Source organism: Paenibacillus sp. WC2504 (assembly GCF_052682475.1).
The window spans coordinates 4707514-5630259 of the sequence record NZ_JBQZFH010000001.1; the positions used below are offsets into that span (position 1 = coordinate 4707514).

792 protein-coding genes, 1 tRNA gene, 5 pseudogenes, 1 riboswitch and 2 other annotated features (2 of these 801 cut by a window edge) are annotated in these 922746 nt (G+C 46.5%); of the genes and pseudogenes, 139 read left to right on the forward strand and 659 right to left on the reverse strand.

The window, feature by feature from the left end:
* Nucleotides 1-1043, forward strand: the 3' portion of a protein-coding gene (locus ACUN27_RS21270) for an aminopeptidase (RefSeq protein ID WP_326060683.1). It extends 73 nt beyond the left edge of the window; 1043 of the gene's 1116 nt are visible here — the last part of the coding sequence; its start codon lies beyond the left edge, outside the window; its stop codon occupies nucleotides 1041-1043.
* An 84-nt stretch (nucleotides 1044-1127) separates the two neighbouring features.
* Here the strand turns inward: ACUN27_RS21270 and ACUN27_RS21275 are convergent, their stop codons facing one another.
* The gene (locus tag ACUN27_RS21275; protein ID WP_445559559.1) at nucleotides 1128-2609 is read right to left on the reverse strand and encodes a L,D-transpeptidase family protein; all 1482 of its coding nucleotides are present in this window, start codon (nucleotides 2607-2609) and stop codon (nucleotides 1128-1130) included.
* Between the two features lie 177 nt (nucleotides 2610-2786).
* Here ACUN27_RS21275 and ACUN27_RS21280 point away from each other — a divergent pair, with 177 nt between their 5' ends.
* Nucleotides 2787-2921, forward strand: a complete 135-nt coding sequence (locus ACUN27_RS21280) for a hypothetical protein (RefSeq protein WP_258567612.1) — start codon at nucleotides 2787-2789, stop codon at nucleotides 2919-2921.
* Nucleotides 2922-2994: 73 nt separating this feature from the next.
* Here the strand turns inward: ACUN27_RS21280 and cyoD are convergent, their stop codons facing one another.
* The 5 genes from cyoD to ACUN27_RS21305 form a co-directional block, all read right to left on the reverse strand.
* Nucleotides 2995-3327: a cytochrome o ubiquinol oxidase subunit IV gene (cyoD, locus tag ACUN27_RS21285; protein ID WP_315949699.1), complete on the reverse strand. Its 333-nt coding sequence runs from the start codon at nucleotides 3325-3327 to the stop codon at nucleotides 2995-2997.
* A gap of 1 nt (nucleotide 3328) precedes the next feature.
* Entirely contained in the window at nucleotides 3329-3946 is a 618-nt protein-coding gene (cyoC, locus tag ACUN27_RS21290) for a cytochrome o ubiquinol oxidase subunit III (RefSeq protein WP_315949697.1), read from the reverse strand.
* Complete coding sequence (locus ACUN27_RS21295; RefSeq protein WP_445559560.1) at nucleotides 3946-5925, reverse strand: cbb3-type cytochrome c oxidase subunit I; 1980 nt, start codon at nucleotides 5923-5925, stop codon at nucleotides 3946-3948. The genes cyoC and ACUN27_RS21295 overlap by 1 nt, the downstream gene beginning before the upstream one ends.
* Nucleotides 5926-5959: 34 nt before the next feature.
* A complete protein-coding gene (gene cyoA, locus ACUN27_RS21300) occupies nucleotides 5960-6946 on the reverse strand; it encodes a ubiquinol oxidase subunit II (RefSeq protein ID WP_315949695.1) in 987 nt (328 codons plus the stop codon).
* A 275-nt stretch (nucleotides 6947-7221) separates the two neighbouring features.
* On the reverse strand, nucleotides 7222-7479 hold the full coding sequence (locus ACUN27_RS21305) for a hypothetical protein (protein ID WP_157326613.1): 258 nt from the start codon (nucleotides 7477-7479) through the stop codon (nucleotides 7222-7224).
* A 243-nt stretch (nucleotides 7480-7722) separates the two neighbouring features.
* On the opposite strand from ACUN27_RS21305, the gene ACUN27_RS21310 reads away from it, so the two are divergent.
* Nucleotides 7723-8475, forward strand: a complete 753-nt coding sequence (locus tag ACUN27_RS21310) for an MBL fold metallo-hydrolase (protein ID WP_326060686.1) — start codon at nucleotides 7723-7725, stop codon at nucleotides 8473-8475.
* A gap of 95 nt (nucleotides 8476-8570) precedes the next feature.
* Here ACUN27_RS21310 and ACUN27_RS21315 read toward each other — a convergent pair whose 3' ends face one another.
* From ACUN27_RS21315 to ACUN27_RS21330, 4 genes are all read right to left on the reverse strand, one after another.
* The gene (locus ACUN27_RS21315) at nucleotides 8571-8879 is read right to left on the reverse strand and encodes a DUF4870 domain-containing protein (RefSeq protein ID WP_315949693.1); all 309 of its coding nucleotides are present in this window, start codon (nucleotides 8877-8879) and stop codon (nucleotides 8571-8573) included.
* Between the two features lie 79 nt (nucleotides 8880-8958).
* Nucleotides 8959-9939 (reverse strand): NAD-dependent epimerase/dehydratase family protein, encoded by a 981-nt coding sequence (locus ACUN27_RS21320; protein WP_445559561.1) that lies wholly within the window; start codon nucleotides 9937-9939, stop codon nucleotides 8959-8961.
* A 25-nt stretch (nucleotides 9940-9964) separates the two neighbouring features.
* The gene (locus ACUN27_RS21325; protein ID WP_445559562.1) at nucleotides 9965-11233 is read right to left on the reverse strand and encodes an FAD-dependent monooxygenase; all 1269 of its coding nucleotides are present in this window, start codon (nucleotides 11231-11233) and stop codon (nucleotides 9965-9967) included.
* 400 nt (nucleotides 11234-11633) lie between these two features.
* Nucleotides 11634-12290 carry a deoxynucleoside kinase gene (locus ACUN27_RS21330; protein ID WP_315949690.1) on the reverse strand — a complete coding sequence of 219 codons (657 nt, stop codon included), beginning with the start codon at nucleotides 12288-12290 and terminating at the stop codon, nucleotides 11634-11636.
* 236 nt (nucleotides 12291-12526) lie between these two features.
* On the opposite strand from ACUN27_RS21330, the gene ACUN27_RS21335 reads away from it, so the two are divergent.
* On the forward strand, nucleotides 12527-12757 hold the full coding sequence (locus tag ACUN27_RS21335) for a hypothetical protein (protein ID WP_127456477.1): 231 nt from the start codon (nucleotides 12527-12529) through the stop codon (nucleotides 12755-12757).
* Between the two features lie 56 nt (nucleotides 12758-12813).
* On the opposite strand, the gene ACUN27_RS21340 is transcribed toward ACUN27_RS21335, so the two are convergent.
* Nucleotides 12814-15060, reverse strand: coding sequence for a PAS domain S-box protein (locus ACUN27_RS21340; protein WP_445559563.1), 2247 nt, complete (start codon nucleotides 15058-15060; stop codon nucleotides 12814-12816).
* A gap of 204 nt (nucleotides 15061-15264) precedes the next feature.
* Here ACUN27_RS21340 and ACUN27_RS21345 point away from each other — a divergent pair, with 204 nt between their 5' ends.
* A complete protein-coding gene (locus tag ACUN27_RS21345) occupies nucleotides 15265-16197 on the forward strand; it encodes a zinc dependent phospholipase C family protein (protein ID WP_445559564.1) in 933 nt (310 codons plus the stop codon).
* Here ACUN27_RS21345 and ACUN27_RS21350 read toward each other — a convergent pair.
* The 8 genes from ACUN27_RS21350 to ACUN27_RS21385 all read right to left on the reverse strand — a co-directional run bounded on the left by ACUN27_RS21350 (nucleotide 16194) and on the right by ACUN27_RS21385 (nucleotide 25732).
* On the reverse strand, nucleotides 16194-17888 hold the full coding sequence (locus tag ACUN27_RS21350) for a M3 family oligoendopeptidase (protein WP_315949687.1): 1695 nt from the start codon (nucleotides 17886-17888) through the stop codon (nucleotides 16194-16196). The genes ACUN27_RS21345 and ACUN27_RS21350 overlap by 4 nt on opposite strands.
* A gap of 54 nt (nucleotides 17889-17942) precedes the next feature.
* Complete coding sequence (locus ACUN27_RS21355) at nucleotides 17943-18626, reverse strand: uracil-DNA glycosylase (RefSeq protein WP_445560653.1); 684 nt, start codon at nucleotides 18624-18626, stop codon at nucleotides 17943-17945.
* Nucleotides 18627-18632: 6 nt separating this feature from the next.
* Nucleotides 18633-20897 (reverse strand): DNA topoisomerase 3, encoded by a 2265-nt coding sequence (locus tag ACUN27_RS21360; RefSeq protein WP_445559565.1) that lies wholly within the window; start codon nucleotides 20895-20897, stop codon nucleotides 18633-18635.
* A gap of 141 nt (nucleotides 20898-21038) precedes the next feature.
* Nucleotides 21039-21245, reverse strand: coding sequence for a BclA C-terminal domain-containing protein (locus ACUN27_RS21365; protein ID WP_445560654.1), 207 nt, complete (start codon nucleotides 21243-21245; stop codon nucleotides 21039-21041).
* 37 nt (nucleotides 21246-21282) lie between these two features.
* Nucleotides 21283-23187, reverse strand: a complete 1905-nt coding sequence (locus ACUN27_RS21370) for a glycosyltransferase (protein WP_445559566.1) — start codon at nucleotides 23185-23187, stop codon at nucleotides 21283-21285.
* Nucleotides 23184-24269: a glycosyltransferase gene (locus ACUN27_RS21375; protein WP_445559567.1), complete on the reverse strand. Its 1086-nt coding sequence runs from the start codon at nucleotides 24267-24269 to the stop codon at nucleotides 23184-23186. Before ACUN27_RS21375 ends, ACUN27_RS21370 begins: the two co-directional genes overlap by 4 nt.
* Nucleotides 24270-24273: 4 nt before the next feature.
* A complete protein-coding gene (locus ACUN27_RS21380; RefSeq protein WP_445559568.1) occupies nucleotides 24274-24969 on the reverse strand; it encodes a glycosyltransferase in 696 nt (231 codons plus the stop codon).
* Nucleotides 24962-25732, reverse strand: a complete 771-nt coding sequence (locus tag ACUN27_RS21385) for a class I SAM-dependent methyltransferase (RefSeq protein ID WP_445559569.1) — start codon at nucleotides 25730-25732, stop codon at nucleotides 24962-24964. The genes ACUN27_RS21380 and ACUN27_RS21385 overlap by 8 nt, the downstream gene beginning before the upstream one ends.
* Nucleotides 25733-25883: 151 nt before the next feature.
* Between ACUN27_RS21385 and ACUN27_RS21390 the strand changes: the two genes are divergently transcribed.
* On the forward strand, nucleotides 25884-27011 hold the full coding sequence (locus tag ACUN27_RS21390) for a glycosyltransferase (protein WP_445559570.1): 1128 nt from the start codon (nucleotides 25884-25886) through the stop codon (nucleotides 27009-27011).
* A 70-nt stretch (nucleotides 27012-27081) separates the two neighbouring features.
* Here the strand turns inward: ACUN27_RS21390 and ACUN27_RS21395 are convergent, their stop codons facing one another.
* Together ACUN27_RS21395 and ACUN27_RS21400 are read right to left on the reverse strand one after the other, a co-directional pair.
* Nucleotides 27082-28131 carry a YheC/YheD family protein gene (locus tag ACUN27_RS21395; RefSeq protein ID WP_315949680.1) on the reverse strand — a complete coding sequence of 350 codons (1050 nt, stop codon included), beginning with the start codon at nucleotides 28129-28131 and terminating at the stop codon, nucleotides 27082-27084.
* A 165-nt stretch (nucleotides 28132-28296) separates the two neighbouring features.
* Nucleotides 28297-28794, reverse strand: coding sequence for a metallophosphoesterase family protein (locus ACUN27_RS21400; protein ID WP_315949679.1), 498 nt, complete (start codon nucleotides 28792-28794; stop codon nucleotides 28297-28299).
* Nucleotides 28795-28981: 187 nt separating this feature from the next.
* Here ACUN27_RS21400 and ACUN27_RS21405 point away from each other — a divergent pair, with 187 nt between their 5' ends.
* Together ACUN27_RS21405 and ACUN27_RS21410 are read left to right on the forward strand one after the other, a co-directional pair.
* A complete protein-coding gene (locus ACUN27_RS21405) occupies nucleotides 28982-30283 on the forward strand; it encodes an AAA family ATPase (RefSeq protein ID WP_379174428.1) in 1302 nt (433 codons plus the stop codon).
* A gap of 11 nt (nucleotides 30284-30294) precedes the next feature.
* Nucleotides 30295-32004 carry a hypothetical protein gene (locus tag ACUN27_RS21410; protein WP_445559571.1) on the forward strand — a complete coding sequence of 570 codons (1710 nt, stop codon included), beginning with the start codon at nucleotides 30295-30297 and terminating at the stop codon, nucleotides 32002-32004.
* A gap of 563 nt (nucleotides 32005-32567) precedes the next feature.
* On the opposite strand, the gene ACUN27_RS21415 is transcribed toward ACUN27_RS21410, so the two are convergent.
* The 5 genes from ACUN27_RS21415 to ACUN27_RS21435 all read right to left on the reverse strand — a co-directional run bounded on the left by ACUN27_RS21415 (nucleotide 32568) and on the right by ACUN27_RS21435 (nucleotide 35319).
* Nucleotides 32568-32777 (reverse strand): hypothetical protein, encoded by a 210-nt coding sequence (locus ACUN27_RS21415; protein WP_315949676.1) that lies wholly within the window; start codon nucleotides 32775-32777, stop codon nucleotides 32568-32570.
* Between the two features lie 110 nt (nucleotides 32778-32887).
* On the reverse strand, nucleotides 32888-33424 hold the full coding sequence (locus tag ACUN27_RS21420) for an MOSC domain-containing protein (RefSeq protein ID WP_315949675.1): 537 nt from the start codon (nucleotides 33422-33424) through the stop codon (nucleotides 32888-32890).
* A gap of 94 nt (nucleotides 33425-33518) precedes the next feature.
* Entirely contained in the window at nucleotides 33519-34196 is a 678-nt protein-coding gene (locus ACUN27_RS21425) for a PIG-L deacetylase family protein (protein ID WP_445559572.1), read from the reverse strand.
* A gap of 24 nt (nucleotides 34197-34220) precedes the next feature.
* Complete coding sequence (locus ACUN27_RS21430; RefSeq protein ID WP_315949673.1) at nucleotides 34221-34577, reverse strand: hypothetical protein; 357 nt, start codon at nucleotides 34575-34577, stop codon at nucleotides 34221-34223.
* A gap of 262 nt (nucleotides 34578-34839) precedes the next feature.
* Complete coding sequence (locus ACUN27_RS21435) at nucleotides 34840-35319, reverse strand: glutathione peroxidase (protein ID WP_315949672.1); 480 nt, start codon at nucleotides 35317-35319, stop codon at nucleotides 34840-34842.
* A 179-nt stretch (nucleotides 35320-35498) separates the two neighbouring features.
* Here ACUN27_RS21435 and ACUN27_RS21440 point away from each other — a divergent pair, with 179 nt between their 5' ends.
* Entirely contained in the window at nucleotides 35499-37658 is a 2160-nt protein-coding gene (locus ACUN27_RS21440) for a HelD family protein (protein WP_445559573.1), read from the forward strand.
* A 57-nt stretch (nucleotides 37659-37715) separates the two neighbouring features.
* Here ACUN27_RS21440 and ACUN27_RS21445 read toward each other — a convergent pair whose 3' ends face one another.
* The 3 genes from ACUN27_RS21445 to ACUN27_RS21455 all read right to left on the reverse strand — a co-directional run bounded on the left by ACUN27_RS21445 (nucleotide 37716) and on the right by ACUN27_RS21455 (nucleotide 40332).
* Nucleotides 37716-38561, reverse strand: coding sequence for a DegV family protein (locus tag ACUN27_RS21445; RefSeq protein ID WP_315949670.1), 846 nt, complete (start codon nucleotides 38559-38561; stop codon nucleotides 37716-37718).
* A gap of 18 nt (nucleotides 38562-38579) precedes the next feature.
* A complete protein-coding gene (locus tag ACUN27_RS21450; protein ID WP_445559574.1) occupies nucleotides 38580-39428 on the reverse strand; it encodes a DegV family protein in 849 nt (282 codons plus the stop codon).
* 133 nt (nucleotides 39429-39561) lie between these two features.
* On the reverse strand, nucleotides 39562-40332 hold the full coding sequence (locus tag ACUN27_RS21455; protein WP_445559575.1) for an SDR family NAD(P)-dependent oxidoreductase: 771 nt from the start codon (nucleotides 40330-40332) through the stop codon (nucleotides 39562-39564).
* Nucleotides 40333-40396: 64 nt separating this feature from the next.
* Here ACUN27_RS21455 and trhA point away from each other — a divergent pair, with 64 nt between their 5' ends.
* Nucleotides 40397-41029, forward strand: coding sequence for a PAQR family membrane homeostasis protein TrhA (gene trhA / locus ACUN27_RS21460; RefSeq protein WP_315949667.1), 633 nt, complete (start codon nucleotides 40397-40399; stop codon nucleotides 41027-41029).
* On the opposite strand, the gene ACUN27_RS21465 is transcribed toward trhA, so the two are convergent.
* Together ACUN27_RS21465 and ACUN27_RS21470 are read right to left on the reverse strand one after the other, a co-directional pair.
* Nucleotides 41030-41683, reverse strand: a complete 654-nt coding sequence (locus ACUN27_RS21465) for a GDSL-type esterase/lipase family protein (RefSeq protein ID WP_315949666.1) — start codon at nucleotides 41681-41683, stop codon at nucleotides 41030-41032.
* A 93-nt stretch (nucleotides 41684-41776) separates the two neighbouring features.
* The gene (locus tag ACUN27_RS21470; protein WP_315949665.1) at nucleotides 41777-42061 is read right to left on the reverse strand and encodes a hypothetical protein; all 285 of its coding nucleotides are present in this window, start codon (nucleotides 42059-42061) and stop codon (nucleotides 41777-41779) included.
* A 156-nt stretch (nucleotides 42062-42217) separates the two neighbouring features.
* Between ACUN27_RS21470 and ACUN27_RS21475 the strand changes: the two genes are divergently transcribed.
* Entirely contained in the window at nucleotides 42218-43390 is a 1173-nt protein-coding gene (locus ACUN27_RS21475) for a M20 family metallopeptidase (protein WP_326060705.1), read from the forward strand.
* 99 nt (nucleotides 43391-43489) lie between these two features.
* Here the strand turns inward: ACUN27_RS21475 and ACUN27_RS21480 are convergent, their stop codons facing one another.
* From ACUN27_RS21480 to ytxJ, 3 genes are all read right to left on the reverse strand, one after another.
* On the reverse strand, nucleotides 43490-44815 hold the full coding sequence (locus ACUN27_RS21480; protein WP_315949663.1) for an MFS transporter: 1326 nt from the start codon (nucleotides 44813-44815) through the stop codon (nucleotides 43490-43492).
* Nucleotides 44816-44889: 74 nt separating this feature from the next.
* On the reverse strand, nucleotides 44890-45771 hold the full coding sequence (locus ACUN27_RS21485; RefSeq protein WP_445559576.1) for a DMT family transporter: 882 nt from the start codon (nucleotides 45769-45771) through the stop codon (nucleotides 44890-44892).
* A 193-nt stretch (nucleotides 45772-45964) separates the two neighbouring features.
* On the reverse strand, nucleotides 45965-46306 hold the full coding sequence (gene ytxJ, locus ACUN27_RS21490) for a bacillithiol system redox-active protein YtxJ (protein WP_127456505.1): 342 nt from the start codon (nucleotides 46304-46306) through the stop codon (nucleotides 45965-45967).
* Between the two features lie 157 nt (nucleotides 46307-46463).
* On the opposite strand from ytxJ, the gene ACUN27_RS21495 reads away from it, so the two are divergent.
* Nucleotides 46464-47333 (forward strand): metallophosphoesterase, encoded by an 870-nt coding sequence (locus ACUN27_RS21495; protein WP_315949657.1) that lies wholly within the window; start codon nucleotides 46464-46466, stop codon nucleotides 47331-47333.
* Nucleotides 47334-47363: 30 nt separating this feature from the next.
* Here the strand turns inward: ACUN27_RS21495 and ACUN27_RS21500 are convergent, their stop codons facing one another.
* The 7 genes from ACUN27_RS21500 to ACUN27_RS21530 form a co-directional block, all read right to left on the reverse strand.
* Nucleotides 47364-48962 (reverse strand): PucR family transcriptional regulator, encoded by a 1599-nt coding sequence (locus tag ACUN27_RS21500; RefSeq protein ID WP_315949655.1) that lies wholly within the window; start codon nucleotides 48960-48962, stop codon nucleotides 47364-47366.
* A 207-nt stretch (nucleotides 48963-49169) separates the two neighbouring features.
* Nucleotides 49170-49586 (reverse strand): PaaI family thioesterase, encoded by a 417-nt coding sequence (locus ACUN27_RS21505; RefSeq protein WP_326060709.1) that lies wholly within the window; start codon nucleotides 49584-49586, stop codon nucleotides 49170-49172.
* 30 nt (nucleotides 49587-49616) lie between these two features.
* The gene (locus ACUN27_RS21510) at nucleotides 49617-51287 is read right to left on the reverse strand and encodes a long-chain-fatty-acid--CoA ligase (protein WP_315949652.1); all 1671 of its coding nucleotides are present in this window, start codon (nucleotides 51285-51287) and stop codon (nucleotides 49617-49619) included.
* A 35-nt stretch (nucleotides 51288-51322) separates the two neighbouring features.
* Nucleotides 51323-53095 carry an acyl-CoA dehydrogenase family protein gene (locus ACUN27_RS21515; RefSeq protein WP_445559577.1) on the reverse strand — a complete coding sequence of 591 codons (1773 nt, stop codon included), beginning with the start codon at nucleotides 53093-53095 and terminating at the stop codon, nucleotides 51323-51325.
* 82 nt (nucleotides 53096-53177) lie between these two features.
* Nucleotides 53178-54359 carry an acetyl-CoA C-acyltransferase gene (locus ACUN27_RS21520; RefSeq protein WP_445559578.1) on the reverse strand — a complete coding sequence of 394 codons (1182 nt, stop codon included), beginning with the start codon at nucleotides 54357-54359 and terminating at the stop codon, nucleotides 53178-53180.
* A gap of 105 nt (nucleotides 54360-54464) precedes the next feature.
* The gene (locus ACUN27_RS21525; RefSeq protein WP_315949648.1) at nucleotides 54465-56858 is read right to left on the reverse strand and encodes a 3-hydroxyacyl-CoA dehydrogenase/enoyl-CoA hydratase family protein; all 2394 of its coding nucleotides are present in this window, start codon (nucleotides 56856-56858) and stop codon (nucleotides 54465-54467) included.
* Between the two features lie 37 nt (nucleotides 56859-56895).
* Nucleotides 56896-58929 (reverse strand): (Fe-S)-binding protein, encoded by a 2034-nt coding sequence (locus tag ACUN27_RS21530; protein WP_326060711.1) that lies wholly within the window; start codon nucleotides 58927-58929, stop codon nucleotides 56896-56898.
* Nucleotides 58930-59174: 245 nt separating this feature from the next.
* Here ACUN27_RS21530 and ACUN27_RS21535 point away from each other — a divergent pair, with 245 nt between their 5' ends.
* The 4 genes from ACUN27_RS21535 to ACUN27_RS21550 all read left to right on the forward strand — a co-directional run bounded on the left by ACUN27_RS21535 (nucleotide 59175) and on the right by ACUN27_RS21550 (nucleotide 62291).
* Complete coding sequence (locus tag ACUN27_RS21535; protein ID WP_315949645.1) at nucleotides 59175-59762, forward strand: TetR/AcrR family transcriptional regulator; 588 nt, start codon at nucleotides 59175-59177, stop codon at nucleotides 59760-59762.
* 39 nt (nucleotides 59763-59801) lie between these two features.
* Nucleotides 59802-60566, forward strand: a complete 765-nt coding sequence (locus tag ACUN27_RS21540; protein WP_315949643.1) for an electron transfer flavoprotein subunit beta/FixA family protein — start codon at nucleotides 59802-59804, stop codon at nucleotides 60564-60566.
* Between the two features lie 19 nt (nucleotides 60567-60585).
* Entirely contained in the window at nucleotides 60586-61569 is a 984-nt protein-coding gene (locus ACUN27_RS21545) for an electron transfer flavoprotein subunit alpha/FixB family protein (protein ID WP_445559579.1), read from the forward strand.
* 305 nt (nucleotides 61570-61874) lie between these two features.
* Nucleotides 61875-62291, forward strand: a complete 417-nt coding sequence (locus ACUN27_RS21550) for an ester cyclase (protein ID WP_445560655.1) — start codon at nucleotides 61875-61877, stop codon at nucleotides 62289-62291.
* An 80-nt stretch (nucleotides 62292-62371) separates the two neighbouring features.
* Here ACUN27_RS21550 and ACUN27_RS21555 read toward each other — a convergent pair whose 3' ends face one another.
* The 9 genes and pseudogenes from ACUN27_RS21555 to ACUN27_RS21595 form a co-directional block, all read right to left on the reverse strand.
* On the reverse strand, nucleotides 62372-63337 hold the full coding sequence (locus tag ACUN27_RS21555) for an alpha/beta hydrolase (RefSeq protein WP_326060713.1): 966 nt from the start codon (nucleotides 63335-63337) through the stop codon (nucleotides 62372-62374).
* A gap of 118 nt (nucleotides 63338-63455) precedes the next feature.
* A complete protein-coding gene (locus ACUN27_RS21560) occupies nucleotides 63456-63665 on the reverse strand; it encodes a YezD family protein (RefSeq protein ID WP_326060714.1) in 210 nt (69 codons plus the stop codon).
* Between the two features lie 22 nt (nucleotides 63666-63687).
* Nucleotides 63688-64518 (reverse strand): alpha/beta hydrolase family protein, encoded by an 831-nt coding sequence (locus tag ACUN27_RS21565; RefSeq protein ID WP_326060715.1) that lies wholly within the window; start codon nucleotides 64516-64518, stop codon nucleotides 63688-63690.
* A gap of 184 nt (nucleotides 64519-64702) precedes the next feature.
* Nucleotides 64703-65122: a DUF4395 domain-containing protein gene (locus ACUN27_RS21570; RefSeq protein ID WP_445559580.1), complete on the reverse strand. Its 420-nt coding sequence runs from the start codon at nucleotides 65120-65122 to the stop codon at nucleotides 64703-64705.
* Between the two features lie 11 nt (nucleotides 65123-65133).
* Complete coding sequence (locus ACUN27_RS21575; protein WP_326060717.1) at nucleotides 65134-66153, reverse strand: ABC transporter substrate-binding protein; 1020 nt, start codon at nucleotides 66151-66153, stop codon at nucleotides 65134-65136.
* A 45-nt stretch (nucleotides 66154-66198) separates the two neighbouring features.
* Nucleotides 66199-66537 carry a 4Fe-4S binding protein gene (locus ACUN27_RS21580; RefSeq protein ID WP_326060718.1) on the reverse strand — a complete coding sequence of 113 codons (339 nt, stop codon included), beginning with the start codon at nucleotides 66535-66537 and terminating at the stop codon, nucleotides 66199-66201.
* Nucleotides 66537-68147, reverse strand: a complete 1611-nt coding sequence (locus ACUN27_RS21585) for an FAD-dependent oxidoreductase (protein ID WP_445559581.1) — start codon at nucleotides 68145-68147, stop codon at nucleotides 66537-66539. Before ACUN27_RS21585 ends, ACUN27_RS21580 begins: the two co-directional genes overlap by 1 nt.
* 38 nt (nucleotides 68148-68185) lie before the next feature.
* Nucleotides 68186-68854 (reverse strand): annotated as a pseudogene (locus tag ACUN27_RS21590) (ATP-binding cassette domain-containing protein); the annotation flags it as partial.
* A gap of 114 nt (nucleotides 68855-68968) precedes the next feature.
* The gene (locus ACUN27_RS21595) at nucleotides 68969-69760 is read right to left on the reverse strand and encodes an ABC transporter permease subunit (RefSeq protein WP_326060720.1); all 792 of its coding nucleotides are present in this window, start codon (nucleotides 69758-69760) and stop codon (nucleotides 68969-68971) included.
* A 417-nt stretch (nucleotides 69761-70177) separates the two neighbouring features.
* On the opposite strand from ACUN27_RS21595, the gene cysT reads away from it, so the two are divergent.
* The 4 genes from cysT to ACUN27_RS21615 are packed head-to-tail and all read left to right on the forward strand — an operon-like array spanning nucleotide 70178 to nucleotide 74026.
* On the forward strand, nucleotides 70178-70984 hold the full coding sequence (cysT, locus tag ACUN27_RS21600; RefSeq protein ID WP_315949626.1) for a sulfate ABC transporter permease subunit CysT: 807 nt from the start codon (nucleotides 70178-70180) through the stop codon (nucleotides 70982-70984).
* On the forward strand, nucleotides 70981-71787 hold the full coding sequence (locus ACUN27_RS21605) for a sulfate ABC transporter permease subunit (RefSeq protein WP_315949625.1): 807 nt from the start codon (nucleotides 70981-70983) through the stop codon (nucleotides 71785-71787). The genes cysT and ACUN27_RS21605 overlap by 4 nt, the downstream gene beginning before the upstream one ends.
* Nucleotides 71788-71800: 13 nt before the next feature.
* Nucleotides 71801-72886: an ABC transporter ATP-binding protein gene (locus tag ACUN27_RS21610; protein ID WP_445559582.1), complete on the forward strand. Its 1086-nt coding sequence runs from the start codon at nucleotides 71801-71803 to the stop codon at nucleotides 72884-72886.
* A 33-nt stretch (nucleotides 72887-72919) separates the two neighbouring features.
* The gene (locus tag ACUN27_RS21615; RefSeq protein WP_326060723.1) at nucleotides 72920-74026 is read left to right on the forward strand and encodes a sulfate ABC transporter substrate-binding protein; all 1107 of its coding nucleotides are present in this window, start codon (nucleotides 72920-72922) and stop codon (nucleotides 74024-74026) included.
* A 71-nt stretch (nucleotides 74027-74097) separates the two neighbouring features.
* Here ACUN27_RS21615 and ACUN27_RS21620 read toward each other — a convergent pair whose 3' ends face one another.
* The 12 genes from ACUN27_RS21620 to ACUN27_RS21675 all read right to left on the reverse strand — a co-directional run bounded on the left by ACUN27_RS21620 (nucleotide 74098) and on the right by ACUN27_RS21675 (nucleotide 83803).
* Nucleotides 74098-74892, reverse strand: coding sequence for a TIGR00266 family protein (locus tag ACUN27_RS21620; protein ID WP_326060724.1), 795 nt, complete (start codon nucleotides 74890-74892; stop codon nucleotides 74098-74100).
* 77 nt (nucleotides 74893-74969) lie between these two features.
* Nucleotides 74970-75248 carry a hypothetical protein gene (locus ACUN27_RS21625; RefSeq protein WP_445559583.1) on the reverse strand — a complete coding sequence of 93 codons (279 nt, stop codon included), beginning with the start codon at nucleotides 75246-75248 and terminating at the stop codon, nucleotides 74970-74972.
* Between the two features lie 172 nt (nucleotides 75249-75420).
* On the reverse strand, nucleotides 75421-75903 hold the full coding sequence (locus ACUN27_RS21630) for an acyl-CoA thioesterase (RefSeq protein WP_157324791.1): 483 nt from the start codon (nucleotides 75901-75903) through the stop codon (nucleotides 75421-75423).
* Between the two features lie 36 nt (nucleotides 75904-75939).
* Nucleotides 75940-77118, reverse strand: a complete 1179-nt coding sequence (purT, locus tag ACUN27_RS21635) for a formate-dependent phosphoribosylglycinamide formyltransferase (RefSeq protein WP_445559584.1) — start codon at nucleotides 77116-77118, stop codon at nucleotides 75940-75942.
* A 151-nt stretch (nucleotides 77119-77269) separates the two neighbouring features.
* Complete coding sequence (locus tag ACUN27_RS21640) at nucleotides 77270-79165, reverse strand: cobaltochelatase CobT-related protein (protein ID WP_445559585.1); 1896 nt, start codon at nucleotides 79163-79165, stop codon at nucleotides 77270-77272.
* A gap of 24 nt (nucleotides 79166-79189) precedes the next feature.
* Complete coding sequence (locus ACUN27_RS21645; RefSeq protein WP_315949618.1) at nucleotides 79190-80071, reverse strand: MoxR family ATPase; 882 nt, start codon at nucleotides 80069-80071, stop codon at nucleotides 79190-79192.
* A 73-nt stretch (nucleotides 80072-80144) separates the two neighbouring features.
* Nucleotides 80145-80357, reverse strand: a complete 213-nt coding sequence (locus tag ACUN27_RS21650) for a hypothetical protein (RefSeq protein ID WP_445559586.1) — start codon at nucleotides 80355-80357, stop codon at nucleotides 80145-80147.
* A gap of 160 nt (nucleotides 80358-80517) precedes the next feature.
* Nucleotides 80518-81225, reverse strand: a complete 708-nt coding sequence (locus ACUN27_RS21655) for a hypothetical protein (RefSeq protein WP_315949616.1) — start codon at nucleotides 81223-81225, stop codon at nucleotides 80518-80520.
* A 22-nt stretch (nucleotides 81226-81247) separates the two neighbouring features.
* Nucleotides 81248-81403, reverse strand: a complete 156-nt coding sequence (locus ACUN27_RS21660) for a hypothetical protein (protein WP_315949615.1) — start codon at nucleotides 81401-81403, stop codon at nucleotides 81248-81250.
* 124 nt (nucleotides 81404-81527) lie between these two features.
* Nucleotides 81528-82013, reverse strand: a complete 486-nt coding sequence (locus tag ACUN27_RS21665; RefSeq protein WP_445559587.1) for a hypothetical protein — start codon at nucleotides 82011-82013, stop codon at nucleotides 81528-81530.
* A 61-nt stretch (nucleotides 82014-82074) separates the two neighbouring features.
* On the reverse strand, nucleotides 82075-82710 hold the full coding sequence (locus tag ACUN27_RS21670; RefSeq protein ID WP_127451772.1) for a trimeric intracellular cation channel family protein: 636 nt from the start codon (nucleotides 82708-82710) through the stop codon (nucleotides 82075-82077).
* 16 nt (nucleotides 82711-82726) lie between these two features.
* Nucleotides 82727-83803 (reverse strand): Gfo/Idh/MocA family protein, encoded by a 1077-nt coding sequence (locus tag ACUN27_RS21675; protein ID WP_315949613.1) that lies wholly within the window; start codon nucleotides 83801-83803, stop codon nucleotides 82727-82729.
* 290 nt (nucleotides 83804-84093) lie between these two features.
* Between ACUN27_RS21675 and ACUN27_RS21680 the strand changes: the two genes are divergently transcribed.
* Entirely contained in the window at nucleotides 84094-84315 is a 222-nt protein-coding gene (locus ACUN27_RS21680; RefSeq protein WP_127451768.1) for a hypothetical protein, read from the forward strand.
* Here ACUN27_RS21680 and kapB read toward each other — a convergent pair.
* From kapB to ACUN27_RS21695, 3 genes are read right to left on the reverse strand one after another with little or no spacing between them, the layout of a single operon-like run.
* Entirely contained in the window at nucleotides 84312-84701 is a 390-nt protein-coding gene (gene kapB, locus ACUN27_RS21685) for a sporulation phosphorelay system protein KapB (RefSeq protein ID WP_315949612.1), read from the reverse strand. The two genes, ACUN27_RS21680 and kapB, sit on opposite strands and share 4 nt — an antisense overlap.
* 18 nt (nucleotides 84702-84719) lie before the next feature.
* The gene (locus ACUN27_RS21690; protein ID WP_315949611.1) at nucleotides 84720-85037 is read right to left on the reverse strand and encodes a thioredoxin family protein; all 318 of its coding nucleotides are present in this window, start codon (nucleotides 85035-85037) and stop codon (nucleotides 84720-84722) included.
* A gap of 1 nt (nucleotide 85038) precedes the next feature.
* A complete protein-coding gene (locus ACUN27_RS21695) occupies nucleotides 85039-85557 on the reverse strand; it encodes a hypothetical protein (protein ID WP_315949610.1) in 519 nt (172 codons plus the stop codon).
* Nucleotides 85558-85654: 97 nt separating this feature from the next.
* Between ACUN27_RS21695 and ACUN27_RS21700 the strand changes: the two genes are divergently transcribed.
* Complete coding sequence (locus ACUN27_RS21700) at nucleotides 85655-85843, forward strand: hypothetical protein (RefSeq protein WP_379174432.1); 189 nt, start codon at nucleotides 85655-85657, stop codon at nucleotides 85841-85843.
* Nucleotides 85844-85900: 57 nt separating this feature from the next.
* Here the strand turns inward: ACUN27_RS21700 and ACUN27_RS21705 are convergent, their stop codons facing one another.
* From ACUN27_RS21705 to ACUN27_RS21825, 25 genes are all read right to left on the reverse strand, one after another.
* On the reverse strand, nucleotides 85901-87514 hold the full coding sequence (locus tag ACUN27_RS21705; protein WP_127451758.1) for an ABC-F family ATP-binding cassette domain-containing protein: 1614 nt from the start codon (nucleotides 87512-87514) through the stop codon (nucleotides 85901-85903).
* Between the two features lie 37 nt (nucleotides 87515-87551).
* Nucleotides 87552-89510 carry an ABC-F family ATP-binding cassette domain-containing protein gene (locus ACUN27_RS21710; protein ID WP_315949608.1) on the reverse strand — a complete coding sequence of 653 codons (1959 nt, stop codon included), beginning with the start codon at nucleotides 89508-89510 and terminating at the stop codon, nucleotides 87552-87554.
* A complete protein-coding gene (locus tag ACUN27_RS21715) occupies nucleotides 89507-90556 on the reverse strand; it encodes a M42 family metallopeptidase (RefSeq protein ID WP_315949607.1) in 1050 nt (349 codons plus the stop codon). Before ACUN27_RS21715 ends, ACUN27_RS21710 begins: the two co-directional genes overlap by 4 nt.
* Nucleotides 90557-90710: 154 nt before the next feature.
* The gene (locus ACUN27_RS21720; RefSeq protein WP_127451752.1) at nucleotides 90711-91001 is read right to left on the reverse strand and encodes a Dabb family protein; all 291 of its coding nucleotides are present in this window, start codon (nucleotides 90999-91001) and stop codon (nucleotides 90711-90713) included.
* 13 nt (nucleotides 91002-91014) lie between these two features.
* On the reverse strand, nucleotides 91015-92577 hold the full coding sequence (locus ACUN27_RS21725; RefSeq protein ID WP_315949606.1) for an ABC-F family ATP-binding cassette domain-containing protein: 1563 nt from the start codon (nucleotides 92575-92577) through the stop codon (nucleotides 91015-91017).
* 95 nt (nucleotides 92578-92672) lie between these two features.
* Entirely contained in the window at nucleotides 92673-94106 is a 1434-nt protein-coding gene (locus ACUN27_RS21730; protein WP_315949605.1) for a DUF6382 domain-containing protein, read from the reverse strand.
* A 14-nt stretch (nucleotides 94107-94120) separates the two neighbouring features.
* Entirely contained in the window at nucleotides 94121-94609 is a 489-nt protein-coding gene (locus tag ACUN27_RS21735; RefSeq protein ID WP_315949604.1) for an A24 family peptidase, read from the reverse strand.
* A gap of 44 nt (nucleotides 94610-94653) precedes the next feature.
* Nucleotides 94654-95319 (reverse strand): TadE/TadG family type IV pilus assembly protein, encoded by a 666-nt coding sequence (locus ACUN27_RS21740; protein ID WP_315949603.1) that lies wholly within the window; start codon nucleotides 95317-95319, stop codon nucleotides 94654-94656.
* Nucleotides 95320-95336: 17 nt separating this feature from the next.
* Entirely contained in the window at nucleotides 95337-97625 is a 2289-nt protein-coding gene (locus ACUN27_RS21745) for a TadE/TadG family type IV pilus assembly protein (protein WP_445559588.1), read from the reverse strand.
* A 14-nt stretch (nucleotides 97626-97639) separates the two neighbouring features.
* Nucleotides 97640-98677, reverse strand: a complete 1038-nt coding sequence (locus ACUN27_RS21750; protein WP_445559589.1) for a TadE/TadG family type IV pilus assembly protein — start codon at nucleotides 98675-98677, stop codon at nucleotides 97640-97642.
* Nucleotides 98643-98873, reverse strand: coding sequence for a Flp1 family type IVb pilin (locus ACUN27_RS21755; protein ID WP_379174430.1), 231 nt, complete (start codon nucleotides 98871-98873; stop codon nucleotides 98643-98645). The genes ACUN27_RS21750 and ACUN27_RS21755 overlap by 35 nt, the downstream gene beginning before the upstream one ends.
* A gap of 12 nt (nucleotides 98874-98885) precedes the next feature.
* Entirely contained in the window at nucleotides 98886-99722 is an 837-nt protein-coding gene (locus ACUN27_RS21760) for a type II secretion system F family protein (RefSeq protein WP_445559590.1), read from the reverse strand.
* Between the two features lie 31 nt (nucleotides 99723-99753).
* On the reverse strand, nucleotides 99754-100644 hold the full coding sequence (locus tag ACUN27_RS21765) for a type II secretion system F family protein (RefSeq protein ID WP_445559591.1): 891 nt from the start codon (nucleotides 100642-100644) through the stop codon (nucleotides 99754-99756).
* On the reverse strand, nucleotides 100641-101882 hold the full coding sequence (locus ACUN27_RS21770; RefSeq protein ID WP_315950380.1) for a CpaF family protein: 1242 nt from the start codon (nucleotides 101880-101882) through the stop codon (nucleotides 100641-100643). The genes ACUN27_RS21765 and ACUN27_RS21770 overlap by 4 nt, the downstream gene beginning before the upstream one ends.
* A 17-nt stretch (nucleotides 101883-101899) precedes the next feature.
* Nucleotides 101900-103018: a hypothetical protein gene (locus tag ACUN27_RS21775; protein WP_326063137.1), complete on the reverse strand. Its 1119-nt coding sequence runs from the start codon at nucleotides 103016-103018 to the stop codon at nucleotides 101900-101902.
* Between the two features lie 259 nt (nucleotides 103019-103277).
* Nucleotides 103278-103790: an acyl-CoA thioesterase gene (locus ACUN27_RS21780; RefSeq protein WP_315949596.1), complete on the reverse strand. Its 513-nt coding sequence runs from the start codon at nucleotides 103788-103790 to the stop codon at nucleotides 103278-103280.
* Nucleotides 103791-103877: 87 nt separating this feature from the next.
* Entirely contained in the window at nucleotides 103878-105476 is a 1599-nt protein-coding gene (locus ACUN27_RS21785; RefSeq protein ID WP_315949595.1) for a serine/threonine-protein kinase, read from the reverse strand.
* Nucleotides 105477-105612: 136 nt separating this feature from the next.
* On the reverse strand, nucleotides 105613-106650 hold the full coding sequence (locus tag ACUN27_RS21790; protein WP_315949594.1) for an SAM-dependent methyltransferase: 1038 nt from the start codon (nucleotides 106648-106650) through the stop codon (nucleotides 105613-105615).
* A 29-nt stretch (nucleotides 106651-106679) separates the two neighbouring features.
* A complete protein-coding gene (locus tag ACUN27_RS21795) occupies nucleotides 106680-107447 on the reverse strand; it encodes an ABC transporter ATP-binding protein (RefSeq protein ID WP_315949593.1) in 768 nt (255 codons plus the stop codon).
* A gap of 22 nt (nucleotides 107448-107469) precedes the next feature.
* Entirely contained in the window at nucleotides 107470-107823 is a 354-nt protein-coding gene (locus ACUN27_RS21800) for a cyclic-phosphate processing receiver domain-containing protein (RefSeq protein WP_315949592.1), read from the reverse strand.
* Nucleotides 107824-107859: 36 nt separating this feature from the next.
* Nucleotides 107860-108696, reverse strand: coding sequence for a deoxyribonuclease IV (locus tag ACUN27_RS21805; protein WP_315949591.1), 837 nt, complete (start codon nucleotides 108694-108696; stop codon nucleotides 107860-107862).
* 15 nt (nucleotides 108697-108711) lie between these two features.
* The gene (locus ACUN27_RS21810) at nucleotides 108712-109521 is read right to left on the reverse strand and encodes an Fpg/Nei family DNA glycosylase (protein WP_315949590.1); all 810 of its coding nucleotides are present in this window, start codon (nucleotides 109519-109521) and stop codon (nucleotides 108712-108714) included.
* Nucleotides 109522-109593: 72 nt separating this feature from the next.
* Nucleotides 109594-111000, reverse strand: a complete 1407-nt coding sequence (locus ACUN27_RS21815; protein WP_445559592.1) for a ribonuclease H-like domain-containing protein — start codon at nucleotides 110998-111000, stop codon at nucleotides 109594-109596.
* Nucleotides 110997-113285, reverse strand: a complete 2289-nt coding sequence (locus tag ACUN27_RS21820) for a DEAD/DEAH box helicase (RefSeq protein WP_315949588.1) — start codon at nucleotides 113283-113285, stop codon at nucleotides 110997-110999. The genes ACUN27_RS21815 and ACUN27_RS21820 overlap by 4 nt, the downstream gene beginning before the upstream one ends.
* 59 nt (nucleotides 113286-113344) lie before the next feature.
* Nucleotides 113345-113560 (reverse strand): hypothetical protein, encoded by a 216-nt coding sequence (locus ACUN27_RS21825; protein ID WP_315949587.1) that lies wholly within the window; start codon nucleotides 113558-113560, stop codon nucleotides 113345-113347.
* Nucleotides 113561-113715: 155 nt separating this feature from the next.
* Between ACUN27_RS21825 and ACUN27_RS21830 the strand changes: the two genes are divergently transcribed.
* Nucleotides 113716-114318, forward strand: coding sequence for a nitroreductase family protein (locus tag ACUN27_RS21830; RefSeq protein WP_315949586.1), 603 nt, complete (start codon nucleotides 113716-113718; stop codon nucleotides 114316-114318).
* Nucleotides 114319-114404: 86 nt separating this feature from the next.
* On the opposite strand, the gene pilO is transcribed toward ACUN27_RS21830, so the two are convergent.
* From pilO to ACUN27_RS21865, 7 genes are all read right to left on the reverse strand, one after another.
* Nucleotides 114405-115010, reverse strand: a complete 606-nt coding sequence (gene pilO, locus ACUN27_RS21835) for a type 4a pilus biogenesis protein PilO (RefSeq protein ID WP_445559593.1) — start codon at nucleotides 115008-115010, stop codon at nucleotides 114405-114407.
* A complete protein-coding gene (pilM, locus tag ACUN27_RS21840) occupies nucleotides 114994-116601 on the reverse strand; it encodes a pilus assembly protein PilM (RefSeq protein WP_326063131.1) in 1608 nt (535 codons plus the stop codon). Before pilM ends, pilO begins: the two co-directional genes overlap by 17 nt.
* Before the next feature lie 15 nt (nucleotides 116602-116616).
* Nucleotides 116617-117375, reverse strand: coding sequence for a prepilin peptidase (locus ACUN27_RS21845; RefSeq protein ID WP_445559594.1), 759 nt, complete (start codon nucleotides 117373-117375; stop codon nucleotides 116617-116619).
* 69 nt (nucleotides 117376-117444) lie between these two features.
* Entirely contained in the window at nucleotides 117445-117915 is a 471-nt protein-coding gene (locus tag ACUN27_RS21850; RefSeq protein WP_445559595.1) for a type II secretion system protein, read from the reverse strand.
* Between the two features lie 22 nt (nucleotides 117916-117937).
* A complete protein-coding gene (locus ACUN27_RS21855) occupies nucleotides 117938-119146 on the reverse strand; it encodes a type II secretion system F family protein (protein ID WP_315949581.1) in 1209 nt (402 codons plus the stop codon).
* Nucleotides 119146-120198, reverse strand: coding sequence for a type IV pilus twitching motility protein PilT (locus ACUN27_RS21860; protein ID WP_445559596.1), 1053 nt, complete (start codon nucleotides 120196-120198; stop codon nucleotides 119146-119148). The genes ACUN27_RS21855 and ACUN27_RS21860 overlap by 1 nt, the downstream gene beginning before the upstream one ends.
* 20 nt (nucleotides 120199-120218) lie before the next feature.
* Nucleotides 120219-121883 carry a GspE/PulE family protein gene (locus tag ACUN27_RS21865; protein WP_445559597.1) on the reverse strand — a complete coding sequence of 555 codons (1665 nt, stop codon included), beginning with the start codon at nucleotides 121881-121883 and terminating at the stop codon, nucleotides 120219-120221.
* A 364-nt stretch (nucleotides 121884-122247) separates the two neighbouring features.
* Here ACUN27_RS21865 and ACUN27_RS21870 point away from each other — a divergent pair, with 364 nt between their 5' ends.
* Nucleotides 122248-127824 carry a DUF5057 domain-containing protein gene (locus ACUN27_RS21870; protein WP_445559598.1) on the forward strand — a complete coding sequence of 1859 codons (5577 nt, stop codon included), beginning with the start codon at nucleotides 122248-122250 and terminating at the stop codon, nucleotides 127822-127824.
* A 53-nt stretch (nucleotides 127825-127877) separates the two neighbouring features.
* On the opposite strand, the gene ACUN27_RS21875 is transcribed toward ACUN27_RS21870, so the two are convergent.
* The 10 genes from ACUN27_RS21875 to metH form a co-directional block, all read right to left on the reverse strand.
* Nucleotides 127878-129758 (reverse strand): hypothetical protein, encoded by a 1881-nt coding sequence (locus tag ACUN27_RS21875; RefSeq protein ID WP_445559599.1) that lies wholly within the window; start codon nucleotides 129756-129758, stop codon nucleotides 127878-127880.
* Nucleotides 129759-129769: 11 nt separating this feature from the next.
* Nucleotides 129770-130315, reverse strand: a complete 546-nt coding sequence (locus tag ACUN27_RS21880; protein WP_315949573.1) for a PulJ/GspJ family protein — start codon at nucleotides 130313-130315, stop codon at nucleotides 129770-129772.
* Nucleotides 130299-130868: a type IV pilus modification PilV family protein gene (locus ACUN27_RS21885; protein ID WP_445559600.1), complete on the reverse strand. Its 570-nt coding sequence runs from the start codon at nucleotides 130866-130868 to the stop codon at nucleotides 130299-130301. The genes ACUN27_RS21880 and ACUN27_RS21885 overlap by 17 nt, the downstream gene beginning before the upstream one ends.
* A gap of 211 nt (nucleotides 130869-131079) precedes the next feature.
* Nucleotides 131080-132075 carry a metal-dependent hydrolase gene (locus ACUN27_RS21890; protein ID WP_315949568.1) on the reverse strand — a complete coding sequence of 332 codons (996 nt, stop codon included), beginning with the start codon at nucleotides 132073-132075 and terminating at the stop codon, nucleotides 131080-131082.
* Between the two features lie 31 nt (nucleotides 132076-132106).
* Entirely contained in the window at nucleotides 132107-133051 is a 945-nt protein-coding gene (locus ACUN27_RS21895; RefSeq protein ID WP_326063121.1) for a lysophospholipid acyltransferase family protein, read from the reverse strand.
* Nucleotides 133052-133067: 16 nt separating this feature from the next.
* Complete coding sequence (locus ACUN27_RS21900; RefSeq protein ID WP_445559601.1) at nucleotides 133068-133838, reverse strand: GNAT family N-acetyltransferase; 771 nt, start codon at nucleotides 133836-133838, stop codon at nucleotides 133068-133070.
* Nucleotides 133839-133998: 160 nt separating this feature from the next.
* Nucleotides 133999-134688, reverse strand: coding sequence for an LrgB family protein (locus tag ACUN27_RS21905; RefSeq protein ID WP_445559602.1), 690 nt, complete (start codon nucleotides 134686-134688; stop codon nucleotides 133999-134001).
* The gene (locus ACUN27_RS21910; protein ID WP_445559603.1) at nucleotides 134678-135061 is read right to left on the reverse strand and encodes a CidA/LrgA family protein; all 384 of its coding nucleotides are present in this window, start codon (nucleotides 135059-135061) and stop codon (nucleotides 134678-134680) included. Before ACUN27_RS21910 ends, ACUN27_RS21905 begins: the two co-directional genes overlap by 11 nt.
* Before the next feature lie 252 nt (nucleotides 135062-135313).
* Nucleotides 135314-136243 (reverse strand): ribonuclease Z, encoded by a 930-nt coding sequence (rnz, locus tag ACUN27_RS21915; RefSeq protein WP_315949563.1) that lies wholly within the window; start codon nucleotides 136241-136243, stop codon nucleotides 135314-135316.
* A gap of 109 nt (nucleotides 136244-136352) precedes the next feature.
* Nucleotides 136353-139790 carry a methionine synthase gene (gene metH / locus ACUN27_RS21920; RefSeq protein WP_445559604.1) on the reverse strand — a complete coding sequence of 1146 codons (3438 nt, stop codon included), beginning with the start codon at nucleotides 139788-139790 and terminating at the stop codon, nucleotides 136353-136355.
* A 217-nt stretch (nucleotides 139791-140007) separates the two neighbouring features.
* On the opposite strand from metH, the gene ACUN27_RS21925 reads away from it, so the two are divergent.
* Nucleotides 140008-140547 carry a 1,2-dihydroxy-3-keto-5-methylthiopentene dioxygenase gene (locus ACUN27_RS21925; protein ID WP_326063118.1) on the forward strand — a complete coding sequence of 180 codons (540 nt, stop codon included), beginning with the start codon at nucleotides 140008-140010 and terminating at the stop codon, nucleotides 140545-140547.
* 73 nt (nucleotides 140548-140620) lie between these two features.
* Here ACUN27_RS21925 and ACUN27_RS21930 read toward each other — a convergent pair whose 3' ends face one another.
* The 3 genes from ACUN27_RS21930 to ACUN27_RS21940 form a co-directional block, all read right to left on the reverse strand.
* On the reverse strand, nucleotides 140621-141415 hold the full coding sequence (locus ACUN27_RS21930) for an HAD family hydrolase (protein ID WP_445560656.1): 795 nt from the start codon (nucleotides 141413-141415) through the stop codon (nucleotides 140621-140623).
* 43 nt (nucleotides 141416-141458) lie between these two features.
* Nucleotides 141459-141641 (reverse strand): DUF896 domain-containing protein, encoded by a 183-nt coding sequence (locus ACUN27_RS21935; RefSeq protein WP_145655075.1) that lies wholly within the window; start codon nucleotides 141639-141641, stop codon nucleotides 141459-141461.
* Nucleotides 141642-141781: 140 nt separating this feature from the next.
* A complete protein-coding gene (locus ACUN27_RS21940; RefSeq protein ID WP_315949560.1) occupies nucleotides 141782-142174 on the reverse strand; it encodes a LysM peptidoglycan-binding domain-containing protein in 393 nt (130 codons plus the stop codon).
* Nucleotides 142175-142321: 147 nt separating this feature from the next.
* On the opposite strand from ACUN27_RS21940, the gene lexA reads away from it, so the two are divergent.
* Nucleotides 142322-142939 carry a transcriptional repressor LexA gene (lexA, locus tag ACUN27_RS21945; RefSeq protein ID WP_127451671.1) on the forward strand — a complete coding sequence of 206 codons (618 nt, stop codon included), beginning with the start codon at nucleotides 142322-142324 and terminating at the stop codon, nucleotides 142937-142939.
* Nucleotides 142940-143151: 212 nt separating this feature from the next.
* Here the strand turns inward: lexA and ACUN27_RS21950 are convergent, their stop codons facing one another.
* The 10 genes from ACUN27_RS21950 to ACUN27_RS21995 all read right to left on the reverse strand — a co-directional run bounded on the left by ACUN27_RS21950 (nucleotide 143152) and on the right by ACUN27_RS21995 (nucleotide 152785).
* Nucleotides 143152-144390: an aminopeptidase gene (locus ACUN27_RS21950; protein WP_445559605.1), complete on the reverse strand. Its 1239-nt coding sequence runs from the start codon at nucleotides 144388-144390 to the stop codon at nucleotides 143152-143154.
* 99 nt (nucleotides 144391-144489) lie between these two features.
* Nucleotides 144490-145830 carry a type I glutamate--ammonia ligase gene (gene glnA, locus ACUN27_RS21955; RefSeq protein WP_315949483.1) on the reverse strand — a complete coding sequence of 447 codons (1341 nt, stop codon included), beginning with the start codon at nucleotides 145828-145830 and terminating at the stop codon, nucleotides 144490-144492.
* A gap of 38 nt (nucleotides 145831-145868) precedes the next feature.
* On the reverse strand, nucleotides 145869-146279 hold the full coding sequence (locus tag ACUN27_RS21960; protein WP_127451665.1) for a MerR family transcriptional regulator: 411 nt from the start codon (nucleotides 146277-146279) through the stop codon (nucleotides 145869-145871).
* Between the two features lie 96 nt (nucleotides 146280-146375).
* Complete coding sequence (locus ACUN27_RS21965) at nucleotides 146376-147626, reverse strand: methionine gamma-lyase family protein (RefSeq protein WP_315949481.1); 1251 nt, start codon at nucleotides 147624-147626, stop codon at nucleotides 146376-146378.
* 2 nt (nucleotides 147627-147628) lie between these two features.
* A complete protein-coding gene (gene hflX / locus ACUN27_RS21970; RefSeq protein WP_315949479.1) occupies nucleotides 147629-148957 on the reverse strand; it encodes a GTPase HflX in 1329 nt (442 codons plus the stop codon).
* A gap of 185 nt (nucleotides 148958-149142) precedes the next feature.
* Nucleotides 149143-150111, reverse strand: coding sequence for an AAA family ATPase (locus ACUN27_RS21975; protein ID WP_315949477.1), 969 nt, complete (start codon nucleotides 150109-150111; stop codon nucleotides 149143-149145).
* A 136-nt stretch (nucleotides 150112-150247) separates the two neighbouring features.
* Nucleotides 150248-150550 carry an antibiotic biosynthesis monooxygenase family protein gene (locus tag ACUN27_RS21980; protein WP_315949476.1) on the reverse strand — a complete coding sequence of 101 codons (303 nt, stop codon included), beginning with the start codon at nucleotides 150548-150550 and terminating at the stop codon, nucleotides 150248-150250.
* A gap of 25 nt (nucleotides 150551-150575) precedes the next feature.
* Nucleotides 150576-151202, reverse strand: a complete 627-nt coding sequence (locus ACUN27_RS21985; protein WP_315949475.1) for a histidine phosphatase family protein — start codon at nucleotides 151200-151202, stop codon at nucleotides 150576-150578.
* Between the two features lie 37 nt (nucleotides 151203-151239).
* On the reverse strand, nucleotides 151240-152241 hold the full coding sequence (locus ACUN27_RS21990; RefSeq protein ID WP_445559606.1) for a lipoate--protein ligase: 1002 nt from the start codon (nucleotides 152239-152241) through the stop codon (nucleotides 151240-151242).
* 16 nt (nucleotides 152242-152257) lie between these two features.
* On the reverse strand, nucleotides 152258-152785 hold the full coding sequence (locus ACUN27_RS21995; RefSeq protein ID WP_315949473.1) for a GNAT family N-acetyltransferase: 528 nt from the start codon (nucleotides 152783-152785) through the stop codon (nucleotides 152258-152260).
* A 109-nt stretch (nucleotides 152786-152894) separates the two neighbouring features.
* Here ACUN27_RS21995 and ACUN27_RS22000 point away from each other — a divergent pair, with 109 nt between their 5' ends.
* Complete coding sequence (locus ACUN27_RS22000; RefSeq protein ID WP_315949472.1) at nucleotides 152895-153695, forward strand: GNAT family N-acetyltransferase; 801 nt, start codon at nucleotides 152895-152897, stop codon at nucleotides 153693-153695.
* 38 nt (nucleotides 153696-153733) lie between these two features.
* Nucleotides 153734-154603 (forward strand): SDR family oxidoreductase, encoded by an 870-nt coding sequence (locus ACUN27_RS22005; protein WP_315949471.1) that lies wholly within the window; start codon nucleotides 153734-153736, stop codon nucleotides 154601-154603.
* 85 nt (nucleotides 154604-154688) lie between these two features.
* Here ACUN27_RS22005 and ACUN27_RS22010 read toward each other — a convergent pair whose 3' ends face one another.
* The 17 genes from ACUN27_RS22010 to ACUN27_RS22090 all read right to left on the reverse strand — a co-directional run bounded on the left by ACUN27_RS22010 (nucleotide 154689) and on the right by ACUN27_RS22090 (nucleotide 175631).
* A complete protein-coding gene (locus tag ACUN27_RS22010; protein ID WP_326062542.1) occupies nucleotides 154689-155396 on the reverse strand; it encodes a YdcF family protein in 708 nt (235 codons plus the stop codon).
* Complete coding sequence (locus ACUN27_RS22015; protein WP_315949468.1) at nucleotides 155368-156060, reverse strand: alpha/beta hydrolase; 693 nt, start codon at nucleotides 156058-156060, stop codon at nucleotides 155368-155370. Before ACUN27_RS22015 ends, ACUN27_RS22010 begins: the two co-directional genes overlap by 29 nt.
* A gap of 55 nt (nucleotides 156061-156115) precedes the next feature.
* Nucleotides 156116-156826, reverse strand: a complete 711-nt coding sequence (locus tag ACUN27_RS22020) for a peptidylprolyl isomerase (RefSeq protein WP_315949466.1) — start codon at nucleotides 156824-156826, stop codon at nucleotides 156116-156118.
* A 41-nt stretch (nucleotides 156827-156867) separates the two neighbouring features.
* On the reverse strand, nucleotides 156868-159459 hold the full coding sequence (locus ACUN27_RS22025) for a PBP1A family penicillin-binding protein (RefSeq protein WP_326062544.1): 2592 nt from the start codon (nucleotides 159457-159459) through the stop codon (nucleotides 156868-156870).
* Nucleotides 159460-159602: 143 nt separating this feature from the next.
* On the reverse strand, nucleotides 159603-159842 hold the full coding sequence (gene hfq, locus ACUN27_RS22030) for an RNA chaperone Hfq (RefSeq protein WP_127451633.1): 240 nt from the start codon (nucleotides 159840-159842) through the stop codon (nucleotides 159603-159605).
* Nucleotides 159843-159908: 66 nt separating this feature from the next.
* Nucleotides 159909-160877 (reverse strand): tRNA (adenosine(37)-N6)-dimethylallyltransferase MiaA, encoded by a 969-nt coding sequence (gene miaA / locus ACUN27_RS22035; RefSeq protein WP_315949463.1) that lies wholly within the window; start codon nucleotides 160875-160877, stop codon nucleotides 159909-159911.
* On the reverse strand, nucleotides 160871-161647 hold the full coding sequence (locus ACUN27_RS22040; protein ID WP_315949461.1) for a class I SAM-dependent methyltransferase: 777 nt from the start codon (nucleotides 161645-161647) through the stop codon (nucleotides 160871-160873). Before ACUN27_RS22040 ends, miaA begins: the two co-directional genes overlap by 7 nt.
* Before the next feature lie 4 nt (nucleotides 161648-161651).
* Nucleotides 161652-163673: a DNA mismatch repair endonuclease MutL gene (gene mutL / locus ACUN27_RS22045; RefSeq protein WP_445559607.1), complete on the reverse strand. Its 2022-nt coding sequence runs from the start codon at nucleotides 163671-163673 to the stop codon at nucleotides 161652-161654.
* A gap of 6 nt (nucleotides 163674-163679) precedes the next feature.
* Entirely contained in the window at nucleotides 163680-165119 is a 1440-nt protein-coding gene (locus ACUN27_RS22050; RefSeq protein ID WP_315949457.1) for a S41 family peptidase, read from the reverse strand.
* 49 nt (nucleotides 165120-165168) lie between these two features.
* Entirely contained in the window at nucleotides 165169-167799 is a 2631-nt protein-coding gene (mutS, locus tag ACUN27_RS22055; RefSeq protein ID WP_445559608.1) for a DNA mismatch repair protein MutS, read from the reverse strand.
* A gap of 205 nt (nucleotides 167800-168004) precedes the next feature.
* The gene (locus ACUN27_RS22060) at nucleotides 168005-169474 is read right to left on the reverse strand and encodes a putative amidoligase domain-containing protein (protein ID WP_445559609.1); all 1470 of its coding nucleotides are present in this window, start codon (nucleotides 169472-169474) and stop codon (nucleotides 168005-168007) included.
* Nucleotides 169475-169582: 108 nt separating this feature from the next.
* Nucleotides 169583-170149, reverse strand: coding sequence for an outer spore coat protein CotE (gene cotE / locus ACUN27_RS22065; protein ID WP_315949453.1), 567 nt, complete (start codon nucleotides 170147-170149; stop codon nucleotides 169583-169585).
* A 114-nt stretch (nucleotides 170150-170263) separates the two neighbouring features.
* The gene (locus ACUN27_RS22070) at nucleotides 170264-171223 is read right to left on the reverse strand and encodes an aromatic acid exporter family protein (RefSeq protein ID WP_315949452.1); all 960 of its coding nucleotides are present in this window, start codon (nucleotides 171221-171223) and stop codon (nucleotides 170264-170266) included.
* A 69-nt stretch (nucleotides 171224-171292) separates the two neighbouring features.
* The gene (locus tag ACUN27_RS22075; protein ID WP_315949450.1) at nucleotides 171293-172135 is read right to left on the reverse strand and encodes an ABC transporter permease; all 843 of its coding nucleotides are present in this window, start codon (nucleotides 172133-172135) and stop codon (nucleotides 171293-171295) included.
* Nucleotides 172132-172902, reverse strand: coding sequence for an ABC transporter ATP-binding protein (locus ACUN27_RS22080; RefSeq protein ID WP_315949449.1), 771 nt, complete (start codon nucleotides 172900-172902; stop codon nucleotides 172132-172134). The genes ACUN27_RS22075 and ACUN27_RS22080 overlap by 4 nt, the downstream gene beginning before the upstream one ends.
* A 44-nt stretch (nucleotides 172903-172946) precedes the next feature.
* The gene (locus ACUN27_RS22085; RefSeq protein WP_445559610.1) at nucleotides 172947-173960 is read right to left on the reverse strand and encodes an ABC transporter substrate-binding protein; all 1014 of its coding nucleotides are present in this window, start codon (nucleotides 173958-173960) and stop codon (nucleotides 172947-172949) included.
* Between the two features lie 150 nt (nucleotides 173961-174110).
* Entirely contained in the window at nucleotides 174111-175631 is a 1521-nt protein-coding gene (locus ACUN27_RS22090; RefSeq protein WP_315949445.1) for a carboxypeptidase M32, read from the reverse strand.
* Between the two features lie 154 nt (nucleotides 175632-175785).
* Between ACUN27_RS22090 and ACUN27_RS22095 the strand changes: the two genes are divergently transcribed.
* Both ACUN27_RS22095 and ACUN27_RS22100 read left to right on the forward strand, forming a co-directional pair.
* The gene (locus tag ACUN27_RS22095; protein ID WP_315949442.1) at nucleotides 175786-176109 is read left to right on the forward strand and encodes an iron-sulfur cluster biosynthesis family protein; all 324 of its coding nucleotides are present in this window, start codon (nucleotides 175786-175788) and stop codon (nucleotides 176107-176109) included.
* 50 nt (nucleotides 176110-176159) lie between these two features.
* Entirely contained in the window at nucleotides 176160-176729 is a 570-nt protein-coding gene (locus ACUN27_RS22100; RefSeq protein ID WP_315949440.1) for a beta-class carbonic anhydrase, read from the forward strand.
* A 44-nt stretch (nucleotides 176730-176773) separates the two neighbouring features.
* Here the strand turns inward: ACUN27_RS22100 and ACUN27_RS22105 are convergent, their stop codons facing one another.
* From ACUN27_RS22105 to ACUN27_RS22145, 9 genes are all read right to left on the reverse strand, one after another.
* A complete protein-coding gene (locus ACUN27_RS22105; protein ID WP_445559611.1) occupies nucleotides 176774-177352 on the reverse strand; it encodes a nitroreductase family protein in 579 nt (192 codons plus the stop codon).
* A gap of 1046 nt (nucleotides 177353-178398) precedes the next feature.
* Nucleotides 178399-180564 (reverse strand): hypothetical protein, encoded by a 2166-nt coding sequence (locus ACUN27_RS22110; protein WP_445559612.1) that lies wholly within the window; start codon nucleotides 180562-180564, stop codon nucleotides 178399-178401.
* A gap of 23 nt (nucleotides 180565-180587) precedes the next feature.
* Nucleotides 180588-181766, reverse strand: coding sequence for an ABC transporter permease (locus tag ACUN27_RS22115; protein WP_315949435.1), 1179 nt, complete (start codon nucleotides 181764-181766; stop codon nucleotides 180588-180590).
* Nucleotides 181763-182482 carry an ABC transporter ATP-binding protein gene (locus ACUN27_RS22120; protein WP_445559613.1) on the reverse strand — a complete coding sequence of 240 codons (720 nt, stop codon included), beginning with the start codon at nucleotides 182480-182482 and terminating at the stop codon, nucleotides 181763-181765. The genes ACUN27_RS22115 and ACUN27_RS22120 overlap by 4 nt, the downstream gene beginning before the upstream one ends.
* Before the next feature lie 26 nt (nucleotides 182483-182508).
* The gene (locus ACUN27_RS22125; RefSeq protein ID WP_445559614.1) at nucleotides 182509-184242 is read right to left on the reverse strand and encodes an efflux RND transporter periplasmic adaptor subunit; all 1734 of its coding nucleotides are present in this window, start codon (nucleotides 184240-184242) and stop codon (nucleotides 182509-182511) included.
* Nucleotides 184243-184257: 15 nt separating this feature from the next.
* Entirely contained in the window at nucleotides 184258-184863 is a 606-nt protein-coding gene (locus tag ACUN27_RS22130) for a hypothetical protein (protein WP_315949432.1), read from the reverse strand.
* Between the two features lie 101 nt (nucleotides 184864-184964).
* Entirely contained in the window at nucleotides 184965-186419 is a 1455-nt protein-coding gene (locus ACUN27_RS22135; protein ID WP_315949431.1) for a sensor histidine kinase, read from the reverse strand.
* The gene (locus ACUN27_RS22140; protein WP_445559615.1) at nucleotides 186412-187140 is read right to left on the reverse strand and encodes a response regulator transcription factor; all 729 of its coding nucleotides are present in this window, start codon (nucleotides 187138-187140) and stop codon (nucleotides 186412-186414) included. Before ACUN27_RS22140 ends, ACUN27_RS22135 begins: the two co-directional genes overlap by 8 nt.
* The gene (locus ACUN27_RS22145) at nucleotides 187137-187670 is read right to left on the reverse strand and encodes a DUF309 domain-containing protein (RefSeq protein WP_326063697.1); all 534 of its coding nucleotides are present in this window, start codon (nucleotides 187668-187670) and stop codon (nucleotides 187137-187139) included. The genes ACUN27_RS22140 and ACUN27_RS22145 overlap by 4 nt, the downstream gene beginning before the upstream one ends.
* Nucleotides 187671-187851: 181 nt before the next feature.
* On the opposite strand from ACUN27_RS22145, the gene ACUN27_RS22150 reads away from it, so the two are divergent.
* Nucleotides 187852-189774: a glycosyl hydrolase family 18 protein gene (locus tag ACUN27_RS22150; protein WP_445559616.1), complete on the forward strand. Its 1923-nt coding sequence runs from the start codon at nucleotides 187852-187854 to the stop codon at nucleotides 189772-189774.
* A 345-nt stretch (nucleotides 189775-190119) separates the two neighbouring features.
* Here the strand turns inward: ACUN27_RS22150 and ACUN27_RS22155 are convergent, their stop codons facing one another.
* On the reverse strand, nucleotides 190120-190335 hold the full coding sequence (locus tag ACUN27_RS22155; RefSeq protein WP_379174481.1) for a double zinc ribbon domain-containing protein: 216 nt from the start codon (nucleotides 190333-190335) through the stop codon (nucleotides 190120-190122).
* Between the two features lie 161 nt (nucleotides 190336-190496).
* On the opposite strand from ACUN27_RS22155, the gene ACUN27_RS22160 reads away from it, so the two are divergent.
* A complete protein-coding gene (locus ACUN27_RS22160) occupies nucleotides 190497-190655 on the forward strand; it encodes a DUF1540 domain-containing protein (RefSeq protein WP_157324647.1) in 159 nt (52 codons plus the stop codon).
* A gap of 97 nt (nucleotides 190656-190752) precedes the next feature.
* On the opposite strand, the gene ACUN27_RS22165 is transcribed toward ACUN27_RS22160, so the two are convergent.
* The 10 genes from ACUN27_RS22165 to ACUN27_RS22210 form a co-directional block, all read right to left on the reverse strand.
* A complete protein-coding gene (locus ACUN27_RS22165; protein ID WP_418936971.1) occupies nucleotides 190753-192831 on the reverse strand; it encodes a thioredoxin domain-containing protein in 2079 nt (692 codons plus the stop codon).
* Between the two features lie 51 nt (nucleotides 192832-192882).
* Nucleotides 192883-193197: a hypothetical protein gene (locus tag ACUN27_RS22170; RefSeq protein ID WP_326063701.1), complete on the reverse strand. Its 315-nt coding sequence runs from the start codon at nucleotides 193195-193197 to the stop codon at nucleotides 192883-192885.
* Nucleotides 193198-193376: 179 nt separating this feature from the next.
* The gene (locus tag ACUN27_RS22175) at nucleotides 193377-193724 is read right to left on the reverse strand and encodes a DUF5071 domain-containing protein (protein ID WP_326063703.1); all 348 of its coding nucleotides are present in this window, start codon (nucleotides 193722-193724) and stop codon (nucleotides 193377-193379) included.
* Nucleotides 193725-194007: 283 nt separating this feature from the next.
* Nucleotides 194008-194151, reverse strand: coding sequence for a hypothetical protein (locus ACUN27_RS22180; RefSeq protein WP_326063704.1), 144 nt, complete (start codon nucleotides 194149-194151; stop codon nucleotides 194008-194010).
* A 304-nt stretch (nucleotides 194152-194455) separates the two neighbouring features.
* Nucleotides 194456-194920 carry a CBO0543 family protein gene (locus tag ACUN27_RS22185; RefSeq protein ID WP_315949419.1) on the reverse strand — a complete coding sequence of 155 codons (465 nt, stop codon included), beginning with the start codon at nucleotides 194918-194920 and terminating at the stop codon, nucleotides 194456-194458.
* A gap of 468 nt (nucleotides 194921-195388) precedes the next feature.
* Entirely contained in the window at nucleotides 195389-196801 is a 1413-nt protein-coding gene (locus tag ACUN27_RS22190) for a YfcC family protein (protein ID WP_315949418.1), read from the reverse strand.
* A complete protein-coding gene (locus ACUN27_RS22195; RefSeq protein WP_315949415.1) occupies nucleotides 196794-198008 on the reverse strand; it encodes a M20 family metallopeptidase in 1215 nt (404 codons plus the stop codon). Before ACUN27_RS22195 ends, ACUN27_RS22190 begins: the two co-directional genes overlap by 8 nt.
* Before the next feature lie 337 nt (nucleotides 198009-198345).
* On the reverse strand, nucleotides 198346-199233 hold the full coding sequence (locus tag ACUN27_RS22200) for a LysR family transcriptional regulator (RefSeq protein WP_326063706.1): 888 nt from the start codon (nucleotides 199231-199233) through the stop codon (nucleotides 198346-198348).
* A 185-nt stretch (nucleotides 199234-199418) separates the two neighbouring features.
* On the reverse strand, nucleotides 199419-200324 hold the full coding sequence (locus ACUN27_RS22205; RefSeq protein ID WP_326063708.1) for an iron-hydroxamate ABC transporter substrate-binding protein: 906 nt from the start codon (nucleotides 200322-200324) through the stop codon (nucleotides 199419-199421).
* Nucleotides 200325-200468: 144 nt separating this feature from the next.
* Nucleotides 200469-202124, reverse strand: a complete 1656-nt coding sequence (locus ACUN27_RS22210) for a helix-turn-helix domain-containing protein (protein ID WP_445559617.1) — start codon at nucleotides 202122-202124, stop codon at nucleotides 200469-200471.
* Between the two features lie 236 nt (nucleotides 202125-202360).
* Between ACUN27_RS22210 and ACUN27_RS22215 the strand changes: the two genes are divergently transcribed.
* Entirely contained in the window at nucleotides 202361-203548 is a 1188-nt protein-coding gene (locus ACUN27_RS22215; RefSeq protein ID WP_326063710.1) for an MFS transporter, read from the forward strand.
* Nucleotides 203549-203606: 58 nt separating this feature from the next.
* Here the strand turns inward: ACUN27_RS22215 and speD are convergent, their stop codons facing one another.
* The 17 genes from speD to uidA form a co-directional block, all read right to left on the reverse strand.
* Nucleotides 203607-204419: an adenosylmethionine decarboxylase gene (gene speD / locus ACUN27_RS22220; RefSeq protein ID WP_127451576.1), complete on the reverse strand. Its 813-nt coding sequence runs from the start codon at nucleotides 204417-204419 to the stop codon at nucleotides 203607-203609.
* A 124-nt stretch (nucleotides 204420-204543) separates the two neighbouring features.
* Complete coding sequence (locus tag ACUN27_RS22225; protein WP_326063711.1) at nucleotides 204544-208182, reverse strand: immunoglobulin-like domain-containing protein; 3639 nt, start codon at nucleotides 208180-208182, stop codon at nucleotides 204544-204546.
* Nucleotides 208179-211346 (reverse strand): GH92 family glycosyl hydrolase, encoded by a 3168-nt coding sequence (locus tag ACUN27_RS22230; protein ID WP_326063712.1) that lies wholly within the window; start codon nucleotides 211344-211346, stop codon nucleotides 208179-208181. The genes ACUN27_RS22225 and ACUN27_RS22230 overlap by 4 nt, the downstream gene beginning before the upstream one ends.
* A gap of 77 nt (nucleotides 211347-211423) precedes the next feature.
* Complete coding sequence (locus tag ACUN27_RS22235; protein ID WP_326063713.1) at nucleotides 211424-217330, reverse strand: GH92 family glycosyl hydrolase; 5907 nt, start codon at nucleotides 217328-217330, stop codon at nucleotides 211424-211426.
* Nucleotides 217331-217567: 237 nt separating this feature from the next.
* The gene (locus ACUN27_RS22240; protein WP_326063714.1) at nucleotides 217568-219145 is read right to left on the reverse strand and encodes a cohesin domain-containing protein; all 1578 of its coding nucleotides are present in this window, start codon (nucleotides 219143-219145) and stop codon (nucleotides 217568-217570) included.
* A 46-nt stretch (nucleotides 219146-219191) separates the two neighbouring features.
* Nucleotides 219192-220220, reverse strand: a complete 1029-nt coding sequence (locus tag ACUN27_RS22245; protein ID WP_315949403.1) for an S-layer homology domain-containing protein — start codon at nucleotides 220218-220220, stop codon at nucleotides 219192-219194.
* A gap of 27 nt (nucleotides 220221-220247) precedes the next feature.
* A complete protein-coding gene (locus tag ACUN27_RS22250; RefSeq protein ID WP_315949401.1) occupies nucleotides 220248-221069 on the reverse strand; it encodes a carbohydrate ABC transporter permease in 822 nt (273 codons plus the stop codon).
* A gap of 1 nt (nucleotide 221070) precedes the next feature.
* Nucleotides 221071-221997: a carbohydrate ABC transporter permease gene (locus ACUN27_RS22255; RefSeq protein ID WP_445559618.1), complete on the reverse strand. Its 927-nt coding sequence runs from the start codon at nucleotides 221995-221997 to the stop codon at nucleotides 221071-221073.
* Nucleotides 221998-222066: 69 nt separating this feature from the next.
* Complete coding sequence (locus ACUN27_RS22260; protein ID WP_315949398.1) at nucleotides 222067-223425, reverse strand: ABC transporter substrate-binding protein; 1359 nt, start codon at nucleotides 223423-223425, stop codon at nucleotides 222067-222069.
* A 133-nt stretch (nucleotides 223426-223558) separates the two neighbouring features.
* The gene (locus ACUN27_RS22265) at nucleotides 223559-224332 is read right to left on the reverse strand and encodes a response regulator transcription factor (protein ID WP_315949397.1); all 774 of its coding nucleotides are present in this window, start codon (nucleotides 224330-224332) and stop codon (nucleotides 223559-223561) included.
* Between the two features lie 16 nt (nucleotides 224333-224348).
* Entirely contained in the window at nucleotides 224349-225677 is a 1329-nt protein-coding gene (locus ACUN27_RS22270) for an ABC transporter substrate-binding protein (RefSeq protein WP_315950375.1), read from the reverse strand.
* 9 nt (nucleotides 225678-225686) lie between these two features.
* On the reverse strand, nucleotides 225687-227489 hold the full coding sequence (locus ACUN27_RS22275; RefSeq protein ID WP_315949396.1) for a sensor histidine kinase: 1803 nt from the start codon (nucleotides 227487-227489) through the stop codon (nucleotides 225687-225689).
* Nucleotides 227490-227648: 159 nt separating this feature from the next.
* A complete protein-coding gene (locus ACUN27_RS22280; protein ID WP_418936969.1) occupies nucleotides 227649-228515 on the reverse strand; it encodes an AraC family transcriptional regulator in 867 nt (288 codons plus the stop codon).
* Between the two features lie 184 nt (nucleotides 228516-228699).
* Complete coding sequence (locus ACUN27_RS22285; RefSeq protein WP_326063719.1) at nucleotides 228700-229899, reverse strand: MFS transporter; 1200 nt, start codon at nucleotides 229897-229899, stop codon at nucleotides 228700-228702.
* Between the two features lies 1 nt (nucleotide 229900).
* Entirely contained in the window at nucleotides 229901-230383 is a 483-nt protein-coding gene (locus tag ACUN27_RS22290; RefSeq protein ID WP_315949392.1) for a DUF6530 family protein, read from the reverse strand.
* Between the two features lie 526 nt (nucleotides 230384-230909).
* A complete protein-coding gene (locus tag ACUN27_RS22295) occupies nucleotides 230910-232322 on the reverse strand; it encodes an MFS transporter (protein WP_326063720.1) in 1413 nt (470 codons plus the stop codon).
* A 41-nt stretch (nucleotides 232323-232363) separates the two neighbouring features.
* A complete protein-coding gene (gene uidA, locus ACUN27_RS22300; protein WP_326063721.1) occupies nucleotides 232364-234160 on the reverse strand; it encodes a beta-glucuronidase in 1797 nt (598 codons plus the stop codon).
* A 134-nt stretch (nucleotides 234161-234294) separates the two neighbouring features.
* Between uidA and ACUN27_RS22305 the strand changes: the two genes are divergently transcribed.
* Nucleotides 234295-235515, forward strand: coding sequence for an AraC family transcriptional regulator (locus tag ACUN27_RS22305; RefSeq protein ID WP_326063723.1), 1221 nt, complete (start codon nucleotides 234295-234297; stop codon nucleotides 235513-235515).
* Between the two features lie 99 nt (nucleotides 235516-235614).
* Nucleotides 235615-236043, forward strand: a complete 429-nt coding sequence (locus tag ACUN27_RS22310) for a VOC family protein (RefSeq protein ID WP_326063724.1) — start codon at nucleotides 235615-235617, stop codon at nucleotides 236041-236043.
* A gap of 58 nt (nucleotides 236044-236101) precedes the next feature.
* Here ACUN27_RS22310 and cls read toward each other — a convergent pair whose 3' ends face one another.
* The 6 genes from cls to glgB all read right to left on the reverse strand — a co-directional run bounded on the left by cls (nucleotide 236102) and on the right by glgB (nucleotide 243722).
* Nucleotides 236102-237556: a cardiolipin synthase gene (gene cls / locus ACUN27_RS22315; protein ID WP_326063725.1), complete on the reverse strand. Its 1455-nt coding sequence runs from the start codon at nucleotides 237554-237556 to the stop codon at nucleotides 236102-236104.
* Between the two features lie 111 nt (nucleotides 237557-237667).
* Nucleotides 237668-237862 (reverse strand): hypothetical protein, encoded by a 195-nt coding sequence (locus ACUN27_RS22320; protein ID WP_315949386.1) that lies wholly within the window; start codon nucleotides 237860-237862, stop codon nucleotides 237668-237670.
* 126 nt (nucleotides 237863-237988) lie between these two features.
* Complete coding sequence (glgA, locus tag ACUN27_RS22325) at nucleotides 237989-239419, reverse strand: glycogen synthase GlgA (RefSeq protein ID WP_326063726.1); 1431 nt, start codon at nucleotides 239417-239419, stop codon at nucleotides 237989-237991.
* Between the two features lie 90 nt (nucleotides 239420-239509).
* Complete coding sequence (glgD, locus tag ACUN27_RS22330) at nucleotides 239510-240619, reverse strand: glucose-1-phosphate adenylyltransferase subunit GlgD (protein ID WP_315949384.1); 1110 nt, start codon at nucleotides 240617-240619, stop codon at nucleotides 239510-239512.
* Nucleotides 240620-240625: 6 nt separating this feature from the next.
* Complete coding sequence (locus ACUN27_RS22335; protein WP_315949383.1) at nucleotides 240626-241774, reverse strand: glucose-1-phosphate adenylyltransferase; 1149 nt, start codon at nucleotides 241772-241774, stop codon at nucleotides 240626-240628.
* The gene (gene glgB, locus ACUN27_RS22340; protein WP_315949382.1) at nucleotides 241764-243722 is read right to left on the reverse strand and encodes a 1,4-alpha-glucan branching protein GlgB; all 1959 of its coding nucleotides are present in this window, start codon (nucleotides 243720-243722) and stop codon (nucleotides 241764-241766) included. Before glgB ends, ACUN27_RS22335 begins: the two co-directional genes overlap by 11 nt.
* A 180-nt stretch (nucleotides 243723-243902) precedes the next feature.
* On the opposite strand from glgB, the gene ACUN27_RS22345 reads away from it, so the two are divergent.
* Genes ACUN27_RS22345 through ACUN27_RS22355 form a run of 3 tightly spaced genes read left to right on the forward strand, consistent with a single transcriptional unit; the run spans nucleotide 243903 to nucleotide 246660 of the window.
* Complete coding sequence (locus tag ACUN27_RS22345) at nucleotides 243903-245024, forward strand: peptidylprolyl isomerase (protein WP_315949380.1); 1122 nt, start codon at nucleotides 243903-243905, stop codon at nucleotides 245022-245024.
* A gap of 54 nt (nucleotides 245025-245078) precedes the next feature.
* Nucleotides 245079-245945 carry a class I SAM-dependent methyltransferase gene (locus ACUN27_RS22350; protein WP_315949378.1) on the forward strand — a complete coding sequence of 289 codons (867 nt, stop codon included), beginning with the start codon at nucleotides 245079-245081 and terminating at the stop codon, nucleotides 245943-245945.
* A 1-nt stretch (nucleotide 245946) separates the two neighbouring features.
* Complete coding sequence (locus tag ACUN27_RS22355) at nucleotides 245947-246660, forward strand: RluA family pseudouridine synthase (RefSeq protein WP_315949376.1); 714 nt, start codon at nucleotides 245947-245949, stop codon at nucleotides 246658-246660.
* A 32-nt stretch (nucleotides 246661-246692) separates the two neighbouring features.
* Here the strand turns inward: ACUN27_RS22355 and ACUN27_RS22360 are convergent, their stop codons facing one another.
* Nucleotides 246693-247097 carry a MarR family winged helix-turn-helix transcriptional regulator gene (locus ACUN27_RS22360; RefSeq protein WP_127451825.1) on the reverse strand — a complete coding sequence of 135 codons (405 nt, stop codon included), beginning with the start codon at nucleotides 247095-247097 and terminating at the stop codon, nucleotides 246693-246695.
* Between the two features lie 255 nt (nucleotides 247098-247352).
* Here ACUN27_RS22360 and ACUN27_RS22365 point away from each other — a divergent pair, with 255 nt between their 5' ends.
* Nucleotides 247353-247520, forward strand: coding sequence for a hypothetical protein (locus ACUN27_RS22365; RefSeq protein WP_157324573.1), 168 nt, complete (start codon nucleotides 247353-247355; stop codon nucleotides 247518-247520).
* On the opposite strand, the gene gyrA is transcribed toward ACUN27_RS22365, so the two are convergent.
* The 15 genes from gyrA to leuC form a co-directional block, all read right to left on the reverse strand.
* Entirely contained in the window at nucleotides 247511-249952 is a 2442-nt protein-coding gene (gyrA, locus tag ACUN27_RS22370; RefSeq protein ID WP_315949375.1) for a DNA gyrase subunit A, read from the reverse strand. The two genes, ACUN27_RS22365 and gyrA, sit on opposite strands and share 10 nt — an antisense overlap.
* A gap of 24 nt (nucleotides 249953-249976) precedes the next feature.
* Complete coding sequence (parE, locus tag ACUN27_RS22375; RefSeq protein ID WP_315949374.1) at nucleotides 249977-251944, reverse strand: DNA topoisomerase IV subunit B; 1968 nt, start codon at nucleotides 251942-251944, stop codon at nucleotides 249977-249979.
* A 63-nt stretch (nucleotides 251945-252007) separates the two neighbouring features.
* Nucleotides 252008-253000: an ABC transporter permease gene (locus ACUN27_RS22380; RefSeq protein WP_157324828.1), complete on the reverse strand. Its 993-nt coding sequence runs from the start codon at nucleotides 252998-253000 to the stop codon at nucleotides 252008-252010.
* 15 nt (nucleotides 253001-253015) lie between these two features.
* A complete protein-coding gene (locus tag ACUN27_RS22385; protein WP_445559619.1) occupies nucleotides 253016-253996 on the reverse strand; it encodes an ABC transporter ATP-binding protein in 981 nt (326 codons plus the stop codon).
* Nucleotides 253996-254811 carry a GDSL-type esterase/lipase family protein gene (locus tag ACUN27_RS22390; protein WP_326063729.1) on the reverse strand — a complete coding sequence of 272 codons (816 nt, stop codon included), beginning with the start codon at nucleotides 254809-254811 and terminating at the stop codon, nucleotides 253996-253998. Before ACUN27_RS22390 ends, ACUN27_RS22385 begins: the two co-directional genes overlap by 1 nt.
* A gap of 515 nt (nucleotides 254812-255326) precedes the next feature.
* Nucleotides 255327-257174: an ABC transporter ATP-binding protein gene (locus ACUN27_RS22395; protein WP_315949368.1), complete on the reverse strand. Its 1848-nt coding sequence runs from the start codon at nucleotides 257172-257174 to the stop codon at nucleotides 255327-255329.
* Nucleotides 257171-259006 (reverse strand): ABC transporter ATP-binding protein, encoded by a 1836-nt coding sequence (locus ACUN27_RS22400; RefSeq protein ID WP_315949366.1) that lies wholly within the window; start codon nucleotides 259004-259006, stop codon nucleotides 257171-257173. Before ACUN27_RS22400 ends, ACUN27_RS22395 begins: the two co-directional genes overlap by 4 nt.
* 270 nt (nucleotides 259007-259276) lie before the next feature.
* Nucleotides 259277-262966 carry a dynamin family protein gene (locus tag ACUN27_RS22405; RefSeq protein WP_445559620.1) on the reverse strand — a complete coding sequence of 1230 codons (3690 nt, stop codon included), beginning with the start codon at nucleotides 262964-262966 and terminating at the stop codon, nucleotides 259277-259279.
* 92 nt (nucleotides 262967-263058) lie between these two features.
* Entirely contained in the window at nucleotides 263059-263334 is a 276-nt protein-coding gene (locus tag ACUN27_RS22410; RefSeq protein ID WP_315949363.1) for an NAD/NADP transhydrogenase alpha subunit, read from the reverse strand.
* 25 nt (nucleotides 263335-263359) lie between these two features.
* Nucleotides 263360-264031, reverse strand: coding sequence for an endonuclease III (gene nth, locus ACUN27_RS22415; protein WP_315949361.1), 672 nt, complete (start codon nucleotides 264029-264031; stop codon nucleotides 263360-263362).
* 195 nt (nucleotides 264032-264226) lie between these two features.
* On the reverse strand, nucleotides 264227-266941 hold the full coding sequence (locus ACUN27_RS22420; RefSeq protein WP_445559621.1) for an S-layer homology domain-containing protein: 2715 nt from the start codon (nucleotides 266939-266941) through the stop codon (nucleotides 264227-264229).
* A gap of 28 nt (nucleotides 266942-266969) precedes the next feature.
* The gene (locus ACUN27_RS22425; RefSeq protein ID WP_315949357.1) at nucleotides 266970-267560 is read right to left on the reverse strand and encodes a GerMN domain-containing protein; all 591 of its coding nucleotides are present in this window, start codon (nucleotides 267558-267560) and stop codon (nucleotides 266970-266972) included.
* A 69-nt stretch (nucleotides 267561-267629) separates the two neighbouring features.
* A complete protein-coding gene (locus tag ACUN27_RS22430; RefSeq protein WP_315949356.1) occupies nucleotides 267630-269087 on the reverse strand; it encodes an N-acetylmuramoyl-L-alanine amidase family protein in 1458 nt (485 codons plus the stop codon).
* 269 nt (nucleotides 269088-269356) lie between these two features.
* Complete coding sequence (leuD, locus tag ACUN27_RS22435) at nucleotides 269357-269962, reverse strand: 3-isopropylmalate dehydratase small subunit (protein ID WP_315949355.1); 606 nt, start codon at nucleotides 269960-269962, stop codon at nucleotides 269357-269359.
* Nucleotides 269963-269989: 27 nt separating this feature from the next.
* Entirely contained in the window at nucleotides 269990-271411 is a 1422-nt protein-coding gene (leuC, locus tag ACUN27_RS22440) for a 3-isopropylmalate dehydratase large subunit (protein WP_326063003.1), read from the reverse strand.
* A gap of 237 nt (nucleotides 271412-271648) precedes the next feature.
* Here leuC and ACUN27_RS22445 point away from each other — a divergent pair, with 237 nt between their 5' ends.
* The 7 genes from ACUN27_RS22445 (at nucleotide 271649) to ACUN27_RS22475 (ending at nucleotide 278381) form a co-directional block, all read left to right on the forward strand.
* A complete protein-coding gene (locus ACUN27_RS22445; protein WP_326063002.1) occupies nucleotides 271649-272659 on the forward strand; it encodes an ABC transporter substrate-binding protein in 1011 nt (336 codons plus the stop codon).
* Nucleotides 272656-274719, forward strand: coding sequence for an iron ABC transporter permease (locus ACUN27_RS22450; protein ID WP_445559622.1), 2064 nt, complete (start codon nucleotides 272656-272658; stop codon nucleotides 274717-274719). Before ACUN27_RS22445 ends, ACUN27_RS22450 begins: the two co-directional genes overlap by 4 nt.
* Nucleotides 274720-274871: 152 nt before the next feature.
* Entirely contained in the window at nucleotides 274872-275765 is an 894-nt protein-coding gene (locus ACUN27_RS22455) for a LysR family transcriptional regulator (protein ID WP_315949348.1), read from the forward strand.
* A 49-nt stretch (nucleotides 275766-275814) separates the two neighbouring features.
* Nucleotides 275815-276777 (forward strand): helix-turn-helix transcriptional regulator, encoded by a 963-nt coding sequence (locus ACUN27_RS22460; protein ID WP_445559623.1) that lies wholly within the window; start codon nucleotides 275815-275817, stop codon nucleotides 276775-276777.
* 103 nt (nucleotides 276778-276880) lie between these two features.
* Complete coding sequence (locus ACUN27_RS22465) at nucleotides 276881-277126, forward strand: hypothetical protein (RefSeq protein WP_445559624.1); 246 nt, start codon at nucleotides 276881-276883, stop codon at nucleotides 277124-277126.
* Entirely contained in the window at nucleotides 277092-277739 is a 648-nt protein-coding gene (locus ACUN27_RS22470) for an SDR family NAD(P)-dependent oxidoreductase (protein ID WP_445559625.1), read from the forward strand. Before ACUN27_RS22465 ends, ACUN27_RS22470 begins: the two co-directional genes overlap by 35 nt.
* A 150-nt stretch (nucleotides 277740-277889) precedes the next feature.
* On the forward strand, nucleotides 277890-278381 hold the full coding sequence (locus tag ACUN27_RS22475) for a cysteine dioxygenase (protein ID WP_315949343.1): 492 nt from the start codon (nucleotides 277890-277892) through the stop codon (nucleotides 278379-278381).
* Between the two features lie 342 nt (nucleotides 278382-278723).
* Here the strand turns inward: ACUN27_RS22475 and ACUN27_RS22480 are convergent, their stop codons facing one another.
* From ACUN27_RS22480 to ACUN27_RS22490, 3 genes are all read right to left on the reverse strand, one after another.
* Nucleotides 278724-280106, reverse strand: coding sequence for a glycine--tRNA ligase (locus ACUN27_RS22480; protein ID WP_157320039.1), 1383 nt, complete (start codon nucleotides 280104-280106; stop codon nucleotides 278724-278726).
* A 364-nt stretch (nucleotides 280107-280470) separates the two neighbouring features.
* Entirely contained in the window at nucleotides 280471-281271 is an 801-nt protein-coding gene (locus ACUN27_RS22485) for a carbon-nitrogen family hydrolase (RefSeq protein ID WP_326062999.1), read from the reverse strand.
* A gap of 85 nt (nucleotides 281272-281356) precedes the next feature.
* Nucleotides 281357-281887 carry a DUF1572 family protein gene (locus ACUN27_RS22490; RefSeq protein WP_326062998.1) on the reverse strand — a complete coding sequence of 177 codons (531 nt, stop codon included), beginning with the start codon at nucleotides 281885-281887 and terminating at the stop codon, nucleotides 281357-281359.
* A gap of 155 nt (nucleotides 281888-282042) precedes the next feature.
* Between ACUN27_RS22490 and ACUN27_RS22495 the strand changes: the two genes are divergently transcribed.
* From ACUN27_RS22495 to mtnB, 8 genes are all read left to right on the forward strand, one after another.
* Entirely contained in the window at nucleotides 282043-283245 is a 1203-nt protein-coding gene (locus ACUN27_RS22495; protein WP_315949337.1) for a pyridoxal phosphate-dependent aminotransferase, read from the forward strand.
* A gap of 380 nt (nucleotides 283246-283625) precedes the next feature.
* Entirely contained in the window at nucleotides 283626-284726 is a 1101-nt protein-coding gene (gene proB / locus ACUN27_RS22500) for a glutamate 5-kinase (RefSeq protein WP_315949335.1), read from the forward strand.
* A gap of 30 nt (nucleotides 284727-284756) precedes the next feature.
* On the forward strand, nucleotides 284757-286490 hold the full coding sequence (locus tag ACUN27_RS22505; protein WP_326062997.1) for a proline--tRNA ligase: 1734 nt from the start codon (nucleotides 284757-284759) through the stop codon (nucleotides 286488-286490).
* Entirely contained in the window at nucleotides 286483-287730 is a 1248-nt protein-coding gene (locus tag ACUN27_RS22510; RefSeq protein ID WP_326062996.1) for a glutamate-5-semialdehyde dehydrogenase, read from the forward strand. The genes ACUN27_RS22505 and ACUN27_RS22510 overlap by 8 nt, the downstream gene beginning before the upstream one ends.
* 27 nt (nucleotides 287731-287757) lie before the next feature.
* Nucleotides 287758-288627: a pyrroline-5-carboxylate reductase gene (gene proC / locus ACUN27_RS22515; RefSeq protein WP_326062995.1), complete on the forward strand. Its 870-nt coding sequence runs from the start codon at nucleotides 287758-287760 to the stop codon at nucleotides 288625-288627.
* Nucleotides 288628-288669: 42 nt separating this feature from the next.
* The gene (locus tag ACUN27_RS22520; protein WP_326062994.1) at nucleotides 288670-289938 is read left to right on the forward strand and encodes a 2,3-diketo-5-methylthiopentyl-1-phosphate enolase; all 1269 of its coding nucleotides are present in this window, start codon (nucleotides 288670-288672) and stop codon (nucleotides 289936-289938) included.
* Entirely contained in the window at nucleotides 289935-290597 is a 663-nt protein-coding gene (locus ACUN27_RS22525; protein WP_315949329.1) for a 2-hydroxy-3-keto-5-methylthiopentenyl-1-phosphate phosphatase, read from the forward strand. The genes ACUN27_RS22520 and ACUN27_RS22525 overlap by 4 nt, the downstream gene beginning before the upstream one ends.
* A complete protein-coding gene (gene mtnB / locus ACUN27_RS22530; RefSeq protein WP_315949327.1) occupies nucleotides 290594-291229 on the forward strand; it encodes a methylthioribulose 1-phosphate dehydratase in 636 nt (211 codons plus the stop codon). Before ACUN27_RS22525 ends, mtnB begins: the two co-directional genes overlap by 4 nt.
* A gap of 66 nt (nucleotides 291230-291295) precedes the next feature.
* On the opposite strand, the gene ACUN27_RS22535 is transcribed toward mtnB, so the two are convergent.
* From ACUN27_RS22535 to ACUN27_RS22570, 8 genes are all read right to left on the reverse strand, one after another.
* Nucleotides 291296-291976, reverse strand: coding sequence for a DnaD domain protein (locus tag ACUN27_RS22535; RefSeq protein WP_315949325.1), 681 nt, complete (start codon nucleotides 291974-291976; stop codon nucleotides 291296-291298).
* 33 nt (nucleotides 291977-292009) lie between these two features.
* Nucleotides 292010-293305, reverse strand: a complete 1296-nt coding sequence (gene asnS, locus ACUN27_RS22540) for an asparagine--tRNA ligase (RefSeq protein WP_127451466.1) — start codon at nucleotides 293303-293305, stop codon at nucleotides 292010-292012.
* A gap of 100 nt (nucleotides 293306-293405) precedes the next feature.
* Entirely contained in the window at nucleotides 293406-294614 is a 1209-nt protein-coding gene (locus ACUN27_RS22545) for an acetate/propionate family kinase (protein ID WP_326062993.1), read from the reverse strand.
* Nucleotides 294611-295483 carry a 3-hydroxyacyl-CoA dehydrogenase family protein gene (locus ACUN27_RS22550; protein ID WP_315949322.1) on the reverse strand — a complete coding sequence of 291 codons (873 nt, stop codon included), beginning with the start codon at nucleotides 295481-295483 and terminating at the stop codon, nucleotides 294611-294613. Before ACUN27_RS22550 ends, ACUN27_RS22545 begins: the two co-directional genes overlap by 4 nt.
* 222 nt (nucleotides 295484-295705) lie before the next feature.
* Nucleotides 295706-297214: an AAA family ATPase gene (locus ACUN27_RS22555; protein ID WP_326062992.1), complete on the reverse strand. Its 1509-nt coding sequence runs from the start codon at nucleotides 297212-297214 to the stop codon at nucleotides 295706-295708.
* Nucleotides 297207-297737, reverse strand: coding sequence for a hypothetical protein (locus ACUN27_RS22560; RefSeq protein ID WP_315949320.1), 531 nt, complete (start codon nucleotides 297735-297737; stop codon nucleotides 297207-297209). Before ACUN27_RS22560 ends, ACUN27_RS22555 begins: the two co-directional genes overlap by 8 nt.
* 114 nt (nucleotides 297738-297851) lie before the next feature.
* The gene (locus ACUN27_RS22565) at nucleotides 297852-298346 is read right to left on the reverse strand and encodes a cell wall elongation regulator TseB-like domain-containing protein (RefSeq protein ID WP_315949319.1); all 495 of its coding nucleotides are present in this window, start codon (nucleotides 298344-298346) and stop codon (nucleotides 297852-297854) included.
* A gap of 39 nt (nucleotides 298347-298385) precedes the next feature.
* Complete coding sequence (locus ACUN27_RS22570; RefSeq protein WP_315949318.1) at nucleotides 298386-299681, reverse strand: amidohydrolase; 1296 nt, start codon at nucleotides 299679-299681, stop codon at nucleotides 298386-298388.
* Nucleotides 299682-299925: 244 nt separating this feature from the next.
* On the opposite strand from ACUN27_RS22570, the gene ACUN27_RS22575 reads away from it, so the two are divergent.
* Together ACUN27_RS22575 and ACUN27_RS22580 are read left to right on the forward strand one after the other, a co-directional pair.
* Nucleotides 299926-300552 (forward strand): DUF47 domain-containing protein, encoded by a 627-nt coding sequence (locus ACUN27_RS22575; protein ID WP_315949317.1) that lies wholly within the window; start codon nucleotides 299926-299928, stop codon nucleotides 300550-300552.
* Nucleotides 300553-300614: 62 nt separating this feature from the next.
* Nucleotides 300615-301616 (forward strand): inorganic phosphate transporter, encoded by a 1002-nt coding sequence (locus ACUN27_RS22580; protein WP_315949316.1) that lies wholly within the window; start codon nucleotides 300615-300617, stop codon nucleotides 301614-301616.
* A 40-nt stretch (nucleotides 301617-301656) separates the two neighbouring features.
* Here ACUN27_RS22580 and ACUN27_RS22585 read toward each other — a convergent pair whose 3' ends face one another.
* From ACUN27_RS22585 to ACUN27_RS22650, 14 genes are all read right to left on the reverse strand, one after another.
* Entirely contained in the window at nucleotides 301657-302277 is a 621-nt protein-coding gene (locus ACUN27_RS22585; protein WP_315949314.1) for a redox-sensing transcriptional repressor Rex, read from the reverse strand.
* A 2-nt stretch (nucleotides 302278-302279) separates the two neighbouring features.
* Nucleotides 302280-305135, reverse strand: coding sequence for an ATP-dependent DNA helicase DinG (dinG, locus tag ACUN27_RS22590; protein WP_315949313.1), 2856 nt, complete (start codon nucleotides 305133-305135; stop codon nucleotides 302280-302282).
* Nucleotides 305136-305224: 89 nt separating this feature from the next.
* Nucleotides 305225-305818, reverse strand: a complete 594-nt coding sequence (locus tag ACUN27_RS22595) for a tetratricopeptide repeat protein (RefSeq protein ID WP_127451445.1) — start codon at nucleotides 305816-305818, stop codon at nucleotides 305225-305227.
* A gap of 79 nt (nucleotides 305819-305897) precedes the next feature.
* On the reverse strand, nucleotides 305898-306281 hold the full coding sequence (panD, locus tag ACUN27_RS22600; protein ID WP_315949310.1) for an aspartate 1-decarboxylase: 384 nt from the start codon (nucleotides 306279-306281) through the stop codon (nucleotides 305898-305900).
* A 5-nt stretch (nucleotides 306282-306286) separates the two neighbouring features.
* Nucleotides 306287-307150 (reverse strand): pantoate--beta-alanine ligase, encoded by an 864-nt coding sequence (panC, locus tag ACUN27_RS22605; RefSeq protein ID WP_315950373.1) that lies wholly within the window; start codon nucleotides 307148-307150, stop codon nucleotides 306287-306289.
* 27 nt (nucleotides 307151-307177) lie between these two features.
* Nucleotides 307178-308032 (reverse strand): 3-methyl-2-oxobutanoate hydroxymethyltransferase, encoded by an 855-nt coding sequence (gene panB, locus ACUN27_RS22610; protein ID WP_315949308.1) that lies wholly within the window; start codon nucleotides 308030-308032, stop codon nucleotides 307178-307180.
* A gap of 257 nt (nucleotides 308033-308289) precedes the next feature.
* Nucleotides 308290-309258, reverse strand: a complete 969-nt coding sequence (locus ACUN27_RS22615) for a biotin--[acetyl-CoA-carboxylase] ligase (RefSeq protein WP_315949306.1) — start codon at nucleotides 309256-309258, stop codon at nucleotides 308290-308292.
* Between the two features lie 59 nt (nucleotides 309259-309317).
* Entirely contained in the window at nucleotides 309318-310601 is a 1284-nt protein-coding gene (locus ACUN27_RS22620; RefSeq protein ID WP_445559626.1) for a CCA tRNA nucleotidyltransferase, read from the reverse strand.
* Nucleotides 310602-310630: 29 nt separating this feature from the next.
* The gene (bshA, locus tag ACUN27_RS22625) at nucleotides 310631-311818 is read right to left on the reverse strand and encodes an N-acetyl-alpha-D-glucosaminyl L-malate synthase BshA (RefSeq protein ID WP_445559627.1); all 1188 of its coding nucleotides are present in this window, start codon (nucleotides 311816-311818) and stop codon (nucleotides 310631-310633) included.
* A gap of 19 nt (nucleotides 311819-311837) precedes the next feature.
* Entirely contained in the window at nucleotides 311838-312530 is a 693-nt protein-coding gene (gene bshB1 / locus ACUN27_RS22630) for a bacillithiol biosynthesis deacetylase BshB1 (protein ID WP_326062979.1), read from the reverse strand.
* A 1-nt stretch (nucleotide 312531) separates the two neighbouring features.
* Nucleotides 312532-312951, reverse strand: a complete 420-nt coding sequence (locus ACUN27_RS22635; protein ID WP_167053845.1) for a methylglyoxal synthase — start codon at nucleotides 312949-312951, stop codon at nucleotides 312532-312534.
* 27 nt (nucleotides 312952-312978) lie between these two features.
* Nucleotides 312979-313782, reverse strand: a complete 804-nt coding sequence (gene dapB, locus ACUN27_RS22640) for a 4-hydroxy-tetrahydrodipicolinate reductase (RefSeq protein ID WP_315949299.1) — start codon at nucleotides 313780-313782, stop codon at nucleotides 312979-312981.
* A gap of 26 nt (nucleotides 313783-313808) precedes the next feature.
* Complete coding sequence (locus ACUN27_RS22645; RefSeq protein ID WP_315949297.1) at nucleotides 313809-314318, reverse strand: tetratricopeptide repeat protein; 510 nt, start codon at nucleotides 314316-314318, stop codon at nucleotides 313809-313811.
* A gap of 62 nt (nucleotides 314319-314380) precedes the next feature.
* Nucleotides 314381-314719, reverse strand: coding sequence for a nucleotide pyrophosphohydrolase (locus tag ACUN27_RS22650; protein WP_127451427.1), 339 nt, complete (start codon nucleotides 314717-314719; stop codon nucleotides 314381-314383).
* A 114-nt stretch (nucleotides 314720-314833) separates the two neighbouring features.
* Between ACUN27_RS22650 and ACUN27_RS22655 the strand changes: the two genes are divergently transcribed.
* The gene (locus ACUN27_RS22655) at nucleotides 314834-315706 is read left to right on the forward strand and encodes a YitT family protein (RefSeq protein ID WP_315949295.1); all 873 of its coding nucleotides are present in this window, start codon (nucleotides 314834-314836) and stop codon (nucleotides 315704-315706) included.
* A 42-nt stretch (nucleotides 315707-315748) separates the two neighbouring features.
* Here ACUN27_RS22655 and ACUN27_RS22660 read toward each other — a convergent pair whose 3' ends face one another.
* The 64 genes from ACUN27_RS22660 to ACUN27_RS22975 form a co-directional block, all read right to left on the reverse strand.
* Nucleotides 315749-316639, reverse strand: a complete 891-nt coding sequence (locus ACUN27_RS22660; protein ID WP_315949294.1) for a sporulation protein YpjB — start codon at nucleotides 316637-316639, stop codon at nucleotides 315749-315751.
* A 66-nt stretch (nucleotides 316640-316705) separates the two neighbouring features.
* The gene (locus tag ACUN27_RS22665) at nucleotides 316706-317368 is read right to left on the reverse strand and encodes a DUF1405 domain-containing protein (protein ID WP_326062980.1); all 663 of its coding nucleotides are present in this window, start codon (nucleotides 317366-317368) and stop codon (nucleotides 316706-316708) included.
* 62 nt (nucleotides 317369-317430) lie between these two features.
* The gene (locus tag ACUN27_RS22670; RefSeq protein ID WP_181646563.1) at nucleotides 317431-318321 is read right to left on the reverse strand and encodes a menaquinol-cytochrome c reductase cytochrome b/c subunit; all 891 of its coding nucleotides are present in this window, start codon (nucleotides 318319-318321) and stop codon (nucleotides 317431-317433) included.
* Nucleotides 318322-318341: 20 nt separating this feature from the next.
* Nucleotides 318342-319013 (reverse strand): menaquinol-cytochrome c reductase cytochrome b subunit, encoded by a 672-nt coding sequence (gene qcrB, locus ACUN27_RS22675; protein ID WP_127451419.1) that lies wholly within the window; start codon nucleotides 319011-319013, stop codon nucleotides 318342-318344.
* Nucleotides 319014-319030: 17 nt separating this feature from the next.
* Nucleotides 319031-319576 (reverse strand): QcrA and Rieske domain-containing protein, encoded by a 546-nt coding sequence (locus tag ACUN27_RS22680; protein ID WP_127451417.1) that lies wholly within the window; start codon nucleotides 319574-319576, stop codon nucleotides 319031-319033.
* A gap of 281 nt (nucleotides 319577-319857) precedes the next feature.
* Nucleotides 319858-320289: a DUF2487 family protein gene (locus ACUN27_RS22685; protein ID WP_315949288.1), complete on the reverse strand. Its 432-nt coding sequence runs from the start codon at nucleotides 320287-320289 to the stop codon at nucleotides 319858-319860.
* 72 nt (nucleotides 320290-320361) lie between these two features.
* On the reverse strand, nucleotides 320362-321429 hold the full coding sequence (locus tag ACUN27_RS22690; RefSeq protein ID WP_315949287.1) for an LCP family protein: 1068 nt from the start codon (nucleotides 321427-321429) through the stop codon (nucleotides 320362-320364).
* A 149-nt stretch (nucleotides 321430-321578) separates the two neighbouring features.
* On the reverse strand, nucleotides 321579-321767 hold the full coding sequence (locus tag ACUN27_RS22695; protein WP_127451411.1) for an IDEAL domain-containing protein: 189 nt from the start codon (nucleotides 321765-321767) through the stop codon (nucleotides 321579-321581).
* Nucleotides 321768-321941: 174 nt separating this feature from the next.
* Nucleotides 321942-323096, reverse strand: coding sequence for a hypothetical protein (locus tag ACUN27_RS22700; protein ID WP_315950371.1), 1155 nt, complete (start codon nucleotides 323094-323096; stop codon nucleotides 321942-321944).
* A gap of 139 nt (nucleotides 323097-323235) precedes the next feature.
* On the reverse strand, nucleotides 323236-323817 hold the full coding sequence (locus ACUN27_RS22705) for a histidine phosphatase family protein (protein WP_326062982.1): 582 nt from the start codon (nucleotides 323815-323817) through the stop codon (nucleotides 323236-323238).
* 50 nt (nucleotides 323818-323867) lie between these two features.
* On the reverse strand, nucleotides 323868-324497 hold the full coding sequence (locus tag ACUN27_RS22710; protein ID WP_315949283.1) for an anti-sigma factor family protein: 630 nt from the start codon (nucleotides 324495-324497) through the stop codon (nucleotides 323868-323870).
* Nucleotides 324498-324504: 7 nt separating this feature from the next.
* The gene (locus ACUN27_RS22715; RefSeq protein WP_189014316.1) at nucleotides 324505-325086 is read right to left on the reverse strand and encodes an RNA polymerase sigma factor; all 582 of its coding nucleotides are present in this window, start codon (nucleotides 325084-325086) and stop codon (nucleotides 324505-324507) included.
* Between the two features lie 436 nt (nucleotides 325087-325522).
* The gene (locus tag ACUN27_RS22720) at nucleotides 325523-326380 is read right to left on the reverse strand and encodes a polysaccharide deacetylase family protein (RefSeq protein WP_315949282.1); all 858 of its coding nucleotides are present in this window, start codon (nucleotides 326378-326380) and stop codon (nucleotides 325523-325525) included.
* A gap of 171 nt (nucleotides 326381-326551) precedes the next feature.
* On the reverse strand, nucleotides 326552-327640 hold the full coding sequence (locus ACUN27_RS22725; protein ID WP_315949281.1) for a prephenate dehydrogenase: 1089 nt from the start codon (nucleotides 327638-327640) through the stop codon (nucleotides 326552-326554).
* 23 nt (nucleotides 327641-327663) lie between these two features.
* Entirely contained in the window at nucleotides 327664-328764 is a 1101-nt protein-coding gene (hisC, locus tag ACUN27_RS22730; RefSeq protein ID WP_315949279.1) for a histidinol-phosphate transaminase, read from the reverse strand.
* Nucleotides 328765-328988: 224 nt separating this feature from the next.
* Nucleotides 328989-329798, reverse strand: a complete 810-nt coding sequence (gene trpA, locus ACUN27_RS22735; protein WP_315949277.1) for a tryptophan synthase subunit alpha — start codon at nucleotides 329796-329798, stop codon at nucleotides 328989-328991.
* Nucleotides 329799-329801: 3 nt separating this feature from the next.
* Nucleotides 329802-330998 carry a tryptophan synthase subunit beta gene (trpB, locus tag ACUN27_RS22740; RefSeq protein WP_445559628.1) on the reverse strand — a complete coding sequence of 399 codons (1197 nt, stop codon included), beginning with the start codon at nucleotides 330996-330998 and terminating at the stop codon, nucleotides 329802-329804.
* Nucleotides 330995-331693: a phosphoribosylanthranilate isomerase gene (locus tag ACUN27_RS22745; protein WP_445559629.1), complete on the reverse strand. Its 699-nt coding sequence runs from the start codon at nucleotides 331691-331693 to the stop codon at nucleotides 330995-330997. The genes trpB and ACUN27_RS22745 overlap by 4 nt, the downstream gene beginning before the upstream one ends.
* A 15-nt stretch (nucleotides 331694-331708) precedes the next feature.
* On the reverse strand, nucleotides 331709-332515 hold the full coding sequence (trpC, locus tag ACUN27_RS22750) for an indole-3-glycerol phosphate synthase TrpC (RefSeq protein WP_315949273.1): 807 nt from the start codon (nucleotides 332513-332515) through the stop codon (nucleotides 331709-331711).
* On the reverse strand, nucleotides 332505-333545 hold the full coding sequence (gene trpD, locus ACUN27_RS22755; protein WP_315949271.1) for an anthranilate phosphoribosyltransferase: 1041 nt from the start codon (nucleotides 333543-333545) through the stop codon (nucleotides 332505-332507). Before trpD ends, trpC begins: the two co-directional genes overlap by 11 nt.
* Before the next feature lie 27 nt (nucleotides 333546-333572).
* Complete coding sequence (gene trpE, locus ACUN27_RS22760) at nucleotides 333573-335120, reverse strand: anthranilate synthase component I (protein WP_315949269.1); 1548 nt, start codon at nucleotides 335118-335120, stop codon at nucleotides 333573-333575.
* A gap of 289 nt (nucleotides 335121-335409) precedes the next feature.
* Nucleotides 335410-335796 carry a chorismate mutase gene (gene aroH, locus ACUN27_RS22765; RefSeq protein WP_157319999.1) on the reverse strand — a complete coding sequence of 129 codons (387 nt, stop codon included), beginning with the start codon at nucleotides 335794-335796 and terminating at the stop codon, nucleotides 335410-335412.
* Nucleotides 335786-336895 carry a 3-dehydroquinate synthase gene (gene aroB, locus ACUN27_RS22770; protein ID WP_445559630.1) on the reverse strand — a complete coding sequence of 370 codons (1110 nt, stop codon included), beginning with the start codon at nucleotides 336893-336895 and terminating at the stop codon, nucleotides 335786-335788. Before aroB ends, aroH begins: the two co-directional genes overlap by 11 nt.
* Nucleotide 336896: 1 nt before the next feature.
* Nucleotides 336897-338060 (reverse strand): chorismate synthase, encoded by a 1164-nt coding sequence (gene aroC, locus ACUN27_RS22775; protein WP_315949267.1) that lies wholly within the window; start codon nucleotides 338058-338060, stop codon nucleotides 336897-336899.
* A gap of 239 nt (nucleotides 338061-338299) precedes the next feature.
* A complete protein-coding gene (locus ACUN27_RS22780) occupies nucleotides 338300-338464 on the reverse strand; it encodes a hypothetical protein (protein WP_167053794.1) in 165 nt (54 codons plus the stop codon).
* A gap of 95 nt (nucleotides 338465-338559) precedes the next feature.
* Nucleotides 338560-339345, reverse strand: coding sequence for a CheR family methyltransferase (locus ACUN27_RS22785; RefSeq protein ID WP_315949264.1), 786 nt, complete (start codon nucleotides 339343-339345; stop codon nucleotides 338560-338562).
* A gap of 128 nt (nucleotides 339346-339473) precedes the next feature.
* Nucleotides 339474-339917 carry a nucleoside-diphosphate kinase gene (gene ndk, locus ACUN27_RS22790; RefSeq protein WP_315949263.1) on the reverse strand — a complete coding sequence of 148 codons (444 nt, stop codon included), beginning with the start codon at nucleotides 339915-339917 and terminating at the stop codon, nucleotides 339474-339476.
* Between the two features lie 173 nt (nucleotides 339918-340090).
* Nucleotides 340091-341068 carry a polyprenyl synthetase family protein gene (locus ACUN27_RS22795; RefSeq protein ID WP_127451378.1) on the reverse strand — a complete coding sequence of 326 codons (978 nt, stop codon included), beginning with the start codon at nucleotides 341066-341068 and terminating at the stop codon, nucleotides 340091-340093.
* The gene (locus tag ACUN27_RS22800) at nucleotides 341065-341928 is read right to left on the reverse strand and encodes a menaquinone biosynthetic enzyme MqnA/MqnD family protein (RefSeq protein WP_315949261.1); all 864 of its coding nucleotides are present in this window, start codon (nucleotides 341926-341928) and stop codon (nucleotides 341065-341067) included. Before ACUN27_RS22800 ends, ACUN27_RS22795 begins: the two co-directional genes overlap by 4 nt.
* Complete coding sequence (locus ACUN27_RS22805; protein WP_315949260.1) at nucleotides 341921-342523, reverse strand: UbiX family flavin prenyltransferase; 603 nt, start codon at nucleotides 342521-342523, stop codon at nucleotides 341921-341923. Before ACUN27_RS22805 ends, ACUN27_RS22800 begins: the two co-directional genes overlap by 8 nt.
* Nucleotides 342520-343395 (reverse strand): UbiA-like polyprenyltransferase, encoded by an 876-nt coding sequence (locus ACUN27_RS22810; RefSeq protein WP_315949259.1) that lies wholly within the window; start codon nucleotides 343393-343395, stop codon nucleotides 342520-342522. Before ACUN27_RS22810 ends, ACUN27_RS22805 begins: the two co-directional genes overlap by 4 nt.
* Before the next feature lie 7 nt (nucleotides 343396-343402).
* A complete protein-coding gene (locus tag ACUN27_RS22815; RefSeq protein WP_326061866.1) occupies nucleotides 343403-344152 on the reverse strand; it encodes a demethylmenaquinone methyltransferase in 750 nt (249 codons plus the stop codon).
* 19 nt (nucleotides 344153-344171) lie between these two features.
* The gene (locus tag ACUN27_RS22820; RefSeq protein WP_315949258.1) at nucleotides 344172-345038 is read right to left on the reverse strand and encodes a heptaprenyl diphosphate synthase component 1; all 867 of its coding nucleotides are present in this window, start codon (nucleotides 345036-345038) and stop codon (nucleotides 344172-344174) included.
* Between the two features lie 97 nt (nucleotides 345039-345135).
* Nucleotides 345136-345669, reverse strand: a complete 534-nt coding sequence (locus ACUN27_RS22825; protein ID WP_445559631.1) for a hypothetical protein — start codon at nucleotides 345667-345669, stop codon at nucleotides 345136-345138.
* A gap of 125 nt (nucleotides 345670-345794) precedes the next feature.
* The gene (gene mtrB, locus ACUN27_RS22830; protein WP_315949256.1) at nucleotides 345795-346043 is read right to left on the reverse strand and encodes a trp RNA-binding attenuation protein MtrB; all 249 of its coding nucleotides are present in this window, start codon (nucleotides 346041-346043) and stop codon (nucleotides 345795-345797) included.
* Between the two features lie 78 nt (nucleotides 346044-346121).
* Nucleotides 346122-347039, reverse strand: coding sequence for a phosphatase PAP2 family protein (locus tag ACUN27_RS22835; RefSeq protein WP_315950367.1), 918 nt, complete (start codon nucleotides 347037-347039; stop codon nucleotides 346122-346124).
* 104 nt (nucleotides 347040-347143) lie between these two features.
* Nucleotides 347144-347217, reverse strand: a tRNA-Pro gene (locus tag ACUN27_RS22840).
* Between the two features lie 154 nt (nucleotides 347218-347371).
* Nucleotides 347372-347644, reverse strand: a complete 273-nt coding sequence (locus ACUN27_RS22845) for an HU family DNA-binding protein (protein WP_145655310.1) — start codon at nucleotides 347642-347644, stop codon at nucleotides 347372-347374.
* Nucleotides 347645-347891: 247 nt separating this feature from the next.
* Entirely contained in the window at nucleotides 347892-349370 is a 1479-nt protein-coding gene (gene spoIVA, locus ACUN27_RS22850; RefSeq protein WP_090821662.1) for a stage IV sporulation protein A, read from the reverse strand.
* A 264-nt stretch (nucleotides 349371-349634) separates the two neighbouring features.
* The gene (locus ACUN27_RS22855) at nucleotides 349635-350384 is read right to left on the reverse strand and encodes a hypothetical protein (protein ID WP_445559632.1); all 750 of its coding nucleotides are present in this window, start codon (nucleotides 350382-350384) and stop codon (nucleotides 349635-349637) included.
* A 25-nt stretch (nucleotides 350385-350409) separates the two neighbouring features.
* Nucleotides 350410-350763, reverse strand: a complete 354-nt coding sequence (locus tag ACUN27_RS22860) for a 2Fe-2S iron-sulfur cluster-binding protein (RefSeq protein ID WP_315949254.1) — start codon at nucleotides 350761-350763, stop codon at nucleotides 350410-350412.
* 35 nt (nucleotides 350764-350798) lie between these two features.
* Nucleotides 350799-351392, reverse strand: a complete 594-nt coding sequence (locus tag ACUN27_RS22865) for a nucleotidyltransferase domain-containing protein (protein ID WP_445559633.1) — start codon at nucleotides 351390-351392, stop codon at nucleotides 350799-350801.
* Nucleotides 351393-351410: 18 nt separating this feature from the next.
* On the reverse strand, nucleotides 351411-351704 hold the full coding sequence (locus tag ACUN27_RS22870) for a 2Fe-2S iron-sulfur cluster-binding protein (protein ID WP_315949252.1): 294 nt from the start codon (nucleotides 351702-351704) through the stop codon (nucleotides 351411-351413).
* 18 nt (nucleotides 351705-351722) lie between these two features.
* The gene (locus ACUN27_RS22875; protein ID WP_127451234.1) at nucleotides 351723-351902 is read right to left on the reverse strand and encodes a DUF2768 family protein; all 180 of its coding nucleotides are present in this window, start codon (nucleotides 351900-351902) and stop codon (nucleotides 351723-351725) included.
* A gap of 102 nt (nucleotides 351903-352004) precedes the next feature.
* Complete coding sequence (locus ACUN27_RS22880; protein ID WP_127451790.1) at nucleotides 352005-352271, reverse strand: stage VI sporulation protein F; 267 nt, start codon at nucleotides 352269-352271, stop codon at nucleotides 352005-352007.
* A gap of 93 nt (nucleotides 352272-352364) precedes the next feature.
* Nucleotides 352365-353408 carry an NAD(P)H-dependent glycerol-3-phosphate dehydrogenase gene (locus ACUN27_RS22885; protein WP_315949251.1) on the reverse strand — a complete coding sequence of 348 codons (1044 nt, stop codon included), beginning with the start codon at nucleotides 353406-353408 and terminating at the stop codon, nucleotides 352365-352367.
* A gap of 54 nt (nucleotides 353409-353462) precedes the next feature.
* Complete coding sequence (plsY, locus tag ACUN27_RS22890; RefSeq protein WP_315949250.1) at nucleotides 353463-354071, reverse strand: glycerol-3-phosphate 1-O-acyltransferase PlsY; 609 nt, start codon at nucleotides 354069-354071, stop codon at nucleotides 353463-353465.
* Nucleotides 354072-354085: 14 nt separating this feature from the next.
* Nucleotides 354086-355411: a ribosome biogenesis GTPase Der gene (der, locus tag ACUN27_RS22895; protein WP_315949249.1), complete on the reverse strand. Its 1326-nt coding sequence runs from the start codon at nucleotides 355409-355411 to the stop codon at nucleotides 354086-354088.
* 131 nt (nucleotides 355412-355542) lie between these two features.
* Complete coding sequence (locus ACUN27_RS22900) at nucleotides 355543-355722, reverse strand: capping complex subunit for YIEGIA (RefSeq protein ID WP_127451228.1); 180 nt, start codon at nucleotides 355720-355722, stop codon at nucleotides 355543-355545.
* 6 nt (nucleotides 355723-355728) lie between these two features.
* Nucleotides 355729-356634, reverse strand: a complete 906-nt coding sequence (locus ACUN27_RS22905; RefSeq protein WP_157319984.1) for a YIEGIA family protein — start codon at nucleotides 356632-356634, stop codon at nucleotides 355729-355731.
* A complete protein-coding gene (locus tag ACUN27_RS22910) occupies nucleotides 356634-357260 on the reverse strand; it encodes a YphA family membrane protein (RefSeq protein WP_445559634.1) in 627 nt (208 codons plus the stop codon). Before ACUN27_RS22910 ends, ACUN27_RS22905 begins: the two co-directional genes overlap by 1 nt.
* Nucleotides 357261-357388: 128 nt before the next feature.
* Nucleotides 357389-358447, reverse strand: a complete 1059-nt coding sequence (gene fni / locus ACUN27_RS22915; protein WP_445559635.1) for a type 2 isopentenyl-diphosphate Delta-isomerase — start codon at nucleotides 358445-358447, stop codon at nucleotides 357389-357391.
* A gap of 31 nt (nucleotides 358448-358478) precedes the next feature.
* Nucleotides 358479-359789, reverse strand: coding sequence for a 30S ribosomal protein S1 (gene rpsA, locus ACUN27_RS22920; RefSeq protein WP_127451220.1), 1311 nt, complete (start codon nucleotides 359787-359789; stop codon nucleotides 358479-358481).
* Nucleotides 359790-359937: 148 nt separating this feature from the next.
* The gene (locus tag ACUN27_RS22925; RefSeq protein ID WP_315949244.1) at nucleotides 359938-360519 is read right to left on the reverse strand and encodes a lysophospholipid acyltransferase family protein; all 582 of its coding nucleotides are present in this window, start codon (nucleotides 360517-360519) and stop codon (nucleotides 359938-359940) included.
* A gap of 1 nt (nucleotide 360520) precedes the next feature.
* On the reverse strand, nucleotides 360521-361204 hold the full coding sequence (gene cmk / locus ACUN27_RS22930) for a (d)CMP kinase (RefSeq protein ID WP_315949243.1): 684 nt from the start codon (nucleotides 361202-361204) through the stop codon (nucleotides 360521-360523).
* A gap of 139 nt (nucleotides 361205-361343) precedes the next feature.
* Nucleotides 361344-361616 (reverse strand): hypothetical protein, encoded by a 273-nt coding sequence (locus tag ACUN27_RS22935; RefSeq protein ID WP_315949241.1) that lies wholly within the window; start codon nucleotides 361614-361616, stop codon nucleotides 361344-361346.
* A gap of 87 nt (nucleotides 361617-361703) precedes the next feature.
* Entirely contained in the window at nucleotides 361704-362387 is a 684-nt protein-coding gene (locus ACUN27_RS22940; RefSeq protein WP_445559636.1) for a flagellar brake protein, read from the reverse strand.
* A gap of 87 nt (nucleotides 362388-362474) precedes the next feature.
* Nucleotides 362475-363848, reverse strand: coding sequence for a germination protein YpeB (ypeB, locus tag ACUN27_RS22945; protein WP_315949237.1), 1374 nt, complete (start codon nucleotides 363846-363848; stop codon nucleotides 362475-362477).
* Between the two features lie 109 nt (nucleotides 363849-363957).
* The gene (locus ACUN27_RS22950; RefSeq protein ID WP_164819461.1) at nucleotides 363958-364113 is read right to left on the reverse strand and encodes a hypothetical protein; all 156 of its coding nucleotides are present in this window, start codon (nucleotides 364111-364113) and stop codon (nucleotides 363958-363960) included.
* Between the two features lie 71 nt (nucleotides 364114-364184).
* The gene (gene prsW, locus ACUN27_RS22955; RefSeq protein WP_315949236.1) at nucleotides 364185-364880 is read right to left on the reverse strand and encodes a glutamic-type intramembrane protease PrsW; all 696 of its coding nucleotides are present in this window, start codon (nucleotides 364878-364880) and stop codon (nucleotides 364185-364187) included.
* 95 nt (nucleotides 364881-364975) lie between these two features.
* Nucleotides 364976-366478 (reverse strand): DnaB-like helicase C-terminal domain-containing protein, encoded by a 1503-nt coding sequence (locus tag ACUN27_RS22960; protein WP_315949233.1) that lies wholly within the window; start codon nucleotides 366476-366478, stop codon nucleotides 364976-364978.
* Nucleotides 366459-366581: a hypothetical protein gene (locus tag ACUN27_RS22965; protein WP_445559637.1), complete on the reverse strand. Its 123-nt coding sequence runs from the start codon at nucleotides 366579-366581 to the stop codon at nucleotides 366459-366461. The genes ACUN27_RS22960 and ACUN27_RS22965 overlap by 20 nt, the downstream gene beginning before the upstream one ends.
* Nucleotides 366582-366611: 30 nt before the next feature.
* The gene (locus tag ACUN27_RS22970; protein ID WP_127451207.1) at nucleotides 366612-367217 is read right to left on the reverse strand and encodes a genetic competence negative regulator; all 606 of its coding nucleotides are present in this window, start codon (nucleotides 367215-367217) and stop codon (nucleotides 366612-366614) included.
* Nucleotides 367218-367463: 246 nt separating this feature from the next.
* Nucleotides 367464-367808, reverse strand: a complete 345-nt coding sequence (locus tag ACUN27_RS22975) for a hypothetical protein (RefSeq protein WP_315949231.1) — start codon at nucleotides 367806-367808, stop codon at nucleotides 367464-367466.
* Between the two features lie 165 nt (nucleotides 367809-367973).
* Here ACUN27_RS22975 and ACUN27_RS22980 point away from each other — a divergent pair, with 165 nt between their 5' ends.
* Complete coding sequence (locus ACUN27_RS22980) at nucleotides 367974-368831, forward strand: polysaccharide deacetylase family protein (RefSeq protein ID WP_315949229.1); 858 nt, start codon at nucleotides 367974-367976, stop codon at nucleotides 368829-368831.
* A gap of 60 nt (nucleotides 368832-368891) precedes the next feature.
* Here ACUN27_RS22980 and ACUN27_RS22985 read toward each other — a convergent pair whose 3' ends face one another.
* From ACUN27_RS22985 to ACUN27_RS22995, 3 genes are all read right to left on the reverse strand, one after another.
* The gene (locus ACUN27_RS22985; RefSeq protein WP_445559638.1) at nucleotides 368892-370550 is read right to left on the reverse strand and encodes a stalk domain-containing protein; all 1659 of its coding nucleotides are present in this window, start codon (nucleotides 370548-370550) and stop codon (nucleotides 368892-368894) included.
* Between the two features lie 106 nt (nucleotides 370551-370656).
* Nucleotides 370657-370860 (reverse strand): hypothetical protein, encoded by a 204-nt coding sequence (locus ACUN27_RS22990; RefSeq protein WP_315949225.1) that lies wholly within the window; start codon nucleotides 370858-370860, stop codon nucleotides 370657-370659.
* A complete protein-coding gene (locus ACUN27_RS22995) occupies nucleotides 370857-371468 on the reverse strand; it encodes a CPBP family intramembrane glutamic endopeptidase (RefSeq protein ID WP_315949223.1) in 612 nt (203 codons plus the stop codon). Before ACUN27_RS22995 ends, ACUN27_RS22990 begins: the two co-directional genes overlap by 4 nt.
* Before the next feature lie 90 nt (nucleotides 371469-371558).
* On the opposite strand from ACUN27_RS22995, the gene ACUN27_RS23000 reads away from it, so the two are divergent.
* A complete protein-coding gene (locus tag ACUN27_RS23000) occupies nucleotides 371559-372479 on the forward strand; it encodes a hypothetical protein (protein WP_315949221.1) in 921 nt (306 codons plus the stop codon).
* 77 nt (nucleotides 372480-372556) lie between these two features.
* Here ACUN27_RS23000 and ACUN27_RS23005 read toward each other — a convergent pair whose 3' ends face one another.
* Nucleotides 372557-372880 (reverse strand): rhodanese-like domain-containing protein, encoded by a 324-nt coding sequence (locus ACUN27_RS23005; RefSeq protein ID WP_315949220.1) that lies wholly within the window; start codon nucleotides 372878-372880, stop codon nucleotides 372557-372559.
* Between the two features lie 239 nt (nucleotides 372881-373119).
* Nucleotides 373120-373352 (forward strand) — a binding site (T-box leader).
* Nucleotides 373353-373425: 73 nt separating this feature from the next.
* On the opposite strand from ACUN27_RS23005, the gene serA reads away from it, so the two are divergent.
* Nucleotides 373426-375006 (forward strand): phosphoglycerate dehydrogenase, encoded by a 1581-nt coding sequence (gene serA, locus ACUN27_RS23010; RefSeq protein WP_315949219.1) that lies wholly within the window; start codon nucleotides 373426-373428, stop codon nucleotides 375004-375006.
* Between the two features lie 125 nt (nucleotides 375007-375131).
* On the opposite strand, the gene ACUN27_RS23015 is transcribed toward serA, so the two are convergent.
* The 23 genes from ACUN27_RS23015 to ACUN27_RS23125 all read right to left on the reverse strand — a co-directional run bounded on the left by ACUN27_RS23015 (nucleotide 375132) and on the right by ACUN27_RS23125 (nucleotide 397396).
* Nucleotides 375132-377027 carry a sensor histidine kinase gene (locus ACUN27_RS23015; protein ID WP_315949218.1) on the reverse strand — a complete coding sequence of 632 codons (1896 nt, stop codon included), beginning with the start codon at nucleotides 377025-377027 and terminating at the stop codon, nucleotides 375132-375134.
* A 1-nt stretch (nucleotide 377028) separates the two neighbouring features.
* Nucleotides 377029-377742 carry a response regulator transcription factor gene (locus ACUN27_RS23020; protein WP_127451191.1) on the reverse strand — a complete coding sequence of 238 codons (714 nt, stop codon included), beginning with the start codon at nucleotides 377740-377742 and terminating at the stop codon, nucleotides 377029-377031.
* Nucleotides 377743-377781: 39 nt separating this feature from the next.
* Complete coding sequence (ccsA, locus tag ACUN27_RS23025; protein WP_315949215.1) at nucleotides 377782-379041, reverse strand: cytochrome c biogenesis protein CcsA; 1260 nt, start codon at nucleotides 379039-379041, stop codon at nucleotides 377782-377784.
* Nucleotides 379038-380699: a cytochrome c biogenesis protein ResB gene (gene resB, locus ACUN27_RS23030; RefSeq protein ID WP_315949213.1), complete on the reverse strand. Its 1662-nt coding sequence runs from the start codon at nucleotides 380697-380699 to the stop codon at nucleotides 379038-379040. Before resB ends, ccsA begins: the two co-directional genes overlap by 4 nt.
* Before the next feature lie 35 nt (nucleotides 380700-380734).
* Complete coding sequence (gene resA / locus ACUN27_RS23035) at nucleotides 380735-381268, reverse strand: thiol-disulfide oxidoreductase ResA (RefSeq protein WP_445559639.1); 534 nt, start codon at nucleotides 381266-381268, stop codon at nucleotides 380735-380737.
* 86 nt (nucleotides 381269-381354) lie between these two features.
* On the reverse strand, nucleotides 381355-382101 hold the full coding sequence (locus ACUN27_RS23040; protein WP_127451187.1) for a pseudouridine synthase: 747 nt from the start codon (nucleotides 382099-382101) through the stop codon (nucleotides 381355-381357).
* 61 nt (nucleotides 382102-382162) lie between these two features.
* Nucleotides 382163-382696: a spore maturation protein gene (locus ACUN27_RS23045; protein ID WP_127451186.1), complete on the reverse strand. Its 534-nt coding sequence runs from the start codon at nucleotides 382694-382696 to the stop codon at nucleotides 382163-382165.
* A 6-nt stretch (nucleotides 382697-382702) separates the two neighbouring features.
* Nucleotides 382703-383302, reverse strand: a complete 600-nt coding sequence (locus ACUN27_RS23050) for a nucleoside recognition domain-containing protein (RefSeq protein ID WP_127451185.1) — start codon at nucleotides 383300-383302, stop codon at nucleotides 382703-382705.
* Nucleotides 383303-383326: 24 nt separating this feature from the next.
* Entirely contained in the window at nucleotides 383327-384520 is a 1194-nt protein-coding gene (locus tag ACUN27_RS23055) for a D-alanyl-D-alanine carboxypeptidase family protein (protein WP_326063873.1), read from the reverse strand.
* Nucleotides 384521-384675: 155 nt separating this feature from the next.
* Nucleotides 384676-385170, reverse strand: coding sequence for a GerW family sporulation protein (ytfJ, locus tag ACUN27_RS23060; protein WP_315949206.1), 495 nt, complete (start codon nucleotides 385168-385170; stop codon nucleotides 384676-384678).
* 116 nt (nucleotides 385171-385286) lie between these two features.
* The gene (locus ACUN27_RS23065) at nucleotides 385287-385988 is read right to left on the reverse strand and encodes a DUF2953 domain-containing protein (protein WP_315949204.1); all 702 of its coding nucleotides are present in this window, start codon (nucleotides 385986-385988) and stop codon (nucleotides 385287-385289) included.
* A 100-nt stretch (nucleotides 385989-386088) separates the two neighbouring features.
* Nucleotides 386089-386691 carry an SMC-Scp complex subunit ScpB gene (gene scpB / locus ACUN27_RS23070; RefSeq protein ID WP_315950364.1) on the reverse strand — a complete coding sequence of 201 codons (603 nt, stop codon included), beginning with the start codon at nucleotides 386689-386691 and terminating at the stop codon, nucleotides 386089-386091.
* The gene (locus tag ACUN27_RS23075; RefSeq protein WP_315949202.1) at nucleotides 386675-387466 is read right to left on the reverse strand and encodes a segregation and condensation protein A; all 792 of its coding nucleotides are present in this window, start codon (nucleotides 387464-387466) and stop codon (nucleotides 386675-386677) included. Before ACUN27_RS23075 ends, scpB begins: the two co-directional genes overlap by 17 nt.
* Before the next feature lie 15 nt (nucleotides 387467-387481).
* Nucleotides 387482-388120 (reverse strand): site-2 protease family protein, encoded by a 639-nt coding sequence (locus tag ACUN27_RS23080; RefSeq protein ID WP_315949201.1) that lies wholly within the window; start codon nucleotides 388118-388120, stop codon nucleotides 387482-387484.
* Complete coding sequence (ribH, locus tag ACUN27_RS23085) at nucleotides 388120-388590, reverse strand: 6,7-dimethyl-8-ribityllumazine synthase (protein WP_315949200.1); 471 nt, start codon at nucleotides 388588-388590, stop codon at nucleotides 388120-388122. The genes ACUN27_RS23080 and ribH overlap by 1 nt, the downstream gene beginning before the upstream one ends.
* Before the next feature lie 49 nt (nucleotides 388591-388639).
* Nucleotides 388640-389866: a bifunctional 3,4-dihydroxy-2-butanone-4-phosphate synthase/GTP cyclohydrolase II gene (locus ACUN27_RS23090; protein WP_445559640.1), complete on the reverse strand. Its 1227-nt coding sequence runs from the start codon at nucleotides 389864-389866 to the stop codon at nucleotides 388640-388642.
* A 43-nt stretch (nucleotides 389867-389909) separates the two neighbouring features.
* Nucleotides 389910-390581 (reverse strand): riboflavin synthase, encoded by a 672-nt coding sequence (gene ribE, locus ACUN27_RS23095; RefSeq protein ID WP_315949196.1) that lies wholly within the window; start codon nucleotides 390579-390581, stop codon nucleotides 389910-389912.
* 16 nt (nucleotides 390582-390597) lie between these two features.
* Nucleotides 390598-391707: a bifunctional diaminohydroxyphosphoribosylaminopyrimidine deaminase/5-amino-6-(5-phosphoribosylamino)uracil reductase RibD gene (gene ribD, locus ACUN27_RS23100; RefSeq protein ID WP_315949195.1), complete on the reverse strand. Its 1110-nt coding sequence runs from the start codon at nucleotides 391705-391707 to the stop codon at nucleotides 390598-390600.
* A 234-nt stretch (nucleotides 391708-391941) separates the two neighbouring features.
* A riboswitch (FMN riboswitch) is annotated at nucleotides 391942-392123 on the reverse strand.
* Nucleotides 392124-392593: 470 nt separating this feature from the next.
* Nucleotides 392594-393025, reverse strand: a complete 432-nt coding sequence (locus ACUN27_RS23105) for a peptidylprolyl isomerase (protein ID WP_167053691.1) — start codon at nucleotides 393023-393025, stop codon at nucleotides 392594-392596.
* Between the two features lie 180 nt (nucleotides 393026-393205).
* Nucleotides 393206-394537 carry a diaminopimelate decarboxylase gene (gene lysA, locus ACUN27_RS23110; protein WP_315949192.1) on the reverse strand — a complete coding sequence of 444 codons (1332 nt, stop codon included), beginning with the start codon at nucleotides 394535-394537 and terminating at the stop codon, nucleotides 393206-393208.
* Between the two features lie 165 nt (nucleotides 394538-394702).
* Complete coding sequence (locus ACUN27_RS23115; RefSeq protein WP_445559641.1) at nucleotides 394703-396322, reverse strand: spore germination protein; 1620 nt, start codon at nucleotides 396320-396322, stop codon at nucleotides 394703-394705.
* A 22-nt stretch (nucleotides 396323-396344) separates the two neighbouring features.
* Nucleotides 396345-396764: a stage V sporulation protein AB gene (locus ACUN27_RS23120; protein WP_315949189.1), complete on the reverse strand. Its 420-nt coding sequence runs from the start codon at nucleotides 396762-396764 to the stop codon at nucleotides 396345-396347.
* The gene (locus ACUN27_RS23125) at nucleotides 396761-397396 is read right to left on the reverse strand and encodes a stage V sporulation protein AA (protein WP_315949188.1); all 636 of its coding nucleotides are present in this window, start codon (nucleotides 397394-397396) and stop codon (nucleotides 396761-396763) included. The genes ACUN27_RS23120 and ACUN27_RS23125 overlap by 4 nt, the downstream gene beginning before the upstream one ends.
* A gap of 177 nt (nucleotides 397397-397573) precedes the next feature.
* Here ACUN27_RS23125 and ACUN27_RS23130 point away from each other — a divergent pair, with 177 nt between their 5' ends.
* On the forward strand, nucleotides 397574-397783 hold the full coding sequence (locus ACUN27_RS23130; RefSeq protein WP_315949186.1) for a DUF378 domain-containing protein: 210 nt from the start codon (nucleotides 397574-397576) through the stop codon (nucleotides 397781-397783).
* A gap of 97 nt (nucleotides 397784-397880) precedes the next feature.
* Here the strand turns inward: ACUN27_RS23130 and ACUN27_RS23135 are convergent, their stop codons facing one another.
* The 17 genes from ACUN27_RS23135 to ACUN27_RS23215 all read right to left on the reverse strand — a co-directional run bounded on the left by ACUN27_RS23135 (nucleotide 397881) and on the right by ACUN27_RS23215 (nucleotide 413249).
* Nucleotides 397881-399311 (reverse strand): SulP family inorganic anion transporter, encoded by a 1431-nt coding sequence (locus ACUN27_RS23135; RefSeq protein ID WP_445559642.1) that lies wholly within the window; start codon nucleotides 399309-399311, stop codon nucleotides 397881-397883.
* A gap of 167 nt (nucleotides 399312-399478) precedes the next feature.
* Complete coding sequence (gene sigF / locus ACUN27_RS23140) at nucleotides 399479-400234, reverse strand: RNA polymerase sporulation sigma factor SigF (RefSeq protein ID WP_029192952.1); 756 nt, start codon at nucleotides 400232-400234, stop codon at nucleotides 399479-399481.
* Nucleotides 400235-400245: 11 nt separating this feature from the next.
* The gene (gene spoIIAB / locus ACUN27_RS23145) at nucleotides 400246-400692 is read right to left on the reverse strand and encodes an anti-sigma F factor (RefSeq protein WP_127458239.1); all 447 of its coding nucleotides are present in this window, start codon (nucleotides 400690-400692) and stop codon (nucleotides 400246-400248) included.
* Nucleotides 400689-401042, reverse strand: a complete 354-nt coding sequence (gene spoIIAA / locus ACUN27_RS23150) for an anti-sigma F factor antagonist (RefSeq protein WP_127458238.1) — start codon at nucleotides 401040-401042, stop codon at nucleotides 400689-400691. Before spoIIAA ends, spoIIAB begins: the two co-directional genes overlap by 4 nt.
* 167 nt (nucleotides 401043-401209) lie before the next feature.
* The gene (locus ACUN27_RS23155) at nucleotides 401210-402388 is read right to left on the reverse strand and encodes a D-alanyl-D-alanine carboxypeptidase family protein (protein ID WP_418936974.1); all 1179 of its coding nucleotides are present in this window, start codon (nucleotides 402386-402388) and stop codon (nucleotides 401210-401212) included.
* Nucleotides 402389-402572: 184 nt separating this feature from the next.
* Entirely contained in the window at nucleotides 402573-403874 is a 1302-nt protein-coding gene (locus tag ACUN27_RS23160; RefSeq protein ID WP_315949182.1) for a pyrimidine-nucleoside phosphorylase, read from the reverse strand.
* 71 nt (nucleotides 403875-403945) lie between these two features.
* Nucleotides 403946-404329, reverse strand: a complete 384-nt coding sequence (locus tag ACUN27_RS23165; protein WP_315949181.1) for a hypothetical protein — start codon at nucleotides 404327-404329, stop codon at nucleotides 403946-403948.
* A 278-nt stretch (nucleotides 404330-404607) separates the two neighbouring features.
* Nucleotides 404608-405462 (reverse strand): purine-nucleoside phosphorylase, encoded by an 855-nt coding sequence (locus tag ACUN27_RS23170; protein ID WP_315949180.1) that lies wholly within the window; start codon nucleotides 405460-405462, stop codon nucleotides 404608-404610.
* Nucleotides 405463-405500: 38 nt separating this feature from the next.
* The gene (locus tag ACUN27_RS23175; protein WP_315949179.1) at nucleotides 405501-406328 is read right to left on the reverse strand and encodes a purine-nucleoside phosphorylase; all 828 of its coding nucleotides are present in this window, start codon (nucleotides 406326-406328) and stop codon (nucleotides 405501-405503) included.
* A 39-nt stretch (nucleotides 406329-406367) separates the two neighbouring features.
* Entirely contained in the window at nucleotides 406368-407540 is a 1173-nt protein-coding gene (gene deoB / locus ACUN27_RS23180; protein ID WP_326063832.1) for a phosphopentomutase, read from the reverse strand.
* A gap of 109 nt (nucleotides 407541-407649) precedes the next feature.
* Nucleotides 407650-408546, reverse strand: coding sequence for a site-specific tyrosine recombinase XerD (gene xerD / locus ACUN27_RS23185; protein ID WP_315950361.1), 897 nt, complete (start codon nucleotides 408544-408546; stop codon nucleotides 407650-407652).
* 76 nt (nucleotides 408547-408622) lie between these two features.
* A complete protein-coding gene (locus ACUN27_RS23190; protein WP_315949176.1) occupies nucleotides 408623-408862 on the reverse strand; it encodes a DUF4227 family protein in 240 nt (79 codons plus the stop codon).
* Between the two features lie 59 nt (nucleotides 408863-408921).
* Nucleotides 408922-410052, reverse strand: a complete 1131-nt coding sequence (ald, locus tag ACUN27_RS23195) for an alanine dehydrogenase (RefSeq protein ID WP_315949175.1) — start codon at nucleotides 410050-410052, stop codon at nucleotides 408922-408924.
* Nucleotides 410053-410218: 166 nt separating this feature from the next.
* Nucleotides 410219-410704, reverse strand: a complete 486-nt coding sequence (gene fur / locus ACUN27_RS23200; protein WP_315949174.1) for a ferric iron uptake transcriptional regulator — start codon at nucleotides 410702-410704, stop codon at nucleotides 410219-410221.
* A 105-nt stretch (nucleotides 410705-410809) separates the two neighbouring features.
* A complete protein-coding gene (gene spoIIM, locus ACUN27_RS23205; RefSeq protein ID WP_309492296.1) occupies nucleotides 410810-411451 on the reverse strand; it encodes a stage II sporulation protein M in 642 nt (213 codons plus the stop codon).
* Nucleotides 411452-411514: 63 nt separating this feature from the next.
* Nucleotides 411515-412693, reverse strand: a complete 1179-nt coding sequence (locus ACUN27_RS23210; protein WP_315949172.1) for an endonuclease Q family protein — start codon at nucleotides 412691-412693, stop codon at nucleotides 411515-411517.
* Nucleotide 412694: 1 nt separating this feature from the next.
* Nucleotides 412695-413249: an NUDIX hydrolase gene (locus ACUN27_RS23215; RefSeq protein WP_326063831.1), complete on the reverse strand. Its 555-nt coding sequence runs from the start codon at nucleotides 413247-413249 to the stop codon at nucleotides 412695-412697.
* 96 nt (nucleotides 413250-413345) lie between these two features.
* On the opposite strand from ACUN27_RS23215, the pseudogene mciZ reads away from it, so the two are divergent.
* Nucleotides 413346-413411 (forward strand): annotated as a pseudogene (mciZ, locus tag ACUN27_RS23220) (Z-ring formation inhibitor MciZ); the annotation flags it as partial.
* Between the two features lie 34 nt (nucleotides 413412-413445).
* Here mciZ and ACUN27_RS23225 read toward each other — a convergent pair.
* Both ACUN27_RS23225 and ACUN27_RS23230 read right to left on the reverse strand, forming a co-directional pair.
* Nucleotides 413446-414570, reverse strand: a complete 1125-nt coding sequence (locus ACUN27_RS23225; RefSeq protein ID WP_326063830.1) for a DUF3866 family protein — start codon at nucleotides 414568-414570, stop codon at nucleotides 413446-413448.
* Nucleotides 414571-414697: 127 nt separating this feature from the next.
* The gene (locus tag ACUN27_RS23230) at nucleotides 414698-415828 is read right to left on the reverse strand and encodes a M20/M25/M40 family metallo-hydrolase (protein WP_326063829.1); all 1131 of its coding nucleotides are present in this window, start codon (nucleotides 415826-415828) and stop codon (nucleotides 414698-414700) included.
* Between the two features lie 73 nt (nucleotides 415829-415901).
* On the opposite strand from ACUN27_RS23230, the gene prli42 reads away from it, so the two are divergent.
* Nucleotides 415902-416006: a stressosome-associated protein Prli42 gene (gene prli42 / locus ACUN27_RS23235; protein ID WP_307719957.1), complete on the forward strand. Its 105-nt coding sequence runs from the start codon at nucleotides 415902-415904 to the stop codon at nucleotides 416004-416006.
* 1 nt (nucleotide 416007) lies between these two features.
* Here prli42 and ACUN27_RS23240 read toward each other — a convergent pair whose 3' ends face one another.
* From ACUN27_RS23240 to lpdA, 4 genes are all read right to left on the reverse strand, one after another.
* A complete protein-coding gene (locus ACUN27_RS23240; RefSeq protein WP_326063828.1) occupies nucleotides 416008-417372 on the reverse strand; it encodes a dihydrolipoamide acetyltransferase family protein in 1365 nt (454 codons plus the stop codon).
* Nucleotides 417373-417439: 67 nt separating this feature from the next.
* On the reverse strand, nucleotides 417440-418420 hold the full coding sequence (locus ACUN27_RS23245; protein WP_326063827.1) for an alpha-ketoacid dehydrogenase subunit beta: 981 nt from the start codon (nucleotides 418418-418420) through the stop codon (nucleotides 417440-417442).
* A 3-nt stretch (nucleotides 418421-418423) separates the two neighbouring features.
* Nucleotides 418424-419434, reverse strand: a complete 1011-nt coding sequence (locus ACUN27_RS23250) for a thiamine pyrophosphate-dependent dehydrogenase E1 component subunit alpha (RefSeq protein ID WP_127458221.1) — start codon at nucleotides 419432-419434, stop codon at nucleotides 418424-418426.
* Between the two features lie 105 nt (nucleotides 419435-419539).
* Nucleotides 419540-420964, reverse strand: coding sequence for a dihydrolipoyl dehydrogenase (lpdA, locus tag ACUN27_RS23255; protein ID WP_326063826.1), 1425 nt, complete (start codon nucleotides 420962-420964; stop codon nucleotides 419540-419542).
* 168 nt (nucleotides 420965-421132) lie between these two features.
* On the opposite strand from lpdA, the gene ACUN27_RS23260 reads away from it, so the two are divergent.
* A complete protein-coding gene (locus ACUN27_RS23260; protein ID WP_445559643.1) occupies nucleotides 421133-421390 on the forward strand; it encodes a DUF2627 domain-containing protein in 258 nt (85 codons plus the stop codon).
* A 17-nt stretch (nucleotides 421391-421407) separates the two neighbouring features.
* Here ACUN27_RS23260 and ACUN27_RS23265 read toward each other — a convergent pair whose 3' ends face one another.
* The 3 genes from ACUN27_RS23265 to steA are packed head-to-tail and all read right to left on the reverse strand — an operon-like array spanning nucleotide 421408 to nucleotide 424126.
* A complete protein-coding gene (locus ACUN27_RS23265; RefSeq protein WP_326063824.1) occupies nucleotides 421408-422298 on the reverse strand; it encodes a hypothetical protein in 891 nt (296 codons plus the stop codon).
* Nucleotides 422268-422999: a glycosyltransferase family 2 protein gene (locus ACUN27_RS23270; RefSeq protein ID WP_326063823.1), complete on the reverse strand. Its 732-nt coding sequence runs from the start codon at nucleotides 422997-422999 to the stop codon at nucleotides 422268-422270. Before ACUN27_RS23270 ends, ACUN27_RS23265 begins: the two co-directional genes overlap by 31 nt.
* Complete coding sequence (gene steA / locus ACUN27_RS23275) at nucleotides 422996-424126, reverse strand: putative cytokinetic ring protein SteA (protein ID WP_445559644.1); 1131 nt, start codon at nucleotides 424124-424126, stop codon at nucleotides 422996-422998. The genes ACUN27_RS23270 and steA overlap by 4 nt, the downstream gene beginning before the upstream one ends.
* A 151-nt stretch (nucleotides 424127-424277) precedes the next feature.
* Here steA and ACUN27_RS23280 point away from each other — a divergent pair, with 151 nt between their 5' ends.
* A complete protein-coding gene (locus ACUN27_RS23280; RefSeq protein WP_127449693.1) occupies nucleotides 424278-424463 on the forward strand; it encodes a hypothetical protein in 186 nt (61 codons plus the stop codon).
* A 72-nt stretch (nucleotides 424464-424535) separates the two neighbouring features.
* On the opposite strand, the gene ACUN27_RS23285 is transcribed toward ACUN27_RS23280, so the two are convergent.
* On the reverse strand, nucleotides 424536-424724 hold the full coding sequence (locus ACUN27_RS23285) for a hypothetical protein (RefSeq protein WP_315949160.1): 189 nt from the start codon (nucleotides 424722-424724) through the stop codon (nucleotides 424536-424538).
* Nucleotides 424725-424840: 116 nt separating this feature from the next.
* Here ACUN27_RS23285 and ACUN27_RS23290 point away from each other — a divergent pair, with 116 nt between their 5' ends.
* Nucleotides 424841-425074, forward strand: a complete 234-nt coding sequence (locus tag ACUN27_RS23290) for a hypothetical protein (RefSeq protein WP_326063821.1) — start codon at nucleotides 424841-424843, stop codon at nucleotides 425072-425074.
* Here the strand turns inward: ACUN27_RS23290 and ACUN27_RS23295 are convergent.
* The gene (locus tag ACUN27_RS23295) at nucleotides 425041-425280 is read right to left on the reverse strand and encodes a hypothetical protein (protein WP_326063820.1); all 240 of its coding nucleotides are present in this window, start codon (nucleotides 425278-425280) and stop codon (nucleotides 425041-425043) included. The two genes, ACUN27_RS23290 and ACUN27_RS23295, sit on opposite strands and share 34 nt — an antisense overlap.
* A 102-nt stretch (nucleotides 425281-425382) precedes the next feature.
* Between ACUN27_RS23295 and ACUN27_RS23300 the strand changes: the two genes are divergently transcribed.
* Nucleotides 425383-425649 (forward strand): hypothetical protein, encoded by a 267-nt coding sequence (locus ACUN27_RS23300; protein WP_315949157.1) that lies wholly within the window; start codon nucleotides 425383-425385, stop codon nucleotides 425647-425649.
* A 40-nt stretch (nucleotides 425650-425689) separates the two neighbouring features.
* Here ACUN27_RS23300 and ACUN27_RS23305 read toward each other — a convergent pair whose 3' ends face one another.
* The 4 genes from ACUN27_RS23305 to ACUN27_RS23320 form a co-directional block, all read right to left on the reverse strand.
* Entirely contained in the window at nucleotides 425690-427099 is a 1410-nt protein-coding gene (locus tag ACUN27_RS23305) for a cobyrinate a,c-diamide synthase (RefSeq protein ID WP_445559645.1), read from the reverse strand.
* The gene (locus tag ACUN27_RS23310) at nucleotides 427092-427322 is read right to left on the reverse strand and encodes a hypothetical protein (protein WP_326063818.1); all 231 of its coding nucleotides are present in this window, start codon (nucleotides 427320-427322) and stop codon (nucleotides 427092-427094) included. The genes ACUN27_RS23305 and ACUN27_RS23310 overlap by 8 nt, the downstream gene beginning before the upstream one ends.
* 116 nt (nucleotides 427323-427438) lie before the next feature.
* Nucleotides 427439-427864, reverse strand: a complete 426-nt coding sequence (locus tag ACUN27_RS23315) for a hypothetical protein (RefSeq protein ID WP_315949154.1) — start codon at nucleotides 427862-427864, stop codon at nucleotides 427439-427441.
* 90 nt (nucleotides 427865-427954) lie between these two features.
* Nucleotides 427955-429049: an MBL fold metallo-hydrolase gene (locus ACUN27_RS23320; RefSeq protein ID WP_315949153.1), complete on the reverse strand. Its 1095-nt coding sequence runs from the start codon at nucleotides 429047-429049 to the stop codon at nucleotides 427955-427957.
* 202 nt (nucleotides 429050-429251) lie between these two features.
* On the opposite strand from ACUN27_RS23320, the gene ACUN27_RS23325 reads away from it, so the two are divergent.
* Complete coding sequence (locus tag ACUN27_RS23325) at nucleotides 429252-429344, forward strand: YjcZ family sporulation protein (protein ID WP_145655433.1); 93 nt, start codon at nucleotides 429252-429254, stop codon at nucleotides 429342-429344.
* A 71-nt stretch (nucleotides 429345-429415) separates the two neighbouring features.
* Here ACUN27_RS23325 and ACUN27_RS23330 read toward each other — a convergent pair whose 3' ends face one another.
* From ACUN27_RS23330 to ACUN27_RS23460, 27 genes are all read right to left on the reverse strand, one after another.
* On the reverse strand, nucleotides 429416-429643 hold the full coding sequence (locus ACUN27_RS23330; RefSeq protein ID WP_315949152.1) for a helix-turn-helix domain-containing protein: 228 nt from the start codon (nucleotides 429641-429643) through the stop codon (nucleotides 429416-429418).
* Nucleotides 429644-429744: 101 nt separating this feature from the next.
* The gene (gene spo0A, locus ACUN27_RS23335) at nucleotides 429745-430548 is read right to left on the reverse strand and encodes a sporulation transcription factor Spo0A (protein ID WP_326063817.1); all 804 of its coding nucleotides are present in this window, start codon (nucleotides 430546-430548) and stop codon (nucleotides 429745-429747) included.
* A 232-nt stretch (nucleotides 430549-430780) separates the two neighbouring features.
* Nucleotides 430781-432121: a SpoIVB peptidase gene (gene spoIVB / locus ACUN27_RS23340; protein WP_445560657.1), complete on the reverse strand. Its 1341-nt coding sequence runs from the start codon at nucleotides 432119-432121 to the stop codon at nucleotides 430781-430783.
* A 118-nt stretch (nucleotides 432122-432239) separates the two neighbouring features.
* Nucleotides 432240-433970: a DNA repair protein RecN gene (gene recN, locus ACUN27_RS23345; protein ID WP_326061074.1), complete on the reverse strand. Its 1731-nt coding sequence runs from the start codon at nucleotides 433968-433970 to the stop codon at nucleotides 432240-432242.
* Nucleotides 433971-433985: 15 nt separating this feature from the next.
* Entirely contained in the window at nucleotides 433986-434435 is a 450-nt protein-coding gene (gene ahrC / locus ACUN27_RS23350; protein ID WP_315949150.1) for a transcriptional regulator AhrC/ArgR, read from the reverse strand.
* Between the two features lie 2 nt (nucleotides 434436-434437).
* Complete coding sequence (locus tag ACUN27_RS23355) at nucleotides 434438-434890, reverse strand: hypothetical protein (RefSeq protein ID WP_315949149.1); 453 nt, start codon at nucleotides 434888-434890, stop codon at nucleotides 434438-434440.
* 242 nt (nucleotides 434891-435132) lie between these two features.
* The gene (locus tag ACUN27_RS23360) at nucleotides 435133-435966 is read right to left on the reverse strand and encodes a TlyA family RNA methyltransferase (RefSeq protein ID WP_326061077.1); all 834 of its coding nucleotides are present in this window, start codon (nucleotides 435964-435966) and stop codon (nucleotides 435133-435135) included.
* 38 nt (nucleotides 435967-436004) lie between these two features.
* Nucleotides 436005-437891 (reverse strand): 1-deoxy-D-xylulose-5-phosphate synthase, encoded by a 1887-nt coding sequence (dxs, locus tag ACUN27_RS23365; RefSeq protein WP_445559646.1) that lies wholly within the window; start codon nucleotides 437889-437891, stop codon nucleotides 436005-436007.
* A 117-nt stretch (nucleotides 437892-438008) separates the two neighbouring features.
* Nucleotides 438009-438905 (reverse strand): polyprenyl synthetase family protein, encoded by an 897-nt coding sequence (locus ACUN27_RS23370; RefSeq protein ID WP_315950358.1) that lies wholly within the window; start codon nucleotides 438903-438905, stop codon nucleotides 438009-438011.
* A 10-nt stretch (nucleotides 438906-438915) separates the two neighbouring features.
* Nucleotides 438916-439170 (reverse strand): exodeoxyribonuclease VII small subunit, encoded by a 255-nt coding sequence (gene xseB / locus ACUN27_RS23375; RefSeq protein ID WP_315949146.1) that lies wholly within the window; start codon nucleotides 439168-439170, stop codon nucleotides 438916-438918.
* Nucleotides 439157-440527, reverse strand: coding sequence for an exodeoxyribonuclease VII large subunit (xseA, locus tag ACUN27_RS23380; RefSeq protein ID WP_326061079.1), 1371 nt, complete (start codon nucleotides 440525-440527; stop codon nucleotides 439157-439159). The genes xseB and xseA overlap by 14 nt, the downstream gene beginning before the upstream one ends.
* Before the next feature lie 8 nt (nucleotides 440528-440535).
* Nucleotides 440536-441402, reverse strand: a complete 867-nt coding sequence (folD, locus tag ACUN27_RS23385; RefSeq protein ID WP_315949144.1) for a bifunctional methylenetetrahydrofolate dehydrogenase/methenyltetrahydrofolate cyclohydrolase FolD — start codon at nucleotides 441400-441402, stop codon at nucleotides 440536-440538.
* A 50-nt stretch (nucleotides 441403-441452) separates the two neighbouring features.
* On the reverse strand, nucleotides 441453-441911 hold the full coding sequence (nusB, locus tag ACUN27_RS23390) for a transcription antitermination factor NusB (protein WP_315949143.1): 459 nt from the start codon (nucleotides 441909-441911) through the stop codon (nucleotides 441453-441455).
* A 163-nt stretch (nucleotides 441912-442074) separates the two neighbouring features.
* Nucleotides 442075-442302 carry a DUF2273 domain-containing protein gene (locus ACUN27_RS23395; RefSeq protein WP_127449651.1) on the reverse strand — a complete coding sequence of 76 codons (228 nt, stop codon included), beginning with the start codon at nucleotides 442300-442302 and terminating at the stop codon, nucleotides 442075-442077.
* A 14-nt stretch (nucleotides 442303-442316) separates the two neighbouring features.
* Nucleotides 442317-442877 carry an alkaline shock response membrane anchor protein AmaP gene (amaP, locus tag ACUN27_RS23400; RefSeq protein ID WP_127449649.1) on the reverse strand — a complete coding sequence of 187 codons (561 nt, stop codon included), beginning with the start codon at nucleotides 442875-442877 and terminating at the stop codon, nucleotides 442317-442319.
* 88 nt (nucleotides 442878-442965) lie between these two features.
* A complete protein-coding gene (locus ACUN27_RS23405; RefSeq protein ID WP_315949142.1) occupies nucleotides 442966-443379 on the reverse strand; it encodes an Asp23/Gls24 family envelope stress response protein in 414 nt (137 codons plus the stop codon).
* 83 nt (nucleotides 443380-443462) lie between these two features.
* Nucleotides 443463-444821 carry an acetyl-CoA carboxylase biotin carboxylase subunit gene (gene accC / locus ACUN27_RS23410; protein ID WP_157319926.1) on the reverse strand — a complete coding sequence of 453 codons (1359 nt, stop codon included), beginning with the start codon at nucleotides 444819-444821 and terminating at the stop codon, nucleotides 443463-443465.
* Nucleotides 444822-444862: 41 nt separating this feature from the next.
* Nucleotides 444863-445360, reverse strand: a complete 498-nt coding sequence (gene accB, locus ACUN27_RS23415; RefSeq protein ID WP_127449643.1) for an acetyl-CoA carboxylase biotin carboxyl carrier protein — start codon at nucleotides 445358-445360, stop codon at nucleotides 444863-444865.
* A 156-nt stretch (nucleotides 445361-445516) separates the two neighbouring features.
* Nucleotides 445517-446284 carry a SpoIIIAH-like family protein gene (locus tag ACUN27_RS23420; RefSeq protein ID WP_445559647.1) on the reverse strand — a complete coding sequence of 256 codons (768 nt, stop codon included), beginning with the start codon at nucleotides 446282-446284 and terminating at the stop codon, nucleotides 445517-445519.
* A gap of 44 nt (nucleotides 446285-446328) precedes the next feature.
* A complete protein-coding gene (gene spoIIIAG, locus ACUN27_RS23425; protein ID WP_127449639.1) occupies nucleotides 446329-446967 on the reverse strand; it encodes a stage III sporulation protein AG in 639 nt (212 codons plus the stop codon).
* 4 nt (nucleotides 446968-446971) lie between these two features.
* Nucleotides 446972-447694, reverse strand: a complete 723-nt coding sequence (gene spoIIIAF, locus ACUN27_RS23430) for a stage III sporulation protein AF (RefSeq protein ID WP_445559648.1) — start codon at nucleotides 447692-447694, stop codon at nucleotides 446972-446974.
* A 13-nt stretch (nucleotides 447695-447707) separates the two neighbouring features.
* On the reverse strand, nucleotides 447708-448907 hold the full coding sequence (gene spoIIIAE, locus ACUN27_RS23435) for a stage III sporulation protein AE (protein WP_379174467.1): 1200 nt from the start codon (nucleotides 448905-448907) through the stop codon (nucleotides 447708-447710).
* A gap of 24 nt (nucleotides 448908-448931) precedes the next feature.
* Nucleotides 448932-449321 carry a stage III sporulation protein AD gene (gene spoIIIAD / locus ACUN27_RS23440; protein WP_315949139.1) on the reverse strand — a complete coding sequence of 130 codons (390 nt, stop codon included), beginning with the start codon at nucleotides 449319-449321 and terminating at the stop codon, nucleotides 448932-448934.
* A 10-nt stretch (nucleotides 449322-449331) separates the two neighbouring features.
* Nucleotides 449332-449535 (reverse strand): stage III sporulation protein AC, encoded by a 204-nt coding sequence (spoIIIAC, locus tag ACUN27_RS23445; RefSeq protein ID WP_029197158.1) that lies wholly within the window; start codon nucleotides 449533-449535, stop codon nucleotides 449332-449334.
* Nucleotides 449536-449595: 60 nt separating this feature from the next.
* Entirely contained in the window at nucleotides 449596-450114 is a 519-nt protein-coding gene (gene spoIIIAB / locus ACUN27_RS23450) for a stage III sporulation protein SpoIIIAB (protein WP_445559649.1), read from the reverse strand.
* Between the two features lie 6 nt (nucleotides 450115-450120).
* Nucleotides 450121-451104 (reverse strand): stage III sporulation protein AA, encoded by a 984-nt coding sequence (gene spoIIIAA / locus ACUN27_RS23455; protein WP_315949137.1) that lies wholly within the window; start codon nucleotides 451102-451104, stop codon nucleotides 450121-450123.
* Between the two features lie 72 nt (nucleotides 451105-451176).
* Nucleotides 451177-451440 (reverse strand): YqhV family protein, encoded by a 264-nt coding sequence (locus tag ACUN27_RS23460; RefSeq protein ID WP_145655469.1) that lies wholly within the window; start codon nucleotides 451438-451440, stop codon nucleotides 451177-451179.
* A gap of 356 nt (nucleotides 451441-451796) precedes the next feature.
* On the opposite strand from ACUN27_RS23460, the gene ACUN27_RS23465 reads away from it, so the two are divergent.
* From ACUN27_RS23465 to ACUN27_RS23475, 3 genes are read left to right on the forward strand one after another with little or no spacing between them, the layout of a single operon-like run.
* A complete protein-coding gene (locus ACUN27_RS23465) occupies nucleotides 451797-452600 on the forward strand; it encodes a phosphosulfolactate synthase (protein ID WP_315949136.1) in 804 nt (267 codons plus the stop codon).
* A gap of 3 nt (nucleotides 452601-452603) precedes the next feature.
* Nucleotides 452604-453341, forward strand: coding sequence for a 2-phosphosulfolactate phosphatase (locus ACUN27_RS23470; protein ID WP_445559650.1), 738 nt, complete (start codon nucleotides 452604-452606; stop codon nucleotides 453339-453341).
* A 57-nt stretch (nucleotides 453342-453398) separates the two neighbouring features.
* Nucleotides 453399-453863, forward strand: coding sequence for a DUF441 domain-containing protein (locus ACUN27_RS23475; RefSeq protein ID WP_127449623.1), 465 nt, complete (start codon nucleotides 453399-453401; stop codon nucleotides 453861-453863).
* Between the two features lie 9 nt (nucleotides 453864-453872).
* On the opposite strand, the gene ACUN27_RS23480 is transcribed toward ACUN27_RS23475, so the two are convergent.
* From ACUN27_RS23480 to ACUN27_RS23500, 5 genes are all read right to left on the reverse strand, one after another.
* Nucleotides 453873-455129, reverse strand: a complete 1257-nt coding sequence (locus tag ACUN27_RS23480) for an aspartate kinase (RefSeq protein WP_326061095.1) — start codon at nucleotides 455127-455129, stop codon at nucleotides 453873-453875.
* A gap of 142 nt (nucleotides 455130-455271) precedes the next feature.
* Nucleotides 455272-455829: an elongation factor P gene (gene efp, locus ACUN27_RS23485; protein WP_181646554.1), complete on the reverse strand. Its 558-nt coding sequence runs from the start codon at nucleotides 455827-455829 to the stop codon at nucleotides 455272-455274.
* 15 nt (nucleotides 455830-455844) lie between these two features.
* The gene (locus tag ACUN27_RS23490; protein ID WP_315950356.1) at nucleotides 455845-456918 is read right to left on the reverse strand and encodes a M24 family metallopeptidase; all 1074 of its coding nucleotides are present in this window, start codon (nucleotides 456916-456918) and stop codon (nucleotides 455845-455847) included.
* Between the two features lie 20 nt (nucleotides 456919-456938).
* Nucleotides 456939-457373: a type II 3-dehydroquinate dehydratase gene (gene aroQ, locus ACUN27_RS23495; RefSeq protein ID WP_445559651.1), complete on the reverse strand. Its 435-nt coding sequence runs from the start codon at nucleotides 457371-457373 to the stop codon at nucleotides 456939-456941.
* Nucleotides 457374-457450: 77 nt separating this feature from the next.
* Nucleotides 457451-457939 carry a YqhR family membrane protein gene (locus tag ACUN27_RS23500; protein WP_315949132.1) on the reverse strand — a complete coding sequence of 163 codons (489 nt, stop codon included), beginning with the start codon at nucleotides 457937-457939 and terminating at the stop codon, nucleotides 457451-457453.
* A 152-nt stretch (nucleotides 457940-458091) separates the two neighbouring features.
* Here ACUN27_RS23500 and ACUN27_RS23505 point away from each other — a divergent pair, with 152 nt between their 5' ends.
* Together ACUN27_RS23505 and ACUN27_RS23510 are read left to right on the forward strand one after the other, a co-directional pair.
* Nucleotides 458092-459036, forward strand: coding sequence for a DUF1385 domain-containing protein (locus tag ACUN27_RS23505; protein ID WP_445559652.1), 945 nt, complete (start codon nucleotides 458092-458094; stop codon nucleotides 459034-459036).
* Nucleotides 459033-459293 (forward strand): hypothetical protein, encoded by a 261-nt coding sequence (locus ACUN27_RS23510; protein ID WP_315949131.1) that lies wholly within the window; start codon nucleotides 459033-459035, stop codon nucleotides 459291-459293. The genes ACUN27_RS23505 and ACUN27_RS23510 overlap by 4 nt, the downstream gene beginning before the upstream one ends.
* Before the next feature lie 10 nt (nucleotides 459294-459303).
* Here ACUN27_RS23510 and ACUN27_RS23515 read toward each other — a convergent pair whose 3' ends face one another.
* Nucleotides 459304-460272 carry a patatin-like phospholipase family protein gene (locus tag ACUN27_RS23515; RefSeq protein ID WP_326061878.1) on the reverse strand — a complete coding sequence of 323 codons (969 nt, stop codon included), beginning with the start codon at nucleotides 460270-460272 and terminating at the stop codon, nucleotides 459304-459306.
* Nucleotides 460273-460383: 111 nt separating this feature from the next.
* Nucleotides 460384-460809, reverse strand: coding sequence for a transcriptional regulator MntR (mntR, locus tag ACUN27_RS23520; protein WP_445559653.1), 426 nt, complete (start codon nucleotides 460807-460809; stop codon nucleotides 460384-460386).
* 163 nt (nucleotides 460810-460972) lie between these two features.
* Between mntR and splB the strand changes: the two genes are divergently transcribed.
* A complete protein-coding gene (gene splB / locus ACUN27_RS23525) occupies nucleotides 460973-462034 on the forward strand; it encodes a spore photoproduct lyase (protein ID WP_315949129.1) in 1062 nt (353 codons plus the stop codon).
* Nucleotides 462035-462052: 18 nt separating this feature from the next.
* Here splB and ACUN27_RS23530 read toward each other — a convergent pair whose 3' ends face one another.
* From ACUN27_RS23530 to ACUN27_RS23565, 8 genes are all read right to left on the reverse strand, one after another.
* Entirely contained in the window at nucleotides 462053-462766 is a 714-nt protein-coding gene (locus ACUN27_RS23530; RefSeq protein WP_127449603.1) for a cytochrome c biogenesis CcdA family protein, read from the reverse strand.
* Between the two features lies 1 nt (nucleotide 462767).
* Nucleotides 462768-463568, reverse strand: a complete 801-nt coding sequence (locus tag ACUN27_RS23535; protein WP_315949128.1) for a metal ABC transporter permease — start codon at nucleotides 463566-463568, stop codon at nucleotides 462768-462770.
* A 12-nt stretch (nucleotides 463569-463580) separates the two neighbouring features.
* The gene (locus ACUN27_RS23540; RefSeq protein WP_315949127.1) at nucleotides 463581-464360 is read right to left on the reverse strand and encodes a metal ABC transporter ATP-binding protein; all 780 of its coding nucleotides are present in this window, start codon (nucleotides 464358-464360) and stop codon (nucleotides 463581-463583) included.
* Between the two features lie 34 nt (nucleotides 464361-464394).
* A complete protein-coding gene (locus ACUN27_RS23545; RefSeq protein WP_315949126.1) occupies nucleotides 464395-465315 on the reverse strand; it encodes a metal ABC transporter substrate-binding protein in 921 nt (306 codons plus the stop codon).
* 143 nt (nucleotides 465316-465458) lie between these two features.
* Nucleotides 465459-465860, reverse strand: coding sequence for a hypothetical protein (locus ACUN27_RS23550; protein ID WP_315949125.1), 402 nt, complete (start codon nucleotides 465858-465860; stop codon nucleotides 465459-465461).
* Nucleotides 465861-465970: 110 nt separating this feature from the next.
* Nucleotides 465971-467968, reverse strand: a complete 1998-nt coding sequence (gene metG, locus ACUN27_RS23555; RefSeq protein WP_445559654.1) for a methionine--tRNA ligase — start codon at nucleotides 467966-467968, stop codon at nucleotides 465971-465973.
* A gap of 372 nt (nucleotides 467969-468340) precedes the next feature.
* Nucleotides 468341-468589: a membrane protein insertion efficiency factor YidD gene (gene yidD / locus ACUN27_RS23560; RefSeq protein WP_315949123.1), complete on the reverse strand. Its 249-nt coding sequence runs from the start codon at nucleotides 468587-468589 to the stop codon at nucleotides 468341-468343.
* Between the two features lie 92 nt (nucleotides 468590-468681).
* A complete protein-coding gene (locus tag ACUN27_RS23565; protein ID WP_445559655.1) occupies nucleotides 468682-469398 on the reverse strand; it encodes a transposase in 717 nt (238 codons plus the stop codon).
* 533 nt (nucleotides 469399-469931) lie between these two features.
* Here ACUN27_RS23565 and ACUN27_RS23570 point away from each other — a divergent pair.
* The gene (locus ACUN27_RS23570; protein ID WP_445559656.1) at nucleotides 469932-470102 is read left to right on the forward strand and encodes a hypothetical protein; all 171 of its coding nucleotides are present in this window, start codon (nucleotides 469932-469934) and stop codon (nucleotides 470100-470102) included.
* Nucleotides 470103-470621: 519 nt separating this feature from the next.
* On the opposite strand, the gene ACUN27_RS23575 is transcribed toward ACUN27_RS23570, so the two are convergent.
* Both ACUN27_RS23575 and ACUN27_RS23580 read right to left on the reverse strand, forming a co-directional pair.
* On the reverse strand, nucleotides 470622-471428 hold the full coding sequence (locus tag ACUN27_RS23575) for a pyruvate, water dikinase regulatory protein (protein ID WP_315949120.1): 807 nt from the start codon (nucleotides 471426-471428) through the stop codon (nucleotides 470622-470624).
* Between the two features lie 96 nt (nucleotides 471429-471524).
* On the reverse strand, nucleotides 471525-473552 hold the full coding sequence (locus ACUN27_RS23580) for a beta-galactosidase (protein WP_445560658.1): 2028 nt from the start codon (nucleotides 473550-473552) through the stop codon (nucleotides 471525-471527).
* 126 nt (nucleotides 473553-473678) lie between these two features.
* Here ACUN27_RS23580 and ACUN27_RS23585 point away from each other — a divergent pair, with 126 nt between their 5' ends.
* Both ACUN27_RS23585 and ACUN27_RS23590 read left to right on the forward strand, forming a co-directional pair.
* A complete protein-coding gene (locus ACUN27_RS23585) occupies nucleotides 473679-474500 on the forward strand; it encodes an AraC family transcriptional regulator (RefSeq protein ID WP_315949117.1) in 822 nt (273 codons plus the stop codon).
* Between the two features lie 65 nt (nucleotides 474501-474565).
* A complete protein-coding gene (locus ACUN27_RS23590; RefSeq protein ID WP_445559657.1) occupies nucleotides 474566-475225 on the forward strand; it encodes a DsbA family oxidoreductase in 660 nt (219 codons plus the stop codon).
* Nucleotides 475226-475291: 66 nt separating this feature from the next.
* Here ACUN27_RS23590 and ACUN27_RS23595 read toward each other — a convergent pair whose 3' ends face one another.
* Complete coding sequence (locus ACUN27_RS23595) at nucleotides 475292-476701, reverse strand: MFS transporter (protein WP_445559658.1); 1410 nt, start codon at nucleotides 476699-476701, stop codon at nucleotides 475292-475294.
* Nucleotides 476702-476866: 165 nt separating this feature from the next.
* Between ACUN27_RS23595 and ACUN27_RS23600 the strand changes: the two genes are divergently transcribed.
* Both ACUN27_RS23600 and ACUN27_RS23605 read left to right on the forward strand, forming a co-directional pair.
* Nucleotides 476867-478966 carry an LTA synthase family protein gene (locus ACUN27_RS23600; protein WP_445559659.1) on the forward strand — a complete coding sequence of 700 codons (2100 nt, stop codon included), beginning with the start codon at nucleotides 476867-476869 and terminating at the stop codon, nucleotides 478964-478966.
* A 55-nt stretch (nucleotides 478967-479021) separates the two neighbouring features.
* The gene (locus ACUN27_RS23605; RefSeq protein WP_315949113.1) at nucleotides 479022-479405 is read left to right on the forward strand and encodes a YmaF family protein; all 384 of its coding nucleotides are present in this window, start codon (nucleotides 479022-479024) and stop codon (nucleotides 479403-479405) included.
* A gap of 52 nt (nucleotides 479406-479457) precedes the next feature.
* Here ACUN27_RS23605 and ACUN27_RS23610 read toward each other — a convergent pair whose 3' ends face one another.
* The gene (locus ACUN27_RS23610) at nucleotides 479458-480438 is read right to left on the reverse strand and encodes an aldose 1-epimerase (protein ID WP_445559660.1); all 981 of its coding nucleotides are present in this window, start codon (nucleotides 480436-480438) and stop codon (nucleotides 479458-479460) included.
* Between the two features lie 24 nt (nucleotides 480439-480462).
* On the reverse strand, nucleotides 480463-481335 hold the full coding sequence (locus ACUN27_RS23615) for a lysostaphin resistance A-like protein (RefSeq protein WP_445559661.1): 873 nt from the start codon (nucleotides 481333-481335) through the stop codon (nucleotides 480463-480465).
* Nucleotides 481336-481513: 178 nt separating this feature from the next.
* Between ACUN27_RS23615 and ACUN27_RS23620 the strand changes: the two genes are divergently transcribed.
* Nucleotides 481514-482872 carry a sensor histidine kinase gene (locus ACUN27_RS23620; RefSeq protein ID WP_315949110.1) on the forward strand — a complete coding sequence of 453 codons (1359 nt, stop codon included), beginning with the start codon at nucleotides 481514-481516 and terminating at the stop codon, nucleotides 482870-482872.
* A gap of 11 nt (nucleotides 482873-482883) precedes the next feature.
* Entirely contained in the window at nucleotides 482884-483585 is a 702-nt protein-coding gene (locus tag ACUN27_RS23625; protein ID WP_315949109.1) for a response regulator transcription factor, read from the forward strand.
* Here the strand turns inward: ACUN27_RS23625 and ACUN27_RS23630 are convergent.
* A complete protein-coding gene (locus ACUN27_RS23630) occupies nucleotides 483582-484427 on the reverse strand; it encodes a YitT family protein (protein ID WP_315950355.1) in 846 nt (281 codons plus the stop codon). The genes ACUN27_RS23625 and ACUN27_RS23630 overlap by 4 nt on opposite strands.
* Before the next feature lie 258 nt (nucleotides 484428-484685).
* On the opposite strand from ACUN27_RS23630, the gene ACUN27_RS23635 reads away from it, so the two are divergent.
* On the forward strand, nucleotides 484686-486800 hold the full coding sequence (locus ACUN27_RS23635) for a sulfatase-like hydrolase/transferase (RefSeq protein ID WP_445559662.1): 2115 nt from the start codon (nucleotides 484686-484688) through the stop codon (nucleotides 486798-486800).
* Nucleotides 486801-486869: 69 nt separating this feature from the next.
* Here the strand turns inward: ACUN27_RS23635 and ACUN27_RS23640 are convergent, their stop codons facing one another.
* Nucleotides 486870-487889, reverse strand: coding sequence for a Gfo/Idh/MocA family protein (locus ACUN27_RS23640; protein WP_445559663.1), 1020 nt, complete (start codon nucleotides 487887-487889; stop codon nucleotides 486870-486872).
* A 36-nt stretch (nucleotides 487890-487925) separates the two neighbouring features.
* The gene (locus ACUN27_RS23645; protein ID WP_315949106.1) at nucleotides 487926-488699 is read right to left on the reverse strand and encodes a sugar phosphate isomerase/epimerase family protein; all 774 of its coding nucleotides are present in this window, start codon (nucleotides 488697-488699) and stop codon (nucleotides 487926-487928) included.
* A 134-nt stretch (nucleotides 488700-488833) separates the two neighbouring features.
* Here ACUN27_RS23645 and ACUN27_RS23650 point away from each other — a divergent pair, with 134 nt between their 5' ends.
* Complete coding sequence (locus ACUN27_RS23650) at nucleotides 488834-489634, forward strand: AraC family transcriptional regulator (RefSeq protein ID WP_315949105.1); 801 nt, start codon at nucleotides 488834-488836, stop codon at nucleotides 489632-489634.
* Nucleotides 489635-489885: 251 nt separating this feature from the next.
* A complete protein-coding gene (locus ACUN27_RS23655; RefSeq protein ID WP_127449564.1) occupies nucleotides 489886-490113 on the forward strand; it encodes a 3-dehydroquinate dehydratase in 228 nt (75 codons plus the stop codon).
* Nucleotides 490114-490157: 44 nt separating this feature from the next.
* Here the strand turns inward: ACUN27_RS23655 and ACUN27_RS23660 are convergent, their stop codons facing one another.
* The 8 genes and pseudogenes from ACUN27_RS23660 to ACUN27_RS23695 all read right to left on the reverse strand — a co-directional run bounded on the left by ACUN27_RS23660 (nucleotide 490158) and on the right by ACUN27_RS23695 (nucleotide 498369).
* Entirely contained in the window at nucleotides 490158-490670 is a 513-nt protein-coding gene (locus tag ACUN27_RS23660) for a DinB family protein (RefSeq protein WP_315949104.1), read from the reverse strand.
* A 67-nt stretch (nucleotides 490671-490737) separates the two neighbouring features.
* Nucleotides 490738-492934 (reverse strand): annotated as a pseudogene (locus tag ACUN27_RS23665) (alpha-galactosidase).
* Between the two features lie 161 nt (nucleotides 492935-493095).
* Nucleotides 493096-493383, reverse strand: coding sequence for a ferredoxin family protein (locus ACUN27_RS23670; protein WP_315949102.1), 288 nt, complete (start codon nucleotides 493381-493383; stop codon nucleotides 493096-493098).
* A complete protein-coding gene (locus ACUN27_RS23675; RefSeq protein ID WP_181646549.1) occupies nucleotides 493380-494690 on the reverse strand; it encodes an FAD-dependent oxidoreductase in 1311 nt (436 codons plus the stop codon). The genes ACUN27_RS23670 and ACUN27_RS23675 overlap by 4 nt, the downstream gene beginning before the upstream one ends.
* Nucleotides 494687-495799: an electron transfer flavoprotein subunit alpha/FixB family protein gene (locus tag ACUN27_RS23680; RefSeq protein ID WP_315949100.1), complete on the reverse strand. Its 1113-nt coding sequence runs from the start codon at nucleotides 495797-495799 to the stop codon at nucleotides 494687-494689. Before ACUN27_RS23680 ends, ACUN27_RS23675 begins: the two co-directional genes overlap by 4 nt.
* A gap of 68 nt (nucleotides 495800-495867) precedes the next feature.
* Nucleotides 495868-496701 carry an electron transfer flavoprotein subunit beta/FixA family protein gene (locus tag ACUN27_RS23685; RefSeq protein ID WP_445559664.1) on the reverse strand — a complete coding sequence of 278 codons (834 nt, stop codon included), beginning with the start codon at nucleotides 496699-496701 and terminating at the stop codon, nucleotides 495868-495870.
* Between the two features lie 551 nt (nucleotides 496702-497252).
* Nucleotides 497253-497678 carry a GNAT family N-acetyltransferase gene (locus tag ACUN27_RS23690; RefSeq protein WP_315949097.1) on the reverse strand — a complete coding sequence of 142 codons (426 nt, stop codon included), beginning with the start codon at nucleotides 497676-497678 and terminating at the stop codon, nucleotides 497253-497255.
* Between the two features lie 40 nt (nucleotides 497679-497718).
* Nucleotides 497719-498369 carry an HAD family hydrolase gene (locus ACUN27_RS23695; protein WP_315949096.1) on the reverse strand — a complete coding sequence of 217 codons (651 nt, stop codon included), beginning with the start codon at nucleotides 498367-498369 and terminating at the stop codon, nucleotides 497719-497721.
* Nucleotides 498370-498520: 151 nt separating this feature from the next.
* On the opposite strand from ACUN27_RS23695, the gene ACUN27_RS23700 reads away from it, so the two are divergent.
* Nucleotides 498521-499639, forward strand: coding sequence for an MHYT domain-containing protein (locus ACUN27_RS23700; RefSeq protein ID WP_315949095.1), 1119 nt, complete (start codon nucleotides 498521-498523; stop codon nucleotides 499637-499639).
* A gap of 70 nt (nucleotides 499640-499709) precedes the next feature.
* Here the strand turns inward: ACUN27_RS23700 and ACUN27_RS23705 are convergent, their stop codons facing one another.
* Nucleotides 499710-501044, reverse strand: a complete 1335-nt coding sequence (locus ACUN27_RS23705) for an MFS transporter (protein ID WP_315949094.1) — start codon at nucleotides 501042-501044, stop codon at nucleotides 499710-499712.
* A 205-nt stretch (nucleotides 501045-501249) separates the two neighbouring features.
* Here ACUN27_RS23705 and ACUN27_RS23710 point away from each other — a divergent pair, with 205 nt between their 5' ends.
* Nucleotides 501250-502014 (forward strand): sulfite exporter TauE/SafE family protein, encoded by a 765-nt coding sequence (locus ACUN27_RS23710; protein ID WP_315949093.1) that lies wholly within the window; start codon nucleotides 501250-501252, stop codon nucleotides 502012-502014.
* Between the two features lie 69 nt (nucleotides 502015-502083).
* On the opposite strand, the gene ACUN27_RS23715 is transcribed toward ACUN27_RS23710, so the two are convergent.
* Both ACUN27_RS23715 and ACUN27_RS23720 read right to left on the reverse strand, forming a co-directional pair.
* A complete protein-coding gene (locus ACUN27_RS23715) occupies nucleotides 502084-502827 on the reverse strand; it encodes an ABC transporter permease (protein WP_315949092.1) in 744 nt (247 codons plus the stop codon).
* A gap of 2 nt (nucleotides 502828-502829) precedes the next feature.
* A complete protein-coding gene (locus ACUN27_RS23720; RefSeq protein WP_315949091.1) occupies nucleotides 502830-503525 on the reverse strand; it encodes an ABC transporter ATP-binding protein in 696 nt (231 codons plus the stop codon).
* A 192-nt stretch (nucleotides 503526-503717) separates the two neighbouring features.
* Between ACUN27_RS23720 and panD (ACUN27_RS23725) the strand changes: the two genes are divergently transcribed.
* The 3 genes from panD (ACUN27_RS23725) to ACUN27_RS23735 all read left to right on the forward strand — a co-directional run bounded on the left by panD (ACUN27_RS23725) (nucleotide 503718) and on the right by ACUN27_RS23735 (nucleotide 506188).
* Nucleotides 503718-504119: an aspartate 1-decarboxylase gene (gene panD, locus ACUN27_RS23725; RefSeq protein WP_326061905.1), complete on the forward strand. Its 402-nt coding sequence runs from the start codon at nucleotides 503718-503720 to the stop codon at nucleotides 504117-504119.
* Nucleotides 504112-504846 (forward strand): YheC/YheD family protein, encoded by a 735-nt coding sequence (locus tag ACUN27_RS23730; RefSeq protein WP_315949089.1) that lies wholly within the window; start codon nucleotides 504112-504114, stop codon nucleotides 504844-504846. The genes panD (ACUN27_RS23725) and ACUN27_RS23730 overlap by 8 nt, the downstream gene beginning before the upstream one ends.
* A 130-nt stretch (nucleotides 504847-504976) precedes the next feature.
* Nucleotides 504977-506188 carry a threonine synthase gene (locus ACUN27_RS23735; RefSeq protein ID WP_326061906.1) on the forward strand — a complete coding sequence of 404 codons (1212 nt, stop codon included), beginning with the start codon at nucleotides 504977-504979 and terminating at the stop codon, nucleotides 506186-506188.
* A 57-nt stretch (nucleotides 506189-506245) separates the two neighbouring features.
* Here ACUN27_RS23735 and ACUN27_RS23740 read toward each other — a convergent pair whose 3' ends face one another.
* The 9 genes from ACUN27_RS23740 to ACUN27_RS23780 form a co-directional block, all read right to left on the reverse strand.
* A complete protein-coding gene (locus ACUN27_RS23740) occupies nucleotides 506246-506878 on the reverse strand; it encodes a hypothetical protein (RefSeq protein ID WP_127449537.1) in 633 nt (210 codons plus the stop codon).
* Nucleotides 506879-506968: 90 nt separating this feature from the next.
* On the reverse strand, nucleotides 506969-507118 hold the full coding sequence (locus ACUN27_RS23745; RefSeq protein WP_315949087.1) for a hypothetical protein: 150 nt from the start codon (nucleotides 507116-507118) through the stop codon (nucleotides 506969-506971).
* Between the two features lie 17 nt (nucleotides 507119-507135).
* The gene (locus tag ACUN27_RS23750) at nucleotides 507136-509022 is read right to left on the reverse strand and encodes an arginine--tRNA ligase (protein ID WP_326061907.1); all 1887 of its coding nucleotides are present in this window, start codon (nucleotides 509020-509022) and stop codon (nucleotides 507136-507138) included.
* A gap of 54 nt (nucleotides 509023-509076) precedes the next feature.
* Nucleotides 509077-509297, reverse strand: a binding site (T-box leader).
* Between the two features lie 48 nt (nucleotides 509298-509345).
* On the reverse strand, nucleotides 509346-510227 hold the full coding sequence (locus ACUN27_RS23755; RefSeq protein ID WP_326061908.1) for an EamA family transporter: 882 nt from the start codon (nucleotides 510225-510227) through the stop codon (nucleotides 509346-509348).
* A gap of 59 nt (nucleotides 510228-510286) precedes the next feature.
* Nucleotides 510287-512521: a GDYXXLXY domain-containing protein gene (locus ACUN27_RS23760; protein WP_326061909.1), complete on the reverse strand. Its 2235-nt coding sequence runs from the start codon at nucleotides 512519-512521 to the stop codon at nucleotides 510287-510289.
* Nucleotides 512522-512691: 170 nt separating this feature from the next.
* A complete protein-coding gene (locus tag ACUN27_RS23765; protein ID WP_326061910.1) occupies nucleotides 512692-514461 on the reverse strand; it encodes a methyl-accepting chemotaxis protein in 1770 nt (589 codons plus the stop codon).
* Between the two features lie 5 nt (nucleotides 514462-514466).
* Complete coding sequence (locus ACUN27_RS23770) at nucleotides 514467-516137, reverse strand: pyridoxal phosphate-dependent decarboxylase family protein (RefSeq protein ID WP_326061911.1); 1671 nt, start codon at nucleotides 516135-516137, stop codon at nucleotides 514467-514469.
* Nucleotides 516138-516448: 311 nt separating this feature from the next.
* Nucleotides 516449-518251 carry an ABC transporter ATP-binding protein gene (locus ACUN27_RS23775; protein WP_445559665.1) on the reverse strand — a complete coding sequence of 601 codons (1803 nt, stop codon included), beginning with the start codon at nucleotides 518249-518251 and terminating at the stop codon, nucleotides 516449-516451.
* Nucleotides 518238-519989, reverse strand: coding sequence for an ABC transporter ATP-binding protein (locus ACUN27_RS23780; RefSeq protein WP_315949080.1), 1752 nt, complete (start codon nucleotides 519987-519989; stop codon nucleotides 518238-518240). Before ACUN27_RS23780 ends, ACUN27_RS23775 begins: the two co-directional genes overlap by 14 nt.
* A gap of 182 nt (nucleotides 519990-520171) precedes the next feature.
* Between ACUN27_RS23780 and ACUN27_RS23785 the strand changes: the two genes are divergently transcribed.
* Nucleotides 520172-520375, forward strand: a complete 204-nt coding sequence (locus ACUN27_RS23785) for a YrzA family protein (protein ID WP_127449519.1) — start codon at nucleotides 520172-520174, stop codon at nucleotides 520373-520375.
* Between the two features lie 53 nt (nucleotides 520376-520428).
* Here ACUN27_RS23785 and ACUN27_RS23790 read toward each other — a convergent pair whose 3' ends face one another.
* Both ACUN27_RS23790 and ACUN27_RS23795 read right to left on the reverse strand, forming a co-directional pair.
* Nucleotides 520429-521388: an acetylxylan esterase gene (locus ACUN27_RS23790; RefSeq protein WP_326061912.1), complete on the reverse strand. Its 960-nt coding sequence runs from the start codon at nucleotides 521386-521388 to the stop codon at nucleotides 520429-520431.
* Nucleotides 521389-521406: 18 nt separating this feature from the next.
* Nucleotides 521407-523068, reverse strand: a complete 1662-nt coding sequence (locus tag ACUN27_RS23795; RefSeq protein WP_326061913.1) for a hypothetical protein — start codon at nucleotides 523066-523068, stop codon at nucleotides 521407-521409.
* A 243-nt stretch (nucleotides 523069-523311) separates the two neighbouring features.
* Between ACUN27_RS23795 and ACUN27_RS23800 the strand changes: the two genes are divergently transcribed.
* Genes ACUN27_RS23800 through ACUN27_RS23810 form a run of 3 tightly spaced genes read left to right on the forward strand, consistent with a single transcriptional unit; the run spans nucleotide 523312 to nucleotide 525887 of the window.
* Nucleotides 523312-524340, forward strand: coding sequence for a methionine ABC transporter ATP-binding protein (locus ACUN27_RS23800; RefSeq protein ID WP_418936921.1), 1029 nt, complete (start codon nucleotides 523312-523314; stop codon nucleotides 524338-524340).
* Nucleotides 524337-524999, forward strand: a complete 663-nt coding sequence (locus ACUN27_RS23805) for a methionine ABC transporter permease (RefSeq protein ID WP_326061915.1) — start codon at nucleotides 524337-524339, stop codon at nucleotides 524997-524999. Before ACUN27_RS23800 ends, ACUN27_RS23805 begins: the two co-directional genes overlap by 4 nt.
* Before the next feature lie 30 nt (nucleotides 525000-525029).
* Nucleotides 525030-525887 (forward strand): MetQ/NlpA family ABC transporter substrate-binding protein, encoded by an 858-nt coding sequence (locus ACUN27_RS23810; RefSeq protein ID WP_315949075.1) that lies wholly within the window; start codon nucleotides 525030-525032, stop codon nucleotides 525885-525887.
* A 45-nt stretch (nucleotides 525888-525932) separates the two neighbouring features.
* Here the strand turns inward: ACUN27_RS23810 and ald (ACUN27_RS23815) are convergent, their stop codons facing one another.
* The 16 genes from ald (ACUN27_RS23815) to ACUN27_RS23890 all read right to left on the reverse strand — a co-directional run bounded on the left by ald (ACUN27_RS23815) (nucleotide 525933) and on the right by ACUN27_RS23890 (nucleotide 543749).
* The gene (gene ald / locus ACUN27_RS23815; protein ID WP_315949074.1) at nucleotides 525933-527048 is read right to left on the reverse strand and encodes an alanine dehydrogenase; all 1116 of its coding nucleotides are present in this window, start codon (nucleotides 527046-527048) and stop codon (nucleotides 525933-525935) included.
* A 123-nt stretch (nucleotides 527049-527171) separates the two neighbouring features.
* Nucleotides 527172-528839, reverse strand: a complete 1668-nt coding sequence (locus ACUN27_RS23820) for a PucR family transcriptional regulator (protein WP_326061916.1) — start codon at nucleotides 528837-528839, stop codon at nucleotides 527172-527174.
* A 140-nt stretch (nucleotides 528840-528979) separates the two neighbouring features.
* A complete protein-coding gene (locus tag ACUN27_RS23825) occupies nucleotides 528980-530131 on the reverse strand; it encodes a DUF2264 domain-containing protein (RefSeq protein ID WP_326061917.1) in 1152 nt (383 codons plus the stop codon).
* Nucleotides 530124-531245, reverse strand: coding sequence for a glycoside hydrolase family 88 protein (locus tag ACUN27_RS23830; protein ID WP_315949071.1), 1122 nt, complete (start codon nucleotides 531243-531245; stop codon nucleotides 530124-530126). Before ACUN27_RS23830 ends, ACUN27_RS23825 begins: the two co-directional genes overlap by 8 nt.
* 17 nt (nucleotides 531246-531262) lie before the next feature.
* Nucleotides 531263-532282 (reverse strand): LacI family DNA-binding transcriptional regulator, encoded by a 1020-nt coding sequence (locus ACUN27_RS23835; protein WP_326061918.1) that lies wholly within the window; start codon nucleotides 532280-532282, stop codon nucleotides 531263-531265.
* Between the two features lie 134 nt (nucleotides 532283-532416).
* A complete protein-coding gene (locus ACUN27_RS23840) occupies nucleotides 532417-533763 on the reverse strand; it encodes an ABC transporter substrate-binding protein (RefSeq protein ID WP_326061920.1) in 1347 nt (448 codons plus the stop codon).
* 662 nt (nucleotides 533764-534425) lie between these two features.
* A complete protein-coding gene (locus tag ACUN27_RS23845; protein WP_315949068.1) occupies nucleotides 534426-535331 on the reverse strand; it encodes an LLM class flavin-dependent oxidoreductase in 906 nt (301 codons plus the stop codon).
* A 36-nt stretch (nucleotides 535332-535367) separates the two neighbouring features.
* Entirely contained in the window at nucleotides 535368-536150 is a 783-nt protein-coding gene (locus ACUN27_RS23850) for an SDR family NAD(P)-dependent oxidoreductase (RefSeq protein ID WP_326061921.1), read from the reverse strand.
* Between the two features lie 114 nt (nucleotides 536151-536264).
* Complete coding sequence (locus ACUN27_RS23855; protein WP_315949066.1) at nucleotides 536265-537350, reverse strand: Gfo/Idh/MocA family protein; 1086 nt, start codon at nucleotides 537348-537350, stop codon at nucleotides 536265-536267.
* 37 nt (nucleotides 537351-537387) lie between these two features.
* Entirely contained in the window at nucleotides 537388-538470 is a 1083-nt protein-coding gene (locus tag ACUN27_RS23860) for a Gfo/Idh/MocA family protein (protein WP_315949065.1), read from the reverse strand.
* Nucleotides 538471-539054: 584 nt separating this feature from the next.
* Nucleotides 539055-539738, reverse strand: a complete 684-nt coding sequence (locus tag ACUN27_RS23865) for a hypothetical protein (protein ID WP_315949064.1) — start codon at nucleotides 539736-539738, stop codon at nucleotides 539055-539057.
* A gap of 134 nt (nucleotides 539739-539872) precedes the next feature.
* Nucleotides 539873-540835 carry a class II fructose-bisphosphatase gene (gene glpX / locus ACUN27_RS23870; protein ID WP_315949063.1) on the reverse strand — a complete coding sequence of 321 codons (963 nt, stop codon included), beginning with the start codon at nucleotides 540833-540835 and terminating at the stop codon, nucleotides 539873-539875.
* Nucleotides 540836-540876: 41 nt separating this feature from the next.
* Nucleotides 540877-541668: a pyruvate, water dikinase regulatory protein gene (locus tag ACUN27_RS23875; protein ID WP_315950353.1), complete on the reverse strand. Its 792-nt coding sequence runs from the start codon at nucleotides 541666-541668 to the stop codon at nucleotides 540877-540879.
* A 27-nt stretch (nucleotides 541669-541695) separates the two neighbouring features.
* On the reverse strand, nucleotides 541696-542310 hold the full coding sequence (locus ACUN27_RS23880) for a helix-turn-helix transcriptional regulator (protein WP_315949062.1): 615 nt from the start codon (nucleotides 542308-542310) through the stop codon (nucleotides 541696-541698).
* 235 nt (nucleotides 542311-542545) lie between these two features.
* A complete protein-coding gene (locus ACUN27_RS23885; RefSeq protein ID WP_326061922.1) occupies nucleotides 542546-543088 on the reverse strand; it encodes a chromate transporter in 543 nt (180 codons plus the stop codon).
* 16 nt (nucleotides 543089-543104) lie between these two features.
* Nucleotides 543105-543749, reverse strand: a complete 645-nt coding sequence (locus tag ACUN27_RS23890) for a chromate transporter (protein ID WP_326061923.1) — start codon at nucleotides 543747-543749, stop codon at nucleotides 543105-543107.
* 241 nt (nucleotides 543750-543990) lie between these two features.
* On the opposite strand from ACUN27_RS23890, the gene ACUN27_RS23895 reads away from it, so the two are divergent.
* Nucleotides 543991-544359, forward strand: coding sequence for a hypothetical protein (locus tag ACUN27_RS23895; RefSeq protein ID WP_315949058.1), 369 nt, complete (start codon nucleotides 543991-543993; stop codon nucleotides 544357-544359).
* Between the two features lie 76 nt (nucleotides 544360-544435).
* Here ACUN27_RS23895 and ACUN27_RS23900 read toward each other — a convergent pair whose 3' ends face one another.
* The gene (locus ACUN27_RS23900; RefSeq protein WP_315949056.1) at nucleotides 544436-545344 is read right to left on the reverse strand and encodes a DMT family transporter; all 909 of its coding nucleotides are present in this window, start codon (nucleotides 545342-545344) and stop codon (nucleotides 544436-544438) included.
* Nucleotides 545345-545512: 168 nt separating this feature from the next.
* On the opposite strand from ACUN27_RS23900, the gene ACUN27_RS23905 reads away from it, so the two are divergent.
* The 5 genes from ACUN27_RS23905 to ACUN27_RS23925 all read left to right on the forward strand — a co-directional run bounded on the left by ACUN27_RS23905 (nucleotide 545513) and on the right by ACUN27_RS23925 (nucleotide 550690).
* Nucleotides 545513-546916 carry a spore germination protein gene (locus tag ACUN27_RS23905; RefSeq protein ID WP_326061924.1) on the forward strand — a complete coding sequence of 468 codons (1404 nt, stop codon included), beginning with the start codon at nucleotides 545513-545515 and terminating at the stop codon, nucleotides 546914-546916.
* Nucleotides 546917-546927: 11 nt separating this feature from the next.
* Nucleotides 546928-548016 (forward strand): GerAB/ArcD/ProY family transporter, encoded by a 1089-nt coding sequence (locus ACUN27_RS23910; protein ID WP_315949052.1) that lies wholly within the window; start codon nucleotides 546928-546930, stop codon nucleotides 548014-548016.
* Complete coding sequence (locus ACUN27_RS23915) at nucleotides 548009-549127, forward strand: Ger(x)C family spore germination protein (protein ID WP_326061925.1); 1119 nt, start codon at nucleotides 548009-548011, stop codon at nucleotides 549125-549127. The genes ACUN27_RS23910 and ACUN27_RS23915 overlap by 8 nt, the downstream gene beginning before the upstream one ends.
* A gap of 122 nt (nucleotides 549128-549249) precedes the next feature.
* Entirely contained in the window at nucleotides 549250-550461 is a 1212-nt protein-coding gene (locus ACUN27_RS23920; RefSeq protein WP_445559666.1) for a threonine synthase, read from the forward strand.
* A gap of 13 nt (nucleotides 550462-550474) precedes the next feature.
* Nucleotides 550475-550690: a hypothetical protein gene (locus ACUN27_RS23925; RefSeq protein ID WP_157319815.1), complete on the forward strand. Its 216-nt coding sequence runs from the start codon at nucleotides 550475-550477 to the stop codon at nucleotides 550688-550690.
* Nucleotides 550691-550701: 11 nt separating this feature from the next.
* Here the strand turns inward: ACUN27_RS23925 and ACUN27_RS23930 are convergent, their stop codons facing one another.
* The 4 genes and pseudogenes from ACUN27_RS23930 to ACUN27_RS23945 all read right to left on the reverse strand — a co-directional run.
* Nucleotides 550702-551193 carry a hypothetical protein gene (locus ACUN27_RS23930; RefSeq protein WP_445559667.1) on the reverse strand — a complete coding sequence of 164 codons (492 nt, stop codon included), beginning with the start codon at nucleotides 551191-551193 and terminating at the stop codon, nucleotides 550702-550704.
* Nucleotides 551194-551563: 370 nt separating this feature from the next.
* Nucleotides 551564-555274: a rhamnogalacturonan lyase family protein gene (locus ACUN27_RS23935; protein ID WP_445559668.1), complete on the reverse strand. Its 3711-nt coding sequence runs from the start codon at nucleotides 555272-555274 to the stop codon at nucleotides 551564-551566.
* Between the two features lie 12 nt (nucleotides 555275-555286).
* Nucleotides 555287-556333, reverse strand: coding sequence for an S-layer homology domain-containing protein (locus tag ACUN27_RS23940; RefSeq protein WP_326061929.1), 1047 nt, complete (start codon nucleotides 556331-556333; stop codon nucleotides 555287-555289).
* 938 nt (nucleotides 556334-557271) lie between these two features.
* Nucleotides 557272-559554: pseudogene (locus ACUN27_RS23945) on the reverse strand (rhamnogalacturonan lyase); the annotation flags it as partial.
* Between the two features lie 844 nt (nucleotides 559555-560398).
* On the opposite strand from ACUN27_RS23945, the gene ACUN27_RS23950 reads away from it, so the two are divergent.
* Both ACUN27_RS23950 and ACUN27_RS23955 read left to right on the forward strand, forming a co-directional pair.
* A complete protein-coding gene (locus tag ACUN27_RS23950; protein ID WP_326061930.1) occupies nucleotides 560399-560821 on the forward strand; it encodes a DoxX family protein in 423 nt (140 codons plus the stop codon).
* A gap of 55 nt (nucleotides 560822-560876) precedes the next feature.
* Nucleotides 560877-561347 carry a phage tail protein gene (locus ACUN27_RS23955; protein ID WP_315949041.1) on the forward strand — a complete coding sequence of 157 codons (471 nt, stop codon included), beginning with the start codon at nucleotides 560877-560879 and terminating at the stop codon, nucleotides 561345-561347.
* Between the two features lie 94 nt (nucleotides 561348-561441).
* On the opposite strand, the gene ACUN27_RS23960 is transcribed toward ACUN27_RS23955, so the two are convergent.
* Together ACUN27_RS23960 and ACUN27_RS23965 are read right to left on the reverse strand one after the other, a co-directional pair.
* Nucleotides 561442-562578 carry a glycerate kinase gene (locus ACUN27_RS23960; RefSeq protein ID WP_326061931.1) on the reverse strand — a complete coding sequence of 379 codons (1137 nt, stop codon included), beginning with the start codon at nucleotides 562576-562578 and terminating at the stop codon, nucleotides 561442-561444.
* Between the two features lie 29 nt (nucleotides 562579-562607).
* Complete coding sequence (locus ACUN27_RS23965) at nucleotides 562608-563486, reverse strand: NAD(P)-dependent oxidoreductase (RefSeq protein WP_315950351.1); 879 nt, start codon at nucleotides 563484-563486, stop codon at nucleotides 562608-562610.
* 189 nt (nucleotides 563487-563675) lie between these two features.
* Between ACUN27_RS23965 and ACUN27_RS23970 the strand changes: the two genes are divergently transcribed.
* Genes ACUN27_RS23970 through ACUN27_RS23980 form a run of 3 tightly spaced genes read left to right on the forward strand, consistent with a single transcriptional unit; the run spans nucleotide 563676 to nucleotide 566291 of the window.
* Complete coding sequence (locus ACUN27_RS23970; RefSeq protein WP_315950349.1) at nucleotides 563676-564005, forward strand: PadR family transcriptional regulator; 330 nt, start codon at nucleotides 563676-563678, stop codon at nucleotides 564003-564005.
* 17 nt (nucleotides 564006-564022) lie between these two features.
* Nucleotides 564023-564739: a pentapeptide repeat-containing protein gene (locus tag ACUN27_RS23975; RefSeq protein ID WP_315949038.1), complete on the forward strand. Its 717-nt coding sequence runs from the start codon at nucleotides 564023-564025 to the stop codon at nucleotides 564737-564739.
* A gap of 25 nt (nucleotides 564740-564764) precedes the next feature.
* A complete protein-coding gene (locus tag ACUN27_RS23980; protein WP_315949036.1) occupies nucleotides 564765-566291 on the forward strand; it encodes an MDR family MFS transporter in 1527 nt (508 codons plus the stop codon).
* Nucleotides 566292-566409: 118 nt separating this feature from the next.
* On the opposite strand, the gene ACUN27_RS23985 is transcribed toward ACUN27_RS23980, so the two are convergent.
* Nucleotides 566410-569553 (reverse strand): glycoside hydrolase family 2 TIM barrel-domain containing protein, encoded by a 3144-nt coding sequence (locus tag ACUN27_RS23985; protein ID WP_326061936.1) that lies wholly within the window; start codon nucleotides 569551-569553, stop codon nucleotides 566410-566412.
* 134 nt (nucleotides 569554-569687) lie between these two features.
* On the opposite strand from ACUN27_RS23985, the gene ACUN27_RS23990 reads away from it, so the two are divergent.
* Nucleotides 569688-570542, forward strand: coding sequence for an AraC family transcriptional regulator (locus tag ACUN27_RS23990; RefSeq protein WP_315949033.1), 855 nt, complete (start codon nucleotides 569688-569690; stop codon nucleotides 570540-570542).
* Between the two features lie 48 nt (nucleotides 570543-570590).
* On the opposite strand, the gene ACUN27_RS23995 is transcribed toward ACUN27_RS23990, so the two are convergent.
* Nucleotides 570591-570881: a hypothetical protein gene (locus tag ACUN27_RS23995; protein WP_315949032.1), complete on the reverse strand. Its 291-nt coding sequence runs from the start codon at nucleotides 570879-570881 to the stop codon at nucleotides 570591-570593.
* A 167-nt stretch (nucleotides 570882-571048) separates the two neighbouring features.
* Between ACUN27_RS23995 and ACUN27_RS24000 the strand changes: the two genes are divergently transcribed.
* Entirely contained in the window at nucleotides 571049-571636 is a 588-nt protein-coding gene (locus ACUN27_RS24000; RefSeq protein ID WP_315949030.1) for a 50S ribosomal protein L25, read from the forward strand.
* Nucleotides 571637-571702: 66 nt separating this feature from the next.
* Here ACUN27_RS24000 and ACUN27_RS24005 read toward each other — a convergent pair whose 3' ends face one another.
* Nucleotides 571703-571906 carry a hypothetical protein gene (locus ACUN27_RS24005; RefSeq protein ID WP_315949028.1) on the reverse strand — a complete coding sequence of 68 codons (204 nt, stop codon included), beginning with the start codon at nucleotides 571904-571906 and terminating at the stop codon, nucleotides 571703-571705.
* 61 nt (nucleotides 571907-571967) lie between these two features.
* Nucleotides 571968-572156, reverse strand: coding sequence for a hypothetical protein (locus tag ACUN27_RS24010; protein WP_326061937.1), 189 nt, complete (start codon nucleotides 572154-572156; stop codon nucleotides 571968-571970).
* 195 nt (nucleotides 572157-572351) lie between these two features.
* Between ACUN27_RS24010 and ACUN27_RS24015 the strand changes: the two genes are divergently transcribed.
* The 3 genes from ACUN27_RS24015 (at nucleotide 572352) to ACUN27_RS24025 (ending at nucleotide 574679) form a co-directional block, all read left to right on the forward strand.
* Nucleotides 572352-572942 carry a TetR/AcrR family transcriptional regulator gene (locus ACUN27_RS24015; protein WP_326061938.1) on the forward strand — a complete coding sequence of 197 codons (591 nt, stop codon included), beginning with the start codon at nucleotides 572352-572354 and terminating at the stop codon, nucleotides 572940-572942.
* 14 nt (nucleotides 572943-572956) lie between these two features.
* The gene (locus ACUN27_RS24020; protein WP_315949022.1) at nucleotides 572957-573391 is read left to right on the forward strand and encodes a DoxX family protein; all 435 of its coding nucleotides are present in this window, start codon (nucleotides 572957-572959) and stop codon (nucleotides 573389-573391) included.
* Nucleotides 573392-573776: 385 nt separating this feature from the next.
* Entirely contained in the window at nucleotides 573777-574679 is a 903-nt protein-coding gene (locus ACUN27_RS24025; RefSeq protein WP_326061939.1) for an AraC family transcriptional regulator, read from the forward strand.
* Nucleotides 574680-574790: 111 nt separating this feature from the next.
* Here the strand turns inward: ACUN27_RS24025 and ACUN27_RS24030 are convergent, their stop codons facing one another.
* The 5 genes from ACUN27_RS24030 to ACUN27_RS24050 all read right to left on the reverse strand — a co-directional run bounded on the left by ACUN27_RS24030 (nucleotide 574791) and on the right by ACUN27_RS24050 (nucleotide 580242).
* Complete coding sequence (locus ACUN27_RS24030) at nucleotides 574791-575834, reverse strand: glycoside hydrolase family 88/105 protein (protein ID WP_326061940.1); 1044 nt, start codon at nucleotides 575832-575834, stop codon at nucleotides 574791-574793.
* 174 nt (nucleotides 575835-576008) lie between these two features.
* Nucleotides 576009-576890: a sugar phosphate isomerase/epimerase family protein gene (locus tag ACUN27_RS24035; protein ID WP_315950348.1), complete on the reverse strand. Its 882-nt coding sequence runs from the start codon at nucleotides 576888-576890 to the stop codon at nucleotides 576009-576011.
* Between the two features lie 28 nt (nucleotides 576891-576918).
* On the reverse strand, nucleotides 576919-577779 hold the full coding sequence (locus ACUN27_RS24040) for a sugar phosphate isomerase/epimerase family protein (RefSeq protein WP_315949016.1): 861 nt from the start codon (nucleotides 577777-577779) through the stop codon (nucleotides 576919-576921).
* A gap of 30 nt (nucleotides 577780-577809) precedes the next feature.
* Nucleotides 577810-578871 carry a Gfo/Idh/MocA family protein gene (locus ACUN27_RS24045; protein WP_326061942.1) on the reverse strand — a complete coding sequence of 354 codons (1062 nt, stop codon included), beginning with the start codon at nucleotides 578869-578871 and terminating at the stop codon, nucleotides 577810-577812.
* Between the two features lie 156 nt (nucleotides 578872-579027).
* Nucleotides 579028-580242 (reverse strand): MFS transporter, encoded by a 1215-nt coding sequence (locus ACUN27_RS24050; protein ID WP_326061943.1) that lies wholly within the window; start codon nucleotides 580240-580242, stop codon nucleotides 579028-579030.
* Between the two features lie 204 nt (nucleotides 580243-580446).
* Here ACUN27_RS24050 and ACUN27_RS24055 point away from each other — a divergent pair, with 204 nt between their 5' ends.
* Nucleotides 580447-581217 carry a DeoR/GlpR family DNA-binding transcription regulator gene (locus tag ACUN27_RS24055; RefSeq protein WP_326061944.1) on the forward strand — a complete coding sequence of 257 codons (771 nt, stop codon included), beginning with the start codon at nucleotides 580447-580449 and terminating at the stop codon, nucleotides 581215-581217.
* Between the two features lie 81 nt (nucleotides 581218-581298).
* Here the strand turns inward: ACUN27_RS24055 and ACUN27_RS24060 are convergent, their stop codons facing one another.
* The 5 genes from ACUN27_RS24060 to ACUN27_RS24080 all read right to left on the reverse strand — a co-directional run bounded on the left by ACUN27_RS24060 (nucleotide 581299) and on the right by ACUN27_RS24080 (nucleotide 587569).
* Nucleotides 581299-582267 carry a quinone oxidoreductase family protein gene (locus ACUN27_RS24060; RefSeq protein ID WP_326061945.1) on the reverse strand — a complete coding sequence of 323 codons (969 nt, stop codon included), beginning with the start codon at nucleotides 582265-582267 and terminating at the stop codon, nucleotides 581299-581301.
* Nucleotides 582268-582375: 108 nt separating this feature from the next.
* The gene (locus ACUN27_RS24065; RefSeq protein ID WP_315949006.1) at nucleotides 582376-582798 is read right to left on the reverse strand and encodes a VOC family protein; all 423 of its coding nucleotides are present in this window, start codon (nucleotides 582796-582798) and stop codon (nucleotides 582376-582378) included.
* Between the two features lie 118 nt (nucleotides 582799-582916).
* Nucleotides 582917-585208, reverse strand: a complete 2292-nt coding sequence (locus tag ACUN27_RS24070; RefSeq protein WP_445559669.1) for a chondroitinase-B domain-containing protein — start codon at nucleotides 585206-585208, stop codon at nucleotides 582917-582919.
* A 437-nt stretch (nucleotides 585209-585645) separates the two neighbouring features.
* Entirely contained in the window at nucleotides 585646-585846 is a 201-nt protein-coding gene (locus tag ACUN27_RS24075; RefSeq protein ID WP_315949002.1) for a hypothetical protein, read from the reverse strand.
* A 91-nt stretch (nucleotides 585847-585937) separates the two neighbouring features.
* On the reverse strand, nucleotides 585938-587569 hold the full coding sequence (locus tag ACUN27_RS24080) for a putative bifunctional diguanylate cyclase/phosphodiesterase (protein WP_326061948.1): 1632 nt from the start codon (nucleotides 587567-587569) through the stop codon (nucleotides 585938-585940).
* A gap of 239 nt (nucleotides 587570-587808) precedes the next feature.
* Here ACUN27_RS24080 and ACUN27_RS24085 point away from each other — a divergent pair, with 239 nt between their 5' ends.
* On the forward strand, nucleotides 587809-588573 hold the full coding sequence (locus ACUN27_RS24085) for a phytanoyl-CoA dioxygenase family protein (RefSeq protein WP_315948999.1): 765 nt from the start codon (nucleotides 587809-587811) through the stop codon (nucleotides 588571-588573).
* Between the two features lie 42 nt (nucleotides 588574-588615).
* Nucleotides 588616-589491, forward strand: coding sequence for an AraC family transcriptional regulator (locus tag ACUN27_RS24090; protein ID WP_315948997.1), 876 nt, complete (start codon nucleotides 588616-588618; stop codon nucleotides 589489-589491).
* 8 nt (nucleotides 589492-589499) lie between these two features.
* On the opposite strand, the gene ACUN27_RS24095 is transcribed toward ACUN27_RS24090, so the two are convergent.
* From ACUN27_RS24095 to ACUN27_RS24105, 3 genes are all read right to left on the reverse strand, one after another.
* Nucleotides 589500-590132 carry an SGNH/GDSL hydrolase family protein gene (locus ACUN27_RS24095; protein ID WP_315948995.1) on the reverse strand — a complete coding sequence of 211 codons (633 nt, stop codon included), beginning with the start codon at nucleotides 590130-590132 and terminating at the stop codon, nucleotides 589500-589502.
* 114 nt (nucleotides 590133-590246) lie between these two features.
* Nucleotides 590247-591101, reverse strand: coding sequence for an AraC family transcriptional regulator (locus tag ACUN27_RS24100; protein ID WP_326061950.1), 855 nt, complete (start codon nucleotides 591099-591101; stop codon nucleotides 590247-590249).
* Nucleotides 591102-591131: 30 nt separating this feature from the next.
* The gene (locus ACUN27_RS24105; protein ID WP_315948992.1) at nucleotides 591132-591863 is read right to left on the reverse strand and encodes a phytanoyl-CoA dioxygenase family protein; all 732 of its coding nucleotides are present in this window, start codon (nucleotides 591861-591863) and stop codon (nucleotides 591132-591134) included.
* Nucleotides 591864-592044: 181 nt separating this feature from the next.
* On the opposite strand from ACUN27_RS24105, the gene ACUN27_RS24110 reads away from it, so the two are divergent.
* Genes ACUN27_RS24110 through ACUN27_RS24120 form a run of 3 tightly spaced genes read left to right on the forward strand, consistent with a single transcriptional unit; the run spans nucleotide 592045 to nucleotide 595796 of the window.
* Nucleotides 592045-593541 (forward strand): spore germination protein, encoded by a 1497-nt coding sequence (locus ACUN27_RS24110; RefSeq protein ID WP_445560659.1) that lies wholly within the window; start codon nucleotides 592045-592047, stop codon nucleotides 593539-593541.
* Between the two features lie 27 nt (nucleotides 593542-593568).
* Nucleotides 593569-594663: a Ger(x)C family spore germination protein gene (locus ACUN27_RS24115; RefSeq protein WP_326061755.1), complete on the forward strand. Its 1095-nt coding sequence runs from the start codon at nucleotides 593569-593571 to the stop codon at nucleotides 594661-594663.
* Nucleotides 594664-594698: 35 nt separating this feature from the next.
* Complete coding sequence (locus tag ACUN27_RS24120) at nucleotides 594699-595796, forward strand: GerAB/ArcD/ProY family transporter (RefSeq protein ID WP_326061756.1); 1098 nt, start codon at nucleotides 594699-594701, stop codon at nucleotides 595794-595796.
* Nucleotides 595797-595832: 36 nt separating this feature from the next.
* On the opposite strand, the gene ACUN27_RS24125 is transcribed toward ACUN27_RS24120, so the two are convergent.
* From ACUN27_RS24125 to ACUN27_RS24140, 4 genes are all read right to left on the reverse strand, one after another.
* On the reverse strand, nucleotides 595833-597212 hold the full coding sequence (locus ACUN27_RS24125) for a sedoheptulokinase (RefSeq protein ID WP_326061757.1): 1380 nt from the start codon (nucleotides 597210-597212) through the stop codon (nucleotides 595833-595835).
* Nucleotides 597213-597333: 121 nt separating this feature from the next.
* Complete coding sequence (locus ACUN27_RS24130) at nucleotides 597334-598251, reverse strand: nucleoside hydrolase (protein WP_326061758.1); 918 nt, start codon at nucleotides 598249-598251, stop codon at nucleotides 597334-597336.
* Nucleotides 598252-598290: 39 nt separating this feature from the next.
* The gene (locus tag ACUN27_RS24135; RefSeq protein ID WP_326061759.1) at nucleotides 598291-599385 is read right to left on the reverse strand and encodes a low temperature requirement protein A; all 1095 of its coding nucleotides are present in this window, start codon (nucleotides 599383-599385) and stop codon (nucleotides 598291-598293) included.
* A gap of 68 nt (nucleotides 599386-599453) precedes the next feature.
* Nucleotides 599454-601004 carry an FAD-dependent oxidoreductase gene (locus tag ACUN27_RS24140; protein ID WP_326061760.1) on the reverse strand — a complete coding sequence of 517 codons (1551 nt, stop codon included), beginning with the start codon at nucleotides 601002-601004 and terminating at the stop codon, nucleotides 599454-599456.
* 234 nt (nucleotides 601005-601238) lie between these two features.
* Between ACUN27_RS24140 and ACUN27_RS24145 the strand changes: the two genes are divergently transcribed.
* Nucleotides 601239-603602, forward strand: a complete 2364-nt coding sequence (locus ACUN27_RS24145) for an immune inhibitor A domain-containing protein (RefSeq protein ID WP_326061798.1) — start codon at nucleotides 601239-601241, stop codon at nucleotides 603600-603602.
* 75 nt (nucleotides 603603-603677) lie between these two features.
* Here the strand turns inward: ACUN27_RS24145 and ACUN27_RS24150 are convergent, their stop codons facing one another.
* Both ACUN27_RS24150 and ACUN27_RS24155 read right to left on the reverse strand, forming a co-directional pair.
* Nucleotides 603678-604031 (reverse strand): group I truncated hemoglobin, encoded by a 354-nt coding sequence (locus tag ACUN27_RS24150; RefSeq protein ID WP_445560660.1) that lies wholly within the window; start codon nucleotides 604029-604031, stop codon nucleotides 603678-603680.
* A gap of 67 nt (nucleotides 604032-604098) precedes the next feature.
* Complete coding sequence (locus ACUN27_RS24155; RefSeq protein ID WP_326061761.1) at nucleotides 604099-605319, reverse strand: MFS transporter; 1221 nt, start codon at nucleotides 605317-605319, stop codon at nucleotides 604099-604101.
* A gap of 173 nt (nucleotides 605320-605492) precedes the next feature.
* On the opposite strand from ACUN27_RS24155, the gene ACUN27_RS24160 reads away from it, so the two are divergent.
* On the forward strand, nucleotides 605493-605816 hold the full coding sequence (locus ACUN27_RS24160; protein ID WP_127449399.1) for a winged helix-turn-helix transcriptional regulator: 324 nt from the start codon (nucleotides 605493-605495) through the stop codon (nucleotides 605814-605816).
* 24 nt (nucleotides 605817-605840) lie between these two features.
* A complete protein-coding gene (locus ACUN27_RS24165) occupies nucleotides 605841-605999 on the forward strand; it encodes a hypothetical protein (protein ID WP_315948973.1) in 159 nt (52 codons plus the stop codon).
* Between the two features lie 84 nt (nucleotides 606000-606083).
* On the opposite strand, the gene ACUN27_RS24170 is transcribed toward ACUN27_RS24165, so the two are convergent.
* Complete coding sequence (locus tag ACUN27_RS24170; RefSeq protein WP_326061762.1) at nucleotides 606084-606362, reverse strand: DUF6171 family protein; 279 nt, start codon at nucleotides 606360-606362, stop codon at nucleotides 606084-606086.
* 6 nt (nucleotides 606363-606368) lie between these two features.
* Nucleotides 606369-607862 (reverse strand): alpha-N-arabinofuranosidase, encoded by a 1494-nt coding sequence (locus ACUN27_RS24175; protein WP_326061763.1) that lies wholly within the window; start codon nucleotides 607860-607862, stop codon nucleotides 606369-606371.
* A 209-nt stretch (nucleotides 607863-608071) separates the two neighbouring features.
* Between ACUN27_RS24175 and ACUN27_RS24180 the strand changes: the two genes are divergently transcribed.
* Nucleotides 608072-608230, forward strand: a complete 159-nt coding sequence (locus ACUN27_RS24180) for an asparagine synthase (protein WP_127449393.1) — start codon at nucleotides 608072-608074, stop codon at nucleotides 608228-608230.
* 85 nt (nucleotides 608231-608315) lie between these two features.
* Here ACUN27_RS24180 and ACUN27_RS24185 read toward each other — a convergent pair whose 3' ends face one another.
* The gene (locus ACUN27_RS24185) at nucleotides 608316-609095 is read right to left on the reverse strand and encodes a phytanoyl-CoA dioxygenase family protein (RefSeq protein WP_326061764.1); all 780 of its coding nucleotides are present in this window, start codon (nucleotides 609093-609095) and stop codon (nucleotides 608316-608318) included.
* A gap of 117 nt (nucleotides 609096-609212) precedes the next feature.
* Between ACUN27_RS24185 and ACUN27_RS24190 the strand changes: the two genes are divergently transcribed.
* On the forward strand, nucleotides 609213-610052 hold the full coding sequence (locus ACUN27_RS24190) for a helix-turn-helix domain-containing protein (RefSeq protein WP_445559670.1): 840 nt from the start codon (nucleotides 609213-609215) through the stop codon (nucleotides 610050-610052).
* 44 nt (nucleotides 610053-610096) lie between these two features.
* On the opposite strand, the gene ACUN27_RS24195 is transcribed toward ACUN27_RS24190, so the two are convergent.
* From ACUN27_RS24195 to ACUN27_RS24215, 5 genes are all read right to left on the reverse strand, one after another.
* Nucleotides 610097-611002, reverse strand: coding sequence for an S-layer homology domain-containing protein (locus tag ACUN27_RS24195; RefSeq protein ID WP_326061766.1), 906 nt, complete (start codon nucleotides 611000-611002; stop codon nucleotides 610097-610099).
* Between the two features lie 353 nt (nucleotides 611003-611355).
* Complete coding sequence (locus ACUN27_RS24200) at nucleotides 611356-612210, reverse strand: SDR family oxidoreductase (protein ID WP_315948964.1); 855 nt, start codon at nucleotides 612208-612210, stop codon at nucleotides 611356-611358.
* A gap of 2 nt (nucleotides 612211-612212) precedes the next feature.
* Nucleotides 612213-613295: a mannonate dehydratase gene (gene uxuA / locus ACUN27_RS24205; protein ID WP_445559671.1), complete on the reverse strand. Its 1083-nt coding sequence runs from the start codon at nucleotides 613293-613295 to the stop codon at nucleotides 612213-612215.
* A 25-nt stretch (nucleotides 613296-613320) separates the two neighbouring features.
* Nucleotides 613321-613977, reverse strand: a complete 657-nt coding sequence (locus tag ACUN27_RS24210; protein WP_315950345.1) for a GntR family transcriptional regulator — start codon at nucleotides 613975-613977, stop codon at nucleotides 613321-613323.
* Nucleotides 613978-614200: 223 nt separating this feature from the next.
* Nucleotides 614201-614419, reverse strand: coding sequence for a hypothetical protein (locus ACUN27_RS24215; protein WP_127449381.1), 219 nt, complete (start codon nucleotides 614417-614419; stop codon nucleotides 614201-614203).
* Between the two features lie 229 nt (nucleotides 614420-614648).
* Here ACUN27_RS24215 and rfbF point away from each other — a divergent pair, with 229 nt between their 5' ends.
* The gene (gene rfbF, locus ACUN27_RS24220; protein WP_315948962.1) at nucleotides 614649-615419 is read left to right on the forward strand and encodes a glucose-1-phosphate cytidylyltransferase; all 771 of its coding nucleotides are present in this window, start codon (nucleotides 614649-614651) and stop codon (nucleotides 615417-615419) included.
* A 44-nt stretch (nucleotides 615420-615463) separates the two neighbouring features.
* Nucleotides 615464-616453, forward strand: coding sequence for a glycosyltransferase family 2 protein (locus ACUN27_RS24225; protein WP_445559672.1), 990 nt, complete (start codon nucleotides 615464-615466; stop codon nucleotides 616451-616453).
* A gap of 203 nt (nucleotides 616454-616656) precedes the next feature.
* Here ACUN27_RS24225 and ACUN27_RS24230 read toward each other — a convergent pair whose 3' ends face one another.
* The 5 genes from ACUN27_RS24230 to rfbG are packed head-to-tail and all read right to left on the reverse strand — an operon-like array spanning nucleotide 616657 to nucleotide 621140.
* A complete protein-coding gene (locus ACUN27_RS24230) occupies nucleotides 616657-617787 on the reverse strand; it encodes a DegT/DnrJ/EryC1/StrS family aminotransferase (RefSeq protein ID WP_315948960.1) in 1131 nt (376 codons plus the stop codon).
* Nucleotides 617778-618482, reverse strand: a complete 705-nt coding sequence (locus ACUN27_RS24235) for a GNAT family N-acetyltransferase (RefSeq protein WP_445559673.1) — start codon at nucleotides 618480-618482, stop codon at nucleotides 617778-617780. Before ACUN27_RS24235 ends, ACUN27_RS24230 begins: the two co-directional genes overlap by 10 nt.
* A gap of 7 nt (nucleotides 618483-618489) precedes the next feature.
* A complete protein-coding gene (locus ACUN27_RS24240) occupies nucleotides 618490-619488 on the reverse strand; it encodes a glycosyltransferase family 2 protein (RefSeq protein ID WP_326061771.1) in 999 nt (332 codons plus the stop codon).
* A 1-nt stretch (nucleotide 619489) separates the two neighbouring features.
* A complete protein-coding gene (gene rfbC / locus ACUN27_RS24245; RefSeq protein WP_315948956.1) occupies nucleotides 619490-620035 on the reverse strand; it encodes a dTDP-4-dehydrorhamnose 3,5-epimerase in 546 nt (181 codons plus the stop codon).
* Complete coding sequence (gene rfbG / locus ACUN27_RS24250) at nucleotides 620025-621140, reverse strand: CDP-glucose 4,6-dehydratase (protein WP_445559674.1); 1116 nt, start codon at nucleotides 621138-621140, stop codon at nucleotides 620025-620027. The genes rfbC and rfbG overlap by 11 nt, the downstream gene beginning before the upstream one ends.
* A 201-nt stretch (nucleotides 621141-621341) precedes the next feature.
* On the opposite strand from rfbG, the gene ACUN27_RS24255 reads away from it, so the two are divergent.
* Entirely contained in the window at nucleotides 621342-621821 is a 480-nt protein-coding gene (locus ACUN27_RS24255; RefSeq protein ID WP_445559675.1) for a hypothetical protein, read from the forward strand.
* Between the two features lie 63 nt (nucleotides 621822-621884).
* Here the strand turns inward: ACUN27_RS24255 and ppdK are convergent, their stop codons facing one another.
* The 26 genes from ppdK to ACUN27_RS24385 form a co-directional block, all read right to left on the reverse strand.
* Nucleotides 621885-624569 carry a pyruvate, phosphate dikinase gene (gene ppdK, locus ACUN27_RS24260; RefSeq protein ID WP_445559676.1) on the reverse strand — a complete coding sequence of 895 codons (2685 nt, stop codon included), beginning with the start codon at nucleotides 624567-624569 and terminating at the stop codon, nucleotides 621885-621887.
* On the reverse strand, nucleotides 624566-624751 hold the full coding sequence (locus tag ACUN27_RS24265; RefSeq protein WP_315948948.1) for a GapA-binding peptide SR1P: 186 nt from the start codon (nucleotides 624749-624751) through the stop codon (nucleotides 624566-624568). Before ACUN27_RS24265 ends, ppdK begins: the two co-directional genes overlap by 4 nt.
* Complete coding sequence (gene gap, locus ACUN27_RS24270; protein WP_326061775.1) at nucleotides 624730-625785, reverse strand: type I glyceraldehyde-3-phosphate dehydrogenase; 1056 nt, start codon at nucleotides 625783-625785, stop codon at nucleotides 624730-624732. Before gap ends, ACUN27_RS24265 begins: the two co-directional genes overlap by 22 nt.
* A 1260-nt stretch (nucleotides 625786-627045) precedes the next feature.
* The gene (locus ACUN27_RS24275; RefSeq protein ID WP_445559677.1) at nucleotides 627046-631494 is read right to left on the reverse strand and encodes an endo-alpha-N-acetylgalactosaminidase family protein; all 4449 of its coding nucleotides are present in this window, start codon (nucleotides 631492-631494) and stop codon (nucleotides 627046-627048) included.
* Nucleotides 631495-631711: 217 nt separating this feature from the next.
* A complete protein-coding gene (locus ACUN27_RS24280; protein WP_315948944.1) occupies nucleotides 631712-636481 on the reverse strand; it encodes a DUF4073 domain-containing protein in 4770 nt (1589 codons plus the stop codon).
* Nucleotides 636482-637324: 843 nt separating this feature from the next.
* Entirely contained in the window at nucleotides 637325-639031 is a 1707-nt protein-coding gene (locus ACUN27_RS24285) for a response regulator transcription factor (RefSeq protein WP_445559678.1), read from the reverse strand.
* A gap of 30 nt (nucleotides 639032-639061) precedes the next feature.
* On the reverse strand, nucleotides 639062-639958 hold the full coding sequence (locus ACUN27_RS24290) for a carbohydrate ABC transporter permease (protein WP_315948943.1): 897 nt from the start codon (nucleotides 639956-639958) through the stop codon (nucleotides 639062-639064).
* Between the two features lies 1 nt (nucleotide 639959).
* Nucleotides 639960-640841: a carbohydrate ABC transporter permease gene (locus ACUN27_RS24295; RefSeq protein WP_315948942.1), complete on the reverse strand. Its 882-nt coding sequence runs from the start codon at nucleotides 640839-640841 to the stop codon at nucleotides 639960-639962.
* Nucleotides 640842-640908: 67 nt separating this feature from the next.
* Nucleotides 640909-642228, reverse strand: coding sequence for an ABC transporter substrate-binding protein (locus tag ACUN27_RS24300; protein ID WP_164819389.1), 1320 nt, complete (start codon nucleotides 642226-642228; stop codon nucleotides 640909-640911).
* A gap of 113 nt (nucleotides 642229-642341) precedes the next feature.
* Nucleotides 642342-644120 carry a sensor histidine kinase gene (locus ACUN27_RS24305; protein ID WP_326061779.1) on the reverse strand — a complete coding sequence of 593 codons (1779 nt, stop codon included), beginning with the start codon at nucleotides 644118-644120 and terminating at the stop codon, nucleotides 642342-642344.
* Nucleotides 644121-644269: 149 nt separating this feature from the next.
* Complete coding sequence (locus ACUN27_RS24310) at nucleotides 644270-645289, reverse strand: S-layer homology domain-containing protein (RefSeq protein WP_445559679.1); 1020 nt, start codon at nucleotides 645287-645289, stop codon at nucleotides 644270-644272.
* A gap of 234 nt (nucleotides 645290-645523) precedes the next feature.
* On the reverse strand, nucleotides 645524-648727 hold the full coding sequence (locus ACUN27_RS24315) for a glycosyl hydrolase family 95 catalytic domain-containing protein (RefSeq protein ID WP_445559680.1): 3204 nt from the start codon (nucleotides 648725-648727) through the stop codon (nucleotides 645524-645526).
* Nucleotides 648728-648854: 127 nt separating this feature from the next.
* The gene (locus ACUN27_RS24320) at nucleotides 648855-652031 is read right to left on the reverse strand and encodes a glycosyl hydrolase family 95 catalytic domain-containing protein (protein ID WP_445559681.1); all 3177 of its coding nucleotides are present in this window, start codon (nucleotides 652029-652031) and stop codon (nucleotides 648855-648857) included.
* Between the two features lie 43 nt (nucleotides 652032-652074).
* Nucleotides 652075-652986 carry an RICIN domain-containing protein gene (locus ACUN27_RS24325; RefSeq protein ID WP_445559682.1) on the reverse strand — a complete coding sequence of 304 codons (912 nt, stop codon included), beginning with the start codon at nucleotides 652984-652986 and terminating at the stop codon, nucleotides 652075-652077.
* Nucleotides 652983-654302 carry an alpha-L-fucosidase gene (locus tag ACUN27_RS24330; protein ID WP_445559683.1) on the reverse strand — a complete coding sequence of 440 codons (1320 nt, stop codon included), beginning with the start codon at nucleotides 654300-654302 and terminating at the stop codon, nucleotides 652983-652985. The genes ACUN27_RS24325 and ACUN27_RS24330 overlap by 4 nt, the downstream gene beginning before the upstream one ends.
* A 442-nt stretch (nucleotides 654303-654744) precedes the next feature.
* A complete protein-coding gene (gene galA / locus ACUN27_RS24335; protein ID WP_445559684.1) occupies nucleotides 654745-657516 on the reverse strand; it encodes a beta-galactosidase GalA in 2772 nt (923 codons plus the stop codon).
* Between the two features lie 28 nt (nucleotides 657517-657544).
* A complete protein-coding gene (locus ACUN27_RS24340; RefSeq protein ID WP_445559685.1) occupies nucleotides 657545-658816 on the reverse strand; it encodes an MFS transporter in 1272 nt (423 codons plus the stop codon).
* 14 nt (nucleotides 658817-658830) lie between these two features.
* The gene (locus tag ACUN27_RS24345; RefSeq protein ID WP_315948929.1) at nucleotides 658831-659649 is read right to left on the reverse strand and encodes an MBL fold metallo-hydrolase; all 819 of its coding nucleotides are present in this window, start codon (nucleotides 659647-659649) and stop codon (nucleotides 658831-658833) included.
* A 181-nt stretch (nucleotides 659650-659830) separates the two neighbouring features.
* A complete protein-coding gene (locus ACUN27_RS24350; protein WP_445559686.1) occupies nucleotides 659831-663028 on the reverse strand; it encodes a glycosyl hydrolase family 95 catalytic domain-containing protein in 3198 nt (1065 codons plus the stop codon).
* 215 nt (nucleotides 663029-663243) lie between these two features.
* On the reverse strand, nucleotides 663244-665625 hold the full coding sequence (locus tag ACUN27_RS24355) for a helix-turn-helix domain-containing protein (protein ID WP_326061789.1): 2382 nt from the start codon (nucleotides 665623-665625) through the stop codon (nucleotides 663244-663246).
* Nucleotides 665626-665757: 132 nt separating this feature from the next.
* Nucleotides 665758-667329: an ABC transporter substrate-binding protein gene (locus tag ACUN27_RS24360; protein ID WP_445559687.1), complete on the reverse strand. Its 1572-nt coding sequence runs from the start codon at nucleotides 667327-667329 to the stop codon at nucleotides 665758-665760.
* 73 nt (nucleotides 667330-667402) lie between these two features.
* Complete coding sequence (locus ACUN27_RS24365) at nucleotides 667403-668278, reverse strand: carbohydrate ABC transporter permease (protein WP_315948922.1); 876 nt, start codon at nucleotides 668276-668278, stop codon at nucleotides 667403-667405.
* 14 nt (nucleotides 668279-668292) lie between these two features.
* Complete coding sequence (locus ACUN27_RS24370; RefSeq protein ID WP_315948920.1) at nucleotides 668293-669258, reverse strand: ABC transporter permease; 966 nt, start codon at nucleotides 669256-669258, stop codon at nucleotides 668293-668295.
* A 340-nt stretch (nucleotides 669259-669598) separates the two neighbouring features.
* Nucleotides 669599-670528: a metallophosphoesterase family protein gene (locus tag ACUN27_RS24375; protein ID WP_445559688.1), complete on the reverse strand. Its 930-nt coding sequence runs from the start codon at nucleotides 670526-670528 to the stop codon at nucleotides 669599-669601.
* A 240-nt stretch (nucleotides 670529-670768) separates the two neighbouring features.
* Entirely contained in the window at nucleotides 670769-671755 is a 987-nt protein-coding gene (locus ACUN27_RS24380; protein WP_315948917.1) for a Gfo/Idh/MocA family protein, read from the reverse strand.
* A gap of 32 nt (nucleotides 671756-671787) precedes the next feature.
* Nucleotides 671788-672765 carry a Gfo/Idh/MocA family protein gene (locus ACUN27_RS24385; RefSeq protein WP_445559689.1) on the reverse strand — a complete coding sequence of 326 codons (978 nt, stop codon included), beginning with the start codon at nucleotides 672763-672765 and terminating at the stop codon, nucleotides 671788-671790.
* A 128-nt stretch (nucleotides 672766-672893) separates the two neighbouring features.
* On the opposite strand from ACUN27_RS24385, the gene ACUN27_RS24390 reads away from it, so the two are divergent.
* Both ACUN27_RS24390 and ACUN27_RS24395 read left to right on the forward strand, forming a co-directional pair.
* Nucleotides 672894-673775, forward strand: a complete 882-nt coding sequence (locus tag ACUN27_RS24390; RefSeq protein ID WP_445559690.1) for a helix-turn-helix domain-containing protein — start codon at nucleotides 672894-672896, stop codon at nucleotides 673773-673775.
* Between the two features lie 45 nt (nucleotides 673776-673820).
* Complete coding sequence (locus tag ACUN27_RS24395) at nucleotides 673821-674276, forward strand: DinB family protein (RefSeq protein WP_315948913.1); 456 nt, start codon at nucleotides 673821-673823, stop codon at nucleotides 674274-674276.
* A 73-nt stretch (nucleotides 674277-674349) separates the two neighbouring features.
* On the opposite strand, the gene ACUN27_RS24400 is transcribed toward ACUN27_RS24395, so the two are convergent.
* Both ACUN27_RS24400 and ACUN27_RS24405 read right to left on the reverse strand, forming a co-directional pair.
* Complete coding sequence (locus tag ACUN27_RS24400) at nucleotides 674350-675489, reverse strand: stalk domain-containing protein (protein WP_445559691.1); 1140 nt, start codon at nucleotides 675487-675489, stop codon at nucleotides 674350-674352.
* An 82-nt stretch (nucleotides 675490-675571) separates the two neighbouring features.
* On the reverse strand, nucleotides 675572-675793 hold the full coding sequence (locus ACUN27_RS24405) for a hypothetical protein (RefSeq protein ID WP_315948910.1): 222 nt from the start codon (nucleotides 675791-675793) through the stop codon (nucleotides 675572-675574).
* A gap of 133 nt (nucleotides 675794-675926) precedes the next feature.
* Between ACUN27_RS24405 and ACUN27_RS24410 the strand changes: the two genes are divergently transcribed.
* Nucleotides 675927-676769, forward strand: coding sequence for a GNAT family N-acetyltransferase (locus tag ACUN27_RS24410; RefSeq protein ID WP_326061795.1), 843 nt, complete (start codon nucleotides 675927-675929; stop codon nucleotides 676767-676769).
* Nucleotides 676770-676840: 71 nt separating this feature from the next.
* Here the strand turns inward: ACUN27_RS24410 and ACUN27_RS24415 are convergent, their stop codons facing one another.
* Entirely contained in the window at nucleotides 676841-677665 is an 825-nt protein-coding gene (locus ACUN27_RS24415) for a phytanoyl-CoA dioxygenase family protein (RefSeq protein WP_315948908.1), read from the reverse strand.
* Nucleotides 677666-677840: 175 nt separating this feature from the next.
* Here ACUN27_RS24415 and ACUN27_RS24420 point away from each other — a divergent pair, with 175 nt between their 5' ends.
* Entirely contained in the window at nucleotides 677841-678644 is an 804-nt protein-coding gene (locus ACUN27_RS24420; protein WP_315948907.1) for an AraC family transcriptional regulator, read from the forward strand.
* A gap of 47 nt (nucleotides 678645-678691) precedes the next feature.
* Here ACUN27_RS24420 and ACUN27_RS24425 read toward each other — a convergent pair whose 3' ends face one another.
* Both ACUN27_RS24425 and ACUN27_RS24430 read right to left on the reverse strand, forming a co-directional pair.
* The gene (locus ACUN27_RS24425; RefSeq protein ID WP_445559692.1) at nucleotides 678692-679708 is read right to left on the reverse strand and encodes an S-layer homology domain-containing protein; all 1017 of its coding nucleotides are present in this window, start codon (nucleotides 679706-679708) and stop codon (nucleotides 678692-678694) included.
* A gap of 277 nt (nucleotides 679709-679985) precedes the next feature.
* Entirely contained in the window at nucleotides 679986-681665 is a 1680-nt protein-coding gene (locus ACUN27_RS24430) for a DUF4091 domain-containing protein (RefSeq protein ID WP_315948905.1), read from the reverse strand.
* 135 nt (nucleotides 681666-681800) lie between these two features.
* On the opposite strand from ACUN27_RS24430, the gene ACUN27_RS24435 reads away from it, so the two are divergent.
* Nucleotides 681801-682655 (forward strand): helix-turn-helix domain-containing protein, encoded by an 855-nt coding sequence (locus ACUN27_RS24435; RefSeq protein ID WP_315948904.1) that lies wholly within the window; start codon nucleotides 681801-681803, stop codon nucleotides 682653-682655.
* A gap of 657 nt (nucleotides 682656-683312) precedes the next feature.
* On the opposite strand, the gene ACUN27_RS24440 is transcribed toward ACUN27_RS24435, so the two are convergent.
* The 27 genes from ACUN27_RS24440 to ACUN27_RS24570 all read right to left on the reverse strand — a co-directional run bounded on the left by ACUN27_RS24440 (nucleotide 683313) and on the right by ACUN27_RS24570 (nucleotide 735022).
* A complete protein-coding gene (locus tag ACUN27_RS24440) occupies nucleotides 683313-684185 on the reverse strand; it encodes a sugar phosphate isomerase/epimerase family protein (protein WP_326060796.1) in 873 nt (290 codons plus the stop codon).
* Between the two features lie 4 nt (nucleotides 684186-684189).
* On the reverse strand, nucleotides 684190-685461 hold the full coding sequence (locus ACUN27_RS24445; protein WP_326060797.1) for an alpha-L-fucosidase: 1272 nt from the start codon (nucleotides 685459-685461) through the stop codon (nucleotides 684190-684192).
* A gap of 15 nt (nucleotides 685462-685476) precedes the next feature.
* Complete coding sequence (locus tag ACUN27_RS24450; protein ID WP_445559693.1) at nucleotides 685477-687207, reverse strand: DUF4091 domain-containing protein; 1731 nt, start codon at nucleotides 687205-687207, stop codon at nucleotides 685477-685479.
* Nucleotides 687208-687223: 16 nt separating this feature from the next.
* Nucleotides 687224-688918 carry an ABC transporter substrate-binding protein gene (locus ACUN27_RS24455; protein WP_326060799.1) on the reverse strand — a complete coding sequence of 565 codons (1695 nt, stop codon included), beginning with the start codon at nucleotides 688916-688918 and terminating at the stop codon, nucleotides 687224-687226.
* Between the two features lie 36 nt (nucleotides 688919-688954).
* The gene (locus ACUN27_RS24460; RefSeq protein ID WP_326060800.1) at nucleotides 688955-689854 is read right to left on the reverse strand and encodes a carbohydrate ABC transporter permease; all 900 of its coding nucleotides are present in this window, start codon (nucleotides 689852-689854) and stop codon (nucleotides 688955-688957) included.
* Nucleotides 689855-689891: 37 nt separating this feature from the next.
* A complete protein-coding gene (locus tag ACUN27_RS24465) occupies nucleotides 689892-690818 on the reverse strand; it encodes an ABC transporter permease (protein WP_326060801.1) in 927 nt (308 codons plus the stop codon).
* Between the two features lie 189 nt (nucleotides 690819-691007).
* Nucleotides 691008-693230, reverse strand: coding sequence for a helix-turn-helix domain-containing protein (locus tag ACUN27_RS24470; protein WP_326060802.1), 2223 nt, complete (start codon nucleotides 693228-693230; stop codon nucleotides 691008-691010).
* Between the two features lie 226 nt (nucleotides 693231-693456).
* Entirely contained in the window at nucleotides 693457-695022 is a 1566-nt protein-coding gene (locus ACUN27_RS24475; protein ID WP_326060803.1) for a response regulator transcription factor, read from the reverse strand.
* Complete coding sequence (locus ACUN27_RS24480; RefSeq protein ID WP_326060804.1) at nucleotides 695016-696767, reverse strand: sensor histidine kinase; 1752 nt, start codon at nucleotides 696765-696767, stop codon at nucleotides 695016-695018. Before ACUN27_RS24480 ends, ACUN27_RS24475 begins: the two co-directional genes overlap by 7 nt.
* Before the next feature lie 145 nt (nucleotides 696768-696912).
* Nucleotides 696913-698286: an ABC transporter substrate-binding protein gene (locus ACUN27_RS24485; RefSeq protein WP_326060805.1), complete on the reverse strand. Its 1374-nt coding sequence runs from the start codon at nucleotides 698284-698286 to the stop codon at nucleotides 696913-696915.
* A gap of 123 nt (nucleotides 698287-698409) precedes the next feature.
* Nucleotides 698410-699249 carry a carbohydrate ABC transporter permease gene (locus ACUN27_RS24490; protein WP_326060806.1) on the reverse strand — a complete coding sequence of 280 codons (840 nt, stop codon included), beginning with the start codon at nucleotides 699247-699249 and terminating at the stop codon, nucleotides 698410-698412.
* Between the two features lie 19 nt (nucleotides 699250-699268).
* On the reverse strand, nucleotides 699269-700216 hold the full coding sequence (locus ACUN27_RS24495; protein WP_418936897.1) for a carbohydrate ABC transporter permease: 948 nt from the start codon (nucleotides 700214-700216) through the stop codon (nucleotides 699269-699271).
* A gap of 189 nt (nucleotides 700217-700405) precedes the next feature.
* On the reverse strand, nucleotides 700406-701428 hold the full coding sequence (locus ACUN27_RS24500; RefSeq protein ID WP_315948886.1) for an S-layer homology domain-containing protein: 1023 nt from the start codon (nucleotides 701426-701428) through the stop codon (nucleotides 700406-700408).
* 20 nt (nucleotides 701429-701448) lie between these two features.
* Nucleotides 701449-705264 carry a polysaccharide lyase family 8 super-sandwich domain-containing protein gene (locus ACUN27_RS24505; RefSeq protein ID WP_326060808.1) on the reverse strand — a complete coding sequence of 1272 codons (3816 nt, stop codon included), beginning with the start codon at nucleotides 705262-705264 and terminating at the stop codon, nucleotides 701449-701451.
* Between the two features lie 98 nt (nucleotides 705265-705362).
* Nucleotides 705363-710396 carry an Ig-like domain-containing protein gene (locus tag ACUN27_RS24510; protein WP_445559694.1) on the reverse strand — a complete coding sequence of 1678 codons (5034 nt, stop codon included), beginning with the start codon at nucleotides 710394-710396 and terminating at the stop codon, nucleotides 705363-705365.
* 281 nt (nucleotides 710397-710677) lie between these two features.
* Complete coding sequence (locus ACUN27_RS24515) at nucleotides 710678-714193, reverse strand: Ig-like domain-containing protein (RefSeq protein WP_445559695.1); 3516 nt, start codon at nucleotides 714191-714193, stop codon at nucleotides 710678-710680.
* 380 nt (nucleotides 714194-714573) lie between these two features.
* Nucleotides 714574-717720 carry a LamG-like jellyroll fold domain-containing protein gene (locus ACUN27_RS24520; RefSeq protein ID WP_445559696.1) on the reverse strand — a complete coding sequence of 1049 codons (3147 nt, stop codon included), beginning with the start codon at nucleotides 717718-717720 and terminating at the stop codon, nucleotides 714574-714576.
* A 91-nt stretch (nucleotides 717721-717811) separates the two neighbouring features.
* Nucleotides 717812-722977: a discoidin domain-containing protein gene (locus ACUN27_RS24525; RefSeq protein WP_445559697.1), complete on the reverse strand. Its 5166-nt coding sequence runs from the start codon at nucleotides 722975-722977 to the stop codon at nucleotides 717812-717814.
* A gap of 66 nt (nucleotides 722978-723043) precedes the next feature.
* On the reverse strand, nucleotides 723044-723892 hold the full coding sequence (locus ACUN27_RS24530; RefSeq protein ID WP_326060812.1) for a carbohydrate ABC transporter permease: 849 nt from the start codon (nucleotides 723890-723892) through the stop codon (nucleotides 723044-723046).
* A gap of 13 nt (nucleotides 723893-723905) precedes the next feature.
* The gene (locus ACUN27_RS24535) at nucleotides 723906-724859 is read right to left on the reverse strand and encodes a carbohydrate ABC transporter permease (RefSeq protein ID WP_379171093.1); all 954 of its coding nucleotides are present in this window, start codon (nucleotides 724857-724859) and stop codon (nucleotides 723906-723908) included.
* Nucleotides 724860-724941: 82 nt separating this feature from the next.
* Nucleotides 724942-726333 carry an ABC transporter substrate-binding protein gene (locus ACUN27_RS24540; RefSeq protein ID WP_315948876.1) on the reverse strand — a complete coding sequence of 464 codons (1392 nt, stop codon included), beginning with the start codon at nucleotides 726331-726333 and terminating at the stop codon, nucleotides 724942-724944.
* Nucleotides 726334-726554: 221 nt separating this feature from the next.
* Nucleotides 726555-727775 carry an ABC transporter substrate-binding protein gene (locus ACUN27_RS24545; RefSeq protein WP_445559698.1) on the reverse strand — a complete coding sequence of 407 codons (1221 nt, stop codon included), beginning with the start codon at nucleotides 727773-727775 and terminating at the stop codon, nucleotides 726555-726557.
* 82 nt (nucleotides 727776-727857) lie between these two features.
* Entirely contained in the window at nucleotides 727858-728847 is a 990-nt protein-coding gene (locus ACUN27_RS24550; protein ID WP_326060815.1) for a substrate-binding domain-containing protein, read from the reverse strand.
* Nucleotides 728837-730633, reverse strand: coding sequence for a cache domain-containing sensor histidine kinase (locus ACUN27_RS24555; RefSeq protein WP_326060816.1), 1797 nt, complete (start codon nucleotides 730631-730633; stop codon nucleotides 728837-728839). The genes ACUN27_RS24550 and ACUN27_RS24555 overlap by 11 nt, the downstream gene beginning before the upstream one ends.
* Nucleotides 730630-732252, reverse strand: a complete 1623-nt coding sequence (locus tag ACUN27_RS24560) for a response regulator (RefSeq protein ID WP_326060817.1) — start codon at nucleotides 732250-732252, stop codon at nucleotides 730630-730632. Before ACUN27_RS24560 ends, ACUN27_RS24555 begins: the two co-directional genes overlap by 4 nt.
* 330 nt (nucleotides 732253-732582) lie before the next feature.
* A complete protein-coding gene (locus ACUN27_RS24565; RefSeq protein ID WP_326060818.1) occupies nucleotides 732583-733794 on the reverse strand; it encodes an MFS transporter in 1212 nt (403 codons plus the stop codon).
* Nucleotides 733795-733846: 52 nt separating this feature from the next.
* Complete coding sequence (locus ACUN27_RS24570; protein ID WP_326060819.1) at nucleotides 733847-735022, reverse strand: glycosyltransferase WbsX family protein; 1176 nt, start codon at nucleotides 735020-735022, stop codon at nucleotides 733847-733849.
* A 145-nt stretch (nucleotides 735023-735167) separates the two neighbouring features.
* On the opposite strand from ACUN27_RS24570, the gene ACUN27_RS24575 reads away from it, so the two are divergent.
* Nucleotides 735168-736106, forward strand: coding sequence for a helix-turn-helix domain-containing protein (locus ACUN27_RS24575; protein WP_445559699.1), 939 nt, complete (start codon nucleotides 735168-735170; stop codon nucleotides 736104-736106).
* A 172-nt stretch (nucleotides 736107-736278) separates the two neighbouring features.
* On the opposite strand, the gene ACUN27_RS24580 is transcribed toward ACUN27_RS24575, so the two are convergent.
* The 11 genes from ACUN27_RS24580 to ACUN27_RS24630 all read right to left on the reverse strand — a co-directional run bounded on the left by ACUN27_RS24580 (nucleotide 736279) and on the right by ACUN27_RS24630 (nucleotide 748841).
* Nucleotides 736279-736980, reverse strand: a complete 702-nt coding sequence (locus ACUN27_RS24580; protein ID WP_315948863.1) for a hypothetical protein — start codon at nucleotides 736978-736980, stop codon at nucleotides 736279-736281.
* A 200-nt stretch (nucleotides 736981-737180) separates the two neighbouring features.
* Complete coding sequence (locus ACUN27_RS24585) at nucleotides 737181-737645, reverse strand: SRPBCC family protein (protein WP_315948861.1); 465 nt, start codon at nucleotides 737643-737645, stop codon at nucleotides 737181-737183.
* A complete protein-coding gene (locus ACUN27_RS24590; protein ID WP_445559700.1) occupies nucleotides 737626-738486 on the reverse strand; it encodes a sugar phosphate isomerase/epimerase family protein in 861 nt (286 codons plus the stop codon). Before ACUN27_RS24590 ends, ACUN27_RS24585 begins: the two co-directional genes overlap by 20 nt.
* A gap of 27 nt (nucleotides 738487-738513) precedes the next feature.
* Nucleotides 738514-739473: an acetylxylan esterase gene (locus ACUN27_RS24595; protein ID WP_445559701.1), complete on the reverse strand. Its 960-nt coding sequence runs from the start codon at nucleotides 739471-739473 to the stop codon at nucleotides 738514-738516.
* 350 nt (nucleotides 739474-739823) lie between these two features.
* On the reverse strand, nucleotides 739824-741560 hold the full coding sequence (locus ACUN27_RS24600; protein WP_315948857.1) for an AAA family ATPase: 1737 nt from the start codon (nucleotides 741558-741560) through the stop codon (nucleotides 739824-739826).
* A 49-nt stretch (nucleotides 741561-741609) separates the two neighbouring features.
* Nucleotides 741610-741900, reverse strand: a complete 291-nt coding sequence (locus tag ACUN27_RS24605; RefSeq protein WP_161407345.1) for a hypothetical protein — start codon at nucleotides 741898-741900, stop codon at nucleotides 741610-741612.
* A 337-nt stretch (nucleotides 741901-742237) separates the two neighbouring features.
* A complete protein-coding gene (locus ACUN27_RS24610) occupies nucleotides 742238-742555 on the reverse strand; it encodes an NIPSNAP family protein (RefSeq protein ID WP_445559702.1) in 318 nt (105 codons plus the stop codon).
* A 58-nt stretch (nucleotides 742556-742613) separates the two neighbouring features.
* Nucleotides 742614-743357, reverse strand: coding sequence for an SDR family NAD(P)-dependent oxidoreductase (locus tag ACUN27_RS24615; protein WP_326060824.1), 744 nt, complete (start codon nucleotides 743355-743357; stop codon nucleotides 742614-742616).
* A gap of 197 nt (nucleotides 743358-743554) precedes the next feature.
* Nucleotides 743555-744721, reverse strand: coding sequence for a YbfB/YjiJ family MFS transporter (locus tag ACUN27_RS24620; RefSeq protein WP_326060825.1), 1167 nt, complete (start codon nucleotides 744719-744721; stop codon nucleotides 743555-743557).
* Between the two features lie 430 nt (nucleotides 744722-745151).
* The gene (locus ACUN27_RS24625) at nucleotides 745152-746303 is read right to left on the reverse strand and encodes a glycoside hydrolase family 88 protein (RefSeq protein WP_315948850.1); all 1152 of its coding nucleotides are present in this window, start codon (nucleotides 746301-746303) and stop codon (nucleotides 745152-745154) included.
* Nucleotides 746304-746327: 24 nt separating this feature from the next.
* A complete protein-coding gene (locus ACUN27_RS24630; RefSeq protein ID WP_445559703.1) occupies nucleotides 746328-748841 on the reverse strand; it encodes a glycoside hydrolase family 2 TIM barrel-domain containing protein in 2514 nt (837 codons plus the stop codon).
* 121 nt (nucleotides 748842-748962) lie between these two features.
* Here ACUN27_RS24630 and ACUN27_RS24635 point away from each other — a divergent pair, with 121 nt between their 5' ends.
* The gene (locus ACUN27_RS24635) at nucleotides 748963-749877 is read left to right on the forward strand and encodes an AraC family transcriptional regulator (protein WP_315948847.1); all 915 of its coding nucleotides are present in this window, start codon (nucleotides 748963-748965) and stop codon (nucleotides 749875-749877) included.
* Nucleotides 749878-750218: 341 nt separating this feature from the next.
* On the opposite strand, the gene ACUN27_RS24640 is transcribed toward ACUN27_RS24635, so the two are convergent.
* The 10 genes from ACUN27_RS24640 to ACUN27_RS24685 all read right to left on the reverse strand — a co-directional run bounded on the left by ACUN27_RS24640 (nucleotide 750219) and on the right by ACUN27_RS24685 (nucleotide 762310).
* Nucleotides 750219-750545: a hypothetical protein gene (locus ACUN27_RS24640; protein WP_315948846.1), complete on the reverse strand. Its 327-nt coding sequence runs from the start codon at nucleotides 750543-750545 to the stop codon at nucleotides 750219-750221.
* A 20-nt stretch (nucleotides 750546-750565) separates the two neighbouring features.
* On the reverse strand, nucleotides 750566-751264 hold the full coding sequence (locus ACUN27_RS24645) for a pirin family protein (RefSeq protein WP_326060828.1): 699 nt from the start codon (nucleotides 751262-751264) through the stop codon (nucleotides 750566-750568).
* A gap of 27 nt (nucleotides 751265-751291) precedes the next feature.
* Nucleotides 751292-751705 (reverse strand): DoxX family protein, encoded by a 414-nt coding sequence (locus tag ACUN27_RS24650; protein ID WP_181646421.1) that lies wholly within the window; start codon nucleotides 751703-751705, stop codon nucleotides 751292-751294.
* A 108-nt stretch (nucleotides 751706-751813) separates the two neighbouring features.
* Nucleotides 751814-752704, reverse strand: a complete 891-nt coding sequence (locus ACUN27_RS24655; protein ID WP_445559704.1) for an SGNH/GDSL hydrolase family protein — start codon at nucleotides 752702-752704, stop codon at nucleotides 751814-751816.
* A gap of 96 nt (nucleotides 752705-752800) precedes the next feature.
* Nucleotides 752801-754477 (reverse strand): extracellular solute-binding protein, encoded by a 1677-nt coding sequence (locus ACUN27_RS24660; protein ID WP_326060830.1) that lies wholly within the window; start codon nucleotides 754475-754477, stop codon nucleotides 752801-752803.
* Nucleotides 754478-754594: 117 nt separating this feature from the next.
* Nucleotides 754595-755491, reverse strand: a complete 897-nt coding sequence (locus tag ACUN27_RS24665; protein WP_315948839.1) for a carbohydrate ABC transporter permease — start codon at nucleotides 755489-755491, stop codon at nucleotides 754595-754597.
* 18 nt (nucleotides 755492-755509) lie between these two features.
* The gene (locus ACUN27_RS24670) at nucleotides 755510-756481 is read right to left on the reverse strand and encodes an ABC transporter permease (protein WP_379171069.1); all 972 of its coding nucleotides are present in this window, start codon (nucleotides 756479-756481) and stop codon (nucleotides 755510-755512) included.
* A gap of 178 nt (nucleotides 756482-756659) precedes the next feature.
* Entirely contained in the window at nucleotides 756660-758966 is a 2307-nt protein-coding gene (locus tag ACUN27_RS24675; protein ID WP_445559705.1) for a helix-turn-helix domain-containing protein, read from the reverse strand.
* Nucleotides 758967-759158: 192 nt separating this feature from the next.
* Nucleotides 759159-760751, reverse strand: a complete 1593-nt coding sequence (locus ACUN27_RS24680; RefSeq protein ID WP_445559706.1) for an ATP-binding protein — start codon at nucleotides 760749-760751, stop codon at nucleotides 759159-759161.
* Between the two features lie 452 nt (nucleotides 760752-761203).
* Nucleotides 761204-762310: a glycoside hydrolase family 172 protein gene (locus ACUN27_RS24685; protein ID WP_445559707.1), complete on the reverse strand. Its 1107-nt coding sequence runs from the start codon at nucleotides 762308-762310 to the stop codon at nucleotides 761204-761206.
* 115 nt (nucleotides 762311-762425) lie between these two features.
* Between ACUN27_RS24685 and ACUN27_RS24690 the strand changes: the two genes are divergently transcribed.
* On the forward strand, nucleotides 762426-763295 hold the full coding sequence (locus ACUN27_RS24690; protein WP_445559708.1) for a helix-turn-helix domain-containing protein: 870 nt from the start codon (nucleotides 762426-762428) through the stop codon (nucleotides 763293-763295).
* Nucleotides 763296-763557: 262 nt separating this feature from the next.
* Here ACUN27_RS24690 and ACUN27_RS24695 read toward each other — a convergent pair whose 3' ends face one another.
* On the reverse strand, nucleotides 763558-764844 hold the full coding sequence (locus ACUN27_RS24695) for a Gfo/Idh/MocA family protein (protein WP_326061441.1): 1287 nt from the start codon (nucleotides 764842-764844) through the stop codon (nucleotides 763558-763560).
* Nucleotides 764845-764883: 39 nt separating this feature from the next.
* Entirely contained in the window at nucleotides 764884-767583 is a 2700-nt protein-coding gene (locus ACUN27_RS24700; protein WP_326061442.1) for a glycoside hydrolase family 78 protein, read from the reverse strand.
* Between the two features lie 353 nt (nucleotides 767584-767936).
* Here ACUN27_RS24700 and ACUN27_RS24705 point away from each other — a divergent pair, with 353 nt between their 5' ends.
* The 4 genes from ACUN27_RS24705 (at nucleotide 767937) to ACUN27_RS24720 (ending at nucleotide 773496) form a co-directional block, all read left to right on the forward strand.
* Nucleotides 767937-768896, forward strand: a complete 960-nt coding sequence (locus ACUN27_RS24705; protein WP_326061443.1) for an OmpL47-type beta-barrel domain-containing protein — start codon at nucleotides 767937-767939, stop codon at nucleotides 768894-768896.
* Between the two features lie 21 nt (nucleotides 768897-768917).
* A complete protein-coding gene (locus ACUN27_RS24710) occupies nucleotides 768918-770855 on the forward strand; it encodes a hypothetical protein (protein WP_445559709.1) in 1938 nt (645 codons plus the stop codon).
* Nucleotides 770856-770871: 16 nt separating this feature from the next.
* Nucleotides 770872-771528 carry a hypothetical protein gene (locus ACUN27_RS24715; RefSeq protein ID WP_445559710.1) on the forward strand — a complete coding sequence of 219 codons (657 nt, stop codon included), beginning with the start codon at nucleotides 770872-770874 and terminating at the stop codon, nucleotides 771526-771528.
* Nucleotides 771529-771606: 78 nt separating this feature from the next.
* Nucleotides 771607-773496: an Ig-like domain-containing protein gene (locus ACUN27_RS24720; protein ID WP_445559711.1), complete on the forward strand. Its 1890-nt coding sequence runs from the start codon at nucleotides 771607-771609 to the stop codon at nucleotides 773494-773496.
* A gap of 416 nt (nucleotides 773497-773912) precedes the next feature.
* Here the strand turns inward: ACUN27_RS24720 and ACUN27_RS24725 are convergent, their stop codons facing one another.
* The 55 genes from ACUN27_RS24725 to ACUN27_RS24995 form a co-directional block, all read right to left on the reverse strand.
* Entirely contained in the window at nucleotides 773913-776078 is a 2166-nt protein-coding gene (locus ACUN27_RS24725; RefSeq protein ID WP_445559712.1) for a hypothetical protein, read from the reverse strand.
* 14 nt (nucleotides 776079-776092) lie between these two features.
* A complete protein-coding gene (locus tag ACUN27_RS24730) occupies nucleotides 776093-778015 on the reverse strand; it encodes an ABC transporter ATP-binding protein (protein ID WP_326061448.1) in 1923 nt (640 codons plus the stop codon).
* Between the two features lie 32 nt (nucleotides 778016-778047).
* Nucleotides 778048-779406: a four-carbon acid sugar kinase family protein gene (locus ACUN27_RS24735; RefSeq protein ID WP_326061449.1), complete on the reverse strand. Its 1359-nt coding sequence runs from the start codon at nucleotides 779404-779406 to the stop codon at nucleotides 778048-778050.
* Nucleotides 779407-779443: 37 nt separating this feature from the next.
* On the reverse strand, nucleotides 779444-780703 hold the full coding sequence (locus tag ACUN27_RS24740) for a ribulose-bisphosphate carboxylase large subunit family protein (protein ID WP_326061450.1): 1260 nt from the start codon (nucleotides 780701-780703) through the stop codon (nucleotides 779444-779446).
* Nucleotides 780697-781371 carry an aspartate/glutamate racemase family protein gene (locus ACUN27_RS24745; protein WP_326061451.1) on the reverse strand — a complete coding sequence of 225 codons (675 nt, stop codon included), beginning with the start codon at nucleotides 781369-781371 and terminating at the stop codon, nucleotides 780697-780699. Before ACUN27_RS24745 ends, ACUN27_RS24740 begins: the two co-directional genes overlap by 7 nt.
* A gap of 13 nt (nucleotides 781372-781384) precedes the next feature.
* A complete protein-coding gene (locus ACUN27_RS24750) occupies nucleotides 781385-783376 on the reverse strand; it encodes an alpha/beta hydrolase family protein (protein WP_315948818.1) in 1992 nt (663 codons plus the stop codon).
* A complete protein-coding gene (locus ACUN27_RS24755) occupies nucleotides 783369-784694 on the reverse strand; it encodes a Gfo/Idh/MocA family protein (RefSeq protein ID WP_326061452.1) in 1326 nt (441 codons plus the stop codon). The genes ACUN27_RS24750 and ACUN27_RS24755 overlap by 8 nt, the downstream gene beginning before the upstream one ends.
* Nucleotides 784695-784848: 154 nt before the next feature.
* The gene (locus ACUN27_RS24760) at nucleotides 784849-788112 is read right to left on the reverse strand and encodes an S-layer homology domain-containing protein (RefSeq protein WP_326061453.1); all 3264 of its coding nucleotides are present in this window, start codon (nucleotides 788110-788112) and stop codon (nucleotides 784849-784851) included.
* A 491-nt stretch (nucleotides 788113-788603) separates the two neighbouring features.
* Entirely contained in the window at nucleotides 788604-788921 is a 318-nt protein-coding gene (locus ACUN27_RS24765) for a MocE family 2Fe-2S type ferredoxin (RefSeq protein WP_127449195.1), read from the reverse strand.
* Nucleotides 788918-790012 carry a fatty acid desaturase family protein gene (locus tag ACUN27_RS24770; RefSeq protein WP_315948814.1) on the reverse strand — a complete coding sequence of 365 codons (1095 nt, stop codon included), beginning with the start codon at nucleotides 790010-790012 and terminating at the stop codon, nucleotides 788918-788920. The genes ACUN27_RS24765 and ACUN27_RS24770 overlap by 4 nt, the downstream gene beginning before the upstream one ends.
* A 28-nt stretch (nucleotides 790013-790040) precedes the next feature.
* A complete protein-coding gene (locus ACUN27_RS24775) occupies nucleotides 790041-790943 on the reverse strand; it encodes a sugar phosphate isomerase/epimerase family protein (RefSeq protein ID WP_445559713.1) in 903 nt (300 codons plus the stop codon).
* Nucleotides 790944-790970: 27 nt separating this feature from the next.
* A complete protein-coding gene (locus ACUN27_RS24780) occupies nucleotides 790971-792071 on the reverse strand; it encodes a Gfo/Idh/MocA family protein (protein WP_315948812.1) in 1101 nt (366 codons plus the stop codon).
* 13 nt (nucleotides 792072-792084) lie between these two features.
* Nucleotides 792085-793068, reverse strand: coding sequence for an aldose 1-epimerase (locus tag ACUN27_RS24785; protein WP_445559714.1), 984 nt, complete (start codon nucleotides 793066-793068; stop codon nucleotides 792085-792087).
* 13 nt (nucleotides 793069-793081) lie between these two features.
* Complete coding sequence (locus ACUN27_RS24790) at nucleotides 793082-794815, reverse strand: hypothetical protein (protein ID WP_445559715.1); 1734 nt, start codon at nucleotides 794813-794815, stop codon at nucleotides 793082-793084.
* Between the two features lie 17 nt (nucleotides 794816-794832).
* Nucleotides 794833-795717, reverse strand: coding sequence for an ABC transporter ATP-binding protein (locus ACUN27_RS24795; RefSeq protein WP_326061456.1), 885 nt, complete (start codon nucleotides 795715-795717; stop codon nucleotides 794833-794835).
* A gap of 1 nt (nucleotide 795718) precedes the next feature.
* Nucleotides 795719-798634, reverse strand: coding sequence for an ABC transporter permease (locus ACUN27_RS24800; RefSeq protein ID WP_326061457.1), 2916 nt, complete (start codon nucleotides 798632-798634; stop codon nucleotides 795719-795721).
* A 12-nt stretch (nucleotides 798635-798646) separates the two neighbouring features.
* Complete coding sequence (locus tag ACUN27_RS24805) at nucleotides 798647-799675, reverse strand: efflux RND transporter periplasmic adaptor subunit (RefSeq protein ID WP_445560661.1); 1029 nt, start codon at nucleotides 799673-799675, stop codon at nucleotides 798647-798649.
* On the reverse strand, nucleotides 799665-800369 hold the full coding sequence (locus ACUN27_RS24810) for an ABC transporter ATP-binding protein (protein WP_315948802.1): 705 nt from the start codon (nucleotides 800367-800369) through the stop codon (nucleotides 799665-799667). The genes ACUN27_RS24805 and ACUN27_RS24810 overlap by 11 nt, the downstream gene beginning before the upstream one ends.
* Before the next feature lie 87 nt (nucleotides 800370-800456).
* The gene (locus tag ACUN27_RS24815; RefSeq protein ID WP_379171036.1) at nucleotides 800457-801845 is read right to left on the reverse strand and encodes an S-layer homology domain-containing protein; all 1389 of its coding nucleotides are present in this window, start codon (nucleotides 801843-801845) and stop codon (nucleotides 800457-800459) included.
* Between the two features lie 57 nt (nucleotides 801846-801902).
* Entirely contained in the window at nucleotides 801903-803267 is a 1365-nt protein-coding gene (locus ACUN27_RS24820; RefSeq protein ID WP_315948798.1) for an ABC transporter substrate-binding protein, read from the reverse strand.
* A 37-nt stretch (nucleotides 803268-803304) separates the two neighbouring features.
* Nucleotides 803305-804315 carry a hypothetical protein gene (locus tag ACUN27_RS24825; RefSeq protein ID WP_445559716.1) on the reverse strand — a complete coding sequence of 337 codons (1011 nt, stop codon included), beginning with the start codon at nucleotides 804313-804315 and terminating at the stop codon, nucleotides 803305-803307.
* Nucleotides 804316-804388: 73 nt separating this feature from the next.
* Nucleotides 804389-805702, reverse strand: a complete 1314-nt coding sequence (locus ACUN27_RS24830) for an ABC transporter substrate-binding protein (protein WP_315948795.1) — start codon at nucleotides 805700-805702, stop codon at nucleotides 804389-804391.
* Between the two features lie 123 nt (nucleotides 805703-805825).
* Nucleotides 805826-806512, reverse strand: a complete 687-nt coding sequence (locus tag ACUN27_RS24835) for a hypothetical protein (protein ID WP_326061461.1) — start codon at nucleotides 806510-806512, stop codon at nucleotides 805826-805828.
* A 29-nt stretch (nucleotides 806513-806541) separates the two neighbouring features.
* A complete protein-coding gene (locus ACUN27_RS24840) occupies nucleotides 806542-807282 on the reverse strand; it encodes a hypothetical protein (protein ID WP_326061462.1) in 741 nt (246 codons plus the stop codon).
* Between the two features lie 28 nt (nucleotides 807283-807310).
* Entirely contained in the window at nucleotides 807311-808015 is a 705-nt protein-coding gene (locus ACUN27_RS24845) for a hypothetical protein (RefSeq protein WP_315948789.1), read from the reverse strand.
* Between the two features lie 41 nt (nucleotides 808016-808056).
* Nucleotides 808057-808974 carry a carbohydrate ABC transporter permease gene (locus ACUN27_RS24850; RefSeq protein ID WP_379171146.1) on the reverse strand — a complete coding sequence of 306 codons (918 nt, stop codon included), beginning with the start codon at nucleotides 808972-808974 and terminating at the stop codon, nucleotides 808057-808059.
* Between the two features lie 66 nt (nucleotides 808975-809040).
* On the reverse strand, nucleotides 809041-809901 hold the full coding sequence (locus tag ACUN27_RS24855) for a carbohydrate ABC transporter permease (protein WP_315948787.1): 861 nt from the start codon (nucleotides 809899-809901) through the stop codon (nucleotides 809041-809043).
* Nucleotides 809898-812171: a DUF5696 domain-containing protein gene (locus ACUN27_RS24860; RefSeq protein WP_326061463.1), complete on the reverse strand. Its 2274-nt coding sequence runs from the start codon at nucleotides 812169-812171 to the stop codon at nucleotides 809898-809900. The genes ACUN27_RS24855 and ACUN27_RS24860 overlap by 4 nt, the downstream gene beginning before the upstream one ends.
* Nucleotides 812168-814282, reverse strand: coding sequence for a YIP1 family protein (locus ACUN27_RS24865; RefSeq protein ID WP_315948785.1), 2115 nt, complete (start codon nucleotides 814280-814282; stop codon nucleotides 812168-812170). Before ACUN27_RS24865 ends, ACUN27_RS24860 begins: the two co-directional genes overlap by 4 nt.
* Nucleotides 814269-817400 carry a glycosyl hydrolase gene (locus tag ACUN27_RS24870; protein ID WP_445559717.1) on the reverse strand — a complete coding sequence of 1044 codons (3132 nt, stop codon included), beginning with the start codon at nucleotides 817398-817400 and terminating at the stop codon, nucleotides 814269-814271. The genes ACUN27_RS24865 and ACUN27_RS24870 overlap by 14 nt, the downstream gene beginning before the upstream one ends.
* Nucleotides 817381-819462, reverse strand: a complete 2082-nt coding sequence (locus ACUN27_RS24875) for a beta-galactosidase (protein ID WP_326061465.1) — start codon at nucleotides 819460-819462, stop codon at nucleotides 817381-817383. Before ACUN27_RS24875 ends, ACUN27_RS24870 begins: the two co-directional genes overlap by 20 nt.
* Nucleotides 819459-822620, reverse strand: coding sequence for a glycoside hydrolase family 2 TIM barrel-domain containing protein (locus ACUN27_RS24880; RefSeq protein ID WP_445559718.1), 3162 nt, complete (start codon nucleotides 822618-822620; stop codon nucleotides 819459-819461). The genes ACUN27_RS24875 and ACUN27_RS24880 overlap by 4 nt, the downstream gene beginning before the upstream one ends.
* A 25-nt stretch (nucleotides 822621-822645) precedes the next feature.
* A complete protein-coding gene (locus ACUN27_RS24885) occupies nucleotides 822646-824724 on the reverse strand; it encodes a hypothetical protein (protein WP_326061467.1) in 2079 nt (692 codons plus the stop codon).
* A complete protein-coding gene (locus tag ACUN27_RS24890) occupies nucleotides 824676-827756 on the reverse strand; it encodes a glycosyl hydrolase 2 galactose-binding domain-containing protein (RefSeq protein ID WP_445559719.1) in 3081 nt (1026 codons plus the stop codon). The genes ACUN27_RS24885 and ACUN27_RS24890 overlap by 49 nt, the downstream gene beginning before the upstream one ends.
* Before the next feature lie 23 nt (nucleotides 827757-827779).
* Entirely contained in the window at nucleotides 827780-829429 is a 1650-nt protein-coding gene (locus ACUN27_RS24895; protein WP_445559720.1) for a hypothetical protein, read from the reverse strand.
* Nucleotides 829422-830297 carry a sugar phosphate isomerase/epimerase family protein gene (locus tag ACUN27_RS24900; RefSeq protein ID WP_445559721.1) on the reverse strand — a complete coding sequence of 292 codons (876 nt, stop codon included), beginning with the start codon at nucleotides 830295-830297 and terminating at the stop codon, nucleotides 829422-829424. The genes ACUN27_RS24895 and ACUN27_RS24900 overlap by 8 nt, the downstream gene beginning before the upstream one ends.
* Nucleotides 830294-831388, reverse strand: a complete 1095-nt coding sequence (locus tag ACUN27_RS24905) for a Gfo/Idh/MocA family protein (RefSeq protein ID WP_315948774.1) — start codon at nucleotides 831386-831388, stop codon at nucleotides 830294-830296. The genes ACUN27_RS24900 and ACUN27_RS24905 overlap by 4 nt, the downstream gene beginning before the upstream one ends.
* 888 nt (nucleotides 831389-832276) lie before the next feature.
* Entirely contained in the window at nucleotides 832277-834643 is a 2367-nt protein-coding gene (locus tag ACUN27_RS24910; protein WP_445559722.1) for a glycoside hydrolase family 95 protein, read from the reverse strand.
* Between the two features lie 12 nt (nucleotides 834644-834655).
* Nucleotides 834656-836116, reverse strand: a complete 1461-nt coding sequence (locus tag ACUN27_RS24915; protein ID WP_315948771.1) for a DUF5060 domain-containing protein — start codon at nucleotides 836114-836116, stop codon at nucleotides 834656-834658.
* Between the two features lie 8 nt (nucleotides 836117-836124).
* Entirely contained in the window at nucleotides 836125-837561 is a 1437-nt protein-coding gene (locus ACUN27_RS24920; RefSeq protein ID WP_445559723.1) for a DUF5060 domain-containing protein, read from the reverse strand.
* 40 nt (nucleotides 837562-837601) lie between these two features.
* Nucleotides 837602-838501, reverse strand: a complete 900-nt coding sequence (locus tag ACUN27_RS24925) for a carbohydrate ABC transporter permease (RefSeq protein WP_315948767.1) — start codon at nucleotides 838499-838501, stop codon at nucleotides 837602-837604.
* Entirely contained in the window at nucleotides 838502-839482 is a 981-nt protein-coding gene (locus tag ACUN27_RS24930) for a carbohydrate ABC transporter permease (RefSeq protein ID WP_127449149.1), read from the reverse strand.
* Nucleotides 839469-842444 (reverse strand): extracellular solute-binding protein, encoded by a 2976-nt coding sequence (locus tag ACUN27_RS24935; RefSeq protein WP_445559724.1) that lies wholly within the window; start codon nucleotides 842442-842444, stop codon nucleotides 839469-839471. The genes ACUN27_RS24930 and ACUN27_RS24935 overlap by 14 nt, the downstream gene beginning before the upstream one ends.
* A gap of 18 nt (nucleotides 842445-842462) precedes the next feature.
* Nucleotides 842463-843584 carry an ABC transporter ATP-binding protein gene (locus tag ACUN27_RS24940; RefSeq protein ID WP_315948761.1) on the reverse strand — a complete coding sequence of 374 codons (1122 nt, stop codon included), beginning with the start codon at nucleotides 843582-843584 and terminating at the stop codon, nucleotides 842463-842465.
* A 198-nt stretch (nucleotides 843585-843782) separates the two neighbouring features.
* Complete coding sequence (locus tag ACUN27_RS24945; RefSeq protein WP_315948759.1) at nucleotides 843783-844673, reverse strand: AraC family transcriptional regulator; 891 nt, start codon at nucleotides 844671-844673, stop codon at nucleotides 843783-843785.
* Between the two features lie 114 nt (nucleotides 844674-844787).
* Entirely contained in the window at nucleotides 844788-845855 is a 1068-nt protein-coding gene (locus ACUN27_RS24950) for a sialidase family protein (RefSeq protein ID WP_315948757.1), read from the reverse strand.
* Nucleotides 845852-848008, reverse strand: coding sequence for an MGH1-like glycoside hydrolase domain-containing protein (locus ACUN27_RS24955; protein WP_315948755.1), 2157 nt, complete (start codon nucleotides 848006-848008; stop codon nucleotides 845852-845854). The genes ACUN27_RS24950 and ACUN27_RS24955 overlap by 4 nt, the downstream gene beginning before the upstream one ends.
* Nucleotides 848009-848088: 80 nt before the next feature.
* Nucleotides 848089-849114 (reverse strand): sialidase family protein, encoded by a 1026-nt coding sequence (locus tag ACUN27_RS24960; protein ID WP_445559725.1) that lies wholly within the window; start codon nucleotides 849112-849114, stop codon nucleotides 848089-848091.
* Complete coding sequence (locus tag ACUN27_RS24965; protein ID WP_445559726.1) at nucleotides 849111-851564, reverse strand: glycoside hydrolase family 95 protein; 2454 nt, start codon at nucleotides 851562-851564, stop codon at nucleotides 849111-849113. Before ACUN27_RS24965 ends, ACUN27_RS24960 begins: the two co-directional genes overlap by 4 nt.
* Nucleotides 851512-854235: a hypothetical protein gene (locus tag ACUN27_RS24970; protein WP_326062789.1), complete on the reverse strand. Its 2724-nt coding sequence runs from the start codon at nucleotides 854233-854235 to the stop codon at nucleotides 851512-851514. Before ACUN27_RS24970 ends, ACUN27_RS24965 begins: the two co-directional genes overlap by 53 nt.
* Nucleotides 854236-854241: 6 nt before the next feature.
* Nucleotides 854242-855555 (reverse strand): alpha-L-fucosidase, encoded by a 1314-nt coding sequence (locus ACUN27_RS24975; protein WP_315948749.1) that lies wholly within the window; start codon nucleotides 855553-855555, stop codon nucleotides 854242-854244.
* A 415-nt stretch (nucleotides 855556-855970) separates the two neighbouring features.
* Nucleotides 855971-856597 (reverse strand): SGNH/GDSL hydrolase family protein, encoded by a 627-nt coding sequence (locus ACUN27_RS24980; protein ID WP_315948748.1) that lies wholly within the window; start codon nucleotides 856595-856597, stop codon nucleotides 855971-855973.
* Nucleotides 856598-856622: 25 nt separating this feature from the next.
* A complete protein-coding gene (locus ACUN27_RS24985) occupies nucleotides 856623-857540 on the reverse strand; it encodes a dihydrodipicolinate synthase family protein (RefSeq protein ID WP_326062788.1) in 918 nt (305 codons plus the stop codon).
* A 4-nt stretch (nucleotides 857541-857544) separates the two neighbouring features.
* Nucleotides 857545-858441: a 4-hydroxy-tetrahydrodipicolinate synthase gene (dapA, locus tag ACUN27_RS24990; protein WP_315948745.1), complete on the reverse strand. Its 897-nt coding sequence runs from the start codon at nucleotides 858439-858441 to the stop codon at nucleotides 857545-857547.
* Between the two features lie 26 nt (nucleotides 858442-858467).
* Nucleotides 858468-859616 (reverse strand): iron-containing alcohol dehydrogenase, encoded by a 1149-nt coding sequence (locus ACUN27_RS24995; protein WP_445560662.1) that lies wholly within the window; start codon nucleotides 859614-859616, stop codon nucleotides 858468-858470.
* Nucleotides 859617-859863: 247 nt separating this feature from the next.
* On the opposite strand from ACUN27_RS24995, the gene ACUN27_RS25000 reads away from it, so the two are divergent.
* From ACUN27_RS25000 to ACUN27_RS25010, 3 genes are read left to right on the forward strand one after another with little or no spacing between them, the layout of a single operon-like run.
* The gene (locus tag ACUN27_RS25000) at nucleotides 859864-860880 is read left to right on the forward strand and encodes a hypothetical protein (protein WP_445559727.1); all 1017 of its coding nucleotides are present in this window, start codon (nucleotides 859864-859866) and stop codon (nucleotides 860878-860880) included.
* Between the two features lie 18 nt (nucleotides 860881-860898).
* Nucleotides 860899-863589, forward strand: a complete 2691-nt coding sequence (locus ACUN27_RS25005; RefSeq protein WP_445559728.1) for a family 78 glycoside hydrolase catalytic domain — start codon at nucleotides 860899-860901, stop codon at nucleotides 863587-863589.
* 2 nt (nucleotides 863590-863591) lie between these two features.
* Nucleotides 863592-865694, forward strand: coding sequence for a glycoside hydrolase family 65 (locus ACUN27_RS25010; RefSeq protein ID WP_445559729.1), 2103 nt, complete (start codon nucleotides 863592-863594; stop codon nucleotides 865692-865694).
* Nucleotides 865695-865741: 47 nt separating this feature from the next.
* On the opposite strand, the gene ACUN27_RS25015 is transcribed toward ACUN27_RS25010, so the two are convergent.
* The 46 genes from ACUN27_RS25015 to ACUN27_RS25240 all read right to left on the reverse strand — a co-directional run bounded on the left by ACUN27_RS25015 (nucleotide 865742) and on the right by ACUN27_RS25240 (nucleotide 919226).
* Nucleotides 865742-866317 (reverse strand): TetR/AcrR family transcriptional regulator, encoded by a 576-nt coding sequence (locus ACUN27_RS25015; protein WP_445559730.1) that lies wholly within the window; start codon nucleotides 866315-866317, stop codon nucleotides 865742-865744.
* A gap of 470 nt (nucleotides 866318-866787) precedes the next feature.
* A complete protein-coding gene (locus ACUN27_RS25020; protein ID WP_445559731.1) occupies nucleotides 866788-868527 on the reverse strand; it encodes a methyl-accepting chemotaxis protein in 1740 nt (579 codons plus the stop codon).
* Between the two features lie 340 nt (nucleotides 868528-868867).
* Nucleotides 868868-871477, reverse strand: a complete 2610-nt coding sequence (locus ACUN27_RS25025; protein WP_326062782.1) for a discoidin domain-containing protein — start codon at nucleotides 871475-871477, stop codon at nucleotides 868868-868870.
* Between the two features lie 20 nt (nucleotides 871478-871497).
* Entirely contained in the window at nucleotides 871498-873009 is a 1512-nt protein-coding gene (locus ACUN27_RS25030; protein WP_445559732.1) for a glycosyl hydrolase, read from the reverse strand.
* 120 nt (nucleotides 873010-873129) lie between these two features.
* On the reverse strand, nucleotides 873130-874500 hold the full coding sequence (locus tag ACUN27_RS25035; protein WP_315948733.1) for a sugar phosphate nucleotidyltransferase: 1371 nt from the start codon (nucleotides 874498-874500) through the stop codon (nucleotides 873130-873132).
* 42 nt (nucleotides 874501-874542) lie between these two features.
* Nucleotides 874543-875874, reverse strand: coding sequence for a UDP-glucose dehydrogenase family protein (locus ACUN27_RS25040; RefSeq protein WP_315948731.1), 1332 nt, complete (start codon nucleotides 875872-875874; stop codon nucleotides 874543-874545).
* A 4-nt stretch (nucleotides 875875-875878) separates the two neighbouring features.
* Nucleotides 875879-876979, reverse strand: a complete 1101-nt coding sequence (locus tag ACUN27_RS25045) for a glycosyltransferase (RefSeq protein ID WP_315948729.1) — start codon at nucleotides 876977-876979, stop codon at nucleotides 875879-875881.
* A gap of 30 nt (nucleotides 876980-877009) precedes the next feature.
* Complete coding sequence (locus ACUN27_RS25050) at nucleotides 877010-878155, reverse strand: glycosyltransferase family 4 protein (RefSeq protein WP_315948727.1); 1146 nt, start codon at nucleotides 878153-878155, stop codon at nucleotides 877010-877012.
* A complete protein-coding gene (locus tag ACUN27_RS25055) occupies nucleotides 878124-879389 on the reverse strand; it encodes a glycosyltransferase family 4 protein (RefSeq protein WP_326062781.1) in 1266 nt (421 codons plus the stop codon). The genes ACUN27_RS25050 and ACUN27_RS25055 overlap by 32 nt, the downstream gene beginning before the upstream one ends.
* On the reverse strand, nucleotides 879373-880209 hold the full coding sequence (locus tag ACUN27_RS25060; protein WP_326062780.1) for a glycosyltransferase family 2 protein: 837 nt from the start codon (nucleotides 880207-880209) through the stop codon (nucleotides 879373-879375). The genes ACUN27_RS25055 and ACUN27_RS25060 overlap by 17 nt, the downstream gene beginning before the upstream one ends.
* Before the next feature lie 27 nt (nucleotides 880210-880236).
* Nucleotides 880237-881604 carry a lipopolysaccharide biosynthesis protein gene (locus tag ACUN27_RS25065; RefSeq protein WP_315948723.1) on the reverse strand — a complete coding sequence of 456 codons (1368 nt, stop codon included), beginning with the start codon at nucleotides 881602-881604 and terminating at the stop codon, nucleotides 880237-880239.
* Complete coding sequence (locus ACUN27_RS25070) at nucleotides 881546-883039, reverse strand: O-antigen ligase family protein (RefSeq protein ID WP_326062779.1); 1494 nt, start codon at nucleotides 883037-883039, stop codon at nucleotides 881546-881548. Before ACUN27_RS25070 ends, ACUN27_RS25065 begins: the two co-directional genes overlap by 59 nt.
* 10 nt (nucleotides 883040-883049) lie before the next feature.
* Nucleotides 883050-883835 (reverse strand): WecB/TagA/CpsF family glycosyltransferase, encoded by a 786-nt coding sequence (locus ACUN27_RS25075; RefSeq protein ID WP_315948719.1) that lies wholly within the window; start codon nucleotides 883833-883835, stop codon nucleotides 883050-883052.
* A complete protein-coding gene (locus ACUN27_RS25080) occupies nucleotides 883835-885175 on the reverse strand; it encodes an O-antigen ligase family protein (RefSeq protein WP_315948717.1) in 1341 nt (446 codons plus the stop codon). The genes ACUN27_RS25075 and ACUN27_RS25080 overlap by 1 nt, the downstream gene beginning before the upstream one ends.
* 8 nt (nucleotides 885176-885183) lie before the next feature.
* Nucleotides 885184-886119 carry a glycosyltransferase gene (locus tag ACUN27_RS25085; protein WP_445559733.1) on the reverse strand — a complete coding sequence of 312 codons (936 nt, stop codon included), beginning with the start codon at nucleotides 886117-886119 and terminating at the stop codon, nucleotides 885184-885186.
* Nucleotides 886120-886143: 24 nt separating this feature from the next.
* On the reverse strand, nucleotides 886144-886827 hold the full coding sequence (locus tag ACUN27_RS25090; protein WP_326061558.1) for a sugar transferase: 684 nt from the start codon (nucleotides 886825-886827) through the stop codon (nucleotides 886144-886146).
* Nucleotides 886796-887734, reverse strand: coding sequence for a UTP--glucose-1-phosphate uridylyltransferase GalU (galU, locus tag ACUN27_RS25095; protein ID WP_315948713.1), 939 nt, complete (start codon nucleotides 887732-887734; stop codon nucleotides 886796-886798). Before galU ends, ACUN27_RS25090 begins: the two co-directional genes overlap by 32 nt.
* Nucleotides 887735-887765: 31 nt before the next feature.
* On the reverse strand, nucleotides 887766-888407 hold the full coding sequence (locus tag ACUN27_RS25100) for a CpsD/CapB family tyrosine-protein kinase (RefSeq protein WP_315948711.1): 642 nt from the start codon (nucleotides 888405-888407) through the stop codon (nucleotides 887766-887768).
* Nucleotides 888391-889134, reverse strand: a complete 744-nt coding sequence (locus tag ACUN27_RS25105) for a YveK family protein (RefSeq protein WP_326061557.1) — start codon at nucleotides 889132-889134, stop codon at nucleotides 888391-888393. Before ACUN27_RS25105 ends, ACUN27_RS25100 begins: the two co-directional genes overlap by 17 nt.
* Nucleotides 889135-889520: 386 nt before the next feature.
* Nucleotides 889521-890141, reverse strand: coding sequence for a response regulator transcription factor (locus ACUN27_RS25110; RefSeq protein ID WP_315948707.1), 621 nt, complete (start codon nucleotides 890139-890141; stop codon nucleotides 889521-889523).
* 47 nt (nucleotides 890142-890188) lie between these two features.
* Complete coding sequence (locus ACUN27_RS25115; protein ID WP_315948705.1) at nucleotides 890189-891850, reverse strand: sensor histidine kinase; 1662 nt, start codon at nucleotides 891848-891850, stop codon at nucleotides 890189-890191.
* A 449-nt stretch (nucleotides 891851-892299) separates the two neighbouring features.
* The gene (locus ACUN27_RS25120; RefSeq protein ID WP_315948703.1) at nucleotides 892300-893139 is read right to left on the reverse strand and encodes a carbohydrate ABC transporter permease; all 840 of its coding nucleotides are present in this window, start codon (nucleotides 893137-893139) and stop codon (nucleotides 892300-892302) included.
* Nucleotides 893140-893153: 14 nt separating this feature from the next.
* Nucleotides 893154-894056: a carbohydrate ABC transporter permease gene (locus tag ACUN27_RS25125; protein WP_326061556.1), complete on the reverse strand. Its 903-nt coding sequence runs from the start codon at nucleotides 894054-894056 to the stop codon at nucleotides 893154-893156.
* A gap of 180 nt (nucleotides 894057-894236) precedes the next feature.
* Complete coding sequence (locus ACUN27_RS25130) at nucleotides 894237-895556, reverse strand: ABC transporter substrate-binding protein (RefSeq protein WP_326061555.1); 1320 nt, start codon at nucleotides 895554-895556, stop codon at nucleotides 894237-894239.
* Nucleotides 895557-895659: 103 nt separating this feature from the next.
* Nucleotides 895660-897267 (reverse strand): response regulator, encoded by a 1608-nt coding sequence (locus tag ACUN27_RS25135; protein WP_326061554.1) that lies wholly within the window; start codon nucleotides 897265-897267, stop codon nucleotides 895660-895662.
* Nucleotides 897260-899098, reverse strand: a complete 1839-nt coding sequence (locus tag ACUN27_RS25140; protein WP_445559734.1) for a cache domain-containing sensor histidine kinase — start codon at nucleotides 899096-899098, stop codon at nucleotides 897260-897262. Before ACUN27_RS25140 ends, ACUN27_RS25135 begins: the two co-directional genes overlap by 8 nt.
* Nucleotides 899099-899417: 319 nt before the next feature.
* Nucleotides 899418-900848 carry an aldehyde dehydrogenase family protein gene (locus ACUN27_RS25145; RefSeq protein ID WP_315948695.1) on the reverse strand — a complete coding sequence of 477 codons (1431 nt, stop codon included), beginning with the start codon at nucleotides 900846-900848 and terminating at the stop codon, nucleotides 899418-899420.
* Nucleotides 900849-900884: 36 nt separating this feature from the next.
* The gene (locus ACUN27_RS25150; RefSeq protein ID WP_315948693.1) at nucleotides 900885-902051 is read right to left on the reverse strand and encodes an MFS transporter; all 1167 of its coding nucleotides are present in this window, start codon (nucleotides 902049-902051) and stop codon (nucleotides 900885-900887) included.
* 51 nt (nucleotides 902052-902102) lie between these two features.
* Nucleotides 902103-902984: an oxidoreductase gene (locus ACUN27_RS25155; protein WP_445559735.1), complete on the reverse strand. Its 882-nt coding sequence runs from the start codon at nucleotides 902982-902984 to the stop codon at nucleotides 902103-902105.
* A 322-nt stretch (nucleotides 902985-903306) separates the two neighbouring features.
* Complete coding sequence (locus ACUN27_RS25160) at nucleotides 903307-903870, reverse strand: TetR/AcrR family transcriptional regulator (RefSeq protein WP_315948691.1); 564 nt, start codon at nucleotides 903868-903870, stop codon at nucleotides 903307-903309.
* A gap of 63 nt (nucleotides 903871-903933) precedes the next feature.
* On the reverse strand, nucleotides 903934-904263 hold the full coding sequence (locus tag ACUN27_RS25165; RefSeq protein WP_315948690.1) for an antibiotic biosynthesis monooxygenase family protein: 330 nt from the start codon (nucleotides 904261-904263) through the stop codon (nucleotides 903934-903936).
* A gap of 400 nt (nucleotides 904264-904663) precedes the next feature.
* Complete coding sequence (locus tag ACUN27_RS25170; RefSeq protein ID WP_445559736.1) at nucleotides 904664-905179, reverse strand: dienelactone hydrolase family protein; 516 nt, start codon at nucleotides 905177-905179, stop codon at nucleotides 904664-904666.
* A 218-nt stretch (nucleotides 905180-905397) separates the two neighbouring features.
* A complete protein-coding gene (locus tag ACUN27_RS25175) occupies nucleotides 905398-906372 on the reverse strand; it encodes an SDR family NAD(P)-dependent oxidoreductase (RefSeq protein WP_445559737.1) in 975 nt (324 codons plus the stop codon).
* A gap of 142 nt (nucleotides 906373-906514) precedes the next feature.
* Nucleotides 906515-907465, reverse strand: a complete 951-nt coding sequence (locus ACUN27_RS25180; RefSeq protein WP_445559738.1) for a hypothetical protein — start codon at nucleotides 907463-907465, stop codon at nucleotides 906515-906517.
* Nucleotides 907466-907599: 134 nt separating this feature from the next.
* Nucleotides 907600-908505 (reverse strand): alpha/beta fold hydrolase, encoded by a 906-nt coding sequence (locus ACUN27_RS25185; protein WP_445559739.1) that lies wholly within the window; start codon nucleotides 908503-908505, stop codon nucleotides 907600-907602.
* Nucleotides 908506-908572: 67 nt separating this feature from the next.
* On the reverse strand, nucleotides 908573-909193 hold the full coding sequence (locus ACUN27_RS25190; RefSeq protein WP_326061547.1) for a PadR family transcriptional regulator: 621 nt from the start codon (nucleotides 909191-909193) through the stop codon (nucleotides 908573-908575).
* A 157-nt stretch (nucleotides 909194-909350) separates the two neighbouring features.
* Entirely contained in the window at nucleotides 909351-909689 is a 339-nt protein-coding gene (locus ACUN27_RS25195; RefSeq protein WP_315948683.1) for a VOC family protein, read from the reverse strand.
* A gap of 26 nt (nucleotides 909690-909715) precedes the next feature.
* Entirely contained in the window at nucleotides 909716-910687 is a 972-nt protein-coding gene (locus ACUN27_RS25200) for an aldo/keto reductase (protein WP_445559740.1), read from the reverse strand.
* Nucleotides 910688-910722: 35 nt separating this feature from the next.
* On the reverse strand, nucleotides 910723-910884 hold the full coding sequence (locus ACUN27_RS25205; RefSeq protein ID WP_315948681.1) for a hypothetical protein: 162 nt from the start codon (nucleotides 910882-910884) through the stop codon (nucleotides 910723-910725).
* Between the two features lie 78 nt (nucleotides 910885-910962).
* Entirely contained in the window at nucleotides 910963-912780 is a 1818-nt protein-coding gene (locus ACUN27_RS25210; RefSeq protein WP_445559741.1) for a sensor histidine kinase, read from the reverse strand.
* Between the two features lie 15 nt (nucleotides 912781-912795).
* Nucleotides 912796-914232, reverse strand: a complete 1437-nt coding sequence (locus ACUN27_RS25215; RefSeq protein WP_445559742.1) for a response regulator transcription factor — start codon at nucleotides 914230-914232, stop codon at nucleotides 912796-912798.
* Nucleotides 914233-914383: 151 nt separating this feature from the next.
* Nucleotides 914384-915958 carry an extracellular solute-binding protein gene (locus tag ACUN27_RS25220; protein ID WP_445559743.1) on the reverse strand — a complete coding sequence of 525 codons (1575 nt, stop codon included), beginning with the start codon at nucleotides 915956-915958 and terminating at the stop codon, nucleotides 914384-914386.
* A 52-nt stretch (nucleotides 915959-916010) separates the two neighbouring features.
* A complete protein-coding gene (locus ACUN27_RS25225; protein WP_326061564.1) occupies nucleotides 916011-916841 on the reverse strand; it encodes a carbohydrate ABC transporter permease in 831 nt (276 codons plus the stop codon).
* A gap of 56 nt (nucleotides 916842-916897) precedes the next feature.
* Nucleotides 916898-917848 (reverse strand): ABC transporter permease, encoded by a 951-nt coding sequence (locus ACUN27_RS25230; RefSeq protein ID WP_326061563.1) that lies wholly within the window; start codon nucleotides 917846-917848, stop codon nucleotides 916898-916900.
* A gap of 219 nt (nucleotides 917849-918067) precedes the next feature.
* On the reverse strand, nucleotides 918068-918751 hold the full coding sequence (locus ACUN27_RS25235) for a BadF/BadG/BcrA/BcrD ATPase family protein (RefSeq protein ID WP_326061544.1): 684 nt from the start codon (nucleotides 918749-918751) through the stop codon (nucleotides 918068-918070).
* Between the two features lie 184 nt (nucleotides 918752-918935).
* Nucleotides 918936-919226, reverse strand: a complete 291-nt coding sequence (locus ACUN27_RS25240) for an ADP-ribosylglycohydrolase family protein (RefSeq protein WP_379174869.1) — start codon at nucleotides 919224-919226, stop codon at nucleotides 918936-918938.
* 198 nt (nucleotides 919227-919424) lie between these two features.
* On the opposite strand from ACUN27_RS25240, the gene ACUN27_RS25245 reads away from it, so the two are divergent.
* Nucleotides 919425-920768, forward strand: a complete 1344-nt coding sequence (locus tag ACUN27_RS25245; protein ID WP_445559744.1) for a hypothetical protein — start codon at nucleotides 919425-919427, stop codon at nucleotides 920766-920768.
* A gap of 35 nt (nucleotides 920769-920803) precedes the next feature.
* Here the strand turns inward: ACUN27_RS25245 and ACUN27_RS25250 are convergent.
* Both ACUN27_RS25250 and ACUN27_RS25255 read right to left on the reverse strand, forming a co-directional pair.
* Nucleotides 920804-921661 (reverse strand): annotated as a pseudogene (locus ACUN27_RS25250) (serine/threonine protein kinase).
* Nucleotides 921662-921998: 337 nt separating this feature from the next.
* Nucleotides 921999-922746, reverse strand: the end of a protein-coding gene (locus ACUN27_RS25255) for a helix-turn-helix transcriptional regulator (protein WP_445559745.1). 1463 nt of this gene lie beyond the right edge of the window; the window shows 748 of its 2211 coding nt (coding positions 1464-2211); its start codon lies off the right edge, out of view — the gene reads right to left on this strand; it ends in the stop codon at nucleotides 921999-922001.

A 922746-nucleotide genomic window follows, 5' to 3' on the forward strand; every position in this document is an offset into this window, starting at 1 on the left:
GCATTCTGATTGAGATGATTGGCGTCAAAGATCCCGAACTCGCCAAATGCTTCATCGAAGAAGTATATGCCGTAGGCGGCAAGCCATTCATTGAACTGCGTGATCCTATGGTCATGAGAAGCTTGCAAATGAAAGGCACTCAAGAACAATTTAGTGAATGGGCTGATTTCGAGCTTGCCCGCATGAAAAAGATGGATGCTTATGTAGCCGTTCGCAGCGGAGACAACATTACAGAATCGTCAGACGTGCCTGATGAGCAAATGCGCCTGTACTTGAAATATTTCCAACGTCCTCTCTTTGACGAGCGCATTAACAATACCAAATGGTGCGTCATGCGCTACCCGAATCCTTCAATGGCCCAGCTAGCCGGCAAAAGCACCGAGGAATTCGAAAATTTCTACTTTGATGTTTGCAACCTCGATTACAGCAAAATGGCGACAGCTATGGAATCGCTGGTAGAATTGATGAAGCGGACAGATAAAGTCCGTCTTGTTGCCAAAGGCACGGACATCTCCTTCTCCATCAAAAATATTGGCGCAGTCCCTTGCTCCGGGCTGAGAAATATTCCGGATGGCGAAGTGTACACAGCCCCAGTGAAAGACTCTGTGAACGGTGTAATCAGCTACAATACACCAACGATCTACTCCGGCACTTCCTTCGAGAACATCGTGCTTCGTTTCGAAAACGGGCGTATTGTGGAAGCGACCAGCAATGACACCAAGAAATTAAACGATATTCTGGATACGGATGACGGAGCTCGTTATATCGGTGAATTCGCTATCGGAGTGAATCCTTATATTCAGCATCCGATGAAAGACATTCTATTCGATGAGAAGATTGACGGCAGCATCCATTTCACACCTGGCCAAGCCTATGAAACTGCGGATAATACGAACCGCTCTTCCGTTCACTGGGATATGGTTCTGATCCAGCGTCCGGAGTACGGCGGCGGAGAAATTTACTTTGACGATGTACTGATTCGCAAAGACGGACGTTTCGTCCTACCGGAGCTTGAGAAGCTGAATCCGGAAAACTTAATGTAATCAAATAAGCAGTTGAGGCATCCGGAACGATCGGATAGCTTCAGCTGCTTTTTTATGTAATGGCACTAAATTTGGCATAAATACTTACCCAAGCCAATGGAATATGACGTCTTCCGGCGATTCATCCAAGGTCGGCCGCGAAGCAGGAATAAGCAGATTGATGTTCTTCAGCTGTTCATGGCTTGGCGCAGCCCATGTTGATGCCTGGATCTGAACTTCTGCGCCCTTAGGCACAAATGGAAAGAGCTGCTGCACGTCCCCATTCGTTAATCTCACACATCCCAGCGATTTGTCCGAACCGATGGAACTTTCATCGTAAGTGCCGTGAAGCGCAATTGCGCCCAACCCCAAACCGGCTTCCCCGTAGCTTTGCGTGCGGCTTCCCTGAGGATTTTGCACGCGGTCCTTCACTAGGAATTGACCTAGCGGAGTGCGATCATTCGCGCCAAGACCGATTTCTTTATCCCATAAAATATAATCTCCACTAACAAGTTTAAGTTGATGTTCCTTTTTATTAATTTCAATATGAACGGGTTCGTAAGGAATGTCCTGTACACTAGCAGAATTCGGATAGAACATCTGCGACGGGTTTGCCGCATCCGGTGTATAAACCCATCCCCCATCCCCCGTGAAAGCCTCGGAAATGCCATTAGAGCCCGTTGTCGCTTCCAAAGGGATAAAGCTAAGATAGTTGTTCGGAAAATCCTGCAGCAGTGCATCCAGACGGGCTGGCGGGCCGCCATGATCTTTGGTGTATGCCGTCAACGCCGTGCGAACTAAATTAGCACCAATCGCACTAAGCGGTTGGTGCTTTCCAAATTCGGTATTCAAGAAACGAATTTTTACGGCTTCATCTGTTGCAGGATGGTACTCAGCAACGACCACAGCACTCTTCGTCAGCTCCTCATCCCTGAGAAGCATGGTTTTCCCCTGAGACGTGTTATCCTGGGAAATAACGCCGTAAATCAGGATATTCGTTTGCGGCATTTCCTTAGCCAGCTCCAGCGCTTGTTTGTGCAAGGCGGTTTCAATCGCTTTGTTCTCGGTCTCAGGCGCGATATACATCACGAAAGGCGCGTCAACCGTTTCGTAAGTGATGTCGCTGCCAGCGCCCCAGACCTTCATCGTAGAAATGGTTTTGTAAAGCGGATTGCTCCCTGCAAACAAAACAATTAACAAGAGATTAAGGACGAGTAGAACGATGAGCAGCGTTTTCATAAAAGGCGGCAAAATCCCCTTCGCTTCCTCCGGAAACGCATGCTGCATGTTCATCGCATGTGCAGCCTTCTCCTCTTCGATGTCGCGAATCGCTCGATTCGCGGCGGAATAGAACGGCGATGGGTAGGTGCGAAGAACTTCTTTGTAATGAAAAATTGCTCGCTTAAAATTTCCTCTTCTTTGAAACTTTTGTCCGATCTTATAATGAGCTTCCGGTGAAGTAGCATCCAGATACCGGATCACCTTCTCATAGTACATAGGATCGGATGGTGAAATGAACAAGTTCTTGCGCAAATGAATGAGATTGTCATCGAGATGGTTACGAAATCGCTGGTTACGGCGTATCATTCGGCTCCTCTCCGTTCAATAAATTAGCTTGTCCATAATAGATGACTGATACGTTTAGTATCTCTGATACATAATGTATCATGTTACCTGCATGAAAACAACCCTTTTCTTGCTTCCTGAATGCACCAGCATGAACCTTTCCGATTTAGCAAAAGCTGAATTTCGGAGGTGATAAAGATGAGTGGGAGAAACAGCAAACCGAAAAACAACGGACCATCCGGCAGCCCTTCTCGCCTGGATCAATTTGGAGACAAGGCCGCCCAACAAGATAAACGTGAAATGAAAGAGCGCAATAACAAGTCATCATGCTAGTCTCCTAATAGGAAAAAGACGCCCCTTCCCGCGCGATTGCGGTTTAGAGCGTCTTTTCCTTTTAACCTTTGTATTAATGCGCCACTTGGTTGTAGGTCATGATCCAAATGGAACCGCCAACGATGGTCACGAGAATAATGAGACCAAAAATCAGCGTCATAATATTCCAACGCGCATTCTCGCCTTCCTTCACATGCATGAAGAAGAACAATTGTACGGCAAATTGCAGAATAGCCATGATGAGAATCAAAACCAGTGCTCCAGTCTTACTCATCATGTGGTTCATAACAACAGCCAGCGGAATGATGGTTAAGATGATGGAGAGCGCGAAGCCGATGATATAAGATTTTAACGACCCGTGTGCATGGTTATCGTGAGTTCCTGTATGGTGTTGGTGCCCGCTCATCTTACATCACCCCCATCAAATAAACGATTGTGAAGACAAAGATCCAAACGACATCAAGGAAATGCCAGTACAGAGAAATAATTTCCACTTTGCGCTTGGTCACAGCTGTAATGCCTCTGCGTCTAAGCTGCAGGATTAACCCGATCATCCAGATCAATCCCACTGAAACGTGAAGCCCGTGCGTCCCTACGAGTGCAAAGAAACCGGACAAGAAAGCACTTGTACTAATGGATGCTCCCTCGTGATTCACCATGGTAACGAATTCCGATACCTCAAGCCCGACGAAGGAAGCCCCTAGAATCACGGTAACAATTAGCCAGCCGATCAACTGCTTCATGTTGCCCTTGTTCATACCTAACACCGCTAAACCGCTAGTGAAGGAGCTCGTAAGCAAAATGAATGTCTCAGCTATGATACCCGGCATTTTGAAAAGCTCTTCCGGTGTAGGTCCCCCATTTGTATTCTGATGAAGAACCATATATGTGGCGAATAAAGATCCGAATAAAATGACATCCGTGATTAGAAAAATCCAGAATCCGAAGGTCTTGAGCGATTCGTGATCATGTTCATGGTCGTGTGCATGAGCGTGTTGCCCACCGTTCGCGGCTGCATGTGCCATTAGACTTTCGCTCCTTTCAATGCGGCTTCTGTACGTTTAATTTCGTCTACCGGAATGTAGTAGTCCGTGTCATAAGTAAATGAACGAGCTATCATACAAATTCCGACACCGATCAGCGCTGGAATCGTGAGCCACATCCAATCCCATACGAAACCAAATCCTGCTAAGAACCAAAATGCAGACTTCAAGAATGGAATAGCTGAATTTTTTGGCATATGAATCGGTTCATAAACGACTGGTGCCGCTGCTGCTGCTTTAGCTTGGGTACCTTGCTTCTGCTTTGTCTCCCACCATGCATCGATCGTAGACACTTGTGGAAGCACAGCAAAGTTGTAAATTGGCGCCGGTGAAGGAATCGACCACTCAAGCGTACGTCCATCCCACGGATCTCCAGTTACATCCGGCTCTCTGAACTTAATGGAGTGCGCAATCTGCCATACTTGGAAAAGGAACCCGATCCCCATCAAGAAACCGCCGATGGTGGATACCAAGTTGAGCGGTCCCCAGCCCATATCGAAGTCGTACGTATACGTACGGCGAGTCATACCATCTAAGCCTAAGAAATATTGCGGCATGAAACAAACATAGAAGCCAATGTTCCACAGCCAGAAAGCCCATTTGCCTAAGTGCTCGTTGAGTTTGAAGCCGAACATTTTCGGCCACCAGTAGTACAAGCCTGCGAAGTATCCGAAAGCTACACCGCCAATTAAAACTTGATGGAAATGCGCGATCAGGAAGTAACTGTTATGGAATTGGAAGTCAGCAGGTGCCACAGAAAGCAGGACCCCTGTCATACCCCCTACGACGAAACACGGTATGAACGCAATCGTCCACATCATCGGCGTCGAGAAACGAATTTTCCCTCTGAACATGGTGAATAACCAGTTAAACACTTTGACCCCGGTAGGAATCGCAATCAGCATCGTCGTAAGTGCGAAGAACGCATTTACATCCGCGCCTGAGCCCATCGTAAAGAAGTGATGCGCCCATGTGAAGAAGGACAATAAGCTAATGATGAACATAGCGAAAACCATGGATTTGTAACCAAACAATTTCTTCTTGGAGAACGTTGCAACAATTTCCGAGAAAATCCCGAAAGCTGGAAGGACAACAATGTAAACCTCAGGATGTCCCCACATCCAAATCAAGTTGATGTACATCATCGGATTTCCGCCGCCATCCAAGGTGAAGAAATGTGCGCCGAAGAAACGATCCAGGAACAACAACGCTAGAGTTACCGTTAGAATTGGGAAAGCAAAGATAATGGTGACGCAGCTGGAAAATACGGACCAAGTAAACATCGGCATTTTCATCAGAGTCATGCCTGGCGCACGCATTTTGATAATCGTTACGATAAAGTTAATCCCTGTAGCCAAACTACCGATACCTGAGATTTGAATCCCCCAAATATAGAAGTTCTGTCCGACGCCCGGGCTGTGGGAAAGCTCGGAAAGCGGCGGATAGCTAAGCCATCCTGCATCCGGTGATCCACCGATGACGAACGATACGTTGAACAACATCGCTCCCCAGAAGAACAACCAGAAACTGAGTGAGTTCAAGAAAGGATAAGCAACGTCCCTCGCTCCAATTTGTAGAGGAACAACGATATTAAATAAACCGAACATGAGCGGCATCGCCATGAACAAAATCATAATAACACCATGCGTTGTGAAAATTGCGTTATAGTGATCGGCTTGTAGAAACTGCATATTTGGCACTGCGAGCTGTACACGCATCAAAAGCGCGTCAACGCCGCCGCGGAAAAGCATAAGGATGGAACAAATGATGTACATGATTCCGATCCGTTTATGGTCAACGCTTGTTAACCACTCCCGCCAGAGCCAGCCCCATTTCCTGAAATAAGTCAGTACGAAAACCATAGCAATCATCGAGAGCCCGATACTTACCTGAGCGCCCAGAATAAGCGGGTCGCCCGTTACGAAAAACTCTGATGCGAACTCTTTAATACGATCCAACATGAGCATGACTTCCTTTCGTAAAAACTTCGTTCTATCATTTTGAACTATTCATTTGGCTATGATCCATTTGCTTATGGTCTTTCGCTTCACTTTTCTCTGACGTCGATGAAGTTTTCATCGCATCGTGATTGGTTTCAGAAGCGCCATGACCACTGTGAACGGATTGACCATTCGTATATTTCGTTACTACCTTCTGGAATAGTCCATCTGGAATAGCGGAGAAATACTGAACTTCTTTTAATTGACCAGGCTTCGCCAGTTCTTCATATCTTTCCATCGTAAGTTTGGTTGGCGATTGTTTGGTTTTTGCAACAAAGGCATCGAAATCCGCTTGGGACGTCGCATTCACGTCGAATGTCATATCGGCGAAATGGGATCCGCTGAAATTAGCTCCCGTTCCGAAATAATGACCAATCTCATCCGCCTGCAAGTACAAGGTCATTGCCATTCCTGACATCGTATAAATCTGACCGCCTAATTGCGGAACCCAGAATGAGTTCATCGGAGCATCGGAGGTCAGTTCAAACTTAATCGGTGTATCCTCAGGAATTTGCACATAGTTTAGTGTGCCAATCCCTAACTCCGGATAAGTGAACAGCCATTTCCAATCCAGCGATGTCACTTGGATCGTAATCGGAGCTTTCTCCGACTTAATCGGTTTGGATGGCTCCAAAGCGTACGTATATTTAACGGTGATTACAGCGAGTGCCGCAATCATGATAATCGGTATTGACCACCATACAGCTTCTAGCGTTGTATTGTGTGCCCAGTTCGGTTTATAAGAAGCTTTACTTCCTTCTCGATCCCGATACCGCCATACAATCCATGCCGTTAGTGCCAAAACCGGAACAAGAATGACCAAACACATAACCGTGGAGATGTACATCAAATCTTTTTGCGTCTCAGCAATCGGCCCTTTCGGATCCAATACCATTGCTTGATTGCTGCAGCCTGCCAATAACACGACGATGGCAATCATCATCAAAGGCAGCAGTGCTTGTACGAGTTTTCTCTTCTTCATCCAACTAACCTCCTAATCCACAATCTACAAAGTGCTGTTTCTCAGTATTTATTAACATGCGCTTTTTTATCTAATACTAAGATAACAAATTGCATTTAAAAGTACACAGGCGCTAGCAGGACTTAACAAATACGTCAAAGGATCGACGTTTTACTGTAAAACAAATGTCACACAACGTTTGTTGACTATTATGTAAAAGTATGAAAATCCATGAAAATCAAAAAAGCCCTTCAAGTTATTCACCTGAAAGGCTAAACTTATTCATGATTTTTGTCTCATTCGTCCTTCGACACGGCACGTGAATGAACCAGATGAATCGCTGTGCGAATCACATAAACGAACACACTACCTACCATGAATCCGATTCCAATCATTAACGTAGCATTGCGATCACTGAAATGATCCAAACTCAATAAGCTTAATACTAACCCTATGCCAAGCAAAGCCCATGCCGCGATTGTCATTAACTTCACTAATGGCACCACATCACGTTCACTGCGTTCATTACTTACGGTTACTGTTTTAACAGCCATCATCATCACTCCAAACTCAGAAGTAAAAATCTAATATAGTTATTATAACACAAAAAATAAAAAAATGTTCATATTTTATTCACACGTTGATCAAATTTTGGACAAAAATAAAAATTAGAACTTCACAGAATTAACTATTTACATTTAGTTTAATATGTGTTATAATTAAATATTTTATTGACTTTTACGAACCTCTGTAGGTATGATAGTTTCATTCTTTACTATCACTTTGGAGGGATTAAGATGCAAATCGCAAACGGAATTCATATGTTGGAGCTGGAAGTTCTCATCATGGGACATACAAACGTTATTTATCCTATCCTATTGAGCGATAACGACGGTGCGGTACTCATCGATACCGGTTACCCTGGGAACTACCCTCTTATTTGTAAAGCATTCGAACACGCCTCTGTCCCACTTGAACATTTAAAAACGATTGTGATCTCTCATCAGGACATTGACCATATCGGGAGCTTGCCTACATTTTTATCTGAAATGCCAGGCAAACTAACTGTACTTGCCAGCCAACTTGAAAAACCTTATATCGAAGGCGAGAAAATGTTGATTAAAATCACGCCGGAAGCCATTGAGCGCGCTGTCGCGAGTTTGCCTGCGGATGTTTCACCCGAGTGGCGGAAAGCTTTTCGAACGAATTTAGAAAATCCCCCTAAAGGCCAAGTCCATGGCATCTTGGAAGATGACCAGGTGCTTACGATCGCCGGTGGGCTTCAAGTCATTTTGACTCCGGGCCATACGCCAGGGCATTTAAGCTTTTATCACATACCAAGTAAAACATTGATTGCTGCGGATGCGTTGGTTGTTGCGGACGGACAGTTGATGGGTCCAATTCCTGCTTATTGCTATGACTATGAGTTGGCGAAGCAATCGGTTAAGAGATTTGCTAACTATGACATTGAAACCGTCATTTGTTATCACGGTGGGCTGTTTCATGATAATCCCAATGCGCGGATTGCTGAACTAATAACAGAGCTTTGAATGGCGATTAACTAGCTATTTCCCTTCTGAACGTTCTAAAATTAAAAAGCAGGCTGCCCCCAAAAGGCAACCTGCTTTCCATTATGTACGTCAAACTACTTTAATAGCGTGTATGCGCCGATTACCGGCAGCGGTTTGACTTGACCTTGAGCGGCTGCAACTATGCCTAGGATGGCGAAGATGAAAAGTGCCAGGTTGGCTAGCGGCAGCAGAATCCAACCGATTAACGGAATGATTCCCAAAACCACGTTCACGATGACGCAGCAGAGGAATAACGTTAGTCCTTGATTCGCGTGATACATAGCGAACTTCGAATCTTTAGCAGCAATCAGTGGAACGAAAAACAAGATATAAGCAATAATAGCCATTCCTTTATTACTTTGAATATCCGTGGAATCGTACATGGACAGCACCTCTTTTCTCAAAGTATACTATTCCATTATATTCGGACTTTTCCATCTATTCTATTGATTTTCACACAATTCAAAAAATATTTTCCGACCATATCCGCAAGAGTTCCACCTCACGGGCAGGGTCCATTCCGGCTGCACGGGTCACAGTCATAGAACGATTTTGATCCCATGCCAACGTATTTCGAACAATTTCAATCAATGGTCGTGTTGTCAAACCGTTTGCAAAAGCCTTCGTATTATCCAAGGAGAACATCCCGACCAGACTATCGCTTTGAATCCAAAGCGGCAGTTCCATCCATTCACCGACCCCATGTGCTACTAGGAACTCTTCCGGCACCCACGTACAGATAACTTCACGCTCAGCAGTTTGCGTACAAGCTTGAACAACCTCCTCCATTGTATAATCACTTCCGCTCGCATGCAGCGTGCCTACATTCTCTTGCTCCACTAGACGAATAATCCAAGCTGACAAGTCACGCACATCAATAAATTGCAGTTTCCGTTCTTTCGGCAAAGGCACTAGCACCTCACCCCCACGGTGAAAACGAGCTGGCCAATACGTAAAACGATCGGACACATCGTGGGGTCCGACAATGAGACCAGGACGAATAACAAGCGTATGGTTGGGGAATTCTTGCTGCACGGCTAGTTCGCAAAGGGCTTTCTTTGCACCGTATTTCTGACCAGGATCCATCTGATCCGTCAGTTTTGCAACAGGTGCTGATTCATTAACATTCAGTTTTTTCAGATCATCGTAAACGGAAATCGTAGAGATGAACGTGTAGTGTTTCACTTGATTCTTTAGCTGCTTAGCCGCTGCTAAGACAGACTCAGGTTCATACCCGCTGGTATCAATCACCGCGTCCCAATCACGATCTTGCAGGAGATCTAAATCGATATTCCGATCGCCAATAATATGCTGAACGTTTGGAAAGGCATTGGCATCATGCAAGCCGCGATGAAACAAGGTAACTTCATGCCCATGCGCTATTGCCGCTTCCGTCAGGGCTCGTCCAAGAAACTTAGTACCGCCAAGAATCAGTATTTTCATCAGTGTCCTCCCATTGTTATATTTTCTAATCGTAGCATTTCAGCCATTCCTTACGATCCCAATCGGACATGCGATAGCCAAGCAACCAATGCAGCTGCTTTATTTTGAATGAATCTGGAAATAAACTCAGCAATAAATTACGCAATTTTATCGTCATCGGGTTCTTCATTTGTACCATTCGGCCCATGCGTCTCGACTGCCGCACAACGCGATTAGCTCGCGGGATTCTAATCGCTTCATAGGACACGTAAGCACTTCTGATACTGGCAAACGATACATCTGCGGCTTCTTTCAGACACTTTGCAAGGACATAAGCATCCTCCATCGCCTGTGCTCCGCCCTGCCCCAAATTCGGCAGCATCGGGTGCGCCGCATCCCCAAGCAGGACCACTCTGCCCTTGCTCCAGGAAGAAAGCGGCTCTCGATCATAAATATCATGTTTAAGAATCGCTTGTTCGTCTGTCGACATTACCACCTCTTCAATTGGAGGATGCCAGCCACTTAATTGCTGAAGGACGTGTTCTTTTTTTATCCGCACTTCTTGACCTTCAGGGGCATTAATCGCAACAAACCAATAGATTTGACCTTCACCCAACTGTGAAAATCCAAATCGCCGGCCGCTGCCCCAAGCTTCAAAACCTCCGCCAACCTCTAATGTGTATGCAGGGTCTACATAAGCAGCTACACCACGAAAAGCCGTAAATCCCGAATACGTCAGCGTACCTGCCCCAAACAAGAGCCTCACAACATCAGAATGCAGCCCGTCTGCACCGATCAAAATATCTGCGTGGTCTTCCGTTCCATCCTCAAACCGAACGCTGACACCCTGCTCATTTTGTTCAAATGAGATCATCTTTTTCCGATCATGCAGCATGGTTTCATCCCTCAGAGACTCTGCCAAAATAGCCTGCAGTCTCGCACGATGAATAAGATAGCTATACGTTCCATAACGGGCTGCTTGTTTGGCTACCGGAACGGATGTGATGGCTTTGCCATCCCAAGTGCGAATATCTGCCTGGCCAACTTTGGCACCTGCCTGCTTCACCTTATCGGCGACTCCAAGATCAGTCAAGACTTCCAATGCATTCGCGGCGATGACGATCCCTGCTCCGAATTCAGTTCGTGTTTCCTTTTTCTCATAAATAACTGCTTCCCATCCGATTTCTTGTAGAAATAAGGCTGTAGTGAGGCCGCCAATGCCTGCCCCAATAATAATCGCTTTCTTGCCAGGTGCAACAGACTCCATGCCACCCTCCCAAATCCAGTCATTTCCATCTACTTTATCATATTCCAAGAAAGAGAAATACTCCTTAATCCAAAGAGTAAGGAGTATTACGATCATGCATATGAATTGTCATTTAGTAATCAATTGGCAACTTTTTCTTGCTTCACTTCAATCAGTTCTAAGTTGGAGAAAAAAAGGCTTAGTTTTTGCATTTTTTCAGAGGCAGCCAATTTCGGCAGTGGAGGGCACATAGGTTTCCCGTTATAACATACGATAAATAACAAATTCATCACCATTCCTTTATGAATTTTTTGCGCAGCCTTCTTGTATTTTCCGACAAATAAAGCGAGACACCGTCAATATTCGATATGTATATGCAACTGCACGGGGCAATATGCTATCTTTTTCAAACCGTTCAACCTTGTATATAATTCGAAAGACCCCCTCTGGTTAGAGGGGGTCTTCATTATTAAACAATCGCTAATTCGGAAAGTTTAGCTCGTACGCGATTCACCAATTCTTGCGCATCCCCTGGACGGTTCACAACATCGACTTGGTCCATATCTACGATTAACACTTCAGAAGCGTGATAATGATTCATCACCCAGTCATCATACCCCGACCAAAGCTGTCGATAGTAGTCAACCAAGGATTGATCTTGCTCGAAGCTGCGTCCTCTTAATCCGATACGGTGCATCACGGTATCAAAGGATGCTTTGAGATAGACCATCAGATCAGGTGCCTTCTTGGGCAGCTCTGCAAGTTCAGACATCATATTGTCAGCAAGCCCTTCGTAGACATCGAATTCCAGTTGAGAGATTCGTCCAAGCTCCCTATTCACTTTTGCAAAGTACCAATCTTCGTAGATGCTTCTATCAAGTACATTTCGATTATGTACCAATGCTTGTTTAATCGCCTTAAATCTTGTATTCAGGAAGTGCAGTTGAAGCAGAAACGGATAACGCTTCTTCTCAATCTCTTCCGGAGATGACGTGTAAAACAGCGGCAGAATCGGATTATCATCTACACTTTCATAGAAAACACTTGAATTCAGCTCTTTTCCAAGCAAAGTGGATACTGATGTTTTACCGAGACCGATCATTCCCCCAACCACAATCACAGCCATTGACCCCTTTCTCCTTCTACCCAATCATAATTTACCTATTGTCAATTTTCGCAAAGCTTTCCTATTATACAAGGAATTCAAAGTCCTGCAAACATTATTTTTACCTTCATCTCTCGATATCGTCCATTTGTGGACCACCACAAAAAATGTTCTTATGTTTTCGTGATTGTTTAATTGTTCATACTGTCACTAATAATAAGTGCAAGTTCATAAAAAAATAAGACAGAGGTGTGTCGATGATTTACGGAACCAAACTACTGGATACAGATATAGAGCTTTTTATTGCAGCCTTGACCAAAACACCTGTCTACGTTTGGTCGTTAGATCCTTTAGGCGTTTATTATCAAGTCAGCTCAGGGATTATTGTCAAATATACGCCTGATGAAGTGAGAATCCACAATGAGCAAGACGCATCGATTTCAAAATGGTATTCCCGTGAATCCAATGAATTCAGCATCAGTTTCTAACTTACGAAAAAAACCGCCCTTCTCCATAAGTGGAAAGACGGTTTTTTCACGCGAATTCAGTTCCATTCCATGATGTTTTGTCCACTTGTCAACGTAGGTAAACACACATCAATGACCGTTCCTTCTCCTAAATGGCTCTGGATGGTCATTGTCCCTTTATGAGCCTCGACAATTTTAAAACACATCATCAACCCGAGACCTGTCCCCTTTTCCTTCGTCGTGTAAAATGGTTCCCCTAATTGCTTTAATCGATCATCCGGAATGCCACAGCCGTTGTCTTCTGTCCGAACCCTGATCCATTCATCACCTTGCAGGGACACCGTCAGTTTGATTTGCCCATCCTTCGCAATGGCTTCCATCGCATTTTTAACCAAATTAATGAACAATTGCTTCAAATGCATTTCTGAACAAACAAGCTGTGTGCTCTCCGTTTCAAACTCCAAGACAAGCTCTACATCGCATAACACAGCCTGCGTCTCGAGTAGTGCAGTAACCGATTGAAGAATATCCTTCAGATCGCTTTTTTTGTAATGAATCGCCTCCGGCTTAGCAATCACAAGAAATTCACTGACAATAAAATTGATTCGATCTAATTCGGAGAGCATGATGTCAAAATAGTGCTGCTTCCCCTTTACATCATTCTGCAGCAGCTGCAAGAAGCCGCGAAGTGAAGTAAGGGGGTTTCTAATTTCGTGTGCTAACCCTGCGGCTAATTGTCCTGCGACAGATAGCTTATCCGATTTACGTAACAATTCCTCCGTTCGATTGCGTTCTGTTATGTCCCTTGAGATGCCGGCAAAGCCTATAATCTCGCCTTTTTCATTTTTGATCGGCGTTTTCGTCACGCTCACATGTACAAGCTGTCCATCCTTCCGCAGTCTGACGGTCTCAAGCCCTGAAATCTGCTTGCCAGCCTTCAGCATGTCATAGATTTCTTTGCGCTGTTCCTCCAAGAAATCAGGGTAAATCGGCAGCGGCTTATTCAACAATTCATCTTGGTGCCAACCAAATATTTGCTCGTAAGCCCCATTGACAGAAATAACTCTAGCACGTAAGTCAAGCACACAAATGGCATCTGTCGTATTGTTGATGAACGATTCAAGAAGATCCTTGGTCTCTCTAAGCTCAGTTTCCATGCGTTTTCGTTCCGTAATATCCACACAGGATCCGATAACTTCGACGACGCGGCCATTTTCAAAAATCGGTCGCAAGGAAGTTAAGTAAGTAATGCCACGAAAAGTCGCTTCATACATGACATTTTCCTCACCGTTCCACGCCCTGCGATAAAACGAATCCATATTAACAGCCATAGAATAAGGCCAAATCTCATAGAGATGATTGCCTAGAATATTAGAAGGTTGGAATCCCAATCGATAGAGAAGTTCGCCGTCGCAAAGCGTATGAATGAACTTCCCTTGCATTTGCCTGAACTTCATCGTCATGCCTTGCTGTCTGCGCACAGTATCGTGTAGATCTTGTTGAGCAACTCGCAAGGATTCGCGATCTTTGTTATGCTGGGTAATGTCTCTGGCAATCACATAAATCCCTTCATTCATGCCATCAACGATGATGGGCACGTTTTTCAAGCCTAACTCAATCTGCTCACCGTTTTTATGTTTAACTCGAAGCATGTAATTATCGGACTTAGAAACGATGCTATCGATCCAATTATTGGCTTGATGTTCCTGCTTCCATAGGTGGTTAATGGATTGACCTACCATTTCTCGCTCCGTGTACCCCAAAATCCTTTCCATGGCGGGATTAAGACTTCTAATCGTCCCTTTGAGATCACAAGTGAGAATTCCGGCAGGATTATGCTCGATTAATGATTTGTACCTCTGCTCACTCTCTGCAAGCTTTCGTTCCATTTCCGTTTTCTGTGAAAGATAATTGATTTGGGACATATAATAAAACGGCTCATTCTGTGAATCCCTCATTAAAGAGATCCTGAATTCCACCCAAGCGATGCTCCCATCTTTGCGAATCAATTTTTTCTCAAGTTGATAGAAGCTTGTATCTCCAGAGAGCATTTGCTCGAAATAAGCTTCTAATTCCTCGGCTTCATCCTGTGAAAATATCGCATGTAGTTCCCTATTTATTAACTCTTCCTCCGCATATCCGGTTAAGGTACATAAACTAGTATTTACTCTTATCCATAACCCGTTCAGCGAAATAATGGCGATACCCATCGTGGTGAATTCGAAAACTGCGGCAAAAGACGGCTCTGTGCTCGAAAGCAAACCCTGAATATTGTCAGGATCTGCACGGTTTGAACGATCCTGCGGATTATTGACCCTATTCATACGTTATCTCCTATCATAGATATGCATTGGATGACTTTCAGTACCGATCGTTTTTTGAATTCGACAACTTGCATATTATTCCTTCTTTAGAAGTCGTTGGAACATAAATAGTTCGCAATATGTGACCTTGAGCGTAATTGTTATGCTAGAATGTAAAAGGGTCTCACTATATTTTAACGAGTAGCACGAAGGAGGAATCACAACTTGCCAAACATCTGGACTCATCTCATATTCGGCCAAGAATTGATGGAGCAACTGGGTCATGATCAAATGCTGAATGACAGACAAATGAGACAAGTTTTCTCCCTTGGCTGTCAAGGGCCGGATTTCTTGTTCTATCATCATTTCTTGCCTTGGAAAAAGGATAAAACACTAAATCAATTAGGAAGTCTAATGCATACGAAAAATTGCGGTCCCTTCCTGGTGAATTTACTACGTCAGGTGCAAGGCCGCGGTCTGTATAATCCGGCTGTTGTTTATGTGCTTGGATTCATCACGCATCATATTTTAGACCGTAACATGCATCCATATGTTTTCTATAAATCAGGTTTCAAAAAATGGGATCACCAACGATTTGAAATCATTATGGATACACTTATCGTCAAACACAAACGTGGAATTCAGACATGGAAAACACCGGTTTGGAAAGAAATTTATGTGGGTGAAAAGCTGCCGCTTGGCGTTGTACCTGCTCTAATCCAAGCAACGGCTAACAACTACCCGGACATGACTACGAACATAACGGAGAAAGATTGGAACGATGCATACTTCGATATGATAAAAGCGCAGCGTCTTTTTCACGATCCTAAAGGAATCAAGAGGTTATTAACCCTCGGTAAAATTTCGCCGCTGGTTTATAAAAAACGTGTGGCTCCGCTTGACTATTTAAACGAAGCCCACACCGTTTGGAACTGTCCGACATCGCTTGAAGAGACCTATACGCATAGCATCTGGGACTTATGGAATATAGCTATGGCAGATGGCGAAATCGTCCTCCAAGCGGCAATTCAAGTTTTACTTAGAGGTTCGTCTGACGACCTGCAAGCCTTTACTGCCGTTCTAGGCAACCGCTCTTACGAAACCGGGAAAGATTGTGACAGCGGTCTGGAAATAACGTATGTGAAGCCAATGCTTTAAAGGTTCAAATCGTCGACTTGGTCCAACCAATTCTCAATTTGGCCGATTACAGAAGCTACGCAGCCATCATGGAAAGGCGAGATCAAGTTCGCAACTTGAACAAGTTCCGTGAAGCTTTGGCTTCCTCCTTGCTGACATAATCTTAAATAATCTTCCCAGGCTTGCTCCGGATTTTCATTAGCCCGTTTCCAGAACTGAAATGCACATACCTGCGCGAGCGTGTAGTCGATGTAGTAGAACGGGCTTTTGTAAATGTGCGGCTGCTGCTGCCAGAAGCCTCCTCTTTCCAAAAAGTCGTTATCCTCGTAAACACGATGTGGTAAATATTTCCGTTCAATCTCGCGCCAAACGAGTTTGCGTTCCGCTGGCGTCAGCTCCGGCTGCTCATAAATGCGGTGTTGGAATTCATCAACCGCTACGCCATAAGGAATAAACAACAACGATTCGCTCAAATGTTTAAATTTATATTTATCCGTTTCTTCTTCGAAAAATAGCGACATCCAAGGCCAAGCGAGAAACTCCATGCTCATAGAATGGATTTCACAAGCCTCCAAAGTTGGAAAAACATATTCAGGCACTTGGAACTCTCTGGAGCTATAACCTTGGAAGGCATGGCCAACTTCATGTGTTAAGACATCGATATCTCCTGATGTACCGTTAAAATTAGAGAAAATAAATGGTGCTTGGTATGTACTAATATAAGAGCAATAGCCCCCAACTCGTTTCCCCTTCTTAGCCACCAGATCCATCAAACCATTTTCGATCATAAACGTGAAAAATTCATTCGTTTCCGGCGACAACTCCGCATACATCTTCTGTGCTTGCTCGACAATCCAATCGGCATTCCCTTTGGGTGTCGCATTTCCTGACGGGAAGCCGAACTTATCATCGTAGTAATGAAGGGCATCTACGCCGATTCTAGCTTTCTGCCGTTCCTTCAATTTCGTAGCAGCAGGTACAATATGCTCCAATACTTGATTGCGGAATGCTTCCACATCCTTGGCATTATAATCGGAGCGGTTCATGCGCGCATAAGCCAATTCTACAAAATTGCTGTAACCAAGCTTCTTAGCAATTGTCGTACGAACCTTTACCAGCTGATCATAGAGGTCATCCAACTTCTCTTCATTTTCGATAAAAAAGTTATATTTTACATCATTCGATTCTTTGCGAACATTTCGGTCTGTTGATAATTGAAAAGGGATCAGCTGTGATAAATTTCGTTCTTCTCCTGCATAAACCAACTTCGCCGAAGCAAGCAGCTTGGAATATTCGCTGGCCAGTTTATTTTCTTGGACGAGGTCTTCAACGATTTCCGGCGAGAAGGTTTTGAGCGATAAGGATGCAATTCTGAATAATTGTTTACCCCATTTGGCTTCCAGTTCAGCACGATAGGACGAACCGATCAACGCTTTGTAGAATTCTGTGATTGAGCCTTGATATAAAGGTTCAATTTCATCTAAATATTCTTGTTCCGCTTTATAAAATTCATCCGTCGTATCCACGGTGTGCCGAATTCGTGCAATAGATTCCATAGACTCTTGCTCACTCCGAAGCTTTACGATAGCTTCCATCGCTTGGTCCTGCTCCTCAAAAGAAGCTGCTTGCTTAAACTGTTCTAAAAGCTCTTTAAACGCCGCTTCAAATGTACTAAATTCGGGTCTTACATAAGTAAAGTCTTGAAATTTCATTGACTTCTCTCCCTCGCATTTTTTTCAATGTAACGGCTACGTCTTCATTATCCCTCATAAATTGGGGATTTGCCAATTAATTTCCTGACTCCGTAGCTCCTTAAGAAGCTTATTAACCTGCGAAAATGGCTTGCTGCCAAAAAATCCGCGATAAGAAGAAAGCGGACTCGGATGAACAGATTTTAGAATAAAGTGCCGATTTGTATGAATGAGCCGCTCCTTGGCTTGGGCATGACTTCCCCATAGGACAAAAATAACTGGCTGCTCCCGTGTATTCAGTGCCTCAATCACTTTGTCTGTAAAACGCTCCCATCCCTTCCCTTTATGGGAATTAGGTGTGTCTTCGCGAACGGTTAACACCGTATTTAGGAGAAGTACGCCTTGCTCGGCCCATTTCACTAAATAACCGTTATTGGGAATAAAGCAGCCCAGATCGGACTGCAATTCTTTGTACATATTTTGTAAGGACGGCGGTGGTGTGATGCCCGGTTTAACGGAAAAACTGAGGCCATGCGCTTGGCCTCTTCCGTGATAAGGATCTTGTCCCAATATGACAACTTTCGTAGCTTCGTAGGAGGTTAAATGCAAAGCATTCAAAACTTCATCTTGTTCGGGATAGATGGTATTGTCTCGGAATTCATCATTCAGAAACTCACATAATGCTTGGAAATAAGGCTCTTCAAATTCAGAGCCTACTACCTTAGCCCAATCGTTCGTTAAATCAAACACTTTTTTGATCCCCCATTACTCTGTTTCCGTTCCGAGCTCTCCCGTATCGATATTTTTCAGTACAATACGTCCGTCTGTGGCTGTTCCATCTGGAAGCACAAGCTTTAGTTTCGTCGTTTTCCCTTTTTGAACAAGTGCTTGCACCTGTGTATCGGTCAAATTCCGGCCAAAACTTTCCTTCCAAATGACAAACTTGCAGCCTTCCTTATAATGAGAGCACCCATACCCTTTGCGGCCCATAAAAAGAGAGCCTCCGCAACCTGGTCGTGGACAAGCGGCCAAGAATGAGTTGGCACCATCTGAAGGGCTGCTGCTGGTATCCGCCGATTTCTTGGATGCTGTTTTCGCCTTGGCGCTGCCTGAAGGGGCAGATGACTTCGCACGTGTCGCAGATCCTCTCTTATTCCCCGCTGGAGCAGGCGTTTCACCTTCGAAGGCTGTTTTGGAAGCTCTAGGCTGTACGCGTACTTTGTCGACGATTAAGGTCGCAAACCTTTTGACATTGTGCATAAACTGCTCGTCCGACGCTGTGCCGCGGGAGATCTCATTCAGCCTGCGCTCCCATTGGCCCGTCATTTCGGGAGATGTAAGCAGCTCGATGCCGGCACCGCGAATTAATTCGACGGCCATTCTGCCCTTCTGGGTAAGGACAATCTTTTTGCCCTGCATGTCGATATAGCCTACCTTCTTCAACCGTTCAATCGTTGCTGCGCGTGTTGCCGGCGTCCCGAGCCCGGAATCTTTCATCGCATCGCGAAGCTCTTCGTCCTCAATTTGCTTGCCTGCGCTTTCCATCGCTTTAAGCAGTGTACCTTCGTTGAAATGCTTTGGCGGCTGAGTATCTTTCTCTTTGACGACGGCATCGCTGCAAACAACTTGACCTTGCGCATCGATGGAGAAAGGTTCGCTGACTTCAACCTCTTCGTCCTCTTCCTCTTCCTTCTCTTTGCCTTTGGAGCTTTTGGGCTTTTCTTTTTTCTGATCGGCATAAATGACCTTCCAGCCCAAATGGAGAAGTTCTTTCACCGTCGTCTTGAACATCTCTTGTTCGACCTCGGTCATCACCGTGTGAACCTTATATTCGGCAGGCGGATAAAATTGCGATAGGAAACGTCTCACGATCAAATCGTACAATTTCTGCTCATCCGGCGTGAGTCCAGATGCCTTACGATTCGTCGGCAGAATCGCGTGATGATCTTCCACCTTGGACGGGTTGCAAATATTTTTATTGTTTTTGTGCACCAGATTGCGGTTAGCTCCCTGCACAAGGTCATGATACGCGGTACCCTGCAAAGCCGATAAGGACTTATGCATTTCCGGAATATTTTGCTCCGTGACATAGTTGGAATTCGTTCTGGGATACGAAATGACCTTATGTTTCTCATAAAGAGACTGCGCGGTATCGAGCGTTTTCTTGGCCGAAAAAGCGTATTTCCCATTCGCCTCGCGCTGCAGCAGCGTTAAATCATACAATTTAAAGGGGTATTCCTTCGTTTCCTTTAATTCATAGGAAATAATGCGTGCCGGTTTCCCCTTCACCTTGGCCGCTAATGCCTCCACTTTCGGTTGGTCTGTTAAGCGTTCGCCCTGCCACATGCCTCTGTATGTGGTATCGCCTTGTGTGAAATAGCCCTCCAGCTCATAAAACTTGAGTGAGGAAAAGGCTTCAATTTGTTTCTGACGATCATAAATGAGCGCAAGGACCGGCGTTTGAACGCGACCTACGGAAAGCAGGACATTATGCTTTGTTGTAAAAGCACGCGAGCCATTCATGCCGATTAACCAATCGGCTTCACTTCGGGAACGTGCGGCTCGGGTCAGATTCTCATATTCGGATCCGTCTTTCAACGTTGCAAAACCATTGCGAATCGTTTCCGACGTTAAGTCCGAAATCCAGAGACGCTTCACCGGCTGCTTCAGCCCTAAGTGCCGCTGAATCAAAGAGAAAATATGCTGCCCCTCTCGCCCGGCATCGCAGGCATTGACGAGTTGATCACACTTTTTCGCAAGTTCAGCAATAACCTTCAGTTGATCATATGTCCGCGGATTAGGAATCAGCTTAAACTCATCAGGAATGATCGGCAGATGGCTTATGTTCCATTTTTTATATTTCTCATCATATTGATCGGGTTCAGCCAACTCGATTAAGTGTCCGATCGCCCAGGTGATAATGTACTGCTCACCCTCCAGGTAGGACCTAAGATTTTTGGCTTTAGGTTCTATTGCGGCGGCTATATTTCGCCCCATGTCCGGTTTTTCCGCAATAATAAGTGTCTTCAAAAGAGTATCGCTCCTTACTCATTCTTTCTAAATGGATCTCATCTATCGACTCAGTGTATCCCACTTTATAAGTGTCTGCAATATGGCAAAGGTTCAATTTATGATTTTTACAGTACAGTAAGATGTCCTTTTATCTCATGATCAGCTTAGACGAATGATATTAATGGTCGCTCCCGGAGGCGATAAGACAACCGTCGCAACCAATCCGAACATTTGGAGAATAATGGTTGATCCAGCAGTAACTGTAGTAATAAAATCTGCTAAATAAGCTGTCGTTGCAACCGCAGGTGATGTCACAGACGCTGGAATAGCTACGCCCTTGAGAAGCCTAAAGTTGCTAATGTATATACCAGAAAACTTCTTTTATCGAACATTTATTTTAGTACTAGTTAATTCCAATTTGTTCAAAATATTTTTGGTTATGGATAACGGAAGGGTGAGTAGGATTGTAGGAGTAGGAGATATCATGATGAAATTTCGCCTTATCCACCTTGCCGATCCGGTCGTAACATAAACAAAGCTGAACATGCGGCAGCCACGTCCAGGACGAGTGATCCATAAAGCCCATCGATTCCTTTGGCTTGGTAAACTGTGTTGCGATCTCATACCAATAGATCGCTTGCAAATAATCTTGCTCCCCCAGAAAAATAGACCCGATTCGGCAGCAGCAATCTGCGCGAGGCGTATCAAATTCAAAGGCCCTGAACAAAGCCATAAGCTGTTCATCTCTCTTACCTAAATGGCTGTAGCAGGTTGCCAAATGAAGGGAAGCAGCAATTTTATCTTCCAACCAACCGTCTGGCGATTGAAGAAAATCTTCATAATAGTTCACAGCTTCCTCATAATAGCCATGTTCTCTGCATTCATTCGCATAATAAAATTGATCTCGTAAACTTAACGTCTCTCCTCCGGCAAGTTTCTTTCGATATATTTGTAAATTGCGATCCGTATGCAGCTTATCTTTCCGGTGTGTGACTGCAATTTCACTGTGAATCACAGATCCACTTGCTGCTAAATATTCATGCACAGCGCCAATCCATTGAAACTGGCAATCTCGGCGAACTAGCCGGTTTCTGCGCAGACTGTACGTCACATTCTGATTCTCATCAAAGCTAAGATTATAATTCATCGTCACGCGATCCACAACCGGCTCCAGCGTCCGAATCAACTCGAGAAATAGCAACCGGTCTTTCTCTGTCAACGTATCATCAGCGTCCAACCATAGAATGTACTGCTGCGTCGCTTGGGAAAAAGCAAAGTTCCTGGCTGCGGCGAAGTCATCCACCCATTCAAAATCATAAATTCGATCAGTATACCTTGCAGCAACTTCCTTTGTTCTGTCCGTTGAGCCCGTATCAACAATAATGATTTCATTCGCAATCCCTCGAACGGAATGGAGACATATCGGAAGCGCGTTTTCTTCATTTTTAACAATGAGACATAAACTGATTGTGATCTTGCGCTCATCGGCGTTTACCCCATTGCTGCCTTGTTTATAGGCATCAACACCGGCCAATTCTGACTTGCGATAAATATGATAGGCTGGGTAATGGGTGTCCACGTAGAGTGAGAAGCCCATAGCGCGTGCGCGAATGCAAAAGTGCCGGTCTTCTCCCCAGAATGATAGATTGGGAATTTCGGCAAACCGTACACCGGCTTGAATGGCTTTGCGGCTGATCAAGGTGCACGCCCCAAGCCCGCCAACCTCATAAATACCCGGTATTCTCAGTTGAGCGAAGAACTGCCAAGTCCGCCTCGCCGACTCCTCGTCGGATAAAGATTCCTGTCTGCTTTTGTGGTACAGGGTATACTGGTCGCTCAGCCAAACTTGGGGCATTTCCATCGTATCCGGCTGCCATTTCGTCCAAAAAATGTTGGCAACAATCGCTTTGTTCGCCGACACAAGCTGCTCAAGCGTGTGCGGGTGTAAAATGAGATCGGAGTCAATCAGAAATACATAATCGAATTTCTTTTCCAAAGCATAAGAAAGGATAGCATCCTTCATTTTGGCTACTTTCCAAATCGTATCCTCCGGCCAATAATGAGTGAATTCATCCTTCTCATAGGTTGCGGCATGTTTCTCTTCATTATGAATGACAGTCCGACCATAGTTCGCTTGAAAATCAAGCAGTAATTGCTGTGAAGCTTTTGCCTCGTTATCGTCCACGAATAAATAGTTCAAGATTAAGTTATTGCGCTCAAGTTCGGCGAGTGAAGTGAGAAAAGGAGTAAGAATTTCAGGTATTTGGCGAATGGGGCTTCCAATCAGCACACGTTTTTTAGGACTCAAAGTGCCTTCTCCTCTCGGCGGAGATTAGCAAAATAAATTTTATTATGCAAAATGCTCGGATGAGTCGGATTGTAGACGTAGGCGATCTCATTATGCAGCTCCGCTTTCTGCTTCTGTCCCATTCGGTCATAGCACAAGCAGAGGTGAAGGTGCGGCATCCACGTCCAAGCCGCATGATCAACCATACCTGCATAGTCGGTTGGCTCTCCTAACGATGTTGCTTTCTGAAACCAATAGATGGCAAGTTCCAGCCGATTGTCGTCGTAGAAAAAGTTCCCCACCCGACAACACATCTCCGCTCTTGGCTTCCCGTAAAGCAAGGTTCTAAACCAAGTTCTCAGCTGCATCTGCCTATTCGTCAGATTGCCGTAACAATCTCCCATCTTCAGGCAAGCGGCAAAACAATCCTCACGCCATCCCTGTTTGGTAGCAAGAAAGCGTTCGTAATACGTAACAGCTTTGTCATTAAGACCATGATCTTTGAGCTCATTAGCATAGTAGTACAGATCTCGTGGGGAAAAGGATTCATTCGCAGACTCGCGTTTTTGATATATCCGCAAATTCCGGTCGGTATACGCCTTATCCTTCTTATGGGTAACGGCAATATCCGACTGAATTACGTTACCGCTGACAATCAGCACTTCATGAACGGGACCTTCCCAACGAAACCCGGCTGCCCGCCTGACTAAACGGTTGCGTTTAAGGCTCGTTGTTACGTTATGATCGGCATCAAATGCTAAGTGATACGGCATCATCACACTGTCAACGGAAGGATCCAAGTCCTCTTTAAGCGCTATGAATTTCAGCCGGTCTGCTTCTTCAAACTCGTCATCCGCATCCAACCATAAGAGATAGTCCTTAGTCGCTTTAGAAAAAGCAAAGTTCCTGGCCTCAGCGAAATGATCATTCCATGTCAAATCATAGATAAGTTCCGTAAAAGAGGAAGCTATCTCCTTGGTCCTATCCGTAGAACCGGTGTCTATGATAATGATTTCATCCGCTACTTCTCTTACAGAGTGAAGACAGCGGTGAAGGGACTGCTCCTCATTTTTGACAATCATGCATAAACTAATCGTTATCAATTGGCTATTCCTCCCAAGTCACAAGGTTGGGATGTTCATCTAGAATGGAATCATACTGCTCTTTCCAGCCGTACTGGGCGTTCGGATCAAGTCGCATATACCGCTCATATTTCTCGATCCTATCTTCCGGTTTCGCCCATCCGAAGTGCTTGATTCTGGCAGTGTGGCATAAATAGGAAAAATGGTTGATCGTGGCTGGGAAGCGGCCGCAGTGCTGAGGCGTCTCTTTCCAGAGATATGGAAAATCCGGTTTATACCGGATGAGGAAAGGACGGTAGTAGTGATGGGCACTCCAATAAGCATCATCCCGATAACTGGTTTCGCTCCACATATCATACAGCCGAAAATAGATGGCATCCTGTTCACAGTGACTCAGCAAGTCACGCACTTGATTGGCAAATTGATCCTCCAGGAGCTCATCTCCATCCAGATTCAGGATCCATTCCGGATTGGTTTGCACTGTCGCTTCCCATTGCTGCTTTCTTAGCTGCACCTCATTGGCAAAACGCGATTCAGGATTGCGAATCAACTGCAGAGGAATGCCGGACAGAAGCTCTTCACAAATCTCTGAAGTATCGTCGGTACTTCCGTCATCAATGATGACTGCTTCATCAATCCAGTCGCGATGCTGGAGTAATGCCTTGCGCAAATAGCGGTGGCTTTCGTTTTTTACAACCATGGAAAGTGTTAATTTACTCATGGTGCACCCCCGCAACGCAAAAGATTTCATGCCCGTGCCAGTTGGACTGAAGTCCAACCATCATCCTCGTCTTATCCTTCTCGGACATACCGGGAATCGCCATCGGATGGATGCGCAAATCATACTCAAGCCTCGTTGGCTCCTCTCTGGAAAATAAGGAGATGATCTCAAATCCACCTAAGGCCGTTAGCTGCTCTATATGTTTTTTTGCATAATGAATCAGATGGTCTTCTTCTATAAATAGCGGTGAAGAAGCTCCTTGCAGCACATTGGTCAGCGAGTGTTGATTAGGCACACTGAACAGCACTCTCCCTCCCGGTGCTAATAAAGAATGTACTTGCTTCATAAATGAAATTGGAGACGGAATGTGCTCTAGGACATGCCAGAAAACAATCGCATCAAACTTTTCTTCCTTTTCAAAAAGACTCGAATCCCATATCTCATTCCGGAGTTCCAGCCCATAACGCTCTTTCGCGTATTCGCACGCATCGGCTGACGGCTCAAGTCCTTGCACTTGCCATCCTGTTTCCCTGGCTAACCATAGAAATTCTCCGGTTCCAGAGCCAACTTCAAGCAATTTCCCTTTTTTGTTAAAAAACATATCAAGCAGCAATACGCTGAAAGAAGCATGCTCTTTAAATGTATTCGTGGCATAAATATCTCTCATCGCCACCCATGTCCGATCATATATATCCTTAATTAGTTGCTCCGGCACAACTTTATCGACTTGCAGCTGATAAATGAGCTGACAGGACTCGCACATTACTAAAGTAAATTTTTCATAAGTATGGAAAATAATGCTTTCATTTGCTTGGCAAAGCGGACATGGCTGCATGTGATCATCCCTTCTTTCATGTAATTGAAGGTGTGCGCATATCAATGGCCATAAGTGAATAAACCGGAGGTGCCTTTGGATGAGCCGCCCAACAGTTTCGCTGTGCATGATTGTGAGAGACGAAGAACGCCTAATTGAAGCCTGTTTACGAAGTGTCCAAGATTGGGTGGATGAAATGATCGTCGTGGACACGGGTTCATTGGACAACACCGCGCAGATTGCCCGTTCCATGGGGGCTTCTGTCCTTGCCTACGAATGGAATAACCATTTTACAGATGCCAGGAATTATGGGCTGCAGCATGCAAAGTCAGATTGGATCCTTTATTTGGATGCCGATGAGGAGCTATCGCCTCTAGGTGATTTCGATTTGCATAAGGTGCTACAAGAGACACAAGCCTCTGTCTTATCCCTCCATTTAGTCAATTATATTGGCGAAACGCCAAATGAAGACGAAGCATTTCATATTGCTCATCCACGTTTTTTTCGCAATCACATCGGGCTGAAGTTTAAATATGCCATCCATGAAACACTGAATATCGACGATATTTTCCTTGATCGCGACACGACGGACATCTTGGGAACGATACCTCTCAAATTATTTCACCGCGGATATATGGAGCCAATTACGATTCAGAAAAACAAGTTTGCCCGCAATATGACCCTGCTGCAGCAGGAAGCAAGCACTCCAGCGGCAACTTCTAATCCATGGATTGAATACCACATAGCCAGCGAGTACTATCGCGTGCATCAATATGACAAAGCATTTGAGTATGTGAATCTATCCATCGTCCGCTTCATTCAATCAGGTAAAATGCCCCCTTCTATGCTGTATAAACTGAAATATGCCATCCTCTTTAACACAGGGAGCATCGATGGCGCCTGGCCCGGTATTGAGAAAGCCATTGCCTTGTATCCCGATTATGTCGATCTTCATTTCTATAAAGGTGTCATTTGCTATTTGAAGGGGTGGTACGCTGCGGCAATTGACGTTTTTCGGCATTGCATTGAGTCGGGGGACATGACAGGGCAACATCTGATATTGCGAGGTACAGGCAGCTTTCATGCCTATTATTATTTAGGTTTATGCTGGGAAAAATTAGGAAATAACCTAGAGGCAATAAACGCCTATGAAAAGGCCTACGAGCTGTCCCCGACCTATACCATTGCCGGCGATGCGCTTAACAGGCTGAAGGAAATCGAAACCTAGTATCTTCAGAAAACGGATGCAGCCAGCTCGAAAAACACTCTCGGCCTCCCGGGAATGTCATTTCGTGCTGTCATTTTTTCAACAAAAATTTCGCGTACTTTATCGGAGTTTCATAGGTTTTATAAAAAGTTGCCGTCATTTTCGCTTTTCTGAAGGAATAACGCTGATCTCTTCCGTTCACTTCAATTAACTTGATGACTCCGCTTTGATCCACACCGACATCAAGCCCAAGATCAGCCATGTGAGGCAGGCTACTGCCTAGATGCCTCGCTATCGCTAACGATGCTTGATGTATTTCCTCCGTCATGTATGCGGCATTAAACCCGCTCAACTTAAAAAGCTCCTCGCAGCGCTTCACTTGGCCCCCTTTCGCTACATTGGTCACATGACGGCCTCTAGCCGCGACTTTGCCCACGATGCCTGTGATCTGCCATTGTCCGCTCTCACTTCGCTGCACAGACACCCTGATGTCATATGGCCTGCCTTTGTAAGTCGCTAAGGGTATGGTTTCTTGAATCATATACGATTGATTGCGAACTTTTTTATTTATTAAAAGTATGGCCCGCTTCCGGGATACAAGCTTAGGTTTGCTGAAAACACCATGTAGTTTCCAAGCTCCGCCCGCTTGCTTGGATGCTTTCATGATGCCATTCCCTACACTGCTGTTCGTTGGTTTAATAAAGAGTGAAGTATACTTGGACATAGCCGACTCCAACTGTTTGCGTGTGTATTTCGTAGACTCCGGCAAATACTTGCGGAGATGTGCATTCTTATGAATAAGATGATGAATGAGATGTTTGTCATAGCGATTCTGCCTATTAAATACGTAGCTATAGCGTGATAGCTCGTTTAATTTTTTTTTCAAATATGGCGTTAAGGTTATCGCACGGTTATGTGTAACACGAGGAATATTCTTCCGGACAAGCTTGTATTTATGATTGGAGTAAAAATAACCCAGTGCTGATTTCCTGTTCACATACCTCAAACACATATAGAAAGGCTTGATTCCGCACTTGTTGCCTGCTCGATCATACAACGCTATACGTTCGTTCCCGGTTCTTCCCTTTGCAATCCCCATATACGTTTTTAAATCAAGTAAGACACCTACTGTCGTTCGCACCTAAACACCACCACCATTCGCAAATAAGAACATTGTCAGTGTATGTCTCTCTGTTAGCGAGTAACACGGTAAATACCTAAGTGCGAACGAAAAGCATGAAGGAATTATTTAACATTCGTCGAATGTAGACGAAGTGGAGCAAGACGTGCACACGCTAGTCCGGGATTAAGCTTTGCTCTCATAGAAATAATGCTGCGCCAGAATACGATCGCTCAATTCGATAATGCCATAGGAATATTGAGGTTGCCTTCTCTTATCCGTTGGTGAACCCGGGTTGAACATCACGATCCCGTCGACGGTTTGATGATAAGGAATATGCGAATGCCCGAAAATGACGATGTCCGGCTGCTCTTCCCGGAATGCTTCCCGGGCTCTTTCCTCTGTTGTCTTACGGAAGCCGTCACCGTGAATAAGGCCGATTCGATACTTCCCGGCGGTAACGATTTTTTTCAAACCAAACCGCTCTATAATGTCATGACCGTCGTTATTCCCGGCCACGGCTTCGCATGGAGCAATTTGCTCGACGAGATCGACGACATGCTCACTCACCCAATCTCCTGCGTGCAGAATTAGATCAACACCCTTTAATCCCGCTATCAGCGCATCCGGAAGCTTAAGTACCCTCGCAGATAGATGCGTATCGGAAATGACACCAATTCGCATAAAATCACTCCTTTTTTCACATATGCTCCTATTTTCTCATTCGCCAGAAGGAACTGCAAATACAAGGCAGAATTAGGAGCAGACTAAGGTAAGTGACTCATGAAGAGACAGATCTCCTGAAAATTCGATGTTTACAGATCAGTTTGATACAATATTGCTGAAGTCTACGCCAAGGGGGACACCGATGATGAAAGATCCCATCGTCATACAGAACAAATTAAGAGAAGCTATGGGGCATCTCGAGAAAAGGTTCATGGAGCGTGAAGAACTCATCCGAGTCTTGCTCCTTGCTATCATGAGCGGTGAACATGTCCTATTGGTCGGACCTCCCGGTTCGGCGAAATCGCAGCTGGCCCGAGCTGCAGCAGAATTATTCGGCAATGAGCCCTATTACGACTATTTATTGACTCGCTTCACGACGCCGGACGAGCTATTCGGCCCAGTTTCTTTGCAAAAATTAAAACAAGATGAGTACAGTCGCCTCACGGAAGGATATCTGCCTAGCGCGCGTTTTGCCTTCCTGGATGAAATATTCAAAGCAAACAGTGCGATTCTTAACTCCCTTTTATCGATATTAAATGAGCGCGTTTTCTTCAACGGACGTCTGAAGCAGCCGTCGCCTCTGTTATTTTTAATGGCGGCCTCCAACGAATTGCCAGAAGATAACGAGCAGCTGGCTGCACTTTACGATCGCTTTTTATTCCGATTTGAAGTGGAGTATGTCAAGCAAATTTCCAGCTTCGAACTGATGTTTCAAGCGCCGAAATCACCTCTTCCCACGCTGCTTTCAACAGAGCTGATTAACCAATTGAGATCACAAGCAATGGATGTGCAATTGCCGGATGCTTTGATTTACATGCTCTTCCAGTTGAAAACAGCTCTTCAAGAGAAAGAATATGTACTCTCCGATCGGCGTTGGAATAAAATAGGACACACTTGGAAAATTTCAGCCGCTATTCACGGACGAAGTACCGTTGGCGTTTGGGACACCGTCCTCACTCCGCACATGCTTTGGGATTTTCCAGAGGATTTGCCTGAAGTTAAAGCGGTTTTTGATACGTTATTTCAGGATATGCTCAAACGCGAGATGGAACAGGAGCTTCCCCTGCAGCAGTACAATATGACGGTTAAAAAATGGCTGGACAAGGAAGATGAGCTCCATGCCTTCCAATTTAAAAAAGAAATCGGCGGTTCCTTATCAAAAGACGCCGCTGAACGCCTGAAGGGCAGCTTGGAAGAATGCCGCACTGAGCTTGAGGATACGGCACGCAGTTTGCGCGGCAGGCTTGTCACTTGGCAGGAAAAAGAAAAAAAATTGCCCGAATGGATTGCTTCACAATCCATTTTCCTGCAGCATCCCGAGCAGTATGCCGTTAAATTTACGCACCTTCGTATCCAGGGTGAACGCATTCTACAATCCATTCAAGGCTTATATCGCACATTGTTTGACCGTGAAATTCCGGGAATCTTGTACGACTATACCCTATAAGAGGTTACGCTATGATCATTCGCTGCACACGGGTCGATCGGTATGTGTTTGAGGGTTATGTTCATTCTTCCCGCGTCGCACAGGAGTGGATGCGAGAAGCGGTGCGGCAAGCTCCTTGGTTTTCGCTTGAACTGTTTGCCGATTTCTTCATGTGCTTTTACTTAACGAAACCTGAGATCGATGCAGCTTCCGAGGAAACACCTTTCCATCGTTGGATGGTGTTGACCTTGACCAAACAATACTTCTATGTCTCCATTCATCCGCGCACAATCGGACAAGTGAACGCTTCCTTCAAAACAGCGCTCAAAGCGCTAATGTGGCTGACGGAGTCGTACGAGAAAGAAGTAAAAAAACGGCAAAAGGAACAGCAGCAAATAGGTATCGGTTTGGAGAAAAAACAGCAAATGAGCGGTCAAGAGGACAAAAGCGTCAGCGAGCGGCTCACCGATAAGCAGATTGAGAAGCTGAGGCTTGTTGGATATACGTTGCAGCAAGGGAAACGAGCTGTTGAGGACAAGCAAGAGGCTTCCGACTCGCGGCCACTAGTCGTAGACGAGATCCGCGCGTTGAAACAGCGCATCTTGGAATTACAAAGCGAGCTGCGGACGGAGTTCATGAAACGCGACAAGTTGAAAGCCAAGCTGCGCAAGGCGGAAGAGGAACTCGAGCGCCGGAAGCGGCAGCTGGACCGCATGAGCGCCCGCGATCTCGCCGCGATGCAGGAGCTTGAGTCCGAGCTGGGTGACTGGCTCGGGCGATCTTTGAAGGAGACGCTGTCCCTCGAAGAGATGGACAGCTTTAATGTGCACGAGCTCGTGCAGGCGAGTCAGCGGCTCGCGAACCGGCGCTGGGGCAGCGAGCTGGGTAAGCTGCGGAGGCAGACGTTCGAGCACTACGTGCAGTGGATTGAAAAGCTGAAGCGCAGCAAGGATTTGGTGGCTTTCTTGCAAGAGGTGGGCCGCAACATCCATCATCTGCGGGTTCAGCGGAAGAAGCAGCGCTCCCTGTATGTCCCTGAATCCTACGATGACTTGCGGCACTCCGGAGACATTGCGCATTTGCTGCCCAGCGAAGCCAGTCTGCTCGCTGATGAAGATTTTGAGCCTTATTTTCTCGTCAAATGGATGGAAAACAAGCTCATGACTTATAACTACAGCGGTTCCTCTCCAGAACCGCAAAAAGGGCCCGTGATCTGTATGCTCGACACGTCGCATTCAATGCGCGGCAACAAGCTCCGGCTTGCCCAGTTGTTCACCGCGACCTTCGCCTCCTTTGCGCTTCTCGAGCGGCGGGACTTCGTCCTACTGCTGTTTGGCGCCAAAGGCGAGCTTGTCGAGCACATCTTGTCTTACAAGCGTCCCGACTGGGACCGCTTTTATGGTCTTGCGCAGCTTGCCTTCGGCGGCGGCACCAACTTCGATGCCCCGCTCAGCAGAGGCATGGACATCGTTCAGCATCAGCCGCAGTTTCGCGATGCCGATTTCGTGATGGTCACCGATGGCGTTGGCCAGATCTCCAAAGTAACACAGCAGCAGCTTGCCCTGCTGGGCCAAAAAAAGCAGCTGCGGCTGCATTCCCTGATCATCGGCTCCGCCCGCCAGCATCTCGTGCAGAAATACGAGATTATCGGCGTTTCGCATCAGGTCCGATTTGCAACAGCTTGGGATATGCAGGATCCCGTAAAGGATGAGCTGCTGCTAGATGTGTTTGCAAAGCGATGACCAAATCGAAAAATCCCCTGATTGCCTCGAGTTGATGGCACCGGGGGATTTTTTCATGCAACCACATTTGCGGTCAGACAACACCATTACGTTCTATGTAAAAATGCAACTTAAGCTTTCGACTTGCTGCTAAGCCGTCCCTTCGTCACCTCACTCCGTCACACCGTTTATCACTCATAATCAGGTTGCGACTGGAGCAGCATTCTATGTTGTACATTGTGCAACCATTTGGCTGTAATTGGGCCTCAACACGCCTCTAACGGAAAAATGTACTGCTAATTAAATAAGGACCCCTTTCGGAGTCCTCATTGACGGTGAATAGATTTATGGTACTTATGCTATGAACCTTTACTGAGCTCGGTCTCTACCTCATCACACTATTGTAGTACCTGACCACATTAATGATTTCTGCGGCACATCTCCTCGCTTCTATACGGATTCAACAACAACTTCCCTTGGTGTAAATTGTCTTTGACACGACACCTCTCTGCTTTCACCGTCAAAGATAGTATGTCCGCTTATTTTTGTTTTATGTATGTAGAAAATAAATCACGATTTCGTTTTCACTCATTAGCCTGAATCAACTCTTTGATCGTCTTGAGCGATACGCCCGTCTCATGATACACATCAATCAATGTGGCACCCGGATGACTGCGAACAAAATCTTTGACCTTATGCGACTCGATCAGAAGCAGCTGGGCACAGGGTTTACAACATTTTTCATATTGCGTTATGAAAACTTTTCCGCACGCTTCACAGTTGCTTAATGTCATTTCTCTACACCTTCCAGAGCCATCTTTTACCAGACTATTTCCAATCAAAAATAGCTTTCGCAACGGCGATCTGTTTTTAGGGGGTAGGTCGTCATCAAAATAAAAAATAATTAAATATGAATCTCGATATGATCCCCTGGCTTTATTTCGCCTGGGCGTTCCACATAAGCGACGATCCCCCTACTTTTCTGCGCTTGGATGATAAAATGTTTCGTTAAACTTTTGTCGTCATACTGCTCCGCGATCACTCTGCCCGGTCCCGCACAGGGCTCATTTTCTCCCTCGCATACTAACCCGCCACCACTTGAAAGCATCATGCGAATGCCCATGGGAAGCTTGGTTAACTCAGGTGCGCCGCTCACCAGAATGTTCGCTCCCAACCACTCGGGCCGAATCGTATCAACACTTAGCCGGTCTGCGATTCCTTGAAGCTCCTCGATAGATACGAGGCTAAGTTGACGACGATTAAAGATCTCCGTGCCTCTCTTATACATGGGCTGTCTCGAATCAGCTTTGGCAAATATGCCAAAATGCCTATCGCCTTCAATTCCGCCAAATTTCAACTCGGCTCCGTCAATTTCTCTTGTCACAAATGTAGCTGGATTATCTGCAATAAGCACAGCTTCAACTTTTATGATCATGGTCATCTATAGCCTACCCGCCTTGTCCAAAATTTCGCAACCTACTTATCCATATGCACGAATGGCATTTGTTGTTAATGATGTTTTGACTTTTATCAGCCTACTGTCTTCCCGCCATCTCCGGCCACATCACACCGTCTTCCCATCCCAGTACAAAAGCTTCCCATCTGCGCACCTCTGGAAAAACCTCCAAATCGCCAAAATATTTAGCAATGGCCACATGCTGAGTCGCATGAGCTTTCAGGGCAGCTGCTTTGACTGACCATCCCTGCTCCGTATCGACGACAATCGAAGGCTGAAGCCCTCGCTCCCGCAAAATGCCAGAAGCCGCATAGTAAAGCTTGCGAACACTTGGGCATTTCCCACTTAAAACAGCTGCTGTCGTTGCTTTGGATATAGTGACATGATCCGGGTGCCCATTCCCACCATCTTCTGCAAAGCTGAATACATTCTCCACCTCATAACGCTGTAGAAATGAAATAACGCCTGCGACCAGATCGTCGAAATCAATATTCGCCAACTGACCGTCCGGGAAGCCCAAATGTTCCACAACTGAAATTCCTAACACTTCAGCGGCAACTGCCATTTCTTCTTCCCTCAGCCTGGCAAGCTCCGACTTATCGGTCGCTCTCTCCAGCCCCTGCCGGCCTGCGTCTCCCCGCGTTGCTAGCAGCAGCGCAGGAGCGTTGCCTTCATCCGCATACTTGCGAATTAAGCATCCACTGAGAAAAGTCTCATCATCCGGATGCGCATAAACAAATCCATATTGAATTCCCATCTTCCTCTTCACTCCGTTTTCCTTTTATGTAAAATTGGGCGGCGGATACACGTTCTCAATCACATAAATCGCTTGATCCCAAGGCATCGTCACCTCTGTGTGTTCTTGCAAATCCATTAAGCTGACTTCGCTCTCCGCACTTATTGAGATGACAAAGCGCATGCCAAGCCCTTCCGCTATATGCTTCCCAAAATCTGAAGTCAGACATTCCATCCTTACCCCAATGCCAACTAGCTGCAATTCGTTCTTTAGTTCACGTATACATTCATTCACTTTCGATGAAGCTTTAGGTGCCAACAGGATTACTTCGGCTTGTTCGAGGTGATTCATGAACCGACTTTCATCTTCCGGACTCTCATACCTTTGATTGCTGTTTCCCATACCTTCACCTAGTCCCTTCTCCCGAGATAAAAAAACGCGCCGGACCTATGGTCCTGCGCGAATTGCTATCTCGCAGGGAGGCCAACGCGAAATGCGTTAGCCCACCCTGATAAGTTCAGGTATGTGCTAACGCCTATAAAAATAATGAAATTGTACGAACCAAGTTGTGTTCTTCATATTGATTCGACTCCTTCACTGTCATGATTATTACTGATTATAGCGGGGGGTTGTCAGCAATGCAACAACTTTTTTCGGAATGCCTTTAAGCTAAAACGCCTTCAATATCAGCTGCAATATCGGAAGGTTCCGTTCTCGCGCTGTACTGTTTGACTACGCTGCCGTTTGCATCTACAAGGAATTTCACGAAATTCCATTCAATATCGCCAGTGCGGTAAGGTTCTGGTGTGTGGCTTAGCAAATAAGTGTATAAAGGGTGAGCGTGTTCACCTTTCACATCGATTTTTGCAAACATCGGGAAAGTGACATTGTAATTAAGCTCGCAAAAGCTTTGAATTTCTTCATTGGTCCCTGGCTCTTGACCGGCAAATTGATTACAAGGGAATCCTAGAACAACGAGGCCCTTTTCTTGATATTGCTCGTATAAACTCTGCAAGCCTTTGTAATGAGGCGTAAGTCCACAAGCGCTTGCTGTATTGACAATAAGTAATGCTTTGCCTTTGTAATCGGAGAGTGATTTCGTTTCTCCCGTAATGGTCTGAACTTCAATATCATAAATGGACACAGTAATCTACTCCTTCAATGATAAAATAACTACTTGTCCATTATAGCATTGTTTCCCAACACCCCCAAATATCTTCCTGTTAAACGGTTTAGCTTCCCATATCCTGACAGGTGTGTTATATTGTTTACCTGTTTATTCGCAAAATAGACACACCATCTGATCTTAGGAGGTAACTGATCTTGGACACAAAGACTCAAAGTGCCTATCAAGAAGAACTGCAGCGACTCGAAGAAACGAATATCGAAATTGACAAACAACTGGCTAGGCTTAGAGCCACGCCTGTCTATTACGGTCCCGATTTAACGGAACAAGCGTTAGAAGTCGCACGAGAAAATGGGCGAAACAACTTAGCCAAAGCGGTTGATGAACCCTATTTTGGCCGTTTGGATTTTCAAGAGTCAGGCACCGCTTCATCCCAGCCGCTATATATCGGCAAATCAGGCGTAGAAGACGAACGTACCGGTCAACTGCTCGTTATTGACTGGCGCGCACCGGTGGCCAGCTTGTTCTACTCGTTCACAGGCGGACTTGATGCTGCTTCCTACGATTCACCGGACGGTCTCATCGAGGGGCTTGTCTATTTGAAGCGAAATCTCGTGGTGCGCAAGCAAATTCTTCAGCGCGTCGTGGACACTTATGATCGCACCGAAGACTCTTTAGCCGTTGGCGACGAATTTTTGCTCTATCGATTAGGGGAAAATAAAGATAACAAGCTTCGCGATATCGTCTCCACCATTCAAGCGGAGCAAGACCGTATCATCCGTGCTGCCAAAAATACCGCGCTCATTATCCAAGGGGTCGCAGGAAGCGGTAAAACGACGGTTGCCCTGCATCGTCTCGCCTTTTTACTTTATCAATACCGTGAACAGGTTCGTGCTGAGCGAATGATTATTTTTGCACCGAACTCGATGTTCCTCGACTACATATCAGGCGTTTTGCCTGAACTGGGTGTCGGCAATATTCAGCAGAGTACTTTTACCGATTGGGCGCTCGATGTGCTCGATCAAGAAGTCAAGTTAGCGGATCAAGCGCTCACCCTGCAAACCTGGTTCTCACTTGGCAGCAAAAGACCTCCGGTCGATGATAACGCCCCAGGCAGATTTAAAGGTTCAATTGACTTTAAACAATATTTGGATGACTGCTTGACGAAATTCGAATCCTCCTACGTCCCAACGGCGGATTTCATTCCTTGGGAGGGCGTTAAGCTGCCGCTTGCGAACATCCGCGAATGGTTTTTCGTCGAGAATAAGCATTATCCGCTCGTCAAACGTCGCGAACGCGTCGTAGCTCGTATCAAGCGTTGGATGGAAATGCAGCTCGACAAAATCTGGGAGCAAACCCGGAAAAAAGAGCTGAAAAAGAAATCGTCGCAGCGTTTGCGGACTTATTTAACCAGTTGGCCGGAGCATTCGGCATTCAGCTTCTACAAAATGCTGTTCGCTGAAACAAACCGTCCGGACAGCTTACCTGCAGAGCTTCTGCATAAGCTTCCTGAGCCCATTGTCAGCGCATCACTGAAGCTTTTCAAGAAAAAAGAAGTGCAGCTTGAAGATCTCGCTCCACTCCTTTATATTCATACACGTCTCTATGGCATTCCATCGGACCAATTGTTCGACCATGTCGTTATTGACGAAGCCCAAGACTTTTCACCTTTCCAGGTGGCTGTTCTTGATAGCTATACGCGCAACAGTTCCTTTACGATTCTGGGTGATCTGTCGCAAGGAATCCATGCTTATCAAGGCATCAAAGACTGGAAGGAATTTTCCAGTTTATTTCAGGAAGAGCAAGGCGGCTACTTCGAACTCGAGCGCAGCTATCGATCAACGATGGAAATCATCCAGTTCGCCAATCTGGTGCTGCAACGAGGTGTCGAGAACCCGCTCCTTGCCGTCCCCGTGTTCCGCAGCGGGAACAAAGTCCGCGTCTTGCAGTCAGACCTCAAAGAAAGAATTCCCCTGCTGCTGCAGGCTATCATGACGTTACAACAAGGAACGTCCAGCACGATTGCCGTTGTTGCTCGTACGGAGAAGCAGGCTGAGGACCTGCATGACGTCCTGACCAAAGCCGGCATAGAAACAAATCTCATCACATCCAAACAGCGTGTGTATCGCGGAGGAATTTCCGTTGTACCGGTTTATTTAACCAAAGGACTGGAGTTTGACGCCGTTCTGCTGATGGATGTAACGGCCGGACATTACGAAGCAACGCTTATGGATGCCAAATTGATTTATGTAGGCTGCACGCGCGCGCTTCATGAGTTGTGGTTGATGGCTCCTGGCGAATTATCACCTCTTGTCTCGACTGATGATGCTGACATTGTCACAACAGATTTACCTTAAAAAAAGACACCTGATTCTTCTTAGGCAAGTGCCCAAGAAATCAATCAGGTGTCTTATTTAATAAGCGATCAGCACGCCGCCTTCTCCAGCATACGTACCTATGACGGTACCCATGTTCGCGAATAGCACATTACGAAACGGATGTTTTTGGAGGAGTTGGTTCAGAACCTCGCGCGCTCTTTCCTCACAGTTGCTGTGTGCGACGGCAATCACATCTTTATCGTAGTCGTGAACAGCTTCCCCCACTTTGGCGATCATTCGTTTCAACGCTTGCTGAGTGCCGCGGATTTTATCCATGACTTCAATCGAGCCTTCTTCACTGGCTTTCATGACGAGTTTAATATTCAAAACTGAAGCGACAGCCCCTCGGACCCGATCAAGCCGACCACCTTTAATTACATTTTCTAATGTATCTAAGAAAAACAGCGTCCCCGAGGAAGCAACCGAACATCGTATCGCCTCTACAATTTGCTCAAAAGGAACATCATTCTCGGCCATTTTGGCTGCTTTAAAGGCTAGTACACCAAGCCCTAGTGAAGCCGTTTTCGAATCAATAACTTCAATACGTCCTTGATAACCTTCCTCTATGAGCATCTCTTTGGCCATAAGGGCATGATTGTACGTACTGCTTAGCGCAGAAGAAAGACAAATCACAAGAATATCCTGATTGACCTCAGCTTTTTTTTGATAATCCGTGAGAAAATGCAGCGGCGAGGGACTAGACGTTTTAGGCAGTACACTCTCCGTTTTCATTCTCGCGTAGAAATCACAAAGCTCCATGTGAGGGGGCATGCACTCCTCTCCAAAATGTACGGACAAAGGTACTATAGTGATCCCTAGCTCGTCCACAATCAATTTGGGGAGGTCGCAGCTGCTGTCAGTGATAATCTTGATTGTCGTCATGTTGTGTACACTCATTTCTTATTTTTTGGCGAAAAAGATGCCAAGCGTGCGAGGTCCGCAGTGACTGGATACCACACACCCGGTTTCGGTTATGTAGACTTGCTTTATATTGGTTTGTTGTTCAATCTGCTCTTTGACATACGCAGCTTCATCGGCCGCCATAGCATGAGTGACGAACAGGAGCTCCGTATCCATTTCATCTTTTAAAGCAAGTGCATTATCCAGTAATTGTTGAAGCGCTTTCTCCCTTTTCCCTCTTACTTTGTCCGTCAATGTCATAGCCCCGTCAATCACTTTCACAACAGGTCTAATCTTCAATAAACTTCCGAGGAAATGCTGGACACTCGAACATCTTCCGCCTTTATGCAAGTACTCCAAAGTATCAATGATAAACTCAACTTCAATATGGGATCGAAATGACTCAATCATGGATTTGATTTCCGAACTGCTCTTGCCCTCCTGAGCCGAATGAGCAGCCTTCAACACTAGCAAGCCAATCCCCGTTGATAGAGTTCTAGAATCGATTACGGTAACCTTATCATCAGGAAAATTTGCAGCCGCTATGGATGCATTTTGAATTGTTGAAGAGAGTTCCGACGAAAGTCCGATATAGACGACATCATCCCCAGCCTGCACAGCCCCTTCAAACGCCCTCTCAAAATCGATTGGAGAAGGCGCTGCTGTTTTGGGCAGTTTGCCGTTTTCATCTACGAGTTCAAAGAGCCGGTCAGGTCTGATGGTAACGCCATCTTTTAGCGATACATCGTCAAAAACAACATAAAGAGGGACAACTTCAATCTGGTAACGATGAATGAGCTCCTCACTTAAATCACACGTGCTGTCAGTAAAAATACGCACCCGGGACATTACGGTCAACCACCTTATCCTTCTATCTATCCGTCTATAAACTGAAAACCACATGAATTCTATGGATTGTTGTGTGTTCAGTATATCGGATATGAGATGAAAGCTCAATCATACAAAATAAAGTAACTATAAATTAGAAACCATAGATCGTCATACCACCGTCAACGAACAACGTCTGACCCGTCACATAGTTCGCAGCATCCGAAGCAAAGAAAACAGCAGGTCCTACCAGCTCTTCGAGTTCCCCAACACGCTGCAGGGGTGTACGCGCAATAACATCAGCCAGAAATTCAGGATTAGCCAATATTTTCTCCGTAAGCGATGTTTTAAAGTACCAAGGCCCAATGCTGTTCACGTTAATTCCGAATTTTCCCCACTCCAACGCTAGCACCTTTGTCATTTGAATCATGGCTGCTTTTGTAGCCGCGTATACAACTCCGGTCCGTAGGGCAATATGTCCGGCAACAGAGGCGATATTGATGATCCGACCATACTTTTGCTCTTTCATATGATGGCCAACAATTTGGGCGCACAGAAAGGCGGATTTGAGATTCGTCTGCATGATGGTATCCCACTCTTCATCGGTTACAGCCAGTGCTTGACTGCGTATGTTCATCCCGGCATTGTTGATCAGAATATCTAATTTACCTGCCTTCTCGATAATTTGTTCGACAGCCGCTTCAATTTGTTCTCGATTCGTGACATCCACTTGGAACGGATAAGCTTGTCTACCTAAAGCACGAATTTCGGCAGCTACTTCTTCAATATCACTTGACGTACGTGCAAAAAGAGCGACATCAGCGCCAGCCTCCGCAAGTCCGATCGCCAGTGCTCTACCGATCCCTCTTCCCGCGCCTGTAACCAAGGCAATTTTATTTTCTAATCGAAATGAAGGTAATAACATATTCTCATCGTCCAATCTATTAGGTAGTTTTTTTGTAGCTAAAAAAAGAAAGTAGGTTGCTCACATGGAATATTCCGTTCAAGAAGAGAAAGCAAATGCCATCAGCCATGGGATTGGGATCCTATTAAGCTGCGCAGCACTTATCCTGCTCGTAGTTCAGGCTTGTCTGCATGGCGATGCGTGGCATATTGTGAGTTTTAGCGTGTTCGGTGTGGCGCTCATTACGTTGTACACCTGCTCCACCCTGCTGCATAGCGTCAAACATCCCCGGCTGAAAGACATTTTTGAGGTGCTCGATCATTCCGCTATTTACGTTTTAATTGCAGGCACCTATACCCCCTATCTGCTTGTGACCCTGCGCGGGCCTTTGGGGTGGACTTTCTTTGGCGTGATATGGGGGCTTGCCTTAGCAGGTATCGTGCTCAAAATATTTTATGTGAAGCGATTTATCCTTATCTCCACGCTCTGTTACATCCTCATGGGCTGGCTTATCGTTATTGCTTTTAAGCCGCTTTACATGAACCTTCCCTTTGGAGGCATCGTGTGGCTTGTCGTTGGAGGACTGCTGTACACATTCGGTTCCATCTTTTATGTATGGAGGCGCATCCCTTATCACCATGCCATTTGGCATATTTTCGTGCTCGCCGGTAGCGCCTGTCATTTCGTTTCCATTTTCGGATATGTCATCATGTCCTAGTTAAGGAATCAGCCGCTGCAGCTGCTGAAGGGAGACGACGCTCTCAACTTGGCGCGCCAGTTCATCATAACCTTCCTCATTGGGATGAATGGCATCCTCAGAAAGGTAGTGAGTGTCCTGCCCCACAAAAGCATCATACACCTGAACGATGTGAATATGCGGCTGCTCTAATTTACGCAAAAATATGTTAAAACGCTGCACCCAATATGCTGATTCAGGCACCTGCGGTAAAGGATTATACAATCCAATCAAGGCAATTAAATATGGGGTGTCGATACCTTGCCGCAGCGTCTCTATTTGCACCATGATTTCTTTGTAATTCGATTCGTAGGTTTGAAGAGCTGTCTTTAAAAAAGCGGGGTCATTTTGATAAAAGAAAGGAATTGCACCTTGGATTAAATCATTGCCGCCAGCTGTAATCGTGATGATATCCGCCGTTTGGATATCCTTCTGAATTTGTGGATCGGACTGCAGCGTTTGGAGCAATTCGCTAGTCGTAGCACCGTTCGTGCCCGCTTGGATCAATTGAACCGGAACGTTAAGCCACTGCTCTACTTTCTGCTTAAAGCTGTACACGAATCCACGACCATCCGGTGCACCAAAACCAACGGTTAGTGAATCACCAAATGCCAAATAGTTAATCGTCTTATCCATGCTATCCTCTCCCTAAAGCCTGACGTAGGATAGTATATGCGTCAGCGCCCAGTTTGGGAAGGGACACTCTCACCAGTTGTGCGGCAAGATTTTTTATACGTTTACATGCTCCTGAACAAAATTTTCGATTTGCGCTTTTTCCGCGTAGGTAAATTGAAACTCGCAGTCGCAACCCTCGTCATGAAGCACAATTTGCACAATATCCCCATCCAAATTGCAAATCACAAGAATCGATGGATCGATGAGATCTTCCGGAAATGTCTCGCCAGCTTCTAGACGCATGCTTAAATAAATATCGTGCCATTGTCCGCGCACCTCAGATTCAACAAAAGATAATGTAAATTTGTGTTCAACGTGCTCTGCGCCATATTTCATCATCTGACAGTTCCCCCGCAACATTATTTTCTCAAAAGCTGATATTTTTCTATTTGAACCTCGTTCATTTATTGTAACTCAGAGCTCCTGAAAGTGGTAGTTTGCGCTCCTTTATACTACAATAAAAGCAAGTAATTAGATAAAGGAGCCTTCTCACATATGAAATCGAAATCCACCATTACGCAAACCATTGACAACAACGCAAATAGATTCAAAGCGATTTCCAGCTTTATCGGTGCGAATCCGGAGCTCGGACATGAAGAGTTTCAGGCTGCCGCTCGCCTGACGGAAGAGCTGGAATATCATGGTTTCCAAGTTGAACGCGGTATACTGGATATTCCAACTGCTTTTATAGCCACCTATGACTCCGGGAAAGCAGGACCTGTCGTCGGCTTCTTAGCGGAGTATGATGCCTTGCCTGATCTGGGTCATGCCTGCGGCCATCACTTGATCTGTATGATGAGCTTAGGCGCAGCAATCGGCCTTAAGTCTGTACTTGCCGAAACTGGCGGCAGTATTCGTGTGTACGGGACTCCCGCGGAAGAAACCAAAGGAGCCAAAGTGCCTATGGCCGAAGCAGGACTTTTCCGGGACGTGGATATCGCCTTGATGGCGCATCCTTATTACACCTATGAGAAATCGGGTGAATCCCTGGCCATGGATGCGATTCAGTATGAATTTTTCGGCCGTCCCGCGCATGCCGCTGCGCAGCCTTATGAAGGTGTTAACGCGCTGGACGCCGTACTCCAGCTTTTCAATTCCATCAACGCGCTGCGCCAACAGATGAAATCCGACGCGCGGATTCACGGCATTATTAGTGAAGGCGGTAAAGCCCCTAACATTATCCCGGACTATGCCGTCGCTCAGTTCTATGTTCGATCAGCGACTCGCACCTATACCGATGAACTCGTACAGAAAGTGCTCCGCTGCGCAGAGGGTGCTGCATTGCAAACCGGATGTACACTCAAAACGTCCTTCTACGAATATTCGTATGACGAGCTGCGTACAAACGAAACGTTGTCCCAAGTTTTCTCAGATCAACTAAGTGAGATGGGAATCGATCCGAAGGACGTTGAAATCGGCAAAGACCACGGCTCGCTTGATCTGGGCAATGTATCGATCCAATGTCCAACGATTCATCCTTTCGTCAAGGTCGTTGGCGAGAAGCACATGCTGCATACCAAGGAGTTCCGCGATCTTGCGCTGCAAGAGCCTGCCCTTGACGCTATGATTTTCACAGCCAAAGCGCTTGCTAACACCGCTTACGAAGTTCTCAGCAGCCCGAACCTGCTGCAAAGAATCAAAGATGAGTTTGTGGCAGCAACGAAATAAGATAAAAATGGGGTTGTCACTACAGGACATGAAAGTCCTGAGGGACAGCCCCTTTTTTCTGAGCGATCAGCTTAGCCCGACTCAACTGAAAAAGATGGCTCAAGCCGTGACGCCAGAAGCCGAAGCTGCAGCAGTTGCCATGGCCTCCCTGTGACCTTTTTCCGCCTTATCTCTTCGCTCTTCAAGCTGAGCCAAGATCGCGTAAAACATTCCCATGCCAATGACTCCGCTAATCCCAATGAGCGTTGCCAACATCCAAGACGGCATCCAGCCTCCAAGGATCACGCCAAAGCCGCCAAGCAGGGTTGCTCCTTTGTATACCATCCCATAAAGAGCCATATACGAGCTTCTTGCATCGTCAGGCGCAATATTACCCAAATACGCTTGCTTAATCGGCACATACATCAATTCGCCAAGCGTTGCAATGAACATTGAGAGCAGCAGCAGCCAAGGCTGATTGCTATAAGCTAAATAACTATAGCCCAAAATATAGCAGGCGTAGCCGACAAACAACACTTTGCTATCTGAGAACCGCCGCATCAAAACTCCCATAAGAACGGAAAGCACAACGACAAGCACGGTATTTTCTGTCCGGATAAATCCTAACATTTTGAGACCGTCAACGGTCCAGGATGACCCCATCCAAGGGATAAACGGAGCGGATACCATCTCTTTTTCCAATCGCACACCGACATAATTTCCTAGATGAAACTCAACAGATACCAATAATAAAGAAGCCACTGTGAAGATCATGAATGTTTTATCGTACAGCACCAGCTTGTAATTGGACCACATGGACGTCTTCCCTTGAAAGCTGCTCCCCACTCCTCCACGATCGGATAAGGGCTTCGGCTGGTAGGCATCATGAATAAAGAAATAAGTGATAATTAACGATATCAAACCGATAACCGATAAGCCAATGAACAACTCAAACAGGTAGGATTTGAATAAAAACGCGCCTGCGATACCAGCAATTGCAAAAGATAAATTGTTCATCCAGTACATGATGGCATACATATATTTCCGAATATCAGGAGCTGTAACATCGAGCAGCATCGCATCGTTGGCGGGTCCATGAACCCCCCAGAACATGCTCACGAAAATCATCAGTACAAACGTCATCCACGGAGACGACAACCACGGCGAATTAGACAAAGCCATCCCCATAAAGCAGATCATCCAACCGATTTCTGCGGTAAGCATCAGCTTTTTGCGACCTATGCGATCTGCGTAATAGCCGCCTACAATTCCTGCAATGACACCCGCCAGAATACCGAGGATGACAACAAGTCCAGCGCTCGTATCACCTAATTTTCCAGAAAAATAAATGGACATGAAGGGAAGCACCATATTGTTCGCGGTACCGGAAATGAAAGAAAGGCCGATTCTTAATTTAACATTACGATGAAAATCGCGAAATCTCACGGTATCCCTCCAAGTAGAAAAACAAATCTGCCAAGCCTCGTATTTCACCTTCGTTCAATTAATACGTTGAAAAACTACTTTTTCTCGTTACTGCGCAAAAACAAGCCTACGCCAACTAACAATAGGCAACCCGCCAAAAGCTGGATGGCAGTGATCTTTTCCCCGAGCAAAAAATAAGCCAATATCGTCGCGCCAAGCGGTTCGCCCAGAACGGTCATCGATACGGATGATGCCTTCATATACTTGAGCAGCCAGTTGAATACATAGTGACCGAAGACCGTTGGAATGATGGCAAGCAGCAAGAAAACGCCCCACTCTTTCGCTGGATAAGCTGTGAAAGAAGTTCCTGTCATCACATTCGTAACGGCAAGAACGAGTCCTGCGAACAGGAAAACAAAGAAACTATATACGAAAGCGGAAATCCGCTCCCTCAAGCCTTTGCCCCAAAGCATGTGCAATGCAACCGCGACGGTGCCGATGAGGGATAAAAAATCGCCTTTCAATGCTGCACCTGAAAATTGGAAATCTCCCCAACCAATAAAAATGGCGCCTACGATCGCCACACACATCGCCAATACGGCTGCGCGATTGGTTCTTTGCCTATAAAGCAAAAACGCACCGACGAGAACAAAGATCGGCTCTAACGTGAGAATCGCTGTCGAGCTGGCAACCGTCGTAAATCGAAGGGAATCCATCCAAAACAGAAAGTGTAACCCAAGCGCGATACCGGAGGCTGCCGTTCGGAGCCAATCTCTCAAACGAATTCTAGTAATCTCTGACCGATAACTCCATAGAAAAGGCAGCATAAGTACATTCGTCATCAACAAACGATACATAGCCGTGACTGCGGCGGGTGCATCGGACCATCTAACAAAAATAGCCGAAAATGAGATTGCGATAATACCGATTAACAAAAAAACAGGAATTGGAACTTTCGTTTTATTCATTGCATTCATCTTGCAAAACTCCTTGCTGCGTAGTTACCCTGATGTAGCCAAATACCAAATCATTATATAGGAGGTTGCCTCTATTGCCAATCTTTTTTAGACATTGTTCAATTATTGTTCCATAAGAAAAAGCCCTGTGGCGATCCACCTAAATACGAATAGGCAGCCTCCACGGGCTTTGTAATTAAATCCTGCGCACGACTTAGTCTAAAACAGCCGTAATATGCTTGGTTGTAACAGACCAGTGCGATGTATTCCAGATGGATTCTTTATTTTTAAAATAAAGAATTTGCGGTGATGCATGTTTGATGCCTAGATCCTCCGCAATTTGGTTAGAAACCGGGCGAGATTCAATGACCTTAACCAAGTAATAATCTACACCTTCATTCGGCTTCCCTGACAAATATTGTTCGTATTCATCAAGCGCGCTTGCGCTTACCGGACAAGTTGTGCTGTGTTTCAGAACGACCGCCGGTTTATCGGAGGAACGGTCCCATACTTCCTGCCACTGATCAACCGTTGTGAGCTCTTTCCATGCTGACATTTCAATCTCTCCCTTCGTATTACATTGAAATTATTATAAATTAAGCAAGCTGCTTATGCAACTCGCCAGGCTCGCCAACCCCGCAAGATTCGCAAACACAGCACGCTTATTGCTATAATCAAGATATAAAATCAACTTTGGAACTAGGAGGAACACGATGGAACCTACACCCCCATTGACAAGACGAACATTTCTAAAAAAAGGCGTTCTGCTTGCAGGTTCTTTACTGGCTTCCGGAGGTCTTGTTGGCAGTTATTCCAGCTTTATCGAAACCAAATGGTACGATATTACGAGAATCACCTTATCATTGGAACGGCTCCCCAATGCCTTTCATGGGCTTAAGCTTTTACAGTTCAGCGATTTACATATAGGTCATCATTTTAATCTAATTGATTTAGAACGTGTCGTTACCGTTATTAATAAAGAAAAAGCAGATCTTCTAACTTTTACAGGTGATTTATTCGATGCCCGAATTACAGAAGACGAAACGTTAACGAGTAAACTGCTCGCCAGCCTAGAAGCACCATTGGGTAAATGGGCCGTACTAGGGAACCATGATAAATGGATCGATAAAAACTATACCCTGCCAATCCTCGAAAACGGCGGCTTTCAAACGCTACTCAATGCCTGTAAGAAGATTACCTACAAAGGACAATCCATTCAGATCGCAGGTGTTGAAGATCGACTTACCGGTTCTCCCGATATCGTCAAAACCCTCCAAGGCACCAATGCTCAAATGTTCACGCTCCTGCTCTCGCATTGTCCCGATTTCGCTAATCAAGTCATCGGACAACCCGTCGATTTGCAGCTATCCGGCCATTCTCATGGAGGACAAGTTCGTTTGCCTATCGTAGGTGCGCTCTTTACACCGCTTCAAGGTAAACAGTACGTAATGGGGCTTTACGAAATACCTGATTCCAAGCTGCTTGTCTATACGAATCGGGGGATCGGCACAACGTTTCTCCCCTTCCGTTTTCTTTGCAGACCTGAAATTACCGTGATCACGTTAGAAAAACGAAAACCCTGAGCGCGTACACAGCGTCTCAGGGTTCAGGATTTATTGTCTGACATGCAAAAATTGACGGAATAAGAAGACAGCTTTCAGCTTCAACAGATCATTAACTTTCTTGAAATCCACCTGCAAAAGATCACTGATCTTTTCTAAACGGTAGGTAACAGTATTTCTATGAATGAATAATTGCTTAGCCGCTTCGCTAACTTGACCGTCATTACGAATGAAAACCTCCAAAGTTCGGATCATTTCTTGCGAATATTCGGCATCCTTCTCCAAGAGCGGACGCAATACTTTGGCACAGTAGTCTTCCATCATATTGACCGATACATGTTGGAACAGATGAGCGAACTCTATCGTTTCGTAGTGAACCACGCGATCCGACAACTCGAGCTTATTGGCCATTCGTTGTGTCTCCATACATTCCATGTAAGCTTCTCTCAATGCAGTCGGCTTGCTTTTCATGGCACTTGTATAGAACACCATCTCGCCGGCTTCCTCTCGGCAGCCTGAATCGCCTGCATATTTGATCAGAAGTTGTGCCAACTCATCTTCAGGAAAGCCCTCCGCTTGAGTCGAGGAATAAATGGAAAACATGAGATCTTTGAGTATAAAATGATTTGCGCGCAAGAGATTCGATTTGGGATGCAGCTCCATGTACTCTTTCAGCCGCTTCATTCTCCCTTGACGTTGTTCGTCTACTTGCCCTTCCGGCTTGCTTTTGCTAATCACACATTGGTAAGCACCCGTGAAGAGTGTTAACCCTCGACCCTCTGCCTGCTCCAGGAACTCTTCAAGCGACGTCCCTTTCTCCAAATAGCGATACAGCGAGTTTTGCAAATCACGCTCTGCTGATGCCTCCACATGTGACCGAAACGTATAGTTCATATGAAAAGTTAATATGTCCGCCGCCTGCTGGAATAAACCTTCCTCGACGTTGGCAAGAAGCACGGCATCCGGCATGATCAGCAAATGTCCCAAGAGCTCATCATCCTGATGGTAGAGCCCTACCCGGTACGCGCGGTCTTTGTTCGAGTATACCCAACCGCACTTACGTTTAGGCCAGTTCTGAGCTAATTGATCTTGCTTCCACGCGCTAGTATTATATAAAATTTGCCCTCTGGCCCCAACGACAGCCATGGGGTATCCAAGAATATTACTGAGTAATTGGAACATTGACGCCATATTGTCCTGTTTCAAACCGAACTGCATCAACCTCGTCTGTTTCTCCAGCACGGATTGCAGCAGTTTCGTGTTGCGGCGGTATTCCGCATTGAACAATGCATTCATTTGATCTGAAAAAGTAAACTGAAAGGGCATCTCAATAATCGGAAAATGCAACCGGTCCGCTTCCTCGACAACAACCTGCGGCAGCTCCGTCCAAAAACGACCAAGCTTGATCCCTAGCCCGGCAGCGCCGCGATCATTTAATTTACGAAGTAGATTAACGGTCTCCTGCGGACTATCTTTCATGGCGAAAGCGGTGGTGAAGAGCATCTCGCCGGATTTCGTCCAATCCGCAATATCTGGCGCGTCCATAACATTGACAGATTTAACGATGCGGGATTCCCCTTGCTTGCCAGCTACAAGCTTCGCTTCCGTTAATGGATAAATGGATAATGCTTCACGAATGGTAAGATGCATCGTGCTTCCCCCCTTATGCCTTTTTACAGATTATAGGATGACATGACCAAACAGTCAATGGATTTGTGTTAGATTATATGACATTGGTTAAATTTTTTTGAACAATTTATGTCTATATCGCACAACGATGTTATTTAATGTAACATATACGCACAAAAAACGAGAGACATGCTTGCACATGCCCCTCGTTCCTAATACCTTTAACCACTAAATCACACGAAACGTCCCCGTGCCCATGGTCCCTAAATTTCCATCGCGATCCATCACTCGCCCTTGTGTTGTAATCATTTTGCGGGATTGATGAACAAGCTCAGCCGTTACAATCAACCGCCCCTCATACAGCGGAGCGACAAAATGAACGTTCAAATTTGTGGTAACAACCTTATCCTCCGGCCTTGCCGTCATAACGACAATCCCCATCGCATTATCCAGCAAAGAGGACAAAACACCGCCATGGATGATGCCAATTGGATTCAAATGATGAGGTTTTGCCTCCAAAGCAATCGTAATGATGCCATCTTTCAGATCAACAAATTCACAACCAAGAAACCCCCAAAACGTAGGTTCCGCCGCTGCGGCCAGCTGCTGCAGTCGTCTATTCACTCGCTCGTGAGTGTTATCCATAGGATTCCCCTCCACTTTCCTTGTAAAGGGCTACCCCTTTTTCTCTTCTTCTAGTAATTGCCTTCGCAATACTTTTCCAATCATCGTCTTTGGCAAAGAATCCCGGAATTCCACTTTCCGTGGAACTTTAAAAGCCGCTAAGCGCTCACGGCACCACAGTTCAAGCTCTTTCTCCGTCAACGTCATACCGGGTTTCAACACAACAAAAGCTTTCACCGTTTCCCCCCTGTATTCATCCGGCACTCCAACAATCGTCGCCTCCAAAATAGCCGGATGCTCAAAGAGCACTTCCTCAATTTCACGGGGATAAATATTGAAACCTCCGGCAATAATGAGATCCTTTTTACGGTCCACAATGGAGAAAAAGCCATCCTCATCCATGCGTCCCATATCTCCTGTGTAAAGCCATCCATCGCGAATAGTCATCGCTGTTTCAAGCTCTCGCTGCCAATAACCTTTCATCACCTGCGGGCCTTTGATCAGCAATTCACCGATTTCACCAATCGGCAATTCTTCACCGGTATTCACATCAACAACTTTCGCCGCCGTGTCGGGTAAAGGTACACCAATCGAACCGATTTTGCGATAACCCCAAATGGGATTGGCATGCGTAACCGGGGAGGTTTCCGTTAACCCATAACCTTCAATGAGCTTACCTCCAGTCAAAGCCTCAAAACGCTCCTGAACTTCTAAAGGAAGTGGAGCCGAACCGCTTACACATACATTAATGGACGAAATATCGACCTCTTTGACCCGTTTATGATTAATAATTGCAATGTACATAGTAGGCGCGCCAGGAAAAATCGTGGGTTTCATCTTATTGATCGTTTCTAAGATGAGGTCGATATCAAATTTGGGGATTAGAATCAGCATGCCTGCCTGCAGCATGGATTGATTCAGCAAAACCGTTAAACCAAACACATGGAAACAGGGAATCGCTCCCAGGAACCTCTCCCCGCCCACTTGAATTTTATAGCACCATTTTGTCGTCTGATACGTGTTGGCGATCAAATTCGTGTGAGTCAGCATGACACCCTTCGAAATCCCAGTGGTTCCTCCTGTGTATTGAAGCAAGGCAATATCCGTATCCGCATCCGCCTCCACGCAAATCGGTCGCGCTGAAGCGGCACGCAGCAATTTCTTGAAAGCGTAAACGCCTTCACCATAAGCAACATCCAGCTTTGCGCCTTCTTTTTTCATTTTAATCGGATATAAGACATTTTTCGGAAAAGGCAGGTAATCCTTTATCGATGTCACAATGACATGTCGAATCAACGTCTGCGCTTTGGCCTTCTGCACACGATGAAATAATAAATCCAGTGTAACAATGACCTCCGCCCCGGAATCGGAGAGCTGGTGAACCAGCTCTCTCTCCATGTACAGCGGATTCGTCATAACGACGATCCCGCCCATCATAAGTGTTCCGAAGTAGGCAATAATGGCGGACGGGCAATTGGGCAGCATGATCGATACACGATCTCCTTGGCACACGCCGAGTTCCTTTAGAACATTTGCAAAGCGATAAGACGCATCAAGCACCTCATGATAACGTATTGTTTTACCAAGAAAATGCAGGGCAGGTCGATCGGGATACTTATGTGCTGAATCTACCAACAAACGTGCAAGGTTATGCTTAGGGTACTCGTACGTCGGCGCCACTTCCTCTGGATAATGACGCAGCCAAGGCTTTGCCTCACTCATACAAACCATCCCCTTCAGGTTCTTCCCACGGATGACTAGACGATGAATTTCTCACCCTGAATAACACGTGCGGCGATGTCGCGCTTCAGCTGGGTCGTATTGACAGCACTGCGTCTTGACAGTTTTTTCAAAATCGATAATTGCGTCCGAAGAACATCTCCTTCTTCCATCGTACTGAGCGCTTCCTTCGCGTATGCCTCAATTTTGTCAAATGCTTCATGCACAAAAACAGTTGTCACTTGAATCGCATTTTTCGCTTTCTCTTCACCACTTTTGGCAATCAGCTTTTGCGTACGAAGAAGTCCGCTCTCTCCAGCAAAAATTTGAATCATGATATCAGCCAAGTTGCTTAAGACTTCCTGATTTTTCTCTAAGGCCATGCCATACTTCTGAACGGCAAGTCCGCCAACCATTAAGAAGATCTTCTTCGCCATTGAGATCAAATGCGCCTCTTCAGCCAGTGTGCCTTCGAACGTTTGGCCCGGGACGATCGACAGCAATTCTCCTTGCAGTGCTTGCGCTTTTTGCATCAAAGGCAGCTCGCCTTTCATCGCCTTCTTCACGAGTGTACCCGGTATGAGCAGACGGTTAATTTCATTCGTCCCCTCGAAAATGCGATTAATCCGTGAATCGCGATAAATACGCTCAACTTTATACTCCTGAATGTAGCCGTATCCGCCATGAATTTGCACGCCTTCATCGGCAACAAAGTCCAAGACTTCCGATGCAAACACCTTATTAATCGAGCACTCTAACGCGTATTCAGAGATACCTTTCGCCGAGTGTTTGCCGGCATCGAGACTTGTATGGTCAATGTCTTTCAGAATTTGATCCATTAGTCCTGTCGTTCTATAAACCATGCTCTCCAGCATATAGGTTTGAATATTCATTTCAGCCAGCTTCTTCCCGATCAACGGGAATTTGGCTATCGGCGTATTGAACTGCTGGCGGGTATTCGCATATTTGGCCGACAATTCGATCGTTTCCTTGGATGCGCCCAAACAGCCTGTAGCCAATTTGTAACGGCCGATGTTCAAAATGTTAAAAGCAATCAGATGTCCCTTCCCAATTTCGCCAAGCAAATTCTCTACCGGAACTTTGACATCTTCAAAAAAGAGTGGTCTGGTCGACGAGCCTTTGATCCCCATCTTTTTCTCTTCCGGTCCCATCGTAAAACCCGGGTCGCCCTTTTCCACAATAAACGCTGTGAAATCCGTTCCATTAATTTTGGCATACACGATGAAAATGTCGGCAAAACCCGCATTCGTAATATACAGTTTGGAGCCATTTAACAGGTAATGTTTTCCATCACTAGAAAGGCGTGCAGTCGTTCTTGCACCTAATGCATCGGAGCCGGACGTTGGCTCTGTTAAGCAGTAAGCTGCAATCTTGGCGCCTGTCGCGAGATCCGGCAAATATTTTTTCTTCTGCTCAGGAGTTCCGAAAAATACAATAGGAAGCGTTCCGATTCCAACATGCGCTCCAATCGATAAAGCAAAGGCAGACGCTTGTGCCAGATTTTCACTAATAATCGTGGAACTAACCTTATCCAGTCCAAGACCGCCATAAATCTCCGGCACGTCAGCCCCGAGTAAGCCAAGCTCACCTGCGCTTCTCATCAATTTAACCGTCAAATCGTAATTGAGTTTCTCGATATGCTCATCATTCGGCAGCACTTCGCCCTCTACAAAATCACGCGTCGTCTCCGCGATCATGCGATGCTCCTCTGTAAAATCCTCCGGCGTCACGATATTGTGGAAATCGAGATCTGAAATGACAAAACTGCCGCCTACAACTTTATCTGACATGGTTCATCTCTCCTCAGAATGAATTGGACAAGGGTTAATAAATAGAATCATTAACAGGAGCTTTTCCCGCTAATTACACGGGTTAAGCGTGAACCTGGAATACTCCAGCAGCTCCCATCCCACCGCCGATACACATCGAAACTACGCCATAACCGCCTCCACGCCGCTGCAGCTCATGAATCAATGAGGTCGTCAGCTTCGCGCCGGTACATCCAAGCGGATGCCCGAGGGCAATTGCGCCGCCGTTCACATTCACCAGCTCCTCGTTCAAGCCGAGCTCCCGAATAATATGCAAGCATTGCGAAGCGAATGCTTCGTTGATTTCAAACAGATTCACCTGATCTTGGGTGATCCCCGCCATCTGCAGCGCCTTCGGAATCGCCTTCACCGGGCCAACCCCCATGATTTCCGGCTCCACACCGGAAAGTGCAAAAGATTTGAACGTCGCCAGCGGCTTCAACCCGAGCGCCTCCGCGCGCTCGCGGCTCATCAGCACGGCCGCCGCTGCGCCGTCCGACGTCTGTGACGCGTTGCCCGCCGTCACCGTGCCGTTCAAGCTGAACGCAGGCTTCAGCTTGGCAAGCACTTCCACGGATGTATCGGGGCGAACGCCCTCATCCGCGGCAAAAACAAACGAACGCTCAAACGCTTTGCCGCTTTCGTCAAGGCCCTTCACGCTCGTAGCCACCGGCACGATCTCATCCACGAACTTGCCGGCTGCAATCGCCGCAGCCGCCAGACGGTGGCTCCGCGCCGCGAAGCCATCCTGCGCTTCGCGCGAGATGCCGAAGCGCTGCGCCACAGCTTCGGCCGTATGCCCCATGCCCATGAACACCTCAGGCATGGTCTCAACAAGATGCGGATGCGGCGAGAACTTGAAGCCCGTCATCGGGACGTGGCTCATGCTCTCTACGCCTCCGGCGATGATCACCTCCGCGTGGCCCAGCATGATGCGCTCCGCCGCATAAGCGATGGCCTGCAGCCCGGAGGAGCAGAAGCGATTGACCGTGATCGCCGGCACGGTCACCGGAAAGCCCGCATAAAGCGACATCGTGCGGGCGAAGTTAAGCCCTTGCTCGCCCTCCGGCATCGCACAACCGATGATGATATCGTCAACATCGCCTTTATCGAGGCCAGGAGCCCTCCGCACAACCTCTTCCAAGACGGCTTTGCCCAGATCCTCCGCTCGCGTTTGAGCGAAGCTGCCTTTCTTTGCGCGTCCGACGGCGGTGCGCGTAATCGATACAATGACTGCTTCCTTCATCGTTTCTCACCTCAATTAGAGTAGTAACGCATGCTCTTTATGAATTTCCGGTCGAATTTTTGTTCCTATTTACATTTCCATTCATATCTCCGTTCGCTTGCACCACTAATTACGCAGCGGTTTTCCCTTGGAAAGCATATATTGCATACGTTGTTGTGTTTTCAACTCCCCGCACAGACTGAGGAAAGCTTCTCTTTCCAGATCAAGCAAATATTGCTCGGTGACGAGCGTGCCAGCCGGTACATTTCCACCTGCAAGCACATGCGCTAACTTGTTCGCGATAAGTACATCATGGTCGCTGATATAGCCGCCTTGCTTCATGGAGTAAGCGCCAACTTGCATAACTGCTTTGCCATTTTCGCCGACAACGCGAATCTTCTCTCGCACGGGTGGGGTATAACCTGCCGCATCCATACGCAAAACGGCTTGTTTAGCCTCATAAATCCGATAATCCGGATTGATAACAACTGTATCTTGAGGCCGCATATACCCGAGCCGTTTCGTATCATGCCCACTCGTCGAAACCTTGGCCATCGCCACAGTCTCGAAGCTTGCATTGATCCATGGTTGTAAATCTACTTCAGGATCACGCACCAGCGAACTCGCCCTTAACGCCAGTTCTTTACAGCCGCCACCGGCAGGAATTAAACCCACGCCAACTTCAACAAGTCCATAATACGTCTCCGATGAGTAAATGATTTGATCGGCCGGCATACAAGCTTCAACACCGCCGCCGAGCGTCATTTTGTGAGGCGCTGCCACTACCGGTTTATCCAAACCTTTGAGCTTCATCATGGAGTTTTGAAATAAACGGATAATACCGTCCACTTCATCCCATTCGCCGTCTTGCGCCTCCATAAGCAGCAGCATTAAGTTGGCGCCGACACAGAAGTTTTTCCCCTCGTTTGCGACGACAAGCCCACGGTAATTACTGCGAACTTCGTCTACACTCTGTTGAATCATGGTGAGAATATCTCCGCCTATGGCATTGTTTGGAGATTGAAACTCCAGGCAGGCAACTTCGTCGCCAATATCAATCAAATTCGCGCCGCTATTCGAACGAATGACTTTCTTTTGCTGCTTTAAAGCTGCCAGAGAGATCAACTCAGGCTTTGACTCAACGCCTTGGTACTCATTTTTTAAATAGTAGAAGCTTTGCCCTTCTTTACTTGTGTAGAAGCTGTCGTTGCCCGCAGCAATCCACGCTTTTACCCAATCAGGCACCTCGCTGCCTTCCGCCTCCATACGCTCCACAGAACGCTTAAGTCCAATAGCATCCCATGTTTCGAAAGGCCCCAAATCCCAATTAAATCCCCATTTGAGCGCATTATCGATCTCGACGATAGAGTCTGCAATTTCATCCAATTTTGCTGCAGAATATAACAGCACAGGTTTCAAAATGTTCCACGCCAACTCGGAATATCGATCTTTGCCGCCTAGCAGCGCCTTAAGCTTTCCGCCTGCACCTTTGGCCTGCTTAGCAGCTTCAAGGGAGACTGAACTGATTTTCCGGCTTGCTGCATACGTCATACTGTTTAAATCTAATGATTGGATTTCTTTTCCAGCTTCACTTTTCACTTTTTTATAAAAGCCTTGACCTGTCTTTTCCCCGATCCAGCCCTTTTCCACCATGGTCTGTAAAATAGCCGGTGTATCGAAAACAGCCTTCTCACTTGGATCTTCTACAAGCCCGAACACGTTATTTGCGACATGTACAAAAGTATCCAGACCGACCAAGTCCAGTGTTCGGAATGTCGCGCTTTTCGGCCGCCCCATCGCAGGACCTGTCACGGCATCGACTTCTTCAACGGAATATCCGTTGGTGAGCATTTCGCGCAGGGTAACCAGAAGTCCGTAAGTGCCAATCCGATTCGCAATAAAATTCGGCGTATCCTTGGCTTGCACGACGCCCTTCCCTAATTTTTTCTCGCAAAACTCAGTCATGAAAGAAACAATCGCCGGATCTGTGTGTTGACTGGGAATGACTTCCAACAGCTTCATATAGCGAGGGGGATTAAAGAAATGAGTGCCTAAGAAATGTTTTTTGAATTCATCGCCTACGGTCTCTGTCATTGCATGAATAGAAATACCGGAGGTGTTAGACGAAACTATCGTCCCGGGCTTCCATACCTTTTCAATTCGGCTTAATAACTGCTGCTTCGCCGGTAAATTTTCTACGATGACTTCAATGATCCAATCTACCTGGCCGAGTTTTGCCAAATCGTCTTCCAGGTTGCCTGGTGTCAGTCGCTCGATGAAAGCCTCACTGTATAAGGGTGCCGGGTTCGTCTTTTTGAGCTTATCCAGCGCGTTAACCGCAAGACGGTTCCGTACTTTCGGATGTTCCAGCGTTAATCCTGCGGCTTCTTCTTGCGGCAGCAATTGGGCCGGAACCATATCAAGCAATAAGACGGGAATACCTGCATTTGCCAAATGGGCAGCTATGCCGGAGCCCATCACACCGGAGCCGATAACGGCAGCAGTACGAATCTTTGTCATATGGAAATTTCCTCCTACATGAAATTTTCAGACTGTCTTACGCAGTTCCAAATACAGACAAGGCTAGAATTTCAGCGATATCTCGCGCTTTAACCTGCTCCTCTACCTCCTTCAGCTTCGTGCCATCCTCGACCATTGTTAAACAATAGGGACAGGCTGAGGTGATCACCGTCGGCTTCACACTCAATAGTTGCTCCGTGCGCGCTACATTAACGCGTGTGCCGGCCGTTTCTTCCATCCACATCATGCCGCCTCCGGCACCGCAGCACATACTGTTTTCACGGGAACGCGGTTGCTCCACAAGTACGGCCCCTGGAATCGCACGCAAGATACTGCGTGGCTCCTCATACACCTCGTTGTAACGGCCCAAGTAACAAGAGTCGTGATACGTGATGCGTTCATGCACCTCGTATTGCGGCTTCAAACGACCTTCTTTCACCCATACATCGAGCAGTTCCGTGTGATGAAAAACGTCGGCCTCCAAGCCAAATTCGGGGTATTCATTTTTGAAAATATGATACGTGTGTGGACAGGTCGTTACGATTTTCTGAACTTTATACTTTTGAAAAGTCGCAATATTGTCAGCACACAACTGTTGAAAAAGAAATTCATTCCCCATACGACGGGGGGTATCCCCGGAATTTTTCTCCTCATTCCCCAATATCGCAAAGGAGATGCCGGCTTCGTTCATCAGCTTCACAAATGCATGCGTAATTTTACGGCTGCGGTTATCATACGATCCCATTGATCCCAGGAAAAAGAGATACTCAAAATCGCGATTCTCCTTCACCGTACGAACGTTCAGCTCATTATTCGGATCTACTTCCTTCACCCATTTCACGCGATCATTCCGGGAGATTCCCCATGGATTCCCTTGACGCTCAATGTTTTGCAGGGCACGCTGTCCGTCATGCGGCATACTGCCTTGCGTCAACACTAGGTGTCTGCGCAGATCAACAATTTTATCTACATGCTCATTGCCGACTGGACATTGATCTTCGCAGTTGCGGCAGGTTGTGCAAGCCCAAAGCTCCTCCTCGGTGATGACACCGCCGATCAATTCCACCTCTAGCGGGTTATGCCCGCTATGTGTAGCGAAAGCTGCCGCCGGAACCCACGGCGATTTCGACGTGATAGCAGCGCCCTTTTCCGTCAAATGATCACGAAGTTTCGTAATCAGATGCATGGGGGAAAGCAGCTTGCCGGTCGTATTGGCCGGGCAAACATTCGTGCAGCGACCGCACTCCACACAAGAGTAGAAATCAAGCATCTGTTTTTGCGTAAAATCCTCCACTTTGCCGACACCGAATGATTCCGCTTCTTCGTCTTCCAAATCAAGCGAAGCCAATTTGCCGGTAGGTTCTGTGCGCCGGAGCAATATGTTAAGAGGTGCCGTAATAATATGAAAATGTTTGGATTGCGGGACGTAGATCAGAAAAGACAGCAAAATCAGCAAATGCATCCACCAACTGATATAAAACCCTATGGTCGCCCCAGTGTGCGAGAGACCGCTAAATATCCCGGCAAAAACGGATGAAATGGGTGCATAACCGGAAGCTCCCAACCCCTCTCGCACCCGCTCAAAACCACCGCTGACCACAACGGACAGCATGAGGAAAAAGATGAAAAACACGACAATACTGGGCTTCCAGCCCCGTTTTAAGCGCTTAAGCTTTTCAATATAACGGCGATAAGTCGCATACCCCATAGCCAGCAGAATCAGCGCAACCGTCACTTCCTGGATGAAAGTAAAATAGTCGTAACCGGGCACTGGCAGCCCACGGCCGATTAATCCTTTTAGAATCAGATCAAGGGCTCCTAGCTGTAAAATAAGAAAACCATAAAAGATGACGATGTGCATGATGCCACTTTTCTTATCCTTCAGCAGTTTCGTCTGACCGAACACCTGAATGGCAAACTCCTTCAACCGAGCTTTTGCTTCTTTCTTCAAATTCACTGATTTACCTAACTGGATGTACAAATACCGGTGGTACACAATTCGGCCAAACAAGAACAACGCATAGCCTGTAACCGCTAGAAACAATACAAACTGAATGAGCGAACCAATCATAGAGGACCTCCTCATCTGAAAAGATAGCGCTTACATGGAAACATCGTAAAAAAGCAAGTTCCATATGCCCCTATTTCCAGAGTTGAAAAATGCTTGATCGTTAGTGTAAGCCGGCTAACTTTCTTACTTGCTTCTTAAGCTGAATAAGTCGTTGACAAGGCGTACTACGTATTTTATGATGAAATTATAAAAATGAATGAGTATTCATTCACTGATATCTGTATCTTAACACCGAGGTGATCTCCTTGACAAGTAGCAAAAAACCAGACAAGTATTACGCCATTCTCGAAGGCGCTCTGAAAGTATTTGCAGAGAACGGCTTTCACAAATCACAAGTTTCCCGAATTGCCAAGGAAGCCGGAGTGGCTGACGGAACCATCTACTTATATTTCAAAAAGAAGGAGGATATCTTGACAAGTCTGTTTCAAGAGAAATTAGGCGAGCTTGTGGAGAAGTTCAACACTGGCGTCAACGAACAGATGACAGCGAAGCAAGCCCTTTATAAAGTTTGTGAAATTCATTTCACCGAGCTTGAAGGGAATGTCAATCTGGCCTTTCTCACGCAAATCGAATTGAGACAAAGCGATTTGGAGCTTCGCAAAGAGATTGGCCTTGCACTCAAGAGATATATTATCCTCATTGAAAATATATTAGAAAGAGGCAAACAAGACGGGAGCTTCCGCGCCGATTTTGATGCGAAACTCGTAAGGCTTCTCATCTTTGGAGGCATGGATGAAGTTGTGACCTCCTGGCTCATCTCCGGGCAAAAGTATTCCTTAACCGCTCAAGTCGGCCCTACCGTTAACTTTTTCATGAAAGGCATCGAGGCTTAAGGGTCTGTATAACATGTATATTCAGGAAGGAGCTTGGCTATGGACATTTTTGTATTATTGAAGCAAACCTTTGATACAGAGGAGAAAATTGTTCTGCAAGCGGGGAGCGTTCAGGAAGATGGCGCCAAATTCGTCATTAATCCTTATGATGAATACGCTGTGGAGCAAGCCATTCAGCTGCGAGATGAATTCGGTGGCAAAGTCACCCTGCTCTCCGTAGGTCCCGACAGGACGGCTGAAGCCCTGCGTACCGCACTGGCTATGGGGGCAGACGAGGCTGTTCTTATCACCGATGAGCGCATTCAAGGCGATGAATATGAGGTTGCTGAAATTTTAGCACAATACCTGCGCAGTCAGTCTTTTGACCTCTTGCTAGGCGGTAACTTCTCTGTAGACAATGGAGCCGGTCAAGTCGCCATTCGCCTAGCGGCCCTTCTTGAAATCCCACATGCTGCATCCATTACTAAACTTGAAATCTCGGGTGCCGTGGCGGTTGCCCACCGAGATGCGGAAGGCGATATTGAAGTCATTGAGGTTCCGCTCCCTGCTCTCTTCACCGCACAGCAAGGTTTGAATGAACCTCGTTACCCTTCCCTGCCGGGCATCATGAAAGCGAAGAAAAAGCCTTTTCAACATTTAACCCTTGATGACATTGAAGGCGCTGATTCAGCTTCCGCCAAGACGACAAGACTTGAGTTAAAACTGCCTCCTGAACGCCAAGCTGGACGCATTCTCAAAGGCGAAATCGCGCAGCAGGTGACGGAGCTTGTCCAAGCGTTACGCAATGAATCCAAAGTGATTTAACGAAGGGGAGGCTACGATCATGGCTAAAACATTTCTTGTTGTCGCCGAAGCTCGCGGAGGCAAGCTGCGTCAGGTATCCTTTGAAGCCTTACGTGCTGCGCAGTTGTCTGCTGCGGAAGGCGATGCGATTCACGCTGCACTCATTGGCGGGAGCGGCACCAAAGCTCTAGCAAGCGAGCTCGCTGCATATGGCGCGGAATCCATCTATGTTGTTGAGGATGCTGCTCTTGATAACTACAACTCGGAAGCCTATTTGAGCGCATTACTAGCCGTAACTGGCGTTGTGAAGCCAAATGCCTTGTATTACGGCCATACGGCTGCCGGCCGAGATCTGGCACCGCTGGCCGCAGCGAAGCTAGGCGCCGGCCAGCTGTCGGACGTAACGGAGATCTCGCGCAGCGGCGATCGCGTTGAATTCACCCGGCCGCTTTACGCTGGCAAAGCCGTTGAGAAGAAAGCGTTTACCGACCCGAATGGCCCGTGGGTCGTCACGATCCGACCGAACAACATCGCGCCGCAAGCGCCAGACGCCACGCGTCAGGCTTCTGTCATCGATGTTGCCTACCCGTCCCCCTCCCTGCGCAGCATCATTCGGGAGGTGGTTAAAAAAACGTCCGGCGCCATCGACTTGGCAGAAGCCAAGATCGTTGTCTCCGGCGGACGGGGCGTGCGCAGCGCCGAAGGCTTCCAGCCGCTCGAAGAGCTGGCTGCCGTCTTGGGCGGCGCTGTCGGGGCATCCCGCGGAGCCTGCGACGCGGGCTACTGCGAATACGCGATGCAAATCGGCCAGACCGGCAAGGTGGTGACGCCGGAGATCTACATCGCGTGCGGCATTAGCGGCGCCATCCAGCACCTTGCGGGGATGAGCTCTTCGCGCGTCATCATCGCGATTAACAAGGATGCCGAGGCGCCGATCTTTAAAGTAGCCGACTATGGCATTGTCGGCGATCTGTTCGAGGTAGTGCCGCTGCTGACAGAGGAGTTCCGACAGCTGCTGAAGTAGCTGCTCCGCCCATTACGCATCACTTAAGTGGGAACTACTGTCCGCTACTAGCTGCTTAAACAGCCAAACAGGCGATCTTAGGAAACTGTAATCCGCTTATCCCCCGCTTCGGGGTGGATTAACGGATCTTCAGGGCAAATAGAGCCCTGCAGTTCCCCTAGATCTCTCATTTGGCTGTTTTTAGCCTGGATAGCGTTCTCTAGTTCCTTTTTGTAGTTCCCCGAACGAACTCTTCTCTTGAAATTTTGCTGTTATTCCAGTAAACTCATCGTACATTCCAGAAGTAAGGAGTCCTCATCATGTCTATGACCCCAACCGAAGTTGTTCAACATTTTTTTGCGAAAGCTCGCTCCGGTTTACAACCTGATGCCGCTCATGATTACATGGCGGAACACGTGCTGGCCCACCAAATGACGGGGGAAAACGAAACCACCGTTCACCGCACACCGGCCAATTATGCTGATCACGTCAAGGAGATGATTGCCGCTTACGGCGATTTTCAGCTCGAAATTCAAGAAATGATCGCTCAGAATGATCGTGTCTACGTGCGCTGGAAGCAAACCGGCACACATATCGGTGAGGTTGACGGATATGCGCCTACAGGCAAAACGATTATCGAAATCGCTAGCGCTGTTTATCGCATCGAAAACGAACGAATCGTGGAATACTGGATTCAAATCGACCGCGAAGGCATTCGTTTGCAGCTTCAGCGAAATGCTTAAAAACATACAGGAACAAGTCCCCCCAATTTGCGCAAAATACAGCCTTTGCGTAAATCCGCGGGGAATTTGGACCGCTGATCTCACTCTATACGCCCATGATCTTTACCAACCTGATCATCCAGCCATGCTGCCAAATCAGCCATCACTTCCTCACGGTTCGCTTCATTCAACATCTCATGCCGTCCGCCTGGATAAAGCTTGCTGCTCACGTTCTGGAGCCCGAGCTTCTCATACATCCGTATGAGCTTCCGCACTCCTTTCCCATGTCCACCAACAGGATCTTCTTCACCGGAAAAAATATAGATCGGTATCTCCTTGGGTATCCGCTGCACATGTGCCGGACGATGAATCTCCTTCAGCCCCCTGAAGAAATCTCTAAAAAATCCTGAAGTAAACACGACGCCACAGTAAGGATCAGCTACGTATTTATCCACTTCCTCCGGATCCGTGCTTAACCAGTCGAAAGACGTACGATTAGGTGTAAATTTTTTATTATAAGCATCAAAAGACAATCCCGTCAGCAGCGAACTCCGATGATGATCTCCCCGAATGGCTGCTTCGCAAGCTGCTAACGCGATTCCAACGTTAAGAGCAGCGCCCTCACTACCATTTGAACCTGATAATATGATCCCTTGTACTTGGTTGGGATGTTTCATGAGGTAAGTACCCATGTAATATTGTGTCAAAAATGAGCCCATGCTGTGTCCCAAGACGAATAAGGGGAGCCTTTCCTGATACCGTTTCCGAATTTGCCCTGTCAGTTGACCCATATTTTCCGCCATATGGCGAAAACAATCCTCCCCAAACTTGCCAACTGCATCCGGCGATCCTGCTGTTCGCCCATGTCCCAAATGATCGTTCGCATAAACGGCATACCCACTTTTTGTCAACCTCTCGGCCAGTCTCTCATATCGTTCAGCCGTTTCGGCCATTCCGTGTGCTATCTGCACAAGCCCTTTAATTGTAATCGCTTCCTCAGGGAGCCATTCGTAAACATAATGATTCACATCTTGATCATCCTGCCAAATAAAGTACTGTTTGAACATATCATCTGCGTCCCCCTTACTCCTGCAACTGCTTATTCTCTTCAGTATACTGCTCTTTCCACATGAAAACAGCCCCTTTCCGAAGAAAGCGGGCTGATCGGCATCATACGTATAATAGCTAAACTTTACTCGTTTGTTTGACTGATTTCACTGCTTGCAGCTGCGATTGTGATTGCGAAGGTGTGTCAAATCGTTTTCTCTCTGTTTTATCGATTTGCGCAATTTTACCGTCATGTACCACAATTTGTACCGATCCGTATTCTAACCCATTCAACATTTGCTTAATTCTGTCCACCCAAATGTCATCTAACTCTAGTGGCTTCGCCATCTCATTTTCCTCCGCTTCTTAATCAGATCGTCCAATCATTCCAATCGTTTTTCTGTTTCTGAATGAAGGATAGCCAATTGCTTGTTTTCTCTAATAGTTCCTTGGTCGCTCCGGAAGTCGAATACGTGTGATCGGCCTGATAGACCAGATCCAGATCGCACTGCCCTTCATTTCGCAGCCAGAACATCTTTTGATATAAAGGGGCATAATCAACTGGGATCACTTCGTCCGCTGTTCCGTGTACAACGAGTACATCGCCATTAAATTTGCGCAGTTGTTCAAACGGCTGGTGCTGCGCTAATGTATCAAAAAATCGGCTCGTTAGTGAATATCCATGATGATCGATGGCGCCACCTAGTGGTAATTTCTCATATTCATTTCTGCCAACAATGCGAACGATATCGTTATGCGGATGAGCTACTGCTGACCATAGTACGAGAGTTTTAACGCGGGAATCTTTCGCTGCTGTCAGAACCGCTGTAGCTCCGCCCAAGCTATGTCCAACCAATATCACGCGGCTCAAATCGACGCAATCAATTGTCAAGGCATAATCAATCACTCTGCGTGTTTGTTCAATGAGAATATCCAGACCGCCTGCACCATAATCCCCTGTGCTGTCGCCGCAGCCGCCGTAGTCAAACCGTAAGACTAAATAGCCTTTTGAGCTAAACTCACGTGCTGCCTTCACAAACAACCGATCTACCCCGATCCGGCTGCCGATGAACCCATGACAGATGATAATCAACGGCCAGCGCTGACAATCAACTTTTGCAGCTCCTGTTTGATTCGTTGGGTAATGCAGTGTAGCCGACAATTCAATGTCGTCGCTTTGTATAGTGATGGCATGCTCCATGATGTTTACACCCTTTCGTATAATTCCGATAAGATTAGTATGAATTAACTATATACCAATATTAGCATCCGAGTACGAGGGTGTCAATCCTGTTTTTAACAAATTTTCGGTGAAAATTTGTTGATTTGAAAAGACCCTCACTTCAGATATCCCCAAGTGAGAGTCTTTCCATATTTGGCATTCATTAACCACGTTTGATTCGTTGTCTGCTTACAAATTGCTTGTATTGGAAGTATATCGTGCAGCCTACACAATAACCGAACAATGCTGCACCGGCTGCCAAAAGCAAACCTATCGCAAAGAGATAACCCGCCAAAGACCAGCCCACTGCAAAAGCTAAGGAGGATATTGAGAGAAATAGGACAGCCAAAGTATTGTTAAATTTGGTCAATTCAAGCGCTTGCGTTTCTGTTCGATTTTCCGAAAAAAACTTCTTTAAGACCATTATGAACAGGTTCCACTTCGCTCCTCCGGCTAATCCAAGTACCTGTATAACCCACAAAATAGCAACTAACCAAGGCCACTGAAACGCTATTGCCAGTAGAACAAAAACAACAATTCCTGTTTGATTCGCCTTCACAAGGGAAAGCGGAACTTCTCTCATTTGCGTCACTCCTAATTTGCCAACCAATCCTTAATCGCATAATCTTTCTTCGCTAAGCCTTGATCGACCAAAAATTTCTTCGTTTCTTCGATCAGTTTCAATCCGTCAGGTTGAGCAGCCTCGACCGGCCACTGCTCAATTTTGAAAGATGCTTTCACAACATCCAGCGGATAACCCGATGCTTCCGCATAAAATTTGAAATATTCTTCGTTGTTCTCACGAATTTCTTTGACCGCTCTGGTGCGCAGATCATTCCATAGCTTAGGGAATTCCGGGTTTTTGGCTAGATAATCCTCCGTTACTACGGTCAGGCTAGAGCCTTGCAGAAGCGGATGACTAGCAGCTTCGTCAATGGCCACATACCCTTTCTTCAGCAGCAAGGGTCCGAAACCCGTCGGGTATGCATAGGCGGCAATATCCCCGCGAGATAACGCGGCTTCTGCATCAGCAGGCAATAAATGCAGGATCTTCACATCTTTATCAAGCCCCTTCTCTTTCAACAGGCTGGTTAAATAACGGCTCATATAAGAACCTTGTGAAGTCGCGACTTTTTTACCTTTGAGATCATCCAACGATTTGGAACCATCCGCTTTCGCAACGAGCCAGGCATTCATATTCACTTGCGTGACGTTGATTAACCGCGTCTTCAAACCTGCCGCTTTCCCATTGATGGCTGGTGTATCACCATAAATACCAACGTCAAGCGTCCCTGCCGAGATCGCCTCGTTTAAGTTGGGCCCGTTAGGAAATGTGAAGTATTTGAACTCTTTAACTCCATATTTTTTTAGTTCACTTTCTAAGTATCCCTTGGATTGCGCCCAACCTTCAGGCCCGGTAATCGTCTTGTTATTGTTTGCTGAAATAAATCCGATTCGCAGTGTTTCAGGAAGCGAAATTTTTGCGTCTGATGCCGCATTTGAGGCTGCCGGAGCCGCGGTTTTCTCTGTTTTAGCCGCGCAAGCCGCTAATAAAAAGGTAAATAAAGATATGATAAGCGCAAGGTTGATTACCTTCACAGTGCTTTGTTTCATATGTCTTGACCCCCTGATTCGTAAATGAAATGAATGATAATACAATTAATGCGATGCATGCATACGTTGGAAAATAATATACGAACCATCGGAAGAGGCGGTAGAAACTCTGCCTTTGCCCCAACCCACGTTCTGTTTGTAGCTGCCCATTAAGCCATCTTGAACTAATTCACTCTCGTCGACCTTGGTCTTCTCTTCTGCCACCGGAGATACATACAAGGCGTCAGTCGGGCAATATAATTCGCACATAAAGCAGCTTTGGCAATCCGATTGTCTGGCAATGACAGGAATATCTCCCTTGACCGCCTCAAACACATTCGTTGGGCATACGGAAACGCACTGGTTGCAGCTTATGCAGCGATCTTTACTTAACAGTTCTATCATTAGACAACAGCCTCCTTAATCACCCTTGGCTGGACTCCGTCCACCAAAGGCTTCGCCCATGTTTTATCCAAACCACCGCTTTTAATACGGTATTTTTGATTTTCATCGATAAGCGGGAAATCTTCCCGGCGATGCATGCCTCGGGTTTCTTTGCGTTCCAATCCGCTGGTATACATCCATCTTGCCGTAGCCGTCATGGCTGCCGCTTCGCGTACCCGAACGATATTGCCATCACTTGCTTGAATCCCTTGTTTCAACTCATGCCATAGATGATCCAAACGCCCTAAAGAGCTCTGCAAACCTTCCCCTGTGCGGAACCAGTTGCGGTCATACGGGAAGACTTCATCTTGAACCGCTTTAATAATTTCTTGCGTGTCAATTGCACCCGCACTCGTCGCTGCTGCTTTCGGAACGCCGCTTGCTTCTGATAAACCTTTGGCCTTACGATCCGCAGCACCTACGCCTAATTTAAGCGCATATTTCGCTGCAGCTTCTCCCGAGAAATACCCCGATGACATCGCCCATGCCGCATTGTGACTGCCACCGCCTGTAAATCCGCCGCAAATCAACTCTCGTGTCGCGGCATCTCCCGCCGCATAAAGGCCCGGCACTTCCGTCGCGCAGGTTTCATCGATAATATGAATGCCGCCGGTTCCCCGCACAGTTCCTTCAAATCTCAGTGTCACAGGAAATTTCTGTGTAAACGGGTCGATGCCCAAGCGATCGAAGGACAAAAAGAAGTTGGGCTGAGCTTGCCGCATCGCCTTTTTGACAATTTCATCCGCTTTATCGATTCGGGCGAATACAGGTTGTGTCAGCAGCGTTTTGGCAATGACCGAACGCCCTCTCTGCGAACCAGCTCCTTCGATTACGGTGCCATCTTCATAGTAAAACGTTGCCCAAGTATAGAAGGCTGATTTGGTTACCGGAGAAAATGCCGGGGCTAACGAGTACGCTGTGGAGAACTCCATGCCGGAAAGACTTGCTCCAGCTTCTGCGGCAAGCAAGTACCCGTCACCGGTTAATACATTCGTGCCGAGCGCTTTACTCAGAAACGCGCAGCCTCCGGTTGCAATAACGACCGATGCAGCATCAACGCGCCATGTGTCTTTGGTTTGATTGTTTACTCCGGTCGCTCCTGCCACACCATGCTCATCTGCGAGCAGCTCCAGCGCGGGACTGTGGTCGAGAATGCGGACACCCGCTTTCTGCACCTGTCTGCGCATTAAACGCATATACTCTGGTCCTTGCAGGCTTTTGCGATGTGAAGTACCTGCTTCGTCCAACGGGAAGGGGTAACCCCAAGCTGCAATTTGATTCGTATTGCTATACGTTTGATCCAATACCCTCTTCATCCAACCGCGATCCGCAAGATATCCACCCAGCGCCTCTCTGCTCTTCATCGCAGCCTCACGTTCTTCGGCCGTTGGATTGACATACCACAACCCTGTTCCCGATGGCGCTGTTGCACCGCTCGTACCGCAATATCCTTTATCTACTAGTACGACCTTCGCTCCTTCTTTGGCAGCTGTAATTGCCGCCCATGCTCCGGAAGGCCCGCCACCGATAATGAGTACATCCGCCTGTAATTGCAAATCATATTGAGCCATCTGATAAGCCCTCCCTTAATTCCTCGTTCTCAATTTCCCTATATTGAAAAAGCTTCCGCAGCTGTTTTCGCTGTCTCATACGGTTGTTTCACAAGCAATCGATCCAAAATAACTTTCTCGAAATAGGCAAAACCGCTATCGTGCTCTCTAGGTCTGGCAAGCGATATTTTCAAATCCAGCCCAATCTTCCCGTCTTCAATCACAATGACTCTGTCCGCCAACGCTACGGCTTCACTTACATCATGTGTGACAAGCAAGACGGTGAATTGCTTCTCCAGCCATAGCTGCTCAATGAGCTGCTGCATCTCTATGCGGGTTAACGCATCCAATGCGCCTAGCGGCTCGTCAAGAAGCAGCAGCCTAGGATTACCGGCAAGCGCCCTCGCAAGCGCCACTCTCTGGCGTTGACCACCAGACAGCACCGCCGGCCAGTCATCCTTCTTATGTTCAAGACCAACTTGCTGCAGCGCTTTAAAAGCAATTTCCTTGTCACCGGATTTAATGCCAATCCGAACATTATCGATATTCTTTTTCCAAGGAAGAAGCCGATGTTCTTGAAAAAGTACACGCGTATCTTTATGCACGCCTTGAATGCCTTGAGCATCCAGCATAATGGCTCCGCTCGTCGCTTCATCCAAGCCTGCAATAAGGCGGAGCAGCGTGCTTTTTCCGCATCCACTGCGGCCCACAATCGCAACAAATTCTCCTTGTTTAATGTTTAAATCGATACCGGAGAGCACCCTTGTTGCGCCAAAAGATTTGTTCACGTTACGAATATGAAGCTGAGTACCGCCAACCTTACTCATAAGAATCCCCTCCTTCTAGGCTTTGTGTATATAATTGTGATGCCATTTCAACCAACGATTTTCGAAAAACTTAGCAATCAAATCCGAAAGTTTCCCTAATACGGCATATAAAATCACACATAACACGACGACATCCATCTGCATAAATTCTCTGGCGTGTGTCGCCATATAACCGATACCGGAGTCGGCCGCTATTGTTTCAGCTACGATCAGGCTCAACCACATGATTCCCAAGGAGAAGCGGATACCGAGGAGGATGTTCGCCAGCGCTCCGGGTAAAATGACCTTGGCAAATAGCGAGAACCCTCTGAGCCCGTATACTTTCCCCATTTCGATTAAACCCGGATCAACGGAACGGATGCCATGGAAGGTATTCAAGTAGATGGGAAAGGCAACACCGAGAGAAACCAGAAATAATTTGGAGGTCTCGCCAATGCCAAACCACATGATGACTAGTGGGATCATCGCAAGATGCGGGATGGTTCGAACCATTTGTACAGAAGAATCAATATATCTTTCCGCGATAGGAAATATCCCATTAAGCAATCCAATGACAAAAGCAATGCTGCCACCAATTAGAAAGCCTAGAAATGCCCGCTTCGTGCTAACCGCTACATATTCAAAAATGGTGCCGTCTTTAATTACACTGTATAAGGCTTTCACGACTTCCCAAGGTGTCGGCAGAATCCGTTCCGATAACCAACCCGTTAAGCCGAGCACCTGCCACAGCAGCAAAATGAGTATCGGTATGACCCAGGGCTGCCAAACCTTGGATTGGGCCAGTGGTGCTGTTCGATTCGCTAGCATGTGAATCCCTCTTTCTTTTCATAAAGTGAAAAGGCGTTTGAAAACAAAAAGACTCCCGGTTCCTGCTTGTAAACTACGAAGCAAGGACGGGAGTCTCCAGTCATCTGGTCGACTTTTTCCAATAACTAATAATTCATATTGTTTTACTCGGATATTGATTGATGCCTATGTTACCATCGCCCATTTGCTTCGTCAATGCTTTTTTCAGTGGCTAGTCCACCTGATGAACCCATTCCCTGTATCCTTTCATCTAATGTCAAACTTAAATCCTTGTACCTTTGAGTGAATTATAATTTTTTTTGAATAAATCCATAAATATCGGAAATAGGTATATTGACAAATTCGACCACGCGCTGTTATAGTCAATTTAAATATTCCGAGTAAAGCACTATGATTAATATCAATGGGTGGTGTAATGTGATTAACAAGGTGTTTAAAGCTACGGTTCGATCTGTGCTTATTGGCTATCTGATTGTGCTACTGCTCATCCCGATTGGCTCCATCTATTTCAAAGGTTTTTCCTTAGGTTGGGAGCCCTTTTGGCAAGAAGTAACAGGACCACTAGCCTGGAAGTCCATTTTACTAACAGTCAAACTCAGTATTGTATCAACGATTATTCAGGCAATAGTAGGCACCATCATTGCTTATGTTCTTGTAAGATATACATTCCGAGGCAAGAGCATTTTGAACAGTATGGTCGACCTTCCCTTCTCGTTGCCAACCTCCGTGGCTGGACTCATGTTTCTAACCTTGCTTGGACCCTCTAGTCCGCTGGGCGTCTGGCTCGATCACGCCGGCATTAAGCTGCTCTACAATCAGACAGCCATTGTGATCGGTTTGGTATTCGTCACATTCCCTTTCGTAATTCGAACCGTCCAGCCTTTGCTAGAGCAAATTGATCCCGCCGAAGAACAAGCCAGCTTCACACTCGGCGCCAGCAGGTTCTATACCTTCTGCCGAATTGTTTTTCCAGCTATTGTACCGGGTATTCTTGCCGGCAGCATGCTTGCCTTTTCTCGATCACTAGCCGAGTTTGGCGCCATTTCACTGATTTCCGGAAATTTACCGGGGAAAACGATGGTTGCTTCGGTCTATATATACGGTGAGACGCAGAACTATAATCCCGAAGGCGCAGCCGCTATTTCTCTTGTGCTCCTTACATTGTCACTCCTCATTCTATGGATCATCAATGTATTGACACGTGGAAAGGGGCGCCTGGCATGAGAAAAATTTTGATCAGCATTTCGTTTCTTGTCATTTTTCTATTAATTATGCTGCCGTTCCTGGGCATTACCTTTGGCGCTTTTGAAGAAGGTCCACAATCCTTTATTAATGCACTTGTAAGACCTGAAGCTCTGCACGCTTTGAAAATCTCTTTCATTATTGTCCTTATCGTTACTGTTCTAAATACAATTGTTGGTGTTTACGTTTCGCTAGAAATCGTTAGAGGTTCCTGGATCTCCCGCTGGCTGAAACCAGTCATCAATGCTCTGATTGATTTACCTTTTGCCGTATCACCGGTTATCGTCGGTTTAATGGTTATCTTGCTTTTCGGGCCAAACACGGCATTAGGCGCATTCTTGGAAGATCATAACATGAAAATTGTGTACGCTATTCCCGGTATGATTCTTGCTACGATGTTCATTACATTTCCTCTTATGGTTCGTGAAGTCGTTCCATTGCTTGAAGAAATCGGTACCCAATCCGAAGAAGCTTCAGCTACGCTTGGCGCTGGTCCATGGCGTACCTTCTTTCAAATCACATGGCCAGGTATTCGCTGGGGCGTCGTTTACGGTCTCATTTTAACCATTGCAAGATCGCTTGGAGAATTCGGCTCTATCTTAGTTGTCTCAGGCAATATCATCAACCAAACGCAGACAGCTACTACACTCGTGTATCAAGATGCCGAGCAGTTCCAGCTCGTTGCAGCGAACAGTGTCGCATTTGTGCTCGGACTCATCTCGATTACTATTTTGTTAACACTCGAGTGGTTGAAAAGAAGAAGCGAAAAAGTAAGCAGCCATTAAGGAGGAACCCTGTATGCATATCGAAGTTAAAAACTTAAATAAAAATTTCGGAGCCTTTCATGCCATTAAAGATGTTAATTTCAGCATAACGAAAGGGCATCTCGTTGGTTTAATCGGTCCCAGCGGCGGCGGTAAAACGTCCATTCTGCGCATGTTGTCAGGACTCGAGAGCCCGACGACAGGCGACATTTATTTCGACGGGAAGCTTGCTACACATCTCCCTGTTCAAGAAAGAGGAATTGGCTTCGTTTTTCAAAGCTATGCTCTCTTTAAACATATGACCGTTTTTGACAATGTCGCTTACGGCCTCAAGGTTCTCAAAAAGCCGAAGGAATTCATTCATGACCGAGTGACCTATCTGCTTAATTTAATGGGGCTTGCCGGAAATGAACGCAAATACCCGCACCAGCTTTCCGGTGGACAACGTCAACGGGTGGCTTTCGCTAGAGCATTGGCTCCGGAACCTCAATTGCTGCTGTTGGATGAACCTTTTGCCGCCATCGACGCCAAGATTCGTAAAGAACTGCGCATCTGGCTGCGTAACCTGATTGATGAATTTAAAGTCACGACCCTCTTCGTCACTCATGACCAAGATGAAGCCATTGAAGTTGCTGATGAAATTATTCTTGTTCAGGGAGGGAAAATCGAGCAGCAAGGCAGTCCTTGGGAAATTTATACGAAGCCGGCATCCTCATTTGTAGCTTCTTTTATCGGTGAATCTAATGTTATTTCACAATATACGCCTCTAGTCGGATTCCCTTATTTAGATGAGGTCCAACAAGACGGCAAATGGCTGCCGGATGTAAATGTGTTGATTCGACCGGAAGCTATTGAGGTTCGCCCCCATGACGTGAGTCATCTGGCAACAGCTGGAGAGAAAGGGAAAGTGACGCATGTCCACTTCCGCGGGGATTCCTGGTATCTAGAAATCGATACAGGCGCAATTAAGCTATTCGCTTATCAATCCGTAAAAGAAAAAATTTATCAACCAGACGATGAAGTGAATATTTTGATCCATCAAATATCCGTCTTCACCAAAACCGAAAATATCGTCATTGAAAATCAGGCTAAACAAGATCCGCTGCCTGTTTTTATATAAAATAAGCTTACACATGAAGGGGAGTTGTAAATCATGAAAAAATTCAAATCACTAGGTCTTATCACTGCTGCATTATTCACTGCAAGTATCGCACTTACGGCATGCGGTACAGGTACGAAATCGGCCAGCACACCCGCTCCATCGGCCGCGGCAACAGCTGCAGCTACAACAGCGGCAAGCTCGGCACCTAAAGCCGAAAAAGTAACGATCACGATTGGCGCTTATTCCATTCTTAAAGATTCTTTTGACGTCATTTTGCCGAAATTTAAAGAAGAGTGGAAAAAGAAAACCGGCCAAACCGTAGAATTCCAAGAATCCTATGTGGCATCCGGTTCGCAAGCTACCGCCATTATCCAAGGTTTTGAAGCGGATATCGCCCCTCTTTCCCTTGAAGGAGACATCCAAAAAATCGTAGAAAAAGGCTTGATCACGCATGACTGGAAAAACAACCCCTATAAAGGCAACATTACAGCTTCTATCGCGGCAATCGGAGTTCGTGAAGGCAATCCAAAAGGCATCAAAGACTGGACTGACTTAACGAAACCAGGCGTGGAAGTGTTGATCCCGAATCCAAGCACGTCCGGTGGAGCCAAATGGGACATTAACGCCATCTATGGGGCTGGATTGAAAACTTCTGAAGCGGCTGGCAAAAAAGATCCTGCGTTCGCTAAGGATTATTTGGCCAAAGTCTACAAAAACATCAAAGTGCTTGATAAAAGCGGCGCCGATTCCCTTGCGACTTTTGACAAAGGCGTAGGCGATGCCATCGTCACTTATGAAAATGAGCTCATTTCCCGCATTCAATCCGGTAAAAAATATGTGGAAGTTATCCCGCAATACACAACAACGATTGAAAACCCAGTTGCACTCATTGATAAAAACGTAGATAAACATGGAAACCGTGAAGCGGTTCAGGCATTCCTCGAATACCTATGGAGCCCAGATGCTCAAAAAGTATTTGCCGATAAAGGCTTCCGCTCCGTACTTCCGGAAGTTGCGAAGCAATACGAGAAAAACTATACAACACCTGCCGGCGTATTCAACATCGAATATCTTGGCGGTTGGGATAAAGTCAATAAAGAATTGTACGGTAAAGGCGCAATCTGGGAAACAATCCTCGCAGAAGGCGGAGCCAAGTAAGAAGGTCACAAAAAAGCCCGGAGCGAATGTTATATTCGCTGCCGGGCTTTCTTTGTGCGGACGAATGAAACTTATCTTCCGTCCCCATCCAATAAATTGCCTAAACCGCCTAAGATACTTCCCTCTTCTTTCCTCCCGCCTGCTCTTGATGCCGATGCCATACGATCTGCCAGCCTGCTGAATGGCAAGGATTGAATCCATACACGCCCAGGACCGCGAAGCGTTGCGAAGAATAAGCCTTCACCACCAAATAGCGCCGTTTTCACACCTTTCACCATCTCGATGTCATAATCCACATCCTGCGTCATGGCAACCAAGCACCCCGTATCTACGCGAATGACTTCACCAGGACGAAGTACGCGTTCGCAAATCGAACCGCCGGCATGAACAAAAGCCAAGCCATCGCCTTCAATTTTCTGCATAATAAAGCCTTCGCCTCCGAAGAAACCAGCTCCCAACTTACGCTGAAACGCAATGCCAACGGAAACGCCTTTCGCTGCGCAAAGGAAAGAATCTTTTTGACAAATGAGCCGTCCCCCCAGCATCGACAAGTCCATCGGGATAATTTTACCGGGATAAGGCGCTGCAAAACTAACTTGCTCTTTACCTCCACGGCTTTGGTTCGTGAACACAGTCATAAACAAGCTCTCGCCGGTCAATAAACGTTTGCCCGCTCCCAGAAGCTTGCCCATGAACCCTTTATTATCGCTGCTGCCATCCCCAAAGATCGTCTCCATCTGGATGTTCTGATCCATCATCATCATGCTGCCAGCTTCCGCTACGACGCTTTCACCTGGGTCCAGTTCAATTTCTACGTACTGCATTTCATTGCCTAAAATACGATAATCAATTTCATGTGCATTCATTATGAGATTACCTCCGAATAGATTAAGTTAAAAATAAAACCGATTTATTTCTAATACGCTATTGGGGATGGCTGGTTTCAAGGGTTTCTTATTTTCTTTGTTACATAGCTTCCGGAGAAGTAGGCAATAACACCAATAACCATGATAATGATAACTTCAAGCACCACTTCAAATGGTGCAGCTTTAACCCCAAAAGCAACTTGATGACTTCCGAAGGGATCAATAGCAGTATACGAATCAACAATGTCCGGCACGTATTTCCAAGTCAAATAGACGCCCCTCAACATTTGAAAGGCATAGTACACAATAACTAAAATAATGGCGAAGATCAAAGATCGAAATATCCTTATTTTCATTATGAGCTCCTTTGGCGTCTAGAAACACTTATATCTTCCATAATAATCCTTTTCGCACGAATTCTCCACTTTACTAGAAGAAGCTGGATACTGAAAGGAACTATGGTCCGTTATTTACTATAAAAAAAGCAGACCCCATAAGGGATCTGCTCGATGCCGATGTCGATGTCGACTACAGTTGTAAATTTCGCTCCTCTTTCCGAAGCTTGCGTGCGGCATATCGCATCTCAGCAGTCTCGAAAAGTCGTTTCTCCTCTTCCGTCTCAGGAATAATGCCCGGAACCGCAACAGGCTGGCCATACTCATCTAGGGCGACGAAAGTTAAATAGGAATTGGCTGTGCGCTTTTTTTCACCGGTCAACAGGTTTTCCGATTCAATTTTCACGAATACTTCCATGGAGCTTCGGTGCGTCCAGGTGACGAACGCCTCTAATTGAATAGCCTCACCAAGCTTAACAGGCGCATAAAAGTCCAAGCTATCGCTTGAAGCAGTGACAACTCCCCTGCGCGAATGACGCATAGAAGCGATTGTTGCAACTTTGTCGATGTACTGCATCACACGTCCGCCAAACACGGTATTATGATAATTGGTGTCAGCAGGCAAAATAATTTCGGTCAACACGGTTCGGGAGAGTCTTGCTGGTTTAGCTTCCATGTCGTTTCCTCCTGATGGCTGATCATGTATGATTTCTTATTCGTAGTTCAACTTAAGCTTGCCTGCGGCTTGTTTCGCCAAACTGCGCGCTTCCTCTACGGATTCCCCGCTGCTGAGCGCAACCGCCATGCGGCGGCCGACTTTCGTCTCCGGCTTGCCAAAGACGCGAACTTGCGTATTCGGAACGGACAACGCTTCTTCTAGCCCGCTGATTGTATATTCCACTTGCTCGCGATCTGCCTTGAGCGTGTAGCTTGCCCCTGGCGTTAATAAGCGAATGCCCGTAATCGGAAATCCTAGAATCGCTCTCGCGTGCAGAGCAAATTCACTCAAATCTTGTGTAGCCATGGTAACCATGCCCGTGTCATGCGGACGAGGCGATACCTCACTGAAGTACACGCCATCTTTGGTCAAAAATAGTTCAACGCCATAGAGGCCGTAGCCGCCAAGTGCGTCAGTAATCGTTTTGGCCATATGCTGAGCATCTAGAATTTGCTGCTCCGTCATGGCGTGCGGCTGCCAGGATTCGATGTAGTCCCCGTCTTTTTGGATGTGTCCGATTGGCTCACAATAGGTAGTTCCGGAAACAGAGCGAACAGTCAGCAGCGTGATTTCAGACTCAAAATGAATGAATTCTTCAACAATGACGCGAGCGTTCTTAGCACGTCCACCCTCCATGGCAATGTTCCACGATTGTTCCACATTTTCAGGCGTGCGGCACACACTTTGACCTTTACCCGAGGAGCTCATGATCGGCTTAATGACGCAAGGCGTACCGATTTCCGCCACTGCAGCATGCAGCTCTTCAAGGCTGTTGGCAAAAGCATACTTGGCAGTTCTCAGTTCTAACGTTTCGGAAGCAAGACGGCGAATGCCCTCCCGGTCCATCGTTAATCGAGAGGCTGTTGCTGTTGGGATTACTCGGTAACCTTCTTTCTCAAGTTCAACAAGAACAGGTGTGGCAATGGCTTCAATTTCAGGTACGATGAGATCCGGCCGCTCTTGCTCGATCAATGCTCTAAGCTGTTCCCCATCTAACATATTGATCACATGGCTGCGATGCGCGACTTGCATAGCTGGAGCATGCGCGTAACGATCCACGGCAATGGTCTCAATCCCTAGACGCTGTGCTTCGATGACAACTTCCTTCCCGAGCTCTCCTGATCCCAACAGCATGATTTTCTTTGCTTTGTTTGATAATGGTGCACCGTACATGAAATGATTTCCCCCTTAATGTTTTCCCAACGGAAGTAAACTTATAACAAATGGCTATGTATGTAAGTAAACATAACAAGAATGGCATAAACAGGGTATTTAACCAGTTATCCTGTGCAAATACCCTGATCTATTGTATAGGATTTCGACATTAAAAGATAGATTTCAGCAAAAGTTTGCGTAAAATCGGTACAAGCTGCTCAGTTAATTCCTCCACCCGAGGCACAACAATGCTGCTCCGCCCATACATGTTGCGCATGGCGGCACGTTCGGTTTCATGGACGGTTCCGCCGCTCGCTAGAAAGATGGAGATGACCTCAATCCCCAGCCTGCGTGCTCTCATTACAGCCTCGTAGGTATCCAGGATGCCTACGTCGTTATAATTCGCTGCAGACGGCTCTCCATCCGAGAAAACCAAGAGGATGCGCTGCCGCTCAGCACGCCGCAGCAAGCGCTCTGTCAAGCAGCGGATCGCGAAGCCGTCGCGATTGTCCTGCTGCGGCTCCAGCTGCATGAGAGCCGCACCGCTTCCCGGAGCCAGCGAAGAGCCGAAGTCCACGGCAACCTGGAACAGGTTGGGCGCTTCGTGCTCCGTCACGCGGTCCGCGTCCTCCCAGAATCCCACGATTTCGTGGGGAATTCGCAAGGACTGGAGGGTCTCGTGAAATAACACGAGTCCCAGTTTGGTTTCGTCCATTTTGTCATACATGGATGCAGAGCAGTCGACAAGCAGCGCGAATGCGGCGTCGAGCTGCGGGACCGGCGCGCGCTTCTTATAGAAGAGGCGCGGCATCTCTTGCGTGAAGGCTCGCGTCAGCCGCTTATCGAGCCGCCCGAACAGCCGATCGCCGCGCGGGGCGATCCGCTTCTGCTCCAGCGTGCGCCGAATCGCACGCTGCAAGGGCTTCGCGAGCGGCGCTGCGCGCTCGCTCAGGCGCCTGAAGGCGGCCTCCTGCGCAGCAGTTGGCCGCTCAGGCGCCAGCCAAGTCGCCGTCGCGAACGCGGCGACTTCGCCCTCTCCGTGCCCCGCGGCAGCGGGCACGGCAGCCTGCCCGCGCCGCTCGCCGGAGGCGGCGCCGGTGCGCTGGGCGCGCAGCGAGCGCCCCTGGGCGATGGCGAGCGCCTGATCGGCGGCGTCGCCCTCGCGGGGCGCAGAACCGAGCGCGGACGTGCGTGAGCCGCGCTCCAGCTCGAACCGCAGCAGCCCCGGGCTGCGGTCGCTGCTTTCACGGTGCCAGGTCGGCAAGCGCTCCTGGCCCGGTAATTGACTCTCCCCTTCCTGCTCGGGGAGCACATCATCGTTGGCGAGCCGCTTAGCGCGCTTCAGCTCGCCTTGATACCCTGCGGGCAGCGGCTCCGCCACGCCGCCCCCCGGCTGCATCCAGAAATAGCTGGAACTCGCATCTCTATCCAGCCAATAAGCTAACGCGTCCATCATGTCCTCACAGCCAGCAGCTACTTGCGCCGTATGTTCGGCTTCCTCGATGCCTTCTAGAATCGGATATAACGGTGTGAGCCGCGCCTTCAATCCCACGCTTTCCGCAGCGCTCCACTCCGCTCCGGTAAACCAACCGTAAATCAATAAAAGTACGGCATCGGCCAATTCACCTTTGCTCAAGTGCGCACGCAATTTATGGCCGAAATATGCTCCATAAATACGGTGCCGCACCGCGAATACACGTGTCGTCCCCGGTCTGCGCGCACGGCAAATACGTTCCAAGCGCATATCTTCGCATAATGCAAAAAGCGAGTTCGCCAGCTTGGGAAAGGGAGTTTGCTGACTACCCATGAGGTAGGACTTTACAGCCTCTGCGCTGGTAAACCACGCTGTACCTATGCCTCGGAGGTAGACGTCGCTTTTCATCCCCGCAGCTTTATCCAGTGGCGGATAATCCCACCAGAACTGGCTGACGGTCATACGGGCCGAACTTTCTTCATAATCAGCATGAAATGCGGCTTCCACCTCAAGCTCCTTGCGTTTTGTGAACATGCGGGCTAAATCCACCAACTGCATTTGCAGCATAGCGTCGATTTTATCCTCAAGCATACTTATTTTTCCTACAAACATAGCTTAAAATAACGTTTCAGCCGCATTGATCACGGCAGCACGTTCCCTTTCATCCTCCAATTTATCAGCAATCGCTCTCGCCACTGCTCGCATCGGCGGAATATAAGCCGTAAGATCACAAGCATCGAGCAATGCTCGGATCGACCCTGCTTCATCAGGCAGCTGCCCCATCTCGATTAAGGTTAATAAATCAGCCGACAGCTGCACATAAGTTCTCAATTGCTTGTCGTCACGCAAAACAGACTTGCTTTTCAAAAGCTTGTACAACGCTTCCCCTTGCAAATAGGGAATATCCACGGTCACAAACCTGTTTTTCAATGCTTCGTTCAATGGCACGGTTCCCATATAGCCTTCATTAATGGCAGCAACCACTCTGAAATCAGGGTGAGCGGTGATAACTTCGCCGGTGAATGGATTCGTAATCGATCTCCGATAATCCAGAACACCATTGATGAGTGACAAGGTCTCCGGTTTCGCCATATTAATTTCGTCTATGTATAGAAAATGTCCCTTCGTCATTGCTTTCATGATCGGTCCAGGGATAAAAACAATCTGTGAACGGCCCTGCTCGTCATGGGACAACGTTTTAAACCCCAGTAAAGCTTCGGCATCCAAATCCGTTGAACAATTCACGGCATGCATCGGTTGATTAAAAATCGCCGAAACATGTTCGGCAAGCTTCGTTTTTCCTGAACCTGTCGGGCCTTTGAGCAGTACATTTTTACCCAAAAAAAGCGCAATAACACTATCGATCAAAATGTCTTCCCGAGGCGCCTCAAAGGCAGCTGCCCCGATTAATTTCGCATCCTCTGCGGTCGCTTTCGTCTGTGCTCTCTTTTGTTCCAAGTGCTCACGGATTTCTTGAGGTATAGCTTCTGTTAACATATTCTCTAATGTTCCTCTCCTGATTCCTTTGTTCTCTTACTATTTATCAGGAAAGCTAACGTTGTCAAGCCTTTCAAGGCAGCCACGGTTGTTCGATAACCGAATATGAGTAGAATGCCATCGCTTCTCCACATTTGGGGCAGCCAGGCTTGGATGGCAACTCGTTATACATCTGTGCCAACGCATAAGAGGTTTCACCATTAATGGCTTGTACGACATCATCCGGATGTACGTAATCACATTGCCGTGAACTACAGTACGCTCGAACTTTAAATTTATTGCTCATTTTTGAATTTTGACGTGTCATGCTCATGCCGATCGATCACAGCCTTCAGCCCAATCATCGTCATACTCCTTTTTTTCTAATTGGATAATCCGGAAACTATGACAAAACCCTCAGCAGGAGGCTGAGGGAGATGTGTGAATCTTTTGCGCAAAGTTTTATTTTAAGGCAGCGTATTTCTTTGGCCGGTAGAATAGCTTGGGAAAGCATATTGGATCATGGTGTTAAATTCGTTGAGATACGTATCCATATGTTTGTTGTTTTGCTGCTGAGCATCATAATACATCATGCGGTTCACGAAATGCGGGTTCGTAGAAATGAAAATATTCGCTTCCGGATAAATCCGAGTCAGCAAACTCCTTATGGCTTTGGCGCTTTCTGCCGGCAAAGGCTTGGCCGAGAGCCAATCCATCTGAGCTCCGGCTCCCGAACCGAACAACCCAGCCCCGGTTTCCGGGTCGTTTGTTTTACTAAGCATTTTCATGCCGTCATTATCGGCACCCATGGCTTGCATCCCGCCCATATCTACCGCAATATAAATGTTGTTATCCGTAAATGCAACAGCTGTGTTTCCGAGGTGAGCCGCTTGAATAATACCATCTGCCAAATCACGGTTCATCGTCAAATGTGTATTCGTGTGCGCTTTAATGTTGTCAATCGTAGACGGTCGCATCGATGGCAGCGGGGATTGATTGACACTTTTAGCTCCTAGTGAAGAATTCTCATTGTTCCTGAGACTCGTATCCCATGAGCCAGCATTCGGATTTGAAGAACTTGCTCCTGCATGATTGTTCGGGCTTGCGGCGGTACAGCCAGCGGCTGTGCTTACTAACACGATCGAAAGTGTAAGTTGGATCAACGTTTTTTTCATATAAAAGCTCCCCCTTCTTTCTTTATTTCTTGCTGATGTCCTTCTTTTCCGGTGTGTAAGCAATTAAGGAGATTTCATATCCCAATTGTTCCCTCATCCGGGATTCAAGCCTGCGAAGATCTTCCAGCAGATCCTCATGCGCTCCCAAATTAGCGAACTGATAAGCCTCTATACTCATGATTTCATCCTCCTTCCTGAAAAATAACGATTAACTTTAATATGGTCATTTATCCCCATTTTTACTAAATAATAAATAAAGCCCGCCACCAATTGATTCATTGGCAAGCAGGCTTTACAACGTCCTAGTCTTCTTTTTTACGAGTTTCATCCAATTCTTCGAGCAATTTTCGAACCGCATCCGGATCGGCCGAACCATTTTCTTTAAAAGCTCTCAGCTTGTTTAGCAAATCCGCAGCGATAGCTTCATCCTCTGACTGTTCCTCTTCATGCGTGGGGTCGAACCAGATGTAGAAACCTTCCGGTCCGTTGCGCAAAAAAGCTTTACGCCAAAACTCCGGATACGCATAGCCCTGCTCCCCAAAAATCATTCCGAGCACATCGTCGCTGTCAATCGGCAGCAAATAATGAAACGACTCCGGCTCACCGGTATTCGTAAAATCACGGTGCATGTAAGCATAATGAAGGTAATGCTCACCTGTCTCTGCATCTTTGGATACTTCGTACAGATCCAATTCCGTTTGAAGCAATTCTTTAACAGGAACAATACGTGCGGCCATCGTTTCAGCAGAAATCTTTTGTTGGTTAAGGAATGATGCTTCCTGTTCCATTGTAACTCACCTCTTTCCTCATCTCGATTTTCAAAAATTCATCCAGGTCTTTAGCGGTAGGCTATGAGTCTGATCTACGCGTTGATCCCACGATCGCATTGCGCAAGGAACGTTTAGGCAGCTTCCATTTATAAAATACGGATAACATTCTCAAAATGACGATAAGTGCAAAAAGCACGGATATCTGCCAAGCTCCTTGCGACCAGCCCAAACCGACCAACGCACCGGCCAGCATGCCCCATACGGCATAGATTTCGTCCTTCAGTACAAGCGGCTTTCGGCCAGCCAGTACGTCTCGAACCATTCCGCCGCCAATCCCCGTTAACACTGCAGCCACAATGACAGCACTTAAAGGATGCCCCATATTCGTTGCATAGAACGCACCTTGTATAGAGAAGGCTGCCAATCCGATAGCATCAAAGAAAGCTTCCCACGTCTTCCATACCCGAATGTATTTGACAGGCATCAAGAAAACTAAAGTCATAGCAAATAAGGCGATTTGAAAATATAACCCTTGCTCCCACAGCAAAACGACGGGTTTGCCAATCAGCAAATTTCGAATGACACCACCGCCGAATGCCGTTACGAGCCCAAGAACATAGACCCCTAGAATATCATATTCCTCTTCCATCGCAACAATCGCTCCACTGACTGCGAAAGCGATTGTCCCGATGATGCTAAATAACTCCCAATTCACTTGCTGCAGCCCCTGTCTACTCGATGTCCCAATTCAATTTAACTTCATTGCCGGTTTGTGAGGATTGGTAAATCGCATCTAGAATTAAATTATTCGTATAACCTGTCATCACAGAGGTAATTGGTTGTTGACCGGTTTCGATACACGATAGGAAATGTCTCAGCATCCGCACACGAGGTCCTTCGTCCAGCTCAGGCACAGTCAGATCCACATCCGCTTCGCGATCAAACATTTCTGCTAGTAGCTTCCCTTTATTGCCGCGAATTGAAGCGCCTCCTTCGGAACCAAGCAGTTGCACGTAAGGCTGGCTATCCGTTTCGATGAGCGCGGCCCAGCTGACATCAAGCGATAGGGTTGCACCATTATCGAGTTTAATCAACGCTGTAGCCAAATCTTCTACATCATATTGCCCTTCCCAGTTCGGTGTCCCCCAAGAGCCAATCCCTTTTTTGCGTGGACCAAATTCCGCATAGGTTGCCCCATATACCGAAACCGGTTTCGGATTCCCCATCAAATAGAGGGATAGATCTAACATATGTACACCTAGATCAATTAACGGACCGCCGCCGGATTTACCCATCTGTGTAAACCAAGTTCCCCAGCCCGGAATCCCTTTACGTCTCATCCAGCCTGCTTTGGCATGATAAATATGGCCTAACGCGCCTTTATCAACCTGTTGTTTGACAGCCTGTGAAAGGACTTCCCAACGCAGCTGATGTGGAATCATCAGCACTTTGCCTGCCTTGCGCTCTGCTTCTACAATTTGTCTAGCCGATTCGAGATTAAGCGCCATAGGCTTCTCCAGCATGACATGTTTACCTGCCTCTAAAGCTTGAATGGCTAAAGGCGCATGCCACTCATTGGATACAGCAATAACTACTGCATCAATGCTTGGATCAGCGAGCAGCTTGTCCGAACTCTCATATACCCGCTCAATGTTATATTGCTTGGCTCTAGCCTCTGCGAGTGGTAAGTACACATCCGTTACCGCGGCAATTTCTGCCTCCGGCACTTTTTTCATCACTTCCATATGTACATTTCCGATGTTTCCGGAACCGATAATCCCGATTCTGATTGGTTTTCCTGCTGTCATCTAAATCCCCCCAAAACTTGTTTGATTACAATCTTTCTTATTATAATTGTGCTTATCTTTCCCCGCAACCGCCAATCTATCGCTCAAATGAGTCAAATGCAGACGGGTAACCCGATTAATTTCAAAAGATTCTTTGGGAACTAGCCCTCTCTCGCTATTCTTTACATATAATAAGATGCTAAAACTTTTTTAATAGTTTGTCTCAAACATACTTAACATTTGAAATGTATCCTAAATATGTAGACCAGCTGGTACTTTTTCCAGATGGAAGACGTGAAGGAGGGCTTGACATGCAAGCAGTTACCATTAAATTCAAAAACAAATCCATTCCCGTGCTTAATTTCACACATCGCAGTTCACATATGGAATTGTTGTCCAGTAAGCTTAAGGAGTTTGAACTTCATTTCGAATTTCGTCGCAAATTAAAAATGATCTCGCTGATCGAGATCATTGGTGATGTCGCTATTTTCAAGTATAACGACGGCACAAAATTGTATTTAGAAGTTTCTTAATTCGACTTTGGGAAATATTCTTTCTGCAGTTGACTAAGCTCCTGAAGAGAGCGCCTAGCCCATGCTTCCATTTCCGACAGCTTAGAGATTTGAGCCATTAGCGCTCTCTCCAGTGATACTTGATAATCGGGAATTGCACCCGCATATGAACGTATCGTTGAAATTGGCATTAAAGCAATCTCCTGATACGATAAAGCCCGTCTTTGATGAAAAAATGCGACGCTTGGGTCCATAGGATTATGCAAGTCCCCTTGTGTTGGATGTTCTTTTACAGCCAAGATGCGTACTGCCGCTTTCATCGTACTCGACATTTCCACTACTTCCCCATAATAAACCCCAGTCTTATACTCAGCAATGACGTGATCTCCTAATTGAAAGCTGCTCATTCTTATCATCTCCTATAGTTACTTGCTGCTCAATGGCAGCAGTTTGCGATATAGCTCATCCACTGACTGCATGCGGTAAATCAGTTGTTTGTCCTGTCCCTGTTCAAAAATAGCGATGCACGGCACGCTGGTCACTTGCCATTCACGGCTAATTTGCGGCAGAAAATTAATATTGCTCTTATAAAGCGGCAAAGAAGGCTGCATGGTCATAATGATCTCCAACATACGTTCAGTCACTTTACATGTTCCACAAAACGGCGTGTACAAAAATACAGCAAAGGACTCCTCCTGCCTGTTAACGATCTCTAACAATTCTTGTTGAGACAATTCCCTCATGCTAACCTCCTCGTTCATCTAACCAAGCCAAACTGTCAGCCGCATAACCGATAAGATGAGGGAAATCATCCAAATGGCTCTCATCGATTTTTCTGCCGAATGAAAGTGTAATTTGATTATGATAAACCACTGGAAAAATACCATATTTGTATGAAAGAAGTTGTGTGATTTGTGGACGATGCTCCCATATTAGGCCTAACTGTTCTTCAATATGCTTACATTCCAAATCCGGGTTCTTAACTTTCGTGAAAAGCTTAATCGTAAGCGTACATCCCGGTTTAGCTGTAGGGTTCTCTAAAATTTCAGCAGCCAAATCACTTAAATGAACATGCAAATTGATTTCCGCTTTGCTCGGCTTATCAATCTTTCTTGCAAACTCAATCGCATACGTTCGGGACATGGAAGAAAGATCCACAAGATCTTCCCGCCGTGTGATGATAATTTTGCCATCCAAATCCAAGTCGTAGACGGCTCCTTCCAGAACCACCTTAATGTTGTCATAGATCGTTGGGTCAAACATCGTTCACACCTTCTTTCATCTTTTGTTTGATTCGATTATACTATTAACATATCACGGTAAAGAAGGTGTTTCTATGTCAGACAAGCCACAAGATCAGCTGGACGAACAACAAGGTCCTAAGAAAGTAAGCCTAGCCGATGCAATCAAACAAAAGTTAGCTCAGAAGAAAGCGGATCAAGCCGCAGCACGTGCAAACCCTAAACAAGCGGGCAATACGAACCAAAGTGCCAAAAGTCAAATGACGAAAAAAGTAAATAATCAACGCCGTCGTACTGGCGGAAGCTAGAGCTATGTAGGTAAAAGCGCCCTGAGAGTCAAACATCAGGGCGCTTTTCATTTGGTCTTACGCGTATTGAGCTTCGCGTTGTTTTTTCACATCTTCACTATCCAGGTATTCATCATACGTAAGCATTTTGTCGATGAGACCTTTCGGTGTGATTTCCATTACACGATTAGCAATCGTTTGAATGAACTGATGGTCATGGGAAACGAACAACATCGTACCGTCGAAATCAACAAGTCCGTTATTGAGCGCTGTGATGGACTCCAAATCCAAGTGGTTCGTAGGCTCATCAAGAATGAGAACATTCGCACCGCTAAGCATCATTTTGGAGAACATGCAGCGTACTTTTTCGCCCCCGGATAGAACGTTAGCTTTCTTCAAAGCTTCCTCACCAGAGAACAACATACGTCCTAAGAATCCGCGAAGGAATGATTCATCCGGGTCTTTGGAGTATTGACGAAGCCAATCCACCAAGTTCAGTTCGGAGTTAAAGTAATCTTGGCTGTCTTTTGGGAAATAAGCTTGGGAAGTCGTTACCCCCCATGAGAATGTACCTTCATCTGCTTCCATTTCGCCCATCAGGATTTTGAAAAGCGTTGTTTTGGCAATACCGTCCGGACCGACAAAAGCCACTTTATCCCCTTTGTTCAGCGTAAACGTTACATTATTCAATACTTTTACGCCATCAATTGTTTTGGAGATGCTTTCAACAGCCAACAATTGTTTACCAGCTTCGCGCTCACCTTTGAAGTGAATGAACGGATATTTACGGCTGGAAGGACGAATATCTTCAAGTGTAAGCTTCTCAAGTTGCTTTTTACGGGAAGTCGCTTGCTTGGATTTGGATGCATTCGCGCTGAATCGAGCGATAAAGGCTTCCAACTCTTTACGTTTTTCTTCCGTTTTCTTATTCGCATCTCTAGCTAAGCGTAGAGCAAGTTGACTGGACTCGTACCAGAAATCATAGTTCCCGACATACATTTGAATTTTACCAAAATCAATATCCGCAATGTGTGTACATACTTGGTTCAGGAAGTGACGATCATGGGATACAACGATAACGGTGCCTTCAAAACGAGCAAGGAAGTTCTCCAGCCAACGAATCGACTCTAAGTTCAAATGGTTGGTAGGCTCATCGAGCAGCAAAATGTTCGGATTGCCGAACAGCGCTTGCGCCAAGAGAACACGAACCTTCTCATTGCCGTCGAGGTCTTTCATTTTTGTATCATGTAAGGAAGTTGGGATGCCTAGACCAATTAGTAGTTCTGCGGCATCGGATTCGGCCTGCCAACCGTCCAGATCCTGGAACTCGCCTTCCAACTCAGCAGCTCTCATACCATCTTCTTCAGAGAAATCCGCTTTCGCGTAGAGCGCATCCTTCTCTTCCATGATTTTGAACAAACGAGCATGCCCCATTACAACGGTTTTCAAAACTTCGATTTCGTCAAACTCGTAATGGTTTTGTTTCAGAACAGCCATTCTCTCTCCTGGCGTGATCGATACTTCGCCTGTGTTCGGCTCAATTTCACCGGAGAGAATTTTCAGAAATGTGGATTTACCTGCACCGTTCGCGCCGATTAGACCGTAACAGTTACCTGGAGTAAATTTAATATTCGCATCTTCGAAAAGCGCTCTTTTGCCGTAACGAAGTGTCACGTTATTAACATTAATCATGTGGAATACTTACCTGCCTTTATTATAGTTTCTTCTATCATAACTTATTTCGCTCTATTTCTTCTACCAACTCGGATAAATAAGTCCATCTTTCCATTGCTGCTTCCAAATCGGCCGTTGTTTGCTGCTCTTGCTCATACAAATCGCGAACACGGTCAAAGTCGCTGCCAGCCGCTTCAATTTGCTGTTTCAAGCTTGCCGCCTTATCTTCCAAAGCCGCAATCGTCCCCTCGATTTCATCCCATTCCTTCTGCTCTTTGAAAGTTAGTTTCTTAGGACGGTTTGTATTCGCTGAGCCGCTAGAAGCTGTTGAATGATTGGCCGCTGTTTTGCTGGAGCCCGTATTGCTACTTGCTTGACGCGCCAATTCTTTGCGTGCCTGCTCCGCCTCTTCTTGCTCTTGCTTCTCCTCCAAATAGTCGGAGTAGTTGCCAATATAAGGCTCAATGCCTCCCTGGCCATCAAAAGCAAACAGATGCGTAACCGTGCGATCCAAAAAGTACCGATCATGGGAGACCGTGATAACCGCTCCTGGGAAATTATCCAGATAATCTTCCAGTATGGTCAATGTTTGGATGTCCAAATCGTTCGTCGGCTCATCAAGGAGCAGAACATTCGGTTCTCCCATAAGAGTACGCAGCAAATATAATCTGCGGCGCTCACCGCCTGACAGCTTACCAATAGGAGACCACTGCAGTGTAGGGGAGAACAGGAAGCGCTCAAGCATTTGCGAAGCGGGTATTGTCTCGCCGTCAGACGTGCGAACCAATTCAGCCGCTTCCTTGATGTAGTCGATGACTCGCATCTTTTCATCCATCTCGACCGTTTCTTGCGTGTAATAGGCGAGTTTCACGGTTTGGCCGGTCTCGATCGTCCCGCTGTCGGGCTGAATACGCCCGGCGAGCATGTTCAGCAGCGTCGATTTGCCGCTGCCGTTAGGTCCAATGATGCCGAGGCGATCCTTCGGCATCACGATGTAGCTGAAGCCGCTCAGCAGCGTCTTCCCGCCTGGGAAAGCTTTGGTGACGGCTTCCAGCTCCATCACCTTCTTGCCAAGGCGGCTGCCAGCTAGCGCCATGTCCAGCTTGTCTGCGGGACCATCTACCTTGGTGTCCCGCAGCTCTTCGGCGCGCTGCACGCGCGCCTTCTGCTTCGTCGTGCGCGCTTTCGCGCCGCGACGGAGCCAAGCCAACTCGCGGCGCATGAGATTCTGCCGCTTATCTTCGCTGGCGGCTTCGGACTCCATCCGCTCCGCCTTTTTCTCGAGGAACGCCTCATAGTTGCCTTCGTAGCTGTAGATCTTGCCCCGGTCCAGTTCCAGGATGCGGTTCGTCACCCGCTCCAGGAAGTACCGGTCATGGGTAACGAGCAGCAGCGCGCCGCGCCACTTGCCGAGGAACTCCTCGAGCCAGATCGCGGTCTCGTTGTCGATATGGTTCGTCGGCTCATCCAGGATGAGCAGATCGGCGGATTGGATCAGAACGCGAGCCATAGCGACGCGTTTACGCTGCCCGCCGGACAGCAGGCCGACGGGCTTGTCGAACTCACTGATGCCTAGCTTCATCAGTACGGTTTTGGCCAAGGTGCTGGCTTCCCAGGCACCTTGTTCATCCATGCGCGTCTGGGCTGTGAACAGCCGCGTTTGCTTTTTCTCGCTGGAGGGATCAAGCTCCAGCTCAGCCAGGGCCAGCTCATAGTCGCGCAGCGTCTTCATGAGCGGCGTGTCGCCGTGGAATACTTGCTCAAGCACGGTGGAGTTCGGATCGAACTCCGGGTTCTGCGGCAAGTATTCCACTCGGAAATGGTTCGCGTGCACGAGTTTGCCGCGATCCGCTGTTTCCAATCCCGCCAGCAGTTTCAGCAGCGTGGACTTACCTGTGCCGTTCACGCCGATGAGACCGATGCGCTGCCTCTCGTTCACCGTGAACGTGATGTCATCGAACAAAACCTTGTCGCCATAGGTTTTGGTAATATTGACTGCACTCAAAATATTCATGCTTCCACTGGCTCCATGACATAGGCTGCAAGAAGCGCTGCTGTGTTAACTACAGCATCCATATGCGTCCGCTCCATGCTGTGTGACGCATGAACACCAGGACCTATCAGCGCGGCGCGAATATCGCGTCCGCCTCTGAGCGCGGCCGAAGCGTCTGAGCCATACCTTGGATAAATATCAACGGCGTAGCCTATTTCCAACTTCTCGGCAAGCTCAATCATTTTGGAAGTCATTTGATAGTCATAAGGACCTGACGAATCCTTCGCGCAAATGGAGACATCACGTTCGCTACCGCTCAAGTCATCGCCAAGCGCACCCATATCTACGGCAATCAAATCGGTAATATCATCTGGAATAAAAGATGACCCATGCCCAACCTCTTCATAATTGGAGAAAAACAATTTTATCGTGAAGAGCGGTTGTAGACCTTCTTCTTTGATAAGTCTTAGTAATCCGAATAACGAAGCCACACTCGCTTTATCATCCAAATGACGGGATTTCACGAGGCCATTTTCCTTCACTTGTACACGCGGATCGAACGAAATGTAATCCCCAACCCGGATACCAAGATCCTGAACTTCTTTTTTGGATTTAACAAGCTCATCGATACGCACTTCCATATTAGCTTCATCACGTTTGAACTCTCTGGCATCTTCATACACGTGTACAGACGGTCTTGAAGTGAGAATCGTCCCATCATAAACGCGTTCGTCGCGCGTATGAATTTGAACATATTCATTCTCAATAGCGCCCATCATGAATCCGCCCAAAGAAGTGATCTTAAGCGTGCCGTTCTCTTTAATAGAACGAACCATTGCACCTAGGGTATCCACATGCGCAGAAATACCAATAACCCGGTCATTACGGACACCAGGAACCGTCACAATGCCACAGCCCTTATTCGTATATGTAAGCTCATAACCAAGCTTATTCACTTCTTGTTCGACCTTTTTCATAATGTGGTGCGTATAACCCGTCGGGCTTGGCGTACGCAGCAGCATCTCGAGTACTTCCGTCATATAAGCTTTATTTAATTTGGATTTCACTCGGGATTCCTCCCTTTTCTATAAATTATTAAGATTCCTGTAAACACACAAAAAACAGTGCAGCCTAGGAATTTTAGCTGCGCTAGCGGCATAAGCCGCAATGCTAGCCCCTTCTAAGGATACTACACTGTTCCCTTATGTTTTTCAAACCCAATTAGCTTACAAAATCAACGCAAATGGAAGTCCCATCAAGTACTGTCTTCATATGAGCCTTCACACCTTCATGAATAGGGTGCGTGTCATATGTTTTTAAATCTTCTACGGAATCGAATTTTGTAATCAGTGCAATATCATACGAACGCTCCAAATGAAGAATATCCGTCCCTACTTCAATATGGCGCAACACTGGAATTTTCCCTTCCATGTTCGTAAGAACCGCTTTCGTTACTTCCACCGCTTCAGGGCTACGATCTTTGAGCTTAAAAAACACAACATGAGTTAACATTGGACATTTCCTCCTAATTGGTTACTTTTGCTTTGGCAGACCATTCTTCCACATTCCAAACTCTGGTTACCCAACCTTCATAAAATTCCGGTTCGTGGCAAACAAGCAAAACTGTGCCTTTATAAGCGATCAAAGCTCTTTGAAGTTCTTCTTTGGCCACAACGTCCAAATGGTTGGTAGGCTCATCGAACAACAGCCAGTTGCTTTCTCTCATCAGCAGTTTGCAAAGCCTTACTTTGGCTTGTTCTCCCCCGCTGAGCATGCTCATGGCACGTGTGATGTGCTCATTTTTTAAACCGCACCTTGCAAGAGCGCCCCTGACTTCATTCTGATTCATGGAAGAAAACTCATTCCAAACGTCGTCAATCGGAGTCATATTGGGCGCTTTAACCTCTTGCTCAAAATAAGCCGGACTTAAGTAATCGCCTTGATACGTTTTACCGCTGAAAGGTTCAATTTTGCCTAAAATCGTTTTGAGCAGTGTAGATTTCCCCACACCGTTACAGCCAACGATCGCAATTTTCTCGCCGCGTTCAATCGTCACATTCATTTTCGGTAAAAGCGGTCGGTCGTAGCCAATTTCCAAATTTTCGGCCTCAAATACAATTCTACCACTTGTACGAGATTCCTTAAATATAAACGTAGGTTTCATCGCAGTTTCCGGCTTTTCGATTCGATCCACTTTCTCTAGCTGCTTCTGACGGCTTTTGGCACGTGTAGAGGTGGAGGCCCTGGCTTTATTGCGGGCAATAAAGTCTTCCTGCTTTTTAATGTACTCCTGCTGCTTCTCATAGGCATCAATATGTTGCGATTTGTTCATTTCCGCCATGTCCAGGAATTTCTCATAGTTCGCTGTATAACGAGTCAGCTTCGTAAATTCCAAATGATAAATCACGTTAACGACTTCATTCATGAATTCCGTATCATGTGAAATCAACATAAACGCAAACGGATAATCTTTGAGATAGTTTTTCAACCACTCAATGTGTTCGACGTCCAAATAGTTCGTAGGCTCGTCTAACAGCAGCACAGTTGGTTTCTCCAAGAGGAGTTTGGCCAAAAGAACTTTGGTCCGCTGCCCACCGCTTAACGATGTCACATCACGGTCTAAGCCAATGACATTAAGGCCAAGTCCGTTCGCCATCTCTTCGATTTTGACATCCAGCAAGTAGAAACCGCCGATTTCCAAACGCTCCTGAATCTCGCCCATCTGCTCAAGAAGAACTTCCAGTTCTTCTGGCGAAGCATCCGCCATCTTTTCCGTAATAGCCATCATAGCTCTCTCTTCTTCAAAAAGAGGTAAGAAGGCATCGCGTAAAATGTCGCGAATCGTCCTGCCAGCCGCTAATACCGAATGCTGATCCAAATACCCATACTTAATTCGAGGCGTCCATTCTACTTTCCCTGTATCTTTCAATAATTTTCCGGTCAATATATTCATTAATGTGGATTTCCCCACACCATTTGCTCCAACTATGCCAACGCGCTCGCCTGCCAGTAGACGGAAGGAAACATTTTTAAACAACGTTCGATCCCCAAAACTGTGGCTCAAATCTTCTATCGTCAAAAGACTCATTTTAAAAATCTAAACTCCTGTCTGTTAAAAAATCGCACATACTCGTGACTTCTTATTATACCACTGCTAGAGGTAGACAGGAAATAGTTAAATTTTCAATATCGAAATATCAAGGTTTGGCACACAATCTGAATCTCGTCGCCATCTTTTAGCAAGTAAGATTGATAGGTCACAATCGGTTCTCCATTGAGAGAAGTTCCATTCGTTGAACCTGTATCCTTCAGTGCATAACCCTTATCGCATTTTGTTATTTCAGCATGGATTCGGGAAACACCTGCTTCTTCCAAGACATAATCCGCTTTTAAATTCGCATCTCCCCGGCCAATCGTGAAGTGATCGCTGAGGATTGGCACTGATTTCGGCATTCCTTGCATCTGAACTTCGAGCCTTGGCCCTTCCGGCTTAAGGTTTCCTAGAAAAACGGTTGCATTCCTAGCGTTGTTTTGAATTAATGTCGTATGCATATGTAAGTTCTGATAATGACTTTGAATATCTTGAGGTTCAACATTAGATACCGTAATTGCCTCTTTATTACTTTCAAAATACTTCTCCGGTTTATCGGAAAAGAACGGCACCTGCTTTTCACCGTCACTTCTGTACCGCGGCAGCCCAAGAAATTTTAATACAAACCATACATCTGCTAATAAAATTGTTATTCCTGCTGACAGGTGCAGCGAACTAGTTGTAGGAGAAGAAACATGATGCTGCCAGAGAAACGCCATTACGATTATGATACCAATTAGGACAATGAATTGCGCTCTCTGTGTGATTGGATAAAAAGAGGCCGTTTGACTATTGTTTATATCCTGTTTCACATCCAATATTGGCGTATTTATCGGTGACTCTTTCAACGGATTGCTTGTGGTTGTGTTGATCTGGTTAATGATCCTATTTTGTTTCCTAACCGGCTTTGGCAGTCCATCGTGAACCAGAGTTTGCAGGTCCATTAGTTTTAACAGGTTCGTTTTGAAATTTTGAAGAGTTTGCGGCGTACATGGCAAGGCATCGGTGTCTAGCCAAGCGTCTATATCTTGCTTTACTTTGTCGTTCAACTTTGAAGCAATCTGCCTCATTAAATCCTTTATTGCATTGCATACACTCCATTCCTTCGTGCTTTGTTCCATAGGCACATACGTCAAAAATACATCGGACCAGTCACTGCCTATAAAGATGAAATTATCTTTCAGGACAAATCCCGTCTCATGCAGCATGTAATTTTTACTATCATCTATCACACAAACAATTGCGTACATGAGCTTGGCGAATTGAGACTTGGAAAGCTCCTCAACCTTAAGAACCTGAGCAAGCATTCTCTTAGCTGTTAAGCTATAAAGCAGGCTTATTCGATGATCTATCTCCTGGATTTCAAGCGGAAGCATGTTTGGTATCGTGTTCGCCTCAAGCATCTTGATTTGCAAAGTTGAAAGAGCATCAACGGTCAAACCCTCCCCATCGTCTTTAAAAAGACGCATACAATGGCCATGTTGATATACAAATTCATATCGCAGTCCGAATAATTCCTCTGTCACAGGCCCACCTCATCTTAAATAGAGTAATACCAGGTCATTGCGACAGCTGGCATAACTGCATACATAAAAGGAAACTTGATATTAGCATCACGTTTCATTCCCTTTACGATGTTCAGATCATGTAACACGATAATTGAAAAAAGCCACTTCATCAGCTTCAGCCCCGTTTCCGCCATTTGTTTGTGCATCAGTAATAAAACAAGCCCTATCAATGCGGCGCAGAGTATGGAATATAGCATCAATTGGAAAACAAAACTGAAACCCATCATAGCTCCTATAGCGGTAAAGAGCTTCACATCCCCAGCCCCAAGCGCACCTATTAAATAGAGCAGGAACATTGCCATAAGTGCACTTCCTGCCCCTATTAGCGAGAAAGTTAATCCGTTCATTCCGCTTATCGACACGTTCAACATGATTCCCACCACCGCTCCGCTAATGGTTAATATGTTGGGGATCACCGCTTTTCGTACATCAGTAACAAAAGCAATCGTAACAAAAATCAATAGTAAATATTGAATTCAAAGCCCTCCTCTATTAGAGATGGCAATTAGGCACCTACCCACGCTCGTTCAAATGCCCTCTTTTTCAAAATAATCGATTGGCTTAAAAACGGGATCGGTAATCGATACGAAATCTCCGCCTCAATTCCAAAATAAGCTTCACCATCGTTATACAAACTTGGAAGAGTCACAGAAACAACTTTAAAGTTATTTCTCTGTACGGTTGAATCATCGCAAAAAGCGTAAATAATCGGAGTAAACGCGGCATGTAAGCGGGGGTTAACTTGCTGCTCGAGCAGTTCATCTTTCCCTTCTGTCACTAACTCCTCGCCTTGCAGCCGCTTCTCTTTCTCCCATTTAACTAATTCGAGCAGCGGTTCTGGGATATATGCGGCATACTCATCTGCTAAACTTTCCGTGTTTGACACTTGTTCTCGTGCAGATTGAACATGGCCGATGGCTGAATTTATGATTTCAGCTGGTCCACTCTGCTCAAATTTCACTTTAGCTTCTTGCACGAGAAGTCTTACTGGGTATAACTGACCAGCTATAGTTTTCGTAGCTTCAGACACACCGGCTTGCAGCGCCATCTCCAGGCATGCAATTTGAATACAAATGACAAGGCCAACAACAAAGGCAAGGAAAAAAGGTAGTATTAAAGCAGCTTCCAATACGATGCCTCCCTTTTGTTCACTGTAAAACTTATGCAGCATAATGCCCCTCCCAACATTCAATACGCTACTGCAGCTGAGCTAGAAAATTGGCATCGATTCCCTGTTACTTTGCAGCCTAATAACCCGCTCCCATCCAGGAGTTTCATGATCTGAGGAATAAACCACAGCTTAATATCACTTGAGGCGTTACCTTGTAAATATGTCGTAGCTTGCATTAAATCCCTTCCGGTTTCAAGCTCTATAAGCGCCTGCATTCTAGCCATTTGCTTCGTGTTATTGCTATGTATGAGCATAAAGACCCGTAAATAATCCTTATAAGTCAAGCTTAAGGCTGGGGCTGCTATTTTTGCGGATAACTCTACGGCTTCTCCATTCACCAGCTTTGTCATGTCTTGGAAAGCCAAAACAGCCCCTTCTGCTGCTGCAGCCAGAAGTACCAGCAGCGGTGAGCCAAGATTAAGCAGTTCCTTTTTAGGATCAAGCAGAGCCTCAACGGTTCGAATTGCCAGACGGAAAGAGAACATTTCCGCATAAGCCGATGAAATATTCGCTGAACAGGAGGAGAATCCATATAGTACATATTCTACCTCTTGGTTTGCTAACGCGTGTGTTCTCGGATCTGCTCGCTCACTTGAGGTTTTGGGATTGCCTGTTTGATCTTTTTCCAAAGCAATCGTCCGGTAGTTGAATTTAGTAAGCGCATATTCATTCACATATAGCTCGTTACGCATAACCTCCGCCGCATTGTTGAAGGCTGCAAGCATATCCATTGCTTTGAGGCTAACCGGCTCAGATTTCTCTAAATCGTAAGCAATTTCGCTGCCGATAGCGGCTTCCTGTGCATTAGCTTCCCGATATTTCTGGTAGAAACCTTTGGTGGATGAAGAAGATTGTGAACCAGTACCTTGAAGACGATCATAACGTTCATCATCACTACTCTGAGCATTCACTAAGCTGCATCCACCGATCGATTGCTTCGCTTGATCCAATATCATTTGAATCTTACTTTTTTGCTGCTGTTTATTAGCTGAGATAGCACTGTTTTGTTCCATTCTCGTTCTCTCTAATACGCTTTGCTTGTTATAAAATTCCTGCGATTCCTTCCAGTAAGCATCATTGGCTTGATTTGCTTTGTTTGTATTTTCAGCAGTATAAAGTTGTACAGAGTCAACTACCTCATGAAAAGCTGTAAATAATGCTGTAATGCTTGCAATAGCTGTCTGGTACTTATAGAAGTATTCATTTCCCATCACAGGAACACTTTGAAAAACCTCGTTCGCACTAGTCCCCGCATTCCCTGTATTTGGTCTTGAAGTAATCCCATTAAGCTTCGTGCGAATATCATCATTTTGTTGTTTGGCCGTTCGCAGGGCCGGCTCGATCTCCTGCTGCAGTAACCCAATTTCTTTGGCATTTGCCTGAACTTCGAGCTTAGTAGCAGCAAGGAGGGCCACATATTTAATAATTAATTGAAGCAAATTTTGAAGATCATTTAGTTTTTGAGATAGTAGCTGAGCTTGAGTCCCCAATGCCTGACGGGATTCCAATATTGCCCGAATGCCTGCCACACCGCCCGAACCTGCGCGACTGATCGCGGCAATGGACATATCCAAGTCTCTAATCGATGCCTGAACAGATTGCAGCTGATTTTCTACCTGAACGATTTCATTTCGCACTTCATCTGCGGTATGTATGCCAATTTGGGATGCTAAACCGTCCAATTCTGTGATACGTGATTGGTATTTGCTATGGTATAAGCTCGTTTTGTGATAAAGCTCTTCACTACTCTGCCAAGCTTCATCCAGCTGTTTTTCTCTTTGATCTATAAGCTTTTCTAGCTCCGCGGCCTCCTTAGAGAATTGGCTTCCAAACTGAAAGGGAGCTTTCGTTCCTGTTTTGCGAAATTTATCCGTTATCTCCAGTGTGAATTCGATTGGTGCCTTGATTTTCATATCCTCCAACAATTGACGCTCAAAAATTTCATGGCTGGCTAACGCATAAACAGGTGTAACACGTTCTCCATGATCAATCGCTTTAGTGCCCACATAATGAAAAGCACCTGACGATACTTGACTTGACAAGTTATTAGCAAAAACCGTTCGAAAAACTTCCTCCGCCTTCTCTTGTGAGATGCCCAGCCCATATAAGCCCATTGCTTGAAGCTCTGTATCAAAAGATGACATCACTGAGCGCGCAGCAGCCTTGACCGCTGATTCGGTCTCTTTTTCCGCCAATTTAATTCTGGCAAAATCAATGAGTACCGCTTGAAATAAAAAGACCGGCACAATGATTAGAATCAGATAGACGGAAACGGCCCCTCTTTCTGATCGAACGAATCTCTTCAAAAACTTCCCCCATTCTAATTATGAATAACAACGACGATCCCTTTCCGCTCAAGCTCTTTTCGAAGAGCATTGGAGGGCATACCTTTGCCTCCTGCATCTTTTTTGAAGAAATGCCACACGACACCTTTCACTTGAGCGCCTTGATGGATAAGTTCGAGATCCTTAGGAAGCTGCTCCATTCGAAGCTGAGCCTCTGTCAAACTATAAAAGGCTTGATGACCAATCCCGCGAGCATCCAATGCGTCGACTGTTCTGCTTTTACCAGACTCTGTCGTCAAAACCACCTCAGTGCCGCTAACCAAAGATCGCAAATACGCCGCGGCCTGCCGTTCCGATTTAATCGTGATACTCGGACCTGACAGGTCACTTTGTGTAGGTTCTGCAAGTGCTTCTCTTGCTTTTTGTGGAGAAATCCGGTCCTTGATCGTTTTAAAATATGTCCGTGTAATATCCGTTAATCGAATAAGCTCAACTGGCTCAACAACGTGCGAGACAGCAGTGCCGCCTGTTTGATTAGCCCTAAACCATTTGCTCATAACTGGTGATATATGAAAAGCTTTTTGAAGTTTCACCTCGACTTGTTGGTCTAGAATAAAATTAGAAAACTTGGCTGATCCCGTAACACCTTGAGGCAGCAATTCAGACGATTTAGCCAGCTTTCTCTCGACGAGATTGCCAGCAGCTCCCGATGGAAGTGCAATCTCGGATGAATCGTACGACACCAGTCTTCCAAATAAATCGGATACGTGGTTTTGTGTAAGTCGAAAGTAGAGCCCATCCGTCTCCGAGGGGTTAAAGTTGCCTGTCACCAAATCTTTGTGACTGTTGTCCCAAGTAAAAGCTAACCGTTCAGCTGCTGTTCTAGCGATTTGCTGAAGAGACACTTTTTGATAGGCGTATAGACTAACGAAAAGGACAGTAATTGTGCAAAAAAAGATGAGTGGTAACACTAGGGACGCTTCTAATGTAAAGCTTCCCTGCTCACCATCTCTAAAGCGTTGTCCACGGCTATGACGGCTATGGCGCACAGCTAGTAGTTGGACTTGGCGCACAGGGAGCCACCTTACTATTGTCTTTGAGGTCAGAATTGGCATCCCCAATCAGCTTTTGAAACCAAGAGACTATCCACTTTCTGAAGATAATTGCTATAGCAACAAGCACAGCTACAATCAATAAAATCTCTAAAGTACCGAGTCCATCCTCCTCTTTCCAAAATGATTTCAACCCTTCCCTCATGTTTCTCATCATTTCTTACCTCCATTATTTCATCATTAGTAATGCCGGCATGGCCACAATCACCATCACCACAACAAAAATAAGTACCATGGGAAAAACAAGCTTAGAGGAGGCTTCCTCTCCTAGCGTTCGGGCAACTGATTTTCTGCGCTGCCAAAGTTCTAGGGATAGCGAATGAAGTGCCGCAACGAAGTCACTTCCTCCTCGTTTATAGTTGAGCAGGATGGCTGAAGTAAACAAAGATACCTCATGCAGCGCACAGCGTTTGCTAAAGTCTTCCATCACTTTTGAAAATGAGACGTTCATCTCCAGTTCATGAACAGCTTGCGAAAGTTCAATGTAAAGCGGCGATTGCGCTTTATGAGGCCTAACCTCGACACAGCGAATCCATGCGCGATTGACGGTTTCTCCAGCATTAACTAACAGCACAATAGTGCTTAATACTTCAGGCAATTCCATGATCATTAAAAGCTGTTTCTTCCTGATTTTCACTTCCAAATCGCGTACCATGAGTATTGGAATGACAATCGCTACAATGAAACCAAAGACCAAGAGTGATGCATCTCCCCCTGCGAGCGCCGAGAAAAGAGTGACAATCACTACAGATAGCAAACTCATCGAGATTATCTCTGCAAAAAACCACTTACTCCCATAGGCAGATAAACTTCTGCCATATAATTTAATTAAATGATGGTGGATTTTGGAGGTGAAATCCGGCAATTTTTCCATCAAACGCAGCTGATCAACGATTAAATAACTACAAGGAAATAGTAATTTGATCCGAAAGGGATAGGGGTAAGCGGTAATGATATCTACATATCTTTTGCGCCCACACAACAGCAAGATGAGAATTGCCAACATTTCGAATATGAGCAAATAATTGATCCACATGCTACACCTTAATATTCATAATTTTTTGAGTGAGCACATAACATCCGCCTAGCAAGAGCAGGCTCGCACTCATGATGAGGGTCCCGCTCCCTGAATAAAGAGGCTGCATATACTCCGGTGATGAAAAGGAAAGCACGGCAACAATGACAATCGGAGCAAACAATAGCACTCTAGACTCAAATCGCTTCTGTGCAATCATGACGTTGATATCCTGAGTAATTTCAAGTTTTTCACCAATGACTGTTGCTGTACGCTTCATCACCTCCACCAAATTTCCGCCTGTACGCTTACAGGTAAGGAAGACGTCCGTGAAACTGTTGACATCTTCTAAATGACTGCGATCTGCTAAATGCTTCAGTGCTGCCTCAATGGGCTCGCCGTTCTCAACCTTTCGGCAAATGACGCTGAATTCAACAACAATTAAACAATCAGGGTCAGGATAAAGCAGCCTTAAGTCCTCTAATGCCTCTTGAAAAGCACTTTCAATGGACTTCCCAACCGCCATGGAAGAGGATAAACAGCTTAGCGCTTGTTTGAATTGAACAAAAAGTTTATTTTTGCGTAACTGGATTAATTGCTGTTTGCGAATGCGGGGAAACATCAGTCCGACTGCTGAAAAAGCGGCAGCAAGAACGAAGCTTTTATAGAAAATATAACCAACAACAAAAGCAGGCAAAGCGAGCATTAGGATGGCGCTCAATTTTTCACGAGGAGTCAATTGATAGCAATTGTAATCTACTAATGTGAGGACGGAATGGCGTTGGGGATGGTGGACATCTCGAGTATTAGCCTTCTTCTCAGCAGGACCGCTGCTTTGCCGGCGTCTCTCTAAGAATAACAGGAGCATCCAACTGATTGTTCCCGACAGGACAATAAGTAATATAATTTTCATTCAGTTCCACACTCTTCCTTTCTGTGTGAAAACCAAGTTGGCAGCCTTTTGCCAGCCATACGTATTTTGTGCATGCTTCGTAGTGGGTTGCCTGTATACACAAGCTCTCCGGTTACCTTAGCGTCTGTCACTTCCCCTCTTTCCTCGAATAAAAACAACGGGTGGAGCTGAACTTCACCATCCTTCAATCCAATAACTTCATGAATTTCAGTCACCTTCCGCGTTCGATCACGAATTCGGCTGATATGAATCATCACATCGAGTGCCGAAGCAATCTGCTTACGGATAACCTCAATCGGCAGGGAAGCACCACTTAGCACCATGGTTTCAAGTCTGCTCAACATATCCACTGAGGTGTTACCATGGCCAGTACTTAAGCTACCGTCATGACCAGTGTTCATTGCCGATAACATATCTAGTGCTTCAGCACCACGAACCTCCCCAACAATAATGCGATTCGGCCTCATCCGAAGCGAAGCGCGAATTAGATCCCGTATGGTAATTTCACCTCTTCCCTCCGTATTGGCGTTTCTGGTTTCCATTCTTACCAAGTTGGGTACGGTCTGTATTTGAAGCTCGGCCGAATCTTCAATCGTAATAATACGTTCATGAGCGGGTATCCAGCTGCTTAATGCATTAAGAAAAGTTGTTTTCCCAGAACCTGTACCACCTCCGATAAAAATGTTATATCCAGACTCAACCAGCACCTGAAGAACTTCCGCTGCCTCCGCAGATATACTCCCCATCTGGATCAGATCCTCCATAAGCAGCGGCTTTTCAGGGAATTTTCGAATTGTCAACGTTGGCCCACTCAATGAGGCTGGCGGAAGCACAATATTAACCCTTGAACCATCTTGCAGCCGGGCATCGACAATCGGTGTTGATTGATTAACGATCCTATTCACTTTTGACACAATCATCTGGATAAGATCCTCAAGCTTCTCTGCACTTTCTAAAGAGTATGCGTATCGCTCAACTGCTCCTCTCCGCTCAAAAAATATATGCTCATGCCCATTAACCATAATTTCAGTAACAGAGGGGTCATCGATAAGCGGTTGTAAGATGTCCAATCCGCGAAATGAATCAAACATACGTTTAACGGAAGCGTGTATTTCGTTCGACGTCCATTTTTCCTCCGATGATGTTAGGAAAATTGCTTCTTCAATAAGCTCCCTCAACTTGGCATCACTGATCGTGCTTGAAAGATCAAGCTTTTCCTTGATCTGCTGCTTCAACATCACAAATTGACTTTGTTTCAAGAAGCTACAGCCCCTTCAGCTCTTGATACAGAAGTTTTATAGCTGATACAAAGAGCTGCAGCCATCTCATAGGCCTGTTCCGAGAATAAACTGGATGCCCACATCTGCTCTGGAGATCTTATACTTTTCCACTCCGGAATATAAGGAAGGTTAAAAGCAATCTCACGGCCAAGCTCAGAAAAATCATTCGTCTGCATGCCAATATACTTATTCATTACAAAATGAACATTGTGCATCGCACCCAGTTGCTTATATAGCACCTTCGTTTTATAAACATCATTCAAATCATCCCGAACCAACCAAATGATATGATCACTGACCTCTAATCCTTTTACAATTCGTGGATGAACGGAAGCTTCCAGATCTATGATGATATACTCATATTCATTCAAAGATATAAGTGCGTCGATGAGAACTCGAATCTGTTCTCCGCTTATTTCTTGCATTTCCCTAATCTGATCATTAGGCGACAAATAATCAAACCGCAGCTGCGGGTCAACTGATTTCAGTAATTGCAGCTTAGGCCCGAGTAATTCAGGCGAACTTTTCAAGTAGTATATTAATTGAGAAAATCGCCCTGTTTCACCCATCAGCCAAAGTGAAGCTGAACTGACAGATTCCAGGCTTAGATAAAAGACTCGCTCGCCACGAAAGGAAAGCTGTTTGGCTAGATGAATAGCCGTCATGGTCTTACCATTATTTCCACTTGAGCTATAAACAGAGATGACGGTGGTTTTATTAGTCCCGTGACTGCTTCTCTCCTCGTTCAGCTTTTCGGCATAGAAAGCCTGAAGTCGTGTAAGCAAATGGTGCAAAGATTGAAACCGGTACAAAAATGGAACCTTCGTCTCTGCATCTAGTGAGTTCGTTATCGTTTCGCTTAAAATCATCTTGTGAAGGTTAGTTCTCCGATCCAATAGAAGACGATAATAGGTCTCCGACAGCAACAACACGCCTACAGCCTGCTTGGCCTCAAGAACCTCTAAGATCAATTCTGCTTTCGAAAAAAGCTTCACCTGCATGCGTTCCCCGAACTCGGAGGCACGTATATAGGAGGCCAGTCGCTGCGCATATTCCTCGTCATCATCCAATACATAGAGTTGAAACCTTTTCATCCAAACCCCCTCCTATCGCTTTAAAATCAAGAGAATTGGCTGTATACGCCACTCCCTATTAATACAAGACCAATCACCCCAAGTACGATCGCCAGGCGAATCGCAGTAGCAGCTTTCAAAGCAACATCCTCCTTATCATTGAAGGAAAAACAAAAAAAGCACGCGCCGATTTCAGAGATGATCTCCAAAACCAGCGGTGCTTCCGCTCGTCCAACAATTTATCCAAATTGTACCACATTTTACCGAAAAATCAATCCCTTTATTCCCAAGGATATTTCATCGTGAAAAATCCAGCAAGCCTTTTACTTTCACCTCTGCGGATACGTCTCATCTCTGCCCGCTGCGGTGCCGATTCATGCAGTTTCGTCTCTTCCTCCGTTTCCGGAATCACATGAGGTACCTCAACCGGCACCTTATTGTCATCTAAGGCAACAAAAGTCAGGAAGGAAGTCGCAGCAATTTTTCTTTCTCCGGTTTTCAAATCCTCCGTAACGACTTTCACAAAAACCTCCATTGAGCTTTTCCCTGTCCAAGTCACAAATGATTCCAAGCAGACAGAATCCGAAGTGTGGATCGGATACAAAAAGTCAACTGAATCGGTTGATGCAGTGACAACGGATCTCCGACAATGTTTATGTGCAGCAATCGAAGCAATATCATCAATGTAGGACATCAGCTTTCCGCCAAACAGCGTGTTGTGATTATTCACATCTGTGGGAAAAATGCGTGATGTTTTGAAGCATCTGGATTCTCTAGCAAATCGTTTTTCCATAACTAACTGCCCCTTTGCATTCAAGCTTGTTTAATCATGCAATATCATAGCATATTTCTCATCCGTTTGGTCAAAATTGGCTATAACTTAACGATTGCTGATCTTTTTTAATTTTGAAAATAAGGAATTTTCCGTTTTCTTGCCTGCGTTAACATCTAAACGACTCTCTGGTAGGATCTCCTTCAGAAGTGGTGACAATGACGTCATTAATTGTTCTAACACTTCGGGCCGATCCTGGAGGTACTCTCCTTTCCAAACTGCGCGCATGACTTCCCCTCTAGGGAGCTCAGGCAATGTGCACAACGGAGAGGCTGGAAGCGATGTCACCCATTCATTACGAAAGTGATTTTGCATATTTCCATTAGCAACATAGTGCACTTTTTTCCCACGCTGCTGATAGGAATGAAACCGCTCGAAATTAGCACGCGAGCTAGGCCGATTGCATTTGCCCGGGGAAGGATCAAGAACTACGATAATCTCATCTGCACTATGGCAGAGTTCCTGAACGGAAGGATGCTCCCATTGAGTCGATATGTCCCATAGAACAATTGGCTTTTTGATTGTATGTAGAAGCTTAAATGAATCTGCAGGCTGCCACTCTTCATGAAATCCGTCAGGATGAATGGGGAACCATGTTGAGTATCCTTTATCCCAAGGAGTAGAAGAAATTAAACTTTGATCTTGCTCTCTCATTGAATGAGCTGCAAATTTGTAATTCTTAGGGGCTCTCAAATCACCATATAAAAGCATGTACAAGTCAGGTTCGATGGTCGGTTGTTCAACAAGCGCGTTCGGGAACTGGAGGGCGTTAAAGATTCTAGCTAGTGTAACTGCCAGAAATGTCGATCCTACGCCGGCAAAAAGACCTCCGACTATAATTAATTTATCCTGTGGCAGCAATGGATTGGAATGTTTTTGATAATTCGTCGTGTGCGCGGGATCGGGGTAAATGGAACGAAGTCTCATCTTCACTTCCATGGCGGATTGGCAGCGGTGCTGAGGATGCTCTTGCAGAAGTAAACGTATGGTTGAAGTAAGTGTTTCCGGGAGTTCAGGATGTAATTGATCCAAAGACTTATGAGTGAGATAGGCATACTGACCACCCGTAAATAAGTAGTAAAGCATGGCACCAAGTGAATATAAATCAGAACGCGCATCGGTTTGTAAGCCCATAAATTGCTCAGGAGCAGCAAAACCGATCGTCCCCATTTGCATCGTATCCGTCTGTTTGCCTTGTGTGAAATGTCTCGCAACGCCAAAATCAATTAGCCTAACTTGCGATTGCTCATTCAACATAATATTGGAGGGCTTGAGATCCCGGTATATAATCGGGCGAGGCTGGAATGTATGCAAATAATGCAGAATTTCACATAACTGAAACGCGATATGAACGACTTTGGTCGTATGCAGTTCTCGCCCTTTTTCTTCAAATAAATCTTGAAGCGTTGGTCCTTGAATATAATCCATAACCAAAAAGCCTGTCCCATCTTCGTTTGTAAAATAATCAACCAACTGCGGCAGTTGGGGATGATGAAGTCTTGCGAGCATTTCCGCTTCTTCCAGAAAGGATGCCCCGTCTTGTTCAGATGGAAGGACTTCCTTAACAGCCCACAACTTTCCTTTTAGCTTTTGATCTTCTACTAAGTAAACTTGACTCATCCCTCCTTGCCCTAACAAAGATACCATATGGTATCTTCCACCGATACAAGTTCCAATCCAATTCTTCTTCTGGCTTACGATAAAAAAGCCCCCTTCATCAAGTAATAATTACATTGATTATAAAAGGGCCCAAGATAAAAATCTACATTATTTTCCAAAAATACTACATCTTTTGCAAATAAAGCGTCAATTCCTCCCGATTGTGAAACAGCTGTTTCGCTTTAAGCAGGAAAAGAGAAGGCTCTAGAATTCGTAAAATATCGCGAACCGTTTGGAACGGTTTCTTATGCATCAGCTTGACTGTAATAATCGCTGTGCCGCCACTTTGCAGGGAATACAGCAAATCTGCGACCAAACGTCCCATTTGGCGGGGATCCCAACTCATGTCACAAACAAGCAAGTCAAACTCTTGATCCCGAAGCTTCACATCGCTTGCATTTTTCTTGTAAATCTTGAGATTAGGGTTGCCAAGCAGCCTTGGACTCATTGCTGCAGGGTCTATGGCCGTAACCTTCAAGCCGCGCTCTAATAACAACGAAGTCCAACCACCTGGAGCGGCTCCGATATCAAGTGCCGTTCTAGCGATGCTAAAATCAATTCCAAATCGCTGCTCCGCTTCCAAAAGCTTGAACTTGGCGCGTGATATTTGGTCCTCTTCCTTCATAAACCGAATGGCACCGCCTGACCAATCAGACAAATTATCGGCTGGCTTAGATATTCCCACAAACAGTTTTTTCGCATTGATGTAGATAGATATAATTTGGTCAGCATAGCGAACTACCGGTTCAGCATGAACTTCCGAAACAAGTATTTCATCTAATGCAGCCTTGATTGTAAATGGGGCATAGGGAACATCAGCGCGGTCTTCTTTACGCACTTGGATGGCTATTTTTTCACCGGAGTGAACAAGCCCTTCTGCATGTGCATTTTTTAACCATCCTTTGAGATGTTCAAGATCCGCTTCAGTTCTTGTAATCTCCCATTGCTGAAAAACAGGCTGAATATGTCTAAGAAAAATCGGTTCTTGCTCTTTCATTTGTGTTACTGCATCTTCCGTACCTGACGGCACTTCGAATAAAAAAACTTCAGTTGGCACAAGTAAAGTGAACTTGGTGAGCGGAAATAATTTACGGATTTCATCCTGCGCGTACTGTGCAAACCCGTGATTCGAAGAACCAATGTATGTCGTAATTTGTGTCATAGCCGCATCCTTTATCTTCTTTAACTTCTTTAATCCAAAACCTTAATCCACGGTCGATCCTGAAACCATTCCAATTCAATATCCACGTCAAAAGCTTTGCGGATATTTTCAGGCGTCAGCACCTCTTTCTTAGGTCCAGCAGCAATTAATTCCCCTTGTTCGATGATGGCAACATGCGTAATTAACGGAATAATTTCTTCAATATGATGCGTCACATAGACGACAGTAATGTCCTGCTTGCTAAGTTCATTGACATCTCTTAAAAAGCGTTCTCTCTCGTATAAATCCAGGCCAGCAGCAGGTTCATCCAAAACCAGAAGAGAAGGTTTCATCATCAAGGACCTGGCAAGCATCACTTTCTTCCGTTCACCCTGCGACAAACTGCCTAATGTTTGATGAGCCAAATGAGGAATTCGTACCCGCTCCAGCATAACCATTGCACGATCCAAAACTTCCTGCGGGATCTCTTGATAAAATCTGAGATAGGCATACTCGCCGGTAGCGACAACCTCAATAACAGGATCGCTTAGATTTAGTTTTTCCATTAGCGACTGTGAAATATAACCAATTCTCTTACGAACTTCTCTCACATCACATTGGCCATAACGGTTTCCCAACACGTCTACGGTTCCCCGACTTGGGAATTCGTAACCGTTCATCATCTCGAGCAACGTTGTTTTGCCCGATCCGTTACGACCTAACAATACCCAGTGTTCACCTGGTTGAATATGTACATTCACATCATTTAAAATATGTCGTTCGCCTCGAATAAAATGAATATGCGATAAATGAACCATATCAGGCTACATCCCTTTCTTATTACACTTCATACTTGTATTTTCCCTGTGCAATTTGCAACAGCAAATCGTCCGGAACACGATGAGGATAGATGTTCGTTCCATCAGGTTTGGCCGTATACAGCTTCTGATACATGGCCGTACAGGCTGCCTGGCTGGAGGTATGAATATAAATTTGTCGCGGGAATTTCCGCTTCTGGACGAGCCAAATCACAACATCCATGCCTGTCTGCTCGGTAGACCAGCCCATATCATGATCCAGCGATAAAATATCGATGTCACATTCTTCGAGTAGCAGCAAACACTCCTGTATATTTCTAGCTAGCGTAAATCCTTGGGGACAAGGACGCAGATCATCTAAGTATACATGAATCATGGCTGGATTTCCTTCCCTTCCTGTTCCTGCGGATCGTCAGTCAGCGTTACTGAATAAAGTTTTGACGAGAGCAATTTCCTCGGAATGAGTACCATTGCTCCCTTTTCCCGTTTCGAGAACAACCGGAATATGTCTTAAAAAGGCTGAAGACAGCATCTGTCCAAAATTATCAAGACCGATATATCCCGTTCCAATATTCGCGTGACGATCTCTGCGCGAGCCATAAGGATGAAGGGAATCATTCAGATGAACAGCTTTCAAATGGGGGAAATAATCAAGCATTTCTCCTCTAGCCTCCAGCTCACCCCATCCATGGCTCGTCCATAAACCGCTGGCAAAAGCATGGCACGTATCCAAACAAAAGCCAATTTTCTCCGGGCGCTGGCACAGTTTCCGCACCTGAGCCATCTCTTCCAATGTAAGACCAAGCTGTGAGCCTTCACCAGCTTGATTCTCAAGCAAAATGAAAGACGCCCCCTCATAGCCTTGAGTGGCGCTATTCAAACATTGTATTATATTTTTATAACCTTGTAACGGGTCTTTTCCAACATATTTGCCAAAATGCACCACGAGACCGACAGATCCGCATGCTTCCGTAATCTCGAGCCCATTCTTTATCAAGCTCACCATTAAATCTCGCTCTGCAGCATTTGCCGCTGGATTCAACGGGTAAGGCGCATGCCCAATAGACAGCATATCATGCTCTCGGCAAAATTCCGCACACAACGCAGCTTCCCGCACATTTACTATTTTCGTTGATAGACTCCTCGGATTCATCGGGAAATATTGAAAAGCTTTGGCTCCCATCGCTAGCGCCGTTTTGGCTGCTCCGCTATATCCACCCCTTGTACTCACATGAGCACCCACATACATGACCCCTCAGCCCCTTCACGATTGACAGTTCGCACAATAAAAGCATTTGCGACTAGAAATTTCTGTCTTCAACAGTGGATGACCACAACGTAAGCAGGGCTCGCCTTCACGGTCATATACACGGCATTTCGCATCAAATTTGCCTGTCAGTCGATCCCCAACAAATAAAGGTTCATCGATATAGCCGCCGTATTGAATGGCTTCAAGAAGAACTGTACGAATCGCTTGAAATAAACGATTTTGCTCCTCGGTTGTTAGGGATGACAGCTTACGCAGCGGCAAAATACCTGCAATAAAGCAGATCTCATCCGAGTAGCAGTTCCCGATTCCTGATAAAAATGATTGATCAACTAGCGTCACTTTCAGATTGCCATTTTTCCCTTTGAGCAGACTTTGAAATCGGGTAAAGGTAAAACTAGGCTCCAAAGGTTCGGGTCCTAATTTACTTAATACCTTCTCAACCTCAGGTATCGTATGCATGTGTAGATAGCCTAATCGCAATCCAATGAAGTATAAGTGCTGCGCGCCAAAATGGATCACTACCTGCGAAGTTCGATCCGGTTTCGCCTCTTCCGCCCCATAGAACATCCAGCCCCCGAGCATTAAATGCAGCAATAATACTTCACCGGAGCCTAAAAGAAATAGCAAATGCTTTGCTCTGCGCTCAATTCGTACAATTCGATTGCCGGTTAGCTTCTGGATAAAGCGATCCGGATCCACATTTAAAGATTTGGGACGCGTGACTTCAGCCCCTGTAATTGGCGAGTTCTGGATAAGTCTCGTCAACTGCTGACGATATGTCTCCATCTCCGGTAGCTCGGGCATGACAAATTCTCCTTGCCTTTTTCTACCTTGTATATCCATTTGATAGGGAAAGTAAACGGCTGCAGGCAAGACTTAGATTAATCCCTCGCTCGCGTAGATCGGCTTCACCTTACGCGTTTTGGTTTTTGAGTGAGAACCTTCGCGAGGCACCATGTTCTCGGTTTTTCTCACTTTATTTTTCAAACGGTTGATTCGCTTCTCTAAAGCTTCCTCTACCTCATGCTGCTTCCGATCGCCACGGTGCAGGGAGCGCCTGCGCCATAGTTTGGCCCATGCCTCTTCTGCATAAAAAATGGCCTGCGCCAAATTTCGCTCCCGATGCTCATAATACATGGCTAGTTCCAAATAAGGCTCAAGTTGCATCGCTAGGCTTGCATTCTTGATTTGAATCCAGCGTTTCCAGAGATCAACGGCACGGGAATACTGACCTTTCTTCTTATAAAAAGCTGCTAGCTGGAGAATCGCCGATTCATGTTCTGTTGAATTTGCAGGTTTCGGGTCATTCATTAGCCTCGAAAATAAATCTTGAAAAAACGTCTCTGCACGTTCCGAATGATTCATCTTATCCAGCCAAAGACCCGTACGAAACAGCTCTTCTAATTCGATATCAGCGTAGTGTGCATTATTCTCCACCACCCCGGCCTCAGGCTCAGCGTTCGTAGAAGATACTGCCGGTTCTATTTCTCCGCTTAGCAGCTTGGAAAAATGAATGGCCAATGCTGCCAATGTAACAATATCATGCTCATTATGAACGAACACACCTTGCAGGACAGATGGATTCTTTTCTGCCAAGTACTGAAAATAAAGGGTAGGCGCCATAGAACCGGGCACATCGTCCACACGTTCAAAACCAAGTCGGCTCTCTTCAACTTTGCTCAGACGGCACGAGGGTAGCGTATTCCGCCATAAGCTCCTGGAAGGATATAGCAAATCTAACTGCATAAGATTCGAATCATCGAGCGTAAGCCGATTGAGCACATAGCGATTCTTCAAGATCGGCCAATCGAAGGTACGACCGTTGTAGGAAACAATATGGGTAAAGCGGTCGAGCAGCTCTTGCAAATATACAAGCATGGCTTGCTCTTCCGCTGGATTGCGTATCAAAAGCTGTTCCACCGTGAACAGCTCTCCGGTGTAATAGCCGATGCCGACCATGAACGGCACGTTCCCCGCCCCTACACCGAGCCCTGTCGTCTCGGTGTCAAAGAAAAGCAGCGCGTCATGCCGGACGGCAGCGCCTTGGTCGTGAAAGCAGACAAGCTGCTGCGCGTAATCGGCCAGCTCCCGCAGCCGATACTTGCCGTGCACGCTGTCTGTGCCGTACAACCGGCGCCGCATGACGAACGAGCCAGCCGGGCTCGTCTCGATATGGGCGCCGAGCTGCACCCATTCGTCGTCAGCCGCAGGCACGGACGGCAGAGCGGCCTGCGCCGCCCCGGATCCCCGCAAACGGCCGAGCCTTTCGCGGAGCCCGCTCATCGGGCACCGCCATCCAGCTGCGCCAGCAGCTCCAGTGCGAGCTTCTTCCCAAGCAAGCCCACTTCTTCGATCGGCCCGACGCAGGCCGGACAGCCACTAATACAGCCGCAGTTTTGGATAAGGCTGCGCGCTTGATCCATAAGCTGACCGTGCACCTCGTAAAGTCGGTCGCTCAAGCCAACACCTCCAGGGTAACGGTCATAGAAAAACACTGTTGGAAGTTTGTTGTGCACTGCTTTAACCTGAGGGACGACTCGAATATCCAACGGATCGCACATTAAATAGAGCGGTGCAAGATGAGACAGCACATTCGCAATACCGAGCAGCGCATACTGCATATCGTTGACCGAACGGCCTGCTGCCATTTCCTCGTCAAAAGTGAACCAGTACGAACTGGTATGCAGCTCTTCCTCCGGTAAACGGATAGGACCGGAACCTATGTTCTCGTGTGTCCTCAGACGGATTTTCTTAAAAATCGTTGGCTGTGCGTTCACAGTAACCTCTCCCAGCTGACGCAGCAATCCGCCGCTTCGCCCTTCACGGTTCACATGCAGGACCTTCAGCTGAACCGCCAAGCTGGCATCCGTGAAATAGTCCACATCCACTTGACGGACGAACGCTTTCTTCTCTTCATAATCCAGTTTCTCCACTTGAAATTGGACGCCTTCATGTATATAAATCGCCTCTTCATGAATAAGGGTAGGCGCGCTGAAACGATCACATTCCCCAATCACTCGATTCGCGTTCGTCATATCGATAATAATGAAATTTTCTTGCGCGGCAGACCGCAAGGAAATGTTGTGTGCCGGAAAAGATTGCTCCATCCAATACCATCGGTCATTCACCTGATGAAGCACCTGCTCCTCGGTTAAATACTCTAGTACGTCAGTCAGCGACTCGTCGCCAAACTTTTCATTCGCTTCAAAAGGAAGCTCATAAGCAGCGCATTTCACATGATCCACGAGGATGATCAAATTATCAGGATGAATGCGCGCCTGCTCTGGCGGACGCTCGAAGAAATACCGCGGATTCTGGATCAAATATTGATCCAACGGATTGCTGCTCGCGACGAGTACCGTCAGCGAGGTCTCCTGCCGCCGTCCGGCACGCCCGGACTGCTGCCAAGTGCTGGCTATCGTGCCTGGATAGCCATTAAGCACGCACGCTTGCAGCTGGCCGATATCAATGCCCAGCTCCAGCGCGTTCGTGCTCACGACGCCGCGGATTTCACCGCTGCGTAAGCCTTTCTCGATCTCCCTGCGAAGCTTCGGGAGATACCCGCCGCGGTAACCGCGGATCGATTTGCTGCCCAGCTCGTGGGTCACGAGCTCCTGCAGATAGGTCAGCAAAATCTCAACGCGCACGCGGCTTCTTGCAAAAACAATCGTCTGAATGCCGCTTCGCAGCAGCGTACCTGCCAGCTTGCGCGTCTCCAAGACGGAGCTTCTACGAATCCCCAGCTGCTGGTTCACCACTGGCGGATTGTAAAAAACAAAGTGCTTCTCGCCTGCCGGCGCTCCGTTATTGTCGATCAGCGCTACGCTTTCTCCAATAAGTCGCTCCGCATGCTCCTTCGGGTTATCAATCGTCGCTGACGCACAAATAAATTGCGGCTTTGATCCATAGAATCGGCAAATACGCTTCAACCTGCGAATCACATTAGCTACATGACTGCCAAAAACACCGCGATAGGAATGCACCTCATCTATCACAATATAGTTCAAATTCTCAAATAGCTTCACCCACTTGGTATGGTGAGGAAGTATCGCCGAATGCAGCATGTCCGGATTCGTCACGACAATATGTCCCGCATTCCGAATCGCTTGTCTAACCGTCGGCGGCGTATCGCCGTCATAGGTATGCGTTTTGATGTCTACTTCCATGAAATCTACCATTTCTTGAAGTTCGGCAACCTGATCTTGTGCCAAAGCCTTCGTAGGGAATAGATAGAGCGCACGAGAGGCATCGTTCTCCAAAATTTTCTGCAAAACCGGAAGATTGTAACAGAGCGTTTTACCCGAAGCTGTCGGCGTCACGGTGACCACATGATGACCAGCCGTCACCTGACGGAAAGACTCCGCTTGATGCGTGTATAACTGCTTAATATGTTTATGTTGAAGCGCAGCCCGAATACCCTCGTGCAATCCCACTGGAAAATCAGCCAGCTTCGGATCACGCGGGGGTATGGTGTGCCAGTATGTAACTTGCGACATGATGTCTTGTTGCTTACGCAGCCAATCGATCATTTCGTTCATAGAAGAAACCTTGCCTGTTAAAGGATTCATACGTCGAATCTCCTTACCAATATCGTTTCTTCCATTTTACAGAATATACGTTCGTATGTCTACATGAGATCGGATGAATCATCGTAATCATACCGAATCCCTTCGTGATCAGCTCTCGCAACGGGGGCGTTAACTTGAAAAGCTTGGATTGCACTTTCTTGCATTTTTAACAAAACTTCCCGATAATCTCTAGAACGGTGCTCTTCCAAATCATGTTTCATCGCAGTTCTCAAAGCTCTTTCAATGATCACAACATCATGACTAGTAAAATTCACGGTTCCTCGCACCTCTCTCGGTACTTTATTTCACAACCTCTAGCATTGCCATAATAGGGTAAACACATACTGAGCACGGTTATTTTCAAAAACTCGTATTGTACGAAGAAATCAGGTAAAATTAGGAAGAGTATATAAATAAGGAGGAATTCATCATGACAACATCTTTACCCGTCGAAGTCGAATCCAATCGCCAACCGGATCACGAGATCAATCCGCAATTCCTGACCCGTTGGTCACCTCGCTCATTCACAAAGCAAGAGGTTACTGAAGATGTACTCCTTAGCTTGTTTGAAGCGGCACGCTGGGCACCGTCCGGCAGTAATATACAACCTTGGCGGTTCATCGTTGCCCGTACGGAAGAGCAGTTAGCCAAGTTTCACAGCTTTATTGCCCCAGCCAACCGGGAATGGTGTGAAAAAGCACCTGTTCTTGCTCTAGTCATTTCCTATACTAAATCCTCTAACGGGAATACTTCCCCGAGTCACGCTTTCGATGCAGGCGCAGCATGGGGATACCTTGCGCTAGAAGCTAACAATCAAGGATTAATAACACATGCAATGGGTGGCTTTGATCATAATCAAGCACGTGAAACGCTTCAAATTCCTGAGGATTATCAAACGCATGCCGTTATTGCGATTGGCTATCGCGGTCCTGTTGAAGCTTTGCCTGAACGCTTTCAAGAGCGTGAAGCTCCTTCTACTCGTCGTCCCGTAAGCGAATTGCTATTTGAAGGGACCTTTGGCCAAACACGATAAGCCAGAAAAAATAACCGCCAGGGAAGTGCCCCTGGCGGTCCCCTTAAGAGAACTAGAGTCCGTTTAACTTGGAAATATGGAGTAAACTAATAAGGAAGTTCGACTTTATCGACTCTAGATTTGTAGGATGGGTCAAAATAAGCCGTGAACGTAAGATTTACAGTCAATTTTCGCGATAGATCCTTAGGCAAATTTCCGAAGTTTACCGTGTCCACACGAATTAATCGCGGTAAAGCTTGCAGCTGTGTAATGGCAGCCGTAATTTCATTAAATGTCCCGCCAACAGAAGTTGTCACTCTGACTTCCCTGACATTCGGATACGGGTTTTTACTGTTCGCATCCGTCTGCTGCGTTTGCGTGCTTTTGTCACTCACCGCATAGGAAATAGAGTTGAAATTAACTTTTGAACTCGTTTTAATCTGATTTAAATCAAGTGTCAACTGCTCCGTATTGTCCCACAAAGGAAGAGCGGCTTGAATGTCTTTTAGAGACGGACCGACATCTTCTTTCTTCTCACTTAACTTCTTCGTTAGAATCTGTATTTGTTTTTCTACGAGCACAATTTCGTCTTCTTGCGCTTTGATTTTATTGGTAGAAGGCAGTTGTATGAAATAATAGAAAGCAAAAAGACCTAAAAACAACAGAACCGCGAGGAATAGAAAAAGAGACTTCGCATTATTTTTGTTGGACATTCGTAGCCTCCTCTCCTTTCGCTTCCCCAGCTCCCTTAGTACCCGCCTCTTTTGCAGCTGTGGCTTTTTTGAACGCTATTGAGTAATTAACTGTATATTGCTTAGCCGTATTGATAACCGGGTTATTCGCAACAGGGTTCGTTGGATCAGTTGGTGTCTCAGCACTCACCGCTGCATTCGTAGTACCAATTGTCGTCTCGGTAATTGATTGAAGTATGGCATTTTCCCCAAAAGACAGCTTGCGCAGATCAAATAAATAGCGGGCCGAATCCTCCATCTTCACGAAAACGACAGTTAAAGACATTTGCGATTCCGAAGAATAGGAAATGGTGCTGATCTGAGCATCTACCGGCAACGGTTTCTTGATATCCCCGATCATTGCGACAACGTCTTTGCGGTTCGCCCTCGTCATTGTAATAAACGCCGCTGGGTCCCCCTGAGTTGCAGGTTTTGATGTTAATTTTGCCTCTGCAGCTGATTTTTGAGAATTGAGAGCAGTTAGTCTTGACGCGTTTTGAGCCGATGTTTTCTGATTATCCAAATAATTTGTACCTATCAATGCCGCACAAGCAACCCACACCAACATACCCAAAACGGCTAATAGAAACTTGATTTTTGTCTCTGTTTTCCGATGCGGAAGCAAGTTAATTTGCGTTTTTTGCTTGGAAAATAAGGCGACCCCAATGGCAACACGATACGCATTAGCGCTAAAATCTATTGACCGTTCATTCGCATATAAATCGAAATCAACCTTCTCCACCTTCAGCTCGGAAAGAGCCTGCTCAAGCTCCAAATGCAGCTGAACTCTGCCTTCATTCGCACCCGTTACGATAATATGAGAAATTCGGCTTTTCCCCTCTTGAATACTGTATTGATAAAAGCTCAGCATCCTGGATATTTCAGCAATAATTTCTCCGATCTGATCGGGGGTTAGTTCATCATCAACTGCTATATCGTGTTCAACAAGACTAATCGTTCTCATAAAAATCGGATTGCCATTTTGCAGCATGTACACTTCCAGCGTGCCACGATCTAAGGAAACCAACATACATTCCTCAAAAAACTCCTCCTGCTGCGACGATATCGCCCTGACTAAGGCAGTAGCAGAAATCTCCGCCGCTTTCACGTGTACTCCGGCATCCTCAAACACTTTTACATAGCTCATAATCAGCTTTTTTGGTGCTGCAAACACTAGAACCAGCGTGCTCTCATCATCTTGGCTTACCTTAATGTAATCGTAGACAGGGTCCTCAAAAGGCAGACGTAACGCAGTTTCCACTTCAAGCTCTACAAGCTGACGCAGTTCTTGCGGCTTAATACTTGGAATTCGCATTTTACGAATGATAATTTGCGATGTCGGAATGGCAATGGTCGCAGAAGCCCCCCTCAGCTTTTCCGCTTTTACCCATTGTTTAACCTGAAGGCTCAGGGATTCCGAATTGACAATTTGATCTTCGACAATAATCCCTGGAGGGATGGGAAGAAAGCCGCTAGTTCCAACTTCCCACGACTTTTTCTTTTTAACAGTGACATACCGGACTCCCGTTTGATCCACCGTAATCCCGATTCGCTTAGTACCTAAGCCGTACATATTAATCACACCCTGCTATCCGAGTAATTTTAGGTAAGCTTTTATCATATCCGATCCATAACCGTATGAAATCAAAATGCCCAACGCCAATGACGGGCCAAATGGTATCGGTTGTTTTCTCTTGGTGATTTTTAGCAGAAGCAGCAACCCACCTATCAGACTGCCAATCATACATGCCAAAACAAATGCGACCATAATATGAGATAAGCCTAGGACTGCACCACAGACTATAAGGAGTTTGGCATCCCCCATGCCCATACCGCCGCGCGAAAGAACTGCGATTAACACAATAATACCGCCCCCGATCACAGCGCCTAGTACATAACTCCACCAAGCCTGATCTCCAGGAAAAATGAATCTTAAAACTATGAAAATCGGGAAAAATACTATCAATATTTTATTAGGAATAAGCATATAAGATAGATCGGAAACCGTGATAATTACTAAAAGACTAACAAGTGTTAAGGCGATTAAAGACTCTACCGTGATTCCAAAATGTATATATACCCATAAAAATAGCAATCCTGTTGCGAGTTCCCCTAAGGGATATAGAATGGAAACCTTAGTTCCACAATATCTGCACTGTCCTCTGGTAAAAATGTAGCTGATTACAGGGATTAGATCTTTTGCTTTCAGCTTTGTCCCGCATTTCGGACAGGCCGATGGCGGGTTGATGACCGACTGTTTGGCCGGCACTCGCAGCGCAACTACGTTGAAGAAAGATCCGAGTACAAGACCGAGTATGAAAATATAGATTGCGATGAGGAGTGTCATTTGATTGGGTCACTTTCTTTGATTTTAAAAAAGGAATCGGAATGGACCGATTCCTTTTAGAAGTAATATTTAAGGAGTTGTTGGAGCTGTTGTAACAAATGCTCCCTTACTTGCAATAACATCAGAGCCCTTTAAGTATTTAGTGCCTGCCGTTGTAGTTAATGAAACATACAACAATTCTCCAGTAGATGTAAATTTAACTTCCCCACCTGTAATTCCATCCTTTGTACTTGGTAGTACTAATCCATTATCTAGGTAACCTTGTTTGATTAAACCTTTTGCATTTGTATCTTCATTCACAGCAATAGTTTGATTTTTTGGATCCCCAGATAATTCGGATGTAACATACAATCTTGCAGCATCATAAACTTGGCGGGCAGTAGCAATATCTGAATCAGCTTTTGACTTATTAATCACACCCAAAATATAAGGAACAGCAATAGCCGCAATAACTGCCAAGATAACAATTACAGCCAGCAACTCAATCAACGTAAATCCTTTTTCTTCTTTTTTAAGACGCTTCATCATTTTGAATAACATAATGTCTACCTCCAATATTTTTTTAACTTAAATTAGAATACATACTAAACATCGGCAGCATAATTGCTGCAACAATTGATCCTACTAATCCCGATAATAAAACTAGCAATAGCGGCTCTAACAGCGACTTCAATCGATCAACAGTGTTTTCTACGTCCATCTCATAAAAATCCGCCACTTTTTCAAGCATCTGATCAAGAGCACCCGTTTCTTCTCCAATAGAAATCATCTGTGTGACAAGAGGAGGAAATACCCAGGACTGCTTAAGCGGTTCAGACAACGGGTTCCCCTGCCGTAAGGAGTCCGCCGATTTTTTAATAAAACTACCAATTACCTTGTTACCAACTACTTCTTCTACGATTGCAAGCGACTGAAGAACTGGAACCGCACTTGAATACAATGAGGATAACGTCCGAGTCATTAACGCAATTGAGCCTTTTTGCCTCAACTTACCAAAAATAGGTATTCTGAGCTTTACATAATCAATCCCATATGCACCTGCTTCAAACCTCTTTGCCACTTGGTAAGCAGTAATTACTGCAAGCACCCCAACTAACCAAAACAACCACTGATGTTGAATACTGTTACTTAATTTCAATACAACTCTAGTAATCAAAGGAAGTTCAGCATGCAGTGACTCGAATGTGGTTACAAACTGAGGAACAACAGATTTTAAAAGATAAATTACTGCAACAATAGAAAGTCCACCGACCGTTGCCGGATAAGTCATCGCCGACTTAATCTTCTCCCGAGTCACATGCTCCTTCTCAAAAAACTTGGCAAGTCGCTCCAACGTTCCTTCCAAGTCACCCGTCTCTTCACCAGCGCGAACCATGTTGACAAACATTGGTGGGAAAATCTTTTTATGCTCCGAGATCGAGCTGGAGAAAGAAACACCCTTCGAAATATTTGAAGCAACTTGCAAGAGTGCTTTGCGAAGCGGCTTACTCTCGGTTTGTGAAGCCAAAATCGACGTTGCTTCCACGATATTGACCCCGGCCCTAATCAACGTCGCAAACTGCCGGCAATACACGATAAAGTGAATCGTTTTTACCGGATTACCGATGTAGATTTCCGTTTTGAGTGCTTTGAACTGTTCTTCTTTTACGGAGAGAACGATATAGCCCTTTTTGCGGAGCTCCTCAACCGCAGTTGATTTATCAGTGGCGGAAATTTTGCCTTTTACCTGTTTACCGCTGCTGCCTCTTACTTCATACAGGAACTCTGACATTACATCACACCACCCTCAGCAAGATAAGCTCTCGCTGCGATGGGATCAATAAGTCCTTGCTGCATTTGTTCCTTAATTGACATGTCCAGCGTATGCATGCCTAAGCTGCGTCCGGTTTGCATGACACTCTTGATCTGATGAATTTTCTCCGAACGAATAAGATTCCCTACAGCCGGTGTATTGATCATGATTTCCGTAGCGCAAGTTCGTCCTAGGCCACTAGGCTTGGGAAACAATCGCTGTGAGATCACTCCGACCAAAACTGCTGCCAGCTGCACACGGATTTGCCCTTGCTGATGCGCTGGGAAAGCATCGATAATGCGATCAATTGTTTGTGGTGCGTCTGTTGTATGCAAGGTTGCAAAGACCAAATGTCCCGTTTCAGCTGCCGTAACGGCTGCAGAGATCGTTTCAAGATCACGCATCTCGCCAACAAGAATAACATCGGGGTCTTGACGCAAAGCCGCTCTTAAACCATTTGAGAATGACTTCGTATCACTGCCTACTTCCCTTTGGTCAATAATCGATGAAGAATGCGTATGAAGAAACTCGATCGGGTCTTCCAACGTTACAATATGCTTCTTCTCTGTTCGATTAATGTAATCTATCATAGCTGCCAATGTTGAAGATTTACCACTTCCCGTTGGCCCCGTCACTAAGACAAGTCCTTGTGGTTTCAACGCTAATGAACTAATCACACTAGGCAGCTGTAGCTGTTCAAGAGACGGAATCTTTGTTGGAATCGTTCGAATAGCGACGCTGACGCGTCCTCTTTGACGATAAGCATTAATCCTGTACCGTGAACATCCTTCAAGCTCATATGAAAAATCCAGTTCTCCAGCTTGATTGAATCGATCATTTTGATCAGTATTCAAAAGAGCCTCTGCCATGGAACGAGTATCATCAACTTGCAGCTTTTCATTCCCAACTTGCTGTAATGTGCCGTGAACGCGAATGATTGGCGGCGATCCTACAGAGAGATGTAAATCAGATGCTTTAGACTCATGGGCAGTCCTCAATAAACTTACGATCCGCTCTAACGAATTTGACATTTCCCACACCTCCTTTCTCGTTAATAAGCAACTGTCTCTCTGATAACTTCTTGTAATGTCGTAATTCCTTGCCGTACTTTCTGAATCCCGTCATCCATCAGTTGAATCAGACCATGCTTTAGTGCAGCATCCCGCATTTCCTGCACAGAAGCTTTGTTGCTAATTAACTGGCGCATTGTATCGTTCACGACGAGAATCTCGTGGATGGCTAACCTCCCGCGATATCCGGTGCGATTACAGTTGCCGCAGCCATTGCCTTTGTGAAGCTTTTCGGCATGTATTCCTTTGTTGTTCATGAAGATCCGTTCTTGCTCCGTAGGTGTATAAACCACTTTGCATTCGTAACATATTCTACGAACAAGCCTTTGTGCAACAACACCGATTAGGGACGAAGCAATCAAATACGGTTCAATACCCATATCCCGAAACCGAGTAATCGTACTCACGGAATCATTGGTATGTAGAGTTGACAGTACAAGGTGCCCCGTTAATGATGCACGGATTGCAATTTCTGCTGTCTCAGAGTCCCTTATCTCACCAACCATGACGATATTCGGATCCTGCCGTAAAATGGAGCGAAGTCCGGCGGCGAAGTTGAGGCCAATCGTCGGATTCACATGCACTTGATTAATACCTTCCAATTGGTACTCTACGGGATCTTCAATCGTAATAATGTTGGCATTCTCTTGATTTAAATGGCTTAGTGCAGAGTATAGCGTCGTTGTTTTCCCGCTTCCAGTAGGACCTGTGATAAGCAAAATCCCATAAGGCTGCTCAATCATTTCACGAAAAACACCCATGTTACGCTCCCCGAATCCTAACTGCTCAATAGGCTTAACGCCGGTTGATAAGTCTAGAATCCGTAAAACTATTTTCTCACCATGAATGGTAGGAAGAGAGGAAACACGAATATCTACATGCTTATAATCTACTTGCATTTTGATTCTACCGTCTTTAGGCAATCTTCGTTCGGCGATGTTCAATTTAGCCATAATTTTCAGACGCGCAGTAATAAAACCTTGCATTTGCTTTGGAATCACACGTTCAGTTCTTAAATGACCGTCAACCCGGTAGCGAATAACCAGATTCGTCTCACCTGGATCAACGTGAATATCCGACACTTTTAACTGAACCGCTTGCTGTATCATTTGATTGACCAACCTTACGATTGGAGAATCCTCATCCGTAATTTCAGTTTCCTTGATATCTTCGGTCGTCGGCATATCTGTCATCATTTGACTCATTGAATCCTGAAGTCCATAATGACGGGCAATGGCACGCTGCAATTCATCTCTGCTCGTAATTGCCGGTTCTATGCGATACCCTGTGCTCATTCTCATCTCTTCAATAGCAAAGTAGTCCAGCGGATCCGCCATAGCCACCATGAGCTTCCCGCCCTCTTTATGAAGAGGAATGGCCTGGTAGCGTCTCGCCATGCTTTCAGGGATGATTTTCGTTATTTCAGGATCAATCTGATATTTAAATAAGCTAACATGGGGGATGCCGAGTTGAAACTCCAGAACCTCAATTAATTGCTGCTCTGTGATATATCCTTGCGTAATCAGCAGGTCCCCAAGCTTCTGTTTTGTTTTACTTTGTTCTTTAAGTGCCTCTTGGAGCTGAGTTTCTGAAATAATCCCGCTCTCTACTAGCAAATCACCCAATCTTTTCCTAACAAGAGCCATTTCCTTATCAACTCCATTACTAATTTCGCCCAAGAAAATTATAGGACTAAATACCTAATTTAAGCAAGATAAAAATCATTATACAACATTATGGTTCATTTTAGTATTATTTTCTTATTTCTTCATGTCGAATTTCCACTTAATCTAGTTCTAAACTACCACAAACATTACAATTCGTCCCCTGTATCACATAATCCTCTTAAAAAAAATCATTAAAATTATGTTATTTTCGTCAACTTCCTTATAATCCCCTAAAATATTTTCGATATCATATACACAAACTGTATATTTTTAGGACCAAAAAGTAGTAAAATAGTCTCATATCATAAAAACAATATGAAAGTCTACGGGAGGAGATAAATGTATGTTTTCAGCCATACAAAAAAAGATCAGTCTTTTACTGATCACATCCATGGCCATATCTTGGTTCGGGTTCACAGGTCTTCCGAGCCAAACAGTTCTAGCAGATGCCGGAGACACGGTAACCGTAGCACTGAAATCTGTCAATAACAGTAAGTATATAACGACAGATACGAGTAACAGTTCTTCACTTTATGCTAATAAGACGAATCCATGGGTATCCGATTTGTTTGATTTAGTTGATCAAGGGGAAGGCATCTATGCTTTGAGATCAAGAGCAAATTCCAAATATGTGATGATTGGGTCTAATAGTGTGGATACTTTAAAAGCCTCTTCCCAAACGATTGGTACCAATCAGAAGTTTAAAATGATTACAAACTCAGACTCTTCGGTCTCCTTCCAGCCAACGGGAAATCTCAAAACTTACTACCTCAGTTTAGAGAACGATAGTAGCGGTGAGATCAATGTGGAGCAAAGCAACTCCACGTCTACGCTTACAAAATTTCAATTTTCCTATTTCGATCTCACCAAACCATTGAAAATACTTGAGATTAAAGATTTGGAAAAGTCTTCTAACGAGAAAACACTCACTTCAGATTTAAAAGATAAACTAGGTACAAATACTGATTTTCAGCTAGAAACAATGAGCATGAAAAAATTCGTTGCGCTCCGCGATGAATTAGATGGTAAATACGATGCCATTTACTTCGGAAAAAGCTTATTTAATCCTACATCAGAGACTGGAAGCAACCACGATACTCGTTTCCTTGAAAATGACATTACATCTCTCAAAGCAACAGAAATTACAGACAAATACATAAATAAAGGACTACCCGTTATTGTATATAGCGACTCGTCCAAGAAACGCGGTGCTTTGTATCAAGGATACTTAAACAGCAATGGTAACTATTCTAAGTCTAGTGGAAATTTATACAATTTATTTAATCCCTACAATACGACAACATCTAAAAGCAACGTTATTTTTGTAAATGACACGGATATTGGAAGTTCATCTGCCTTTATATCTAAGACAAACTTGCTTGTAAATGCCAATGTTCGCCCTCAACTTAATCTGACAAGCAAACCGACTGACTACACAATCAGCTCAAATCGTGACATTAAGTATAAAGCAGGCGACACTTTAACCTATACATTTAATGTATCTAATGTTAGAAACATCGGTCAGCGCAATTTGGTAGCTAATTTATATTTAGGTGTCGATAGTGTCTTAAAATTCAATGCTTCCAACTTAGTACAAACGGTCCCAGTAACTTCACTCACCAATAATACTATAAGCTTCACACTTCCAAGAGGTTACTCAGGGCTCTATTACTGGCGTCTAGATCTCGTTGATCAAACTAGTACTGGCAAGCTGAAGGATTCGGCTGCAGGCGTTTTCCGTTATAAAGACCAATCACCAACCATCAAGGTACTTCAAGTTATTCCTAACTCGCAATCGACTAGTAAGACCAGCAGCCTACTTTTAGAGTCAAACTTAAAACAAAATTATTTGCATTCAGACGATTATGATATCAACATTTCAGTCATTGACTTCAATACTTTTAACTCTACAGAATACAAAACATTAAATAGCAAATACGATATGTTGATTTTCGGTTTTAACGATTCTTATAACGGAACTGCAGACATTTCTTCAACAGCTGCTGCAGCTGTTAAATCATTTATCGCTACAGGTCAAGGCGTTATGTTCACCCATGATACCGTTTATCAAGGAAATCAAACATGGATCACTAATTTCCAAGCTGATACTGGCCAAATCGGTCCAATGACGAATATGGGACTCAATGCCCCTAACACATCAACGTCAACTGTAAAAATAAATGAAGGTTTGCTAACCGAATTTCCTTTCTTTATAAGTGAAATGACACCATCCGTGGCAACAACACATGATCAGTATTTTAGGCTGGATCTTAACGATCCCAAGGTTATTCCCTGGTACAACATCAATGGCAGCCCTCGTGACGTGGAAGATAGCTGGAATCATTATTACACCTACTCCAAAGGGAACGTCACCTATTCTGGTACGGGGCATAATTTTGTAAACACAACCAAAAACAGCTCTTTTCCAGATTGGGAACAAAAGCTGTTCGTAAACACGATGTACAGGGCTTTCATAGGTTCAAATCATAAGCCTACATTGGATCTCATATCTCCAGCAGCTTTCGACGCATCTTTAAAGAATTACATCTCAGCAAATAGTTCAATTTCTGTCAGTTTCAAACCCGATGATTTGGATTTAAATGATAAAAAAGTGACCTCATCCATTACTTTTACTTACAAAGACAGTTCGGGTACTAATCAATCTGTCAAAGTTTTAGCGGATACGGAGACAAATAAAGGTGAGACAATCACCAAAACATTCCCTAATCCACTAGCTGCAAGCGGCGGAGATTTGACGATCTCAGTCTCAACCAAAGACGCCGCAGGCGCTCTTGAAACAAAGGAAGTTGCCGTCAAAGTCATTACTTCTACTGGTTTAACGCCAGATCGTACGGTATCTGCTGAAAAAATTGAAGTTAATAGTCCTGTGACTGTAAATTACATCATTAATCCAACAGCAAAACCTTACAGTGCGGCTACGAACCTTGAAGATTTAAAAATTACAGGCTTGCATTATAAAGAAACTTTCCCAGCCAACTTAGAAATTGTTACAATACCAACAGGTTTCACGAAAACAGGCTCATTAACAAGCGGCTTTACCCTTGAAGGTGATATCGGTGAAATTCCGTACCGCAGGGAAGGCAGTCAATTTGTAGCTAATAGCTCATTGTTCACCGTCGTTGTTAAACCAACGAAAGCGGGAGACTACTCATTATCTAATGCTAACCTGCAATACAAGGATTTTGCTTCAGCAAATCAAAATGTTCTCTTTTCGAATAAGGTCATAACCGCTTTTACGAAATTAACTTCCTTGACGTTGGATAACCTCACAATTGCAAAAGGTGATACTTCCAAACTTATTCCAAAGGTAATGCCTAGTGATGCTACCTACCAAAAGAACGAAGACTTCACTTGGACAACGGATGCGGCAACCATCGTTACGGTTAATGCAAGTGGTGAAATTCGAGGTGTCAGTGCTGGAACTGCAAAAATAACGGCTGTCGCGAAAGATGGAAGCGGACTTACCGCCACCTCCGTGGTTTCTGTCATCCAACCAGGCTTGAATATCACAGGTCCGACGGAAGTGGCCGTTGGTGCAGACATATCATTGCAAGCAGCACTGGTAACCGTGAATGAGAACGTAACTTCTGTCAGATGGAGTTCTTCAAATTCCAGCAAAGCGAACTTCACGGTAAGCGATAAATTTACTGGCATCTTACATGGTGTACAAAAAGGCACCGTGACTGTAACAGCTACCGTTGTAACAGATAAAGGAAATACTTATTCCAAAGATTACACAGTAAAAATATTCATACCTTTAACATCAATTAATGTAGGGAGCGCTAGTATTCGCGTTGGCGAAACCATCAAATTAAATTCAAACTATACACCGTCCGATGCTGATAATCTCAACTTGACCTGGAGCACAGACCGGTCCGATCTGGTTACCGTAGACAGTTCAGGGAACATTACAGGCGTAGCTGAAGGAACAGCGAAAGTTATCATTAATTCCACAGACGGATCCAATCTGACAGCCAATGCTACCGTTACTGTAGTTAAACCTTCACTGACAGTTAATGGGCCAACTTCGGTAAATATTGGAGAGAAGATTACATTAGAAGCTACTTTTTCAACAATTAATGAAACTGTAGCATCCGTTACTTGGAGTTCACCCGATCAGGATAAAGCGAGTTTTGTAACAGATGGTGATTACAAGCGTGTATTAACTGGTGTCAAAGCAGGAACGGTGAATGGCTCAGTTACAATTAGAACAAATATTGGAAGCACTTATTCCAAAAATTTCAGTGTTAACGTTACAGCAGTTCCTGTGGCTTCTGTAAGAATAGACAATGCTACGATTCGTGTTAATCAATCTTATGTTCTAACACCAAATTTCGAGCCTACAAATGCAAGTATTAAAGTGCTTACATGGGAATCAAACAATCCAAACGTGGTCACAGTCGACTCTAACGGAAATACTCGAGGGGTAGCTGTTGGTACAGCTACAATTAAAGCAACCACGACGGATGGCACGAATCTATCCGGCACAGCGACGATTACAGTCATACAGCCATCAATTTCTGTTAACGGGCCTGATAAACTCTTTATTGGTGGTCAACCCATTACGCTTCAAGTTCTTCTAAGTTCATTCAATGAAACACCTACTTATACGACGTGGAATGTTTCAGATGAGGATAAATTGAAAGCAGATTTCACCGGCGTAGATGGGAGTCCAACGAGAACTCTTACCGGAAAGCAACCTGGGATCATTAACGGAACCGTACATATGGTCACTGATCAAGGGAGTTCCTACGATGCCAGCTTTAAAGTAACCGTCATTTCACTGCAACTGAATGATCAAACCGTTGACGTCGGCCAAAGCGGTAGCCTATCACCATCCATTACACCTCCGTTAGAATTGAATTCGGATGTTATCTGGAAGTCAACGGATGTGAACGTGCTGACAGTAGATAACTCAGGCAATTATCAAGCAATATCGGAAGGTTCAACACAAGTAACGATTATTTCGAAAACTGATCAAAGTGTTATTGCTTCCGCTAAGATCACCGTTGCTCAACCTACTGTCGAATTTGATGGAGATAAAGTCGTAAATATCTCCGGAACAACAACGCTTCGGGCATGGTTGAGATCTTCACATCAGAAAGCTAAGACTTTCGCATGGGCTTTAGATAACCCTAATCAGTCTTTTGCAAATGTATCGAAGTCTGCAGAAGATTCCAGAGACTTTACAGGTAAAAATGTTGGCGTAGTAACAGGAACGGTCAGCATTGTTACGGATAAAGACATCACGTATAAGCAAAGCTTTAGCGTCTCCGTCGAATCCTTAGCCATTGTCAGGATGATCGACGGTGTTGAGAGCGGCATCTCTGTTATTACAATGGACAAAGGTGAGTCCATCGTGCTGAAGGCTGCTTTGAATCCTTCAACAGCATTAAACAATGAGTTTAAGTGGAGCTTAATCAGTGAACCTGAAGAAAATGGTGAGGCTGCCATTGTTGGCGATGACAACAAGCAAACTGTAACACTCATAGGGCTTAAGAAAGGCACTATCCAAATCAAAGTAGACGTGGCTGGAGGCCCTGGCTTCCCTTCCAAAACAGCAGCCAAAGTTGTTTACGTGAGGCAAGACCTGACGAAGTTGGAACTTCCTGATTCGACGATCACTTTATACGCAAAAGGTACAACTGCTCAAAGATCGTTTGACTTACTTAAATATCTAACCGTTACGCCAAACAAGTGGAAAAAAGAATGGATTAATGACCTAAATGGTCAATTACAATGGAAAAGTAGTAGTTCGACTATCGCTGATGTTGACTCCAATGGCCTGGTAACCAGCTTCAAGCAAGGGTCAACAACGATTACCGTCACGAATAAAGACGATGAAACGGTGAAAGACGAAATTACGGTGAACGTCATCGAGTTTGACGACAGATATTAAAACGCTAAGAGGCTGCCCCAATCACATTGGGACAGCCTCTTTTTTTACCAGTATCATTTAAACTCCGTTACTTGCTTTTTCTTCCCTACAGTCAAGCCTACCTTAGAAACACGTGGCAAACCAACCTTCTGATTCTCAAAAATCTTACTGTTATAATCGATAATAAGACGCGACTGATTCTCCGAGGTGACTTGTGTTTGATCATCCATTTTAATACTTTCTACTCCGCCTGTAGCATTCCCACGAATGGCATTGACTGTCAAGTTACCTTTGGCAAAAAAGCCGCCATATACCCAAAATACGGAACCTACCCCATAAATCGTTGCATCACTATCCGTGTAGAAAAAAGCTTTTAAGATTGGAGGATTAGCACCATGCGTCTCCACCGGTTTGTTTCCAGGTGACTTCGAATCGTACTGAAAAGGTTCTTTAATATCAAGAAACGAATTGACGCGATAAATATCAATAGCACCTTTAGAAATAAGAACTAACTCTTTCTCCTCACCATCTAGCCCCTTCAAACCTAAAATAGAAGCATCCACAATCTCCGTTTTACCTAACGTGTAGATGGTGGAATCCATATTAACGGTGTTATGTATAGATAGATTACCTGTAACCAGTATATTAGCTTTAATGTCAAGGGTGCCTTTATCTATATTCGTATTTTTAATCGTTAAATCACCATTTACAATGAACCAGCTGCTTTTATTTAAATTAACAGGAACGGGGTTTTTCACACTTTCTTTGTAAAGCAATTTACTGAATACCTCGCCGCCATCTATCGTTAAATTGCCATTATACATTATCGTATTCTCAAGCTCGGATGAAAACAAGCTAATAAGACTGCTCTTCTTCGCCTCATAGGCGGCATACTTAGGAGCATTAGCAGGATCAGGCGCTACTTCATCCAGCGGATCAATAATTTCCATCCATGGACTCAAGTCCGTAAGACTGTCTCTGGACGCCAACGCCGTCTTCACCTTCATTCTTTGTCCATCTGGATCTGCAATATCTTTCCCGATGGCCTGAACCATTTTATCCACGAAGGCTTCGTTGACTTCTATCCCTGCAAATTTGCTCTGATCTTTGACATGAATATTCGCAGGATCCGTGCTAGTCAGCACCTCTTTGATTGTTTTTACGCCCTCTCCCTCTTCTTCACTAATACTTTTATAACCACTATTGCTGTTGCCGACATTTTCAAGTGTGTCACATTGCGGACTGGTTTGAGAAACTGTTGCGCTTACCGTCTCACAATAATAAGCATTTAACCCGTCCCCGGATGCATTCTTTTGAACGTAGGCGCTTCCCTCCAACTTCGGGAATTTAGTCGACTGATATAACGGCGTACCAAGGTACAAATATTCAGCTTCATTTTTGACCTTTAATGCTTCTCCCGCATAAATATCCCCGATGATATAAGGCGATCCATTAATCAGCACAGTTCCTTCCGAACCCATCGCATATTTCAGTGAATCTGGAAACGTGTCCAAAATAATATCCTGGGTAAGTAGACGCGTGACATTATTCACAGTAGCTTCAGCATCAATCGTAATTTTATAATTCAGCGAGCTGTCCTCTTTTTTATTTTCTTTGAATTCGATACTATGTATTTTCCCTCTGGCTGCACCTACATCATGATCCAATAAAGTACTGGTCGCTCTCCCATTTAACTTCACTGTAATGTCATCCAACCTATTTTGAACTTCATCAATGTTAACGCCATCCTGACTTTCAAAATCGGACATGATATAAGCAGCAGCCTCATTCAACGCCTTCTCAGCCAAATGCAAACTTTGAACATCCTTTTGCTTCGTCTCCGTTCTTGTTGCACCGCCTATGCTTGCACTCAACACAGCCAAACCTAATATCGAAAAAATAAGAACCATAAATAAAACTAACAGCAATGCTGAACCGCGCTCCTCGCGAAACATGCTACTCCTCCTTAGAAACCGAACTGGCTTTGCAGCTTGAGCTTGTGATCTCTTCCTTTAGAAGTCTGACTTAATTCCAATGTGACATTAATAAGCCCGTTCGTACATCCATTTGTACAGCTGTTAATGTGAATCATAGAATCGCTCATAACTTGAGATTTTAATTCTATAGCACTGCTAGCCGTTTTCTGATCGTTATAGATGTAAACTTTATGGTCCGTGTTGTCAACAACCACATGGCGAACTGATACATGCTCACCTTTTACATCGTTTGTTTTTATATGCATCAAAATGCCATTTTCCGTTTCACTGTTCGTGCTGAAATTCTCAACGGTTTCGGGGCCTTGTGTATAAAACTCACTCATAATCGCCGACATAATGATATCGCCTTCATCCCGCAGAGAATTCTCGACATTCACTCGATCATAAGCTTTGAAACCAAAATTAATCACCCCATAAATGGATCCAGCTATCAAAGAGAAAATGCTTAAAGCAGCAATGAGCTCGACCAGCGAGTAACCCTTTTGCTCTTTGATGCTGTTAACGAATCGACTCATTTGCAATATAGCCCTCCACAATGACAGGTTTATTTCTTCCGTTATTCACGTTGTTATCTTTGACAGTCACTTCAACATGAATAGGCAGCAAATAATTCGCCATCCCTTTTTTTACAGGATCATCTTTCAACTCATTTGTAATATCTACCTGATAAGACACGGATATTTGATATTCAATATCATTTACCTTGGGGTTAAGCACATCCCAGAGGAGCTTCATATTCGGATTTAGAAATAAATTTTGTAAATCAGGTTTATCACAAATATTTCTAGTACTGCAGTTCTTGGGTGAAATATCTAGATTACCCTTTAGGTCACCCGTACTAGAATCAATAAAATAATTATGTATCGTAGCATAGTTCTGCTTCTCCATATAAAACAAAGCGTTCCTAGCCAAATTCACCATCACCGTTTTATTCTGATTCCCTTTGTTATACGACATCGCGTTAATGAAAAACGCCAGCATCGCCATGGAAGCCACAGACAATATGACCGTCGCAGCCAAAACCTCTATCAGCGTAAATCCCTCTTCACGGGGCTCTCTTCTATTCATCTCATATGCTCCTAAGATTATTAATTTCAATATGTCACGCATCTGCAAATATAGGACTTTTAATATAGGACTATTGTACCATATTTTCGACTCCAAACACTGATTTCCTGCATAAAAAATGACAAACAGACTCAATTTGTGTCCCTTTCCCGAAATGTAAAAAAAGCCTCACTCCCTTATAGGAGCAAAGCTTCTTAAGTTGTTCTCGTCCTCAGACATAAGGCGGGTCCCACGCTTTTTTATCCCATCCCAGCGTGTCGCTGACCACGTTCATGTCGCGATCCAGATGAACGTTGACCCCGAAAGGAAGCTTTCGTTGATGCCAAAAACGGACATCTCGCCACTGCACTTCATAGCCGTCCGTTTTCTCGGTCCAGCACACATGAATGCGCTGCGCGAAGTGCAGGAAGGCACGGACGCCATCTGTAGCCAAGGTAGCTTGCACGATCGGGTGTGACTGTTCCTGGCTATAGTCAATTTTGCTATATTCCACTTCAGTCACGACAGAACCATCCCGAATTTCGCCCAAGTAAAACCGCGTATCACTCTCGATAACGAATTGCCAACGGAACCAACTGAGACTGGGAATGAGATGGCATATTCCGTCTTCCAGATTCAGTTCCTTTTTCACCAATTTAACAAATCGTTTCCGCTGTTCGCTCCGAATGGCAATATAAAAGAAGGTCGCCACGTATATCAACGCGAACATCTCCCCGATATGAAGCCCCCCGCTGCCGTGCCAAACTAAAATCCAAATAAGAACGCCAAAGGTATGCAGGACGAACAGGAAAGGTTCGTAAAGACAGAGGGTATCGAGATGATGCCATTTGGAAGAGAACGGCCGGAGACACTGCACGCCATAGACGTTAAATAAGTCCAGAAACACATGAAAAACAACAGCCAACAAAGTCCACATATACAGGCTAAACAAATGATCCCATACCCCAAAGATAGCTGCAAGAGGCAAACTGAGCACAATCGGCCAAATAAAGAGTGCCGGCAAGGAATGGGTAATTCCTCGATGAACACGCAAATAGTTCGTATACCCTTTGATTCTTGCGATCGTATCAAAATCAGGGGCATGTGATCCAATGAGCGTTCCGGCCAGAATTGCATGGGTCAAATTCGGATCTTGCGATACGACAGGCTCCAAACAAGCGAGTCCTGCTAAGGTGACGCCGAACAATAAATGGCTTCCTGTGTCCATGTGTCAATCACCCATCCTTTGTCATTGAGTGCTATCCTACTTCAGATGATGTCGTTTGATCAGCATTTGTGACAGATGTTTCTTCCCAACGTTCGTGCACATTGAACCAATAAAACCAAGAACCCGGCTGCTCACGGATGGCTCGCTCCATGAAACCGTTCAGCAGCAGGTTCACTTCAGCACGTGCGATACGCCCGGATAACTCAGCTTGCAGTTCAAGAGGCGAACCAAAAATGAGCTTGTGGTTGAAACCGCGGGTGCGATACCCGTAAAAAGGTACAATAGGTATTCGCAAATCATGAGCAAGCATAGCCGCACCCTCAGGCGTGCGAGTCAACCTCCCGAAGAAACGGGATAACGGAAAGGAAGCGCGCCAGAAATCCCCGAGCAGAAAAACGACCCCACCGTTCTGCAAATGCTTCTTTAAGGTCCGATACAGCTCCAGAGGAGGGACACTGTCATAATCCAGTCCCTTGCAGCCCATGGCAGCAAATTTCAGATAAAGCGGTCTAAGCTCCTGACTGCCTGCTGAAGCGACGGTCAGACAATCATATTTCCGGGTCAAATACCAATAGTAATAAAAAAAGTTGCCTATATGCGGCGTATAGACGATAAAACCCTTTCCGTTCGATCGGCTTTGAGCTTCTCGGAGGTTCTCTTCGCCAAGCACATCGAAATGATGCGTTTGCAGTTTTAACAGTCGCTTAGATAAGAAAAGAATCTCAACAAGCGTAAACACAACATTTTCCATATAATTCTTGGAAATCGCACGAATGGCTCGTTTCGGCTTTTCATCAAGCAAATCGGCCATATTATGTTCCACTCGTCTAACTAAGCTACGCAAAGCAAAATGACCGACAAAAGAGATAAACGCACACACCGCATGCAAAACCCAAAGCGGAATGATTCGCAGCTTGTGTTCGATACGCGCCAGTTTTTGTTCGTCTGAAGTTAGTTTGGCGATCCAATCATACAAAGCAAATCCTCCTTGCCTACGTTGTTAGAAAATGACGTTTGTACCGTCTTGTAACCCGCTCTTTTTCCAAAATGATGAAAAAATCAACGCTCTCAAATAGCTCATCATAGGCCGGATCGCCGCCAATTTCAGCGCCGAGCCATTGATACCCCTTCATAAGTGGAGGCAGCTTACGAAACACATCTTTTTCATTACAATCAACTTCCAGTCGAGCAAGCCCGGATATCCGATGCGTGGCTAACGGTTCGATACCGTACCGGTTGGTAATGACTTGTTTTTGAAGCAGCATTGTATAAATTAGATTTAAATCTTCTAAATTGCTCATATGTACACTGGCACAGCCAATTAAATGCGTGTAATTTCGCTCCGTAATGTAACCGGCAATCCCTTCCCATAAAAGCTGAATCGTTTTCCCGCCGCGATACTCCGGTGCAATGCAGCTGCGCCCTAGCTCTAGCGTCTGTTCTTTATATGCGGCATAAGCCGCTAAATTAAATTCGGTCTCCGAATAAAAGCCTATACCTTGGAGGGCACGATCTCCTGGAAGCAGACGGTAAGTACCTACAACCTGATCTGTGTCCAAATCTTTCACAATGAGATGATCGCAGTACGCATCATAAGCGTCTTTTTCAAGACCTTCCTCATTGAGCATTCGCATGTTTTTCTCTTCTTCAACGAAAACCTGATACCTTAGTCTCATGGCCTGCTCAATTTCATCTGCGCTGCTTGCAAGCCTAACCGCTAGTTTGACCTGCTGATGCGCCGTATTCAGGAGGGGTCCACTCATCTTCTTCACGCCTTTCCACTGGATTCTCACTGTTCCATCGTAGCAAAGGTTTATTATGGTTTCATTTTCGTATTGTAAAAAAATTGTAATGTTTGGAAAATGAAAATAAACCGCATTCGTCGCTTTGACGAAATACGGTTTATCCTGTTCATTCACAAAGTCATTGAAGCCAGTAATAGATCGGTATGAATAAAATGGATGTCATGATGCCACAGATCGCCATGGACAGCCCGGCAAAACCACCCTGCTGCTCTGAATCTTTGACGACTTTCGCTGTCCCAATGCCATGCGCGGCCGTTCCCAAAGCAATCCCGATGGAGATGTCGTCTGTTATCTTCAACCAATTCAACAAACGTGTGCCAAACATGCTTCCAAACAGACCCGTCATTGTCGTCAGAACGGCTGTAAGCTCCGGGATCGCCCCTAACCGCGTAGCGATTTCAATCGAGATTGGCGAGCTAACTGACTTAGGCAGCATGCTAAGAATAATGGACTGGCTGCCGCCAAGAAGTCCAACAATAGCTGCGCTCGATGGTATACCAGTGATGGATCCTGCCAATACGCTAAGCATAACACGCTTTAAATTGGATCGGATTAAGGATCTGTATTTATACAACGGGACACCTAGAGCAACGGTTGCTGGTCCAAGAAGAAGAGTGAGAACATCCGCCCCTCGTTTAAAGTCTTCAAAAGGAATTCGAAATCCAACTAAAATAAGAATAATAAGTCCTGTACATACAAAAAGCGGATGCATAAACCGCCATCGCTGATACATCACATTAGCGAACGCATAAATCAGAACGCTTAAAGTTAAACCGAATAAGGGATGCTGAAGCATATTACCCGCCATATTTTTCCCCTTCCTTACCTAGCTTGGAAGATACCCAACCCGTAACGATAAGCACGACGGCCGTTGCACCAACGATGCCACCACATATCGCAACCAGATTGGCACCAATAATAGGTAGAAACAAGAGAATACCCACCGTATAGGGGATAAAAAAAAGCATCATATGCCTGGTCAGCAGCGACGCGGCTTCTTCCACCCATTCAAGTTTAACAAGCTTAGCGAATAAAGCCGCTGTAAATAGTATGAGCCCGATCACGTTGCCAGGTAGCGGCAGGTGCAGGCCCATTTGGATTACATACCCTATGAAATTAAAAGCTAATAAAATCGCAAAACCAAGCATGTTGTCTCCCTTTCCGCTCAAAAACCGGTTCATCCAGAATCTTTATAAGCATTTCGTATTTCCCTTAACATAACATAAAAAATCGAGGACATAAAGATAGAAAGCAGTATTTCTGCTGCTGGAATCCCCATTTCGTCACCTCAGTCTACACACCTTTTGGATAGTGTATGAGCAAAAATTACGAAAATGACTTTTTCCGACTATGGACAAGACCCACCGGGATAAAAAAAGAGACTATCCATTCGGTCAATTCTGACCTTCCGAAATAGTCCCATCTCGTGTTGCTTATCCTTTTCGAGGCACATCAAAGCTCCAAAAGTCTTTGGCAATATGACTGTTGCTGTGATGATGCTGTGCTTCTTGCAGCAGTTCCAGCACAGCGTCTCCTTGGTAGCGCGAACTAATGTGCGTCATGATCAAGGCATTCACTCCTGCTTCCTGTGCAATCCGCGCCGCATCCGTTGAGGTCGCATGATCGAAAGAATAAGCTAATTCCTGCTTATCCATAGCAAATGTCGCCTCATGTACAAGTACATCGGCGCCTCGAGCCAAAAGCTGAGCCCCGCTGCAGTAGCGCGTATCACCGAGTATGACGACGATGCGTCCGGGAATCGGCGCACCCAAGAAATCGGCGCCATGCAGCGTGCGTCCATCCTCAAGCTGAACCGTCTGCCCTTGCTTAAGCTTCCCGTAGATTGGCCCGGCGGGGATACCTAGCTCCGTCAACTTATCCAACATCAGCTTCCCGGGTTGATCCTTCTCGATGATCCGATATCCGAAACATTCGATGCGATGCTCCAAACGCGCAGTCTCAACCAAGAAGGTGTCATCTTCGAACAGGAGTCCCTCCTCCTCGATTTCCACAATCTTCAGTGCATAGGTCAGATGCGCGCCGCTAACTTCAAGAGCCGTGTCAACAAATCGTTTGAGCCCCGGAGGGCCAAACATCGTAAGCGGTGTATCGCCACCCAAATACGAGCGGCTGGTTAATAAGCCTGGCAGTCCGTATAAATGGTCTCCATGCAAATGTGTGATGAACAGCATCTCCGTACGCCCGAGCTTTACGGGAGAGTTCATAATTTGCTGTTGGGTGCCTTCACCACAGTCAAATAACCAATAGGTCCCCCGTTCATCCAGCAAGTTAAGAGCAATCGATGTAACATTACGCTGCTTGGAAGGCATGCCTGCCCCTGTTCCCAAAAAATAAAGTTCCACGTTCCAAAACCCCAATCTCTCTGAAAATCACAGTTGGTAACACGGAAAGCGAGGTCGCTGCCGAACATAGTGTTCGAGCAAGCTGCCTCGCTTTATGCCATAACTTTTCTTAGCCTACATTGAAATAACGCGCTTCTTTGTGGGCAAACACGATAGCCGATACCGACGCTTCCGGCTCCATCATGAAGGATTCTGTCAGCTCAACGCCAATATCTTCCGGTTTCAGAAGATTGAATAGCTTGGCTTGATCTTCGAGATTCGGACATGCCGGATAACCGAATGAGAATCGTTGGCCAATGTATTTGGCTCCAAATCTCTCCTGCATCGTCATATCGACGCGATCTGCGATCCCCCATACATCCCTCATAATATGGTGGATGCGCTCTGCAAAGCCTTCCGCTACTTCTAGTGCAGTCGCTTGCAGTGCATGGGATTTCAAGTAATCCCCTTTATCACGCCATTCCCTAGCCAGCTCATTAATATCATGCCCAGCTGTCACAAGCAAGAAGCCTACATAATCCATCTGACCGCTCTCTACGGACTTCAAATAGTCAGCTAAGCACAGATACGGTTCTTTGTCTTGACGCGGGAACGTGAAGGTCTCAAGAACTTTGCTGTGATCTTGCGGATCGTAGACAATCACATCGTTTCCGCTTGATTGCGCCGGGAAGAAACGGTACATACCATGCGCTTTAATGATCCCGTTATTTTGAGCAGCGTACAGAATTGAATCGACTGTATCTTTTAGCTGCATGGCCTTCGTATCCCTATCGCTAAGCAGGGCTTCAACCTTCCCTTTGAGACCGAGATGATGGCCGAGCAGCATTTGCATGTTCACATAAGGCATAAGATGGCTAATCGGGTAATCTCTCATGATATGGCGCTCTGTATCTTGCGGCACTTGTACAGGCAAATCCTTGGACACAGCAGATGAACTCACGCGCGTAAGCTGCGGCAGTTTCTCTTCCTTCTTGCCTGTATCCATAACATCGGATTCCAGATTTTCTCTTAGCTCCTGGATGAGACGTTTACGCTGCTCAGGATCGCTTAATCGATTGGCGATATCCAGACCGTCCATGGCATCCTTCGCATAGAGAACTACACCTTCGTACTCCGGTTGAATACGAGTTTTGGTGAATTTCCGTGTCAACGCGGCGCCACCAACCAGAATCGGCACATCTACACCTGCAGTACGCAAATCTTGTGCGGTAATAACCATCTGCTGAGCGGATTTTACCAATAGACCCGATAAACCGATAGCATCTGCGTTTTCTTTGCGCTGTGCTTCTATAATTTGCTCAGGCGGTACTTTGATCCCAAGGTTTACAATCTTGTAGCCATTGTTCGACAAAATAATTTCGACCAAATTTTTACCGATATCATGCACATCACCTTTAACGGTTGCCAAAATAATTTTACCTTTGACAGCTGTTTCGGATTTCTCCATAAAAGGTTCCAAATAACTAACGGATGCTTTCATGACCTCAGCACTTTGAAGAACTTCAGCAACAATCAATTCATTTCCATTGAAAAGGCGGCCTACTTCCTCCATCCCTCTCATAAGCGGTCCATTAATGACTTCAAGAGGTGAATAAGTTTGCAGCGCAATCTCCAGATCTGGAATTAACCCTTCCTTCGTGCCTTCTACCACATAAGAACCAAGGCGCTCTTCCAAGGTCAGATTGGAGATCTTCTCCTTCTTCTCGACCTTCTTCTCACGGAAATGTGCGACAAATTTCGCCAAAGTCTCATCATTCGTATTGTAAATCAGTTCCTCAGCCAGTTGACGTTCTTCCTCTGAAATAGAGGCATAACGCTCCAACTTCTCTGTGTTCACAATCGCATAATCAAGGCCGGCTTTTGTACAATGGTACAAATAAACCGAGTTCAACACTTCGCGTCCAGCATCCGGTAATCCGAATGAGATATTACTCAAACCAAGAATGGTTTTGGCTCTTGGATATTTCTCTTTAATCAGCTTGATTCCTTCGATTGTTTCCACTGCAGAACCGATATACTGCGGATCTCCCGAACCGACAGGGAACATATTTGGATCAAAAATGATATCCTCCGGATTCATCCCGTATTTCTCAGTTAGCAATTCATAAGCACGCGTTGCTACTTCAATCTTCGCTTCGCGCGATACAGCCTGGCCCCGTTCATCAATGAGAATACAAACAACCGCCGCGCCATATCGATGAATAAGAGGTAAAATCCCGGCAAATTTCGATTCGCCATCTTCGAGGTTAATGGAGTTAATAATCGCTTTACCTTGCGAATATTTAAGCCCTAGCTCGATAATGTGATCATACGTGGAGTCAATCATTAAAGGCACCTTCACCTTTTTGACCACCTGCTGCATGAACTCTTCTACCGCGTAAGCCTCATCAATATCCGTGTCCTGCAAGTTGATATCGATGATGTGTGCTCCGTTTTTCACTTGATTACGCGCAATTTCCGAACCTTCTTCAAATTTGCCTTCTTTAATCAAGCGCTTGAATTTACGCGAGCCCGAAATATTCGTTCGTTCACCAACCATGATGGGACGGTTCTCAGGTTCGATAAATAAGGTTTCAATCCCCGAAACAGCGGGTAAATGTGTCCCATATTCCATTCTAGGTTTGTAAACGCTAAGTGTTTCAGCCATAGCACGAATGTGCTCAGGTGTTGTTCCACAGCATCCGCCGGCAATATTAAGCCAGCCCTGCTCGGCGAAACCGGCCATTTTCTTGGCCAAGGATTCCGGCGATTCATGATAATGACCATTCTCATCCGGCAATCCGGCGTTGGGATAACAGCTGATTGCGGTCTCCGCAATACCCGCCAGCGTTCGAATGTGATCCCGCATGAACTCAGGGCCTGTAGCACAGTTCAATCCCATAGAAATAGGTTTCAAATGCTCAAGTGAAATATAGAACGACTCGATATTTTGCCCAGCAAGTGTTGTTCCCATTGGTTCAATCGTTCCCGAGATCATAATCGGAAGCTCGAAGCCCAACTTCTCGAAAGCTCTACGAATACCAATGCTTCCCGCTTTCACATTCAGTGTATCTTGCGATGTTTCCAGAAGAATCGCATCGACCCCAGCTTCACATAACGCTAAAGCTTGTTCGTAATAGCTTTCCTCCAGCTGGTCGAACGTGACGCCTCCGGTCACTGATAACGTTTTGGTCGTTGGCCCCATAGCGCCTACGACATATCGCGGCCATTCCGGCGTTGAATATTTGTTTGCTGCCTCGATCGCCAACTTGGCTGCAGCGAGATTCAACTCGCGGTGACGGTCTTGCAAATCATACTCGGCAAGTACTACACTTGTCGTTCCAAATGTGTTCGTTTCGATCATATCCGCGCCTGCGGCGAAATAAGCTTCATGAATCTTACGAATCACATCCGGGCGAGTTACGCATAGAATTTCATTACAGCCGTCTAAATCATCGCCTCCGAAATCTTCAGCTGTTAAATTCTCTTGCTGAATCATGGTACCCATGGCGCCATCGAGGATCATGATCTTTTTCTTTAGCTGCTCTTGAATCGGTGGTTTAGACATGAAATGACTCCCTTTCAACTTATCCTGAAGCGATAGATAATAAATAATCGACAAATTATGTTAAGATTTAGTGTAACAGAATACGGCTTCTATGAAAAGATTTTGAATTATCATAAAAACCTATAGGTTTTATCGGGTAAACTTATGATCTTGCATCGACAGCGCACACCATTTCCACTATAATACAAGTATATTTACTAAGAAAGAGGGATGCTGCATGGCACAAATTAGAATTCGCAATACGAATGAACGAATCGAAGGCGAAGAGCAAGTCAAAGCCTTCTTGGATAGCCAAGAAGTTGTATATGAACATTGGGATGCGAACAAGCTTCCTGAAGAACTGCGCGAGAAATTCGTACTAAATGATGAAGAGAAAGCTCAAATCATCAGCACTTATGAGCCGGAAATCCGTGATTTGGCGGCTAGACGCGGTTACGAAATCTGGGATGTTATCTCCCTTTCCGATGCTACACCGAATATCGAAGAACTGCTTACGAAGTTTGAGCAAGTTCATACACACACAGAAGATGAGATTCGCGCTATCGTTTCTGGTAAAGGGATCTTCATCATTAAATCCGAGGAACTCGGTTATTTCGATGTTGAACTTGAGCCAGGAGATGTCATCTCGGTTCCTGAGAACACGAACCACTTCTTTACATTGATGGATAATCGTCAAATCGTTGCCGTACGTCTTTTCATTGAAAAAGATGGATGGGTCGCTTATAACGTGGAAGATCCTACTTTCATCAAAGCCTAATACTTTATCTTAGAAGAAAGCCCAACAGCGCAGGACTCCTTGTCCAAACCGCCGTTGGGCTTTTCGTTATGCTCTATTCAGCATTAGCGATAATCTGTAAAACTTCCTCTAAGCGCGATACCTCATTAGCAGGAACAATCTCGTCTCCACTTTGTAGCCCATGATGATTGATCCAAATATTGCGCATGCCTACACGTCCGGAACCAAGGATATCTGTCGTCAATTTATCACCGATCATGATCCCTTCTTCCGGTTTGATCCCCAGAAGTTCCAGCGCATGGTGGAAAATAGAAACGTCCGGTTTACCCACACCAAATTCCCCGGAAATGACAATATGATCGAAATAGGACGTAATAGCTGGTACGCCAGCTAATTTTTCTTTTTGAAGATCAGGCGATCCGTTTGTTAGGAGAAGCAGCTTGTAGTTACCCTTCAATGCATCCAACACACGGAACGTTTCTTCATAAACGTATGGTCGCTTGCGGCGTTCAGCAGGAAAAAGCTCGCCGAGCTTGTAGCCTAGCTCTGAATCTTCTACGCCTAACGCGCGAAGTCCACGGGTCCACGCTTCCGTGCGATAGCCTGGCGCTAATGCTTCCAACTTGCGAAAATTCTCATTTTCACCTTGCGTGAAATTAGCCCAAAGTCCTTCAAACGGATTAATACCAATCATCTTGGTGAACGGAAAAGGTTCATAGGATTCGTATAAAGCACGGGCTTCTTTACGAACAGCGGCTTCCAATTCTACTGGATTCACCGCCGCGTGTTTGGCTGCTTCCGCGCAAGTAGCTTCAAAAGCTTCTTGTACACTGCGGTCATCCCACAAGAGCGTATCGTCTAAATCAAAAAGTACAGCCTTCAACGTCATCATTCATTTCCCCTTTGAATGTTGTTTCTATGTGAAAAAGCAACTACTCTTCGTCCGTGAACTTGATGGAATCAAGTTGAACTTTAAGATTGCCTCGGAAAGCCTCAATATATTTTTTTCTCAGTTCATTTCGTTCATCGATTTCCGCATCCGTTAAGCCAACGGTTTTCGCTTTACGAGCAAGCTCATTAATGCGTTCGATGTTTTTTTCCATACTGTCACTCATAGTGATCCTCCAGTTCAAAAATTCAATATGACTATTACTTTGCCATCCCTCTAGTGGAATGTCAAGAAAACAACAAAAAGAGGCATAGGAATAATTCCTAGCCTCTATTAGTCTATTTCCATTCCATAGGAAAGCAATGATTAAGGGAGCAATAAAACCTGTCCTTCTTTCAAGGAGCTCGTAGTTAAATGATTTTTCGTCTTAATCTCATCTATATAAGAACGAATGTTCTCTCCATTTTTCTTATGAGCTGTCGCAATGCCCCAGAGCGTATCCCCCTCTTGAATGACAACTTGCTCCTGAATAACTTTCTTGGTCTCAGCGTGATTTGATAAGCTGCTCGTCGGCGAAGACGCCGCTGCATAAGCTTGTACCATGGCACCGAATGAGAACACAGTCCCCAGAATTAATGCAATGAAAAGAAACCGAATGATTGTTTTCGTATTGCGTAATTTGCTTGCAATCCCTTTGGACGCGGTAGTTAATCTATGAGGTGTGCGTGAATTTGTAGTGTGTGAGTAGGCCATATACATGAGTAATCATCCCCCAAACATTTGTTCTGTTTTTAGAATAACACGAACATACGTTTGAGTCAACGATTTATTCGAACTTATGTTTGTACGAACTCGGGTTCTATGTTATACTTTGGGTAATGATTCCCAGTATTGGAGTGATAACTATTGAGTAAGATTTCACAGCGTCAACAAGCTATTTTAGAATACATTAAGAACGAAGTGAAAGATAAGGGTTACCCGCCTTCCGTACGTGAGATCGGCGAGGCTGTCGGACTAGCCTCCAGTTCAACCGTTCACGGGCATTTGGAGCGTCTTGAGAAGAAAGGTTTGATTCGTCGAGATCCAACAAAACCTCGGGCTATCGAGATTCTTGGCTTAGACGGTGCCGAGACTCATTTCGCTGTTTCCGTTGCACGTGTTCCGCTCGTAGGTAAAGTAACCGCTGGGGTGCCGATTACGGCGACAGAGAACATCGAAGACTACTTCCCTCTTCCAGTCAGCATGGTCGGAGATAACAATGTGTTTATGCTTAGCGTCATGGGAGACAGTATGATCGAAGCCGGCATACATAACGGCGATTATGTCATCGTCAAGCAGCAACAGACAGCGAACAACGGTGACATCGTTGTCGCGATGACGGAAGACGACGAAGCTACGGTCAAACGTTTTTACAAAGAGAAGGATCATATCCGTCTTCAACCGGAAAACTCTGCTTTGAAGCCAATTCTCTTGAAAAATGTTACGATTCTAGGGCGTGTCATTGGATTATTCCGCGATATGTAAGACTAAGAAGGACCGTCAGGTGAACTATCCTGACGGTCCTTTTTGTGTAGCATTTGTACACACCAATCCCAAATCCAGCTAAGGCGTCTCCAAAAGGTGCTTTTTCTTACAAATAAGGGAGTTTAGTTCCCCCTATAGAACAAAAAAACCGAAGGACATTTTGTCCCTCGTTTTTTTTACTGGTCAAAGGTTCGTGTTTACTCACGCTTTTTCTAAAACGCAAGCGCCCAATTCCCCTGACGGAAAATAGGCTCCAAACTGCCATCCTGAAGCACACCGTCAATCTCAAGATCAGCCGTCCCAATCATGAAATCCACGTGGATAAGACTTGTGTTCCCGCCTCTTACTTTCAGCTCCTCGTTGGATAAAGAAGCCCCATCCTTCATATTGATCGGATAACAGCTGCCCAAAGCAAGGTGACAAGAGGCATTTTCATCAATGCCTGTATTGTAAAAAATCCGTTTTAGATTGGATATCGGCGAATCATAGGGAACAAGTGCGACTTCGCCTAAATAGCGAGCCCCTTCGTCCATTTCCAATAACCTGGTCAAATGCTCATGGCCGACCTCTGCTTTATAATCTACGACCTTACCATCTTCAAACTTGAACGAAAACTTATCAACCAATGCGCCATTCACATTCAGCGGCATGGTACTTGTAACCGTCCCGTTAACACCTGTCCGTTTGGGCATCGTAAATACTTCTTCCGTCGGCATATTCGCAACAAAGCGAATCCCTCTTGCGTTCGCCTTATCCCCTCCAAGCCAAATATGGCCATCTGGCAGCTCTACGCGCAAATCTGTCCCAGCGGCCCGATATTGCAACGCTGCATATTGCTTATCGTTCAGCACCTTGCGAACGCGCTTCAACTGCTCAATATGTGCACGCCATGCGCTAACCGGATCGTTTTCATACACACGATTGAACCGGAAAATAGCGTCCCACATCGCATCCATCCGCTCTTCTTCAGGAAGATCCGCGTACACTTTGGAAGCCCAAGCAGCAGTCGGAGCTTTAATTAAGCACCAGCTGAACGTGCTCGTTCTTACATATTTTTGATATTTTGACCGTGCTGTTGCCATAGCTTTGGAAGCTCTGGAAATCACACCAGGTTCAATGCCGGCGTACAAATCTGGATCCGGCACCTTAATATTCAGAAGTGCGCCGCCATTCTCAACAAAACGCTCCAACATATCCGTGTACCACACTGGGTAGTAGTCGAGTGCATCATCATGAGCCGTCTCTAAGCGCGCACGCGTCAGGAAATCATCTTGCCAATTCACCTGCACATAGTTCGCTCCAGCCTCATAAGCCTTCTTAACAATGAGGCGCGTCAAGTCCAAGCATTCGATCGGCGACTCAATCATTAGGTCTTGACCTTTGGTCAAATTAACGCCAATTTTTACCACTAATTCCGCATATTTCTCTAAGTTGACTAAAAAGTTATCCATATGAGTTCCTGCTCCTTCGCATGAAAAAGCCCATCAGTTCAGGACGCGCCTGAATCATGACGGGCTATCTTATCTAGTTTTCAAACGTTGCTAATGATCTTAATACAAGGACAGATATTGATCTCTTTCCCATTGGTGTACTTGGGTGCGGTACATATCCCACTCGATTTCTTTGAGCTCATAGAAATGTGCTAAAGCATGTTCGCCTAATGTGTCGCAGATAACATCATCGCGCAGCAGCTCGTCCAAAGCTTGTTTCAAGTTGAGTGGCAAGCTTGGAATGCCTTGGCTTTCTCTCTCTTCTTCCGTCATCACATAAATGTTACGATCCGTTGGAGGAGGCAGCTGCATTTTGTTTTTGATGCCGTCCAGGCCAGCCGCAAGCATAACAGCAAGCGCCAAGTATGGGTTCGCAGCCGGATCCGGATTACGAACTTCAACGCGCGTGCTTAAGCCGCGGGAAGCCGGGATACGAATCATCGGACTACGGTTGCTCGCAGACCATGCGACGTAACAAGGTGCTTCGTAGCCAGGTACGAGACGTTTATAGGAGTTAACCGTAGGGTTCGTAATCGCTGCAAAGGAACGGGCATGGCGAAGTACACCTGCCATATAATGTCTTGCAACATTACTTAAACCTAACTTGTCGGACTCATCGTAAAACGCATTGGTTTCACCTTTGAATAAGGATTGGTGACAGTGCATGCCAGAACCGTTCATGCCGAACAATGGCTTAGGCATAAAGGAAGCATGTAGACCATGCTGTCTAGCAACGGTTTTGACAACGAGTTTAAACGTTTGAATTTGATCGGCCGCTTTAATCGCATCCGCATATTTGAAGTCGATTTCGTGCTGACCAGGAGCTACTTCATGGTGAGATGCTTCAATCTCAAAGCCCATTTCTTCCAGCGTTAGCACGATATCGCGACGGCAGTTTTCACCGAGATCCATCGGAGCCAAATCAAAGTATCCGCCTTGATCGTTCAGTTCAGTCGTCGGATTACCTTTTTCATCGGTTTTGAACAAGAAAAACTCCGGTTCAGGACCAACATTCATCGCTGTGTAGCCGAGTTCTTCCGCTTGCTTCAGCGCTGTTTTCAAGATAGCGCGAGGATCGCCAGGGAATGGACGCCCATCCGGCAAATAGATATCGCAGATCAAGCGAGCCACTTTGCTTTCCGTTACCCAAGGGAAGATCACCCATGTATCCAAATCCGGGTACAGGTACATATCAGACTCTTCAATACGCACATAACCTTCGATGGAAGAACCGTCAAACATCATTTTGTTGTCTAACGCTTTTTCAAGCTGGCTGAAAGGAATCTCAACGTTCTTGATACTTCCCATCAAGTCCGTAAACTGCAAGCGAATGAAGCGAACATTTTGTTCTCTAGCAATGCGCAAAATATCTTCTTTGGTATAGTTGTTGTTGTAAGTCACGTTCATTCTCCTCTCATTTTACAAGCGCTTACGGAGTGTTATTTATAAAAACGGGAAAGCTGTCCTTGGATGAGGGAAACCTGATCCGGACGCTTGCCCCCGCCTATCAACTGCTGTTTAAGCATTTTGTGCAGTTGGGAGTCGGTTAGTTCCTTACGTTTAACTTCCGTATGCTCGTTCAAAATCGTAGCATCTTCCGAATCTTTATCGACGGGGATGAGCACCTGCTTGATCCCTGCGATGTTCACGCCTTTTTCAATCAAATCTTTAATTTCAAGTAGTCGTTCAACATCATTAAAGGAGTAAAGTCGTTGATTGCCGCCTGTTCTGGCTGGAATAATAAGCTCATGCTGCTCGTAATATCGAATTTGTCTTGCGGTTAGATCCGTCAGCTTCATGACGATCCCGATAGGGAATAACGCCATATTTCTACGTATTTCATCACTCATGCTAATCACTCCTGCAAAGTTAAGTACCTCTCCTATATTGTACCTAAGTAACAAAAACGTGTCAAGGAGTGTAAGGTTTGTTCACAGACTTATTTTTCAAAGCAATCCCTTGTCTACCATATGTTGGATTGCCGTAAGCACCCCTAACTTACAATGTGAATAGGTAAGTCCTCCCTGCATATACGCGATGAACGGCTCGCGGATCGGAGCATCGGCGGACAGCTCCAGGCTGCCGCCCTGGATGAAAGTCCCAGCCGCCATAATGACGGGATGCTCATAGCCGGGCATATCCCACGGCTCAGGCACCACGTGCGAATCCACGGCAGCCGCTTTCTGGATGCCCTGCACGAACGTGATCAGGTGATCCGCCGACGTGAAACGGATCGCTTGGATTAAATCCGTCCGCTGAGCGTCCCAACGCGGATGGCTCTCGAAGCCCAGCTGTTCGAATACGGCGCTTGCGAACACCGAGCCCTTAACCGCTTGCCCAACCAGATGCGGGGCAAGGAATAGCCCTTGAAACATGGCTCGCGTAGCACCGAGCATGGCCCCAACCTCGCCCCCAATGCCAGGGGCGGTCAATCGATAGGCGGCAAGGTCCACGAGATCCTGCCGCCCGGCAATATAGCCGCCGGATGGCGCTATGCCGCCTCCGGGGTTTTTGATCAGTGAACCGGCCATCAGATCGACACCAACCTGTGTCGGCTCCTGCAGCTCGGTGAACTCCCCATAGCAATTATCGACGAAAACGATAAGATTGGGGTTTACTTCTTTGACGAATCGGACCATCTCTCCGATTTGTTCGATTGTGAACGACTGCCGCCAGGAGTAGCCGCGTGAGCGTTGAATGCCGATCACCTTCGTGTTCGGCTGAATAGCAGCTGCGATAGCCGCCCAGTCGGGCGATCCATCCTCCAGCAAGGCTACCTCGTCGTAGCCTATACCGAAGTCCTGCAGCGAGCCTGTGCCGTCGCCAGGTTTGCCAATCACCTTATGCAAGGTGTCATAGGGCTTCCCTGTGATGTAAAGTAGATGTTCGCCTGGTCGAAGCACACCGAACAATGCCGTCCCAATCGTGTGTGTTCCTGACACAAAATGCGGTCGAACAAGCGCTGCCTCTGCTCCAAAGCTATCCGCATACACAAGATCGAGCACCTCTCTGCCACGATCATTGTACCCATAACCTGTGGAGGAGGCAAAATGGTAATCACTTACTTTATGTTTCTGAAAAGCGTTGATCACTTTCCATTGATTCAGATCGATTGTTTTTTCAATGTGACGAAAAGCGCTTTCGGCTTGGCGTTCAGCACTTTCCATCAACGACATGACTTTATCCCCAAATTGCATGATTAATAAATCTCTCCCTCGCTGTCCTCTTGCTGCCCTTGCTTCGCCTGTTGGTCATAAGCAACCAACTGATAAGCTACTTTTACATAATCATCTTTGTTCACACGGACTTTGAACACCATATCCTCGCCGTCCACATCCGTCTCAAGCACTTCTCCGATTCGGTACATCAAAGAGATGACGTCTCCTTTATCAGCAGGAATACGAAACTCTTTGCTCTCCCCCATCAACTTCTCTTGAATAGCGATCCGCAAACGTTCCAAATCCTCTTGATCGAAAGCGCTGATCTTCAGAAATTCTCCTTCGGCCGTCAGCATTTCTCGCTCTTCCTGAGAACAAGCATCGATTTTGTTGAAAATCGTAAGTTGTTCCTTCTGATGCGCGCCTAGCTCCTGAAGTACTTCACCTACGACACGCATCTGCTCATTGCGCATATCTGTGGAGCTGTCAACGACATGAAGAATGAGATCGGCTTCATTGGCCTCCTCCAAGGTAGCACGGAATGAAGCTACAAGATCATGCGGCAGATTTTGAATAAATCCTACGGTATCTGTAAGAACGATCTCTTTGCCGCTTGGCAGTTCCATCGTTCGTGATGTCGGGTCTAAAGTTGCAAAAAGCTGATTCTCAATATAGACGTCTGCTTGCGTCAATTGTTTCAATAATGTTGATTTGCCGGCATTCGTATAGCCAACCAGGGCAACCTGGAACACTCCGGTCTTCTTCCTTCGCTCCCGGTGCAGGGTACGATGTCGAACGACTTCTTCAAGCTGTGCCTTCAACTCGTCTATACGACCCCGGATATGCCTGCGATCTGTCTCCAGCTTGGACTCCCCGGGTCCTCTCGTACCGATACCGCCGCCTAGCCTGGAAAGGTTCTTCCCTTGGCCGGAAAGCCTTGGAAGCAAATAGCTGAGCTGTGCCAGTTCAACCTGGATAATGCCTTCTCGCGTCTTGGCGCGCTGCGCGAATATATCTAGAATAAGCTGTGTGCGATCAATGATTTTGACGTCGAGAGCCGCTTCCAGATTACGGACTTGAGCCCCCGATAACTCTTGATCAAATATCGCCGTGTTGCCTCCCAACTCTTCCAACATTGCCTTAAGTTCATCGACTTTCCCTTTTCCGATGAACCATTTGCTATCCTTCGTCTCTTTGTTCTGCGTCATGGTTTCCAAAACCTGAACACCAGCGGTTTCAGCCAGTTTCACGAGCTCTTGGAGCGAATATTCGGCAATAGCTTCATTGCGCTTCTGTTTCTGTGTAACCAGACTTACGAGCACAGCACGATCATCGATTTCTTTTTCAACCATATGTGAAGTTGTTTTCATAAGTGATTGTTCTCCTTTACCTTGCACTTTCACGATTGAAATCCACTTAAATCGGCAGATTCCTTCATCATTGTGTAGGAAATGCTTGGGAAAGTCAATTTGCTGCGAAGGAAAATTCAATTATAGCAATATCAACAAGAAAAAAAGCCATTTAACTTAAAAAAGTTAAACAGCTTTCTTAATGTTCATTTAAACTTCATATCTTCGGGCCGTATCGACATTAATTCCGATTTGGAAGGGGCATTCACATATTGACTGAGCAGCCTCACCGCTTGATGCCTCATCGCTTTCTCCAGAATATTACGAACGTATCTTGCATTGCTAAAAGCCCGCCAAGTTGCTGCCTTCTCCTCCATCAAATGCTGTTTAAGCTTCATTACCGTTTGCGGCATAAGCACATATTCACGGTCTTTGGCCATAAGTTCCGTAATCTGAATTAATTGTTCAATTGGATAATCCTCAAAATCAATTTGAATCGGGAACCTGGAAGGCAACCCGGGATTCGTAGCAAGGAATTGCTCCATCTCGTCGCTATAGCCGGCAAGAATCAGAATAAAGTCATTCTTTTTATCCTCCATGCCTTTGACCAGCGCATCGATCGATTCCTTCCCGAAGTCTTTATCCCCACCACGCGCCAAGCTGTAGGCTTCATCGATGAACAGGATACCGCCCATCGCCTTTTTCATCAATTCCCTCGTCTTCAGAGCTGTATGTCCAATGTATTCGCCTACGAGATCTGCCCGTTCCACTTCAATAAAGTGCCCCTTGCTTAGCACACCCATTGCGTGAAACATGCGTCCCATCAGTCGGGCCACCGTCGTTTTCCCCGTTCCGGGACTCCCTTTGAAAATCATATGGTACACATGCGCATTGCTGATTAATCCGGCCTCTGCGCGGAATTGTGAAATTTGGAGCAGCGCATAGATTTCATGCACCAATTCTTTGACATTATCAAGCCCTATCAATTGATTCAGCTCTTTAAAAATATCCGATAACGGACCCTCAAGCGGTGTCCTTTTTCCGGTTTGCTGCGGTTCTGTTTCGGCCTGCGGCGAAGCATGAAGCTGGTCGCCGGCGCTATCAACCGCTCGCCGCTGCTCTGGCTGCCGCAAGACGATGTTGATCTGTCTGGATGGCAAGCTCCGACCACTCATGAGGATCACCTCGTTTACAAGTTGGTTTCGATGGATGGTATCTATCCATCCTACGCTCATTCCTTGTTTTTTAGACCGATCATTAGCGCTTATACCCACAGAAAAAGCCCCCGAGCCAAGTCGGAAGCTTTCAGCTTTATTTGCCATAAGTTTGCGTTAGCGTGTAATGCTCTACAACCGGGAAAGGATCATAGAAATGATGCAGCAGTTTGCGCCATTCCTGGTACTCAGCTGAGCCTCGGAACCCTACGGTATGGTCCTCAAGCGTCTCCCATTGCACAAGGAGCAGATATTTGTTCCCATCTTCGATACAGGACTGCAGTTCATGCGATACATACCCTTTCATTGATGAAATAAGGGATGATGCTTCGCGAAATGCCGCTTCGAATTCTGTATTTTTACCGGCAATCACAGGTAAAATGGCTACTTCCAGAATCATTGCAATTCCTCCTAAAGTTTGAATGTTAGTACCCGAAGGCTTCGTCTTGGAAATGCGAAGTGTCACCGTGAAGACGGATATGCGGCTCGTTATTCACGATTTCAACTAGACTTAAACACGTTGGATGAAAATATGGCGGATTCCAGAGCTCAGCAAGCCCTCTCCGCTCAAAATAAGCCATAATGACTTTCAGCGTTACGGTGTGTGATACCAGTGCAATCGTCTGTCCCTCGTGTGCTGCAAGCAATTGTTCAAGTGCTGGAGTAACCCTCTTCTGCAGATCCGAGTACGTTTCACCTCGCGTTGGACGATACGCTTCAGGATTACGCCAAAAAGCATGGAAATTATCGGGGTCTAATCGCTCAATTTCATCCGAGATGCGCCCCTCCCAGTCGCCTAAATTCATTTCCCGCCACTCATCGGAAGGTTGAATCGCCAGATCACGATTTCCCTTGATAATTCGCGCGGTTTGCAGCGTTCGACCGCTGGTGCTTGCGTACATGGCTTCAAAGGGAACATCTTTCAAAGCGTAGGACAACCATAAAGCTTGCTGCTCGCCTAAGGCCGACAGCGGTGAATCCATATGACCTTGCATGCGCCGCTCCTCGTTCCAAAGCGTCTCCCCGTGCCGGATTAAATATAGTTTCGTCATTACCGGATTTCCCTCCCCCAGGTTGAACCAAATTTAATTAAGTTAACATGAGCAGAGCAACGAAAGAGTCAAGCTCCAAAGCGCCAAAGTACCGCCACATTTCAACGCCATCCAGTCGCTCTCTTACAGCTTTTTCTTCATAACGAGAGCCGCGCAGCACCTCTTCCAGCTCAGCTACATCGCTAGCACCGAAGAAATCGCCATAAATTTTAATATCTTGAATTAGGCCTTCTTCTATTGCTAACCGAGCGTCTAATTTCCCAACACCTTCGAAGCGCTTGGAGTTTTGGACCGTACACTTCGGCGATTTGCCATAGTTCCAGTCCCAGTTCCCGTAACGTTCTTCGGATATGCTGCGAATTTGGCGCCAATCTTCATCTGAAAGCTTGTACGTCGGCACTTGCGACGCCTCCATCCCGAATATGGAGGCCAATAGTTTCAATCGGAATTCTTCAATCGTTAAAGGAGCATCCAGAAACTCAACGATGTTGGCGACTCTGCTGCGAATCGATTTAATTCCCTTGGATTGAATTTTATCAGGGCTAACCTTGAGCGCAGACACGACATTTTCGATCTCAGAGTTGAATAAAAGCGTGCCATGGCTGAACATCCGGCCTTTGGTTGCAAATTGCGCATTGCCTGAAATTTTACGTTCGCCGACCTGGATATCATTTCGTCCTGTTAATGCCGCTTCTACCCCAAGTTTGCGAAGGGCTTCTACGACAGGCTCCGTAAACTTTTGAAAATTGTGAAAAGAATTCCCGTCATCTTTGGTAATGAAACTAAAATTCAAATTGCCTAAGTCATGGTAAACAGCTCCGCCGCCGGATAGTCTGCGAACAACGTGCAAGTTGTGATCTTTCACATATTCCGGATTGATTTCTTCCAGGGTGTTTTGATTTTTGCCAATAATAATAGATGGTTCGTTCATATAAAAAAGCAGGTAACTGTCCTGATCAGGTAGATGCCTTAACGCGTATTCCTCGATCGCCAAGTTGATCCGTGGATCTGTTATTCCTTCGTTATCTATAAATTGCATGCGTATGCTCCTTTTACTAGTTTGATAAATCGGACGTCATCGTTCGATTGAGTGTGGACATGCCCAAAGATCGGTAGAACGCGATGGCACTCTCATTAAATTCCCATACATTAAGCTCAAGGAAGGAAGCCCCCTGATCCCGCGCCCACGCTGCAGATGCTTGATAAAGCAACGTTCCAATGCCTTGCCGCTGGAAGTCAGGAGACACCGCGAGTTCGTTTAAATAAGCGTAAGAGCGTGGCACCAGCGCCTCATAGGAAGGGCTTTTTTTCATCTCCAGCATCGCCACACCCACCACTTGCCCGCTTTTCTCAGCGACCCAAATAACCTTGTTCACCTGATCGGAAAAGCTTCGGTACCACCCCATGGCAACGACACGATCCAATCTTGCAAAATACTTAGGCAAAGCAGCCGCATGCTCCTCTTGACCGAAACGGATGATGGCATTAACTGCCTCATAGTCTTCGGAACGCGCTCGTCGTATGATAAATTCCAAATCATCCACTCCTGTCGCCAGTTTGCCATAAACTTTCCGTTGTTTCATAGCTTACATCAATGGACCGTATTTTTCCACTTTTGATATTGTATTTTTATACATTAATATGTATATTTATTTAAAGCACCTTGAAAAAATCGAAAGGAGTTTACTTTTGATGAACGATTCAATCACTTTTTTCAATGAAATCGATACGATTGCATCCAACACTTGGCCTGCCGAGATTACCACCTATATCGATCACTGGCAGTTGCGAGCCACACAAGGTGTCACGAAGCGCGCCAATAGTGTGCTTGCCATCGGTGATTACCCGAAAACCGCCGACTGGCTGCCGCTTGTCGAACAATTTTATGCAGACAAAGGCCTTCCTGCCACTTTTCATATTAGCGATGCATCCCCTCCTGGGTTGGACGAGATGTTGGATTCACAGGGGTATGTCCATGAGCTTCCATGTCTCATGATGTTTGCTGACGCTCAAGAAGCAACTGCATTAGCACAGGAGAAACTTTTGCTGAAACCCCCTTTGTCGATTACGACCGAATGGATAGGCGAAGTGGACGAGGAATGGTTGGATGCTTTTCTTGAGCTTGAACGTTACGACAAGACGCTCAAAGACTGCTACAAAGGAATATGTGACCGAATCTCGAAGACTAAAGGTTTTGTAAAACTAAAAAAAGATAATCAAATTATCGCCGTCGCTACGGCTATCGTCGAAGGCGAATATGCCGGCTTTCTGAATGTGGTTGTAAGCGAGAAAGAGCGAGGCCAAGGTCTGAGTTACTATCTTCTGCATGCCCTCTCGTCTTGGAGTCTGGAGCATGGCGCAACTCAGCAATATTTGCAAGTTGTCGCTTCCAATACGACCGCTGTTTTGTTATATGAAAAGCTTGGCTACCAAACCAAGTATCGCTATCATTACCGAATTAAGTATGATTTGCGCCCCTTTGCAACATCCTAACAAAGAATTTGTTAAGGATAGGAAAGGAGTCTAAGTGCATGGCAACAGCTACTACGCCAAAACCTGTTTTTCCACCACAGCATCAAAATACACAGCCTGGCATTGAGTCACAGATGAACCCGCGTCCCGAGTTTGACAACGCTGCTTACAAAGCAGCCGGCAAGCTGAAAGATAAGGTCGCGCTAATTACCGGAGGCGACAGCGGCATAGGCCGGGCGGTTGCGTTAGCCTTTGCCAAAGAAGGCGCCGACGTCGTGCTCGTCTACCTTAATGAACACGGAGATGCGGAAGAAACGCAGCGGCATGTGGAGAAGGCAGGCCGTAAATGTCTCCATGTCGCAGGTGACGTTGGCGATGAGAACTTTTGCAAGAAGATTATCGAGCAAGCCGTTCAACAATTCGGGAAACTCGATATTCTCGTGAACAATGCCGCCGAGCAGCATCCGCAGCCAAGCATCGAGAATGTGACGTCCGAACAGCTCGAACGAACCTTTAGAACGAATATCTTCTCATTGTTTCATTTAACTAAAGCTGCTCTCCCCCATCTCAAATCGGGAAGCGCCATTATCAATACAGCTTCCATCACAGCTTACCACGGACATGAGCAGCTGATCGACTATTCCGCCACGAAAGGCGCGATTGTTACTTTCACACGCTCCCTTTCCCTGCAGCTGAACGCCAAGGGCATTCGCGTGAATGCCGTCGCGCCAGGTCCAATCTGGACACCGCTGATTCCGTCTACTTTCACCGAGCAGGAAGTCGCGACCTTCGGCTCAACGACGCCGATGAAGCGCGCAGGGCAGCCAAGTGAGCTTGCAGCAAGCTATGTCTTCCTGGCTTGCGAGGATTCCTCCTATATGGCGGGTCAGGTGCTTCACGTGAATGGCGGAACGATTGTTAATGGATAAAGAATAAGAAGAAGAACCGTCAGGGAAATCCTGACGGTTCTTTTCGGCTTGACGAACATCTCATCGGAACTGGAGTCCGCTACGCTTAGACGCCTACCTTGAGCATCAGCTTGTCCCATATCCATTTCGTATAAGCAAGCGTTTCTCTAGCTTCATGATACGGCATGAACAGGACTTTGGAATCGATGGATGAAACGAGCGGCTCTTTCAATCCTACCGTTTCCGCAATATCAAGCGATCGTGAGCCATGATAAGAGTGCGTCACAATGATGGAGCTCACTAGGCCCTGCTCGTCCATAATTTGCTTGGAAAACAACAAATTCTCGTACGTACTTGTCGCCCTTGGTTCGATCAGAATGCTTTTGGCGGGCAGCCCCTTTTGGACTAAATAATTGCGCATGCCCTCTGCTTCAGTCAGTTTAGAGCCATTATGATCCAAACCGCCGCTTACGATCAATTGCTTGAACTTTCCTTGTTTATATAAGTTAACAGCTAAATCCAAGCGTTCCTGAAGCCCTGGGCTTGGAATATCTTGACGCAGCGATGCTCCTAATACAATGCCGACGTCAACCTGCTTAGGCAAAACTTGGTCTGGAGCGACTTGCACCTTCCACTGAACGTAAATAATCCAAGCAACGCAGAGAAGGAACAAAACGATAACAGTTCGGAATAAAAAAGCTAGCCTACGGCGAAATTTCGACTTTGAACCAGTTTTTGAAGATGGTTTTGCAGCTTTGCGCGGTTTTGGGGAAACCGTTCGTTGCTTATGGTTCATGTTTGTTTTGGCTGTCATCCAGGTGCTCCTTATCCAAAAATGCGCTTACTTGTCGGAACAATGTAGCCGCATCATCGCTATGGCAAATAAGGTGGTTGGATCTCGGATGCCAGTGGAGCTCACGTTGACCCTTCACTTTGCTATAAATGTAACGCGCACTTTGTGGATGAATCACTTGATCCTTCTCTGATTGTGCAATTAGCGTAGGAATACTCACTTGACTAAGTTCGGGCTTTAGTTTGTTAACTAACCGCGCAAACTGCCAAGTGGCTCTCAATGGTGTTGATTTGGCCTTGTCGAGCGAAATTTTCCTCTCATATTTCCACTCATCACGAATCACTTCAAGCATCCGGCCTGGACTTACATAAATTACTGCCGTATTTAATAAAATGAGTTTGCGAATCGGGTATCTCACGGATAAATACGCGGCCAGCAAACCACCCATCGAGAAGCCCACCATGTCAAACTCGCCGTATTCTTGCGTCATTTTCTCCGCTTGCTCTTCGGCTGCCCTCACCCAATCTTCCCAGCGGGAAGTTTTCAGTTGGTTTTTGGAATCCCCATTCCATGGGAGTTCCGGCACCTTACAAAGTTGACCGCGTTCACGCAAATGCCGAGCTAACGGCTCAACTTCATAAGGCCCACCTGTAAATCCGTGGAACAATAAACAGGGTTGTTTCACCCGGCATCCCTCCCGTCAATCTTTCCATTGTAACGTCGATACATTTTAATTTATTCTATTTTTCCTTAATCGTGATGGTATTAATCGTTACCTTTTCTTTCGGTTTGCTCGGCGTAGCTTCTCCGCCCTTCTCTACAGGGGTATCGGCAATTTTCGCAATTGTTGCCATGCCCTCCTGCGTCACTTTCCCGAAAATGGTATAATTCGGCATTTGGTTCAAGTTCGCGCAATCATCACCTGAGCAGATGAAAAACTGGCTGCCATTCGTATTCGGGCCGGAATTCGCCATTGCGACTGTACCAGGCTCGTATTTGTGCGTGGTTTTGAGTTCATCAGCAAACTTGTATCCAGGACCGCCCATGCCCGTTCCTTGCGGATCCCCTGTTTGAATCATGAATGATTTGATAATACGGTGAAACGTCACGTTATTGTAGAAGCCTTCTTTGGATAAAAACACGAAGTTGTTAACCGTTTTGGGAGCTTCCTTCGCATAAAGATCAATCGTAAACGAGCCTTTCGACGTCGTCACTTCCGCTTGATAGTTTTTATTTGTATCAATCGTCATATCCGGAGCCTTGCTCCATTGCTTTGCCGCTGCAGTAGCCGCTGGTGAGGCGACAGCAGAAGCAGCCGGCGCTGTCGCGCCGCTTTTTGGCGTAGCCGTACCGCCAGCAGTTTCCGCTGGTTTGTTGCCGCAGGCCGAAGCAAGCATCGTAAGTGCGATCAATGTGAGTGGTAATAGTTTCGCTGGTTTAAGCAAATTCATTGTAAATTCCTCCGTCTAGTGGTGGGTTTCAAATAACTGCATTACGGCGTTTTGGGAACAATGACTTGTTCCCCATCCGGCTTGCCATCCTTCGGTTTATCCGGAGTTCCATTACCCGGTTTGTTCGATGGCGTAGGTGTCGGACTTGGTCCATTGCTTGAGTTCGGACTTGAACTCGGAGTTGGACTTGGATTCGTGCTTCCACCTGGCTTGACCGTGTTACCCGGCGTTGGCGTAGGTGTAGGCTTCGTTCCCGGTGATTGCGTCGGATTAGTCGGGTCCATCCCATTGCCTGGTGAAGGTGTAGGCGACACTCCCGGTGATGTAGACGGCTTCGTTCCGTCCGGAAGCGTGTCATCCTTAGGAACTTCCACAGAAGCCACGTTCGATCTGGCGCCTTCGACATTCGTATCTGCACTGAACGGAACAACATAATACTGATACGTTTCCCCGCTGAATACCGACGAATCATTCACGATTGGTGTAGGCGATTGGATCAGAAGTTTAGCATCCGTCTCCTTGGAACCCTTACGGTACACATTATAACTCGTCTTCTCGCCAACCGGTGTCCATGTTAGTTTAACAGATTTCTTATCAATCTCATAAACAGCCGCTAGATCGGTAACTCCAGTAGGCGTCTCCGTTGGTGTCGGCACATTCGCAGGCTTCACGAAATTGGTGATAGGAACGCCATCCAGTGACTTGGACATGATTTCTTTGAAAAGTGCGGCTGTGCCTCCGCTGCCGACAGTTACATAGTGCTTCGAATCCACCTTATCGAAGCCTTCCCACACGGCCGCTGTCCACTCCGGCGTATAGCCAACGAACCAGACATCACGGTCATACTGCTCGATACCTTTAATATCCAAACCGGTTGACCCTGTTTTACCTGCGACAGGACGATTGAATTTCGCCTTCGTACCCGTGCCGCCTGTTTCGACAACTCCTTGAAGAAGAAGGGTCATATAATAAGCGGTTTTCGGCTGAATCACTTGTTTCTTTTCTGCTTTATAAGCAGCGATTTCTTTCCCTTGAGCATCCGTTATGCGAAGAATCGCATGGGTTTTGTTGAGTGATCCTTGGTTCGCGAACGCTGAATAGGCAGTTGCCATTTGCAGCGGTGAAACCCCATCCGTAAGACCTCCAAGGGCGATAGCCAAGTTTCTGTCTTTCGTCGGATTTAACTGGATGCCCAGGTTTTTAGCAAAATTGATACCTGCATTTACGCCCATTTTATCTAGCAGCCAGACTGGAGCTAAGTTATACGACTTTTTCACAGCTTCCAACATCGTGACTTGACCATGCGTTACACGGTCATAGTTGCGTGGCGAATAAGTCCCATTCCCAAATGAAGTTTGAGAATCATCCAATATGGAATATGGCGTATAATCCCCGCTCTCTAGCGCAGGTCCGTATGCTGCGATTGGTTTAAAAGAAGAACCCGGCTGCCTTTTGGAATAAATACGGCTAAACCCACGCGATTTGTAATCTCGACCGCCGATCATCGCCATCAAACCGCCTGTTTTGTTATCTACAATAACCATTGCGCTCTGAATTTTCTGCCCGTCCGTTGCATCCTTCTGGAAAAAGCTCGGATTCGCGTAGGTTGTCTCCATGATTTGTTGCGCCTTCGTATTCATCGTTGTGTAGATGCGGTAACCTTTTGTCAACAACTCATCTTCATCTATATCGTACATATCTTCCGCTTCATTCATCACATAATCCACGTAGCTGGCGTAATCCTTTGTGCTCGTAGCGGCCACCGCAGGAGGTGTATAATCCACAGCAGCAGCTTTCGCACGTTCAGCTTCCGTTATATAACCTTGATCTGCCATCAATTTAAGCACGACACCCCTTCGCTCTTTGGACAGATCCGGATTCGCTAACGGCGAGTATTTCGAAGGTGCCTTCGGCAAAGCGGCTAAGGTAGCCATCTCCCATATCTCTAAGTCATTCAAGTTGGATTTGCCAAAATAAACCTTGGCTGCCGCTTTAATGCCATAAGCATTGCTGCCAAAGAAAATGCGATTTAAATACCGCTCAAGAATTTCATCCTTGGTATACTTCTCATCCAAAGCAAACGCAATGGACATCTCCGTTCCTTTACGGAACGCTGTCTTCTCTGAGCTGAGGAATACGTTTTTGGCTAACTGCTGGGTAATGGTACTTCCGCCTTCAACGGCGCTCATATGAATAACGTCCTTGACAAGCGCTCGGCCAATCGCCCAGAAGTCTACACCGGAGTGCTGCTCAAACCGGCGATCTTCCGTCGCAATAAACGCCTGCTTTAATCGTTCCGGAACGTCTTTGATGTTCACGCTCTCCCGGTTCTCGCCTTTATAAATCTTAGCGATTTCCTTAGGCTGTGCATCCTTGCCTTCTTCCTGCGCATAAATAAGGGTTGATTCCGTCGTCGTCTCGATTTTATCGATATTCATTTCCAGAATCTTAAAGCCGTTCATAATAACGACAATATAAATAGCCATTGCACAAATGATTGCCAATATCGTTGCTATAATGGAACCTAAGATTAATTTGCGAAAATTAAACTTTTTCTTTTTAGGACCTTTCTTCTTGCCTTGTGGTTTCGTTTTGGCATTCGTTGTTGACTGTTTATTCGTAGGTCTCTCCAAATCCACCGACTCCCTCGTTGTACAATTCTTTATCTATTAACCAACAAAAGAACAACCTTAAACAAGGTTGCTCCCACAAGTTTCTATTCGGTTAGACGGTTCAGTCCATTAAAAAGTTGCAAAACCAAACGAGTAAAGGAATATTATTCCGTTGTTTCCGTTGCAGCCATTAAAGAAACAGCGCGTTGCGGCGTGAACGTAGAAATGGCATGCTTGTACACCATTTGCTGACGGCCTTCGCTGTCAATGATAATCGTGAAATTGTCAAAAGCGCGGATAAGCCCTCTGATTTGGAACCCATTCGTAAGATAGACGGTTACGGGAATGCTTTCTTTGCGAAGTTGATTTAAAAAGTTGTCCTGAATGTTAATGGATCGGTTCATCAGTAGGTCCCCCTTAATGGAATGAAACTATCGCCTGACGGCGCTATTTTCTAGTGGTCATATTTGTTAATTATATTCAATTTTATGTACAAACTTTCCTGCTAGTATATCACTAATCTTTTCGAAATGGGCAGAAAAATTTGCCGGCTCCGTTACATCCACCCAGTTAATATCTTTCATATGCCGGAACCAGGACAGCTGCCTCTTGGCAAAACGGCGCGTATCTCGCTTCAGCAGCGTCACAGCCGCATCAAGAGTAAGCTCGCCCTCCAAATAGCTAACGATTTCTTTGTAGCCAAGTGCTTGCATAGAAATGGCCTGCTTCGGACAACCTGCGGACAAAATCGACTGAACCTCGTCCACGAGTCCCTCTTGCATCATCTCGTCGATGCGCTCTTCAATGCGCTTATAGAGAAGCGCACGATCCATCGTCAGTCCAATGATACATAGTTCGTACGGGGACTCTTTTTTCTGGGCGGCCAAATGGGAAGTCATCGTCTCACCGGAGACATGATAGATTTCCATAGCCCGAATCACCCGTCTACGGTCATTGGCGTGCAGGCGGTCTGCGCTATCCGGATCAATTTCACGCAGCTTTAAGTGCAGGGCTTCGTCGCCATGCTGAATCGCGTAAGCCTCCTGCTCGAGACGGAACGCTTCATCCATACTGACATCTGTAAATTGATAGTTATAACAGACAGATTCAATATATAGGCCTGTACCGCCAACGATAAAAGGAAGTTTTCCACGCGAGTGGATATCAAGGATTAATGCTTTCACACGTTCTTGAAATTCCGCTGCCGAAAAAGGGTAGGATGGATCATGAATATCAATTAAATGATGTGGAACAAGCAGCTGTTCAGCTTCGGTCGCTTTGGCTGTTCCAATATCCATCCCCCGGTAGACCTGCATGGAATCTCCGGAAATAATTTCGCACCCGAACTTCTGGGCAATTTCTAAACTAAGCTTGGTCTTGCCAACTGCCGTGGGACCAAGAAGCACGAGTAATTTCGGCTTGGCTGATGGGGCTAACACAGTCGAATCACTCCATACGTTGTTTTGGTCGTCGATCGTAATACATGCTCAAAGCCAAGACGCGCAAATTCCTTGCTGTCTCTGTTTTCTTTGAGCACAATGCTTTTGCGTGCAACACGCCTGGCCTCTTCGATTGAATCCAGCGTGATGGCCTCATCGTTCGCATTCCTTCTAAGATGAGATATCGCTTGAGATTCTTCGATGGGATTGCGAAACATCGGATCAAAGTATACAACATCCACGCTTTTTGAACCTAATTGTTGCAAATAGGCAAGATGATGCAGCTTGATAACCGATATACGCCTCATGGCCTCGTTAAGCTCCGCCACCTCTGATTCGTAGAGCGCTAAGCCCTCTTGAATCAACATGGCCGGAATGGCTTCGCTTTCTACTGCAGTAACGCTTCCTTGCGCGCCGACGGCGAAGGAGAACACGATCGAATCTGACGCTAAACCTGCTGTACAATCCACAATGACATCGCCACCTACCGCACCGGAGGCTTCAATCAATAGGTCTGTTTCACCTCTCAACATACGCTTCACGCGAACGAGTGCCATACTGGGATGGAAAAAAGCTGCAGGATGGTCATCTTCATAGTACCTGATCTCTTCCCTGGTCACAAGCAGAAGGGCAGAATCATTATTATTTTTCCTAAGATGTTCCAAAGAATACTTCCTTCGGGGGACGAATCGGCCGCCATACGCTTCAGCCAATCGCCCTGCTTTGCTTACCGTCTCAACCGAAGGATCAAAAGATGTCGTTACAATCACGGGGTTACATCACTCGCTTAAACATTTTTTCCAGTTCATAGGTCGTAAAACTAACAACAATAGGTCGTCCATGCGGACATGTATACGGATTTCGGCAGCCGGCAAGTCGGTCAATAAGCGTCTCCATCTCCAAGACACTAAGTCCTTGATTCGCCTTAATTGAGGCTTTGCAGGAACACATAATCGCTGCTTTCTCCCTCAATTTGGCGATATCAACCGCCTTCTTCTCGCTAAGCACCCATTCGCACATTTCTTCAACGATTCCTTTTTCTTCCCCTGACGGGAACCAATGAGGATGAGCGCGAACAAGGAACGTATTCCCGCCAAATGCTTCCATAAACACGCCGGCTTGTTCAAAAAGAGACAATCGATCCGCGAGGATCCCAGCCTCTGAAGGTGTAAACTCCAGTGTTATCGGAACAAGCAGTTCTTGGCTTGCCTCAGCAGGATTGCCAAAACGCTCATAATAATATTCATAATTAATCCGCTCATGTGCAGCATGTTGATCAATTAAGTATAGGCCATCGCCATTTTGTGCAATCAAATAGGTGCCATGCATTTGACCGATAGGCTCTAAGCTTGGAAAAGCAGGCAGCTTCGGCTGATCGTTCTCTTCATTCGAAGGCAGCAAATCCATGAAGGCTTCATTCGTGCGGCGCTGCTGCTGAATCGAAACTTGTCTTGGGTTTGCGGATGCCGGCGAATATGAGCTGGCAGCCTGCGTTGATGAGGCCCTGCTAGAATACGACGGGCTCGCGCTGGTTGTATGTCTTTGAACCTCTGCAGGAGGAGACCATGATTTAGGCTCTGCCGCTCTTGCCGACGGTTCATATACCGGTTTCGGCTGCTCAGGTTTGTAAGCTGTCACGCTTTCTTTGATTTGAACCCGCGGAGCATCCGTTTCCACCGGAATTTCCATTGCTTTTGGAACACCAGGATTCGGTGCTGTTAACGGTTCAATCGTTCGCGTGAGATCCAGCTGCTCCTGAATATAGGCACCCTTCGGGGCTGACGGCTTGCTTCCCGTAGGAATCAGCACTTGTCGGCCGAATAATCGTTTGACCTCCGCCTCGATTAACGCCGTCAACTCCGCTTCTTTGCTGAAGCGGACCTCAAGCTTGGATGGATGCACATTCACATCCACCAGGGCAGGGTCCATCCCGATTTGCAGCACTGCAACCGGGAAGCGGTTGATCGGCAGCAGGGTATGATACCCCTGCAGCAGCGCTTGATTCAGCGCGAAATTGCGGACATATCGGCCATTCACAATGGTCGATATGCCGCCGCGATTCGCGCGCGTCATTTCGGGCTTCGCAACGAAGCCCGTGATGGTGTAATCCAAGCTATCCACTTGGATTGGAAGCATTTGCTTGCCGATAGCTGTGCCGTATATGCCGGCGATGACTTGAAGCAAATCGCCGTTGCCCAGCGTTTGCAGCAGCATATTGCCGTTGTGCTTAAGCGAGAAGGCAATGCCGGGGTGAGCTAGCGCTAACCGGTACATATAGTCCGAAATATGGCCTAGCTCGGTTTGGATCGTTTTCATATATTTGAGGCGTGCAGGCGTGTTATAAAATAAATCTCTTACCGTCACTTCTGTCCCGCGCGAAGCGGCTGTTTCTTCAACCGTCCGAATGGTTCCGCCTTCGATGGAGATTTTCCGCCCCAAACCATCATTGGTAGAGCTTGTCACACACTCCAGTCGGGAGACCGACGCTATACTTGGCAATGCCTCGCCGCGGAAACCCAATGTGCGAATCGAAAACAAATCTTTACTTGTCGCAATTTTACTCGTCGCGTGCCGCTGAAAGGCTAATTCACAGTCTTCGAGCGCCATACCGGTCCCGTTATCGGACACGCGAATCAACTGCAGTCCACCTTCTTCGATGGTTACATCAATCCGTGTGCTTTCTGCATCGACCGAGTTCTCAACAAGCTCTTTGACGACGGAGGAAGGGCGTTCCACCACTTCCCCTGCCGCAATCTGGTTCGCGATATGTTCGCTTAAAAGCTGGATTTTACCCATAATACCTTAGTTCCCCTTTACAGCTCGGATGGAAACATGATCTCCTTGCTCTTTCACTTGCAGCTGTGGAAAATATTGCTTGAACAGGTCAACATTCACATAGCTTGCGCCATTTTCGATGATTAGCTTGTCATCCTCAACCGGTATGGCGTGAGTCCCTTTGTTGTCGGAAATATCGACGGTATGGTTCGCTTCATTCCATGTAATGTTCGCCCCAACTAAGGCAGCCAATCCGCGAGAAGTTGCAAACAATTTGCCGTTTTCATGGAAGTTCCCGAAACCGCTGCTAACTTCAACCCCATTATACGTCACCAAATGATTGGAAATGTCAACTTGAATATCAGGGATGCCTGCCGTGTGCAAAGCTGTAATGAATTGCGCAGCTGGCCCATCTACCTTCACATCTGGCGTAATGCCGACTTTGTTCACCTTCCGTTTGTTTGGTGTCAGATACTCTTCAATCGTCACTTTCAGTGCGCTGTTGTTATCTAGCTGATACAGCTGCTGTACGCTTCCTTTGCCATAAGTTTGCATGCCGATTACTTTCGCAACGTTATAATCCTGTAAAGCGCCTGAAAGCACTTCCGATGCACTGGCACTGTTCTCATTAGCTAAAATATAAACAGGAATCGATAGTTCGCTCCCGCCTTGAATCAATACAGGATCATCCACGCCATTACGGTCTCTCGTATGAATGAGCACGCCGTCTTTCACGAAATGCTTGGCAATGTTCTGCGCCGTGTCCACTAGGCCTCCGGGGTTATTGCGCACATCTAGAATCAACGATTTCAAACCTTTCGCTTGAAGCGCAGCAAGCTGTTTATCAAAATCCTCATCCGCATCGCTGGAGAAATCTGTAATTTGGATATACCCTACCCCGTTCGTAAAGCTTTGGCTGTACACTTCAGGGACGTTAACCCCTTTGCGCGTAAGCTCAACGGTCAATTCCTTCTCTCCGCGAGCAACCGTTATCTTTACTTTCGAGCCTTCCACACCGATGATTTTGTTGCGAACTTCATCGATCGACGTTGTCGAGGCAGGCACACCATCTACCGCACGGATGTAGTCATCCCGCTGCAAACCGGCGATTTCCGCAGCTGAACCTGCAAAAATTTCCGTTAAATATACGCCTTTTTCGTCAATTCCGATGCGTGCACCCATACCAACATAATTATTTTCCAAAGAACTGGAGAACTTACCAAACTCTTCTTGGCTAAAGAAAACCGTATAAGGATCCTTCAATCCATCGATCATTTGTTTAATACTTTGACCGGCTAATGCTTCCTCCGTTACACCGCTCACATGCATTTTCCCGATAATTTCCCTGACCTGCATGGTTTGCAAATCTTCTTGGGCTAACGCGGCACTAGCAGGCAATACGGCCATTAAAGCAGAGACGAGGGCTAAGGTTACCTTCATTTTTTTCAATCTAGGTTGATTTTTCATGTGCGTCTCTCCTTGGGTTTATAAAATAAATAGATGAATGCCATCCGTTTTATTGCAGCTTTTGTTTCCATTCGTAAACCAAATTCAGCGCCTGCAGAGGCGTCATATTGATTAAATCAATCCCCTTCAGCTGGTCAATCACCAGCTGAGACTTCGTGTCCGGCTTCTTCTTGCCGGACACAGCCGCCGCGCTGTCCTCCTCGAAGAGGGACAGTTGCTGAATCGGGGCGGACGCAGGAACAGCGTCCGCCACAGCTGTTGCGGCGGCGACTTGGGCAGTACCCGCCGCCCGCTCTTCAAAGCCATTCAGCAGCTCGTAAGAGCGCTGAATGATTGCATCCGGCAGCCCGGCGATTTCGGCACAATAGATGCCGTAACTCGTACTTGCTGCCCCAGGAATAAGCTTGCGCAGGAAGGTTACCTGCCTGCCGCTTTCCTTGACCGCCATGCAATGATTCCGCAGATGGCGGAGGCTGTCTTCCAGATGCGCAAGCTCATGGAAGTGAGTCGATACAAGCGTCTTGCAGCCGATACGATCATGCAAGAACTCGATAACGGCCTGCGCAATCGCCATGCCTTCTCCCGTTGAAGTGCCGCGTCCGAGTTCATCAATGATGACAAGGCTCTTGCTTGTCGCTTTCTCCGTCATCACTTGGATGTCCATCATCTCGACCATGAACGTGCTCTGCCCGCCGATCAAGTCATCGGCCGCTCCAATTCTCGTGAAGATCCGGTCTGTGACAGGAATACGCGCGGACCTTGCAGGAACGAAACAGCCGATCTGCGCCATCAGGCAGATGACGGCAACTTGCCGCATGTATGTACTCTTACCGGCCATGTTCGGGCCGGTAATAAGCAGGATGCGGCCTTGCTCATCTTCAAGGCGCGTATCGTTCGCAATGAACGAGCCGTCTTGGATGACCGCCTCTACCACAGGGTGGCGGCCTTCTTCTATATGGAGATCGAAGCCTTCGCCGATCTCCGGCTTGCGGAAATGCTGCGCCGCGCTGACAGCAGCCAGAGATTGATAGACATCGGCGGTCGCAATCACCTCCGCCAGCTTCTGCAATCTGGAGATATGCTGGGAAATCCGGTCGCGAAGCTCCGTGAACAGCTCATACTCCAGATCAATCATTTTATCCTGCGCTTCCAGAATGAGCGCTTCTTTCTCTTTCAACTCCGGCGTGACGTAACGTTCCGCATTCGCCAGTGTTTGTTTGCGTTCATAACGGCCTTCTTGTAGCGCCGACATGTTCGCTTTGGTCACCTCGATAAAGTAACCGAATACTTTGTTGTAGCCGATCTTGAGCGATTTAATGCCCGTCGCTTCGCGCTCCTGGCGCTCCAGCTCCGCAATCCACTGCTTCCCGTTGGTACTCGCCTCACGCAGTTGATCCAGGTAAGGCTGATAGCCTTCACGGATCATTCCTCCATCCCGAATGGATACCGGAGGCTCATCAACAATCGCGTTAGAAATCCACGCCATCACGTCGTCGCAGACATCCATGTTCTCAACAAGCTTACGCAGGGTCGCAGAACCGGATTGTGCACAAACTTCCTGCAGTAAGGGCACCTGCTGCAAGGAATGCTTCAAAGCGACCATGTCGCGGGCATTCGCATTTCCATAGGAAATACGCGCTACGAGACGTTCCAAATCGTAAACTTCCTTCAATGCTTGCTTCACGTCATCACGTACGATGAGCTGATTGTAAAGCAAGTCAACAGCTTCCAGACGCTCTTCAATGCGTGAAACGCTCATTAACGGCTTCTCGATCCAGCGGCGCAGCATCCGTGCGCCCATTGCCGTTACGGTCTTATCGAGCAGCCAAAGCAAGGAGCCCTTTTTCGCTCGTTCGCGGACTGTCTCTACGAGTTCAAGATTTCTTCGTGTGAAAGGATCCATCGTCATGAATTGATCAGGTTCATAGACCCTGATATGTTTCACGTGAGTAAGTGCGCGTTTCTGCGTTTCTTTCAAATAAGCGAGCAGTAAAGCCACGCCGTTACGATTAAGTGACGATAAACCGGAAAGCGCGGAATCTTCAGCAAAATGCTCGTCCAACAGCTTCTCGTCCGACTGCGTCCACTCGGTTAATACCGTGCTCCGTCCCCACGTGACACCGGACTCGCGAATTGTCGCTAATAAGGCTGCATCTGTGATAATCTCGGAAGGGTTGTACACATTAAGCTCATCTACAACGAGCTCCCAGGAAGGAGCCAATTTCGTCGTATACAACTCTCCTGTTGAAATATCGCATGCCGTAAAGGCATATCCTGCTTCGCTGCTTACCAGAGAAACAATGTAATTGTTGCTGGATTCACCTAACAACTTGCTGTCCATGACCGTACCCGGTGTCACAATCCTCACAATTTCGCGACGGACAACGCCTTTGGCTTCAGCAGGATCTTCGACTTGTTCGCAGATCGCAACTTTATAGCCTTTCTCGATCAAACGAGACATATAATTCTCAGCCGAGTGATGAGGCACGCCGCACATCGGAATTTTCTCGTCTGCGCCGCCTTCTCTTCCGGTTAAGGTGATTTCCAACTCACGGGAAGCGTTGATGGCATCTTCAAAAAACATTTCATAAAAATCCCCCAGACGAAAAAACAAAAATGCATCCGGGACCTGCGCCTTCACGGCCAAGTATTGCTGAATCATCGGCGTATATTGGGCCACCTTGCGTTCCTCCAACCAATCACTTTATTCACTAACAACCACTATGAAACTACTATTTTTTCTTTTCATAGACAGGCAAAATATTAAAAAGCAGTAACCGCTAAAGGCCCCAATCGCCCGAATACAGCCTGCCGGTTGGACAGGCACATCCGGATCTACGAGCCTCTAGCGTTAGCCAATCTTCCATCTTTGTATAGATAATCTATTATAACATGATTCCTTCTTCAATTGCTTCTTTACGGTTGTACGGAGCAATTTTCCAAGCTTTGCGAATGTCTTCTCTCTCATCCCAAGGTTTCATGGATAAAATCCGCTTGCGAAAGCGGTCGAGAACAGCAGCATGCACCTCATAGCCCTTCAAAAGTTCAAGATCCTGCCAAAGCCTGGCAACCACACTGTTAAGCCGCTGCTTATCACCGCTATAATAGGCTGCTTGGATGTCCAGATCCTGCAGCGGCTGCCTTGCAAGCAGCAAGTAATTATCCGCTATAAGCGCAGCAAGCGCGAAAACCCCGCGCGTAATCAAGGGCGACTGCATCCAGCTCGGCAGCGTGCGGTACTCGAAGCCCCCGTGCGACTTTTTGCGGAAGTCGCCGAGAAAGCCGTATCTGGGGCGACGCTGGCCCGTTGTGTCGCCTTCGATCAAAATCAAAGGCAGCGCGAGGTAGTTATCGAGCGCGCGCAGAAGATGGGCATTCAGCCAGCAGCGGCTGAAGTGGATATGCCCGCCGAGGGGGTAGCCCCCCACCGGCATGCCGCCCGAGAGCCACGCCAGGCTCTCATCAGGGATGGACCGCGCGGCGAGCTGCATCGTAGACAGCAGGTTCCTCGCCAGCTCGCGCGGGTCTGCGCTGGGCTGCGGTCGCAGCTCCGCCAGCGGCAGGATCAGGCGCTGCCCGCTGAGCACGATGGCATCGCAGCCGACATCGCCTTTGCGCGTCAGGAAGCGGTCGGCGAAGACGACTTGGCCTTGCGGGCTCAGCAGCAGGAACTCGGGATCGGTTCCGAGCATGACCCGCTCCTTGCGCAGCATCTCCTTCGAAAGTGATAGTTCGTACCGGTCAATGGCCTGTGCGAACAGCTGCGCCAGCTTGCCATTGAGCTTAGGTACCGGATCTACATCCAAAACAACGGTATGCCCAGAGGCCAGAACCCCGATTGTAGCCAATCCATAATCCAGACCTAGCGCATAAATGGCTTTAACCGCCTCACGGCTTGCTCGGCGCACATGAAAGCTAGCTCGGTCCGGCAGGACTTCTATGTAGGCGGAGCTTGCATTTGCTTGCCGCTGATTAAACAGCGTTTTCTCAGACAACAGCAGCGTTTCTTTTTTCTCATAAACAATAAGCGTTTGTAGATGAAAGACAGCCACTTTATATTTGTGAGTAAACGTTGGCGGGGCATCCTTCATCAAACCGCGCTTCTTCAGAGACGCTAAGGTCTTCAACCCATGCATAGCCAACTGCTCATCGCGCTTAGCGCTTGCCTTTGCCCTCAGAATCGCTCGAATTGGCTGCAGCGCCTGTTTCTGTGGCCACTCATCATGGGCGGCTCCCCAGTGTATGATGATCCGTCCCTGCCAGTCATCCGGAAGTTTCGTACCACTCGGAATTTGAATAAGATCAGCCAGCTCCAGCGCTTCTTTCTCCTGTGCGTGCAGTAAAAAGGATTCCATCGAGATTGCCCCTTCTCGTTAAGCCCAAATATGTCTATAAAACAAAAAAGAGGGCAAATGCCCTCTGCCGAACCTGCAACGCCAGCATACACTGGCGTATAGGGTTCATTAATCCAGATCATCCTCAAGAAGTTCGGCATCGAGATCCTCGAAATCTCCATCGCCGCTATCATCGAAGTCCACATGTTTGTCGTCGAAATCTCCCGGACCATACGGGCTCACAATGACAAACACTTTCGTTTCGGCGATGAGCTCGACTTGGAACTCGCGCTCAACCCGAATCACTACGCTGTCGCCGCTTGTAGCGATACTGGCTTCCACACAGTTTGGCTCTTGCGTTGCGACAGCAGATACTTCAGCTGTCGTTGGCTTATGTTTTTTGTCCAGATAGCTTAGTCCGACGACTTCTACATAAGAAACGGTTTCTTTTGCTACGTCTGTTTTCGTGTTGCGATCGTAAGAATACCAGATGTTGATATCATAAGTACCAACTACCTCTACGCCCTCTCCAGATTGGATCGCCTCGAATTGGTTATTAATAATCCAAGCGCCCAATATACTGGTCGGAGAAAAGGGCGGAGTCACGGTATGACTTACATGTGAAAATTTGCGACCTTTACCGCAGACAGCTTTAGTAATGATCTCTCTGCTTTGCAAATCTTTATCTAATGACATCCTTTCAACCTCCTCCATACAATCATTCATTACAAGTGTATGCAGGACAGTAGTCTAGAGTGACAATTATTTTATATTATTTTTGCTGTTTAAAAATAGGAATATCTGTTAGAGTCAACCCGCCCCCGCGCGGTTTTTTTTTTGCTTTTTGGCAATCGATAAATAGATCTTCAGCTCTCTGTTTAGCAGTAAAATCGCGGATCGGACCTCGAATTCCTCACGGCTTTCCGGCAGACTCATCTGTTTATAACGGGCATCCAGCTCTTGCAATTCTTTCTCCGCTTCGCCTGTATAATAGTCTTCCTTCACAGATTGGCTAATATCTTCAAGAATCTTTGCAAGTAGTTCTCCTTGCGGTAAAGCCTGATACACCTGCGCGACCAGAACGAGCATCCGATTCACCGACTCCAGCTGCTCACCCCTCATATAGAAATAAACCCGCCAGTAGGGTTCTCCCCCGAAAATAAGCGTATTATCTAACGAGCGCTTGGCTAGCGCGGCACCTAGATCAATTTGTTCACTGACCTCCAAAAGCTCCTTCCCATCCCAAACGATGGAATTATCCCGCAAATGCTTGGCCATATTCATAAAAATAATCGAAAATAAGTCCTCTACTCTTCTTTTCTGCGCCGCCATCGCTTTATCCGCCTTCGGCATATAAGCAATATTGATGAGTGTAGCAACGCCTAATCCGATAAGCAGTAAAATCATTTCGTTCCATACGGCTGCCCAGCCATCATCCTCGTACGCATAAAGATGAAGCAAAACAACGGCTCCGGTCACGGCTCCCTCTGAAATCCTCATGCGATGCAAGACCGGGAATACCAACAGAATGAATAAAACGACGACCCAAATATGAAAACCCAAGAACCTGAATAACAAGCTGCCCATCAATAGTGCGAGCATAGAGGAAGCTATGCGATGCAATGAGCTTTCTATTCCTTTTTTCTTCGTTACTTCTATTCCGAGAATAGCTAGCAGCCCTGCGGCAGCCGGCGTTTTGATCCCGAATAGATGAGCAAGATACATCGCTATACCCACCGCAATGGCCGTTTTGAGCACGCGAAAGCCCATAGCGTTTCACCTCTTTACTGGTTGTACTATGGGCTCCATTATTTCATTTTGATTACAAAGTGGCAAGTATTACCGATGTTTTGTCAATCTTTTTTCTAAATTGGATACGATCTGATACATGAAAGTCGCTACAATCGCAATAACGAACAACGTCGAGATCACCAATGTAAAATTAAACACCTGAAAGCCGTATATGATTAAATACCCGAGACCCATTTGGGAGACTAGAAACTCCCCTACAATGACACCGATCCACGCTAAGCCTACATTTACTTTCAAAGTCGAGACAATCGCAGGAAACGATGCGGGTAAAATAACTTTTTGGAATACTTTTCTCTTCGTACCCCCGAATAAGGACACTACTTTCACGTAATTCTGATCAACCTCTTTAAAGCTGCCATAAACCACAAGTGTAGTGATAATGACAGTAATCGAAAGAGTAGTGGCTATGATCGAAAGCAATCCTGGACCCAATCCAACGATAAAAAGAGGCCCTAATGCAACCTTCGGCATACTGTTTAAAACGACGATATAGGGGTCAAGCACCCTGGAAAGAAACGGAGACCACCAAATGATGACAGCCAATGCGGTGCCGAATAATGTGCCCAGCACAAAACCTATGATTGTCTCCACAACCGTGACACCCACATGAGGAAGCAGGCTCCCGTCCAACAGTTTATCCCAGAGCAGTTTAAATACTTTCGTTGGGTAGCTGAACAGGAGCACATCAATCCATTTTAACCGGGCCGCTACTTCCCACAGAGCAAAAAACACAAGTAAAATGATCAGTTGAACAAGTCTTACCTGCTTTGTTTCCCTCTTTTTTGCTTGAGCAAACCGCTCGTGAACCTGTTTGGTAAGTGAATCTTCTCTTGCTATATGTTTAGCCGAGTGGCGTTGATTCTCTATCATGCGTCATGCCCTCCAAACTCCTGCCAAATCAATCGAAAGAGTGCATGGAACCCTGGCAATTCTCTTGCTTCAAAAGGCACTGATGTGCGAATATCGTCTGGAATATGAAATTCTTGCCGTATCCGCCCAGGGTTAGGATCCAGGACAATAATACGGTCGCTCATCGCAATGGCCTCAGAAATGTCATGTGTTACAAGGAGAGCAGTTTTCTTCTTGGCTTGCAGCGTTTCCACCACCAAATCTTCCAGCTGAAGCTTCGTCTGGTAGTCGAGTGCAGAAAACGGTTCATCCAGCAGCAGCAGCTCGGGCTCGGTAGCGAGTGTGCGGACCAATGCGACACGCTGGCGCATTCCCCCGGAAAGCTGCGAAGGATAATAATCCTTGAAGCTGTACAGCCCCATTTCTTCCAGCAAGTGAAGCACGCTTTGCTTCTTCTCTTTTGTCAACATACCTGCAATCTCTAAGCCCATGCAGGCATTATCTTCAATCGTCCGCCAAGGGAACAGATAGTCCTGCTGCAGCATGTAACCAACCCTTGTCGATGGACCGTTCACCGCGTTCCCAGCCACCGTCACGGCGCCTACAGTTGGCCGAATAAGGCCGGCAATGATCGACAAGAGAGTCGTCTTCCCGCAGCCGCTTGGTCCGATGAGACTCACAAATTCGCCGCGCGCTATCGCAAAATCGATCCCCTGCACAGCAAGTGTCGCCCTCTCTTCGGTCACATAAACTTGAGTTACATTTTGAACCGTCACAGCTGAATCCATGTTCGTACTCCCCTCTCGCCCTTCATTGCCTTCCCACTTGCTTCTTAAGGTTTTACGGTCGATTTGGCTTTCTCTGCGAATGTGTTGTTCACTAGCGTTTTCCAAGCCACTTTTTCTTTCAGTTCTCCTGCTGAAGTCATGACATCGAGCAAATTGTTCCATTCCTGCTCATCGACGAGGCCGTCCGTAGCAAATGAACCTTGATCTTTGTAACGTTTAACGACACTTTTTACAATTTCAACATCGATGTCTTTAAAATAAGGCAAAACGGCATTCGTGATTTCATCTACACTTTTCGCCGCAACCCATAGCTGTGCGCGTTGGATTGCATTGGTGAACTTTTGAACCGTGCCCGGATTTTGCTTGATGAAACTTTGTTTGGTCATGAATACCGTGTAGGGCAGGTGACCGCTCTCGACGCCAAAGGAAGCCAGCACGAATCCTTTTCCTTCTTTCTCCACAATCGATGCCTGCGGTTCAAATAACTGCACATATTCCCCGGTTCCCGATGAATAAGCTGAAGCGATGTTCGCAAAATCGATGTTTTGAATCAGCTGAAGATCTTTCTGAGGATCGATGTTGTGTTTCTTGAGCGTGAACTCCCCTGCCATCTGTGGCATTCCGCCTTTTCTTTGCCCGAGGAATACAGAACCTTTGAGTGAATTCCAATCAAACTGATCTACTTTCTTGCGAGCCACGAGGAAAGTCCCGTCCGTTTGCGTTAATTGAGCAAAATTAATAACGGGATCATCTGAACCTTGCTGTGACACATAAATGGACGTTTCCGAGCCAACCAGCGCCACATCGATGGCATTAGAGAGCAAGGCCGTCATGGTTTTGTCACCGCCAGGTGTTGTTGTAAGCTCTACATCAAGGCCCTCATCCTTGAAAAAGCCCTGTGACAGCGCCACATACTGTGGTGCATAAAATAAAGATCGCGTTACCTCACCAATGCGAACCTTGGTTGTTTCCGTGCTTTTCGTTCCGCAGGCCGAAACGATGCTGCTGAGCAGCAAGACCACGGTTAAAGCAGCTCCCCATTTTTTCCGAATCTTCATACGACGTCCCTCCGATAAAAGTAGTAATCTATCCTATGCAGGAGCCCAGAAGACGGTTAATGGCAACTTTTGGCTAAATTGTTTGTTGCAGCACAAAAAAACAGCACCCCAAGACAGTGGTCACTGCCGAAGGATGCTGCTCTTATGGTTTTAAATGCCGTATACCGACTTATACTTTTCCTCCAAATACTGAACCAAGTACTCTGGATTCAACTCTTCGCCCGTTACTTGGCGAATAATTTCGTTTGGCGTCAGCAGTTTTCCGTGCTTATATACTTTTTCTGTGAGCCATTCCTTAATCGGCGCCAGATTGCCTTCGGCGATCAGGCTTTCGAATGCCGGCAGCTCTTTACGCAAGGTTTGCGTAAATTGTGCAGCATACATGTTGCCGAGCGCGTAAGATGGGAAGTACCCGAACGCTCCGCCTGACCAATGCACGTCTTGCAGCACGCCTTCGCCATCATTTGCCGGGGTTACGCCCAAATACTCTTCATATTTGGCATTCCATGCCGCAGGCAGATCCGCTACCGAGATGGTTCCGTTAAACAGCCCTTTTTCCAGCTCATAACGAATCATAATATGTAAGTTGTACGTCAGTTCATCCGCTTCAATACGGATCAGCGATGGTTCAATGTGGTTAATCGCCTTATAAAAAGTATCGACATCCACTTGATCGATCTGCGGAGAGAACGTCGTTTGCAGTTCACCATAGTATCTGTCCCAGAACGCTTTGCTGCGGCCAATCACATTTTCCCAGAAACGGGACTGTGACTCGTGAATGCCCATGGATGTTCCGGTGCACAAGTTAGTGCCTACCAAATCGTCGGAAATGTTCTGCTCATACAGCGCATGTCCGCCTTCATGAATCGTTCCGAATAATGCGGAGGTAATATCATTAGGCAAATAGCGCGTTGTAATCCGCACATCTCCTGGATTCAGCGCCGTCGCGAACGGATGCACGGTCTCGTCCAACCGGCCAGCTTCGAAATCGTACTGCATTTGCTTCAAAATCGATAGCGAAAATTGTTTCTGTTTGCTGATCTCAAATTGTTGATCCAGGAAAGAACGATCCGGCTGATTCGGCGACGCCTGGATACGCTGCAGCAAGGGAACCGCTTTTTCGCGTAGAGCTCCGAAGACTTCATCCAGCTTCTCAACCGTCATGCCAGGTTCGTACATATCGAGGAGCGTGTTATATTTATGACCTTCATATCCCCATAGTTCAATAAACTCTTGGGTTGTTGCCACAATTTTCTCCAAATACGGCTGGAAGGAATCCCAATCCGAATTGTGTTTGGCATCTTCCCAAGCAGATTCGGCTTGAGACGTCAGCACGACATAGGCTTGATACTTCTCAGCAGGTATCTTTTTGGAGCGATCATATTCTTTTTTGCACTCTTCAACCATTTTTCTCGAAATGGCATCAAGCTGTTCAAGTTCAGCAGGCTGCGTGAAAAAAGCAACGTATTCGCCCATTTCATCGGACGTGGACATGCGGAATACTTCGGTGGAGAGCTCTCCGACTACTTCAGAGCGTGTTCCAATCCCTTTTTTCGGGGCGCCAGTCCGCATATCCCAATAAATTAGGGCGATGGCCTCCTCGTATTGCTTCATTTTACGAACATAGGCTTTGAACGATTCTAGCTTGGCTGTGGCAGTTTGCACACTCATGCTTCAAATCTCCTCCCATCAATTTCTATTTTCATCATACTTCGTCCTTTCCACAGAATCAAATTTATTGATCTTGTGGTAAAATGATGACTAGCCATTATTTTTAATGCTAGTTAGAGTCATTGTCAAACAACATAGTGAGGAGATAACATCCATGAAAATTACATTTACCGATTCAGCAATTGAGCGATTAACCCCATATATGGGCCAAGGTGACGCCCTGTTGAAGCTTGTTTTTGATACAGAAGGATGCGGTTGTTCCGTTAACGGCGTGCCGACGCTCTGGTTGGTTTCCGAAGAAACTCAACAGGATTTAACTGCCGAAACCAATGCTCTTAAGCTGATTTATAACAGCAAGGATGAAATTTTTTATGAATCGAATATGAAAATTGACTTTTCTGAAGGAAATAAATCCTATATACTGAAGAGTAATAATCAGATTTACAATGCGAGTATGAGCTTGGTCGACAAAAGATAAAGCTGCATGGGACGTATAAGCAGCACAATTACTTACCTGGAGGAGAAACCATGTCTTTGATTAGCGAAATTTTGAATTACAATGAACAATTTGTTGCAAAAGAGGAGTACAAAGAATTTCTGACTACGAAGTTTCCAGACAAAAAAATGGTTGTTCTAACATGTATGGATACGCGTTTAGTCGAATTATTGCCTAAGGCGATGAATTTGCACAACGGTGATGCCAAAATTATCAAAAATGCCGGAGCCATTGTCTCCCACCCATTTGGCAGTATTATGCGCAGTATCATTGTAGCTGTTTATGAGCTCGATGCAGATGAAGTATTCGTGATTGGCCATTACGACTGCGGGATGACGGGTCTGAACTCGGACAAGGTGATCGCAAGCGCCAAAAAACGCGGTATTTCCGATGATGTCATCTCAACACTCGGCCATTCCGGTATCGATTTGTCAGGCTGGTTGACAGGTTTTGACCATGCCCGAGAAGGGATCGAGAAAAGCGTAAATATTATTCGCAATCATCCGCTGCTTCCCAAAAACTTACCGGTTCACGGGCTAATTATTGACCCGCAAACGGGAAGACTGGATTTAATCAAAGATGGCTATCAGGATGTTGAATAAGCACAATAACAAAACCTCACGGAAAACCGTGAGGTTTTTGTTTTCTATACCGACTCTTTAATAATCAGTTTCTCTCTAGCATCGGTCCGCGGTCTCACGGCCGGTACTTGCTCCGGGTAACCGATATGCAGCAAGCCTACTATTTTCTCTCCTGGCTTAACGCCTACCGCCTCGCGGAAGTTAGGACTGTGAATAAATGGATTCGTTTTCCATACAACGCCAACCCCCACTTCCCAGGCAGCCAGTTGAAAGTTCTGAATCAGGCAGCAAACGCATGCGAAATCTTCTTCCCACTGTTTCTGCCTCGGATCTTCGTTCATGACGACAACGAGATGAGCCGGGATCTGCATGAAGTAGTCCAATTTCTGTGCTGCTAGCCTTTCTTTCTCCTCCGCCGTGTAGGTGCGGATCATGGCTTCAGCAAGCGGCTTACGCGCCTCGCCTTTGTATAAAATGAACCTCCAAGGCTCCCTTAGACCATGTGTTGGTGCCCATACCGCTACGTTCAGCAGCTCAGTTATGAGGTCCGTGTCGATGGGATCGCTTTTAAATGCGCGGACAGAACGTCTGTCTTTAATCAGTTCGCTGATTGCGCCTAATTTCTCATTTTGCATAATATTCATCGTGCGTGTGCCTCCAGTTTGGTTAGACTATTACTTCAGCATACAAATTACATCAACATACAAATATAAGTTCTATTCGACTACGCATTTCACGTAAACGATCATGATAATCATTCTCATTTTCGCAAATGGATATGTACCTGTCAATCTTTTCATGCCATTCTCTTCCATTTGATTGCAATTAAACTAACGTTTCTTCGAAGGGACATCCGGGTTTGGAAGCTGTTATTGGATCATGTTGGATAAAATCCAATGAGATGACTCTTCTGTTAACCAAACTTCGCTTTATATTGGACGAAATCCAATGAGCTCTATTAAAAGCTCTCAAAATACTACTACATTTACAGCTCCCCATGGATTTTGTCCAATGAGATGAGCTAAACGGTCGCCAAATTCATCCTTTTATTGGATTTCATCCAATGATAAGTAGTGCCCGGACTCCTAGCTCCCTTGCTGGTGCTGGGGGAAAGGAAGCATTGGAGAAGCTAACTTCTCCTCCGTCGTTTAGCTTGTTAAGAGCACGGTTGGAGCGAATTTTTGAGGTGGTGAACCCCCAACACCGCTTACAACTTAGCGTTACTGAGACATTTGGCGGAGGGAGTACCTCATAGCTAGCGGTAAGTTGGTCTACGATACACCCTTGAGGAACTGCAGGCTGCTATTCTAACAAATTCAGCCTCGTTTCAATGTTCAAGCGGAACTACAGGGCCTTATTTGACCGCCTAATCCCGTTTTCTTTATGAAAACGGACAATTAGCGGCCCTGAGTTCCCCTCCACACGAAAAAGAGCCTATTTCGCAGAAATAGCGCCCTCTAGTTCCGCTTGCCGGGGAGACCGCTCAAGCAATAGCAGCAAATTTCGTGGAGTGCTCAACACAAATAAATAAGGGTAAGCCTAAGCTTACTCCTCAAGGATAAACGGTTTCGTCGTCCTTTTAGGACGGACGCGTTTGTCAAGGCAGATACGAAGCAAAAGTATAAAACTTATACTTTCTTATCTACCAAAAAAAGTGCCCATCCCCAAGGGATGAGCACCTGCATGAACCTTACATAATCAACGTCTTCACCAAACGTTTTGCATCACCGTTCGGTGTAGTAACCACCTCGTAAAGGTTAATTTTAACATTCGTGTTTAGTTGTTCGGATTTAATTGAACCGAAATCGATAAACTGAATGCCGGACATAATTTTGTCCTGGCCTACGAAGCTCATGGTCTTGGTGCTTAACAGGCGGTCTTCGGAATCGACAACCTCGAAGACGAGGGATGAGAAGTTAGCGTCCGTGATGACCTGCTCTTGACGTTTCACATCCAAATCCAAGCGCAGACGGTATGCGTAAGATTGATCTTTACTATACGTTGCGCTGACCCTGTAATCGTTAATTGCAATACTAAACGGATACAAGGATACGGCACCGGTTGTTGGTACTGGTTGAACAGCTGTTTTGTAGGAGCCAATCGCTAAACGATTGGCATCATATAAGTTAAGCGCCAACTTATCTGCCGTTTCTGTACCAGGCACCATATAGGAGTAGTTCAACACATAACTGGTGTTCGGAGCGATCGTCTTCGCAACCGTAGATTGTCGAGCCCCCGAGTAAGTATAGCCTTCAACGTTAGTCAGATCGGTTTGGAAATCCGGTAGATTTAATGATGTCGTACCTTTATTCGTCAGTTTATATTTGGCAACGATGGTTTTGAAGCCGAAGTCCGTATTCTCGCTCATTCCAAGCTCTACAAGCGATACATCAATATTCGAGTCAATGAGCGTATTCGACGTCAGCTTGAATGGTGTACCGAGTGTGTAATCTTCCGCAGCGGTATAAGAGGAGTCCTCTCCGCCTTGTCCAGCTCCCGCCAGTGTCGTGATTGAAACCGGCAGCGACGCTGTTTTGCTATTACCGGAATTACCGGTATTCGTTGTATTTCCTGTATCGGAAGAACCTGTACCAGTACCCGTATCTGTACTCGTTCCCGTGTTCGTTTGCGTGTTGTTATTCGACGTACCTTGTTTCTCTGAAACGACCAGCTGCAAAGCGTCTGTGCTCAGGCCTGCAGGCAAAATACCGGAGAAGCGGAAGGTCGTCGATTCATTTGGCGATAAGTAGGACGTCCGAACAGCATTATCTGAAGACGTAACCGCTACACTGCCGCGAAGTGCTTGAAAAGAAGCAGACAAGTTAGGAATCGTTACGATGCCATCACTTTTGTTCGTTAGGGTAACATTCGCTTGGAGATGCAGCCCATCTGATTGTCTGCTAGCCGCTGCCCACGTTGTATTGATATGAAGCCCCTCTAAATCTGCGTCCGGGTATTGGGAGGAGTCGCCGATCTTACCAACCACGAATGATTTCGCTACATTTAGTGACCCGAGCACCGTTGTTTTCACTTTGCCTTTTGGCGAGAAAAGCAGGGATAGCCCGTTCGCATCCAGGGATGCCGGAACTGCTGTTTGAATGGTTGTTTTAACAGGCTGCTGCGGCAGCAAGGTTTGACCTGATCCCGAGATAAACTGAGCAACGTAAGTCAATCCCTTGGCATCTTGCAAATTAAGTTCAAGCGCATCCGGCAGCTTAAGGGTCGTGTTGCTTAAATTTTCCAACGTCAAATCTGTATAAACCAACCAGGCACCGTCTTTGTAAACTCTGTAGCTATTGCCAAGCTGAGCGGTCACTAGCGCATCATCCGCGAAGGTAGTATCTACCTCCTGAAGGTTGATGACGGTTTGCTGCACCACGGTTTGCCCTGCTTCATCCATGGCAGCTTCTACGGATAAAGCCCCGATATCGTGCATCGTATTGTAGTTCCACTCGAAGATATCAACTTTCAGTTGACCAGGTGTCAAATTCGCTGGTATCTCGGAACTGAATTTGAAAGTCCCCGTCTCCCCCGCTTGCACACGGCCGTTTACTTTCTCACTCAGTTTAGCGGTATAAGATACTCCATTCGTATCCATCACTTTAACACCATAGTTGTTAAAATCCACGGGCGAAGCGCTGTTATTGTTCAGCCCCAGAGAGAAACGAAGGGAACCGTCGTCCGCTCCTGAGGACAAGGAAACCTTGTCTAATGTAAAGTAGACGGAGTCGCTCAGGAAGACGCCTTCCTTGCCAGCGAAAGCCGATGTGGCCAGAGGTAGTGTCAGGAAGCTTGCAGCCGTTAGCATAAGTGCTGAGCGGCTAAGCAAGCGTTTCATTTTAAGATGTTGCTTCACAGGTAGTCCTCCTCTTTCGTTCATCAATCAGATCGTAAGGCGTCAATCGGACGCAGTTTGGATGCTTTGTTAGCCGGATATAAACCGAAGATAACACCGACCAATACGGAAAATAAAAAGGCGTATAAACTAATATCAAAGGAAAGGCTAGTCGTTTGTTTCGGGCTGAAATAGGGCAGTGCGTAGGATAAACCGACCCCTAAACCAAGCCCGATAAGTCCGCCAAGTCCGCTGATGACGACGGCTTCGACAAGAAATTGGAGCAAAATATTGCGCCTTTTAGCACCAATGGATTTACGAATCCCGATTTCTCGCGTCCGTTCACTGACCGTCACCAACATAATGTTCATAATTCCGATACCGCCGACGAGCAAGGAAATAAGAGCAACAGCTACTAATTGATTCGTAAGTGTGTTCGTTGCTTCAGTCCGTGCCTTGAGCAGCTCATCCTGATTCGTTAGCACGAAGCCCGTATCGCTTTTGAATTTATAAGTTAAATATTGCTTCATCGTTTCTTGAGCTTTGTAAATATCTTCTTTGGTTGGTGCTTCGACGTAAGTCGTACGAATTTGCCCCAGCTTGAATACACGTCTTGCCGATTCCAGTGGCACAATGATAGAGCTGTCTACCGAGGCTCCTCCAATATTAGAGCCTTTGGCTTCGAGGGTTCCGATAACACTGAATACAGCGCCATCGATATTGATCTCCTCTCCAACCGGATCCAAAGTGCCAAAAAATGTCTTTGCCACTTCGCTCCCCAAAATCGCTACATTGGAGCGAAACTCGAGATCCGTCGGCGATAAGTTACGACCCTTATCGACTTTCGCTTTAATAATGTCCAAGTATCGATCATTGGTTCCAAGTACGTTGTACTTTTCTTGCGTTCGGTCATATTTAATGTTGGAGCCATTTTTCGTCATTGTAGGCGCAATGGATTTGAACTCTTCAAAATTCTCGAAATTCATCAGTTCATTGTAATCCAATTGCGTCGCACGACCGTTTCCTGTCGCTGTAACAACGAGAAGGTTCGTCCCCATATTTTCATACTGCTTGGCGATTTGTTCCGAAGTTCCTTGCCCGATGGACACTAGCGTCACGACAGAGCTAACTCCGATAATAACCCCCAGCATCGTCAGAAAGGTACGCAGCGGACTTGAGACAATCGTCTGCAGCGACATCCTGAGCAGTTCATTTACCTTCATACGCTCACCTCTTGCTTTACATCGCTTTTGTTAGCGTTATTCCGGTAGTCATCAATGATGACGCCGTCACGAAGAGCAACGACGCGCTTGGCATTATCGGCAATATGATGATCATGAGTAATCAGAACAATGGTATTTCCCTGCGCATTCAGCTGCAAAATTAACTCCAGAACTTCTTCCCCCGTTCGGGAATCCAATGCTCCTGTCGGTTCATCCGCCAAGATCAGAGATGGCGAAATCGCAAGAGCTCGGGCGATCGCCACACGTTGTTGTTGACCACCGGATAACTCGCTGGGCTTATGATGGCCCCGCTCGCCCATGCCGAGCATTTTGAGCATTTCATGCGCCCGCTCCCGCCGTTCTTTTCTTGGAATTCCAGCATAAATCATCGGAAGCTCCACATTTTCCATTGCGGATAAACGGGGCAATAGGTTAAATTGTTGAAAAATAAAGCCGATCTTTTGATTACGAAGCGCTGCGAGCTCATTATCACTCATCCGTTCGGTTACGACACCGTCCAGGATATAGCTCCCCGACGTCGGAACGTCCAGGAGCCCAATGGTATTCATAAGCGTTGATTTACCGGATCCGCTGGGCCCGATGATGGCTACGAAGTCGCCTTCTTCAACAGTAAGCGAAATGCTGCGCAGGATAGGTAGATCTTCTGAACCGCGTTTATAGGTTTTGACAATATCTTTTAGTTCAATGATATTCATACCGCACTAACTCCTTTCCAGCAGTGTTATCTGTTACCGCCACCGCCGCCTCCACCACCGCCATTAGTCCGGGTAGCTCCGCCTGCACCGCCACCACCGCCGCCGCCTTGGAATCCACCACCAGCACCGCCGCCAAATCCGCCAGCTCCACCTGCTCCGCCGTTTTGTTGGAACTGCTGTCTTAAGCGATTAATTTCGTCCTGGCTAAGGTTTTGTTGTCTTTTTACTGAAGTAGGAAGAACTACTTTATCCCCTTCACTCAGACCTTCCGTGATTTCAATTTGCGTTTTCGAACGAATACCGATTTTCACCTCATGATCAGGCTCTACGGTTCCATCCGCTTTTTTCAATGTGACAATGCGCTTGCCTTTTTGTAATTGCAATGCTTCAGGAGGTATGTAAATCGCATCTTTCTTGTCTTGAATCAAAATCTCACCTGTAGCCGTCATGCCGTATTTCAATACATTATCTTTGTTATCAGCAGCGAGTACGACATCATAAGCCGTTACACCGTTCGTTGTTGTACCAACAGAAGAAATTTGCGTTACTTCCGCCGGGAAAATGCGGCCAGGGTAAGCGTCAACCTTGATTTCAGCTTTCATCCCAAGCTTAACATTAGGCAAGTCTAATTCATCCACCTGTACCGGAAGCTGCATTTTGGCAATGCTCGCAACAGCTCCTAACTGCATACCGCTGGTTACCTTGGTTCCAACTTGTAGAAGACTAAGAATATCATTGCGTTTGTTAACAAAGTCCGTTGAGAATACACCATCAAATGGCGCTAAGATTTTAAGTCCATCCACCTTGTCTTGCGCTGAGTCCACTTTCAACTTCGCACGCTCTAGAGCAGACTGTTTCGTAAGAATATCATCGCCGATCGTATCATTTGAGAACGTTGCAAGTAAGTCACCTTGACGAACCATATTGCCTGTTTTTAAAGGCATCGTGGCCACATTGCCGGTTGTGCCTGCCAAGACAGTTGTGACTTTCACATATTGAAGCGCAGCTTTCGCTTGCGAATCAACCGAACGCCCGCCGATCGTCACACTGCCCAGTACGCTCGTACCTGCATCCATCGAGTTGTCATTGGGAACGGCAACATCAATATCGACTACTTTACCGCCTTTTCCATCCGATTTCGGGTCTTTAGAAATGCTTTGAATCTTACCTGTTTTCGTGATCATATAGCCATCTATCGTAATATCAACAGGATCGCCATTATGCAGCTGTGCAGCATCTTCTACAAAAAATGGCAGCGTCACTGTCAAGTTGTTTACATCGGAAATGGTTGCAATTTTAGTCGACTTGTTAATCGTAGCTCCTTCCTCCAGGTTCGTGGCATACGTAAGTTTCCCGCTAACAGGAGCCTTAACAGCCATTAAACCTTGTTGAGCTATCAAAGAATCCAAGTCCTTTTGCGTTTGCTCGTAAGTCAACTGTGCATCCTGCAAATCACTTTCCAAGCTTGTACTCGTCAATTCTAAAAGAACATCCCCGGCCTTCACCGCCAGGTTCCGTTTTAGATTAATGGATTTAATGTCCGAATCAACCGGGACAGAGATCGTTTGTGTATCTTTGGGCTCGAACTGGGCTGTACCCGAAACGGAAGAACGGATATTGCCTTTTTTAACCTCGTAAATAGCCTCCTTCACGTCCGCTGCTTTGCTTTTCTTACCTTTCGTCAAATAAACATAAGTGCCGCTTCCGCAGACAATTACCGCGATCAAAATTATAAACCACTTACTGCGATACCATTTCATGAAGTAACTTCCTCCTTAGAGTTTGGACATGAGTAATTCCATTAACTGCTGCTCTACGCTGATCCCCATGCTTCGAGGATCGAACTGGTTTTCTCCATGCTCACGGTCAATGAAGTCTGACTCTGCCTGTCGATCGGTCTTTCTTTTTTGCATAAAAGCTTTCACCCGCTTCTCTCGTTCCTCGGAAGAGAGCTCATCCCCCTGGTTGCCCGCAGCACGCTCAGCAAATCGCGCCTTTTCTTGCTTGGATTGTTCCTCTAGAAAAGCAATTTGATCTGCCGTCAAGCCGCCAAGAACAAGCTTGCGTTCGGATTCGTTCATGCTTCCTTCATCTATGCTTTTACGGACTAATGGAAGTATCGTCTCTGCTTGCTTAGCAGTAATGGACAAATTGGCATGCCGGTCCATAAGAAGCAGTTCTTGAGAGAACATGACCAGCTGCATCTCCTTCACATTCTGAACGTCTTCTGTGAGGTTTTCTTCGGGGAGAGCTTGCTCGGTTATTGGGGGCGATGCGATCACAGCCTGCGTTGAGGAAAGATCCGGCAAATGAGTCTGACAACCACCCAATAGGAAGGAAAAAAGCGTCAAACCCATAGCTGCTTTCCAAGTGTACTTCATCAAACATACACCTCCAAGACAAAAAAATCCTGTCCAATAGGATCAGGATACATTTCAAACATGAAATAAGTTTGTTTAAGTTGTAAAAAAATTGTGAAACTCTACGAAATTCGCGGAAATGTTACACGAAATTCGGTTCCTTCCCCTACTCGGCTGCGTACTTGGATCGTGCCATGCATCCCTGTGACTAAATGCTTCACAATCGTAAGTCCAAGCCCCGTGCCCGTTGGTACGTCTGATCTTGATGTTCTTGCTTCATCCGCTTTATAGAAACGATCCCAAATGCGTGCTAACTCGGCATCCGTCATCCCGGTTCCCGTATCACGAATGAACAGATGGACTTCATGCTCCGCCTCTTCCAAGGCAACGGTTAACGTCCCGCCTTTTGGCGTGAATTTTAAAGAATTATAAATTAAATTATGGACGATCTGAGCAAATCGGTCAGGGTCTAGCGGAACTTGCGCAGGCTCCTTATCCGGGTTAGGCAAAATAAGATGCAATGATATTTCATTGACAGCAATCGGCGCTTTCAATAATTCCAATGATTCTTCAAGTGCTTCTGTCATGACAACCGGTCTAAGTCGAAACACATCGACACCATTTTGAATCTGAGCAAGGTCTAATAAGTCCGTCACGAGACGCTGCAGCCGTTGAACCTCTTGATCACAGATGCGCAGGTAATGCGAGTATTTCTCTTCAGGGATGATCTTATCGTTCATCGCCACGATGAAACCACGCAGTGTCGTAAGCGGTGAACGCAGCTCATGGGATACATTCGTCAGAAACTCCTGCCGAGTACCTTCCCATTCTTCCAATTGCTCCACCATGAAGTTGAAGCTTGCAGCAAGCTGCCCGACCTCATCGTGTGAAGTAACTGGAACACGTGTTGTAAAATCGCCATGTGCCAATTCGAGTGCCGCACGGTTCATCTGCTGAAGTGGGCCGGCAAGTTTTCGTGAAATAATGTAGAGAATGAACCCTACAGCCAGCAGAGAAAACAAAAGCGGAACCAAAATATTAACCCTTACAGCGGAAATAGCTTCACTAATGTCCTCAGCCGGAAAATGCAAAATGAAGACCATGGGCTGCTCATTTAATTGATAGGGGGCGTGATACGTAAAGACATTAATCGTTCTTCCCTGCGGCGTCGTTACAGTGACCATCCCGTAACCGCTGTGGCCATGCAATCCGTCGATAAACTGAGCATCCATCTGCTTAGGGATCGTTCGACCTTCACTGTCGGAGGAGCCGTTCAGAATATTCCCTTTATCGTCAACGAGCCATACCTGCCCATTAATGCTTCTCGCTAGAATGCGTACGGTGTACTTCAGTTCCCTTGTGGAAATCGTGCCGTCTTGAACAGAGTTCATAAGACGGGTTACCTCGACAACCCGTTTCTCCAGCAGTTCAACTTTGTCCTTATAAAACAAATCCGTAAAATAATAGTTCCAGAACAAAAACAATCCCGCAAAGAAAAGCACACATGTCGCCAGGAACGACAAGAAGATTTTCAGATAAAGGCTGTTATATTTGCCCTTTAGCCAAAGCTTAAACATGCTGGACCACCTCAAACGAATACCCAATCCCCCAGAGCGTTTGAATGTTCCACGTATCGTGCTGTCCCAGCTTTTTACGCAAATTCTTTACATGAGCGTCAACCGTACGCGTGCCACCGGTAAAATCAAAATTCCACACATAGCCGAGCAGATCCTCGCGTGTGAAAACGCGGCTTGGATGGCTGGTCAGGAAATGCAGAAGTTCAATTTCCTTCGGCGTGAGATCAATTCGTTTCCCTCCTACGGTTACGCGATACTGATCCAAATCAATCACAATATTTCCGATTTCCAATAATTTACGTGACGAATTTTGCGTGGCTGACACTTCTGTCGGCACTTGAACCGTACGTCGCAGTACAGCCTTAATGCGGGCAATAAGCTCATTAGGATCAAATGGCTTGACTAAGTAATCGTCAACACCTAAGTTAAATCCTCGTAATTTATCAATGGATTCGCCTTTGGCTGTTAGAAAAATAATCGGCGTCTGATGAAACGGAGCATCCATTTTACGAATCATCTCGCATAGCTCATAACCAGAAATATCCGGGAGCATAATGTCGAGTAGAACTAAGCTCGGTCTCTCTTCTACAATTGTACGAAGAACCTCCTGTCCTCGCGGCAGCAGAATCGGTTCATAATTGGAATGCTCCAAATACAATCTGACCACTTCGGCAATATTCGGCTCATCATCTACGACAAGTACTTTACCTTCCGAGTTCACTTGGCGCCACCCTTTTCCTTACGAATTTGCTGTTGTCTTGCTCTTTCTTCAATGACATCTGACCGGTCTCTTCGCGTATGTTTTTGAATGAGTTCGATATCGGCCATTCGGCTTGGTGCATGCCACATCAACCCTCTTCGCTCGCATTCAGCCTCGCATAACGCTACTAACTCCAAATCAGCGATCGGTAAATTAATATCTTGATACAAATAACCATCCCGCTCGATTTGAGCCCAAGTTTGTCCAATTAACTGGCCAAGCTTCACAGGATCAAGCCCCAAAGAAGCCGCATGCTCAGCCTGTGCATTACGCTCTGCGCTTTGCAGCATTTTTACGGCACCTGCACGATTCCCGCGCCTGATATGATACATACCAACCGCTATTTGTATCAACGCGACATACGTTCTGCTGCGTTCGTCCCCTGGATGCTCTTTCCAAAATTCTTCCATGACCTCATGACACTCAAAATAATCTCGCTCTGCATGAAAATGCAGTAAATATTCGATATAAGCTTCCGGATACTGCTTCATAAATCGTTCCTCCACCTTGTTCTGATCACGATAATGACTATGTATACCTCATGTTACTCGAAAGTTGTTCCATCGTCCAACATCACCTTTCGATTCATAAGTGTTTCTAGCTATTTCCAACGCAACCAATCTATCATTCGGTACGTCTTATTAAGTAGATTAAGAGAAAGAGGCGTGATCTATGAAAGTTGGAAAATGGCTGCTGACGAGTACCCTTTTGTTATCAATAACGATACCGCAGGCTGTACAAGCAGCAGGAGCAACAAGCGGAACTACCGATAAAACAACGAAATACCGCGTTTATCAGTATAATCAAGTGCTCATGGAATTTGCTACATATAAACAAGCGGAAACTATTGCCAAAGGTTTTTCCAATAGTTATGTGGAAGAGATTGGCACACGCAAGTGGTTGTGGAACAATTTTCCTCGCTATCAAGTTTATCAATTGGACGCTACACTCCCAGAATGGCAATTCCCTACACTAGATGCAGCTATTGCTGAAGCGAAAAAATGGTCCAATGCCAGTGTTCGTGATCTAACATCCACGGGCTGGGTGTGGGACAACTACCCTCATTATCAAGTATATCAAAATGAAGTTACCTTAGACGCTTGGAGATTTCAAACGCTGAATGATGCTATCGCCGAAGCAAAGAAATGGGGCAGTGCCCATATCATTGACTTAAACAGTCGGGCTTGGGTCTGGGACAACATTTCTAATGAGGATAAAACATCGCTGCGTGCCGGAGATCCTATATATAAGGTCTATCAAGGTACTTTTTCAGCCGATAACTGGGAATTTGCTTCCTTGGAGGATGCGATAAAAGAAGCATTGAACTGGGGCAACTCGACCGTCGTAAATAAAAACACGAAAAAAACCGTATACAGCAATCTTAAATCCTATAAAGTATACCAAAATGATACCTTTCTTCAGGACTTCACTTCATTAGATGCAGCCATTGACTATGCAAAATTATGGGGGCACGCCACCATATTCATGGATGGCCACAAAATTTGGAACAATTATGCCGCTTATCAAGTGTTCCAGAACGCCTCTCTGATCGGTGAATATACTAACCTTCCTGATGCGCTGAACTATAGCGTGCAGTACAACAACAGCTCCATTCAAACGCTTGAACATCGAATACTTTGGGATAATTTCAAGAAATTACAAGTGTGGGGATGGAACGGCCAATCCGGCGGCGATGCGATAAAAGCACAAATCTCGAACACGGTTGGACTGGATGTTGATTCACCAAGCTATTTCGAGCTACAGGACGCTGCTGGTAATCTCAAAGACAGCTCGAATCCCGATACTGTAAAATGGCTGCAAAGCAGCGGTTATACCGTATACCCTCTCGTCACCAATCAATTCAATGCCAGCTTAACGACGCAATTCCTTGCCGATAGTAAGGCCCAAGATAAGTTCATTATAGCTTTGGTTGATCGTTCCGTGCAGCTTGGTGTTCCTGGCATCAACGTCGACTTCGAAAGTCTTGCAGGCTCGGATCGCAATGCATTCACTGCTTTTATTACCAAATTAACAACTTACGCGCACTCAAACGGCTTGGCTATTTCCATCGATTTACCGCGCGGCAGTGTCAAATGGAATCATCTTTCCACTTTTGACCATGAGAAGCTCGGCGGCATTGTGGATTACGTCGTTATCATGGCCTATGACCAATTTTACAAGGGGAGTACCTCCGCCGGTTCCGTTGCCGGTCTTCCCTGGACAGACGGTGGGATTCAAGAATTCTTATCCTATGGCATCCCGCGGGACAAAATCATCCTAGGCATCCCTTACTATGTGCGGGAATGGAAATTGGACGCAGCCGGCGCCTTGCAAAGTAATCGGACTGTGCTTATGAAAGATATTCCAGCTTTGCTCGCTTCCAAAACGGTCAAACAAACGTGGGATGCGACATACGGACAGTATCGCGTGGAATACCAAGAAGACGGCTTTACTTATGTATTCTGGTTAGAAGATGCCGCAACCGTTAAGGCTCGTTTGGATGTGGCGAAAAAGTACGACATCGCCGGCGTCGCAGCTTGGCGGCTAGGTTATGATTCGTCGGACTTGTGGACGATGATTTTGCAGAACAAGTAATGCGTGTAAAGCAGAAAAGCACTGTCAGGATGTTCCTGACAGTGCTTTAACGTTTACTATTGTTCCACGGTGCATCTACGGTCAACACCATTTTTGGGTAAGACAGCAACTATTTTGCGAAAATACCGGCTAGACTCACTTTGAGGGAACTGGAGTCCGCTATTCGGAGGAAAATGCAGTTTTTCCCTAGTTTAGCGGAACTACAGGGCTTTATTTTGTCCTCCGCAGCACGTTTTCGGGTGAAATCGGCAAAATAGTGGAACATAGTTCCCCAACAAGTAGAAAATACGCCTTTTCAGGAAAATAGCTGACGTAGTTCCTTTGTGTATCGCTCTTTGCTCAGGTTCACAGTAGATTCCATTCGTTAAATATTGTTGCCGTTCCACAATCCGAGCAATACTTAGCGTCTGGCTTATTCACCTTCGAACATCCTTTGTGGAGCAACGTTTTTTCCCGTGTACAACGGTTTTTGAGTGGAGCTCCGCATTTGATACAATATCTTTCCTCTTTGTCCGCAACATACTTGCACCTGACACATTGCTGAAATTCCTTTTCAGCCATAACTTCACCTTCTTGAAGTAGGATCTCCACTTCAAGTATATGAGGTCATTCATATGAATGGTGAATGCGAACCTTTATACTTTTTTCCATTTTCGTGTCTGACCATGTATAAAAACGTGCCTTTTTACCCCACCCTATGAGGTAAAGGAGGTGAATAACCAATGGCAAAAGATGTGCTTTGCGAAGTTAATTCTTGCAAAAACTGGGCAAATGGCAATAAATGCAACGCGTCCTCAATTTATGTCGTGAGCCACCACGGCAGCAATCAGGCGCGCAATTCCGAAGAAACAGACTGCAAAACTTTTGAACCTAAAGTTTAGTTTTGGAACTACTCAACTTAGACATGAAGATTGTGGAGGCCCTTTCGGGCCTCTTTTTTCTTTCTATTGCTATTGTAACCAATAATGATAATTATTATCATCGAATAGTGAAAAGATTTTCGAGGTCTTCGAGATCCTGTGTCGGCGCTTGGCAGACAAAGTTGTGACATACGTAGGCTGTCGCGCGTCCTCCGAGGGGCAGCTTGTCCTGCACAAGCGGAATCAGCTTGCGCACTTCTTCTCCCGCTGCCCCTGGCGGGTGAAGAATCAGCAGCGCATTCGGCAGGAACTGCCGCTGTACAGCGCGCAGCATGTGCTGCGTCTCTGGCTTCGCCGGGTCGCCGGCGATGACAATTTCGCTGGCTTCGCTGTAAGCGAAATCGAGCGCGGCCAGCATGAGCGAATGGCCCGGCGGGTAAGACGCGACAGCTCCGGCAAAAGCCAGGAGCTGCTCATCCGCAGCCTGCGACAGCTTCGCGTCGTAGGTCAGCTTGGCCAGCCGCTGCATGTTCAGCGCGGCTGCGGCGTTACCCGACGGCATTGCGCCGTCGTAGATCTCTTTGGGGCGGGTGAGCAGTTGCTCGGCATCGCTGCCGTAGAAGAAGAGCCCGCCCTTCTCTTCGTCTCCGAAGAGACGAAGCATCTCTGCGTTCAGCTGGACCGCTTCACGGAGATAGCGCAGCTCGAACGTGGTCTCGTACAGCTCGATCAGTCCCCAAACGAGGAACGCGTAGTCGTCCACGTAGCCTGGAAAAGCGGCCTCGCCGTCGCGGTAGCGGGCGAGCAAGCGCCAATCTTCGCGGCGCAGCTCGCGAAGCAGGAAGTCCGCGGCTTTCGTAGCCGCCTCCGCGAAAGCCGGTTGGTCCAAGGCACGGGCCGCCTTGGACAGCGCAGCGATCATCAGACCGTTCCACGCGGTCAGAATCTTGTCGTCTTTGCCCGGATGTATGCGCTTCTCGCGGTGCTCGAACAGCTTGGCGCGGGCTTCCTCCATCCGCTGCTTCAGCTGATCCAGAGGGATCTGCTTCCGCTTGGCAAAAGAAGCTAGCGTCGTCTGAATCAGATTCGGGATGTTATGCCCATCGAAATTACCCGACTCCGTAATATCAAACAACTCAGAGAAGAGGTCTCCCTCCTCTATCCCTAGCACAAGTTCTACCTCGTCGGGTGTCCAAACGTAGAACTTGCCCTCTTCGCCTTCGGAATCTGCATCCTCCGCCGAATAGAAAGCGCCTCCAACGTCGGTCATGTCTCGTAGTACATAGGTAATGATCTGCTCCGCTACCTCAGCGTACTTGGCTTTGCCAGTAACTTGATAAGCTTCTACATAGGTCATAAGCAAAAGCGCATTATCATACAGCATCTTCTCAAAGTGCGGGACCAGCCATTGGGAATCAACCGAATACCTGGAAAAACCATATCCAATGTGATCGTACATACCACCGCGATGCATCGCATCTAGCGTCTTTTCCACCATTTCAAGGGCGCGTTCGTTCCCTGTTTTCTTATGATACCTGAGCAGAAAAGACAAATTGTGCGATGTTGGAAATTTTGGCGCACTTCCAAATCCCCCAAACTCAGGGTCGAACGAGCTCTCATATAAACGGAACGCTTCGTGAAGCGTCTCTTCCGTTAATTCACCGCCAGATTGATGTTCCAGCAACCGAGCTGTTGTCTCTTGAATGATCTGTTCCCCAACTTCGCGAACGCGCTCAGCGTCTTCCCGCCACTTCCCTGCAAGTTGAGCGAGCACTTCCACCATCCCGGCGCGATTGTATTTTCGGCTGCGTGGGAAATACGTTCCTGCGAAGAAAGGTTTCTTCTCCGGTGTCAGGAACACCGTGAGCGGCCACCCGCCTTGTCCCGTCATCGCTTGGCACACCGACATGTAAATGTGATCGATGTCTGGGCGTTCTTCACGGTCTACTTTAATTGAGATGAAATCTTTATTTAGCATGTCGGCAATGGTCTGGTCTTCGAAGGATTCGTGAGCCATGACGTGGCACCAGTGGCAAGTTGAATACCCAATAGATAGGAAAATTGGCTTATTCTCTTGCTTCGCTTTCTCAAACGCTTCTTCGGACCAAGGGAACCAGTCGACCGGGTTGTAGGCGTGCTGTAGCAAATAGGGGGATTTTTCGTTAATAAGAGCGTTTGATTTTCGTTCAGACATTATATACTCCCTTTCTATATTTAAAGAATACTTTTTTTTAAGTTACAAGCTCAACTATACAAGTTGTATTGTTCTTCTTAAACGTTTAACAAGCATGTCAATAAATAAACCTAGCAAAAACCAAGTAACAAAAAATATAAAATATGTTAAAAAAGTAACTTGTAACAGTATACTACTCGAAGCTCCCCATTTATTATTTTCAAAATCAAACATCCATTGTCTCATTGGTTCAACATCTGCAAGAATATTTATTGGTGGAATTAATCTAATAAAAATATTTGCTAAACCACTCCCCATATAATCACTTAAACAAATAATGATACTTACCGTAGAAATCCAAAAGGAAAATCTTCTTCTTAATAATGACAACTGCATCACCATCCGTTTTTATAATCAAACTGTTGAGTGTCAAATGAATTCCGTTAAACTTCATCCGAATTATAAAAATGTCCCCCACCACCCGTGTTCTCATCTATCAGCTATTTTTTCTAAATCCCAAAGTAACTTATCATTATTAAAGTCTGCTTTATCTATATTGAGTTCTTTTATCAATAAATTAATCCATTTGCCCAACCATCATCTTTTTCATTAATTGCTGAAATCGATGCATTTTTAATATGAGGAATTAGTATTTTTGTATCTATATCTTTTAGGGGCGTAATAATTGGTCTTACACCTGGCCACGTTATGTCTTGAAACCACTCCATTAAATAAGGCAACGCCACTGCATTTGCTGGATAACCAATATTTTTCAATACAATCGCGGCATTGTCCCAGCATGGTTTACTGCACAAATCATTTGATTGTTTAGCTAGAAGAATCACATCTTTACCTCTCAGGTTGGATAATTCTTTTATCGCATCACGTTGTATGTTTTCTGTGTTGTTCCAGCTCAAATTTTACAAAAAGCCAGCACATAACTGGCAAAAATTCATTCATTCTACACATATATCTATCGTTTTATTAAATCAAACAAATGTTGCTTTATTTTTATAACGTGACATCAGTATAAATAAAACTACGCTTTTATTGAATCTCGATATATCTTATAATCGTCCCTCAGCAAATTCCTCCAAGAGAGAGTCAATTGTCATTTTAATGGTCAAAATGTCCCTTATGGCCATCAGGATTAAATGATGGATACCATCCAACATCTAAAATTCTTTTTCGATATTGGTTTCACATTTGTAGAATATCTTCATCTAATTCCATTGCATATTTAAAAGTATCATCCACAAAATCATAAGGAGAAATCTCAAGGAAATTATTATATGCCACCATCCATCCTGACGGTATTCTCAAAGGAACTAATCCTAGTTTCAAAATTGACCTCCAAATAAAAACCAATGTTTTATCTAATAATACGCAACTACTTTGCTTATTTGACATCCCAATAAATGACCTAAACGTTCCATTTGTTCTACTGTTAATTCGTTCTTAGGGTTCATAATTTCAATTGAAAACCGTGAAAACCCCGCAATCCACGTATAGTTCAAATCATTTAATGATGAACTTAAGTCTTACCACACAATAGTCCTGTTTTTTCCATTTAAACAGGATAATTATACAACAAAAAATCCAGCTTTTGGCTGGATTTTTATTACCGGCAACCTATATAAAGAATCAATCAAACATAAGAATCAACTTTACGAACGATAGCTATCGCTCCGCGAACAATCAAAAAAGTTGCCATCAAAGTAATAAGGGATACAAAAGCGTTCCAGTGTTTGTACGTAATCAATTCCGTATTTTTTTCAGCCCAAAATTCTAGCAACGTCACCGGAATACTATATAAAAGTGCTTGTACAAAGATACTTTTTAATTTCGAGTGCTGTGTAGTTATATTATAAAAGACGCAGAGTGTAGGAAAAACGAGAAAATCAAAAACAATGTTTGTATCGAAAACTTTAGGAAAGAAGCGAATCGGATAATCTAATAAATCAGCTGCAATGATAAAACAATCGGTAATTGCTGTAACAACTGACTTCAATAAAAAAATAATAAGCCAGTCTTTTATAGGCTTTCTAAGCATCCAGATGAACATTGAACCAAAGCATAGGATTGTGGCAGCCCACAGTATCACATATTCCATTGCATCCTCCCCAAATAAAGGAAAATAATTTCACTAATGAGATAGGTTGTCCATAAAACAATGAATTATACTTTGGGGCTTTGGTAACCTACTTCATCCGATCAACCAAATCAATCGGCAAAATACCGTCAACCCTATTCCCACTCCGTCCCCGAATAATTTCTGTGTGGATACCGAAATACTTCTCCAGGTTGGACTCCGTTACGATTTGCTTCGTGGGACGGAGAATATGCTCGTCTGTCCCAATAATTAGCGTTTGTTCTGCAACTCTACCATTTGAGATGTGCCTGAATATTCATGTAAATCACCTCGCTCGTTCATTGATAATAATTCTCGTTATACTAGCTGAAGGTAAATAAAAATAAGCCAACTCAGGAAAAATAAGACATTGCATTAGCAACTTGGCATAGAAAAAAAGCATGCTCCACCCTATTTATATAGGAAGAGCATACTTTGGTTCCCGTTCACTCACGCATACTTAATCACATTCGCCACGATGATAAAAATGGCACCGATAATCAGCCACATACACATCAACGGCCAGAAAAATTTTACCCATTTCTGATAAGCAATCCCCGATACAGCCAGGCTGCCCATCAAAGCGGAAGAGGTAGGAAGAATCATGTTCGTGATGCCATCGCCCAGTTGGAAGGCCAATACGGATGTTTGTCTCGTAACGCCTAATAAATCGGACAAAGGTGTCATGATCGGCATCGTTGTAACCGCCATTCCTGTACCAGAGGTGATAAATACGTTCATAATATTTTGAAAAGCATACATGCCTAGCACTTGAATCGAACTTGGCAAGTCGCCTACAAGAATGGACAGGCCATTCACGATGCTGTCGATGACATTTCCTTGCTCAAGCACGACCATGATGCCTCTAGCAATACCAATGATGAACGCGCCATAAGTAATGCTGCTTGCACCTTTGACGAATTCGCTGGCGATACGACTTGGACCATAACCTGCGCTGAAGCCGGACACAATTCCCATGGTCAAGAATAACGCACCGAGTTCCTCCATCCACCAGCCTTTTTTCGAAACACCCCAAATGACGAGACCGAAACCAATGATCACCGCAGCAATTGTAAGGTAGTGCTTGAGTTGAATGGTCGGTAGCTTAGAGAAGTCGACTTTCTCGCTTGTAACAGATTGCTCCAAATCATAAACAAGCCCTTGTTTCGGATCTTTTCTTACTTTACCTGCATATCGAACCAAATAAAGACTTGTCACGGTGATGAGGCAAATCAATAAAATAACGCGCAGCCAAGCACCTGAGAACATCGGCACTTGTGCAATAGCTTGAGCCAGACCGACATTGAACGGGTTCAATATCCCTGCCGTAAAGCCGCAGGATGCTCCCAAGGATATCATTGCCGTACCTGTCAAAGCATCAAAACCGAGCGCACGGGCAATCGCGATCCCGATGGGGACGAAGACCATGACTTCGGTGGACATGCCCATTGTAAAACCGCCGACCGAGAACAGGGTAATAAAGATGGGTATCACCCATCTGCCTTTATTGGCAAATGTTTTTGCCACCCTGGAGGTTACCGCCTCAATCGTACCCGTCGACGAAATAATTTGGAACGCCCCTCCAATAATGAAAATAAAGAAGACTACATCCGCAGAAGAAACTAAACCGTGGACGATCGCTTTCGGAATTTCAACGAGATTCACCGGACTCGCATCTACCTGATGATATGACCCTGTCACGAGTAAGGATTTTCCAGTCACTTTATCTTTGACACGCTCAAATTTTCCTGCAGGGATTGTATACGTTAATGCCGCTGCAACGAAAACAAGGATAAATAAGATAACAAAGGTATGAGGCATTTTAAACCATTTGCGAGGACTATCTTTTGCTATACTATTCAATGCCCGTTCCCCCCTCTCTATTCTGCTTCCACGCTGTAAACTCACTGCGAACGTTCTGCATCGCCGACTTGTCGGTACATAAATCATACGCGGTAAGGGCTAACGCTTTGGCCGCTCGATTCAATTCGATCATGCCCTCTTCCGAACCCGCCATCTGAGCAAATTCCGGCGTATGCGTCGTAGCATCTCCTAATCGGATGTATGGGTGGATCGTTGCCGTCATCTGGCTGACATTCCCAATGTCAGAGGAGCCGACGCCTCCCTTTTGCGGTGGTTCGGATACCTCGATGCCCATCTGTTCCAAATTAGTTTGAAACAATTGAGCCAAAGCCTTATTGTTGTTCCGCTCCGCATAAATTAACCCTTCCGTAATATCAACGGTAGCTCCAACACCTTCTGCCGAGCTGCGAACGGCCCGATATACTTTTTCTCTTACAATTTTCAGTTCTTCCACCGTCGACGCTCGCAAAATAAATACGGCTTCACACAACTCCGGTACGACATTCGGCGCATCCCCGCCCTTGGTGATAATACCGTGAATCCTCACATCCTCTTTCACAAACTGACGAATGGAGTTGATAGCTACAAAGGCATTAATTAAGGCATCCAGCGCAGAGATTCCTTTCTCTGGAGAGGAAGAAGCGTGTGCCTGCTTCCCATGAAAGGTGAACGTTGCGTCGACACAAGCAAGTGCTCCGCGCAGTACCATCGTTTTATTTTGCGGATGGCACATCATAACAGCGTCGATGTCATCGAAGATGCCTTCGTTGCACATGATGATTTTACCGCCGCCTTCTTCTTCGGCAGGTGTCCCCAAGACAACGATTTTACCCGGCAGATCGGGATGTGCTTCCTTCAATGCCAGCGCAGCACCTACGGATGCAGTCCCAATCAAGTTATGACCGCAAGCATGGCCAATCGCAGGTAGCGCATCGTACTCGGCCAGCAGCGCAATCGTTGGTCCTCCGGGTTGACCTTCCCAAGTAGCGCGAAACGAGGTCTCTAAACCCGCAATCCCTTGCTCCACTTCAAATCCCGCTTCAAGTAAGGGTTCAACCAACCACATCTTCGCTTGATGCTCATGAAAGCTGAGTTCCGGATTCGCATGAATTTGCATAGATATGCGCCTTAGTTGCTCGTCAAGCGAATCTACAGCTTGCTCAATCTGTTGTTTGCTTTTGATTACATCTAAATTCTCTTGCATCATTGTGTAAGCCCCCTGTCAAAACCTCATGATGATTTACTTATTTGCATGGATGAAACCAGTGATGAAATGAATAATTATGTAACATAATGAATATTATTTTATCGACTTCAAATCTATAAGTACAATCGATTGTTTTTTGGCCAACCCCTTAATTTTTTTTATAGCGGCGGTGGCAAGGGGAACTGTGGCAGCTCGATGACCTATTCGGACTTGTGATTCCCTTAGGGGAACCAGAGTTCACTATTTGGAGAAAAATCAGCATTCGGCAAAATAGAGGAACGTAGTTCCCCAAAGCCACGAAAAAAAAATACACTGCCGAATGGCACTGTACATTTTCTTAAACATATTGGGACTTCATAAATTGTACGAATCTATCCACAAACGCAAGCTCTAACGTTGATTCCCGATAAATCATCCATGTGTTTCGTTTTATGGGCTCTCCATTCTTTCGGAACAGCTCTGTGGTTTTCAGTCCATCTTGCGGCGTAACAAAAACCCCAGGAACAATCGAGTAGCCCAGCCCCTGCTTCACCATCTCTTTACAAGTTTCATAGGCGTCTACCCACATTGTAATCGTAGGCGGCGTGTTATACCGCTCATGCCACCAGGCTTGAATCGTTTCGCTGAAGGGAGACTGCATGGAGCTCATGGTTTTAATTCTTGGTTCTTTATAGTAGATATGAGGCAAGTCCGGGAGGGTATCTAAATCAATATCATCTTTGGAAATCAAATAAATATGCTCGTCGTGTAAAAGACATCGGGAATCAAACCACGGGTAGTCTCCTCTAATTATACCCACATGGATCTCTTCCTCTTGGAGCAATTCAAGAATCTCCGGGCTTAATGCGGAGGTAACATTGAACTGCACGTCTGGGCAAAACTCTTTAAACCTTTTGAGGATTGGTGGAAGTTTGTATAGACCATAGTAACTGGCAACGCCCAGTCTTAATGTCCCTTTGACCTCATTCCGCAAGCTCATAATGTGATCCTTCATTTTATTCAATTCGATAAGTGTTTTCTTCGCATAGGCAACCAGATACTTTCCTTCCGGGGTAAGTCTGGTCCCCTTAGAGGATTTCACGATGATAGGCACTCCGAAGTCTTTTTCTAACTGCTGAATCCTATAAGATAGCGCGGGCTGCGTAATGTATAGGCGTTCCGCTGCTTTTGTCAGACTCTGTTCCTCTGCAAGATACTGCAGCATGATGCAATCCTTCTCGTTCAAAGACCACCCTCCTCTGGGATTTTTATGTCTAGGATTTTGTGTCCAGGATTTCTTTGCCTATGACTAAAGCTTAGCATACACTATCACATAATCAAAAAAAAGCTGTCCCAAAAGTCATCCAATGACCCAGGGAGAGCCTTGACTTAGGGACAGCCTTTTTTTATTAACAGTCTTGAACTACGCTATTACTTGCCTAGAAAGTTCTTAATGAAAAAAGTAAGTTGATATTCCATGCTCAGAGGGTCATTAAAGTAGAACGCCTTCGCGTCTGCTTCGAATACATGTCCATTTTTAACTGCGGGAATATTCTTGTACGTTTCTGTGTTCTGGAATGAGTTATCTTCATCCGCATTTTTGCTAAAAATGACGTAGTCCCCCATGTAATCCTTCATAACTTCCGTGGATAAAGCAAAGAAACCTTCCTTCTGAGTCATTTCCTTGACTTTAGCTGGCATTGGAAGCCCGAACGCCTGATAGAGAATTTCCGTGCCACGGCCAAAGTTATCGCCATAGACATAGAGCTGCTTATTGAAAGTTTCGATGACCGAAATTGTCGCATTGGCACCGATCTTCGCTTTAATTTCTTCTCCCGCTTTCTTCGTTCGTGCTTTGAAATCGTCCACCCAAGCTTGTGCTTCCTTTTCTTTATTCAACAATTTGCCGATTTCCAGCTGCTGCGTTAAATAATCCACTTTCCCATACGTATAGGTAACCGTAGGCGCAATGCTTTTGAACTTATCAATATTTTTAATGTCCGACAGTCCGATGATGAGATCCGGATTAAGTTCAATAATTTTTTCGATGCTTTCGTCTGTAACCACTTCAACGTTCTTCAGTTTGTCTTGAAAATTCGGATTGGTTTTGGACATTTCGTCTACACTGACCAAAGGCACGCCGAGCAGCATAACATTACCTGTCAGAAACCGGGTTAACACCACGACTCGCTGCGGATTCGTAGGTACCTGAACAGGGCCATCCTCAGATTGGTAGGTAAATGTACCAGAACTTGAGACGGTTGACGTTGGCTTACTACCGCAAGCACTAAGTAAAAGAATTAAGATTACGACGGACAATGCGAAAAGCTTTTTCATTAGATGACTCTCTCCCTTTAGCTACTTATATAAAAAGTTTTGCTCATCTTTCACTGATCATGAAAATCATTCTCAGTTGCATTCCTAATTATAATGATCGATGGAGAGTCAAACCATGCCTTTTTGTTCGGAAATCGACTTGTACTATTGGTTGCCCGTAAATAAAGCGATTGCCCGCTGAAGCTGTAAACGGATAGAAACTGGATTGTATGGGATCCATTCATCTCGATCGAGATAATGGACATGATTCCGCTCTACGGCAGAAAGTTTGTTCCAGTACGAGGAATTGAAAACCATTTCCGAATGTGCGATGGAACCATTGTCATCTGGAAACACAATCACTACTAACCTGGACCCTGCATACTCATCCAACTCAGACAACTCTATGGGAATGGAGTGAAATTGATCCCCAAGTTTTCTCATCTCATCCTCAATCCTTGCCGGTGGCTGCAGCCCAAGTGATTGATACATGACATAGCCGACATTTCGCCCTCCATAAATGAGCAGTTTTCCTGGTTTAATCACGAGAATGGTTAGAATTTCTTTCGCGACTGCCGTTTGCTGGATAAGAGAACGTGCAGCCTGCTCTGCCTTTTCAAAGTCAGCTAACCACGTCTCTGCCCGGTCGCTCCTTTGAATGGATCGCGCGATGAGACGCAGATGTTCTTTCCATCCCATTTCCATCCACGAAATTTCTGCAATAGGGGCTACAACACGCAAATATTCCGGATTTAGTCCAAATTGATGCAAATGCTCTTTTGCAGCAATAATCAACTCGATATTGGCATTGAGCAAGTCAGTCTTCACCTGTTCCGATGTGCTGTTGGTATCGATAAACATCATCGTTTGCGGCTGGAGCTCTGTCGTATTCACAAATTCACTGCTATCCGAGATGGTGACGGCAGGCTCCAATTCAAGCAGCAACAGATGACTGGCATATGGGGTAAGCCATACAGCCACACGTTGGAAAGTTCCCTGAACGAATCCCGAAGGCGACGCCCCGGTCCGCTTCTTGAAACGGCGGCTGAGATAAAACTCATCCTTATACCCAACTTTGAGTGCAATTTCCCTAAGCGTGCTTGAGCCGTTCAGTAGCAGCTCTTTGGCCCGGTGAACGCGTAATCGCGATAAATATTCGTTCGGAGAAAAACCCGTATGCTGCTTAAACAAAGTCGAATAGTGGGACACGCTTACGCCTGCAATCGCCGCCAAATGCTCTCGCGTTATTTTTTCGCTATAATGGTTCTCCAAATAGGCAATGCTTCGTTCCATGGTTGGCTGTTCGCTCGCAGTAAGCTTGGCTGCCTGATGCTCCAATAACTGAAGAAGAATTTGGTGAAATTTAATTTGATTCTGCACATGACGGGTTTCACTGATGGGTAACCGGTGGATATACAGTTCCTCCATATTGGCAACGATCCCAGGTTCATAAGGGAAAAATTGCATATTCGCGCCTGAGGTAACTTCGCTTTTTCGCAACATGGCGCCTTCCTGTAAGAACCTCGCTTGATCTTGGGTATTGATCAAAAGCTTAAAAGCATGAAGCGGAAAAGAAGCGTTCGCAATCAATGCAGCCTCGCTAAACGCGGGTAAAAGGATGACGCTTCCTTCCATGAGTTCGTATGTTTGATCATCCTTTGCCCTTAACACACCTTTGCCGCCAGCAATCGCAATCAGTACAGTTAAATTCTCATTCAGCTTATACTGCGGTATGTTCGAAGTGCTGTACAGCGATTGAATGCTGTCAGCTGTATAGAAAGGAAAGTGAGACTCCGCCCACTCTGAGTTCACGTTATTCACCATTGAAGCCTCCATAACTTTGTTACAATGAGGGACGTTGTACTTCCTCAGCCGTGTATTAAGCTATATTATCTCGATAACGAGGCATAAAAACAATACCAACGGGAGCAAACATTAATTCCCTTAACACATATTGCACATTGCATAAATGCATAATAAGGAGACAGTCTTTGACGGTACCCTCGTATAATAGACTAAGCTGATAAATCTTGAATGAATCATGGAGATGACCGATCATGCGCTTTGCTTTTCTGATCACTGCCCTTTTTCTTGCTTCACTTAATTTACGTCCAGTCATAACGTCGGTCTCTCCTTTGCTCGGAACGATTCAGGAAGCGCTTGGCATGAGCGGTTCCAGCGCCAGTCTGTTAACCTCCCTGCCTGTACTATGCATGGGCTTTTTCGCTCCTGCTGCAGTGAAACTAGGCATTCGGTGGGGCATTGAAAGAGCGATTGCCTATTGTCTATTGCTCATCGGACTTGCTACTGCGGCGAGGTACTTTGTTACCTCTGAATGGTTGATGTTAGTTACAGCATTCCTCGCCGGAATCGGGATTGCCATCATTGGGCCTTTGTTGTCCGGATTTATCAAAGGAAATTTTGCTAACCCTTCGGCGATCGTCGGCGTCTATTCCATGGCGATGGTTCTTGGCGCCGCCCTTGGATCCGCTTTTTCCGTGCCTCTGCAAAATATCTTTAACCATTCCTGGCAAGCATCCGTCGCTTCTTGGTCCGTCCTGGCTTTCCTTGCGCTTTGCTTTTGGTGGAGACCGGTACGGAAAAGCCCGAAATCACCTGAATCCGCTGTGCCCGGCACCTTGCCCAAATCAAACAGCAACAGCTTAAAGCTTCCTTTATCTAATAAACGTTCTTGGTTGCTGACTTGCTTTTTCGGGTTGATGGCTTTCATCTTTTACTCACTTACCGCCTGGCTGGCCCCCATGGTGCAGGCAATGGGCTACGGGAAACAGACGGCAGGCATGATTTTAACCTTATTTACTGCCGTACAAATGCCTGTCAGCCTAGTCATTCCTATTCTCGTCAGCCGTTTTCAACGCAGAATGCTCTGGCTGATTGGCTGCTCAGCTATGGAGTTAATGGGACTCATTCTGCTCCAACTCCCCGTAACGCCTTGGCTCACCTGCATCTTCCTGGGAATCGGTGCAGGAGGACTGTTCCCCATGGCTTTAATGCTGCCTATCGATGAAACATCGAATACGGAGGAAGCCAGCGCGTTATCTGCAATGACACAATCCGGCGGCTACATTTTTGCTGCCTTGGGTCCTTTTTTTGTAGGTTTTATCCATGACTATGCAGGCAGCTTTCCTCCTGCCCTTATCGGCATGTCGATATTGGTAGCCATCATGATTCTAATCCAGTTTAAAATCGGCAATAAAAAATCGAAACTTGTTCAGTCGGAATAATGAAAAAAGAACCGCTCATATCGGGATCTTCTCCCTGTGAGCGGTTTTTCTTCTTCTATCAAGTAAAGACCATATTTTTCCCGTAAAAAATTTCGTCCATCTCCCATTTCACACTCTTCTCAATCTCCAGCTGCTCTTCCTTGCTCAGGGAATCCTTGGTATAACCGAACAAATAATTGTTCAAATCAAATTCTCGCAGTTTACATTTCGTATGGAATATATTTTCCTGATACACGTTCACATCGATCATTTGGTACATGTCTTTGATTTCACTTGGAATATAGTTCTGAATGGAGCTGATTTCATGATCAATGAACAACTTGTGCCCCGTGATATCGCGCGTGAAACCCCTAACCCGGTAATCCATAGTCATAATGTCCGTGTCGAAAGATCGAATCAGGTAGTTCAGCGCTTTCAGCGGCGATATTTCTCCGCAAGTGGATACGTCAATGTCAGCCCGGAATGTGCTGATCCCTTCGTCCGGGTGATACTCCGGATACGTATGTACGGTGATGTGACTGGTGTTCAAATGTGCCACCACAGCCTCCGGGAGCGGCCCCGGCGATTCTTCGAAGGATTCATTCGGTTCTTTCTCAATGGGACCCTCCGACACCAACATCGTGACGCTTGATCCCTGCGGATCATAATCCTGTTTGGAAATGTTCAGCACATGAGCGCCGATAATATCGGCAACGGACTTCAAGATCGCGGTCAATCGGTCTGCATTGTACTGCTGGTCTATATAAGCAATATAGGCTTCGCGCTCTTCCTTGGTTTTAGTAAAGCAAATATCATACATATTAAAACTTAGTGATTTAGTCAAATTATTAAAACCATGTAAGGTAATGCGCTGCTCGGACGTTAATTTCACCTAGGCTCCCCCTTTTCATGATAAAGCTAAGCTTAGGATGTGATCACCGGGCAGCTTCTATTCCATTTTTAGACATGCAAAAAAAGAGATGATGTCACAATGGACACCACCTCTAGCCTACCTTCTAGCCTAAAATCATTTTAGCTACAATCGCAATGTCACGAATATCAATTACTCCGTCATTGTTGAGATCCGCTTTCTTATACAATGACCAGTTTGGATCATCGGAATTTTTGCCATAGTAGGCTGCCATCATAGCCAAATCACCGATACTGAAGTGGTTATCTCCGTTCAAGTCACCTGGCGTTTGCGTGTTGATAGATGCCAGGAATGCTTGGAGCGCTGCATTCAACTCGGCAGATGCTTGATCCACTTGGCTTTGACTTGCTGCCGCGTTATCAGCTACAGCTTTGGCAAGAACGATTGCGGCTTGTAAAACAGCTTTCGAACCAACCGGATATTGTCCGACACTTGTGCCTTCTACCGCGGCGTCAAACGCTGCTTGAGCTTGCGCAATAAGTGTATGGAGACCGGCTTTATCTACGCTGTTGATAAGAATAGGATGTACAACGCCACCCACATTGGTCTCGACTCCATCTCCGTCTGAGATAATGATACTAGATAGTGAGATAGCTGTGGATACCGGTAACGCAGAAAGTCTAGCTTTCCATTGCAGGGTAATCAAACCGGTCGCCAGAGGATCTTTGTCCGCTCCTATTCTTGCAGCAAGGACACGGACTTGATCTGGTGTATCCTTCGTACTTACGAAGAAGACATCCTCTTGCCGCGATTTTGCAGAGATAAACTCCACAGCTGCAGCATCATACGTGAAGATCAAATCATGTGCATAGACGTTTTGACTCACGCTGTGCAAATCATAAGTAAGATCGAAAGTAGCACCGGAGCTTACTTGATCCGCACCGAATAAATAGGCGATGTTTCCGGCAGGACTTTCTTTTATTTTAAAATCAATCGTATACGTCTTCTGTGTGGAGCGGTCTTCTGCGGTAACTACAATTGTCGCTTGACCCGGCAGTTTGTCAGCCTGAGTGATGAGCAGCGTTGCATTCGAATCTGCCGTTGTTGCTGCAACTGTCGGTGCTTGGACTTCGCCTTCCGGCAGTTCCACGGTGTAGGCTACTTTGTCTTGATCAAAACCGGCCATCCGCTCCCCATTTAATGTGATGCTGTTTAGGGCTGCATCGTCATTTAATGGCACTTCGACCTCGCCAAGGGCAGTAACCGTGATGTTAAAGGTTTTCGTGATGCTTGAAGTACCTCTGCTAATCCTGGCGGTCAGCACAGCCGTTACATTCGGATCACCGTAGCAAGGCCGCACGATCTGGCCATGGAAATCGATCACTCCCGGATCTGAGCTAGACCACGTAATCACCACTTCTGGCGAACCGGTCACGCTAATCGGCAAGAGCAAATTGTTCACGACAGATCGCGTATTCCCCAAATCAAGCGCTGCTGCAGCTGATAGCACACTTTCCTCGTCAGCACTCATTGCCTTAACGGTTAAGGAGAATGCTTTCGTTTCGGCATCTGCCCCCTTGCTCAATGTAGCTGTCAGCATAACACTCGCATCCGGCTGCCCGACACCTGGACGATGAACTTGCCCTGTTGCACTAAGAGCATCTGGATTAGTGCTTGCCCAGTTAATCTTGGAACCAAATCGCCCAACACTTGGCAAATACACATTGCCTGTCACCGTATTGCTGCTGATAAGCTCAAGCTCGGCCTTGTCTGCGGCCAAATCTCCTTTATCTCCTCGGGCAACTACCGTTAAGATAAAAGATTTGTCTGCCGATACGCCTCCGCTCGTGATTGTAGCCGTTAAGGTCACCTCTGCGTTGGGTTGACCCGCGTCTGGTCGTGACACATGCCCGGCATCGTCAATCACAGCAGGATTCGATGAGTGCCACGCAATCGTCGATCGATATTTACCTTTTGTCACCAGCATCAAATGGTCAGCAACCGCGCTCGTATTTCCCAATTGCAATGCGGTTTTATCCAAATCAACCGCTTCAGCATCGTCCATGGGAAGCACTGTGATTTGAAAAGCCTTCGTCGCGATCGAATCACCCTTGATAATTGTAGCCGTCAGCTTCAACTCCGCGCTCGGCTCCCCTTGAATGGGTCTGGTCACAATATGCCCGGAATCGCTCATGACAAGCGGATTTGAGCTCTCCCAGGTGATTCTTGTTTGTTGTTCGCCTGCCACTGGCAAATTCAAATCATGGGATACGCCGGATGTATCGCCTAAGCTAAGTGCAGCTTTCGCGGCATTCACTGCGAGGGTATCCTTTTCGCCAACCGTCGAATTGTGATCAATGGTGATGTCATCGACTGAGCCGCGGAAAAAACCTGATACCGTCCCGCTGGAATCAAAAGCGAACAAAATTTTATCGATGACTTTCCCATTCGCCACTTCTCCAAGGTTCGCCGTGATCAAATTCCATTGATCTTCGAGAACAAAGCCACCTTTCCCTTGCGCATTCGGATGAAGGACGACACCATTCTGATCTTTGGCGCCCAAGTCATGCAGGTAAGTACCATCCGTAAACAAAATATCAAGTGCGACATACTTACTTGTTGTTCTTGTCAGTGTCGCCAGAACATCGGACTCCTTCTCAGGAAACAGCCAATAAGACAAGGTTGTCGAAGCCTTAACCGGAATCTCCGTATCAAAGATTTGGTTGTAAGCGTAGGATTGATTAGCATCTAGAGCGTTTCCGGAAAATTGGAGAGCAGCCGCGCCATTGTGCGCCCCAGTGCCTTTTTTAGACTCCATTCCGCCGATCCCGCAGCAAAATTCCCCTACATTTTTCGTCAACGACAAGATCCTGTACGTGTTAGCCGGACCCGTCGTATCCGTAGGAGCGAGATCCTCCGCTTCAAACCCTGAATCGAAATCAATTCCCGCTTCATATTGATAATCGGCCTCTCGCATCGCCAATACATTCACAGAAAACTGCTTGATTTGCGATGCAGAACCTTTCTTCACCGTTGCTGTCAAGGTGAGCTGTGCATTCGGCTGGCCGAGGTCCGGACGTTTCACGATTTTGCCCGTGTTGCTAAGTACGCCAGGATTCGAACTTTCCCACGTGATGGTTGTGCCTTTCCTGAACGTTGATGGAAGGATGACTCCTTTCGTTAAAGCCGTCGTATCTCCTAGATCAAGTGCTGCGACTGCTGACGCTACAGAAGTATTGTCATCAAGTTCCGTTGCATACAATTTCCAGTCCGCTAATTGCGTATTCGTCGACTCCCCGTTGTTATTCAAAATGAACAACCGGTAATAGCCGTACTCCTTCACTTTGTCGGCAGCAATCGTATATTCTTTCGTTTGAAAACGTGCACTGAAAGACTGATTGCTTTGCTCATCCAGCACGTTCCAATTCAACCCATCATTCGAACCCTCGATTCGCCAGTTTTTCGGGTCCCTTGTCGCTGCATCGTTGGCAGACACCATGGCATATTTTTTAACGGCTTGGGTATCCCCATAATTGAATTGGACTTGCACCCAAACATTCGTTGTTTGTGCCCCCAGCCACTTCGTGTTGGCATTATTATCGAACAATTTCACAGCGGTTTCATTAGGCTGGTTTTCTTTGCTGAACTTAACAGTCATATTGCCCGCGATAGCGACATTGATCAAATCCCCAGGAGCCGCTTGAACGGTTAGATTCGGAAGCAGGCAGAACATCAGCAGGCTGCAAATAAGAACATGCCAACGACCTAAGAGCTGTCTCATCATCTTCCATTAACCTCCTTGTACCTGGCGTTTGAGTTTGGCAATTGGACAAGCCTCCACGGCTTAGCCTCACTGCTGAATCCAGCCGGTGCTTCAGAAGCTGCCGCCTCTTTTGTATTCATCACGGCAACTAATGGCTGTGCACCATCCGAATTGTTCGCATCCGGCGCCTTTTGAGCGCTATCCTGCATTGGCGTGTAGTTGCTGCATGCAATTGCGACTTGAGAGGCGAATTCCCCTTTGGAAGGCGTTGCCAACGGATCCGGAGGAGTCGTTGCCCAGCTTGTATTAGGCGTTGTGCCCAGCGTAAAATCAAGAACCGCCCCATCCTTCAAGTACTCATATGGCAGCCAGGTACTGTCATAACTGTGGCCATTCAGCTTTAAGTCCTGAATATATTTCGCTTCTTCCGAAGCATGATTACCGATTAACCGGATTTGTTTGCAGTCGTTTAATTGAATAATCGTTTCCTCGAATAGTGGCGCGTGCATCGAGAAGCCACCGATACCCGGAATCGACGGGTACAGACCAAGTGCTGCCAGAACAAACCACGCAGAGCCCGCTCCCAAATCATTGTTGCCGATCAGACCAGCAGGTCCATCATGGAACAGCTCTAGCATGCCTTTGCGTACGATTTCCTGGGTTTTCCATGGCTGCCCGGCAAAGTTGTAGGCCCACGGAATGCCGTAACTCGGTTGATTACCCAAGAAGGAATACGGCTCCGTCGATCCTGCATTCAATTTTTGGAAGAAGAAATCAAGTCTTGCTCTTGCTGCTTCCAAACCACCCATCTTCTCGAATAATCCCTTGTAGTCAAAAGGAAGCACCCACGTATACTGAGCGGAGTTTGCCTCTTGGAAGCCATGCTCACTAGCCGGATCAAAGGTGCTCTCGAAATTTCCGTTTGCCAGGCGCGGTTGAATATAGCCATCTTTGAACGAAAGCCTCCAGCTCTGCGAGCGGGTCAAATACTTATTGTATTTCCCTTCATCCCCAAGCGCTTTGGCAAACTGAGCGATTGCAAAGTCCGCATTGTTATATTCCGGGATATAACCGGTTACCCAACCGCCTCTTTCGATCGGAATGTAGCCCAGCTGCAAATAGTCGGCCAAATTAAACCGTCCATTCAAACTGGATGGTGTCGATGCATGAAAGTTCATCACTTTCAAAGCTTCTTGTAAATCAAAGTTTCTGGCACCGAACGCATACATGTTGGAGATCGTAATCGAAGCGGGATCGCCATTCATCACATTCGTTTCGGAATTGGCAATACTCCATTTCGGTAAAAACCCGCTTCTGCTCTTGGCATCATCAACGAAGGATTGCGCGATATCTGAGCCTATATCCGGGAACAGAAGCCCTATGAGCTGCATCTGTGTGCGATATACGTCCCATCCGGAAAAAGTCGAATAATGGGTATATTTGCCCCCGGTATTATATATTTTTTGATCGAAACCTCTATAATCGCCGTTCACATCGCTGAACACATTCGGGTGGATCAAGGAATGATATAAGAAGGAGTATAGCATCCGCTTATGTTTCTCGGTCCCGCCAGTGACCTGAATTTTACTGAGCGCCGTTTTCCATTTGGCCTGCGCCGTTTGTTTGACGGATTCGAAGTTCCAGCCAGGGTTCTCCGTTTTTAAATTCAGTTTGGCATGCTCCATATCGGTATAGGAAATTGCAACCTTGACATAAACCTCTTTTTGGTTAGATGTATCAAACCTGACATAACCGCCAACCTTCCGATTGTTCGGAATTTCCGATTGTGCAGATTGGCTGTCTTTCGTAATTTGAGAGCCTTTATACGTGCCGACCTCTGTGAACGGCTGACTGAACTCTGCCGCAAAATAAACGGTGTAGTTGTTCGTATTTTCAGCTAATGTACCGCTTCCTTTGGTACCGCAGAATCCGCCGGCATTCACATACCCAGTCACCATGCTGCTATTCTTGTCAATTTGGATGTTGGCGTCCCTAACACCCGTGGCGTTAATGCCCGTATTAATCAGCATCATCGCCTGTGTAGAAGCAGGGTAAGTGAATTTGCCGATGCTCGTTCTCTCCGTTGCTGTAAATTCCGATTTAATGTTGTATTTATCCAACAAGACACTATAGTAGCCAGGGATCGCAATTTCATTTTCGCGTTGAAAAGGTGAAGCATAATCTTCGAAATGCGTTGCCGGGGATTTCCCCATTTTGCCTACGACTGGTAGAAAGGGGATGTTCTGCGCAATATCGCAGCCGGGTCCGTCAATATGCGTCAAACTGAACCCTGCAATGGATTTACGATCGTAATCATATCCCGAGCCCAAAGGTGATTTACCGGACCCAAGGTCGTTGTAACCGGTATCCGGACTCCATTGGATCATACCGAAAGGCACGACGGCACCCGGGAACGTATTTCCCCTATTGCCACCGAAACCGACAATATCAAGCTTATTGTTCTGTGAGCCTAATAACGGATTGGCGTAGGCCGACGGATCAAATTCAGAATTTCTAATTTGAATGTCATCGATAAATCCTCGGTATGTCCCTGCGTTTCCGCCGCTTTGTTCGTATGAAATGAGGATGCGCTTAATCGTTTTCCCCGCTGCAGCCGAACCCACATTTGAAGTAATAAAATTCCATGTGTCTACAGCCAATTGATTGCCTTTGCCTTGTTCTTCGGGACTCATGACAACCCCGTGCTGGTCAACAGCTTGGTAACTGTGCAGATAGGTTCCATCTTCAAAAGCAAGATCTACAGCGACATAGGTGCTGTTTTTACCATGATTCAAATCAGTCCCGCCTAGCGTAGTATGGCTTTGCGGATAAATCCAATAAGATAAAGTGGTATTGGATTTAACAGGAATGTTCACTTCGAACACTTTATTGTAAGCATAAGCTGCACTTGTATCGGAAGTTTTCCCCGCGTAAAGCAACGCTTTTTTACCGGATTGGCGCATTTCGCTGGAAATTTTGGATTCCGCTTGGCTCACATGATGGCTCGCTTCGGTTTCATCTTCCCAGTTTGGCTGAACAGCCTCAGTGCTTTCGAACCCTGCATGAAAGCTTGGTGCCGCAGCTTCTGCTGAATGTTCAAATGCCGGTGTGATGAACAACATACTCCACAACAACACAAAACTAAGTAAAAGACTGCACGATTTCCTGAAGGTCTTTCTATTCATCGCGTTCACCTCCACTTTTTTTCCATGAGAAAAATCGGGAGGAAGACGTTACCGCCTGCCATCCTCCCGATATCTTGTTATTGATTCAAAATTTTACTTGCAATGATCGCAAGGTCAGCGACATCAATTCTTTTATCGTTATTCAAATCTGCTTTTTTGTACAGGTTCCAATTAGCATCCTGATCAGTTTTACCATAATAAGCAGCCACAATAGCCAAGTCACCAATGGTAAACTTATCGTCACCATTCATATCCTCAGGTACGCGTGTATTCACCGATGCAAGGAAGCCTTGCAGAGCCGAGTTCAGTTCGGTCACAGCTTGATCTACTTGAGATTGCGTAGCCGCTGCGTCACTAGCGATCTGGCTGGCTGCGTTAATGGCCGCTTGCAGAAGTGCTTTAGCGCCTGCAGGATACTCGCCGGTTTTGGTGCCTTCTACGGCTGCATCATGCGTGGATTGTGCTTCTGCAATCAAGGCATTCAGTGCCGCTTTATCCACTGTGCTGTTGATTGCGTTTTTGAACGTTTGCAAAGCTGCATTCAGCTGAGTTCTTGCCAGGTCTACTTCATCCTGTGTAGCCTGCAGGTTCGCTGCTACTGCCTTAGCCGTATCGATAGCCGCTTGTAGAATTGCTTTGGAACCTACCGGGTATTGACCGTATTTGGTTCCTTCCACAGCTGCATCGTGTACCGCTTGCGCCTCTGTAATCAGGCTGTTCAGCGCTGTTTTATCCACCGCTTTAATGCTGATCAGTTTCGAAACGCCAGGCATTTCGGTCTCTTTCCCTTCTCCATCGGCAATCACAAGTTGGGAAACCGCGACGGTGCCGGCTGCGCCAATTTCCGATGTCTTCGCTTTGAATTTAAGCGACAGCAGGGCACCGTTTGGCTGGGAAGCACTTGGGCCAACATGAACGGCAAGGTATCGGCTTTGACCAGGAGCTTTTTTCTCGTCCACGATCACGAAATCTTTTTCCTTCGCCGATTTGGCGGAAAGCAATTCAAAAATATCCGAATTATACGTAATCGTAAAATCTTGGCCATACACGCTTTGTGTCACTCCGCCTAATCCATACGTCAAATTAAACGTTTGACCGGCTGAAACGACGGAGCTGCCGCTTAAGAACGCCGTTGCTTCGCTCTTGCCGTGTTCAATGGAAATATCATCGAAATACCCGCGTGAATATCCGGTTTTCCCTGTAGCATTAAAGGAAATGAGAATTTTATCTACCCTTTTCCCAGCAGCCACAGCTCCGATATTCGATGTCACAAAATTCCATTGATCGGAAACAAGTTTACCGCCATTTCCTTGTGCCAGCGGATTAAGACCGACACCGTTTTGATCGACGGCACTCAAATTGTGCAGATACGTTCCATCGGTGAACAGCAAGTCAACCGCGTAATTTTGGCTTGTTGTTCTCACATTACCAGGCAGTACGGTTCCTGCGCTGCCTTCCGGATTTATCCAGTAAGAAAGCACTGTAGAAGGTTTAATGTCAAAATCAGCGTCAAACATTTGATTATAAGCATAGTTCTCTACAGCATTGGTCGCATTACCGGAATACAAGATCGCACTTGTGCTGTTATTTCGTCCAGGTGTACCAACCTTCGTTTCAACACCGCCGATTCCACAGCAGAATTCGCCGATGTTCTTCGATTCGATCGTACGGTTTTCCCAAGTCGGCATGATATCTCCGGCCTCAAGCCCCGTTTTGAAATCAACGCCGGCTTCATAGCTTAGATCCGTTTCATTGAGAGCAAGCACCGTGATCGTAATGACCTTCGTAGCGCTCACGCTGCCTTTATTCACCGATGCGGTTAACGTTAAGCTCACATCCGGCTGCCCAAAGTCAGGACGTTTTATAATTTTACCTTCGTTAGAAACAACCGCTGGATTTGAGCTTACCCATGTAATCGTAGTGCCAAATTCAAAGTTGCCAGTAGGCAAGGTTAGCTTCTTTGTCACAGCACTGGTATTTCCTAAATCCAGGCCTTTAACGGTTTCCGCTACCGCTGTTTCATCGTTTACAGGAGGAGTCGGGTAGCCCAGGAGCTCAATTTCCGCAAATGAAGTGGTGGCGGTTCCCGAATTTTCTGTAACTTCTAATCGGTAGAATTCATATTTACCCGGAGTCTGAATGGTAAATGGTCGGGTATACGAACGCCATGCGAAAGTTTCATTCGTTCTTTGATCCAATATTGTCCAATTCTGACCATCATTGGAGCCCTTCAGCATCCAGCTTTTCGCATCGCCGTCTGTATTGCCCGAAGTCAATGTATACATAGCCGCCTGCTTTTTCGAGCCGAGGAATTGATATTGAATCCATGGCTTCGCGCTGTTTAACGTAACTCGGGTATTCGAACTGTTATCAAACAAGTTGCCGATTGTGGAGCTGTTCGTACTGTCGGTTACTTTAGCAAACCCTTGAGCAACCAATTTATCTGTCATGTCTTTTAATGGAGCAGGAACGGCAGACCCTTGAGTAATGGATGACGGAACGTCATTTTCGCCGCTTCCCCATGTAGAAGGCGTTGATCCCATGTCAAAGTCCAGCGTAGCTCCGGCTGCAAGTACCGCATGCGGCAGCGATGTTTGCGTATAGGCTTCGCCATTCACTTTCAAGCTTTGAACGTATTTATTTTCTTTGCTGTTATTCGGTGCATTAACAACGAGTTTTTTGCCATTATCAAGTTGGATCGTCGCTTTTTTGAACAATGGAGCGCCGACCGCATATTCCGGGCTGCCCATTTTGAGCGGATAGAAACCTAATGCTCCGAAAATATACCAAGCAGACATTTCACCATTATCCTCATCACCCGCATAACCTTGGCCAATTTGGCTTCCAAGATACAAACGGTCTAAAGCTTCACGAACTTTCTCCTGTGTCTTCCAAGGCTGCCCTGCATAATCATACATGTAGATAATATGGTGAGACGGCTGGTTGCTGTGTCCGTACTGCCCCATTCTTACGTCCCTAGCTTCCGTCATTTCATGGATGACACCACCGTATGAACCGGCATTGGAGCTGGAAGCAGGTTCCGGTATGCTGAAGAATTGATCAAGTTTTTCGGCCAACTTCGCTCTACCGCCGTACAAATTGGCCAATCCTTGGCCATCCTGCGGAGCATGGAATGCCATGTTCCACGCATTCGTTTCTGTGTAATCGCTGCCCCAATTTCTAGGATCGAAATTGGCTTGTGAAGATCTCCAGGCACCACTTGCCGTTCGGCCATTGAAGAATCCTAAATCAGGATTAAACATGTTAACATAATTTTGTGCCCGATTAATGTAATATTGTTGGTCATCTTTGTAATGAGCGTTATAAGCATCGCTGGTGTCATTTTTCTTTGCAAGTGCATCAGCCAGGTTGGCAATACCAAAATCATTGATATAGCCATCCACAGCCCATGCCAAACCTTCACCTGTATCCGTATTCGTATAGCCGTCGAAAACGGAGGTAGCCATCCCTTTTCTGCCTACATTGGCATTTGGCGGAGTGACGGCAGCATCTTTCAACGCAGACTGATAGAAGCTTTGAACGTCGAAGTTCGTAACACCTTTTAAATACGCATCCGCAAAAGCAACATTCGCGCTTGTTCCTACCATCAAGTTGGCATAACCAGGAGAGGACCATCTGGAAATCCAACCGCCATCCCGATAGTGCTGAACGAAGCCGTCAATAAATTCGCCAGCCTTAGATGGTGTTAGCAAAGAATAAGCCGGCCATGCCGTACGGTACGTATCCCAGAAACCATTGTTAACATAAATTTTGCCATCGTTAATTTTGGCGCATGATGTGGTTGCCGTACTTGTCGAACATGATGTAATCGGCGTTTGATCCGCATGTTTGTAAACCGGCGCTTCATTCGTGCCCACATTCTCAAAAGCTGAGTTTGGATACAAGAATAAACGGTACATGTTGGAGTATAAAGTAATCAGTTGATCTTCTGAGGCACCTTCAACCTGAATGATGCCCATTTGTTGATCCCACTGTGTTTGAGCTTTTTCTTTAATCGTTTCAAAAGTATCCGTAGGACTGATTTCCAGCTCCAGGTTTTTCTTGGCTTGCTCTAAGCTGATTAAAGAAGTTGCGATCTTCATCGTAACCACTTTATTTATCGTGGTGTCGAATTTGTAATAGGCCTGCACATTGGTTCCACCACCGCCACTGCCCGTCAACTTGCCGCTTGCTGTAACCGGCTTATCGAAGGTCGCATAGATAAAGATGCGCGTTGCGCCTGTGGAAAGGCCGCTTTTTTGATCGGAGTAGCCAGAGATGGCATTGTTAGCCGCATCCAGCGTAATACCGCCACTATTGCTTTGGTTGTCAAAAAGCAGATTAGACGAATCCCCAGCAAATGTGAATCGGAACATCGCTGCATGATCGGTAGGCGTGAATTCCGTTTTGAGACCGTTCTCAAAAGTCACGCCATAATAGTACGGCTTCGCGATTTCGTTCTCGTGCTTGAAAGGTAGTGCCCTTGTCGTACGGCTAATATTGGGCGTTCCCACCGTGTCGGATGGCATCACATGGAAGGTTTGCCGATCCCCCATCCAAGGGCTTGGCTCATGGCTTAATGCGAACGCTTGAATCGTAGGTAAGTTGTTCGCGTTATTGCTTTGATTGTAATAATAAGCCCAGTCCGAGCTTGCGTTTGTTTTCGGTATCCAGAAATTAAATCCGTGCGGAACTGCAACGGCTGGAATATTATTTCCTCTGGAGAACGTTCCATTGGACTGTGTACCTCTAAGAATGTTGGCATAATCGGAGAGCCGGCTGTAATTTACAGGAGCGGGATTCCCTACAATTTTGATATCATCGATTGTGCCTTTAAATCCTGTACCGGTTTTCGCTGCTGGATTATCGTACGCAACCAGAATGCGTTTAATTGTTTTTCCGGCGGCTACGGACCCGATGTTGGATTTTTTGAAGTTCCATTGGTTGTTGTAGAGTGTCTTGGAGTTGCCTTGATCTTGAGGATTAAGTTTAACGCCGTGTTGATCGAGCGCACCGAGATTATGCAGATAAGTGCCATCTGAGAATGCGAGATCTACCGCTGCGTAAGTGCTGGAGTAATCCATCTGCGCTTTATCTGTGAACTCAGGAGCAATGTAATAGGAGAGTTCGGTACTTGGCGTCACGGCGATATCGGCATCATAAACTTTATTATAGGAATAAGCTCTGCCATTAACCAAGTGAGTTCCGGAGTAGGTAAAAGCTTTTGCCCCTGTCCATCCGACATTGGATTTGGCATTATAAAGTCCTGAAGGACCGTTCGAGACATATGATTTCATATCTGCCGGTGGTGGTGGTGGGAGAACAATGCCATTGGAGAGCTGGAACTCGGACAATTGAATGTAAGAATCGCCGCTGTTTGCTGTTATGTTTAACCGGTAATAGACATACGGTGTTTCATTCGCGAAGTCATATACTTTCGTCTGGAAGCGTTCGCTAAAGGTCTGGTTGGTTCTCGTATCAAGCGTCGTCCAGGTGCTGCCGTCATTGGAGCCTTCAAACTGCCAGTTTTTAGGGTCTCTTCCGGCTGAATCATTCGCAGAGGTCAAAGCATATCTCATGACTGCCGATGCTTCACTAAGCTTGAATCTGACCCAGCTCGTCGAGTTCGTATCCAGCCATTTCGAATTCGTGTTTGAATCGATCAAATTGACGGCGACTTCACCTGAAGATGTGTACTCTCCTCTTGCAGTTACTTCAACGACTTTATTCGTGATGCTGCCTGGAATGCCCGCAAACGGCGTATTGCCGTCGATCCCCGAAGTTAGAGGGTTCCCGTCGATATCTGACTCGACTTTATTTTCCCATGTCACAATGGGGTCACTTGCCTCGAATGACGAGTAGAAGTCAGCACCTTCTGCAGCAGCAGCGGATGCCCGCTGATTCGTAGGCAGATAGAATGATCCTGCCAGAAGTGTAAAGCTCGTTGCCATAGCCAGAAATTTCCTAGCTTTCCGGTTACCCATTCCAGAAAACCTCCCATTTTTGTTTTCAAAGCGATCCTAATCGATAAGAGTCAAGCAGCCTCCTTTCGAAGCACACCTGTAAGCGCTTCCCCATACATATCTTACTGAAAGAGCCTGGCTTTAACTATGCGGTAAATCTATCTTTTCTTCCGATAAAATAATCACATTTCCATTCCATCGGTATTTAGGAATACAAAAAGTGAGGTCGCTTACCGCCTATCCCCTCACTTTGTGCCTTTAACGAAAAATCCATTTGGCTACCATCGCCAGATCGTCGATATCCACCTTGCCGTTCTGATTGAGATCAGCTCGTTCATACTTTGCCCAATCCTGATCGTCTGACGAACGTCCGTAAGCCGCCGCAACCACAGCCAGATCTCCTACAGAAATTTTGTTATCACTATTTAAATCAACCAAAGTAATGCGAACGCTGTGAGATACACCGCTAATTGTTGTTTCTAAACCGTCTGTATTGGTCAGCACGATGTCTTGAATTGTCATTGTTGTTGTTACTGGCTGAGAAATGGATTTAGCCTTCCAGCGCAGCACTAATAAATCAGCTTCCTCTTTTATTGGATGTTCCCCTGCATGAAGCATGACATGAACTTGTCCGTTCATTTCGGAATCGATGACAGCGGACATGTCTTCACGGAGCGTTTCCACACCGAGGAATTCCAAGTGTTCTGCCTCATAAGTCAGTGTAAAATCCTGAGCATATATGCTCTCAGTTACACTTTTAAGTCCATAAGTTAGCGTAAATAGACCTTCGGAAACAACCGATCCCTGACCGTTTAATTGGGCTGATGGCGGCTGGTTTGCCTGTGTGGTGACAGTTACGCTGGGACCATTCGTGCTCCAAAGCCCTGAGGCGTTAACCGCTTCCACTTTAAAGGTGTACGCCGTATTCGAAATCAAAGACGTAATTGCGTATTGATAGACATTGCCCGTCACAGTGCCTAACGCCTGCCCATCCTGGTAAACCTTATAGTCGGTTATCCCGTCTGGATCGGTCGCTCCGAACCATGATAACGTCACGCCTGAACTTGACACTCCGGATACATCAAGCCGCTTTGCCGCCGTCCACTGGGGAGGCTTCGGTACATCCGGCGAACCACTCATGATAGCTTTCGCGATAATCGCCAAATCCGCAATGTCAATCCTGCCATCGGGATGGACATCCGCCTTCACATGCTTGGCCCAATCGGAGTCCGCCGATGTTTTACCATAGGAGGCTGCCGCAATCGCCAAATCTCCGATCGTATATTTGTTGTCTCCATTCAAATCCCCAGGCTGCGAGTTATCTACAGAAATTTGGATCTTATGTGTCGCTCCGCTTACATTGGTTTCCACGCCGTCACCGTTTGAAACTACTAAATTGCTAATAGATACATCAGATGAGGCAGAATGGTCAAGCTTTTTAGAGCTCCAATGAAGCGTTAACAATTCACTATCTTCGCGAATGGCATATTGCGCTCCATGACTTACCGCAATAATTCGGACGCGTCCGGGTGTGTCAGACAGTCCGACAATAGAGAACTGATCCTTTAATTCCTTTACTGTGTCCACACCGTTAAAACTTAACTGCTCAGCATCATAAGTAACTGTGAGATCCTGTGCATAGACCGCTTGCGTAACCCCCTTCAATCCATAGGTCAAATGAAATGCTTCACCAACCAGCACCTTGTCCTCTCCGGACAAGGTGGCATGGATGGCTTCTTCGGCTTTGGCAAGTGAGAGATCAGCAAACCAGTTCGCCGATAAAAGCATGAGAAGCGCATATACAAGGTACGTCCTATGCCTTTTTCTTTTTCTCATCGTCTAATATCCTCTCTGGCTTTATGTATGGACTAATGACGGGTTGTCATTTCTTATAATCAAGCAAAGATAAAAGGAGTGTGACCGCCTCTGCCCTGGTCGCATTGTCATTAGGCATGAACAGATGATCTCCCTTGCCTTGAACCAGTCCGGCTTCTGCGGCAGCTGCTACGAAAGCGAACGCCCAAGGAGGAATTTGGTCTTTATCGGCAAAAGTCGATATTGGCTGCTCAGCTGTCTGGATACCTGAAGCCCGCACAATCATCGTGGTGATTTCGGCACGGGATATCATTTTGTCTGAACGGAACGTGTTGTCTTCATACCCTGATACGATGCCGGCCTTTACGGCGGACGAGATGCTTGATTTAGCCCATTCCGGTATCATAGACTCGTCATCGAAAGCAAGCTGATCTTGGTCATTCAACGGCAATTGAATTGCCCGAGCCAGCATGGTCGCAAACTCTGCACGTGTGATAAGTCCCTGCGGCTTAAAAGTGCCATCCTCATAACCGTTGACAAAACCCAGTTTCGCCGCTCTTTCAATCGCCTCTTTCGCCCAGTGCCCTGCAATATCACGAAACATAGGAGTATTGTCGTTCCTGATATCCATAGCAATTTGTGTGCCCGCATTTTGTTTACTAGAAACCATTTTGCTGGTAACAAGCTTCACGTCCGTCAGTTCTACCGCTGCCTGACCTTTGCCAATCGGTTCAAAAGTAAGTGTGCATAAGGGAACCTTCCCGCTTTCCCCTGCTTTATTGCCAATTTTGGTACTCGCAAATTGAATCTGATTATCTTTCACGATAGCAGGAATGGAGAAGCCATCTAGCGCGCTTTTCGCCTCCTTAAATCGTAATTGGTTGGGGTCATAAACAAAGTTTACCTCATAAGCGTAAATATCCTGAAGGTTATCCCCTGTAACCGTCACCTTAATTTCCTTGTCTTTTCCTACTTCAGGTTTATCGTTACTGATTGTTAGCGTGTAAGTGAAGGAGTCTGCAGCCCAAGTGGAAATGGGAACCATTAACATACAGATCATGAGAGTGAGGTACATACCAAAAATTTTATGTTTCATGCAGATCGTTCCTTTCTGAGCGTCCTTTTATCCTTTAATCGAACCTGCCAGGAGACCCCGAATAAAATACTTGCTCAAGAAAATATAAACGAGCAGCGTAGGTAAAGCGGCCAAAATCGCTCCTGCCATCTGTACGTTCCACTGTACAATTTGACTGCCTGACAGGTTTTGCAGAGCCACCATAATCGGTTGCTGCTTCTGGGTGGTCAGGGTAACGGCAAACAGAAATTCGTTCCATACACTCGTGAATTGCCAAATGCCTACTACAACGAATCCCGTTAATGAGAGTGGAATCATGATATACCTATAAATGCCGAAAAATCCGGTTCCGTCAATTTTGGCCGACTCCAACACTTCCGTTGGGATTCCTACATAAAAGTTGCGAAACATCAGGGTGCAAATGGGCAGACCGTACACAACATGAACGAGAATCAATCCAGGAATTGAGTTATAAAGCTTAATGGATTGCAGAAACTGAATTAAGGGAATTAGAATACTTTGGTAGGGAATAAACATCCCGAATAACATCAGGGAGAACAAAAAGTTCGATCCTCTAAACTTCCATTTTGATAAAATATAGCCGTTTAAAGAGCCTAACAAGGAAGACAACAACGTAGCCGGAATAGCAAGCAAAAAGCTGTTCGTCAAATTGGGGACAAGCTTCTTAAACGCTTCTTGATAGCCTTTCAAGTTAAAATACTGAGGCAGCGCCCACATTTTATCGAGTGTGATTTCGTTCAGTCCCTTGACGCTCGTGATGAGCATGACATAAACCGGAACCAGATAAACAATCGCCAAAACGATCAGCGCCACATACAACAGCGTACGATTCACGCGCTCCAGCGACATATTATTCCTCTCCTTTGCGCAAGTTGGAAATTAAGTAAGGAATGATGAGCAAGGAAACCAGCAGCAGCATAATCATCGCGATTCCTGCTCCTTGGGCATAGTGATTTCCGCGAAATGTCGTTTCAAACATGTACACGCCCGGCACATCCGTGACAAACATCGCACCAGGTCCAGTCATGGCATAGACCAAGTCAAATATCTTAAGGGAGATATGTGCCAAAATAATGATCAAGCTCATCGTTATGGGTTTCAGCTGCGGCAAAATCACCTTCCGAAGCACCTGCCACTCCGTTGCGCCGTCCACGCGTGCAGCTTCCCGCAGTTCTTCGGATATGTTCCTTAATCCGGCCAAATACATCGCCATGGCGAATCCCGACATTTGCCAGATGGCCGCAATAGCAACCGCAATAATAGCGACTGGAAGGCCGACATCAATTTGGCCTACTGGAATTTTGGGTATAATTTGCGTGCTTACAAACCAGCTAGGCACATTCGTAACGCCAAGCGACTTCAGCAATAAGTTAACCCCAGTCGTTGGATTCAAGATCCATTGCCACACAACCCCGGTTACTACAAAAGAAAGCGCCATCGGAAATACGAATATATTTCGAAGAAAAGCTTCCCCCCGTATCTTCCGATCAATCATCACTGCCAAAAATAAGCCGACAATCATCCCGCCGGCGATGAATAAAGCCGTGAACATCACCGTATTTCTTAAATCCGCTTGAAACCGGAAATCATTAAATAGAAAAGCATAATTGCTGAATCCTGCGAATGTCAGGTTTTTAACGAGAGTATTCCACTCTGATAACGATACGTAGCCGGTCCAGGCTATAAAACCATACACGAATATGGCGATTGCGACTAAAGACGGCATCAGCATGGCGATAGGCACAAGCTTCTCCGACTTCCAACGAAAAGCGTTCATCGATTCACACTCCAGAAAAACAGGGCCAGATGCCTAATTCCAACATCTGGCCCTGACGATTTTTCAAACTTATTTCTTCATGCCATTGGCAGTTTGTGCTTGTTTAAGTGCTTTTGCTGCTTGCTCCACATCACCTTGCGTTACAAAGATATTAATCGCCTGGTTCGCTTGTGTCGTAAAGCCTTCAGGCGCTGCCGAGCCGTGAGCCATACTTGGCGTCAGCTTGCTCTTTTTAAAATCTTCGATCGTGGTTTTGCCATAAATGTCATATTTGGAAACGTCCGCATCCACCCTTGCCGGAATGGACCCCTTCAACGGGTTAAACACATCTTGACCTTCCACGGAACCAAGGACCTTCAAGAACTCTTTAGCTGTCGCTTGATCTTTGGAATCCTTCGGCAAAGCAAACGTATCCGTTACTACCATGAAACTGCCGTCCGTATTCGGGGAAGCTACCCATCCAAAATCCTCGTTTACTTTCAGTTTCAAATCCGTTGTGAAATATCCTTTTGCCCAATCTCCCATATTGTTCATTGCCGCTTCGCCATTGGCCACCAACTGGGCGGCATCCTGCCAGTTACGTGCAGCATGATCTTTATTTGTATAAGAAAGCATCTTTTTAAAAGTTTCGAGCGATTTTTTCACGCGTGCATCGTCGAACGGAATTTCGCCGGTCCACAATTTTTTGTAATCGTCAGCACCAAATTCGCCGAGCAAGACATTTTCGAACAACATGGTAGCTGTCCATGGTTCTTTATCACCGAGTGCCAGAGGCGTAATACCTTTCCCTTTCAATGCATCCGCTACCTTAACGAATTCATCAAATGTCGTAGGCGCTTTCAAACCATTCTGGTCAAAAATTTTCTTGTTATAGAAAATAACGTTCCCCCGGTGAATATTAACTGGTACCGAGTAGATATTGCCGTCCTTGCTAACCATCTCAATCAGGTCCTTCGGAAACTTATCCTTCCAACCTTCCTTGTCGTACAGGTCGTTCAATGGGCTGACTTTAGCAGCTGCCACCCAACCTGTATTCAGCTCTGCCCCCCCATGAACTTGGAAGGCTGAAGGCGGGTCTCCGCCTTGCATGCGGCTGGCGAGAACTGCTTTGGCATTGGTTCCGGCACCGCCGGCAACAGCCGCATTAATCACTTCAATGTCCGGATATTTATTTTTGAACAGTTTAATTAATCCTTGAAGACCCGCTTCTTCACCGGCACCCGTCCACCAGCTGAAGATTTCCACTTGTTTCTTGCCAGCAGCAGGAGCCGGAGTAGCTGGCGCAGCCGATGCGGCAGGCGTGTTTGCGGCTGCAGCCGGAGTTGGAGCCGAACTGTTCGTTGCCTCATTCGTTGTGGTGCCGCATGCCGTAAGAAGCGAACCCGTTAATGTTACAGTCGAAAGAATCAAAGATAATTTACGTTTCACAGTACTTCCCCTTTCAGATCGCTTTTGTATGAAACCGCTTTACAAAATTATCTTACTCAATTGGAGAATTACTTTTAATGAGGTAAATCTATCTTTTATTCCGTTATTTTGCACAAAACGCAATCCCTGTTAGTTAAGCATGTTTGGACCTATAATCCCCAGGCGACATCCCCTTTTGTTTTTGAAACCATTCGCTAAAATATCGGGGATTCGGGTAACCAACAGACTCTCCAATCTGATAAATCTTGAGGTTGCTGCTGCCAAGAAGCTCGCAGGCTTTCTCAATGCGCAGCTGCGATAAATAATCGCTGAACGATTTGCCCGTTTCTTGACGGAACAGCCTACTTAAATAGTTCGAGGTCACAAACAGCTCATCCGCAATCTGATTCAGATGCAGGTCTTCTGTGAACCTGGCGCTCATCATTTGAAGCGCTTTCTTAATCAAGTAGGAGCTGGGTTCCTCAGCGACCTTCTGCTCCTGTTTATCAGGCGCTGCTGCCTCGTTGGCGCACAGCGTCTTTGCTTTCTGCAAAGCCACCTCGATCTCTTCCACATCCGAAGGTTTAAGCAGATAATCTACAGCTCCTAAACGAAGCGCTTCTTGGGCGTATTTAAAATCACCATACCCGCTGAGGAAAATAACCTTGGTACTCGACAACACACGACTTTCTTTTTCCAATTCGCGCAATCTTGCAACTAATTCAAGCCCCGTCATATTGGGCATGCGAATATCCGACAACAGAATGTCGACGGGATGCTCCTCCATATAGTGGATAGCTTCAAGTCCGTCTTGAAAGACTTGAACCAGTTCGATTCCGAGCGCTTCCCAATTGATATGTTCGCTTAAGCCTTCCCGAATCCAGGTTTCGTCATCAATAATTACGGCACGGCAAACGGTCGTAGTCATCGAGTCATCCTCCGTCCTATTTCAAATTTCCGTTCATTTTCATAGAGAGCTGGCGTAATTCATTCGCTGCATCTTTAAAAGATATTTCCGGCTTGGCAAAAGATGTAATGATTTTGGCCAATGCCCTTTCTTCAATTTCTACCATCGCCGGGTAATAACTGATCGAAGGTTCAATTTTGGCCATATCCATGCTCTTCAAAATCAAGGCAAAATCCGGTCTCGTCTCTTCAAAGGACGGGTCAGCTAGAATGGAGCGCCTTGCCGGTATCCCCCCCTGCTGTGCATAAATCATCCCACCGCGTTTCCCGGTTGCATATTCGAGGAATTTCCAAGCGTCTACAGCGTTTCTGGAACTTGCATTAATAGCAAGCGTCCAACCATGCTGAAATGGGACACGCTTAATATGGCCAAACTGATCTTTGGTGCCTGGAATTAGCGCGATTTTGATAGCATCTTTATTGGGGTCGGTGTTTTGCTTGATCATTGGATACGCCGCATTCCAATAAGGTGCGGCCATGGCGATCTCGCCTGCGATTAAAGCATCGCGGGTTCTGGCGAAATCCCAGTTTAGCAAATCCTGCGGGACCACTTTCTCCTGAACCAGCTTCTCCATATATTTGCCGGCTTGAACCGATTCCTCGCGATCCAACAAGACATTTCCGTCTTCCTCATTCAGCACGTCGCCTCCAAACGACCATAACAGGGAGGCGAAGATCTTGGATCTTTCTTCCGGCACTACAGCAGGCATCGCAAGCCCCCATCTCGTGGGGGAAGTGGCGTTTTTACTTTTGGTATACGTTTTGGCTAGCTCGAATAATTCGTCCCAGGTTTCCGGTGGATGGGGAATTAAGTCGCTTCGATAATACAAGAAGTGTGTGCTAATATCTGTCGGCAGTGCGTATGTCGTATCTTGATATTGGTAAGTGGCCAAAAAATCGCTCACATCAAACGACTGGATATCCGTCAAATTTTTATCATTCATGAAGGAATCTAACGGAAGAATGGCATGAACAGCCGCAAATTGGGCAATGGATGTATTCGGAATCGAGACAATATCAAACGACTCTGTTCCAGCCAGCAGCTGCGTACCAACAGAAGTGAAATAGACATCTCTTCCCAATTCGATATACTCCACCTGAATGCCCGTATCCGCTTCAAACGTCTGGGAGATTTGACGCATCGCCGTAGATTCCGTACCGGTACGAATCAACACTTTTATCTTTTTGGGGCTCGCTAATGCTTTAGGAGAATCCACGGTCACCCGATCCAGTAACAGCAAACTGCTTAAAGCCCAGACGAGCAGCAAAACGAATGAAACCAACATTAATCGATTGAAATGCAGCATTTTCAAATGCTATGCCCCCTCTTGATCCTCTTGGAACGTAGCCAATCGATAAGGGATTGTAACCGTTACCAACGCGCCTTGATCCTCACCTGCCGCTACCTCAATGCCATACTCCGTCCCGAAGGCTGTCTGAATTCTTTGCTGTACATTTCGCAGTCCCACATGGTTGTTTGAAGCTGCATTCTGCAGCAAAAGCCGGACATGATCCAGATCGACCTGTCTACCCGTATTCGATATGACGATCAGAACATTATCTTCGCTTCGAAACGCTTTGATCATGACTTTTCCGCCATCCTGACTCTTGGATATCCCATGCTCTAAAGCGTTTTCAATTAACGGTTGCAGAATAAGCGGCATCACATTGACATAAGCAACTTCGGGTTCCAGCTCAATTTCATAGTACAGCTTGTCTCTGTATCGAAAGGATTGAATTTGTAAATAGTTCTCCACGTGCTCTAGCTCTTTCCCCAGTGTTGTCCATTCCTGGCCGGCATTAAGGGTGAACCGAAAGAACCTCCCTAAAGCCGTTACCAGCTTACTGATGGATTCCGCTTTATGTTTCTTGGCCATCCAATAAATCATATCCAGCGTGTTATATAAAAAATGAGGATGGATCTGCATTTGCAGCGCTTGAAGAAGAGCCTCGCGTTTTTCCTTCTGCTGCTTTTCATTCTCTTGGATTAGCCTTTGAATACGGTCCATCAATCGATTAAAGCTAAATTGCAAGATGCTGATCTCTTGAATGGGTCCTTGCGTATCCCGTACATGAAGATTGTCTTTCGCCGCAAATGCCATTAATCGGGCAAGATTAATAACCGGCTTCGAAATGGCGGTAGCCAACAGAAACGAGACGATTACCGCGACAAGCGCGCCAATGGCCGACATCATTAACAAATACCGCAATATTTTTTGATTGGGTCCGATTAATTCATTAATAGGGACGACCGCCGTCATCTTCCATCCGCTAATTTTGGAGGTATCGAAGGCGAGCAGCCATTTGCCATCGACAATCTGCAGCCCTTGACCTTGTGAGGGCAAGGCTTGTATGGCTTGGCTTATTTTATTATTTTGAGACAGCTGAGGGTCCTGCTGATAAATCACATCGCCGGAAGCATCCGTGACTAATAACGAGCCCGTTGAACCAATTTGAACATTTCGCAAATGCTCGCTTATAAAACGATCGTTAAATTGCACAAATAAATAACCTCGAAGCTTTGCCGTGTTACTGTCAATCAGACGCCGAGCAGCCGTAACGGACGCGCGAACCGGTGTTTCGAAACCGTCCTTTAGACGGTAAATCGATCTTTTATCGCTAAACCAGTTCATTTTCAAGGGTTGGCGCTCTATTTGATCCATAACAAATTGAATATTGACGCGATCAACTTGCTCATATGTGTAAAATAAATTTTCTGTCGAAAGCACTTCATGTCCAGCTGTTATAAAATAGATGGCTCGGATATGCTCCAGCCTGCCACGAAATAGATTGGAATAGACCATATTTTTAAACTTCTGATTGGCTTCGAACAGTGGATAAGAGGAGTCTAAGGGGCCGTTTAAAAAATCAAGCGACTGTTCATATAACAAAGTCCAAGTGAGTCGATCAATCTCTGAGAGATTGGCATCCAAAGCACGCTGAGTCTGCCCTACGGTCTGCAGAAGATACTGACTAACCTGCTTTTGAAACAATTCATTTTCCTTTTTGTAGGTAATATACGTGATAACGACTAGCGGAAGAATCATGAGCAGAAGAAAAACGGACAGCAAGATCGTGCGAATCGAGATTAGTTTGCTGACATTATTGAAAGCGCTCACCCTTTCCACCGATTAAATACACGAATAATCTAACATGTTCAATTTGAAATGTTTGTCGAAATAAGCGAAAGATCACATAAAATAATAATAAAATGTTGCAAAAAAAAGAGAGGATGCTCCGGAAGCACCATCTCTACTCGATTGTTCATGAAGTTTCACTTACTTTTTCGAAACAGGAATCCATATTTCACTTCTAAAGTTAGGGGATGTTACGTCTTTGCTTTCATTCCATAAGATCTCCGGACCATCCACTTGTTCATAGCTCGACGATGGAAACCACTCGGCATAGATGCGGCCCCATACCTGTTGCAGCGTTTCCGGAAAAGAACCCACAGCCTCAAATACGGCCCACGAGGAGGCAGGAACTTCCAGTGCAGCCAGATGATCCGGGCACTCTTTCGTGGTTGCCGCTCCGATATAATGATCGAGCTCCCCTTTCTCTTCCATCCTCCCCTCCGAAAAGTTGGCTGACCCGCTAATAAGCCCGCTTGGCGCCACATTGGAAAGCGATTTAAGCTGTAGAATGAGCTCCTCGTTTAAACTTCCCCACATGGCGGCGATTTCTGGATTCACTCCCTCAAAAATAATCGGCACCCTTTTCTTCAGTCCCACGATGCGAAATGCTTCTTTCTCTTCAATCCGGTAGTTCATGACATCTCCTCCTCTAATTGTGAGCTGGAAGGTCAGTCTTGGGTAAGCTTTTAACGTTTGCCCCGTCTCTCTTGCCTCTGTTGGCGTTATCCCATGCATGCTTTGAAAAGCTCTGGTAAAAGAATCAGGCGAATTATAGCCGTATTTGACTGCCAAATCAATAATCTTGATTGCGCTATGGTTCAGCTCAAATGCAGCAAGCGTCAGCCTTCTGCGGCGAATGTATTCCGACAGCGGGACACCAGCCAGGAACGAAAACATTCTTTTAAAATGAAACTCCGAACACATCGCTATTCTGGCTGCTTCTTTGAAATCAATCTCGTCTGTTAGATTTTCTTCGATATAAGATAGAGCCCCGTTCATGTTTTCAAGCATCTTCAAGCTCACCTCCCTCGCTTATTTATACAATAGCAATTGTACAAAGACAGTATCCGACTTTTCGTGCACAATCTCGCAGGGTTCTTGGTTAAAAAAGAAGAAGAAAAAGAAAAAGAAGAAGAAGAAAAGAGACTGTCTTGAGGTTTATTAACCTGTGGACAGCCTCTTGTTGTCATGAGAATCAAAAACTTTGCACCCGCGCTTGCTTTTCCTTCATGATCGGCATCAACAACCATGCTCCAACCAGGAGCAAACAGCCGCTGAGTACATAGACCGAAAGCAGTGAGGACATATCTTTTAAATATCCGGAAATCGACATGCCAACCACCATCATGCCCATAAAAATGGGAGTTATAGCGCCTCCGACCCTGCCCATATAAGCGGCTTCTGTATTTTTCATCAGCAGAGTTTGAATGCCGACTTGAATGCAAGGGTAAAATAACCCGCTGAGCGCTTGGAGCGCAAAGGACAGAAGCAATATCTTCGATGCTCCGACTGCAATGGTACATATGGCGCTGACCAACAAGCCTACCGCAAGCAAAACTTGCGGCTTCACTTTCTTGGCTACCGTCATGATGAAGGCTCCGCCAATCAGCATAGCCGCGCCGTTCGTCATTAGAAACCACTGCATAAATGATTTATCCTGTCCTAAATTTTCAATCGTGATAAAAATCATTAGGGGCTGAATCATCCCCGCGGCAAGCCCTGAAGCAGCAAAAGTTGCACCTAGGGTTCGTAATGAACGGTTAGACCATACATAACTGATTCCAGCTTTCATCTCTGTCATAAAGCTACCGGTATTTTGCGCGTTCGCTTCATCTGTGTCACGAGGTAAAAACGACAAGATGATGGCAGAGGTCAGGAAAAATAAAAACGTCAACAAAAGGGAAACCTGAATACCGAACTGCATGAAAATAAAGACACCAATGATCGGACCGATAATGGTAAAGATGCCGATTAAAGATTGCGATAAAGCCATGACACTTTGCAATTTGTCACTGGCAACGTGTTTCTTATAGAGCTTCATCGCAGAGGGTTGCGAAAATTGAGATAAACTCGCTGAGATCAGTGTTCCAATTAATAGCGCATACCATTCGCCCATCACAAGAGCGAGCAACACGACTAACACGGAAATAGCTGATAAAAAGTCGCTCCACACCATCGTGCGCTTTGGCTTCCAGCGGTCCGCGAACGTCCCTCCGATGATGGCGAATAAAAAAATTGGAGCAAACTCAACGACGGAAATAAGTGATACATACTTAGGATCATTATTTGTTATATCAGTCACATATAAAAGCACGGCAAAATTTCTTATCCATACACCTAACTGCAGAAACACCCGCGAAAGGATAATCGTTCGCACGTATCGATTCGTAAACACGTTAATACCCCATATCTTTTAAAATACTAGACAGCGTACGCAGACGTTCGCCGTTGAGCTCGTCATCTTCGCTAAGCGCTTGGCTGAATAGTTTGATGTCTTCGTTAATTCTATCGTTATCCGTACAGACGGCCACGGTCATGGCATCTCCTTGCAGACCTACACGATCAATTACTGGATTCTCAGGATCGTATAAGCTCTTATTTCGATACGCATCTTCGCGGAAATACAGCATGCTTCTTGTTATAAGAATGGCAAGATCGAGGACGCGGTGCAGCGGAAGCTCTTCCGATTGCCTCGACCACTTCTCCCCTGTGTATCTCCAGACCTTGGCCGAAATGTCGACCTTCCCTCTGTCATTCCATTGAGCCAGTCCTAAAGAGAGCCCTTTTGCATCGGATGTATCGGCGTATCTACCGTCCACTTGCTCATAATTTTCGGAAACAATGACGGGCTTATGTTTTAAAGAAGTAGGTATTTTCATTTGGTTATCTCCTTTGATTGAGTTTAGTAATTTAGTAATTTACTGAATTACTAATTTACAAACCCAATTCTATATCGATGTTCCGGATTAGTCAATGCAATCCGGCCTTAGTTGTCTTTCGCGTCGCACCATCTGACAGATGTGCCGCTGCATGCAGTCTGGCATGTCTGCGGCAAGGCCGGGGCCGAGGGCTGTGACTCGGCCGTGGGAACTACAGGGCGCTATTTCGGCGAAATAAGCCCTTTAGACGCCGAAAGGGAACTGAGAGACCTTATTTCTTGGGATTGGGCGGGTTTTCCGCCAAATCCTTAGAAATAAGGCCCTACAGTTCCCCGAAAAGCCTGAAACAACCCTGAGGGCACAAATAACTCCCTCATGGTCCACTATTTGCCGCCGCATACAGCCGCATCTGTAGCTCCCACCAGACTATCGTCATGTGGAGAGCCCGTGCTCAGCCATGCATCCTAGCAAACCAAAAAACCTGAGCTGCACACAGTCAGGTTAATCAGTTCCTATACTCTCACTCTTAAGCGTCCCCTAATCTCTTTTCGTTCAAATGATTGGCCAACTGACTCGTCCGCTGTTTATTCAGCGGGTACAAGCATACAATGATTAGAAAAATGACCAGATAGACGATGCCGGGGACTAAAGTGGCTAACGTGTATATGCCATCTAACGCTTCTTTGGTCTGAACAGACCGAGCTGCGTCATAGCCAACCGAACCGATAGCCACGCCGCCGATCCCGCCGGCAAGCGCTTGGCCTACCTTGCGGGCAAAGGAATACACGGAATACACCGTGCCATCCTCCCTCACACCAGTCACATACTCCTGGTAGTCAATCACATCAGTGACAAAAGCCCATACGACTAAGTTGAAAAAGGCAAAGCCAAACATGCCAACAGCGGAAATAAGGACAAATTGCCAAGCTGTCAAATGCGGCAGGAAGTAGAGGGTAAGGTAGACAACGGAGGAAAGCAGCATACCTGCTGCAGCTATTTCCTTTTTGCCATACTTGTGCACCAATGATTTCACAAAAGGAATTGCGATAAATACCGCAGCTGTCTGAATTAATCCAGCCATACTCAACATCGAAGCGCTTCCAAAATAATTTTTAAACAGATAAACATTCACTGCACCTACCAGCATAGAAAGCATCATAAACGTGAGCGATGCGATCAAAATAGAGATTAACGGCCTGTTTTTTAACATACCTTGTAAAGTTGTACCTAGATGGATCTTATTTTTTTGCTCTTCTGGTATTGTGATCCGTTCTGTTGATAGTTTGTAACAAGCCATGTAGCAGGCAATCGACAAAATGCCGAAAATAATAGCTGCCAGCATGAACCTGTTGGAATCTGCTTTATTGTTAACGAATAGGATTAAAGGCCCGATCACATTAATGATTAGACTCGCCAGCATAGCCCCCATCGTTCTGAATGTCGATAATGTCGTGCGCTCCACTGAATCGCTAGTAATTACAGACGCCATAGACCCGTATGGAATATTGACCGTGCTGTACAGTGTTCCCCAAATCAGATAAGTGACAAATGCATAGGCCATATAGAAACCATCGGACATCCCCGGGATTTTCACAAACATAAGAATACCGGACAAGACGAGCGGAAAAGACATTCGGAAGATCCAAGGCCGAAATTTGCCTTGAACCCCCGCTTTTCTTGTGTCGATGAAACGCCCCCACACCACATCTGCAACAGCGTCCCAGAGTCTTGCAATGACAAATACAAGGCCGATCGTTGCCGCATGAATTTTGAAAATATCCGTATAGTAGACCATCAGGAACGAGCTCACGAGGATAAAAAAGAAATCATTCCCGAAGTCGCCGAACAAATACCCCAGCTTATCTCGTATCCCAAAAGGACGGCTTGCCTTGACGTTACCCTTTGTTTCAGGCACATTGTGAATAGCCAAATTACTCATCGTATCCCCCCGCTACATGTGTAACTCAGAGTGCTCAGATCTTATTTCTTATACTCGAACTCTGGAATAGCCAGCCATCTTTTGCGCAGCTCATGTGCCGCATATTTCGGCTTTCGATCCCGAGTGAAGATGCCCTTTTTGTTCCCTTGAACCCGTATAACGCCTTGGGACGTGTTAAAATCAGCAAAATTCCAAACCTGTTCACCAACAAAGGTACTGAATTCATCAAACACTTCGTGATTTGCCCGCAGGTACTCGACCTGGAACTCTTCTGTAAACATCACAGGGTCTACATCATGCAAGCCGGCAATCGTGTCTGCCCCATACTCGGTCATTATGATTGGTTTGCCCGGGCAGCGTTTGCCCCAGCCATCCAGTTCCTCGCGCAGTTTGATTTTGGCTGCTTCCATATCTCCGCTTTGCACATACCAGCCGTAATATCTATTTAGTGCTAGCACATCAACAAGCTCCGCCACTTTGCACGTTTCAGGCGTTGACATCAGGTGTGTGACAATGGTCACAGGTCTTTTTTGCGGATCAAGTTCCTTGGCAAGCTCGACAAGCGGCTTGAAGTAAGCATCCGCTCCTTCTTCTTCTGAAGCCGGCTCGTTGGCAATAGACCACATGACGACACAAGGGTGATTTTTGTCACGCGCAATGAGTTCCCGAATGACATCCTGATGATGCTCTTTGGTGCGGAGTTCCTCCCAAGTTTTCCGCTTCGGACCGCCTCCGAACATCGCCATGAAATTCAAGTGCAGCCCGACGGCAGGCGTCTCGTCAATGACAACAAGACCTTCAAGATCAGCGAGCCTCATTAACTCCTCCGAATAAGGATAGTGCGCTGTACGGAACGAATTGGCACCGATCCATTTCATCAAACGGAAATCGAGAACATTCGCCGCTTCGTTAAATCCTCTTCCATGAATCGCCGAATCCTCATGTTTCCCAAACCCTTTGAAATAAAACGGTTTATCATTAATCAGGAATTTCCCGTCTTTGACTTCAACGGTGCGAACACCAAATGGCTGCTCGTAAACATCGATAAGCTGTCCATTATCACTAATCTCAACTTTAAGTGTATACAAATAAGCTTTCAAAGGCTCCCACAGCTTCACCTCTTCAATCTCGATCAACCCCTGAAGTCCGCTGCTTTCTCCCACGACAACGCCCGACTGATCAACAACAGACGCCTTCACTTGTCCTTTGCCCGTAATTTCTACCTCGTACTGAACAAGTCCGTTTTGTTGGTTCCAATTGGTTAGAATGGTCACATCTTTCACATACACATGTGGAGTCGTATAAATTTTCACCGGTCTATGGATGCCTGCATAATTGAAGAAGTCAAAATTCGGGCTATTTTTCGCAACAAGGCCACGACCTGGAACGTCCTGCTCACTGTAAATTCCTACCGGCAGCGTCGTCTCGTCCACAATATTGTTCACCGCAACCGTCAACCGATTATGACCAGTAGTTAAAAAGGAATTGATTTCCGCTTCGAACGGTGTAAACCCACCTTTATGTTCCATAACCGCTTCGCCATTCACATAAACGACTGCTCGATGAGTCGCCGAACCAAAACGCAAGACAATACGCTCGGACATTAGTAAATTTAATACCGTGAAATCTCGCTCGTACCAGACCCAGCCAACGTGATTCCGTATATCTGCCGTAACGCCTACATCGTTGAATGACGATGGCACTGACATCGGGATGGTCTCAGTAAGCGAAGAAGCGTACCATTTCTCTTGAAAGGCCTTTCCAAAATCCAATTTAAAATTCCAAATCCCGCTAAGATCTATGATTCCCCGTGACTCTGATACTATTGGATATAACATAACACCCGCTCCTTTTTATTCTCATTTGCAAACTCAACAATTAAGATTATACTAAGTTAACTAACTTCTAAGTAGGACGGAAACTGCATTTTAGGGATTATTTTAACATTCTAATCTGAAATAAGGAGATTTTTATGAGCGAACTTCAGTTTCATCTATCAGCAATTAGCACGACATTGTTTCACTTAACGGACATCAACACCGTCGTCTTGACCAGCAGCGGAACTGTCTTGTTAAATCATGAGCATGATATCATCCCTGAATTTCTAAGCAGCTGGCAGAAGGAAGATATCGCGTTCCTTGCAGCGGAATCTCTAATCTCTCCTGAACAATGCTGCAAATACACGAATATATGGGGGTTTACCTACTTAGCCAAAGCTTTTCGATTACAAGAGGAACGCACTAAAATCATAGTCTCAGGGCCATTCTTACTGCAGGTTCCGGACGTCAATAAACTATACTCGAAGTTCAAGTTGGATCAAGGAAAGCGAATCGAATTAGAAGGTTTTTATCGAGGAATGAAGTTAATTAGCGCCGCGAGGGTTCAAAGCATGGCCAATCTGTTCGAGCAAATCGAAGGCATTTCCCAAACGGATATCCGGGAATTAGAACTCCAACCACAGCCTGTCCGGTTCCCCCGTCAGAGAAAAAAAGAACTTATGCTGCAGCAGCCTGATGAGGTATTTATCGACCTGATTGAATTGCGTTATCAAATTGAACAGGAAATGATGCAAGCCGTCCAGCATGGCGATCATGAAACTTTGCAGAAAGTGCGCTCCAAAATGAAAAACTTGTACGACTTCTCCGAAAGATTCCCGAACCAACCGGTAAGAGCCTTAAGAAATGCGCTTATTATTTTAAATACCTTGCTGAGGGTAGCCGCCAAAAATGCGACTGTTCAGCCCTTTTTCTTACATCAAATCTCGGAGAAATTCGCAAAGCAAATAGAAAGAACTGAAACGATCGATTTTCTTAACAAATTAATGACGCTCATGTTCGACGAATATTGCCGTCTTGTGCGCCAGCATGCTGTAAAGGGCTATTCCCCGCTCGTTCAGAAGGTTATTCAATTTATTTCCTTGTATTATAATAAACCATTAAGTTTAGAGGAGCTTTCTCAGGAGTGCCACGCGCATCCAGCACATATTTCCAGGCAATTCAAAAAAGAGACGGGAATGACCGTGACCGACTTTCAGCAGAAACAGCGAATTGAAGAAGCAAAACCGTTACTGCGCAATGGCGATTTAGCCATCAAATGGATTGCCGAATCCATTGGTTTCGATGATGCCGGCTACTTCACACGCATTTTCAAGAAACTCGAAGGCATGACGCCAACGCAATTTCAAAGGAGCTAAATGAAGTGTCCTTCGTCTGCTTTATATTGGATTATGGACAAGTTAAATGATACAATATGGGAATAATATGAAAAAAAACAAATCTGAGGAGTGATACAAATGGCATTAGATTTTTACTTGAATTTTAATGGAAATTGTCGTGAAGCGGTGGAATATTATGCAGAAGTATTCGGGACTGAACAACCGAAAATCATGACCTTTGGCGATACGCCATCAGACACCGCCTACCCACTCCCAGAAGAAGCAAAATCCATGGTTATGCACGCTAGACTTACGATTAGCGGCAGTACCGTGATGTTCTCTGACGTCTTCCCAGGTATGCCTTTTGTAGCCGGAAATAATATTTCCTTATCCATGGTCAGCAAGGATATCGAAGAAATCAAATCCGCTTTCCATAAGCTGAAAGAAGGCGGCAAAGTAGGCATGGAACTCCAAGAAACTTTCTGGAGCAAGTGCTACGGCAGTTTGGAAGACAAGTTCGGCATCCAATGGCAATTTAACTACGATAACGGTGAGGTCGTCTATTAATTCCACGGGTGAAACAAAAACACGCCCTCTCTTTCCAGAGAGTTGACGTGTTTTTTGTTTACAAAATGGGAGAAATCAGCTTCGAGATGGACTCCAGGAATCGGATGCGAAGGGAGCGCTTCTCATATTCCTCCAGTGTTAGTTCCATACAACCTTCCATGTCCTTCCAAAATGTGGCTTCCAGCTTTTTCGCAGTTTCCTCGTGATACATCAGCGCATTCGTCTCAAAATTAAGCCGCAGACTTCGAATATCGAAGTTAGCCGTCCCAACCGATGCCACTTTCCCATCAACAACAATTGTCTTCGCGTGCAAAAAACCATAATCGTAGAGGTAACATTTCACACCGGCGCGAAGCAGTTCCCCCACATAATAAAGGGAAGCCCAATGGACAAACAAGTGATCCGCTTTCTCCGGAATCATGATACGAACATCTATGCCAGACAAGGCTGCAATGCGCAGTGCATTCAGCATGCTCTCTTCTGGAATAAAATACGGAGTCTGCAGCAGGATCCTTTTTTTAGCCATATGAATCATTTTGAGGAAGGTGTACACAAAATGCGGCCATTCTTCGTTAGGCCCACTCGCCACGATCTGCATCGGTACCTGCTGTGAAGTCCCTCCTTCTTCACGTTCTGGAAAATAACACTGATCCACTTCGACTGCTGTCGAAGAAGCTAAATTCCAGTCCAAGATGAAACGGGACTGAAGCGCACGAACCACACTTCCTGTTAAGCGAAGGTGGGTATCCCGCCAAAACCCGAAACGAGGATCCATGCCGAGATATTCATTCCCCACATTGAACCCGCCCATATAGCCGATTTTGCCATCAATAATGACTAACTTCCGGTGATTGCGATAGTTAACCCGATAGTTCAAATAAGGAATTCGCGAAGGGAAAAAGGCTGCTTTCTGCCCGCCTGCTTTCAGAAAATCACGGAAGAAAGAATCCTTTAACGAACGTGAACCAATATCATCATACAAAAATCGAACGATGACCCCTTGCTCCGCTTTTTTCGTTAAGGCCTGAAAAATCCGCTTCCCCAATGCATCATTCTTGACGATGTAATACTGCATATGAATATGCGTTTTCGCGGCTTCGATTTTCAACATCAAATCACTGAATTTGCTTATCCCATCCGTGAAAATATCGACGCTGTTATCCTGGGTCAGAAATGCGTCATTCGAGGCCACGTTCAAATAAATCAAATCACGGTAGTCGCTGACCATCGGATTCAGATATGTCATCGTCCCGTTCATCAGCTGCTCCCGCTGTTCAGAGATGACCGTCTGCATTCTTTCCTGCATGCGCTGATTCCATTTGTACAGCTTTCTGCGGCTTAAATTTTGCCCTAACATCACATAGAGCAGAAAACCGAGAATCGGAATAAATAGAAGCACCATCAACCAAGACCAGGTAGCCGCCACGTTCCGGCGTTCCAAGAATACAACCGTAAGAGCAAGTAAAATATTAACAATAAAAAGTACAGTAAGTGCGTGCGATATCCAATCCATGTTGCCACTCCTAACCGTTGTTGTCAGTGGATCAGGAATATTATACCTTATTTTCGGCAATTTCGAAAAAAACCTCGTATTCTGGCTTAAGAACACGAGGTTGATCTTGCATTAGGTTATTTTTTTAATTAGGCATAACTTCCGTAAATAGTAAACGCCGCCTACTTTAATGACATCATCCGAATACGCTTCTATGAGTGTTCCTGAGTCTTCTAATTCGCCATCAAACCACACCTCAACAGGTGTTTGAAATAGCATGCAAAGATACATATCCGCATCGGTTAAACAATCTGTCGTCCTGCTCATCTGAACAACTGCCTCCTCACCATTTTTCACGTGACAACATACATATCGTCATTTGTAAATGATAAATGAAGAGGAAGTAGGTAAAAAAGACTGGAAGCTATGAGCCTCCAGTCCTGATTTTTCCCTTTATTTGACCATTTCCTTATAAAGTCCGATATACTGCTGCGCGGACTTCTTCCAGCTAAAGTCGCCTTTTTTCATGTTCATCTGAATTTTCAACCAGGCGTCACGGTCATTTTTGTAGAAAAAGACCGCACGGCGGATCGTATGCAGCATATCATGCGCATTGTAATCTCTAAAGGAGAAGCCTGTCCCCTCGCCTGTAAACTCATTATATGGCAGAACCGTATCCTTAAGTCCACCGGTTTCTCGAACGATCGGCACAGAGCGATACCGAAGTGCGATCAACTGACCAATACCGCATGGCTCGAATTGAGATGGCATTAGGAACAAGTCCGAAGCCGCATAGATTTGATGGGCCAATGCCTCGTCAAAGCAGATCTGAGCGGATACTTTGTCGGGATGCTTCAATGCCGCTTGCTTGAACATCTCCTCATAAACGTATTCGCCTGTCCCTAGTACGACTAGTTGGATGTCTAGCGATAAGATTTCTGGAAGGACATGCTGGATGAGATCTAGCCCTTTTTGCTGCACCAAACGCGTTACAAGGGCAACCATCGGCACATCCTCTCTTACTTCCAAACTTAGGCGTTCCTGGAGTGCTGTCTTGTTCAATTGCTTTTTGGGCAGCGAATCTCGGTACGTAGACACCAGATGCGGATCATTCATCGGATCAAATACCTCATAATCAATCCCGTTCACGATCCCCGTCAGCTGGTCCCTTCGGTGACGCAGCAAGCTATCCAAATGTTCGCCAAAGTACGGAGTTTGAATCTCTTCCGCATAGGTCTGACTCACCGTTGTAATACGGTCCGCGTACAGAAGCCCTCCTTTTAGGAAGCTGGCACCTCCATGCAATTCAAGCGCTGTTCCGGTAAAATGATCGTCGGATAAGCCAAACAGCTCCTTAAACAACGATTGGCTAAACACACCTTGGTATTTCAAGTTATGAACGGTCGTTAACGTTTTAATCTCGCTATAGAATGGCAGATGTTGATAATGAGCCTTCAACAGCACGGGAATCATGCCGGCTTGCCAATCGTGACAGTGAATAACATCCGGCTGGAAGTCGAGCAGCGGCAGCGTTTCGATAACGCCTTTGCAGAAGAAAGCAAAACGTTCTGCCTCATCGCCGTACCCATACACGCCGGAACGATTGAAATAAAATTCATTGTCCACGAAATAAAAAGTGACCCCATCCTGCTGCAGAACTTGAATGCCAATATATTGCTTTCTCCAACCGACATAGATATCATGTGTCACAGCCGTAGTCATCGCGTCCCGGTACTTGGCAGGAATCCCGCCATATTTAGGCAGGATAACTCGTACATCCAGCCCTTGCTGGATGAGTTCCTTCGGCAGTGAACCGATCACATCGGCGAGACCTCCCGTTTTGATAAAAGGAACTGCCTCTGAAGCTGCAAAGAGTACTTTCATCTTTCCACTCCTCCTGATAGTCGAAAAGCCGCCTATGGGAAGGCAGGCTTTTCGAATGTTATCTAGTTATGCGCTCAAGAAAGATACCGATTAGATCACTTTCGTTTTTGCCGCGATGAACGGTGCTTTGTTGTCACCTGTCAGGACGCGACCGCGGGAGATAAAGACATCCTTATCGAGAATCGCATTCTCAATAATGACATTTTCCTCGATTTCGCAGTTTTGGAGGATAATACTGTTTTTCACGTAAGCCCCCTTGCGAATTTTCACTCCGCGGAACAAAATGCTGTTCTCTACCTTACCTTCAATCGTGCAGCCGTTTGCGATCAACGCGTTTTTGGCTGCGGCGGATTCCAAGTATTTCGCAGGCGGTTCATCCTTGACTTTTGTATAGATCAGGTTCTTCTGGAAGAACAATTCTCTCCAGATCACTGGATTTAACAGCTGCATGCTGTGCTTGTAGTAACCTTGAATTGAATTCACGATGCCTACATGCCCTTCAAATTTATAGCCATACACACTAAGTTTATCAATATTTTTCATGATACCGTCGCGAACCAGGTGATCATACCCTTGAGCCAGGCAGGATTCTACCATGTCCAGCAGCAGCGCTTTGCTCATAATATACATTTCCATGGAAATGTTATTCGTCCGCAGTCTACCCGTGTGATCCTCCATAAGCGTCACTTGTCCGTTATCTTTGACGGCCAAGCGGCGGAATTTCCCTTGAATATCCTCATCCGTTTGCTTATAGATAACGGTAATGTCCGCTTGCGTATCCTCGTGATGACGGATGACATCGCGCAAATCAAGATTGCACACCATGTGGCTGCGGGAGATAATAACCAGCTCTTCTTTACCACGATAGAAATAATCCCGATGGCTGTAAAATTGATATAGATCTCCACGTGAAATACCCGTCGGCTCATCCATGACGGATGGAAGGACGAACAATCCGCCGCGCTTTCTGTCCAAATCCCACTCTTTCCCGGACCCCAGGTGATCCATCAAGGAACGGTATTTGTGCTGCGTAAATACGGCCACATTATCAATGCCAGAATTCACCATATTCGACAATGTAAAATCAATTAACCGATAGCGTCCACCGAATGGTACCGATGCAGGGCAGCGGAAATAGGTCAGTTCTTCCAAATCGTCCGGTTCATTCACTAAATTAATGACACCCATTACATGTTTCATCTGAGATCATCCCTTCTGTTTGGCAGTCGCTATTACTCGTTCATTGCCGCCTATGAGTGTAATTTCACCGTGACCGTCTACTACAGCGCCATCTTCCACGATCGTGTTTTCACCAATAATCGCTTTGTTAATCGTTACATTATTACCTATTTTGGCATTCGGCATAATGACGGAGTCTCGAATTTGGCTGCCTTCCCCCACTTGTACACCAAAGAACAAGACTGAATGATCGACATCTCCGAAAATCGCACAACCCTCATTCACGAGTGAACGCTTAATGTTCGCAGTAGGCGCTACATATTGAGCTGGTTGGTATGGATTTTGGGAGTACACACGCCAATCTTTATCATTAAGATTCAACTCGTTATGATCATCGAGCAAATCCATATTTGCTTCCCATAAGCTATCAATGGTACCGACGTCTTTCCAATACCCCTCGAACGGATAAGCATACATTCTTGCTTCATTTCGGAGCATCATCGGGATAATATCTTTACCGAAATCCTTACTGGAATCCGGATTCTCCTCATCCGCAATCAAATACGATTTCAGAACGCTCCAGTTAAAAATATAAATACCCATGGAAGCCAAGTTGCTGTTCGCTTCTTTTGGTTTTTCGGCAAATTCAGTTATTTCCTGATTCTCATTCACGCTCATAATTCCGAAACGGCTCGTTTCTTCCCATTTCACTTCGATAACGGCGATACTTGCATCAGCTTTCTTCTCTTTGTGGTAGGAAAGCATCTTATCATAATCCATTTTGTAAATGTGATCACCCGAGATGATCAATACATACTCCGGATCATACTGCTCAATAAATCCAATGTTGCGGTAGATGGCATTGGCGGTACCTTTATACCAGTCTCCGCCTTTTTGTTCCATGAACGGAGGCAACACAGTGACACCACCATTTTTGCGGTCCAAATCCCACGAACTGCCGATTCCAATATACGTGTTGAGCACGAGAGGCTGATATTGCGTCAAGACACCAACCGTGTCGATGCCTGAATTCGTGCAATTGCTTAGGGTGAAATCAATGATACGGTACTTCCCGCCAAAATGAACGGCTGGTTTGGCCAAATTATTCGTTAGTACGCCTAGTCTTCGTCCTTCTCCACCAGCGAGGAGCATGGCAACACATTCTTTACTGCGCATCTCTGATTTCCCCCTTCAACTTCGTTTTCTCTAGTTGGAATTCTTTTACACATTTTATATAAACAGCCGCAAGCGGCGGAATACACAGAGACAAACTATAGGGCAGTTCGTGGTATTTTCTTTTTTCACTTGTGATCGGCAGCTTGTTTCCTTGGCCGGAACCGCCAAATTCTGGAGCATCACTGTTGAAAACAACCTCGTACATGCCATTGCGCGGAACGCCGATTCGATAATCGGGATGCACCACCGGGGTGAAATTACAGATGAGAATCAGATCATCCTCAGCCTTATTTCCTTTGCGCATAAAAGTGACGACACTTTGGCTTTCATCATGCGGATTAATCCATTTGAAACCGTCCGGACTATGATCCTTTTGCCATAAAGCCGGCTGATCCAAATAAAATTGATTGAGCGCCTTCACGTAAACGTGCATTTGCTCGTGCTTCTCATAACCGTCCAGCAGGAACCAATCCACTTCCTCCTGGTCTTTCCATTCGTCGAATTGACCGAATTCGCTGCCCATGAACAGCAGCTTTTTGCCAGGGTGACCTGACATATATCCGTATAAAACGCGCAGGTTGGCGAATTTCTGCCAATAATCGCCTGGCATTTTATGCAGGAGTGAACGTTTCCCATGGACAACCTCATCGTGAGAAAAAGGTAAGACATAATTTTCACTAAAGGCGTACATAAAGGAGAACGTGATCAATTTATGGTGATATTTGCGATGAACGGGATCCAGCTTCATATAACGCAGCATATCGTTCATCCAGCCCATGTTCCATTTATAGTTAAATCCAAGCCCGCCATCATGCACGGGTGCTGTCACCAGTGGCCAATCCGTGGAATCCTCTGCCATCATAAGCGCATCCGGATAATAAGAGAAAACAACCTGATTCAACTTTCGCAAGAAAGCGACAGCTTCGGGATTGTCATCCCCGCCCCATTGATTCTTAAGGGGCTTCTCATTCCATCTGCCGAAATTCAAGTGCAGCATAGAAGCTACAGCATCAACCCGGATACCATCGATATGGTACATATCCATCCAAAAAATCGCATTTGAAATGAGGAAGCTCTGCACTTCCGGCCTGCCAAAATCAAATGTAAGTGTCCCCCATTCCAATTTCTCGGCTTTGCGAGGGTCTTGATATTCATAAAGCGGTTTTCCGTCAAACTGCCTCAAGCCATGCGCATCCTTGCAGAAATGCCCAGGGACCCAGTCCATGATGACGCCAATCCCTTTTTGATGACAACGATCGACGAAATGCATGAACTCTTTTGGTGTGCCATGCCTGCTCGTCACAGAGAAATAACCTGTCGCCTGATAGCCCCATGAGCGGTCAAACGGATGCTCAGCAAGCGGCATAACTTCAATATGTGTATAACCCATCTCCACGGCATAATCGACTAACTCGTCCGCAAGCTGGTCATAGGTATATAATTCTTCGCTATGTCTGTCTTTTTTGCGCCATGTACCTAGGTGCACTTCATAAATCGACAAAGGCTTATTATAGGCGGGAGCCAATTTCTTCTGCTCTAACCAAGCCTCATCTTGCCATTCGTAGCCTTCCAAATCGACAACACGTGAGGCTGTACCTGGACGCACTTCAGAATAAAAGGCGTAAGGGTCAGCTTTCAACAAAGTTTGACCTGTCTCGCTAAGGATTTCGTACTTGTAATGATCACCTTCACTAGCTTCAGGAACAAACAGCATCCAAACGCCGAGTGAACTGAACTTCTCCATACGGTGTTTACCGGATTGCCATTGGTTGAAATCGCCGAGCAAGTTTACTTGTTTGGCATTAGGCGCCCATACAGCGAAACGAACTCCTTCGTAACCTTTTCTTTTGCTAACATGCGCCCCTAGAATGCGATAGCTGTGATACAGGGATCCTTCATGAAGCAGAAACAAATCTTCTGAGCTGGGTATACCAACATTTGCCCCCATGTTATCCCTCCCATAATCGACCTTTTTATTCAAAATATGGATGTAACAATTAATCACATACAGTACAAATACAACAAGCAGGTGGAGAATTCCTTCAAACCCTCATATTAAAAAAAGGAAAATCCTTTATCCTAGGTGAATTACTAAAGTGACAGTCATTTGAAAGGTGGAAACCAGATTATGAAAGACAAGGTGAAAGGACTTATCGTAGGTTTAACGATCGGTTCGTTAATTAGCGGTACAGCTGCTTTTGCGGCTAGCAGTCAAATTGAAGTGGCCTTCCGCAGCATCAAATATATGTTTGATGGTGTCGAAAAAGTGCCTGCAGATGGAAAAGGTTTTGTTTATGAAGGTTCTACTTACGTTCCTCTTCGCTTCGTGAGTGAAGCACTGGGAAAAAAAGTCGAATGGGATGAAGCCAATGAAACCATTTGGATCGGAAGTAACCCGAATAAAGTTGTTGCTACCTATAAAGGCGGTACGGTAACAAAAGGCGAGTTCGATACTTTCTTTGCGATGCAAGGTATTTTAAATGCCAGTCATGCGGCTTCAAAGGATGACCCTGAGTATCAAAAAAGTGTATTAATGCAATTAATTCAAAATAGAATTCTTTATAGTAAATCTTCCGAAACTGACCAGAAATCTGCTAAAGAAAGTGCTCCTGATCAAATTTCTAAATGGAAAGCTAAATACGGTGAAGCTAATGTTCTAGATTCCTTGAAAAAAAACAAAGTGACTGAAACTGAACTTCAATATTTCTTGGTAGGCAGCTTAACAGCAGAAAACTATATCAAATCCAGTATTACCGATGAACAACTGAAAGCCAAATATGACGATAACCTCAAACAAGATAAAGATGCTTACACGATTGCTTCTGTCCGTCACATTTTGATTGGTTTAACAAACGAAGACGGAAGTGCAAAACGTACGAAAGAAGAAGCGCTTAAACTTGCTAAGGACATTCAACAAAAAATTAAGAACGGCGAAGACTTCGCGAAGCTGGCTAAAGAAGTAACAGACGATCCTGGCTCCAAAGAAACCGGCGGGCTTTATGAAGATGCAGGTGTTAGCGGTTGGGTGCCGGAATTCAAGAAAGCTGTGATTGAACAACCTGTTGGCGTTGTAGGTGACCCTATTGAAACACAATTTGGTTATCATGTGATCAAAGTGGAATCCAGATCCGTGAAATCTTTCGATTCCGTCAAGGATTCATTAAGAGGTTCACTGGAACAAGCGCAATACCAACAATTTGTAGAAAAAGAATTGCCCGGTTTGATTGAAAAGATCGATTTAAGTGAATAAATGGTGTACAATGAATGTTTGTTAAAGTATACAAGTTGAAGGATGGAATGCAACATGTTTTATGCAAAAGACTGGGTAGATTATGAACTTCTCGACACCGGCGGCGGCGAAAAGCTGGAACGCTGGGGTACGATCGTATTGAGAAGACCTGACCCGCAAATCATTTGGCCTTTGGAAAAAGAAACACCCGCATGGCGTCAAGCCGATGCTCATTATCACCGCAGCTCTAGCGGCGGCGGACAGTGGCAGCAGCATGCTGAACTGCCGGAACGCTGGACTATCACCTATGACCAGAAGCTGAGCTTTTATATTAAACCAACCAGCTTCAAGCACACGGGCCTCTTCCCTGAGCAAGCCGTCAACTGGAAATGGATGATTGATAAAATCCAAAACGCCGGAAGACCGATCAAGGTATTGAACCTATTCGCTTATACAGGCGGAGCTTCTCTGGCCTGTGCTTATGCAGGAGCAGAAGTTTGCCACGTTGATGCTTCCAAAGGTGTTGTACAATGGGCGAAGGAGAATCTGCATCTAAGCGGCATGGGCAGCCGTCCTGTACGTTTCATTACGGATGACGTATTCAAATTCGTGCAAAGAGAGCAGCGCCGCGGCAGCAAATATGATGCGATCATCATGGATCCTCCCTCTTACGGGCGCGGACCTAATGGCGAGACTTGGAAGCTGGAAGATGACCTCTTCCCTTTCATTCAAACCTGCCAGACGATCTTGACCGATAATCCCTTGTTCCTGTTAATTAACTCTTATACAACAGGTATTTCGGCTACGGTCCTGCAAAACATCTTAACGATGGCGATGAAAAGAAAACATGGCGGTACGATCTCAAGTGGAGAAATCGGCCTGCCGATCACTCACTCCGGCTTAATGCTCCCTTGCGGTATTCTGGGACGCTGGGAGTCCTAGCATGACTGGAGCTAAAGATGTTTCGGGAGCATCGCAAATTCCGATCCTTTTCGAAGACAACCACATTCTCGTGGTAGAGAAGCCCGTGAACATGCCAACACAAGAGGACGACTCGCGTGATCCTGATCTGCTGAACGTCCTGAAGGCGGATATCAAGCACCGGCACAACAAGCCTGGCAATGTATACCTCGGGCTTGTCCACCGGCTTGACAGGCCTGTAGGCGGCGTGATGGTCTTCGCCAAAACGTCAAAAGCCGCATCACGGCTGTCGGACGCTGTAAGAACTAGACATCTCGACAAAACGTATGTCGCTATTGTGCATGGCAAACCGCCACAGCCGACGGCAACGCTGCGTCACTGGCTCTGGAAGGACACGCGGACGAATACCGTCAGCGTTGTCAAACCAGGCCAGCACGAAGCCAAGGAGGCTGTGCTGGATTATAAGCTGCTCGGCAGCCAAGACGGTCTCAGCTTGATTCAGATCAAGCTGCATACCGGGCGGCCGCATCAAATCCGCGTGCAGATGGCCGCCATCGGCTGCACGTTGTACGGCGACCAGCGCTATGGCAGCGCGGTCAACAAGCCCGGCCAGCAGCTAGCGCTCTGGGCGACGGCTTTATCCTTTGAGCATCCAACACTCAAAGAAACGATGCGCTTCCGGTCGCTGCCGCCAGTGCAGCGGCCATGGAGTGAATTTGCAATCCCAGAATTGTAAATTCAACCCACACCGGAAAGTCGCTACTGCAATTAATTAGCAACTTTCCCCAACAAATAAATAAGCAGTTTCTGATTATGGGCGGAAACGCGGCTCAGGTAGGTGTCCAGCAGTTGTTCACGGACTAACGTACCTCGCTCGCATTCCGCTTTTCCTTTGTCTGTTACGTGTACCCATACGATTCGTCGGTCTTTCTCATCCCGCACCCGCACGATTAATTCACTTTTCTCCATACGATCTAATAGCGTTGTAACCGCTGCAGGTGTTGTAGATAAATATTCGATTAGATCTGAAGGCTTCATACGCTCGTTCGTCATAAGCAATTCTAATACGTTAAGTTGCCCTTCTGTAATCGTAGGTGCTAATCCTACTTCCATCTGGCTCTTCAATTCCTTAGACAATTTCAGCCACAGCTTTCCAAACTCATCGGAATACAACCTCACATCAACTCGCTTCCAACATCTACTATAACGCAAGTATAGCACGCATTTTCACTGGTTAAAAGGTTAATGCCGTTAATACTTTCCTACAAAAGCTGCACATTTCCGGGACATGCTGTGGCATGTTGTCGAGTCATCCACAACTTTGTCCGAACTTGAAGAATATCTCGACTTCTTTTTAACATTCCGCCCACTTCTAACATATACTGTGAAGCAGTTAGATTTGCAGATCACGCTAAGGAGTGGTTCAAAGTGGATGATTGGAAAATGGAGCTTGGCAAAAAGGCACTCGAGGCCGGCATGCTGAAAGACCCACAGTGGCTGGATCGATTAGACGAACCGATGCCCCTGTGGGTCTTATTAGAGTTAGCTTTTATGCTGATGGAGAAGCTGGATCCACCTACGGTCAGTTACGACTGAGGGAAACGCAGTACATCTATAATGGATTCTGTTTTGGTAACAGGTATAAGCTGTTTGCCTTGCGCTTTACGATCTTCCAGTGGCGCTGTCTCCGTTGAGAAGCGAAGCTTCTCTCCATTACTCATCACGGCTGTAATCTGATAATCCATTTTCACAATGAATGTTCGGATTAAACCTGTTCCATTCGGTCTCACTCGCTTACCTTCTTTAAACTCAAAGGTGAGAATACCTTTACCTCCACGCCCTTGAATTGGATAGTCTACGACAAGGGACCGCTTGGCATACCCGAGGTCCGAAATGACGAGCACTTCCCCCTCATCCCCATAAATCCACTCAGCCGAGACGACATCATCGTCTTCTTTGAGCTGGATGCCGCGCACACCCGCGGCTGCACGGCCCATCGGGTTTACTTCCTCCTCGCGGAAGCGGATGCTCATTCCCTGCTTCGTGACAAGCAGGATTTCCTTCGTGTTATCGCTGAGATGCACATGAAGGACTTCATCTTGCTCAGCAAGCTTACAAGCGACAAGCCCATTGGAGCGATTCGTCATGTACTCTTTGAGTTCCGTACGCTTCACTTGGCCTTTGCGGGTGACGAACACAAGTGATTTCGTTGGATCTTCAAAGCCTTTGACCGGAATCACACCCACGATACGGTCTTCTTTGGCGATTGGAATAACATTGACGATCGCGGTACCATTTTCTTTCCATTTGTACTCTGGCACCTGATGGACAGGCAGTAAGTAATACTGGCCTTTTTTCGTGAAGATCAACAAGCTCTCAATCGTATTCACGTCTAGCAAGAAGCGCAAGTAGTCGCCTTCCTTGAGACCTGTATTTTCCAGTTCTCCGCCGGATCGTGTAAACGAAAGCTTGCTAGTGCGTTTCAAGTAACCTTCGTTAGAAAGCGTGACGAACACGTCTTCCGGATTGACGAGCACTTCCAGATTAACTTTCAACTCCTCAACCTCGCCTTGAATCGCTGAACGGCGCTCAATGCCGTATTTCTTCCGGATTTCGCCCATTTCATCTTTAATTACACCTAAGAGCTTTTTCAAGCTGCCCAAAATGCCACGCAAATAAGCAATGGTTTTCTCAACATCTTTCAACTCTTTTTCAAGAGTTGTAATTTCTAAATTCGTTAACCGGTATAATTGCAAGACGAGAATGGCGTCCGCTTGACGCTCAGAAAAGCCAAATTTCTCCATCAGGTTATTTTGTGCATCCTGCCGATTTTTGGACGCTTTAATCGTTGCGATCACTTCATCCAAGATGTTAAGCGCTTTGACTAGCCCTTCCAGCACGTGAGCGCGGTCTTCCGCTTTCTCAAGCTCATATTGCGAACGGAACGTGACAACTTCCTTTTGATGCTCAATGTAAGCTTCCAGAATTTCGCGAATACCCAATTGGCGCGGCGCTTTATTAACAATCGCCACCATATTGAAATTGTACGTGACTTGCAAATCCGTCTTCTTCAACAAATAAGCCAAAATTCCTTGTGCATCCGCATCCTTTTTCAGTTCAATGACGATCCGTAATCCGTTACGTCCGCTTTCGTCCCGAACTTCCGCGATACCCTCGACTTTCTTCTCCAGACGGATGTTCTCCATAGCAGTTACAAGGCGTGCTTTCACGACCTGATACGGAATTTCCGTGATCACAATTTGTTGTCTTCCGCCGCGCATGTCTTCGATCGCTGTTTTGGACCTTATGTAGATACGGCCTTTGCCTGTGCGATAAGCTTCACGTATCCCCTCTTCACCCATAATAATCCCGGAGGTAGGGAAGTCAGGACCTTTAACAATGGTCATTAACTCGTCAACTGTCATCTCAGGCTTGTCGATCATTGCTGTACAAGCATCAATAATTTCACGCAAGTTATGCGGCGGAATTTCAGTCGCAAAACCTGCCGAAATGCCGCTTACGCCGTTCACAAGCAGATTAGGATAACGCGCCGGGAGCACAACTGGCTCCTTCGTGGAGTTATCAAAATTATCTTTGAACATGACGGTACGTTTCTCAATATCACGAAGCAGTTCCATCGCTATTTCTGAGAGCCTGGCTTCTGTATACCGCATCGCTGCCGGCGGATCATCATCCAGAGATCCCCAGTTTCCATGGCCATCCACAAGTGTATGACCCATCTTCCATGGCTGTGCCATACGAACCATGCCATCGTAAATAGAGGCATCTCCATGGGGATGATAGTTCCCCATCACATCGCCGACCGTTTTCGCGGACTTGCGGTATGGTTTATCAGGGGTATTCCCTGAGTCGTACATCGCATACAATACGCGTCGTTGTACTGGCTTTAAGCCGTCCCTGACATCCGGGATCGCGCGATCCTGGATAATGTATTTGGAATAACGCCCGAATCGATCGCCAACGATCTCTTCCAGATAGGCTGGTAAAAATTCTTCTAAAATACCCAACTTTCAGTCACCACTCTTTTTGGTCTACTCTACATATTCGGTAAAATCGACGTTCTCGATAATCCAACGTTTACGCGGATCAACTTTATCGCCCATTAAGGTTGTTACTCGGCGCTCCGCTTTCGCAGCGTCTTCAATTTGAACCTGCAGCAGTTGCCGGCTCTCCGGATTCATGGTTGTTTCCCATAACTGCTCCGGATTCATCTCGCCAAGTCCTTTGTACCGCTGTAACTCGGTATTCTTGCCAAGCTCTTTCACAACTTGCTGCAATTGGTCGTCGGTCCATGCATATTTATATCCGCCATTTTTGCCTTTTCTCGTCACTTTGTAAAGCGGCGGCTGCGCAATGTACACCTTGCCTGCATCAATCATAGGCTTCATGTAGCGGTAAAAGAACGTCAATAGCAGTACTTGAATGTGCGCACCGTCGGTATCCGCATCCGTCATAATAATAATTTTACCGTAGTTCATTTCTTCAACTTCAAACTCAGAGCCGACTCCTGCCCCGATCGCCGCAATAATCGCTTTATACTCGTCGTTTTTCATAATATCGAGCAGTTTTGCCTTCTCAGGGTTCATTGGCTTCCCTTTTAGCGGTAAAATCGCTTGATGTTTGGAGTCGCGCCCTTGCTTCGCGGAACCTCCTGCAGAATCTCCCTCAACGACGAACAATTCATTGCGCTGCAAATCTTTGGATTGCGCAGGGGTTAGCTTGCCGCCTAGATTGGAGCTTTCGCTCTTCCCTTTTTTCCCGCTGCGAATTTCTTCTCTTGCTTTACGTGCAGCTTCACGGGCTTTAGAAGCTTGAACAGCTTTCTTCAGCATCATCTGCGCGATTTGCGGATTTTCTTCCAGAAACACCGTCATCTTGTCCGAAACAACCGCATCCACCGCACTTCTTGCAATAGCGCTTCCAAGCTGATCCTTGGTTTGACCGACGAATTCGACATCGCCCATCTTAATATTGATTACGACCATCATACCTTCTCTTAGGTCGGTACCGTCAAGGTTTTTATCTTTCTCTTTGAGAATGCCCGCTTTACGTGCATATTCATTCATGACTCTTGTATAAGCCGTCTTAAAACCCGTTTCATGCGTACCGCCGCCGCGGGTAGGGATGGCATTTACGAATGAGGCGATCGTTTCTGTGTAGCCATCATTGTACTGAAGAGCCACTTCCACTTCAATTTCGTCCTTCTCAGAGGCAAAATGAATAACGGGATGAAGCACCGTCTTCTCTTCATTCAGGAATTCAACGAATTGGCTAGCGCCGCCTTCATACTGAAACGAATCCTGTTTATCCGTACGCTCATCTTTTAAATTAACTTGTAAACCCGAATTCAAGAAGGCAATCTCTTGCAAACGCTCGGATAAGGTGTCATACGAAATGGTGGTGCCACCTTGGAATACGCGTTTATCCGGCTTGAACGTAACTTTGGTTCCTGTCCGGTTCGTATTGCCTATGACTTCAAGTTTCGTAACCGGTTCACCTACATGCTCAATGCCTGCATCATCCACCCAGTATTCGAAACGCATTTTGTGCACTTTGCCGTCTCGGTAAATTTCAACTTCCAGCCACTCGGACAGGGCATTCGTAACCGAGGCTCCAACGCCGTGCAGTCCTCCGGATTTCTTGTACCCAGAACCTCCGAACTTACCTCCGGCATGAAGAATCGTATACACAACCTGCGGTGTAGGGACTCCTGTTTTATGCATACCTGTCGGAATCCCCCGACCGTTATCTTGCACCGTGATGGACTGATCTTTATGTATCGTCACACTGATTTTGGAACAGTATTTGGCAAGATGTTCATCTACCGAATTATCGACAATTTCCCAAATCAAATGGTGCAAACCGGAAGAACTCGTGCTGCCGATATACATCCCTGGTCGTTTACGAACAGCGACAAGCCCTTCCAGTACTTGAATATCATCGACATCGTAATCCGATGTTGGGGCTTTTCCATTTGCAAATTCTAGTTGCTCAGTCATTGAAGCCCTCCTTTTTCTAATATAGGGTTCTTTGATAGGAGTTCCGCGACTCCAAGTATCTTGTTAATTCAATATATCCTTGCGGGAGAAAACAGTAAAGGAAACAATCAGCGAAATCGCGGCCCAGACACTTAATACACTTAGCGAGAAGGCCAAATCCATACCTTTTATCGGCGGCAGACCTCCTGTAAGATACTTGGTTAAATCCAAGTTGACCATAAACAAATACTTCGCTGTTTCCCAAGATGACACCATGTTCGAAAGTATCGTCCCCGAAATTAAGACTGCGAGCATGACCCCCATACCGGCAGCTGTTGATCGAATGAGAACAGAGATCATTAACGACATCAATGCGACGACTAATGCCGAAAACCAAACTAATCCAAACTCCATCAAGAGGAAGAACCACTGATCAACCGCTCTTACCAGGCTGAAGTCCACATCCGTGCCATTGATCTGAATGCCAGTAAAAATGGGCATCGTCCATCCGTTATAGCCGAAAACAAGGCCGGAAATCAAGTAACACAGCACGCCGGTTGAAAGAACCGTAAGCGAAGTAAAGAAAATAACAGTTATTAATTTGCTCAATAGGATTTTCCATCGCCGGACCGGTCTTGTCAACAATAATTTAATAGTCCCCGTAGAATGCTCGGATGATACGATATCTGCGGAAATGACCATGATGATCAGCGGAATGAATAAAGAGACGGCATTTTTGACAAATTCACGGGTAAAAGTAACGGCATTAGGCGAGCTCGGATCGACATCTTGATCCAGATAATAATTAGCAATCTGTATCTGCACTTTAAGCTGCTGTTTCCATTCATCCGGCGTACGTGCAGAGCTCAAACGCTTCTCCCAATCAATAATTTTCTGACGCTGATCCGCCTTCCAGTCTGTCGTTCCAAATTGCTTTTGTGTATTTTGAGCCACTCGCATTTGTGCATAAGTAAACATAGGAATAAGGGCAAGCAGGATCAGGATGATCACATAAAATCGTTTCTTCTTGATCATTTTGATGCATTCATTTTTGACGAGTTCATACAGAATACGCATTTCTTTCACCGTCCCCTATTGTATGGTTTCACCCTCGGTTAGGCTCAAGAACAAATCTTCCAGCGTTGGGTTCTTGATTTCTACAGCGTAAAGGCTAATTCCTGCTTCCATCAATTGCCTACTTATTTGCGGGACATGCTCTTTATCCATCTGGGTAACAATATGTCTCACCGAATCATGTGTATGCATAGGATCTACTTGTCCAATTTCCTCAATCGCGTTCACAAGTGGAGACGCATCGAGAAGCCCCTCAGCCTTATCGGCCGGAGACACGGACCAAACCACTTTGCCGCCTTGCGCAATCAACTCATCTACCGCTCCTACCTGAATGACTTGGCCATGGCTAATAATCGCTACACGGTCACACATTTGCTGAATCTCGCTTAATAGATGACTGGAAACAAACAAGCTCAATCCATCAGCCGCCAAACGCTGAATAAATTCCCTCATTTCCTTGATTCCTTGCGGATCAAGTCCATTGGTAGGCTCGTCCAATATTAATAAACTCGGTCGCCCAAGAAGCGCTTGCGCGATACCAAGACGCTGCCTCATACCAAGGGAATAGGTACGAACTTTATCATGAATTCGCCCATCCATCGAAACAATTTCTACGACCTCATGAATTCTCTGCTCGTCAACATCCGGCAGCATTCTTGCAAAATGCTCGAGATTTTCCCATCCGGTCAAGTATGAATACAACTCCGGGTTCTCTACAATGCAGCCAACGTGACGCATGGCTTGATTGTGCTCCTTACGGACGTCAAATCCACAAATGTGAATCGTTCCTTCCGTTGGCCGAATTAAATCAACAAGCATTCGAATTGTTGTCGTTTTTCCGGAACCGTTAGGCCCTAAGAAACCGAAAATTTCTCCGGCGTAGACATCAAAAGAAATTCCCTTGATAATCTCTTTATTTTTAATTTGCTTTCTCAAATTTTTCACGGATAATACGGTATCAGGAACGATTACTGCTTCTGTCACTTTGCCTGCCCCCATTACTTCAGAATTTGTAAAATTCGATCTGCAATCCGCTCATAACCATCCCCATTAGGATGAAAATGATCAGCCGAAGACAAATATTTAATCAAATTTTGTTCAAACAAATCATAAGTCGGGACAATCACCATTTGTGGATAACGATTGATCATTTCGAAAACGCCATTATTCCAGCGCTGTACAACGAGCGATCCTTCCTGTTTCGGATCCAAATCTAGAAATGGATGATATAAGCCTACGTACATCACAGTTGCCTTAGGGTTAGCTTTATTAATTGCTTCGAAAATTTTCTGCACTTTTTCGAGCGCCGGAGCCACTCGACTTTCCGCTGCCTCAGGGTTAAACTCTGTCTGGTTTTCCCCCTGAAAAAGTCCGTCTCCACCAGCAAAAATATCATTTCCGCCGATAGTAAGCAATATAATATCTGCCTGCGCGAGCGCATCCTGTGTCTTTTTTAGCGCCAGATCAGCTAGAAGCTGGTCGCTCTTGTAGCCTGGAATGGCTAGATTATTAAGCACAAATACCGGTTTGCCCGTTTCCTTCTCCAGCTTTTCACGGACGCGGCCCACATAACCTTGGCCTGTATTGTCACCCGTTCCTGCCGTTAATGAATCGCCGAGCGCAACAATTTGCAGCTTTGCTTTGCTTTCAATCATCGATTCCTTCTTCGGAGCCTCCGTCGCCAATTGAAGCGACCCGGAAGCCTTCGGAAACCATATCTGATTCGCCGCGTAAGCAAATCCTACAGCGAAAACAATCGTGGTAATAGATGCGGTTAAGCCAATTGTTCCCCATATGAAGCGAGATGATCTCAAGAATGTCCCCTCCTGCGAATAAATGGCATAATTCATACTAAGAGTATAGCTTCTAGAATAAATTTGCAAACGCTGCACAAAGGCGGCTCTCAAAAAACGATCATATGTTCGTTTGGATAGTATATCATACTTGGTCATAATTCAAACAATCTCAATTATTTTTTGGTTTGTGTGGGGGCTGTTGATGGTAGGATTGGGGAGCTCTAACGGACTGAGATGCCGCTATTGGTTACTTTTTGAGCTAATTTGGAATTTAACGGACACAGGTGACCTTACTCGTCTTGAAACTAGCTGAAACCCCTGTAAATTCGTTAAATAACAGCTACTCGGTCCGTTAGATTCTCAAAATTGGCTAATTTGGCCGATAGCGGCATGTGGGTCCGTTAGCAGGAGATATAGCGTTCTGGAAGGTTTCAGTAGGAAAACTTGGTCATACTTCTCCCACACTCTTAACCAAATAAAATAAACCTAGCGGTATGAACTTCACCGCCAGGTTCTTTTTTTAAGAACATAAACTAAACAGCATCCTGCAAAAACTTATACTGCGCTTGAATCAAGCCGTAATAAATTTTCTGCTCCTTCATCAACTCATCATGATTGCCGATTTCCATCATGCGGCCATGATCCAGCACGACGATTTTGTCCGCGTTGCGAATCGTAGAAAGCCTGTGCGCCACGATGAAGGAAGTCCGCCCGGCAAGAAGCGTTTTGAGGGCTTCTTGAATTTTCAGCTCCGTATCCGTATCGATACTGGCCGTCGCTTCATCCAGAATGAGCACTCGTGGATTCGCAAGCAGTGCCCTCGCAAAGGAAATCAATTGGCGTTGCCCCATCGATAACACATTTCCGCGCTCCTGTACCTCCGTGTCATAGCCATTCGGCAAGCTGACGATAAAGTCATGCGCATGAACAGCTTTAGCAGCTAGTTCAACCTCTTCATTCGTTGCATCCAACCGACCAAAACGGATGTTATCTCGAATCGTTCCCGAGAAAATAAACGTATCCTGCAGAACGACGCCAATTTGAGAACGCAAGCTTTGAATCGTAACATCCCGAATGTCAGTGCCGTCAACCATAATACGTCCTTCTGTAGGATCATAGAATCGGCAAAGCAGATTCATAATCGTACTTTTACCTGATCCTGTGTGCCCAACTAACGCAATAGATTGCCCTGCTTGCACATCCAGATTGAAACCTTTTAATGCCGGACGACCAGCCTCGTACTCGAATACGAGATTTTCAAACTTCACATTCCCTTTGATGTTAGGCAGATCTTTCGCGTCTTCAAGCTCAGCGACAGAAGGCTTTTCGTCGATAAATTCGAAGATACGCTCAGCAGAAGCCATTGCAATTAGCAGTTGCGAATACATTTGACCTAGGCGCGTAATCGGCTCCCAGAAATAACCTATGTAAGTAGCGAAGGCAACCAATAAACCGACTGAAATTTCTTCCGTTTGGATCAAATAAGCACCCATCCAGAAAAGAATGCAGTATCCGATTGCTCCTGTAATCTCGATGAGAGGACCAAACGTCTGATTAAGCATTGAAGCGCGATTCCAGGACAAACGGTTAACCATATTCATTTTGGTGAAAAACTGAATATTTTCTTTTTCCTGCGAATAAGCTTGGGTGACCCGTATCCCTTGAATACACTCATTCAAATGGGCATTCAGCCGCGATTGTTTCATCGTTACATCTTGCCAAGCATGGCGAATTTTTTTGCGCAGCTTGGTAGAAATCATGAACATGATCGGAACCGTTACAATAATGGCAGCCCCTAATTTAAAATTAAAGGTCAACAAAATAATAATGATCCCAACTAGCTGCATGACGTCAATCAACAGGTTGACGACCCCGTTCGTAAACAAATCTTGCAGCGAGTTCACATAATTCGTTACACGAACGAGGACAGATCCTGCTGGACGTGTATCGAAGAATCGGAACGACAGCTTTTGAATGTGGCTGAATAAATCGTGCCGCAAATCGTAGATGACGCGTTGTCCTATCATATTCGTGTATTTAATACGGAATGTATTTGCGAGCCATTGGATGATATATACGCCAAGCATGACACCGACAATAATTAGCAGCAAGTTCGCATTTTTAGGTATAATAGCATTATCAATCGCTTCTCTGATCAGTAGGGGTACCGTCAGTTTGGTTATAGCTCCAACCAGCATCATAATAATGATAATCGGGAGCATTTGTTTCTTATAGGGCTTCATATAACTAAATAAACGTTTCAATTGACCCCAATCGAAGGGCTTATCAATCAACTCATCGTCCTGGTAGACGAATCGCTGCCCGACTTGAGAATCTTCATTCTTCGCAGCCGCCTCGGCTTGATTCGACTTCGTACTCAATGTGCTAACCTTCTTTCTTGCAAAGAGGAATGGTTTCGCGTTGTCGCATTTATTTCACTATCTTTGGCTGCAGCAACTTGATCATCTTCAGTCGCTTGCTTCGGTTGATCCGCGTATTGAATATCGTAAGTTTGACGATAAAGGCCTTCCTGCTGCAGAAGTTCGTGATGTTTGCCTCTTTGAACGATTCGTCCTTTATCCAAGACGATAATTTCATCAGCATGCTTCAAGGAAGAGATCCGATGGGCAATAATAAATGTCGTTCTTCCTTGCATAACTTCGCTAAAGCCTGCTTGAATCTCGTGTTCTGTTTCCATATCGACAGCGCTCGTTGCATCATCAAGCACCAGGATTTTGGGATCTTTGATCAGTGCTCGAGCGATGGCAATACGCTGCTTTTGACCGCCTGATAAGCCTAATCCGCGCTCACCGACAACGGTATCATAGCCTTCCGGCAGCTCAGAAATGAAATCATGCGCTTTAGCCAGTTTCGCTGCTCGAATAATTTCATCCATCGTAACATCTTTGCGTCCATAAGCGATATTGTTAAGAATAGTGGAAGAAAATAAGAACGTTTCTTGGAAAACGGTTGCAATCTGGCTGCGATAGCTTTCAATCTCGAGCGAACGTACATCTTTGCCATCGAGCATGACTCGGCCATCTTTCACATTGTACGCTCTCATCAGTAGTGAAATCACCGTCGTTTTACCAGAACCCGTGCTGCCTAGAAGCCCGATAACTGAGCCTGCCGGAGCATCCAAATTGAAGTCATATAAAGCTGGCTGCTTTTCGGGATAAGCAAATGTCACATTGTCGAAACGCACATGCCCTTTCACTTGGCTGCTTGTTACAACGGCTGCATCCGCTTGATCTTTCACATGTAAATATTGATGCAAAATATCGAGAATTTTCTCACCAGAAGCTTTCGTATTCGTAAAGTTGTTGATATGGAAACCAAGTCCCCACATCGGTCCGATGATGTACCAGATTAAGCTAAAGCAAGCAACCAGCTCACCTAGGGAAATCGTATCCTGGATGACCATGTAACCACCGACGCCAAGCAGGACTACAACGCTCAGATTCGCCAGAATTTCCATAATCGGAAAATACTTTGCCCAAATCCCGGAACTTTCAATATTCATCGCCTTATAGTCCTCATTGCGAGCCGAAAACTTATCTACCTCATGAGCTTCGCGCGCGAACGATTTGACGGTCCGAACTCCTGTGATGTTTTCCTGTACCGCGGTTGTCATCGAACTAAGCGATTGACGCACCATCCGGAATGCGGGATGAATTTTGCCTTCAAAACGAATGGCCGTAAACGCCAGAAATGGCATCGAAATCATGGTCAGTAAAGCTAACTTCCAATTGATGGAGAACATCATGCTCATGCCGAAAATCAGCATTAATAGAACGTTTAATAGTTGAGCGAAACCAAATCCGATAAATTGCCGGATGGCTTCCAAATCAGCCGTCAATCTGGACATCAAGTCCCCTGTTCTTGCTTGATCGTAGTACTGAAAGGATAAATACTGCAGTTTGTTATAGAGCGCATTCCGCAAATGATACGCCACCCGGTTGCCCAATCGGCCCCCGAACAAGCCATGCAGGAATTGAAACATCCCCTTCGTAGATACGACAATCACAACAATAATTGCTAATTTCGGAACCACTTCAAATTGCTTTTTTGCGATCACGTCATCGATGAGATACCGGAGTAAATTTGGATAAACGAGACCTAATGCAGTTGCTAGGGCTAAACATAAAATTGCTCCAAAAAACAGTTTTTTCTCTGGCCAAAAATAGGGCTTCAGTTGCCTGAATACATCCACTCTGATGACCCCTCCTCAAGAAGGTGAATTTGGAAAAGCTAGGTAAGCGTTTTAATACTTAATGAATCTTAACACCATCCCTATATGCGGGCAATCAGAAGAATGCGTGATATATTCGCTTAAAAGCCCGTAACTTCACAAAAACGTGCAGGAATCCCCCCTATTCTTTAAAATCATCCCAATAACCATCAATGTAAGCCTTTACATAGCGGTACGTGAAAAAGGGCTGATCACGTTCAATTGAACATGACCAACCCTATTGTTTAAATGTTAAACAAACGACTTTAATTGATGCTGTTTGGATATTAGTTCGTTCAAATCAATCTTCATTTCAAGGGCATCGCGCATCCCTTCGGCGTGCTCATTGAGCTGCCCAAGCAGCTGATTTTTCTGTTTCATCAACCAGTTTTCGAGCTGATTGGCATAAGCCTCTTCAAGCTCTGCAGTTTGAAGCTCAACAAATTGAGCGACCGGCGCCGTCATCCGGTTTTCCAAATCTGCTCTCAGCTTACTTTTGCCATCCCCTTCAAAAAATTGCTTCGGGTTCTTAAAATGACTTTGCAGCAATTTAAGTGAAATCTCAGGTGCTTCCATTTTGGAGCTGATTTCAGGCGTCACAAACGTGTTGGACTCGTATGAACCGCTCTCGAAGCCATCCATAACTTGGCGAAGCTGCTCTTCCCAACGTTTAACACGATTTCCGGATATCAGATTCATCCGATTCTCAACACGCAGCGTCGTTGCAAGCACTTCTTGCGAAAGATCATAACCGATCATGCGCAGCAGCTCACCCCAGGCCGATTGCAGCGCCTGCTTCGGATCTCTTGCTTCCTCACGGAACGTGGAGGGATTAAAGGCGTAATTGTACAATTCGCCAAACCGATACATCGTACGCTGCTTCACATAATACAGAAGCTCCTGAATCTCTTTCTTCAATTCTTTGAGTTCCGCTTCGAAAATCGTACGCTCAAGCAGTTCAGCACACTCCCGCTCAGACTGCTCCAGCTTCCTAAGCTGCTGCTTCCGCTGTTCTTCCCCTGTTTGCGCACTTTCCAGCCATTGCTGCATGGTGGCAATCGCGCGATGCAGCTCCAAATTCGCTGAGTGTATCGCAACATCGCTCAGTTCATTGAAAGTAAACTGCACAAACTCACCTTCGAACGGACGAATGCCCGACTGCGCCACAAGTGCTTCGTTGCCGGTAATTTTCCCTTCTGCCGCTAAGTAACTGGATATCGGGTAAATCCGCGGATTGCGGATACCGTGCTGCAAAAGATTTGTTTCCACATGGGTCATCACACCTTGCAATTCTTCCGGGCTTGCTGCAAGATCGGCGGCATTCACGATGAAGAACATTTTATCCATTTCAAAACTGTCTTTAACCCGACCAAGTTGTAACAGGAACTCACGGTCCGCCTGCGAAAACGCGTGATTATAATAAGTCACGAAAAGAATGGCATCGGCATTTTTAATATAATTAAAAGCAACGCCGGTATGGCGGGCATTAATGGAATCTGCACCAGGTGTATCAACGAAAATAATGCCTTGTTCCGTCAGGGGATTCGAATAATATAATTCTATAAATTCAACAAAACAAGACTTGGACTCATCCGCGACGTAGCTTGGAAACTCCTCTTTGGTAATTTTCAGCTCCGTGCCCAAATGATTCTGAGCCAGCTGCCAGCCCTTCTCGACGGCTTTGAGGAAAGAATAATGCGGTTTTCCTTTGGCTGTTACATCAGCAGGTGAAAGAGCGCCTATACGTTTCAATGAGGACGCCATATCGCTCGCTTGCACGCCTAAAATTTCTAGTGAATACAAAACGTCCTGCAGAATCGCGTCCGCTTTCTTCATCTTCACCTTGGCCGTGCCATGCGGCCAGCCTTCTTGCGGCGGCATGATTTTATTAATGGCCGCCGTCGTCGGGTTCGGCGAGACCGGCAGCACTCTTTCACCAATGAGAGCATTGGCGAAAGACGACTTGCCGGCGCTAAATGCGCCGAACAGCGCAATCGTGAACGTCCGCTGACGCAGACGTTCCGATTTCTCGCGCATGGCGCGAGCGATCGACCGCATCGACGGCAGTCCGTCGATGAGTTGGGAAGCCGCCAGCAAGTCGGCGGCTTTGCGCTCCATGCGCCTGCCGTGTTCACCTGAGGTGAACGCGGTCGGCGCGGAGACCGCTGCCTCCACAGGGGCAGCGGCTGAAGGCCCTGCGGCCGCCGATGCTGTCGCAGCGGCCTGCAAGATCTTATCCATGGAGGTGACATGCAGCCCCCTGCTCAGCGGGGCGGCTGCTTGCTCCTCCATGGGGGTGTACTGCTGCGCGTCCGGCAGTGCCGGCGCAGCTGGCCTTGCCCAGCTCGCCATGCGCAGCAGCTGGGCCGTTGCGGCCGCCTCGGCTTCCTCAAGGCGGCGCAGTTCGCGGGCAGCGCCGAGGCGGCTGCCCAGCGCTTCCAGCTCGGCCGCAAGCGCAGCGAGCGCCACAGCGCTGTGCTCGCGGACCGCAGCCGCGAGCAGGTCGATCAACGCAAACGCCTGTTTGCGGTATTGCTGTTTAATATCGGACGCAACTTGCTTCATGAAATTGAGTGTATACTCACCGCCGAATGTGGCGCCTGCGTTGACTTGTGCTGCAAGCCACTCCGCCGTAACCTCCACGCGCAAAGCTTCAATCTGACCCAAGAGACCCGCATCATGCTGCCCTTGGCTTTGCGCAGCTTTCTTCAAAGCATCCCGCAGATGCCAATCCAGCTGCGCTTCCACCTGCTCCGATAAATCCGCTTGAAACGCGGTGAGCCGTTTACCCGTTTCAAGAGCCGTCTGTGCCGCTCTGGAGAAGAAGCCTACCTTAAACCCAGGCTTGCGACTCTCTAAATACGCATGAGCCTGATCGCGGGTCAAGGCCGGTGTAATGTTGGCATTTTCAATGATCGTGCCAACTTCCTTACGCAGCTGTAAGGTCAATGCTTCCGGCAGTCCCTTCAAGGTCGTCAGCTCCTGCTGCTTGGCAGCTGCCTGCGCCTCGACCTCCTGCACATCGCCTTCCTGGCTGATTTGCTCCATCAGCTCAGCCTTCTGAGGCTCATGCTGCTCAGCCAGCCATTTGCCATGCTCGTCGGCAAGATAGCGTGCAGAGGCGTCAATACTGAAGCTGCGCAGCTCGTCGCCACGCTCAATCAAGCGGCTTAATAGCCATTGCAGCTTCCCATACTCATTATGAGGATGGTTCGGCTCTTTCATGGTAACAAAGAGTAGATCATCCGGCACGATTCCCCAGTTCAGAAAGGCTTGTTTCGTCCCCTCTTGATACTGTGAAAATGGCAGTTCCCATTCTTTGTGCTTATCAATCATATTTACAATGAGATAGAGCGGTTTGCCCCACTCCTTCATTTTCTTCGTAAACGCGAGATTCACTTCGGACTGTACATGATTGTAATCCATCACATAAAACACGACATCCGCCAAGTGCAGCGCAGACTCTGTTGATTTATGATGGGCATCGTCCGTAGAATCAATCCCTGGAGTGTCCAACAGCGCTGTATGTTCGCCCAGAAAAGCAATGGGATACGATATTTCCACCGTTTCAATATCTGTGCCGTTCACACAATATGCTTCAAGCTCATCAAGCGGGATCGTATTCGTCATCCCTTGAAGACTTGCATGTCGATGTGTAACATGAGCGCCAGGTGCCCCATTGCGGATACTCACGATATTAGCACTCGTTGGTATCGGTGAGGAAGGCAGCAGCGGATGCCCGCATAGCTGGTTAATTAAGGTTGATTTCCCCGCTGAAAAATGGCCGCAGAAAGCGATGTTCATTCTGCCCGAATCAATCTTCGCTAGCAGCTGCCCCAGCTTACTGGCATTATCCAGATCCCCTGTTGTTTGCAGATTTAACTGCATCTTCTTGATTGCATCCGGCATGACCGAGATGTTTGTAATGATTGCTTGCGTCATTCGTCCGTTCCGCTCCTTATTTACCGGTCTTCTATCCAATCCTATATCTATGATGATACAGAAAAAAATCTCCCAGAGGGAGATTTAATTTTTTAGGACATAACCACTTTTTCTTTTTCAGGCAAGAAAATTTCAAAAACATCGCGATGCTGCAAAATCGTAATATCCGATTCTTTGACTTTCATCACAACAACCTCAGTTTTTGTTTTCATCTTGTCTATGTAATTCTGAGGAACTTCACCTGATTCACTGACTGTAATTCCTTCAATGACTTTTTCCTCATTATCGGCTAATGGAGTATTAATCACTTGTTCGAAAATATCAGAGAATAACTCAAAACTATTGGTGTATACGGCGATGCATTTCATTTAAATCCCATCCTTTGTCTGCATATCATTTGTTTGTAATAGTTTTCCTAGTTGAGCTTGGTTTCATACGTTTCTTACCCTCGCGACAGTTATCCAAGAGTGGACATACCTCGCATTTCGGGTTTTGCGCTTTACAATGATAACGGCCAAAAAAGATCAGGCGATGATGGGTTTGCGTCCACTCTTCTCGTGGAACCTTTTTCATCAGCTTCTTTTCTACCTCAAGCACCGAATCATCGATGCCCGCCAAGCCTAGTCGCTTGGATACGCGCTCTACATGAGTGTCAACGGCAATGGCAGGTACTCCAAAAGCGTTGGAGACAACGACGTTTGCCGTCTTTCGGCCTACACCAGGCAGCTCGACCAAGTGTTCGTGCTTCTCTGGGATCTCACCATCAAACTTGTCCAGTAGTAACCGACACAGTTTTTGAATATTGCTCGCTTTATTTCGAAATAGTCCAATCCGTCTGATGTCTTGCTCCAGCTCCTCCAATGGAACGGCCAAGTAATCTTCGGGGCGCTTATATTTCTGAAATAAATCCAATGTCACCTTATTTACGGTTTCATCAGTGCATTGCGCGGATAGCAAAACAGCAATCGTTAATTCAAAAGGATTACTGTGACGCAGCTCGCAATGTGCATCCGGAAATAGTTCACCAATCGTATCCAAAATATGCCTTACTAACTTCTGCGTCATGTCTTTGCTTCCTTAGGGTCGTAATATTCTTCAGTTTAGCGAATTGTGACGTTAGAATCAATGCTTGTGAGCGTCAAAATGCGAACATTTTCTAAAAAATTGCCATATTTATTTTAAAAATAATAAAAAAACCGCCTGCAGCAGGAGACAAGCTCCTACGATACAGACGGATGTGACGATTATTTTGTTCAATTCTTACTTCTCAATCTCAACGATTTTATTATCCAGCACATAGATCGTGATTATATCGCCGGACACGAACGAGGATGGACCCACAATATCTGTTCCTTTATGGTAATAAGCTCTTGGATAAAGGCTATAGGAAGTCTTATCTCCAGCAGAAGTTGATTTCAAATACATTTGATTAACAACTGAGCTGTAGTTATCAACTTCTCGTTTTGCAGTAGCGGCCACTTGAATGATGAGCTTATCGCTTGCATCTTTCATGACTTGTACACGATCGCCCACTTTAATGGAGGCGAAATTATAATCCGATCCACCGTTCAGCTTCACGCCGAAATTGGTTCCTGCATTGATGACTTGGCTTTTCCCAGTAAAATCTTGAACCGTCAACGAGGAGCTTGCCGCATTCACAGCTGTTACTTTCCCGATTACAGGCGTTGCAATCTCAGCTCTGACAACTGTTGCACCATTGAATGAAAGTTTCACATAATCATCCACTACAAAATCATTGATCGAACCTGCGGTTTGATCCGGCTTCACAATCGGTACACCGTCAAGTGAGATGACATACTGCGAATTCGATTCATCCGTCACAGTAATTTGCTTGGAATTTACATTTGTAATAACCGTTTTGTACATAGCTGTTTTACTAGTTGTAATTTTAGTCACGATACTTTGGTCGAAGCTAATTTGAAGGGAGATCGTGTCTCCGACTTTTAGATCCGAAAGTGTACTATTTGGCTTATTCGCCAGTTCAACAACAGGTGCATACTGCAGCTTAAATGACAAGCTTTGACCGCTGTCTGTTTTTAGCGTAATATCGTTCGTTTGCAGGTTTAATTGCGTGATTTGCCCGTTTAGCTGCGTGGACATCTGAACTTGTGTAACCTTTTTCTGTGCAACCAGCAAATCTACATATTTTCCTACTGTAAATGTACCGCTAAAGTTAGATAAAGGAAGTTTCATACCTGCATATGAAATCGACACACTATCCGTCAAAATATACGCATGAGGCTCACCTTTGTTATCAATAACCGAAAGCAGCTTCAAATTTTGATCATAGCCAACTATTTTTGCAAAATATAAATTTTCAATAGAGCGATTTGCAACAGTAATCAACGTTACTTTATTATTGAGAACTTCCAGTTTCAATTGATCTCCAGCAGCAAGATCGTAGATACTTGCGTTCGTTAATCCATTGATAACGACTTTCACATTCTCAGACAATTCATACGCATCAACAGGTTTACCCGTTGTTTTATTAATCAATAAAGTAGATTTATCTTCAGAAAATTCTTTAAAAGTCCCCTCTATACTTACACCGACATCCGCTTGCTTTTTAACAGAAATCTTCACTACTTCGCTGTTCTTAATCGTATATTCGACGACATCGCCAATGTGCAGGGAATTCAGATCCGCCAAACTGTTATCCGTAGAAGTAATGATTAAAGCAGATGAGAAATTGTAAGATTCAGGTTGACCTGACTCCGTATCCAGCAATGTAATTTGTGCCGCGTCTTTATTCAAGTTTTGGATGGCTCCATTTGCCGTTTTGTTAACCGGCACTTGTTTGACGATGATAGACGTGTATTTGTCCGTGTTGACAATTTTGCTTTTACGCAATTGAATGGTACTGCCAGTTACAATGTCCCCAAGGCTGAGACCGCGACCTTCCGTATCCGTTACGGCCACATCTGAAGCCAAATCATAGCTTTCAAAATCATCCAGTGTAGCTTTCATCGTGCTCATGTTTAATTTGAGCAATTTGCCCTCTTTAATGTCCATCTGCAGTTCGTCTTTAATGATTTCAACATAGTAAGCAACACCATTTACTTCAACGATTGAAACTTCATATGTTTCTTGAAGTTCTTTTGGGTCAATTGCCGTATCATTTTTGTTTCCGTAGAAGACAGTATTTGGTGAGATCTTATATGTACTTGTATTGCCCTCTTTGTCCATTAGTCCAATGGTGCCGCTTGTGAGGGTGGTCAAGTATCCTTTTTTCGCATGCGCAGGCAAAGATGTTAACTCTTTCTGCGAGCGGCTAAGGAATGCAGCCATCTGAGCGCGGGTTACTGCGCCTTTCGGTTGGAACGTCCCGTCTTCAAAACCATCAACAACTTTCAATGCTACCGCAGCATTTACATATCCAAGTGATGTAGCGCTGATGGAGCTATTATCGTTAAATGTCGTTTGCGTCTGGGATAAGCTTTGGGCGAAAGCGCCTTTGCCAATCGCACGAATGACGATCTCTGCTACCCATTCCCTTGTTGCCTTACGTTGTCCCCAATTTTCTTTGGACTTATCGCCAGAGCTTCGCTCTTTCTCTTCTTCGTTCGTAATTAATCCTTTTTGAAGCGCAACAGCGACATAGTTCCTCGCATAACTATCAACAAGCATAAAATCAGGGAAAACAGTTGTTGATGTCATGTTATTGACTTCATCCTGCAACCCCATCATGCGGACTGCCATAATCAGGACATCTTGTTGGGAAACTGAGTTTTCAGCACGATAGGCACCATCTTCATAACCTTCAATGATTCCTTCGAGGGCCAATTTCGAAATATGGCGAATTCCCCAATAATCTGATTTTACATCCGGGAACGAAAGTTTTACGTTATTTTTTGACGTTCCACTCGTGGAATCAGTGGCTAGAACCGGTGTTCCAGCTAAACTTGTTACAATTAAAGAACTTAAGATTGCGCTTGCCAACTTCTTATTTCTCATCTCTAAATTAACTCCTCTGCTCTTCCATTTAATTAGGTCGTTTGATTGGGTAGGGAAGCTCCAGATGCCCCATTAAGCTGTCTACTTGTTTGCCATCCTTCAGGACGTATAAAGCTTTCACTTCCGGAAATTGAAAAACCGTTTTCTTCAGGGCTTGTAAAAACATTTCTTCCCCTGGGGCGCCCAATTGCGTTTTGGGACCAAACGTGAGATCCACTTTTAATTCCCCTTTGGTTTTATCAAAGGCTGAACTTGTAAACTTTAAGTCGTCAAATAAAGGAATGGCTTTAGGATCATCGCTCTTTTTAAGTGCGTTCAGGGCTGCACCATATACATCTGCATCCTTTTTGTAAGAGATCGTAACTTCTTTCTCTACAAGCTTCATTTCATCTTGATCGCTATAGTAAGCTTTGATCTTTTTGTGCAGCTCAGGTTCCGGTGTCGGAGTCGCCGCAACTGTTGGTGCAGGACTTTGAACCGTAGACGTTGAGATTGGGTTCGTTGATGTCTGCGGAGCACTACCGCTTACCAACTGGTTTTTTTGACCACAGGCAGTTATAGACAATGTAATGGCACTTACAAGAAGTGCCCCTTGAATAAAGCGTCTTGTTTGGGTCATTTCATACACTCCTTCGCGTTTTGCATAGCAAAACTAGCATCGTAGCCTAAAATTTAGAGTTCTTACCTCCTATTTGAGGTTCAAGTATTCTTTGATAGCAGCAACGAGAGCAGAGGCTAACTTGTCTTGGAACGCATCCTTGTACATCGCACTTTCATCGTTCTTATTAGACAAATACCCCACTTCCAGCAGAACAGCCGGCATGGTCGTTTTCGTGATGACTCTAAAATCAGCTTCGCGTACTTTGCGATCAGGAAACCCTATTGCCGGAATCGCATATTTGTGAATGACATTCGCAAAAGCTGCGCTTTCCGGTCTGTTGTAATACGTTTCTGTACCGGATACCGTAGCCTTGGCACTGTTACCGTGAATAGATAAGAAAAGGTCCGACTGAATGTTATTAGCAAATGATACCCGGTCATCCAGCGGTATGAACGTATCATCAGAACGAGTCATCAAAACATTAAGACGCTTGTCCTGAAGGAGAAGCTGCTCTACTTTCTTCGCCATAGACAGTGTAAAATCCTTCTCATGTCTGCCAGTTATGGATAATGCGCCAGGATCATTGTCACCGTGACCCGCATCAATCACGACAGTCAACTGATGTTCGGCGATCGTCGCTTTCCACTGATTAGGCAGCTTGGAAGGCTGAACCTTATAATCAGCAGTGCTTTTCAAATCCAGAATAATTCTTACGGTAGCCGGATTATCGTTAAAATTGGAAAAGCGAACTTTCTCGACCAGCGGATGCTTCGAACTCAGCTCTCCCGCATTTTTGACCAGCAGTTTCTTAAGAGGCTCATCTAACACTGTGTTAGGGAAATCCAATACAATCCGATTCGGATTGGCTAATTTCATTGATGTTGGTACAAGCGAACCGTCTTTGGCCGTTACTGTTAACTCCTTATCGGTCAACACGATAGATTGCACCAGATGAACATTCGGATCCGGTATGTTGGACCCTGTGCCAGTGCCTGTACCAGTTCCACTCCCAGTCTCTGTACCTTCTCCTGGTTTGACTGGATTTGTTGGATTGGTAGGTGTTGTTGGCGGCGTTGTAGGCGTGTTGCCATCTACGACATCAACCGGACCTGTTACCGGTTTGGAATCGCTATCGTCTTTTTTGAACATATGAACGGAAGAAGTGGATGCGTCCCATGTAAATTCAATACCCATTTGCTGTCCAATGAAACGGAGCGGCAGCATCGTATTGCCTTTATCAATGATCGGAGCAACCTCCATGACTTCCTTTTTGCCTTTAATCAGCGCTGTTTTGCTATTGATTGTCAATTGAATGTTCACATCGTCTTTGACGATAGTTACTTTGCTCGTGGCTTCATCCCAAGTTACCTTAGCGCCAATTTCTTCCACGATAATACGCACGGGCACAATTGTATTTCCACTAACAATACGAGGTTGAACTTCATTCGAAACCAATCTTTTCTCATTCATAAAAAGCTTAATCGCACTAGACGCTTCCGCCCCCAATGCCGTAGTAGGCAGCAGCATCACAGAAACCAGCAACATGAAACAAAATGCAGGAATTTTCATCATTCACCTCTATATATTGTCGGAATTATGGTCGTAATCACAAAAATGAGAACTCTGTCTCTCAAAACCTAGCAGCAATTGTCCTTTATCTCATATTAGTCACTTAGCCCGACAGCAAAACCCCCGTCCGTTCGACAATCTAGTAATCTATTAGACGTATCAAACTACCAAAAGTTGCATAAAAAATTAACAAAAAAAAGACACATCCCATGGGGTCCCCATAGAGATGCGTCTTCGACCCGAACTTATTTATAAGCCAAACGCTTTGCGTGAGCTTTCTCGTAAGCCGTAATTTTGTCTTCATGCTGGAGTGTTAAACCGATATCGTCCAAACCTTGCAGCAAAAACTGACGACGGTGCTCGTCGATGTTAAAGCTAATTTCCAATCCATAGTCGTCTGTAAGCTTGTTGTTCTCAAGATCAACATTTAGCTTGTAGCCTTCATGTTGCGCTGTGCGGTTAAATAAATCATCCACTTGTTCTTCCGAAAGCTTAATTGGCAAAATGCTGTTTTTGAAACAGTTGTTATAGAAAATATCCGCATAAGAAGGTGCGATGATGACTCGGAAGCCAAAATCTTGAATCGCCCATGGCGCGTGCTCACGGGAAGATCCGCAGCCGAAGTTCGCTCTGGAGAGCAAGACGGAAGCGCCTTGATAGCGATCCTGATTCAGAGGAAAGCTCTCGATCACGTTACCCGCTTCATCCCATCTCCATTCGAAGAACAGGAATTGACCGAAGCCGGAACGCTCAATTCTTTTAAGAAACTGCTTAGGAATAATTGCATCTGTATCTACATTGACACGATCCACAGGACCGACGAGGCCTGTATGTTGTTTGAAAGCTTCCATGTTTTCATTCTCCTTAATCAGCCAAAATTAAGCTTGTTGGTATTCTTTAATTTCCCAATCACGAACATCATAGAAATGACCTTTGATCGCTGCAGCAACAGCCATCGCTGGGGACACAAGATGCGTACGTCCACCGCGGCCTTGACGGCCTTCGAAGTTACGGTTGGAAGTCGATGCACAACGTTGACCTGGTTGCAGAACGTCCGGGTTCATCGCCAAACACATGCTGCAGCCAGCGTCGCGCCATTCAAAGCCCGCGTCTGTAAAGATTTTGTCCAAGCCTTCTTTTTCAGCTTGAATTTTGACGCGGCCGGATCCTGGTACCACGATAGCTGTAACGCTAGGATCAACGGAGTATCCTTGTGCGATTTTGGCAGCTGCGCGAAGATCTTCGATACGTCCGTTCGTACAGGAACCGATGAAAACATAGTCAACTTTCAGATCTGTCATTGGTGTACCTGGTGTTAAATCCATATATTCAAGCGCTTTTTCAGCTGCTTTACGTTCATTTTCGGTTTCGAAGCTTTGTGGATCCGGAACAAGTGCAGTTACGCTTGTACCCATGCCCGGGCTAGTTCCCCAAGTTACTTGCGGAATCAAGGAATCAGCGTCAAACTCAACGACCCAGTCATACGTCGCGCCTTCGTCCGTTACATACTTGGACCATTCCGCAACAGCTGCATCGAAATCAGCGCCTTGAGGCACGTACTCACGACCGCGCAGGTAGTTGAAAGTCGTTTCGTCCGGAGCAATCAATCCTGCTCTAGCTCCACCTTCGATAGACATGTTACATACCGTCATACGCTCTTCCATGGAAAGACCGCGAATGGCTTCGCCTGTATATTCGATAACGTAACCAGTAGCAAAATCCGTGCCATATTTCGCGATAACACCAAGGATCAAGTCCTTCGCTGTTACACCCGGTTTCAGGCTTCCCGTAATGCGAACTTCAAGCGTTTTGGCTTTGGATTGTTGCAGCGTTTGCGTTGCAAGAACGTGCTCAACTTCACTTGTACCAATACCGAATGCAAGCGCTCCGAAAGCACCGTGTGTCGATGTGTGGCTATCGCCGCAAACGATCGTTTTACCTGGGTGCGTTAGACCAAGTTCAGGTCCCATAACGTGCACGACACCTTGGTCGATACTGTCAAGATCGAATAATGTAACGCCGAAGTCATGGCAGTTTTGTGATAGTGTATCAATTTGTTGCTTGGAAATAGGATCTGTAATATTGAAACGATCCTTCGTTGGAACGTTATGATCCATCGTTGCGAAAGTCAAATCAGGTCTGCGAACTTTACGGCCTGACAAACGAAGCCCTTCGAATGCCTGCGGCGATGTTACTTCATGGACCAGCTGCAAGTCGATATAAATTACGCTAGGTTTGCCTTCTTCCTGGTTAATTACGTGATTATCCCAGATTTTTTCGAACATCGTCTTTTTACTCATATCCAGTCACCTCTTGTCATTATCCGCTCAATTTGTTAATGTCTTACCCTCATAATGTAGTTTAGCACGATTACCATCATTGCTCCAAGATATAATAACTATAAGCTTGATAGATTAATCCTATAATTTAATTAAACGTTGACATCATCAATGATAATGATTATCATTCTCTAAGTGGGATTGAAAAAGCCATCAATTCTATCCATTTATAGATACATATTTTAGGAGGGTTTATTTGTGCGTAAAATAGTAAAACCATTAACGGTTACAGCTTCACTCGTCATGCTTTTCCTTACTGCTGCTTGTGGTAATGCAGCTAGTACCTCCAGCTCAACAGCTTCTCCAGCTGCGACTGCTGCCGCTAAGGCTGCCGACACGGTCAAAACCATCACACACGACTTAGGGACCACAGAAATTAAAGGAACTCCTAAACGGATCGTCACTTTAGAGTGGACCTATGCGGAAGACCTGCTCGCCGTTGGTATTCAACCTGTAGGTTCTGCTGATAAAAAAGGTTATGCGAACTGGGTTAACGTAACGCCTGCTTTGGATGCTTCTGTCGTTGATGTAGGAACACGCCAAGAACCTAACCTGGAAACCATCACAGGTCTCAAGCCTGATCTCATTATTACCAGCACACTGCGTTCAAGCAAAAACTATGAGGCACTCAAGAAAATCGCTCCTACCATCGTATTTAACTCCTACCCTGCTGAAGGGAAAGGCGATCAATATGCGGAAATGGAAAATACCTTCAAAACGATTGCTGATGTTGTCGGTAAAAAAGCGGAAGGCGAGAAAGTGCTTGCCGACCTTCAAAAAGCATACACAGATACGAAAAATAAGCTTACCGCTGCTAAAAAAGATGGCGCTGAAGTCGCACTTACACAAGCTTTCAGCAATCAAAACAACGCAGATCTTCGCATGTTCTTAGACAACTCCATGGCTGTACAAATTCTTCAGCGCATCGGATTGAAGAATGTATATAAAGCTAATAAATTTGAAATGTACGGCTACTCGACAGCTTCCGTGGAAGCACTGCCTGCCGTGCAAAACGCCAACTTCATTTACATCGTGCAAGACAACGATAATGTGTTTGAGAAACAACTCAAAGATAATGCCGTTTGGAAAGGTCTTTCCTTTGTAAAAGAGAACAAAACCTACAAGCTGCCTGGCAACACTTGGCCGTTCGGCGGTCCATTGTCTGCAAAACTATTTGCCGAACTGACAGCTAACGCATTAACCAAATGAACCAAATCCAAATAAAATCAGACCCTTTCATACATCGGCAAACAACATGGAAAGCCTTTATCGTTTTTGGAGGAGGCCTTCTGGCTCTGCTTCTGGTTCTGTTCCTGAACATCACGCAGGGAGAAGCCCACTTAACCGTTCAAACTATCGTGAACGCATTGCTGCATCCACAGGATACCCCCGACCATCATATGGTTCGGGGGCTTCGCTTGCCGCGGGCGGTCATCGGCCTCCTAGCCGGAGCTTCGCTTGCGGTTGCAGGAGCGCTGCTCCAAACCGTTACCCGCAATCCGCTGGCATCCGCTTCAACACTGGGATTAAATGCAGGTGCTTATTTTATCATCGTGCTTGCAGCTGTTTACTTCCCCAGCTTAAAGTCGGATCATTCACTGCTGTTGGCACTCATTGGCGCATGCGGCGCGGCCGTCATGGCTTATTTCATGTCCGGAGGACGCAAAAGTACTCCGCTGCGCATGGCTTTGGCAGGCATGATCGTTTCACTCGTATTGTCTGCTTTTACAAGCGGTCTGCAAATTATGTATGAGAATGAGACCAACGGCCTGTTTATGTGGGGCTCAGGCGCATTAGGGCAAAATGATTGGCTTGGTGTACGCTACGCTTTTCCTTGGGTTTCGATTGGGCTGGTTGCTGCCCTTTTGTTCAGTCAGAAGTTGGATATGCTGGAGCTGAGTGAAGATACGGCTGTTTCTTTAGGGGAAAATGTGAATTTAATCCGTTTCATGGCGCTTGCTGTTGCTATTTTGCTGGCCGGCGTGACCGTTAGCGTCGTTGGTCCAATAGGCTTTGTCGGGCTCATTGCTCCTCATTTAATCCGATTGATCGGCCTCAGACGTCATAGGTTCCTGATTCCGGGCAGCGCAATATGGGGAGCGGTCGTGCTCATTTCGGCGGATACGATTGCGAAAATGTTTCGCAGCACGCTTGGCGAACTGCCTGCCGGCTCCGTCACCGCCGTTCTTGGAGCTCCTTGGCTCATTTGGCTTGATGTTCGAGGCTCCAAGATGCAAGCGTCGTCGGATAGCGGATCTTCGATGGGCGTCGGCTTCATAGGCAGCAAAATTCCGTATCCCTTGCTTATTCTGCTGTCATCCGTCTCTCTGCTTGCGCTTATTCTGACCGGATTATCCGCGGGTGCTTTAAAGATTCCGTTTGCAGATGTCCTTGCAGTTCTATCCGGCGGCGGACCCGAGATGTCGAGCAACGTCATCTTTAACTTACGCTTGCCTCGCGTGCTCGTAGCCGCACTTGCCGGAGCCTCGCTTGCCATTGCCGGCTCCATGATGCAAGGCGCCGTTCGCAATCCGCTCGCCGACCCTTCCGTTGTCGGTGTAACGACAGGTGCTGGTATGGGAGCACTTCTTGTCCTCACCATCTGGCCAACGTCTTCAGGCATGTGGGTACCGATCGGCGCGATGGCCGGCGCTCTCCTCTCGGCCGGCAGTGTGTATCTGCTGGCATGGAAAAAAGGGCTGAATCCAGTCGTATTAATTCTTGTCGGGATTGCGATATCTGCGCTCGGATCAGCTGTCATCCAATTCCTGATCATTAAATCCAAACTCGGTGCTGCTCCCGCACTAACTTGGTTGGCAGGGAGCACGTATGCCAGAGGTTGGCTGGAGTTTTCTCAATTAAGCGTGGCAATGGTTATCCTTTTGCCAATCGCTTGGCTGCTTGGCCGCCGTGTGGATTTGCTTGCTTTTGGAGATCTTGTCTCGCTCGGATTAGGCCTCAAGCTGCAGAAAACCCGCCTGATTGCCGCAAGCATTGGGGTTACGATAGCGGCGATCGCAGTAGCCTGTGTTGGCACCATATCTTTCATTGGGCTGCTCGCTCCGCATGCCGTTCGGATTTTCATGGGCCAACGTCACCAGAAATCGGTTGTCCTGTCCGCTTTGATCGGTGCAATTTTGCTAGTCATTGCGGATATTATCGGGAAAGTGATCGCCATTCCCAAAGAGATCCCTTCCGGCATCGTTGTTGCTGTCATTGGCGCTCCATACTTACTGTTCCTGATGTACCGGAGTACAGTGAAGAGATAACATTTGGAAGTATTAAGAGGCTGTCCGCAAGTAGATTTATTCTGCTTGTGTGACAGTCTCTTTTTATTTATGGATTATGCTAAAATACGATCATGAGCTATGATAAATAAACACGTTTACCCTCATCATTCACTATAGGAGTTGTAAAATCATTGGAATTACGCCAACTACAATATGCCATTCAGATTGCCATTGAACGAAACTTTTCGCGAGCCGCAGAAAAACTTCATATCGCCCAGCCCTCACTCAGTCAGCAGTTGTCCAAGCTAGAGAAAGAGATTGGCGTTCTCCTGTTCCAGCGCAGTACAAACTCCGTTGAACTTACGCATGCCGGCTCTTTATTCGTCGAGAAATCACAAAAAATTCTTGATATGGTGGAGCAGCTCAAAAAAGAAATGGAAGACATTTCACAGATGAAAAAAGGACGCCTCGTCGTCGGCAGTATGCCAATCACGGGTTCGACCATTCTTCCTTTTGTAGTCCCTGTTTTCCAAACCGCATATCCGGATATCGAAATTTCGCTAGTTGAAGAAACTTCATCCAACTTGGAGACATTGACCATGAACGGGCAGACCGATATTTCTCTCCTGTCCTTGCCGCTGAGGGAAGAATCGCTTATTTATGAAACACTTTTGGAAGAAGAAATTGTCCTTGCCGTACCCCCGCGTCATCCGTTAACTCAGGCCAAAGAACCGATCAGCATCTCGCAATTGGAGAAAGAAGCCTTCATCGCCTTAAAGAAGGGGCAAGGTTTTCGAAAGCTTACGCTTGATCTGTGCCAAAACGCCGGAATTGTCCCTAATATCGTTTTCGAATCCAGCAACATGGAAACCGTCCAATCTCTTGTTGCTGCTGGGATGGGCATCGCATTCGTGCCGTATTTGATCTCAAAACGCAGCTTCAGCGAACTGTCTCCCGTTCACCTTGCTTTGGAAGACAGACCGACCCGAACACTTGTCATCGCTTACCGCAAAGGCAGATACCTCTCCAAAGCAGCTGAAGCTTTCGTCACCACGATGAAAGAAGTTATGCGAACAATTGGATAGCTTTAAACGTACAGGAGGGAAACGAACTGCCATGAACAAAACATAGCGTTTGATCCAGCTTATGATGGCCGTTAATGAACGCATGGCTTTCACGACCAAAGAGCTCGCTCAAGAATTCGGCGTCTCGGAACGCACCATGCATCGCGATTTACAGGAGCTAAGCGAGCTTGGAATGCCACTGTATACGGAGTTCGGCCCGCATGGAGGCTATCGTTTGCTGAAGAAGCGGATGCTCCCTCCTATTCTGTTCACGGAACAAGAGGCCGTCGCGATGTTCTTTGCCTTTCAGTCGCTCCAGTTTTATGGAGCGCTGCCTTTTGCTTCAGAATCGACTTCAGCGTTAGGCAAGTTTTATCACTATCTTCCGACCGATACGAAGAAACGAATTGATGCCCTCAAGAGTCGTGTGTCATTTTGGACACCTACCCGCACACAAAGTTCTCCTTACTTGGAGCAACTATTGGAGGCTTCCATCGATGGTCTCCCCCTTCATATCACCTATGCTTCCAAAGATAGTGCTACGGAACGAACCATACAGCCCATCGGCATTTACGCATCGAATGGTTATTGGTATTTTCCATCCTATTGTTTTCAAAAGGATCGCATCCTGCTATTTCGCACAGATCGTTTGCTAAGCTTGACCTCTGCTGAGCCGGATCATCCTAGCAAAGATCTCATGAACTATACCATTCTGGATTGGCTGTCAGGTGGAGTAAGTCAAAAAACGGATTCTTCCGAAGAGATGAGACTTCGCGTCAAACTTACACCAGCCGGTGTCAGAGCTTACGAGCGAAGCAATGGCACGGATGCGGATGTCACGATTCATGCCGATGGGAGCGGAGAATTAATCAGTGAGATGCACCAGAGTAATCTGCTCTATTTCTCAAAATATTTCCTGAGCATGGGTGCAGATGCCATCGTTGAAGAACCACCTGAAATGGTGCAATGGATTCGCGAACAGCTTCGGAGTATGCTTCACGCATACAGCACCTTGGAAGAGCCACAAACATGAGCTTTTTTGCGCGTCTTCAATCCATGACAAGAATTGTCATAGTATAGAGTTAAACTATAAGTGCAAAGTAACTTGGTGAATGACAAATTGGAGGTATAAAAGGATGACAATAAGTAAACAGCTTCACGGTCAGGTAGCACTTGTGACTGGGTCTAGCCGAGGTGCCGGCCGAGGAATTGCCTTAGCGCTTGGAGAAGCAGGTGCCACTGTTTATGTGACTGGCCGCAGTACAAGAGTACAATCGACTCAGACAGATCTTCCTGGCACGATTGAAGATACTGCGGATGAAGTGACTGCACGCGGAGGCGTTGGGATTGCGGTTCGAAGCCGATGTTCAAAAACTGTATGAGCAAATTAAACAGGAACAAGGTGCCCTTCATCTTGTCGTCAACAACGCTTGGGGCGGTTATGAAGACATTGAAAAAGATGATTTTTTAGCGCCTTTCTGGAAGCAGCCTATGAAACGTTGGGACAACATGTTTGATGCCGGATTACGGGCTCAAATGGTGTCCAGCCGATATGCCATGTCCACCTTCTTCCTTGAGCAGCAGCGCGGCTTAATTATTAACACAGGGGTCTACTCCGACATTGGAGGAGATTACCCGGTAAATGTATTTTATGACACAGTGAAACGTGCAGTTGTAAATATGACCCGTGCTATGTCGCTCAATCTTAAAGCAAACCAGTTAGATGTAACCGCACTGGCATTAGCTCCCGGTTGGATGCGTACAGAAGCTGTGTATAAACATTATGGCCTCGAACCTGGCGATCCCGACTTCATGCGAATTGAAGAGTTACACGCTACGGAGTCCGTTGAATATATTGGGCGTGCCGTTGTTGCGCTGGCCTGTGATCCGCAGGTTCATCTTAAGGCAGGACAGCTTCACGAAGTTGGTTCCCTAGCTGCCGAATATGGTTTCACGGATATCGATGGTAGACGAATGCCGCCGTTTCGCGTCTAATTCTTTTGTTATTTCATGACCCATTTCTTATCAAAATTATGCCAATTCCCCTAACCCTTCCACCTCCTAAAGCATACTATATAATTAAATCTTATCGTTTCTCTAATTAATTTTGATAAAGAGATACCAAATGCCTAGGAGGCGGAAACCATGATGTTAATAGAAGCAATTGAGCAGTCATTCTGTAAATTGCAAGAACCCTCATTAGAACAATTAAAATCTGCACTTCAGTCCGTAAACAGCTTATTGCACGAGGTGCCTGATCATAAAACTGAACCCCTGAATCTTGCATATGGCCGCAATGTCATTTATAGCACGAAAGAGCTTGAAGTCATTATCATTCATATTCCCGCCTCAGCCGCAACAGCCATTCATAATCACGGAGCTTCGATAGGAGCTGCTTGCCTAGTTCAAGGCCATATCGTCAATTCTAAATTCCATCTGGACACGGAAGGTTACCCGGTTGTTCATAGCGATGATTTGATTCGAACAGGCGACTATTTTACGGCTCCGAAGGATCAAATCCATCAGCTTAGCAATCCTTTCCATGAGCCCGCCGTATCCATTCATGTCTATAGTCCACCGCTTACTGACGTTCATCGTTATCTGCCATACAGTGAAGTTCTCGATTACGTCATTTAAATAAAAGAGGCGTCCCAAAAGTCATTTGAATGACAAAGGGATAGCCTCTTTTGCCTGTTTTCCGCTGACACCCTCCAAAATAACGGAACTACAAGTCCTTATTCTGGTTAAAAACGATAATTCATAGCAGGAAGGGAACTACAGGGCCTTATTTCACCCCAATCACCTAAATCTCCACCATTGCCAGCGAAATAAGGGCCCATAGTTCCCCTTCCACTGCTCAACTGGCTGTTTTGACCAAAATAGCGCCCTGTAGTTCCACACATTCACTCGCTACAGCGAACTCACAGCAAAAAAGGCTGACCACAAGGTTTATCTACCTTAATGGCCAGCCTTTTTAAATTAAAACTGTAGTGAATTCTCGATGAATGCTTTTAATTCTGAAATTGGCATCCGTGTTTGTTCCATCGTGTCACGATCACGAACCGTTACTTGACCATCTGTCTCGGACTCGAAATCGTACGTGATACAGAATGGCGTACCGATTTCATCGTGACGACGATATCTTTTACCGATTGAACCTGTATCATCATAGTCAACCATGAAATGTTTCGCCAGATCAGCAAAAACGGCTTGCGCGCCATCATTCAACTTTTTGGAAAGTGGGAAAATAGCCGCCTTGATCGGAGCTAGCGCAGGGTGGAAATGAAGCACAGTACGGCTGTCATCGCCTTCCAGCTTTTGCTCTTCGAACGCGTCAATCAACAGCGCCAACGTTACACGGTCCGCACCAAGGGACGGCTCGATGCAATAAGGAACATAACGCTCATTCGTTTCTTGATCGATATAGTTGAAATCTTCACCGGAATGCTCCATGTGCTGTTTCAAATCGAAATCCGTACGATCCGCAATACCCCAAAGCTCGCCCCAGCCGAACGGGAATTTGTACTCAATATCTGTCGTAGCGTTGCTGTAATGTGACAACTCATCTTCATTGTGGTCACGCAGACGAAGGTTTTCACCTTTAGCGCCCAATGACAGCAGCCAGTTGTGGCAGAAGCTTCTCCAGTACTCGAACCATTTCATATCCTCGCCCGGTTTGCAGAAGAACTCAAGCTCCATTTGTTCAAATTCACGTGTACGGAACGTAAAGTTACCCGGCGTGATCTCATTGCGGAAGCTTTTACCGATTTGGCCGATACCGAATGGCAGCTTTTTGCGCATCGTGCGCTGTACATTTTTAAAGTTAACAAAAATACCTTGAGCTGTTTCAGGACGCAGGTAAACAACATTGGAACTTGCTTCTGTTACGCCTTGGAACGTTTTGAACATCAAGTTGAACTGACGAATATCCGTGAAATCTTTGCTGCCGCAATCCGGGCAAACAATGTTATGCTCGACAATCAGCTTCATCATATCATCGAACGTCATACCGTCTACGACGATTTCGATGTCTTTTTCAGCCAGTTTGTTCTCAATCAGCTTATCCGCACGGTGGCGTGCTTTACAGTTTTTGCAATCAATCATCGGATCGTTGAAGTTTCCAACGTGACCGGAAGCGACCCAAGCCTGTGGATTCATCAGAATGGCAGCGTCAAGACCTACGTTGTACGGGGATTCCTGAACGAATTTTTTCCACCAAGCGCGTTTGATATTATTTTTCAACTCAACACCTAACGGACCATAATCCCATGTGTTTGCCAAACCGCCATAAATTTCAGAACCCGGGAATACAAAACCTCTGTGCTTTGCTAATGCGACAACTTGATCCATAGTAACACTCATTGTTCATTCGCTCCTTCAGCTTATCATAATGGGACTAAGCCCTAAGACGTCCGTTTGGATATGAGCACGCAAAAAAAGCTCCACATCCAAAGGCATCAAATCATGCCTAGGGACGAGAGCCTTACGCACCCGCGGTTCCACCCTAGTTGATACATCTGTAAAAGCCCTGTATCCCCTTTATCGTATCGGCTCCGGATAGCCTTTTCCTTGAGCTCCTGTCTGGGCTCTCACCGTCCCCAGCTCGCTGAACAAGAAGTTGTTCAAGTACTATTCATCCTTCACTGCCGCAATTGATCATTCAATTGGCTTTAGTTTACAGAAAAACCGACAAAAAATCAAATGCTTACCGCCTAATTCAAAAAAATTAATATAAATGCGGACGGCGGTCCTCGAAGACCGGAATTTTAGCTCTTACACGCACTACTTCTTCCAGATCAATCGTTGCGTGCAAAATCGCTTCGCTCTCATCGCCTTCCACCAGCACTTCGCCCCAAGGGTCAATGACCATGGAATGTCCGAAGAAGCTCGTTGTCCCGCTCGTTCCGACACGATTGCAAGAAACGACGTACATTTGATTCTCAATCGCTCTAGCCATAAGCAGCGTGCGCCAGTGATGCAGTCGCGGATGAGGCCACTCGGCAGGAACGAATAAAATTCTAGCGCCATCAAGCGCTAATTTGCGTGCCAGCTCCGGGAAACGGATGTCGTAGCAAATCATTGCGCCAGCCGGTACGCCTTCGAGCTCAAACCGGCCAAGCTGGTCGCCGCTGTGCAGAAATTTCTCTTCGTCCATTAAGCGGAACAAATGAATTTTGGAATACTCCGCAATTTCCGCTCCTTCGCGATCAAACGCATAAATCGTGTTCAACACACGGTCTTCTTTTTTATCGGCAATTGAGCCGCCTATGATATTCACATGGTTCGCCTTGGCAAAACTGCTCAATAGCGATTTTGTCCGCTCCCCGTTCACATCTGCAAGTTGCTGAATTTCCGTCAAGGCATAGCCGGTGTTCCACATCTCAGGAAAAACAATGACATCCGGTTTCGGATCGTTTTGCACAGCCTCTTGGAGCAGCATCTCCAATCGTGCAAAGTTCCTATCTGGTTCACCGATCGTGATATCCATTTGAATAAGTGCCAAGTGAAGCTGCTTGGTTTCTGACATACTGTAAATACTCCTTCCAGTGGGCCTAAATAGCCATTACTGTTATCCATCATAATCGAAAATCGGTTTGAACCCAAGTGCTGGCTTAAGACGGCCTGAATGCTTTCGATTGACCTCTTGCTATGCTAAGCGTTTTCCAGCCTTGTTGGCTGGCCAAGTGTTTGCTCAAGAAAACTATTTGTCCTACATGGTAACCGTAATGAGAAACCTGGCGCTGAATGCCTTGGATGACTGTATGCTCTTGTCCGCGAATGCGAATGATACGCAGAACATCTTCTGGTGTTAGGGAATGTAGGGCATCAAACAGCACCTTCCACCCTTCCTCCCACAAAGAAATAAGCTCCTCCCGTGAGAAACGGCTGCTCTCGAATTCCTTGTCGCGCTCCCGCGTTTCCTTTTCCCCGTCCGATGTTAGAAAATCGACCCAACGGGATAACATATTCCCATGCATGTGTTTGATCAACACTTCCAAAGAGTTCGATTCTTCATCTATGGCTTGATAAAAATGTTCATCCGCTGCTTGCGCAAATGCTTGATCCGCCAGTTTTTTCATACTTTCAAATGCACGAATCGACTCCTGCAAAAAAACTTGAGCAACTTGTGATTGGTCCGACATAGCTCTCATCACCTTTCCACAGCTTTTGACCTAACTGTATGACAAGACTAGTCCGTTGTAAAATCGATTTTTTTCATCACTATGAAAAATAGACTAATCATGTTACATTTAGGTTATTAATTAAAATCCCGACCTCCGGAGTGTGAATTAAAGACGTGACTACGCTATCTACACAAACAAGTGCTTTCCCCATACAGCCTGCTGAACGTATGAAAGGTTTGCCTACCCAATTTTTCGCTACGCTCGTAGGCAAAGCGAACGAACAAATTGCCTTAGGACATGATGTCATCAATCTGGGACAAGGCAACCCGGATCGCCCCACGCCGCCTCATATTGTAGCTTCGATGCAGGAAGCAGCGGCTAATCCTTTGTATCATAAATACCCGCCTTTCAGTGGTTTTCCGTTTCTGAAACAAGCGATTGCACAGCGTTACAAGGAAGATCATCAAGTTGATCTGGATCCAGATACAGAAGTTGCTATTCTTTTCGGCGGCAAAACAGGACTCATCGAGATCGCTCAGTGCTTGCTGAACCCTGGCGATGTTTGCCTTGTACCTGACCCGGGTTATCCCGATTATTGGTCAGGTGTGGCATTAGCCGGAGCGGAGATGGCTTTCATGCCTTTGCGAGAAGAAAATAACTTTCTTCCGGACTACTCGGCATTGAAGCAAACCGATCTGGACCGTGCGAAGCTCATGTTCATCAACTATCCGAACAATCCGACTGGCGCTACGGCACCCGCTTCCTTCTATGAAGAAACGGTCCAATTCGCGCAGCGCAACGGCGTGGTCGTAGCCAGTGATTTTGCTTACGGTGCCATTGGGTTTGACGGCGAGAAACCGATCAGCTTCCTACAGACGCCTGGCGCCAAAGAAGTTGGCATCGAGTTCTATACACTCTCCAAAACGTATAACATGGCTGGTTGGCGCGTAGGTTTTGCGCTGGGTAACAAGGAAGTCATCCGCCTCATCAACTTAATGCAGGATCATTACTACTGCTCCTTGTTCGGCGGCATTCAAGCTGCTGCGGCAACGGCACTTACCGCTTCGCAAGATTGCGTCAGCGAGCTTCGAGATGTCTATGAAAGCCGTCGTAATGCTTTGTACACCGCTTTAGCTAACATTGGCTGGAATGCCCGTCCTTCCCAGGGCTCCTTCTTCTCTTGGCTGCCGGTTCCGAAGGGACACACGTCACAAAGCCTTGCCGATCTGCTTCTTCAGGAAGCAAAAGTTGTCGTCGCGCCAGGCATTGGCTTCGGTACACATGGCGAGGGTTATGTTCGTCTTGGCCTCTTATCTTCAGAAGAAAGATTAGCAGAAGCTGTACAGCGCATAGGAAAACTGAACCTATTCGGTTAGTAAAAATAGAGGCTTCTGCTTCTTTACAAACACTTGTACCCCGTGCTATTCTATATAGAACCAAAAAAGGAAGTCTTCCAAAACTTCTATATCGCAATGTTATGATGGGAATAGTAGGAACGATCAGCACGTAAACAGAGAGTAAGCTCCACCGACTGAGAGAGCTTGCCGTGAACCGATTCCGAACCCGCCCCTGAACCGTCAACGATGAGTTGAACAGTCCCTGCTGTTATCCAGGGAATCTAGAGTTGGGTGCAGCCTTTTTGGCGTGCGCCAATCTAAGGTGGTACCGCGGAAGCTACAGACTTTCGTCCTTATGTTATGAGGACGGGAGTCTTTTTTTATATCTACATATTGCTCAAACAAAGGATGGGATCGTAATGACACAGCGCATCGTCGTGAAAATCGGCAGTTCTTCTTTAACTTCAGATACGGGTGGTTTGAATCCCGATAAAATCCGCTTTTTCGCATCGGAACTGGCGCAATTGCAAAAGGACGGCAACCAAGTCCTGCTCGTGACATCCGGCGCAGTAGCCGCAGGCTTCACCTCCCTTGGGTACCGCACGCGGCCCAAAGTGCTGCACGAGAAGCAAGCCGCTGCCGCTGTAGGGCAGGCGCTGCTAATGCAGGCTTACCATGAAGCCTTTGCGTCCCACGGTATCAGCGTGGCGCAAATTTTGCTGACCCGGTACGACTTCTCCAACCGCAAGCGCGTCCAGAACGCGCTGATGACCATCGACGAGCTGCTGCATCGCGGCGTCGTTCCGATTATCAACGAGAATGACACCGTCTCGGTGGATGAGCTTAAATTCGGCGACAATGATACTTTGTCAGCCTTGGTTGGCAATTTGGTGAAGGCCAGCAAATTGATCATCATTACAGATATGGACGGCCTGTACACGGACGATCCACGCAAAAACGCGAACGCTCAGCGTATCGATCGCGTAGCCGCCATCAGCGATGAGCTGTTCAGCTTCGCTGGAGGATCAGGGAGCGCGGTCGGCACCGGCGGCATGCGCTCGAAGGTTGAAGCCGCCCGCATCGCGATGCGCGGGGGCGTACCGGTCTTTATCGGGCGCGTGCTGGAGCCCGGCGATCTGCCGATTGCCGTCGGCGGCAGCGGCAAGGGCACGTACTTTGACACGGCGCTGAATAATCTGCCGGTGAAGAAACAATGGGTCGGCTTCCACTCGCTGCCCCAAGGCCAAATCCTCGTCGATCCTGGCGCGAGATCGGCCCTGATGAGCGGCGGCAAGAGCCTGCTCCCCGCCGGCATTATTGGAGCTACCGGGGATTTCCACCCCGGAGACGTGGTCGAAGTGCTCAGCAACGAAGGCTCGCTGCTCGGACGCGGTGTAGTCAACTACGCTGCTTGGCAAATACAAGCAGCTGCAGGACTATCCACCGAGGAAGTGCAGAAGCGCGTCGAAGTGGCAAGAATTGAAGTCATTCACCGGGATGAATGGGTTCCGCTTGCTTAAATTGATTAAGGAAAGTGAGGCACACCAACTATGAGACAACAACGCATGCTGATCCCGACTCTACGAGATGTCCCGGGTGATGCTGAAGTCGCAAGCCACAAGCTGATGCTGCGTGCGGGACTGATCCGCCAGTTATCCAGCGGTATTTACTCTTATCTGCCATTGGGGCTTAAAGCCCTTCAACATATCCAAAGCATCGTTCGGGAAGAGATGGATGCTGCCGGGGCGCAAGAGATGCTCATGCCAGCGCTCCATCCCTCCGAATTATGGAAAGCTTCCGGACGTTGGGATGTATATGGGCCCGAATTAATGCGTCTCGAAGACCGGCATGGGCGTGAGTTTGCTCTAGGAGCGACTCATGAGGAAGTGATTACAACGATTGTGAACGACGAAATTCAATCCTACAAGAAGCTTCCTGTCACGCTTTATCAAATTCAAACAAAGTACCGGGATGAACGAAGACCTAGATTCGGTCTGCTGCGCGGACGTGAGTTCCTTATGAAGGACGCGTATTCCTTCGATCGTTCGCAGAGCGGTCTCGATGAAAGTTATGAAAGCATGTACAAGGCTTATCATCGCATTTTCACACGTTGCGGGTTAAATTTCCGGGCGGTTGAAGCGGATTCCGGAGCGATCGGCGGTACGGATACTCATGAGTTCATGGCGCTAGCGGACATTGGGGAAGATACCATCGTTCATTGCCCTTCCTGTCAGTATGCAGCCAATTTGGAGAAAGCGGTTGGCCAATTGCCGGCGACTGCTGCTTCAGCGAGCAAGCAATCAAGCTTGCCTAACGAACCTCAAAAAGTGCACACGCCACAGATAACCAGCATTAAACAGCTAAGCGAGTTCCTTCATATCTCGCCTAAGCAAATCATTAAATCCATCGCAATTGAAGCGAACGGCGAACCGGTGATTGTCCTTCTTCGCGGTGACTGTGAAGTCAATGAAATCAAATTGAAAAATGTTTTGGACGTTACAGAATTCACCATGTTACCCGAAGCCGCCATACAACAATTAGGTTCTATAGCCGGATTCATCGGACCTCTTGGACTTCAGAACGTTAAGATTATCGCAGACTCCTCTGTAATTGGCATGCAGGACGCTGTCATCGGTGCCAATGAAACCGATTATCACCTCACGAATGTCCAAGTTGAGCGGGATCTTGCCAGCTTGACATACTATGATTTGCGTAATGTTACCGAAGGAGAACGCTGCCTGTCTTGCGGACATGAACTCTCTTTTGCTAAAGGGATTGAGGTTGGTCATGTTTTCAAGCTAGGAACCAAATACAGCCGTTCGCTAGGCGCGTCGTTCAGCGACGAGAATGGTGCTTCCGAGCCCATCATTATGGGCTGTTATGGGATTGGCGTTTCCCGTGTGCTAGCCGCCATTATCGAACAAAACTATGATGAGCGCGGCATCGTTTGGCCGACATCTGTTGCTCCATTCGCTGTACATCTCCTCACAGTTCATGTACAGGATGAGATTCAAATGAAGTTATCCACAGAGATTTATAAATCATTGACCGCTGCCGGATATTCCGTCCTCTGGGATGATCGTGAAGAACGTCCTGGCGTTAAATTCAACGATGCCGACCTGCTTGGCTGTCCGCTTCGAATTACGGTAGGAAAGAAAGCTGCCGAACAGATCGTGGAATGTAAAGAACGCCGCAGCGGAGATCAATATGAACTTACGGCTGAACAAATCATTGCGCATTGCCAAACTTTTTTCCAAACAGGAGGTCGATCTTCCCATGAGTGAAGTCGTTCAAAAGTCCAAATTAGCAAAACAAGCTGCCCAAACCATGGGCAATCTCACAACGGAACAGAAAAACGCAGCGTTGCTGCTTATGGCAGATGCCCTTGTTACTGAACAACAAGCTATTATTGAAGCAAATGCCAAAGATTTGGAGCGTGGCAAGCAGCTGGGCACTAGCGCTTCCCTGCTAGACCGTCTTGCTCTTAACGAGACCCGAATTGCCGCTATCGCCGAAGGATTGCGTCAAATTGCTGAATTGCCCGATCCGATCGGGGATACGCTCGAAGATTTTGAACGTCCGAATGGTCTTCGCATTCGCAAAATTCGGGTTCCACTTGGCGTCATCGGCATCATCTATGAAGCTAGACCCAATGTTACCGTGGATGCCGCAGGATTGTGTCTGAAGACAGGCAACGCCGTTGTGCTGCGTGGCGGCTCTTCCGCACTATTTTCCAATGAGAAAATCGTCGAGGTTCTGCATGGTGCGCTAAACCGCTCCGCCATCCCGGCTGACGCCCTTCAATTGATCTTAAGTGCAGACCGCAGTTCTGTAGATGAAATGCTGAAACTGAACGGCCTCATTGACGTTCTCATCCCAAGAGGCGGACACTCACTTATTCAAAATGTTGTCAATAACGCCTCCGTCCCTGTCATTGAAACAGGAGCAGGTGTATGTCATACTTTTATAGACGAAAGCGCACAGCTTGAAATGGCAATCTCTATTGGGCTTAACGCCAAAGCTCAACGTCCTTCCGTTTGCAATTCGATGGAAACTCTGCTTGTACATGAAGCTGTGGCAGCCAAACATTTGTTTGCCATTGCGGAAGCTTTCACAAGCGCAAATGTCGAGCTTAGAGGAGACGATCGTGCCAGAGACCTGGTCTCTAGCATGCAGACTGCTGGGTCGGCAGATTGGGGAACGGAATACGGAGATTACATTCTTAATGTCAAAGTAGTCAAAGATCTGGATGAAGCGCTTGACCACATTCGCCAATTCGGCACGATGCATTCTGAGTGTATTGTGACGGAAGATGCCGCCAATGCGGAGAGATTCCTGCAGGAAGTCGATGCGGCAGCGGTTTACCACAATGCCTCGACGCGTTTCACAGATGGCTTTGAATTCGGATTCGGTGCGGAAATCGGCATTTCGACTCAAAAACTGCACGCCCGCGGACCGATGGGTCTGCCGGCCTTAACTTCAACCAAATACCGCATCTATGGAAGCGGTCAAATACGTCAATAGTTCTTACAATTTGAGGAGGAATGTACGATGTCCATAACTTTATCCCAAGCCAAAATTGCTTTTGTCGGTGCAGGCTCCATGTCGGAAGCTATCATCCGTGGTCTGATTCAAACCAAAGTAGCCGATCCGCAGCATATTTATGTGATGAACCGTTCTGATCAAGACCGATTAGCTTTTCTTCGTTCTGAGTATGGCCTGCAAGCCACTTCCGATCCTGCTACCAAAGAAGCATATTTGCGCCAAGCAGATGTCGTAGTGCTTTGTATGAAACCCAAAGATGTTGTGACCGCATTTGAGGATCTGAAGCCGCTTTTGAATGAAAATCAGCTGCTCGTTTCCGTCATTGCCGGCCTATCCATCGCCAAAATGGAAGTATTGCTGGATTCGAAGATGGCGATCACTCGCACAATGCCGAACACTTCCTCAACGATCGGATTGGGCGCTACAGGAATGAGCTTCTCCGCAAACGTGAATGATACATTCAAGCAGCTCGCAACCCAAATGTTCGAAGCAGTGGGCATTGTATCCATTGTTGAAGAAGAGAAGCTAGAAATTCTTACTGGCGTATCCGGCAGCGGCCCTGCCTATGTCTACTATTTCATGGAAGCCATGATCAAAGCAGGTATCGAAGGCGGTCTAACCGAAGAAGATTCCCGCCAGTTAACACTGCAAACTGTGCTCGGCGCCGCTCATATGGTTCAGCATACCCAAGAAGATCCAGCTGAGCTTCGTCGTAAGGTAACATCTCCGAACGGTGCCACACAGGCTTCAATTGAAGCATTGGATCATTACCAGTTTACGGAAGCTATTACAAAGGCCGTTTTCCGCTCGGCTGAACGGGCCAAAGAAATGGGCGAGCAAATCGCAGCCCCAAGCCCAGTGAGCAAAACGTCCTGAATGAACGAGGTTTTATTCTAGCAAAGCAGGTGAACATTTACGATGAGTGCATATTGTTTAGCCACATATCGGAGTTTCGATGAGAAAGCCGATTTTCATAAAAAAGCAACGGGCATCGCTGTCGGCCTGACAGTCGGCTCATGGACGGAACTGCCTGAGGCTCAGAAGGCGCAAATGGAAAAGCATTTGGGCAAAGTGATTGCCGTGGAGGTTCATGAGCCCGCTCCTGGAGAGCCGATCACTGCGCGTTATGCGGACATTACGATCGCTTATCCTGACGTCAATTTCAGCCGCGATATCCCTGCGTTGTTAGTCACCGTTTTCGGTAAACTATCCATGGACGGCAAAATTAAACTGATTGACTTGAAATTCTCTACCGACTTCCTTGCCGGCTTCGCTGGACCGAAGTTCGGGATGCAAGGCGTGCGCGACCTTCTCGGTGTGCATGACCGTCCGCTACTGATGAGCATCTTTAAATCCGTTGTCGGCTATGAGCTGCCGGCCCTGCGCGAACAATTTTATTTGCAAGCGGCAGGCGGCGTGGATTTAATCAAGGACGATGAGATTTTATTTGAAAATCCGTTAACTCCGCTGGAGAAGCGGATTGAAATTTGCATGGAAGCGGCAGCGCAAGCCTCCAAAGAAACCGGCCAGAAGCTGCTGTACGCCGTGAATTTGACCGGCCCTACTTCGAAGCTGGCCGCTCAAGCCAAAAAAGCGATCCGTGCTGGAGCTAACGCCCTTTTATTCAATGTATTGGCGTACGGCTTCGACGTCTTGCATGAGCTAAGCGCTGACCCGGAGATTACGATTCCGATTATGGCGCATCCGGCAATGGCCGGTGCAACGTACCCTTCACCACATTACGGAATCTCCCCTTCTGTGCTGCTGGGTAAATTGATGCGACTTGCTGGAGCAGATCTGGTGTTATTCCCTTCTCCTTATGGTTCTGTGGTTATGCCGAGAGAAGAAAACCTGGCCATTAAACAAGTCCTGTTAACAAATGATCTACATACCGATTACAGCTACAACGCTCCGGCAGATGCTCATTTGAAACTGGCTGCTTCCTTCCCTGTTCCGTCTGCGGGTATCCACCCTGGCTTGGTCCCTCTCATTCTGAGAGACTTTGGTCACGACGTGATTGTGAATGCAGGTGGAGGCATTCATGGCCATCCGCTTGGTACAATCGCCGGAGGGCGAGCATTCCGTCAAGCCATAGATGCAACACTGCAAGGGATACACCTTCGCGATTACGCCCACACACATCCAGAATTACAATCAGCTATTGACACTTGGGGGATTAGAGAATGAGTAAGGAACGCATTATATTTTGCGATTTTGACGGAACCATTACCGTAAATGATAACATTGTGGCGATCATGAAACATTTTAACCCGCCAGGCTGGGACGCGATTGTGGAACGCATTTTGAATAAAAGCATGTCTATCCGCCAAGGCGTCGGCGACATGTTCGCTCTGCTGCCCACTTCGCGTAAGGATGAAATTGTTCAGTATGCTATTGGAAATGCGGTCATAAGGGATGGTTTCAGGGAATTCGTAGACTATTGCAAAGAACAAAATATCAAGCTATTAATCACTAGCGGAGGCATCGATTTCTTTATTTACCCGCTGTTGAAGCCATTTCCCATTCCACATGAACATATTTACTGCAATGCCTCCTCATTCGAGGGCAGCGTCATTGAAATCTTGTGGCCTAATAAGTGTGATGAACATTGTCAAACGGACTGTGGGATGTGCAAAACAAGTATCATTCGTTCCTATGATGCCAATCGGTATGAGCGGATTATCATCGGAGATAGCGTTACGGATTTCGAAGGAGCAAAGCTGGTCGATACGATTTTTGCACGCTCCCATCTTGTCGAGATGTGTGAGAAGCTGGGATACGCGTATTACCCATTCGATAACTTCTTCGATATTATGAAGCAATTGGAGGCTGAACCTGTAGCATGAGTATTTTACTGGAAGAAAAACAACGCGCTTTCGCTGAACTGCGTGAGATTAAAGCCAATTTAGCTGCAAGAGGCTGGTTTCCGGCGACAAGCGGCAATTTATCCGTTCGTGTAGGCGACTTCGAGCCTGAACAATTCACTTTCGCCATCACATCAAGCGGCAGAGATAAATCCGTGCAGACCCCGGAAGATTTCCTACTTGTTAATGAAAAAGGTGTCGCTACGGAAGCTACAAACCTGAAGCCTTCGGCTGAAACGCTGATCCATAGCGAGATTTATCGCTTAACAGGCGCTGGCGCTATTTTTCATGTGCATACCATTTTCAACAACTTAGTTTCAGAACTTTATTGGGAGCGTAAAAGCATTCCTGTCGACGGCGTTGAGTTGATCAAAGCCTTCAATATCTGGGATGAAGAAGCTCAAATTGAGATTCCAATTTTACCGAACTATGCAGAGATTCCACGTATTGCTGCACTCGTTGAAGATGCCATTATCCCGCGGATTCCTGGGATCGTTCTACGCAAACATGGGATTTATGCATGGGGTGCGAATGCGTTCGAAGCCAAACGCCACTTGGAAGCTTTCGAATTCCTGTTTGAGTACGTATATCGCTCTCATTTGCTGAATAAATAATAAGCTTAATAAACTAAAGAGGCTGTCTCAAAGGTCCGAAATGACCAATGAGACAGCCTCTTCTTTTTATCTTGATTGTCTGAAGCGTTGCGAATATTCCTTCGCTTGATCCACTGTACCCACTCGATTGCGGCTCCATTCCAGCAGAATGCGGTCAATATATCGGAAATGTACCTTGCCGGCAAACACTGCTTCCTTCAATGCCGTCATAATCAGCTCTTCCTTGTATTGATCCTTGTCTAACCATCCGCTGATCGTTTCCAGTTCCATCGGTGTTAATGGACGCGCAAATTCTTTTTCAAACGTGGTAAAAATGTTCCTGGCTCCCTCATCGGTCGGCAACGGAGTGCGCACCGCCGATAGTTTAGCCAGTTCTTGCTCAGCTACCTGTTTGGCTAACTTCCGGTAAAGCGGAGTAAGATTGTATCTTTCACTCCGAATCCCTGTCATTGCTTCCATGTCTTCATCAATGGCAATGAATTGCTCGTGAATCAACTTCTGCAAGCTGGCAATGACCAGATCTGGTGAAGCCGACATCCGGGATTGAATCTCATCCGTGGTTGGAAATTCGTACTTTTCCTTATCCAAAAAGGAAATGAGATGGATTAGCGTCATGACCTCAATTTCGCTTAACTGGAGGGCACGATAGTTCTTCAGCAGAAGAAGCGGTACCGCGACGCTGCCCTCCTGGAAACTGGCCAATAGGACGGCCTCGATCTGCTGCTGTGTATGGAACGATTTACTCATCCGGTCTCCTTTCTACCTTTGGTTGATAACGGATTACGGATATAGACGGTATAGCAAACGTGGGAATGGAATCGTTTCGCGAACGTGATCCAGACCACAAATCCAAGCAACGGTACGTTCAAGCCCAAGGCCGAAACCGGAGTGTGGCACAGTTCCGTATTTCCGCAAGTCAAGATACCATTGGTAGGCTTCTTTGGGCAGATCATGCTCCTGGAAGCGTTGTTCCATTAATTCCGGATCATCAATCCGCTGACTGCCTCCGATAATTTCTCCATACCCTTCAGGAGCGATCATATCCGCACATAATACGACTTCCGGACGGCTAGGATCTGGTTTCATGTAAAAAGCCTTAATTTCCGTTGGCCAATGTGTAATGAACACGGGTGTTTCATACTCTGCTGCAATCGCCGTCTCATGCGGCGCTCCGAAATCTTCGCCCCACTCGAATTCATGGCCGTTCTTTTGCAGGAATTCAACGGCTTGATCGTACGTAATACGCGGGAAGGAGCCTTTGATTTTTTCCAATTTGGACGTGTCGCGCTCTAAGGTTTCCAGCTCTTGCGCACAATTTTTGAGCACCGTTTGTACGATGTGAGATACGAATTGTTCTTGGACTTCAAGGTTTTCGGCATGATCTACGAAGGCCATTTCCGGCTCGATCATCCAGAACTCAATCAGATGTCTTCTTGTTTTCGATTTTTCTGCCCGGAATGTTGGACCGAATGAATACACGCGACCAAGCGCCATCGCAGCCGCTTCCATATACAGCTGTCCGCTTTGCGTCAGGAAGGCATCTTCATCAAAATATTTGGTGTGGAACAAATTAGTCGTTCCTTCACAGGAGGAAGGCGTCAGAATCGGCGGATCTACCAGATGGAAGCCGCGATCATTGAAAAATTGCTGTACAGCTTGAATAATCTGAGCACGAATGACGAGAACCGCACGTTGACGCGGACTACGAATCCACAGATGACGATTGTCCATCAAGAAATCGACACCATGCTCCTTTGGCGTAATCGGATATTCTTCCGTTACCTGAATGATCTCTACGCCGGTAACATCAAGTTCAAAGCCGCCTTTGCTGCGCGTATCCTCTTTCACTTTGCCTGTTATGTACAGCGAGCTTTCTTGTGTCAGCTTGGACGCCGCTTCCCATACGTCTTCTCCGACTTCACTTTTCACTACAACACCTTGTATATATCCTGAACCGTCTCTAAGTTGTAAAAATTGAATTTTACCGCTAGACCGTTTCTTGTTTAGCCAACAGCCAATTGTAACTGACTCGCCGACATGATGTTTTACTTCACCTATCGTACATTTCATACTGATTTTGTACCTCCTTGAGTTTTCGTGCAAACCTACTTTTTGCCGGGTTGCCCCCATCGCTAATTTCGGCGCTTTTCTATTGTACACTATTTCAAGCAAAGATTCAGTGTGTGGTTGATTGAACTAACTGATAGGTGTCTCTGGCGATAACCCATTCTTCATTCGTTGGTATGACCAGCACTTGCACTTTGGCATTTACCGTAGAAATACGCCGTTCCAATCCTCTTCCTGTGCGGTTAGCGGCATCATCGAATTCCACGCCGAGATAGGTTAGATGCTCGCAAACTCGCTTGCGAAGCACTTCTGAATTTTCGCCGACACCTGCTGTAAATACAATGGCATCAACGCCATTCATGGCCGCGGCATAAGCCCCGATGTACTTGCGCAGGCGGTACTCATACATTTCAAAAGCCAGCTTGGCGTTTTTGTCTCCAGCCTCCATCGCTTCCGTGATCTCCCGCATATCGCTGGATAACCCTGAGATCGCCTGCAGTCCGCTGTGCTTGTTCAACATGGACGAGATCTCGCCCAGCGTCAGATCCTCCTTGCCCATCGCATAGGGCACGATCGCAGGATCCAGATCGCCGCTGCGCGTGCCCATCATCAATCCTTCGAGCGGGGTCATCCCCATGCTCGTGTCCACGGACCTGCCGCCCTCTATGGCGGCGCAGGAAGCTCCATTACCGATGTGACAGGTAATGAGCTTCAGCTGCTCCAGCGGGCGGCCAAGAAAGGCTGCGGCGCGTTCGCTGACATAGTTGTGCGAAGTGCCGTGAAACCCGTATCGGCGCACTTTGTGCTTCCGGTACAGCACCATCGGTACCGGGTACAGGTAGGCCTGCGCCGGCATGGTCTGATGGAAGGCCGTGTCGAACACCACGGCCTGAGGCACATCCGGCATGTTCGCCTCTACGGCGGATATGCCGAGCATATGCGCCGGATTGTGCAGCGGCGCCAAATCAAAGAGCCGCTTGATCTCCTGCTTCACCTCGTGGTCCACGAGGACGGAGCTCTTGAAGCTTTCACCGCCGTGAACGACGCGGTGGCCGACGGCGTGAACTTCTGCGGTTGACGCGACCACGCCGTGCTCAGGATGGACGAGCAGCGCCAGCACCTTGCGGATCGCAGTGGTATGCTCCAAAATTTCACTGACCTCGTGAACTTCCGGTTTATCCTTCGGTTCATGCAGCAGGATAGCAGTATCCATTCCAATCCGCTCCACACGGCCTTTGGCCAGAACCGTATCATCTTCCATATGAAACAGCTGGTATTTGAGCGAAGAGCTGCCTGCATTAATGACGAGAATATTCATAGTCTGTCACCATCCTTGTCATAAACGAAAAATCCCTCTCCCGTTTTGACGCCTAAATGGCCAGCACGAACCATTTTCTTCAATAAGAACGATGGCCGATATTTGATGTCCCCATAATCGCGGAACATCCCTTCAAGCGCATCATGCACGGCATCCAAGCCGAATCGATCGCACATTTCTAATGGGCCGTATTTGAAATCATATCCGATCCTCATCGCGGTATCGATATCTTCCGCCGTTGCTACACCTTCGGATAGTGTGTGCAGTGCCTCATTGATGAGCGTACAGATCAATCTCGACGTAATAAAGCCAGGTGATTCATTGACTTTAATACCTTTTTTATGAATGAACTCATCTACAAAACGTCTCGTTTGTTCAAAGGTTTCGTCGGACGTTTTCATCGCCCGGATGATCTCTACGAGATTGACTTTCGCCACCGGATGCAAGAAATGCAGGCCAATGACCCTCTGCGGATGGGTTGTGATTGCAGCAATTTCGGTTACACTAAGTGTGGATGTATTCGTTGCTAAAATAATAGAAGGATCGCAGATTTGATTCAATTGGAAGAAAACATGCTTCTTGGCATTCAAATCCTCCGTAATGGTTTCTATGACCATGTCACATGCCGCCATATCCTGCAGGGAATCCGCTTTCTTTATTTTAGTTAAAATGAGCTTCTTCTCCGCTTCCGTCAAAGCCCAGCGTTCAATTTGTTTATCTAAACTAACCTGGATTTGCTCGAGCGCGCGATCCAGCTTCTCTACTGTTTTCTCAACAAGCAATACTTCCAAGCCGCTGGCTGCAAGCATTTCAGAAATGCCTTGCCCCATTGTGCCACCGCCAACTACACCAATCGTTTTAAACACCATGCCATATTTCTCCTTCTTTAGGGCTCATACTTATCATTCACAACTGTAGGGCAATACAACCTAAGGAACCCACTCATATCATACAATTTTTGCTTCCAAATTTCATTACTCGTCACAAAACCTTGCGGAACCTTTACGAGCTTTGACACATTTACCCATAGAAAAAAGGCTGCCCCGCAAGCAGCTTATTTCTCGCTGCTTTTCGTGACAACCTCAATCCTTCTATGCACTTTGTATAACTGAAGCATCGAATAATTTACGGAACGTATCTCCTGAGATGACTTCTTCCCCCATTAAAATAGCGAAGGAATGATCAAATACATTTCTCTGCTGCTCCAGCAGCGACTTGGTACGGATCATTAACGCATCAAGAATGGCTGTGTTCTCTTTCATCAGTTGATCCTTGGTGACCATCTCACGGTCAATGATACCTAGTGACGTTAAGCCGGAGTCCATCATGTTGCGCACCATAGAAAGAGCTTGCTCAAAGTCATTCCGCGAGCCCGTGCTGCGACCGCCATAGAAGATTTCTTCCGCCGCGGCTCCGCCTAAAGCGATCATGATTTGCTGCTCGATATAATCCTTCGTGTATAAATAATGGTCCTTAGGTGGATTATGACGCACATAACCGAGCGCTTTCCCACGCGGGCTGACAGTTACTTGCGATACCGAGCCAGGACGAACGAGTTCAGCGATAATAGCGTGTCCTAGCTCATGGTAAGCAACACGTTCTTTCTCATCCTGCGCGGTTTCCTTATCGGTCCGCTCACCCATCATGACTTTATCAATCGCGGATGCCAAATGGTGCTGCTCAATTTCCTTCTTATCCTCACGCATGGCATAAATAGCCCCTTCGTTTAGAACGCCTTCTAGCTGAGCACCCGAGAATCCAAACGTTTGTTCGGCAATCGTATCTAATGAAACTCCAGCAGCCAACGGCTTATTTTTCACATGAATATTCAAAATAGAAAGACGGCCTTTTTTATCCGGTAAATCAACCTCAATATGACGGTCAAAACGCCCTGGACGAAGCAGCGCGCTGTCGAGCATTTCTTTCCGGTTCGTTGCCGCCATAATCAAAATACGCGGAGCGTCATTCGTATGAATACCGTCCATTTCGGTTAACAGTTGGTTCAGCGTTTGGTCATACTCCCGCTGTTGACCCCCGTCACGCTTACCGCCGATAACATCGATCTCATCGATAAAAATAATCGCGTTATCCTTGCCTTCCTTCACGGCGCGGCTTCTTGCTTCCTTAAAGAGATCACGCACACGGCTTGCACCTACACCGACGTACATCTCCACAAACTCACTGCCTGAAGCTGCTAAATAAACGGAATTCGTATAATGAGCTGCTGCTTTCGCCATCAGTGTTTTACCGGTCCCTGGAGGACCTGTCAACAGAATCCCTTTGAGAGGACGAATGCCCAACTTCTTAATTTCTTCGTGTTTAATCAAAAAATCAAGAGCTTCTGTTAATTCTTTCTTCGCCCGGTCTTGTCCGCCAATCTCGTCAAAGGTGAGAAACGCCGGAGTCCGAGTCTTGCTTTTACGATCGCCGCCACCGCCACCGGAAATACCAATGCCGCCGCGGCCTCTAATCATATAAAACAATGAAACGCCCAATACGCCGACAAATAAAATAGGGATAATGTTGACCCCTAAGAAAATTAAGAAAACTAGCAATACCGGAATAGCGCCAATCCCAATCTCTTTATAAATTTTACTCATTCGGCCACACTCCCATCTGCGTGGATCTAGGAAGCATTATGAATTTAGTGGCATCGCCATCTGTCAATCGAATATAAACATAAGTTTGGTCCATTTCACTTTCAACTTTCATACTAGGCATGTCAGACGCATACTTTTGTAAGGTCGTAGGGATGTCTGCATAATGTTTGGTTTCCATAGCTTGAGCGACTTCAAATAAAGCCTTGGACCACCATTGATCAAGCTTTTCGGACGGATTATCTTTAATTTGAATATTTACTGTACGTTTGCCAATAATCGATGCACCATCTTTGTTAATCCGCTCAACAACCGTTCTTAAATTAGCATCAGCTTGTAAACTAACTTCTATATCAACACGATCTTTGTCCAATTTCATCGTTGAACTTGTCACACCGGGAACTTTACTAATGATATCTGATAATGGGTTTTCCATTGCGAAACTTGTATACGCGAACCAGCCTCCGAATAATACGCCGGCAGAAATAATTACACTCAGTACAACAGGTAAGAGACGTAGCTTCATCAGTCAACGTCCCCCTTTCTCGATATATTATGTTGCGTCCGATTCCATACAAGTAGTATATCATGCGATATATACCGTGACCTTATGAAATGAGTGGAAACAAAAAAACTCAGCCTATTGCAGGCTGAGTCTGTACGTATCCAGATAGAGTCCATCTTTAAATTTATAATAATCATAAAAATATCTTGTACCACTATCGTCTGTCTTTTTATAAAAAACTTCCCATACGTACTCCTGGCCAAGCTTCCCCGGCATGACGCGATCAATCTCCACACCCGGATTTTTCTTCATAACGGTATCTCGAATTTGGGCTTCCGTGAAGCCTTCAGAAGCCATCTCCGTGTGAACACCCTTATCCGATACCCATACAATGACACCTTGGCCGAGCTTATCTTCTCCATAGACGATTCGAAAAGGTTCATCTCCATAAAAGAAATCTACTTTTGCCGCTTTCGTCATGATGCTTTTCTCATAAGCAGTTTCTACCGCCATGCGTTTGTTATCCCAATGATCCTTTTGCACATTTAAGTAGAAGCGGCTGAGCACGACGCCAAGCGTCAATATAATAAACACGCCAAAAGTAATAATTCTAGTTCGCTTTGCACCCATCAGCGCCGCTCACCTCCCCAACCAATTGCCGGCACCTTTTTAACCAATTAATCTGTCAAAACACAATTCAAATTCACGTTTGATTTCTTCTTCATCCATCGTTAAGCATTCCCCTTTGCGGACAAGCCAATTGCCGTCCACACAGACATCGACGACATCTTTGGCACAAGCGGAATAAACGACATGTGATACGAAATCTGTTTTTGGCAGGAAATGAGGCTGATCCAAATCCAGCGCGATAAAGTCCGCTTTCATACCCGGCTGCAGTAATCCCACGTTATCCAACCAAATGGATTCCGCTCCCATCTTCGTGCCTAGCAGCAGCGCTTCAGCAGCGGGTACAGCTAGCGGATCACCAGAAACGCCTTTGTGAATCAGCGCGGCAAGTCTCATTTCTTCAAACATATCCAAGTTGTTATTTGACGCTGCACCGTCCGTACCAAGTGAAACCTTCACTCCGGCGCGAAGCAATTCAGGCACACGCGCTACGCCGGAAGCAAGCTTCAGGTTGCTTCCCGGATTGTGAGAAACGCGAACATCATATTGTCTGAGAACATTTATTTCTTCATCCGTTAAATGGACTCCATGCGCTACAAGCGTTGGTCGGCTGAATACACCGATCTTCTCCAGATGTGCAACAGGACGCAGTCCGTATTGATCTACATTTCCTTGTACCTCACGGCTTGTTTCCGACATATGCGTATGGATCGGTAAATTCAAATCGTGGGCAACTTGAACAATTCTTTCAATATAATCCGGAGGACATGTGTAAGGCGCATGAGGAGACATCATTGTCGTGATACGTCCATTTGCAGCCCCATGCCATGTTTTTGCAAACTCAGTGGCTTCCTGCAGCTTAGCCGTCTGTACATCAACCGGGCACAGTCCAATCACACCGCGGGCAAGAACGCCGCGCATCCCTGAAGTCTCAACAGCCTTCGCCACTTCATTCATATGGTCGTACATATCTACAAAAGTCGTAGTCCCGCCCTTCATCATTTCCAAAATGGACAGACTAGTCCCCCATTTCACATCTTGAGCGGTAAATTTCGCTTCCATCGGCCACATTTTCTCTTCCAACCAGATTTGCAGGGCTAAATCGTCACCGTAACCTCTAAGCAGCGACATCGCGGCATGACCATGCGTATTGACTAAGCCTGGCATGTACAATTTATTCGTACCGTCGATGATTTCATCGTAGTTTTCCTTGGGTTCAGGAGTTTGTTCACCAATATATGTAATCAGATCGCCTTCTATAACCATGCAGCCTTTGATTGATGATTTTCCTTCAATAGTAGAAATAAAATGACCGTTCATAATTAATGTTTTTTTCATACTAAAAAACCCTCTCTATGCTCATTCTAAGTTAAACACCGCTTTATAAACTTTACATCTTAAGGCTTGTAAAATCAAGGAAGTGTACAATGTTAAGAAAATGTAAAATGTCACGGAATTTTCGTTGCTTTCGGTGCAATTATTATGATATTTTTAATTTTGTGAGTTTTTTCAACAAGTTGGTCTGTTTATCTTATAAATTCGATCAAAATCTTGTACATATAGTAAATACTAGGAGGCATTTATGACCACGTTATTCACAAAAAAGAACGAAGTCGATTTCTTGCAATTGCTCATCCGCGCTGCAGAAAACGCACTGCAAACTGCACAGCTGTTCCGCACAGCCATGATGGGTGACAAATCCCCTATAGACTACGTTCAGTCCATTCACGATCTAGAACATGCTGGAGACTCCATCACTCACGAAATTTTCAAAGGACTCAATAAAGTGTTCATTACACCGATCGATCGTGAGGACATCATGGTTCTTGCCTCCAAAGTGGATGATGTCACGGATGGTATTGAAGCTACAATCGCTCGTTTTGACTATTTGAACGTCTCGCATACGGATTCATATATGAAAGACTTCTCGGCTGTCATCGTGGATTCCTGCCAACACATGCTTGATGCATTCAAATTGCTTGCGAAGAAAAAATATATGCAGATCCCTGAACATACCGTTGCCATTAACTCCCTTGAGAATGACGGTGATCGCTTGATGCGTGAAGGGATTCGTCAAATTTTCATCACACGCAAAGATGTATACGAAGACTTTAAACTAAAAGAAATCTACGAGCGCTTGGAAGAAACAACGGACGCTTGTGAAGACGTAGCCAATATCCTAGATAGCGTAGTACTTCGTTATTCATAAACTTTAACCGGTCTATGTGTACGAAGATAGTTTTCCGAATGGAAAACTCTTAGGAGGAAATCATGTTAACTTATTTGATCGTAATTGTTGTACTAGCCTTGCTTTTTGATTTCATCAATGGATTTCACGATACAGCCAATGCGATTGCCACATCTATTTCTACGCGCGCACTCAGTCCGCGGGTAGCTATTGCCATGGCAGCGACGCTTAACTTTGTTGGAGCAATGGTATCCTCCAAAGTGGCCAAAACGGTCGGAGGCAGTATAGCTAATCCTGCTCAAATTGCCAATGGCGTTGAAATCGTAATCGCAGCCCTGCTCGCGGCGATTATATGGAACCTTCTGACATGGTATCTTGCGATTCCATCCTCTTCTTCTCACACCCTGCTCGGAGCCCTTGCCGGTGCGGTTATCGCTGGAGCTGGCGTGCATTCTGTCAATTGGAGCGGTTTTACGCAGATCATTATCATTTTGATCCTTTCACCGATCATTGCCTTCGCCCTAGGTTACGTTATCATGCTTTTGATCAAGTACATCGTCATCTGGTCCGGAAATACGTCCAGATCCAAACTCAATCGTATCTTCAGGACATTGCAAATTATTTCTGCCGGGTTGCTCTCCTACTCACATGGCGGTAACGATGCACAAAAAGCGATGGGTATTATCGTATTTGGTCTAGTCGCAGCCGATGTTCAAACGACGCTGGACGTCCCGCTTTGGGTAAAAATCTCAGCAGCATTGGCCATGGGGTTAGGAACTTCGATCGGTGGATGGAAAATTATTAAAACCGTATCTGGGAAAATTGTAAAAATCGAACCGATTAACGGATTCGCATCCGATCTTACATCGTCACTCGTCATTCAATTCTCCACCCATATCGGAAAACCATTATCCACAACACATGTTATTTCCTCCGCTATTATTGGGACAGGCAGTGTCATGCGCTTCCATGAAGTTCAGTGGGGAACCGTCAGTCGCATGTTGATTACTTGGGTCATTACCATCCCGATCAGCATTGCACTCGCGTACTCCATTTACTTCCTTATCTTCAGACTGATCTTCTAAATAAAGAAAAACCGTCAGGGAATCCTGACGGTTTCTTTTTTTAATCTAAATAATACGCCAAGCTTTGCAGCTCCGTTGTGAAATCCGCATAATGCACGCGAACTTCCGGGGGAACCTTAATAATGACCGGTGCAAAATTCAGAATAGCTTCAATGCCGCAATCCACAAATTGATTGGCCACATTTTGAGCTTCACTCGCTGGCACAGTTATAATCCCGATTCGCACGCCTAGCTCCGATAGAACAGCCTTCATTTCCCCCATCGGTTGAACCGTCAAATTATTAATCGTCTCCCCGGTTTTAGAGGGCATCGCATCAAAAACTGCGACAATTTTCATATCATTCCGTAGATAAGTATTATAATTGCATAATGCGCGGCCCAGATTCCCCGCTCCAACAAGAGCTACCTGGATATGTCGGTCCAGCTTGAGTATTTGCCTAATTTTCTCGATCAAATAAGCAATATCATATCCGATGCCTTTTTTGCCAAACTCACCGAAATAGGCCAAATCTTTACGAATCTGGGCCGGATTCAGATCAAGTTTTTGACCCAAATCCTGCGAAGATACCGTTGCGACATTTTTCATAGCAAGCTCGTTCAGGAACCGTAGATAGATGGGCAGCCTGCGAACAACAGCTTCCGATATTTTTTGTGATTTCATTTCTACGCCTCCCCCATCCACTGCTCAATCCTTGGTAACATTTGTTCCGTTGTCATATGCTCAATTTTGGGTCCGGGCAGTGAGTAGAGGAAGTGCTTGCCATAAAAGGTTTCGATGACACGCGTATCGTAGATGATCACAATTCCTTTATCAGATGCGCGTCTAACTAACCGGCCGAAGCCTTGTTTAAATCGAATGACCGCCTGTGGCACAGAAAATTTCATAAACGGGTTCTCGTTCCGTTTCTTAATATTTTCGCATTTGGCCTCAACGAGCGGATGATTCGGAGGTTGGAACGGCAGCCGGATAATGGCCAAACAGCTTAGCGCATCCCCAGGAATATCTACTCCTTCCCAAAATGAACTGGTGCCAAGCAGCACACACATCTTGTTATCCTGGAACATACGGGTTAATTTACTACGATTGCCGCTGTCTACCCCTTGGCCAAGCACAGTAATGCCATATGCCTTCAAATAATCTTTCATCCCGGCATAAATCTGTTTGAGCATCCGATTGGATGTGAACAAGATCAGCATTCGACCTTTGGTCACGATAGCGACTTCACTTAGCGATTCAATGAGCGAAGCAATGAAAACGGGATCCCCAGCTCCCTTAATCGTAGGAAAATCTCTTGGAATAACAACCAAAGCTTGCTCACGATAGTTAAAAGGAGAAGGCAGTTGAACCGTTTTGAGCTTACCGCTCTCTTCATCCTGCGGAATCATCAGCCCCAATTGATCAGCGGAGTATTGAAAGGATTTATTCACGGACAAAGTTGCCGAGGTCATAATGATACTTTCTTTTGTCTCAAAGAAATGCTGCTGGAGCAAGCCGCTGACGTCCGTCGGCACAGAGATCAACTGAAGTGACTTCGCCCTGGCATACGTCCCTGCTTCCATCCAATATACATAACCATCATCCGCCATTTTCATAAAGAAATGGAGGGCATCACGATGCTCATAGAGCTCTTTCACGGTGCCGTTAAGATCTGTCACTAAACCTTGGACCCCGAAGACGTCCTGATGTTCCTTCACATCGCTTAACAATTTATCAAGCGTGCGAAGCAAATCATTCGCGTTCAGATAGATATTGTCCTCCATTGCCATCAGCTCGTGCCAATTAGCCGGCAAAGTCTCCGGCTTCATGCGCAGGACATACGTGGAATTCTCCGTTTGCGACGGATCGCTTTTGGACGACAGCAGCTCATACAGTGATTCGCTCAGCCGATCCCAATCCTCTTTGATTTGCACGATTTTTGGGAAAAGACCATCAATCGTATGACTCCATGCCGCTGCCCTTTCTTGCTGCTCATCCGATTTCTGCAGTCTAAACCGCAGCATCGGCAGGTGGCCGCTCCGATTATCTTTGTAAAGCCAGGTCAATGAATGATACATCGCTGAGGAATGCAGCTCGATACCGAGATGTTTACTCGCCACTTCTTCGAAATGATGCGCCTCATCAATTACAAGGTGCTTGTAAGCCGGTAGGAGGCGGTTCTCCGCCTTCATATCGGTAAACAGGAGGGAATGGTTCGTGATGATCACATCAGCCGTGTTGGCGTCATTCCGCGCGCGATGATAGAAGCATTTTTTGTACCAAGGGCACATCCGGTTCAAACACGAGTCTGTATCGCTGGCAACCGAATACCAGAATTGTGCGCCTTTATTCCCAAAGTGGATTTCCTCTTCATCCCCGTGTTCCGTTTCACTCAGCCAAACGACCATTTGTGCCGCTGTGACCGGATCTTCTTTGCCATTCTCGTAATCACGCGTTGTCAGTTTCGTTTCAAATTTGCGCAAGCACAAATAGTGACTTCTACCTTTGAGCACAGCCGCTTTAAAAGGAACCGGAAATATCTCTTTCAGCAGCGGAATATCCCGCTCTCTAAGCTGCTCTTGCAGGTTAATCGTGTGCGTGGAGACAACCACTTTCTTCTCATATTTGATGCCATAATAAAGGGCAGGTATCAAATAACCAAGCGATTTCCCTGTGCCTGTTCCGGCCTCAATCATCAAATGTTGATCGTTCTCCAGCGATTTCTCCACTTCGTAGATCATTTGCTCTTGCGATTCCCGCTCTTCGAAAATCTCAAACTTCTGCTGCAGCGCTAACTTCAAGCCTTGATGAAATTGTTGGAAAGAGGCGCCTAATCCATCTTCATCCGAAGCGCCGCGGATGTCATCTTCTTCGCCCCAATCGGTGACATTCAGTGTGAATTGGCGGAAATAACGATTCGTATCCGTGTCAATGCTCGTAATCGATTCTTTATATAAACATATTTCGTCTAAAAACCAACCCAAATCGCTGGAGCTATTTTCAAAAATATGCTGCAGCCGTTGAACCGTAAGGAGAGGCAGTCCAATCAGCCTTTCCAGACACCTGATCCAGATTTCAGCTGTGACCTCCGCGTCACTGTCAGCCTGATGAGGCCGTTCATGGTCAATGCCAAACAAACCGGCTACCATGCTCAACTGAAGACTGGAAATCGATGGGAATAATATGCGGAGCATATCCATCGTATCCAGTACTCGGCCTGAAAATGGCGGGTACCCGGTTTTGGTCAGTCCCCTTTGCAAAAAAGAAACGTCAAATGCTGCATGGTGCGCCACAAGCACGCAATCAAACAAAAGTGGGAACATATCCGACATCACTTGATCAAGCGTGGGAGCGTCAGCAACCATCTCATCCGTAATGCCAGTAAGTGTCGTAATGGAAGAAGGTATACCCATCCCTGGATGAACCAGAGAAGTATACCTGTCGATAATTTGAAATTGATCTATAATGACCAGTCCAACTTGGATGATCTCATCCGTAGGCTGACTTCCTGTCGTTTCAAAATCCAAAACTGCAAATTTCATGACGTGTATCTTCAATCCCTTCGTCCTGCACTTCTCCTAGCATACCAAATCTTATTAGGAAAAGGGAATACCTGATCGCCACTTTGGTTTCAGGACTCGTCCAGATTGATGAGAGGCTCCATACATGATGGGTCCGTATGGTACGCTTTTTGAAAATACTCGAAAGCTTTTTCTATATTCTGATTCTGCACCTGTATGACTCCCATGGCGTTATAGGAAATAGCTTTCATCTTGGAATTATCCGTTAGAGGCAGGAGGAATTTGAAGTGCCTGTACGCCTCTCCAAACTCCCCTTTACGCAGATGCCCCATCGCCAAATAGACTCTTGCCAACAAAAAATCAGGCTGCCTACGAATCAAGACCTCAAACTCTTTGATCGCTTGATCATACATATAAAGCTTGTAGTATCCTTGCCCCCGGACAAATTCATCCGTTTGTTTCCCGGACAGATCGAGATCCATCAGTTCTTTATGAAGGGTTTGGGTACTGATCGGCACGGCCCCATAAAACTTTCCCAGCTTCTCCTCAAAAAGCAGCCACGCCTCAATGAACTCATCACTCATTGTCTTCAACACTTGCAACTGTTCGTCAAGCTCCGCTCTCTTCTCCACATCACTATTCGGATATTCTTTTTGGATTTCTTCCAAAACCTCGTTCATTGTGGAAAATAAATGCTTAAACATTTGGCATCCCACCTTTGCTTCGAAAGCTTACCCTCATTCTTTGTAAACAGAGCCGATTTCATGCATGGACAGGACCATCTTAAAGGATGGTGGAATGCTCCTCTGCTTTTAACAATTGGGCTACTTTATTATTTGTTCCCATGATTGCAACCGTTGGTTGATGCTTCTTGGCTTCTTCATCAGTCATCATGGCGTAAGTCATAATAATGACCGTATCTCCTTCTTGCACTAAACGTGCCGCGGCACCGTTCAAACAGACGACTCCCGTCCCGCGTGGGCCTGCAATGATATACGTTTCAAGGCGTGCACCGTTATTGTTATTAACGATTTGCACTTTCTCATTGGGCAGCATGTCAACAAGATCAAGCAAATCCTCATCAATCGTGATGCTTCCAATGTAGTTCAAATTTGCTTCTGTTACGGTAGCGCGGTGGATCTTAGCTTTCATCATTGTGCGAAACATAAACTTCACTTCCTCAATTGTATAATGACATTATCGATTAGACGTGTTTTGCCGAATTTAACGGCAAGTGCAAGAATGATTGAATCGGTATGAGTGCTGTTCTCAAAAGGTTCCAACGTCGGAAATGCGAGTACTTCCGCATAATCAATAACAGCTAATGGCGCTGTTGCGATATGGCTCTTAACCAGGCTTTCAAGCTCGGCAGCATTGAAGTTAGTTCGAGATTGCACGAATTCCTTTGCTTTATCCAAAGCTTGGGACAAGACTAACGCTTGTTTCCGCTCTTCGTCCGATAGATACACATTGCGTGAACTCATAGCAAGGCCATCTTTTTCGCGCAGGGTTGGGCAAGGGACGATGTCGACCGGCAAATTCAGATCCTGCACCATCTGCTGAATGACGGCAACTTGCTGGGCATCCTTCAGTCCAAAAAATGCTTGATCCGGCTGTACGATATGAAACAGCTTGCTAACCACAGTCGCAACACCGTCGAAGTGTCCCGGCCTCGAAGCTCCGCAGAGCCTCGAGGTAAGCCCTGACACCGCAACCGTCGTACGTGTTGGAGTCGGGTACATTTCACTTACAGAGGGCATAAAAACAAGATCAGCGCCGGCTGCCTCAGCCACCTCAAGATCCCGCTCTGTATTGCGTGGATATCGCTCAAAATCCTCCCCAGGACCAAATTGCAGCGGATTGACGAAAATACTTAAAACCACAAGCCCGCTCTGTGACCGCGCTTGACGCAGCAAGCTGGCGTGTCCTTCGTGCAAATAACCCATTGTAGGCACAAAACCTACAGATCCATCATTCTTACGTCGGTATTCCCGAATCCGGGAACGCAAATCGGCAATCGAATGAATCACTTCCATCGTCTGGATCGCTTTCATGACCGCTCACTACTCCTTATCGCCGTACAAATATTGAACTACATCATTATCCATGTGGAACGTATTTTCCTGTGTAGGGAACGCCCGCTCTTTCACTTCTTTAACATATTCACGAATGCCCTCACGGATAGTTTCCCCGATATTCGCGTAAGCTTTTACAAACTTTCTGGGCGCACTGTCAGAACCATACTGTAAAAGATCATGGTAGACCAGAACTTGCCCGTCACAGTGAACCCCGGACCCAATGCCGATTGTCGGGATCGATAACTGCTTGGTGATCCATTCGGCCAGCTCATCGGTAACCAGCTCCAGCACAATTGCGAATGCTCCCGCTTCCTCAATGGCTTTCGCATCGCTAAGCAGCTTCTCTGCTTGCTCTGAGCTGCGGCCTTGTACGCGGAAACCGCCGAGTTGATGAACGGACTGCGGGGTTAAGCCAAGATGGCCGATAACAGGCACCCCGGCCTCTGTGATCGCTTTGACTGTTGCCGCGATCTCAGCTCCGCCTTCAAGCTTCACCGCTTTCGCGCCACCTTCTTGCATTAATCGAGCGACACCTTTGAGTGTGGTGTCCAAGCTTCCGTGATACGTAAAGAATGGCATATCCGCTACGATAAACGTGTTCGAAGCGCCGCGTACGGCAGCACGTGTATGATAGACCATGTCATCGAGCGTCACAGGCAGGGTCGAGTCATACCCCAATACAACATTTCCCAGTGAATCTCCAACGAGGATCACATCTACGCCGGCTTCTTCCGACAAGCGAGCTGACGGGTAATCGTAAGCCGTTACCATCGTAATCGGTACACCGTCTTGCTTCATTTTTCTCATTCTGGCTGTTGTTAGCGGCTTTCGTTTTTCCATTTGTATCCCAGCTTCCTCATATAAAATAAAAAAACCTTTTAGCTAAGAGCTAAAAGGATCGCATGCAGAAAGAATCCAATGATTCTTCTGTCTCGGTCCCGTAGGCTCAGAGCAGAATCCAACCTCTTGTTTACTCATTATTTGGCTGAGTTGAACATGTTACTACGCTTGTATAGCAGCAAGTGCAGTTCCTTTAAGGATACCGCCTCGTTATTCAATTATACCAAATATAGCTTCCAATTGATACCTCAACTTTTCTACCGCAGTTCAATATCGCCGGAATAAACTTTGATTTTCTCTCCGTCCCCTTTAATCACCGTTAACGCGCCTGAGTCATCCAAAGAGTCCGCAATACCTTCAATCACACCCATAGGTGTGTGTGTTCGGATAGGACGCTTGAGCGTGACACTCAAAGCTTCCCAAAGCAATCGTATTGGGGAGAAGCCTTCTTGCAAGTACAAAGCATACAGCTCTTCGAATTCTAAAAGAAAGGCTTGTACCAACGTTTCTCTTTTGATTTCCGTTCCTGATTCAATCGCCAAGGAAGTTGCAATGGAACGCAATTCCTCCGGATAGTCTTCGACTTTCAAATTCACGGAGATCCCAATTCCGGCAATGACATATTTCAGCCGCTCATCCTCGCCGCTGCTTTCCAGCAAAATACCGCTGACTTTCTTCCCTTTGATCAGCAAATCATTCGGCCATTTGATCCCAATGTCCACGCGGCATACTTTCTGAATCGACCGACAGAGAGCGACTGCGCTCAGCAAAGTTAGTTGAGGCATGAAGTAAACAGGCACCTTTGGCGTTAACACCAGACTCATCCAGATCCCTTTGCCTGCCGGAGAATGCCATGCGCGCCCCATTCGGCCACGCCCGGCTGTTTGTGCCTCGGCAAGCACTAGCGTGCCTTCAGAAGCCCCTGAAGCTACCAGCGCGTGTGCAATCGTCTGTGTGGAGTCAACTTCGCCATACACATGCACTTTTTGTCCGAGTACTTTGGTCTTCAATCCCTGCAGCAGTTCGGCCACCTGCCATTTATCCGGCTTGCTCACCAACCGGTATCCTTTGCGGGGAGCTGCCTCAAACTCATAACCAGCGGCCCGCAGTTCTTCGATATGCTTCCAAATCGCCGTACGGCTCACGTTTAATCTACGGCTAATCTCCTCACCAGACACATAAGCTTCCGGGGACTCTTGAAATAGTTCTAAAATCCGCTCATTCATCTTTTTCACTCCAATTAAAGACTAATTGAAAAAACAAAAGTAAAAAACCACGCGCACTGCTACTTCGCAGCACGCGCGGCTTGTAAAAGCAATTCCCGCTCGTTCGGCAATTCGCCGAGCGCGGTCCGTTCCAGCAGGTCCTGCAGCAGCTTGCCCATCCATGGGCCAGGCTGCATGCCCAGCTCTGACGCCAAATCCTTGCCGGATATGGCGAGTTCCTTCAGGCTGAAGCAAGGTACCTCGCTCAGCCAATCCTCCCCGCGGCGCACCAGCTCCGGCGCGGTGGTTTCCAGAAACAGCGCGAGCTCGCCGCGCTGATCGGCTATGGGCTGCAGCGCACGCAGCAGCCGCAGCAGCGCGCGGGCGGCGGCTATGCCGCTGCGCACCGCGCCAAGCTTCCAGACCCGCTCCAGCGGAGCAGGGTCTGCAGCTGAGGCGGCCACTGCTTCGCGCAGGGCCAGCACAGCCTCTACCGCGTCGCCGTCGGCGCGGGAGAAAGTCAGCTCCTGGAGCGCCGTGCGGACCACGTCCGCCGGCACCTCCAGGAGCATCAGCAGCATGGACCAGCGGTCATGCTGCTCTTCCAGCGCGCTGACTGCGTCCAGCGCGTCATCCCAGGCTAGCCACCGCTCAAAAGGCAGCGGAAGCTGCTTTTTGAGGTGCGCCGTCAGGCGGCTCGCCAGAAGCAGCCGGACAGCCCGCGCAGGGGCCGGGCCGTCAATCATACGCTGGAGCTCGCTACGCACGCGCTCCATGGCAATGTGGCGCAGCAGCGGAGCTTGCGCAAGCAGCGCCTGCCACGTGCTCTCCTCGACCTGCAGATCGTAGGTCGAGGCAAAACGAATGCAGCGAAGCATGCGCAGCGCATCTTCGCCGAAACGCTCCTCCGCTTTGCCTACGCAGCGGAGCACGCCTAAAGCGAGATCCTTTTGCCCTGCAAACGGATCGATCACTTCGCCTCCGCGGTCCATCGCCATCGCGTTCATGGTGAAATCGCGCCGCTTCAGATCCTCCGTCAAGTCGGAGATATATTCGACGGAAGTCGGGCGGCGAAAGCCCTCGTACTCCGCCTCTTGGCGGAACGTCGTCACTTCATACGTCCCCTGCTGCAGGATGACGGTGACCGTTCCGTGTTGAAGCCCCGTCGGCGCCGTCCGCGGGAAGCAGGCAATCACCTGCTCCGGCAAGGCCGACGTCGCGATATCGATATCTTTAATCGGCCGATCAAGCACGGCATCCCGTACACAGCCTCCTACGAGGTAGGCTTCATAACCTGCTTCTGTAAGCTTAGCCAGCACATAGGATGCTCCTCGATCTTCCTCCAAAATTTTCCCAGCATCCAACATGTTACTCCTATCCAGCGTACATCCTCTTATTGACAGGACGAGGCTGTAATCCGGTGAGATTCCGGAAGTTCTCTTCGCAATACGCGATAATAAATTTCTTCATACTGTTGTGTGGTGATATCATTGCAAAACGTGTATCTCGCACGGTCCAAACAATTTTGCACCACTTGCTCATACAGTACTTGGTTGCTGAGCAGGTTCACGACATGATCTGCCATCGCATCCGTATCGCCGACTTCGGCTAGATATCCGGTTTCCCCATGAGTAATCAACTCTGGAATTCCTCCTGCATTTGACCCGATGGTAGGCACACCGCAAGCCATAGCTTCCAGGGCAACCAATCCGAAGCTTTCTTTCTCCGATGGCAGAAGCATAACATCCGCCAGGGAAATTACCTGGGAGACGTCATCCTGCTTGCCGCAGAACGTGACTTTATCGGTAAGACCTAGCTCCTTCACCTTGGCAATCATTTTAGACAAATCAGGTCCTTCTCCCACAAACAGAAGCCTTGAAGGAATTCTCTTGCTTACATTCGCAAAGATATCCACGACATCCTGAACGCGCTTGACCGGTCTGAAATTGGAAATATGAATGAGGATCTTTTCTTCCGGTCTTGCAAACTCTCCACGAAGTTTCGTAACATCTCTCGGGTAATACACCCTTTTATCAACAAAGTTATAGGTTAAATCGATATCACGCTCAATATCCAGTAATTCCCTAGTTTCCTTAATTAAATCCTTCGATACTGCCGTAACCGCATCGCTCTCATTAATCGCATATTGAATCAAATCTGAAATGGATTGATCTTGACCCAGCACTGTAATATCCGTTCCGTGAAGCGTAGTGACGACCTTCAGCTTGCTGCCAACCATCTGTTTAGCAAGCAGTGCACACACGGCATGTGGAATGGCGTAGTGAACATGAAGCAGATCAAGCTCTTCCATCTTAGCCACTTGGGCAAGTTTGCTTGCAAGGGAAAGATCATAAGGAGGGTAACGGAATACATAGTACTGACTGACTTCCACTTCATGATAAAATATATTTTTATGGAATTTACCCAGGCGAAACGGCATGCTGTGCGTAATAAAATGAACCTCATGCCCTTTTTCGGCAAGCAGCTTGCCGAGTTCTGTTGCTACAACGCCTGAACCGCCTAACGTCGGATAACACGTAATTCCAATTTTAAGTTTATCGCTTTTAAGTTTATCGCTCATTTTGCACCTCTTTTCCAGATCAATCGAATCGATCTACCACCATAGGCAGTTTAGAAACAAAACCTTCTGCATACTGAAGCATCCGCTTTTGTCCCAATAAATGGTCACGGGCCACTACACGCTCTACATAGCCTTGATTCAGCGGTGTCGCTACGGTACCTTGCCCCGTTGTAAACTGCGAACGATAAGCGCTCAGCGCAGCCTTTTTGGTCTCATAATAATCTGTTACATTGACAATAAAGTCAGCTTCATACACATCATTTATAAAATAAAAATACATGTTCTCCACATGGACTGGATCAGACTCCGGCAAATATTTGCGCAGTTTGGCATTAAAGACAGCTTCTTGAACAAGCGCCGAGCAAGCAATATGATCGGGATGGCGATCCTGCCAATAAGGAGCGAAGACGATTCTAGGTTTGTATTTCCGAATTTCCGCCGTTATTCGTTCAATATGGTCGGGAGTCACGAACAAGCCACGATCCGGTAACCCGAGATTTGTTCGCACCGTCAATCCTAACTGTTGTGCCGCTTGCTCCGCTTCTTCTTTCCTTGTCTCGACCGTCCCATTTGAGGACATCTCTGCATAGGTCAAATCGCAAATGCCCACACGGTAACCCAATGCGGTATGCTTCGCAATCGTCCCGGCCATTCCAATCTCAGCATCATCTGCATGCGCGCCAAAAATAAGAATATCTAATTGTTCACTCATCTTATTCAAGACCCGGTTTATATTTATGTACGAGTTCTCTCCAAGCAAAATCCCCGCGATCGAGCGCTTTAACGAGAATTTCCGCCGTGGCGATATTGGTGGCGCAAGGGATTCCTTGAACATCGCATAGGCGCAATAAAGCAATGATATCCGGCTCATGCGGCTGCGCCATTAACGGATCACGCAAAAAGATGATCAAATCCATTTCATTTTGAGCAACCAAAGCACCGATTTGCTGGTCACCGCCAAGTGGCCCCGACATAAAGCGATGGACATCGAGTTTCGTATTATCCATGATTCTCTGTCCTGTCGTGCCTGTTCCATATAATTTATGACCTGCAAAGACATGTTCATACGCCGTAACGAAATTGACCATCTCATCTTTTTTACGGTCGTGAGCGATTAGCGCGATATTTAACATTCTGACTTCCACTCCCCTAGGACTTTCTTAATCTATAAAATGCTCGAATCCATAAATCATACCGCTATATGTCATTACTTTACGAACAGCAATCGCTACGCCCGGCATATAGGCAGCACGGTCATAAGAGTCATGTCTAATCTTAAGAGCCTGCCCTTGTTCAGCCATAATGACTTCCTGTTGAGCAAAAATACCCGGTAGACGTACGCTATGTATTCTAAACCCATTGTAATACCCGCCGCGGGAACCTTCAATCGTTTCTTCTTCTTTGGGATTACCCTGTCTGATCTCTTCTCTCACTTCTGAGATAAGTTCAGCGGTTTTCACTGAAGTTCCTGAAGGTGCATCTAACTTCTGGTCACCGTGATACTCGATAATTTCCAAATGAGGGAAATATTTGGAGGCTTGCGCAGCAAATTTCATCATCAGAATAGCTCCAATGGAAAAGTTAGGTGCTATAATTCCACCGATTTCTTTATCCTGACACTGCTTGTCCAACTCAGCAATATCCTGCGGTGTAAATCCCGTAGTCCCCATTACGGGACGAATGCCTAACCGAATCGCTAAACTTGTATGTGAAAACGCCGTTTGCGGACCCGTAAAATCTACTAATACATCCGGTTTGGATTCGGTTAGTGCAAGTTCCAAATCATTGCTCATTTTGACGCCGCATTCTTCAAACCCTACCATTCTTCCAAGATCAATTGGGCCTGAGGAGCGGTCTACCCCCGCCACTAATTCCATATCGGACTCCGTGAGCACGGTCTTAACGACCTCTCTCCCCATTCTTCCACTTGCCCCAATGACGGCTACTCGAATTTTACGATCCATGACGATGTTTCTCCTTTGTGTATGTTTCAGACTCTATTTTTCATCTTTTGCTGGTAGCGAGCAGCCTGCTGCTTAGCTAGTTCGTGATTCGGCTCCAATCGAATGGCTTCCATAACCGTTTGATAAGCTCTCCCGTAATCATTTCGGAAAGCGAAAGCTTCCCCAAGTATTAGATAAGCTTCAATCGTCAAAGGATCGAGCACAATCGCTTCCTTCAGCAAAAAAATCGCTCTTTCCGCATGTTCGGATTGCGTGCTTAACTGCCTGCGAGCTTTATCAACTAATTCTCTGGCATGCAGCACTTGCAAATGATAACGGTACACTTGATTGTCTTGTTCCAACTGAGTAGCTATTGACGCGTGTTCAATGGCATTGCTCAGCTTATTGTTTCTTCCATAAGTTATCGATAGTTTGTAGTGATAGGCAGCATTGTCGGGTTCTGCGATTATCGCTTTTTCAAACCATTCGATGGCTTTTTCGAAGTCTTGTGAAAGTATAGATTCGTACGCTTTCTGTATTTGATCTTCTCCATTCATCTGCCCATCCTCCTTATCGAAAGAGAGTCTCCCTTCAGAGGGGATGGTATAGTTTATGAAGCTTATGTAATTTCGGTGTTAATTTTAGTCCATCTACCCGCATCTCTCGTATTGAACTTATGCATGATTTTATCATGCGCTTCCGTCAAATCAATCCCGAGTGAGTTCGCGAAACAGATCGTTATAAACATAATATCGCCGAGTTCCAACTCAATCGAGTTGTCCGCTTCCGTGCTTTTCTTCGGTTTCTCACCGTAGGTATGGTTCACTTCACGGGCTAACTCCCCCACTTCTTCGGACATTCTTGCGAGCATAGCCAAAGGACTGAAATATCCTTCCTTGAACTGGGAAATATAAGTATCGACTTCTTTCTGTATATCTTTCAGCGTGCGTTCCGACATGTTCACCCTTCTTTCCTTCTTCTTCACCAAGATATCATTACTATGTTAAACTAAACAAGAAAAGTTGACAAATTTTTTTGACAGAAGCGAAGCATGAGGTTTGGAGGAAACGAAATGATTTTCAAGGAAAAATTATCTGATCAATTTACAAATGTACTTGCCATTACGATTGGCACCGCGATTTATGCATTTGGTTTACATTATTTTGTCATTTCAAATGAGCTCATGGAAGGCGGCGTTACGGGCGTAGCTCTGCTGCTGAAATATGTATTTAACGTTCCTCCATCAATCTCAACCTTGTTATGTAATATCCCCTTATTTTATCTCGGGTGGCGTGTTTTCGGAAAAGGCCCGATGCTGTACACGATTTATGGCGTAGTTTCCTTATCGTTTTTCCTCTGGGTGATGGAACAGCTCATACATAACAATTGGCTCATCCCATTTCATACCACCCAGGATTACTTTCTGGCTACATTATATGCCGGGCTTACGCTGGGCACCGGACTTGGCCTAGTCTTTCGATTCGGCGGCACGACAGGCGGTTCAGACATCCTGGCTCGTATCGGAAATAAGAAGAGGGGCTGGAGCGTTGGACAAGTCATCTTAATTATTGACGTTATCGTCATTGGTTCTTCCTTCCTCTATTTGCCGAAGGAAAAAGTCCTCTACTCACTTGTAGCCGTCTTTGTCACTTCGCGCCTCATTGATTACATCTCCGAAGGCGCTCATGCTGCTAAGGCTTTTACGATTATAAGCGATCAAGCCGTGCCTTTATCTGAAGCTATTACAAAGGTATTAGACAGAGGCGTGACGTTGTTCCCTGCCAGGGGCGCATATTCCGGTAACAATAAAGAAGTATTGTATTGCGTCGTGTATCGCCATGAAACTAGACGTCTTCGCGAGCTCATTCAATCCATCGATTCTCGCGCTTTTATCATCATTGGGGAAGTCCATGACGTCATAGGCGAGGGCTTTAAAGCGCAATAAAAAAGGTTGAGCAGATTTTACCATCTGCTCAACCTTTTTATTTTAATCGCCGAATTCCTGCTCCTGCGCTCGCGAATGCTTAATTGGAACGATGTGCCGACCGGATTGGTACATTCGCCAGCCCACGAAAGATAAAACGCTGACGATGATCAGTCCAATCCCAACAGACCAGATGATCGGATGCTTAGGGTCAGTTATAGGTACGAAAGCAATTGCATCTTTATTTTTCAAAAATAATTCGTCCAGCACTTGACCTAAATGCTCCAGCCCTGTTTCCACTTGACGGCCAATCATCGGTTGACTATTAATGTTTTTCCTTAAAAACACAACGACAGAGTCAAGCTTCTCGACAGAGGAAGCATCCCGGCTTATCAATAATGAAGGATGAATAATAGCAATATGCTGAGAAAGCTTCCCGAAGCCCGCAATGCTCTCTTGTTGTTTGCCAGCTTTGACAGCTTGTGTCAATGCAGCCGTGTCATTCTGCAGCACTTTATAATATTGCAGCCACATGGGCTGATTTTTATGGGTTAGGGCATCCGTTGCAAGTCGAATTTTGGCTACAGCCATTTGAGCTTCCTCCGGTGAGTAGCTCGCGGCGCTGTAAACTCTCTTGGCCTGCGTAATGGTTTCGGTAAGTGCATTTAGCCCCTCTACAGAGGTTATTCCTTCAAATTGTATCTTTGGAATTTGATCTGACATTTGCATCAGCTTATTCCGTGCCTCAAGCACTTGGCCGTCCATCGTTTGCTTGTACATCTCATCAGCAATTTGATTCAAGAACTCAACCCGCTTCAACTGTTCTGGATCTACGGGTTTAGCGGCTTGTCCAATCGTGCTGGTGCTGGCTGCGCATGCAGAACTTATACTTACGACTGCTGCCAGCAAAAGCGTGGCTGTCAGTCGTTTAATTCCCCCGGTAAACATAAACATGGGACATCCCCTCCTTCACCATCATCATATGGAGGTTCGTCCCAATTTAGACCATCGGTTATGTGATTATCGTTGTTTCTTCTGACGTAAACCCAAACAGATGAAAGCTATCAAAATACCTATAATGCTTAAGCTGATTGTAAAGCCTTCTATGGTTCTATAGTAGTTGTTTACAAGCACTTCAGGCAATCTAGGGAATACCCCTCTTTCGTAATCCATGAAGTCATTCCACAGTGTCCAGCAGGCAATAAGCAGGATAGCCGGGATCCGGTATGTATACCATCTAACAAATAATAGCACTTCCACTGCCATAGCCAAATGTGAGCACGTAAGCATCCAACCATCCCAGCCAACAGGAACACCTTGCCAAGCGCCTGCCCAAATCATGGTAACTGCCCATATGCCGTATTTAAATGAAGTGATAAGTGCGAAGGCTTCCACAAAGCCTCTAATGGCTTGATACACTTTCCCGGACCGGCTGCCTCTCGAACGATCTATGAGTAAGTAACCGACCGACAAGGTAAAAAATAAACTGGCTGTCGGGCTATCAGGTACAAAATAGACGTACCAAAGCGGCTTTTCGGCAATTGTGGCCACCATTTGAAGCCAATACCACTCATAACCATACACAGTGCCAAGCAGATTCATAATGAAAAACAGCCACAGCATCGTTTTGCTTAACAAAAAATCCTTACTCCAAAAATACGAAATGGATATGCCTTGATGCAAGCAAGCTCCTCCTCCGGTGATTTAAAAAAACCTGACCGCTTTCGCGATCAGGTTTCCCTATTTTATTGGGCTTTTTGTTTGGATAACCATTCAGTAAGCTTAGTGATATCGGCATCTGTTAAGCCTTTATCAATGTTGGCTTGATATTGTTTACCCATGTTACCCTTACCGTTCTTGACAATGTTCAAAATCTCATCTTGCGAATGTTTGTCACCTACGCCAAGCAGCGCCGGTACGCCTGAAGCCGGCATCCCTTTAAGTCCAGCACCATGACAGGACAAGCAAGTTGCTTTTTTGTAGATTTCTGCACCCGGATCATCTGCTGCTACAATAGCAGGAGCTTTCTTCGTATCCTTCGCCGCGCCGCCGCCAGCAGCTGCGCCTTTGTTAGCGTGCAATTCTTCCTCACGCTTGATGTGCTCAGGAATGATGTTTTTCTCTTTCAACTCAAATTGGTAGTGATCCCAAGATGTGTACGTCAAGTATGTACAAGCGATTAGAGATAAAATCATCAAGCTTGAAGCGATTGGTCTTCTGTAGAAGCGACGCTCTTTGCCTGTATCCAAGAAAGGAGCCAGCATCAAGCCACCGAACAGCAAACCAGGTACAACAACCGCTCCAAGTACTACATAATCACCGGATGTATACGGGTATTTCAACAATTGATACATGAACAAGAAGTACCAGTCAGGCATCGGAATAAACGCTGTATTCTTAGGATCCGCAGGATAACCTAGCGGAGCCGGATCGGACATGACTAACACTAACATACCGACTAGTACAACGACCCCTACCATCCACTCTTTTAACAAGAAGTTTGGAATAAAGGCTTCCGATTTTCCCGGATACGCAGAGTAATCGCGAGGGATTAATCTTTGTTCTTGTGTTTTCTTAATTACGCGGGAATCCCCTACGTAAACGATTTTCTCGTCTGACTTATGACCATGCGCCACGCTATTCGCCCCTCCCTAATTTATAGCGGTCCGGAAATACCTTGTTTGCGAATCATGAAGAAGTGTCCAGCAAGCAAAGCGAGCAGAACGCCAGGCAGGAAGAACACGTGAATGGCAAAGAAACGAGTTAGTGTTTGCGCACCAACGATGCTTCCGCCTTGCAGCAACGTTTCAATGTACGGACCCGCTAAAGGCACGGACGCTGCAATTTTCATACCTACTTGTGTAGCAAAGTATGCTTTGTTATCCCATGGAAGCAGGTATCCCGTAAAACCTAGACCTAACATAACGAAGAAAATGAGCATGCCTACTACCCAGTTCATTTCACGTGGTGCTTTGTAAGAACCTGTGAAGAACACGCGCAGGGTATGTAAGAACATCATTACGATAACTAAACTAGCTCCCCAGTGGTGCATACCTCTGACGATAACACCGAAAGCTACTTTATGTTGTAAGTAGTCAACGCTTGCATAAGCATTGATGATATCAGGTGTGTAATACATGGTTAAGAACATACCTGATAAGATTTGAATGACTGTAATGAAAAACGTCAATCCGCCGAAGCAATACACGAAAGCGGAAAAATGATGAGCAGGGTTTACGTGTTCTGGAACCTCATGATCTGCTACATCCCTCCACATAGGCGTAATATCAAGACGTTCGTCAATCCAGTTGTATACGTTTTTAAACATCTGACTGTGACGCCTCCTTATACTCTTGTGTTAGCATGCAGTTGTCCCACATAAACGAACCCATTCTCAACTTTGGTTGTGTATTCATCCAAAGGTTTTGGTGCGACGGCAAGGTTTTTACCATCTTGCGTATAGTGAGCACCATGACAAGGACAGAAATACTGATCTTTGTAAGCCGGGTTATCGTTCCAGTTGACCGTACATCCAAGGTGCTTACAAGTAGGATTCAATGCAAAGAGCTTGCCGCTGCTGTCTTTGGAAATCCACGCAACCAATTCAGCGTCACTTTCGTACCAACCATCCACTTGATGAACTTGGAACGTAAACGATTGTGGTACATTTGTAATTTTACTTTCTTCGACAACTTTAACCCAGTCTGATTCTGACTTCTTCTGAAGTACAGGATCTACCGCAAACCGAATCATCGGAATAATGATGCCGGCCCCCATGAATCCTCCAGCGCCACCTAGGGTGTAGGATAGAAATTGTCGACGAGACATTTCGCGTTTAGTCCCGGGTTTCTTCCCATGCTGTTCTTCATTGTGATTGTTATGATCACTCATTCTCAGGTCTACCCTCCTACATTGGCCGATGTCCAACCCTCTCGGACGTCAGTTACCTCTATCACGTGTCGTTCGACATTACACTACATAACTAGGACATTACTAATAATATCCTACGACTACTAGGTCGTCAAGAATCCAGAACTCCTTTTGAGCCATTGAAAACTTGGCGTTCGGACAAATTTTAACGAAATTGTCACAACTTTTTGGCAGCCAATGTACGCCATTACTTCCCTTATCCTGTGCAATTTTTTTTCCAATAATACGCTTACCAGCTAAAGTTAATCACTATGCTGCCATAAGTGCTGAACTTGCTTAGAAATACTTGATTTGATCTGTTCAGCTTTGCTCTCCCACTGCTCCATGTCGACAGCAATCAACAAATCGGTTTGATCTGCCTTCCAGCTTGCAGCTTCCGTATGTATGGTCAGTACGATGACATAGCGGAATCCCATCCTTTTTAAATGAATGGAAAGGGCTTCTAGCTGGTCCCTTATGCTCACCGCCGTCATATAATGAAGCGCCGGGTACGTTACTACCCTACCTTTGTATGGAATTTCGATGCTTTCCAGTGCATCTCGGAGCTGTTCCAACGCCAAAGTTACTTGCGCGGGGTCTTCGAATCCGGTCAACCCCGTTACTGGCAGCAAACATGTGTCCAAGTATGGTTTTAAATCGTACCATTCTTGCGCAGAAATCTCATTAAACTTCAACCGTGCTTCCCCCTCTATCTTTTACCAAAAATGCATTTGCTATGTAGCAATAGCCATCGCTTCTTGTACACTTTAATCTGTCTGCAAATAGCTGTCAATTGAACTGTCGATTGAACTGTCATTCAAACTGTCCGTTTGACCGCGCAGTGCTTCCAGCGCTTCCTCCAAATCCTGCTGTTTCACGACCACGTAGGGACTTTCCCATGTCCCATCCAGGTGAATGTACTGGACATTAGCTGGCTTATAGTCACGGTACGATTTGGTTAATGTGCGAAGTTCATCCGCCGGGATGTCTGTTTTAATGGAACTTCCCATAATATCGAGCACCTTCCCCCACGCGGTTACACCATTCACTGAAGTTAATTTATCAAGTAATTCATTAAGCACAAACTGCTCTCGCTGGTTCCTCTCCAAATCTGACGATTCTGCTGTACCCAAATTCGATTTGCGATAGCGAATAAAATCAAGCACTTGTTTGCCATTTAAGCGCTGCATGCCTTTTTTCAAATTGATATTTGTTCCATCACTCTCATCTTGGTATTTCATATCCATATCAACATCAACCATCATACCGCCTAACTGATCGATAAGCTTGCGGAACCCATCGAAATTAATAACAGCCATATGATCAATCGGAACTTGATAAATCCTGCTGAACAACTGCTTCGTTTCATCAAGAGCCGTTTCTTTGTTCTTATTATAGTTATACGCATAGAAATAATTAGCTTTATGGGAGGTTTCTAAACCGGACTTTTCTGCAGATACTTCAAGGTCTCTAGGAATCGATACTACTGTACCTTGATGAGTTACCGGATCTACACGAAAAAGCATCATAACATCCGTATTTAACGATCCTTCGCTGCCTGACCGCTCGTCAATTGCCGTTAATAGCAGGGTAAGCGGTTTCTCTTCCTTCTCAATCGTATCGGATGTTTGGGACGTCTGCGATACAGGGTAATCGCTTGTATGGATTTCATTTGCAGCAGGTACGATAGGAGCCGCTATTTGATCCAAGGCATGATTCCATTTATTCATCAGAAAAGCGGCATAGCCGGATGCTGCCCCGACAACGAGTAAAGTAAATAGAAGAAACGATGATAAAACTTTCCGTTTCCGCATGGTTTTCAAGAGCTTTCTCATTTGTATTCTCCTTTTGCGTCGCAATATAGTCTAAATAATCGACGTATGGAGTAACAAAATAGTTCTTTTTTGTCATCTTTCCAGCAAAAAAAGACATGTGAAATGGTTTCACATGTCTTTCGTCCCTATTGTGGCTGCCACCACGATCATTATCCTGAAGATTGCAGCATTTTAAGCTCAGATGTAAGAGCAAGGAATGTCGGTTGATCCCCTTTTGCTAATGCAAGATCAATCTCTTTGTAGAGATTCTGTTCTTTATATTTGCGAATGGCATCATCCCAAACCATTTCCGCGAAAAGTGCCAGCAGCGCGTTGTTAGATACATTCATTTTTCCCATGAGACCTACCTCCAAATGTGTACGCGGTTTGTCAGGAGCTTCTTTTTCGCAAAAACATGAAAGTCCGTTCCTAGGTGTCTGCCAACCCCTGTGTGCTCCTACTTTTATCATATTCACTCCGTACATTCGCGCTTCGTTCAAAAGCCCGCTTGATTAGGAATGTGTCTTTACCTACTACTTGCTATCCCCTTTGAACCTTGCGCTCTCTTGGTCCAGAAAAAGGACAACCTTGTCTTCTTCTGCAACAAAAGTACCTTGAATCACTTTAGAGCCCATCTTAGTCGCCTGCACGACCATGCCATTCTCATGATCTTCTCCTATACGTATAAGCCCAAGATGCATCATCATTTGTAAAATACGCTGTTCTACGATGGATTCCGAACTGTCATAATAAAATGGCTTGACCAATTTACATAACACTTCGCTTAAAGAGGCTAATGTGACCCACTGACCGCTTAGGCGGTCAACCCATCCCGCGAGACTTTGTACATTGGGAATAGGGTTCTTATAGAGCCTGAGCCAGAATTTATACACATCCGCCAGATTCTCTTTTTTCCCTTCCAGCAAACGTGCTTTCCCTTCCTCCGTCAAACTGAGCACTTGACCTTGCTCGCTGATTAACTGCCGATAATAGCAGTAATCATAGATGAATGAAAATCGGTTCGGATAGTCTTTAAACATACGGCCATATCCGAAGCGCCAAGATCCTTTGGACACCATTTCCTCCTGCACAGACAAGCGATCCAGTATTTGCTGAAGCTGCCTCTTGTACATGGATCCTTCAACTGTTAAAGGCAATTCCTGCACCTGAGAAAGGAACGTCAAAAAATGAAAGATATCCTCAATAATGAGTAATTGTTCATCCCGATAAACATTAGGCTCAGGAGTCAGTTTCAAACTCTGTTTGAACTGTCCCGTAAGCACATCGCTGAATTTCCGTTTCAAATCATTTGGCACATGAAACAAAAATTTGGTTTGTTGGGAATACCCATTAAACAACCAGCCGAGTTTCTTAAATTTAATGACCATGTCGCGGGGATTCCATTCAACTGATTCATCTTTCTGAAACCGTGACTGTTGAACTCTAGCGATCAGTTCTTCAATACTGAATGCGTTGCGAGGATCGAAGAGGAGAGAATTCAAAAATCGGATGTCCTCCAAGTTTAAGCTTTGAATATGCTTCTCGAAAATCTCTCTGCGCAGGGCTGTACTCAAAATCGACTGAATCAACTCGTTTTTTGAATGGCCATTGCACTCACACTCATATGTGTTAGCGATTCGGCCTAGCTCGTGGATATCGGCGTAGCTGAGCATGTCCGCTAGGTTCATTTCCATCTACATCCCCCATTTGGCGAAGCTTTCAGCTCCGTGGTTTCTAGTAACCATTATGGGAATTTTTCCCGAAAATATTCCAACCCACGCAAAAAAAGCATGACCCATTAACAGAGTCATGCTTCTTATTTCACAATTATTCGTGTACGATTTCCAAATGAGATAAACAATTGTACAGCTGCAGCTCCCACCCTTTTTCCTGGCGCAGCAGAATAGTTAGAGACGTATTTTGCAGGAATTGCTCGCTATCCATACGCAAAACTCTGAGCACCTGCACAATGAATCCGCCGTGTGAAACCAATAATATCTTCTGCTTCGGATAGGCCTCAAGCAGCTCACCTTCTAATTCGGACCATCGTTTCCATAGATCATCATCCGACTCCTGACCTAAATCCTGAAGCTTCCATTCTGGCCCCCAACGTTCTTCTCTTTCTGCTACAGTAGTTCCTTCAACCTGACCATATCTCCGCTCGCGAAGCCGGCTATCCGTCCCGATAATCGGGATTCCTGATAGCTGTGACACGATTTGAGCTGTTTCCTTCGCTCGTTTCAGATCACTGGAGATGATCCCGTCCCAGGATTCGCCGGCTAATCGGATTCCAAGCAACCTGGCTTGTTCTCTTCCTTCATCCGTCAAATCCGTGTCCAACTGCCCTTGCAGCTTCCCTAGGCGATTCCATTCCGTGCTTCCATGCCGGATAAATCCAATCGTTGTCATTACCAATTCCTCCATCAGTCAATAAAATGAAAAATGCCCCTTCCGGAGCACTAAGCTTTTGTTCGCGATAACCAGTTCATAATAATAATTGTTGCAATTAGACCCAAGATGGATACAACAAGCAAATAATGCGGATATGAATGAATCGGCCCTACATGGAATCGCAACGGTTCCATAAAGCTAGGGTTTAGGCTAGCTACGGCATCTACCATCTTATGGCCATTCATCGTTTCTGAGCCAGTCGACTTCATAGCTTGCGGCGCTTGCAAATCAAATAGCGTATTGTCGGCCGCAGCTATCGACGACTTGGGCGTACCGTCATAGACAACAGCGAATAAAAAGCTGAATACGAATAACGCTAAACAAAAAGCAATGACAGCCGTAAGGTTGCGGCGAAGCTTGTAAGAGATCGTATACATGCGCTCGGAAACCGGAATACGCCATGATTCATCCTCATAAATTCGACTCATGACCTTGCCTGAGACCATCGGTTCATAATCAGGAAGTTCGCTCTCGATTGCAGCAGTACGTATGAGGATCGTACTTTCTTCCCAAATCTGAAATTCTTCCGCACATTCGGCGCATGATGCAATATGCTCATCCACCGCGGTACGTCGCAGGTCATCATTCGGCAAGTCCCAATAAACCCCAAATAATTCCTGGATCTCACTACACTTCATCGCTGTTTCATCCCTTCGATTCTTCGAATATCGGTTCACTGAAGTAAGGGTCCAACTGTAGCTTGACTGATGCTCTAGCCCTAAATAAGAGAGACTTCACCGAGCTTACGGTTTGACCTAAAATGTTGGCGATTTCCTGATAATCCATCTGATCATACTCTCTTAATATCAAAGCAGATCGTTGTTTCTCCGGTAAACTGTTAATCGCATCTCGAACCATCGATACTTTCTCGTTACGCAGCATGGCTTGCTCCGGCATGGCATCAAACGAAGCATGGGGCGTCAACCCGCTTTGCTCTAACGAGACTTGCACACTTTTATTTTTGCGCAGCTCACTCAAAACTGTATTCCGGGCAATTGTATACAACCAGGTAGAAAAGGAGGCTTCAATTTCGCGAAAAGAGTGCAAACTGCGATACGCTTTATAAAACGTTTCGTTACACAAATCTTCAGCAATAGCTTCCATTTGTGTACTTTTGAGCATATGAAAGATGAATGCAAGGATTTTACGCTCGTAACGACGCATAAGCTCGTTATAAAGCTGAACATTTCCATCCTTGATTTCTCTGATCAACTGGGAATCGGTCATTACGTGGCGACCCTCCTAACGGTTCCCGGGTACCACTCCAACTGCTCATACATGTTGTACTGCAATTAGAGTGAAAAGTTGCGTTCATTTGTAAAATAAATGTGAAAGGATCAATATGTAAATTATGACCTATTAAATTCTTCTCGATGAATTGCGAAATTCCTGCTCCATTCGACAATTTGTTGAAAAAAATTCACATTCCATGCTTGTCTGTTGAAAGCAACAACCCACCCTATCCATTATATATGAATATCAGAAAAATATGGTATTTATGAGCAAAAAAAAAACCGCCAAATTGGCGGCTGCACTTATGGTGCGATTATCGGATAGGAGTGGAGAGAAACCATACTGTACTTTTATTATATGTATACGGTTTCATTCTGTCAACACTTTTTTGAAAACGTTTACCTTCTCTTTTTTAACATGAAGAAATGCTCTATTTCAGTTGATTCCTTATGGATTGATTAATTAAATTATTAATGGAATGAGGCCGAATATATGGGCTACCTGCATTAATACGCGGAATCTGCATCGGATCCGTTTGTTTGGAAGTTAATCCCGCTTTGGTCGTGAACGCATATTTAACTCCAACTTCATTCAGATAGGAAATGGTGAAATCATCATAGCTGCCAAACGGGTAAGCATAGGAATCGATAGATTTAGCGCCATCCAACTCTCTAAGTTTTGCCATACATGTCTTCGTATCCGCAATAACCCTTTGCTTAAGATCTTCCTGAGTCTCGGTTACGCCATTCGTTGTCATTCTGTTGTTCAACATCGGCTTGCCATCTTTCATTGCGTGCAATTGATCCGAATGAAGTTGAAAATCAATATTTGAGAATTCTTTTCTCATTTTTCTAATTTGATCCCTGGACAAGGATGGCAGCAACGTCGCTGTCGGGTTATCCAAATCTTTGGTAATCACAAAATTCACGGCTGGTATACGCATTTTTTTGAGAATAGGATATGCATTCGTATAAAAACTTTCATACCCGTCATCAAAGGTGATTAGTACAGCGTTATCCGGTATTTTCGCCCCATCTTTCATAAAACTCTTAAACTGATCCATCGTGATAAAATTGTAGCCTTGACGCTGTAGTGCACCTAGCTGCCGCTCAAATAATTTGGTTGAAATGGTCACAGAACCCTCAACCTGATCATCGATGTGATGATACACGAGAACAGCAACTTCCTTTGAGTAGATGACATTGTTCGCACTTACAAATGAGGGGAAAAAATTAACAAAAATAACAATAACAATCAACGTGCTTTTTAACATCATCCACAGCTTCATCTCGTTCGCCCCACACTTAGAAGTTTGTAATATTAATATGAACGATGTCATTATAGCACGAAGTTTTTTATTTGAGAATTGATTTCAACAGAATAAAAAATAAGCTGATTTCTTCTCTTTTGGGACGTTCTACAAGAGGAGAAATCAGCTTATTTGTGCGTACAATTTCAGCTATACATGAACCGCGTAAGGCCCGCTCAGCAGCTCTGAGGCGCGATCGGCATCTTCCTGATTACGGAAGGATAAACGCAAAATACCAGGCACATCTTCGCGGCTCTCAATAATTTGAATATTGCTCAAATTAATTCTAGCATTACCTAATAGTGTTGTAATTTGACCAATAATACCGGGATGATCCGGAATATCAACATAAATATCAAACAATGATGTGATCATGCCTTTTCTGCGCTCAGGCAGTTGGCTTCTGAATTCACCGGCAATCCGGAATTGTTCAACAATTCCCTCGCCATCACTATTCTCAATGAGTTCAATAAAACGAGAAATTTCGAGATTCCAATCCACAAGCAATTTGAGCAGCACCTGTCGATTATTCACTAAAATATCCCGCCAAATCATCGGCTCGCTTGAGGCAATGCGCGTGATGTCTCTGAAGCCCCCCGCAGCCAGATTCTGATACAACGGGTTGGTTTCGTTATATCCTCTGACTTGGTTAACCAGCGCAACCGCAATAATGTGCGGCAAGTGACTGATCGCACCAACAATATCATCATGCTCCCGTGCTCCGACCTGCACGATTTGTGCTTTCGTCGTCTTAAGCAGCTCGGTTAAGCGGTCAACCTCTGCCTGTGGTGTACCCTCTGCCGGGGTTAACACATAGAAGGCATTTTCAAAAAGATGCGAAGATGCTGCCTCAACGCCGTGACGTTCGGAGCCTGCCATTGGATGACCGCCAATAAAGAAAACACCATCTTTTACTATGGTTTCTGCGCTTTCCGTAATGGTTGCTTTCGTGCTCCCCACGTCCGTGATGATACAGCCTTTCTTGAGCGGAAGATTCATCAACTGCTGAACATATTCTTCTAACATCCCAACCGGCACGCAGAGAAAAATGTAGTCAGCCCCGTCTACCGCCTCAGCCATATTCGTTGTTGCAGCATCAACCACGTTTCGTTTGAGCAGTTTCTCAACCGATTTCGGATTCGGAGAATGGCCGACAACGGTAAAACCCGGTTTTCCTTTGTAACATAAGGCCAGTGAACCGCCGATAAGCCCTACACCAAATATCGCAATTTTCGTCATAAGAGATCAACCTTTAATTTGTATTAGGCTTGAACAGCAACCTCAGCAAGCACTTGCTGCAAAGCTGCAATGAATTTCTCATTTTGTTCACTTGAGCCGATGGTAACTCGGATGGACGTCGGGAAGCCAAGCATATGTCCGCCACGGACAATAATGCCTCTGCGCAGTAAACCATTAAATACTTCTGCCGCAGGGCGTCCGACATTCACCATAACGAAGTTACCGTGTGCAGGGAAAGCCTTTAACCCCATTTCGTTAAACTGCTCCGTTAAATAATTCAAACCTGCTGTATTCGCTTCGCGACAGCTTGCGATGAAGTCTTGGTCTTTAATCGCGGCTAAAGCAGCAGCTTGAGCAAATCTTGTCGTGTTGAAAGGCTCACGAACTTGATTAATGGATCGGATCACATCCGGGTGCCCAATGCCATAACCGATTCGTAAGGAAGCCAAACCGTATATTTTCGAAAAAGTACGCAGTGCGATGACATTGCGATACTGACCAATCAGCTCGATGCTATCCGGGAATTCTCCCGTCGTATTGTACTCGCAGTAAGCTTCATCCAGAACGACCAGTACATGCTCAGGAACTTTGGCTAAAAAGGCTTTGATTTCCGCATCCGTATTCATCGTGCCTGTTGGATTGTTCGGATTACAGATCCAGACGATCTTCGTGCGTTCAGTAATAGCAGCCAGCATGCCGTCCAGGTCGTGAGTGCCATCCTTCAATGAGATCTCGATGGATACAGCTCCCTCAATCTCACAATTGTGCTTATATTGCGGGAAGGTATGAGAAGCCATCACCGTTTCATCGCCTTGTACGAGGAAAGCGCGTGCCAGCATAAGAATAACCTCATCAGAACCTGCACCGAAAATGAGTTGATTCGTCGCGACGCCAAGATACTCAGCCACTGCTTCTGTCAGCTGAACAGCCCCGCCGTCAGGGTACAAGCTGATGTTAGCGATTTCCGCTTCAATCGCCGCTTTTGCTTTTGGCGACGAGCCAAATGGATTTTCGTTGGATGCGAGTTTAATCACTTCCGTTAATCCCAGCTCTCTTTTTACTTCTTCAATAGGTTTACCCGGTTGATAGACCGGCAAATGTACAATCGTTTGTTTCGGTTTCATTGGTAGCCACCTCATCAATTAGTTGTCCGAATTTTGTAATTGTCCCACAAAACTAGTACTGTTGTAAAATGTGGTTCCTTTTTATGTAGAAGGAATATTGCTTTAGCCACTCATTAGAGACAAATGTCTCAATGATCAACACATAATAGTGTACTGCTTTAACGCTTAACAGTAAATAGGTAATTTTTAAAAATCCCCCTAGACTAGTGTCTAGAGGGATTTCATTATCTGCCTTTTAGCTGGCCCACGAAGCCGCCAATTTGCTGTAATCCTTCTGGATGAGCAGCATCTTCTTGGAAATGGTGCAGCGCGCTTTCAATCGTGCGGACAATGGCACTCCCCACAACAACTCCGTCACAGAGCTTCTCGAACCGCTGAACCTGCTCCCGGTTGGAAATACCGAATCCGACAACGATCGGCACTTTCGCCGCTTCTCGCACCGTAGATAGAAAATCTTCAATCCCGCCGAAAAATTCAGCCCGTTCACCGGTTACACCAAGTGAGGAAACACAGTAAACGAATCCACGAGCTCCGGCTGCGATACGTTTCACACGTTCATTCGAAGTCGGCGCAACCAATGGAATCAAATGAACACCATACGTTTCTGCAATCGCTCTCGTCTCACTATCTTCTTCTAACGGTAGATCTGGAATAATAATTCCACTGATTTCATTTTCCTGCATCGTTTTGAAAATCCGTTCCAGTCCGATTTGCAGAACAGGGTTGTAGTAAGTGAATAGAATGAATGGCAGCTTGGATCCCCTGCTCCGCGCCTGGCGAGCAACATCTATCACATCAAATATCGTAATCTTACGAAGCAGCGCACGTTCAGAAGATCGTTGGATGACAGGACCATCTGCTAGAGGATCTGAATATGGAACACCCAGCTCGATTAAATCGGCACCTGCCCGCTCCATTTCAAGAATAAGCTCTAAGGAAGCTTCAATCGTTGGATCACCAATGGTCAGGAAAGGAATCATAGCTGTTTCCCCCCGCTCTTTAAGCTCAGCGAAACGCTTATCAATTAGGTTCATCGCCTATTCCTCCCCTGTGCCCAGATAGCTCATAATGGATTCCACATCTTTATCGCCACGGCCAGACAGGCTTACGACAATAATTTGATCCTTGGACATCGTTGGAGCTAGTTTTACTGTATGTGCAATCGCATGAGCGCTCTCTAAAGCTGGTATAATACCTTCCGTACGGCTTAGCAATTGAAGAGCGTCAAGCGCTTCCTGGTCAGTAATCGGATAATACGTAGCACGCTCAATATCTTTCAGGTAAGAATGCTCCGGTCCGATACCAGGGTAGTCCAACCCCGCCGAGATAGAGTGAGCCGGCAGTACTTGCCCGTATTCATCCTGCAACAGGTAGCTAAGCGAACCTTGAAATACGCCAGGTGAGCCTTTGGTCATCGTAGCGGCATGCTCTTCCGTATGGATACCGCGTCCAGCAGCTTCAACGCCGATGAGTTTAACCGTTTCATCCTGAACAAACGGATAAAAAATCCCCATGGCGTTACTGCCACCGCCTACGCAAGCAACAACGGCATCCGGCAACCTGCCTTCGGTTTCGAGAATTTGCTCACGCGATTCGTCACCGATAATGCGCTGAAAATCACGGACCATCATCGGGTAAGGATGAGGCCCTGTAACGGAACCCAGGATATAATATGTATCCTGTACATTACTGACCCAATAACGCAGTGTTTCGTTGCACGCATCTTTCAGAGTACGAGTTCCTGAAGTAACCGGAATGACTTCAGAACCGAGCAGTTTCATCCGAAAAACGTTCAATTGCTGTCTCTTCGTATCTTCTTCGCCCATGAATACTTTGCACTCAAAGCCCATCAATGCAGCGACCGTTGCCGATGCAACACCGTGCTGACCTGCTCCCGTCTCAGCGATGATTTTCTTTTTTCCCATCTTTTTCGCAAGTACGGCTTGTCCGATGGTGTTATTAATTTTATGAGCGCCTGTATGATTCAGGTCTTCTCGCTTTAAGTAAATTTTGGCTCCACCCAACTGCTCAGAGAGTCGCTCTGCGTAATATAGGGGAGTTGGTCTGCCGGAATATTGCTTTTGCAAATAACGAACTTCAGCAATAAATTCAGGGTCGTCTTTATATTTCTTATAAGCTTCTTCCAGCTCCGTCAAAGCATTCATCAATGTTTCTGGTACGTAACGGCCGCCGAATTTGCCGAATCTGCCGTGTTTATCAGGTACTTGCGTCACTTTCCGGTCACCCTTTCCACAAATGCGGTAATTTTCGCAATATCTTTCACACCATCTGTCTCTACACCGCTGGACACATCCACGCCGTCAGGACGATAGGCTTCCACTAGTTGATCCACATTGTCAGGCTGCAATCCACCTGCTACTAGCAATTTGACACCTGCTTTACGAGCCCACTCCTGATAAACAGGGATACAGTCCCAGGCAAAAGTTTTCCCGGATCCTCCCCCATATACAGGGTCAAAAGTATCAAGCAACACGGCATCAACCGATCCGATATACGGATCCAGCTGAGCAGCTACTTCTGAGCTAGACGGAATTTTATTCTCTGACTTGGAAATGGATACAGACTTGAACACTTGAACATCGAACTGTTCACGCACCCATTTACAGAACTCAGGAGTTTCCTGACTATGCAATTGAACGATATCAAGGGGAGCAGTCGCCATGATTTCCTTGAGCTGCTCTTGACTCGGATTCACGAACACGCCTACTGTTAGTGGCACGGAAACACCATGATCCGCTTCATGTCTCAAGTAGGAAATAAGCTCCGCAGCCTTGTCTGGCTTAACTTGACGCTTGCTTGGAGCAAAGACCAATCCAATATGATCAATTGGCAAATGTATGACTGATTTTAACACTTCAACGCTTTGAAGTCCACAGATTTTAACCGTTGGCATCGTGTCTGCTGGCATCCTATTCGCCTCTTTCTAAACCGTCTGATTCGTTGTATGCACAATTGGCCCCATCAGATCGTGAACCGCTTGCTCAACAACAGGCTGGCGCATGAAATGTTCACCGATCAACACGGCTTGCGAGCCGATCTGCTGCAGATAGGCCATGTCTTGGACGGATGAGATTCCACTCTCACTGACGATGGTTTTGCCTGCCGGAATGTATTGAATCAACTCTTCTGTTGTTTTCAAATCGGTAACGAACGTCTTCAAGTTCCGGTTATTGATCCCAATCATTTGGGTGTCCAGTTCGAGCGCACGCTCCAATTCTTCACGGTCATGCACTTCAACCAACGCATCCAAACCAAGATCACTTGCTAGCTTGAGATATTGCTTCATTTGGTCAGTCGTCAAAATGGCCGCGATCAGTAAGATCGCATCTGCCCCAATCAAGCGCGCTTCATAGATTTGTTTCGGATCGATCGTGAAATCTTTCCGCAGCAAAGGCACATTCACCGCTTGGCGTACAGCTTTCAAATACGCATTGCTTCCTTGGAAATAATCCACATCCGTAAGCACCGAAATGCAATCAGCGCCTGCCCGTTGATAGGAACTAGCCAACAATACCGGATCAAAATCCTCGCGGATCAAACCCTTGGACGGAGACGCCTTTTTGACTTCGGCAATCAATCCCATGGCGCGATTTTTACGTGTTGTCAAAGCTTTTTCGAAACCTAAGCAAGACGGCATCTCGGAAATGGTTTTCTCCGCTTGCGCAATGGAAAAGCTGCTCATTGCTTCAACTTCAGCTCGTTTGGTAGCAACAATTTTATCAAGAAACATGGCATAGTTCTCCTGTGAAATGAATTAAGTCGTTCAACTTTTGTTCCGCACGGCCCGAATCGATAACGTCAGCCGCAAATTTAACCCCTTGCTGAAGGCTTCCAACGTGACCTGTCACATAGAAGCATGCGGCTGCATTTGCAAGGACGATATCGCGATGAGGCCCTCGCTCGCCGGCAAAAATATGACGGATGATTTCTGCATTCAGTATCGCATCTCCACCGCCTACATCTTTAATACTGTGAGCCCGTAAGCCAAGATCATCAGGTGTAATGGAATACGTGCTAATCCGATCTGCTTTCAGCTCCGTCACTTTTGTCGGCGCCGAAATGCTGAATTCATCCAGTCCGTCTTCGCTCGCTACAACCAAAGCCCGCTTCAGCCCTAAAGCTTGCAGCGCTTGCGCGACTAATTCCGTCTTCGTGCGATCGAACACGCCCAGCACTTGACGATCCGCTCCCGCAGGATTCGTAAGCGGGCCGAGCAAGTTGAATACCGTACGGAAGCCCAACTCTCGGCGAGGTGCCGCGACATGCTTCATGGATTGATGATAGGCTTGCGCAAACATGAAACAAATGCCCGTTTTATCCAAGCATTTCGCAGCCTGCTCGCTGCTTAGCGTAATCTTCACGCCAAGAGCTTCCAGCACATCCGCGCTGCCGCTTTTGGACGACATCGCTCGATTGCCATGTTTGGCTACACGAATGCCCCCCGCTGCAGCAACAATCGCCGCTGTCGTCGAGATATTGAACGTCTCCGCTCCATCTCCGCCTGTGCCGCATGTGTCCAGCAGATCATGCTGCCGCACATTCACCTGGATCGCTTTGTTTCTCATAGTTTCAGCGAAACCTGTAATCTCTTCCAGCGTCTCCCCTTTGATGCGAAGAGCTGTCAGCAGACTGCCGATTTGAGCCGGTGACGCTGCGCCTTCCATAATTTCCGACATGACGCCGCGCGCTTCCTCCCTGGAAAGATGGCTGCCGCTAATTACTTTGCCAAGTGCTTGCTGTATCTGAAAAAGTTCACTCATGACGTTATTCCTCCTCTACTTCTTCCCTTAAGAGTTAACAAAGTAATCTTTGTTAATATCGCTTACAGGCCTAGGCTCTGGACTAAACATGGCTTCTGCCATTCGAATCGATTTGAGCAAAGCTGTCGCTTTATTCACAGTTTCCTGGTATTCGCTTTCCGGAACTGAATCCCACACAATTCCCGCGCCTGCTTGCACATAAGCTTTGCCGTGTTTGAAAACAATCGTCCGAATCGTAATGCATGTGTCCAAGTTCCCCGAGAATCCTAGATAGCCAATAGCCCCTGCATAAGTCCCGCGTGCTTCAGGCTCCAGCTCAGCAATAATCTCCATAGCTCGCAGTTTCGGCGCTCCAGACACCGTCCCCGCTGGCATACAGGATAGAAAAGCATCGAAGAAATCTTTATCTTTTGCAATTTTTCCAGATACGTTGGAAACGATATGCATGACGTGTGAGTAGCGCTCGATATCCATGAATGTATCGCACTTCACCGTGCCAAATTCCGATACGCGGCCAATGTCGTTACGGCCCAAGTCCACTAGCATCAAGTGTTCAGCACGTTCTTTCTCATCCGCTAACAGCTCTTTTTCCAAAGCTAAATCTTGTTCCGGTGTCTTACCACGCGGCCTGGTTCCGGCAATCGGGCGTGTTTCTACTTTTTCCTCTTCAACCCTTACAAGCAGCTCCGGTGATGTGCCAACGACGACTTCATCATCCATTTTGAGCACATACATGTAAGGGGATGGATTCATCGTACGTAGCACCCGATACACCTGCAGCGGTGAGACTGTAGTTTCCATCTCAAAACGCTGTGACAGCACAACCTGAAAAATATCACCGGCACGAATGTATTCCTTCGCTTTATTCACGTTGGCAATGTATTTTTCCTTCGTGATATTCGAACGAATGTCGCCAAGATCCGGCTCCAATACAATCGGATTGTGTGTCATCGTCTCCGTGCCGAGCGGCCTTTTAATCTTCTCGATCGTTGCATCGATTTTCTCACAAGTCGCGTGATAGGCTTGAGCGATTTCTGCATCCGTTGCAAAAGGCTTCACGTGTACGTTAGCAATCACTTTGATTTGCTGTTTGAAATGATCGAAAACGATAACTTGATCACAGAACATGAATTGAATGTCGTTCATTTGCAAATCATCAATTTGATGAGCCGGCAGCTTCTCATAGTATTGCAGAAGATCGTATCCAAAGAATCCGACAGCGCCACCCGTGAACCTCGGCAGGTCCGCAAGCTGAGGACTGGAGTAGGATCTTAGGTACGCCTTCAACACATCAATGGGTTTCTCATCCGTAACCTTGTTCTCGGTTTGTGTTTCAACGACCGTCTTCCCATGCTTCGCCTTAATCATCAGGAAAGGATCGCTTCCAATGAAGGAATATCGTGCCCATTTCACGCCGCCCTCTACGCTTTCTAACAGGAACGCACGCTTCTCTTGGTACAAATGTTGAAAAACACGAATCGGTGTTTCTGTATCGGCTAATAGATGACGCACCACAGGAATAAGGTTATAGTCTTTGGATAGTCGAATCACTTCTTGAATTTCAGGTGTATACATGGTTACATCCCCTCTCAGCTTGTGAGCCTTCCGTCGTCTTACGAGGTGCTCCAAACTCTAATTGAATAACAAAAAAGCCTCTACCGAAGTAGAGGCTGGCTTTTAGTTTCATGTAGAAGATTAAGAAGAATATGAAAAATAAACGTTGAATGTATGACGAAACAAACGTCTCCGAATGAGTCGTGTTCATCTGCATACAATTCCATGTTTTCATTCTCATCTCAACTGTGCTCTGCTCTACTCAACTAAACTCTGCTCTACTTACCTAATCTCATCTAACTCCACTATACTACCGTGCAGCTTCATTTGTCAATTTAACAATATCAGGACGAAGTGCTTTTGCTTCTTTTAAATAAATATGGTTGATTTCCGATTGGCTCTTCGTCGTGTTCACTTGAACCATGAGTCGGATACATTTAGGCAATGAATTTTCAACCGGAACTTCCAATGAACACATTAACGGCACCAGTTCCCACCCAACCATCGTACGAATGGCCCGCGCGGGGAATGTTGCTGTAATGTCTTCCGTCACTGTAATAAAAACCGAACAAATATCCTCTGGGCGAAAATCATTCGCCTCTACGATGGCACGAAGCAGTTCTCCGGTAGCGGTCAAAATTTCTTCCGCTTCATTGTGTTCAACTGTCGTTGCGCCACGAATTCCCCTACAAAACATCGGCTACACTCTCCCCTTTCAGAAGCTCGACAATTTGTCTGACTTGCTCTACGGTAACATCCTTACGAATTTCGACTTTACCGATTTCCATAGGAATAATGTAGACCATAGTGCCTTCTTTGAATTTCTTATCGTGCATCATCGCGCTCATAATGCTATCCGTGTCCAAATGAGGCGGAACGCTGACAGGCAGTCCGTATTTCAAGAACAGACCCTTGGTTACTTCAAGGATTTCCGCCGAATACCCAAATTCCTGGGCAAGCTTGGCAGCCCCGACCATACCAATTGAGATTGCTTCCCCATGAAGAAGCTCGCCATAACCAGCTACCGCTTCCAAGGCATGACCAATCGTATGTCCTAAATTTAAGATGGCGCGCAAATCGTTCTCCCGTTCATCTTGAGAAACGACAATCGCCTTTACTTTACAGCCTATATAAAGAGCATAACTGAGCGCTTCTGGATCAAGAGATAGTAACTTCTCCGCATTGTCGTCACACCACTGCGTGAAAGCCGCGTCCCAGATCAAGCCATGCTTGATCACTTCGGAGAGGCCCGCCTTCACTTGACGCGGCGGCAAAGTCAGAAGCAAGTCGATGTCGAACAGAACGAGCTCGGGTTGGTGGAACGCCCCGATGATGTTCTTCGCCATCGGGTGGTTTACGGCAACCTTGCCGCCGACAGAACTGTCGTGGGCAAGGATTGTCGTCGGGATCTGCACGAAGCGGATCCCGCGCATGAAGCTCGCCGCCGCGAAGCCGGCGAGATCGCCAACCACGCCTCCTCCAAGGGCGACGATCGCAGAACTGCGATCAAGGCCCGCCTGGAGGGCGGTGGTCACAATTCCCTCGAGCTGCGCGAGGGATTTGGAGGTTTCGCCTGCGGGAACGACGCAGGACGTTGCGGCGAAGCCGCCTTCGCGGAGCAGCGCCATGACGCGCTCCAGGTGCAGCGGAGCCACCTCGCTGTCGGTGACGACGAGCAGCGGTGACTTGCGGCTGAGCTTCGCGCGGTCGAACAAAGCCGTGATATCGTTCAGGACGCCTTGACCAATGTAGATCGGATAAGAACGTTCGCCAAGCTCTACCGTAAGCTCTCTCATATTAGTAGTTCTCCACTTGTTTCAAGAAGTTGTTGAGATTCGCACGAATTTCCTCAATGGAGTCCCCGCCGAACTTATCCAAGAAGGCATTTGCCACTTCCCAGGCAATGACATTCTCCATAATGACGCCCGCTGCCGGGACTGCGCAAGTATCGGAGCGCTCAACCTGCGCTGTAAATACTTCTTTCGTATCGATATCAACGCTTTGCAGCGGTTTGTAGAGTGTCGAGATCGGCTTCATGACACCGCGAACGATAATCTGCTCGCCAGTCGTCATCCCGCCTTCGAATCCGCCTGCACGATTCGTTCTGCGTCTAAAGCCGCCTTCCTCTGTATATAAAATTTCATCATGGACATTCGATCCTCTGCGCTCTGCAGCTTCAAACCCAATTCCAAATTCCACGCCTTTGAACGCTTGAATAGATAATACCGCTTGCGCAATTTTCCCATCCAATTTGCGATCCCATTGAACGTGGCTGCCCAATCCTACCGGTACGCCTTCAATAATGACTTCAACGATACCGCCGAGTGTGTCGCCATCCTCTTTGGCAGCGTCGATAGCTGCGATCATTTTGGCTTCCGCTTCTTTGTCAACAACACGTACCGGTGATTCCTCGGTAATGGCAATCAACTCGTCGATTGGAAGCTCTTGACGCTGTGCTTCCACATCCCCAATTCGGATGACTTGTCCAGCTACTTTGATTCCGAACTCTGCCAGCAATTGGCGTGCTACAGCCCCAGTCGCTACGCGCATGGTCGTTTCGCGGGCGCTTGAGCGCTCCAAAATGTTGCGCAGATCTTTTTGATTATATTTCAGACCGCCGTTTAAATCGGCATGGCCTGGACGAGGACGGTTCACGCGGCGCTTGCCTTCGTTATCCTCTTCGACCGGCTCAATGCCCATGACGGTTGTCCAGTGCTTCCAGTCATTGTTGACAACAACTAACGCTATCGGAGCTCCCGTTGTTTTGCCATGACGAACACCGCCGGCAATCGTAGCCGTATCTTTCTCGATTTGCATCCGACGACCACGGCCATACCCTTTCTGACGTCTATGTAATTGAAAATTCAAATCCTCAAAGTTAAGGGTTACATTACTCGGAAACCCTTCAATAATCGCAGTGAGCTGCGGTCCATGTGTTTCGCCAGCCGTTAAATATCTCACAATCCGTTACCCCCTATAATTTGGTGAAGCATTTGCGTATAAGTGCTGTCAAGGTGAAGTTATTACCCGTTCAACTTGAAATGGTTTCAAACGCTTTAGCGCTTTGACGCGCGATTATCTTTTAGTCATTATAGTATAGGTACTCTGGTTTGGCAACAGCACAAACGCAAAAACACGCTTTGCATATAAGGGCTATTCCCTTAGGCGCAAGCGTGTTAACATCTGCTCAGGAGCAATGGTTACCCGTGCATGGGCTGCTTTTGGACAACTCTTGGAAGTTCTGCCATTTGTGGGTCATTCATCAAACCCATGATTTGCGACGAATCTACTCCCAAAATTTGTGCACATTCCTGAATGGAGATCATTCCCCTGCGATAAGCCGTTATCACTTTGCGTTTGTCCATAAGAGCCCCCTAAGAGTTGCCTCATTTTTATGTATTGTACTCATTAACGTTCACTGAGTTTTGCTACATCTTAGTATTGGAAGATATGGAAGATCTTATACACCCTTTTTTCGATAAAAGAAAGTATCAGCCGGTTCTAAGTCATATTGCCCTGGTGAAAAGATTTGCTCAGTGGACCCAACGAATAGTAATCCTCCTGGCTTCAATGCTTTTGAAAATTTCTGATACAACACATGCTTCGCTTCTTCAGTGAAGTAAATAATCACATTTCGGCATACAATCAAATCGAACCCGGTATCAAACGTATCGACAAGCAGATTCTGCTTTTGAAATTTAATTGGCTTTTTCAGTTCATCTGAAACATGATACATGAGCTGATCTTGCCGAAAATATTTCTTCACATACTTCTCGGGTACATCTCGCAAGGAACGATCGAGATAGGCCGCTTTGCGCGCTTTATCCAGGGCACCCTCATCGATATCCGTCGCTAACAAATGGACATCGTTCAAGGCCCCTTGCTCCGCCAGAATCATGGCTAACGTATAAGGCTCCTCACCTGTTGAACAAGCAGCGCTCCAAACCTTCAGTCGTCGATTCTTTTTGAGCATTTCGGGGATGAATCTTGATTCCACCAGTTCCCAACGATTCGGGTTCCGCCAAAACTCGGAAACATTGATTGTCATCCGATCCAGAAATTCATAAAAGAGTTCTTTATTTTTCATCATGGCATCAAAAAAGGAGACAAACGTTTGATAACCACGTTTCATTCGAAGTGTTGTCAGACGTCTTTTCATTTGTGCCTCTTTATAAAGAGCAAGATCTATGGACGTATGTTCTTTTACTTTTTTTATAAATAATAAAAAATCCTGATCTTCTTCCATGCTGCCCACCCACCTTGGTCGTTGTCTAAATAACATACATTCTTTCATACGTTGCCAAATTCCTTCAAAGCACGACAAAAAAAGAACCTGCATCTGGAAAGATGTCAGGTTCTTCACGTTTCGAAATGCTAAATCCACTGCTGAATAATTTTGGTATAGTCAAGAATCTCGTCTGCTTTAAAGAAATTACCGATCTCGCGTTCAGCGCTTTCCGGTGAATCCGAGCCATGAATGAGATTGAAGTTCGTATGTACCGCATAATCGCCACGAATCGTACCAGGTGCTGCTTCCAACGAATTCGTTTTGCCGATTAATGTGCGGGATAAAGGAATAACTTGATCTCCCTGCCACACCATTGCGAAGACAGGTCCGGAGGTAATGAAATTAACGAGTCTTTCGTAGAAGTCTTTGCCTTCATGTTCAGCATAATGAAATGCGGCTTGTTCTCTCGTGACCATCGTCAATTTGCTGCCAATTAGTTGAAAGCCTTTCTGTTCAAAGCGCTTTACAATTTCTCCGATCAGGCCGCGCTGCACGCCATCCGGTTTCACCATCAAGAATGTTTTTTCCATATAACGATATCCTCCTTAGCGTTTTCTTTAGAAAACTTGCTTCATAAGCAACTACTGAGTTTTCGTTAGAAAACTGACTTCCATCGTAGGCCTGTACGCCCAAAAGGGTTAAATCTTATGTATTCCCTCTTAGTTTACACTTTCTGGCAGCTTTTCTCAAATCACAAAATCCTTTAGTACGAGCGATTGCCGATGAAATGTGCAACTTCGATTAAATCTCTTTTGGCTTGCCCGTTCGGCAGTTTATCCAAAGAAGCAATTGCCTTGTCAATGTATTTCTGTGACAGCGTATCTGCCATAGCAATACCTTCACTGTGACGGATGATATCCAAAAAAGTGCTAACATCTGTTTGTCCATCTAATTTATGTATACGGTCTAATTCAGCCAAAATAAGCGGTTTAAGGGCGGGGTCCTGCATAGCAAACAAGACAGGAATCGTAATATTGCCTTGCTTCACATCGGAACCTGGCGGCTTCCCGATCTGCTTCTCGGTCCCGATAAGATCCAGAATATCATCTCTGATTTGGAAAGCCATCCCCACGTTGTAGCCAAAACCATAAAGTTTATTGCTGATCCAATCCGGCGCATCTGCAGCCATAGCACCTAATTGACAGGAAATAGCGATAAGCAGCGCTGTTTTGCGCCTAATTCTCAATAAGTAATCGCGAATCGTTTGTTCGGAGTGAAAAAAGAAGCGAATTTGCTCCATCTCACCAATGGACATTTCTACAATCGCTTTAGACATGATCTGGTGTACCGCTGGCTTGTGAATTTGAGTGATGACGCCTAACGCCTTTGCGAATATGTAATCACCTGTATACATCGCAATCCGATTATCCCATTTGGATCGGACTGTTAATTGCCCGCGTCTTGTATTCGCATCATCAATAACATCATCGTGAACGAGCGATGCCATATGAATAAGCTCCAGCGGCACGGCCACGCGCTTCATCGTTTCCAACTGGTAGTTGCCGAACTCACCTGAAAGCAGTACAAAAACAGGACGAATTCGTTTGCCACCAGCTTTCAATAAATGATTTGACGTTTCTCTCAGCATGGCGTGATCGGAGTATACGCTTTCCTCGAGCGTTTTTTCAATAGCCGCTATATCTTTTTTCTTTCTTGAATAGATATCGATTAAATTTTTCATTCTGTCACCCGTGCCACTTTATTCTCTGACCATAAAGCGATGCTTACCGGCTTCGGCAGGAACCCAAGTTCATAACAATACTTGTAATAGGATGCAAGACCTTCCCATTGTTCCGGACCAAAATCATAACATAACGTATGAAAATAATGATGCCAATAGGAAGCCGTACCGCCAACGGAAGCTTGCGCCTCCTCGATCATTTCTTCCGGATTACTGTGTGCTTTCGCTTTACTTGCCATGAACGCATTAAACACATTGGCCACAAGCTCCGGAAACAGTTCTGCCGTCTCCCTGCGTATCGCCCATACGGCAAACGAAATCCATTGTCCTGTCCATTTCGCCCATTCTTGCCCAAGATCCGTAATCATATACGTTTTATTGCGCCAACTCTCTTTGATTGCATCATCTCCGATGAGCAGTGCTCCGTCCCCAAGCGCCATCATCTGCTCGACATCGGGAGTTGAATATTCATAAGTGGGCTTCCCTCCGTAAAATTTCTCAAGTATAATCTTGAGCAAATTTACCGATGTAGCTGAAGTTGTGGGCAGCAAAATATGCCCGTTCGCAATCTCGCGGAGCGGCTTCTCATGGAACAACAGGATGGAGTTGACTTCTCCATACGCACTTACGGAAAGGTCCGGATATAACAAATAATTCTCAAAGGACTCTCCATAAGCAAAAGAGGAGATTGGCCCCATATCAATGTCTCCGGCAGCCATCGCTTTATTCAGCGAAGTCGGAACCTGTTCAACAATATCTACCTCGGACGTGTTCATAAGTTCAGGAAAATAATAATAAATCGGCCAAACGTTGGTATAATTGATACGGCCAATACGAATTTTCGGGTCAGAGCTACTCATGGTTATCACCCCATCTTCGGTACAAGGAATGCTCAATTTCCATGCTGTCCAGCACCTTGCCTACCAGAAAATCGACCATCTCCTCTATGGAGCTCGGACGATGATAAAAGGCTGGCATAGCTGGAATCATACGTACACCCATTCTAGACAAGGTCAGCATATTTTCCAAATGTATGGCATGCAATGGCGTTTCCCTTGGGACCAGAATTAATTTTCTTCCTTCTTTCAGCATCACATCTGCTGTCCGTTCTAACAAATTATCGGATGAGCCATGCGCAATGCCGGATAACGTGCCCATCGAGCAAGGGATGACAACCATCCCCTTTGTCCGAAAGGATCCGCTGGCAACAGTTGCTCCAATATCTGCAATCGGATGGTGCTCGAATGAGCCTGCACGGCCGCCAAAATGCTCTTGCAGCATTTCTTTGCGTTTGCTTGCCTGCCAGCCCATCTCATCATGCAGCACTCGCCAGCCAGCCTCTGTGACAATCAAATGCACATCCAAGCCTTGATCCAGCATGACCTGACACAACCGAACGCCATAAACAGCTCCGCTTGCCCCAGTAATCCCTACCACCCAATTGCCGCCGCTCATAAGTACTCTCTCACAAGCACATCAAGCAGTGTAAATGCAAACATCACAAGGCTAAGCACACCGTTCATTGTAAAAAAGGCTGTATTAAGTTTAGATAAATCCTGTGGCGAAACAAGTCTGTGTTCTTTGTACAAAATAAAATAAGCAATTACGAGTCCTACTAGATAAAACCAGCTCAAATGTGTAATGAAGAATAAGGTAACAAGGCCAACCGCTGTCAGTACGTGCAAGATACGAGCTGTATTCAATGCTGCCTTGATGCCAAAGCGGCTAGGCAAGGAATGAAGTCCTTCGTTACGGTCAAATTCAGCATCCTGACAAGCATAGATGAGATCAAATCCAGCGCTCCAGCAAACGACCGTCAAATAAAATACAATGGACGCCCATGTGAATTGGCCCGTTACGGCAATCCAGCCGCCAAGTGGGGCCAAGCCTAAAGTCAAACCGAGCACAAAGTGGCAGGTCCAAGTAAATCTTTTGGTATAAGAGTAAAAGACAAGAAAAAACACTGCGATAGGCAGCAGTTTCATCGATAACGAACTTAGATTGGATGTTGCCCAGAAAAGCAAAGCAAATGAAATAATAATATAAATAATAACTTGCGGAATGGATATTAATCCTGCGGGTATTGCGCGATTCTCCGTGCGCGGATTTTTCTTATCAATCGCTTTATCAATCACACGATTTAAGGCCATGGCAGCGGTTCTAGCTCCCACCATCGCTAGTGTGATCCAGCCAATTTGAGCCCAACTCGGCAAATGTCCATTTAATACTACGGAACCCAGAATCGCTCCCATGAAAGCAAAAGGCAGTGCAAAGACACTGTGTTCGAATTTAATCATTTCCAGAAAGATTTTTAGTTTAGTAAACATATGCGCATTACTCTCCTGATTTCGTATTCCCCTTGGTGCCAATATGCAAGGCCGCAACCCCGCCTGTTAGCGGGTAAGCCTGTACACTCTTTAATCCTAGGTTTGTAAATATGGCTGCTAATTGTTTGTGGTCGGGAAAATGAATTAATGATTCCGGCAGCCATTTGTACTGCTCATATTTCTGAGCAATCATCTTACCTAAGAAAGGCAGGACGCGTTGGAAATAAAAATAATAGATGGACTTGAACGGCTGCCATGTCGGTTTGGACAATTCCAGAGACACAACTAGTCCTCCTGGCTTAACGACACGCTGCATTTCACGAATGACTTGCTCCAAATCAGGTACATTACGGAGGGCAAATCCGATCGTTGCATAATCAAACGTGTTATCGTCAAAGGGAAGACTCATCGCATTGCCTTGAATTAACTGGATCTGCTTGTCCAAGTGAAGCTGCTTAATTTTATCTGCACCATAATCCAGCATATTTTGGCTGAAATCAAGCCCCACCATTTTGCCGGTGCCGCTTGCTTTGGCTAGTGAGATGGTCCAATCACAAGTCCCGCAGCATAAATCAATGGCTGTTTCACCAGGCTGAACATTCATCTTCTTCATTGTAAATTTGCGCCATGCTTTGTGCCTGTTGAAGCTTAAAATATTGTTCATTAAATCATACTTTGGCGCAATGCTCTCGAAGACCGAGTGGACGAACTCTTCTTTGGTTTTCGAGTTTTTAACGGGTGTCTTTGATTTTGTCATATTCATCTGTCAGGTCACCTCAAATTTCTTCCAGTACTTTGGGCTGCTTGGCTAAAAAACGCAGGAACGGCTCGCCTATGTGAAACAGTTCACTTATTAGTTTGTCCGATTCAAGCTGCTTCACTTTAGCTTGTAGCAGCTTCGTCTGAGAATCCAGCATTTGATACAATTGCGAAGGGATATGATATTTGTGCATCAGGGTACGGACTTTGACTTGATCCGACTCCTCGGTTTGAAGCTGCTTCCGCTCATCCTTCGTACCATGCTGCAAAATGTGCCAGAATCCCCAGCTGTTCTTGAAATCTGCAGCAGACTCCAGTCGGAATATTTCTTCGAAGAGCACTTCACATTTCGTATAACTTCTCAAAATCTCCGGCCAAGCTTGGTCATACACCTCAGACATGAACTCCGAGAATGACAAAAAAAGCTGAGATTTAATCTCCACCGTTTGGTGAATGTAATCTTCTGCCGATAATTTCAGTTGCTTCATTTTCATGTACGTATTCATCTTTAACCTGTTGACATCACAAATGGCATTCGACAATTGCTTAATCATGTCAATTTGGCCGGCACCGGCAAGGAGATGATAGAAGCGAGAACTGAAATAATCTCCAGCAAGAACTTTAAGCTGTCTGGATCTTGCCGCTTTTTTCTCTTTAATGTCATTTGAAGCCGTAACCAATTCATGTGTGTCGAGCGCAAGCTGCACAAGCGATGTTGCTAACGTGTACAACTCACTGGAGGAGCTCAATTTACTATTTCCGTTCAAGAATGCAAACAACAGACGGGTGCGCAGCTCCGGGAAATCGGGCAAGTCTGTGTGAATTTGGATCATATCATACTCCGTGTACTGCTTAGCGATCTCTGGGATCCGATAAGAATTCATGCAAAAGCCTCCGTAACCGTGTGCCAAATCTCATTAAGGTTGGTCAAGTTTCAATTCAAATCATTATATCATAACACGTAAAGAGAAGCACAATTAATTATAAAGGATATCTTTGCTGCCATTTGGAGGTGTACGTAATCCGAAACCGATTCTGCAGCTCCTGTTCAAGTTGAATAAGGCTGAGCTCATTTGCGCCCTTCTCCATATCCTTCCCAGATTCACGCTCGGCAACCATGGCAAGTACAAGCTGCGTTGACGCGCTATCAGACGTGTTGGAGTAATCAATCACCCGAACCCAGACTTGGTTCACATTTTTGGTTTTCAACAGCATGGTCTGAGCGATCGTGTATAAATCTCGGTAAACGGCTGCCGAGTCCGCATTTTTAGGCAAACTCAAATCAAGCGACATGCGGGCGTTGGTCAACTCGACTTTGCGAATTCGCATTTGCAGAGGCACTTGAACGAGTAAATCCGGTAAATTATTGTCGGTCACTTGCCCGATTCGGTTGCTTGGCCAGCGGTAAGGTGAGCTTAATCCCATTGAGCTATCCATTTTGGGCAGTAAAGATAAACAAACGACTATGACAATAGATACCGCTAACGTCATCACGATGCGCATCGACCATCTCATATCATATTGCACCTCCTGGCTATTCAGCAAGAGCAAATCGGACTATAACGTTGCTTCTGTTACAAGCTCTATACACCATTGTACAAAGAAAAAAAGCAGGCTATGCCTGCTTTATCAATAATAAATTATTCTTCGGTATCTACAGTGCCGTATTTCGTAATGATAAGCGCTTTACCTCTGACTTTAACTGCGGAGGTGTGCTCTGTAAACTGGGCAATCATAACCTCGCCCTTGTCCAATTTCTCCGTATGATGAAAGCGTGTGTCCTGACCGCGTGTTAGTCCAATGACATGAACGCCATTATCTTTGGCTTTGATAACGAAATATTCATTGCCGTTCGTATTCGATGGGTTCATTTTGTTCGTATCGTCCATTCTCATCCTCCGTTCTTGCCTTCACTTCATATATCCTTACCTAATGATGCCAAAAAAAGCATCCCGAAGTCAACTAACCTAAATTGAAACTTCATTTGAACTCGTTTGTAGGCCATTGCCGTAATATTTTTTGAATCTGGCTGGCAGTACGCGAGTAGAGCCCAATCGAATAAGGAAATCCGATAGCTTGACCGTCCCATAAGCGAATAGCATGCCGGCAAATACATCAATTAACCAATGGATTTGCAGATACAGGGTTGAGAAGATGATCGCAGCGCAGTAAGTCACCATCATCGTTTTGAAAATACGATCTTTTTCTCGTAGGGCCAGAAGAAGCATAGCAAAGGAGATAGACGTGTGCATACTCGGAAAACAGTTCATCACGGCTACAAGCAATGAGTTCTGATCCGCAAATACACGATTTAATAAATCCGGCTGCTTGTTCACATACCACACTTCATGCAGCAAAATAAGGTTGTAGAATGGCAAAATGAGCGGAAACTGCAGCATGTGACCGGATAATGCGTACGATAACATTTTCTTGATACTGCGTGTCCAAAAGCTTCTCACAATGCAGATCCATAGGGATAAAACGAAGCCATAATTATAAATCCAAACCATGGCTTTATCCAGTGAAGGAGTGGCAATCCACCTCGCCCATCCACCCGTGTTCAGAGGAATCGCATTCATATATTCATCCCAGTGCCAGGGATGGCGGTTATTTTCAAACATCCAGTTGGCGATTTTCCACCAAAATCCGTTGCCGGACCCGTAGAAATAATAAAATATGCCAAGCAGCGGTATACCGAAAAGAAAAAACCGCTTCCAATCCACATCAATCTGATCTTTGCGAACACCTAGCAAGCAAACCAACAGCAAAATCCAACATTCTTTACTCCAGTTGCCAACCACGCCAATTCGCCAAACTAAGTAAATCGATGCAATAATACCGAACATTGTCCAATCTTGGGACTTTACTAACTCGTTCAGTTTCACCTTATTCAAGACTGTTCCCCCTAAATCATCTAAGAAGTGCTTATCAATCGGAACAAGCCTCTGCAAGAGAAAAAGACATCGGACTTTCGATGTCTTTTTCATAATCGGAGTAACACGATTCGAACGTGCGACCTCACCCACCCCAAGGGTGCGCGCTACCAGGCTGCGCCATACCCCGTCTGTATCCCCAAGCTACTTATTCACTTTGTAATTATAGTAGGAGATTTTCGAATTGTAAAGGCATTTTCTGCCTATAAATGAATAAAACCGTGACAGCAAAATGCGGCCACGGCTTTGTTGTTATATAACGTTCAATAGTATGTAAAACGCAATTATTGAATGCCATCTTTAAGTGCTTTACCAGGTTTGAAAGCTGGAATTTTGCTTGCTGGGATTTCGATTTCATCACCAGTCTGTGGATTACGTCCTTTACGAGCGGAACGTTCACGAACTTCAAAGTTACCAAACCCAACTAATTGTACTTTATCCCCGCCTTGCAGCGCTTCGGAAATTGCTTCAAAAACAGCATCAACTGCTTTCGTCGCATCTTTCTTGGAAAGCTCAGAGGTTTCAGCAACCTTGTTAATCAATTCAGATTTATTCATGCCATTCACCTCCCCCCAAGATTTCTTACTTCCGTTACTTCCTGTTTTCACCGTTTCGTCAGAAAATATACATGAATCCATGAAAAAACGTTGATTTTCTTAGTAAAAATGAACATCGAAAGCAGACGAATAAATTCATAGTAATATACTACGACATCAATTTCAAGTATCGTTTTCCATTTTATGTGGGTATTTTTGCTATAAAACGACAAAAAACACTCTCGCGAGTGTTTTTTTGTCTACTTTCTTACAAAATTATGGCAATTAAACCGCCAGATCCCTCGTTGATAATACGTCCAAGTGTTTCTTGCAACTTGTAGCGCGCATTATCCGGCATTTGAGCAAGTTTCCCTTGAATGCCTTCACGCACAATCGAATGCAAGGATCTTCCGAAAATATCGGATTCCCAAATTTTGAGCGGATTATCTTCAAAATCCTGCATCAAATAGCGGACAAGCTCTTCACTTTGCTTCTCGGTTCCAATAATCGGAGAGAATTCAGACTCGACATCCACCCGAATCATATGAATCGACGGAGCGGTTGCCCGTAAACGGACACCGAATCTAGAGCCTTGACGGATCAATTCCGGCTCATCCAGCGCCATTTCTGCGAGTGTTGGAGGTGCGATGCCGTAACCGGTTGTTTTGACCATTTCCAGCGCCTCTGCGAATTGATCATACTCTCGTTTGGCGTGTGTGAAGTCCTGCATCAATTGCAGAAGGTGATCTTTTCCGCGAATTTCAACGCCGACCACTTCCACCAAGATCCGATCATAGAGTTCATCTGGCGCAAAGAGATCAATCTCGGCCACGCCCTGACCCATATTGAGTCCGGCAAGTGCCGCTTTGTCAATAAACTCGTATTCAGCAAACTGGCTGACGACACGATCCACGTCGCGCAAGCGTCTAATATCTTGAACCGTATCACGTACGGAATTTTCGAATTGAGTACGCAGCCAATGATTCTCGTCTAGAACCATGACCCAGCTTGGCAAATTCACATTCACTTCATGAACAGGGAACTCGTAGAGCACTTCACGCAGGACAGAAACCATTTCCTCTTCGCCTGCACTAGCAACGCTCATTGTCACAACTGGCACATCATAGCGGCTTTGCAGCTCGCTGCGCAGCTCAAGCGCCGGTTCGCTGTTTGGCTTCTGAGAGTTGATAATGACGATGAAAGGTTTGCCCACTTCCTTCAGCTCATTAATCACTCTTTCTTCGGCCAGCACGTAGGATGACCGTGGGATATCCGAAATCGTGCCATCGGTTGTCACCACAACACCTAGTGTTGAATGCTCCTGAATTACTTTGCGAGTTCCGATTTCAGCCGCTTCCTGGAATGGAATTGGTTCATCGAACCATGGCGTATTAATCATGCGTGGACCGTTTTCGTCTTCATAGCCTTTGGCGCCATCAACCGCATAACCTACACAATCAACAAGGCGCACATTCACATTCAGCCCTTCGGCCACAGAAATTTGGACCGCCGTATTCGGCACGAACTTTGGCTCCGTTGTCATAATCGTGCGGCCAGCAGCGCTCTGCGGGAGTTCATCGGTAGCCCGGATCCTATCCGCTTCGCTTTGAATGTTCGGAAGCACTACAGATTCCACAAAACGCTTAATAAAGGTTGATTTGCCTGTACGGACTGCTCCAACAACCCCCAGGTAAATGTCCCCTCCCGTTCGTTCTGCAATGTCCTTAAAGATATCCACTTTCTCCAAGAGAATCCCTCCTACAGTTTGGTCGTCAACTGACTTTGAGACGTTAACAATTGACTACTCGTACATTCATTTGGACTAGTAAGAAATATATGTACTTTCGATAGAAATATGATAGATGTTACTTATCTTTTTTTACCGCTCATATTTTATGAAGCACATATAGGGCTTTCCTCACCACATTGAAAGAATATATGATTACATCGACGGCGATATTCTGAAAAATGAAAAAAACCTCTTACAGAATGCTGTAAGAGGAATCAATACTTATGGCGTCACTTGGGGAAATGGCTGATTATTCTGCCAATGATATGGAAAACTGCGAATCGGCACGAAGTAAGATTTGTTCACGAGAATCTCTCGTAAATCTTGATCCGGTTTCAGGGAACTGGCTAAACCCTGATCTTGAATGAACTTCATCATATCCATCGCATAATCGATAGCAACCTCGCCCGTTTGCTTATTCACCAAATAGGTTACGAGGTTCTGGCGGTTGTAAACCGACTTGATTTCAGGGGCTTTCATCCCCAAATTATTGAAATCCACATACTCGAACGCTTCATTGATAGCAATTCCAGCAGGCAATTTCCCATCATGACTTGCTTTATAATCATTTATTTTCTTCTGGACATCTTCCACGCTTTGATAAGCCGATAGATCCATCAACTTCACTGTCGGTTTCGTTTCCGCATCGACGAGCACGTAGATGAAAATACCACCGCTTTCAAAAGCGTTCGCCGGTACGGTGCTTAAATAGTTTGACTTTTTCAACTTTGCAAAATCAATGACATATTTCTCATAGAGCGGTGTAGTCATATCGCTATTTTTTATAGGCAGAACACCGGTTTTCTCATGGAAAAGATCAACGGCTTGCTGAACAACGGTAATAAACTCCGCAGGGTTAATTTGATTCTCCTTGCGCAGTTCTTTCGGATAAGCACAACCGCTTAACAGCAGAACCATACTAAGAATCATGCCTATCCATCTGCCATATCCAACACCTCGAGCTATTTTCACGCATCCATCATCCTATCTCTGTTCTCTAAAATAAATCATCATCTTCGGCTTGTCTGGCAAGCTGAGCACGAATTGCAGCCTTTAGAGGGTCCTCTGGGATCGTCACCTGCACAGGGCCAACCACACGAGCTTGGCAGGCTAGGCGGTAACCTTCCTCCGCTTGTGAGCCAAGTTTCAGCCGTTCATTCACATTCATCGGGGCAAGCCCCTTGCTGCTAGCGTCATTCACCTGCACTTTGCACATCAGACAAGCAGCTTTGCCTCCACAGCGTGTGCGTATATGAACCTTAGCCTTCCGTCCGGCATCCAGTAAAGTCGTGCCTGTCCGAACACTGATCTTCTTATCATCTGGCCAGAAATGCACTTCAAATCCACTCATCAGGTCCACCTACTTATCTGTCAACTTCCTAAATCTCAGCGCGAATCTATTAATTCCTCAAGCTTGTGTTCAAACGCTAGTCCCCAACTATTTCTTTGCAGTAACGCATTTAATGCCGGCATGTGCAGCTCTGGAGCAGCCATCATCGTTTTATAGATAGCTTCGTAACGATCAGGCCGATTTCGCAATAGATTAAAGAGAAGCTCATGAGCTAACGGCATTACCTTCACTTCTTGGCTGCCGATCACTGCTGTATGGCTATGGTCCTCCCATAGGAATGCAGCCTCCACTTGATAGGAGGAATCAAATGCTTGGACTTTGAAATCCCCTACCACTTCAACCGTATCTCCATGAATTTGATAATGGCTTAGGATCGAGGCATATATGTTTGTTTGACTATACACAGGTGTATCAACTGAATAATCTTGAAGAGAAGAATGAATGGCGGATACATCGTTCTTATCCACATAAATATCCAGATCTCTTGGACTTCTTCCAATATCTACGTTTTGCATAAGCAGTCCGCAGCTGCCACCGATGAGCCATCGTACGCTAGGGGCTTGCAATAATTGTGTATGGATGGTCGTAATCGTTGGTACTAACGGTTCCAGCAGGACCAAGATGCCCACACCTTTCAGGCAGATATTTTAAAAATATGGCTTATGTGTAACGGAAATGACGCCTGTTTGTTTAATCATGCATTGGCAGGCAAGTCGATAGCCCTGCTCGATTTCTTCCGGCTCCAGGCGATTCTCTTCCGCATCGGAAGGTTGTGAAAGCAGTTCACGTCCAGCAGCTACGTAACAGCGGCATCTGGCACATGTGCCTCGGGTACACGAGAACCCCCATTCCACGTCGTTTTTGAGCGCATGATCCAAGATACTTAACCCAATTTCCGGCTCCATCGTTTTTTGCGCTTTGCGCGTTTTTAATTCCAGCATGTATGTATCGCCTCCAAGTTAGAACAATGATAGCAGCATATAGAGTAAAATGGGAATGAATAAAATAAAGGCAACCGTCGATAGAACGACACGAACCCACCCTTGGGTACGCGTTCTTGCGTACGAAATCAGTAATGATGCGACAACCATGAGTCCAATGGCTACAAAAGACGCCCACATTTTGTCCAAACTTGACATATAATTTTACCCCTTATGTATAATCTTTAAAATTATCAACAGTAAGTATAGCATAGGATGAGAAAAAAAGCATAAAGGGCAGCAAGCTCCCCTTCATGCTTTTTATTTTTTGCCCATCATCATGTTCATAAGCTGCTGCATGTTGTTGCTATCGAGCTTAGAGCTTTTCACTGCCTGAATGATGTCATTGATCGTCTCTTCGGATACTTTCACATTAACAAGACCAGAGACTTGCTTGATCAACTGACGCAGTTGAGTCTCACTCTGAAGAGTTGAAGGTTTCACACCACTCGCAATTCTCTCGATATCTTTAGGTGAAACGGATTTCCCCGTTTTCTTCTTCACCACATTCAATACGTCTTTAGACATATCTTTGTTTGCCAAATGTGCCGCCTCCCTATACCTGATAAGAACTAAATACTTATACGGTATAGTATGAGTGCGGGAAGAATGTGGTGTAGGCTACTTCAATACATTTGTAATGGCATCCGTAGCCACTTCTTCGATCTCATGCGTTCTGACACGACCCATAAGATCCTGAGCGGCTAACTGCGGAGACTTCCCATCGAAAAGCACCTTGTACAACTCATCTGTAATAGGCATTGTCACATCATATCTGCGGGACAATTCATAAGCAGCTTTCGTTGTTTTCACGCCTTCCACGACCATTCCCATCTCTTGCAGGACTGCATCTAGAGGCATGCCTTTAGCTAATTTATTTCCAGCGCGCCAATTCCGGCTGTGTTGACTCGTACAAGTCACAATCAAATCACCGATTCCAGCTAATCCGGCAAAAGTCAGAGGGTTAGCGCCCATCGTTGTACCTAAGCGAGCGATTTCGGCCAATCCTCTGGTCATCAGCGCAGCTTTGGCATTATCACCAAAGCCCAAGCCATCTGTCAGCCCTGCACCCAGGGCGATGATGTTTTTGAGCGCTCCGCCGACTTCAACGCCTGCAACATCGGGATTCGTATAGACACGGAAATACGAGTTAATCAATAAATCCTGCGCGGCTTCAGCCGCTTCCAGATCTTGTGCCGCGACAACCACGGTGGTCGGGCACTTCCGTATGACTTCTTCTGCGTGACTAGGGCCGGAAAGCACCACAAGCCGATTCGGATTGATTTCAGGCAGTTCATCTGCCAATACCTCGGTCATCCGCTTGAGGGATCCCGTTTCAAATCCTTTGGTTGCATGAATCAGCAAAGCATCCTTTTTCAAAAAGGGACGCACGTTAGATGCAACTTCACGCATGCCGGACGAAGGAACGACCATAATAATCGCATCTGCTCCTTCTACCGCCTCCTGCAGCGAATTCGTCGCTACGATTAGCGGTGATAACTCCACATCTTGGAGAAAACGGCTATTCCGGTGTTGTTCGTTGATCTCATGCACTTGCTCCTCATTACGAGACCATAACAGCACTTGATGCCCATTATCCGCCAGTACCGTGGCAAGAGCCGTTCCCCAGCTGCCTGCTACAAGAACCGATACTTTGTTTGACATGGTTACCCCTCCTAAACGTTATGCATTGGAATAATTGGGTGATGTATGCAAAGACTATGCTCTTTTCTGGCCCAGTTTATTCTCTTTGCCCTGAACGAGCTTCACAATATTGGTACGATGGCGCATAAAGGCAAACGCGCACAGCAGAATACTAATCCACAGAACCGGTAGTGGTCGATCCATTCCCCAAATAAGAAAAGGTAAGAGTGCAGTTAGAATCAGGGAACCTAACGAGACGAAACGGGTTATAGCAATAATGACGATAGCCGTTAAACCTGCAATTAACGTAGGAATGAAGCAAAGCGTGGCCATTACGCCGATTGTCGTGGCAATCCCTTTGCCGCCGCGGAACCCGTAATACACCGGCCAGTTATGCCCAATGATGGCAGCAAGTCCGCACAATACGCGAACCCACATATCGTCCGGTCCGGGGGCTGCCCAGATGCCAAGGCAAACGGCAGCAACCCCCTTCAAACCGTCCAAGATCAATACCATGATTGCCGGACCCTTGCCCAATACGCGAAGTGTGTTGGTTGCGCCAGCATTACCGCTTCCATGCTTGCGGATATCGATGCCTTTAAACCATTTTCCAAATAAATAACTAAAGCTGATAGCCCCTAATAAATAACCTGCTACGATTGTTATTATGGAAATTAAAAGCAAGCTGCAACATCTCCTTATTCTTTGTCCGAAGTCTTTCTACGGCTTAAGATACGTATCGGCGTCCCTTCGAAACCAAAGGCTGCACGAATTTTGTTATCCAAATACCGTTCATATGAAAAGTGCATGAGCTCAGGCTCATTCACGAAGAGCACAAAGACAGGAGGCTTAACGGCAACTTGAGTAACATAGTTAATCCGCAGGCGCTTGCCTTTATCCGTTGGAGGCGGATTATAGGCAACGGCATCGGAAACGACATCATTCAACAAATGCGTTTGAACACGCAGAGCATGATTTTCCGCCACTTGAACAACAACCGGCAACAGCTTGTGTAAGCGTTGTGTTGTTTTTGCCGATACAAAGACAATCGGAGCATAACTCAAGAACAAGAAATGATCGCGAATAGTTTGTGTAAAATGCTGCATGGTTTTATCGTCTTTTTCAACGATATCCCATTTATTTACGACAATGATAATCGCTTTTCCTGCTTCATGCGCATATCCAGCGATGTGCTTGTCCTGATCAATGATGCCTTCTTGGCCATCAATAACAACGAGCACAACATCTGCGCGTTCGATCGCTTTCATTGCGCGCATGACGCTATATTTCTCCGTGTTCTCGTAAACCTTGCCTCTTTTGCGCATACCAGCGGTATCAATAATAACAAACTTCTGGTTATCCCGTTCAAATGGCGTATCGATGGCATCGCGTGTCGTGCCGGCAACATCACTGACAATAACGCGTTCTTCACCGAGAATGGCATTCGTCATGGACGACTTACCAACGTTCGGACGACCAATCAGTGCAAATTTAATAACTTCGTCCCCATACTCGTCATCCTTTTTATCAGGGAAAAGACCGCAGACAACTTCGAGCAGGTCACCGATTCCGATCCCGTGAGAACCTGAGATCCCTATCGGATCGCCAAATCCCAAAGCATAGAATTCGTAGATATCATCTTGGCGCGCGAGGTTATCCACTTTGTTCACGGCAAGGACAACCGGTTTCTTGGAACGGAACAGCAGTTGAGCTACTTCTTCATCCGATGGGGTTACCCCCGCTTTCGCATCTACCATGAACACAATAACATCCGCTTCTTCAATCGCAAGCTCAGCCTGCACACGAACAGATTTGAGGATCGCATCCTCGCCATCAATTTCAATACCGCCTGTATCAATCACGCTGAATGACGTATTCAGCCATTCACCCACACCATAGAGTCGATCACGTGTTACACCCGGTTTATCTTCCACAATCGCAAGACGATCGCCTACGATCCGATTGAAAATGGTGGATTTTCCGACATTCGGTCGGCCGACAATTGCAAGTACTGGTCTAGCCAATTCTCATTCACTCCTCCTGATTCCATGATCAGCCATGGAAAAATACGCAACTTACATCATAACAAAAAAGACACGGATTGGCTAATCTCTTTTGAGACTTGTCGCCAAATTGATCCTAACAAACCAACCTTTCAGGTATGTTTGACCAAAATCATCGTGCCATTTTTCAAATCATGCGCGTTCGCATCCAATATTTTTTCCAGCGAGAAAGAAACTTTCTGCAGGTCATCCTCCTGCTCTACCACAAAGATTGGCGCACCTCCGCCAACCCGATCCTTCGTTAATGTCACAACAGCAAGAATTTGCGACATGGCGAATCACGCCCCCTTATTTTTGTTTACGCCGGCCTCAGACGGCATACGTACGGCGCTCTCCAGCACGGGAACCCGATGCAAAGCAACAAATGTTTTGTCAACATCCTGCTCTTGCGGCAGCAGCAGCACTCCGAGAATGCCCGTATTCATATCCAGCTTGGCCATAGGCCGCAAAGAGGGCTCCCCCTCATCTCGATAAACGCCAAATAGCGTAGAAATATCGTGCAATATCGCCTGTCTTTGACCCAGATTCGCCAGGGTTACGCGAGAATTACGATTTTTAGGTTTGATCAGAAAACCTACCCCATGCTCTTGAATCTTACTTCGGCTATCCTGCAGCCCCACATTCATGATATAAACGGATCCGACAAACAAATCAGGTCCATCCATCCGAATCGGAACGGCTTCAATATCCGCAATATCCCCAAGCTTTTTACCCGATTTAAAAAAGTGCGCAATCCAGATCGACAAAATACCGGCAAGAACTCCCCAGTACCAGGCAAACAAAATGCTGAAGAGAGACGCCAGAAACGCTGAGAAAATGACCAGATAATTTCTTCCCTCGAAAACCATGGCAATACCTTCAATGTAGGCAGCCCCTCTGGGAACTAGCTCCAGTTCATCCACTTTCGTTAAGCTTTGTCTCTCCATATTACGAACATCACGGAACTGCTGAGCAGCTAAGGAAAGAAACGTAACCGCTGTGTAGTTTTTGTCTAACAAAGCAGGCACTGCGACAGCTCCTAAACCTGCCGCAATGACACCGAGGGAGATATGTATGATTTTACCATGCGGATATGTCGGGTATTGTCTGTAATCTGTTCTAAGCATATTGAGCCTGGCTAATATTCCAAAAATAACACCTACCACAATGCCTATCGTATACCGGTGTGAATAAAACCAGTCCATTACTTTCTCCAGCCTCCTCTTCGCTCTATCCAGCTTCTTACCATACTTCGACAGCCCGTGTAGACCGCTTGCAGAATAATCGTCATTGTTCGCGCAGCAAAGACAGATAGCCACCATTGATCTTGAAATGTCGAATGGCCGACATGATGGTAGCCCTCTACGGGATGAATACTCGCCTGATACATATCACCAAGTAAATAGCCCATCGAGAGAGCGGCAATTTGCTCCAGAGGATTGCGTTGTAAAACAACCGCTATCAAAGCGAGCAATAAAGCAATATCCCAGTCTGAATTTCGCACAATGAGGATTGGATCCATCTCCAGCAGCTGCTGCAGCAAGAAATGAAGCGAACCCAGCAGAAGCCCGATAGAAAGCAAATGAAGCTTATGTATGAAGCCTTGAATCACGAAAAGAATAGCTATGCTAATGGCAAAAACCAAGATATAGACGAGTTGGATATGCACCTGCTTAATCGTCACGGATAGGCACGAACTTGCAATCCACAGGGCAAAAAAAAGAAGCATGCCCTTATGCGATATACTTCTGACGTACAGCTCCTTCCATCCGCTGGCAAACAAAATCAACGTGATGCAAAGGAGAATGAGAGACAAATAACCGGAGTTCATAATCTGACCACCCTACAAGGCATAGGCGAACCGATGATAGCTATCACCGCTTGCCCGCGGATCTACGGCTTCCACTCTTCTTGTGTAGAGGGAAGCACATCTTGATCCTTAGTATGGCAATCTTTCGATTATTTACTCCGATTGGTTTTATCTGCGTATGAAGTTAAATCAATCCCACGGGTGCGGCACCATTCCGCCGTTTCTCCCATAATGACGACAGGGCAATGCCCCAAATCCTTAATTGTAGGGGCGCCTAGCGCCGTCATAATTAAGATAAGTCCCTGATGAAGCTCGTCTGCAAAGCGATGCAGACTTTGGGTGCCTTGCTCGCGCAACACCTTCAGAAATACGCCCGCCATGCCGACGGCTGAGGCGCCAAGAGCTAGCGCTTTGGCCGCTTCCAAAGCGTTGGTAATGCCCCCAGAGGCAATGACTGCGCCTCTTGGATAAACAGACAGCGCCTCCAATAGCGAGATGCTTGTCGGGGTACCCCAATCGTTCAGCCACTCTATCGCTGCTGGACGTCTGGCATTCTCGATGGCGGCGAAATTCGTGCCGCCTGAACCGCCAACATCCAAGACGCGGACACCAATGTCTTGTAATTGCTTGGCGTTATCCTTCAAGATGCCGAAGCCGACTTCCTTGACAATGACCGGCACCTGAACGTGCCGAACAATGGCCTCAATTCGCTTCAGCATGCCTACAAAGCTGCGATCTCCTTCGGGCATGATGAGTTCTTGCATGACGTTCAAATGAATTTGCAGCGCATTGGCTTCAATCATGTCAATGGCTCTGACTGCTTGGTCAACGGTGGCCTCGCTGCCCAAATTCGCAAACACGATACCCTTCGGGTTTTCGCGCCGCACGACTTGGTAGCTGGACGCTACTTCGCTGTTTTTTAGCGCTGACATCTGGGAGCCGACGGCCATCGCCATGCCTTTTTCCCTCGCCATAATCGCTAGCTCGCGGTTGATGCTCTCTGTCTCCTGAGCTCCTCCGGTCATCGCATTAATTAAAATCGGCGAACTCATAATGAGATCGCCGATTTCAGTCGTTAGTGCAATGTGATCCGTTGAAGTCTCAGGTAAACAGTTATGCACAAGCTTGATATCCGACAGCCCTTGCTGTCTGGATTGACCAAGCTCCAGCGCGTAATGGACATGCTCCATTTTGCGTGAGATGCGCATTCCTTTGGTCCCCCTAAAATCCAAGTATCACTTATTTTTTAAATTTAGCCAGTTTGTCGCCGAAACGCTCGCCAAGTGTCATGGATAAACCTTGGTTGCTTAGAGACACGTTCTCGTTACCAGCGATTTCTTTTTGGTGGCTAGCGCTGTTACCGCGGTCACGGTCGCCTCTTGGTTGTCTTTCTCTTTCCGGTTTCGCAGCGGACGGAGCAGCTGCGCCAGCAGGAGCTTCAGGAGCTTCTTCTGTTTCTTTGATGCTTAGGCTAACGCGTTTCTCGGAAGCATTGATTTCCAAGATTTTCACTTGAACTTCTTGGCCTTCTTTCAATACTTCATGAGGTGTTCCGATGTGACGGTGTGCGATTTGCGAAATATGCACAAGACCTTCAACACCAGGAGCTACTTCAACGAATGCGCCAAACGCAGCAAGACGTTTCACTGTACCTGTTACGATATCGCCAGCTTTGAAATCATTCTCCACATTGGACCAAGGGCCTGCTTGTGTAGCTTTGATGCTAAGGCTGATTTTGTCGTTGGACGGGTCAAGTTTAAGGATTTGCACTTTCACTTTGTCGCCTTCTTTGACAACGTCAGAAGCTTGATCTACATGGTGCCAAGCAAGCTCGGAAATGTGTACCAAACCGTCGATGCCACCGATATCGATAAATGCACCGAATTGCGTCAAGCGTTGAACAGTTCCATCTAGAACTTGTCCTACTTGCAATCCTTCGATGATTTTCTTTTTGTTTGCTTCGAATTCTTCATCCAATACATCTTTTTGGGAAAGGATGACTTTGTTTTTCTCGCGATCGATTTCTTTCACACGAAGACGCAATGTGCGGCCTTTGTAGGAGGAGAAATCTTCAACGAATTGACGCTCAACCATGGAAGCAGGTACGAAACCGCGTACGCCGATATCCACAACCAAACCGCCTTTTACCACTTCAGCAACGGAAGCTTCGATAATTTCTTTGCTTTCCAGTTGGCCTTGCAGTGTTTCCCAAGCTTTTTCGCTGTCTACAACACGTTTGGAAAGAACCAATGTTTCTTTCGCATCGTTGATGGAAACAACTTTCAACTCAACTTCTTGTCCAAGTTGTACCGCTTGACCAGCATCTTCCAAGCTTACGGAAGATAGTTCGCGAACCGGAATAACACCATCGTATTTGTAACCGATATCCACGAAGGCTTGATCTGCGTCTACCTTAACGATTTTGCCTTTCACGGTAGCGCCTTTCTTCAGCACAGCAACATTATTCATGGCATGCTCCGCTTCTGCTTGCGATACGGCTGTTTCTTGAGCTTCTTGCGTTTGATCTTGAACTTTTACTTCATCTGACATGAGATTAGCCTCCTCTAATTACAACCAACAAAAAATAATTTATAAGTCACAAAGCAGTATGTAAGCTTCTACTCTGTTTCAAACAAAACAATCATCATTCGCTTTTGAAGATAGTATAATTCCAAGCTTTCATTTCCATACATGGGGCCTATGCCTTGCTATATGTACTGTGTAAGCGGCGAATTTCTTTCATAATGGCTTCCGTCGCGAGCTCCAAATCTTCTGAGCTAGCTCCTGCGTAAGCAGTTAAATCAAGCGGTTTGCCATACACAATGGTCATGCGGCGGAATAAAGAATAAGTACCGACAATGGCCACAGGAACGACAGCAGCACCGGATTTCAATGCCAGAGAAGCAGCGCCCTTCTTGCCCATTCCCCCAGCGTTATTACGCGAGCCTTCTGGGAAAACGCCTAACATATTGCCGTCACGGAGCAATTGCACCGCGAGACGGATCGAATCTCTGCTTACACCACCGCGTTTAACTGGAAATGCGCCAACTTTTGAGATGACCGCGCCCAGAACAGGAATGTCGAAGAGTTCGGCTTTCGCCATAAAATGTACCATACGTTTGAGCGGTGTTCCTAATAATGGAGGATCCAATAAACTTGTATGATTGCCGCAAAGCACTACTGCACCATGTTTAGGGACATTTTCCATACCGATGGCACGTAACCGAAAAAACAAGGTAAAAAAGCAGCGAAACAAGGCCCTTCCGATGCGATATAGCATCTTATTTGCCACCTCCGACTTTGTCTTTACAAAGCCCAAGTATCTCGTCCACAACTTCTTCAATTGTCATTGAGGTGCTATCCATCAACACAGCGTCATGAGCACGTCTGAGCGGAGAAATCTCTCGATCTTGGTCCAATTGGTCCCTACGAGCGATGTCCTGTTCAAGTTCGGAGAGCGTCAGTGTACAAGTACCGCTGCTCTGCATTTCTTTGAAGCGTCGCTCTGCGCGTTCCTGCACGCTGGCTGTCAGAAACACCTTGATTTCTGCATCCGGCATGACATGAGTGCCGATATCCCGGCCATCCATAACAACACCTTTAGAAATCGCCATTTGTTTCTGCAGGTTGACCAGCAGCTCGCGTATCGCGCCATAACTGGCAATTTGGGAAACATGATCTGTAATGGCAGTCGTACGGATTGCTTTCGTCACATCGACGCCATCGACAAAAACTTGTTGACCCTCTTCTCCAGGAATGAGCTCAATCTTCATACGATTGGCCAAAGCAGCCACTTCTGTCTCTTGATCAGGTAGCAGCCCTTCTTGCTGTACTTTCCATGTTACTGCCCGATACATGGCCCCTGTATCCACGTAAACGAATCCAAGTGCTCCGGCAACAAGCCGAGCAATGGTACTTTTACCGGCACCAGCAGGTCCATCAATGGCAATATTGAACTTATCCAAGCTGCTGTTCCTCCCAACGATACTCCACAATACCTTACGAACAAAAAAGCAGGCACTGCCTGCTAATTGATTCAAATTATATCACACTACCTAGGTATATGCAAAACTTGGACGCATAATAGATTGCAACCTAGCCTGCTTAAGAGCGCTCTCCCTTAGCATTTTGAGGCAGCATATAAGGCTTGCCTTCCAGGGGTTCAACCCTTGTAAAATGCTTGCGTATATAAGGGATTTGGAGCAATAACTGCACGCAAATAAGCACGATAAAACATACGAGAGTTGTTCGAATAATCACCTTTTCTACTTTCGCAGAGAAGAGGATAAACAACTGCTCATAGGACTTCGTTTCCCGATCGTTGGACAAGAGCTTCTCACCTGCTCGAATAGGCATATTGTCTGGTAGTATACCCATACGAGCTAACTCTCATGCTTACAAGCAGGAGACTTTTGACTTTCATACAAGCAGAGAGACTTTTGACTTCGTCAAAAGATCCCTATATTATCTTTTGCGGAAATCCATCTGGCGCTCAAAACAAAAACGAATCAACTTCTGGCGCTCCCTGTCCAAAATCTCAACAAACCGCACCATGGCAAGCTGCTTGCCGGTTTCCAATAGCTTGACGCGCACAACTTCACCGTTAAATGGAATATGCTCAATGTTGCCGTTCTTGTAAGGAACAAGCAGCCAGCAAGAAATAATCGTGTTGATGCCAAGCGGGATTTGGCCGTCATATTCCATCGAGATGCCGCCACCGCCAACATCGTCCGTCACACCGATAAATTGAACCTGGTCAGACACTTTGACTGCAATTTCCAGTTCAGCCGGCACCCTCAGAAAACTTCGGCGTTGGACTTGCGTGATAGCTTCCGGTTCGGGCTTATGAAGTTCGACTAACCGTAACACGTCTTCCCGAAACCCGATAACCGACGTTGTGAAGTAGTGTTTCACGCCCCCTTGTGCAATATAGAAGGTGTTTAACTCATCGCCATAATACAGCTTCTTGAGTCGGCCCGTCTGCTCATTCATAGGAATTTCTATCAAGATTGAGCTATCTGTTACATCGGCAATTCTGGATTTGTATTCAATCCTGGATTCTTCATCATCAATACTGTTCACTTGTATATGTAAAATTTGGTTAACCTTGGGCAGCAATCCCTGCACCTCCGAAACATATGATGACACAATTATAACCACGCCGCTCTTATTTGAATAGCAAAAAAAAGAAGCAAGGCTCGAATCTGCTCGAACCCGCTTCTCTCTTTTTCGACTTTATGTTGTTTTATTTGCCGCGGCTTGAGCCTGATCGGGGCGAATCGTCTCGATTTTTTCTTCCATTCCCAAATCAGCATTGATATAAACACGATATAGATTATTGTTCATTTTCCCGATAAATTCATGGCAGAGAACCTCTTCATCCAGATCATTTTTGATGATAGCGAGAGACTCACCCGTCACTTTCATATTCGGACTAAGTTGTTTCCGTGCTTCGGCCGCTGTAATTTTAGGTTGCCCAATATTCCGCTGGACTTGGCCATAAATATAATCCGTCGCTTGAAGTCCGATGACTTCGAGCGTGTCCAGCGCAACCTTCACACTGATTTGCTGGGGATAAATGGTAACATCCTTCTCACGTTTAGCGAAAATAATATTCGCAATGTTTTGATATTGATCATAGCTAACTGCACTCATATCTTTATATTCATGTTGGTCCAAGAACTCATTCGCGATATCGCGGGCTTGTCTAAGATCGAACTTCGACTCTTTGACATCACGCGGCTTCATAAAATAAATCAAATGACCGCCTTTTTTCGTATAATCCATCTGCGCACTATCGGCACCGCCAGTCCCGCTCGGAACCACAACGCTAAAGCTCTGATTTTCAGGCGAATTCCCGCCGTTTTCTACGACTTGCATATTGGCCGTGTCGGCTTGCCCCAGGAATTGAGCCGCCTTTTGCTTAATTTGATCTGCCGTCATCTCATTGCCGGACAGCATGCTTATTTTTTTCTGGGAAAGCATGCCCATACTGCCAGGGCCCCAATTCAGCTCCTCGTAGGCGCCTACTTTTTTATCAACGATGGAAAAGCCATCAATGATCGCATTATCATGCACTTCATTTTCGGAAGCTAAAGCCATTTCCACGTCCATCCAACGCAAATTGTTCGTCATTACTTTATCCTGAACTCCGCGTATTTCCTTCGTAATCTCAGCGGAATGATCGTAAAGCGAACTTAACGTTTTTATTTCTGTTTCCGTTAACGGCTGCTTGGTCATGTCACGAACGGACATTCGGTATGAATAATTCGCCATATTCGCTAAGAAGTCCTCTGTCTTGTTAAATGGCAGCAGGGTTAACGGAAGCTGTGTGATGTCACTTTGAGCCTGGCTGGTCAACCGCCATACATTCACAAGCCCTTTGCGGTAAGAAGGCTCAGCCGTCGAGTTAACAGCAAGTGTGTTCCCCAACTCCGTATGCAGCTTATCCATATGGAAGGAGAGATCATGGAACGCACGCTGATATTGGTTCTCAGCTTTAATCAAAATCGTATTTTTCTCCTGATGCTCCAAGTACCCCCAAACCGATGCACCGATTAAGGCAACTAATAGAAATGGAAACATGACAATGCTCAATCTTTTATACACGTGAATACCCCTTTCATCCCCTAAACTTGCGCTTAGTTTTTGCGTGGATAGACAGGTTTATACAAGATTGACAACAAAAAGAGGCCTATTCGTAAAGAATGGCCTCTCGTTATTCATCCGTCTCTATTTCAAAGTCATGCTCATTGCTGCAAATACATTGCCTAAATCCTGTTTCGATTTTACCTTTTTCTCTTTTTCCTTTCAGCACGAACTTTTCCCCGCACTGTCTACAGCGGATCTTTACTTTCACTCGTGTTATGGACATGTACACCCTCCCGGTGCTTCCGAGCTCTATGAGCCAGGAATCGCGTTCTATACAGTCCAGTATTGCCCAAATTAACTCATTTTAATCTTCTCATCTGCTGATGCGACGCGCAATGGCGAATGAGCATTCGCCCGGTCCACCCGCCAAATCGTCCGAATCCACAGAAATGTCATAACCGGAATCATGACCCAGATCCAGTTGGATTTGAAGAAGAGCAAAATGTAATCAAACAATCCATGCCAAAAGATAGGCAACAGAAGCGAGAACCACAGATACTTTTGGGTTTTGTGAGGAACGAACTTGGCTTTGCCCAAGTAATAACCCATCATGACACCGAAGAGAGCATGCGCCGAAACCGGCAGCAAAGCGCGGATCATAAGCGCAGAGAAAGATGCTGCATTCAAAAATGCGTAGATGATATTTTCTAATGTCGCATAACCCAAGCTTACCGCAACCGCGTATACGATACCGTCATAGGGTTCATCAAATGCTTCATGTCTGAATATCAGATGATACAGAACGAACCATTTCATGAACTCTTCAATGCCCCCGGAAAGGAGAAACGATGAAATAAAAGTTCCCTCGCCAAATTCTTGAACCAAAGCATTCTGAAGCACCATCGTCGGATATACAAGCAGCACACCAAATAAGAACATGCGGATAACCAAATGGATGGGTTCAGTTTCGTATTTATCTTTTAGATAAAAATAGGCAAGCAGTGAGAGGCCTGGGGCTACGGCTGCAAGAACAATCGGTAGTATTTGCAAATGCGGCTTCCCCCTTATGCTAGAAGTTATGAAGTACCCTCAGTACAGTCATGTCAAATTCCATTATAGTCATTTTGAAATGACTTTTCTATGATTTATTCCGTAAAGAGTGCACAATCATTATGGAAAACAAGAGGGATATTCCCTATTGTGCCATTTCGGTTTTTCGTTAATGCAAGCGAGATCGCTTGTTGACGATCCACATCCGATGCAACAGGCTGCATGATCATCACGACATCGGCAGATGCCTGCACGCGGTCTGGAACGTTATCTTGACCTAACTCCAGTGCGGTAGCTGCGATAATCGGGCAATCCCATTCCCGTGACCATTGCTTAAGCGTAAATGCGATGGCTGCTTGCTGCTGCTGCCAAGTTAATGCCGCCGCGGCTTCACCCATCGGAATTCGCTGCAAATGATCAATGAAAATGACGGGTTCTTTGCCCACGATGACGGCGATTCGCTCAATATTGGCGGCTACTTGTTCCAGCGTTGTACTTATCGTACACTCAAGCATCCAAAGCATTTTACTGATCTTGCCGTACTGTTTATTCGCCTCAGCCACTTGTTCAGGATCTATTTTTCCTCCTAGCACTTTCTGCGGCGCTACGCCGATAATCCGCGCAATGCTGCGAGACCACAATTCGAAATTCGTCATGTCCCAGGAAACAAATATAACCGGTGTTTCTTCAAGTGCGATATGATCAGCCATTTGTTTCAGCAACATGCTTTTACCAATGGATCCTGACCCTGCAAGAAGGTACAAACCGTTGCCAAAGCCACCGAATAGGAGCGTGTCCAGCTTATCAAAGCCCGTTCGAATAGAGGCTACTTGCCCGCGGAATCTTTTCATATATTCTTCCAAATAAACCGTGCTATTCTTGATATCCGGCGCTACGGGAGCTAACATAGCCTCTTCAACAGACTGATTCACCAACTCAAGGAGTGCCTCGACCGGGTTTTTAGCTCTTACGAATAGATCGTTGATGTCACGAATGGTCTCAGGCAAGGAGATAATATAGGTTTCGTTCCCCTGCTCTCTCAGAACAGATTCAATCCGTGTAGACTCTCTCCGCCCGTACTCATCGTTCCCCATACATATATAGACGCGTTTTCCCGTAAAAAGGGAGAGATGGTGCTCTTTGAATATCCCGTAATCCGGCACACAAACAGCCGGGACTTTGGCCTGCGTAAGAGAAAGCACATCGAAAATGCCGCTGCACAAAATGACTTCATCGGAATCTTCCAAGGCGGCGTAATTAAAAAGGTATTGATCAACCCCGTACAAAGCCTTGTATTTCGGTTCCTTATTGTCAATCGAGCGTCCGATTAAGTCGACAATCTCACCCTCGTAATTACGGATTGGCAAGATCACTCTGTGCTCAAAATAATCGCCTAACTGATTCTGATCGACGTAGAACCCAATTTTTCCGATTTCAAAACCGACCCGGAATAATTGAGCGGTCTCCTCGGTGATTCCCCTTTTTTGCAAGTACAAATATGCTTCTTCTCTCATCTGTTTCTGGTAATAGCTAAGCAAACTGTCCAAATCAACCGCTGCCAATGTCGGCGCCAGGCGTTTATGCTCTAAATTCGTCATGATTTACTCCCCCATCATCTCTTCGCAAGGATGCAAAACCACTTTCTATCCAATTAAAAAAAGCATCAACAAAAACGGTTGTTTTTGAAGATGCTTGTTTCATTCAACAACAAAAGAAAAAGAGGGAAGGCCTTTATTTAAAGTGCTGACAGAGCACCTTCACGGCGTCATCGGCAATAATCGTCTTCCCATACTCTTCAAGCACCGCTTGTGTTACGGAAGCAGCTTCCCCGAATTCGGACAGGACCGCGATTAACGCTTGGTACTTCGTATCTTCAAGGTCAACAGGTTCTAGTTGTAAAATATATTTCCCTTTGTAGGAATAAAGGGTACCGCCCTCAATAAGAAGCGGATTGATTACTTTGGAGACACGCAGCAGATCTTCAAAATCACGGAACGCATAGGAGACCAAATCGCTCTGTTCAAGCGTTACTTCCATCTCATACACTTCTTCAGCTTCATGATCGTCATACGAATCTGAATTCGCATACAAATCAAGCTTGCCTCTTGTTACAATGACAACCATTCCCTGGGCTGGCAATGCAAACACCTCAACAGCTAGAGGTCCGGACGGGTCAAATCCGAGCTCTGAATAAGCCTGATCCATCATTTCACTGAATAGTTCGTGTACTTTGGGGATTTCTCTCCACATGTCGTCCTTTTGAATTCCGCGTTCAGTTAAGTCATCGAATGTTAGGAAAATCCGTATCTTATCCTGACTTAAGCGTTCTATTTTCATGATAGGATCCTCCTTTGAGCCTTCCGATTGGAAAGCTTGCATCGAAAGCATGGTCATCTTATTAAAACAGAATATGATAAAAAAATAAAAATGTGAACCTTGAAGTAAGATTTGGACAAGTATTCTTTTATCGTTTTCACCTACCATGTTAACACTATTTGATTCCAATTGCACGCGCAAGTTATGTATAAAAGAAAAAGCACAGCCGGCCCCGTGGGTTTGCCTGACTGTGCCTGTTGCGAGTTTTTATTGAATTGACGACGTATTTTCTTTGTTGGCTTGCAAAATTTCGTTGACCGTCACACTCAAATGCGGATCTTCCTTCACGATTTTTTCAACCTGGCTGAGCCCTCCGCTTGTGCTTGCGCTTGAGTTAGCACTCGAATTGGTGCTTGCACTTGAGAAATTCCGGACCGGTGAATCGCCAAAGGATTTGCTCGCAAAGGTATCTTTCGCTTTATCCACTACTTTCCCCATCGATTCACTGGATGAGCTGAACGCGGAGAACAACATCGATTTACTTTTGCGATTCAGATATACGACCGCTGCCGCTCCGGCAATGCCACCTAACAAGAAAGTACCTATCTTCATTGGGTCTCCCTCCATGTTAATTTAGTATGAATCCTTCATAGGTTGCGCGAGTTGAAGAGAGGGCATACGTCCCAACAAGAGGAAAACAAAGGAGATATGTTCTGGAAGAAATGTGGTACTATAAGGAGAGACGTAAGAAGTTAATTTGCCTGAGGAGAACGAGAAATGACTAACAAAGCCAGTGTCCTGTTGATCAGCATGATGATATTCCTAACTGCCTGCAGTGAAAGCCAACCGGCCAAAAGCCCAGTTTCCACAACCAGTGCGACACCAACAATGGCAGCTACGACAGCTGCTAGCCCTACTCCTACGGCGGCACCTACCCAAACACCAGCTCCCACACCTACGCCGGAGCCAACGAAAGCAGTCCCGCTAGAAGTTAAGAAGGACTATCATATGAACAAAAATTATGATATCGTCCCCAATGACCCTAACGGAAACAAGAAAATTATCCTCCTGACTTTTGATGATGGACCCAAAGAGCAAGAGATGAATCAATCGTTAATCGACATCCTCAAAAAACATAACGCGAAGGCGATTTTCTTTTTCAACGGCTACCGGATTAAGCAAAAGCCCGAGCTTGTCAAGCTCGTCCATGAAAGCGGCAATATCATCGGCAACCATGCCTGGGATCATGACAATATGAAAGACATGCCGAATGCCAAAATTGATCAGCAAGTGGACGATGTTCAAAAAGCGATTAAAGACTTGACGGGGCAAGCTCCGCAATTTTTCCGTCCGCCATTCGGTTCGGGCAATGACTATTTGAAAGCTAAAATCAAAGCAAATCATATGCTCTATATGACTTGGTCTAACGGTTCATTGGATTGGGAAATGACCAATAATAAAAATGATCCGAACAAAGTCATCGAGAATGTCATGAAGCAGCTGCACGGCGGCAGCAATATTCTTATGCATGAATTGCCTTGGACGGTCAAAGCTCTGGACACCCTTCTTACGCAGTTAGAGGAGAAAGGGTATTCGTTCGTGGATCCCAATGCTATTGAGCTCGAAATGAGATAAGACAAAAGAAGCTTTGCAGCTCCCTATCGAAACACACAGGGGCTTGCAAAGCTTTTTTAATTAATAGCTGATATTGACCGTTTTCGAGCTCTCGACATAGGTGACTTTCGCTCCAAGCGCTTCCGACAACAACCGAACAGGGATCATCGTTGTTTCATTAACCAACTTGGCCGCGTCCCCTGTTTGATGCTCCACCCCATTCAAGCTATACGCATCACGGTTTGTATAGAACATGATCGTTTTGTCTTTTTTCTTATATACCGCAGCCTTTAACTTATCATCCCACTCCACCGTTGCACCAAGAGCCGCGGCAAGATCTCGAATATATAGAAACGAGGTACCTTCTTGAATATATGGCTTCTGTTTCATCGTATACGGGATGAGGTCAAGAACATATTTATCACCGGACAAGGCAAAGGAAACGGTATGATTTCGATTTAGTCCGAAATTGCCCATTTGCAGGATATATGAAGCTGAATCACTATGCAGCTTAAGTACCCCTAATCCCTCGCGCGGCTCTGTGCGGAATGTCCATTCCTTGGCATAAGACTTGGTGCTGCCATCCTTCATAGTTGCTGTTAGTTTAACTTTCGCTTCATAGGTCGTATCCAACGCCAGCGGTTTAGTAGGCATCAGGATAACCTCTGTATCCAGATGATCGTCTGTACCAGGTACGTTCTTCATCAGGCTTACAGCTTTGCCGTTTTCATCCTTTAATTCTGCCTCATCCAAACTCACTTTCTTCACGTCCGGCCCATTGATTGAAGCCATAATTGGATAGCCGACCGGATAGGCCGCTTCGGTATGATTACGAAGCGGATCAGGCGTTTCGTGTCCATCGAAGATGGTTGGCACATAAACGTCGTTGCTTCCTGGCGAAACAACAAGATCAGGCGCTACTCCATCTGAAAATCCAAATTCAATCACATGATAGGCTCCTACTCGATAAACACCTACTTCGACGAGACCAGGGACCATAAATGGCGTTCGATGATAAGGCGCATCAAATAAACTATCAATGGCTTCAACGAGCGAAACCTGATTGTAAGCAACATCCTCACTGCTCGCACGAGCGTATCCGATAAATTGCGAGCGCTCTTTTAAAGACTTTCCGATATAGCCTGGCAGCGCCGGATCCTCATCATGCAGGGATACTGCTGTTTTTATCGGATCAATTTTGTTTTGCGATAAGTATTGTGCATGCTTTTGAGCCGCTAGATTCAGGGCATCACTGAACTTCACTTGGGGTAAGCCCATTTTAAGCCGATAGTCATTAATCGCTTGCAAGCCTGCTTGCTGCTCCTGGCTTGTCTCCGAAGATGGTGTAGCAGCTCCTTTTACCACCGTAAAACTCCAATTCATTTGAACAGGTTCATAACCGTCAAATTTAAAAGACAAACGAGCAGAATACGTGCCTGGTGCCAAATCTTCCTTGGGTTGGTACACATATTTAACAGAAACAGGATCGTAAGTGGCTTTCACTTCCTGATCATTGAGATAAAAATGATAGCTGTCTGGCGTTTTCCCTTCACTTAACTCTAAATCCACCCCGATATCCGGTCTCAATAAGCCTACATTTCCCTGCGGATAAGCCAAATACCCATAGGAAAACGCGTAAGACGGCTTTGACGGCCAAATGAAACTGGATAATAAAACAAAAAGCGCAGCTATTATTTTTACCGAAGTAGTCCATTTTCTTCTCGCTTGAATCGCATTCATTGCAGCTAAATCCTCCCATGACAAAATGAGCCCATAAAAAAAGAAGCTATGAATCTATCATAGCTTCTCTATTTGTTTAGTACAAACTTAGCTCAACTGGCAAATGTTATGAATAGTACCTGATGCCCCATATCGTTAAACTAATGACAAGAATTACAAATAACCACAGCAGTGTAACGTAAAAGATTTGGGTCCATTTTCCCCGTTCAGAGGGATGCACCGCTTTCCGCGGCGGTAAATAGGTGTCATCTTCCTCCATTTCAATCGTCCTTCGTTGAGAACGAGAAGGCATTTTTCCCTCTGCATTCATGTGCTCTGTTCTTCCTCCTCCTTACCATAACGAAGTATGCATCCCATGACAAAGTCAATAATGAAGTGGGCAATAATCGGTGTCCAGAGGCTCCCCGTTTGTAAATAAATCCAGCCGAGGCCGTAGCTTATGCTAAACACCATCCCTGTCATGAGCCAATGCTGCAAATAACGGATATGGATCGCCGCGAACAATATACTGGTCCAATAAGGTCCCCAGGCATGCTGAATGGCTCCGCGAAATAGTACTTCCTCGCATATGGCAACAATAAATGAAATGAGCGCGATATGCCAGATCGGACGTCTTCCGAAAATCATCTCATTGATTCCGCCGTCATCAGACACTTCTTTGGGCACCCACCTTGAGATTAACATATCAATCCCAAGAACGGCTATTGCAAATAAAGTCCCCCAAATCGGGATTTTCCAACCGCCCTGAATCGTGAACATGGAAATAAAGTTATGATTGCTCTGAAAAAAAATGATGCTTATTCCGATAATAAGCGTAAGTAGTTGGGTTATGTACAGATTGAGCAGTAAAGTTCGGTCATTGAGATCATTCACATCGACTTTTCCGAAGCGGATATTCTTAAAATCGAATTTTTTCATAGGATGCAGCCTCTTTCCTCACATATTCCCTTTTATACCTATTTCACCTATACTAAGTTAAAAGAAAAAGAGAGAATAAGGAGCTTGATTATGGATAAGCGTCTTACCCGCACTGATTATTTATTTGCCCTCATGTTTATCTTTATGCTTGTTTGTATCCTTGGCGCCTTCTTCTACGGTTTGAAAATCGGGCAGGAAAAATCGGATCAGAAATACGAGAAAATATTGCACGCTGATAAAGCGGTTGCTCAAGAATATGGGGCCTACGACCAGCAAGTTCTCGTTTCTTATTACCATACCATCTTTTTGCCCTTTAGGGAATTTCAGAATAAATGGTTTGAATTGATGAGTCAAATCGAAGCCGGCAATTCAACTGTCGATGCCTCGGCCGTTCTCAAAGAATTGAGCAAGCTGGCTGACGAGAAATATGCCGCCCTCCAAAGCAAAAATATGCCGGCAACCTCGCCGCTTCTCGTCCAATCGCATCAAGGATATCTCAAAAGCTTGAAGCTTTTTGCGGATACGTTGAAAGGTTATCAAAGCAAAGCCAATGGGCTAAGCGGACCACAGCTGCTTGATGCTATACAAAAAGATGCATATTTCGTAGAAGCCAAAACACAAGCGCTAACAGCACAGAAAAATTACTTTGATTCTATTGTTGCTTGGAATGGCACAATCGATCCTGATATTGAAAACTTCGATCCTAATAATAATGCGAACTTAGATCAATGGCGTGCAATGAACTTAAATGTCAAAAATCTGTATATCACAACAAAGTTGTTGAAAAACAAATCGTTTGCTCCTTTTTACCCGCAGGATTTGACGATTCGTATAGATGAATTTATCGCCTCGGGAGAAGCCAAGAAACTGAACGTCAATGACGTCAATCAAACGATGGACCTACTGCTTAGTACGAATGCCGTTCGATCCGGCGATTTTGTGAAAGGCAAAGCCAAATGGTATGCGAACGAACCGCTGCCACAGCTTCCTTTCTTCTCGGATGTCACTTAAGCGAATACATAACATGAGCAAAAAGGAGTTAAGCGGCCTCAAGGTGCTTAACTCCTTTTTGGTGCCAAAAATGATACTCAGTCGTATTGAAATCCTCGCAGCATCCCTACTGCAGCCATTCCACCGTCAACATTAATAACGCGGTCTATGCCGTTCTCTTGCAAATACTCGGCAACCCGATAGCTTCGCACACCATGTGCACATACGAGATAAATGTCCTGATCTTCCGGCAGTTCTCCTAAACGATGCGGGATTTGTCCCATTGGAATCAACTTCGCTTCATCCAGGTGATAATAATCCCATTCATGGGGTTCCCTCACGTCGATAATGACGCTATCCTTCAATGTCTTTTGATCCAGCGCTTCAACAAACTTCTGCGGGTGAATACTCGCAATCTCCACTATGGCACTTCCTTTCTAAGCTGCAGCAATGCAATAACTATTTATCCAGTACATTAGCGAAAATCGTAGTAAAATTCAAGCAAAAATACCATTGCTTTCTGAGGAACCTTGCTTTAAAATAAACAAAAATGCTTTCGCATCGATTGTCAAATATGGCTTTCATGTGAATTTGATGAAAATGATTCGACATGTATTGACACGATTTCAACAGCATGGTAATCTAATGAAAATTCTATCACAGTAAAGCGTTGACGGAGCCAAGCAAGTAAAGTAGTTTTCAGAGAGCCGATGGTTGGTGCGAATCGGTAGCGAACATTTTGCGGAGCACTCCAGAGTTATTGCATTGAACGAAAGTAGATGCAATCGGAACAGGAACACGTTACAGTTCCAGGTCGCAAGACCGATTGAGGCTTCTCATGCGAATGGGCAGCGAACTAGGGTGGTACCACGAAAGCAATCTCTCGTCCCTTTGGATATAGACATCCGTGTCTGTTCCGGAGGGTTGGGAGTTTTTTTTATGTTCATATTCTAAGGAGGTTCGAATGATGTATAAAGTTCTAGTATCCGATCCAATTAGTGACATGGGAATTCAAATGCTTTATGATGCAGCTGATGTTGAAGTGGTAAAACAAACGGGACTATCCGAAGATGAGCTAGTTGCCATCATTGGCGAATATGATGCTCTCCTGGTTCGCAGCCAAACGAAAGTAACAGAGAAAATTATGACGGCAGCGTCTAAATTGAAAGTAATCGGCCGCGCTGGTGTAGGCGTCGACAACATTGATCTGGAAGCTGCAACAAAACGCGGTATTATTGTGATCAATGCGCCAGACGGCAATACCATTGCAACTTGTGAGCTTACTTTTGCCATGATGATGTCTGCAGCTCGTATGATTCCACAAGCGTATAAGAAAACAGTCGGCGGCGAATGGGACCGTAAATTTATCGGTGTTGAGCTTCGCAACAAAACACTGGGTATCCTCGGAATGGGACGTATCGGTAGCGAAGTGGCAAAACGCGCGAAAGTATTCGGCATGGAAGTTATCGGGTATGACCCATTCTTGACGGAAGAGCGCGCTGAGAAACTGGGAGTTAAGCTCGGGACTGTTAATGAAATCGTTGCGAAAGCCGACTTCATCACGGTTCATACACCACTTACACCAGAAACACGTCACTTGATATCCAAGCCTCAATTCGAGATCATGAAACCAGGTATGCGCCTGATCAACTGTGCTCGCGGCGGAATTATTGACGAAATGGCGATGATTGAAGCTATTGATCAAGGCATCGTAGCTGGAGCTGCTTTTGACGTATTCGAGGTAGAGCCTCCGCAAAAGGATCACCCGTTCTTGAACAATCCAAAAGTAATCGTCACTCCTCACCTTGGTGCTTCTACGATTGAAGCGCAAGAAAACGTTGCAATCGACGTTTCTGAAGAAGTTCTTCATATCCTGCGCAATGAACCATTCAAAAATGCGGTTAACTTGCCGCCTGTACCGGCGAACGTTTTGAACAAACTTCAACCATACTTCGGGCTTGGCGAAAAGATCGGTTCAATCCTGGGTCAAATCGCACAAGGCGCTGTATCTGAAATTGTCGTCAATTATGCAGGCGATCTCGTTGATGTAGATACAAGCCAATTAACTCGTTACATTGTTAAAGGTGTATTCGAGAACCAATTGGAAGGCATCAACATCGTAAACGCGATGCACTTGGCTAAATCACGCGATGTGAACATCGTCGTTCAAACATCTAATACATCCAGCTCTTTTACAAACCTTGTCACAGTTACCGTAAAAACTAAACAAGAAGAAAAAACGCTTGCTGGAACTTTGCTTTCCGGTTATGGCGAACGTATCGTACGTATCGATCAATATCCGGTTGATTTCGCAGCTGAAGGAAACCTCCTGCTTATCTCTCACAATGATAAACCAGGGATCATCGGTCGCGTAGGTACACTCCTTGGAAGCAATAACGTGAACATTGCAACGATGCAAGTAGGTCGTAAAGTGATCGGCGGTTCCGCTATCATGGTTCTGACAATCGACAAATCCGCTCCTGCTGAAGTGTTGGCAGAGCTGTCGACCCAAGCCGAAATCGTGAATGTTCGTGCGCTTAAAGTATAAACCACTCGCTTCAAGGTACAAAGTGTTTCACGAACAACAAGATTTTGTCTGAATATTCTACAAAATGAAAGGCGTTTGCTGTGAGTTTTCACAGCAAACGCCTCTTTTGTGTCGAATTTGTGACATTAAATGGGTTCGCAAGGAAGTAAAATCGTAAACGTTGTTCCTTGCCCCAGCACACTTTGGGCTGTAACGATCCCGAAATGCGATTCTATTATATTTCTCACGATGGCAAGGCCCAAACCTGTACCTCCCGATGAGCCGCGTGTACGGGCTTTATCGGCTTTGTAGAACCGTTCGAAGATGAACGGCAGGTCATTGGCAGGTATCCCCTGCCCCTCGTCGGAGACCTCAATGCGAATTGCGGGCTTATTCTTATACTTAGCCCGCTCTGCTTTCACGGCAATACCGGCCCCTGCAGCCGTATGCCGGAAAGCATTATCGAGCAGGTTCGTCAGCACCTGCTCGAGCCTGTCCTCATCCCCTCGTTCGAGGATGAGGGGGTCTTCCGGCAGTGCCACGCTTAGCGCGATGCCGCGCTCTTTGGCCAGCACCGAAAATTTGCGGTGCATGCGCCGGATCAGGGAGTCGACTTCGACCTCCCTGAACACAAGCTCGAGATGGCCTGCCTCCATCCGCGCCAGATCGAGCAGGTCACGGACGAGGCGCCCCATACGGAGCGACTCGTCGTGGATGACCTGCACAAGCTCCACGCGCTCTTCCGGCGTGGAGGGGATATCATCCAGCAGGGCTTCACTATAGCCCTGCAGCATCGAGATCGGCGTACGCAGCTCATGCGATACGTTCGCCACAAAATCTTTGCGCAGTTTGTCGAGGAGCTCTTCCTCCGTCACATTACGGAGAACCGCTACCGCGCCGCGCACCTCTTCGCTTTGCTCGCTCATGTATAAGGGCGTCATGGCAACAGACCATACACCGTTCTGCACGTGCAGCTTTGTGGCGGCTTCCGATGATTCGTCCACAACCGCTTCAAACAGCGGGATGAGCGGGACGGGAATCGGAACCAGGAAGGGATTGCTGTAGCTTGTTAATCCCCAATCACCAAGAGCCGTATCCGGCTTACGGTAGCGTTTGGTTTCCTCATCATCCTCCGACCACTCGATGGTGCTCCACTCCTGTACGATTTTCTCCCCTTGCGGGTTCGTCAGCATAACAGACCCATTCGCATCCAAGGTGATTACCGCATCGGTCATACTGTGCAAGATGCTGGATAAGTGCTCTTTCTCTTGGGAAAGTTCACGGATACTCTCCTGCATTTTCTCTCCCATATGGTTAAAGGTTTTTGCCAATTCACCAATTTCATCCTTGGAGATAATAGGTACTCTAGTCCCGTATTCTCCCTTGGTTATGAAATCCGCCGCTTTTTTCAACTGCTGAAGCGGTCTTGTGATTTTGGCGAACAGGAAGAAAGCAAAAAAGGTTGTCATCAGAAAACCAACAATGGACACATAAATAAACAATCTGAGCATGTAGGACTGTGTCGCTTCGAGAGATTGCAAGGATTGATAAATAATCGTCGCTCCGGCAATGCTGCCCTGCAAATTTTTCAGCGGAACAGCCACAACCAGATACTCCTCACCAGCTTTTAAACGACCAATTTTGGACTTGTTAATTGATTTATCGATGGTTTCACCAGCAAATACACGCTGCAGTTCAACATCCGTGTACAGATCCCTGGCGTGGAAACCGCCTAACGTATTTCCTAGGGTGGATGGCAACGCCATTTCCTTCATATCCTTGGAAATCACCAGCATTTTCGCATCTTGGAAACCCAAAAGTTCATTGCTCAATTGATAAAACTGTTCATTATACATATGATGAGAGGCTTCTTCTGAAAAATTCCGAGCCAGCTTCTCAATGTTGGCGGTTTGATCCTTGGCTTGGGAAAAATAATTTTCCATATAATTCACAAGAAAAAGACCTAGTATGAGCAGTACTACCCCAACTAGGCCAATGATGGTCAACCAAAGCTTACCTACGACGCTTCTGAATATAAACACGTTATTTAGGCACCTCTAGCTTATAGCCTACTCCCCACACGGTCGTAATCATCGCAGCAGCATCCGGGGAAACTTTGTTTAATTTTTCGCGGAGTCTTTTGACATGGGTATCGACCGTCCGCAAATCTCCAAAAAATTCATAGTTCCAAACATCCTTCAAGAGCTCCTCGCGCGAGAAAACCTTATCCGGTGACACAGCCAAGTAATGCAGCAGTTCGTATTCTTTTGGCGTCAACGCTACTTCCTGGCCACCTGCCGTTACACGATGGGCATCATGTTCAATAATCAGGTTAGGAAACACAATATTGTTGCTTGAGCTTGCATCCTTTGACAAATAGGCTGTAGCTGAGGAACGGCGCAGAATCGCTTTAACCCGGTAAATCACTTCGCGTGGAGAGAATGGCTTCACGACATAGTCGTCCGCCCCCACTTCAAATCCGCTGACACGGTTCGTTTCCTCCCCTTTGGCGGTCAGCATGATGACTGGCGTAGATTTCACCTGGCGAAGGCGCGCACACACTTCAATCCCATCGATTCCAGGGAGCATGACATCGAGAAGCACCAGGTCATAGTCCGTTTCTGTCGCCATGCGCAGGGCATTCTCTCCGTCCTCTGCTTCTTCAATGATATAACCTTCTTTTTCTAAATACATGCGGAGCAGTCTCCGAATTCGTTCTTCATCATCAACAACGAGTATGCTAGCTTTCATTTCCATGGAGCTTCACATCCTTATCTAAATTAAGTTCGATTTGTTTTATACACCTGCATAGGAGTGCAGCCCAGCGATAACAAGGTTTACCCCAACTAACGTAAACATAACCACGATAAAGCCGATAACGGTTAACCAAGCTGATTTCTTGCCTTGCCAGCCTTTGGATAAACGAAGATGTAAAAATACGGCGTAAAATAACCAGGTAATCAATGCCCATACTTCTTTGGGATCCCAGCCCCAGAATCGTCCCCACGCTTCCTGAGCCCAAATCATCGCAAAAATCAATGCGCCCAATGTGAAAATCGGGTAGCCGATGGCAATAGCGCGATAGCTGATTTCATCGAGATCTTCTGGATCCATCCCTTTCACGATCGGGCCAATAGCGGCCCCTAACGGTTTGCGTGCAATCAGTCGGGCAAGCCAGTAAAGCACAAGACCTCCGAGCACAGACCAAATCACAGTATTAAATTTACGCCCTGCGCTTGCGCCTTCCATCCAGGAAGGTGCTGTAAACAACGGTTCTGTCATGCCGAGGAACGGCTTCATTTCAACAACCTTCGTATCGTAAGGCTTCACAATTGGAGGCAATACGAAAGTCTCGTTTTGAATGCTTGTTTGCTGTTGTCCTTGCGCATCCATAACCGTCACTTCTTTGGAGAATACAGCTTTATATCCCGAACCGTTAAATGTAAAAATAGAAGCAATAAAAGCGATTAGCATCAAGATAAAAAAGAGTGTTAGCTCTACGCCTCTTTGTTCACGCTTATCTGTTTGGGTGGTACCTTTAAAGTCCACTGCACGCAGGAGATACATAAGCCCGCCAGCAAAACCGACGCCGAAGAAGGCTTCACCGGTTGCCGCTGTCGTTACATGGATCTTCAGCCAGTAACTTTGCAGTGCAGGAATCAGTGGCTGAACCTCGCTCGGGAAGACAGAGGCATACGCTATGATAATAAAGCCGATCGGCAATGCGAAAACACCAAGTACAGGCGTTCGATAAATGAGATACACGATCAAGAAAGCGAACATGATCATCATTCCCAGGAAGGTCATGAATTCGTACATATTCGAAGTCGGAATGTGATTTCCTTCCGCCCATCTTGTAAAGAAGAACGTCACTTGGCAAGCAAATCCGACAACAGATGTCAGGAAGGCTGCGAAACCCCACTGTTTCTGATGCTGCTCCGGATCACGATTACTCCACTTTTTCCCGGTAATCGAGAGGACGAAAAGCAAAAATGCTGCCAGGTAAACGAAAAATGCGATAAGTAAAAAGGTGCTGCTGACTGAATTGACATTCACCCCTGGTTCCCTCCATTGTCTAATGATTTCGGCAGTATGTCCAAATTATTTTTCTTCAAGGCTGCTGCAACCTCATTGCGTAAGCCGAACCAGTTTTTGTTCGTATGTCCGCCGAGCGTAAGTTTACCTTCGTCGATGCGGATCCAGATACGGCGATGCTGCCAGTAGAAGCCCATAATGACCCCAATCATGAAAATCGCAGATCCTACCCAGATATAAGGCATAGCTTTGTCAACACGAATGTTAAGGTAAGTCGTATAGTTGGCAAACTGTACGCCTTCCATCGTTCCAACGGCAATCTTTAGCTTCTGGCTGATCGCACCGTTAATCGTATCTTGGGAGAACGCTTCTTTATCAATTTGTCTTGGGAAATACAAATACGGTTCACCATTTGCCGCCAATCCCGGGCCTGTGATGCTAAAAATAAATGCCGGGGCTTTCGGCTCATTCGACTTGGAGATAGGTTGTCCTTTCTCTAAGCCAAACTCAGGGAAGAACCCTTTTAAAGTCAGCTTATAAGGACCAACTTGATAAACATCCTTCGGATTATTCATCGGCAAATCGAAACTTCCATACGTTTCACCTGTTGTTGGATTGCTCAAAGTCGGTTTGACCGAAATCAGAAGCGGCGTCGCTTTGTAGTCAAATTGATACGCTTGCAAGCCTTTATAATCCAGAGGATGATTCACCAGAATATTCGCTTTATGTACTTCTTCTAAGACCGGCTCTTTCGTTGAATCATCACAATTCGCTGAGCAATGATACAAGACAGCTTGAGTTTCATACGTTTTGGGCACGATTTGACCCTTGGACTTTATGCTTTCAGGCAAATCTTTTTCGTCATAAAGCTCTAAAGTAAATTTTTCATTTTTTATAAAATAAGAAGTATGGGGGATGGCTTTGGTTTCACCTTCCAAAATACCCATATACTCATCCATATGCCAACCTGGGATGCTTCTCATCAAGACACCGATCAGAAAAATAATAAGACCAATGTGGTTAATATAAGGACCCCAACGGCTGAAACGGTATTTCTCGGCAAGCAGTGCCGTCCCGTCCCTATGTATGCGGTAATTTTTCTTGCGTAAAAGCACGCCTAACTTATCGGTCCACGCTTCTTCATCCGTTCCTGGCGGCAAATCGGTCACAAGCGTCACCTTTTGCCGTGTCAAGAAATTAAGATGCTTACGGATTTGCTGCTTGGATAATGCTCGGTAGAGCGGTAAAACGCGATCCAAACTGCAGATGACAAGTGACGTCCCAATCATAAATAGCAACGTGATGAACCACCATGAGCTGAAGGTGTGCGAGAGTCCGAGAAAATGATAAATCGTTCCCAATTTCCCGTACGTTTCCGAATAATATTGCGCAGGATCCATATCCAAAAACGTGTTTTCCTGCGGATATATCGTCCCAACGGCAGAAGCCAGCAAAGTGATGAAAATAATCCATACCGCTATTTTAACCGAGGAGAAGAAATTCCAGACTTTATCTAGAATTGAGGGGTTTGATTTCTGCGATCGGCGGGCCATACCGTCATAGCGCATTTCGAGTATATCTCTGCCATCCGTATCGATCAACGGATTCCCGCAGGATTCACAGAGCGTAGTTCCTGTGGGGTTCTGATGCCCACAATCGCATTTGGTGTTGTAGAACATGATGACCTCCTGAAAACTCTAAGCATTCACTTCTATTAAGACTTAACGGCAAGCTTCGAAAGCGTTTCATCGACAAAAGCTTCGGTCATTTGCCCAATTTTTTTGACGGCTACTTTGCCGTCTGCGCCGATAAAGAAGGTCGTCGGATAGTCCATTACGCCATACTGCTTGCGTACAACTTCCTTCGCATCCAGCAGCACAGGCATATTCAAGTTATACTGATCCATGAAACCTTGAACGGTCACTTTGTTTTTGTCGACATTGACTTCCAAGAAAATAACGCCTTCTTTGTTCCATTTGTCATACTGCTTTTGCAGAGCAGGCATTTCTTCTTTACATGGCGGACAAAAAGTACCCCAGAAATTAATTAAAACCGGCTTTCCCTTGTATTCCGATAGCTCATGCGTCTTGCCATCTAAGCCGACTAATGAGAAGTTCGTCGCTTTGTCGCCAACTTGGGGATATTTTTTACTATCAGAAGCCGACAAATTCGTAATAATGGTAAACACGCCAATAATAAGCACGATCGCAAAGATCCCGATCTGTACCCATTTCTTTCTTGCACCCACGATTAATCACCTTCACTTTTTCTTTAGCTATGTTAGATTTTTCACATAGGGTAATACCTTTATTATAACGAAAAGAAGGCCAATTCTTATTGGCCTTTTTGAACGTTATGTGTCTTGAGAGCCTCGTTCCTAAGCTCTTCAACCTCTTTGGGCGTCAAGTGGCGAAACTTCGCTCTTGGCAGCCCTGTAAGAAAGATTGGACCGAATTTAATCCGTTTCAATCGAATCACCGGGAAGGAAATCGCTTCGAACATCCGTCTCACTTGCCGATTCCTGCCTTCGTAGATCGTTATCTGAATGACGGACTCATTCTTCTCTAAATTCACATCCGCATACTCAACCTCAGCCGGCGCTGTCATCCCGTCTTCTAACTGTATGCCCGTTTTTAGCTTGTCTAATAACGTCCCGTGCGGCACTCCTTTGACAGTTGCTTGATACGTCTTCGGCACATGATGTTTAGGATGCGTGAGCAGATGAGCAAATTCCCCGTCATTGGTTAAAATGAGCAAGCCTTCCGTATCATAATCCAATCGTCCGACTGGATACACGCGTTCTTTTATGCCTGGCAAGAAGTCTGTAACCACTTTACGTCCCTCAGGGTCCGTCGCGCTTGTAATGACACCCTTCGGTTTATGTAATATCACATAAATCTTCTTTTGTTGGCCGATAGCTCTTCCATCGACTCTAATTTCATCCTCAGCCGGGTTCACCTTAACGCCAAGCGTCGTGACAACTTCACCGTTCACTTGTACACGCCCCGCAGTGATGATTTCTTCACATTTCCGGCGGGATGCGACCCCCGCTTCGGCTAATACCTTTTGCAGTCTTTCCATTATCCGCTTTCACCTCAAGCTAATGATAACGGAGTTGACTGCAAATCACAAGAGCGCCGGTTCAGCTAAACACTAAATAACAGATGACAATCGATGCAACAAAGCCGACAATGTCTGAAATAAGCCCGACCTTCAAGGCATATCCTGCCTTACGAATGCCAATCGCTCCAAAATACACGGTAATTACATACAGGGTTGTATCCGTGCTGCCTTGAACGGTAGAAGCAATTCGGCCAATCATCGAATCCGGACCAAATTGCTCGATCAAATCGGTCGTAAAAGCGAGCGAACCAGCTCCTGTGATCGGTCGTAGAATCGCCAGCGGCAGCACTTCGGTAGGAACTCCGATGCTTTCAAAGAATGGCCGCATCCAGCCGATTAACAAATCCATCGCCCCCGAAGCACGGAAGACGGAAATGGCGACCATCATACCGACTAGATGCGGAATGATTTTAATCGCCGTATCAAAGCCCTCTTTGGCGCCATCAACGAACGATTCATAGACAGGCACCTTACGATAGGCCGCATATAAAGGGATGAACACGATCATGATGGGAATAGCCCATGCCGAGATGAGCGAAACGAAGGCATACATGCGGAATCATCCTTTCAGCGGAGGGATGGGTGAGCGAGACCTTCGGTACCATCGGTCCACAAAAATAGCAACAGCCGTCGAGATTATCGTAGCAATCAGCGTCGTACCCACGATCTCTGCAGGATTGACGGAATTGTAATTCATACGTATGGCAATTAACGTTGTAGGAATTAACGTGATGCTTGACGTATTCAGCGCAAGCAGCGTACACATGGCTGTACTTGCCGTATCTTTATCAGCATTCAACTTTTGCAGCTCTTGCATGGCTTTAATCCCCATTGGCGTTGCCGCATTGCCCAGACCTAAAATGTTAGCGCTCATATTCGACATGATATAACCGATAGCCGGATGGTTTTTGGGGACGCTTGGAAACAAAAATCGCACCGCAGGCTGCAATAATCTGGCAAGCTTGCTCAGAAGACCGGCATCCTCGGCAATTCGCATCATCCCCATCCAAAAAACAAGCACACTAATGAGTCCGAAGCAGACCGTCACACCACTCTTCGCGCCGTCGAAAGCAGCTTGCGTAACGGCTTCAACATTTCCATTCAAAGCAGCAACAACGAAGCCGATGACGATAAAAAACAACCAAATCCAATTCACCATATCGATGGCCTCCTTGTGAGCCCTCTAGTCCGCCCACTCTGATCTAGAGATTGAAAACAACTCCTGAATTAACATCCGGCAAATTAAGCTATAATGGGTGAGCAGCGTTTCTTGATATGGCTTACTCTCTTGAAAAGAGAACGTGGACTGGCTCTGCGCTTGTAATAATGGACTCGCTTTATCGTATAGCGGCACTGATTGAATCAGTTGCTGCTGCAATGAAAACTGTATGCTCCCCCGCTCAGCCAACCGGTATGCCGTGGAAGAAGGGTCGACCAGTTTCACTTGATGCGTCAACTGAGCCGCTTCGCCTTCCGCTAGCGGGTAAGAGAACGTTCTACCTGCTACCCATGGCGTTCCTTCAACGGCATCGCCTTTGTTGACGATCGTCTGCAGCGGATAATATGTAAAACCGTATTGCAGCAGCCTTGCATGATCGGCCCAATCATCGCCATCATTAAGCGTGACGACGGCGAGTTGTTGGCCGTTCCTGGTCGCTGAAGAAACAAGGCAGCGTTTAGCAAGCTTCGTATACCCTGTTTTCACACCGTCAGCTCCTTCAAAAAGAGAGAGCATCTTGTTTTTGTTCAACCACGAATAATCCCAAGCTTCGTTCGGGTTTGGTACCTTTTTCAGCTTAGTCGAAACAATTTCCTTGAACACCGGATTCTTGAGCGCATAAGCCGTAAGCTTGGCCATATCGTTAGGACTGGAACGGTGCCCTTCGCCTTCATCAAGTCCGGATGGATTCGTAAAATGCGAATGATCCATGCCAAGAGAACGCGCTTTCTCGTTCATCAGATAGACGAAGCCTTCCACGCTTCCGCCTACATATTCGGCAATGGCCGTAGCTGCGTCATTCCCCGAGCGCAGCATCAAGCCATACAGCATATCATGTAGTCTCATCTCTTCGCCCAGCTTCAGGTAAATGGATGAGCCCTCTTTGCCGAAAGCTGTTTTGCTAACCTTTACTTTATCATTCAACTTCCCTTGTTCAATCGCGATAATGGCTGTCATAATTTTGGTCAAGGAGGCAATCCGCATAGGCGTGTCCCCTTTTTCACTATAAAGGATGCGTCCAGACTCCACGTCAATGAGCGAGGCACCAACCGCATTGGTACGAATGCCTGGCGGCGCTGCTTCCACTTGCGCCCAAGGTGCGAGCAATAGACTGATCAATGCGCTGCATAAGATGATGAACCCGACTCTTTTCTTCATCGTTATCCCCCTACTTACCAAATAGACAAGACAAAAACTTTGTACAAGTATATGCTTATGAAATGGGGATATGTCCAAGTCCTGTTAATTACAAAAGGCGGCGTTTGTGACAAAAAAAAAAGCTGTCACAGAGGACAGCCCAGACGAACCGATTCTTATACGATGAAATTTTGATTCTCGATATTCGTTACGTTGTTGGCGCCGTTGGTTCCGACTGTGCCCGCTTTCGTGTTAAAGCCCTTGACCATGCTTTGAATACGATCTACAACCTGCGGCGCAGAATCTATGAGGCGTTCCAGAATATGCGTTTGGTTGTCGAGAGGAACAACTTTAACGCCATTTTTGCCAACAACGAGGAAGGCAATTGGTGTAATCGAGACCCCACCGCCGCTGCCTCCTCCGAATGGAAGGGCAACCTTCGCGTTCAGCGCATCGCTTTTGCCCATCGATCCGCCTTCAATCTCAATTTCGGAATCGGTCACGAACTCGCTGCCGCCTGCTGCAAATCCGAAACCGACTTTGGATATCGGCATAATGACACTGCCATCCGGGGTTTCAACAGGGTCTCCGACAATCGTGTTAACGTCGACCATTTCCTTGATATTTTCCATGGCGACTTTCATGAGTCCTTGAATCGGGTGTTCTGACATGATAATATTCCTCCTTAGCGTTTTTCGCCATTAAAAACTGGCATCGGAAGCTTAAGTGTCTAAGACCAATATTGGTTCTTTTTTAGAGTACCCTTAGAGGAATATCGTTATGTACATCACGAAGCTGTTTTAAATCTTGACCTTGCTTTCAGAGCCAACTGAATCCAGGTGCGTAGGCCGCCTTTTACTTTAGCAGCCCTGACCATCAGCCTGACGCCTGCAAAAACCATATGCCAGACGCGGATTCGGGCGGCGACCCGTACTTCCGTTGAGAAGTGTTTCTCATTAAATTGCGGAATCACGTCTACCCGCGGCGTTGCCCTCACCTGAACATAGCGCATTATAAAGCCTAAGAGCGACGATTTAATCCCCCAGATGGCTCCCGTCGTAATAGCGGTTTCCGGAGCATCTCCCACACCGACGCGCGTTACCCATTTTAACTCCGTACACTCAACTCTTGCTAAAGTCTGCTTCGTCCAATCATACAAATTAAGCGTATGAACAAGCAAATCTTTGGTTTCTTTATAAAATTGAATTACTTTGTCCTTCGTAATGTGATCCTTGCTCTCATCTTTCAGCTTTGCATATGTTTTATTCACAATTTCCGATTTAACCAGGATCCCTTTCGTGAATCCCTTGAACTGGATGATGGGGATGACATAGCGATAACGGATTAATCCAAATAAAGCACGCATCTCCACAGTAAGTGTGTCATTATCTTTCACTCTGGAGAAATAGAACTCTCCCCGAATGAAACTGAGCAGCACAATGATAATGGCAAGGATGACGATTAGAAGCACGAATCCTACCCACAACAACCCCATTCTCCCCCTTAACAAAAAAACTCCACAGCCGGAAGATATCTTCTGGCAAGTAGAGTTAGTATGAGCTAATTTAGGAAATGAAATGCATTTACCGTTACTCGGTTTCCTCCGAAACATCCTCGAGTGTAATCTGCTTCTGATCCCCGCCCATCCGATCAAACAACATGCGAGTTTCTTCTTCCAGATCAAATTCCCCTTGGAAGCTGCCTGAATCCGGTAGTTCCTGGATGGAGCTGAGCCCGAAATATTCAAGAAATTGTTTGGATGTGCCATACAAGATCGGTTTCCCTACCGCATCAGCGCGTCCGACTTCCAATATGAGATCTTTACCTACAAGTGTAGCCAAAGCGCGATCACATTTCACGCCGCGTATCTCTTCGATTTCTACTCTGGTAATGGGTTGTTTATAAGCAACAATGGATAAGGTCTCAAGTGCAGCTTGCGATAAGGATGAACGTGATGGTGTATAAGCCAGTCGCTCAAAATATGGCGCATGCTCAGCCAAAGTCGTTAACTGGTAAGCACCGGCTACCTCAACGATCTGGACTCCCCTTCCCTTGCGTTTAAATTCCGTGCGCATATCCTTAAGCAAGTCGCGAACAATGTACAAATCAAGCTCCATGACCTCAGCTATTTGTTTGGCATCCAATCCCTCGTCACCAGAGGCAAAGAGGAGTCCCTCAATAATCGATTTCATCTGTGGAAAACTGAGTGTCAATGTCTGAAACCTCCTCTTTGGCTTGAATCACGATATCTTCAAATAATTGATATTGATAACATACGACTTTTTTCATTTTCATCAATTCAAGAATGGCCAAAAACGTGACGACGATCTCTTCTCGAGTCATTTCATAATCGAATAATTTCGAGAAAAGCAGTTTGCCGCCTTTCACTTTTAGCAAATCTATAACCTCTCTAATCCGTTCTTTGACGGAAATTTCGTCTCTTCGAATTCTAGTAACAATATTACGGTTCACAAGCTTGCGAAGCGTACGCTGAAAAGCGAATAGCAAATCAGCAACGTCCAACCCTTCAACAGGGTTCTCCTGCACATGCGGCAGGAATGGCGTCAAGTCCTCAGGCTCACGGGTATACACCAGGCTCCGCTCTACTTCTTTATCTCTAAGCATATCTGCGATAGACTTGTACTTTCTGTACTCAATAAGTTTAGCGACCAACTCTGCACGAGGATCAAGCTCGTCTTCCATATCATCAAAATATTCGTCAAATTCAATAACAGGCGGCTTAGGCAGCAGCATTTTGCTTTTGATTGAGAGAAGTGTAGCGGCCATCACTAGAAACTCACTTGTAATCTCCAACTCCAGCTCTTGCATGGCTTGTACATAAGCTAAATACTGATCTGTAATTTCTTTGACAGGAATATTATAAATGTCGAGTTCATTTTTATCGATAAGATGAAGCAAAAGATCAAGGGGGCCTTCAAAAGCTTCTAACTTATAGGTAACTTTCATGTCATCTCCCCCTTGTCATAGTGAAAATATATTCATAACAAACTGTGCGGCAAACGGATAAATACGTTCCAGCGCCCATTGGCCGATAGGTGTAATCATCAAAACAATGACAAGAAAAAGTGCATAAAGCTGATTGCGGTCCATCCATCTTTGATTTTTCGAAGGAATAAGGCCTTTAAGGATATACCAACCATCTAGCGGATAAAGCGGTAATATATGTATAAGACAAATCATGAGATTGACAATGACGCCGTACTGCAAATAGACTCGCCATTGTTCCACGGTGATCGACTCGGATGCTCCTCCGAAAAAGGCAGGAAGAAAGAAGTAGAGCCACCAGAAAAACAAAGCGAGCAGCAAATTGGTAAAAGGACCTGCTGCATACACAATTGTAAGATAAAGTTTTGGCTTTTTAAACTGCATAGCCTCTACCGGCATTTTCTTCGACCAGCCGTATGGACCAAAAACAATCATCGCCAACCCCAAGGCATCTAAGTGTACCAAGGGGTTAAGCGATAAGCGTTTGCTGTCCCGGGCTGTCCGGTCACCGAGCAGCCAAGCAACTCCTGCATGTGCAGCATCATGGAGCGTCATAGCAATCAGGAAAGCGAGCAGCCTGGGAAGCAGTGATTCCAGATGATAATAAGAAAGCATTAGGAAGTGAATTGTTTCGTCAAGTTGGCCATCTCAATTGCCGTTACTGCCGCTTCCCAACCTTTGTTGCCTGCTTTCGTTCCCGCGCGTTCAACAGCTTGCTCGATGGAATCTGTCGTTAAAACACCAAAGATTGTTGGAATGCCTGTTTTCAAGTTAATGGCAGATACACCTTTTGCAACTTCACTGCACACATAATCAAAGTGAGGCGTTGAACCACGAATGACAGCGCCGAGGGTAATAACAGCATCATATTTCCCGCTCTCCGCCATTTTTTGAGCAATAAGCGGAAGTTCGAACGCGCCCGGTACCCAAGCAATATCCACTTCACTATCTTGCACGCCATGGCGTTTCAAAGCATCCTGCGCGCCGCCAAGCAATTTGGAAGTAATAAATTCATTGAAACGACCTACGACAATACCATATTTCAAATTCTGCGATACTAAATGTCCTTCATAAATTGTAGCCATGATTAAATTCTCCTTTTCTATATAAAAACCGTTATTTGAAGTGGAAAGATCAGATCCCGCTGCCGGAATCATGGAAGCTCAGCATGTGGCCTAGCTTTTGTTTTTTGGTCCGCAAATAATTTACGTTATCCTCTTTGCTTGCCATTTGAATCGGAACGCGTTCAACGACCTCGAGGCCGTAGCCTTCCAAACCCTTAATTTTGCGAGGGTTGTTCGTTAACAAGCGAAGCTGCGTAATGCCAAGATCTTTCAAGATTTGCGCGCCAATGCCATAATCACGAAGATCTGGAGCGAATCCAAGCTTAATATTCGCTTCTACAGTGTCTAATCCCTGCTCTTGCAAAGCATAAGCTTTTAATTTGTTGATCAGACCGATGCCGCGACCTTCCTGTCGCATATATAATAATACACCATTGCCCTCTTCATCAATCTGTTTTAATGCAGCATCGAGTTGAGGACCGCAATCGCAGCGATGTGAATGGAAAACATCGCCAGTTAAACACTCGGAATGCACACGAACCAGCGTTGGTTTGGAAGGATCAATTGTTCCTTTGACAAGGGCAACATGCTCTTTGTTATCCAGTTGATTCGTATAGGCGATTGCTTTAAAAGTGCCGAAATGCGTAGGCAGCTTAATTTCAACTTCACGCTCAACCAATTTCTCCTGTTGATTGCGATAGTGAATCAAATCTTGAATCGTAATGATGCACAACTCATGTTTCTTAGCGATTTCCATCAGGTCTGGAACCCGAGCCATCGTTCCGTCTTCCTTGATGACTTCACAAATGACTGCGGCAGGATAGGAGCCGCATAAAACAGCCAAATCAACCGCTGCTTCTGTATGTCCGGCTCTGCGAAGTACGCCGCCTTTTTTGGCGATTAACGGGAAAATATGACCTGGTCTCCGGAAATCCTGCGGTTTCGTATCCGGATCGATCAAGCCCATAACCGTTCTTGAACGCTCATGTGCGGAAATCCCCGTACTCGTCTCAACATGGTCTACAGAAACGGTAAAGGCAGTGCCATGATAATCGGTATTTCTAGCGACCATCGGCGGCAAGTCAAGCTCTTTCGCCCGTTCTTCCGTAATCGGCGTGCAAACTAGCCCGCGGCCTTCTTTGATCATGAAATTAATCACTTCCGGGGTCGTTTTATCCGCCAGTGCAATAAAATCCCCTTCGTTCTCGCGATCTTCGTCATCCACAGCGATAATTACTTTCCCTAAACTGAGATCTTTCAGTGCCTCTTCGATCGTGCTGAATTTTATTTCTGTCATATTCACCTCTCCTAACCGAACTATCTTTGTAAGCTAATTACCCTTACATAAAGCCATGATCCGCCAGAAAGCTTGCTGATAGCGTACTTTGCTTTTTACCGTTACCCGCTGAGGCATCAGCAGGACCGAACTTTAGCAGTCGTTCCATATATTTGCCCAGAACATCGCATTCCATGTTAATAGTATCTCCTGCTTTTTTATCATGCAGAACGGTTTGAGCCAGTGTATGCGGAATAATGGAAACCGCCAGATCGCGTTCTGTGACATCGACAACCGTAAGGGAGATCCCGTCAATGGTGATCGAGCCGCCAGCTATAATATATCGGAAAATGTGTTTATCCTCCGGTTCGAACCGATAAACAACCGCATTTTCTTCTGGAATCCGCGAAATAATCGTTGCTGTTGAATCTACATGTCCTTGCACAATGTGACCGCCGAAACGGCCGTTCGCCGCCATCGCTCGCTCCAAATTCACGCGCGTTCCGGCTTGCAGCTTGCGCAAATTCGTCTTGCGGTAAGTTTCCGGCATCACGTCTACGGAGAAAGATTCGTTGTCAAACGAAATGACCGTCAGACAAACGCCATTCACCGAAATGCTGTCTCCTAGATGAACATCCTCAAGGATCTTTCTTGCGCCAATCGTTAATACCATAGCTTGACCTACGCTATGAATGCGGCGCATGTGGCCGATTTCTTCAATAATGCCGGTAAACATGACAGCCCTCCATTCGTTAGCTCTTAAAAACCGGATACCCGGTTAGGCATACATCCGGTCCGAACTGCTCGACCTTTAACCGGTCGAGCGTAATTGCGTCATCCATCTTCGCGAAGCCTTCGAAGCTGATGTTCATAGGTGCTGCTTGCCCGCCGCCGATAATTTTCGGCGCAAACATCAGCACCAGCTTATCCAGCAGGCGCCGCTCCAGCATGGCGCCACTAAGCTTACCTCCACCCTCGAGGAGGATGGAGCCGATCTCTCGCTCGCCGAGCTGCTTCATGGCGAGCGTCAGATCCACCTGCGGGCCGTCTCCGCAGGTGAGGACCGTGATGCCGCGCGCTTCCAGCGCGGCACGCCGCTCTGCGGGCGCCTGTGCGGTGGCGAGCAGGATCGTCGGCTGACGATCCTGCTCGGTGAGCACCTGGGCGCCCAGCGGGACTCGCAAGCGCGAGTCCGCGACAATCCGTACCGGCTGTACAGCCGGTACGTCGCCGCGCGCGCTTAAGCGCGGGTCGTCGGCGATGACGGTGTCGACGCCGACCATGATCCCCTGATGCCGATGGCGCAGGGTATGCACGAATGCGCGCGATGCAGGCGACGTAATCCATTTGCTGTCGCCTGTTTTCGAGGCAATGCGGCCGTCGAGCGTGCTCGCTGTTTTCATCGTCACGAAAGGCATACGCGTGACGATGTATTTATTGAAAGCCTCGTTCATGGCCGAGGCTTCCTCTCCCAGCAGCCCGACGGACACGTCTATGCCATGGGCACGCAGTTTGGCGATTCCCGTGCCCGCAACCTGCGGGTTCGGGTCGGTACCCGCAACGACAACGCGCGCAACACCGGCCTCAATGAGACGGTCGCTGCAAGGCGGCGTTTTGCCGAAGTGGCTGCACGGTTCAAGTGTGACATACGCCGTGCTGCCCTTGGCTTCCTCGCCAGCCATCTGCAAAGCAAGAACCTCAGCATGGCCATGTCCGCGCTTCAGATGCGCTCCCATCCCCACGATACGCCCGTCTTTTACCAGAACGCATCCAACAACCGGATTAATCCCTGTTTGGCCAAGAGCACTCTCAGCCATTTGCAGAGCGAGCCTCATATAAGCTTCATCATTCAAGACATGCATGTGTGTTCACTGCCTTTCCAAGCTATTTTGAAATAGAATGCAAAAAGACCCCTCCGCATATCGGATAGGGGCCAGAGATTGTTTAGGTAACACGAAGAAGCTTCATCCATCCACACTTGCTGCATTTTTGATCAAATCAAACAAGCACGACGTATCCATGCCAAAGCATAGACCTGCCGAATTTTTGTTCTCGTGAAAAAATGTACAAGTATGCATAGCGAATCTAATGTTCGCGTATTCCTTCTCCCATCCAGACTATACTGTCGGTCCCGGATTCTCACCGGGTCAGCCGTAGCGAAGCTGTATGTCAGGTACCGCTAGCTTCAAAACGGGTCACGGACTAATCGAAAGCAGCCAAACCAGCCTGCTATCAAATCACCGCCGGTGTGGAATTTCACCACGCCCCGAAGGTTTGCACACATATGAAAAGTAACTTATGAAAAATTTATCACTCACTCATCGAAAAAGCAAGGTCTATTTTACCTCGCCCTACAAAAACCGACTCTTTTTGCGCCGCCTCAACCCGATTCCGCCTATGTTAACCTAATGTTCCCTCCCTTCTGAATGGAAAATACTGGCATCGCGTGCGCAAGTTCTGCCTTCATTTAACGGACCTCACAGCCGCTATTCCCGTTAAATCAGCATTTCTCAGCTCTAACGGACTCCAGAGTCGTTATCGGGTCAATTCACGGCCATTTTTATCGCAATGATCGTAAATAGCGGCTCTCGTGTCCGTTAAATTTTCATAGAGCCTTATTTCTGTGAAATATGGTCATCTCTGTCCGTTAGCTTACGTCCCGCAGCTCCCGTTGAAGCACCATACTGCAGCTCCCTCTAATAAAAAAACCTGCTGACGATTGTCAGCAGGCTCTTCGATGTTTTCGTATTAAACTTCTACAACTTCTACTTTTTCCATCAAGTCTCTGCCTTTGAAAGCATCAACTAGTTCCATACCTTTGGACACTTTACCGAATACAGTATGTTGTCCATCAAGGTGAGGCTGTGGTTGGTAAGCGATGTAGAATTGGCTTCCACCTGTGTTTCTGCCTGCATGAGCCATAGCCAAGGAGCCGCGCTCATGTTTGTTCGGGTTGATTTCACAGTTGATTTGGTAGCCTGGGCCACCAGTTCCTGTGCCGGATGGACAACCGCCTTGTGCCACGAATCCTGGGATTACGCGATGAAAAACAAGTCCGTTGTAGAAACCGGAGTTTGCTAATTTTTCAAAATTGGCAACGGTATTAGGCGCGTCTTTTTCGAAAAGATCGATTAGAACTTCGCCACCGCCTGCTAGTTTAATTTTTGCTTGTTTGGCCATTGTGGTCCACTCCTTTAGACAATAATATCTTATTCTACTATGAAAAGATGCATTTCACAAATTTGCCTTTTCAGTTGAGTATAGAAAGCTAGTTCCCGCAAGCCAAAAAAACTATCCCTCAAGTCCTGAAGAACTGAGGGATAGCCCTTACTCAGCCTGGAAATCCAGCTGTATGCTATGTTAAACCGTTTTGCTCACTTGTTTCATTCTTGCTGGAATTAGATCGTTCCCGACAATATTGTCGAACGTCTCGCGCTTCACGACGAGATCGCTTTGCCCCTCGCTCACAAAAACTACGCCTGGACGGCGAATCCGATTGTAATTACTTGCCATCGCATAGTTATATGCGCCTGTGCAAGAGACGGCAAGCACATCGCCCGAGTTCACTTTCGGGAGGTTCACGTCCCAGATCAGCATATCTCCGCTCTCACAGCATTTGCCTGCAATCGATACGAGCTCGGTTGGCTCTTCGGTTGCGCGGTTCGCCAGCATAGCTTCATACACGGCCTCATACAAGGCTGGGCGCGGGTTATCCGTCATTCCGCCATCGACAGATACATATTTACGAACGCCAGGAATATCTTTCGCCGTTCCAACGGTGTACAAAGTTGTTCCTGCATCTCCAACGATGCTGCGGCCCGGCTCCACCCAGATTTCGGGAAGCGGATATTCGTTGCGTCCGAAATTGTCTTTAATCGCATCCGTAATAGCTTTCACATAGACGGACACAGGAAGCGGAGTATCTTCGTTCACATAACGGATACCGAAGCCTCCGCCAAGGTTAATGACTTTGAACGTTACGTCAATTTCTTGACGAACTTGAACGGCAAAGCTGGCCATTTTCTCGGCAGCCATGCGGAAGCCTTCCACTTCAAAAATTTGCGAACCGATATGAGAATGAATACCGAGCAGTTCCAAATGGCTCAGCTTGGAAGCCTCTTCCACCGCGCGGAATGCGGAACCGTTGCCTAGATCGAAACCGAACTTGGAATCCGTTTGGCCTGTGGAAATATATTCATGTGTATGTGCCTCAACACCAGGTGTGATGCGCAGTAAAATCTTCACTTTTTGACGTTTCTCACCGGCAATGGCGTTCAGCATTTGAAGCTCGATAAAATTATCTACAACGAAACAGCCGATTTTCGCATCAATCGCCATCTCGATCTCGTCAATTGTTTTGTTGTTGCCGTGGAAATGAATCCGCTCTGCCGGGAACCCGGCTTGAAGAGCCGTATACAGCTCGCCGTCCGATACAACATCGAGGGACATGCCTTCTTCTTCAACAATGCGGCACATCGCCATCACACAGAAAGCTTTGCTCGCATAAGCCACTTGGAATTTGAGACCGGACGCTTTGAAAGCATCTACAAACTCGCGGCAACGTTCACGCACAAGAGCTTCATCAAACACATATAAAGGTGTCCCATATTCAGCAACCAGCTTCGTTGCGTCGACACCACCGATTTCAAGGTGACCTTGACCGTTAATTTTACTTGTACCATGCAAATACATAGCTTCATTTCCCCCTCACCCTGAACCTGCTGCTGCTCATATTTCGCTCAAACGGCCGAATGCGCATTACTATTTAAATTAACATAGGAAAAGCGCATTTGACAATATCCTTGCTACCCTAAATCGTAAAAAGGACAAGATGAATGCTCTTGTCCTTTTAGTTTATTACGATTTGGGTTGACGTGTGCCGTCAATCGGTTTTGTAAGGCTTAGCCGCGTTTTGGCTGCCAGTACAGGACGGCGAAGAAGAATCGCAAAGAAGCTTTTCGCATTGAAAGGAATGAGCGGCCACATGTAAGGGGCATTGAAGGACTTTCTTGTAGCCAGCCAGAGCAGCCACAACGTCGATCCAACAACAAAACCCGGGACATGGAAGATAGCCACGGCAATGAGCAGTCCTAGCCGTATGATCCGGTTAGCAAGCCCTAGTTCATAGCTTGGTGTAGCAAACATCCCAATGGAGGCAAGAGCCAGATACAGGATCACTTCATTAATGAATAAACCTGTCTTAACGGCTATATCCCCCACCAGAATGGCTGCTACCAAGCCCATGGCGGTGGCGAGCGGAGACGGGGTATGCACCGCGGCCATCCGCATCAGATCGATCCCAATATCGGCGATTAGGAATTGAACTAGCAGCGGCAGTGTCCCCTCTTTCTGCGGCCCAAGAAACTCAAGTCCGGCAGGTTTTAAAGAAGGATCCATCACCATCATAAACCAAAGCGGAAGCAGGAAAATGGAAGACATAATACCGGCGAACCGCACCCACCTTAAATAAGTGCCGATAAATGGCGTTTGTCTATATTCTTCTGCATGCTGCACATGATGAAAGAAGGTCGTTGGCAATATCATAACGCTTGGGGACGTATCTACAAACAAACACACATGTCCTTCCATCAAATGCGCGGACACAACATCGGGGCGCTCTGAGTAACGCACCATCGGATACGGGTTCCAGCCTTTATTAACGATAGCTTCCTCCAGCTGCTTTTCGCCAAGGGGGAGACCATCCAACTTCACTTCGCTAATTTTCTCTTTAATCGCATCGACCAAATCCGCATTCGCAATATCGTTGATATAACCGATGCAGACATCCGTTTTCGTTCGTTTGCCAATTTGCATAATCTCCAGTTTCAACCGCTCATCGCGCACTCTTCGTCTAACGAGTGTTACGTTCAATAATAAGGTTTCGACAAAACCATCCCTTGAGCCTCTGACAACCCGCTCCAAATCCGGCTCGCCGATGGATCGAACGGGATAGCTCTTAACGTCGATGGCGATGGCTGCCGTTTCTCCTTCAATGAAGAGTGCGGTTCCACCCATGAGCACCTGCCCTACGATTTCGGACATTTTTTTGTAGGACTTGACTTGATTATGAGGGATTAGATAATCCATGAAAGATTCGACCGTGTGGTGGTTAACACTTTTTTCACCGGCATAGGAAAGGCGTGTCAGAATATCGGATAAAACTGTATCCTTGACGAACCCGTTACAGTAGAAGATCCCTACTCTTTTGGACCCGAAAACCATTTCCCTAAGCACAAGATCAAAGCTGCGATTGAGGCCAACGCGCTCCTCCAGAACTCGTTTTACATCCTCTAAGTTATCCGGAATGTCCTCCTGAATTTTCAACTCTTTTTCTTCAGGCGTCATATTCGTGATTGGATTATACTCGGATAAATTCCCTTCCTCATCAATCGCCAGTTTATCTAAATTTTCTTTTGATTCGTTCACATTATCGTGTTCATGTTCATGGTCATTCCCTGTTTTGACGATCACTTTCATGTCCGTGCGCCTCCTTCATTCCTTAATAAAACAACCACTCAAACAAGGATCCAAACACTTTGCCGAATATCATCGCCATCAGCAGCAAAATCATATAGGAACCCATACCCACTCTCTTGGCAAGAATCGGCAGCACATTAATAATTTCAGTAAGCGCAGCTGCTAACATCCCTACAAAACAGCCGGCAAATAGTCCCACGAGCGAAGCGCTTATTGGAAATAGCTGCACCTTCATATCGCTAAAATCCACCCAAGTAAACAAAAGGGAACCTAACACAACCGCAGCTTCATAGGCACGTATTTTTGAGAATGTTCGTGTGATCTGCGCCAACCTCGGAATAATGTCCAGAACGACAAGGAAGGCCACCATGCCGCTGCCCACGGCAATTCCTCCCGCTAAACCGATAAAAGCAATCAGAAGGACTTCTCCAAGGAGAGTCATCCCTTCGACTCCCCTTCCTCATGAATTTTCATATACTCTTCGGTGATCACATAATGGTTTATATTCTCCTGATACATGAACATTTCGACTTCTAGCGGACTTGGTTCCTCATTAAATTTCTTTTTAAACAAATGGTTGAAGAAGATCACCATCCCGACACCTATGCCGAGGGAATACGGAATTTGCAGAATGAGCGGATGCTCTACCTTTTTACCCGTCATCAGCTCGTAGATCCTCTGGTGAACCTCCAGCATGGAGACATCGGCATGGAAATTCATGATGGCTAGCCCTGAACCGATGAACAGCAGCAGCCATACCAATCCGATGAGTACTGGGCTTGCTTTTTTATTATCAGAAAAAATCTCAAGGAGCACATGAGGTTCCCCAAAATGCTCAATTTGCAGCTCCGGGTGCCGCTCTTTCACTTTTCGCACAATCAGCATCATATCAATCAGGACGCGGTTGCCATCCTCCTGCTGCGGCTTATGAATAATCAGCTCGTTCAAGGCTGTTTCATAGTCAGGTTCCACAATAATTTGCGCGATATGCCGCAACTTTACGACACTTCCTTTGCGAACACTCGCTTTACGCCTGAGCCGGATATACAGGTATGGAGCTCCAGTCTTAGCCATGGTCTCACTCCCTTCAATACTTACGGGTATCATCCATGTATAGGAGTAGTATGCAAAATGTTTCCTACCCATAATCACCCGCTTCAATGGTAAATTCTCCAGGAATAAAGCCCTCCCCGTATTGGCATAGTAAGAAATGAATAACGATAACTTATTCCATACAAAGAAGGTGATAACATGGCAAAAGTAGCGTTAACACTAGTGATTATTGGTGCGCTGAATTGGCTTTTAGTTGGGCTCTTCGAATGGGATTTAGTTTCAGCTATATTTGGTGGGGATTCACATCGGGAATCTTCGGTTTTAAGTCGCATCATCTATACCATCGTCGGCTTATGCGGAATTTACTGCGTAAGATTCTATTCCGACAACAGACATTCTGCACGATAGGCGTATAAGTGAACAAAAGAAAGCCGCCATACCCAGTGGATCAACGGGTAAAAAGCGGCTCTTTTTCATTTCTATAAAAGTAGCGATTACAACATATTTAGCTTGCTTGTTTCACCAAAAGCTTACTTTCCTCATTCAATCCAATGCAAATCACCGTTTTGCCCAGCTGCTCATACTTTGCAATGGTTTTAGCGATAGCCGTAACAGCGGAGTGATCCCAGACGTGAGAGCTGCTAAAATCAATCGTAATTGTCTCAGGGTCGTTTCGATAATCGAATAAATCAATAAAGTAAGTCATTGTGCCAAAAAATAACTGGCCGGAAACACGATATATTTTGGCTCCATTAGCGTCTATTGAGGTAAAGGCTTTAATCTTTGCCGATCTCCAACCAAAAATGAGAGCACTTAACGTAACCCCGGACAAGACCCCAATGGCTAAGTTGGACGTTGCAACAACGATGGCGACAGTGATCACCATGACTAACGCGTCGCTTCTTGGAATTTTGGCTATGGTTCTCAGGGATTTCCAATCGAAAGTGCCTATGGAGACCATGAACATGACCCCGACCAATGCCCCCATCGGAATTTGTTTCACGACATTACCAATCACCATGATCAAAAATAGCAAAAACACGCCGGATACAAAGGTGGATAGACGGGACCTTCCTCCTGATTTCACATTAATCACCGTTTGACCGATCATCGCACAACCTGCCATTCCGCCAAAAAAACCGGAAAACACATTGGCGATCCCTTGCCCACGAACTTCTTTGTTTTTATCGCTTTTTGTCTCCGTCATTTCGTCCACGATCGTAGCCGTCATCAAGGATTCTGTAATACCAACCACCGCCAAAGCCAAGGAAATCGGTAGAATCACCCCGATCGCTTGCAGTGACAGATGGAAATCAGGTATATGGAAAAACGGCAGTGTCTGCGTGATTTCCCCCATATCTCCTACTGTGCGCACATCCAGATGCAAATTGATCGAAATGATGGTCATCACAATAATCGCGACTAACGCAGAAGGGACGGCTTTGGTAATCCGCGGCAGTCCGTACACGATGACCAAGGTACCTGCGACCATAGCGTACATCTGCCAATTGGCACCTGCAAAACTAGGGAGCTGAGCCATGAAAATAATAATGGCAAGGGCATTTACAAACCCGATAACAACAGAATGCGGAATGAAGGTGATAAATTTACCGAACTTAAACACACCCATGAGGTATTGAATGATCCCCGTTAAAATGCTGGCGGCGAATAGATATTCAATGCCATACTTCGCTACCAAAGGCCCCATTAGAGAGGCCATCGCGCCTGTTGCTGCGGAAATCATCCCCATCCGGCCACCGGTGAATGAGATCACTATCGCAATGATAAATGAAGCGTACAAGCCAACCATCGGGTCTACCCCAGCTAAAATGGAAAAAGCAATCGCTTCGGGGATTAATGCCAAAGCCACTGTTATCCCTGATAAAACATCCTTTCGTACATTAAATAACCACGAATCCTTCCATTTCCCGTACAACTAGATTCACTCCTCGACTGATACAAGCATTGATGATAATTTCTCGCTTTCAGAAAAATCCGTACCGATATTGGCAGTACTTATTATACATAAATCTTGCAAATGTCTCTACGCACAAAAAATAACCGTCCTCCTGATGGAGAACGGTTATTTCATGGTTAACACCGTTATTGCGCAATCTGATCTTTGATTGATTGCAAAATCTTCTTTTCCAATCGCGATACTTGCACTTGGGATATACCCAGTCTGCTAGCGACCTCCGACTGTGTTTGATCCCTGAAATAGCGGAGGTAGACAATGAGCCGCTCCCGCTCGGAGAGCGTCCCTATAGCTTCGTTAAGCGCAAGCTTCTCGAACCACTTCTCTCCGCTTTCGTCGGAGATTTGATCCATTAACGTAATGGGATCACCGTCGTTTTCAAAAACGGTCTCATGAATCGATGAAAGCGGCTTATTCGCTTCTTGCGCGAAAACAACTTCCTCCGCCGTGATCATAAGCTCTTCTGCCACCTCTTTAATCGTAGGAAGCCTGCCAAGCCTTTTCGATAACTCGTCCTTCGTCTTGCGAATCTTATTAGCCAGTTCTTTGAGCGAACGGCTAACCTTGAGTGTTCCGTCATCCCGAAGGAAGCGCTGAATTTCGCCGATAATCATCGGCACCGCATAGGTTGAAAACTTCACATCATAGGACAGATCGAATTTATCAACGGACTTGAGCAGTCCGATGCAACCGATCTGGAACAAATCTTCGGCTTCGTATCCCCGGTTCAAAAAGCGTTGAACCACAGACCAGACCAAGCGGATATTGCAGCTGACGAGTGTTTCTCTGGCGAGTCCATCTCCGGATTGGCTGAGGGCGATTAACCGTTTGACTTCCGAATCGTCTAAATAACTGTGAGAAGCATGCTTCAGATCGACATCCATAGATCAAACCCCTAATTGTATAAAGCTTTTTTAGATTCAATTCGCTTCAACATGTTTATTTTGGTTCCGATTCCGACGGCCGTCACAACTTCCACTTCGTCCATGAAATTTTCCATAATCGTGAATCCCATACCGGAACGTTCGAGTTCTGGCTTGGATGTGTAGAGTGGCTGTTTCGCTTGTTCCAAATCATCTATGCCTGAGCCCTGATCCTCAATCGTAATTCGAACTACGTCATCCTCAATTTTCGTTGTAATGGTAATGACACCATCCGGTTTATTGTTATACCCATGAATAATCGAATTCGTCACAGCTTCTGAAACCACCGTTTTGATGTCGGTTAGTTCATTCAAGGTTGGATCCAATTGTGAAACGAAAGCAGCAACAGCGACACGTGCAAAGGCCTCATTCTCTGAACGGCTGGCAAACTGCAGCGTCATAAAATTGTGCTCACTCATAGTGCAACCTCCAAACTGGACATTGCATTACGTTCGTTATCCTGAATTGATACGATCTTGAACATTCCGGAGAGCTCGAACAAGCGATAGACAGCAGGCGAAACATCACATACGACCATCTTGCCGCCTTTACTCGTGATTTGCTTATAGCGACCGAGAATGACGCCTAGACCTGAACTGTCCATGAACGTAAGATCTTTCAAACTCAGGATCAAGTGATGCGTATGCTCTTTGGCAATCGCTTCCTCCATCCTGGCTTTGACGACATCGGCAGTATGGTGGTCCAGCTCGCCTTTCAATCTAACAATCAGCGCTCTTCGGCCTTGCTCGAATTCAATTTGCAGGCTCAACCTGTTCACTCCCCTCAGCTGAGAGACTTTGAGCTACACTCAAAGATCTCTATATAAGTCTTGAAACTTAAGTTTCTACAACTGAGTTGGGAACTCCTGCCACCCCGACAAAACTAGAAGAAAAGCGCTAAAACTAGAAGAAAAGCCTGATTATTCGCGAAATCTCATCAATTATCTGTATGGAACATGTGCGAGGTCGTCCGCTTGAACAGCTTCCACCAAGATGCTTTATCCACGGCTACAGGTGACTCAAGAGGGTATTCGGTCAGCACATTATCCCCGCTGTATACGACAATTTTACCAATCGGTTGCCCCATCGCAATTGGCGCTCGCAAGTTTGGCTCCAACTGCAGCTCATGTCGAATGTTATCTGTTGCCGTGCCCTTTTTCATTAAAATACTGTAATTTTGCTTCGCAACTAACGGCACTGTCGAAACCTGCCCTTTGTTTACAGTAAAATTCCCCAGGCTATCGCCTGATTTGAATAAAGGATAGTTGGTATATTGGGCAAAAGCGTAATCAAACAGCTTCGTGACCTCCGCATTTCGCGTTTTGGTGTTCGGTTCTCCGAGCACGACAGCCACGACACGCAAATTATCCCGTTTGGCCGTTGCAGATAAACAAAATTTCGCTTCGCTGGTGTAGCCGGTTTTGAGGCCGTCTGCGCCGCTATAGAAACGTACAAGCTTGTTCGTATTTACCAACCAGAACGGGTTTGGTGATTCTTTCCGCAGATAATCCTGGTAAGCTCCGGTAAATTTCGTTATCCCTTCATGCTTAAGCAGTTCTCTGGACATGACAGCAATATCATTGGCTGTTGTATAGTGATTGGCGACTGGCAGCCCGTTGCAGTTTGAAAAATGGGTATTTTTCATGCCAAGCTGCTGCGCGCGTTCGTTCATCATTTGCACAAAATTTTCTTCGGATCCTGCGATTTTCTCGGCCATCGCCACCGAGGCATCGTTGCCGGAAGCCATCGCAATGCCCTTCAACATTTCTTGAACCGTCATTTCTTCGCCTGGCTCCAAGAAGATTTGTGAACCTCCCATAGAAGCTGCGTATTCACTGACCCGGACTTTCTCATCCATTTTAATATTGCCTTTGTCAATAGCTTCCATGATGAGAAGCATCGTCATGATTTTCGTAATACTAGCTGGCGGAAGTTTGGTGTCTTTGTTTTTCTCCGCAATGACTGTGCCCGTGTCTGCATCCATCAATACCGCGGATTGCGCGTTCGGCGTTAAATCGACCGTAGGCGCTTTTTTCTCTTCCGCAAAAGCAACCGGTAAGATCAGCATCACACATAACTGTAAACAGATTAAACTTATTAGCCCTTTTTTTCGCATAGCCTTTGTACCCCTCCTGTGAGATTATGAAGTGAAAACCAGACGCTTGCAGCTTGAATGACTGCTAATCAGTCTTGACGATTTTCCCTCAAAATATTCCAAAGGAAGGAAAATAAAAAAGCTATCTCAAAGGTCTAAAAACCTGAGAGATAGCCTTTTGCATAAGCGTGAGCCTGTGCCTGTTCTAAACAATCACATCATAAATCAATTGAACAGGAGCCGGTTGACTAGGTGCAATACGATAAGCCCCTTGAATCATCGCCGTGACTTCCTGTACATCTTCTCGATTGGCATGAATGGTGCAGATCGATTCCCCGGCCTGGACAACGTCACCAATCTTCTTATTCAAAGTCAGACCTACAGCGTAGTCGATCTGATCCTCTTTCTTGGCGCGTCCTGCGCCAAGCAGCATGGCCGCGATTCCGATATGCTCGGCATCGATTTGATTCACATAGCCATCTTGCTCGGCTGGCACTTCAAAACGATAGCTCGCTGTCGGCAGCAGCTCCGGTTGATCCACCACCCTCGGATCGCCTCCTTGGCTCGCTACAAACCGCTTGAACGTCTCGAGCGCCTTCCCGTTCATGACAATGTCGCGAACAGCCTCCTGCGCCTCTTCAAAGCTCTCAAACACTTTGCCTAGCAGCGACATATATGCCGCTACGGAAATCGCGACTTCGGTTAGCTCCTTGTCGCCTGTGCCGCGAAGCACTTCGATGGATTCGCGAATTTCGTTCGCATTGCCGATTTCGCGGCCAAGCGGCTGCTCCATATCGGTGATCATCGCAATCGTATTGCGATTCAATTTCACGCCGATATCGACCATTGTGCGGGCAAGCACTCTTGCATCATCGACGGTTTTCATGAAAGCCCCCGAACCGATTTTCACATCAAGGACAATCGCGTCAGCGCCTGAGGCAATTTTCTTGCTCATGATGGAACTGGCAATCAACGGAATAGAGTCTACTGTCGCGGTTACATCTCTCAGTGCGTACATCTTTTTATCAGCAGGAGCCAAGTTGCCGCTCTGGCCAACAATCGCAATTTTATTGGTATTAACTGCTGTAATAAAATCCTCTTTCGATAATTCAATCTGGAAGCCCGGAATTGATTCCAGCTTATCCACGGTTCCGCCGGTATGACCAAGACCCCTGCCTGACATTTTGGCGACCGGTACGCCGAGAGAAGCAACGATCGGGCCGACAATCAGACTGATTTTGTCCCCTACTCCGCCCGTCGAGTGCTTATCCACTTTAATCCCGGCAATCTCCGACAGATCAATCATTTCCCCCGATCCAGCCATGGCCATCGTTAGTGCGGATATTTCCTCACTGATCATGCCATTAAAGAAAATCGCCATCAACAACGCTGACATTTGATAGTCCGGGATATCACCTTTTGTGTAACCCTGTACGATAAACGTGATTTCTTGTTCGGTTAAAACCTCACCGGACCTTTTCTTATGTATTAAATCAACCATTCTCATGCGAGTTCCTCCTTCAATAATAAATCGAAAAAAGGGAGCTGCTTGAGCCCCCCTTTGTACTATTATTCTCTTTATTGTACAACTAATTTAGCTTTCATTTTAGCGTGACCTTCGCCACATGGCAGTACGCAATCAATTTCATAAGTTCCCGGCTTGTCAAACGTAATTTCTTTTGAAGGGTTTTCTTTATCCAGCTTGACATCCAACCCTTTAATTTCGATTGCATGTACGCCTTCTTTCAAAGACAAGGAAACTTTCGTAGGCTCGCCACTTTTGATCGTGTAGTCGGTCGAGTCAAATTGCCAGTTCGATGCTGCAATTTTAAGCTGTTGAATTTTGCTGCCGGCTTCCTCTGCTGCTTTCGCCTCTTGGCGTTCAGAGATATCTTGAAAAAGGACTCCCAGCCCCAGTGCGCCCGCAAGTATAAATAACACAAAGAAAATCCACTTTTGCATGCATATCCCCCTCATAATGTGTTCACTTCATCTATTCTACCTAACATCGCGAGACAATCCCATACAGGTTTAGTGGCAAATCTTTGAATATTTTGTGACGGAATTGTGAATGAATCCTCGTAAAAACATCCCCCTTATCGGGGGATATTAACTTTACTATTTCCCACACGAATGCAAATTACACACCGTGCAGTCTCTCCCGAATTTGGAAGCTGCCGGACCATGTTGTTTGCTTCTTTATCGCTACAACCTGTAGGGTTTGTTACTTTTCAACTCTTTTATCCCAATTGCACGTCACGCACAAAAGCTTTGACCAAAGCGATGAACTTCGGTTTCGTCCGATTGGCTACCGCGACAACCTGTTCATGCGTTAGAGGTTCAAGCTCCTCGCCCACCGCCATATCTGTAATACACGAGATGCCAAGCACCTTAAGTCCCGCATGACGAGCCGCGATGACTTCACCTACGGTGGACATGCCGATCGCATCGCCGCCGATGCGAGCCAGCATCGTCAGTTCAGCCGGTGTGCAGTAAGTAGGTCCTGTTATCCCTGCATACACGCCTTCCTGAAGCTTCAGAGGCACGCCATCCTCTCCCACAACTGTTTGGGCCAGCTTATGCGCAAGCTCGCGATACTCGCGGCTGTACGCTTCGGACATATCCGGGAAGCGAACACCCAGCTCGCTGTGGTTAGGTCCGATTAACGGATTGTCACCCGTCATGTTGAGATGATCGCTAATCACCATGAGGTCACCGGCTTTGAAACCGCGATTCATACCGCCCGCCGCATTCGTCATGACAACGGAATGAACGCCGATTGCTTTCATGACATACACAGGGAAAACAACCTTTTTCATATCATAACCTTCGTAATAATGAAAACGCCCCTGCATCACGATGACTTGCTTGCCTTCAAGCGTTCCTGCGACAAAACGGCCTTCATGCCCTTCAACCGTTGAAACCGGAAAATGCGGCACTTCGCTGTAATCAATCGCAATCGGATTTTCTACCTGATTCGCCATATCGCCAAGCCCTGAGCCTAAAACTAGCCCGATAACAGGTGCGACATCCCCTAATTTTCCCTTAATAAACACTGCTGCTTCATTAATTTTCTCTATGTACGTCAATGCCATTTTGATCTCCTTATCTGATAAATAACCTCAATTTGTAATTAAATAGCCTCAATAATGCCCAGTACTAATTTCAAAAACTTAGGTTTGACTTTCTCCGTCGTTTCCATCACTTCTGCGTGGGAAAGCGGTTGGTCCAAAATGCCGGAAGCCATATTGGAAATGCAGGAGAAACCAAGCACCTCAATGCCTGCATGACGGGCTACGATCACTTCAGGTACTGTAGACATACCCACGGAGTCACCGCCCAGTGTACGGAACATACGGATCTCTGCCGGAGTTTCATAGTTAGGTCCGAGAAGTCCAACATAAACACCTTCCTGCAGTTTAAAATCTTGCGATGCCGCCACGTCATGCGCCAATTTACGCAGACGTTTGCTGTACGCTTCCGACATATCCGGAAAACGAACGCCTAGCGCAGAATCATTTGGTCCGATCAAAGGATTGCGGTACGTCAAATTCAAGTGATCGCTGATAACCATCAAATCGCCGACTTGGTAAGACTCGTTAATGCCACCAGCTGCATTCGTGACGATCAACGTTTCCACACCCAGCTCTTTCATAACACGAACAGGGAAAGAAACGGTTTCTGCGCCATAACCTTCGTAAGCATGGAAACGGCCCTTCATGACCAGCACTTGCTTACCTTTAATCGTACCAACGACCAGCTCCCCCGCATGACCTTCGACGGTGGATACCGGAAAGTGCGGGATTCGCGAGTAGTCAACGACGATCGGCTGCTCGATTAAGTCAGCAAGCACGCCGAGTCCTGAACCTAATATAAGTCCGATTTGCGGTTTAATCTTTGTTTCCTTCGAAATAAAGGCGGCTGCCTCTTGAATCTTTTGAATCATGGATGTTTCTGACATGTTATATTCCTCCTTGGCTTTTTCAGTTCGGCAGTCGCTTTATTTGAGAAGATGCAGGAAACTCTCGCCTTGATCTGTAGGCTTAACACCGAAATTGTCGGCAATGGTAGCCCCAAGATCAGCAAATGTTCCACGGATTCCCAGAGAAACAGGGGCCTCAAAGCTCGGGCTATATAGTAAGATAGGCACATACTCGCGTGTATGATCTGTTCCCGCATGCACGGGATCATTGCCGTGGTCCGCTGTAAGGATCAGCAGATCTTTCGGACCTAGCTGCGCTTTGAGCTGCGGTACGAAGCTGTCGAATTCCTCCAGTGCTCGGCCATAACCTTCAGGGTCGCGACGATGACCGTATAACGAGTCAAAATCAACGAGGTTTGTAAAAGCCAACCCTTTGAACGGCTCGCCAAGTACTTCGATCGTCTTCTGTATGCCGTCTAAATTGCTTTTTGTGGACGTTGCTTTCGTGACGCCCTCGCCGTCAAAAATATCATTGATTTTTCCAATGGCAATGACATCATATCCCGCGTCCTTCAAGTGATTCATCACGGTCGGCTCCGGCGGCTTGACCGCGTAATCATGCCGATTCGGCGTACGCTTGAAAGCTCCAGGCTCGCCAACATAAGGTCTCGCAATGACGCGGCCTACTGCAAATTCGCCTTGCGTTAGACGTCTGGCAATTTCACATGCACGGTACAGCTCTTCAAGTGGAATCACATCTTCGTGAGCAGCCAATTGAAATACACTATCTGCCGACGTGTAGACGATCCAAGCTCCTGTTTTCATCTGTTCTTCGCCAAGCTCATCTAAAATTTCTGTCCCTGAAGCCGGTTTATTACCGATGACCTTGCGCCCTGTCTCCTGCTCAAACTGGGAAATCAATGCTTCCGGGAATCCATCCGGATATACGTTAAACGGTGTAGAAATACGAAGCCCCATCAATTCCCAGTGCCCCGTCATCGTGTCTTTTCCAACCGATACCTCGGCCATTTTGCCATAATAAGCTTCTGGCGCGTCAGCTGCCGGGATGCCTTTTATCTCAGCGATACTGCCTAGACCCATACGCTGCAAATTAGGAAGCGAGAATCCACTCACTCTCTCCGCGATATGTCCAAGCGTGTGGCTGCCTGTGTCGCCAAACTCTTTGGCATCCGGTAATTCGCCGATGCCTACGCTATCCAATACGATTAAACCTATTCGTTCAAAGCGCACACTTGTCCCTCCAAATTGTTCACAATGTTATCCACCCTTGATTATCGCATTTCCTTTCTATGAATGCAAAACAGCAGCTTTTCCTGAAGGAAATCGCCGCTGTCATCTTTTACATATTCGCTCTCGGATGAGCGCGGTTATAAACATCTTTCATTTTGAGCTTTGTGACTTGCACATAGAGCTGTGTGGACGAAATATCGGAATGTCCGAGCATTTCTTGGACGGATCTTAAATCTGCACCATTTTCGATCAAGTGGGCAGCGAAAGAATGCCGCAAAGCATGAGGTGTGATTTCACTCTCAATCTTCATCTCATTTGCGTATCTTTTCAAAATTTTCCAAAAGCCCTGTCTCGTCATCCGGGTCCCTAAGTGTCCAATAAATAAAGCCTCTTCGTCCGCCGACTTCTTCAACAATTTCTTGCGATCTTTATGTATATAGGCGGTCAAGCAGCGAATAGCAATTGAACTAAGCGGGATATTACGCTCTTTGTTCCCTTTTCCCATACAGCGAATGAAGCCAAGTTGCAGATGAACGTCATCAACGTTCATCGAGATAAGTTCAGAGACGCGAATTCCCGTTGCATACAGCAGTTCAAGCATCGCTTTATCGCGCACGCCGCTCACAAGCTCAAGATGAGGCGCATCCAGCAATTTGCCAACCTCTTCAACAGAAAGTACCTTGGGCAGCTTCTTTTCCAGCTTAGGCGCTTCAATGAAAAGGGATGGATCTGCGTCCACCAAACGCTCTCTCAGCAAATACTGATAGAAAGCACGGATCGAAACAAGATTCCGAGACAAGGTGGCTGTAGCTCTGCCTAGCAATTTCAATTGGGATAAGAAACCCGCAATGTTGGTTTTGCTTGTTTCTTTCCAAGCTGTAATCCCCTGCCGTTGCAAATAGTCAACAAACTGCTGCAAGTCTCTTTCGTAAGATTCCAGTGTATTCTTGGATAGTCCGCGTTCTACAGACAAAAATCGGATGAAGGATTGCAAATCAACCATCATCATGTTATGTAGCTCCTTCGTTACCTGCCATATTTCTAACAGTTAGCATTCAACGATGGACCTGCGAACTCCTCTTTTATTCACCATACCAATAAAATAAACGCAGCCTGTCACTCATTTTGTCTGACTCTGGAAACGATGCATGCTCATGCTGTCCAAACACCTTGACGGAATTGCCCGCTGGCGCGCGGTAGCGGTTCACAGGCTCTATCCAGCTGGAGAGTACTAACATCACTTGATACAGAACAACCGTTAATGTCATGAAAAGCAGCATAAAGCGCAAGCGAACAAGTAATTTTCGATAGGAAAAAATCATAGGCCAGGTCCCCATTTCTGTCCCTTTCTTTAGGACAGGATATGAGGCTCAGGCCCTGTTTATGACAGATCGGACAACTTCACATAAGGCATCCCCAGCGCTTCTGCAACGGCTGGATGGGTAATGCTGCCTTTATACGTGTTAACCCCCAATTGCAGGGCGTAATTAGCTGTGATCGCCTCTGTTAATCCTTTATTGGCAAGCTCCAAAGCGTACGGCAATGTTACGTTCGTCAAAGCAAGCGTCGAAGTCCGAGGGACTGCGCCGGGCATATTCGCTACCGCATAATGCACGACACCGTGTGTCTCATAGGTAGGGCTGCTGTGCGTGGTCACCCGGTCGATCGTTTCGATCGAACCGCCTTGATCCACGGCGACATCCACAATGACAGCGCCAGGCTTCATCGTTTTGACCATCGCTTCCGTCACTAGCCTTGGCGCTCTCGCTCCTGGAATAAGAACCGCCCCGATCAAAAGATCTGCTTTGGCAACGGCACTTGCTATATTAAACGGATTCGACATCAAGGTATTCAGCCTGCCACCGAAAATATCGTCCAAGGCACGCATCCGATCCGCGCTCCGTTCGATAATGGCAACATTAGCTCCTAAACCAAGCGCCATCTTGGCTGCATTGGTTCCAACAATTCCTCCGCCTAGGATCACTACATTCGCAGGTGGTACGCCTGGTACACCGCCCAATAGAATGCCGCGCCCGCCATAAAACTTCTCCAGAAAATGAGCGCCGATTTGGACGGACATACGACCGGCAACTTCGCTCATCGGCGTTAACAGAGGAAGCGATCCATTGGGGAGCTGAATGGTTTCATAAGCAACACCTGTCACCTTCTTGTTCAGCAGGTGGTCTGCCAAATCCCCCGCAGCAGCCAAATGCAAATAAGTGAAAAGCAGCTGCCCCTCCCGAAAATAGCCATATTCCGCAGGGAGCGGTTCTTTCACTTTCATAATCATATCGCTGCGCGCCCATACCTCAGCGGCCTCCGCAACAAGAACGGCGCCTTCCTTGGCATAATCCTCGTCGCTAAACCCGCTGCCCGCTCCGGCACCGGCTTCAACGAGCACTTTATGTCCAGCCATAATAAGCGTCGTTGCTCCGCCTGGAGTCAATGCGACGCGATTTTCATTATTTTTTATTTCCTTTGGGACGCCGATTACAAATGATTGCTCCGTCATTCGCGTCTACCTTCTTTCTCATGAACGTTAGTCATAATGTACCCATGCTTCCAGTCCAATTATGTGGAAGGAGATTCTATTTTCTAATATCCAGTATATGAGAAATAAGCAAAAATGCCTGTACGCACTCCATGTGCTTACAGGCATTTTCTTTGTATGAACAGCTCTATTCCGTGCTGTTATTTTTGGATTTGTCCAATGAGTCCGGTTTCCCTCGTTCGTTACAGCGATAGCATATACCTTGAAAATCTAGTCGATGATCCAATACTTGAAAATGAAAATCCTTATCCAGCCTTTCTTCTAAAGGCCCGAGCCAGTCTTCCATAATTTCATCCACGGTCCCGCATTGAACGCAGATTAAGTGATGGTGATGGTGACGTGTGCTGTCATCGCGCAAATCATAACGAGCTACGCCATCGCCAAAATTCATTTTCTCCAAGACATGCAGCTCACTCAGAAGCTCTAATGTTCGGTACACGGTTGCCAGACCGATTTCCGGAGCTTTATCCTTCACAAGCATAAACACGTCTTCGGCACTTAGATGATCTTGTTCATTTTCTAATAGTACACGCACAGTCGCTTCCCGTTGAGGGGTAAGCTTGTACCCTTGGGATTGCAACTGCTGCTTAATTTTCTCAATCCTTGCTTCCATATGCCTCCCCCTCAGAAAGGTGGGCATCCAAGCCCAATTTTAGCCACTCTTTTCATTATAGGGGGAGCTTACTGACAAAGTCAAACAGAAACATGTTGTTTTCTGTCATCCATAGAGCGGAACCAGCATCGGCGTGACCCATTTCATCATCAATTGCGAAACATAGCCCTCCCAAAGTGCTGCCCCAAGAAGGAAAACACCCATTAGCAACGTCAAAGTTGTGAATCGCATGAAGGGTTGGTACATGTTGCCATTGCGGCTCATAAACCTATTTTTAATCATATAAATGGAAAAAGACATCGCTGCAACACTACAGAAGAGAATCGCCGGAATGACGATCAAATTTTGCGGAGCTACAGAAACCAGCGCGAACAACATGCCTTTCCAAGACATTTGACCGACCAGATAGCCAACCGTAAAGCCAATCAACACACCCTTTAGGAAATCCAGCACAAGGATAAGCGGAAGGCCAATCACGGACAGCCCAAACAACCAGATCAGTAAAATCCACTTCATGTGCATGCCAAAAGATTGAACGAACGACTGCCTGCTGTCAAATTCGCCGCCATCATTAATTTCATGGAAAAAACTTCCCAAATGACGCGTCATCTCCTGCTTTTGTTCCAAGGAAAGCGCATTAACCATCACGGCACCGAACACAACACCAATGAGAAAGAGTACGGAGACGAATATAAATAGCGGCAGATTGTCCTTCATATATTGTTTCATCGTTAGGTTCCTATTCACTCTCGCAGCTCCTCCCGTGTGTACAACCTCTACAAAGACAAGCTTATGAGCGAGACCTGGAAACTATGAACGATTTTTCACTTTGCCATATCTTCCGCCTCCGCCAACCTCCAACGAAAGCGTACCTTCACGCGCACCGACAAGGTAAGCGGCTATTTCTTCACCAACTTCACTAACCAGCTCTTCGTGCGTCGTGCGATGCAGCACATTCATCTCCGTTCCGAAACGGTGAAGCAATTGATTCAATTTCTTAGGACCAAGCCCAGGGATAAACTCCAGTGGGACTTGAAAATGATACGCCGGCCTGTAAGGTGGCAGATACGGCTCTTCGCGATCCGCCAAATCCAGTATGCGATCCATAACGCCTCGGACGATCTTATTGCTGCCACAATCTGCGCAGCGCTCTACGGTGCCCTCTTGCTCATCCAACACGGCTTCACATAAGGAGCAATAGGTGCGGTGATATTTTCCCAACCGGGGATTCAGTCCGTAATTTGCGACCACGCTACGCCCTTCCAGGCGATGAAGCGCCTTAACGAGCTCATCATAGGTAGGCGCAGCTAGCTGTATCTCGTTATATTCACGCCCGATTTTACCCAGCGAATGCGCATCTGAATTGGTTATAAATGTAAAAGGATCGAGCTCAGAAATCAGTCCAGCCATCTCCGAATCGGCGCTTAGTCCAAGCTCCACAGCGGAGATACCTTGCAGATCAAGCAGATTTTCCATCCTGCTCGTTGCGCTGCCGTATACGCTTTTGTGAGGTGTGAAAATATGAGCGGGAATCAGGATTCCCCCTCTGCCAAGCACCTCCTCCTGCAATACTCGCGCAGGCACATATATTCGCTGTGAGCTGAGCTCTACATTTTTCATATGCCCCTTCATCCAGTTTGTAAATCCCTGCATGACCTCAAGATTGGGCATATACGCTAACAAATGTGCTGGCCCCATGCCTGGTTCCCTTACTTCAATCTCACTTCCCAGCATGACGGTTGTATCCCGGTACCTGATACCTCCACCTTCCAGTTCTGCCATCTCACCACGATCCAAATAGGTCAGGATGTCGTTTTGCACGGATGGCGAATGGCAGTCGATGATGCCAATGATCTCCATCCCTTTGCGGACGGCCGCTTCATGGGCAATATTGAAAAAGGTCAGGTTATTCGCGGCGCTTATCTTCACAGCTTGGCCGCTCTCGGTTCGTCCAATATGAATATGAAGGTCTGCGTAATAAGATTTCATCCTAGATCTGGCCCGTTAACTTGTATAGCTGCCAAGCATAGACAGCCATAATGGTTTTGGCATCGCTGATACGCCCTTCCCGCATATACGCTTGAGCTTGCTCCAGCGTAATGGCTTCACACTCCAGAAATTCATCCTCATCCGGATTGGCGTCTCCTTTGACCAAATCTTCCGCGATATAGAGATGGATAATTTCATCAGCAAATCCCGGGGATGTATAAAAGGAGCTCACCAACCTTACGTTGTCAGACCGATATCCCGTTTCTTCTTCCAACTCGCGTATAGCCGCCTTCAACGGTTCTTCCCCTGCATCCAGCTTGCCCGCCGGGATTTCAACCTGGCTTTTCTCCAATGGTTTTCGATACTGCTCCACGACGATCATTTTATCCCCAATTAATGGAATGACCGCTACGGCACCTGGGTGCTTCACGATTTCTCTCGTTGCCGTTTCCCCATTTGGCAGTGTAACGGTGTCTAGCTGAAGTGATATGATTCTGCCTTTATAAATGGACTCCGTTTGTACAGTAACTTCTTCGAATTTCTTATGTACGGTCATTTGGACACCTCGTCAATTTCTAAAATGGTATAACTTGTCCTACTTTTGCATATCGATCATTATATCAAATTTCAACCGGAAAAGAGGAAGATCGATATGAAGAGCTATATCGCGGAAAAACAAATTCGTTTGGTGGGAAAAGCCTGGGAAGTCAAACATCAGCTTGAACTCATGGTGCAGCAAGGCGGGCCGAACGTCACGTTGATTGATTATGCAGCTGGATTGCACAATCAACCGCAGCGCAAACACCTTGGAAATAAACAGGATCCTGCCGTAATCCCCTTCCCATCGAGGTAATCGGCAGCGGATATGGGCGTAAGGACTCCGCGATTTGCTCCGCCGATACAGATGGCATCATCCTTATTCGATGCATCTCCAAACGGTTCAGCTGCTCTTGAATTATCGCATATTCCTCTGCAATACATTGCGGGAAAGGCACGATAGCCGGACATCTCGCAGCAAGCTCCAAAGCCGTTAGCGTATGGTGGCTAATCCCTCGATGCCGTGGCCGCTCATCGGCAAAGGAAAGGCGCGGTATCACAATTGGAGTCCCGCCTAAGGCGTATACGGCATTAACGAGCTCACCGACTTCGATACCGGAATAGCCGTACCGTGTACCTGTACCGACAATTCCAGGTCCCATCGTTACGAGACATATGTCCGCTTTGGCAGCATGTTTAGCCGCAATCAACGCGCTAAATTTGTTTACTGCCTCCAGCTTTCCACCGTAAGCCTGACCATACGTAATTGTATTTTGAAGCCATCCCAAAGCTTCCAGTTGTGCGATATGCTGACTCCAGGCAAGTGGGAGTGCGCCGCCATCCGTCATGATGTAGGCTGCGTTCCTCGTCATTTTAACCGGTTGATCCGGTTGCTGTTCACGGTATCGAAGCCAACAGAGCACCACAGGAAGCATACTATGTAATTCCCCAAGCAAGACAGGCATCCCCTCCAGGGTTTGCTCTTTTTGAAAAAGAGGATGAAACCTGCTGATCTCTTCCTCCACAGCAAGCACACTCCGCTGTAACGGGGTGTATTTGAGTTTCATAATATGTCCGTCGGATAGATGTTCAGCAGCAGAGAGATCACTGCTTATTGCGTCAGCAGGCAGGACGATGTGATAACCTCCTGAGCCTAGTCCAAGCTCCTCAGCCGTTACATTCAGAACAACCACATCACCGGGACGAAGCGGCGGTGAACTATCGGTATAATGGACAGCGCGCTCCTCCTTGCCGCTATGCCGCATGATAACACGGACGACCTGCAGCCCTTCCCTAACGGAAATAACCGCGCTTACCTTGCCTTCTGCCCGCCTCAGCATCCAAATATCCCCCTTTCGGCTCGTTCCTCTTTGCAGCATATGTGGCTTAACGCAGAGTTAAGCTTATTATCAAAAAAACCGACTAGAGAGCCAACATTTGGCATCAACTAATCGGTTAGACAAACAATTAAACTTTTGCAGCTTCTTTCACAAGAGCAACGACCAATTCAGCCGTTTTGACCAGATCGCTAATAGCGATATGCTCTTTGGTCGTATGAATTTCGTGGTAACCGACGGCAAGATTCACCGTTGGAATCCCCATGCCGTTAAAGATGTTCGCATCGCTGCCGCCGCCGGAGTGGAACGTGCGAGCCGTTAATCCAAGCGTTGACAACGCTCTGGACGTAAGCTGAACGATAGGGGCAGAGTCATCATGCATGTAAGAAGCATAAACGATGTCTGCGTTAAACTCGCAAGTCGTTCCTGCATCTGCCGCTGCGGATTCACAAGCTTCTTTCATCGCAGCGATTTGCGCTTCCAGCTTATGCTGCACGATGCTGCGAGCTTCCGCTTCCATCTTCACTTTATCGCATACCACGTTAAGTGGACCTACACCGGAGAAACTGCCGATATTCGCCGTTGTTTCACTGTCAATGCGACCAAGCGACATACGCGAAACAGCCTTGGAGGCAACTTGGATGGCACTGATGCCATCTTCCGGATTAACGCCTGCGTGCGCTGATTTGCCATGGAAAATGATCTCGATTTCCGCACGGCCCGGAGCTGCAGTAGCAATATCACCGATGCTGCCATTGGAATCCAGCGCGAAGCCGAACTCTGCTTCCATCATGCTGCGATCCATGGCACGAGCGCCTTTCAGACCGCTTTCTTCCCCTGCTGTAATAACGAATTGAATACGGCCATGAGGAATGTTTTGCTCTTTAAGCACTTGAATACCTTCAAGCATTGCTGCTATGCCCGCTTTGTCGTCACTGCCCAAGATCGTAGTCCCATCGCTGCGGATGTAACCATCATCGCCAATTTGCGGCTTGATGCCTTTACCAGGAGCAACGGTATCCATGTGCGATGTAAAGAAAATCGTCGGGATTGCGGCATTGCTGTCCGTCGCTTCCAATGTACAGATCAAATTGCCCGATCCGTGACCGCTTTTTGCCATCGAATCATCTTCAACGACTTTTAATCCTAAATTACTGAACTTCTCTTTCAGAACCACACAAATTTCTTGCTCGAAGCGTGTTTCACTGTCTACTTGTACGAGCGATATGAATTCTTCCACTAAACGGTTTTGCTGAATCATGTACTTTCCTCCGATACTCACTATGGGTTACAATAATACGGTACAAGCTTTTACGATAAAGGAGTGACTCTTCATGTTGCAGAATAGACGTTGGTTTAAAGTCGTGATTTACGTAATGCTCATCACCATGCTGCTATCCAGCATATTGTTTACTGCCGGATTATTTTTTGATTCCTAGTTTAATAAATTTTTGTATCGGCATTGTAACTTTCCAAATTTTCTTTGACTCTCTGCAGGAACCTACCGCAGATAACACCATCCAGAATGCGGTGATCAAGCGACAGACACAGGTTAACCATAGAGCGGACTGCGATCATATCTTGAATAACGACAGGCTTCTTCACAATCGATTCGAAGGTCACAATGGCTGCTTGCGGGTAGTTAATGATCGGATAAGACAGAATCGAACCGAAGGAGCCTGTGTTGTTTACAGTGAACGTCCCGCCAACCATATCATTCAGGGACAACTTGCCGGCACGCGTCTTCTTCGTCAATTCGTCGATTTCTCTAGCCAGTCCGGCGATATTCTTTTGATCCGCTTTCTTGATTACTGGCGTCATAACCGAATCTTCCGTCCCTACGGACAGAGAGATATTAATATCGCGTTTCACGATAATTTTATCTACAGCCCATACCGAGTTGATAATCGGGTAATCTTTAATCGCATTAACGACCGCCTTCATCATGAAAGCCAAATAGGTTAAGTTAATGCCCTCGCGGCGCATAAAGTCGTCCTTCACTTTATTCCGCAGAACGACGAGATTCGTCACATCCACTTCGATCATCGTCCATGCATGCGGAATTTCCGTCACACTTTGGCGCATGCGAGTAGCAATGGCATTACGAATTGGCGTTACATCGATGAAGTGCTCATTGCGCGAGTCGAGCGAATGTCCTTCCGCTTCAATTAGCGGCGTTTGCGGGTTCGCAGACAGATGGATGCCGGAGCTGCGCACCGGCAGATTGGCAGGCTGCGTCTCAACTTGCGGAGCCGGCGCACTGCTTGCTACAGGCGCTGCTTGCTGATTCGTCTGAACAGCCGCAGCTGCAGGAGCTGATTTGGAGCCGCCGCCCGCGACGAACTGCTCGATATCCTTGCGCGTGATTCTTCCCCCAAGCCCCGTCCCAGGAACGCGTGATAAATCAACGTTGTTCTCTTGGGCTAGACGCTGAACAGCCGGCGAGTAACGGCCGCGCATGCTTTGGTCGCTGCCTTCTTCCGGCACGAATACACTCGTGCTGCCAGCCAGTTCCGCAGCAGCAGCTGGGGAACCAGCCGCTGCTCCTGCCGACTCCTCGATCAAACAAATCGCCTCGCCGACAGCCGCAGTTTCACCGTCGCCGACAATAATTTTCACTAAGGTGCCTTCAATCGGTGAAGGCATTTCTGTATTTACTTTCTCTGTGAAAAGCTCACAGAGTACGTCATATTGCTCGATATAATCGCCTGGCTTTTTCAGCCATTTGCCGATTGTAGCCGAAACGAGGCTTTCCGCCAAATGCGGAACCGTTACCTCTGTGAGTCGACCGTTCGTTTGATTCATGGGTGTACCTCCTAAGTTCAGGAAATGATCAATGGCATAAAATCAGACCAAAGGAATTGTAAAGCGATTAAAACATGGCAAGCTGGCGCATAGCTTCCTTCAGCTTATCGCTATTGAGCAAGAAGAACTTCTCCATGGGAGGGTTGCTGCCCACAGCCGGTGCGTCCGGCCCGCAAAGTCGAGCGATCGGTGCATCAAGTTCAAACAACAGTTCTTCGGCGATGATGGCGGACACTTCGGCGCCAACGCCGCCTGTTTTGTTATCTTCATGCGTGATGAGCACCTTGCCTGTCTTTCTCACGGCTTCTAAGATCGCCTCTTTGTCCAAAGGCTGCAGCGTTCGCAAGTCCAGCACGTGGCAAGAAATACCTTCCTTCGCAAGCTCCTCAGCGGCTTGCAGCGCAAAATTCACGACCATCCCATAGGCGATGACCGTAATGTCCGTGCCTTGACGCTTCACGTCAGCTCTGCCGATCGGCACGATGTAGTCCTCTTCCGGCACATCAGCGGACAGCGCAAGATACGCCTTCTTGTGCTCGAAGAACAGCACGGGATCCGCATCACGGATCGCTGCCTTGAGCAATCCCTTCGCATCATACGGATTGGAAGGCGCAACGATTTTCAAACCGGGCGTGCCGAAGAAAACCGATTCCGGACATTGGGAATGGTACAAGGCGCCTGCGCCGGTCGCCCCGTAAGGCGCACGAATCACAATCGGGCAAGACCAGTCGTTATTGGAGCGATAGCGAATTTTCGCCGCTTCGCTTAGAATTTGATTTGTCGCAGGGAAGATGAAATCGGCGAATTGAATTTCGGCAATCGGCTTCATGCCGTACATAGCCGCACCGATCGCTACACCGACGATAGCGGATTCCGCCAGCGGTGTATCCAACACGCGATCTTCTCCAAACAGATCGCGAAGCCCTTTGGTGGTGTTCAAGACACCACCTTTGCCAACGTCTTCACCGAGGACGAAAACATTGTCGTCCCCTTGCATTTCCTCCTGCATCGCAGATCGGATAGCTTCCAAATAAGTAATGACTGCCATAAATTAGTGGTCATCTCCTTCTGCGTAAACGTGGCGAAGCGTATCTTCCGGCTTCGGATATGGAGCTTGATCCGCGTACTTCGTAGCTTCGTTAATCTCTTGCTTGAGTTCTTCCTGAAGCTCACGATCCTGCTCATCGCTCCATAGACCGCACTCCATTAAATATTCTTTGAACTTGACAATCCCGTCTTTTTGACGATTTTCCTCAACTTCCTCTTTCGTGCGATACAGCATATCATCATCGGAAGTGGAGTGCGGCATCAGACGATAGGACATCATTTCGATCAAGGTAGGACCTTCTCCGCGAGCTGCGCGATCTCTGGCTTCCTTGGTAACACGATACATTTCCAAAACATCGCTGCCGTCAACTTGAACGCCCGGGAAACCATACCCCAGTGCGCGATCTGAAATTTTCCCGGCTACTTGTTTATGTAGGGGGACCGAAATGGCGTATTGATTATTTTCACAAACAAAAATGACAGGCAGTTTATGTACCCCAGCAAAGTTACACCCTTCGTGGAAATCCCCCTGATTGCTGGAGCCTTCTCCGAAAGAGACGTAAGTAACCAAATCTTGCTTTTTCATTTTGGCGGCAAGCGCGATACCTGCAGCATGCGGGACTTGTGTCGTTACAGGAGAAGATGCTGTTACGATATGATTTTTCCGGTCACCAAAATGACCCGCCATCTGTCTGCCGCCGCTATTAACATCCTCTGCTTTACAGAATACAGCAAGCATAAGATCCTTCACGGTCATACCAACCGCAAGAACAAACGCATAATCACGATAATAAGGCAGGAAATAATCTTTCTTGGCTTCCATGGCGAAAGCCATCCCTACTTGACCTGCATATTGCCCCATTCCGGAAACATGGAAAGGAATTTTGCCCGCACGTTGAAGCATAAAAGCACGTTCATCATATTTAGCCGCAAGAGACATGACTCTATACATACGAATAACGACTTCGTCAGATAACCCTAATGTTCTATGCTTATAAAGCTGACCAATGGACATGGAGGTTGCCTCCTTAAAATAATTTAGATGCTATTCTTATTACCTGGTCCTAAGACTTGACTCTATAAGCTTATTATAAACGCAAATGCGTATGATTACAATTTTTTATCCGCTAATGGCAATTCCATCCACAGCAAGCATAGCCTCGCCTAAAGCTTCGGACAAAGTAGGATGCGGATGAATCGTTTGTCCGACTTCCCAAGGCGTCGCGTTCAGCACTTGAGCCAGAGCCGCTTCGGTAATGGAATTTGTAACCTGCGGTCCGATCATATGCACACCGAGAATGTCATTGGTCACACTGTCGGCAATCACTTTCACGAAGCCGTCGCTATCGCCGTAAACGAGCGCTTTCCCGATCCCTTTAAAGCTGAATTTGCCCACTTTTATTTGATGGCCAAGATCGATTGCTTGCTGCTCCGTATACCCTACACTGGCAATTTCAGGTCTCGTGTACGTACATTTTGGGACCAGATGCGCCTGAAGCTCGTGAGGTGTTTGTCCTGCAATATGTTCTGAAGCAAGAATCCCTTCATGTCCTGCCATATGCGCCAGCATTAACCCGCCAATCACATCGCCGACCGCATAAATGTGAGATTCCGTTGTTTGCATAAAATGATTTACACGAATGACGCCTTTGTCTACTTTAATATCCGTATTTTCAAGTCCGATGCCCTCAATATTGGCAGCTCGGCCAACAGAAACAAGCACTTTTTCGGCTTGCAGCTCGATCAACTCGCCTTGCTTGTCCGCTTGCAAAGTGACCGAACCTTCCGCAATCTTCACAGAGTCAGGCAGCACTTTTGCACCAGTCACCAAGTTAATGCCGCGCTTTTTGAACAAGCGCTCAAGCTCCTTGGAGATATCGCCGTCCTCCAGACTTACCAACCGTTTCTCATACTCGACGATTGTTACCTCAACACCGAAATCACGCAGCATGGAAGCCCACTCGACACCAATCACGCCGCCTCCAATGATGATGATCGACTTCGGAAGCTCATCCATCTTAAGCGCATCTTCACTTGTCATAATATGTGTGCCGTCAATCTCAAGTCCTGGCAAGCTGCGAGGTTTGGAGCCGGTCGCGATCACCAAATTGCTCGAAAGCAGTGTTTCGATATCGCCGTCTTCCTTCTCAACCGATACAGCTCCACTGCGTGGCGAGAAAATGGAAGGACCGATGATGCGTCCATTTCCGTAATGAACGGTAATTTTATTTTTCTTCATCAGGAATTGCAGCCCTTGGTGCAGTTGATCAACGATACGCTGCTTGCGCGCAAGCACATTCCCGAACTTGAGTTCAAGGGAACCTGCGGTGATCCCGTATTCCTCACTCTTTTTCATTGTTGCATACACTTCGGCACTGCGAAGCAGAGCTTTGCTTGGAATACAGCCTTGGTGCAAACAAGTGCCCCCTAGCTTCTCTCTTTCAACAACGGCCACGGTTTTCCCCAGCTGAGCAGCCCGGATAGCAGCCGTGTAACCGCCGATCCCGCCGCCTAGAACGACAACATCATATCTATGTTCACTCATTATATAATTCCTCCTATTGCACTCTGTACCATCATATGTATACGCTAGTCTCTACTATATTACCCTTTTTTGGATCGGAAATCATAGTCTTATTTGTGAATTAGACAGGCAAACCGTTTCAGAGTATGATGATAGAAATACCATGATACCTAGATGTAAGGAGCAGCTATGAAAGCACCATTTTACCGATTTATCGCCATTCTTCTACTCGTTATTCCCGGTTTGACAGCAACTTATGGATTTCTCTCCATGAAAGACGCTTTTTTCGCACAGTTCGACACGGACAGCCACATGCTGTGGGGGAAATTTATTCTAGGCCTTATTCTTTTTCTATTGGGTGTCGCTTTTATTGGCGGATGGACGTTCTTCCGCGACCGCAAACGCAATTATCTGGCTCCTAGGTTTAAAGCCAAACGACGCAAATAGACCGGACCCTCAATTTCTCAAGTCCGGCCTAGACGGTCTAGCCAATTTAAGAATCGGTTCCGCTCGATCAAAGCGGTAATGGAGCTCACTTCGGCCTGTTTATGCAGCAAGATGAGCACGATAACAATCAGACCTTGCATCTCCCAAGGAAGGGTCATGATGACGGTATATCCAAGCGTAAACCCAAGCAGGTTCGCTCCGGCGTCCCCCAGCATTCCCCTGCCCCGAACATCCATGCCATAGACCAAATAACCGCCTAGGCATACTGGCCATATAGGAAATATTAGACGGATGCTAGCGCCAGCCATCAATAAGGACACAATCACTACAGCCACTACACCTGTGAAAAAAAACTTCAGCGAACGCCCTGGACGTACATCAAGCAAGTTCAAAGCATTCGTCATCATCATAAGCAAAAGTATCTGTCCCCCTATCCACCAGATAGGGGTTTGCTCGTTTTCGGCCGACAATGCCAACCATCCCGCAGCCGTGGCGATACCTAGCGCCTTGACGGCTCCCATGGAGAATGTTTTCGTATCTTTCCAATATCGATAATGACCTTTTAAACCTTTCACGGCTTTGCTGCCGATTAAATCATCCGTCCAACCCAGCAGGAAAATGAGGCTAGCTGCAAAAACAAACACCTGATGGTTCGTTTCAACCGATTCCAACCTCGTCAATGGGTCTATCTGCCAATAGGCAATTACGCGATTGGTTAATTGTAGAATAAGCTCCTGCAGCCATAGAAGCAGCCACAGCAGCGCTCCCAACCCGCGCGGGACCACCTGGCCGACATAGTTAGTTTCAACTTGACTATGGCCCTCCAGGAACCTCAGAACATGCGGCAGCAGCCATCGCCCGGCCGCCGCAATCACAATCAGATCGAGGATCGATCCGATGAGTACCATAGCTGCTTTCTCTCCTTCCAGCGAGACAGCAGCGCCAGGCTGACCGCGGCAAATTGCTTGCCGCGATGCATGAACCCGTGCCAATCCCGCCCCGTTTCCCGATGCGTGATTGGCACGTCCAGCTCGACGATGCGCAGGCCGCGCCGCGCCGCATCGATGGTTAGCGCGACTTCCACGCCGAAGCCGCGCCGAAGTTCCCCAAGCTCCCGCAGCCGATCCGCGCGCACAGCGCGCTGTCCGGACAGGGGAGCTTCGGTCTCATAGCCGCTGAGTCGGCGGATGCCGCGGCGGGCCAAGCCCTTCACCAAGCCGAAGCCGGCTTTAGTGTGTGGCGGCGGCAGCTTCGCGATCGCCATGTCCGCTTCGTGCCGAAGCAGCGGCTCGATGAGAACGAGCGCCCGCCCGGCCGTAGCCCGCAGGTCGGCGTCCAGAAAGAGCAGCAGATCGCCTCTGGCTTGGGCGACGCCTGACTGCATGGCTGCCCCTTTCCCGCAGCGGCGTTTATGCTTAATCAGCTTGTCCGCCCACGGCCAAGCGGCTTCATACGTTTTATCGCAGCTGCCATCATCCACCACGATAATTTCAATTCTCATTCCCGGATTGTACATCAGATCCGCTTGATCCTGCAGATGCATAAGCGTATGTTCAATGCTTCCTTCCTCATTCCAAGCAGGAATGATAATGGATAAGTAAGGTTTCATCCTTCACCTCCGAGTTTCCATACGACATGGGCTACCCGCTTCACGATCCAATGCAATTGGAATAAACTCAATGCGATAAAAAATAGGGAAAGAAACAAAGTAGAACTAATCTCTTTCGTCCAACCACGAGACTTATATAAAATGCCTATGCTCTTGATGTCGACCAATCGCGCCCCGACTTTCATTCTGACCAGGAGCGTGCTCCCCATGCCCGCTCTCCCTTTTTCCAGAAAATCAATCATATGCGTGCGCGCGCCTATTGTGACTAACACTTCACACCTTTTCTCATAAGCAAACAACAGCGCCATATCCTCGCTTGTTCCAAAACATGGAAGCACATGGGCAGACAGCCCCAATGCTTCGATCCGCGAAAGCCCCGGAGCAGATCCATCTGCATAAGCATGAACAATGATTTCAGCGCCGCAGGATAGCGCCTTATCTGTCACGCTGTCCATATCGCCAACGATTAAATGAGGCAAGTAACCACACTCCAGAAGTGCATCCGCCCCGCCATCCACCCCGATTAGCACCGGTTTTACTTCAGCAATATAACCTTTTGCAGCAAGTAGATCCTTCTTGTATCCCTTTCCTCTAGAAACGATCAACACATGTTTATCTTCCAAGTCCGTTTGGATAGCAATCTGCGGCAGCGGCTCCATCACCGCATGCATTTCACGTTTGGCGTAGGTTAGCGTATTATCAATGAAATGCTCCATCAACTGGGTCGTCCGTTCATTCGCTTGCTGCTGCATACTAAGCCATTTTTCACGTGTAAAAGCGCTGCAAGGAATCACTTGATCCTCTAAAAGTATCCGATCCTCATAAATTGTAATTTCCGAATTTGTCTTGAAGGCTTGGAATTGAGCGGCATCTGCTTCCCAAATCGGGATTTGTTCTTGAAGCAGCATAAGAGGACCATGAGTCGGGTACCTGCCGCTCATCGTCAGCTCGCAATTAATGACAGCCTTGACTTTCTGATCGATAAGCTCTTGCGCGGCTACTTCATCGAGGTCACGATGCTGGAGCACGACGATGCGTCCAGGGGGTAAATCACGAAGCAATACTTTCGTGATCGCGCCTGCGCTAATTCTCCCCCTGCACTGCGGCAGCGGCTTAGAAGAAAACAATGACAGCGAGGACCAATTCAAAATAGACACCGACTTTCCTTTCGTCTATAGATACGTCTATTTTGCCCTCTGCCATGAAGTTCTATGTATAATATGCGCAGTTAATGGCAAGCATTGAGGTTATATTCTTGAGGAAAGGAGATGAACATCCATGGAGCTAAACATGAGTGCAGAGGAAGTGCTAGGCCATATTGTACAGCTTCACAGCACAGGAGAATCACTATCCAAGAAAAATGTGAAAAAGCTGCATCCTGATCTTATGAAAAACGCCCTGTATTACTACCCAAGCTGGGAACACGCCTTGCAAAAGACAGGAGTTGGCAATATCGTTCACTAAACATACATAGACGCACATAGTAAAGCTCCGAGAGGCGGATCGCATGCCAAACTCGGAGCTATTTTTTCATCGTTATTCCTCGATAACTTCCCATTCCACTTGAATCATGCGGTCAACCCAAGTCCGTATTTTGATTTCTATCGCGCTCTCTATTTCTTCCTCTGTCATTTCCCCTAGCTTATGTTCAGCGATTTCCAACACATCTTGCTTCACCATGTCGCCGGCCACAGCCAATTGAATACTGATACGCAATTCACTCACCCTCTTCGACTCACATCTATTTTCATTTTAAAAAAACTTTCCATTGCGACTGCTCCCATGAATATTTAGAATGAAGAAGTACTACAAATATTCCACAACGAAAAGAGGAAGATCTCATGTCCAAATCGCAAGCGCAAAAGCTGCGGCAGCGCCATTTACGAGAAGGTAAACTTGATCCAGCCATTCATCGTCTAAACTGGAACGGCGTGAATCCCGTTTCCAAAAAGACCCCAAGCCTGAAAGAATTGCAAGCCAAACAACTGCATAAACACAAATCAAGGAATTTGAACCATCATCATGGGGACGATTCCTTTTTTCATGTAATCGTAATGCCCTGTTCAGCTGCATAATGGATACATGCTTCTTTTTCATCAGGACGAAACGTATACTTGCAATCAAATCCATTAAAGAACAGCTTCCACTCCGTGACGACTCCCTCATCATCCACCGCCAATTCGGCTACATATAAAGAATCAGGCTCATCTTCGAACTGCAGTCCGATATGGAGCTGCATCTTGCCCTCCACGACTTCCTGCTCACAATAATCGATTATCACCAGCGTAAGGCCTCCTATTGAATAAAATCTTTTTTATTTATATAATATACTAACGCGCCCAAGCTAATAAAGATAAGGGCATGCTAGTAGGAGGAATTACTTATGGCTTATGATCCGCAAGTAGTAGACGCAACAATCGTTAGTGATAATAAAAAAAATGGTCTTTTCGAAGTGGTCGTTTCATTGAAAGACCGGAACAAATGCCGTTTATTCTTTGAAAGAGATTCCGAAACCGGAGTTGGCAGAGTGACCGATCTGAATAGATTGATGAAAGAACCTTGCCCGATCTGTCGCAAAGATTACCTTTGCAACTGCCTAGACCGTTACAAAGAATCCATTGCAGATCAAGCTTTAACTCTCATAAAATAATACCAGAAGCTAAAAATGGTTGGTCAGGTGGAAATCCTGATCAACCGTTTTGCTTTTTCTCACCTTGATATTGCTCGCAGGCACGGATCCATTTTTCAACAATTCCCGGATTCGAAGCGAAATGCAAATGTGTATAGCCGGCCACAAGGCTGTCTCTGGCATACCCATCTGTTCGAATTCCCATGCGCCCACTCGATTGAAAAGCACTCGGTATAACTGTTCCCTCCGCCGCTTCAAAGGTGGAATAGTGAAACTCATGTCCTCGTGCTTTTGCCCCGGATGAGAGTAAGAAGTTGGCTTCATTCGTACCTGTAATTTCACGGTAGCCTAATGCCGCTAACTTCTTTTGCATGGTTACCTTTCCAGGAACAATCCCTACCATGTTATAAGCATTTCCTGTCGTATCTACAATTTGCTCCGTTAAATACATGAAGCCACCGCATTCCGCCAAGGTTGGAAGCCCCTCCATAATGCGATTGCGAAAAGAGGTTTTTACTCGCTCGTCAGCTCCCAGACGCTCAGCAAATTCTTCTGGAAACCCGCCTCCGAGATATAAGCCATCCGCATCCAAGGGAACCTCCTCGCCTGCAAGAGGCGAGAAGAACACGCATTGAGCGCCTCCCTCCTCCAGCAGTTCGAGGTTCTCCGGGTAATAAAAATGAAATGCGGCATCCTTGGCTACCGCAATTTTTACACGCTTCCGCGAACCAGATTCTGCGCCGGGAAACAGCCGCGTTAGACTTTCAACCGGTTTTGCAGCTGCCACTCCAAGCAGTTGGTCCAAATTTACATAAGAGGCTACCTGATCAGCCAATTTGTCAAAAAAGGGTTGCAGCTCGCCTCTCTCGATCGAGGGGACAAGCCCTAGATGCCTTTCCGGGAGCTCAATGCTCGCATCACGCGGCATCCACCCAATAACAGGAATGCCGCATTCCTGCTCGATTGCTTGCTTCACCATCTTATAATGCGATTCACTTCCCGCACGATTGACAATGACTCCAACGATGTTGTCGCCTTGTCCAAACTGCTGAAAGCCTTTGACAATAGCCGCTGCACTTCTGGCCATGCTAGCAATATTCACAATGAGAACAACAGGAGCATCGAGGATTCGGCCAATATCAGCCGTACTTCCCTCGTCGGATGATGCATCTTTTCCATCAAACATCCCCATGACTCCTTCGATAACCGCAATATCGGAACCGTTGCTGCCGCGAACAAACAGTTCCTTAACCCCTTCGCTTCCTACCATCCATGAGTCCAAATTGCGGGAAGGTCTGCCTGTCACGGCTGTGTGATAGGTCGGATCAATATAGTCAGGACCGCATTTAAAACCTTGAACCGCTAGCCCGCGTTTTTGTAAAGCGGCCATGATGCCAATTGCTAGCGTGGTTTTGCCTACACCGCTACCCGTTCCTGCAATTACCATTCTAGGAGTCACGCCGTTATTCATAGATAGCCCGATAAAGCCCTTCTAGCAAACTTTGATAGCTGCTCGCTTCGTACGTTATTTCCGAGAACGACACATGAATGACTTTGTTGCTCGTTTTAACGATAAAAAAACTGTCTTCCGCCCGATCCGGGTCAATATAAGTAAAACATTCGAGCTGGCTGCTGCCTGTTTTTTGACGTAAAAATTCAGTCGCTTCCGCACTTGCATTCGCATATTTAGGCATGGTTGGGTTCCTCTCAAACTAATAAAGTAATGCTTCCTAGTATAACTTATTTGCTGAGGTAAAATCCAAAAAGAAAAGACCCGGTGAACCTACCCAAGTCTCTTTGAACATCATATTCATTTCAATGGCGCCTTTTTCCTCTTCAAAGCCAGATAGCCGCCTAACAGCGAGACCGGCACGATAGCGAAGAAGCCAATTAGCTCATACCATAATGGGATACCGTTATTGCTCAGCATCGAATCGAACCCGATAGCAGCCCCAATGACACCAATACATGCCGCATTAAAATATTCCGCACGTTTCGCCACCCTGGCAGCGACATACCCGCCAAGAAACGACCAGAAAAGGCCAATGACTAAAAACAACAGTAAAAGCATGACATTTGAATAAAATGTGCTGATATCCTGCTCGTTCACCGGGTTACTTCCAAAGTATAGGCTGCCAAATAACACAGTTGATACCAAAGTCCCCAAATTATCAACCGCAACGCCTAACAGCACGCCCAGGAAATGAAATTTTCTTTCACTTTTTTGCTCAACCATAAATTATTCTTCTCTCCTGATTACTTGTCTAGATCCTACCCATCATACCATGTGGAAGACCCGGTATCCAGTTTCTTACCAACTTGGCGACTAGCCCCGCATCTTCCACCAAGCAGTGATCGGTACTTCATCTGCATGAATACGAACCGTTTGGCCGATTTTCGGCGTCGCGATGCGGACGTGATTTTGATGTGCCGCCTTCACTGCCCGCTCCACCGGATCGAACCAATCATGCAGCGCTAGGGTGAAAGCCCCCCAGTGAATGGGAATGAGCAGCTTTCCTTTCACATCCATATGGGCTTGTACAGTTTCTTCAGGCAGCATATGAATATCAGCCCAGCGTTTATCGTATTGGCCACATTCCATCAGCGTAACATCGAAAGGGCCATACTTCCGGCCAATCGCTTCGAAATGAGGGGAATACCCGCTATCCCCGCTGAAAAATACGTTAGATTGCTCGCCTTTGATCACCCAGGAACACCAGAGTGTAGCCCCGCGGTCGGTCATGCTTCTTCCAGAAAAATGCGTCGCTGGCGTACATGCAAATGTCAGCCCATCGTAGGTGAATTCATCCCACCAGTCGTATTCCGCGATTTTTTCAGATGGCACACCCCACCGTTCCAAATGGCCTCCGACCCCGAGCGGAACCAGAAACTTATTTACTTTGTGTTTAATTTTCAGAATTGAACCGTAATCCAGGTGATCATAGTGATCATGTGATAACACGACAGCGTCAATGACGGGCAGTTCCGCAACTTCAAAAGGCAATCCGCCGCTGTATCTTCCTTTCCCAAACCAAGGAAACGGCGAAGGTGCCCGTCCAAACATAGGGTCAAGCAATAGAGCCTTGCCATCGATTGTGAGCAATGACGCCGAATGGCCGAACCAAGTAACTTTCGTTTCGGTATCCTTTTGGAGAAGTGGAGCATCCATAACCAAGGGTGTTGACGGTCGGCGATTAGGGGCGCTTTTGGTAAAGTCGCGCAAAATGCCCATGGTCGTCTTTAGGTTCATCTCCATCATCGTCGGAACAGGATTTTGAAATTTCCCTTGAACGAATTGGGGAGAGCGCGATAATTTCAGCGCTTTATCTTTGGAAGGCCGCCGTCCAAAAACCGGGTATCCATACATAAATAAGACAATGACAACAATAAGCACTACAACAATCGCTAATGTTAATAACAACTTCTTCGCAGCCTCCAAGCTTTACCTTACGGTGGTTAGTATGTTTTGACTTAGATGTATAACGTAAATTTGCAAAGTTTGGTTCCAAATTTTTTGCAATTCGGGACAAAAGCACAATCAGTCCTTTCGCCCAAACATTATTTGAAAATAGTCATAAGCTATCTCGAAACACAAACCAAATCTCAGTTGGAGGTTGATTCGGATGAGTTGTGGAACTGGTGGGTATAATTCTTCAGCAGCAATCTTGGTACTTTTCATTTTGCTGGTAATCATCACTAGCGCATTCGTTTGGTAATTAAACTTACAGAAGGCTGCCTACTTAGTAGGTAGTCTTTCTGACATTCCACCTGCAACTGCCCTTATAATTTAATTCACGGCGGGCTCGCTTGTGATTAATTCATATAGATCATTTACTTCGCACCCCAGAGTAACAGCAATCGAAATTGCCGACTTGAGCGGCATAATTCGTTTATTTTCCACGAAATCAGAGAGCTTCTCCGGCTTAAAATGCAAGGCTTGTGCTAATTCCTCCATCGACATCCCCTTTTCTTGCAAACGCTCACTTAGCAGGCACCTGCCGAGTTCATATTTCATTGATACAATCCCCCGCTTCATCTCGTTGTAATAAACAATAAAACCCAATAAACCAAATTGGTTCATTGGGTCCATATACGGTTATAAAGATTCTAACTGTCTCAAGAAACCTTATGCTCAATTCTGAGCTTATCCGCCACCATCGCGATAAACTCGCTATTCGTCGGTTTCGATTTCGAGATATTAATGGTGTAGCCAAAAATAAAGGAAATGCTGTCGATGTTGCCGCGGGTCCAAGCGACTTCAATCGCGTGGCGTATCGCGCGCTCAACGCGGCTAGGCGTCGTTTTGTACTTTTCAGCGATTGCCGGGTAAAGCGTTTTGGTGATCGCGCCTAAAATTTCGATGTTATTATACACCATCGTAATCGCTTCGCGAAGATATTGATATCCTTTAATATGTGCAGGAACGCCGATTTCATGTATGATGCTTGTGATATTTGCGTCCAAATTTTTTCCTTTAGGCATATGTACGACATTCGCGCGAGGTGATGAAGCCGAAGAGGTTGTCGCATTGGTTTGCGTATTACCGACCAGCTGGCGGATTCGATTCGTTAACGTTTCCATGTCAAAAGGCTTAAGTATGTAATAAGAGGCTCCAAGCTGTACAGCCTTTTGCGTAATATTTTCCTGACCGAATGCTGTCAACATGATGATCTTGGGCTGCGTAGGCAGGTTCATTTCCCTCATTTTTTCGAGTACGCCCAAACCGTCCAGATGAGGCATAATAATATCTAAAATGAGTACGTCTGGTAATTCGCGTTGTTGTTCGAGAAATCGAAGAACTTCATTACCGTTATACGCAACCCCTACAATTTCCATATCCTCTTGCTCACCAATGAACTCGGATAATAAATGGGTAAACTCACGGTTATCGTCGGCTAGTAATACTTGAATTTTTTGCAACGTAAAATCCTCCTTTAGCTACTGGGCAGGTTTGGTTATTTCTCTCTTAAGAAAGGTATTCGACACCCCAACTTAAATTCCTTCTGTCGAATATTATTTTTCTTTTCTTTTATTTCACTTTCTTATATAATAATATATTTATCTTCTGCATACTACATTTTTCGACAAATTCAAAGTAAAACGGATATTCCTTTGTAGAATCCGGTTAAAATAAAACAAAGAACCAAAGGCTTTAGCTCGCCTTTGCTTCTTTGAAAGTCGCTCCATTTGAAGGTCTAAGAATAATCCCTGAGTCTTGAAGCATCCACTCGATAAAGCAGCCATAACCGCTTGTAGGATCATTAACAAACACATGCGTCACGGCACCGATGAGTTTCCCATTTTGAATGATGGGGCTGCCGCTCATCCCTTGCACAATACCGCCCGTTTTATCTAACAAACGAGGATCCGTGATTTTGATGACCATGCCTTTTGTTCCTGGCATATCCTGTTTAGAGACGTGAACGACTTGGATATCGAATTTCTCGACCTTTTGGCCTTCGACTACGGTATAAATCTGTGCCGGACCTTCCTTTACTTCCTCAGCGAAAGCAACAGGAATAGCTTCTTTATCCAAGCTATGATCAGGCGCAGCATACATTTTGCCAAAGATACCGAAAGCTGTGTTACGTTCGATATTGCCAATCACTTTACTATCTTTGTAAAGCGTAGCATGCTTTTCGCCGGGATCGCCGTTGTGGCTTTTGGAAATTGAGGTCACATTGGAGTACACGATATCCCCGTCACCTACAATAATTGGCGTCTGGGTATCCATATCCGTGATAACATGTCCCAGAGCTCCATATACACCCTGATCAGGTGCATAAAAGGTCAAAGTGCCAACACCTGCTGCCGAGTCGCGGATATATAACCCCAAACGATAAGACTTGTCTACAACATCATAAACGGGTTGAAGTTTAACCGAGATCTCTTCATTGTTGCGCAAGATTTTGAGATCCAGAGGCGTTTTGCTCTCTCCGGATTTGGCAACCAGGTCCGCAACCTTACTGACATCCTTCGAATCCTTGCCATTGATTTTGGTAATCAAATCTCCGACTTGAATTTTCGCTTCTTCACCAGGTGAAACTTTTTGGTCTGGGGCAACAGTTACCAAGTGATGGCCTACCACCAGAATACCGGCAGATTTAATCTTCACTCCGATGGTTTGTCCACCTGGAATGACTCTTAAATCAGGTACAACATTCACTTTCACTGTTTTAATCGGAATTGCGCCGAACAGCTTGAGCTTCATTTCGGTTTGCCCAGAGCGATCGGACTGTAAGGAAATGGGTTCGTTCAGATTAACTTGAAATGAGTGCTCAGCGTTGCCATTAACTTTCACAATGTCCGTGTCTTTGACAGTCACTTGCGCGCTAACGGGCATCGTTAATTGTAGCTGCTTCCCTTGACCGCTAAACAAGCGGAGTTCTTGGGGGAAGGAGGCAAAACTTTGAAAAGGCGGAGACAAACTTACCATACAAACGAAGAAGACGAGCAGGAGTCCGAACAATCTTTTCCTTTTGCTGGATTGCAATATCTTCACGCTCCCTCACACATCCTTAGGCCCTGACGAACTTCGTCGTCAAATGCGTACCTATAAGTTAACCCCACTCCCCCTGTTTTATAACTGAAAATGATGACTATCTATACTTTCATGCCCTTGCTTTCTTATTTCTTGCCATGGCAAGCATTTCCCCCGCATGATGCAGCGTCGTTTCCGTTACTTCGACCCCGCCGAGCATCCGCGCCAATTCTTCAATTCGCCCGGAGTCCGGCATATCTTGCACCCGTGTGAACGTTCTGTCCTGATCTACTTCTTTGCGAATATAGAAATGGACATCAGCGAAGCTGGCCACTTGCGGTAAATGTGTAATCGAAAAGACTTGACAGTTATCTGACAAATTAGACATTTTCTCAGCAATCGCTTGCGCCGCGCGTCCACTTACCCCTGTGTCAACTTCGTCGAAAACGAGTACGGGAATCTGATCGATTCGGGCAAAAATAGTTTTCATAGCCAGCATGATTCGCGATAATTCCCCGCCTGAAGCGATTTTGCTGAGCCCGCGAAGCGGTTCCCCCGGATTAGGAGCCATCATAAATTCGATCTGATCGATCCCTTGGCGCGAAAATTTCACTTTCTTCCCTTCGACTTCGATCCCGTTTCGCTCATCAAGCACTTGCTCGACTTGGACGCGGAACTGAGTCCGTTCCATCTGCAGATCGCGAAGCTCATGCTCAATCTGAACGGCGAGCTGCTGAGCAATCCCGCGGCGCATATTAGATAGATCAAGCGCAGTGACGCCTAATTGTTTTTCGAGCGCAGCAAGCTTGGCCTCAATTTTCTGAATGTGCTCGTCCTTATTCTCAATTGTATCGACTTCCGTTTTAATTTTCTCCAAGTAAGTTAGGATCTCTTTAATATTCTCTCCATATTTTCGGCGAAGAGACGTGATTGTATCCAATCTTTGTTCAATAAAATCCAAGCGAGACGGATTAAACTCAATGCCTTCTCGATAATCGCGTAATTGGTAAGCTGCATCCTCCAGCTGATAGTAGGCGGATTGCGCTTGTTCAAGCAGTGGCGTAAGATTGGCCGGATCCAATTGAACGATATCTTGAATGCGAGAAACCGCTTTGCCTGCGGCATCCAACCCACGATTCGTCGCATAAAGGAAATCATAAGCTTCCGAAGTGCTTTGATACAGCCTTTCTGCGTTCGCCAGTTTGCGCTTCTCTTCCGCCAAAGTTTCATCTTCGCCAACCTTCAGCTTCGCAGCCGATATCTCATCGATTTGGAAACGATATAAATCAAGCATCTGAAGCGCTTGTTTACTCGTTTCCTGAAGCTCGCGCAAATCCTTATGCAATTTCATATATTCATCATAAGTAGATTGATAGATTTTTTTAGCCGCAGCTATTTCCGCATCCCCGAACAAATCAAGAGAATGGATGTGCTCTTCATCGTTGAGCAGCGATTGATGCTCATGCTGTCCATGGATGTTAACGAGCCATTCCCCTGTTTGACGCAGCATCGTAAGATTCACAAGCTGCCCGTTAATTCGGCTGGAGCTCTTCCCAGTAGCCGTAATTTCCCGACGGATAAGCAAATGCTCTCCGGGATCCGCTTGAATGCCGAGCTCTGTCAGCGTGTGCCATACCGGATGTGTTTGCGGAAGCTCGAACATGGCTTCAATCTCTGCTTTGTCTGCACCATAACGGACCAAATCGGAAGAACCCCTGCCGCCAACTATGAGTGTCAATGCATCAATGATGATGGATTTCCCTGCGCCTGTTTCCCCTGTTAGAACATGAAACCCCATTTTAAAACGGATGTGCACATGTTCAATAACCGCCAAATTACGAATCGATAATTCTGTAAGCATGTATTCCTCCTGGCTTTAAGATAATAAGGACATAACTTCGTTTACAAAAGAAACGCTTTTCTCTTTGCCGCGGCAAATCACAAGAATCGTATCATCACCGCAAATGGTTCCCATGACACCTTCCCACTCCAAATTATCGATTAGTGCACAAATGGTGTTTGCAGTACCCGGCAGACATTTCATCACAACCAGATTGTCGGTACTATCAATGCTCACAAAATGATCACTGAGCGCTCTACGCAGCCTCTGCATAGGATTGAACCGTTGATCGGCTGGCATCGAATATTTGTATCTCCCATCATCCAGCGGGATTTTAATGAGATGGAGCTCTTTGATATCTCGGGAAACCGTCGCTTGGGTAACATGGAAACCAGCCGCTCGCAGGGACTCCACCAATTCATCTTGCGTTTCAATTTCGTGATTCGTAATGATTTCCCTGATTTTTACATGCCTTTGACCTTTCATGCCTACACCTCTATATGGAATGTGATTTTTTTGATTTTATTCATGGCCATATCGACATAAAGCACCCCTTCAGCCTCCGGATAAATAAGGCTGTAAACCAGCAGCATATCGCGAATGGAGCTGCCTGTCATTTCAAGCGGCTTACGTTCCTTGGCTACTTTAACCAGGTAAATGCGATCATCCTTCTGGACAAAATAGTCAATAAACAGCCTGCTTTCCAGCTGCTCTTTATCGTTCAAGGTCATGGAGATTGGAATTTTGGTTTTACCGGCCAACACGTCAAAGCCAGCGCCTTCCAGCAGCTCAACAACTTCATCCTGAGGAATTTCTGAATGTTTTGGAATTCGGATTCGCTTTTTCGTTGGCCCATCCAGCCATCTTTGAAATCGAAAAAATAGAAAACCTATACCTACAATCAGGATCAGCAAAATGACTGTGACATCGCCTTTCTCCATGTCCCTCACCTCGCCATAGTATTCGCGGATGTTGTCCGTAAATCCTTTTTATAAAGCAAGGAAAAACGACTTCGTTGTCTTTCTTGGACGAGCGCGTTTGTCAACCAAAGATAACGACTTCGTCGTCCCTTAGGACGAGCGCGTTTGTCAAGGTAGAGCGAAGCAAATGTAAAAAACTTATGTTTTCTAATCTACTGAAAAAACCCATCTCTGGGCCGCAAAAAGGGTGCTCAAAGATGAGTTTATTTGCCATGCAATTTTTGTGCTTCTTTTACGGTAAGGGCAATGAGGTCTTTCAGCGAAGCAGCGTCAGCAAGCGTGGCATCATCATTCGAATCGCTTGACCAGTAAGCTAAAAATTCAATATTTCCTTCCCCACCCGTAATCGGTGAGTACGTTAATCCTTTCAATCGAAAACCAAGCTCTTCCGCAAAAGTGAGCACCGTGGTCAAAACTTCCGCATGCACGTCTGGATCCCGCACAACACCTGATTTTCCCACTTTCTCTCGTCCTGCTTCAAATTGCGGTTTAATGAGCGCTACAACGGCACCCTCGTTCAATAAGATTTCTTTAAGTGGCGGTAAAATAATGCGCAAGGAAATAAATGAGACATCAATGCTGGCAAAAGTTGGCCGCGGGCCGTTCAAATCTTCCATGGTGGTGTAACGGAAATTCGTTCTCTCCATCACTTGAACACGCTCGTCATTGCGAAGCGACCAATCCAATTGATTGTAGCCTACATCAACCGCGTAAACCTTGGAAGCGCCGTTCTGCAGCGCACAATCTGTAAAACCGCCTGTGGATGCGCCGATATCAATCATGACAGCGCCCGCTAGATTGATCTCAAACTGTTTTAACGCCTTTTCCAGCTTCAAGCCACCTCTGCTTACATAAGGATGAAGCGCCCCTTTCACTTTCAGCACGGCTTTTCGGCTGATCTTCATCCCTGCTTTATCTGCGGGTTCTTCGTCAGCAAAAACAAGGCCTGCCATAATGGCGGCCTTTGCTTTTTCCCTGCTTTCAAAATAGCCTTGCTCCAAGAGCAATAAATCCAATCGTTCTTTATCCGATGACATTGTGTTTGTCTTTACTCCTATTCGTAGCGTTGCAGCGTTTAGGCCCGTTGTCTTTTGCGAGGCACGAGCTTCTTCACTTCAGCAATTAAATTGTGTGCAGTAAGTCCGACCTCTTCACGTTGTTCCTTCACCGATCCATGCTCAACGAAATAATCAGGAATCCCCATCACGTTAACATGTAATCCTGTGAAATGATTAGCTGCAAAAAACTCCATGACAGCACTGCCAAACCCGCCTTGAATGGCGCCTTCTTCCATCGTGATAATCGGTATCGATTCATTCGCCAACTGGCGTAAGTAGACTTCATCCAGCGGTTTAATGAAGCGAGCGTTCACAACGCGAAGTTTGATTCCTTCTTTGGCTAATTGCTCAGAAGCCTCTAAGGCAACTTGAACCATCGGACCTACCGCCAAAACTGCGGCATAGTCGCCATCACGCAGCGTCTCCCAAGTTCCGATCGGGATGGCTTTCGGAGCTTCATCGAGGTTCGCCCCGACTCCGCTATTCCGAGGATAACGATAAGCAATTGGCCCTTCGTCATATTCAAGAGCTGTCTGCATCATATCCTGTAATTCTTTCTCATCCTTCGGCATCATCAACACCATATTAGGCAACGAGCGCAAGAAAGCAATATCGTATACGCCTTGGTGCGTTTCGCCATCAGGTCCTACAAACCCGGCGCGGTCAATGGCAAAGGCCACATTCAACTTCGGACGGCAAATATCATGGACCACTTGGTCGTAAGCTCTTTGCAGGAAAGTGGAATAAACGGCAAACACCGGCTTTAATCCTTCACTGGCTAACCCTGCGCATAACGTAGCCGCATGCTGTTCAGCAATCCCAACGTCGATCATGCGGCTTGGGAATTGCTTGGCAAACTTAAGTAAGCCTGATCCCCCCGGCATAGCAGGTGTAACCGCCACGATGCGGGAATCCTGTTCAGCCATCTGAATGAGTGTATTACCAAACACCTCTGTATACATGGGAGGTCCAACCGATTTCAACACTTGGCCTGACTCAATTTTGTAAGGTCCTGGTCCATGCCAGCTATGAGAGTCTTGCTCAGCAGGCGTGTAACCCTTCCCTTTTGTAGTGACGACATGCACAAGCACAGGCCCGACAACTTTCTCTGCTTGCTTCAAAGTATCCAGTAAAACAGGCAAATTGTGTCCGTCTACGGGACCGATGTAAGTAAAGCCTAACTCTTCAAACCAAACTCCGTTCAACACAAAATATTTGAGACTGTCCTTCAGCTTCTCCGCTGTTTTTGCCAACGTGCCGCCAATGGCAGGTATTTTCTTAAGTAAATGTTCAACTTCTTCTTTCGCCTTCAAATAATGGCGATCCGAACGAATCTTGCTTAAATAGTTATGAATCGCCCCGACGTTGGGCGCAATGGACATTTCATTGTCATTCAGAATGACCAGTATATTTTTCTTCTCATGACCAATATGATTCATGGCTTCCAGCGCCATGCCGCCAGTAATAGCACCGTCACCGATGATGGCAACGACTTTGTTGTGTTCGCCTTTGAGATCACGCGCCATGGCCATGCCCATCGCTGCGGATAAAGAGGTACTGCTGTGTCCGGCTTCCCAGACGTCATGTTCACTTTCAGATCGCTTGATAAACCCACACAAGCCTTTGTACTTACGCAATGTATCAAACTTATCCTTGCGGCCTGTCAAAATTTTGTGTACATACGCCTGATGACCCACATCAAAAAGCAATTTATCATAGGGGCTGTGGAACAAGGTATGTAAAGCGATGGTGAGCTCAACCACACCTAAGTTCGAGGACAGATGTCCACCTGTAACGGATAACTTTTCGATCAGAAATTGACGGATTTCACCAGCCAATACCTCAAGCTCCGCCATGGATAACCGTTTCAAATCCTCAGGTCGATTGATTTGTTCGAGCAGCACGCTTGTTTCCTCACTTTCAATGTGAAAATACTGAGATTCATTTCACCATTATATCATAGTTTTGGGCAAATCGTGAAAATCCACCCTAAGTAACAACAAAATATGTAAAATAAACCTTTAATGATCTCTTTCCATTAGATAATCAGCAAGCTGAAACAGCCGCTCCGGATTGGTAAACCCGCCTTGCAGAAGTGCTTTCTTAGCCTGTTCGGTCAATTCTTTGACCTTCATCTCGGAAGCTTCGAGCCCTATAAAATACGGGTAGGTCACCTTTTGCTGCTTCTCATCACTCTTCACCGGCTTGCCGAGCTTCTGCTCATCCCCGATAATATCCAAAATATCATCTTGAATTTGAAAAGCAAGTCCTATCGCATTCCCGAATTCGCTTAGCGCAGCTAGCTGCCCTGGTGTGGCTCCGGCAATATGTGCGCCCGCCCGCAGTGAAAATACGATGAGATCACTTGTTTTATGCAGATGGATGAATTCCAATTCTTCAAGCTTCGTTAAGCCCTGTTCTCCAAGCATATCAGCGGCTTGTCCACCAACCATACCTCTTGCACCCGCGTATGCAGCAAGTTCTTCCGTGATGGATAGCACGCGTTCCGCTGGGATGCCATGTACTTTGTGAGCTTGCGTGATGCTGTAGAAGGCGTGTGTCAGTAGAGCGTCTCCGGCCAGGATAGCCATAGCTTCCCCGTATACTTTATGATTCGTCAGTTTACCTCTGCGGTAATCATCATTATCCATCGCAGGGAGATCATCATGAATCAAGGAGTACGTATGCACCATTTCAATCGCAAGTGCTGCAGGTAATGCTGCTGCTTGGGATCCTCCAAGCGCCTCAGCTGCCGCCAGAACAAGAATAGGGCGAAGCCGTTTCCCGCCAGCCATCAGCGAATAGTTCATTGACTCACGCAGAGAGGCAGGTACATTCCACTGCGCAGGGAGTGCTTGTATTAATGCTGCTTCGACCATTTCAGCATTCGAAGCAATATATTCACGAATAGTGGACATTGTCTTCAACCTAATTCCCCTTATCTTCCAAGGCAGGTTGGAAAGGCTTCCTGTTTATAGTGCCTGTTTCCCCTTCAACCAGCATCTCAATTTTCTTCTCGACTTGCTCAAGCTTCACACCGCACAAGTGAGAGAGCCGCACACCTTCTTGATAAAGCTCAATCGCTTTCTCCAGAGGTACGTCGCCGCTTTCCAATTGCGCCACAATGCGCTCCAATTGCTCAATCGCGACTTCAAAACTTACTTCCGTTTCATTCGTTGACATTTTGGTTCTCCTCCATCCCCGATACTTGGCAGTCCAATCTGCCGTCCTTGAGGCGAATCTTCACATGGTCCCCAACCTTCACCTGGGTAACGGAGCGAATGAGGACCTGGTCCTCTTCGTCATACGCCAAGCTGTAGCCGCGCTGCATGACCTTCAGCGGGCTGAGGGCGTCCAGATGACGGACGCTGGCTTGCCACTCCTGCTTCTTCGCACGCAGGAGGGTCTGCATGGCCGTGAGCATCTGCCGCCCCGAAGTATCGAGGCGCCGCCTTGCGAACACGGCCTGCTCTTTGGGATTGAAGCTGCTGAGCGTACGCTCCAGCTTCATATGCCGCTCCCCCAGCCGCTGAACGCGCTGGCGCATCCGGTAACCGAGCTGCTCCGCCAGCCGGTCGAGTCTTTCCGCAGGCTGCATCAGCAGCTGCCTGCGGGGGTTCGTCAAGAACGGCGAGCGCTTCGCGCGCTCCAGCCGTTCCTGCTTGCGGCGCAGCTGCTGGAGCAGCCCGTAGTGCAGGCGCTGCGCCTGCTGCGATAGCTGCTGCTTCAGCTCCAGCGTGCTGGGCACGGCGAGCTCCGCCGCCGCCGTAGGCGTAGGAGCTCTCAGATCGGCGACGAAGTCCGCGATCGTGAAGTCCGTCTCGTGGCCGACGGCCGAGATGACAGGAATCGCGGAGGCTGCAATCGCCCGCGCCACAGCTTCCTCGTTGAACGCCCACAGCTCCTCCAGTGAGCCGCCTCCGCGGCCCACGATGAGCACGTCGGCTTCACCGAGGCGGTTCATCGCTTCGATCGCCTTAACGATCGAAGGAGCTGCTCCTGTCCCCTGTACAAGTACGGGGTACAGGAGGATTTGCACCGACGGATAGCGCCGCTGAAGCGTGATGATGACATCACGGATCGCGGCCCCCGTCGGGGAGGTGATCACGCCGATCGCACGTGGAAACCGAGGAATCGGTTTTTTGCGCTCCGCCGCGAACAGCCCTTCCGTTTCGAGCTTCTTTTTCAGCTGCTCGAAAGCTAAATACAAGCTGCCGATGCCATCCGGCTGCATCGCTGTCACATAGAACTGGTAGGCGCCGTCCCGTTCATACACGGAAATATTACCTCGGGCAATTACCTTGGTACCTTCTTTGGGAATGAAGCCTAGCCTCTGGTTATGGGAGGCGAACATGATACTCTTCAGTCTGCCATCGGCATCCTTCAACGTAAAATACATATGGCCGCTGGAATGATGCGTGAAGTTGGAAATCTCTCCTCGCACCCATACATCCTGAAGGCGATTATCGCCTTCAAGCAGCAATTTAATATAGCGATTTAAATCCTTGACAGAAAAAATCTTCGTCTCGTTTCTACCCATAAGCTCGGTTAAACACTCACATTCACTTTAGCGGCGCGGCTTGCAGCATCCACCGTATTGCGAAGCAGCATTGTAATCGTCATCGGTCCCACACAGCCCGGCACCGGTGTAATTGCGCTTGCTATTTCTTTTACCGCTTCGAAATCAACGTCACCAGTCAACTTGCCGTCAGCAGGACGATTCATCCCCACATCGATGACAACTGCGCCTGGTTTTACGTGATGAGCTTTAATCAAATGCACTTTACCTACGGCAACAACAAGAATATCCGCTTGCTTCGTAATTTCCTCCATATTCGGAGTACGTGAATGAACAATAGAAACAGTTGCATGTTCGCGCAGCAATAACATAGCCATTGGTTTCCCAACAATATTGCTTCTTCCAACGACGACAGCGTGTTTACCTGCGATTTCTACGCCTGTGCGTTTCAAAATTTCGATAACCCCATGAGGCGTACAAGGTTTCATACCATCTTTACCGATCATTAAATTCCCAACATTCACGGGGTGAAAGCAATCCACATCTTTCAATGGGTCGATTTCATCCACAACAGCTTCTTCATCAATATGTTTAGGCAGGGGTGATTGCACAAGAATGCCGTTAATTCTGTTGTCGCTATTAAATTTGTGAATGAGTGCGATTAATTCTTGCTGAGTCGTAGCTTCAGGCAAACGGTGTACTTCCGAATAAATGCCTACGTCGTCGCATGCTTTTGCTTTATTTCGAACATAAACTTGCGAAGCCGGGTCTTCCCCTACAATGACAACCACAAGACCTGGTTGATGGCCACTCGCTGTAAGCGCTGCAGCATCCGCGCGAATTTCCTCACGAATAGAACTTACCAATTCTTTTCCATTAATAACTTGACCAGACATGTTTTTTCCCCCTAAAAATGTTGTGAACATCATCTTCGTAAGCTGTTAAGTTAAGTTGGTGTGACCTTACTTTTCAAATCTTCGACTTCCTTGATCATTTTACCAAGAACACCGTTGACGAATTTTCCGGACTCGTCTGTGCCGTAATGCTTAGCCAAATCAATGGCTTCATTCACGACAACTTTCGGCGGAACGTCGTCTCGGTAGAGCATTTCGTAGACAGCCAGACGCAGCACTTCACGATCAATGCGTGACAGCCTGTCCATTGCCCAGCCTTTCAAATACTCTTCCAGCAGCTCATCAATTCTAACTTTATTGCTATATGTCCCCTCGACCAGCTCCACAATGTAAGCTGAATTAATTTTGTCCCCTTTGAAATCCAATTGCGTTTCATTGTCATTTTCCGCTTCATGAACAGCGATTTGGACAGCTTCCTGAGGGGTAGCCTCATTCATCTGGATTTGGTATAAGCTTTGTACAGCAAGTTCTCGTGCAACTCTGCGTTTCATTTTGTTCCTCCTAAGAGTTTTGCTTTAGCAAAACTGTCTTCGCAAGCGTAAACTTTGAGTTTTGCTTTAGCAAAACTGACTTCGTCCTTTAAAGCTCTTTTTGTTAGTATACGTCATAATGGAGCCAATCCAAACAAAAAAATCCATGGATGTACCAGGGATTTTAGCGAAACATTCTCCATTTTTGCGTGAGATAGCGCCAAATGTCTTCAAGCATGACGAAACTTTCCTTGCGATCCAGTTTGTTCCCAATATAAAATCCGACCAGAACAATGAATCCAAAGATCAGCATATCCCAGAATCCAAAAAATAAATAAATGAAGCCGAAGAAAATGCCTGCTGCCACTCCGATCACTTTGCCCCTATGGGACTCCCACAATTCGTTCCACATGAGTGGGTTCACCTCTATTCGACTCGGCTTTTAAACGTTGGGGCTGATTGCACGATATTTGCTACGAATACGGTTACGGAAGCTACGGGAATGCCGGTAATGTCCTCTATGTAACTTTTCACAGTACTTTGCATCTCTTCCGTGAGTTCAGGAATCGAACTTTCGCCATCCACCACGGTTCTGAGCGTAATTTCAAGTCCTGATTGATTCACTCTTACACGCGCGCGCAGGTCTTTGGCACCTTTCGAACGACCAGCAGCTTTCAAAGATAAATTCTCGACGGTTTCCATAGAAATGCGAATATCGCCAAAATCCGTGCGTTGATCAATCGATGGCGCTTGAGCGCGGCCGCGGCGAAGCGTTAGAATGAGAAACCGAACAGAAATTAGCAGCATAACCAAGCTAATAACGATGGCCGGATATGCATAGTTCTTCTCGTAATAGAAATTACGTAACAGTTGACCTACTTGTTCTAATGGGATCCAGCTCGATGCTGTGAACAATACAAGGATAGATGCAACGAAAATAATTAGGCTATAGAGAAGCAGCAAGAGCCTGTCCACAATTTTACCCACGTAAGCTTGTCCCCTTCCTATAGTTAGAGGAAACCCCCTGCATGCTGTAGGGGGTTTCAATGATCCATATGGATGCAGCAATTCCGCCTTATTTCACTCGACCAGCAGCTGCTGTTTCTTCTTCAACCGGTTTATCTGCCTGTTTAAAATGAACATCATGAATATGAACATTAACCTCAACGACGCTAAGTCCAGTCATTGATTCGATTGCGTGCTTCACATTCTGTTGAATGGCGCTAGCAACCTCAGGAATGCGATTCCCATATTCGATAATGATGGAGACGTCAATGGCAGCTTCACGTTGTCCGACTTCTACCTTTACGCCTTTGGACAAGTTCTTGCGTCCAAGCAATTCAGCAATGCCGCCAGCAAGTCCACCGCTCATCCCCGCTACTCCTTGCACTTCCACCGTTGCCAAACCGGCAATGATTTCAATAACCTCGGGGGCAATTTGGATGCTGCCCATGTCTGTTTTGACGTAATCCGGAGCGATTGTGCTCATTGTGGCACCTCCTAAGAATTTTTGGATAAGCCATCCTTAATTTATAACTATACCATTTTGCCAAAAATATGACAAATGATTATCTATGAATCTGCATCGTTCACGTCGTGCTCTTCCAAGAATTTAATATCATGGTCGCCTTTGATGAACTTCTTGTGTTCAAGCAGTTTCAGATGAAACGGAATCGTTGTGTTAACACCGTCAACGGCAAACTCCGTGAGCGCTCTTTTCATGCGGGCAATCGCTTCATCGCGCGTACTTCCCCAGACGATTAGTTTGGCGATCATAGAATCATAGTGCGGAGGAATCGTATAGCCCGGATAAACGGCACTGTCTACGCGAACCCCGAATCCACCAGGAGGCAAGTAGAATTTTACTTGGCCTGCGGAAGGCATAAAATTCCGGTTCGGATCTTCCGCGTTCACACGGCATTCGATCGCCCATCCGTTGATACGAACATCATCTTGCGAGAAGGATAACGGATTGCCTTCGGCAACGCTGATCATCTCTTGGATAATGTCGATACCGGTAATCATTTCGGTTACGGGATGCTCGACTTGAATTCTCGTATTCATTTCCATGAAGTAGAAATTACCGTCAGGTCCAAGCAAGAATTCCAATGTTCCTGCACCCGAATAATTAACAGCCAAGGCTGCGCGAACGGCTGCTTGCCCCATTGCTGCACGCGTTTCAGGCGTCAGGATCGGACAAGGTGCTTCTTCTACGAGCTTCTGTCTGCGGCGCTGTACGGAACAATCGCGTTCACCCAAGTGAACGACGTTACCATGTTTGTCCGCTAAAATTTGAATCTCCACATGCTTCATGCCCGTTAAATATTTTTCCAAATATATACCGGCGTTGCCGAAAGCATTTTGCGCTTCTTGTTGCGCAGCCGTAATTTGGGAGACAAGCGTCTCTTCATTTTCGGCAATACGAATTCCTTTACCGCCGCCGCCGGCTGTCGCCTTAATGATAACCGGATACCCGATATCTCTTGCGATGACGATTGCGTCTTCCACGTTTTCAACCAACCCGTCGGACCCTGGAATGATTGGCACGCGTGCGTCTTTCATCGTTTGCTTGGCAACCGCCTTGTCGCCCATACGGCTAATGGCGTCAGGTGAAGGACCGATGAACGTAATGTTGCAGCTTTCGCAAATTTCTGCGAAGTCGGCGTTTTCCGCTAAAAATCCATAACCGGGATGAATGGCATCACATTCTGTTAGTGTAGCAACACTCATCAGGTTCGTGAAGTTCAAGTAGCTGTCCTTAGACGCAGTCGGACCAATACAATAGGCTTCGTCAGCAAGTCGCACATGCAGCGCTTCACGATCTGCTTCCGAATATACAGCCACCGTATAAATGCCCAATTCACGGCAAGCTCGGATAATACGAACAGCTATTTCTCCTCGGTTCGCTATTAGGATTTTATGAAATTTCATTAATTTTCCTCCTAAGAGTTTTCCGTTAGCAAAATACTAACTTACTCCGGTCTAACCAAAAATAAAGGTTGTCCGTACTCAACAAGTTGACCGTTCTCAACGAGTACTTCAACGATTTCACCTTTGATTTCGGCTTCAATCTCATTCATCAATTTCATAGCTTCAACGATACACACAACGGTTTTATCGCCTACTTTTTGACCAACACTTGCGAAAGGAGCAGCGCCAGGAGAAGCAGACTGATAGAAAGTTCCTACCATCGGTGAAACGATCTTATGTAAAGATGAGTCCTCTTGCTTAGCATGTCCAGTAGTCGCAGGTACAGAAGTTTCCAAAGCTGCAGCCGGTGCTGCGTGAGGAACACTTGCTTGACCAATCGGAGCATATGTGTGTTGAACTGGTGCTGTTACGTAAACAGGCTCTGATTTATTCGGCTTGCGAATCGACAGGCGAGCACCTTCATTTTCAATTTCAAGTTCTTGTAAAGAGGATTGATCGACGAGTTTGATTAACTCTTTGATTTCACTCAATTTGAACATTCATGTCACTCCTTCAAAGTTGGTGAACCAGTAAAAAATGCGGTTTCATAGCCGCAACGTATGTATTATACCCATAAACGCAAGAAATGGAAAGAGTCCAGTTTTACCTGGACCCTTTCCTGTACCCTCCCTTGCCGTGTTGACAGCTCTTTTAAACTATGGACGAACGTATTGAATTTTGATGTTTTCTGGAGCTGCACCAAGCTCTTTGACGACCATATCAACGATGGTAACCCCTTGACTTTTCTCCAGTTTATCGCTTTGAACGGTTACTTTCCATTTGTTGCCTTCTTGATTAACGATGGCTTGCGGGAAGTCTTTCATCAGCACTTCTTGCAGATTTTCAACTTTTTCTTGAACATCTGTCAATTTCGATAAATCATTCGTTGCTTTCGCTACTGCTTCAGGTGTTTTTTTCGTGTCAATGATGATTTCCATCAAATCGGAGGAAGCTTTGGCGAAATATTCACTTTGTTTCATTTGCTCATTCGTGAAGTAGTCGCTTGCCGACGTTGTTTTCGCTTGTTCTTCCATTTGTTTCAACACTTGATCGTCCGTTTTCACATTTGCTTTTGCATCTGTTTTCACGTCTGTTTTTACATCTGTTTTTGCATCCGTTTTTGCATCGTTTTTAACATCCGTTTTAGCGTCTGCCTTAACGTCTGTTTTTGTTGAATTTTGCGGCGTTGTTGCTTTCGTGTCGACTTTTGTATCTGTGCCTGTTGTTGCTTTTACGTCTGTTTTTGCTGCATTTGCCGTGTCAACCTGAGCCATATCAATCTTCACTTCTTGGCTCTGCTTCGTCGTATCCGTCGATGCCAAATCGAGTTTATTCACATCCTCGGTGAACAAATAGTAAGCGGAAAGCACCACCATCAAGCTAAGCATAGATACGAGCCAAATTGTTTGTCTTTTTGCGTTCATTGTATATTCCTCCTCAATTTTGATTGCCTATTGGATTTATTGATTTATTCACCGGTTTTCCGGGGTAAAATGGAGATACGATTCAATGGGACGTCCAGCCCGCGCTCGACGGCTTCCGAAATCATTTTCTTCACCGTCAGATTCTCAGCGCCCTTCGCGACAACGATGACCCCTCTGATCTTAGGTTTGATATATTTGAGCACAAGCGGCTTCTGGTCGCCTGACACTTGATAGATAACCACTTCCCCGCTTCGCGTGACCTGGGAAATATTTCGAGTCGCCCCGCCATTGTCGCGTTCTGTCGTCATTTGCTGGTTATCATTGTAATTTTTGTCGACGGTCAATTCCTCCGTCGACTCAATGGTGACCAGTACTTCAACATCGCCAACACCAACGATTTTCTGTAAAATATCTTTGAGCTGCGACTGATACGCCAGTTCATATTCGTGAAAGCTAGAGTTCTCCTTGGATGTATTATTGAGAAATGTTTCTTTACTGGGAGGCGGAGAGGCTCTGCCCGCAGTGATGGGATCAACCTCTTTTACAGTCATAAATGCATTCATAATCATCAGCGCCGCTCCCATAAGTCCGATCATGATGACCCATAGGAGTGTGTTCTTACGTTTCGGTCCTCCCGGACCTCCGCCGAATTTGTTCTCCATCCATTGCAGCAATGTTCCCATCGATTCACCTCGCAATCCTTCCATTCCTTTGTTCAACTTGGATATCAATGCGTTCAGGTTCAACCAGCCAATTGCGCGTAATGCCTTGTTTCAATCGTTCAACCTCTTGCTCATAAGGTGCTGCATCTTGGGCCGATGCCGTTGTTTCTTGTTCATTCGCTTTAATCCTTATCGGATCAATAGGCTTAACCGGTTCCATAGCAGCAATACTTTTGGACCCAGCAGCAGGACTTGACTTTCTTTTGACTTCTATATCATCAAGGGTGACCCTGACTTTCGTAATGGAGGGCTTCCCATTATTGTCTATTTGCGCGACGACCTGCACGTCATGAACGGTTAGGTCCGTCTGTTTCTGAATGTCTTCTTTCATCAGTCCGGCAAGCTGGGTCTGGATCATCTGCTGTGATTGCTCTTGGCCCGCAGCTTGAAGCTTTTGGGCATCTTTTGTAATCACATCAAGTGATTTCATCCAGGAGCTTCCTCCACTTCCGCTAGCTAGCATCGTCTTTTCGTTTTGCTGCTTCTCCGCTTGGCTAAGCAATTGATCCACATCCCAATCTTTCTGAAATAACTGCAAGACTGGCGTTAAAAGTGTTAGTAAAATGAATAAGCTCATGACTGTTTTTACATAGCGCTGCATGGTGTTGCTGGGGAGTAGAAGATCAACGAAGGTGGCCAGCATGATGACCATGATGACCGTTTTCAGCCATCCGCCTAACCAGTCCATAGCGAATCTCCTTTCACCGCATCATCACCGAGACGTTACTGATCGTAATCATGATCGTTAAAGCCAGAAAGAACATTAAACTCACAGCTGCCAGCGCAGCGAAAACGTAAATCAAGCTTTTGCCTATCGTCTGCAAGCAAGCAATGATCGGGCTGTCTCCCAAAGGCTGCATGACCGCTGCAGACAAGTTGTAGATGAAAGCCAAGGTCAGAATCTTGATCGCCGGGAACGCGCACAGCATGATCAGAATGACAACGCCGACAAGTCCGATCGCATTTTTCACGAGCAAGGATGCGCCTATAACCGTCTCCGTTGCATCGGAGAATAAACGGCCTACCACGGGAACAAAGTTGCCTGTGATGTATTTGGCTGTTCGGATGGCAACACCATCTCGCACCGCACCGGCAGTCCCTTGTATCGAAATCACGCCGAGGAAAACAGTGACGAAAACCCCGAGCATGCTAAGACTGATTGTGCGAAGCAGGTTTGCCAGCTGGGTGACTTTGTATTTCTCACTTAGCGAGCTCACGATGTGCAGAACGGCCGAGAAGAACAATAACGGAAAGACAAAGACATAAATCGCCGTGCCCACCGAGTGAATCATGAAAACGATGAGCGGATGCAAAATGGCTACTGAGGTTACATTTCCCATAGAAGCTAGCAATGTTAGCAGTAAAGGCATGATTGCGATCATGAATTCTATCATTGAAGTGATTGCGGTTTTGGCATATCCGATTGCTACGCTGAAGGAATTAATTGCGATAATAATCAAGACCATGTAGGTAATCGAGTAGCCGAGCTTACTTACCGTGTTTCTTTCGAATGAGCTCTGCAGCGTTTCGAGAATCATACTGAAAATCGTTAGAATCACGATGGAAGCGAGCAGTTTGCCGTTGATGATGATCTCATGAAAAACGTAACGTAAAAGTCCTTTGAATATGCTTTTCATACTGATGCCCTTCGTACCCAGGAGTAGTTCCATGAAGGTCGGCGTCTTGCTTTCGGGAAAGTAACCGCCGTAATCTTTCATGAGCTTATCCCAATATTGCTCGACAGGCTCCGTATTCAAATGTTCTGCTTGTTCCTTGATGATGGCGTCTGTCGGTGATTCTGCTGTCGTGAAGTTCGACATGCCAAGCCACAAGGCCATTGTCATGATGAACAAGATGATCCAGCGGTTGTTCAGCTTCTGGTGCGAATAAAGTAGGTTCATTTGAGTCACTCCTAAATGGATCATCTAAGCAGGGAGCAGCTTAACGACAGTCTCGATGATGACAGTAATGATCGGAATCGCCATCACCATAATGAGTACTTTCCCAGAGAGTTCGATCTTGGAGGCGACGGATTCTTGTCCGGCATCGCGCACAATTTGTGCGCCGAACTCAGCAATGTAGGCAACGCCGATGATTTTCAGGATCGTTTTAAGAAACACCATATTGATATTTGATTTTTGCGCTAAATCTTCAAGCACCTGGATGACACTGGAGATTTTGCCGATCAGAAACAAGAAAATCATGATGCCTGTAAAGGCGGCCAGCAAGAACGCAAACATGGGTTTCTGCTCCTTGATGATGAGCGTTAAGATTGTAACGATGAGCCCCAGGCCTACAATCTGGATGATTTCCATACGGCACACCTCATTGGAATAAGAAGATCGTTTTGATTTCTTTAAACAAATGATCGAGCATGCTGACAACCATGAAGAGCACGACCACGAAGCCAATGACCGTGACCCAGTGTGCCATATCCTCTTTCCCCATCTGCTTGAGCACCGAATGGATCATCGCAATGATGATGCCGATGCCGGCAATCTGGAAAATGGCATTCACATCTACGTTCATTCCAGGCACCTCACTCTGTTGACAAGGAACTTCTGCCATAAGGCAAGTCCCTTGCTTCCCTTAATACATCAAAATTACGATTAGTGCTCCGATAAGGACACCCAGGCTTTTCCACATTTTCTCGTAACGGCGTTGATCTTCCCTAGACTCCGTTTCTTCTGCCTGAAGCTGTGAAATAGCTAGCCGCAAATGTTTGATTTGATCACTGCGATCCGTCACGCCTAGTACAGACCCGAGCTGCAGCACAACCTCTTGCTCGGCATGCTTCATCGATGTTCTTCCCCATACATCCTTAACGCTTCTATGCCAAATGTCACGAGTCGATGTCCCGTCACTCGCCAGCAACCGCTCCGATGTTAATCGAAACAAGGAGGAGAGAGGTTCAGCCACTTGCTTGCCAAGTGAGGAGAATGCTTCAGGCAGTGGTGTAACTGCGTATGTGATTTCTGTCTCCATGCGTCCTAGCGCTGAGATCAGCATCCGGATTTGTTTAGGTCGCCTGACGTAATGAGCGGCTTGCAGAAAACCATACAAGGTGGCGGCACTGATAATGAGTATCCCGCCAACGAATTTCAGCATCTTTCATCATCCTTTACGTGCAGGATAGAGTTCCAATGGCTTACCCGTCCGATCCAGTATGCGATAGGCAGCAGGCTCGCCTTTTCTTCGATGCAGGATGACATATCTCGTAAATACACCCTCTTCCAAAAGCTGCTTCAGAACAGGCCTCATTCGCACATCCTCATAATCGGCACCATGCGCGGTTGCAACAACGCGAATCCCCGTATGGACAGCCTCGTGGATCGCTCCTGCATCTTCTGGCCGGCCGATTTCATCGACGACCAGCACATCTGGCGATAAGGATCGAATCATCATCATCATGCCTTCCGCTTTTGGGCAACCGTCCATGACGTCTGTTCTCGGTCCCAGATCGAATCTGGGCACTCCTTTGACACAAGCCGCCAATTCTGAGCGTTCATCGACTACGCCTACCTTCTTGCCTGTCGTGCCCAGGCTGTTCACGCCCCACTCTCCGCGGCTAATGAGCCTGGCCATGTCACGAATCAGGGTTGTCTTCCCTTGCTGCGGCGGCGAGATCACGAGCGTGTGATGGACACTTCTCCGAATAGGGTCGAAGAGATGCGGTAGTACCTGCTTGCCTACCCCTTGAATCTCACGGGCAATCCGAATATTAAACGAGCTAACATCGCGAATCTGCTTGACATCTCCTTGATCTAACACCGTACGCCCGGCTAGTCCGACTCGATGGCCGCCGGCAATGGTGATATAACCTCTCCGCAGTTCTTCTTCATGGGTGTACATGGAATGGTTCGTTAGCATCTCCAGCAAGGTCAAACAATCTTGTCGGGTTGGTTTGTACGCCTGATCTTCCCCAGTCACTAATTGGCCTCTCTCATCAACGAAAGCGTACCCGTCCCCCCAGATTAGCTCGAAGGGGCGCGATTCTCTCACCCTGATTTCCTCAACGCTAGCTTGTACGTCCGGAGGCAAAGCTGAGAGTAGAATCCGAAGCGTCTGAGGAAGAATGTGCATAATCGTGTCGTGCATAGCGAAACATCCCTCCAAGTTGTCCAGTCTTCTATATTCATTTCTATGCTTAATAGAAAGAAATATGACCGTTTACTTTTTTAAAATACCAATGAATAGACAGCTTACTCCCGCAATCACCCAGAGCATCTTCCCATAGGAAAGTTTCTCTGCTATCCCTACCAAACCTATCGTCGTAGTAGCTAGTAGTACTAGAGGACCTACTAGAGCAAGCGTAGAGTTCACTAGCAGCGCCTTCTCCACTGTCGCCAGTCTCAACATGACGATCGCTGCTATGATCTCTATACTCCCTGACATCAGTCTCAGCGACGCCATCGTCAGAACAATTTTGTTCATGTTTTCTACTCCTTTCGTAAAAAGAAACAGCTCTTTTGAACCGGCTGCAGCATTAAAGTAACTCGCGTAGAATTGATATAAAAGGCCGGAAGCGACTTTTGTAAAACTGTTCCAACCACATAAGATCTCATTCAATAAAAGGAACAGTTTTACAATGGACTCTGAAGGTTTTTATATCAATGCGGAGCTCACAAACATAACTTCAATGCTGCAGCAAGGTTCAACGGCAGCACACTCTTTTTACCCTACCTTATGCGGGCTCGTCTGATTTTAGGCATAGTGGGCACCACCATTTGCCCAGATGCATATGCTGTACACATAATTGAACCTTCGAAGGACAGTGAGGAGAAATACCGATGGAAGTTACCTCTTATTTGAACTGGAATCCCGTTCTGGCCGACCCCACAGGACAAAGGCAGGCCAAACCCAGAACGTTGGGGAAAACAATGGTAATGGATAAAGGCTTAGGGCCAAATGCATTTGAAGATTTGCTTACCGCGGGCAGCAATCATGTGGATTTGATCAAACTCGGCTTCGGCACATCTCCTCTGTATCCGCAACATGTGCTGAAAAGCAAAATTAACGCCGCCAAAGAAAATGGCATTTGCATCTATCCGGGAGGCACCTTTCTCGAAGTTGCAATTACACAGCACGCAGTGGCTTCCTATTTCGATATGATTGTCGCACTCGGGTTTAACGGTGTTGAAATATCCAATGGAACCATTGATTTCGACCGTAAGCTTAGAAATGAGTTGATAGCGCGCGGGCTAGACGAAGGACTAGAGGTTATTACGGAATATGGTAAAAAGGGCTGGGGTTCTGCCATCGAATTAGAGGAATTAATCGAGACCGTTATGTTAGACACCGAATTCGGAGCTTCCCTAGTAACGATTGAAGCTCGTGAATCCGGGATGGGTGTTGGGATTTTTGATTCACAGGGAAAATGTAAGGATGAGGAAGTCGGGCAAGTGCTCTCCGCCGTTCCCGGGCAGCGGCTTCTGTGGGAGGCTCCGCTCAAAAGTCAACAGGTGCATTTGATTAGCATGCTTGGAGCAGATATCCACTTGGGCAACATCTCACCGGATGAGCTTATTGCTTTGGAAGCATTGCGCAGAGGACTGCGTTCCGATACGTTGTCCTTAGGTACCAGAAAGGAATAAAAGATGCATATCGAGGTTGTCGCCAACATCGGCGAAGCAAGAAGTGACGATTTTCTTCATAAAACCGTCATCGTCGTTGATGTTATCCGTGCAACTAGCACGATCATCACCGCATTGATTAACGGATGCAAAGCCATCGTTCCAGTGGATACCGTTCTGAGGGCCAAAGAATTGCAACAAGAGGGTGATCTGCTTGGAGGGGAACGATTTTGCAAGAAAATTCCCGGTTTCGATTTCGGTAATTCACCATTGGAATATACCAAGGAAGCTGTACAGGGCAAACGTGTGATCCTGACTACAACGAACGGCACTAGAGGCATTCAAAAGGCGATAAAAGCCGATCAAGTGCTGGCAGGTTCTTTTTTAAATAGTAAAGCTTGCGCAGCGGCTGCGATTGCCTTCAAGAGAGACACTGTGATTCTATGCGCAGGGACACAAGACGTCTTCTCCTTAGAGGATGGACTTTGCGCTGGGCACATTCTTGAGGAGCTAATCCGGGCTCTAGGCGAGAAACAGATAGCAACCAATGATTTCGGTTTAGCTATGCGAGGATGTTTTTTGCAAGCTCAAAAAACGTTATACGATACACTGCTGTCCTCCACGAATGGAAAGAAAATGTGCAAGTCCGGTTTTCAGGCGGATATTGAAGCCTGTGCCAAAACAAATATCACAGATCAAGTGCCGGTCCTTGAAAGTGATCAAATGGTGCTGCTAGGGACTTCAGGGCGTCCTGCGTTCTAAATACAAGCCCCTCTCATAAACTAAGATGGAAAGTTATGAGGGTGAGGGGTTTTGATGATGAATGGCAATATAATCTTAGTTACACTCATTGTTATTGGACTCATAGGCCGTTCTCCAATTATTACAACTGCTTCTTGCATGCTGCTTGCCTTGAAACTTGTCGGATTAATGCGATTTTTCCCCGCTATGGAGCGCAGAGGCTTGGAGCTGGGATTGCTTTTTCTGACGATTGGCGTCCTTGTACCGTTTGCAAGTGAACGAATCTCTATGAAGGACATCATGTCGGTATTTACCTCTTGGCCGGGAATTATTGCTCTTCTTGGAGGAGCGATTGCAACGTATATGAACGGAAAAGGGTTGGAGCTATTAAAAATAGACCCACAATTAATTGTGGGTCTTGTCATTGGTTCCATTTTTGGCATTATCTTTTTGCGGGGGATTCCGGTCGGCCCTTTGATGGCAGCCGGGATCACAGCTTTTTTATTAAAAGTTGCTTATTTTATATCCGATAAATTTAGTTGAGAACTGAGATTATCTGCGATCTTGCGGTCCGCCAACGAAAGCTTGCTCTGTAGTGTCCAAGCCGTAAGCTGTGTGCAGAGATTGAATCACTTCAGTCAAGTTCGAGTTCTCGATGACGCAAGATACTTTAATCTCGGACGTGCTGACCAGCGAGATGGAGATGCCAAGGTCAGAAATCACTTTAAACATCGTAGCCGCAACCCCAGGCGTACTAACCATGCCGGCGCCAACGATGGACACTTTCACCATATTCACTTCGGAAGTTACTTCACGGAAGCCGATTTCACCGCGGATGGATTCAATTGCATCCAAAGCTTTTTCACGGTCAGCAAGCGTCGTTGTGAATGAGAAATCCGCTGATCCATTGAGTACACCGCTTTGTACAATGATATCTACATCGACTTGAACCTCGGCAAGCGCCATGAATACTTTCGCCAGTTGACCCGGTTTCTCGGGTACACCTAGAATACTAACTCTTGCCACATTCTTGTCATAGGCGATGCCACGGACAACGATTCCTTGCTCCATCACTGCTTCCTCCTTCACGTTGGTACCTTCATTGTTGGTAAAACTGGAACGTACCACCAAGGTAACGTTATAGTTTTTGGCATATTCCACTGCTCTTGGATGAAGTACAGCAGCTCCCAAGTTCGCAAGCTCCAGCATCTCATCGTAAGAAATTTCATTTAGCTTTCTCGCTACTTTCACAATGCGCGGATCCGTTGAGTAAATACCATCTACGTCGGTATAAATCTCACAAAGATCTGCTTTGATTGCAGCAGCAAGAGCAACGGCCGTTGTATCGGAACCGCCGCGGCCAAGCGTCGTAATCTCTCCAGCTTCCGTCATGCCTTGGAAACCGGCTACAATCACCACATTGCCTTGTTCAAGCGCATTCAGAACGCGCCCTGGCTGAATATCCGTGATTCTCGCTTTTCCGTGCACATCTTCCGTGAAAATCCCGCTCTGCCAACCGGTGTAAGATACCGCTTGTTCCCCTAAACTATGTATCGCCATCGATAAGAGGGCTACAGAAACCTGCTCTCCTGTCGTTAAGAGCATATCCATTTCACGAGCCGGTGGGGCTCCATCGTAAATTTGCTTAGACAGGTCGATAAGATCGTCCGTTGTATCTCCCATCGCAGATACGACAACAACGCAGCTGTGACCTGCTTGTTTTCGCTCAACGATTCTTTTTGCAACACGTTTCATTCGCTCCGCATCACCGACAGAGCTTCCGCCAAATTTCATCACTATTAGAGACAAAGCTGACCCACTCCTAACGCATACTAGTGCATAACAATTCAATATTATAGCATAAAATGTAGTTTTGTGTGAAAAATTGCACACACAAAATAAAAAAACTCCCTGACTTGTCAAAAGTCAGAGAGGCTTGTCTTACTTGAAACTAGGCACGGGAGATATAACGGCCATCTTCGGTATCAACCGTAAGCACGTCGCCTTCGTTGATGAACAATGGAACTTGGACAACAAGGCCAGTTTCCACTTTTGCACCTTTAAGCGCGCCTTGTGCTGTGTTGCCTTTAACGCCTGGTTCTGTTTCTACAACTTTTAAGTCAACACTTTTTGGCAGATTGATCCCAAGAATTTCACCTTGGTAGCTCAAAATTTTGATGTTCATGTTCTCAAGAAGGAAGTTCAATTCCCATTTCAGTTGCTCACGGGAAAGGCTGAATTGATCAAACGTTTCTGTATCCATGAACGTGAACTCGTCGCCGCTTGCATACAGGTACTGCATTTCACGGTTATCGATGTGTGCACGGCCCACGTTTTCGCCCGCACGGAAAGTACGCTCAACCGTGTTGCCGTTGCGCAGGTTTTTCAGCTTGGAGCGCACGAATGCAGCGCCTTTACCTGGTTTAACGTGTTGGAAATCTAGAACTGTAAAAATATCGTGCTCTACTTCAATGGTAAGTCCTGTCTTGAAATCATTTACTGATATCACTTGTGAATCCCTCCGCTAGTCAATAATAAGAAAATCTTTTGTAGAATTTGTAAGTATTTTAATGCCGGTGTCAGTAATTACTGCGTCATCCTCAATTCGAACTCCCCCAAAACCAGGAAGATAAATGCCAGGTTCCACCGTAACCACCATACCAGGAGTTAAAATTGTATCCTCGGTTTTCGACAAGCGCGGAGATTCATGAACCTCCATGCCTAAACCATGTCCGGTACCGTGACCGAAGTATTCGCCATAGCCATGCTTCACAATGACATCGCGTGCATAAGCGTCGCCTTCTCTGCCCGCAATACCGGGTTTGAGATTGGCTAGACAATTGAGTTGAGCTTCCAGCACAATATCATAAATTTCTTTATGCTTGTCCGTCGGCTTTCCTAGCATAACTGTTCTTGTGATGTCAGAGCAATACCCTTTATAATACGCTCCAAAATCCAATTTGACAAATTCGTTTATTTGGAGCACGCGATCACTTGCTTTGCCGTGTGGCAGAGCGGAGCGTTCGCCGGAAGCAACAATTGTTTCGAACGAAGTCGATGTTCCGCCATTTTTGCGGATAAACATTTCAATCTCAAGCGCAATATCGAGTTCTTTCACACCTGGCTTGATATAGGACAAAATGTGCGAAAAGGTTTGGTCAGCCAAATCTGCCGCTTCCTGCATAACTTGCAATTCAACATCGTCTTTGACCATACGGATGCCCTCGACGAGTTTTGCCGTCGGCAAAAGCTCAATGCCCGGTAAAGCCGCTTGATAACTCAGGAAGTCACCGTAGGACACATCCCCTTGCTCGAAGCCGAGTTGTGTAATCCCTTGCTGATTCAAGAGTCCTTTAACAGTTTCCATCACTTTAGCCTGATGCTCAACCACTTCAAAAAGCTTCGCTTGTTGAGGGGCCTGCGTCATATAACGGAAATCTGTCAAAAGAATTGCTCGATCTAACGTTATAAGAACATAGCCGGAAGAACCGGTGAAGCCAGATACATATGTACGGTTATAGGCATTCGTGATGAGTACAGCCGGTAAATTTTGCTCTTGCATAACCTTGCGAAGACGTTCAATACGTTTCTCCTGCATCGAAATCACCATTCCTTCTTTTACTGCATATGGGATAGAAGTGCTCTCAAACCTAGCTCATAGCTCTGCACGCCGAATCCGCTGATCTGACCGATAACAACTGGCGCGGTGACGGAGTGATGACGAAACTCCTCGCGCTTATGAATATTCGATAGATGAACTTCTACGGTAGGCAATTGAACGGAAGATAACGCATCGCGAATGGCGTAGCTATAATGCGTAAATGCGCCAGGATTAATGAGAATGCCGTCTTTCGTACCAAAGGCTTCATGAATTTTATCAATAATATCGCCTTCATGATTCGATTGGAAGCTCTCAATCTCAACCGAAAGAACTTCGGCTAATTCAGTCAAGCCTTGAATAATGACGGATAGGGAAACCGTTCCGTACACACCAGGTTCACGTATGCCCAGCATATTCAGGTTGGGCCCGTTAATCACCAGAACCTTTTTCAACAGGAATCACTCCCCAGCATTTTTCAGTTGCACAGACTTTATCCGCCTATTTAACCTTTGATATTTTACCATAACTTTCATGTCTTGTGTATAGGTTGTCTTGTTCTTGTATCTGTGTACTCGATCGCGATGGAATATCCAATAAACATTCCCCAGACAAGGAATAAACATAGATCCGTCAGAATGCTATTGAGGTCCAAATCCGTAATCCAGTATGTCATCCCCGCCAAAGGACCGATCAGCAAATAAATTGCCGCCCACCAGAGTGCCCCATACCCAATCCCCCACCAGGCAGATTGCAGCTTCCACATTGTAACCATATAGATGAAGGCCGCGATAATGGAAAATACCGTAAAAAAGCCCCAGCCAACGAGCACGCCCTGCCAAGTCAACAGAAAATCATGTTTGAAAAAAGGCTCTACAAGAAACCCCACCACAATGTTGGTAAATTTAAAGTAGTGTTCAATTATTTTCATTGCTCCCCAAATGAAGCCAGCGAAAAAGCCAATGTATAAGACGAAAAGCCAACGATTTGTTTTCAATTCCCCCACATTTTTCTCATTCATCAGTCGTTCTCTTCCTTTCTCTACAAAGATTGCACGTCAATCACAGGTAAGAATAGTATGTTCTACCGTTATCGGTAGCATTCAAACCCTGAATCCGTTACAATAGGAAAGTACGAAAAACCGAATTCGAGAAGGATAAGAAGGTGGATCTCATGGCAGAACAAAACAGTATATACGGAGGACAAGCCGTCATTGAGGGCGTCATGTTCGCAGGAAAAAATGTGCATGTAACCGCCGTGCGCAAGAAAGATGGCTCACTTGATTTCTTGGAAGTCCCTAGGAAAGATATCCCCTGGGTACAATCGCTCAAGAAGATCCCGTTGGTCAGAGGGATTGTCGGCATTATAGAATCCAGCGCCAAAGGTGCTCAGCATCTTAATTTCTCAGCGGAATCCTTCGCTGAACAAGAAGGTGAGGACAAGTCCTCAACTAATAAAGATGAGAAACCTGGCTTTTTCTCAAATATTTCGATGATTCTTGGTGTAGCAGTTGTGGGTGTGATCTCGTTCCTTTTTGGGAAATTCGTGTTCACCCTGGTCCCGGCAATCATTGAACAGTTTTTGTTTGGGAATGTATTTAGCAATCAAATTCTTCATAATCTTATAGAAGGTGTTATCAAGATCATCTTGCTTGTCGGATATATTTACTTCATATCTTTAACACCTATGATTCGCAGACTTTTTCAGTATCATGGAGCTGAGCATAAAGTCATCAGCGCTTATGAAGCAGGCGTCGAGTTAACCGTCAGCAATGTACAGAAATTCAACACGCTGCATTATCGTTGCGGCAGCAGCTTCATTGTTTTTACCGTTTTGATCGGCGTCGTTATCTACTCATTCCTGCACTATGATGGATATGTAGAACGTATCTTGCAGCGTTTAGTGCTGCTACCTGTTGTAATTGGAGTTTCTTATGAAGTGCTAAGATTTACGAACTCCCTTCGTGAAGTGCCGGTTCTCCGCTACCTGGGGTATCCGGGACTATGGCTCCAACTGTTGACAACCAAAGAACCTGAAGACAGTCAGGTTGAGGTGTCTATCGCTTCTTTTAACCGGATGCGTGAAGCAGAAAAAAGAATAATGGAGGGACGGGTATGAGAAGAAAATTTTCGCCGGTCGAGATCGCTATCGGTGTTTTGATTGCGATTGGATTGTTGGTAAGTTTGCGAACTTTATTCATTCCGATTCTCGTATTAGGGCTTATATTTCTTCTATACAAATTCCCACCGTCTCGTTGGAAAAAACCTTCCTATGGCAGCCGCGGCTCGTCTAAGCCAAAAAGGAAAAACGCAAAGTTTCGCGTCATCAACGGAACGAAAGACTCGGACCCGGATGATTATCCGAAATATCATTAAGCCCTGACCGTCACTTGGAAGGAATGCGTAGTACGTATTTCTCATAATTCTCTTCGTAGGTTTTGGCGGACCATTTGGTAAAGTAGTCATTGGTCGATTGGTATCCGGAATCGTACAGTGACAAACTCAATTCTTTAGACAAATTGAATTGTGTATTCCCCACGCCGAGCGTTGGAATTTTGACCGTACGGAACCGGTTTTGCATCTCAATGTATCGCTCATCATGAGCGCTCAACATGGTTCCAAACAAAGCCTCAAGCATCGTAATCGGTCCTTTAATGGTGTGCGTAGGCGATTCGCTTTTCCCGACCAACTGGAACCCGATAACGGGAATGATTTCTTCACGATCTGTATCCCGGTCGAACACCCATAAGGGATAATTGCTCAACAATCCACCATCTACGATATAATAAAACTGCTCTGCGAATGGCGCTGCCTTCGGAGAGCTTTTTATTTGCCGGCGAATCATGACCGGATCAAAAAAATAGGGGATGCTCGTGCTCATCCGCACCGCTTTGGCGATTGAAAACTTCCGCGGATCAATCCCATACTGCGCAATATCCGCAGGCAAAATAAGCAGCTTGCCTTGCGTAATATCGGATGCGATAATTCGCAGCTGATTGTGCTTGAGATCTCCGAAATTGCGGATGCCCTTGGCAGCAAGCAGCCCCGACACCCACTGCTCCAGCGCTTCGCCGGAGTAGAGGCCTTTCTTGATCAACAGCCGCGCCGCTGGTCCGATGATTTTGGTATTGAAAATCGGTGATCGCTGCATAAATGATTTAAATGGAGTTCTGAGGATAATCTCTCTCATCTCTTCTCCGGTATAGCCGGCGGATAACAAAGCCGCTACAATCGATCCAGAGCTTGTACCTGCGACTTGATGGAACACATGCCCCTGCTCCATGGCTGCAGTGACGCCACCGGCAAGTGCTATCCCCTTAACGCCGCCACCTTCGAATACGCCATTGATTAACATTCGACACCCCTCCCCGAAATCAAACAAAAGGGCTTACTTTGTTATGTATGCGGGGGCAGTTTGTTTCTATGCACAATAAAAAGACAGAGCGCCGCGTGTTGCGGCCTCTGTCTAATTATCAACTTCTAATTCTTTACGAACATTCAAGAGTTCATCTGTCCGACCTGGATCTCTGCGGAAATATTCGACCAAAGTCTCGATACAAGTAATGGAATCCCAGCTTAGATGATGCTCGATTCCCTCAACATCCTTATATATATTGTCCTCTTGGACGCCAATGATTGTCAAGAAATTTTCGAGCAGTTGATGACGTTCAACAAGTCGTTTGCCCATTTTCTTACCTTTTGGAGTTAACATAAGTCCGCGGTACTTCTCATAGATTAAATAATTGTCTTTGTCCAGCTTTTGAATCATTTTCGTCACGGAGGAGGGATGCACTTCAAGCCCTTCAGCAATGTCGGAGACACGAGCGTAACCTTTCTCGTCTATGAGTTTATATATTCTCTCCAGATAGTCTTCCATGCTAGGCGTAGCCATTGCTTTATTTCCCCCTGCTTTCCTTTATTTCCTGCCACTTGCTTACCTATCATAATCCATCAACCTAGATGCGGTCAAATATCCCATGGTTCATCCACTCTGTGCATTGGCACACTAAATGTCAGGAACAAACATCATCCCGGCTTATTGAAAGGAGAATTGCATGTCAACAGAATTGCTCAGTAGACCAGTACCAAACACAGCTGTCTTCGTACCAGAGCTTGTTTATTTTGAACCTGATGCGATGAATTATACCAAAGGCAAGATGATCTATGAGTGGGCCAAGCAGCAAGGGTTAGAGATTCATATGACAACCTCGCATAATCAAATACGCGATCTTCCGGGTGAGACCGAACTAGAAAAATACCGTATAGCCAAACGAACTTTAGTCGTCGGCATACGCAAAACACTTAAATTCGACACTTCAAAACCATCCGCCGAATATGCGATTCCAATCGCTACTGGCTGTATGGGTCACTGCCATTACTGCTATCTCCAAACTACTTTAGGCGCTAAGCCTTACATTCGTATTTACGTCAATATCGACGATATTCTGGGAGCCGCTCAAAAATATATCGATGAACGAGTACCCGAAATCACCCGTTTTGAAGCTGCCTGTACCTCGGATCCCGTAGGTTTGGAGCATATTTCCGGCTCCTTAAAGCAGCTTATCGAATTCATGGGACAGCAGGAGCATGGTCGTTTACGGTTTGTTACGAAATACCATCATGTAGAACCGCTATTAGATGCCAAACATAATAAGCATACTCGCTTTCGCTTTAGTGTGAACGCTGATTATGTCATTAAAAACTTTGAACCGGGTACTTCCAAATTTCACGAAAGAATCGAAGCAGCCGGAAAAGTCGCTAAAGCCGGTTATCCGCTTGGTTTCATTATTGCCCCCATCATTTGGCACGAAGGTTGGGAAGAAGGTTATGCTACCCTATTGGAACGGCTTCACCAAGAACTTCCAACCGAAGCCACGATAGATTTAACCTTTGAAATGATTCAACATCGATTTACCAGAACGGCCAAAAACGTCATTGAAAAAAGATATCCCAAAACAAAGCTTGAGATGGACGAAGAAAAACGTAAATACAAATGGGGCCGTTGGGGACAGGGTAAATACGTATATCCAGATGAACAAGCAAACGCGCTAAGGGAATTTATCACAGAACAAATCTTTGATAAATTCCCTCAAGCCAAAATTGAGTATTTTACTTAATCATAAACACATCCATCATTAAAACTTCAACCAATCCGGGGTTATGGTGTTTAACCAAAGTGTGATCTGCGTCATTTTACCTGTATAAAGTAAAACCGCAATCACCACCATTAAACCCCCTCCAATTTTCATAATGAGATTGGAATAACGTAAAATCCATTTGGTTGAACCGATAAAAAAGGAGAGTACAAAAAACGGAATAGCAAATCCTAACGAGTAGGCGGTTGTTAACTGAAACCACGTTCCAGGCTCTGTAGTAGCCAAAGCGAGAATGGCCGATAAAATGGGTCCTACACAAGGAGACCATCCTGCAGCAAACCCCATCCCTACCAGCACCGAACCGAGATATCCCGCGGGACGGAACTTGATTTGCAGCTTGCGTTCTTTCATCAACCACTGCGGTTGGAAAACACCAAGCAAAAATAATCCCATAATAAAAATCAATAACGCTGCAATTTGCCGAAGCAAATCTCGATAATCAATAAAAAAATTACCTAAAAATCCTGCCGTTAAGCCCAACGCATAAAAAATGATGGAAAACCCAACGATAAAACTTAGCGTATGCAGCATTGTTTGCCTGCGCACCTGGGATGATGTCTCACCCGATTTCAATTCACTTACCGAGATTCCTGTTATGTAGGAAAGATAAGAAGGATATAATGGCAAACAGCATGGCGAAATGAAGGATGCGATCCCCGCCCATAAAGCAATCCATAAATTAACAGAGTCCATGTTAAATCCTCAATCCTCTTTTTAAAATGATCCCGATCAACATCGCAATGAGTGTAAGCACAACCGTTCCACCCGGAGCGAGATCCCAAACGCCAGCAACAACCAGCCCAATGACAACCGCAATTTCTGAAAAAATAACAGCCAAAATAACGGAGTGTTTAAAGCTTCTTGCGATTAGCAAGCTACATGCGACTGGAATCGTAAGCAAGGACGAAACAAGCAGTGCGCCTACAATCTTGATGGCAACCGAAATAACGAGTGCAGTAAGCATTGTAATCATCATATTATAATATTTAAGCGGAAGTCCACTTACACTAGCTGCATCCTCATCGAAAAACATGAGAAAGAACTCTTTAAAATGAACAGCAATGACCCCGACAACAAGCACAGATACACCGAGAACAACCCATAGATCTTGCCGATCCAGCGTATAGATACTTCCGAACAAATAGCTCATGACATTCATATTAAAGCCTTTGCCCAGTGTAAAAAGAATCGTAGCCAGCGCGACCCCGCCTGACATAATGATGGCGATGGAGAGCTCTGCATATGTTTTATAAGCTTTGCGCAGACGTTCAATAGCGAACGAAGCTAACAAAGCGAAAACAAGTCCTACGCCCAAAGGGTACACATTAATGAGAAACCCAAGAGCAACCCCCGCAATGGAAACGTGAGCAAGTGTATCTCCGATCATCGACAATCGCCGAAGGACAAGAAAAACGCCCATTAATGGCGCTGTCAGCCCGATCAATATTCCGCCAATTAAAGCGCGTTGAAAAAAATACTCCGTGAATATGTCCAAAATGCCCGCTCCTTACTGTACTCCGATCATCTCGCGAATCTGGCCGATCGAATGTGTCAAATTCGTTTCTCGGCAATCCTCGGGATCATGGGTATGCTTCACATGAAACTTGATACCGCCGCTAACTTGCTGCGGCTCCGAACCTAAATATGACTGCATCATGTCCATATCATGCGACACCATGATGAACGTCATGTGATGATGCTGATGCATGTGGCGGATCATCCGGAAAAATCCGAGCTGCGATTCCGCATCGATCCCCACGGTTGGCTCATCCAATATGAGCAGCTCCGGGTTGTTCACGATCGCGCGCGCGAGGAAAGCGCGTTGTTGTTGTCCACCCGACAGCTGGCCGATTTTGCGGTCAGCCAGGTCCTCGATGCGCATGGCGTGCATCGCGTCTTCCGCTTTTTGCAGGTCAGCTTTGGACAACCTGCGGTAGATCCGCTTCTTCGAATACATCCCAGATAAAACAATTTCCCGCACAGTTGCCGGGAATAAGGGATTGAAGGCATTTTTTTGCGGAACATAACCAATGCGTTCCCAATCCTTGAATTGGCTTAGCGGACTATCAAACAACCTGATCCCTCCACTCGTAGGCTTAAGAAGCCCTACGAGCATTTTGAGCAGCGTTGTTTTACCTGCGCCATTGGAGCCAATGACACCAACAAAATCTCGTTCAAGCACATTAAAACGAAGCTTATCAATGACCTTCTTATGTTCATATGAGAAGGAAACATCATCAATAGACACGATACTTTGGTGGCAGAAATCTTTATGGCTTATCTCCATTTTTATAACCCCTGACTCATAATGAACTACCCTTTTATTGTAAGGCAGTCACTAAATTTTTCAAATTTTTGTCCATGATCGAGATATAATCCTCACCAGCGTTAACTTGCGCTTCCGTTAATCCTTCAAGAGGATTCAACACCATCGTATCTACCTTGGCATCTTTGGCTAACGTCTTCGCCAACTTGTCGGATACAAGCTCTTCAAAGAATATATATTTCAAGTTGTGTGCTTTGATGTATTCATTCATATTTTTAAGATCCTGAGCGGTTGGCTCGGCATCAGGCGATAGACCCATAATGGATAATTGCGTTAAACCATAATCTCTGCACAAATAAGCAAACGCCTGATGAGAAACAGCAATTTCCTTTTTCGAAGTTTGCCCCAGCTCTTTTTTGTAACGAGCATCTAGATCTGTTAATTTGGCAGCATAGTTCGCATAATTTTGCTCGAAGGCAGCCTTATGAGCCGGATCTGCACTAATCAGTGCCGTTTTAATATTATTAGCCATTTTCACAGCATTTAACGGGCTAAGCCACGCATGTGGGTCAAATTCCTCTTTATTTTCAGAGGTTTTTATTAAATTTGCCCCATTACTTGCTTCTACTACTTTTAAAGTTGAATCCGGTGATAGACTTCCCAGAAAATCTTTCACCCAACCTTCAAACCCAGCACCTTGATATACGAAAACTTGTGCTTGCGTCATATTTTTGATATCCCTGCTCTTCGGAGACCAATCGTGGGGCTCGACTCCAGCCGGAACCAGGTTAATGGCATTCACATATTCTCCACCAATTGCCTTAGTAAACTCATATAAAGGATAAAAACTCGTTACTACATTAACCTTTCCTTCAACAAGCTTAGCTTTTGAACTTGCAGCAGTACCGCATCCAGCCAATATAACAGATAAAATAACCATGACGGTTATGAACATAATCCATTTCGAACGTATCATAATCCTCACTCCACTCGCGTTCTAAATCGTAATAATTTTTATTAACGAATTGATTATACGAGTCCCCCTACTTGAAGTCAATACATCTTGGAGGCAAAATAAAAAGCCCTGCTGTGAAATGTCACAGCATGGACTTAATTCAATTACTGCTTCCCTTGGTCGTCCTTCTGCTTTGAACTGTCAGAATCTTCTTTAGATGAGCTTTTATCTTCCTTATCGGCTCCGTCTTCAGATTTGGATTCCGTTTTTTTGTTGCTTTCCTCTTTCAATTTCTTATATCGCTCTTCCGACTGCTTAATTAGCTTATTCTCTTGCTTTACCTTATATTGAATAATCTCATTGTACATCTCATATTGTTTTTTTAACTCCTGATTAATTACACTATCATCCTCTTTTTTTGTGCTCGACGCCTTGGACTTAGATTCTTTTTTTGCTTTCTCTTCCTCTTTCTTTTTATCCGAACCTCCGCCAAAAATAGAACAAGACGTTAAAACAAGAACCATCACCGAAATACAGATCAACTTAAAGAAATTTCTCGCTCTCATCTATATCACTCCGTGGTTAGTTTCCCTTAGAGTACCCCACTTAGATGAACCCCCATACGATAAAAAACACCCTTGACCTATGAAAAAATAGGGAAAGGGTGGTTTCTTGATTATTTTACTATCGCGCCGTTAGGCATAGAATCCGGAACCGTGGCCAGCGTCAGCTGGTCCCCGTGTGAAGCCGCGAGAATCATTCCTTGCGACAGCTCGCCGCGCAGCTTGGCCGGTTTAAGATTGGTGACGCAAATAACTTTGCGTCCAGCAAGTTCCTCGGGCGTGTAAAACTTCGCAATGCCCGAAACAACCTGACGCTGCTCGTATCCAAGATCGAGCTGCAGTTTTAGAAGCTTATCGGCGCCTTTCACAGGCTCCGCCGATAATACTTGAGCTACGCGCAGCTCCACCTTGGCGAAATCGTCAATTCCGATTTCCTCCTTTGGTTCTGGCGCGGGCACAGTTGAAGCAACAGCCGCAGGTGCTGCTTCTTTCACTTCATCGGCGGCGTTTGCCGCTCCTCCGCCCATAGCTTCAACGATGTACGCGACCTCAGCCGGAGCGTCCAATCTCGGGAACATAGGCTCTCCCTTTTGAACGGTTGTACCCGCCGGGAGATGCCCGAATGATTGCACGCTTTCCCATGCGGTTAAGCGCGGCAGATCCTCGGCAGCTAAGCCAAGCTGCTGCCAAATCAGTTGCGGCGTCTTCGTCATGAACGGACGCAGCAGTACCGACGAAATGCGCTGAGATTCGGCCAGCACATACATGACGGAGCCAAGTGTTTCACGCTTGGCTTCATCCTTGACCATCGACCATGGCTGAGTCTCGTCGATGTATTTGTTCGTGCGGCTAATCAGCTGCCACACCGCGGAAAGCGCAATGGAAAACTCCATTTTTTCCATTGCTTCTTCATACTTCGCTACCGTCGTTTGAACAGTCTCCAAGAGACTGTCGTCGAATTCGGTAGCCCCTGGCACATACGCGGGAATCGTGCCTGCAAAATACTTATCGATCATGACGATCGTACGGTTAAGCAGATTCCCCAAATCATTGGCGAGGTCATGGTTGACCCGCTCTACAAAACTTTCCGGCGTGAACGTTCCGTCAGCCCCGAAAGGCACTTCGCGCATCAAGTAATAACGAAGCGCGTCCAACCCATAACGATCAATCAAAGTCACTGGATCAACAACATTCCCTTTGGACTTTGACATTTTGCCATCTTTCATTAACAGCCAGCCATGAGCGAAAACTTTCTTCGGCAGCGGCAGGTCAAGCGCCATCAACATAATCGGCCAATAGATAGTATGGAAACGAACAATCTCTTTACTCATTAAGTGAACATCGGCAGGCCAATACTTATCAAAATTACTCGTATCATCCGAACCGTATCCAAGTGCTGTAATATAGTTTGAAAGAGCATCAATCCACACGTAAATCACATGCTTAGGATCCCCAGGGACTTTGATCCCCCAATCAAACGTTGTACGAGAAACAGCTAAATCCTCCAGTCCTGGCTTAATGAAATTGTTAAGCATCTCATTTTTGCGGGACTCTGGCTGAATAAACTCCGGATTTTCTTCATAATACTGCACCAAACGGTCAGCATATTTGCTCATCCGGAAAAAATAGGTTTGCTCCTTCATTTTCTCAACAGGACGCCCACAATCAGGACATTTCCCATCCACGAGCTTGCTCTCTGGGAAAAATGACTCATCCGGAATACAATACCAACCTTCGTACTCCCCTAAGTAAATATCCCTTTGATCAAGCAATCTTTGAAAAATCTTGCCAACCGCATCCTTATGGCGAGTTTCTGTAGTACGGATGAAATCGTCATAAGAAATGTCGAGCTTGCTCCACAGGTCCTTAATTCCAGCAACAATACCATCTACAAACTCCTGTGGCGTTGTTCCTTTTTCTTGTGCTTTACGTTCAATTTTTTGTCCATGTTCGTCTGTCCCCGTCAAGTACCTTACATCAAAGCCGCGAAGTCTTTTGTAGCGTGCCATAGCGTCGCCCGCCACCGTTGAGTAGGCATGACCGATGTGCAGCTTATCACTTGGATAATAAATGGGCGTCGTGATGTAAAACGTTTTTGATTTCGTTGTCATCCAGAATTCCTCCTAGCAAAATGTAGAAAACACAAAAAACCCTCATCCATCTTGGGACGAGAGCTGAACTCACGCGGTACCACCCAGTTTCCCCCGCCTTTCACAAGCTCGGGGCTCAGTAAGTCTATAACGACTTGCCCATTAACGCTGGGACACGAAGCCAGCTTACTCCCAACCTTGCGCATTATTATTTCTAGTACGCAGTCTGAGCCGCTCGAAGGCTTATTCTCCAGGACCATCTTCCAAACTTACTCCTATGCCGGCTTTCACCTTTCCCGGCTCTCTGTTCATAGGCTTCCGTCTGTACTTATCCGTTCATCGAATCCATATATAACATCTTAAGGCAAATATATCGAAAAAAAGAGCCACCTGTCAAGCCGACTGATCGTTATGAATTAATTTTTCCGCCCGCGGAGGCACATGATCAATCCCTCCAGGATGAAATGGATGGCATTTACAAATCCGCTTCATAGACAGCCATGATCCTTTTAGAGGACCATGCACTTCAATTGCTTCCAATGCATACTGCGAACATGTGGGATAGAATCGACAGGTTGGCGGCTTTAACGGCGAAATGAACTTCCTATAGAAATGAATAGGAGCTTGCAGCGTCCTTTTCATATATTGTTTCTCTCCCTCACCCAAAGTTAATTGTACATGATACTCTACCATCATGCCTGAAAAACAGAATGGGGTCAAATCGTACATTATTCTTACTCAGGAATGTGAAAACACTTAAGAAACGTAGGATAAAAATAATTAGAAATTGCCATTTTGATCCACTTAATTAAAAGACTTTCACGATCATGCTTGCCATTAAATTGATCTTTGATATATCTACCTAGTTGCGAAGAGCTGTAATGATTATTATAAATCGTTAACTTCGTGTTTAGTCTGTTTAATTTGGATGCAAGATAAGCATGTAGATCTTGAGCTGAAGGATTTTTTTGAGTCAGTGGAGTCGGCGCACATGGGCGAGGATCATCGGTGGGTGAAAGATTAACAGATTTTTGTGATTCGTGGTTAGATACTTCAAGTTTATTAAGTAATTTAGTTCTATTCTGAGTATACTCGAATGCAAACTGAATTTTTTTTAACAATAATTGCGCGCTTCTATAATTAATCTCAAGAGCATGAGATAGTATGCTTGCGGTACATTCTACTCCCTCTTTAAATAAAAATTGAATGGCTTGGAACCATAGTAATAATGGAAGCTTCGATTTATGCATGAGTGTCCCCGCAGTTAAAGAAACCTGCATTCTACACTCTTTGCATTCTAGCAATTTACGTGTTCGAATCTTGAAAGCCTCGTTATGGTCGCAACGCGGACAGCAAAACCCATTTGCCCAACGCATTTTCAATAAAAACTCCTCACATTCTTCTTCCGAACGAAATGTGTATGAGCTCAGATCCATAAATTGCTGTTCCATCTTCTCACCTCGCAAAAAGAACATTTGTTCTTGTTTCCATTATATCAAACATATGTTCGAATTGGAAGTTTTTTATTTTGCCCCTCAGATTACAGGAGGATAAGTCGGCGAAATACAGATTCTGTGATATATGCAAAAGTAGTAAAAATACTGTATAGGTTGTGCTCATATCCATAACTAATAACAGGTTAAATCAAAAATGAAAATACCTTGTTGTAGATACCACAGATTTTGCTGTATCAAGTTATATGGAGTCGTCAATCAGAGCAGGCAAAGGTTGCAGACGTAGGTAAGGGTTCATTGCCGATGCGGATGTTAGACAGTAGTTTGGCGCAGTATTGTTGGGCTGGTCTAAATATGAAAGCGGGTTCAGTACAGATTGGGAGGTTTGTGCTGTATACACCTCAGTCGAGTGTTGATTAGTAGCTGGTAAAGTGCGAACTGGTACGTTGATGTGGTATGCGTTTAGAAGAGCGTTGGTTTGATGTCGGTGCTATCTGTTGGTCGGGTATGCTTGGGAGGGCTGGGGTTAGGTGCGAACTGGTATGTTGGTGCTATCTGTTGGTCGGGTATGCTTGGGAGGGCTGGGGTTAGGTGCGAACTGGTATGTTGGTGCTATCTGTTGGTCGGGTATGCTTGGAGGGCTGGGGTTAGGTGCGAACTGGTATGTTGGTGCCATCTGTTGGTCGGGTATGCTTGGCTAGCTGGGTAAGGTGCGAACTGGTACGTTGGTGTGGTATGCGTTTAGAAAGAGCGTTGTTGTTGTGTATCTATGTGCTAGCTGTTGGCTGGGTATGTTCTAGGACTAGGGTAAAGTGCAAACTGGTACGTTGGTGCGGTGTGCGCTTAGAAGCGTGTTGTTGTGGATATTGGAGCTATCTGTTGGTCGGGTATGCTTGGAGGGCTGAGGTAAGGTGCGAACTGGTACGTTGATGTGGTATGCGTTTAGAAGAGCTTTGTAGTGGATGTCGTTGCTTTCTGTTGTTCAGGTATGTTTGGAGGGCTGGGGTAATTGCAAACTGGTACGTTGGCGTGGTATGCACTTGAGGTGCGTGAGAGGAATTATGGGTGTGTGCGTGTATGTGGGGATATGGGTGTGGGTAGATTGAGGTGTTTGTGTTCTTGGTTTTTTTTGGTACGCTGCTTACGTTAGGCTGAATGTAAAAAAGATGCCTCTGAACGGTTAGGGTTCATTGGGCATCGTTTATGGAGAAGGATTTCATTTATCTGAATGAAACAAGATCTAGGATAATTCCTGCTGTTTCTTCGATTGCTTTGTTAGTGACGTTGATGACCGGGCAGCCAAGCTGCTTCATAATGGACTCGGCATAGTCGAGTTCTTCTTGGATGCGGCGGAAGGTGGCGTATTGGGAACCATCCGGGAGGCCGACGGCTTTGAGGCGTTCGAGACGAATTTGCAGGATTTGGTTGGCGTCCATGGTGAGGCCGATGATGCGTTTGCTTGGGATTTTGAAAAGTTCCGGTGGTAGCTTTATTTCTGGGATGATAGGAAGATTAGCAGATTTAATCCCTTTGTGCGCTAGGTAAATACTTAACGGTGTCTTGGATGTACGTGAAACTCCGATAAGGACAACTTCGGCTTGAAGCATGCCGCGGTTATCTTTGCCGTCGTCGTATTTGACAGCAAATTCGATCGCATCTACTCTGCGGAAGTAATCGGCGTCCATTTCGTGAAGTAAACCCGGTTTGCGCTTCGGTAGGTGTCCATACGTTTCTGAATATGCTTCCAACATCGGTCCCATTATATCAACGGTTCGCACACCGAGGCGTTGCGCTTCATTTTTCATGGTTTCGCGAAGCTCAGGCTGCACGAATGTATAGGCTACAAAGCCCCCGGCTGCAGCTGCTTCCTGCAGCATTTGAACGATTTCACTTTGTTGGCTGATATGACCGTAACGTTTAATTCTCATCTGTTCGGAATTGAATTGACGAACGGTAGCTCTGGCAACGGCATCGGCGGTTTCTCCAATTGAATCTGAGCAAATAAACAGCTGCTGTTGTTCGGTCACTCTGCACCTCCCCTTTGAACCTACTATACGTGAAATTATACCAAAAATGCAAAAAAACCTCTATCCTTTAAAGCGACAGAGGTTTTTCGCTAATGGCTATTGTTTTTTTAGAATGATAACTGCTTTTGCTGGGAGATCGATGGTGTTTTCTTCCTGGTGATTGGTTATCATATTTGTTGCTTTGAGATCTCCTAGATCCACTGTTTCCTCATGATCATTATGATTCAGAAGGAACATATAGGTGTCCGAATCTCGAGTTCTCATGGATATCTCCACACCTGCAACAGGAGCTACAGGCGGAATAATTCCTTTGTGCTGACACAGGTTGCGAATGAGCCCTTGTAAAAATGAAGGTTCTGGACTAGTAGCTACATACCAAGCTTGGCCAGAGCCGTATATGTTTACGGTCAGAGCAGGCATTCCTGAATAAAAGTCGCTGCCATAAACGGCTTTGATCTCCGCGCCTTCAGAATGGATTAGGTCACAAAGTATGCCGCATGGGTAGTCGCCCTTCAGTTCTCCCCACTGCTCACTCATGACGATTTGGTTGGACTGGCTTGGGAACAAAGCATCGATTTCTTCCGCCCAAATCCCAAGTACTTTGCGTAACTCACCAGGATAACCGCCTAAGGTGACGATATCATCCTCATTGACGATGCCGCTGAAGAATGTGGTGAGGAATGTCCCACCTGCGTGTACAAAGTCTTCGACTCGTTTTGCATAGCCCTTTTTTACCATGTAGAGAACTGGTGCAATGACGATGTCATAGCTAGATAGATCGGTTTCAACACCTATCATATCAACTTGGATGTTTTGCTGGAAAAGCGCGTCGTAGTACTTATGGACTTCATTCACATATTTCAGTGCAACGGTTGGCCCGCTGGAAAGTTCGACTGCCCAACGGTTTTCCCAATCAAATACGATAGCTACTTTAGCTTCGACTCTGGTATCCAGCAGCTTATCTGAAAGTATTTGCAGTTCAGCCCCTAGTTCCGCACATTCGCGGAATACCCGCGTATTCTCGTGACCGGCATGCTCGATGACGGCACCGTGGTATTTTTCACATGCTCCGACTGATCTTCGAAGTTGAAAGAACATGACGGTATCCGCACCGCGGGCCACTGCTTGATAGCTCCAAAGTTTCATTACGCCTGGACGTTTGAGCGAGTTGTAGGGCTGCCAATTTTGCTGGCTTGGCGTTTGTTCCATCAGCATGAAGGGTTGTCCTTGTTTTAAACCCCGCATAAGGTCATGTGTCATAGCCGTCAAGCTGATCGGTGTGTCCAAGGAAGGATAGTTATCCCAAGAAATCACATCCAAATGTTTGGCCCATTTAAAATAATCCAGTTCTTTGTATAATCCCATTAAATTTGTGGTGATTGGAAGATCAGGCGTATGTTTTTTGATAGCGTTGTATTCAAGCTTATAACACTCTAGCATGCTATCAGACATGTATCTCCGATAATCTAGCGAAATGCCTTGGAAATTGGTGTTGTCCACCCCCCATTCTTCTGACAAAGCATTTGGAGAAACGATTTCTTCCCACTCATAAAAGGTGTGACCCCAGAAGCTTGTATTCCAAACTTTATTTAATGTTTCAAGTGTCTTATAGCGTTCTTGAAGCCAACTGCGGAAACCGTCTGCGCATTGCTCACAGTAACAATACCCGCCATATTCATTTGAAATGTGCCAAATTAAGACCGCAGGGTGGTTTTTATAGCGTTCTGCCAGCTTCTCAGCGAGGAGCGTAGAGTACTTACGATATGTAGGGCTGTTTGGGCAAGAGTTGTGTCTCCCGCCAAATTTACGCTTCCTTCCTTCAAAATCAACACGGAGAACGTCCGGATAGTTACGCGCCATCCAAGCAGGATGTGCCCCCGTGCTTGTGGCTAAGCAAACATAAGTCCCGTTCTTATAAAGCTTGTCTATGATTTCATCTAACCATTCAAAGTCGTATGTATCCTCATTCTTTTGCAATCTCGCCCACGAAAAAACATTAACTGTCGCTACATCAATTCCCGCAAGCTTAAACATGCGTAGATCTTCATCCATGATTTCTTTATCCCATTGTTCGGGATTGTAGTCTCCGCCGTACCAAATCTTGGGGAGTTTCTCATTGATCATAACTGCCACCTCATCAAATTGGATAAATAAATATAAGAATAAGTCCATTGTATTGGATTATTTTTCATCTTAAAATATAATATTTTTACATACTCATATAATAAAATGGAACAGGTGAACTCAACTATGCACAAAAGATATGAATTAACGCCTTCAAATGCGCAACCGTTTCCAATCTTTATTGAGAGTATTGGACATCATGAGGATCAGGAAAAATTGGTTAGACCCGAGGGCTTCCCCAGTTATCATTGGCTTCAAACCTATGCTGGTGAAGGAGAGTTTGTCCTGGATGGCAAAAAATATTTACTTCCTGAGGGAACAGGTGTTTTTATGCTTCCGGGGGTTCCGCATTCTTATTATGCCGTTACGGAATTATGGTGCACGCAGTATGTCACCTTTGGCGGAGCTTGCATAGAAGCCATCCTAGGCACTTTAGATCTCTTGGAATCTGCTGTTTACAGATGGGATTTGAGTGGTCCGATGAATACGGTAATTGGTCAAATAATAACAAATATGGACGCAGGCTCCGAATACTCTGGGTATGACGCCTCAGCCGATTTATATCATTTTTTCATCCAACTTAAAAAACATGGTCAGGTCAATAACCGCACCTCAATTCGTAATCAAATTGCCCTTTTACAACCTTTGCTGATGTGGCTTGAAATTCATTATCATAACCCTGATACAAGTCTTGAAGAAATGGCTGAAATCTTAGCTATTACACCACGGCATATGAACACATTGTTTCAGCACGCTTTCGGGCTCTCGCCTTACTCCTATCTAATTCGAATGAGACTTCGTAAATCCAAAGAAATCCTCATTCACCAGCCTGCAAAAACAGTCAAGGATGTGGCTAAGTACGTTGGGTTCCGTGATACGAGTCACTTTGTAGCCAGCTTTCGCAAGCACGTCGGACTGACACCGGAAAAGTTCAGACAGATGAATTAACGAACCTAATCGTATATAATGAAAATATAGTAACTATTTTTTCATCGAAGGAGTATGAGTTTTTTATGATCATAGAAATTTTTGAAGACATTGTTTGTCCTTGGTGCCGTATCGGCAAAAAGAATTTGGAAGATGCCCTAGCTAATTTTACAGCGGAACCGGTTGAAGTTCACTATCGTGCCTTTCAACTAGATCCGTATACACCAACAGAAGGTTCTCCGTTCCGCGAGCTTATGCACCAAAAGATGCGCGCAGACGAAGATCGATTGAACGGTATGCTGCAGCAGGTCACTCAAGCAGGCAAAGCCTCCGGTTTGCATTTTGACTTCTCCAAAGTTGAGAAAATGCCGAATACGCTAAAAGCTCACCAACTGATTGCAATTTCACCAAAAGAGTTAAAAAAACCAGTCGTAGACGCATTATTTAAAGCTTATTTTGAAGATGGCAAAGACGTTGGCAACTTGGATGAACTTCTAACCGTAGCGGAACAGCTTGGTATGAACCGCGAGAAAACCAGATCGCTTTTGGACGCGAAAGAAGGTCTGGAACAGGTTGAAGATGATTTCGAGTTCGCTAGGCAAGCTGGTGTTACCGGCGTTCCATTTTTTGTAATTAACCGAAAATATGCGCTTACCGGCGCACAGCCATCCGCAACACTCCTTCAGGCCATAGAGCAGATTAGCGCCGAGCAACCTGACGAAAATGAAAATGAAACCGAATCATAAAACTGTGCAACAAAAAACCGACTCGCTTTTCTCCAGGAAAAGCGGTCGGTTTTTTTAATTGCGATTTTAAGCTGCTGCTTCTGACGTTTCTCCTGCTGCTTTTTTAGTGAATATTCGCAAGTAAAACAAACCACTAACGATGATCACTGCCGCAAAAATGATGAGAAGATTACTGTAAGGAATTGCTGCTACAGAATTCAGAACAGGATTCTTATAAAAGTCCATCATACCGCCATCCAACAATTTGGCGACAAGTGCCGTTCCTACAGCCCCTGAAATAAAACTAATTAGGTTGAAAAGTCCCATGCCCACTCCGGTTTCACTCACACTCAGCGTCAAGGATACACGGTTCGCCAGAGCCGTTTGCACGAAGGAGAAGCCGACATAAGTAGGAAGAAGCGCCGCAGAAATGAACCATGGGGAATGACCAACCAATAACGCAATTGCCACAAGGCTGATCACTAAAAGCCCAAGGCCAATAAACACGACAAAGTTATTGCCCTTTTTGTCCGCTAAATTCCCGCCAATTGTACCAAAAATAACGGCACACATGGCCCCTGGGAACAAAATTAGCCCAATTGTGCTCGTGCCTAGATCATTCACTTTGGCTAACATGAGCGGAATGACGAACATAATGCCCATGACAGTGCAAAATACGAGGAATCCAACGATTAAACCGCCACGCAGCAGTTTGTTTCGGAATAGAGACGGTTCAATAAAAGCATCTTTGGCTTTAAGAATATGAGAAATAAACCAAATGAATAGCGCTAAACTCGCGGCCAAATAGTACCAATGAGGGAAAGATAAGTAGACGATAATGCCAGCGACAGAAAATGCAACGAGCGCCGCTCCCAAGATGTCTACACTGCCTTCTTTCCGTTTTTCCTCAGGTAAAATCTGATTAAAAAACGGGATTGAAATCAGAGTAAACAAAGGAATGACGAACAAGTACGTCCAGTGGAGTGACGAGGAAACAAATCCACCCACTACAGGCCCTACGGCGATAGCAAAGGAAACAGTGGAAGTTAAAAGCCCGAAAACTTTTCCTCGATCCGTAGGTGAAAAGTAACGTGCAACAACGACCATAACGAGCGCTGGAATGGCTGAGGCTCCTGCACCTTGCACGGCGCGCGCAAAGATGACCGCGGGATACCAAGCCTGAAGCACAAAGCCAAGTGCAGATCCAATACTATAGATGAGGATTCCGGCAACAATCAGCTTTTTCAAAGAAAAAATATCGGATAACCGTCCATATATAACGGACCCAATCCCGAAAAAGATGATAAATGTCGTGAGCACCCAGCTAACCCCTGTTGGCGTAATGCCGTACTGCTTAGCGATTTCGGGGGTTGAAACGTTGAAAACCGTTTCGTTTAATACAGCAAAAAAGATCAGAAAAATAATCCATGGCACAGCCTTTTTGGCATCTATAACCTTCTCTTGTGCCACCTCAGTTGCAGAAGCAACGTGTTGCATGGTTTTCACCTCCACTTTTCTCCAGTTATCTGTAATTATCCAGATTACAATTAACTGTAATGATAATTGTTATAGTTTGATCTGTCAAGGGATATCTTCCCTCTTTGATCAAGATATAAGATAATGAACGAATGGACTTGCATTAATCGAACAGGAGTTACTTAAATGACGACTTTACTTCAATGGCTCAAGCAGCTGCCCTCACGTATGATGATTGTGATTTTGCCTTTTTTCCTTATGATTATGGTCGAATATTTAGATCGCGGCTCGTATGAAGAACTCCACAAATGGGTGACGAACCACCCTCTATCCATGGTTCTTGCCTACTTTGTAGTGGGAACTTTGTATCTCTTTCTTATTGCTATTACCGGCAAAAGCCGCTTATCCTTCTGGCTGCTTTGCGCTGCACTTTTACCGCTAGGTGCAATTAGCGGAAGTAAATTAAAGGCAATAGGAGCCCCTTATTACCCATGGGATCTTTATTTTAACAATCAAATTGTGGCGTACGTGCCCTTTTTGAAAGGGTATCTCAATCTTCGAATACTCGGAGTTGTCGCGCTCTTTCTCGTATTGCTCGCTTTGTTATTTCATTTGGCGCTGCGCCGCCAGCATATCCGATTTACATGGATAGAACGCAGTGTCTATGCTGTGGTTGCCATCGTAATGGCGACGAGCCTTTATATGGACAAGCCAATTCCATTCATGAATATTTACGGGATATACACGGTCCCTTGGGATCAAACAATCACCTATGATGAGAATGGATACCTCTATTCATCTGTGCAGATGTTAGGTTTTCTGAATGTAGCCAAACCGGATGGTTACAGCAAAAAAGCGATAGAAAGCATTTTAGCCAAAATTCCAGAGAAACCGGCTGCTGGTGATAAAAAACCAAATATCATCGTGATGCTTGGAGAATCATTCTGGGATCCAACACTTATGAAAAACGTAACGTTTAGCCGTGATCCAATCCCGAACCTGCATCAGCTTCAAAAAACGTACACAAGCGGCTGGATGATGTCTCCCCAATTCGGCGGTAGCACGGCAAACGTAGAGTTCGAAGTGCTATCCGGTAATTCGATGCGGTTTTTCGGCAAATCTCCTGATAAAATATTGCCTTATATCCAGTATATGAATCATGGCGTTGATTCATTGGCCAGTATCATGACTAGACAAGGGTATACTGCTACTTCTATCAACCCTTTCTTCAGCTATTTTTTTGACAGTCGTAAGGTGTATATGGATTTTGGATTTTCGCGGTTTATTTCCAGCGAGTATTTCCCAAATGATTTTGAAGGGCCGAACTATGCGGATCGGGCTGTCGTGAAGAAGATTATTGAGGAAACTGAAAAAAGCGCGGGACCTGATTTTATTTTTGCAAACACGATGGAAAATCATCATCCTTACAAGCCAGGGAAGTTCACCAAAAACACGATTGAAGTGACGGGAGATATTAGCTCGGAATCCAAAGGTATTTTGGAAACGTATGCTCAGGGTATTTCGGGAACTGACAAAGCGCTTCAGTCCTTGGTGGATTATTACTCCAAAAAATCTGAGCCTACCATTTTGCTATTTTTCGGCGACCACTTTCCTTTTTTTGAAGATGATTACAAAGTGTACCGCGATGCGAAGTATGTTCTTCCCAATGATCCTGATCTCTATACAAAAACTCACTATACGCCATTTTTGATATGGAACAATTTCCTTCCTGCGGACCAAGAACAGTTGAATCTCAAGATGAGTCCTTCGTTCCTTGGTCCCAAACTCCTTCACATGGCTGGTGTTAAAGGCAGTTACTACACTGATTATCTGTATAATTTATCGCAGAAGATTCCGGTCATACCGCCAAATGACATGTGGGAAAAATATAACATTAAAGCAAGCGACCTTAGTGACTATATGAAGCTTCAATATGACAATTTATTTGGCGGCCGTTACGGGTATGAAGCCAAAGGTTTCAAAGACACAATTGTTCAGCCAGGATATGTGTTAGGGTATGGAGATCCAGTTATTACTAAGTTAAATCGCAGCGGAAATAAACTTCAGGTTGTGGGCAAGCCATTTTATTCTTCCTGCAATGTGTATATCGATGATAAGTTGTTTAAATCTAACTTTGATGGTGAAGATAGCTTGTATGTTGATCTAACGGATAAAGAGAATCCGATCCTCGATAACGACAAGCCTCATCAGGTCGAAGTGCGGGTTTATGACGATAAGAAGATGAAAATTGGCCAATCACCTCTATACCCGCTACCGCAGTCATGACGATAGCCCTCTTGGAATAGGATGAACCATATCCTGCATCAAGGGGGTTTTGCGTTTGTCCAGTTATGTTCCGCCTGCTCACGTTCATTTTTTCAAGGCCATTTCATCCATGACTCTCGACCATAATCATTTATTACGCCTATATACCTTTAATGTGAATGGCACGGCTTATGATGGCCATGTTCACCAATACCAAGGGATTACCGGCATTCGATATGGGCATTACCATAATTATTTTGGTACGACAGGTCCTGCCATTCCGCTGCAAAACGGCACGCATATCCATTTTTTAGAGGGAGTCGTAGAACTTAATGCATATAACACATCTAGAGGGGGTGCACTTAAAATCTCCGCCCAAAAGACGGGACTGATTACTGAACTGCATCAGCATAGCTATTCCGGGTATTCTACCGCTGGTTTTGGCTATGAACCTTGGTGAAAAAAAGAGTCAAGTTCAGAAGCTGCAGGGCTTCCACTTGACTCTTTCTGTATTATTCTAATGTTTGGATCTGAATGGACCACTCGAAAGTGAATGTCTCTCCTGCCGCCAAGCCAAGTGCACCGGATATTTCGGGTGCAAAAGATTCGTTGAACACGTTCATGATGCTAGTGTATGGCTCCAGAGATACGGCACTCGTCCATGGCGCTGTGAACAGAACATGAATGGGAAACTTGTCGCCCATGTTGAACACAAGCTTGGTTCCGCGAGCTTCATACTGAATCTCGCAGGTCTGAGGGCCCGGCTCGATGCTGAGCATCTGCGAGCCGCCTGGATAACTCGGCAGCGCCGTAACGAGCTCGCCTTGCTGAAGCGCCGCGGTGAGCGGCGATGGTGCAGGCTCGCCTGCGGCGTAGCCATCTGCGCTTAGCGGCCACTCTGCCGCCGCAGGGATCAACACCTTCACGCGGCTCGCTTCGCCGTCCGCGTAAGCGAAGTACGGGTGAAAGCCAAGTGAGAGCGGCATCGTGCTGCCGCTCTCATTGGCGATTTCACCGCTGAGTGACAGCGTACCGTCCTTCAGCCGGTACGTGAAGCGAAAGCATGCGGCGTGTGGAAAATACGCCAGCACGTCCGGGTGCTCCGCGATATTGAACTCCGCGGAGACATAAGCCCCGCCAGCCGCATCCGCGCCGCTGGCAACGACCTTCCACGGCCGCTCGCGCAGCTCGCCGTGAGAGTGATCGGGCTCCCGGTTAGCGGGGAGCCGGTATTCGCGGCCTTCGAAGGTGAAGGCCGCTTGCTTGACGCGCCCCGGCGGGAACAGAATGGGCACGCCGTAGCGCGAAGACTTGACGCGAAGCTCAGCGACGCTGGCTGGCTTCGCGATGTAGGCATGGTTCCGCACATCGAAGCGGAACAGGTGCAGTCCAACGGCCGGAATGATTTCGGCCGTTGCCTGGGCTTCGTGGTCGACGAGGCGAAGCGTCGACTCCCCGTCCCATTCACTATGGATAAGTTCATAACGTGACATTATTAAATCCTCCTTTGTTTATGCTTACGATAAGCTTTTCTTGTAGATCTGTCTTCTGTCTAGTTGTCCGTAATAGCTCAAGACTAACAGTATTCCCGCTACTAGAATGATCGTGGTGACCAAGCTGCCCTCCGCCCCAAAGCTGCCTCCAGAAAGAAGCACGTTACCTTGATTTTCGGCTTTGAAAATAGAAGGCATAGGGGTGCCAGAAACCTGAAATCCAAAAATGCAGCCTTGAATAAAGTTCCACGACAAGTGCATGCCGATCGGCATCCACAAACCTTTTGAAAGTTCGCGGGACAAACCGAATAACAATCCTGCCAAAATTAAGTTCAATAGCGGCATGGGCGTGCTCCACATCCCAGGATTGAACGAGTGCAGGAACGCGAACACAAGCGTCGAGATGGTTATGGCAACCGTCGTACCAAACCTTTCTTTCACTAGTCCCTGCAGATAACCGCGGGCAAATAATTCTTCATTGACAGCGACACCAATGAACAACAAGAACCCCCCTACTAATTCGGCAAACATCGATTCGGTCCATGAGTTGGACTGAACGTTAATGCCGCCGAGCAGCCAGATGCTTAAGAAGGAGACTGTGATAAGGAGCGCCCCCGCAACGGAGCCTTCACCCAATCGTCTTGCAAGATGGCGACTCTGTAAGCCCAGTGTCCATCCCTTGCGTCGTTCAAAGATCCCATACGAGAGAAACACGCCGCTTATGAAACCAATAATTTGCGCCCACAAAGCTGCCTTAATAAAAAAGGAATCGCCAGCTACAGCGGCCATGCTCCTCTCCAGCTCCGGCTGCTTCAAAATCGCAATAACCGCTGCCACAATCGATAATATGACCGTAATCACAACAATGAAAACAAGGGTCAAGAGTACTTTGCCCAAAATGGTCAGAATGGATAAGGACGTTCGCTTCTTTACATCGATGAGGCTTCACTCCTTTCTCCCACTTATTCGAGAAAAAGGCCCTAAATCCTGCCAGTTCCTCGGCAAAGGAACTCTTGTGCAATTGTTGGCTCCGTGCCACAATAGAGGAAATATTGGATTTGTCTACGGAGGACTCATGCTGTTCGTTCTATTTGCTTTATGGATTATCGCGCTTGGCCTTGTGATGATCGATCCCCGGTCAAGCACCATGCGCTGGATGAGCGCCATCGCTTTTACAGGTGGTTTCGGAGCCCTCGCAGCCGTTTTATCGGAAACCTTCATTCCCTACATTCAACAAGCCGTGCCTAATCCTTCGATTAGTGCCTTGCTTTATCGCTTCATGGGGATTTGTTCGCTAATTTCTTATTACGGCTTGCCCTATTCGTTCGCTATGCTCTCGCTAAGCTATAATACGACATGGCAGAAACCCGCTTTACGCACATGGCTGCCATTCGCATTACTTCTACCTGCTATTGCGTGCATTCTGTTCACACCAGGATACACAGAGGAAATGCCGATTACATTCCCCATCGTCGCGTTATGGGCCGTGCCTTATTTTTTCATTGGCTCCGTGCTAATTGTTATAAAAACAGAGCGGCTACCCGCTTTAAAGCGAACGCATTTGTTTACATGCCTTGCGCTCTTGCCGCCAATTCTCTGTGTTGGCGTACTGAACTATGTGATGCCAAGTTTCGGTTATTACCGGATGTGGGTGTACCACGTATGGATTCTTGCTTTTGTCGTACCTTTTTTCGTTTACACATTTTTCAAATACGGCTTCCTCGGGATGAGGCTTTTAATTGAACGCCGTAAGCTGGACTCGACGTTGCGTGCTATCACCTCAGGGACCGCTATATTAAATCATGCCATTAAAAATGATGTCGGGAAAATGCGATTGTTTCTGGAAAAAATGAAGCAGCACGCCGAAGAAACCCATCAAACGGAGCTCATCCGGGACATTGAGGTTGTCATGGGAGCTTCCGAGCATATCCGCGATATGATTTCCCGGGTCCACGAACAAACCCAGGAGCTCCCCCTGCGGGTCACTTCTGTTCGTATCGGTGAGCTGATCGATGAGGTGCTTCAACCTCTCCAGCCTTCTCTATCGAATATCGCCGTTCAGTTGAACATCGCGGAAAACTTAACGCTTCAAATTGACCGCATCCAAATGGCGGAAACTTTAACGAATGTGCTGATGAATGCCATTGAAGCCATGCCGCATAATGGCGAACTGATGATTCGCACTCTGCACGTGAAGAAAAATATTGTCTTGGAAATCAAAGATAACGGTATGGGGATGGACAAAGATGTTTTGAAACAAGTCCTGGAACCTTTTTATACGACGAAAAGCGGCAGCCGCAATAACTTCGGCCTTGGGCTCGCCTATTGCTATAGCGTCATGAAAAAACATGGAGGAACATTGGAGCTTAGCAGTTCACCGGGGAAAGGCACGAGTGTGTTTCTTACATTTCCAAGCAGCCGAATACAAACTTAAGGGGGTTCAAGATGGAACCAATTCGCATATTAATCGTTGAGGATGACCTGGATTGGCTGCGCGGCCTCAAAGCGTATCTAGACCGGCAACCTGATCTGCAAGTCATTCGCACCCTCTCTACCGCGGAAGAAGCGAGAGAGCTCTTTACGGCGTCTGAACCGGATGCTGACGTTGTACTTATGGACATTATGCTGCAGGATGAACCTGCAGGCATCGGGCTTGCCGAGCAGGCACTTTTGGCCTGGGGTGCCAAAGTCATCATGCTCACTTCCATGGAGGAAAAGGACTTCATTTTCCGGTCCTTCCAAGCCGGCGCCATCGATTATCAAATCAAATCCAGATTCGAGGAATTGCCGGCAATCATCCGCGGGGCACATGCTCGGAAAGCGTCCATTAACGCCGCTGTAGCCGAGCAAATGCGCGAAGAGTTTCGCAGGCTCAAGCGGCTTGAACATCAATTCAAGGTCAAGGAAGCCCGTGATCTGATTACACCGACAGAACTTCAAGTACTGGAAATGATTGATCAAGGCCATACGCAAACGGAAATTGCGAGCCGTTTTTTCATTTCGCTGCGGACAGTGAAAATTCATGTGGGCCATATTTTGAAAAAATTAGGAAGTCCAAGCAGCAAGGATGCCGCTCAGAAAATGAGAGAATTAGGACTGTTCGAGCGAGGGAACTCGACGCACACCAGTGATAGTGATAAAGATTAGTGGATATCTTTCTTTTTAAATCTTCCGCCTTTGACATCGTGGATATTGCCGACTGCGAGGAATGCCGATGGATCGAGTTCATCAACAATGGATTTCAGCTTCGCCTCCTCCAGTCGCGTGATGACACAGAATATAACCTTTTTATTGTCTCCGGAGAAACCGCCTTCCCCTTCCAAATAGGTAACACCGCGACCCAACCGGTCCAAAATGGCTTCTCCGATCTGTCTAAACCGATCACTGATGATCCAAACGGATTTGGACTCATCAAAACCCTCGATCGTCACATCAATCATTTTATAAGCGATAAAATAAGCAATTAATGAGTACATCGCACGATCCCAGCTATATACAAAACCTGCACTGCCTAGAATAAATACGTTGAAAAACATCACAACCTCGCCGACGGAAAAAGGAATCTTTTTAGAGATCAGAATCGCAATGATTTCTGTTCCATCAAGCGATCCCCCGAATCGGATAACCATCCCTACGCCAATTCCAAGGATAATCCCACCAAATACGGCAGCCAATAAAGGATCATTCGTCAGCTCATGAACCGGGTGAAGCAAGGCTGTGCCTGCCGACATCACCAAAATAGCGAATAATGTCGATAACGCAAATGTTTTACCAATCATTTTATAACCGATAAACAGAAATGGAAGATTCAATAAGGTAAGGAATATCCCTACTTGAATTTGGGTCAAATATGACAAAATAATTGAAATCCCGGTAATTCCACCATCAATAATTTTGTTAGGGACCAAAAATATTTCGAGTCCGACAGCCATTAAGGCTGCTCCGATAAATAGAAAGACACCGCGCCGCAATAAGCTGGTCTTGGTCATTCTGCGATGCTGCGCTCTAATCGTTGCCCGCTTCTGCAATTCGATCTGTTCTTTAGCCATCGTTCATCCCCTTTCGTCACTTACATTTTTCTACTTACTATCTTCTCGTCGGAACCATCATTTCCCTGCCTATAGCCGCCAAATTTTCACGTCAAAATGCCTTAAAATAATTAGATAAACTACCATCGAATATTGCCGATTCCCATGGTATAATGTCTGATGTCCTTTACAATTTATCTACAATCCATAGGAGAACATATGAAATTACATCTAGAACGTTTACTGCAGCTGTCGCGGCAGCGGCTGCCCTTTATTCTTATCGCTTTAATTCCTGTGGTCATCATGGAAATTTTAAGCCGCGGGCAATATATAGAGATGTTTACATGGAGCTATAAGCATATTATCGAGTTGCTTTATAATGAATGGATTGTATTTAGTCTGCTTTTGCTTTTTATCGCCATTATTGGCCGTACTAGAGTAGCCTATTGGATTCTTTCGGGAATACTGCTGGTGATGGGACTCATTAGTGGGATAAAACTCAAAATATTAGGCGTCCCTTTGACACCTTGGGATATTGTTTTAGCAGGCGAAGCATCCGATATGGTGCAATATATTAAAAATATATTCACCTTCAATGTGCTGTTTATGATCGTGTTGTTCCTTGCAGCCAGCTATTTCTTGTTATACCGCACACAGTTATTTATGAAAAAAGTGCATATAAAAGAACGGGGAATTGTCGCCGTTATTGCGCTTGGCATGTTGGCAGCGGTTTATACCGATTTACCGCTACCGGTTCAGAAATGGTGCGGCATTAAAGCTTCGGTATGGAATCAGGTTGAGAATACGCAAACAAACGGTTATGCGCTAGCCACCTTCCTGAATACGAAGTCGATGTTCAGCGAGAAACGAGAAGGCTATGATGATAAAGCGGTTGAAGCCATCGTCAGCAATTCACCTAAACCGCCGGTTAAAGCCGGCGATCCGAATGTAAAGCCGAATGTGATTGTCGTATTGAGTGAAGCTTTCTGGGATCCTACCGTGATCAAGGGTGTAACATTCAGCCGGGATCCAATCCCATTTTTTCATCAATTACAGCAGACAGGTACGAGCGGTACCATGCTTTCGCCGCAGTATGGCGGTGGAACTGCCAACGTGGAGTTTGAGGTATTAACGGGGAACTCCATGCGCTTCTTGCCGCAAGGATCGATTGCGTATAACCAATTTATTACGAATGAAGTAGATTCCCTAGCTAGTATTTATGCGAGACAAGGTTACACATCTACAGCGATTAGCCCTTTCTATAACTGGTATTTTAACAGTAATCGAGTCTATAAAGACTTTGGTTTCTCGAAGTATATTCCAATTGAATATTTTAAGCCTAACTATTCGGGCCCTTACATCGCGGATAGTGAAGTTGCGGCGAATATTATCCATGCGACGGATCTCAGCGAAGGTCCCGACTTTGTTTTCGCAAATACGATGGAAAATCATTTCCATTTCTTCCCGGGTAAATTCCCAAAAAATACGTTCGATGTCACAGGTGACATGTCCCCTTCCTCTCAAGGTATGCTCGAAACGCTTGCTCAAGGCATCAATGCCTCTGATAGAATGCTGAAAGAGCTTGTCGAGTATTATGAGAAAAAAGGCGAACCTACCATTATCGCATTCTGGGGCGACCACTTGCCGGCCTTAGGCGATGATTACGCCACTTATATTGACACCAAATATATTAGCGGTAAAGACGATCCGGATTTCTTGAAAAAAATGTACAGCGTTCCTCTTGTCGTCTGGAACAATTTCGACACGGAACGCAAGGATAAGCTCAATATCAGCCCATCATTTCTAGGTCCTTATCTCATAGAATTATCTAAACAGCAAGGCAGCTATTATACTAATTATTTAAGCCAGCTTTCGAAAAAGATCCCTATTATCCCGCCTAAAGATTATTTTGAGGCGATGCACATCAACGAACAAGATTTAAAAGACTATGAAACCTTGCAGTATGACATTATGTTCGGCGACCGACATGCCTACAAGGACTACAAGGTACCTATTATTAATTCGAAGTATATGCTCGGTTTTGGTCCCATACTCCTTGATAAAGTCGAGGCAGATACACAAGACCAAGATATCTCAGGGCGTTCCAGTGTTACACTTCTAATACGCGGCAGTAACTTGCCCCCTCTCAGCATTGTAACGCTGAACGGCAAAGCCATTCCGACGACATGGCAAGATGAGCATATGGTCACAGCCAGGGTGGAAGGCAATATGCTAAAAGCCGGCATTTGGGACATCCAAGTGCAAGTGAAAGACTCGAAGGAAACCGTTGTGGGCAAATCGAACACGCTCCCGATTGAGATGGGCGGAAGATAAACAAAAGAGTGTGTCCAACAGCCAACTTCATGGCTCGTGGGACACACTCTTTTTTTATATAAAATGCAATTAGAGCGTAATGATTTTACCTGTTGCTTCGGATTCGAATGCAGCCAGGATAACTTCCAAGGAACGTTTGCCTTCTTCGCCGGAAATACGCGGTTTTGTACCACTCACAATGCAGGATACGAACTCATCGATTACACCGCTTACCGTTTGTTTCTCATTTGTCGCTACTTGACCTACTTTGTAACGTTCAACCGTGCCGTTACGAAGTTCAACGATAACTTGATCGTTTGGATCTGTATCGATTTTGATAACGCCGTTCTCGCACCAGAGAACCGTGGAGTTGTCTTGGCCTTTGTAGTAAGTCCAGCTAGCAACTAGAGAGCCAGTAGCGCCGCTCTTCATGCGCAGCAAGCAAGTGGAGTTATCATCTACATCCGTTCCCTCTTTATGAATAGTGCCTACGAAAGCTGCCACTTGTGCAACTTCATCATTCAACAAATAACGGATCAAATCCGATTTATGCACGCCAAGGTCGCCCATTGCGCCCATGATCGCTTCTTCTTTGCGGAAGAACCAGCTCTCGCGGCCGTCAATGCTCCAGCCTTCCGGTCCTGGATGTCCGAAAGAGGTGCGGAATGTCAGCACTTTGCCCAGCTTGCCTGATTCCAAAATTTCTTTCGCTTTCACGTGCGGCGCCATTAGGCGTTGGTTGTGGCCAACCATCAAGAACACGCCGTTTTTCTTAGCAGCTTCAATCATAACCTCTGCTTCTTCAGCTGTAGCAGCCATTGGCTTCTCTACGAGTACATGAGCACCAGCATTTGCTGCGGCAATTGAAACTTCTGCGTGCAAGTAGTTAGGCGTACATACGCTAACTGCATCCACTTTTTCTTCTTTCAGCATTTCAGTATAACTGCTGTAAGCTTTTCCGCCATGAAGCTGAGCATAATGCTCAGCTCTTTCGATGATTGGATCAACAAAAGCAACAAGCTCCACATTTGGATTTATTGCGTATTCCGGGATATGTCTATGTTTGGAAATCGAGCCGCAACCAACGACGGCCACTTTAATTTTACTCATTATAATTGTACACTCCTCTGAATGATTAATTAGAAATTAGTTAGGAACGACGTTGATATAGTGCTCTTTAACCCAGTTCAAACTGTTTTCAATGCTCACAAGCGGTGGCTTCTGGCAGTGATCCTGCTCAACTACAAGCCACTCCACGCCTGCTTGCTCAGCAGCTTTAATCACTTGCTCCAGTGGAACTTCGCCTAATCCTAGCTCCAATGTAACCAGTTTGCCTTCAGCATCCTTGGAGAAATCTTTGAAATGAAGCAGCGGCAGACGTCCAGCATACTTGGCAATATAAGCTAATGGATCTTGTCCGGCATATTTAACCCAGCACACATCCATTTCCACTTGAATCGCATCTTTCCCCGCGTACATCGCATCAAAGACGAACTCGCCGTCTACCTTATGATGGAATTCGAAATCATGATTATGATATAAGAACTGCAAGCCTTGTTTGCCAACTTCAATCGCAATTTGCTCACATTCAGCAATTAACTTTCTCCATTGTTCAGCATTTTCACGTTCTTCAGCACCTACATAAGGGCAGATCGCATATTTCGCGCCAATCGTGTGCAGGTAGTCAATTTCACCTTGCAGATTATTGCGGAATCTCTCCAAACTTACATGGCTGCCAATTGCTTTCAGGCCAAGCTCATCCAGCAAATCTTTCATTTCAGCAGCAGGCTTGTCAAAATAACCGGCAAACTCTACGCCTTCATAACCTAACTTCGCAACATGACGAAGTGTGCCTTCCAAGTCTTTTGCCATATCATCACGAAGTGTATACAATTGAAGACCAATTCCTAAACGTCCCATTTGTTTCCCTCTTTTCTTAAATTCCAATTTATGCATTTCTTTAACCTTGTAGACAGTATAACGGAACATAGCTTATTATGACCATTCACGATATAATCAAAACATCTCTTATTTGGCTACGAAAGGTGATTACAATGGATACGGAGTTGTTGACCTGCGGCTATTCTTTTCATATGGAACCGTTTAATGTGAGTGCGAAATCCGGACTCAATACTTATCTTTTCCGTTTACAGACAGAGGGTACTTGTGAAATTCTCGTTGATGGGCAAATGATTCAAATCGAATCAGGCCATTTGCTTCTATATAAGCCGGGCGATCCATATGAGTTAAAGATCGAACCCGCGAAAGACAACCCCGGCGGCAAAATCGCCAGCGGAGATTATTATTTATTTTGCAAAGGGGCCTGGATCGACGCCTGGTGGAAACGCAGCCACAAACAAACCTGCACGCGCATTGATCTTGACGCGCGGCTCATTTCGCTTTGGCGCCAGCTTATTCTCGAGAAACGCAGAATGGAAGAGGAAAACCGGGAGCTTAGTGGGTATTTGCTGCAGGCGCTATGCCTGTATGTGGAACGTGCGGCAACGGAAACCGTCTCCTTGCAAGGACGGCCTTTTACAGGCACCCGGATGAAACGGTTTATTGAGGCACATGCAACAGCCACTTTCAAAGTGGACGATGTGGCTGACCATGTGGGACTCAGCGTATCCCGTGCTGTTCATTTGTTCAAGGAATGCTTCGGCAAAACCATGATTCAATACGCCTTGGAAGTCCGCTTATCCAGTGCTGTGGAACGCATGCACGATAGCTCCATGTCTTTGGAGCAAATCGCCTTGAGCTGCGGCTTCGGCAGCTATCCGTACTTTCATCGCGCTTTTAAACATCGATTCGGGATCTCTCCAAAGCTGTATCGGCAGAAGGATTCGCAAAATTAAAGAAAATTCACAAATTTTTCATGTAGTTTTTCTTAGAGTATGGAACTTTTTTGCCTTCTAAATCGTATATTCTTTGACAACTGAAAAAGCTAGTCGTTTACTAGATCCAAAATGAGGAATTATTTTGAATAGTTTTAACATATATACATGAAATGCAAGTTTGTTTCAAAATTGTAAAACTATTTTAAGGTTAAATTAATAATCCTCATATATGCTTGATGTATATCCAATTCCTAGGATGGTGAAAATCTATGAAAATGTTTATTACGATTCATAACAAACCCGTGCCTGTCTACTCCGATGAGAAAAATAAAAAGAAATTCAACCTATTGAAATCCGCTCTTGAAGCGAAAGTTACTAAAGGCAGAGCCACCATTAAGAAATGTTTGGAGTCGATCATCAGCATCGAAATCGTTGGCTGTGAAGCGATTCTCCATTCATTTAATGAACGCGATTCGTTGGCTTTATCCCTATATTAAAAAAAGAGTTTGTCGAGGGTGTTTCCCTGACAAACTCTTTTTTTCTATAAATATCGTTCTTTCACAATGGTTAGATGGTGTTCTGCATGACCGGCAATCACGTAGGCTAGACCTCGTGCAGTGATGTCAAACGTGCTGACGTTCGCCTGGCGCGACCAAGCGGAATCTGCAATCGTTCGGCGAAGTGTTAAGGTCGCCTGCCGAACCGCTTTGAAATCATTCAATAGATCCTCGATAGACAGTTCGTCGAACGAAGTATTCGCAACAAAGACGTCCTGATCAAACCCGGGTAGTAGCGTCGAATCTCCGCGAGAAATGCGCAGCATCCGGTAGCTCATCACCCGCTCAGTGTCCGTAATATGCCCTAATACTTCTTTCAAGCTCCATTTCCCCGGGGCATAGCGATATCGTGCCTTCTCCTCGTCAATATCCCCAAATAATGCAAGGATTTCATCGCGTTGACGGTCTAAGAACACCTCGTATTCCTCGTCAGTCACTTTGCTGATGTACTGTTCATAATATGGCGCGTATTCATCTTTCCCAGGCCGCTTCAACATATCGCAGTAATCTCCCTTCCATGATCAGTCTATTTATGTAATAGACTAATCATAGCGGAAAATAGGATCATTGAGAAGATGCCTGCAGTACCCATATTTTACTTTGGAAATCTCCGCGCAAATCGTTGACGGGAAGACCGGCGTAAAGCAAGTGATCGCCAGGATACTCCTCTTCCTTGCCAGCAATGCGGTAGTCGAAGTCAGGGTTAAGCCCTTTTAACCGCAGCGATTTGAGTGGTGCGTTTGGTTCTGCCAACACGCGGAAGTAGCCGACCAGCGCTTGTTTTTTATCTTCAGAGACGATCATCCAAGCCGTTTCGTTGCCCTCGAAGGGACTTAACAGACGATACAAGTCGCCGAATTGGACGAGCGGGCGAATTTCTTTGTAGTCCGCGATTTGCTGTTTGACAATCTCTTTCTCCTCATCCGTGAAACGGGTGAGATCCAACTCGTAACCGAAGTTGCCGGACATCGCCACATCACCGCGCATCTTCAGCGAGGTTTCGCGGTGCACCTGGTGATTCGGAACAGCGGATACGTGCGCACCCATCGAGCTAATCGGATAGACGATGCTCGTGCCGTATTGAATTTTCAAGCGGGAGACGGCATCGGTGTTATCGCTCGTCCACGTTTGCGGCATATAATAAAGCATGCCAGGGTCGAAGCGGCCTCCACCACCAGAACAGCTTTCAAACAAAATATGCGGAAATTCTTTCGTTAATGATTCTAGAACGCGATATAGCCCTAGGATATAACGATGAGCCGTTTCCCTTTGACGTTCAGGCGGCAGCGCAGCAGAGCCGATTTCCGTCATATTGCGGTTCATGTCCCATTTGACATAAGTAATGGGGCTGCTGCTCAGGATGTTGCGAAGCATCCCCAAGATGGCCTCACAAACATCCTTGCGCGAAAAGTCCAGAATCAATTGCTGCCGGCCCTCTGTACGGCGGCGGTTCGGCACGTGCAAGCACCAATCCGGATGTTTCCGGTACAGTTCGCTGTTCGGAGACACCATCTCCGGCTCAAACCAGAGTCCGAATTGAAGCCCCATGCCATTTACTCTGGCAACCAAATCTTCCAGCCCATTCGGCAGCTTCGCTTTATCGACGAACCAATCGCCTAGAGAGCTATTGTCGCTGTCTCTTTTGCCAAACCAGCCATCGTCAAGAACGAACAACTCGATCCCAAGATCCTTGCCCGCTTTGGCGATGCTTTCGATTTTATCCGCGTTAAATTGGAAGTACGTCGCTTCCCAGTTATTCACGAGCACTGGTCTAGTACGGTCACGGAACTCTCCACGACATAGGCGGGTACGGTACAGTTTGTGATAAGACCTGGACATTTCCCCTAAACCGGAGCTGGAGTAAACCATAACGGCTTCAGGCGTCTGAAAAGCTTGTCCAGGCTCAAGCAGCCAAGAGAAGTCAAACGGATTAATCCCCATGGAAATACGTGTATTCCCATACGGTTCTACTTCGGCATGAGCGGCAAAATTTCCGCTGTACACGAGGCTAAACCCGTATACATCCCCATGGTCTTCGCCAGCTTCTTTGGCGAGCAATGCAATGAATGGGTTATGCTGATGGCTGCTGGATCCGCGGCGGCTTTCTACGGTCAATTTGCCGGGAGCAAGCGCCCTGCGTTCTATATGCCGCTCTCTCACCCAACTACCTGAAAGCTGCAGCAGATCAAATTCGCTATGCGAATAATCAACGCTCATACTAAGTGCACGAAGCAGCTTCAAATCAGCAGTGCCTTCGTTCACGAAACGCACGGATCTGGTCAATGCCGCATGCTGGTCAAAGATGGTGTAAGAAAGAATGACGCGTAGACCAATCAACGCATCCACTAATTCCAACTCAAGCGTTTGTGCTTCGTCCTCATGCTCTGTATACGTAGCCGGCAAACCTTCTAAAGTAGGCTTGCCTGCGTAGATTCGATGTTTATCATAGATAAGTTCAGTAATCGTGGACCCGTTCGAAAGCGCAACTTGATAAGCAGGCTCCCGAAAGTCACTTGTTCCATAGGCCGGATATTCCTGCGGTAACGTATCGAAAGAGATGCTGCGATCTTCCGGAACCGGGTTCGGAGAGAACGAACATCTTTCATGAAATTGTAAAATGGTCGGCCAATTGCCCGGACCGGATGGGGCGACCCCAGTAGACATGTGCCGGGTAGGCATTCTGGACAAGCTGAATCACATAACTCATCTGGCTGTTTTTTAAATGGAAAATACCTTGTGTCTGTTCAAAAGTTATCTGCATAATATCCCTCCTGCTCCTTATTATCTTATTCTTTGCCAATCCGCACTATGGAGATTGTACACTTACATATGGAGAAATGTAGTTTTGCTATAGTATTCCCTAATCGCAGAAAAAAGGAGCAAGGGCTCAAAAGCCCTGCTCCCTTCCATAAATCCTTCCATTTAGCCGTATTTATACGTCATGCCGTACCCACCTTTGGGGTAAACCCAATCAATGTTGTGCGACGGACAGGCAATTCGGCAGGTTCCGCATTCAATGCAGTTCTCAAAGGCGACAGTCGTAATCTTGAGTTTCTTTTCCCATTCATACACATCAGACGGACAAAAGTAGTTGCAATCCTTGGTCACACAACTCAAGCAAGTTTGTTTGTCTTTAATGACGAGGTGTGACTTGTCGTCGCATTTATAACGGATCGTAAACAGCTTATCGGAAATGTCGCTTTGACTCATCCGTTCATCGCCCTCCATCCCTTGTAGCCCAGCTTCATCAAGTTCACAGTGCCGCCTGCCGCGTTTTTAATCAGCTTCATGGCCATTTTCTGCTTATCCGCTTTGGCAATGCCATCTACCAGGAACATGTTGTAAGCAGCTTCATTCAGTGCTCTTGGCAGCTTATCAAACAGAAGTTCAGGGTCCTGCTCCTTCAGGAACTGATGCATGCCCTTATACTTTTGCAAATCTTTGTGCACAAAGGATTCGCGTATTTTTTGATCGTAGGCCTGCAGCGAAGCGGCGGTGTAATCTCCGCGCCCTTTGGCCTCCACAATGGCCTCGCCTGCCAACCGGCCGGAAGTCATCGCCAAATTCGTACCTTCCCGATGGACGAAATTGATGAGCTGCGCAGCATCCCCGCAGACGCACCAGCCGTTGCCCGAGAGCGGAGGAATGGAGTGAAAGCCGCCTTCCGGAATCAAATGCCCGGAGTACTCTTTCGTTTCTCCCCCTTGTATCAGCTTGCGAATCATAGGATGCTGTTTAACCGCGTCTAGAACGGCATAGGGCTTCACTTTTTTATCGCGCAAATGGTTGACCATCACGCCCACACCTAAGGAAATCGTGTCTTTGTTCGTATAAAGGAAACCCATCCCCGCCATGCCAAGTGAAGTTTCGCCCATAAATTCAATCGTCACACCCTCGTCGCCTTCCAGCCCGAAGCGGTCCTCGATTTTCTCTTTGGGCAGCGCAATCACTTCTTTCACGGCAAGCGACACTTGGTCCGGCGTCCATTCCTTATGAATGCCCATAGCTTTTCCGAGCAAAGAATTGACGCCATCGGCAATCACGACAACGTCGGCATACAAATCGCCGTCATCCCGATCCGTTTTAACCCCAACAACCTTATCGCCTTCACGAATGACATCCAGCGCAACGGTTTCATACACAGGGATGGCTCCGGCGGCAACCGCTTTATCGGCAAACCATTGATCAAATTTGACTCGCAGACCGGTGAAACAGTTGTAAGGCTCTTTGTACGCCTCATTTCGGTGACCGAACGTGACCATCGATTCTTTGCCCATCATCCAAATGCGCTGCTCCACAATGTACCGTTCCATCGGAAAGTTCTTCTCTTTCCAAAACTCGGGAACGAGCTCCTCAATTTGCTTCCGGTAGAGGACGCCGCCGAAAATGTTTTTGGCACCGGGAAACTCCCCCCGTTCCAGAAGTACAACAGATAACCCGGCTCGCGCCATGGTTAGCGCTGCTGCAGCACCGGCTGGACCCCCGCCAACGACGATCGCATCAAACTTTTCATTCATTTGGCCTCACTCCTTTCCAGCGTTGGTACGGAAGCGGTTGTATCGGCAGCGGGTTTGCCAAACAGCGTACGGCGTTTTTTCACCTCTTGTGTTATCGCCGGAACCAGTTTAAACAGATCGCCTACCATCCCGTAGTGGGCAAATTGGAAAATAGGCGCCTTCTCGTCTTTGTTAATGGCGACGACAACGTCCGCGTTGCTCATGCCGACAGTATGCTGCACAGCGCCAGAGATGCCGATGGCGAAGTACAGCTTCGGCCGCACGGTCGCACCGGTCTGCCCAACCTGGTGCTCATGCCCGATCCAGCCCGCATCCACCGCCGCGCGGGATGCGCCAACGACACCGCCGAGCGCCTCCGCCAGCTCGGCGAGCAGCCCGAAGGGCTCAGGGCCGCCTAGTCCGCGGCCCCCGGCCACAATAATCTCGGCGTCCTCGAGATTCAGCTTGCCCGTTTCGTGCAGGAAGTCCAGCACCTGTGCGGCAATCTCTTCCTCCCGCATCGCCGCCTCGATGGCGATGATTTCGCCTTGGCGCGCCGTGTCCTTCGGCAGCGCCTGAAACACCCCGGCCCGCGCCGTCGCCATCTGCGGCCGGTACTGCTTACAGAGGATGGTGGCCATCATCTTCTCGGAAAAAGCCGGCCGGCTGGCCAGCAGCAGCCGCGACGGAGGCGGCTCCACGTCGAGCTGCGTCGTGTCGGCCGTCAGACCCGTCGGCAGGTGCGTCGCGATGGCGCCTGCCAGATCTCGGCCCGTTGCTGTCGCGCCGAACAGCACGATCTCGGGCTTCGCCTCCTCGATCAGCTTCAAACAGACCCGGCTGTAGGGCCGGGTTCGGTACGTGCGAAGCTCTGGCGCTTCGCAGAGGTACACCCGGTCCGCGCCGTAGTGCACGGCTTCATCGGCGAGGTGCGCTACATCTTCGCCGATGACGAGCGCCATGAGCGGCGCGTCCAGCTTCGCTGCCAGCTTCTTGCCTTCGCCCAGCAGCTGCCATGACACTTTTTTCGCTACTCCGTCCCGCTGCTCCACAACGATTAATACTCCCCGATAAGCGGACCAATCGGGCATTCCCGCTTCGGCCTGCTCCGTCGTTTGTTCATTGGCCATAGTGACTTCCTCCATTCGTTACATGTTCCTTACAGTTCACTTTGCTCTTGCATCTCTTCCGGTTTTCCCTAAGCCCATTCAAGCAGCGTCTGCATTTCCTTGCTCATCAGTTGATCAGCGAGCTGCGCAGCCGCCGCTTCCGGCGATTCATAGGCGATCATATTGGTTTTAACAGCCTTCACTTCAGGCACCCATGTCTTTGCAACGATTGTCGGGGAGCCTTTGAGACCGATTTTCGCCCGTTCCAAATCTGGAAAATCCGCAGTCGTCCACACAGTCGGCTTGTAACGCGCGGCTCGAATCATGCCTGGCAGCGATGCCCTTCGAACCTTGTTCAGCTCCTTCAGCGCTGTAATCAATACAGGCATGCTTGTCTCAACCACTTCAATACCGTCTTCCAAAAGTCGGTGCACGCGAACTTTGCGATTTTGTTCATCGACATCCACCACTTTGTTCACATACGTGAGCTGCTCCAAATCCAATCGGCAAGCGACCCCTGGCCCGACCTGACCCGTGTCGCCATCCAGTGTTTGTTTCCCGCAAAAAACAATATCCACCGGCCCCCACGTCTCGGCGATTTTACGAATCGTCCGTGCCACGACATAGGAAGTAGCCAGCGTGTCCGCTCCAGCAAAACCGCGGTCCGTTACGAGGACGGCATCATCGGCGCCAAGCGAAATGCACTCCTTCAGGCCTTTCTCAGCGGGAGGCGGTCCCATGGTCACAACGGTCACTCTTGCCCCGGTTTCATCTTTGATGCGAAGCGCCTCTTCCAGCCCATGCATATCGTAAAAATTCACAATGCTGGGAACGCCTTGACGAATTAACGTGTTATTTTTCGGGTCAATGCGAATTTCTCTAGAGTCAGGTACCTGCTTGATACACACTACGATATGCAGCATTTCTGCACCCTCCTGTTTCTTTCGGAATCTTGTATGACACTGTTTGACAAAACACCCGCAATGCTTGTCATCATTGTGAAAATCGTCACTTAAATGACATGTGGAAATCGCTTTCATCACTAGCCAAATAACACAACAGCCTACAACAATATATGCAAAATGCTATCTAACATGACATTTACTTTTGGCTTGGGCTCTTATCCCTGTGTTACTGAATCCCTGTGAGAACTTGGTGCCGCGAAGTGAGAGTATTTGTTCGGTGAATGGTTGATCCATGAGCTGCCTTAGGACTTAGCTTACATAAATGGAAAATCTACCGTTATTCACGGCATCATCGTCGCAGTGTAACGAAGTAGCTGCAGAAACTCCAGCTAAATCGCGATAAATACACGAAATCTGCCAGCTTTCTCGGAATTAAGACATAAATTCCAGCTAATTGGAAAACGGAGGATCAACTGTGGAGAATAGCAGGAGAAATCGGCGTTAAAATGAAGTTACCGCACAAAAAAAGGCCGGCCAGGATTCATCCTGACCAACCTTTTCAGCTATCGCTATTCATCTTCCGGTTCAATCTCATACGTGCATAAAAACCGCTCAACACCAGGGTATTTCTCGCCAAGACTGCGAATCACGAAGCCGATGCTCCGGTAAAATTGAACGGTTTCCTCATCCGTCTCCGCCACGATTCTAACAGGGTGCATCTCTTCAATGATTTCGAGAATGATGCCCCGCCCGAATCCGGCTCCTCTGCTATGAGGTTCAACCGCCAGATGTTGAATCGTCATTTCCTGCTCATCATTGATTCGAAACCCGATAATGCCGACAAGTATGCCTTCTGATTCATACCCGTAAAGCCACATATTCGAATCCGTTTCATATCTTTTAATCGTCTCCTCCAATACATCTGGATCAGGAAAGACGCTGTAGCTGAGCAGTTCCTGTATAAGATTCTCTTGAAGGCGGGACTTTACATCCATTAACACTTACGATCACTTCTTTCTCTTGTTCATCTGTAATCTATACATAATCTAACAGACTTAACAGCTTGTCAATCTGAGCTGCTGGTTTAACGCCTTTTTCCACTATCAACGGCACGCCACTGCCATAACTTATAAAAGGAATTCTTGCTTCCCTAGCGGCTTGGCCGTCAATCCAAGAATCACCGACAGAAATCCAATTATTCGCTGCAATTGCCGGAAAATGTCTCAACACAAACAAGTTTCCTGAGGGAGACGGTTTCATCGCATCCATCTGTTCCCTTCCGACAATCAAATCAAATCGCTCTTTGATTCCCGTGATTTCCAACGCTTTGATAGCGGCTGCGTAAGAGTTATTGGTCACAAGCGCAAGCGTATAAGTTCCCTGAAGCTTATCCAAAAGCTCCTGCGCATCCGGCTCAAGACCCGCCCCCTCCATGCCTTGAAGCTCAAATCCCTCAGCAATCTGCAAGGCGGCTGCCAATACTTCATCCGATGCACCCGCTTCTTTGACATGGGCAAGAATGGTTGAAGTAGTATGCGAGTCAATCGCAAACTCCCGCGATAATAGCCCCTCTTGAATTAAAAAACGGGCAACTGCCTGTTTCATCGCTGGAAAATCAATATGTGATTGAAGAAGGGTATTATCCATATCAAAAATAATGCCACGAATCGCGTTCTCTTTGTTCACCAGCGCTTCCTTCTCCCTATATCAAGATTTAGTGTATTTCGACACTATTCGATTTTAATTAACATTAACCGCTATATACACGTCACTGACTGACAACTATAATAAAACCACCACAGACTGGCACACCATCAATCTATGAGAGGAATCGGATATGCATCTTGCAGAAGCTCATCCCTATAGTTTGTACCTCATTTTTCTAGCATTCGTCGTTGTTCTGTTAGCTTCTTGTACTAGTCTGAAATTGACCCAAAGAATTGCCGACTCCAGTCCCTGGCAGCAAAAATTATGGATTCTAAGCAGTGCTTCAACCTTAGCGCTAGGCATCTGGTCCATGCATTTTATCGCGATATTGGCCTGTCCCTATCTGGCAGTTAAGAGTTTCGATATGTCAACCTTATTTACATCTCTGGCTATCGCTGTAATTGGCTCCATCACCGGCTTTACGGTTATGTACTTCGCCGCACTCGAATTTCCGAAATTTCTACTCGGCGGCACATTTATGGGATTGTCGATAGCCGGCATGCATTTCATGAATATGAGCGCCCTCAATCAAGTGGAAATTCGCTATGCGCCTCTTCCATTTATCCTTACTATACTAATAGCTATCATAGCATCCATATCAGCTTTATATCTATCCAACTACGCTAAGCAAAAAGCAATCGTCACCAGTGGATTTGTCCTCAGCTTAATCCTGACTGGTATGCATTACCTCGGGATGTCTGCGGCGAAAATAACATATTCAGATAGCAGCCTGCTTACTGAACATTATCGTACGAGCATGGACAGTTATGTTCTCGCCTTGTTAATTGCTTTTGGAACGATCATTTTTCTCTCCATCAACTTGTTTTATTCCATGAAAATCGATCAGAAGGTTGCCGAACAATTTGCTCTGAAAGCTTCTTTACTGGATATAAGCATCGACTGCATCATGGTGTTTAACAGCCGAGGGTGGATCATCGATTGTAATCCGGCAACATCCGCTGCATTCGGTTATACCCGCAAACAAGCTTTGACGTTAACCGTCTTTGATTTTCTATTTCCTTTTGATCGAAATGGCGAAGCCGCCGCTTCTTTGTTTCAGCAGTTATCACGGCAAGATGCCGCTTTGCTCGGCAAGCGAATGGAAATGGCGGCCTACCGTGCAGACCGTTCCGAATTTCCAGCTGAGATCACCATCACCGGCTTCCAATTCAAAGGCAAGATGATGTTTGCAGCAACAATTCGGGACATAACGAATCAGAAGCGTTCAGCTTCAGCTTCTGCTTCCTGACTCATCCTTACCAACACGAAGAACCTGAGGGACTACCTCAGGCTCTTCGGTCATTCTCGTTATTCCCGGCTTAAGCCGCCTGTTTGGACGTGGATTGAATCATAAATGGGATGAACATGGAGATTAAGCAGACAATGAAGCCAAAGACGAACATACCATGGAAGCCGATGTAAAAAGCAGTCGCTTTCGTCAATATCGCCCCCATGATGGTCACGCTCACTGCCGTGCCAATATTACGGGCGAACAGCTGCAGTGAAGTAGATATCCCTTTCTGGTGCGCCTCAACAAGCTGCTGCGAACCAATCGTTGAAACCGTAAAGATAAGCCCATAGGCAAGTCCGAGCATCGTCATCGTCGCAAATGAGTACCAATAAGCTGTTTTTTCCCCCATAAAATAAAGCATGATTGCCGTTACCAAGAGCAAACCGTTCCCAATGATCAGCAGCGGTTTGTAACCATATTTAAGCACCCATTTCCCGCTTGGAACAGCAACCACCATCCAACCAATGGACGTACCAAGCAGAGCAATCCCACTCACAAATAGCGAATAACCTTGATTTTGCAAATATAGCGGTATAAAACTTGAAGTCCCGAATAGCGCTGCGCAGGAGATGAACGAGACCGCAATCATAATGGCCACAGGCCGATTTCGAAGCAGGTTCAAAGGAACAATCGGCGCGCTATGCCTTTTCTCATAGAAGAAAAAGGCCACCATACATACTACGCCTAATACCCCGTAAATAGCTTTGTATTGCTCAACCGTTGTCGTGAGGAGCAGCAGCGAGATCCCCAAGGCGAACAGCACGGCCCCGCCGTAATCCACCACAGATTTCTTCGCTTGATAGACTTCTTTATACGGCTTCAAAGCTAGTAGCGAGACCAAACAAATCGGAATATTAACGAAGAATATCCATCGCCAGCTCAAATAAGTCACAAAAAATGTCCCTAATAACGGTGCTAATACAGCCGCCAGCCCCCACATCGCTGTGAAAAAGGCCTGCACTTTCCCACGCTGCTCCACGGGATATATATCTCCTGCAATGATCGCTGGAAACGGCATCATCACGCCTGCGCCAATCCCTTGGATGGCTCTAAACAGGATCAACTGGAGCATGCTCTGGGATAAACCGCAAAGAACAGACCCTCCAAGAAATAAAAGGATGCCTGCGGCATAGATCTTTTTCCGACCAAATAAATCGGATAACCGGCCTGCTAGCGGAGCAAGTACGGTAGAGAGTACCATATACGAGGTAAATGCCCAGGCGAACAGGTCACTACCGCCAATTTCCTTCACAATGATCGGCATCGTCGTATTGGCTATGGTCGCATCCATAGACGCCACTAGCATCGCAAGTACGATGCTGACCATAACCGTCGTTCGATTGCTTCGGTTACTACTCATCATTTTTCTTATGTACCTCCTTATGCTGTCTTCTTAGTCACATCCATATATTGTAACTGATTCGCTATCTAATGAATAGCGTGATTAGAGATTTGGTTGCTATGGCTCGAAACTACTGCCTGCAAAAAAATTCTTTACATATGGCTAATGCATATAATAAAATTAATCCAATTGAAATAGTGGGTAATTGAACAGGGGACATGACTACATGACTTTGAGTATTTTGTTTATGGGTGTAATTGTTGGTTTTTTGGTTGGATTAACCGGTGTTGGCGGAGCTTCGCTGCTCACCCCCATCTTGATCCTAATCGGTATTCATCCTTCTATTGCCGTCGGAACAGACCTGCTTTATAATTCCATCACGAAGCTTTTCGGCACCATTCAGCATTGGCGGCAGAAAACGATTGATTTTAAGCTCGTCAAAATGTTAGCTATGGGCAGCATTCCCGGCGTCATCGTCGCGGTAATCTTCCTGAAATTGTTCAACTCGTTTTATAATAATCAAGAAGTCATTATTAAACACGCGCTCGGCTACGTCTTGATTCTGGTTGCCTTTGCCACCTTGTTCAAAGTTTTCTTCGGCCATAAGATCAAAGAAAACCGTTGGCAGCTCAAAAGCTTGGAAGAGAAACGCGGTCTGACCATCACCATCGGCGCGGTTCTTGGATTCATCGTAGGCATAACCTCCATCGGTTCCGGCTCCTTATATGCCATTGCCATGCTTTACTTCTTCCGCATGGCTCCAGCACAACTTGTCGGAACAGATATCGCACATGCATTTTTTCTGGCAACGACAGCAGGTATTTTGCACGCCAGCATGGGGAATGTCAATTACACACTCGTTATCAACCTTCTACTTGGCTCAATTCCTGGCGTACTAATCGGCAGCATGCTAGCCACCAAGGCTCCGACCAACGTCCTGCGGACGATTATTGCCAGCCTGGTATTAATTAGTGGCCTTAAATTAATATGAGAATACAGGAAGCGCCCGAATGGATTCGGACGCTTTTTTCATTGGGATTCCCCGGGAAATAACCTTTCCTTACTTTAACGTCATCTCTTTGGTAAACCATAATTTGTAGCTCAAAATACTTAAAATAATTCCTGTCATTGCTGCCGAAGCCGTGAACGCAAACAAAATCAAAATTTGATACCTCACCGCTTCAATTGGACTCGAACCTGCAATAATCATGCCTGTCATCATTCCGGGTAACTGAACTAATCCAACCGTCTTCATCCCGTCAATCGTAGGAATCATACTAGCCTTAACAGAACGCTGAAGTGCTTGTTGGATGGCCTGTTTCGGTGTTGCTCCCAATGCAAGAAGGGCATCAATCATGTCGCGGGAGGACCCTACTTCACGATTCATCTGGTTCAAAAACAGACCGCAGACAATCATGGAACTTCCAATTGTCATCCCGCTTATAGGAATGATGAATTGCGTCGTTGGTTTGATAATTTGGAGGCCGAGCATCAATCCCATCGTTAGAATTTCCGTTATGGCAATTGCTGCTGCTATTCGCCAATGGATTCCTTTTAACCCTTTTGCTCGTTTCCCCGCATTTTGTGTAGCTATCATGATCATTACCGCAATAATTCCTATAATAAGTCCCAAATGTTCGGTTTGGAAAACAAAATGAAGCACGTAGCCTATGAATAGAAGCTGTAAAGCACCACGAATGGTTCCCCATGCAATGTCTTTTTCAAGCCCCAGTTTTTGCCATCTGGATAAAACCATCGTAATCATGATAAAAGTTAGCGTAAAGCCCAAAGCAACTGCTGACATAATTACTCCACTCCCCCTTGATCAAGGGAAAAAGAAGTTAACTCGTCCTTTTTCACTGTTTCTGATAAGTCCCCATTCTCCAAATACCAAAACCGATTGGCCACTCGCTCAGCCTGCTCCTGCTCATGGGTCACCCAAACAAGCGCCGTTCCCCTTTCTTCTTTCCATCTCATCAGCATCGACTCCACCGCTTGCTTGCTCTGGGCATCCAGCGCTGAGGTCGCTTCATCGAGTAAAAGAATATCCGATCCCAATAACAGGGAACGAACAAGCTGAACCCGTTGTTTTTGTCCGCCGGACAACTCCGCAGGATTCTGAGACCAGCTAAGGTCCCCCAGCCCAACCTCATCCATTAATCTCTTTGCCAGAGGCTGATCAAACTTGCGCTGATGGAGCTTGCTCACCAAAGCTAAATTGTCTTCCACGGTCTTCGGCAGCATGGCCGGTTGTTGAGGCACATAGCATACCCGTTTCCGCCATTCGCATGGTCCCCAGCTGTCAACAGGACGTCCAAGCAAGGATATACGACCACTCTGAATGGTGTCTAATGCGGCTAAAACCCGTAATAACGTACTCTTCCCTTGCCCGGATGGCCCCTGGATCGCTATAACATCTTTTGGCCTTACAACCACACTGATTTGTTTAAAAAGTGGAGTTCCCCCTCCGTTTGGATGGTTCTTATGTACATTTTCAATCACGAAAAAAGGCTGCAGAATGGCTCACTCCCTAGATGATTTAGCACTTAAGATAACTAAATTATATCACAGCTACCATTTCACGGTGGCATGAACCCATTTTTTTCACAAACAGGCGCTGGCCTACACAAGATGACTTGCCCTATTCATACGTTGTGATGAACACCCAATGTGATGATAAAGGAGCTACTGCATATGCAGCGACTAATGTGTAAAGGTAAAATCCACCGCGCTACGGTAACGGAAGCTGATCTGAATTACGTCGGAAGCATTACCATAGATGCTTTGTTAATGCGTAAAGCGAACATTTTACCCTATGAAATGGTTCAGGTTACCAGCCTACGCAACGCCACAAGATGGAAAACATACGCAATCCCTGCGACAGAAGGCTGCGGAAAAATCGGACTGAACGGTCCGCCCGCTCATCTTTTCCAACCCGGAGATCTTGTCATCATTTTGAGTATGGGTTTGATGAATGAAGCTGAAATTGCCTCCTTAAAGCCCCAGGTTGTATTTGTAGATGGAGAGAATCAGGTTATCAGGGTCGAGGAGCATGACGTCATCATCCAAGAGCAAGAAGTGAAGTCCTATGAGTAAACTCAGCACCAGTAAGTGGACGAAATACAAGCTGCTCCGCAAATCGGAGAAGCTCCGCGTGAACCTCCCTGAAACCGAATGGCTGAAAGAATCCAGCTTCTGGCGACTTCTGAACAAATACGAACAAGTTATTATTAAGCCTACAGGCAGCTATGGCGGACATGGCGTCATTCGAATAAAAAAATCGGGAAATTCCGAATACGAACTCCAAGACGGGGCGAAAAAGAAACGATTTACCAATCAAGATCAAGTAAACGCCTTTCTCAAAAAGAAAAACGGCAAAAATTTCATTGTCCAGCAGCGCATTTCACTTGCTACCGTTAACGGGCGGCCTTTTGATCTCCGTGTGATGGTGCAGCGACACCCCCATTCGAAGTGGCAAGTAACCGGTAAGCTGGCCAAAGTCGCCGGTGCCGGTTTTATCGTGACGAATATCCGTATGAGCAGCGGCAAAGTTGTATCTGTGGAACATGCTCTCAAACACTCTCAGCTAAAATCCATGCGATCCGCCGATCTGCTGGCACAGCTTGATAAAGTCGCACTTAAGAGCGCTGCCACACTTGGACCCTCCTACCGGTGGGTAAAAACGATGGGCATCGACATGGCTTTTGACAAAGCGGGGCATGTTTGGATCATTGAGGTCAACTATGCGCCGATGCTGGAACTGTTTTTGAAACTAAAAGATAAGTCGCTCTTCCGCAGAATCAAGTCATTTCACAAAAAATAAACACATGCAAGAGACACAAGCCGTCTCCATCTTCTCCCGGCTGTAATAATCTACATTAGAGTTTGCAGACGCGAATTCATGCTAACTAACCATTCGTTTTCCCGCTGAAAACGGCGAGGAGGCCCAGAGAATGAAACAATTGGGGCTTTATTGCTCACGATGTTCGGCAAAGCTCCCTTTCCGCTATCAAGACATGAAATGTACTTGCGGCGGCACGTTATTGGTCGATTACGACTTGGAGCACTTGAGCAAATCAATGAAGAAGGAAGCATTACAGACTCGCTACCCATCCATGTGGAGATACAACGAACTGCTTCCGGTGAGCAACCCGGATTGTATCATCACGTTAGGCGAAGGCTGGACCCCGCTAGTTCGCTTACAGAATTGGGAACAAAAGCTGCCCGTTAGGCAGCTATGGATTAAACGCGAAGAACAGAACCCGACGGGAAGCTTCAAATCACGAGGATTTTCCGTCGCCGTTTCACTCCTGAAAGAATCGGGAGCAACCCGTGCGGCGGTTCCTTCCAATGGCAATGCCGCTGGCGCACTCGCTGCCTATGCGAGCCATGCCGGGATTAAGACTTCGGTATTCATCCCTTTGGATTGCCCACCGCTCATTGTAGAGGAGTGTCCACTCTATGGGGCGGAAACCTTTCTTGTGGATGGCTTAATTCATGATGCCGCAGCGATTATTGAAACCGGCAAGCAGGAGCAAGGCTGGGTAAATGTCGGCACTTTGAAGGAACCTGGGCGCGTAGAGGGCAAAAAAACAATGGGACTTGAGCTCGCCGAGCAGCTCGGATGGACGTTTCCCGACGTTATTATCTATCCGACCGGCGGAGGCTCCGGAATTATTGGCATGTGGAAAGCCTATCATGAGCTCAAAGCACTTGGTTGGGTTGACGGACCCATGCCACGGTTCGTTTGCGTGCAGGAAGAAGGCTGCCAACCCATCGTCGACGGCCTGCTGCCGCAAGCTGCAAGAGGTCAAGCCGGAGCAGGCCAAAAGCCTAGTCCGACAGGTATGCGAGTGCCCCAGCCGCCTGATTTGCCTCTGATCTTAGCGATCGTTAAGGAAAGCGGCGGTACAGCGCTCGCCTTATCCAAGAGCCAGATCGCCGATGCCACACGTGCTTTAGGCGCTCAAGGCATTTCTTCATCGCCAGAAGGTTCTGCAACCTGGGCAGGCTTAATCGAGCTTTGTGACAGTGGCTGGCTGCGTCAAACAGACTCTGTCGTGCTGTTTAACACTTCGCATGCCATGAAATATACGCAATTGGAAACTATATCCTCCGTTCCAAGGATAAGGAGCTATGCGGATTATAAGTCGCTTGGGCGTTAAACAAGAAAAACCGTCAGGAAAGAATTGCTCCTGACGGTTCTTTTATGTTTAGCGAAACTAAGCTTGACCTAAATTATTTTCCTCATACAAACGGTACATCGCTTGAATCAGAGGCTCAGCCGGATCACGGTTCAATAAGAATAAAGTCATTAAATATTGCAACGGAAGGGCGCAAGTGTTGTTCCCGTCTTGCACTGCAACGAAGCCGGCTTCCAGAACCGGACCATGCTCTTCATGAAGCTCTAAATCAACATAAATCTTTTGATCAGGGAATTCTTCACGAACAGCTGATGCGCAGTAAGGAACAATATGTTTATCCAGAAGTTCTTTTGCTTGGTCTTCCGTTTGCGGCGGATTAGGCAGCGGATGATTCTCCGGGCTTCTCAGCAAGTCCACAAAGAAGGAAGAAAGCCAGAGTCCGGCGTTTGGATTGGTTTGGAAGTTTCTCATAATTTCATTGAGGAAAAATCCACATGATGTGAACTTCTCATCTTTTTTAAGTGTAAAAGCAAACATCGGGCCATACGTTGGGTTATTTCCGATTTGTCCCTCGACTTCATATTCGGGAAATTGCGCCTTCATAACTTCGTTTATGTGCTGAAACCAAGTCATAATGATCTGGGCCTGTTCTTGTTCCAAATCTTGTGCGTTATTTTCTTCGGTTTGTGTTTCGATCTCTTTTTCTGTCATTGTGGTAAAAGCCTCCTGAATCATTCATATTGGCACGAATATCCCTATTGTACCGCATTTAATCCAGATCAGAAAGCTATTGTTGCATTTTTAAGGACGAATGCGGACGACGCCAACCTCAGAAGCGTTTACCGAGATCGAGTTCCCGCCTTGACCAATGGTTGCGCTCGCAGATTGTCTGACTCTCACTTTTGTTTTTCCGCTGCTGTAGCTCGATTTTTTGTTTGTTTTACGCTGCATTCATCACCACCCCCTCTTTATAGTCGCTTAGGAGTCGGCATACCAAGCAATTCAAGCGCTTCATGAAGGGTAGCTTTCACCGTTTGTGTGATCCACAAGCGGTGGGAAATACTCGCTTCGCTCCCTTTTAAAACCGGACATGCGCTATAAAAATGATTGAACAGAGAGGCTAATTCAAACGCATAATGACAAATCAAACTAGGAGCCAACTGTGCAGTGGCATTCTCCAAAGTTTCCGGCCAGTAAGCGATATGCCTCAGCAGCTGGTACTCCTGATCTTCCAGAAGGGGTCCATGGAACGTGGCCGCTATAGCTTGCAGACGTTCGTCCGCCTTCGCTTTATCCAAAATACGGTTCGCTCTGGCGTAGGCATAAAGCAAATAAACGCCTGTATTCCCAGTCACCTCAGTCGCCTGCTCGAGATCAAAAATCACTTCGGTTTGCAGCTGATATTTCAGCAAATAGTAACGGATCGCAGCCGCGGCGATGGATCTGCTGGAGATTCCCGCTTTTCTTGATCGTTTGGCATCGATCACTTTCTCCATGCGATCAAGCAGGTCTGCGACTTTAATGCCAATGCCTTGACGACCTGACATCGCGTAGGAACTTTTGCCTTCGGAAGTATCCAGACCAAGCCCTGCCGCTGTATCGGGACTTAAAGAAACAACACCGTAGCTTACATGCTTGAGTTGACTGGCCTGCTGCTGATAACCAAGCACTTCAAGTGCCAACTTTACCATCTCTTGCGGATACTGCTGACGGTAGTCAATGACATTAATGACCATATCTGCGCGCCCGATCGTTTTCTTACTTCCTTGGGCAGCCGTTGACCATAAGCCATCCTCCCATTTTTTATACACAAAATCATTTTCCAGCAGTCCGAATTTCCACAGGTGATACGCGATATCCTTTGCAGTGTAGGTGAGAATGCCATTTGAACGAACAAGCACTTTATCCCCTTGAAAATCCTGGTTGTCCGCTGGGGTTTCTCCTCCTTCTTCTAGGTTCTTCAGTACCCAACAGCCTGCCAGTTTCCCCTCCGTCACCTTATGAAACATCTCCGTTTGGCTCAGCAGCTCAAAGGTGGTATCCCAAAAACCTGCACGAACAATGCTGCTTTCCCAAACCAGCACGTCATAGGAAATGCCGAATTGTTTCATTTCATCCAACTGCTCACGCACAATTCGCTCCGCAACCAAAGCACCCATCCACGCAAGATTCGATGTCCCGCTTTCAATGGCATGAAGAACCACAGAACGCTGCTCGGCTAACGCCGGCTGATCTTTATAGGCCTGATTCACCTTAGCATAGGTTTCCCAACAAAAATCTCCGAATCGCGGAAAACTCCCCTCGGTTTGCGTATGAAGAATGCCTACCACCGTATCGGCTAATTGATTCCCAAGGTCATCAATATAATTATGAACCTCCACTTCATACCCGGCATGCGAGAGCATACGCGACAAAGAGTCACCGATACAGGAATTTCTCAAGTGACCGACATGCGCGGCTTTATTAGGATTGATGGAGGTATGTTCCACCAACACCTTGCTTTGTTTGCTACGGCTGGTGCGCTTCGTTGGAGCTTGATATTCCCCACTAGCCCAAGCATCCCAGTTGATATAAAAATTCAGAAAGCCGGGTGCAACAGCAGCTACTTTACTAAACAAACCTTGAACAAGCCCGTTCTGTTCGATGCGGCTTTGAAGCTCCCCGGCGATCTGCAAGGGGGACTTTCGCAATATTTTAGCCAAAAGCATAGCAATGTTGGAGCTGTAATCTCCATGTTCCGGGTGCGCCGGATGCTCGGTGAAAATTTTTAAAGTAGCTGGACGCTGTGTACCGGATTCCTGAAACATGGCTTCGACGTGCTGCTCAATTTCAACGGTTAATAGCTGCTGAATCATCGTATTTTCCTCCCAAATGACCTCTTTTACATGCAAAAAAGCCCCCGTCTCTAAATAAGAGACGAGAGCTGTTCATTCCCGCGGTACCACTCTAAGTGTTAAATCTACAGATTTAACCCCTCCAACGATAACGGCTTATGCCGGATCTCCCTACTGCTCATTTCGGAAGACCATTTCCCAGGTCCGTTTCGTTCCTGACATTCGTACCGGTTCCCACCAATTCCGGCTCGCTGCGACTGTCCGACAAGAACTACTGTCCTGTTCATCAATGTTACATATCAAGTTATGAATTGACTGAATATTACTTTAATATGCTGAAGTTGTCAAGAGGCAACTAACTTCATCATTAAGATGCCAATAAACGCTAAGGCCAATCCAGACTGTTCCATCTTTGAAAATTTATCCTTCATGACAAAACGCGTGTACAAAAGAACGATCAGTACATTCAATGCAACAACAGCTGAAACTAGGCCTGCCTTGCCATGATCAAATCCATGAAGGATGAAAATCATGCCGACCACATTCGTAATGCCCACGATCATGCCAAATAGAAAAGTCCGTCGTTCCGTCCAGCCTGTGGTGGCTGCCACTTTAACCTGTGCATGATGATGATTACCTTGCTTCTGATCTCGCAACCACCACAAACCAAAGCAAACGGTTCCAGTAGCAAACATACAGAATAACGTTGGAAACAACGGGGCCGCTACCAAGGTCGTCCACTTGCTGGATAAGTCATTGGCGGCAAATAGAATCAATGCCAGTGCTCCCCAGCCGGCGCCTTGCAAATTTTTGAGCGTAATATCATTGGAGTAACGCACGACCAAAATCCCGATAACAATAATGACAAAGGCTAGAAACTGCATGATGTTAAGTCGTTCATCCCAAATCAGATATGCAACGAATACCACAACAACGGAAGGCAGACCGGTGAGAATCGCGACCAACGACGCTTTCCCTACGGCAAAACCTTTGAACATGCTGGCATTGGCCCCGAAGGAAAACAGTCCCATTTGAACGCCAATCAGCGCATGCACGGTCCAAGCTTGATGTAAAAGAAGGGCGCAGCTGCCGCTAATTAACGCCCCCATGAAAAATGTGCCGCATAGCAGCACATTCCGGTTTAATGATTGCTGGCTGGACCAGTGATACAGAATGCCTCGCAGCCCGAAACTGAAAGCCGCAAGTACGGAATACATGAGCCACATCCGAACAGCTACCCCTCTCTTTTGCTTGCAAAGATCGGGTAATTTTACCACATTAATCTTTATTGAACAACACTTTGTTGCAGCACAAGGCGCTCAAGAATGGCATCACCACTTGCAGATACTTTCACTTCCGCAAACTTGGCATTTTGTTCGTAGGTACGGCCCGTTCCTTCCGGAATGAAATAATTTTCAATGCCGTATTCAATCCGCTCGTACCCTTGCAGGGTACCGTTCATGCGGACCTCTCCCGGGGCGAGTTCTTCCCCTTTCGTATAGACACGTTTGAATTCGTATACGTCTGTAGCTGTGTTCGGAGCGAGTACGACAGATATTTTTTTCTTAGATCTCAAATCACCGTTCTTCATATCGGAAATAGGCGGCTCAGAAATCGTGTAGCGCAAACGTACGTAATCCCCTTGAATAAGCGAACGCGGGTCCAAAGGTTCAAGCTGGAGCTTGATGAGCTGTCCATGGGAGAGCAGCCACTCACTTTTGCCAATTTGTATCGACATAGCTGCGATCTGTAGCACCACCAGCACGGCAATAAGGAGCCTATTTGCCTTAACGTTTGCCCCAGCAGCCGTTTCGGGTTCAGCAGCTTCAAGGCGATGTCTTTTTTCATACCAAACGGTAAAGATCAGAATCAAGATCCCAATCATAGCGAACGTAATCGATTTGTGCAGCAGCTTCCAGGCTAAATCGTAATATTTGTACACGAGGAAAGCTGTCCAGAATCCCATCGACCAAGCGAATATCCAACGGCTATGCAGCTGCCTGCTAACGACTAAGGCAATCACAACTAGAACAAAGAACAGGGCGTTGGTGACATAATACCAAGCAGATTCGGTCATGAAAGTTAACACAAACAATGTGAAAAGAAATGATGGATAGCTGCTATAGAGCACCGGCTGCCTAACTGCAGCATTCGGGATGACCTGCCCGCCTGCAAACAGGACGAATAATAAACCAGATATCACTGACAAAATGACAATACTATTATCGAACCAATTGGTTAGTATCGCAGCTGTGATTAAAATTGCTGCAAGTAAGAAAAAAATCCGATGCACCATACCGGCAATGTAGATAAACGCGGCGATTGTAAGCGCTAAGAAAGCGAATAGAACTGGGACATTTTCTGCAAACACAGCCGCTCCCGCTCCAAGAAGCAGTCCGCTGATGAGTATGGTGTACCTCACTAGCGCATTTAACTTTTTCAAAAAGATCATGCATGTCACAACGACAAGTCCAAAACCCATTAACACATTCTCAGGGTTTTCAAATCCCAGCACCAACGTAACAATCCCGATTACCGTCAGGCTGCCTAGCAGCGATCCGATAATAACGACGGAAACCGTGAGAACACGCACAACCCATTTGGTAAAATCCCCTTCCGATTTGGCTCCCTCTCCTGCCTCACCTTCGAGTCCATCATTCATTGGCTTCTCGGCAGGCTGCCATGCCCGGATAAATGACATGAACTTCACATTTGCCCCGATGAATACAATGACAAACAGCAAACTTATGATGAAAAAAAGTTCATTATAATGGCGAACGATGAGTTCAATGTATTTAAACGTAATCGTGGCTGAAATCCATAAGCCTGAGAACAACAGATAGGCTTTGTTGCGCATTTTATGGGAATACCATACCGCTGCAGCAAGAACGGCAATCAGGGGCAGATTCATGAACACCCCATAATCTTCGAATGCGTATGAATTTGAAAGCATGAGCAGTATACCTATTGCCGCTTGAAATGAAATCCATTTCAAAAAGGACGAGTTTAACTTCCCACGCTCTGTTAGCAGATAGAGAATACCATTCACAATAGCTAATCCTACCCAGATTGCGATTTGGACGCCTTCCGAATCAGATCTTCCTTGCCCTTGCGGGAAAAAGTAAAAGCAATAAGCCAAATGTCCAAGAATATACGACAGGATGTAAAAGGGCTGCCACCTCGTCCATATGGCAAAAAGAAAGGCCGGAATAAACCAGATCGCAAACAACGTGTAGCTGTCAGCATGAGAGTTGTAGGTTTGACCAATGAGCCCTGCTCCTACACCAAAGGAAACGCAGCTTGCAAACAAGCTAAGCCTGCTTAGAAATTGCCGACCCGCTTGATGGGAAAGCCAAACCGATAATCCATAGAAGCCTAGAATAAGCAAAAAGGCGGGCGCAAACTTTTCCCAGCGGTTTAATTGCTCCCAGTTGGTTGCGAAGAAATATACAATGGCCGTTAGCAAGGAACTCGCTCCCAGTACATAGCCTAATTGAATCGTAATCCATTTCGAATTCATGATGCATAACCCCCTCTCGTCTTAATTCTCATTGTACTTGAGTTATACGTTTTGAGAAGTACTAACTATTCCTAGTACCCCATCATTAGCCTAGCTAATCATTCATTAGCTTATGTGCTTAAACACAAAAAAACTAGCCAGAAGCTGGCTAGTCAACTTTTAACCATGATTCACTGCTCAGATAGCTTGAAGCTTTTCACCGACTTTTGCAGCTCAACCGCCATCTCCGCTAATTGGCGAATCGCCGATGTAATCTCTTCGATCGAAGCGCTTTGCTCTTGCGCAGCGGCTGCAACTTCTTCATACCCGGCAGACTGATCTTCGGTAATGCCCGAAATTTTGTGCATCACTCGGGAGATGATCTCGAAAGATCGCACGGCTCTCTCCAGCGTATTCAACAAATGATCAGTCCGCTCGGAAAACACGGAAATACCATTGAAAATGACTTTGAAATTTTCATATGTATCATTAATCCAGGTCTGCCCTTGCTCAACAGCATGATTACCCTGGACGATGCTTTCCATGACCAGCCGGCTGTCTTTTTGAGTGCCGGACACAAGCTCCGTAATCGAGCTTGCAGCTTTCGATGACTGCTCCGCCAGCTTCTTCACCTCACCGGCAACAACGGCAAATCCTTTGCCTTGCTCGCCAACGCGAGCCGCTTCAATCGAAGCATTCAAAGCCAACAAATTCGTCTGCTGCGCAATCTCCGTAATAATGTTGATAATCGCTCCGATTTCCTTCGAACGATTTCCTAATTGAAGAGCGGCTTCATGCGACGACTTCATCTCTTGCTGAATCACATTCATCTGATGCAGCGTCTTCTCGACGAGCTGCTGACCGTCAACCGATTGCGCCCCAACTTTATGCGCCATCTCCTGCATCTCTTTGACTTCCGTCGTGACTTCCGTCAGTTCGGAGTTGATCTCAACGATGGATGACGTGCTCTCTGATATGGAACTTACAACTTCCGCTACACCGTCATACATACTGTTCATAGAAACTGCAACCAGTCCTGCACTGGAGCTTGACTCATCCGCGGATTGGTACAATTGCTCACTTGTATGAGTGATAATATGGGAGGAATCATACATCTGGCGAATAAGCGATTCCAAGTTCCTGCGCATCACATTAAATGAAGCAGCCAGTTTACCAATCTCATCGGTGCGCTCAATGGAGACTTGTTCGGTTAAGTAACCCGCAGCGACCTTCTCTGTGACATGCATGAGATGAACGACCGGTTTGGTTACGCTACGACTAATAAAGTAGGCGATCAAACTGCCAATGGCCAAAACAATAAGCGTTATGCTCAGCATCGTCCAGAACATTTCTTGATAGGTTTTGGATATAACGCTCGCATCCAAATCAATGCCAATGATGCCGACGTTTTCACCATTTTTGTTTCTGAGCGGTACAAATATCGATTTATGAATGCCATATTCATCTTTATAAATATTGCTGACCATGGGTTTATCTTGCGCTATTGCCGCATTCATTTCCGGTGTAAACGGGTATTCGGTTCCGTAATCATCGGCAACATCCGTTAAAATTACGATCTGTTCTTTCGTGGGAGTTTTGGTCAATACATACACGTTCTCCAACGTGTCATGCTTCTTGAACTCCTCGAATTGTTTTTTTATTCGCACGTAGCCTGGGTGTTTGGTGTCTGTTATATCTTCAGGTCGCTCAGGAATGACAGCTAAATAGTTGGATACGTTTTGAATATTTGACGTTAACCGCAGAACAAATTGATCCTCAAGCTTCGTCGCTAATCCTTTACTCACCCAGTATCCGGACAATGAGAATACCGAGCTGACAACTAACAACAGCACAACAATGCTGAGCGTCATTTTTACGGCAATATGTTCACGGATCCAGTTTACTGCATTCATATTGAAAAGTTTCCCTCTATCTGTCAGAGCTTGCTTTTGCGTAACCACTTCTGTTACCTCCCGTGTATCGTAGATGCTTCGGCATATTTCTCAAAAACTTGTGAGACAAATGTTTTCAAATACTGCACGATTTCCGCTACATGCTGAACCTCCGTATAGGGGGAAATCACGAAAATTTTGGTCGCATATAAAGCTGTAAAACTCCCCTCTTTCGTTGGCACCAGCAAATGCTTTTTGGTGTCGCCGAAAAATATGCGTTCCCGCTGCTTTCCAAGAATTTCAAACAGGATTTCATTAAACTTGTTGTTACGTTCAATCTCACTTAGCGAACAAGCGCCCGAAACCTCTTCCTGAAAACGGGAGCCTCCTTCTGGATAAAGCCGGAATAACGTGATAATACCGGGATTATCCGCATTAACAATAACGGCCTCCGGGATTTCCAAACGCAGCGCCTCACGGAAGGCAAGGTTAACCTCAACGAATTGCGCTAACAGCTGCTGATACCCTTGAATGCCAAATGCAAGAAGAGCGCTGTAGATGCTGATTGAGCTAGCCATGCGAGAGCATTCCAGTGTATATCCTGTATGATACTGGCCATAACCTCGATGTCCGACATATGGCGTTTCGTCCGGATGCAGGTCCATCAACGTTAGATCCGCAGCTTCTTTGACAAGAAAAAGACTTGTCAGATAAGGGGTTTGCCCCAGCTTTTGAAAATCAAAGCAAAGCGAATCCGCCAAATGCAGATGTTTCATCCGGCTATGTATAGCTTGTAAGGCTTGCAATACCTCAGCTTTAAACGCTAGGGGATTAGCTGTGAAATCATAATCTTGGAAGAAAGCAAAAAATCCGCCCAACGCCGAATCCGCATGGATATGTGGTTTTTGCAGCCCAAACTGTGCAGCAACCTTGCCGGCTGTTGCCTGGATCATCTCCAAATCGTCAATCCCCATGGCATCCGTCGTACCTGTTGTCGCAACAATGTAAATCGGGATTCCACCACGGGCGATGACCTCCTCCATCTTAAGCTTCAAGTCATTTACATCCATGGAGCTGTCAGCTTTCGTTCGAACCCGGATTAATTTATCGGTTCCGATTCCTGTCGCCTCGACAGATTTGAATAAGCTGTAATGGGCAGCATCGGAACAAAACGCGTACAAATTGTCTGGAACGCCTTTCTGCAAGGCTTCCGGAGCAAATTTGGCAATCGCTATACGCAGTCCTGAGAATACAGCTCCCTGACCACCCCAGGTTGTGTAGCCACCGCTTTTCATGGCATCATACCCGATTAATTTCGACATCATGGTGATAACTTTTACTTCCGCTTCGGCTCCTGCTGGACCGTACACATCCCATAGATTGTTGCCGTTGACCATGAACGCTGCAAGCATGCCAACAATTCCCGGTATACTAGCCATCGGCAGAATATTGGTTAGAAAATATTTGGTATGATAAGGATGGTTGTGCAGCAGGGCCAATAACTCCGAGTTGACTACCTCCATCGGCATGCTTTCAGAGGGGATCGCGCTATGTTGGATGAGGTTGTTATAAAAGCGGTCTGTGCGGTCTTTTTCGCCTCTGAGGTTGACGCCATCCGGATTTTTCAACACATCGACACCGGTCAAAATTTGTTCAACGAATCGCATAATCATCTGGCGTGATTGCTGGTTGCCATTCTCACTGGGAAACAATTTCTGTACGTTCGGCAATCTTCTCTCTCTCATAATTTCCTCTCCTATCGGATAGAATCGTTTATAGAAAACATACTGAATAACGTCTAGCTGCAGCAAACCTCCTTTCTTTCGACAATAGCCGACAAAATCCTTACATTTTTATACAATAGTATAGTACAGCAAATTGAATATAACAACACAATTTACCAAATATTATACTTATATAGTACTTTTGTTATATAGTTGAATCGTTACCATTTAATAACCATTGGTAGAATAATAGGGTAAAAAAAAGCTTTATCAGCATTCCCATAAGGAACGTGATAAAGCTTTTTATGGCTATCTCATTTTGTGGACTAAAGCTAAGAAATGGATTGCGCCGCGTCTATACTCCCGTGAGAGTGCAAATACAATTGCTCATAGTAACCATGCAGAGCAAGCAATTCAGTATGATTACCTTCTTCTACAATTTGACCTTGGCTCATAACCAGAATGCGATTCGCATGAATAATCGTCGAGATCCGATGGGCAATCACAAGTGTTGTCCTTCCTTCCGCAACAATCTGCAGAGCTGTCTGAATCAGTTGCTCCGTCTGAGAGTCCAAATTCGCCGTAGCTTCATCGAGAATCAATATTTTCGGTTGGAAAACAATGATCCGCGCGAAAGAAATCAGTTGTCTCTCACCCGCAGACAAGCCGCTTCCTCTTTCCGAGATCCGCGTCTCGTATCCATCCTTCAACCTCGTGATCAGACTGTCAGCACCCACCAATTGGCAGGCTTTGATGACATCCTCACGCGCAACGGATTCATCAAACATCCGCACATTATCGAGAATGCTTCCTGCATATAAATAGGGCTCCTGCTGGACCAACCCGACCATGCGATGCAAATTAGCCTGCGCAATATCCCGAATATCCGTGCCATCAATCCGGATGCTTCCTTCCTGCACATCGTAGAAGCGGCAGAGCAAGGAAATAAGCGAACTTTTACCCGCTCCCGTCGCGCCGACAATCCCGATCATTTCGCCAGGTTCTATTCGAAGCTCAAGATCTTCAAGAACGGAGATATCCTTTAAATAACCAAACTTCACATGGTTAAAATGAATCTCGCCCTTCACCTTGGTCAACGGAATCGTTTTCGCGTCCTGCTTGTCATTTACTTCCGGCTGGGTAGCAAAGATGTTCCAGATCCGGTTCATTGACACCGTTGTAGACTGAAGCGTATTCCACTGCTGCGTAATGTTATTAATCGGTTGAAAAAACTGCCGAATATACGTAATAAACGCATAAAGCACACCAAACTCAATCGTTTTATCAAATACAGCCATTCCACCGACCCATGTGATAAAAGCTACGGATAGATTCCCCAAAATATCAAAAGATCGGTTAAACAACACGTTCGTACGGATTTCCCGCAAGTTTGCCTGAAAGTAGCTTGAATTTCGATCTACAAAACGTTTCATTTGTTCATTCTCTTGGTGGAACGCTTGAATGAGATGCATGCCTGATAAATTTTCAGCCACATAGGCTACCATTTGAGACAATCGCGTCCTGGAAAGCTGATACGTTTTGCGCATATATCTGCGAAAGCTGATAGCAATAATCGCGATGATTGGAATGACAATCATACTGTATAACGTTAGCGTTGGATCCAGATGGTACATTAACACGATGATGAAAATCAAGGTCATGCCATCGCGCACCAGACTTAACAAAACTTGCGTGAAGAACTGGTTCAGTGTCTCTGTATCGCTGGATACATGGGTGATTAGACTGCCGCTAGGCGTCTTGTCATAATACGACATCGACTGCTTGAAAATGTGCTGAAACAAATCCTTGCGGATTTTGGCTACAATACTTTGGCCGGCGAATTGCAGCAAGTTGTTCTGCAAGTAACTGAAAAATAATGAGCTTACCGAAAGTCCTACATAGAACAGACAAATCATCAGCAGTCCATGATAATCATTTTTCCCGATCATCAAGTTATCATCGATCGCAATCTTCACGAGATAGGGTTGAAACAAATCGGCAGCGATGCCCATTAAGGCGCACACCAGAACGGCTGCAAATGTCAACCAATGCGGTTTGGCATAAACGGATAAAGCACGGAAGGACGTTTTCACGGCTTTCGGCTCATTGGTGCTGCTCTCTTTACTCCGCGACATCGTGGCTGCCCCCTTCCTGTATCGCATGAAGCTCGGCGTACAAGCCTTCCTGCGCAATAAGTTCTTGATGTGTGCCGCGCTGAACAATTCGACCTTCGTGAAGCACAATGATCTCATCCGTATGCTTTAATGCCGATATCCGGTGAGCAATCCAAATCGTCGTTTTGTTGGAACGTTCTTTACGGATCGTGTCGATGATATGCTTCTCTGTTACAGAATCCACTGCGCTAACGCTGTCATCCAGAATCATGAGCGGCGAGTCCTTGATGATGCCTCTGGCAAGGCTCGTTCGTTGGCGCTGGCCACCTGACAAAGTCACCCCGCGTTCCCCCAGCTTCGTCTCAAACTTCTCGGGAAAGGAGATAATGCTGTTCAGGATTTGCGCATTTTTGGCGGCGCGTTCTACGTGCTCAAGCGGTAATTCCCGTTTGTAAAAAGCGATGTTGTCCCGGATGGTTGTGCTAAACAGAAAGCCCTCTTGAGGCACATAAGCGATTTGATTGCGCAAGCTTTCCAAGGTTACATCCCGAATGTCGGTATCCCCGATCCAAACGGTCCCCTCAGGAGGATCATAAATCCGCAGCATCAGCTTCACCAGCGTGGATTTGCCGCTTCCTGTTTTACCGATAATGCCAATCGATTTACCCGGCTCAATAGTCAGGGAAATATCATGGAGCACTTCATCCTCATCATCGGGATAAGCGAAGGACAAATGCTCAATCCGAATCCCCTCTTGATCGAGGTGAGAGGGTTGTGCCAACTCTGACTCCACAACTTCCGATTTCAAATCAAGCAGCTCATTGATCCGCTCAAGCGATGCTTTGGACCGCTGCATGGCATTAATAACACGTCCGATCTGCTGAAGCGGGTTGACCATCATCCGTATGTATAGCGTTAGTTCAACGAAATTCCCAATCGTAATCCGACCATGAATCGTCAAATAGCCCCCAAATGCAATCGCGATAATAAGCGATATTGCGCCCAGAAACGGAATTAATGCTTCAAATAGGGAAGACAGACGAACCAGTCTCAGTTGGTTGTCGCGAATCCGGTCTACCGTTGCACTGAACCTGCCAATCATGATCGGTTCGACCGCGAACTTTTTCGTAACACGGATGCCGCCAAACTGCTCTTCGGCTGACTCGGTCATTTTGCCTAAAGCCTCTTGAACCTGTAAGGAACGATTTTTGATAATAGGTTGAAATTTCACACTTAGAATCGGGATAAGCAATAAAGGCAAAATACTTACAAGAATTAAATACAACGGAATTGAACTGAAGAGCATGGTTACTACAACAGCAATAATTAAAATCGCCGAGTTCACAATCTGGTTGATTCCCATGGAGATCGATTCCCGGATGACTGTCACATCGTTCATCACATAACTCAGCAGCTTGCCTACGCCATTTTTGGAGTAAAAAGTAGCCCCCAGCTGTGTAAAATGATCAAACAATCGGTTTCTGGCGACGAACTCGAATCGTCTTCCGTTTCGCATAATCAAATACTGTCCAATTGCTGTTAAAACACCGAATGTAATACCAATCATCAGGAGCTGCACGCTGTAGGTCACAATTAAATCTCTACTCAAGCCCCCAACCTTTAGCTGATCCGTAAATGCGCCTAGCTGCTTAGGGTAATACGAATATACAATGTTGCCTACGGAGATTGACAATGCAGCTACGATGTACAACGGCCATTTCAGTTTCAGGAAATCAAATAATAACCTAGTTGACTTCAAAACGACATCACTTCCTAATACTTGTTGTCTGGAATAATAAGTATTCCGAAGGAACATTTGTATCTTGCTAGGCGTCCCCCTACAGTATACGCCTATTCAAAGCCACTTCCTATATCAGATATTGACGTTATAATAGAGAAGTCATCTAATATTCACATATGTTGCCTAGGAGGATTACGGAGATGGATTTTATATTAGACCGAATTGACAATAAAATTGAGTTCTTTCAAGCCTATGACTTGCGAACGCTTGAGAAGCAAATCAACGAACAAGTAGATAATAACAAAGCGCTCTTACTGAGTGTCTATGCCGTTCAACACCACACCACATTCGACCCCAATGCAGGTAAAATGCTCTACAGTGCGGTTGTCCATTTCAAATCGTAATAGACATGAAAAAATGACTTCCCATCCGATCGATGAGAGAGTCATTTTTTGCATTATAAGCCCAGCATGAACTGGAGCGTCTTATCATTAAAGCCGGGAAGACCTTCATGTCCGAAATCCGGATACAGCTCGTAGCTTTTAGGCGATTTGATTTTGTTGTAAGCGGCAAATTGCGTTGAAGGCGGACATACTGTGTCGGCTAACCCAACAGCCATCATGACTTCTCCTTGAATTCGCCCGGCTAGATTTTGAATATCGATGTAGCCTAATTTGGTGAAAACTTCCTCTTCACGTTTATGCTGCGGGTCATGACGGCGGAAAAAGTCCTTCAGCTCCTGATAGGCATCCTTCGCCAAATCCATTTCCCATACGCGCTTATAGTCGCTAAGGAACGGGTAAACCGGCGCCAATCGCTTAATACGCGGCTCCAACGCGGCGCATGCAATCGTCAAAGCTCCGCCTTGGGAGCCTCCCATCGCTCCTACACGCTTTTCATCCACTTCCGGCATACTCATCGCAATACCAGCCAGCTGCGCTGTATCAAGGAAAATATCCCTGAATAATAATTGATCAGGATGATCGTCCAATCCGCGCACGATATGACCTCTGAGCGTAGTTCCTTTCATGCCTCCTGCATCTTCGGACAAGCCGCCTTGCCCACGGCAATCCATGGAGAAAAACGAGTACCCTAAAGCGGCATACTGAACTTTATCCGACCAATCGCCGGAATTACCCGAATAACCATGAAATTGTACGATAGCTGGATGAGGAGTGGATGAGTGCTTAGGGCGAATATATTTGGCATAGATACGTGCGCCCTTCACGCCTGTGAAATAAAGATCGAAGCATTCAGCGAAAGGAACTTGAAACTCGCTAGGACGCATCTCGATTTGTGGATCAACGGCTTTCATTTCGGCAATGGCCCGCTCCCAATAAGCATCGAAATCGGCAGGTCGGGGATTGCGTCCCTCATAAGCGAGCAACTTCTCTAACGGCATATCCACTAATGGCATGATAACTCCTCTTTTCTTTTATTTTAAAGGGGCCTTGTACGCAGCGAAATGAACAGCTTGACCATTAACCCATCTGCCCAGTTCGCGGTCAGGGCCGCTTTTGAAAACAAGTACCTCATCATTCAGCGTTGTGTAAGTCAATACGGCTCCGCCCTCATCGGACTGAGCGTGCTCCGGATGCCTATGTTTCATAGTGCTTGCGAATTGACGTACGCCCTCAATCCCCTTTTTCAGCGCGTCATGTTTGTCGATGCATTCAATCACAACGGCATTTTTGTGGCCGCTGCTCGTAATGATGGAACGGTCGGCAAGCACTTCTCTCTGATACGACTGCTGAATATAGACTGCCATATACGCTTGTCCACAAATGCCGAACAAAGCATGCTCATCTTCCACCCATTCTCCTGCCGGCAAACAGCCAATAATTTGATCTTGCTGGCTTTCGGGAATTTGATAATCAGCAATGACGGTATTCCGGTGAAAAAACACTTCTGAAAATTCGCTCTGATGCCGCAAATCTCCTTCTTTATTTCCAGGAGCTGAATGAAAAAAATAAGCATGATTGACGCCTGTCACAGCATCCAAGGGAAGCGAAACATCCCAGCGATGCTGCTCATTGTCAAACTCGAGCATGCGCTCGTAGATACCGCCTACCGCGAAACTTTCTGTGATATATACATAGCTATGAAGCACATCCTCATCATTAGCTGCTGTTCCCGCCTGCTTGGGAATTTGGAATTTCACTTCAACTGGAGCCTTGCGATGCAAGGCGAGTTCACGAGCATCCGCTGGAGCTTCATACGCAAGGAAACCTGCAAATTCGGTTCGAGGCATTTCCTCAGGGAGCGTAAAATCCCCATACTGCACATAATCATGCAGGACATTCGTATCCCTAGGCATATCATGCGGCCAAATTCTGGAATGAGGTCCTACCCATGCCCCTCTCAAATAATACGTCGAGCGGATACGCCACAAATAATCCAGCATTTGAGCGAGCTGCCCTTTCAGCGCTTGATCCTTCATTAGCTGCCATGCGCACGTAAATGCCTGCACCCAATGCCAGAACCACGGCAGCCCTCCGTACTCGGACATCCCGATTGAGGTAATTCGATCTAGTGTAAGGCGTAAGCTTGCAATACCATCCTCCAACAATTCTTTATCTTCAAAGTGCTGCCCAAAAATGAGTTTGGCAGCCGTGTATTTGGCTTCGTGATGGTTGTAATGCTCAACCTTTTTTCGGTAAAAATTGCTCTTATAAATATGTTGAAGCGTTTCCTCAAATGAGCTGCGTAAAGGCTCGCTAAGCACGGCTGAGTATCGATCATAAAAATAAACCATTAAACTTCCCATCAATTCCACGGGGAGTGTGTTTTTAGAAGCTTCCTGCGGCGTTGGTTTTAAATTTAACGGCCAATGTCCGTAAGTTGGGCTTTGCGCATCCTGATCCTGTAGTTCAAGTAAACGTTGGAGAATGGTTTCCGCTTTGCTTTTTGCCAATTGGCGGTCACCGGTAAATTCCATTTCTTGCTCTTGCGAAGCGGCAAATAAATAAGAAGCATAATAGAAATTATCTCGAACATCTTGAAGAAATAAGAAGCCGCTTTCTAGTATTGGCAGTTGATAGGCCGCTGCGGCTACCTTTGATTTGATTTCGTTTTGTCTTTGTTGCAAATTCGTCAAATTTGTCATCCCCTTGCGTCCTTCATCAAAGATAACGTTTTATTTGTATAATAAAGCGTTATCTTTTTTAGTTGAAACGTTTAACTTAAGTTTATATGCAAACATATGCATCGTCAATGCGTGTTGGAACATTCATTTTTCATATTTTGGCTGTTGCTTCCCTTTACAATTTCTTATAAAATGATCTACCGTTGGTCAAAATATATAGTCATCATTATTTGCTTGGGATAGGAGGTATTCATCCTGATTCATATCGAGAACTTACAAAAAGTGTACGAGGATATACCGGGACGTGTACCGGCCATCCAGCAGATCCATTTACATATCGATCGCGGAGAAATCTTCGGCATCATCGGACACTCCGGCGCCGGGAAAAGTACCTTGCTGCGATGCGTAAATTTACTTGAACGTCCATCTTCGGGCAGCATCACCATCGACGGCGAAGACATGACAAGTTTAAATGCCAAGCAGCTGCAAGTAAAGCGCCGCAAGATCGGCATGATCTTTCAGCATTTCAATCTGCTATCCTCCTCTACGGTTGCCGATAATATCGCTTTCCCGCTGAAACTGGCCGGTATGGGTCAAGCTGAAATAAAAGCACGGATTAAAGAGCTGCTTGAATTGGTGGGTCTGCAGGACCATGCCGGTAAATACCCTAACCAGCTTTCGGGTGGACAGAAACAGCGTGTCGGTATTGCCAGAGCGCTAGCTAACCATCCGGACATTCTGCTCTGCGACGAAGCCACTTCTGCCCTTGATCCGCAGACAACGAATGCCATTCTCGCTCTGCTGCTTGATATTAACCGGAAACTTGGCATTACGATCCTGTTGATTACGCATGAAATGCAGGTTATTCGCGCGATTTGTGACCGCGTTGCTGTCATGGAGAAAGGGTTGATCGTCGAAACCGGGAAAGTACTAGATGTGTTCCTTCAACCTCAGCATCCGGTAACGAAGGATTTTGTTGGACAGGTAGCTGATTTCGCAAGCAGCGTATCTGAAGACGGTATGAACCTGAACAGGGAAAATACGCAAGGAACCGTCATTCGAATTACGTATATCGGGGCTAAGACGTATGAACCGATTCTCTTCGAGACCGTCAAATCGACGAATGTCACCTTCGCTATTTTACAAGGCACCATTTCTTCCATGAAAGGAGTGCCGTACGGCCAACTGGTCGTGCAATTATCCGGTGCACATCAAGAGGAAATCGAGGCTGTTATTGCTAAATTGAAGCAAGAAGGAATGGATGTGGAGGTGATAGCCCCATGAATATGACCTGGGAGATTAACTGGGCTGAGATTGCCAAAGCAACCGGCGATACGCTTGTCATGCTGGGGTGGTCGCTCCTATTCACCATCATCATTGGTTTAGCCCTTGGCATTATTTTATTCCTTACTTCCAAAGGACAGTTGTTGCAAAATATGCCGCTTTATGTGGTGCTCTCCTTGATCGTGAACATCCTGCGCTCCGTGCCCTTCGTTATTCTCATGATCTCGGTGTTTCCGATCACGAAGGCGCTCGTGCACACCACGATCGGCGTTAAAGGCGCGATCCCGCCTCTCGTGATCGCCGCCGCGCCCTTCCTGGCGCGGCTGGTTGAATCCGCGCTGCGCGAGATCGAGAGCGGCGTCATTGAAGCCGCTCAGTCGATGGGCGCAACGCCATGGCAAATCGTCTGGCGCGTGCTGCTGCCGGAAGCGCGCTCGGGCTTGATCTCAGCCGTTACCGTAACGGCTGTTGCGCTGCTCTCCTACTCCGCCATGTCAGGCGTCGTAGGCGGAGGCGGGCTTGGCGATCTTGCGCTCCGTTACGGCTATATGCGGTTCCGTACGGATATTATGATTGTCACTGTCGTTATCCTTGTCGTTTTCGTTCAGCTTTTACAAATGCTTGGGGATCGCATGGTCGCCAAATACAACCGCAAATAAGACATCACGATTATTGGAGGTCATTTTATCATGAAAAAGCTTTCTGTTTCACTTGTTGCTCTATTCTTCATTCTGGCACTTGCCGCATGTGGGCAAAAACCGGCTGAGAACCAAGCTAGCACAGCGCCAGCTGCTTCTGGAGTACCAGCCGCTACGACGCCTGCCAAAGAAGTAACCTTAAAAGTCGGCGCGTCTTCCGTTCCTCACGCTGAAATTTTGAACGGTATCAAAGCAAAAATGAAAGCTCAAGGCGTTAACCTGGAAGTCATCGAATTCAACGATTATGTACAACCGAATGTGCAAGTGTTTGAAAAACAATTGGACGCAAACTTTTTCCAACACCAACCCTACCTTGATCAATACAATGCTGATAAAAAGCAAGATCTTGTAAAAGTCGTAGGCGTGCACATTGAGCCGTTCGGTGCTTACTCTCAAAAAGTGAAATCCGCTGCTGAGTTGAAAGATGGCGCGACTGTCGCTATTCCGAATGACCCGTCCAATGCGGGCCGTGCGCTAGCTTTGATGGAGAAAAACGGTTTGATCAAACTGAAAGATGGCGTTGGCATTAAAGGAACTGTGAAAGACATCGTCGAAAACAGCAAAAAACTTCAAATTAAAGAGCTTGACCCGGCTATGCTGCCGCGTACGATCGGTGAGTTCGATCTGGCTCTGATTAACACGAACTACGCGCTTCAAGCAAACTTGAATCCTACGAAAGATGCGCTGTTCATCGAGGACAAAAACTCCCCTTACGTGAACATTCTCGTTGCTCGTCCGGACAACAAAGATTCCGAAGCTATGCAAAAACTGGCTAAAGAATTGAACTCCGCTGACACGAAAAAGTTCATTGAAGACAAATACAAAGGCGCTATCGTTCCAGCGTTCTAATATAAAAAAACCGTCAGGAAGAACTTCCTGACGGTTTTTTTATACTTATTTTAAAAGAGAAAGAATGTCCGTATATGAGTAGCCATGCGCCTCAGCGACAGCCTTGTAAGTAACGTGCCCCGCTACAACATTAATCCCTTTGGCAATGGCTCTATTGTCCAGTGCAGCTTGCACATACCCTTTGCCGGCAATTTGCAAGCCGTAAGGCGTAGTCACATTCGTCAGCGCCAATGTCGACGTGCGAGCTACGGCACCAGGCATATTCGCCACCGCGTAGTGAATGACGCCATGCTTCTCGTAAGTCGGTTGGTCATGCGTTGTGATGCGATCTATCGTCTCAATGGAACCGCCTTGGTCGATCGCAACGTCCACAATCACGCTGCCGGGACTCATCGTTTTGACCATCTCTTCCGTCACGAGACGTGGTGCGCGAGCGCCAGGAATAAGTACAGCGCCGACGACCAAATCAGCTTGCCGCACGACTTCGGCGATATTATACGGACTAGACATGATCGTTTTCACACGTCCTTGGAAAAGATCATCCAATTGACGCAAACGATCCGGATTCAGATCCACGATCGTAACATCAGCGCCTAATCCAATCGCCATTTTCGCTGCGTTTGCTCCTACGATTCCACCGCCGATGACAGCTACTTTTCCAGGCTCAACACCAGGTACGCCGCCTAGCAGAATCCCTTTGCCGCCGTGCGCTTTCTCCAAGAAATGCGCGCCGATCTGGACGGACATGCGGCCTGCTACTTCGCTCATTGGCGTCAATAATGGTAGACTGCCATTGTCCAACTGAATGGTTTCGTACGCAATTGCGGTTACCTTGTTGCGAGCTAGTGCATGTGTCAATTCAGCCTCAGGTGCAAGGTGAAGATACGTGTATAAAATCAAACCTTCATAGAAGTAGCCATACTCCTCTGGAAGCGGTTCTTTTACTTTGACAACCATTTCAGCTGCCCAAACGTCCGATGCTGCCGCGACAATCGTCGCTCCTGCTTGTACGTAATCTTCATTCGTGAACCCGATACTGTGACCTGCCATGGTTTCTACCAACACTTCATGCCCTGCTTTTGTATAAGAAAGCACGGAGCTAGGCGTCATGCCTACACGAAACTCATTATTTTTTATTTCCTTAGGTACCCCAATAATCATTCTGCATCTACCTCTCCTAGGGACCCACGAAAAAGGATCCGTCTTCACTTGATAGTTCCAAGTATAAGAGGGATCCGTTCTTGTTCCATTAGACAAATTGTCAAAAATCTGTCCGGTTTTTTTTCACAATTTTATTTCAGGATAAAGCAGTTGATACGCCCGGATTCCGACCTGCAGCGCTAACCGTTTCTCAGGAAGCATGTAATCTGCGCCTAGCAGCTCCTCTATTTTCTCCAAACGGTAATAAAGGGATTGCCGAACGATAAAAAGCTGTTGGGCTGCAATTTGCTTAGACCCGTCACTGTCCAGATAAACCTTAAGTGTACGCAGCAGCTCGCTGCCTTTCATTTGATCATAATCGATAATCGGCCCTAAATACGTACGGACAAAGGACTGCAGAATATGCTTATCGGCAATATGAAAGAGCAGTTGAAATACGCCCAGCTCGTCAAAAAACTGCACTTTGCCCTGCAGCGTCGGAGCAAGTGAAATCGCTTGAAGCGCTTCTTGATAGCTTCGGTGGGCTTGCAAGAAGCCACGGTTGCTTTGACCGACTCCGATGGTCAGTTCCATCTCTTCCTCAGCTTTCAAGAACTGAAGCGATTGAAATACCTGCTGTAGCCTTTCTTTGGCCGGCCGTTTGGACGTTTTGTCAAAAGCTACGACGACAAGCCGGTTATTTTTCAAAGTTAATAAAGGATGGAACGTGTGCTGCTCAAATATGGAACGTGCGGCTAATGAAAGGTGAATACCGGCAGATTCTATGCCATCACCGTCATCAAGCATGGATTGATTTTCGATCTGTCTATGTTCAAATTCTATTAATATAACATGATAAGGCAGTTCATTCAGCTGTTTAAAACCTTGGCCAATCAAGACTTTGATCTGTTCCTCGTCACGAATGCGAAGATGGAGCAGATCGTCTACCCATAAGGTTTGCGAGTACAATTTGCGCTCTTCCATATATCGTTTGCGCAATAAATCCTGCGCGATCGACAAAGAGGCGGAGTCCAGAATTAAGTACTCATACTCCTGTGGTTTACGACCTAGAACGAGAATAATATGGGCCCAGGTTTTACCCATTGCGCCAACAGGCTGTACGATCACTGTCTGTCCGTCTAATTCAAAAACAACCGGAGAACCTGTATTACCGGCCGTTGATTCTCGTTCTAGTTGGCTATTCAGAATTTCCAACCATTGCGTTGTCTCACGTCTTCCCATCTGTGGAACAAATTTGGGTTGGCCATCTTGAGGCATATAGATAACTTGGGCTTTTGTACTGCTCTGGAGCAGCCCTAGCACATGGGAAACCCCTTGTGAGGATAATGTCATGCGATGGAACTCTCGTGAAATTTTCTCCAGATCTTGGAGTGCTTTATGATGTTGGTTGATGATGTGCGCATGAATATCTTGCGTAATGTCGATAAAGCGCACCGCTTGAGGGAAAATGATGAGAGGGAGCTGGCAGGTTTCCGCCGCGTCAATCCACGTCTGCGGGATGGCACTCAAATAATGTCCCATCTCTATGCACAGACAGGATACGTTATTATTAATTAGCTGCTCCAAATAGAGCATAAACAGCTTCGTATCGCTCTTGAAGGCGGCCCCCGTAGTCAGGATCATCTCCCCGCCCTGCAGCAGCTCTTCAAACTGAATCACTTCGATGATATGCACCCAGCGCACTAGTCGCTGTAACCCCTCTTGTCCTGCAGCGATATAGGCTTGCTGAAAGAAAGGTCTACCCAGCACTTCTTCTACCGTTAATTGATAATCTTGATTCAAGACTGTCACGCTACTTTCTTCTGGCTCACCAAAGTTATCCACAATTGACTATTAAGGCTATTTGGGGATAAAAGAATTCATGAAGTTTAGTATACATGAAAAAAGCGCCTGTTTCACTAGGAAACAAGGCGCTTTTGGGATATTCTAACTTAGATGGCTTTATCGATGGCAACCGTTTGCCCGGACCAAACCTTCTGCGAGGTCCAAGGCGCATCCGCATCGCTCCAGAACGCATCATTTGCCGGCAAACCAAGCGGCAGGAAGACAGCGGAGCACAGGTATAGGCTGCCTGTTGAGATGTAAGGCTCGCCAAGTTCAGGCTGGTGACCGCATAAACCGATCGTCAGCCAGCCCTCTTCGTCGAAGGTGCCCGGTGCTTCAATCAGACGCTTGATAATGGCGCTTAATGCGCATCTAACTTGCGAAGGAGAAACACCGGTCGGCAGTTCGCGGCGCAGTGCTGTTTGAGCTAGTGCCTGAAATGCGCCGAACCGGTAAGCAAGCGACCTGCCGATGACAGGGAACGTCCCCTCAGGGGAGATGGAACGCTCCTGAACAGCGGCATAACGCTGCGCACGCGCCAAAATATCCTTGCGCATAACAGCCCAATCTTCATAATGCGTATCCACATGCTCAATGATATCAACCAGCATGGGCTGGATCACGAAGCTGTTGTAGTAGTCCGCATGATAATGAGGGCCATCGCCGTACATGCCGTCTCCGAGGTACCACTGCTCATGCTGCTTGAGGGCAAAGTCCACACGCATCTGGTCCCAATCCTCGCCCATAAATCTTAGCGCGGTTTCCGTCATCGCAGCGAACAACAGCCAGTTGTTGAAACCCGGCTTGCGAGTTCTCGTCGCTTTCAAGGCTTGCACCAGATTGCTCTGAACACGTCTCTCCAGTCCATGCCAAAGTGTGTTAGGAGCTCGCAGAATCGCATGCGACAGAAAAGCAGTATCCACAATTGGCTGAAATCCATGGCTAAAGTTCATAAAATCTGGCGATTCAGGATCAGTCGCCGCATCCAGACCTGTACGCACAAGCTGGGCGTAATGTGTCCGAAGCTTCTCCTCCTCTGCATCCAGCGCAGGCGTTTCCAGCCAAGGAGCGATGCCAACGAGCGTACGGGCAAAAGCTTCCAGATGCGAGTACTGGCGCTGCTCTTCTTTTTTATTTTCAACAGGCATCGTTGCCCGCAGTTTTCTATCCGCCAATGCCGTAAGAACGGGATCAGCAATGCGAAGCATGGTTTGTACCCAAACAGAACGGGTACTGCTGGCTGCGGCTTGATTATTCATACCAGTAACCTTTAATTCCTTTCTCCATGCGCACAAGCGCTTCCAAGTAGTAGTAATCTCCCCAGATCATGAAGTCGTCAGGTGCATTTCCACCGCGAACACTGTAGGAGCCGCGCTCAATAAAACCTTGCGCATCAGGTTTGCCGATTGTTGCATACGATTTCACTAGGCCGGCCATGGAGCGTTGGATCGCATTTTCCAAATAAGCACGGTCCGCATCATCAGCAGCCAAATGTTCTAACAACTCAAGTGCTCCTGCTGAAGCAATTGCGGAAGCGGAGCTATCGCGTTTCGTTTCTGCATTCACAGGCGCATTGAAATCCCAGTACACAACGTCATCCTGCGGCAGGCGGTCAAAGAAGTAACGAGCCAGACGTTTCGCTGTTTCTAAGTAAAGTGGATTTTTCGTATAGTGGTAAGAAAGCGCAAACCCATAAATCCCCCATGCTTGGCCGCGAGTCCATGTTGAACCATCGCTATATCCTTGTGCAGTTCCACCATGCAGTGGCTCACCGTTTTCTTGATCAAAATAGAACGTGTGGAACGAGGAATCGTCGCCACGCACCAAATAACGGCGGCTTAAATCGGCATGAATGACAGCAACTTCTTTGTATTTGGCGTCGCCTGTTTGTTCGTAAGCCCAGTACAAAAGCGGCAAATTCATCATGCAGTCAATGATAATGCGGCCACCGTTATGCTCATCGCCTTCAGGACCCCAAGCTTGAATATACTGACCTTTTGGTCTCCAGCGCTTCATCAATACATCGGCAGCTTGAAGTGTAAGCTGTTTCGCATTCTCATCTTTTTCAATGATCCACTGCGCTTTGGAGGAAAGAGAATATAAAAAGCCGATATCATGGTGATCGAGAGCGACATTGTCTTCCAATCTTTTCTTAAAGCTTGCAACCGTTTTCTGTGCAGCCTCTTGAAAAGCTTTGTCGCCACTGTATTGGTAGCCCAGCCACAAAATACCGGACCAGAAGCCGTCCGTCCAATCCGTATTCGGATTCAAGTGATACACATCATTTTCGCTGACATGAGGAAATAAATCCCCAAAACGTTCAATGTTCACTTTCGTTTTCTGTAAAGCATCTTCAATGGCTTGTTTCCACATAAAATGATTCACTCCGTTTACTGTAGTTTGGTTGTTCCTCGTTCTATAAAAGTAAGCGGGACCTCGATTTCGCGGTCTTCGCCTGACTCCGCTTTGTTGCCAATCTTGTGCATCAGCTTGTTTATCGCCATTTGCGCTTGATCGTTATAAGGAATGTCCCAGCTTGAAATGCCAGGATAGCTTTCTTTCGCAATATAATCGTTATTAATGCCAATTAATTTAAGGCGGCCCGGAATATCAATGTTCAGCTTATTAGCCGCAGATAACACTCTTAATGCTACATGATCGTCAAAAGCCACAACTCCAACAGACTTCGCATGCCGCTGCATAAGATCACGCAGGTAGGCTTCGATATCCAATCCCATCGTATCCACAATTTCTTGGGACACTCCGCCACCAAATTGCGCCATCCCGGCATCAAACCCAATGAGACGCTGTTCATCGATGACTTTCGAGCGTTTGCTGCCTAAGTAACAGATCGTTTCGCAGCCATGATCGGCAAGCACCTTAACGGACTGCAAGCAAGCTCCTGCAAACCCAAGATTAACAGCTCCTGTCGCTATGTCTTCCGGCCAGCCCCACCCATTAATCAGAACTAATGGTGTTCCGCTGTTGACGATAGAGCGCGTCGTTTCAAAGCCCATAGCTAAACCATGGCAAATTAACCCGTCAACTCTCCGCTGCAGCAAAACTTCCAAGTGCCTGCGTTCAATATCCGGGTCAAAACCTCCAGAAGAGAAGACGGATAAGTGGTATCCCGCATGATGCGCTTCAATCTGTAAATGTTCGGCAAGCTGCCCATAGTAGCCGGCCATCGCTGGAATAATGAGACCGATTTCATAAGTTTTGTTACGGCTTAAACCTGCTGCCATCGTGTTGCGCCGATACCCCAGTTGTTCAGCAGCCAATTCGACTTTGCGAATTGTCTCTTTCGATGAGCGAATACCACCTCGATTCAACACATTGGAGACGGTGGCAATCGACACACCTGCTGCTTCGGCCACTTCTACAATGGTGACTTGTTTGGGCTTGGTCATCCCTGTTTCAACTCCGTTTTGTTAAACGTTTAACATACTCTATTAGCTTAATGTGAAACGTTTAACCTGTCAAGAGAAAAAAAGACCGGTTCCCTCACTTCAAGGGAAATCCGGTCACTTGTTTTTACGAAGCGTTACTTCGCTTTATTTTTTCCCAAAATCGCGTTAGCATCCTTGCGGAATTTCGCAGCAGCTTCTTCTACGCTCGTTTTCTTATACAAGATTTGCTCGCTTGTTGCTTTGAGCAATTTCTCGACTTCGATGGAACCAACCGGGTTCGGAGGATCCATTTGGGAGCTGTTTTGTTCAGCCCATGCCACATAATCAAAGATTTTCACTTCGTTCGGTGACAGCAGTGGTTTGAGCGCATCTTTCACTTTGGAGGATACAGGCACACCACGGTCGCCTTTAATCAATTTATTGGCTTCAATATCGTTCACGAAGAAGGAGATGAACTTCGCTGCTTCTTCTTTTTGCTTGGAACTGTTTGCAATGGAGAAATACATACTTGGTTTCAAGAACAAGCCTTTATTGCCGTTGCGTCCAGGAAGCGGGAACAATTCAAGCGGACGGTCTTTCACCAAGTTGGCAACAGCTAAGAATTGATTGGACCAACCATTGCCGGTTACGGCGTTGTTCAGCAAAATTTCGTCTTCCTCAGCTACACCTTTCTTCTGTGACTCTTTATCAAGTGAAAGGATATTGCCGGCTTCGTACCATTTTTGATAACGTTTGAAGTAGTCAATGAACGGTTTATCGTCGGTGTAACCAAGCGCTGTACCGTCTGCATTATACATTTTTTGATCGACAGTGCGCAGGTAGTACGGGAAGAAGACTTCATGGTGAAGAGCAAAACCGCCGATTTGCTTGCCGCCAGCTTTCGCTTTTGCCGCAACCGCATCATAATCCTCCCAAGTCCAATCTTTGGTTGGTGTCGGAATGCCTAAGCTTTTAAACGTATTCACATCTACTGTCGTCGCCAGTGCGTTCACGCCTAAGTTCATCGCGACTAACTTACCTCCTACTTCACCACCGGAAATATTATTCGGGGAGATGGAGGAAACGTCGATCAGCCCATTTTTCGTGTAAGGCGTCAAATCAGCCAGCTGATTTTTCCCGCCGTATTGTGTCAAGTAAGAGATATCCATCTGGATAACATCCGGAAGTTGATTGGCTGAGGCTTGCGGAGCAAGTTTTTTCCAGTAGTCGTCGAATGGCGCATATTCCGCTTCAATTTTGACGTTCGGGTTCTGTTTCTCATACATCTCGATGACTTTTAACGTGTAATCGTGACGCGCTTGCCCACCCCACCAAGCTACGCGAAGTTTAACTGGATCTTTGCTAGGTGCTGTAGTTGCCGCTGCTGCTTTGGATGGTTCCGCGCTGGCCGCAGGTGCTGCTGGCGTATTCGTGCCTGATGAACATGCTGCCGCAGTAAACATGATGGATAGCGACAATGCTAAAGTGAACACTTTTTTCATCTCTATTCCTCCCCTAAGTGAGCCGATCAAATTTGGATAACGCTTACATGTTTATTATCCATCTTTCCAGGGGAAAGTTTAATCCAGAAAGTAGAGGTATTTGTTTAAAAAACAGTGTTAAAAAAATATTAAAAAAAAATAAAACCAACCTGAACCTTTTTACGTAGTACTGTTCATGCATGACATTCTTTCAGGGTTAGGGAGGTTTCTTGCTTATGACATTGACACTCAGGTACTACCAAACCGCTTCAATCCGGGACGCCATTTCCATGTTAGTCTGGTATTTACGTAAAAAACGCCGCGCGTAACATGACTTATAGGGTTCGCAAAAATAGTAATAAAGGCTGCTCTCCTGTAGATGATCTACTAGAGATGCAGCCTTTTTGCTAGTATGGTGGGAAAAGCCATGCTTCTTAACGCCGATAATTCCTGCTATTTCCGTGGCTTCTCCATTTTTCATCTAATTAACTGGATTTTCCACCACTATTTGCTTGAATCCACCACATTTTCGGGTAGTATCCGGCCATTTAACTGGAGTTCCTACCTCTATTTCGATCTCAGCTGCTGTGAGGCACTGATTATCGTTAGTTTTTCCATCTATCTAAAACATTTCAAAAAAACCGACAATTTCCCACTACTGGGTACTGTTGCTCTGAAAGCTGTCAGCAAATGATTGAGCTCACTAACTCGTAAGACCTCAATCGCTGCTCATAATCTGCAACCGGCGTGACCAGAAGAAATTCATCGACCTCACAGTCGCTTGCGATTCGCTTCAATTGCTCATGCACGCTAGCTGCTGTGCCAATGAGCATCCTGCGCTGGGGCTGTGACTCTGCACCTTGCAGCCAAGGCATGCCTGCTGCGAGAACTCGCGCCTCCTCCTCCGAATCGGCGCAGACCACACCGACCGCGATGATGACGCGAGGGACTTGCCCTTGTGCGGATGGCACAAAATTCTCCCGGTAGCCTCGCACAACTTCACAAGCATCGCTGTCGCTCATAAATTGGCCGAATACGTAGCCAGTTCCATGCTCAGCTGCTAATGCCGCGCTTTTCGTGTTGGTGCCTAGCATCCACACTTCCGGCGCAACAGGAGGCATCGGCCTTGCCGTTACCGGTTGCCCCTCGCACTCAAACCGGTCTTCCAGCAAGGCCATTAACGACTTCAACGTTTCCGGCAGCTGCCGAACGTTTTCTAGGAAGTTGCCGCTTAGCGCGATGGCGGCATTGGCAGAACCGCCGGGCGCTCGCCCGATGCCAAGATCAATTCTGCCCGGGTATAGGGCAGCAAGCATATGAAAGCTTTCAGCCACCTTCATCGGCTTATAATGTGGCAGCAGCAGCGCGCCTGAACCGATGCGAATACGTTCCGTCCTCGCGCCGATATGCGCCAAGAGAACCTCCGGCGCCGTGCATGCCAATGCAGGCATGTCGTGGTGCTCAGCGACCCAGTAGCGCGAGTAGCCCCATTTTTCAGCTTGCTTGGCCAGCATGACAGCATGTTCGTAGGCTGCGCCCGCGTCTGCGGGGTCTATAACGGGAACAAGGTCTAACACACTAAGCTTCATTCCGATGTGTCCTCCATAACCAGAACCGACGCGAGCTTACAAAGCTTCGCCTTTACCGCCATCAATATTGACCGAAGTCCCCGTTACATAGGAAGCTGCTTGTGAGGACAGAAAGGCGATTACGTTCGCTGCTTCCTCTGCTTGTCCGATACGGCCTAGTGGGATGGCGTGTCTTGCATCACGTGCATACTCATCCCAAGTGAGCTCAGGCGCCTCCCGCTTCCAGGCTTTTTCCAGCTGATCACTGCGAATCTTCCCGATACAAACGGTGTTAACACGGATGCCGTCTCCGGCAAGATCCTTGCTCATTGCGTTAGTTAAAGCCAGTCCAGCTGCACGGCTGACACTTGTCGGCAGGGAGGAAGCCGGCGGAGTTTTGGCGGCAGACGTCGTCAGATTCACAATGGAGCCGCCTCCTGCTTGCTTCATATAAGGAATCGCGTAACGGGAGCAATGAATCGCTCCGAACAATTTCAGTTCCAGATCCTGACGCCAAACCTCCGTACCAACCTGTTCAAAAGGTTTCGCCGCAGAAGTCCCGGCATTATTAACCAGAATATCAATGCCGCCAAAAGCTTCAACCGTTAGCTCGACAGCGCGTTTGCAGTCTTCTTCTGACATAACATCCGCTTGAATCGTCAGTACACGGCCTTCCGTCAAGCCGGCAATATGTTTGGCAGCTTCCTGCAGCTGCTCCTCATTCCTCGCACAAATAGCAACCTTTGCCCCCTCACGGGACAATGTGATGGCAGTCGCCAAACCAATCCCTTTGCTCCCGCCTGTGATTAAGGCAACTTTCTCCTTCAACCCTAAATCCATCCCTACATCCATCCTTTCCTAGACACCAGAGTAGTTCTAGCATACTCTTTTTCGCAGCATTTTTTCAAATGTTGGCAAAAAAAAGAGAGGCATGCGCCTCCCCTTCTCTACTTTCTAGTTATTCAAGTAAACGGCTTTTCCAGTACGCGCCGATTCATAAATAGCTTCCAAAATTTGTGACACAACATATGCTTGCTCAGGAGTCACGACAGGTTCTGCATCCGTTTCAATCGCTTTGATCCAAGTGCGCATTTCCAGATCCGCATCGCTTTCTTTTGCCCCATCATAAAAAGCAACTCCGCCGGCTTTCAGGTCAACTTCCGTTGTATACAAACGGCTGTGTTTTTCGCCATTGATACGAAGTCCGCCTTTCATGTCTGCGCCGCCTTCTGTTCCGCTGAGCGAGCATTTCGCCTCGTCAACTTCCAGCGTGTTCAGAGCCCAGCTGGATTCCAGCATAATTGTCGCTCCGTTTTCCATCACGATCATCCCGAATGCGGAATCTTCCACTGTAAACTTGCTCGGATCCCACGGTCCCCAAGCGTTAGCGGCATTCTCTTTCTGAGACAATTCGTGGTAGGACGTTCCAAGCACAACTTTCGGTTTGTAGTTGTCCATCATCCAAAGCGTCAAGTCCAAAGCGTGTGTGCCGATATCGATCAACGGGCCTCCGCCTTGTTTTTCTTCATCGAGGAATACGCCCCATGTCGGAACTGCACGACGACGAATCGCATGCGCTTTAGCGAAGTAAATTTCCCCAAGCTCGCCTTGCTCACAAACGCGTTTCAAATGCTGGCTGTCCGGACGGAAACGGTTGTTGTAGCCAATTGTCAGCTTTTTGCCTGTACGTTTAGCTGTCTCAGCCATACGTTTTGCATCTGCTGCCGTTTTCGCCATCGGCTTTTCACACATGACATGCTTGCCAGCTTCCATTGCTGCAATAGCAATTTCCGCATGCGAGTCATTCGGAGTAAGAACATGCACGATATCAATCGTTGCATCAGCTAGTAATTCTTTGTAATCTTCATAAACGGTAGCGCCCTCTGCGCCGTATTTGTCAGCCGCCTTCTCTGCGCGCTCGCTCACGATATCACAGAATGCGACAATTTCAACATTTTTCAGCTTGCTCAAGCTCGGCAAATGTTTACCGTTTGCAATTCCACCGCAACCAATGATACCAATACGGAAAATACGTGACATAAGATTACCTCCAAAGTAGGTTGAATTTTATTGTGAATTAATTAGGAAGTTCAATGGTGACTTCACGTTTCTGAAGGGAGGAGCGAATAATACCGTCAATAATCGCTTGATTCCGGACGATTTGCTCACCTGGAATCGGTGCAGGCTTGCCGTCGCGAACCGCTTCTACAAAATCGCGAACTTTTTCATTAAACAAATTTTTATTATGATCGATGATCGGGATTTGACTTTCGGTATGGTGTCCAAGAACATCATGGAAGTATGTGATAGATCCAACAGATCCATCAAACACGCCGCTCCATGGCCCTTTTCCTGCAGGCGTCACTTTTAGTCCGCCATCGGTTCCAAGGAACAGAGTCGGTCCTAATGTATCCATGTGCATCGCCCATGAGATTTTGAAATTCAGCACAAGATCGCCTTCGAATCGGATCATCGCAACACCGAAATCTTCTACATCGAAGCGTGCTGCTTCTTTATGATACAAAGGGTTCGTACCAAAATAGTTAGAACTGTAAGCGGATACGGTAAGCGGTTTCGGATATCCCATCGCATTCAGCGCCATATCAAGCGAGTAGCAGCCAATATCGGCCATTGCACCGGCACCTGCGATTTCCTTGGAGATAAATGTACCGCCAGGCATCCCTCTACGGCGTCCGCCGCCAGTCTCCACGTAGTACACTTTGCCCAGTTGACCGGACTGAACCACATCTTGGATGGTTTTCATGTTCGGATCATACCTCGGCTGGAAGCCAACATTGAGCATGAAGCCTGTCTTTTTCGCCGTTTGCGCCATTTCTACCGCTTCATCCAACGTTACGGACATCGGCTTTTCCAACATGACGTGTTTGCCTGCCAACAAGGCATCAACCGTTGTGCGGTGATGAGCCACATTAGGCGTGCAAATGCTTACTCCATCAAGGTCTAACTCCAGCAGCTGCCGGTAATCGTCAAAGGCCTGCGCCGATGTGAGCTGCCAGAAATCAATAAATTGCGCCGCTTTGCCAGGTACAGCATCTGCAACCGCTACAATCTCTACATCAGCCAGCTCCCGGTAGGCTCTTACATGTGCGCCAGCAATACCGCCGCCGCCAATAATGCCGATTTTCAATGTTTTGCTCATCTCATTACCTCATCGCTACATGTAATATTAAGACATCCTACATAAATGTAGCATAGGAATAATAGGATTTTTAGTCTAACATTAGGACAAAAAAGATAAGAAATTGCGACATGGCATATTTGTGCGAAAAAACGGCTTGTCTTCTGCATGTCGTTGGATGGCCATTCACAAACTATATTGCCCCTTCAAAATCAGGATTGAAGCCGTCGTTCAGAGGGCGGATTACTTCCTGTTTACTCCCTCTTACCTCTTGCGAGCATAAGTTGTTTTCGGCTAACGGACTGAGATGACGCTATCTGCTACTTTTGAGAGGGAATGAGCAGCTAACGGACTCCAGAGTCGTTATTGGCCATGAACTTGCCTAAAACAACGACAAAATGCATAAATAACGGCGCCTCAGTCCATTAGCTCTCAAATTCAGCCGAATTTGGCGGAATAGCGGCTGCTGGGTCCGTTAGCTATTCCCGTTGCAAAACACAAAGAGAGCTGCCCCAGTAGACATCTCTACTTTTGAGGCAGCCCTGTCACAGAAGATGGCCTTCGCCATCTACTCCCCGACCCAGCTACTTCCACCATCCTGCCGCTTACGCGCTGCCTTCACCGCCCACCTTCTTCTTCGCATCCTCCAGAAGACTTCGGTAAGCCGGTTCATCCGGATGATCGCGCACTAAGTCCTCATAGTAGCGGCTGACTCGCTGGAAATAATAAGGATGAACGTCCTGCGTCGGAACAAGCCGGTACGGATCCCAGCGGTACGTCTGCACTTGGTACGCTTGATTCTGCTCTTTCACCCAAAGCGCGAGCTCGCATAAGCCGTCTTTCCCGTCTCTGGTCGGCATATCCTCAATCTCCAAATGATCGTACGTAGTCCCCGGCGGGATCATTCGCTGAAAGCCGCTTGACGTCCATTGGATGATGTCAAGCTCAGAACCTGAACCTGAGCTTGTGCCCTTTTGCTGCCAGCCGATAATGACATCCCAGCCTTGTCTGCGTGAAACGGGCGCTGCCGCAAAATCCGTCACTTCCCTGATTCCTCCTGTGGATGCTGATGCAATAGGAAACCAGTTACCGGAATAGTCCTTGAGCGAGAACAGGTACTGGTTATCTAAAAATCTATACATAGCCGTGATTTCGGGAAAGCCGTCACCGTCAACGTCCGCATACAAGATTGCCGCGGGATTCCCCTGCTGCTGCAGCTGCACGATCTCAGCTTCTTGAGGTATGCAGCTCCGGACGACGGCAAGGAAATCAATATTGTTCATGCTCATGGTTATCCCTCTTTTCGCATCATTCTCAGCTAAAGTATATGCGACTGTGGACTTGGCCCATGATTACTAATAACAAGAACAACAAAAGACCATGCACCTCAACCTAAGTTGACATACATGGTCTTCCTTACGCGTTAGGCGCTCCCAAGATACACCTGCGTCTGATGGACGCAATGAATGAAACGCACGGTTTGCGTTTCAGCTCTCATGACGACCGAGTGAGTCTCAGCGCGGCCACCGAATTGATACTTCACACCGCTCAAGAAATCCCCGGTGGTAACGCCTGTCGCGGCAAAGTAAATATCGGATTCTCCCACGAGATCACGCATGCTCAGCACTTTGGAGGGATCCGTGATCCCCATAGCCAGGCAGCGAGCGATCTCCGCATCATCCTCCGGAAGAAGCCGCCCCTGGAACTCGCCGCCCATACAGCGCAGCGCGGCCGCGGCGAGCACACCTTCCGGTGCGCCTCCCGAACCCACGTGCAGGTCGATGCCCGTTTCGGGAAATGCGGTCGCCATCGCTCCCGCCACATCGCCATCGCTAAGCAAATGAATTTTAACGCCTAGCGTGCGCAGAACTAAGATTTTGTCGGCATGCCGTTTGCGATCCAAAATCGAGACGGTTAGCTCCGTTACATCCTTTTGCAGCAGCTCCGCAGCTTTGCGTACGGTCACATCGAGCGGATCCTCTAACCGTAGATGACCAGCCAGTCGGGGACCGACGGCGAGCTTTTCCATATACATATCTGGAGCATGCAGCAGATTCCCTTTCTCGGCAATGGCTACAACGGAAAGCGCATTGTTTCTGCCGCTTGCAACAATATCCGTACCTTCCAGCGGATCTACAGCCACATCATATTCAGGACCAACACCGCTGCCCACTGGCTCGCCAATATAGAGCATGGGCGCTTCGTCCATCTCACCTTCACCGATGACAACAGTTCCCCGAAATGGAATGGAGCTAAAAATAGAACGCATGGCAGATGTTGCCGCTTCGTCAGCGCTATGTTTATTCCCTTTTCCTGTCCACCGAGCGGACGCCAAAGCAGCATATTCTGTAACTCGAACAATTTCCAGTGACAAATCTCTTTGCATACATCCATTCACCCTTTCTACTTTGGAATTGTTTTGTACGTTTACGTTCTGTCAGCTAAAATAAGTCCTGCTGTCTCTTCGATCGCTTTCTCACTAACATCGATGATTCGGCATCCAAGATCACGATACAATTTCATCGCAAAAGCCAGCTCTTCTTTGACCCGCTCCCCAGTCGCATATTTGGCGCCAAAGGGAAGCCCTACTGCTTTCAAGCGTTCTGTTCGAATGCGTACCAGTTGATCAGGATCCATCATTAAACCAATTAATTTCTTAGGATCTAATTCATATATAATGGCGGGCGGCTTTACCTCAGGAACAAGCGGGTAATTGGCCACCTTATTTCCTTTATGCGCCAAATAAATGCTCAACGGCGTTTTGGAGGTGCGGGAAGGCCCGAGCAAGACAATATGGGCATGTCTCATCGCGCTGGGATCTTTGCCATCGTCACTATTTACCGTGAACTCAACCGCTTCAACCCGCTGGTAATACTGCTCATCCATCTGGTAGAGCAGACCTACTTTGCGCTTCGGCGAATCCTTGAAGGTATCAATGAATGCCTGCATCATAGGTCCCATAATGTCAATCGCATTGACGCTAAGTCGAATGGCTTCCTGCCGCATCATCTCCCTAAGCTCGGGAAGAACTAGCGTATAGGCGATAAAACCGTTCACTTTCGATGCTTCTTCCACTAAGGAGCGCACTTCATCTTCGGTTCGGATGGATCCGAAGCGTTTGACCTGCACTTGGCTGGCATTAAATTGGCGGATTGTTGCTTGTACGACGGTATTCGCCGTTTCCCCTACAGAATCCGAACAAACGAAAATCGTATGCATCTTTTCTCCCACTTGCACTCCTCCTGATTAAATCCCCAGCGCTACTTCAAGCAGCAGTTTGGTCATCGTCGTTTTCGTAATTCGGCCTATTACTTCGTCGTATTCCTGTTCAGGCGTTGCCGGCTTAACGACAGGCAATCCGTCGACTTGATGATGAATCATTTTCCGAGCAGCTTCTAACACGCTGTCTTCCGGGTGCACCGTAACAATGTTCGGATGTCTGGTCATGACGAGTGATACAGGCATTGTGTTAGCGGCGGACTGGCCTAATGTCACCTTCAGCAGATCCTTTCGTGAAACGATACCTACTAAAGCCCCCTGTTGATTTACAATCATTAAACTTCCTACGTTTTCTAGAAAAAGTGTCACGACAGCATCGCTGACCGTAACCGTCTCCCTGAGCACAACGGGAATGCCCATGACTTCTTTGACCTTCATCGCCTCAATATGCTTAAATGGTGAATTCACTTCAAGCGCAGCTTTTCCAAGAAAATAGCCGACTTTCGGTTTGGCATCAATATGCCCAAGCATCACCAAAACAGCCAGATCCGAACGAATCGTCGGGCGGCTAATGCCTAAAAGCTCAGCGATGCGTTCACCCGTAATCGGGGCATGTTTGCCCACAAGATCAATAATTTCCAACTGGCGGGATGTCAGCTCGATGATGTTTCCCTCCTAAACAATTCAAAACCACCTATATAGTGTGTTCTATTTATTATATATTGTATATTATATAGCATAAAAAAGGAAAATAACATTGTTTTATAGCACATAAAATAATTTCTTATCATTTTTGGACACGTTCCGTTCACTTTTTTGGACGCAAAAAAGCCCCCTTTCTACTTCCTGAAGGAATGAAAGAGAGCTTTCTATACAGCTATTGGAAAAAGACGATACCCATAATACCCGCGCCTACAATGATAATAAATGGATGCAGTTTATATTTGATAATTCCCATGAAAGCACCGATTGAGATTAAAACCGTAGCAATCTGCTGCCAGGTGACCGGTAGTTTCGCTTCACCCCAGCCTGCCATGCCAAAGTGTATCGCCGCAAAAATAATTAAGCCGGTGACGACAGGCTTCAAGCCGTAAAAAGAAGATTTAAACCACTTATTATGATGCCATTTGTACAAAAATGCTGCTAATACAATGATCAATAAAAGAGATGGAAGCACCATGCCGAGCGTCGCCGCAATGGCGCCCATTACGCCAGCCGTCTGAAATCCAATTAGTGTGGCACAATTCGTCGCAATCGGTCCTGGGCCTGACCCCGCCAAAGACACAACTTGGTTGAAAGCTTCATCTGTAAGCCATTGGTTTTTGCTCACCTCGTGCTGGATGACTGGCATCATCGCGTATCCACCGCCGAAGGAGATAAACCCAATCTTAAAAAAAGTAAGAAATAAACTGAATAGCACGCTTTTTCACCTTCCCTCATATACCGTCAGCAATAAAATAATCTGCGGCCCGGTTGGTCATAGGCGCTTGCGACTTCGTTTCTCTGCTTGCGAATGGATCTTTCATTCCCCATTTTTGTTTCAAGAAAACGACAGCAATTCCAACCACAAAACCGGAGCCAATCACTAAGATCGGTGATATCGGGAGGAAAAGCAGGACGAGCACGGTCGCTACGGCTGCAAAAAGCGTCATTTTATCGATAATGGATGACTTCGCCATTTTGTAGGCAGCTGCTGCGATCAGTCCGACGATTGCAGCATGAATCCCCTCCATGATAGCCTGCATTTTCGGATAACTTTGGAGAATTGCGTAAACCATACTAAGGAGCATAACAATGATAAACGTAGGAAGCGTAATGCCGATGACGGCTGCTACGGCTCCTCGAACTCCTGCCAAATGATAGCCGACCAAGGCTGAAACATTCACGCCTACACCGCCCGGAGCTGCTCCGGATATGGCAAGAAGTTCTGTCATCTCATCATCTGACATCCACTTATTCGTCTCAACCACTTCTCTATGAATAGCAGGCAGCATAGCATAACCGCCACCAAAAGTAAGTGGGCTGATCCGCAGAAATGTCCAGAAGATGCTTATTAATTTACGAAAGTTGTTTGTTGGCATGTTGGTTGACCTCCCCTGCACTTAATTCTATTTTGAACTAAAGAGAGTAGAATGTCCAATCATTTTTACTAATCCGCTCTCTAAATCCCCCTTATAATGCAGGACGAACGTTTATTTCAATCCCGATCATCCCGATTAAAAATGTAAGTTTAATTTATTTTGGTATAAAGGTCAGCTTTCAAACAAATTGGGGTAAGCCTAACGTAAGAACACCTAACCTAATTGAAAGGAAGGATGAATCATGAGCCGAATCATTCAAGCGTATTTTCACACGGAAAATCAAGCGGAGGATGCAAAAGTATTGTTGATGAAATACAATCCGGAAATGCTCGAGGTTGGATCACTGGAGGGCGGATATAACGGCAGCGGACGGCTGCTGCTTCCCATCTTGGATGGCGGTGGTTTGGTAAACGAAGCAAACATGAACAACAGTTTTGCGATGACTGGTGCGCTGCCGACTGCGGCTCTCAGCTCTTCCGATTATGCGAGCGACCGAGACGCCACTGCACTTCATTATGTGCTCACAGCCAAAGTCAAATATGCAGATTATTCAGGGGCTGCTGAGATTATCCGCAGGAACCATGGGCATCTGGAGGAATTAGATGAGTAGGCAAAAGAGTTCCCTCAATCCAGAGAGCACTTGCCCCAATGAAAAAAAGAGCTTGCCGACATCGGCGAGCTCTTTTTTATGCAGCATTTGTCTGCCGCTTTTTCATGGCATAGTTCGTAATATAGACCCCAGCCACGATTAGTATCGCCCCCAAGAGATGATACACTCTTAGTGATTCGCCCGTAAAAGCTGTTGCAAATATCGCGCTGAACATCGGGATAAAGTTCAGAAAACCCGCACAGCGTTGGGGTCCCAGGATTTCGATGGCGCGGTTCCAGCTCAGGAACGCAATGATTGATGCGAATAATCCGATATAGATGAGTCCTGAGATAAGCGCTGAATTCCAAGCAATCTGCGGGGATTTCACCGCCACTTCGGTTAATGAAAGCGGAATTAGCAGGATCAAAGCGACGACAACCTGCGCCAGCAGCAAGGGGCTGGAGGGAAATCGCCCCGCTACCTTTTTCATGCCTACGGAATATAGGGCCCAACATAGAACTGCCGTTAGCATCAGCAAATCGCCCTTATTAAAAGACAGATGAAGCAGCGCTGACAAGCTCCCTCGACTAATGATCCAGCTCACGCCGGCCATTGAAATAAAAATGCCCGGCAATGCCGTCCAAGCTAATTTTTCTCGCATGACCAACCATGTCAGGATCACCACAAGTATCGGCGTCGCAGAGTTCATGAGTGAAGCGTTAATGGAACCTGTATATTGAACCGCGACATAAGTTAATGTGTTGAACCCGGCAACGCCGGTTGCAGACAAGAACACAAGCATTTTCCAATTCCGGAGAAATTCAGCCCTTAACCGCCAAGTTTGCTTGCCATAGAAAGGTAGAAGCAGCAGAAAAGCAATGCCCCAGCGCAAAGCGGCTAAGGTAATGGGCGGGATATGCTCAACGAGCGCTTTGCCGGCCACAAAATTACCTCCCCATATACAAGTGGCGAGCAATAAAAGTATGTAGGGGGATTGTCGTATCATGCGGATCAAACTCCTTTGTAAATCCTTCATCTGGTCATGCCCTTCTACATGATAACATATGACGAACTCCTAAAGACGATGTCCCATCTAATATCGAATAACAAAGTGGTTGAAGTTACATACTAACGTATGGAAATATTGTGAAATAACTTAAGGAGATCAATGCGGATGAGCAGTGAAGAGATAAGGGAAATCAGCCTGCTAGAGCAAACCCTGCAAATGCTTTGCGATTGTTCTGACTTGACGAATCACCATTTTCCTCTTCATCAGGTCGATTTGGTTTATTTCAGTTATCTTGTCAGTCCAGAAGCTCTAAGGAATGATGTCTTAAATCTGTTTAATGCAAAACACGACAATATGGTAGCGATGTTGAGCAAGTCTTCCTTCAAGCAGAAACTTCAAGTGAACGAAATCGTTCATGATATTCTGAACGGTTGTATCGCTATTTTTTATAATCATAGTGCTTATTTGTATGAAGCATACGCGCCTGAATCACGAACGATACAAAGCTCAGAGACGGAAAGTGTCATTAGTGGTCCAATGGACTCTTTCACCGAATCACTCAGCACAAATCTGTCTTTAATTCGCAGACGCATCAAGGATCCGTCACTCAAAGTGCTTGCCTTCACAATTGGCAGCAGAACAGGCACATCGTTAAATCTCCTTTATTTGGACGGTCTTGCAGATTCGTCTCACGTGCAGCAGTTAAGCGAGATGATAGAAAAGCTCGATATTCCGATCATCACTGAAACAAATATCCTTGTTCAATATTTAAGCCCTAACAAGTACTCCTTGGCACCGCAAATCTTTACAAGCGTGCGGCCTGATCTCATCGCGAATAAACTGATCAGCGGCAAAATTGTCGGGCTGCTTGAGGGGAGTCAAACTGCCTTCAGTACCCCAACTTCCTTTATTGAATTTTTCATGTCGCCTGACGATTATTATCAACCGTGGCCCGTCGCCTCTGCCGTTCGTATTTTACGACTTATTGCCTTATTCATTACACTCAGCTTCACAGCATCCTATGTCTCGCTAGTCACTTATCATTATGAGATGATTCCGCCATCGCTGTTGCTAAACTTAATGGAATCCCGTAATCGAGTGCCTTTTTCACCGCTGGTAGAAGCCATTTTTATGGAGATGACCATTGAGCTTCTTCGTGAAGCAGGGGCACGCTTACCCACCAAAATCGGATCTACGATTGGGACTGTCGGGGGAATCGTCATCGGCCAAGCGGCTGTTCAAGCTGGTGTAACAAGCAATATCCTCATTATCTCTGTTGCGATTTCGGCCATAGCCTCCTTCGCCATCCCTAGTTATATCATGAGCGCTTCCATTCGGATAATGCGATTTGGTATCATTCTGTTGGCTGGTATATTTGGAAATTTCGGTCTAGTTTTCGGCCTCGGATTCTTGATCGTTCAACTTTCCAGTTTACATATGTTTGATCTATCTTATTTATCACCTTTAGCACCATCGCAACCAAGTCGTTGGTTAGATCAGATTATTCGAGCGCCCGTGCAAATTTTGGCTAAATTGAAAAAATTCACCCCTAATAAATCAGGCAAATGAAGGAGTTACTCATGCGGGCAAAGCTCCCTTTTTTTCAGACCACCATTCTAGCCAATTTCATCCAGACCGGTGTCGTCGTATTCAGTCTCCCCCGTCTGTTAGCAGAAAATATCGGGACAAACGGGTGGGCAGCCCTGCTCATCTGTTCAGTCGTCGCTTCTTGCAATCTTTGCTTGATTTCATTGGTTTATCGGTTCGGACAAGGGAAATCCATCTTCGATATCACGAAGTCTGTATTACCTAACTTCATTATTATTCCATTTTTTTGTCTATTGGCTGCATTATGGGCTATTCTGGGCAGTCTGATTGCTAAAGAATTCATTCTCATAATTACTTCTTTATCCTTCCGTTCACTCCCCCCGATTTACTTATATCTGCTGCTTGAGCTGCTTGTATTTTTACTTTTATCCAAAGGAATTTTTTCTATCTCCAATTCATCTGTTATCGCTTATTTCTTGTTAACTTGCAATTTCCTACTTTTGTTTTATGCTCGCAAAGACTTTGATTTATCACGAATGACTCCTTTTTGGTTTAAGGAAGTTGATCATACTCTAAAAGGATGGTTCCAAATTTATTCAGCATTTCTAGGTTATGAACTTTGTCTCCTTCTATTTCCCTATGTAGATGAAAAATCACACTTAATGCGTAGCTTTCAAATCGCTAATCTCATTACAACCGCTAGCTATGTTTTAGTTAGCTTTATTTCCTTTGGCTTTTTCAGCTTGCATCAGCTTCAACATATGAAGTTTCCTATGTTGAATTTGCTATCCTACGTGGAGCTTCCCTTTGTGAAAAGAGTGGACGATCTCGTATTCAATCTCTCCCTGTTACGAGTAATTGTTTCGAATGCCATGTTCGCCTGGGCGTCCGCTGAAACACTCAGACGGCTCTTTCCAGCAGCGAAATTCCGTTCAATCCCCTATGTTGTCTTAGTTATTTTCGCAGCAGCTACCTTCTTTGCCATACCAACAACGCTCGAAGAAACAGAGCCGTGGATATTTAGATTTGGAGTTGCAGAAGCAGCGGTTGCTGTCATTCTTCCCATTGTATTACTTACTATCCTTCTTATTAACAAGCGAAGAGGACAAAATTATGCGTAGTTTGTTTATTCTAATCATGCTATTCAGTCTCACAGGTTGTGCCCAGCAGCAACGGATTGAGAAATTAGGCATGTCGGATACCGTAGCTTTAGATCCTGCGTATGATGAAAATGGAAAACCATCCAATACGCAATTATCCATTGCTATATCGGTCCCGAGAGCAGGAAAAACGAACTCCGCACAATTAGATATCTTGCAGACAAAAGCTTCTACACCCAAAGAAGGAAGGAGTAACTTCTCCCGCAAAATTGATAAAGTCATTGTTTCAGGTCAATTGAGAAGTATGCTTTTCGGGAAGGATCTAGCTAAGCAAGGCATATGGAAAGCTTTAGACTCCTACCGCCGTGATTATACAGTTGGGGAGCGGTTAAAAATCGTCGTTGTGAACGGTAGCGCTGTCGACATGTTAACCCATTCCTATGCTCAAATCAGTTCAGTCGGAAGTCACATTGAGCAGCTTCTAACCCAAGAGGCAAAAATTCATGATGTCCCTGAAGTTACACTCTACAGCTTCGCACGCGATTATTTTGACGATGGAATTGATCCCATTGCACCTCTGGTCATGATAAAAAATGATAATGTGGAAATAGATGGAGTCGCCTTGTTCAAAAAAGATCGTTACATTGGAAAGATCAGTCAAGACGACACGGTGATGTTCGCTATTCTGCATCAAAACCTTAATAATGCCGAATTCAATATCAGATTTATGGATCAATTGTCTGGTCAAAAAGAAGGAGCGATGATTAGCTCCATTGTTTCCAAACGAAAAGTGTCTATTATGAAACAAGCTGGAGGCGCTCCTCCAAAAATTGTTATGCAAATTCGATTAAGCGGTATTATTTTGGAGTATACAGGGGCTTCGACCTTTAAACATGCAGATGAGCAAAAAGCGCTAAATCAAGACTTGTCCAAAGCCATTCGTGAACAAATGCAAGCAATTCTTAACCAAGTACAACGCATAGGAGCTGACAACTTGGGAATCGGCACTTATGTCCGAAACAGTATGAATTACGACGAATGGAAGCAGCTGAATTGGGACACTCTCTACCCAAATGCGGAGATCCGCGTGGAAGTAGACACCAAGATTCGTGACTACGGGATGATACGGTAAACAACTTTTCATGTTACGTTGACACGTTGCTTTCATTTCTATTACGATGGCTAAGTAATTGTCCATAGGTTGGTTCAGACAACTGACAACTTCCACATTTGAACGTTTAGGAGACTTGAGCCATGAAGCATAGTTATGTATCTCATCTTTATTGCCCGAAATGTGACACGCGATATACAGCCGAGGACAAGCATCAGCTGTGCAGCTGCGGCTCACCGCTTTTAGTCGCATATGACATGGAAGGCATTGCCAAACACTTGACCCCTGCCATGCTTCGCGACCGCGAACCAAGCCTTTGGCGTTATCGCGAACTGCTGCCCGTCATTCAGCCGGAGCATGTCGTTACGCTTGGCGAAGGCTTTACCCCGCTGCTTCCGATGCGCAGCATCGGTGCAGATATGCAGATCCCCGGTCTGCTCATGAAAGACGAAGGCCTGCTGCCTACCGGCTCTTTCAAAGCCAGAGGCGCAGCTGTCGGCATTTCTAAAGCGAAGGAACTGGGCGTGAAGGAACTTGCCATGCCGACCAATGGCAATGCAGGTGCAGCGTGGGCTTTATATGCTGCAAGAGCGAAAATGAAATCAACGATCATCATGCCCGTCGATGCTCCGCTCATTACTCGTAATGAATGTGCGATTTCCGGGTCCAATCTGTATCTGGTCAACGGTCTCATTAGCGATGCCGGGCGGATAGTCGCCGATCTCGTCAAATCCTACAGCCTCTACGATGCTTCAACGCTCAAAGAACCGTACCGAATCGAAGGCAAGAAGACGATGGGACTTGAAATCGCCGAGCAGCTGGGCTGGAAGCTTCCTGATGTTATTTTGTACCCGACTGGCGGAGGCGTTGGATTGATCGGGATATATAAAGCGCTGCAGGAACTGCAAGCCTTGGGTTGGGTGCAAGGAAAATTGCCGCGGCTTGTCTCTGTGCAAGCAGAGGGCTGTGCGCCTATCGTCAAAGCTTGGGAAAATCAAGCGAAAGCTTCGGAATTTTGGCAGGAATCCAAGACGGTCGCCTTCGGCATCAACGTTCCGAAAGCGCTTGGCGATTTCTTAGTTTTGGAGGCCATCTATGCGACTGGCGGATGCGCGATTTCCATTCATGACGAAGAGCTGCTGCAAGAGCAACAGCGAATCGCAGAGCTTGAAGGAGCCTTCGTGTGCCCAGAGGGAGCCGCTACGTTCGCAGCCGCAAGAAAGCTGAAACAATCCGGCTGGATCGCCGAAGATGAGTGCGTTATTGCGCTTAACACGGGGGCTGGAATTAAATATCCGGATACCGTAAACGTCCAGGTTCCTGTCTTGCAGCCGGAGGAACGGATAACGAGATAAGGACGTGCCGGGGGTGAATAACGAATTGAACAAAACACTGATTACGGACATGCAATTATTTGCGGCGGCACTCTCACAAGCGAATGTCGCCGTCATTCAGTGCACGGCGGATGATATCCCAGTTTTTCTCGCGGTCGGTAAAATTAGAAAGTACACGCCATTCGAGGTACAGATCGGTGAAATCTCATATCTGCGGGAAGAAAGCGAGTTTCGCATTAAAGAAGATTGACGATGAAGCTTTTAATAGAAAGTCACTTCACAATAAGATCCCAAGGGAATTATCTCATTTAAATACTTGTACATAGCTTCCTTCTCGCGATTTTGAAGATTTCTAATCGCATGAAAATCAAAATAAATCAAACTCTCTGCGGCATCATAGTAGACAAACGATAAATGACCGCAGGGAAATAGCCGATTAATGGCTTCAATAATGCCATGTTGGTTCAAATTCCTGCGCTTCGCCGTTTGAACAACAGCTTCCGGAAAGTCCTGCGGCAGCGGGACTTTATCCGTTTGCACCAAGTTATAGGCTTTCACCTCATAGCTAACATAAGGATACAAGTAACCGCTTGCATAACGTTGCAGACTCTCAGCATCCTTTTCCGGCAAGTTCAAATCTTCGTTCCAGGCATAGATCGTCGCTTTATGTTTTTCCGGCGTATGAATCCGTACATATTTCAAATGCGGAAAACGCTTTTTCACCAACTGCTCCGATAATAAACGAGTTCCCACCTTAATCACCTCTTCGAATTATGTCTTATTATCTTATTCGGATACCTATCATCGTAGACCCTCCACTTCTTACTCGTCACCATTCTCTTAAATGGAAAAAGTACTGCTAATTTCTTCATTTCTGCAGCTCTTGAGTCAATAGATGGAATTTCTCCTGCTTATTCCTCAAGTTTCCTCAGAAATGAGGCGAATCGACTGAAATAGCTGCACAAGCTCCAGTTATTTTATCAAACTCCTACTCCACGCCATTTTTAACAGTAGAAATTCCAGTTACTCCGTGAGCGAACCCCAAAACATATAAACTCTATAACATGTTAAAAGAAAAGCCTGGCAGAAAGATCATAGATCCCCACCAGGCCCTTCTTATTACCTATTTTAAAATGTAACTGGCAACCTCACTTAAATCCAGAATATCGATGATACCGTCCACATGGACGTCCGCTTTGCTATTCCAGTTAGGATCGGTATTTCTTAATCCATAATGAGCGGCAATAAAGGCTAGGTCGCCGATGCTCACTTGACCGGAGTTATTCACATCGTATCCATGACTTGTGTGCACGGAAGCTTGGAACGCTGTCAGTGCGGCGTTCAGCTCTGCAACAGCTTGCGTAATTTCAGCCTGCGTGACATTCGGATTCGCTTGAACGGCTTTGGCCTTCGTAATGGCAGCTAGAAGATCAGCTTTCGAGCCAGCTGGATATTCCCCTTGACCAATTCCTTCTACCGCTTGTGCGTATGTCGTTTCAGCCGTGCTAATAAGCGCATTCAACGCAGACAAGTCGGCATAACGAATCGTAATCGGTTTCTCTACCCCTTGGAAAGTGGTTTCCACCCCTGCTGCATTAGCCACCTCTGCCGAACTGTAAACGTTGGTGACAACCGTACTGCCTACGGACTTGGCTCTGAGTTGAAGTGAGATCAGCTCGCTATTGCCCGTCACAGCGTAGTCAGTCCCTAAACTAACCAAGATGATTCGCACCTTGCCAGGTGTACTGTACACATTGCCTACAACACTCACTCCATCTTGCAATTCTTTGGTTGATACATATTCGAAGTAATCCGGATTATAGGTAAAGCTCACATTTTGGGCGATGATGGGCTCCGTAATACCACTCAGTCCGTATGTCAGCGTGAGCGTCTCCCCGGGTTTTAATGTGCTTCCCCCGCCTAAAATAATGCCAGGCTCTTGCGGCTCACCTGCCGGCACTGTAATGTTCGGCATTGGCGGCTGGGTCATCCCTCCACCGAGGTAATAACTCACATGAGGCGGCTGATTGTAGCCGGTATTTTCACGAGCTACACCTAATCGGTAGACAGGATCATGCATAAGCGTATAAAAGCGGTAATCTGTTACATCGGTAGTCATATAGATGCGCAGCGCGCTGCTGTCCTCAAGCCGCCACATGGCTTCTTCACGCCAGTCACCGAATAGATCGGCTTGCAGGCCGGGATTCCCTTTTGTTCCATTGTTGGAGAACGTCCCCTCTGCTGAAAGCAGCGTCTTCACTTGCGAATTCTCATAATCCCATTTCAAAATATTACCTACACCGGTCAACGTCGTATCGTTGTAGGTATGGTCGAGCAGTTCACGTTGGAGATCTCCATCCCACCAAATCACGAAGTTCGCAGGCGGAATATGTGTGGAAATCTCATTGCCCTTCACATCGTACATCCCCCCGGAGGTACTGTTCCAACCTCCCGCATCAATAGCCCAAGATTCAGCGCCTTTGTACCGAGGATCGATATCGGCGGATACACCACGGCCTACATCATAGGTTGTAGGTTTCCCCCAGATGAGCTCGCCTGTTTTCGCATCGCGGAATTCCAATCCTGCACGGCTCGGCTTTTCTTCATGCACCTGAAATACCTCATAGCCAGGACGATCCGGATCCAAGTCACTTAAATGCATGGCATCTCCATGCCCCAAGCCCGTTGTATAAAGTCCTGTACCATCATTGTCAACCGCCATTGCGCCATACACAATTTCATCTTTGCCGTCCCCGTCAACATCGGCAACGCTTAAATTGTGATTTCCTTGACCTGCGTAGCTGCCATTTCCAGGAGTGTTTGAATCAAACGTCCACACCTTCGTTAACTGTCCGTCTCTCCAGTTATACGCGACAAGAACTGTTCGTGTGTAGTAGCCACGTGCCATAATCAGACTTGGATGCTCGCCATCCAGATAAGCAATTGCTGCCAGAAAACGATCGACCCGGTTACCATACGTATCTCCCCAGTTCCCCACCGTTCCCCTTGGAGGTTCGTAAGAAGTCGTCGTAAGCGTTTTACCTGTGGTACCTTCAAAAATGCTCAAATACTCAGGACCGGACAAAATGTAGCCCGATGAATTGCGATAATCCGCTGCCCCATTACCGAGCACGGTTCCGGCTCCATCGATGGTTCCGTCCGCCGTTTTCATGGCGACTTCCGCCTTGCCGTCTCCGTCCAGATCATACACCATGAACTGTGTGTAATGGGCTCCAGCCCGGATATTTTTACCCAAATCAATACGCCATAATTGGGTGCCGTCAAGTTTATAGGCATCCACATAGACATTGCCTGTGTAACCGGACTGAGAGTTGTCCTTAGAATTGGACGGGTCCCATTTCACCACATATTCATATTGTCCATCGCCATCCAAATCCCCGACGCTGACATCATTCGCACTGTACGTGTAAATGACCCCATCCGGAGTGGTGCCCCCCGTTGGTTTATTTAGCGGAATATCCAAATGATTCGTTTCCATGACAGATGCGCTGTCTGAAGCCGTTTGCTCAATTCCGCTCACGATCGCTCGAACCGTATAAGTCGACTGCAGCGTGCCTTCCGTATCAAGGTAGTTCGTACTTGAGGTGATTGGGGAGCCGTTAATCTTCTGGCCGTCCCGATACAAATTGAATGAGATGCTGCCTGGCTCTGTGCCCAGCAATCTCCAACCGACATATACGCCATTGCTCACTTTAATTGCCGTGGTGCCTCGTTCCAGACGTTCCATTTGGCGTAGGAACACTTTTTTGATCGGCGATACGACAGAAGCTGTGAGATCAGATAGCCCCGCCGAATTTACGGCTGCAATTTTGTAATAATAAGGAACATTTGTTGTCACGGATTGATCAACATAGGATGAATCCGTCGATCCGGCAATTCTACTGTAAGCCCCTGCCTCGCTTGACGATCTGTAAACATAGTAGTAAACAGCTCCTGAGACGGTGTCCCAATCTAAACTAACGGAGCTTTCTGTGGCATTCGTGATTTGAAAATGGCCGGGAACCGTTGGCTTTTGGCCCGTTCCATCTGCAACGGTTACCGTCAGCGGGCCACTTTTCGGTGATTCATAACCACCAACTGTGTTTGTTACCGCATACGTGTAAGTTAAGCCAAGTTCAACTGAATTGTCTGCATACGCTGCTGCACTCGTTGTTCCAATTTTTGTATAATCGGCTTGTCCTTCACCTTTCCTGTAAATGCTGTATTCGCTCACGCCCTGTGCAGCATTCCAACTAAGCTGCACGCTTGGAGATGGAGATACGCTCACACTTTCAACTTTGACACCGCTCATGACCACAGCCGGCGTAATTTCGATGGCGTTGACACGGCCGTCATTGCCGCCAATGTCCACGTTCATCTGTCCGTCTGCAACCGTAACAACAGCCGTGACATCCTGAAAGCTGCCGCTGGCCGTATTCGTGGAACCACGATTGATCCCCTCAATCGTTACGGCCGTCTTATTGCTTGCCGTTCCATCACCTGCGGTAACTTTGACGAAATAATCTCCATTTTCCATATCCACTTTAAATGAGAAGCTTTTATCAATCACAAAATCTCTTAAAGTATCGCTAAAATTAGCTCCACGATCTCGGCTCGCTATGGTTTTGCTTAGGCCAAATCCGGTAGCACTGCTGTACAAGGTGGACTCCGAAACCCGTGTAAAACCGGGAGCCACAGGACTTGTCGCTGTTCCGAAATCAAAGAGGTAGGCTTGCTGAGCAGCAGAAACCGATTTAGGAAGTACTGCTGAGCCTGAAAATACGGCAAATGCCATCGTTGCGCTTAAAAAGAGCGGAAGTTTTCTTATTTTCATTTTCGCGTTCATCTACCTTTCATTTGCCGATTGGATGTAATCGTAAGCTGCGAGAATTAATACAGCGGCTTCAGCTCGTGTTGCCTGATCATCTGGAATAAAATAGTTATTGTCTCTGCCTTGAATTAACCCGGCTTTACGTGAAGCTTTGATTTCTTGCAGTGCCCAAGCCGGAATCTGATCCTCATCGGCAAAGGAAATCGCCTCATCGGAGCTTGTCTCCAGACCGATTGCCCGTGCGACCATAACCGCCATCTCCGCACGTGAAATGAGCCGGTCCGCACCAAAGGAGTGATCTTCGTAACCCGTTACCACGCCTGCGGATGCCGCTTCAAAAATATAAGCTTTGGCCCATTGCGGGATATTGTCGATATCGGAGAATTGCATATTTTGTGCATCCTTGCTAGTAAGCGAGATTGCACGTACTAGCATAGCTGTGAACTCCGCACGCGTTACTTTACCGTCCGGTTGGAATGTTCCATCATCGTAACCGTTTACAAAACCAAGCGATGCCGCTCTTTCGACGGCTTTTTGTGCCCAATGATTGGCCATATCACTAAAAGTAATAACATTTCCCAGCTTAGGCGTAATATCCATCGCGAGCTTGGAGTCCGAAGTTACCGTTGCTGATTGCATCGCGCTCGTCACTTCTTTAACCTGTACAAGCTTGATCTCCGCTGGTCCTTCTGACAAATTCTCAAACGTAAAGGAAGCAAGTTCCACATCCCCTGAATCCCCCGGTAATTTTCCAACTTTGGTATGGGCGAAGATAACTTGCCCTTCTTTCACGATTGCCGGAACGGAAAATCCGTTCATTGGGCTCGTTCCTTTTATAAAACGCAAATGCTTCGTATCATAGGACAATCGAATTTCGTAGCCAAAAAGGTCTGTCACATGGGTGCCTTTGACAACCACTCGCACCTGACTCCCGACTTGGGTTTGATTGCTGGTTAGGGATAAGGAGTAACTTGGCGACTCAGCCGCTATGGCTTGTACGGGATTAAATGAGATGCACAGCAATAAACATAATGCATAGATAAGACCTCTCTTTTTTAACATAGCCTCCGTCCTCTCCGTGATGTGAATAGGTGCGGAGAGGAAAGCAGCAGCATTCCCTGCCTTCCCGCCCGCTAATTGAAGAAATATCCAGCTTAAAAGTCTTCGTTAATGATTAATTGAGCAAGTGCTGAAAGATCTGCGATATCAATCATTTTATCGTTATTGAGGTCAAATTGTTTCCAATCATTCCAATCCGGACTTTGATTCGTTTTACCATACGCTTTAACCATAAGCGCCAAGTCGCCGATACTTGCTTTACCATCATTCGTAAAGTCACCAACAACCTTAGTAACCACGGATTGACGGAAAGTTTGAAGTTTGGCGGAAAGCTCAGCAATTGCTTGATTAATAAGCTCTTGACTGATCGTCGGATCATTCGCAGCCAGAATCGCTTTATCAATAGCTGCTTGCAGAATCGCTTTGGAGCCGGAAGGATACTCTCCAACATGGCCGCCTTCTACAGCGCTGTTAATTACACCTTGAGCTTCAGCAATTAAAGCATTCAACTGCGTTTTGTCTCCAGAGCCAATTTGCACGGCGTACGAACTGCCCTGCAGCTGCTGCTCGATGCCCGCACCGTTCGCAACAGTTAACGCTGAGACGGCTGCCGTTCCTACTCCGGATTGCACGGAAGATTTGGCCGTCAAACCGATAGTGAACAGCGGGCCGTTCGGACGCGCTTGTTTGTCGCCGAAGTGAACGCCGAGAATGCGAAGCTTGCCTGGTGTTTGTTTGTAATCAACAATTTTGAATGTGTTTTCGTCCAACGAAACAGGAGGCGTATTATTCAAATCCAACTTATTCGTATCCACATCAATGGTGATATCCTCAGCCACTACCTCCGAATTTACGTGCTCCAATCCGTAAGTAATATTGAAAGATTGCCCAGGGGCAACGCCGTCAGGACCGCTTATGGAAGCACCGGTTGCAAAAGGCTTCAAGTTTGGAATCGGCACCTTGGACCAATCCGTGTCAGAAGCAAAATAAAAGCTCGTATATGCCGGTTGATTGTACGCTGTGTTCTGTCTAGCGATCTCAGCTCGATATTGCGGATCGTGCATTAACGTGTAAATTTTGTGATTCGTTACATCCGTGCTCATATAAATCCGAATAGCGGAACTATCCGTCTTACGAACGAGCAATTCCTCTCTCCAGTCGCCAAAAATATCGGCAACAAGCGATGGATTCCCTTTCGTGGAGTTATTGGTCGTCGTGCCTGTAGCCGCCAGTGCTCTAGCCCCGCCCCAAACATCAATTGTCGGCGTTGAGCCTTCCGCACCATTCACGATTTGCGTCGTCATGTTGCCCGCCCATTTGATGCTCATGTTTGTGCCTGGCATGGAAGTTCCTAATGTTGTACCATCGGCCATTCGCAGGGCGGTAGCCCACGTTTCGATACCTCTTTTGCTTGCATCAACGTCACCGATCATGCCACGGCCTGTGTCTTTCCCCGTGTAGGCGCCATAGATCGTCTCACCTGTTTTCGCGTCACGGAAGGAGTAGCCGTAAGGTACGCTTGTCGCGCCTTCATGAACCATGAAGATCTCCAAACCAGGACGATCCGGGTTAATGTCTGTAACGTGCAGAGCATCTCCATGGCCTAGCAACGCATAGTTTCCAGCATTCGGGCCCGAAGCAATCGTATCGCCGGAGCTGTACAACAATTTGCCATCATGGTCAATCGTTGAGGAGCCGTATACAATTTCTTGCTTGCCGTCGCCGTCCACATCAGCGCTTGTCAAGGAGTGAGCTCCCTGCGTCGTCAGTTTCGCATAAGCAGGATTAGATCCCTCTCTGCCGTGAGGGGTGTCATTGAACGGATTCGTCATTTTTACCCATCCGCTGTCTACGAACCAATACTCCTCTAAATGTTTACCATTCCAGCGGTACGACACGATGGTACTTCTCGTATAGTACCCTCTCGCAATAATTGCATAAGGATTCTGGCCATCCAGATAGGATACTCCCGCCAAGAAACGGTCCACACGATTGGCCGGCTCAATTCTTGCAAGCGCGTAATCCCCCCACATGAGTCCGTCATCTTCACGACCCGGCTTGTAGTGGATGGTTTCCAGTTCTTTGCCTGTCGCGCCTTCAAACACCGATAAATACTCCGGTCCGTCTACAATAAATCCTTCAAATTCCCGCAATTTGTTATTTGTGCTTCGACTAGGGGCATATACGTCAATAAAATAATCCGCTAAAAGCTTGGCATCCCCTTCAGACAGCGGATAAGAATATTTCTTGGCGATGCCGAAGCATTCTTCCAACGTTTTTGGCCATGAACCGTTAAGCACTTCTGGATGCTTATCCCAATTCATGAACATGTTCACCACATGATCGTAGTAACCTTCGGCGCTCAATCGATAATCGTCCGTATTTGCGTATCCTTTGGCAAGATCTTCACCCGGCATCGTGATGTACTTCGTGGATGTTACATTACCTTGAGCATCGTACTTACTGACCTTTGTACCCGGCGCTGTTTTGAACATCATCTCTGATTTTCCGTCGCCATCGAAATCATAAACCATGAATTGCGTATAGTGTGCGCCCGCCCGAATATTGACCCCAAGATCAATTCGGTACAATAAAGTCCCGTCAAACTTATAGCAATCTACATACACATTGCCTGTATAACCTTTTTGAGAGACGTCTTTGGAGTTGGACGGATCCCATTTGACGAAGTATTCATATTGACCGTCCCCGTCAACATCGCCAACGCTCATGTCATTCGCTTTGTAGGTGTAAGCTTCACCTTTTGGTGTAACGCCGTCCGCCGGTTTTTTCAAAGGCAAATCATAGAAACCGCTGCCCCATGGCGTAACAGATGCGCTTTTATCCACTTCATTTCCATTAGCGACCGCAGCCACATAGTATTTCGATGAAACCGTTCCTGAGCTGTCAAAATAGTTCGTACTGTCGTCGATCGTAGCAATCTTCACGCCGTCTCTATACAAATTAAAGTTTGTCCCCGTTAATCCCGTGCTGGAGTAACCCGTTACCTCATTGCCAAGCAGCCTCCAACTGAGAAACACGCCATTGCCTTTGACAACCGCTGTCAAACCACGATCCAAATATTCCAGTTGAACGCCTGACGTCGTCCCCTGATTGCCTGATTGTTCATTGGCTGCTGCTGTTCCGACCATACTGCTAAACATCACCATGCAGCCCGCTGTTATAGTAAGCGCTTTCTTTGCTAAGCTGGATTTTCTGTTCGCCATGCTTTTTGTCACCTTCCTAATTGGAGATATGTCGCGTTATTTGTCAGAAAATGATATGTACGTGATACGAAATGTTTCTTTTTACCAACATTTGTCGAATGATAAAAGAGGGTTGGGACTTAAGAATTACTCCTGTGACTAGTTTACGAGGAAAAATCAATATATGCCATAATTTAAGATTATACTGACATAAACATTCGTCATTTTGAGCAATTGATCAAAATTTTCTTGAAAGCGTCTCCAACTTATCCCTTACAGTTACAACTCAGAATAGCTCCTATGATTATTCATAGCCTCCTTTCACCTTAGCTAAGTAACTTCATCTTGCTTCGTCCATGTTTCTCACTACCTCTCAAATGATACATTGTGTATTTTTTATTTACCAAATAAAAAACCGTTATTTTTGTTCAAGAAACAGTTATATTCCTGAATTGGAGGGGATGGGCCTTTGTTAGATGCTGGGGGCTCGAATGAGTGATAGTCGGCGAGTGATCGCGTACCCGAGAAGCGGGTGATTGTTCTCTAGCGTTACTTTAGCGGAACTACAGGGCGCTATTCCGCAGAGAAGAGGCATGTTCCACCTGTTATGGGAACTACAGGACGCTATTTGGCCTGCTTTTCCAGTGAAACATGCCATGTTGGCAAAATAAGACCCCACAGTTCCACTCAGCAAGAAAAAAGCTCGTTTTCCTCGGAATAGGGGACTCCAGTTCCCTCTAGTTTTGGGCGGTGGTGATGGGTCATCTAAACAGTATCACATTTTGATACATTTAATATTTAGTATAAACGTATCAAGTAAAAACAAGTTATTGAAAAAGCAAACGAAATCATAGGAGGAATGAAAATGAGTTCGATTACCGGTAATGAAAGAATCGCGAAAGTAGTAACCCGTCCTACTGGAAGGAACGTTGCTTATTGGAGTATTACAATAATACTCGCATTCTCAATTACATTAAGTGGGATCGGGCAACTGATGCGATATGGGGGAAATGTCGAGCTAGTGACCACTATTGGTTTCCCGCTATATATCACGAACATTCTCGGAGGATGGAAATTGCTTGGAGTCATCGCAATCGTAATTCCAGGTTTTCCTCGGCTTAAGGAGTGGGCGTATAGTGGTATCTTTTTTCTAATGACGGGGGCGGCCCTATCTCATGCTTTCGCTAACGATTACGGTGATTACGGTTTCCATATGATTCTTCCCCTTTTCTATGCCGCGCTTAGCATCGCCTCCTGGGCGCTTCGTCCAAAAAGCCGCAAGCTTTAATGGGATGTCCTTTATTTCAAATTATTTGATCTATTCATAAAAAGGAGTGTTGATAATGTCTTATATCGTTGATTTTAAAAATCTTTCTTTGGTTGGTTTAGAGTCTTCACCCGTAGCAGAAGCGCTCGCTGGTTTACGTGCTAATGAAGCCCGTTATTTTATGAACAAATACAAACATGAATTTACCGTCGTACCCGCCAGCGAAAGTCAGGAGAACATTGCTTATGTGAACCGTATTCTGAAAGAGCGCGATATTGCGTTTGCGGCCAAACCTTTGGAAACGTCGCGTTTTCAAGTAGAAAATATCCAATTTACCTACGTCTTTTATGAGGATGGTCTTGGGATCAATGTCATGTATACGGTGGATGACCCTAAGAAACGGGCGGTTGGTTTTAAGCTTTCTGAGGGTATGGAGGTGCCAAAAGAGCTGGAAGAGAAGAAGTTTAAATTTGCCAGACAGAAGTCTAAACTTGCTGGAACAATTCGGGGCTCGTTTTTTGTAATTAAAGGACAATATGAAGCTTAAAAAATGGAGGCTACCACTGTGAAAACGAGTGGTAGCCTCATTCATCTATCGGGAGAATAGTTGAAGATCAAACGCGATAGGTTGGTTGTACAAGTTACACCTTCGCAGCAAGATATGTCCGCATGACCTGCTCCGCTTTTTGCGACAGCAGCTCCTCGGTCCTCTCCATCGCTTCTTGCAGCGACATCGGTCCATTGACGATACTATGGATGCTCGTGATGCCATGGTCATAGAGAGCTTCCACCCCAGGACCGATGGAGCCGCTCAATACAAAAACAGGAACGCCAAGCTTCTGCGCTGCTTGAGCAATACCCATAGGCGCTTTGCCGGAGGCCGTCTGCGCGTCTGTTCGACCTTCTCCCGTAAACACGAGAGAAGCCTCCTGCAAGTGCCGGCTCAGGTTGCTTTTATCCATGACAATCTCAACGCCGCGTTGAACGGTTGACGGGAAAAAAGCCTGGAACGCGCCGCCAAGCCCCCCCGCTGCACCTGCGCTAGGCAAATCGTGCACGGCTATGCCTGTGTGCGCCTCAATGATATCCGCCCAGTGACGGAGCGCCTCATCGAGCTCTGGCAGCATCTCAGGAGTCGCTCCCTTCTGTGGGCCAAACACATAGGACGCTCCTTGCGGGCCGATGAACGGATTAACCACATCAGAGGCAATCGTAAAACTCGATTGCTCTATTCTTGCATCCCAATTCGCAGCATCAATACTGCGAATCTTAGAAAGACCTAGCGCACCATGCGGAACAGGTTGTCCTTCCGCATCCAGGAGCGCCAACCCAAGCGCTTGAAGCATGCCGCTCCCTCCGTCATTGGTTGCGCTGCCACCAAGCGCCAAAATAAACTTGCGATACCCATGATCTAAAGCATGTCGGATAAGCTGCCCTGTTCCGTAAGTCGTCGTCAGCCAAGGATTTCGCTGCTCCTCCGAGATCAAATAGAGCCCTGAAGCCGTTGCCATCTCAATGACACAGGTTTCATTGTCTCCAAGAACGCCGTATTCAGCTATCACATTGTCCAATAAAGGTCCGCTTACAGAAACGTTGATTTTGGTCCCCTGCGTCGAGCTAATGAGACTGTCTACGGTTCCCTCGCCGCCGTCAGCCATCGGAACAAGCACTGTATCCGATAACGGTGCAGCCTTTTGAATACCTTTCGCTATTGCAAGAGCAGCCTCTTTCGCGCTTAAACTGCCCTTAAAAGAATCAGGTGCAATGACAATTTTCACGGTCGTCCCTCTCCCCCGAGCTTTTTCGATCAAAGTTTGCTAATCAGTTTATACAGTGCATGCGTCCCGCTGTCTTCTTCACCACTGGCCGCCAGCTGCTCATACAACGATTTGGCCAGAGCAAGCCCTGGCAGCTTCGCATTCATTTCTTCAGCCGATTGAAGAGCAATTTTCATATCTTTAATAAAATGTTTGACATAAAAGCCAGGTGCGAAATTGCCGGCGATCATCCGCGGCGCCAAATTGCTTAATGACCAGCTGCCCGCTGCGCCGGATTCAATGCTTTTTAGCACCGTAGCAGGATCTAATCCTGATTTCTCTGCATAAACAAGCGCCTCGACCACGCCCATCATATTGCTGGCAATGGCGATTTGGTTGCACATTTTGGTATGCTGGCCCGCTCCCGCTTCCCCTTGATAGACGATATTGGTGCCAATCTTCTCAAATAACGGCAAAACCGCATCAAAGGCATCGCGCGAACCGCCCACCATAATCGACAATCTCGCTTCTCTTGCTCCAACATCTCCGCCTGAAACAGGCGCATCGAGTGAGAATAACCCGCGGGAACGCGCTTCATTCTCAATTTGTTTGGCAAGCTTGGGCGAGGACGTTGTCATATCGATGACATAACTTCCTGGCTTGGCGTTCTGCAAAATACCATTTTCCCCTAAATAAATTTCTTCCACATCACTAGGGAATCCTACCATCGTAATAATGACATCACACTGCTGAGCTAATTGTCCAGGGGATTCCTGCCAATGCGCACCCTGATCAAGGAGATCCTGTGCTTTGGATCTTGTCCGATTGTACAGATGAACTTGATACCCCGCCCGCATAAAATGACCTGCCATACTTTTTCCCATAACACCCGTACCTACAAGTCCTACTACGGTTTGCGCCGGATTCATTGCCACGATAAAAACCACCTTTCTAAATAAACACGCACTTCCAACCGGATGTTGCACAATTTTTCTTAAGTCCTACTTCTAAGTTATCATCCACGTTCTGCGCGGTCAATGAAAGATGTGTATCATTCACAGGACTACATTGACAGATATAGTACTCTTGAATATAATGTAAAACAGGAGGTGAGGGTCATCTTTGACTTGAAAATAACGTCTGAGCTTATTCGCGGGCATACCGATAGCATCATTCTTAAGCTTTTAATGTCAGGTGATAAGTATGGCTATGAAATTTCCAAGCTTGTGCAAGTAACCACAGGCGGAGAATACGAGCTCAAGGAAGCTACCATGTACGCCAGCCTCAAACGCCTGGAACAGGAAGAGAATATTACTTCATATTGGGGAGACGAAACGCAAGGCGGCAGAAGAAAGTATTACCGGATCACCGACAAAGGCAAGGAAACATTTGATACGAACAAACGGAATTGGGAACATGCCAAAAGCATTCTCGATTTATTCATATAAGAAAGGTGGAATCATCCATGAATACCAAGCTTTCTGCTTATTTGGACGAAGTTTTCTCCAATTACGAGGATTTAAAGCCAATTCGGGAGTTAAAAGAAGAGCTTTTTCATGACTTACAGGAAAGATTCAACGACTTGCAAAAGGATGGACTTGATGAAAAAGCTGCTTTTGAGCGGACAATTGCCTCTATCGGCGAAATTTCCGAACTCATCGGAAGCATCCATGCCAGTACAACGAAGCTGCAGCAAATCGTTGGCATTGATTTTTCTAAACAAAATTTGCAAAAGTCGGATTTGAGAGCTGTTCAGGTCCATGACGGGAAGTTTAATTACAGCAACCTGCAGGGCTCTGATTTTAGCCATTCGGATTTAACGAATGCTTCTTTTAAATGCAGCAACTTGGACAATTGCCATTTTGACGGCTCCAATTTGACCCATGCCAAGATTCAAAAGTCCAACCTCAAGGGAGCTACTTTCCGGAATTGCCAATTTAACCACACCGACTTCAGCTCTTCGGAGTTAATGGGTGTATGTTTGGATAACCTAACATTTACCGGGACTATTTTTCATTATACGGGGTTAAAAGAAACCTCTTTCCGCAACGCCGTTTTTCAAAACTGTTCGTTTAAAACCGAAGTCAAAAAAACAATTTTTGACGGGGCTAAGATGGATAAAGGCACCTATGCCGTTTTAAAAGGTTTAAAAGCAAATCTCACTCACGTTACCATCATTTAATTAGAAAGCGGGGAATATCACCTTCATGTCAACACAAACCAAAAATAAAGGAATAGGTATTGTGATCGCCGGGCTTCTGCTTGGCATTCTGATGGCGTCAATGGATAACACCATTGTAGCTACAGCTATGGGTACCATCGTAGGAGAATTAGGTGGGTTAGACAAATTCGTATGGGTCACTTCCGCCTATATGGTCGCCGAGATGGCCGGTATGCCGATTTTCGGGAAATTATCCGATATGTATGGACGGAAGAAGTTTTTCATCTTCGGGATTGTCGTATTTATGCTAGGTTCCATCTTATGCGGAACGGCTAATTCCATTATTGAACTCAGCATTTATCGTGCGATTCAAGGGATTGGCGGCGGTGCGTTGGTGCCGATTGCTTTTACCATCATGTTCGATGCCGTTCCGATTGAAAGCCGCGGCAAACTAGGCGGATTGTTCGGCGCCGTGTTTGGTATGTCCAGTATTTTCGGCCCCTTGCTAGGCGCCTATATTACGGATTACGTGAATTGGAAATGGGTTTTCTACATTAACCTGCCGCTCGGTCTGATCGCGTTTATTTTTATCGCTTTCTTTTACCGTGAATCCGTTGAGCATTCAAAGCAAAAGATCGATTGGTGGGGCGCATTGACGCTTGTCGGAGCCATCGTCTCCCTTATGTTCGCGCTTGAATTAGGCGGCAAAACATATGCTTGGAATTCATCGTTTATCCTCGGATTATTGGCACTGTTCGCCGTGTTAACGATCATCTTCATTTTCGTAGAACGCCGCGCTGCCGAGCCGATTATCTCCTTTGCCATGTTTAAGAGCAGGTTGTATGCTTCCAGCAATGCCGTAGCCATTTTTAGCGGCGCCGCTTTTATTACTGCTTCTGTTTATATCCCAATCTTCGTTCAAGGTGTGCTTGGCGGAACAGCGACGAACTCTGGCTTAGTTTTGCTGCCCATGATGTTAGGTTCTGTCGTCACTGCAACAGGCGGCGGTTTCTTAATGACTAAAGTGAGCTACCGCAGCATCATGATTCCTACTACTCTCATACTGGCAGTTGGAGTTGCTCTGCTGACCACGTTATCTCCAGAGTCGCCACGCTGGCTCGTAACGATCTATATGATTATCGTTGGTCTAGGTATCGGGGCTTCCTTCTCTGTCCTGAGTAATGCCGCGATTCATCTCTTTGATGCCAGGCAGCGCGGTTCGGCCTCTTCCACACTAAATTTCCTTCGTTCCCTAGGAATGACGCTGGGAATCACCGTTTTTGGAATTATCCAAAGCCACGCATTCACTAGAAAGCTGACGGAAGCCTTCGCCGGGCAAGGCGCAATGCCTGCAGGTATGGCAACCAGCGACCCACATACCTTGCTCGATCCGGCTAAACGTTTGGACATTCCAGGTCCCATTTTAGAAAAAATCTCAAGCGCTCTATCGTCTTCTATCGTTCTCACATTTGCGTGGACCATTGTTCCGGCAGTGATAGCCTTCTTTTGTGCGATTGCGATGAGCAAAGAGAAACTTGATCCGACTCAGGAACAAGGTGCAGTATCGCATTAGTCAGTTTGAAGAAAATATAAAAAGAGGGTGTCCCATTGCCATCGAGATGGCGAGGTGCACCCTCTTTTCAATTAACGTAAGTGATGTAAAACATCGTTACACAGCCTACGCAGCTCTCCTAAATTCCTTTAAAACTAAACGAGTAAGCATACGTGCGATTCGCAAACAAGGTAAACTCCGGATGCGTTCTTGCCCCCCAGCTATCATCTCCGCCAACGCCCATCTGCTTGTAATTCACGCGCAGCACTACCTTCTCGCTAACTGGCAGCTTATAAGGATGGTCATGAGCTTCCAATTCCGATGGCGAATACGGCAGAGCATTCAATTCCACGGTCGGCAGCCCCGTAATACGGAGTCCACAACCTGCGCTATCCGTTAATGTCGCCCAACGGACATCCGTTTTGTTTCCGCATTCTTGCGGACGTAAGTACGGAACGAATTGATCCTGAACGGTTCCGCTGTGCAGAGCCAGCTTCGCTCCTGTCGCGCGGTCCCAATGATTTTCGTGTGGCCCGCGGCCGTACCAGCTTAATTGCTGGAAGGCAGGGTCAAGCTCGAACATCATGCCGATTTCCGGAATCTCAGGCAAGTTAGCGCCAGGAACTAGCTCCATGCGCACCTCCACCTCCCCATCCGGCGATGCCGTGTACACCAATTTCACTGTTGAAGCTGGCGTTGTAGCAAGCTCATAACGAACATGAACTTCGGCGCGGCCATCTCTGGTCGATTTCGCTTGCAAGGATTGCAGCGTCCTTCCGCTGCCTGCTTCTTGCCATGGCGCACATCGAATATGATGTTTGTTGCCACGGTCATTATCCGTATAGGCGCGCCAGAAATTAGGCGCTGGGCCTGTCAGGAACAACTCAGTTCCTTCGTACTGATAGGAAGTGATATCACCGGTCGCAGCATGGAATTGAAGCGAAAAATTGCTTCCTTTCAGCGTAATCGAATCCTTCGTTGAGGCAATTTGCACAGCATTAAGCTCAGATACCGCTGCAGCAGATTCTGCTTGCGCAACGAAATCGACATGCGCCCACGCCTGACGGACAGGCAGCAGGAACTGCTCCCACGCGACCTCATGCCCTTTTGGCGCCCATAACGCATCAGCTTTCAATTGAAGGCTGATCGTAAGGACGTATTCGTCCGTCGGACTGGCTGCTTCATACGAATCCAATTCGAGTTCAATTGTCGCCGTTTCTCCAGGCACTACGGTAAATTGACCGCTCTTCGCTTCACCAACAGCAACGCCATTACGCTCGATCGTCCACGTCCAGTTGAACTCATTAAGATCCGTGAACAAGAACTGATTCGTCACGGCTACTTGGCCTTTTGCCAAATCAACCGGTGTAATCTTCACGTTTTGATAGCATTTCTTTACTTCATAGATTTTCGGCGAAGGTGTGCGATCAGCGAAAATTAAACCGTTACCGCAGAAATTGCCATCATTCGGCGTATCGCCGAAATCGCCGCCATAAGCTTGATAAGTCACACCATCAGGCGTTGTTGTACGGATGGATTGATCGATCCAATCCCATATAAAGCCGCCTTGAAGAACGGGATACTTATCAAACAGCTCCCAATATTTAAATAAATTGCCGCAGGAATTCCCCATCGCATGGCTGTATTCACATAAAATAAACGGCTTCTTCGGTTTGTTATTCGCGTACTCTTCAATTTTATCAATTTTGGAATACATTTGACTTTCGATATCAGAGGCCGCTTCAGAGACCCGGCAGTGGAATATCCCTTCGTAGTGAACGACCCTGGAAGGATCAGCCTCACGTAAGAAGTCATGCATTTTAATAAAATTATCCCCGCCCCATGACTCATTCCCGAGCGACCAAATCACAATCGAAGGATGATTTTTATCTCGCTGCATCATGGAATTCGCGCGATCCAGTACAGCCCCCGTCCATTCAGGTTTGCTGCCTGGAACCGTTTCTCCCTCTTCCTCTTGGGCATAACTCCACGATCCGTGCGTTTCAAGATTCGTTTCATCAATGACATATAAGCCATACTCATCACACAACTCATACCAACGGGCATTGTTCGGATAATGGGACGTGCGCACCGCGTTGATATTAAATCGTTTCATCAGCAAAATATCAGCGATCATGCTGTCGTTATCGACGCTGCGGCCGCGGTCTGTATCAAATTCATGGCGGTTGACGCCTTTGAATACGATGCGCTCACCATTGATTTTCATCAAGCCATCGTGAATTTCGAACTTACGGAAACCTACTTTGCAGCTCTCCGTCTCCAGCAGAGTCCCCTTCTCGTCCTTCAAGCTCAGAACCAGCGTATAAAGGGTAGGCTTTTCTGCGCTCCAAAGTGCCGGATTTTCCACTTTAACGGACAGCTCCACATCCTGTTTCAGGCTGCCGCTTAGTTCAACAACCACGGATAGAGGAGATGACCATAACGGCTTTTGTTCACTGTCATATAAAACAGCTTCTACGCGGTGCGCCCCGGTGCCAAGGCTATCATAGTTCGTAACTTTCGCCTGAATGCGCAGTTCGGCATTTTCAAATGCATCATCCAAGTCCGTCAGCACTTTGAAGTCCGCAATATGTGCCACAGGGGTGGCATACAAATAGACATCGCGGAATATTCCGCTCAACCGCCAGAAATCCTGATCTTCCAACCAGCTTGCATCGCTCCACCGATAGACTTCAACCGCGAGCTTGTTCTCACCTTCAACCAGGTATGGCGTAATATCAAATTCCGCGGGTGTGAATGAGTCTTGGCTAAAACCTACGAAATCCCCGTTTACCCATACATAAAAAGCGGATTCAACACCCTGAAAACTCAAGTACACAGGCCGCTCCGCCCAAGATGACGGAATCGTAAAGCTCCTAGTGTACGAGCCGACTGGATTATACTTCACAGGCGCATAAGGAGGCTTCACCTCTTCATGACCTACCCATGGATAAATGATATTCGTATATTGCGGAAAATCAAAACCTTGCAGCTGCCAATGAGATGGCACCGCAATGTCGGACCAGCCGCTGCAATCGTAGCCGTTCTTATAGAACTCCTGAGGCCGCCCCTCAGCATTCTCTGCAAAATGAAACTTCCACGTTCCATTCAAAGATTGATAGAACTCAGAGGCTTCCCGAACTCCTGCGAGCGCCTCGGCTTCCGACCGGTAAGGCATCAATGTTGCATGCGCTTCCAAACGGTTCAACTGAAAAATCTGCGGATTATTATTCCATTCCGGATAACCGTTCAAAGGCGCTGTGTAGACGTACTTATTAGCCATGGATTCGTACCTCACTTTATTGGTGTTGTATAATTTTCATCAACGATGTATTTATTGTAACTGACAATAATCTCTTTTAAAATATAAGATACTACGCATGACATATTAAAAAATGAAAGAGATGGCTATCTGATATGGCTATAGACTACAGGAAGTTTTTCGTCATCACCGAAACGGACCGCAAGCTGCCGCTGATCCTGGAAACGGTCGGCTATGAGAGTCAGCAGCTCTATTATAAGCGCGAGGACGGTTATCCCTGCTTTCATTGGCTGCAAACGATTGAAGGCTCCGGAGAAATCATTCTCGACAATCAGTCGATCAAACTTGGCGAGAATCAAGGCATGCTGCTTGCCGCGGGCATTCCGCATGAGTACAAAGTTCTCTCTTCCAAATGGTCGACTTGGTATATGACCTTTGACGGCGCACTCGCGGCCTCTATCGTTTATGCCCTGGAGTTCCCGTTATCCACCCAAATCAGTTGGGGGATAGATACTCCGCTCGCCAGCATACACGAATATTTTTACGAAAAATATCGTTATAGCTATGATTTCACGGGAATGAACGGCTCGCTGGAAGTTTATCAATTTCTCACGTTGCTCAAAAAACACGGAAACGTCAACAAAAGCGCCTCCATCTCCCAGAGCCATGAGCGCTTATTGCCGCTCCTTTTTCAATTGGAGCAAAACTTTGGTTCCGCCGATGTCGGCCTTGCCTGGATGTCTACTGAGCTAGGCGTCAGTCCGCAGCACGTCAATACGCTTTTTCGCAAAGCATTTGGCCTTTCCCCTTATCAATACCTGCTGCAGCTGCGGCTTCAGAAGTCCAAAGAACTGCTCATTACCGGGCATAACTTGACGATTAAGCAGATCGCGGAAACTATGGGATTTCTGGATGCTTCGCATTTTATCTCAACTTTTCGTAAGTCCGTTGGTTTAACTCCTGAGGTTTTTCGAAATCAATATCATAAAAATCAAATAGAAAAAGGATAGATCGAGTCACCTCGCCTATCCTGATAGTAGCCATCGCTTAGTATAGATTTAATGATTTGGGACAAACTCACTATGAATTTCAATCAATGTTTGGACGAAAGTTTCAAAATCATTTTTACTAGAAGAAAATTTGAAATCGGTTACACCAGTGTTGAAATCAATAACTGTGAGCGCCACGCGGTTCAGGGGGTATTCTGGGATCGGCTCAGAGGCAAGAGTAATATTTTTGAAAGGGTAAATAGACGTTTCACCGTGTAAACGCAGCACAGTCAGATGATCATCTCTTAACTCCAACGAAATATGTTGATCAGAATCAGTGAAACTTTTCAGTGTACTCATCCTTTATCAATCCTCCTCTTGTCCTCTATTTTACTCTCAAATGGAAAGATAAAGAAGCCCAAAATAAAAAAAATCTTCCTATTTATTTCCTGTTTCACTCCGCACGCTAGCGGGTACATGTATATAGGGCTGAACGCCGCTCTAACTACGCTACGGAGGTGCAGAACATGAGTACAACGATTTTACTATCTGAACGAACAGGTCCCGTGAAGAAACTGAGAGAACAAGGTCAAGTTCCCGCTGTAGTATACAGCTCTCGTATGGATTCCGAACATGTCACCGTCCCGGAAAAAGAAATCCGAGCATCGCTGAAACGCAATCCGCATGCCATTTTGAATGTTGCATTGCCCTCAAAATCAAAGGAATCCGTCATTATCCATCACGTCCAGAAGGATTCTCTGACAGGTCAATTGCTGCATGTAGACTTTTTGCAAATTGATATGAAAGAAAAACTAGATACCGCGATTGCCATCCAGTTTGTTGGAGAAGCCAAAGGTACGAAGGAAGGCGGCATTCTCCAAGTAGAGTCGCATGAAGTCATGATACGATGCATGCCTAACAAATTGCCGGAATCCCTGCAGCTTGATATCAGTAAACTAAGCATTGGTGAACATCTCACCGTAGCTGATCTTAAAGTACCCAAGAACGTTGAAATTCTCTCCGATCCTGAGACTGTTCTTGTCACCATACTTGGCACACAAAAATTGGGCACGACCTCTGAGGCCGATGTACAACCTGAAGCTGCCACTGAATAGAGGCGTCTATGAAAACAGACTCTGCGCATTTGATAGCGCTAGAGTCTGTTTTTCGTTTCAATAGAGTTACGCATTGCCATATGCATGCATTTGACTGCTCATCACTTTCGAAACGATGGATTTATGTTTTTCGGCCCTAGCTACAATCACTTGCAAACTATTGCGTATTTCTAAAGCTTCGTCTAAATATTCCTTATCACCAAAAATCTCATAGAGCCTAATATAATCATTATACTCATCTAACCATTGATCGAAGTAAGAAGATGTCATAATCTATCACTCCCTTAGATCCATGATAGAGTATAAACATTAATTTTTTATTATAAATATATTAATTTTCTTCTTTTTGTTGCAAACCTGTTCCGCAAATGATGAGGATAGCCACAAATAAAAGAACCCCGAACGCATCCCACCACATGCTTCCCGCAACGTCTGGAAGACTTCCAATAGCGATAATAAGTACAGGGCAGAACCACAGCATTTTTACTAATATACCACGAATTGCTTTTCGTCTTTGCAAGATGAATGACCCCTATATGCTGCAGTATGTTGTTTAGACCTGACATCGTATACTCTTCGAAGTTGATACCACCTTTCTGTCCGTGAGAGATGCTCAGAAATCAATCCAATTTGTGGAAGGTAAAGCCATTTACAAACCGATGGTCGGTATTTATAATGAAGTTATTACATCGATATGAAAAAAGGAGTGATTTTATTGAAACAAGAGGAGCGCAGACAGCAAACTACGGGAGTTCTGCTGACATCAACCAAAGAACTCATCCGGGAAAAAGGGTGCGAGGCGATCACCATGAAGGACATCATGGATCGCTCCGGATTGTCCAAAGGCGCTATTTTCCATTATGTGAAAAGTAAAGATGAAATCTTCGCCTGGGTGCTGCAGGAACGGCTCGATGCTACTAATGAGCGTTTTCATGATGTTGTAGAACAAGGTGGCGCTACATTCGAAGGACCTATGCAGAAAATCCTTGAAAATCTCCGAGCACTGGACGATGCACAGGAAGTGACCAACAAAGTTTTGATCTATTTGCTCGGTAAAGAAGATCAGCCGGCAGTTGCCGAAACGCTTAAGCTGTACTATGAACGCTCCGTGCAGGTCTCTAAGGCGTGGATCGTCACCGGCCAAACGCACGGTGTTATTCCGGAATCGGTGGATGCCGAAAAAACAGCCGATATGTTTGTTCTTCTTTCTCTCGGCTTACGCGTCCGTTCTACAATTCCGATGGTGACTGCGGGGTTTCAACTCGAGGATTTCGCCGGTATGATGACGCAAATACTGAAAAAATAGAAGGAGGACTTGCAATGATTCCTTTTTATGCTTTGATTGTCTCCTATCTGATATTCTGGGTACTCGGATTGCTTGGTGTATCCCATTTCGAAGGTTGGCATACGCCTATGCAGGGCGCTGTCGCCGTCATGCTGCTGCTAACGGCCTCCGCTCATTGGGGAAAAAGACGTCCTGACCTCATTCGCATGGTGCCCCCGGCTTTCCCAAGACCTGACTTGATCGTCACCATTACGGGGTGGCTGGAAATTGCCGCTGCGATCGGCATTTTATTTCCAGCCACATCCCGTGTCGCCTCCATCTGCCTGATAGTGCTGCTCATCGCCATGTTTCCCGCCAATGTACGGGCGGCCCGCCATAAATTAACGATTGGCGGTGAGCCCACGCCTTCGCTGCCGGTCCGCACTGTTTTGCAGCTTGTTTTTCTTGCTGCCATTTATTTGGCAGGTTGACGCCTAGCAGCCCCAGTTCCTCTGCTGCTCCCCACCTCTTGGTCGCCGCGTGCCCCAACGATGAGGCACGCAGCGGTGGACTGGGGGGTGCGTGGACTCCGCCCACTTTTAACGGACCTCACAGCCGTTATTCGCACTAAATCGGGCATTTCTCAGCTTTAACCGACCTCAGTGCCGTTATCGTGCCAATTCACAGCCAATTTTCGCGCTATTATCGTGAATAGCGGCTCTGGCGTCCGTTAGAATTCTGCGGAGCCATATTTCCTCGCAATAAAGGCCGCTCGGTCCGTTAGCTGAAATTCAGGAGCAACTAAAAAAAGCTTGTCTACTCACAAACCAATCTCGTATAGTAAGTGCAGTTAGTGAGAACAAGGAGGCGATATTCGTGAGCACAACGATTCCCGCAACAGTCCGTGATTACGCCATTGATGACTTTACGAATCATTTTCTGGCGAATTATCCTGTACATTGCGAGCTCCGCAAGTCGCCTCTTCATCAACAGTCACTGCATGCCCATAATGGTTACGAGTTTTATTTTGTACTCCAAGGGACAGGCTCTTACATTGCCGGCGATCAATTGTATCCCCTCCATGCCGGTACACTGACAGTCATTCAACCAGGTGTCATTCATCGTCCCTATCATATGCTAAATCAGGATTTCCACAGATACGTCCTTTCCATCGATGAATCTTACATGGAGGGCATTCACGCGATTTGCCGAAAGACAGACTTGTCGATCTCCGGATTTCTGCAAGCGATGCATCCTGAGTCAAGCCATCACTTCTTATCCGTTCAGCAGCTGGATCAGCTTCAAATGCTGCTCGCTGAGCTGGAACAAACACTTAAAGACAAGAAGCTGCACTTCGAATTAAATGTGCTAAAATGCTTAGCGGAATTTTTCCTCCTGCTGCTTGGTTTACATCATGGTGTTACAAGCCCCCATAGGTCGGAAGATGAGCAGCTGATCGGTAATGTGCTCTCCTACTTGATTGCCCATTATCAAGAGGATTTGCATGTCGACGACCTGCTTGAGCTTTTTCCCGTTTCGCGCTCCAGATTGTTTAATTTGTTCAAAGAAACCACAGGCAGCACGATGAAACAGTTCCTCTCCGACTATCGATTGAACAAGGCGAAGCGACTGCTGGCAGAAACGGATCTCCCCGTCACGGAGGTCGCAGCGGCTACGGGGTTTGGCGATATTTCGCATTTTTTTAGCGTGTTCAAAAAAAGCACCGCCCTTACTCCCAAACAGTATCGTAAGGAAACAGTAAACAGTGCTCGAAATTGAAACAAGCCAGAGAGTCTGGATAGACCTTCTGGCTTATTTATTCTATTGCAGTGTGCGAAGCAACAGTGAAGAAGCTGTGCAATCGCGCCCCGGATCAAATTGCTGCTTGCTCTACTCTCCTGAATCCCGGCAAGTATCTGCTAACAGCATGAGTGCAAGCCCTTGCCCGTACAAAGTTGGATACTGCGGAATCTCTTGGTACGCTGCGATGCTTTTCATGACGGGTGTACCTCCAGATACGCCAGACACGACGCCATCCTCTGAAATGGAGGAAAGTACGGCAGCCAGCGCCCGATCAGCAGCTGCCTGATGCCGGTCATTACGCTCGATGAGGCCGATCTCCATCGCTTTTCGAATGCCGTAACCGATTCCCGCACTACCGGAAACCTCCCGGTAAAAGTCAGGATGATCCATCACTGTGCTCCACAAACCGTCCTCTTGTTGATAAGAAATAAGACCGGAGATTAAGCGCTTATATCTCATTTTAAGTTCATCAGGAACAGGTATGAGCGATCCAATCTCCTTCACGATCAATGGAACACCTGCCGCAACCCACGCATTCGCCCGTGTCCACCGTGCAGCGGACATATGATCCGCGGAGTCGCAGTTCCATCCGTGAAACAATACACCGGTGCTCTCATCTTGCAGCACGTTGAGATGAATGAGTACCTGCTGCAGCGCCTCCTCGGCATATTTCGTGCTGCCAACCAGAGACGCGGTCCGAGCCAGGAACAATACGGCCATAAATAGGGTATCTGCCCACACCTGCTCGGAGAATACCGCATTTTCCGTTACCGTATGTTCAAAGGCCATCTCCCGCGTACGAGGTGCTTCCGCGATCATCCACTCAGCGATCCGAACGGCCTCATCCCGGAACCATACGTCATCTTCAAGCCGGTGCAGGGTTGGGAAAATGGCAAACGGGGCAATCGAATTAATCACCTTCGTTCCTTTCGCCTTCTCCTTATTCCGCTCGATCCATTTCTTCAGATAAGACAGAACTTCAGGCTTACCTGCAGCCTCATAATATTCAAGCATCGCGATCAAACCAACGCCCGGCACCCAATCCCAATGCTCAATGTCCATGCCCCAATTCCCGGTATGATCTTGGATCATTTCCTGCCAAACCTGTTGCGCAGTGTTGGATATTGTCAAGAAAATTCAGCTCCTTTTTATATACACAAGCCCATAAAAATAATTGTTTATAGCTCCACTTTACCATCTATAAACACGAAAACACTTGGGCTTCTGTCTTAAAAAAGTGGGGAAAAGTCCAGACCTGCACATAAAAAAAAGACCGAGGATAACATCATATCCTCAGTCTCACTTTTATGATTGGTATTTCCGGATAAATGCAATAGCGCTAGCAATATCCTTCTCCGGCTGCTCGCCAACTTCACGTTCAATCGTCAAGTAGCCTTTGTAGCCAATGTCACGCAGCGTTTGGAAGTAACGTGCAAAATCAACATGCCCTTCGCCCAGCGCAAGCTCGCGGTAATACGGCCCGGACGTTGCAGCCTCGGCGATTTGCTCATGGCTCATCGGCTTGTATCCGAGTGAACCGTACACTTCGCGCGGGTCAACCTGGCGCAAGCGAACGCCGTCTTTTACATGCGTATGGACAATATAATCTTTCAGCGTGATAATGCCTTGAACAGGATCATCACCTGTAACCATAACCATATTCGCAGGGTCGAAGTTTACCGAAACTCCGTTGGTAGACAGGGAATCCAGGAAGCTTTTCAGATGCGCCGCAGTCTCTGGACCGGTTTCGATAGCAAAGTAAGCGTCTAAGCTTTTGGCATATACCCCTAATTCCTCACATGCCCGGTGCATGGTTTCATAGATCGGATCGTTGGTTTGCTCAGGCACGACACCGATATGCGTTGTGACGACTTTGGTGCCAAGCTCAACGGCAAGATCCAGAATACGCTTCGATTTCTCGATTTTCTCTGCATTCGCAGAAGCATCCTGAAAACCGTGACCGCCCAAATCCCCGCACAGTGCTGAGATTTCAAGCCCCAGAGAGGCAATGTAGTCTTTCAGCTCCTTGCGTGCTCCGGATGATAAATTCGCCGGATCCATCTCGCCGGAAACCGCATAAATCTGTACCCCGTCAGCGCCAAGCTCTTTCGCTTTCTTCAAACCGTCCCGCACGCCAAGCCGGAGACTGTCCACCATGATACCAATTGGATTCATTCGAATTGTCAGCACCTTTCGCAAAGCTATGAATGACTGCCTATTCCATAGCTTCCCATAATCTTTTAATGTTTTGCAACCCTATCAACGTACCCGTTCTGCACTCTTCCATCCCTTCAAACTCCAAGGAAATGTATCCGTCGTAACCAGAGTCCTTGATAACGCGCAGCACTGCTCTCATATCAATATCTCCGTGTCCCACAATCGCGCCGCGCAAGTAGTTCCCCTGCAAGGTTTGGAACCAGCCTTGACCTGGATTTTGGTGAGACGGACGCAGATAAAAATCTTTGATATGGACCATTGATGCATAGGAAATGTTATTTTTCACAGCTGCCACGGAGTTCTCATCCGCACACATGAAATTGCCCACATCCAGTGTCGTCCGGAAATTCGGACGGTTCACCGCTTGAATTAACGCTTGAACACGGTCACTATGCTGCACAAAATAACCATGATTTTCAACACTTGTCGTAATACCATAAGTCAGGGCATAGTCAGCAATTTGACGACAAGCTTCCGCCATACGATCCAGTTGTTTATTGAAATTGGCAATCGAACGGTCCGCGCTTTGCGCGACATCGTGACGCATCTTTTTGACGCCGAGCCTCGCCGCGAGATCAACTTCACCTTTTACCCGCTCAATTTCCTGCTGATAAGCTTCTTCGGAATCCGTTAGAAAATTAGCGCCAATCGCGTAATTGGAAATTTCGATACCGCGTGATGCCGCCTTCTCGCGAATGCGATCCGCCAGCTCCAAGTTACCGGGCAAATCATAACCCAGAGGCACGATTTCAACGTGCTCTCCGCCTTGATCGGCAATCCAGTCGATGACCGCCATGATGTCCATTTCGCCGGACTTCAGCGCTTGAAATAAACTATACGTACTAACGCCCAATTTCATGTGAGTACCTCCATGCTAGTTTCTACCGGACTATAATTTGATTTCTTGGCCTTTCGCAGCCGATTCATAAATACCGCACAACATTTTCATCATGTTAACTCCGTCTTCGACAGGGCTTATCGGTGTGCTTCCCGTTTGACAGCTCTCGATGAAGTGATTAATTTCATTTTGAAAAGCTTGCGGCACATTGATCGATTTCGCATCCGTTTGCGGGGATACATTCAGGATCGTATCGTGCATTTCCGTGACAAAAACAAGCTCAGGCTCAATTTCCACGCCACCCTTGTCCCCATAAAGTTTAACGGCAATCTCGTCCTTTTTGGCATGCAGGGTAAAGCTGACATCGACCAGCAACGATGCTCCATTTTCAAAACGAATCAAGGCATTCGCCATATCTTCAACGGTATTGTGGGCTACATCATAATCAGCCGCTTTGTAAAAGGAAAGATTGCGAACATTTGCGCGGTTCCCAAGCTTATTATACGTATTCCCGCTGACGGAAATTGGCTTCGGTCTGCCCATCATATACCAGCATAAGTCAATGACGTGTACGCCGATATCGATCAAAGGCCCGCCGCCGGAACGTTCCGAATCCGCGAACCAGCCGCCAGGGTTACCTAAACGGCGAATACAAGACGCTTTCGCATAATAAATTTCACCCAAATTATCGTGATCAATGAACGATTTGACCAGTTGGGCATTGGCATCATACCGGCGGACAAAACCTACTTGCAGCGTTTTCCCCGTTTCACGGACAGCGTCTTGAATACGCTGCGCTTCCTCGACTGTTTTACAAAGCGGCTTTTCTACTAGAACGTGTTTGCCTGCGCGCAAAGCCGCAATACTGATCTCAGCATGCGTATTATTCCATGTACAAATACTAACGGCATCGATCTCTGGATTAGCTAGCAATTCATGATAGTCCGTGTAGATGTGCTCTATGTTATATTTGGCTGCTTTATCTTCAGCTCTTTGACGATTAAGATCACACACCGCGTATAAATTAGCGTTAGCCTGTTTCGCGTAGGACTCGAAATGCATTTCGGAAATCGAACCTGCTCCAATTACACCAATATTCAACTTGTTACTCATAGCAATTTCTTGCCTCCCTTGGTTGTCTTATAAACTCAGAATACCATGGTTTTCGCCTAGGTTGAATGTATAGGATGAGCAAGAGCATGGACTATTTGTTCAAAATTAATAAAAACCGGGCGTCGCAAGAAAGCTTCGCCAGGTCCATTTCTCGCCTCACGCCGACACCGTTTTCGAGTCTGTCCGGCGCCCTTGCTCTTTTAACATAAAGAAAATATTCATAAGGCCAAACAGCAGGAAACAAATCCAGGGAAGCGCACGCCAACCAAGCGTCGTCCCCAAATCGTACAAATAGCCGCCTCCTACATTACCGAGCATAGCGCCGATAGACAGCGCAAAACTATTGAAGCCGAAATAGCTGGCTATACTTCCGCTCCCTGCAAACTCGGACACCATCGTATTCATCATGGGCTGCAAAAAAACTTGGCCGATCATAAACGCGATTACACCGGCATACATCCCGATCATGGACCCCGTCATCCCGATGGTGAAGAGTCCGGCAGCAAGTAGCAGTGTTGCGAGTGACAGCACGCCGAAGGGCTGCATTTTCGATTGGCCCAGCTTGGCAAACGGAACCTGAAGCAGCACCATAACGACGGCTCCGCAAGAATAGATCAGGCCGATATTGGCTCCCGGCGTAATTTGATTCACGCGGAATGGAACGGCCATATAGAGCTGCGCGACAAGCGACCACGATATCATGGTGAACACCATAAAGCGGCGGAAAGCACGGTTTTGAAGCACCTTTTTCATCTGCGGGAGCATGCGAGCGTCCTGCGGTTTCTGTTCATTTTTAATGTGCGGCAATAAAAGGAGACTTAAGAAAAAGGAAAAGACAAAAATCAGCGTCGCCGTCAAACTCACATAATTAAAATGAAACCCCATTAAAAGCGCGCCCACAACGGGTCCCACGACAAAACCCAAATTGCTCAGCATTTCACGAATCGCATAGACGGTGATCCGATTTTGAGGTGTGGAAAGAGCTGCATAATACGCATAGCTCGCAGGTTGAAACAACGCCGCGCCCAAGCCGGAGAAAAAACAGGCAATAATCAAGCCTGGCACATGATCAACGAAGCCGAACATCCCGAAACCAAAGGTCCGAATAAACAATCCGATCAAAATCGTCCGCTTATAGCCAAGCCGATCAGCCAAGGTGCCGCAAAAGGCAGAAAGCCCTTGTTGGCTAAGACTGCGTATAGCCGAAATGACGCCCACGATCGTCACACTCAGCAACAAATCGTGCAGCAAGTAGGAAGCTAGCAGCGGAATCATCATATAAAAGCCAACCGCCATGCTGAATGTATTCATAAACATGACCCAAAAGGGCAGTTTAATGTCCGTAAGCTTTTTCCAAAGATGATTCATCATGAAGTACCTCGTTTTCGTCTGCGATGTGTCAATCTCAACAAGATACCTGATTCGATGAGGAATGCCTATGGGCTTTCTTTGTATGAGCTTGGGTATATTATTGCTGCCAATTTTGATATACTCAAATGACCAATCAAACAAACAAGAACAAACACAAATGCACGTTACAATTTTTCAGGGAAAACGATAGAAGGCGGGGGAACGATGTTATCCGAGGTTAGACATTCCAAAATCATCGAGTTGCTGAATCAGGCAGGTTCAATCAAGGTTTCTGAGCTGAGCAAAGCCTATCAGGTAACCGAGAAAACGATTCGCGAGGATTTAGAAAAATTAGAGGCTTCCGGTATTTTGAAAAGAGTACACGGAGGGGCCGTTCTCGTCGAAAGCTCGAATTCGATGCTGCCGATTCATAAACGAAGAGTCCGCCAGCAAGCGGAGAAAGAACAGATTGCCGCAGAAGCTTATCAATGGATAGAGGACGGCCAAATCATCCTGCTCGATGGAGGCTCTACGACGCTGGAGCTTGCGAAGCTCATCCAACACCGCGCGCTAACCGTGATTACGAACGATACGAAGATCGCCGCTGCTTTGGCGGAAAGCCCTCATATCGAGTTGTGCATGTTAGGCGGTTACCGGCGCAAAGGCACTTATACGATTATCGGGCCAAGCGCCATCCAAATGGTCGATGAGCTTAATGTGGATATTGCTTTTCTGGGATGCACGGGCATCGATTTGGAACGGGGCATCTCCGTGTTTCACCGGGATGAAGCGGAGTTGAAGAAGCGAATGATCAAAGCTTCGAAAAAGAAAATTCTGCTTACCGATCATACGAAATTTGATCAGACTGCGCTGATTTCATTTGCTTCTCTGAAGGAAATTGATTTATTGATCACAGATGCAGAGGCTGACGATGAGTTAATTGCGAGGTATTCCGAGCAAGGGTTAGAGGTTCGCAGAGGGTTATTTCAAGAATAGGCGGAACTGCAGTCCTCTATTACAATAAAGCCATTTCATCTCGAAGAAGAACATTCACTTCGTGATGAAATGGCCTTTTGTTTATGGGATGAGCAAAATTTTCCCGGTGCTCTGTCTGCTTTCAATTAATCGATGTGCTTCTGCACCATCCTTTAAATCAAAGCTCGTCAGGCCGCCCATCTGAATGATGCCTTCGCGAAGCGCTTGAAACAGCGCCTCTGCACGCTCGATTCGATTGGCCAGGGAGGTCACATGGTTCCACAAGTCGCCGCCGGTTAACGTCTTCGAAGAATCCATGAGCATTCTAGGATCTACATGCGGCGGGTCTCCTCCCGCCATGCCATAGAACACGACTGTCCCCTTCGTTCTGACAGCCGCAAAACTTTCCATTAACGTGGAGCCAACGGAATCATAAACAACGTTAGCGCCTTGTTTCTCCCCCGTAAAGCGGATCACTTCCTGCGCCCATTCCGTGTCGTAACCGAATACAATATCCGCACCAGCTTGCAGTGCGGCCGCCTGTTTGGCTTCCGACGAGGTCAAGCCGATGACCCTTGCCCCTTTACTCTTGGCGAGTTGAATCAATAACTGCCCCACGCCTCCTGCCGCGGCATGAACGACGACATCGTCGCCTGCCTGGACGGCATAGCTGTCATTGACTAAGTAATGCGCTGTCATGCCTTGAAGAAGGAGGCCAGCGGCTTGTTCGAACGTAGTATCGGATGGCACCGGTATTGCCCGGTCAACAGGCACAGCGACCAACTCGCTGTTCGCAAAAGGAACATCACAAAAGGCGATGCGGTCACCAACCTGAATATGCGCCACATCCGGTGAAACTTGTTCAACGACCCCTGCGCCCTCATAACCTAGTATAAAAGGTGGTTTTCCCGCCAAATGATAGTTTCCCCGTCTGCGATAAACATCAGCAAAATTGAGTCCAATTGCCTTAGTCCTAACTATGATATGCCCTAACGTCAGGCCAGGGTCAGGGATCTCTGCATACCGAAGCACTTCCGGTCCGCCAAATTGTTCAAATATCAATGCCTTCATCGTTTCCCTCCAAATGGCTCGTCTTTCGTCAAAATTGTATCATACCCCCTCTTTATTACAAAAAAAAGCTCTCCTATTCAGTTGATCTGAAGAGGAGAGCTCGCTATGTTACAACGGGTTTTCTCCCGTGCTTTGGAAAAACTCAAGGATTTCACCGTTCAAGCCTTTGACAAATGCGATTCTAACCGGTGTCGAAGGATTGCTGCCTAAGACAACATCTTTCGGTTCCACCGTCACAACCGCGCCAGCGGCAACCGCCGCTGCAACCGCTTTGTCTACGTCATTGCTGCGGAAAGCAACGTGGAAGTAGGAACCTTCCGGTTTCACTTCACCTGTTCCTCCAGCAAAAACCTCCATATAGTTGCCGTCCCCGGAGTCCAGCAAAGTGATTCTTTTATCCCCTTCGCCCCAACTTGTCTTTTCCGTAAAACCTAAGCCCTCGGTATAAAACTTCACCGTCGCTTCAAAATCATTCGCTCTTAACGCGAGGTGGTGAAAGCCACCGCCGCCTATTTTCTCATTCGTCCCCACTTGATAAGCCTCCTTTGTCATCAGTACGTGCCCTACCTTCACGAGTATAACTGATTGCCAGGTGTTAGAAAATGACTTACTTCGAGGTAACTAAGTTTACTGCACGTAATGGGACGAGCTATGGCGCAAGCGGTCCTACATTCGAAGTCGTAAGCGGAACATTCGTTATTGTACTTGTGGCATATTCATCTGCGCCGACATCATTCACACCTGTCCGGGACTGACCGTCCATATCGGTCGTTACGAATGTGTATGAGCCGGTTGACGCATTAATTGCAGGGCTGGACGTGCTTAGCTTTTGCAATCCCCCGGATGTGGTCAGCAGTGGATTCACATTGTTGATTTCTGCACTTGTTCTCGATTTATTGTTTAGTGTGGAGCCAAAGCCAATGTTGCCTGAGAATGTCGTATTGCTTGTTTTTACCTCATTATATAACGTCCCTGTTGCATTATTTACGATATTGTTGGCAATTGTGCTGTCTACCGGAGCTAGCGTGTAATTACCGCCAATTACGACCCCCGTGGTACTATTCACAATGGTGTTATTGACAATTTGCGCCCGATAAACCCTCCAGTGTTTACTGAGGTCCGAGCTGGTGAACGTATTCCCGTTCGTACCGCCGTCAAAATCTCCTCCGTCCACGTTAATCGCGTCCGCATAACCGCTGCCTGTCAGATTTTCAAAATAATTATTGAAAACCTTATGGTCGTTGGCATACAAGCGAATGCCCCCAATACCGGCTTTCACTCCGTCCCCGAGAAAGAAATTGCCATAGAAGCTTTGTGCGTGTCCATGGCGGGAAGACAATACCCCTTGGGAGTTGCGGAATGTATTATAACGAACTGTGTTATGACCGCTTTTGACCGAAATATACTCCGGGTCGCCATCGCAGTTTTCAAATAAATTGTACTGAATTGTAGCAAAAGCGTCCGACATCGAGAGCGTACTTACGCCAAGCCGGATTGCCTCCATTTCATTCGTTGCACGCGGGCCGATATCATGAAAGTAATTGTACTCAATCGTATCGTACTGCGATATTTGCGTTGATGAGCCGTCAACCGTGATGAAATTGCCCAAATCATGCTTTGGTCCAAACTCGTTGTGATCGATCCGGTTATGATGGCTGTTGGCGCCGCCGATGTACACCCATTTGAGCGAATTGCCGTTTTCGGTCAAGGCAAATGTATTTCGCGTTACGCGTACATTGTTGCTTTGATCCAATTTCACCGCGGTATTGCCGGTGTTCATAAATTTCAAGCCTTCAATCACGACGTAGGAAGAGTTCGACACGATGAAATAAGCGCCTCCGGAAATGATGGCTTGTCCCGTGTTTGCCGCTTTAATCGTAATCGGGTTAGCAGCGGTTCCATTTTTTCCGCTTACGCTGAAATTACCACCGTTCGTATAAGTGCCGTTTGCAAGCACAATGGTTGTTCCTGCTGTCGCACTGCTAATCGCCGAAGCCAGCTGAGCTGACGTGGATACGTTCACAACTGTGCCTCCTCCTCCGCTCGCCTGTGTTGTGGCTGAAACCGGGGAGCTTGCTTGCGATAAGTTGTTTGCGGCGTCTTTCGCTTTAATCGTATAGCTGTAAGTGGTTGAGGCACTTAAGCCGGAATCGCTGTAGGAAGTAGTTGCTGTAGAACCGATTAGCGATCCGTCGCGGAATACATCATAACCCGTCACGCCAACATTATCTGTTGAAGCCGTCCACGTGAGATTGATTTGGGCGCTCGAAACTGCCGATGCGGACAAACCTGTAGGCACTGTCGGTGCTTGCGTGTCGCTGACGGCACTGTCCGTTACGGAAACGTCATCAAACTCGGCAACCCCATTGGCATAAAAGCCAGGCACTCCGTTCGTCAAGCTCGTATCCGTGCCCTGAACCATCAAAGTGCCGTTCACGTAACCTTGCACGGATGTTCCATTCACCACAAGCTGCAAATTATAAAAAGTGGACGTATTCGCGGTAAAAGGCACCTGTTGGATCGTTGTCGTGGAACCGCTTACTTTTTTATTTAAAAGTAAATTGCCATTGTACAAGATTAAGAAATAGTAGTTATTACTGTTCGTATAACGCGCCACAATTCCGTTACGCACGCTAGTAGAGCCAACTTTTACTTTTGCAGAGTAAGTGTAGTTGCTCCATGAAGAGGTACCGTTTGTAACAATGTACGTGTTCGTTGTGGACGACGTTTGGACAGCTACTTTACTGCCGTCGGTTGCGATGCTCCATGAGCCGTTTCCTGAGGCGTTCGTCCAGGTTCCTGCAGGGAAGCTGCTGTAGGACTCAAAGTCATCCGTTAAGAGCGTTGCCGCGAATGCCGGTGTAGCCAGGGGGAGCAGAGAGAAAGATAACATACAGCTTAAGGCGTATGGGATGACTTTTTTAGATTTTAACATTTTCATCATCGAATGCTCCTAACGTATAAGTTATTGGTTAGATTACGATAACTAAACGAGCCTATACTTTATGTATGCGCTTTCTAGTTGTTGTTTGAAACTGCATCCTGCTTTACTTACGCCAAGCGGCGCACTCAACTCCTCCATCCTATCCGGACTAAAATAACACGCATTCAAACATTTCAAAACAAAAGCGAACAACTTTTATTATAACCAACCTCTTCCAGATGGACAGGGATATTTCTAGGTTCTGTTGTGTTTTATTTAGCTATCCGAGCAGGCACGCATGGGATACAAAAATGTCAAATCACCGTACAGCCAACCTCCACCACACCTAGCCATGACAAATTACTTTCAACCTTGGAAATTCCGCTAAGGATTCACTTAAGGGAACTTGAGTCCCCTATTTGCAAAAAAACGAGCCGTTTCCTCACGGAGGGGAACTACAGGGTCTTAATCGTTCTCCTTGGCAGGATTTTCGGGTGAACCGGCAAAATAAGGGACCACAGTTCCTTTTGCTCGCGGAAAATGTGCCTTTTGAGTGGAACAGCAGCCTGTAGTTCCCCTATAACCATGCGGGTGACTTGCCACCGGTCCACATCACCATCCTTTACCGCAACCCGCTTCCTCCTATCCATCGCCAAGCTCCACCCTCCTCCTCCTCCCCGCAATCTCCAAACACCAAAAAGCCCCTCCAAGGTCATACTTGACCATGGAGAGTCTCATTGAGCAGTACTATTCAGCCCCCAATTCCACTTGCTTCGGAAGCAAATGAAGATCTGTCGGCTTATTGATATAATAGCCTTGAATCCCCCAGCAAGCCATTTCCTTCAGCATCACGTACTGCTCATATGTTTCAATGCCTTCGGCGATAACTTGCAGTTTAAGCGCGTTCGCCATAGCCAGCATCGCAGCAATTAACGGCGCATTACCATCCGCAATAAAGGATCTGTCAATTTTTAATTTATCTATCGGCAGCAAGGTTAACATGCTCAGCGACGAATAACCGGTCCCAAAGTCGTCCAAAGCTATGGTAAAACCATACGCACGCAGCTGATGCAGTGTTTGCTGAACCTCCTGCATGGAATGTACTGTCGTACTTTCTGTGATTTCAAGCTCGATGGACTGAGGAGCTACTTCTTCTTCCTCCATGATGTTCAATAGCTGCACAACGAAATCTACTTCGTTCAACTGAACCCTGGATATGTTAACCGATAGTTTAAACTCAGCGCCATATACCTCTTTTAAAAGATGCCAGTCCTTGCAGGCCTGCCGAATAACCCAGTACCCGATGTCGACAATTAATCCTGTTTCCTCAGCTACCGGGATAAAGCTATTGGGCTGGACGATCCCCCTGCTGCCGCAATGCCAACGCAAAAGCGCTTCCGCTCCAATCACCGCTTGCTTCACCGGATGATAGATCAGCTGATATTGCACATACAGCTCTTCTTTTTCAATCGCCTGAGAGAGCGCAAGCTCATGAATAAAATTTTCAACATGATCGTATTTGTAAGCGGCTTCGTAAATATGAAACCTTTTTCTGCCAGCGCCTTTAGCCTTGTATAAAGCAATATCCGCTTGCTTAAGCAGGGTCTGAATGGTCTCTTCTTCGACTCTCAGCGATACGCCAATGCTTACGCTTAACTTCATTTGCCGATCGTTTACGTTAAACGGCTTCTGGAAGAGCTGAATGATGGTATCTGCCGTCTGCTCCGCTGGCTCTGATGCTTGATTGGCTACAACAATAAACTCATCTCCACCCAGTCGCACCAGCGTATAATTCGTGCCGAACTGTTGAATGAGACGATTCGCAACCTCAACGAGAACGGTATCCCCTACATCATGTCCGAACATATCATTGATATTTTTGAAGTCATCCAAGTCAAGTAAATACAAGGTAGCTGGATGGATCACATGTTCCAACAAATATCTCCGGTTGTACAGCCTGCTGAGTTCGTCATGATAAGCATAATCATAGAGCAAATTTTCATGGATTTTGCGTTCTGTAATGTCACGCGTTACGGTGAAGATATAGGTCAGATTATCGTTTTCATCAAAAATAGGAGTCAGTATGCTTTCCCCGCTTAACATGCCATTGGGCAGCACAAAACCATCTTCATATTTAACCGTACGCCGCTCTTTAACTACCCGCATATATTTCTTATGTAAATAGTTGGCCATGTGACTTGCATGCGTATCAAAAAATGTCAGCCCTACGTCTTCCAACGATCTCCCACTGAAGTGTGTCGCAGCTCGATTCACATAATAGTACTTCAAATTAGCGCCATCCACTTTCATAATGTAAATCGAATCTTCAATATCATCCAGCATGTGTAGGAGTAAGCTTGCATCTAGTAATTTATTCATTCGTTGACCCCTTTACCCATCACAACGTCCTCATCTAAAGCTTGAAATTGCAACTTATACGATTCGCCAAGCACAACCGTTTTTCCTCCAATTTTGGTGATTGGCGACATTCATCAGGATCATTACAAATAATCGTTTTGTGCTATTCATAATCGTTTTCATCACTTATGTTTCTTAAGGCGTCATCTTACAATTAGATTATAAGTAATTCCAAACTAATCTTATTGGAGGTTTTGCGAATGATTACCAAAGGAAATCCGTTTTCTATCGAGCAATTTCGCGAGGAAGGCTACAGTGGTCCTACGCAAGGATTATCGCTGCAAGAAGCCGATATGTACTATAATCGATTTTTTGATGTCATCAACCAGTCCAAGTACGAACCTGGTCCAACCAAAATGAACCTATCCGCCTGGCATCAAAACCATTATTGGGCTTATGAATTAGCCACCCATCCCAGCATTATTGCAGCAATGAAGCAAATCCTTGGTGAAGACCTCGTTCTGTGGGCGATGCATTTCTGGTATAAGGAACCAAATAACGATAAATTTATTCCCTGGCATCAGGATATCAATTATTGGCCAATGGAACCCGCGATTAATGCAACCGCATGGGTAAGCTTAGGCTGGTCCATCCGTGAGAACGGCTGTCTAAGGGTCATACCGGGAACTCACAAAGCGCATGTTGCACATGTCTCAACAGGCACCGATCAAAGCGCTTTTTCAGAAGGCTTGCCAGCGGAAGCCATCGATGAGTCGAAAGCGGTTGACCTCGAAATGTCCCCTGGTCAAATCGCTTTTTTTAATGAAGCAACGTTCCATGGTTCTGAAAAAAACAATTCCAACATCCCACGTGTAGCTTTTTCTGTGCGCTATACGACGCCTGAAGTGAAGTTCCTGATGGAGGAATGGGGCGGCGATACAACGCGTATCCGCACCTATCTGGTACACGGGGAAGACAAACCTAACCGGAATGAGGCCATTCGAGGCGAAGTACCGCAGAAATAAGCCGATAAGAAGTTCTTTTTTCATGCAGACCCTCATGCTACAATGGCTAAAAAGACAAACGGAACTCGAAGCGAGGTGGCTGGTACATTGAACTCCTATCAACTAATCATTGACTCTCTGGACATTCGTTTTTTGCATATTAAACAGTATGAGCTGGACTACAAATGGCAGGCCAGCCACCGAACGCTGCATCATTCCGTCCTATGGATTGTACAGCAAGGCAGTTTCCTGCTGGAAGTCGATCATATCCGGTACACCTGTAAGGAAGGTCAGATCTGCATCCTGCCCGCTCATACGGATATCAGTTACCATGCAATTACCGGCGAGCTTGCGCTAACGAGCATTAATTTTGACGCTGAAATCTCTCTCCTTAGCAATCGAAGCTGGGGGCACGTGCTCAATTTACCTGTCGTATTTGATCAGGCTCTGCACAATGTACAATCCCCGATTCGTGATATGCTGACCCATATTGGGGACAACTCTCCGGTGATTTCCCTGCTCATGCAGTCTTCTCTCCTGCGTATTCTCTATGAATTGATGAATCGCGAGATGCCGGATCAGCCGATTTCACCTTATACACACATGGATAACCGTATTCATACGATCATTCATTATCTGCTCTCTCATCCGAGCCGCATGCCTGAGATTAGGGAACTCGCCGAGTTGGTGCAGCTTAGCGATTCACACTTGCGCAAATTGTTTATTAAACAAACCGGCCAAGCCCCGCTCCATTTTGTACATAGTCTAAAAATAGAGCAAGCAAAAAGGCTCCTCGCTACAAGCGTGAAGCCGATCTCTCAAATCTCTTATGAACTTGGCGTGGAGAATGCCAACTATTTTACACGGATGTTCAAAGCCAAATCCGGTCTCACTCCGCTGCAATACCGCCAGCAGTACGGCTTATGGCTGAATGAATAAGCTTCTGATTACTCGATTGCTCCGACAGCCTGCAGCCAAGCTTTGGCAATCAAAGCATGTCCAGCCGGAGATGGGTGTACGCCGTCCGGCGCCCAGAATGCGCTTTCAGCTCTCGAAGACGCTTGAGCAAATAAGCCATCCAAGCACACTAGACGTGCATCGAACTCTCTGGCTAATTCACGGACGACCGTGATTTTGGGATCGAGGTCTTCTCTCCACTGTTTGCGATCTTCGGGTACGGGCAGCACGAAAGGTTCAATGAGCACAAGCTTTGCGCCTGTTTCGGCTGTTTGCGTCAACAGATCACGGTATCCCGCTTCAAAACTCTCCGTCGATGTCGGATCATTACGATCATAACGTCTCCACGTATCGTTAATCCCAATATAAATAGATACTAAATTAGGCTTTAAATTCAAGCAGTCTTGATCCCAACGCTTTTGCAAATCCACAACACGATTGCCTGATATTCCGCGATTAAGGAATTGCACCTGTTTTTCCGGGTATGTTGCCGAAAATTGAGCTGCTGCCATCAAAGCATAACCTCTACCCAAATCATTGCCGTTGTCGCGAACACGTCCTGCATCCGTAATACTGTCCCCTTGAAATAAAACGACATCCCCTTGACCAATCCATGCTGACATGTGAATGTTTCCTCCCCTTTATCCCTTGACCCTTTTGAAATTTCCCAAAAGTTGCCTAGAGTATAGCACAGGCTATAAGGGCTATCAATTGTAATATCTGACTAAATAATCTAGTTAAAATTCGGATGAGCGCAATTTCTGGACCATTCTCGGCGTTTGCCCAAAACGCTGCTTAAATACGCGTTCAAAATGCGTTAACGTTTGAAAACCCGAAGCATAACAGATTTCCGTAATCGGATAATCGGAGGAAATAATCAGTGACTTGGCAAATTTCAAGCGGAGATCCTGTAAATACGTTTGGAATGGAATACCTGTTGTTTTGCGGAAAACATGGGAGAAATAATTTGGCGCCAGACCGGCCTGCTTGGCTGCTTCCTCCAAAGATATGCCTTCCCGGAAATGATGATGGATATGAAGAAGCGCTCTTTGCACATCGGGATGCTTCTGGTGCGCAATCTTCTCCTCCTGCCGCTTGGCTGCGGAAGTTGCTCTGGCGACATAGAGCAGAATACGTTCCAGCGACCCTTTCACGATGTGCGTATGACCCATCCTTTGATGCTGGGACTCTTCCCAAATCAAGCGGAACTCATCTTCGATTTTTTCAAAACTCTCCCTCATGTCCGCATTCCGAAAGTCTCCCGCTTCTTGGAAAAATAACGTTTTCAGCTCCCCGCTAAATAAATCGTCGGAGAACACGAGGTTATACAAATGCAATGTTTCGCCCTCGAGAGGCCCGATCTCATGAAAATCAGCCGGGGTCAGCAGAAACAAGCTGCCGGGACGCAGGTCATAAGAAACACCGTTGACGACATTTCTTCCATGCCCCGCACATACAAAGCAAAGTTCGTAAAATTCATGCCAATGCAGCTCGCAGAGCCGATCCACATGCTGTGTGTAGATATGAAAGGACTTGGACGGATGAATAAACTTCTCGCTCGTTAATCGCTCTGGCTGATCTTTTCTACGCATCCGCTCCCGCTCCTCTCGTTTTAAGCACTATTACACATTGGCATATTGATTTCCTGCTAAATCTTTCCCTCTAGCCAACCACACCTTGAAATTTTTGTTTTTCTCTGGAAACACCTTCGTATCCGTTGCAAAATAGCGCATCGTATATCCACAGCGCCGGTCAACACTCCTATTCGGGTCAGCACCGTGTGCGATCCGCGCATCATGCAGCGAGCACTCTCCTCTGCCTAGTTCAAAGTGAACGGCTTTGGAGGTATCCAAATTTTTAATTTGCGTGCTGAATAGATTTTTGGCGCTATCAACCGACTCATACTCGGAGAATCCATTATGATGGGTGCCGGGAATCACCTGCATGCATCCGTTCTCTTTGCTGCTAGGATCAATGGCGAGCCAAATGGTTACTATTCTGTCCAGCCGGTCTACACGTCCACGCCAATAAGCGGAATCTTCATGCCAAGGCGTTGCTCGGCCGATCAATGGATCTTTACATATAAAATGACTGGACCATAATCCGATATTCGGCCCGAGCAGCGGTTCCACCAAATCGAGCGCTTCGTCCGAGAGCAGGAACTTGAGAAGTCTCTCTTCGCGAAAATGCGGCGTGTCTAATTCATCGGACAGCTTGCTGCCTTTCTGGGCTAATTGATCCTCAAAAATAGCCGTCAATTCAGCCAGCTTCTCCGCAGAAAACAGCTGCTTATGATGCAGCAGGTACCCATTTTTTTTATAAAAAGCGACTTCTTCCTTCGTTAATTGGCTCATCTCAATATGCCTCCCTAGCTTCGCATTGCTTACATGTTTACTATACTTCTGATGCAGGATGAGGACTCATCCTATCTTACTTAGAAGTTAGCGTATGTTAAGGTCAAAGCCTAAAGAAAGATGAAGGAAGATGCATAAAAATCAGCAAATAACAAAAAATACCAACAAAAAGGAAGAATGGATGGCGTGCGCGATGCTGAATACGAAGGCCGAAGACATAGAACAATTGCTCCACCTTGCGAAACGGTCCAGCGACTTTACCAGCAGCACGATCGCATTCACTGAGCCTCCCCTAACCATTCATTATTATAAGACTCTGATTGATGAACATCTTCTGCAAGAGCAGCTGCTTCGTGCAATCGAAAGTAACGCGGCTGGAACGGAAATTCAACATCTGAATGATTTAAAACAGCTAATAACCATTGAAGGCATTCAAATTACCGACCAAATCGCGGATATCCAAACAAAACTTTACCAGGGACATGCCATTATCCAAAAAAATGAGCATGATACTTTGTGCGCCTTAGTTCCATTAATCAGTAAAGCCGGGCTTCGCAAAAACAATGATACGGATAATGAATTCAGCGTAGTTGGACCTAAAGTTGGCTTTGTCGAAGACCTTGACATCAACCTGCATCTACTTCGCAGCCAGTTCACAGTTCCTAATCTGATCGTAAAAATATTGACGATTGGCAGCTTATCCAACTCCCGAGTCGCGATCGTTTATATCGATGGTATTACGAATATGGATAACGTATCCATCATTGAACAGCGAATCAGCAGCATCGATTTTGAAGTAGTCTTCGATACTGCACAGCTGGATCAGATTATTTCTGACAACTCGTTGTCCCCTTTCCCCTTATTTGTATCAACGGAGCGAAGGGATCGAGTCATCTACTCTTTAATTTCCGGCCAAGTTGCCGTGATTAGCGACGGGTCTCCCTATTTTATTACAGGACCTTCGACGCTGTATGATTTCTTCATTTCACCGGAAGATTATTACTTGCCATGGATATTGGGCTCGTTTTTTAGAATTATCCGTATATTTGGTGTTGTGTTCTCACTCTTTGCGTCCTCCTTGTATATCGCGATTACGACGTTTCATTACGAAGTCATTCCAAAGGATTTGCTGCAGCCGCTTATTTTCTCCAGGCAAAATGTGCCGTTTTCCCCGGTTCTAGAGGTACTTTTTCTGGAGATCACGATTGAATTTCTTCGCGAAGCCGGAGCCAGGCTGCCCACCAAGATCGGTCAAACGCTCGGTATCGTCGGCGGTATTATTGTCGGACAAGCGGCCGTTGAAGCCGCATTAACAAGTAACATTTTAATCATCACCGTGTCTTTATCCGCGCTAGCTTCATTTGCAACACCGATTTACAAAATGTCAAATACGATCCGCTTCCTTCGATTTCCCGTCATTATTATGGCCTCGTATTGGGGAGGGATCGGCATGATATTCGGGATCTGCTTTATCCTGATTCATATCACAAGACTGACATCGTTAGGAAGTCCTTACACCGTCCCCCTATATCCGCTGCGGCCTAAGGATCTAAGAGACAGCTTTATACGCTCGTCTTACCAATATACAAATAAAAGACAATCCTATCTGAAGCCGGAAACGATACTCCGATATATTCCTAAACCCAGGAAAAAGAAAACCGACTGGGAGCAGGAGTGAACGCCCTGGAAAGGAGTGTGTGCGTGAATGGTCTATAAAGCTGTTATGGCGCTGGTCTCCTGTGTATTTGCCGTTGGATGCAGCAGCAACCAGCAGATCATCAATAAAATACAGCTTGTACAAACAGCCGGTTACGATAAGGTGGGTGATCGCTCCCTTTGCTCGGTCATCACGACCAGCTATACGGAAAAAGGTAAAGCCAACTCTCAGCTGCTGCTGACCGAATCTGACTCCAGTTTTGATATGATCCCCCGGTTAAACACGAAAACTAGTAAAACCATTCAGTACGGACAGATGGGCATGGTACTTTTCTCAAAACCGTATGCGGAGATGGGAATCGGCCCTGTGATTAGCGGTTTCTGCCGAGATCCAAAGATTGCCAGCAGAATTCAGATGGGCGTAACGGATACAGAAGCTTCTAAAATGATGGAAGTCGCCAATAAAGCCCAGGAATCGCTTTATCTCATGCGGATGGTTGATCAGAATATTCAAAACGGCAACCTGCCCAAAATGAATTTTAAGCATATCTTATTTAATTATTATGGCGAGGGGCGCGATATTTTCCTGCCCTACTTCATCGTTGAAAGAGGCTCAGTGAAAATTGATGGTTTAGCGTTATTCAAACACGATAAATTCGTGACAAAGGTGAGCATTCGAGAAGCCTTCCTGCTGAAGTTATTGACGGATACTTCCCGGAATGGAAATTTACTTATGCCAATGAAAGCAGATAACGACAGTTCGACGATTCACGATTATGTGCTAATGAAAAGCATTGCTTCAAAGGTACATTATCATTACAATACATCGACCCCTGAACCAATCGTCGAGATCGGGGTTAGGGTCAGAGTGATGGTCAAAGACACCCCTTCCTGGTTGCACTTTAATACGAAGGAACAAATGGATGCATTCGAACGACAATTAGGCAACTATTTAGAAGAAGAAGCCCAGGACTTTATTGCGCTGTGCCAGTCCAAGAATGTTGATCCAATCGGGCTTGGCGATTTCGTCAGAAGCCGGACAAGGACCTGGAACGAAAAAGATTTCTATGCCACTTACCCGCAGCTGCGGACACAAGTAGCAGTTCATTTGTCTGTCGAGCAAAGCGGTGTTGGGGAATTATAAGCGAGGCCTTACGTTACAAGGGGGAAACGACAACTATGAATCATCAAGTCAATAAAAAATTCACTGTTTCTCCTTATCTGTTTTTTTTCATTATTTATTCCAGTGTGATAGATGCCGGAATGATGTATTTTCAGCGTGATCTGGTTCAAGATGCCGGGTATGACGCTTGGCTTTCTATTTTAATTGCGGCGGCTGCCGTTCATCTCATCATTTGGATGATATATAAGATTCTATCGAGCAGCAATCAGGCAGATGCAACGATTGTGTCCATTAACCGTCGTTATTTCGGTAAATTTATTGGGACTGCTTTTAACCTAGCCATTACGTTGTATTTCAGTTTTGGCGCTTTCTGTACATTTAGAACTTATATGGAAGTTGTGCAAGTTTGGATATTTCCTTACATGCAAATGATGCCGCTTACGCTCATTGCGCTTGTACTCATTTATTATACGGTGTCTGGTGGTTTTCGAACGGTAGCTGGCTTAAGCTTCTGGGGAACTTGCAGTATTTTTCTATTTATTGCACCGCTGACACTTATGGTTATTCCCTATTTGCATCCGCAAAACATGCTACCTGTCTTCAATCATTCGACGGCGCAAATCCTCAAATCTACCGAAACCATGTTTCCTCACTTTCTAGGATTTGAAGTGCTTTTGGTCATGTATCCATTCATCGAGCAGCAGGCAAAATCACAAAAATGGGCGCAGTTCTCCATTATTATCGCAATCGGCATGTACATGCTGGTCGCCCTCGTGGCTTTCATGTATTACAGCCAAGGCCAAATGATTCACATCATTTGGCCGACGCTGAATATGATTTCGATTGTTGAATTTCCTTTGATGCAGAGAGTGGAATATCTGATAATCTCCATTTGGTTTATTAAAATGCTGGCCAATATCTCGCTAGGTTTGTGGTCGGCTACTCACAGCTTGAAGCTTTCTATTCGTGCGAATCCTCGCATATCCTTGATCATCATCCTTGTGTTGTTCATCGCCGGGCAGCTCATTGTCAAGGATCATGACCGCTTGCAATTGACGAATTACCTCTATGGTTTGGCAGGCATCTACTTTACTGCCATTTTCATCCCCATAATGCTTATTGTGACGCGTTTTAAAAGAAAGGGGAGTCAGTAGCATGGCTCCCCCGACGCTGCACGCTTACTGGCAAGTTTAGCGATCATCCGAATCGCTTCTTTGCATCTTTTGAAGTGCTTCCGCATAGTTGCTATATAGGCCACTTCCAACTGCGGCATGAACAGAAGCACCAAATGCCGCCTCCTCTTTCACTCTTGGGAACATAAGCGGCAATCGCCATTTGATGCGGGCCATCTGCTGCATGGCCCTGTTCTTGCGTATCCCATTACCGGATACGGCCAATGTTGTTAACGGCTCAAGTAGCTCTGCCGGAAGGCACTTTGTAAATCCATCCAACTCATCCAAGATGCCATGAAGAAAGCCGACAATCAGCTGCTGAGGATTAAAATTATTCGGACTGATCCCCTCGATACTCCCCGTCCTATGCGGATGCTCTCTGGTTCCGTAAAACTGGGTCCCTACCTTGAGGGTAGACACTGACTCTATGAGCGATTCTTCTGCCAGTCGATTCATAGTTTCATAGAAGCTTCTATCATCCAGTAAACCGAATGTGCGGCAAACCTCACGAAAAAATTGCTCAAGCAGCTCATACGATTTCCCACCGCTGAGCGAAGCTCCCACAAGCAAATACCCGCCATCCATGAATGGACGTGTTTCCAGATGTGGACTCTCGATATATGCCGGCGAGTAGACGGATACTTGCGAGCCTGTCCCGATATTAACGAGCAAAGTGCCTTGAAAAGAAGGTACTGCTCCTAAGAAGCTGGCTTGGTTATCGCCGATTGCCCATAGCACCTTTTTCCCATCTGCCGTATCTCCCGCAACAGTGTTAGGGTCGACAAGTTCTGGCAGGAATTCAGCATCCATCCCGGCTGCGATTAGCTTATCTTTGTCAAATTGCCTGTTCGGTAGCGTGAATAGACCTATGCTTGCCGCATTGGAGCTGTCGATGCGAGGTGTCTTCTCATCACAAAGCTGCATGGCCACATAATCGCCTATCGTGCACAGCTTCACTGCACCGATCGGAAGATTTCCCTCTTTGGTCAGATAGAAATGGGTAACTAAGCCATATCCGGTATGCAAATCAAATCCGGTAAGTTCACTTAACGCAGTGGCATACGATCGGCCTGATTCCAAAAGCAGCTCGCCTCGGCCATCTTGCCAAGTCACGAGCGGGCTAACTGCCCTGCCTTCTTTGCTTACATACAGCACACCATGCATTTGACAGGAGATCCCGATAGCTCGCACTTCCTCCCAGTCATCCCGACATTCTTCTATTAATGATTGAACCAACTGGACAATTCTGTCCGCTTGTTGGGTACGTTCCCAAGATTGTTTCGAAGGCAGATCCGCATCATTTTTGGTGGACACCATGCGTACGACGCGACCATCCTCAGCGTTAGTCACGATGAGACATATGGATGTCGTGCCTATATCAATTCCGGCTAAGTACATAAGCTTGCTCCTCTCACATACAAATTTCCTCGGATGGCATAGATGGAAAAACCGGAACACCTGCACCACAAAAAATCCCCACATCCAAGGGATGGAGGGATTCCCGAAACGCTTACCTCTGTCAGCTTCCCAACTTACTAAAGAAATCCTTAAACACACGATCACGCCGAACAAAGTGAATGTAACGAATAAAATGCCGCGAAGCATCGAAGCTGTAGCGGAAATCTTCCGACAGAATCGGGCTGTGCACCAGCTCATTCGGCAGCCAGCTTTCATCGATCAGATAAGCGATCGTCGCAATATCCCAAATGACACGCGAATAGGCAAAATGGTCTTTTGCACAATTCTCATACGTTTCATAGAGATACTTGCCAATCTCTCCCTGGTCCTTCACGAACTCCCGTACTTCCGACAGCGTTGTAAGCAAGTGCGAAGTGACACCCATGCACGGAATTAGCACGAGCGGCACGCCGCAATTGAGCACAGTTCGTGAAGCGTGCAAATCCTGCGCAAGGTTGAATTCCTTTGTATCAGGCCAAGGTAAGGCATGTCCGCCGAGCCAGACGACGACGATTTTCTCGATGATGCGCGGCTCGATCAAGATCGCAGAAGCGATGTTCGTAATGGCGCCGATCGCCACGACATAGAGCGGATCATCCTCAGGAGAGGCCATCGCCCGCTCCACCAAATTTCTCGCCGCATCGCTTTCTTGCGGTGTCTCTGCTCCGGGCAAATATCCCGTCGATCCGCGGTAAATTGGAATACCGGACATTTCCGGCAGCAGCGCTGAAATTTTCTGCAATTCTCGGTAGCTTTTCTCCATGCCATCGGCTGGTCCGTCTGATAGTTCATTATGAAATGGCGCCGCATAAAAAGCTTCAATCTGCAGCTGCTCAGGGGATTTCAACGCATAAACGACAGCGAACTGATCGTCGATCTCATTATAGGTATCCGTATCAAGCACCATGCGGACTTTTTTGCCAGGATGTGATAGTCGCTGAAGCAGCTTTTCTTGCGTTATTTTCGGAAATGAAATCATTGAGCGGTGCCTCCCTTGAATTCTTGCATGCTTGGACAACTAACGGGTTGCTAATCTCGCATAAACCAGAAAAAACAGCGCCATTTCAGCCATAATCACATAGTTAGGTACAACGATAAACAAGTCGATAACAAAAAAAGCGCCCAGGATTCCTAAAAATAGTGCCAAATGAATCGGTCTCAGCTGCAGGTGCTTATGCCTGTACCGATGAAAAATGATCGTCGTCGAGACGAAGTACAACAAAACGGAGAGAAATACCATCACCAAAATAAAGTGGTAGTCCAATTGATCCAAAAATAACAGCTGAATCGATGCCGCGATTGTACTTAATGATACATAAACAAGCAAATGACCGTAAATAATCGTTTGTCCGGCCGTTTGCAGCGCCTTATCCACTTTTCGCTCGATATTCTCAAAATACTGCCACCAAATCCCAATGACTAGTATAAAGGCTAACGCTGCAAACAAAATCGAAGCCCATGTCCCATTGCTATTCTGTAAAACAGCCAACGTACTCACGACTGATTCCCCTAATAGAATGAGCGTAAATAAGGCAAACCGCTCCAATAAGTGATGCGTGTTAATTGGCGTATGTACCAAGAATCGTCTTCCAATGACCGGTAGAAGTACATCAATGGCAATTCCCGCGTAGAGAATCAGATACCTCACCCAGGAGTCGAAAAATAAGGATGCGCTCGAAATCACGATGCCGATCCAAAACCGCGTTCCCAGAAATCGCGCCGTCGCAGCACGGTGGGATTCTTCCCCTTTATGAATCGCTAAGTATTGAAGAGCTGTTAACACCCTTGAACCTATGTATCCGATAAAAAAAGGAACGTAATACCGATCAAAATCCGGAGATAAACTAAACGTCATGATGAGTACAAAAAACAGTTGCAGGATCATGTAGATGCGGTGAGCGAAGACGTCCTGCCCATATCGGTTGTTAAACAGCGTTTGCCCTACCCATGCCCACCAGATGGGAATAAAAATAAGCACAAATTTGATGATATACTCCAGTGAAATCGTCCCGTGGTCAGCATGCAGCAGCACATGTGTTGCCTTAGACACGGCTGCTACAAACAGCAAGTCATAAAAGAGTTCCAACCACGTTACTTTCTTCGCGATGTTCATATCAGTCCCCCATTTACAGAAATCATATAGCGTTGCCTATATTATACCGAACAAACGGGGAGAAATTGTTATTTTTTTTGATCGGGCACTTCCACCTGAGTTAGCGGTTGTTTGGCTGGGCCTTCGATTACTGTGCCCGTATAAGAAAATCGAGAGCCATGACACGGGCAATCCCAGGATCTTTCCGCCTCGTTCCACTCGACCTCACAGCCCATATGCGTACAAGTCGTGTTCACAACATGAAGCTCTCCGCTCGTATCCCGGTAGGCGCCTGCACGCTTCCCATTCACTCGAACTACTGCGCCTTCGTCATTTTGCAGCCCCTCTGCTTGCCGATGGACGATATCGAACTTCCCGGCTATCAGATGTTTGGCGATATTGGCATTTGACATGATAAAGGTTTTGATCATAGGGTCCGCATGAAACCTTGATGGCGCAAAGAGCTCTTCATAGGGACTTTTCTCACCTGCTATGAGGGCTGTATTGAGGATAGCCGCCGCGACACTGGTGGTCATTCCCCACTTTTTAAAGCCAGTTGCGATCAAAATGTTCGGCTCATCAGTGACCTCCCGCCCAATATAAGGCAGCTTGTCGAGGGTTAACAAATCTTGTGCCGACCAATGATACCTGACTTCCTGCAAGTTGAATTGTTCAACGCCAAACTGCCGCAGCGCCTCGTAATACTGGAACGTACAAACCCCTTGTCCCGTCTTGTGGCTCTCTCCGCCTATTAGCAGCAGTTCCTCCTCATCCACCATCACCGTGCGAAGCGAACGTGCAGGTGTATCCGCGTTGATATACATGCCGCCACCCAGACTTATTTCGGTTTTAGCCGCAAGAGCATATGATTTCTCGGCGTGCAGCCTTGCAAAATAAAAACCATTTCGATCATTAAACGGAAAATGGGAAGACGACACGACAAAGTTGCATTTAATATGAAAACCTTCGCTAGTCTTCAAGGTTGCCGGAGTTCCTTTGTCCACACCAACAACGGTCGTTTGTTCAAATATTTGTCCGCCAAGCTGAATGAACGTTTGCGCGATATGTTTCAAAAAGAGAATTGGATCGAACAGCGCCTGATTTTTCATCACAATCGCCGCCTGGGTCTGGAACGGCAGCCCTACTTGCGCCAAATAACCTCCAGGGATTCCAAGCTTCTCGTATGCTTTGCTTTCAGCCTCTATCTTCGCCACATTCGCTTCCTCAATGGTATAGATGTAAGCATCCTCTTCCTTGAACTGGCAAGGGATCGCATGGTCTTCGACCGTCTTCTTTATAAAATTCAAAGCGTCACGATTCGCTTCGTAATAAAGCCGCGACTTCTCTTCGCCAAAATGAGAAATAAATTCGTCATAAACCAAATCATGCTGCGCGGTGATTTTAGCTGTCGTGTGCCCTGTTGTGCCGTTTGCAATTTTGCCTGCATCAACAAGGACAACTTTAAACCCTTTGCTCGCAAGCAAATAAGCGGTTGTCACCCCCGTGATGCCTGCACCTACCACAGCCACGTCAGCTTCCATGTCGTTTGCTAGCTTTGGATAAGTTGGCATCTCTGTCTCGCTTAGCCAAACCGATTTGGGAAACTGCGGGAATGGGTCCTTACTTGGGTCGAACGACATAATAACAGCCTCCTGAAAAACCTTTTTTGGATAAATTAACCTCTTTTATCTTCTTTTATTCTACAAATTCCACTGTTCCGAAAAGGAGGAAAAGTCGAAAAAGGAAATAAGTGGTAGGTCGAATTGTGTAGGTCTAGCAGCACTTACTAGATTTGGGAATCTATTATTTAATTTAACTGTACAACGGTCAATTAATTTATCTACTAGGAGGTTTGATGATTGAATAAGACCATCATGAAAATGACGAACGTGTTTTTCGCAACAAGTTTAACGGTAGGACTTTTTGCAACCACGGCATCTGCGGCAGAAATCGACTACTCGGAAGCACTGGATGCACTGGATGCACCACCGATCGATGCGATGATCGTGAACGACGAACGTCTGGCCAAGGGGCTAATGGATCGTGGTCTTTTAAACAAAAACGCTACACCCGAACAAATATCCAAAGCAGTAAAAAGCTATTTATCTGTCAAAAATAAGAAACTGGTAAACGCCAAAACGGATCAGAAAAACAGTCTGCATGATGAAATGGACAAAAAGTCGAAAGATTTTGTCGCGAAGCAAAAAGTTAAGCTATTATCGCAAATGAACCATGGTATGGATAATCTCAAGATTGGAAACGGCAACGGCATCCCTATTCCATCCGCCAAGCAAGATCGCTATAGCGGCCCTGTTCGAGAGGACAAAGTCCTTGTGCTGTTGACCGAATTTGCAGACCTAAAACATAACAATGTGAAACAAGAACCAGGTTTCATGTACGCCAAAGACTTCAGTCCGGAGCATTATCGTAAACTTATGTTTGGCGATAAAGATTTTAAATTGTTCGATGGATCGAAAATTCAAACCTTTAAACAATACTACGAAGAGCAATCCGGCGGCAGCTATACGGTTGATGGCTACGTCTCCGACTGGTTAACGGTTCCCGGTACTGCCGCTCAGTACGGAGATGATAACCCCGCTGGCGGTCATGATAACCTGGCTCCGCTTGGTCCTCGCGACCTCGTCAAAGATGCGCTTAACGCCGCTGTTGCCAAAGGCATTAACTTGGCTGATTATGATAAATTCGATTTGTACGACCTGGATGGCGACGGTAATCAAAATGAACCCGACGGTTTGGTCGACCATCTCATGGTCATCCATGCGGGTACGGGGCAAGAAGCCGGAGGCGGCGCCTTAGGCGACAATGCCATTTGGTCCCATCGTTGGACCCTAGATGGCGTGTACCCGATTGCGGGAACCTCAACCCCCGTCAGTTATTGGGGCGGCAAAATGGCCGCTTACGATTATACGATACAGCCGGAGGACGGCGCTGTCGGCGTATTCGCTCATGAATTCGGGCATGATTTGGGATTGCCGGATGAGTACGACACCCAATATACCGGACAAGGCGAGCCGATTGCTTCTTGGTCCATTATGAGCGGCGGCAGCTGGAACGGAAATATTGCCGGTACGACTCCGACCTCTTTTTCACCGCAAAATAAGGATTTCTTCCAGAAAACGATGGGCGGCAACTGGGCCAATGTCACCGAGGTCAACGCTTCGGACATAAACCAAATAGGTAAGGCGGCCATCATTGATCAAAGCGTAACGAAGTCGAAAAATCCAGGAATCGTCAAAGTCAATTTGCCGGATAAAGCCGTCCAAGGCATTCAACCCGCTTTTGGCTCCCGCTACTATTACAGTACAAAAGGCGATAACCTGCATACGACTCTATCGACGCCGGAATTTGATTTAACCAATGCGCAAACTGCGACATTTGATTTCAAAACGTTGTATGAGGTTGAATTCGAATACGACTATCTGACGGTAACTGCGGCTACCTATGATGGACAAGAAGTAACGCTCGATGTCATTGGAGACAATGATACGAACGGCGACGCACGCGCAGAAACCTCGAATGGGGCATGGGTGGACAAGTCCTATAACTTAGCGCCATTCATTGGCAAAAAAGTGACGCTGAACTTTGACTACGTGACCGATGGCGGGCTGGCTCTGAACGGCTTTGCCATGGATAACGCCAAATTAACCGTTGATGGGAAAGTAGCGTTCTCCGATGACGCTGAGGGAGCTTCCGCTTTTAAACTGGACGGATTCGTTCAATCGAACGGGATGGAATTCAAGAAGCACTACTATTATCTGGAGTGGAGAAACTACGAAGGAGCTGACAAAGCGCTGGCGTTCAGCCGCGGTGTCAAGTACAATACAGGACTTGTCGTTTGGTATGCCGATGACAGTTACTTGGATAACTGGGTGGGTGTTCATCCCGGCCAAGGCTTCCTCGGCGTTGTAGACTCGCATGCTGCGGCACTGGTGTTCAAGAAAGACGGACAAGATTCCGTTTCGCAAACAACCCGTTATCAAGTTGCGGATGCCGCCTTTTCGCTGGATAAAACACCGGCATGGTACGTCAACAATGAGACGAGAGGCGAATATAATTACAAATCTTTGCCTGGTGTTGAGGAATTCTCCGATGCCAAATTGTACTCGAATGAGTTGATTCCAGATGCGGGCCGCTTGGTGCCGAAATTCGGATTGAAGTTCCGGGTCATCGGCGAAGCCAAAGATAATTCTGCCGGCTTGATTTGGATTCATAAGTAAAGCGATTAAACCTTATGAAAAAGGGACTGTCCATGATTATGGACAGTCCCCTTCTCATTTTAACCTCAAATCTGGCTACTTATAAAGGATATCGTCTTTGAGTGAAGCAACATGCGTAATTACTTGATCAATATCAGGTTTGGACACTTCAAAATGTGCAAGAGCTTCGGAGAGATGTTTGGCAACGGCATTAAAATGCACCGGCTGTAAATTCATTCCCTTATGGGCTCTAGCCATCGAGAAACCCGAATATTGATTCGGGCCACCTAAAGCAAAGGAGATAAATTTGGTTTGATGCTTGCGTTGTTTCTCCATGTCCGTGTTTTTAAAAAACTCATTCACCGTATCATCAGCTAAAATAAGTTCATAGAAATAATCCACTACTTTAGCAATCGCGGGCTCTCCGCCAATTTTTTCATATAAGGTCATTGTTTGATCCACAGATTTCATCCTTTGCAAGTGAGTTCTATGGATATTTTATCCTGAATTGTTAGATTTATGCCTGTATTTTTTTTCGCTCCAATTTGGCTGAAACGGCTGTGAGAATAACAGCTACCAAGACCATTAAACCGCCAATCCATGGTGTTTGCTGCAGTCCGATCGTGTCGACAACCACGCCACCAATCAAAGAGCCTATAGCAATCCCGACGTTGAAAGCCGCGATATTCAAAGCGGAAGCAACGTCAACAGCGGATGGTACATATTTTTCAGCAAGTTGAACGATATTTAACTGAAGACCTGGCACGTTCATGAACGCAAGCAGCCCCATCAAGAAGACACCAATCAAACCTGCCACTTTGAATGGCAGCAAGAACGTCAACACGATCAGAATTGCCGCGTGTACAATGAACATCCAGAACAAGGCACGAAGCGGATTGTGATTCGCCCATTTTCCACCGACCGAGTTACCGATCGCTACCGCAACCCCGTAGACAAGCAGCACGATAGAAACGACTCTCGCATTAAGTCCTGTTACATCTTGCAAAATTGGGGTTAAATATGTGAAGGCAACAAATGTTCCTCCATATCCAAGCGCTGTGATGGCATACCCCAGAATCAATCGGGAGTTCGTGACCAAACGGAGCATATCCGAAAACTTAGCAGGAGGCGATTGTTTTAAATTTTTGGGAATTAATGCTGCAATCGAAATGATAGCAATAACACCAAGCAATGCGACGCCCCAGAACGTCGCTCTCCAACCTAACGTTTGGCCGATAAACGTTCCCAGTGGTACCCCGGTAACCGTTGCGACTGTCAGTCCAGTGAACATTAAGGCAATGGCGCTGGCTTTTTTCTGCGGTGGAACTAGCTGGACAGCAATCGTCGCGCCGATCGAGAAAAAGACACCATGCGAAAAGGCAGTTATAAAGCGAGCAATGAGCAGAAGTGAAAATGATGTGGAAAGCGCGGCAGCGATATTTCCTACAATGAAAATGACCATGAGAAGCATGAGTAATGTCTTGCGGTTCATCCGGTTTGTGAGTGCAGTCAGGATTGGCGCGCCAATTGCAACCCCGATGGCGTAACCGGAGATCAGAAGTCCGGCAAGCGTAATCCCGATGTGCAAATCATCGGCGACCGATGCTAGAAGACCAACGGGAACGAATTCTGTCGTCCCAATCCCGAACGCGCTGATGGCCAGCGCAAGGAGCGCCCATTTCCCAGTAAGCAGCTTATCTTTCTGTATAGAAGCAGCTGGTGCGATAGTTTGACTCATAAATATCCTCCTATTTAAATGTATGTGACCTGCAGCAACACTTTACTTTTGTTGTCTGAGTGTTATTATAGGATCACAAGAACTATTTGATAAGTACGCACTTTGAAGTTCTATAGATACTCCAAAGTACTATAGGCACTTAAAAGTTCCTACCCTAAATACGGAGGTAAACTATGCCCTATAATGTTCCCGTTGAAGCTACGCTTGATGTAATCGGCGGCAAATGGAAGGTCGTCATTTTATGCCATTTGGATAAAGGCGACAAACGTACAAGCGAATTAAAAAGATTGATGCCTGATATCACGCAGAAAATGCTCACGCAGCAGCTGCGCGAGCTTGAGCAGGACGGAATGGTGAAAAGAACGAGCTATGAGCAAGTACCACCCAAGGTTGTCTATTCCTTAACACCGTATGGTTGGTCATTCAAGCCGATCCTCGATGCCATGTGCGCCTGGGGAGAGCAGCATATCCTGCAAAACGAGTTAGTAGAAGTATAGAAACAACATTTGGAGGCGATTGATGTGAAAATCATGATTTCAGCCGCGGAAGCCATTGAAAAAGGTGTGTGGAATGAGATTTTACGTCTCTTCGGTCGGGATAAAAATGAAGAGATTTGGCCCAAAGAGGAATTCATTTTGACCGAAGAGCAGGCCGTCCAATTGAAGTTGATTAAGAAATAAAAGAATAGGCCATCTGGGAAGTAGATATCCTACTACTTCCCAGATGGCCTATTTTAATTGAGAGTTTGTACGCGTACGCCACCTCTACGCCTCATATCGCTGCCATCCCGTCCCACCCGGATACGGGCAGCTCTTATCCCGCAGCTTGGCGGCAATTCGCACAATACATCCGCATAACGAGCACGTATGCCCCAGAGTGAGCTTAGGACACTTGCTGCACCGGTTTAACCGCTCACGGTACACCGAATCGGGGACGCAGGTTTCGTCAGACTGAAACATAGGGGCTTGCAGCATCTTGTCAATTTGCGCATCTGTAATCTTGAAATCCTCGCGGCATCCTTTGCACTGGCGATTCTCAAGCATCACCTCTTACTCCGCGGTCAATGCCAAAACAGTGACGGACATCGGAGGAAGCTCCGCATGGATCACCTGATCGATCAGGTTGAACGCAGTGAATTCCGTTGGCGATACTTGATCTGTCTCTTCGAAGGTGTTGTGGCCGTCGATTGTGTCTGAAGTTAATGTTGTACCTTTCACAGATACAAATTTGCCGACCAAGCCGCGCAGCTCGACCTCCACTTTTGCGCTAGTTTGATGATCCAGATTGCAAAGGCTGATGTGTACCCGGCCCTCTTCATCTTTGGAAGCCGAAACGGAGATTTGTGGAATGGCTTGTTTCCCCTCGCCAAGCTCTGTAATGGACTGATGAACATCCAACAGCTGCGCATCCTGGTGAACTTTATACATGTCGAATACATGATAAGTTGGCGTAAGCACCATTTTCTCACCTTCGGTAAGGATCACAGCTTGCAGCACATTCACCAGCTGAGCGATGTTTGCCATCTGTACGCGATCACAATGTTCATTAAAAATGTTCAGCGAAATCCCGGCGACTAGCGCATCACGAATCGTATTCTGCTGATACAGAAAACCTGGATTCGTTCCCGGCTCTACATCGTGCCATGTCCCCCACTCATCAACGAGCAGCCCGATTCGCTTGTCCGGATCATACTGATCCATAATGGCGGAATGCTTGCTAATCAGCTCTTCCATGAACAGGGCTTTCTTCAAAGTGACGCGCCACATCTCTTCAGGGAAGCCGGTTGCCGCCCCTTTCTCCTGCCAGGAATCACCGGGAACCGTGTAATAATGCAGCGTAATTGAATCCATAAAACGGTGAGCCTGCTTCATGAGCGTTTCCATCCAATGATAGTCGTCTGTGTTCGGCCCACAAGCAATTTTATGTATACGGTTGCTGCCATAATTACGGACATAGGTCTGAAATTGGCGGTACAGATCGGCGTAATATTCAGGCCGCATATTCCCTCCGCAGCCCCAATTCTCATTGCCCACGCCGAAATATTTCACTTTCCACGGTTCCGGTCTGCCGTTTGCCTCGCGCAATTCTGCCATAGGCGACACACCTTCGAAGGTCAAATATTCGACCCAATCAGCCATCTCTTGAACGGTTCCGCTTCCTACATTGCCGTTGATATACGGCTCGCATTCCAGCATCTCACAGAGCATCATAAATTCATGTGTCCCAAAATGATTATTTTCCACCACGCCGCCCCAGTGAGTATTAATCATTCGTTTCCGGTTTTCTTTCGGACCGATACCGTCCTTCCAGTGGTATTCGTCTGCGAAGCAGCCGCCTGGCCAGCGTAATACCGGGATTTTCATCTTTTTTAACGCAGCGGCGACATCATTCCGAATCCCTTTCGTGTTAGGAATTTCTGAATCTTCACCCACCCACAAACCTTCGTAAATGCATCGTCCCAAATGCTCGGAAAAATGTCCGTAAATATTGCGATTAATCGTGCCTTTCGCGCGATCGGCATTAACAGTTATCCGGTTGGTCAAAGAAATTCGCTCCTTAAATTAATAATTTTATTAATCAATAAGTAATTTCATGAATTCAATTATTATCATAAGTATATCTTCCTGCTTTTGCAACCGTTTTTTTGAATAGTTAGCTCCAAGGATCACCATCACTTCTAGACGGATAATTTCCTTTCTTTTGTTCTAAAATAAGCTTTGTCTTTCCAAATAAACTGGTGGGAGTGATACACATGCGTGAAGGTTTGATCCCTGCTGTTCTTGGAACTGTCGTAACGGCTTCTGCTGCTTCCTTACTAGGTAGCAAGTATAAGCTTGCAGCAACTGGTGTGCTCGGATTTGGCCTGGCTCATGTCGTTCTGGGGGCTATTGACCTTATCGAACATCGGTAGTGCTTGGGAAGGCTCGCAGATTGTGAAAAAGACCTAGCGGATTACGTTTCATCCGTCAGGTCTTTTTCTGTTGAAATGAATGTACTTATACATTCAATATATAACGCGCAGCAGGGCTTATTCGGTCATAAGTCCTCTTGCGAATATATGCAGCCTGGTCAAGCTGCTGTTTGTGTTCTCTAGCCGTGAAATACGCATGAAGAGCACGCCGCGTCTTGGCTGTTTGGTTCAGCGTGCCGCCATGCCAGAGGTGCGAATTGAAGACGCCGACGGACCCGGCAGGCGCGACAATCAACTCCTCTTGCGGGTGGGGCGCAAGGGAATCGACGCCGTACTCATACGGATAGCCAGGCAATTTATGCGTTCCAGGTACGACGCGGGTAGCTCCATTATCTGGCGTGAAGTCATCGATAAGCCAGATCGAATTGCACACGTGGAACGGCTCGTGCTCTTTGCGTGCGCCCCAATCGGCGTGCAGCGCCTGCAATCCTGCGCCAGGAATGGCATCACGCGCGTTCAGCGAGGAGAGCATGAATTCCCGCTGCAACACATGATAGATGGCAGCCAATAGCTTCGGATGCGTATAGACCCGGTCGAAGCATTCGCCTTTATTCACCAAGTCGGAGAGCCTACGTGTCCCTTCCTCCTGATGAACCTCTTTCCCCGCGTTCATCCCCTCTATGTCCATCAACTCTTCATACTTGGCCCGAAACGATTCAAGCTCCTCTGCGTTCAACATCCCGCTAAACAAGACAAATCCTTTCTCATCGAGACTCTTCTTCTCCTCAGCTGTTAATAGGTCGTCTGTAACACCCAAAGCCAACAAAGCCTCTTCAATCTTGTGAATAGTCGTATTTGAATTCATGCAAGCACCTCCTGAGTCATTGTTCCATTTGATACTTATATGCTAAGTTATTCATAAGGAATAATCGACTCTAAGAGCTGTGGTAAACCTATTCATTCTTGCAAAAAGAGGTGGAAAATGAGCCCTATTTTCTTTAAGCGGCCGGTCTTGGAAGGCGCGATCTCTTTTCATCGCAAAGCCGGAGAAAGCTGTTATTTTCCCCTGCACCGTCATGAAGCCATAATGGAGATACTCTTTATAGCTGAAGGAGCAGCAGACTATTGGATTGACGGGAAACATTATGAAGCACGGGCCGGAGATATGGTCATCTTTCATCCCCTGGTATGGCACGAAGAGCGGTCGCGAATCCAAGCCCCCTTTTCTTTTTATTATGCGGGAGTTCACTCTCTTCAGGTGGAAGGATTGCCGGCGAATTACCTCTTGGAGGAGGATGAACAACCGGTATTCTCTGTAAGCTCAAATGTTGAGCGGATCAAACATCTCTTTCAAGAGCTCTGTGATGAGGTGAACGAAGGCTGGTCGGAGGCGTTAACTTCCTGTGGCTTGCTGCTGGAGCTGCTTCTGTTGGAAGTTCACCGAACGAAACATTATGCTACTGGGAAAACAGCGCGCCTGTCCTCGCAAACCGCTATTACAAAAGCAAGACGATACATCGAAGAGCGGTACCATGAACCCCTCACAATCAAACAAATTGCTGACCACGTTTACCTGAGCCCCTCGCATCTAAGCCACTTGTTTCGAGATGCTTACGGGGAGAGCCCGATTCAATTTGCCATCCGCCAGCGCATCCATGCGGCTCGCCGTTATTTGATCACGACCGAGTTCTCTGTGGAACAAATCGCTCGATTGGTCGGGTATGAGAGCGTCACAGCCTTTCAAAATTTGTTTAAAAAAACGACCGGTCTCGCTCCTGCAACACTCCGGAAAAAATCGCTCCGACCTCTCCATTTACAATAAAAAAAGTGCTTCTCTCATCACCCATGACGAGGAAGCACTTTTTATTATTTTGTAGCTGGCTCAGCTACAGCTTTGTATTTGGAAGAGACATACGTGACCGCTTTCGGTTCCGTAATCATTTGAGCGTTCATGGAGTTCGGCTCTGGATCGACCAGTTTGTAAGAAATAACGGCATTGCCGTCTGCTCCAAATTGGATTCCGGTAATTTCAATCCCATATCCCCCGGTTGGTTTCGTTTCACGAGACAATGTCACCTTGTTAACCTCATCGGAAACTTTCTCAACATTAACGGCAACGGTTTCTGTTGGTGCTGGAACCTGAGTATGCGCGTCCAACACTTTGCTTGCGTTATATACCCATGTCGCTGCTTCGCCGCGTGTAATTTCCGCTTTCGGGCTTAGCTTGCCGTTGTTATCAAGCGCGGCAATTTTATAAGCGAGCATACGCTGCAGAGCACCTTGATACTCCGGTGTAATTTGATCTGCATCCTTAATGTCCGCCGGTTTGATGTTAATCAGCGGGAAATTGCCTTTTTTCTCAAGCGCAGTCATGAGCAGCGCCCCGAATTGCTCACGTGTAATACTTGCATTCGGATTCACATCTTTCGGAAGATCTACACCGTTGTAATGAGCGATGATGAACGCTTCGGCATACCAAGAATCATTCTGAACGTTTGTATAGAAATCAGAAGCAAGTGGCTGCTTGATGAAACGAAGCAAATCCAAGTTCAGATCCAAACCTTTGACAATGATTTGTACGGATTGCGCATAGCTGATTTTTCCTTTTGGAGCAAAATGTTCGTGATCAATACCACTTACAACACCACGATCACGTAGTGCATTAATCGCCTCGGCTTGTCCATTTTCAACATCCGAGAAGGCAAATGCAGTATTAAATGATAATGCTCCCAATATAACAGTCGATAGCGCAGCAGTAGCTAATTTTTTCACAGTAACTATTCTCCTTTTAACAAGTTATTTTTTATCACCCTTTCGAGTTACCTATTAAACGGAGCTGTTTCAAAAAAGGTTGCACGCGCTTAAATAATTTTTTCAAAGTGGGATAATTGCAACGATACGCCTTTGAGGAACTACAGGGCGCTATTCAAACGAAGGAAGCCCGTTTACGTGTTCAAGTGGGGCTACAGGGCATTATTTGACAACCTCATCCTGTTTTCTTTAAGAAAACGGATAAATAGCAGCCCACAGTTCCCGTCCACATGAAATAGGGCCTATTTCAATGAAATAGCGCCCTATAGTTCCCCTGCCAGGGAGCAACCGCCCATACGAGAGCAGCAAATTTCCTATACGCCCGAATACGCCATGAATCCGCCATCCACCGGAATGGTCGCGCCGGTTACGAAGCCGGACATGTTAGGGTCCGTCAACCAAAGCAGCGTGCCGAGCAGATCTTCGGGTTTCCCGAATCGGCGCATCGGCGTATGGGTAATGATTTTGTGCGAACGATCCGTGAGGGTGCCGTCTTCCTTCAACAGCAGTTTCTCGTTCTGCTTCGTCAAGAAAAAGCCCGGTGCAATCGCATTGACACGAATGCCGCTTTCCGCCAAATGCACGGCTAACCACTGTGTGAAGTTATCAATAGCGGCTTTAGCAGCGCTGTAAGCCGGAACTTTCGTCATCGGCGACGGAGCGCTCATGGACGAAATATTGATGACGGTGGCGTCTTGTCTGCCGATCATTTGTTTGGTAAAAATCTGTGTCGGAATCAACGTTCCGACAAAGTTCAAGTCAAGCACATTACGGAATCCTGTCACGCTTAGGTCATAGAAGGTCTGAATATCCGGATTCGCCAAGTCTTCCAGCTTGAACGTTTCGTTCGTCGTATTCGCACTGGCATGATTGCCTCCGGCGCCATTGATCAAGATATCGCACGGTCCGAGCTGCTCCAAAATCGCTTCAGCCGCCTGCGTTACGCTCTCTGCATCCGTTACGTCGCAAGACAAAGCAATCGCTTCACCGCCTGCTGCGGCAATCTCAGCCACGACCTCCTGCCCTTTTTCCACGGTCCGGTTCAGAATGGCGATTCGCCCGCCTTGACGCGCGAGTTCCAAAGCCATCACCCGGCACAGTACGCCGGCTCCACCTGTAATAACAACAACTTTACCTTGCAGTGCTGGAAAATTCGTAATCCCCTTCATGTCTAGTTCCCCATCCTTCCGGATTGTAATTTTCTGCGGTTTGCGTCCCATAATCCCCATAAATACATAATGCCAAGCGCACGATCATACAGGCCGTAACCGGGTCTGCATTGCTCGTCCCAAATATGTCGTCCATGATCCGGACGGCAAAATCCTTCATAGTCATTCTCATGCAGCGCATTCACAATGCCGGCGATATCTACGGTGCCGTCTGTTGTCCGATGTGAGGTTTCAATGAAATCACCATTGTCGTAGACGCGAACATTGCGAATATGCGCAAATGGAATACGATCAGCGAATTCATTCACAATCGCAACGATGTCATTCGCCGGATTCGCTCCAAGCGATCCGCTGCACATCGTCAGGCCATTATATGGACTATCTACTAGTCCCAGGAAGCGGCGAATATTAGCTTGACCCGTAATAATGCGCGGTAGTCCAAAAATAGGCCAAGGCGGGTCATCCGGATGGATCGCCATTCGGATATCATATTTCTCTGCAAAAGGAATGATGGCTTCAAGAAAATATTTGGCATTGTCAAAAAGCTGCTCTTCCGTCACATTGCGGTAGGCATCGAATAATTCAGTCAGACGTCCCAGACGTTCAGGCTCCCACCCCGGCATTGTGAAGTTCGGATTGGCATTTATTCGCTGCACCTGTTCCTCCAAATTCAGATGGGCAACTTTTTCTTTTTCATAAAAGAGTGCTGTGGATCCATCTTCCAATTCCTTATGCAGATCAGTCCTTACCCAGTCAAAAACGGGCATAAAGTTATAACAGATCACTTTGACGCCGACTTCGGCCAGCTTCACGATCGTTTTCTTATAATTGTCTATGTAGAGATCGCGGCTAGGCAGCCCGAGCTTGATATCCTCATGAATGTTAACGCTTTCGACGACCTTCATATGAAGACCGGCCTTATCAGCGGCTTTCTTCACCTGCAGGATTTTATCCATCGGCCACTCTTCACCAGCCGGAACATCGTGGAGCGCCCAAACAATGCCCTCTACACCAGGGATTTGCCTGATTTGCTCAAGTGTTACCGTATCATTGCCTTCTCCAAACCAGCGAAATACCATTTTCATTGCAGATAGCGCCTCCTGCTATTCCTTATTTGAAATACGTTGGGAATTTCTCCTTCAATACGGTTTGATCCGTAACCGTGAGATGAAGATGTGTGTTCATCACATGTTCAGCCTTTCCGGCTTCGTGATGTTCAATCGCATCCACCATCTGTTCGTGCTGTTCATACAGCTCGTCCCATCTGTGATCCGCGGCCAGTCTGAGCATGCGAGTCCGGTTCAGATGAACATTCACTTGCTGGATGATTGCCCAAGTATTCAGCTTTCTGCATCCCTCAAAGATCGTCCGATGGAAAGCTTCATCCAATTCAAACATCATCTTAAAATCCTTCTCGCTCATGGAAACTTGCTGATAAGCGAGATTGGAACGGAGCTGCTGCAAGGAATCAGCTGGAAAGCTTTCACACGCTAAGGAAATAACAGCCCGCTCAAGCTGCTCTCGAATAAAACGCGCTTCCTCTACGCGCTCCAGATCAATAAGGGAAACGACAGTACCGCGCTGTGGATAGATATCAAGCAGCCCTTCTTGCGATAACTGAACGAAGCTCTCACGCACCGGCGTTCGGCTCACACCAAACTGAACGGAGATCTCCTTCTCCGAAATACCTGTTCCCGGCAGCAAATCCAGCATAAGAATTTGCTCTTTCAGAGCATGATAAACGGCATCGCGCGTCGTGCTTATCATTGGTTTGATTTTCAAAGTTGTGATTCACCTCCCACATCCAATTGTTATTACCATACTACCATACAAGTATGGTAGTGGGAAGAGGATCCTTTATGTTCATCATTTTGGAACATACTATCGTCTACGACTTGCGTAGTTGCGTGAGGCGTTTCAGCCTCACGATTCGTCGAGCCAACAAAAAAAGACCGCATCTTTGCCAAAAAGCGCAAAGATACGGTCCATTTTATCGGATTAAATACACGATATAAGCCACCAACGCTAGTAAACCTGCTGCAATCGAAACGACATAGAAGGAAGTGAGACGTGCCCATTTGACCCCGGTTTTCTGAAAATACGTGGTGTCGCCTTCCCTGTTTTTACGTGAAAAACCGATCATAAAGGTTGTTACCAATCCAAATAACAAGATAAGCGAGAATATCGCATAGTAGATGTACATGTTCATTGTGATTACCCCATTTTATATTTATTAGAAGCCCTGATGTCCTCATTATAACGAAAAGTGGTCTGACTTTCATCCTCCACTTTGGCACTTTTTCAACCATCCAATTTGATCTTTCGTTAAATCTACACCCATTTCAATATATCTATTTATAGTTGTCTCTGTCATTTCAACGAGATTTACATATGATATAGCAAGCTAGTTTTTAGAAACATAGAAAGGAGGAATGAGGATGAAAGTCGTAATTCTAGCTGGCGGACTTGGCACCAGATTTCGTGAAGAAACCCATTCCAAACCTAAACCGATGATCCTCATCGGTGATAAGCCCATTCTGTGGCATATTATGAAGATCTACTCATTTTATGGATATAATGAGTTTATTATTTGCCTAGGTTATAAAGGGCATGTCATTAAAGACTTTTTTGTCAACTATCTCTTGCATGCATCTGATATAACGGTTGACCTGCAAAAGAATACCACTCAGTATCTTTCATCGCCAGTAGAACCATGGAAAATTACTCTCGTGCACACAGGCGATGAGACGATGACGGGCGGACGTATTAAGCGAATTCAGAAATATATTGGCGATGAGCCATTTCTCTTAACGTACGGAGATGGATTGACCAATGTGAACATTCCCGAAGTCGTGAAGTTTCATCAGAATCACGGTAAATTTGCCACACTGACAGCGGTTCAGCCTACGGCTAGGTTTGGTTCACTTATTTTTGGAAATGGCACGGAAATTACTAAATTTCAAGAGAAGCCGAAAGGTGAAGGCGGCTGGGTAAACGGCGGATTCTTCGTCTTACAGCCTCAGGTTTTCGATTATATTGATGGTGACCCCACCCATTTTGAGAAGAAACCCTTGGAGCAGTTAGCTGCATCAGGGCAATTGCATGCATATAAACATGCTGACTTCTGGTACGCCATGGACACGCTTCGCGATCAACAGCAATTGCAGAAACTCTGGGATTCAGGACAAGCTCCGTGGAAAATTTGGTAATTCACTGCTGCACCAGCCAAGACCGGTGAAAAAGGAGGAGTACGATGACACCACTTGTCAGTATTTTGTTGCCAACCTTTGATCGTCCACAGTATCTGGAGCAAGCGTTAGTCAGCGCACTAAACCAAACTTATCCCCATATTGAAATTATCATTTGCGATAATAGCCAAAATGATGCAACGGAGCAAGTGGTGAATTCGTACTTGACCTCACCGAACGGCAGCAAAATCAAGTACGTAAGAAACAAAGCAAACATCGGTCCTACAGCCAACCAGCAGAAGTGCTTCCGACTCGCAAAAGGCGAGTATATCAACTACTTAATGGATGACGACTTGCTCCATCCAAGAAAAATCGAGCGTATGCTTCCCTATCTGACTGGCAACCCTAAAATAGGACTCGTCACCTCGCTGAAGCAAATTATTGATCATTCCGGGGAACCGGTCCGAATATCCACAACTCCCCCTTTCAAGCTGTCAACCCTGAAAAAACCTGTCATCAACGGGCAAACCTTGATCCAACGGATGCTGACCGACTCCAAAAACTACATTGGCGAGCCGACAACGGTGCTTTTCAGAAAAGCGGATCTACTTGAGCCTTTTGGTACCTTTGGCGGTAAACAAGCGCATAACAACGTCGATGTTGCCTCCTGGATCGCTTTGCTTGTAAAGAAGGATGCCGTATTTCTTGAAGAACCCTTGAGCTCATTTCGCAAACATCCTACCCAATTAACCAACACACTATTGTCGAAAATGGGATGCCAGTGCGATTGGATCGACGTTACGCTATTGGCAAAAAAGCAGCGAATCTTTGACGACTCATCCACGTTAGTCAAAATCATTAACAGGTTGGGAAAAATAGTACTGAACAATTTTTCAAATTGGAATGAAGCCACACATGGTTTATATTTGGATGAATTATTGGATAGAGTGCATCAACTGGCGGTTGTCAGTGAGAAATCCAAAAAGCTTTTCTCGCTCGCCGAAGATCTGAAGAAACTCACACAACAACTCGAAGCTCAAAGGAAACCAGCTTAGTACCAATTGACGTTTGCGATATTGGGAGATTCGTCCTCCTCTGGAGGAACACGCATGAAGACCTGCTGTGATGCAGGTCTTTTTTGTATGCGCAGACGAATGCCGGCTAATACAAAAAAATAGACCGCTCCTGCACTAGTCTCAGGCATTCGGTCTATTTTCACGCTAATAGCTAGCTTTAGGGTTCACCCTACCACTGCCCCTTAAGGAGTATACGATGCCACGCTCTCAAGGACATACGCGACCTCTTCATCCGTCAAGTCAGGGAACAATGGGAGAGTAACGAGCTCGCGCCAAAGCGAATCCGCCATCGGTGTTTCCGCCTTATAAGGAACAAAAAGCGGATGCATAGTCAGCGGCATGTAATGCACACCGGTCGACACCCCTTTTTTCTTCATATGCAAAATAAATTGTTCTCTCTCCTTCACACGAACAACAAATGCCCAATACGAGGAGTCGTTCAAATTATAGGGGATTGCCGGCTGGACAAGGTTGCTGCCCGCAAGTCCGTCGACGTACTGACGAATGATCTCTTCTCTTCGGCGGTTCATCGTATCGAGCTTAGCCAATTGAACAAGGCCAATAGAGGCCATGAGATCGTTCATATTATATTTGTAGCCAATATCGGATATTTCATAATACCAGCTGTTGGCATCCGCATGATACGAGGCATTTTCCTCGTAACGTTCCCATGTATCTTTGTTGATTCCTACCCAACGTGAATGGCGCAAAGGCCGCAGCAGCTCTGGATCGTTCGACGAAATCATCCCGCCATCACCGGTTGTCATACACTTTTTCTCCTCAAAACTGAAGCATCCGATATCACCCCAAGTTCCCAGGGCTTTACCCAAATATTTCCCTCCGGCCGAGTGCGCCGTATCCTCAATAACCTTCAAGCCGCGCGCCCTAGCCCACGGCATCAACTGGTCCATGGGGACAGGATGACCCATAAAATGAACGGGAATGACCGCAACGCAATCCGAATCATATTTGCGCTCCAAATCTTCCATACTTATGCCAAAGGTCGTTTCATCCACATCCACAAACACCGGAACCAGCCCATTGTACAGGACGGCCATTGCCGTTGCCGCAAAAGTGACGACTGGAACCAGCACCTTTTTACCTTGGGGGAATTTGAAGGCAGATAGAGCGAGGTGCAGCGCCGCCGTGCAGGAATTGACGCCTACCGACTCCGCGCTGCCGATATAGTCGCTCCATTTTTTCTCAAACTCGCCTACCCGAGGACCAAGCCCAAGCCATGCTTTATTGAATACTTGCTGAATGCTTTCCAATTCGTCATTGCCAACAGATGGCTTGAACAGCCTTATATCCACGATTTTCCCTCCCCGCTTTCAAGCTCAATCATTTTACCGAATCTGCTCATAAAAGCTTCCCGGGTAACGACCATCGTGACCATTTCCCGTTCAGGCTCACCTGTGAGTTGACCTTCAGCAGGGACCCATCGGATTACATCACCCTCTACTTCTTTGCGCAGTGGTGTCCGCTTCACTTCTACAGCTCCTAAATTCTCATAAATATGAATCGCGCGGGCATTATCTGAAAGTACATTCAGATATCCTTTCTGCAAACCTAGTTCGCGCAAACTCCACGCACCTAAAGTAAGTAGCGCATGCATAACAATGTTGCCATAACGTCCTTTACGTCCTCTTAGCAAATTATCATACTCACAAGTATGGGCCACTTCATCATAATGCATTAACCCGATCTGGCCGATTGGCGTTTGCGCTTCATCCTCCAGAATAAATAAAATCCGGTCATCCACTTTCAGGATCTGATGTTGCGCCCATGCCCTTGTGCCTTCCTCATTCGCAGGGAATTGTGTGGCAAACCACTGGCCGGCGGCAACCCTCCATTCCATTAACGCTTTAATGACGTCTTCATTTTCAATGGATTCTATCGTTAGCGGCCTAAGCTGTCCAAGTACCTTGCCGTCGACAATGATGGGCAAACAATACGATGAAATTTGCTCGCTTCCCGCTTGTTTATACTCCCGTAGAATCGATTTCACCGATGAATCACCCTTTCTTTTTCACATTCGTTTGTTTGATCAATTTATTGATTGTTTTTTGAAAATCTTTAGAATTGAATGATTGAATCGACTTTTGGTTCGACTTTTGGTTCGTTTTCTTGTCCCCACCTTGAAGCAGTTTCTGATTGATTTGTTTAAGTGTCTGTTGGTTCGTATTCTGATTGTTAGACTGTTTCTTCTTCCCTTGCTGCTTCTCAAAATCTTTGATCTGTTGCGGTGTCGCATAACCTTGGTTGACGGCGAAATATTTAAAAGTCTCAATATCCATTTTGGCAACTTCTTTCGCCATCTCATGCTGCGACAACTGCTGCGAGTGATAACGCAAATAGCTAAGCGGCTGGACCATGTATACGCCTTTCCCTCTGGTTAACAGATTCAGCCAGCTCGCCAAATCCACGGCAAAATAGACCTGTTTCCCCATTAGCATACCAAAGGGCTCGAGCAGGTCTTTTCTTCGAAACAGAACCGTCGTTGGCTCGCCTAAATAGTTCGTTTTATCTTCGAGCAGCTTTTTGGTCAGTACACGCCCATCGACAATCGTGTCCCGGGGGTACAGCTGTTTGAATGTTCCAAAAGGCGGTACATACATTTGTTTCCCTGTCGACGTAATGACTCTTCGTTGGGAAGTGACCAAAGAGACATCTGGATATTGGATAAAATAAGCCATCATTTTTTCTATCTTTTGCAGGTGAAACAAGTCATCGTCCATGAGATAGTTAATAAACTCGCCAGTTGCCAAATTTAAACATTGCTGCTGATTCGCAATCGGACCCAAGTTTTGAGGGTTTTTAAAATATTTGATCTTAGCACCGCCAGGCATCGCTTGATATTTCTGGACGATCAGCTGTGTCTGATTGTTGTCGCTGTTATCGCTAACGATTATTTCAATATTGTCATACGTTTGGTTAAAAGCACTCTGCAGCGCTAATTCGAAATAATGAGGCCTGTTGTAGGTTGGAATTAGAATGCTAACAAGTGGATTCATCTCAATCTCTCCTTTTCAAAGTATCTAATGTTGGAAGCACCTGATCTTTCGCCGACATAATCGGCTGATCGACAGGCCAAGGAATTTGAAGCGAAGCATCTTTCCACAAAATCCCACCTTCATGCGCCGGTGAATAGACATTGTCTACCTTATAAACAACCTCGCAATTGTCCGATAAGGTACAAAAACCATGCGCAAAACCGGGAGAAATATAAACCATTGCAAAATTTTCCTCCGTTAATACTCTGCTTTCATAGCAGCCAAAGGTGGGGGAGTCTTGCCGTACATCAACAAACACATCCAGGATGGATCCTTTGCTAACCCATATAAGTTTCGTTTCTGCATGAGGCTCGTGTTGAAAATGCAGTCCCCGAATCGTGCCTTTTTGTTTGGAAAAAGAGCGGTTTTCTTGCACCCAATTGCGGTGAAGACCATGCGCCATCATGATATTTACATCATAGAGTCTGGTAAAATAACCCCGGTGATCCGTATTGGGAGCTAACGTAATGTCATAAATGCCCTGGAGATTGCCGGGTTTAATGATCATGCGATTCACTTCCCTCTACATATTCCTGTATTTGTTTGCGGCAAATCTCCCTGCAATCTCCCGACTGGTCATAGGCTTTGACCCATTCAATCGATTTAGTAATCGCCATATCGAGATTCCAACGAGGTGACCACCCTAGCAAATGGCGTGATTTCGTGCAATCTAATCGCAAAACAGGCGCTTCATGCGGATGCTCCGCCGAATCAATTAGATAGGCCGCTTGATTTCCCCATTTCTGGCATAAGCTGCTTACGACTTGCTCCACTGAGACTGTATCTTCCTCATTAGGACCAAAATTCCACGCCTCGGCATACTGCTTGTCATCATAGATGTGTTGGGCCAGAAGCAGGTAACCGTGAAGCGGCTCAAGGACATGCTGCCAAGGACGAACGGCTTGCGGATATCGAAGCTTAACCGGCTCATCTTGAAGAATAGCCCTGAAGCAATCGGGAATCAGCCGATCTTCGGCCCAATCTCCGCCGCCAATCACGTTGCCGGCTCTCACCGACGCAAGCGCAACCGGCATGCTCCATGCTCGTTCTTCCTTTTCATAAATTTGTCGATAGCTGGTTACGATCAATTCCGTTAAAGCTTTGCTGTTCGAATAAGGATCGCCGCCGCCTAAACGGTCTGTTTCACGGTATCCTCTCTCCTCATCCAATTGCGAATACACCTTATCCGTTGAAACATGGATGACCGCCTTGATTGGCACATTGTTTCTCTTAGCTTGACGCACAGCTTCTAGTAAATGAATGGTTCCCATCGTATTAATCTCATAGGTTTCTATGGGATTTAAATAGGAAGCTCGAACAAGCGGTTGAGCCGCCAAGTGAAAAACGATATCCGGAGCTGCTTCTACAATGGCTTCAGATAACGCCGTCATGTCTCGAATATCAGCGATGTAAGACGAGACCATGTCCTTCATTCGGCAAAGCTCAAACAAACTCGGCTCCGTCGGCGGCTGTAAGGAATATCCGCTCACGTTAGCTCCCATGCCTTGCAACCATAAGCTGAGCCAAGTTCCTTTGAACCCTGTATGACCTGTGACAAATACGTTCTTGCCCTTCCAGAAGTCGGCGTTAATCCGAATCCGGTGATCTGGCATGTTTGTCCCTCCTCCCATTCGATCATCTTGATAGAGAAACAGACTCTATCGAATGTTTTTCATATCAAAATATCGTATGATCGCTAGAGCAAACCCGAAAGCGGCAAAAATCTAATCTATGAAAATAAAAATATTAAGCTATCATCCAATCACATCTGCGAAAACTTACATAACATAGATACTAGAGAGGAGGGATAGCAAATGAGTCAACTTTTACAGAAAATTGAAGAAATGCTTAAACAACTTCCAGGTGGAGTGACAGAAGGTCCTGTTGGCGCCGTTTTACAAAAACTTGGTGAACTCCAAGCCGCTATGGACGCAAACATGGATAGCCCGACAAGCTCCCAATGGCTGAACCAGCTTCAAGCCGAAATTGGCAAATTGAACTTAGGTGAAAACACAATGACAGACATCCAAAACGTTCTTAATCAAATCACGAATCTTTCCGGTACAAACGTTCTTCCTGGAACAGTCATTCCTGCAGTTCTTGATGCCGTACGTCAATTCGTAGCACAACTTAATGTAACAAATCCGACTCCTGAAACGATCTCCGCATACTTGGCAGCACTTCGTGGACTTGTGTCTCAAATTGAAGGAATTTTAACTGGTCAAATGAGCGCATTGAACCTGAACCAAGACACAATCGCTAGCCTAATGAAACAATTTAAACTTACGAAGTAATTAAAAAGAGACCTTCCCAAGTAGATTTATCTACAAAGGAAGGTCCTTTTTTTGTTTCGTATATCAAATCGCCTGTGCGACATCACTTGCTCCGGGCTCTCCATATAGAAGAAACGCTTGAGCGGCGGCTATCCGAGCCAAAGGAATCCGGTAAGGCGAACAGCTTACATAATCCAATCCGATTCGGTGACAGAAAAGAATTGATTCCCTGTCTCCGCCATGCTCCCCGCAAATGCCTGTTTTTAATGACGGCTTCACTAATCGTCCTACATTTACCGCTAGTTCAATTAATTGACCAACGCCTTCGGTGTCTAGCACTTGAAATGGATTATGCGGCAGCAGCTTGTTATTGACATAGTGGGTCAGAAACTTCCCTTCCGCATCGTCACGGCTATAGCCAAACGTCATTTGCGTCAAATCATTCGTGCCGAATGAGAAGAAATCGGCATGTGCGGCAATCTGGCGTGCCGTTAATGCAGCCCGCGGTACCTCAATCATCGTTCCTACTTGGTAAGGACACTCGCGTAGTTTATCTTTCCCCAGTACTTGCTGCGCCACGAAGTCAACGAGTTCTCTTAAGATCTTTAATTCGTTGGCATGGCCGACGAGCGGGATCATGATTTCCGGATGCACCCGGACACCTGCGTCAATACATGTGGAGGCTGCGCGGAAAATGGCCTCAATCTGCATATCGTAGATTTCCGGATAGACAATACCTAACCGGCAGCCCCGCTGTCCCAGCATCGGGTTCGCTTCATGCAGCGCTTGCACTTTCCGGAGCAAGGATGCGACTTCCTCTCTTTCCTTGATGGATCCTTCGCCTTCGTATGTCAGTTGAGCATGCCTTTTTTGCAACTCATCGAGGTTAGGCAGAAACTCATGCAGCGGCGGGTCCAGCAGGCGAATCGTTACCGGCAGGCCATCCATCTGCTCGAAAATCCCCTCAAAATCCGACTGCTGCATCGGAAGCAGTTGGGCAAGCGCCTTCAAGCGCGCTTCCTTGTCTTCTGCAAGGATCATGCGCTGAACAACTGGCAGACGAGCCGGGGAGAAAAACATATGCTCCGTTCGGCATAAGCCAATTCCCTCTGCGCCAAGCTGTCTTGCGATACCAGCATCGTGCGGATTATCCGCATTCGCAAACACCTTCAGCGTACGAATCTCATCCGCCCATTTCAGCATAATGAGCAGCTCCTCCGTCATTCGAGCCTCGAGCAAAGGCATAGCCCCTGCAATAACACGACCGGTCGCACCGTCCAAAGTGACCCATTCCCCTTCTTCCAGGAGCCTGTTCCGCACAAACATGCGCTTCTCTTCCGGCACGATTCGCACCTCTTCACAGCCGCATACGCACGGCTTCCCCATCCCTCTGGCGACTACCGCCGCGTGGCTTGTCATTCCGCCTCGGCTTGTAAGCACACCCTCCGCAGCGATCACGCCATGAATATCCTCCGGCGTCGTTTCCGTTCTGGCCAGGATAACCGCCCTGCCGGCACGCACCCATTCTTCCGCCGTATCGGCCTCAAAAACGAGCTGACCAACCGCTGCACCAGGTGAAGCCGGAAGTCCCAGCGCCAATACATCGGTGGCCGCCGCTTCATCAATCCCTCTATGGAGCAGCTGATCCAGATGCAGCACTTCAATGCGGCTGACGGCATCCTGCTTGGTCAATACACCTTCACGGACCAAATCTACAGCGATTTTTAGAGCAGCCTGGGCGTTCCTTTTGCCGCTTCGCGTCTGAAGCAGGTACAACTTATTATTTTCCACCGTAAATTCGATATCCTGCATATCCTTGTAATGCTTCTCAAGCTGCTTGGAGGCGTCAAGAAGCTGCTCATAAATAGCAGGCATTTCCTCTTGAAGTGCGGAAATAACCAGCGGTGTGCGGATCCCGGCGACGACATCCTCCCCTTGCGCATTCATTAAATATTCACCAAAAAAAATATGTTCTCCCGTAGACGGATTTCTCGTAAAAACAACACCTGTGCCTGAGTTCTCCCCCATATTGCCAAAAACCATGCTCTGCACATTGACGGCCGTTCCCTGCTCATCCGGAATCCGATTCAGTTTCCGGTAAATTTGAGCCCTGGTATTGTTCCACGATTTGAAAACAGCTTCAATCGCCAGCTTCAACTGCTCATAAACATTTTGCGGGAAGGCTCGGCCCGTTTTACTCAAAATGCAAGCCTTATACGCCTCAATGAGCTCTTTCCACCCATTAGCTGTCACATCCTGATCCTGATGAACTCCCTCCTTTTCTTTCATGCGATGCAGCAAGCTTTCGAAATGGCCGGACTCTATGCCAAGCACAACGCTGCCAAACATTTGTAACAAGCGCCGGTAACAGTCGTAAGCAAATTTTTCGTTATTTGTAAGCGCAGCCAACCCTCGGACGGTTTTATCATTCAAGCCTAAATTCAGTATCGTATCCATCATACCCGGCATCGAGCTGACCGAACCGGAACGCACAGAAACAAGCAGCGGATTGTCTGCATCACCGAACGTTTGATTTTTCTGTTTCTCCAGCTGATTAAGCGAAGCTTCAACTTGTTCAAGCAGTGAGTCCGAAAGCCGATTTCCCTTTTCAAAAAAGGCCAAGCATGCTTCCGTCGTGATGGTGAAGCCAGGTGGAACGGGAAGGCCGGCGCGCGTCATTTCCGCTAGATTGGCCCCCTTTCCGCCAAGAAGAGCTATCATTGAGGCGTCTCCCTCCTGAAAGGGGACCACCTGTTTCTGCGTCGTCATTCGGATGCCTCCTTATTGTTTTCTTTACGTGCGCATGCTTGGCAAACCACATAAAACTTTTTGTAGCCATCCGTAGGCAGTGTTGCAAGTATTTCGTTACAGGATTTACAAATAATGAGGCCAAGTTCGTTTGGCTGGGCAGCTACTCCCGCTTCTATTGTTACACTGATTGTATGAGACATGACGTTCCCTCCTTTTCCAGCGTGCTTTCTGCACGAGAGATATAGGTTACTGCGTCTACGACTCGACTAGCATAGCCCCATTCATTGTCATACCAAGCTAAAAGCTTAATTTGATTATCTTTCGTCATAATAGTAAGACCATCTATAATAGCGGATTTTTCATTGCCGATGTAATCCGCGGATACAAGTGGCAGCTCATTGTAGTCTACAAAGTCTCGCATTGGGCCGGCAACTGCCTGTTTCATGGCTAATTTTACTTCCTCGATTTGCACGTTGCGCCCAACCGCCACTTGAAGATCCAGCAGCGAAACATCTTGTGTCGGCACACGAACCGAAACTCCTTGAATCTGTTCAGCAAGCTGCGGCAAAACATCAGCCAGCGCTTTCCCCACCCCGGTGGAAGTCGGGATAATGGCGTTCGTGCAAGATCGGGCACGGCGTAAATCTTTATGCGGATTGTCCAAATGGTTCTGATCATTCGTGAAGGCATGCACCGTTGTCATCCATCCCATTTTGACCTGAAATGCCTGATCTAAGATGTGCAAAATAGGCGCAATACAGTTCGTAGTACAAGAAGCCGCGGAAATCAAGTGATGCTGCAAAGGATCGTACATCCCTTCATTGACCCCCATGACCATCGTCAAATCCATATTTGTTCCGGGTGCCGTAATCAGAACTTTCTTGGCACCTGCGAATAAATGGCGTTCAGCTCCATGCCGATGGTTAAACTTCCCCGTGGCATCGACAACCATGTCAACGCCTATTTCTCTCCAAGGCAGCAGATCCGGCTCTCTTTCGCAAACAACGCGAATGGATTGTCCGTTAATGATCAACACATTATCCGGAGTAACCTCGATTCTGGCGTCCCAAGTGCCATGCACGGAATCGTACTTCAACAAATGGGCTAATACATGAATGGGACAAGTTGAGTTTACTACTGCTATTTGGAAATCCTGCTGCGAACCAGTCAACGCTTTTCTCAAGACGAGCCTTCCAATTCTTCCAGTACCGCTGAGTCCAACTCGCATCTCCATCCCCCTCATTTCAATTAGTACGTCATAAATGTAACACATGTATATATAATGCACAATATATATTTGTTTATTTGGATAAAAAGAGGCTAATGATGCGGCATTTGATGAAATCGAATTATATATGACGTATTATATAAGAAGGAGGTAGCTGATTGTTTTGACCGAGTGCTACCGAATATGGCTAAAAAGCTGGGACTAGCATCAGAGGGAACTATAGGTCGCTATTTAGCTATAAATCGGGGGTCCCTCAGCTGAATGGGAACTACAGGATCTTATTTCAGAGAAATGTGCCCATTCACTGCTCATAAAGCCAAAATAGGGTACCAGCGTTCCCTTTGATTTGCTCAAATGGCTATTTGCGCTAGTATAGTGCCCTGCAGTTCCTCTACAACTACGTCCGTGTCGTCTCATTCCGTAGCCCACTAAGAAAGGCTGCATTCGCGATCAGGTAATTCCGCATATCAATCATCACTATTGATTCATTACTAAGTTGCGACTGCAACAGCATTCTAGTTGTACTTTGTGCAATCATTTGGCTGTAATTGGGCTTCAGCGCGCCTCTATATTGCACTTTGTGCAACCATTTAAGCACTAAAACGCTTACATCTTACCTTTTCGCAACAAATGGTTGTATATTGTGCAACGAAAGAACGCATTCGCGGTCAGACCATGCCATTACGTTGTATAAAATGCAACGTAGGCCTTCGAATTTGAATTAGACTTCAACTTTGCTACTCAAACGCCCCTTCGTCACCTCATCCCTCATACATTTATCACTTATTACAATCACCCACTTCATCACACCATTTATCACTTATCACCATCTCATCCCGTCACACCATTTACCACTCATCTCCCTCCCCCATCCCGTCACACCATTTACCACTCATCACCATCTCTCATCCTGTCACACCATTTATCACTCATCACCCGCTCTCATCCCGTCACACCATTTACCACTCATCACCCTCTCATCCCGTCATCAACACCCATCACTTAACCCTTAAGGGAAAAAGTACATCTAATCTGTTCATTTCTGCCACGCTTCAGCCAATAAATGGAAATTATCTATCTAATTCCTCAAGTTTCGTTAGAAATGAAGCGAATCGACTGAAATAACTGCACATTTTCCAGGTATTTCTTCAAAGCCCTAATCCGCGCTATTTTTAATTGTAGGAATTCCAGTTGCTCGCCAGCGAACAGGTTGCGCAAACAAATACCGCCAGGATGAAGTTCCATCCTGACGGTATTTGATGTTAGCTATTGGATAATCTGACTAGCCACTTTCACAAGATCGTCTAGATCAATTTTGTTATCTCCAGTAACATCGGCTTTCTTCACAAGCAACCAATCCGGGCTATTCCAATCTTTTCCATAGTTGGCTGCGATCATGGCAAGGTCGCCAATCGACACTTTGTTGTCGCCATTGATATCGCCCGGCGTGCCTGGAGCAGGAATTGTTATGGAGACGTTCGCCGATCCAAGCGTTGCGCTCGTCTCGTGTCCCGTTGCATCCCCGAGCACCGCCGATTCAACGGCCAACCGAGCTGTTGCCGGCTGCGTGATGTCTTTCGCTTTAAAAGTCAGCTCCAGCACATCGCCGCTGCCGCTGATTGCATGACCCGCTCCTTCACTCGCAACGATGAAGCGAACTTTGCCTGGTGTTGTTTCTGATTTGGACACCAAGCTGATACCCAATTGAGCAGGCTTCGCTGAAACAAGTTCCATTAGCGAAGTATCGTAGCTTATCGTTAAATCCTGAGCGTAAACTGCTTCGGTAACATTGGATAAACTCAGACCTACCGTAAATGTTTGCCCCGTTTGAACAGAGCTAGGTGCGATCAACGTAGTTGCTGGTACACTCACTACTTTCGTGACGGTAACTTGTGCTGTCGCATGGAAATTGCCGTCAGCTGTTGTCGCTGTAATGCCTGCAGTACCTGTTTTTAGGCCAGTTACGATTGTTTTGCCACCGACAATTTCAACCTTCGCAATCGATTCATCGCTGCTGGACCAAGTCACATTCTTGTTCGTCGCATTCTCCGGCTGCACCATCGCCTTTAATTCTACGGTGCCGCCTTCAGCGATAAAAACATCCGTTTTGTCGAGCACTACGCCTGTCACTGCATGTACGGTCTCATCTGTCACTCGGATGTTATCTACAACAAGCTGGCCTCCGAGCTCGGCACTGCTGTTATCTGCTCCCTTCAGGATAGCGAGGTAAGCATTTTTGGCATTGTCTGTCGTGAACGTCAAGTCAACTGTACTTGCTCCCGCTGGCAACGTTTTGGTGGCCAGATCTCTCGCTGTGCCGTTATCATTCACACGAACGGCAACTGTGAACTGATTAGCCACATCCGCCTTGGCCTGCATCGTCAAATGGTACTTTTCATTCGTGTCGAGACGCAGGGTTTGCGGCAGTGTACGCAGCCATTCGCCTGCTCCACCTTCATTTGTTTTCAACGAGAAGCTGCCATCCAACACATAGGATTTCACTTGATTTTCGCCTTTTTCCACCATATGCATCTGCACATTGCCTGCCTTTCCATAAACAAAAGGCCCCCAAGCTTCATCGACATTCTCGAAATCTTCGTTCAGAACAGCGCCTGCTTGATCTGTTTTCCCCGGATTCTCCCAAATCCGTACATCGTCGAAAGATACCGTTCCAGCACCTGGCGCTACATTCAGTGCAAGTGTTGCTTTATCGCTTACTGCATCAAAGTTCACTTTTACACGTTGGAAATTCGTATTGTAATATTTGTGCTGTGGAGCGAAATATTTCAGTTTCGTATCTTCCAAGTAGTTGGAAACTTCATTGTCGCCTTGTTTCACACTAATCGACGACTTGCGATCCGCTCCGTATACGTTCACCCAGACGGATGCGCTGTAGGTTTTGCCTGGCTCAAGTCCTGTAATAACCTGCTCTACTTTCGCATCTTCAGGCCCTTTTACTTCCAAATAATCGTCAGCGTTGCTGTTTTTCTTGAAGCTGATATGATCCGTTGTTCCAGCGGAAGACGATTTACTCCAAGTTTCCCACTTATGACTGTCAAATCCCGGATCTTTGACCGGACTGCCATCGCCCCAGATCGTCTCCGCCTCTTGCGGCGCTGCTGTCTTGTACAGCACATAACCGACATTGGACTCGGCGCTCAGCGTCACTTGCCCGTTCGATACGTTCACGTCCCCGACAAATTGACGATCTGTATCCGTAAGCTTATACAGCTTCGCAGTCTGTACACCGCTCCATGATGCAGGAACCTTCCATGTTGTGCTGCCGCCAGCTGGATTCCAGTGGTAAATCTTATCTTCTTTCACCGGATCCCAAGGGATAAAGATCGTGCTGTTACTAATATCGGTGGAATCCGTCATAATCGCGATATCATTGCCGTCTTTCGTCAGATGAATTTTCCCGTCTCCAGCACGTGTTACCGATACGTTGCCTGCAAAATCGACGCGATCATTCGTCATTTTCATAATTGGGAAATGCTGCATGTACTTCGTCGGTAAGTTCTGGTTAAAGAACGTTTTCGTCACTTCTTGATAGCTGTAGAATTGGGAGTTAGGCTGCCAATAACCGATGCCGGACTGCTTGTTGCCTTTCAAAAGCGCATCGCTCATGAAGCCGTCCACATTCGTATTGCGAATGAACCTGACAATTTTACTGTCATCGCCTTGATTCGGATACCCTGGATCTGTTCCCCAGTGAACCCATGAGGCTTGTTCTTGCAATGGGCCTGCAAATTCCGTGCCGAGCATCCAGCCGTTGCCGTTAATATAATCGGCCAGCTTCTTCGCGTTCCAGCCTGCGCCTGTATAAACATCGACATACACGAAGTCCAAATTATCGCCTGTATCTGCTTTCAACATATCCAAGCGACGTTTCAATTCGCCGGACTCAATGTCTTTGCGTTGGTCAACATAATACGCTTGATCGAGCCAGCCCCAGCCTTTGCTCAGCGGTGCAATCATGTTCGCCATTTTCGTTTGGAATGCATCCAAATGGTACTCCGTGGCGTTAATGTGCACGCCGCCTTTGATGTTATACTTCTTGCCTTCCGTCAGGAAGTAGTTGAAATCATCCTTCCCGCCTTGGCGAATACCGATATGCCCGCCATAATCCGGGTGCGAATCGTCGTGTCCTTCCGCTTGATAACCTTTCTGCAGGACAATTTGGCCGAACTCGTCAGTCAGATGGGCAATTTTCTTGGCATGGTCCAGCGAACGCAGAAATGGCATACCTGTTGTTGCGATGTTCATGCTAATCCACGAGATATTATTTTTAATCATGTCGCTTCCGTAAGGCATATCGGAATGGCTGCGGTACACGATGGCGCCGTCTTGCCAATCAAGAACTCCGTCATTATTCGCATCCGGCGTAATAATGACTTTCGACCATGGCAGCTCTTCCGGTGCCGGTGCAACCATGCTTTCACGGTACGTCCAAGCGCCGTTAGCTAGTGCAGCAACTTTCTCGCCAGGTGCTCCATCCGATACACTAGAACGAACTTTATCGTTGCCATTAATGACATTATTGACAATCGTAGCCGCCAGTTTATCGGAATTGACGAAGCCAAAAGTACGGCCGCTTGGATTCAAGTTTTGCGCTCCGTTTTTCAGGTCGTTGTATTCTTCAAATACTTTATTCCACTCACCGGTGAACCATGCTGCCGTCTCCTGTGCTTTCGGCTGTGTCGAAGATACAGAGACTAAACTATGGTTCGGGAATTCAATGGTTTTCACTTTCGTCGAACCGGTTTCTTGAATGTCGGTGAACTTCATATCCAGTGTATTGTCCACCACTTCCATTTTCACTTTCATTTGGACAGCCAGCTCTTCCACATTCATCGTGTAGATCACGCTGTTGCCCACTTTTTCCGCCGTCGTCTTCGGCCAATACTCTTCTCCATTGATTTTCACAGCGTAAAGATAATTTTTCTGGCCGTTCATGACAGCGCCGGTTGCTTTCCATACATAGTTGTCTACACGCGGAAATGTACTATCCAACTCGGCTTTCAGCGTACCCGATTCTGATACAAAATTAACGGCATTCGGGTCCGGCTTAGGCGGTGTTGGCTTCGTATAAGGGGTTACCTTCGTATCATCAAGGTACATCGTTTTACTATCGAACCAAGTTCTCATGCCGATTTTACCTGGAGCAGAGGGCATATCTCCAACGGTTGCGGAGGCAATTTTTTCTCCATCGATCCATAAAATAATATCCGAGTCCACATATCTCAGTTTAATATCATAAGTTTGGTTGGTAGACATAGCTTTGGAAGCGATCGTGCCATAGTATTCCGTACCGTTTTTCAAGTAATAGTAGAGCCAACTCCCGTTATCAAAAACAACACCAGCAAAGTTATTCACATCAACATACCGGAACAAAAAGCCATAACGGCCTTGCCCGCTCTCGACCTTCAGCTTTGTTTCCAGCTCGGCGTTCTGATAGGAGGGCGAATTATCATCCACCATCAACGTTACCCCGGATGTAACAACTTTGAGCATATTGTTGACTACGCTAAAAGTCGCGTTGCCCGAGGCTTTCTTCCAACCGCCAACCTGTCCGTTATTGTAGTCCTGGAAATAAGCATCCCCATCGGCAGCTAATACTGTACCTCCCGGGACTACGGCATACATTTGCAAAGCTGTAAGTAAAGCTAAAGAAACTGTAACGCTTTTTTTCAACTTGCGACTACTGGACTTCATACAACCATTCACCCTCCCTGATTAGGTTCCCCTGTTTCCCAAACTTTCGCGTAATTCCGACATGATACGACATGTATCATTGAAGGCGCGATGTAACACCTTTGGCATGCCTTAATCATACTTTCTTTGCAAGCGCATACAAATGATCTTTTTTGCTTTAGTTTTGATGTTTTTTGAACCAGGCTACCCTCCCATGAGGAGAGGATAGCCTCGGTGATTATTTCAAAATTTTGGCAGCTACTGCCACAAGATCATCAATATCTACTTTTTTATCATGATTAATATCCGCTGATTTGTATAGATTCCAATCCGCATCTGCTTCGGTTTTTCCATAAGCTGCGGCTACCATAGCTAAGTCTCCGATCGAAACTTTGCTGTCTCCGTTCAAGTCGCCTACGATTGAATTAACGGTAATTTGAATATTTAGGGAGCTATCAGGCACGGAAGTTTCTACGCCTTCACCATTTGCAATTTTCAGGTTAGATAGCGTGAAATTTGCACTTTGCGCATGTAAAATCGCTTGGGCTTTCCAATGCAGCTGTAGCATATCACCATTCGCATTAGCCGAATTTGCACCTGTACTTGCTGTAATAAAGCGAATCTGGCCAGGCTTTTCTGCTTTTTTGACAATGACCAAACCATCTTTGATAGATTCTGCTGAAAGGAAAGTCACAAGCTCAGGATTATACGTAATCGTTACATCCTGCGCATACACCTCTCCTGCATGAGTCAGTCCATACGCTGCTGTAAATGAATCTCCTGCTGCAACTGAGCCCGGGCCTGTCAAAGAAGCTGCCAATTCGATTGGATTCGCTGTAAACGCAAGCGATATCGTCAAACCTGCTGCATTTGTTTCATTCGCTGCAACGCGAACCAATACGGTTTGATTTCCGCTAAATATCGGGATTCGATCAGCATGATACGAAGTGTAACTCAGCCCACCGTCTACCGAGTATTCCATGTTTTCATCTGCGCCAACAATGACATCGTTCGTGTCATCAGCTGTTACATTTGGCGCTGCTATGGCAGGCGTGTATTCAAAAGCATCGATGGCGCCAATTTTATCCACAGCTTGCGCGCTTTTTGTCCCTTTGACGACAACTTTAATCGTATGCTGCCCTGCCACAAGCCCTGTCTTGCTGTAGAGAACAACCTGTTTGATCGTACTAGGCGCGTAACAATCGATATCCGCTTGAACCAGCACGCCGTCCAAATACACATCGACATTTCCCATATTCCTCTGTTTCATGCTAATCAACTGAATGGAGGTGCCGGTAAACGTAAACTGCGCAGAGTCACCTGCTGTGTTGCTGTATTTCTCAGTACCACTGTAGTCCCCACCATCGCTGTAATTATTCCACGAACCCGTGTAGACAACAGCTGCATCGCGATCATCGACTTTTATCGATGGAACGACACCACTAGCCTTTGTAACAGTCACCTGAGCTGTCGCCCGGAAGCCTCCATCCGCAGATGTTGCCGTAATTTCGGCTGCGCCCTCTTTCAGTCCTGTAACAACTGCTTTGCCGCCGACAACCTCAACTTTGGCGACCAATGGATTGCTGCTTGCCCAGCTGATGTTTGGATTGGTCGCATTCGCAGGCTGAATCGTGGCGGTTAACTGCACCGTCTCATTCTCTCTAAGTACAACAGCCGATTTATCCAACGTAACGCCTGTTACTGAGATATCGGAGGTCGGCCTTGTGTTCGTATACGTGATGTCATCAATGAACAGCACTTTATTATCGAACCACGTTCTCAGACCTATTTTTCCGGGGACATTGAGAATATCTCCGACGGTCGCGGAACCGGCCAGTTGACCATCGATCCATAACTTCATATCCGAATCAACAAAGCTCACTTTGACGTCATAGGTTTGGCCATTCGTAATCGCGACTGAAGACAGATCACCATAATGCTCAGTACCGTCTTTCACGTAATACCACAGCCACTTGCCCAAGTCATAGATAACACCGGCGTAGTTGTTCACATCGTTGTATCGGAACAGTATCCCGACTCTGCCCGTTCCTGTCTGAACCTTCAACTTCATGGCCAAATCAGCATCTTTATACACAGGCGAGTTATCGTCCACCATAATAGCTACAGGGGCAGAGGCAACTTTCAAAGCATTATTCTCAACGCTGAACGTGGCGCTTCCCGTCGTTGACGTCTTCTTCCATCCTCCAACCTCTCCGCTATCAAAATTTTGCAAATAAACATCGCCTACAAAGGTATAGGCCGTCGTTTCCGCACTCGTGGCAGATAATGTCCCATTCGCATCTTTGGACCATACAACGAAACGGTATAACTGTTTCTCGCTAAGTCCAGTTACTTGAAGGCTCGTGCTAGCAGCCGCCACCTCGATGCTTTTCACTTTATTCGCACCTTGATAGACGTCAACAACATAGCCCGCAATGTTAGCACCGCTGCTCGGAGCCGTCCATTTCAGATCAACACTGGTCTCCGTATGCGCAGGGGATTCCACTTTCGACGGTGGCAGTGGCGGTGGTGTTACACTGGAAATAATGACGTACTTTTGCCCAACTTCGGTATTGAACGTAATCATATCACCGCTAACAGTGTAACTGACTGGTGTATTGTCCCCTTTTAAAACTTGATACTGCCCGGTATGCGTAAAAGTCTTACTCTTTAATTTAGCGACATTTCCTTGTAAAGAAGTAATCGAAGCGCTCTTCAAAATCGTACCGTCCCAGCTCATATCCACGTCAAAATTGCCCCTTGCCTTCAAGCCCTTCACATCCCCTTTGGACCAAGCCATGGGTAGAGCCGGCAGCAAATCGATACTTCCTGTATGACTCTGCAAAAGCATTTCCGCAATGCCTGACGTTGCCCCAAAATTACCATCTATTTGGAAGGGCGGGTGTGTATCGAACAAATTGGTATTCGTGTTCGCATCAAGCTGTCCTTGCAATATTTTCATAGCATGATTGCCATCCTGCATACGAGCCCACAAATTCAATTTGTTCGCCCGGCTCCAACCCGTTGCTTCATCTCCGCGCTGTATCAATGTTACTTTCGCTGCATTAAATAGATCAGGCGTTGTCACATTATTGATCAGATTGCCGGGATATAAGCCTACAAGATGAGAGATATGGCGGTGTTGATCGTTTGGATCATCGATATCTTCTTTCCACTCCTGCACTTGGCCGTATTTCCCGATTTTGGGCATCGAAAGTCTGCTCCGTTTATCCATGAGCTCATTTCGGAAATCCGCATCCATTCCAAGCACATTGCTCGCCTCGATGCAATTCGTAAATAATTGCCAAACGAGTTCTTGATCGTAGGAGTCCCCGATACTTAACGTCCCATGCTCAGGCGAAACCCCTGGCGTAGAGACCAATGTGCCATCTTTATCCGTAACAAGCGTTTTTGTCCAAAATTCGGCTGCTTCTTTCATAATGGGGTACAGCTTATTCTGCAAGTAGGTCTTATCGCCCGTAAACAAATATTTCTCCCACAGCTGTTGGGAAAGGAACGCCCCCGCCGCCGGCTGCCATCCCCAATTGCTGATATCCCAGCCTGGCGCTGTATAGCCGAAAACGCTTGTAAAAGTATGGATCGTCCATCCGGAACCGGTTACTCCGTGATGCTTCTGGGCTGTAACCCGGCCTGGCGCCCGCAAGGAATCAATAAATTCAACATAAGGGATAGCTGTCTCGCTTAAATTCGTTACTTCCGAAGGCCAATAGTTCATCTCAAGATTAATATTGGTGTGATAATCCGCTCCCCATGGCGGTGTGGTGGAATTGTTCCAGACACCTTGCAGATTGGCTGGAAGCGATCCCTCTCGAGACGAAGCGATTAGCAAATACCTGCCGTATTGGAAAAAGAGTGACTCTAGCGCACTGGTGCGAGTGCTTCTGTAACTGGCTAACAGTTGATCCGTCGGTATCGTTGCAATCTGATCATTCAGATTCAAGGATACCCGCTTAAAAAGCGACTGATAATCAGCCAAATGCCGCGTCCGCAGCGCTTCATACGTTTTGGCTGAAGCTGCTGCCAGCGTATTGTTTACGGTTAGGTGCGGATCCGTTCCCGCATAATCGGGATAATGGTTAGCATAATCCGTCGCTGCCGACATGAGAATGGTCACAGAACTTGCCCCTGCAACCGTCAATTTTCCGCTGCCAGCCGTAACGGTTCCGTCATCCGATTGAACACGGAACTGGGATTCGTACGCCATTCCATTTTCGGATAGCTTACCGCTAAGGGTCAGCGTGTTGCCTATTGCTGTAATAGAAGGTGACGTTTGTGGACTTGTAACCTTGACATCAAAGTTCAATTGATTCGGTTGACTGCTCGTAAGCCGCATCGCCATCACGTTATCCGGATAGCTCATAAAATACTCACGCGTATAGTCAATTCCGTTCTGCTTGTATGTCACACGTGCAATGCCATCTTCGAGATCGAGCTCTCGCCGATAGTCGGACACCGTTACAGAGGCTGGCAGCGCAAAGTCAAAATAAATATCGCCGAAATTTTGATAATTACCGAATTGCGGATAATCATTCAACGTGCCCGTCAAAAATTGTTCGGCAATGGACGAGGCTCCAGCTACATCCCCGCTCGCCAATTTCTGCCGGACGTCCTCTAAATGATCAGCAGCACCATCCCGGTTGCCGTCTCTTCCGCCCCCAGCTTTGGAACGCGGTCCACCGGTCCATAACGTCTTTTCGTTAAACTGAAGATGTTCCTGTTCCACACCGCCAAAAACCATCCCACCCATGTAACCGTTCCCAATTGGTAGCGCTTGTGTTTCCCAATCCGTTGCCGGCTGCCGGTACCATAAGGCCAGGTTATGAGCCGGGGCTGGGGCGGATCCCGTGTAAGTAATCGCTGCTGCCGCATGTGCCGTATTCAACGGGAAGAGGGTTGTCATGCCGGTAAAGCCGGAAGAAATACAAGCTGCCATCATGACACTTAATAAAGCTTTCTTCTTGAGGGGCGTCTTCAATAATCTACGCAAATCTATCACCCTTTCTGTTTTTGTGTTGCCTTGCCAGTGAACACTACAAATCGTAGCAGTAGTTTTTTCTTCTAACTATTAAAAATTTTACGCAAAACGTTGATTATTTTCCTATTATATTGTTCTACAGAATATGACAAAATAACACATGATACGACTTGTATCATAGGAGCATGCAAAAATAAACGTCTTCGTCTTAGGACGAACGTTTTTTTTGAGACCCTCCCCTGCTCTTTCTCCCCATGGGGAACTACAGGGCGCTATTTTGCCGAAAAGCGGAGGGTGGGACACTGGAGAGTAACTACAGGGTCTTATTTTTGCAAAATGGGACCCATTTTCAGCGAAAATGCCGAAATAGCGGCCCACAATTCCCCTTTCACCTGAAAAACCTGTGTTTCCGAGAAATAGCGCCCTGTAGTTCCCACTAACCTATGCAGAGGCTCTTGAACAATAAATAGCCTCTGAAAATCAAGCTACTTTACCCACCTTCCACGATCCAACCAACTGTACTCACCATTCTGCAACCTTCCACCTCACCAGACACATAAAGACTAGCGGAGAATTCCGCTACGGCAGATCATAAGAGAACTGGCATCCTCTATTTCGAAGATACCGTGCTTATTTCCGCGATGAGAGGAACTACAGGGTCTTACTTTCGGAAAATGAGACCCATTTTCAGCGAAAATGTCGAAATAGCGGCCCACAGTTCCCTCTAGCTCGCTCAAACGGCTAATCTCGCTGAAATAGCTCCCTAGCGTTCCCTTATTTGCACCTGCACTTGCACTTCGCACTTCGCACTCTGCACTCTGCACTCTGCGCCCCAACCTCAGCTCCCGCCCAGCCTCACTTCAGCAAACTTTCCCGATACAGCTTAGGGCTGTACCCCGTCGTTTTTTTGAACATGCGGCTGAAGTGCTCGACATTCAAATAACCGACGCTTTCCGCAATATCGGTAATTTTAAAGCCTTTCTTCTTCATCAATCGTTTGGACTCTTCGATACGCAAATTCGTTAAGTACTGAATGAAATTACTGCCGACTTCCTTCGTAAACTGCTTGCTCAAATAGCTCTCGCTAACGCCAACCATCTCGCTGATCAACGCCAGGTTGACGTCTTCCATGTAATGAAGATCAAGGAATTGCTTAGCCGTCGCCACCACGGTACTGTAGCTGCTATCCGCTTTTTCCTTCCCATGAAGCCAGCTGTACAAATTCGTGCAGATCCGATGCAGCCAGCTTTTCGTTTCTTCCAAAGTCTCCAAACTTCTCATATATTCAAAAGGATGCTGAAGCTCTTCCTCCAGCTCATCCCAACGTATCCCTTTGCGGTGCAATAAGCCGCCAAGCTCCCAGAGCAAATTCTCAAGCGCAGCCTGAACATCCTGAGGCCGCCAACCCCATGTTTGCCCGAGCAGCAGCTGCATTTGCTCAAACTCCTTGCCCCACAACTCCGAATTGTCCTGTTCCAGCAGTTGAGTGATGGCTGCCCCATTCGCTTTCAGCGTCAGCTGCAGCTTGCGAACATGGTCCTGACCGGCATTCCCACCAGCTCCGGCTCCAACTCCAGACCCAGATCTTCCCTGATCCATACAGCTTTCAGGATAAAACACTTTGTTCCATCCGGCAAAAAAGCTCATCGCCGCCAAATGCGCTGCCTGCTGGTGCAGACGGTACCAATGCTTCGTTCCGCTGGCCAGTTCACTCACACCGATAGAAATCGACACGTTCACATACTGAATCAGCCGGGTTTGCATCATGGTGAAGGCAGATTGCACCTTTTCGCGTATCACGCTTTCGCTTCGATATTGGACCAAGGTGCAGAAAAGCACGTATTCCGTTTGGCTTTTACGGTAAATGAAATGCCGGATCGACATAGCGTCCAATACGGTTTGCACCGACTGCGTAATAAAACGCTGCGTTTTCGCATCACTCAAGTTTCGTTCCTGCCTGCTGCCCCCCGAACCTTGTGAAACAGTCATAACGGCAACCAACTGATTCACTTCACCAAGCCATTCGTGAATACCTATTGTTGCTAAGGCAACCGCCTCTTCCTGCTGATTCGGATCAAACGTGATAAGCTGACGGAGGATCTCGCTTTTTGCGTCAATGTCGTCTTCAATCTCACTTGTCGGCAGCGAATTTAACGGAGGTTCCTCTTTACTCAGTTCGTTGACCGCCTTCAGAATGACAGGCACAAGATGCTCCTCATCCATGTCCGCCTTCACGATAAAATCTATAGCACCGAGTAAAAAAGCTTCCCGCACGTAGCTGTAGTCGCTATAGGCGCTTAACATGATCGTGACGGGTCTCCGCTTTTCCATAACGGGCGAGTAGGCCCGAAGCAGTTCAATTCCGCTAAGCCTCGGCATCTCGATATCAAGGAGCATGAGATCAATATCACCACGCTGCTTCAGAATCTCAAGCGCCTCCGCTCCGTCAGCGGCCTCGACTTCGACCACAATCCCCATACTTGGCCAATCGATCATATGTTGAAGCGCAAGGCGAACAAGCGGTTCATCGTCAACAATCATCATTTTAAGCAACCGATTCATCCTCCAATGGCCAAGTTGACTACTTCCACCTTATCCTTTAACAGCCCCATCCATGAGACCTTTGAAAATGTAACGCTGAAACACGATGTAGAAAATGGCGCTAGGCAGCAGCACGATAATAATTCCTGCGCAAAGCTGTGATAAATCGGAACTGCGTGTGCTGACAAAAGCAGTCAGTGAAGTCGCCAACGTCGCCAGCTTCGCGCTAGGCATGTATAGCTGCTGGACAAAGATATCGTTCATTATTGTAACACTTTTTAGTATAGCTAGTGTAGCTGTTGCTGGCAGCAGTAATGGGAAAATAATCGAGCGGAAAATTCGCACGTAAGATGCCCCGTCCAGCATGGCGCTCTCGTCGAGCTGTACCGAAATCTTTTCGAGAAACTGCATATAAATGTAGATCTGCATAATATCCGTTCCGATATAAATCAGCAGAGGCGCGCCTAGTGTATTATAGACACCAAGAGCATGGATGAGCTGAAACCTTGCAATCTCCGTCGTGTAGGCCGGAATGATCATCGCAGCCATAAACATCATGAGAATCACTTTTTTCATCCGGAACTGAAAGCGATTAAGCACATAAGCCGTCATCGTACCGAGCAGCATATTCCCGAGCATACTCAACACAACGAGCAGCACAGAATTTCCTAGACCGCGTATCATATTGCCCTCTTTCAAGGCGCTGACGTAATTATCGATATGCAGAAAGCTTCGGGGCAGCGAAAAAGGCGACGTTTCGGCCAGCTCCAAATTTGTTTTAAAAGAACCAAACACGACCAGCAAAATGGGTACGAAAACGATCGCAGCCATTAAAGTAAACAGGACATAATAAACGATATGACCAACAAATCGCTGTGTGCTCATCGAACGGGTCCTGCTTGGCACTTCTGGCTTGTAGGTTTGTTTCAATAGCTGTGTACGTTCCATGTCAAGCTTCACTCCTGTCTTTCACAATCCAAGCCTGCAGCGCTGAAAATATAATAATTAATAACAAAAGCATAACGGCCATAGAGGAGGCCAAACCATAATTGTTATACGTAAACGCAGTTTGAAGCGAATATAGACCAAATGTTGAGCTTGCGCTGCCTGGACCGCCATTGGTCATAACAAGCGGAATATCATACTGCAGCAGAGCTCCTGATACATTCATAAACAAGATGATTTCAACGACTCGCCGGATGCCTGGCAGTGTAACATAGCGCTGCTGCTGCCAAAAGTTCGCTCCATCAATTTCAGCCGCTTCATACAGATCCTTCGGAATTGATTGCAAACCGGCTAGAAACAAGACAACATGCACACCGCTGTAACGCCAAAGCGAGACAACCACTAAGGAATAATTAACGACGTTGGAGTCACTCAGCCAACTTTGAATCCATGACTCTAATCCGACTGCCTTTAACAACTCGTTCAGCGGACCATTAATCGGATTGTAAATGTAGCTAAACATATAAGCCACAGCAATTCCGTTAATTATATAAGGCATTAGCACGGAAAAACGAAAGAATGCACTCCCACGCAGCACTCTGTTCAGCAGCACGGCTGTCATCAATTCGAGTGGGATAGCGATGGTATGGAGCAAAAAATACACGCCGTTATTCCTAATCGCTTGCCACGCTTCAGGGAAATCAAACAGCATTCGGACATAATTCTCGAAGCCGATGTACTTGAAGCTTGGGCTGTAGCCATCCCAGCTTGTGAAACTGTAGCGAAATAGCTGCAGAGTCGGATAGATTAGAAATAACAGCAAGAGTGAAACCGGTACAAGTAGAAACGAGAAAATTACGACTTTTTGCTGCATGCGATAATTCATATGATCACTCCTGTATATAAGAGAAGACACTATGCCAGTCGCCTAGGTAGTGCCCTCTCTTCCAAACTTATTTGTTCGATTCAACCGCTTTTTTCCACTTGTTGTTTAAGTCTTTTTCTACGGTTTCGATTGGTTTGCCAGAGTAAATTTCCTGTGCCGCTTTTTTGAAATCAAATTGGGCAGCGCCGCTTACTTTCGCAAAAGCCTCATCCGTCGCGTTGTAAATGAACGGTTTAAACGGATATTTTTCCGTCCATTTATTGAAGAAAGGAATTTCCGAGTTCACGCCGTTAATCGTGGAGAACTGTTGAGCGTTATTGATATAACTTTGATACACGTCTTTGCTGAACATCCACTCGAAAAACGCTTTGGCTTCTGCTGCGTTTTTGCTGTTCTTGTTGATACCGATATTCATGTCGGACAACGTCATAGCCGTTAACGGCTCGCTCTCGGTGCTTCTGAAAGGAAGCGGGAATACGCCAACGTCATCGTCCGTTTTTACACGATTAACATAATCTCCGTAGTACCATTGCCCCGCAGCAATCATGGCCGCCTTCTTCGATTCGAACAATTGTGTGGATTGATCGAAGGAGATCGAAAGCGCATCCGGTCCTGCTAATTTTTTACTCGACATTTCTTTAATCACTTTTCCAACTTTATCAAATGTGCTGCCATCGCCAAACGGTTCAGGCGTTTTCGCCAAAGTAGCCAAGTAGTTCTCATCACCAGACAAAATATGCGGACCGAATTCCATGAACGGATAGAACGTCCAATCTTCTTTCCCTCCGATGGCGATCGGCGTGTATTTGCCGTTTGTTTTAATTTTCTCCATCGTTGACATCAGCTCAGGCAATGTTTTTGGCACTTCCAGGTTCAATTCCTTGAACACACTCGGATGGAAGTAAACGAATTCGGAGAAAGACACGAGTGGTGCTCCCAATATTTTACCATCGATTTTTGCCGGGAATTTATTATTTTTGGCCCCGTTCAGGTCATCGAGCGGAAGCAGCGACTGCTTATAAATTTGCATATGGGCCGGTTTTAGGTAGAACAGATCCGGTAAGTCATTGGCAGCTAAGCGTACCTTTAAATATTGGCCGCCGTTGTCCGGCACTTTTTCCACTTCAACCGTAACATTCGGCTTCAATTTGGTATAATCTTTCACTTTCTCCTGCCAAAACGTAATGTCTCCCTTGGCATCCCACATCGCCAGCTTCAACTTAACCGGATCAGCCGGTTTCGCAGTTGGCGCAGCAGCCGCTTGCGTTTCTGCCGGCTTGGTTGATGCTGCAGGCTGTGTAGCCGCATCTTTGCCGCAGCCTGTTAAAGCACTCAACATCACGATTCCACTAACTAATGCGGTGCCCATTAATCTTCTTTTTCCCATCTTCGTTACCCCTCCAATGATTGATTCTATAATCACTTGTTCTACTCTTATCATACTCGTGATGTAAACGCATCCAAATGATCTTTTCGGCTATAGAGTTGATCTTTTTTGAACTACAGCGGCTCCTCATCTTTATTTTTCAAAATAAGAGGAATTTTCATCGTGACCTTCGTTCCCTCCGGTTCATTCGCAGCCAGGGTTAAGCCGTAATCCTCTCCGTGATGCAGCTGAATGCGGTGGTGCACATTGGCAAACCCCATCCCAGAGAACGTATGAGGACTGCTTTTCGCACGGAATTGCGTTAACTGTTCCTCGGTCATTCCCTCACCGTTATCAGCAATGACGATATACAGGCTGCCTTCATGAACATTAGCGGCTATAACGATTTTACCTTGCGATTCTTTGCCGGCCATTCCGTGTACAATGCTGTTCTCCAGAACCGGTTGCAGCAGCAGCTTGAGCAAATACTTCGACTCCGCTTGCGGATCAATCTGCCATTCGACTTCGAATTTATGGCCATATCGGATTTCCATGATGTATAAATAATGCTTTAAATTTTCGATTTCATCGGAAAAGCGCGTAAGAATGCCTCCCCGGTTAAAAGAAGAAGAGACAAGCCGCATCAAGGCATTGGTCATGTTCCGAATATTATCCACCTTGCTGATAAGCGCCATCAATTTAATCGCATTCAGCGTATTAATCAGAAAATGCGGGTTGATTTGCGACTGCAGGGCGGCAAACTCAGCCTTCCTTTTCATCTGCTCCTCTTCCTCACGCTGGCGAATCAACAGCTTAATTTGGTCCAGCATATGATTGAATGTGCGCCCAAGCGTAGCCATTTCTGCGATGCCCGAAGTGCCGATTTTGGCATTCAGATCCCCCTCCATGACCAGGGACATCTTGCGTACCAGCACATGAATGGGTCTCGTAAGGCCTTTCACCAAGTAGAATGAAATGAGCAAAAATACGGCAATAACCGCAAATGTAGCAAGCAGCACGATCTTATATATCCGGTTATAATTGGCGGTCAACTCGCTATACGGAATTTCATGCACGACTTTCCACCCTGTTTGCCCAACTGCTGCATACGTGACAAGCATCTCCGTCTCACTGGCTTTATCGATAAAATGGCCTTCACTAGCTGACTTTATTTGCTCAAGCCGTTCAAGACTCACACTCGTTTCATCCCAGTTGCTGCTCGATGCAATCACTTGCCCTTCCCCGGTCACAATGACAAAAGCGGATTTATCATAGGGCTGCTGTAGAAAAATCTTATCGAACGCTTCTTCATTTAATGTAAAACAAACCATCTCAACGTCGCTCAACGTATGAAATGCACTCGGCGCAATGGCCGCCGATAACCCGAACGGTACCGTTTGGCCAAACAGCATCATTCGCTGCAGTCCCAGAAACTGGACGTTATCCGTTTGTTTCAATGTTCTCCGATACCACTCCATGGCGCGAACCTCCTGCTCATCCGTGGACAGATTTTGCTGGAACGAATACACGCCGCCGTCTTTGTAAAAAAAATGAATCGCCAGAAGCTGGCTTGACATCGAGTATGTATATCGGCTAAGCGCCAGCCCTAGCGCATTGATGTAAGCATACCGATTGCCTTCATCCGCTTGATGCAGCGCAGTCGCAATCGATAAAATATCCCGATCGACGCCGACTGCCGCCGTCACGTACTCGATTTTGCTGATCTCTTGCTGGGCGGAATAGGTGACCGCATGCAGCGTCTGCAGGGAACGTTCTGTCGTTTGCTGCAGAAGATCACGTTTATATACTTGCAGAATCATGGTCGAAATAATCACGATGGGGAACACCACCATCACAACTAACAAGACATGGAGCGTCGCCGAAAACGTCCACGGTCTAGCAAACAACTTCATCCTGGGCACCCCGTCATGTCAAAATAAATTAAATGACTTTCTCACCTTACATTCGGTCATTTTGAGGTAATGTCCTTTTTTCTCTTTTGAATTCGACAAAAATTCTTATATTTAGACATTATTGGGCCTGCGGTTCAATTCGGTTGCGCTTAATGGCCAACATCTTTTAAAAGCCTCTTTAATACGACTACGGCTTCGGCTCGGCTGGCATGCTCTTGTGGAGCGAATGCTTGATCCGATCTTCCATTCATTAAGCCCGCTTCCACTGCGAGCTGAACGAAAGGCTTTGCCCATTCGCTAACTTCAGCCTCATCTTGAAAAGGAATCTCTCCATTCGCAGGCATATCCTGCACCTTGGTCCCAGCAGCCTGCGCTTTTGCTCGGATGAGCATGGCGGTCATTTCCTCGCGGGTTATGTTCTTCTCCGGGGCGAATTCATGCTCGGATATGCCATCAATCAAACCTGCCGCATACGCCTTTTTTACAGTTGACTCATACCAAGAGCCTGAAGAGACATCGTCGAACGGCGTTTGGCCAGCGCTGTCCTTCAGATTCATTACCTTGGCAATTAGTGTCGCGAATTGCGCTCTTGTCACATTCGTGTCCGGTGCGAAATGATCGTCATCCATTCCCTCCACGATTTGTTTGCCGACCATCTCCATAATGTCGGGTTTCGCCCAGTGACCTGCCAGATCGCTGAAAATTTTAGTGAAATCTTGCGAGGCATTCATCGTAAAAATTTGATTTTTCAATGTGTGATCGACTGTTTTCAGGGACGTCCATTTCACATTCGTTGTCCCTACTTTTTTCGCTTTAAAAGTGATCGTGCCTAGAATGACATCTCCCTTTTCGCCATCGACCTTACCGATTTTCGTGTGTGCTATAGTCACTTCATTGTCTTTCACAATAGGCGAGATCGAGAATCCTTCGATTTTCGTTTCCGCCTTAACCACTTCCAGCTTGCTTGCGTCGATACTGAATTTGGCTTCATAGGCAAATAAATCGGCAAGCTGCTCCCCCTTCAAGGTGACGGTAAATTCCCCCGTTGATTCTGTATCGGACGTCGACATCGTAAATTGGGATGCGTCCTCTGCAAAGGCGGCAGTAGTGAAAGTTATCGCGCTGCATAATGTACAGACAGCAGCACTCCAAATGAGCTTATGTTTCATTTTGATTCATCCTCTCTAATCGTTCGGCAATATCAGAAGACGCTTACAAACAAAGATGAAAGAGAATGTTCTCAAATAAATTATAGCGATTCTTGAGAGGCTGGCTCATGATGTTTTTTGTTCTATTCATGATTATTTTTGAACTGGGACAAGGCAACCGCCCCCTCCTGAAAACTCCAGGACCTATAAATTAAAAAAGGCACCCAAAGGGCACCTTTAACCAAGTCAATTGAATTATTGAAGTTTGACCAGTCTCCATTTCTGACTTGCCGTACCGTTCGCCGTCTTAATAACCACGGAATATTCCGTTCCGTTTAGAAGTGTATCCAACGGTTTGTTGCTTTGGACACCAACAATGGTATAGGTACCATCCGCATTGGCTGTAAATTTCCACCTTTCGTTCGGTGAACCCGCATAAGGCCATATAATCGTCTTCGAGTTGTCCGTGGTTGTCGCTGCGTTAACATCCAGCGCTTTGCTGCTTGAGACGCCAAGGAGCCTGAACGTGCCGTCGCCATTATCGCTAATATTCCATTGCTCGCTTGCAGCACCGTTATCTGGTGACACAATAACGACCGTACCATTCGCCGTTGCATTTCCCTTCACGTCCATGGCAAGGTTGCCGCTCCCGACATTGATGAGTTTATACACGCCACCTACCATGGCAGACTGGCTAAATTGGAACCAGTTCAGATGGAAGAGAGGGCCGCCAGTTCCCTTGTAAACGAGATATAGATTCTGCACGCCCGTGGCACCCGTTACTCCGCAGCCTACCGTTTGCCAAATTTGTCCTCCTCCAGTAGACGGTACCGTACAAGTGCCTACCAGCGTACCCGCCACACTCCCTAAGCGGATCTCAACGGTCCCTCCGGGTCCATTGCTCGCAACTCTGGCGGAAAATGAAGCTGCGCCACTTCCAAAATCAACATTGTTGTAGACGGTATAATCGTTATTATCCATGGATGTGAGATCATAACCCGTACCTTTGTCAGAGGCGCTCTCAAGCTGGACGCCTGATTGGCTGTCGTAGTTCTCTGCTTCGATTTGGTTAAATGCAGATTGTGTATTTCCACGCACGAAGGTAATCCGCGAATCTGTAAACGGATTCAGAAGTTGATTGCCGTACCGGATCACAGGAACTGTACCGCTCGGGGAATCAATTTGAGCGGATACGAGCTGCCCGTTTGCCCATTTGATGCTGAGTTCATACCCGCCTCTCGCTTTCACGCCTGTAATTTCGCCACTCGTCCAGGCTGTAGGCAGCGAAGGGAGAAGTTCAATTTCCCCGGTGTGGCTTTGCACAAACAATTCTGGATAATACGCGCTCCTCGGCGGATATTCGTGCTTCGTTGCACCTGTTGGATAAACATCTGCAATCGTGACCGCTTTATTCCCATCGTTAAGGCGCGCCCACATGAAAGCAGGATCAGGAAGGTATCCGCCCGATCCACGCATGGTTAGCGCCACCTTAGCTGCTTGAAATAAATCAGGCGTGCCTCTCTTCGTGATTTGGTCCAGAAAACCGACGCCAATGAGATGAGAAGCATGACGATGACTTGGATCTACGTTCGGATAGTCATTATTCCATTCCTTCAATTGACCGCTATTTCCAATTTGATAAGGCAGCAACTTCGGTAACGCCATTCGAATGCGATTTAACAAATCAACATCCGCAGGAGAATCTGCTTCCAATATACCTCCCGCTTCCAGCACATTTTCAAACAACTCTCGAATTAACGTCATATCGATCGTCGAACCTTGGCTGACTGCAATGGCTTTTCCATCCGACAGTACATACTTCGTCTCGGGAGAAGTGGAAGGCGATGTCACGAGATAGCCGTCCTTATTGGTAACGAGATAATCCAATGCAAATTCTGCAGAACCCTTCATAAGAGGGAAAGCTTTATCCCGAAGAAAGGTCTTGTCTTGCGTGAACCGATAATGATCATACATATTATACAGGAGCCACATGCCACCAGTTGGCCAAATCGCCCATTCATTATCATTAGCACCAAGCGCAGTTTTTGCCCATACATCGGATGCGTGAGGTACCATCCACCCATCGAAGCCGAAATCGGATTGTGCGGTTTTTGCCCCGTTTACAGCTAGATTTTCGATATACTTCCAGAGAGGATCGCCATTTTCAGATAGATTCCCCGTCTGAATTAACTCATAGGCTCTTTCTAAACTCTCATTAAACCAATGCGCCCCGCTAAATTGAGGTTTCCAAGCGTAATGCCACATCCCATTCCCGTTTTGAGGACGGTCGTATGTGTTCGCCCTGGAAGCAGCAATTGAAACATAACGGGCGTACTGGTAGGAAAGCGTGTAAGGTCTCGAAGCGCCTGAATTGCCGTTAACTTCCGTCCATAACCTGCGAAACAAGCTCCGATAGTCATTCTGGTGGGTACTTAGGAGCTGGCTATAGGTTTTGGCAAACGCCGCGTTCATAATCCCCGTTACAATTGGAGTGGGATTAATGCCGCCTTGGCTTGGATTCGGATTGGTAAACGGATCCTTGTAACTTGTCACATCGGCATATAGAAGTTCGATGACCGAAGCCCCTGAAATGTTTAAATTCCCTTCGGTTGCTGTGATCGTTCCTCCTGTCGTTCTGGCGCGAAGGCGAGCATCGTACGTCATGCCTCTCCCATCCCCCCACTGACTTACATAGTCATCGTAAGGGGCTGTGCCTGTCATCTGGATCTCATTGCCCGAAGAAGATACCGTTCCGTGAGTATTCATTTCCGCCGGCAGCGTCATCTTGGCCGTCATACTCATCGGTTGGCCCCCGTCATTGGTCATTCGTATGACCATAATCCGATCCGGGTGACTTGCAAATACTTCACGCGTATACGTTATATTTCCCACTTTATACTTCGTTGTTACGATTGCCTTATCCAGATGAAGCTCTCGATTATAATCGGTATATCCTGCCGTGTTCGGGACATCCAGAACAATTTTTCCAATTGGCTGAAAATTAGCATAATAGGTGGGAATTGGTCCCCACATCCCCTTTGCTGCTGTCTCTGCTAACTTCAATTTTTCCTCGCGATACGTAACTGACGTTGCCGAATCCGCTTCTGCAAGTAGGCTTCTTGCATTATTCAGAGCTGTTTTGCGACTTGCATTATAATTATTGAAAGGTTCGCCGGAATGAAACGTTTTGTCGCTAAGTTGAAGAATTTCGGTAGCAACGCCTCCTGACACTTTCGCGCCGAAGTAACCATTCCCGACAGGTGTTCCAGTGAAATCTGTCCCGCTTGCCGGCGTTGTCCAATTGAATTTCAAATCATCCCAATTGCCTGTTTTAAGAGCAGGCAGTGCTGTACTCCCTACATTTGCATAAGCTTGATTCGATGCTCCAACTGATATCAAGCTTGTTACTAGAAGAGAACTAACCATCATGCTTATGAAACCTGCTTTTAGTTTCTTCATAATATCTCCTCCTTGATTTTGTTCGAAGTAACTTTATACCTTGCAAGGATTATTCCGAAAAATCTAGAGCTATCCATTTACTAGTAAAAACGTGCCCCAAGGACACCCTTTAACCAAATCTTCATCCTTATTGCAGTTTGACCAGTCTCCACTTCTGACTTGCCGTGCCGTTCGCCGTCTTAATAACCACTGAGTATTCGGTTCCGGTTAGAAGCGTATCCAACGGTTTGTTGCTTTGGACACCGATAATTGTATAGGTGCCATCCGTATTAGCGTTGAATTTCCATCTTTCGTTGGGTGAACCCCCATAGGGCCATATAATCGTCTTTGAGTTGTCCGCCGTTGTGGCTGCGTTAACATCCAACGCTTTGCCGCTTGGGACGCCAAGGAGCCTGAACGTTCCATCGCCGTTGTCGCTAATATTCCATTGCTCGCTTGCACTACCGTTATCTGGTGACACAATAACGGCCGTCCCATTCGCCGTTGCATTTCCCTTCACGTCCATGGCAAGGTTGCCGCTCCCGACATTGATAAGTTTATAGACGCCTCCTACCAAAGCAGACTGGCTAAATTGGAACCAGTTCAGATGGAAGAGAGAGCCACCAGTTCCCTTGTAAACGAGATATACGTTCTGCACGCCCGTGGCGCCCGTTACTCCGCAGCCTACGGTTTGCCAAATTTGCCCTCCTCCAGTAGATGGTACCGTACAAGTACCTACCAACGTACCCGCCACATTCCCTAAGCGGATCTCCATGGTCCCTCCGGATCCATTGCTCGCAACTCTAGCGGAGAATGAAGCTGCGCCACTTCCAAAATCAACATTGTTATAAACGGTATAGTCATTATTGTCAATCGATGTGAGATCATACCCCGTGCCTTTGTCTGAGGCGCTCTCAAGCTGGACGCCTGATTGGCTGTCGTAGTTCTCTGCTTCGATTTGGTTAAATGCAGATTGTGTATTTCCACGCACGAAGGTAATCCGCGAATCTGTAAACGGATTCAGAAGTTGATTGCCGTACCGGATCACAGGAACTGTACCGCTCGGGGAATCAATTTGAGCGGATACGAGCTGCCCGTTTGCCCATTTGATGCTGAGTTCATACCCGCCTCTCGCTTTCACGCCTGTAATTTCGCCACTCGTCCAGGCTGTAGGCAGCGAAGGGAGAAGTTCAATTTCCCCGGTATGACTTTGCACAAAGAGTTCTGGATAATACGCACTTTTTATTTGCCATTCATTTACCGAAGGATTGGTCGGATAAATGGTTGCAAGGGCGGCAGCTTTATTCCCATCATTTAGTCGTGCCCACATGTACCCGCTATCCGGGTGATATCCGCCTGAACCGCGCATGTTTAGCGATACTTTAGCTGCTTGAAATAAATCAGGCGTGCCTCTCTTCGTGATCTGATCCAGGAAACCGACACCGATGAGATGGGAAGCATGGCGATGACTTGGATCTACGTTCGCGTAATCATTATTCCACTCTTTAATTTGACCGCCAGTTCCAATTTGATAAGGAAGCAGCTTCGGCAAAGCCGTTCGAATACGATTCAACAAATCAACATCCGCAGGAGAATCTGTTTCCAGTATGCTCCCCGCTTCAAGGACATTTTCAAACAGTTCTCGTATGACTGTCATATCAATCGTCGAACCTTGGCTCACGGCAATTTTTGTGCCATCGGACAAGACATACTTCGTTTCTGGTGAAGTAGAAGGCGATGTCACGAGATAACCATCTTTATTAGCAACAAGTAAATCCAAAGCAAACTCCGCTGAACCTTTCATGAGAGGAAACGCCGTGTCTCGAAGAAATGTTTTGTCCTGTGTGAACCGATAATGATCGTATACATTAAACATGAGCCACATGCCACCCGTTGGGTAGATCGCCCACTCATTATCATTTGCGCCAAGCGCTGTTTTTGCCCACACATCGGATGCATGAGGCACCACCCACCCGTCAAAGCCGAAATCGGATTGTGCGGTTTTTGCTCCGTTGATAGCTAAATTTTTAATATACTTCCACAGCGGATCGCCGTTTTCAGCAAGATTCCCTGTCTCAATCAATGCATACATCTTCTCTACATTTTCATTAAAGTAATGCGCTCCATTCGAGCGAGGACTCCACATGTAATTCCACATTCCCTGTTGATTATGCGGTCGGTCAAATGTATTCGCTCTGGAAGTGCAAATGGAAACGTAACGCGCATATTGATAGGAGAGCACATTGGCTCTGGCATCGCCTATGTTTCCGTTCACTTCCGTCCATAACCTGCGGAACAAGCTCCGATAATCAGTCTGGTGGGCACTCAGGAGCTGGTCATAGGTTTTGGCAAACGCCGCGTTCATAATCCCCGTTACGATTGGCGTAGGATTGTTGCCGCCTTGGCTTGGATTCGGATTCGTAAACGGATCCTTGTAGCTTGTCGCATCGGCATACAGGAGTTCAATGACCGAAGCGCCTGAAATGTTCAAATTGCCTCCGGTTGCTGTTATGGTTCCTCCCGTCGTTCTGGCGCGAAGACGAGCATCGAACGTCATGCCTCTCCCGTCTGCCCACAGGGTAGTTGGGTACTGAGCGTAAGCGTAAGGAGCTGTTCCTGTCATTTGGATCTCGTTGCCCGATGAAGAGACGGTTCCATGTCCGCTCATCTCATTCGGCAATGTCATCTTGGCCGTCATACTCATCGGCAGTCCGCCGTCATTGGTCATACGGACAACCATCACGCGATCCGGATAACTCGCAAATACTTCACGCTTATAAGTCGTGCTTCCCACTTTATATGTGGTAGTCACAGCAGCTTTATCCAAATGAAGTTCTCGATTGTAGTTCGTATATCCCGTCGTATTGGGGACATCCAAGACAATATTGCCGATGGGCAGAAAGTTAGCCATATATGCATATCCCCACATCCCATTGGCAGCTGTTTCAGCTTGTTTTAATTTCTGCTCGCGATACGTTACTGTTGTTGCTGTATCCGCTTCTGCCAGCAGGCTTCTTGTACTATTTAGAGCTGTTTTGCGGCTTGGATTATAATTGTTGAAGGGTTCGCCAGAATGAAACGTTTTGTCATTAAGTTGAAGAATTTCAGTCGCAACACCTCCCGAAACTTTGGCGCCGAAGAAACCATTTCCGACAGGTGCTCCGGTAAAATCTGTCCCGCTAGCCGGCGTTGTCCAATTGATTTTCAAATCATCCCAATTGCCTGTTTTCTGGACAGGTAATGCCGTACTTCCTACATTAGCTTGAGCCTGATTCGATGCTCCGACTGAGATCAAGCTTGCTACAAGTAGAGTACTAACCATCATGCTTGAAACCTGTTTTTACTTTCTTCATAACATCTCCTCCTAGTTAGTTGACTTTCACAATCTTCCACTGCTGAAGTGTACTCCCATTCCAAGTTGAAAGCCTGTTTACATACACGGGTGGGATAAATTCGCCTTTGAAATTCCCACTGCTTGTTAGGACTAAACCATTAGCCCAATTCGCAATTTTATAAAACCCGTCTCCCAGATCCGCCAATTGCCACTGTTGATTCTCGCTGCCTGTCCATGTAGTTTCTTTCGTATTCGTGCCTGGTGCCGTCCCGCTTCCAGCACCGTCCAGTGCCAGACCATTTGTCCGGTTTAGAATCTGATAATATCCCGTACCGAGATTGACGAACCTCCATTGAGCATCATTACTGCTGTTCCACACACTTTCCTTCACATTCGAACCTGAAGCCACACTCCCTCCTCCATCGAGCACCAAATCTGTCGTGCGATTCGCAAGTTTGAAGTATGCATTTGAATCCAAGGATATCTTGAGCGAAGTAATCAAATCGTTATTGCCAGTGTCTTTGAGATTGTTATTGTTGCTTGCAAAAGTCCACGAAGTCCCGCTGTAATTATCTTCTGCGTAGGCTGTTACCTTGTAACCTGACGGCACTAGGATGGAGGAAATACTATTATCTGCAATTCCGGCTGCTTGCAAAGTGTAATTGCCCAAAGAGAGAGGAATTCGATTTCCTTCATATTGCACATGTTTGTAAAAAGTTGGACCCGACACCTGATGCAAATCGGGAATCTTCCCTGTGAATGTTAGTTTTACCACATAGGCGCTTGCCGTGAATGGTTTGCTAGCCGGCATCGTAATTTTCAAACCTTCCTGATTCTGGACTCTGTTCGGCAAATTAATATAGATACCGGCAGTCTCTCCTAGCAACTGCACATTTGAAAGCGTATTTAAATTAATTTGATTCGAATTAAGTGTACTTATGTTCAAATTGGCGCCATTCCCCGGCACTCCAGAACGATGGCATATAACGTGTTGTTGCTTTTGTTGCGAGTGAAACGAATGTCTGTTTCCGTACCAACAATAGGACTTGAATGAATCGCGCCGCCAAGCTGTGTTGGACCTTCGCCATATTTCGTCCAAGCACGCGTCGAGTAGATGCTTTCGCCATAGCGTTTTAACCAATCCCCCATCCCAAGCAAAATATTTTTTTGCTCCTGTGGAATGGTTCCGTCTGCCATGGGCGCAATATTAAGCAGCAAGTTGCCATTTTTGCTTACACGATCGATGAGGGAGTGAAGCAGAGCAGGAGCTGAATAGTAGCTCATGCCAGGCGTATAGCTCCAACTGCCGACGCTGTCGTCCGTTAACCAATAATTAGAGGTTAACTCTGCTGGCCCTCCTCTTTCATAGTCGACAACTTCACCATTCAAGTTGAATCCGCCGCTAGTTTTATAGGTTGCGACAACCTCTTTGCCCCAATCGATCGCTTTGTTATAGTAGTAAGATAAAAACTTGAGACGCTGCGCTTCATCAATCTTCGTCAAGGCAAAATCCTGCCAAAGAATATCAGGCTGATACGTATCGATAACTTCTTTCAGTTTATCGTACCACAGTTGATCCTCCTGCGTTTTCGGCAGTTGACCGTATAATTTCATCAAGCTGGGGTCGGATTGTGCGGGCGCGTATTGAAAGTATCCGTTACTGTTATAAGCATGATGCAGCGCTGTCAACAATTTCAAATTCTTGTTGCGGATTGCGGTTGCAAAGGTTCCAAGGAGATCCAAATGGGGTCCCTTGTCCACTGAATTCCATTCATTGACTGAACTATCCCACATCGAATAACCATCGTGATGTTCAGCAACAGGGCCGGCAAACTTTGCCCCCGCGTCCACGAACAATTGCGCCCATTCGTTAGGATCAAATTGACCTCCAGCTGATTTCATCTTGGGAGCAAACTCAACCCAATTCCCATTCTTATCCTGTGCGCCATTTATGAAATTGTGATACGGCCACGAAGTTGGGGATCCATACACACTAACATGGTGGTTGTATTCTTTACCATTTTGTACGTACATGTTACGAGGGTACCATTCATTTCCATAAGCGGGAACGCTGAACACGCCCCAATGATAGTAAATGCCAAACTTAGCATCTTGAAACCATTCCGGGGCGGCCTTATGCTGGTCCACAGATTCCCATGTAGACTGATAAGTGGTTGCTGCGTGAGCTCCGAATGGCGCGAGTAACTCGCAGGATAAAACAAGTGAGACTGATACTGCCAATACCTTCATAAATGGCTTCATCAACACATCTCCCTTTAATTAGAATTGCGTTTGCTGCGAATCTACACACTTTCAAAACTTATCTACTTCTCCTTTTCGATTTTGTACGAAGTAACCTGATGCATATGAAGGAACCACTTTTTTGTAAGCCCTTACATTCACCTCCCATGCCCAACATACTCCATCTGTTTTTTCAGGTAAACATCAAAAGCGAGACATTTCTATAAAACCATGAGCAAATTCTACTTACATAAGCATTTTTCGAAAGAATTTTCAGTTCCTACTAAAACACCTAACAGGAAAGGGCCGCCAATTCGCAATCGTCGGCAGCCTTTTACGTGTTTACTATGAAAAAAAATTGCAGCCTTGCCTGGCGTGGAGCCAAGTTGCTGCAACAGGGTTTTCAGGAAAAATGAAGGGGATCTAGATCGGGGAATGTAGCGATTAGGCTTGGAGAATCTATCTAAGTCAACAAGCAGACCGAACTGCTGATACCTGGCTTACTCATCTGCTCTGTCATGTGAACAAGCACGGATAACGTAATCACGTTTTTTCCTTTCAAGTCAACCTCTCGCAACGGAATTACCACTGAAGTCGGCTCAACGAGCGATGCCACCAATAACAATTCCGTATCCGCGTAGATTTCAACATCACCTTGGATTTCATTAAAACGAAGGCTGGCGCTGCTAGTCCTATCCTGATCCGACAAGAACAATTGACTCCGAAACACTACGTACCCTCTTATTCCTCTCAGCATCTTCAAGGTGCCATAACTGACGTCTACCTTTTCCCATGTATTCATATCTGTCGGATCCATAACCATGAGGGCATCAGGCCTTTCGCCATAAGGCTGCTGCGTTACATGCCAGTCATTCACATAAGTTTCCTTAACGGAAGGGATGTAAGGAGGCTCGGCCGTTTCCTTCACAGGGATAACCCATGTCATCGGTGCCAAGCCAGCAGCTTCCGCTACTAACACAATGGGGTCTGAGCCGGGGACGCTTTGCACAATCAGCTGGCAGCAGCCGGCAAATAAACTCCTTGCCTGGGCGGCGTCGGCCTCGTGACAATTGGGATCACCGTTGCCAACGCCCAATATTTTGCCTGAACCGCTAAGCGTGAACGTCACAAACCGGCTATCTGTCGGAACAAAACGCTGCTGCGCATCGATCGCGTACAAATTAACGGCAATGGCATCCTTCCCGTCACCATAGAGATAGGGTTTCTGCAATTCCTGTCGGAGCGAAGCGGTTTCGCCAGTTGTTGCAACTTCCGTCACCTTTACAAGTCTACCGTTGTTATAGCCTTCCATGCGAACGATGCCCGGCTCATAAGGAATTTCCCACTCCAACTGCTTATACACGTCAACATACTCTCTACTGATAAATTGGCCATTCACATATAAGCTCACTTCTTCGCAGTTGGTGTGCGTCATCACCTTTATCGGTTGCCCTTCACGTCCCTGCCAATTCCAATGTGGCAGCATGTGGAGAACCGGTTCGTCAAGCCAATAAGCTTGATACAAATAGTACGCGTCTTTGGGAAAGCCGCAGGTATCCATAATGCCGAAGTGCGTGTTGATACTGGGCCATTCATAAGGTGTCGGCTCCCCGCGATAATCAAAGCCTGTCCAAACGAAAGTCCCCATAACAAAATCACGAGTAGCTACCGCTTGCCAGGCCTCGCGCACTGTAGCGCCCCACGGGGCCTTCTCTTGATCGTAGCTGTCAAATACTTGCTTGATCGAATCATTTGTATAGTTGCCTCGCGTCGAAAATGCGCTTACGGTCTCGGAACCGATAATTGGCTGCGCCGGATGCTTCGCTTTAAATTTATCATAGCTCGTATGCATATAATTGAATCCTGTGATCTCCAGAATATCTGCTGTTCCTTCGTCCTCCATCACCCCACCGTTCAGAGCTCCAAGAACCGGACGAGTCGGATCCAAACGTTTGACCGTCCGCATCATTCGTTTAACTATACGACGGCCAATTGGTGTTCCTTGATGCGGTTCTTCATTGAACAGACTGTAGAACACCACACAAGGATGATTGCGGTCGCGGGTGACCATATTTTCAAGTTGGCGCAGACCTTCTCTGGAAGACTCAAAGTTGCGATTTTCATCCATCACTAGCATGCCCAACCGATCGCAAATGTCCAGCAGCTCGGGTGTCGGATTGTGATGCGCTGCACGGTAGGCGTTGCTGCCCATATCCTTGAGTCGCCGAATTCGGTATTCCTGCAGCCCATCAGGCAGCGCTACGCCAACACCGGCATGATCTTGATGATTGCATGTTCCCTTTAATTTCAAAGGTTGTTCATTCAGGAAAAAACCTTCATCCGGACAGATGCGAATCGTTCTGTAGCCGAAAGAAGTCATCTCAGTATCATAAAGCTGTCCAACCATCGTAAGAACGGAATGTACTTGATAAAGATGAGGCGCATTAATATCCCATAAAGCTGGATTGGTTACGTTTAACTTCTGAACGACCTTATTTTTGCTGCCAGCTGCACATTTACTCTCCGTCCTTGCTTTCTGAACTACTTCATTCTTGGCATTTTGAATATATGTTGTTAACGTGTAATGCACATCGTGCTCCAGTTCATTGCCAACGACAGTTTCAATATGCGTCTGCCAAAGTGTCTGATTAATTTTCTCGGGTCTGACCCAGACCCCGCGTTCTGCAATGTGAAGCGGCAATTTTGTTGTTAACCAGACATGACGATAAATACCCGCTCCCTCATACCACCATCCCTCGGCCTCTGTAGCATCAACGCGGATGGCGAGTACGTTGGGACGATCACCATAGTAGGCTCGATCCGAGATATCAACTGTAAAACTGGTATACGCGCTAAAGTTTCTTCCCAATAAACTTCCGTTTAAATAGATCGAAGCTTCGGTTGCGATGCCGTCGAACTCCAATATCAGTTGCTTTCCCTGTTCCTCAGCGGCCAATCTAAATTTCTTCCGGTACCAGCCCATGCCACGCGGCTTAAAGCCGAAATTCGGCACACCATTTTCCCGGTCGAATGGCTGTTGATACGACCAATCATGTGGAAGCTGCACAGTCTGCCAAGTCGAATCGTTCCACTCCATGCCAGCGGGACCAATAGCGCCCCCAGCTTTTGCTCTGCCGTAGATACTGTTATGCGATTTGTTGACGGGAACATCAACTTCACCAAGATGGAACAGCCAGTCCTTATCCATGCTAAATCGTTGTCGCACCTCATTCATTCCTTTCCTCTTGGGTGTAAGGGTAGTATTATTCGGTTTTCGCAAGATCGCGTTCACTTGGTAAGACATTCATTTTCGGTTTGACATTTGGCCTGTACCATAATGCGATCAGCAGGAAAATGAGCGCGCTGCCTAAATAAATGTACGTTATGCCATTAGGCAAACTGACTGCCAAGTATACCAGCATCGGGCCTAACGCAGAGCCCATATCCGTCGCAACCGAATAAGCAGTCATCACTGTAACGACGGATGAAAAGCGGGCGACGTCCGATGCCAAAGCGTCCATTAACGTCGAAACGGCTGTGCTTGCCGCCAAAATAAGTAAGATAATCGTACACCATAGATAGATCGGAAGCTGCCACGGTACGAGAGCATAGCCAACCGCAGAGCAGATTAGAGTGAAACCGAAAAGAGGCAGACGCCCTTTCGAACCGTCAGAGCGCAAGCCTATCCATGAGGCAAGAAACGGTTCCCACCCCCAGCGAGCTGACTGCAGCACCCCTGATAGCATCGTGCTTGTCACGGCAATGCCGATCAACGTCATCGGCTGCGGATAGTTGGTTTCGATCTGCAAGCTTAATGTGACGCTTAGAACAGTCTGGAGGAGATAAACGAAAAGTCCGGTTGCAACGATTTTTAGCACAGGCTTCTTCCAAATTACCGCCCGATTGTCGATACGCTCCTTCCGCAGAAGAGAAACGTCGGACTGGTTCGCTTTAGCACCGGAAATGTAGACGGCGACATAAGGAAGCCCTAACAGCATGAACACCCCGAAAGCAATGGAAACAATCGGCATCCCGACGAGTGGAACGAGGACACCGCCGATAAGCATGCCGACCAAGCTTCCTAGACGGAATATTCCGTTATATCGTCCCATCAGATGGCCGCGATTTGTATCATCTGAGTAGCGAATAACGGTTAAATAGCCGCCCATGCGCAGGAAGGACCAGGCGATCCCCCATAAGCTGCGAAGAACGAGCCAGATGATAAAACCTTTGAACAGGCTGTACCCGATAGTTGTCGCTACTGCCAGCAGTATGGCTAGGATAAGACCCGTGCGCAATGACATTCTTTTATAAAGTAAACCAATCAGCGGAGTCATTGGCAGTCTGATAAAGCGGTTGATGGAAAGGAGTACTCCGACCTCCCATAACGCATTGAGGCCAACTTCCTTCCAGTAAATAGGAAGTACGATATACAGCATGGAATCTCCGAGCAAACAGAGCGCGGTAACCACCGCAATAATTGTGACAGGACGCTGATTCTTCCTAAGTTGATCTTCGGATGCAGTAAAATTCATGGATTCTCCTTAACCTAGCAATGAACAGTAAGCCCATCATATGCTACACATATCCCATAAGGTTCGAACATGCTCTCCCAATCTTCATGCATAAGAGTGGAATTATGGGTGAAGTGTGTAACATAGATTCGCCCAGCCTCACCTAGGATTTGCTCCTTAACGAATATATCGTGTACTTCCAGAATCGTATCTGCGTTCATATGGTAGTTCTTCTGTTTAATTCCTGTCTTTTCATGCGTGCAGTCAAGTATCGCCATATCGATCTTTTTGCCTTTGAGCCATGCCCAAGTATCCTCTGGAAACCATCCCGTATCATTCCCATAGAGTAGGGTTTTTCCGTCTTTCTCCACGAAGTATAGCAGGCACGTTTCCATTGGGTCGTGATCAGCATGAAGTGGCGTAACCCAAGCCGATCCCGCAGCTATCCTTTGAAAGGGTTTCATTCGATTAAATCGAACTCGGTCACCCTCGAATTTCCCGAGAGCCTGCCGAGCATGGTACATAACAAGATCGTTGCCATGGATCCATAGTGGATGTTCAATACCATGAGCAAAGCCTTCAATTCGGCTTGTCAAATCCCCTGGATAAAAATGATCGTAATGCGTATGGGTCACCAGCAAATGCTCTATACGCCCCAAGTCTATTCCATCACGAAGGGCTTGCATTTGTGAATCCGCCGAATAATCGAACTTCAACGTATCGTCAACGATAACGGAAGCTCTCGTACGAATGTTTTTTCCACCAAGCTTTCGAGCTGTGAGGCACGCTTCGCAACTGCAAAATACATTCGGAAAGCCTTCAGACGCAGCCGTCCCAAGAAAATGAATTTTCATTGTTTTCTTTCACCTCCTTGCCCCAACATAGGCCATCTGCTTATTCATGTAAACATCAAAAAAAAGTGATTTCTATAAAACAATCAACAAAATCTTTACAAATAAGCACTTTTCCTGAAAATTTGAATGAATGATTTTAAAACAAAGGGGTGCCCCGAGGACACCCTTTCACTCATGATCATTACTGCAATTTGACCAAACTCCACTTCTGACTTGCCGCACCGTTCGCCGTCTTAATAACCACCTTATATTCCATGCCGCTTAGAAGCGTATCTAACGGTTTGTTGCTTTGAACACCAACAATGGTGTAAGTGCCATCCGCATTGGCGTTAAATTTCCACTTTTTGTTTGGTGATCCGCTATAAGGCCATATAATCGTATAGGAATTATCAACCGTGTTGGCTCCGGTTACATCCAACGATTTGCCGCTTTGAATGCCAAGCAGCCTGAACGTGCCATCACCATTGTCGCTAATATTCCATTGCTCGCTTGCAGCACCGTCATAGGCTGACACGATGACTGGCGTCCCATCCGCCGTTGCATTTCCTTTCACTTCCATGGCAAGGTTGCCGCTACCCACATTAACGAGTTTATACACACCACCTACCATGGCAGACTGGCTAAATTGGAACCAGTTCAGATGAAAGAGAGGACTGCCGGTTCCTTTGTAAACGAGGTATACGTTCTTCACGCCCGTGGCACCCGTTATTCCGCAACTAACCGTTTGCCAAATTTGCCCTCCTCCAGTAGCCGGAACCGTACAAGTGCCTGCCAGCGCACCTGTCGGATTCCCTAAGCGAATCTCGATGGTCCCTCCAGGTCCATTGCTCGCAAACCTGGCGGAGAATGATGCTGCGCCACTTCCAAAATCAACATTGTTGTATACAGTGTAGTCGTTATTATCAATCGATGTGAGATCATAACCCGTACCTTTATCCGAGGCGCTCTCAAGCTGGACCCCTGATTGGCTGTCATAGTTCTCTGCTTCAATTTGATTGAATGCAGATTGTGTATTTCCACGCACGAATGTAATTCGCGAATCGGTAAACGGATTCAAAAGCTGATTGCCGTACCGGATTACAGGGACCGTACCCGTCGGAGAATCGATTTGAGCGGATACGAGCTGCCCGTTTGCCCATTTGATGCTGAGTTCATATCCGCCTCTCGCTTTCACACCCGTTATTTCGCCATTGGTCCAGGCTGTAGGCAGTGAAGGGAGAAGTTCAATTTCTCCGGTATGACTTTGCACAAAGAGTTCTGGATAATACGCATTTTTTAGTTGCCATTCATTCACCGAAGGATTTGCTGGATAAAGGGTTGCAAGGGAAGCTGCTTTATTCCCATCGTTAAGTCGTGCCCACATGTACGAATCATCCGGATGATATCCACCCGAACCGCGCATGGTTAGCGAAACTTTAGCTGCTTGAAATAAATCAGGAGTGACTCTCTTCGTGATCTGGTCAAGAAAACCAACGCCAATTAAATGGGAGGCATGACGGTGGTTGGATTGAGAATTAACATAATCATTATTCCATTCCTTGATTTCACCGTTGCTCCCAATTTGATAGGGAAGCAATTTGGGCAAGGCCATTCGAATACGATTCAGCAAATCAACATCTGCAGGAGAATCTGCCTCCAATATACTTCCTGCTTCCAGTACATTTTCAAACAATTCTCGAATGACCGTCATATCGATCGTCGAACCTTGACTGACAGCAATCTTGGTTCCATCCGACAATACATATTTTGCTTCGGGAGAAGTAGAAGGCGATGTAACGAGATAGCCATCCTTATTTGCAACAAGTAAATCCAGTGCAAATTCTGCAGAACCCTTCATTAGAGGGAACGCTGTGTCCTGAAGAAAGGACTTGTCTTGTGTGAACCGATAATGATCATACACATTAAACATGAGCCACATGCCGCCTGTAGGCCAAATCGCCCATTCATTGTCCCCAGCACTCAGCTCTGATTTTGCCCAAACATCGGATGAGTGGGGTACAAACCACCCGTCAAAGCCGAAATCAGCTTGTGCGTTTTTCGCCCCGTTTACAGCAAGGTTTTTAATATACTTCCAGAGTGGATCGCCATTTTCAGCAAGATTCCCTGTCTCTATCAATGCATACATCTTCTCTACATTTTCATTAAAAAAATGCGCTCCCCACGAGCTTGGCTTCCACATGTAATTCCACATTCCCTGCTGGTTGTGCGGACGGTCAAATGTATTTGCTCTGGAAGTGCAAATGGAAACGTAACGGGCATACTGATAGGTGAGGACATTAGCTCTGGCAACGCCTATGTTCCCATTAACTTCCGTCCATAACCTGCGAAACAAGCTCCGATAATCAGTCTGATGGGTACTTAGGAGCTGGCTATAGGTTTTGGCAAACGCCGCGTTCATAATCCCCGTTACGATTGGAGTGGGATTAATGCCGCCTTGGCTTGGATTCGGATTGGTAAACGGATCCTTGTAACTTGTCGCATCGGCATATAGAAGTTCGATGACCGAAGCCCCTGAAATGTTTAAATTCCCTCCGGTTGCTGTGATCGTTCCTCCCGTCGTTCTGGCACGAAGACGAGCATCGAACGTCATGCCTCTCCCGTTTGCCCACGTATTTGCGTCCTCGTTGTAAGGGGCTGTTCCTGTCATCTGGATTTCATTACCCGATGAAGTTACCGTTCCGTGCGTGTTCATTTCCGCCGGCAGTGTCATCTTGGCCGTCATACTCATGGGTTGGCCGCCGTCATTCGTCATTCGAACAACCATAACGCGATCCGGGTAGCTGGCAAATACCTCACGCGTATATGTCGTGCTTCCCATTTTATATGTGGTTGTCACAGTAGCTTTATCCAGATGAAGCTCCCGATTGTAATTCGTATATCCTGCTGTGTTCGGCACATCCAGCACAATTTTGCCAATTGGCAGGAAGTTGGACATTTGTACCGATCCCCACATCCCCTTGGCGGCCGTATCAGCTTGCTTTAATTTCTCTTCGCGATAGGTTACTGATGTGGCTGTATCCGCTTGAGCAAGCAAGCTTCTTGTAGCATCCAGCGCTGTTTTACGACTTGGATTTGTATGATTGAAAGGTTCGCCGGAATGAAACGTTTTATCATTAAGTTGCAGAATTTCAGTCGCAACACCGCCTGAAACTTTCGCTCCGAAGTAACCATTCCCGACCGGTGTTCCGGTAAAATCTGTCCCGCTGGCAGGCGTTGTCCAATTGATTTTCAGATCATCCCAATTACCTGTTTTCTGGACAGGCAGTGTTGTACTTCCCACATTTGCATAAGCTTGATTAGATGTCCCCACTGAAACTAAGCTTGTTATAAGAAGAGAACTGACTAACATGCTTATTAAACCTGTTTTTACTTTCTTCATATCATTTCCTCCTTGATTTTATGTTGGGTATCCCGCTGCATATCCAACTAGCTCCTTTATGTAAGCCCTTACATTCACCTCCCTGCCCCAACATATAGCATTTCATATTTCCATGTAAACATTAAAAACTAGTGATTTCTATAAAACGATCAGCAAATTCTCTTGATATAAGCGAAAAAACCGCCAATTTGTTATTATCGGCGGCTTACTCTTATTCATGATGGATATCCGTTATCATACACCTTGTTCTCACTAGTCGTATTCCGCAATTTGTATTCTGACGTCGTAACCCCATACTTCGTCTTAAACATTTTATAGAAATAATTTTGATTCTCCCAACCAATTAAATCCAAGATCTCAGCCACGTTGGTATTGGGTTTGGTAATAAGTTCTGCAGCAATACTTAATCGATAATCCATCAACCATTCAGCGATTGCTTTACCATGAACATTGCGAAATATTTTACCCAAGTGATACTTAGATAGATTCAATAGTAATGCAATACTATCCTGACATAACGATTTATCCATGTAGTTGGCCTCTATGATGCCAATGACTTTACTTACAATCTGCTGATTTCGGTTTACTTTGGAATCCACCATGCTTTCAGCAATTTGACGAATAAGCACATGGAACTCGGCGTTGATTTCTCCAATGGTTTCCATTTTACTAATCATACGAACAAATGTACTATATTGAATATTGAACGTAGTTGATCCATTCAATTCAATTTCTTTGATCCGCTTATAGATATTAAATGCTAAATAATATAGGTAACTAATGACAATATCGTAAGAATAATGATTCAAATAGGCGACGATCTGTTCATAAGCTTGAATGGCTTCCTCATATTTTCCATAAACAAGAAGCTCGTCAAATGTTTTTTCCAGTTGTAGCGGCGGTCGGAAGTCATCCGTTTTCATATGTTTCAACTCATCCGACGAGATGATCGATCCTTGTCCGAAAATGAACCTGTACTTGCTAAACTGAACGGCTTCCTGATACGAAATAGAGATATCCTGAAGTTGTTTGACCGAATACCCGATTACGCCTGTCATGGAAAGTTTCAGATTGCTTTGAATCCAGTTTTGCAGCTCCGCAATGATGAGACTAATATCGCGAAGCTGTTTCTCATAGGACTCGTCGGAGGCTTCTAGAATGAAGACAACTTCATCACCCAAATCAACCGCACAATTATTCGTGAAACGAGAGGCTATTTCTTCTGCTACATTTCCGATTGCATAACGAAATAGGTCTTGATCTGCCGCGCTGTAAGTTCTCATAAATTGCTCATAACGATCAATCATGAAGATAACGGCAAAATGGCGCTTATCGGCCAACAACCGTATTTGATACTGATCTAGACGTGATTGTAGATCTATAGGGTCATCATCAAACGATTGGCTGATCAGCCTTCGCAAGAACTCTAATCTCCGGGAGGAAAAAGCAGTCTTTTTATCGCCAATAGATACTTCATTCTGTTGAATGGCCATCGAAATGACATCACTTAAATAGCCAATATCATCCTTATTTTCGACTGACGAAGATGGTAAACGAGGCAACGCTGAAACTTTACCGACCAGACCGCGAATAGGCGAATACAACTTTTTGGATACATAGAATACGATAAATATGCCAGGAATCAATATCCCTAAACAAAAAGCAAGCGTAATCCAGCCAAGTCGCTCCATATCATGAAAAATAATCGAATAAGGGACGATATGAATAAATTTCCAATTCAAAGCCTCGGATGTTACATAGGTGATCAGATTCTTCTTTCCTTGAATCGTTGTTGTAAAATAGGCATTACTGCCTTTTTCTTGGATTGGTTTGAGAACAGCCGATTTCTCCTCCGCCGATAATTGATCCATGTTCCCAAGAATCGGTTGTCCCTTCTCATCTAGTATCCAAGTACTTCCTTGATTTTTTCCGCTAGTGGAGAGGGATTGAATTAATGCTTTCAAGTAATCCACTTTCACATTGACGATAATTGCGCCCTTTACGCGATCTGCTGCATCCTCATATTCATAGAAAATATAAGTCAAAACACTTATCTTCTGATTGCTGTCAATATCCTTCCCATCGGCCGAGATAAAGACAGGAATTTTCCTTAATATAGGGTAGAACTTTCCCCTTGCTACCTGTTTCTTCTCATCAATAATAGAAACTAAGCCTTGATCAAAAAAAGAATCCTTGGTATTGCTGGATTGAAGCCAAGTAGAATAAAATTGATTGCTCGTTCCATTAAAAACATAGACGGAATGTACGAATTGATTCGCGTCCTTCAATTTGGATACATCTACCAATGCCTCTTGGATATCTTTGTAATCATTATTCGCATTGTACATAACCGACTGTACCCGATAATTGGTCAATAAAGAGATCGAGAATGTTTTCGAAGCTTCGTTCAAATAAGTTGAACTATAGCTGATTTGTGATAGCGCATTCGCATTAGCACCAGAAACGAGGTTCACGCCAATTTTTTGAAAATTAACATATAAGATGTAGGAAAGCGCCAGTAAGATACAGATAAATACAAGCGTAAATGAAGTAAACATACGAATAAACATAGATCGAGGCAGTTTTATCTGGCTCACGAGCGCTAACCTCCTAATATATCACTTACACAACCATTATATAGCAAAGAATTTTAATAGAAAAGAAAAAACCACTTTATGGAAAAGCAACCACTCAATAGCTTGTATAAGCTATGAGCGGTCATTTGATTCTTACTTTTTATTTACCTTGCGCCATTCATCAAGCTGCTTTTGAGCTTCCGCAGTAACTTTATCCAATCCTGCTTTCTTAAGTTTATCGTTAATTTCAGCCATCACCTTCTCAGGATCAGCAGTTCCAAAATTCAGCAGCGAGTTTGTTACGCTGTTGTACTGTTTTATAATCGCATCGATCTGTGCCATCTCGGTTTTAATTGGATCACGGTTTAAAACAAAGCCAATTAATGGGGAAACAATCGCTTCTTTGTTTACTTTGTTTGTTTGCTCCCACACATCTTTAGGCTGCCCTGGACGAAGGAACATGTTAAATTGACTGCCGAGCTCCCAGTCCGTTCCCGGATTATATCCGCCATTTGGCAAAGCTTCAATGGTTCTGTCGTCCACTTTCTTGTAATGCTTGCCTTCCATGCCTACACATAATAACTGATATAATTCTTTGTCAGCGAACAAAAGATCCAGATACATCATCGCACGTTCAGAATTTTTGGAGTTTTGGTTAATTGCTGTCAGCGATGAAATTAAACTCGTGTTGGAAACGTAAGATGGACTAAACTGAACATCGGTTACATCGTATCCCGCCCATCCTTTTGTATCGCCTTCATTGCCAGGCTTCACCGCTCCCGCTGGGAACATTCCATACTTCCCGGTTTTTTGTTCCGCTTTATAATCTTTAATCGTAGCTGCGTCTTTGCGAATGTATCCTTTGTTATACCAATCGCGATTCATTTTGGCCAGTTCCATCGTTTCCGGAAGTTCATACAAGTTTTTAATTTTAAAATCATTATTTTTTACATTAATCACAAGAGGATTGGCTGTATCGCCCGTAACGGTGTCATACATAAGTCCGGTATCCATATTGGAAAGAAGTTCAGTAGAAACCGGTGCACCGCTCGTCGTAGGCACAATACCAGGTTCATTTTGCTTCACATTTTCCAGAAATGGTTCCAAATCACGCAATGATTTGATCTTTGTTTTATCCAGCTTGTACTTATCGGCTAGATCCTTTTTGATTGAGAACCCTTTCATCGTTGCCATAATCTGATAACTTGTTATCCCATATAGCTTGCCATTCACACGCGCCCCGTCAAAAAATTGGGCAGGAATTGTTTCCTTGATATGCGGACCATATTTATTCAGAAGATCGTCTAACGGCAGGAAAGCGCCCTTCGCAACATTGTTATAAAAATTATTCGTCCATGAAGCGGTGTACGTTAAATCCCAATCCTCACCTGCCGAAATAATCACTTTCATTTTGTCATCGAAGTTGCCCCAATCAATGGTGTTTAATGTGATGGTCGTATTGATTTTTTCTTTCGTAATCTTGTTCATGGCATCGACAACCGCTTTTTCATCTGGCTGCGGTGTTCCGACTCTATAAAGTGTCAGATTTACAGGATCAAGTTTAGCAGGACTAGTCGCCGCTCCCCCGCTTTTCGCACTCTCCGCTGGCGAAACTGTAGCGGTAGGCTCTCCCGTGTTTCCGCTGCTGCATCCGCTAATTAAGGATACTGCACAAACAATCGAGAATACGCTTCCAAACACTTTCTTCATGCTCTTTGCTTTCATGTGTTTTTCCTCCCCTGAATTATACAATTTGATATTATTTGAAACCTTACGGTATCAAACCAACGTTAAGCGTCTAGCCTTTAATGGAACCGACTGTAATTCCTTTGACAAAAAATCGTTGAAAGAAAGGAAAAATGAATAACATGGGACCTGCCGCAACGACTGCCAGCGCGAAACGAGCCGATTGGCTTGGCAACACGACAGAAGATGTATTCGCTACGGCCAGTGCACTATTTAAGAAATCAATGTTAGACATGATTCGGTAAAGCAGTAGTTGTAAACTGACATACTTGCCAGTGTCAATAAACAATAAGCTTAACCAATAATCATTCCAATAGATAAGCACTGAAAACAAGGCGATTGTTGCTAATCCGGATTTACTAACAGGAATAATAATGGAGAAAAATACACGATATTCGCTTGCGCCATCCATTTTCGCCGATTCAATTAATGCGAATGGGATTGTCGTCATAAATCCTTTCATCAACAAGACTAAGAAAGGGGTTACAACATACGGCAGGATAAGAGCTAACGGTGAATCCTTTAAATGTAAAATCCGCGAAACGAGAATGTACCAAGGCACCAAACCGCCGCTGAACAAGAGTGTAAAAAAGATGAAAAATGAAATTTTATTCGCTAAAAAGAAATCTTTTCTACATATCACATAAGCAACCATGGCTGTAATCATGATGCTCAGCAAAGTACCGGCTACTGTTACAAAGATCGTAACCACATACGAATTAATAATTTGTTTGGGATTTTTAAAAATAAATTGATACGCTTCTAAAGAGATTTCACTTGGAAATAAGGAGTACCCTTCTGTTAAGATCGTACTTTCTTTTGTGAATGACGCAGTGAGAACAAGCACAATTGGAATGATGCAGGCAATCGACGATAACAATAATGCCATGTGGATCATGAAGAGACTAATACGCGATTTGATTATCATTGAGAAGAACCTCCTTAGAACAGGGCGTTTTCTTTACTAACCCTTCGAATGACGAAATTTGTAAGTAAGATGATGACAAGACCAACAACAGATTGATAGAAACCGGCAGCCGATGCCATGCCAATATCTCCATTAACCCTTAGAGCTCTAAACACGAACGTATCAATGATATCTGTCGCTGGATAAAGGAGCGTAGAATTCATCGTAACGTTATAAAATAAGTCAAAATTCCCGAAGAAAATACGGCTTACTTGAAGCAGCACAAGCAGAATCATTAAAGGTTTCAGCAAAGGGAGGGTAATTGACCATATTTGCTGCCAGATGTTTGCGCCATCTATTTCTGCTGCTTCAAAATACTCTGAGTCAATGGAGATAATGGCTGTGTAATAGATAATGGCGTAATAACCCGCATTTTTCCATAAATTAACCAATATTAAAATATAAGGCCAATATTCAGGCTCGTTATACCAAAGAACAGGTTCCTTACCGAACCAGGATAATATCGTGTTTAGGAACCCGTGACTCATATCCAGAAAAGCAAGGCATACATAACTCACGATTACGAAGGAGATAAAATAAGGGAAAAATAGCGCCGTCTGATGGAATTTGACAAACTTTTTCGAAACTTGATTCAAAAGAAGTGCAAGAAGAACCGAAACGATTAAGGTAGAAAGAATAAAAGCTGTGTTGTAAAGGAGCGTATTTCGGGTAATGTCCCAAGCATTGCTGGAAGTAAATATGAATTTAAAATTTTCAAAACCACTCCATGGACTGTGGAGGATACCGTCCCTATAATTGTAATTTTTAAAAGCAACGATCAGTCCGTATAATGGAATGTAGTGGAAGACAAAAACAAAGATGCAAGCAGGTAAGGCTAAAACTAACAACTGATGAGACTGTCTAAGCTGCTTCCAAAAAGCAGGAAGTTTATGCGCCGTAGAACCTCCTCTGGCCTTTATAGTTACAGGTACTCTCTCCATGAAAAACACTCCTCGTTTCGTATTTACCTTCGCTGGCCTGTTGTTTGGCAGGTTGTCTTTGGTGTGACCTCATCATAGCCCGATACCTCTCTTTTCTAAACAACAAGTATCTGGTTTTTCTATAATTCGGTATGTAAAAACGAGTGATTTCTACAGAAACGACCCTGTAAGTATTTTTAAAGGCATTAATACAATACTAATTAAGGTAAACCATTTTTCAAATGATCATTTTTGGGGTTCCTAAAAAAGAATTGAGGCGTGTGCTCTAGTAAATGCTATACAAAAATACGGCGTTTCCCCCACATTACGAGAGTAAACGCCGTATTTTCCCTTGTCTCATTTAAAACTTCAATTGCCTGCTTGATATTTTTGCTGATACCACATGACCCGCATTGGCATTATTGTGCCCGATTTCAAGCGGATCAGGGCCGACATACGTTGTTTCTTTCCCCTTTATTGTCAAGAGCCCGGGCTCCAGTGTGATTATGGCATAAAGGGTTTCTTCGTAGGGAACAGATTGCCCCAGAATCCAGTGCTTTTCCGTAATTTCCTCGGAATACCGAACCGTATTGAACTGAGGGCCCAAATAATGATATGAGATACTGTTCATATGGAGGAAATAGATATCGTCGATCACTTTGGCGCCATCAAGATGGTTATGACCATTCATGCAAGCGATCACTTTACGAAAACCCGCTATTTGATTGGCTTCTCGCAAAATCTCACGAAGTTTGTCGCTGTTATAAATTCCGACATTAGATCCAACATATGTCTCTTCCAGGCTTTGGTGGCTGAACAAAATCGTAGGTTTGTCCGTTTGGGATAGATCCTTCCTCAACCACTCTAATTGCTCGTCCGTCACATGACAGACGGTATACCCCTCTTTAGAATAATTGCTAAACGCATAATCCACGTACTGACCGTCCACACGGAAATAATTGGCATCCAGAACAACGAAATGGTAGTCGCCGCAGTCGAATGAATAGTAATTGGACTTCATACCAAGAAAACTCATCATCATCTGTTTATCACATTTATCCATATCATGATTGCCAAGAACATGATAATTCGGCCCTTCAAATTGCTGCCATATATCAAGGAATGGTTTGTTTTCCGGAAGCGGAAAACAAAAATCGCCCAGTTGGATAATAAAATCCACGTTTTCTTTGATAGACTCGTCTATAAATGCTTGAAGCCGATCACTTGCTTTATACATCAAATCCTGATGAATATCTGTGATTAACCCAAATCGGATACGTTCATGTTCCATACCAATTCCCCCAATAAGATGATTTAAGTAGAATGATAAAAGTGTAGACTGCTCTTTTCTATCATAGCTCCAATATCCATCTCTTCTACACATCAAGTGTATTGGATTTCTATAATCAGGTGTGTAAAAACGAGCGATTTCTATAGAATTCACCTAAATCGGTCAACGATACACGAGCAATAACAGCAAAAAAAGCCCGTTTCATCTAGTCCAAGAAACTAGATGAAACGAACCCACATCCTACATTACCACAGGCTGACCAAGCTTAACAGATTCATAAGCGGCAAGCGCCACTTGCGCCGCTTTCAATCCGTCCTCACCCGTGACCGGTACCTGCTCGCCTTGGCGCAGCGCCTTGACGAAGTCACGGATCATAAACGCATCCATGTTGTCTCCCCAGAAGGTGTATTGCCCTTTACCCGCCGCATTGCTGAACAGGTCATTCTTCTGCGCAAAGCCGTCCACGGTAATGACTCCCTGTGTGCCGACGATCTCCATCGTCACATCTCCCCAAGTCGGGAACGATTTGGGACGCGACCAACTCGTATCCAGAACCGCGAATACGCCGTTCTCGAACTTGATGTGCAGCATGCCGGCATCTTCCACTTCAAGCTCTTCTCTGAAAAGCGTAGCCGCATAAGCGTACACTTCTTTCACTTCCGACTGTAAAAACCAGTTCATGAGGTCCATCACGTGCACCGTGTGGTCAAGAACGGCTCCGCCTCCCGACAAGCTTTTGTCGATGAACCATCCTCCAGGATTCCCTCCGTGATTTGTCCCTTTAATCGCAACGATGTCACCGATTTCACCGCGCTCAATGGCTTCTTTCGCCCGCACGACAGCCGCCAGGTAGCGGCAAGGGAATGCTGTCATCAGCTGCACGCCGTTATGCTTGCAGGCAGCAATCATTTGCTCCATCTCTTCCTTTGTCGTGCCGAGCGGCTTCTCACAGAGCACATGCTTCTTCGCATTCGCTGCATCGATCACAAGCTTGGCGTGGTGTACATTCTCCGAGCAAATGATCACGGCATCCACATCTTGTGCGAGCAGATCGCGGTAATCCGCATAATACGGCACTTCGTGGCGCTCGGCGATTCCTTCGACCCGGCTTTTTACTTCATCGGCAATCCCAACGATTTTCACCTCAGGCAGCTCTAGCAAACTATTAAAATAACTGAATGCATGACCGTGCGCGAAGCTAATCATGCCTATTTTCAACAAATCCATGATAGGTCCCTCCTTAAATGTTTGGCTCTTATTTACAGCAGCACGACTTTGCCCGTCTGAATCGAGTCAAGCGCGGCTTTGGCAATTCTTAGCGCTTCACATGCATCTTGAGCGGTTACAATCGGATCGCTGCCGTTTCGGATACAACTCAGAAAATGTTCAAGCTCGATGTAATATGGATCAAAGAAGTTCGGACTTTGCGGAATTTCAACCGCTTTACCCCCGCTCTCTGGAGGAGCTGCCTTGCGTATTTGCAAAGATTGCGCGCTCATGCTGTCCGTACGAACAAGTCCCTCGGAACCTGCAAACTCCGCCGCATAGCGGAAGGAGCCCGGATATCCCCAGAATGCCTCCAGATTAGCCACTGCACCGCTTTCAAAGACTAGCGTAACAAGCGCATAATCCATCGTTCCCTCACATTTGTTCATCCCGTAAACCGATTTGACCTCGCCGAGAGTCCATCGCATGAAATCGATGTCATGCACCATCAGATCGACGATTACGCCTCCGCTTTTGTCAGCATCCAGAAACCAAGGTCTGGCTTCTCCCGGATGACTGCCCACGCGCCGGGCATTTGCAACACCGACTCTTCCGATTTGACCGGCATCCATCTGCTGCTTCATCTGTGCATATTCAGGGAAAAACCGTACGACATGACCAATGAATAAGCGAACTCCATTTTCCTCGCAGCAAGCGATCATTTCTTTGGCATCTTCCAAATTTAGCGCCACCGGTTTCTCACAGATGACATGTTTGCCTGCTTTCGCCGCTTGAAAAACAACCTCTTTATGTACAAAAGTAGGAACTGCGATACTGACAACATCAAATTCGACCGTTGAAAGCATCTCCTCAAATGAACCGAATGCTGCCGTTCCCACTTTATTGGCCGCTTCTACCGCAGACTCCAAATGAACATCACATACACCTACCAACTCTACACCGGGCATCTTCGCATAACTCTTCGCATGCCACTGACCCATACCGCCACAGCCGACTACCGCCACTTTCATCTCTCACTCGCCCTTTCAATTGTTGTATACTAATTAAAGCAATCATACCGATTCGACAGCCTTTCAAAAATGACACGGTTTGTCTTATTTATATCCAAATTTGCAGTGATGATTAGGTGGTATTACTTATGGAAACGTTCAAAGAACCCATTTATTATCAGAATGAACACCTATGCATGAAGGTTTGGCAGTTCACCAACACAAATCCGAAGAGTCAACAGCTTGCGCAGCAATGGCATTATCATAAAGAGGTGGAACTGATTATCGTACAAGAGGGAAAGCTTGATATTCGTACTCCGGACAATCTTTATCACCTCTCACCGAGAGAAGTCGTCCTTATCGGTTCTAACCAGCTGCATCACAGTCATAAGCCGGAAGACGATCCTCTCGTCTATATCGTGCTCCACGTCGATCTTCAACCCTATTTTGATCCTGCGATGATGATGTATTATAGGCATTTTTCGGAAATGGTGCGGCCGCTCGAAGATTTGAACTATATGTTTCTCGAAAATGAGCGCGCCAAACAGGAAATCGGCCGCATTATCGTCGACATTCATGCCGAAATGATGGACAAAACCAAAGGCTATGAAATTGCTATGAGCATGCACATCAAGCATCTGCTGCTCACGCTGCTGCGCCATGACCGGCGTGAGCTGCTTCAGCCTTTCGGCTTTGTGGATGCAGCCGTTATGAGGCCCATTCTCGATTATGTGGAAGCCCATCTAGGGGAAAAAATCGAAATGGAAGAAGTTAGCCGGAGCGCTGGAATGAGCTATACGTACTTCTCTAAATTTTTCAAAAAATGCGTTGGCGTCTCCTTCACGGATTATGTGAACCGGCAGCGGATTCGAAAAGCCGAGCAGCTGCTCATTACCAAAACCGACATTGTCACCGATATTGCCGTCGCTGTAGGGATCGAGAATATGGCTCATTTTTATGAGCTGTTTAAACGCTATAATGGCTGCACGCCGAAGGAATATGTCAGAAAGCTGCTGCGAGTGGTACAATAGAAGCCGATAACGTTTCATCTCAAAATTTCAGGAGGATGGATAAGGATGAGAGATACCTTTTTATTCGGAGCATTGGACAGATACCGTAATCGATTACTGCAATTGGTAGAAGGATGTCCTGAGGACAAAAGAAATGTCGTGCCGGCAGGGTTTAACAACAGCATTCATTGGCAAATCGGTCACGTACTTGCCGTGACGGATCGCCTCATATTCACTCTTTCCGAACAACCTTCGTTCGTGTCAGCGAACTATATCTCCTTTTTTGGCAATGGAACAAAACCTGCGGATTGGCAAGAAGATCCGCCTGCGTGGGAGGATATCATCGCGCAGCTGAAGGAACAACCTGTCCAAATCCGTGAATCTTTGCATGAGAAACTGGACATGCCAGTTAAGGAGAATATGATGAAAGCTGCAACCATTGAACAACTTATCAACTTCAGTATCATGCATGAAGCCAATCATTTTGGCGTTATCTCCGCGATGATGAAAGTACTAAAATAATTGGGAACAAAAAAACAGCCGTTCAAAGGTAACTTTGGACAGCTGTTTTTTTATTGTTGGTCAAGCCAGACAATTATTTTTCAATCGGACCGGTGTCCACGACCTCAAAATCGCTGCCTTTCAACTTGCTCAGCTTGCTTAAATCATCGTCATCCCATTTCGGATCAGGCGCGCCGCTGACATAGAGATCGCTGCCGTTGTCCGCGACGATCATGCCATATTTCTTCATCGCACGTAGAATGGCTTGATTCGTTGGCGAGTAGCCGGAAATGTCAAAATCGTTCCGCAGGCGCAGTCTCAGTCCCATAGGCGGAAGATTAGGGTCCGTACTGCTCGAAGCATAGTGAGTGGCTGGGGCAATGAATCCCTTTTGAGTTTTGCGGACTGTGAACCGCAGGGCATGATTGATTTCACCGGTAGAGGCTTCCTCATATCGGACAAGACCTGGGAAAATCGGCAGTCCCGCCGCATCAGCGGAGGTCCAGTACTTTGTCCGCAAAACGTTGGATTTCAAATCCCACTTGGCGCCGTTCGAAGCTTGCCAACCGTCTGCGGTCGGGTGAGCATTGTACAATTCATACAGGTATTGATTGTCTTTATCAACTACGATAACATGACGGTCGCCGTCGCTGTTAAGCCCCCCCTCGATTGGCGCATTTAGCGGGATCGGATAGGGACCGGGATCGCTCTCATCGCCATAGTCGGTGAATGTCACATTGACTTTCGGCTGATCAGCGCCTACGATCGTGTAAGGAATGCCGATTGGCGCTCCTTCCCACATCGTCCCGAAATCCGCATGCAGACTCGTATTGAGGCCTATCGAAGAGATAAACTGCCCCGAATTCTTGTGGACAGGGTAGCTGGAAATATCGGTATTCCATGGGTTATCTTTTGGAAATACTTGCCACGCTGCCGATCCTGACGTTGGATTCTGAACCGGCTTGTCCCCAACATAGATAGAGCTTGTTGCATCATCCCAGCTTACCGGTTTCCCCAGCGATTCAGACAGAAATCTTAGCGGTACATACGTGGTATCTTTGTAAATAAATCCTTGTAGATCCTTTGGCGGCTGCTTGTTCTCACCATTGAAATAATACTGTAATTTCCGAAAATAAACGTCTATTCCGACCGAATCCGTCGCCGCGTAAGTAAGCCCTGAGAAAAATAAGGCGCCACAAACGAAGCCGACGGTTCCAGCTTTCCATTTACCCAATGTATGGTCACTCTCCCATTTCCCTATTGATATTGTGGATTCTTTCGCCTAACATTAAATTATTCGCAAGATCTCCACTCTTTTACGTCGTTTCCACCCGAAAAATGGTCCCATCGTCTCGGTAGTAATACGCAATTTCATCCATGATTGTGCTTAAGCGGACGGATTTATTCGTGAACTTTTCAATTATTCCGCGGTCTACTTCACAGTAAACTCCCTCAGCATCCGTCTGCAGCACGGAAACCGGTGTTTGCGATAAAGCTGCGATAAACAGATCTGCATCAGATTCCAACCTCTTATGCATGAAGACAGCCTCACCTTCGGATAGGTTAATAACAACCAGCTTTTTACAAAATGTTACTTGAGTATATGTGTGAACTTATGATGTATTAACCTTTTATTCGTAATCGCTGTTATTTCGAAGGGAGATGGTACCATTGATACGTTTTGCAAAGTATGAGAGTTTGACTGCATTTAAAAAAGAGGTGAGCTCTTTCTTGGAACAAGATGAAGCCGCCAACAATTTATTGCTAGGTGTTCTGCAATCTCTGAGCGAGCAAGATGCAACTCCCCTTTTGATGGCTGCTTTATGGAAAAATGATGACTTAGGATTGGTTTTATTCCAAACACATCCGAAACAAATTATTTTATCAAAACCCACGGCACTATCCTCCCAGGACATACATGAGCTTGGACAAAAGTTGGTGCAGACCGTTCAACCCATCCCGGGTTTTATTGGTGAAAAGAAAATAACCACGGAACTTGCCTTGTATGTCTCCCAAGCACTGGGGACTCATGCCAAGATTCATATGGAACAAACCATTTACAAGCTAGAAAAGGTTAAAAATACGCTGCAAACGAATGGAAAACTTCGGCGAGTGATAGCTAGCGACCATGCTGTTATAAAAGAGTGGATCTATCAATTCTGCCAGGAAACGAATCAACCTCTTAGTTTAGACGAAGCTTCTATCAAAGCCACCTTTCTCATTAATAAAGGAAATTTAGTGGCTTGGGAAGTGAATGAGGAGTTGGTTTCTATGGCTAGTGCCACTCGCCCTACGCAACACAATATTACCATTAGTTACGTATACACGCCCAGCAATCAAAGAAAAAAAGGTTATGCCTCCGATTGTGTGTCAGACTTTACGCAACGGCTGCTGGATCGCGGGTATCAAACAACAAGCTTATACGCAGATCAAAGCAATCCAACATCGAATTATGTCTATAGGCAAATTGGTTATGAACCGATCATGGACTCCATCGTCATCCAATTCCAATGACATCTGGTCACAACGGAAAAAGAAGAGGCTATCTCCTAAGTCATTTTCTGACTCTGAGACAGCCTCTTCTTTTATTTAAAATGGCCCTTCGGCTTTTTGCCGCTCCATCTCTCGTCAACCTGCTCATTCGCCGATTGATATCTAGCATCAACACTTATGCGATACTGGTTCGTCGTATTTTCAAGTGAACAGTGCATCAAAAACATACCAAATATCAGCACATCCCCGGCCTGAAACTCGGTGGTTGCCCATTTGCCGCCAAACTTCTCCGTAATAACTAGCGGATCATCGGTGTAGTGGCCGATGCCGTCGCGGTCTGAATCTTTGGATCCGTAAGATTGTTTCAATTTTTCGAAACGGTGGGAACCTAAGCAAATAGCCAATCCCCCCATTTCATACGAAACGTCTCCAAGTGGCGACCATACGGTGTAGACATTTTTTGTTCCTCTGCCCATATACACAATATCGTAGTGCGCTCCGGTGAAATCTCCTTTGCCTACGGCGCGGAGCCACTTGTAATGATAAGTAAGCGATTGTTCCCCAATGAATTCGTCGAAAAAGCGCATGATATGCTCGCCATTTAATACATTCAACAGGGCAGGCAAATCTTCATTCGTTCCTCCCATGAAAATGGTTTTGCTGCCGTCGGCCATGACGCCGTCTTCCAACTGCGTGTCGCGGTCCAGCTTGCCCATTTGATCCATTTTCTCCAAAATGCTCGTCCGGGCTGCCAACACCTTGTCTCTCTCATGAAATCCGCGGATCAATAAATAGCCGTCTTCTTCCATCCGCTCTCGCAGCGCCTGCTTATCATGCAAAATATCATTGGAGCTTCTAAGCTCCGTCAATTGTTCGCCATCCATCTCTAATTCGCGATTTCCTACTTTCACCATCATTGCACATACACTCCTCTACTTGTGACATCTGATTTAAGTGTAGAGGAATAATGCATTTCCATCCATGGATTGACGGTATAATTTCATGTATAATTGTACATATACATTCGTCTTTTTCACCATTACCACCCATTTTAAATGTACATTAGAACAATTCTTAAGGAGACGTCGTTTCATGTCCTTCATGAATATCCCATATGGATTAGGAAATACGCCTATCCCTCTTGCAGCCTTTATTTCAATCTGGAAAGTGCAAGCTAACGATTCCTACCATATAACGAAAGGAAAAGGATTCGAGGTTCCCGGCCTATTTATTACCTATGAAGGAAAAGGGCTTCTTACTCAAGGAGAGCAGCACTATGAATTGCACGCAGGCACTTATTTTTTCGCTCCAGATGGGATATCCACTGTGTACAGATGTCAGGACAATGACTGGAAATTTTATTTCCTTGATTTCAGCTCCATGGATGCCATGCATGCTCTGCAGCTTCCTGTAAACAAGGTGGTTTCAACAGGGAAAGCAGCAGATGCCATTCAACTCTGTGAAAGGATCATTGATCTGTTGATTGCTGAGCCATTCGGATACGCATATTCTACCAATATCATCCTGCAGGAAGTGATGCTGCTCTTCGCTCGGGAACATTCTGCTGCCCTTCCTACCCGACATATAGAGCTTAATAAAATTATGATCTACATTCACCGCAATTTGGATAAAGTCATCCGGGTTGATGAACTTATCGAACAAAGCGGCATGTCACGGACGACTTTTTTCTCTCGCTTCCGTTCAATAACAGGCCTATCCCCCACTGAATATATGTTGAATTTAAAACTCGAATCGGCCAAGGTATCGCTGGAGACAACAAGCTTATCCGTCAAAGAAATCGCTGCCCATTTGCAATTTTATGATGAATTTCACTTTTCCAAGCTGTTTAAAAGAAAGTTCGGTTTGTCGCCCAGCGCTTATCGCCGTCAGGCCTAACAAAGGCTGCCAACCGCTTATATCAGCGATGGCAGCCTTTATTTTGCCTATTTCAGCCCAGCTAACAATCTTTTCAATACAACCACGGCTTCTGCTCTCGTTGCCTGTCCTTGCGGAGCAAACCCCTCAGCCGTACGACCATTCATTAAGCCGGCATCCACAGCTAGCTGAACCACTTTTTTCGCCCAATCGCTGATGAGATCCTCGTCGTTAAATGGGAGAGATGAGCTGCTCGTCATATCTTCCACTCTCATCCCCGTCACATGCGACTTCGCTCTCATCAGCATCGCTGCCATTTCTTCACGTGAAATGTTTTTTTCAGGTGCAAATTCACGGTCGGAAATACCGTTAATAAGTCCTGCTGCATATCCTTTCTTCACCGTATCCTCGTACCATGAGCCCACAGCAACATCTGTGAAAGGTGGCTGAACAGAATTACTTTTCAAGTCTAATGCTCTGGCTATCAAGGTTGCAAATTGCGCCCTTGTTACCGTTGCGTCTGGAGCGAAATGATCGTCGTCCATCCCTTCCACAATATTTTTATCCACCATAGACATGACATCTGTTTTTGCCCAATGATCTACAAGATCACTGAAGATTTTGGTGAAATCAAAAGATTTATCAAGTGCAAGGGATTGATTCTGTAAATTGTGATCTACGATTTTCACTGACGTCCAAGTAAGTTGAGATGTCCCTGCTTTTTTAGCCTTAAAGGTTATCGTGCCCATGTCGAGGTTCCCCTTCTCACCACTTACGCTGCCGACTTTCGTGTGAGCAAAGGTCACTTCATTGTTCTTGACAATCGGAGAAATAGAGAAGCCTTCTATTTTTGTATTCGCATTGATAACCTCAAGCTTGCTCGCATCAAAGCTGATTTTGGCTTCGTAAGCGTACAAATCCTGAAGATTTGTACCTTGCAACGTAACGGTAAATTCACCTGTCGATTCGGCAGCTGAAGTCTTTAGACCAAATTGCGATGCATTTTCCGCATAAGCAGGGGATAATAAGGCTGCGAAGCAACTCAGATTGCAGACTAATGTACCAAGAATGATTTTATGCTTCATCCTCTCATGTCCAAAGGAGGGAGACCAGACAAATGGCAACAAATGCTAGATCCTGGAGGAAGAGACGTTGTTTTTCAGCGTTAAAGTGGGAAGTGTTAGCGGAGTTGGTGAGATTGGCGGGGGATGTCAGTACTAGCGTGTAAATGTGTTAACGTGACTAACACAACACTTTCCTTAAATAAGGCTGCCAAACCGCATGTATCAAGCGGAGGCAGCCTTTTGCTTCATCTATTTTTCATGCCATCGGGACATGTTCTCCAGCCTAAGCGGACAGCAACTAGCGTTCTGTCCTCACGCCACTCGCTGCGGCTTGACCGATCGCCGCATTAATGCGCTCCCGGCAAGTGAGCAGCCAAGCCTCGTCCTTTGGATAGGACGCAAACGTAATGGGCTCGGCGGCTCCTTCCTCCATCAACGCAATCGTCTGTTCCCGACCGATGAGAGAATCGAGCAGTTCCAAAGCCCGCAAGTCTTGCAGTGCTTCGCGGAATACTTCCAACCGCAAGGAGACGAGCGGTGTTCCCTCTTGACTCGGGTACACGACAAACGGGTCGCCGGCAGGGAACGCATAATGCGCATCCGTATTCCGATACGGATCGATCGGAAATTTGGCATATTGCGAGAACCAGAAGTTATAGCCCCAGTGCAAGAAGCCTGCGATGTTATATTTATAGAGTTGCAAGCCTAAGATGCGGTTGCGCGCAGATGGCATACAGAGAAAGCGGTTAGAGACAGCTTCATATTGGGAGCAGCAATAATAGGTCCACAAAGGATCAACTTCACGCTCCAGAAATGGTTCGATATGATTGCTCGCAACAACCGGCGTCTGAACAAGCCCCTGCTCATAGAACGATAGGTTGGTGAGTGCATCCAGGGACGGGATATCCCCCATAAATTGCCGCACCCAACGGCTGGCGCTGCTATAGGACGTCAAATGCTCGAACGTAGGCTCATCCGAAATATGATAATAGGTGCGGTTCAGCAAATCATTTTCCTTGAGGAAGCCGACCAGTTCCGGTAAAAATTGTGCCAGAAAGCCCAGATACGCCTCGCCTGCCGCATCCGTCTCCCAGCCGAAAATGCGCTGCGTCCTGCCATCAACGGAGCCCATAATTTTTGGAGCATGCTTCGCGCCCCATTGCGTGAACAGGTGCGAGAGCTCGAACACCTTCACGCCGTTGCGGTTCCCCATCTCGACCCAGCGTTTCAGCCGTTCGAAACCGAACGTGTAGGATTCGCCGTTCTTCCAGACATCCACCAATTGAACCGTTGGACGTTCCCCACCGACCTCCGTATCGAGCGGAGGTGTAAAAATCGGCGTCAGCAGCATATTGCAACCGTAGGTTGCTGCCGTCTGCACATACGATTCAACAATTTCCCAATATCGTTCGCTGAACACCTCTTCGCCGTAATAGACGGCCAAGCTGTCCGTGTGGAACCATTCCGTATGAAGCAGCTTTTGTTCCGGTAGTACGGCAGGGAGCACGGTGAGCGTAAACATTTCGCTGGCCAACGTTTCCCCTGCCTTGTCGACGAAGGCGATACTTACCGCGTGCGAACCTGGCTGTGCGTCACGGCCTACCTCCATCGTGACCCAAATTGAGCGCCACTGTTTGGGAATCGCCGTAAGCATCCCCGAATCCGGCACAGGCACTAGCAGATCCGGATATAACCCCGGTGTATCGCGCAGCACACCCTCGTCATGGTTAGGGTTGTTGGGAAATTCAGCGGGTACCAACTGCACACTGCGCAGACAGATGCCGTCACTCAAAGTTGACGTTACCGTCAGAGAGAAAGGCATCAGGGCTTGACTCCGATAGGCAACTTGAAAGGAGTAAATTTCGCCTTGCAAGGCAGAGGCGGCGTGGAACGCTGCGGTTTGAAGTTCTTCGTCTGCAAAAACTTTCACCAAAGAGGAAAGACAGCGAGTCTCGAATTGCGCTTGTAACGTTGGCATGACAGGTCTCCTTCACTTATACTATGAATAGCCTTCACATGACTCCTGTAACTTTTGACCAGTGGGCTGGCCGCTTTGAATTTTCGTCATGCAGCTTCAGTTTACTTCGCTATCCGACAGAAAGGAATGACATCTATGACACGCTTCTTGGACTATATGATCAGTCCGCAGCCGATCCGCATCGTAGATCTCAAAATCGATTCGTCGAAGCTCAGCATCCCCTCTCTCACGATAAAGGAAATGGGACACTTGCCGGGAAGAACGCTGCAGCGCAGCCAGTTTGTCTTCGACAGCTGGGCATTTCTGTATATCGCCGGCGGCAGCGGCTTTTACCGCGTGAATCAGGGGCCAATGCAACATGTCGAGAAAGGGTGCCTATTCTTCGTCTTTCCCGGAAGTGTAGTCGATTTCGGTCCGGAGGAGGATGGGCATTGGGACGAATATTATGTACGTTTTGAAGGTAGCCGCATTCAGGAATGGCTTGGAAGTTGGCTCGTGCAGACCGAAATTGTGAAGCGCGTTGGATTTGAAGAAGCATGGATCTCGCAGCTCGATGCCATGTTCCTGCTTCTTGAAAGCGGATCTCCTACGCTAATTGATCAAGCCGCCCTACAACTTGAGGCGCTGCTGTTCAATTGGATGGCCAAATCCAAACTCCCGCAGGGCCAAGCGGCCACTTCCAAGGCAGTGGATGTGCTCCAAGATATCGCGACGAGCTTGTATACACCGCTTAACGCAGAGCAGCTCGCCAATCGGCATCATATAGCCGTATCCACGCTGCGCCGATTGGTCAGCCAGCATACTGGCTACCCCTTGCACGATTACATTCACCGTTTGAAAATGGAGGAGACGAAACGGCTCCTGCTCAGCACCGATCTGCCAATTAAGGAAATCGCCGACGCCCTCGGCTACCCTGACGAAAGCTACTTCTCCCGTTTGTTTAAAAAATATGGTGGCATCGCGCCCAATCACTATCGCAAGCGGAGTTAACACGAACAGATCCCACCCGAAGGGGTTAGCGGAGACTGATACAGCGCTATAATGGGCAGTATTTGCGGAGTTGATTGGATGACGGTGCCGGTGATGTCATTTTTGATGTGTTAGCGTGCGTGTTGGAATGGTTGACTGGGCTGACTGGGTTGGTCTGGGGCGCATAACAAGCTTTCCGGGTGTGCGGGATCCTATTTAAGGGAACCACGAGACGCTATTTTGGCGAAAATAGGAGGTTCGCGAGTAGTAGGGGAACTACAGACTCTTATTTCAGCTATAAGAAAGCCGTTTTTCCTAAAAATGGCAAAATAGCGAACCACAGTTCCCTTCGCCGGCTCATACGCCGTTTTCCGGTGAAATAGCGCCCTGTAGTTCCCATATGAAGGGAGACGCTACAGCTAATTGCAGCTGATATGGTGGTTTTTAACGCTAAAGTTAGCGGAATGCGCTTTATGTAGAAGTTAGCGTAAATGAACTTGCTTAAGGGTTACGGGTTACGGGTTACGGGTTACGGGTTACGGGTTCGGGCTTCGGGGGCTTCGGGCTTCGGGCTTCGGGTTACGGGTTCTGGAGTTCGAGAGTTCGGGAGTAGGCGGTCGAAATTAAAAAAAGCTGCCTAACCGCGTGAATCAAACGGAGGCAGCCTTTCACTACATGCTAATTCTCATTCCACAGTCTTCGCAAGTTGTTCATGCCGAGACGTGACCCCAACTCGCAATCCTCCATGCCTTCGAATTCCACAGTTACATAGCCATCGTAGCCTGAGCTTTTGATCAGCTTGACGACCTCCCGGATCTCGATATCTCCTTGGCCAACGATCGCGCCTCTTAAATAATTCCCGTTCGACGTCCGGAACCAATTGCCTTCTCCCGGGTCCTGGAAGTAAGGTCTGAAGTAAAAATCCTTAAAGTGTATTAAGGACGCATAAGGCAAATTCTTGCGAACGCCGACCAACGGCGCTTCGTCAACACACATAAAATTGCCTACATCCAATGTTGTTTTGAAATTTGGGCGGTTGACTTCGAGCAGCACACGTTGTACGCGATCGCTTGCTTGCACGGAAAAGCCGTGATTTTCAATCGTAGTCGTAATGCCATATTCGGCCGCATAGTCAGCGATGATTTGGCTGCCGCGAACAATAAGCGGTAAGCTGTCTTCAAAGTATTTTATCGTCATTTTCTCAGGAGGCAAAGTGAAAGCGGTAACATCATGGCGCATATGCTGAATGCCCAAACGATGCACAAGATCAACATGCTGCTTGACGCGATCCATCTCCGCTTCGAATTCCGACTCCGATTCCTGTACGAAATTGGCGGGAATGGAATAGTTGGATAGGTCGATGCCAACCTCTTTCGCCTTATTTCTAAGCTGATCTGCAAGTTCCAGATTATCGACCAGCGTGTAGCCGTAAGGAACAAGTTCCAGATGTTCACCGCCATTGGCCTTCACCCAATCAACAGCATCCAAAATGGTCATTTTCTCTGATTTCAATGCTTGCAGCAAACTATACGAACTTAGCCCGATTTTCATCTACTTACCTCCCGTTTTCATTTCCATAACCAACATGATGAAAACTTAGTCCTAGAAGATTGGCTTCTTGATCACTCTCTGTGATCTCAATTATAATCCCACGGACTTTGATGGCGGGGACGCGAATGATAGCTTTGTGGCCGATATGTTGCCCCTCATAAATCGTTACAGGTCGTCTCGACTTTTGCGTGATGATACTAATTTTAAAGCTTCTTACATGTTCGCCTTCTGTCAGATCCTCTTCCAAGACAACAAGATCAAGCATTTGCGCTTGCTCCGTCTCGTAAACCCACGTACGGTCCTGTCTGTCGCATTGCGCCAGTGTTGCAAATGGGCTCCCCACATGTCTGCGAATTTCCGAACCGAAATCAAGCAGCCTTTCCACATCATTCTCTGGAAGCAAACCGTTTCGATCCGGCCCGATATTGAGAAGCAAGTTCGCGCCTCTGCCAACCGAATGCAAATAAATGCCCATGAGTTCTTCCACACTTTTCAGAGTATGTTCATCGCTGTCGCTATAAAACCAATTCCCCCGCATCTGGACATCGCATTCCGCAGGCAGCCACAAACGATCCCCTAACTGCTCCTTTTTCTCCGTCAAAATGGAAAACTCTGTAGCATCAACAACATTCCAACAGGGCACAGGGGCAATACCGTCCTCGTTGCCTACCCAGCGAAAATCGGGATCTCCCATATTAAAAATTAAAATCTGTGGCTGCAAACGCCGAATTTCACCAATGATGCGACTCCAATCATACGAATGCCCTTCTGATCCGCAACCGTCAAACCACAGGATGTCAATGTCACCATACCCGCTAAGCAATTCGGTGATTTGGTTGACGAAATAATCATCATAGGCTTTCGCATCCTGGGTGTAAAAATCGGCAGAACCATCATACGGCGAATAGTACAGCCCCGGTTTCACATCATATTTGCGGCATGCATCTACAAATTCGCGAATGACATCCCCTTTCCCTTCCTTCCAGGGAGAAGCGGCCACACTAAATTGGCTAAACCGGGAAGGCCAATTGGAAAATCCATCATGATGCTTCGCCGTTAGAACGGCATAATTCATTCCCGCCTCTTTGGCCGTTCGAATCCACTGCTCACAATCCAGTTGAGCGGGGTTGAAAGCAGCCGGATCCATCCGCCTTTCATCGAAATCAACGTAACCTTCATAAAACGTGCGCAAACCAAAATGAAGAAACAAACCAAATTCCCAGTTTTGATAAGCTAATTGTCTGGCTGTGGGGGTTAACTTCTGAACAAGATTCATCTCATCCGTCCTTTCTCATTTCCCTTTGTATAATCGCTCATAATCATCTACCTTAAAACTGTACAACTGCTCTGCTTTTTTTCCAGATGAGGGTGCAAGCTCTCTCGGATGCTCGAATCGAAATACGTGTTGAAGCATTTCTTCCACAAACGCTTCCTTTCCATTCCGTTTCAAAAGCTGCATATATTCATAATCACGAATGCCGCGCTGCAGCCATTTGTAGCGGAGAGAGAGCAGCGGTTTGCCGCTTTTTCCCGGATACACGAAATTCGTATCGCCTGCTTTCCAAATCAGAGGCCGATAGGAGAGATTCTCTAGCGGTTTGTCTGGCCATACGGTATAATTCCAGCGCAAAAAGCCGTCTAATTTCAGCTTTTCCACGAGCCAAGGAATAACCCGAGACTCAATCGAAGGCGAGCCAAGGAACGTGTTTGGTTTCTCAGGCGAGCAGCACACGTAATACGCAAATGTCCCCTTCGCGTCCTCTCTAAGCTGTGCAAGCTGTTCAAATTCTTCAGCCGCGCAGTCGAGAACAGGCACATAGTCCAGGATGCCTTCGATATTTTTACGAAGAAATTCCGTATGATTAATTGCCGCTTTATACTTCAGCGATGGTGCCATGTCGCGCAAGCACGCTAAGCTTTCCTCGAATAGAGCGATATCCGCCGGTTCATCAGCAACGACACGAACACGATCGATCCACCCTTTTGCGATAAAATGCTGCTCTAAAGCCACGATGTAAGCTTGTAGATCGCCTATCTGCCGAATATATTGATAAGTACCCGCTGCTTCATCAAAATAGCGAACGCGGATGGCATCCGGGTAATCCTCCACAACCTTGCCATACCCCTCATCATCGTGCTGCCATATGTTGATTAAACCAAAAACTTCCAGTTCTCTGTCAATGCCATGCTTCTCCCCCAGCTCAACATAACGATCCAAGCGGGAAAAATCATAGTCAAAATGACCATCTTTCTTCCTGACAACCGGAATAATACTATATTCATTCAAGTCGGATGGTTCCGCATCGATAAAAGACCGTTGACCGCTCCACGGTTCCTCGGAAACAACGAGCGTCAACGCCTTTTGCCCGAGTTGAGCCAAGCTGTGCAGAAACGAATCCAGGATCATAAAGTGTTCATCGGACCAATATGAGACATCATATTTTCTTGCGATATTACAATTATGCTGCCATAAGTCCAAGTAAAAAGAATAATCCTGCGGCTTCGGCAGCGCTTGTTCGCGAATCGTCAAACAAAACGTCAATTCACTCGCCAACACCTCATCTTCGAACATCGTATGGGTGTAGAACTTTATCTTTCCTTCATATTGACCGGCAGCAGCCGATTCGTCAGCATGAAGTTCCACCCAGATAGGCTGAATCTGTCGCTTCCGTACATATTGGAAGGGCTCATCCAGCAGCACATCGGAGATCATGACGCGACTATCACCCTCAATCAATCCGATCAGCCGAATGTCAACTTGACAAGGAGCATCCGTCTCCACCTTGATGCGCACAATTTGAATCGGTCCACCCTTCCACAACAACGCATCCTCACTACGTGTAACGAGCAAATCTTCTTGATCCGAACTGACCAACGCCTGAAAAGCGGCGCTGTCATTGGTACAGCAGGCAAGCTCCAAGTGCTTAACCTGCGTATCTTCCCGCCCCTGATTCCACCAATTGGCTGACCATACATACTTGTAGAACATGTTTTGTAAACCGCAGTTCATTATTTCCGTCACCTCTTCGTGTTCCCAATTACTTTTTAGCAACAGCTTTCTGATAAATTTCAATATATTTACCAAGCTGCAGGCCGTCAAAGCCTTTTACATAACTGTCCCATTCCTTATCGATGTCTTTGCTGCCCGTAATAAACTGCGCCATGTTCGATTTGATGTAATCACGAATGGTTGTTTTCAACTGTGCCGCAACTTCCGCATCTTCCAATGCAATGAACACGCTGGGCGGATACATCACTTTCGATTGGAAAGGTTCATATTTCGCTGATTCACGTTTCAAACGCACTTCATACGCCCCTTCTGCAAGCGGATCTTGCAGCGCTGCCCATGAATCGCGATATTGGAACGTACGGAGCGACGGCCCAATCTGTTCCCACCCATCATTATGTGTAGGTTTGTTGTCTACCTTAGGAATCACCGCATATTTCGCCGGCTTGCCGTTCATATCCAGCTCGCCGTCCTTCGCTTTGCGCCATCCTACGTTTTCCGTGCCGCGCTCTTCCAGAACAATCGCTTCTTCCGTGTACAAATAGTCGGCCAAACGGATGGCAGCAATTTGCTGCTCTTTGGTCGCTTTATTGGTAATCGCCATTTGCGAACTACCAATTCCCGCAAAATAGCCGGCTTGCTGCACTCCGTTAGGTCCTTTGAGCGGAGGTACGGTAACATAATCTTTGTGACGCGGATGTTTCTCGTCCGGCGAGTGCGCGTAACTGATCAATGCGGTCGTTATACCGCCCATCACATTTGCGTCTTGGCGGTTACCCAACTGCTGAATCGCATCGGAATTTTGTGTAAAGGACGCTGGATCGATCAGTCCTTCCTTGTACAACTTGTTCAGGTACAACAAACCCTGCTTCCATTCCGGCTTATTGGCAGTCAAATCCACCTTGCCGTCCTTTAACTGCAGGAAAGTACCGCTGTCTTTATCGATCTGATCGTCAATAATAAAGGCGTTCATCAGGAAGGACGCGACGTTGCCTGCCCACATGTCATCCGAACCGGTCAGCGGAATTTCATCTTTTTTCCCATTGTCGTTCGGGTCTTTTTCCTTAAATGCCTTCAATACTTCATAAAATTCGTCTGTTGTCGTTGGCATTTTCAGTCCGAGCTTATCCAGCCAGGCCTGGTTAATCCACAGTTTTTGGGCATAATTACAGTGATAGCACTCGTTCACTTGCGGAAGGGCATAAATGTTGCCGTCCGGCGATGTGATGGAGCTTTTCAAGTAGGGCAGGTCAGCCATTGCTTTCTTGAAGTTAGGCGCGTAGGTATCAATCAGATCGTTTAGCGGAATAAATACGCCTTGTTTGCCGTACTTCATCTGCTCATCTTTCGTTAAAGCCCCTTGCAGAATCACTTCAGGGTAATCGCCGCTTGCGAGCATGAGCTGTTTGCGGTCATTCAACGCTTTGTCAGGCACGAGGTCCCATTTAATTTGAATGTTCGTCTTGTCCTGCAGATATTTGGTAAAAGAATTCGTCTCCATGTTTTCGATGCTGGCCAGCTGCGGCGCGAACATTTTAATCGTCATGGGCTTCTTCACAATTGGAAATTGCCCAACAGGGGTGAAATCTTCACTTGCAGCTGGGGCGCTGCCTGAAGAGGCGTCTCCAGCAGGTGTGCCGGACTCTGTGCTGCAAGCGCTCAAGACGAGGGAGAAACAAAGTGCAACTCCCACCAAACCTGCGTATGATTGATGCCATTTTTTCATCGTAACAACTCCTCCCAATTTAACAATCCTATTCCTTCAACCTTTTAATGAACCAATCATGACGCCTTTAACAAAATGCTTCTGCACAAACGGATAAATAATGAGAACCGGCGCGCTTGCCACAACGATAAGCGAGTACTTAAGCAGATCCTTCAGCCCTTGCTGGGCTAGCATCTGATCAACCTTGGACACCATAGTCGGATCTATCGTATTGAGAATAAGGATGTTGCGCAGAACGATCTGCAGCGGGAATAAATTCGGTGATTTCAGGAAAATCAAAGCATCGAAGTAGGCGTTCCAATGGCCAACCGCATACATCAATGTCAGCACAGCCAGAATCGGCTTGGAAAGCGGCAGTACGATACTCGTTATGAATCGGATATCGCTGCATCCGTCGAGTTCCGCAGCTTCTGCAATTTCATCTGGAATCGATGTTTGAAAAAAGGTGCGGGCGATAATGACTTGAAACACCACCATGGCGCCGGGCAAAATCATCGCCCACCGGGTATCCAGCAGATGCAGATTTTTGACTACGAGATAGAACGGGATTAGTCCTCCCTCGAACATCATCGTAATCACGAGAAGCACCATGATGACATTGCGGCCGTAGAACGTTTTTTTGGCAATGGGATAAGCCAGCATGACGGTTAATGCGACGTTGACGCTAGTACCAACCACGGCATAAAAAAACGAATTCATGTAACCGGTTACGATTTGCGGATTGCGGAACACCGCTTTATAGCCCTCCAGCGTAACATCCACAGGAAGCAGCCACACTTTGCCGGAGACAACGGCCTGCGGTGAGCTAAACGATGAACTGACGATAAAAATGAGCGGAAACAAGACGACAATTAACACCGCGATCAGAAAGATATAAATGCAGAGCAGAAACAATCGGTCGCCTTGCGATTCGCGAATGCTTGACGTTTTGATCATAGAAGATCCTCCTTACTACGGACTAAGGGGCCGGCGGTTACCACAAACTTGAACTGGACAACTTTTTGGCGATGTAATTGACCCCTACAAGAAGAATCAAATTGACAACTGAGTTGAAGAAACCAATGGCCGCCGAGAAGCTGAAGCTGGAACTGAGCAGCCCTACTTTGTACACATAGGTTGAAATGACTTCCGATGTGCTCACATTGAGCGGATTTTGCATCAAATATATTTTTTCGAAGCCAAGCTTCATGATGTTGCCTAAATTGAGTATAAGCAGGATGACGGAAACCGGAATCAAACTCGGAATATCGATATTTATGATTTTCTGTACCCGGGATGCGCCATCTACCTTGGCCGATTCATAAAGCTCAGGATTAACACCTGACAAAGCTGCAATGTAAATGATGGCGCCATAACCCGTATGCTGCCAAACATCCGACCAAACGTAGATCGATTTGAAAAAACTCGGAATTCCCATGAAATTCGTATTGTCCACACCGAGCGCATGCAGGAACTTGCTGATAATACCAACATTTGGCGACAAGGTGACAATGAGGATAGACACCATGATAACCGTCGAAATAAAGTAAGGCGCGTAGGTAATCATTTGCACGCTGCTTTTGAAGAAACCGTTACGAATCTCATTCAAAGCGAGCGCTAATAGGATCGGAGCTGGAAAGCCCACAAGCAAACCGTACATACTGATGCCCAGCGTGTTTTTCAAATATAGCCAGAAATTCGGTGATTCAAAAAACTGTTCGAAGTATTTCAGGCCCACCCACGGGCTGCCCCAAATACCTTTGATGACGTTGTAGTCTTTGAAAGCAATGACGACGCCAGCCATAGGAATGTACTTGAAAATGAGCAAATACAGCAGCGGTAAAGCTACAACCACATATAACTGCCAGTGACGCTTCATCTTTTTCATGGACATTCCTAATTCCTTCTGCATGCTTAACATAGGCTCCTTCTCCTTTCGTCTGGATGGAATGCGCTTTCACACCCTCATCGTAAAGGCGATTGCCGCCATCTGCAAGAAACAAGAATCGTGCCCTTAACCGTTTTCGCATCGCCTGAAAAAGCGCGCAGCCCCGGAGGTTCTCCGGAGCTGCTGCAGCTAGGCAAACTATTTTCTACGGTTTAACAAAATTCACCCAATCTGTTTGCGCACCGCATCCTCGCGGTATTCGCTAGGAGAGCAGCCCATCACTTTCTTAAACACACGGCTGAAAGAGATTGCACTTGTATAACCGATCTGCTCCGCCACCTCCTGCATCGGGGCTTGCGATTCCTTAAGCAGTCGCTGCGCTGCCTGGATACGGATATCGATCAGGAAGTCGACGAACTTCTGTCCCGTTTCTTCTTTAAACAACTTGCTCACATATTTGCTGTTAATGTTGAAGGTTGCACTGAGGTAATCCAGTGACATATTCGGATTGGCGTACTCTTCTTCGATGAACTTCCGCATGTCACGAATCGTAGCTGCATGCTGGCGCCTGTCCTGCGCTTCCAGCAGACCGGCATATAAGCTGTCCAATACGTTCAAGGATTCTTCCCGCATTTGTTCAAGGGAATGGCAGTCATCCATAACTTTACTAAGCTTCGGAAGACCTTCCCCCATCCACATATCTTGAGACTCCTTGGTCATCCCCGCCATTTCCCGGCCCAAATAATAAATTAAATAGTTCATCAGATTCGTAATTTCATCTTTGGTTAATAGCCCAAGCTTCATTTCGCCAAAAAGCTCGTCATATTTCGTCTTCCATTCATCTTCAAGGAGTCTGAACGACTGAATCATGGAGCGAATCGCATTTAGATGTGAAAATACTTCAGCCTGTCCGTGATTGGCAATGTGCTCGCTTGTGATCAGCCTGTTTTCGCCCAGCGCAATTTTATATTTAAGCGCCCTTAGCGCTTCTTTATACGAATTTGCAACACTCGCAAGCTGTACAACTTCCTCGCCAATACCAACGGTTACCGTAAACTTCAAGTTCTCCTGAGCCCACTCACGCACATGATCAAAAAGCTGAAGGATGGAGGAAACGCCGGCTTCCTCCTCGCTTCCCATGAACACCATAACACTGAGCTGAAAAGCGGACGTCCACTCGGCCCAAAGCACGAGCTCATATTTCGGAGCAAGCTCCTGAATGACGCTGCGCAGCGCAAATTTGAGAAGATTCTGATCTTTGCGTGAGTATTGATAGCAGAAATCACTGTACTTATCCATTTCAATTACCAACACCACTTGGCGATTGGAAACGTAGGGAAGCTGCAGGCTGCTTATTTCTTCCACCCATTCCTCATGCGTTAACCCCGTGTCGCCTTCAATGAGCTGATGGAACAAATATCTCGCACGGAGATGCCTGTCTTCTTCATGCTTTTGTTGATACTGATTGGACTGTTCAATGATATTGGACAAAGCGGATTCGATGAACGAGAATTCATCTCCCCCTTCTTTGAAGGATGGCAGACGGTAACCGCGAATACGCGCCACGATTTGCTCCAGCGGCCTCGAATTGCGCCTGGTCACATAAAGAAGCCATACAAATCCAACCACAATCATCGCAATTCCGATAATAAACCAAACGTTGTAGAGGGAGGAAATCACATGAAACACCTTGCCGTTCACAAGGCCGCTTTGATAGGACCATCCGGTATAACTGGAAACATAATTTGAGAAAATCCTTGTTTGTTCGTTTGAACGGAAATCTCGAAACAAATCGTTGCCAACGGCGTCGCGAAGGCCAATATAACTTGTTTTGGGATCATACAGGTCGGCGATGCTGGTCCGCAACGAATCCGTCGCCACGTTGACGACGATTATTCCTTTCTCGCCTGTGATGAATGGCGCTCCCCGCACCAAACTGACCACAGGCTTGCTGCCTTTTACAGAAAACTGCTCAAAGTCTCTTACGCCTGACCATTTTTTGCTTCCTAGAGGGTCCTTGGCTCTCTGAATAAACGGCTCATCCTTGTAATTGCTTAGCTGATCGCTTGTCGCATTACTGAGCACAAAATTGTCTTCAAAGCGCACCAAATAGATCGAATCAATCATGGGGTACGAGGCGATCATCTCTCGCATTTTTTTTACCGCGCTAATATTGGTGAAAACATTACTTTTGGACTCATTATTGAAAAAATCGCTCAATTCTTTATTATTAATTGTTTCCATCATCACCATGTTGTCAATTGCCTTGAGCGATGTATCGATCAAGCGCATCGCCTGCAAGGACAACATTTTGTTGGCATTCAGTGCCTCTTTGCGGCTTTGTTCACTCAGCACCTGAAAAAACACGAAAAACGTAAACGTGACCACGATAATAAAAATCGGCATATAGGATAACAGCAGCCGATTAAATAGCGTTTTCCTCATGTTCAGCCTCCATTGTTCAAACGGAATGTCGACGGTGAGCAAAGCGGAGTTCGTTTGGATGCCTCTGCCTTTTTTGCGTCTATCTACCAGTGTACACGCTTACATCTGGAATCGTCCACTGTGGTCAAACTATTTTCTACTTTAAGAGAACAAGAGGGCCCTACGCCCTAGAGTTCCCTTATCATTTCTTAAAATCTCACTAAGTGCCGAGTTACGCCTGTCAGCATTATTTATAATGCTTAGGGCTGACCCCTACATACTTTTTAAATATTCTTGAAAAATACGTCCGTTCCATATAACCTAACTTTAGCGCGATCATTTCAATATTGTATTGTTTTTCTTTTAACAAACCGCAAGCAATTTTCATTTTGAATTGATGGTAATAGTCAACGAAATTCACGCCGGTTTCCTGCTTGAAATACCGCGAAAAATAGCTTGGATTCAGAAACAAATAATCGGCGATATCCACCATCGAAATATTTTCAGCCAAATGATCCGTTATATACCGGTCGATTTGCTGAAGCTTCGGCTTTTTATCTATCGCCATATGCATCGAAGCCGCATGCAGCTCTTCCAATTTGCAGCTGATTAATTCAAGACTCTCTTTTAACCGCTTGCACCTCAATAAGCAGCTATGAAATGTTTCTTCGCTTTTATGCTTAGCTTCCAATTCAATCAGCCGAATTCGATGCGAGCACGCCGCAAGGAACATCCCCGACTCCATTCGCTCTTCACGAACGAAAGTTTCTAAATCGCACAGGGATTGGGTAATCCCATTCGTAGTGGCGTCTTTGACAGCCTCCGTAATCCGATCCCATTGTTCTTCCAGCGAATGATTGACATTCCACAAGGGGATTTCCAGCAACTTGATCGCTCCAAACGTATTATCCTCATAAAACGAGGACTTCTGCCACATTTTCATCGTCTTGTAATTCGCTCTAATCCCTTCTACGCCTTTAAAAGGAGTTCCGTAATGAAGGAACACATCCATCTTCAAATACTGTTTAATCAATTCACGTAAAGACAATAAATAATCCTTAAAAAGCGTTGTCGTATTCAAGCTCAAGTTCGGGTGATAATTATAAATGCAAATCAATTGACCGTCCGCATCGGAAAATAAAGTAACCTGCTGCTGCGATTGCAGCGACAATTCATTGGCTATGTTCCCGGCTGCATACAGCAGCAAATTCATGTCTTCAAATCTATACTGCTTATACACCGATGCTCTATGAAAGGAACCAATCGCCATAAGAAAGTGCGAATGCCCCCAGTTAATGCCTAACCGTTTCCCGTAGCTGAGCATCTCCGTGGCAGAGGACGTTGTAAGAAGCTGCTGAAAGTACGTCTGCTTGAGCAAATCTTTATTTTTGATCAAATCTTGCTTATATACGATGTCCTCTATTTGATTCTTGGCCTCCGTCAGCAGCTGAATCGCTTTGCGCAAGCTTTCATCGAGCTGCTCAGAGGTTAATTCATCTTTAATTAAATAATCGACAGCATCTAATTGTACCGCTTTTCTAGCATAATGAAATTCTTCATGACAGGTCAAAAACACCACCTGAAGCTCAGGCTTCAGCGCTTTCAGCTGAGCGACCAGCTCCAAGCCATCCATTTGCGGCATCCCAATATCCGTAATCACCAAATCGAGCTGCGTTTCATGGAAAATCTGCATGGCGCTTTCTCCCGAGTTTGCAGTCGCAGCAAGCCGCAACCCCAACGATTCCCAAGAAATCAGCTTCGTTAAATATTTGATCATCGGTACATCATCATCTACCAACATGACATTCAACATGCAGATCCCCCTGTAGGTAATTTCTCTTTAAATCCGAGTGTAACGGTCAAGCCGCCGAGTTCGCTCTGTGAGCATACCATGGATGAGCCGCTGCCAAAAGTCATCTTCAGCCGTTGAAAAACATTCCACAGCCCTACTCGCTTATCCGCTTGCCAGGCTTCTGTATCCTGCGAGCTTTGCAGCTCGGCGTTGAGCAGATCTATTTCCTCCGCACTCAGTCCTAATCCGTTGTCGGAGATAGAAATCTCCACGTTATGTCCGTTTTGCTTAGCATGTATGACGATTTGGGGTTGATCCACAGCTCTCTTAAAGCCATGTACAAAGGCATTTTCCACGATGGGTTGAAGCAGAAGCTTCGGGAATCCCAAATTTGCAAGCAGCGGAGGAAGCTCTATATCCAACTGAACCACCAGATCACTGCGCATTTGCATGATATCCACATAATGAAATAGCAACTTACATTCATTACCTAGACTAGAAGGTTCATTGAACTTCATATAAGCCCTTAATAAGCTCATCAATGAATTAATCTTTTGACTATGGACCATCTCGTTATCCAGAGCCAAATTGCACTTGATGGAATTGAGCGTATTCATCAGGAAATGAGGGCGGATCTGTGAATAAAGCGCTTGAAGCTCTAATTCACGTTTCTGCTCCTGCTCCTGTTCGTTTTCCACAATCAGCTGGTTGATTTGTTCCAGCATAATATTCAAGGTTCGGCCCAAGTCCGAAATTTCATCTTTGCCGTCTTCTTCAAATCGAATCCGGCGATTGCCATTGCCGAATTGCTTAACCCCCGCTTGAAGCTGCCGGATGGGCCGATGAAGCCGCTTCGCTACATACATCGAGACGACAAAGAAGATTAGAAAAAAAGGGATGATCAGCAGCAAAGTAATGAAAAATGTCTTCGTAATTTGACCGGTCACTTGTGCGTCCGGCGTCTCACTGATGAGCTTCCAGCCTGAGTATTGAATCAGACTTTCATTTCTAATGTTATTTTTCGCGGTAGCGTCCATGCCATAAGAGACAATCGGATCACCCGCAATCAATTTGCCTTCGGCATCAAACAAGGCCAGTTTCGAAGTGCTTAGTTGAGCGAACGCTTTCATAAAATAGCGCTCCGGTATGGAAATAAACAATGTACCTAACTGCTGCGTATCGCTTGGAGATTTGATGACCCTTGCAAGTAAATAAGCCTTGTTGGTTAATGCGTTTGCCCCCTGTGTTGGCACAGTTCCGAGCCATTGCAAAATATTCGGCTTTGACAGATCCACACGCGACTTGACGATTTCATACTGCTGCCTCGTCATTTCCGGGTCTGCTCCTTGGATCTCACTGGATTGGACGATAAATCCAGCTTGATTGGACACGTACATCAGAATATCCGGATTCATCGTTTTGACATCAACCAAGCTGAAAAAATCTTTGATTTGCAAATAAGTTTCAAAATCATGGAAACTCTCAATGCGCTTCATAGCCATGAAATTGCGCAGCTGGTTTTTTACATTTTCATCCTGAACAAAAAAGTTCGATGCATAGGTCATATCATCAATTGTTTTGGATATATCCTTGGCAATGACGGTAAGCACCGTTTGATTGCTGAGAAAGATTTTCTCCTTCACATTGTTATGCGTAATCGAATAATTGAGAAACGAGGCAACGACAGTCGGCAGCAAAATAAAACAGAGAAATGAGATTTGAATGCGTCGATAAAAGGAAAATCGAAATAGTGAGTTTATTCTCATAGGAACTCCTTCTGCCTTCTGGATGCTTAGCATTTAACTAACATTCAACTACACCTATCATAGCATAACGACTGTTACCCTATGAACGAGAACATAGAGGACGTTATTACGCCCTCTACCGATGTGTCCATGAGGACCCTGTTTCCTATTTCGTATTTTGTTTGGCGATTTTATCCGATTCGTCCATCATCCACTTCTGCGCTTCCTCGGCTGTCGTATTGTCCAGCATAAATTTGCTAAAGCCTTTTTCCAATACACCCTTCAATTGGTTGCCGTATGAAACGGAAATAGCAGGATCGAAATTCGTTTTTATGCGCTTATCAAAAATGGTTGTTTGCAGAGACGTTACGTCGATAATATCCGCCGCTTTGCCATACAGCCGGTCTACGATCGCTTTGGGATCAGCCTTTTTGTACCCGGATAATTCGAGTCTTGCCTCTTGCTCCGTCGTCATATAGCGAATGAAATCGTAAGCTTCTTGCTTGTGCTTAGAGTTGGAGGCAACCGAGACGTAAGATCCTCCGATGTTGGTAATGCCTTGTTCGCCGTTTTTGGATGCTCGAGGCAGCGGGGCAATGACCGATTTGAACGTGTGCGGATACTTCTCTTTGTTCATGACATTGTCTAGCATGAATGGCGCCGTTGCCAGCATAGCCGCCTTGCCGTTCAAATACTCCGTAATATAACTTAACTTTGCTCCAACAACATCAGCTAACGGTTTGACGGATTTATCATCTTTCTCCATGGCACGACGCAGATTGAAGAAATAAGCAAACGACGGGTCATTGAAACCAGGTTTAAGGTCGCTTGTCAGATAAGGGCTCTTGAGATCGGAATACGCAATTAGATTCGTATACTCACCCCACGTGTGGAAATAAGCGCCGTACCTTTTATCATTGCCTTCGCCTTTTGAAAGTTTTTTGGCATACTCCCGGAAGTCATCCCAGGTCCAATCGAAAGATGGCAGCGATAAATTGGCTTCCTTCAAGGCATCCTCATTCATCAGCACAAAATAAGGACTTGATGTCAGCATCGTTGCGTAATATTTCCCATTTACTTTCGGGTTAATGTAGTAGTCTTCTTCCGGTTTTACATTCCCTTTGGCATAAAATTCATCCAGGGGAGCAAGGACGCCCGCAGCGGCTCTTGCCAACGTTTCATCAATGTTCCCATACTCAAGAACGTCCACTTCTTCACCGGAAGACATCAATACATCCATTTTCTTCATACTTTCTACGGAATTCCCGGGAACTAAAGAAATATTCTGAACCTTAATGTTCGGATATTTGACTTGAAAAGCATCAATCATCTTTTGGCGTGCCACTTGATTCGTTTCATTGTCCCATGTGTAAAATTTAAGATTCACCGGCTTCGCATCCGCTTGTGTTGCAGCAGGTGCTGCGCTAGTTGTGACTGCTGTTGATCCTGCGTTTCCTTGATTTGAACCCGAGCTGCACGCACTCATAATTGACATCGTCAATAAGGCGCTGCTTAGCAATATGGCCTGCTTTTTTTTCATATAACGTCCCCCAATTGGTCGAAGTTTTTGTTGATATCCAGAATCTTACACGGATAATTCCCCTAAGACGGTATAATATTTTGCGCTCTTTGTGTCATATCTTTACTTTCCTATAAGGAACAATTAACCTTTTACACCACCAAGCGCGATGCCTTTAATCACTTGCTTTTGCAGGATGATAAAGATGATTAATAGAGGTAAAATAGCAGCGACAGAAGCCATCATCAGGACCGCGTAATTGTCGGCAAATTCATTTTTAAACAGCTGCAAACCAAGCGGAATCGGATACAATTGCTTCGAGATAAGGAAAATCAGCGGATTCTGATAATCGTTCCAAACCCAAATAAATTTAATGATGGCTACCGTTGCCAGAATCGGTTTCGACAACGGCAGGATGATTTGCACATACATTCTAACATATCCCGCTCCATCTATTTTCGCTGCTTCCAGATATTCACTATGGATGGAAACCATGAACTGCCGCAGCAGGAAGGTAAAATAGATCGTCGAGAACATCCCCATCAGCATTAATCCCGCATGCGTGTTGTACAAGTGTAGCCACTTGAGCAGCAGATAGCGAGGCACGAGCGTAGACTCGGAAGGGATGATCATCAAAGAGAGTAAAACCCCAAATGCCGTGTTACGTCCACGAAATTGCAGCTTGGTGAAAGCAAATGCTGCCATGGAAGAGAAAAGCAGCGTTGCAAAGGTGATCGTAAGCGCCAGCTTCAGTGAATTATAGTAAAACAATGTGAACGGGACGCTGCTTAGCCAAACTTCATGGAAGTTGCTGATAAAGTTCCATTGGGTTGGAATCCACTGAATGGGAAATACCATCACATCCTTCTCATACTTTGCAGCCGCCGAGAGCATCCAAAGCAAAGGCAGAAGGAACAGGAATGAAAATACTCCCATCAAGAGCGTAGTGATCCATTTGGGTATATCTATCTTTTTTAATAACAAGCTAGCTCTCTCCTTTCTGCTATTCGTAAGCGGATTGCTTCTGCAGTCGATAAGTAAGCAAAGTCACGAAGCCAATAATAAGGAATAACACCCATGAAATCGCTGAAGCGTACCCCATCCTGAAGTTCTGGAAGCCTTCCTCATAAATGCGATACACAAGCACGGTGGATGAATCGTTCGGACCCCCTCCCGTTAGAAAAGCAATTAAATCAAACACCTTAAAGGATGACATCAGCGTCGTTATCGTTAAGAACGAAGTTGTCGGAGCAAGCAAGGGAAGTGTAATCCGGAAAAATTGTTGGAAAGAGGAAGCGCCATCCATATTAGCTGCTTCATAAAGCTCATCCGGGATATTCGTCAAACCGGCTATAAAAATAATAATTTGATAGCCTAACGCTGCCCAAATTGCAATAATCATAATCGAAGTTAACGAGTAATGGGTATCCGCTAACCATTTCGGCGGGTTGCTGACCCCCAGGCGGAGCAAGAACTGATTGATCGGACCCAAGGAGGGATGATACAAAGCGCTCCATATCGCACCAAGAGCTGTTATCGATGAAATGTAGGGGATAAAAAAAGCAATTTTAAAGTAGCTTTGTCCAAACACTCTGGCATGTATAAGGACCGATAGAATTAATGCTAGAACAAGTCCGATAGGCACTGTAATTACCGTATACGTTAAATTGTTTTTTAAAGCCATATAGAACTTATCGTCCTCGAATAGCAGTTTAAAATTATCCAGTCCAATGACCTTAATACTTGAAAGTCCGCCAACCAAGTTCCACTGGCAAAAGCTTAAAAATAGGGAAAACAAGACCGGAAACACGCCAAGAATCAGTATGCATACATACACAGGCGAAAGAAATAACCATCCCGCAAGCGACTCTTTTCTTGGCTGGTTCCAGAAAGATCTTTTGGGCCTTGACGCAGACGAAGTTAAAGCAACCCTTTCTGAATGATTGATCAAAACACGGTTCACCTCTCTAAATAGGTATCATTGTATAGATCTACTATAAGGCCATTTCAATTTCACATATGAATCTGATATTTTACTGATTTGTGTATTATTTTTACTTTATGCTCCGAAAAATGAAAAAGATTGCCAACCACCTGACCTGAACGGTCGGGTAGATAGCAATCTCTTCGAAATAACAGACTATTTGGCGTTAATTCCAGCTAGCAGCCTTTTCAGCACAACCACGGATTCAGCCCTTGTGGCATGTTCCTGCGGGGCAAATTCTTGCTCGGTTCGGCCATTCATTAAGCCAGCGTCCACAGCAAGTTCGACAACGTGTTTGGCCCAATCACTGACTGAGCTTTCGTCCTGGAATTGGATCGACGTGCTTGCCGTCATATCTTCGACTTTCGTCCCCGTTACCTGAGCCTTGGCTCTCATGAGCATGGCTGTCATTTCTTCGCGCGTAATGTTTTTCTCCGGGGCAAATGTATCGTCAGCAACGCCGTTGATCAGTCCTGCTGCATAAGCTTTCTTGACGGTGTCCTCATACCAGGAGCCTGCAGCGACATCAGCAAAAGGATTGAGCCCAGCGCCTTCCTTCAGGTTCAATGCTTTGGCAAGCAGGGTTGCAAACTGTGCTCGTGTGACATTCGTATCCGGCGCGAAATGATCGTCATCCATGCCTTCCACAATCTGTTTATCAACCATCAACATAATATCAGACTTGGCCCAGTGACCGTTAAGATCGCTGAAGATTTTAGTAAAATCGGCGGATTTCGTAAGTGCAATTGATTGATTTTTCAAATTGTGATCCACAATTTTCATGGAGGTCCATGTCACTTGAGAGGTTCCTACCTTCTTGGCTTTGAAGGTGATGGTACCGATGTCTATATTCCCCTTCTCGCCATCCACTTTCCCCACTTTGGTGTGCGCAAATGTCACTTCGTTATTTTTCACAATGGGCGACACCGAGAACCCTTCTATCTTGGTGTCCGCTTTGACCACTTCGAGCTTATTGGCATCAAAGGAGAATTTGGCTTCATACGCATATAAATCCTGCAGATTTTCCCCCTGCAGCGTAACGGTGAATTCACCTGTAGATTCGGCATCCGAGGTCTTCATAACGAATTGGGAAGCGTCCTCCGCATAGGCCGGACCGAGTAGTGCCAAGGAACAACCAAGATTGCAGACTAATGTGGCAAGTACGATTTTACGTCTCATGATAAGTCATCCTCTTCTAGTTACTGGATTATTTTTGCAGCTACGAAGGCAAGGTCGTCAATATCGATACGACCATCGCCAATCACATCCGCTTTCTTAGCCTCTTCCCAATCCGGGCTGTTCGTATCTTTGCCGTAATGGGCCGCTACGATGGCCAAATCGCCGATCGTCACTTTCCTATCGTTCGTAAGATCACCAGGAATGCCAGGGATCGGAGCCTCTATCGCTACGCTATAGCTGGAAACCGCCGCTTCCGCTTCGCCCCCCGCTGCATCGCCTAAGACCGCCTTTGAAATGGTGACATTCCCCGTATTATTTTCCGTGACCGCTTTGGCTCTGAATGTCAATTCCACAACTTGCGCGTCATCGCTAATGGCATGATCTGCGCCTTTACTGACAATGAGGAGTCGCAGCTTACCCGCTGATTGCCTCATCGGCTCCAAGATGGAAACACCATCAATCACCGATTTTGCTGATACGAATTCCATCGTATTCGCATCGTAATTCAAGGTTACATCTTGCGCAAATGCCGGCTGTGCCAGGTTCTTTAGCCCAAATGTGACCTTAAATGTTTCCCCGCTCGCTACCTTGCTGCCGCCTGTAAGCTCAGTGGATAATGCTGCTGGAGGTGTACTTAACGTAACCTCAAGAACAGGCCGATAAGCGGCATTGGTATGCTCCCTGGAAGCGTAACTTACGTCCCCTTTCGCTCCCTGATTCGAGGTTGAGGCAATTAATAATGACATTTTCTTGTCCGCAGCAAGCGCACCATTCACTTGATCTGTTACATCAAATTGGGCCGGCGTATAGGACGATGTAAGTGTCCAAGTCGCAAATGCCGCTCCTGCAGCAGGCTTATTATTCCAGTTAACTGCCGTTTCCCCCCAGCTGTTATCCGCCACAAGCTGCGCCTGATTCGTTGTGCCGGACATACTCACACCAACTGGAATGAGCGTAACCTTAGCGCTTGCTATTGTGCCTGAGATGGAGGCAAGATCGAATCGCAAGTACGATTGCCGGGCGTATCCTGCAGCATCCTGCTTGGTGACCAGACTATCTGCCGTCCCATAGTTCGTACTTGCATAAGAACCGTCACGGACATACACATCGGCTTCAGGGAAAAGCGTAACGATCGGAACCGGTGTGGCGGATAGCTCATTGGAAAGTCCGCTTTCACCGGATGCCTGATAGGCCGCTACGGCAAAGTAATATGTTTTCCCCGTTTCCAAGCCAGTAACGGCAACTTGATTCGTGGTACTTACCGATGTGACATCGAGCGTTTTGGTGTATACACCTGGAGAAGTGCCATACTTCACTCGGTATCCGGCTGCTCCTTGCACTCCCGTCCAAGACAACATAACTTGCGAAGCGCCGCCTTCGGCACTGACCAAGACAGGCGTCTCGGTACTGGAAGGCGTCTTCAGACTGAGCTTGGCTGCGAGTGTCTTACCGAAAGCCCCGTTGGTACGAACGCTCATCTTGATCGTCGGACTGAGTTGGGTAACCGTAATCCCAGGATCAAGGGAAAGGACTCCCGTTGCGCTGCGGTTTAATTCCACTTGAATCTTGCCTGTGTTCGCTTTCGTCGGATCCGAAATCCCGATGTGAATTTCTCCATCCGTTTCCAGCATTGTAACTGATGCCTTCTTGTCGCTTGTGATCAGTGGTTCATTGTTCGCATATACGGTCTTCGTTACGTCATTCCAGAAATTAGCCCCAACCGCATGCAAAGTTGTATCCAACACTGCATGGGCGTCGGCTGAATTCTCCAGAATTTGAATATCCGGATTAGCCGCATAATTTGCCGTTGCTGCTGCATCCTTACCTGGCAGCACGACATACGCGTAAATCGCATTTGCAGGTGCTTTGCCATGATTAAATGCCAGGCTAAGATAAGAATTCGTCACTTGATCCGTGTTTCCTCCTGTATTAATCTGTTTCCATGTACCAGATCTAGATTCACGCAATCCAGTTATGGATGCTGTTCCTGGAAAATAATAACCGATATCGGAGCCCGGCACATTCCCAGCCAAATGCGCCCAATGCGCATTATTTATTGTTTCCGACCATCCAAGGCCACTTGCTTTGGTCACGCCGTCTACAAGTAGCGAATTATCGCCGCTTCCATTTAACTTACGGTTCTCAACAATCGTTTCAACCGTACGTGCCGTATCTGTACTTGCAATGCCGGAACCTACGGCGACGATTTGATCACCGAGCATGAACCATGATTTCTTTCCTTGCAAAGGGCTTCCCGTATTTTGAGTAAGCGAGAACTGCATTCCCGCAGAACCGTAAAGTTGGTCGACTGAAGATCCTCCCACCCATGTGTTCGGGTTCGCATAGTTTTTCCAGTCAACCGGTGTGCCGCTTCCAGAACCGTCTGTTGTCGTTCCAGGAAGACGATACATATTGACAGTAGCCCAGTAATTGTCACTGTACTGTTTCAAATCATTGTTGTATAAGGTCGTCATGCCGACACCCGTAAACCATCCCTTGATATTTTCACCGTTGCCATATTCAAAGGCCGAAATACGAGGGGAGAACATGCTGATGCCCAGTCCGAAATGTTCACGAAGCTGGGCGACACGATCCATCCCCGGAAATTGGAACTGGCCTACCAGCTTGCCTTGAGGAATAATCGCCCCATCACTCATCAGCTTTTTGCCCAGGATCATGTCAAACATACTCGCTCCCGTATAATAGTTCGCAAACGTTGTGTCCGTTGAAATCCATTCCTTGACCATTCGCTTGATTTTCAGCGCTTGTTCGGGTGGAGCTCCTTCTGCGAGACGAAGCATACTCAGGATAATGGAGCGGCCCGTTGTATGATCGTTACCGCTTTGCCGTGAGATTCCCCGTCCTTTCAGGTTATCCATGCTCGCTCCCATATAAATTAGCGGCTTGTAAGATTCTTCGACCCATCTGTACACATTAGCCACGTTGGGATCCGTAATCCTCCAAGAAGATCCGCTTAATAAGTACATGAGATCCGCCATTCTTCCGAGCAGTACATCCCCATATCCGCCTGTGTAGGCTACATACGTATGCTGAATAAACGATCCGTCATTATAAAAGCCGTCTCCGCTTTTCACATAAAGAAATGCGGGGCTCATTGAATCCCGGCCTTGGGTAATTTTTGCGCTCGATTTGCCGATAACGCCGCGAAGAGACACCACATAGGCTTTGTCCAGTAAGTTCGCGCCTGTTTCAACGACCGAACTGGCGGTTCGTTTGCTGGGATTAGGCACAAATCGGTCAATGGCCCGCATGTAATTATCAATTTGAGCCTGCGTCAAATCCTCATACATGAGCACAAGCGTGCTATTGACGAGCTGAGGCGTGCCGATTTCCCAATCCCACCAATTGTCATATTCGCTTTTGGATTCCTTATAGCGATTGGCATAAGCCCAGTCCAAACCGCTGACGATATCATTTTTAAGGTTTACATTGTGATATAGAGGTGAACCGATTGTTGAATAAGCAACGGCCATTTGATTCAAACGTGTATAGTGTGAGGAAACTTCACTTGATTTCGTCGTGCTTTGCAAATCAGCCCATAAGTAGCTTCTGTTCGCCGCTTTATTCATCGTGTCCCAGTAGCCGGTCAAATTTTCATTGCTTACGGCATCGCTCTTGAACTTGATGTTCACGGAAATATCCGGATCATTCGGATCATACCCGTTTCCTCCCGTGAAATAGGTCAACATTTTAACACGAAGCGCGTCGAATTCGTCAGTGGGATTGGATGCTGCTGCGGCATGTGGTGCAAATGGGATGACATAGATGAGAACGAGCAGCGTAAGAATGAGGTGAAATCGGATTCTTGGTTTCATTCGTACCTCCTTCAACGGATACCTTCCGTTAATTAAGCTGGACATCACTTTGGCGAAAAGCTAAAAAAGAGGGGAGTACTTGACTCCCCTTCTATTGATTACTCTATTTTGGATGCAACAAACGCGAGGTCGTCAATATCGATTTTACCGTTAACTACAACGTCTGCTTTTTTCGCTTGCTCCCAATCCGGGCTGTTCGTATCTTTGCCATAGTTAGCTGCCACAATAGCCAAATCGCCGATCGTCACTTTCATATCATTCGTAAGATCACCCGGCATGCCTGGAGTCGGTGCAATAATGGCTACGCTGTAGCTGGAAGCGGCCGCTTCCGCCTCTCCTCCTTGTGCATTCCCGAGAACAGCCTTAGATATCGAGACGATACCGGACGTATTTTGCGTGGCAGCTTTCGCTCGGAAAGTCAGCTCCGCCACTTGCGCGTTACCGCTAACCGCATGAGCTGTCCCTTGACTTACAATGATCATTCGCAGCTTGCCTGCTGATTGCGTGATCGGCTCGATAATGGTGACGCCCTCAATCACGGATTTTGCAGAAACAAACTCCATCACATTGGCATCATATTGAACGGTCACATCTTGGGCCAATGCCGCTGTTGCTATGCTTCTCAAACCGTATGTGACTATGAACGACTCGCCGGACTGAACGGTGCTTCCTCCCGTAAGCTCTGTCGAAAGTGTCATCGGTGATGCCGCAATGTTTACTGTTATAACAGCCTCTTCAGAATCAGTTATACCGTCATTTGCTTTGAACGTGAACGAATCTGTTCCTGTTGCGCCTGGATTCGGTGTATACGTGAACGCACCTGTTGCCGGATCCGTAATTACCGCTGTCCCTTTCGTGCCATTAACGGCAATCGCATATGTCAGGGCGTCCCCATCATAACGACTGACCGACAAGTTGCCGGTATAAACTGCGTCTTGCACGGTGTTCACAGCTGAGCTTATTGCTGTTGGACTCTCATATAACGCGAGGGAGAAATCGTCGATGTACGCTACTTTTCCATCATTGCTCGCATTCGTATTTTTCCAAGAATAAATGTTGGCCGATGTATTTGCAGCTCCTGTTTTGAAAATGATTTTACCTTCTGAATACTCCAGCGTGCCGATTGATTTTGAAATCTGGCTGCCGCCGTAATTTTTGACGCCGATGCTTTGCGTATTTCCGGCATCCATGACTTTAATCCAACCTCTGACTACATAGTTTGTATTCGGCGTCAAACCGCTTACCACTTGTTCAGCGCCAGAATTGTTACTCATGAATTTCACGGCATTGCTGCCAGAATGTACATGGGCAGGATCGCTAATGATGGCGGCTCCCGTACCATAGAACGATGTCCAGCCAGGAGGAGGTGCTGTTGTGCCGGCTTCGAAACCGCCGTTTTGGAGCAGGTTCGACTGCGCAATCGCTACCGTTACTGTTCCAATATTGGAATCAAGCAAGCCATCGGATGCTTTGAACGTGAAGCTATCGTTCCCTGTAGCGCCTGGATTAGGTGTGTATACGAAATCGCCTGTCGTACTATTCAACAGTTGAACCGTACCTAAAGCCCCATTGCTCACAATTGAAAATTGTAGTTGATCGCCATCAGGATCGCTTGCAGAAAGCTTACCTGTAACTGGTCGGTCTACTTTCACGCTGTATTTCGCATTCGAAATCAAAGGACGGTGATTCACTCCCGTTGTCTCTCCTTGGTATTCGAAAGCTCCAATATCCGCGAACCCTTTGTATAACGAATTGCCTTTATAATCTTTCCCGCCGTTATTCGCCATCGCTATCCCTGCATTAATCGCAGGCGAGTCCGGTTGCAGCTCGTAAGCATTGGCTGATGCCAACCCTGCTCCTGCACCGCCTGGATTCACAAACTTAGGTTCAGCCGTCACCTTGTTGGCATCGTTAGGCTCATTGGCAGGATGAACGCCACCTGCTTCATAGAACACATTGTTGCTGAATAAAGCATTGCTCCAGCTGTTGTTCAGCCAATTTGTAGGTGTCGTCGTGTTCGTGTTATAGAAAATATTGTTATAAAAGCTATATCCGCTTTTCACGGTGTTGCCTGAACCCATAATCTGGTTTTTACTGCCATCATAATAAAACACATTATTATAGATAGAGCCCGTTGTCTTCTCATCAAAAGCAAAGTGTCTGAAGATGATGCCATCGTTCTGACTGACGTTGTAGCGCAATACATCATTTTCATTGGTTCCCATCAGGAGCATAAAGCCCATCGGATTGTCATGGCTGTAATTGTATTGATAAACCGTATTAATCAGGAATTCGTCGAAATCAAAGGCGCATCCGTCCTGATTATTCGCAGGGCCTCCCGTAACCTCGTTGTACTGAATGAGCGTATTCTTGGCGACTGCCAGCCAAATTCCTGCAATGGCATTGCTGCTCGCAACCCGCGTACCGAATTTGTTTAAATAGTTATACTCCAGTACAGCCCCGTCCGTATCCCGTAAAATAATCCCGTCGCCGCCTACATCCTCCATCGTGTTGTGGGCAATGTAAAATCCCGTGTTCCAATTGCCATATTTAAATGTGGCTGTCGTTGAGAAGGAATCATCGCCTACATAGTTCGCATGAGCCGCTACACGAATGGCAACGCGATCGACTTTGCGAATTGTATTATTTTCAACCTTCACATCATTGAATCTAGCCTTAGTCACTTGGCTTGTTGGAGCCGTTCCTTTGACTACGCCGATAATGCCGCCATTTTCTTTAGGTCCAGCATTGTTGTTGCCGTCAATATCATGTACATAACAGTTGCGGATATAAATGTGGTTATACACCCGATCGCTTTCATTGGCATCGATGGTAAAGAAAATACCCGCTCTAAGCGCTGCAGAATCGTTATTTTCGACCGCAAAATTGTCATCATTCGTTACTTCTAAATTGTTAAGCTCCCAGTATTCCTGATTTTTCAGAAAAACAGCTCCTGAGTTGTAGGTCGTGGTTGAGTTGTAAATCGTTTGATCGAAATTATTTCCCTTCCCGTTAATAAGAGGCCTGTTACCTGTGCCATATTGATCGATAACAATCGGGTTGCCTTCTGCTCCTGATCCTTTCGGCCATAATTGACCGTCCCATGAATCGCCTGCTTTGAGCAGAATCTTGTCGCCGGGAATAAATGTCGTGCCGCTGACTTTATTCAAGGTTTTCCATGGTGCAGCTGCGCTTAATCCATCATTCGTGTCATCGCCTGTGGAGGAGCTGACATAGAAGGTATGGCTTCCTTGACCCGAAATTTGAATGTTCGTTTGCCCGACGACACCGCTGCCGTCTTGCGCCGTTGCTTTGACCGTCACGGAACCATTGTCTATGGCTTTCAATAAACCTGTGCTGCTAATCGAAGCACTTCCTGTTCCATTCTCTACCGTCCAAGCCACGTTGGTCGTTGGCGCTCCTCCAGGCTGAGCGGTCGCTCCCATTTGAAGCTGTCCAGATCTCGAAGTAATCTCTGTTGCCCCGCCTGCTCCTGTCACCGTCAGGGAGGTCATTTTGACATCGAATGTGAGCTGCAAAATATTGCTTTTTACACCACTAGGATCATTGGCTGTTGCTTGAATTTGCACGGTGCCGGCTTTGACTGGCGTTAGAACGCCCGCGCTCGAAATCGATGCGACATCCGCTCCTTGCAGGATAGCCCAAGATACCGTTGGATCCGCCGTACCAACCGGTATGACTTCAGCGCTAAGCGATACAGGATCAAGCGTTGTAAAGCTTGTTGCTCCTGCTGGCGCTTGAATCGTGATCGTTGCTGCTTTAATTGTCTGACCTGTAATTGTGATTAAAGCGCTATCAGATATTTCGGGCTTAACCGTGGAAGTCGCGGTTACCTTGACCGTCCCATTCCCCTTCGCAGTCAATAAACCCGTAGCCGAAATCTCGGCGTTGTTCGTTGGCGTACCGTCTGCATTTTCGACTTTCCATGTCACCATGGAAGGTGCGCCGGCAGGATTTGCAGACGCTGTCATTTGCAGTGTACCTGCATCTGTTGTAATAGCTGCCGCTCCACCTTGACCTGCTACAGACAATCCTTCCAAATCAGCGGTCGTAACCGGAATTGACAGGGTTGTCGAGAGACTGGTTCCAAGCTGTGTCGTTTTGATATCGTCGTAGTATGTTACCGCATTATTTGGCAACCAATTGCCTAGCAGAGCGACGTATTGGTATTTCGTTTCCGCTGTCGTTGTGCCAACCAAAGTCCCGTCTATGTACATTTTGGCATCCGTGCCCGAAGTCAGATCCCATTTGAACTCATGCCAGGCTGGCGTTGTTCCACGATTTACAGTTGTAGGAGAAAAAGAGGAACTCATCAATCTCGTAATAAATTTAGTCCCCGAACCCGTGGCACCGTCCCAATGCTCTCCCATCAGCAGACCGGCTGATACATTCACGCCTCCAGATGTAGTTTTTGTCCCCACATAGATATTGTTTCTAGATTGGTCAGAAGGGGAAGCTGCCCCAGTGGATCCGTTATAAAACCATGCCGTAACTACCCCATTAAGAGCTGCGCCCATATCAACTCTTACGGTATTCGTTGTCGGTCCAGTACGATTGGCACTATACGTGCCGCTATGCACCGGAATTCCTGCCCCTGTTTTGGCTACTACCGCCGTAGATGTCGTTGTTGTGGCACTCGGGTCATAGGTAAAGCTGCCGATATTCCCGCCTTCAAAACCTTCAAAATATTTTACATCCAAATACTTGATGTCCGCTTTAACATCCACAGGCACATTGCCTGCAGAGCCATCGTACGTCAAAATGCCTGTTGCATCATCAATCGTTACACCTTGTACGGTTGACGTATAATGAACGCTGCTGAGCTCAGGGTCTGTCGAGTTGGAGGCGGTCGTCTTTTTCAGTTCTACTTCCGTACCATTGCTCATGCGTGCCATTACCTTTAACTGAACTTGCTCGCCAAGCGTCGCAATCTGTGCTTTGTCTGCAACCACATAGGTACTCACGACCGTGGGTATCGCTGATGGCGAAGGAATGACTGCCGCATAGGCTTTTTGGCTGCCGCTTGCGAAAGGGAAATTCACCACATTGGCGGCCAAAAGCGCAACAGCACCCAGAGAAACAGTGCGTTTAAACGTTTTAATAAAGTGCATGATTCACGGCTCCTTTGTATCGTATGAGAAGCGATTGTCTTCTCCTTATGATACAGTACGTATTGTCCAAATCGTGTGCATTATCTTTACTATTTCGTTTAATTTCTTTACTTGTTTGGCCTAAAGAATTCGACAAAATTTTCTGCATACATGAGCTTTTGTAGAACAATGACACATTATGTATCGGAAACCGCACACAGTCGCGCACATTTAAAAATGAGGGTAAAAGGAGATCAGAGAATAGCTTCTTAAAAGCTCTTCTCTGATCTCTGCCTGTTCAATTATTGGATGATTTTCGTTGCAATCGCTGCGAGGTCATCGATGTCAATGACGCCATTGCCACTCACATCGGCTGCCTTCACATCCTGCCAATCTGCGCTTGCTGTTGTTTTACCATAATTCGCAGCTGCAAAAGCAAGGTCACCAATACTTACTTTACCATCATGGTTAATATCACCTGGAGTGCCCACCGTTATATTCACTCCAACGGACGATACGGTTGCTGCTGTTTCCGTTCCTGTGCTGTCAGCGAGCATAGCGCTTGCTACTGTGATCGCAGCTGATGCCGACTGCGAGATCGACTTTGCTCGGAAAGTTACTTCGACCAGCGGTGTCTCCCCCGTAATCGCGTTCCCTGCCCCTTCGCTAGCTAAAATAAGACGTAACTTACCTGACGTGTTCTTCGTAACGACAAGGCTTACTTTATCTTTCACCGACTTCGCTGACACGAAATCCAACAAGCTATCCTCATAATTTATCACGAAATCTTCGGCATAAACTTGACTCGTCACATTGTTCAAGCCTAAACGAACAACGAATTCACTGCCTGGCGTGACAGAGGAAACACTGCTGAGCGTCGTTTCCGCACTGGAAGGTACGCCTGCTTCCACAGTCACTTGGCTTGTCGCCTGATAACCGCCGTCAACGCTCGTGGCTGTAATCGTCACCGTCCCTGGTTTTATTCCGGTTACAAATCCCTTACCCGCTTGATTCTCCACGCTCGCTATCGATGTATCGCTGCTGCTCCATGTGACGCTCTTATTGCTCGCATCTGCTGGCTTTATCGTAGCCGTCAACGCTGTCGTCTGCCCTTGTTTGACCGTTGCCACAGATTTATCAAGCTGCAATCCCGTGACAGGAATCTGCACCGTTGTATCCTCGCGCACAGCACTTTTCAAATTCGGGAGCGCTTCTTGACCCAGAGCGTTGGCAACAACGGCTGTTTCCAATGAAGCGGTGGCAGACTCATCTTGTGCTGTCGCTTGGATCTTCAACAAAGCTGCATCCGGTGTAATGCCGTTTTCTGCGCTGAGCACGACTTTTGTTCGTCCATTAGCGGAATCGCTACGAATCACCTTCACACCTTCTTGAACGGATTCTACCGCCGTTACGTTCAGTCCGTTCGTCGCAACGACAATGTCCATTGCCTTAGCAGGGGACGCCGTATTGCTGACAGCCAACTCATAATACTTAAGCTGCTGCGTTGTTGGAGCTACCACTTTCGTCAGCTGTAAATTAGGCGCATCCGCTTTGTTCTGATCTTTTTGTGCGACGAACATGCCGTTAATCCCTTGTGAATCACCAATGGTACTGTTAATGCCCAGCCCCTTCAATACCGTGGCAGCCAAATCTTTGGTCGTTCCACCTTGCAAAATTTTCTCCTTGCCCACATCGGTTGCCACCGTTCTTCCGTTTGCCGCAAAGAAAATCGTTGTCGCCAGCGGTGAATCCTGTCCGTGTGAAGTCGCGCTTCCCAGTGTCGTATTGGCGTTCTCTGTGCCCCCGCCGTGATCCGGCAGCATGACAATCAATGTGTCATCCAGCAAGTTTTTATCCCGCAGAGCGTTGACAACTGTGCCTACGTTCAGATCCGTCTTCGTCAGCTGCTCATAATATTGCTTCGTGTAGAAGCCAATACCGTGTCCCGCATGGTCCATATCGTCAAATTGGATGAACATAAGCGATGTATCGAGCGCTTTACCGCTTGCCACATACTGCGCGAAAGCAGCTGCGTCCGCTTCATCATTTCCTGTTCCAATTTCAACGCCCACAGACGGCTCAATATGTCCGTCCAAAATGTTTTTCCACTGCGCGAAAGCGACCATTTTCTTGTTCGGCAGTGCTTCTCGTACCTTTTTGAAAACGGATGGATAGGGAGAGGTTTCCGAATAATAATAGAGTCCACTTTCCGTGTTATTGATCTGATGTTTGCTAAAGTCAACGCCATTCAACATAGCGCCCCAGTTCGGGGATGAGCTTGATGGCAGTGTCGTTTTGGCTGTGTAGCTGACAGCCCCTTTCTCAATTAGACTACGCAGGTTTGGCGCGATCTGTCTATTGCCGACCTGCTCCTTCAGAGAACTTGGCGTCTCCCAATACGGCGCATTTGGCATCACGGACAAACCGCCGCCATCCATACCGATGACGACAACCCTTTTATACGGAACGTATTGCGCATTACTGGCAATGGAGTTCTGCAGATCGGCAGAATTACCTTGTGCAAGGGCAAGGTCGGCAACCGTGACAACGCCGTCCTTATTCAAGTCTTCTGTCGCTTTCGGATGAATTTGTACCGTCTCCGGCTGCGAATTAAACGTTTCATTCACCATTTTGGTCGACCCGGCATAAAACTCTGCTTTGCTTACCTGAATTTGCCCTTGTCCGGAAGCCGCTTTCGTTTTGAAAAACACTTCAGAAATTCTCGATTTGCTATATTCATGCGGGTTGGTTTGGCCGTATACGATGCCTCCCGGAATGGTCAATTTCACGATCCCAGGTGTGGATGTATCAGCTGATACCGCGTTCGTTGCGTTTACAAACTCGAATAAGTTGCTGTCATAAGCGAGTTCAATGACTGATTTATCCACCGCCGTGCTCATCGTTGGCGTACGCAGATCCAAATTGACCCGGAACGTCCCCCCCTGTACGGCATGTTCAGCGCCAATCAAGTTCAAAGAACCTTTAAAGTTCTCATTCACCTCTATCGGAGGCGCGCTATTAAACATATCCCCGACTTCCTGTGCAGTGACAGCTCGTTTAATGACTTGCATTTCATCCACTTGCATATCAAACGTGCTTACTTCGTAATTCCCTGTACCATCGTTGCCGATCATCGTGGACAATCCCGAATCAATCGTTCCTGTTCTGCCCGCAATATTCATACTACTCGCAATGCTTTGGTATAACGTGCCGGTTTTCACCGAAATGGCTACAGGTACTCCGTCTTTATAGAAATCCGCGCGCCCGGTCGTACGATCATGGGAGACGACGATATGATGCCATTTCCCGTCAGCTACATTCGGAATCTCAGCATCTGCGCGCGATCCGCCCTGTGTGTTATAGTTCCATTTCAGACTATTATTCGGCTGTAAAGATAAGGCATAACCTACATTGCTGCCGCTAGCCCAGTTTTTGTTGGCAATAACCGGTGGATCGCTCGCTACACCAGGTGATTTAACCCAGAACGCTAATGTAAAGTTTGTACTTGTGCCGAATTGCAGATTAGCCGGCTTGCCCAAATTCAGATATTGCCTGTTCGCACTTGTCGAGTTGAGATTGAGTGCTTTCCCTTCTCTTCCTGCCACATAAGTTGGATTCCCCGCTGCTGTGACATTGGTTGCGTTTGTGGAGCTGTCGACAACATTGTCCTCAAACTTCAGTTGAAGCGCAAAGTCCGAAGCAACGACTGCGGCATAGGCGGATTCCGCCATAAATGGCAGCGTAACCGTCAAACTGGAAGTTGCTAAGAGCGTGGCTGTTAACGTAGTCATGAACACTTGCTTAAACGTTACTTTCACTTGGACATCCTCCCGAAATAAAGTAATAGTTTTTGCTGCTTACCAACACATTTACAAAACTAAAACAATACAAAAGCACACAATAACAACTTGTTACTCTGTGATCTTATGCGAGAGAAAGGAAATTGACAAGCCCTTTAACACAAGTTTACAAAACAAAAACAATGTAAATGCACACAAAAACAACTGGTTAATCTGTTAGTTTATTCGAGAATTTTCGAGGTGACAAGACTTTCGACAAAAGTTCCCACCATTCGTATTTTTTCAACGTTTAATACTCGACTCCGTAAGTCTTTCGGACTCAGCCGCCATTATATGCACGAAAATAGTCCCCAAAGAGGAGACCCTCAATGAATCTAGCAAGGGTCTCCTTCCTCTGTCTATTCCACCATTTTCGAAGCAATGAAGGCCAAATCGGAAATCTCAATCTCTCCGTCATTATTGAAATCCAGATGTTTAATGCTCGCCCAATCCGGACTTGACGTGTTTTTACCGTAGTTAGCTGCCATCATGCCCAAATCGCCGATCGATATTTTTCCGTCGTTGTTCAAATCGCCAGGAGTGCCGACAGGAATCGGTGTTACATGGATGCTTAGGGAAGAATTTAACGCTTTGAACTCGTTACCCAGCTCATTCCCAAGCGTAGTGTCCGTCACTTCAATGAAAGTCGTAATAGCCGTAGAAGTCACTTTGGAGTTAAAAGTGAGCTTTAACAATTGCGCATTGCCTGTTATGGCGTGACCTGCGCCTTGGCTGGCGGTGATCAAACGAATTTTACCCGATCCAACATTCGTTTTTCGCACGATGCTAAGATTCGGATACACCGGCTCCACCGATACGAATTCCATGACATTCTGATCATAGGTTAATGTGATATCTTCCGCATAAGCTTGCTGCGCCACATTGTTTACGCCATAAGCGACATCGAGCGGCTGTCCGCCCTGAACGTTGGAGCTTCCCGTAAGCGTCGTGTATGGTGCTTGTGGCGTAACCGCAGTCACTTTGATGGATGCAGACGCTTGCTTCCCGCCATACGTTGCCGTAACGACCGTTTCCCCTTGGGAAACACCCGTGATCGTACCGTTTGTTAGCGTAGCCAGCAGCGTATTGCCAGTCTGCAACACGGATGCAGCTGTCACATCTTGATTGGATCCATCCGAATACTGCGCTTTTACCTTAACAGGTGTGGATTGTCCTTGCTGCACTTCATAACTTGCCTCATCAAAAGCAATGGTTTGCAAGGTAGGCGCTGCTTGATTTTTCCTGCTATCCAGCAGCGTTTTTGCCGCTTGAAGGAAAGCGATCGCATTTACAGCCTGCTCCTTTGTCGTCGACCATGACTGGAATGTCCCCGATGCCCGGACGATTTCAGATCGGTATTCCTCCATTGCTGCCTGCGGATACTGTCCCGGACTGCTGCCTGTAACATTCGGATTGCCAGCAAGTGCCTGCGCTTGATTTAAATCAGCATATAGCTGGTCAAATTCGGCGATGGCCATCCGGTTTGCCTGCTCCTGATACGACTTTTGAACTTCATCCGCAGTAAGAGCGGTGCTGAATAGTCTGGCCACACTGACATCGCCATTTAGCACGATACCGCCCTTATTACCGCTGGAAGGGTCGGCCCCTATGGCAAAATTCATATTCGGCTGCTTGAGTTGGCCGGTGGCATTTAAGGTCTTCACTTTTTGACCATTTAAGTAAAGCACGATTTGTGTACCGTCATAGGTAGCCGCCAGATGATAGGGTATTCCTGCCGACAGGGTGACCCCTATACGTTTATAGGCCCCGTCGATGTATGCCCACAACTCCACATTGCCACTGCTTGTCGATTCAAACGAGAGACCTCCGCTCTCCGTATTACCGAAAATCGCCTGATTGCGCACAGAGTTCAAAATGTAGTCTGCTTCCAGAGTAAATTCGCCGACGACCTGTTTAATGGAGTCGCTTGGCGCGATCCGGAAATATTGATCGTTGGTTCCGTTCATTCTGCCCACATATTTTTTGAACACGTTACTGTACACAACCGTCGCACCAATGCCATTCGCCACAGCATCATTGTGCGCTGTAGACCGATCCTTGCCTGTGCCGTCGGTAAAGTCGATGTCAATGACGGCCAATTCATCGATCGAAGCTGCCGGGGCCGTTCTAAACTCCGTCGTTAGCGCTGCGTCGCTACGGTTATTGAAGGAATCAAGCGCCCATATTTCAGCTCTGTAAGGCGTGTTTGGACGAAGGCCGGCAATATCCAGCGACAGCGAGCTCGGAACAGGGTCGTAGTACCATTCTGAAAATGCTTTCAGCGACATGGACTGTACATTCGTATCCGCTTTAATCATATTGATTTCATACGAGTGCACCATCAAATTATCCGTTGCTTGATCGAATCTCAATTTGACTTTCTGTGCTTGAATTGAAGACGGATCTACGCTGGCATGTGCGCTTACAGGGAAAGTCGGCTTCACCTGATCGCGCCTGTTTGTATAGGTGAATTTTGATTTGTCTGCTGGATAACGCACCACATAATCTTCACCAGTCCACTTATTAGCATGAAAATCTCTGCGCTTAATGACAACCTGGCCATCCTGTACCTCAACAATTAATCCCTGCATGATATGATCGTCTGGGAAATTCCCCTGTATTTTGCCTGGTTCAAGTTCTGGGTAGCTGATAGCTGACGTGCCTAGTGAGGTAAAATCCTGCTGGTGAATCGACCTGGGATCGTCAATTGGATAATGGGAATGTCCCGTAAACGTCACGACCTGCGGATATTTACTTAATGCGTTATATAACTTGGTATTGAAATAACCCCAAAGATCACTGCCGTAAACGGTGTCCTTGATGTGCTGGTGATGAAAGACGAAAATCGGCTTGTTCGGATCCGCATTTTCGGCCAGCTTTTGCTCCAGCCAGGCGATCTGGGCATCTGACATTTTGCCGTCTCTCGTAGAATCTTCCGTTCCTAACATAATAAAATGAAAACCGTTAATCCATTTATCGTAATAATAGTTTTCTGTGCCCGTCTTTTGTTCAAAGCGGTCTTGCGCAAGCTGAGGCGTCAGTCCATTGATGTACTCGTGATTGCCGATGACGAACAAATTGGCGGCTGACGGCACTTTTTTTCGATTGAAGATGTTCATGACCGAATCATATTCGGAAATGGCCCCGTGCTCCGTCAGGTCGCCTGCAATGGCGATGGCGTCATAGTCAGGCACCAACGTTCGAATCTGATCCATCGCTTGCTCGAGCTTGGGAGCGTCTGTCGCGCGGTTGCCCATCTGCAAATCGCTAATAACGGGAAAAACGAGATAGTTTCCGTCGGAACGCTTGCGTGGTGTATAGACATCATCGGTCACGGCGGCTGATAGAGTTGCACCATATACCGTTTGGCTGCCCCCTGGCAAATCGATGCTTTCAGCTCTTGCCACTCCGTTTGTTTTCCCCGGCAAACTGTTAAGTGTCAAAACGCCGATTACGAATAAACTTACGGCTGATTTCCGGATTTTTGCAAATGACTTGGCATGCATCTGGATTTTACTCCTTTTCATTGTCAGTTAAGTGGAAGAGGAGGAACCTCTCGAACCGACAGTTCAAGAGTCCCTCTTTTCAGCTTAGGTACTATTCCATAATTTTCGAAGCAATGAAGGCCAGATCTGAAATTTCAATCTCTCCGTCATTATTGAAATCCAAGTGCTTAATGCTCGCCCAATCTGGACTTGACGTATTCTTACCGTAGTTAGCTGCCACCATGCCCAAATCGCCGATCGATACTCTTCCGTCGTTGTTCAAATCGCCAGGAGTGCCGGCAGGAATTGGCGTTACTTGAACGCTTAGGGTGGAATTTAATGCTTTGAACTCGTTGCCCAGCTCATTCCCAAGCGTAGTGTCCGTCACTTCAATGAAGGTCGTAATAGCCGTAGATGTCACTTTTGAGTTAAATGTAAGCTTTAGCAATTGCGCATTGCCTGTCACTGCGTGGCCTGCGCCTTGGCTAGCGGCAATCAAGCGAATTTTACCCGATACATCCGTTACTTTTTTGACAATGGTCAAGTTTGGATACACCGGATCCACCGATACGAACTCCATGACATTCGGATCATAGGTTAATGTGATATCTTCCGCATAAACTTGCTGCGCCACATTGTTTACGCCATAAGTGACTTGGAGCGGCTGTCCGCCCTGAACGCTGGAGCTTCCCGTTAGTGTTGTATATGGAGCTTGTGGAGTAACCACTGTCACTTTGATAGATGCAGACGCTTGTTTCCCGCCATACGTTGCCGTAACGACCGTTTCCCCTTGGGAAACACCCGTGATCGTACCGTTTGTTAGCGTAGCAAGAAGCGGATTGCTAATCTCAAACAGTGATGCAGTAGTCACATCTTTATTAGTTCCGTCCGAGTACTGTGCAGTAACCTTAACAGGTGCGGACTTCCCTTGCTGCACTTCATAGCTTGCTGCATCAAAAGCAATGGTTTGCAAAGTAGGCACTGGTACTACATCCACCTTGAACACATTCAGCTCGGAAGCAGAAGCAAAGTTGCCTGCGCCAGCCGTTGCTTCAAGCTTGATGAATGCAGCATGAACAGGTGCAAAATTCACTTCTTTCAGGCTGTTATTTTGCAGCCATGCTCCACTCGCCACTTTCGTATACTGATTGCCGTCATCGCTGACATATACGTTGTAAGCGGTAATTGTACCATTAGCGGCATCCTGACGAGGCGTGTATTCCAATTTGCTGATTTTGTAAGTTCCGCCTAAATTCAAAACAATCGATTGTGGCAGCGGATCCACGTTAAACCATTTGATATGCCACCAAGTGCTTGGATCTCCGTCAATCGCCAAGCCCGGTTCGTTGCCGGCCTGGAAGCTTGCAGCCGTTGCCGTCATTTGCGTTTGCGGGATTTTCACCAAGCCGGCTTGCCCCGTTACTGTAACCTCTAATGTAGCTTTATAACCGCCTTCTGCCGTAGTTGCGGTGATCATAGCTGTTCCTGCGCCTTTCGCAGATACGACGCCGTTCTCATTTACCATGGCAATCGCAGGGTTGCTAGTGCTCCAATTCACGCCTGTGTTTGCTGCATTCAGAGGCATGACAGTCGCTTCCAAGGCAATCGGTGCATCAAGCACATTCATTGTTATCGCTGAACGATCTAGCGTTATGCCCGTCACTGGGGCCGTTCCGACAATCGGCAAGCCGATCAGCTTTACGTCCGCAATGCTAGCCTTTGTATTCGCATCAGGCAGTCCCGTAATCGTGATTCGCACATAACGCCCTTGGCTGCCAAATGTATCTTTGAGAACTGGCGCTGCTTCGGTATTGTTCATGCGGTTCAGAACCTGAATCCAATTGCTGCTGCCCGCTTCACGAACTTCAAGCTTGTATTTGTAGACTTTATCGCTATGTCCGAACGCGATCTCCAGCCCTTGGATGGCATGCATGCTGCCCAAATCGGCGGACCATACATGACCAGCGTTCGTATCACCCGCCACCCACATCGTATCCATTTGGCCGTCGTTGGCGTTACTTGCCGCGAAGGACGGATCCGAACTGTCTGCCGATGCCGGTTTACCTTTCAGAATGTCCCCAAAGGTTGGCGGTGCCTGAGGCGTTTCATACACATCAAGTTCAGATGCTGAGGCGAACCCGCCTACAGCGACTACAGCCTCTAACTTCACATAGTGGGCGTCAACCGCTTCAAATTGAACATATTTTTTGATATTATTTCGAGTCCAGGAACCTGAACTAATTTTTGTATAATTCGTGCCATCGGTACTGACATACAAATTATAGGTTTGAATCGTGCCATTTCCAGCATCGGTACGCGGTGCATAACGGAATTGGCTAATGTTGCGCACCTTGCCCAAATCAACGATAATCGATTGCGGCAATTTGTCAGAGCCATCCCATTTCGTGTGCCAGACGGAGTTGGCGTCGCCATCAATGGCTTTGGATGCTTCGCTGCCCGGCTGGAAGCTTAACGCTGAAGCCTTCAGCTGATTTTTCGGAATCGCCAGAGGAACAGGTACGGTCCCATCCCGGTACACGTTCAACTCAGCCGCTGCCGCAAAGCCATTAACCCCAGCTGTTGCTTCCAATCTGACATACTGCGCTTCGGCGGTAGGGAACGTGACGGTTTTTTCCTGCTTATCTGCCGCCCATGTGCCGCTGGTTACCTTCGTATAATTGGTTCCATCTGTGCTCACATAGATGTTATAAGCGGTAATAATGCCATCCGTGCCTAGATACTGTCTTGGCAGGTATTTTAGTTTATTCACAGAGAATTTCGTGCCTAAATTCAGCGTAATCGACTGTGGCAGTGGTGCGCTGCCATCCAGCTTCGTACTCCACACCGTTTCCGTGCTTCCGTCGAGCGCATTCGCTAAAGGAGAAGTAACATCTGTACTTGTCGCTGCTGCCACAATGTCTCCTTGTGGGATTTTCGTTGGGTCATTATCCGGTTCCGGCAGTGTAATGACCGCTGCATCGGTCAATGGTGTCGTATCCGCTTCAAAGCCGGCTACTTTCAATTCAAATCCTTGATTCGACGGCATATCCGGCGTTTTCACATAGAGAATGCCGCCTTTATCTGCCGCATCATAATACCAGCCGCTTGCTGATGCCGCCCACTCCGTTTTACTTGCACGCTCCGTATAAGCGGAACCGCCAACAGCCACACTAGCCGGTTTCACGTGCATGTGAATTTGGAATTGATTGGTGCGTGCTGCCAGCTTGCCGTTGTAATCGCCTACGCTTGCTCCTACTTGAACCTTCAAATCGCCGGTTCCGGCTTCCGGAGCAACGGAAGTAATCAACGTTTTCGCAAACTTGCCATTGCGGTGCTCTCTCGTTACCCCATCATCCTCGTACATCGTGAAAGATGAAGTTTTGTAAGGATAGATATCGTACGTAATCGGATTAGGCGGCACTTGGCCGTCATAAAGCGTTTCCGGGTACATCGGAATAATGGCGCCGGCTTTGACGAGCAGCGGCACACGGCTCAGCGGAGCGCTGTATTCGTCCAGCATTTTGGAACCGTAATGCTCCGCACCCGTCCAGTAGTCGATCCATTTGCCCTTCGGCAAGTAAATACCGTTTCTTACAGTCGTATCTTTGTAAACCGGTGCTACGAGCAGGGACTGCCCGGACATGAATTGATATTGTGTCAATGTATTTTTCGTATTTGGATCGTTCGGGAATTCATAGACCATCCCTCTGGTGAACGGCGCTCCCGATTCATAAGCTTCATTGAGATAGGTGTAGAAATAAGGCGTCAAGCGCTGTCTAAGTTTTAAAATATCACGGTTATAGCTTGTGTAAGGCTCTCCATAGCGCCACGGCTGTTTATCCATGGATGCCCAACCGGACATGCTCATCAGAATTGGTGTAAACGCTTTCCATTGCAAATCACGGACATAGGTTTGCGCGCTGCCGCCGAAGATCCCATCCACATCACCGGTAGCGTACGTCATGCCTGACAAACCGGCGCCGATCATCGAAGGAATGTGGAAGCGGATGTATTCCCAGTTCCCGGATTGATCTCCGGACCAAACCGTTGAATAGCGCTGTGTGCCTGCCCATCCGCCAACGGACCACACAAATCCGCGAGAGTCCGAGTTGCTCTCAACGCCTTGATGCGCCTGCTTCGTTGCATCCAGCGCAAAGTCGTATCCAGGCCCTACCCACGCTACGTCCAGCTTATTCAAACGCGTACCGGCCACGCCTACTTCAGTGGCGATATTCGCGAGGCCGTTCTGCGTCCACAAGCCGGTGTAAAAGCCCAAATCATGAAGCTGCGCTACAGTACTCGGCAGCTGCACATACCCGCATCCATAACCGTCGTTCGGCAGCAGCCAACCGCCCGGCATGTCATTGTCGCGGAAGCCTTGCGCCACCTTCAGAACATCCGGCGTCGTCAGCTTATTCGGCTTGTTAGCGCCGGTATTGCTTGTGTTGTAACAATCCGCGTCCCCCATGCTCATTCCCCATCTAGGAATCAGCGAAGGTTTGCCTGTCAAATCTGTATAGCCGTTTAAAATATCCTTCATTGTATCGCCGTAAAAATAGTACGCATCAAAGCGATTTTCATTGTGCGTCAATTGTGCGGGACTACCGAAATCGTAGGTACCGTCTTGGAACGTATTCCGCAGTACGCCATAACCAGCGGTGCTCAAGTAAAACGGAGATGGATTGGAGACCGTACCGCTGCCCCAATCGCCAAAGTTTTTGGCGATCTTAATCGTCTTGTCCCGGTGAGAGAAAAATCCGTTTTGCATGCCTCCACCGTAGTAATACTCATCCGCTCCTCTAACCAGCTTCTGCGTTGTAGAGGATGAGCTGTAGTTTAACGGAGACTCCTCTTGCCAAACTACGGTCGTGTTGTCGCTTTTGTACATCGCGAATTTCAGCGGGCTTTTGTAAGCACGTAAAACAAATTTGCCTGTCGTGATTTTGTAGTAGCTGCCCTCATCTGTCCAATCCACAGCGACCGGGCCGAAATCCTCCTTGACCACGATTGGCTCTTTCGGCGCAGACGAGCTTCTGCCCGCTAACGTTTGAAAATTCCCGCCTACGCCGAGCCAGATTCGAACCATGTCGTCGCGATTAAAAATGACTTTCACCTTATCGGAGCCCGATGTGATCGTGAACGTCTTCGCGTCCGACTTCTCGAAGTTCGTGATGTCGCCAACCGCTGCCGCATGTGTCGTGGTCCCGCCCAAGAAGATGATGGCCACGACGAACATCAGGCAAAAAACAAAACCAAATGCGTGTTTAAGCGTCTTCACTTCCTACACTCTCCTCTTCATTTTCAACCTCATATGGCAAAACGACCGAGGGATACGATGTTGCTGCTAACCTTTTAATGCCCCAGCCGTAATTCCTCCTGTAATCTGCTTTTGAAAAATGCTATAAAAAACAATGGTCGGCCCCATGGATATAATCAGGGCAGCAAAAAGGGGGCCCCACTCCGTTCTGTACTGCATTTCCCCCTGCATAACCGCAATGGCTACCGGGATCGTATATTTAGTTGGATCATTGATCAACACAAGCGCGAACACATATTCATTCCAAATATTCAGCACCGTAATAATCGCTACGGACATCAATCCCGGCTTGGCAAGCGGAAGCATGACCCGGAAGAAGATGCCATAATGAGAAGCACCGTCAATCGCAGCCGCTTCTTCAAGTTCACTTGGCAGCGATTTGAAAAAACTGACGAGAACAAAAACGGCGAACGGCACGGCTGTAACCATGTAGACTAATATGAGACCAAATAAATTGTTCGTTAGATGAAGATCATTCAGCAAAAAGAACAAGGGAATGATCCCCAGAAACGTTGGAATCATCATGTAGGAGAGGTACGAATAGTACAGTAAACCGTTTCCTCGAAAGGTAAATCGGGCAATGACATAAGCGGTCGTAGCCGACAAGAGAACACCCAGGACTGTGCTTACGACTGTCACGACAAGAGAGTTCATAAAATTTTGACCAAAATGATATTTTCCCCACACGAACGAAAAATTCGACCAAAGTAAAGGGAAATTCGGCAAGTCCCACGGTTTGCCAATAAAGAACTGCTGGTTATCTTTCAAGGAACTAAAAATTGTCCAGAGCAGCGGATATAAAATACAAATGGACCAAGCGATCAGACACACTTTGAAAAACACGCGAAATGCCGGATTCATCATACGTTGACTCATAACAATTACTCCTCTACGTTAATTCAATGGTTTCTCTCTTCATCAGCCTCTGAAGGGTTGCTGTCGTGATCAAAGAAAGAACCAGAATGAGAACGCCAATCGCAGACGCATAGCTGAATTTGCCGAACTTGAAGGCATTCAAATACAAATAGGAGCCCATAACCTGTGTGGCATTATCAACTCCGCCTTCAAAGGTCATGATCGTCACGATGACGAATGAGCCATTCAGTGTCGTCATCACAATCCAGACCACGGATGTCTTGATCTGCTCCCACGAAAGAGGAAGAGTAATGAGCCAAAATTGTTCCCACTGCGAGGCGCCGTCAATGTCAGCGGATTCAAATAAGGATGACGGAATGCTAAGAATGCCTGCGACGAGCAAAATGATGGTAAATCCGATCCCTGCCCAGATGGAAGGCGGCAGAAGCGCGAATATCGACCATTTATCGCCTAACCAAGCGAAATCGAACTTTTTATCCGTAAATAAAGAGATAAAGGAATTCAGAAATCCAAGGTTCGGATTATACACATACCGCCAGAGAACCCCTACAACAACTACGGAGAGCACATTGGGCAAAAAGAAAATGATTCGATAGAAGCCTGAACCTCTGATATTGAACCTAGTAAGCGCTACCGCGAAGAATAAAGACAAAACCATAAAGCCAATGACTTTGCCGATGACTAGAATGTAGTCGTTTCGGATGGTTTTCAAGATTACACTGTCATGCACCATATCTGTAAAATTGCCGAGACCAATAAAATTATAGGTTTCAGAACCACCCGACCAATCAAATAAACTTAGATAAATGCCTTTAAACATCGGGTAGACGGTGAATACGAGATAAAGAAGCAAAGTTGGAAGGATAAAGGAAAGAATGAACATATTCCGCTTCATCTTCGCAGTTCCGGTTCTACCACTCATTTTCCGATCCATAGGGCCAGCTGCCGCTGTCTTTCTCTCTTTCATACTTCCCTCCTATCTAAAATTCTGACTGATAAGTGGTAAGATGGCATGCTTCCCTGCTTATCAGCCAGATCTTTATGGTGACTTATTTCTTTTCTTTGGAGCGGATTTTGTCTGTTGCTTCTTCCATACGATCCGCCCACTGCTGAGGCGTAATTTCACCTTTGGTAAGCGCGATTGTCGCGTTGTTTCTTGCTGTTACCAGTTCTTCTGGAATGACGATTTCAGGCGCAACAACCGTATTCGGTGAGTTATAGAACTTGGCTGCTTCTTTGGTTAAAGCCGGTGCATTCGTACCTTCCAGATCTGCTTTAATGTTGGAAGGAGCTTTGGAAAGCTCTGCCCATGCTTTACTTTGCTTTTCAGTGAAAATAAATTGCATGAACGCTTTGGCTGCCTCAGGATTTTTCGCTTTTTTCGCGATAGCCACTGTGGAGGTGTAAGGGTTCGCTACGAACTTGCCGCCTTTGTCTTGACCGATGGATGGCAGGAATCCGAACTCGAATCCAGCTGGGATGTCCTTGGCCATCTCGCTTTCAACCCAGATGCCTGTCGGAATGAACGCCGCTTTATGCTGCAGCCATTGGGACTGCGAATCCGTATGGTTCAGCGCCGGAGACCCTTTGTCGATAAGCCCTTTGTCTCTCATTTCCACGATTTTGGCGAGTGACTTCATGACCGGCTCGCTCTTCCAAACACCTTTTTCAAGCCCATTAATTTTCTTAAAGATGGAGGTATCGTAGTTGTTCATAGCGATAATTGTCGGGTCCAATAAGCCCCCGTTGATGTAGTAAGGGTACACCCCTGTATGAATGTAATCGCTCATTTGACCATCTGCTTTAATTTTCTCTCCTAAAGCCATGAAGCTTTCGAAGTCAGCAGGCGCTTGCCAGCCTTTGCTTTTGAATAATGCTTTATCATAGAACGTGCCCCATGATCCAAAAACAAGCGGTACGGCGAAGGCTTTGCCTGGTTTATACTCTTCCGGCTGAGCGATCAATAGATCGAGAATCTTTTTACCATCTACGTTCTTGGCATCCTTGAGCCAGTCCGTAATATCCATAAGCTGATCATCCGTTACCATTTGTCTGGTGTTAGAGCCAGCTCCGTCGATGTAAACAAAATCGGGCGGGTTGCCTTGCAGCCAACGGGGTTTCATTTGATCGTTAATTTTCGCTCCGGCAGATTCTTTAATCTTCAAATTCGGATTTTGTTTTTGGAAATCGGCAATGGCTTGTTTCCACCAAGCGTCGCCATATCCGCCGACAAAATATTGAATTTCAAAGTCACCGGCAAGCTTCGTTCCCTCCGGTTTGGCGCTGTCAGCCGGTTTCGCGCTTTCCACAGGCTTAACGCTTTCAGCTGGCTTCACAGATGCCGTTGTCGTATTTGCGTTGTTGCTTCCACAGGCCGTTAACGTCAGCAGCACCGTCGATAATACCATACCCCATGTCATTGCTTTTTTTGGCTTCATCATCGTATAGACCTCCCAAGAGTTTTGCGGAGCAAACGTGTAAGAATACGTCCGCTTCTACGTTTCGCAATTCCTTTACACACTTTTATCATAGTAATTTTCTTCCTATACAACCATTGAATTTAGTACTGTAAATAGGTGAAAATGTACTGTCTTTCCTTTGTTTTTGGACAACGAAACAAAAGCCAGGAATGATTTCCTGACTTTTGCACAACATGTATAAATTAGCGGCTCTTCTCCAACGCGATATGCTGCAGCCTGTCAAGTGCCTGTTTCGGCGTCATTTGACCAAGCAGCACCGTCTGACCCATATTTCTAGTTGCATTAAGGACCGCAGACCATGCCGGATGATTAATCGGGTAGAACTTTGCATTTTTAATCGCATTTAAATTTTGTTTCATCAAGGTATCATCTGCCGCCATTTTATCCCCCACCGTTCGAATGGTAGGCAGAAATCCCTCCCTGAGAACAAACTCTTCATACCGGGCATCCTCATAAATAAAATCAAGAAATTTAGACAGCGCGTCCTTATTGGTATGATCGGTTTTGAACGACATCCACACATCCTGTACGCCAAGGACCATAGGCGTCTGGCCTTCTTTTACGGGGATCGGCCCTTTGGCCCATTTTAATCCCGGGAACTCCTGCGGTACGACTGCCTCGAAATAATTACCCGAGATCAGCATGCCGAGCTTGCCATTCCCTAGAATTCGCTGTTTTTCATCCCGCGTCGTAATCGCCGGCTCTGGATCCGTCAAGCCCTTGTCATACAAGCTCTTGAGGAAAGTCAACCCTTCCACATTTTCACGAGAATTGATCGTCCATTCGCCATCCTTCATCCAGCCCCCTCCGGCACCATAGAAGAAATAGGAGAGGTAAGCCCAGATTTCATTATCCGTCAGATCGACGCCAAAACCGTCCACTTGCTTCCTGTCTTTGATGATGCGTGCTCCTTCTTCCAGATCTGTCCACGTTGTTGGAGGTTCTGTCAGACCGACATCATTGAAAATATCTTTGTTATAATACAATTCCCGGAGTGTTGTTACATAAGGAATCGTATATTGCACGCCATTCATCTTACTGCTCTCCATCAGATAGGGGTAAATTTTATCTTTCAATCCCGGGGAGAAAAGTTCATCCATGTTGTTGAGAAGCCCATCTTTCGCGAAATGTGCGTAAATGTTCGTGAGCAGCAAATCCGGGGGTTGATTGCGGCTAATCATCGTATTGTAGGCACTGTCGAGAATGTCCCAATTGATGACCTGCAGCTCGACCTTGATATTGGGATACTTGACTTCGAATTCCTTCACGACATTTTCAAAATAAGGTTTGGTAGACGCGCTGTATTCAGGAGCCACAAACGAAATAGTCGCTTGAGCCTCGTGATCGGTGGAGACGGGTAGGCGTGCATCTCTCCACATACATCCGGTTAACAACGTGGTCATAATTTGAAGGATTACTAGCAAAGATACCTTTGTACGTCTATGTAAGTTTCTCACCGATTCGATTCACCCTTCCGTTCAACCCCTATTTTTCCACCAAAGGAAAGAGAAGCTCTTGATTTTCCTGGGTATACATGTTTTCTTTCGTTATGACAACAGCATCTATATTCACCTTAGGAGTCACTTTAATCCCGTTTAACGCTTGTACAGCCGTTTCCAGGGACAAATACCCCATAGTAAATGGCTTTTGAACGATCGTTGCCTGTAAACTGCCTTCTTCCAGAAGTTTGATCTGGTAAATGGAGCTGTCGAAACCAACGATGTTAATTTGATTTAATCTTTGCTTCTCCTTCACAGCCCTGGCTGCTCCCAGAGCGGCTGTTTCACTCAAGCCAGCAATCCCTCGGATGTCGGGAAACTGTGCAAGCAGATTTTTCACACTGTCATAGGCGCCATCTTCCGTCCCGTCAAACACATAATTTCCAGCATATTCAACTCCCGGAAAGTCAGCAATCGCGTCTTTAAAGCCGTCCTCACGATCCTTTTCGACGATGGAGCCTTTCTTGCTGCTGAGTGTCATAACACGGTATAAGCTTCCGTTCTGCCCACCCGCCAATATCTTTCCGGCCTTTCTACCCGCTTCGATATTGTCCGTAGCAATAAGACTTGCTTCTACGTGCGTTTGAATCGGGGAGTCAATCAGAATCACCTTGATGCCGGCCGCTCTTATTTTATCTACCGTTGGTGTAAGCCTTTCGTAATCGGTCGCTGCCAGGATTATCGCATCAGGTTTCTTCGCAAGAGCCTCGTTCAAATTGCGAATTTGGCCCGTTGTGTCCGTCTCAGATAGTGGCCCCGTAATATCAATATTGACAGCCAGCTCCTTGGCGGCCGCCTTTACCCCTGAACTCACCATCTGCCAGTAATCGGAACGAATATTGTTCGTTTTCAATACGACAGCGATCTCAAACTTTCTCTGATTCGTAATGCGCAGCATCTCCACGCTGTAGACCACTAAGAAGCCGAACACAATGACGAGCAGCACGGCCAAAAACACTGGCTTTTTAAGAACCATCTAGCGCTCCTTTCTGGACACATTTGGGAAGTACAATGGTAACCTCCGTCCCCTCCCACTTCTCACTTTGAAAGCTTAAACCGAACTCATGCCCAAAAAGTTTAATGCGTTCATGAACATTGCTGACCCCAATACCTCGGATGATGCCATCTTTCATTTTCAAAATTTGATCCAACTTCTCCGGCTCCATGCCGACCCCGTTATCCGCAACCACAAAAACAATCGTATCCCCGTCTTCTTTCCCCGTTATGTGGACCAATCCAGGCTCCAAGCTATTTTTGATGCCATGATAGATCGCATTCTCAACAATAGGCTGCAAAATAATTTTGGGGATATGAATATCAAGAATCCCGGGTTCTACGTCGATTTGAAAATCAAGCTTGTCTTTGTACCGTAACGTTTGAATCAACAAATAGTTGGTGATATGCTCAATTTCCACTCGAACGGGGACGGTTTCATTGTTTTTATTAATAATCGCGCGAAACAGCTTGGCTAACGATGAAGTCATCAGAACGACCTCCTCGTGTTTTTTTCGCTCCGCCATCCAGATAATCGAATCCAGTGTGTTGTATAAAAAATGAGGATTAATTTGCGCTTCCAGCAGCTTCATTTCGCTTTTGCGTTTGCTTTCTTCATTTTGAATAATTTGATTCATCAAATCTTTGATGCGGCCTACCATGATATTGAAAGTCTGACCCAATTGTCCGATTTCATTCCCGCTCCGAAATTCCGAACGGATGTTGAAATCTCCTTTTTCCACTTGTTTCATGCTGCTCTGTAGAAGTTTGATTGGTCTGGATAGATGGCGAGAGATGAAAAAGGAGAGGTATAACGCGATGACTAAGGCTAGAATCGTCCATAAAAAATAAGACAGATTAATTTGATTCTGGTTGGCAATCAGCTCGCTGGCATAGGCGACCCCAACGATTTTCCAGCCGAAATGTGTTTCTTGGATCGTATAGATCCGTTTCTTATTCCCTTCCCCGGTAACGAAGCTACCGCTGCCGGACTGCTTCACCTGATCGATCATCTCCGTCTTGAGATTGCTGTTAATCAGCTTCTGCTGGGGGTGGTACACGAGGCTTCCATCCTTGTCGATGATAAACACATAACCTCTTTTGCCCAAGTTAATATGGCTGCAAATTTCATTCAAGACACTCAAATTGAGATCAACTAAAAAAATACCTTCTCCCGTTATGCCGTCTGCACTCTTCAACTCCCGGCTGAGTGAAACCACCCAGCGATACTCGTTTTGAATAAGGTTCTGGACATGCGGTGCAGAAATGACGGATTTGCCGCCTTCCGCTTTCGCGTTTTTGTACCACGGCTGTTCCTCGAACCCGGAGTTCGTATTCAAACTTGTAATCCTGCGGTCAGAAACAAAACGGTTGTTATAGCCAAAAACCATGATTGAGGCAATATCTTTGCGTGTGATTAAAATCGATTGAAATAAATCCGAGATTCGTTTCTCATACGGTCTACGTTCCTCTTCGCTAATGAAGCTGTTTCCCGTAATATAATACTTCACATCTTTGTTCGTGGAGGCCAGCATAGAGATATCTTCCATGTTGGTTATATAGGATTGAATGTTGATATTAACCTGTTGAATAATTTCAGCTATGTAGTGCTTGGAATTCATTTCTACCGCGTCAGCCGAGAGTTGATAGGAAATATAACTTGTAATCGTTATCAAAAATAAAATCAAGCAAGAAAAGACGACAGAAATACTGGATTGGATGCTTCTAAATTTAAAAAGAAACATGCCGACATCCTTTTCTTTTCTCATTGGATTTTCTCCCTTAACAGCTTTTCTCGGTACTCCTTAGGGGATGTTCCCGTGTTTTTCTTGAACAACACACTAAAGTATTGCGGATCGGAATAGCCTACTTTCGCCCCGACTTCATAGGATTTCAGTGCCGTATGCTGCAGCAAATCCTTCGCTTTTTCAATGCGGACCCTTGTTACATATTCCATGATCGTCTGTTCTTTGTGCTGCTTGAAAACGGTGCTGAAATAACTTCTGCTCAAATGCACATGACGGCAGAGGTCATCGACCGTGAGGTTCTCGTCGGAATAGTGCTCGTCGATATATTCGGTCACGCTCCGAACTTGCATTTTCGTCTGATCGTTTCGTTGCTCCGAAATATAGGAAATAGCTTCCCTGCAAATCGACTTGAGCCAAGCTTCAATCTCGTCCAACGTTTTGAAGCGATTAATATCTTTGATCACAATGTCATGGCCTTGAAAATGAGCACTATCATTTCCTGCAAGCTCGTGAATGGTGGTCATAATGGCTATAATAATCGCCTGAATTTGGAGATAACAAGCTCCTATTGGCATCAAAGATGCCTTTAAATTACTTATTAGCTGCCCCGTCAAAGCGTAAGCTTCCTCGAGCGTCCCTGTTTTGATTAGCGTTGCAAACCTGCGATTCCACTCGATATCCAGCTGCTGCGCCGGTTTCTTGGCGCCTTCCATGTCGAGGATCGAAATGACCTTATTTTTCCCATGCAAAAAACGGTAATCCAGTGCAGAAATCGCTCCATTGTAAGACTGCGGGAGCTCGCGTAAGGATCTGGACAACGTACCGACACCGACGGTCACAGTGAATTTCAAGTATTTCTCCATGCAGAAACGAATTACTTCCGATACATTAAGCGCAGCTTCATAGGCCCCTTCTTCCGCTTCGCCGGAGAAAATGACAACCATTCGCTCCTCCCTCGTCCGAAAGACGATGGCGTTTTTCCCCTCCGTCACTTCTTGCACAATATTGAAGGCTGCGGATCGGAAAAGCTCCGGATCGTTTTGCCATTTCTCTTTCTTTATATCGTCAAAGTCGTCGATGTCAATCGCAACAACCAGATAAGGCGGGGCAATTGGCGGCAAGCCGAAATACGCAAATCTCTCTTGTACCCGGTCATCCCGCAAAGTACCGCCCACTAACTGCTCAAGAAACCGCTCTCTTAACAAAGGCAAACTTTGATGAAGCTGCATCTTCAGGAGTGAAAGATTCTCACGGTTTTCAGCTTCCTTATCCATCTCATCTTTGACTTTATCCAAGAGTAGGCGAAGTTCGTTTGCCGTTATTGGTTTGACGATATAATCATGCACCTTCAAGCGCAGTGCTTTCTGGGCATAATCGAACTCGTCATGGCCTGTCAGGATAATCACCTTAATATACGGATAATTCAAGTGAATCTGCCTGGTTAATTCAATTCCGTCCATAAACGGCATGCAGATATCCGACAAAACGAGATCAGGCCGAAGTTCTGCGATGGCTTCCAAAGCTTCGCTGCCATTCCTGTAGTCGCCAATACATTCAAAGCCGTGCCGTTCCCAATCGATGCTCTCTTTGATGCCTTCTCTGACTTCCACTTCGTCATCAACGATCACGATTTTATACATCGTATACACCCCTGTCTCTACATAAAAAAACGGATTTCCGATCATGTCAGGAATCCGGTCACAGCTATGGATGCTTCATTTCCTAATATTATACAAGTCTTTAGTTGCATCGGAAAGGAGTCTAATTTGTATGATTTTGTCGATCTATCCGAATAAATGTATGATCATCCAAGCGGAAGCAAGTGAAAACACAAAATCAAGCATTAATTCCACTTATTTGTGCACGATTTTTACCTTGGTTAAGAAAAACCCTGACGGATCAAATCCGTCAGGGTTAGGTATTAGCAGGTTCTATTCATGGGAACTACAGGCTCTAATTTGTCCTTAAGCTTACTTCGTCAACGATGCACTCGGCACATTCTGCTTCCTCCGCAGCCAAACGACGAGCCCGAATACAACCACAGTCGCCATAGACACCCATGAGCTGTATAGAAAAACTTGTCTCATGCCGTAAGCGGCGCTCATGATTCCGCCAAAGAAGCTGCCGATGATGCGGGCGGCTCCAAGACTGAGCAAGCCGTTCAGCGTCTGACCGCTGGCTTTCCACTCGGCAGGCACTTCACGGTTAATGAATGTCGCCAAGGTGACAGACAATACGATGAAAATCACACCATGCAGCGCCTGTACAGGCAAAATCCAATGCGGTTGATCAATGATGGAAAATAAGAACCACCGGATGCCAGACGCGAGTGCGGCAATGATCAAAATCATCGAGATCGAAACACGCTTGAAGATCCAGCCGGAAAACAGTAAGAACGGCAGCTCGCTCATCGAAGAAATGACCATCGACCAGCCGAGCAGCAAGCTATCGGCCCCCATTTCCTTGAAGTAAATGGGGAAAAAAGCATAATAATAGCCCAGTGTAACTTGTACAATGAAATTAATGCCCAAATAAAACATCAGCTTGCCATTGCGGAAAAGCTCGCGAAACCGTTTGCCGGTTACGTTGACCTGACGGCTCGCCGCTGGCGGAAAACACCATAACAGCAGTAATCCCGCAAGCATCGTTCCTGCATAGACAGGGAACATGGAGTTAATATGCGATTTGGCGACGATCCCGAACACCAGCGACATCGTGGCGAAACCGATGGTCCCCCCAAGGCGGATCCAACCAAAATTCCATTTGGGACGACGATCCAATTCTTCCAGTGTAATCGCATCGCTTAACGCGAAAATAGACGTTTGAAAAAACATAAACACGCAAATTAATATAAGCAAATAAATGAACTGATGTGAAAGCGAGAAGAACATAATGGAAATGCCGCTCCCGATCAACAGCAACGCAAGCACACTATTTTTGGTTTTGGAACGATCACCAAGCGCTCCCCAGATCGGTTGACCTAACATGGCAACTAGGGGTCCAAGGCTGAGCAGCATGCCGATTTGCTCCTGAGAAAATTTGACGTTATACAGGTAGACCGGTAAAAATGTGCCGTACACCGCATTCCCCATATAAATAACTGCGTAAAACAACATAAATGCGTAAAGTCTCGTTGTAAGCCCCTTCTTTCCTTCTAGAAATATAAATAGCCAGCCCTCCAAGATGAAGGGCCAGCTCCGACTTAAGGTTATTAAAACTGTACGACAAGTCCACTTAGCGTTCAAGTGTTTTTTTCGTAGAGGCTCCTTCTCCCTCTTGCGGCCTGCCGCCAAATACATCTCGAATCGCTTCCAAATAGGCCATTCCATTGATCGTATCCGGCTCCAAATAGCTGCCCTCCGTCCATTCGTTCCACGCATTGATGGTGAAGATGGAAGGTTGCGTCACGCCACGATCGAGAAATGCTTTGACACCCTCCAAAGCCATCTTAAACGCTTGAGGTGTATTCCCAGCGAGGGTAGCCATGTAGGGATACCCCAAATCTTCAAAAGTTTCCGATTGCACCGTTCGCGGAGAGGAGTCCCAGCCCATCGTCACATTCGGATAATAAGGCAGCTTATAATCTGCCGTGAAGGTTTCATAATCAAGCTGAGACTTCTCAACAATGGCTGCATAGTCCGTCTCCGGGAACAGATCCAGAGGCTGATGATGAATCCATACATACGAAGAAATACTGTCTAGACCAAGCTGCTCCAGCACTTCATGGATATTCGCAATCTTTTGCTCAGTAGGCAGAATTTGCAGTCCCCAAACGACGACATTTAAGTGCAGCTCCCCTAATCCGGCCGCTCGTACTCTTTCTCGGAACTCTTGTAAAATTCGCGCCGTTTCCTCCATTCCGCCTAAACCACGAATCAGGCTGTGAATTTCGTAGAACGAGACATAAAGCCCTTCATTGACATGCCAATAGGATGGATGTGAAAAATAGTTCTGAATCATATGGTCCGTCGCTTCAATGAAGCCCTTCTCGCTGATCTGGCCTTCGGCCTGCACGTTGTAAGGTCGGCTGCGCTGAGCGGGATGAATGTCGATCCAATCATGATTCGCCCACATAATGGCAAATTTCAACCGGTCATTATTCGGAGCTTGCAGGAAACCTTCATCCAGCGCTCGCTGCAAGAAGGGGCCATCCTCATACCAGTACCAATCAAAGATGAATGCTGTAAGGCCATAATCGGCCGCTGCTGCTATTTTGCGAGCCATGACGGCTGGATCCGCTTCATCCTCGTAACCCCATAATGGCACTTTCGGCTGCTGATGGCCGGGGAATTTAGGTTCCGCGCGCTTCACTAGCTCCCATTCCGTCCATCCTTCTCCGTGCCATGCATCATTTCGCTTATCCCGATGGTAATTGGGAAAATAATAGGCTGCTGCTTCATAATTTGCCATCTTCGTCGCTCACCTCTTAGACCATCCCATAGTTTCGAAACCTGTCTATATTGTATAATTGAAGTAATCTTGCAACCACTTACAAAACAGACCTACCTACCACCATTTCGGACATCGTCCCAAGAAATGAGGGAGCAATGTGACCATGCCAAGAAAGCTGGGTTCCTATTTCGCCGCTGAATACATCGAAGATAACGGTTTTCTTTATGTGAATGAAGTCAAAGAAACACAATGGCTGCTAGAGCATGTTCACGATTTTATAGAGATTGTTGTAGTGCTTGATGGCAAAGGCATTCAGTATATCGATGGCCAACCTATGCACGTTCAGGAGGGGGATGTCTTCGCCCTGCCCATCGGTGTTTCTCACGTTTTTCGTCCTTCACCGGCCAAGCGTGCCGCCCCGCTGATCGTCCGTAATATCATGATTCGCTCGGAATGGCTTGAACATTTGAAGATTTGCCTTCCCGACTTATCCATCAAGCAATTGATCGATTGGCTGGTTGGCAAAGGGGATCGCACTGACTCCCTGCAGCGCTGGGCCAAGGCAGCCGATCATCTGGGCGCTATTCGCAGAATCAGTGAAAGCATGCAGGACATTCTGGCCAAGCGAGATGCGGCTTATTTAACTCAGGCCATGGCTTTGGTTACTGAACTGCTCGTATTGTTAATTCGCTGCTCCGAATGGCGGTTTGCCACTATGATGGCGCACATGAGTGACTCCAATAAAGAGTTATTGACCCTTCCCCCAACTAGAAGCTCAAACCGCAACGTTGAACAATTCCTTGATTACCTTACTCACGCGATGCCCGATGACTATACGTTACCGATGCTAACTGAGAAATTCCAGTTGAGCGAGCGCCAGATTCTGAGGATCTGCCATCGGCATCTGGGTACCAGCTACATGCGTTTCGTTCAAAAACAAAGAATAACACATAGCTGCCGCCTTCTGGCGTCTCCGGATTTGAAAGTCTATGAAGTGATGCACGCTTCAGGTTTCCAGAATGCCGATTATTTTAACCGGCTGTTCAAAAGACACACCGGCCTAACCCCAAGCGCCTATCGTAAATTGCTCCTGCATAAGTAAAAGACATGAAGAATCCCCCTGCCAACGGAATCGTTGAGAGGGGGATTGTGGGGATCAACCTAACGTATCGCTATACTCCCCAGTCTCCTATAAAATGGTCTGAATTTATGCTCATTTTTATACTTAATGCCGGAATGCAGTGTTGAGATCAGCATGATATCTCTCCTACTTTTTACATGACTAACCGGCCGGAGCAGCACGGACAGTTATCATTTTGCATATATACTTCTGAAACAAGTTTTAGATAGTCCATGGAGCTGCTTAGATCCATATCCTCCGGATTCATCCGGTATTGCTTGCCATTCATCATATTCCACACCTGCAGACGCTCCGGCATTTTGCCAAATGCTTTATAGCAATATACGACGGTCATATGGAAAAACATCTGCACCGCTGCATCGTTTTCTTCCATCATATATTTATGAATGACGAACGAATCTTTCGTCGGCTCCATGACTTGCATAATCATAGACAAACCCAAGTTAAGTTCTTCAACCCACACATTGCTGCTTTCAAAAAGCATCAGCGGGCAATCCACTGCATTTATCCCGGTAAGTGCTTTGTACAGATGCATAAGCACGCTTCGCTTAACATCCCCGTAGCATCCAAGTGAATCAAACTTGCGAAATTTATTCGTCCAGCGCCGCTCAAACAATTTCGTTAAGGTCAGAAACGTTCGAGACTTGAGCGGCAGCGAGTACCATTCGTTAATCGCGTGATACGCGGCATATTGTGTAAGCTGTTTCCAATCCGGTTCATCCGGTCGGTCCTTACCGATAACTTGCGTATGGCTCCGAATCCAACGCTCCAGTTGATAATCAGCAAGCACTTGCATGGTTCCCATGCCCATTCCGACTTCATTTTCGTTAATCATATGTATGGGACACCCCCGTGATGTGGTTGATAGCTTGAACTAAATGATAATGATTTTCAATTTCACTTAATATATCAAATGATAATGTTTCTCAATAAAACTGTCAAGATATCTGCAAAAAAAAGTAAAAAGGAATCCCAGCCTCTTATCGCGGCCTGCGGGATTCCCTTTTATGTCTCACAATCGGCATCATCGATGCCTTAAATTTGTCTCACTGCTTCCTCTGCCGCAGACTTGATATACAGGTTCCTCTGCAATAAAAAGTCACGCATATAGGCTTCCAAGAACCATTTATCCGCTAATTTCCCTAGAACACCCATCGGTGAAGTATATATGAAGGTATCAATCATCCGCGTTCCGCCTTCGATAGGAACAAATTCGTGGGTATGCTTGAAATTTTTGAAAGCACCGCGAACTTGTTCATCAACAAAATAAGATGGGCGTGCCATTTCCGTTATTTTCGCAGTCAGCTTCTGTTTGATCCCAAAATGGATTGCTTCCCAAGTTACGGTCTCTCCCAGTTCGATCAGTCCGCTTGTGCGGCCTGCGATCGGTCTTTCCCTGGTCTGAGCGGTTGACTTCGCATGGATATCAATGCTTCTGGCCAAATCAAAGATAACTTCTGCCGGTGCGTGTATGAGCAGTTCAATTCGAATGGATGGCATGCCATAATTCCTCTGCGATTTTTTTGAAAACGAGCGCTTGCTCCCAGCGATTGGAAATTTCCTTCCCGCCATCTCTGACCATCGCATAAGAAGCCGGTCCCAGCTCACACACAAACGGAAAAGAATCCCCTTCAGCAGCTGTTTGCGCCCATTGCCTCATCCCTTCACTCCACCACCCGGCAAAATGTTTCACCATCGGATGCTCGCCAAGCTCTCCGATATCCACCTGAACTTGGTTGCCGTTCGATACCCGGGCATGAATGCTTGAAGTGCGCTGCAGCAGTTTAGCGAATAAGTTCTCTGTCATCGGGTCAGCTCCTTCTTCGCCAATGGCAGAACCGACGATGTAGTGAGACAGGTCGTTCGTTAACCGAAGCTTTGGAAGCGCCTGTACATATTCTGCTGTCCGAAGCAGATCTTGGGTCACACGTCCGCGGTGCGTTTCAACGAAGAATGGGATTCCCACTTCCTCGGCTTGCTGAATGAGCCCATTCAACCCGGAGATGGCTTCGAACCCGACCGTATATTGATCAAGCACTTGGGCGTTGATATAGCGGGCTCCGAATTGTTTGGCCGCCTGCAGGAAAACCGTGATATCCTCTCCCGCACGCGGGAAGGGAACCATTTGCACCCCAAAACTAAAATTGTATTCCTGCAGCAAACGATGCCATTTATCCGCTTCTTCCCTTTGGGGCAATCTTCCTAAAATACCGGTGAAGCCGGCTTCCGCCAGCATCTCGAATTTTTGCTCCATGGACCATTCCGCTTCACCGTTTCCTAGTCCCGACATCGCCCACCAGGATTGTTGAACATCTAATCGTAAATGGCTGTTAACCGTCATCATTTTCGCCTCCAACACAAACTCAAATCACTCACTAAAGCATTCTTGCAAAAAGCGAATAACTTTTCTGTGATGCTCTTCACTCGTTTCATGTCCCGAAAATGGATAATCGTAGATGCGTTTTGAACAAGTCAACCAGTTATACGCGGCATATATCGTATCCGGCATGCAGACGGTGTCCTTCCAACCGACCGACATCAGCACAGGAGCCTGAATACGATGAGCAAGGTTCACAATGTCGAAATAAGCCAATGATTCTAAAGCCTGTCCCAGCTTATCCGGATGGCGTTTCAAGTAGTTGGCATTCTCCGTAAGGGAACCTGTGGAATGCAGAATGCCATAGTCTAAATGGCACATATTCGGAATGTCGGCAACGACTGCCTTGACATGAGTGCTGAGTGCTCCAGCGAGCAATGCCATGCCGCCGCCTTGGCTTGCGCCGACAACGGCTATCCGGCGAGCATCGATTTCGGGCTGCTGCCGGGCGGCTTCCACGGCGCGAACGACATCCAGCGCAAGCGCCAAATAATAGCTGCGCTCCTTGTTGAGCAGGTTCTGCGAAACCCAGCCCCTCGAAGAACCGGCATCATCCTGAAGGAGATTGCCCGTTTCTCCGGTTTGGCCTCTGGCGTCAACGGCCAGAACGGCATAGCCGAGCAGCAGCCAGACGGCGTACCGCTCAGGAAGGCCTCTGTCTCCACCGTAACCGGGGAACATGACGACACAAGGCGGCTTCTGGCTCCCACTCGGTCCATCAGGGACGAGAAACCACGCGTTAATTGGCGTGCCGTCATGGCCGAGATAGGTCAGCTTGTCCATCCGAACAGAAGGAAATAACGGAGATTGCCGCTCCCTTCGGACCGATAGCGGCTGCCGGGATGCCGCTTCGAGCGTGCTGCTCCAAAAAGTATCGATGCTGTTCCTATCGAGCGTTGGTGCTGGAGTGTATTGTTCCAGTTCTTTTTTGCGTTTCGTGAAAGCATTCATCTCGTGACATCCTTTCCAGATAGGCAGGTTTCTTCTTCATGCTACCTCTATTGAATAATAAAGTATATAGGTGTGGTATGGCATGAGTTAAGTTGATCAACGATACAACATTGAGGAACCACAGGCTGCTATTCTAGCAAATTCGACCGTTTCCGCGTTTAAGCGGAACTACAGGGCGTTATTTGAGCGCCTAACCCCGTTTTCTTGAAGAAAACGGTCAGATAGCGGCCCACAGTTCCCTTCCGCGCGAAAAAGAGCCTATTTCGATGAATAGCGCCCTCTAGTTCCCTGTTTGCCGGGGAGGAACAAAAATGCCCCAGCGGTATCAACCTCCCGCTGGGACAGCTCATTTATTCGGAATCCTTGGATTCCTCCTCATTCTTTTCAAGCAGTTTTGCCGGTGCTTCTTTGCTCGGCGCATTGAGCACTGGCGGCTTCACATCGGGCAGAATAGGCCGACTATGTCCGTACAGCTGCACGAAGATTTCTTCAATCTCATCTCCGGTTAGATCACCGCGCTTCAGCAGCTCTTCTGCAATGGCGTGTACGAAACCGTCGTATTCCTTGACGAGCTTCTTCACTTCGAGCATCTGATCTTTCAGCAGCTCATTAATTTTAGGCCGGAGCGCCTTCAAACCCTCAGCATGGGAGCCGATAGCGAGAAAACTGAACAGTTCATCGCCCATCCCAACCATCCCCAAGTATGATCCTGCCAGCAATGTTGCCTGCTGGAGATCCGAAGTTACCCCATTCAATTTCTTGTTCAGGAACTCCTCTTCCACGGCACGAGCAGCCAGACAGACTTGAATTTCTGCTAAAATCTCACTGTCGCTTCGGTTATAACGCTCATGCGTCGGTTTCGTCGCAGCGAGTCCGAGTGCACCGCCACGGCGAATAATCGTCACCTTCCACACGCGTTCATGCGGCTTAAGCAGGAACTGTGCCACCGCATGGCCCGCCTCGTGGTAGGCCACATTCCGCTTCTCATCGTCTCTCATCGAACGAAGCGGCTGTTTAAGCCCCCACTCGTAGGTCTCCATCGCAGCTCGAAAGTCTTCGTAACTAGCCACTTGGGCGCCACGTTGATGCGCGATGACAACGGCTTCGTTCACGATATGCTTGATCTGCGCCGGGCTGTATCCGATGGAGTCGAGCCCCGCTGCTTCCGCAGTAAGCGATGCGTCCGTTTTCACTTTTTTCAAGTAGTACTGGAAGATGTCTACCCGTCCGTCATAGTCGGGAACATCGACCCACAGCTGCCGGTCGAATCGACCTGGCCGCAGCAAAGCAGAGTCCAGGACGTCAGGCAAGTTCGTTGCCGCGACTGTCAGTACCGCTGGCCTCTCCGCCTTTTTGCGGCGCAGCCCCAGCGAACGGAGCATCTTGGCGATTTTGGAGCTGTCGATATTCGGCGGGTCCATCTGCAAGAGAAGCTCATTGAGCAGGCCGGAGCCTCCGCCCATGCCCATCATTCCCATCATACCTGCGCCAGCGCCCCCTTGACGACTCATGCCGATCGCATCGATCTCGTCAATGAAGATAATGCAGGCGCCGTACACTCTCGCTAGCTTCCGCGCCTTCCGGAAGATCCCCATTACTTTCAGGTTACCTACGCCGAAGAACATGTTCTGAAAGCTTGGAGCTGAAGCGTAAGCGAAAGGCACTTGCGCTTCATTGGCAATTACTTGAGCCAAGTAAGATTTCCCGGTGCCGGGAGGCCCGCATAACAACAATCCACGGATTGCCTCCCCACCCATCTCCTTGAACTCCTTGACCCCTTTGAGCAGGGTCACAATCCGCTTCGCATTCTCAACAATTTCGGGGTTCCCCCGATAATCGTCCCAGGTTGCGCCGGTCTCGCCAGGCAATATCCAGTAGGTGCGTCCCCTGGCAAGAAACCAGAAGAGTGCTACGAACTGGATGATCATGAATAGTACTGCGAATAACAACTGGAATAACAAGCTGGCGATGGTTAACGCGGCATTCCAATAGGTCGGCCCTCCTACCCATAACAACACACCGATAATAACGAGGGCTGCTAGCCAGAGGATGAATTTTCGCCACCTAATCCACTGATATCTCCTCATGGCATCACTTCCTTTCCTGGGACCAACTTAAAGAAGGCCCGCTAGTTATTTATTGGAAAATTCTTTTGATATCCAATAAATATTTGAGAATGACAGCGACCCCACAGATGAAATAAAAGATCACAAGAATCCAACCTGTGGGATCGATTGAAACTAAATTTACGAGCACATTCAAAGGTAAAACATAATAGAGGACATCTTTTAAATAACCTAGTACAAATGTAACATCGAAAGCTCCTTCCCAGAACATTTTGAAGAAGGAAATTAGAAAATGGATAATCATTAATCCAAATATGGCCCATAATGTGTAAATCATCCAGCCCGCAACTGTTAATATCACTTTTCACCACCACCTTCCTACATCGTATGCTAGGAATACTGACAGGTGAAAATGATATGAGATTCAGTTTCGACACTAGATTAAAACCAATATATTCTATTTATTTCATATTAAGACCGAGTGCGGTTTAAAATCAAGCATAATGTTAAGAGGGCTCCAGTTCAGAGTATACGGATGAAAAATTTGGAATTTAAGTATAGAAAATAACAGTAATTAAGGTCACAAATGTTACCATTTTTTTGGCTTATTTCCAACATTGGATGATGGATGGACGAACGAAAAAGGCCAACCAGACATCCTGGTTGACCTACGATTTCATATGTTTCCACAGATTTCTTTACTTGAAAAAAGGTGCTTTTTTCATGTAGACGACTTCTATTTTCTCATGCAGAGGTCCGTCTACTTCGCTTTTTTCTTTTAGCTCCAGCCATTCTGGATCCTCGAAAAAAGCTTGCAAATTCCGTTCACGGGAAGCCATGTCTGGATGCTCAAGCACGTAATACAACCGCTCTTTGGATTCGTCCGCGTCTACCCAAAAATTCGTTACCTTCATCTCATGTTTAGCAAAAATGCTAATCGTACCATCCCGAAACCGATTCAATATTGCATCCATTTTCCCGGGAGTCACATCATAAATCCGCAGTTCATATAGCATAAACCCCATCCTCCTATATTATTCAGTATTTGTCTTGATCCAGAAAATTATTTACAGCTTACCACTGTCCAGCATTTTGTCCGCCATCGACATGCAGAATCTCACCTGTCACGAATTGTGCTGATTCCAGGTAGATAATGGCGTCAACAATATCCTGAGCTTCGCCCATTCGGCCAACTGGGTGCAGCTGAGCTAAATAATCATGGGTCTCAACCGAATGCATTGGCGTCTTCGTAACTCCTGGAGCGACAGCATTCACGCGAATCCCCTTGTCCGCATATTCAATCGCCAGCGATTTCGTAGCAGCGTTCAAGCCTCCTTTGGAAAGTGCAGCAAGCACAGATGGCACGGCTTTGATCGGTTGCTCGGCAGCACCGCTTGCCGTAATGTTGACGATGTGGCCGGAACTTGCTTTCTGCATCACGGACAGCGCTCGTTGAGTAACATGGAAGAACCCATCTACATTGGTCGATAGAACAGATCCAAATTCGGCTTCAGTAATTTCTGTGAATGGCTTCGCAATAAAGATACCCGCGTTATTCACAAGCGTGTCGATACGTCCGAAGCGAGACAGTGTTTCGTTGATTAAACGTTCAGCAGTTTGGGGATCTGAAATGTCACCCACCACATATCCGATCTTTGCACCCGTTGGATCAATCTCTCTTGCCGTTTCTGCCAGCTCTTGTTCGCGGCGTCCATTGATGACTACGTTCGCCCCTCGTTTAACAAATTCCATTGCGGCTGCTTTTCCAATACCGCTGCTTCCACCTGTAATGACGACTGTTTTGTTTTGAAAATTCATGTTTATACGCTCCTTTGTTTACCTATTAAAAGGTAGGTTTTATTTAAAAAATATAAGTGCCCGATCAACTCCCTCATCATACATGAGAATAGTTATCCTGAATAATACAGAATAATGATACCGGGCATCTCTAATTCATATAGCTAACCGAAAAACGACGTGCCCATGCCCGGCACATTTCGGCGTTAATTTTCACGTTACCTACTCAGTTTGAGCTGTTTCCGATCAGTGCTGCCAATACCCAGCGGCAGGCTCACCGCGCCCAAGAGGACGATAAGAGCAGCTCCAATCAAGGCTGACAAGTAGCTTCCATTTCCCGATATCAGATGACCGGCAATGAGTGGTCCGATGATTTGCCCCAAGCCGAAGAAAGTGGTCAGCAGCCCAATTATTTTCCGGTTATTCTGCGGATACAAATCCTTGGCAAAAGAAACGGTCAACATCGTGATCCCCATAAAAGTTGCACCGAACAGGAAGGCGCCGACAAACACGGCCGTTGATGAATGAATAAGCACCGGAATTGCAATGCCAACGGATTGTAAGATCATCGAGAAAGTCAAAGTCCACTTTTTTCCCCATTGAGAAGCCAGCTTCGACCACAAGATACACGAAGGCGCTCCAGCGATACCAACTAGGATCCAGCTGAGCGATGCGATATTCGGGAGATTGGAAACCGTCTTAGCATACGCTACAAGGTAAGTCCCCGTAACGATATAGCCTAAACCTTCCAACCCATAGGCAATCGTCAACCATATCAATATCCGACGAACCCCCGAAGATTGCTCGTTACGAGGCGATGGAACCGTCTTCGCTCCGGAATGCTTGTCCCGCAGCAAATACCAAGCTGCCAAACCTAGGAGCAAACTGATCAAACCCAGTCCCTTCCATACTTCGATCCAATCGCCGGTCTTTGCAAGCATCGGAACTGAAAATCCGGTCAACAGAATGCCCGCTCCCACGCCACCGTAAAAAATGCCGGCTTGGAGCTGCGATAAGCGATCCATAACCATGCTGGATGCGATGACGAACACAACCGCGCTGGCAAGACCCGATAAAAACCGGAGCAAAAGCCATATCTCAAGACTGTGGAATTCCCCCATTCCCCAAGTCGTCACAATGCTTCCGATCAACCCAACAAGCAGCAGCCTTGACCGGTTATTCACTTGAACCAGGGTCAGAAGAAACGCTCCGATTAAATACCCCAAATAATTGCTTGAAGCCAGATAACCCGCTCCGGCTGGTGAGAACAGATGGTTTTCCATCATCATCGGCAGGATGGGAGTAAACGCGAATCTTCCGATTCCCATCGCTACCATCATTGCCGCGATGCCTCCTATAAGAACAGTAACCGTGTTTCTTTTCATTACGCGTTCCTCCTTTATTATTTTTGGACCGCGTAACCATGATACTTTGATTTTTGCACATCTGCATAATACAGAATGATGATGAGAACTATCTTGAATTCAGATATCCAGAAAAGCTTAGCTTTTTGAGGAACCACAGGCCGTTATTCTAGCAAACTCAGCTCGTTTCCGCGTTCAAGCGGAACTACAAGCCCTTATTTGACCGCATGATCCCGTTTTCTTTAAGAAAACGCACAATTAGCGGCCCACAGTTCCCCTCCACGCGAAAAAAAGCCTATTTCGATGAAATAGCGCCCTGTTGTTCCCTTCATTGCGCAGGAAGGAGCCGTTGGAACGAGGAGTAGCTTCGTTTACCCCAGCATATATGTTAAAAAGCCGTCAGGGAACATCCCTGACGGCTGCTTATGCCTGTGTTGGAAATGGCATCCTCCTAGAAAATCCGCTGCTTCCAACCCAGCAGTTTGGCGATCGACTCCACGTAATAGTAGTCACCGTAGATAAGTGATACATTAATGTTTTGCCCGGCCGGTTTGTTACCTGTGCCTTCTAGCAAAATAGCTTGATGCTCCGGCTGATCCCATGTCCCGTAATTCTGTGTAAGCGACAGCAGGATGCGCTCCGCTGCGCGGCGGTATACATTGCCTTCAACAGCCGGCAAAAATTCGGCCAGCTCAATCAACCCCGATGCGGCGCAAGTAGCAGCCGATGTATCCCGAGGCTCAGCATCCAGCGATTCAGCCGCGCGGAAATCCCAATGCGCCACATGATCCTCCGGCAGGCACGCCAGAAAATAATTCGCTACACGTTGTGCTGCACGCAAGTAACGCACCTCTCCCGTATAACGGTAGACGTTCGCGAGCCCATTCAGCGCCCATGAGGCTCCACGGCTCCATGCTGACTGCGGTCCTGCACCTTGGCCGCCTAAGGATTCAATAAGCTCTCCCGTCTTCGGATCGAAGCTCAGGATATGATTCACCGAACCGTCTTCGCGGATAAACTTGTCAACGACCGTATCCGCATGGGCTCTGCCGATTTGCTCAAAACGCGGGTCGCCCGTCGCTTCCGCTGCCCAGAACAGGATGGACAGGTTCATGGTGGAGTCGACGATGGACCAGCCGATTTTCTCCTGATTCCATGCCCGAAGGAAGCTGCCAGCCAGGTTAAAACGGCCTGCCAAGAAATTAGCGGCCTGCAGGCCGCGGCGCAAACCATCGCTGTCGCCAGTCAGTTTATGCTTAATAACCGCTGTAGGCAAATATTGAAAGCCCACATCGTGATGAAAATTGTTGGTCCGAATGCTAGCTTGCTCCAGCTTTTCATCCCAGCGCCATGCAGCTTCCTTATAATGTTCTTTTCCTGTCACATCATAAAGAATCCAAAGAATTCCCGGCCAGAAGCCGGATGTCCACCAATCGATCCGCATGTCATCGTACAGTCCGTCTTCCTTCGCGACATGGGGTGATTTGTCACCAAGCTGCTCGATCATACGATCCACTTTTACCTGCAGCGCTTCCCAGACTTGGGGCATAATTTCTTCAAACTTTTGAGCAGCATTCCATGTTGCTGTTTGGTTCACACTCATCGTTATAACCTCCTATTAATGGTTTCAACCCTTCACTACAACTACCTGAGTAACGGTAGGCATTCCCTCACAAGCGGCACTGATAACAGATGTATACGAGCGCTGCCCATCACGGCTGCCATCCAACTTAGATATCAGTGACGAGGCCGGACCACCTGCACTTACAAAATCCGTCACCGTAATCCCAGCCGGCAAACCGCCATACGGATCTATATAAATCCCCGCACGGCCTGACGCTAATTGTGTAAGTCTCGAACCGCGAATCGTACCTAGATTGTCCAGCAGCTTGCCGTCACCGGCTAATCCAAACCGGACAAAGGACACTGCATCCGGGCAAAATACGCCTGCCGCATCATAGGCGAGCACTTCTGCATATACCCTGCCGTCTTCCAGCGTTGTTGTCGTCAACTCCAGCTGCGCCGGCTCGCCCCATGACTCCGTTTGATATCGGAAACTCAACTCGTCGCTCACTGTAACACCGCCACGAACCGCTTCTGCGCGCAAATGGTTCTCGCCAACACGCAGTTCCGTCTCCCAACGCAAACCTGCGGATGGGAAATCTTGTGAGTCGCGGCGCTTCACGCCAAGGCTTTCGCCATTGAGGAACAGTTCCACTTCCTCCGCATTGGAATACACCTTGATCATCTTCCGCTCGCCATCGGCTCCCCAGCGCACCGGCATGGAATGACCATATAGGCGCACCATCGGTTTCTCAGACCAATAGGATTGGAAAACATAATAAGCTTCTTTCGGCGTCAGATCCCGCTCAACAATCCCTTTCATATTCAAATAAGGAATTGGCGAATCCGGCCGCACCGGCGTAGAGAAATCCTTAAACGACCACTGCGCCGCCCCCGTCAACCAGCTCATATTCTCTTGCGATTTCAAGTACCAATCGATCATTTCACAGAAATAGGTCTCTGACCAGTCGCCGTCACGAGATACGCGCGGCTCGCCGCCGGTCAGCAAGTAATCCCCGTCCCGCTCGTCCGTTGCACCTTCGGATTGCTTCATAAAAGTAAAGCCCGTGTAGGTTTCCTCGACATGCCGGGTCGGCAGATTATCTGCGCCCCATTCCATATGGAAGAAGGAGTCGACATTCTCGAAAGCCGTTTTACTGCTTGACTCATAGTCCGTATAGACACCACGGTACCAACCGGCCCATATCGAAGGCGAATAAACGTCAACGATATCCTTGCAAAACTCACAGCGGCGAATCGACGTTAATCGGCTTGGGTCCAGCTCATGCGAGAGGTCATGCAATTCCTTCATGAAGGTGCGGATTTCCTGCTGATCGAAGTAATCGAAATCGCATTCCCAATCATTCTCGTTCCCAAGACCCCATAGGATAATCGATGGGTGGTTGTAATGCTGTTCAATCATTGCTGTGAGCATATCGGTACACTGCTTGCGGTATTCCGGTCCGCCAAGGCCTCCGCGGCACCAAGGAATTTCTTCCCAAACGAGGAGCCCAAACTCATCGCATAAGTCAAGCACGATTCGTGACTGTTGATAGTGGCCAAGGCGAATAAAATTAGCGCCCATGTCCTTGATCAACTGCATTTCTTCACGAATCAAGACCTCGCTCATCGCCGCGCCTACACCAGCATGATCCTCGTGGCGATGCGTTCCGCGCAGCAGAAGCCGCTCGCCATTGAGCTTAAATGGTCCCCGCTTTACAAACTCAAAACTGCGGAAACCAAATTTCTCCGTTAACACAGTTTCGCCATCTTCACAAACCAGCATCACCGAACAGTGATACAAGTTCGGCTCAGTCACCGACCATAGCCGCGGCCCAGGCACTTCGAAAGCAGCGAGTTCTTTCTCCTCCTGCCATGCCGGTAAAGTCACTTCGGACTGCCCGATAACCAAGCCATCCTGCTGCATTACCTTAATCGTCAAAGTAACATTACCGCTAATTGCATCCGGATTATAAAGCTTCGCCCGCACTTTGACTTTCCCGTTGTCCGCTTTTCCACCAACAATCGCATCCAAATCAGTCTGGACATGCACGCTGGACAAGGAGATTTGCGGCACATACACAAGGTTCAAATAGCGGTACACCCCGCCATACAGATTGAAATCGCTTGCATCAGAAGGAATCGTCTCTAACTCCCTGCTGTTATCGCACGCAATGGCCACTGGAACTTGCCCTGCGTAACGCTCTATCCCCTTAGCCCGCTCCACAGCCTCCGTAATGTCAACGGTAAATTCATCATAACCGCCCAGGTGCGAATCTACTTTCTCTGTGTACACATAAACATCCGTTCGCTGACCAGCACCTTCAAAATGCAGCAGGGTCCTCCCTTTCGGATACGGGTTGTCAACCTCCAACCGGCTTCGGTACCAGCCTTGTCCTTGATAATACTTGCTATCTGGGTCCATTACGTCATACCCATTGTAAGTGTGGGGAAGCGTGACCGTTTCCCACGGCACGTTATAGTGATTTTGCAGCTTATCTGACCGCCAAACCTCCCAAGCACCGCCTAAGGATCCGCGATAATGCTCCCAATTTTCGTTTAACCTGCACTTTTTCATGAACGAGTTGTTCCTCCTCTAGCTGCTCCATTACCTACCCTCATCGTACCAAAAAAAAAGCGAATAATGTGTAGCCCTCTTATGATAAAATGTTGTTAGATTACGATGAGGAGTTTTCGTTATGAAGCTAATGAACTACATGAATCTAAATGTTCATCCCGTGCAACTATCGTTTTTCAAAAATAGAACGCATGAGTTTGAGGAAATCTTTCACGCTCACCAGGGGATGGAACTTCTTATCGTCCATGAAGGCAGAGGCATCGCCATAATTGAGCAACAAATCGTTGAAATGACGCCGGGGGCCATCTTTTGCTTTCGACCGTTTCAGCTGCACCGTCTTCGTATGTATAACCTACCGCAGGAGAGTTACGTTCGCTCGCTGTTCGTTCTCGAGCCTGCTGTCTTAGAGGCAGCACTTGCCGCCTTTCCGTCACTGCAGGAATTTTTACGCAAATTGTGGAAAGATCCGTTATCTCCACAATCCTTCCAGTGTTCGAATCTTACGGAACTCGAACAATTATTTCGCCTTTATGCCCCTAGAATTGAGGCTGCCATTGATCAAGGCACAGAAAGGCTGCTGGAAGAACAGCTGCTTTTCCTAACGGCCTTTATCCACCAAGTGCGCACAGGGTTTGAGACGACAATCACCTCTCAAACAGACCTGACGCAGGTGCATCCGCGCAAAAGCTCAACAACGGCTGAACGCATGCTCTCTTGGATCGAAGAGAATTATAGCAAGCCGTTCAAGCTGGAAGACCTAGCACAAGCCGTTCATCTTACTCCGAACCACGTGTCGGCAACCTTCCGGCAATCGATCGGCAGTACGATTACCGAATACTTGACCGCCAGACGCATTCGCCAGGCCTGCTGGCTGCTCAAAACAACCGACATGTCTGTTCAAGACATTGGGGAAGCGGTCGGGCTCGGCAATTTTTCATACTTTTGCCAACTGTTCAAAAAACATGTCGGCTACACGCCTTACACGTTTAAAGGCATGCATCGCTACGAGGATCTCGCTTCATTAACTCAAGAGTAGCCGGCTCTTTATGCACTATCGGAATGGTTCCAGTGGATGAAATCCAATGAACCCATTGTTTTGAAGGCTTTATTACCTATCCTATTGGATGAATTCCAGTGGGATAAGTTAATTGCGGCGCTAAAGCACCGGATATAGCAGTCAACATTGGATTTCGTCCAATGCAATTAACCATTTAGATGCCCCGTTGGGGGTTCCGCTGGATTTTGTCCAATGCAATCAACATTTTCAAGTGCTTATTGTGATTCTCTTGATTAGTCAATAAAAAAAGCTGTCACAAAAGCAGAAAATTCTACCTTTGCGACAGCTTTCTTCTATATATATGGTTTTCACTTTCACATTTACATATCAAACTCATCCGGCACATAATCGATACGGGACCGAGCCTTGATCGTCAGCTGCTCAAGATGGTCTTCATATCCGACAGGTCCCTCTTTGACGTAAAACCAAATCTTCCGTGTCGGTTGATCGTCAAACTCCTGAAAAAGAAAAACATTAAGCTCATGCTTCCACTTCAGCAATTCCTCAATAGCCGCGCTCTTCGGCGTAGATATCGTAATCCGCCAGCCTTCACCATCCGGAAGGACATCATATCGAAGAGAATCTGTTTCCGAATGGATAAAAGTACGGCCCCCGACAGCATGTTTAACAATGAGTACTTCTTTCATTACATCCCTCCTCAGCTCCGTTATGGAAGGTCAATCAGCATGAAAAATGCATCTTCCTCTGCCTCAACAATCAGGTTGGACTCGGACTCGATGCGAGCTGTGTCTCCTGCTTTGAGCTGTTTTCCGCTGACCGTAACTCGCCCTTCGATGACAAACATAAACACTCGACGCCCTTCCGCTTGCTCAAAAGGCAGCGTCCTCCCTTGATCAAGCCGACTCAAGTACAGCGTCAAGTCTTGATTGATCATCGCCGCTTTTTCGGATCCCTCCGGTGTCACAACGGGCAGGAGAGCATTTCGCAATTGCTCAGCGTCGTAGCGGCGGGTTTCGTATGTTGGAAACAGCCCAAGCTCACGCGGCTCAAACCAAAGCTGGAGAAACCGGGTCGACTCGGTTTTGGATGCATTAAACTCAGCATGCACGATCCCCGTGCCAGCGCTCATCCGCTGCACTTCTCCTGCTGAAGTAATCTCCGAGTTTCCGAGATTATCCGAGTGTTGAACAGCTCCCTCAAGCACAATCGTAACAATTTCCATGTCACTGTGAGGATGCGCGCCAAATCCTCGACCCGGTGCTACAGCATCATCATTACATACACGCATAACGCCAAAGTCGGTATTATTCGGGTCATAATACTCTCCGAAAGAGAAACTTAATCGGCTTTGAAGCCATCCTAAATTGACTTGATAACGGTTCTCTGCCGCATACATCTGAATCATAGGATCCTCCGTTTTAAAGTTAATTGCTTATAGCGCTGATGATTGACCTTTATTAAAGAGCGAATCTATGGCAAGCCGTTGGCTTCCGTTGATTAGCAAATAAACAGCCATACCGATTAAAGCAAGATCAAGCTCATATCCTGCCATTTGCCCATTTCCAAGAAAACCGACAGCCAGCTTCACTTTGAACGTCGCAATCAGCAGGATAATTGCCAATATTGCGGACACAATACGTGTACCTAGTCCTAAAATCAGGGCAATCCCGCCTACCAATTCGATTGTTGCCACGACATAGGCCAAGGATCCGGGAATACCGATGCTTTCGAACCAACCTGCAATATTGCCGATTCCTCCTTGGAATTTGGCAACGCCATGGGATAAAAAGATAATTCCGAGCAGCACTCTTAATAGTAATGCCCCCAATTGCTGATAATTCTTCACGTAAAGAACTTCCCCTTTCAAAGCTAACTTTTTTAAAGTATTGAACTTTATGTTCGTATAATATCGTTATACGCTTACTTTTGTCAAGCAACTAAATAAAACCAGCCTCTAATACATAGAAAGGTGGTTTTTAATTTGCTCCGCCAGCTTATTGCCTTCTCGCAAGGCCTCCTCCAGAGGTAAAGCCAATGCTTTGTTCGGATTGGAATGTCCGATATGTTCCCTCCAAGCTGCACTTAACACTTTTTGGCGCTGCCATACTAGCTGAAACAAAGGCGAGCACTCCGGTTGATCGACGAACAGTGGAGTTGCTATACAACTCACTTGAAATAGATGTCGGAGAAGCGTTTCCGCGATTACCCAATGGCCATCAGCGAGGGGATGAATCCCGTCACCTGAGCGGTAGTCGGGATCTTTTATTACCGCTTTTTCCCTTGCTAGCAGCAGCGGATCATAAATATTCACCACTTCATCGGCTATCCCTTCCTGCCAAAGCAGCCAGCGCGCATACGTTCTAAGGACATTGTTGTAATGTTCATAGGGAGTCAAGTAGCTGTATGCTTGTACATGAAGACCTTCAGCCAGAAGTGTTTCTTGTCTAATTGCAGATGAATCAAACGGTGGAGGCGTCATAACGATCGCCTTGGCACCGCTTGAACGCACGATCCGGATTGCTTCAAGCAGCCCATTTTGATAAGCTAGAAATCTTTCTTCGGAGAAAGGGGAATAGATCCCGTCATTCATGCCATAACCCAACACGACCCAATCGGGCTTACTTATTAGCAGCGCACGTTCGATCCGTTCATGGACACAAGGCCGCGGGAAGGGATGATCCTCCTCCGTTAAACCTGATGCTGTTTCACTAGACACACCTAGGTTGATTAATGTGAAGCCTTGCCCAGGGAAGTTCTGAAACAAGATGGCCTCCAAAAAGGCAATAAACGTTCCCTCAGCAGTTATGCTGTCACCCAGGAAAAGGAATCTCTTTTCTTCCGTCATCTAACATACCTCCGAGCTGTTGTTGTCGTAACTCAAAAAAAAGGAGGCTATCCAACAGGTCATTCCTGACCTATCTCGACAGCCCCACTTTACGCCTTATTTTTTAATCGCTGCCGAATCGTACGCTTTTTGAAGAATTTCAAGATATCTGCCGAGCTTGAGATTGTCGAGACCTTTCACATACGCGTCCCAATCTTTGTTCAAATCTTTGTTCCCCGTAATAAACTGGAGCGCGCTTTGCTCGATATAGTTCTTGATGTTGGTTTGAAGAATGCTTGCCTCATCGGTCAGCGCCGGATCAATCCAAATCGCCCACATCGGGAAAAGCTCTTTCGGTTCATGCCCTTGGTACAGCAGTGTAGCGTCATACAATCTGCGTTCATAATTGGCGGAATCATAAACATCCGTGCCTTGTACGATGCTATCGCGATATTCCTTTGGCTGGTAGAAATGGCCCATGCCGCTCCATCCTGCGTTGCGAGGCGGTTGTCCATCAATCGCTGGAATCGTCGCGATTTGTGGTGTAACCCCTTTGCCCAGCGCCACTTCGCCTTCCTTCGGCTTTCTCCAGTCAATGCCTTCCATACCGGATGCCGCATTCGTTTGACCTTCCATCGTGAACATGTAATCGACCATTTTAATTAAAGTAACTTGCGCTTCTTGGCTCGCTTTATTGGTGATGACGAATTTCGCCCCAGGAATCAAGCCGCCTCCATCATGTGTGGACAATGAACCATGGGGTCCTGTAAGAGGCGGAACAGGGTTATAATCGGCAGAGTTCTTATTGCCTTTATCAATATTAACGAAGATGGCTGGATGCATGCCCGCGCCTGCGCCAAGAATCTGACCTGAACCGTTCTCACCAATTTTCTTAAAAGCTTCCGCATTTTGAGTAAACGCACCAGGATCGATCAAACCTTCGTCATATAAGGATTTTATATACGTAAGGCCTTCTTTCCATTCCGGTTTATTCGCTACTGTATCCGCTTTCCCGTTAACCAGATTCAAATAATTCCGGTCATCATCATAGATGAAACCGTTCATCAGGAACGGGATCACACGTACACCGAAGTCCTCGGTTGAACCGCTAAGTGGCACCTCATCCGCCTTGCCGTTGCCATTCGGATCATTTTTTTTGAAAGCTTGAAGCACTTTCCTGAAATCTTCCGTCGTTTTCGGCATCTCCAGGTTCAGCTTTTTCAGCCAGCTTGTATTGATCCACATTTTGTTCGGGTAAGAGCAGTGAAAGCATTGCGTGTAGGAGCCAAGACCATAGATTTTTCCATCTGGTGCTGTAATGAAGCTTTTGAACGTTGCATCCTTCTCCATGGCCGCTTTGATGTTAGGCGCGTATTGGTTAATCAAATCATTAAGCGGCAGCAAGACACCTTGTTTGCCGAATTTCAAAAGATCCGCTTGCGAGAACTGATCGATATAAGCCGTTAACATATAAGCTTCCGGATAATCGCCGCTCGCTAACGAGATTTGGCGCTTTTCTTTGGCGCCGTCATAAGGAATCACATCGAACTTGAACTTCGCATTAAATTTACTTTCCAAATGCTTCGTGAACAGGTTCGTATTCAAATCAATATCGTTCGCCTGCTGCGCAAAAACGCTGATTTGTACAGGTTTGCCTGTTTGCCCAGCGCCCGGCGAGGCTGTATCTGTAGTAGGTTTTGACGATGGCGATGCCTCTTGTGTACTTGTGCATGCAGCAAGGATCAAACTGCACATTATGATAAAAATCAAAACGCTGACCGATCTTCTTTTCAATGAAATCCGCTCCCTTTGCTGAATTGAAAAGCTGACTTATAGGTTGATCTATAGCCTGCAAGTTCTTGTCGATCACCCCTTTCATTTCTTCAGTTCCCTGCCATATCCCTTTTTCCGTTACCCTTTCACAGATCCCACTAACATTCCTTGTACAAAATAGCGCTGTACAAACGGGTAGATGATTAGCACAGGAATCGTCGCAACAACAATCAGCGAGTATTTCAGGAGTTCTGCTAGCTGCTGTCTTTCAACCAGTTTCAGGGCATCCGTGGCATTCGAACTGTTATTCAAAATAATAATGCTCCGCAAAATAAGCTGCAGCGGGAACAGTTGGGCGGTTTTGAGATAAATTAGCGCATCGAAATAAGCATTCCACTGGCCCACCGCGTACATGAGGAATAAAACAGCGATAATCGGCTTAGACAACGGGATCACAACGCTCCACATAAATCTGAGGTCACTGCAGCCATCAAGCTCACTGGAGTCAATAAGTTCATCGGGTATTGAGGTTTGAAAGAAGGTTCGGGCGATGATAACTTGCCAGACCCAGATGGCATTGGGAATTAATAAAGCCCATCTGGTGTCAATGAGGCCCATCTGTTTCACGACCAAATAAGTAGGAATTAGCCCGCCGGTAAATAACAACGTGAAGGTGACTAACATCATGAGGACGTTGCGACCCTTAAATGTTTTTCGTGATAGCGGATAAGCCATCATGATCGTAAGCGCTACCGAGATCAAGGTCCCTGCCGCCGTATAAAATAAAGAGTTCGCATAGCCGGTCATGATTTTCGGATTATCCATGAGCTGAGCGTATCCCTTCAGAGAAAACTCCACTGGCCATAACCACACACGCCCCGACGTTACAGCCGCCGGTGAGCTGAACGAGGAGCTCAAAATATAAATCAGCGGATACAAAACGATCACTAACAGAAGACTCAGGATCACATAGAGGCTAATGACAAATATTTTATCGCCCGCTGATTCTCGGATCGTTGTTTTCACGGTGTTCATTGCATGGTTCCTCCATTCTCACCAAATACTCGTATTCGAGAGTCGTTTCGCAACCCGATTGACGACAACGAGCAGAATTAAGTTGATACAGGAATTAAATAAACCGACCGCCGTCGCAAAACTGTAGTTCGCGTTTAATAGGCCAATCTGATACACATAAGTTGCTATTATTTCTGAATTTATTTTGTTCAGCGGGTTTTGCAGCAAATATATTTTTTCGAATCCTAATGACATGACACTGCCAACATTCAAAATAAAAATGATCGTAATCGTCGGCAGAATACCCGGGAGATCAATATGGCGGATCTTCTGAAACCTCGACGCTCCGTCCACTTTGGCTGCTTCATACAGCGAAGGATCGACACCGGCCAGCGCAGCCAGAAATATAACGGCGGAATAACCGGCGGTCTGCCAAATATCTGACCAAACGTAGATCGAACGAAACATCCCCGGTTGCCCGAGAAAATTAATCGAATCCATCCCGAAATAGTTCATCGCGACATTCACGAAACCCAGTCGAGGTGCCAGGAACAGCATGATGATGGAAACCATGACAACGGTGGAAATAAAATAAGGGGCAAACGAAACTAATTGTACGAACCGCTTAAACTTGCCATTGCGTATTTCATTCAGCGCGAGAGCCAATAAAACAGGAATCGGGAAGCCGGCGAGAAGCAAATATCCGCTGATAAGCAGCGTGTTTTTAATCAGGGTCCAGAAGATCGGATTCTCGAAGAACAGCTCAAAATGCTTAAAGCCTACCCAAGGGCTTCCCCAAATCCCTTTGGTCACGTTGTAATCCTTGAAGGCAAGGACGGCATTCAGCATGGGATAATATTTGAAAATAATAAAAAATAAAGATGGTGGAATCACGATCAGATATAGCTGCCAATGTTTGATAAGACTCTTTTTCACATACTCCCTCCTACAATCCGATAAAATGTGATAGCGCTTTCCATATGGCTGATTATAGGTGGTTGCCGAGGCCATCGTATAGGTACATTTGCGTCAAATTCCGAACATAAAACCCGAATCAGGCCGAACATTTGCTAATTAAACGTCCATTTAACCCGCGCCACCTGTGCAGTCAAAAAAGAGGCATTCTCCCATCAGTCATGTAAATGACGGAAGAATGGCCTCTTTTGTGGTTAGAGAAAACTCTAGGGTTTTATTCCTCGACAGATTGTCGGAACGAGCTTGGCGAAACGCCCATTACACGTTTAAATGCCCTGCGGAAAGAATGCGAACTGTTATAGCCGACGTGCGAAGCAATTTCGTCGACGTTGTACTGGTTTCTTTTAAGAAGACTCGCCGCATGATCCATTCTTACTTTCTCCAGATGGTCGGATAAATTCGTCCCCGTCACCTCTTTATACAGCTGGGAGATGTATTTCTCCGGCCGTTCGACATGTTCTGCAATCCGGTATAAGTTAAGATCGGGATCTGCGTACCTGGCTGCGATAAATTCATTAATTTGTTTCACTGTTCGAGAGTGAGCATCGTTCTTTTTACTCGTAATCAGGCCGCACATGTCCGCAATAATCCCATTTATTTCTTGGGAAATAATTTCAATGGACTCGCTGGTCCCAATAGCAATGATCCGATTTTTGATTTTCTCGAACGATGAGGATTCCATAATCGCCTTCTGGTCGAGCAGTTTGAGCAGCGTTCCCTTCAATTCTCCGATGAACTGATGCTTCATCTCCATAGAAAGCTCGCGATTTTCCGTGTTGTGCGCAATCATCGATCTGACAATTCGTTTCGCTTCCTCTTCATCGCCTGCTCTAATTGTACTAATTAATCGCAGTTCCAAGTCGATCGGATAATAATACGTATTGCTCTCAATTCGTGTATCGCCTAACCATACGATTCCTTTTTTGTTCATATAAATAGCGTTTTCTAATGCCTGCCTTGCTTGCTCGTAGGATCGGCTAACCTCCATTACGGAGGTAAAAGGATCGCTTAACCCAGCCGTTATCGTAATGCGATACTCACCAAAAGCAAGATTGACTAGCCGGTTCACGAGCTGCTCAACATCATCTTTATTGACTTCCTCCCCAGCTTCTGGATCCCCGGAGGTAAAGAGGAGAACCATTCGATCCGAACCCAAATCGGTCATATGAACCAGGACGCGACTTTCATCTTCGATCACAATTTGCTTCAGAATCAATCTGGCGGCGCTCAGCTCGTTTAGAATTTCAACGCTTTCCATATCAGAATACCCGTTAATTTGCAAAATACCCGTGTAGCCGGAATTAAAGCTAACACCAGTGCCCGCTTGAGCAGCCGCAGACATGATCTCTTCCCTGGTTTGAAACTCTCCTGCAATCAGCCGCTTATAGAAAGCATCCCGAATTAACGGAAGCTGTCGTTTGAGCTCAGATTCTAAGTGTTTGCTATTCATCAAAATATTGGAAATGTTACCCTGTATAAAATCATATTCATTACGTGCCAGCGCCGCTTCCTTGCCAAAATGCTCTTTCATGACCTGAAGCAACCGAGTAATTGGAAGCGTATTGCGGTACGAAAGCAAGTAGCCTACAAGAAGACCAATCAGCAGCGCAGCACCTGTCACCGACCAGGTAATGTATTTGATCTTATTCGCATTCTCCATCAAAACGTGTCTTGGAATCCCCGTACTGTAAACCCAGCCTGTTGTTTTGGAGCGAATTTTGATCACGAGATCATCTTTATAAAATTGGCTGACGGACGCTTTATCGAACTTTGGATCCACGGAGAGCTGCTCAATTTCCGGCTGGGTAATTCCCTGCAGACTAATCGTGTGTCCTTGCGCATCACTGATGTACATCCAGCTGCCCGATTCATTCCGCAAGCCCGATAACACACTGTTGATCGTTTTTTCATCTATAATCGTAACCACGGTTGCCGGTGATGAATCACTAAAGCTGTCTAATGGAAGCGATTGCATATAGGTGATTACGGATGTTTGTGTTCCTCCAGTAACGAAAGGACTCAGCGGCATGATTTCACTGCTATGCGTTTTATCTAAAATCTTCTTTTTCCAATCATCGAATGAAAGATTGTTGTAATGCGAAGCCTCATAATAATGTTCCGGTCGAAAATAGGCGTTGCCAGGCGTTACAAGCACATTAAAGTTGGTGAAATAAATAAAAAAGTGCTTCAAAAAGTCATTGGTCTGGCTATAAGCCTTAATATCCCTTGAGATTTTCCAAATCCCAAACACATTCGTTTTCTGATCCACAACGCTTTCATTTAATAGCACACTTAAATCTTGATTCAAAGCCAGCTGCCTGGTGAAACTTTCCACCTCCGCCATTCTGCGCTCCAAAATTTCCTGACTCTTCTGCAGTTGTGTCACATTGTTTTCAATGGAAATGGACTGCGTGACAGCGATTGAGGTGCGATATGACATATACCCCGCAATACTAGGAATAATTAAAATAAGGATGTAGGAAAAAAGAAACTTCCGAAAAACGCCTGAGAACTTGGGCACAGGTAACTCCCCTTTCTATGAGAGCGCTTACTCCCCAACTCATTATATAAAATTAGGGCATCATCGCCTAGGGTACAATTAGGCTGATGACCATACATATTTCCCTTTTCAAGCACACATATGGTCGTATCGCGGAAACAAAAAACTCACTTCAACTGAAGTGAGCATGCGCTTATCTCGGTTATCGAGCCGTCATTCTAAGGGTAACGTAACCTCAAATCGCGTCCCGTAGCCTTTTCGAGAGGTTGCGGTTATTGTTCCTTTATGATTTTCAATAATTCGGTAACAAATCGATAAGCCGAGTCCTAATCCATTCTCTTTCGTTGTAAAAAAGGGATTCAGAATTTGATCCAATTCTTCTTTGGTCATGCCAATGCCATTATCATCAATGCTGATTTTGAAGCTTTGATTGTCATCCGCCAATTCTGCGCACAGCTGAATGGTCCCATTTTTCCCAATGGATTCAATGGCATTTTGGAGAAGGTTAATGAGGACTTGTTTGATTTGAGAGGGGTCAATCATAGCAACCGTTAAGGCGTTATCGGTTATCGCCGTGATGGATGTGTTTTTTAGAATAGCCTGACTATCCATAAATCGTACAATGTCTTTCAGAAATTCCTGCATGTTCACGGCTCTTCGTTCCGGTGTGCTAGGCTTGGCCATAACGACGAAATCGGATACAAGCTGCTTCATGCTTTGAAGCTCTGTTTCGATTAAATGAACGTAACTCCATAGTTTAGTAGGGTCGTTGGACTGCTTACTCAGCTGAAAAAAACCAATGATGGCCGTAAGAGGATTCCTGATCTCATGCGCTAAACCTGCCGCCAGCTTGCCGATGGCCGAGAACTTCTCCGAATTAATCCACTGCCGCTCCAGGATCACACGATCTGTGATATCGCGAAACTGAGCGAAGGCACCCAGCAGTTCGCCATGTTCGTTCAGGATGGGCAGCACATCAAAGAGACACACACTCTCTTGATCCAAGGAATAGCGGAAAGTAAGCTCAATATTCTCACTTTGCTTGCGATACTTCAGAGCTTGATAGAAATAGCTGCCAAAATGTTCAAAAGGAAATACCGGTGTGCCTGTTACACTCTTCCGGTTCCTTCCCGTAATTTTCTCCGCATACGCATTAAATTCCGTGATGATCCCTCGTTCATCCGTCATAATGATCCCATTGCGCATATTATTCACCACAAGCTGCTGAATCAGGTTCTGATTATGATTAACGAGGCGGAGCGACAGTTCCCGTTCGATAGAATCTACCATATTCGCTAGCAGAGCTAGATACGTAGGATGGTGATGCTCTACGGACGTCATGATCGAGATGGCCCCTGATAAGTTGTGGAAATTGGAAAAGTGGAAGGGAACGCAATAACAGGCGCTATCCTCCAACATCATATGATAGTGCTCTTTCCCAACAATCTGAATCGGTTTTTGTTCAAGGAGCGCAAGCGCTACCACATTCGTCCCCATAAATTCTTCATCACACTTGATGCCTTCTTGAATGCCGAACCGATTGATTGTCGACTTCATGGTCTCATCGCCATAATTATCCAGGATATAACCTGTATCATTCGTTACGACTATGAGATGAGGTGTCCCTGACAAGAAGGCTAATAATTTTTCTGCAAAATAATTAGTTACCACTAGAATCTTTCGATACTTATGCTTCTCTTCCTGAAGCTGTTTGGCCGTCAATTGAAAACCGGGTAATGGTATTTTGGTAGGGTCCAAACCTTGCTCCAAGCACCTTTGGCGGGATTCTTCGATCCATAGTTCCATATGATTCTCCTCATTTTTTGCTCATCATTCGGTACGACATTGACCCAGATCTTGATTTCAATCCTGTTTTAGTAAATTATACCATAGTTCTCTGCTTAATAAATATAAAACCAATGTACTATATTGGATCTGGGTTCACCTAGAGGAACTGGAAGCCCCTATTTGGAGAAAAACGAGCAGTTTTGTGTGTGAGCGGAACTACAGGCTCTTATTTGCCCTCCAAGGTGAGATTTTCAGGTGAAACTTGCGAAATAGTGCCCTGTAGTTCCCATGTCCATGAAAAATGGGCCTATTCCGTGAAATAGCGCCCTGTAGTTCCCTCCCGCTGAAAGCTCAAAAACAAAAAAAGGTTCTCCCCTTGGCCATAAAGACCTTCAGAGACAACCTTATAGCGTTTATATACGTAAAACGTAATGATCAAGCACCGCGGATTAAAAAAGTGCCTGCTGCAATTATCTAGGCCATCTTTGCTGCACCGGCAGCAGCGCCGGAAAATCTGCATGAGGCTCCATCTGATACCAGTAAGCGACGGAAGAAACATCATCGGACCTCTCAAATAAGCGCGAATGATCATGGCCAATTTGCTGAATCGTTACTTTCAAATCACTTTCAAAACGGATTGGATCCGGCAGATGCCAACGGTACATCCCATGCATAGGCACCTGATGACCGGACCATGGATCAATCTCGGTTGTTTCTTTGTAGTACGTATATCCTAAATAAGGCGTTGAATAGGACTCCGGTTCGTTGGTTTTCAAATTGGAGAAACACCAGGCGCCCCCCACATAATCCTCGGTTCCTGTCCCGCAAATAGTCGGCCACTCGTCATCGCCATCCATATAAAACTTCATCTCGCCTTCTCCCCACCAGTTTCTTTCCAGCGCTGCCCATGCCAAATAGGTACCCACATATTGACCTGCCCCTTTGACATTGTCTAGTATGGTGTAATCCTTCCCCATCTCGGTGAAGCGCTCTCGGCGCCATTGAGCATGGAAATAAGCCGCATTATCAGGCAGTTCGTCAACAAGCGTATAATTAAATGTATAGAAAAATCCGCCAATGTCATAGGCGTGCTGGTTTTCAATCGTAATTTTCGCAGAGGTGCGGAACGGCATCGCGAAATAGCAGTTCATCCCACCGGTCGGGTTAACGGAAATCGGAAGTGAATTGACGTTACTGCGTCTGGCGAAACCATTGCAAAAGAAGTCGCCAAGCGGCACTTCAACGGATGGCGTCTCTTCGTCATCCCAGTACATTCTGAGCACGAGGTCACGAAGCACGTACTGTGCTTGATGTCCTTTGGCACCTGTTTTATCGGTAACCGTGATCCAAAAGTGCTGAAGCACGCCAACTCCCTTTATATGAGCAAGCGTAACCGTTTCGCCTTGTTTTAAATCGATGCAAGGACGCCCTTTTCTGGCCGTTCCCAGGTTGCTGGCGGCTTTACCTCCTTGCCCTTTCTCCCCCGCCAAATTTTCCGCCGTAATGGAACGTGTCCGCCCGTTTGTCACGAGAGGAGCCGTAGATAAGCCATTTCCCAAACCATGCAGTTGCAGCATGCCCATCACCTCTGTATCATATATTGTTGTACATACCTCCATTATAAAGTGTTTTATCCCCATTTATTTAGCATAGATTGCCGATTTCCTTACCATATATTGCTGAGGTGCCGTTATGGAATTGAGTCAGATTTCGCCCTACATTCGTGTTGCAATGGATAGTGTGATCGAGACACCATGGACGATAGAAGAACGCATGATTTGGGATTATGAGCTGCTGTTTCTGATGGAAGGTCAATTGGAAGTGAGAGTGGCAGAGCACATTTACGAAGGCCGTCCAGGGGATGTTTTCTTTTTTAAACCTGGAGAGCGACATGCTATAAAGTCAAAAGGGACACAAACCATTCGCCAGCCTCATGTCCATTTCGATCTTAACGTTTTGCCGAATAGCCCGGAGGTTACCGTCTCGTTTAAGTCCATCGATCAGATGAGTGAGAAAGAAAAAGAATGGTTTCGTGAGGACCTGCTCTCCACATCTCCTTATTTTATCCCGAACCATTTTCGTCCACGGGATTCCACTCATTTGGAACGGGTGCTGTTCGATCTCATCCGTGAGCATGAAACCAAACCACCCTATTACGAGTTCCGGGTCAAAAGCGCTATGCTTGATCTGCTTGCGATCCTGCTGCGCGAACAGTATTATGGCGGCAAAACAACGAAAGAGGGTCAGGTTGAATTCTTATCCGAAATCCGCACCTATATTGACCGCAATGTCAATCGAAACGTGACACTCGAGGAGTTATCCGAGAAGTTTCATATCAGTAAATTTCATCTTATTCATCTTTTCAAAACAATGTTTCAAATGACTCCCATCCAGTATCACCAATACATTCGCATGGAAAGAGCCAAAAACAGCATTCAATTTTCCAACACACCCTTGAGTCAAATTGCTGAGCAGCTGGGGTTTGCGAACATTCATACGTTCAGCCGGGCGTTTAAAACCGTTATGGGCAAAAGCCCCTCGCACTTTCGGGTCAACCGATAAGAGGGCACCACTCGGCTCGGTAATTTAAAGGAACTGTAAGCTACCATTCCGCGAAACTGACGGGTTTTGATGGTCGAGGGGAACTACAGGGGCTTATTTCATGGTTTCCGAGCCATTTTCTACTCACAATGAGAAAATAACGGATCGTAGTTCCCATTCGTTGCCCAATGGATCGTTTCCCATGAAATAGCGTTCTGTAGTTCCCTCCGCCACTGCCCTCCCCCGAGATTCCCAGAGGCGGGCAATCTTTTATAGCAATCCTTTACCTTAGCAAATCTGCAACTTTGACGGGTTGGCCTGTCCGGATTGCGCGATTCGCGGCAATGCCGACCAAAATGGACCGGGCTCCGTCCATATGATTCGCAGCCCGCTTAAAGCGATCCTCAGCCGGCTCACCAAAAATGTCGTTCAGCAGCACAGGATCTCCTCCGCCATGGCCGCCAACACCGGTTTCTACGTTCACCTCATACGGACGGTCAAACATCGGAAAGACGCGGATCTCCTTATTTTTCATCGCTCCTTCGAGCGCCTTATCTCCACCAGAATTGACATAGGATTGCTCCATAATCGTCATCTCCAGTCGACCTTTCGTTCCATTAAAAGCTATCCGGTAACCTTCCCAAGGGGAATAGGCATTTAACGAATAGGTCAAAATCGCTTTGTTTTGATAGCGAACCATAACGCCCATCGTATCTTCAATGCTGATGCCATCTCCGAATACGTTCTGATCGCGAAGGTAGCCATCCTCATGCTCAGCGTCTAAATACAACGCCTTCAATCGTCCATTGCGATCCAAATGGAGTGCAAAAGGATCATCCTCGGCAAGCGGATTACCCGTTGCTCTATCGTAGAATTGAGTTACACCGCGTTTTTCAGCGTTTTCACGTCCATAGAAGAGCAGATCGCCAAGAGCAAACACCGTATCCGGCTCTGACCCGATCCAGAAGCTGACGAGATCGAAGTGATGCGTCGATTTGTGCACGAGCAGTCCACCGCTGTTTTTCTTGTCACGATGCCATCTACGGAAATAATCAGCTCCGTGTTTGGTATTCAACAGCCACTCGAAATGGACGGAGTTGACCTGTCCAATGACGCCTTCTTCAATCAACTCTCGCACTTTCGTATGATGAGGCGCATAACGGTAATTGAACGTAACCCGCACGTTGCGTCCTGTCTTCTCCACTGTTTCAAGAATTTGACGGCACTTCTCCTCGTCAATTGTCATAGGCTTCTCTGTTATTACATCGCAGCCTAATTCCAGCGCACGAATGATATACGTATGGTGTGTACGATCAACACTCGTGACGATAACTACATCCGGCTTCTCGATTTCGATCATCCGGTCGAACGCTTCCGGTTTGTAGGTGCGCACCTCTGGGTAGTCAAACTTCATTTGCAATTGCTGCTTCGCATAATTCATGCGGGTCTGGTTGATGTCGCATAAGGCCAGCAGCTCCGTCGTTTCTCGGAAGTTCTCCGCCATGGCGGAATAAAAGAACCGCGCTCGCCCGCCGGCTCCAACCAATACGTACTTTTTCCTCGTCGTCATGCCTCTTTCACCCTTTATATATGAATAATGAAACCAACACTACACAGATGCCTTAATGGCAAGCAAATCACTCTCAAACGTGTATCGACCCGCTCCAAGCTTGAACCAACTTACCTCTTCCGTACTGCCAAGCGGCTGGCAGCCTTCGATCTCCCAAGTTCCTGATGTCCTTTCGACGCCATCGATGGCACTAACCCGTCCAGGTACATAAATCGTAGCCGTCGTATTAACGGGAATCGACACTTCGATCCGGAATACTTTTGACGACGCGGATAAATGCCAAGCCACCTCGATGGTTCCGTACAAGGAATCGTAGCTTGCTTTAACCCGGTCCAATTTCCCACCTGGCCTTGGCCGTATGATCGCATGTTTAAACCCTGGTGCAGCAGGATCAGCCTCGATGCCGGCCATATATCGGAACATCCACTCCCCTACTGAGCCAAGGGAATAGTGATTAAAGGAGTTCATTGACGGCGTTTGGAACCCTTTGTGTTCCGTCCAGCCATCCCACCGTTCCCAGATGGTCGTTGCCCCATGTTTGATGGAATACATCCAGGAAGGGAACTCCTCCTGAGTAAGCAGCGTGTAAGCAACGTCTAACTTTCGATGATCCGTTAAAGCAGGCAGTAAGTAGCCGACTCCGAGAAAGCCCGTTGATAAACGGTCTCCACGAGCGGAAATATCATCTGTCAGATGCTCTATAGCCATCTTATTCAATTCTTCGGTCAGCAAGTTGAATTGCAGCGCAAGGACATACACCGCCTGTGTCTCTCCGTGAATTCGGCCGTCACTGCCCACAAACGAATCCCGGAATGCTTGGGCAATCGAGGCAAACAAGCTCTCATATTGCGTCTGATCTTGCTCGCGTCCCAGAACGCCGGCGATCTTAGCCAACAACTGGGTGCTGTAAGCAAAATAAGCCGTGGCTAGCACTTCTTTTGGCGTATCCGCATCAATGGACAACCAATCGCCATAGTTGGCATAATCCGGACGCACGAGATCTTCAGTGTTGTCCCGAAGGTAGCCGACCCAATCAACCATCGCTTGGTAGTTATTTTCCAATATGCGAATATCCCCGTACATCAGATACAAGGTCCATGGAATGATAACCCCGGCATCGCCCCATCCCGCATTATCGGGTGCGAACCAATTCAGATTCGCATTCCACATTTTGTGGCGAATCCAGCCAGCGTCAGGCGCCACATCTGTGAAAGCCCCCGACGGCAGCTGACTGTCAATCATATCCTGCATATATTTTGAAAAGAAGCGAGATACATTCATATTGTAAGCGGCCGTGCGGGCAAAAATTTGCGCATCACCGGTCCAGCCCAACCTCTCGTCGCGCTGCGGGCAATCCGTCGGCACAGAGAGGAAATTACCCCTTTGTCCCCATGTAATATTGCTATACAGCCGGTTCACCATCTCATCATTGGTCTCCAGTCGTCCCGTCTCGGCCATATCGGAGTGTACGACTTTTCCCAGGATTGTATCCAAATCGGGTTCACCAGGGTAACCAATCAGTTCAACGTAACGGAATCCGTGAAATGTAAAATGCGGTTCATACCTTTCTTCCCCGGTCCCTTTTAACACATAATGGTCCTGCTGAACGGCTACTCGTAAGTTGTCCAAATATAGGCTGCCGTCTGGATTCAGCATCTCGGCATGGCTGACGGTGACTTGGTGGCCTGCTGCCCCACTAACTTTGAACTCTGTCCAACCCACCATATTTTGTCCCATATCATAAATGAAAGTCCCTTCTTCCGTGCGGCGGAAAGAGACGGGCTTACGTACTTGCATGATGCGAACCGGCGGTTCAATCGTTGCCACAAGCAATCCATTGTAGCCCGTTCGAACATCCGGAATCTCCCAAGAAGCTGCTTGATAACCGGCTTGATCCCATCCGGTCGGCTCCAGCCGAGCATCGTAGGCTTCACCTTTGATTAGATCCGAATAAAGAATCGCTCCCTTAGCTGCCTGCCAAGACGAGTCAGAAATGATAAGCTCACTCGTGCCGTCGAGGTACTCAATTCGTGCCTGAAGAAGCAAAAACGGCCTTTCCCCATACACATTTTTCCCGAGAAAACCGACCGTACCCGCGTACCAGCCGTCACCTAAAATGGCTCCAAAAACATTTTCGCCTACGGTTAATTGGTCTGTAATCTCATAGGCTTGCACTTGCACGCGTGTCTCATAGTCTGTCCAGCCAGGCGCAAAGAGAGCTCCAATCCTGCTTCCGTTAAGCCGAAGATCATATAAGCCAAGCGCAGTCGCATAAACAAACGCTCTTTTCACCTGCTTGGCAAGCTGGAAGCTTTTCCGCAAGTATGGAGGAGGCTGCATATCAACGCCTTTTTCTGCTTTGCGGCCGATCCACTTGGCCTTCCAATCTGCGCGTGACAGCAGTCCCATGGACCAATAAGCCGTTTGACTCCAGGCAGATGCTTCTCCATGCGTATCCCACACTCGGACTTTCCAATAATAAGTTTGCTCAGAGATCAACGTATCTCCCGCATATGCAATGTGAATTGATTGATCGGACGCCACTTTACCGCTGTCCCACTTATCAGCCACACCTTGATCCAACCGCTCTTGTGACGAAGCAACCAACACTTGATAATACGCTTGAACAGCAGAGCGCTCGTTCGACTCCAGCCTCCAAAACAAGCGTGGCCGCCTGACATCAAGTCCAAGCGGGTTATTCGCATATTCCGTTAAACATTCAACAATAGATAGGCTCACCGTTATCCCCCTTAAGTTAAGATCGTACTTGTTTGTATTATAAAAGGAGAAACCAGCTCCGATATGGGGGGTTCGAGAACAGTTTATAGGGCAAAAACATTAACCTTATGACGTAATGCCCTCACTTGCTTCATTGCATGCACCTAAATGAAAGAAATAACCTATAAAAATGAACTCATTCCCCTAATGTGCCAGATGGAATATGTATTAAAGTTAACTAGCATAGCTGTTTTCACGCTATCTTTTTTCATTTACTTCATTGAAAACGATTTCAATTTTTTGACGAAAAATCCGAAAGGGGATGAATGACTTAGGCATATTCCGCTCCATAACAAACAAGAGGAGGAAGTAACTTGAGAAAATGGACCTTATTCCTGCTGTCACTCCTGATGTTCTTCAGTCTATCGCTGCAGATCGCATCGGCATCTCCCGCGGAAGTAACAGCATCGTTAGATTCAGCTACAGGTATTGTAACGGTTTCCGGCAACTCGGGCTTGACGGGAGAGCATCTGATTACTGTACAAGTCCGTGATCCGCACAATCGTCTTGCCTACTTGGATCAGCGCAAAAGCAGTACAAACGGTGACTACCTGTTTCATTTTACGGTGAATAAAAGCATTACCGGTACCTATGCCGTTTCCGTCGCAGGTGAAGCCGATATCGCTGTTTCCCAAACGACCTTTACCGTAAATTCGCTTGATACAACAGCGCCAGTAACAACCGCCGAAGCTAGCCCAGTTGACGGCAGCAATGGCTGGTATGTTTCCGCGCCGACTGTCACACTTTCCGCAACAGACAACGTTTCGGTCACCCAAACCACCTACCGATTGAATGGAGGTGCTTGGAGCCAATATGTACAAGCGGTTACACTACCTGAAATTAGCGGTAGCTATCTGTTTGAGTACAGAAGTATTGATCAGGCTGGAAATGAAGAAGCCGTCCAATCCCTAACTCTACGACTGGATAAAGAAGCGCCTTCCATCAAAGTAACCTTGGATCAGGACACCATCTGGCCGCCAAATAAGAAAATGGTCACTGTGACCGCCGATGTGTACGCTTTTGACGCCATTTCGCAAATCGATAACATTGTCCTTACTTCTATTACTTGTAATGATTCCATCCAGCCGGATGACATTCAAGACGCGCAGTTTGGCACTTTGGATAAGACTTTTGCGCTTCGTGCAGAGAAATCAAAAGAGCATTCCGAACGCGTATATACCATCACCTACACGGCGACCGATAAAGCCGGAAATCGCCAGGCGGCTACTACAACGGTAACCGTGCCTCATGACCAATCCGGCAAAACGAAGTAATGATCTTTCGGAGGTGTTATTTTGAATAAGAAGTTTAGACCGATGATACTCCGCCTCACACTCGCAGTTCTGTTAGTCAGCGGGGTTTACGGAACCACTTTTGATACAAAAGCGATGGCGGCAGAAACACCCGTTAGCGATGGATGGCAAGTGCTCGTTGACGATAACTTTGAAAACAACTCACTTGGCACAAAAGCAGAAGATCAAGGCTATGTTGTATACAAGCCTATGCTTGAGGAAGGGAACGCAGGCGGCCTTAAAGGTGACGCTTATGTAGCCAAAGCTCCCGGTAAAGCAGGCAACAGCCTCTATGTTTACGATGACCATAATTCCGTCAGCAAGGTTGTCTATCGCAACACGACGAGAATCGTCAAAACGTTTGATAAGCAGGAAGGTGTGGTCGTAGCTGAGGTTACATTCATGCAGCCCGGGCCGCAGCGCGAAAAAGCGAAAGTTCTGAATCTATTAAGCAGCAACGGCGACTATATCGCCAGAATCACAGCAGATCCTTCACAGGCAAAGTTCGTCTTCGATGCCAAAACGGGTCCGGACAACATGTATCCGTATGAGCCGAATCGTTGGTATAACATCAAGGTTGTTGTCGATATCGTCAATGATCAAGTCATGGTATATGTGGATGGTAACCTGTGTTTCTCCAAGCAACCTACGGTCGAGGTTCGGAGCGCCGGCACCACGACGAGTGAGAAAATAAAGCAAAACATCGCCATGATTGAATTGCTTACAGCTGGCGAATCACCTAATCCGATTAACTCTTTCTACGTATCCCGAATCAAGGTCTCTGCGAAACCGCCTGCCGCCACGCCAGAAGCTCCCGTTGGACTTACGGCCTATCCAAGGGATAAAGAAATCTACGTAGAATGGGCACCATCGGCAAGCGCCAGATCGAATAATGTCTACGTGGCGACCAAACCTGACGCTGCTGATTCGGAGTATGTGAAGGTCATGGACAAATATAATAAAAAGTTTGTGCCGAGCGATTACGTCTCCATCACAAAGCTTTGGACATCCTCCACCAGCCCGCTGCTTGAGAACGGGAAAACGTATTATGTGAAAATTACCCAAAACACAAGGCTGCTGTCCAAAGGCACCGACACGGAAGTAGAGAGTCCTCTCTCCTTGTCGCAAGCCGTTGCTGTTACGCCTAATCCGAGAAAAGCATTGGATTCCGCTACTACTAGTATTATCCAAAACGTGTACGTCAACGATACCAAAAACATGTCTGGATGGTCCGTGCAAAGCGATCTCGCCGTAGGCAGTACGCCTTATGGCGATTCACAGAGCACCATAACCAAACTCTCTTCCAATTACACAGGAATCGATTGGATTCGCACGTCGAATGCATCGGGTTCTTATACAGCAAGCGATGTGCTCACCACTTTTACTGTAACGAATGATGCGGATGTTTTTGTCGCTGTAAGCCGCGAAACGATGGAAGCCAACTTGGCTTGGCTGTCAACCTGGACCAAAACAGCGGATACCATCGAGCTTGACGGAGGCGCCAAGGTATTCGATTTGTACAAGAAAAGCTTTGCGACCAATTCGCAGGTTACTCTGAACAAAATCGCGCAATCCGATAGCAACGGCTATTTTATCCTCGTGAGAGGACGTTCTATCCAGTTGAACTCTTTTGAGTTCATAGATTGGAACGGCAACAAGCTATCCGCATTAACGCCGGGAATGAACGCAACGGCCAAAGTCGAGGTCACGAATAACACCGCCGAGGAACGATCCTTTGTTGTAATCTGTGCATTGTACGACGCCAATCAGCGTTTGGTTACTTATACGTCCGCATCTGTAACGGCACACGCCGGGCAAAAACGGACGTTAAACACCGGATTCAAGGTTCCACAGACCCTATCCGGCTATCACGCCAAAGCTTTTATCTGGGACAGCTTTATAACCATGAAACCATTGTCGAACAGTATATCGATTCCGTAGGCACGAGGAGGCAACAATGAAAAAGATAATTGCTATGTTATCATTCCTGTTTATTGTAGCAAGTCTAGTCCCTTCGCTTGCGGCGGCGGCAGAACCTATTCCGGCCTTTCCTGGAGCAGAAGGCGCCGCTATGTATATAACAGGGGGACGCGGAGGGGACGTTTACGAGGTCACCAGTCTTGATGATTACACGTCTTCAGAGACCCCGATTCCCGGAACGCTGCGCTATGGGCTTGCTAAAGTTGCGAACAGCAATGCCAAATCGACAGTCATTGTTTTTCGGGTTTCCGGCACCATTCATTTGAAGGAGAAAATTAAAACCAATGTCTACAATTTGACGATTGCCGGGCAGACCGCGCCTGGAGACGGCATCGCCATCGGCAATTATTCGGTATCTTTGGGCGGATCCAATATCATCATCCGTTATCTTCGCTTCCGCGGAGGTTTTGCCGAGCTGGACGATACCTTTTCACCCAACGCTCCGAAAATGATGATTGATCATTGTTCTTTTAGCTGGAGCACGGACGAAGTCCTTTCATCCAAAGATAAGAGCAGCATCACCGTGCAATGGTCGATCATCAGCAATTCTCTGAACATGTCCATTCATGACAAAGGCGCCCATGGGTACGGCGGTATATGGGGCGGCACCAATATGACGTTTCACCATAATTAAATTGCCAACAACAATAGTCGAAATCCTCGATTAGACCGTGATTTTAGACTTGAAAAAGACGCGCCTCTGCTGTTCGACTTGAGGAACAACGTCTTTTATAACTGGGGAGCCAACAGCGGATATGGCGGTGAAAATGCGACTGGCGTCAACGTCGTAAACAACTACTATAAAGCGGGTCCTGCTACCTTTGATGATGTGAAAAATCGGGTGTTCAATCCTTGGTCCGAGCAGCCGGGAAACTACTATATTGAGGGCAACTATGTAGACGGCTATCCAGAGATCAGTTCAAATAACTGGGCCGGCGGCGTTCAACCCGAGTATGGCTTAGGAACTGTCAATCGCCTGCAAAGCCCGGTACCTATTACTTATAAAAATACCGATGGCACCACTGTCGATACTTCTGTGACAACGGACTCGGCAACGGACACTTACGACAAAGTCCTAGAACACGCAGGAGCCATTTTACCAAAAAGAGATTCTCTCGATGCGCGTATCGTGAACGATGTAAGAAACGGCTTGGGGAAATTCGCCAATACCCCGGATGGGGACGGAGGGTTTCCGGCATTAACGGAGACGACTTTGTCAGCCGATTATGACAGCGATCACGATGGCATCCCCAACCTTTGGGAAGAAGCAAATGGTCTAGATGCTAATAACACAGCTGATGGTAAAGCGGATAGCGGTGATGGTTTTACCTATTTGGAGAAATATTTAAACTCGCTGCTTGGCAATGGATCCAACAATCCAGCTGTAGCGATCACCAGTCCTTCTACGAATGCGATGCTGCAAGCGAATCAAGATATTGTCATTGATGCTACAGCCTCTGACAGTGATGGCACCGTAGCCAAGGTTGAATTCTCCTTCTACGATACGCAAGCGATGAAATTAGTCCCGTTAGGAACGGTTACATCCGCGCCTTATTCGTATACATGGACAAACGCTCCGGAAGGAACTCATTATTTGTATGCCAAGGCAACTGACAATTCAGGCACTCAAACCCTTTCAAGCATGGTGGCTATTCATGTCAACGGATCAAGTGGAATTGGCGCCTGGACATCCGCAGATATTGGCAGCGTAACAATACCAGGAACTTCAAGTGTATCAGGGGATGAGAGCAGTTCTTTCATCGTAAAAGGTACCGGCAAAATTGGCGCAACGAGCGATGGCATCCAATCGAAAGATGCGTTTCAATACACATACCGTGACATTTCAGGCGACATGGAGTTAAGCTCTACGATTAACTTCCAGAATCCTTCTGAGTACGATAATGGTGTAAAATCAGGGCTTATGATCCGTCAGGATCTGACGGCAGATTCTCCTTTTGCCATGATCACGGTGATGAAGGAAGAATATTACGGGACACGGATCCATTTTATGAGCAGATCAGCCCGAGGGGATTTGGTTGTAACCACTGCGAAGCCAAATGTAGAATTGCCTGCACTCTTGAAAATTTCCAGATATGGGAATGAAGTCAAAGGTTTGATTTCCATTGACGGTGGAGCTAACTGGGAGGTGGTCGGTTCTGTCACGCTAGATCTGCCGGACCATGCTTACATCGGGATGGCCGTCGATGCGACGAAAAGTACGAACAATTTTAATTACTACAATTCGTCCCTGTTTAAGAATACGAAGCTGCGTACAGATAACATCACAGGAGATGTCTTCACCACCGGGAATTTGCAGCTGAACGAGAATGACGGTGATCCTTCGGTCAGTGTGCAATTTAGCAATCGTTCGGAGCTTGATAAAAATGGCGTACTCGTCATCGCGCTCTATGATGCTGACGGCAGTATCGTTAACTATTCTTATACAAGCGACTTGGTCGAAGGTCAAGGGATAAGAACGCTAACGGCAAACTTCCAGCTGCCCGAAGATGCCGCCGGTTATAAGCTGAAGGCTTTTGTATGGGATCAGCTTGCCAACAAGCAAGTGATTTCTAATGTTGCTGAGCTGGCTTTGACGCAGTAATAAAGATCTTGTAGGCTCCTGATGTTGAGAATGATGGATGACACGTCGTTCTTAACGTTAGGAGCTTTTTATATGCCGTCAATTCCAAAGCGACTGCTATCATTTAGCTAATTGACTGAAATAGATGCGAAAACTACCGTTATTTTGCGAAGTTCGAGGGCAGGGAGTGAAATAGCGGTAGTAGCTCCAGTTAAATTGTCGGTATCAGGAGGATTTTGGGATAATCAGTGAGATTAGCTGTATTATTTCCAGTTATTTGGTAAAAAAACAAGTCGTTTGCAATTAATAGCTGGAGGAATCGGCGTTAAATTGTGCTGCGGAGGTGCTATGGAGGCTAGGGTGGTCTCATGGTAAAGTAGCTAAAACTAAAGCCCGACGGAGTTTGCTCCGTCAGGCTTTGATCATTGAACAGAGTATCACTCCGAAGTGACGAACCAATCATTTTTCATGGTCCCCAATAACCGTCGATGGCCTTGAAACTCTTCGTAAATGTTAAAATCGTACGTTTTAAGGAAGGACAATTTGTAGAGCAAATCTCCGTTGGCCAAACTGATTTTGAAGTCCTTATGCTTACCAACTTTCAGCTTGGATTGCGGCGTCTCTGGCGTTTCATTGGCGCGGGGCTCAAAACTGCTTAAATCCGCCGACCATTCAATCGCCCTCAAGCCGTTCGTGTCGTTAATCTGAAAGACGATTTTACGTCCTTCCGTATTTACGCTCGTACTCATATCTTTGACAATCTCATAGTTGAACTTCAAGGATAGTTCATTATTATTCAGTGCCGTGCTGAAATGATCGATGGAGAGCGTATACGGCGCAAGGGATACCCCCTTCAGTGGTGTCCCTACTTCCGTCTTCTCTTGCGGGAGCCAGAAGGCAAATGGTTTCACATACATGTCAGCATCGCCTGAGTCTTCGCTATCATCATCGTCGTCATCAGTTGCAGGTTCTTCCGTTAGCAGTTTGCCGTCTTTAACGGCCTCCCCGAGCAGTAGATTCATCCCACTCTTATCAACGCCCTTCGGAAGCATGCTTGAAACGATGAGCAGTGCTTTCCCTCCGGGACCCACTTTCTCTTCAACATCCAGCACATTGGCCGGGTAAACGGTTCCGTTTGCTGCTCGAAAGCTGGCAACCAGCTTCGCCAAGTTCGTAAATCTTTTCTCCTGATTCTCAATCAGCACCCGCACGGTATATTGTTCCGTGGATTGCGCTTGATAGCTCACAACGTTTTCAATGGAAAATTTGGATTGATAGCCCGCATCGGTCAATTCAAAAGAAGAAGCCGCATCAAGGATCGGGACATGCAAGAGGTCAGCCTGCGACTCAAAATCCAACACGTCGATGATTTTCCCATCGGACGTTTTTTCCTGCAGCACGAGCTCTATGTTTGAAAATGCATACGTATATGGCACTTTAGCCGCCATCTGCATGCCGACAGAGCTGTCTTTCGGAAGGCCGAGCACTTTTGCCGGGATGATGACTTTCGCCGCTGCCTTCACTTTGCCATCCAACAAGAAGTAACCGGACAACTGTGGAATTGGCAGCGAATCCGAACCTTTATTCATCAACGTGAAATCCGCAGTCAAAATGTCCGTGTCTTCCCAAGGCAGCCGATACATGCCGTTCATCCTTGTCGTGTACAACCCATTTTCGTCCGTAAACGCAACTTCCTCGCCTGAACTTCTCACTTCTTGCTCCGATTTTTTCGGCAGCTCCAAGTCAGCGATTGGCACATTCAACTTCAAATCGGACACGTATTGTGTTACAACGATCTGCCAGCCTTCAGTTGAAACGTTTGCCGGGACACTCCCCGTAAGCGTAATCTCCTTCGTTTCCTGCGAGTTGATGAGGAGGTCGGTTAATCCTTTTGCTAGTAACGGATACGTATATCCCTCCAACGTGCGTACGCTAAACTGATAGTCGGGTACGGTCACACTGTATTTCCCCAAATTTTTCAGTTTCAGTGTTACGTTAGGCAAGCTGTTTTTTTCATTTTTTCCAAGGTTAAAATCGGAAAGTGCAGCTTCCATGATCGTTCCTGACATCTTAATCTCTTGAGAACCTCCTGCAGGTGCCACTTGTGTAAAATCATCAGGCACTGAAATTTCGCCAAGCTGTCGCTCGAATGGACTACGGGAGAAATCCCATTTCCCGAATCGAAATTTCAAATCATGCAAAGAGGTTGCCTCATTAACCAGGGCATAGTAGGAAAACTCTTGCGAAGATCCTGCTGCAATTTTCGTTTTTTCTTTGTCTTGTGGCATGATTTTGGCGATGAATAGGTCACCGTCCTTATCTAGCAAGCGTATCCAATAATCAGTTAGAGATAGGCTCTCTGAGCTTTTGTTTGAAATATGCAGATTGAACGTAACGATATTCCCGTTGTGATCGGAGAGAAGTTTCAACTGCTTGATCTCAGCATAAGCATTACCGCCAAGCGGGATTCGCTCGAATGCAGCACTGGCCTCGTCTGAATCGCCACCGTCTGCGAATGCGGATACCGGCAGGAACATCAGGCTAATGAAAACGACTATCGCAAAAGCCATGAAGATGGGGAAACGTTTACAAATTCTAGTCATCGGCAGTTTCCTTTCTACGCTTCGTGTTTCAATGCATCCAAGCCGATCAGCTCATCCGGCCGCATCGCCTTTAACTGCTTTTCATATAATTCACGATATAACCCGTGTTGCGCTAGCAGTACCTGATGTTTCCCTCTTTCAACGATCCGTCCCCGGTCAATTACAAGAATTTGATCGGCTCTGACGACTGTTGCCAGCCGGTGAGCGATGACAAACGTCGTACGTCCCTCCATTAATCGCTCCAGCGCTTCTGTGACCAGATGTTCAGATTCTGCATCCAATGCCGACGTGGCCTCATCCAAAATTAAGATGCGAGGACTCTTGAGCAGCGCTCGCGCAATTGCGATACGTTGTTTTTGTCCGCCTGACAGCCTGACGCCGCGTTCTCCGATCATGGTTTCATATCCGAGCTCCCACTCTTCGATGAATTCATGCGCATTCGCAGCTTGTGTAGCAGCGATAATTTGCTCTTTAGCAGCTTTCGGATTGCCATAAGCAATATTTTCATAAACGGTTCCGGAAAACAGAATATTGTCCTGAAGCACAAGCGCCATGTGGCTGCGCAGGTCATGCAGATCATAATTTCGCAAATCAACCCCGTCCAGCAAAACGGATCCTTCATCCGGGTCATAAAAGCGAAGCAGCAAATTAATAATGGTAGACTTGCCTGCGCCACTTGGGCCGACAAGCGCAATCACATCCCCGCTGCAAGCTTTAAAGCTTATTCCTTTAAGCGCTGCCCTCGTCTCCAAAACCATCAGGGGCGGATCCGGTCTCATTTTCGGCGGAATCCAATAAAACCGTTTGGCAGGTCTTTGGCGTTCGACCAGATCTTTATCCTTCTGATCGACTTCCACTTGCTGCTTTTCCGGCCTTTCAATCACATAATCGAAACCGACTTGATCAAACTGGATGTCGCCTTTACACGTTTTCAGCGGCAGGGGATTGTCATTGTTCTGAATTTCAGGTTCAATATCGAACACTTCAAAAATTCGTTCCACGTTGGCAAGTGAATTCTGAATCGTCACATTCACATCAGAAAAACGCTGAATTGGGCCATACATTTGGGATAAATAAGCCTGGAAGGCGATTAATTCCCCTACCGACATGTTGCCTCGAATGACCATCGTCCCCCCAACGAACCAAATGATCAGCCCGCCGAAATCCTGAAAAGTTTGACTAATGCGGCCAAGCGTATTGGATAAAAATTGCGCCGTCATTGCGTAGCCAAAGTGAGCCGAAGCTTGCTTCTTGAACCGGTTCAACTCCATGCGTTCCCGGCTAAAGGCCTGCACAACCTTCATCCCGGCAATACGCTCGACAAGCACGCCTGACATTCGTTCCATCTGCCGATGTACAGAGCGCCATGCGTAGCGAATATGCACATTAATGTTCGTAAACGTTAAATAATAGACGGGAAGCAGCCATAGAGACAACAACGCAAGTTTCCAATCCATATGAAACAGCATAAATCCAGCGAACAGCACCAGAAAGAAGTCAATCGCCAGATTAATGACGCCTGAGCCGACCAGATTCTGGGCGCCGTTCACATCGTTCAGTATTCTGGAGACGATGCTTCCGACCTGACGGCTGTCGTAAAACCGCTGAGAAAGCTTTTGCATATGCTCATATAGCTGAAAGCGGATATCGATGACCATAGAATTTCCCATTTTGGCCATCACCCATTGACGCACATAATTGACCGCTGTTCCGAAAACGTAAACGCCTCCCAGTACTCCAATCACCTTCGCCAATGTCCATGAGCTTTCTTTACGCGGAAGTACTTCGTCAATCAGAACTTTGGTCATCCAAGGCACCGTCATGGGGACGACAAATTGCAGAATACCGAGCCCAACAATGGTAATAATCATGTAACGGTACGGTTTTAGAAACTTAAAATAACGTCGTATGAGATGGGATTTTGTGTCCTTCTGCATATGAAACCTTCTTTCTTTCCGTGGATCGGCAGTCAAGATGACCCGTGAAGCACCCGATCGAAGAAATCCGGTGGCCCAACTTGACCGCCTTTCAAAACGATTTCTAAACCGTCCATCCATTTATCTTGCGAAAATGCCCGACAAAGCGGCCCTCCCGGAACAACAGGAGCTATCATTTCTAGCGCATACAGATTCATTCGTTTTACGGCAAAACCTGATGTGTCCCCTCCAGCCAAAACAACTCTTCGGACTCCTGTAGACTGTATCAGCGCTCTCGCCATTTCACCTAATTGTCCGCCGATTCGCTCACCGCTTACCGCCTGGTTGTGCCCGCTCCTTCGCATCAGATGTTGAGTCTCCAAGATAGACGCGTCATTCGGACCCAGCGCAGTATACAAAATAACGTTCTTGCCAGCCCGGAGCAAGCGCTCCGCTTCGCTAAGCAGCATGGCCTGAGCTGATTTCGCTTCCGAATCCTCTTCGAAAAAAAGAGGCGCTGGCACGCGAATACCCGCATAGCCGTGCGCCATTGCCCATTCGATTTGCGCACAAGTCGCTGGAGAACAACTGCCTGATACGACAAGGAGCCGATCCGCAGGCTCTGCTGTCCTCCGCTCAGACACTGCGGGCAGCGTTCCTCGCTGCTGCCAATGGGAGACTAGCGCGTATTCCACCCCTGAAGAACCAATGACGAATACCGGTTCATTCTCGCTCTCTTCCGTAAATAATTCACCGATTTTGGTAAGATGATCGTCCGTTAACACATCGAACAGCAAAACTTCGGGTGCTTGATCGAGCTTCTCATTTAAACACTCTCTCAGCATCGTTCCATGATGCTCCAAATTCAAAACACTCATCAGACCGATCGTGCAAGACGTCTGCTTAGCCAAATGAACCCGAAGATCCGCTTCCTTCATCGGCGTAACCGGGTGCTGCATCATGTTCGGATGCCGATCCAAACGCAGCATTTCCGTCCCTTTCCCGGCAAAATGGTTGCCAAACACCGTATACCTTTTTAACGCGGGCGAGCCTGCGAGAAGTGGCGTGAACCGTTGTTCCGGAAATACACGCCGTCCGATGTCAATAACCTTTCCTATGCTGCCCGTTAAGGGGGAGGAGTCGAAGGTGGAACAAATTTTGTAATGCACAATTGGCGCTTGAAATGCCTTTAGGGCATTAAGTGCGGGGTGAAGCGTATTCTCCATCTCTTCCGGACTCATCGTCCGGCTTACGCCCGCCACGCCAAACCCGTCATACTGGCTGAATTTCTCATACCAAGTGGATACGTCTGGCATATCCATAAATAAAATCATTCGCAAACCGCCGATCGTGAGCGCCTCTAACACATCCGTGGAACCTGTGAAGTCATCGCCGTAATAACAGATTCGCATTCGTTATCCTCTCCCTTCCACCCCATCGAGGCTGACATTAACTGAATGCTGCTAAAGCCTGCTTCAATTCAGGATGTTTATCGGCATGCAAATGCAGAGGAATCCCCTCTAAGGCCGCCTCCCACCCTTGCACGAGACTGCGAAATCCTGCTCCAGGCCCGTCCGGATGCCCATGAATACCGCCGCCTGCAATATTCATCAGATCGACGGTGCCCAGCGTACGGTACGTTTCCGGCGCCGCCCCCGCCCATTGCTTGGATGACAGCACGGGAAGCACAGTGTCCGATGGATCAAACATCGACGTCATACAAGCACGCACGCTATCTACGACGGATGCATTGTCTTCATAGAATTTGTTGTTGAGCCCATTCACATGAAGATGATCTACGCCAGCCAGACGGCACAATTTTTGGTAAGCTGCAAAAGACATGCCCAGATACGGGTAACGTGACATCATCCCCCATTGATTTCGGTGTCCGTGTATGCATACGGGGGCATTTTTTCTCAGATGCGCAAGCCCGGCAAATCCAATGCTATTGATGCTGACCATCACGCAGTTTCCTCCGGCTTTCACGACGGTTTCAAGATGACGCATCATAGGATCGATATCATCGGTAATATTAAAAGCGTACATCGTCTTTTTACCTGTGCGGTCCGCAGCACGTTCTATTTCTTCCATAACAACCTTGATGCGCTCGGCAATCGGGGCATACGGCGGGTTCCCATGCACCTCGTCGTCCTTAATAAAATCAATGCCGGACAAGGCTAATTCACGCACGATCAACCGCAGCTGTTCCGTCGCCAATCCGATGTTGGGCTTAATGATCGTTCCGATGATCGGCCGTCCATGCACACCGGTGATTTCCCTCGTACCGGAAATACCGAACTGCGGGCCTTCATACCGATCTTGGAACGACAATGGCAATTCCAGATCAAGCAGCCGAAGCCCCGACAGCTCTTCCAACTCATACAGATTTCCTGCAACAGTCGCAAGCAAGTTCGGAATTGAAGGTCCAATGTTCGCATAAGGGAATGCAATCTTCACAATGCCGCGTCGGAATTCGCCTTTGCTGCCCGAAGGCACTTTAGCGCCCGGTAGTGATGGAAAAGGCGAGCTTTCCAACTCTTGGATGGATAAAATCTGCGCGCGATGCTTTTGCTTCAAACTGTCCGTTTCATTCGGCAGCGGGAGAAACGTCCCCGTAGACTGCTCGCTGACGATAATTTCACAAGCCTTCTCTAAGGAAAATGCGGTTTCGAGCCAATAAGTGGCAATAACTTGGTCGTTCTTCAACATGGATATTTCCCCTGTCTTTCCAATTCGGCGCGTACAGCCATAATGCCTAGACGTGGGCTAGCATACACAGGCAGTCCGGTTTCGTCACTTAACGCTTTTTCCATTCTCGCCATGGATCCCTGAGCCAGCACGAGTACATCCGCCTTTTTGGCTACTGATTTGGCCGCTTCATAGATCAAACGATCATGTTCCTCAGGCTGGCCGGAAATTAATGCTTGATAAGCGCCTACCGCCAAGGCGTCAACGACACTGACATTGCGGTTTTGAAGATCTGCTTCTCTTTGCAACAATTGCCTGGTCGGGTCGAGTGTAGTAGGCAATGTAGCCAGCACACCAATTTGATTAAAGTTTTTGGTAACCTGACGTGCCATGTCATCATCGATTTTAACGATCGGAATATTGAACAATGATCGTACCCGGTCCGCTGCTTCACCTACCGATGAGCAGGTATTGAGGATGAGATCAGCGCCGATATCTTCGGCGTGTCGATAATACTGAACCAAGCGGCGAACTACCGCAGTAGTGACTCCACCCGCCTGAATCACATCGGCAATCATACTGTCGTCGATAATGTTGACGAGGCGGCAGCCCGGCAATTCCTCCCGAAACAGCGGCCCAATACGTTCCGATAGCCCTTGACCCGTGTAAACAGCAACAACTGTAGCCATGTCTTCTCCTCCTTTAGCTTGCGGTGTTCTTCCTATACTTAATGGCTGTTCCCAATCTGCCTTCTTGCTCGAGCCAATTGTCTGCATCCGGGATATCGAAATAGTGGAGCATTCCTGGAAGTATGAAACTTAAAGAATCATTCTCATCATAAAATGGTTCCCTAATCCACTCCGCAAGACTGCTCATTCGGTCTTCCAGACATACACGTTGGACGCGTGAGTCGAGCAAAGCTGCTAACTCCGCGTAGATGGCATACTTCCCGCAGCCGTAAAGTTCGATATCATCAGCATCGATATTTTTCAACGTTCCTGCCAGTTCAATGGCTCTCAATACATCGTATGTTCGTACGGCTGCCATACTATCGCCAAGCCACATTAACTCATCTGTGTAGCGGTCCATCATGCCGAAACGTTTGTAAGGTCTCTCCTCTGGCGAGTTTACGTGCGGCAAAAGCGAGCCGATGCCCACTGGATTGAGCACCATGGCAATACGTCCGGAAGCGCAGGTCTCCTCAATCCATTTGGCATGCGCATTCAGTTGTTTGGTCCCGCCGTCCCAGACAGCAATGGTAACCGGCAGCTTGCGGCCCGCCGCTTCAGCCGGGAAAAATTGCAAAGCATTATTCAGCAAGCCTCGTTGGCTCCACCATACCGTCCTGAGCGCCCACAGATTCTCCACCTCACCGCCTCCGGAAAGACGCGGATTCAGATCACATGGCTTGCGATTGAAGTAAACGGCATTTCGCAGCCACTTCAACGCTTTCTTTTTGCGCAGATCTTCCGACAGCTCATTGCGCGCTTTCTCCAGCTGTGCCAATCGTTCGTTGTTTTCGTCGTGTGTATTGCGGGCACTCGGATATTCACCGATCACTTGCCCGCTCTGCGTGCAATGAAGCTGATCAGCAGGCAGCAATTGAATAACATCATCCTGCGGAGTAACCTTACGGCCCAACAGTTGTTCAGAAAAGAACTCTGCTGCCGCACGGGCCAGCGGGATCGAAAAGCGATGCGCATTTTCATCTTCAAAAATATCCAGCAGCCCCCCTTTGTCATACATGTCCCAGAATCTTCGGTTAACCGCTACGTTATGACGTGGAGCTTCAATCGGGACGGAATCATATGTTGTAGCGAGAACACGCACTGGGCGAGGCGCCATCGCCAGCACGATGTCTTCGTGATCAAAGCCAAGCGCTGAGAAGCCAGGCCATTTCTGTTCGGCATCTTGCGCTTTGCCGGTCAGGAGAAAATACGGCCTGTTCATGATGAATCCGCCTGGGGCTGCAGCAGCGATGCGCTCGTCGGCCATCATTAGCAGCGATGTTTGAGTACCGCCGCCCGAGTGCCCCGTTACTCCGATCCTTTGCGGGTCCACTTCTTTTCTTGTGCACAAATAGTCAATAGCCCGGATGGCATCGTGAAGCATATAACGCGCTAAGCTGTCTCCTACCGGCATGCATTGCCGGCCTACATTTTCATGCTCCGTTACGCTCGTCATTGGCGCTTGCCCTGTTTCAGGATTATAGAAGCCGAAGCGCTCCCCTTGACCTACCGGATCAAGGGACAATACGATCAGACCCGCATGCACCAAATAGTGACATACCGTCTGATATTCATCGCAGTGTTTGGCTTGCTCGCGATGACCGCACAGCAAAAGGACAGCGCCACGTGGCTCGGTTACCCCATCTGGTAGATATAGATTTGCCGTAGCATAAACGAGCGGTCTGGCTTCAAAAATCACTTTCTCTACATGAAAGCCATTCCCTGAGACTCTTCCTGTTATTTGAGGATTTAGCGGTGTGTCCGAAGCAGGCAGCCCACCGATACAAGTGAGGATGCCTTCACGGATTTCCTTCTGGCGCTGCATGAGATCGGCTTTATTTGCGATCGATCCACGCGCAAGCTCGCCCCTCTCCGCTGCACGCATAGCGGATTCGTAAATCCACCTTGGCAGCTGGCTTTTCACATCAAAATGGGCGATTTGAACATTTTCAAACTTTTCAAACACGATGAGAACCTCCTCCTCTTGACACTTCTGCCAGCTCTGACTCGACCAACAGATCGGATAAACGTATAGGTTGATTGGCAGCCGCAGATTTCCAAACGGCTTCGCCTGTAAGCACTGCAAGCGCCCCTGCTTCTGCACCTGCCATAATGTCATAATGACGCTGCGGATCAGGTCCCAGGAATAAATCCTCCAAAATAAGCGGATCACCACCGCCATGCCCGCCGGCTTTCGGTACAACGTGTATCGTTTCTTTGCCTCCGAACAGCGGGAAGTAGTCGATCGTTTGCTCAGGCACATGGAAAGCAGCCCGCCCGGACATGATTTCCTTTGTTTCAATTCTGCCTTTTGTCCCATTAATAGCCAAACGATAGCCCTCGTACGGAACCGAGAAATTGACGGAATAGCTTAACATAGCGCCTTTATCGTACTTAACAACAGCTGCGTACGTATCCTCAATATCAATTTCACCATCGAAAATGCACCCGTCAGGACGGTAACCTGTAAAGTTGTCAGGCTTAATATCAACCGCATTCACATGGTCGTCCGGCGGTACAACCTCTTTGCTCCGTGATGACCAACGCATGAAATACGCACAGGAGGGTTTGACTCTGCACGTCCCGCAGTGTCTGCCGTCTTCCTTCACGGGGTTGAATTCCCCGTCAGGTCCAAAATAGTTCAGCGCTCCATATGCGAACGCTTCCAATGGTTTCTGGCCGATCCACCAGTTCACAAGATCAAAATGGTGTGTGCTCTTATGCACCGACAACCCGCCGGAGTTGCTGCGTTTGCGGTTCCATCTTTTAAAATAACTTGCACCATGATACGTATCAATGTACCAATTCAAATCAACCGAAGTCACCCGGCCGATTCTGCCTTCCAGAATCAGTTCCTTAATTCTTGTATGAATCGGAGAATACCGATAATTAAAAGTGACGTGAAGTTTTCCCTTACTGTTATGCTGAGCATCCAAAACCCGCTTGCAATCAGCGCCGGTCGTCACCATCGGTTTCTCCGAGATGACATCCAGATGGTGCTGCAAGCCCCCTACGATATAATCCGCATGGGTGTAATCCACTCCTGCAACGATGACAGCGTCAGGATTCGTTTCTTGAATCATCTGCTCGAATTGTGCCGGAGCATATACCGGTGTCCCTGCCAGCACCGGAAATTTCTTAAAGCAATTCGCAAAGCGGCTTGGGTCCGCATCCAGCAAGCCGACAATCTCGCAATGCTGATGGAACGTCTCCAGCATTGGACGAATAAACATGCCGTTTACCCTCGTACTCACGCCGCAAATCACGTATTTTTTCTTCGCCATGATGTTATCCCTCCTTGCTTCTACTGTTAAGTATACAAAGTTGCGAATGGCAAACCATTAGTGAAAACGACTGTCATTATAGGTCAATCCTGTCTGGGGTGGCTGGACATAGAAATACCCTGCCGGGTTGCGGCAGGGTATTGAAATTAAAAGTTTAAGCACCTAAGATAACTGTGAATTTGAGAATCTGCGTTCCTCCAACAAGGTAAATATTGAATTGTTGAATGTTGTTCGTCGTAGGATCACCGCTTTTTGGATTGCGGGTATAAGATAATGTAAAATTAGGATTCACAGAGATCGAATCTTGCTTCCCAGGATCGAGTTCTTTATAAATAATGTCTCCAATAAACGATTGCAAACCGATAAAGTCATTCGCTGGACCAATTTGATCTTGATTCGTAATGGCAGCAGCACAGGTAGTTGCTTTATTGTCTTTGTCTTTACACACATTAGTGAATGTACCATAATTCGTAGCAGCCTGTAATTGGCTCATTAATTGCGTATCCCACAAATAAAGACCGTTTAATTGCAGTTTGGCACCGTTACTTATCGTTTTTGGGTTACTGCCAGATATTTTGATCGATGTTGGGGCCATAGAGTCGATACCGGATCCAAGACTTTGTGTCAGTGACTTAACTCCGCTCGGAGTATCAAAGAACACGGTAAGGTTGAATTTTCCGCTGTCGAGTCCAATAATTTTCCCGTTACTATAAGCCATAGCCTTCGGATTGTCGGAAGTAACCGCTCTAACCTTTACGGTAAGACCTGTATCCAGACCAGCAGAGTCTTTGGTTAAAATAGTGACACCTCTGGCAAGCGACGAGTAGTTACTGAACAAGTACGTCGCATTCGTAACACTGTTGACTTTCGCTGCATCGTACAATATTCTACCGACCGCCAGAAGCTCGCTGCTTGAGCCTAAGTCTAAGGAATAGGTCAGATTCGGATTATTAATATCCACAACATCCACGATGATTGAATCGGTGCTGAGCCTTTCTTGGATCTGCCCGTTTCCATCCAGATGAACTAACGTAGCGGTCAATTGGTAACTTCCGGTTTTAGCCGGATACGTTTTGAAGGTGATTGATTGACCATCACCACCGCTCGCTTTGACAATATCCGTAATCTCCCTCAGGACAACAGGCGTAGCATCATTGAGCGTCACCGCTCCTGTGGTATAAACTGCTCCTGTAACACCACTTAGCTTTTCAAGCTTCATCTCAACCTTATAATCACTACGCTTCGTCGAATACACTTGGTCGAACTGATCATAAATTTTGAATACGCCGCTCGTTTTCGCTTGCGATAAAGTATTGATCAACGTAATGGTTCTTCCGGAGTTTCCTTCATCCAACTTAATGGAATTAGGTTTACGAGCAGGTTCAATCATTATTGGGAGGCTGAACGTCTGATTGAGCCCATTCACTCGGACATAAATTGTGGCTGGTCCTGCTGACGTCACCTGCTTGACGTGAATAGTTCCATTAAGGTCAATACCTACGTTACGTGTGATATTTGTTTTTGGATCTGTACGGGTACTCGGGCTCGCTTCTACTACAAGGCCACCTGTAGCATAAACGGAAATTTTACCAGCCGTTTCAAGAGCAGCTATTTCTGTTGAAGTTAGCTCCTGATTTGACGAATCAATGATTTTTAAGCTTATCGCCTTATCAATATCGCCTTCCGTCAATGGCGTAATTACGGGTCCGATTACAACGGAATACGCTGTCTTCGGCGCTGCTACATTCAATGTTTGTGACACCTGTTCACCATTAAACATTAAATTTAGTGTTACTTCTTTATTGCTGTCCAAATCCGAGTAGACGACCAATTGCAATTCCGGATAGCCGTCATTGTCGAAATCAACGAAATCATTAGGATCATCTGTTTTGAAAACATTTCCAATAGCCCCGGTAAAGGATTTGAATAATCCCATGTTCAAAATTTTTGGATCCACAATGCGATTGCCGTACTGGTCATAAGCCTTAAAAGTGAGGTATGCCCGCCCTCCTGCTTGAAACACGAGTTGTCCGACAGGGAGCTTCAAATTGTTTTTCGGATCACCTAAGTCGACTTTCTTCACTTGCGGCATGTCACCTATCGTGAACGTTTTCATAACATTCAGATAACCGCTTTTTTCCAGCACGTTAACTGTAATCGTATCATCAGGCCGTAAATCGCTTAAATCCAAGATAATTGCATTGCTATCGGCCAAAATAGTTGATTGAACTTTTTTCGGTGCGCTTACATACACGTTCACATTGCTTGCCGACAACTTCATTGACTCGCCATATTGATTAAGGGCCTTATAAGTTATAAGCGCCTTAGACCATGGCAATTTCTCCGTAGTTGTAACGAATTCAATTTTAGCTGCCCGTTCATTCTCAGCGATAAAGCTCATCGTGCCGTTTTCGACATCCACACCACTTAGAATAACTTGATATTGTGCAAATTCTAAATCATCACTCATTTCAAGCGTTGCTATCGTACTGTCATCGGACCATGAGGTGGTGGGTTCAAATTTAACGGGCTTATTGTCCGAATCTAAATAACCCATTTTCGTCACATTCAGAACAGCCTTATTGCTGTCAACTTCACGATTCAGCCTTACAGTTAGCTTATTTTTTCCGATTATTTTCACTTCCGCAATCGAAGCTTTAGCAGGCTTAGCCGTTGTCAGATGAAGCTGCAGCGCTGCATAAGAAGCAAGTGCCAGTGTTTTTCGAGTCACGTTAACGTTGCCGCCGAATTTGCCACCTGTCTGATTGGTCATAAGCTTTTGCTGCAGTGCATAGGTGACATAGCTTTTATAATTCGCGTCCACCGTCTCGTCTTTACTAGGAGCTGCCGCTTTCGCCTTATCATCCAAGCCCAGTCCTTTGATCAGCAGCATGGCGAGCTCTTGGCGGGTCACGACCGCTGTCGGATTGAATTTGTTATCAACCACATCGTAGGTCAGATTGGCATTCTTTAGTGCTTCAATATAGATCCGAGATGCATCATTCGTTTGGACGTCTGTGAAACTTGATCCCTTAGACATGTTGTCCATGGTCAATCCCAAAACGAGTGTTGCTGTTTTTGCTAACTGAGCTCGATTGATGGTATCATCCACACCAAAAGTATCGGCAGATGACTTCTCAATCGCGTCCATTTTTAAAAGAGCGCTGATTTTTTTCTTGTCATCCTTCGAAAGACTTTTCAAATCACTGAGCTGGTCAGCTAAATAAGTGTCGGCAGTTACGCTTGAAGAAGGAGCTGCTGGTTTCGTTGCCGCTGGTTTTGTTGTTGATTTTGGTGCTGGTGCCGCCGTCGTTGTGGTTGACGTTTTTGGTGCAGCAGCTTCTTCTGCACTGACTAAAGGGGCAAAACAGTAACATAGCAGCATAAATGATAGTATCAGAGCAAGTTCTTTCCTCATTTCGTGCACCTCCCTATAAAGATGATACCCCATTATAAAACGCTTACATTATGTGTAAAACAAAACTAATGCCTCAAAGTAATCAGCCCCGCTCTCATTCGCTCATTTTCTTGCATGGACTAACTTTATTACAAAAACGCGAACGGATTATGGGGTCTTTTATGCATTTTTATAGGTTATTTTATTCATCCTGCTGATGATCGTCGATTTTCGCACCATTTCATGGCCGATAGCGGCTCGTGAGTCCGTTAGGTATTAAAACCAGCCCAAAAGCAGCAGATAGAGGTATCTGGGCCCGTTAGCTGGCGACAAGTGTGCAAAGAGGTAAACTAAGCAAATATAGGCGCCTGAGTCCGTTAGCGGACGGCTAGTGCTTCAAGAGGCTAGCTAGCCGCACAGCAGTCACCCAACCGTCTGCCAGTGCTCGCAAAAAAACCTGACAAAGTTTCCTTCGTCAGGGTTCATCAAGCGGTCGAGCTTGAAGTTCATGCTCAAATTTGAATAAATACTTTTCCCGCTTCTATTTTCACAGGATACGTCTGCAAATCCACACACGCAGGCACACGTTTCGCGACACCCGTGGGGATGTCAAAACGGCCATTATGCTTAGGGCACTCAATTTGATTGCCCATGACTAAACCATTGGACAAATGAAATTTGCCATGGGTGCAAAAACCATCCGAGGCATAATAGTCGCCTTTCTCCGTTCGATAAATTGCAAACGTCCGATCCTGGTGATCGAAACGGATAACATCTTCTATCTCCACTTCGTCTGCAGGGCAGGCTTCGATCCATTCTCCGAGACTCATCCTAATTCGCTCCTTTCTTTTAAAACATGAGCAGGCCCGTACATATAAGGGCGCGCCGTTTTAGGCAGCGGTTTCACCACAACGTAAGCAGGATCTTGCTTCTGCTTTCTTAGAGCCCCAACAACCTCTTTCAGAGCTGCCCATAGACTTGGCCTAGCTGCTGGACAATCGGATTTCATTTCTTCATGCAGCTTTGGCAGCGCATGGTAAGGGACCATCGGGAACATATGGTGCTCCGTATGGTAGTTCATGTTCCAGTAGAGAAAGCGGAAAATCGGATTCATATAAACCGTCCGGGTGTTTAACCGATGGTCGAGCACATCTTCATAGAGACCTAGATGCTGCGTGACACCAAACAGCAGCACTACGATTCCGCCGTAAAACGAAGGCAGAAACACAAACATTGCCGGCAACAGGCTGCCAGTGAACAGGCATGCTGCCAAAACAGCAATAATAATAAGCATATAAATCCGCGCCTCACGGAATGTTTTCCGGTGCTGGGAGGAGGGAATATATACATTCTCCTGCTCATCCAGCTTACCGAACGTATGCAGAAAAAAACGTTTGATCTCGATAGGCCCGCCATACAGATGAAAAACTTGCATAATGAGGATTTTCCAAATCGGCGGCCGTTCGGTAATAATTTCCGGATCACGTCCAACGATGATCGTGTCCGTATGATGGCGGGCATGGCTCCACCGCCAGGGCGTGGCGGACCTCAACACAAGAAAGGAAGCAAATTGATAGACGACCTCGTTCATCCAAGGAGTCTTGAATGCCGTTCCATGGCCGCACTCGTGCCATCTGGAATCGCCAGGTGTCGCATAGAGAATGCCATAAGCGAGAAAGGCGGGAATAGCCCACCAGGTTCCCCACGACAAATAGGCGAGATATCCCAAAATGAAAAGTCCGCCAATCCAAATGATCGTGTCCCGTATGGCCGGGCCATCCTTCCGTTTCATTAATTCTTTCATCCGCTGACGAGGGATCGGGCATGTATACCATTCCGCCTCCGCCAGCCCGAGCTCGATTGCCCGTTTATTCTCAGCTCCAGTTATGCTGTAGTCCCTTTTTTTCTTTTTTACAGACATGTCAAGTCACTCCCTCTCCCCTTACCTATTAACCGCCGATTGCTTTCAGCTTGTCGTCAAGGAACTTTTTCGCGCGCGGGATATCCTGCTCATCCAGATGCTCGATAATAATGGGCATATTCGGGTGGAGCTTAGACAGCTTTTGCAAATATAAGTCATAATTCAGAATCCCCAGTCCGGGAGCTGGAAGCTCAACGGCGCCTGCCCCTCGGAAGGTGTGCGATTCGACGGCGTCGATTTCCGCATGTTTCTCCGACAAGTCTTCCGCAGGCTTGCAGTCCTTGGCATGGGCAATTTTTATTTTATCCCCGAGCGTGTGGAAAATGCGGTTCAGCGTCTCGTCGACGTGGCCAATGTTGCTGTCCGTGAAATAGTTCGTCGGGTCCATCAGCAGGCCAAGACCTGGATGATTCACATCGGAAAATAAACGAGTTAGCGCGTCAACGGAACCGATTACGTTATTGACGTAATTTTCCACAAGGAATACCGATCCATGGTCATAAGCAAATTTAGCTAACGATTCGATTTGACGGCACGTCTCTTCGTAAGCTTCTTCCGAGCCATTTTTCGGGTCCCACACCCAATCGCTTTCCGTGTTGTAAGTCCCCGTTTCACTGATGACGTACGGCGTACCCAAATCGCGGGCAAATTTCAGCAAAGTCTGCAGGCCGAACAAGTTTTGTTCGCGTTTCTTCGGGTCAGGGTGAATGATGTTCGTATAACCGGAAATGCAGACGATCGGCAAATTGGCATCACGGAAGGCATCGCGAATCCGGTGGCATTTTTCCTTGGTAAGCGATTCGTAGGCAAGGTCCATGTCTTTGAAGGACAAATCCAGTTGAACACAGGAAAATCCGTCCCTTTTCATGCGGGAAATGGATTCCTCTAAGGAATACGGATAGTACCCGTTAAAAATACCGACTGAGATCATTAGTAATTTCCTCCTCGAAAATCTATTTTATTGAAATGAAGTTGTTACTTCAGAAAATAAAACTGTCCTGCCTTCAGCAATTGACTTGTAACAAGCGTCAACCGCCGCCATGGACTTCAAGTTATCTCGTCCGCCGATTTCCGGCTCGCTGTCTGTCTCTACAGCCCGCAGCAGCTGGGCCATCGTACCTTGGAAGGCATCCGGAAACCAGACTTCTTCCCACGTCGGCCGGAACCACTGATTCGGCGCTTGCCTTGTTGTAAATGCCAATGTGCTCGGTGATCTCTCCGGATAAACGGGCCACCCGATCGTGCCCTGCGCCATGCCGTTCAGTCCCTCAACCCGCCACTTAATAGAAATGTCCTTTTCAGTCCCTTCTCCAGGCCATGCCCAGACGTCATCGAGACTGGTTGCCATTAACTCGTTCGCATACTGGAACGTATATTGTGATATCCCGTCTATATGGGGAAATTTGGTTCGAGGATCGCTGCGCGTAACAGCTGTAACTTTCACTGGATCGCCGAACAAATACCTGAACACATCAATATGATGAATCCCCATATTCAGAATCTCAAGGTGCTCATACTTATGCAGAAAATCCTGCCAATGCGGAATCGCGCGCATGTCTATTGACGCGAGCACAGGCTCTCCCAGATATCCCCGGTCAAGAATGGTCTTAAGGGCACGCATCGATTGGTCGTACCGCATGTTGGAATTGACGGCGATTTTGATCCCCGCATTCTCGCACAGGTCCACGATTTCCTTAGCTTCCTTAGAGTTCATCGCCAACGGTTTTTGGCACAAAATGCCCTTGATATGCTTCATCTTCACTGCGAGACGAACAACCTCAAGCTGCCGGTCAGGAGGAAAAGCAATATCCAGAATCTCGATATCTTCATCCTGAACGAGCTCCTCCCACGTCCTGTGCACGGTCTTGATGTTCCGCAATTGTGCAACGGCTTTGGCGTTATCGTAGGTTCGCGATGCGATCGCCACCGGATTGAAACCGGCATCGCGGTAAGCCACAAGATGGCAGTCTCGCATAATGAACCCGGAACCGATGCAGCCGATACGGAAATCTTTGCGTGCCGGCCATTCCGGCTTTATATTCAAGTCTAAGTTAACCAAACGCGACGCCTCCTTATTTTTCAATCCACATCCCTGTCGTGAATCGGACTTGTTCACCTGCCCGTATGCCCCGGGCTCCTGTCAGTTCGTGGTTGTAAGGGAGATTAAAGGCATCCGTAACATAAGTGTAAGGCTCCAAAGAATAGGCCGATGCCCAATCCGGTCGAAATAAGACCACATAAGGAAAGGTTTCATCGAACTGGTAAGCAATCGTATAGTCTCGATTTTTCATTTCAATCCGGCATGTTCGATCACCCTCCTGCCCCATGGCTATCAGGGAACAGCCAAGCAGCGGGTAGTTCTCGATCGAAACACCTTGCCGAAGCTCTCGGCTGAATACAGATTCCTCCGGCGTGCCTATGACGAATGCCTGATTCGTAACAGGCCATTCCGCAGCCGCAGGTACACGAAGCGAAATCTCTTCTCCGTCTCCGAACGGTACCGCAAAGTAAGGGTGCAGCCCAAAAGCGAACGGGGCTTCTTCCACGTCTTTATTTTCAATCCCCCCTTCCAGATAGAGTCGGCCACCCTTTAGCCGATACGTCATTGTAAAGACAAGCATATGGGGAAAATAGGCCATAATCTCAGGATGATCGGCGTACCGAAATTGGCTGGTGACCCAAGCCCCTTCCTCCTCGGAAGCGCCGTAGCCTACCACCTTCCATGCCTTGGAACATAGTTCACCATGCAAATGATGATCAGGAGGCTCGTTCAGAGGCAGCTTATATTCACGACCTTTGAATAAAAAACGACCGTTTCGAACCCTGTTCGGCGGAGATAACAGGGGTGTACCGTATTTAAACACCTCATTCGATTCATGCCAGAGAGAGGTTAAGCTCACAGGCGACATGAGAACCTCATACCTGTCGCACGTGAAACGATAGAGGTTATTACCAATTTCTGGAGCGAGTTCTGCGAAAGAATTGCTTTCATCGTCGGTTAACCGAATGATCGAGAATCCCTCTTGGAGTAGGGGACCAGCCCAATATTTGCTCATTTGCCCCCTCCTTTTACCAATAAAATTCTTCCTGTAATCGGCGATACTGCCCTGAGCGAAGAGGTGCTTTCTCATATATTTTCCGGTTGTTATAAAAGGGGTGATGTGTCCCTTCCGGGCTCAGGTGAATGACATCATCCCCGCGCCAACGCGTAATAAACTCCTGTCCTACCGCCTTTTCTATGGTTTGGCGCTCACTAAGCGGGAAGGTTAGCGTTATCTTCTCTCCTGCCTGTACCGGGCCGAGTGCGAGGAAGCGTTGATTCACCCACATGCTCGGTTCGCTTCCTGTTTGTGTCCGTACGCTATCACCGAGTTCACGATATACTTCCACCTTTGCGTAGCCTGCCCATTCAGGGATGCGAACCAACAATCTTGGCACACTACGATGAATCTCCAGTTCCACCTTGCCCTCGTGAGGCAGATGACTGGAGACATCAAGCCAACGTGAGCCCCGGTTCAACAGAAAGTTCACGCTAATCGTCCCGTTATGCTCCGTAATCGTATTGCTCCATCCCATGAATAAACCGCGCGTCCCCGAGCCAATGCAGCAGGTTTGCAAATCGTTGGTATGCCCTCTACCTCCGCTGACATTACAGCAGAAATCATTGGGAGCGGAGTAACCAGCGAATGCCCCACGCGTACGTTCTGCCACGTTGAAGAAAGACTTCATCCCAACATCATCATTGGCTTTATTGTCAGCCCCCACAACCCAATCCAGATTCAGCAGCTGCGACTCGGTTAAGTGGTTGCGCAGGAAGCGCTCTACGATGCCCCAGTACTCGACATACCCCACTCTGGCCAGCGTAATTCCTGTAGAAATTAAGTCGACGAGCGAGCAAGTTTCATGCTCAAAAGCCTGTTCATGCATATCGCCAGGCGTCCAACCAAACGTTGTGCAGCGAGTTAGCGCCCAGTCATAACTCTTCTTGACGAAATGGATGATTGAAGCGTCCTGGGTATGCAAAGCAAAACGCGCAAGCGCATCAAGCGTACCGATGCGGGTATGAAAGTGGCCGCTGCGGTAAGCAAGCGAATCGTTAAAGCTGCCATCCGGATTAAAGACGCCGCTGCGATGAACAATAAGCGCCGAGAAAAACTGACACAGCTCGAAAGCATCCATATTTCCTGTCAACTCATAATATTTGAGCAGTGGCATGACCAAACGTCCGCAGAAGGCTGCCGGATCTGGGGCTAGCCGAAGCTGAACTGCGTTGGTGGACGGCCAGCCATTGACGGTGTACTCGGAAGCCGGGTAATACCACACGTCTTTTTCCTTAATAGCGATTCGTTTGAGCGCAGCTACATGTTTATCAGCCACATGCTTGATTTTGCGGTCGCCTGTTGACATAAACCAGGATGTTAATGCGAGAATGACAGCCCGTTGGTCAATCAAGTTTGCGTTGGTTTCCCAAGGTGCCTTCGGATTGATTTGCCGGTAACTGAGTCCGTCCTCTTTGAAAAAACTGAGGAAGTTAGCTCTGTAACGCTCCTCAATGTCGCGCCCCCGCTCGTCTCCTGTCATATGTCTGGCCAAAATAAGAGCATCCACCAAGCGGCCATGGCTGGAGCCGTAATCCCAGTCCCCATGGGTCAAAAACGCCGGCTTCTCCATCAAATTCGCTGCAAAAAAAGGAATATATTCAAAATCCTCATCTGCCATCCCGATAATGGCGCTAAGCACGTGTCCAGCCCGCTCCTCCAGCAGAAGGGTATCCGGTATTTGTTTCGTTTCCTGACTAATCATCGACAATTGCTCCTTCGTTATACTTTGATTGGAGGTATGAGCACGATCCTGCCGTCCTCCACCGTAACCTTCATTTTATTCGTTTCTTTCATACCAATTGTTTCCAAGTAGCTCGCTGGAATTTGCAGCCTACCGGCTTGGTCGAGCACCGCGTATTCGTCGTGAGACTCCTCTTCTTGCTCTTCAATACCTTCTTCTAAATCCTGCAGTTCTTGCTCATAGGACTTGCGCCGTAAAATTTCTGACGACGTTCTTCCGTCCCGGATCGCAACCACACGATCCACTTTCTTAGCGAGCATCGGATCATGTGTCACAATCACGATGGTGAGCCCCAGTTCCCGGGACAGCTGCCGGAACAAATCAAGGATTTGATTGGCCATGCGTGTATCGACCGAGCCCGTAGGTTCATCCGCAAGCAGCAGCTTCGGATGGTTCGCAAGGGCAATCGCAATCGCCACGCGCTGCTGCTCTCCACCGGATAACTGGTTCAATTTGTTATTCCTTCTGTGACTAAGCCCGACCGCTTCCAGCAACTCAAGCGCGCGCTCCCGTTTCCGTTTGCCCTGCAGCAGAATGGGCAGCTCCACATTTTCCTGGGCCGTCAAATAAGGGATTAAGTTGCGCGCATTGTTCTGCCAGACAAAGCCGACAGACTCGCGTTTATATTTGACGAGGTCCTTCTCGCGTATGCTGAGCAGGTCCTTGCCGTCTACGATCAAACGCCCGGCCGAAGGCCGATCAAGTCCGCCAAGCATATTCAGCAGCGTCGATTTGCCGCTTCCGCTATTGCCGATAATGGCCATCAGCTCGCCAGCTTCCACATGCAGATCCAACCCTTGCAGCGCCACGACTTCCAAGTCGGCAATTTTGTAGATTTTAACCAGATTATCGCAATGGATCATCTTAATCCTCCCCAAGCTTCACGGCTTGATGTATCCGGATTCGCGAGACGATATGTCCGAGCACCACAAGTCCAATTGTGATCATGACGGTGACGATCCCATACAGCCGCTCATGGTCGCGCGGATCGAACGTAACTTGAAACGGAGGTACTTGCGTGCTGGGATCGAACGATAACTCGAATAAGGGAACAAACAAGTGACTAGCAATGTTACCCGTCATCATCCCAATAAGAATCGCTGCGCCCGATACCATCACTTGTTCACCGATCAGCATGCCAATCAGTTGAAAAACGGAAACGCCCATTGCCCTGAAAATCCCGAATTGCAGAGTCCGTGCGGATAATGACAGCACCCAATAGAGCAGGAACCCGAAAAAGCAAACGACAACCGAAATGATAAACCCTAACGTCATAACCCCATTAATCGCGAGTTGAAAAGGATCTTTGACAGCTATGATCTGTGCTTGCTTTGCGTCCGTCAACGATTCGATATCGTACCCATGTTTGACCACAGCCTGATACACGGCTTGACTGCTCGCATCCGGTTTCAGCTTCATCCAAACTTCATAAGGCTCAATCCCGATGTTGTTCTGAATGTACGTGAGGTGACCGACGATTAGCATCGGTTTCTTGACCTTCGTGGTAGTCCCTTGCTTCGTGGTCACCGAAATCGTATCGCCCGCTCCAGGATTAGGATTCCAGGACGGCCAATAATCAATAATTCCGAAGACGGTCACGGAGGCAGGCTCGAGGTTCCCCCAACCGAGCGAAAGTGTATCTCCCACTTTAACGCCGTATTCTTCTGCCACCGACTTTGATATCAGAACAGCGGAAGGATTTTTGGCAATTAAATTTAAATATTCGTTCATATGATGATCCAGCAAATGATCTCTCAACCACGCCGTCTCGCCGAAGGCTTTGGTGTCTATGCCCATTAGCTCAACTTTTGCGTTCGTTTTACCTTTGGTAAAGGATGCATCCTTTTTGACAAACACCTTAGCTGCATGTTCCACGCCTGGGAGCTGCGTAAACGGTAAAAAAGATGGCTCGCTGTATTGCACCTTAGGCGGCGGGGTTACGGGAGCATCGTCCGATAAAGCCACCTCTGACGTACTTTCATCGCTCGATTCCTCTGCACCAAACAAGATGGCCGGTGGCGCATCGTTTTCCCAATGAATCTGCATGACGATATCGGAACCGGCGGAATACCGGATTTTATCCGTCGTATTCTGATTGATCGTACGTGTGGCGCTTGCGCTGAACAGTCCTGTAGCAATCGTAATAATGAGAAACACCATAATAAATTGATACTGAATAATCGAACGGCTCACCTGGATTAAAGTCGTGTATAAGGTTGGCGGCCACCAGCGTTTACCAATTCTGTACAAAAGCTTCATGAACAAAGGATATAAACGAAGCACGAGCAAGCCCAGGCCGAAAATAAACATCGCGGGAATGAGAAACAACAGGGGATCTACTCTTAAATCTCCTGATTTCAAACCGAGTGAAAGGATATCTTTGACCCTCGTTTTGTAATTCTGCAATCCGTACAACGAAATACCGATAATCGCGATATCGAGGAAAAATTTATGCCAAAAAGACTGTTTCTGCAGTCTCGCTGATTGCTGCTTGTGGCCGACAATGGTGACTCTTGTTGCAAGAATAACGGGAATGAGCGTCATGACAAGCGATGCCGAAATTGCGATCAACGCATAGAGAAAAGCATCCTGATTCAGCTCGGTTTCCAGCTTTGCGCGTTGGACAAATTCAAGAAACCCACTAGAAGCACCTAATAAACTTGTAATCGATTCGCCTATATACGGCCCGACTGCATAAGCAATCGCCCCAAGCACCACGCCTTCAACGGCGTAACTAAGCACAATTTGCCAGCGGCTGGCTCCCCGGCTGCGCAGCACGGCGATCTCTGTTTTTTGCCTTTCCGTGATAAGGTTAGCGACCATATATAAGTAAAAAGCGAGCATCAGCATAACAGGCACGTTAAGCGACCATAACATTTTCCGTAAATTTGCTTCTTTTATATAATAGTTAGTGAGTGTTTGGAGAGCCGGCACGTTTTTATTATGGTTTTCATAATGAGCATCCATATAGGTATTGATCGCTTCATCGTTATAAAGAAATCCGTCAGCGGACGCTAATGTCAACAACTTGTAATCAAGCGCGAAATACCAATAGCTGGATTGAACATTTAACTTGCCTTCCACCGTAAATGCTTTCTCGAACAATTGAAAATCGATGAGAAAGCTGTTCTTATAACTGCTCGTATTGTTGTACCAAAAAATATCGGTGTAGTCCTTGCGGTCGAACACGCCGACAGGTTTAATGGAGATCGGCTCCTGCATACCCGCATCTTTGATCATGAAAACGGTGTTCAGCACCATCCCGAGCTCGGTTAAAGCCTCCGGAGCAACAAGGGCTTCATACACGCCGTTAACCGGCTCTTTCGCCGGAAGCCGCCCATCTACGAGTCTGATGTGATTTTCCATGCCATCGATCGCGGATATATCCGCTGATCTTTGAACATTAATGTCGATTTTATCCGGCTCAGCCGGTGTTAAATTGTAGCGCTGCGTTGCTCTCTCACGAACGAAGGACTGCACCGGGATGCCGAATCGTCCTTCTTTTCCCTTAAGAAACTGCTCTGTTTCTGCTATCGTGACATGCTTCGGTTGTTTTTCTTGCGCGGAAAAAGAGGCCGACAGCCAATAAATGCCCGGATATTGATTGCTGCCCAGCTGCAGCTGCTGCATTTCTTGAATAAGCAGTCGTTGCAAAATGGCACTCGTATAAATCGGCATGCTGCTCGCCAATGCGACAGACAGCACAAGCCCGAACAACAAGCTAAGCTCAAGCCATTTATTATTGATCATTTTGCGCAAGATCATGATAAATAACGCCAATGTCTTAGCCTCCTAGTTGTTCAGGATAATCTGCTGCCCTTCGCTTAACCCTTTGCGTATTTCCACTTCTGTCGCCGCAACGATGCCCTTCTCCACATCAATTTCTTTGCGGCTTTCGCCGTCCAGCACCTGGACAAAATCACGGCCCATGTAGTTGCGAAGTCCAGCTCTTGGGATCACAAGCACCTGATCGCGCTTCTGGGTCACAATCGTGATATCGGCCTGATTGCCAATCACGACATCCGGTGGCAAACCTGTCACTTGGATGTAGACGGCTTTCGCATTTTTGTCCTGAATCGCTTTATTACTGTTCGGCGGCGCGGAGAGAGGCGTTTGAACGACCTTCCCCGGATAAGTTTTATCTTTGATTTTCACCGTTACATCCATGCCAACTTCGACTCCACCCAAATCATTGCTACTTGAAGCTGTATAAACAAGCTTCATCTGTTTCTGATCCGAAAGCGTGATGACTTGTTTGTAAGCAACAACTTGGTCCCCTGGCTGAAGAGTATCGATAAACGTCACAATCCCGTCAATGGTAGAAGTCAGCCTTGTATTCTTAAGTTGATTCTGGAGCGATTCCAATTGCAGCTGGGCGCTCTCCATATCCAGCAGCATCATCCGAATATCGGGATCATCGGCATCTTTTTCCGCCATCGCTTGCTGAAGTGAAATTTTTAGTTTCTCAATGGCGATTTGCTGGAGCTTCACTCTCATATCCAAATCGGACGTTTCTGTTGTAGCCAGTACATCCCCGGCTTTCACCTGATCCCCCAGCTTCACGTTGATTTGTTTCAAACGCCCGCCGGACTCCGAATAAAATAAATAGTCCATTTTATCGGAGGCAAATGTAGCGACACCCGTTATTTGTTGGGTAATATTGCTGCGTTTGACCGTGTACAGGTTTAAGATTTCCTTAGCGGGCTCGACAAGCGGTGGTTTCAACTCGCCTTCCTCAACGGGCAAGAGCGCGCACCCCGCCAGCACCCATGCCATGCAGCATAGGCTGATAACCGGCATAACTGCTCGTTTAAGTCGCATCGACAATTTGTCCATCCTCCAATGCGTAAACATGATCGGCATAACTCATAATGGCGGGATCATGCGTCGTGAGGATGATGGTCATGCCCTCATGCTGCACCAAATCTTTGAATACCCGCATCACTTGCGCACCCATCTTGCTGTCTAATTCAGCCGTCGGTTCGTCTGCAAGAATTAACGTCGGTTTATGGGCAATCGCTCTTGCAATCGCTACCCGCTGCTGCTCTCCCCCAGACATTTCAAACGGCCTATGTTTCATCCTTGCCTTAAGCCCCACATACTCTAGTGCACTTTCCGTGTAATCCTTAAAATTCACCGACTTCACACCGGCAATACGCAAGCCAAACTCTACATTCTCATACGCTGTCATTAACGGAACGAGGCCAAAAGATTGAAAAATAAGCCCCATATCCTTTCGCCGGAGGGCGTTACGTTTGCTTTCGGAATAGCCGCTGATTTCATTGCCGCCAAAGAACACTCGTCCTTCTGTCGGTCTATCCAACGCACCCAAAATATTGATTAATGTGGTTTTGCCAGAGCCCGAACGACCTCTGAGTGCAATGAGCTGCTTGGAGGGAATACTTAAGCTCGCTCCCCTCAAGGCATGAACAGCTGCTGAGCCGCGTCCAAATATGCGAGTGACACCTTCTGCTTGAACCAGAGGTGCAGAGCTTGCTTGTTGATGGACATTCATGACCACTCACGCTCCTATATGTGCGGATTTGGCTAGAGAAAGAACTCCAGTTCGAAAACTGGAGTTCGACATGTTGATTCAAAGCTATTAGCCGTTTTGCAGTGTCCACAAAACAAGTGCATCCAAAAGCTTCCAACTATCTTCAGTAGCGTTATCATAATTACCGGCAAAGGAGAAGAAGGAAAGACGCGCTTGTACCTCATAGCCGCTATCAGAGTGCGTTCCTTTGTTGTAGTAGAAAATGGTTGATTCTTTCGGCTTTCCTGGAACTGTCGCAATAACCGTAGCTTCCTTGCCTGGAAGGCCGTAAGCCATAGCTGTTTTTGGATCTGTCGTTAATAGAAGGTCCACTTCACCGGAAAGACCCGCCGCAGCCTTGTCTTTCGGCTCTGCAATTGTCGTAGATTTGATATTATATTCGTTGGTGTTCTCCTCTTGAGAGGAAAGACCGAGATAGTACATGCCGTGATTTTTTAAGTAAACTGTTGGGATCGCAATATCTTTCATAATGCCGGAACGAAGATATTTGGAGTTAAGCGTGTTGCTGACGAAAACCAAATCATATCCTTCCGCTTTATCTGCCGTAAACTTATCACAGTTGACCCATGTCACTCTGAAACCAAGATTTTTCAAACGGCCAATAATTTTCTCATCATCCGGGTTATCTTTCAGTTGTGTCATTTGAGAGCTTTGACGTGTGATGAAAAGCAGTTTTTTGCCTTGTGCGGAAATTTCGCCAGCTGGCGCTGCAGGATCTTTACCAGTCTCTGGCTTGACCTCTGGTTCTTCTGCTGGTTCCGGTTCACTTCCGGAAAGAATTTGTTTGGCTGCAAAGCTTGCAAGAGCCAGCATTTTACGTGTAGCGGACGTTTTTCCGCTAAATTTACCCGCTGATTGGTTCGTTAGCAAGTTCTTCTCAAGCGCAAGTGAAACATAACCTTTGGCCCAATCATCTACCGTTGAATCATCAACTGGCGTAGCTGCAGCCGCATCGTCATCCAGACCTAATCCGCGAATCAGGAAAGCTGCCAGCTCTTGGCGGGACACATCACCAGCTGGTTTGTACGTTTTGCCTTCTGCATCGTAACCATTGGTGAGTCCTGCCTTCTTCAATGCTTCAATATAAGGAAGCGCGTAGGAATTGGCCGGATCGTCACTTCTGACGTCAGTAAAAGAAGAAACCGTTAGCGTATTGTCCACTTCGAGGTTAAAAATAATCGCAGCCACTTTCGCAAACTGTGCCCGATTCATCCGAGCGTCCAGTCCAAACGTATCTTCCGTCAACCCATTAAAAACGCCGTCTTGAATCAGTGAATCGAACTTTTCCTTATCTGCTTGCGGTAAATTCTTCAAATCTTTGAAATCGTCGACGCTTTTCACTGCTGCGGGTGTACTCGTGTCTTCTGCGAAAGCAAACGGAAGGATAGTTAGTGACATGAGAAGGATGGATAGTAGCGAGAATACAAATTTTTTCACGTGAACTCACCTTTCTAAATTTGATTTGTCATGTATGTTAGCATGGTTGGTAAACGGTTACTTGGTCGTGCTCGCAGCCTTATTAATTTCAGTTTTAGCTGCCTTTGCGGTCTCAATCGCTTTCGTAGCTTGCTCCTGAACCATTCTAAGCGCTGTTACGGAATCTTTGGACTCCTTAAAAATAAGCGGTTGGAATACGCCTTGAACAGGTACGTCATACCAAACTAAACCAGGATTACGTGCAGCAGGAGGCATCGCATTTTGACTGCTAAAAATGGATTCAACGTGCTTACCTTGCATTTGCGGCAAGTTTTTCCCGAAGGCTGCTTTGACCGCATCCGTCTGAAGCGGACCGATGACGCCTTCTTTGGCAAGCTCAATCTGATGTTCTTCCGAAAGCAGTGCATCCATGACCTGGAAGGCCAGATCTTTTTTCTTCGATTGCTTCGTAATGTACATCGAGTACACATTCGGCTGATATTTCGTGTTAGGAGCGTCACTTAAGGACGGAACAGAAGCAATGTCGAAATTCAAGTTTTTGTTTTCCTCATAGAACTTGACTAAATGATCGCTCACCGTTGCCACCGCCATGGCGATACTTGGCTTGGAGGCGAACGTTTCGACGGTATCAAACTGGTTGGCTGGAATATCGTAGAACCTTCTCATGTTGTCTACTAGCTTCTTCCAATTCGGATCGCTCATATCTCCTTTATCCTCGGTTTTGCTTAACGGAGACAGGGACAATTGATTATAATTTAAATAATGGCCCGGGTTTTGTGAGAAACCTTTGTACGTAACGTCACCTTCAACGCGCGTCAGCTTTTTCGCCAACTCGTAGATCTCATCGTACGTCATACCGTCTTTCGGATAATCAACGCCGAATTTATCGAAAATATCTTTGTTGTAAAATAAAGCAAAATCGTTGTTATAGAACGGAAGCCCGTATATTTTTCCATCCGGAGTTAAATTTTTGATTTGCGCCATATAGGCCGGATTCAATTTACTCGTATCGAAGTTATACTTTTTGATCAGATCGCTAATATCGTATTGAAGGTCATTATCAATCAAATATCTTTGTACGTTCATCCGAGTGTCGTCCATGATGATATCAGGAATCGTCCCGGCTGCGATCAAGTCCTTGTACTGTCTGCCCGGATTGTCCCAAGCTACGTGTTTGATCGTGACATTCGGAAATTTCTTTTTGATAAAGTCCCCAATTTGTTTCTGAAAAATTTCCTCTTTGACATAATAAGCCGGCCATACGGTATAAATGAACAATTCGTTGTCCGGTGACGACTGGGCTTGCGGTGAGGTTTTCTCATCCGTTCCACCCGGTTTGGCACTTGGAGCTGCCTCGTTCGTGCATCCGGCAGCCAGCGCAAGGGTAAGCGCGAGAGCCAGACTTATTTGTACTCGTTTCATTACGACAATTCCCTCCTTCATGAACCGCAAGATTTCGTTATCCGTTCTGCAACGTCCACAAAACAATGTTATCCCAAAGCTTCCAGCCCGCATCCGTAGAAGTATCCTGCATGCCGTTACTCCAATAGTAGTAGGATAATCGCGCTTTCACTTCATAACCGTTATCGCCTTTGGCGCCTTTATCATAGTAATAAAGAGCAGCCTTCGTTTTGTCGCCCGGAACCGTTGCGATCACTTTCGCTTCCTTGCCTGGAAGCCCATAACTGACGCCGAAATTATCACCGGTTTCCGTGTAAACTTCTACTGTTCCTGATAATCCGCCGGCAACCTTAGATTTGCTATCGACGATATCAATTGATTTCAACTTCTTGACCGTCGTGCCTTCCTCTTGGGAGGAGAGTCCCAGATAGAACATCCCGTGGCTTTTCACATACACCGTTGGAATGGCAACTTCTTTCATCACACCTGTTTTCAAAAATTTTGAATTCGTCGTTTGGCTGATGTAGATTAAATCGAACCCTTTCGTCGCATCAGCGGTAAGCTCACGATCTGCAAGATGGGTTACGCTAAATCCCATCCCTTTCAAACGGCCAGCAATCGCAACGTCTTCAGCGGGAAGCGGCTCGGAATCTCTGCCGACAAGAAGCACTTTCTTCCCTTGCGGAGATACTTCCTCTTTCTGAGCTGCCTCTGGTTGACTCGCAGCTGGCGCTGGTGCAGCCGTTGCCTGGGCAGGTGCTTCGCTTGCCTTCGCTGTGGAAGCCGCAGCCGGCGCCTTCGTTGCATCAGCCGTAGGGCTCGCTGCTTTCGTTGCTTCCACGGTTGCAGCAGGCGTTGCTGAAACTGCAGGTGTTGACGAAGCTGCGGGAGTCTCTGAGGCCTTCGCTGTATGAGTTGGAGCCGTCGATGGTGTTGCCGTTGCAGTCGCTGTTACTGTTGACGTGGGAGATACCGATACGCCCGGATTAGCTGCTTTCTCTGAGGAGGAACAGGCGCTCATCGTGATTGTCATAAACACTGCAACGAGCAGCAATAGAAAACGTTTCATGGAATGGGTCACCCCTTTTTCAATTTGGAATGAAGGCGCCTCCAATGATTGGATGAAGGAGCCCTATGTTGCATTATTGGGCGGCTTTCTCGGTCTGAATTGCTTTTGTTGAAGATTCTTCAATCATGCGCAGTGCGGTTACGGAGTCCTTGGATTCTCCGAAGATCAGTGGCTGGAACACGCCGTGTACCGGCACATCAATGTAAGTTAAACCTGAAGCGCGAGCTGCTGGCGGCATGGCATTTTTGCCGTAGAAGATGGCTTGCGTATGTTTCCCTTGCATTTGCGGCAAGTTTTTACCGAAAGCTTCTTGTACTTTCTGCGTTTGCAGCGGTCCGATGATGCCTTCTTTTGCAAAATTGACTTGCATCTCTTCAGACAGCAGATACTGAATGACTTGGAAAGCTTGATCTTTCTTAGTCGACTGTTTGGTAATATACGCCGAGTATAGATTTGGCTGAGCTTTGACGCCCGGTGCATCTGCAAAGGATGGCATAGCTGCGATATCAAAGTTCAAGTTTTTGTTTTGCTCATACCACTGAACGATCTTCTCTGTCACGTGAACACTCATCGCCATTTTCCCTTTCGGGAAATCATCGACGGATGTAAACTGATTGGCCGGAATCTCGTAGAAACGTCTTAGATTGTCAACTTCCTTCTTCCAGCCCGGTGTATTCATTTCCGCCTTGTCTTCCGTCAAGCTGAGAGGGGAAAGGGAAAGCTGATTATAAGTCATATACAAACCAGGATGCTGTTGGTAACCCTTGTACGTATTTTCGCCTTCGACACGAGTCAGCTTTTTAGCTAATTCATAAACTTCATCATAGGTCATACCGTCTTTCGGGTAATCCACACCGAATTTATCAAAAATATCTTTGTTATAGAACAGAACGAAATCACTCATTTGGAAAGGTAAACCATAAATTTTCCCTTCCGGCGTTACGTTCTTCATTTGTGCCATTGCGGCTGGATTTAATGTACTCGTGTCGAAATTATACTTTTTGATCAGGTCCGTCATGTCATACTGCAAATCGTTTTTCAAAATATAACGCTGCAAGTTCATTCGGGCATTATCAATCACAATATCAGGAATGGTGCCAGCTGCTATCAGATCCTTATATTGCCGACCTGGATTATCCCACTGCACGTGTTTGAATGTAAGATCTGGAAATTTCTTCTTGAGGTATTGCCCCACTTGTTTCTCCCAGATATCTTCTTTGGCATAAAAGGCTGGATACACGGTATAAATGAATATTTCGTTGTCCGGTGATTTGTTTTCTGAGGCAACGGGCTGCTGTTTATCGCTTTGAGCTGGCTCGGACGTACAGCCTGTCAGGATAACAAATGCCGAGGTGATCGCTAAAGATGCTTTGAGAAATTTTTTCATTTTCTCTATGAACCTCCCAATCGTGATTTCAAATTTTGTATACTTTCACTTTATTACGAAATGTTTACGTTTACATTAGGGGGGTTCTCCAACATTATAGGTTGTTTGTTGCATCATTCCGATTCAACCTTTCCCCACTGACCAATGAACGGCTGCATCAAATAGCTTCCATCCATGATCCGTCCTGTTGATTTCTTCTCCGCCTGTCAAATTGAAAAACAAGCGCTTAGCCGGTAAAACCTGGCCGCTCATATTTTTCATACCTTTGTCAAAAGCACAAATCACGGCACGTTTATCGTTATCCGGTGCTGAGGCAATAATAACGCCCCCCTGTGGCACAACAAAGCTGATCTTCGCTTCCTCTTTATAAATATCCACACTGCCCGGTAATCCAGCCGCAAGCTCATGCTTACTCTCTTTAATCGAGATCGACAAGCCGGTATATTCGCCGTAATCCGAATCATCTTTGCTGGCTAATCCCACTTCACCCAATATTTTGCCATTGGCATAGATGACAGGCGCAGTTGATCCGAGTAATTTATCCGCAACGCGATGAGAACCTGCGAATGAACTGACAAAGACCAAGCCATAGTTGGCCGGCTGTTCGGGAGTAAGCTCTTTATCTGACATCAGCGTTACCTCATAGCCAAGCTCCTTGAAATGCTTCATCACAATTCGGTCATTTGCGCTATCCGTGCCGACAAAAAGGACTTTCTTTCCGTTTCCAGCATCTTTTTGTGTAGGCATGGAACAGGCAGCGCTTGCAAAAATAAGGATGACAACCATTAAGTAGGAAAACAACCGTTTCATTAACTCCCTACCTCCTTCAAGAACTCATGTTATTTGGTCTCTTGCGCCCAGCGGACAGCGGCATCAAACAGCTTCCAACCGTCATCCGTTTGATTGATTTCTTCACCTGTCATCATGTAAAAGAAAACCTCACGTGCAGCAACCGTTTGCCCTTTCACATTCGTCATGCCCTTATCGTAAGCAAAGATAGTCGCCTTCATATCATCGTTTGGCACGGTAGCTACAACAATCGCACCTTTGCCCGGCGTTGCCCAACTCATCTTTCCATTATCTTTGTAGACATCGACATTGTTTTGCAGGCCGGCTGCGAGCGCATGTTGGCCATTGCGGATTTGAATCGTCTTCGCCGCATTGTTCCCTTCGAGTTTGCCGTTCATGTCCACATCAGTCATGCCTGTATCACCGGAAATTTGCGGCTCGTCATAGATGACAGGGACTGGAATGGCCACGAATTTGTCCTTGATTTTCCCTGAATTGACCGACTCGCTAACAAAAATTAAATTGAAACCATTGGCTTTCTCTGTCGTCACTTCTTTGTCGGAAATCACCGTGACATTCATCCCATGTTTTTCCTTAAAGCGCTTGATCACTATCCCGTCCCCGCCGCCTTCTTGGCCGATGAAAAGCACACTTTTTCCATTGCTCTGCGACTTGGCTGCCGCGCTGGATGCCGGTTGGTTGGATACCGATACAGGATGACTAGTGACCGAACTGCAAGCGGAGAGTGCAAAGACCATACAAGCCATAAGGGCTGCATTTACCTTTTTCATAAACGAATTTCCTCCCTGTCAGGAATGTTTATTTTTGTCCATTTTGAGCTGCCCACTGCACAGCCGCATCCAATAATTTATAGCCGTCATCGGTCTGATTCATTTCTTCCCCTGCACTCAAATAAAAAAATACTTGCCGGGAAGAGACCGGCTCATTATTAATATTTTTGGCGCCCTTCTCATAGCCAAAAACAACCGCTTTCTTATCATCACCGGGAGCTGTTACGATCGTAACAGCCTCTTTGCCTGGGATGGCGTAACCGATTTTACCGTCATTTTTATAAACCGTTACTTGATCTTTAAATCCAGCTGCCAATGGATGTTTGCTGTCTTTAATTTGAACGGTTTTCGCCGCGCTGAGCTCATTGTAATCCAACAGCCCTGTTAATGCGGAAATACTGGCCACTTGCGGCTTCGCAAAAACGATAGGCACCTTCGAGCCTTTAAGCTGGTCATTAATTCTGGAAGCATTGACAGTCGGGCTAACATAAACAACGCCATAACCGTTTAGATTTTCCGGTTTAAACACGTTATCCGCCATATCAATGACGGTATAGCCTGCCTTCTCAAAATGCTTCACCACATAGGGATCATTCGTCCCTTCCCCTCGTTTGATATAGAGCATTTTAACCGGCCCGGCTGATTTGCTTGCCGTCGTTGGTGTTGATTTCGAACATGCCGCGAGCATAGCAATCAGGACGCCAACCAAACATAATGCGAGAAGACGTTTCATCTCTTTTTTACCCTCCGTTTCAACTGTCTCTTGCCAAGTTTCTATTCCACTAAGCCTGTTCGCTCTACGCCTTCTACAAACCATCGCTGCGTGAACGTATACAGTAGCAGTGGCGGGATAATCATTAAGAACGTTGTCGACATCCGTATCGCCTCGTCATTCACGGACGGTCCGTAAGCCTCGGCTTGTTGACGCAGTGCTGATGCAATCTTCTCTATTCCGAGCGATAAAGGCGCCGTTTCAATATCGGACAAGTACATGCTCGGCAAGTAGAAGTCGTTCCACGTCCAGATGAAGGAAAATAGAAAAACGACGAGAATCGCCGGTTTGGCTAACGGCATCATCACCTTGTAAAAAATTTTAAACACGCCGGCCCCGTCAATCCGGGCTGCTTCTTCCAATTCCTTCGGCTGTGTGGAGAAAAATTGGCGGTAAATAATGACGAACAGCGCTCCTTTTAACCCCAGCCCGAAAAAGGCCGGAACGATAATCGGATAAATCGTATTCAGGAGACCTAACTGTCTGGCATAAATGATGTTGGGCAGGATCGTAACTTGCATAGGCACAATAAAAGTTAGCATAAGGAAAAAAAACAGCACTCGTTTAAACGGGATTTTCAACCTTGCAAACGCGTAACCGGTAACGGCGCACGATAGGGTTTGCAAGATAGCCACGGAGAGCGAGAGGCCAAGGCTGATACCCAGCGCCTTCGGATATTTCATCCACGACCAAGCCTCCTGGAGGTTCCCGAGGTAGATTGTCCTCGGGAACCAGTTGACAGCGGGATCCAGCAAATCGTCTGCATTTTTAACCATAGTCGCTATCATGTGCAGGATTGGCTTCAAATAAATGTAAGCCGTATCCAGCAAGATCAAGTAGATGAACAATTTGAAAAGCAGACCTTTATCCGCTTCCCGCCCGATAACCGCATAACGGATTTTGCTGAGCAGCTGCAGCATGCCAACCGTCTGCGCTTCTTTCAATTTGATACGAAACATAGCGTCATCCCTCCTGTCGTAAACTTGTTAAGCACGATGTGATTTTGTCACCCTGGCGAAAATAATAAATAGGATCGCTAAGAAAAAGGCGATGATCATGAAGTAGATCCAGAACAAAGCGCTGTATTGTCCATACTCGCTTTCCCTTACCTTCGACAAAATCGGATTGGTCGGAAACGTAAATAGATCGACAACGGTATAAATCAAATTGAGGAAAATGAACGGCGTCATGGCAGGCAGCGTAATTTTCCAGAACGTTTCCCAAGGTCCTGCGCCATCAATTCGTGCTGCTTCATAAGCGGAATTCGAAATCGTCTGCCTGCCGCCCAGGAAGATCATAATTTGAACACCGGAGTACCACAGAATGAGTACGAACGAGTTCAGAATGGAAATCAGCGGATCTGACCAAGTGGCCGATAAGTTAGCCTGGATAAGGCCTGAAATGTTAAATTTGGACATAAATCCGAGATCGCCTTCGCCCTGCGTCAGAAATTCCTTCACGACTTCGCCTGTCGCCAAAATGACGGGAAGGAAGAAGATGGCCCGAAAAAATGTGCGGCCGGGAAACTTTTGATTCAAAATAATTGCGATTAACAGCGCGAAAATGACGATAATTGGAATCATAAAAAGCGCTTGGCGCAGGAACGGCAGCAGTTGATTGTACAACAGGCTTCCGTTCTCAAACAGAATGTACTTATAATGCGTCCAGCCAATGTAACGGGTCGTCGTCTTGGTTGCCGTTATGGTTACATCCTGAAAACTCATAAATAAGGAATAACCGATCGGGAACGCCATAAAGAAGATAAAACCAATGAACCACGGTGCTATGAACAGTGTTCCTTCCAAATATTCGATCAGGGATGACCTTAGTCTTGCTCTCCGATTCATTTGCCTCCCCCTCCTCGAACAATCACAAAGTTATGTGCCGGTACGACCAAATCTCCGCTCCGGTATTCCGTCAAGTTATAGTTCACGATAATTCTTTTTCCGTTGGCATACGTCGTTTCTTTCACACCTTCAGCAAGCTTCTGATGCCCGGTAATAAACTGATCCTGCACATCTCCGAGCGCTTCGTTGTAGCGTTTATACTGCTCGGATGCGAAATCCTCCCAATCCGGGTAATACGTGTTATAGAAGCGCAAGCCGTAAGAATTCACGTATTTCTTCGTTTCAGCCTTCGTAAATACAAAGGATGGCGCCGCTCCGTATTCGATATCCCTTAAGAAATCGTTCACGTCTTCCTGGCGGTTGTTCACATATTCGGATGAATAAGAAACTAATCCGTGTGTAGCAATTTGAGCGAAGGGCACCGATTCATCCGAAAATAAGTCGTAGGAATTGTCATATACCATATCTCGGATGTAATTGATATGCGGCAGTGCGTAAATATTGGATTTCTCCCCCTGTACACCGCCAAGTGTATCCTTAATTTTTTGTAAAATCCGCTCTTGAATTTTGCGTGCCTGGTCTCTTGAGGAGCCGTACCCCGTGTTGTAATCGTTGTACAACCTCTGGCCCAGCAATCCGACGGCAAGTCCGTCGACACCCATAGCCTTATATTTCGGCAAATCGTTATCCACCATCTGTTCGATGTATTTATCGCTAACAACCGGCGTCTTCTCCCGATTGAACAAGGGGCTCTGCATCAGCGTCCGGCCGGCTAAGTTAACCATGGCGTTAAACTTCTCGTCGAACCCGCCCCCCTTTGTATTATTCAAGGAATACTGTGCTTCCAAGTACACCGGATAACCAAGTCCATGCGCATGATCGATGAACGCCTTCATGCCGGAATCTCCGCCAAGGCGGGAATCCACCGGGAACGTTTGGCCAAAGGAACTGTAGCCGCCCTTTTGCCAGCCCGTGAAAGTGAGAGACATATTCTTTATTCCCTTGTCATGCAAGGAATTCATAATTTGAATGCCTTCGCTCGTCGTGGTCAAATTAAGGTAGCGGTCACTAACGACCCCTTTTTCCCGATCGGCTCCGATGATATTGGTATATAACGGGATATTCGGGTCTTTAACCGTAACCGGCTTAACTGCTTTCTCCTTTATTAAATACTGGCGGTAGGTCTCTGCCATGCCAACGTAATCTGTCTTCTTCTCGTCCAACATATAATAACGAACGGAACGATCGCTCCCAAAAATATGATCCCGATCATAGTCGACATATCCCCACGAATCAGGGACGTTCGTATTTCTTGTTGTAAACTGCAAGAAGCTGGAACGATAATTCATCTGCGCCCCAATCCAGTTGTAATTGCTTAGGACACCTGCCGGAGCAGCGACCACGTCGGCATACTCATCGCCTTCGTGCACGACGGCCAGGAAGCCTTTCGATCCTGATTTCATACCGAAGACCGGCATCATGACCTTATTCCGATTGTTGTTAATTCCCGGGAATGCAATATCTTGGCCATATGTTAATTCGTCATACAATTTGTTGACATTTAATTGATTATCCTTGAATCGCACGAGCGCACCTGCACCATCCGGAACAAACAAGTAACCGTCCTGTCCGTCTGTGTATTCCGCTCCTAAGAAAGGATAGGGCCTGACCCAGACGAGACCCATTTTGGTCTCCTTAACGCCTTCCTGCAAGATTTTCGTCTCAACGTAATCCTGAGCAACCGTTACTTGGACTGGGATTGTGAAGCCTGTAACCGGAAATTCGTAAGCAAGCTTGAATCCACCTGGAATTGTTTGAATATCCTTGATGTGCCCGCCTTCCGCCGCCAGATTCGTTTCTTTAGCCTGCAAAATGTTTTTGGAAAAATCCACATATTGGACCATCAGCGGTGAAGCCAAATGTTTTTTCCAGGTCTCCGAAATCTTCTCTTTCGACCAATATTTCGGATCGGGGTAAGAGCGGTACAGATTGCCGTTACGTTTGTCCTCAACAATAAAATGTCCCGTCTTTTCGTCCATTTTCAATCTCAACGTCTCGGATTCCGCAACTTGCTTGAAATCGGTATCGAGCGGCAATTTGGCAGGAACACTCGCTGCTTCTACCGTCGTATTTTGCTGCACCGCTTGCGAACTGCGTTGTCCCGAATCTTTGAACTCAAATTTGGCACGAGTCAGGAAGGTGACGACGGCCGCCAAGATCAGGATGGTAACGATGATGGCTGTCTTATTGGTTTTGATCATCCGGATCATCTCAAGGTCACCTCCTGATACATCTGATAAAGTAACGATCCAAGATCACTGGTAAGTCCCATGATAATGAAAATAAGCACACCGATGACAAGCATCGTACATAACGTAAGGAAAACATTCATGATCGTTTCACCAAACGTGTAATTATGGACGTTCTGAATTTTCCAGAATATGAGCAGCCCGATCCATACGGTCATCGCATTGCCGATGAAATGATAGATCGACGCCTCGGACATCGTCATGACATTGGATATTAAGGCAAGTGGGATGCCAATAGCTATGTAAGGCAAAAGCGCATAGGCGCTGCCGATAAAGATGTGCTTGAAGCGCCCCTCTCCCCGATAAATCGAGCTGACCAGGTAGTTGGCGACAATCCAAGCGATCCAAACGATGAAAAATTGTGTGAACGTCGAGTAAATATCCACAAAGGTCTTCGGATTAAATGCAAAGCTAGTCGCGAACTGGCTGATAATCAAGGACAAGTAAACACCAAGCAGAACGATACTGGCGCTCAAGTAGCTGCCTTTGTTCTCATAGTGGATGGCGGAAAAGCCGTCAATCGGATGCTTTAAAACATGCAGCGCAAGCCTTAAATTCGAGAGGAAACGGTTCTCACTTTTCGGTCGATTGCGCCATCTGCTTCGAAATTCACGCTTTGCAGTGAGTTTATCGGTAACGGTGTATAAGATTACACCAAGCAGCATGACGCTCGCTATCCAAGAAAAGTTACCTTGCAGCCACAGCATCCTGATTTGCCAGAAGGAATCGGAGTACCCTTGTTGATTTCCCGCTTCTTTGAACAAATCTTTAGCCGTTTCGTACTGTTCTTTTTTAAAAGCTGACTTTGCAAGGCCTAGATAAGCTGGGGCGAATTGCCCGTTTAAACGCAGCACTTCTCGCCACGGCTGCTCGCTATCCTCATATCGACCAGCCAGGGTAAGCTGATTGGCTTGGTCTACCTTTTGCCCAAACTCGGACAACCGGAACACTTGCACGATATTTTCCTGGTCGTCAAGAACAAACAACTCGTTTCTTTCATTAACGTCAAGCGCCACAGGACTTTTCAACAGTCCGACCTGCGAGGAACCGATCGCAGATGCGCCGCCCCAGAAGTACAACAAATTACCGGATGCATCGTAATGGCTGATATATTTGTTCTGCTGATCCACAACAATCATATTGCCGCTCTGATCCACAGCGACATCCGTTAGTTGAGGACCTGTCATGACCCCCTCCGCCGGCACGTCCCATGGGGCTGTTTCTCCGAACGGTTTCGAGGAGCTGCGCAGCAAGTTATCGCCTTTTACATTCAGCTTTTTCAATTGATTCGTTGTTGCTGTTCCGCCAGTCACTGTAAAAATATAGCCGTTTTTGTCCGTCGCTACGCTGTTGATCGGCTCCGGCCTCTTGGCGACCTCATTGGCATACATTTTTTTGGTGTAAAGCATTCTTTTCAAAGCGTCTAACGGGGAAATCGCCGTGCCGTTGGCACCGAAGAAACCTTGAAACTTGCCTTTCGGATCAAGCATCACAAGCCCTTCATAGCTGCCGTGTACAGCAATATACATAAACTCACGTTCATCGACCATGACCTTCGCCGGATCAAAAACAAACGTATCGGGAATATACCGGGACTCTGGCCGTTTATACTCTTGCATAACTTTGCCGCTTGCGTCCAACTTAAGCACTCGTTTGTTGCCTGTATCCGCGACATAGATGCTGCCGTCATTGGTTACGAAAACACCTTCAGGTTTGTTAAAAGGGCTCTCCGGCAGTGTAATGTAACGCAACAGCTGCCCGGATTCTGTCATATGTACAATGCGGTTATTGCCCGTATCCGCGATATAAACTTCACCTTTCGCATCGATGAAGATGTCTTTCGGATTTTTCATCGGCGAACTCATCTGAACCGTGTTGTTGCCTGGATCTGGCGCCATCAGATTCTGCCCGATTACCCCCAGCGGGAAGTACGCCGGCTGAAGCCATATTAAATTTCCCCGGCTGTCTTTGGTATACGTGGAGTATTTCACCGAGGCGACTGCAGTCGCAGGCAATAATGCGGCGCATAAGAGGAAGAACGATAGAAATAGCCCCCACTTATGGATTTTCATGCTCAAACCTCCGTTCCCATCTCTCTGTGTATAATGTCATTTGCCCAAACAAGCCGTAAGGGCTTAACTGATAGTCGCGAGTAAAATGCTGGCCTTCTTTGCGGAAAGACGCCCAACTGGTTGTCAGCGTATCACCCGACGCCTGATGGAACGGTCCCAGCATGTTGCGCGGGCTTCCCATGACTTCCACTTCCAAGCGGTTCACACCCTCGTGAAGCAGCTTCGTCAAATCAAGACGGTTCGCACTGCGCCAAGGTACATGTCCTGCCGTTTGCCCGTTGACCCTTACTTCAATGGTGACCGCGGCATAATCGCCAAGTTCCAGTACCGTCCGGCTTTCCGTTTTGTTTTCCACCTGAATGTCAAAATGATAAATCATGCTGCCGCAGTAGTGAGGATAACCTTGCTTGCACCAATCGCCAAAGGCCAAGGTTTCGGGTTCGGCCACCAAGCTCCTTGAAGCATCGACGCCAAACGGTCCGATCAAATAAATATCTTCCACTTCCATGCGATTTACATAGTTGCACGACAAGGTCAACTCGTTCTCTCCAGCTCTCAAACCGGATAAAAGCACTCGATCAAACGACCGGTCCAGAAACCAACCGTCAGACTTATTGGCGATGGATTCACCGTTAAGGCTGATCTGGAACTGTTCCGCAGACTCCACAACCAGATACACAGCTTCCTTCGGAACATCGGTTATATGAAAGGTGAATTTGAAAGCGACCGGCTTGCCATCTTCCGGATGGGGCTCGTGAATCCATTTGTACCTTTGTTCAATGCCATTGCCGTAAATCTGTCTCATGTCCAGAAGCGACCGGATGGCTTTCTGTGCTTGCCATACCTCCATCTCTTCCGACCAGCGGCCATGATCGATACAGTATGAGCACATATCCAGGGTTAACACATTCGGCATTGACCGCGTGAACTTGCAGACCGTACCTAACAACTGAGTGTCGGTTTGATCCGCGTTCGCGCGGCTTCCTTCTGCTTCAGCCATGCGGCCGCTCTTATGCCAAATATATAATTTGGAATCTGCCGGACCGAATACCTCGTCAAAGATGATATAGCCCTGACGAAGACAGGTGTCGACTGCACTTACTTCGCCTGTCAATGCCTTCCACTCTTCCAAGTAGCCTTGCCCTTCCAAGGCAACTCCGATCCGAACGCGATGTTCGCGCTCGCGGTCATTATTGACAACGAACAGCGCATAACGATCTCCCATATCTCTGAGCATATACAGGCAGTCAGCGGATTCCTCATCTTCTTCGCTCTTGATGCTAACTTGGCGTGTCAGTATGTTTTCCAGTGTTTGGGCTGCCTCAGCCGCGTCCCCAACGATGACCATGTTCGGGTGATCATAGAGGTCGGATAGACGATTGCTCACTCTGCCTTCGAGCATTTCCGGGCGAGCTCCGACAGCGACAGCTTTGCCGCCAGCGTCAAGGAATTGCAGGAGCAGCTGGAACGTGCTGTTTAGCATCGTCCGAATTTCCGGAATGACGACGACTTGATACTCGGCTGTATGAACAGCAAGCTTCTTGCCGTGAATGGCCCCTGTTTCCGCCATGATGGTTTCATCGCCCAAATCAAAATCGTAGTGCGCTCTTAGCAGCTTGCCGAGAAAAGCGTTAAATTCGTGACCATACCGGTTCGTCTCGGAAACGTCACGGTCCTTGCCTCGGGCTGGAAATCCGTAAGGACCCGTGCCAACCATACTCCATGCGGTGGAAGCCGGATGAAGCACAAGCACGTCACGAACCGGGCGTCCTTCTGTCAAAACCGCGGACAGTCTGGCAAAATAATTTTCCACAATCGAATTGTATTTCCACCAGCTGGTGTTGTAATTGAATACAGGCGGATAATCCCGCTTCCGGCAGCCTTTGATCGAGTAAAGCGCCAAGTGCTGAGACCTTAGATTGACCCCAAGAACGAATTGGAAATCCCCGATCCATCGCTGCCCTTCAAAGGTGAAACCCCAGCCCGTACAGCCATAAGTTTCAGTCAGAACGAATTTTCTCCCATACTGATTAGCCACACTGGTACATTGCTTAACGGTAATATATTCGTTCGTTTGCTCCGTCAACATATCGATGCCCGGCACATGCTGATAGCGGTAATTAGGCATAATCGCCCCGCAAACGCGAGTGGCTGTGCCCAAATTATTTTCCCAGAGAAAATGTCCGGTAAAAACAAGCCCGTTGTTCTCGCACCACTTGCCGATTTGCTTCGCATAGGATTCACTGAATCGTTCAGTAATCGTCCGCCAGTAATCGTGACGCGCCTCCGTGGAGCGTTCGCCATTGAAATATAAATAAGGAACAAGATCCAGTAGATCGTATCCACGTTTCTCTTGGAAAAAGGCGGGAAAAGACCAGCTCCAAGGAATCCAGCCCCGCCCCTCTGTGAATTTGCAATGACGGTCATGGAGGCTCGGCTCGTCTGTAAAAACGCCGCGAACGGTTTGGCCGAAATGTTCGCCAACAACTTTTTTGTAAGCCTCGTAGGTCAGGTCGATGAACGCTTCAACCGACTCGGGATTTAATTGATCCGGAGGCGCTTCATTGTTGAACCAGGCACTCCGTTCGGATATTTCGACCCGGAATAGAAGCAGCACTTCATCACTTCTTAACTCTCTGCTTGCACCTGCTTGAAGTCTTTCACAGCGAATCAAATCTCTCTCGTTAATCACTGCTCTGAACAATGCTACGGTGTCGGTGTCGTCAATTACCGATTGTAGAGAGTCTGCCGGGATGACCTCTAGCGTAAGGCCTTTGGCGCGGAATGCGTCACCGCCTCTCGCTTGCACAAGTCCCCCGGCAAAACCTGAAGGCCATCGGTCTTCGTCATACAGCCATGCCTGCATATTCTCCGCCTTCGCTGTTTCCACGGTGGAACGAACCAAGTCCATCCACTCTTGACCCATGTAGACCGTTTCCAATCCATCTCTGGAGTGAATGAAAAAGCCGCCCATCCCTTGCTCCTTCATTTGCTTCACTTGCCGGTTCAGCTCTTCCTCTTCCAAGTCGTCATTCCAAGCCCAGAAAGGAAGCGACCTGTAGATATTCGAAGGATTCTCAAATTGATTCCGCAATCGCTTAAGCTGGGGCTCTTCCACAAGTCTCCGCCTCTTTCTTCTGTTGGAATATCGCGACGCTTTTCGGAAGAAGTTCAACATCTCCGCTAACGCTCGTGCCGCTGAGCAGTTCTATTTGCTCGTGCGTCCCCACATTTATCTTCTGCGTATGTTCACTATGATTTAATACAAAAGTAAAGACGAGCTCATCTTTATGGCGCTGAATGATTTCCACGTCTTTTGATGCAGGTGCTTCAATTGGAGAAGAGATCCCTTTACTTTCGCATAAATAGCGGATCCATTCCTTTAAAAAAGTACGGCTAGGATCCGTTGCCGCATACCAAGCTTCTCCTTGGCCAAAGCGGTTACGCGTCAATGCCGGGGAACCTGCATAATAGTCGCTGCCAAAGCTCGCAACCGTCTCCGCTCCCTCCGAATGAACCACTTCACACAACAAGCCGCACTCGTAGGTGCCGTGAAGCTCTCCTACGTTCATCTGCATCACAAGCTTGTTTTTTTGATCCGGGTGCAGCGCGTCCAGCTCTTCCACCCAAATGCCCAACAGCTCCCGCAACTCACCAGGATAACCGCCCGGTGTGACAAGATCGCTTTCATTCGCAACACCACTGAAGAACGTAGTGAGGAAGGTTCCTCCGTTCTTGACGTAGCGCTCCAGCTTCTCCGCATAACCAGGTTTCACCATATATAAAACAGGGGCAACCACAATTTCATAGGGTGTAAGATCAGTTTCCACATGAATGAAATCGACTTGAATATGATTGTCGTAAAACGCATCGTAATATTTCTGGATGTGGTCGACATATTTCAAATGAGCGGAAGGGCCGCCTCCTAATTCAACAGCCCACCAATTATCCCAGTCGAACAGAATGCCTACTCTGCTTTTCACCCGTGCATCGAGCAATTGATTGCCTAACTGCTTAAGCTCCTGGCCAAGCTCTGTACATTCCCTGAACACACGTGTATGCTCATGGCCGGCATGATCGATAACAGCTCCGTGAAATTTCTCATAAGCCCCTAGCGAGCGTCGCAGCTGGAAGAACATCACCGAATCGGCGCCGCGTGCCACGGCTTGATAACTGCGAAGCCGCATAACGCCGGGCCTTTTCGTCGGATTGACCGTTTTCCAGTTAAGCACGCTCGGCGTCTGCTCCATCAGCATGAAGGGAGCGCCGTCTTTCAAGCCCCGCATGAGGTCATAACGAAGCGCCATGTAACTTTCGGGTGTTTGATTTTCCGGATATATATCAAGAGCGACGATGTCCAAATAAGGCGCCCATTTGAAATAATCAAGCGGCTTATAAGTCCCGTTCCCCTGGAAGTTGGTCGTGACGACCGCATCCGGGATGAACGATTTAATCGCGTTATATTCCAACTGATAACAGGCCAACCAGCTGTCCGAATTAAATCGATAATAATCCAGCGTCATGCCTTGAAACGCCGTTTGATCGGAGTTTCCTCCAGAAAGTCCCTCGCTTAATGCGCTTGGAAGAACGATGTCTTCCCAATCATAGAAGGTATGTCCCCAGAATCGTGTATACCAGGCCTCATTCAGCCGTTCGAGCGTTCCGTACCGATTTTTCAACCATCCTCGAAATTCGTGCTCACAGTTATCACAGTAGCAGCGGATTCCTATTTCATTGTTCACATGCCATAAAAGCAGAGCCGGATGGCCCTTGTATCGCTCCGCCAGCTTACGGACCAAAACCTCGGCATAATGGCGGAACGTCGGACTATTCGGGCAGGAGTTATGTCTTCGGCCAAACTTTCTTTTCTTCCCATCGGTCGTTACGGTCAAAATATCCGGGTACTTCCTCGCCATCCAAGCCGGATGCGCGGCCGTCCCCGTTCCCAAACAGGCATAAATCCCATTCTCATGCAGCTTGTTCATGACCTCGTCTAACCATCCAAACTCGTACGTCTCCTCATCCGGCTGGTTAAGTGACCACGAGAATACATTGACGGTGGCAATATCAATGCCCGCAAGTCCGAACAGCCTCATATCCTCATCCCATATGTCCTTCGGGAACTGCTCCGGGTTGTAGTCGCCGCCATACATAATCTTGGGAAATGTCCGGCTAATCATCGAATCGCCCCCTGAAGTGTTAATGGAATCATGGTTTCGTTGTCGGTACCTTCTAGGTGGAATGGCGCCGGCCACCGTTTACTCAGCTGCATCGGCGAAACATCTCTTGCCGAAAACGGCTTCAGCCGCAGCTCGAAAGTCGTTTCCTTCGGATGGAGCAAATAACGATCCAATGGGGGAGCTTCCCCGCAGCTATGATTACCGATCGGAGCTTGTTGATAATCCATATTCACGATCGTTTCCTGTAAGTGAACCAAATCGGTCGTATGTTTCGCTCGCGTTACATTCGCCGTAGCATAATGACTCGCACTCACATCGAACATCGGCATTCCGCCTATAAACAAGCCAGTTCCTAGTGTATTTGTTACGGTCGCCCACCGCGCTTCCGCTTTATTGCCATGCTCCTGCGGCTTAATGTAAGGAACATATTGCTCCTGCACTGTTCCTGCGTAAACGCCAAGCCGCCCGCTTTCCTTGCGGTCTATATAACATTCGTGCGGGCCCAGCCCGAACCACGCTAAGCGATCGAAGGTGCCGGGCATGACCATCTGCAAGCCCAAGCGCGGTAATGGCGGTAGGCCATCTCGCGGATTCACATGGACTTTGAGGAAGACGTCCCCTGATCCGTAAACCGTATACACCATACAAGTCTCAAAACATATGCCTAATCCCGCTGCGCCAAGTGCCGCCTTCACCGTAATTTGCGCCGCATGATCCCCATACGACTCCACAGAAAATTCGTTTACGCGCTGTTGCAAGGCATCGTAACCGTTTTTTCTCCACTCTTTGGCTTGACGGCCGTCATTATCAATGGGTGCTCGCCAAACGTTGACCTTCGGGCCGGACTGCAAGAGCGAAATTCCGTTATATTGGAATTCGTTCAATGTGCCGCTGTTTTTATCCCAAGCCAGACAAAAATCGTTACCGCTTACAAGCAGGCGCGTAGTCTGCTCTTCCATTCGCAAACTGTGCATCGGCTTCACGTTGATCAGCGGTGCGCCACTAGCTGCAGTGGATAGCGGTATATCCGCCCAAGCCACTTCATGTCCTTGCTGCGCCCATCGTGTTTCCTCCCGCATCGTAAACCGAATGCGGAGCCAACACTCGCCTTGCCACTGCTCATATGCCTTGCTGAGAGGAACGGTCATCTCCGATTCTCCGCTAGGCGGCACATCGATGCTCGGCAGTTCTCCCTGCTCCACAATATCCCCGTCATGCAGCAGCTGCCACGAGCCCTTCAGATGATCGAGCGATAAGAAGTCGTAGCGATTCTCAATACTTACGATGCCTGATTGCATGTTGACTGCACGAACCTTTACCGGCTCAATCACTTTTTTAAATTCAATCAGAGAAGACTTGATCGTTCGATCCGGGAACACCAAGCCGTCAATGCAAAAGTGACCGCTGTTGGGATGATCGCCGAAATCACCGCCGTACGCGTACCACTCCGTGCCATCCTCCGTCTGCTGCCTGACAGCCAGGTCCGCCCATTCCCAAATCATCCCGCCAAGCAATCGGGGATACTGATAGATCGCTTCCCAGTATTCTTTCAAGTTGCCGGACGCATTTCCCATGGCATGTGCAAATTCGCACATAAGAAAAGGTCTTGGATCTTCCGTTTTCTCTCCTTCTTCAATCAGTGCATCCAGTGAGGGATACATGCAGCTTACAATGTCTACGACCTCAGCATCTTTAGCCCGTTCGTAATGAATTGGGCGAGTTGGATCTGCTGCCCGCACCCAATCTGCCATGGCGTCATGGTTCGCTCCGTAACCCGATTCATTCCCAAGGGACCAGATGATGATGGACGGATGATTTTTATCCCTCTCCACCATGCGGCGGGCACGGTCGACAAACGCTTCTTTCCATCGCTCATCTTGAGCAAGATGGCTCTCGTTGCCAATAAAATGACAACCATGCGTTTCGAGGTCTGCTTCATCGATGACATACAGCCCATATCGGTCACATAGATCCAGCCAGCGCGTGTCATTCGGATAATGCGATGTCCGCACGGCGTTCATGTTATGCTGCTTCATCAGGCGGATATCCTCCACCATCGCTTCCAGCGGTATCGCATAACCGAGATCGGAGTGGAACTCATTGCGGTTTACTCCTTTGAGGGTAACGGGAGTGCCGTTGATCAGAAGCCGCCCGCTCCGGATCGCAATATCGCGAAAACCAACGGAAACGCTTACAGATTCTAGCGAGGTTCCTGTCTCATCCGCAAGCTCCAAAATTAACGCGTATAAGTACGGATCCTCCGCCGACCACTTGTGAGGAGCCAGGATGGGAAGCTGCATGTTGAGCACTTTTTCATCCGTTAGCGAGAAGGCGTCGGTTTTTCCGGTATATACCGTTTGACGCTTTTCGTCCATCAACGTAACGTTTACCGTATGGTTGTGCAGCGGTACCGCATGATTTGAAAAGCATTTAACTGCTATCCGGAGGTTAAGTTCTGCATCGATCTGATTTTCATTGAAGCTGGTTTTTACAGAAACATCCTGCATATGCACATCAGGCGTTGCTTTCAAATACACGTCTCTGAAAATCCCGCTTAACCGCCATTTGTCCTGATCTTCCAGATAGCTGCCGTAGCTCCATTGATAGACCTGCACGGCAATGGTGTTCTCTCCCTCATTCAGCAAAGAAGTAATGCGAAATTCACTATGCATATGGCTGCCCTGCCCATACCCTGCCAATTTCCCATTCACCCAGACATGAAAGGCGGAATCAACGCCTTCAAACACGAGAAATACTTGCCGCTCCCTCCATGTATCCGATACGTAAAAGCTTCTGCGGTAGCAGCCAGTTGGATTATCGATAGGGATATGCGGCGGATCAATGGGGAACGGATAATAGCTGCTGGAATAATGCGGACGTCCAACGCCCTGCATCTGCCAATTGCCAGGAACAGGCATAGCAGACCAGTCATCGGACATGTAAGAAGGTTCGAAGAAATTCGCTGGCGCCTCCGACGGACTTGACACATACCTGAATTTCCAACTTCCATTAAGCGATTGAAAATATGGCGAAAGTGCCCGCTCTCCGATCAGCGCCGTTTCTACATCTGCATATGGCATGTAACCGGTATTGGAAGGCTCCACGCTGCGCCCAAGCACCTCCAGATTCTCCCAATCCGGAATTTCTTTCTCTCTCATCGAAATGCCCTCCTATCTTTCACCGTCAACCCTGTGTATCCCTGAAACGCAAAGCGTTATGTAAAACTAGCGCGATAACCCATGAAGGGTTCCATTTATTGCTGTGTCCCCGGTGATTCCAATACGTTTGGAAAAAGCCTTCTCCTTGCTCACCGGCAACGGTAAATCCCCATTCGCCCGGTTTCGTACAAATGCCCTGTCCCATTGCCTCCAGCGACACTCGTCCCCACCGTTCATATTGCTCTTTACCGGTTAAGCGTCCAAATTTCCAGAATTCATACGTTGGAAAAAATACATCCAAATGGTGGTTTTGCACACTGACACCAGGCCATCCCACCGCGCTAAAATCCGTGTTCCGGAATGCTGAGCCCTGGTTGTACGCTGGGTTCCACACATATACAAAAGTTAAAAGCCAATCCGCAGCGATTTCGGCCCATTCCTGATACCGTTTATCCCTGGTCAAAAGAAACAGTTCGTATGCAGCTAGGAAAAAGTACATCCCCGCTTCTTTGTCCTCGCACTTTGCATCAAGTGTGGAACGGGCAAATGGCCGTTCGAACGTCTCGACATGCAGTTCGTAATAACGCTGCATCATTCTCTCTGCGAATTCCAAATAGTTGCTCTCCTGAGTGATCCAATAGGTTTTCACGAGAGCGATCAAGCAGGGGATTCCCGCAGCTGTTATCAGGTCATCTGCCGGTGTGCCGTCCATTCGCCATGCGGAAGGGTAAATGCCCGTTATCAGCGCGCCGCCCAACAAGAAATCTGCGGACTCGCTCAGCGCCTCGATCCAGCTTCGCGGAACTTCCAGACCATTTTCCCGAAAGAGCAGCGTAATTTCCGCCAGATCAGCGATCGTTTCACCGTAAGCCCGGCTTGAGACGACGGGCTGCTTGTTCCAGTAAAAATCGTCCCAAGCTCCCTCAGCTAGGCGGTACATGCTATGTCTCACACCCGGGACGTCAGTACGGCTCTGCGACACATAAAAATCAACAGCTCGCCTGCAGTTCAGAACTCGTTCTTCCTGCCCGTTCTCAATGCCTAATTTGGCATCGCACCAGGCCAGCTTCAAACACTGCCCCGTCCAGCCGTACATGTAATGCAGCGGATGCTTGGGGGCGGTCCCGTTCTGATTCGAATCGGTAAACTTGATATAGCCTGCGGCATCCCGCTCCCCGCTTCGATACCGATCATCCATCGCATTGATCTTAAGCCGGATCATCTCATCCAGAGACAGCGGGTTCTTCCCCACCGGTGCGAAAAGCTTTTCGCTTTTTCGAACAATTTCACGAAAGGCATGGCCTGGGCGGTCTGCAACACCCCAATCCAGCGCATACATTTTGATTAATGTGCGGCCTTGCTCGAAATCCATATATCCATCGGAATAAGATTGCGTAGTATTTTTAGCGATAAAATAAGTGTCTTTCTCCCCGTTAAACATCAGAACGCCGCTTAGCGCAACGGCCGTGATGCGACTCTCCTCTTGGATGGCTCCCAGCGAGCCGTAATGCACAACTCCGTCTTCCGTCTCCACAAAGTCCGGGATAGAAAACAAGGAGAGAAATCGCGTCTCCTCTTCCTCCCATTCCACATTCACGCAGGGAATTGGCAGTCTGTGCTCTTCGCATATGAAGCCAAGGCCTGGCTCCATGCCAAGCCGTGGCACGATCCGATTCGGATCAGAAGAAGGATTGTTATTGTAAATCATGTGGGGAATCGTCACTTTTTCTTGGCTTCGTTTCGGAAGCGCAAACAGGATACCCACAGCTGCTTCACGAACGAAGTAATCGCTCCGATTCTCCCAACTCACTTGCATCTGCAGGAGGTCCTGCTCGTCAAACGTCAGACTCAACGTGACGTACAAGGCTTCTAAGAAACCACTGATCCGAACCATGCCAATCTCGTCACTGACTTGCACTTCCCTCAGCCCGGGTGTATCCGTTCGCCACGGTCTTCCTGTGGAATAACTTAGCATGTCATTCAATCGCCCTGTGAAAAAAGGAGAGGGCTCGCCCTCTGATCTAAGCATGAGCTGTAAACCTTCTTGCATGACTGCTATCTCGGCTCGTCGCTTCTGATTGCGGCTAACAATGGTGTACAACACTCGGGGCTCACTCCTTTCTCACTCATCAAAGTCACCAGCAGGCGGTCTAGTGTTGGATTAAAGCCGACTCTGCCCGCTAATGGCAGGCAAACGAAGAACAGAAGCCCTTTGCCTAAACGTTTCAATCCTACGACAGGCAGCTTCCGCTTACCCGGTGTCTCCGAATGCGCCTGGTAAGCAAAAACAATAGGTTCGATACCCTCGCCGATCAAATGGCTATTGGTCATGCCATCCAGCCGGTCTGTCGTCAAATTGTAAAAATAAGAGTAATCGTCTGGTTTTACGTTAGCCATTTTGAGACCATCCACTTGCATAGAAAGCGTATACACTTCTCGTAATTTCACCGTTTGAATTTGTGTATCATCTAAGTCCCATGTACCGTTATCAGCGTGCTTTAGAATACATACGGCTGTCGCGCCTTTACGAACTTTCGCAAGGATAGCTGTCCGTTGGCTGTTGAATGATTCCGGAGATGAGACAACAAGCGTACAATCGTCATGCACCTCTTCGGAATAACGCTCTCCGCTAACGTTCAGCAGCGAACCGAGCAATTCGGACGCTGCGTCGAGATAAGCGACCTTCTGAGGGGTCTGGCTTCTCATCTTTGCAAATGCCTCAAAAGTAAACCGTTCTGTGTTTAATACATGGCCGTCTTCATCTATCAATTCCGCATCCACGTATAATTGCTGTCTTTCTTGGACGGAAGGCACGGAGAATCGAATCGAACCTGCATACAGCGATGAAGCTATCGGTAGTAAACTAGCTATTTCGTAATGTGCGTAGTCTCTTGAATCATCACGCAGTGTTGCAACAATCCGGCACTTCCCGTATTCCTTCGCTGTATCGTTCAAAAGCCATGCTTCTATTTCCAATGTCTCGCTTTCATACACCTTCCAGCGATCGCTTCGCAAATTAACGCGAACAGGCTCCAAGCAGTCCTTATAAGTGAAATACGCTGGTTTTGGTTTTCGATCGACACCTACAAGAGCTTTCATCCAACCTGCCGGCCAAGCGTCAATCAGCAGATGGATGGCGGTGGACACAACCCGATCCGCTCTTCTGCGCCATGCATCCGTCATCAGCTTCGTCGCTAAACTTTGATGCTTCTGACTGGCCTGAATCCAATCGTGCATATTGGTTTGTTCCGCATACCAATCTCCGTGAAGATTGTAGGTTTGTGCACCATGGATGCTATTCGGCAGCCAACGATCTTGCTCCAATGTCGGGAGCCATTCCTTGGGGTAACGGCTTAGCATAAGCTCCGCATGATCCAGCCCTTCGGTCCCATACTCGCCGCATCCCGCTTTCCAGCCTTCTCGAATCGTTGGAAGGTACCCTTTGTACATTTTCCCTACTGGAATGACGTTGTTCGTATACCACAAATTATAGCAATGAAAATCGGGCAGCCCTTCTCGGGTAGGCGGGTTGTAGTCCCCCTCCACGTTTTTAACAACACGATCCGGATTCTCAACAAATATGGCTTGCCTGGAGGCTACGAAAAAAGCTTCCAGCTCATTTCTGTGCAAATATCGGTGACCCTTGCGTCTTTTCTCAGTCCGAGAAGGTTCGTTGATCAGCGATACCATAATGGAGGACGGATGGCTGCGAATCAGCCTTTCCATTTCCGCAGCTTGCTTCACGCCTTCAACGAATTGATTTCGACGAATAAAGCCGAATGTGGGCAAATCGCATTGATGCATCATGCCAAGCATATCGAAATAGTCATAGATTTCTTCCTGTACAGGACGTTGTGTAATTCGGTAAAAATTCAAATTCGCCAATTTGGCAATCAAAATATCATCCATTAATTGGTCAAAATCGTTGTTCATCACACACTGCTGCAGATGCCCCATTTCATTGGCGCCTCTTAGTACGATCGGTTGATTGTTCAAATAAAGCGTACCTTTCGGAACCTGCTGTTCATCCATATGAAATTTCCGCATACCGAAAGTGCGATCCCGGCTATCTACGCAATCCCTGTCATTTTTCACTTCAATACGCACCGCATATAGCAATGGTGATTCCGGTTCCCACATTTTAAATGCTGGAAACTCTACTTTATAACGGAAATAATTAATGCCTGGCCCCGCATAGGCCACTGTAAATGAGATTGGTTCTATTCCTTCACCCTCAAAATTCTGAGGCATAATTGCCAGTTCCAACTCAAAATTCTCCATGACGCGCGTTGTGGTATTCACCGCATCAATCCAGACTTCCACAGAGCCGGTGTCAATATCCGGTCTTACGAAGACATCCTGGATAAACAGTTCTGACCGCTGTTCCAGATACACTTTATTGTAAATCCCCGCTCCCGGTGGACAGTGGCTCCAACCGTTGTACGGATCGTCCCATCCTGGCCCCGTCGCTGCGTATATTTTATCGCCATCCAGCTTCGTTCCCCCGACACCCATCATGGGAATGTCCGTCTGAACCTCAACGACGAGCGTATTGTTTTCCTGCAAAAAGTCGGTCACATCAAATTCGAACGGTGCGAAAAACCCCTCATGACTGCCAATACATTTGTGATTGAGGTATACCGTCGTTTTATAATCAACACCTTTGAACACGAGATATACTCGTTTTCCTACTGGAATGCCGGGATAGGCGAACTCGCTGCGATAAAATCCCGTCCATTTGCCTTCTTCCCCGCTGGGTCCGCGGAAATCAGGGATCGTCACCGCTTCCCAATCCCCTGCACCATCCAGTACGCGAGTAAAACTCACATCTTCAGGCGTTTGATAGCGAAATTGGAATTGACTGCATACTTGCCGATCCCTTGTCATCGAAGGAGCCGGTACTACATTTCTCATATAGGGTCTGTACTTCTCGCGAAGCTGATCCAACTCTTCATGAAATCTTTCCATTTGAGCTTCGAATGTAAGCTCTGGCACGCGCTTCGCTTTATCCGTGCCCGGTGCGAAATATTTTTTATCAACAGTTATAGGCGGAATGTCCCGCAGTTCATCTTTATTTCCGGGATGTTCACGAAACGCAATTTCCGCGAACTGATCCAAACGTTTGGTTGGCTCCAATCACATCTCCACCTTACTTCTCGTCATACCCTCACGATTTCATAATCTAACGTAAAGCCTTCTTCATCTTGCGGATACATGCGTACTTCTGTCGATCCAAATCGTTGTGTCCAAATCTTGTTTTCTCCTATAAAAGGCTCCACAGCCTCTTTCACTTCACTTGCCATAAAATCGTTTGTCACAATCCAGCCTCCGAAGCCCGCTCTCCCGCTTTTCTTTCGATGTTCCGGGCAATTCGGAGGGAGGAGCCAATCTGCGATGACGACTACGGCGCCGTCTTCTGCCTTTTTCGTAAGCATCGAAAAAGTGTTTGTGCTCAGTGTTGTGCCACCGACGATAATTAACTTGGGTTGACCTAATTGATCGGCAGTAACGTACTCATCAAACGCCAGAACATTGGACATCGGATAAAATAAAGGATGCACCCGTCTGCCTGTTCCTCCAGCATATCCTTGCTCCAGAGGGAATTGATCAAGTGGAACGTCCTGCTTCAACTGATGCCTCGGGAAGTCGTACCCTGGAATATGCAGGCAGCTGCCATGGGCGGGAATGGTTCCTCGGCTAAGGAGATGCCAGATGTGAAACACGCTTTGGCTTTGTGTGATATCTGGCTTCTGACTTGTGCGATTGCCGAAAAGCCGTTCATTTTGACCATAGTTACTATCATCCGAATGAATGACTGCGATATCGGCCTCAGCTTGGGAGTGATGCCAAGTCAGGGGGTGTTCGGGAATAAATTTCCGAACGAATTCCAACCAAACCTCGCCGAATTCCGTCTTCCTGAAGCCCTCAGGCTTAAGTCTAAGCAATACGTCGATATTTTCTACGAATAAATGGGTGGGCCCCATGAAATATCCCATTTTCAAAGCCGACTCAAACTCCTGCGGAGAATGTCCCGGAAATCCAGGGAACCGTGTAAACCATCGGCCTGTATCAGGTCCCCACAGATCCGCACAAATCCACAATGCCCGCCCATATTGCTTCGCTGCCCCCAAAGCTGTCGAAAGCTGAAGCGACTGGAACGATTCCTTCATGATTTTCGGGCAAAGATCCATCCCCGCTCTGGCAAATGTATGAAACATGGTAGGAAACACATGCTCCGCAATTAAGGGTACTGACGTACTCGCTAAACCCGCTTGCTCCACAATGCGGCTCACATGTTCCGTTCGGGATCTCACGGATTGTTCGACCTTGCTCCGAGCTTCTGCCAAGCTCAAGCCTTCCGTGCTGCCCCAATGCGGAAACCATCCATCCTTGCGGTACTGCTGGACGTTTATTTGTAAATGCTCCGGCTCATCATACAGCAGTCCCAAACATCGTCCTGAGGTGGAGGCTTCGACAATCGCCTGATCCGGAATATCATACCGATTCGTTCCTTCCACCCAAGGTCCGTTAATGTTGCCATATTCGTTTCCAAGGCAGATATCCATCCCTGCTGCGGTAATATCCGCAACCACATCCCAATGATCCGTGCCTGGCAGCACATGATGCACGTAGAAATCCGTTCCCAATTCACGCAAGCTGTTTACAAAAGCACCTGGCTCCGGTCTCGGATCCTGTGAAGGGCAAACGCTTCCTGTTCCCGTCCGCATAATGAGATCGGATGCCTCTCCCGCCCATGGATCCTGCCATGCCACGACCGGCCCTTGAATACCTAGTTTCGGTTTATGCATCACCGGTGTTCGCCACTCCCCAGTTCGCCTCAACATTCGCAAATGATTGGCGGATAATGGTCAAGCATTCATCCACTTCTTCCGGCTTCGCATGTTCCAGAATCAAGGGAACCTCCGGCATCCGGCGAGCAAGAAGCTCCGCATAGACGTTCCAATCCGCTTGCCCCGCCCCGACTCGAGGTGTTGTGAATCCTTCGGCAGCGTAAAGTGTATCTTTGGCGTGCGCGATAGGACAAAACTCGCCGATATGGTCAAACATTTTCGCCATCGCCTCGGGTTGTCTGTTCAAATCCTCTTGCTTCAGGTAGTTAAAAGGATCCATAATGAACGCCAATCCTTCCGTTCCCAGCCGTTCGATCATATCCTTGGCTTGTTCCGTAGTGGCAAGCACGTTGTTTACAAAACCTTCGGCTAGCAAAACGGCACCTTGTTTCACCGCTCGATTTCGCAAGCGATCTATGATTTGCAGCAGCTGCTCCCACACTTCAGGGGTACGGTTACCTTCGTAATCGCGCCAAGCGTTAGTCGGATGAAGACTTCCCGTCTCTGTCGCTATATACCTAGTCCCATAAACTGAACATAGGTCGATCATCTTTTCCAGCTGCTCCAGTTTCGCTTCCCTTTTTTGCAGATTAGGGTTCATTAAATTCGTATAACCGGATAAGCCGATGACCGAGATGCCCTTACTTTCAAAAATGGTGCGGATTTTCTCAGCGCGGGTGAGTGAGAATGGCTGGTCATCCATCACCTGCATCGCTTGTTTGGGATCAATTTGCACATAGGTCATGCCCTGATTCCGTGCATCTTCAGCCATAGCTTCCGCGCTCCAGCCCATATACACATAGCTCATAAATCCGAGTTGATTCATCTCACAACGCTTCCTTTCAACAAATCCTCTCTCTCCACTACACAGGCTTCCTGGCTGGAGTTTACCATCGCGGTTGTCAACGCTACCGTTTGGATATTATCCTCTGCAGTGACCGGAGGGAGATTGCCTTCTTCCAATGCCGTCATGAACGCGATCATCGAACCGGCGAAAGCATCCGGGAACCATGTTCCTTTGAGCTTGATTTCGTGAACGACATTTTTGTGTTTGTTCAGTGCCATATATAGGGTATCTTGCGTGCACCACAAGCTTCCTTCTGTCCCGTCGATCCACCACGTATTGCTGTGTGAGCGGCTTGCTTTGGCAATATTGTTAAAATGCAGTGTCGCCATAAGCGGGTTCCTGCCGCCTTTGGGACCAAATTCGATATTCGCCGAATAGATCAGCGGGTCGATGGCGTTTTGCTTCGTTAACTGGGCTGTCGTGCAGTGTACCCTTGACCATTCCTCCGGATGAGGATTGAAGTACCGGCAGAGGTCCACATAATGCACACCATGGTCGACAATGTTGAAATTTTTCATTGTCGTCCACCACCAGCCGGCCTGATCCTGGAACGAGCGCATGTTGTGGTGAATGCTGTATACTTCTCCGATCAGGTCCTGCTCCAGCACCGTTTTCAACGCTTTATGCGCTGGCGCAAAACGAGCTTGCTGGTTAACTCCCAGAATAATCCCCATCTTGGTTGCCTCTTCGTTCAGGCGTTCAGCTTGTGCCAGATCCAGGGCTAAAGGCTTTTGGCACAATACAGGCCTTGGCGCCTTGCCGATTAACCTCAGCACTTCCAGTCGCGGTTCAGGATGGATGGCCAGGTCGATTACACCTACATCGTCCCTCTCGAGTAGCTCATTCACATCCGTCGTCCAAAATGGAATATCAAACTTTTCCGCAGTGGCGCGTGCCGCTTCCTCGTTTACGTCGCAGCATGCGGCTATGGGCAAACCGTACTTGCGGTATGCCGGTAAATGGGCTGTATTCGCTATGCTGCCGCATCCGATGAGGCCGATTCCGTAATCATTTACATGGGTGAGACGCTTCTTATTAGGCAAATAATCGTCTGGTCTAATGAACTCCATAGTTACACCTCTTTATTTCTTACATTACACGAGGATGGAAAAACATTTATAGGGTGTTCATGCTTTTTTGTAGGGAGGATTCAACCACGTTGGCTTTTCAGCGTAAAAAGCATCGAAATGTGGCGAGTGGCGGGGGCTTCGGTGGAAGTTGGCTGTTTGTGGAGTTGTGCGATGGGATGGTGGAAGGCTGGTAAGTAGCTAACTTTACGCAGACGGTGTTTGATCCGTCTGGCTGGAAATAGTTTAAGGGAACTGCAAGCCGCTATTCCCCTGAAAAAGCACCTATTCCACCTGCAGAAGGAACTACGGTCCGCTATTTGGCCTCTTTCACTCGGAATACGTGCAAATCGGCCAAATAAGAGCCTGTAGTTCCCCTCAGCGTGGAAATAGCTCGTTTTCCTCGGAATAGGGGACCTTAGTTCCCTTTCAATGATGCCTAGCGGAACTCTCGCTAGGTTTTTATCAATTTGTTGTTGGGGCATGTGGTGGGAGTTGGCTGTATGTGGAGTTGCGTGTTGGGATGGTGGAAGGTTGGAAAAGTAGCTAACTTTGCGCAGACGGTGTTTGATCCGTCTGGCTGGAAATAGTTTAAGGGAACTGCAAGCCGCTATTCCCCTGAAAAAGCACCTATTCCACCTGCGGGAGGAACTACGGTCCGCTATTTGGCCGCTTTCACTCAGAATTCGTGCAAAATCGGCAAAATAAGAGCCTGTAGTTCCCCTCAGCGTGGAAATAGCTCGTTTTCTCGGAATAGGGGACCATTGTTCCCTTTCAATCATGCCTAGCGGAAGTTGGCTGTATGTTGCGTTGCGCGACGGGATCGCAGAAGGTTGGGCACCTCCCACAACAACAAAAAGGCCACCCAACGGGTGACCTTCCAAAAACACCTTAAATATTAGTAGCCTCTTTCAAGCTCTCACTGGCCGCTTGTTTTCCAAGTGATAGCACATACTTTTTGCCCGTCTCAGCTTGGAAAGTAAGCATACCCGACTGCTCTTCCAATACCGCTTCTACCGCAGCTCCTCCATCGGATTCTACGATAAGCGGAAGCTGGCCGCCCTTGTAAACAACGGTGCAAGCTTGGCTATACTTGGCTTGAATAACGCAGCGCGTCATCGCCCCATCTTCCCAGGCCATGTCGATTTCGAAGCCGCCGCGAGCTCTCAACCCGCTTACGGATCCTCGTTCCCAAGCACTTGGCAGGGCTGGAAGCAGGTTGATCTCCCCACGATGCGATTGCAGCAGCATCTCGGCAATACCTGCGGTTCCGCCGAAATTGCCATCAATCTGAAACGGCGGATGATTGTCGAACAAATTCGGAAGAGTCGAATGCGACAGCAGCATACGAAGATGCTCGTACGACTTCTCGCCGTCTTCCAAACGGGCAAAGAAATTAATGATCCACGCCCGGCTCCAGCCCGTATGGCCGCTTCCGGCTTCCAGTCTGCGATCCAATGTTCGTTTGGCGGCATCTGCCCACTCCGGCGTATGGCGAACATGAATCATTTCACCAGGGTGCAAAGCGAATAAGTGGGAAATATGACGATGTCCCGGATGCACCTCATCCCAATCCTTCACCCATTCCTGCAGCTGCCCATGCTTCCCGATTTGCGGTGGCGGCAATTTGCGAAGCTTACGCTCCCATTCTTGCCTTGTTCCTTCATCTGTTTTCAAACGCTCAGAAGCATCGATGCAAGCACGGAACAAGGAATAGATGATTTGCGTATCCATGGATGGACCTATGGTCAAACAACCAACGCTGCCATCAGCGCCAATAAACTTATTTTCCGGCGAAGTGGACGGTCCGGTGATTAAGTATCCATTTTCATCTTCAAACAAATAATCCAAGAAAAACTCCGCTGCTTCCTTCATAATCGGATAGGCCCGGTCGCGAAGGAAACGTTCATCCTGCCCATACCGGAAATGCTCCCAGAGATGTAAAGTTAACCAAGCAGCGCCCATTGGCCAGATCGATCCCGGCATAAAGTTGCCTTCAATTTGGGTAGCTCCCCACATATCGGTATTATGATGCGCAACAAACCCTCTGCAGCCGTACACTTCCTGCGCTGTTTTCCTGCCATTAATCCGCATGCGATCAATCAAATCAAACAACGGCTCATGGCATTCGGGCAAATTGCACACTTCCGCGTGCCAATAATTCATCTCCGTGTTGATATTAATGGTGTATTTGCTCTCCCATGGCGGTGTAAAGCTTTCGTTCCATATCCCTTGCAAATTGGCAGGATTGGACCCGGGACGAGAAGAGGCCATCAATAAGTATCGACCATATTGGAAATATAATTGCGCTAGTCCTGGGTCGCTTCCACCTTCTTTGAACCTCTGCAACCGAGCATCGGTCGGCAGCAGATCCGCTTCTTTGCTCTCTTCCGGACGACCTAACTCCAGCTTCACACGTTGTATTCTGCTGGTATGATCCGCCAGGTGGTCACGCTTGACTTTATCGTATCCCTTGCCCGCCGCATGCTCTAATTGGCGCGTGCATATCGCAATCGGGTCCGCGTGGCGGAAGGAAGTTTGCGCCGCGAGATAAATCGTTACGGCTTCTGCCTGAACAATGAGGAAATCGCCAATCACTTTCACCGAACCGCCGTCAGGAACCGCTTTCACAGCGGCGCAATACGTGACGCCTCCTCGGCCATTTTCACCGCTCATCACCAATGTATCGTTGGCAATCTTCTGCGTGCCTTCATCAAAAGGTCTTCGGCTCAAATGCATGCGCAGATTTAACTTGGCCGGCCGGTGGCATTTGATGCGAATGACGATCACTTGGTCAACCGCGCTGCTGAACATTTCCCTGGAATGCTGAATATCGTTCAGGCAGTAGCCCACTTGTGCGATACCTTGTTCAATATCTAATTCCCGATAGTAATTGGAAATCATCTTCTTTTCGCCGTCATGGTAAATTTGAAAATCTCCAAGCGGCTGATAAGGATGCAGGGATTTAGGAATCGACATCATGCCCATTTGCGCAAGCTCTTCGGCCTCGATCTGTTTCCCTTTCATCAACAACTGGCGAACCATCGGAAAATGCTTCTGACCCTCCGGATTATCACCGTTAACAGGCCCTCCATACCAAACGGAGTCCTCATTCAGCTGCAATCTCTCATTATTTACTTTGCCGAATATCATAGCGCCGAGACGCCCATTGCCGATCGGAAGCGCATCGTTCCAAGATCTTGCCGGTTTTTCGTACCACAACTTTGTACCATTGGCTGAATTTCGCATTTGTTTCATCAGCAACACTCCCTAAACTTTTTGTATGCGCAACGCGTAATAGAGTTTTCCTGGCAAATCGATTCGAAAACGCCCTTCATGTTTACCCTCTATCGGGGTAATAACCATATTCCATGTATCAATTAAATCCACTTGGTAAGTTCCTTCTGGCAATGAAAATTCACGGTATGCAAAGCGATGTGGCCCAAAATATTGCAAGTAATATTCGCCTCGAACCGACAATGTCGCTGCATCATAGCTATCGCTCGTATAAGCTAATTGAGCAGGTGCTTCTTCCATAATTCCTTTTAAGAATTCGATCCTCCGCATGCTTTTTCCTTGCAGTTCTCCACCATGTGACCACCATATTATGGATTCGGTGTTCCAATACGTTTCCCCATGCGTCACATGCCCGCCTCGGCAGGTACCTTCCCAGACCCGGCAAAGCAATTCTTCCGGCGTTAAGCTGCCCCACCTTGTATCCAAATTGCCTTCATAACCGCACTCGTCAATCATGACAGGCTTGCCGTATTGTTTGGTACATTCCGAAATCACTTTCACATCGGCATGTTGGATACTCGCATGTGTCGTCCACGGCGTGCCAAAATCATACAATGTTTGGCAATTATGAATAGACCGCAGATGGCCGCCATAATCGCATTCCTGGACAATCCGAAATAATCGGCTCCAGTCATCCAATTTCTTGTGCGTCATTAAATCGTATTCATTCGCTAATGACCACCAAACATGGCTAAAAGCTGCGAATCGCGATACGATGTATCGCACATAGCGGTCATCCGCTTCTTGCGGCATTCGGTCAAATCCCCAGCGTCCTTCATCGTAGGGATGAAACAAGATGAGCTCTGCCTGAACGCCTAATTCCGCTAACTCTTTTACCCGCTTCTCCAAATGTGTGAAATAGTCCGGAACGATCCGTGAATAATCAAAACCGGATTCGGGAGAACCTTCGAATGGGTAGATAGCCGGTTCCCGATCATTAAACAGGTACGACTTCGGGAAAACCAACATCCGAATTTTATTAAAAGGCGCCTCCCTTAACGTTCGCAAAGTTTGCTCCTGTACTTCCTTGTCTTGCAGATGCCACACGTAACTCGTTGTTCCGATTGGCGTATATCGTGTACCGTCCGCATATTCGAAATACACAGAGTCCTTCACCCTCACAGGACCGTGGTTATTCGTATTCGCAGCTGAGGTACAAGCAAATTCACCCTGCAACCGGTCCATTCCCGCAAATGAACTTGAGGTCTCAAAGAGCCATTGACCTTCTTCCTCCGGCATAAACCGGATCCGGTACTTGCCGTTACCGTCATAGAAGCCTTCGGCATAAGCTTCATTCCGTCCCTTCCGAAACCGGGCGCTAAGCTGAATGTCCGTGAACGGATTCCCCAGAGAGGGACCTTCCAGCGTAAGCTCAAAAATGCCCCATCGCTCTACATTCCTTGTGTAGATCAGCTTTATCTCCTCCTTCCACATCAGCTGCTTTATCCAACCTTTTGAATACGAAGCGCCATAAAAGGTTTTCCAGGCAGGTCAACCCTGCAGGTCCCGCTAAATGTGCCTGACAAAGGTGTAATCGTCATATGCCAAGTATCGATAAGTTCTATTCGGTAGGATTCTTCCTGTCTAAGTTCCAAGACTTTATACGCATGCTGATGATGCCCGAAGTATAGCAGTTTGTACGTGCCTTCTTCCGCTGCTTTCATCCAGTCCGCCGGACCTTCTTCCATCACTTTCCTCAAAAAAGCAATTCGCTCTGTACTTTCCCCATACAACTTGCCTCCGGAAGAAATCCAGGCTCTCGTTTCGCGGTTAATGAAGGACTCTCCATGCCCGACAAATCCCCCTCTGGACAAGCCCTCCCAGAAGCGGTGTGTCAGCTCCTCGCCGGAAATATTGCCCCAACGTCGGGAACTATTGCCTTCATAGGAGATTTCATCAATGACAATCGGTTTGGCAACGGCTTCACGCCAAGACGTCGTCAGTTCGGCATCCCAATGCTGAATGCTTTGATGTGTAATCCATGGCTTACTAAAATCATATAAACTTGAAGATTTGTACATCTTCGTGCCGTTATGAATGGACCGCAAATGCTGGTACGGATCGTAACGCTGAGTCAATTGAAGCAGTCGATCCCAATCGGCAATCGTTTTGTATTTATTAAAATCATATTCGTTGCAGAGCGACCACCACACATTACGAAACGAGGCGAGGCGGGCGATCACATAACGCAGATAAAAGGCATCCGTATCCGGGTCCATATTGTCGACGCCCCAATATCCTTTATCATAGGGATGGAATAAGACGAGATCAGCTTCTATGCCAAGCTGCATGAGATCGCGGATACGTTCTTCCAAATGGGCGAAAAATGCCGGATTAAATTGTTTTTTGTCCAAATCCTCAGGGCAGGTGCCGGCAAAAGCTACCCTTAGCGGCGGCTGCATATCCCGTGTTGGCAATAGGCACATTCTGACTTTGTTAAATGGCGAGTTCTTCAACGTCTGCAAGGTGAGCTCTTCCAACTCCTTGCTGCCATGGTGCGTCCAATGATAGCAAGTCGTGCCGAACGGCAGATAAGGTGTTCCATCCTCATAGGCGAATAAATACTGATCTTTTACCCGCACAATGCCATGATTCCCGGCAGATGGCGGCGTACACACGAACTCGCCGCTTTGTCCGTCAAGTTTTTCCACACTACTGCGGGTCACATACCGCCAAATGCCAGGCTTGTCGGGCATGAAACGAACCCGGTACGTGCCGTCACCATCATAAAAACCGTCTGGTTCAACAACAAAGTTTTTGTATTGAAATTGTGCGGAGAGTTTGACATCCAGAAACGGATTTCCTTCAGCCGGCCCTTTCAACGTCAGCTCGAATTGTGACCATTGCTCCACTTCCCGCATGTTCATCTCAATTGCCATAGGCTCGTGATCCCCTCCTTTTCGGCTATATGAACCGTCGTTATTTTATTCCGGAATGAGCCATTGTAGCGATGACCTTACTTTGAAAGACGAGAAACATAATCAAATTCGGCAAAAACAAGAGGAGTGCAGCTGCGGCTGCAGCACCCTGCCGGGCCACGCTGTTCGCCATACCGCTCGTTAATGTTTCCACATAAAACGGGAAGGTTTTCATCGTCTCGTCCTGCATATAGAAGGTCGATGTGCTGGCATCTTTCCATGCGGAGTCAAAAGCGATAATCGCAATTGTCGCAACTGCGGGCATGAGCATGGGAATGACAATACTGATAAAAAGCCTAAGTTCCTTAGCTCCGTCCAGCCGTGCAGAATCCAGCAGTTCATCCGGCAGCTGGTCAATAAATTGCTTCATAAGGAACACGCCGGTTGGCACGGCGACGAGCGGTAAAACGTGCCCCCAGTACGTATCGAAAATATGCAGCTTGCTGATGATCAAATATTTAGGGATTTCGACCGTTTCCGGTACGAACACCAGCGTCAGCAAAATCGTTGCAAACACCAGCTTATGCCCTGGAAACTTATGTTTGGAAATGGCGTAAGCGCACATTGCGCTTGTCATCGTGATCAGAAATACGGCCATTCCAGTGACGATAATGCTATTGAATAAATAGCGGGAGACCGGAACCGCCGTCCCTTTGGTCGTGGCAAGCAGCTCAGCAAAATTCTGCAGCGACGGTTCCCTTACAAAGATGTTCGGCGGATAGATAAACAGCTCTTGATACGGCTTAAAGGCATGGTTAATGATGTATACAATCGGCAGCAGCATGAAGATGCTCAGCGCGACGAGAAGCACGGCCGCAAATATTTCGAAGGGGCTCAACCGCCGAATCCCCACTCTCCTGCGCCACGCGTGCAATTGACGCATTGTCCCTGCAATTTTCATTTATTCTTCTCCCTTCGTTCCGAACAGCTTCCAGCTCAGCTTTTGGGCGAAATAAACGATGGTTAGCAAACACACGGTCAAAGCCGTCGCATAGCCGAGTTCAAACCGTTTTAGTCCATAATCGTCAATATGCGTTGTGATCATATGGCCCGCATATTCCGGCGTCGGATTCATGCCGGATAACGCCGTTCCGATGGACGACAGCTGAATCGCTCCGACGATGGCCATAACGGCGCCGAACAGCATTTGTGGTTTGGTGGAAGGAATCGTAATGTACCAGACTTCTTCCAAACGGCTGCGAATGCCATCCAATCTGCCCGCCTCGTACAATTCGGGATTCACGTTAAGAATACCCGCTAACATGCCGAGGAACCCGATGCCCATACTTTTCCAAAGAGAGACGACAACCATGGACGTCATTAAGTGCTCTTTACTTGTTACCCACTGAACAGGTTCACTAATCAAGCTCATTTTTAATAAAAAGCTGTTCAAGTAACCAATTCTGTCGCTGGAGAGCATAGGCGTCCAAATAATACTCATCGCAACCAGACTCGCCAAAGACGGTGTATACATCGCCAGTGTGAACCATTTCCGGTACACCCCGGGTAGAATCGAAATCAGCCAAGCAAGCATGAAGGCACATACATAGCCGCCTGAGCCTACAATTAAAGCAAAGGACAGCGTGTTGGGAAGCGCATATTTAATCAAAATGAGATCTTGGGAAAGCATATAACGGAAATTGTCCCAACCAATAAACCGTGGTGCTTCAATGGCATTAAAATAAGTAAAGCTAAGCGCTAAGGCCGACAAAACCGGCAGTAAAATAAAAATGATAAAACAGATCAGGAACGGGGCGATGAATAAATACGAAACCCGATATTCCCAAAGCGTTTGCAGCGCTGATATCAGCTTACTTTTTCGTATTTTGACCGGTTGAATCGTTCTTGGAAGCACTCGCGCTTGCACTTCACTTTTTAACATACTTATCCACTCCTTCCCATGGCTTTGTAATCACGGGTAAATTCAAAGATCGAACTAATTGGCCATTGGCATCAACAAAGTGAAACTCCTGCATCTTCCTCTGAATTTCCCTGTCGACTTCTTTTATTGCGGTTTCGAGCGAAGTCCGATAATTTTCCCCGTTGATAACGGTTCGGGTCCAAGCGTTCGTAAGCTCACGCTCCATATAGTAACTGCCCGGCACTTTCGCCACTTCACGGAACCATTTCCACTGTTCCAAAATTGCTTGCAAATCTTCTTCCTTCCAAGGCAGTTTAACAAAGGAATCTACATTGGATGTGTACCAGCGGAACGTAACCCCATTGAGCGTTTCCAAGTCGAGGCCGTATTTCTCCTGCACCTCTTCCGACATCCACCATTTCAGGAATTCCCAGCTTTCCTGCGGTTTCTTCGTGTGTTTGAAGATGGCCGAAGCAAATTGATCGCCGCCATTGCCTCCTGTCCATCTAACAACCGTTCCATCCGCTTGCTTGACGCCTGGAATCGGTGCTACACCCCATACTCCATTCAGTTCAGGTGCCGCAACGGTCAATTGAAGATAACCATTCAGATCTGCAATACCGATCGGATAGGAACCATCACGGAAATGCTGGACGAAATTATCGCTTCGTTGATCGATCCCGTATTTGTTTTGCAAATCCGTCCACTCTTTGAACGCTTCGAACCCTTTATCCGTATTAAAGCCTGTTCTGGAACCGTCCTGCTTGATGTACTCAAGGCCGTGCATTTGCATAAATATGCTATGTTCAACCGGCGTAAAATTCATGCCGTTTTGTTGCAGCACCGGCAGCATGCGGTACATGTCATCCCAGGTATCCGGAACGCTAAGCCCTAGATTATGCAAGATATCTTTCCGGTAAAACATCATGGAGAACGTCTGCGTTTCCGGAACGGCATAATAGCCTCCATCATAGAAGTACGGCATCCACGCCCCTGGAGCGAATTGCTTATACACGTCATCGAAATCCGGAAATTGTTTTAAATTGTAAACCCCATTACGGATGGCATAATCAAACGGCGTATCGTGCGGCAAACCGATACCGACATCAGGCGCCATGCCGGCCGCATTCATCAATAGAAGCAGCTTGTCGTCCTTAAGCAGGTTGATTTTCACTTTGATGCCTGTTTGTGGTGTAAACATTTCATTCGTCATGCTTTGCAGTAGATTAACGTAATCCCGTCCACGGTTCATCCACACATTGAGCACTTGATCATCCGTTTTTTCCGAAACCTCTTTACTTCTGAACGTATTGAAGAAATTGATAATCGAACCTTCGATCTTTTCTACAAACGTCGATTCCATTTTTGGGAAAGGTTTTTCTACCGGAACGATGAAAATGCGGTCAATTTGCAGCGGTTGGGAGCTAAGCTGTTTGACCAAGTCAGCCAGCTTTCCTTGCATGGTATTCATCCGGCCTGCATCATAAGGAATTTCATCTGGATACTTTAATAACGTTTCAATATCTTTGCTTACCGTCACTAACCCTTGGGACAAAGCGTCGGAGCGGCCATTGATCGTTATTAATTGTTCTCGGGTTGCCGCAAGATTATCATTTAGTTCCTGCAGCTGCTCAACAAATCCAGGTAAATCCTTTTTAAGATCCCAGGTCCGATTTTTGTCATCTACCCCGCCGGTCAATGTGCGCAGATCCGTGGAAAGCTTAACCAAGGTGGCAATCGCTTTATCCATTTCGACAGCAGCTGGAACTAGAGGTGCCTGCGTGACACGCATCGAAATGGTATTGCTTCCTTTTTCCAAATAAAACTGGTACGGCTCGCCCTCGTCGTTGGCTAACTCCCTCCCTTTCCATCCGGTTGCATAAGGGAATCGATAAGCTTTTAACTCGGAAAACGGAACTTTCCCGTTAATCATAATCGTCCGGAACGATGACCGGTTGGAAACTAAAGACTGCTGCTGACGCAGCGCTATTTTGTAGAAACCGGCGGCAGGAGCATCAAAGCTCCAGCTGATTTCTTGATTTTTCGTCGACCAGTGGCTTCCATCCAGCGTGTTGTAGCTAATTTTGCCCCGAACATAAGGGCTATTGGCAATATCATTATCAAAAGCGAGCGTAATGGAAGAATCATTTTTCCAACCAACCTGCTCCGCTTCAATCACAATGGGGTCAGCTTCTACAGGAGCGGCATTCTTGGGCAGCTCTATTCTTACAGCTGCATAGTCCGCAACAGGGACAGGCGCTTTGAAAGAAATAGACTCCAGTGCCATTGGATCGCTACCCGCCAAGCGGATCTTATGCTTCCCAGGGGTCAAATTCCAAAGGAGAGGGTCTAAATAGGCCCCGGACATATCGCGCAATTCCCAGGTTTGCCAACTTGAGATATCGTTTGCTGCCGGACGAATTTCGTCGCCATTGTCATCCTTGACGATCGGCATTTTATCCTTCCAGTGGCGATACAGCTCAAGCGATTTGGATTCAAGATAGGGCGAAACGCCGTCAACACTTAAGCTGAGTGCAATCGGTTTCCGATCTCTCGAATCCACAAACGGATGATACGACATCTCAATGGTATACAGTCCGCCCTGTGCAACGTCGAGATCATATTCGACCCATTCGTCGCCCTTGGCTTTCCAAACCAGGACGTTATTCTTGCCGTCATACGACTCAACCGCAACGTTCGCATTCGCCGACTTTCCAGACAAACTTGCTGCCGATAACGTCATGCTGCCGGTATGATCTTCTTTGGCGCCGTTCTTTTTCCAGCCTTCAAGCACTTCTGTATACGTAGGTATCAAATTTTTCGCTGTATTCGCTGCAGCCTCCGCGCCTCCAGACGTGGACCTTGCTTTAGGCAATGTGCCATTGTTGTCAGCTAGTGCTGTTAGTGTAGGACCCAGCACACATACAAGGGCTAACATGAAGGACATCACGGCCCGTGTTCTAAATAACGCTTTCAACTCCATCCCTCCCGCTGCACCGCGCTAGTACCACAAATTTTCAGTGGTTTCTTTATCAAAGAACAGTGCTTTCTGCATATCTATGGTTAAAACCAGCTTCTCATCGTCTTCAAAGTTATGGTCGGCCTGTGCCCTTGCAATGAGCAGCTTGGGCATGCCGATGTCCATATACAAATACATGTCCGCACCCATTAATTCATTCAATTTCTGAATGCCGGTAATTTGCGCATGGGGATTGGCCTCCCGAATGGCTGAATCCAGATGGATATTCTCACAGCGGATACCCATGATGACGTTTCTGTCGACCTTCTTGTGCTTTCTCAGCATATCGGCTTGAAGCTTTGGAATCCGCAGATAATAGCGGTTGGTGTGAAACTCGAGCGAACCCTCGCTGCCTTCCAAAATTTTTCCTTCGATAAAATTAATTGGAGGCGTCCCGATGAATCCGGCAACGAACATATTTCGCGGATTGTTATAGATCAGCTTAGGGGTATCCACTTGTTGGATCACGCCGTCTTTCATCACCACGATGCGATGCCCCATGGTCATAGCTTCCACCTGGTCATGCGTGACATACACCATGGTTACGCCAAGCTGCTTCTGGAGCCCGATAATCTCCGTACGCATCTGAACCCTCAACTTCGCATCCAAATTCGATAGCGGCTCATCCATTAAGAACACTTGCGGATTACGGACAATTGCTCTTCCTAATGCTACCCTTTGGCGCTGTCCACCGGACAATTGTCTTGGCTTCCGATCCAGGAACGGCTCGATTTCCAATACCCTTGACGTACTTTTGACGGCTTGATCGATTTCGTTTTTGGCCATTTTCCGCAAGCGTAATCCGAACGCAATGTTTTCATATACGCTCATGTTCGGGTACAACGCATAGTTTTGGAAAACCATCGCGATATCCCTGTCTTTTGGCGGCAAATGATTGACCAGCTTATCCCCAATGTAAAGCTCCCCTGAAGTGATGTCCTCCAGGCCAGCGATCATCCGAAGCGTCGTAGATTTCCCGCAGCCGGAAGGCCCGACCATGACGATAAATTCGCCATCCTGAATTTCCAAATTAAAATCTCTGACCGCATAAGCTCTCTCTTTACCAAAACGTTTTTCCACGTGATTTAATAGAATTCGCCCCATTACAGTACCTCCTATAGGTCATATCAACATCTTGTTGATAACGGTTTCAATACGCTTGTTTTTTATTATACACCCCGCATTTGAACGCATTATAGGTGATGATTACTTAGTTATAGGGGGAATCCTGCTTTCAGTTCTCTTCTTTTGTGTAAAATAAAACAAAAAAAGCTGCTCCATATCAATGGCCAGCTCCATAAATTAACAAGAAATATCGGATTCGTCGAGTTCTTGAAAGTTTTGACGATATTGTCTTGGTGTTACCCCTGTTTTTTTACGGAAAAGCGCATGGAAAAACTTCATATCCTGATAGCCAACTTGATTGGCAATCTGATAGATCGGGATATCGGTCGATTTCAATAGTTCACAACATTTTTGTATACGAACATTTTGCAAATATTGGGTAAACGACAGGCCTGTCGATTTTTTAAATAATCGCTGAAAATGGCTTGCACTCAGGAAGAAATAATCCGCCACATCCTGAACCGTCAAATTGTGCGTATAGCGGGACTTGATGAAATGCACAACTTCATCGAACATCCGGAAGGAAGCGGTTTCGGTTTCATTGATCATTTCAAAACGTTGAAGCAATACCAACATTTGGATTAAAAGCGCTGTCAAAACCGTTTCAAAGCCGGCACTCTTTTTCAAATATTCCCTATACATGTTTTGGACGATCAAAGAGAAGGTGTCGTGTTTATCCTGAAAATGCAACCAACGTACCGAACATTGACTTGGGTTATTGATGGCGTCGAAGGTTACGGAATCTTGCTGCAGCAGATTTTTCCATTTATCAAGAAGTTCAACGCGGAAGATGCAATTATAAATAACTAGCATTTTATCCTGCTTTGGAGAAGAAGGGCGAAATACGTGGGACGTGCCAATCGGAATGACGAATAGATCTCCCTGTTTCACATAAATCACTTCTTCGTCAATATAGTGGTAACCACAGCCTTCGCCAACAAAACTTATTTCTACGAAATCATGCGTATGCTGCAATGTTGTAAACGATTCCAATTCACGATTTAGAAAAATATCCAGATCATTCTCAAAAAATAAATCCCCGCTTAAATGATCGATTCTTCCATTCATAGTTGTCACCTTCTCTTACAAGTATTTGTGATCTACGTATTCATGTATGTGAATCTGCAGCAAGGCAAGCGGGAACACGCGAAAGGTGCTCCCAGCTCCGTCTTGACAACGTGGTTATTGTCCCTCTTTGACCCAATCTAACGTCATACGGATATGTTTAATTCCTTTACGCAGATAAGAGAAAGCAAGGTGAATGTGATTATCGCGAGTATGAATAATGGAAGGGTAGGAATACCCGACTTCCGAATCTTTATATTCCAGATCGGCCATCTGCACGTTTCTGACATATGGCCAAGTGCGGCCTTCGTCCTCCGAAACAGCAAGCGTAAGCGGTGTCCGGAGCGGTTTCTTACGAAACTCCCCTTTGCGCTGAACCCAACGGAACTGATCTCGTTCCATCGTTGAATTGTTGAAGATTACTGCCAATTGACCATTAGACAGCTTAACGAGCTGCGTGGAGGAATTATTATTCGGCAGTTCGCTTTTCACTGGAACAGACCAGCTTCTTCCGTAGTCCTGTGAAACGCTTGTATAAATCCGATCGGCTTGGCGACTGCGAAACATGGCATAAAGCTTGCCTTCATCTAGCTCTACAACGTTCATTTGCACTCGATGAATGCTGCCGGGCACCTCATATTCCGTCCATGTCGCGCCCTCATCAGAGCTTATTAAAACTACACTATAATGACCCTCAAGCCGGCAATAATAAGCCGGTAACAGCCAGTCCCCGTTCTTCAGAGCAAGTGGAGGGTGCCTTAAGAAAATCCCCAATCCATCCGAGAGAATCTCTGCAGCACGCCATGTTTCCCCACGGTCCTCTGAGATTCTGTAAACGATCCTTGATGTTTTCTGATTGTGAGGCTCATTCGATGTATGGAATAACCAGAGGTTCCCGTTCGGTGCTTGAAACAGAACCGGATTTTGCTCAGACCGCTCAAGGTCATCAGAGAGTTTAACCGGAGTCGACCAAATCTTAGAACCTGCCGCTAATCGCGACATGACGATGTTCGTATCCGGGTTCCCTTCCCCGCTGCCGGAAAACCAAACGCACAATAAATCTCCGTTGTCCAGTTCCAGCAAATTTGCCGCATGATTATCATTTTCGTGGAAAACCGGCAGGTAAGCTTCTTGAATCGTTGAATCTGTTCCACCTTCCAGAACAGCACCGTTAAATCTACTCATGATAGGATTGCCCCCTTCTTAGTCTCTAACTCCTCTAAAGGAATCTCAATTCGACCCAATGTTTGGTTGGAGAATACTAGCTTGCCATCCACATATAATCGATAGCCTTCCTCAAGATCAGAAACAGTTGAAAGCACGTTCGGTTTCTTGTATGTAATGCGATACTCCGTTCCAGCCACTTTCACACGATCCAGAGCAAAGAAGTCTAAACCGATATCGAGTGGATCCAAAATGATTCGATCCGCTTCTACCGTGAAACCTGCTACATGCGTGATCATCAGATCAATAAAAAACGAATGATTATATTCCTGCTCGTCACTTAACGGTTCACCTGTGGCGCTGTTGTAATGCTCAACAAGACCGGGTTGATTAAGATCTCTTTTCATAAAATGCAGAAACGCATACTCTCGCAGTGAGTGGCCGAAGAAGGAATCGTATTGATATCCGCTGCGCTTGCTCTCTTTCGCGAGTGCGTCGAGTGCGATTGAATTCGTATATGGCCAGGTAGGACCATCCCACACGCATCCGTTCCGCCCTTTTACAAAATGACCCATCCATCCGCCATCTTTGGAGTAAGCCGGGCAATCCATCGAGACAGAAGGAAACGGGCACTTCGAATTAAATTCGCGTTCGTTCATTAGATGCCCGATCATTCCCTTATAGGAATCATCAATGATTTGCGCCCAAGCCGGATAGAAGCCGACTATATTTTTCACGAACGCTTTTTGGTCCGTTTGATAATGGAGATCGTAGAAAAACGCCGTCTCTTCGTCCCACATCTTTTCAAGGATATCTTGCTTAATCCCGTCTGCCATCTGGTGGTACATCGTTGCTTCCGAATCGCCGGCGATTTCGCACATATTCGCTACTGCAAGCGTGTTCAAATAGTGATAGACGGTGCGATCCACTCTTTTCAGGTGCGTATATGTTTCTTTATCCTTCGGATTCTTAGGGTAATTATGAAAATACCAATAACTCGGCTGATATTCTTTTCCCGTTCGCGTATGCTTATATTCAATCATTAAATGATCGTTCCCGCTCCCGTTAACGCGAATGGCTTCTGAGATTTGGCTTTTAAAAGCAGGCAGCATCTCGACGACCATATCCCGATTGCGGTGTATCAAATATAGCTGGTAGGCAGCCCAACAAGTAAAGTTAGCGAATGCATGCATGACGGTATCGACAGTAAGACAGCTGAATTGCCCGCCTTCCCCCGGTGACTCCGCCATATTGCGCAGCGGACCTTCGCTATATCGTCCTTCATGATGCCATCTGGCATCCATTAGATGAAGCGGTACGGACAAGTTAATGAGTTTACTGAATTCCCAGCCGCCTTTACTGAAAGGTTCTTTGCTTTTCTTATGGGATCTTCCCTCATAGAACAAGGGGTAAGCTAAATTGCCGTATTGGGGATCAGACAAATTATGCCGAAGCAGGAACCAGCGATAGATCCAAGTTTTGTTAAGCAACGGATCACTGCTTGTAAACACAGGGGCATTGTCAAACCACTCCTGATATTCCTCGTTTTGCTTTTCAATGATTTGATCGGCTGTCCATCCACCATCCGTATAAGCCGTCGCCCGAGCTTGGAGCAAAGGGGTGTCATCTTGCCCCGATATGCCAAACGATGCTGCGATGATGTACGTACCTGACTGTCCAGGCTGCAAGCGTACTTCTTCATACAGCGCCGGATCGCTTACAGCTATAGCCCCAGCTACATCGAAACTATAATGCGGGATCTGATATTCGCCTTGCAAAACATGGCCACTGCGCATCTGGAACGCATCACCGTACGTGGATAATTTCAGCACGAGCTCTTCGCTGCTGTGGTTCGTCCAGGTCTGGCAAGAAACGGCGCAGTCATTCCATGAAATAAACTTTTTTTCTACCAAAGACAGACGGTGATCCTCAAACGCCATGAGCAAATAGCTGGGATACCACTCTGTTCGGCATGGCTCAAAACTGCTGATCAAACTATTCTCTACGCTATACAGCATAGGAATGTTAACTTTATGTATAAAATCGAATCTACCGCAAAAGCCGGGCACAGGTTCCAAATAATCGGCCCACAGCCTCGCTCCTGTCGAACCCAGCAGCAGAGCGCCGGGGTGCGTGCGAAGCGTTTTCCTTCCTGCATGCAGTTGTTCGTTCACTTGATAAGCAGTCAGAATGAATCCTCCCCTATCAAAGTTAAAATTCTTCCAATTTTAACCTTATTAAATATATAACAAACTCATAGTAGAATAGTAGTGTAATTATTCCCAGAATATAGGTCATTCCTGCTCATATCCAAAATAATTTTTTGGAAGGCTATCCGTTCCCTTTTCCATGTATATGTGATAAACAGTTCTAGTCCGTTAGCAATGATGGCCGGATACGAGTATTGTTTATCTCCTTCATCCAACAAGAGCTCATTCTCCCAAGTAAGACCGTTATCCTTAGAGAAGCGCAGAACAAGCGGTGTTCGTGGCCCCTTGATCTTCCCGGGTTCCGGGCGAGTCGGATTATAAACAAGCGCCAGATGGCCATTGTCCAACTTGACCAAATCAATGCCGCTATTATTGTTCGGAAGCTGCGTTGCATAGGCTTGGCACCAAGTTTTCCCTCCGTCTACCGAATCACTGCGATAGATTGCTCCTTCCGTGCTGCGCGTAAGCATGTGCACCTTTCCTGGTTCAGACTCCCATATCGTAGGCTGAATGATCCCTTTTCCCAGTATGGCGGTGCGGTCGAAAGGCACCGTTTCGCTGCGGATCCATGTCTCACCGCCGTCATAGGACAGATCAACGAACGTATCCCAAGCCGGTTCGATCGACGCCGGTGCGACAAGCGTGCCGTCATGCAGCACAATGGGCTTATTCTTAACCGGCCCTCGGCCCCCTTTGTCCCCTTCAACTAAAGGGACAGGTGTCGACCAAGTGGTTCCGTCATCCGACGAGCGCATAACCATCGTTACCCATTCGGCAATGGAGGTGCCGATTTTGTAATACAGGAACAGGACGCCGTCCGCCCTGCGAAACAGGACGGGATTCCAATGCGGAACGTCCTCTTCGTCAGCGACTTTGACGGGTGGTGTCCAGCGGCCGTTCACTCGGCGTGACGTCCATATCGCGACGTCGCCGGCTTTCTCTTTGGTGCCGCCGAACCACGCAACGAGGATATCCCCACCCGGCAGCCGTTCAAGCGTAGAGGCGTGACAGCTTAGAAAAGGTCTGTCGTCTTTAAAAATAAACTCCTTCACTTGATGAATCTCACTCATCTCCTATCACTCCTTGGGACAATTTCGTAGCTCTGTCCCTTTTTGGTTCCAAACACGATGACATTCGGTTCAATGTCCTCGATCCGGATTTCATACCCGTTTTGCATGACGCATACCGGTTCCGCCGTGCGCAGCAGGAAGGACTTCCCGGCTGTTGAGAGAATTCTTGCTCGCAGCAGCTTGCCGTTCTCCCATGTGATATCGACTTCAAACCCTCCGCGTGCTCGTAACCCTTTCACACAACCTTTCATCCATTTCTGTGGTAGAGAAGGAAGAAATTGGACGTTATTACCATGGCTCTGCAGCAGCATTTCGGCAATTCCCGAAACGCCCCCCAAATTTCCGTCAATTTGGAAAATATCTTGTTTCACCTTCGGATGCCGGTGTGCATTCATCATGTTCGGATGCAGCCCGGCGAGCAGTTCATTCACAAAGCGCTGCGCATGCTCCGACTCTCCAAGCCGCGCCCATAGATTGATCATCCATGCGCAGCTCCACCCCGTATGAGCTCCGCCATGATTCAAGCGTCTCTCAAGAGTGACTTTGCAGGCAGCGGCAAGCTCGGGTTCCTGATGTAAAGTAATCTGATCCAGAGGATGCAGCGAGACCAAATGGGCGACATGACGATGCCCCGGCTCAAACTCTTCAAAATCCTCGTTCCATTCTTGGAGCTGGCCATATTTGCCTATCCGATAGGGAGGCATCCGCAATAACGCATGCTCCAATCGGCCTATAAACGCATGATCCGTATCCGATAAAATGCCGCTCGCTTCCAAACAATGGTCAAATAAATTTCTGAGGAGTGCGATATCCATCGTCACGCCTTGCGTCACACTGCTTTTTTGGCCATCGGGTGCAATAAAAAAGTTTTCCGGGGACGTCGACGGGCATGTAACCAGGCTGCCATCTTTCGCCTCAACTAACCAATCCAAACCAAATCGTGCCGCTTCTTTCATCACCGGATAAGCCCGCTTGAGAAACATTTCATCCTGACTGTAAGCGTAATGTTCCCAGATATGCTGACATAACCAGGCTCCGGCCAACGGCCAAAATGCCCAGCTTGGCGATCCTCCAACGGGAGTCGCTGTTCGCCATAGATCAATATTGTGATGGGCCGTCCAGCCCTCGCAGCGGTAGTGGACATCAGCTGCTTTCCGGCCTGTATGCTGCAGGTCCTCAATCAAGTCGAACAATGGCAAGTGGCATTCCGCAAGATTCCCCACTTCCGCAGGCCAATAATTCATTTCTACGTTGATGTTCGTCGTCCAACTGCTGCACCATGGCGGGCGAATGCTGTCATTCCAGATGCCTTGCAGATTAGCCGGCTGTGTACCGATTCTCGAGCTGGACAACAGCAGGTATCTGCCATATTGAAAAAATAAAGCGGCAAGTCCGGGATCTTCCACACCGTTTTTGATAGCTTCTATGCGGACATCCGTCGGCAGGTTATTTCTTTCCTGACCTCCTAGGTCAAGCGAAACTTTGCAAAAGCGTGCGGCATGATCATTGATATGCCGCTCCTTCAACTGCTCGTACCCGAGCGATGCCGCTTTTGCCAATCTCGCTTCCCCTAGCTGTAACGACGGTTTGTCTGATAGCGCAGGGTCCTTATCATAGCCTTGGAAGCTGGTTTCAGCGGTCAGCAGGAAAGTAACCGTCCCGGTACCACTTACACGTATCCGTCCACCGCTAACTTCCAACCTGCCCTTGTCTATTATTACGGTCAATCGAATGTTAAAACCGATCCCTTTTCCTTCCTCATAGTGCACAGGGTCCGAGGACTTCACCGTATTAGGTAGAATTCGCACCGGGCTGCGTCCGGTAAGAATCAATTGATTCCATGTCACTTTTTTGACCTCATATTGCAAAGGACTGCTCAATACGGCGCTAACGCTGATGTTGCGCTCACTCTGTAAGCGAATGGCCATGACCTGGTCAACCGCAGAGACGAACAACTCTCTGGAATGAACAGCGTTATTCTGCGAATACTGCACACGGGCGATGCCTTCCGCCAAATTCAATTCCCTTCGGTAATTCGAAACTTCGCCGGCCTCTTCCATAATCAGATCCAAATCGCCAAGCGGCACGTAGGATTCGATCTCCGGCCCTTCCATGTGCCGTTCGATCAATGCCTCTGCCTCGGCATACTTGCCTGCAAAGATCATTTCACGCACGACGTCCAAATATTCGGCCGCTTCCCTGTTCACGGTCTCTTTGGGTTCCCCGGACCATAACGTGTCCTCGTTCATCTGTATGCGTTCCCGATCCGTACCGCCATACATCATGCCGCCGAAACGGCCGTTCCCTACGGGGAGTGCTTGGAACCAAGATTTCGCTGGCTGCGCGTACCATAATGCCGTACTTTTGTCTGACACTTGATCTCTCCCACCTGTTCGTCTATTCGTACAACCAATCCAACGTATCGATTCCGTCGTTTTTATGTTCAACATCACGTGGACGTATATCCTGATCGATAGGAATTACACCCAAGATCAGAAAAGCGCCTTTACCGAAGTCAAGCGTATGCCGCCCTGCTTCATATTGGAAAGCGTGGATATTGACTGAAGGATATGCATATAAGCGCAGCCCTTTGCGCAAGATCGGCGCATAGCCGCCTCTATCATCGGCGTGTGTGTTTTCTTCCAAGCTTGGGACTTGCAGCCACTGATCATCTTTTGAGTTAAAATAACCTACCAGCACTTTCGAAGGTTGATGAAGTTCAATATCAATCGCTAGGCCCTGAAGGCCTGCCTGCCTTTGACTAAAACGAACACCCGTAAGCCCATTCAGCTCCTCCGCACACCCAACAACGTGAATATCCCCGTCTGTGAAAACCTCTACCCCTTTTTCTACGCGATACAATTCCGCATGTTCAGACAATAAGTTGAACGGTGCTTCTGCGTAGCGAACAATTGGCGCTTTTAGATTTTTTAGCGCTTCGGGCAGCACGCCCGACTTCAACTCCTGCACATGGAGACGGAAAGCCTCCAGTTCCGCTTCATATAGAGGTAAACATGCGCTCCAATGCCTGTAATCAAGTCCTCCTCGAATCGGCACCTTACGCTGCGGCGTCTGCATGGAGTTAGCAAACAAATAGGTTTTCTCTGTAAGCGTTGTCAGTTCGCGGTAGCTGTCCAAACCTTGTGCCAATTCTACCGCTGCCGCTTCCAGCAATTCGACCTGGTTAAAATACTCTCCTTTGACCGAATGCTTATAGGTTAAAATCAGGATCGCAGCCTTGACCTTATGCACATAGGCCTGCACCATATGACGGATTGCAGCCATATCACTCGCCAGTCTTTCATATTCTTCCCTGTTGCGAGTGACGAAATGGCTAGCTTGCTGGATCGCCAGCAGCGCTTCCTCCGCATGTCTCTGCGCATCGGTAATGATATCCGTCGGAGTCTCACCAATGTGAGATTCACCACTCAGTTCTTTAACGACAAATTCGTCTAACCGTTCTCCTTGCGGCGACTGGGATTCCCACAGATCCGGCCAAGGCATATGCCTCTCTGGATTGGTGAGCTGACTCATCGTCATCCCAAGGCTCATCGTTTGGCGATTGCCTTCTGTAATGCCGAATCTGCGCAGCAATTTCGGCGCGCATTCTCCTGAGGCTTCATAAGCATCCAAAATCGCTTTACCTGCCTCCAGGCTGCCGAAACGTTTCCCAAGCGTAGCTATCCAGTAGTTCCGCTCCGCCTGGGGATCACGATCGGGATTCCATGCATACCGGAACCAAGCCGCAAACCAGATCCAATCGCGCTCCAACTGACGCAGTCGCTTCTCTGCCTTATCCGGCGCATACGGCCAATCCCAGAAAAATAGCGGATACAGATGCAGCCCGTTTGCTTTCAAGCGATACTTGGCCGCCTGCATGCATTTTTGAATAAACGACGGAGCTCCGTATCGAAAAGGCTCCAAGTTCGCCAGGATATGAACATTGACAATGTGAATCGTCTGCAAGGAACCTAGCCGGTTGTGCGTTTCTTGCCATCTACCCCGGGGTGTATATGTAGTCAACGATTCCCCGTTGTATTTGGCTTCCGTGTACAAATTCGGATACAACGGCAGCGCAGCCTCAATGACTTTTTGCGGTTCAATGGCATGGGAACGCAGAATGATCGGAGGTTTTTCCTTCACGTTCGAATGTTTCAGGCCTTCCAGCAAACCTGCAAGAATCGTCTCGTTAAACCATTCCACGCCATAAATTTGACCCTGCAGCGCTTCGCCTAGGCATACCATTAGCCCGGCATTGGGAAAAGATTGAACGAATGCAGCGATCGATTTCTTGTAGTAATCACTCGTTATAGGCAGCGGCTTCGGTTGATGAAGCTTCAAGTCATGTTTCTGCGCAAAAGGCAACGGAATATGGATATTGTAGAACTTTAAGACGACCCATATGCCTCGGCGGTCCGCTTCTTCGGTAATCCAGCGGAACGTCTCCCGATTATAAGCCAACTCTTCTTCCGTCACTTCCAGTGCTTCAGGATAGTCTTCCAGCTGCACAAGCGAAGAAAACGGATGTCCGGACCACAAGTAAACGACGTTGCATCGCTGCTCAACCATCATATGGAGGAAATCCTGCCATAACGACCGGTCGTAAAACCAAGGAAACCGATCTGTCGTTAACGGGTACTCATACGTCTGACGCGGGGGTTCTACGGTCGTTTTTTGCAATCCGATTGCCGGTCCCCGCAATGAGAAACGCGGTTTATCCCCATACGCAATGTCACTTGGCAGCTTTTGAGCCTCACCGATTCGGCTTGCCAGTTCCAAGCAGCCATACAGAACGCCTGAATCGCTTCCCCCGGAAATAACCGTTATGCCCCCTGGGCAAGATGCCAGATAAAAACCTTCTCCCTCCGGAGCTTCCGTGTGATATAACAAAACGTCTCGCGCTTCCAGCTGCTGCACAAATTCCGATTCTTGGCGATTCCCGATGTAAATTTTCATCCCCTGCACGGATCGGTAGTTTTCCAACGTCCATGGCGCTTCTGCTTCAAGCACGGTATAACCGCAATTTTGAAGCGCTTCTCTTAGTCGTTGAATACCATATTCCACACGCGGGGCAGCGTTACGTTCATAACCAAGCGTAACGGCTTTCGTAGTCGTTTCCATTGTCGTTTAGGCCCCTCCTTTCAAAAACAATTCAATGACCGGCACCGCTACATCAGGCTTTTTCACCGGAAGTGACAAGACCAGCGTCTTCTCATCTCTGCCCTCTTTATACGCTCCGTTGTCGATTCCGCTGTGGACAATGCCTTGCTTGAAACGGATCTCGGATGCATCGTTCAGCAGCTGAGCGTACTCGACTTGCCCGGCTAAGCCATGCAAGTGAATGCTTTTAAACGGCCAACTATACACATGTACATATAAGCGATTGATCTCAGGGTTGTAGGTCAGTCGGCAATCCTGCGGACACGCTATGGTTTCCGGCGCCTGTGTGCAGCCATAAATTGAACGGCTGTGACGTCTCATCCAGTTGCCGATACCTTTTAAACGATCGATAGAACGCTCATCAAACTCACCTCGACCGGTCGGTCCTACATTCAGGAGCAAATTGCCTCCTTTGCTGACCACATCAATCAGCATTTTGACCAACATATCGACGCTTTTCCATGACTCCTCATCCCGATGATAGCCCCAGGAACCACTGAACGTATGCGGCGTCTCCCAAACAACACGTTTACCGTCGATCTGCACCCATTTGGTCGGCAAATACTGCTCAGGTGTCGTAATATCCCCACCGATTTGCAGGCGATCGTTCAATAAAATGTTCGGCTGCAGCTCGCGAATAAGTTTGATCAGCTCTCTGCTGTTCCAATCTTCCTTGCCTTTGCCTGGTAATCCGTTCTCCTCCGGGAAGGAAAAATCGTAAAACATCAGATCCACATCGCCATATTCGGTTAACAATTCCTTCGTTTGTCCAAATAAATAGTCACGATATTGTGCAAAATCCTTTTTCGCACTTTCAGCGATAGCCTCTTCATCCAACCGTAAGGGGTGCTTCGTGTCGATCGTGTAATGCGGGTGATGCCAATCGATCAGGGAATGGTAAAAGCCTACCTTCATGCCACGCTCACGGAAAGCCTCCGTCATAGGTCTGATCAAATCTCGGCCCGCCGGGGTGTTGGGCGCTTTATAATCAGTCAGCTTGCTGTCCCATAAGCAGAACCCTTCGTGATGTTTGGTTGTAACCACGGCGTATTTCATGCCGGCATCGTAAGAAAGCTGCGCCCACAAGTCTGGATCGTACAAATCCGGATCAAACTTATTGAAATATTTATTGCGGTATTTCTCTCCGCTTAATCTCTCTCTGGATTGCAGCCATTCATGCCTGGCAGCTAGCGAATATAGCCCCCAATGAATAAACAATCCGAACCTATCGTGTGTGAACCATCCACTGTCACCGGTTGTTGGTTCTATTTCGTATGTCATTGCATTTACCCCCTTGTACTTCCGTAATAAGATTGGAAAGTCTCCGAAACCGACCTGCCACCATCCACGGTGAACGCCTGATCAGCGATACTTCCCAGCTGCAGGAATTTAAGCTCATGATCAGTTTACAAGAAAGCAAGCGGTCCATTATAGGCTGAATTCATCACATATATAGGTGACGCGAAGCGAGCAAGTACTCTTTTGCATGGCTATTAAGGAACTACAGACCGCTATTTCCTTGAAAAAGTGCTGTTTCAGGAGGCGAGGGGAACTACAGTTCGCTATTTTGGTGATTTCACACAAAAAGTGGTCTATGAAAGGCAAATAAGACCTTGTAGTTCCCCTAAGATTGAAAAAACCTCGGTTTTGACCAAATAGAGGACTCCAGTTCCCTCTCCTTAGGGCTCAGCTCCCTTCAACGACCCTCAACAGCCTTCAACCACGTCGTTGCCATCAGCGTATCCCCGAGCGAGTTCATATGCACACCGTCCGTTGTCAAATCCTGGCCCGTTTCCAGCTTAAGAAAATCAATAAAAGCAAGATGCGTCGGAACCAGGAGTGCATCATACTGCTCAGCCAGCCGATTCACGATGTCCACATACGGCTTCAGCAGCCGGTTGCCCGTGGCATCCGGGTACTCCTTGATGACCGTAGGCTGCATGAGGATCAATCTGCAATCCGGGATTTGCTTCGTTTGATCCAGCAAGTTGCGGTAGACGTCTTCGAATTTGTCCGGATATACCTGCTCGCCCATCGGCGAGTCCAATTGGCGCCACACATCATTAATCCCGATGGAAATGGATACCCACTGAGGTTGATGATCGATCACATCGAGCGTCCACCTTTTCTCCAAATCGATGACGCGATTGCCGGAAACACCTTCATTAATAATTTTCAGACTAAGCTGCGGATAAACTGCTGTCAGGTAATCATGAATCATTCGTACATAACCCGACCCCAGCTTCAGTGGATCTTTTTTACGCCCTTTATCCGTAATGCTATCCCCGATAAACACAATGCGATCTTTCTTTTTAAACGGCACAACCTTACCTCCTTATTAAAATCAGTTAAATAAGCTGCCTCTTTAGCATCCGATACACGGCATCCAGCTGCTCCACTTCAAGCTTATGATTTTCTCGAAAAGCGCCTGCATCCTTAGAACGGCAATGCAAGGAAACCGGAAGTCCCCTTTTGCTCAGATGATACTTGGCATTAACAGGATACATCTGCAGCTCAATCAGCGATGCAGCTCCAACGAACGACTGCAGCATCTCCGCGATGGCCGGCTCCGAGTCCCACTGTTCGGTTAATCGCACATAAAGATCAGGATGAAAATTTGCCATAACGCCACTGAAGCCAGAGGCACCCAATCGTAGGGAAGCAAGCAGCGTTGCGGAATTGGCATTAAAAAGTTGAAGTGAGCTGCCTTTCACCGCTTCAAGTTTTGCGGCAATTTGCTGCACATCGCAGCTGGTGTCCTTAAGAAACGCGAATCGCCCCGTATCTGCACATTGTTTGAGCAGCTGCGGGCTTAACAGTCTTTTGTACGGATACGGACATTCATAAATGCCCATCGGCACATGCGGGACTCGATCAATCAGCTGTAGAACTCGCTCAAACCAGATCTCGTCAGATTCATCCGCAGCAGCCAGACGGTTGCTGACTAGCACAACGGCCTGAACTCCGGTCTCCGCGATCCTCTGCAATTCCTCAACCTGCCCCTCGAACTGCTCGGAGATATGCCCCGATGCGATGACCGAAACCCTACCGGCAGCTTGGCTCGTGACGAATTGAGCAAGGCTCACTCTCTCCTCCAGAGTCAAATAAAACATCTCGCTGGATTGGCACACCGCAAAAAGGCCATGCACGCCTTGGTCAATGTACCATTCAATCAGCTGCTCCAATGCGGCATAGTTCACTTTGCCTGTATCTGTGAAAGGTGTTACCATCGTGGGCCAAACACCTTTAGGTATGTTCATTGCCATTGTCTCAGTTCCTTTCCACCAAATAAGTGTCCATCACCCGCCCGAGCTCCTCTTTCGCTGATGCGTTCAACGGTTGTACAGGCAGACGCGGTTGTCCCGCAGGCAATCCGATCATGCTCATCGCTTCTTTCAGAACGGAAGGTAGCGTCCCCATCGAAAACGCGTTGCGCAAAGCTCGCAGCTTGCGCTGCTGTAATTCTGCTTGTTCCAGCTCCCCATGCTCCCACAAATCGTAAATACTCTTCACAACTTCTGGAAACACATTGGCTGTCGCTGCTATTGCCCCATGTCCTCCAGCCATTAAGGTTGGCAGAATGAGTGAATCCGTGCCTGCCAAAACGGAAAAGTTCTGTCCAGCAACCTCAATATATTGCAAAATGGTATCAAAACTGCCGCTGCTGTCCTTGATCCCGACAATGTTAGGCACTTTGCTTAGTTCCTTCACGGTTTGGGGTTGAAGAGAGTTCCCCGTCCTGGCCGGAATGTTATACAGGAGCACGGGAAGCTCTGTCGCTTCCGCAATCATGCGAAAATGAGTCAGCAGTTCCTGCTGGGTATAGGTCAGAAAATACGGTGTAATCACGGACAGAGCATCGGCCCCCATGCTCTCCAGACGTACTGCTAGTTCAATAGATTCCTTCGTACTTGTGCATCCAGCCCCCACATACACCGGTAATCTCCCTTGTGTTTCCTCAAGGACGATTTCGGCGACCCGCAGTTTTTCGTCGAAGGACAGAGAGAAGAACTCCCCATTCGTGCCGAGACAAAACAAACCGTGCACATTCGCGTCAATTAGTCTGCGGGTTAATTGCCGCAATGCAGCTTCGTCGATCTGCTGATCAGCATCAAAAGGTGTCACCATAGCGGGAATGATGCCTGACGGTTGCAATAAATGATTCATCACATTTCTCCTTTTTTGTCCAGTCGTCACGGAAGCAATTGGCGGTAAACAGCCTGAATATCATCTATGTTCATCGGTTTCGGATTGTTATGCAGCAGCCTTGTCACCTTCGATGCGGCAACGGCCAGCTCGCCGACATCCTCATCGGTTACGCCGAACGCACGCAAATTTTGCGGGATGTGCATCTCGGAGGTCCATTCGAATATTTGCCGAATAACGGCCTCCGAGACCGCCTTCCCGCCCTCTGTTCCAATCTGCAGCCCCATTGCGCAAGCAACATGACCGAGCCTTGTCTGAATAGCATCCATATTGAACGTCATGACATGAGGCAGCAGCATCGAATTTGCGACACCGTGCGTAATGTTGAATTTCCCTCCAAGCGGATAAGCCAGTGCATGAACGGCTGCTGTTCCAGCCGAACTGAGCGCCATCCCGCCGTACATCGATCCTAGGAGCACATTTTCTCTAGCTTGAAGATCGGATCCGTGATGGTAGGCTTGCAACAAACTGCCAGAAATTAAACGCATCGATTCAAGGGCAAACATATCGCTTATGGGATTCGCTTTTGTGGAGATATAGGATTCCAACGCATGAGTAAACGCATCCATACCGGTTGCAGCCGTGATGTTCGGTGGCAGGCTGACGGTTAGCGCCGGATCGATAATGACCAGCATCGGAAGCAAATGCCTGCTGATAATCCCGACTTTTAATTCCTGCTCAGGAATCGTAACAATCGCGTTCGGCGTCACTTCTGAACCGGTTCCTGAAGTCGTTGGAATCAACACCGTAGGTATGCCTGGTTTCGATACGCGGTCAATGCCCACCAAACTCATTACGTCCACGGGATCTGTCATCAGGACGGAAAACAATTTCGTTGCATCCAGCACGCTTCCGCCGCCAATGCCAATGAACAAATCGACAGGTTCGGAGGCGATGCGGCTGTACACTTGTTGAATGTTATCGACCGTTGGTTCCGGTTTCACATCGCTTAGGCATCTGCTGCTTATTCCCGCTTGCGACAGTTCGCTCTCAATCCGATCAATGACCCCCCTCGCCTTTATCGAAGGTTGCGTTACGATCACCACGTGTTTGAAATTTCCGTGCCGTTTTATCCTTGGAACCAGTTCGGCAATCGTATGTTGTCCGGCAACAATACTGCGGGCTGTCTCGAACATAAACGGATTGAAACCGTGATTGTCCTTCACTCAAGCCCCTCCTCTCAAGCTGTATGGCCTAAATTTCCCCCTCATCCTACGCTCGGCTATTCATGATGTCAATGCTGCCAAGCGCTGAAGATCGCTTTGACCTATATATCAGGTACAATACCCCACACAATAAGTAAGCGCTTAATTGTAATCTGAATAAGGAATCGGTAATTGGATTTTTAGATTTTCGGATTTTTATCATAAGGAGTGTGTCACGTTGCATATACAGCCTTATCTCACACCATATAAATTGGGAAGTCCCGTGCTTGTTGGTTCGGGGTTACCTGGCCATTTCGACGAGCGAGCCGTCGATTGTCCGTTCGTCTTTCAACATGGCGGCAAATTCTACATGATGTATGTGGGGTTTGACGGAATCGGTTACCAGACGGCTTTGGCGACAAGCCATGATCTTATTAACTGGGAGCATCTGAGTGTCATTCTAAAAAGAAACGAAGACTCGGCCTGGGATTCTATTAATGTTGCCGGCACATGGATATTGAAAGAAAATCGCCTCGATGCTCCTCCTGTATTGAAAAAATGGAACAACAAATATTGGCTGGTCTATCACGCATATCCAAATGCAGGTTATGAAGAAGGCTCGGCCAAAATTGGCATCGCCTGGACCGAAGATGAACAGCTGCTTGAGTGGCATCGTTGCCCGGATCCCATCTTAACCCCGGAAGAAGGAGCAGACTGGGAAAAGGGCGGGCTCTACAAAGAGTGCCTGATCGAACATAAAGGTACGTTCTATTTGTATTACAATGCCAAAAATACAAATAAAGGTCGATGGATCGAACAAACAGGCGTTGCTTTCTCCACCAATTTGAAGGAGTGGCACCGATACGAACAAAATCCCGTTCTGCAGGTTACCCCGGATGGATGGGATTCAGGATTTGTCAGTGATCCTTGCGTGCTGCATGATCCGGACCGAGACCAGTGGATTATGTATTACTTTGGCTATAATTACAAACAGGCACAGGAAGGAATTGCTCTTTCCCGTGACCTATTAACTTGGGAGAAACATCCTAAACCCATCATTCGAGTTGGGGAAGAAGGCAGCATTGACGCTATTTTCGCCCATAAGCCCTCTGTCGTTACACATGAAGGCATACTCTACCACTTCTATTGCTCATGCAGACGATATCAAGAAGGCGATCCAACCAAAAACTACGGTAAAGAGTTCCGGACGATCACCGTCGCAACCTCACAGCCGATAGGTACCCAATCACGATGACCAAGGGGGCGAGCATGGATGCAAGTGGTTGAATTATTCGTAGAAAGCAAGCGTCTCCCACTCGGGATTGATGTTCTCCAGCCGGCCTTCGGCTGGAGTTTTGCTGATTCGCAGGTCCGTTTGCAAATGCAAACAGCTTATCGAATCATTGTTTTTGACTGTGAAGATTTTAGGCGAAGCGAAATGATATGGGACAGCGGGCAGCGTTTTAGCAAGAAAAACGTTCATATTTTGTACGAAGGGCCGCCGCTTCAGTCCAGGCAACGCTATTACTGGAAGGTTCAGGTTTGGGATACGAATGGCCAAATGACGGAAAGCCCTATTTCCTGGTGGGAAATGGGGCTACTCCATGCCGCGGATTGGTCTGCGACTTGGATCGCTCGATTTGCAGAGGAGCCCCTTGAACGACCCGCTCTTCCCCTCCTGCGACGTGAATTCCATCTTAACAAACCTGTGGCACAAGCTCGCGCCTATATTTGCGGATTAGGTCAGTTTGAGCTGCGCCTTAACGGAGAGAAAGTCGGCGACAACGTTCTGGAGCCGGGCTGGACAAACTATGACAAAACTTGTCTCTACTGCGTCTACGATGTGACTGAGCAGCTTCATGAAGGCGGCAACGCGATAGGTGTGATGCTGGGGAACGGCTTCTTTCATGTGACAGGCGGTCGTTACAGCAAATTTAAGCATTCCTTCGGCACCCCAAGGTGTCTCGTACAATTGGAAATTACCTATACGGATGGTACCCAAACTCAGATTCTTAGCGATTGTCATTGGGATTCCGCGCCGGGACCTATTCTCTTCTCGTGTATATACGGAGGCGAAGATTATGATGCTAACCATCTCCAAGCGGGTTGGGATCTGCCAAGTTTTACTGGCAGGCATGCTTGGCAACCGGCGGTCGAAGTGCAGGGTCCTGCAGGAAAGCTTAAGTCACAAGCGACTTCTCCATTGAAAGTGATGGAAACTTACCTGCCCGTACAGATCACGCAACCGCTTCCCGGTGTGTATGTGGCTGATTTCGGCAAAAACTTCTCCGGTTGGATGAACCTCCGGGTTCAAGGCCCTCAAGGCGCCAAAATTACGATGTCCCCTGCTGAATTGCTGAAGGATAACGGAACAATCAATCAGAAATGGACCGGTTCTCCCACCAAGTTCATTTATACGATGAGCGGGGATTCTGAGGGAGAAACCTGGTCGCCGCGTTTCAGCTATACCGGCTTTCGTTATGTACAACTGGAAGGTATCGTTCCTGTGGATGCGGATGCAACTTCATTCGATTCCGACGTTCCTGTGCTTATTCGGCTGGAAGGCCAAATGATTTATCCGGATGTGAACATATGCGGAAACTTCGTCAGCTCGAACACGCTGCTAAACCGCACGCATGAGATCATTAACCAAGCGATACGCAGCAACATGAAAAGCATTTTTACCGACTGCCCGCATCGGGAAAAGCTCGGTTGGCTCGAGCAAATTCATTTGATGGGCCCCTCCGTAGCATGGAATTACGATGTCGAGCCTTTGTTCATCAAGACGATGGAGGACATCCGGGACGCCCAGCTACCGAGCGGGATGGTCCCGACAACGGCGCCGGAATATGTTGTTTTTTCCGACCAATGGCGCTGCTTCCGGGATTCTGTCTCATGGGGCGCCACCTATATCCTCACAGGCTGGAATTTGCTGCAATTTTACGGCAATCACGGTATTTTGGCCGAACATTATGAAGGCATGAAAGCTTATATCGATTATTTAAAAGAGAGCTCGGATCAACTGATTATCCACACCGGACTTGGAGACTGGTACGATGTCGGCGACAATCCGCCGGGTTTTGTTCAAAATACACCTGTTGCGCATACCGAAACCGCTATGTTTTACCATATCGTTGATGTGTTTGCACAAATTGCCAAGATCTTGGGCTTCAGCGATGACGCTTCCCATTATGAACAGCTGCGCGATGACATCAACTCGGCGTTTAATCAAGCTTTTTTCGATGACAAAACGCAGCAATATGCCACTGGCAGTCAAAGCTCCCAGGCGATGCCGCTTGTACTAGGGCTAGTCCACGAGCCGTATAAAGAAACTGTTCTAGCCGGGCTCATTCATGATATTACCTTACGCGGGTATCATACGACGGCAGGCGATATAGGCCATCGCTATGTGCTGCTTGCTCTTTCTCAGAACGGCCGCAGCGACATCATCTATAAAATGAGCCAAAATACGGATCACCCAAGTTACGGCTATCAAATCGAAAACGGTGCGACATCGTTGACAGAAGCTTGGGACGGACCCACCGTCGGCAAGTCGCAGAACCATTTTATGCTCGGACATTTGGAAGAATGGCTCTACAGCGGTTTGGCAGGCATCCATTATCGGTATTGCCCCGATTTCGAAAGCTACAAGCTGTCAATAAGGCCGCCTATTCTGGATGATCTGAACGAAGTAGCGGCAGATTATCGTCTGCCATCCGGAAAGCTGCGAGTCGCATGGCGGCATAATTCTGATGACCGTCGGCTCCAGCTTGAGATCACCATTCCGACAAATTGTTTGGCGGACGTCTACCTTCCTTCTGTCTCCATGGAAACTCTCCTCGAAGGCGGAATTCCGCTAAAGGATGCAGCCGCTATACAGGAAGTCAGGCTTGAAGTCGGGGAAGACGGGGATGCCGTTATACACTTAGGCTCTGGCAGCTATCTATTTGAATGTGATATTTAAAAATGAAACTTTTTTTCCGATGGGGTGATGCCAAAATGATCGATCGAAAAGCTTTAGTTGGGCGCCATAATCCGCTTATGACCAGCTTTGATAAATTCTCTTCCCTCTCTGTCGGCAATGGGAACTATGCCTTCACGGTTGACGCAACCGGCTTACAAACATTCCCGAGCCTATACGCAGACGGTGGTGTGCCGCTTGGCAATTTCTCCAACTGGGCATGGCATACGCATCCAAATCCAGAGCAGTACCATGTGGATAAGTTCCCTCGAACCTCTTTTCCTACCTTTGGCGGGAGAGATATCGGGTTTCCGTATATGGCGCCCGGTCAAATTACCGATGAGTATAAATGGCTGAAGTTTAATCCGCACAAATTGCATCTTGGGCAAGTCGGCTTCCGGTTTACGCTGCCATCAGGCGAAGAGGCCACCGCAGAAGATCTGAATGAAATTGAACAAGTCCTTCATCTATGGGGGGGAGTCATTGAAAGCCAATTCACGATTGGCGAAGCGATAACCAGCGTGACTACCTGCTGTCACCCCACGCAGGATCTAATCGCCGTTCGCGTGAAATCGGATCTAATCCGCCAAAGGCAGCTTCAGATTACCTTTCGTTTCCCTTACGGCACATGGAAGTTCGCTGGTGTTGATTGGGGAAAAAGCGGTCAGCACGCAACCGAAATCGCGACCGGCAGCAGCCATTCCGTCCATATTGACCGGAAGTTGGATCAGGACGCGTATGCGTTTGCTGCCGCATGGTCAAACGGAAACTTCGCTCAAGACGAGCAAGACCAACACTTGTTTCTTCTAACGCCAGCATCCGATCACGATGAATTCCAATTCCAGTTCCGTTTTACTGCTGAATCCGATGAGTCTGATTTGCCAGCCTTTGAAGCTGTGCGAGCTGATTCTGAGCAGCATTGGCGCAACTTTTGGTCCTCTGGCGGAGCCATCGAGCTGGTAGGCAGCAAAGATTCACGCGCGCTCGAGCTTGAGCGTAGAATTGTGCTGTCCCAGTATTTGACCGCTATTCAATCATCCGGTACCCTGCCGCCGGCGGAATCAGGACTTACCCATAACAGCTGGGCCGGTAAATTTCATCTGGAAATGCACTGGTGGCATTCCGTTCACTTTGCACTCTGGAATCGGGTGGACAGCTTGACGAACAGTCTGGAATGGTACATCAGCATCCTCGACCAAGCCCGAAAACTCGCTGCTTCCCAAGGATATGAAGGGGCTAGATGGCCGAAATGTGTAGCTCCGGATGGCATTAACGGCCCTTGCTACATTGAACCGTTTCTCATCTGGCAGCAGCCGCATCCTATTTATTACGCTGAACTCATCTATCAAATCAGGGGCACAAGAGAGACGTTGGAGAAATATGCAGATCTGGTCTTCGAAAGTGCGGCCTTCATGGCCTCTTTCGCAGAATGGGATTATGAACAGCTGCGCTATGTGCTTGGTCCGCCAGTTGCTCCAGCGCAGGAAATTTATGATCATGCAACGACAATGAATCCGACTTTCGAATTGTCTTACTGGGCTTTCGGATTATCAACAGCTCTAGCATGGCGGGAGAGACTCGGACTCCCGAGGATGGAGAAGTGGGAGCATGTCCTGAACCACTTGTCCAAGCTTCCCGTGGTGGAAGGTCTATATGTCGCTGCGGAGACAGCTCCCGATACATTTACAGGCGGCAGCAGCACCAAAGATCACCCTACGATGTTGGCTCCGCTCGGTATCCTCCCCGGCAATATGGTGGATCGTGAAACGATGCTTAGGACCCTGCACGAAGTCATCAAGGTCTGGGACTGGGATGCGACATGGGGATGGGACTATCCCATGGTCGCTATGACATCGGCAAGACTCGGCGAAGGACAATTGGCCGTCGATACCCTGTTGATCGACAAAGTCACCAACACCTTCCTTCCGAATGGCCACAACTACCAGCGGAAACCGTTAACGGTATACCTTCCTGGCAACGGGGGCCTGTTAAGCGCTGTCGCCATGATGGCTGCGGGTTGGGAGAATGGGCCTAACACCCATGCACCCGGATTTCCACAAGATGGTTCTTGGGAAGTGAAATTCGAGGGTTTGGCCAAAATGTTATAATCAGCGAAGAAGGAGCCCGCTTGCCGCGTGGCTCCTTCTTCTTTCTTTCAATCCAATATAGCTAGCGATGTATCAATGATACCTTCCAGTTTTTCTTTATCATTCGTCGTTTTGGCCAACACGCATAATCCAATAAAAGCACTGTTTAAAAACTCCGCAGTCCTTCGTGCATCCTGGTGATTTCCAATTTCTCCCGTTTCCTTGCCGCGCAGTATGAGATCGTATAGTTTGTTCTCGGTTTTAACAAAACTTTGATTCACTTTCTCCGCTGCTTCTTCATCACAAACAGCCAATTCGACAGCCGTATTGACCATCAAACACCCTTTGGGCCGATCGTCTGCGGCCATAATGGCGTGTTCAAACATTCGCCGAATAGCTTGTTTCATCGGGGTAGGAGCCTCCACTTTTTGATGAACGGAGCTTTCCAGCAATTCCCCGTATTTCTCTACTGCCTTCATATATAAACGATGTTTGTCTCCGAAAGTATCATAGATACTCCTTCGATGAATCCCCATATGCGTGACCAAATCTTGCATGGAAGTTTTCTCATAGCCCTGCTCCCAAAAGATATGCATCGCTTTTCGCAGCACGGCATTCACTTCAAACTCTTTGTTTCTAGCCATAGTCGACCTCCTTTTTACAGAGTCTAGTATAGCATGATTTTGCAGACTTTTGCTTGCATCCGAACAATTAAGGATAAGCAAATGAACCAAATGACAGCTCCAAACAACGGCAAACACCTTCTCTATGTTGCACTTTGCGCAACATTAAGGCCTCAGGTAGGACGTTACCGCTGTCTCAGTTGTATAAAGTGCAACGGAAAAAGCAGAATAAAGCGGTTTTCGCGCGATTTAGCTTGAATTCATTGCACTTTGTGCACTGAAGAGCGGTTTTAGTAGTGTGTAATGCCATTTATGTTGCATAAAGTGCAGCATAGACATAAGAGCGAGGAGCCGTTGCGGTGATTGGACTTGGATTGGTTACTTGGTGTGCAGTGAGCATTCGGTGCGGTATGGGCGAGAAGCAATAAGTAGGGGTAAGCTACGCTTACCCCATAACCCTAAAGAAAACCCACTGTAGTGCTAAGAAGGCACTACAACTCAAACTTCCCAACGACCGTATGTAATTGTTCAGCAATGCCGTTCAGCATACCGGCAGACCTGGTGATATCATTCAGCGACGCCATCTGCTGTTCAGAGGTTTCAGCCACCTGCTGAGCGTAGGCAGATGAATTTCTCGCGTGAGCGCTCGTTTCTGCGACTGAAGCGGACACTTCTTCCGAAGTGGCGGCCAGTTCTTGAGCGAATGCCGCAACCTCTTGTATGCGAACAGCCACTTTCTCGGAAGCTAAGAAAATACGATGAAAGGAAGTCTCCGCCGCATGTACCATCTCTTTGCCCATATCCACTTCCTGCTGGCAATCATGCATCGTTTTAACGGCAACTCCGGTATTGTCTAACACCTGTCCGATCAATTCCGTAATTTGATTGGCAAATTGCGCGGACTGCTCCGATAGCTTACGCACTTCCCCTGCTACAACCGTAAATCCTTTGCCTGCTTCTCCTGCACGAACCGCTTCAATCGCCGCATTCAAAGCGAGCAGGTTGGTTTGCTTCGCTATATTGCCCATCATGCCAATCATATTATTAATTTCTTGAGAATGGTTCCCCAAATTAATAATAACGGTGTTCGCCCTGCTGACCGTATCACTCATCCCATTCATGCTCTTAATGAGCGCTTGGAGGTCTTGCTCGCCTTGCATTGCTTCTCGGAATGCTTCCATTGAGATATCTGATACCTCGGACGAAGCTTCAGCGATTCGCCCAATGCCAATGCTCATCTCCGTCATAGCTGTATTCGTATCCTCGTAATTCTGAACTTGAACTTCTGCTCCGGAAGCTACCAATTGCATGACCTCCGCCACTTGATTGGAAGCATGCGACGTTTGCTCCGCGTGATCGAGCAGTTCTTTGGACGAGTCAGCAACCGAAGAAGAGGCATTGCGAATTTGCAGCAAAATGTCCCGGACATTCGTCTTCATCCGGTTTAACGAACTAACCAGTTCACCGATTTCATCTTTATTTCTTACTTTCACATCTTGTTCTGATAAGCTTCCCAAGGACACAGTCTGAAGAGCTTGCGAAACAAGACGCACAGGCTTGGAGATATTACGTGTAATGAAGAAAGCCAGAATCATACCGATAAAGACGGCAGAAGCAAAAATGTAAATCAGGTTCATTTGCCCAGAACGATAAATAACCGAACTGCTCTCTGAGGCAGCTACCGCGCCTTCATGTTTGATTTTTACAAGAACCTCCAGATATTTCTGCATGTTCACAAAAACTTTATTCGAATCTGAAATGAGAGTTCCAACTTCTTTCTCCATGTTGCCGGAGCCTTTACTCAAATTGGCTTTTTTACTAAGTTCCAAGAACTTCTCATGATAACCTTTGTAAATATTCCATTGGTTTTGGAAGGCTTCGAAATTCCGCTTCTCCTGCTCATCCGTCAGCCCTTCTCCGAATTGTTTAATCTGCTCGTCTACATTGCTAATCCCTGCACTGGCTTGTGTCTGTGTGCTTTGCAGCTGAGCTGGATCCATTAAGATAAAGAGCTGCATTTCTAGTCCGTGTACATTTTCCGTTAAATAACTGATCGTATTGACAGCTTCGACGCCAGGCATCCATATCTGACTGATTTCATCACTTTTGTTCTGAATCGACTTCATATTCGTTAGACTCATCCATCCTGCAACAGAAGTAAGCAATAATAGCACAATAAAACTGACATACATTTTCTTACCCACTGTAATTTGAGGCAGTCGAATATTCAAGAATCTTCTCTCCTTTAGATATTAACCTTTGTTCAAATTTCGAATATCTAAATGTTACAGAAGGATTGTTAAATGTAGATAAAAAAAGTCCCCACAAAGTGAGGACTTTCATCAAAAAACGACATGTACATAGGACTTTTTAATGATTACTGTTGTAATATTTAGCATAAATCCAACATTTTTGTTTGTTTTAAGACAGAAAATTACAAGAATTCTTGTTAAACTTGATTTATTATAACAAAAGGCGAGGATAATATGGTTCAAGTAATCTGGTTGCTCATCTTAATTTTGTTTCTCATCGTAGCTTCAACCCGCAAAGGGTAGGCGTATCCCTCGATTTCTAACCATAAATCTGCAGATCATGAATGGACCAGAAATTCCCGGCCTTCATTGTCTGGATGATCTTGACGAATCGTGCATACGTAGGACTAAAATTGATGTCTAGTATGCTTGAACCGCTACCGGTTGCAATCGGCTGAGACCACGTATACCCATCGGTAGAAACATATACCTCATATTTCCTTGGATAATCATTCGGGGAACCTTCGCTCCGAAGCCTTATCCGGTTGATCGTGGTCGCTGTTTTCATATCCACTTGATAGAATTGTCCGGGAGCTTGAGCGACCCCCGTATCCCATCGGCTGTAGATATTACCGTCAATCGCCCCTTGAGGTTTTCCGGAACTGCTGGTAACCTCCCAGTCCTTTCGATCCAGTGCCACACTATCTGTTGCGATTGCTGCCGCCGGTTGTGAAACTTCGTTGGTACCTGAGAGTCTAATCTGATACTCGTATTGGTTCCCTATTATTGTACTTGTATCGATAAACTCGGTACCTTGCACTTGTTCAGCAATCACCGCGAAATTGTCCTCACTCGCACCAGATTTGCGCAAGATATCATAACTTTGCGCTACTTCAGACTCTTTCCAACTGAGCTCAATCGCATGATGCTGTGCCGGTTTAGCCTGAATCCACGTTGGTGCAATTGGCTTCACCCCATCTGCTCGCGATAAGATATACTGCACGGCCTCACCTGGGCCTAACGTTTCCTTAAATGCCAGTTCGGGAGCGGCTTGCAAGCCGCTTAAATAGGATCGTGCCGACTCATACGTATCACCCGCTCCGAACCTCTCGCCTTCGTATATCGCAACCTCCGGCATTGTGACCTTGACCTGTATCGTTTGCGGACTCGATTCAAAATTCACAAAATTAAGTAGAATCTTATCCGATTTCCCTCCTGACCCAGGAAGTGCGGGCAATGTCGAGGTATCCACGCCCCGGAAATAAACCAGCTTATCCGATAGCTCCTGTTTATTGCTTATTTCATAAACCAGTGGCTTGCCATGCGTCGCATACGCCAGATTCAAGCGCCGCATCACCCCGACTCGCGTATCCTTTTCCGACGAATTCTTATGAATCTGCATCTGAGAGGGATTTTGTGTATTCAAATCAATGCCCGGTTCGAACAGCGCATATTCCGGATAAAAGGCCGCATGCTGCATGAACATATCGGCATACCCGATATGAGCTCTCATGATGCGATCAAAGACAGCCGCATGGGGTTCCGCCGCGCCATATTCAATGGGATCTTTATGGCTATCCGAAGTGCCGTACTCCGTATTCAGCATGAGCTTCTGCAAACCATCCTCAGCCCCTCCGAAGGTCCGCATGTTCTCCAGAAAGCTTCCATCTTTATTATTCACATAAGAGGTCCCATACGCATGCCCATTGGTTAAATCCGTCATCTCTTCAAGCTCCATTCGCTGGGTCGGATCACCTTCCCATCCGTCAGGATCTCCGCAGCGCAGCACGCCGGATGTGTTTTGATTCCGGCATGTCCTCATACTGTACTGCGGCGCATAGGCCCAACCCGGAGCGACCGTTTTCACATGTGGAGCTATTTCGGGCAGATTGGTTTTGAGCCATTTGGCTATGGCCAGATTCACACTTTTGGATCGATTAAATAAGCCTGGTTCGTTGTCAATCTCATAATATTGAAACAGGGAACCATACTGCTTCACATAGTCCGACAACTTATTTTCTGCATCGGCCGGCAGCGTGCCATCATCATTCAGATTAATATTTCCTGTATGCAAATGAAGAGCTACCGCTTGCGTGTTGTAATCACGAAGTGTTTCATAATAAGGCTTAATGGCTGAACATCCCTCTTTGACATCGGTCGCGCAATCCACTCGCATCACATTGCCGCTATAGGCAATTCCCAACCATTTTAAGACATAGGGAAGATGTCGAACCGCTCCTTGGTCATAGTAAAAGGACAAATTGCTGACTTTGGTGCCCGATTCCACATATCGTCCATGAATGGGCTCTTGGGCAGGGGCAGCTAATGCATCAAGCGAGAGATAGTCCCATTTCCACCATAGAAATTTATTCTCATCCGCTTTGCAAGACAAACATCCTTCGGCCGACAGCTTTAATACGTTATTTCCGAGCTGCAGCTGCTCCTTAGGAATATAAAGCTCATATAATTTTTTATACTCATAAGCGCTAGTCGTCCCTCCGACACCGGCGATTTGAATGATGCCCGAAAGCAGGTTATTGGAAAACACCGCCATCTGGGGGACAGACTTATGCGCATCTAGAATTTTCACTCGGAAATGAACCCCATATTCGGGGATTTCAGCTAAGGAATAGTTGATTGACAAGGTAGGATTCAACGATTTATTGAGACCTTGCGGCACCGAGCTCCAAGTCTCCGTTTGATTTTCGCCGGGAGATACAGTGTAACTGATCTGAGCTGTGCTTTCTTTTCCAAATTCCGAATAAGCATCGTCGGGTTTGCCTAACGTCCAGATCGGATTGCCAATCTGGTTGGATTCTGTCATCACCTTTACCAATTCTGTTTTTGCTGATGCACCGTCATTATTCGAAGCCGAGATCAGGATCAGTAAGATCAACAAGGCCGATGGCACAATCACATATCTCATCATGTTAGATACCTCTCAAACCTCTAAGGTAGTAATAGGGCATTTGCTGGAATAATTTCTTTGGGTTGGGAAGGACTCTTCCACATGAGTTTAGCAGAGGCACCATTCTGGTTATCATAATACTCCACTTTCAAATCAACAGGTACGCCAGCCGTAAGGGCGATAGATCCTGTTCGTTCCACCCAACTTTGATTGAACCAACTATCAATAACCAACTTGCCGTTCACCCAAACACGAATGCCGTCATCGCTTAAGGTGGATATCTGATACGTTTCCGAATAGGCGGGCAAGAGTTTTCCTGTCCATCTCACCGAAAATGTATCTGCTTGCATGGAAGGTAAAGGTGCTGAAGTCGACCAATTAAAATCAATCTTGTCATCCACTTTCGTTTCTAGTAGCCCGGTCAGATCCTTATTATCGAAATATTCCGCTCGCAGCCCATTTTTCTTATCCGGGGGCGAAATTGGCTGTATCTGCGGCTGTTTGATTGGCAGAAAAGATTCTCTGCTCAATATTTTCGAATGCGAGTAGAACGATTTAATCTCTTCTTTTTTATTATTTTCGGTCAGCATCTTGCCCCATGTCATGAAATAAGCCCATCGGGGTTGGTCTTTCAATACAGCGGCACTTGGCAACTCGCCATTCTCCCCAATCGCTACAGGCTTATCGCCAGCCAATTGCGTGATACTTTTATAATAATCCGGATTGTAATCATTATCATAGATATCTACCGCGAGAACATCTACCTTACTTGCCCCTGGATAGGTCGCCTTGAAGGGTTCAGCATTCCCATTCGGCGCATTGGGGCTCCATACCCAAAGCAAATTATTCAGCTTGTGCACATGCACGAAGCGGTCGTACATAATCGTCCATAGGGCGGAGAAGTTGTTCTTCTTGCCCCACCAGAACCAGTCCCCGTTCATTTCATGATAGGGGCGCCACAAGACAGGAACGCCCGCTTCTTTCAATTTCTCCAAGTAAACTGCCGTTTTATCCAGATCATCAATCAATTTTGCATACTGGGGAGTGCCTGGGGTGACGTATTTATCAAATTCCGCTTGGCTCATATTCCGCTGTACATTCGACCAGCAGAGGCACGTGCCAGGAATGCTTTGATGATAAGAGATGGTAACCAGACCGCCAGCCTTATTCCAAGCGATTGCGCTATTGACTACCTTTTGCCTTTGTTGCGCCAATTGGTTTTCATTTTGAGCCAAAACGGCACCAAATTCATAACCATGAAGTCCAGGAAATTTACCTGTCCAACCTTTCAATTGATTCGTCCATTCATCCGGACTTTCAAGATAATCATGCTGCCCGCTAATCGTGCTAACACCCGAAACGACATACAACTTCTGCAGCACCGCCTTCGCTTCTATCGTTGCTTGCGGGTTGACTGGAACAGAAGTCGCGGACGCCGCAGCTTGCGGATGAAACAAGAAATTCGGAGCTACTAAGGAGAGTAAGAACAATAAGGAAACCACTTTCTTACGTACACCTGCCTTTCCTAAAATTTGAATCATCTTCGTTGTCATAACGCATCCTTTTCACCATGAAATGGTTATATTTGTAATTTTTAGCTATGCCTTCAAACAAGGAATCGCCTTCCATTCCGGAAATCGAATAGAAGGCGGTTCTTTGTTTCAAAACAAAACTTAAATAAATTGGTGAAGGGAAATGTCCTTCCAGTCCATACAAATCCGAACGATATCCTCTTCGACTAAGTCGGATCCGCTTTGTACCTCGATAAATTCAACATCCGTAATTGCCCGAATACTGTGTCTGGTCCCCTCCGGAATTCGCACAACATCACCCGGTTTCACCTGATAGAGTTTATCATTAATGATAATATCCGCTACGCCGCTCACGATAGTCCATACTTCAGAACGTTTGTAATGCAGCTGATAGCTGATATTTTTACCGGCATGAACGAGAATACGTTTCGTGAGCACCTCATTATCTTCGGCATATTTGACATAATCAATAACACGATATCGTCCCCATCTGCGTTCTTCGTACATCGGGCGATGCTCGATTGTATTCATGACTTCTTTAATGCGAGGGCTCTCCGACTTGTTCGTCACCAGAATGCCATCCGGGCTTACGGCAATGACGGCGTCATGGATACCGATGACAGTCACAGGGATGTCGAGCTCGTTAATCAAATGGGTATTCTCGCAATCCGTTGTTACGATACCTGTTCCGATTTGAGAACGTCCCATTTCTTCCGTCAACGTGTTCCATGTACCCAAATCTTTCCAGAAGCCATCGTAAGGGACAACGACACAACTTGCTTCCTTCTCAACAACTTCGTAGTCGAAGCTGATTTTCGTTAATTTATGATAATTTCTGAGCATTTCCTCGTATTGAATCGGAATCCCTTTATCCATCATGACCTCAATGAGGTAGCCGAGTCGAAAAGCAAAGACGCCACAATTCCAAAGCGCTTTTTGATCAATTAAAACAGCCGCTTGTTCCCGGTTAGGCTTCTCGAAGAAATATTGGACCGCTACTGCTTCTGTCCCTTCCATGCGTTCCTCAGAAGGAACAATATAGCCATATTTCTCGGACGGAACGGTCGGAACAACGCCCATTAGCGCTAAATTCGCATTTGTTTCGTGCAGAACATCCTCTAATTGTTTAATTTTCTGAAAAAACGCCTCATCGACATACGGGTCTACCGGCAACACCGTAATCACTGTGTTTAAAGGCAAACTTTCCACATCATACATATAAGCAGCAGCTAACGCGATGGCAGGGAATGTATCTCTGCGCTCAGGCTCGATAATAAGCGGAGCTTCTCCGCCAAGTTGGCTAATAATCATCTCAACCTGCGAGCGATTCGTCGCCAAGTACGCATCTTCGCCAAGGCCCGTGTTCTGTAGTTGCCTCCATACACGTTGCACCATGGATTCATCTTTGCCCTTCTCATCCTCAAGTACCTTTAAGAACTGCTTGGATCTGGAATCATTGGACAATGGCCAAAGTCGCTTACCGGAACCGCCTGAAAGAAGTACCAATTTCATGAAAACCACGCTCCATTTGATTTTATTTGGGATACAAGCAACTTATCTAGCCAGTGCTTTCGGTCTGGATACACCAATCAAATCAGGTCGCCCAACGGAATAATATTTGAGCCCGGTTCCCTGAATTTGTTCTTGGCTGTACACATTGCGGCCATCAATGAGAATCGGCTGATCCATGATAAAAATAAGTTTGGACAAGGAGATGGTTTTAAATTCCTCCCAATCCGTTAGCAAGCAAATCGCATCAGCGCCCACTGCCGCTTCCATGGCATTCTCGCACCACTGAATCGAAGGATGATCAATACGCTCCCTGAATTTATCCATCGCAATAGGATCATACAGCTTCAGGGTTGCTCCTGCTCGAATCAGCGTTTCAACAATTTCAATCGACGGCGCATAACGAATATCGTCCGTATTTGGCTTGAAGGATAACCCCCAAATGCCCACCACTTTGCCGCTGAGCAGTCCAAGGGAGGCCTCCAGCTTGGAAATCACCTTGTAGCGCTGGGATTTATTCACTTCCACTACGGACTTGAGCAATTGAAACTCATAATCGACATTGCCGGCAATTTGAATCAAAGCGTCCGTGTCTTTCGGGAAGCAAGAACCTCCATAGCCGATACCGGCATTCAGGAAGGATGAACCAATGCGCTTATCTTTCCCCATCCCTTTGGCCACTTCCGTGACATCGGCGCCGACCTTCTCGCAAATATTGGAGATTTCATTAATAAATGAAATTTTAGTCGCAAGAAACGCATTCGAAGCATACTTGATCATCTCGGCACTCCGGATGCTTGTGACGAAGATTTGATCCGTGAAGGCACGGTGGAGATCGGTAAGCGGCTCAGCCAAACTTGGATTATCTAACCCAAGGACAATTCGATCCGGATGAAGGGTATCATCGATAGCCGAACCTTCGCGCAGAAACTCAGGAATGGATACGACGTCAAAGGCGTGCTGCGTATTCATCGCAATAATCATCTGAATGTGCTCATTCGTACCTACGGGAACAGTGCTTTTCGTTGCAATGATTTTATAGCCATTCATGGCCTTACCAATTTCCATGGACGCTTGCTCAATGTAGGACAGATTAGCTTCGCCATTCGGCAAGGACGGTGTGCCCACGGCAATGATAATGAGTTCAGATTGGCTGATGGCGTGAGCCAAATCCGTTGTAAAAGCTAATCGGCCAGCATGTATATTCTTCTCCATGAGTTCTTCAATGCCAGGCTCATAGATGGGAGAAATGAAATTCTGCAGCTTGTCAATTTTCTGTTTATCCTGATCCACACAGATCACATTATTTCCCACCTCAGCGAAGCACACCCCGGAAACTAATCCCACATAGCCTGTTCCTATTACTGCAATATCCATACGATTAATTCCCCTCTCTGAACTGTTGATAAGCTTTAGCCATGTAGGTTTTCAATTTCTCCATAAATGTTTTTTCATCAAATTTCTGGGCATGTTGGATAATTCGGCTCACATCCCAGGCATGATTCTCCACTTCCTGAATAGCAAGCAGCAGATCCTCTACCTCTTGCCGTTTGAAAAACACACCATTCACATGAGGCACTATTGTATCTAGCGCGCCACCAGCCTGATAGGCGACAACGGGTCTTCCCGCCGCATTGGCCTCCAGCGGTGTAATGCCGAAATCCTCCTCGCCGGGAAAGATTAAGGCGCGACACTCCGCCATCATTTTGGTTACTGAACCGTCATCCAACCTCCCCAGAAAACGAATATTTCCTTTGGCCATCGCCTTCAGTCTCATCAGGTCGGGGCCTTCGCCTACGATATGCAAAGGCAGGCCATTCCGATTAAATGCTTCTACAGCCAGATCAATGCGTTTATAAGACACAAGCCTTGATACGATCAAATAGTAATCCTCAATGTTCGTCGAGCTATGAAAGCGAGTTGTATTAATCGGTGGAAAAATCACATCGGAATCGCGATGATAGTAATTGCGGATGCGACTTTTCACAACCGAGGAATTCGCAATAAACTGATTTACATTGGCAGACGTTTTTTGATCCCATTGCTTAAGCTGGTCGATATAAATTTTCAAGAGACGTTTCATCACACTCGATTTGGTTTGTCGCTCCATATAAGTGTCATAATCCCAGGCGAAACGCATGGGGGTATGGCAGTAACAAAGATGGAACGTGTTCTTCGGTACCTGAATACTCTTCATGAATGCGCTGCTTGAACTGAGCACAATATCAAATTCTCGAAAGTCAAAATCCTTAATTGCAAACGGATAAAGAGGCAGCATTTCTTTAAAATGACTTTTTCCTCCAGGCATTTTCTGCATCCAAGAGGCTCGTATATCCGCATCCCTCAGTTCATCGAGCAGACGATTGTTGCTAAACATGGTCGTATAAATGGGAGCACTCGGGTACATTTGGTGAAAGACTTCAACAACTCTTTCGGCTCCGCCCATTTGAACCAAATAATCATGCGCAATTGCTATTTTCATTTGATCCATCCTTTACACACTAAGCGGTCATCAAGAGTTAGCGATGAAACCTGCATAGTAATGAGTGATTTGGGTAACGGTTCGTTCGATAACAAAGTGTTGCTCCACACGCTTGATGCCATTCTCGCTCATTCGGCGTCTCTCCTCAGGATGCTCGAGCAGATAGCGAATGGCATCAGCCAGCACGGCTGGTTTTCCTGGTGTAATGAGAAGTCCCGTTTCACCATGCACAACCGTTTCCGTCGGGCCGCCTTCGTTAGAAGCAATGACCGGCAAACCGGCTGCCATGCCCTCGACAATGACCTGACCAAAAGGCTCAGGTGTGATGGAAGTATGAACCAATAGATCTGCTTTCTGCATCAACCCTTGAATATCTTCAACATGTCCTAGTAAGGTGACATTGTTCAGTTGATTGTCGGCAATTTGCTGGAGCAGTTGTTTCTTATAGGCATCTTCGCCGAACAGGGCATCCCCGGCTAACCAGAAATGAACCTGCTCATCCGGCAGAAAAGATTTCGCCGCTTCGAGCAAAATATGCTGGCCCTTCCATTCCGCCAACCGGCCAACCAGTAAGACTACGTAGGGCTTTCGCCATGTTTTTTCGATCAAAGATGGCCTTTTGGCTTTGGAATTGGCGAAGGCTGAATACACCACTAATGTTTTCTTGGACTTCGGCAAATTCAAAGCACTCAACGTAGAATTGGAATTTGCAATAACGCCATTAGGCAGCAATCGGGACATCAGGCGAATCGCTTGGGCAACAACCGGCTTCAAATACGGAACGCCAATATGATCCCGAATATGCCAGATGAGTGGAATTCCCGCCCATTTAGCAGCTACAGCTCCATAAAAAGCTGATTTCAAAGAATTCGTATGTACACAGGCAACTTTCTCAGCTTTCAGTAGTTTGGCTACCCTTTTCCCATAACTCCAAAGTTCTAATGCAGCCGATACCGCTTGAAAATTCACGGCATTTCGGTTGCGATTGCGCACCTTATCACTTAAAGGTAAAACGCGAACATCAATCCCTTTAGCTCGTAACCGATCAACCAGCGCTCCCTCTTCAGCCACAATGACTAGCGGATCAATCTCCTTGCCAAAATTCGTAATGAGATTGTAAAGTGCGACTTCGCCCCCGCTCCATCTAGCGGTATGATCCAGATAAGCTACTCTCATCTTGTTCACGTCCTCCTCTCTTGCTGGCCGCCGCCGATTGATTCCTGACGTAAGCATGGCGATCATCAAGATCAATCACGGAATGAAATACTTCGTTCACCTGCTCGGAAACTCTCTTCCACGTATAATGCTCTAACACGTGATTCCTGCACTGCTCACCTGTAGGCCACAACTCAGGATGCTTCAATATGCGATTTAGTCCTGAGGCAATATCACTGCTGCTGGTTCCAGCAAACAGCATATCCGGCCGGTATTTCTCAAGAATTTCACGGTTCCCGCCAATCGGAGTTGCCATGACCGGAACCCCGGCTGCCATTGCTTCTACGGTGATTAGGCCGAAGCCCTCTAACGCTTGTGAAGGAACAACGAACAAATCGGCTGCCTGATAATAGTCCGCAAGCTCACTGTCAGGGATGTACCCCAGCAATCTAACGCTGGACTGGAGCCCATACTCGACAATTCGGCTCTCCAGCTCCGTTTTCAGCGGACCTTTGCCGCCTATAAACAGCACGGCATCCGGCTTCGAACGCACAACTTCTTTCCAAGCTTCCAGCAGTTGAAGCAGCCCCATTCGATTGACCAGCCTTCGCAAAGTCAACACGACGGTTTTCCCTTCCGGCAGCCCCAGCTTCGTTCTGATTGCGGAACGATTCGCTGCCGGCTTAAACCGGCCCACGTCCGCCCCGCCAGGAATGATGTGTATCTTGGCAAGTGGAACGCCGTATTGGCGGTGAAGAATATCGCGAAAAGTTTCACTTAACACGATGAAAGCATCCGCCAATTGGTAAGCTTTCATTTCCCAGCTTTTCGCGATCATGGTTTTGAATCTATGCTTCAAACCCTTGCCCTCAAGCCTGATTTCCTCACTCCATGGACCGTGAAATGTCATCACAACCGGAATATTTCGGGCTTTCGCCTCCATCGCCACGCCCAAACTATAAGGAGCAAAGTGGGAATACACGATGTCAACAGGCTGCCCGTTCATGATTTCTGCGGCTTGCATGCGAAAAGCATCACGCCGTTTGCTCAATTTCAAATTCGTGCCGGCCACATTGGTAACACGAAGACCACTTTTTACTTCCGGCTTATTCGCACTGCAAACCAAGGCTTCAAGCTCATGCTGTGTATCCAAGCTTTCGCAAATATGCTTGAAATAGGTATTTAACCCACCCGGCTGAGCCGAGGGCCAACCCATTCCGGTGCACAAGATCCGTAAATCATTGTATCGTTGCATAAGCTTTCCCCTCCTTGATCGGCCCCTCATGGGACTGCTTCACACGTTTATGAGCCAATCCAAGCTCATACTGTTTCATGCAGACCAGGAACTCGTAGATCCCCCAGAAAAGTGCCACAGCAAGTCCCGGGATTCCCTTTTTATACAAGCCATGAACGATATATTTCTGAACAAAACGCAAGGGCGGTCGAACGAGCATACGCAGCAGACTAAATCTTTTTCCCATCGCCACTGCGCCTTGCGCCTCCAGATCGGTATATTTATTAAACCGTTGAATATGGTCATGTATGCTGCGGAACCCATAATGCCATAAGACACCTGGTACAAATAGGACATTCTCATTCTCCACATTCGGTGTTTCATGCACTAGACTTTCCTTATACTGAATTTGTGTACGGTTATACAATCGTACCAGCTTCTCGCCTTTCCCCATCCAGCGTCCTAGAAAGTCTCCAATCCGCAGAACGGAGTAGGCTTTGCTTGGATCGGTTAACTCGCCTTTCAGCATCTGAATGGAGTCAGATAATTGCTCATTGACTACCTCATCCGTGTCGATTACGAAAATCCAGTCATAGGTGGCACGATCACTGCCATAGATACGCTGTTTCGCATAACCTGGCCATGCGTTCACATAGACTTTGCAGCCTAATTGCTCGGACACCCGAACGGTCCCGTCCTTGCTCCCGCCATCGACTACAACAATTTCGTCTGCAAAAGGCTTGCAGGAGGCGATCGCATTCGCTATTCTCGATTCATCGTCTTGCGCAATGATGACAACAGAAATTCGATTTACTCCCACAGCATCACGATAGCGACTCATTTCGTTCGCCCCTCCCCCAATGTCCAATTATTTGGCCTTATATGCTGTTATTGCTGAAAGCAACCAACGGATATCCTCTTTATTCAACAGTAATCTTGGAAGTTTCGTTTTCAAGGTGAATTTGACATTGATTAAAATAAAGATAAATCGCAGGATACCCGATGACAAAATGGCCATTCCCGCACCGGCGAGTCCAAACTTCGGAATAAGCACCGTCAGCAATGGGATGACAACCAGCAGCCCGATTCCTTGCAAGATCGTAACGATCTTGGGCTTGCCTAAGGCCATGAACGCTTGTGCTAAAACCATAGTTCCACCAGAAATGGACACTTCAAGAAGCAGCATTCGAAATACACTGATAGCTTCTCTAAAATCAGGACCATACAAGAGCGGCATGACGAAAGGAGCAACCAGCATGATAATCAGAGAGCATAACAAGGCTACGCATGTGCTGATCCGGTATACACGGAACGTCATATCCACCACTTTATCCTTCGGCAGCCCGGATGCTTTCGGGAACAGCACCACGATAATTGAGGTTGAGAAAATATTAACGACCCGAGAAAGGCTTACCGCTACCGCATAGAGTCCAAGTTCGGTCGGATTCAGCAGTCCGATAATCACAATTTGGTCGATGTAGTAGGAAACATTGCCCATTAAATCGTTGCCGTAGGATCCAATCCCATATCTGATTAATGTCTGAAAGGAACGGAATACATCCTTGATCACCCATTGATACTGTCTTAGCAAACGAACAGTGGTCCATATGTAAAAGGGAACCGCCGGAGCGAGATAAGCTACAGCTGACGTGTAAGGAGTCATGGTTTTAGTCAAGATTAGCAGAGCAAGGCCGATGAGCGTACTCAGCGGAATAAGAAATCGCAGACGATTAAATAGTTTGTACTCGCCTCTTACCTGCATCATCGCATTATTAATCTGGGACAATACGATGAGAGGTACGATAACCATGGACCATTGCGAGAATAGGACCACACTGTCGGAATACGTACGGAGCCAATAAGGTAAAACCAGTATCCCTAAGCACATCGCAAGCATGCCTGCTGTCAAACCCATGAGAACAGCGGTCGAATAAAGCTTGGCGGAATCCTTCATGTTCTTTTTCACGTTGTAAATAATGGCGGAAGGCATACCAAATGAGAAGCTAAAGGCTAAGAATTGTGACCATAACACCATAGCGGCCTGCTCTCCTCGGCCGGATGGCCCAAGAAATCGCGCTGTCAAAATACCGGTTAGCATATTAATGACTAAGATAAGCACACTGAAAAACATCGTTTTAACCGAAGATGACAAATGACTTTTGCTCGAAAAGAAAGCTTTAATGAAGCCGAACAGAGGCTTTATGCGGACTAATTTCAAGTTGACCGGCTGCTGCATCCGAAATTTGCCTCCTCTCTTGAACGATCGTTCGATGCGCCATAATTCCAATGCCTACGACCATCCATAATAGAAAACCTTTCAACCCTGTATACCCATTTTCAAAAACAAGACAAACGATACTTCCTTGCAGAGCCGAGAGTCCTAACTTACCATAAGCCGTTATCCCGCCCGGTTGGTGTTTCTGAGATAATAGATAACGGGTGACAAGCCACAAAGCCCATAGGAACAATAAGCCACCAAGAATACCAAAGGTTAGAAAAATGGCAACAAATCCATTATCGAAAATGCCATATTCCCCTAATGCTCCGCCATTGCTGAGCTTGGTGCCGACACCGATACTCCCTAGCCCTAATCCTTGCGGTTTCGAAAACATCATCGGGAAAACGGTATGGAAGAAATCAAGTCTCTCATTGTAAGAGTGATCATCCTGAATAGCTGTCATCGTATCTAAGCGAGCAATCAGACCTTGTGCTCCAGGCAGCTTAGGGATGATGACATACATCGCTGCAATAACGGCTGTTAATTGAGCGATCAACTTCCACTTTTGTCTGCCGGCCGATACAGCTGTATAGATCGCAATATCGATGAAAAGCATTACCCAGGCAGAACGAACTAACGTGACCAGCAGTCCAACCGTTACAAGGATAATCCCGATCCAGCCTAACGGTCCCCGCCATCTTTTTTCCAAAATCATCGGGGCAAGTGCAGTTCCCATATACATCCCCGCAGGTCCTGGCGAATTCAGCGTAGAGAAGACTCGGATTTCCAATGGAAAAGGGTGGCCAATCGACGTCATTTCCACATGATTCATCCAAAATGCATCCCAGGGAGGCACGATGATATATTGAATAATGCCATAGACAGCTACCAGGATCGCCGTGTTAGAGAAAGCGACAACTAATCGGTCTAGCGCCTTATTGTCGAATTCACTTAAAGCCGCATAAGGGATTAACAACAACGGAATCACATAATTCGCTAAATCGTAAAAGGTCCCGCTCCCATTCTTTGTTACGCCAATCAGACAGCCATACAGCAACACGATGGCCATATAAATTAGCAACTTGTAGATGCGAGATTCCATCTGGTGAAACTTAGCCAAAATAGGAATAATAAGCACAGCACTTGTTAACAAAGGTGCAATACTTAACAGCGAAACCGAATGGTACGTTCCTTCCATCCAATCCTGTATTCGCCGAATCTCCGGGCAAATAACCCAGACCAGCAGGATATAGGGAATTAATCGCCGTGAATCGAATAAGGCCAATACAAAAGCAGGAAATAGCAGCATTGACAAGATTGCAATTTGCATACTCAAATCAGGATTCAGAGTTGCACTTGAATAACCAATGACGACAGAGACGGCCAAAGCCATTGCAGCGAATAACAACGTCATGCGACCCGTCTGTGTCATGATCAAAGGGGGTTTACTCATTTTGCTGAAATCATCCACTATTGACTCCCGTCCCCTCCCGTTTCAGCTTGAACTGCTTAACAACCTCGCGCCATAGCAGAACTGCAAACATCGCATCGTGTACCAAGTAACGCTTCCACAGCCGCCGAGGTTCTTGCACAAGCCGCCAAAACCATTCAAACCCTGTTCTCTGCATAATGTTCGGGGCTCGCTTGACGGTGCCCGAAAGGAAATCGAAGGTTGCGCCTACACCAATTGAAATCGGCACTTTATATTGGAGATAGTTTTGATATATCCATTTTTCTTGTTTCGGTGCGCCAACGCCGACAAACACGATATCTGGCTGCGCATCAATCAGCATTTGAACAATACGCTCATTCTCATCCTTTTTCTTCTCGAATCCATAAGAAGGTGAGTAGCAGCCCACGATGTTCAAATTTGGAAATACGAGCTTCAGATTCTTAACTGCTTGTTCTGGAATTCCGGCCGCTGACCCTAAGAAGAAAAGCTTATATTGGCGTTCCGCGAAAGCTTCCCCTAATTTTGCGAACAAATCAGATCCGGACACCTTTTGCTTGAGCGGTTTACGAAGCATCTTCGATGCCCAAATAATTGGCATGCCATCCGCCACAATCGCACCCGCATCTGAATATACCTTTTGAAACTCAGCATCTTTTCTGAGCTTAATTAGATGATCGACATTGCAGGTTAAAATGTAAGAATGATTATTCTGGCGAATGACCTCATCCATATAAGCAAGCAAGTCCAGAAAGTCATAGTTATCAAAATGAACATCGAACATAGTCACTCTACTCATCAGATCAACTCTTCTTTTTTCGAATTTGTCGTCGAGAGAATATACAAACCATTCAAATACCAGCAAAAAGGAATGATGAATTGAATCGTGGATAATGTATTATCCGACAAGGAATACAGAAAGAATGCCAGAATGAATGCTGCATAATAAATTTTAATTCGCTGTGGAATGACGCGATAAATCATTCGAAATAACACAAGCAGCGATAGAAACAGCAGGATGCAGCCTATATAACCGGAATCATAATAGAAGCGGATATATTCGTTATGCGGAACCACAAAACCGACGTACAAACTGCCGTCGTTCGCGACAGTAACTGCGCCAAGGCCTCTTCCTGTCATCGGAGAGTCTTTCACTCCCTTTAGAAAGTAGTTCCACGCCTCCGTCCTTCCGGATAAATCGATGCCCGTGCCCGTCTGGCGTTCAAAGGAGCGCTTCGTCATATTGTCCCACTGCAGATACACGGCTCCGCCAATTAAGGCTATGGAACAGACCAACGGGATTAATAAGATGAGCTTTCCTTTGATATACTGCTTCACCATATCGAAGAAATAGTACCCCGCCATAGCCAGCATGGCGAGTATTGGTCCTCTGGTTCCCGTAGCGATCAGAATCGCAAAGTTGGCAGCCAATGTACAATACAAGAATTTCGCATTCTGCGGATTACGTTTGGTTTCAATTAAAGCAACGGTGATCCCAAGAAAAGCTAACATCGCCAAATGAGGTGCGATATTCGCCCCTTGTATTCGGATGGCTCCCGTGAACTCTACATTGAGAAATGAATACAAATGAACCAACTGAAGGACTGCCCCAGTCACTACGCTTACCACTGGGAGCAAACAGATGATCCGGATATGCTTTTCCGCTGTTTCCTTTTTCCATTTGATCATGAGAAAAAAGAAGGGAAGCGCGAGTCCGATGAAGGCTTTCAAGGTAATAGAAAGCGTCAATCTCGGATGCCATTCTGAGAAAAAGAGTGTAATGAACAACATGCCAGCAATTGCTACTATGGGGTATATGAACTTCATTCGAAGTCCATTTTGCAGCATGCTGGGAACTAATAGAATGAGAATCCCTAGCTTGTAAAGGGAAAGGATCTCCAGCCCTGGGAAATTCGCCTCAACAATGTAGTTGATCGATATGGCGGTTGAAAGCAGGACCATGTAACTCATTTTTTCCGGTTGGTAAATGGCATAGATGCACATGAAAATTACGGCCAACGCCAACATACTGATTATAGGCTGATAAACAGCCGCTACCCCCATAATCACTGCAAGCAGGACATAGAACGCAGCATAGTACATCGGTTTTTTGAGCTGTATTGGAAAAACCTGCGTCATCCGTATCCTCACCCTGTCAAGCGCATTTTCACACGACTACGCATCGTGAGCAATGTGCCTTTTATACTTTGCATCCGGCAAGCAATGAGTAATTTTTCACCTTCTGTATGTGCAAACAAGGCATTAACAGCAATGTAGAGTACCCTGCAAGCAACATTAACGAGAAGCGCTATTTTACTCATAAATCCTTTGTGCATCGAACCGTTCGTAATCCCTTGATAATAATAACGCTGCTTGATCCAGTCTTTCGTTAAGCGATTGTCGGGGATGAAGTGATCCACGACCATGGAAGGATGATAAAGGATCGTCTTTCTTTCCTGTTTCATTTGTTCGAAGAGCCAAGACTCCTCACCGGACAGCAAGAGCGTTCCCTTTCTTCCAAGGTCGGTTGGAAACAAATAAGTATCATGAAACGTTTTGCGAACAGCCATATTCGCTCCGAAGGGATGCTTATTTATCGGATATTCATGAACGTCTTCTCCCCGATCTACAATCGTATAAGGAAGTTCAAGCGATTTGATCAGCCATGCCGGTCTCTCGCTTTCGAACTTCGGACGAATCATGCCACCTATGGCATACACATCATGCCGATGATCAAAGGTGTCCACAATCGTGCGAATCCATTCCAAACAAGGAACCGCATCATCATCGAGATACGCGATAAACTCGCCATTTGCTTCTTGTATGCCTCTATTTCGCGCAGCCGACAGTCCTTGCGTTTGTTCAAATAGATAGCGAACACGCAGCCCCCCCGCTTGTCGAAGGGCAAATGACTCGGAGATCTCTCGCGTGTGATCCGTGGAATTGTTATCCACAATAAGAATCTCAGCCATATCTATTGCAGTTAATGCAGGCAGTGCGTCCAGTGTGATCTGAAGCAAATCCGCGCGATTATAGGTACAGATGATAATTGATACCCTTGGTTTTGGCTGATCATGCACCATTGCGGTACTCCTTTTCTACTTTTTTTAAAACGCGTCTTTGGAACCAAGAAGGACCGATACGGTTTTCATAATAATTTTCAAATCATAGAAAATGCTGCGATTACGAATATAAGTCAAATCAAGCTCGACCATTTGCTCAAAGCTTAGATTGCTTCTGCCGCTTACTTGCCATAAACCCGTGCAGCCAGGTGTGACAGCCAAGCGTTTCTTGTCATAGGTGGTGTACTCTTTCACTTCACTTGGCAAAGCCGGTCTAGGACCAACCAAGCTCATATCACCGATGAGTACGTTCCACAATTGCGGCAGCTCATCAATGCTCGTTTTGCGAAGCACTCGGCCGACGCGAGTCACGCGAGGATCATTTTTCATTTTGAACATCGCGCCTTCGACTTCATTTTGGCTCATTAACTGCTGCTTTAATGCTTCGGCGTTAGCCACCATAGAACGGAATTTATACATCGGAAACAAAGTTTCATCTTTGCCAACCCTATTTTGCTTGAAGAAAACGGAACCGTCCGGATCTTCCAGCTTGATCCAAACTGCAACTACGATAAACAAAGGCATCAAGAAAATAAGACCTGCTAAAGAAAGAACAATATCTAGCGTACGCTTCATAACGGAATAGGAAGTTACGCTCTTTCTTTCCTGCAATCTCGTAGCAGCCGGATAATAGTACTCATATTCCTCCTGCAGTTCTCGCAAGCTCATAATCGTCACCTCCCAAGTGTTCTAAGATAGGTGCATATTTCTCCTTAACAAGCAGTGAAGCCATCGCATCAAGCACATCTAACCGAAGATCTTTGCTCTCTAGTGCGAAAGCCATTGTGGTAAGAATATAACCAAGTCGTTCACCCACATCATAACGGATACCGTCAAAATGATAAGCAAGAACACGTTCTATTTTATTAAGCTTCTGAATCGCGTCTGTCAGCTGAATTTCTCCGCCGGCGCCTTTTTCCTGAAGCTCCAAAAATTCAAAGATTTTAGGAGAGAACACATATCTCCCCATAATGGCAAGATTGGAAGGTGCTGTGCCTAATTTAGGTTTTTCAATAAAGTCTTTCACTTGATAGAGGCGATTATCTTGCTCGCCAGGATCAATGATACCGTAACGATTCGTTAGTTCTGGCGGTACTTTTTGAACGCCAATGACGGAATTTTCTGATAATTCATATTGTTGAATGAGTTGTTTTAAGCAGGGTACCTTCCCTGTGACAATATCATCGCCCAGCAGTACAGCGAAGGGTTCATTTCCGATGAACCTTCTTGCACACCAGACCGCATGCCCCAGTCCCTTGGGTTCTTTTTGACGAATATAATGAATTTCTACCTTGGATGAACGCTGAACTTCTTTCAAGAGCTCCAGCTTCCCCGTTTCCATCAGCTTGTTCTCAAGCTCGAAAGCATTATCGAAATGATCTTCGATGGCTCTCTTTCCTTTACCGGTGACGATAATAATATCTTCGATTCCGGATTCGATGGCTTCTTCCACGATGTATTGAATAGTTGGTTTGTTGATGATTGGGAGCATCTCTTTGGGCATCGCCTTCGTGGCGGGTAGAAATCTCGTTCCTAACCCCGCAGCCGGAATAATTGCTTTCTTGACCGTCTTCATCCTTCTCATCCTCCTAAGCGTACATATTCAATTATTGGTTGAAAACCATACCTAGCATGCGGGCTCCTGATTGTTCGAGCTGTGTTCTTGCTTGTTTTGCCCATTCCCGCTTAGTTTTACCGTTCCTTGTGACCAGCAGTACGCCATCACTGTACTCCGAGAGCAAACTTGCATCTGTATAATCAAGCGTTGACGGTGAATCGATAAGGATCACTTCATATCGCTGCTTCAGTTGGTTCATCAGATTCAACATCTGGGAGGAACCTACCAACTCCGACGGATTAATCGGTTGACCGCCGGCAGCGATCAGATCAAGTCCCATGATTCCTGTCGGTGTGATGACATCGTCGATAGCAAGCCCTTTTTGGAAAAATTGGAGCAAGCCTTTTGTATTATTCATACCAAACAGTTTATGCAGCGCTGGCTGGCGCAAGTTGCCATCAATGATCACAACAGACTTGCCTTCCTGCGCATACGTTACGGCAAGATTAGCAAGCGTCGTCGTCTTGCCTTCTTGCGACTTGGGCGAGGCCATCATCAGCACCATTCCCAACCCTTGATCAGCGGGTGCAATCTTCTTAAAGCGCACCGCCGTTCGTAAAGAGCGATAGGATTCGGAAACCGGTGAAATCGGATCTAATTCCGTCACAAGCACATTACTTAGCTGTAACATACGTCTGTTCCCCTACCTCTCTGCTTATCGCTTTGGAAGCTTTTGTTGCTTTGCCTTTCTTTATCGTTCCGATGGAAGCAAGAACGGGTAAGTCCACAATGAACTCAGCCTCTTTTTCAGAGCGAATCGTATCATTGATATTTTCAAAAAAGAAAAACACACCGATAGCTGCCATCGCTGATAACACAAAGCTCAACGCCAGGTTAATTACGATACTAGCGTTCGCCGGCAAAGGTTTCACAGCTGGATCTGAACTGGAAAGTATTTTGACATTGTTCATATTCATCAAGGACGGTACTTCGCTCATGAATGTATCCGCAAGTGTTTTCGTCATCGCGACGGCTTTCTCATAACTAGGATCTTCCATCTCGATTTTAATAATTTGCGTTTTATCCGTTGAGCTTACCTTCAAGTTCTTCAACAGCTCTTTCTGCGTCATACCGAATTCCGGGTGATCGGTCAGAAGCTTCTGAATAATCTGATCCGATTTAATGATTTCCTTGTAGCTCTCAACTAAATTCATGTTCATCGATACATCATTCAGATCTATTTTCTCTTCACTCTTAAACGTACTGCTTACCAAAACTTGTGTATTCGCCTTGTAAACAGGCTCAACAAATGTTTTGCTGACATAGAAGGTTGTCAGGCACGAGAGAAGAACGAACAACGCAATCATCCACAGCTTTTTGCGAATGAGTACAAAGTAATCCAAGATCGATTTCTCCATGGTTCCCTCCCGAAAAAATAGTTGATAAATCAAGAAATACAGTCTTGCTTTTAATAAAACTTTCAGTTAAGATGTTTGTAATGAAAGCGTTTTATTCTTCTCATCCCCACCTATCGAAACGACATTCAATCACTCCTTTTATACAGAGCATTCTACAATCACTATTCGACGGTGATAACTAGCATGCAAGCTAGCTGAAGCACTCTACCAAATGGAATGAAGAATGCCGCTTTTTGTCATTTAATTGGTTATAGTCAAATACTAAATGAATTCCCAAAATTATGATATTACTCGAAATTATAATTTTTGGGTCTATTTGGTGTATCCACCCTTACCTATATGTAATAAAGCGATGGTATACTTTCGAACCATATGGCTGCGAAGACTCACTGAAAACCGCTGACTAATCCTTTGGACTGCGCTAACAATGCTGCTTGCGTACGATCGTTGACACACAGCTTATTTAGAATTTGGCTCACATGTTTCTTAACGGTAAACTCCGTCACCATTAGTTTCTTAGCCATACCTTGATTGGATAAACCTTCTCCTAGACCAATCAACACTTCCCGCTCTTTCGGCGTTAACTTGCTGAAGCTGTCTTCTTCCTCTTTCTTAAACAACATTTCCATGAGACCTGGATCAAAATACTTTTTCCCTTTGAAAATCAATTTAATAGCCAAAAGCAGCTCTTCTGGAAGCGCTTCTTTGAGTACATAACCATCCGCACCCACAGCCTCTGCTTTTCTTACATCCTGCTCCAACGTCGATGAAGTCAAAATGATGCTTCGGCAAGGTGTATCCTTAATATTCTCCACCACTTCAAGACCAGAGCGATTCCCTAACTTTAGATCCACAATAGCCAAATCCGGTTTTGTTTCCTTGATTAGCTCCAATGCTTGCTCCACCGTCTCCGATTCACCAGAAATTTCGATGTTTGCTTCAAGCTTTAGCACAGCTGACAATCCTCTACGCACCAACGGATGATCATCTACGATAACAACTTTCAAAGTTCCACCTGCTTTCGTTTGAATGGGAATAGCCTACTTGACCTTGTTTAGCCCATCATCTCAAGTTCATTGAGCTCCTTGTTGTCCTGTGGTTGAAATGGGATGGTCAGTTGAATATGAGTACCTTTTCCTTGTGTGCTCTGAATACTAATGGTTCCACCGAGTGACTGGACGAGCAGTTCCATGTTATTAACGCCTAGACCAACTGCTTTAGGATCTGACAATCGTTCTTTTACACTGAAGCCAATTCCGTTATCCAAAACGGAAAGACTCACCTCATCCGGCTTAATACGGAGCTCAACCTTGATGAGTGTGCTGCGCCCATGGCGAATGGCATTACCCGTGGATTCTGAAATAATACGAAACAAAGCCTTTTGATAATTCACATGCAGACGATGATCATCGCCGGTTACATGCAAATTCACTTTCACTGCATGCAGCTTGGACACGCTGTCCAGATGTGATTTGACGGTCGTAATCCAAAAATCACCGCCATTTTTTCTGGAACTGAGACTATAAATCGTCGAACGAAGTTCTTGCGAAGCGGCTACGGAAGACTCTTGAATGAGTTGCAGCTGCTCTTTGATCTGATCTCTCGAAATCTCTTTCCACTTGCGGCTCAGCGAATGCACGGCATAAACAATTCCGAAAATGTACTGCGAAACACTATCATGCATCTCATCGGCAATCCGATTCTGTTCCTCGATAATCATCAACTGATTTTCGATTCGTTCCAGTTGGTGCCTTTCCAGAATGACTGAGCAAAGCTCGGATAGAAAACCAAGCTGTTGAATATACATCTGCCTGCCTTCCTCGTAGCTGGCAGGCTCAATCTTAACGCCCATGACTCCCCAGAACCGGGTCGACGATCTGATTGGCATCACAAGAAAGTCACCATATTCCGCCAGACTCATCAGCCTGCTGGATTCGAGCCTTCTAAGCTCGGCTTCTTGCATGTCAAAAGCTTCGGAAAGGGATGTTTCAATACCAATTGGCAAGACACCTTGTGTAATCAGTTGATCAGGTTTGGCATGCCCATTGACATCCCAGAAAAAAGACATCTTCAGCTTGGTCAACTTTAAAGCAAACTCAGCAAAAATAATTTTCAAGTTCTCAGAGTCACTATGAGTTGCTGCCTCTACAATTTGATAGAGTGACTTCATATGCTCCATCGTTTCATTGGTTCGAGCGTTCGCAATCTCAAGACGATTTTTAACACCGGCCAATAATTGAATGGTGAGCGTCATAAACAACAACATCAGGTAAAACCGATTTTCACTTAGCAGCATACTGCCAAGTGTCTCCATTTGCCCGTTCGTAAAAAAATAGGAAAAAGCCGTAATAAACAAAAAGTAACTTAGCATCATGAACCAGCAATAGGCAGAGGAAAGATAACTGGCAGCCATCCAAGCGGGGTTGAAAACACACCACAGAAACGGACTGTCCATACCGCCGCTTAGAAGATGGAGGACCATCATTCCCGTCATTTCCAAGCCTACGGTTATTTTAATTGTGCGAGAGGCTTTGCCGCTTTGGGTGTACATGTCTGTAATCCACGTAGCAAAGATGAACAACACGAGGATGATGCCTATTTTGACACCTAGCGGGGGACCACGATCCTCAATCGCATACACTAGTGAGGTCCCAGCCAGCGAAATAAACCGGTACAAGTAAAAGACCCTACTCTCACCTGAGAACATCTTTCTCATCTGCGTAATCATCCTTTAACCGATATTTGTATTTGGCTCCTTCAACAATACCCATGTTTACCATAATCATAACAGTTAAATTCTTACAGTCAAAAGAGCACTACATGACTATATAATTCGCTATTTTTGTAGTTTTCTGTCTTTATCAATGATAGAATATCCAATTTCAGGAGTTACGATCTATACGTTTGATCATTTAGACCTAACCATTTGTCGGAAAAAAATGTCAACCGGATTGGAATGACCAAATAAAAATTCATCCTTTTGCACCATAAAATTCCTGTGAAAATTTCAAAAAAGACAAAAGAGTTAAGCCGTGTTAGCGCTTAACTCTCTGCTTTAGTGCTTATTGTCGATAACATGCCTAAGAAACGCCGTGTTCTTCATTCAAAAGTGCCCCATTTTGTAATAATATGTTGCGAAATTCTTGCCTTTCGACGTGAATGTGCCTATCCTTTTACTCCCGAGCTAGCAATTCCCTCAACAAACCACCGTTGAAAGAAAGCGACAAGTATAATGAGCGGAAGCAGCGAGGAAACCGAAGCCGCCATAATTGCTGTATAGTTCGTCGTGTTCTCATCCACAAAATTAGTCAGAGCAAGCGGCAGCGTGTAGAGGGAATTAGTCCGCAGGAAAATAAGCGGTCCCTCGTATTCGTTCCAGTGCCACGTGAAACTAAGAATAAGAAGTGATACTAAAGCGGGCTTCGTTAAAGGAAGACAAATCTGCAAATACGTCCGAAAAATACTGGCACCATCGACTTTCGAAGCTTCCAGCAATTCGTTCGGCAGCGTGCTGAAGAACTGTCTCATAATGAAAGTCCCCAGTACCGAAAACAGACCCGGCAGAATGATTGCCGCATGGGTATTTACCAAATGCAATTTATCAAACAGAATAAACCTTGGCACCAGCAGAATCTGTGTAGGAATAATCATTGTTGACAAGTAGATAAGAAACAGCGCTTCTTTCCCTTTAAAGTTCAGCTTTGCGAACGCGAAACCAGCCATGGAACTTGTCACCAGCGTACCCAGCACGGTCAAACAAGTGATTTTAATTGAATTCCAATAGTATTCGTAGAAAGGATGTTTCCCTGCCCAAACTTCTAGATAGCTATCAAAATGAATCACGTGCGGAATCCATTCAATCGGCACTTTAAAAATCTCGGACTGCAGCTTGAACGATGCTGAAAGCATCCATAAGAACGGCGCAATCATCACAATTCCGAGCCCTGTGAAAATGATCGTTAATACCGTCTTCGTCATGATTTTACGTACGGATAAAGCCCCCATGATTTCACCTCCTTTTAGAATTGATCCTGCCATTTTTTCTGACCTTTCCATTGGATCATCGTTATGATGAAAATAATGATAAACAGTATCCAAGACATCGCCGCTGCATAACCAACCTTATAGTATTGAAAGGCTTGAACATAAATGTAATAAGACAGCACCATGGTAGAGTTCAACGGCCCGCCTTTTGTCATAACGGAAACGGCAGCAAACACCTGGAATGTAGAAATAACCAGTGTCACGGCAATAAGAAAGCTCGTGGGCTTCAACATGGGCATCGTAATATTGAAAAACTGCCTAAACTTTGTCGCGCCATCAATATCTGCTGCCTCGTACAAGTCTTTGGATATGCCCTGAATCCCAGCCATGTACAAGACCATCGTATACCCCGTGTACGTCCAAATCACCATAATCATGATTGCAGGCAGTGCCCAATGCTGACTTGCAAGCCAGCCCGGAAGCTGCTGAATGCCTAACGATTTTAGAAATTGGTTAATAGGCCCTTGCGTCGGGTTATACAGTACACTCCATACAATCGAAATCGCTACGATGCTGCTCACATACGGCAAGAAAAAGAGTACGCGAAGGAAATTTTTAAGATACACAAATTGATTTAGAATGACCGCTATGATTAAGCCCAACAGCATCGCTGCCGGCACCGTTATACCGGTGAAAATAACGTTATTCTCTAGTGACTTCCAGAAAAGTTCATCATGAACAAGTTGAATGAAATTGTCTACCCAAACCCACTGAATGCCTGCCATTCCTTGCAAATAGTCCCAATCCATAAACACCATCATTAAACTGATGATCAGCGGGACAAGAATAAACACAAGTACCCCTATAAAGTTAGGCAAAATAAATAAATATCCAGCCAAATTATCTCTATATTGATGTTTCTGATATCCTTTTTTCACGGCTTGACCCACTCCTTTCTTTTATTGTTTTCATTGTAGTGAAAAGGGGAATCCAGCTGAATGGTCGAAACTTGGCGTTTTCCGTCTTATTCTGCGATATCTATAATAAAACCGGATGGAACAAAAAAAAACCTGCAAGCTCTTGAATAAAGAGTTTGCAGGTCTTCTATTAGAATGGCCTTACTTCTTATCGGCTTGTATGGCTTGGTCAGCCCGTTTTTGCATCGTTTCGAGCGTCTTATCAATGGATTGTTGGTTCATAAAATACTTTTCTGCTTCTTCTTTCGTTATGGAGGTGATTTGTGGGAATGCGACCGCTTTCTCACGAACGGCAAAGGTGTAGTTCGCTTTCAATACGTTAGCTAGGGAGTCTTGATCGATGATGTCTTTATTGTCTCCAACAATCATTTGTGTGACCTGCGTCATATCCGCTTTTTTATTCGTCGGAATACGCCCGCCTGGAACCATATCCATGTTGCCCTCAGTCAAGTACCAAGAAATAAATTTAAAAGCAGCATCCTTATTAGCACTGTTCTTGTTAATCGACATGAAATCGTTCATACCGCCGTTGTTTACGTTCGTTCCTTTTTCATATTGAGGAGCTGGAGCAAAAGCAACGGAGAAGTCCCTTGGCCATTTTGTTTTATCTTTCAAACTCCGCATCATCCATGCGCCACCATAAACCATAGAGGCTTTGCCAGTCAAAAGCTCGTTCGCCGGATCCAGTTTGTTTGCAAGTCCTTCGCCCCAACCAACCATATATCCTTTGTCGTAAAGAGCTTTTTGAATTTCTAGGCCTTTTTTCATAGCCGGATGATTGAAATTAGACAAACCGTCCTGTTTATAGAAAGAATCTTTCGGCTGGGAGGAAACAAGCGTGAATTTCCCGATCAACAGATCAGCCCCCGGTGTAATGAAACTACCTTTTCGATCGCCTTTGTTCAACTTCCCGGCAAGCGTCAAATAATCGTCCCAGGTCCAATCTGTCGGTACTTTTTCGCCGGCTTCGTCAAGTGCCTTCTTATTTAATACTACAAAATCCACATTCTTATAGGCTGGTAAGTAATGATACTGATCTTTGTACTTCAGAACATTATTGTTCCCAATCACGCCGTCCACTTCGAAGTTTTCCTTCTTAATCATATCGTCAAGCGGTACCGTCATCCCCGCATTTTCACGGCGGTACAAGTTATTCTCACCATAGCTAAAGAAAATATCAGGCGCATCGCTTTGCGTCATCAACGCCGTGTCCAACTTGGTATTACCTGAATCATCGTTAATATAACGAACGTATTCCACTTGAATGTCAGGATGTTCTTTGTTCCACTTCTCAACAACGGTCTTTGGACCGGTTTCCTCAGGAACTGCTCCCCAAACGACGAGCTTTACCGCTTTTTTGTCTGTTTTTACAACAGCGGTATCGTTCTTTGCCGCACAACCTGTCAATAACATAGATGCTGTTAGCATGACAGCAATTGACCCTTTATACCATTTATTCATGTCTATCCCCTCCTAAAGTTGTACAAGATCACTTGAACAGCTTCAGCGTAACAAATACCGAATTGTGAGAACATGGTGATTTCCTGCTAAAAACCCGACTTTTCTACGAAGCCGATTTGCCCAAATAGAGTTTTCGATACTCAAGTGGGTAAACACCCTCCATTTTCTTAAACAGCTTGCTGAAATAAGTCGAGTCCCCGTAACCGACCATTTCAGAGATCTCATAAATCTTATAGGCTTGGTCTTTAAGCAGCTCCCGAGCCCGAGACATACGGAGTCGGATCAGATAGTCCATAATGGTTTCGCTGGTTTCCTTTTTGAAAAGTACGCTTAAATAGTTTTCCGTAAAACCTGCTTTTTTCGCAAGCTCCGAAACCTTTAACGGTTGGTCAAACTGCTCTTTAATCGTATTGATCACAGCTTGAATTTCGGGGCGGTACTGCTGATTGGAAAACAGCCTGATTTGGTCCAGATACACAGGAAGCCAGCCATGAAACCAGAGGTATATATCTCGCATTCTCTCCAAGCTTCGCACCGCGTGATACGGGTACATCGCTCCATGAAGTGGAACGGAATAGAGGTCTCCCCCCAATTTCCGGGCAAATGCTTCTAATAAATGCACGAGATGAACCCATGCTTCCCTCATATGCTCTGGATTACTCTTTGGCCCTTTTCGAATAGCCTCGTAGCCCTCATCGAGTTTCTGCTGCAAACCAGCTGCATCCCTCTTCTCTACGAGCCGCTCCCAATCTTCATCAGACCAAGGCTTCTGAGGGGAGCCAGGCTCAACCGCCTGAATATGTTCAAAATAGATAAAAGCGCCTTCTCCTTCATAGAACCGATAAGAGAGCGCCTCGCTAGCCTGAATAAAACCTTGGTGGACATCCAAGATTTCTTGCACAGGCGCGGACACCCCTATGCTGATTGTAACTTCCAGAAAAGCTGCTACAGCTTCTTGAACCTCATGCAGCATGGAGTCCTGTAAATGATCAACGATGATAGAGTACTTGCCGTTCTCGATTTCGATCAGTTCACCTTCGCCATACTTCTTGAAAATTTCAGTCAATATATTGGCTACCGTAAAATGCAGCAGTCTTTCGCTTTGGAATTTGTTCTGTTCCACTACTTCGTTGTAATGGTCCAATTGAAAGTTCACAACATAAATCGGCGTTCGGTAAGGCCGAAGGTTAAACTCACGCATCACTTCTTCCACGTCACTGCGGGTGCTGTTTTGCTTCACAAGCAGTTCCCTGATGCGCTTTTCCCTAGCTTCTTTTCCATATTTGGTCATCTTATATTTGAGTTGTGAGTCTTCCATGGTTTTAACTGTTTCAAGTTCAATCGATTCCTTAAGTTGATTCAGTTTCTCTAGCAGCTCTTCAGGCTCTATCGTCAGCTTCAGAATATAATCGACCGCGCCTAAACGAAGCGCCTTCTGCACATACGCAAAATCGTTATGATTGGATAAAATCATGCATTTCGCTTGGGGTGCAACACTTTTCATCTCTTCTAGCAGCTGCAGTCCGTCACAATTTGGCATCCGGATATCTGTTAACACGATATGGCATTCCTGCTGTTTCAGAATATGTAGAGCCTCCACGCCATTGGCTGCTTCACCCACAAGCTCAAAGCCGTTCTGTTCCCATGGAATAATCGTTTTCAGTCCTACTCGTACCAGAAATTCATCATCTACGATGAGTACTCTAATCATCTCTGTTCGTCTCCTTATCTGCATGCCCCTGCACCGAAATAGCTGCTGGAACAGACTGCAGTGGTAACTTAACCGTTACCACCGTTCCTTCTCCAAGTAAGCTGTTCATCACAATCCCATACGCACTGCTAAAATGCATTTTGATCCGTTCGTTCACATTGTAAATACCAATCCCACGATACCTCGCATGATCTTGGCTAAGCTCTGTCCTGAGTTTCTCAAGTCGTTCTTCCGAAATTCCATTGCCGTTATCTGTAACTTTAATCAATAGGGCGTCATCCTCAATTGACGCACAGATTTCTATAAGTAACGGCATCTTCTGCCCGTGAATAATCGAGTTTTCTACAATCGGCTGTAAAATAAACTTTAAGACCGAAAATTGGTTAAGTTCATTAGGAATATGGAATTGAACACGTATGTTATCGTTAAATCGAATCTTCTGCAAATCAAGATACGACGCCAGATGCGTAATCTCATCTTCCAACGTGACAAACTCCTCGCCAACCTTCATCGTATACTGCAACAGCTTACCTAATTTCGTAATCATTTGACTCACATGTTTTGCGCCGGATAACATCGCCATCCATTTGATTGAATTGAGTGTATTAAACAAAAAATGCGGGTTGATTTGCGCTTGAAGCGTTTGAAGTTTTGCCTCCTCCTTGCGCTTTTGCTCTTCAGATAAGTTCATAATCAACTGTTGCAAGCGATCAATCATACGATTGAAATGATTACCCAGTATTGTAAACTCGTCTTTTCCCTCTATCGTCACGTAGGAGTGGAAGTCACCGCTTCCCAGCCGGTTCATGGACGAGACTAGTTGTTTCAGTGGTTTTGTTAACCGAATCATGAAATAAATAAACACCACTGTAAACAATACAAACCAACCAAATAACCAAAGCATGGACTGATTGCGGATTCCCCCAAGCTGATTCCATAACTGTGTTTGCGGAGTAAACTGTACAAGCTTCCAACCAAGCCGCGGGAATTGTTCCATACTGATCGCGTAATCCCGGATTGAAATCTCACTTTTCGCCGATCCAACCTGTTCATTTAATAGCAGCCGCTTGATCAGTACGTCCGTCTCTTCAAGCGTTAGCGGCGATTCCCCTCCAACTCGCTGATTTTTTTCATTCAGCAGCATGAAGCTGCTATGTTCTGTGTGCCAAGGCTGCTTTTTTACATTTAGAAAGACGGATGAAGGAATGCCGATAAATAGAACATTTGCCACCACGTTCGGGTTTCCTTGAATCGCTCTGCTAAGGGTAAAGTAAGATTCATTGGCACCAGCCAACTTTTGAATGGCACCCTCGTAAGGATACTTCCATACCGGCCAACCATTTTGGGCTTTCGTTTCCTTCAGCCAATCCTCATTTTCCACCTGTTTGAGCAATTGTGCCTGTTTGCCTAGGTCGTTAGGTTCAGACAAGGTTGTATGGATAAACCCACGGTTGTCGATCACCGCAATCACCGCACCGCTGTCGAGCAGAATATCCCGGACGTTACTAAGTCTTTGCTGTACAATATTATAACGTCTCAGGTCCTGATAGTTCGTGTTCCATTCTGTCCCTGCATCGAGAAACTGATTGAAATCAGGATCATTCATAATAAGATTCGATGCTTTTAGCATGCGCTCTGCTAAATCATTCATATTGATGGCTACTTGATGCAAAGCTTCTTGATTACTGCGTTGTATTCCTTTTTTTACCACAGAGCCGGATGATTGATAAAAGCTATATAAAATAGTTGTAGCCGGAATTATAATGAAGATAAAAAAAGAGACTAGTATCTTTCCCCGAATGGATCGGAAAAGAAACGTAAATCCTTTCATTCTAGTACCTCCTATGAAAATAGTGCATCAAGAAAAACATATCATACTTTTTTCGGCCAAAGGAATGTACGATTATTGGCATTTTATGTCGTATTCTTTGTAACTATCAAGAAAAATGTCGAAAAACCTATTATCTTGCCATTATAACAAAAAAGCCTCCCGGTTAAGGAGGCTTATTACTATTCCAGCAGCAAACCTGCCGCCTGTCTCAGTTAATTGACTAACCAGTTCATGTCAACTAGGGATCAACAAACTATTCACTCCTCACCCAAGCTCTTGCCATCAGACAAGAACTTGATCCCTATATGCATTCAATCTATTACATCGGAAGATCGAAACCGGTAATCGTTTTGGTTTCCAAGCAATCTTCCAGACCGTAAATGCCGTATTCACGGCCGATTCCGGAATGCTTAAACCCGCCGAAAGGAGCTTTCATTTCAAAACCTGCCCCGTTGATGAGCACCACACCCGCTTGGATACGTGACGCCAATTCGTTCGCTTTCTCCAAGTTCGCCGTGCTGATATAAGCCCCCAAACCGTAGTCCGTGTTATTGGCCATCGCAACGGCTTCTTCCTCGTTTTTGAAGGTTAAAATCGAAAGCACAGGTCCAAAAATTTCTTCCTTCGCGATCGTCATCTCTTCCGTTACGTTAGCAAAAACCGTCGGTCTGACAAAGTTCCCCTCTTCTAACCCCTGTGGATGGCCTTCGCCACCAATCACCAACTCAGCACCCTCTTGAATGCCCGATAAAATGTAACGCTGAACTTGATTGTATTGTTTCTCAGTAACAAGTGGCCCAAGAATCGTATCTGCTTCAGTTGGAAGTCCAACTTTCATCGACTCTACGGTTTCTCTTGCAAGTTTCTTAACCTCTTCCAGCCTGTGCGCGGGAACGAACAATCTTGTACCGGCTACGCAGGCTTGCCCATTATTCATATAACATGATCTAACCGCAGCAGGGATCGCTTTGGCGAAATCCGCATCGTCCAGTACGATATTCGGAGATTTACCCCCAAGCTCTAAAGTTACACGCTTCATAGAGTCTACGGTAGCTCTGCGAATTTCTTTTCCGACCCGTGTTGAACCCGTAAAATTAATCATGGCTACGTCCGGATTACGCGTAAGTTCGGCTCCTACTGTAGTCCCAAGACCATTCACGACGTTGATCACCCCTGGCGGAATGTCCGCTGCATGGAAGCATTCCGTTAACAATTGCGTTTGCAGGGCGCTTAATTCGCTAGGCTTAATCACAACTGTACATCCTGCTGCTATCGCTGCACCTAGTTTGGCCGTAATCTGCGAATAACTTGCATTCCAAGGTGTAATAATACCGATAACGCCAACGGGTTCGGAAACAACTTTAGCTTTGCCGATCATGTGGACAAAATCGAACTGTTCAAGCGCCTCTTTGCTATCCATCAAGTTAGCCGCAGCCAATCTAACCCTCCCGGTTGATGCCATTCGAGGGGCACCGTATTCAAGGATATTCGCTTCGGCCAACTCATCGATTCGGTCTAAGATTGCATCGTTCAAACGCTGTAACATCACGGACCTTTCCTCCACAGACGTTTTTGAAAAGGTAGCGAATGCTGCTTTCGCCGCCGCTATGGCGAGTTTAGCATCCTCTTCATTACCGAGCGTTACACGGCCAAAAACTTCTCTTGTAGAAGGATTAATAAGATCCAAATGATCTATACTCCTTGGAGTTACAAACTTTCCATCTATATAAATTTTTTCTATGTTTCTCATACCAGACACCTGCTTTATTATAGTTATGTTGTCATCTTAAGAAATGGATTGCACAGCTCCGTTTTTCCTCATTCGAGCAATTGGCATGTAGATTACGGCACTTACAGCCAAAGCTGCAGCTATCGCCATAAAGACACCACGTGTCGAATCCGTATGAAGCAGCTGTTCTATTCCTTTTACGAATAAAGGGCTGAGAAATTGGCAGGCATAAACACAAGCAAGCATCAGTGAAATGGCCGATGTTAAGCTAAGTTTAGGCACAATTTCCGCTGTTTTGATGAATGATAGAGGGAACAACATGCCCTCAGCCAAACCGATCATAAATACCGCAACCGCAACGGTCCACACCGTATGGGCAGAACCGATGAGCAAGAAACCTCCGGCCATCACAGCTAAATCCAGTGGGACGAGCCGTTTTTTTAACATGCTGCTTAATCGGGTCACCGCAAGTCCTCCCACGAAAACACCAACTAGTGCGAAAGCAGTCAAGTAGCCTACTGAAGCTACGGTACCAATGCCGTTATTGGACAAATAGAGAGAAAGGTTCGTCGGGATCAAAGTGAACATCATCGAATGAAGCCCTGCCGCAGCCGCAACCGCGAAGAAAAACTTCGGAAGCTTAGCCGTCCCTTTCGCTACCACTTCCGATTGGATCGGCGGAAACTTAGGTAAAAATGCGATAACCAAGAGAAATAAAACAACGGCGTACAAATAGGTTAAAAACACATCTCGCCATCCAAATGATGCGATAATTCCTCCAAAAGATAGAAAAATAGCTCCGCCAATGCCATTAATTGAAGTCTGTATGCCATTCATGCGAGATCGTTCTTTGCCCTGGAAATTCTCCGCAATCAAAGCGTTAAACGTTGGTGAAATGAGGCCGATGCTGAGACCCAGCAGTGCCCGAAAGGCTAAGATCATTTCAAATGAATTCATGAAGGCCGGGCCAACGCCGCCAATGATATACATGAGCAAACCTGCTATTAAAATTTTTTTCCGAGAAAATCGTCTGCCTAAATTCCCTGCCATAAATAAGGTTGGCAAAATAAATAGAGAAGAAATGGTGACGACCCACTGTACCAATAGCGCGTTGGTACCGGGGAAAGCCACAGCTAGCGGTTTAACCGCTGGCGCAGCCATCATCGTTCCGAAGGTCGTTGTAACAGCCATCGATAATAAAGAAATTCTTACACTTAGTTTCATAGAGGCAACCTCTTTCTGACTTTGTAAGGCAAATCAGCGTATGTTGCAAGCTTATTTTTCTTCGAACTCGTCATACATACGCGACACTTCCGGATCCAGCTCTTTAGATACATAATCCGTCGACTGGCTAAGTGCCTGCCAGCGTTTCGTTTCCGCTAGCTTGCCTTGGTCCACCGCGTTTGCGATGGCTACGGCATCGCTTCCGAGCAATAAGCGAAGCGGCGGATTCTCCTCATTAACGATCTTAATGATCGCTTGCGCGGCTTTATCCGGATCGCCGTTCTCCTTACCGGTTGTATCGCGAAGATGTTTCAGCAAGCAGCCGACTGTGGCTCGGTATTCTTCTCTAGGCTCGATATGCTGCATGGAAGAGCCTGCCCAATCGGTACGGAAACCGCCCGGTTCGATTAACGTGACTTTTAATCCTAGTGGCGCTACCTCTTTGGACAGCACCTCGGAGAAACCTTCCACCGCCCATTTTGCTGTCTGGTAAGGTGCAAGACCTGGTGCACCTGTTCTGCCGCCGATCGAAGAAAATTGGACAATATGACCATGGCCTTGTTTTCTTAACAGGGGCAGTGCAACTTTGGTAACGTTAATAACACCCCAGAGATTCGTTTCCACCTGCGCACGGAAATCTTCCATCGACGTTTCTTCTATAGAAGAGACATTACCGTAGCCTGCATTATTAACAAGGACATCCAATCGTCCGAACGTTTCGAAAGCGGTCTGGATAGCAGCTTCAGCCTGCTCGAATCGATTTACATCTAACTGCACGATCCGAACCTGGCTGCCATAACGTGCTGCAAGATCGGCAATCTGCTCTGTATTGCGAGCTGTAGCGACAAGTTGATCTCCTTTTGCTAATACCGCTTCTGCAAGACTGCGACCAAACCCGCGTGAACTCCCTGTAATCAACCAAACTTTAGACATATTATGTTGCCTCCTTAAATTTTTTTGGAATATTTGTTCCATAGATAATATACTCCTACGGCAACCTCAGGTCAATAGTTTTCGGAATTTTTATTCCAAACAGATAAAGGGATATATAACTCCAGCCTAGAATTAATACATATATTCAATAAAAAAACTCAATACTCTTAATGTCGCAACGGACAAACCAATCAATAAAATGGAATTATAATTCCATATCTATCATTCAATAAATGCTCATTACACGAACTTTGGAATTATTTTTCTAACAACTATACAAAAAAACAGCCCGCGGAACCTAACTAGTTCCTAAGACTGTTTTTCAGACGAGAATTGCTTTCCATGAAGCTTCCATAATTTGTTGAATTTGGAGCTCGTTCATCGGATATTTCTTTACGTAGTATCCTTTTAGAATTGATGCTATCATCCCGTGCATGAGCTGATGACACAAATGGGAGTCCATTTCTTTCAAAACCCCCTGCTTCTGGCCTTCAATAATCAAAGAGATAATCACATCACGGGAGTTATGAGCATCGTCCATCGCGCGTAACTCAGGTGAGATATACGGTGAATAGGAGAAGCTGTCGATAAACATGAATTCCTTTGGATAATGAATGCCGAACTGCAGTCTATTTAACTGAAGACACCTAAATCGCTCATACAGGCTTGCTTCAGGATTATAATCCTGCATCAAGTAATCCCCCATTAGCATTCGTGCTTCTTTATACACCGCATTAACCAGTTCTTCTTTATTCGCAAAATAATTATACATCGTGCCAGACCCTACATTTGCTCGCTTAAATATTTTGGAGAAGGTAACCGACTGAAGTCCCTCTTCGTCAATTAAGTCGAGTGTGGCGGTCATTATGTCCTGTTTCTTACTCATGAATTCCACCTCTTGGGACTAACATTAGTACGATCCCCAGGTAGATGTCAAGTAGGCATTGCTTTATTGCGTGGCGGGTTCGAAAGTTTTGACAACTTCATAGCTGCCCGGTTCAAACTTGGCTATCGTCATTGCTTCCTGAAGATACGGAAGAGGTTTAGGGTCGTTTCGCATCGCTTGGTAATCTTCCGCACTTCGCCACTGCGCATACATCGTTACTTTCGTTCCCTCTGTCCCGCGGTGCAAACTGCAAGAAATAAATCCTGGCGCGTATCGAACGGAAACATCTGTTGCACTAGTAAGTAAATCGATGAGACGTTCCTGATTTTCCGGTTCCACCGTGAACACATTAATAAAAGTAAGAACGTTATTATTCGTTGATATCAGTGTCATATATGAACTCCTTCATGATCTATTCTCGCGTATCTTGTGCTTCATGCCATCATCATATACATGTAAGAATCTGATTGGAAAAATCAAAAAGGGACTATTTCGATGAAATAGTCCCTGTGGTAACCACATACTAGCGAGCATTAAGTTGATCAATACTACATATTTGAGGAACTACAGGCCGCTATTCTTGCAAATTCTGCCGGTTTCCGCAGTCATGCGGAACTACAGGGCCTTATTTGACCGCTAATCCTGTTTTCTTTTAGAAAAACGGAAAAATAGCGGCCCACAGTTCCCCTCCGCGCGAAAATGAGCCTGTTTCGCTGAAATAGCGCCTTGTAGTTCCCCTTCAGAGAGGAACCACTCAGCAAATCTCATGGGGTGGAGTGCTCAACCCAAACCATTACCTGATCGGACGGAGGAATCCGATCACGCGTTGCAAAAGCAAGGCCGTCGCATCAGCATCATAAGAAGATAAACTGCTATCAGCGAACATGTGTTGATCGCCCGGGTACAAAAACAGTTCGGCCTGATTGGCCGAAGCCAAGAGCTCACGAGCCGCTTCCAAATCACCTTCGTCAACAAAATACGGATCAGCCTCCATGCCGTGAATCTGAACCGGCAGCTCCGCTGGCCAGGGTGATCCGAACATTGCCGTTGGCACACAGGAGTAAAAAAGCAGCGTGCCAATAGCGCCCTTCCGAGTCTGGGCAAGCTTCTGTGCAGGCAATACACCCAGCGAAAACCCTGCATAAACGATGTCTCTTGGAAGCTCATGTGCCACACGAACACCGCGCTCCAGCATCTCATCGAATCCGATCTCCTTGACATAGGCCATGCCATCCTGGATGGTCGTAAACACATGACCTTCATAGAGATCAGGAACATGTACAGTCCTCTTTTCTAAGCTCGTCGGCAAAACTGTGAATCCCCGGGGTCAGACCCAGAGCATGATGAAATATTAGAATTTCTGCCATTTTTCTTCTCCTCCTACGTCAGATTCTAAAATTATACTTCTATTTAATCTATTGGAATTCCTTTCCACTTGTATAATCCATCCTTTATTGTCTCAAATTAATCATTAGTGCATAGAAGAAGGAGTAGAATGTGGAATCCAAAATTTTATTGATTCATCAATTACTTTTGATCAGAGGAGACCCTTCTTTCCTGCAAAGCCTTAATTGTCGAAGTTATCCCTTCCTTGAACGGTGTTGCTACGATCGGTCCGATAAATCGTTTGTATTTTTCTCCGCTTAACACAAGGGGCTCCTCGGTTAAATAAAGCATCTCGACGACTTCTTTCATCACAGGGACGCTCATGCCAATCAACGATAGACCTAATTTTTTTAGCGGGATGATCGGTTTAACAAATCCGCTTGCCGACTGCGCAATTCGCACGATCTCTCGTCCTGAGATAAGACCGGCACCTGGAATATGCCAATTCTGCCCGTAAGCGAAATCTTTACCTGCCAATTCGGCAATCATTGCAGCTGCATCCGGTAAATAGACGAATTCGCGAGGGACTTGCATGTTGCCGATGAAAAAAGCCAGTTTGCCAGCTGCGATGGCTTCCAAGGTTGAGCCTAAATAGGAGGCTTCATTAGCCGTTGGCCCATAGTAATCTGCCAAGCGAACAATCATGACTTGAGCCTTGGTCCATCGTTGGCTGAAAAGCATCCGTTCGTAGTCCAGTCGAACGTTTCCTTTTTTCGTATGTGGCTGCTTGGGATGCTCCTCAGTAACCAGCTCCATCTGTTTTCTGCCATACGGATAAATGCCGTCAATCACTACAACTTTGATAGCGAGCCGTTCCGCGGCCTCCATCACCGATTCGCCTAAAGGAATCAGCTTGTTTACCATCTCGTGATAAGGTACATTCGCGCAATGGAACATGACGTCTGCCCCACCCGCATGGGCCACTATGTCCTTAGGTCGCATCGCGTCTCCTACAGAAAGAGTCAAATGCTTCGGATTTCCAAGCTTTCTGGCGAACTGCTCTAATTTCTGGCGAGAACGTCCAAATGCAATGGTTTCTACACCTCTTTTGACAAGTTCCTCTGTGATTGCCGCTCCCGTGCCTCCTGTTGCTCCTATTACAATCGCTTTTTTCATTTCATCAGCTCCATTTTTCATTATTTGTGATTGATCAATCACTAACTTGAGATCATCTTATCATTCAGTTATTGATTAGTCAATCACTAATTAATAAAAAAGAGACCCACAGCAGTGGCTGAGGATCTAAACGCTTTTCAACTCAACGTGATGAGTACCAATCAAGCACTAGCAAGGCGCGAAGCGTATTCCAACGACTCGGCTCGCCTTCAACACCTTCCATGTCAAAGTGAACTCGGTCGGAATGTGCGTTCTCAAGCGGCCATTTCCCGTTCTCGTCTTGTTTCTTCGCTACCAGACCGACGGCCTCGGCAACCCTTTCATCGGGTTTGACGCCTGCGCTGCGCAAGTAATCCAGACCGCGTAATACGTCATAATGCCACGTCGTCGGAAACGAAAACCGCGTCCAATTGAGATCGATCACCTCGCCCGATGACAGAGACCTTAACATGCGGCGTTCCAATAAATACTCATGGGCCCGGATACGAGCTTCCGTCACTACCGCCGTTTCTCCCTTTGCTTTCTCATACTCTAACAACCCTTCCAAAACACAGATCGTGCTGTGGAATGAGGATCGCCGGCTTGCAGGAGCGTTGCAATTCCAGCCTCCGTCCTCCAACTGCTCTCCAAGAAGTTGATCAACTAGCCGAGCGCTGCCCTCTCCAAAGTAGGAGCCCGCGCCGAGTATCCACCCATTGACGCAGGGTTCTGTCTCGCCGTCAAAGTACGGTAGGCCTCCCATTTGCTGCGGCCAAGTGATGTTGTCACGCACGAGACCGATGGATCTCCGTGCTTCCTCCCCTGACGGATCTAGGCCCAGGTCCTTCAAAAGCAGAAGGGTGTAGCTCGTACATAGCCAGTTCCGTGCGTCGGCTTCGCCACCCCAGTTGCCTTTGGAAGATTGCAATCCAAGCACCCGGGCGCCCCAACCTTCCGATGCAATCCGCGACCGCTCAGCAGCAACACGGTCATCGGACTCTTGGGTTAAGTCACGCATCACTTGCCAACGGATTGCAGGATCCCCGCCAAGCAGCCAATCTATGACTGATTCATTGGGCTTATGAATTTGCCATTCGCGATTATCAATAGACATCTAATGATTCTCCTTCATTAGGTCAAAATTTCTACACTGTGCCTGCATGGCTGTTTTTGACCATCGATAAATTATTTGTTCATTTGATATTCGCGAAATACATAAATTTTCCTGCTCTCCATCGGCGAGTAGACCTAGGTAAAGAATTGCCGCAGCTCTTCCGCCACCAAATCCGGCTTGCCACCCCGATTCGTCTGGCTGATATCGCATGCTCCTCCGTGATCAAGTCCAGGCATTTCCATCCTTGCAGCTTGAGGCAGTACTTTCTCAAGTGCGTCAAGCGCAGGCTTTAGATACGACAATCCTTTACTGCCGCCTAGTAACAAAGCATCGGCATTCAAGGACTTAAATCGGTCCACCGTGCCGGTCATCTCCATGAGTAACTGACCGTCATAATGCAGCGTCGGTGCGAGCATTCGCATTGTTACGTCGCCCTTCTTCGCCTTCTTGCTCTCGCTTTCCATCATTTTGTTCGTCATGGACTCGAGCAGCCACCGGGGGATGGCATTAAGCACTGGTCCGCCCAGCTGCAAGCCTTTCAAGCACGTGACGAGAGCGGCGGCTGTCTTGCCTTCGGTGATCTCCCGGTCATAACGAGCTAGCCATTTCGTCCTCTCTGAGTTCATCAACAACGCGGGTTCATAAAGGGCAATCTTGCGAATTGCCGGTAAGGCACGTGCTGCTTCAAGCGCAATAAGCCCCCCTGAGCTGATCCCGAAGACAAGGCTGGCGCCCGATAGGTTCAGGAGTGCCTCCAAATCTTCGACTTCCTTCCGGATACCGTAATCTTCACCATAAGGTCCGCTTAAACCACGTCCACGGCGGTCAGGTACGTAGACCGTGAATGCATCGGCTAGCCGCATCGCAAGCTGCGTGAGGTTTTGTGACGATAAATTGGCGCCATGTACTACCACCACGCCCGGTCCTTGACCATACTGCCGATAACCGATTGTGGTGCCGTCTCTGGATATCACAGAACCTACTGTATGAGTCGAGTCGATTCTCGTTGTACTGGATTGAATAACGGTTGAGTTTATCATTCCAATCTCCTCCTCAGAAGTTGCCCTTCATTTGAACCGTATAAATCGTATGTTTATCCCTTCGATGTTAATCTGGACTACTCAGTCGCTCCGCTATTTCACGTATCCATTCCTCATTCCAGGAGAGTTCACCCGTGCGTAAGTCTTCGATGACAGCCCTCAGCCATTCAAGTTCAGCCTGCAATACGGCCCGGCTATGTTCAACCTCTAGCATGAACAATCGGGGAACCGATTCCTTATACTTCAGTAACTGCGAATCCGTGCGTAGAATGGCCTCTTGAAGAGCTCCTTCTCTTCTCTCGAATTGCCGCTGAACGTCTTCGGGAGTCAACAGGGTGAGAAAAGAGATGGCTGCGGGAAAATCCGGATATTCCTGCGACCGGTCCGAAAGCATTTCCCTAAGCCAAATCTTCGATGTTTCCCTTCCTTCTTCGGTCAATTCGTAAACGGTTCGATCAGGGCGCCCCCCTTCACTTAAGGTTCCTTGAACTGAAATGAGTCCTTCCCTCAGCAAGCGCTCAATGGTCTGATAAATACTTGTACGCTGGCGGACGTTAATGACCTCATCCTTCCCTCTTTCTTTAATAAGCTGCTGCATTCTGTATGGATGCATGGGTTCTTCGGCCAGATGGGCGAGAATGGCTAACGCAAGTGGTGATCGTTGGGGTTTATTTGTTTTATTCTTCATAGTTATAATATTACTATTCATTTTATAACTAAGTCAATGGTTTTTCGCAGTTTTTCCCAAAATAAGTAAAGCGCCTAATTTGTTTCTATAGGCAATAAGAAATAGAGCAGGTACCTTGTTGGCACCTGCTCCACAATCTATTTCAACTATCGTCCTATCAACATAGTACTTCAACAGTAAACCCGCCAGGTGCCTGCACATAGAAAGTCCAAGCGTGCGATCGTTGCGGGGGGTTCACAGAAAGGCCATCATCCTTCATGAGTTGATAGATTTCGTTCACCCGATCTTCGCTTTCTTGAATAAAGCCGATATGAAAGGTGCTAGGATAAGTGACTTGGTCGCCTTTCATCAAGGTAAGTACTAAGCCACCATCGTCCAATAGGACAGCGAATCCATTTCCGCGCGTGTGTCTAACTTCCATTCCGAAATATTTGACAATGAAATCAATCGTAGCTTTAACGTCACTGACAGTTAAATTAAGATGATTTAATCTCACAAGTACACTTCCTTTCCAACTAATATTCAGTGGATCCCATACAATTCCTGAAAAACCTGATCGTCTAACCGTACATCACCTGCAGCACAGGAATCTTCCAGCTGACGGATCGTTTTGCAGCCGGAAATCGGAAAGACAGGAAAAGGATGAGCAAGCAAGTAGCCGAGCGCGACCTGAGTCATCGTGAGATCCAACTGCCGTGCGAGCGTTTCGACACGCTTCAGCTTAAGTAAATTACTTTCACTACATAGGTTCCATATTTTTTTATTTTCCGGACTAGGCTGAAGCAGCATTTCGCTTGTATATCGACCGCTGAAAAAGCCGGATGCCTGTGAATTATAAGGGATCGCAGGCAGCCCTGTACTTTCATGATAATTCAGCTCATGTTCATCTAGCGTCACCATCATAGGATCGTTTCCGGGAGGATACGAAGCGAGACTCCATTTGTTCTGGCTGGCGGCAAAACTTTGTTTTCCTTTGCTTGCTGCATACTGACGCGCGGCTTCTATTCGATCCGATCGCCAATTTGAGCAGCCAAAATATCGGATTTTCCCCTGCTGCACCAATGTATGCATGGTATCCATAATGTCCTCGACCGGCCGATTTGGATCATCTCGATGCAGCCAGTACAGATCGATATAATCCGTTTGCAAATGGCCTATACTCATCTCCACATCAGCATAAATATCTTCCCGGCTTAAACGCGGTATATGCATGGTCTCCAGTTCGGGGTGTGCCCCTTTTGTAGCAAGAACGATATGACTGCGGTTATTACGCAATTTCAACCATTGCCCGATAAGCTTTTCACTGCGGCTTCGCTCGCCCGGCACCCAATCAGAGTACACTTTGGCCGTATCGAGAAAATCGCCTCCCCTGTCCAAAAAGCGGTCCATCATTTCGAAGGCATGTTCTCGGCTCACCGATTCACCGAAATTCGAAGTGCCTAGGCAAATAACGGATGGTGTTAATTCTGTGCCGGGTATTTGTTGGTTTCGCATATAAACCTCCTTAAGCCTATACTCGAACTCATATTTTATGCGTGATATTTTCCGACAGGAGCGTTTAATACCCATTCCAGCATTTCAATTTTGGAACGAATTTCTTTGATTTCCTCACCGTTTTCTGCTGGGTTAAGCCGCTGCACGGTCTGTTCCAACTGATGAATCATACGCTTAATCTGATCTTCCGATCTCATCTTACATTCCTCCAGAATAGTAAACTACTTCATTCAACTCTACTCCCGCAATTATACCGCCGCGACGCCTGCAACTTCTTAATTACTAATAGCTGGAATCTTCACAATCACCGTAGTTCCCAGGTCCAACTTACTTTCTATGCTTACCCCATAACCTTCTCCAAACATCAGCTTAATCCTTTTGTTAATATTGGAAAGACCGATGCTTTTCCCATCCGGACTGTTCTTGACTCTCTCCGAGTAGTCCATATGTAGCTTCGCCTTTAAGCTTTCCAGCTCATCAAAGCCAATCCCGATTCCGGAATCCGTCACTTGAAAACAGACATCGCCATTCGTATCGATCTGACCTTTGACATGTAAACTTCCTCCTGCATCTCTACGCTCAAGGCCATGATAAACAGAATTTTCAATGATAGGCTGTAAAATCATTTTAGGTGTTTTCATTTGCATTAGCTTGTCGTCCACATGTACTTCCATCATAAACTTGTTCTCATATCGAATGGAAATAATATTCATATAGGCCTGCACACACTGAATTTCTTCGCTTATAAGAACTACCTCATCCTCTTTAATGCTGTAACGGAATATTTTCGACATTGAGGAAGTAATCTGTGCAATTTCCTTGCTGCCATATTCAAGCCCGATACTGCTTATGCAATTTAATGTATTATACAGGAAATGCGGGTTGATTTGACTCTGCAATGCGGAAAATTCAACTTGTTTTTTGCTAATTTCTGACTCGTACAACCTTGCCTGCGTGTTCAAGATGTTGCTTGCCATCTCTTCCATTTGGTCTATCATGCTGTTGATATCATAAGCTAGAACACCAACTTCATTCGTTGAGCGCACTTTAACCCGAAAGCCCATGTCTCTTTTACCCATTCTTTTCATATCGGCAACAAGCCCCATGACAGGTCGTGTCAAATTATTTAAGAAAAAATACCCCAATATAATTAAACTTAGAATGATACCGATACCTGCTATAATGCTAACATTTTTGATCGCGTTCATGTCGGTTGTCAATTCGTGCACCGGAATAATACTTACGATCCGCCACCCATCTGCTTGCTCCAAATCTTTTTCTTGAACGATGACGTCTTCCCCGTTGATATTGGTTTTGACACCACTCGTTAAACTATCCCGGTCTACAGAGAGTATGTCCTTGAATAAAATGCCACGGAAATTCGTATTGTTCGATGCTATGACTTCATTTCGGCTGTTTAATAAATACAAAGTAGAATTAGGCGTCAAATCTGTATTTTTAACTAGTTCTTGCAGCCTATCCGTATTCACCATAACAGAGCAATAGCCGGTTTGCTGTGAAAAATGAACCCCGCCAATAGCTTCAATTATAGGTGCTATATAAAAGAAATATTCGCTTCCTGTTTTTTCGTCTTTGAGAATATTCGTATAGATGCCTTTTTCAACAGATTCGCTGTCCAGCTTATAAGAATTAATAAATTCAGCATATTGGTTTGAAAAAAATATATCGCCATTTGACGTGGCTAAACTGTAAATTCGTCTTCCTTCGCTGTCATTAATAACGATACCATTGACATACGAATTAAAGGACCTCATGTACTCCATGAGATCAATCACATAAGCCCCGATATCAAAAGCCCTTTTATAATCATCATCCGCTATGGTAAATTCCTGGATTTTTTTATTGTTAACGACTATGTTTGTGCTTACTTCTAAATCATTAAATACGGTATCTATCTTCTGGCGTGTTTGCTCAATGATTTTATTGCCGTAATTGGAAGCTCTTTTTTGCGTGAGATCATAGAAGCTGTAATAGAAGTACAACTCCATGGATGTAAAGATGATAATTGAAAATGAAAATATGAGTAAAATCTGATGTTTTAGCTTAAGTCTACTAATCTGCAAAATCCCCACTCCGATCGCTAACCATCAACTTTTTCTAAATTTCGTAGGCGTGATCCCGCATTGTTTCTTGAACACTTTATTGAAATAGTAATAATCGAAGTATCCTACTTTCGTCGCAACTTCTTCAATGGATAATTCTGTATGTTTCAAAAGCTCGCACGCTTTTTTTATTCTCAACTCCGTGACGTATTCCGAAAAGGTTTTGCCCAAATTTTTCTTGAAAAATTGGCAGCAGTAGACTTGGTTGATATAAAATTTAGCAGACAAATCTTTCAGATATAACCTGGATTGAAAATGAGTGTCGATGTATTTAACCATCTGGCTAAAATAAGCGTTGATATCCCCCTCATTAACCGTATGACCGTTCAACTGCTTGATGTATATCAGAATGTCGTATAAAAAACTGCATAAGGATTCAAAGTTCTCAAACCGTTCTTTCAGTTCAGAGTAGTTCAAGAAATCAAGCTCCATGTCTTTCAACTCTTCATAATAGGTGCCAACCAACACACTAACCACTTGATTCCATAGGTATACGACCTCTCCCATACCTAGGTGATTTTGCCTGAAAAAGTCCACGACTCTCTCTATGCTGTAATCCATTTCATCAAACTTATGTTCTTGGATGACTGCAGAAATTTCGTCTATTAACGGCTTCACCAAAGTAAACCTTGGTTCGTATTCAAACATACCTTTTTCTTCATTTAAAAATATGTGAGACGCTGCGAGATCTGCTTCCTTAATCAACTTGGCCATATGTTCATAATTCGTTGAAATGCTGCTGATTCCTATCACTTTTATATCTAATCCCTCGAAAACTGTGTAATCTAAATCATGTTCCAACTCTGATTTTTGATCGCTTTTTAGAATATACAACGTCTTTCTTGATCCGAAATCAATTTCCAATGTCTGTTTTCGATCGAAAAATTTTAAGTTCTTATACGCCTTCTTCTCACTATTGGAATAAATGACAAGCACACGAAAATAATCGTCCGACGAACGATCAAAGAAGGGTGTTAAACGATTTAATTCACTTTTATCCGGTAGCGTTAAAGCCTCTAAAATCAGGTTATTTCGAACACTTTTCTTCTTGGAAAAATGCAGGGCCAGCTTTTCGATTAAAGGATCGGCCATATCAATATCTATGGGCTTTAGAAAATAATCCAACGCGCCATATCTTAAGGCCTCCTGCGCATATGCAAACTCAGCGAAACCGCTTACAACTACAAACTCAGCATCCAATTCCTTTTCTTTGGTCATCCGCATGAGCTCAAGGCCGGAAATTTCGGGCATTCTAATATCTGTAAAAATAAGATCAGGGCACTCCTCGTTGATGAACTCGATTGCTTTATGGACACTTGTGAACGTACCTGTGATTTCGAAACCATATTTTTCCCAGTTAAATACATTCTTTATCCCTTTTATCGCCCATGGTTCATCATCTATAATCATAACACTGTACATAAGTACCCCCTAGATAGCTGATCTACCCTAATCATTAATTTTATCTGCATACCGGCAAGATAACAAGATTGCATGGCGTTTCACAAGAAAGGCCTATGGACATAGTTTTGTCATGTCCATAGGCTTTACTTCATATATGTCAACCTGATAACTACTTCTTATTCGCCTGCATGGCTTTGTATATTTTCACATTTTCGTCCATGACGGCTTGCCCGCCGGCTGCCATATACTCGGCAACTAGTTTGTTATACAAACCATCGAATTCTGCCGGCTTGCACACGATAAGTTTGTCTGTCATCGTTTTGTTCAGATCCCCAAGTGTTTTGCCAAACTTAATATTGGACTCATTCGGCGTCTCATAATAGTAACCTGTATACGTATCTGTCGTATTAATCTGGTATGATTTCTCAGCAACAGCTTCGTATCCTGGAGCAGAAGCAGCTAAAGCCTTAATATTCTTCTGTTGATCGCCAAGCTCCACACCATTTACAACCAGCGTATAATCAAGATTTAGGTAACTCGTTTGCATATTATCACCAGTTTGAGTAATCACTTGCGGCATATCATTCACCATCTTGTGGTTAACTCCCTCCTGACCGTATTGCAGGAAGAATAAGACTTTAGGATCGGACATCCAGTTCAAATACTTGATTGCCAACTCCGCGTTTTTACTGCTCTTCGGTATAAAAACATTCACACCATTTTCATTGTAAGCGATTTTCTTATATTTCCCTTCATAGTTTTTGAAGGTATCAATAGGAACAAAGTTCGCAGTAGGCACATTTGTTTTTAGTGGCTCACTAATATTTTGCCTTAGCGGATAATCCCAGTTAGCACTGAAGAATCCAACTTTCCCATTCGTAACATCAGCATCAGCTTGCTTGGCTGTTTTGTCTAGCGCAAAATCAGGGCTGATCAATTTTTCGTTATAAAGCTTGTTCAGGAATTTTAGTGTATCCTTGTTTCCAGGTCTTAGCCAGCTTGGTCCTGTAACGAATTCTTCCTCCGTTTGCTTCTCCCAGAAGGACTCGCTCAAATTACCGAAGCCATAATTCATACCGGTTGCTGCCAATCCCCATGGAATAACGCCATTGACGCCGCCAGGATTTTTATCTCTGAAAGCAATTAACGTATTATATAATTCATCTCTGGTCGTAGGAAGCGGCATGCCCAATTTATCCAGCCAATCTTTTCTAATGAACATACCGCCCCAAGCCAGTGAAGTCCTTTTCGCAGGTATCGCCATCTGTTTCCCATTATATTGTCCATAATGAAGAACCGTTTTGCCCAGATAATTCGTTAATTCCTTACCATGCTTAGCCAATAGCTCATCCAAGGGTTGAATCCCATTAATTTTGGCGTATCTGGATACGGTTGCACCGTCATACGTAAAGGAAATATCAGGCGCCTCGCCTGAAGCCATCAATACATTGAGCTTATCAATTTCCTGCGACCTAGGTACCGGAACAAATTTCACAATGGCATTGTTCGCTTTGCCAAAATTATCATTGATATACCGTGTCCAGGTATTATTGTTCAAATCCGGCTGCCCTTGAATCCCTCTGTCAAAAACTTCAACGGTTAATGTAACCGGCGCTCCTGAAGCCGTTGGAGCTGCCGTCGAAGCCGACTGGCCTGCTTTGGTTTGATCGCTGCCACATGCGGCCAGCACGCTGGTAACCAGTGTCAAAACCGGTACTAAAGCCAACATTTTTTTGAGTTTCATTGTAACCTCACCCTTTATCCATTTATTTTTTTGGAAGATTCCTAGCACGTTATCAACCCTTAATTGCCCCTGTCATGACACCTTCAACAAAATACTTTTGAAGTTTAGGATAAACAACTAGGATAGGAACCGTTGCAAACATGACACTCGCAGCTTTCAATGATTCAGGAACAATAAAAGCGCCAACACTGCCTTCGCCTTGCTGAGTATCTAACTGCTGATTGGCAGTTATGATCTGGTACAGTTTTAATTGCATCGGGTACAAGTTCTTGTCTGTTATATAAAAGAGTGCATCTTGAAAACCATTCCATCGGTCAACCGCATAAAAGAGGCTTAAAGTTGCGATCGAAGGCATCGAGAGAGGAAGAATAATTCGAAAAAGGATTCCCAGTTCATTGCATCCATCAATGGATGCCGATTCTTCCAAGCTTTCTGGTAGCGATGCAAAAAACGTTTTGAGAATGATTAGATTGAACACGCTCATAGCGCCAGGCAATATCAGACTCCACATCGAATTCATCAAATCCAGATTTTTCACCAAAATATAGCTAGGTATGAGACCTCCACTAAAGTACATGGTAATGACTAAAATGGTTAATACAAAATCTCTTCCCTTTAATCTCTTCTTTGTAAGCGGATACGCAGCACAGATGGTTAAAAACATACAAATGATTGTGTAAAAAATAGTCAATACAATCGTATAACCAAGCGTATAAATCATGTCTACATCACTTAAGATTGTTTTATAAGTTTCAAGTGTGAATTCTACCGGCCACAGGGAAACTTTCTGAGAAATGATGGCATTATTCGAGCTAAGAGAAAGCGCAATCATATACAAAAATGGAACAAGACACGTAATGGCTACCCCTATTATGAATAACATAATAATTACATCTACTACATTAATTCTTTGCTTTTTAAACAATTAATTCACACTCCCTACCATATTCCCTGCTCACCGATTTTTTTGGCAATAAAATTTGCTGCTACTAAAAATATCAAGCCTACGACGGATTGAAATAACCCAACGGCTGTTGCCTGCGAGAAATCGCCGGACCCGATTCCTATGCGATACACATAAGTACTGATTACATCGGAGTATTCACTGACCAGGGAATTCCCCATAACAAACGGGCGATCGAATCCAATTGAAATCATTCTGCCAATTTGCAAAATAAGCAAGATAATAATCGTCGGCTTAATTCCCGGCAGCGTAATATGCCAAATCTTACGAATCCTGCTGCACCCATCAATATCGGAAGCCTCGTATAATTCCTTGTTGATTCCAATAATGGCGGCCAGATAGATGATTGTCCCCCATCCAACACTGTGCCATACCCCAACAGCGACATACATGATCAGCCAGTTCGTTTTTTGAGAAAGAAACTCAATATTGCCCAATCCAAGGCTGGACAAGACGCTATTCGCCATGCCGCCTGTAGAAAACATCAAGTATACCATGCCTCCGATAATGACCCAAGATAAGAAATGAGGTAAATACAGAATCGTTTGGGTTATTTTTTTAAATCGGACAAACCGGAGTTCGTTCAACAAAATGGCCAATATGATGGGAGCAGGGAATCCTGCGATTAAATCCAGAAAGTTCAAAACAAGGGTATTGGTAAGCGCACGGTAGAAACTGTTCTGTTCAAAAATGAATTTGAAAACGTCAAGCCCAACCCACTCACTTCCGCTAATACCCTGAAAAATGTTATAGTCCTGGAAAGCCATCAATACACCGTAAATAGGAGCATATTTAAAAATGAGGATATACGCCATTGGCAGCAGTAAGAGTAAATATAAGAGAGAATCTCTTTTTATGCTGCGGAGGATACTGTTTTTCTTTTTTGTTGTTACGTTCTCTCTATAGTCTCCTAAAACCGCTTTCACTTTCATCTTCCCTCTTTCCTTTCCAAATCGTATTCGGATATCTCTTGTAATCATTATACGTTCATGAGTTTTTAATAAAATGTAATTTATTAAATGAATTTGGTAATAATTTTATTTTTAAAAAATACAAAAAAACGGAACCCCCACGGGGTCCCGGTGCTATCTTTGCATGGAAAAGACCGACCAATCGTCTAATCGGCTGTAGTCGTTACATTTTATTTAATGCTGAGAACGAGGATGAAGACTTAAACTTTCTAGAAGTTCCTTCTCTATGGGGATGTTTAATTGCTTTAGTGCTAACAATACTGCACCGGCTACTGGTGAGAACGCAGGTTTAATCAGCCTATATTTCTTGTTATTTCCCTCACGCATTAAGGAACTAAGCCTTTCTTGGAAATAGTCACTATTAACAACACTTCCAACTAAAGAAACGTTGACTTCTGCATTGGAGAAGTAGGATGCAAGCATTTCTACACCTGTCATTATCTGATGAATGGCCCGGTCGCAAACCCGTTTAGCCAATTTACTATTATGAGCAGCAGCTACGGTGACTGAGGGGGCAATTTGAGCAAACTTTCTATTGCGTTCTCTCTGATCAACCACAAAACCCTGTAAGGCAAGTTGAGATAACTCTTTGACAGTGGACAGTTTCCAAAATTGTAGGATCGTGCTGACCAACTCATGGTCACTATCGTCGATGTTGCCTGATAGCAGTTCAAATGTGGCCTCATAAGCAAGAAATCTGGCAGCACTAGCTGCATAATGATGAAGATCATAATTTCTGATCTGCTGTCCTTCCTCAGTTACTGCATAAATGATAGACCCCGTCCCGGAAATCACAATAATTCCCGGTTCTGTAAGAAGTGCTCCACTGTATTGCGGATTGCACATTTTCCCTAGCATGCAAATCCTTATATATGGAAGAGGCGCCATTTTCTAAGTATGCAAGAACATTCCCAGTGAGATCTACAACCATTATCCGCGTGTGAGTGCCGCCACCATCAATTCCAATAACAATCCCATTGGTACTCTGAACCATGATTGATCTCTCCTTTCGCCTAGTGATAAATCGTTTAATGCAAAAATTTCATATAGGTCCAATCGGACACACCCTCATAGCCGATCCATTTCCATAGCTTCTGTATGGTTTGGGGTTATCACTCACAACCCATTCCTCGAACTTTTGACCATATCCAACGTTAGGATACCATCTAGCGTATTGTCTTAATTTATTAGCATTTAATCTCTTGCTTGCGTAATAATCAAACAGTTTATTATTATGTTGTTTCTTGTTTAGAATAGCATCAGCTATGGCTACTGTTAGAACAGTATCATCTGTAAATCTCGTGAACCTATCATAGCACCTAACATTATTCACCTCTTGCCAAAGACTTTAAACAAGTATTTTCCTAGTTATTCTCTGCATGAAAGTTATTTCCTTTATTTGTAACAAACCTCGCCACAATTCAGACCATCTATAAAAATATCAACCAATATTTGTTGACACCCATTACCTTTACTGATATAGTGCAATAAAACATAGTATTCCTATAAGAATTAAACGGAGGTCTTTTCCATGCCAATGAAATCATTGAAATCTCACAAGCCCTTGCAGATAGCGCTTCTAACTGCTGTCCTCCTAGCCTCAGTAAGCCCATTAAGTAACGCTGCTGCGGCGAAAGATTCTGCCGTTTCCTACAAACAGTTTTTGAATGATAAGTATGCCATCACCTTGTCAGACTCCTTATCCAAAGGTGATTTCGTTATCGCAGTGAACAACATTTTGAAAGCGGAAGCGAAAGATCAAACGAATGTATTTACAGATTTACAAAAAGACAGCCCCTATTACAACGCAGCACTTGCTTTACACGAAAAAGGTATACTATCTGAAGGCAAGCTGCAGGGGGATCAACCGCTTACCCAATTACAGGCCGCTTTTATAGCTTTAAAAGCCTCCGGCTTGCAAGAGCTCGCCTATACTTATCCAAAAGATAAAATCAAAGCCGCTCTGGCCAAAGTACATATTGACTACGATCAAAACAATCAACTAACGCTTCAAGCCGCCCAAGAACTGGCCGCAGCCATTGATACAGGTCTTGTATCTTCTGAATTCGAAGGGGATACGCCTGCCAGCCAAAACTTCGCCAACGATTTGCTTGGTAAAATACTTACGTTTAATGGACAATACAAACATTATCTTGGAACGACTTCCGATGACGATATTTTCCGCAAAATTAACTATGCCTGGCACACGGAGGACATTATTTCATCCGCAGATTTACGTTCTGTCTTCGATGAAGCTTTGAAGAAGAATTTGATTACCGGATACAATTTGAAGGATTCTCGTTTCGATGCCAATTTTGATCCCAAGCAATCGCTCACCTACGGACATTCGGACATTAAGCATGCGATTCAATTGATCGGCTTGCTGCGCAGCGAGAACATCCAGGCAAAAGTACAGTTGGAGCCCAAAACGTCCGCTTTCATCTATTTAAAAGAGTGGGGCGAGCCGACACAAACCGACGATTATCAAGTCGTTCAAATTGAAAACGGCAATTTCATCGCTTATGCCAAGGAGTACGACATTGAGTTCGAATTTGATAACGCTGAGCAAAAGAACAAATTCCAGCAGGTCATTCTCCAATATGCGAAAAAGAACAGCAATGATCAAACAGGACTTATTTATTCTTCATGGTGGCAGCCGCTCTACTATTCCTTATCCGAATTGAAAGACTATAAAGTGATTGCTAACAATAAAGTCAGCAAAGGCCATTACTATGCGCAGTCCTTCTCCCTCAGCGATAAATCGGACGAAGTAGTTGCTGGTCTGAAAAAGATTAACCCCGGCTTGAACGTCGACTCCTATAAGTTCTGGGTGGACGAACCCTTTTATAATTATTTGCTAGGCGATTTTAAATAAAAAAACAGTAGGTCGGGATCCCGACCTACTGTTTTTTATTTAACTGCCGAATCCCATGCCAATTTGAATGCCGACACACTTCCATACCTATTTTCCCTGCTTGGTTCAACAGCCTTCAAAGCGATCTTAAAGAGTTCTTCTCCTGCATCCCAACGTTCAAACGAACGATCACGCTCTCCTCCTAGCAAAGCAAACGCTGTTGCTCAAATGTTGAAAACATTGGTACAACCATCAATTTCAGCGTCTAGCGTAAACTCTTCAGGCGACATAAATCGAGAAGATCCCCATAATCTCCCCATTGTGTTGAAATAAGGTCTTCTTTGATAAAGATCGATATCGCAGATTTTCATCTCATTCTTGGAGAAATTATACAGCAAGCTTCCGTCATAAAAATCAATGGCAACAAAGTTATTTTTCTCGATATAGGCATGGAAGCTAAAGATTCGTTCCAACGCATCTAACCGTTGTGCCACGGATAATTTCTTGAATCTATAAAAGGGGGACTGGGGATGGTTATATTTCTCCGGCGGCGGAAAAGCCCAATGCGGGTGAAGAGATTCCCCGTCAAACCACTCGAACACAGCCGCGTATCCCGACCCAACTTCAAAATGATCAACTAGTTGAATGAGCGAAGGGTGACTTAATGCGGTATACATTTGCATGGCATTTTTCAAATGATGTATGGCGTCTTGCGGGTCACCGGAAAATGTTATTGCTTTCGCACCGGCATATTTGACGAACAATTTCTCGGCATTTTTCTCAACACCAAAGCTTATATTCCCAGAGTCCTGCTGATCAAACACCTGAAATACACGACCTAAACTCGCGAGCCAGCCAAAATCGTGTTCCTCTTGCAATTTGAAGATAACGTCGTCTATTTGTACTTCAATCATTGAATTCCTCCTCGAAATTTATTGTCCTACTTATAAATATATCCGATTTGTCAGGTCTCCACTAAAAGAACATGGAGTACTCTACCAGGCCTGCCCCCGCACGCCGCCCTCAACTGAAAGGGAACTGTAGGCCTCTATTTCAGGGAAAAACGCCTTTCTGACAGCTTAGCGGAACTACAGGCTCTTATTTTCCCGGTTAGTCTCATTATTCACCCAATATCTTGAAAATAAGGGACCACAGTTCCCCATGCCTGGCCAAAAGCCAGCTTTTCAGCCAAATAGCGGACCGTAGTTCCCCCTAAAAGGCTTCCAGCCCCGCTCCTCAGGTTTCCCTATACTACTGATGCACCTTCCGATAATCACCAGGCGTAGTACCAATCATTTTCTTAAAAGCCCGGATAAAGGACATCTGGTGTACATAGCCGACCCGCTCCGAAATCTCTTGAATCGTCAGGTTCGTGCCACGCAGCAGCTCCTTCGCATGCTCCATCCGAACTTGGCAGACGTACACGACGAATTTCTCGCCGAAGTCTTCTTTGAACAAAGTGCTCAAGCTGGAAGCATTCATATGAAACTGATCGCTTAGACTGGAAAGGGACAGATCGGGATTGCTGAAATTTCCCTCGATATACGCCTTCACTTTCTGAACGACGCCATGATTTCCTTTGCTCTCGCGGATCGCTTCTATTTTTCTGGCGCAGGAAGTCAGTGTCTTCGAATAGAAAAACTCCAGCTCCTCCAACGTTTCGAGCGCATCCATATTTTCATCCCAAGGCGTCCGAAACTCGCGATTCCACAGTTCTTGATAGTCCGGAGGCAGCTCCATCATTTCCCGGTAAAAATAATAATTCATATAGCTCAGAATACCGCTAATTTCTTCCCTCGGCAGCATGAGCCTACGTAGCCCTTCAAACAGGAGCCGCAACTGTTCTTCCCAGCCGTCATTGCCTACGCGGAATGCTTGAGCGATCGTGCGCACATATTGCAAATACACGTAAAGATCATCGTGCGATAAAAGCTCAATCTCCCAATGTCCAATAACGCGATTGCTGCCAAGCGCTGATTTATAGTCAAGAGCCCTTGCA

Bases quoted from the DNA above. Each gene is read 5' to 3' on its own strand.
- ACUN27_RS22705 (WP_326062982.1), bottom strand. From the start codon at position 323,817: ATGACAACGATTGGATTTATCCGGCATGGAAGCACGGAATGGAATCGC.
- ACUN27_RS23775 (WP_445559665.1), bottom strand. From the start codon at position 518,251: ATGTCGCGGAGTAAAGAGAGCAGCACCAATGAGCCGAAAGCCGTGAAA.
- ACUN27_RS24275 (WP_445559677.1), bottom strand. From the start codon at position 631,494: ATGAAGTCCAGTAGTCGCAAGTTGAAAAAAAGCGTTACAGTTTCTTTA.
- ACUN27_RS21595 (WP_326060720.1), bottom strand. From the start codon at position 69,760: ATGCTAGCGAATCGAACAGCACCACTGGCCCAATCCAAGGTTTGGCAG.
- ACUN27_RS22090 (WP_315949445.1), bottom strand. From the start codon at position 175,631: ATGAGTGTGCAAACTGCCACAGCCAAGCTAGAATCGTTCAAAGCCTAT.
- ACUN27_RS25035 (WP_315948733.1), bottom strand. From the start codon at position 874,500: ATGAAATTGGTACTTCTTTCAGGCGGTTCCGGTAAGCGACTTTGGCCA.
- hflX (WP_315949479.1), bottom strand. From the start codon at position 148,957: ATGAAAACAACTTCACATATGGTTGAAAAAGAAATCGATGATCGTGCT.
- metH (WP_445559604.1), bottom strand. From the start codon at position 139,790: ATGTCTAAACCACCGATTCAAGAGCAGCTAAAGAAAAAGATCATGATC.
- glgD (WP_315949384.1), bottom strand. From the start codon at position 240,619: ATGAAACATGTAATGGGTGTCATTAATTTAGTGAATGAACCGGACGAT.
- ACUN27_RS24360 (WP_445559687.1), bottom strand. From the start codon at position 667,329: ATGAAAGCAAAGAGCATGAAGAAAGTGTTTGGAAGCGTATTCTCGATT.
- ACUN27_RS22965 (WP_445559637.1), bottom strand. From the start codon at position 366,581: ATGAAACAAGCATCTTCAAAAACAACCGTTTTTGTTGATGCTTTTTTT.
- ACUN27_RS24695 (WP_326061441.1), bottom strand. From the start codon at position 764,844: ATGACGACGAGGAAAAAGTACGTATTGGTTGGAGCCGGCGGGCGAGCG.
- ACUN27_RS23120 (WP_315949189.1), bottom strand. From the start codon at position 396,764: ATGACTCTCCTTGGAGAAGTCCTTCTGATTGCTTTTATCGGTTTAGCG.
- ACUN27_RS23055 (WP_326063873.1), bottom strand. From the start codon at position 384,520: ATGAAGAAAAGAGTCGGGTTCATCATCTTATGCAGCGCATTGATCAGT.
- ACUN27_RS22450 (WP_445559622.1), top strand. From the start codon at position 272,656: ATGAACCAAATCCAAATAAAATCAGACCCTTTCATACATCGGCAAACA.
- ald (WP_315949175.1), bottom strand. From the start codon at position 410,052: ATGACGGAGCAATCATTTGTAATCGGCGTCCCAAAGGAAATAAAAAAT.
- ACUN27_RS22545 (WP_326062993.1), bottom strand. From the start codon at position 294,614: ATGAATATTCTCGTCATTAATGCAGGCAGCTCTTCGCTCAAATACCAG.
- ACUN27_RS23395 (WP_127449651.1), bottom strand. From the start codon at position 442,302: ATGTGGAACGAATTGTGGGAGTCCCATAGGGGCAAAGTGATCGGAGTG.
- ACUN27_RS21820 (WP_315949588.1), bottom strand. From the start codon at position 113,285: ATGAATCCTTTAACAGGCAAGGTTTCTTCTATGAACGAAATGATCGAT.
- xseB (WP_315949146.1), bottom strand. From the start codon at position 439,170: ATGTCAACGAATGAAACGGAAGTAAGTTTTGAAGTCGCGATTGAGCAA.
- ACUN27_RS22700 (WP_315950371.1), bottom strand. From the start codon at position 323,096: ATGAACCTAGCGGACATGCTCAGCTACGCCGATATCCACGAGCTAGGC.
- ACUN27_RS24215 (WP_127449381.1), bottom strand. From the start codon at position 614,419: ATGAACATGTACATCTACTATGCGATATTCTCGCTTATCTTGTTATTT.
- ACUN27_RS24310 (WP_445559679.1), bottom strand. From the start codon at position 645,289: ATGAAACATAAGCTCATTTGGAGTGCTGCTGTCTGTACATTATGCAGC.
- ACUN27_RS24975 (WP_315948749.1), bottom strand. From the start codon at position 855,555: ATGACATACGAAATAGAACCAACAACCGGTGACAGTGGATGGTTCACA.
- ACUN27_RS22145 (WP_326063697.1), bottom strand. From the start codon at position 187,670: ATGAAGCAGTATCCGGAAGCTTATATCGAATATTTACTGCATTTTCAT.
- ACUN27_RS21940 (WP_315949560.1), bottom strand. From the start codon at position 142,174: ATGTATATGGCCTACTCACACACTACAAATTCACGCACACCTCATAGA.
- ACUN27_RS23115 (WP_445559641.1), bottom strand. From the start codon at position 396,322: ATGAAAGTGATCGTCAAAACAGGGAATGACCATGAACATGAACACGAT.
- ACUN27_RS22160 (WP_157324647.1), top strand. From the start codon at position 190,497: ATGGCAAAAGATGTGCTTTGCGAAGTTAATTCTTGCAAAAACTGGGCA.
- ACUN27_RS24295 (WP_315948942.1), bottom strand. From the start codon at position 640,841: ATGAATTATCGCATGCAGCAAAAAGTCGTAATTTTCTCGTTTCTACTT.
- ACUN27_RS22240 (WP_326063714.1), bottom strand. From the start codon at position 219,145: ATGAGAAAAAGAAAAAGGCATAGGACGTACCTTGTATATGCGCTTCTC.
- ACUN27_RS25150 (WP_315948693.1), bottom strand. From the start codon at position 902,051: ATGAAACTAAGTGTAAGAATTTCTTTATTATCGATGGCTGTTACAACG.
- ACUN27_RS21405 (WP_379174428.1), top strand. From the start codon at position 28,982: ATGAAAGATCCCATCGTCATACAGAACAAATTAAGAGAAGCTATGGGG.
- ACUN27_RS24865 (WP_315948785.1), bottom strand. From the start codon at position 814,282: ATGAAAATCCATAAGTGGGGGCTATTTCTATCGTTCTTCCTCTTATGC.
- ACUN27_RS21755 (WP_379174430.1), bottom strand. From the start codon at position 98,873: ATGATGAGAAACATGAGGGAAGGGTTGAAATCATTTTGGAAAGAGGAG.
- ACUN27_RS24535 (WP_379171093.1), bottom strand. From the start codon at position 724,859: ATGAAAGAGAGAAAGACAGCGGCAGCTGGCCCTATGGATCGGAAAATG.
- ACUN27_RS24520 (WP_445559696.1), bottom strand. From the start codon at position 717,720: ATGCATGCCAAGTCATTTGCAAAAATCCGGAAATCAGCCGTAAGTTTA.
- ACUN27_RS24145 (WP_326061798.1), top strand. From the start codon at position 601,239: ATGAAAATGACGAACGTGTTTTTCGCAACAAGTTTAACGGTAGGACTT.
- ACUN27_RS25040 (WP_315948731.1), bottom strand. From the start codon at position 875,874: ATGGATATTGCAGTAATAGGAACAGGCTATGTGGGATTAGTTTCCGGG.
- ACUN27_RS23565 (WP_445559655.1), bottom strand. From the start codon at position 469,398: ATGGAACAGCAATTTATGGATCTGAGCTCATACACATTTCGTTCGGAA.
- ACUN27_RS23750 (WP_326061907.1), bottom strand. From the start codon at position 509,022: ATGATTCAGCAGCTATTAACCGTTGAAATTGAGCAGCACGTCGAAGCC.
- ACUN27_RS22505 (WP_326062997.1), top strand. From the start codon at position 284,757: ATGAGACAACAACGCATGCTGATCCCGACTCTACGAGATGTCCCGGGT.
- ACUN27_RS25115 (WP_315948705.1), bottom strand. From the start codon at position 891,850: ATGAGAAAGATGTTCTCAGGTGAGAGTAGGGTCTTTTACTTGTACCGG.
- ACUN27_RS22100 (WP_315949440.1), top strand. From the start codon at position 176,160: ATGTCTTTGATTAGCGAAATTTTGAATTACAATGAACAATTTGTTGCA.
- ACUN27_RS23675 (WP_181646549.1), bottom strand. From the start codon at position 494,690: ATGAATGAAAAGTTTGATGCGATCGTCGTTGGCGGGGGTCCAGCCGGT.
- ACUN27_RS24420 (WP_315948907.1), top strand. From the start codon at position 677,841: ATGTCCTTCATGAATATCCCATATGGATTAGGAAATACGCCTATCCCT.
- ACUN27_RS24690 (WP_445559708.1), top strand. From the start codon at position 762,426: ATGGAATTGAGTCAGATTTCGCCCTACATTCGTGTTGCAATGGATAGT.
- ACUN27_RS22565 (WP_315949319.1), bottom strand. From the start codon at position 298,346: ATGGGTGCAAAGCGAACTAGAATTATTACTTTTGGCGTGTTTATTATA.
- ACUN27_RS22560 (WP_315949320.1), bottom strand. From the start codon at position 297,737: ATGAAGCTACGTCTCTTACCTGTTGTACTGAGTGTAATTATTTCTGCC.
- ACUN27_RS23905 (WP_326061924.1), top strand. From the start codon at position 545,513: ATGAGCAGTGAAGAGATAAGGGAAATCAGCCTGCTAGAGCAAACCCTG.
- ACUN27_RS23190 (WP_315949176.1), bottom strand. From the start codon at position 408,862: ATGATTTTTTCCTATCGAAAATTACTTGTTCGCTTGCGCTTTATGCTG.
- ACUN27_RS21475 (WP_326060705.1), top strand. From the start codon at position 42,218: ATGAAATCGAAATCCACCATTACGCAAACCATTGACAACAACGCAAAT.
- ACUN27_RS22265 (WP_315949397.1), bottom strand. From the start codon at position 224,332: ATGACTACGACCGTTTGCCGTGCCGTAATTATTGATGACGAAACCTGG.
- ACUN27_RS23985 (WP_326061936.1), bottom strand. From the start codon at position 569,553: ATGGCTAATAAGTACGTCTACACAGCGCCTTTGAACGGTTATCCGGAA.
- ACUN27_RS23935 (WP_445559668.1), bottom strand. From the start codon at position 555,274: ATGAAAATAAGAAAACTTCCGCTCTTTTTAAGCGCAACGATGGCATTT.
- ACUN27_RS22060 (WP_445559609.1), bottom strand. From the start codon at position 169,474: ATGGAATCCTTTTTACTGCACGCACAGGAGAAAGAAGCGCTGGAGCTG.
- ACUN27_RS21380 (WP_445559568.1), bottom strand. From the start codon at position 24,969: ATGAGTAAATTAACACTTTCCATGGTTGTAAAAAACGAAAGCCACCGC.
- ACUN27_RS22980 (WP_315949229.1), top strand. From the start codon at position 367,974: ATGACTAACAAAGCCAGTGTCCTGTTGATCAGCATGATGATATTCCTA.
- ACUN27_RS22555 (WP_326062992.1), bottom strand. From the start codon at position 297,214: ATGAGTAAAATTTATAAAGAGATTGGGATTGGCGCTATTCCGGTATTG.
- ACUN27_RS21765 (WP_445559591.1), bottom strand. From the start codon at position 100,644: ATGAAAATTATATTACTTATTGTCCTGTCGGGAACAATCAGTTGGATG.
- ACUN27_RS23540 (WP_315949127.1), bottom strand. From the start codon at position 464,360: ATGGAGATAAGCCATAAAGATTTCTGCCACCAAAGTATCGTGTCTATT.
- ACUN27_RS23810 (WP_315949075.1), top strand. From the start codon at position 525,030: ATGAAAAAGCTTTCTGTTTCACTTGTTGCTCTATTCTTCATTCTGGCA.
- ACUN27_RS21525 (WP_315949648.1), bottom strand. From the start codon at position 56,858: ATGACAAAGATTCGTACTGCTGCCGTTATCGGCTCCGGTGTGATGGGC.
- ACUN27_RS24385 (WP_445559689.1), bottom strand. From the start codon at position 672,765: ATGAAAGTGGCGGTAGTCGGCTGTGGCGGTATGGGTCAGTGGCATGCG.
- ACUN27_RS24365 (WP_315948922.1), bottom strand. From the start codon at position 668,278: ATGATAATCAAATCGCGTATTAGTCTCTTCATGATCCACATGGCATTA.
- ACUN27_RS25085 (WP_445559733.1), bottom strand. From the start codon at position 886,119: ATGGTGCATGATCAGCCAAAACCAAGGGTATCAATTATCATCTGTACC.
- ACUN27_RS24470 (WP_326060802.1), bottom strand. From the start codon at position 693,230: ATGAGGAAAACGCTATTTAATCGGCTGCTGTTATCCTATATGCCGATT.
- ACUN27_RS25015 (WP_445559730.1), bottom strand. From the start codon at position 866,317: ATGGCTAGAAACAAAGAGTTTGAAGTGAATGCCGTGCTGCGAAAAGCG.
- ACUN27_RS21280 (WP_258567612.1), top strand. From the start codon at position 2,787: ATGAGTGGGAGAAACAGCAAACCGAAAAACAACGGACCATCCGGCAGC.
- ACUN27_RS21935 (WP_145655075.1), bottom strand. From the start codon at position 141,641: ATGAGTGACAGTATGGAAAAAAACATCGAACGCATTAATGAGCTTGCT.
- lpdA (WP_326063826.1), bottom strand. From the start codon at position 420,964: ATGAGTGAACATAGATATGATGTTGTCGTTCTAGGCGGCGGGATCGGC.
- ACUN27_RS23805 (WP_326061915.1), top strand. From the start codon at position 524,337: ATGAATATGACCTGGGAGATTAACTGGGCTGAGATTGCCAAAGCAACC.
- ACUN27_RS23940 (WP_326061929.1), bottom strand. From the start codon at position 556,333: ATGTTAAAAAAGAGAGGTCTTATCTATGCATTATGTTTATTGCTGTGC.
- ACUN27_RS24560 (WP_326060817.1), bottom strand. From the start codon at position 732,252: ATGTATAAAATCGTGATCGTTGATGACGAAGTGGAAGTCAGAGAAGGC.
- ACUN27_RS22860 (WP_315949254.1), bottom strand. From the start codon at position 350,763: ATGAGTGGATTTGAAGTGCATTTCTGGCCAGATGATAAGAAGATCAGT.
- ACUN27_RS21985 (WP_315949475.1), bottom strand. From the start codon at position 151,202: ATGACGAAACTATATTTAATCCGGCACGGGGAGACGCTTTGGAACGAG.
- ACUN27_RS25205 (WP_315948681.1), bottom strand. From the start codon at position 910,884: ATGAGATCGGAAGATCAGATTAAGCGTATGATTCATCAGTTGGAACAG.
- ACUN27_RS23620 (WP_315949110.1), top strand. From the start codon at position 481,514: ATGCTGTTCGTTCTATTTGCTTTATGGATTATCGCGCTTGGCCTTGTG.
- hfq (WP_127451633.1), bottom strand. From the start codon at position 159,842: ATGAACCGATCCATTAACATTCAGGACAACTTTTTAAATCAACTTCGC.
- ACUN27_RS24100 (WP_326061950.1), bottom strand. From the start codon at position 591,101: ATGCGTAGAAAAGATCAGCCAGAGCGATTAACGAGCGAGAAGTTTATT.
- ACUN27_RS23645 (WP_315949106.1), bottom strand. From the start codon at position 488,699: ATGGGACGTTTAGGAATTGGTCTTCAATTGTATACACTTCGTGATGAT.
- ACUN27_RS24920 (WP_445559723.1), bottom strand. From the start codon at position 837,561: ATGGCAATTGAGATGAACATGCGGGAAGTGGAGCAATGGTCACAATTC.
- ACUN27_RS23420 (WP_445559647.1), bottom strand. From the start codon at position 446,284: ATGAACGCAAAAAGACAAACAATTTGGCTCGTATCTATGCTTAGCTTG.
- ACUN27_RS22660 (WP_315949294.1), bottom strand. From the start codon at position 316,639: ATGTTTATGTTTACCGGGGGAATTAAACGACTGACAGCCACGCTTTTG.
- ACUN27_RS21520 (WP_445559578.1), bottom strand. From the start codon at position 54,359: ATGAAGGAAGCAGTCATTGTATCGATTACGCGCACCGCCGTCGGACGC.
- ACUN27_RS24575 (WP_445559699.1), top strand. From the start codon at position 735,168: ATGCCAAGAAAGCTGGGTTCCTATTTCGCCGCTGAATACATCGAAGAT.
- ACUN27_RS23470 (WP_445559650.1), top strand. From the start codon at position 452,604: ATGCATATCGAGGTTGTCGCCAACATCGGCGAAGCAAGAAGTGACGAT.
- ACUN27_RS23770 (WP_326061911.1), bottom strand. From the start codon at position 516,137: ATGAGAGAGAGAAGATTGCCGAACGTACAGAAATTGTTTCCCAGTGAG.
- ACUN27_RS24240 (WP_326061771.1), bottom strand. From the start codon at position 619,488: ATGAATCCACTTGTTAGCATTCTAATTCCAACCTACAACAGGCCTCAT.
- ACUN27_RS22245 (WP_315949403.1), bottom strand. From the start codon at position 220,220: ATGAAACATAAAATTTTTGGTATGTACCTCACTCTCATGATCTGTATG.
- ribH (WP_315949200.1), bottom strand. From the start codon at position 388,590: ATGGCTACAATTTATGAAGGACATTTAGTATCGCAGAATTTGAAATAT.
- nth (WP_315949361.1), bottom strand. From the start codon at position 264,031: ATGACGCAGAAGTTAGTAAGGCATATTTTGGATACGATTGGTGAACTA.
- ACUN27_RS21860 (WP_445559596.1), bottom strand. From the start codon at position 120,198: ATGTCAAATTCGTTAGAGCGGATCGTAAGTTTATTGAGGACTGCCCAT.
- ACUN27_RS24635 (WP_315948847.1), top strand. From the start codon at position 748,963: ATGAAGCTAATGAACTACATGAATCTAAATGTTCATCCCGTGCAACTA.
- ACUN27_RS24600 (WP_315948857.1), bottom strand. From the start codon at position 741,560: ATGAGGAGATATCAGTGGATTAGGTGGCGAAAATTCATCCTCTGGCTA.
- ACUN27_RS25200 (WP_445559740.1), bottom strand. From the start codon at position 910,687: ATGCGAAACCAACAAATACCCGGCACAGAATTAACACCATCCGTTATT.
- ACUN27_RS23360 (WP_326061077.1), bottom strand. From the start codon at position 435,966: ATGTCATCGGATAAAGAACGATTGGATTTATTGCTCTTGGAGCAAGGC.
- ACUN27_RS24680 (WP_445559706.1), bottom strand. From the start codon at position 760,751: ATGGAACTATGGATCGAAGAATCCCGCCAAAGGTGCTTGGAGCAAGGT.
- panB (WP_315949308.1), bottom strand. From the start codon at position 308,032: ATGGAAAAACGAAAGCCGCTAACAACAGCCAGAATGAGAAAAATGAAG.
- ACUN27_RS22475 (WP_315949343.1), top strand. From the start codon at position 277,890: ATGATGTTAATAGAAGCAATTGAGCAGTCATTCTGTAAATTGCAAGAA.
- ACUN27_RS21805 (WP_315949591.1), bottom strand. From the start codon at position 108,696: ATGTATGTGGGTGCTCATGTGAGTACAAGGGGTGGATATAGCGGAGCA.
- ACUN27_RS22235 (WP_326063713.1), bottom strand. From the start codon at position 217,330: ATGGGTAACCGGAAAGCTAGGAAATTTCTGGCTATGGCAACGAGCTTT.
- ACUN27_RS24290 (WP_315948943.1), bottom strand. From the start codon at position 639,958: ATGGAACGTACACAGCTATTGAAACAAACCTACAAGCCAGAAGTGCCA.
- ACUN27_RS21705 (WP_127451758.1), bottom strand. From the start codon at position 87,514: ATGATTAATGTTAATAACGTGACACTTCGTTACGGCAAAAGAGCGCTT.
- ACUN27_RS24200 (WP_315948964.1), bottom strand. From the start codon at position 612,210: ATGAAGGGGATTACGAATTTTCCAGCACTGCAAGGTAAAGTTGTTGTT.
- ACUN27_RS24305 (WP_326061779.1), bottom strand. From the start codon at position 644,120: ATGAAGTTGTTTGCTAGACCGTGGACGTTTTCGGCGACGCTCCATGTC.
- ppdK (WP_445559676.1), bottom strand. From the start codon at position 624,569: ATGACGACGCAGAAACAGGTGGTCCCCTTTCAGGAGGGAGACGCCTCA.
- ACUN27_RS21565 (WP_326060715.1), bottom strand. From the start codon at position 64,518: ATGGAGCATGCCATCACTATACAAAGCGACGACATTGAATTGTCGGCT.
- recN (WP_326061074.1), bottom strand. From the start codon at position 433,970: ATGCTTACAGAATTATCGATTCGTAATTTGGCGGTTATTGAACATGTG.
- ACUN27_RS25075 (WP_315948719.1), bottom strand. From the start codon at position 883,835: ATGAGTAGAGTGACTATGTTCGATGTTCATTTTGATAACTATGACTTT.
- ACUN27_RS21555 (WP_326060713.1), bottom strand. From the start codon at position 63,337: ATGTTCAAACAGTACTTTATTTGGCAGGATGATCAAGATGTGAATCAT.
- ACUN27_RS22420 (WP_445559621.1), bottom strand. From the start codon at position 266,941: ATGAGAAATAAGAAGTTGGCAAGCGCAATCTTAAGTTCTTTAATTGTA.
- ACUN27_RS24380 (WP_315948917.1), bottom strand. From the start codon at position 671,755: ATGGATTTGTTGAAAATAGGCATGATTAGCTTCGCGCACGGTCATGCA.
- ACUN27_RS23755 (WP_326061908.1), bottom strand. From the start codon at position 510,227: ATGTGGCTCATGTATTCCGTACTTGCGGCTTTCAGTTTCGGGCTGCGA.
- ACUN27_RS23875 (WP_315950353.1), bottom strand. From the start codon at position 541,668: ATGCATACGATTTTCGTTTGTTCGGATTCTGTAGGGGAAACGGCGAAT.
- ACUN27_RS24970 (WP_326062789.1), bottom strand. From the start codon at position 854,235: ATGGAAACGACTACGAAAGCCGTTACGCTTGGTTATGAACGTAACGCT.
- ACUN27_RS22695 (WP_127451411.1), bottom strand. From the start codon at position 321,767: ATGGGAAAAATGAATGTATCTAACAACGCGCTGCTGGCACTTTTCGCG.
- panD (WP_326061905.1), top strand. From the start codon at position 503,718: ATGCAGCGACTAATGTGTAAAGGTAAAATCCACCGCGCTACGGTAACG.
- ACUN27_RS24375 (WP_445559688.1), bottom strand. From the start codon at position 670,528: ATGGAACATGAACGTATCCGATTTGGGTTAATCACAGATATTCATCAG.
- ACUN27_RS21385 (WP_445559569.1), bottom strand. From the start codon at position 25,732: ATGTGCGAGTCCTGTCAGCTCATTTATCAGCTGCAAGTCGATAAAGTT.
- ACUN27_RS23040 (WP_127451187.1), bottom strand. From the start codon at position 382,101: ATGGAAAGACTGCAAAAGGTATTAGCCGAAGCGGGGGTCGCATCCCGC.
- ACUN27_RS22095 (WP_315949442.1), top strand. From the start codon at position 175,786: ATGAAAATTACATTTACCGATTCAGCAATTGAGCGATTAACCCCATAT.
- ytxJ (WP_127456505.1), bottom strand. From the start codon at position 46,306: ATGTCAGCATGGAAAGAGCTCACAACGGTTGATCAGTGGCAGGAAGTA.
- ACUN27_RS24435 (WP_315948904.1), top strand. From the start codon at position 681,801: ATGACACGCTTCTTGGACTATATGATCAGTCCGCAGCCGATCCGCATC.
- ACUN27_RS22430 (WP_315949356.1), bottom strand. From the start codon at position 269,087: ATGTTGCTGGTTTCTGTGATGCTGCTGCCTACTACGGCATTGGGGGCG.
- ACUN27_RS21875 (WP_445559599.1), bottom strand. From the start codon at position 129,758: ATGTTTCGCGAGGAGCGCGGTTCAGCATTGCTGTTAGTTTTATTTATG.
- ACUN27_RS22385 (WP_445559619.1), bottom strand. From the start codon at position 253,996: ATGGGGGCAGGCAAAGTGACAGAAGCAGTAATCGTTCCTGATACCGTA.
- ACUN27_RS21850 (WP_445559595.1), bottom strand. From the start codon at position 117,915: ATGTTATTCAAAATGATGAAGCGTCTTAAAAAAGAAGAAAAAGGATTT.
- ACUN27_RS22345 (WP_315949380.1), top strand. From the start codon at position 243,903: ATGAAAGACAAGGTGAAAGGACTTATCGTAGGTTTAACGATCGGTTCG.
- ACUN27_RS24905 (WP_315948774.1), bottom strand. From the start codon at position 831,388: ATGGAGTTCATTAGACCAGACGATTATTTGCCTAATAAGAAGCGTCTC.
- hisC (WP_315949279.1), bottom strand. From the start codon at position 328,764: ATGAAACCGAAACAAACGATTGTACATTTGCCGGTCTATCAACCGGGT.
- galA (WP_445559684.1), bottom strand. From the start codon at position 657,516: ATGAATGAGGTGCGACAACGATTTAGCATGGATAAGGACTGGCTGTTC.
- ACUN27_RS23300 (WP_315949157.1), top strand. From the start codon at position 425,383: ATGGCTTATGATCCGCAAGTAGTAGACGCAACAATCGTTAGTGATAAT.
- ACUN27_RS22800 (WP_315949261.1), bottom strand. From the start codon at position 341,928: ATGAGTAGCTCTGACCCGAAAATTCGTATTGGCCGTATCAATTATACC.
- ACUN27_RS24910 (WP_445559722.1), bottom strand. From the start codon at position 834,643: ATGAAACAAATGCGAAATTCAGCCAATGGTACAAAGTTGTGGTACGAA.
- ACUN27_RS23965 (WP_315950351.1), bottom strand. From the start codon at position 563,486: ATGAATCCGGCGCAAACCGTAGTAGGACTTGTAGGTACGGGTGTTATG.
- ACUN27_RS23265 (WP_326063824.1), bottom strand. From the start codon at position 422,298: ATGGTACTCATCGGATCGATCCTCGATCTGATTGTGATTGCGGCGGCC.
- ACUN27_RS25155 (WP_445559735.1), bottom strand. From the start codon at position 902,984: ATGTCTAAAGTTTGGTTGATTACAGGGAGTTCACGCGGGTTTGGTCGC.
- ACUN27_RS22580 (WP_315949316.1), top strand. From the start codon at position 300,615: ATGTTAACTTATTTGATCGTAATTGTTGTACTAGCCTTGCTTTTTGAT.
- xseA (WP_326061079.1), bottom strand. From the start codon at position 440,527: ATGGGTAGAAACGAGACGAAGATTTTTTCTGTCAAGGATTTAAATCGC.
- ACUN27_RS22970 (WP_127451207.1), bottom strand. From the start codon at position 367,217: ATGAAAATAGAACGCTTAAGTCAGGATAAGATACGGATTTTCCTAACA.
- ACUN27_RS22950 (WP_164819461.1), bottom strand. From the start codon at position 364,113: ATGTCCATAACACGAGTGAAAGTAAAGATCCGCTGTAGACAGTGCGGG.
- ACUN27_RS22910 (WP_445559634.1), bottom strand. From the start codon at position 357,260: ATGAACTCCGGTTATTTGTCTCTCATTCTCCTTTGCATCACGTTGATT.
- spoIIIAC (WP_029197158.1), bottom strand. From the start codon at position 449,535: ATGAACGTAGATGTGAATGCCATTTTCCAGATTGCCGGCATCGGCATC.
- ACUN27_RS22105 (WP_445559611.1), bottom strand. From the start codon at position 177,352: ATGAATATTATGCAAAATGAGAAATTAGGCGCAATCAGCGAACTGATT.
- ACUN27_RS22085 (WP_445559610.1), bottom strand. From the start codon at position 173,960: ATGAAGATTCGGAAAAAATGGGGAGCTGCTTTAACCGTGGTCTTGCTG.
- ACUN27_RS24740 (WP_326061450.1), bottom strand. From the start codon at position 780,703: ATGTTGAAGAACGACCAAGTTATTGCCACTTATTGGCTCGAAACCGCA.
- ACUN27_RS23240 (WP_326063828.1), bottom strand. From the start codon at position 417,372: ATGAATCAAACGAACGGTCGACTCACAGAGGTAACGGTTCCGCATTTG.
- ACUN27_RS21570 (WP_445559580.1), bottom strand. From the start codon at position 65,122: ATGAGAGAAGTTCCGCTTTCCCTTGTGAAGGCGAATCAAACAGGAATT.
- ACUN27_RS24300 (WP_164819389.1), bottom strand. From the start codon at position 642,228: ATGGGAAAAAGAAGATTAATGGGCACCGCATTAGTTAGTGGAATCGTG.
- ACUN27_RS24070 (WP_445559669.1), bottom strand. From the start codon at position 585,208: ATGAAAATGTTAAAATCTAAAAAAGTCATCCCATACGCCTTAAGCTGT.
- ACUN27_RS21975 (WP_315949477.1), bottom strand. From the start codon at position 150,111: ATGAGTGGTCGGAGCTTGCCATCCAGACAGATCAACATCGTCTTGCGG.
- ACUN27_RS21815 (WP_445559592.1), bottom strand. From the start codon at position 111,000: ATGAGCGGGCTCCGCGAAAGGCTCGGCCGTTTGCGGGGATCCGGGGCG.
- ACUN27_RS21340 (WP_445559563.1), bottom strand. From the start codon at position 15,060: ATGAATAGGGTCAATAATCCGCAGGATCGTTCAAACCGTGCAGATCCT.
- ribD (WP_315949195.1), bottom strand. From the start codon at position 391,707: ATGCATGTCTTGAATGATGAAGCTTATATGAGGCTCGCTCTGCAAATG.
- ACUN27_RS22635 (WP_167053845.1), bottom strand. From the start codon at position 312,951: ATGTTAAATATCGCGCTAATCGCTCACGACCGTAAAAAAGATGAGATG.
- ACUN27_RS21350 (WP_315949687.1), bottom strand. From the start codon at position 17,888: ATGAAATTTCAAGACTTTACTTATGTAAGACCCGAATTTAGTACATTT.
- ACUN27_RS23280 (WP_127449693.1), top strand. From the start codon at position 424,278: ATGGAGCTAAACATGAGTGCAGAGGAAGTGCTAGGCCATATTGTACAG.
- ACUN27_RS21575 (WP_326060717.1), bottom strand. From the start codon at position 66,153: ATGAAACAAAGCACTGTGAAGGTAATCAACCTTGCGCTTATCATATCT.
- ACUN27_RS22935 (WP_315949241.1), bottom strand. From the start codon at position 361,616: ATGGGTATACTACCAGACAATATGCCTATTCGAGCAGGTGAGAAGCTC.
- ACUN27_RS24465 (WP_326060801.1), bottom strand. From the start codon at position 690,818: ATGTTAAGCATGCAGAAGGAATTAGGAATGTCCATGAAAAAGATGAAG.
- ACUN27_RS23655 (WP_127449564.1), top strand. From the start codon at position 489,886: ATGAAAATGTTTATTACGATTCATAACAAACCCGTGCCTGTCTACTCC.
- ACUN27_RS24090 (WP_315948997.1), top strand. From the start codon at position 588,616: ATGGCTAAAAAGACAAACGGAACTCGAAGCGAGGTGGCTGGTACATTG.
- ACUN27_RS22645 (WP_315949297.1), bottom strand. From the start codon at position 314,318: ATGAATGGAGAAGATCAAATACAGAAAGCGTACGAATCTATACTTTCA.
- glgA (WP_326063726.1), bottom strand. From the start codon at position 239,419: ATGAAAGTACTCTTTGCAGCTTCAGAGGCAGTTCCTTTTATCAAAACG.
- rpsA (WP_127451220.1), bottom strand. From the start codon at position 359,789: ATGTCAGATGAAGTAAAAGTTCAAGATCAAACGCAAGAAGCTCAAGAA.
- ACUN27_RS22975 (WP_315949231.1), bottom strand. From the start codon at position 367,808: ATGAAGATAGGTACTTTCTTGTTAGGTGGCATTGCCGGAGCGGCAGCG.
- trhA (WP_315949667.1), top strand. From the start codon at position 40,397: ATGGAATATTCCGTTCAAGAAGAGAAAGCAAATGCCATCAGCCATGGG.
- ACUN27_RS24875 (WP_326061465.1), bottom strand. From the start codon at position 819,462: ATGATTAGCCGGACATTTCCCAAGATTATGTATGGCGGCGACTACAAC.
- ACUN27_RS24670 (WP_379171069.1), bottom strand. From the start codon at position 756,481: ATGGCCTCGGCAACCACCTATAATCAGCCATATGGAAAGCGCTATCAC.
- ACUN27_RS22655 (WP_315949295.1), top strand. From the start codon at position 314,834: ATGATTTTCAAGGAAAAATTATCTGATCAATTTACAAATGTACTTGCC.
- rfbF (WP_315948962.1), top strand. From the start codon at position 614,649: ATGAAAGTCGTAATTCTAGCTGGCGGACTTGGCACCAGATTTCGTGAA.
- ACUN27_RS22885 (WP_315949251.1), bottom strand. From the start codon at position 353,408: ATGTCAAACAAAGTATCGGTTCTTGTAGCAGGCAGCTGGGGAACGGCT.
- ACUN27_RS25030 (WP_445559732.1), bottom strand. From the start codon at position 873,009: ATGACAACGAAGATGATTCAAATTTTAGGAAAGGCAGGTGTACGTAAG.
- ACUN27_RS21470 (WP_315949665.1), bottom strand. From the start codon at position 42,061: ATGATGAAATATGGCGCAGAGCACGTTGAACACAAATTTACATTATCT.
- ACUN27_RS23630 (WP_315950355.1), bottom strand. From the start codon at position 484,427: ATGACCAAGACCAGCTTATTGCGGCGCGGTGTCTTTCTATTTATCGGA.
- ACUN27_RS24715 (WP_445559710.1), top strand. From the start codon at position 770,872: ATGAAAAAGATAATTGCTATGTTATCATTCCTGTTTATTGTAGCAAGT.
- ACUN27_RS23050 (WP_127451185.1), bottom strand. From the start codon at position 383,302: ATGGTGAATTGGATTTGGTTGTTTTTTATCGTCATCGGCTTCGTTGTT.
- ACUN27_RS23660 (WP_315949104.1), bottom strand. From the start codon at position 490,670: ATGTTGAAGCGGCCTGGGAAAGATGAATACGCGCCATATTATGAACAG.
- ACUN27_RS22135 (WP_315949431.1), bottom strand. From the start codon at position 186,419: ATGTTTAAGCTTTGGCTAAAGGGCAAATATAACAGCCTTTATCTGAAA.
- ACUN27_RS21485 (WP_445559576.1), bottom strand. From the start codon at position 45,771: ATGAATGCAATGAATAAAACGAAAGTTCCAATTCCTGTTTTTTTGTTA.
- trpE (WP_315949269.1), bottom strand. From the start codon at position 335,120: ATGTATACACCTGAAATTCAAGAAGTGATTCGACTATCCAAAGACTAT.
- ACUN27_RS21605 (WP_315949625.1), top strand. From the start codon at position 70,981: ATGAGAAAAATTTTGATCAGCATTTCGTTTCTTGTCATTTTTCTATTA.
- ACUN27_RS22250 (WP_315949401.1), bottom strand. From the start codon at position 221,069: ATGTCGCTGGAGCGCGTGAATCGTACGCTGTTGTATGTGGCGCTGATC.
- ACUN27_RS23465 (WP_315949136.1), top strand. From the start codon at position 451,797: ATGGAAGTTACCTCTTATTTGAACTGGAATCCCGTTCTGGCCGACCCC.
- ACUN27_RS21885 (WP_445559600.1), bottom strand. From the start codon at position 130,868: ATGAATAGAAGAGAGCCCCGTGAAGAGGGATTTACGCTGATAGAGGTT.
- nusB (WP_315949143.1), bottom strand. From the start codon at position 441,911: ATGAAACGCAGAGTTGCACGAGAACTTGCTGTACAAAGCTTATACCAA.
- spoIIIAF (WP_445559648.1), bottom strand. From the start codon at position 447,694: ATGGACTGGTTAGGCGGATGGCTGAAAACGGTCATCATGGTCATCATG.
- ACUN27_RS22595 (WP_127451445.1), bottom strand. From the start codon at position 305,818: ATGTTTAAGCATTTATTTTCCACAATGAACGAGGTTTTGGAAGAAATC.
- ACUN27_RS22215 (WP_326063710.1), top strand. From the start codon at position 202,361: ATGCGCTTTGCTTTTCTGATCACTGCCCTTTTTCTTGCTTCACTTAAT.
- ACUN27_RS25235 (WP_326061544.1), bottom strand. From the start codon at position 918,751: ATGCTAGGGAAAATGTGCAATCCGCAATACAGTGGAGCACTTCTTACA.
- ACUN27_RS22810 (WP_315949259.1), bottom strand. From the start codon at position 343,395: ATGTTTACTAAACTAAAAATCTTTCTGGAAATGATTAAATTCGAACAC.
- ACUN27_RS23865 (WP_315949064.1), bottom strand. From the start codon at position 539,738: ATGAGCATGAACAATATTGATTTCCTTGCCGTCGTCCGGAGCTGCATA.
- ACUN27_RS21335 (WP_127456477.1), top strand. From the start codon at position 12,527: ATGATTTACGGAACCAAACTACTGGATACAGATATAGAGCTTTTTATT.
- ACUN27_RS21445 (WP_315949670.1), bottom strand. From the start codon at position 38,561: ATGACGACAATCAAGATTATCACTGACAGCAGCTGCGACCTCCCCAAA.
- ACUN27_RS24115 (WP_326061755.1), top strand. From the start codon at position 593,569: ATGGTCTATAAAGCTGTTATGGCGCTGGTCTCCTGTGTATTTGCCGTT.
- ACUN27_RS22320 (WP_315949386.1), bottom strand. From the start codon at position 237,862: ATGAGCAGGACGACAGATTGTTTAACCGATGCGGATATGTATCTTTGC.
- ACUN27_RS22225 (WP_326063711.1), bottom strand. From the start codon at position 208,182: ATGATGAGACAGCTCTTAGGTCGTTGGCATGTTCTTATTTGCAGCCTG.
- ACUN27_RS23975 (WP_315949038.1), top strand. From the start codon at position 564,023: ATGAATACCAAGCTTTCTGCTTATTTGGACGAAGTTTTCTCCAATTAC.
- ACUN27_RS22270 (WP_315950375.1), bottom strand. From the start codon at position 225,677: ATGCTGCATTTCAATCGATTAATGTTGGTTTCATTCGTTTTGCTGCTC.
- ACUN27_RS23175 (WP_315949179.1), bottom strand. From the start codon at position 406,328: ATGTCAGAAACATCCATGATTCAAAAGATTCAAGAGGCAGCCGCCTTT.
- ACUN27_RS23790 (WP_326061912.1), bottom strand. From the start codon at position 521,388: ATGCCATTAGTGGATATGCCGTTAGAGAAGTTGCTCGCTTATGAGGGA.
- ACUN27_RS21465 (WP_315949666.1), bottom strand. From the start codon at position 41,683: ATGGATAAGACGATTAACTATTTGGCATTTGGTGATTCACTAACCGTT.
- ACUN27_RS23760 (WP_326061909.1), bottom strand. From the start codon at position 512,521: ATGAATTCGAAATGGATTACGATTCAATTAGGCTATGTACTGGGAGCG.
- ACUN27_RS21420 (WP_315949675.1), bottom strand. From the start codon at position 33,424: ATGACCATGATCATAAAAGTTGAAGCTGTGCTTATTGCAGATAATCCA.
- ACUN27_RS24785 (WP_445559714.1), bottom strand. From the start codon at position 793,068: ATGAGCAAATATTGGGCTGGTCCCCTACTCCAAGAGGGATTCTCGATC.
- ACUN27_RS23600 (WP_445559659.1), top strand. From the start codon at position 476,867: ATGACGACTTTACTTCAATGGCTCAAGCAGCTGCCCTCACGTATGATG.
- trpA (WP_315949277.1), bottom strand. From the start codon at position 329,798: ATGAACCTAATTGATAAGCGTTTCGCTGAGCTTAAAGAGCGGGGGGAA.
- ACUN27_RS24085 (WP_315948999.1), top strand. From the start codon at position 587,809: ATGATTACCAAAGGAAATCCGTTTTCTATCGAGCAATTTCGCGAGGAA.
- ACUN27_RS24840 (WP_326061462.1), bottom strand. From the start codon at position 807,282: ATGAAAAAGGTAAATGCAGCCCTTATGGCTTGTATGGTCTTTGCACTC.
- ACUN27_RS24480 (WP_326060804.1), bottom strand. From the start codon at position 696,767: ATGAGAATAAACTCACTATTTCGATTTTCCTTTTATCGACGCATTCAA.
- ACUN27_RS21560 (WP_326060714.1), bottom strand. From the start codon at position 63,665: ATGGCGAAGCCACTAGAGTTAGATGACATTTGGGTGGACAGAATTAAG.
- ACUN27_RS21505 (WP_326060709.1), bottom strand. From the start codon at position 49,586: ATGGATAACACTCACGAGCGAGTGAATAGACGACTGCAGCAGCTGGCC.
- ACUN27_RS24315 (WP_445559680.1), bottom strand. From the start codon at position 648,727: ATGAAGAAACTAAAAGCAGGTTTCATAAGCATGATGGTTAGTTCTCTT.
- ACUN27_RS21865 (WP_445559597.1), bottom strand. From the start codon at position 121,883: ATGGCTCTTGTTAGGAAAAGATTGGGTGATTTGCTAGTAGAGAGCGGG.
- ACUN27_RS21310 (WP_326060686.1), top strand. From the start codon at position 7,723: ATGCAAATCGCAAACGGAATTCATATGTTGGAGCTGGAAGTTCTCATC.
- ACUN27_RS25050 (WP_315948727.1), bottom strand. From the start codon at position 878,155: ATGAGAGTAGCTTATCTGGATCATACCGCTAGATGGAGCGGGGGCGAA.
- ACUN27_RS24340 (WP_445559685.1), bottom strand. From the start codon at position 658,816: ATGAATTTTACTGCATCCGAAGATCAACTTAGGAAGAATCAGCGTCCT.
- ACUN27_RS22525 (WP_315949329.1), top strand. From the start codon at position 289,935: ATGAGTAAGGAACGCATTATATTTTGCGATTTTGACGGAACCATTACC.
- ACUN27_RS24640 (WP_315948846.1), bottom strand. From the start codon at position 750,545: ATGAAAGAAGTACTCATTGTTAAACATGCTGTCGGGGGCCGTACTTTT.
- ACUN27_RS24960 (WP_445559725.1), bottom strand. From the start codon at position 849,114: ATGAGTGAGATTCATCAAGTGAAGGAGTTTATTTTTAAAGACGACAGA.
- ACUN27_RS23855 (WP_315949066.1), bottom strand. From the start codon at position 537,350: ATGTCACGTATTTTCCGTATTGGTATCATTGGTTGCGGTGGAATTGCA.
- ACUN27_RS23680 (WP_315949100.1), bottom strand. From the start codon at position 495,799: ATGGCCAATGAACAAACGACGGAGCAGGCCGAAGCGGGAATGCCCGAT.
- ACUN27_RS24845 (WP_315948789.1), bottom strand. From the start codon at position 808,015: ATGAAACGTCTTCTCGCATTATGTTTGGTTGGCGTCCTGATTGCTATG.
- ACUN27_RS22305 (WP_326063723.1), top strand. From the start codon at position 234,295: ATGAGCGAACTTCAGTTTCATCTATCAGCAATTAGCACGACATTGTTT.
- ACUN27_RS23550 (WP_315949125.1), bottom strand. From the start codon at position 465,860: ATGAGAGCGAGAAATTTCTTTAAGTTGATCTGTATTTCGGTGATGGTT.
- ACUN27_RS24530 (WP_326060812.1), bottom strand. From the start codon at position 723,892: ATGAGTCAACGTATGATGAATCCGGCATTTCGCGTGTTTTTCAAAGTG.
- panD (WP_315949310.1), bottom strand. From the start codon at position 306,281: ATGTTTCGCACAATGATGAAAGCTAAGATCCACCGCGCTACCGTAACA.
- ACUN27_RS21425 (WP_445559572.1), bottom strand. From the start codon at position 34,196: ATGGGAATTCAATATGGATTTGTTTATGCGCATCCGGATGATGAGACT.
- ACUN27_RS23625 (WP_315949109.1), top strand. From the start codon at position 482,884: ATGGAACCAATTCGCATATTAATCGTTGAGGATGACCTGGATTGGCTG.
- ACUN27_RS21965 (WP_315949481.1), bottom strand. From the start codon at position 147,626: ATGCAATTTGGGGATAAAGTCATGTCGTTGATGGAAAGTGCTGAACGC.
- ACUN27_RS22070 (WP_315949452.1), bottom strand. From the start codon at position 171,223: ATGGGCTTTCGCGTGCTCAAAACGGCCATTGCGGTGGGTATAGCGATG.
- ACUN27_RS23370 (WP_315950358.1), bottom strand. From the start codon at position 438,905: ATGTCCACTATTCGTGAATATATTGCTTCGAATGCTGAAATGGTCGAA.
- ACUN27_RS24965 (WP_445559726.1), bottom strand. From the start codon at position 851,564: ATGTTGAACATAAAAACGACGGAATCGATACGTTGGATTGGTTGTACG.
- glpX (WP_315949063.1), bottom strand. From the start codon at position 540,835: ATGCAAAGAGATTTGTCACTGGAAATTGTTCGAGTTACAGAATATGCT.
- ACUN27_RS22710 (WP_315949283.1), bottom strand. From the start codon at position 324,497: ATGAAGTGTAGTGAGATCCAGGAATTATTTGGGGTTTATTGGGACTTG.
- ACUN27_RS21900 (WP_445559601.1), bottom strand. From the start codon at position 133,838: ATGAGTGGACCCCTCCTGAATACGGCGCATCAGCAGGTCAAACTAGCG.
- ACUN27_RS24945 (WP_315948759.1), bottom strand. From the start codon at position 844,673: ATGAATGGAAGAATCGATCATTTAAGCGGGGATTTATTTTTTGAGAAT.
- ACUN27_RS23505 (WP_445559652.1), top strand. From the start codon at position 458,092: ATGGCAGAACAAAACAGTATATACGGAGGACAAGCCGTCATTGAGGGC.
- ACUN27_RS22310 (WP_326063724.1), top strand. From the start codon at position 235,615: ATGGCATTAGATTTTTACTTGAATTTTAATGGAAATTGTCGTGAAGCG.
- ACUN27_RS24440 (WP_326060796.1), bottom strand. From the start codon at position 684,185: ATGAAAATCGGGCTAAGTTCGTATAGTTTGCTGCAAGCATTGAAATCA.
- ACUN27_RS23785 (WP_127449519.1), top strand. From the start codon at position 520,172: ATGGATTTTATATTAGACCGAATTGACAATAAAATTGAGTTCTTTCAA.
- ACUN27_RS21960 (WP_127451665.1), bottom strand. From the start codon at position 146,279: ATGAGTGATGAAATACGTAGAAATATGGCGTTATTCCCTATCGGGATC.
- ACUN27_RS21415 (WP_315949676.1), bottom strand. From the start codon at position 32,777: ATGACATTAAGCAACTGTGAAGCGTGCGGAAAAGTTTTCATAACGCAA.
- panC (WP_315950373.1), bottom strand. From the start codon at position 307,150: ATGGAAGTGATTCATTCGATTGCCGATTTGCGTTCCCGGATTCGGGAA.
- rfbC (WP_315948956.1), bottom strand. From the start codon at position 620,035: ATGATCATTAAACCCGGCAATCTCCAGGGCATTTATGACATTACGTTA.
- ACUN27_RS22990 (WP_315949225.1), bottom strand. From the start codon at position 370,860: ATGAATGCAGAGGGAAAAATGCCTTCTCGTTCTCAACGAAGGACGATT.
- ACUN27_RS23690 (WP_315949097.1), bottom strand. From the start codon at position 497,678: ATGGATGTAAAGTCCCGCCTTCAAGAGAATCTTATACAGGAACTGCTC.
- ACUN27_RS21640 (WP_445559585.1), bottom strand. From the start codon at position 79,165: ATGCTTGAGGATAAAATCGACGCTATGCTGCAAATGCAGTTGGTGGAT.
- ACUN27_RS24820 (WP_315948798.1), bottom strand. From the start codon at position 803,267: ATGAAACGAGTACAAATAAGTCTGGCTCTCGCGCTTACCCTTGCGCTG.
- ACUN27_RS25105 (WP_326061557.1), bottom strand. From the start codon at position 889,134: ATGGAGAAATCGATCTTGGATTACTTTGTACTCATTCGCAAAAAGCTG.
- ACUN27_RS22120 (WP_445559613.1), bottom strand. From the start codon at position 182,482: ATGAATATCATTGAACTAAAAGATATTGTCAAAACCTATAAACGCGGT.
- ACUN27_RS22020 (WP_315949466.1), bottom strand. From the start codon at position 156,826: ATGAATTTGCTTAAACCAGCGAAACTATTACCACTCACATTGATCGCA.
- ACUN27_RS24485 (WP_326060805.1), bottom strand. From the start codon at position 698,286: ATGAAAAAAAAGCAGGCCATATTGCTAAGCAGCGCCTTATTGACGATG.
- ACUN27_RS21665 (WP_445559587.1), bottom strand. From the start codon at position 82,013: ATGGAACAGGAAGCATCATTCCTTAACCAACAAAAGATTTCTGCTGAA.
- ACUN27_RS23310 (WP_326063818.1), bottom strand. From the start codon at position 427,322: ATGCCTAAATATGCGAATGCAAGTGCGGAAGCGACTGAATTTTTACGT.
- ACUN27_RS24345 (WP_315948929.1), bottom strand. From the start codon at position 659,649: ATGAAAATTCATTTTCTTGGGACGGCTGCGTCTGAAGGCTTTCCGAAT.
- ACUN27_RS23700 (WP_315949095.1), top strand. From the start codon at position 498,521: ATGCATCTTGCAGAAGCTCATCCCTATAGTTTGTACCTCATTTTTCTA.
- ACUN27_RS22000 (WP_315949472.1), top strand. From the start codon at position 152,895: ATGAACGATTCAATCACTTTTTTCAATGAAATCGATACGATTGCATCC.
- ACUN27_RS22155 (WP_379174481.1), bottom strand. From the start codon at position 190,335: ATGGCTGAAAAGGAATTTCAGCAATGTGTCAGGTGCAAGTATGTTGCG.
- ACUN27_RS21630 (WP_157324791.1), bottom strand. From the start codon at position 75,903: ATGGAAGCTAAACCAGCAAGACTCTCCCGAACCGTGTTGACCGAAATT.
- ACUN27_RS22715 (WP_189014316.1), bottom strand. From the start codon at position 325,086: ATGACCGATTCCCAGTTGATCAGAGAAATCAAGGATGGAAATGTTCAG.
- ACUN27_RS23315 (WP_315949154.1), bottom strand. From the start codon at position 427,864: ATGGTTGAGCAAAAAAGTGAAAGAAAATTTCATTTCCTGGGCGTGCTG.
- ACUN27_RS24390 (WP_445559690.1), top strand. From the start codon at position 672,894: ATGGAAACGTTCAAAGAACCCATTTATTATCAGAATGAACACCTATGC.
- ACUN27_RS24455 (WP_326060799.1), bottom strand. From the start codon at position 688,918: ATGAAAAAATGGCATCAATCATACGCAGGTTTGGTGGGAGTTGCACTT.
- trpC (WP_315949273.1), bottom strand. From the start codon at position 332,515: ATGTTTCTTGATAAAATTGTTGCTACCAAACGAGCTGAAGTTGAAGCA.
- ACUN27_RS23090 (WP_445559640.1), bottom strand. From the start codon at position 389,866: ATGACAGAAATAAAATTCAGCACGATCGAAGAGGCACTGAAAGATCTC.
- ACUN27_RS24570 (WP_326060819.1), bottom strand. From the start codon at position 735,022: ATGGCAAATTATGAAGCAGCAGCCTATTATTTTCCCAATTACCATCGG.
- ACUN27_RS24150 (WP_445560660.1), bottom strand. From the start codon at position 604,031: ATGACCTTATATGAAAAAATTGGCGGAGAGCCCGCGATTGCTAAAGTA.
- ACUN27_RS24045 (WP_326061942.1), bottom strand. From the start codon at position 578,871: ATGAGTAACAAGTTGAATATTGGTGTAATTGGAGCAGGTTCGATTTCC.
- ahrC (WP_315949150.1), bottom strand. From the start codon at position 434,435: ATGAAAGGTCAAAGGCATGTAAAAATCAGGGAAATCATTACGAATCAC.
- ACUN27_RS21780 (WP_315949596.1), bottom strand. From the start codon at position 103,790: ATGGAAAAACGATTTGCTAGAGAATCCAGATGCTTCAAAACATCACGC.
- ACUN27_RS22295 (WP_326063720.1), bottom strand. From the start codon at position 232,322: ATGAGTAATTTGGCTATTCACAATGTGCCTGAAACAAAGGGTAACGTC.
- ACUN27_RS21545 (WP_445559579.1), top strand. From the start codon at position 60,586: ATGGCTAAAACATTTCTTGTTGTCGCCGAAGCTCGCGGAGGCAAGCTG.
- ACUN27_RS23230 (WP_326063829.1), bottom strand. From the start codon at position 415,828: ATGATTCAGCAAAACCGTTTAGTGGAAGAATTCATATCGCTCGTACAA.
- ACUN27_RS25080 (WP_315948717.1), bottom strand. From the start codon at position 885,175: ATGACGCAGGTTTTTCCAATACAGCTCAAAAAACCGATGTACTATGCT.
- ACUN27_RS24395 (WP_315948913.1), top strand. From the start codon at position 673,821: ATGAGAGATACCTTTTTATTCGGAGCATTGGACAGATACCGTAATCGA.
- ACUN27_RS22195 (WP_315949415.1), bottom strand. From the start codon at position 198,008: ATGATGCAAGAGAATTTAGATGTAATCAAAAGCAAACAACAGATTGAG.
- ACUN27_RS22795 (WP_127451378.1), bottom strand. From the start codon at position 341,068: ATGAAAAATTTAATCGATATCTATTCAAGAAAGAAAAAAGATATAGCG.
- ACUN27_RS22280 (WP_418936969.1), bottom strand. From the start codon at position 228,515: ATGCTTGAAAACATGAACGGGGCTCTATCTTATATCGAAGAAAATCTA.
- ACUN27_RS21655 (WP_315949616.1), bottom strand. From the start codon at position 81,225: ATGAAAAAAACGTTGATCCAACTTACACTTTCGATCGTGTTAGTAAGC.
- ACUN27_RS24125 (WP_326061757.1), bottom strand. From the start codon at position 597,212: ATGTACTTAGCCGGAATTGATATAGGCACGACATCCATATGTCTCATC.
- ACUN27_RS24995 (WP_445560662.1), bottom strand. From the start codon at position 859,616: ATGTTCGAGACAGCCCGCAGTATTGTTGCCGGACAACATACGATTGCC.
- ACUN27_RS25055 (WP_326062781.1), bottom strand. From the start codon at position 879,389: ATGCAACGATACAATGATTTACGGATCTTGTGCACCGGAATGGGTTGG.
- ACUN27_RS23290 (WP_326063821.1), top strand. From the start codon at position 424,841: ATGTCCAAATCGCAAGCGCAAAAGCTGCGGCAGCGCCATTTACGAGAA.
- ACUN27_RS23825 (WP_326061917.1), bottom strand. From the start codon at position 530,131: ATGAATAATCAAGCCGCAGCCAGCAGTACCCGTTCTGTTTGGGTACAA.
- ACUN27_RS24770 (WP_315948814.1), bottom strand. From the start codon at position 790,012: ATGTCTGTAAAAAAGAAAAAAAGGGACTACAGCATAACTGGAGCTGAG.
- ACUN27_RS22550 (WP_315949322.1), bottom strand. From the start codon at position 295,483: ATGGTGTTTAAAACGATTGGTGTAGTTGGCGGTGGCACAATGGGGCAA.
- ACUN27_RS21675 (WP_315949613.1), bottom strand. From the start codon at position 83,803: ATGACAGCAGGAAAACCAATCAGAATCGGGATTATCGGTTCCGGAAAC.
- ACUN27_RS23305 (WP_445559645.1), bottom strand. From the start codon at position 427,099: ATGAATAACGGCGTGACTCCTAGAATGGTAATTGCAGGAACGGGTAGC.
- ACUN27_RS22905 (WP_157319984.1), bottom strand. From the start codon at position 356,634: ATGGACTGGTTTTATTCACACCGGTATACGATAGGCATTGTGGTAGGT.
- ACUN27_RS24190 (WP_445559670.1), top strand. From the start codon at position 609,213: ATGAGCCCTATTTTCTTTAAGCGGCCGGTCTTGGAAGGCGCGATCTCT.
- ACUN27_RS22575 (WP_315949317.1), top strand. From the start codon at position 299,926: ATGACCACGTTATTCACAAAAAAGAACGAAGTCGATTTCTTGCAATTG.
- ACUN27_RS22570 (WP_315949318.1), bottom strand. From the start codon at position 299,681: ATGAAAAAAACATTAATTATGAACGGTCATTTTATTTCTACTATTGAA.
- ACUN27_RS22925 (WP_315949244.1), bottom strand. From the start codon at position 360,519: ATGCTATATCGCATCGGAAGGGCCTTGTTTCGCTGCTTTTTTACCTTG.
- ACUN27_RS21795 (WP_315949593.1), bottom strand. From the start codon at position 107,447: ATGGTTCATTTATCGCATATTCATTTTATTCGAGGCGAACGACATATT.
- ytfJ (WP_315949206.1), bottom strand. From the start codon at position 385,170: ATGTCAGAACACCCGATTCAAGGACTCATGAAAGTCGCCATGGAAAAT.
- ACUN27_RS24510 (WP_445559694.1), bottom strand. From the start codon at position 710,396: ATGCACTTTATTAAAACGTTTAAACGCACTGTTTCTCTGGGTGCTGTT.
- ACUN27_RS22130 (WP_315949432.1), bottom strand. From the start codon at position 184,863: ATGAAGTACACTTGGAAAGCAGCTATGGGTTTGACGCTTTTTTCCTTC.
- ACUN27_RS24580 (WP_315948863.1), bottom strand. From the start codon at position 736,980: ATGATTAACGAAAATGAAGTCGGAATGGGCATGGGAACCATGCAAGTG.
- ACUN27_RS22080 (WP_315949449.1), bottom strand. From the start codon at position 172,902: ATGGATTCAGCTGTGACGGTTCAAAATGTAACTCAAGTTTATGTGACC.
- ACUN27_RS24040 (WP_315949016.1), bottom strand. From the start codon at position 577,779: ATGAAATTGGGCGTTAGTACGTATAGTTTATTTCAAGCGCTGAAGTCC.
- mntR (WP_445559653.1), bottom strand. From the start codon at position 460,809: ATGGCTACGCCTAGCATGGAAGACTATCTGGAGAGAATATATAAACTC.
- ACUN27_RS23730 (WP_315949089.1), top strand. From the start codon at position 504,112: ATGAGTAAACTCAGCACCAGTAAGTGGACGAAATACAAGCTGCTCCGC.
- ACUN27_RS23160 (WP_315949182.1), bottom strand. From the start codon at position 403,874: ATGAGAATGGTTGATTTAATACATAAGAAAAGGTCCGGTGAGGTTTTA.
- ACUN27_RS24625 (WP_315948850.1), bottom strand. From the start codon at position 746,303: ATGAGTGTGAACCAAACAGCAACATGGAATGCTGCTCAAAAGTTTGAA.
- ACUN27_RS24935 (WP_445559724.1), bottom strand. From the start codon at position 842,444: ATGGAGTTGAAAGCGTTATTTAGAACACGGGCCGTGATGTCCTTCATG.
- ACUN27_RS23250 (WP_127458221.1), bottom strand. From the start codon at position 419,434: ATGTCCATTGGTCAGCTTTATAAGCATAGAACATTAGGGTTATCTGAC.
- ACUN27_RS21925 (WP_326063118.1), top strand. From the start codon at position 140,008: ATGGCACAAATTAGAATTCGCAATACGAATGAACGAATCGAAGGCGAA.
- ACUN27_RS23890 (WP_326061923.1), bottom strand. From the start codon at position 543,749: ATGCCAACAAACAACTTTCGTAAATTAATAAGCATCTTCTGGACATTT.
- ACUN27_RS21690 (WP_315949611.1), bottom strand. From the start codon at position 85,037: ATGAGGGAATTGTCTCAACAAGAATTGTTAGAGATCGTTAACAGGCAG.
- ACUN27_RS23980 (WP_315949036.1), top strand. From the start codon at position 564,765: ATGTCAACACAAACCAAAAATAAAGGAATAGGTATTGTGATCGCCGGG.
- ACUN27_RS22680 (WP_127451417.1), bottom strand. From the start codon at position 319,576: ATGAGTGATCATAACAATCACAATGAAGAACAGCATGGGAAGAAACCC.
- ACUN27_RS21930 (WP_445560656.1), bottom strand. From the start codon at position 141,415: ATGACGTTGAAGGCTGTACTTTTTGATTTAGACGATACGCTCTTGTGG.
- ACUN27_RS25130 (WP_326061555.1), bottom strand. From the start codon at position 895,556: ATGAATAAATGGTATAAAGGGTCAATTGCTGTCATGCTAACAGCATCT.
- ACUN27_RS21320 (WP_445559561.1), bottom strand. From the start codon at position 9,939: ATGAAAATACTGATTCTTGGCGGTACTAAGTTTCTTGGACGAGCCCTG.
- ACUN27_RS25175 (WP_445559737.1), bottom strand. From the start codon at position 906,372: ATGAAAAAAGCGATTGTAATAGGAGCAACAGGAGGCACGGGAGCGGCA.
- ACUN27_RS24140 (WP_326061760.1), bottom strand. From the start codon at position 601,004: ATGTCGTTCGACCCAAGTAAGGACCCATTCCCGCAGTTTCCCAAATCG.
- ACUN27_RS24170 (WP_326061762.1), bottom strand. From the start codon at position 606,362: ATGCTTGAGAATCGCCAGTGCAAAGGATGCCGCGAGGATTTCAAGATT.
- ACUN27_RS24610 (WP_445559702.1), bottom strand. From the start codon at position 742,555: ATGCTATATGAACTGCGGATTTATGATGTGACTCCCGGGAAAATGGAT.
- ACUN27_RS21450 (WP_445559574.1), bottom strand. From the start codon at position 39,428: ATGTCCCGGGTGCGTATTTTTACTGACAGCACGTGTGATTTAAGTGAG.
- pilO (WP_445559593.1), bottom strand. From the start codon at position 115,010: ATGTCCAACAAAAATAATGCGAAGTCTCTTTTTCTATTCCTCGCGGTT.
- ACUN27_RS24685 (WP_445559707.1), bottom strand. From the start codon at position 762,310: ATGCTGCAACTGCATGGTTTGGGAAATGGCTTATCTACGGCTCCTCTC.
- kapB (WP_315949612.1), bottom strand. From the start codon at position 84,701: ATGAGCAGCTTTCAATTAGGAGATCACGTCATTGCTGAGTATAAGACT.
- ACUN27_RS24830 (WP_315948795.1), bottom strand. From the start codon at position 805,702: ATGAAAAAATTTCTCAAAGCATCTTTAGCGATCACCTCGGCATTTGTT.
- ACUN27_RS24985 (WP_326062788.1), bottom strand. From the start codon at position 857,540: ATGGCAATGAACATACCTAAAGGTGTTTGGCCCACGATGGTAACACCT.
- splB (WP_315949129.1), top strand. From the start codon at position 460,973: ATGTCAACAGAATTGCTCAGTAGACCAGTACCAAACACAGCTGTCTTC.
- ACUN27_RS24095 (WP_315948995.1), bottom strand. From the start codon at position 590,132: ATGTCAGCATGGATTGGTCAAGGGGATGTCGTTTTATTTCAAGGGGAC.
- ACUN27_RS24645 (WP_326060828.1), bottom strand. From the start codon at position 751,264: ATGATTCAGATGTATGCGGCAGAGAACCGTTATCAAGTCAATTTAGGA.
- ACUN27_RS22425 (WP_315949357.1), bottom strand. From the start codon at position 267,560: ATGACCCAAACAAGACGCTTTATTCAAGGGGCACTTCTTGTAAGTGCC.
- ACUN27_RS23155 (WP_418936974.1), bottom strand. From the start codon at position 402,388: ATGCGAAAAAAAGGGCTAATAAGTTTAATCTGTTTACAGTTATGTGTG.
- ACUN27_RS21410 (WP_445559571.1), top strand. From the start codon at position 30,295: ATGATCATTCGCTGCACACGGGTCGATCGGTATGTGTTTGAGGGTTAT.
- ACUN27_RS21785 (WP_315949595.1), bottom strand. From the start codon at position 105,476: ATGGTATCTTTGTTAGGGCAAGGAGGGATGAGTCAAGTTTACTTAGTA.
- ACUN27_RS23900 (WP_315949056.1), bottom strand. From the start codon at position 545,344: ATGATACGACAATCCCCCTACATACTTTTATTGCTCGCCACTTGTATA.
- ACUN27_RS24655 (WP_445559704.1), bottom strand. From the start codon at position 752,704: ATGACGGAAGAAAAGAGATTCCTTTTCCTGGGTGACAGCATAACTGCT.
- ACUN27_RS24765 (WP_127449195.1), bottom strand. From the start codon at position 788,921: ATGAGTCTCGGAGAATGGATCGAAGCCTGCCCTGCAGACGAAGTGGAG.
- ACUN27_RS24855 (WP_315948787.1), bottom strand. From the start codon at position 809,901: ATGAATCGGAGAGCAAGACTAAGGTCATCCCTGATCGAATATTTGGAA.
- ACUN27_RS23475 (WP_127449623.1), top strand. From the start codon at position 453,399: ATGAATGGCAATATAATCTTAGTTACACTCATTGTTATTGGACTCATA.
- ACUN27_RS24135 (WP_326061759.1), bottom strand. From the start codon at position 599,385: ATGAACATCGCGAAGAAAGTAACGTGGTTGGAACTCTTTTATGACTTG.
- ACUN27_RS23850 (WP_326061921.1), bottom strand. From the start codon at position 536,150: ATGGATTTAGGGTTGAAGGAGAAAGTTGCCTTAATCACAGGCGGGAGC.
- ACUN27_RS22820 (WP_315949258.1), bottom strand. From the start codon at position 345,038: ATGAATTCTTATCGGATCCCAGAGATCGCTAAGCAGTACACGGAGTAT.
- ACUN27_RS21760 (WP_445559590.1), bottom strand. From the start codon at position 99,722: ATGTTGGCAATTCTCATCTTGCTGTTGTGTGGGCGCAAAAGATATGTA.
- ACUN27_RS23020 (WP_127451191.1), bottom strand. From the start codon at position 377,742: ATGGAAATGAAAGCTAGCATACTCGTTGTTGATGATGAAGAACGAATT.
- ACUN27_RS21620 (WP_326060724.1), bottom strand. From the start codon at position 74,892: ATGAATGCACATGAAATTGATTATCGTATTTTAGGCAATGAAATGCAG.
- ACUN27_RS23895 (WP_315949058.1), top strand. From the start codon at position 543,991: ATGAGCCGAATCATTCAAGCGTATTTTCACACGGAAAATCAAGCGGAG.
- ACUN27_RS24615 (WP_326060824.1), bottom strand. From the start codon at position 743,357: ATGAATTTTCAAAACAAAACAGTCGTCATTACAGGTGGAAGCAGCGGT.
- ACUN27_RS21740 (WP_315949603.1), bottom strand. From the start codon at position 95,319: ATGCTGCATAAGTTTTACAGTGAACAAAAGGGAGGCATCGTATTGGAA.
- purT (WP_445559584.1), bottom strand. From the start codon at position 77,118: ATGTACGGTGCACCATTATCAAACAAAGCAAAGAAAATCATGCTGTTG.
- ACUN27_RS21625 (WP_445559583.1), bottom strand. From the start codon at position 75,248: ATGAAAATAAGGATATTTCGATCTTTGATCTTCGCCATTATTTTAGTT.
- ACUN27_RS21615 (WP_326060723.1), top strand. From the start codon at position 72,920: ATGAAAAAATTCAAATCACTAGGTCTTATCACTGCTGCATTATTCACT.
- mutL (WP_445559607.1), bottom strand. From the start codon at position 163,673: ATGGGTAAAATCCAGCTTTTAAGCGAACATATCGCGAACCAGATTGCG.
- ACUN27_RS24475 (WP_326060803.1), bottom strand. From the start codon at position 695,022: ATGTTGAATGTCATGTTGGTAGATGATGATGTACCGATGATCAAATAT.
- metG (WP_445559654.1), bottom strand. From the start codon at position 467,968: ATGACAACGAAATCAAAAACGTTTTACATCACGACGCCCATTTATTAT.
- ACUN27_RS23165 (WP_315949181.1), bottom strand. From the start codon at position 404,329: ATGCAAAAGTGGATTTTCTTTGTGTTATTTATACTTGCGGGCGCACTG.
- ACUN27_RS24630 (WP_445559703.1), bottom strand. From the start codon at position 748,841: ATGAAAAAGTGCAGGTTAAACGAAAATTGGGAGCATTATCGCGGATCC.
- galU (WP_315948713.1), bottom strand. From the start codon at position 887,734: ATGAAGACGGTCAAGAAAGCAATTATTCCGGCTGCGGGGTTAGGAACG.
- aroH (WP_157319999.1), bottom strand. From the start codon at position 335,796: ATGTTTTGTAGGGGAATTCGTGGCGCAACGACAGTTGAACACAATGAA.
- ACUN27_RS24180 (WP_127449393.1), top strand. From the start codon at position 608,072: ATGCGTGAAGGTTTGATCCCTGCTGTTCTTGGAACTGTCGTAACGGCT.
- spoIIIAB (WP_445559649.1), bottom strand. From the start codon at position 450,114: ATGCTGAAATTCGTTGGCGGGATACTCATTATCAGTGCCGCCACCTTG.
- ACUN27_RS24110 (WP_445560659.1), top strand. From the start codon at position 592,045: ATGGCGTGCGCGATGCTGAATACGAAGGCCGAAGACATAGAACAATTG.
- ACUN27_RS21980 (WP_315949476.1), bottom strand. From the start codon at position 150,550: ATGATTCTGGAAGTAGCCATTTTACCTGTGATTGCCGGTAAAAATACA.
- ACUN27_RS21530 (WP_326060711.1), bottom strand. From the start codon at position 58,929: ATGATTGGTTCGCTCATTCAGTTTGTATTGTTTCTAGCGGTTACAGGC.
- ACUN27_RS23405 (WP_315949142.1), bottom strand. From the start codon at position 443,379: ATGAGCACAATCGCTCCGGATTACGTCAAAACAGACATGGGCAGCATC.
- ACUN27_RS23915 (WP_326061925.1), top strand. From the start codon at position 548,009: ATGCGTAGTTTGTTTATTCTAATCATGCTATTCAGTCTCACAGGTTGT.
- ACUN27_RS21810 (WP_315949590.1), bottom strand. From the start codon at position 109,521: ATGCCCGAGCTACCGGAGATGGAGACATATCGTCAGCAGTTGACGAGA.
- ACUN27_RS23610 (WP_445559660.1), bottom strand. From the start codon at position 480,438: ATGTCACGTTATGAACTTATCCATAGTGAATGGGACGGGGAGTCGACG.
- ACUN27_RS22010 (WP_326062542.1), bottom strand. From the start codon at position 155,396: ATGACAGCCAAAACAAACATGAACCATAAGCAACGAACGGTTTCCCCA.
- serA (WP_315949219.1), top strand. From the start codon at position 373,426: ATGTATAAAGTTCTAGTATCCGATCCAATTAGTGACATGGGAATTCAA.
- ACUN27_RS24895 (WP_445559720.1), bottom strand. From the start codon at position 829,429: ATGCATAAACCGAAACTAGGTATTCAAGGGCCGGTCGTGGCATGGCAG.
- ACUN27_RS23355 (WP_315949149.1), bottom strand. From the start codon at position 434,890: ATGGAGAAAGGCGATGTCACAGTCATTTTGCTGATCCTGATTGTAGGT.
- ACUN27_RS24555 (WP_326060816.1), bottom strand. From the start codon at position 730,633: ATGAGAAAAGAAAAGGATGTCGGCATGTTTCTTTTTAAATTTAGAAGC.
- ACUN27_RS22185 (WP_315949419.1), bottom strand. From the start codon at position 194,920: ATGGAATATGTGATACTGTGGGCTGCCACAATCCTATGCTTTGGTTCA.
- ACUN27_RS22960 (WP_315949233.1), bottom strand. From the start codon at position 366,478: ATGACGAATTTAGAGCATAAACGCCTGGCGCCGACATTGGCAGCGGTT.
- ACUN27_RS23685 (WP_445559664.1), bottom strand. From the start codon at position 496,701: ATGCTGCATATCGTAGTGTGTATCAAGCAGGTACCTGACTCTAGAGAA.
- qcrB (WP_127451419.1), bottom strand. From the start codon at position 319,013: ATGTTTAAAAACGTATACAACTGGATTGACGAACGTCTTGATATTACG.
- trpD (WP_315949271.1), bottom strand. From the start codon at position 333,545: ATGAGTGAACTTTTTCAGATACAGCAAGCACTTGGCAAAGTAATTAGC.
- ACUN27_RS24500 (WP_315948886.1), bottom strand. From the start codon at position 701,428: ATGAGACGTAAAATCGTACTTGCCACATTAGTCTGCAATCTTGGTTGT.
- ACUN27_RS24080 (WP_326061948.1), bottom strand. From the start codon at position 587,569: ATGAATAAATTACTAGATGCAAGCTTACTCCTACACATGCTGGATGAT.
- ACUN27_RS22985 (WP_445559638.1), bottom strand. From the start codon at position 370,550: ATGAATGCGATTCAAGCGAGAAGAAAATGGACTACTTCGGTAAAAATA.
- ACUN27_RS21580 (WP_326060718.1), bottom strand. From the start codon at position 66,537: ATGATAGAACTGTTAAGTAAAGATCGCTGCATAAGCTGCAACCAGTGC.
- ACUN27_RS23910 (WP_315949052.1), top strand. From the start codon at position 546,928: ATGCGGGCAAAGCTCCCTTTTTTTCAGACCACCATTCTAGCCAATTTC.
- ACUN27_RS22615 (WP_315949306.1), bottom strand. From the start codon at position 309,258: ATGAATGAGCGGATTTTAGAACTATTTCAAGAGTCCCCGGAAGCTTAT.
- ACUN27_RS23460 (WP_145655469.1), bottom strand. From the start codon at position 451,440: ATGAACAAAATTGTTCTGACGATGGCGTCGCTGAGACTGATGTCAGGG.
- ACUN27_RS23635 (WP_445559662.1), top strand. From the start codon at position 484,686: ATGAAATTACATCTAGAACGTTTACTGCAGCTGTCGCGGCAGCGGCTG.
- ACUN27_RS21315 (WP_315949693.1), bottom strand. From the start codon at position 8,879: ATGTACGATTCCACGGATATTCAAAGTAATAAAGGAATGGCTATTATT.
- ACUN27_RS24940 (WP_315948761.1), bottom strand. From the start codon at position 843,584: ATGGGGCGAATTCTATTAAATCACGTGGAAAAACGTTTTGGTAAAGAG.
- ACUN27_RS25185 (WP_445559739.1), bottom strand. From the start codon at position 908,505: ATGATAAACTCAACCGTTATTCAATCCAGTACAACGAGAATCGACTCG.
- ACUN27_RS23545 (WP_315949126.1), bottom strand. From the start codon at position 465,315: ATGATACGTTCGAAATGGATTATGTTCATAACCGTCATGGTTATTTTA.
- ACUN27_RS23995 (WP_315949032.1), bottom strand. From the start codon at position 570,881: ATGAGTACACTGAAAAGTTTCACTGATTCTGATCAACATATTTCGTTG.
- ACUN27_RS23950 (WP_326061930.1), top strand. From the start codon at position 560,399: ATGAGTTCGATTACCGGTAATGAAAGAATCGCGAAAGTAGTAACCCGT.
- ACUN27_RS23990 (WP_315949033.1), top strand. From the start codon at position 569,688: ATGGCTATAGACTACAGGAAGTTTTTCGTCATCACCGAAACGGACCGC.
- accC (WP_157319926.1), bottom strand. From the start codon at position 444,821: ATGAAATTTCATAAAATCCTAATAGCGAACCGAGGAGAAATAGCTGTT.
- ACUN27_RS21775 (WP_326063137.1), bottom strand. From the start codon at position 103,018: ATGAAAAGGTTTCAACTCTATGTATTGGATGATGACGAGGAATATGCG.
- ACUN27_RS22205 (WP_326063708.1), bottom strand. From the start codon at position 200,324: ATGAAAAAGCTTTTCGCATTGTCCGTCGTAATCTTAATTCTTTTACTT.
- mtrB (WP_315949256.1), bottom strand. From the start codon at position 346,043: ATGGACGATACGAACAAAATGAACCCATCGAATACGAACGGCAATGAA.
- folD (WP_315949144.1), bottom strand. From the start codon at position 441,402: ATGTCTGGTCAAGTTATTAATGGAAAAGAATTGGTAAGTTCTATTCGT.
- ACUN27_RS23650 (WP_315949105.1), top strand. From the start codon at position 488,834: ATGGATACGGAGTTGTTGACCTGCGGCTATTCTTTTCATATGGAACCG.
- ACUN27_RS22690 (WP_315949287.1), bottom strand. From the start codon at position 321,429: ATGAGAAAGCTCTTGAAAACCATGCGGAAACGGAAAGTTTTATCATCG.
- ACUN27_RS23590 (WP_445559657.1), top strand. From the start codon at position 474,566: ATGATCATAGAAATTTTTGAAGACATTGTTTGTCCTTGGTGCCGTATC.
- ACUN27_RS24760 (WP_326061453.1), bottom strand. From the start codon at position 788,112: ATGAGGAAAGAACTTGCTCTGATACTATCATTTATGCTGCTATGTTAC.
- ACUN27_RS25090 (WP_326061558.1), bottom strand. From the start codon at position 886,827: ATGAGCTTGCGAGAACTGCAGGAGGAATATGAGTACTATTATCCGGCT.
- ACUN27_RS23045 (WP_127451186.1), bottom strand. From the start codon at position 382,696: ATGTATGCCTTCGTTTCGCTCATCTCGGCATGGGCTATTCCCATCATG.
- scpB (WP_315950364.1), bottom strand. From the start codon at position 386,691: ATGAAATCGATTATTGAGGGACTCCTCTTTGCCTCTGGTGACGAGGGA.
- ACUN27_RS22380 (WP_157324828.1), bottom strand. From the start codon at position 253,000: ATGCGTATTCTGTATGAACTCGTCAAAAATGAATGCATCAAAATGATC.
- ACUN27_RS24415 (WP_315948908.1), bottom strand. From the start codon at position 677,665: ATGATGGTGAAAGTAGGAAATCGCGAATTAGAGATGGATGGCGAACAA.
- ACUN27_RS22510 (WP_326062996.1), top strand. From the start codon at position 286,483: ATGAGTGAAGTCGTTCAAAAGTCCAAATTAGCAAAACAAGCTGCCCAA.
- ACUN27_RS22410 (WP_315949363.1), bottom strand. From the start codon at position 263,334: ATGAAATGCATCGCCGTATACACCAATAGTTTTGAGTTATTCTCTGAT.
- ACUN27_RS21855 (WP_315949581.1), bottom strand. From the start codon at position 119,146: ATGTCAGAGTTCCTGTATGAAGTAAGAGGCAGCAGCGGTAAACAGGTA.
- ACUN27_RS24835 (WP_326061461.1), bottom strand. From the start codon at position 806,512: ATGAAACGGTTGTTTTCCTACTTAATGGTTGTCATCCTTATTTTTGCA.
- sigF (WP_029192952.1), bottom strand. From the start codon at position 400,234: ATGGATGTCGATCTGAAGCATGCTTCTCACAGTTATTTAGACGATTCG.
- ACUN27_RS24000 (WP_315949030.1), top strand. From the start codon at position 571,049: ATGAGTACAACGATTTTACTATCTGAACGAACAGGTCCCGTGAAGAAA.
- ACUN27_RS23170 (WP_315949180.1), bottom strand. From the start codon at position 405,462: ATGGCATTGACGTACATAGAGAAAATTAATGAAGCAGCAGTGTTTATT.
- ACUN27_RS24120 (WP_326061756.1), top strand. From the start codon at position 594,699: ATGAATCATCAAGTCAATAAAAAATTCACTGTTTCTCCTTATCTGTTT.
- ACUN27_RS24105 (WP_315948992.1), bottom strand. From the start codon at position 591,863: ATGAGCCAATTAACGAAGGAAGAAGTCGCTTTTTATAAAAAAAATGGG.
- ACUN27_RS21995 (WP_315949473.1), bottom strand. From the start codon at position 152,785: ATGAAACAACGGAAAGTTTATGGCAAACTGGCGACAGGAGTGGATGAT.
- ACUN27_RS23215 (WP_326063831.1), bottom strand. From the start codon at position 413,249: ATGACCGTACATAAGAAATTCGAAGAAGTTACTGTACAAACGGAGTCC.
- ACUN27_RS24725 (WP_445559712.1), bottom strand. From the start codon at position 776,078: ATGACTAGAATTTGTAAACGTTTCCCCATCTTCATGGCTTTTGCGATA.
- ACUN27_RS21890 (WP_315949568.1), bottom strand. From the start codon at position 132,075: ATGGACACAGGAAGCCATTTATTGTTCGGCGTCACCTTAGCAGGACTC.
- ACUN27_RS25190 (WP_326061547.1), bottom strand. From the start codon at position 909,193: ATGAAGAATAAAACAAATAAACCCCAACGATCACCACTTGCGTTAGCC.
- ACUN27_RS23920 (WP_445559666.1), top strand. From the start codon at position 549,250: ATGAAGCATAGTTATGTATCTCATCTTTATTGCCCGAAATGTGACACG.
- ACUN27_RS24795 (WP_326061456.1), bottom strand. From the start codon at position 795,717: ATGATCCATTGCGATAATCTGGTTAAAATCTACAAAATTGCCGACTTG.
- ACUN27_RS22780 (WP_167053794.1), bottom strand. From the start codon at position 338,464: ATGGACAAACGCAAAGTGATAACGGCTTATCGCAGGGGAATGATCTCC.
- pilM (WP_326063131.1), bottom strand. From the start codon at position 116,601: ATGTACGGCTTAGGTACTAAGCGAATCGGGATTACGGTGGATCAAACG.
- ACUN27_RS24900 (WP_445559721.1), bottom strand. From the start codon at position 830,297: ATGAATCAACTCGGATTTATGAGCTATGTGTATATGGGCTGGAGCGCG.
- ACUN27_RS21295 (WP_445559560.1), bottom strand. From the start codon at position 5,925: ATGTTGGATCGTATTAAAGAGTTCGCATCAGAGTTTTTCGTAACGGGC.
- ACUN27_RS25120 (WP_315948703.1), bottom strand. From the start codon at position 893,139: ATGGGGGCTTTATCCGTACGTAAAATCATGACGAAGACGGTATTAACG.
- proB (WP_315949335.1), top strand. From the start codon at position 283,626: ATGACACAGCGCATCGTCGTGAAAATCGGCAGTTCTTCTTTAACTTCA.
- ACUN27_RS23105 (WP_167053691.1), bottom strand. From the start codon at position 393,025: ATGGCCAAACAAGCAAAAATTAAACTAGCAGGCGGTGGCGAAGTTCTA.
- ACUN27_RS24620 (WP_326060825.1), bottom strand. From the start codon at position 744,721: ATGAAAAGAAACACGGTTACTGTTCTTATAGGAGGCATCGCGGCAATG.
- ACUN27_RS24160 (WP_127449399.1), top strand. From the start codon at position 605,493: ATGCCCTATAATGTTCCCGTTGAAGCTACGCTTGATGTAATCGGCGGC.
- ACUN27_RS23835 (WP_326061918.1), bottom strand. From the start codon at position 532,282: ATGACCAAGCCCAAACAAGTCACCATTGTAGAAGTGGCCGAAGCAGCA.
- ACUN27_RS22350 (WP_315949378.1), top strand. From the start codon at position 245,079: ATGTTTTATGCAAAAGACTGGGTAGATTATGAACTTCTCGACACCGGC.
- ACUN27_RS24285 (WP_445559678.1), bottom strand. From the start codon at position 639,031: ATGAATCGGTTGCTTAAAATGATGATTGTTGACGATGAACCGCTTGTT.
- ACUN27_RS24925 (WP_315948767.1), bottom strand. From the start codon at position 838,501: ATGAAAATTGCAGGGACAATGCGTCAATTGCACGCGTGGCGCAGGAGA.
- ACUN27_RS21870 (WP_445559598.1), top strand. From the start codon at position 122,248: ATGTTTTCAGCCATACAAAAAAAGATCAGTCTTTTACTGATCACATCC.
- glgB (WP_315949382.1), bottom strand. From the start codon at position 243,722: ATGGGGGCAAATGTTGGTATACCCAGCTCAGAAGATTTGTTTCTGCTT.
- ald (WP_315949074.1), bottom strand. From the start codon at position 527,048: ATGATTATTGGGGTACCTAAGGAAATAAAAAATAATGAGTTTCGTGTA.
- ACUN27_RS23260 (WP_445559643.1), top strand. From the start codon at position 421,133: ATGAAAGCACCATTTTACCGATTTATCGCCATTCTTCTACTCGTTATT.
- ACUN27_RS24595 (WP_445559701.1), bottom strand. From the start codon at position 739,473: ATGAATGCTTTCACGAAACGCAAAAAAGAACTGGAACAATACACTCCA.
- ACUN27_RS24265 (WP_315948948.1), bottom strand. From the start codon at position 624,751: ATGTCTCATACAATCAGTGTAACAATAGAAGCGGGAGTAGCTGCCCAG.
- ACUN27_RS23845 (WP_315949068.1), bottom strand. From the start codon at position 535,331: ATGAAGCTTAGTGTGTTAGACCTTGTTCCCGTTATAGACCCCGCAGAC.
- ACUN27_RS22355 (WP_315949376.1), top strand. From the start codon at position 245,947: ATGACTGGAGCTAAAGATGTTTCGGGAGCATCGCAAATTCCGATCCTT.
- ACUN27_RS25245 (WP_445559744.1), top strand. From the start codon at position 919,425: ATGCCAATGAAATCATTGAAATCTCACAAGCCCTTGCAGATAGCGCTT.
- cotE (WP_315949453.1), bottom strand. From the start codon at position 170,149: ATGTCATTAGATAAAGATTTGCAAAGCAGAGAGATCATTACTAAAGCT.
- ACUN27_RS21515 (WP_445559577.1), bottom strand. From the start codon at position 53,095: ATGTCAGATAAAGTTGTAGGCGGCAGTTTTGTCATTTCAGATCTCGAT.
- proC (WP_326062995.1), top strand. From the start codon at position 287,758: ATGTCCATAACTTTATCCCAAGCCAAAATTGCTTTTGTCGGTGCAGGC.
- ACUN27_RS22585 (WP_315949314.1), bottom strand. From the start codon at position 302,277: ATGAAATCACAAAAAATATCGGAAGCTGTTGTTCGCAGGCTGCCCATC.
- ACUN27_RS21495 (WP_315949657.1), top strand. From the start codon at position 46,464: ATGGAACCTACACCCCCATTGACAAGACGAACATTTCTAAAAAAAGGC.
- mtnB (WP_315949327.1), top strand. From the start codon at position 290,594: ATGAGTATTTTACTGGAAGAAAAACAACGCGCTTTCGCTGAACTGCGT.
- ACUN27_RS24745 (WP_326061451.1), bottom strand. From the start codon at position 781,371: ATGGCTACAGTTGTTGCTGTTTACACGGGTCAAGGGCTATCGGAACGT.
- ACUN27_RS23225 (WP_326063830.1), bottom strand. From the start codon at position 414,570: ATGCTGAGGCGGGCAGAAGGCAAGGTAAGCGCGGTTATTTCCGTTAGG.
- ACUN27_RS21725 (WP_315949606.1), bottom strand. From the start codon at position 92,577: ATGAGTCTTTTGACGATAGAAGATTTGAGCCACAGTTTTGGGGATCGA.
- ACUN27_RS24155 (WP_326061761.1), bottom strand. From the start codon at position 605,319: ATGAGTCAAACTATCGCACCAGCTGCTTCTATACAGAAAGATAAGCTG.
- ACUN27_RS23210 (WP_315949172.1), bottom strand. From the start codon at position 412,693: ATGAAATCTTATTACGCAGACCTTCATATTCATATTGGACGAACCGAG.
- ACUN27_RS23705 (WP_315949094.1), bottom strand. From the start codon at position 501,044: ATGATGAGTAGTAACCGAAGCAATCGAACGACGGTTATGGTCAGCATC.
- ACUN27_RS25135 (WP_326061554.1), bottom strand. From the start codon at position 897,267: ATGATTAGAGTACTCATCGTAGATGATGAATTTCTGGTACGAGTAGGA.
- ACUN27_RS22900 (WP_127451228.1), bottom strand. From the start codon at position 355,722: ATGTCGCAAATTCTTGCTGTTGTGACATTAACGAAGGATCGGGTTGGC.
- bshA (WP_445559627.1), bottom strand. From the start codon at position 311,818: ATGAGCGATAAACTTAAAAGCGATAAACTTAAAATTGGAATTACGTGT.
- ACUN27_RS22745 (WP_445559629.1), bottom strand. From the start codon at position 331,693: ATGCCAGCAGACACGATGCCAACGGTTAAAATCTGTGGACTTCAAAGC.
- ACUN27_RS21645 (WP_315949618.1), bottom strand. From the start codon at position 80,071: ATGTTAACAGAAGCTATACCTCAAGAAATCCGTGAGCACTTGGAACAA.
- ACUN27_RS24805 (WP_445560661.1), bottom strand. From the start codon at position 799,675: ATGCGACTTAAACGAGCAGTTATGCCGGTTATCAGCCTATGCTGCATG.
- ACUN27_RS23080 (WP_315949201.1), bottom strand. From the start codon at position 388,120: ATGCTTTCTTATTATCATCTGGAATCACTGCTTCCCAGGCTGCTCGCT.
- ACUN27_RS24665 (WP_315948839.1), bottom strand. From the start codon at position 755,491: ATGAACACCGTGAAAACAACGATCCGAGAATCAGCGGGCGATAAAATA.
- ACUN27_RS25215 (WP_445559742.1), bottom strand. From the start codon at position 914,232: ATGTACAGTGTTATGATTATAGATGATGAACCATGGGCGATAAAAGGG.
- ACUN27_RS21330 (WP_315949690.1), bottom strand. From the start codon at position 12,290: ATGGCTGTGATTGTGGTTGGGGGAATGATCGGTCTCGGTAAAACATCA.
- ACUN27_RS24445 (WP_326060797.1), bottom strand. From the start codon at position 685,461: ATGAATCTTGTTCAGAAGTTAACCCCCACAGCCAGACAATTAGCTTAT.
- ACUN27_RS25145 (WP_315948695.1), bottom strand. From the start codon at position 900,848: ATGAGAAACATAGAAAAAATTTATATAGATGGAAAGTTTGTAACTCCA.
- ACUN27_RS23510 (WP_315949131.1), top strand. From the start codon at position 459,033: ATGAGAAGAAAATTTTCGCCGGTCGAGATCGCTATCGGTGTTTTGATT.
- ACUN27_RS22075 (WP_315949450.1), bottom strand. From the start codon at position 172,135: ATGATAGAGAATCAACGCCACTCGGCTAAACATATAGCAAGAGAAGAT.
- prli42 (WP_307719957.1), top strand. From the start codon at position 415,902: ATGTTGCAGAATAGACGTTGGTTTAAAGTCGTGATTTACGTAATGCTC.
- ACUN27_RS24255 (WP_445559675.1), top strand. From the start codon at position 621,342: ATGAGTCAACTTTTACAGAAAATTGAAGAAATGCTTAAACAACTTCCA.
- ACUN27_RS24225 (WP_445559672.1), top strand. From the start codon at position 615,464: ATGACACCACTTGTCAGTATTTTGTTGCCAACCTTTGATCGTCCACAG.
- ACUN27_RS23490 (WP_315950356.1), bottom strand. From the start codon at position 456,918: ATGCAGGAGAAACGTATTGAACGTCTTCGCAAGGTTATGCAAGAGCAA.
- resB (WP_315949213.1), bottom strand. From the start codon at position 380,699: ATGTTCTACAACACCAAATGCGATTGTGGGCATCAGAACCCCACAGGA.
- ACUN27_RS24020 (WP_315949022.1), top strand. From the start codon at position 572,957: ATGATTCCTTTTTATGCTTTGATTGTCTCCTATCTGATATTCTGGGTA.
- ACUN27_RS22230 (WP_326063712.1), bottom strand. From the start codon at position 211,346: ATGAATAGAAAGACCTTCAGGAAATCGTGCAGTCTTTTACTTAGTTTT.
- ACUN27_RS24505 (WP_326060808.1), bottom strand. From the start codon at position 705,264: ATGAAACCAAGAATCCGATTTCACCTCATTCTTACGCTGCTCGTTCTC.
- spoIIIAE (WP_379174467.1), bottom strand. From the start codon at position 448,907: ATGAACCTACTTTATTCGCACCAGAAGCTGAACAACCGCTGGATCATC.
- ACUN27_RS25160 (WP_315948691.1), bottom strand. From the start codon at position 903,870: ATGAGTAAGAAACAGGACATAATGACCGCCACACTCGACTTAATTGAC.
- ACUN27_RS23640 (WP_445559663.1), bottom strand. From the start codon at position 487,889: ATGAGTAAAATTAAAGTGGCCGTCGTTGGTTGCGGCTCGATTTCCAAA.
- ACUN27_RS22050 (WP_315949457.1), bottom strand. From the start codon at position 165,119: ATGAAAAATCAACCTAGATTGAAAAAAATGAAGGTAACCTTAGCCCTC.
- spoIIIAG (WP_127449639.1), bottom strand. From the start codon at position 446,967: ATGGGAACATTGCTGCAATGGATGGAGAACAAATTCGGCGGAGGTCCG.
- ACUN27_RS25065 (WP_315948723.1), bottom strand. From the start codon at position 881,604: ATGCAGCAGCCGGTCAACTTGAAATTAGTCCGCATAAAGCCTCTGTTC.
- fur (WP_315949174.1), bottom strand. From the start codon at position 410,704: ATGGAAGCAAGGATTGAGAAAATTAAGCAGCAGTTGCAATCCCAAGGG.
- leuC (WP_326063003.1), bottom strand. From the start codon at position 271,411: ATGAGTAAAAAGACGATGTTCGAAAAAATCTGGGATAATCACGTAATT.
- ACUN27_RS24330 (WP_445559683.1), bottom strand. From the start codon at position 654,302: ATGAAGCCATTTATGAAGGTATTGGCAGTATCAGTCTCACTTGTTTTA.
- ACUN27_RS24550 (WP_326060815.1), bottom strand. From the start codon at position 728,847: ATGGTTCTTAAAAAGCCAGTGTTTTTGGCCGTGCTGCTCGTCATTGTG.
- ACUN27_RS24405 (WP_315948910.1), bottom strand. From the start codon at position 675,793: ATGCATAAGAGGTTGGAATCTGATGCAGATCTGTTTATCGCAGCTTTA.
- ACUN27_RS21660 (WP_315949615.1), bottom strand. From the start codon at position 81,403: ATGAGTATAGAGGCTTATCAGTTCGCTAATTTGGGAGCGCATGAGGAT.
- ACUN27_RS24425 (WP_445559692.1), bottom strand. From the start codon at position 679,708: ATGAAGCATAAAATCATTCTTGGTACATTAGTCTGCAATCTGAGTTGC.
- ACUN27_RS23270 (WP_326063823.1), bottom strand. From the start codon at position 422,999: ATGAAACCTTACTTATCCATTATCATTCCTGCTTGGAATGAGGAAGGA.
- ACUN27_RS24775 (WP_445559713.1), bottom strand. From the start codon at position 790,943: ATGATCTCAGTCGGTATTTTTAACGGGTACTATCCGTATTCCTTAGAG.
- ACUN27_RS25225 (WP_326061564.1), bottom strand. From the start codon at position 916,841: ATGTTATTCATAATAGGGGTAGCCATTACGTGTCTTGTTCCATTTTTG.
- ACUN27_RS24915 (WP_315948771.1), bottom strand. From the start codon at position 836,116: ATGTGGAAGGAGGAGATAAAGCTGATCTACACAAGGAATGTAGAGCGA.
- ACUN27_RS24880 (WP_445559718.1), bottom strand. From the start codon at position 822,620: ATGAGAGAGAAAGAAATTCCGGATTGGGAGAATCTGGAGGTGCTTGGG.
- ACUN27_RS22115 (WP_315949435.1), bottom strand. From the start codon at position 181,766: ATGAAGGTAAATGAACTGCTCAGGATGTCGCTGCAGACGATTGTCTCA.
- ACUN27_RS21400 (WP_315949679.1), bottom strand. From the start codon at position 28,794: ATGCGAATTGGTGTCATTTCCGATACGCATCTATCTGCGAGGGTACTT.
- ACUN27_RS24730 (WP_326061448.1), bottom strand. From the start codon at position 778,015: ATGCAGAAGGACACAAAATCCCATCTCATACGACGTTATTTTAAGTTT.
- dapA (WP_315948745.1), bottom strand. From the start codon at position 858,441: ATGAATCATTTATTGCAACCGTCAGGCATCATTCCCGCTATGGTGACA.
- ACUN27_RS22335 (WP_315949383.1), bottom strand. From the start codon at position 241,774: ATGCGCAGTAAAGAATGTGTTGCCATGCTCCTCGCTGGTGGAGAAGGA.
- leuD (WP_315949355.1), bottom strand. From the start codon at position 269,962: ATGGAAGCTTTCAAACAACATACAGGCCTCGTCGGTCCTGTGGATCGT.
- ACUN27_RS23075 (WP_315949202.1), bottom strand. From the start codon at position 387,466: ATGAAAGTTACCTATAAGTTAGAAGCTTTTGAAGGCCCCCTTGATCTT.
- dinG (WP_315949313.1), bottom strand. From the start codon at position 305,135: ATGAAATTTGCAGTTTTGGATTTTGAAACGACAGGAAGTCAGCCTACG.
- ACUN27_RS23860 (WP_315949065.1), bottom strand. From the start codon at position 538,470: ATGAGCAAAACATTGAAAATCGGCATTATTGGCGGCGGCGGTATTGCT.
- ACUN27_RS22005 (WP_315949471.1), top strand. From the start codon at position 153,734: ATGGCAACAGCTACTACGCCAAAACCTGTTTTTCCACCACAGCATCAA.
- ACUN27_RS21910 (WP_445559603.1), bottom strand. From the start codon at position 135,061: ATGAACCGGTTTTTGAGCGGAAAGGGAGACAACATGCTTGGTTTTGCG.
- ACUN27_RS22485 (WP_326062999.1), bottom strand. From the start codon at position 281,271: ATGTCAGAAACCAAGCAGCTTCACTTGGCACTTATTCAAATGGATATC.
- ACUN27_RS24185 (WP_326061764.1), bottom strand. From the start codon at position 609,095: ATGAATTCAAATACGACTATTCACAAGATTGAAGAGGCTTTGTTGGCT.
- ACUN27_RS21950 (WP_445559605.1), bottom strand. From the start codon at position 144,390: ATGGATAACTTTTTAGTCAACTTAGAGAAATATGCGGAATTAGTGGTA.
- ACUN27_RS23130 (WP_315949186.1), top strand. From the start codon at position 397,574: ATGGCAAAAGTAGCGTTAACACTAGTGATTATTGGTGCGCTGAATTGG.
- ACUN27_RS22825 (WP_445559631.1), bottom strand. From the start codon at position 345,669: ATGAGATGGTCGATGCGCATCGTGATGACGTTAGCGGTATCTATTGTC.
- ACUN27_RS25140 (WP_445559734.1), bottom strand. From the start codon at position 899,098: ATGAAAGGATTTACGTTTCTTTTCCGATCCATTCGGGGAAAGATACTA.
- ACUN27_RS25070 (WP_326062779.1), bottom strand. From the start codon at position 883,039: ATGAGTAAACCCCCTTTGATCATGACACAGACGGGTCGCATGACGTTG.
- ACUN27_RS24210 (WP_315950345.1), bottom strand. From the start codon at position 613,977: ATGATAAGCACGACGCGCGATGCCGTTTATCATGCTCTGAAAGAGCAA.
- ACUN27_RS22870 (WP_315949252.1), bottom strand. From the start codon at position 351,704: ATGCTGGAATTAAAAACGCGCAAAGCGCAAAAAACGATGGAGCCGGAA.
- ACUN27_RS21830 (WP_315949586.1), top strand. From the start codon at position 113,716: ATGACAACATCTTTACCCGTCGAAGTCGAATCCAATCGCCAACCGGAT.
- ACUN27_RS21905 (WP_445559602.1), bottom strand. From the start codon at position 134,688: ATGGCGGGTAATATGCTTCAGCATCCCTTATTCGGTTTAACTTTAAGC.
- ACUN27_RS23830 (WP_315949071.1), bottom strand. From the start codon at position 531,245: ATGTGGAAACAAGCCATTGAAGATGCTTTACAGAAAACGAAAGTGAAC.
- fni (WP_445559635.1), bottom strand. From the start codon at position 358,447: ATGCGCATCTCACGCAAAATGGAGCATGTCCATTACGCGCTGGAGCTT.
- ACUN27_RS25005 (WP_445559728.1), top strand. From the start codon at position 860,899: ATGCAAGTGGTTGAATTATTCGTAGAAAGCAAGCGTCTCCCACTCGGG.
- ACUN27_RS24060 (WP_326061945.1), bottom strand. From the start codon at position 582,267: ATGAAGGCATTGATATTTGAACAATTTGGCGGACCGGAAGTGCTTCGG.
- ACUN27_RS24860 (WP_326061463.1), bottom strand. From the start codon at position 812,171: ATGATCCGGATGATCAAAACCAATAAGACAGCCATCATCGTTACCATC.
- ACUN27_RS24055 (WP_326061944.1), top strand. From the start codon at position 580,447: ATGTTATCCGAGGTTAGACATTCCAAAATCATCGAGTTGCTGAATCAG.
- ACUN27_RS23955 (WP_315949041.1), top strand. From the start codon at position 560,877: ATGTCTTATATCGTTGATTTTAAAAATCTTTCTTTGGTTGGTTTAGAG.
- ACUN27_RS22875 (WP_127451234.1), bottom strand. From the start codon at position 351,902: ATGTCAAGTTTGGACAAAATGTGGGCGTCTTTTGTAGCCATTGGACTC.
- ACUN27_RS24370 (WP_315948920.1), bottom strand. From the start codon at position 669,258: ATGGAGAGAGTACCTGTAACTATAAAGGCCAGAGGAGGTTCTACGGCG.
- spoIIIAA (WP_315949137.1), bottom strand. From the start codon at position 451,104: ATGCACGACACGATTATGCACATTCTTCCTCAGACGCTTCGGATTCTA.
- ACUN27_RS21695 (WP_315949610.1), bottom strand. From the start codon at position 85,557: ATGTTTGACCCAACGATCTATGACAACATTAAGGTGGTTCTGGAAGGA.
- cls (WP_326063725.1), bottom strand. From the start codon at position 237,556: ATGGATTGGATATCGCACGCACTTACTGTACTTTTTATTGTTAATATT.
- ACUN27_RS24590 (WP_445559700.1), bottom strand. From the start codon at position 738,486: ATGACGGTTAACAGCCATTTACGATTAGATGTTCAACAATCCTGGTGG.
- parE (WP_315949374.1), bottom strand. From the start codon at position 251,944: ATGACTGAGCAACTAGAATTTGCAAATGGAAAAGCCCCAACATCGGAT.
- ACUN27_RS21510 (WP_315949652.1), bottom strand. From the start codon at position 51,287: ATGAGTGAGGCAAAGCCTTGGCTGCGTCATTATCCAGAGGAAGTGGCG.
- rfbG (WP_445559674.1), bottom strand. From the start codon at position 621,140: ATGCCAGATCACCGGATTCGGATTAACGCCGACTTCTGGAAGGGCAAG.
- ACUN27_RS21845 (WP_445559594.1), bottom strand. From the start codon at position 117,375: ATGACACTCCTCATCGCAATCTATATTTTCATACTCGGTCTTGTACTC.
- ACUN27_RS24545 (WP_445559698.1), bottom strand. From the start codon at position 727,775: ATGACCACGTTGTTAACCGGATGTATGTGGAGAGATGCACGCCTACCC.
- ACUN27_RS25025 (WP_326062782.1), bottom strand. From the start codon at position 871,477: ATGATGAGATATGTGATTGTGCCATCGGCCTTGTTGATCTTACTGATC.
- ACUN27_RS23245 (WP_326063827.1), bottom strand. From the start codon at position 418,420: ATGGCAGTCATTACTTATTTGGAAGCTATCCGATCTGCGATGCAGGAG.
- ACUN27_RS22535 (WP_315949325.1), bottom strand. From the start codon at position 291,976: ATGAGTAAATCGTTCCATACACAGCAGCAGATCGAGGCCGTCCTATTG.
- ribE (WP_315949196.1), bottom strand. From the start codon at position 390,581: ATGTTTACCGGCATTATTGAAGAAATCGGCCACATGCGCCGCATTCAT.
- ACUN27_RS24950 (WP_315948757.1), bottom strand. From the start codon at position 845,855: ATGAGTAGATTTAACGGTGCTGTTCTGGAAGGTGGAACAGATTCAACG.
- ACUN27_RS22720 (WP_315949282.1), bottom strand. From the start codon at position 326,380: ATGAAGCTGTGGATGATGTTAAAAAGCACGTTGATTGTTATTGTTATT.
- ACUN27_RS22725 (WP_315949281.1), bottom strand. From the start codon at position 327,640: ATGACGAAAATTGCGATATTTGGTGTAGGGCTTATCGGCGGTTCACTG.
- gap (WP_326061775.1), bottom strand. From the start codon at position 625,785: ATGGAGATGCGAGTTGGACTCAGCGGTACTGGAAGAATTGGAAGGCTC.
- ACUN27_RS23515 (WP_326061878.1), bottom strand. From the start codon at position 460,272: ATGTTAATCAATGGCGTATTCGAAGGTGGCGGCGTTAAGGGGATAGCA.
- ACUN27_RS23595 (WP_445559658.1), bottom strand. From the start codon at position 476,701: ATGCAACACGTTGCTTCTGCAACTGAGGTGGCACAAGAGAAGGTTATA.
- dapB (WP_315949299.1), bottom strand. From the start codon at position 313,782: ATGGATCGTAAAATTCGAGTAGCCGTCATTGGGGCAAGTGGAAGAATG.
- ACUN27_RS21585 (WP_445559581.1), bottom strand. From the start codon at position 68,147: ATGGCTCAATATGATTTGCAATTACAGGCGGATGTACTCATTATCGGT.
- ACUN27_RS21540 (WP_315949643.1), top strand. From the start codon at position 59,802: ATGGACATTTTTGTATTATTGAAGCAAACCTTTGATACAGAGGAGAAA.
- ACUN27_RS22490 (WP_326062998.1), bottom strand. From the start codon at position 281,887: ATGTCGGACCAATCACAAGTTGCTCAAGTTTTTTTGCAGGAGTCGATT.
- ACUN27_RS21650 (WP_445559586.1), bottom strand. From the start codon at position 80,357: ATGAGCAATAAATTTAAAGTTCGAGCGTACTGTAGTTCACGGCAATGT.
- ACUN27_RS24320 (WP_445559681.1), bottom strand. From the start codon at position 652,031: ATGATGGTTAGTACTCTACTTGTAGCAAGCTTGATCTCAGTCGGAGCA.
- ACUN27_RS25165 (WP_315948690.1), bottom strand. From the start codon at position 904,263: ATGACACTGATATCAACGAATAATAACGTTCTTACTTTTATTAATGTG.
- ACUN27_RS23330 (WP_315949152.1), bottom strand. From the start codon at position 429,643: ATGAAATATGAACTCGGCAGGTGCCTGCTAAGTGAGCGTTTGCAAGAA.
- ACUN27_RS23745 (WP_315949087.1), bottom strand. From the start codon at position 507,118: ATGCAGCGTAAAACAAACAAAAAATCGAGCTACAGCAGCGGAAAAACA.
- ACUN27_RS23500 (WP_315949132.1), bottom strand. From the start codon at position 457,939: ATGAATGAGAAAAATGTGGGGGAATTGAAAACAAATCGTTGGCTTTTC.
- ACUN27_RS23710 (WP_315949093.1), top strand. From the start codon at position 501,250: ATGACTTTGAGTATTTTGTTTATGGGTGTAATTGTTGGTTTTTTGGTT.
- ACUN27_RS22880 (WP_127451790.1), bottom strand. From the start codon at position 352,271: ATGTCTAAAGACGTATTGAATGTGGTGAAGAAGAAAACGGGGAAATCC.
- ACUN27_RS23125 (WP_315949188.1), bottom strand. From the start codon at position 397,396: ATGGCTAAGACTGGAGCTCCATACCTGTATATCCGGCTCAGGCGTAAA.
- ACUN27_RS24735 (WP_326061449.1), bottom strand. From the start codon at position 779,406: ATGCGAATCTGTTATTACGGCGATGACTTCACAGGTTCCACGGATGTG.
- uidA (WP_326063721.1), bottom strand. From the start codon at position 234,160: ATGTTATATCCAATAGTATCAGAGTCACGGGGAATCATAGATCTTAGC.
- ACUN27_RS24050 (WP_326061943.1), bottom strand. From the start codon at position 580,242: ATGATGAATCATCTTTGGAAAAAGCTTACGGACATTAAACTGCCCTTT.
- ACUN27_RS23715 (WP_315949092.1), bottom strand. From the start codon at position 502,827: ATGTCAGCAGTTGCTTTGGGCTTTACGCTAACTTTTATCATGATTACG.
- ACUN27_RS21610 (WP_445559582.1), top strand. From the start codon at position 71,801: ATGCATATCGAAGTTAAAAACTTAAATAAAAATTTCGGAGCCTTTCAT.
- cyoD (WP_315949699.1), bottom strand. From the start codon at position 3,327: ATGAGCGGGCACCAACACCATACAGGAACTCACGATAACCATGCACAC.
- ACUN27_RS24810 (WP_315948802.1), bottom strand. From the start codon at position 800,369: ATGAATGTCCATCAACAAGCAAGCTCTGCACCTCTGGTTCAAGCAGAA.
- ACUN27_RS24930 (WP_127449149.1), bottom strand. From the start codon at position 839,482: ATGTTAAAAAGTGAAGTGCAAGCGCGAGTGCTTCCAAGAACGATTCAA.
- ACUN27_RS23735 (WP_326061906.1), top strand. From the start codon at position 504,977: ATGAAACAATTGGGGCTTTATTGCTCACGATGTTCGGCAAAGCTCCCT.
- ACUN27_RS25060 (WP_326062780.1), bottom strand. From the start codon at position 880,209: ATGAGTCGCTATCGTGATGCTGTGGGAGTAAATCGAATTTCTGTTGTC.
- spoIIIAD (WP_315949139.1), bottom strand. From the start codon at position 449,321: ATGGAAATCATCCAGATTGTAGGCCTGGGGCTCATCGTTACAATCTTA.
- ACUN27_RS21720 (WP_127451752.1), bottom strand. From the start codon at position 91,001: ATGTTAACTCATGTTGTGTTTTTTAAGCTCAAAGATCGTAGCCCTGAA.
- ACUN27_RS21680 (WP_127451768.1), top strand. From the start codon at position 84,094: ATGCAAGCAGTTACCATTAAATTCAAAAACAAATCCATTCCCGTGCTT.
- ACUN27_RS24825 (WP_445559716.1), bottom strand. From the start codon at position 804,315: ATGAAACGTTTTCTATTGCTGCTCGTTGCAGTGTTTATGACAATCACG.
- ACUN27_RS22465 (WP_445559624.1), top strand. From the start codon at position 276,881: ATGACAATAAGTAAACAGCTTCACGGTCAGGTAGCACTTGTGACTGGG.
- ACUN27_RS22255 (WP_445559618.1), bottom strand. From the start codon at position 221,997: ATGAACGCTTTTCGTTGGAAGTCGGAGAAGCTTGTGCCTATCGCCATG.
- xerD (WP_315950361.1), bottom strand. From the start codon at position 408,546: ATGATGGTTGATTTGCAATCCTTCATCCGATTTTTGTCTGTAGAACGC.
- ACUN27_RS23670 (WP_315949102.1), bottom strand. From the start codon at position 493,383: ATGAGTCAAAGCGACATTTCCGATAAGCTGTTTACGATCCGTTATAAA.
- ndk (WP_315949263.1), bottom strand. From the start codon at position 339,917: ATGGAAAAAACATTCTTGATGGTGAAACCGGATGGCGTGCAGCGCGGC.
- ACUN27_RS23530 (WP_127449603.1), bottom strand. From the start codon at position 462,766: ATGGACTCTGTTAATTTATGGATTGCTTTATGGGCGGGGATCGCATCC.
- lysA (WP_315949192.1), bottom strand. From the start codon at position 394,537: ATGTATTTGCATGGTACAAGTAAAATTAACGGTCAAGGTCACCTTGAA.
- ACUN27_RS25100 (WP_315948711.1), bottom strand. From the start codon at position 888,407: ATGTTACAGCTAAGTAATGTGCTTGTGACGGAATTAGATCCGATTTCA.
- ACUN27_RS21390 (WP_445559570.1), top strand. From the start codon at position 25,884: ATGAGCCGCCCAACAGTTTCGCTGTGCATGATTGTGAGAGACGAAGAA.
- ACUN27_RS23840 (WP_326061920.1), bottom strand. From the start codon at position 533,763: ATGAAAAAAGTGTTCACTTTAGCATTGTCGCTATCCATCATGTTTACT.
- ACUN27_RS22805 (WP_315949260.1), bottom strand. From the start codon at position 342,523: ATGAGCGGCGGCAATTGGGTGGTAGGGATTACTGGGGCAAGCGGAGCT.
- ACUN27_RS25180 (WP_445559738.1), bottom strand. From the start codon at position 907,465: ATGTCTATTGATAATCGCGAATGGCAAATTCATAAGCCCAATGAATCA.
- ACUN27_RS24755 (WP_326061452.1), bottom strand. From the start codon at position 784,694: ATGGCGAAGAAAAAATACGTGATTTGCGGCGTGAGTACGAGGGTAAAC.
- ACUN27_RS24350 (WP_445559686.1), bottom strand. From the start codon at position 663,028: ATGAAGAAAGTAAAAACAGGTTTAATAAGCATGTTAGTCAGTTCTCTT.
- ACUN27_RS25010 (WP_445559729.1), top strand. From the start codon at position 863,592: ATGAAACTTTTTTTCCGATGGGGTGATGCCAAAATGATCGATCGAAAA.
- ACUN27_RS22845 (WP_145655310.1), bottom strand. From the start codon at position 347,644: ATGAATAAATCTGAATTGATTAACAAGGTTGCTGAAACCTCTGAGCTT.
- ACUN27_RS21500 (WP_315949655.1), bottom strand. From the start codon at position 48,962: ATGCATCTTACCATTCGTGAAGCATTATCCATTTATCCATTAACGGAA.
- cyoA (WP_315949695.1), bottom strand. From the start codon at position 6,946: ATGAAGAAGAGAAAACTCGTACAAGCACTGCTGCCTTTGATGATGATT.
- ACUN27_RS22520 (WP_326062994.1), top strand. From the start codon at position 288,670: ATGAGTGCATATTGTTTAGCCACATATCGGAGTTTCGATGAGAAAGCC.
- ACUN27_RS23580 (WP_445560658.1), bottom strand. From the start codon at position 473,552: ATGATCAATGAGAAACTCCCCAAGATTTGGTACGGCGGAGACTACAAT.
- spoIIAB (WP_127458239.1), bottom strand. From the start codon at position 400,692: ATGAGTGAGCACAATTTTATGACGCTGCAGTTTGCCAGCCGTTCAGAG.
- ACUN27_RS21550 (WP_445560655.1), top strand. From the start codon at position 61,875: ATGACCCCAACCGAAGTTGTTCAACATTTTTTTGCGAAAGCTCGCTCC.
- uxuA (WP_445559671.1), bottom strand. From the start codon at position 613,295: ATGAAAATGGTATTTCGCTGGTTTGGAGAAGGCAATGATACGGTAACA.
- bshB1 (WP_326062979.1), bottom strand. From the start codon at position 312,530: ATGAGTGAACAATTAGATATTCTTATTTTTGGCGCGCATGCAGATGAT.
- ACUN27_RS25220 (WP_445559743.1), bottom strand. From the start codon at position 915,958: ATGAAACTCAAAAAAATGTTGGCTTTAGTACCGGTTTTGACACTGGTT.
- ACUN27_RS24005 (WP_315949028.1), bottom strand. From the start codon at position 571,906: ATGACATCTTCTTACTTCGATCAATGGTTAGATGAGTATAATGATTAT.
- accB (WP_127449643.1), bottom strand. From the start codon at position 445,360: ATGTTCAAATTGAGTGAAATCAAAGAGTTAATCAAACTCGTCGATCAA.
- ACUN27_RS22815 (WP_326061866.1), bottom strand. From the start codon at position 344,152: ATGACAAAATCAAAGACACCCGTTAAAAACTCGAAAACCAAAGAAGAG.
- ACUN27_RS23585 (WP_315949117.1), top strand. From the start codon at position 473,679: ATGCACAAAAGATATGAATTAACGCCTTCAAATGCGCAACCGTTTCCA.
- ACUN27_RS24430 (WP_315948905.1), bottom strand. From the start codon at position 681,665: ATGCCAACGTTACAAGCGCAATTCGAGACTCGCTGTCTTTCCTCTTTG.
- ACUN27_RS24130 (WP_326061758.1), bottom strand. From the start codon at position 598,251: ATGATTTCATTTCCGAAAATAACGCAAGAAAAGCTGCTTCAGCGACTA.
- cyoC (WP_315949697.1), bottom strand. From the start codon at position 3,946: ATGGCACATGCAGCCGCGAACGGTGGGCAACACGCTCATGCACACGAC.
- ACUN27_RS22125 (WP_445559614.1), bottom strand. From the start codon at position 184,242: ATGAAATGGTATCGCAGTAAGTGGTTTATAATTTTGATCGCGGTAATT.
- aroB (WP_445559630.1), bottom strand. From the start codon at position 336,895: ATGAGAGAGCTTACGGTAGAGCTTGGCGAACGTTCTTATCCGATCTAC.
- ACUN27_RS23325 (WP_145655433.1), top strand. From the start codon at position 429,252: ATGAGTTGTGGAACTGGTGGGTATAATTCTTCAGCAGCAATCTTGGTA.
- ACUN27_RS21800 (WP_315949592.1), bottom strand. From the start codon at position 107,823: ATGATTCATGTATACTTAGATGATCTGCGTCCTTGTCCCCAAGGATTT.
- ACUN27_RS22150 (WP_445559616.1), top strand. From the start codon at position 187,852: ATGAAAGTTGGAAAATGGCTGCTGACGAGTACCCTTTTGTTATCAATA.
- ACUN27_RS24540 (WP_315948876.1), bottom strand. From the start codon at position 726,333: ATGATGAAGCCAAAAAAAGCAATGACATGGGGTATGGTATTATCGACG.
- ACUN27_RS22290 (WP_315949392.1), bottom strand. From the start codon at position 230,383: ATGAAAATACCTACTTCTTTAAAACATAAGCCCGTCATTGTTTCCGAA.
- ACUN27_RS21770 (WP_315950380.1), bottom strand. From the start codon at position 101,882: ATGTTGAAGCAGCAGATCAAGGAAAAGCTTGATCTTTCAAGCACGATC.
- ACUN27_RS21275 (WP_445559559.1), bottom strand. From the start codon at position 2,609: ATGATACGCCGTAACCAGCGATTTCGTAACCATCTCGATGACAATCTC.
- ACUN27_RS24460 (WP_326060800.1), bottom strand. From the start codon at position 689,854: ATGATCAAAACGTCAAGCATTCGCGAATCGCAAGGCGACCGATTGTTT.
- ACUN27_RS22785 (WP_315949264.1), bottom strand. From the start codon at position 339,345: ATGGAAGAAGATCAGGATTTTTTATTATTTATAAAAAAAGTAAAAGAA.
- ACUN27_RS22480 (WP_157320039.1), bottom strand. From the start codon at position 280,106: ATGAGTGTTACTATGGATCAAGTTGTCGCATTAGCAAAGCACAGAGGT.
- ACUN27_RS22405 (WP_445559620.1), bottom strand. From the start codon at position 262,966: ATGACGCAAGCAATCATTACAAACATCTCGGTCATGCCGGATGCAATC.
- ACUN27_RS23740 (WP_127449537.1), bottom strand. From the start codon at position 506,878: ATGACAGAAAAAGAGATCGAAACACAAACCGAAGAAAATAACGCACAA.
- ACUN27_RS21990 (WP_445559606.1), bottom strand. From the start codon at position 152,241: ATGCAATTTATAGATAACGAAGGAATAACAGATCCACGGATCAACTTG.
- ACUN27_RS24585 (WP_315948861.1), bottom strand. From the start codon at position 737,645: ATGCCATCCATTCGAATTGAACTGCTCATACACGCACCGGCAGAAGTT.
- ACUN27_RS22650 (WP_127451427.1), bottom strand. From the start codon at position 314,719: ATGTCGGAACGCACGCTGAAAGATATACAGAAAGAAGTCGATACTTAT.
- ACUN27_RS21880 (WP_315949573.1), bottom strand. From the start codon at position 130,315: ATGAGTCGATTCGTTAACAGCATCAAAGAGCAAAAGGGTTACTCGCTG.
- ACUN27_RS24850 (WP_379171146.1), bottom strand. From the start codon at position 808,974: ATGCTGCAGCTGCTCAGCAAAATCCGTTATGCGGTTATCGGGCGGGAA.
- ACUN27_RS24790 (WP_445559715.1), bottom strand. From the start codon at position 794,815: ATGATTAGTCAGGAAACGAAACAAATACCGGATACCCTTCTGCTGGAG.
- yidD (WP_315949123.1), bottom strand. From the start codon at position 468,589: ATGAAAAGGACGCTGCAAGCTCCTATTCATTTCTATAGGAAGTTCATT.
- ACUN27_RS21430 (WP_315949673.1), bottom strand. From the start codon at position 34,577: ATGGGAAACAGCAATCAAAGGTATGAGAGTCCGGAAGATGAAAGTCGG.
- ACUN27_RS23000 (WP_315949221.1), top strand. From the start codon at position 371,559: ATGGATAAGCGTCTTACCCGCACTGATTATTTATTTGCCCTCATGTTT.
- ACUN27_RS21305 (WP_157326613.1), bottom strand. From the start codon at position 7,479: ATGGCTGTTAAAACAGTAACCGTAAGTAATGAACGCAGTGAACGTGAT.
- ACUN27_RS21790 (WP_315949594.1), bottom strand. From the start codon at position 106,650: ATGACACAAATTACGACATACATTGGTTCTTCGAATCACGGGTTTGCA.
- ACUN27_RS21710 (WP_315949608.1), bottom strand. From the start codon at position 89,510: ATGAATATTTTGAGTGCAGTCAATATTACCAAAACCTATGGCGACAAG.
- ACUN27_RS22995 (WP_315949223.1), bottom strand. From the start codon at position 371,468: ATGAAAAAATTCGATTTTAAGAATATCCGCTTCGGAAAAGTCGATGTG.
- ACUN27_RS25045 (WP_315948729.1), bottom strand. From the start codon at position 876,979: ATGAAAATAGCAATTGCGCATGATTATTTGGTTCAAATGGGCGGAGCC.
- ACUN27_RS21455 (WP_445559575.1), bottom strand. From the start codon at position 40,332: ATGTTATTACCTTCATTTCGATTAGAAAATAAAATTGCCTTGGTTACA.